The following is a 905844-nucleotide window of genomic DNA, read 5'->3' on the forward strand; positions in this document are numbered from 1 at the left end:
TCGTCGGCCTGGGCCTGCTGGGCGTGGCCGGCTACTACGCCGTGCTTCATCTGCATCTCGGCTACGGCACCGCCGACGCGCTGCACGCGCTGGTCGGCCTGGCGTTCGGCTCATCGCTGATCTCGATCTTCGCGCGCCTTGGCGGCGGCATCTTCACCAAGGGTGCCGACGTCGGCGCGGACCTGGTGGGCAAGGTGGAAGCCGGCATTCCCGAAGACGACCCGCGCAACCCGGCGGTGATCGCCGACAATGTGGGCGACAACGTCGGCGACTGCGCCGGCATGGCGGCCGATCTGTTCGAAACCTATGCGGTCACCATCATCGCGACGATGCTGCTCGGCAGCCTGATGATGGCGCAGGCGGGCGAACACGCGGTGCTCTACCCGCTGGTGCTCGGCGGCGTATCGATTATCGCCTCGATCATCGGCGCGATGTTCGTGAAAGTGAAGGCGGGCGGCTCGATCATGGGCGCGCTCTACAAGGGCGTGATCGTGTCGGGCGTGCTGGCCGCCATCGCGTTCTATCCGATCACCACGCAGCTGATGGCGGATTCGTCCTACGGGGCGATGAACCTCTACTTCTGCGCGCTGGTCGGCCTGGTGCTGACCGGGGTGATCGTGTGGATCACCGAGTACTACACCGGCACCCAGTACGCGCCGGTGAAACACGTCGCCGCAGCATCCACGACGGGGCACGGCACCAACATCATCGCGGGCCTCGGCGTGTCGATGCGCTCGACCGCGTGGCCGGTGGTGGCGGTGTGCATCGCGATCCTCGGCGCCTACGCGCTGGGCGGCCTGTACGGCATCGCCATCGCGGCGACCGCGATGCTGTCGATGGCCGGCATGATCGTCGCGCTGGACGCGTACGGCCCGATCACCGACAACGCCGGCGGCATCGCGGAAATGGCGGAACTGCCGCCGGAGATCCGCAACATCACCGATCCGCTGGACGCCGTGGGCAACACCACCAAGGCGGTGACCAAGGGCTATGCGATCGGATCCGCCGCGCTGGCGGCGCTGGTGCTGTTCGCCGACTACACGCACAACCTGCAGACCGCACATCCGGGGACGGTGTTCACCTTCGACCTGTCCAACCATCTGGTGATCGTCGGCCTGCTGATCGGCGGCCTGATTCCCTACCTGTTCGGCGCAATGGCGATGGAAGCCGTGGGCCGCGCGGCAGGCAGCGTGGTGGAGGAAGTGCGGCGCCAGTTCCGCGAGATCCCCGGGATCATGGCCGGCACCGCCAAGCCGGACTACAGCAAGGCCGTCGACATGCTGACCAAGTCGGCAATCAAGGAAATGGTGGTTCCTTCGCTGCTTCCCGTCGTGGTGCCGATCATCGTGGGCCTGCTGCTGGGCCCGCAGGCGCTCGGCGGCCTGCTGATCGGCACCATCGTCACCGGACTGTTCGTGGCCATCTCGATGACCACCGGCGGCGGCGCGTGGGACAACGCCAAGAAGTACATCGAAGACGGCCACCACGGCGGCAAGGGCAGCGAAGCGCACAAGGCGGCGGTCACCGGCGACACCGTCGGCGATCCCTACAAGGACACGGCCGGCCCGGCGATCAACCCGCTGATCAAGATCATCAACATCGTCGCGCTGCTGCTGGTGCCGGTGCTGCCGGTCAATGGATGGCTGGGCAGTGCCGCGCCGGCGGAGGCCGCCTCCCACGTTGCCGCTGCGGCCGATCACGTCGTCGACGGACGCCGCGCCCGCATCCTGTTCGACAGCGGCTCCGCGGTGGTGCCCTCGGACACCACCGCACGGATGGCGGGCGTGCTGGGGACGCTGGGCGCGGATCCCGACAGCACGGTCCGCGTCTCCGGCTTCCACGATGCCAGCGGCGATGCCGCCGCCAACGAAGCGCTGGCGAAGCAGCGCGCCGAGGCCATCCAGCAGTGGCTGGTGGTCAACGGCGTGGCGGCGGAACGCATCTCGCTGGACAAGCCCGCGCAGACCACCGGCAGCGGCGACGCGGATGAGGCGCGCCGCGTGGATGTACTGGTGGAGTAAGCGTACGCACGATGCGTCAGAACAAGGGCGGCCATTGGCCGCCCTTCTTTTTGCGACTCTGTAGGAGCGACGTGAGTCGCGACCGCACGCCATCCGCGTACGGAAGCCTCACCCCTGGATGAGCAGGAAGGCCTCTGGCCTCCAGCGTGTCCGCCTTTCCAACGCTTCATGACGTGCGAGGCCGGGCGTTCGCGACTCACGTCGCTCCCACAGTGACCCCGTATACATCACGACGTCGGCTGCAGTGCCACCACGCGCACGTCAACATCCTTGCAGGCGGCGTCCTGGCAGATGCCGTTCACCCAGGCCTCGCCGTTGCCGAACATCACGCCCTTGTAGTTGACCATCAGCTGCGAATACTTCTGCCGCTTGATCGTGTCGGCGATGGCCGGGGTCATGATGCGGTCGTACTCACGCACGAAGGCGGCGGCATCGGCAACCTTCAACGACTCGCCGTCGCGAACGGTGACGAACGGGTAGGCCACCAACGCCGCGACGGCCTCGGTGTCGTTCGCCGTCACGGCCTGCTGCAATTGCCGGATCACCGTCTCGTAGCGGGCGTGATCGCCCAGCACTTCGTCGATGGCCTGGTTGACTGCACGCGGATCATCGACGGCCTCGCCTTCCGATGGGCCGGCGGCAGGAGCGGTGGGCGCTGCGTCTGCGGCAGCTGCGGCTGGCGCCGTATCGGCAGCGGAAGCGGCGGTATCAGGCGTGGCCGGCGCGCAAGCCGCCAGCCACAACACCGCAAGCGCGGCGATCGGTGTCTTCATCGTGCGGATTCCTGGTCAGGTGGAGACGCGGTGCGGACGTCCATCCATGGCGGACAACCCAACTCCGGCGATGCGGGCCCATCCTAGCCAGCCCTGCGCCGGCTTGCGTTCGGGAATCGTTAGGCCACACGTTTCGCCTCCCTCCCCTCTGGGCGGCAAGCCACTGTCGTTGCCGTCGTCCCCGCGTGCGCGGGACGACGGCAACGGCTCAACTCAGCACGTCAGCCAATACCTTGCGCCCGACCGCCGCGGCGGCTTCCACTTCGGGTGCCGTCTCGGCGGCCGCACGCGCTTCGGCCTGCTGCTGCAGGTATACCGGGCAGTGCTGCATCATGTAGTCGACGTCGAACTTCATGCGCTCGACCAGGAAGTCGACGAACGCACGCACCTTCGGCGACTGCACGTGGCCACGCGGGAACACGGCATTGAACTCGTATTCCGGCCCCGTCCATCCCGCCAGCACGCGCTGCAGGTGGCCCTGCTCGAGATACGGCTTGACCATCACGTCGGCGCCCAGCATCAGCCCTTCGCCGCACAGCAAGGCGCCCTTCAGCGCCGCGGGATCGTTGGCCACCAGGATGGGATTGATCGGATAGTCGTGCTCGCCCTCGGCGCCGTGCAGGGTCATCGCCCAGCCGTTGCCGCGACGATGCTTCTGCATGGCCAGCACGCGATGGTGCTGCAGGTCGTCCGGGTGCAGGGGCTCGCCGTAACGCGCCAGGTACTTCGGGCTGGCATACACCTGCGTGCGCAGCGTGCTGAGGCGGCGCGCGACGAGGTTGGAATCCGGCAGGCTGCCGATCCGAAGCGCTACGTCGATCTCGCCGGAGATCAGGTCCAGGGTGTCGTTGGCGAGCAGCATCTCCACGCGGATCTCGGGGTATTGCGCATGGAACTCGCCGAGCAGCGGCGCGATCTTGTCGATGCCGATCGAATACGGCGCGGTGAACCGCAACCAGCCGCGAGGACCGGCGTGCAGCTGGCCCACCGCACTGGCGGCTTCGTTCAATTCGCGCGCGATGCGCTGGCAGTGTTCGTAGTAGACGTTGCCGGCTTCGGTCAGGCCGAGCTTGCGCGTGGTCCGGTGCAGCAGTTGCGCGCCGAGGCGCGTCTCCAGTTCCTGCACCTTGCGGCTGACCGTGGTCTTGGGGAGGCGCAGCACGTTGGCAGCCGCAATGAAGCTGCCCTGCTCCACCACCTTGACGAAGATCAGGGTGTCGTTGAGATCGTGGGTCATCGAGAGACTCCGGTAGGCGATGGGCGAATTGGCCCGCTGACGGGATGATTATTCCCCTAAATCAGGACTAATCAAGTCCTCATTGGCGGCGTAACGTGGCGTCCATCGTCCTCCACCGGGTATCGCCCCCATGCTGTTCGCCCGCCTCTTCCAATCGCTGGAACACCGTGAAGACGTCTCGGAATCCCCGTACCCTCGGGCTTTCCGTCGTAGCAAAAGCCTTTTGTTACAGGACATTTCCGGTCATGTCGCCGCGCCCCGCTCCCAGCGGGGCGGCACGGTGGGAGGTGGTCGCCGGATCGGCAAGGTGATGTCGGCTTCCGGGATTATCCCGATCACGGGAGGATTCATCCCATGAGCGGGACACTTGCCCGGCGTGCGCCGACGAGCGGCCCCCCCCGCGAAGCGCCGGTCGCGTTGCGGCTGGCGACCTGCCGCGCCTTCGTCGCCCCCAGGGGCGATGACGCGCAGGATCAGGCAATCGCAAAGCAGGATCCGGATATCGCGGCCACGACGATGCTGGCCACACTGGCCGCCATGCCCGTTTCCTTCCCGAATGCCGCCATGCGTTGGCTGCGTGCCGTTGCACGTGCGCTGGTCGCGCGCCTCCACGCGCCGGCCGATCCGTCGACGCCCTCCCCCACGACGGGTCGGCCGGTGGCACGCCTGCCGCTGGCCGGCCAGCGCGCCGGCTTCCGCGAATTCACCCTGCCGCGTCCACAGACTGATGACGTGCGGCAACGCCTGCAGGTGAAATCGGCGGGCGTGAGCGGGCGTATTGCGGCACCGCTCACGCGGAGCGCGCGGTGAACGCCATGACGGACACGCTGACCCCGGGCGCGCTCGTGATGGGCGCCAGCGGCAACGTCGGCTTCGGCGTGGTCGGCGCGTTGCTGGAGGCCGGCAGCCCGGTGCTGGCGGTGGGCCGCGAAGGCCCGCGCATGAGCGCGCTGGCCGAGCACTTCGAGGACGAGCCGGGACTGCAGCTGCTGTATTCGCCCTGCGTGCACGATGATCGCGGCGCCGCGCGCCTGGCCGACGAAATACGCGAACGTGGCCGCCCCCTGCGCGCCGTGTTCGCGAGCATGGGCACGCCGCTGCAGAGCGGGCGCCTGCTCGACCGTCCGGCCTCGTTCCTGCTGGAGAAGCTGGAGGCCGATCTCATCCCGCACCTGGCCGCCGCCCGCCACCTGATTCCCCTGCTCTCCGAAAGCCAGACCGCCGCGAACTACGTGCTGATCGGCGGTCCCTACGCGGAGCGCGGCTGGTCCGGCTACGGCCACGCCTCGGTGACCGGTGCGGCGGTGCGCATGCTGACCCAGGTGCTGCATGAGGAAGCGCAGACCCTGGGCGTACGCGTGCAGCTGCTGTCGGTCGACAAGCCGGTGTGCACGCCGGAGAACGCGATCAACGCCTGCGCGGAATGGCCGGATGCGCTGGCGGTCGGACGCAGCGCCGTCGCGCTGTTGGCGCGTGGCGGGCGTGCGACGCAGTCCATCGTCACCTGGTCCGCGCAGGACGCGAAGCCGCCGGCGCAGACGCTCGCGCGCGACTTCGAAGACGCGCTGTGGGCGGTGGCCGGCGCTCCACGCAATGGCCGCGCCTCCGCCTGAGCGTCACGCCATCGAGCCCTCGCCCGTCCCTGCCATGCCGACCCCGATCCACCGCTTGACCTCAACCTGACTTCAGGTCGCACCCTTCCCGCCCGATTCCTCCTCTCCCCCAAAGAGACCACCACCCATGAACACGCCTTCCCGTTCTTCTACGCGTACGCAGCGCCTGCTCGCGCTCGCCGCCTTCAGTGCGCTCGCCCTCGCCGTGCTGGCCGGTTGCAGTGGCCAGGCCGCCGAACAGGGCGCGCCGCCACCGCCAGAGGTCAGCGTGGCGGCCGTCCCGGTCAAGTCGATCAGCCAGTGGGACGAATTCAGCGGCCGCGTCGAAGCCATCGAACATGTCGACCTGCGCCCGCGCGTCTCGGGGTACATCGACCGCGTCAACTACACCGAAGGCCAGGAAGTGAAGAAGGGCGACGTCCTCTTCACCATCGACGCGCGCAGTTATCGCGCCGAACTGGCGCGCGCGCAGGCCGAACTCGCACGCGCCCGCACCCAGGCCGACCTCGGCCGCAGCGAAGCGGCGCGCGCCAAGCGCCTGTCCGACGTGCAGGCGTTGTCGACCGAAGAGTACGAGCAGCGCCGCGCCAATGCCGACCAGGCACAGGCGAACGTCGCCGCCGCCCAGGCTGCCGTGGAAAGCGCCCGGCTCAATCTGGAATGGACCCAGGTGCGCGCTCCCATCGACGGTCGCGCCGGCCGCGCGCTGGTCACCGCCGGCAACCTGGTCAGCGCGGGCGACGCCGCCAGCGTGCTGACCACGGTCGTTTCACTGGACAAGGTGCACGTGCACTTCGATGCCGACGAACGCGCGTTCCTTCGTTACGCCGAGATGGCCCGCAAGGGCGAACGTCCCAGCGAGCGCGACGGCAAGGTGCCGGTGCAGGTGGCGCTGGCCGACGAAACCGACTTCCCGCATGCGGGCGTGGTCGACTTCCTCGACAACCAGGTCGACCGCAGCACGGGCACCATCCGCGCCCGCGCGCTGCTCGACAATGCCGACCGCACGTTCACGCCGGGCCTGTACGCCCGCGTTCGCCTGCTCGGCAGCGGCGAGTTCAAGGCCGCGCTGGTCGACGACAAGGCCGTGCTGACCGACCAGGACCGCAAGTACGTCTACGTGGTCGACAAGGAAGGCAAGGCGCAGCGCCGCGACGTGAAGATCGGCCGCATGGCCGATGGCCTGCGCATCGTCGAACAGGGCCTGGCCGCTGGCGACAAGGTGATCGTCAGCGGGGTGCAGAAGGTCTTCTTCCCCGGCATGCCGGTGCAGGCCAAGGCGGTGGCGATGGGCGCAGCGCAGGCGCCCGCCACGACCGTGGCGATGAAGTAACCGCATCACCCGCGCAGGCGGATCCGCGTCGCCCACGGGTGCGCGGATCGGCTGACATGCCGCGTCGAACCGTTTCCGACCACCGCCCCTCGGCGGTGGCCAGTCCCTTGCATCTTCATTTCCAGGAAATCCACCCATGGACTTCTCCCGTTTCTTCATCGACCGGCCGATCTTCGCCGCCGTGCTGTCGATCGTGATCTTCGCCGCCGGCCTGATCTCGATTCCGCTGCTGCCGATCGGCGAGTACCCCGAAGTGGTGCCGCCGTCGGTCGTCGTGCGCACGGTGTATCCGGGCGCCAACCCCAAGGTCATCGCCGAGACCGTCGCCACGCCGCTCGAGGAAGCGATCAACGGCGTCGAGGACATGATGTACATCAAGTCCGTCGCCGGCTCCGACGGCGTGCTCTCGCTGACCGTGACCTTCAAGCCGGGCACCGATCCGGACGAGGCCGCCGTGCGCGTGCAGAACCGCGTGGCGCAGGCACAGGCACGCCTGCCCGAAGACGTGCGCCGGCAGGGCGTGACCACGCAGAAGCAGTCGCCGGTGTTCCTGATGGTGGTCCACCTGACCTCCAAGGACGGCAAGTACGACTCGCTGTACCTGCGCAACTACATGCGCCTGCACGTGAAGGACGAACTGGCGCGCATTCCCGGCGTTGGCGACGCGCAGCAGTTCGGCGGCGGCGACTACGCCATGCGCCTGTGGCTGGACCCCGACAAGGTCGCCTCGCGCGGCATGACCGCCAGCGACGTGCTGCGCGCCGTGCGCGAGCAGAACGTGCAGGTCTCGGCCGGCCAGCTGGGCGCGGAACCGATGCCGAACGGCAGCGACTTCCTGCTGCCGATCAACGCCAAGGGCCGCCTGGAGACCGTCGAGGAATTCGGCAACATCGTGCTGAAGAGCGGCACCGATGGCGAGATCGTGCGCCTGGCCGACGTGGCCCGCATTGAGCTGGCCGCCGGCGACTACACGCTGCGTGCGCGCCTGGACGGCAAGAACGCCTCGGCGATCGGCATCTTCCAGGCGCCGGGCGCGAACGCGCTCGAGATCCGCGATGCCGTGGTGGCGAAGATGGACGATATCCGTCCGACCCTGCCGCCGGGCGTCGAAATCCAGTCGATCTACGACACCACGATCTTCGTCCGCGATTCGATCAAGTCCGTGGTCAGCACGCTGCTGGAAGCCACCCTGCTGGTGGTGCTGGTGGTGATCCTGTTCCTGCAGACCTGGCGTGCCTCGATCATCCCGCTGCTGGCGGTACCGGTGTCGGTGGTCGGCACGTTCGCGGTGCTGTACCTGCTGGGCTATTCGATCAATACGCTGACCCTGTTCGGCCTGGTGCTGGCGATCGGCATCGTGGTGGACGACGCCATCGTGGTGGTGGAGAACGTCGAGCGCCACATCGAGCACGGCGCCACGCCGCTGCAGGCGGCGCACCTGGCCATGAAGGAAGTGTCGGGCCCGATCATCGCGATCGCGCTGGTGCTGTGCGCGGTGTTCGTGCCGATGGCGTTCCTGACCGGCGTGACCGGCCAGTTCTACAAGCAGTTCGCCGTCACCATCGCCATTTCCACCGTCATCTCGGCGATCAACTCGCTGACCCTGTCGCCGGCTCTGGCCGCCAAGCTGCTGAAACCGCACGATGCCGCGAAGGACGCGCCGTCGCGTCTGATCGACCGCCTGTTCGGCTGGCTGTTCCGTCCGTTCAACCGCTTCTTCAAGCGCAACTCCGAGCGTTATGAAGGCGCGGTGTCGCGCGCCCTCGGCAAGCGCGGCGCGGTGTTCGCGGTGTACGTGGTGCTGCTGATCGGCGCAGGCCTGATGTTCCGGACGGTGCCGGCCGGCTTCATCCCGGTGCAGGACAAGCTGTACCTGATCGCCGGCGTGAAGATGCCGGAAGGCGCATCGATCGAACGCACCGACGCGGTACTGAAGAAGATGGCCGCGATCGCCAAGGACGTGGACGGCGTGTCGAACGAAGTCGCGTTCCCGGGCCTCAACCCGTTGCAGTTCACCAACACCCCGAACAACGGCGTGGTGTTCTTCACCCTGAAGCCCTTCAGCGAGCGCTCGCGCAGCGCGGCCGAGATCACCGCCGAGCTCAACCAGAAGTTCGCCGGCATCCAGGAAGGCTTCACCTTCGCCTTCATGCCGCCACCGATCCAAGGCCTGGGCAACGGGTCGGGCTGGTCGCTGTTCGTCGAGGACCGCACCCGCCTGGGTTACGGCGAGTTGCAGAATGCGGTGCAGGCGTTCCAGGGCGCGGCGTCGCAGACGCCCGGCCTGGGCTTCCCGATCAGCAGCTACCAGGCCAACGTGCCGCAGCTGGATGCCGACGTCGACCGCGTGAAGGCGAAGGCGCAGGGCGTGCCGCTCACCGAGCTGTTCGACACGCTGCAGACCTACCTGGGGTCGGCGTACGTCAACGACTTCAACATGTTCGGCCGTACCTGGCAGGTCATCGCGCAGGCCGACGGTCCGTTCCGCGACAACGTCGAGGACATCGCCAACCTCCGCACCCGCAACGCCAACGGCGAGATGGTGCCGGTGGGCAGCATGGTGAACATCAAGCAGACCTACGGCCCCGACCCGGTGATCCGCTTCAACGGCTATCCGGCCGCCGACCTGCTGGGCGAAGCCGATCCGCGCGTGCTGTCGTCCGGCGAAGCGATGGCCAAGGTCACCGAATTGGCGCAGCAGGTGCTGCCGCCCGGCATGGGCATCGACTGGAGCGACCTGAGCTACCAGCAGGCGACCCAGGGCAAGGCGGCGCTGGTGGTGTTCCCGCTGGCCGTCCTGCTGGCTTTCCTGGTGCTGGCCGCCCTGTACGAGAGCTGGACGCTGCCGTTGGCGGTGATCCTGATCGTGCCGATGACCCTGCTGTCGGCGCTGTTCGGCGTGTGGGTGATGGGCGGCGACAACAACGTGTTCGTGCAGGTGGGCCTGGTGGTGCTGATGGGCCTGGCGTGCAAGAACGCGATCCTGATCGTCGAGTTCGCCCGCGAACTGGAGCTGCAGGGCAAGGGCATCGTGGAGTCCGCCCTGGAAGCCTGCCGCCTGCGCCTGCGCCCCATCGTCATGACCTCGGTCGCCTTCATCGCCGGCACCGTGCCGCTGGTGCTGTCGTCGGGTGCCGGTGCGGAGGTACGCTCGGTCACCGGCATCACCGTGTTCGCCGGCATGCTGGGCGTCACCCTGTTCGGTCTGTTCCTGACCCCGGTGTTCTACGTGGCCCTGCGCAAGCTCGCCCATCGTCCGCTCGTTTCCCATGCCCCGGCCACCGCCGACGCGCATGTCCATTCCTGATCCATCCCTACATCACGAGGCAAAGCCATGAACACGTCATCCAAGATCGCGCTGGTCACCGGCGCCACCCGCGGCATCGGCCGTGAGACCGTCCGCCAACTGGCCGAAGCCGGCGTGCACACGCTGCTGGCCGGCCGCAACCGCGACAGGGCCGTGGAAGCCGCGCTGGACCTGCAGTCGCAGGGCCTGCCGGTGGAAGCGATCGCGCTGGACGTCACCGACAGCGCCAGCATCGCCGCCGCCGTGAAGGAGATCGAGCAGCGCCACGGCAGGCTCGACATCCTGGTCAACAATGCCGGCATTCTGGTCGACGATCCCACCCGGGGCGTCTCGGGCCAAGCGCTGGACACCTGGCGCACCACGTTCGACACCAACCTGTTCGGCCTGATCGAAACCACGCAGGCGTTCCTGCCGCTGCTGCGCAAGTCCGACGCCGGCCGCATCGTCAACGTGTCCAGCCTGCTGGGCTCGCTGTCGGAGCACCAGAACCCGGCGTCCTTCATCTACGACTTCAAGGGCGTGCCGGCCTACAACGTCTCCAAGAGCGCGGTGAACGCGTGGACCATCCACCTGGCGCACGAACTCAAGGACACCGGCATCAAGGTCAACACCATCCACCCCGGCTACGTGCAGACCGAGATGAACAAGTCCGGCGACCAGCAGAACGGCGAGCTCTCCGTGCCGGACGGCGCGCGCACCAGCGTGCAGCTGGCGCTGATCGGCAACGACGGCCCGACCGGTGGCTATTACTACTTCGACCAGGTGCTGCCATGGTGATCCGTCCGCTCGTCATCGCCGTCGCATCGGTGGTGCTGGCCGGTTGCGTCACCGTGGGTCCGGACTACGTGGCCCCGCAGACGGCACCTGCGGCGCTGGAGCAGGCGGGCACCGTCGACTACGTGGCCGACCATCCGGTCGCCACGTGGTGGAGCCAGTTCGACGACCCGGTGCTCGACCAGCTGGTGCGCGAAGCGCTGATCGCCAACCTTGACGTGCGCATCGCGGTTTCCCGTGTCAACGAGGCCCGCGCGGTGTTCTCCGAACGCCGCCTGGACCTCGCGCCGCACGTCACGATGGGCGTCGAAGGCACCCGCACCAAGCAGCCGGTGGAAGGCCAGGGCCGCGTGGAGACCGACAGTTACTCGGCCGGCTTCGATGCGGCGTGGGAACTCGACCTGTTCGGCCGCGTGCGCCGCAGCACCGAGGCCGCGCACGCGGACCTGCAGGCGCAGCGCAACGACCTGCAGGCGATGCAGGTGACGGTGGCCGCAGAAGTGGCGCGCAACTATTTCGAGTTGCGCGGCACGCAGCAGCGACTGGACGTGGCGCGTCGCATCCTGAAGACGCTGGGCGAAACGCAGCGCCTGACCGAGTCGCGCTTCGACTTGGGCGCCGGCAGCCAGCTGGAAGTACAGAGCAGCCTGGCCCGCGTGCGCGCGGTCGAAGCCGATGTCCCCCTGCTGGAAGCCGTCGAGGGCCAGTCGCGCCACCGGTTGGCCGTACTGGCGGGCAAGCGTCCCGGCGAGCTGGATTCGCTGCTTGCGCCGCGTCCCGCACCGGCCTTCGCCAAGGCCCTGCCGATCGGCGACACCACCGAGTTGTTGCGCCAGCGACCGGACGTGCGCGCGGCGGAGCGTCGCCTGGCGGCCGCGACCGCACGCGTCGGCGTCGCCACGGCGGATCTGTTCCCGCGGGTCAGCCTGCGTGGCTTCATCGGCTTCCTGTCCGGGGGCTGGGGCAACCTGGTCAACGGCGACAACCGCGCGTGGCAGGTCACGCCATCGATCAGCTGGGCTGCGTTCGACATGGGCAGCGTGCGTGCGCGGTTGCGCGCGAGCGAAGCACAGGCGGACGGCGTGGCGGCCCAGTACGAGAAGGCGGTTCTGGGCGCGCTGGAGGAAACGGAAAATGCCCTGCTCTCCTACGCCAAGCAGCAGGCGCAGCTGAAACTCCGGCTGGAACAATCCGTTGCCGCGCGCCGTGCGGCGGAGCTGGCCGAAGTCCGGTATCGTGCCGGCTCGTCGGATTTCCTGACGCTGCTGGATGCCCAGCGCACGCAGCTCGCCGCGGACGATGCGCTTGCGCAGGCCGAGGCCGGCGTCAACGTAGGGGTGGTGGCCATCTACAAGTCGCTGGGCGGCTGGGGCGAACAGGACGTCGTGCCTGCCCTGGCCGCACAGCCCTGAGCCGACCGTCACGCCGCCTCTCCGATAATCACGCGAACGCCGCGCCCCCGGCGCGGCCCCCTCTCCCCCTCCGAGTGTCATCCGTGTCCGTTACGCATCGTCGCGTCCCGCACCCTGCTTCGCCCGCCCCCTCCCTCCTCCCACTGTCCGTGCGCCGGCTGGCGCTCGCCGCGCTGTTGGCGCTGCCCGTGGCACCGGCCTTCGCGGCCGAGCCGCGCAGCGCGTGGTACGTGCAGGGCGGTATGGCCGAGGACGCACAATCGCTGACGGTCGGCATGAGCCGCGATTGGCGCTGGGAGAAGCAGTACCGCTACGGCCACATCAGTGGCCAGTGGCAGGGCGAAGTCGCGCGCTGGCACAGCGACAGCCAGAACAGCACGCAACTGGGCGTGACCCCGGCCCTGCGCTGGCGCCCGAACGGCTGGGACAACGGCTGGTTCGTCGAAGGCGGCATCGGCGTCAACGTCATCTTCCCCAAGTACGACACGCGGAAGAAGGAATTCAGCACCACATTCAACTTCGGCGACCACATCGCGATCGGCAAGCGCTTCGGCGCCGACCAGCAGCACGAGTGGTCGCTGCGCTTCCAGCACTTCTCCAACGGCCGGATAAGGAATCCGAACCCGGGCGAGAACTTCCTGCAGTTCCGCTACACGCAGCGGTTCTGAGGGCCATGGAGCCACGTGTGGGAGCGAGGTAAGTCGCGATCGCGAGACGCACGTACCACCCATCCTTCCGGCGCGACCAATCGCGACTTACGTCGCTCCCACAAATTCCGACGCCGCCTGGATGCGACCTACTTCAGCGGCGCCGCCACGATCAGCGGCGACAGGTCGTACCCCATGGCCTCGGCTTTCGCCTTGAGCTGTTCGAACTGCGCACGGTCCATCGACGGCTCGCGCGACAGGATCCACAGGTACTTGCGGTCCGGTTCGCCGACCATCGCCCACTGGTAGTCCGGATCGAGCGCGATCACCCAGTAGTCCGCCCACACCATGGGCAGCCACGACAGCCATTCGGGCGCGAAGCGCACCTCCAGCCTGCCGGGATGGCCCTCGACCGGACGTGCCTCCCCGGTCGACTGGTCCATGCTGCCGTCCTTCGTGCGGCATGCGTTCACCACGCTGATGGTGCCGGCCTTCTCGACGCCGTAACGCGCGGTAATGTCGCCCACGCACTGGCGCTGGAAGAACATGGGCAGATGTGCGATCTCGTGCCATTGACCCGCATAGCGGGCAATGTCGAGGTGCGGCACCGAGGTGACGGGTTCAGCGGCGTGCGCGGCGGTCATGCCGGCGGCCAGGCACAGGGCCAGCGCTGCGCGTGCGGCCAGGGAGCGATGTGTCATGCGGATGTCCCCTGTCGTGGGAAATGAGAACGGCTTACGGCACAGACAGAGAAGCGGATGCATCCTTCGCTGGGATGCACCCGCTTCGTGCCACACCGGTCGTGCAGAAAGGGATTACTTCGTAACCAGGGTCAGGCCACTGGCTTCGACCTTCTTCACGCCCTTGATCTGCTTGGCGACGGCGATCGCCTTGTCCTTCTGCGCCTGGCTGGCGACAGCGCCCGACAGCATCACGGTGCCGTCGACGGTCTCGACCTTGATGTCCAGGCCCGACACGTTCTCGGTTGCCAGCAGATCGGCCTTCACCTTGGTGGTGATCCAAGTGTCGGTCACCGGCTGGTTGGAATCGTTCTGGGTGTTCTCTTCCGGCTCATTCGGCGGGTTGTCGGCCATCGCCTGCGCGGCGGAGAACAGCAGGGCGGCGGACAGCGCGGCGGCCAACATCGAGCGGGTACGTGCATGGGTCATGATCGTCTCCTTGGTCGTGGTGCGGTCGCAGTGTCGGCGCCATCCCGTACAACACGCGTGAAGAACGCACACGTATCGGGACAGGTGTTGCAGGGGGTTCATGCTCGTGCACGTGAGGTCAACGCGGGCCTTCGCTTACCATGCGCGCAGACACGGGAGCATCGCGCATGGACAATCATCTGAATGTGGCGCTAGTCGGGTACGGCTTCGTCGGCAAGGTCTTTCATGCACCGCTGATCAACGCCACACCCGGTCTGCGGCTGCATGCCGTGGTATCGCGCGACGCCACCAAGGTGCATCGCGACTGGCCCGATGCGGTTGTCGTGGCAGACCCGCTGATGGCCTTTGCCGATCCGGCAGTGGACGTGGTGGTGATCGCATCGCCCAACGCGTCGCATGCGCCGCTCGCGATGGCTGCCCTGGGCGAAGGCAAGCACGTGGTGGTGGACAAGCCCTTCACGATCACGCTGCACGAAGCGCACGACGTGGTAGCGGCTGCATCGCGCGCCGGCCGCATCGTCAGCGTGTTCCAGAACCGGCGCTGGGACGCGGACTTCCTGACCGTGCAGCGCCTGGTCGGCGACGGCACGCTCGGCCGCATCGCGGAATTCCATTCGCACTTCGACCGTTTCCGCCCCGTCGTGCAGGACCGCTGGCGTGAACGCGACGAGCCCGGTGGTGGCCTCTGGTACGACCTGGGACCGCACCTGCTCGACCAGGCCCTCCAGCTGTTCGGCATGCCGGAAGCGATCAGCGTCGACGTCGCCCGGCTGCGCGATGGCGCGCAAGCGCCGGATTACGTCCACGCGACGCTGCGCTACCCGACGCTGCGCGTGCACCTGCATGCGGGCACACTGGTGGCGGGGAATGGGTTGCGCTTCGCCGTGCACGGTACGCACGGCAGCTACCTCAAGCACGGACTGGATGTGCAGGAAGACCAGCTGCGCGCGGGCGTGGTGCCCGGCGCGCCGGGCTGGGGCGTGGACACGCGTGCGGGCGAACTCGTGCGCGAGCGCGAGGGACGGCTCGTCGCGGAAGTCGCCCATGCCGAGGCCGGCGACTATCGCCGCTACTACGCCGGGTTCCGCGATGCCGTGCTGCAGGGCAGCGCGCCGCCGGTCACGCCGCAGCAGGCGCTGGACGTCATGCGGCTGATCGAACTGGGCGTGCGGAGCAGCGAAGAACAGCGCAGTCTTCCCGTGGCCTGATCCCGGCCCGATTCAGACGACCGCCTGCCCGCGATAGGTCCGGTGATGCGCCATCGCCAGCATGGCGTTGTCTTCGTGCGTATCGCCGTAGGCGTGGATGGCGGCGTAGGCCTGCGGGTCACACAGCGCGCGCACGCGGCGCACCTTCTCCTCGCCGACGCATTGCGCCCCGGCATAGCCGGTGATGCGCCCATTGCGTTCGGCCAACACCGAACACAGCAGTTCGACGCCCTGCGTTGCGCACCACGGCGCGAGATAGGCATCCAGCCCACCCGACACCACGACGATGCGATCGCCGCGCTCGCGGTGCCACGCCAGTCGCGCCATCGCCTCCGGACGCAGCACGCTCGGCAGCACCTCGCGCGCGAAGGCGTCGCCCTGCGCACGCAGGCGCGAGGCGTCCACCCCACGCAATCCCACCTGCACGATGCTGGCGCGGGTCGGATTGCCGGCCACCCAACCGCGCCGGTAGCCGAACACCACCGGCGCCAGCAGCACGCCGCCGACCAACAGCCGGGGCCGCGCCACGGCGTAGCGCATGAAATCCGGAAACGTCTCGCGCGTGGTCAGCGTGCCGTCGAAGTCGAAGAGCGCCAGATCCATCGGGTCAGCCCTCCGCTTCCAGCAACCGCGCCCCGGGTCCGTCCTCGCCCAGTTCGTCCCACGGATTGCGCAGCGGGCAGGCCTTCAACGACAGGCAGCCGCAGCCGATGCAGCCGTCGAGCTGGTCGCGCAGGCGGGTGAGGCTGGCGATGCGCGCATCGAGCGCGGCGTGCCAGCGCGCGGAGAGTTTCTTCCAGTCGGCGGCGGTCGGCGTGCGGTTTTCCGGCAGCGACGACAGCGCGGCCTGGATCTCCGCCAGCGGAATGCCGGTGCGCTGTGCCACCTTGATGACGGCCACGCGGCGCAGCACTTCGCGCGGATAGCGGCGCTGGTTGCCGGCGTTGCGCCAACTGTGGATCAGGCCCTTGGACTCGTAGAAGTGCAGCGTGGAGATGGCGACGCCCGCGCGCGCGGCGACCTGGCCGACCGTGAGCTCCGTTTCGATGGGAGGATGCTGTAGGGAATGCTGTTTTCCGGGCATGGTGCATTGACCTCAAGAATGGTTGAGGTTCTACCCTGCGTTTCCCCGTCCTGGCAAGCGCAGCGTCCATGTCCGACCCTCTCCACCTGGCCCTGCTGTATGGCAGCACGCGCGAAGGCCGTTTCTGCGACACCGTCGCCGACTGGTTGCGAGCGCAGCTGGCCCTGCGGCGCGACTACACCGTCGACGCCATCGATCCCGCCTTGCTCGATCTTCCGCACCGCCACGGCGGCGCACCGAGCGCCGACCTGGTGAATCTGCAACAACGCGTCTGGCGCGCCGACGCCTTCGTGGTGGTGGTGCCGGAGTACAATCATGGTTATCCATCCGCGTTGTAGTCGTGATCGATTCGGTCCAGGCCCACTGGCAGGCCAAACCGGTCGCGTTCGTCGCCTACGGGGGCCACAGCGGCGGCGTCCGCGCGGCGGAACAGCTGCGGCAAGTGTTCTCCGGCCTGCATGCGGTGCCGGTGCGCGATGGCGTGTATTTCAGCCAGGCGTGGGACCGCTTCGACGCTGGTGGTGGGCCGCGCGAAGGCGATGCCAGCGAACGCGCCGCACGCCGCATGCTGGACCAGCTCGCCTGGTACGGCCACGCGCTCCGCCAGGCGCGCGCGGCCTGGCCCTATCCCGCCGGCTGAGCCGGTACGTTTTCCCCGGCGCGCCGATGCGCGCCCACGATGGACCGACCCGATGTTCCGATTCTTCGAAACCCGCATCAATCCGTATCCGAAGGGCGAGCCGAGCACGCCGCCGCGGAAGCTGCTGCCGTTCCTGCTGCACTACTCGCGGCCGCTGCTGCCGTGGCTGGTGGCGATGTCGGTGCTGACCGGCGTGATTTCCGCGCTGGAGATCACCTTCTTCGACTACATGGGCCAGCTGGTCGACTGGATGGGCAGCACCGGCCGCGACAGTTTCCTGCAGGTGCATGGCCAGAAGCTGCTGTGGATGGCCGTGCTGGTGCTGGTGGCCTACCCGCTGCTGGTGCTGGTGCAGTCGCTGATCATCCACCAGACCATCTTCGGCAACTACCCGATGATCGCCCGCTGGCTGTCGCACCGCTACCTGCTGCGGCAGAGCGTGGGCTTCTTCCAGGACGAGTTCGCCGGGCGCATTTCGCAGAAGGTCATGCAGACCGCGCTGTCGATGCGCGAGACGGTGATGAAGCTGATGGACGTGTTCGTCTACGTCGTCGTCTACTTCGTCGGCACCGTGGTTCTGGTGGCGCAGGCCGATGTGTGGCTGGTGCTGCCGCTGGTGGTCTGGCTGGTCAGCTATCTGCTGCTGGTGTTCCACTTCGTGCCGCGCCTGCAGAAGGTGTCGATGGCGCAGTCGGATGCGCGCGCGCAGATGACCGGTCGCATCGTCGACAGCTACACCAACATCCAGACCATCAAGCTGTTCGCCCACACCATGCGCGAACAGGACTACGCCCGCGGCGCCATGGATGAGTTCATGGTCACCGTGCACGCGCAGATGCGGCTGGTCACCCAGCTGACCGTCAGCCTGCACACGCTCAATGCGTTCCTGCTGGCCAGCGTGGCCGGTGTGGCGATCTGGGCCTGGCTGCAGTCGTCGATCTCGATGGGCGCGATCGCCGTGGCCATCGCCCTGGTGATGCGCATCCGCTCGATGTCGGACTGGATCCTGTGGGAAGTCGCCGGGCTGTTCGAGAACATCGGCACGGTCGAGGACGGCATGGGCACGCTGGCGCAGCCGCTGGCCATCGCCGACACCAAGAACGCGAAGGACCTGGACGTCGCGCACGGCGAGATCCGCTTCGACCACGTGAAGTTCCACTACGGCCGCGAGGCCAAGGTGATCGACGACCTGTCGCTGGTGATCCAGCCGGGCGAGAAGGTCGGCATCGTCGGCCGCTCCGGTGCCGGCAAGTCGACGCTGGTGAACCTGCTGCTGCGCTTCTACGACGTGGAAGGCGGCCGCATCCTGATCGACGGCCAGGACGTGGCGCATGTCACCCAGGAATCGCTGCGCCGGAACATCGGCATGGTCACCCAGGACACCTCGCTGCTGCACCGCTCGATCCGCGACAACATCCGCTACGGCCGTCCCGACGCCACCGAAGAGGAACTGCTGCAGGCCTCCGAGCGCGCGCATGCCGACGAATTCATCCGCGGGCTCACCGATGCCAAGGGCCGCAGCGGCTATGACACCCAGGTGGGCGAGCGCGGCGTGAAGCTCTCCGGCGGCCAGCGCCAGCGCGTGGCGATCGCGCGCGTGCTGCTGAAGGATGCCCCGATCCTGGTGCTGGACGAAGCGACCTCCGCGCTGGATTCGGAAGTCGAGGCCGCCATCCAGGAACAGCTCTACGCGCTGATGGAAGGCAAGACCGTCATCGCCATCGCGCACCGCCTGTCCACCATAGCCGTGCTCGACCGCCTGATCGTGATGGACGGCGGCCGCGTGATCGAAAGCGGCAGCCACGAGGAACTGCTCCAGCAGGACGGTCTTTATGCCGCGCTGTGGCGCCGCCAGTCCGGCGGTTTCATCGGCGTGGATCTGGAAGACGTCGAGGCGTAATGCTTCATGCCTCACCTGCTTCAGCGGGAAGACGATTACATCCCCCTCTCCCCGTGAAACGGGGAGAGGGTGCCGAAGGCGGGTGAGGGGTGACGAAGCCAGCGGCATTGATGCGGCATCGCACCCTCCGACGTGGTCATGCCAAAGCGCAGTGCTTTCCTGGTCCGTCATCGCGCGCGCCCCTCATCCGGCCTCCGGCCACCTTCTCCCCGCCGCGCGGGGAGAAGGGAACAAAAAAGCCGCCGGCTTCCCGGCGGCTTTTTCTTTATCCAGCGACGCTCAGGACAACCAGCCGCGCGCCTTCGCCTTGTTGGCGTACCACAGCAGGAACAGCGCGATCAGCAGTAGCACCACCGGCATCATCAGTCCGACGGGACCATACGCGGCCCATGCCGGCGTCACCACATAGGCACCGATCATCTGCACCAGCAGGGCGATCAGCGACAGCAGGAACATGGTGCCCGCCCAGCGCTTCTTCATCAGCAGCCCCAGCGCACCCAGCACGCCACCGAATACCGCCACCGCGAACACGATGTTGATCCAGCCGGGCGTACCCTCGTACACCTGCCGTTGCGCCTCCGGCATCGCCGCCAGTTGTTCGGGCGTCATGCTGACCTGCAGGTACCACATGGCCACGCCGATCAGATTCCAGACCAGCGCGAACACCGCGACAATCCAGTAACCCACCGAGCGCTTCGTCGCTGTCGTCGTCATCATTGCCCTCCCCAGGGTCGTTGTCGGAACCGGGGATGAGCATAGCGCCGGGACATGCGATACCGCCGTTACGGTCCGCCGGTCGGCGCTACCCGCCACACGACATTGCCCACGTCATCGGCCAGCAGCACGCCATTGCGCGCGTCCACCGCCACGCCCACAGGCCGTCCACGCGCGTTGCCGTCGGCGTCGAGGAAGCCGGTCAGCACGTCCACCGGCATCCCCTGCGGACGGCCACCGGCAAAGCGCACGAACACCAGCGTGTAGCCGGCGGGATCGCGACGGTTCCAGGATCCATGCTCGCCGATGAAGGCGCCACCCTGCAGCGCCGCCGGCCAGCCCGCGCCGTCATGGAAGGCCAGCCCGAGCGCCGCGACATGCGCCCCCAGTGCATAGTCCGGCGCGATGGCGCGCGCCACCAGATCCGGACGCGGCGGTTCGACGCGCGTATCCACATGCTGGCCGTAGTAGCTGTACGGCCACCCGTAGAACGCGCCTTCGCGCACCGAAGTCAGGTAGTCCGGCACCAGTGCGTCGCCGAGTTCGTCCCGCTCGTTGACCACGGTCCACAGCGCACCGGTCTGCGGCTCCCATGCCAGTCCGACCGGATTGCGCAGGCCACCCGCGAACACGCGGCGCGCGCCGGTCGCGATCTCCACCTGCAGCACCGCCGCACGGTCGACCTCCATGCCCATGCCGTTCTCGCCGACGTTGCTGTTGGACCCGACACCGACATAGAGGAACCTGCCGTCCGCGCTGGCCAGCAGGCTCTTGGTCCAGTGATGGTTGAGCGGGCCACCCGGCAGGTCGACCAGTTTCACCGGCGTGGCGTCACTGCGGGTCTGTCCGTTGCGATACGGCACGCTGACGATGGCATCGGCATTGGCGATGTACAGGCGGCCGTCGACCAGCGACATGCCGAACGGCGACATCAGGTTGGCGAGGAATACGTCACGCACCTCCGCCACGCCATCCCTGTCCGCGTCCCGCAGCAGCGTGATGCGATTGGCGCTGGGCACGGCGGCGCCGGCCTTCTTCATCGTGCGTTTCATGAACCAGGTGCGCAGCCCTTTCTTTTCGGCCGGCTTCGGTGGCGCGTTCGTTTCGGCGACCAGCACGTCGCCGTTCGGCAACACGTACAGCCAGCGCGGATGGTCCAGTCCGCGGGCGAAGGCGGTGACCCGCAGGCCAGGGGCCGGCGTGGGGGCGGTCCCCTCCGGCCAACCCACGGCGGGCGCCACGTTGACGGTGGGAATCCAGCGCTGCGACGGTGCGGGCAAGGCGGGCTGCGGCCCGGTCTCGCTGGGCGCCTGCGCATGGCTGGAACACGACAGGCAGCCCAGCAGCAACCACGGCAACAGGCAGCGGATCATCGTCATCGCACGCACTCCCGAGAGGAAGCGGCGAGCCTAGGCGCGCCGGTGCGAACGCGGCGTCAACCTGCCTGCCGGCTCAGGCGTCGTCCTGCCCCCACGCATCGACTTCGACCGTGCCGTCATCGTCGACACGCACGCGCACCTCGATCGGCTTGCAGCACACGTGGCAGTCTTCGATGTACTGCTGGTCGCCGCCCGAATCGTCCACCACCAGCGTGATGGTCTCGCCACAGTAAGGGCAGTCGATGTCGAAGGCGGGCAGGTGCGGCATCAGGCCGATCCCAGCGCGGTGACGGACGCGATGCGGTCCAGCCACAGGTAGTGGGTGACGTCGGGCCGCGTGTGGTCCTCGATGCGGACGACCGCGTTGAATCCCTCTCCGCCCTGCGCATCGCGGAAGACCTGCACCGTCGGACGCGCGGGCACCACGCCGGTGATCGTGCCGCCATCGGTGAGCACGATCTCCACCCTTGCTTCGTCCGGCAGTTGGCCTATCAGCGCCTCCATGCGCGCGATGTCGGCCTGCTGCGTGTAGAGGTGCCCTGGCCCATCCGTCATGTCGTGCTCCTGCGATCGGTGACGCACCCTAGTCCTTCCGGAGTAAGGCGCCGTGAATGGCGTCAGCGCAGCAGCCGCAGCACCTCGTGGGCCGCTGCTTCCGACGAAGCGGGGTTCTGCCCCGTCACCAGCCGGCCATCGGTCACCACGTACGACTGCCACACCGTCCCGCGCTCATAGCGTGCCCCGTTCCGCTTCAACGCGTCTTCCAGCGAGAACGGCACGATGTCGGTCAAGCCGACCGCCGCTTCCTCTTCATCGGAAAACCCGGTCACGCGCTTGTCCTTCACCAGCGGCTCGCCCAGGGCGCCACGCGGGTGGCGGAACACGGCGGGGCCGTGGCACACCGCCGCCACCGGCTTGCCGGCCGAGAAGGTCTGTTCGATCAGCCGGATGGAATCCGCATCCTCGGCGAGGTCCCACATCGGGCCGTGTCCGCCGGGGTAGAACACCGCGTCGAATTCCGCGTCCACCACGTCCTTCAATGGCCGAGTGTTGGCCAGCGCCGAGAGCGCCTCGGCATCTTCGTTGAAGCGCACGGTGGCAGCCGTCTGCGCGTCGGGGGCATCGCTCTTCGGGTCCAGCGGCGGCTGGCCGCCCTTCGGCGAGGCCAGCACGATGTCGGCACCGGCTTCCTTGAACACGTAGTACGGCGCGGCGAATTCCTCCAGCCAGAAGCCGGTCTTCTGCCCGGTCTCGCCCAGGCGGTCGTGCGAGGTCAGCACCATCAGGATCTTCATCGGCATCTCCTGCAATCGGGCGCACAGGCTAGCGCCGGATGCGATAAGACCGGGTGATCAGTCCGCCTTCTTCACGGCATGGCCGCCGAACTCGTTGCGCATCGCCGACAGCAGCTTGTCGGCATAGGCGTCGTGTTCGCGCGAGCGCAGGCGCTCCAGCAGCGACATCGTGATCACCGGCGCGGACACGTCCAGGTCGATCGCCTCGGCCACCGTCCAGCGGCCCTCGCCGGAGTCCGCCACATACGGGGCGATACCGTCCATCGTCGGGTTCTTCTTCAAGGCATCGGCGGTCAGGTCGAGCAGCCACGAACGCACCACGCTCCCGTGCCGCCAGATCTCCGCCAGTCCCGCCAGGTCGAAGTCCATCGCCGCCTTCTTCTCCAGGATGGCGAAGCCTTCGGCGTAGGCCTGCATCATTCCGTACTCGATGCCGTTGTGGATCATCTTGGCGAAGTGGCCCGCGCCGCTCGGCCCCACCCGTCCCCAGCCGGTCTGCGGCGTGGGCGCGAGCGTGGCGAATACCGGCGCCAGCGCATGCGCCGCATCCACGTCGCCGCCGATCATCAGGCTGTAGCCTTCGGCCAGCCCCCACACACCGCCGCTGGTGCCGCAATCGAGGTAGTGGATGCCGGCGGCGCCGAGTTCCAGCGCGCGGCGCTGGCTGTCCTTGTAGTGGGAGTTGCCACCGTCGATGACGACGTCGCCCGCGCCGAGCAGCGGGCGCAGCTGCGCCAGCGTGTCGTCCACCACCGGTCCGGCGGGCACCATCAGCCACACTACGCGCGGCGAAGGCAGCGCCGCCACGGCGTTCTGCAGGCTGGCATGCGGCACGATGCCGCGCGCTTCGGCCTGCTGGCGCGCCGCCTCGCCCGGATCGTAGCCGCGCACGGCATGGCCGCCGCGCACCAGCCGTTCGGCCATGTTGGCGCCCATGCGCCCGAGTCCGATCATCGCCAGTTCCATGTGTACTCCCGGGTATCTGCAGAAGGAAAGAAAGGGGTCATGCCGTCAGCCACTCGCGCAGCACGGCCGTGGTGTCCTGCGGTACTTCCATCGGCGGCAGGTGGCCGCAGCGCGGGAACACGTGCAGGCGTGCGCCGGGAATGCGGGCATGCATCAGCCGGGTTTCCTCCGGCAGCGTCATGCGATCGTCCTCGCCCACGCCGAGCAGGGTGGGCACGGCGATGGTGGGCAGCAGCGGTTCCGAATCGGGGCGGTCGAGGATGGCACGCTGCTGGCGCAGGAAGGCCTCGCGCCCGACGCGCTGCGCCATCGCCATCACGTCCTCGCCCACGTCGCTGTCCACGCGGCTTTCGTGCACCAGCTGCGGCAGCAGCTTGCGGGTGACGCCGGCGAAGCGCCCGGCCTCCGCCAGCGCCAGCCCGGCCTGACGCACCAGCCGGCGCTTGGGGGGATCCAGCCGCGCGCTGGTGTCCAGCAGCGCCAGCCGCGCGACGCGCTCCGGTGCCTGCCGCAGGATCTCGAACGCCACGTAGCCCCCCATCGACAACGCCGCCAGCGCGAACACGGGTGGCGCGGTCGCCAGCACGCGGGCGGCCATGCCGGCCACGCTGTCGTCCCGGGTCAGGTCGGCCTGGTGCACCGGGGCGATGTCGGCGAGCGCCTCGGCAGGGTCGCGCCACAGGCGCGCGTCGCACAGCAGGCCGGGCAGCAGGAGCAGGGGAAGCGGTGGCATGCGCCTAGTGTAGTGACCACGCCCGGGCAGGACCGTCGCCCGCCCTCCACGGTCCGTTCCACATCCGCAACACACGCCCCTGCGTATGCTGCCCCGGATTCCCCGCGAGACCGCGCATGCATGTCCTGATCACCGGCGGTACCGGCTTCATCGGCCAGGCGCTCTGTGCCCGGCTGCTGCAGGCCGGCCACACTCTGAGCGTGCTCACCCGCGACCCCACCCGTGCGCGCGGCACACTGCCGGCACCGGTGCGGACGCTGGCCACGCTGGAAGACGCGCGCGACGTGGAAGCGGTGGTCAACCTGGCCGGCGAACCGCTGATGGCCGGCCGCTGGAATGCGTCGCGCAAGGCCATCTTCCGCGCGTCCCGCCTCGACACCACGCGCAGCCTGATCGCCTGGATGGCGCGCCAGTCGGTACGACCGCGCGTGCTGGTGTCGGGTTCGGCCATCGGCTACTACGGCCCGCGCGGCGATGAAGCGCTGGACGAGTCGGCCACCCCGGGCGACGACTTCGCGGCCCACCTGTGCCGCGACTGGGAAACCGAGGCCATGCAGGCCGAAGGTCTGGACGTACGCACCTGCCGCGTGCGAACCGGCATCGTGCTCGGCACCGACGGCGGCGCACTGGCGAAGATGCTGCCGCCTTTCCGGCTGGGCGTCGGTGGACCGATGGGCGACGGCCGGCAGTGGATGAGCTGGATCCATCGCGACGATCTGGTCGGCATGATCCGATGGCTGCTGGAACGCGACCAGACCGGCGGTGCCTACAACGGCACCGCACCCGAGCCGGTGACCAACCGCGACTTCGCCCGTACCCTGGGCAAGGCGCTGCATCGCCCCGCCCTGTTGCCGACCCCGGCGTTCGCGCTGAAGGCGGGATTCGGCGAAATGTCGCAGCTGCTGCTGACCGGCCAACGCGTGCTGCCCGCACACGCGCTGGCCGAGGGATTCACGTTCCGGTTTCCGACGCTGGACGCAGCGCTGGACGACCTGCTGCATGACCCGGTCGACTGATCACGGGATGCGCGAGGCTTTCCGGCGCTCGCGACAGGCTTGGTGAGAGAAGAACGGACCTCCTTGGTCCTCGCGACACCCTTAGTGAGAGAAGAACGGACCTCTTTCGTCCTCACGACACCCTTAGTGAGAGAAGAACGGAGCTCTCTGGTCCTCATGACACCCTTAGTGAGAGAAGAACGGACCTCTTTCGTCCTCGCGACACCCTTAGTGAGAGAAGAACGGACCTCTTTCGTCCTCGCGACACCCTTAGTGAGAGAAGAACGGACCTTTTCAGCGCCTGCGTCGGGCCATGTGTGAGTAGAGGCAGGCAGAATGGCGGCCAACACCGCCCTCAGTACCCCGTCGCATGCCCATGCTCCGTCGCTACCGACCCGCTGACGCGACCGCGCTGACCGACCTCTACGTCCGTTCAGTGCGGCACTACGGACCCCGCGCGTACACGCCCGAACAGGTCGACGCATGGGCGGCCACCGCCGACAGTGCGCGCACGGCAGCACGCTGCAGCGACGGCCGCGTCGTGGTGGTCGCACAGGACCAGGCCGGCACCGTGCTCGGCTTTGCCGAACTGGAAACCGACGGCCACCTGGACATGCTGTACGTCGCACCGGATGCGGAAGGGCTGCGCCTCGGTACCCTGCTTTACACCGCCCTCGAAACACAGGCGCGCGATCTTGGCCTGCACCGCCTGTTCGTCGAGGCCAGCGAACTCGCCCGCCCCCTGTTCGAACGGCAGGGTTTCACCCTCCTCGGCCGGAATGATCGGGTGCTGGCAGGCGTGGACATCCACAACTACCGGATGGAAAAGCGGTTGGCGCCGCGATGAAACCACCGCCATCGCCCCGCCCCGTCGTAGGCTGGGACGAAGCGAAGCGTAATCCAAGCATCCATGGATGGTGATGCGGCCCGGACAACGATGCATCGCGATCCCCACACGCTGACGCCTAGTCCAGCTCCCCACTCGCAATGCCTTGCCCGGCGCCCCGCAGGAATTCATGCAGGTGATCGTGTCCATCCGCCCGCAGGCCGTGGTCGGCTCCGGGATAAACGACCAGCCCGATGTTCTGCTTCCCCGCCGCATGCGCGGCGCGCAGCAGGTCCTGCGCAGAGGCGGCCGGCACGCTGCGGTCGCGTTCGCCGACGCCGATCAGGACAGGAATCCGAAGAGCCAGGTAGTCGCCCTGCGGCGCGTGATCGAACGTATCGAACCAGTAGCGGTGCGCATGACCCAGCCAGAAAGAATCTGTGCTGTCCGGTGTGCGCGCGATGGCCCTCCATGCAGCCTCGACGACGTCGGCGCCCATCAGCGCGGACAGGTTCTCGCGCATGCTCCAGCCGCCATCGCCGACCACGATCAGATGCGTCACATCGGCGCGCGCACGCGCGACCCGGGCGGCCAGCGCGCCACCTTCCGAACCGCCGACCAGGACCACCTGCTTCCAGCGCCCGGGCTGCGCCTCCAGTGTCCGCGACAGGAAGTCCATGTAGTCGGACATCCACTGGCGGGGAGTATCGTGGACATTGAACAGGGACGAGCAGGTCGCAACGCCGCCATCGCCGATCGCTCCCGGAGCGACATGCCGTTTGTCGAGCGCCACGTAGCGTGCATCGATGCCCAAGCCGTCTGCCAGGCGGGGAAGCCACTGCTGTCCCAGATCCGTGCAGCCCGATCCGCCGTAGGTGGCCACCAGCGTGTCCACCTTGGCGGCGTCGCCGACCACGATCTCGTGCACACGTGCTTCGCCCCCGTCGGCGAAGCGGAAGGTCGCGGTCTTCGCAATCGGCTGTGCCGCCGCCCAGCAAGGCAGCAGTGACAGCATCAGGCAGGCGATACGCTTCATGTCAGTCCCACTCCGCAGTTCGGTACAGACGCACATCCTCAACGCAGCCGACGTGCCTGCTGCGCATCGCGTGCTTCGCGTGCCATCCGTTCATAGCGTTCGCGCAGCGCGTCGAGTTCCTTCTCTTCCAGTTCTTCCAGGTCGAGTAGCGCGTTGTTCGCACTGCGCGAAACACGGATCAGTTCATCCAGCTTGATCTGCATCGCCTCGGTGTCGCGGTTCTGGGTGTTCTGGATCAGGAAGACCATGAGGAAGGTGATGATGGTCGTGCCGGTATTGATCACCAGCTGCCAGGTATCGCTGAACTTGAACAGCGGTCCGGTGACCGCCCACACCGCGATGATGCCCAGCGCCAGCGCAAAGCAGGCCGGTCGGCCGGTGAACGTGGAGGCCTTCTTGGCGAGGCGGGTGAAGGCGGATGGGGCAGTCATGACGGGCTCCGTGTGAAACCGAAACAGGGCTCAGAGTACCTTTTCCAGATCGCCATGCATCTTCAGAACCGCACCGTGCCTTTCGCTTCCGGCTGACTGATCACAACAAGGCCCGCTGATGCGGGCCTTATGCTTTAGAGAAGAAGGAAAAAACTACTCTGACCCCTGTCTCGGAGTCAGTCGAGAGATGCCGCCTTAAAAGGCACCCAATCAGTTCGAGATACAACTTCATTGCCTGCAACCAGCAAAGCTCTGAACAGGTACTCCTCTTCTGGAGTAAGGCAGCGCGTGGCTGTCAGCGCCGTCAACTGAACGCGCAGGACTACTTCGTCGCCAGGCGACAATGACAAACGAGATCCGGTGCCTACGTAGTCAAGGTAACCGCACGGCGCGACAACCACTCCGCCAGGACGCGCAACTTCCACCTTGACAGAAGACTCCGCACTCAGACTAAACAAGCGGTCATCAATCACCAGCGCATCTTCAGATCTGTTACTGACAGTAACTATGAACTCTTTTCCTTCGACAGTATCAACTTCGACGTCCGTGCCATATCGCTTACAGGAAAGAAGAGATGCGACACACGCCAACGCCATAAGAAAACACAACACCGTCGACTGCGAAGCGACACTTTTTCTCACTGCACTCATCTTGAATGCTCCCGATTTTCCGAAACCGAAACAGGGCTCAGAGTACCTTTTCCATGTCGCCACACGTCGCCAGAATTCAGGCGCAAGCGACGGTGTACTCCGCGGGCTGCAACGGCGGCATCCGCTCTAGGACACCCGCCGCCCTCGACCCACACCGTCCGCACACCATGCAACCCATCGCGGCGCTAGCATCCATGCATGGACGTCGCCGCCCTCAAACGCCACTGCCGTTCCCTTCCCGGCTCCGTGGAGGAATTGCACGCACCGCCCGCCAACATCCTGGTGTATGCCGTCGGCGGCAAGCGCTTCGCCTACTTCAAGACCAGTGAACCGGAGCGCTGGCGCTTCAGCGTCAAGGTCTCGCCGGAGCGCTTCCTGGAGCTGACCGACCAGCCCCGCATCAAGCCGGCGCGCTGGCTGGGGCACCACCGCTGGGTCACGGTCGTGGACGTGTCCTCCGTGCCCAGCGCCTACCTCACGGAGCTGGTGGCGTGGTCGTACCGCCATGCCTTCGCGCGACTGACCCGCCGCCAGCGGGCCGACATCGGGGTCCTGTGAGGGCGGCGCATGGCGAATCCCTCTTCACTGCCGACGTTGTCGATCCCGGCCCTGCCGGTTCGTCGGAAGACATGAGCAGGCCATGCCGGCCCTGCATCCGTCCCACCCCTGGAGTCCACCATGAACGTCAATCCCTACCTGATCCTCAATGGCACCTGCGAAGCTGCCTTCACCTTCTACGCGCAGGCCACCGGCGGCACGCTGGGGCCCATGATGCGGTTCGATGGTGCGGAAGGCTGCGAGAACATGCCTGCCGAGCACCGGCAGAAGATCATGCATACCAACATCACGTTCGGGCAGACGGTGCTGATGGGCTCGGACAACCATCCCGACTACCCGTGCGAAGCGATCAAGGGCTTTTCGGTGTCGCTGTCGGTGGACAGCATCGCCGATGCCGAGCGCATCTTCGCCGCGCTGTCGGACGGTGGGCAGGTGAACATGCCGCTGGCGCAGACGTTCTGGGCGGTGCGGTTCGGCATGCTGGTCGACAAGTTCGGCGTGCCGTGGATGATCAACTGCGAAAAGGATGCGTGATGGCGGCGGAGGCGTGTCGTGGACACCGTGACGCCCTCCTTCGCTGCGCCGCGGCTTTCACCCGCTGCGGCGCCGTGGTCTGATGCACGGCATGTCCGATTCCCCCACCCATCGCGCCATCGATGCCGTCTGGCGCATCGAATCCGCGCGCGTCATCGCCGGTCTCGCACGCATGCTGCGCGACCTGGACCTCGCCGAGGAACTGGCGCAGGACGCGCTGGTCGCCGCGCTGGAGACCTGGCCCCGTGACGGCGTGCCCGACAACCCGGGGGCGTGGCTGATGACCACCGCGAAGCGCCGCGCGATCGACCGCCTGCGCCGGGTGCAGTTGCTGGATCGCAAGCACGAGGAACTGGCGCGGGAACTGGACGACGCGCACGAGGACCGGCGCGCGCGCGAAGAGGATGCGCTGGATCACGACATCGACGACGACCTGCTGCGGCTGGTGTTCGTGTCGTGCCATCCGCTGCTGTCGATGGACGCGCGCGTGGCGCTGACACTGCGCCTGCTGTGCGGGTTGACGACCGACGAGATCGCGCGGGCCTTCCTGACGTCCGAGCCCACCGTCGCGCAACGCATCGTCCGCGCGAAACGCACGCTGGCCGATGCCGATGTCGCCTTCGAGGTGCCCCGCGGCGAGGAACTGGAGGAACGGCTGTCGTCCGTGCTGGGCGTGGTCTATCTGGTCTTCAACGAGGGGTATTCGGCCACCAGCGGCGATGGCTGGACACGGCCTACGCTGTGCGAGGAAGCCCTGCGGCTGGGCCGCATGCTGGCCGCGCTGTCCCCGCGCGAGCCCGAGGTGCACGGCCTGGTCGCGCTGATGGAAATCCAGGCGTCGCGCCTGCATGCGCGCACCGGCAAGGACGGCGCGCCGGTGCTGCTGCTGGACCAGGACCGCAGCCGGTGGGACTACCTGCTGATCCAGCGCGGCCTGGACGCGCTGGCGCGTGCGGAGCGGTTGGGCGGTGCATTCGGCCCGTATGCGCTGCAGGCCGCCATCGCCGCCTGCCACGCGCGGGCACGCACGGCCGACGCGACGGACTGGGTCCGCATCGCGACCCTGTATGCCGTATTGGCCCAGGTCAGTCCATCGCCCGTGGTCGAGCTCAACCGCGCGGTGGCGGTATCGATGGCGACCGGGCCCGCGAGCGCATTGCCGCTGGTTGACCGTCTGCTGGACGAGCCGGCGATGAAGCAATACCACCTGCTGCCCAGCGTGCGGGGCGACCTGCTGTTCAAGCTGGATCGTCGCGACGAAGCGCGCAGGGAGTTCGAGCGCGCCGCCACGCTGACGCGCAACGCACGCGAGCAGGCGCTGCTGCTGGCGCGTGCGCGGGACTGCATGGCGTGACTGCGCGCGGATCCGCGCGCCCCGGCTGCGCGGTCACGCGTCCAGGATGATGGACGGCAGTCCGTCCAGCGCGTGGTAGCCGGCGGGCTGTCCGCCCGCGACGGCCGACTCCTGCATGCGCACCCGGCTGCGCGATCCGCGACGGCGTGGCGATTCCAGCGGATCCAGGTTGCGCAGCAGGCCCGCCTTGCCGTACCCGAACTGCAGGTCGGTCAGGCGCTCGATCTCCGAGATCTTTACCTGGAAGGTGCCGTAAGCACCGTACGGCGCCTGCGGCGCGGCCTCGATGCCGTGCTCGGCGATGACGTCGCTCTGGTCCAGCAGGTAAGCCGTGGCGGAGAGCTGGCCATCGCTGCGCTTGGCGACCACCACCTTCCAGAAACGCACCGGATACTGGATGGTCGGGAAAGCGTCGTGGACCGGGTCGTCTTCCTCCAGCAGCGGACCGGTGAAGACCTGCACGCGCAGTTCGTCATCCTCGCCAGCGGTCTGTTCCAGGATGTAGCGCTCCAGGCCGTGCCAGAGTGCAGGATTCTTGTTGAAACGCTCGTGCTGCGGCGTGCAGTTGGTCCAGTGGCAGGTGTCGGCCGCCGACAGCAGCGCGGCCTTGCGGGTGGCGCCGTACTCCAGGTCTTCGCGACGGGTCAGGTGACCGCGGTCGAAGCGGTTGTTGCGGTAGTAGAAGTTGCCGACCTGCGCTTTCTCGGCGATGCGCGGATCGAACCGCCACACATCGGCCGGCCGGGTCATGTGGTAGCGATGGGCGGCGTCGAGGTTGGCCGCGGTGTAGATGGCGAAGCGGCGTTCGGCATGCATCACCACGCTGAAGTTGTGGTACTTCAGGACGCAGTCGTCCTTGCCGGCACCCTTCTGCACGATCAGCCTGGCGGCGGCCGCCTGCAACGCGGGCGACAGGCGCGGGAGCGGAACGAGGCGTTCCTCGCGACCGAGGAAATCGGCGCGGTATCCCTTGCGATCGGCATAGGCATCATCGAAGGGGAGTTCCCTTTCCGAGACCGGCGTCCCCGGCGCACGGCTGGCCTCGCGCAGCGCGAAGGTGGATTCGTCGGCACCGGTACCCTGCCGGGCGATGCTGACCGAGCCGCGTGGATCCACTGCCAGGGTCACGGTGACGTAGCGGGATGACGGCGTGCTCATGGCGGACTCCGGCGGTTCGGCGGAAGAAAAGGGTCTGGGCGCGGCGGCATCGAGCTGCAGCCGGGTGTAATCGGGATCGGCGCGCAGCATGGGCTGCAGCAGTGGATGCGCGGGCAGTGCGCCGCGCAAGGTGTCGACGATGCGCGACACGCGGATGCCTTCGTTTGCGATCCACTTGATGTCCGACTCGGCATGGCGCGCAGGGTCGAACGGCTGTCCGTCGTGGGTCAGCATCTGGCCGTCGCGCGTCTCCGGGATGCCGGAGTGGTGCAGCGCCACCACGTGCCAGTCGTTGTTGAACACCGGCGATCCGGACGATCCGCCCAGCGTGTCGGTCGAATACCAGAGCACGTCGTCGGTGCGCTTGAGCAGCTTGTTCTCGCGCACGCAGAGTTGCTTGCGCTCGCCGTTCGGATGCTGCACCACCGTCAGCCATTCGCCATCGGCCACCTTGCCGGTGACGCCGATCAACGGCAGGAACCCGAAGGCATCCAGCGTGCTGTCGGCGTTGTCGGACCGCGGCGCCACCGCCACCACGGCGAAATCCAGGGCTTCATCGGCGAAGAACAGGCGCTGCGGCTCCAGCGCGAAGACCTGCGGCGCCATCGGCTGGTCGTACAGGTCGGTTTCGTAGCGGAAGTGCGCCTGCGAGGTCGCTGCCGTGGTGGAATCCGGCACGACGTGGTGATTGGTGATCAGCACGCCGGGCGCCACCAGGAAGCCGGTGCCCCAGCCGCGCAGCCGGCCGGCGCCATCACGGATGGCGATGCGGGCGACCGCCTCGGCGACCCGGACACCCTTGGCGAGATAGTTGACCGGCTGGATCTCGTTGCCGTGGATGATGCGTTCGTAGACGCGCCTGGCCTCGCCCGCATCGCCCAGGCTGTCGCGCAGGAACCGCAACCGTTCGGCCTTCTGGCGGGCGGTGGCGATCTCATCGGGCGGCGCATCGCGACTGCTGGACGCGATCTTCCTGACATCGACGCCCGCGTCGCGCTCGAGTGCCTTCTGGATCTGTTCGGTCAGGATGCTCACTGCGCACTCCCTGCATGACGGACGCCACCATCGAACGGGTCACACCAACCGATGCCCGCCACTGCACTCCTGCCAACGCGCGGCCACGCACGCAACGGCCAACCGCTCACGACATACATGCATGTACTGGCGGTGCAGCCTGTCCGTCTCTTGCGCGTGGCCGCGTTGCCATGAAGGATCGCAAGGTGCGAGACCTCGCCGCGCGATCCTTGTCTCCCGTCCCTGCCGAGCGCCCCACCATGTCCGCATCGATCGCATTGAGCCTTTCCGGAGGCGGCTACCGCGCCACCCTGTTCCACGCGGGCGCGCTGCGTCGCCTGGCGGAACTGGGCGTGCTGGACCGCATCATCCATGTCTCCGCGGTATCCGGTGGGGCCATTGCCGCCGGCGTATGGGCCGACGATCTGCGCACGCATCCCGGCGGCGATGCGCGGGATCGCGCACGGCGCATCGAAGCGCGCATCCTGGCTTTCTGCAAGGAGAAGATCGATACGGGCACGATCATCGGCGGCATGCTCAACCCGTTCAAGAGCGTCAACGAAACGCTGATCGGTGCCTACCGCAAGCATCTTTTCCGCGACGATCCGCGGCTCGACCAGCTACCTCCCGCGCCGCGCTTCACCTTCTGCGCCACCAACCTGTCGACCGGACGGCAGGTCTACCTGGAACGCGACGGCATCCGCGACTATCGCGTCGGCGAGCATCCCTATGTCGCCACGCTGTGCGAAGCCGTGGCGGCATCCAGTGCGTTCCCGCCCTTCCTTTCACCGATGGACCTCGTGCTGGATCCGGCGTTGTGGCGCCTGTCGTCGCATCGTCGGGCCAGCGGCTTCGGCGCTCCGCCCACCCTCCACCTGACCGACGGCGGCGCGTACGACAACCTCGGCCTGGAGCCGGTCTGGATGAAGGGGTACGACTACGTGCTGGTCAGCGATGCCGGCGCGCCCTATCTCGAGGACACCGAGGTGAAGACCGACTGGTTCTCGCTGGTCAATGCGGCGATGGAAATCGCCACGGACCAGTCGCGGGGGCTGCGGAAGCGCTGGCTGATTTCGCGCTTCAACCAGGCACCCGGAACACCCGGCCATGCACGCGGCACGTACTGGGGCATCGCGAGCGACGTGGAAGACTACGGACTAACGGACGCTATGCCGGTGAAGCACGCCAAGTCGCAGCCGTTGCGGCGCATCGCCACGCGCCTGGCACCGTTCGACAGCGGCGTGGACGAGCGCCTGGTCAACTGGGGCTACGCGATGGCGGACACCGCGATGCGCAAGTGGCGCGCTGACCTGATCGCCGTCACCGCGCCGCCGCCCGCGTGGCCATTGCCGGCGCAGTCGCTGGCGTAGGCCTCATCCGCCCAGGTAGTCGCGCTTGCCGAGAGGCACGCCGTTGTGGCGCAGGATGGCGTGCGATGTCGCCACATGGAAGAACAGGTTCGGCAGGGCGAACCCGAACAGGTAGCTGCGCCCGTCGAAGGTCATGTCGCCGCGCGTGCGCGTGGACAGCGTGACGGTGCGTGCTTCGCTGCCCTCCAGGGCGGCTTCGTCGAACGTGCGCAGATAGTCGCTCACCGCGTCCAGTCGCGCATACAGCTCGGCGAAGGTCGACTCCACGTCCTCGAAGCGCGGCGACTCCACGCCGGCCAGCCGCGCCGGCGCGAACTTGGCGGTGTCGGCCGCGATCTGTACCTGTCGCACCAGCGGCAACATGTCGGGATACAGCCGCGACTGCAGCAGCACCGCCGGTTCGTATCCCCGGGCAAGGGCGTGCGCTTCGCCCTTCGCCAGCGAGTGACGCAGGTTGCTCAGGGCACGCAGGAAGACGGGGACGGAGGCTTCGTACATCGACAGGACGGCGCTCATCAGGGGTTCCGGGCAGTGAAAACGCGAGGATACGCGCGCGCCTGCACCCCGATTAGCCGGTCGACGCGGGAGACTGCATCCCATGACGTGGCACCCGGGGTGTCGCGTTCCGGTGCGGTCACCGCGCATGCGCTAGCATCGCCTGCCCTTCCCACACCCTGCCCCCATGCCCGCCTGGACCGACCTGATCCGCGATGTCCCCGATTTCCCCAAGCCGGGCATCCTGTTCAAGGACATCACGCCGGTGCTGGCCGACGCCGGCGCCTTCGCCGATGCCGTCGATGCGATGGCCGCGCCATGGCGCGCGGCATCGCTCGCTGCGGTCGTCGGAGTGGAAGCGCGCGGCTTCATCCTCGGCGCCGCACTGGCACGCGAACTCGGGGTGGGCTTCGTGCCGGTGCGCAAGCCGGGCAAGTTGCCCGCCCACACCCTGTCGCTCGACTACGGGCTGGAATACGGACGCGATCGCCTGGAGATTCACGCCGATGCGATGCCGGCGGGTGCACGCGTCCTGGTGGTCGACGACGTGCTCGCCACCGGCGGCACGCTGAAGGCGGCCGTGCAACTGGTCGAGCGGCAGGGCGGCGTGGTGGCGGGGACGGCCGTGCTGGTGGAGCTCGGGTTTCTCAACGCACGCGCGGGGTGGCGCCACGCCGCACCGCTGCATGCGTCGGCGGTGTACTGAAACCGCTCTACCTTGCCGTCATCTTCTTTTCCTTCGCCCCGATGCGGCGGCGCCGTGAGGCACGCCGTACGCCGTTCCGCGGCGGCAGGACATGCGAGCAAGGGAGCGCTGCCTGTGTGTGGCGCCAAAGAAAGAGGGGGAGGCATTGCACCTCCCCCTCCGGCGCCGTAGCGCGATGCCGGCCATGTGTCGGGCATGGACGGCCACGAGCCGCTTCTTGGGGATCGAAGCGGGTCGCCTAGCCGCCGACAGGGGATCGTCGGCGGTTAGCGGGGCGCGTGTGACGGGCCAAGGGCGCTTGCTTCACTGACCTCGGCCGGCACCGCGTGTTCGCTGATTCCTTCTTCCCTCGTCTCCGTCGCGGCATGGGCCGCGTGGCATGCCTTCAGGACGCCCGCATCGCGCGGCTGAGATGCTTCGTGTTGTTTCGGTGGAGGTAGCGCTCAACCAGCGCGTGCAGGTCGATGGCGCGCTGGTCTTTCGGATCGAAGCGCGCGAGCACCTCATTCCAGTTGCCGTCCTGCGACCACCGGATGAAACGCACATAGATGCCATGCCAGGAACCGTAGTCGCGCGGCAGGTCCGACCAGTACGCGCCCGTCTGGGCGACCCACAGCACGGCCTCGATGAAACGGCGCGCATTGCCGCCATGGCGGGCGCGTGCGCCTACACGGCCCGGCAGTGCCTGCATCACCAGCTTCCACTCCTCGGCGGTCAGGCGCTGCATGATGGGCCACTGGCTGATCGCGCGCGGCCCCACGCCCTGCGGGACCGAAAGATTGGGGGCCTGTGGCACGACTACGGCCGGTTCGTCGCGCGTGGTGTCGCCTGCGACAGGAGGCGTGGTCGTGGTTCCGTCGTGCGTCATGCGCGATCCCCCATCGCCACCACGGCGATGCCTGTCGCCGTCGGTTCGTACATTCCGATTACCGCTTGCCCGACCCTCTTCACACTCCGCATGACATCCCCTTGTGGATCCCGTTCTGTCGATGTATCCCTGCCGTCCAGGCCCTGCCTCCGCTCAACTCCGGTTCTGATGGGCAAACAGCTGCGAAGCCGGCATTACGGCTTGCACGTTCGCCCCGCGGCGGTTCATATCTGCAAGGGACGAGATCGTGATGAAGGACACAGTCCGGACATGGCACAACAACCAGACATCGACGGATCACCGCCTGCGGGAACCGGCATGCCTGGGGCACTGGACATCGCGACGATTCCGCCGCCGGACCCCGACTCCGTCACCCAGTTGCTGGGGGAGGTCGAGAATGGACAGCCCGAGGCCTGGAACCGCATCTATGCCCTGCTGTACCGGGACCTGCACCAGATCGCGCGATCGCAGATCCGGCAGCAGCGCCGCGGCCACGTGCGGTCGCCGACCTCGCTGATCAGCGAGACGTGGCTGAAGCTGGCGAGTGCCGATTTCAGCGTGGAGAACCGCGCCCATCTGGTCGCCCTGGTCGCGCGCGCGATGCTCTTCGTCCTGCTGGACGAGGTACGCCGCGCATTGGCCGAAAAGCGCGGCGAGGGCATGGACCTGCTGCCGCTGGACGAGAGCACGGAGCCGGGCCAGAGCCCGCGACTGGAACAGTTGCTGATCCTCGATCAGGCGCTGAACGATCTTGCCAAGCTCGACGCACGGCTCGCCCAGGTGGTGGAGATGCGTTATTTCGGCGGTCTCAGCGAGCTGGAGATCGCCGACGTGCTCAAGGTGACCGAGCGCACCGTGCGGCGCGACTGGCGCAAGGCCCGCGCTTTCCTGTTCAGTCACCTGGGCGACGGCGAGCTCCCCGAGCCCCTGTGAGCCATCGGGCGATCGACCTGCCGTGGGACGCACGTCCGGAATCCTTCCCGCGTGTCGAAAGCTCCTGGTGTGGACCATCGACCTCGCCTCGAAGAAGCCCCGCACCGGACCGCGTCGCGCGCCCGGCAGCCCGTCGTCGCGGTCGTCCGCAAACGTGGCCTGCGCGGATGAAACGTTCCCGCGCGCGCGCGATGTGCCTGTTCGACCTTTACTCGGACATGGCGGATGACGAACAGGCGCGGGCGCTGGCGCTGCTGAAGCGCTCCGATGCCGCGCTCCACGATGCGCTGGTGCAGTTGCTGGTCGCGGATGCCCTGGCGCACGACCTGGATGCGCCGCCCTGGCTCCGCCAAGCCGACGTGCAGGAGGCGCTTCGCGACCTGCAGGTTCCGGTCACCGCGCCGGACCGCCTGCACCGCTGATCGCCGGCGCGGCGGATTTTTCATCTCACAATAGGTGACCGGCTTCTGTCCGGCGCGGGCCTTGCGGCATACGCCGACGTGCGGTGCCTGCACGATGTGGCCGCCATCGCATTTCTCGCTTCAACCACTGTCATTTCCCGTCCCGGCGTGAGCGCCGCATGCGGAATTGGGACCGTGTTGGCAGCCGCCATACCGGGGGGTCTCGCTAGCATGACCACTCCTTCCGACCGGTCCCCGCGCACAAGGAGTGCAGATGACGATCCATGCCGCCGCCGCTTTCGAAGGCAGTTGGGATTTGCTGCCCGAGCAGTGCGATTACCAGCTCGGCCGCGCGCCCCGCAGCGCGCACTATCATCTCGCCTGCGCGGAGGACGGCGCCCTGTCGATCGCGTCGGAGTGGCTGGGCCGCAACGGCAAGCGCCATCGCGCCGCGTTCGATGGTCGCGCCGACGGCACGCCCTATCCGTACCGGGGCACGCCCCATGCCGACGCGCTCAGCTTCGAGTCGGTGTCACCCACGCAGCTGCATTCGACCACCTGGCACGAGGGCAAGGAGGTCCAGTGGTCGGAACGCGAACTGGTCGACGCGGACACGCTGGTGATCCGCATGCGCGGCCACCTGAGCGACGGCCGCAGTTACACCAATGTCGGTGTCTTCCGCCGCCAGGACAGCTGACGCGCGACCGATCGCTTCCCGCGGACGGACACGAAAAGGGCGCCTCGCGGCGCCCTTTTCATTCCTGCCGTGCAAGAACCTTCGGTCCTTGCCCGGTCTCCTCAGCGCGTCTGTACGCAGTTCTGCAGCCACAACACACGCTTGACGTCGTCGTAGCGCAGGAACTGCCCCTTGAACGTCACCTTGTCGCCCTTGCGGAACGTCAGCACGTTCGCCAGCTGGTTCGGCTTGAACAGGCAGGCCACGCCCACCCGCGGCTCGTTGTCGCCCGGTACCTGCAGCAGGCCGGAACCGGGCTGGGGAATGTCGAACGAGACATTGTAGTCCTCGCCGTCTTCCTGGATGTAGTCCACGCGCCCACGCAGCGCATAGTTCCGGCCCTTGTGGCGCGCCGTCACGGCCAGGGCGTTGCCCTTGGCCTCGCGCGCGATCTCGCGCGAGAACACATAGACGTCCTTGACCGTCACGTCGGCGTTGTTCTGCGTCTTCGCCCCCTGCGCCGCGGCGGTGCGGCCTTCCTTGCCGCCCTTCACCTTGCCCAGCAGCTGGCACATGTAGGGACGCATCGCGTCCGCCTTCGCGATCTGGCCCTTCTCGGTCTTCACCGTCATCTGCACGACGGCGCCCGTTCCCTCGGCACTGATGTTGATCAGCGTCGGGATTGCCCGCGTGGTACCGGTGGAGCGCTGTTCGACGAGCATCGTGCCGGTCTCGGCATCCTCGGTGATCACGTCCATCTTCTCGGCGATCATGATGCCGCGCATCTGCCCCATCGCATCCTTGAGCGACAGGTCAGGCACGGTGACACGGCTGGAGAAGTCGTTGCCTGAGAAGATGCTGCCGGACTTGCTGAAGTTGTCCTCGCATTCACCCGCGATGGCGGCGGGCGCCACGCTCGACAGGACGAGCGCGATGGCGGCAAGTAGCTTGTAGGTCATGTGGTCCTCACATAGTGGAAGTAGCGGGCATCCCGGACATCACGCGGCGATGTCCGCCCGCGCCCGATCCGTCCCCGCGGCATTCTGGCAAGCCCGGGCAGCGCACCACAAGCGCCAAGCACCCTAGAATCGCGGCTTTCCTTCAAACCCATGTCAAATCCATGACCCCTCGCTGCATGGCGCCTCGACGCCGACGACGCCACGCGTTCGCCGCCATCGCGTGCCTGCTGCTGTTGCCGGCAAGCGCATACGGGCAGGGCACGCCGACGCCGCGCACCCTGCCTGTGGACGTTCAGGCCGATGTCGACGCGATCGCCGCGCAGCTGGCGCGGGTCGGCGACACGGACGTGGCGCTGGCGTGCGACAAGGCGATCGACAATGCCCGCTACGGCGTGGAGACCATGCTCGAGGTCGGCGAAAGGAACCTGCGTGGGGGCTACATGACGCGGGCCGCCTACGATGCCGTGACACCTTCGCTCCGGTCACTGCTGGACGTGCTGACCGTGCAGGACTGCAAGGCTGCCCACGGTCCGCGGCGCGATTTCTACCAGTGCATGTCCAGCGACCACAACCATGTCGTCGCCTGCGGCAAGGCGCATCCTTTCGATCCGTGACGTCGGCGTGCGGTTGACCATCGCGCGCCGCCGCGCCACCCTTCCGGCATGAACCTGATCCTCGGCATGTCGGCGGCATCGTCGGTCCTCCCTGTTTCCGGAAGCCACGCCCGATGACATCGCTGCGCATACCTTCCCTGCTGCAGGAGTGGGCCGGCTTCGCCATTCCCGTGGCGCAGGCACTGGCGATCCTGCTGGGCGCCTGGCTGCTGCTGCGCGTGCTGCGCATCGTGGTCCGGCGCATCTGCGATCACTACCGCCTGCCCGCGCAGGTCGCCGTCAGCGCACGCCGGCTGCTGGGCGTGCTGGTCTACGTGTCCGCCTTCATGGTGGCATTGGGCCGGCTGGGTGTTTCCGGCGGCGTGCTGTGGACCGCGCTGACCGGGTTCACCGCGGTGGCGGCGGTCGCGTTCTTCGCTGCGTGGAGCGTGCTGTCCAACATCTTCTGCAGCGTGCTGATCCTGACCACGCGGCCGTTCCGCGTGCACGACCACATCGAAGTGCTGGAGAACGGCGACAAGCCCGGCCTGCGGGGCCGCGTGATCGACATCAACCTGCTCTACACCACGCTGCTGGAAGAAGACGCGTTGCGTGGCGACACCGTGCTGCAGATTCCCAACAGCCAGTTCTTCCAGCGGACGACGCGGCGCTGGCGCTCGGGCTCGCCGCCGTCGCCCTCCGCGCCCGAATAACGCCTGCGTCAGCCCGCGGTTTCGCATGCGACGGCAGGCGTCGTGGCCCTGCCCCGCAACGTCCGCTGCGCCCACAGGTAGAGCAGCAGGCCGGCGACGGCCATGGCCGCACCCACATATCCTGTCGACGTCCAGCCGTATCCCGCCGTGATCGCCATGCCACCCAGCCACGGACCCAGCGCGTTGGCGGTGTTGAAGGCGGCATGGTGCGAGGCGGCCGCGAGCGTCTGCGCGTCGCCCGCCACGTCCATCAGATGCGACTGGAGCAGCGGACCGAGCGCCCCCATCAGCCCGATCATCACGGTCGCCAGCAGGATCGTCGGCAAGGTGTTCGCGAGCAGCGGGAACAGCAGCAATGCGACCGTCGCCCATGCCAGCACCATCCACGCACCGCGAAGGCGGAACCGGTCGGACAGCCAGCCCCCGACGAAGTTGCCCACCACCCCGCCCACGCCGAAACCCGCCAGCCCCAGCGGTATCCACGCCGGTGACACCTGCGTCACGTCCAGCATCGTCGGCGCCAGGTAGCTGAAGACCGAGAACATGCCGGCGAAGCCGATCGCCCCGATGGCGAGCGCCTGCCACACCGGCAGGCGGTTGAACGCGCGCAGTTCATCGAGGGGCCTGGGCTTGGCGCCGTCGATGCCGGCCGGCAGCCAGATGGCGAGCAGCAGCATCGTGCCCAGCGCGACCAGCGCGACCACGGCGAACACCCATCGCCAGTCGATCACCTGCCCCAGCCACGTGGCGAGCGGATTGCCGATCAAGATGGCCAGCGTCAGGCCCAGCATCACCAGGCTGATCGCACGGCCGCGCCTGTTCGGCGGACTGATCGCCACGGCCGTCAGGGCGGCGACACCGAAGTACGCGCCGTGCGGCAGGCCCGCGACGAAGCGGAACACCAGCAGGCTTTCATAGGTCGGTCCGAGTGCGCTGGCGAGGTTGCCCAGTGCGTAGAACCCCATCAGGGCCAGCAACAGGGTCTTGCGCTTCCAGCCGGCACCGAGGATGGCGAGCAGCGGCGCGCCGACGACGACGCCCAGTGCGTAGGCACTGATGAGGTGCCCCACCTGCGGCTCGGTCACGCCCAGCGACGCCACCATGTTCGGCATCAGGCCCATGCTGGCAAATTCGCTGGTGCCGATGGCGAAACCACCGAGCGTCAGCGCGAACAGGATGAGTCCGGCCTGTCGTGGCGGCAGCGGAAGATCGCTCGGCGCCCTGGACGGCAGAGGAGAAGACGTGGTCATGTCTCATTATGCTGCATGGCAACACGCCGCCGTGCAGCCGGGCATGGAACGCTGCGTCGGGTGTCTGCGAATCCTCGTTACGCTCGACTGTGAGTCGAGCCCAATGCGTTCACAAATGTGTACGCCATGCGGTACAAGAACGTGTCAGGCGACCGCGCGCGGAAACGGACTCCGCAACCGCGGCCCCAGCGGTTTCCGACCCCGGCGCACGCGGCGTCTCCCGCTTGATCGCCCCGACTACCCTGCCATGACGACCCACGCCGCCAAACTCCGGGCACTGTCGCTGTTCGAGGACTTCGTGACCCTCGATCAGCCGTCGCGCGAACGCGCGATGGAAGGCCTGCGCGCGGACGAGCCCGCCGTGCACGCCGTGCTGGAAGCGATGTTGGCCGCGGATGCGCGTACACAGTGGGTCGACCACGCACCTCCCGACCGCCTGCTGGAGGAGATCCCGTCGGCCGCCGCCTCCGCACTCGACCTGCGGGTCGGCAGCCGCATCGGCCCTTGGCGCATCACGGCTGTCCTCGCCAGCGGCGGCATGGGCACGGTCTACGAAGCGCAGCGCGACGACGGCCAGTACCGCCAGCGCGTCGCCATCAAGTGCATCCGTCCAGAACTGACCTCGCCCCGCCTCGTCGATGCGTTCCTTAACGAGCGCAACACGCTCGCCCAGCTCGACCATCCCGGCATCGCCCATCTGCTGGACGGCGGCATCGATGACCACGGTGTGCCGTGGTTCGCCCTGCGCTACGTGGAAGGCGAGACCATCGACCGGTGGTGCGAGCACCATCGCAGCACCGTCCGTGAGCGTGTCGAGCTCATGTCGCAGGCCTGCGAGGCGCTGGCCTTCGCCCACCAGCGTGGCGTGGTGCACCAGGACATCAAGCCGTCCAACCTGCTGGTGACCGTGGAGGGACAGGTCCAGATCGTCGACTTCGGCCTGGCCGCCACGCTGGCGGGTGATCGGCCATTGCGCCGCATCGCGGTCTCCCAAGGCTACGCTGCGCCGGAATCGCTGGCGCCGGAGCGGCCGACACGGGCGGCGGATGTCTATTCGCTCGGTGCGGTGATGTACCAGCTGCTGTGCGGACGCCTGCCGCAGGCGCCGACCTCTCTGCGATCGAAAAGCGCAACGGCGCATGTCCACGCCGAGCCGGCGTCGCGCCTTGCGCGAGACGCGACGTCGGAGGCGGCGCGGTCCCGGGGCGCGCCCGACGGCCGCGCGCTGTCGCGCCAGTTGCGCGGCGACCTGGATGCCATCCTCGCCCGCTGCTGCGCGGCCGACCCCGCCAAACGCTACCCCTCCGCCAATGAGCTGCGTGACGACCTGCGTCACTGGCTGCGTCGCCAACCGGTCGCTGCCCGCGAGGGACTGCCAGGTTACAGGGCGCTCACCTTCATGCGGCGCCACCGCAACGCCTGCGCGCTGGCGGCATTGCTGGTCGTCTCGCTGGGGGCCGCCGCGACGGCGGCACATCTGCAATCGCAGAAGGCCACAAAGGAGGCCGAGGCCTACACCGCGCTGTCGACCCTCTTCGAACAGACGCTTGGCAATGCGACGCTGTCGGGGCTGGGACAGCAGGGGTTCTCGTCCAGGGACCTGCTCGCACGGGCCGAAGCGCAGGTGCGCGCACTGCCGTTGCAGGAGCACCCCGATGTCCTGGCGCGCGGCCTGCTCATGCTCGCGCGCAACCACGCCGTGATCGGCGACTACCGTCAGGCGCAGGCGTTGACGGACGAAGCAGCGCGGCTCCCGGATACCGACATGGGCACGCGACTGGACGTGCAAGCGACGCTGGCCGCGATGCAGACCGTCGCCGGCGAGCCGGAACGAGCGCTGGCGACGGCGCAGGCCGCGCTGGCGGCGCTGGACGAGGTCGACGACGGCAGCGCACCGCGCGTGCGCGTGCAACTGCTCGCCCACGTGGCCGAAGCGCAATGGAACCTCGCACGGCGCGAAGAAGCCGTTCGCACGCTCGACCGCAGCCTGGGCTACGCCATGGCGCAACTGGACAGCGATCCCGGCGACGTGATCGCCCTGCTGCTCCTGCGTGGCCAGTGGGGGATGCGGCTGCAGGACTTCACGACCGCCGATGCGGACCTGCGGAAGGCGGTCGGCATGGCGTTGGGGGCCTATCCCCTGCAGGCCGCGGATGCCGAGCGTGCGCTGGCCACCAGCCTTCTGGCGCAGGAACGCTTCGACGAGGCCCTGCCTTTCGCCGTGGCGCAATGGCAGCACACGATGCAGTTCCTGGGCCCGACCCATCCCAAGACCGGCAGCGCGCTGACGACGCTCGGCAATGCACGTTGCCTGGCGGGCGATCTGCCCGGGTGCCGCCGGGCGATCGAACAAGGCGAAGCGCTGATCCTCGCTGCCTACGGCGAGAACCATCCGGCCTACGGTGAAGCACTGCTTGCACACGCGGGCCTGTTGCGCCTCGAGGCCAACCAGTCGAAGTGGCAGGAACTGCTCGCGCGATCGCGACGCGCATTGGCCATTCTGGAGCGCCACTACCCGCCCGGCAACGATGTCGTGCTGGATGCACGCGTGCAGCTCGCGAACTTCCTGACCCTGACGCCCCGCGGCAGGCAGGACCGTGCGTTCTACCTGCGCGAGTCGAAGGCCCTGCTGGAGGACGTGCTGGCCGTCTCCGCGCGGGTGCGTCTGCCGCCTCCGGCAATGACACGGACGCTCCTCGCGCGCCGGCTGATCGATTCGCCTTCGAGCGAGGACGACGGACCGGCGGAACAGCTCATCCGGGAGGATGCCCGGTTCCTGGCGCAGCACTATCCGCCGCAGCACAGCCACCACGACTTCGTGCAGATCCTGTTGGCCGACCTGCTGGTCGCAAACAGGAGGTTCGACGAAGCCGAGCGCATCCTGGACTGGGTGGACCGGCGCAATCGGCCGCAACTGCCCAAGCCGAAAGCCCATTCCCGTTTGAACGCCGTCCTGATGATCCGCGCGACGATTGCGAGCGACCGGGGCGAGCGCCCACGCGCGCGCCAGATCCTCGAGGAAGCACTCGCCATCGCCTCGAAGGACTATCCACCCGAGCACCGGTTCGTGGTGACGGCCAAGCGCGCACTCGAGAACCTGAGGACCAAAGGTGATTTCCGTGAGGATTGAATACCGCAGGGCCGCGGGAGGCGATCGGCGGGGCGTAGAATGCCGCCATGAACACAATCCTGATCCCCGTCGCCGTCGGCGAGCTGGCCGACAAGCTCTCCATCCTCGAGATCAAGGCCGAGCGCATCGACGATGCGGCCAAGCGCACCCATGTCGAGGTCGAGCGCGACGGCCTGCTGGCGCTGTGGCAGGGACTGGTCGCGACACAACCGGAGCTCGAGTCGCTGAAGGACGAATTGCGCCGGATCAACGAGCGCATGTGGGACGTGCAGGATGCGCTGCGCGCCAAAGAGGCCGCGAAGTCCTTCGATGCCGGATTCGTCGAACTCGCGCGTTCGGTGGCCAGGCACAACGGCGAGCGCATCGGGGTGAAGAATGCGATCAACCGGCAGGCCGGTTCGCGCTTCATCGAGGAAAAGCAGTACCAGGCCTGATCCGACCGACGGCTCGCGGCCGCGATCAGTACGGATCGACTCGGAACGGCACGTTGGCGTAGGCGGCATGACCCTTGCCGTCGTGCGCCTCCACGAACAGGCGATACGCACCGGGGGTCGCCGGCGCAACGAAGCGCACGCCGCCCTCGCCGTCGTTCTCCATCGCCACGTCCAGCGACGGCGGCACGTCTTCGCGGTCACCGCCGATGCTGGTGGCCGTGCTCTCCGGCAGCATCGTCCACCGGAAGCGCAGCGCGTCGCCGTCCGGATCGTGCGCATCGACGCGCGCGACCGTGGCTTGACCCGTCTTCAGCACCACGCTCTCCAGAGCGGTTCGCCCGGCCAGCGTCAGGGGCTGGATCGAAGGCGCACGGTTGGCCGGCCAACGACCCGTCCACACGAACTCCATCGCATCCACGGACGGGGTGCTTTCGCCGGTCGGCAGGAACAACCCGTACCACGTCGGCGTGCGCTCCTGCTTGTCGCCCCACAGGAACACGTAGGAGCCCAGCCCCTGTTTCATGTCGGCGGCGATCACTTCCTCGTAGCGTTGCCGCAACAGTGCCGCCTTGCGTGAAGCATCGTCTTCGATGGGCGCCTTCCACGCCGTCAGCGGACTCTCCCAGTGACCGGTCGGACCCCACTCGGTGACGACGTAAGGACCGGTCCACCCACTGTCCACGAGCTTCTGCGGCAGCGCGCCGATGTCACCGTACAACTGGATGCCGATCAGGTCGAGCGACGGCGCGCGCGCCTTGAGCAGGTCGATCAGTGCCCTGTCGAAGCCGGCCAGCGTGGTCATGACGGGATGGTGAGGGTCTTCGGCATGGATCGCGTCGGCGATGTCGCCGATCGCGTTCCATACGTTCGGATTCCTGTAATGCAGGTTCAGCTCGTTGCCGGCCACCCACATCAGCAGGGCGGGATGATCCTTGTACAGGCGCACTTCGCGGCGGATGCGTTCGCGCTGCTTCGCGACGGCGGCGACATCGTCGTAATCGAAGCCATGGCGTTCGTTGCCGACCTCGATCCCCATCGCCACCTTCAACCCGTTGCGCTGCGCGCGGTCGAGCATGGCGCGCACGTTCGCCTCGTCGGTCCCGGTGCTCCAGGTGCGGAAGGAGTTGCCGCCGCGCGCGGCCAGCGTTTCCTGGCCGCCGTCCGCCATGCCGGCGCCCTTCACCACGTAGGGCTGTCCGTCGACGAGCAGGCGATAGCGGCCGGCTTCGTGGACGATACGGACCTGCGAGGGGGATTCGGCAATCGCCGGCAATGGCGCCAACCCGGCGAGGGACAGGATCGTGACCAGGCTGCCGGTCAATCGCGCGTGCATGCATTCTCCACGAAGTCCGATGGATCCCGCGGCATCATGCCACGCGTACCGTGCCGACGACGCCACGACGCGTCATGCCACGCCGTGGCGCTCGCGGATCACCTGCAGGCGTTCGCGGTAATACAGCGCATCCGCCGCCTTGGCGGGCGGATGCGACGCAAGCCAGTCCAGTGCATCGCGCAGGATGGACGCCTTGTCGGCTTCCGGGGCTTCCAGCGCCGTGTCGACGCGGTCGAGTTGCAGGATGACGTCCTCGCGGGTGGACTGGGTCATGGATACGGCTCGATGGGGAGAGAGTCGGCACCCTACCCGCGCCCGTGTGTTCGCTCCGTTACGGCACGCCACTCGCAGTGACGCGGCATTGCAGGGTCAGGACCACACACGTACGGCGTCAACCGGAACGTCCAGGCATCCGCATCGTGCGCCTGCTGCGCCAGCGCCGTCACCGGCGCCATGCACGCCCATCCCGCCAGCACCCAGCCGCGTCCACTGATCGTCATGCCGTTCCCTCGTGGTGGCCGCCGCGCCAGCCCCCGCGACACGGGGACCGTCGACACGCGACGGGCGGCGGCACCGCGACCGCGTCGCGGGCCCCGCTGCCTGTGTAGCACCAACCCGCGACCCGCGCCACCCGCGGGACACATGCACGGATAGGCGGACGCCAGGTGCCGCGAACGCGCAGGCAGGGACCGCCCGACGACGCGTCGGCGCGGACGCCGTCGTGCGCGTGCTCAGTCCGCCGTGCAGCGCACCGCGAACGCCACCCGTCCGCCCGGCGGCAACAACGGAATCGCCGCGCCTGCCGCGCCCAGCAAGTCCCCCGGCGTCGCCGGGCAGGTTCCACCGCCACTCGGCGTGCATCCGGTGACCAGGCAGGCGCTCAGTCCCGCACCCGGCGTGTCGTGCACCACGGCGCCATCGGCCGCGATGCTGCCGCTCAGGTGCGCCACGGTCACCGTGTAGTCGATGACGCTGCCCTGCACCACCTCGGTGACCGCGCTGGTCTTGGTGACCGCAACGTCGACGGCGCGCGGCGTGTTGACGAAGGTGCAGGTCAGTTCGTCGCCCGCTACCGGCGTCACCTGGAAGCTGCGTCCCTGACCCGGCGGAACATCGGTGGTGCCGGCGATGCTGTTCACGCAGCTGTAGCGGGTGTCGTACAGCGCCAGATCGGCGACGGGCGAACCGGCGGCGCTTTCCGACAGCGTGTAGGTAGTGCCCGCCGTCGCCACGAACGTCGTCGTCGATACCGTCGCGGCCGTACCGCTGGTGGTCGCGCTGGGCCCGCCGTTGTCGATCGCGACGGTGAACTGGTCGGTCGCCACCGCGCGCCCTGCGATCGTCTTCACCAGCGTCAGCCGCGGCGGCGCCTGCACGCGCAGTTCGGTGGTGTTGGTGGTGTCGTTGAAGACCTCACCGCTGGACGCGCCGGTGTAGCGCACCTGCGCCGCGTTGCGCACCACGGTACCGTCGGGCGCATCGGCGCGCACGCGCACGACGAACGTCACCGTGGTCGAGGTCGGCTGGGTGCCTACGCAGGTGAGGCAGCGCAGCACGCCGCCCTGGCTCGCGCTGGCGCCCGTGCCGACGCGGAACACGCCCGTGCCCGACGCCACTTCCGCCGCATCGTCGCCGCTGCTGTCCGTGCGCGCACCGGCGTCGGCGCCCGCCGTCACCTGCAGGCTGCCGGCCTCGTACTCGGTGTTCGCCGGGATGGCATCGCGGATCGACACGTCCACGGCGTTGTCCTGCCCGGTGTTCTGCAGGGTGATCGTGTAGCGGATGCGGTCGCCCGCGCGCGCCTGCCCGGCCGGCAATCCGGGGTTGGTCAGGTTCGCCTGGCTTTTCGCCGTGGCCGCATCGACCGCCGGCTGGAACACGTCGATCGCCGTGGTCAGCAGCGAGATCGCATAGCCCTCGCTGCTGGTGCGCGCCGTCAGCGTGGCCGAGGTGGCGCCGTTGGCCAACGCCGTGTTGCCGGTGTTCGCCAGTTGCACGATGTCGGCGTCGAAACCCAGCGTGTTGGCCAGGTTGTTGTTGGCGACACTGCGCTGCGTCACCGTGGTGCCCAGCCGGCAGATGCTGGAATTGAACACGTCGCCCGCCGGGTTGCAGGCGTCGGACACGTTGACGGTGGACGATCCCTGCCCCTGGAAGGTGAAGCCATCCGCCGCACCGCGGTCGCCGTCCATGGCCATCCAGCCCAGCTGCGCGGACACGGTGCCGCTCAACGGCGTGCGGAACCCCGACACGGTCAGCGACACCTGGTTGACCGGATTCGAGCCGGTGGTCGCGATGGCCGCCAGGCCATCGTTGATGGTGAAGTTGCGCAGCGGGCGCGACGGGTTCTGCACCACCAGCACCAGCGTCCACCCGCCGAAGCGGTTCACCAGGCCGGCCTGCAACGGCAGGTTGGCCACGCGGTAGGTGCCGGTACCGCTGGCCTGCACGGCCGCGGTGACATCCGCGCGGCATCCGTACACATGGTGCGACTGTGCGGTACCCCAGATGGTGGAGCGCGGCGATACGTCGCAGCTGGCCGGGACGAGGGTCTGGTAGCCCAGCCCAGGGCGGCCGAAGCGGATCGGGGTCGCGGCCGGCGAGGGAGTGGGCTGGCTGCCCGCATTGCTGGCGACCAGACCACCCCAGTACAGCATGGCGCGGACCACCTGCGCGCCGGCCGGCAGGTCGGTGGCCGCCAGGTTCGCGCTGCTGGAATTGGAGATGGTGCTGTCGGCCGCATCGGCCGCCAGCTTGGTCGCCACCATCGTCTGCGCATCGTTGGTGGCGCCGGTGCAGCTGCCGCTCGTGCTGTTGCACGTCATGCTGCTGTTGGCCAGGAACACCAGGTCACCATTGAGCGTGGTGGTGTAGCGCTGCTCGAACGCACGGAACACCTGCGCCTGCGCCATCGGCACGACCGCCATCGCCAGTACCAGCAGTGCGGCGACCCGGCGGCCCGCACAGCCCCGACCGCGTGCCCTGTCCGCGTCCAGCCGCGATGACGCCGTGCTGCCTGCCACCGTCGCTGCCAACGGGACGCGTCCCTCGTTCCCTCCCCCTGAGCCGCACCCCATGCCTACTCCGATCTGTGACGTAATACGCGTTTCAGGCCATGGTGTCACATCGATGGGGCGCTGCCCCACCCCTTCCCTGCACGCGGAGCGACGGACGGTACGGCGGGCACACCGAACGGTAACGGCGATATCACTCGTCCTGTGTCACCACCGTCAGCTCGCACTTTACCGTCATGCCGCTGCGCGTTGGCGCTCTGGCAGACCAGGTGCAAGACGTGCGGCCAGCGACCCGGCGGGGGTAAAGTCCCGTCATGAGCGTGAAGACCATCACCGAGGACGGGCGCCAGCTGACCGTACAGACCCTGCAACGCACCGACGCGCTGGGCGCGTCCTACTGGCAGGGCCGCGCCATGTTCCGCATCGCCGAGGGGCGCGCCCGCGCCGACGTGGTCACGCGCAGCCGACATGCCACCCGCGAGGCCGCCGAGAACGCCGCCATCGCGCTGGCCAGGGCGAACGGGTGGAGCGCGGGATGACGGCGAGCCGGACGGACCCTCGCCCGGCGCGGCGCAACCGGCGCCCATGTACCGGGCGACGCGCGGCGAGGAACACCACGTAGTCGAACGAGCTGCCACACGCCTGCGTTTCTCCCGTGACACCGGGACGCGCGCGTCCTACGGCGGAAACGCCATGCCGTACGCGCGCTTCCTGAGCAGCGCGACATGCCAGGCGCACGTGCGCGAGATAGTCGGCGAACCGGTACTGCATGCCCTGCCCGCCGACGCGCGCAAGCGGGCCGGTCAGCCGGACTGAGCGGTCACCGCCGTTCTGCCCGCCGGCATCATGCGGCGGGCGACGTGCCGTCGTCGTGCAGCGCCACGTTCAGGCGATCCACCACCATCGCCCAGTCGGCATCGTCCAGCCGCTCCTCGCGCAGCAGTTGCGACTGCGCCGGCGACCAGAACGGCGCCTCCTCCAGGCGCATACCGTTGGGCAGCGGCGAATGCGTGGCGATGAACCGCTGGATGCTGGCGGTGTCGTTGGGCAGGCCGAGCTGGGCGAAGAGCTCGGAGAAAGGATGGATGGTGGGTTCCATGGCGTGGCCTCGCGGGGAAGAACACCAGCCTACCGGCCACGATGTGAAGCCGGCTGCGTGCCACCGCGGCACGCGAGGATACCGGATGGAAGTGGTAGCTTGGCTTCGGCCACCTGCAGGCTGCCATCCGGGGACGCCACGATGAGACCACGCTTGCCGGGCACGAACGCGATCTTCGTCCTGCTGATGATCGGCGCAATGCTGGTACGCGCTGACACGCAACGGGACGCGTCGGCTTTCGCCCCACGCACGCAGGCGGCCGCCCCCGGCCAGCGCGGCACTGCGCCTCATGGCCGCGATGTCGATACCGCCACCTCGCGGCGCGCCGGCACCACCGGCCTGGCCGCATCGGCCGCCCTGTCGCAGGCCGATCCCTACGCCCCGGTCTACATCGTGACCTCGCGCGAGACGCACCAAGGCATCCGTGGCCTGGTCCGCGCAGCGGTCGCGCGCGGCGACAGCACCGGCAAGACGCTGGTGGTCGCCGAAACGCGGGCTGATCGCCTGGGCGAGATCAGTCACTACGTGCACACGCGTGAGCGCCGCTGTGGCGGGTACTTCGCCTTTGCCACGCGCGCCGAGGCCGAGGCGTTCGTCGGCGCGGATCGCGCGAAGCAGGCGATGACGAAGGCGATGCTCGCCCGCTACACGCTCGACAACCAGGCCACGGTCGACCGCTGGCTGCCGCAGGTGCAGGAACGTCGCCTGTACGACACGATCAACCACCTCTCCAGCTACCGCAACCGCTACTACGCCAGCACGCATGGCAAGACGTCGGCCGAATGGATCCGCAGCCACTGGCAGTCGATCGCCGCTGGCCGCGACGACGTGACCACCGAGCTGTTCACCGCCTGCGCGAACTGCAGCACCCAGCCCTCGGTCATCCTCACGATCCGCGGTGCTGAACTGCCCAATGAAGTGGTGGTGCTCGGTGCGCACCTGGACTCGATCAACGCCAACACCTACACCGACCCCAACCAACTGGCGCCGGGCGCCGACGACGATGCGTCCGGCATCGCCACGCTCACCGAGACCTTGCGCATCGCGCTGGCGGACGGCTGGAAGCCGCGGCGCACGGTGAAGTTCATGGGCTATGCGGCGGAAGAAGTCGGCCTGCGCGGTTCCAATGCCATCGCACAGTCGTTCCGTGCCGGCGGCGTCAACGTCGTCAGCGTGCTGCAGGTGGACATGACCAACTACAAGTCCGGCGCCGTCACCGACATGAAGCTGATCAGCGACTACTCCAATGCGGACCTGAAGAATTTCTTCATCACGCTGTTCGACGCCTACCTGGCGCCGATGGGCCTGACCCGCAGCAGCACCGCGTGCGGTTATGCCTGTTCGGACCACGCATCGTGGACCAACCCGGGCTATCCGGCGGCGATGATGTTCGAAGCCGGGGGTCCGGGCGGCAGCTTCCCCTACATCCACACCCCGCAGGACACGCTGGCGACGATGGGCGAATCGGCGCAGCACAGCGTCAAGTTCGCGCAGTTCGCCCTGGCGTACCTCGGCGAGACGGCGAAGACCGCAGGCGCGCGCGTCACGGGTGGGCCAGCGCAGGTGCTGCCGGTGCCGTGAGCCTGCGTGGCCAGGGCAAGGTCGAAGGCCGCACCGGATATCAGAACCGTCACGTGTAGAGCGCACCGGGTGCGCTGCGCTTACCCGGGCTACGCCAACGCAGTCCGTCTTTGGAGAACGAGATGAGACACGCCTTCGCGAACATCGCCTTCACCCCCGCGGTCCGCGACGCGCAGGCGCGCGACGGCAGCCGCGCGCAGTACGCACGCGCTTTCGAGTCCGGCGACGAGGTGCGCAATGCTGAACTCGGCGCAGACGAAGCCGCCTTCATCCATGCGCAGCGCAGTTTCTACATGGCGACGGTGTCGGAAACCGGCTGGCCGTACGTGCAGCACCGGGGAGGCGCGCCGGGTTTCCTGCGCGTGGTCGATGCGAAGACGCTGATCTTCACCGACCTGCCCGGCAACCGCCAGTTCATCAGCGTGGGCAACGTGGCCAACGACGACCGCGTGGCGTTGATCCTGATGGACTATACGCACGGGCAGCGATTGAAGCTGCTGGGAAGACTGAGCGTGGAAGAGTCGCCAGGCGAAGCACGCACCGAACGCACCATGACGATTCACGTCGAAGCCTTCGACTGGAACTGCCCGAAGTACATCCCCATGCGCTTCGAGGCGGAGGACGTGCAGCGCGCCCTCGCCGAACGCGACGCGCGCATCGCCGAGCTGGAAGCTCAGTTGGCCGCGTTGCGCAGCACCCCGTAGGGCGGGCCTCGGCCCGCCGTACGACAGTCATCGATCGCGTGCGATGGCGGGCTTGAGCCTGCCCTACGTTGCTACGTTGTTGGGCGAAAGGCGGTTCGCCTGCGGCGGATCGCTTGCACCACCTATTGGGATGTGGAATCTTCCGTTCAAGGCGCAGAATCCACGTATGCGTGTGGGGCTGCGGCTTCCATCAACGGGTAGCGGGAGGGGGAAATGCTCGGTTATCTCGGCGCTGTCGCGCTAGTGGTATTCGCGGTGTATCTGATGGTGGGCGCAAGCAGGACCGCCAAGACCATGGATCGCGAGGCATTCGACCGCACGAATGCGGCCGGCGTCCAGGAATTCGAATCCTACGATCATCTGGTTAAGCAGCGTGATCGTGGATGGATGGCACGATTCAAGGCATGGCTGTCGTTGGTCGCGCTGGCCGGAGCGGCTGTCCTTGCGCTCGCTACGTTCATCACGCGGGACACCGCCCAGACGGCCGCGACCGTCGACGAAGAGCGCTACTACAACTATTGCAAGGCGGCTTGGGACGACTACAAGGGCAATCTCGAGTATTGCCGGAAATGGTGCGAATTCCCCGCCAACGAGGAAAATTGCAGGAAGATTTTCGGCTCCGCCGAGGGCCCGAGTGGGGAGACGCGCCAGCGTTGAGCCTAACGCTGCTGCATGGGCGCATAGGACGGGCCTCGACCCGCCGTTCGACGGTGACGGATGGCATGCGATGGCGGGCCTGGGCCCGCCGTTCGGCGTGGGGTGGCGGGCCGAGGCCCGCCATGCGGACGCACTCGTTCCCGAGTTGCGTTAATTCTGGCTCGTCGGCGCGCTGGCCGCTTCACCCATCTCCTACTCGGGCGCTTCGCCACTCAACGACTGCTGGATGTCGGGAATCATGACGTCCAGCGCTTCCTGCACAAGATACATCTTGCCTTGCCACACGCTGGTGTTGAGCTTCTGCCAGCGGGTCAGACGCGCATGGGAGTTGAGGGTGTAGTCCTTCTCGATAGGCGCGCCTTGCGCGTCTGTCCACGCCATCGTGACGTCCAAGGTGTAGGTATTGTCGGCATGCCGGTACGTGCCCTTTTTGAAGACAAGTCTGATCGGCATTACCGCCTGATCGGAGGCATTCGGCGCAGCGAAAATACCAACTCGCTCCAGTTCCGCTGCAAGGATCTCGGCCAGGGCTTGCTGATCCGGGGGATTGAAGAAGAACTCCGTCTTGGTCTTCCCGAAGACGGGGATGTACACACCGCCCACCATCGCCATATCCGACCAGGTCTGCTCGTCAGGCGTAAACGTGACGGCTTCAACGGCGACGGAGGAAGACGACCCGCCACTGACGACGCCCGAGTAGCGCGCATCGGTCAGCGGTATGCGTTTTGCCGCGATGGCCGGCTCAATTGCCGCCATGGCGCAGGCCAACCATAGAATGATGCACAAACCTTTTTTCATGCCGTGATCTCTTACTTTGAATCGCCCCGGGTTTCATAGACAACTACAAGCCTGATAGTCCCGCCTGCCGTTCGAACTCTACCGGAGAGATGCCTCCATTGGAGCCGTGCCGGCGTTTGGGGTTGTAGAACATCTCGATGTAGTCGAACACGTCACTACGCGCCGCATCCCGGGTCAGGTATATCTTTCGCCTGATCCGCTCTCGCTTGAGCAGCTGGAAGAAGCTCTCGGCTACGGCGTTGTCGTGGCAGTTGCCGCGCCGGCTCATGCTGCAGACGATTCCGTGGGCCTTCAGGAACGCCTGCCACTCGGCACCAGTGAACTGACTGCCCTGGTCCGAGTGCAGCATCAGTCCGGGCACCGGTTTCCGACGCCACACCGCTGCCAGCAGCGCCTGCAACACCAGATCGGCGTGCATCTGGCCTTGCATCGCCCAACCCACGACCTGGCGTGAGTACAGATCCAGCACCACCGCCAGGTACAGCCAGCCCTCGTGCGTGCGGATGTAGGTGATGTCGGTGACCCAGTGCGTGTTGGGCGCGACCACGTCGAACTGCCGATCCAGGTGGTTTGGCGCGACCGTCGAGACCCGGCCACCACGAGGCCGCGGACGACGCCCGTAACCCACTTGCGCCTGCAGACCTTGCTGCTTCATCAGCCGTGCCACGCGATGCTTGCCGCAAGCCTCGCCCAGGTCGCGCAAGTCGTCGGTGACCTTGCGGTAGCCGTAGACCGTGCCGCTCTCCAGCCATGCCTGCTTGATCATGCCCAGAAGACGTTGATCCTCGCGATGGCGATCGCTCTGCGGCTGGCGCTGCCACGCATAGAACCCGCTGCGCTGCACACCCAGCACACGACACATGCTTACCACGCGGAACTGGTCCAGATGCGCCTGCATGAACGCGTACTTCGCCCTTACCCCTTGGCAAAGTACGCGGCGGCCTTTTTTAGGATGTCGCGCTCCTCGGTCACCCGCTTGAGCTCGGCCTGCAGGCGACGGTTCTCCGCCGCCAACGAAACATCCGCATGCCGCGCGACCGGCACCTTGCGCTGCTCCCTGACCCACGCGTACAGCGAGTCGATGCTGACGCCCAGCCGGGTCGACACCTCTCGCACCGAACGCCCCTGATCGATCACCTGCTTGGCCGCCTCGGCCTTGAACTCATCCGAATACCGCTTGCCGCTCATACACACCTCCATGATTGCCGTAATGTACGGCTTGGAGATGTCTACTGAACCCGGGGCGATTCAGACCTTGCTTGAGCAGGTCGTAGGAGACTATGTAGCACGGCATCGATGTTCCCCTTAGTAACTAAGTCACCCACACTTCGAATAACCACAGTTCAAGCACGTCGCGCACCCGTCCATGATGACGAGGGCCTTGGTGTTGCACTTGTGGCACAGGGTGGCAGAGGGCGGGAAGCTGGCGCCATCGCCGGTGACGGCGATGTCCTCGGCGGCGCCCTGCGCGGGCGCGGCCGGTGCAACGGTCACAGTTTCTACGACGTCAGAGTTTTTTTTTGCGCGGTCTTCGTACTGCTTGCGCTTCTCGGCCAGGATGGCGCGCTGGTGCGCACTCATTTCCGGGTCGTGGATCAGGCCGATCGACTTCATGTGCTCTTCGACGATGGCGCCCAGCTCGGCCACCAGCGACGGCATGTACACGCCACCGGCCTTGAAGTAACCACCGCGCGGATCGAACACGGCCTTCATCTCGTCGACCAGGAACGTCACGTCGCCGCCCTTGCGGAACACCGCCGACATGATGCGCGTCAGCGCGACGATCCACTGGAAGTGCTCCATGGACTTGCTGTTGACGAAGATCTCGAACGGACGGCGCAGCTCGTGCTCCGTGCCGGCGTTGAGCACGATGTCGTTGATGGTCACGTACATGGCGTGCTCCACCAGCGGCGACTTGATCTTGTAGGTGCTGCCGATGAGGACTTCCGGGCGCTCGATGCGCTCGTGCATCTGGATGATGTTGTCCTGCGGGGTTTCCTTTTCCACCGTCTCGCGCGGCACCGACGCCGTCGGAATGGCGGCCGCGGCTTCGCGCGCCTTGTCTTCCGGGGTGAGCACGCTGTAGCCCTTGATTTTCTTGTCGATCTTGACGGCCATGACGGTGGAATCCTGTTCGTGTTCTGAAAGTTGTCGTCGATGGGCGGGGCCTGGCCTTCCGGGCCGGCGACCGCCCCAACCCTCCCCCGGACCCGGGGGAGGAGGGGTGAAGCATCAGGTCTTACTTACGGGCCGCTTTCTTGGTGGCTTTCTTTGCGGCTTTCTTCGGGGCTGCCTTGCGCACGGCCTTCTTGGCCGCTTTCTTCGGAGCGGCTTTCTTCGCCGCCTTCTTCACGGGCGCCCTGCGGGCGACCTTCTTCACTGCTTTCTTGGCGGCCTTCTTGACCGGCGCCTTCTTGGCGGCGGCCTTGCGGGCGACCTTCTTCACGGCCTTCTTGGCGGCCGTCTTCTTGGTGGCGGCTTTCTTCGTCGCCTTCTTGGCGGCCGACTTCTTGGTCGCCTTCTTCGCGGCCTTCTTGCCGGTCACCTTCTTCTGCAGGCTGGCCGCTTCGGCCTTGGCGGCGCTGCTGGCGGCGGCCAGCTTCTTCTTGGCCTTGGCGACGGTCTTCTTCACCGCCTTGGTGGCCTTGTCGGTGCGCTTGGCCACGGCCTTCTTCGCCTTGGCGATGTCGGCGGTGACCGTCTTGCGCGCCTTCTTGGCGGCCTTCTTGGCCTTGGCGACCGTCTCGCTGGCGGTGGAAGCGACTGCTTCGCCGATCCCAGCCACTGTTTCCTTCACGCTTTCGGCTGCGCCGGAAAGCGTCGCGGTGACACCATTACCGTTGCTCATGTTGCCCTCCTTGTGGGCGAGGTTGGTTGACGCTGCCGATGCTATACCCGATGGCGCGGGGTGGAACGTGTGAAGCCGGTGAATCGCTTGTTGCTTTTTCCTTCTCCCCTTGTGGGAGAAGGTGGCCGAAGGACGGATGAGGGGACGCTGTTCGCGGGAAGCAACAGCAACTCGCTGCGCTCGCCTCCCCTCTCCCGCCCCTTCGGGGCACCCTCTCCCGCGAGGGGAGTGCTTTCTTTCCCTTCTCCCCGCGAGCGGGGAGAAAGTGCCGAAGGCGGATGAGGGGCCGCTTTTCGCGAAGAGCCAACGCAACTCGCTGCGCTCGCTCCCCCTCACCTGCCCTCCGGGCATCCTCTCCCCGCAGGCGGGGAGAGGAGAACAGCAGGCACGCGCTGAGGGGTTACCTCAGAACTTGCCGTAATACCCTTCCTTCAACGCGTCGAACAGGTTGGCGGCGGTGTGCATCTCGCCGTCGTACTCGATCTGCTCGTTGCCCTTCACCTCGATGACGTTGCCGTCTTCCAGCTCGAAGCGGTAGGTGGTGTTCTCCAGGTCGGCTTCCTTCACCAGCACGCCCTGGAAGGCGGCGGGGTTGAAGCGGAACGTGGTGCAGCCCTTCAGGCCCTGCTGGTGGGCGTAGCGGTAGATGTCCTTGAACTGCTCGTACGGATAGTCCGTGGGGACGTTGGCGGTCTTGGAGATGGAGCTGTCGACCCACTTCTGCGCGGCGGCCTGCACGTCGACGTGTTCCTTCGGGCTGATGTCGTCGGCGGCGATGAAGTAGTCGGGCAGCTTCGCGTCCGGATCGTCCGAGAACGGCATGGCCTTGCCGTTGACCAGTTCGCGGTAGGCGAGCAGCTCGTAGGAGTAGACGTCGACCTTTTCCTTCGACTTCTTGCCTTCGCGGATCACGTTGCGGCTGTAGTGGTGCGCGAACGAGGGCTCGATGCCGTTGGAGGCGTTGTTGGCCAGCGACAGCGAAATCGTGCCGGTCGGCGCGATGGAGCTGTGGTGGGTGAAACGGCTGCCGACTTCGGCCAGTTCGTCCACCAGGTCGGGGGCGACGGTGGCCACGCGCTGCATGTAGCGGCTGTACTTGGCGTGCAGCACCTTGCCGGGGATCTCCTGGCCGACCTTCCAGCCGTCCTTCGCCATTTCCGGGCGCTGGCGCAGCATGGCGGCGGTGACGGGGAAGCGCTCTTCCATGATCGGGGCGGGGCCCTTTTCCTTCGCCAGGGCCAGGCCCATTTCCCAGCCGGCCACGGCCATTTCGCGGGCGATGGCTTCGGTGAATTCGCACGACTCGGCGCTGCCGTACTTGTGCTTGAGCATGGTCAGCGTGCTGCCCAGGCCCAGGAAGCCCATGCCGTGGCGGCGCTTGCGCAGGATCTCCTGGCGCTGCTGTTCCAGCGGCAGGCCGTTCACTTCGACCACGTTGTCGAGCATGCGGGTGAACACGCGCACGACTTCCTTGTATTCCTCCCAGTCGAAACGCGCCTGGTCGGTGAAGGGGTCGCGCACGAAGGTGGTCAGGTTGACCGAGCCCAGCAGGCAGGCGCCGTAGGGCGGCAGCGGCTGCTCGCCGCACGGGTTGGTGGCGCGGATGGTCTCGCACCACCAGTTGTTGTTCATCTCGTTGACGCGGTCGATCAGGATGAAGCCCGGCTCGGCGTAGTCGTACGTCGAGACCATGATCATGTCCCACAGGTGGCGGGCGCGGATGTGGCCGTAGATCTTGCAGGCCACCAGGCCGTCGTCGCGGACGATGTAGTTCTTGTGCGTGGGCCACTCGCGCCAGACGACCTGGCTGGGGTCTTCCAAGTTGATGTCGCCCTTCTCCTTGATGTTCACCGGGAACACGAGCGGCCAGTCGGCGTCGGTGTCCACGGCTTCCATGAAGCCGTCGGTGATCAGCAGCGAGAGGTTGAACTGGCGCAGGCGGCCGTCTTCGCGCTTGGCGCGGATGAAGTCCTTGACGTCCGGGTGGGAGATTTCGAACGTGCCCATCTGCGCGCCGCGGCGGCCGCCGGCGCTGGAGACGGTGAAGCACATCTTGTCGTAGATATCCATGAAGGACATCGGGCCGGAGGTGTACGCACCGGCGCCGGCGACGAAGGCGCCCTTCGGTCGCAGCGTGCTGAACTCGTAGCCGATGCCGCAGCCGGCCTTCAGGGTCAGGCCGGCTTCGTGGACCTTGTCCAGGATGCCGTCCATCGAGTCCTCGATGGTGCCGGAGACGGTGCAGTTGATCGTGCTGGTGGCTGGCTTGTGCTGCTGGGCGCCGGCGTTGGAGGTGATGCGGCCGGCCGGGATGGCGCCGCGGCGCAGCGCCCACACGAAGCGCTCGTACCAGTAGGCGCGCTTCTCGGGGCTGGCTTCCGCGTCGGCCAGGGCGCGGGCCACGCGCTGGTAGGTACCGTCGATGTCGGCGTCGAGGGCCTCGCCCTGCTTGGTCTTCAGCCGGTACTTCTTGTCCCAGATGTCCTGGGACGCCGGTTGCATGGGGACCAGGGTGGGCTGTTCCGTCTTGATCGCCTCGAGGCGCACCGTACTCATGGTTGTGTTGTTCTCCTGAACGACTGGAACTTCAGTGACTGTGGTGGCGGGCGGGCCAGGGCCCACCCCGATGATTCATTGCGGTGCCGACGGACAGGGACGGCACCGCGGGCGGCCGCACAGGATGCGCCGCGCCGGTTGCCGGATTGTGGAAATGGGACCTGCCGTCGCCGTGGTGCCCACCGCTTCCCTCGCCCTCATGCGCCAATCCCCAAAGGCGCCCGATTTCCCAAGCGCTGAGCCCGCAGGCTTTTTCTACAGAAACACCAGTGCTTGGGTCCGACTCGTGCTGGACCGCAACATCTTGTGTCAGCACGAAGACGCCAAACTACGCCCGGGGTTTCCCCCTGTCAACCGGATTGACATGACAATTGCATGGCCAGGGACCCACCGTCCGTCATCACGGGCGGGGGTCGGTTTGCGGCGGGCACGCGGCGAACTTCATTGCAGGTTTAGGGGTCCGTCAGCAGACTCATTCAGGTTCGCGGGAGGCCCTGGGCCCCCGTTCCCTCCGACACGACGACGAGCTGCCGACCGACCATGAAGAAAGCGCTGCGCCCGTTTCCCACCCTGATCGCCCTGTCCGCCGCCGCCGCGTTCGGCGGCTTCGCGGCGACCGGCTTCCATGAGGTCTTCCAGACACCGGCCCAGGCCGCGCCCGGCGTGGCCGCGGCGGTGCCGGCCGCGGCCGCCCTGCCGGCGACCGTCGATGGCCAGGCGCTGCCCTCGCTGGCGCCGATGCTCAAGCGCGTCACCCCGGCGGTGGTCAGCGTGTACAGCCGCCAGACCGTGCGCGTGGCCAGCCCGCTGGGGCCGTTCGGCGACGACCCGGTGTTCCGCCGCATCCTGGGCATCCCCGACATGCCGCGCGAACGGGTGGAGCGCGCGCTGGGGTCGGGCGTGATCGTGGACGCCGCGCGCGGTTACGTGCTGACCAACCACCACGTGGTGGAGAACGCCGACGGTGTGTCGGTCACGCTCAACGACGGTCGCCAGGTGGAGGCCGAGTTCATCGGGTCGGACCCGGATACCGACGTCGCCCTGATCCGCATCCCCACCCAGGGCCTGACCGCGGTGCCGATGGCCAACAGCGACCAGCTGCAGGTCGGCGACTTCGTCGTCGCGATGGGCAACCCGTACGGGCTGGGCCAGACGGTGACCTCGGGCATCGTGTCGGCCGTGGGCCGCAGCGGCATTCCGGTGGCGGGCTACCAGAACTTCATCCAGACCGACGCCTCGATCAATCCGGGCAACTCCGGCGGCGCGCTGGTCGACCTGCAGGGCCGGCTGGTGGGCATCAACACCGCCAGCTTCAACCCGCGCGGCAGCATGGCCGGCAACATCGGCCTGGGCTTCGCCATTCCGATCAACATGGCGCGCGGCATCATGGACCAGCTGATCGCCAACAACGGCGTGGTGCGCCGGGGCACGTTCGGCGTGGAATCGCAGGACGTGGACGAGCGCACGGCGCGCGGGCTGGGGCTGGACGTGCCGCGTGGCGCGCTGGTGACGCGGGTGTATCCGGGTTCGGCCGCGGCCGCGGCCGGCCTGCAGCCCGGCGACGTGGTGATGGCGGCCAATGGCCAGCGCATCGACAACCGCGCCGCCCTGCACAACTTCGAAGGCCTGCAGCCGGTGGGCACGCGCGTGGCGCTGGACGTGCGCCGCGATGGCAAGTCGCTGCAGCTGGACGTGGCGCTGAAGGAAGGCGTGCGCAACGCCGAGGGCGCGACGCTCGACCCGCGCCTGGCCGGCGCAACGCTGAAGGAACTGGACGAATCCGCGCGGCAGGCGCTGCGCGGCATGCTGCGCGGCGCGCAGGGCGGCGTGCAGGTGAGCAACGTGGCGCGCGACAGCCGCGCCTGGAACAGCGGGCTGCGTCCGGGCGACATCATCGTGCGCAGCAGCAGCGGCGAGTTCGGCGACCTGCCGGGGTTCCGCGCCAGCTTCGAGCGCAAGCCGGCGCAGCTGGTGCTGGACATCCTGCGCGGCCGCGGCACGGGGCGGCTGCTGATGCAGTGAGGTGCGGGAGTGAGGGGGAGAAGTGAGATGTAAGGAGGGAGGTCCTTGCGTCCGCTCACGCTTCACTGCTCCCTATTCACTCCTTCCCCCACCCATCTAACAGCGCGTTCACCCGCGTGCATTACAGTGCCCCCATCCCCCGCCTGCAGGAGACACCCATGAGCATTCCCACACATACCGATGCCCTGAAGTCCAACTTGGGCGAAGCCGGTTCGCACCTGGCCTCCGCCGCGGCGGCCGCCAGCGAAGCGATCAAGGGCGCCGCCAGCGCCGCGGGCGACGAGCTGCGCCTGGGCAAGGCGAACGTCAAATCCGAACTGGCCGACGGCGCGCTGTCGGGCCTGGCGGCGGCCGAAGCCGGCGGCGGCGCGGCGCGCGAGCAGGTCGATGCGCTGATGGACAAGGGTCGCGACCTGATCGACAGTGCCGCCGACCTGATCCGCGAGCGGCCGATCGCCTCCTTCGGCGTGGCCTTTGCCGCCGGCTGGATCATCGCCAAGCTGGCGCGCAGCGGCGGCGGCGACAAGTAAGCCCGCCGCGTGAGCGACGCGCCCCGCGACACCGACGTCCCGCCGCCCGACTTCATCGACAGCCTCAAGGAGGTCGGTGAAGCCGGGCGCGCTGCGTACGGGTCCGCGAAGGACACCGGTCGTGCGATGCGTGCGCTGGTGTCGGCGGATTTCGCGCTGGCCCGCAGTGCCTTCGGCCGTGCGCTGGCGTGGGCATGCGTGGCGGTGGTGTTCGGTGCGTCCGCTTGGCTGCTGATCACCGGCGCGCTGATCGCGCTGATGCAGCGGTTCGGTTTCTCCTGGCTGCAGTCGCTTTCGCTGGCAGCGTTCCTCAGCCTGGCCATGACCGCATTCGCCGCTTGGCGGGTGAGCCGTTACTTCGATTACACCGGCATGCATGCGACCCGGCGCCAGCTGTCGCGGCTGGGCCTGTTCGACGAGAACGGCAGCCCCGACGACGACGAACTTCCGCCGGGCACGCCGCCCCCCGGCACCGGAGGCCCCTGATGCGCTTCGAACAGCTGCAGCAGCACGTGGCACGGGCCGAGAGGCGGGTGGAACTGCGCAGCGCGCAGTCCTCGCTGTACTGGACGATCCTCAAGGACTCATGGCGCGAAGGCTGGACGCCGGGACGCATCGTCATCGCCGGGGTGGTGAGCGGCTTCCTGGTGGGCCGCGCCGAACCGCTGCGCGCACTGACCGGGGCGCGCTGGATGCAGATGTTCACCGCGGTCTCCAGTTTCCTGGCCACCGCGCAGGCCGCCACTGCCGCGGAAACCGCCGAGCAGGCCGCCGACACCGCACAGGATGTGCAGCAGCAGGCCCAGGCCGACGGCGCGGTGGTCGAGGAGGAGGACGAGCCGATGGTGGACGAGGCTTTCGACGAGGACCGCATCGTGGCGACCGCCCCGCGGCCGGCCGAAGCGGCAACGGAGCTGTCCGAGCGCTGACGCCGGGGTCTGTTGCAGGGGCGACGTGAGTCGCGACCGCACGAACGACGTCCCGTTGCACCCTTGTGTCCTGGAAGACCGTGAGCGGTGGGGACTTCCTGACCGCCACCGCGCGGGGTCGCGACTCACGTCGCTCCCACAGGGACCGCTGCACAATCGCGCATCCTTCCAGGCGGCCCCCTGTCCATGAGCACACCCGCGTCCTCCGACATCCCGGCGCCCACTCCGCCGCCTTCGCGTCCCCGCGGTTCGACGCCGATGCTGGTGCTGGCGACGCTGGCCGTCGGCTATACGCTGTGGGCGGCGCAGGACCTGCTGCTGCCGGTGCTGCTGGCGATGTTCTTCGCGCTGGTCGGCAACCCGATCATTCGCGTGCTGCGCAAGTTGTACGTCCCGCGTTTCCTCGGCGCCCTGATCGTGCTGCTCGGCGGCATGGCGGCGACCGGCCTGCTGGCGCAGAAGATGCTGCCCTCGGCGATGGAGTGGGCCCAGCAGGCGCCGCGCGAGATGCGCCAGCTGGCGCCGAAGCTTCGCGAGCTCACCAAGCCGGTGCAGGACGCCAACAAGGCCGCGGAGAGTTTCGCCCGCGCCGCCGCCGGCGCGCAGGCGTCCGGGCGCCAGCCGCAAGTGGTACAGGCCACGCCGGACGACCCGTACGGCAAGCTGCTGGCCACCCCGCGCGTGCTCGCGTCGCTGCTGGCGGTGGTGCTGCTGACGTTCTTCTTCATGGTGTACGGCGAGAACCTGCAGCGGAACGCGATCGCGCTGCTGCCCGGGCGGCAGCAGAAGAAATTCACCGTGGAGATCCTGCACTCCATCGAGCGCGAGGTGTCGCGCTACGTACTGACCATCAGCATCATCAACACGGTGGTGGGCCTGGTGTTCGCCGGGGTGCTGTACCTGCTGGGCCTGCCGCTGGCCGAAGCGCTGCTGTGGGGCACCATGGCGACGCTGCTGAACTTCGCGCCCTATGTGGGCCCGTTGATCGGGATGGTGTCGATGCTGCTGGTGGGCTTCATCAGCTTCGACCAGCCGCTGCAGTCGATGCTGCCGGCGATCGCTTACCTGGTGCTGCACACGATCGAGGGACAGATCATCACGCCGATCATCCTGGGCAAGCGGATGGCGTTGTCGCCACTGGTGCTGATCCTGGCGCTGATGCTGTTCGGGTGGCTGTGGGGGATCATCGGACTGCTGCTGGCGGTGCCGTTGCTGGTGTGCGTGAAGCTGGTGCTGGCGCGGGTGGAAGGGATGGAAGGATGGGCGCGGCTGCTGGAGTGACGACTGCCCCAAGAGCCCTCTCCCTGCGGCGACCGAAGGAAGTCCCTGTGGGAGAGAGGGGTTGGGGTGAGGGGCAACGAAGTCGGTCCTCATCGGCTATCAGCGACTTCTCCACATCCGCCGCTCATTCGAAACGCACACTCATGATGAACGTGTTGAGTGCGTCTTTCGTAGGCGGGGCTTTGGGTCAGGCATGGCGCCGCTCGCCGCGGGGGCCTTCTTTCTTTGCTTGTGCAAAGAAAGAAGCAAAGAAACACACCCCAGGCGGCACGCCCTGCGCTTCGCTCCGGGTCCGCGAGCGGGCCGGGAATTTTCGTAAGGCACATCCATGTGCCATACGAAAACGCCGTCATCCATGACGGCGCCCTTCGGGTTGTACCCGGCCCACTCGCCGTGCCTCATGGGGCCAGAAGACAAGACCAACCGCAAAAGCGCGCGTTGGTCAGTCAGACGCCGCTCTCGGGGCCCCTGAGGTCCGGCAGTCGCGGCGGGTAAAACCCCGCAGGGGCGGCGCACAGGACGTGCGCCGTTTTCGGCCGGGGCAGGAGGCCCCGTCCGAAAATTCCCGTCGTGACTGCGAACCCGCCGCTCAGCGGCGGGCGGACCGCCGGGGTGTGTTTCTTTTGCCTACTTTTCTTTGCACAAGCAAAGAAAAGTAGGGCCCCCGCGGCCAGCGGCGCCACCCTTGCGCGTCAAGGAACCATCCCGCCAAGCCCGGAAAGCAAGAATGGCAGCGTGCCTCTGGATAGTTCCAGTGCGCATGGGCGACGGACTTCGTTGCCCCTCGCCCCAACCCCTCTCGCGCAGGGAGAGGGGATTCATCCTGGCGCCGGTGAAAGGCCCCCTCCCCGCCGGGTGTAAAATCGCGCCGATGAGCTTCCCCGTCCGCGCCATCACCCTCGACCTCGACGACACCCTCTGGCCGTTCGCCCCCATCGGCGCACGCATCGAGCGCGTCCTCGACGACTGGCTGCGCCAGCACAGCCCCGCCACCGCCGCCATGTTCCCCGTCGAGCGGATGCGCCTGGTGCGCGAGCAGGTCTTCGCCGCCCACCCGCAGTACAAGCACGACCTCAGCATCCTGCGCCGGCTGACGCTGGAACACGCCCTGCGCGAGAGCGGCGCCGACATGGCCTTGCTGGAGCCGGCGTACGAAACCTTCTACGCCGCGCGCAACCAGGTGGAGTACTACCCGGACGCACTGGAGGCGCTGCAGCGCATCGCCGCGCGCCTGCCGATCGCCGCGGTGACCAACGGCAACGCCGACCTGCAGCGGATCGGGCTGGGCCACCTGTTCGTGCACCAGGTGCACTCGCGCGAACATGGCGTGGCGAAGCCTGAAGCCAGCATCTTCCATGCCGCGTGCGAGCGGCTGGGCGTGCCGCCGGGCGAGGTGCTGCATGTCGGCGACCATGTCGAGATGGACGTGGTCGGTGCGTTGCGCGCCGGCCTGCGCAGTTGCTGGATAAACCGTCCGGAAGACCATGCGGGCATACCGCAGGCATGGCCGCACGAAGCGCTGCGCCCGGACCTGGAATTCGCCACCCTCACCGCGCTGGCCGACTGGCTGGACGCCCACCCCGATTTCGCCACGGAACCCGCCGCCGCATGAGCGCTGCCCTCGCCTACACCGACTCGTCCGCCGATGCCCGTCCCCTGCATGTGCTGGAACGCACGCAGCTGGCCGCATGGCGCGCGACGCAATCGCCGGCGGTGAATGCCTGGCTGGATGCACAGAACTTCACCGCCTCGCTCGGCTCGCTGCTGGCGCTGCCGGGCGAACAGGGGCTGGCCGGGGCCGTCATCGGCATCGGCGACCCGCTGGACCCGTACGCGTACGCGCATGCCCCGTTCGGCCTGCCCGCGGGCGACTGGCGCGTGACCACGGATCTTTCCGCCGACGCACGGGTGGCGCTGCAGCTGGGGTGGGGGCTGGGCAGCTACAGGTTCGACCGCTACAAGCAGCCGCCGCGCACGCCGGCGCGCCTGGTCCTGCCGGATGCCGACGCCGAAGCGCTCGACCTGCTGGCGGCCAGCCTGCAGGTGCGCGACCTGGTCAACACGCCGACCGAGCACATGGGCCCGGACGAGCTGGAGGACGCGGTGCGCGAGCTGGCGACCACGCATGGCGCCGAGCTCGAGGTGATCGCAGGCGAAGGACTGCTGGCGCACAACTTCCCCGCGATCCACGCCGTGGGCCGTGCCTCGCACCGCGCGCCGCGCCTGATCGGGCTGCGCTGGGGCGACGCGGCGCATCCGCACGTGGCGGTGGTCGGCAAGGGCGTGTGTTTCGATACCGGCGGGCTGGACATCAAGCCGGCCGACGGCATGCGCCACATGAAGAAGGACATGGGGGGTGCGGCGCACGCGATCGCCCTGGCGCGCCTGGTGATGGCCCGCAACCTGCCGGTGCGGTTGACCCTGCTGGTGCCGGCCGTGGAGAACAGCATCGGCCCGAACGCCTTCCGCCCCGGCGAAGTGATCGCCACCCGCAAGGGCGTCAGCGTGGAGATCGACAACACCGATGCCGAAGGTCGCGTGATCCTGTGCGATGCGCTGGCCTATGCCGGCGAACAGGCGCCCGACCTGCTGCTCGATTTCGCCACGCTGACCGGCGCGGCCCGCATCGCGCTGGGGCCCGACCTGCCGGCGCTGTTCGCCAACGACGACACCGTGGCGAACGAGTGGATCGCGGCCGGTGAACGCATGCGCGACCCGGTATGGCGCATGCCGCTGTGGCGCCCGTACCTGCGCTATCTGACCAGCGGCATTGCCGACCTGGCCAACGCCGGCTCGCGCATGGCCGGCGCGGTCACGGCGGCGCTGTACCTGGAGCGCTTCGTGCCCGACGGCATGAAGTGGGCGCATCTGGACGTGTACGCCTGGAACGACAACGACCGCGCAGGTCGTCCCGCCGGCGGCGAAGCCCTCGCGCTGCGCAGTGCGTACGCCATGCTGAAGGCGCGTTACGGCGGTTGACGAACGGGTCGTTTCGTATGCCGTGGGAGCGACGTAAGTCGCGAACTGGCTCCGACGCGGACTGCGAGGGTCGAACCCTGATGCTGCGCGACTTCCTTGATCGGATGACGTGCGATCGCGACTTACGTCGCTCCCACGGGGTCTCCTGATTCTTACAACCAGCCGCGCTGCCGCGCCAGCCGATAGGCTTCGATGCGGTTGGCGACGCCGAGCTTGCCGATCGCTTCGGACAGGTAGTTGCGAACGGTGCCCTGCGACAGGTTCAGCTGCCTGGCGATGTCGCCGGCCGACTGGCCCTCGCCCGCGAGCCGCAACACCTGGCGTTCGCGGTCGTTGAGCGGATCGGCGTCGGACCAGGCTTCCAGCGCGAGTTGGGGATCGATGGCGCGGCCGCCGCGGTGCACTTTGCGCAAGGCTTCGGCCAGGTCTTCGGCCGGCGCATCCTTCAGCAGGTAACCCGACACGCCGGCATCCATTGCGCGCCGCAGGAATCCGCCGCGCGCGAACGTGGTGACGATGACCACCTTGCACGCCATCCCATGCCGCTGGATGCGTTGTGCCAGCTCCAGTCCGCTCAGTCCGGGCATCTCGATATCGGTGACCAGCAGGTCGGGCGTCAGGCGCTGCAGCTCACGCCACGCCGCTTCGCCATCGGCGGCGCTGCCGACCACCTCGATGTCGCTTTCCATGCCGAGCAACGCGGTGAGCGCGCCACGCACCATGGCCTGGTCTTCGGCAAGGAGTACGCGGATCATCGGGAAATCACGGTGGAAGGGGTGAACGTCACGCTACCAAATCATGCAGCCTCTTGGGAGTCGTCGCGTCCGTCGCCACGTGACGAAGCGGGAAGTTCCGATGTGGGAGCGACGTAAGTCGCGATCGCATGAAATCCGCGTCCGGGCGCCTCGCCACGTCTCCACGCCTCTGAACCATCCGGGATGTTGCATCGCGACTTACGTCGCTCCCACACCTGTCTCTGCGATCGCGGGTTGCCGCTCGACGGACGCCGCCGTCTCCCCCGACGGCAGCGGGAGCGTGATCTCCACGCAGGTGCCTTGCCGCAGCGTGGAATCCACGCGCAGGCGGCCACCGCGCGACTCGACGCGCTCGCGCATGCCACTCAAGCCATTGCCGGGCACCGCCGCGCTGCCGACGCCGTTGTCGCGGATGCGCAGGGTGACGTGCTCCGGCGTGGCGGCCAGCACCACCTCCGCGATGCTCGCGCGCGCATGCCGCTGAATGTTGGTCACCGCCTCGCGCAGGCTCAGCGCAAGCACGGTCTCCAGGTCGGCGGGGATCGCCACCTCTTGCGCGTCGTACCGCAGGGTGACGCCATCGGATTCCAGCAGCAGGCGCGCGGAGGCGAGCTCGGCCGCCAGTCCCGCCGCGCGGATGCCGGTCACTGCGCGGCGCACCTGCGCCAGCGCGTCGCGGGCGACGCGACTGACGTCGTCGATCTCGTTGCGGGCGGCCTGCGGGTCGCGCTCGATCAGGCGTCCCGCCAGGTCGGACTTCAGCGCCACCAGCGACAGCGTGTGGCCGAGCAGGTCGTGCAGGTCGCGGCCGATGCGTTCGCGTTCGGCGAGCGCGGCGAGGCGGCGCACTTCCTCGTGCGAGAGTTTCAGTTCGGCGCGCTTGCGTACCGTCTCGGACTGGAAGTAATTGCCGGTGAACACCGCCACCGACACGATCGCGGTCACCACCGGCACGAACACCGGGAACCCCAGCCACGCCGCCATGCCGCAGTACGCGATGATCAGGAGGGCGAACACTTCGACCCGGACCCACATCGATCCCGGCAGCAGCGCGATGAAGGCCGCCGCGTAGATCACGTAGGTGTTGGAAAAGGCGTTGAACGGCATCAGCCCGTAGCCGAGTGCGGCGATGCCCAGCGCACACAGCACGCGCGTCATCGCGCTGCCGCGATACGCCAGGAAGTACATCGGCAGGAACACCGTGATGGACACCAGCGTCGGCCACAGGAACCAGCGCACGCCCTCGCCCCAGTCGGCATTGGACGGCACCAGCACCGGGATGAACAGGAACACCAGGTAGCCCAGCAGGAAGATGGGCATCCAGCCCAGGCCGAGCGCTTCGGGGACCAGCCGATCGCGCAGGCGCGTCAGCGGTGCGATCAGGGATGAGGGCGGATGCTGCATGGACGACTCCTGGTGCCGGCGCCGGCTCACCGCACCAGGCGGCGGCGGGCGAGCACGAAGAACAGTGCGGTGATGGCGGCCAGCACGGCCACGTGCAGCGCCAGCGTACGCCCCGCCCCCACGCCGACGGCCTGCTGCGCGATCTGCGCCAGATGATACGCCGGCCATGCGGGCGCCAGCGTCTGAAGGATCGTCGGCAGCATCGCCAGCGGCACCCACAGGCCCGACAGGAACGCCATCGGCAGGTAGATGAGGTTGATCAGCGCCGGCGCGCCGCGGCCGCCGACCAGCGTACCCAGCCACAGGCCCAGCGCGCTGAAGGGCAACACGCCGACCAGGCACGTCGCCGCCCACGCGGCCCATTGCGCGGCCGACAGCTGCACGTGTGCCACGCCGGCCGCGAGCGCGGCGAGCAGCAGCAGGATGATCGCGGCGAACAGCAGCGCCATGGCCATCTTCGCGACGAGGTACGCGCCCGGCGGCATCGGCTGCGCGCGCTTGAGCGTCAGCAGGCCCTGCTCGCGGTCCATCGCGACAGTCACGCCGAAACCGAACAGCGCCACGCCGATCACGCCGAACACGCCATAGCCGGCCAGCATGTAGTGCGCAGCGACCGGTCCGCCCTTGCCGCCGAGCAGCACGCCGAACAGCAGGTAGAACACGGGCGGGAACAGCAGGCAGGGCAGCGAGAACGACGGTGTGCGCAGCAGGCGGAGGAATTCGTAGCGCGCTTCCAGCAGGTAGGCGCGCGTGGACGAGAACGGAACGGTGGCGACGGTGTCCATCAGGCGGCTTCCTTCTGCGTATCGCGGGTGAGGGCAAGGAAGGCTTCGGCCAGGCCGGCACGCTGCACCTCCAGGTCGGACAGCGCGGCATCTTCATGCAGCAGGCGCCGCACTACGGATTCGGCGGCGTCGGCGACGATGTCCAGGCGCGCGCCGTCGCGTTGCGCCAGCTGCACGCCCGGCCATGCCTGCACGCGCTCGGCCGGCAGCGCGCTGGTGCAGCGGATGCGGCGCTGGGACACATGGGCCCGGACCTGCGCGACGGTACCTTCCGCCACGATGCGCCCGTGGTTCACCACCACGACCCGATCGGCGAGGGCTTCGGCTTCTTCCAGGTAGTGGGTGGTCAACAAAACCGCGCACCCCTGCGAGCGCAGTTCGCGGATCGCCTTCCACAAGGTCTGGCGCGCATCGATGTCCAGCCCGGTCGTGGGCTCGTCGAGGAACAGCAGCGCCGGCCGCCCGCAGACCGCGAGGGCGAACTGCACGCGCCGCTGCTGGCCGCCGGAGAGCTGGCCGTAGCGACGCGCCATCAGGCCGTCCAGTCCGGCCAGCGCGACCAGGTCGGCGACGCTGCGGGGCTGCGGGTAGTACGCCCGCGTGAGGTCGAGCAATTCGCGGACCTTCAGCGTGTCGGGTACCGCCGCGGCCTGCAGCATCACGCCGGTACGCCGGCGTGCCGCCAGGTCCTGCGGCGGCAGGCCGAACAGGTCCGCCGTGCCGGCATCGGGCCGCTGCAGACCCAGCAGCAGGCTGATGGCGGTGCTTTTGCCTGCCCCGTTCGGACCGAGCAGCGCCAACACCTGGCCGGCGGGCAGCGCCAGGTCCAGGCCGTCCAGCGCCAGCGTCCTGCCGTAGTGGTGGCGCACGCCGCGCAGGCGGGCCAGGGGAAGGGACATCGTGCTTGCCACGTTCATGCGACGGTCTCGTCGGAGGGTGCGGCCATCGTGCCGCGGCATCGTCGCCGTGATGAGTGCAGGCCCTCAGGCGAATCAGGTGACAGGTGTCACTGGGATGCCACCGTCCATTGCCCCACGATGCATCCCGTGGAAGGCCCGGACCGGCCATCCCGGCACGAAGTGACTTCCGGCAACTAGGCTTCCGTTACCCTTGCTGGTCACACTTCCCCGCATTCACCGTCTGGATACGCATGAATACCTCTGCCGACCTGCTGAAGGAACTCCGCATCGATCGCAAGGCGCCGCCGCCGGAGCCCCGGTCGCGCCGCGGCCTGTGGATCACGCTGGGCGTGGTCGTCGCGCTGCTGGTGCTCGCCGCCGCGGGCTGGGCCATGTTCGGCCGCGAGAAGCCGCTGGAAGTGCGCACCGCGTCCACCGTGGCACTGGGCAACAACGCCGCATCCGCCTCGGTGCTGGATGCATCGGGTTACGTCGTCGCGCGCCGCATGGCGACCGTCTCCGCCAAGGTCACCGGCAAGGTGCAGGAAGTCCTCATCGAGGAAGGCATGCGCGTGGAAGCGGGCCAGGTGCTGGCGCGACTGGAACCGATCGACGCCGATGCCGACCGCGCCCTGTCGCAGAGCCAGTTGCAGGCCGCGCGCAGCCAGACCGGCGGCGTGCAGGCGCAGCTGGTCGAAGCGGAAGCGAACGCGCGCCGCCTCTCGTCGCTCGTCGCCCAGCAACTCGTGTCGAAGGCGCAGTACGACCAGGCCGTCGCGCAGCGCGACCTGCTGCGCGCGCAGCTGCTGACCGCGCAGCGCAACGAACGCACGGCCGCCGACCGGCTGAAGATCGCCGACATCGGCCTGGACAACACCATCGTGCGCGCGCCGTTCGCCGGCGTGGTGATCGCCAAGGCCGCGCAGCCGGGCGAAATTGTCTCGCCGCTGTCGGCGGGCGGCGGCTTCACGCGCACTGGCATCGGCACCATCGTCGACATGGAGTCGCTGGAAGTGGAAGTGGAGGTCAACGAGTCCTTCATCGGCCGCGTGCAGCCGAAGATGCCGATCCAGGCCACGTTGAACGCCTACCCGGACTGGCAGATTCCCGGCGAAGTGATCGCCATCATTCCCACCGCCGACCGCAGCAAGGCGACGGTCAAGGTGCGCGTGGCGCTGAGCGTGAAGGACCCGCGCATCGTGCCGGACATGGGCGTGCGCGTGAGTTTCCTGGAAGCCGCCAAACCCCAGCAGGCCGAACAGCCCAAGGGCGTGCGCGTTCCCGGCGCCGCCGTGGTCGAGCGCGAGGGCGCACAGGTGACCTTCGTGGTCGGCGACGACGACACCGTGCAGCAGCGCAGCCTGAAGGTCGCCGGCAAGCTGGGCGACGACGTCCACGTCACCGACGGACTGCAGGCTGGCGAGACCATCGTGCTGGACCCGCCTGCCGAACTGAAGGACGGCGCCAAGGTCGTGCTGGCCGAAGACGCCAAATAGACGATCCGCTGCGTGAGGATCTTCCTCTCGCGGCGAATCACCGGAGTATCCGCGCCGACCCAACGGCGCGTGTCGATCCCGGACGACGCCATCCGTCGTCCTGACGGACGGACCGTGTCCATCGAGGACCGGATCCGCCCTGTTCGAACCGCAGCATCGCCGTTCGCCTTCCCGCCTCCAACAAGGACCTTGCCGATGTCTTCCCTGGTTTCCATCCGCAACCTCACCAAGACCTACCAGCGGGGCCCCGAGAAGGTGCAGGTGCTGCACGGCATCGACCTGGACATTCCGCACGGCGACTTCGTCGCGCTGATGGGTCCGTCCGGTTCGGGCAAGACCACGCTGCTCAACCTGATCGGCGGTCTGGACACGCCCAGCGGCGGCGAGATCGAGATCGAAGGCCAGCGCATCGACCGCATGAACGACGGACAGCTCGCGCACTGGCGCAGCTCGCATGTCGGCTTCGTCTTCCAGTTCTACAACCTGATGCCGACGCTCACCGCGCAGCGCAACGTGGAGTTGCCGCTGCTGCTGACCAAGCTGGGCGGGGCGCTACGCAAGCGCAATGCGGAGATCGCACTGCAACTTGTCGGCCTGGCCGACCGCAAGTCGCACCGCCCGAACGAGCTCTCCGGTGGCCAGCAGCAGCGCGTGGCCATCGCGCGCGCCATTGTGTCCGATCCGACCTTCCTGATCTGCGACGAACCCACGGGCGACCTCGACCGCCAGTCGGCCGAGGACATTCTCAACCTGCTGCAGATGCTCAACCGCGAACACGGCAAGACCATCATCATGGTCACGCACGATCCGAAGGCGGCCGAGTACGCCACCCACACCATCCACCTGGACAAGGGCGAGCTGGCCGACGCTCCGGCCGGCGCGCACTGACCGGAGGCGGCCATGAAATATTTCTCGCTGATATGGTCGGCGCTGTTCCGCAGCAAGACGCGGACACTGCTGACCCTGCTCTCGGTGGTCGCGGCGTTCCTCCTGTTCGGCCTGCTGGATTCGGTGCGCGTGGCGTTCAACTCCGGCGGCAGCGTGGCCGGTGCGGATCGCCTGGTCGTCGCCTCGCGGCTGTCGATCACGCAGATGCTGCCGTACAGCCTGTCGGCCCGCATCGACGCCACGCCGGGCGTGAAGAAGAGCGCCTACGCGGCGTGGTTCGGCGGCATCTACAAGGACCCGAAGAACTTCTTCCCGAACTTCTCGGTCGGCCCCGGCTACCTGGACATGTATCCGGAATACATCATCGACCCGGCGCAGGTGAAAGCCTGGGAAGCCGACCGCACCGGTGCCATCGTGGGCGAGAACCTCGCCAAGCGCTTCGGATGGAAGGTCGGCGACACCATCCCGCTGCAGGCGACGATCTTCCCGCAGAAGGACGGCAGCAACGCGTGGCCGCTGACGTTGCGCGGCACGTTCAAGCTCGCCGACAGCAAGCGCAAGGGCGAAGAGAACCAGTTGCTGTTCCACTGGAAGTACTTCGATGAGGCCAACCAGTACGTCAAGGGCCAGATCGGCTGGTACATGGTGAAGCTGGACAACGTGAACCACGCGACGCGCGTGGCCAATGCGATCGATGCCATCTCGGCCAATTCGGCGCACGAGACCAAGACGCAGACCGAGCAGGCCTTCAACCAGTCCTTCGCCAAGCAGTTCGCCGACATCGGACTGATCGTCACCGCGATCATGGCGGCGGTGTTCTTCACCCTGCTGCTGCTGACCGGCAACACGATGGCGCAGGCGGTGCGCGAACGCGTCCCGGAGCTGGCCGTGCTGAAGACACTGGGCTTCACCAACGGCACCGTGCTGGTACTGGTGCTGGTGGAGTCGGTCCTGCTGATCGTGCTGGGCGGCGTGCTGGGCATGGCGATCGCCTCGGCGCTGATCCCGGTGGTCAGCGGTGCCAGCAACGGCATGATCGCGCTGCCCACCATCCCGGCCCAGACCTGGGCCGTCGGCCTGGGGCTGATGGTCGCGATCGGGCTCATCGTCGGCGCCTTGCCCGCGACGCGTGCGATGCGTTTGAAGATCGTCGATGCACTGGCCGGCCGCTGACAGGAGACATGACATGAAGAAGCAATGGTTGGGCAACCTCATCTCCATCGTGGCGCTGGTCGTCGGCCTGGGCGTGTGGGTCGTGCTGCCGTGGTTCGCGGTGCTCGGCATCGCCGTGGCGCTGGTACTGTGGCTGTTTCTCACCCGCAGCGGACGGCTGTCGCTGGAGGCCGCGAAGATCGGCATCGCCAGCCTGCCGCAGCGCTGGGGCGCGTCCTCGGTGATCGTGGTCGGCATTGCCGGCGTGGTGGGCGTGCTGGTGGCGATGTTGGCGATGGGCGAAGGCTTTTCGGCCACGCTGAAGCAGACCGGCGGCGAGGACACCGCCATCGTGCTGCGGGGCGGGTCGCAGGCGGAGACCAACTCGGTCATCAGTCGCGACCAGGTGCCGCTGATCTCCACGCTGGCCGGTGTCGCCAAGGGCAAGGACGGCCGTGCGCTGCTGTCGCCGGAACTGTCGCAGATCGTCAACCTGCCCACGGCGAGCACCGGCGAAGACGCCAACGCGCAGTTCCGTGGCGTCAGCGAGGCGGCGTGGTCGATACGTCCGCAGGTGAAGCTGGTCGAGGGCCGCAAGTTCAACGTCGGCGTGCGCGAGATCGTGGTCGGCCAGGGTGCGAAGGGCCAGTACCGCGGCCTCGACGTCGGCAAGACGCTGAAGCTGGGCAACCAGGAGTGGACGGTGGTCGGCGTGTTCGCCTCCGGCGACGCGCATGATTCGGAACTGTGGACCGATATCGACACACTGTCGTCGGCCTACGATCGCCGCGCCTACCAGTCGGTGACGGTGCGCACCGAAGGCAAGGCCGGCTTCGACCAGTTCAAGCAGGCCATGGAGAACGACCCGCGCCTGAAACTGGATGTACTGACCACGCGCGACTACTACACCAAGCAATCCACCGGCCTGAACACGCTGATCAAGGTGCTCGGCACCGTCATCGGCACCATCATGGCCATCGGTGCCGTGTTCGGTGCGCTCAATACCATGTACGCCGCCGTCGCCGGTCGAGCGCGCGAAATCGCCACGATGCGTGCGATCGGCTTCCGTGGGCTGCCGGTGGTGATGGCGGTGATGCTGGAAACCATGCTGCTGGCGCTGCTCGGCGGCGTGCTGGGCGGACTGATCGCATGGGGAGTGTTCAACGGCTACAGCGTGGCCACGCTGGGCAGCAACTTCAGCCAGGTGGTGTTCCAGTTCAAGGTCACGCCGGAACTGCTGTGGAGTGGCCTGAAGTGGGCGCTCGGCATCGGTCTGGTCGGCGGGCTGTTTCCTGCACTGCGCGCGGCGCGACTGCCGATCACGCAGGCATTGCGCGCGATCTGAGGCGGGTGACGGGGCGCCGGCGCTGGCCGGCGCTCTCCGCCGTCAGGGATCAATCCATCCGCGCGACACGGCAGCAGCCAAGTCGGCCGGTGTATCCACATCGAGCAACAGATCCGGCGCATCGCACGCGATCACGCCCACGCCCGCCGCGTTCAGCACGTCGCGCAGTCCGCGATCGCCCTGCAGGCTCCTGGCGGCGCGCAGCATCGGGGCGGCGATGATCGCGGGGATGCCGACGCGATCGCCGAAGCGCGTCGCGGCCGATCCCGACGGCGCGCGATGCGAGGCTTCGCGCAGTGCATGGAGGTGCGCGAGTTCGAGTGCGGGCTGGTCGCATGTGAGGAACAGCGTCGCATGGGGATGCGCGGCAAGTGCATCCGCGGCCACGCGAACGCTCCTTGCCAGACCCTCGTCCCAGTGCGCATTGGCCACGCACGCCACCGGCAGGTCGCTGACGCACGCCGCGATGTCGCCGGCATGCGCACCGACGACGACCAGCACGCGCGAGGCGCCGGAGGCGAGCGCCAGTCGTGCCGCACGATGCACCAGCGTTTCACCCTCGCGCGTCAACAATTGCTTCGGCCGGCCCAGGCGCGCACTGCCTCCCGCGGCCAGCACGACCGCCGCATGCGGCGCGCTCATGCAGGCTCGCCGTGATGCCAGGCCTGCAACTGCGCAGCGATACTCAGGGCGATCGCTTCAGGCCCCTGCCCGCCCAGTTTCAATCCGATCGGCGACCGCAGGCGCGGCGCCAGCAGGGCGTGCAGATGTGCGGGAAGCACTCGCAGCAGATCCTCGCGCCGCCGGACCGGGCCCAGCAGGCCGATGAAGGGAATCCGGGTGCCGGCCAGCGCCGCCAGGGCTTCGCGGTCGTGTTCGAAATGATGGTGCATTACCAGCGCGGCATCGGGCGCGGGCTCCAGCGCGGCGAGCGCGTCGTCCGGCGACAGGATGTGCCACCTATCGGCGATCTCGTCGGCGGGAATCCAGCGCGCGCGGCGCTCCACTACGGTGACATGCCAGCCCAGCTGGCGCATCACCGTCACCAGCATGCGCGTTTCCGGGCCGGCGCCGAAGATCGCCACGCGTGGCGGGGGCGGCACGGTCACGTCGCCGGCGATGTCCGCATGCGCGGCAGGTGCCACGGGTAGCGTCCACCGCCGGTGTGTGTCGCCGGCCTGGGCCAGCACGTCGCCCTCGGCAGCAACACGCAGCGTCAGCGGGCCTGCGCCCTGCCACCACGCCTGCACCACCTGCGACCATCCCGGCAGGCGATCCAGCGGCAGCAGGGCCAGATGCAGGCGACCGCGACAGCCGACGGCCGACCCGGCGAAGAGGTCCTCGTCGTCGCGCGTGTCGATGTCCATCGCATCGAGATGGCCCTCGGCAACCGCATGGCGCGCACGACGCGCGATCTCCGGCTCCAGGCAGCCGCCGCTCAACCAGCCGGTCTGTGCATCGTCCGCAGCGAACGCGGCCATCGCACCCTGCCGCACGTAGGTCGAGCCTTCCGTGGCGATGACCACGACCAGCGCACTGCCGTCGCCGGCCTCGCTGGCGCGCGCGGATACTTCCAGAGGATGGCGATGGACCGACATGCTCACCACGATGGCGCAAGCACGGGGGCGAAGGCAACGGTCCGCGCGCCGGCAAGGGCATCGGGCAAGCATGCCGCAGGATCGTGCAAGCCGCCGCGCACGCTTTCACTGGCACGCTACGGAGGCACGGAGTATCGTCGCCGAGTCCCACGCCGCCGCCAGGGAGTGACCATGAAGTTGAACGTCAACGGGTCGGAGCGCGAAGTCGACGCCTCCGATGACATGCCGCTGCTCTGGGTCCTGCGCGACCTGATGGGCCTTACCGGCACCAAGTTCGGTTGCGGCATCGCGCAGTGCGGTGCCTGTACCGTGCACGTCGATGGCTCGCCCCTGCGCGCCTGCGTGACGCCCGCGTCGGCGGTCGCCGGCAAGAAGATCACCACCATCGAAGGGCTGTCGGCCGATGGATCCCACCCCGTGCAGAAGGCGTGGGCGGAACTCGACGTGGTGCAGTGCGGCTACTGCCAGTCCGGCCAGATCATGTCGGCGGCGGCGCTGCTCGCCGTGGTTCCCACGCCGACCGACAGCGACATCGACCACGCACTGTCCGGCAACCTCTGCCGCTGCGGCACCTACCAGCGCATCCGCGCCGCCGTGCACCGCGCCGCCGAGCTGGGCAAGGAAGCGTGACCCCATCCCGCCGCGGCAGGCGATGCCGTGGTCCCGATCCGATGTTCGACGGAGGTCGTGTCCGTGAACCTTGAACTGAAATCCTCGCGCCGCGGCTTCCTGCGCTCCACCGCGCTCGTCGGCGGCGGCCTGATCGTCGCCATTGCCGTGCCCGGCGCCCGCCGCTTCGCGTGGGCACAGGAAGCGCAACCCGCCGCCGCGGCCGCCTTCGCGCCGAACGCGTTCCTGCGCATCGCCGCGGATGATTCGATCACCGTGCTGCTCGCGCATGCCGAAATGGGCCAGGGCATCTGGACCACGCTGCCGATGCTGATCGCCGAAGAACTGGATGCCGACTGGTCGAAGATCCGCGTCGAACACGGTCCCGCCGACAAGGCCTACACCAGCCCGGTGTTCGGCATGCAGGGCACCGGCGGCTCGACCACGACGTGGTCCGAATTCGACCGCTACCGCCAGGCCGGCGCCGTCGCGCGCACCCTGTTGCTGCAGGCCGCAGCGGCACGCCTCGACGTGCCGCTCACCGACCTGCGCACCGAGAATGGCGCAGTGGTCTCGGGCACGCAGCGGCTGCGCTACGGCGAACTCGCCGATGCCGCCGGCAAACTGCCACCGCCCGACCCGAAGACGCTGACGCTGCGCGACCCCAAGGACTGGAAGCTGATCGGCAAGGCGACCAAGCGCCTGGATACGCCGGAGAAGATCACCGGCAAGGCCGTGTTCGGCATGGACGTCCAGTTCGAAGGCATGCTGACGGCGGTCGTGCTGCGCTCGCCGGTGTTCGGCGGCCAGGTGAAGTCGTTCGACGCCACCGCGGCGCGTGCCGTGCCCGGCGTGCGCGACGTGGTGCAGGTGCCCAGCGGCGTGGCCGTGGTCGCCGAGCATTTCTGGGCAGCCAAGCTCGGCCGCGATGCGCTGCAGGTGGTGTGGGAGGCCGGCGAAGGCGCCAAGCTCGACAGCGCCACGCTGCGCCAGCAGTTCTCGCAACTGGCGACCGAGGACGGCCCGACCGCCGTACGCGCGGGCGATGTCGTGGCCGGCCTCGGCAAGGCCGCCAAGACCGTCGAGGCCGAATATGCCGTTCCATACCTCGCGCACGCGGCGATGGAACCGCTGAACTGCACCGTCAAGATCGGCGACGACGGGTGCGACATCTGGTGCGGCACGCAGTTCCCCACGCTGGACCAGAACAGCACCGCGAAGATCCTCGGCATGCCGCCGGAGAAGATCCGCATCCACACGCCGTTCCTCGGCGGCGGTTTCGGTCGACGCGCCACGCCGGACTCGGACGTCGTGTCGGAAGCCGTGCACGTGGCCAGGGCCGCGAAGGCGCCGGTCAAGACGGTATGGACGCGCGAGGACGATACGCGCGGCGGCTACTACCGCTCGGCGTTCGTCGAGAAGATCAAGGTCGGCCTGGGCGAAGACGGCCTGCCGACGGCGTGGCACCAGGTGATGGTGGGCCAGTCGATCATGGCCGGCACGTTCATGGAAGCCATGATGGTCAAGGACGGCATCGACGCCACCTCGACCGAAGGCGTGGCGAACTCGCCTTATGTGCTGGGCACGCCGGCGCACCGTGTCGACCTGCATTCGCCCAGGACCGGCATTCCCGTGTTGTGGTGGCGCTCGGTGGGGCACAGCGTCAACGGTTTCGTGATGGAGAGCTTCGTCGACGAACTGGCGCATGCCGCCGGCAAGGATCCCGTCGAGTACCGCCGCGCGCTGCTGAAGGACCATCCACGTCATCTTGCGGCGCTGAACCTGGCCGCCGAGAAGGCCGGCTGGTCCTCGCCCGCCGCGCAGGGACGCGGACGCGGCGTCGCCGTGCACGAGTCCTTCGGCAGCTACGTCGCGCAGGTCGCCGAAGTCTCCGTCGAGGACGGCCAGGTCCGCGTGCACCGCGTGGTCTGCGCGATCGATTGCGGCGTGGCGGTGAATCCCGGCGCCGTCGCGGCGCAGATGGAATCCGGCATCGTCTTCGGCCTGGGTGCGGCGCTGCATGGCGCGCTGACGTTGAAGGAGGGCCAGGTGCGGGAATCGAACTACCACGACTACCGGGTGTTGCGCCTGCACGAAATGCCGAAGGTCGAAGTCCACATCGTGCCGAGCACCGACAAGATGGGCGGCGTGGGCGAGCCCGGCACGCCGCCGATCGCGCCGGCCGTGGCCAACGCCGTGTTCGCGCTCACCGGTCAACGGTTGCGCGAGTTGCCGCTGCGCCTGCCGACGCCCGCCTCCTCCACGCCCACTGCCTGAGGCCTGCCATGCGCATCCTGATGATGTCGTTGACCGTCCTTTTGCTCGTCGCGTGCAAGCCGCGTGTCAGCGAGGAACAGAAGGCACAGGCGCTGACCGCCTTCGCTACCGTGGAAAAGGTGTTCCAGCACCCCCGTTGCAGCAACTGCCATATCCCGGGCGATGCGCCCCTGCAGTTCGATACGCAGACGCCGCATGCGATGAACGTCGCACGCGGACCGGAGGGCAAGGGCGCGCCCGGCCTGCCGTGCTCGACCTGCCATGCGGAACAGAACGCACCGGCGAGCTACGGCCCGCACGCACCGCCGGGGGCGCCGCACTGGCAGCTGCCGCCGCCCGACCACAAGATGGCGTGGATCGGCCTGCCGGCCGACCAGCTGTGCGCGATGATCCAGGACAAGAAGCGCAACGGTGGCCGCGACTTCGATGCGCTGGTCAAGCACGTGGCGGAAGACAAGCTGGTGTTGTGGGGCTGGAATCCCGGCGGCGAGCGCGCGCCGGTGCCGGTGCCGCACGATCAGTTCGTCGCCGCGTTCAAGACGTGGACGGCCGCAGGGGGTCCTTGCCCGGCGCCTGCGGCGAGGACGCCCGGCTGAATCAACGCCCCGGTGCGGTCGCCACGACCGCATCGCGGCGACGTGCGCGCCACAGGCCATCGGTCGCGAAGATCAACAGTCCCGTCCAGATGGCCGCGAACCCGATCGCGCGTTCGATCCCGAAGGATTCTCGGAACACCAGCACGCCCAGCAGCAGCTGGATGCTCGGCGCGATGTACTGCAGCAGCCCCACCAGCGACAGCGGAATGCGCCGCACGCCGTAGGCGAAGCCGATCAGCGGTACCGCCGAAACCACGCCGCCGAACACCAGCAACAGGTCATTCTTCCAGCCGTAGCCGCTGACGAAACCGCCACCGTGCCCGGTCTCGCTCCAGACCACGTAAGCCAGCGCGGGCAGGAACAGGTACAGGCTTTCGACCCCCAGCCCGGCGACCGGATCGACCGCGACCAGCTTGCGAACCAGGCCATAAACGCCGAACGAGAACGCCAGCCCCAGCGCGATCCAGGGCGGCGCGCCGGCCTGCAGCGTCAGCCACGCGACGCCCAGCAGCGCGAAACCCACCGCGACCCATTGCGCCGGCGAGAGGCGTTCGCGCAGCACCAGCACGCCCAGCACCACGTTGATCAGTGGGTTGATGAAGTAGCCCAGGCTGGTTTCGACCACGTGGCCGGCGTTGACCGCCCAGATGTACAGGCCCCAGTTGAATGCGATCAGCAGGCTGCTGATGCCGAGCAACGGCACGGCGCGCGGCTGCGCGCGCACCTGCTGCCACCAGCGACGTCCGTTCTTCAGCAGCAGCCAGCCGAGCACCAGCACGGCGCTCCACACGATGCGGTGCGCGATGATCTGGAACGACGGCACTGCCTTCAACAGGTGCCAGTACAGTGGCACCACGCCCCAGATCAGGAACGTGCCGGCGGTGATCGCCAGGCCCTTGCGATCGATCGGCGCGGCGCTCATTTCGCCTGCCGCGCGCGCGCCAGCGTGATGACCACCACGCCGGCCAGGATCACCGCCATCGCGCCCAAGTCGTGCGCCGTGAACGTCTCGCCGGCGATGAACGCACCCAAGGCGACCGCGATCACCGGATTGACGTAGGCGTAGCTGCCCACCAGTACCGGGCGCGCATGGTGCAGCAGCCAGACGTACGCGGTGAACGCGACGATCGAACCGAACACCGCCAGATACGCGACCGCCAGGCCACCGCCGAGCGTCCAGTCCCCGGTATCGAAGCGCTCGCCGTGCAGCAGGCCTGCGGCCACCAGCATCACGCCTGCGGCGAGCATCTGCGCTGCGGCCGTCATGAACGGCGACGGCAGGTCGCGGCCGCGCGACCAGATGGAGCCGTAGGCCCAGGCGATCGGCGCGACCAGCAACAGCACCAGCCCCACCGGCGAACCGGTCAGCGAGCTGCCGGCGTTGAGCCACACGACGCCGGCGAATCCCACGACGATGCCCAGCCACTCGCCCTTCGTCGGATGCTGGCCGCGCATCGCGCCGAACAGGCCCATCCACAACGGCATCGACGCCACCGCCACGGCCGCCAGGCCGGACGACACGGTCTGCTCGGCCAGCACCACCATGCCGTTGCCCATCAACAGCAGCAGCGCACCCATCACCAGCAGGTTCTTCCATTGCGCGCGCGTCGGCGGCGCGACACCACGCCAGCGCAGGAACAGGAACATCACCATCCCGGCCGCGACGAAACGGCTGCCCGACACCATCAGCAGCGGCGGAAAGCCACCTTCCAGCGCGAAGCGGATGCCGAGGTAGGTCGAACCCCACACCACATAGACGATGGCCAGGGCGATAGCGACAGCAAGACCGCCACGCGCGGGCGCGGCGGCGGGAACGGACGAAGTCATGGGGGAACCATGGGAAATGCGGCGTGGTGCAATTCTAGGCCAGTCGCTGTCACGCAACAGGCCGAAAGCGCCCTCGGGTCGTTGAAACCTTTCCGGACTGCCTTGAATTCCGTTCAAGTCTCGACCCGGAAACCTGTAGAGCGCCCCATGGGCGCGATGCTCTTGTTTCGCCAATCATCAACAGCAAAGCATCGCGCCCAGGGGGCGCTCCTGCAGGACTTCCTTTCTTGCGGGCATCTCGCTGTGCGAGAAAATCGGTGGATCAGCCGCGCTCTCTCGCCAGCAACTCCTGCTTGCGTGGCAATCCCCAGCGATAGCCTCCCGGCGAACCGTCGCCGCGGATCACGCGATGGCACGGGACGACCACGGCGATGCGGTTGTGCGCGCAGGCGCTGGCTACCGCGCGTGCAGCACGCGGCGCGCCGAGCGATTGCGCCAGGCCGGCGTAGCTGACAGTGTCACCGGCCGGGATCTTCATCAGCGCCTCCCAGACGCGCTGCTGGAAGCCGGTACCGAGCAGATCCACCGGCACGTCCGCGTCGCCACCCGCCAACCGCTCCGCCACCGCGCGCAGGCGGGGCGCAAGAAAGTCGTCGCGGCCTGCTTCGACACGTTCGAGTTGCGCCAGCGCAAATTCTTCGCGCAGCCGCCGCTCCAGCGTCGCATCGTCGTCACCCAGTTCCACCGCGCAGATGCCACGCTCGGTGGCAGCCACCAGTGTGCGGCCAAGCACGGTATCGACCACGGTCCAGCGGATCGCCACGCCACGGCCTCCCGCACGGTATGTCGCGGGTGTCATGCCCAGTTTCGTCGCGCCCTGCTCGTACAGCCGCGAAGGCGAGCCATAACCGGCGTCGTACAGCGCAGAGGTTACGTCGCTGCCCATGCGCAACGCGTTCTTAAGCGTGCCGAGCTTCTTGCGCGCGAGGTACTCGGCGGGGCTCAGCCCGAAGCGCGCGCGAAAACGTCGCTGCAGATGGGACGCGCTGACGCCCGTGCGTGCCGCCAGTTCGGACAACGAGGGGTCGCCTTCGTCGAGCAGGCGGCGTGCCGCTTCGACAGGATCGGCGGCGGAGGCGGAGGAATCGGAGGAAAGCGGTCGGCGCGGCATCGTGTCCATGCGCCCAGACTAGGGCGCACGCGGCGGTCGGGCTATCCGGATCTTGCGCTGCGCGCGCCGTGCAGCCGGAGGAGCGGGAAGTGGCCAAATGCCTGACCGACCGGCATTCGACCTCACGTCCCCGCCTCGCTCCTGCCCTATTGCGCCCAGCGACCCGGACCCGGCGAATCGGGCAGCACCTGCGCCGACAGTTTGCGGTCCTGGCCCAGGACGCTGATCGCGTCCGAGAGGATGGCGGCGGATTCGCGCAGCAACGGATCCGGACGCTTGTCGGCCAGCTTCTCGCGCTGCGCGTCCTTCACGATGTCGCGCTCGGACGCACCGAGACCGTCGTCGGCCAGGTCCTCGGCCAGCGGGTCCAGCGCCAGGCCCAATGCCTTGCGTTCGGCCTGCCGCTGCTTGCGCTGCACGTCCTGGCGCTCGCGCTCGGCGCGGCGCTCGGCTTCATTGAGCGAGACGTACTTCTTGGCGGCCTCGGCACGGTACTGGGCCACGTCCTCGGACCACCACTGGAACTCCTTGTCCTTCGCCGAACGCGCAGCGTGCAAGGCCTCGAGACGCGGCAGCAGCGGCGCGAAGTTGCCGTACTGCGTGTGCGGGACGGCAGCGATGCGCGTCCACGGCAGCGCGTTGTCGTACGTGCTTTCGCCGTACTCGCTGGCGTCCACGCTCACGGGGAACGCGATGTCCGGGACGACGCCCTTGTGCTGCGTGCTGCCGCCGGCCACGCGGAAGAACTGCGCGATGGTCAGCTTCACCGAGCCGAAGCGCGGCGCTTCATTGGCGGGCCAGCGGTCCAGGTCGACCATGTTCTGCACGGTGCCCTTGCCGAAGCTGGTCTCGCCGATCACGAGGCCGCGCCCGTAGTCCTGGATGGCACCGGCGAAGATTTCCGATGCGGACGCGGAATAGCGATTGATCAGCACGGCCAGCGGACCGTCCCACGCGACACCGGTCTTGCGGTCGCTGTTGACGGTGACGCGGCCGCCGGACTCGCGCACCTGCACGACCGGGCCCTTGTCGATGAACAGGCCAGTGAGTTCCACCGCCTCGTCGAGCGAACCGCCGCCGTTGTTGCGCAGGTCCATCACCACGCCGTCCACGCCCTGCGTCTTGAACTGCGCGAGCAGCTTCGAGATATCGCGGGTCGCGGAGTTGAAATCGTTCGGGTTGCGCCGACGGCCTTCGAAATCCTGGTAGAACGCCGGCAGCTTGATCACGCCGATGCGGCGCGCGGGCTCGGTACCGTTGGCCGGCAGTACGATGGTCTCGGCCTTGGCTGCCTGCTCTTCCAGCTTGACCTTCTGCCGGGTGATGGTGACCTGCGCATGCTTGCCGTCAATGCCCGCTTCGGCTGGGATGTACTCGATGCGTACCTGCGTATCCTTCTTGCCGCGGATCTGAGCCACCACGTCGTCGATGCGCCAGCCGATCACGTCGGTCAACGGCCCCGACTTGCCCTGCCCGACCGCCACGATGCGGTCGCCGATCTTCAACTTGCCGCTCAGGTCGGCCGGGCCACCCGGCACGATCTCGCGGATCGCCACCAGGTCGTCCTGGCGCTGCAGCACCGCGCCGATGCCTTCCAGCGACAGCGACATGGACTGGTTGAAATTCTCGGCGGTGCGCGGCGTGAAGTAATCCGTATGCGGATCGATCGCGCTGGTGTACGCGTTGAGGAACGTCTGGAAGACATCCTCGGTCTTGAGTTCGTTGATGCTGCGCTGGAGGTTGGCGTAGCGCTTGTCCAGCGTCTTGCGGATGTCGTCGGGCTTCTTGCCGGCCAGCTTCAGCCGCAGCCAGTCGTTCATCACCGATTTCTTCCAGATCCCGTCCAGGGCCTTGCCATCGGCGGCCCACGGTGCGTCTTCGCGGTCGTATTCCCAGCGCTCGCTGCCGGTGAAGTCGAAGTCCTGCTTCAACAGGGCGCGGGCGAAGGCGACGCGCTGGCCCACGCGCTGCTTGTAGACGGTGAAGATCTCGTAGGCCGGCTCGAGGTCGCCGCTGCGGATGGCATCGTCCATCTTCGTCTTGTAGGGCGCGAAGCGTGCGATGTCGTCCGCCGTGAAGAACTGCTTGCCGCCATCGAGGGCTTCGAAATAGCGCTTGAACACTTCCTGCGACAGCGCATCGTCGAGCGGGCGCGGACGATAGGCGTAACGGCTGTCGGACAGCAGGCCGTACACCAGCTTCGACGTGCTGGCCTGGTCGGCGGTCGGCGCCACCGCGATCGCCCCCCCATCGCCGCGCGCGAGCAGCGCCAACGGGGTCGACAGAGCCAGGGCCAGCAGCAGGAGGGGGACTTTCTTCAGTGTCATTGCGTACTCATGGCCCCGGGGGCCCGTCAGGCGGAACGTAGGTCGGTTTCGACACGAAGACAGTGCACAAAGTTGCGCGCCTTGTCATCTGCCTTTCGGCAGCCTAAAGGCGGTGGCGTAGGAAAAGGTGAACCGCGCCCGTGCTCCGGTCGCCCACGATGCGGACAGGCTTCTCTGCGACGCGACGGCGACCGCGCCGGCGCGTTCAGCCCGCGTGCTGTGCGGTGAAGGCGGCCTGCGCCGCCTGCTGGTCGGCGTGATACGAGGAACGCACCAGCGGTCCTGACGCGACGTGGCTGAAGCCCAGCGCCTTGCCGTAGTCCTCGAGGGCCTTGAACTCCTCGGGCGTCCAGTAACGCAGCACCGGATGGTGGTGCGGCGTCGGCTGCAGGTACTGGCCGATCGTGACCATGTCGACGTCGTGCGCGCGCAGGTCGCGCAGCGTGCCCTGGACCTGCTCCATGGTCTCGCCCAGCCCCAGCATGATGCCGCTCTTGGTCGGCAGGTGCGGGTGCTGCTGCTTGAAGCGCTGCAGCAGGGTCAGCGACCACTGGTAGTCGGCGCCGGGGCGGACGTTCGGATACAGGTCCGGCACGGTTTCGATGTTGTGGTTGAACACGTCAGGCGGATTGACCGCCAGGATCTCCAGCGCGCGGTCCATGCGGCCCTTGCCGCGGAAGTCGGGGGTGAGGATCTCGATGCGCGTGGCGGGCGAATGCGCGCGGATGGCGGCAATGCAGTCGACGAAGTGCTGGGCACCGCCGTCGCGCAGGTCATCGCGGTCAACGCTGGTCACCACGACGTACTTCAGGCCCATGTCGGCGACCGTGTTGGCCAGGCTCAGCGGCTCGGACGCATCCGGCGGCTTGGGCCGGCCATGGGCGACATCGCAGAACGAGCAGCGCCGCGTGCATACCTCGCCTAGGATCATGAAGGTGGCGGTGCCGTGGCCGAAGCACTCGTGGATGTTCGGGCAGCTGGCCTCCTCGCACACCGTGACGAGGCGGTTTTCGCGCAGCTTGGCCTTGAGCTTGGCCACCGAACCATCGGACGGGATGCGCACGCGGATCCACGACGGCTTGCGCAACACGGGCGCATCGGCGAACTGCACCGGCGAACGCCCGATCTTGTCGTTGCCGAGTTGCTTGGCGCCCGTTTCCAGCGGTGCGGGAACGGAACTGACGACCTGGAGGGGAATCACGCGAGCGGGGGTATCGGCCATGAGGTCATTCTAGCCGCTTTCACCGGCCGGCCCCGGCCCGGCGCGAGCCTCTCGGCTACGGGAAAGGCGCTGGGCGACGCTGCCGGGTCAAGGGGCGCCGGGGGCTACGGCCGCGCAGCTCGGGACTCTCCTGGCCCTGGGTCCTGATGCCTGCGGCGCGGGAATAAAAAAGCCCGCAACGGCTAGGCCATTGCGGGCTTGCTCCCTCCCCCACGTCGGGATGCGGGGCCATCGTGAAGGGCGTGTTACGGGTGTTGCACGCTGCACTGCAAAACAGAACCCGCGGGTTCACCCTTTTGTGACGTGATGTCACATATATGAATGCGAGCAAAACCCTCGCTGTTGCGGCGTGTTACCGATATCAGACCAATTCTCAGGTGGGCAAAGAGAATTTCGGTTACGTTCTTCACTCCATTTACCTGAACAGGGCGCGCGGGTCGGGCGCGCGCGAATGCTGAGCGTGCGAGCCAGCGCCAGCCTGTGGTGCGTCGGGGTGCCCTTCCATCCGCACGCGACGCCGCCTCCGCGCCCGGCCCAAGGATCAAAGCGCTGCGGCGAAATGACCGTGGAAGCCGAGCGGCACCGTGTACGGCAGCCACGCCTGCGCCAGCGGACCGTCGTCGACCCGCCGCGCATTGAGTACAGCGATGCCGCTGCAGCCTTTCGCCGCGTCGAGCAGGGTGCCGACCAGCCAGCCGTCGTCGGGACGCGTGCTGCCGGGGCGCGGGACGAACAGGTGTTCTTCGACCAGCACGTCGCGACCGTAGTCGTGCATCTGGCGCCGGTCGCGCGCGAGATCGAACGCACCGATGCGGCTGAAGTACGGCGCGGTGGATCCGTCGGCATGGATCGGGGCATACAGACGCGCGGCGTCCCGCGAGGGTGTCCGCGGATCGAACACGGGGAACTCGATGCCCACGATGCCGGTGTCCTGCCAGTGCGCCTTGCCGGTGCGCAGGTCCAGCACCAGCTCGCGAAGCGGACCCTTGCCGCCGTGCGCATCGCCCCGTGCATTCCCGTTCATGGCGGCCTTCATGGGCGAGCGCGCTTCTTCCAGGTCGAGGTGCTGCACTGCGCGGACCGTGATGCGGCCCTTGTGTTCGCGCGCGTCGCCGAAATGGTAGATGGCGGCGAAGTCGGCCTCGAACCAGCGCGCCTGCGACGGCGTGGCCTTGTCGACGACGGCGATGCGCAGCGGCTGGTCGGGCCGGAAGCGCAGGCGCTCGAAGAACGCACCCTTGCCTTCGAGATACCGGAACGGGATGAGCGCGAACACTAGATGCTGATCGGTCATCGCGAAGCTGTGCAGGTAACCCGGCACCGGCGTCTCCAGCACATCGGCCGACGCCAGCGTCCCGTCGCGGCCGATGTGCCAGACCACCAGGCCGTTGCCGCCCATCATCGCGATGGAACCGAAGTTCCACGACGAGCCGTCGCGATCCTTCAGCGGATGGGCCGAGAACGGTATCGCCGCCAGGTCCGGGCGCCAGGTCACGGGGCCCAGCGTCGCCAGATCGTCCGGATCCAGTTCGAACGCCGATCCCGCTTCGGACAGCGCGAACAGGCGCCCATCGATCATCGTCACGGAGGTGTTGGCGGTGTTCGCATCGTCGTTGTTTCGGATCGGCTGCATGTCCGGGATGGACGTGCCCGCGACGGGATAGAGGAAGCGGCCTGCCTTCTGCTCGCGGGTGAACTTGGGCGTGGCGACCATGCGCGCATGGTGGCGCAACGTGCCGTCGCCGTCGAATCGCCAGCCGTGCACCATGCCGTCGCCATCGAACCAGTGTTCGTAGCGGAAGCCCGCGCGCTCGGTCCAGGCGGGTCCGTTGCGATACAGCGTGCCGGCGAAGCCCGCAGGCAGACGCCCCTCGATCTGCACGGTGGCAGGCCCGAGCGTTTCGGACTGCACGGAGGTCCACCCGGCCAGCCACGGCTGCTCGCGCAGGGCGGCGGCGAAGCGGGCAGGGTCGCCGGCGAAGGCTTCTTCGCCACGCAGGAACGCGGGCGCGATGGCCAGCGCTGTCGCGCCGGAAAGGAGGTTGCGCAGGAAACGGCGGCGATCCATGGCCTGGGTCCTCAGCGCAGCGCGATGTCGATGGCGGCGTCCTGCGCGCCGATGGCGATGCGCGCTTCGTCCCAGGTCGGCTTGCGCATCACGCGCGGGTTGTTGCTGAAGCCGTACGCTTCGACCGGCATGCCGATCATGTTGCTGTCGAGCTTGCCGTTGCCGTTTTCGTCGTGGGTCACCAGCACGGCGTAGGCGCCCGGCGCCAGGCCCTTGAACACGAACGTGGCGGTGTCGCCGCGCGGTGGCGCGCCGTCGGCCTGTACCGGCTTGGCCTGGCCATCCCAGCCGGCCTGGGAATCGACGACCGCCACCTTGATCACGCCCGTCTGCGCGCGCACGTCGCGCAGCACGACGGTCAGGTCGGCCGCATGCGCGGGCAGGACGGCGGCGACCAGCAGGGTGGACAGGCACAGCGTGCGACGGGCGATGCAGTTCATGGTGGGCTCCGGTAGCGAGGGGACGTGCGGCCAGTGTCGTCGTCGCCTAGCATGGAATCAGTTGCCAGCCGTCACCACCTGCACCTGCCGGAAGTCACTCCGCGGCAGCCTGCGGTACGGGCGGCCCTGCGACGATCGGACCAGGCGGTCCGAACAGGTATCCCTGGACCTGGGTGCATCCCAGCGCGCGCAGCAGCTCGAACTGCCGCAGTGTTTCCACGCCTTCCGCCGTCACGGTGAGCCGCATGGCGCCGGCCAGCTGGATCACCGACGCGATGATCGACGTGTTCATGTGGCGTGCGCCGTCCTTCAGCAGGGCGGCGGCGAACGATTTGTCCAGCTTGATGCTGTCGAACGGCAGCTCGCGCAGCTGCGCCATCGACGAGTAACCGACGCCGAAATCGTCGATGGCGATGCGGATGCCCGCTGCACGCAGCCGCTCGAGCACATGGCGTGCCGCGGCGGGGTCGCGCGCCAGCACCGATTCGGTGATCTCCAGCTCAAGCCGGCCAGGCGGCATGCCGACCCGGTGCAGGATGTCCAGCACCGACTCCACCAGCGTCGGAGACGCCAGCTGGACCGGGGAAACGTTGACCGCCAGCGTGGTGTCCGCGCTCCAGCACATCGCGTCGCGGCAGGCACGCTCGAGGACCCATAGACCGATCGGGAGGATCAGGCCGGATTCCTCCGCCGCCGGGATGAAGTCCATCGGGGCGATGCGCCCATGCAATGGGTGCCGCCAGCGCAACAGGGCCTCGTAGCCGCGGATGCGCTGGTCGTCGGCCGCCAGCACCGGCATGTAGTCCAGTTCGAGCTGGCCAGCATGTGCGGCCATCGCCAGGTCGCTGACCATGGCCAGCCGCTCCTGCAGCCGCTCGCTCATCCGCGGCGAATAGTGCCGCAGCATGTCGCGCCCCTCGCGCTTGGCCGCATACAGGGCGTTGTCCGCCTGGCGCAGCAGCTCCCCGCTGTCGGCCGCATCGGTCGGCTGCGAGGCGCCGATGCTGGCGCGCACGTCGACCCGGTAATCCGCGATCTGTTCCGGGATCCTGAGCATCTCGAGCACCGGCGACAGGCGCGCATGCACTTCGTCTTCCGCGCCCTGCACGGGCAGGCCGCGCAGGAGCATGGCGAACTCGTCCCCGCCCAGCCGCGCCAGCAGGTCGCCCTGACGGCACACCTGCCGCAGGCGCCCTGCCACGATGCACAGCACCTGGTCGCCCGTGGTGTGCCCGAGGCTGTCGTTGATCGTCTTGAAGTTGTCCAGGTCGATCATCGCGACGGCATGCGGTCCGCTGCGCTCCTTCTTCAGCGCCGCCAGGAACGCACGCCGGTTGGGCAGTCCTGTCAGCGGATCGTGGTGGGCGAGATGATGCAGGTGCCGTTCCCGCGCGAGCGACTCGGCTTCCCGCAGGCGGGCATCGGAAACGTCGCAGCCGACGCCGCGCCATCCCACCCACTCGCCATCGGGTGCGCACAAGGGTTTCGCGCTGAGCATCCAGCTGCGCGGCCGGCCCTCGATCTTGGCTTCCATCACTACCCCGGTGAACGCCGCCCCCGTTCGCAGGCGCGACCGCAGTGCGTCGGGACCGATGCTGTTTCCATCGCCCTGCACCGCCACCAGTCGCTGCTGCGCGAACAGGCCGTCGAGCCGCTGACCGACCAGCTCGGCCTGGCCCCGCCCCAGCAGGTGCACCAGGCGATGGCCCGCGCGGGTCAGGACACCGTCGCGGTCGCTTTCCCACAGCCAGTCGTTTGCCTTGCTTTCGAAGTCGCGCAGCAACAGGCCCACGATCTGCCCCTGCCGGTCCGCGGCCAGCTCGGCTTCCACGCGGCGCACGAACAGGTGCGAGGCGAACAGCAATGCGATCGACAGCATCACGGCGTAACAGCACAGCAGCGTGACCGTCGTGCCCTGCGCGAGGAAATCGAGCCGCACCACCATCAGGCAGGCCGACACGGTCAGGATCGACATCCAGGTGAAGGACACGATGGGCATGGTGATGCCCGCCAGCACGCCCGTCGCGATCAGCCCCGGCGTGTAGGCACTGAGCAGCAGGCGACTGCCGTCGCTGCCGGCGAGCGGCGCCCCCAGATAGATGCCCGACCCGCACGCCAGCGCACACAGCGCGCACCAGAGCACGCCCACGTGCAGGTCACGGTGTCGCAGTGATGCTTCGCCGGCACGCTGCGCACGTCGCGCGCAAACGACGGCATGCCAGCCCCACCCGAGATGGGTAGCGGTGAAGCATGCGAACCAGGGCCACGCGCCACGCGCATCGATGAAAGGCCACATGACCCACAGCACACCGCCTGCCGTGTAGAAGTTCGACGCCACGTACCAGGGCACGACGCGGAACAGCGCGCGCAGCCGCCGTCCCAGCAACACCCGGTTCGCTTCCTCGTCCGCACGGGGCAACGCCCAGCACAGCCGCAGCCTTTCCCATATGCCCCGCATGGCCTGTCTCCCTCAGGCGCTGCGTCCACAAACGTGAGAAAGTCACATTAATCAATGGCTTGCAGCGGGGATATTAGCGGCCCGCGTCAGGATCCGTGCAACCCGTCCACCCTGGCGCCGATCCTTGGCGCGCCGGGGCCTGTCATGCAGCGCGCGAGACGGCGTGCTCGCGGCGGAAGCGGACTGCGGCCGCCAGCCGCTCCAGGACGGCGACCGAGTCGTCCCATCCGAGGCAACCATCGGTGATGCTCTGTCCGTAACGCAGGGGTTGCTGTTCGACGAGCTCCTGGCGGCCACCGATCAGGTGGCTTTCCACCATCACGCCGACGATGCGCGCCTCGCCCTGCGCCATCTGGCGGGCAATGTCGTCGATCACCGCGGGCTGGTTGTCGGGATTCTTGCCGCTGTTCGCGTGGCTGGCATCGACCATCAGGCGTGTCGGCAGGCCAGCTTTCGCCAACACCTGGCTGGCCGCTTCGATGCTGGCCGCATCGTAGTTGGGCGTCTTGCCGCCGCGCAGGATCACGTGGCAATCCGGATTGCCCGCCGTCGCGGCGATGGCGGAACGTCCTTCTTTCGTCACCGCCAGGAAATGATGCGGATGCGACGCCGCCCCCACGGCATCCACGGCGATCTTCACGTTGCCGTCGGTGCCGTTCTTGAAACCGACCGGACACGACAGGCCGCTGGCCATCTCCCGGTGCACCTGGCTCTCGGTGGTACGCGCGCCGATCGCGCCCCACGCCACTAGGTCGCTGACGTATTGCGGCGAAATGGTGTCGAGATACTCGCAGCCCGCCGGCAGGCCAAGCGCATTGATGTCGCGCAGCAGGCGGCGCGCCAGGCGCAGGCCGCGGTTGATGTCGAAGCTGCCGTCCAGTGCAGGGTCGTTGATCAACCCCTTCCAGCCGACCGTGGTGCGCGGCTTTTCGAAGTACACGCGCATGACGATTTCCAAGTCGTCCGCCAGCGCATCGCGCAGGGGTTTCAACCGTTGCGCGTAGTCCATCGCGGAAGCGGGATCGTGGATGGAGCACGGACCGATCACGACGATCAGGCGGTCGTCGCGGCCATGCAGGATGTCGTGCAGCGCACTGCGCGCATCCGAGACGGTCTGCGAGACGGCATCGTCGCAGGGCAACTCGCCGATCACGGCGGCGGGTGTCACCAGCTCATCGAGTTTGCGGATGCGCAGGTCGTCGGTGTGGGGGGCCATGGGGGTTCTCCGGGTCAACAAAAAAGCCGCCAGGTTCGCTGGCGGCTTCAAGGGGATTCTTCTGGTGTCTACCTAGAATGAACGCAGCCCCGTCTCCGCCGTAGGTTCGCGGTAATACCAAAACCAGAAGCGGGCGCGGGTCGGGTTCATCGGAGAGTAGAGATATCACGCCTTTCGCGGACTGGCGAATGTTTCATCTGCAACCTGGAATGGCACGTCCATCGTCCCCCGCATGCGCAGAGGGAACATCGTGAAACGCTTGTCACGCGCGCCGCCCAGCGGTGGCCGAGTGCGGCACACGATCGCGTTGGCCCGGTTGTCGCATCCCGCGACGCCACCGGTCCCGGTGCACCATGGCCCTGTCCCGCCGACACCTGCTCGCGGCGCCCGCCGCGTTCGCCGCCACCACGCTGCTGCCCGGTCCTGCGCTGGCCGCGCTGGCCGCGCAGACGCCCGCCCTGCCCGACCTGTCCGACTGGGAGGCCGTGCGCGCGCAGTTCGCGCTGGATCCGGCCTACCTGCATTTCGCGTCGTTCTTCATCGCCAGCCATCCCACGCCGGTGCGCGACGCGCTGGAGGGCTACCGGCGCGCCATCGACGCCAACCCGTTCCTGTTCGTGGAGCGCGCGATGTTCGAAGACGATGCCCACAACCTGCCGCTGCAGGTCTGTACGGAAGTGGCGGAGTACCTGGGCGGGCGCGGCGACGAGGTATGCCTGGCGCGCAGTACGACCGAAGGACTGGCGCTGGTCTATCACGGGCTGCCGCTTCAACCCGGCGACGAGGTCTTGACCACGGTGCACGACCACTATTCGCACCACGAGTCGATCCGGCTGGCGACGACGCGCGCGAATGCGACGATGCGGAAGGCCACGCTCTTCAAGCAGGCACGCGATGCCAGCGTCGACGAAATCGTCGGCAACCTGAAGGCCGCCATGCGCCCGCAGACGAAGGTGGTGGGCGTGACGTGGGTGCACTCCAGCACCGGCATCCGCCTGCCGATCCGCGATATCGCCACGATGCTGCGCAGCCTACCCGACCCGCCCCTGCTGGTCGTCGATGGCGTGCACGGGCTCGGCGCAGTCGACGATACCGTCGCCACGATGGGAGCGGACTATTTCTGCGCCGGCACGCACAAGTGGATGTTCGCGCCGCGCGGCACCGCGCTGGTGTGGGCGAATGCGGCGAACTGGGGCCGCCTGCGGCCCCTGGTGCCCAATTTCACCGAGATCGAAAGCTACAACGCGTGGACCGAAGATCGCCCGCCGGCTGGACCCGCGAATGCCGCACGGATGACGCCCGGCGGTTTCCACGCCTTCGAGCACCAATGGGCAATGGCAGCCGCCTTCCGCATGCACCGGCAGATGCAGCGACCGCGCGTCGCCGCCCGCATCGCCGCGATGAACGACCAGCTCAAGCAGGGATTGGCTGGCCTGCCGAAGGTGAAGATGCACACCCCGCGCGCTGCGGCGCTGTCGGCAGGCCTGGTCGCCTTCGAGATCGACGGCATGGCGCCGACCGAGGCGGTGAAGCAGTTGCTCGCGCGCCGCATCATCGCCAGCACCAGTCCCTATGCCGTCACCTACGCACGCCTTGCACCCAGTCTGGTCAACACGCCGGACGAAGTGGATGCAGCCTTGCGTGCGGTGCGCGCCCTCGCGGCCTGACCGGCAAACAAAAAAACCCCGCCTCGCGGCGGGGTTTTCGTGGAACGGTTACGCGGGAAGCGGACTTCTTAGAAGTCCATGCCGCCCATGCCGCCCATGCCACCACCGGCCGGCATCGCCGGCTCGTCCTTCTTCGGAGCCTCGGCCACCATCGCTTCGGTGGTGATCATCAGGCCCGCGATCGAAGCGGCGTTCTGCAGCGCGGAGCGCGTGACCTTGGTCGGGTCCAGGATGCCGAACTCGATCATGTCGCCGAACTCGCCGTTGGCGGCGTTGTAGCCGAAGTTGCCCGAACCGTCCTTCACGCGGTTCACGATCACCGACGGCTCTTCACCGGCGTTGGTCACGATTTCGCGCAGCGGGGCTTCCATGGCGCGCAGGGCGATCTGGATGCCGTGGTTCTGGTCTTCGTTGGCGCCCTTCAAGGTGCCGATGGTCTGCAGCGCGCGGATCAGCGCCACGCCACCGCCGGGGACCACGCCTTCTTCCACCGCCGCACGCGTGGCGTGCAGGGCGTCTTCGACGCGGGCCTTCTTTTCCTTCATCTCGATCTCGGTCGAAGCGCCGACCTTGATCACGGCCACGCCGCCGGCCAGCTTGGCCACGCGTTCCTGCAGCTTCTCGCGGTCGTAGTCCGAAGAGGTCTCTTCGATCTGCGCCTTGATCTGCTTGATGCGCGACTGGATGCGCTCGGCATCGCCGGCGCCGTCGATGATGGTGGTGTTCTCCTTGGAGATCACGACCTTCTTCGCACGACCCAGGTCGTTGATGGTGGCCTTCTCGAGCTGCAGGCCGACTTCCTCGGAGATCACCGTGCCGTTGGTCAGCGTGGCGATGTCTTCCAGGATGGCCTTGCGGCGGTCACCGAAGCCCGGCGCCTTGACGGCGGCGACCTTGACGATGCCGCGGATGGTGTTGACCACCAGCGTGGCGAGGGCTTCGCCTTCCACTTCCTCGGCCACGATTAGCAGCGGCTTGCCGGCCTTGGCGACGCCTTCGAGCACCGGCAGCAGTTCGCGGACGTTGGAGACCTTCTTGTCGTGGATCAGGATGAAGGGGTCGTCGAATTCGACCTGCTGCGACTGCTGGTTGTTGATGAAGTACGGCGACAGGTAGCCGCGGTCGAACTGCATGCCCTCGACGACGTCGAGTTCGTTCTCCAGGCCCGAGCCTTCTTCAACGGTGATCACGCCTTCCTTGCCGACCTTCTTCATGGCCTCGGCGATGATGTCGCCGATGTTGCTGTCGGAGTTGGCCGAGATGGTGCCGACCTGGGCGATCGCCTTGTCGTCGGCGGTCGGCTTGGAAAGCTTCTTCAGCTCTTCGACGGCGGCCTTCACGGCCTGGTCGATGCCGCGCTTCAGGTCCATCGGGTTCATGCCGGCAGCGACGGCCTTCGAGCCTTCGCGGATGAACGCCTGCGCCAGCACGGTGGCGGTGGTGGTGCCGTCACCGGCGTTGTCGGAGGTCTTGGAAGCGACTTCCTTGACCATCTGCGCGCCCATGTTCTCGAACTTGTCGGCCAGTTCGATTTCCTTGGCGACGGAAACGCCGTCCTTGGTGATGGTCGGGGCGCCGAAGCTCTTCTCGAGCACGACGTTGCGGCCCTTCGGGCCGAGGGTGGCCTTGACGGCATTGGCGAGGATGTTCACGCCGCGCACCATGCGCGTACGGGCGTCTTCACCGAAACGGATATCTTTGGCTGCCATTGGAAAAACTCCGTGATTCGTAATTCGTGATGAGTGATTCGGGAAACGTCGGGCAGCGGGAAATCGGATGGAGTGGGATCGTCAACGCGGTTGCGCTACTGCGAACCCCCAATCCCCAATCCCGCCTCGGCTCAGCCGAGGATTGCGAGAACGTCGTCTTCCTTGATGATCTTGTACTCGATGCCATCCTGCTTGTAGGCGGAACCGGAGTACTGGCCGTAGATCACCTTGTCGCCGACCTTGACCTTCGGGGCGCGCACGCCACCGGTGGCTTCGACGAACTTGCCTTCGCCGACGGCGATGACTTCACCCTTGGTGGGCTTCTCCTTCGCGGCGTCGGGAATGATGATGCCGCCGAGGGAGGTTTCTTCGGCTTCGATCGGCTTGACCACCAGGCGGTCGTACAGCGGCTTGATGTTGCTCATGTCAATCCTCTTAAGTGATTGATTGGACTAGGAAAGGGGCGGCGATGTTAGCAGTCCCAGGGAGAGACTGCCAACGACGCGGACACAAAAACCCGGCAGCGCCGGATGCCGTCCTATGTTGGGTGGGGGCCATGCGCTTTCAAGGGCCGGTCGAAAAATTTTTTCGCCAGGGCCGTCTGGGCCGGTCTGCGATAATCGCCGGCCCATGCCCGTCTTCCTTATCCTCTCCACCTGCCCGGATGCCGACACCGCCCAGCGGCTGGCGCGGACGCTGGTGGAAGAGCGGTTGGCCGCCTGCGTCAGCCTGTTGCCCGGTGTGGTCTCGACCTACCGCTGGCAGGGCGACGTGGAACAGGCGACCGAGGTCCAGCTGCTGGCCAAGACCTCCGGCGACCGCCGCGAGGACCTGATGGCGCGCCTGGCCGAACTCCACCCGTATGAACTGCCGGAGATCCTGGCGGTCGAAACCGCCGCCGGCCTGCCCGCCTACCTGGACTGGGTCGCCGCCGAAACCCGGGCCCACGCCCGTGCCTCCGAGTGATCCGATGACGCCGATCCGCGCCCTGCTCTCCCTCCTGCTGCTGTCCCTGACCTCGCTGCTGGCGCCGGCCGCCTCCGCCGCGATCACCCAGGACGACCTGCTGCCGGTGGACGAAGCGTTCGTGCTGACAGCTACCGCGCCGACGCGCGACAGGATCGAGATCCGCTGGAAGATCACCGAGGGCTACTACCTCTACCGGCATCGCACCAGCGTGGGCGCCGATCCCGGCTTCGCCGCGCGGCCCCTGCAGTTGCCGAAGGGCAAGGCCTACCGCGACGAGTTCTTCGGCGACGTCGAAACCTACCGCGGCGAGCTGCTCGCCACCCTGCCCGGCCAGCCGACGGCGTCGACCGACCGCGTCACGCTGAAGATCAAGTACCAGGGCTGTGCCGACGCCGGCATCTGCTACCCGCCGCAGACGCGCACGCTGACGGTGGCGTTGCCGCCCGCCGCCGGCGAGGCCTTCGTGCCGCTGGGTTCCGGTGCGCTCACCGGCGGCCTGCTTGGCCAGCAGCCGCAGGCCGGCATGGACGCACTGCCGCTGCCGGAGGAACAGGCGTTCGCGTTCGAGGCGATTGCCTTCAACGGCAACGAGCTGCTGCTGCGCTTCACCCCCGCGCGCGGTTATTACGTCTACCGCGACCGCACGTCGATGGCGCTGGGAGGCGCGCCGGGCATCGCCCTGCAGGCGCCACGCTGGCCGACGGGCAAGGCGCACCGCGACGCGCATTTCGGCGAGGTCACGGTCTACTTCGACCAGGCCGAAGTGCCGGTGCCGTTGAGGCGGGAGAACGCAAAGGCCGCACAGGCGACTCTGCGCGTCACGTTCCAGGGCTGCCAGACCAACGGCATCTGCTATCCGCCGATGACGCGACGGGTGAAGCTGTCGATCCCCGCCGGTACGGTGACGCCGGCCACCATGCCGGACGTGCCGGCGCCCGCCGCCGTCGCAGCGCTGCCGACGAGCGAGACGCCCCCCGCGAGCACGCAGGTCGCGGTTCCCGTCGCGGGCGCGACGACCTCACCCGTTGCGGCCGACGTCGAACGGACACTTCCTCCGGCAGACGTGCTGGCACGCAACCAGGGCGGCGCCATGTCACTGCTCGTCGCACTCGCGCTGGCACTGGCGGGCGGCCTGATCCTCAACCTGATGCCGTGTGTGCTGCCGATCCTGTCGTTGAAGGCGCTGTCGCTGGCCGAGAGCGGGCGCGATGGTGGTGACGCGCGACAGCGCGCGCTCTGGTACACGGTGGGCGTGCTGGTCAGCTTCGTCGCCGTCGGTGCGCTGGCCCTCGCGCTGCGGGCCGCCGGCCTCGCGCTCGGGTGGGGCTTCCAGTTGCAGCAGCCATGGGTCGTCGGGCTGTTGGCCTATGTGATGTTCGCGGTGGGTCTGAGCCTGTCGGGCGTGTTCGCGATCGGCCACCGGCTGGCGGGTACCGGCCATGGGCTGGCGTCGCGTCGCGGCCCGGTCGGCGATTTCTTCACCGGCGTACTGGCGGTGGTCGTGGCCAGCCCCTGCACGGCCCCTTTCATGGGCATCGCACTCGCGTACGCCTTCACGGCGCCCACGCCGTTGGCACTGCTGGTCTTCGCGGTACTCGGCCTGGGATTGGCGTTGCCGTTCCTGCTGATCGGCTTCGTGCCGGCGCTGGCACATCGCCTGCCGCGCCCCGGCGCCTGGATGGAGACGCTGAAGCAGGCACTCGCCTTCCCGATGTACCTCACCGCGGCATGGCTGCTGTGGGTGCTGGGCAAGCAGCGCGGCGTCGATGCGCTGGGGCTGGCGCTGGTCGGACTAGTGTTGCTGGCGCTCGGGCTGTGGTGGTTCCAGCGCGCGCGCTTCGCGGCACCGCTTCAGCGCATGCTGGCACTCGCGCTGGCGACCTCCGCGCTGGTACCTCTGGTGATGGTGCACCGGTTGCCTACGAGCACGGCAGCAGCACCGATGGCGGACGGCCACGTGCCTTACTCGGCGGAACGCCTGGCCGCCCTGCGCGCGGAGGGCCGCATCGTCTTCGTCGACATGACCGCCGACTGGTGCGTGACCTGCAAGGCCAACGAAAAGGCCGTGCTGAACACCGACGCGTTCCGTGAGCTGCTGTCAGAACACGATGCCGTGATGATGACGGGCGACTGGACGAACGTGGACCCTGCCATCACCGCCTTCCTCGAACAGCACAAGGCCGTCGGCGTGCCGCTGTACGTGATGTACCCGCGCAACGGCGGCGAAGGCGAGGTCCTGCCGACCGTGCTGACCCACGACACGGTGCGCCAGGCCTTCGAACGGGCGGCGCGATGAAGGCCACCACGCCGCGCATCCTGGCGGTCGCCGCACTGGCGGCCGGACTGGGCTTGCTCGCCAGCCTCTGGCTAGACGTCAACCCCCTGTGGCGGACCGGCCCGGGCGAGCGCGCCCTGCATGCCGCCATCAACGCCACGGCACCGACGCCGCCGCCAGGCGTCACGCCGGCGGCCATCGGCGATCCGATGCCCGCCATCGCGTTGCCGGGACTGGATGGCAAGATCGTCGATCTCGCCGCCCACTACCGCGGCAAGCGGCTGCTGATCAATGTCTGGGCCAGCTGGTGCGGCCCCTGCATCGAGGAGATGCCCGAGCTGCAACGCTTCGCGATGGCGCAGGGGGCAGAGGGCGTGCAGGTGATTGGCCTGGCGCTGGACTCGCCGGAAGCGGTGCGGGATTTCCTGTCCCGCGTGCCGGTCGGCTATCCCATCGTGCTGGACACACCCGGCCCGGCCGACGCCAGCGTCTGGCTGGGCAACGCCAAGGGCGTGCTGCCGTATACCGTACTGATCGGCACCGATGGCCGGGTCGAGCGACAGAAGATCGGCCCGTTCCAGCACGGCGAGCTCAGCGACTGGGCGCAGTAGCAACGCCGCGTTACGTCGTCGAAACGGCGGTCATCGTGCGCCATCAATTGAAAAACCCGCCTTGCCGGCGCGCCTTGTCGCCCCGCCTCGACCTGATCGGCACGAATGGCGCCAGGAATCAAACAAGCGCTTAAAACGAGGCAAACTTCGGCGAACTGGACAGCATTGCCGTGTTCGCGCAGACTGCCGGCCTTCCGCTGGAGAGCCGAATGGCGAAGCTGCTGGTCCTGCATGGCCCCAACCTCAATCTGCTCGGGACGCGCGAGCCGGAGGTCTATGGCCACACGACGCTGGCGGACATCGACCTGGCGCTCGCGGCGCAGGCGCAGGCCGCCGGCCACGCGCTGGAGGGGTTCCAGTCCAATGCCGAGCACGCTCTGGTCGACCGCATCCAGACCGCCCGCACCGACGGCACCGCCTTCATCCTGATCAACCCGGCTGCGTTCACCCACACCTCCGTCGCGATCCGCGACGCGCTGGCGGCGGTAGCGCTGCCCTTCATCGAAATCCACCTGTCCAACCCGCACAGCCGCGAACCCTTCCGCCACACCAGCTACTTCAGCGACAAGGCGGTCGGCGTGGTCTGCGGGTTCGGTGCGGACAGTTACCGCTACGCGCTGGACGCCGCCCTGCAGCGGCTGCCCGCCTGACTTTCCTCTGTTCCCCGCGGGGAACGATGTTCAACCACGAGGCTCCCATGGATCTCCGCAAAATCAAGAAACTCATCGACCTGCTGGAAGAGTCGAACCTGGCCGAAATCGAGATCAAGGAAGGCGAAGAATCCGTGCGCCTGGCGCGGACGCCCAAGGGCGGCTATGCCGCACCCGCCGCACCGGCGCCCGTGGCCTACGCCGAACCGCGCCCCGCGGCACCGATGCCGATGAGCTCGCCGACCGAAGCCTCCACCGGCGGCACCGCCAAGCCCGGCAACGCCCTGCCCGACGGCCACGTGGTGCGCGCGCCCATGGTCGGCACCTTCTATGCCTCCCCGTCGCCGGACAAGCCTGCCTTCGTCAGCGTCGGCCAGTCGGTGAAGGCCGGCGAGACGCTGGCGATCATCGAGGCGATGAAGATGTTCAACCCCATCGAAGCCGACGTGTCCGGCACCGTGCTGTCGATCCTGGCCGACAGCGGCCAGCCGATCGAATTCGACCAGCCGCTGTTCGTGATCGGCTGAGGTCGGCACCATGCTGGACAAGGTCGTTATCGCCAACCGGGGTGAGATCGCGCTGCGCATCCTGCGCGCCTGCCACACCCTCGGCATCCGCACGGTCGCGGTGCATTCCACCGTCGACCGCAACCTCAAGCACGTGGCCATGGCCGACGAGTCCGTCTGCATCGGCCCGGCCGCCTCGAAGGACAGCTACCTCAACATCCCGGCCATCATCGCCGCGGCCGAGGTGACCGACGCGCAGGCCATCCACCCGGGCTACGGCTTCCTGTCGGAGAACGCCGACTTCGCCGAGCGCGTGGAGCAGTCCGGCTTCATCTTCATCGGCCCGAAGGCGGACACGATCCGCATGATGGGCGACAAGGTGGAAGCCATCCGCGCCATGCAGGCGGCCGGCGTGCCGTGCGTGCCCGGCAGCGGTGGTCCGCTGGGCGACGACATCGTCGCCAATACCCGGATCGCGCGCGAGATCGGCTATCCGGTGATCATCAAGGCCGCGGGCGGCGGCGGCGGCCGCGGCATGCGCGTGGTGCATGTCGAAGGCGCGCTGAAGGCGGCCATCGAGACCACCAAGTCGGAAGCCAAGGCGGCGTTCGGCAACGGCGAGGTCTACATGGAGAAGTTCCTGGAGAATCCGCGCCACGTGGAAATCCAAGTCCTCGCCGACGGCCAGGGCAACGCCATCCACCTGGGCGAGCGCGACTGCTCGATGCAGCGTCGCCACCAGAAGGTGGTCGAGGAAGCACCGGCGCCCGGCATCACCGAGGAACTGCGCAACGAGATCGGCAAGGTCTGCGTGGAAGCGTGCATCCGCATCGGCTACCGCGGTGCCGGCACGTTCGAATTCCTGTTCGAGGACGGCCGCTTCTACTTCATCGAGATGAACACCCGCATCCAGGTGGAGCATCCGGTGACCGAGCGCATCACCGGCATCGACCTGGTCTGCGAACAGCTGCGCATCGCGGCCGGCCACAAGCTGAGCATCAAGCAGTCCGACATCGTGCTGCGCGGCCATGCCATCGAATGCCGCATCAACGCGGAAGACCCGGACACGTTCATGCCGCACCCGGGTCTGATCCAGCATTTCCATCCGCCGGGCGGCCCCGGCGTGCGCGTGGACACGCACATCTACGAAGGCTATCGCGTCCCGCCGAACTACGATTCGATGATCGCCAAGCTGATCGTCCACGGCCCGGACCGCGACACCGCGATCGCGCGCATGCGCGTCGCGCTCAGCGAGATGGTCATCGACGGCATCAAGACGAATATCCCCCTGCAGCAACGCATCATGCGCGACCAGGGCTTCCAGGCCGGCGGCCAGAACATCCACTATCTGGAAAAGCGCCTGGCCGAACGCAAGAACAAGGCGATCTCGCTGGTCTGAGGATTCGCCGCGCCAGACGCACGAAGGGCCGGGATGGCGACTTGCCGTTTCAACGTTCGGACGAGGCGACGCGGCGTATTACCGCTCGGGTGCCTGTTGCGTGCCGGGCACCGGGACGGCACCGAGCGGCGAGGACGGATCGGTGATCCGCACCACTTCCGACGACCCGTTGGGCCAGACCACCCTGATCGTGCTGCCCGGCGCCAACGTCGAGAACGGCGTGCCGCTGCGCGCGCGATACAGCGCGGCGACCTGCGCGGCGCCGAGGCGGCGCGCCTCGTCCGGCGCATGGATGGTCATGTGGCCCACCCGCGACAGATCGCGGAACGCGGGGTCGCGTGTTTCGATCACGATCGTTGCCGCCGCGGCGGCATACGCCACCACCACCAGACCCCAGACCAGGAGATTGGCTCCCGGCCGCGTGCGCTTGTATTTCATCCTTCCACTCCCGGGTGGGACAGCAGCGTGCCCACCATCTCGTCCACGTTGTCCCGACCTTGGCGCGGCACACCGGCATCGCGCGCGAAGGTGGTGAAATCCTGCGATTCGTCCTGCGAGCAGATGCCGCCGTTGACGCAGTAGTTGGTCATCATCGTGCCGCCGGGGCTGCAGTCCATGCCGAGCCGGCAGGCCGCCACGCGCCAAGCGATCTCGGTCAGTTCAGTGCCCGACACCTCGCCCAGCGTGTCGCGACGGCCGCTGCCGATCGTGCCCATCGCCGGCGCGATGGCCAGGTAGGCGAACGGATCGCCCGAATCGAGTACGCGCTGCACCAGGTCGCGCTGGTAGTCGTCGCCTTCCCGCAAGGGCTGCTCCATCGCCAGCAGCGCGGCTTCCGCCGCCACGCTGCCGGCCTGCGCCGCCTGCAGGCGACGCGTGAAGACCGTCGCCGACGAGAAACCGTCCGCCGGCATGAAGCGTGCGCAGCGTTGCTGCACGCGCTGGCGGGCGGACAGCATCGCGGCACCATTCGACAGCCCCAGGCCGGCGATCACGCGCGTGTCCTGCGCATAGCCTGCGGGATCGGCCGCGTAGCCCGCGCAGTGATCCTGCACCAGGCTCAACAGCCACATGGCATCGGCATCTCCAGCCGCGGCGAGCACCATGAGTTCGCGCGAATAGGCGAACAGGTCGGTGCTGTCCTCGAACGCGCGCCGCAACGGCGACAAGACCGGCACGGTCCGCGCCGACATGGGGCGCAGCATCGCGTCCGGTGTCGCAAGTGCGGACGGATCCCCGTCGTGCGCAATGGCCGGGGCCTCTCCAGATCCTCCGGCATGCGGCAGCCAACCCGCCTGGCGCAGCGGCATCCACGCCAGCACACCCAGCAGGCCCACCAGCATCATCGGCAGCAGCAGCTTCCGGGGCACGCGTGCATTATCCCGGTGCCCGCCACCCCTTACAACGCGGCGCACGCGCGTCCTTGACCGCGATCACGCGCAGGCGAGGGGCAGCCGCGGTCGCGTGAGACAATCCCGGCCTGTCCATTCCCCCGCCCGGCCGACATGCCCTACCTGGAACTCTCCCTGCGCTGCACCGAAGCCGAGCAGCCGCGCTACGAGAATGCGCTCGACGACGTGGGCGCCCTGTCGGTGACCCTGCTGGATGCCGACGCCGATACCGGCAACGAGCGCGCCATCCTGGAACCCGGCGTCGGCGAGACGCCGCTGTGGAAATCACTGGTGCTGACTGCGCTGTTCGATTCGGACGCCGATGCGCTGACGTTGCTGGCCGCGCTGGAAGCCTTCGATCCGGGACTCGACTGGACGCAGGCGGGTTTCCGCAAGGTCGAGGACGAGGACTGGGAACGCGCATGGCTGGACCAGTTCAAGCCGATGCGCTTCGGCGCACGCACGTTCATCGTGCCGTGGAACCATGAGGTGCCCGAGGAGGCGGGCGACGATGCGGCGATCGTGCGCCTCGATCCCGGGCTGGCGTTCGGCTCCGGCACGCACCCGACCACGGCGCTGTGCCTGCGCTGGCTGGACACGCTCGCGGGCGAGGGCCTGCTGCAGGACCAGCGCGTGCTCGACTTCGGTTGCGGCTCCGGCATCCTCGCACTGGCCGCGCTGAAGCTCGGCGCCGCGCACGCGACCGGCGTCGACAACGATCCTCAGGCCCTGCTGGCGAGCGCCGACAATGCGCAACGCAACGGTGTCGATGCGCATTTCCACGTCTACCTGCCGGATGACGAACCGGCCGCCACCTATCCGGTCGTGGTGGCGAACATCCTCGCGTCGGCGCTCGATGCCCTCGCCGACGTGCTCGCCGCGCGCGTGGCGGTGGGGGGCCGCATAGCGCTGTCCGGCATCCTCAAGGGGCAGGAAGACGAACTGCTGGCCCGCTATGCCCCCTGGTTCGATGCACTGTCCGCCACGCAGGACGGCGACTGGATGCGCATCGACGGCATCCGCCGCTGACGCAGCCGGTCACAACACGCCCGCGGACGAGCATGGTTGAATAGCCGCCATGTTCACGGCCTGCCCGCACTGCCAGTTCCTTGTCGCCCGCGATCCGCGCTCCGGCGCGACGCCGGCGGACTGTCCGCGCTGCGGCAAGGCGCTGGTCACGAAGGATGATGTCGCCACGCCGGCCCCCAGCTTCGTGACTCTGTTGCACGCCGCGCCGGATCCCGTATCGGCTGCATCGGGGCCGGACGCATCCGACGCAGCGGCGGGTGAGCAGGAAGCCTCGCCTGCGACGTCCGCGCCGTCGATGGACGCGCCTGCCCAGATGATCGGCGAGGAGACGCCACCACTCCCGCCTGCGATCGACGAAGACGCGATCACGCCGCGCGATCCTGCCTCCGCTGGTTCCCACGCGCCCGCAACCGCAACCGCAACCGCCAGCACGCTCGACGTACCCGTCGCGCGCAAGGCGACAGGGCCCCGCTTCCTTCATCGGACACGCACCACGCCGGTGCATGCGAAGCGCGCGCGCCTGCAGTGGGCCATCGTCGCCGCGCTATCGGCGCTGCTGTGCATGCAGGTCATCGTCGCGGACCGCGCGAGGCTCGCGATGCAGGCCGGCTGGCGGCCCATCGTCGTTGCGCTGTGCGGCATCGCCCGCTGCGACGTACCGATCTGGCGCGAACCCGCTGCGTTCACCATGCTCAGTCGCGACGTCCGCCCGCTGCTGGACACGCCCGGCACCTTGCTGGCGCAGGCCACGTTCCGCAATGAAGCGCGCTGGGCGCAGGGCTGGCCCATCATCCTGCTGACGCTGAAGGATGCGGATGGGCGCACGCTGGGCGCACGCGCCCTGCGACCAGAGGAATACCTGGCCGAAGGCGAGGCAGTCACCGCCATCGGCCCCGGCCAGAGTGCACAGGTCGCCGTGCGCATACGCGAGCCCAGCGCCAGCGTCGTCGCGTTTTCCTTCGACTTCCGTTAAACGCGCGGGTTCATGAAAAAAGCGGATGCATGCGCCGCGATCAGGCGCTAGACTCGTCCCCCCGCCGAATACCCACAAGCACAAGGCGGCACCTGCTTCCGTAGCGCCCAGGGGATCCGTTTGAACGCTGCCTCCACACGCCAGGACACGCCTCGCACCGCGTCGCGCCCGCCGTTGCGCGAGCATGTCGCGCAGTCCGTGCGCCGCTACCTGCGCGACCTGGACGGCTGCGAAGCCGATGATGTGTACGAGATCGTGCTGCGCGAGATGGAAATCCCGCTGTTCGTGGAAGTGCTGAACCATTGCGACGGCAACCAGAGCCGCGCGGCCGCCATGCTCGGCATCCATCGCGCAACGCTGCGCAAGAAGCTCAAGGATTACGGGCTGGCCTGAGGCACCGGACGCCGTGCTGCAGCGCGTTATAATTCGCGCCCCGCTCCGCACCGTCGTCCTCCATGACTCCTGATCTCCAGCCCGTGCGTCGGGCGCTGTTGTCCGTTTCCGACAAGACCGGCCTGCTCGAGCTGGCTCGCGCGCTGGCGGCGCGCGATGTCGAACTCTTGTCCACCGGCGGCACCGCCAGGACACTGCGTGACGCGGGCCTGGCCGTGCGCGATGTCGCCGACGTCACCGGCTTCCCGGAAATGATGGATGGCCGGGTCAAGACGCTGCACCCCAAGGTGCACGGCGGACTGCTGGGACGTGCCGGCACCGACGACGCGGTGATGGCCGAACACGGCATCGGCGCGATCGACCTGCTGGTGCTGAACCTGTATCCGTTCGAATCGGTCACCGCGAAGGCCGACTGCACGATGGCGGACGCGGTGGAGAACATCGACATCGGTGGCCCGGCCATGCTGCGCTCGGCCGCGAAGAACTTCGCGCGCGTCGCCGTCGCGACCGATCCGTCGCAGTACGCCGGCCTGGTGGCCGAACTCGACGCCAACGATGGAGCGCTGTCGGCGGACACCCGTTTCGCGCTGTCGGTGGCGGCGTTCAACCGCGTGGCGCAGTACGACGCGGCGATCAGCAACTACCTGTCCGCGATCACCGATACCTCTGTCGCGGTACCGGTGCGCAGCGCCTTCTCCGCGCAGGCGAACGGCAGCTTCGTCAAAGTCATGGACCTGCGCTACGGCGAGAATCCGCACCAGCAGGCCGCGTTCTATCGCGACCTGTATCCCGCGCCCGGCTCGCTGGCCACGTTCGAGCAGTTGCAGGGCAAGGAGCTCAGCTACAACAACATCGCCGACAGCGATGCGGCATGGGAATGCGTGCGCCAGTTCGACGCGCCGGCGTGCGTGATCGTCAAGCACGCCAACCCCTGCGGCGTGGCGGTAGGCGTGGCCTGCGGCGACGCCTACGAGCTGGCTTACGCCACCGACCCGACCAGCGCGTTCGGCGGCATCATCGCGTTCAACCGCACGCTGGATGCGGCCACGGCGAAGGTCATCCTGGATCGCCAGTTCGTCGAAGTCCTGATCGCGCCGGACTACGAGCCCGCCGCCCTCGACTACGCGACGAAGAAGGCCAACGTGCGCGTGCTGCGCATCCCGATGGCGGCTGCCTCGCCCGGCTTCATCGACACCAAGCGCATCGGCTCCGGCCTGCTGCTGCAGACGGCCGACGACCGCGTTGTGACACGCGACGAATTGAAGGTGGTTACGAAACTCGCGCCGACCGACGCGCAGTTCACCGACCTGCTGTTCGCCTGGAAGGTCGCCAAGTTCGTGAAGTCCAACGCCATCGTCTATGCGAAGGACCATCGCACCATCGGTGTCGGCGCCGGCCAGATGAGCCGCGTGTATTCGGCGCGCATCGCCGGCATCAAGGCGGCCGATGCGAACCTCGTGGTCGAGGGTTCGGTGATGGCCAGCGATGCCTTCTTCCCGTTCCGCGACGGCATCGACGCCGCCGCCGCCGCCGGCATCAGGGCGGTGATCCAGCCGGGTGGCTCGATGCGCGACAGCGAGGTGATCGCCGCGGCGGACGAGCACAGCATCGCGATGGTGTTCACCGGCGTCCGCCACTTCCGCCACTGAGATTCTTCGCCACGTCATCGGGCATTCGAGGAGCAGCGCAGGCCATGACTCGCAACGTATCCACCGTGCTGGCGTCGATGATCGCGGCGTGTGCCCTGGCCGGGTGCTCGGACACGCGGCAGCCCGTGCAGGAAGCGAGGACGCGGATCGCCGCTACCTTGCCGGCGCCCTACTTCGAGGACCTGGTCACCGAATCGGTGTCCGTCGACGGCGACCGCCTGGTCCTGCTGGTGCGCAGTCCGGCCGGCAGCGCCGCGAAGACGCGCGGCGCCCCCGGCTTCGACGCACTGAAGGACAGTGAGCAGGCCGCGCTGCGCGACCTGTGCGGACGTCCCGAGATCATGCCGCTGCTCGATACCGAAGCGGTGCTCGTACGCCGCTTCGTGGACCGCGAAGATGTCCTGTTCTTCGAAGTCGCCCTCCCCGCGCGCGCCTGCGCGAGCCCGCCGGCCGACGCGCCGGCCCAGCCCTGAGGAAAGCCCCTTGAAAGTCCTGGTGATCGGTTCCGGCGGTCGTGAGCACGCGCTGGCGTGGAAGCTGGCGCAGTCGCCGCGCGTGGACGAGGTGATCGTGGCGCCCGGCAACGCCGGCACCGCGACCGAGGCCAAGTGCCGCAACGCCGCCGTCAAGGCCAATGACATCGAAGGCCTGCTTGCGCTGGTGCGGGCCGAAGGCGTGGGCCTGACCGTGGTCGGCCCCGAAGTGCCGCTGGTGGCCGGCGTGGTGGACCGCTTCCGCCTGGCCGGGCTGCGCATCTTCGGCCCCACGGCGGCAGCGGCACAGTTGGAAGGCAGCAAGGCGTTCGCCAAGGACTTCCTCGCACGCCACGGCATCCCGACCGCGTTCTACGCGGTGCATACCGAGGTGGACGCCGCACTGGCGTACCTCCGGGAGAAAGGCGCCCCGATCGTGGTCAAGGCCGACGGCCTGGCAGCGGGCAAGGGCGTCATCGTGGCGATGACCTTGCAGGAAGCCGAAGACGCGGTGCGCGACATGCTGTCGGGCAATGCCTTCGGCGACGCCGGTGCGCGCGTGGTGATCGAGGAATTCCTGGACGGCGAAGAAGCCAGCTTCATTTCGATGGTGGATGGCAACACCGCCCTGCCGATGGCGACGAGCCAGGACCACAAGCGGGTGGGCGACGGTGATACCGGCCCCAACACGGGGGGCATGGGCGCCTATTCGCCGGCGCCGGTGGTCACGGCGGACGTGCATGCGCGCGTGATGCGCGAGGTGGTGAATCCCACCGTGCAGGGCATGCTCGCCGACGGCGTGCCGTTCACCGGGTTCCTGTATGCGGGACTCATGATCGATGCGGCCGGCGCGCCCAAGGTCATCGAATTCAACGTGCGCTTCGGCGACCCGGAAACGCAGCCGGTGATGCTGCGCCTGAAGTCCGACCTGGTGGAGCTGGTCGAAGCGGCCATCGACGGCCGCCTGGACGCCGCCGAGGCGCAGTGGGATCCACGCCCGTCGCTCGGCGTGGTGATGGCCGCTTCGCCATACCCGGAGACGCCGGTGACGGGCGACGTGATCCTCGGGCTGGACGAGGTGCCGGCCACGGCCAAGGTCTTCCATGCCGGTACCGCGCTGGATGCCGAAGGTCGCGTGGTCAGCGCCGGCGGGCGCGTGCTGTGCGTCGCCGCGCTGGGCGATTCGGTGTCCGATGCGCAACGACATGCGTACGCGGGCGTGGACAAGGTGCGATGGACGAACGAGTTCCACCGCATCGACATCGGCTGGCGCGCGATCGCGCGCGAACGCGCGGACGGTTGACCGTCTACTCCGCCTGCACGAAACTCGCCGCGTGCTCGCGCGGCGCACTGCGCAGGTATTGCGGCGCGACGGCGACCTTCGCCCCCAGCGCTGCGGCGGCATGCCACGGCCAGCGCGGGTCGTAGAGGATGCCGCGCGCGATGGCGATCGCGTCGGCCCGGTCCTGCACCAGGAGGTCTTCGGCCTGCTGCGGTTCGGTGATCAGGCCGACGGCGATGACCGGCATCGCCACCTCGCGCTTGATCGCCTCGGCGAAGGGCACCTGGTAGCCCGGCCCCAGCGCGATCCGCTGCGCCGGATGCAGGCCGCCGCTCGATACATGGATGAAATGGCAGCCGCGCGCATCCAGCGCCTTCGCCAGCACGAGGCTCTGCGCGAGATCCCACCCGCCGTCGACCCAGTCGGTGGCCGAGATGCGGATACCGACCGCCACCGACGCCGGCACGGCAGCCTTGACGGCGTCGAACACCTGCAGCGCGAGGCGCATGCGACTTTCCAGCGTGCCGCCGTAGGCGTCATCGCGCTGGTTGCTCAACGGCGACAGGAACTGGTGCAGCAGATAGCCGTGCGCGGCGTGGATCTCGATCAGTTGCAGCCCGAGTCGCACGGCGCGACGCGCACTGTCGGCGAACGCGGCGACGACGGCATCGATGCCGGCCTGGTCCAGCGCGTCCGGCGCATGCTGGCCCTCGGCGTAGGCGACCGGCGAAGCCGACACTGTCTGCCAGCCGTGCGGTGCGTCCGGCGCGATCTGCGCGCCGTGGTGGTCCCAGGGACGATGCGTGGACGCCTTGCGGCCGGCGTGCGCCAGTTGCACGCCGATCGGCATGCTCGAGTAGCGGCGCGTCGCCGCCAGCGCGTTGGCGAACGCGGCTTCGGTGGTGTCGTCCCACAGGCCGAGGTCCGCCCAGCTGATGCGGCCGCGCGCTTCAACGGCGGTGGCCTCGATGATCGCCAGGGCGGCACCGGACTGCGCGAGGTTGGGCCAATGGAAGGCGTGCCATGCGGTGGCGCGGCCTTCCTCCGAGGAGTACTGGCACATCGGCGCAATGACGATGCGGTTGGAAAGCGACAGCGGCCCCAGCGCGAGGGGCGAGAACAGGCGACTCATGGACGGGGCGATACCGGACGACGTGGGGCGGCCACTATCCCCCTGCCCCCTCTGCCCTTCAATGCCATCGACGGAACACTGTCGGGCGCAGCGGCGCGCATCGCCATCGCGATTTGCTAGGCTGCGCGCAACCCACGGAGGGCGCATGTCCAGCCACAGCCAGTTTTCGCTGCTGACGCAACGGCGGTTCCTGCCGTACTTCACCGTCCAGGCGCTCGGCGCCTTCAACGACAACGTGTACCGGCAGGCGATCATCGGCCTGCTGATCTTCCTGGGCGCCAGCACCGACGAACGCGCGCTCTACGCCGTCATCGCGCCGGCCATCTTCATCCTGCCGTATTTCCTGTTCTCGGCAATCGCCGGCCAGATCGCGGAGAAACTGGAGAAGCACCGCCTGATCGTGATCACCACGACGATGGAGATCGTGATCATGTCGCTGGCCGCGGTGGGCTTCCTGCTGCAGAACATGCCGGTGCTGCTGGTCGCCCTGTTCTGTACCGGCGTGCAGTCCACGTTGTTCGGACCGGTGAAGTATTCCGTGCTGCCGTCGATCCTCAAGCCGGAGGAGCTGACAGGCGGCAACGGCCTGGTCGAGATGGGCACGTCGATCTCGATCCTGTGCGGCATGATCGCCGGCGGCATGATCTTCCAGGTGGCCGGCGCCCACGGCCCGCAGGCGGCCGCCGTCGCCATCGTGCTGCTCGCGTTGCTGGGCAACGCGTTGTCGCGGCTGATCCCGCGCATGGATGCCGGCGCGCCGGACCTGAAGATCAACTGGAATCCGATCCCCGAGTCGCTGGTCGTGCTGCGCATGGCCAAACAGCAACTGGCCGTGCGCAACGCCATCCTGGGCGTGTCGTGGTTCTGGTTCTTCGGCACGCTGCTGACCTCGCAGCTGCCCACGTATGCCGAACTGCATCTCGGTGCGCCGGGCGATTCCGCCACGCTTTACGTGGCGGCACTGGCACTGTTCTCCGTCGGCACCGGCATCGGCTCGCTGCTGTGCGAGAAACTGTCCGGCCGCACCGTCGAGATCGGCCTGGTGCCCGTCGGCGCGGCCGGCATGACGGCCTTCCTGCTGGACCTGTATTTCGCGCGCCCCGGCCTGGCGCCGGTCGGAGGACTGGACCTGGCGCAGTTCGTGCGCCAGCCCGGCAGCGTGCGCATCATCATTGATCTGGTGGGTATCGGCCTGTTCACCGGCATCTTCGTGGTGCCGCTGTTCGCGCTGATCCAGAGCCGCACGCGCGCCTCTGAGATGGCGCGCGTGTTCGCGGCGCTGAACATCCAGAACTCCGGCTTCATCGTGCTGGCGGCCTTGACGGGTCTCGCCCTCCAGCGAGGGCTGGACTGGACCAGTCCGCAGATGTTCCTCGCGCTGGCCATCGCCAACGCCGCGGTCGCCATCTGGATCTTCACGATCGTGCCCGAGTTCCTGATGCGTTTCCTCAGCTGGGTGCTGGTGCGCGCGCTGTACCGGCTGCGCCTCCACGGCATCGAGAAGAACGTCCCCGACGAAGGCCCGGCACTGATCGTCTGCAACCATGTCAGCTACATGGACGCGCTGATCCTGGCGGCCACGATCCCGCGCCCGGTGCGCTTCGTCATGTACTACAAGATCTTCAACATCCCGGTGATGAGCTGGATCTTCCGCACCGCCAAGGCCATCCCGATCGCCGGGGCCCGGGAGAATCCCGAACTCATGCAGCGCGCGTTCGAGGAGATCGACGCGGCGCTGGCCGAGGGCGAGATCGTGGGCATCTTCCCGGAAGGCGCGTTGACGAAGGACGGCGAGATCGCCGCGTTCAAGTCGGGCGTCGAGAAGATCCTCGAGCGGCGCCCGGTCCCCGTCGTGCCGATGGCGCTGAAGGGCATGTGGGCCAGCATGTGGAGCCGGCGCGACTCGCGGCTCGGCCGCATGCGCGTACCACGGCGATTCCGCGCGCACGTCGAGGTCATGGCCGGCGAGCCGATGGACGGCGCGACCGTGGATGCGGACGCGCTGGAGGCGAAGGTGCGCGCGTTGCGGGGCGATGCCGCGTGATGCTTCCGCAGCGCCGGGTTACCGGCTAGGCTGACGGCAGGGGCTTCTTCCATCACGCGTCACCGCGCACGGCGGCGGCCCCGCCCTGCCCTCCGTCTTTCCGCGAGAACCGCATGAGCAGCCTGCCGCCCTCCACGCACGGACCCTATGTTCCCAACCATCTGGTATGGGCCATCCTCACCACGCTGTTCTGTTGCCTGCCGCTGGGCATCGTCTCGATCGTGTTCGCCGCACAGGTGGATGGAAAGCGGGCGGCAGGCGATCTGGCCGGTGCGCAGGACGCGTCGCGGAAGGCGTTGAACTGGGCGATCGCCTCGGCGCTGATCGGCCCGATCCTGATGGCGCTCTGGTTCTTTTTGTTCGGCGGTCTGGCACTATTGGGCGGCATGAGCGGCATGTAGGCCGACTCGCACGACCCTCCATCCCTGCACAAGGAAAGCCTGCATGAGCGCCGTACCTCCCATGCCCTCGTCGTCCACGCCGGACAGCGTACCCAACCATCTCGCATGGGCCATCGTGTCCACCGTACTGGCGACCTGCCTGTGCTGCCCGCTCGGCCTGATCGGCATCGTCGCGATCGTGTTCTCGTCGCAGGTGAACGGCAAGCTCAACCAGGGCGACCTAGAAGGCGCGCGCCGCGCGTCCGCCAACGCCAAGACCTGGTGCTGGGTGGCCACTGCGTTCGCCATCATCGGCCTGCTGCTCAACATCATCATGATCGCCACCGGCGGCATGGAGCAGTACATGGAGATGATGCAGCAGATGCAACAGATGCAGTGATCGCGCTGCGACCCCTGCACTACGCGGCATTGACGGCGGCGGCCCTGGTGGCCGCCGCTGGCGTATGGCTGCTGCTGACGTTCGATCCCAATGCCGCGGACAGCCCGTTCCCGGGCTGCATGTTCCGCGCACTGACCGGTTATTTCTGCGTGGGATGCGGCCTGACCCGCGCCCTGCACGCACTGGTCCACGGCGACCTGGGGCGCGCCTTCGCGATGAATCCGCTCGCGGTGCTGCTGTTGCCGGCGATCCCGATGATGATCGCGCACGGACAGGGCTGGCGCCCGCGTGCGCTCGAACCGGTGATGCGCGTCCTGCTGGCGCCCCGCTTCTGGCTGGTGCTGTTGCCGGCATACTGGATCGCGCGCAACCTGCCGTGGTTTCCCTTCACGCTGCTCGCGCCGGGCTGACGCTGCACACGCTGGCTCAGCTGACCCAGCCGCCGATCACGAACACTGCCAGCGTCGCCAGCCACAGCAGCAGGATGCGCCACACCAAGCTCATCGCATCGCGCAGTTCGGGCAGGTCGCGCATGGCCTGCACCATGCCCTCCTCCGCATATTCCTCGGCCTCCTCCGCCAGCTCGCCGCGCACGCTTGCGCGGGCGGCGTGCGGCAGGAAGCCCGTGTCCAGGCGGAAACGCGTGCCGCCCGCTTCACGCCATGCGGTGAACACCGTATCGAAGTTGCCCACCAGCGCCATCGCGAGCGTCATCAATTGCGCGACCGGCCACTCGAGTGCCGTCGTCAGCACCTGCGTCCCGCGCCGGTTCTGCTCCGGCAGGGCCTCCGAAGCGCGGCTGTGCACCGCAAGCCGATAGAGCATCGCCCCCACCGGGCCGAGCAGCAGGAACCAGAACAGCACGCCAAACCAGCGGCGCAATGCATTGGCGAACACGGCCTCCACCAGCGCGGGACCATCCAGCGCCGCCGTCTCGCCCGTCAAGCCGAGGCGCGCGATGGCGGCGCGACGGCTCGGGGCGTCGTGCGCATCGATGACGGCTTCGACGTCGACATCGAGATCGCGGGGACCCCACGCATAGACCAGGACCGCGATATCGAACACCAGGCCCACGAGTCCGTAGACCGGTCCATCGAGCAGCCACTGCAGCAGCGCGACCACCAGCAGCACCGGCACCAGCGCCAGTGCGATGCCATGGCGTGCCTGCCACGCGCCGCCCGCCGATTCGCCCAGCCAGTGAAGCCACGCGTCGTACCACGCGTACCGACGGAGCGAGGCGACCAGCGTAGGCGCGACATGGCCCAGCACCAGCGCAAGCACGACGGCAACGAGCGTGATCGACATGCGGGCTCCTCCGGCCGGGATTCTAGCGTGGGGGGCTGTTAACGCCCGGTCTCGGCTGCCGTGGGCGCGAGGCGCGCGCGCATGCCGGCGTGCCAGTGCTCGATCAGCGCGCGCGCGATCGAAATCGACGGCGACAACAGCAGGCCCTCGCCGTCGTCGCTGCCCTCGCGCGCGAGCGCGGCGTCGATCTCATCGAACGAGAACCAGCGCGCGTCCTCCAGCTCGCCGTCGACCTGCGGCAGGTCGGGTTCGGCGTCGGCACAGAAGCCCAGCATCAACGCACCCGGAAAGGGCCACGGTTGCGCACCCAGGTAATGGCACGATCGCACCCGCACCCTGGTTTCCTCCATCACTTCGCGGGCGACGGTCTGCTCGAGCGTCTCGCCGGGTTCCACGAAACCGGCGACGACCGAATAGCGACGTGGCGGCCACGATGCCTGTCGGCCGAGCAGCAGGCGCTCGCCGTCGCTCACCGCAACGATCACGGCGGGGTCGACGCGCGGATAGTGGTCTTTGCCGCACTGGGTGCAGTGCGCGATGTACCCGGCCCGGCGGAACGTGATGTCACCGCCACAGGCACTGCAGAAACGGGTCGACGACTGCCAATGCAGCAGCGCGCGCGCCATCGCGAAAACACCCGACTCGAATGCGGGCCAGGTCGCCGCCGCACGCCGCAGGTCACGCCATGCGGGCGCTTCCACCGCATGGTGGCGGGCATGCGCGGCGAACCACGCCACGCCGTCGCGCACGCCAAGGAAGAGGCTGGCGCCGGGACCCCCGCCCAAGGATGCGCCTGCGCTGGCCAGCAGCGCACCGTCGGCATCCGCCATCGCGCGCCCTTCATCGTCCAGCACCAGCACGCGCGCGTCCGGCCACAGGCGCGCCAGCGCGTCGGCGTCGTCGCGCAAGGCGTCGGCGCGGTCCAGCGTGTCGCCCGCGAAGGCGAACCCGGAAAGCGGTGCAGAAAGGGAAGCGTGACCTGTCACGGAACGCGGCAGGCCGAGCGTCACATGCTGAAACTGCTGCCGCAGCCGCAGGTGGTCTTGGCGTTCGGGTTGCGGATGACGAACTGCGCACCCTGCAGGCTTTCGCTGTAGTCCACCTCGGCACCCATCAGGTATTGCAGGCTCAGCGGATCCACCAGCAGCGACACGCCATCGGTATCCACGGCGACATCGTCTTCCGCACGGTTTTCGTCGAACTCGAACCCGTACTGGAATCCCGAGCACCCGCCGCCCTGGATGTAGACGCGAAGGGCGAGCGAATCGCTGCCTTCTTCCTGGATCAGCTCGCGCACCTTGGCGGCCGCCGCCGGCGTGAAGTTCAGCGGGCGGTCGATCGACTGGTAATCGGGCGCGGCCGCGGCAGTGGGCAGGGAAACGACGGTGGTCATGCGGCAAGGATGGGGGCTGGCGGAAGGCAGTTCAAGTTCAGCGCGTGCCGGCGCCTTCGCCGGCACCTTTCTTCGCCGACGCCTGCGCCCACGGGAACGACTGTTCCACGGCCGCGCCACTCTGCGGCACGACACGGGCGATGACGCGCACGGGCTTGAAACCGGGCGGCAGCAGCAGGTCGCCCTCGACCTGCTGGAAATACTTGAACGAGTACGGTACGCCCGGTGCATTCGGTTGCTGCCGCAGGTCGGCCCAGGCCAGGCGGCGCAGCTTGCCGGCCTCGGTCCCTTCCACGGACACCAGCAGGCGGCCCGCATTCACGGCGCCGCGGTTGAGGTTCTGCGTGAGCGTGGCGGTGAAGTGCCAGGCCTGTTCGTCCTGCGGCTGCAGGATGAGCTCGTGCACCGACAGGCCGCGACGTTGCGCGGTGGCACCGACGAACCGTTCGTAAAACGCGACATCGGCGCGAAGGCCGGCGATTTCCTCGTCGCGCTCGGACAGGGTGGCCTGCAGGTCGCGGTTGGCGTCGCGGCTGATCTGGTCGGAGCGGGACAACGTGGCGACCTGCTGCTCGAGCACCTCGATGCGCTGTTGCTGGACCCGCAGTTGCGCGGGCGTAGGGCCCGGCTCCGCGTCGCCCGCCAGCGCGTGCCACAGCGCCCAGCCGCCCAGCACGAGTACGCCGCCCAGCACCGAGAGCGCGATGACCGGCCCCCGTTTGAAACGGGGCGGAGGTACGTTCGGCGGGACGGGCCTAGCGTTCATGGCCGCAGGATAGCGCGGCCGTTCCCAGCGGGCTCTGAATGGCGCCGTCAGGCGTCGGCGGTGGCCCAGGCGTCGGTCGGTGCCGCTTCGTGCGCGCCGGTGTCCGCGGGCACCGCGTCGGCATGCACCAGCCGCCCCGTGAGTTGCGCACCGGCAGTCATCTCGACCACCTTGTAGTGCAGGTTGCCCTGCACGCGCGCCTTGGCGGCCAGTTCGATGCGCTCAAGGGCATGGACATCGCCGGTCATGCGCCCGTTGATCACCACCACCGGCACCTGCACCTCGCCTTCGATGCTGCCCTGTTCGGCAAGGGTCAGCACCGCACGACCGCCGGCTTCGGCGATCACCTTGCCCTGGATGTGGCCTTCCACGTACAGGCCACCACTGAACACGACGTCGCCCCGGATGGTGACCTGCGGACCGATCAGGGTGTCGATGGCGCCTACGTCGGGACGGATGGGCTTGGGCTTGAACATCTCACTCGCCTCCTGCGGCTGTGGCGGTCTTCCAGTCGAGGGCCTGCTCCACCGCCGCGTCCTCGCCATGCAACGACACCTTGACGCGTTGCGGGGTGAAGTCCGGCGGCAGCATCACGTTGCCATCCAACTGCTGGAAATAACGGAAGGAATACGCCTGCGCCGGGGCGCTGCGCTGCTGGTGCAGCTCGTCCCACTGCACCGTGGCCAGCTTGCCGGCGCGGACCCCTTCGACGATGAAGCGCATCTGGCCCTGGCTGATCGCGCCGCGGTTCATGGTCTGGGTCAGCATGATCTGGTAGCGCCAGGTGCCGCCGGCTTCAGGCGCGAATTCGGCAACGTGGACACTCAGGCCCTTGCGCTGGCTGGTCGATCCGACCAGACGCTCGTAGAACGCGATGTCCGCGCGCAGCGCGGCGATTTCCTCGTCGCGCTCGGCCAGACCCTCCTGCACTTCGGCATTGGCCGCGCGGCTGATCTGGTCTGAGCGGGCCAGCGTGGATTCGCGCTGGCGCAGGGTGGTCAGTTCGGCGCTCACCGCCTCGAGTTCGCGCTCGGCCTGGGTGCGCGCCGCATCGGCCTGCGCCAGCCGCGGCGCGGCGGTGTGGCTGGCTACCCACCAGACCGCGCCAAGACTGGCCACCCACGCCACCAGGAAGAGCAGCGAGGTGCCGCGGCGGCGTACGGCCGCGTCGCGCGGCACGATCCGGAAGCGGGAAGGAACAGGCGCAGGCATGACGGACAAGCGGCGGACGGCGCTCAGCCGGCAGCCACACGGGACCCCTATACTCGCCGCAGTGGCGCGAGCCCAAGAGTCTAACGGGAGTGGCCGGGATGTCCGAAGCGCATCTTTTCGTAATTGGGATCCTGTTGGCATGGATGGCGGGGATCCGCGTCTACCTGACGGTGTTCGGCGTCGGCCTGGCCGGCGCGCTGGGTTGGCTCGACTTGCCCCCCGCGTTGCAGGCGACCGAATCGTGGTGGGTGCTGGGCACTTCCGGTGCGCTGGCGCTGACGGAGTTCTTCGCCGACAAGATCCCGGGCGTGGACTCCGGTTGGGACCTGCTGCAGACCCTGGCCCGGGTGCCTGCCGGCGCCTTCCTCGCGGCCGCCACGCTGTCGCCGGACGGCCAGCTCAGCGGGGGCGTGCTGGCGGCCGGAGCCGGGGTCGCCCTGACAAGCCACGTGCTCAAGAGCGGCACACGCGCACTCATGAACACGTCGCCCGAGCCGGTCAGCAACTGGGCTGCGTCGGTCACCGAGGACGCGGTCGTGGTCGGCGGGCTGGCCTTGGCCTTTGCGCACCCCTGGATTGCGTTGCTGCTGGTGATCGGGACGTCGCTGCTGATCGCGGCGGCCGTCTGGTGGGTCTGGCGCAAGCTTGCGCGTGGCGTGAAGCGTCTGCTGCAGGCCGCGCCCCCGGCACATGCCTCGCCCCCGGCCTCCGGCCCGTGACAGGCGCCGGTGCATCGGTAATCATGACTCCGCCTCGGTCGTGAACTTCATCGCATAATGGGGCTCAGCTTGGGGAAGCCTGATGTCCACGCTCGATGCCACATCCCGCCCGCAGGACGAGCCTTCACGCTCACGCCTGCGGGCCGAAACACCACCGGCGCACCATTGGCGCCGCTGGGTGGACGATGCCGCCCCTGAGGACGCGGCGGATGCCCCTGGAGCCGGAGAGCCCGTCGAGATGACCCAGACGCCACCGCCCCCGCCTGTCGCCGCCCCGGCCGCTGCGCCTGCCGCGCCCACGGATGCGACCGCGCCCGCCCCGCCGCCGGAGCCGGTCGATCCGGAATCCCCGTATCGCGTGCTGATCGTCGAAGACGATCGCGGCCAGGCCCTGTTCGCCCAGAGCGTGCTGCACGGCGCCGGCATGCAGGCCGAAGTGCAGATGCAGTCCGACGGCCTGCTGGACACCATGCGCCGCTTCCGTCCGGACCTGGTGCTCATGGACCTGCACATGCCCGGCAAGGACGGCATGTCGCTGACCATGCTGCTGCGGCAGCAGCCGGAGTACCTGCACCTGCCGATCGTGTTCCTGACCGGTGATCCCGACCCGGAACGCCAGTTCGAGGTGCTCGAAAGCGGCGCCGACGATTTCCTCAACAAGCCGATCCGGCCCCGGCACCTGATCGCCGCGGTCTCCAACCGCATCCAGCGCGCGCGCCAGCGCAGCCAGGCACTGCAGGCGCCGCGGCCGTCGGTGAATACCGACACCGGCCTGCCGACGCGCAGCTTCGTGCTGCAGCAACTGGCGGACTCGCTGCAGCGCCAGTCGCGCGGCGGCCTGTTCTTCGTCGAGGTCAACAGCGCGTTGAGCCTGCGCGAGCGCTACGGCTACGCGGTGTTCGAGCACCTGATGAACCAGGCCGGCCGGCAACTGGCCTCCGTCGCGTCGCCGCATCCGGTGGCGCGCCTGAACGACAACAGTTTCCTGATGCTGGCCGACAGCGTCGACGAAGCCACGCTCGCCGCGCTCGCGCAGCAACTGCGCGACGGCCTGGCGGGCCACGATTTCCAGACGCGTCCCAACGAAGTCCTCAAGCTCCGCGGCTCGGTCGGGTACACCGCGCTGTCGCTCGGCTTCGCCGACGCCGGCAGCGCGCTGGAGGCCATCGAACGCGCGGTCCTGCAGGCACGCCTGAAGCCCGACAGCCTAGCCGAATTCGTGCCTGCCGAAGTCGACGACGACGCGCCCCGCATTTCGCTGGAGGACGGCCAGTTCGAACTCGCCTACCAGCCGATCGTCGCCGTCGCCGGCAGCGACCAGGCGCAGTACCAGGTGCTGCTGCGCATGCGCCAGCCCGACGGCTCGCTGCTGCCGGCATCGCAGGTGATCCCGGCCGCCGAACTGGCCGGCGGCATCGCCCAGATCGACCATTGGGTGCTGGAACACGCGCTGTACGTGCTGGCCGAACGGCAAGCGGCCGGTCCTTCGCTGCGCCTGTTCGTTTCGCAGTCGCCGCGCTCGCTCGCGCGCGAATCGCATGCGCAGTGGCTGCTCGACGCGCTGCGCGCGCGCGGCATCGAAGGCACGTCGCTGGTCATCGACCTGCGCCTGGCCGATGCGCTGATCCATACCGTCACCCTTCGCCAGTTCTGCCAGCAGCTGATGCCAGCCGGCGTGCAGTTCTGCCTCAGCCAGTTCGAACCCGGCGCGGAAGCCGACGCCCTGCTCACGCAGCTGCCGCTGGGCTTCGTCCGCGTTTCCAGCAAATACGCCAGCGCGCATGCGGATCCGGTGCTGCGCGACCAGCTGCGCGGCATCATCGACAACGCCCACCGCCAGGGATTGCAGGTGATCGGCCAGCAGATCGAAGACCCCCAGGCCGCGGCCGCCATGTGGATGGGCGGCGTCGACTTCATCCAGGGCAACCTGGTGCAGGCGGTCGGCAGCGAACTCGGCTTCGATTTCCACAACGCGGTGCTGTAACGATGCCCACGGCCGGTCGTACGCCGGTGATGCCCTGGGTGACCGTGGCGGGTGTCGCCGCCTTGGGCGTGGCGCTCGGCCTGCACTGGTCCGGCGTACCGGGCCCCTGGCTGCCGCTGACCGCAGGCATGGCCGCCCTTGCACTGGTCGCCGCCGTGGCCTCCGCCCTGAACGCACGCAGCGAGGCGCATCGCCACGCGGGCGTGCAGGCGCGCGCGGCGATGGCCGAATCGGAACGCGACGGTCTGCAGCGTGACCTGCAGCGCCATGATCGCCTTGAGCAGGAACTCGTGCGCGCCAAGCAGGCCGCGGAGTCCGCCGCGATGGCCAAGGGCGAGTTCCTGGCCACGATGAGCCACGAGATCCGCACGCCGCTCAACGGCATCGTGCCGATGCTGGAAATGCTGTCGCGGGCGCCACTGGCCGCCGACCAGCGCGAGATGCTGAGCACCGCGACCGCGTCGTCGCACCAGCTGCTGCGCATCGTCGACGACATCCTCGACTACTCCAAGCTCGAAGCGAACAAGCTGGACCTGGAGATCACCGGCTTCAACCTGCGCGAACTCCTCGACGGCGTGCTGCAGCTGATGTTCCGGCCGGCGGAGAACAAGGGCCTGCGCCTGAGCCTGCAACTCGACCCCGCCGTTCGGCTGCCCGTGCGTGGCGATCCGGTCCGCTTGCGCCAGGTGCTGACCAACCTGATCGGCAACGCCATCAAGTTCACCGAGCGCGGCACGATCACGCTGGTGGTGCGCCGGCTGGGCGAAACCGCCGCTCAGCACCTGCTGCGATTCGAAGTACGCGATACCGGCATCGGCATCGAAGAGGACGCGCGCCATCGCCTGTTCCACTCTTTCAGCCAGGCCGATGCCTCCACTACCCGCCTGTACGGCGGCACCGGGCTGGGGCTGGCGATCTGCCGGCGCATCGTCGACCTGATGGGCGGCCGCATCGACGTGGTGTCGGAGGTGGGGCGCGGCTCCACCTTCTGGTTCGAAGTGCCGCTGATGAAGATCATCGGCGACCTGCGCCAGCGCGACAACGGCGCGCTGGACCACGGCCGCGTACTGATCGTGTCGCCCGACGCGCGCCTGCGCCAACGTCTCACGCTGCTGGCGACCAACTGGGGCATGCAGCCGGTGGCGGTGGAAACGACGCAGGAAGCCCTGGATCGCCTGCGCCTGGTCGGCGAACAGGGGCAGCAGGATTATCTGGCGGTGCTGGCCGACGTCGGCGGCATCCGCAGCACGGCGCTGGCGCTGCACCGGACCATCACGCGGCGTCCTTCGCCCGACGCGCTGCGGCTGGTGTGGCTGTACGGCGACGAGACCGTGCCCGTCGAACTGCATCCCCGCAGCACGCTGCTGTCACGGCAATCGCCCGACGCCGACCTGCGCGCCGCCCTGACCGGCGCGGCACCCGAACAGGAGCCGGCGAACGAAGCGCTGGACGGGATGTTCCCGGAGCTGGCCGACATCGCGGCGCCGCCGGCGGATGCGCCCCCCGCTCACACTGAAGCAGAAGGCGTCGCGCGCCTCTCCGCCGCGCCCGAGGAAGAGCCGGCAACCGCGCAACCCGAGTCCGCGGTCGTCAGCGCGATGCGGACCGAACCCCGCCTGCTGCTGGTCGAGGACAACCCGGTCAACCTGCTGGTGGCGCAGAAGCTGCTGTCCGCGCTCGGCTTCTCGTGCGAGACGGCGGCCAACGGCGACATCGCGTTGAAGCGCATGCAGGTGGAGCACTTCGACCTGATCCTGATGGACTGCCAGATGCCGGTGCTCGACGGCTATGCCGCGACGCGGCGCTGGCGCGAGCTGGAGGCGCAGCGCGCCGACGGCGGTCGCCTGCCGATCGTGGCGATGACGGCCAATGCCATGGCCGGCGACCGGCAACGCTGCCTCGATGCCGGGATGGACGACTACCTGGCCAAGCCGGTGTCGCGCGAACAACTGGAAGGCTGCCTGCACCGCTGGCTGCCGGACCGCATGAACTTCGTGCTCCGCAATGCCGCCCTGGTGACGAACGCCGAACCGGCGATCCCCGCCCCCGCCGTGTCGACGGCCCGGGCGCCGGCGCCGAGTTTCCCGGTCCTGGACCAGACCATGCTGGAGGAACTGCGCGAGATCGCCGGCGACGAAACCACGCGCATCATTTCGATCTTCCTCGAAGACGCGCCCCGCCTGATCGGCACGCTGGAGAAGGCGGCGGCCGTGCCCGACCTCGATGCGATGCGTGACGCCGCGCATACGCTGAAGTCGTCGAGCGCGAACGTCGGCGCGATGGCCCTGTCGGCCGCGGCCAAGCGGGTGGAACTGGGCGCCCGTGCGCGGAAGCTGGAACGTCCGGCCGTGGCCGTGGCCCTGGTGATCGCCGAGTACGCGCGCGCGCGCATGGCCCTGCAAGGCTATGCGGCGCAGCAGCTGGGCCGGCCGCTGCTGCAGCCGCCGGCCGTCGCGACCATGCCTCAGTCGTCGCCCTCGAGCTTGGTCAACAGATAATTCGGCTCGCCGATGCGGTCGATGACCGACAACTGCGTTTCCAGCCAGTCGATGTGTTCTTCTTCGGAATCGAGGATGGCGACGAACAGCTGCCGGCTGACGTAGTCGGCGACGGATTCGCAATGGGCGATCGCCTCGCGCAATAGCGGCAGCGCTTCGTGTTCCAGCGCCAGGTCGCATTCGAGGATTTCACGCGGCGTCTCGCCGATGCGCAGCTTGCCCAGCGCCTGGAAGTTCGGCAGGCCATCGAGAAACAGGATGCGCTCCGACAGTCTGTCGGCATGCTTCATCTCGTCGATGGATTCCTTGTACTCGTGCTCGGCGAGTTCCCTGAAGCCCCAGTTCTTCAGCATCTTGGCGTGCAGGAAGTACTGGTTGATCGCGGTCAGCTCGTTGTAGAGCGCCTTGTTGAGGTACTCGATGACCTTGGTATCGCCTTTCATGGCCATGCTCCGTGGGCGGAAGGACGGCGAAGGTTAGCCCGTGCGCGCCGCGGGTGACGGAACGCGAATCGTGATCATTCGGTGATGCGACCGCGCTGCAACGCAGCCACGGGATCGTCAGGCGGCGTGCGACAGGCCGATGATCGGGAACACGCTCTCGCGAGGTGCGGGCTGGGCGGCCTGCAGCACGTCCATCGCCATGTCCAGGCAGCTGCCACAGTTGGCGCCGGCACCGGTCCGCATCGTGAGTTCGGCCATGGTGGTGCACCCGGCGCTGGCGGCTTCGCGGATCTGGCGGTCGGTCACGCCGTTGCAGATGCAGACGTACACGGTGGCGGTGGTGATGCGGCGGGCACGGGACGGCCCGGGGCTATTCCACCCCGAATGAGAATGATTGTCAATTCTTGAGGGGTTCGCCCACGCCGCCACGTTTACGCAGCGGTCGGTCGCGACCCCGGCGTCGGGGCGCATCCTGCGACCGGGGCATGGGCAGCTGGGGAGGGATCGCCTGCGGACCGGCGACCGTCCGGGCGAAGGTGGCCAAGTGCTCCAGCGCGCTGGCATAGACCCGGCGCTTGAAGATGACCACATGCTCGAGCGGGTACCAGAAGTCCACCCAGCGCCAGTGGTCGAACTCCGGGCTTTCGGTCAGGTCGAGGCGAAGATGCGCCTCGTCGCCCACCAGCCTCAACAGGAACCACACCTGCTTCTGCCCGATACAGACCTGGCGTTCGTTGCGCCGGATGGCGCGGGGAGGCAGTCGATACCGCAGCCAACCGGGCGTGACACCCAGAACTTCAACATGTTCGGGCAACAGGCCGGTTTCTTCGCGCAACTCACGATACATGGCCTCGACCGGCGTCTCGTCCGTGTTCATGCCGCCTTGCGGAAACTGCCAGCCATCCCGGCGCACGCGTCGTGCCCAGAACACCCGGCCATCCGGCCGCATCAACACGATGCCGACATTGGGTCGGTAGCCGTCCGGATCGATCACGATGCGGACTCCTGAAATCTACTGCCACCGACTCTGCCATGCCCCGCCGCAGGCGACAAGCACGTGCCGCCGGCTTGACAGGCGGGGGGTCGAAATGAAGAATACGCGGTTCACGCGGCTATGTAGCTCAGCCGGTTAGAGCACAGCACTCATAATGCTGGGGTCGGTGGTTCGAGTCCACCCATAGCCACCAGATTCCCGAGCGGAATCAACGCGTTGAAAGAAACCCGCCGCGAGGCGGGTTTTTTGTTGTGTCCGCGGGTGCGCCGGGCGAGTGCAATTCCTTGGCAACCCGTTCTCCCGTGTCACCCCGGTTCTACGTCTCAAGGGCAAGATTCTTTCCCGCAGCTGCCTGGATAGCGGGCGTCGCTTTCCGCCACACGGGCTGCCTCCCTTCAATAGCGCAGCGTGATGTAGAGGTGAGGTGTCGCACTGCGGATGCGGAAGTTGCCGCTGAACGTTGACGCGGGGGCCGGCATGCCGGACGCCGCAGGGTTGTTTCGCTCCAGTTCGGTGCGATGGATCGAATAGCGCACTCCTATCGCCATCACGGACGCAGGAAGGTACTCGAGGCTTACGCTGGCTTCTTGGCTCCGAGCCGCCAGCCGGTCTCCACTCCTGCGGCCGAGCGAGGCATCCGCCCCGACTCGCCAATCGCCTATCCGTCTGGCGTACTCAGCCCTGACATGCGGCAGGGTGACACGCTCGCTGGCGCTACTGTCGATCTCGAACTCACCCGGAAATCCCTCGACGATGGCACTCAGCTTGTTTTCAATCCGAACTCGGGAAGTACCTAACCCGATACCCCATGCCTGCCTGGCATCCTTGGCCAGGAACCACGTATAGGAAAGCGTCTCTATCTTGGCGTCCAGCGAATTGGAGATTGCCGTGCCACTCGAGAATCCGCTGCCATCGATGGTGATTGGCCGAGTGGTCCTGCCTCGATAGGCGTTCCCGATCTTCCAGCGCGTGGCCTGGAGCCGGTGCGAGTCGGCCAAGGTCACACCCGCTTTCCACTGGGACTCATCGAAATGGGGCAAACCCAAGTCGTCGTAGTAATCGACCTGGGTTCCGCTTGACAGGCCTGGGTAATCCCAGCGAGCGCCGAATTCAGTGCTTTCCAGTGGGATTGCGCTGCTCAGGTAGACCCGGTCGAGCACGGCGCCTGCTTGCGCTGCAGCCGGACCAGCGTGAACACAAAGACCCAGGCCGACAGCCAGGGGCAGCAGGGTGCGATTGACGTGATGCAAGGAGAACTCCTTCCTTCGGTCGGCGGCTCGGCGGCAAGAGGCGATGTACCGTATACGGGCAAAGGGAACAAAGCGTCGCGGACAGATCCCGCCACGAGGTACCAGCAGCGCCATGTAGGCCCCGTGCTGGCGACGTGCGCCCGCTAATCCGCCCCGCCCGCGAGCTTGATCGGGCCACGAGGCGCCGGTCAGAAGAAGGTTTGCTCAGCCACGTGTGCCCGCAGGGATTACTTCTGCAAGAAATTTCCGCTCGCCATGATCAGCAGAACTCCGCCTGCAGCGCCCTCCACTCCGCCGGTGTATTGCAGTTGCGCAACGCATGCTCCCAACGCGTCGCCGGCAATACCCGTGTACCCACCGCGCGCTGCAGTGCACGCAGCGAGCGCTCGCCGCCGGAACGCGCGCCGACAGCCTCGATCACCGTGCGCGTGCCGGCGTCCGCGCGCAGCGCCATCGGCAATGGGTGGCCGTCCACGCAGGTGCAGGTGGCGCCGGTGGTGAGCAACGCCTGCAGCAGGTCGACGGACAGCAGCGGCATGTCGACGGGCACGACGATCCATGCACCGTCGTGCAGGCGCGGCGCCAGTTGCGCCAACGCGCCCATCGGCCCGGTATCGGGCGTTGCATCGGGTATGCCCCCCAGGTCATGACGGTCGCCGCTGACGATCACGTCGTCCGCGCCCGCCGCGATCAAGCGTGCGTGCATGTGCGTCAGCAGCGTGCCATTGCCCCAGGGCAACGCCGCCTTGTCCGTGCCCATCCGCGACGAGCGACCCCCGGCCAGCAGGACGGCGCGCCACGTAGATACGCCGCTCATTCGCAGGTCCAGGACGGGGCGCAGAGATGGCTGCTGCCATGGACGTCCACGCATGTCCCGGCGTCGACGCGGCGCACGTCCGCCGGCAAGGTGATCCACACGGACGATCGCGAGAACGGCAATAGCCGGAACGAGGCCTGGCCGTCGGACACGTGCGCCCGCAACCGCCCTTCCGCGTCGCATCGGAGGGTGCCATGAAGCGCCGTGAGCAATCCCTCTCGCTTGTCGCAGTGCCTGGCGAGGGGTACGCGTCGCCGTGTTTCCGCAGGCAGGCCCAGCCAGGCGCGCAGCAGCGGCTCCACCAGGAAGCGGAAGGTCGCCGCCGTCGACAGGGGATTGCCTGGCAGGCCGACGAACGTCGGTCCGTTGCGCAGGCGCGCGGCCAGGACCGGCTTGCCCGGCCGCATCGCGACGCCATGGAAGAGCATGTCTGCATCGCGCACGGCGAGCGCGGCGGGAACGAAGTCGTAGCATCCCTTCGACACTGCTCCCGTGCTGAGGACCAGATCGACCCCGTCGGCGAGCGCCGCATCGAGCGCGGCCTGGAACGCGGCGACGTCGTCGCCGACGCGGGTGATGTGGATGGCTTCCGCGCCGGCCGCCGACAGCGCGTGCACGAGCCAGGGCGAGGTGGCGTCGTGGATGCTGCCGATCGGCAGCGGTTCGCCAATGCGTGCGATTTCACGCCCCGTCACCAGCAACGCCACGCGCGGGCGACGCACGACCCGGATCGCGGCAATGCCCAGGCCCGCGAGAAGCATCAGCGCCCCGGCATCCACCACATGGCCGGCCGGCAACACGCACTGCCCCGGCTGCACGTCTTCGCCGCGTCGTCGGAGATTGGCCCCCGGCACGATATCGTCGCGCACGCGGACGCGTGATACCCCCGATGCGGACGAAGCAAGCCGGTCGAGATGTTCCAGCGGCACCACGGTATCGGCGCGCGACGGCAGCGGCGCGCCCGTCATGATCTCCCACGCCTCGGCGTCGTCCTGCGGCGCGGGTGCACCGGCACCAAGGCGCGCGCCGATCTCCCACACGCGATCGGGGGCGATCGGCCGGCCTTCGGTCACGAGAGCCACGCCGTCGAGAGCGGCGTTGTCGAAGGGCGGCAGGGCAATGTCGCTCACCACCGGGGCCGCCAGCACACGACCCATGCCATCGAGCGGCGCGACCGCGCATGCATCCAGCAGCAGCACGCCGTCTGTCAGCCGTTTCACCGCCTCGTGATAACCGATCAACTGTGTCCTCTTGGCCAGCGGCGCCGCACGACAGCCTAGTGCCCGACCCCGTACTTGCCAATCGCATCCCTCGCCCACGGGTGCGTCGAGCCACGCCCGCACCGTGTGCGCGATCCGCGCTGCCCTGCGCCGGACAGAGAAAGGGCTCCGTGTGCGCGTGACGGGGCGGGCCTGCTCCATACGTGCCCGCGGACGGGCGGGACGTGGATGCGCGCACAACGATTACGCCTACACGGCCTGCATGCCGGAAGGGATTGACCTGTCGTATATTTCCTATATTCTGGAATTATGGAAACAATGACCGCCCTGAAATCGCTCGCTGCGCTCAGCCACGAGTCCCGCCTGGCCGCGTTCCGCACGCTGGTGCAGGCGGGCCCCGACGGCCTGGCGGTCGGCGAGTTGCGCGACCGGCTCGACCTTCCACCCGCCACGCTGTCCGCACATCTCAACGTGCTGCGTGCCGCCGCGCTGGTCCACGACACCCGCGAGGGACGGGTCATCCGCGTGCGCGCCAACTACCTGCAGATGAACGGGCTGATCTCATATCTCACCGAGAACTGCTGCAACGGCGTCGCCGCCTGCGCGCCCGCCACGTCATGCCCACCCCGAAAGAAGGCCACGTCATGAACCGCTTCCATGTGCATCTCAACGTCACCGATCTCGACGCCAGCATCCGTTTCTATACGCACCTGTTCGCCAGCGAGCCCGCCGTGGTGAAGCCGGACTACGCGAAGTGGATGCTCGACGACCCCCGCGTCAATTTCGCCATCTCCAATACGGGCCGCGCGCCGGGCGTGGACCATCTGGGCCTGCAGGCGGATGACGATCGCGGGCTCCGCGAGTTCGGCCGTCGCCTGGATGCCGCCGGTGGCAGTGTCGTACCGGAGCAGGCGGCGATCTGCTGCTACGCGACGTCCGACAAGCTGTGGACCGAAGATCCGCAGGGCACGCGCTGGGAAACCTTCCACACGCTCGGCGAAGCCACCACCTATCACGCGGGCGATGCCGCCTGTGCGACGGACGGCACAAGCTGCACGCCTGACCCCAAAGCCATGAAAGCCGCAGTCGCCGCTTCCGGGAGTGCCTGCTGCGCGCCCCGGTCCGGCTGTTGCTGACGGTCGCACGAGACGCCGACATGACCGACCATCTCTACCGCGTGCTCTTCCTCTGCACCGGCAATTCCGCCCGCAGCCAGATGGCAGAAGCGTTGCTCAACGTCCTTGGCAAGGGACGCTTCGAGGCGTTCAGTGCAGGCAGTCAGCCGACGGGCCATGTGCAGCCGCTGGCGCGCAAGCTGATCGAAGAACTGGGTTATACGACGCCCTTGCGCAGCAAGGCATGGGACGAATTCGCCGCACCCGACACCGCTCCGCTGGATTTCATCATCACGGTTTGCGACAAGGCCGCAGGTGAAGCCTGTCCGGTGTGGCCGGGCCAGCCGGCGCTGGCGCACTGGGCCGTGCCCGATCCCGCCCTGCGGCCCGATGACCTGGGCGCCTTCATGGATGCGTGGGTCACCCTGCGGCGTCGCATCGAACTGCTGTTGGCTCTGCCGCTGCCCTCCCTCGATGCCCTCGCGCGTGAGCAGCACGTGCGTGCCATCGGCCTCTCCTGAACTGCCGACGACATCGCCATGACGAATCCCCGTGTTCTCTTTGTCTGTATCGAAAACTCCAATCGCAGCCAGATGGCCGAAGCCTTCGCACACCTGCATGGCGGTGCTGGCATCGAGGCCTTCAGTGCCGGGTCGCGGCCCTCGGGGCGTATCAACCCCAAAGCGATCCGTTTCATGTCCGAGCTCGGCTACGACCTGTCGACGCATGGCTCCAAGTCGCTGGATGACGTGGACGGCGAATTCGATGCCGTCATCACCATGGGCTGCGGCGACGAGTGCCCGTGGATTCCGGCGAAGCGGCGCGAGGACTGGGGCTTGCCGGATCCGCGCGACATGGACGACGACGGGTACCGGGCCGTGCGCGACGACATCGGGCGCCGGGTGAAGGCGCTGCTGGAATCGCTCTGATGCAACGCGCCCTGCTGGCCGAAGGCCTCGGAACGCTGTTGTTGCTGTCCGTCGTGGTCGGCTCGGGGATCATGGGCGAGTCGCTGGCAGGCGGAAACGTTGCCGTGGCATTGCTCGCGAACGCGGCGGCGACCGCCGGTGCGCTGTACGTACTGATCACCACGCTGGGACCGGTGTCCGGCGCGCACTTCAATCCTGCGGTGACGCTGGCCATGCGCTGGCGTGGCGCGATCGGCACGCGTGCGGCGGTCGCCTACATGGCCGTGCAGATCGTCGGCGCCGTAGCCGGGGTGCTGCTTGCGCACGCGATGTTCGATCTCGCACTGTTCCAACCCGGTACGCGTGCGCGCAGCGGTGGCGCGCAGTGGCTCAGCGAAGGCGTCGCCACGTTTGGCCTGCTGCTGACGATCCTGCTGGGCCTGCGCCATCGTGCAAGCGCGATCCCCGCGCTGGTGGCGAGCTACATCTTCGCGGCGTACTGGTTCACCGCCAGCACGTCGTTCGCCAATCCGGCGGTGACGGTGGCGCGTGCGCTGACGCAGACCTTCGCCGGGATCCGACCCGACGACGTCCCGGGTTTCATCGTCGCGCAGCTTGTCGGTGCGGCCCTCACCGTGGGCGTCGCAACGCGGCTCGCTTCGTCGGCGCCGCCCGTTCAGGAGGAATCCGCGTGACCACGATTCGTTTCGCCACCGAGGACGACCTGCCGCACCTGCTTGCGCTGTTGAAGCAATCCTCGCTACCCACGGAAGACCTGGTGGATGCCGACGTGGCATTCCTGGTCGCTGACAGCGATGGCACCATGGCGGGGGTGATCGGGTTGCAGTCCTTCGGCACGGATGCGCTGCTGCGTTCGCTCGCAGTCGCAGCGGATCATCGTGGCCAAGGGCTCGCGCGTCGACTGGTGGCGGAACTGGAGGCCGCCGCGCGCCGTCGCGGCATCGACACGGTGTACCTGCTGACCCAGACCGCCGAGCGCTTCTTCCTGCTGCAGGGTTTCGAGGCGCTGCCTCGCCACGAAGCGCCCGCCACGCTGCAAGCCTCGGCAGAGTTCCGTTCGCTCTGCCCTGCCTCCGCGGTGTGCATGCGCAAACGCCTGACGCGGTCGGTGGCCTGACGCGCGCACCGATAAGGTCAGGCCAGGCAGGGCAGCTCCACCCGCACGGACAGCCCGCCCCACCGCGACGAAGGCGCCAGGCGGATGGTGCCGGCGTGTGCGGTGACGACTTCCTTGACGATCGCCAGGCCCAGGCCGCTCCCTTCGTGCGGGCTGCCCAGGCGGCGGTAGAAGCGGTCGAACACGCGGGCATGGTCCTCGTCGGGGATGCCGGGGCCGCTGTCGTCGACCACTAGGAACGCGCGGCCGTCGCTCTGGCCGGTAAGCACTTCGATGCTGGCGCCAACGGGGGCGTAGCGGGAGGCGTTCTCGACCAGGTTGCGCACCAGCAGGCCGAGCGCGATCTCGTCGCCGGACACCTGCACGGGCTGCAGGTCCGCGTGCAGGACTTGGCCCTTGGCGTCGAGCAGGGGTCGGGCCGCGTCGATCTCGACGCCCGCCAGCGCCGAGAGGTCCAGCCGCGCGGAAGCCGGCGCGCGCGCCGTGCTCTCGGCGCGACTCAACGACAGCAGCTGCGCGACCAGGCGCTCGACGCGCTGCACGCTGGCGGCCAGCAGTTGCTGCGACGCCTCCCGCTCGCGGTCGTCGCGGGCATGCTGTGCGTTGTCGGCGTGGATTTTCAGTGCGCTGATGGGCGTGCGCAGTTCGTGCGCGGCGTCGGCCACGAAGTTGCGCTCGCGCACCAGCGCCACGTCCAGGCGTTGCAGCAGGCCGTTGATGGCATCGACCAGGCCGCGCGCCTCCTGCGGCACCTCCGCCGGATCCAGTGGCGAGAGTCGCTCGGGATCGCGCTGGCCGATCTCATGCGAGATACGTCGCAGCGAGCGCGTCGCCAGCGCGACACTCCACCACACCGCCAAGGCGATCAGCGGAAGCGACAGCAGCAACGGCAGCAGCGTGCCGCCGGCGATGTCGCCGGCCAGTTCCTCGCGGATGTCGGTGAGTTCGGCGGACTGGAACCATCGTCCGTTCGGCGATTGCAGCGTGAACGCACGCCAGTGCGCCCCGTCCACCACCACGTCCTCGTAGCCGGCCTCCAGGGTCGCCAACGGACGCGCCGGCGCGCTGTCGGAGCGCAGCAGCAGCCGACCCTGCGCATCCCATACCTGGAACGCCAGCTTGTTCTCGTAGGCATGGCCATCGTTGAACGCCAGCGCCTCGCCCACGCCGTGCGCCTCTCCATGCCAGCCGCGCAGCACGATCGGCTCGCCCGGAAACGCATTCAGTTCGCTGAGCGGCTCGTCGACCAGGCTCACCAGTACGCGGGTGGACTGCACCAGGCGTGCATCGAACATCTCGCCCGCTTCCTGCAGGCCCGCGCGATAACTCAGCAGGCCCGCGGCGGCCATCACCACCGCCAGCGTGCCCAGCAACAGCCACAGCAGCGTCGCGCGCATCGACCTCATGCAGCATCCCCACCGGCGTCGCCCAGGGCGTAGCCGAGGCCGCGCACGGTGCGGATGATGCCGGGCTCCAGCTTGCGGCGGAGCTGGTGCACATGGACGTCGACGGCATTGCTGGCCACGTCCGCGTCCCAGCCGTACAGGTGCTGCTGGATGGCGTCGCGCGCCATCGGGCGGCCGCGCTGTTCCATCAGCACGCGCAGCAGGGCGAACTCGCGTCGCGTCAGGTCCAGCGCCCGTCCCTTCCAGGTCGCGGTGAGCGAGGCGGGATCGAGCCGCAGCGGGCCCGATTCCAGCGAAGGATTCGCGCGCCCCGCGCTGCGCCGGATCAACGCACGTACGCGCGCCAGCAGTTCGGCGGTATCGAACGGCTTGCCCAGGTAGTCGTCGGCGCCGACATCCAGCCCCAGGGTGCGGTCGGCCGGGCGTTCGCGTGCGCTCAGCACGAGGATCGGCACGGCGTCGCCGGTGGCGCGCACCTGACGGATCACCTCGATACCGTCCATCCGTGGCAACCCCAGGTCCAGCACCACCAGGTCGAAGCCGCCATCGCGCAGCGCGAGCAGGCCGCTCGCCCCGTCCTGCACCCAATCGACGGCGAAGGCGCCGCGCCGCAGTGCGGTGCGGAGGCCTTCGCCGAGCGACAGATCGTCTTCCACCAGCAGGATGCGCATGCAGCCAGTCTGGTGGCCGCCCCCTCAGTGCGCAAGATGCGTCGCCACGTCCTTCAGCTTCGCCTGCGCTTCCTGGCGGCGACCGGCGTCGGCGACCTCGCGACCCGGGCGCGCAGGCGCCGCGAGCGCCTTCTGGAAGGCCGCACGGGCACCGGCCCAGTCCTTCTGGTCGCGCAGGAAATCGGCGTAGAAATAATTGGCGTCGATGCCGTCCGGATCGATGGCCAAGCCCTTGCGCAGCATGGTGCGCGCGGCATCGTCGTCGCCGAAGCCGAGCGGCCAGCCGGGCACCTGGTAGTAGAGCGCCCCCAGGCTCGTGTATGCCGCGCCATCGAGCGCATTCGCATCGAGCTTGATGGCCGCTTCGAAATCCGCGCGCGCGCGCTTCACCAGGCCCAGCGCACCCATGCCGCCCTTCTCGCCGGCCAGGCTGGACAGCACGATGCCTTCCCAGATCAGCGCCGAAGCGTCGCGCGGGTTCGCCTGCCTGACCTTCTCGGCCTGGTGGAGGAGATCCTCGAACGCGGACTCGCGCTGCGCCTTGGGCACCTGGTAGTTGACCTGCGCCCAGCGGTCGCGCACCTGCGATGCGCTGCTTGCGCCCGGCTCGGCGGCCATCGCGATGCCCACGATCAGGGCGGTGGACATGAGGATCAGGAAGAGCATGGACTTACCGTGGCGTCGTTTCATGGCGAAGGGTCTCCTGCGGTGCATGGGAAGTTCGGGGCGGTCGCGCATGGCGACGGATGATGGGCAGGCTGGCGCGAAGGCTGCGGTCGACGAGGCCGGGCAGCGCCCCGTTGAGGCGGGCGAAAAGCTTTTCCGGCCAGCCTATCTGCAACCGCGGCGCACCCCGCACGATCGCGGCGACCAGCTGGCGCGCAACGTCGGCGGGCGCATCGCTGGCCACCTTCAGCTCCACGTTCAGAGCGTCGACCGTGGCGCTGTTGAACGGCGTGCGCGTGGCGCGCGGCGACAGGTACTGGAAGCGCAGCGGCGTGTCGGCATATTCGCGCGCCAGCGCTTCGGTCATGCCGCGCAGGCCGAACTTGCTTGCGCTGTAGGCGGCGAAACCGGGGAACGCCAGGCTGCCGAAGGTCGAACCGACCACGGCCACCGACGCTGCATCGTGCATGCGCAGCAGGGGCAGCAGGGCATGTACCAGCAGCATCGGCGCCACCAGGTTGGTCTGCATCAGGTGCGTCATCTCCTCCGGCGACTGGTCCTCGAACAGGCCGAACGCGGCCTGCGCATGCGCGAGCACGAGCACCGATGGCGTGGGAACGGCGGCACGCGCGGCCTCGATCACGCGCGCACGACCCGCTTCGGTCGCCACATCACCCACCGCCCACGACAGGCGGCCCGCAGGCAGTTGCTGGGCGAGCCGGCGCAGCCTGGCTTCGTCTCGCCCCACGGCCAGCACATGCGCGCCGGCGGCGAGCAGCGCCGCGCACAGCGGCACGCCGATGCCGCCACTGGCCCCGGTGACGACCACGGTCCGACCGGCAAGGTCCATCAGGCCGCCTCCGCCAAGCGCACGCCGTCGCTGCGCAGCGTGCGGAAGATATCGCCGTACAGCACGTAGAAGCGGCGCGCCGCGTGCACGATGGCGGCCTTGTCGCCCTCGTCGTCGATGCGGTCCATCAGTCGCTTGAAGAAGCCGACATGCTCGACGTCGAGGTCGCCATGCGAGAGCAGGTAGCTGAAGGCGTTGCACGGAAGATCGAGCGACGTCTGCAGCGTGTTCGCCGCGCGCGTGGCGAGCGCCACGCTGGTGCCTTCCAGCACCAGCACCATGCCGAAGAAGCCGACCGGATTGCCGCGCTGGATGGTGTCGTAGGCGTAGCTGACCATGAGCTCCGTCGCCAGCGAAGGCGTGGACGCTTCCGCCGCCGCGCGGTCTTCACCGCACACGGCGATGTCGTCCAGCACCCATTCGTGGTGCCCCATCTCCTCTTCGATGTACTCGCCCACCGCAGTACGCAGCCACTCCAGCCGGGCCGGCAGCCGCGCGCCACAGGCCATCAGCAGTGGCACCGTGTGGCGGACGTGGTGGAAGGCCTGGGTCAGGAACGCCACGTAGTCGTCGCGGGCGATCCTGCCCGCAAGCGCGGACTGGATGATGGGGATGGACAGCAGGCCATCGCGCTCGCGCGCCGTCTTCGCGACCAGTTCGTCATGGAAACTCATGCAGCAACTCCGGAGGGGGATACGTTGGGGGCGCGCCGGTAGCAGGCGTCGACGTCGGCCTGGTAGTGGCCGAGGATCGCCTCGCGGCGCGGGCGGCCGTTGGCGGTCATCAGGCCCGCGTCCGCAGTGAAGGGGGCGCCCGCGCGCACGAAGCGGGCGATGCGTGCGTAATCGGGCAAGCCGGCGTTGACGTCGGCCAGCGCACGCGCGAGACGCGTGTCGTCGATGTCGGCGCGGCGCGGCACCAGCACCGCCACGTTGTCCGCCTGGCCCTCGCCCCACACGACCGCCTGGGCGATGGCGGGGTGTGCGAGCAACTCGCTCTCGACCCACTCCGGCGACACGTTGCGGCCGAACGCGGTGATGAAGACGTTCTTGCGGCGACCGGTGATGTGCACGAAGCCCTCGTCGTCCATGTAACCGAGGTCGCCGGTGCGGACCGGGCCTGCCGGCAGCGGTTCACCGCCGAGGTAGGCGAGCGCACGCGCGCCGTCGACCTGGATCTCGCCGTCCACGATCGAGACGCGGGCGTGCGGCAGCGGGCGACCAACGCTGCCCTCGCGCAGCGCATCGGGGCGGTCCAGGCAGACCACCGACCCGCATTCGGTCAGGCCGTAACCCTCGAACACCGGCAGCCCGAGCGCGCGAGCGCGTCGCAGCAGGCCCGGACCGACGCGTCCGCCACCGACAGCGACGTAGCGCAGCGACGGCGGAAGTGGCGCGCCCTGCTCGGCCGCCATCACCAGCGCCAGCAACAACTGCGGCACCAGGATCACGCTTTCCGGCTGGTAACGGTGCAGGCAACGCAGCAGGGTGGGCACGTCCAGGCCGGTGGCGCCGGTGTAGCCGATCTCGGACAGCGACGGCAGCGCGATTTCCGCGTCGGCAAGCAGGGTCGCGTACAGGCCCGCCACGTTCTCCAGCAGCGTGGCCAGCGGCATCAGGCACAGGTGCCGCCGCGGCGCGATCGACGCCGCGGCATCCACCAGCGACGCGGCGACGGTGAACAACGTGTCCGCGTCGAGGCATACACCGCGCGGGCGACCCGTCGTGCCGGAGGTATAGGTGATGCACGCCGCGCGCGCCGGCAACCCCGTCGCGCCGCTCTCGTCGGCCGGCGTTCGCCAGCATGCCAGCCGCTCGCCATCGAGGAAGCCGGTCAACGCTTCCGCGCCCGGCGGCATGGCATCCTCGCGTGCCGTCATCACGCACTGGGCGCCGCTGTTGGCGAGCGCATGCCGGACCTGCGCTTCGGAGAAGAACATCGGCAGCGGCACATGCACACCGCCGACCTCGCGCAGCGCCAGGTCCAGCACGAACCAGGACGGCCCGTTGTCCAGGCGACTGGCGACACGGCGGATGCCGCTCTTCGCCAGCCAGGCGACCAGCGCATCGATCCTTGCGGCCAGCATCCGGTCGTCCAGCACGCCGTCCGCGGTGATCACGCGCGGCAGGGTGCGCTGGCCCGGGTTGCGCAGCACGACATCCATCGGCCGGATCATGGCGCGCCCGCCAGGCACAGCATCGGCGCATCGCATGCCTGTGGCCGCGGGACTCCGCGCAGATAGGCGACGCCTTCGGCCAGGTTGCCGCAGATCAGCCGCGGACGCGAGGCGTAGTAGCGACCCCAGTCGCCGCTGGCGTCGCCGAGTCGTTCCGCGCGGGCCTCGGCCAGGTCGAGCATCGGCAGGTGCAGTCGCTCGAATGCATTGCGCAACTGCTGGGTCGCCACCAGCAACACCCAATCCATGCCCGCGGCCTGCAGGGTGAGTGCGAGCTGCAGGATGAGCTCGCGTGCGATGCCGGGCGTGGTGGCGGCGAAGTTGCCCACTTCCACCACCCGGCGCCGGTCGACGTGCGCCAGGCCATGCTGCGACATCGCCTGTTCCACCGGCACGTCCAGGTAGTGTTCGACGAACAGCGGCCCCTCGCCGCCGGCACGCACGCCGACCGCGGCGGCGAGCCTCCCATCGCTGTCGCGATAGGCGATCAGGTGGGGGAAGAAGCTGCGCAGCGTCGCGCCGTGGCGGTCGCGATAGACGCCGGCGATGAACGCCTCCACCTCGGCGCGGTCCGGATCGCCCGGATCGACGAAGCGGACGCTGACGAAACGGCCGGGGAGCGGTGCGAGGGCGATGTGGGAGCGGATCCAGTGCATGGCGGGCATGCTGGAAGCGCTGGATTAAGGCCCAATTAGCCGGAAGTTAAGCCGCCATTAGATTCTGCGAATGAATTCGTGAGAATGCGCGCTGCATCAAGCCGCAGCTAAATCCCTTGTGAATGCCGCCCCGCTGGCGGGTTACCAGAACAGCGTGTAGAGCGCCACCAGGATGCCGAGCACCGCCACCGCACCGATGTTGAACGAAGTGCCCGTGCGGTACTCCACATCGTCCGTGCGGATGACGTCCTTCTCCGGCGCATGCGGCGTGGCCAGCGACACGACGACCGCCAGCGCCAGCGCCAGCAGGAACACCAGGCCGACGCGGTCGATGAAGGGCAGCGCCGGCCATGCCAGCTTCAGTACGATGGACAGCGCGAACGAGCCGATCGCCGCCGCCAGCGCGCCGGCCTCGTTGGCGCGCTTCCAGAACAGGCCCAGCATGAAGATCACCACGATGCCCGGGGTGAAGAAGCCGGTGTATTCCTGGATGTACTGGAACGCCTGGTCGAAGCTGCCGAGGAGTGGTTTGGCCGCCAGTATGCCGAGCACGACGGTCACCACCGCGGCGATGCGGCCCACGCGCACCAGCGTGGCTTCGCTGTGCTGGCGTTTGCCCTTGGCGTAGAAATCCAGGGTGAAGATCGTCGCCACCGAATTGATCTTCGATGCCAGCGACGCGACGATCGCCGCCACCAATGCGGCGAACACCAGGCCCAGGATGCCGGTGGGCAGCAGCCGCATCATCGTCGGATAGGCCTGGTCGGGCTTGTCCAGGCCCGGCGCCAGCATCACCGCGGCGATGCCGGGCAGCACCACGATCACCGGCATCAGCAGCTTGAGGAAGGCGGCGAACAGCACGCCCTTCTGCGCCTCGCCGATGTCCTTCGCGGCGAGCGCGCGCTGGATGATGTACTGGTTGAAGCCCCAGTAGCTGATGTTCATGATCCACATGCCGCCGATCAGCACGCTGAGGCCCGGCAGGTCCTTGTAGAACGGGTTGTCCTTGTCGAGGATCATCTCGAAGTGGCCCGGCTGCGCGGCCCAGAGCTTGTGGAAGCCGGCGACGACACCGGCGCCCTCGCCCAGTTCGTTGAGCGTGAGGCCCGCGAGCAGCAGGCCACCCAGCACCAGCAGCGATACCTGCACGATGTCGGTCAACGCGACCGCCTTCAACCCGCCATAGAGCTGGTACAGCAGCGCGAACACGCCGATCAGCACCACCGCCAGCATCTGGTCCATGCCGGTGACCTGCGACACCGCGATGGCGCCCAGCCACAGGATCGAGGTGACGTTGACGAACACGTACAGCCCCAACCAGAACACGGCCATCAGCGTGCGGATGCGCGTGCCGTACCGCTGCTCGAGGAACTGCGGCATCGTGTAGATGCCGTTGCGCAGGAAAACCGGCAGGAACCACTTGCCGACGATCAGCAGCGTGGCCGCCGCCATCCATTCGTACGACGCGATGGCCAGGCCGATGGCGTAGCCGGAACCGGACATGCCGATGATCTGTTCGGCCGAGATGTTGGCCGCGATCAGCGACGCGCCGATGGCCCACCACGGCAACGACTTGCTCGCGAGGAAGTAGTCCTTCGCGTCCTTGGTGTGCCCGGCCTTCTCGCGCGACACCCACTGCGCAAGCACGAAGATGCCGGCCAGGTAGGCCAGCACGATGGCGATATCCAGTCCCGACAGTGTCATCCCGCTCCCCTTCCCCGTTCGTTTGCCATCGCGGGCGATCCGGACACTGATGCGTCCGGATCGCCCTTCGTGGTCAGCGTGCGCAGTCCACGGTCTGTTCCGCCTGGTCCAGCGCACCAAGCGCCACGCGCGATACCGAGATCGTCATCGTCCCGGCGGTACCGACAGACCACGGACGATCCAGCTTGGCGACATCGGCGCCGGCCTTGGCCAGGCACTTCAGCGGCACGCCGACGCGCGTCCACTGGCCCACCGGCAACGTCGCCAGCGTCGGTGCCAGCGCCACGCGTGCAGTGCATCCGGTGCCGCAGCCGACCGACAGCCAGGCCTCGCCGCTGGGCGCGGCGTCCACGCGCAACGTGGTCAACAGCATCACGTCGCCGTTGCTCTCGCGCTGCAGGTCCAGCGCCGTGTGCGACTGCAACGCCGTGACCGCCTCGCCCTTGCCCGACCAGGCCAGACGGCGCGCGTCCTCCTGTGCCTGATGATCCACGCCGGTGACCTTCAGCCGCTCGCCGTCGAGTGCCTCCGGCACCTTGGTGACCGTCACGCCCTGCCCGTCCGCGCCTTCGAGCCGCAACGCCATGCCGGACCCGGCCTCGCCGCGCGCGAAGAACACGCCCGTCGCGCCTTCATCGCCGCTCACGCCGGAGTCTTCCGGCAACGCGGCCAGGTCGCCCTTGTCGGCGTAGGTCAGGCCGAAGCCGAACGCGAACAGCGGGTCGTAGCCTTCCTGTCCCACATTGTTGGCGTATTGCGTGGCCGTGCGCGGCCAGCTGAAGCTCAGCTTGCCCTTGAAGTCGTGCTGCACGCTGCCATCGGCCTTGCGCAGCACTACATCCGCGATTCCCGCGCCTTCCGAACCCGGCAGCCAGGCGGCCACGAACGCATCGGCGGCATTGATCTCGCGGTTCATCCACAGCGGGCGCCCGCTCAGGAACACCGCCACCACGGGGATGCCCTCGGCCTTCAGCCGCTTGATCAGTTGCAGATCGCTGTCATCGCCGGGCTTGTACAACAGCGTGGTCAGGTCGCCCTGGAACTCCGCGTACGGATTCTCGCCGAACACAACCACCGCCACGTCGGGCTTCTGCGTGTACGTGCCGTCGACGGCGAGGATCGCCTCGCCTCCCGCCGCCTTCGCCTGCTGCGCGATGCCCTCGTAGATCGAGTCGGCGTTCGGGAAATCCTTGCGCGTGGTGCCCGTGCCCTGCCAGTTGAGCGTCCAGCCGCCGGCCTGCTTGCCGACATCGTTCGCGCCATCGCCGGCCACGAGGATGCGCTGCTTCGGCGCCAACGGCAGTACGCCGCCGGCATTCTTCAGCAGCACCAGCGATTCGCGCACCGCCTGGCGTGCCACGGCGCGGTGCTCGGGGGCGCCGAGCAGGGCGAACTGGCCACCGACGGCCCGCGTCGACGGTTTGCCCGCCTCGAACAGGCCCAGGCGGACCTTCACCCGCAGGATGCGCCGCACCGCATCATCCAGCCGCTCCTGGCTGATCGTGCCGGCCTTCACCGCCGCCAGCGTGGTCTCGTAGAAGCCCTTCCAGCTGTCGGAGGCCATCGCCATGTCCAGGCCGGCGTTGATCGTGGCCGGGCAGTCGGTGTTCGTGCAGCCCTTCACCTGGCCGTGGCCGTTCCAGTCGCCGACCACGAAGCCGCCGAACTGCATGCGGCCCTTCAGTGCGTCGGTCAGGTACGGCTTGTTGCCGTGCATCTTCTCGCCGTTGACGCTGTTGAACGAGGCCATCACCGTCTGCGCGCCGGCCGCGATCGCCGGCGGATAGCCGGCGCCATGGATGCGCACCAGGTCGGCTTCGCTGATCTTCGTATCGCCCTGGTCCTTGCCGTTGGTGGTGCCGCCGTCGCCGAGGAAGTGCTTCACCGAGGCGATCACGTGGCGGCCGTCGAGGAAGCCGGGCGTGCCGACCTTGCCCTGCAGGCCCTCGACCATCGCACCGGCGTAACTGGCCACGATCTCGGGCGATTCCGAATAGCCTTCGTACGAACGGCCCCAGCGGTCGTCCTGCGGCACCGCCACGGTCGGCGCGAACGCCCACTCCATGCCCGTGGCGCGCGTCTCCAGCGCGGTGACCTCGCCAATCCGGCGCAGCAGATCCGGATTGCGCGTCGCGCCCAGACCGATGTTGTGCGGGAACAGCGTGGCGCCGACGATGTTGCTCTGCCCGTGCACGGCATCGATGCCGAAGATGATCGGGATCGCCTTGCCGCCCTGCGAGGTATCCATCGACGCCTCGTAGAAGGCATCGGCCAGCGCGAGCCACTCGGTCGGCGAGGCGTCGTAGCGCCCGCCGGGGTCTGAATTGCCGCCGGCCAGGATCGAGCCGAGCCGGTACTTGCGCACGTCGTCCGGCGTGATGCTGGCGATATCGCCCTGCACCAGCTGGCCGACCTTCTCCTCCACCGTCATCGTGGCCATCAGGTCGGTGATGCGCTGCTCGAGCGCCGCGTCCTCGGCCAGCGGCCAGGCGACCTGCGGCCACGGAGTGGCATCGGCGGCGGTCGCGGGCGCGGCCGCCTTGTCGTCGCCCTTGCAGGCGACCAGCGCCAGCATCAGGGCAGCCACCAACGCGCCGGTGCGCGCGAGGGAAGTGCGGGGGGTCATCGTCTTCATCCTTCCATCTGCTCCAGTTCCTTGCCCTTGGTCTCGTGCACGTACTTCAGCACGAAGAAGACCGAGATGATCGCCGATACCAAGTAGATGCTGTAGGTCGCGGCCAGGCCGATGGCGGCCAGCAGGATCGGGAAGGTCACCGTGACGGCGAAATTCGAGGTCCACTGCGCCGCCCCGGCCACGGCCAAAGCCGATCCGCGGATCTGGTTGGGGAACATCTCGCCCAGCATCACCCACATCACCGGGCCCCAGGAGATGTTGAAGAACACCACGTAGGCATTGGCCGCCACCAGCGCCAGCGTGCCCATGCCTTCGGGCAGCTGCAGGTGGCCATCGACCAGCGAGCCGCTGGCGAACGCCCAGACCACCAGCGCCAGCGACACCGCCATGCCGGCCGAGCCGATCCACAGCAGCGGCTTGCGGCCGATGCGGTCGATCAGCAGCACGGTGACGATGCAGGCGCCGATGCTGAGCGCGCCGGACAACACATTGATGGCCAGCGCATCGTTCTCGGAGAAGCCCACGGCCTGCCACAGCACCGCGCCGTAATAGAAAACCACATTGATGCCGACCAGCTGCTGGAACGTCGCCAGGCCGATGCCGACCCAGACGATGGGGCGGATCTTGCCGGTCGTCTTGTTCTTCAGATCGGACAGCTGCGGGCGGTGATGGTCCTGCGACAACGAGGCATCGATTTCCGCGAGCTTGACCTGTGCCTCGACACCGCCAAACAGGCGCGTCAGCACGCGCAGCGCTTCGTCCTTGCGGCGCTTCACCACCAGGTAGCGCGGGCTTTCCGGAATGGTGAGCAGCAGCACCAGGAAGATCACCGACGGCACCGCCTGCATCCAGAACATCCAGCGCCACGCGGCATGGCCGCCCCACAGCGCTTCGGTCGAGGCACCCGCCTTGGCGGCGAGCAGGTAGTTGGACAGGAACGCCGCGGTCAGGCCGCTGATGATCGCGATCTGCTGCACCGTGGCGAGCCGGCCGCGATAGCGCGCCGGTGCGACCTCGGCGATGTAGGCCGGCGAGATCACGCTGGCGGCGCCCACGGCGAAACCGCCGATCACGCGCGCGATGACGAACACGACCGACGAGGTCGCCACACCTGCGCCGATCGCCGAAAGCAGGAACAGCACCGCCGAAATGATCAACACGTTGCGCCGGCCGAGGCTGTCCGCCAACCGCCCCGCGCTGAACGCGCCGACCGCGCAACCGAGCAGCATCGAGGCCACCTCGAAACCGAGGCCCGCCTTGGTGGAACCGAATGCCTGCTGCAGGCCGTCCACGGTGCCGTTGATGACGCCGCTGTCGAACCCGAACAGGAATCCGCCGATCGTCGCCACCACGCTGATCAGCACGATCAGCTTGGTGTTCTCGCCCCCGGTCATCGCCTGGTTCATTGCTGTCCTCTTCCTCGAATCGTGTTGTCGTTGCGACCTGCCGCGCTCAGCGCAGCAGGTACTGGTTGAGCAGGTTCTCGTAACGCTCCTGCTTGCCGCTGGTCTGCTTCGGTTCGCCCTGCGTCGCGGCCAGCGCTGCCAGATCGGCCAGACCGAGCTGGCCGGTCTCGAAGTCCTTGCCCTTGCCGCTGTCGAAGCTGGCGTAGCGCTCCTTGCGCCACTGCTCCCACGGCGACTCGGTCAGCAGCGCGTGCGCCACTTCCAGGCCGCGCGCGAACGCATCCATGCCGCCGATGTGGGCGATGAACAGGTCTTCCAGATCGGTCGATTCGCGACGCACCTTGGCGTCGAAGTTCAAGCCGCCTTCCAGCCCACCCTGGCGCAGCACCACCAGCATCGCGCCGACGGTGTCGTACAGATCGGTGGGGAACTGGTCGGTGTCCCAGCCGTTCTGCGCATTGCCGCGGTTGGCATCGATGCTGCCCAGCAGCCCGTGGTCGGAGGCCACCTGCAGGTCGTGCTCGAAGGTGTGGCCCGACAGCGTGGCGTGATTGGCCTCGATGTTGAGCTTGAAGTCCTTCTCCAGCCCATGCTCCTTCAGGAAGCCGGCCACGGTGGCGCTGTCGAAGTCGTACTGGTGCTTCATCGGCTCCATCGGCTTGGGCTCGATCAGGAAGTTGCCCTTCAATCCGATGCTGCGGCCGTAGTCGCGCGCCACCGTCAGGAAGCGGGCGAAGTGCGCCACTTCGCGCTTCATGTCGGTGTTGACCAGCGAGGCGTAGCCCTCGCGGCCGCCCCAGAACACGTAGTGTTCGCCACCCAGTTCGACCGTGGCCTCCAGCGCCGCCTTCACCTGCACGGCGGCACGCGCCACGACGGCGAAGTCCGGATTGGTCGAGGCGCCATTCATGTAGCGCGGGTGCGAGAACAGGTTGGCCGTGCCCCACAGCAGCTTGATGCCGGTCGCGTCCTGGCGCGCTTTCGCCAGGCCGACCATGTGCTTGAGGTTCTTCTCGTACTGGCCGATGTCCTCGGCATCCGGGGCCAGGTCGATGTCGTGGAAGCACCAGTACGGCACGCCCAGCTTGGTGAAGAACTCGAACGCCGCATCGACCTTGGCTTCGGCCGTGGCCATGGGCGAGCCGGCCTCCCACGGGAAGTGGCGCGTGCCCGGGCCGAACGGATCATGGCCGGCGTTGCAGAACGTGTGCCAGTAACAGACCGCGAAGCGCAGGTGCTCCTGCATCGTCTTGCCGCCGATGGTCTTGTTTGCGTCGTAGACCTTGAACGCCAGCGGGTTGTCCGAGCCGCGCCCTTCGAAGGGGATGCGGCCGATGCCGGGGAAGTATTCCTGGGCGCCGATGAAGGGCTGCGTGCTCATGGGGCGGTGTTCCTGTGGTTGTGCGAGGTGTCGCGTGGGGGACGTCAGCCGCGTTGCAGCGGGGTGACGGCATCGAGGTACTGGAGGAAGCGGCGGTAGGCCGCCGCATAAGCCGGTGCGCGGGACGCATCGGGCCTGGTGGACAACGCGGGATCGACGGCCACGTGCGTGCGGGCGATGTCGGCGATGGAGGCCGCATCGCCCTCGGCACGGCCGAGGGCCCACAACGCCTGCAGTGCCGCACCGAACGCGGCGCCTTCGGCTTGTACCGGCACATCGACCGGCAGGCCGAACACGTCGGCCACCAGCTGGCGCCAGGCCGCACTGTTGCTGCCGCCGCCGGTCAGCACGATGCGCTCGAAGGCCATGCCGGCGCGCACGAAGGCATCGAAGCCGTACTTCAGGCTGTACGTCGCGCCTTCCATCGCCGCGCGGTAGAGGTGCGCCGGGGTCATGTTGGTCGGGTCCATCCCGGCCAGCACGCCCTTGCCGCGCGGCAGGTCCGGGGTGCGCTCACCGTTGAGGAAGGGCAGCATCACCAACCCGTCCGCGCCCGGCGGGGTGGCCTGCAGGTGGGCATCGCCTTCGCGCGTGCTGAAACCGAAGGTCTTGGCCACCTGTTCGGTGGCCACGGTGCAGTTCATCGTGCAGATCAGCGGCAGCCATCCGCCGGTGGAGGAACAGAACGCGGCCCAGGCACCGTCGGGGTCGACGACCGGCACGTCCGAGTAGGCGAACAGCGTGCCCGAGGTGCCCAGGCTCATCGCCAGGCGGCCCTCCTCCACGCAACCGGTACCGATGGCCGCCATCATGTTGTCGCCGCCACCGACGGCGACCTTCGTCGTGGCCGGCACCCCCAGTCGCGCCGCCATGGCGGGATCGATGTCGAACAGCGCGTCGGGCGGCGCGATCGGCGGCAGGCACGCAGCCAGGTCGCGGTCCGCATCGGTCGCGTGCAGGAGTTCCTTCGACCACGTGCGCGTGCGCACATCGAGCCAACCCGTGCCGGAGGCATCGCCCCACTCGCAGAAGCGCTCGCCGGTGAGGACAAAATTGAGGTAGTCGTGCGGCAGCAGGATCGTCGCCAACCGGGCGTAGGCCTCGGGGCGATGCGTCTTCGTCCACGGCAGCTTCGAGGCGGTGTAGCCGGCGAGGATCGGATTGCCTGCCAGCGCGATGGTTTGGGCCGCACCGCCGACCGCCTCCATGATCTGCGCACACTCGGCCGTGGTGCTGGTGTCGCACCATAGCTTCGCCGGGGCGAGTACTTCACCTTGCGCATCCACCGGCACGAAGCCGTGCTGCTGGCCCGACACCGACAGCGCGGAGATGCGCGCACGCACGGCAGGATCGATGCGGTCGAAGCACGTCTGCATCGCCGCGACCCACTCCGCCGGATGCTGCTCGCGGCCGCCATCGTCCCTACTGATCAGGCCAAGCGGCGCGCTGGCGCTGGCCACGATCGCCCGAGCCGCGGCGTCGTACACCACCACCTTCACGCTCTGCGTGCCTGCATCGATGCCCGCAACCAGACTCATCGGATGCCCTTCTTCATGCTTCCACCAGCGCGCCGTCGCGCAGTCGTACCGTGGCAGAGGTGCCCGCGGCGAGTTCAAGATCGAGCGTGCGGCCTGCATGGACCAGCTGGTAGCGGCCGCCCTTGTCCGAATGCAGCGTGGCGCGTGCGAGTCGCCCTGCTTTCCATGAAAGATCCAGGCGCGCCGCATTGCGCACGCGCACGCCTTCGAGTTCGCCGTCGCGCCATGACGACGGCAGCGCGGGCAGCAGGAAGATCGATCCGCCCCAGCTCTGCACCAGCATCTCGACGATGCCGGCGGCGCCACCGAAGTTGCCGTCGATCTGGAACGGCGGGTGCGCGTCGAACAGGTTCGGGTAGCTGCGCTGCGGCGACAGCAGCATGCGCAGGATCTTCAGGCTGTGCTCGCCATCCCACAGGCGTGCCCAGAAGTTCAGCCGCCACGCGATGCCCCAGCCGGTGGCCTCGTCGCCGCGGATTTCCAGCGTGCGTTGCGCGGCGCGTGCCAGCTCGGGCGTGTCGCGCAGGTTGATCTGCGCGCTCGGGTGCAGGCCGTAGAGATGCGAGATGTGGCGGTGGTGGATCTCGGGCGCCTGCATGTCCCAGTCCTGTTGCCACTCCTGCAGCTGCCCAGCCTTGCCGATCCGGTTGGGCGGGAGCTGCGCGCTCAGCGCGGCCAGGCGTGCGGCGAAATCGGCGTCCACGCCGAGCACGCGCGCCGCTTCGATGCACTGGCCGAACAGGTCGCGCAGGATCTGCGCATCCATCGTCGGGCCGGCGCAGATCGCCGCGCCGAACGGATGTTCGTTCTCCGGCGACAGCGACGGCACGGTGACCTTGTGGCCGGTCTGCGGATCGTCCTGCAGCGTGTCGACGAAGAACTGCGCGGCGCCCTTGAACAGCGGCCAGACCTGCTTCAGGTAATCCGCATCGCGCCCGTAGTCCCAACGATCCCACAGCGCCTGCAGCAGCCATGCACCACCCGTCGGCCACAACGCCCAGCGCGCGCCATCCGGCGGCGTGGCGGCGCGCCACAGGTCGGTGTTGTTGTGGAGCATCCAGCCGCCGGCGCCGTACATGTCGCGGGCGACGCCGGCACCGGTCTGCGCCAGTTCCTCCAGCATGCGCTGCAGGGGTTCGACGCACTCGCCCAGGCCGTTCTGCTCGGCCGGCCAGTAGTTCATCTCGGTATTGATGTTGACCGTGTACTTGCTCTCCCACGGCGGATCCATCAGGTCGTTCCAGATTCCCTGCAGGTTGGCGGGCTGGCTGCCCGGCCGCGAACTGCAGATCAACAGATAGCGTCCGTATGCGTGGTACAGCGACACCAGTGCGGGATCATTGCCTTGCGCGAACGCGGCGATGCGCTCGTCGGTCGGCAGGTCCGCTGCGGCGGTGCGGCCCAGGTCCAGCCGCACGCGATGGAACAACCGGCGGTGCTCGGCGAGATGCTCGGCGAGCACGCGATCGAAAGCCTTTCCCTTCACCCGTGCCAGCTGCGTGGCGGTGATCGCGTCGGGATCGCCGCTGACATCGTCGTGCGCGACGTGGCTGGTGGCTGCGACGATGCGCAGCTCCAGCTCGCGCACGCCATCGAAGGCGATCTGATCCTGCTCCACCCGCAGCTGGCCCTCACGGTGCGCAACCTGCACGCGGAAGGCGAAGCGCAAGCGGCCTTCGATGCCGTGCTTTCCGACGTTGCGACCGCTGACGTGCCAGCCGCCGTCAACGATCCGCGTGGTCGTCGCATGCTCGTTGCCGGTGCGGATCCGGCCGATCATCGCGTCGCCGCCTTCGACGGTGTAGCGCACGACGAGACACTGGTCGACCGACGACACGAAGACCTCGCGCCTGTGCAGGCCCGCCCCCACGCGGAACAACGTGCGTGCGACGGCGGCATCGAGATCCAGCTCGCGCCGGTAGTCGGCCACGCCGTCCAGGCGGTCGAACTGCAGCCACAGGTTGCCCAGCGGCTGGTAGGCCATCTGTTTCACCGGCCGCGAGATCAGCGTGTCGTCGGCCAGCGCGGCGGCTTCCGCGTAACGACCCGCGAAGATCAGCGCGCGCACCTGCGGCAGTCCCTCGCGCGCTTTCGGATTCACTGCCGAATACGGCCCGCCCGCGTACAGCGTGTCCTCGTTGAGCTGCAGGCGCTCATGTGCCACCCCGCCGAAGACCATCGCACCGAGCCGGCCGTTGCCGACGGGCAGCGCCTCCACCCAGACCCGCGCCGGCTGGCGATACCAGAGCGTCATGCCGGCGCCCGACAGCGCGTCGCCGGCCCCGGCAGGTTCGGCACCGTGGGTGCTCGGGATCGCGACGGTGGCCAGTCCGGCCGCCGTCGCTTTCAGCAGGTCGCGTCGGTTGAACTCCATCGACCCGTCAGCGCTTCTTCACCACCAGCGCCTTGCCGTCGTAGCTGACGGTGACGTCGCCCCGCGGTTCCAGGGTGCCGGCATCGGCGCGCGGACCGTCGATGAAGCGCACGCGCACCTCGCGCGACGCGACCATGCCGGGATAGCGGCCTTCGCGCGCACCGATGCGCAACTCGCCGCTCTTCTCGTTCCACGCCAGCGGAATGCGGCTGGATTCGCCGCGTTCGTAGCCGTAGCTGCGGCCGTTGTCCTCGTACAGCGAGAACGTACCGTCGGCGCCGGTATAGACCTCGATCGTCAGCGGCGCATCGGGCTTCTCGTCCACGTACTGCTGCACTACCGTGCGCGGCACGATGGCGCCGGCACGGACGAACAGCGGCATGCGCTGCAGCGGTGCGGCCGCCTCGATCGTCTGGCCGCCGTCGTAGCGCTTGCCGGTCTCGAAGTCGATCCAGCTCGTGCCCGCGGGCAGGTAGACCCGGCGCGTGGTCGCCTTGAACGTCGTTACCGGCGCGACCAGGAACGCGGGGCCGAACAGGTACTGGTCGGCGATGTCGCGCACCTTGGGATCGGACGGGAAATCCATCGCCAGCGTGCGCAGCAGGGTGCCGTCCTGGTGCCAGGTGTCGCCGGCCAGCGTGTAGATGTACGGCAACAGCGTGTAACGCAGCTTCAGGTAGTGGACGAAGCTGTCGTAGTGCGGCGTGCCTTCCGGCGCGATTTCCCAGATCTCGCGGTACGGGAACTGGCCGTGCAGGCGGAAGATCGGTACGAACGCGCCGTGCTGGAACCAGCGCAGGCTCAGTTCGCGCCATTCGGCCAGGTGCGCAGGATCCTTCGTCTCGTAGCGCTTCTCCGGCGAGAAGCCGCCGATGTCGAAACTGACGTTGGGCGCACCCGCCATCGAGGCATTGACCAGGCCGGAGATCTGCTCGCGCAGGTCGTCCCAGCGCGGCACGATGTCGCCGCTCCAGAACGCCGCACCGGCACGCTGCTGGCCCGCGAAGAACGCACGCGACAGGATGAAGACGCGCTTGTCAGGATCCTGCTCGCGCGAACCGCGGTAGACGCCTTCCGAGTGCACAAGCGGATACGAGTTGAAGAACTCCGTCGACGGCCCCAGCGCGGTCGGCGTGGTGCGCGCCTTGCGCTCGCCGATGTCGATGTTGCTGTGCAGGTCGGGCTCGCTCGCGTCCAGCCACCAGGCGTCAAAGCCTTTCGCGTTGAGCTTGCCGTTGACCTGGCGCCAGAAGATGTCCTGCGCTTCCTTCGAATACGGGTCGTAGAAGGAGTTGAGATAACCCTTGCCGATCCAGTCCAGCTCGCCCACCTCGACATTGCGGTGGTACATGTGGCCGGCGGCGTCGAGCTCCTTGTAGTTGGCCGTAGTCGGATAGAACTTCGGCCACACCGAAATCATGATCTGCGCGTGCTGGTCGTGGACGTGGTCGACCATGCCGTCCGGATCCGGGAAGTTCTTCGCATCGAAATCGTGCGAACCCCAGGCGTCTTCCGGCCAGTACGACCAGTCGAGCACGATGGCGTCGATCGGCAGCTTGCGTTTGCGGTACTCGTCCAGCGCGCCGGTCAGCTCGGCCTGTGTCTTGTAGCGCTCGCGGCTCTGCCAGAAGCCGTACGACCACTTCGGCAGCAGCACGGCCTTGCCGGTCAGCGTGCGGTAGCCGGCCAGCACCTGGTCGGCGTCGTCGCCGGCGACCACGTAGTAGTCGATGGCCTGCGCGGCCTCGGACCAGATAGAAAGGTCCTTCGCCTCGTCGGCGGGCAGCGGATCGCGATGCAGCAGCGCGATGTAAGCCGGCTCGATACGGTCCCACACCAGCTTGACCTTGTGGCGCTGGCCGGCCTTCATGTCCAGGGCGAACTCGTGGTGCCACGGGTTCCAGTTCTGGCGCCAGCGGTCGAGCACGAGCTTGCCGTCGACGTAGAGCTTGGCGTACTCGCTGTTGTACAGCGAGAACGTATGCCGGCCATCGCTGCGCGCGGCGATCTCGCCTTCCCACACCACGTCGCTGCGACCGCCCTCGGCCAGGTTCTTGCCCGCGGCCGGGAAGTTCGCCAGGTCCTTGATGTACTGGTAATTCACTTCGCTCTCGCGACGCTCGACCACCTGCTTGCCGTTGACGGTGTAGCGCGCCGTCAGCGCGCCCGGCTTGCCCTGGGCGTCGAACAGGTCCAGCGACGCGCCCAGCGGCTGCAGGCCGCGCGGATCGCCGTAGCGGGTGATCGCGTTGCTGTCCCAGAGGATGCCGTAGTGGCGCGTGGAGACGAGATAGGGAATCGCCTTGTCGATGTTGTGCTGGAGCAGTTCGACATCGCGGCCCTTGAGGTTCATCCAGCCCTGCTGGTGCAGGCCGGTGCCGTAGAAGGCCTCATCGTCGGGGGATTCGAAGCGCTGGCGGATGACGTAGTAATCCTTGCCCTCGACCTTGGCCGGCGTGAACGTGCGCGCACGCTCGGCCAACAGCGGCTTGCCATCGGCGTCGAAGAAGCTGACCTGGCCCGTGCGCGCATCGACCTTCGCCGAGATGCCCTGGGTGCTGACCGTCACCTGCCCGCCGGATTCGCCCACCTTCACCGCCGGCGGTGCGCCGGTCTTCGCGCGCATCAGGCTGGGCGTGCGCGCGAAATCGCCATCGGGATCGGCCATCACGCGCAGGATGCCCGGCGCGACTGCTTCGACCTTCACGTCGGCGGCGGCCGCATCGGCCGGCCGCACGATCACGCCATGGTCGATTTTCTCGACCGCGCCCTGCCCCGTGGCGTTGGCGCCCGCTGCGGCCAGGGCCAGCAGCGGCACCGTCAACGTCTTCAAGTAACCCATCGCTTGCTCCTCGTTCGGGCGCGTGGGCACCCGGGTTCTGGGACCGGCGGGCCGGTCCGCGGATCGATCAGTAGGTCGCCAGCTTCACGCGCAGCAACTGCGGGACGCTGGAGAAATTGAGGCCGTAATCGGTCTGGTCGCCATTCCAGCGACGTCGGAAGACCCACTTGCCGTCGACGTAGGTGCCTTCGTCGACGTACTCGTAGATCTGCCGCGCGGCGACGGCCGGGTCTGCCGCATCGATGTTGATGCGCGCATGCGCGCCAGCGACGAGGAACTCATCCGGGCCCAGCTGCACCACCAGCGCGCGGCCGATCGGTTCGGGATTGCCTGGCGGCTCGCCCTGGAACCAGAACTGCGGCACGCCATAGGTGACCACCATGTTCCAGCGGTCATCGATCTTCACCGTCTGCACGGCCTGTCCGGGCTGCTCGGCGGTGCCGCGCACCTTGCCCTCGAAGCTTGCCTGCGCGATCACGCGCGCCGCCGGGCGCACGATGGCGTAGTTCAGCGCGAACGATTCCAGCGCCTTCTCGTCCAGGTGCTTGGCACCGAGCGGCCAGTTGGAATAGCGCGAGTAGTCGATGCCGAACGGCGACCAGCCGATCGCCTGTTCCCCCAGTGCGGAGAAGAAGTAGCGCGGGTATTCCTCGCGGTTGCCGGTTTCGGCGACGAACAACGGATTGTCGGGGCGCGAGTAGCGGTCCAGCACCGTGGTGTAGTGCGTGTATTCCGGCATGTAGATGTCCGGCGCCAGCAGGTCGATGTGCGGCGCGGCGGCCTTGTACACGTCCAGCACGTTGTCGGTGGGCCCACCGCTGGCGTACTGCCCGGGCTGGCCCGGGTTGAACGGCCCGCGCAGCGCGGCGTTGACGAACATCGGCAGCGGATAGACCGCCTTGCCAGCCTCGGCGACCTGGTCGATGTAGTGCGCGATGTGCCAGGCGTGGAAGTACTCGTCCGCGTCGGCGCCGAACACCTCACGCCACGTGCCGGGCGTCTTGCCGAGCTTCTTCAGCAACGCGTCGGGCACCGGGCCTTCGAACACCTTCTGCGCCAGCGGCGAGAAATCGCGCACGCTGCCGTAGGTGCCGGGTTCGTTCTGAGGCTGCACCATGATGACGGTGCGCTGCGGGTCGGCGGCCTTCAGGTGCGTCATCAGGGCGACGAAGGCCTTGCGGTCGGCGTCCAGCGTGGCCTGCGCATGCGGCGACAGGGAATTGAGCATGCGCCCATCGGCGGTGATGACGCGCGGGAAGCGCGTGTTGTCCAGCTTGACCCAGGCGGGTGCGTAGTTCGGGCCGTTGTTCTTCCAGGTCGCGAACCACAGCAGCACCAGCCGCACGTTCTTCTCGCGCGCCTGCTTGAGCAGCACGTCGACGAAGGAGAAGTCGAAGGTACCCTCCTTCGCTTCGACCTGTTCCCAGGCCACCGGCACCATCACCGTGTTCGGCTTGACCACGTCGATGGCGGGCCAGACGTCGTCCAGCGCCTGCGGCCAGTTGCTGGAGTTGTTGACCTGCGCGCCGAGGATCAGGAACGGCGCGCCGTCGACCATCAGTGCGTGGCGTCCGTCCCTGCTGACGATCTGCGGGATCGGCGTGGCACCGGACGCATCGGCCGCGCCGTCGCCCTTCGCCGTGGCCGGCGCATCGCCTTTTCCGGCGGGCTGGCAGGCGGCCAGGCCAAGCAGCGCGACGAGCGACAGGAGCAATAGGCGGCGCGGCATCATCGAAGGCATTCGGGAGTCACCATGCATCGGTACGGAAAGGCGAGGCAGGCAGGCCCGCCGCATTGATCAGGTTGGCGTCGGCCGGGTTGTCGGACCAGCCATAGCGCAGGGCCACCGGCGCCTTCACGGCGTCGCTATGCACGACGACACGACCGTCGATGAGCGAGGCCTCGGCGGGATGGAAGACGCGATCGGCACCGGCCAGTGCGAAGCCGTGCACGCGCGTGCCGCCTCCGCGCACGGCAAGGGCGCTGCCGCCATCGTCGAAGGCAATGGTCGCGACGCCGTCCGAGAACTGCGCCTGCGTATGGACCGGTCCGTGGTAGACCAGTGATTCGCCGTACGCGACGTGCCGCGCCGCCAACGCAAGCCGCTTGCCGACATCCTGCTTGTTGAGCGGATGGATGTCGGCCGGATTGCCGATGTCGATGGTCACCACCTGAGCGGTGGCCGGCAACGCCAGCGTGGCCGACTGCGATTCGCGCAGCATCGCCCACGGGCTCTGGTCGCCCTGGTCGACGCCGGAAGAGAAGTTCGCCAGCTGCACCCACAGGAACGGCATGTCGGGGGACTGCCACTGGCGGCGCCACTGCTGGATCAGGGCCGGGAACTGCGTGCGGTACTTGAGCGCCTCCGGCACCGTGTTCGCATTCGATTCGCCCTGGTACCAGATCACGCCGCGGATGGCGTACGGCTGCAGCGGATGGATCATCCGGTTGTAGAGCAGCGTGGGATGCTGGTTCTTGTCATCGACCAGCGCCACGGTCACGCGCGACGGGCGGAACGACCAGTCCGCCAACGGACGCGCACTGCCGCTTGCTGGCTGCACGAAGACCTCCGCCGGCTCGCCGTGGATGCCACCGCCGCCGCCGAAGTCCGACACGCGTACCGCCACCTGGTTCACGCCCGCGCGCAGCGCCGTGGCAGGCACGCGGTAGCGGCGCGGCTGGTTGTACTGCATGCGCGTTTCGCCGACCTGCACGCCGTTGACCCAGGTGATGTCGGAATCGTCGATGCGCCCTACGCCCAGCGTCACGCCGGCGGCGGCTTCCTCCGCGCTCAGCGTGAAGGTGGTGCGGTACCACGCCACGCCATCCAGCCCATTCCAGCCCGTTTTCTCCCACAGCGAAGGCACCGTGATCGGCACCCAATCGCGGGTATCAAGGTCGCGCTTCTCCCAACCGGTGTCGTCCGCCGGCCAGGAGGTCCAGCGTGCCAGGTGGGCATGCGTCTGCTCCAGCGCGCGCGTGTCGGCGTCGCGCAGTCGTTCTGCCTGCGCCCGCAACGCAGAGGCATCGACACCCTGCGAGGGTGCATCCATCCAGGCCTCGATCCGGCTGCCACCCCAGGTACTGTCGATGATGCCGATCGGCACGCCGGTGACCTTGCGCAGTTCGCGGGCGAAGAAATGGGCGACGGCGGAGAACTTCGGCGCGGCCTGCGGCGAGGACGCCACCCATTCGCCGCCTTCGAGCTGTGCCTGCGGTTCGCCCGACCACGACTTCGGAATCTTGAAATGGCGGATCCGCGGGTCGGTCGCGCGTGCGGCTTCGACGTCGGGGTTCGCCGACTGCGCGATGGGCCACTCCATGTTCGACTGCCCGCTGGCCAGCCACACGTCACCGACCAGCACGTCGCGCAGCACGCGCGGTTGCTTGCCATCGTCGATGCGCATCACATGCGGACCGCCCGCCGTCTGCGCGGGCAGCGCCAGCGACCAGCGTCCATCGGCTGCAGCCTGCGCCGTGGCCTCGCGGCCGGCGAAGGTCACGTGCACGCGCGCGCCTGGCGCGGCCTCGCCCCAGACGCGCACCGACTGGTCGCGCTGCACGACCATGCCGTCGGCGAAGATGCGCGGCATCTCGACCGCCTGCGCGGCAGGGATGGCCAACAGGCCCAACAACAGCGGGACAGCTCGAATCATTCCGGATCTCCGTACCAGATGCCGCGCCCTTCGGTGCCGAAGTAAACGCGGCCATGCAGGCGGGGATCGCCTGTCACATGGCGGATGATGCCGCCGAATCGCAGTGCGTCACCATCGATGCGGCGCCAGCGGCGCCCGCCATCGTCCGAACGGAACAGGCCACGCTGCCCACGCACTTCGCCGAACACGAACAGCACGGGCGCGTCGCCCTCCTTCGCCGGCTTGCCCAGCCCCACGGACATGACGTTGTCCACTCCGGGCACGCGCTCCAGCTTGCCGGGCGCGAGGTGCAGCAGGCCGCGCCACGATGCGGCGATCCAGGCTTCGCCCATCTTCTCCGGGTGTGGCCGGATCTCGGCGCGATACCAGTCGCCGATCTGGCCGACCGGCGCGCGCACTTCGTCGAAGGCGACGCCTCCGTTGCCGCTGACGTAGAGCTTGCCGCTGATCGCATCGAAGCCGTAGTAGATCCCTTCATCGACGCGGTCGGCTTCCACCACCGCGGTCTTCGGCAGGCCTTTCACCGGCTGCCAGCGCCCGCCCATGTCGGCGGTGATCCAATGGTGTTCACCGTTGCGCGGATGCCAGATCGCGCGCTTGCCGTCGGCGGCGAGCGTGATCTGCCCGGCACCTTCGCCATCGGCCGGCTCGGTCGCGAAGGCGGTCCAGGTACGCCCGCCATCGTTCGACCACGCGCCACGCACCGCGCCTTCCGGCCGGTTGTGGAAGTAGCCCGTGCGCACCATCACCTGCGGGGCGCGACCGGCGAAGGCGAGGCTCTCCGTGTTGGAGAAGCGCACGCCGGCGAAGCGCTGCTGCGAGACATCGAGAGCGTCGTGGACGAAGCCGTCGACGTCGCCGAGGCCGCTCACCAGGTGCGCGCCTTGCGGCGGACTGGCCAGCGCCAGCGGCACCGTTTCCTCGAAGCCCGCCTGTTCGAAACGCCACGCCATCTCGGCGCCCGCATCGAAGGCCTTCGCATTGGTGGAGGCCCACACGCCGTAGCCGGTGACGAACAGCAGGCGGTTGGCGTCGAAGGGATCGATCTCCAGGTCGGCCATCCAGTGCGGCTTCGCGTCCTGCGTCCACGGTGCCGACGCATGGTCGAACCCGGACCGCGGGAACAGCGCCGTCCATGTGCGGCCGCCATCGAGGCTGCGATAGATGTCGTCGTGCGGCTGGTACCGGCGGAACGTGCTGGCGATGATGATGTCGGGATTGGTCGCATCCACCGCCACGGCGCCCCAGCCGAAGCCGGCATCGGCCTTGGAACGGCGCACCGGGGTGATGTCTTCCCAGCTATCGCCCGCGGGATCGAAGCGCCAGACGGCACCGTCGGCCATGTTGTTCGGACCGGGCTCGTCGCCGTAGCTCAGCAGCCAGCGGCCACGCGCATCGCGCACCATGTGGCTGGGGCGCAGTCCGACCGGCTGGCCGGGCACGGCCTGCCACGTCGCGCCACCATCACGCGAACGATAGAGGCTGGTTTCGTTCGTCGAGACGCCGGCGTAGATTGTCTTCGACGGTACGCCTTTCGTGCCATCGACCGGATCGAACACGACGAACGCGATGCCCACCGGGCGCAGCTCGCGCCACCCCATCGCCCAGGCAGACCGGTCTTTCGCGATCGCGGGAAAGCCCTGGCTCTCGCGCCACGTCGCGCCGGCATCGTCGCTGCGCCACAGACCGTTGGCGCGCGTGCCGAACAGGAGCACGCGGCCGTCGTTCGGATCCACCGCGAGGCGCTCCCCGTTGCCGCGACCCTGCTCGTTGCCACCGAACTTGAACGGCAGCGGCGCACGCTGGAACGTGGCCCCGCGATCGGTCGAACGCAGGATCACACCATCCTGCCCACGCTCATGCAGATAGGTGCCGACGGCAAGATAGAGACGATCGGGATCGGACGGATCCAGGGCGAGGCTTTCCACGCCGAAGCGACCGCTGTCGTCGTGGCCCATCCAGTCCATCAGGGGTTGCCAGCGCTGTTCGCGCGGCTGCCAGCGGTACGCGCCACCGATGTCGGTACGGGCGTACAGCAAGCCTTTCTCGTGCGGATGGAAGACCAGGCCGCTGACGAAACCGCCGCCACCGATGGCGACATTGCGCCAGCGGTAGCCGGTGACGTCGTCCTTCGCCGCCGCGCCGGGCACCAGCAGAAAAACGGACAGCGCGAGGATCAGGCGGAGCGTGAGCACGGAATCTCCTGTCGGGAACAGCGGTGCGCCGGCAGGAAGCACACCTCGGGCGCCGCACCAGGCGGGCGCCGGTCCATCGAAGGAACGGCCGGCGATACCGGCCGTTCCCGGGGTGCTGCATCAGAACGTGAAGCGGAGCGTCGCGGCGTAACGGCGGTCGTTGACGTACCACGACGTGATGCGCTTGCCTGCGCCGTTCTGGTCCATCAGCGTGCGCTGCTCGGCATTGTTGAGGTTGTTCATCTCGAGACCGAACTGCACGTTGTCGGAGAAGCGATAGAAGATCGATCCGTCGAGCTGGCCGAAGCTGTCGCTGTACACCGGCAGCTTCCACGGGATGCCGCCGTCGCCGCCGTTGTAGCCGTTCGGGCCGATCGACAGCAGGTATTCGCTGCGCCAGTTGTAGGCCAGGCGAACCTGCCACGGACCCTTTTCGTAGAACGCCGCGACGTTGTACGAATTCTTCGACAGGCCATCGGCCGGCAGGTCGCCGAACAGCGAACCGTCGGTGTCGACGGGCACCGCGTTGGAGGCGGCCGGAATGCTCGTGGAGCTGTCGATGTAGGTGTAGTTGGCGGACATGCCGAATCCGTCGAATGGCGCGGGCAGGAAATCGAAGAACTGGTTCCAGCCGATCTCCGCGCCCTGGATCTTCGCCTTGCCGACGTTCACCAAGCGGGAAACGCGATAGTCGTACTCGTTGCCATCGACGCCCGGATAGGCGAGCAGCTCGGTCTGCTGGCGGAAGTAGTCCTTGATGTCCTTGTAGAAGAAGTTCACCCAGGCCATGCCGCCGCTGTCCGGCGCGAAGTACCACTCCAGCGAAAGGTCGAACTGGTTGGCCTTCATCGGCGTCAGGTACGGGTTGTCGGTGGAACTGCCGGTCAGTTCCAGATCCTCCGGGCCAAGCTCGTCGCCCGGCTGCGGACTGACGCCGTCCCGGACCGCCACGCTGAGCACCTGGTAGGCCTGCATGTCGCTGAAGGCCGGTCGCGCGATGGCCTTCGATGCGGCGAAGCGGACGACCCAGTTCTCGGCCGGCTCCCACTTCACGTTCGCGCTGGGCAGCACGTCCGTGTACGAATTCTCTGCGGAGATCGGTTCCGACTGGCCCGTGCCCAGGTACGGCGCGAACGCGTTGTTCGGGTACACCAGATAACCCTTGGCGCTGTTCTCCGTGCGCACCACGCGCACGCCGACGTTGCCGTCGATGCGCGCCTGGTCCATCGCGAAGTTCAGCATCGCGTAGGCGGCGTAGGTGCGCTCGTTCTGCACGTTGCCCCACTGCGGATCGGCGAGGTTGCGCGGGGTGATCTGGCCGTAGCAGCAGGTGTAGTACGGGACCGCGGCGCCGTGGATGTCGAGGTAGCTGTTCGGGAAATCGAGCGCGGTGGACAGCACGGGCGAGTAGAACGAGCCCGGCGTCGACGCACCGCCACGGTAGAAGTTGTCGAAGGTGATCAGGTTGGTCAGGCTGGAGTTGACCGTGCCGTTGAGGTCCAGGCCCGGCAGCGGCACGCCGCCCGGCAGCGCCCACCACTGCATCCACGGCTGGAACACCGGCTGCCAGTCGTAACCGGTGTCGATGCTGTGCGCATCGCGGTCGGTGACGCGCACGCCGAACTTCACCGAATCGAAGACGTTGCTGTCGAAGCTGTGCTTCAGGTCCGCGCGCCAGGCGATTTCGTCTGCGGTGTTGTCGTCCTGGTGGTCCATCGTGAACCCCCAGTAGTAGTTCGCGGGGTTGGCGGTGAACTGGTTGTCGACGCCGATCCGCGGCACGCCATGGCCCAGGTCGATGTCGATGTAAGGCACGTTGAGGCCGAGCGACACCGTGGAATCCAGCGCTTCGGTGTTCGCCTTGATGTACTGCACGTCGGTTGAGAACTCGGTGCGGTCGCTGAACAGCCACTTCAGGCCGAACGAGTAGTCGGTGGTGTCGGACTTGCGGTGCGAGGCGCGGATGTCCGTGCCCATCGGGATGTCGCCGTTCGACCGCAGGCGGCCCGAAACGAACACGTCGCCATCGAGTTCGTACGGCTCGCTGGCATCCACGCGCACCTGCAGCGGATCGTTGGAGACGAAGATCGCGTCTTCGTACCACAGCTCGTCGTATCGGCTCTGGAACGCGGTGGCGAACAGCTCCAGGTTGTCATTCGGCCGCCATTGCAGCGCGACGTAGGCGCCCTGGCGCTCGCGCTCGTACTCCAGCGTGCGCCAGTCGGCGCCGCGGGGCAGCCACAGGCTTTCGTTGGTGCCGTCGTTGTTGAGGTCGGAGTTGGCGGTATTGAAGAACGGCCGCACGAACATGCCGTCGGTACGCGTCGCCAGCTCGGAATGGGCCAGGTTGACCAGGATGCCGAACTCGCCTGCATCGGTGTCCCAGCGGTTGCTGAAGAGCACCGAGCCCGAGGGCTTCAGCTGGTCGGCGAAATCGCCCCGGTTGGCGCTGAAGGACATGCCGAACCGGCTGCCGTCGATGTCGAACGGCATGAAGGTGCGCAGGTCGACGGTGCCGCCGAGGCCGCCCTCGATCATGTCGGCCTTCTGGTTCTTGTAGACGTCCACGCCGGCCATCAGTTCGGCCGGCACGTCCTGGAAGCTGAGGCTGCGGCCGCCGGACGCGGAGAAGCTGTCGCGACCGTTCAATTCGGAACGGACCTGGGTCAGGCCGCGCACCTGCACGCCGCCGCCTTCTGCGGAGAAATGCTCCGGATCGCCGACCGTCAGGAAGCGATCGATGGTCACGCCGGGAATGCGCGACAGCGTTTCGGTGACGCTGCGGTCGGGCAAGGCGCCGATATCGAGCGCGGTGACCGAATCGACGAAGGTGTCGGCGTCGCGCTTGATGTCCTGCGCCCGATACACGGAACCGCGGATGCCGGTGACGACGACCGCATCGAGTTCGGTGGGCGTATCGCCCTCTTTCGCCTCGGTCGTGGCCTCCTGCGCGAACGCAGGCGCCGACAGCAGCAACGCGATGCCGAGAGCGAGGACGGTGGGTTGCAGGTGGCGGCCGGCGGAACGGCCCGCACGGGGTCCAGCCGCGATGCGGCGCTGACGCGTTGACATGGATGTTCCCTCCCAGGACACATGGCAAACGATGGAGTTGTGGTCCTGCCCGGACGTCTTCGCGCCCCGTGGCCGGATGAAGCGATGGCGGCTGCGGCCCCCGGCCGCGGTCGTCGATGGTTCGATCTTTCCCGTGGGGCGCCGCGGCAACGTCGGCCTTGCGACCGATGCCTGGCGCTCACCTGGCGGCCGTGGGACCGCCTTCCTGTGACTGCGCCGGGAGCATAGGCGGCGCTGACATGCCGTACCAATGAAATATTGATCGCCAGCTATACCGAACCCGAATAGGTCTTCAGGTTCAATCGCCGCCGCCGTCGCCTCAAGGCGGCGCCGTGCCCGTCGGGGAGGGTTCCAGGTCGGTATAGAGGCGACGCGCCGTACTCCGGAGGGCGTCCAGCACGCGCTCGGCGCCGGGGGAAAGCAGCTGATCACGCCGGCGGATGATGCCGAAGAACTCCATGCGCACGCCCAGCTCGATCGGCAGCACGCACATCTGCCCGGTCTGCAGGTACGGGCCCACCGATTCGGCCGGCAGTGCGGTCAGCAGGTCGCTGTGCCGCAGCAGGTGGATGATCACCGGCAGCGAGGCGGTTTCCACGATGTTCTGCGGCGGCGGCTGGCCGTGTTCGAGGAACACCGCATCCAGGCGCGACCGCAACACGCTGGCGGCCGGCGGCATGATCCAGCCGTAGTCGGCCAAGTCGGCGTGGGTGATGCGCGGACGCCGGGTCAGCGGATGGCCCGCACGCACGATGACGGCGTGTGGCTCGTCGGCCAGCGGCTCGAAATCCAGCTCGCCCGCGCCTTCGGGGCCCATGATGCGACCGACCACGATGTCGAGCTGGCCATCCAGCAGCTTGGCCACGAGCGGCCGGCTGTAGTCCATCTCGACCCGGATGAGGATGTCGGGGAAATCGCGCTTCACCGCCGCGATGGCCTGCGGCACCAGGGTGGTACCGGGATTCACCACGGTGCCGATCGCGGCCTGGCCCATGCGTCCGCTGCGCAAGGCGACGATCTCGTCGTGGGCACGGCCGATCTCGGACAGGGCCGAGCGTGCCCGGCGGATCAGCACCTGGCCGTACCAGGTCGGCTCCACGCCACGGGCATGGCGCTCGAACAGGGGCACGCCGAGCAGGCTCTCCATCTCCGCCAGCAGCTTGGAGGCGGCGGGCTGGGTCATGTTGGCGGCCTCGGCCGCGCGCAGGACCGAGCGCTGTTCGTACAGGTGCAGCAGCAGGGAAAGATGGCGGGTCTTCAGGCGCGTGGCGCCGAACCAGCCGGTGGTGGGGTGGACCATGGTCGCCTCCGGGGCACGAGCTATTCGTGTGCGGAATAGCCTATGACAAAAATTTCATTTGTCGTACATAGATGCCCACGCGAGGCTATGCCACGCTTCAAGCGCGGGTCGGCGGCCATGCCTGACCGCCCGCGAGGGGCCCCGGGGATGGCCGGCACAGGTCCGCCACGGGACAGCCCCGCATCCGATCACCGCCGGGAGGAGGGCCCCATGGCGACATCGCAATCCGACGGCACGTCGCGTGCCGGCGCCATCGTCGCGTCCACGCCGGACGGAATCCGTCTCCCATGAGCGGCCGCCTGTCCGGCAAGGTCGCGCTGGTCACCGGTGCCGCCAGCGGCATCGGCGCGGCCACGGCGCAGCTGTTCGCACGCGAGGGCGCCACCGTGGTCGGCCTCGACAAGCAGGCCGTGCCCATCGCCGATGACGGCGTGCAGCACCGCATCGCCGACATCACCGATGCCGGCGCGATGGACGCGGCCGTGCAGGCGGTGCTCGCGGCGCATGGCCGCATCGATGTGCTGGTCAACAATGCCGGTGCGGATGTGTTCTCCGATCCGCTCACCCTGTCCGACGAGAATTGGGAGCGCTGCCTGTCGCTCAACCTCAAGGGCGCCTGGCATCTTTGCCGTGCCGTGCTGCCCGCGATGCAGGTGCAGGGCGCGGGCAGCATCGTCAACATCGCCTCGGTGCATGGCCACAAGATCATCGCGGGCTGCTTCCCGTATCCGGTCGCGAAGCACGGGCTGATCGGCCTGACCCGCGCGCTCGGCATCGAGTACGCCGCGCGCGGGATCCGGGTGAACTCGATTTCGCCCGGCCTTATCCTCGTGCCGCGCATCGAAGCGTGGTTCGAGCGCGAGCCCGGAACGCGCGAGAAGCAGGCGGCACTGCTGCCGCCCGGGCGCATCGGCACGCCCGAGGAAGTGGCGTTCACCGCGCTGTTCCTCGCCAGCGACGAAGCGCGCTTCATCAACGCCACCGACATCACCATCGATGGCGGCCGTTCGCAGGTCTACCACGACTGATCCGCATGGACGCGCCCACCCTTCCCTTCGCCCTGCCGCTGATCGCGATCCTGCGCGGCATCACGCCGGCCGACGTGCCCGCACACGTGGGCGCGCTGGTGGAAGAAGGCTACGACGCGATCGAGATCCCGACCAATTCGCCGGACTGGGCGCGCAGCGTGCGCATCGCCGTCGATGCGTTCGGCGATCACGCATGGATCGGTGCGGGCACCGTGCTGACGACGGTGGATGCGGATGCATTGCTCGCTGCCGGTGGACGCCTGATGGTCACGCCGAACACGCGCCCGCCGGTGATCCGCCACGCAGTCGAGCGCGGCCTGCAGGTCGCCGCCGGTGTCGCCACGGCGAGCGAAGCCTTCGACGCGCTCGATGCCGGCGCGCAGATGCTCAAGCTGTTCCCCGCATCCATCTACGGACCGGCGATGGTGCGCGCCCTGCGCAGCGTGCTGCCGCCGGTTCCCCTATTCGCCGTCGGTGGCGTCACGCCCGACACCCTCTCCGGCTACCTCTCAGCCGGCTGTCAGGGCGCCGGCATCGGCGGCGAACTTTACAAGCCCGGCCAGCCGGTCGAGCGCACGTGCGAGTACGCGCGTCGCTTCCGCCAGGCCTACCTGGACCACGCCGCATGAAGATCGTCCGCGTCAGCACCTTCCACGCCGCACCACGCTGGCTCTTCCTCAAGGTGGAGACCGACGAGGGCGTGACCGGCTGGGGCGAGCCGGTCATCGAAGGGCGCGCCAGCACCGTGGAAGCGGCGGTGCACGAACTGGCGGACTATCTCGTCGGCCAGGATCCTGCGCGCATCAATGATCTGTGGCAGGTGCTGTATCGCGGCGGCTTCTATCGCGGCGGCGCCATCCTGATGAGCGCGATCGCCGGCATCGACCAGGCCCTATGGGACATCAAGGGCAAGGCGCTCGGCGTGCCCGTCTACCAGCTGCTCGGCGGACGCGTGCGCGACCGCATGAAGACCTATCGCTGGGTGGGCGGCGACCGCCCTGCCGACATCGTCGCGCAGATGCAGCGCTACCAGGCGCAGGGCTTCGACACGTTCAAGTTCAACGGCACCGAGGAACTGAAGCTCATCGACAGCCCTCGCGCGATCGACGCGGCGGTGGCCAAGGTCGCGGCGATCCGCGACGCGATGGGCGACCGCGTCGATTTCGGCATCGACTTCCATGGCCGTGTCAGCGCGCCGATGGCGCGCGTGCTGCTGCGCGAACTGGCGCCGTTCAAGCCGCTGTTCGTCGAAGAGCCGGTGTTGCCCGAACAGTGGGAGTACTACCGCCCGTTGTCCGATGCGACCTCGATCCCGCTCGCCGCCGGCGAACGCATGTATTCGCGCGCCGAGTTCAAGCCGGTCCTCGCGGCCGGCGGCCTGGCGATCCTGCAGCCCGACCTGTCGCACGCCGGCGGCATCACCGAGTGCGTGAAGATCGCGGCGATGGCCGAGGCGCACGACGTGGCGCTGGCGCCGCACTGCCCGCTGGGCCCGGTCGCGCTGGCCGCGTGCCTGCAGGTGGACTTCGTGTCGCACAACGCGATGCTGCAGGAGCAGAGCATCGGCATCCACTACAACACCGGCGCGGACCTGCTGGACTACGTGCTCAACAAAGAGGATTTCCGCTGCGACGACACCGGCAGCATCGCCGCACTGCCCAGGCCCGGCCTGGGCGTGGAGATCGACGAGGACCGTCTGGTGGAAGCGCACCGGCAGCCGCCGCGCTGGCGCAACCCGTTGTGGCGGCATGCCGATGGCAGCGTGGCCGAGTGGTGATGCCGTGACGACGGCGCTGGCGACCCTGGCCGTCGACAGCCGCTGCGCGCTGGGCGAAGGCATCCTGTGGTGCGACCGCCGTCGCGTGCTGTACTGGACCGACATCCTCGCCGCCGAACTGTGGCGGCACGATCCCGACAGTGGCCACACGCATACGTGGTCGCTCCCCTCGCCGCTCGGTTGCCTCGCACTCGGCGAGGATGGGCGCCTGCTGCTGGGCCTGGCGAAGGGGCTCTACGCGAGCGATGTGGAAGCGCAGCTGTCCTCGCGCGACCTCGCCCTGGAGAAACTGGCCGATGTCGAGGCCGGCGACCCGATGACCCGCATCAACGACGGCCGCGTGGATCGTGAAAGCGGCTTCGTGTTCGGGACCAAGAGCGAACACGCCGATCTGCGTCCGGCGGGCCGCTTCTACCAGTACACCGCGACGCACGGATTGCGTGAACTGGCCTTGCCGCACGCCGCCATCCCGAATTCGATCTGCTTCGACGCCACCGGCACGCGGATGTACTTCTGCGATTCGGTGACGCCGCGGATCCTGCAGTGCCGTTACGACGCCGCGACCGCAACCGTGTCCGACATCGCGGTGTTCGTCGACCTCGACCTGCCCGGCGCGGAACCCGACGGTTCCATCATCGACGCCGAAGGCGCGTTGTGGAACGCACAGTGGGGCGCAGGACGCGTGGTGCGCTACCTCCCGGATGGCCGCATCGACCGGATCGTGCGCGTGCCGGCGCCGCAGCCTTCGTGTTGCGTGTTGCACGAGGACACGCTGTACGTGACCAGCGCACGCGTCGGACTCGACGCCGCCGCGCTCGCCGCTTCGCCGTTGTCGGGCGGCGTGTTCGCGCATCGCACCGGGCGCGCGCTGGCGCGCGGCGTGGACCGGGTGCGCCTGCCATGATCGCCGTCGACTGGGGTGCCAGCAGCCTGCGCCTGTACCGGATGGCCGACGACGGCCAGGTCCGCGAACGCCGCCGCAGCGACCAGGGCGTGCTGGCGTGCGCGGGCCGTTTCGGCGACGTGCTCGCGCAGGAAATCGCCGGCTGGGACGACACCGACATCCTGCTGTGCGGCATGGTGGGCGGACGCGGCGGCTGGCACGAGATGCCGTACCTGTCCTGCCCGGCCGGCAACCATGCGCTGGCGCTCGGCATGCAGCGTTTCCATCCGCCGGGCTTCGATGGCCGCGCGCTATGGCTGGTGCCTGGCCTGCGCGACAGCGACTCGGACAGCGTGCCAGACGTCATGCGTGGCGAAGAGACGCAACTCGCCGCATTGCTCGATGCCCTGCCCGGCGGAACGCACGTCGTCTGCCTGCCCGGCACCCACAGCAAGTGGGTCACGGTGCGCGACGGCCAGGTGCACCGCATCGCCACCGCGATGACCGGCGAACTCTTCGCGCTGTTGCGCCAGCACAGCATCCTCGGCCGGTTGATGCCCGCCGGCGACGTGCGCTTCGATGGTTACGCATTCGATGCCGGGCTGAAGCGCAGCGCCGACGCCGGTGGCCTGCTGCACCACCTGTTCGGCGTGCGCACGACGGGCCTGTTCCAGCAATTCGCCGAACCGGCGCTACCTTCGTATCTCTCCGGCCTACTGATCGGCCACGAGTTGCGCGCATCGGGCTTGCTCTCGCATGCGCCGCGCCCGGCGCAGGTGCACCTGATCGGCAACGACCGCCTGCTGGCCTCCTACGCGCACGCACTGACGACGCTGGGCGTCGGCGTGCAGCGCCATCCCGAAGACCTGTCCGCGCGCGGCCTGCATGCGCTGTGGGCACGGCGGACCGCGACCGCCCCCTACTAGAGGAAGACCGGATGCTGAAGCACTGCGCATGGATCCTGGCGGCATCGTTGATGATCGGTCCCGCATGGGCGGGCGATGCGGTCTTCAGCGACGTGCGCTACCACGGCGACGATGGGGGTCCAACGGTGGGCGCGGACGAGTACCGCAATCCGGTCGTCGCGGGCTTCTACCCCGACCCGTCCGCTATCCGCGTCGGCGACGATTTCTACCTGGTGAATTCCACGTTCGGTTACTTCCCCGGCCTGCCAGTCTTCCACAGCACCGACCTGGTGTCGTGGACCCAGGTGGGCAACGCGATCCATCGCCCCGGACAGATCAACTACGGCGAGAAGGAAGAACTGACCCGCGGCCTGTTCGCCGCCACCCTCGCCCACCACGACGGCATGTTCTACATCGCCAACACCTGCTTCTACTGCGATCGCGGCAACTTCGTGGTGACGGCCAGGAGTCCTGCGGGCCCGTGGTCGGACCCGATCTGGCTCGGCGTCACCGGCATCGATCCGTCGCTGTTCTTCGACGACGACGGCAGCGCGTGGGTGGTCCACAACGATGTCCCCGATGGAAAGCTCCGCTACGACGGCCATCGCGCCATCTGGCTGCAGCGTTTCGACTTCGGCAGGCGCGAACGGGTCGGCAAGCGCCTCCTGCTGGTGGACGGCGGCGCCGATCCCGCGGCGAATCCCGAGCACATCGAAGGCCCCCACGTCTTCAAGCACAACGGCTGGTACTACCTGACCGCGGCCGAGGGCGGCACCGGTGAGCAGCACGCGCAGATGGTATGGCGCAGCCGCGCGCTCACCGGCCCGTATCAACCCTCGCCGTCGAATCCCGCGTTGACCCAGCGCGACCTCGACCCGAAGCGCGCCGATCCGGTGACGTCCACCGGCCACGCGCAGTTCGTGAAGCTCAAGGACGGCACGTGGTGGGCGGTGTTCCTCGCCACCCGTCCGTACCGCGGCAACCAGTACAACCTCGGCCGCGAAACCTTCCTGCTGCCGGTGACGTGGAAGGACGGCTGGCCGGTGGTCCTGCCCCGCGGCGAACGCGTGCCGATGGTCGCGAAGCGCCCGGACCTGCCACGCAATGCGCAACCGTTACCCACGAGCGGGCCGATGACGTGGACCGAGCGCTTCGACGCGCCCGCGCTGCCGCTGTCGTGGATGACCCTGCATCCGCCGCAGAGCCGCTGGTACACCACCGGCGCGCACGGCCTGACGATCACGCCGGGCACGATGCCGCTGGGCGCCTTCGGCACGGTGCCGGGCCAGCCGTCGTACATCGCCCACCGCGTGCAGCATCACGCGGCCACGCTGGACACCACGCTCGCCTCGTTCGAGCCCGCCGTCGGTGAACTGGCAGGACTCGTGCTGCTGCAGAATGAGTACGGTCACTACGTGCTCGGCGTCGAACGCGATGCGCGCGGACTGGCGGTGTCGCTGTACCGGCGCAGCGGCCACGAGGACGGGAAGGAAGGCGACCGCCTGGCGCGCATTCCGCTGGACGAAGGACACGGCCCCGTGTCGCTGCGCTTCCGCGTCGATGGCCCGCGCCTGGACGCGTCGTACTCGCTGACCGCTGGCGACTGGAAGAGCGTCGCCACTGGCCTGGACGCCAGCCTGCTGAGCGTGGAGACGGCGGGTGGCTTCATCGGCAATACGTTCGGCCTCTACGCCGTGCGTCGCTGACCGCGAGATCACGGAGTCCGCATGCCTGGCACCTCGCGTCGCGCACTGTTCAAGGCCGGACTCGCCGGCCTGGCCACCTGGCCGTTGTCGTCGCGCGTGGCGGCGGCCACACCGTGCGCGCCGGCGCCGCCGGCGCACGTCACCGGCGTCGAAGGCCAGCGCAAGGCCGACCTCGGCAACGGCACCTATCTCAATCCCATCGTCGCCGGCGATCGTCCCGACCCCACGATCCTCAAGGACGGCGACGACTACTACATGACGTTCTCGTCGTTCGACGCCTATCCCGGCCTGGTGATCTGGCACTCGACCGACCTCGTCACCTGGACGCCGCTCGGCCCTGCGCTGCGCACGCACGTGGGGACGGTGTGGGCCGTCGATCTCTGCAAGCATGGCGACCGCTACTTCATCTACCTGCCGGCACTGGCGAAAGACGAGGCGTGGAAGATCCACGCGATCTGGGCCGACGACATCCGCGGACCGTGGAGCGAACCGGTGGACCTGCACATCGATGGCTGCATCGATCCGGGCCACGCGGTCGGCGAAGACGGACGCCGTTACCTGTTCGTCAACGGCATCCGCAAGGTGCGCCTCACCGACAACGGCCTGGCGACCGACGGCGCGCTCGAAACCGCCTACCAGCCCTGGCGTTATCCGGAAGACTGGATCACCGAAAACTTCGCGCCCGAAGGCCCCAAGCTGACGCGACGTGGCGACTGGTTCTACCTGGTCACCGCCGTCGGCGGCACCGCCGGCCCGATCACCGGCCACATGGTGATCGCCGCGCGTTCGCGTTCGATCCACGGACCGTGGGAACACTGCCCGCACAATCCGCTGGTGCGCACGCTGGGCGATGCGGAGCCCTGGTGGTCGCGCGGCCACGCGACGCTGGTCGATGGACCGGCCGGCGACAGCTGGATGGTCTACCACGGCTACGAGAACGGCTATCGCACGCTCGGCCGGCAGACGCTGCTCGAGCCGATCGAGTGGACGGACGATGGCTGGTTCCGTGCGCGCGGCGGCGATCTTTCGGCGCCGTTGCCGGTGCCGCGCGGCGGCAAGGCGGGGATCGCCGGCGTCGCGCTGTCGGACGATTTCTCGAGCGATCGCCTCGGTACGCAGTGGGCCTTCCACGCGCCGCGACCGGACGAGATGCGGCGCGTGCGTTACGGCAGGAAATCCCTCCGCCTCGCCGGCGCAGGCCGGTCGCCTGCGGACGGCAGTCCCCTGGCGTGCATTGTCGGCGACCGTGCCTACCAGGCCGAGGTCACGCTGACCCTGGTCGATGGCGGCGAAGGCGGCCTGCTGCTGTTCTACAACCCGAAGGCCTTCGTCGGCCTGGGCTTCGCGGCTGACGGGCTGCGCGTGTTCCAGTATGCGGAGGAGCAGACGTGGGCGCGGCAAGCGATGCCGACGCGGCGCGTGCGCCTCCGCCTGACCTACGACCACCACGTGGTGACCTGGCACCACTCGCACGACGACGGCCGCACCTGGACGCGGCTGGACACGCGGATGGAAGTGTCCGGCCTGCACCACAATGTGTTCGGCGGCTTCCTCAGCCTGCGCGTCGCGTTGTACAGCGCCGGCCCGGGCGCGGTGGAGTTCAGCGACTTCCGCTACCGCGCGCTCGCCTGAGCATCACGCCATCGGCGTGTCGTGATGGAAGTGCCGCTTGAACGGCACCTCGCCGTCGCGCGGCGCGTCCAGTTCCTGCGCATATCGATGGCCGGCGTACACCGCGTGCGCGATCAGCCCCGGCGCCAGCGCATCGCCGATGCAGGCCACGCTGCGGATGCCAGCATCCGCCCATTCCGGCTCGCGTCCCTTCAACGCCTGATAGAGCGCATCGTCGGGCAGGCGGGCCGTGACCACCACGACCGCGTCGCAGTCGAGCGAAGAGGCCGCGCCGCTCCATGCGTGCTCCAGCGCAAGCGTGGTTCCCGTATAGCCGGTGACCAGGTGCGATACGCACTGCACGACGCCCAGCTCGGCCATGCGCCACTGGATGTGGCGGTAGTCCAGCGTGTTCGCGCTCCACGAGGCGATGGTGTCGTCCGGGGTGAGGTACGTGACTTCGCAACCGCGCAGGCGCAGCGCCTCGGCGACGACGCTGGCGGTGTAGAAGTAGTCGTCGTCGTACACCACCACGCGGCCCTCGGGCCAGCGTCCGTCCATCAGGTCGTCCGGCGTGAAGACACGCGCGTTGTCGGCGAAGTCGGCGATGCCCAGCCCGTGGCTGCGCCCGAATCCGTCACGCCGCCAGTGGCACCCCGTGGCGATGACGACGTGGTCTGCACCGAAGTCGAGCACATCCTGGTCCGTCAGCGCGGAGTCGAGGTAGGTGCTGACGTTCGCCAGCTTGCCGATCTGCCCGAGCCGCCAGTCGCGCACGCGCGCCCATTCGGCCAGCCCCGGCAGGCGCGCCTCGCGCGTGACCCGCCCGCCCAGTTCGCGCCGCGCGTCGGCCAGGTGCACCTCGTAGCCGCGCTGGCCCAGCGCACGGGCGGCTTCCAGGCCGGCAGGCCCGCCGCCGACCACCAGCACGCGCGCTTCGCTCGCCTTCGGCGCGATCCGTTCCGGATGCCAGCCCTTGCGCCATTCCTCGCCCATGCTGGGGTTCTGCGTGCAGCGGATCGGCGAGATCGTCATGTCGCCGGAGACGCAGATGTTGCAGCCGATGCATTCGCGGATGTCGTCGACGCGGCCTTCTTCGATCTTGCGCGGCAGGTACGGGTCGGCGATCGAGGGCCGCGCGGCGCCGATCAGGTCGATCACGCCCCGCCGTATCTGCGAGACCATCGTGTCGGGCGACGTGAAACGGCCCACGCCGACCACCGGCTTGGTCGTTGCCTTGCGGACGAAATCGATGAAGGGTTCCTGCGCGCCTTCGCGGGCGAAGCGCGAGGGCACCGAATCGTTGTACCAGGCCGCTACATTGACGTCCCACAGGTCGGGAAGCTCGGCCAGCATTCCGACGATGTCCTGCGCCTCGGCCAGTTCCACACCGCCCGGCCCCAGCAGCTCCTCGCTAGCAAAGCGCAGCGCGACGGCGCAGCGATGTCCGACCGCCTCGCGCGTGTCCTGCAAAACTTCGCGCAGCAGGCGGATGCGGTTCTCCAGCGAGCCGCCATAGGCATCGGTGCGCTGGTTGCGGCGACGCTGCAGGAAATGCATCGGCAGCGACAGGTCGTGCGCGGCGTAGACATAGATGATGTCCATGCCCGCCTTCATGCCGCGCACCGCCGCCTCGCGGTGCCAGCGACGGTACTCGGCGATGTCGTGCAGGTCCATCGCGCGGGCCTGCGAGGGATAGCCGTACTTGGAGGGCTGGTGCGACGGCGCCAGCAGCACTTCGCGCGAGTACAGGTTGGAGGCGGTCGGTCCGTTGTGCGACAGCTCCAGCGCGGCCAGCGCGCCGTGCGCATGCACCTTGTCGCACATCAGCGCGAGCGCGGGAATGTCGCGGTCGTCCCACAGACGTGCTTCGACGTAAGGCGTGAGATCGCTGCTGGGATGGATCTCGCACTCTTCCGTCGAGATCACGCTCCAGCCGCCCTCGGCCTTCACTTCGCGCATGGCCGCGTGCGCCAGCGGCATGGCATGGCCCATGCCGTTGCAGTGCGGCACCTGGAAGAAACGGTTCCTGGTCGTCACCGGGCCGATGCGCACCGGCTCGAACAGGATGTCGTAGCGCGGATCACGCATGCGGCACCGCGTTGCCTGGGCGACGGCGCAGGAAGAAGTACAGCGGCAGGCCGGCGATCATCAACGCCAGCGCCAGCCAGAAGGGCTGCGCGCCCATGCCGATGAAGGCAAACACGGTGTACGCCGCGCCGATGATGGCAGCGACCAGCAGGTCGCGTCCCGCATCGCGCTGGCCACGCCACCAGAGCACGCCCAATGCAAGCGAGCACCCCAGGTACAGCGGCAGGTTGGCCGCCGTCACCACGGTGCTGAGGAAGGTGAAGCCCGCCACCGCGGATTCGCTGTAGTTCATCAGCACCATCGCGCTCGCGAGCAGGGCTGTCAGCACCAGGGCGCCGATGGGCGCGCCGAAGCGATTGGTCCGCGCGAATACCTTCGGCATCGTGCCGTTGTCGGCCATCGTGCGCATCATCTCGCCGCTCAACAGCGTCCAGCCGTTCAAGGCGCCCAGGCCGCTGACGACGACGAACAACGCGATCCACCGCCCGGTTCCCTCGCCGGCGAAACGCTCCATCACCAGCGCGAACGGTGCGCTCGACTGCGCGAGTTCGGCATGCGGCAGCAGCAGCAACGGCACGGCGGACACCACGAGATAGATCGCCGCGGTGATGCCGGTGCCGGTCATCGTCGCGCGCGGGATGGTGCGCCCGGGGTCCTCTACCTTCGCGGCGGGAATCGTCGCCGATTCGATGCCCAGCATCGCGAACAATGCCAGCGTCGACGCCGCCATCGCATCGCCGAGGCTGGTCGGTTTGGCCGGCGGATGCGCGCCGAACGACGCGGGGGATTCGAGCAGGGTCCATGCGCCGAGCACCGCGACGGCCAGCATCGGCACCAGCTTCATCACCGTGGTCACCACCTGCACGCGGCCGCCACTGCGCACGCCCAACAGGTTGATGCCCACGAACAGCCACAGCACGCCCAGGCACACCACGGCCGGCTGCACCCGCGCCAGCGGCGGGAAGATCGCGGCGGCATAGCCCGCCACGCCCGTGACCAGGGCCGCGAGGGTGATCCAGTTCGATACCCAGTACGACCACAGCACCGCATACGCCGGCAGATCGCCCAGCGTGTGCCGCACGTAACCGTAAGGTCCGTCCGCGCCCGGCAGCAGGCGCGCCAGCCTTGCGAACACGCGCGCCAGCGCGAGGCAACCCAGCACCGTGATGCCCCAGCCCAGCAGCGCGTTGTAGCCGAACGGTGCCAGCGAGGCGGGCAGCACGAAGATGCCCATGCCGATGGTGTTGCCCACCACCAGCGCGGTGCACGTCCAGAAGCCGATCTTCCTGCGGTCGTGTGACGGCATGGGCGGTTAGTCCCGCGCCACCGGCACGCCACCCTTCACCACGCCGCGCACCTGCTGCAGGCAGGCGATGTCGGCCAGCGGATCGCAGGCCAGGGCGACGAGATCGGCAAGCTTGCCCGGCGTGATCGAGCCCAGTTCCTTTTCCTTGCGCAGCAGCCGCGCCGACTCCAGCGTCGCCGCGCGGATGGCCTGCAGCGGGGTCATGCCGTAGCGGACCATATAGGCGAACTGGTGCGCATTGTCGCCATGCGGATACACGCCGCTGTCCGTGCCGTAGGCGATGTTGACGCCCGCGGCGACAGCCTTGCGGAAGCCCTCGCGCTGCGCCTCGGTCGTGTCCAGGTTCTTGCGCAGGATTTCCGCGGACCAGCCGTCGCGCCGGCCCACCGTATCGATGTAGTCGCCGTTGTAGATGTCGGCGACCAGGAAGGTGCCGTCCTGCTTCATCAGTGCGATGGCCTCGTCGTCCATCAGCGAGCCATGCTCGATCGACCGCACGCCGGCACGTACGGCGCGCTTGATGCCTTCCGCACCGTGTGCGTGGGCCGCGACGAAACTGCCGCGACGCCCGGCCTCTTCCACCGCTGCGCGGATCTCGGCCTCGGTGTACTCGGATTGTCCCGGCTCGGTGCCGTCGGCAAGCACGGCGCTCGTGGCGATCAACTTGATGAAGTCGGCGCCCGCGTCGAGGATCTCGTTCACCCGTTGGCGCACCTCCGCTTCGCTGTCCGCGACGCCACGGCGGAAGATCGCCGGCAGCTCCGTCCCCGCAGGCAATCCGGTGATCTCGCCGCCGCCCCCGGTGACCGTGACGTAGGTGCCGGCAACGAACATGCGCGGCCCGGGCACGAGGCCGGCGTTGATCGCATCGCGCAATTGCACGTCGGCGAAACCGCGATAGACCCCGACATCCCGCACCGTGGTGAAGCCGGCCTGCAGGGTCGCCCGCGCATTGCGCGCGCCGATGAAGGCATCGCGCGCGGCATTGCTCCTCAGCGGTGTCGCGGGATCGCCATAGGGCCCTTCGTCGGCCAGGTGCGTGTGCATGTCCATCAGGCCGGGCACGACGGTCAGCGCGGACCAGTCGAGGACCCGAACGCGGGGATCCACGCCTTTCGTGGGCGGCGCGATCGACACGATGCGTCCGTCGCGCACCAGTATGTCGTGCCCCTCGAGCATCCGGCCCGTTTCAACGTCGAGCACGCGGCCGGCCTGGATCAGCAGGTCCTGCGCGCCAGCGGGCGAGGCGATGAAGGCAAGCGAGAACAGGAGTGCGGGCAGTAACCGGTCACGCATCGCCATACGCCGCCCTCAACAGATTGTGGAAATGCCACACGCCGCTCTCGCGCTTGGGGCACAACCGGCCCGCCTCGTAGAAGCCCGACGCCAGGCCCTGCTGTACCGCTTCGCAGATGCGGATGTCCTCGTCCTGAACTTCGTCGCTGAAGGCCTGGTCGTTGGCGATGCGCGCCAGCGCGGCATCGTCCTGCGCGTAGTAGTAATCGAACTCCACGCGGCAGCGGTCCGGCCCGAGTGGCAGGATGCGATTGGTCTGCAGTCGCCCCGGCATGATGTTGAGCATCACGTTCGGGTAGACGAAGTAGTAGAACGCGTCGCCATCGCCATAGATGTCGCCGCTGTTGCGCAGCGGAGAATGCTGCAGCGAATGCCAGGGGAACAGTTCGGTGTCGTAGGCGCGGTAGTCGAGCACCTTCGACAGCCCAGGATGCACGTGCGGCAGGTGGTAGCCCTCGAGGAAGTTGTCCACGTAGACCTTCCAGTTGCACGCGATGTCGTAGCTGTCGCGGCGGTGGAACTGCATCGCAGCCAGGTCGATCGGTGTGATGCGCCCGGCGATGCCGGCGTAGACCTCTTCGAACGGCGGCACGTCCTCGTGCAGCGCGACGAACACCAGCCCCTGCCAGGCGTGCACGCGCAGCGGCGGCAGGTGGATGTCCTTGACGTCGAAATCCGCGGCGCCCTGCATTTCGGGCGCGCTGCGCAGCTGGCCTTCCAGCGTGTACGTCCAGCCGTGGTACTTGCAGTGCAGCGCGCGTGCGCCCTTGCCGTTGCACAGCGCCAGCGGGCCGGCGCGATGCCGGCACACATTGGGGAAAGCGCGCAGCACGCCATCCTGCCCGCGCACCACCAGCACCGGTACATCGCCGATCCGCTCCACCACGTGGTCGCCCGGCTCGGCGAGCTGCCCCTGGTGGGCGACCAGTTGCCAGCTGCGTTGGAACACGGCGGCCTGCTCCATCGCCAGCATCGCCTCTCCGGCGTAGTAGCGGGCGGGCAGCGCCCGGGCACGGTCGAGCGACAAGGGAGGGGCGGTATCCGGCATGGCGTTCCCGTCGGGAGGTGGCGCCCGACCATGCAGCCGCCGGGCATGCGCCAAGCCTAAGCGGTGTACGGGGGTCCGGCACAGCCCCTTGCCGCACCATCATGTACCTCCCTCCGCAACGCTCGCACCCTCACGGTGCGGACGGGAAGGGTGAAAGTCGGATTACTTTTTGCGAAGCAAAAAAGCGTGCGTCACGGCGGCTTCCCGCTCTATCCAGCGCCCCCAGTTCGCCTATAGATTGGAGGCGAGGGATACGCCACCACACCGGGATACCCGATTGGCTCGACCGATGGCCGACTGCGCACGCTTCACCGTCCTGCTGCACGGAGACGGTGCATGAACGCGGTCGCCAGCCCGAGCGGCACGCTGCAGACCGCGCTGGACCACGCGCGCCGCCTGCTGGCCACCGACCCCGCGATGGCCGCCCAGCAGGCCGACGAGATCATCCGCGTGGTCGGGCGCCACCCGATGGCGCTGCTGGTGCTCGCCGCCTCGCACCGGGTGCGCGGCCAGTGGAGCCACGCGTTCGACGTGCTGGAACCGCTGGTCCGCGAACACCCGCAGTGGCCGCTGGCCCATCTAGAACACGGCCTGGCGCTGGGCCGTGCCGGACGCGGTGGCGAAGCCGTTCCCGCACTGCGACGCGCGCTGGCGTTGAAGCCCGACTTGCCGCAGGCCTGGCGCGAGCTTGGCGACCACCTTGCCGCGATGGGCGACACCGAGGGTGCGGCCGGGGCCTACCTGCAGCACACGCGCCACTCCACGCGCGACCCCGACCTGATGCAGGCCGCCGCCGCGCTCGCCGACAACCGCATTCCCGAGGCCGAGGCGCTGTTGCGCGCGCGCCTGAAGCGCACGCCCACCGACGTCGCCGCGATCCGCATGCTGGCCGAAGTCGCCGCGCGCGTCGGGCGTATCGAAGATGCCGAAGCTTTGCTCGCGCGATGCCTGGAGCTCGCGCCCGACTTCCATGCCGCGCGGCAGAACCATGCGCTGGTGCTGCATCGTGCCAACCGTACGCAGGAGGCGCTGCAGGCCATCGATGCGCTGCTGGCGCACGACCCCGACAACCCCGCGCACCTCAACCTCAAGGCGGTGGTCCTGTGCCGCGTGGGCGACTACGAACCCGCGCTTGCGCTGTACGAGCGCGTGCTGGCGTCCTACCCGGACCAGGCCAGGATCTGGATGAGCTACGGCCACGCGCTGAAGACGGCCGGCCACACGGCACGCGCGATCGAGGCGTATCGACAGGCGTTGGCGCTGGAACCGGGTGCCGGCGAGGTGTGGTGGAGCCTGGCCAACCTGAAGACCTTCCGCTTCAGCGGCGAAGACCTGGCCGCGATGCGTGCGCAGCACGCGCGCACCGACCTGGGCGACGACGACCGGCTGCACCTGGACTTCGCATTGGGCAAGGCCCTGGAGGATGCCGGCGAGCATGCCGCATCGTTCGTGCACTACCGCGACGGCAACGCGCTTCGCCGCACGCAGCTGGACTACGACGCCGACGACACGCAGGCACGGGTCGCGCGGCTGAAAGCGTCGCACACGACCGCCTTTTTCGCCGCGCGGGCAGGCCAGGGCTGCACCGCGCCCGACCCGGTCTTCATCGTCGGCATGCCGCGTGCGGGCTCGACGCTGCTCGAACAGATCCTGTCCAGCCATTCGGCCGTGGAAGGCACGATGGAACTGCCCGACATCACCTCCATCACCCGCGACCTGCGCGAGCAGGCGCGGGCAGGCGGTGCGGACACGTACCACGACCTGCTGGCGACGCTCGACGGCGACGCATTGCGGGCGCTGGGCCAGCGCTACCTCGACGCGACCCGCATCCACCGGAAATCGAGCCGTCCGTTCTTCATCGACAAGATGCCGAACAACTTCGCCCATACCGGCCTGATCCACCTGATGCTGCCGAACGCGAAGATCATCGACGCACGCCGGCATCCGCTGGCCTGCTGCTTCTCCGGCTACAAGCAGCATTTCGCGCGCGGCCAGGGCTTCAGCTATGCGCTGGAGGACATCGGTCGCTACTACCGCGACTACGTGGCCCTGATGGCGCACTACGACACCGTCCTGCCCGGCCGCGTGCACCGGGTGATCTACGAACAGCTGGTGGACGACACCGAGGCCGAGGTGCGCCGCCTGCTGGACTACTGCGGGCTGCCGTTCGAGGACGGCTGCCTGCGCTTTTTCGAGAACGCGCGGCCCGTCAGGACCGCCAGTTCCGAACAGGTCCGCCAGCCGATCTACCGCGAAGGCGTGGATCACTGGCGGCATTACGAACCGTGGCTGGAGCCGTTGAAGAACGCCTTGGGGCCTGTGTTGGGCGCCTATCCGGCGGTTCCGGATTCCACGGAGGGCAGTTCCATCCCCGATTGACCGTCATCACTGGAGAGAGGTGAGCTGGATGAGTACCCGCAGCAGAAGAAAACCGGGGCGGCGCGATCCGTCGACCCTGGCGAGGTTCCCGTTGACCGCCGCGATCTACCTCGCGTTCGGTGCCACGGCGATGGCCCAGGACGCACCCGCCACGCCGCCCGCCGAGGGCGAGCGCGCCGCGGCCACGCTGGACACCATCACGGTGACCGCGCAGAAGCGCGTGGAGAACCTGCAGGAAGTGCCGATCAGCATCCAGGTGCTGGGCACGGAGCAGCTGAAGAACCTCAACGTCACCGATTTCGATGACTACGTGAAGTACCTGCCCAGCGTGTCGTACCAGTCGGCCGGTCCGGGCTTCGCGCAGATCTACATGCGCGGCGTCGCCAGCGGCGGCGACGGCAACCACTCCGGTTCGCTGCCCAGCGTGGGCGTGTACCTGGACGAACAGCCGGTCACCACCATCCAGGGCCCGCTGGACATCCACATCTACGACATCGACCGCGTCGAGTCGCTGGCCGGTCCGCAGGGCACGCTGTACGGCGCCAGTTCGCAGGCGGGCACGCTGCGCATCATCACCAACAAGCCCGACCCCACCGGTTTCGCCGCCGGTTACGGGCTGGAAGTGAACAGCGTCAGCAACGGCGGCATCGGCCACGTCGCCGAGGGCTTCCTCAACCTGCCGATGAGCGATCGCGCGGCGATCCGCCTGGTCGCGTGGAACAAGCACGACGCCGGCTACATCGACAACGTGTATGGCACGCGTACCTTCCCCTCGTGGGACGCCGACTCCGGCGGCAACGGCACCATCGACAACGCCGACCGCGCGAAGAAGGACTACAACGAGGTCGACACCACCGGCGCGCGCCTCGCGTTGAAGGTGGACCTCAACGACACGTGGTCGATCACCCCGACGATCATGGGCCAGCAGCAGAAGTCCAAGGGCGGCTTCGCGGTCGACCCGCAGGTGGGCGACCTGGCGCTGACCCACTTCTATCCGGAGAGTTCCGACGACCGCTGGTGGCAGGCCGCACTGACGGTGGAAGGCAAGATCGGCAACTTCGACCTGACCTACGCGTTCGCACGCCTGGATCGCGACGTCGACGTGGAGCAGGACTACAACGACTACGCGTTCTGGTACGACACGCTGGCAGCGTACGGTGCGTACACCTGTTCCGATTTCGATCCCGATACGTTCACCTGCGCGCCCGGCTCGCTGGTCAATCCGTCGCAGTACATCCAGGGCGTGGACGGCTACAAGAAGACCAGCCACGAGTTGCGCATCGCCTCGCCGACCGAGAACCGCTTCCGCTTCGTCGCCGGCGTGTTCATGCAGGACCAGGAACACGACATCGAGCAGCGCTACAAGATCGATGGCCTGTCGCCGGTGCAGTCGGTCACGGGCTGGCCGGACACCATCTGGCTGACCAAGCAGCTGCGCCAGGACAAGGACAAGGCGGTGTTCGGCGAGCTGAGCTTCGACATCACCGAAGACCTGACCGCCACCGCCGGCGCACGCTGGTTCGAGGTCGACAACAGCCTGAAGGGCTTCTTCGGCTTCGCCGACTGGGGCTGGGTGTCGAGCTACGGCGAGGCGGCTTGCCCGGACGGCGCGCCGACCTTCAACGGTGCGCCCTGCAGCTTCTTCGACAAGCGGGTGAAGGAGAACGGCCACATCGGCCGCTTCAACCTGACCTGGCGGATCGACCCGAACAAGATGATCTACGGCACATGGTCGGAAGGCTTCCGCCCCGGCGGCATCAACCGCCGCGGCACGCTGCCGCCCTACCTGTCGGATTACCTGACCAACTACGAGTTCGGCTGGAAGACCACCTGGCTGGAAAACCGCCTCTCGTTCAACGGTTCGGTGTTCCGCCAGGACTGGGAGGACTTCCAGTTCTCCATCCTCGGCGCCAACGGCCTGACCGAGATCAAGAACGCCAACCAGGCGCGCATCAACGGCGCCGAGTTCTCGCTGGCGTTCGCGGCGACCTACAACCTGCAGCTGACGGCCGGCGCCGCGTTCTACGACGCGGAGCTGACCGAGAACTACTGCGGCTTCACCGACGACGACGGCAACCCGGTCACGGAGTGCGCGGACCCCGAGGCACCGGAGGGCACGCAGCTGCCGGTCACGCCGAAGGTCAAGGGCAACCTGACCGCGCGCTACACGTTCGACATGGCGGGTGGCGAGGCCTTCCTGCAGGGTGCGGTGGTGCACGTGGGTGATCGCAAGTCCGACCTGCGCCTGGCCGAACGCGAGATCCTCGGCGACCTGGATGCGTACACCACGGTCGACGTGTCGGCCGGCTTCCGCCGCAACAACTGGAAGGTGGACGTGTACGTCAACAACCTGTTCGACGAGCGTGGCGAGCTGAGCCGCTTCACCCAGTGCGCCGAAGCCGTTTGCGGTGCCGCGGGCGTGGTGCCGGAGTATCCGAACGGCCAGGTCTACACGGTCGTCTCGCAGCCCCGCACGATCGGCCTGCGCTTCTCGCAGGAGTTCTGACGCAGCACGCGCCGGAATGCGGCAACGAAAAGCCCCGGTGCGAGCCGGGGCTTTTTTTGTGTCGAAGATAACGGGGCGATCAGGAATCGCGTGCGCTCGCCTCGCGGTCGTTCTCGCGCATCTCGTACCACATGCCATTGAGGATGGCGAAGCTCGCCGCCAGGCCGGCGCCCAGGATCCAGCTGAAATACCACATGCGGAAGCCTCCTCAGTATGCGTTGGGGTTGCGCCCCATCCCGTCCTGGTCGACCTTGCCGCGCAGCACGCGGAAGACCCAGGCGGTATAGAGCAGGATGATGGGCAGGAAGAACGCCGTCGCCAGCAGCATGATGAACAGCGTCATGTGGCTGGACGACGCATCCCACAGGGTCAGGCTGGAGCCGGCCTGCGTGGACGACGGCAGCAGGAACGGGAACGTCGCCACGCCTTCGGTCAGGATGATGCCGACGATGCTGATCGACGATGCCAGGAACGCCAGCCCCGCACGCCCGATGCGCAACAACACGGCGCTCAGCAGCGCGCCCGCCACACCCAGCAGCGGCAACAGCCAGGTGATCGGCCAGCGCGCGTAGTTGTCCATCCATGCACCGGGCTGCGCCACGGCGATCTTGGCGAGCGGGTTCGACGGGCCGGCGGTATCCATCGCGACCTGCAGCGCGTACCCATCGATGCGCGCAACCCAGAGGCCGCCGATCACGAACAGCACCGCCGTCGCCACCCCGGCGATGCTGCCGTAGCGCCGCGCGCGCTCGGCGATGGCGCCGGAGGTCTTCATCGCCAGCATGCCGGCGCCATGCATCACCAGCATCGCCACGCTGACCAGGCCGCACAACAGCGCGAACGGCGTCAGCAGCCCGAACAGTCCGCCTTCGTAGTACACCCGCAAGGTATCATCGAAATGGAAGGGCACGCCGAGCAGCACGTTGCCCATCGCCACGCCGAACACCAGCGCCGGCACCAGCCCGCTGACGAACAGCGCCCAGTCCCACGCGGCGCGCCAGCGCGGATCAGGCACCTTGCTGCGGAACTTGAACCCGACCGGCCGCAGGATCAGCGCGAACAGGATCAGGAACATCGCGATGTAGAAACCGGAGAAACTCACGGCATACAGCGGCGGGAACGCCGCGAAGATCGCACCGCCGCCGAGGATCAACCAGACCTGGTTGCCCTCCCATACCGGGCCGATGACGTTGAGCACGATGCGGCGCTCCTCGTCGGTGCGCGCCACCGCGGGCAGCAGCGTGGCCACGCCGAGGTCGAAGCCGTCCATCACCGCGAAGCCGATCAGAAGGATGCCCAGCAGCAGCCACCAGATCAGGCGCAGCGTCGCGTAGTCGAGGGGAATGGTGTCCATGCGTCGTCTCCCGTCAGCCCGCGAGGGCCGGTTGTGGCGCGGGGGCGTCCGATGCTGGCGCGGACAGGTGCTCGGGTCCCTTCAGGATCAGCTTGCGCATCAGCCAGACCTCGATGACGGCCAGCACCGTGTAGATCAGCACGAAGCCGCTGAGCGTGATGATGATCTGGTGCAGCTTCAGCCCCGACGCGGCCAGGAAGGTCGGCAGCACGCCATCGATGATCCAGGGCTGGCGGCCGTATTCGGCGATCAGCCACCCGGCCTCGATCGCCAGCCACGGCAGCGGCAGGCTCCAGAACGCCACCTTGAGGAACCAGCGGTACCGATCCAGTCGTTGCCTGCTGGCCAGGTAGAACGCAACCGCGAAGAACGCGATGAAGTAGAAGCCCAGCCCGGCCATCAGGCGGAAACTCCAGAACAGCGGCGCGACGTGCGGGATGGTGTCGTGCGCGGCCTGCGCGATCTCCTCTTCGGTCGCGTTGCCGATGTCCTCGCGGTAGCGCTTGAGCAGCAGCGCGTGGCCGATGTCGCGCCAGTGCGCCTCGAAGATGTAACGCGCGGTGCCGTCGTTGCGGTTGGCGCGCAGCTTCTGCAGCGCCTCGTAGCCCATCAATCCATTGCGGATGCGGCCCTCGGCGCGCTCCACCAGTTCGAGGATGCCCGGCATCTCGGTATTGAACGAACGCGTGCCGATCAGCCCCATGACGTAGGGGATATGCAAGGCGTAGTGGTTGGTCTGGTTCTTCTGGTCGGGGATCGCGAAGGCATTGAAGCCGGCCGGCGCGGGTTCGGTCTCCCACATCGCCTCGATGGCGGCGAGCTTCATCTTCTGGTGCTCGCTGGTGGCGTAACCGCTCTCATCGCCCAGCACGACGACCGACAGCGCCGCCGCCAGGCCGAAGCTGGCGGCGACCGCCATCGAGCGCTTGGCGAAGTCGGCGTTGCGGCCGCGCAGCAGGTAGAACGCGCTGATCGCCATCACGAACATGGCGCCGGTGACATAACCGGCCGACACGGTATGGACGAACTTGGCCTGCGCCACCGGGTTGAAGATCACCGCCATGAAGTCGGTGATCTCCATGCGCATGGTCTCGGGGTTGAAGACCGCACCGACCGGATTCTGCATCCAGCCGTTGGCCACCAGGATCCACAACGCCGAGAAGTTCGACCCAAGTGCGACCAGCCAAGTGACCACCAGGTGTTGCACCTTGCTCAGCTTGTCCCAGCCGAAGAAGAACAGGCCGATGAAGGTCGCTTCCAGGAAGAATGCCATCAAGCCTTCGATGGCCAGCGGCGCGCCGAAGATGTCGCCTACGTAATGGCTGTAGTACGACCAGTTCATGCCGAACTGGAACTCCATCACGATGCCGGTGGCCACGCCCATCGCGAAATTGACGCCGAACAGCGTGCCCCAGAACAGGGTCATGCGCCGCCAGATGTCGCGCCCCGTCATGACGTAGACGCTCTCCATGATTGCGATCATGAAGGACAGCCCCAGGGTCAGCGGCACGAACAGGAAGTGATACATTGCCGTCAGCGCGAATTGCAGACGGGACAGTTCGACGACGGTCATGTCCGGCATGGGGATGCGGCTCCCGGTTGTCTGGCGGGGATTCTAGCCCTCCCACTGTCATGGACGGGGGCGACCATCTGTCGCACCCCCCTTCGCCCTGCCCTGCGGCATCCTGCGCGCCCCGCGGCCACCGGCCGGCGGGGGGGGGGGGGGGTTGATCCTGATCAATGCGGCCCGGCTGGCCGGACCCGAAAATCCACCGTACCAGAATAGGAGAGGCCGCATGCAAGGCGTCCAGGGGACTTATAACGACAAGGTGGTGCGCCAGTTCACGGTGATGACCGTGGTCTGGGGCATCGTGGGGATGCTGGTGGGGGTGCTGATCGCCGCGCAGCTGTATTGGCCGGCGCTGAATTTCGACCTGCCGTGGCTGAGCTACGGCCGGCTGCGTCCGCTGCATACCAACGCGGTGATCTTCGCGTTCGGCGGCTGCGCCCTGTTCGCCACCAGCCTGCACGTGGTGCAGCGGACCAGCCACGTGCGGCTGATCTCGGACAAGCTGGCGGCGTTCGTGTTCTGGGGCTGGCAGCTGGTCATCGTGGCCGCGGCGGTGTCGCTGCCGCTGGGCCTGACCCAGGGCAAGGAATACGCCGAGCTGATCTGGCCGATCGACGTGCTGATCGCGGTGGTCTGGGTGTCCTATGCCGTGCTGTTCTTCGGCACCATCGCCAAGCGCGCGGTGAAGCACATCTACGTGGCGAACTGGTTCTTCGGCGCCTACATCATCGCCGTGGCGCTGCTGCATATCGTCAACAGCCTGGCCCTGCCCAGCGGCCTGCTGCACTCCTACCCGATCTACAGCGGCGCCGTCGACGCGATGGTGCAGTGGTGGTACGGCCACAACGCGGTGGGCTTCTTCCTGACCGCCGGCTTCCTCGGGATGATGTACTACTTCGTGCCGAAGCAGGCCGGACGCCCGGTCTACTCCTACCGCTTGTCGATCGTGCACTTCTGGGCGCTGATCGCCATCTACATGTGGGCCGGCCCGCACCACCTGCATTACACGGCGCTGCCGGACTGGGCGCAGAGCCTGGGCATGGTGTTCTCGCTGATCCTGCTGGCCCCCAGCTGGGGCGGCGCCATCAATGGCGTGCTGACGCTCTCCGGCGTGTGGCACAAGCTGCGCACGGATCCGATCCTGAAGTTCCTGATCGTCTCGCTGTCGTTCTACATGATGTCGACCTTCGAAGGTCCGATGATGTCGATCAAGACGGTCAACTCGCTGAGCCACTACACCGACTGGACGATCGGTCACGTGCACGCCGGCGCCCTGGGCTGGGTGGCGATGATCACCATCGGCTCGGTCTATGCGATGCTGCCCAAGCTGCTGGGCCGCGAGCAGATGCATTCGGTCAAGGCCATCGACACGCACTTCTGGCTGCACACGCTGGGCGTGGTGTTCTACATCGCGTCGATGTGGATCGCCGGCGTCATGCAGGGCCTGATGTGGCGCGCCACCAACGCCGACGGCACGCTGACCTACAGCTTCGTCGAAGCGTTGAACGCCACCTACCCCTACTACCTGGTCCGCCTGGGCGGCGGCCTGCTGGTGTTCACCGGCATGTTGCTGATGGCCTGGAATACCTGGAAGACCTTCCAGGCAGCCAAGTCCGTCGCGCCGCAGCCGATCCTGCAGCCCGATGCCAGCCAAGCGCGCGCCTGAGGAGCCGACGACATGAGTAACGGAAATTCGCACGAGAAAGTCGAGAAGAACGTCGGCCTGATGGCGGTGCTGATCGCGGTGGCGGTGTCCTTCGGCGGCCTGGCCGAAATCGTCCCGCTGATGTTCCAGGCCGAGGCGATCAAACCGCTGGAAGGCGTGAAGCCCTACCCGGCGCTGCAACTGGCGGGCCGCGACATCTACATCCGCGAGGGCTGCTACAACTGCCACTCGCAGATGGTCCGCACGCTGCGTTTCGAATCCGAGCGCTACGGCCACTATTCGCTGGCCGGCGAATCGGTCTACGACCGCCCGTTCCAATGGGGCAGCAAGCGCACCGGACCGGACCTGGCCCGCGTCGGCGGTCGCTACTCCGACGACTGGCACCGCGTGCACCTGCTGAACCCGCGCGACGTGGTGCCGGAATCGAACATGCCGTCCTTCCCCTGGCTGGAAAACGCCAAGGTCGACGGCGCCGAGGTGGCCCAGCGCATGAAGACGCTGCAGCGCATCGGCGACCCGTACACGGACGAAGAGATCAACAACGCCGCCTCCGATGTCGAAGGCCGCACAGAACTGGACGCCGTGGTCGCCTACCTGCAAGGGCTGGGCAAGGCCGCGCCGAGGGGAGGCTGAGCCATGGTTTCGGGGATCGTGACAGGGGCACTGATCGTGCTGTTCATCGCCGGCTGGGCGTGGGCGTGGAGCCCGCGCCGCAAGGCGGATTTCGAGAATGCGGCACGCATGCCGCTGGGTGAGGAAGGGGAGAACAACCCATGAGCGCAGGCTGGATCTGGTTCATCGTCGCGCTGGTCGTCCTGAACATCCTGGGCTGCGTGTGGCTGCTGTGGTGGACCGGACGCCGTCGTCCCGGCGACCCCGCACCCGAAGACACCTCGCACGTGTGGGACGGCGACCTCACCGAGTACAACAAGCCGCTGCCGAAGTGGTGGATCAACCTCTTCTACATCACCATCGTCTTCAGCATCGGCTACATCGCCTGGTACGGCGGCCTGGGCGTGGTGCCCGGCTACGCGAAGTGGTCGTCCACCGGCGAGCACGACGAAGTGAAGGCGGTGCAGGACAAGAAGCTGGAAGCGACCTTCGCGCCTTTCGCCGGACAGTCGATCGACCAGCTCGCCCAGGATCCGAAGGCGCTGGCACTGGGCCGCTCGATCTTCAACAACACCTGCGCCACCTGCCATGGCTCGTCGGGCCAGGGCGCCATCGGCTATCCCAACCTCACCGACAACATCTGGCATTGGGGCGGCACGCCGGACCTCGTGCTGCAGACGGTGCTGGACGGTCGCGAAGGCGTGATGCCGGAATGGGGCACCGCGCTGACCAACATGGGCGGCGAGAACGCGGTCGATTACGTCGTCGCCTACGTCAACGTGTTGAACAACCCGCAGGAAGGCATGAGCAACAACTTCATGGCCGCCCAGGGCAAGCCGCTGTACGATGGCCTCTGCGTGGCCTGCCACGGCGTGGACGGCAAGGGCAACCAGGAACTGGGCGCGCCCGACCTGACCGACGACTACTGGCTGTACGGGAACAGCAAGGAAAGCATGCGCACCACCATCACCAAGGGTCGCCATGGCGTGATGCCCGCCCACCGTGAGCTGCTGGGCGAAACCCGCGCGCGTCTCGTGGCCTCGTACGTCTGGTCGCTCTCGCACAAGGAGGGTCAGGCGGCAGCCGGCGCGAAATGACCGATTTCACCGAGCCCCGCCTCGACCACCCGCCCCGGCCGCTCGCGCAGCGCGTCGGGGCGGTGCTCTGGCCCAGCTTCTTCGCCGCCGGCGTGGCGACGATGGTGTTCTTCGCCTTCGTCGACCCGCTGACGCTGCGCGACATGACCTTCCCCGACCTGGCGATCAGCCGCGAACTCGGCTACACGCTGGGTTTCTTCATGTTCTGGCTCGCCACGGCCGCCAGCAGTCTGTTCACCTGGATCCTGCTGCGCCCTGCGAGTCGCTTCAACCGCGCGCTGCCGCCGGACTGAGCAAGCGCTGCCTGCGACAAACCGTCGCTCCCTCGCGCGCCCGCGCGGCGCGAGCATGATGCCAGCCAAGACAGACACTGCCATGTCCACGCCAGCCTCGCCTCCCTCCCCCGCCTCCGACAGCAAGCGCCGCATCCCGCTGGATGTGGTCGATGCGCAGGGCAACTCGTTCTACGTCAGCGAACGCAAGGTGTATCCGCGCGACGTGGCGGGCACGCTCAACCGCCTGCGCGTGGCGGCCGTCTGGTGGCTGCTGGGCATGTACTACGTGTTCCCGTGGCTGAAGTGGGACGATCGCCAGGCGGTGCTGTTCGACCTGCCCGCGCGCAAGTTCTACGTCTTCGGGCTGGTGTTCTGGCCGCAGGATTTCCTGCTGCTGGCGGTCCTGCTGATCATCGCGGCCATGGCGCTGTTCTTCTTCACCGCGCTCGCCGGCCGCCTGTGGTGCGGCTACGCGTGCCCGCAGACGGTGTGGACGGAAGTGTTCCTGTGGATGGAACGCTGGACCGAAGGCGACCGCAGCGCGCGCATGAAGCTGGATGCGGCGCCCTGGAGCGCGAACAAGCTGTTGCGCAAGGGCGGCAAGCACGTGTTGTGGGCCGTGTTCGCGCTGTGGACGGGATTCACCTTCGTCGGATTCTTCACGCCCATCACCGACCTGGGCGCGCGCCTGTGGCCGTTCGCCTGGGGCGGCTGGGAAACCTTCTGGGTGTTCTTCTACGCGCTGGCCACGTGGGGTTTCGCCGGCTTCCTGCGCGAGCAGGTCTGCAAGTACATGTGCCCCTACGCGCGCTTCCAGGCCGCGATGTTCGATCGCAACACCCTGATCATCGCCTACGACCCGATGCGCGGCGAACCGCGCGGCCCGCGCAAGCGCGGCCTGGGCAGCGTGCTGGAACGCGCGCGCGGCCTGCTGCAGAACACCACCGCCTACGACTACGTGATGCGCGCCGCCGCGCATCCCAGCCTCGCCGACCAGCGCCTCGGTGCGCACGGCACCATCACCTTCGCCGGTGCCGGCGCGGTGATCGAGCCGCTGCCGAAGTTCGTCCCCGAACAACTGGGCGACTGCATCGACTGCACGATCTGCGTGCAGGTGTGTCCGACCGGCATCGATATCCGCAACGGCCTGCAGTACGAGTGCATCGCCTGCGGTGCGTGCATCGACGCCTGCGACGACGTGATGGACAAGATGGGCTACCCGAAAGGGTTGATCCGCTATACCACCCAGAATGCCATCGACGGCAAGCCGTCGAAGGTGCTGCGGCCGCGCATCTTCGTCTATGGCGCCATCCTGCTGGCACTGGTGATGGCGTGGGGCTGGGGCGTGTTCAACCGCGACGTGCTGATCGCGGAAGTCCTGCGCGACCGCAACGCGCTGTATCGCGAAGTCGCCGGTGGCCAGGTCGAGAACAGCTACACCCTCAAACTGGTCAACAAGGACCAGCAATCGCATCGCTATGTCGTCATGCTGTCGTCGGCCTCGCCCGGCATCCGCCTGCGCGGCGGCGAGCTGGCGGTGCGTGCCGAGCCCGAGGAGGTCCTGTCGCTGCCCGTCGCCGCCACCGCTCCCGCCAGCCTGCGCGGCCGCCATGCCGTGACGTTCACCGTCCGCGACGTCGATGCCGGCACCGAGAAGACCGTGGACAGCAGCTACTTCGGACCGATCCAATGACCACGAAACCCGACGCCCCCGCTTCGCGCCCGTTCTGGAAAGAACCGATGGTGTGGCTGGTGTGGGGCCTGCCGCTCGCCTCCGTCGTCGCCGGCATCTGGCTGGTGATCACCGCCGTGCGCGCGGGCGGGGCCGATCCCGTCATCGACGACGTGCAGCGCGTGTCGCAAATCCAGACCACAGACCTGGGGCCCGACGAACGCGCGCGGCAGCGCAAGCTGAGCGCTCTGGTGCAGATCCGCCCGGACCACGTGGCGCTGACCGCCGTGACCGGCGACTTCGCACGCGAGGCCTCGCTCGTGCTGGTGCTGACGCATCCCACCGACGCTGCGCAGGACCTGCGCCTGCCGCTGGCGCGCACGACCCGCGGATGGACGGCGCCGGCGCGGATAGACACGCGGCACGACTGGAACCTGCAGCTCGCGCCCGAGAACTCCCACTGGCGCATCCGCGGCCGCCTGCAGAAGGACACGCAGGCCGCGAGGCTCGCACCGTCGCTCGGAGGCGGCTGAGCCCTGTCATGGACGCGCCCGTGGTGTCCTGCCATCACTGCGGCGAACCGGTCGCCAGCGGGCATCCGGTCACGGCGGGCGACCACGCCTTCTGCTGCGGCGGATGCGCCGCCGCAGCGGCCTGGATCCAGGACGCGGATCTCGGCAGTTACTATCGCCTGCGCAGCGCGAACGCCAACCGCGTGCAGGCCGACCGGCTGGACCTGGAGAGCTGGGACCGCAGCGAGTTGCTGGACGAACACAGCCGCGCCGTCGACGGTGGCCGCGAGATCGTGCTGCTCACCGACGGCATGCGCTGCGCCGCCTGCGCCTGGCTGATCGATCGCGCACTCGCCCGCGAGGCCGGCGTGCTGGACACCACCGCCAACGCAGTCACCGGCCGGATCCGCATCACCTGGGATCCGGCGCGCACCAGGCTCTCCGCGCTGCTGCACCGGTTGGCGATGCTCGGCTACCGGCCCTACCTGGCCACCGGCGACGCGCGCGAACAGGCGCGCCTGTCCGAACGCCGGCGCTGGCTGCTGCGGCTCGGCGTGGCCGGCCTCGGTTCGCTGCAGGCGATGATGCTGGCCGAAGCGTTGTACCTGGACGTCAACGCGACCATGCCGCTGCCCACGCGCGACCTGTTCCGCTGGCTGACGTTTCTGGTCAGCACGCCGGTGGTGTTCTACAGCGGCTGGCCGTTCCTCGCCGGGATGGCGCGCGAATGGCGCGCGCGCCACGTCGGCATGGATACGCTGATTGCCGGTTCCACCCTGCTGGCCTACTTCGCCAGCCTGGTGGAGACGATCCGTGGCGGCACCCATGTCTGGTACGACGCAGCGGTGATGTTCGTGTTCCTGCTGCTGGCCGCACGCATGCTGGAACAACGCGCGCGCAACGTGGCCACCGCGCAGGTCGATGCGCTGGCGCGGGCGCAACCGGTGTTCGCGATCCGCGAGCGTGGGGACGGCACGCGGGAATCGGTTCCGCCATCGGCGCTGCGGGTGGCCGACGTGGTCTGCGTGTCGGCCGGCGAAGGCGTGCCTGCCGACGGCACGCTGCTCGACGGCGCAGCCGATTTCGAGGAAGCGCTGTTGACCGGCGAATCCCGCCCCGTGCGCCGTCAGGCCGGCGAGACCGTCTACGCCGGCACCACCTGCCGCGAGCGACCCGCGCGCCTGCGTGTCACCGCCACGGGCACTGCGACGCGCCTGTCGCAACTGGCGGCGCTGGTGGATCGCGCGCAGGGACATCGGCCGCCGCTGGCCCGGCTCGCGGATCGCATCGGCCGCCACTTCGTCGTCGGCCTGCTGGCGCTGGCGGTCCTGGTCTACTTCGGCTGGCGCCTGTATCAGCCCGAACGCGCCTTCGAAGTGACGCTGGCGCTGCTGGTGATCAGCTGCCCGTGCGCGTTGTCGCTGTCGGTGCCGGCGGTGCTCGCGGCCGCGCATGGCGCACTGGCGCGCTGCGGCGTGCTGGCGACGCGGCCCGACGCGCTGGATACGCTGGCGCGCGCCACCGACATGGTGTTCGACAAGACCGGCACGCTCAGCGACGGGCGCCCGGCGCGCGTCGACGTGCAGGCCTACACCGACCTGGACGCTGCGTCGGCCATGCGCGTCGTTGCGGCGCTGGAGAAGGACAGCGGACATCCGATCGCCAGCGCCTTCGCCGACATCGACGTGCGCCACCTGGCCGCGTCCGTCGTGACGTACGCCGGCCTGGGCGTGGAGGGCGATGTCGAGGGACGCCGGTGGCGCGTCGGGCGCGCCGACTGGGCCGCGGCGCGCAACGACGACGGTGCGCTGTGGCTGGGCGACGGCCAGCACGGCGTGGCCCGTTTCACCCTCCAGGAGACGCCCCGCGACGATGCGGCCGCCGCCATCGCGGTCCTGCGTGCGCAGGGTATGCGCATCCACCTCGCCAGCGGCGACGGCGACGATGCGGTCCAGCGACTGGCGCGCACGCTCGGCATCGATTCGGTGCAGTCGCGCCAGTCGCCGGAAGACAAGCTGGCACGCGTGCGGCAGCTGCAGGCGGAGGGCCGCATCGTCGCGATGGTCGGCGACGGCCTGAACGATGCGCCCGTGCTCGCCGGGGCCGACGTGTCGATCGCGATGGGCGAAGGCGCACCGCTGGCGCAGCAGGCCGCGGACCTGGTCGCCACCGGTCCGTCGCTGCTGCGCATTGCCGACGCCGTGCGCATCGCGCGCCTGTCGCGGCGCCTGGTGAAGCAGAACCTGGCCTGGTCCGCCGGATACAACCTGCTCGCCGTGCCGTTGGCGGCGGCCGGCATGGTGACGCCCTGGATCGCCGCGCTCGGCATGGCGGTATCCTCGCTGGCGGTGACCCTCAATGCGTTGCGACTGGCGCGCACCTCCACGGAGACGGCGGCATGAACATCCTGCTGATGCTGTTGCCGATCAGCCTGGTCCTGCTGGGCCTGGCGATCGCCGCATTCGCCTGGGCGGTGCGCAAGGGACAGTTCGACGATCTCGACACGCCCGCGCTCGACATCCTCGACGACGGACCGGCGCAGCCGCGCCCGCCTGTCGCCCCACCGCGCCGCGAAGGCGACGATGGCCCCTGACATTCCCGTCCTGCTCGCCGCGCTGCTGGCGGGCCTGGTGGGCAGCACGCACTGCGCGGTCATGTGCGGCGGCATCGCCACCGGCTTTTCGGCGGCGTCGTCCCGCGCCGGCTGGCGCAGCGCATTGCAGCTCAACCTCGGACGCGTCGGCGGCTACACGCTGGCCGGTGCGCTGGTCGGCGCTTTCGGCAGCGGCCTGCTGTCGCTGGCGCGCCACGACACCGCCGTGCTCGCCATGCGCGTCGGCGTGGGACTGGCGCTGGTGGTGCTGGCGCTGCGCCTGCTCGACCGGCGCGGTCGCCTGGATGTCCTCGCGCGCCCGGGTGCGAGGGTGTGGCAGGCGCTCCGTCCGCTGCATGCGCGCGTACTGCCGGCGGACACGCTGCCGCGCCGTCTCGCCGCGGGTGCGCTGTGGGGCTGGCTGCCGTGCGGACTGAGCCTCAGCCTGCTGACAGTGGCCTGGCTGCAGGCGAACGCGCGCGACGCCGCGCTGACGATGGCGCTGTTCGGGCTGGGTACGCTGCCGATGATGGTCGCACTGACGTGGTCCGGCGCGCGCCTCGGTCGCCACTGGCAGCGCACGTCGGTGCGGCGCGCGGCGGCCGCGTTCGTGCTTTTCGCCGGCCTGCTGACGATCGCCTCGCCGTGGCTGATGCGGCATCCCGCGCTGCACGGCGTGCTCGCCGCGCTTGGCTGCCAGCCACTACCGGCGTGAGCGCACGGATGAAGGACGCGCCCGCGGGCGCGACGGCAAAAGCACGCCTGGCGTCGCTCGGCGGGATCGCCCGTACCCCGTTGCGCGCCGCTTCTGCCTGCGGCGTCACCGGCGGCGTACTCGTGCTGCCGCAGGCCGCCCTGATCGCGCTTTGCCTGCAGCGCGCGCTCGTGGACGGCGCCGCTCCGGTCACGCTGCTGGCCCCGCTGGCCGCGCTGTTGGCGACACTCCTGCTGCGCGCAGGTCTGGGGTGGACCAGCCGGCGGCTGGCCGACCACGCCGTCGAGCGCATCCGCGTGGACCTGCGCGCCCGCGTCGCGCGCGGACTGGTCGCCCGCGGACCGGTGTGGGTGCGCTCGCAGCAGAGCGGCGCGCTGGCCGAACGCATGGGCACGCACGTCGATGCGCTGGAGGGGTACTTCGGCGGTTTCGTGCCGCTGCGCGCCGAGGTTGTGGCCGTGCCACTTGCGATCCTGCTGGCGGTGTTCGTGGTCGACCGCGCCGTTGGCCTGGTGTTGCTGCTGACGATGCCGTTGGTGCCCGTCTTCATGATGCTGGTCGGCTGGGGCGCGCAGGCGGCGAGCCAGCGCCAGCTGCAGGCGCTCACTCGGATGGGCGGGCATTTCGCAGATCGGCTGCGCGGGCTGGGACTGATCCGCCTGTACGGGCGCGGAGAAACCGAGCTCACGGGCATCCGCGCCGCGGCCGAGGAACTGCGCGTGCGCAGCCTGCGCGTACTCCGCATCGCCTTCCTCTCGTCGGCGGTGCTGGAGTTCTTCGCCTCGCTCAGCGTGGCGATGATCGCGCTGTACCTGGGCCTGACCTACCTCGGCATGCTCGACCTGCGCGATACGTCCCTGAGCCTGGGCGTGGGGGTGTTCTGCCTGCTGCTGGCACCGGAGTTCTACGCGCCGCTGCGGCGGCTGGCCACGCACTACCACGACCGTGCGGCCGCCCTGGCGGCGATGGATGAGCTCGCGCTGCTGCTGGACGACCCTGCACGCCCAACGTTGCACGCTACTTGCGGAGCGGTGCCAGCACGTCCCGGATTGCTGGTCAGCGCGCACGGCGCCGCACTGCGCCATCCCGCCGCCACGCACGATGCGCTGCACGACATCACGCTGCACCTGCAGCGCGACCAGCACATCGCGCTGACAGGCGCCAGCGGTGACGGCAAGAGCACGCTGCTGGAAGCCTTGGCTGGCTGGCTTCCCGCGCACGCGGGCACCCTGCAGCGTGCGTCCGGCCTGCGCATCGGCTATGCACCGCAACGTCCGTTCCTGTTCGCCGGCACGCTGCGCGACAACCTGCGCATGGCGCGACCGGACGCCAGCGATGCCGACCTGGAGCGGGCGGCCGGCGCGGCGCAGGTCATGCGCTTCGCGGCACGACTGCCGGACGGGCTGGACACGGTGATCGGCGAACGCGGCTTCGGGCTGTCCGGCGGCGAGGCAAGGCGCGTCGCCCTGGCGCGCGTGTTCCTGCACGATCCCGACCTGCTGCTGCTCGACGAACCCACCGCCTTCCTTGATCCCGATACCGAAGCCCGCGTGCTGCGCGCGATCACGCAGTTCGCACGCGGACGCGCGGTGGTGATGGCCACCCACAGCGCGGCGGCCCAGGCCGCGATGACCGGGAGATGGCATGTCCGCGGCAGGCGCTTGCAGGTGGAGGAGGGAACACCATGACCGCACGCCCGGAGAAGGACGCGGACACGCTGCGCAGCGTGCTGGTGGCGCACCGACCGCGCATCGCCCTGTCCATCGGCTTGCTGCTGCTGACACTGCTGGCAGGCACCGCACTGCTCGGGCTGTCCGGGCATTTCCTCACGGCAGCCGCGCTGGCCGGAAGCGCCGCGATCGGCTTCAACTTCTTCGGGCCGTCGGCCGGCATCCGAGCGCTGACCTTCGTGCGCATCCTGTCGCGCTATGGCGAAAAACTGCTGGGCCACGATGTGACGCTGCGGATCGCGCGCGACCTGCGCGGCTGGTTCTTCGCCCGCGCCTTGCCGCTGGCGCCGCTGGGCCTCGGACGCTATCGGATCGGCGAACTGATGGCGCGGCTCATGGCAGATATCGATGCGGTCGACGGCCTGCTCGTCCGGGCGGTCGGCCCGTTGCTCGCGGTGCTCTCGCTGTGCCTGATCGCAACCGGGGTGGCCACCGCCGCCCTGCCGGCTGCAGGGCTGGTGCTGGCGACGGCGCTGGCATCGATCGCCGCGCTGGCGCCCTGGCTGTCCGTGCGCAGCGCGGCCGCACTCGAAGACCAACGCGCGGCTGCGCGCATGCGCCTGCGCGCAGCCGTGAAGGAAGGCACCGAGGGCCAGCAGGACCTGGCGGCGATGGACGCCACCATGGCATGGCTTGCAGCACTGGATACGCGCAGCCGTGACGTCGCCCGCTGGGAACTCCGGCGCAAGCAGCGGCTGGCGCTGGCGACGCTGGCACATGGCGTGGCGACCGCATTGACGCTGCCGACGATGCTCTGGGTGCTGTTGTCGGCCGTGCACGCGGGACGCATCGGTGCCGCGGCAGCCGGTGGCCTGTTCTTCATGACGGTCGCCGTACTGGAAGCCTGCACGGCGATCGCACCGGCGTGGCAGGCCTGGCGTGCGGCCGCGGTCGCCGCGCAGCGGCTTCAGCACGTGGTGGACGATCCGACCGCGACGGGCCGCGTGACCACCGGCGCGCGAACCCCGGCCGCATGCGGTGCGCTGCAGTTGGACGACGTGTCATTCGCCTGGCCGGGCTCGACGCGACGCTTGCTCGACGGCGCGCAACTGCATGTCGCGCCCGGCGAACGCGTGCTGGTGACGGGCGACAGCGGAGAAGGCAAATCCTCGCTGCTGGCGCTCGTACTCGGATTGCAGGCACCGCAGGCGGGGAGCGTGTTGTTCGCCGGCGACGAGGTGGCGTCGCTGGACGCGGCGCACTGGCACGCGCGCATCGCCTGGCTGCCGCAGGATGCCCCGGTGTTCTCCGGCAGCGTGCGCGAGAACCTGCGCCTTGGCGATCCCGATGCCGATGATGAGCGGCTATGGCAGGTGCTTGGACAGGTGAAGCTGGACACCCGCTTCCGCGAGTCCGGCCTGGCCACCTGGGTGGGCGAGAACGGCGCCACGCTCTCGGCTGGCCAATCGCGCCGACTGGCCCTGGCGCGTGCCCTGCTGCGCGACGCCCCCCTGCTGCTGCTCGACGAACCCACCGAGGGCCTCGACCAGGACACGGCCGATGCGCTGATGCGCGACGTCGCCGCAGCCTGCGCAGGCCGCAGCGTACTGATCATCAGCCATGCGACGCTGCCGGACGGCGTGGTGGATACGCGCTACCGGTTGCGGAATGGGAGACTGGTACGGGAACAGCCCATGCCGTCGGATGTGGCAGCGACGTAAGTCGCGATAGGGCTTTCCCGGTGCGCCTTCGCGACTTACGTCGCTCCCACAACCAGCGCCCCTTCACATCCCGAACCCCTCAGGCCCGCGCTTCGGCCAACGCGTCCAGGCGCTCACGCTTGAGCAGCCGCACGTGGTGCGGATCGTCGGTGGCGATGCTGCCTTCCTGGCGCAGGCGGGTGAAGCTGCGGCTGACGGTCTCCACGGTCAGGCCCAGGTAGTCGGCGATGTCCGTGCGCGTCATCGGCAGGATCACTTCGCTGTCGTCCTGGCCCTGCCGCCGGCGGCGCTGCGCCATGTCGACGAGGAAGCCCGCCAGCCGCTCCATCGGATTGAGCCGGGCGAGGGCCATCAGGTTGCCGCGCGTGGCATCGAGTTCCAGGCAGGCGCGCTCCAGCAGTTCGCGCTCGAGCTCCGGATGGTCGTGGCACAGGCTGCGCATGTCGGCCATCGAGAACTCGCACAACGTGCTGTCGGTGATGGCCTCGATCGTGTGCTTGTAGTGCGAGGTACCGGAGAAGCCGATGAAATCGCCCGGCATCAGGAAGCCGGCCACCAGCCGGCGACCATCCGGCAGCAGCCGGATGCGGCGCAGCGCGCCCTTGGTCACGGTGAACACGCCGCGCCGCGGTTCGCCTTCGCGCACCAGCGCTTCGCCCGCCTTCAGCCGCGCATCATCGGCCAGCGCCTCCATCGCATGCGCCTTGGACACCGGCAGGGCCGCGCAGACGGCCAGGTGCCGCACCAGGCACCCGCTGCAGCCCCGGGCTGCCTGGCACACGACGCCTTCGGCGGGCGGACTGGCCACCGGGGTGTCGTTCTGGCGCAGGATGCGAAGGCTCATGGCGGCGGCTTCTCGGTCTTCCCGGGGGATGATACGCCTGACAAATCAAGGTTTCCGGCCGTGCGACAATCGGTCGCAGACGCGGGTTTCAGCCTCCGTTCCCCCATTCAGCCCCGGATTCGGGTACAGTGCGCGCCGCTTGCCTGCGGCCGTTCGTTTCCCCGATGGTCCGCCGGCGCAGGGAATTCCCCGCGAGTTCCCGCGCCCGCCCCGCTCCGACTTCTTTCGTTGCGCAAGCTCGGATCCGCCGTTTTTGGCGCCTCCGCACCCCTTCTCGCAGCGCGGTTTCAGGGAACGCTTCGAGTCACGGTCTTGCCGCATTCCGCGCGTCTTTCGCTGCCGCACATCGCTGTGCCGGCGTGGCGTGCGTGTCCGGCCGGCCGGCTTTGGAGCTTCGACAATGACGTTTGAACACCTGGGCCTTGCGCCCGCCCTGCTGCGCGCCCTCGACGAACAGGGCTACACCCAGCCCACGCCTATCCAGGAACAGGCCATCCCGCTGGCCCTGGCTGGCCATGACCTGCTGGCCGGCGCCCAGACCGGCACCGGCAAGACCGCTGCGTTCGGCCTGCCGCTGATCCAGTACCTCGCCACCACCCCGCAGGAAGTCGCCGCCCGCGGCCCGCGCAAGCCGCGCGCCCTCGTGCTGACCCCCACCCGCGAGCTCGCCGTGCAGGTGCACGACAGCCTGCGTGGCTACGGCAAGTACCTGCGCATTCCCAGCACCACGATCTACGGTGGCGTCGGCATGGGCAACCAGCTCGACGCGCTGCGCCGTGGCGTGGATCTCGTGATCGCCTGCCCGGGCCGCCTGATCGACCACCTCGAGCGCCGCAGCGTGGATCTGTCGGGCATCGAGGTGCTGGTACTGGATGAAGCCGACCGCATGCTCGACATGGGCTTCCTGCCGTCGATCAAGCGCATCCTGGCCAAGCTGCCCAAGCAGAACCGCCAGACCATGCTGTTCTCCGCCACCTTCGCCGAGCCGATCCGCGAACTGGCGCTGGAGTTCATGCACGACCCGAAGCAGATCCAGGTCACGCCGAAGAACACGGTGGCCGAGACCATCACCCACCGCGTGCATCCCGTCGATGGCAGCCGCAAGCGCGACCTGCTGCTGCACCTGCTGGCCAAGGATAGCCGGCTGCAGACGCTGGTGTTCGCCCGCACCAAGCACGGCAGCGACAAGCTGGCGATGTTCCTGGACAAGAGCGGCATCAAGACGGCGGCGATCCACGGCAACAAGTCGCAGGGCGCCCGCCAGCGCGCGCTCAGCGACTTCAAGGCCGGCCGCATCAACGTGCTGGTCGCCACCGATATCGCGGCGCGCGGCATCGACATCGACCAGCTGCCGCAGGTGATCAACTTCGACCTGCCGATGGTGGCCGAGGACTACGTGCACCGCATCGGCCGCACCGGCCGCAACGGATCGACGGGCGAGGCGATTTCGCTCGTCGCCCAGGACGAAGCCAAGTACCTGCGCGCCATCGTGCGCATGCTGGGCCGCGATGTGGACCTGCGCGACGTGCCGGGCTTCGAGCCGCAGACCCCGATCCGCTGGGGCAACAGCGCACCGGGCAAGGCCGAACAGCCGGCCGGCGAGCGTACGCCGCGTCGCAACGGCCCGCAGAAGCATGCGCGTCGCCCGCACAGCGAAGCACCGCGCCACGCCCACGCAGGACCGAAGAAGCACAGCAGCGGCCCCCGCCGCGACGGTGGCCGCAACGGCGGTGCCCGCCAGGGTCAGTCGCGTCCCGCCCGCTGAGTCGAACCCGACGCGCGGCACACGATCCGTGCCGCGCGTTTCCCCGTTTCCGGAAACGCCGCATGGACATCTTCAAGGTCTTCACCATCGAAGCCGCTCACCGGCTTCCTCACGTGCCGGAAGGCCACAAGTGCGCGCGCCTGCACGGCCATTCGTTCCGCATCGAAGTGCACCTGTCCGGCCCGGTCGATCCGCAGGCCGGCTGGGTGATGGACTTCGCCGACGTGAAGGCCGCCTTCAAGCCGATCTACGACCGGCTCGACCACCATTACCTCAACGACATTCCGGGTCTGGAAAATCCGACCAGCGAACAGCTGGCGGCATGGATCTGGCGCGAGGCCAAGCCGGTGCTTCCGCTACTGAGCGCCATCGTGGTGCATGAAACCTGCACCTCCGGCAGCCGCTACACCGGCGACTGAGGCGTGGAACCGGTTTCATACCAGTCCCTACAAGCGTTTGATTTTTAACGGCTCCTGACCGTTCGTCGGATTTCCATACGGCTATTATTGCACTGCAGCATGGACGCAGCTATGCTGCGTCGCAACAGATGGGAATCCCCTTTCAGGAGCACGCCATGAACACCCAATTCAACGAAAGCTTCAGCCAGTTCACGCACCAGTTCGCCGCGGCCGCATCGCGCGCCAACCGCCTGGCGCTGGAAAGCGCCGAGACCGTGTTCGGCGTGCAGCTGAAGACGTTCGAAAAGAACATCGACGCCACCACCTCGTTCTTCGGCGAGCTCGCCGAGACCCGCGACCTGGACGGTTACAAGAATCTGTGGCCGAAGGGCCTGCAGGTCGCCAAGGACAACGCCGAGCGCATGGTCGCCGCCAGCCAGGAAATGTTCGGCCTGAGCCTGAAGACCGGTGAAGCCTTCGGCCAGCTGGTGAAGACCCAGTTCGAAACCGCGACCGACAACGTCCAGGCCTCCGTGGCCAAGGCGACCAAGGCCGCCAAGGGCAAGTAAGACCCGCCCCGGACGTTCGCGTCCACCCTTTATTGCGCGGGTCCCCTCCCTCCGCGCAGCCGACCCGGTAGCCCCCACGCTGCCGGGTTTTTTATTTTTCGGCCCCGCGCCTAGAAAGGAAGCGCGATGTGCCGGCTGAGCGTGCCGGCGTCGATTTGCGGCGCATGCGGCAAGCGTCCCCAGCACGGCACCGGCATGCGCGCGGACAGCAGGGCGAAGTTTTCGTCGCGGCGCGCCATCTCCGGATCGACTTCGTTGGCGATCCAGCCCACCAGGCGCGCGCCGTCGTCCTGGATCGCGCGCGCACTGAGCCGTGCATGGTTGATGCAGCCCAGGCGCATGCCCACTACGAGCACCACCGGCAGGCGCAATTCCTGTACCAGGTGGCGTTGGTCCAGCGTGCCCGTCAGCGGTGCGGCCCAACCACCGACGCCTTCGACAAGCACCACGTCGGCCAGCGGATGCAGGCGCTCGAACGCGGACACCAGAACGCCCAGCTGCACGTCCACGCCGGCGTCGCGCGCGGCGATCTCCGGCGCGAGCGGCGCAGGCAGCGCATAGCGGTTCACATCCTCGTAGGGCGGCACGGGATCGCTGGCGGCCTGCAACGCGAGTGCATCCTCGTTGCGCCAGCCGTCCGGCGTGGCCTCGCAGCCGCTGGCGACCGGCTTCATGCCCACGGCACGCCGGCCGCGCGCACGGAACGCATGCAACAACGCGGCGCTGGCAACGGTCTTGCCCACGCCCGTGTCGGTACCGGTGACGAACAGCCGGTCCATTCGCCTAGCCCTCCACGCGCTCGGGCCAGCGGCGTTTGCCCCAGCGCTGCCCCCCCACGTGGACGATGCCGGTGAACGACAGGAGGAAGTAGACGCTGCCCGCCATGGCGACCTGCCAGGAGCGCGCGTGCTCGCCCAGCAGGCAGGCGATCAGTACCGACAGCAGACCCACGCCGACGAAGTACGCATGCGAGGCGATTTCGCCAGCGGCGTTCGCGGCGGCCTCGCCATCCAGACCCAGCCGCGTGCGTGCACGCCAGGCCAGCACGTACAGGCCGCCGATGCAGGCCGACATCGACGCGAACGCGAGTCCGTAGAAGGTGAACATGAAGGCGAGCGGGCGCGCGCCATTGGCATCGGTCAGCGGCATCGGCAGCCAGCCGCCGGTGATCCACGCGAAGAAGGTGCCCAGCAGCAGCCGCAGCGGATACACGTAGACCAGCACCAGGAACACGAGAAGCAAGCTGAGCAGCGTGGCCGGCACCGTGCCGAGGCGGTAGCGACGGCTCCAGCGCACGTGCGCGTACCAGAACATCGCCACCATCGCGAAACTGGCGGCGAAGGCCGGCACGTTCTTCAGCGCCTGCTGCAGCGCTCCGATGCTGTCCGGGATGCGGTCCACGGAGATGACCAGCAGGGTCACCGCGAACGCGAAGGCCGCATCCACGAACGCCTCCAGCCGGGTCACCCCGTGGCCGCGCCACCCGGCTTCATCATCGCCCGCGTTCATGCCCACCCGTGTCCCCGTCAGGGTTGCCGATGGAATGCATCATATCGGTCCACCGCGAGAGGCCGGGAGTAGAATCGACGGCATGTCATTCGCCTCCCAGACGCTCACCGGCAGCAAGCCGGAACAATACGCACAGCTGGCCGACCAGGCCCGCGCCCTGTTGGCCGGCGAACCGGACCGGATCGCCAACGCCGCCAACCTCGCCGCGCTGCTGTACCACGCCCTGCCCGACTTCAACTGGGCGGGCTTCTATTTCTTCGATGGCCGGGAATTGGTGGTCGGTCCGTTTCAGGGACTACCAGCCTGCGTGCGGATCCCGTTGGACAAGGGGGTCTGCGGAGCCGCCGCACGCACCCGCCAGACCCAGCGCGTGGACGATGTCGAGGCCTTTCCGGGCCACATCGCCTGCGATTCCGCATCGCGCTCGGAACTGGTGGTACCGCTGGTGAAAGGGGACGAACTGGTCGGCGTGCTCGATCTGGACAGTCCCCGCCTGGCGCGCTTCGATGCCGACGACCAGGCGGGCATGGAACGCATCGCCGCCATTTTCGTGGACTCGCTGACATGACAGGCACCAAGCTGCGCAACATCGGCCCCAAGTCCGCCGCCTGGCTTCGCCAGGTCGGCCTGCGCACGCAGGAGGACCTGGAGTCGGTCGGCGCGGTGGAAGCCTTCATCCGGGTGAAGCGTGCGGGTTTCCGACCCAGCCTCAACCTGCTCTACGCGCTGGAAGGCGCCCTGCTGGACTGCCACTGGCAGCAATTGCCCGAAGACCGCCGCGCGGAACTGCTGGTGGCCTACGATGCGGCCGCCGCCCTGCTGCCACCGCCACGCGGTCGTCCCGCCGCCGGCCCGGTGACGACCACGCACACCGAGCGCGAGGAAGACGCGGGTCCGTCGCTGAACCTGTTCGATTCGCGCGGCGACGACTGACCGCGACAATTCGCGTCATCTCGGATCCTGCACGCCACCTGCCTGCGACGCAAAGAAGCAGCGGAGCACGCTCGGCTCTATGCGCCTCCTGAAAGCAACCCTCGCGGGTCTTCCTGTCGTAGCGTCGAGCTTGCTCGACGCCAGACCGTCCGTTGGCGAAAAGCAGCGGAGCAAGCTCCGCTCTACGTGGCGGGCGGACGCTTCCCGTATAATGCGCGCGCTTTCAGGTGACCCAGGCATTCCTGCCACGGGTTGAAACGGGAAGCCGGTGCCCCGCGCAAGCGGCATTCCGGCGCTGCCCCCGCAACGGTAGGCGAAGACAGCCTCGGCATCGGCCACTGTGCGTCCAACGCATGGGAAGGCGCCCCGGCAGCGTGCATCGCGCACGCCTTCGCAAGCCCGGAGACCGGCCTGGAAGTCCACTGGTTGCGATGCGGAGGGCGTCGTGGCGTGCCGCGCCGCCGCTCGTCTGCCGCGCTGTCCGCAACGTTCCCTCTCCGTCATCGCGACTCCACGCCGACAATGCGCGCGGGGCGCGCGATGGAGTTGTTCCGATGCAGAGCCGTACCCTTTCCTCCCCTTCCCTGCTGGCCTTCGCGGTCGCGATGGCGCTGCCACTCGCCGCGCAGGCGCAGGACGCCACCAACCTCGACGAGATCGTCGTCTCCGGCACGCGCACCGAGGTGTCCGTCGAAGACAGCCTGGTCCCGGCGCAGGTGATCGGCCGCGAGGCGATCCAGCGCAGCCAGGCGCGCTCGCTGGGCGAGCTGCTGCAGGGACGCGCCGGCATCTCGATCGCCAACCAGGGCGGCGCGGGCAAGATCACCACGCTCAATCTGCGCGGTGCCGAATCCGACCACGTGCTGGTGCTCGTGGACGGCGTGCGCATGGGTTCGGCGACCGCCGGCCTGCCCGCGCTGCAGGACCTGCCGATCGACCAGATTGATCGCGTCGAGATCGTGCGCGGCCCGCGCTCGAGCCTGTGGGGCTCCGAGGCCATCGGCGGCGTGATCCAGGTGTTCACCCGCCGCAACACCGGCAAGGTACGGCCGAACGTCCGCATCGGCGTGGGCAGCGACAGCACGCGTGAAGCCAGCGCCGGTATCGGCGGCGGCATCGGCCGCGGCTGGTTCGGTGCCGACGTTGCGTATACGCGCACCGACGGCTTCAACGCCTGCCGCGGCACCAGCGGGGATGCCGCAAACCCGTTCGGTGCCGGCTGCTTCGCCGACGAACCCGACCGTGACGGCTACCGCAACACCTCGGCCAGCCTGCGCGGCGGTTACGCGTTCACCGACACGCTGACGCTGGAAGCCAACGCGCTGCGCGCCGACGGTGAGAGCGAGTTCGACGGCAGCTTCACCAACCGGTCCGAAACCGTGCAGCAGGTGTTGGGCACCAAGCTGCGCTACGCGCCTAGCGACAAGGTCAACCTGCTGCTGAGCCTGGGCCGCAACGACGACAAGTCCGACGACTTCCATGACGATGTGCCGTCCGGCTACTTCGAGACGCGTCGCTACGTGGCATCGGCGCAGGGCGACTTCACCGTGGCCACCAACCAACTGCTGACCGCTGGCATTGACTGGCAGGACGACAAGATCGAAAGCGCCACCGCCTTCGACGCCACCCAGCGCGACAACCTCGCCGGCTTCGTCGAATACCAGGGCCGCTTCGGCGCGCACCAGCTGCAGGCCAGCGTCCGCAACGACGACAACGAGCAGTTCGGCAACCACACCACCGGCAGCCTGGGCTACGGGTTCGGGTTCGGCAACGGCCTGAAGCTGACCGCCAGCGTGGCCACCGGCTTCAAGGCACCGAGCTTCAACGACCTGTACTATCCGTTCTTCGGCAACCCGGACCTGAAGCCGGAAGAGTCCGAGAGCGTCAACCTCGGCATCGCGCAGTACGCGGACACCTGGAACTGGACGTTCAACGTCTACCAGAACAAGGTGGACCAGCTGATCTCCTACGACGCGGCGATCTTTCTGCCCAACAACATCGACGAAGCCCGCATCCGCGGCGCGGAGTTCACCGTCGACATCGCGGTCGCAGGCTTCGACATCGCCACGCAGCTGAGCCACACCGATCCGCGTAACCGTTCGGCCGGCTTCAACCATGACAACCTGCTGGCACGCCGTCCGCGCAACACCGCGCGCATCGACGTGGACCGCGCGTTCGGCGCGTTCCGCACCGGCGTGACGTTCAACGCCGCGGGTGAGCGCTACGACAACCTGGCCAACACCGTCCGCCTGGGCGGCTACAGCACGCTGGACCTGCGTCTGGAGTACGCCATGGCGCGGGCATGGACGCTGCAGGCGAAGGTGGGCAACGTGTTCGACCGCGAGTACGAAACGGTCGCCTGGTACAACCAGGCAGGCCGCACCTATGGTCTCAGCCTGCGTTACCAACCGCAGGAGTGACGTCGCTTCCGGTGGCCCGCCTCCGCGGGTCACCGGCGCGTTCAGTGCAGAGGCCCGGTGCGGTGTCCGTACACGGGAATGCTGCCGTCGCCACGTACCGCCCGCAGCGTGTGCACGAGCTGGTGATACGTGGATGCCAATTGCGTGAACAGGTCCGCATAGGCGCTGCGCCCGCTGTCGGCCACCCCCTGGTAGGCGCCACGACCGAGGTCGACGAAGTACTCCACGCTCACGCGGCGCCGCTGCGCCAGCGCGGGAAACAGGCCCGCGATCAGCAGGCAGCGGTCGCCTACATCGCGCAGGGCATCGCTGCGTGCGCTGCCGACGCGCAGCTGCGCGTCCAGCCATTCCAGCGCCTGTGTGCGCGCCAGCAGGTGTCCGTCGCGCTGGTGCCGCAGCAGCACGAAGACCAGATAGCTCTCCTGCGCCTCGTCCAGCGCCTGTCCGCAGCGCGAACACGCCTCACGCACCAGCGCCTGCCACAGCTCGGCCGCAGAACCCTGTCGAATCGCGTCCATCTTCCGCCTCCCCTCAGGCCAACGACGCCGAGACTATCGCCGACGCGCGCGACGTGCTGGCAGACGCGCGCAGGGACTGCCAACGGGCAGCCGCCGCGTGCACAAGCACCCCGTGACCGGCATCAAGCGACGGTGTCGAACAGCCCTGGCTGCGTGGCGACCTCGTCGCGGTCGCGGAAACCCGACAGGCCTACGCCCACCAGCCGGTAGCGCGTCGCGGCAGGCAGGTCCACGCGCTCGCGCAGGGCCATCGCGATGTCGATGAACTCCTGTTCCGACGCCGGCGGCGCCTCCGGCGTGAAACTGCGGGTGAGGATGCGGAACTGGGACGTCTTCAGCTTCAGCACCACGGTCCGGCCCACGCGCTCGGTCTTGCGGCTGGCCTGCCACGCTTTTTCCGCGATGCGGACGATGTGCGGCTCCAGTTCCGACAACAGCAGGTCGGTGGCGAAGGTGTCTTCGGAGGAGATCGACTGCACCGGCTGGTCGGGCTCGACCGGGCGCTCGTCGATGCCGCGCGCACGCCGGTACAGGCCGCCACCGAAACTGCCGTAGCGTGCTTCCAGTTCATGCTGCGTGTACGCACGCAGATCGCCGACGGTACGGATGCCGTCGGCATTGAGCTTGCCCTGCATCACCTTGCCCACTCCGGGGATGCGTTCCACCGGCAACGGCGTCAGGAAGGCTTCCACCTGATGTGGCCGCAGCACGAACTGTCCGTCCGGCTTGCGCCAGTCCGACGCGATCTTGGCGAGGAACTTGTTCGGCGCCACGCCGGCCGACGCGGTGAGCCGCGTTTCTTCGCGGATCTGCGCGCGGATGGTCTCGGCCACGGCAGTGGCGGTCGGCAGGTCGGTCTTCGGCGCGGTGACGTCGAGATAGGCTTCGTCCAGCGAGAGCGGTTCGACCAGGTCGGTATGGCGGAAGAAGATCTCGCGCACCTGCCGCGACACCGCCTTGTAGCGAACGAAATCGGGCGGCACGAACACTGCCTGCGGGCACAGGCGTTCCGCGCGTACTGCCGGCATCGCCGAGCGCACGCCGAACACGCGCGCTTCGTAGGACGCCGCGCACACCACCGAGCGCTCGCCGCGCCACGCCACCACCACCGGCCGCCCGCGCAGCGACGGATCGTCGCGCTGTTCCACCGACGCGTAGAACGCGTCCATGTCGATGTGGATGATCTTGCGCATCACGCGATGATATCGGCCGCCGTACGCGATCGCATGGATGCGCGCGGAAACGATACGGTCGCGTGTGGAGATGCGGACAATGTGCGCGAAACCCTTGCCGCAATTGCGTTGCGCGGATGGTACGGCGGCGTATGGAAAAACCCGGTTGATTTGCATCAAGACAAGCGTATGCACATGTGTGCATTATTTGCGCTTCGCAGAACGGACGATGCAATGAACGCCCCCGCTTCCTTCTCGCGCGACCAGCTGCTGGCCAGCGCGCGCGGTGAACTGTTCGGCCCCGAGAGCGGCCGCCTCCCGAACGACCCGATGCTGATGTTCGACCGCATCACCGAGATCCGCCAGGATGGCGGCACGCATGGCAAGGGCATGGTGCGAGCCGAACTCGATATCCATCCGGACCTGTGGTTCTTCCAGTGCCACTTCCTCGGCGATCCGGTGATGCCTGGCTGCCTGGGCCTGGATGCGATGTGGCAGCTGACCGGCTTCTTCCTGACGTGGATCGGCGCGCCCGGCCGCGGCCGCGCACTGGGTTCCGGCGAAGTGAAGTTCACCGGCCAGGTGCTCCCCACCGCCAAACGCGTGAGCTACGAGATCGACATCAGCCGCGTGGTCAACCGCAAGCTGGTGCTGGCGGTGGCCGATGGCCGCATGCTGGTCGACGGCCGCGAGATCTACACTGCGCGCGATCTGCGCGTGGGCCTGTTCACGTCGACGGAGAGCTTCTGATGCGCCGTGTCGTCATCACCGGCCTGGGCATCACCTCCTGCCTGGGCAACGACGCGGACACCGTGTCGGCCGCATTGCGCGAGGGCCGCTCCGGCATCCGCCATATCCCGCAGTACGCCGAGATCGGTTTCCGCAGCCAGGTCGGCGGCGCGCCCGAGATCGACCTCGATGCGCAGATCGACCGCAAGCAGAAGCGCTTCATGGGCGACGCGGCCGCGTTCGCGCACATCGCGCTGCGCGATGCGATCGCCGATGCCGGCCTGGACGAGGCCTTGGTCAGCCAGCCGCGCACCGGCCTGATCGCCGGCTCCGGCGGCGGCTCGGCCGAATGGCAGATCGAAGCGGCCGACCTGCTGCGCGCACGCGGCATCCGCAAGGTCGGCCCGTACATGGTCCCGCGCACGATGTGCTCGACGGTATCGGCGACGCTGGCCACCGCGTTCAAGATCAAGGGCGTGAGCTATTCGATCTCTGCGGCCTGCGCGACCTCCGCGCACTGCATCGGCGCGGCGGCGGACCTGATCCGCGCCGGCCGCCAGGACATCGTCTTCGCCGGCGGCGGCGAGGAACTGCACTGGGCCCTGACGATGATGTTCGACGCGATGGGCGCGCTGTCGAGCAAGCGCAACGACGACCCGACCCACGCCTCTCGTCCGTACGACGCGGACCGCGACGGCTTCGTCATCGCCGGTGGCGGCGGCATGCTGGTGCTCGAAGACTATGACCACGCGGTCAAACGCGGCGCGTGCATCCATGCCGAACTGCTCGGCTACGGCGTGACCTCCGACGGCGCCGACATGGTCGCGCCATCCGGCGAAGGCGCGGTGCGCTGCATGCAGATGGCACTGGAAGGCGTCACCAAGCCGCTGGACTACCTCAACACGCATGGCACCTCGACGCCGCTGGGCGACGTGATCGAACTCGACGCGATCCGCGCCGCGCTCGGCGACGCCCTGCCGCCGATCTCGTCCACCAAGGCGCTGTCCGGCCATTCGCTGGGCGCGGCCAGCGTGCACGAAGCAATCTACTGCCTGCTGATGATGCGCGACGGCTTCATCGCGGGCTCCGCCAACATCGAGACACTGGACGAAGGCGCGGCGGCTTTCCCCATCGTGCAGGCGAGCCGAGAGGCGAAGCTCGATACGGTGATGTCGAACAGCTTCGGTTTCGGCGGCACCAACGCCAGCCTCGTGTTCGGCCGCGTCTGAGACGGCTCAGCGGGCGTCGACCGCTCGACGCCCCAGCGCCGGATCGTCGGTGAAGAAACCACCGATCCCCAGCGCGAGGTAGGCCCGGATCTCGGCGATGGAGCCCGCTTCACTGCGCGTGCGCGGCTCGTCGCCATGGCGCAGTGTCGCCGGCAGGAACTGGTTTTCCGGACGGAAGGTGTAGGGCCACACCTGCAGGCCTGCGCTACGGGCATCCGTCATCAACGCCGTCGGCACGCCCAGCGCACCCTCCTCGGTCACCGGGATCAGCAGACGTGCCCAGGGTCGGATGATGTCCGCGTAGCGTGCGATGTCCTTCAAACCTGCGGGCGTCATCAGGTCCGCGTAGCGGGTCGGCTTGCCCGCCGCCAGTGCATCGCCGGGCTGCGCGTCCGGCGCGCCCAACAGCTGCAACAGGCGGATGTTCCCCTGCGACGGTCCCAGGCGCGCACGCAATGCGCGCAGGTTGTCCTGCTCGAACGACTGGATCACCACGGGCGCGGCGCGCGTGTGGGCGTGCGCCGCCAGCGCGTCCAGCAGGCGCTCCTCCATCGGCAGGCCGATGCGCCGGAAGTGGCTGGGATGCTTGATCTCCGGAATCAGGCCGATGGTGCGTCGGCTACGCAGCGAGTGCTCCGACGCCAGCACGATGATCTCGTCCAGCGTCGCGATCTCGTAGCGGCCGTCGTGCGCCGTGCCGCGCAACGCGGGCAGGCGCTCGCGCGCACGCAGCGTCTTCAGCTCGGCCAGGGTGAAGTCTTCGGTGAACCATCCCTCGAACGTCTCGCCATCGATGACCTGCATGCGCCTGCGCGACGCGAACTCCGGCCGCTGCGCGACATCGGTCGTGCCGCCGATCTCGTTCTCGTGGCGTGCCACCAGCACGCCGTCACGCGTGGCGACCAGGTCCGGCTCGATGTAGTCGGCGCCATCGGCGATCGCACGCTCGTACGCGGCCAGCGTGTGCTCCGGCAGGAGCGCACTGGCACCGCGGTGGCCGATGACGAGGGGCTTTCCCGGCGTATCGCCGGCCATGGCAGACGGTAGCGGGGCGACGGCCATCAGCAGCGGGAGCAGATAGCGGAACGGCATGGTGGAATCCTCATGGCGACCAGCATGCCACGCATCATGCGTGGCCCGGACAGCACGAAGCCCGGCTTCCGCCAGGCTCCGGTGCAACGCGGGAGGAGAGAGATGCCTCGTTGCAGGGCGCATTCTGCGCGCCGCCTGTTACACGCAGACGACAGCCGCCACCGCCCGGTTATCTTGCCGGGACATCCTGCGTGACCACAACCGGACCGTGACGCACCGCCGCTTGACATCATTACATGTAATCAATAAACATCATTTCATGACAGCCTCGCACACCGCCATAAAGGCATCCACGCTGCACGTCCGCAACTACCGCGAACGCATGCGCGAGCAGGGGCTGGTCAAGAAGGACGTGTGGATCCGCCCGGAGTACGCCGAGGAACTGGCATCCATCGAGAAATCGATGCGGGAGGCCGAGCGGGAGTCCGGCATTCCCTACCTGCCGACCCAACCGGCGGAAGCGGGATGGACCGTGGCAGCGATCCGCCACGCACTGCAGCAGGCCAGCACCGTGCGCGATGGCCTGATCACCCTGGAGACCATCGAAGGCGCCGAACCCAGCCTGCACCTGGTGATGCACGAGTACGGCGACCTGTCGGTGTTCCTCGCGGTGGGGGGCGAGCAGATCCTGGTCGAAGCCTATCTGTGGCCGGTGGAGGACGTCACCGATGTGGCGGCGTTCAATGCGCACGTGCTCAGCACGCATGTGCTGCTTCCGCTTTCCACCATCGGCATGCAGCGCATCGGCGGCGTGGCGGGCTACACCATGTTCGGCGCGCTGGACACGCATTCCAGCCTGGCCAACGTGATGTTCGAGATCGAGACGCTCGCCGAGAACGCGATCAGCGCGACCGAGGCCTATCGCCCGTTCCTGCGTCCCGCCGCCAGGAAGAAGGCCTGATGCCCGATACGCTGAAAACCCTGTTCAAGCGCATCCAGGAAGGCATGGAAGGCCTGGCCGGCGCGGTGATGGGCGACCGCGCCGAACGGCTGCTGGACGAGGAAATCCGCGCCGTCGACGACGCCCTGCATGGCGCGCGCGGCGAGCACGCCGCCGCGAAGGCGCGCCGCGTGGCGAACGAGCAACACCAGGCTGCGCTGGCCACGCGCATCGGCGAGACCGAGGCCAAGGTGGAATCGGCGTTGCGGCAAGGGCGCACGACGCAGGCGCGCGCGGCGGCGGACGACGTGGTCCGCCTGCAGGCGCAACGCAGCCAGCGGCTGGAGGAGGGTCACGAGCTGGCCGCGCAGGAGCGCCAGTTCCAGCATGTCGTCGAGCAGCTCGAAGGCCGCCTGCGTCGCCTCAAGCACCAGCTCGACATCCTGCGCGCCTCCAACAGCCTGCAGCGCGCGCAGGCCACGGTGGCGAAGCGCCAGCCGGGCGACGCGCTGTACCCGGAACCTGCGTTCGCGTCGGCAGCACGCATGAAGCAACGCCGCGCGCCGGTCCAGGGGAGTGGATCGAGCGGACCGGGCAAGCGCACGAAGGCCGCCGGGGATCCTGCACAGGCCGTGCTGGACCGCGCCCGCAAACGCATCACTTCGTCCGCGCGCAAGCGCTGAAACAGGGGGAGCCACGATGAATGAGTTCCTGAACACCGTCTTGACCTTTCCCACGCTGGTGTACAGCGTGCTGCTCGCTTTCTGCACGGTGTACTGGTTGCTCGCCGCCACCGGCATGGTGGACATCGACGCCGTGGATGGCTGGCTGACGACCGACGGCGACACTGCCGAACCCAGCGTGGTCGCGGGCATGTTGGCGAAGCTTGGACTGTCCGGCGTACCGATGATGCTGGTACTCACGGTGCTGTCCTTCTTCGGCTGGCTGATCACCTACTTCGTGCACCTGTTCGTGCTCCAGCACATCCCCGACAGCCTCCGCTGGCTCGCCGGTGCCGGCACGCTGGTCGTGGCGCTGCTGCCGGGCGCCCTCGTGACCTCGCTGTTGCTGCGTCCCATCGCCGCCGTGATCACGCGACTGCGTCCGCCGGTGCCTCCGTCCGTGCTCGGCCGCACCGGCTCGGTGATCTCGCCGCATGCGGATGCGACCAGCGGACGCGCGCATTTCGACGACGGCGGCGCCGGCCTGATCCTGCAAATCCGCACGCTGCCGGGCGAGCGCCTGATGCGCGGCGACCGCGTCGTGCTCATCGAACACCTCGAACCCGACAACACGTACCGCGTCATGTCCGAAACCGCCTTCCACCAGCAGTAAACACCCGCGCCGTCTACAAGGAGTTCTGCAATGACCACTGCCTCGATCCTTCCCTTCGCCATCGGACTCGTCGTCCTGCTGGTGCTGGGTTTCGGCTTCATCGGCATCTTCAAGGCCTTCTACAAGAAGGTCGAACAGGGCACCGCGCTCATCGTCAACGACATGAGTTCGCAGCCGAAGGTGCATTTCACCGGCGCGCTGATCATCCCGGTGCTGTACAAGGCCGAGCTGATGAAGATCAGCCTGATCACCCTGCAGGTGGACCGTCGCGGCAAGGAAGGCCTGGTCTGCAAGGACAACATGCGCGCCGACATCGCGGTGGCGTTCTACCTGCGCGTCAACGAGACCCCCGGCGACGTGCTGCGCGTGGCCAAGGCGATCGGCGCCGACCGCGCCTCGGACAAGCATGCGGTGGATGAGCTGTTCAACGCCAAGTTCTCCGAGGCCCTGAAGACGGTGGGCAAGAAGTTCGACTTCACCGAGCTGTTCGACAAGCGCCAGGAGTTTCGCGACGAGATCGTCGCCGTCATCGGCCAGGACCTCAACGGCTACGTGCTCGAGGACGTCGCCATCGACTACCTGGAGCAGACGCCCAAGCACCTGCTGGACCCCAGCAACATCCTGGACGCAGAAGGCATCCGCAAGATCACCGAGCTGACCGCGCGCCAGAACGTGCATACCAACGAGCTGGAGCAGAACGAGAAGCTCGCCATCACCAAGAAGAACACCGAGGCACGGGAAGCGCTGCTGGCGCTGGAACGCCAGCAGGCCGAGGCGGAAGCCCGGCAGAAGCGCGAGGTCGAGACCGTGCGCGCACGCGAGGCGGCCGAAACCGCCAAGGTGATCGAAGAGCAGCGCCAGGTATCCGAGCGTGCGCGCCTGGAGACCGAAGAGCAGATCAAGATCCGCGAGCAGGAACAGCTGCGCCAGGTGGAAGTCGCCGAGCAGAACCGCCGCCGCGCCGTGGCGATCGAACTCGAGCGCGTCGCACGCGCCGAGCAGCTCGAGCGCGTGAACACCGACAAGGAGGTCCAGATGCAGCAGGTCGACCGCGACAAGGTCGTCGAGCAGGGCCGCATGGAAGTGGCGAACGTGGTGCGCGAGCGTACACAGATCGAGCAGACCGTCGCGGTGGCCGAAGAGAAGATCAAGGAGACCCGCGAGGTCGCCGAGGCCGATCGCGCCAAGCAGGTCACCGTGCTGGCCGCCGAGGCGGCCGCCCAGGAGACGCTGGTCAAGGACGTGAAGGCCGCCGAAGCCGCCGAACAGGCCGCGCGCCACCGCGCCGTCGAGATGACCGTGCTGGCCGAGGCGGAACTGCAGGCCGCCGGCAAGCAGGCCGAGGCCAAGCGCGTGCTGGCCGACGGCGTGCGCGCCGAAAGCGCTGCGCCGGGCCTGGCCGAAGCACAGGTGCAGGAAGCCAACGCCGTGGCCATGGAGAAGACCGGCCTGGCCGAAGCGCGCGTGCTGGAAGCCAAGGCCGACGCCACCTACAAGCAGGGCAACGCCGATGCACGCGTGCTGACCGAGCGCCTGACCGCCGAAGCCGAAGGTGCGCAGAAGCTGGGCCAGGCCAATGCCAGCGCGACGCAGGCGATGGGCGACGCCGAAGCCAGCAACATCGCCAAGAAGATGTCCGCCGAGGCCGAGGGCCTGACGTCCAAGTTCGATGCGATGGGCAAGATGAGCCCGGATGCGCGCAGCCACGAGGAGTTCCGCATGCTGCTGGAAACCCAGCTGCGCCAGCTGCTTGCGTCGATCGACGCCGGCAAGGCGATCTCGCGCGAGAACGCCGAAGTGCTGGCCGGCGCGCTGAAGAACGCCAACATCGAACTGATCGGTGGCGACGGTGGCGTGTTCAATGCGCTGACCAAGGGCATCTCGCTGGGCAAGGCGCTGGAAGGCATCGTTGGCGAGAGTCCCATCGCCTCGCAGCTGCTGGGTCGGCTGGCAGGCACGGGACTGCCGGCGGCCGGTCGCCAGGCAGAAGCCACCGACGCCTGACGCCCTGCCATGAGCCGGACCGGCGGCGCGTGCCGCCGGCCCCGATTTCCGCATCGACCGCCCAGGACGGGCGAGGATGAGGTCCGATGTCCGAGACGCCGAACACCGCCGTTCCCTCCACCGATACGCAGGTCGACCAGGCCGTGGCCCAGGGCGGCGCCTACGACGTGCTGCGCCGTCGCCTCGACGAACAGGGTGCGCGCCTGCGTACGCTCGTGGAAGCGCTGAACACGCGCCGCCTGCAGGAATTCGGCGACAGCCGCATGGAGGCCATCGGCCGCCTGCGCATCCGCACCGAGCACAATTCGGTCGGGCGCGACATCGTGCAGGTCGGCGACCTGCTGCTGTTCGGCTTCAACGTCTACATGGGCCTGAAGGCGACCACCTCGGTCGCCGACGTGTTCGGCATCTATCGCCTGGTGGAGACCGGCGACGGCTACGACGTGGCGCCCGTCGACATTGCGGCGACCTTCCTGGGCGACGACGCGTTCCAGCGCGATTTCAGCGAGCTGTACAGCTACTACAAGGACGCGCGGCTGCTGCAGTTGATCGTGCGCGACGGGCGCCTGCTGATGGCGTTCCAGATCGGCCTGAAGAACACCGACGTGCGGGTGTTCCGCTGGACGCTCACGGCCGAGGGCGAGGTGAACTACCTCGATGCGCGCGGCGAGCGCGACATCGTGCTGCCGCCTCCGTTCGATTTCGAATGGTCGCGCGCCACCAAGGACATGGAGGTCAGTGGCCGCCACCCGCACCTGAACATCCTCGACACCCTGTTCGTGGAGACCATCGGCGGCGACCTGACGCTGAAGGTGGAAAACAACACGGAGACCGGCGCCGGCGTCTACAGCGAACCGGTCGAGGACCGCACGCAGTCGCTGGACGACGCGCAGATCGAATTCGCGCGGGTCGGCTCGCTGATCCTGCTCAAGGTGCTGCCGTACCGCGAGGGCACGTGGCGCGGACTGGTCTACAACACGCAGACCGGCAAGGCGACCCGACTGGACGCCATCGTGCAGGCCTGCATCCAGCTGCCCGAGGACCACGGCATCATCTTCCCGGGCGGCTACTACCTGCAGAATGGCGAGCACAAGGCCTTCGACGCCGCCGTGCAGCACATGCAGTACAAGCGCACGATCCGTTCGCCGAACGGCGAAGACGTGATGTACATCTTCTACGAGCGCGAGACCGGCCAGGCCGCCCTGCTCGTCTACAACCTTGTGCAGCGCCGCCTGCAGCCGCCGGTGCTCGCGCACGGCTATGCGCGCCTGCACGACGGGCGCATGGTGCTGTTCCGCGCCGAGAACGACGACCCCACCCGCGTCCACCCGATGCAGGTATGGCAGACGCCCTTCACGTCCGACGAATTCGCCGCCACGCGTCCGGCCGGCACGTCGTTCATGGCGAAGCTCGGCAATGCCGAGCTGGTGCGCGCCGTGTCGAATCTGTTCGACCTCGCCCGCGAGATCGAGCGCCCGGACGTGTCCGCGCAGCGCTACCAGTTGCTGACGCACGGCACGCGACGCCTGTTCGACGTGCACCACTGGATCGACGATACGCAGTGCGATGGCCTGGCCACGCTGCTGCACGAGATCGCCGGCACCGGTGAGTCGGTGCTGGACGAGTACGAGAAGGTGCAGGAGATCCGGCGCCAGTCGGAAACGTCGATGGCGCTGGCGCAGCGCGACCATCGCGCCCTGCTCGGCCGCCTGCAGCCGGAGGGGTGGACCGGCATCGGCGAGTTCGTCGAGGCGCTGGGCGCGGTATCGCGCCTGCGCGGTCATCTGCTGACGCTGCGCGACTTCCGCTACATCGATACGGCGGCCATCGACGCGATGACGGCCGCGCTGCAGGAAGCGCATGAGCGTATCGGCACGGCGACCGGCCAGTTCCTCGCCGGCGAAAAAGCGCTCGCGCCGTTCCAGCAGCGCCTGCTGGAACTCGACGCACGCGCGCAGAAAGCCGCCAGCGCACGCGAACTGGCAGAAGCCATCGAGGCCATGCAGGGCATGGCCGGCGAGCTCGACATGCTGTCCGAACTGATGGCGACGCTGCGGGTGGACGACGCGACCCAGCGCACCCGCGTCGTCGACGCCCTGTCGGCCATCTACGCCCGCCTCAACCAGACCCGCGCACGCGCCACCCAGCGGCGCCGCGAACTCGGCTCCGCCGAAGCAGTGGCGCAGTTCGGCGCGCAGTTCACTCTCTTCAGCCAGGCCGTGAGCAATGCGCTGGCCATGGCCACCACGCCGGAGCGCGCCGACGAGCAGCTGTCGCGCCTGATGGTGCAGCTGGAGGAACTGGAGAGCCAGTTCGGCGAGCACGAACAGTTCCTCGGCGACATCCTGTCCAAGCGCGAGGAGATGCTGGACGCCTTCGAGGCGCACAAGCAGGCGCTGCTGGACGATCGGCAGCGCAAGGCGCAGTCGGTGCAGGAAGCCGCCAACCGCATCCTGGAGGGCCTCGGCCGGCGCACCGAGCGCTTCACCACGCCGGACGAACTCAACGCGTTCTTCGCCGGCGATGCGCTGATCCTGAAACTGCGCGAACTGGCCGGCCGCCTGCGCGAGCTGAAGGACTCGGTGAAGGCCGACGACATCGAAGCGCGCATCAAGGGCGCCCGCGACCAGGCCGTGCGCGGCCTGCGCGACCGCAGCGACCTGTTCGAAGACGCGGGCAACGTCATCCGCCTCGGACCGCGCCATCGTTTCAGCGTCAACACGCAACCCTTGGACCTGACGCTGATCCCGCGCGGCGACACGCTGGCCGTGCACCTGACCGGCACCGACTACCTGGCGCCGCTGCAGGAACCGGCGCTGGACGCCCTGCGCGACTACTGGAACGTCAGCCTCGAATCCGAATCGCCCTCGCTCTACCGCGGCGAGTACCTCGCATGCCGGCTGCTGGATGACGCGCTGGCGGGCGAGGCCGGGCTCAGCATGCAGGCGCTCGAACACGCACTGGCCGATCCCGAGGCACTCGACAGGATCGTCCGCGAGTACGCCGCGCAGCGTTATCGCGAAGGCTACGAGAAGGGCATCCACGACCATGATGCGGCCGCGATCCTGCGCGCGTTCCTCCCCCTGCGCAATGCCGCGGGCACCCTGCGGCACGCGCCGTCCGCGCGCGCGCTGGCGGTCGCCTGGTGGTGCCGCAGCGACGCCGTGCCGCAGGAAACGATCGAGCGCATCCGCGCCGCCCGCGCGATCGATGCGCTGTCGCCGGCGGGCCGCGCCATGGCGACGCTGCGCGACGACCTGGCGGCCACGCTCGCCGAGTGGATCCAGCGCGATGCGCTGCCCTTCGCCAGGACGGACACGAAGGCGGCCGCCACGTTCCTGATGGACACTGTCACCACGGCGACACCGACCTTCCGCTTCACCCACTACGCCGACGCGCTGGTGTCCGCCTTCCGCGCACGCCTGACCGACGACGCGGGTGGTGCCGTCCTCGCCAGCGCACTGCAACGGCTGGAGGCGAAGCCCGCCGCGGCGTGGTCGCTGCTGCGGCAGGCGCTCGAAGCGTTGGCCGCCCTGCCCGACCATGCCCCTCTCGCCGCCTACGTGCCGGAAGCGATTGCGCTGCTGCGGCACGGACCGCAGCTGACGCACGTGGTCGAACACGTCACGCTGATGGCCACCGTCGACGGCCTGCTGGGCGAGCACGCGCGCATCCGCGAGGGACGGCTGGCGCTGGCAGTGGACGACCTGCCGGCCCGCTTCGCCACGCACCGCGAGCACTTCGTGCCGGCATGGCAGCGGTACCAGGCATTGCGCGGCGAAGTGGCGCAGCGGGAACGCGCGGCGATGCGCCTGTCCGAGTTCAAGGCGCGCCCGCTGACCTCGTTCGTGCGCAACAGGCTGATCAACGACGTCTACCTGCCCGTAATCGGCGACAACCTCGCCAAGCAGATGGGCACCGTCGGCGAGAGCAAGCGCAGCGACCTGATGGGCTTGCTGATGATGATTTCGCCTCCCGGCTACGGCAAGACCACGTTGATGGAGTACGTGGGACACCGGCTGGGGCTGGTCTTCATGAAGATCAACGGACCGGCGCTCGGCCACGAGGTGCGCTCGCTGGATCCCGCGCAGGCCCCGGATGCGACCTCGCGGCAGGAGCTCGAGAAGCTCAACCTCGCGCTGGAGATGGGCAACAACGTGATGCTGTACCTGGACGACATCCAGCACACGCATCCGGAATTCCTGCAGAAGTTCATCTCGCTCTGCGACGGCACGCGCCGCATCGAGGGCGTGTGGCGCGGCAAGACCAAGACCTACGACATGCGCGGGCGCAAGTTCGCGGTGGTGATGGCGGGCAATCCTTACACGGAGTCGGGCGAAGTCTTCAAGATTCCCGACATGCTGGCCAACCGCGCCGATATCTACAACCTCGGCGACGTGCTCGGCGGAATGGAAGACGCTTTCCTGCTGAGCTACGTGGAGAACTGCCTGACATCGAACCCGGTGCTCGCGCCGCTCGCCACTCGCGACCTGGCCGATCTCTACCTGCTGGTCGACAAGGCGCGCGGCAAGGACGTCAGCACCAACCAGCTGTCGCATGCCTACAGCGGCGCGGAGATCGGCGAGATCGTCGCCGTGCTGCAGCGGCTGCTGACCGTGCGTGACGTGGTCTACCGCGTCAACCAGCAGTACATCGCCAGCGCCGCGCAGGCGGACAAGTACCGGGTGGAACCACCGTTCCGGCTGCAGGGCAGCTACCGCAACATGAACAAGCTGGCGGAGAAGATTTCCCCGGTCATGAACGCTGCCGAGCTGCAGCAGCTGATTTCCGACCACTATCTCGGCGAGGCGCAGTTGCTGACCACCGGGGCCGAAGAGAACCTGCTCAAGCTCAGCGAGTTGCGCAGCATGCTGACCGGCGAAGAACAGGCGCGCTGGAACCAGATCAAGGCGGACTTCCTGCGCAACAAGGCGATGGGCGCAGACGATGCGGATGTCGGCGGTCGCGTGGTCGCACAGCTGGCCGACATCGCCGTCGGCCTGCAGCGGATGAGCGAACCCGCGCCGGTGGAAGTGGCTGCACCTGCGCCCTGGGAAGCCTTGCTCTCCGCCCTGCACGCCCTGCGCATGCCGGAGACCGCCACGCCGGTCACGCCCGCCCCCGCAGCGGCGGTCGTGGACACAGCGCCGGTACTTCAGGCGCTGCAGCAGACGATGGTGCGGCAGGACCAGCTCAACGCCGCCCTCGTCGCGCTGGCGCAGGCGATGCGCAGTAACGTGGCGGCCCCCGTGCCTGCCGGTGCGCGCAAGGCCAAGCCGAGATCGCCGCGTGAAGCGGAATTCGACCAGGTGATCGCCAGCCTCGCCTTCAAGGAAGAGCGTCCGACGCCCACGCTGGACGTATCGCCGTCGACATCCGGCGAGGATGAAGAAGGGGAGCCGCGGAGGTGAGCCTGCCGCCTTCCACCGACGCCGACACCATCGGCGTCGCCGAACACGCCGCCGCGATCCGTGCGTTGGCGCAGGCCGGCGCGGGCGACCTGCAGGCGACGTTGCGCGACCTGCGCACGGTGCTGCTGTCCGCCGATCCGCGCGCGTTGCGCCGTAGCGTCGGCTTCTGGGGCCGGCTGATCGGCCGCGACATCCGCCTGGCCGCCGAGGCACGGTCCTTGCGCGAGCGCAGCGGCATCCTGCTGCGGCAGGCCGGCTTCGAAGCCTCCCGCTTGCACCGACAGCATGAGACGCTGGCCGCGCATGCGCAGCAACTGCGTGATGCATGCGCGCGCCTGCAACGCGAGATCGACGACCTGGCGCGCCAGCAGGCCGCGGATGACTCGCACGCGGGGACGTCGCGGCTCGCGCACCTCATCACCCTGCGCAGCGCCTACGAGATCACCGCCAGCCAGCTGGACCTGGTCGCCGCCAACGCACTCGCCATCGCCGAGCGCCACGCGCAGCAATTGCCCCTGCTGACCGTGCTGCTCGACCAGCAGCTCGGTGTCGCCGCCGGTGCCGACCACGGAATGCAGCTATCCTCCGCCACGCGGACGATAGAAGCGCTGGAAGCCCACATCGAACACCTGCCCGCCCCGTCTGCCACGCAGACAGCGGTCGCGCAGCGAACCCTACCCAAGGAGGCCACATGACGACGACCCCATCCGAACAGACGCTGGTGCCCGCGGCGCTGTCGCCGCAGTTGCTGACCGACCTGGGCCTGGAAAGCGCCGACATCCCGCGCATCCAGGAGGCGACCAAGGCGCTGCAGGACATCGCGCCCGGCAACCTGCACACCTATGGCCGTGAAGCGACCACCAAGACCAGCGCCTTCAGCACGCAGTTGCTGGACAAGGTCCGCAATGCCGACCTCGACAGCAGCGGCGACAAGCTGGGCGAAGTCGTGCGCATCGCGCGCTCGCTGAATCTCGAGTCCTTCCATGGCCGCTCCAAGCTGCCGATCCTGGGACCGCTGATCGACAGGATGCGCGCGACCAAGGACGACCTGGTCCAGCGCTACAGCTCCACCAACCGCCAGATCGACCAGCTGATGGGCGACGTGGGCAAGACCCAGCAGATCCAGCAGCAGCGCGTACGCGAGTACGACCAGATGCACGACATCGTGCTGGACGAGCGTCGCGAACTCGGCGTGCACGTAGCCGCCGGCCGCGTCCGCATCGCCGAACTGGAAGCGGAGCTGGCGACGCTGGCGGGCAAGGAGGATCAGGAATCCCGTACGCGCCGCGCCGCCCTGGACACCGCGCTGCGCCTGATCGACAAGCGCGTGTCCGACCTGCAGGTACTGCAGCACGCGGCGGACCAGACGCTGCCGATGATCCGCCTGATCCAGGCCAATGCCATCCAGCTGATCGAGAAGTTCAGCGCCGTGCGCGACATCACCATCCCGATGTGGCGCAACCAGTTCGCTATCCAGCTGTCGCTGGCCGACCAGCGCAACGCGGTGGAACTGGCCAACGCCATCGACGACGCCAGCAACGAATTGATGCGCAAGAACGCCGAGCTGGTGCATGCGACCGCCGTCGGCACCGCACGCGCCAACCAGCGCTCGGTGATCGACATCGAGACCCTGCGCACCGTCAACGAAACCCTGATCCGGACGGTGGAGGAAGTCCGCGAGATACACCGCGAAGGCATGGCCAAGCGGAAGCAGCTGTCCACCGAGCTGGTGGACATGCGCGAAGATCTGGAAAAGCGATTGGCGCTGCCGACGGCGGGCACCGCAGCTTCCTGATCGCAAGTTCGCGTCTTACCAAACAGAAACGGGCCGCATTGCGCGGCCCGTCCTCTCTCCGGCATCTGGATGGACGACTACTCCACCGTCACCGACTTCGCCAGGTTGCGCGGCTTGTCCACGTCGGTGCCGCGCGCCAAGGCGGTGTGGTACGCCAACAGCTGCACCGGGATGGTGTGCACGATCGGGCTGAGCACGCCGACGTGGCGCGGCGTACGGATCACGTGCACGCCTTCGGATTCGCTGAAGTGGCTGTCCTGGTCGGTGAAGACGAACAGCTCGCCGCCACGCGCGCGCACTTCCTGCATGTTGGATTTCACTTTCTCCAGCAGGACGTCGTTCGGCGCGATCACCACCACCGGCATGTCCGCATCCACCAGCGCCAGCGGACCATGCTTCAGTTCGCCGGCCGGATACGCCTCGGCGTGGATGTACGAGATTTCCTTCAGTTTGAGCGCGCCTTCCAGTGCGATCGGGTAGTGCAAGCCGCGGCCGAGGAACAACGCATCGGACTTCGGCGCGAAACGCTCGGCCCACGCGGCGATCTGCGGCTCGAGGTTCAATGCGTGCTGCACGCTGCCCGGCAGGTGCCGCAGCTGTTCCAGATAGTCGGCTTCCTGCGCCGGCGTGACCTTGCCGCGCAACTTGCCCAGCACGACGGTCAGCTGGAACAGCGCCGCCAGCTGGGTCGTGAAGGCCTTCGTCGACGCCACGCCGATCTCAGCGCCGGCGCGGGTGTAGCAGACCAGTTCGCTGGCGCGCGGGATGGCGCTCTCGGGCACGTTGCAGATCGACAGCGTGTGCTGGTGCCCCAACGACTTGGCGTACTTCAGCGCTTCCATCGTGTCCAGGGTTTCGCCGGACTGCGAGATGGTGACGATCAGGTGCTTGGGATTGGCGTAGGCGTCGCGGTACCGATACTCGCTGGCGATCTCGACGCTGCACGGCAGGCCGGAGATGGCTTCGAGCCAGTAACGCGCCGTCATGCCGGCATAGTAGCTGGTGCCGCAGGCGAGGATCTGCACGCCTTCGATGTCCTTCAGCGCGGCTTCGGCATCGGCACCGAACAGCGTGGGCGAGAAGCCGCCGTCGACCACCGCTTCGATGGTGTCGGCGATCGCACGCGGCTGCTCGTGGATCTCCTTCTGCATGAAGTGGCGGTACGGGCCCAGTTCCAGCGAGGCCAGTGACACATCGGACACGTGCACGTCACGTTGCACCGGCTGGTCCTTGCCGTCGAACACCTTCACGCTGTCGCGCGTCACCTCGGCGGTGTCGCCCTCTTCCAGGAAGATCACGCGGCGCGTCGCCTGCAGGATCGCGGACACGTCGGACGCGATGAAATTCTCGCCTTCGCCGATGCCGATCAGCAGCGGGCAGCCCATGCGGGCGCAGACCATGCGGTCCGGTTCCTTGCGGCTCACCACCGCCAGCGCATATGCGCCGGTGAGTTCCTTCACCGTGCGCTGCAACGCAGCCAGCAGGTCATCACCACCCTTGAGGTGGTGGTGCATCAGGTGGGCGATCACTTCCGTGTCGGTCTGCGACTCGAACACGTAGCCGAGGGCGCGCAGTTTCTCGCGCTGCTCCTCATGGTTCTCGATGATGCCGTTGTGCACCAGCGCCACGCCGTGGCTGATGTGCGGATGCGCGTTGGCTTCGGTCACGCCGCCGTGGGTCGCCCACCGCGTATGGCCGATGCCCAGGCTCGCATTGAAGCCCTCGGCAGCGGCCGCGCCTTCCATTTCGGCCACGCGGCCGGTGCGGCGCACGCGGCGTACGTCCTGCTGGTCCACGACGGCGATGCCCGCCGAATCGTAGCCCCGGTATTCCAGCCGCTTCAGTCCTTCGATCAGTACCGGCACCACGTCGCGCCCGGCGATCGCGCCCACAATTCCGCACATAAGCGTGTGTCTTCCATCTGAGTGAAACGAACGGACATTCTACGTGTCCGGTACTGGACAGCCCCTGTCCGCGCAGTGTCCGCGGACACCCGGACAGCCTCCAGTCCCGGACAACCCCCTTGCGAATCAATCGCTTGCGTTTGGCACGCATCCTGCTGATACCTGCAGGTCATTCCACAGAACGCATGCCGCCGATGATTCGGGACACCTCCGCGCAAGACCGAGTGCTCAGCTCCTCGCAGACCCGTCCGGCCTGGCGCCGCTGGGTATGGCCCGCGGCCGGCGGCGCCCTGCTGCTGGCAGGCATCGTGTTCGCCGCACGGGGCTGGCTGTCGGGCACCGCGTCCATCGACGGGGCGCGCCTGCGCATCGCCGAAGTGACGCGCGGCGACCTGGTCCGCGACATCGCCGCCGACGGCCGCGTGATTGCCGCCAACAGCCCCACCCTGTATGCCGTGGCCGGGGGCGTGGTCACGCTGAAGGTCGTGGCCGGCGACAAGGTCGCCAAGGGCCAGCCGCTGGCCGAGATCGACAGCCCGGAACTGCGCAGCAAGCTGGCGCAGGAGCAGACCACCCTGGCCGGCCTGGAAGCCGAAGCGAGCCGCGCCACGCTGGATGCCAGCGTCACCCGCGCCGATGCGCAGAAGGCGCTCGACCAGGCCGAGATCGAACGCCAGGCCGCCGAGCGCACCCTGCAGCGCTACCAGCGTGGCTACGACGGCGGAGCGGTGCCGCAGGTCGACGTGCTGGAAGCGCAGGACAACCTGCGCAAGGCCGAGATCGCACTGTCCCACGCACGCAAGGACGCCGGCCTGCAGGGCCAGGGTGCGGGCCTGGATGCGCGCAACAAGCAGCTGCTGGCCGAACGCCAGCGCGCCGTGGTGACCGAGGTGCAGCGCCAGGTCGATGCCCTGACCCTGCGCGCGCCGTTCGACGGACAGGTCGGCCAGATCCAGGCCGTGCAGCGCTCCAACGTGGCGATCAACGCGCCCGTGCTGAGCGTGGTGGACCTGTCGGTGTTCGAAGTCGAGATCAAGGTGCCGGAGAGTTTCGCGCGCGACCTCGCCATCGGCATGCCGGCCACGCTCACCAGCGCCGGCCAACCGTACCCGGGCGAGATTTCCGCGGTGTCGCCGGAAGTGGTCAATGGCGAAGTCGTCACCCGCCTGCGCTTCTCCGACAAGCAGCCGCCGGGCCTGCGCCAGAACCAGCGCCTGGCCGCACGCATCCTGATGGATACGCGCCGCAACGTGCTGATGGTCGAACGGGGTCCGTTCCTGGAACAGGGCGGCGGTCGCTACGCCTACGTCATGGACGGCAGTTCCGCCGTGCGCCGTCCCGTGCAACTGGGCGTCAGCAGCCTGAGCAACATCGAAGTGCTCGGTGGCCTGCAGCCCGGCGACAAGGTCGTCGTCTCCGGCAGCGACCTGTTCGGCGATGCCGAGCGCGTCTCGGTCAACTGATCTCCCCTACTCCACACGCTGCTCCCCCACGCCCCTCCCCCGCCATCCATTCCGCACCAGAACCCGAAGAAGGAACCCGCCATGCTTGAGATGCGCCAAGTCGCCAAGGTCTACCGCACCGAACAGGTGGAAACGCACGCGCTGCGTTCCCTGGACCTGCATGTCCGCGAGGGCGAGTTCGTCGCGGTCACCGGCCCGTCGGGTTCCGGCAAGACCACCTTCCTCAACATCGCCGGGCTGCTGGAGACGTTCACCGGCGGGCAGTTCCTCCTCGACGGGCAGGACGTCAGCCACCTGGGCGACGACGCGCGCTCGCGCCTGCGCAACCAGAAGATCGGCTTCATCTTCCAGGGCTTCAACCTGATCCCCGACCTCAACCTGTTCGACAACGTCGACGTACCGCTGCGCTACCGCGGCATGCCGGCCGCCGAGCGCAAGCAGCGCATCGAAGACGCACTGGCGCGCGTCGGCCTGGGTTCGCGCATGAAGCACTTCCCCGCCGAACTGTCGGGCGGCCAGCAGCAGCGCACCGCGATCGCGCGCGCACTGGCGGGCAGCCCGCGCCTGCTGCTGGCGGACGAACCGACCGGCAACCTCGATTCGCAGATGGCGCGTGGCGTGATGGAGCTGCTCGAAGAGATCAACCGCCAGGGCACGACCATCATCATGGTCACGCACGATCCGGAACTCGCCGCGCGAGCGCAGCGCAATGTGCACATCGTGGACGGCATGGCCACCGACCTGTCGGTGGAGCCCGCGCTGATGCGCGCGGCCCACGCCGCCGAAGCCAACGCGTCCGCGTAGGGTGGGCCCCGGCCCACCGCAGACAGACCCAAGACAACCCCATGGTGGGCCAGGGCCCACCCTACGGAGCCACGCATGTTCGGCTACTACTTCTCCCTTGCGCTGCGCAGCTTCAAGCGCAACAAGGCATTGACCTTCCTGATGGTGCTGGCCATCGCGCTGGGCATCGGCGCCAGCATGACCACGCTGACCGTGTTCTACGTGCTGTCCGGCGACCCGATCCCGCAGAAGAGCGACAAGCTGTTCTATCCGCGCATCGACCCGCGATCGGCGAACGGCTTCACGCCGGGCGACGAGCCGGAGGACCAGTTCACGCGTTACGACGCCGAACACCTGCTGCGCGACAAGAAGGGCGACCGCCAGGCCTTCATGACCGGGGGTGCTTCATCGATCGAAACGGAGGATGGCCGCATCGAACCCTTCCGCGTCGATGCGCGCTACACCACCGCCGACTTCTTCCCGATGTTCGACGTGCCGTTCCGCTACGGCAACGGCTGGTCGGCGGCGGACGACGAATCGCGGGCGCGCGTGGCGGTGATTTCCAAGGCGCTCAACGAGAAGCTTTTCGGCGGCGCGAACAGCGTCGGTCGCGACATCAAGGCGTCCGGTGCGACCTTCCGCGTGATCGGCGTGCTGGACGAGTGGCGCCCGGCACCGAAGTTCTACGACATGACCCAGGACCGCTTCACCGAGGTCGAGCAGCTGTTCGTGCCCTTCTGGACCTCCCGCGCCGTGAAGATGGGCACGCAGGGCAACATGAACTGCTGGGGCGACTCGAGCGCGGACGAGGAAGGCTCGCAGGGCCCGAACGCACCGTGTTCATGGCTGCAGTACTGGGTGGAACTGGGCACGCCGGCCAAGGTCGAGGCCTACAAGCAGTACCTGCAGAACTACTCCGACCAGCAGCGGGCGGCGGGCCGTTTCGAGCGCGCCACCAACGTCGACCTGCACAACGTGATGCAGTGGCTGGACAAGCAGGGCGCGGTGCCTGGCGACGTGCGCCTGCAGATGTGGCTGGCGTTCGGCTTCCTGGCGGTCTGCCTGCTCAACACGGTGGGTCTGCTGCTGGCGAAATTCCTCGGCCGCGCGTCGCAGATCGGCGTAAGGCGTGCACTGGGGGCGACCCGCAAGGCCATCTTCGCGCAATGCCTGGTCGAAGCCGGCACCGTCGGCCTGGTCGGCGGCGTGCTTGGCCTGGTACTCGCCTGGCTCGGCCTGCTGGCGGTCCGCCAGCAACCGGCAGGCTATGCCGACCTCGCGCACATGGACCTGAAGATGCTGCTGGCCACCTTCGCGCTGGCGATCGTCGCCAGCCTGCTCGCCGGCATGCTGCCCGCCTGGCGCGCGATGCAGGTGACGCCCGCCATCCAGCTCAAGAGCCAGTGACCCATCCATCCAAGAGGCACGTCATGGACATCCGCCCCATCCTTTCCACCCTGGCCCGCCACAAGACGGCCGCCGCCCTGATCGTGCTGGAAGTGGCGCTGTCGTGCGCCATCATCTGCAACGCGGTCTTCCTGATCACCCAGCGGCTGGAGCGCATCGATCGCCCCACCGGACTGGCGAACGAGGAGATCGTGCGGATCAGCATGGGCAACCTCGGCGAAGATCCCAATGCCGATGCGCTGGTCAGGCAGGACGTCGCCAGCCTGCGCGCCCTGCCGGGCGTCAAGGCCGCCGGCAGCATCAACCATGTGCCGTTCGACAACTCGTCGTGGAACAGCTCCATCCAGCTCGCGCCCGAACAGGAGCGTCCCAGTGCGCAGGCGAACATCTATCTTGGCGATGCGGTCGTCGAGACGCTCGGCCTGAAGCTGGTGGAAGGCCGCGACTTCAACGCGGACGAATACGTCAGCTGGACCGAGATCAACAAGCAGAACGCCAAGTTCGTGATGCCGGCCGTGATCCTCAGCCGGGAGCTGGCGAACAAACTGTTTCCCGGCGAGAGTGCCGTCGGCAAGAACATCTACTCATGGAATACCGACAACGCGCCGCACCGCGTGGTCGGCGTGGTCGATCGGCTGATCCGCACCAACGACAACGGCGGGCCGGCCGAAGGCGGCTTCACCATGATCCTGCCCGCGAAGGACCTGACCATGGGAACGTTCGTGCTGCGTACCGCACCGGAACGCCGCACCGAGGTGATAAAGGCCGCGTTGGCGGCGCTGGAGAAGAACAGTGCCCGCCGCCTGGTGCTGCGAGACGGGACGTTCGAAGACATCAAGCACAACTACTACCGCGGCGATCGCGCGATGGCCTGGCTGCTCATCACCGTGATCATCTCGCTGCTGGTCGTCACCGCGCTGGGCATCGTCGGGCTGGCCAGCTTCTGGGTGCAGCAGCGCACCAAGCAGATCGGCATCCGCCGGGCGCTGGGCGCCACGAAGGGCCAGATCCTGCGCTACTTCCTGACCGAGAACTTCCTGCTGGCGACCATCGGCATCGTCATCGGCATGATCCTGGCCTACGGCATCAACCAGCTGCTGATGGGCAAGTACGAGCTGCCCCGCCTGCCGCTGCTGTACCTGCCCGTCGGCGCCGTGCTGCTGTGGTTGCTGGGCCAGGTGGCGGTCTACGGCCCCGCACGCAAGGCGGCCTCGGTGCCGCCGGCGGTCGCCACGCGTACCGCGTAAACTCGACCGGGCGCAGGGAGCGCGTGCGAAGGAACGGGGAGCGAGAGGACGCAACGCCCCTCGTTCCTCGTTCCTCGTTACGCTCCACTCCCTCCTCGCTACGTGCTACCCGCCTCAAGCCCCGGTCCGCCACACCATGCCCACCATCCTCGTCATCGACGACAACCTCGCCGTCAGTACGGCGCTGGAAGTCCTGTTCTCCCTGCACGACATCGACACGCTGCACGCGGAATCGCCGGACGCGGGGCTGGCGGTGCTGCGCGAGCAGCAGGTCGACTTGGTCATCCAGGACATGAACTTCACCCAGGACACCACCTCCGGCGCGGAGGGCGAACAGCTGTTCGCCGACATCCGCATGCAGTGGCCAGACATGCCGGTGATCCTGCTGACCGCATGGACGCACTTGGAAGTCGCGGTGAACCTGGTGAAGGCCGGCGCAGCCGACTACGTCGCCAAACCCTGGGACGACCGCAAGCTGTTGGCCACGGTCAACACGCTGCTGGAACTGGCCGAAGCGCGCACCGAACTGGAGCGCCGCCGCAGCCGCGAACGGCGCGGCCGCGACCAGCTGTCCAGCCGGTACGACCTGCGCAACCTGGTGTTCGAGGATCCCGCCAGCGAGCGCGTGGTCGCGCTCGCCTGCCAAGTCGCGCGCTCCGACCTGCCGGTGCTGATCACCGGGCCGAATGGCGCGGGCAAGGAGAAGATCGCGGAGATCATCCAGGCCAATTCCAGCGTGAAGTCCGGCCCGTTCGTCACGCTCAACTGCGGCGCACTGCCGTCGGAGCTGATCGAAGCGGAGCTTTTCGGCGCCGACGCCGGCGCCTACACCGGCGCCAACAAGGCTCGCGAGGGCAAGTTCGAAGCCGCCGACGGCGGCACGCTGTTCCTGGACGAGATCGGCAACCTGCCGCTCACCGGCCAGATGAAGCTGCTGCGCGTGCTGGAGACGGGCCGCTTCGAACGGCTGGGTTCCAACCGCGAGCGCCACGTCACCGTGCGCGTGATCAGCGCGACCAATGCCGACCTGCCCGCGATGATCCGCGAGGGCGGCTTCCGCGAAGATCTCTACTACCGCCTCAATGCGATCGAGCTCGCGCTGCCGCCGCTGGCCGAGCGTCCCGGCGACATCCTGCCGCTGGCCGAGCGTTTCCGGCCCGCCGACAAGCCACTGGGCGAGAGCGCACGCGCCGCGTTGCTGCGCCACGCATGGCCCGGCAACGTGCGCGAGTTGCGCAACGTCATCCAGCGCGCCGGCCTGCTGGCGATGGGCGAGCGCATCGAAGCCACCGATCTCAACCTGCCGCGACCGGCGCCGGTGCGCACCGCGGTCGCCGCCGAACCCGAGCGTACCGATATCGAAGCCGCCATCGCGCGCGCCGGTGGTGTCATCGCACAGGCGGCGGCGGACCTCGGCATGAGCCGGCAGGCCCTGTACCGGCGCATGGAACGCTTCGGCATCAAGGCCCCATGATGCGTCGCTCGCTCGCCGGCCGCATCCTGTCCTGGCTGCTGCCGCTGCTGGCACTGGCCGTGGTGCTGCCGGTGCTGCTGTCGCACTGGATCGGCGACGACGTCGTCGCCGTACTGGCGTCCGCGATCATCGTGCTGCCGCTGGCGATGTGGGCGATACGCCGCGGCCTGCGCAGCACGTATTCGCTGTTCCGCGCCCTGGCCGGAAGCGTCAACAGTTATCGCGACGCCGAGTACAACTTCGGCATCCACTGGCGCGGCAACGATGAACTCGCCGAACTGGTGCGGTCGCACGCGGCACTCGGTGAGGTACTGCGGGAACAGCGCCTGAGCCTGGTGCAGCGCGAACTGCTGCTGGACACCATGGTGCAGAACACGCCCGTCGCCATGCTGCTGATCGCCCCGGGAGGCGATGCGGTGCGTCGGGTGATCTTCGCCAACGTCGCGGCCCGCAAGCTCCTGCACAGCGGCTGGAAGCTCGAGGGACAGGACTACGACACGCTGATCGCCGCGGCACCGGTCGAGATGCGCGAAGCACTGGGCCGGGGCGGTGACAGCCTGTTCGCCATCGGCAGCGAGGAAGAGGACGGCGAGGAACAGGTGTACCACCTCGCCCGCCGCACTTTCCGTCTCAATGGACGCCCGCACGAACTGCTGCTGCTCCGCCTGCTGACCAGCGAACTGCGCCGCCAGGAGGTGATGACCTGGAAGAAGGTCATCCGCGTGATCAGCCACGAGCTCAACAACTCGCTGGCGCCGGTGGCCTCGCTCGCGCATTCCGGTGCCGAGCTGGTGCGCCGTGAACGATACGAGCGCCTGGAGGAGGTGTTCGGCACGATCGAAGAACGCGCACGCCACCTGGAGGGCTTCATCCGCGGCTATGCGCGCTTCGCCAAGCTGCCCTCGCCGCAACTGCAGACAGTGCACTGGCGCGCCTTCTTCGAAGGCCTGCAGCGCCAGATCGGTTTCGAACTGCTGATGACCGAAACCGAGATCGACGGCCGCATCGACGTCGCGCAGCTCGAGCAGGCGCTGCTCAACCTGCTGAAGAACGCGCACGAATCCGGCACGACCGCCGACGGCGTGTCCGTGCGGTTGACGCGGCTGCCCGACTGGCTGCGCATCGAGGTGATGGACCGCGGCACCGGCATGAACGACGCCGTGCTGCAGAACGCGCTGGTGCCGTTCTATTCGACCAAGCGCAACGGCACCGGCCTGGGCCTGGCGCTGACCCGAGAGATCATCGAAGCGCACGGCGGCCGGCTGTCGCTGCACAACCGCGACGGCGGCGGGTTGTGCGTGTCGATCCAGTTGCCGGAAAACTGATCTGTCCAAAGCCCGGACACCGAATCCACTCGTCCGCACCCGAAGCCGGACCAGCATGGCACCGACTCCCCCTCTCCCTCCGGGAGAGGGCAAGGGGTGAGGGCTGGCCGCCGCGATGCCGATTCAACGGGCTTTCGTCCGAATGCCCCACCCATGGCGGGCTTGAGCCCGCCCTACGTCACTTCGGCTTCTTCACCGGTCGATGCCAACCTTCGATGCTGACCTGGCGCGCACGCGCCACCGTCAACGTGTCGGCCGGCGCATTCTTCGAGATCACGGAGCCCGCACCGATGGTGGCGCCATCCGCCAGCGTCACCGGCGCGACCAGCGAGGAGTTCGAACCGACGAAGACGCGATCGCCGATCGTCGTGGTGGACTTGTTCACGCCATCGTAGTTGCAGGTGATGGTGCCGGCGCCGATGTTGGTGCCGGTGCCGATGACGGTGTCGCCGAGATAGGTCAGATGGTTCGCCTTGCTGCCCACGCCGATGCGCGCGTTCTTCGTTTCGACGAAGTTGCCCACGTGCACGCCATCGGCAAGCACGGTGCCGGGACGCAGGCGCGCATAGGGGCCGATCAATGCGGCACCTTCGCTGGTGACGCCTTCCAGGTCGCAATGCGCGCGCACCTGCGTGCCGGCCGCGAGCGAAACATCCTTCAGGCGCGTGAACGGGCCGATGACGACGCCATCGCCCAGTTCGACTTTGCCTTCCAGCACCACGTCGACGTCGATCTGCACGTCGCGACCCACCGTGACCGTGCCACGCTGGTCGAAGCGCGCCGGGTCGACCAGGCGTGCACCCTGCACGCATAGCGCGCGTGCAGCGCGAACCTGGTAGGCACGCTCCAGCTGCGACAGCTGCCAGGGATCGTTCGCGCCTTCGGCCTCGATGGGCTCGCCCACGAGCACCATTTCCGCAGGGGTGAATTCCTCCGCCGCCATCGCGAAGACATCGGTCAGGTAGTACTCGCCCTGCGCGTTAGCGTTGGACAGGCGTGCCAGCCACCCCTTCAACGCACTGCCGTCGGCGGCGATGATGCCGGTATTGATGGTGCGGATGCGGCGCTGCTCCTCATCGGCGTCCTTGTGCTCGACGATCGCGGCCACGCGGCCCGCCTCGTCGCGCACGATGCGTCCGTAACCCGTCGGATCGACCGGCTCGGCCACCAGCACCGCGAGCCGCCCGGGCGCATCGAGCAGGCGCTGCAGCGTCTCGCTGCGCGTCAGCGGCACGTCACCGTACAGCACCAGCACGCGCGCGCCGTCGGGGACATCGGGCATCGCCTGGGCCACGGCGTGGCCGGTGCCCAACTGCTGTGCCTGGTGCGCCCAGTGCAGGTCCAGCTGGTCGGCGAAGGCTGCCTGCACCTGGTCGCCGCCATGACCGTAGACCACATGCACGCCGGCCGGCGACAACGCGCGCGCCGCCTCGATCACGTGCGCCAGCATCGGGCGTCCGGCGATGGGCTGCAGCACTTTCGGCAGCGCGGACTTCATGCGCTTGCCTTCGCCGGCGGCGAGGATGACGACGTGGAGTGGTTTCATGTGGTTTCCCATTACGATGATGACGGCCTTCGACCTTGGTGCGATGGTATCAACTCAGTCCCCGCACGACCCTGCCCATGACCCAGCACATACGCTCCACCCCTCTCCGCGACGGACGGCTTGCCTGGGTCGTCGCACTGCTGCTGGTGCTGCTTGCGCTGTTCAAGCAGGGGCAGGACGCGAACTGGGACCTGCGCAACTACCACCTCTATACGCCATCCGCGCTGCTGGACGGCCGCTTCGGCGATGACATCGCGGCGGCGCAGTTGCAGACGTGGCACAACCCGGCGCTCGATATTCCCTTCGCCTGGATGGTGAAGGCGGGTCTGCCCGGATGGCTCGTATCGATGTGGCTGGCACTTCCTTCATTCATCGCGATCCTCTTCGCGCTGCGCCTGCTGGACCTGGCGTGGCCACTGGGACGCAGCGCCACGCGTACCGTGATGGCCGGTCTGGCCGCCGTCACGGGAGCGGCGGTGATGCCCAGCATCGGTACCACGTTCAATGATGCGGTCGTGGCGGCCGGCGTGATGGCGGCGCTGTGGTGGATCGCGGACTCGCAGGGACGCCGCCACGCATGGGCGACCTGGCTGCCGGCGGGCCTGATGGCCGGCGCGTGCGCGGGCCTGAAGCTCACCGGCGCGCTGTACTGCATCGGCTTCATCGCGGCCGCCCTGGCCTGTGGCCCGATGCGCGGGCTGCCGCTGCGCATCCTGGCGCTGGCGATCGGCGGCCTGGCCGGGTCGGCACTGACGGCTGGGCCGTGGGCACTCCACCTCTGGCAGGCGCATGGCAACCCGTTGTTTCCCTACTTCAATGACTGGTTCGGTTCGGTCGACGCGCTGCCGCAGGCGTACAAGGACGGCCGTTTCATTCCGCACGGCATCGATGCCCTGCTGGTACCGTTCCATCTGCTGACCGACAGCAGCCGCTTCTCGGAAGGGAAGCTTGCCGACCCCCGCGTACTGCTCGGCTTCGCCTCGCTTGGCGCGTGGTGGATATCGGTGTGGCGGGGACGGCAGCGGGACGCCGCCGCGATGCCGATCGCCCATGCCCTTCTCGCGTTCGCGCTGGTCAGCTTTGCCGTGTGGGTAATGCTCTATGGCATCTACCGCTACCTGTTCGCGCTGGAGTTGCTCTGCTCCATCGCCCTCTTCGGCGTCGTATCGACGCGGCTGCCAGCCCGCTATGTACGACCTGCCATGGTGGCGCTCGCCGTTCTGCTGGTCGTAGCCACCAACCGACCGAGTTGGGGTCGCTCGCCCTTCGTCACCCCCATGGTGTCGGTACGGATGCCGGCGCTGCCCGCCGACAGTCTCGTGGTGCTGGCGGACGATGATCCGATGGCGTACGCCGTCGCATACCTGCCTCGGCGAATCGCCGCGGTATCGATTCGCAACAATTTCATGGCGCCGACGCGCTGCACGGGGTTGCAGGTGGCGGCCGAACAACGCGTTCGGTCGCATGAAGGACCGGTCTACCTGCTTCGCTTGGCCTCCACGCCAGCGGCGAACGAGGCGTTGGGTGCCTACGGTCTGGTCGCTCAGGGCCCCTGTCTTCCCGTGTCGACAAGCCTGGGGGACCTTGCGCTCTGCCCGCTGGCACGGGGTACGCCCACGCCTACGGTCTGCGCTGCGACAGCACCTGGTCGGTGATCAGCCGCTGGATCTCGTTCGTTCGCCGGTTGACGGTATCCAGGATCAGCCCGGTCGCGATCGACACCACCCCGACCAAGGCGAATGCGACCGCGAGCACGGCGGTTGATGGATGGGTGACCAGGCCCGTGCGCGCGAACTCATGGATGACGATGGCGCCGAATCCAAGACTGGATACCATGCATGCCGCCGCCAGCACGCCGAAGAACAGCAGCGGCCGCATGTCCTTGAACAGGAACAGGATCGTCTTCAGTACCCGCATCCCGTCGCGGTAGGTGTCGAGCTTGGATTCACTGCCATCGGGGCGCGTGCCGTACTCGATGACCCGTTCGGACAGCACGAAGCCATTGGCCAGTGCGAACACCGTCATTTCGGTCTCGATCTCGAAGCCGCGCGAAAGCACCGGCATGGACTTCACGAAGCGACGCGAGAACACGCGGTAGCCGGACAGCACGTCGCGGACCGGGTGGCCGAACAGGGCGCTGATGCAGCCGCGCACGAGTCGGTTTCCGATGCCGTGGAAGCGACGGAAAGAGGCACGATCGTGCGACTCCAGCCGCGTGCCCACGACCATGTCGGCCCGTCCCTCCGCAATATCCTCGATGAGCGACCGCACGGCGGATGCAGGATAGGTATCGTCGCCGTCCGCCATCACGTAGATATCGGCATCGACGTCGCGGAACATCGCCCGCACCGCGTTGCCCTTGCCCTTCGCAAGTACATGCCGCACCTGTGCTCCGGCCTGCGCCGCCAGCAGGGCGGTGGCGTCGGCGCTGGCGTTGTCGAACACCCACACCTCGGCCTCCGGCAGCGCCTCGCGGAAATCGGCGACGACCTTCTGCACGGTCGGCGCTTCGTTGTGGCAGGGAATCAGTACGGCGATGCGCAAGGCGACGGTCCGGTCGACGACGGGCGCGGGCATCTTACACGGCAAGCGGTGCGCGACCGGGGTTACCATCGCTGCATGGCCTCTCCGTCTTCCAGGCACGTCCTGCTTCGCCAGGGCGGCAGCTTCCTCATCATCGGCGCGCTGCAGCTGCTGGTGGACTGGGCCCTGTTCGTGGCGCTGACCGCGCTCGGCGTAGCGGCGGCGCCGGCGAATCTCGCCAGCCGCGTGGGCGGCGCACTGCTCGGCTTCTGGTTGAACGGACGCGTGACCTTCGCGAGCGAGGGTGCCGCACGCCTGGGCTGGTGGCGCTTCGCCAAGTTCCTGCTGGTGTGGGTGCCACTGACGGTGGCGAGCACGCTGGCGGTGACCTGGGTGGCCACGTCGCTGGGCCTGGCGCACGCCTGGCTGGCCAAACCGCTGGTGGAAGGCGTGCTGGCCCTTGTGGCCTTCTTCCTCTGGCGGCACGTGGTCTATCGTTGATCGACCGCGTGTAGCGTGCGCCATGCGCACGATGCCGTGGCTGGTCCGCGGTGCGCCGGGGAAGGCGTGGCGCGGGCGGTATCGCCAGATCGTGCGCATGGCGCACGCTACGAAACGACAACGCCGGCACTAGGCCGGCGTTGTCGATGGTGCGGAAGCGGTGGACCTCAGTGCTTGAGGTTCTTGCGCAGGCGCTCCAGCGCGCTGAGCTGGGCGATGCTCATGGCCAGCTGGGCCTGGGCTTCTTCCACGCTCATCTTCGGGTCCTTGTGGGACAACACGCGCTCGGCTTCTTCCTTGGCCTTGCGGACCTGCGCCTCATCGATGTCGGTCGCGCGCACGGCGGTGTCGGCCAGCACGGTCACGACCTGCGGCTGCACCTCGAGGATGCCGCCGGAGATGGCGAAGTCCAGCTGCTCGCCGCTGGCCAGCGTCACCACCACCTTGCCCGGCTTCAGGCGGGTGATCAGCGGCGCGTGCTTCGGCGCGATGCCGAGCTCGCCCAGCTCGCCGGTGGCGACGACCAGGGTGGCTTCACCGTGGAAGATTTCCTGCTCGGCGCTGACGATGTCGCAACGGATGGTGCTCATGGAACTCTCTTTGCCGTGTAGGGCGGGCCTGGGGCCGCCGCCGGTTGCCACGAAGGTGGGCCTGGGCCCACCCTGCGTGCTTACGCCTTCTCGGCGAGCTTCTTGGCCTTCTCGACCGCTTCTTCGATGCCGCCGACCATGTAGAACGCCTGCTCCGGCAGGTGGTCGTACTCGCCGTCGACGATCGCCTTGAACCCGCGGATCGTGTCCTTGAGCGAAACGTACTTGCCCGGCGAGCCGGTGAACACTTCGGCCACGTGGAACGGCTGGCTGAAGAAGCGCTCGATCTTGCGGGCGCGCGACACGGCCTGCTTGTCTTCTTCGGACAGTTCGTCCATGCCGAGGATGGCGATGATGTCCTTCAGTTCCTTGTACTTCTGCAGCGTCGACTGCACGCGGCGCGCGGTGTCGTAGTGCTCGTGGCCGATGACGTTCGGGTCCAGCTGGCGGCTGGTCGAGTCGAGCGGGTCCACGGCCGGGTAGATACCCAGCGAAGCGATGTTGCGGCTCAGCACGACGGTCGCGTCCAAGTGGGCGAACGTGGTGGCCGGCGACGGGTCGGTCAGGTCGTCCGCGGGCACGTACACGGCCTGGATCGAGGTGATCGAACCGGTCTTGGTCGAGGTGATGCGCTCCTGCAGGACGCCCATTTCCTCGGCCAGCGTCGGCTGGTAACCCACGGCCGACGGCATGCGGCCGAGCAGTGCCGACACTTCGGTACCGGCCAGCGTGTAGCGGTAGATGTTGTCGACGAACAGCAGCACGTCCTTGCCCTTGCCGGACGCGTCCTTCTCGTCGCGGAAGTACTCGGCCATGGTCAGGCCCGTCAGCGCGACGCGCAGGCGGTTGCCCGGCGGCTCGTTCATCTGGCCGTACACCATCGCCACCTTGTCGAGGACGTTGGAGTCCTTCATCTCGTGGTAGAAGTCGTTGCCCTCGCGGGTACGCTCGCCCACGCCGGCGAACACGGACAGACCCGAGTGCGCCTTGGCGATGTTGTTGATCAGTTCCATCATGTTGACGGTCTTGCCGACGCCGGCGCCGCCGAACAGGCCGACCTTGCCGCCCTTGGCGAACGGGCACATCAGGTCGATGACCTTGATGCCGGTTTCCAGCAGGTCGGTGGCCGAGGACTGGTCCTCGTACGACGGGGCCGAACGGTGGATTTCCCAATGATCCGACGCCTGCACCGGGCCGGCTTCGTCGATCGGGTTGCCCAGCACGTCCATGATGCGGCCCAGCGTGCCCGCGCCGACCGGCACCGAGATGGCCTTGTCGGTGTTCACGGCGACCAGGTTGCGCTTCAGGCCGTCGGTGGAACCGAGGGCGATGGTGCGCACGACGCCGTCGCCGAGCTGCTGCTGCACTTCGAGCGTGATGGCGGTGTTCTCCACCTTCAGCGCGTCGTACACCTTCGGCACTTCGTTGCGCGCGAATTCGACGTCAACCACCGCGCCGATGATCTGAACGATCTTGCCCTGACTCATTGCTGCATTCCTCTAGATGAATTCTTGTGACTACGCGCGTCAGACTGCCGCCGCGCCGCCGACGATTTCGGAGATTTCCTGGGTGATCGCCGCCTGGCGAGCCTTGTTGTAGACCAGCTGCAGGGTGCCGATGAGCTTGTTGGCGTTGTCGCTGGCGGCCTTCATGGCCACCATGCGCGCCGCATGCTCGGACGCGATGTTCTCCAGCACGGCCTGGTACACCAGCGACTCGATGTAGCGCGTGATCACGTGGTCGAGCACGGTCTCGGCATCGGGTTCGTAGATGTAGTCCCAGTCGTGGTGCGCGACCTGCGTTTCCGCGGCGGGCAGCGGCAGCAGCTGGTCGAACGCCGCGCGCTGGGTCATCGTGTTGACGAAGTCGTTGTAGACGACGAACACGCGGTCCAGCGAGCCTTCGGTGTAGGCGTCCAGCATCACCTTGATCACGCCGATCAGCTGGTCCAGCTTGGGCGCATCGCCCAGGTGGGACACGCTGGCCAGCATGTTGACCTTGACCCGGCGGAAGTACACCGAGGCCTTCTGGCCGATGGTGACCACGTCGACCTCGACGCCCTTCTCGTTCCACTGGCGGATCTCGCCGAGCATCTTGCGGAACAGGTTGTTGTTAAGGCCGCCGGCCAAGCCGCGGTCGGACGACACGATGATGAAGCCGACGCGCTTGACGTCCTTGCGCTCCACCATGAAGGGATGCTGGTAGTCGGTATTGGCCTGGGCCAGGTGGCCGATCACCTGCTTCATCGCCCGCGCGTACGGGCGCGAGGTCTTCATGCGGTCCTGCGCCTTGCGGATCTTGGAGGCCGAGACCATCTCGAGCGCGCGCGTCACCTTGCGGGTGTTCTGCACGCTCTTGATCTTGGTTTTGATTTCGCGTCCGCCTGCCATGTCTCGCTCGCTTGTTTCGTCTTCGTCGGGCGGACCTGCGATCCGCCTGCCTACGAACGGTGGGCCGGGGCCCACCCTACGCAATTACCAGGTACCGGTCTGCTTGAACTCGGCGATGCCCTTCTTGAAGGCGCCTTCGATCTCGTCGTTCCAGTTGCCGGTGCTGTTGACCGTATCGACCAGCGCGCCCTGGGTGTTGGTGAAGTGCGCGTGCAGCGCATCTTCGAACGCCAGGATCTTGTTGACCGGCACGTCGTCCAGGTAACCCTCGTTGACGGCGTAGATGGACAGCGCCTGCAGGGCGATGGACATCGGCGCGTACTGCTTCTGCTTCATCAGCTCGGTGACGCGCTGGCCACGCTCCAGCTGCTTGCGGGTGGCTTCGTCCAGGTCCGAGGCGAACTGCGCGAACGCGGCCAGCTCACGGTACTGGGCGAGCGAGATGCGGATGCCGCCCGACAGCTTCTTGATGATTTTGGTCTGGGCGGCGCCACCGACGCGCGACACCGAGATGCCGGCGTTCACGGCAGGACGGATGCCGGCGTTGAACAGGTCGGTTTCCAGGAAGATCTGGCCGTCGGTGATCGAGATCACGTTAGTCGGCACGAACGCGGACACGTCGCCGGCCTGCGTTTCGATGATCGGCAGCGCGGTCAGCGAACCGGTCTTGCCGGTGACCTTGCCTTCGGTGAACTTCTCGACGTACTCCTCGGACACGCGGGCAGCGCGCTCGAGCAGGCGGGAGTGCAGGTAGAACACGTCGCCCGGGTAGGCTTCACGGCCCGGCGGACGCTTCAGCAGCAGCGAGATCTGGCGGTAGGCGACGGCCTGCTTGGACAGGTCGTCGTACACGATCAGGGCGTCCTGGCCGCGGTCCATGAAGTACTCGCCCATGGTGCAGCCGGAGTAGGCGCTGATGTACTGCATCGCGGCCGATTCGGAAGCGGTGGCGGCGACGACCACGGTGTGGGCCAGCGCGCCGTTCTCTTCCAGCTTGCGCACGATGTTGGCCACGGTCGAAGCCTTCTGGCCGATCGCGACGTACACGCACTTGATGCCGGTGCCCTTCTGGTTGATCACGGCGTCGATGGCCATCGCGGTCTTGCCGGTCTGGCGGTCGCCGATGATCAGCTCGCGCTGGCCGCGGCCGATCGGGATCATCGCGTCGACCGACTTGTAACCGGTCTGCACCGGCTGGTCGACCGACTTGCGCCAGATCACGCCCGGGGCGACGCGCTCCACCGGCGCGGTCAGCGAGGTGCCAAGCGGGCCCTTGCCGTCGATCGGCTCGCCCAGCGCGTTCACGACGCGGCCGAGCATTTCCGGACCGACCGGCACTTCCAGGATGCGGCCGGTGGTCTTGGCCACGTCGCCTTCGCGCAGGTGCTCGTAGTCGCCCAGGACCACGGCGCCGACCGAATCGCGCTCCAGGTTCAGCGCGAGCGCGAACGTGCTGTTCGGCAGCTCGATCATTTCGCCCTGCATGACGTCGGCCAGGCCGAAGATGCGCACGATGCCGTCGGACACGCTGGTGACGGTGCCTTCATTGCGCGACTCCGCGGCCAGCTTGACCTTCTCGATACGGGTCTTGATCAGGTCGCTGATTTCAGAGGGGTTGAGCGTGGTAGCCATGGGTAAGTCCTGTGTGCCCGCTTGCGCGCGGCGGTTCAATGGGAATTCAGTGCGTCAGCGCCGACTGCAGGCGCGCCAGCTTGCCTTTCAGCGAGCCGTCGATCACCACGCTGCCGGCATCGATCACGGCGCCGCCGATCAGCGACGCGTCGACCGCCGTCTCCACCTCGACCTCGCGACCGAAGCGCTTCTTCAAGGCGGCCTTGATCACGTCGAGTTCGCCGGCGGGCAGGTCCGTGGCGGAGGTGACCTTCGCCTTCACGACATGCTCGGCGTCGGCGCGCAGCTCCTCGAACAGGCCGGCAATCTCCGGCAAGTGCGGCAGGCGGCGCGCATCGGCCAGGATGCCCAGGAAGCGGGTGAACGCATCGCTGGCGCCGTCCGGCGACAGCAGCGACACGGCGTCCGCCGGCAGCAGCTGCGGATTCGGCAGCAGCGCGGCCACGCGCGGGTCCGCCGCGGCATGCGCGGCAAAACCCAGCGCCTGCGACCAGGCGGCGAAGTTGCCTTCGTCGCGCGCCGTCGCGAAGGCGGCGCGGGCGTAGGGGCGTGCGACGGTCAGGGCCTGGCTCATCGGTCAGATCGTCCGGATCAGATTTCGGCGGCGAGTTCGTCGAGCAGCGCCTTGTGGGCGTTGGCGTCGATCTCGCGCTTCAACAGTTTCTCGGCACCACTGACGGCCAGTGCGGACACCTGCTTGCGCAGGTCCTCGCGGGCACGCGTGGCGGCGGCCTCGATCTCGGCCTGGGCCAGTTCCTTCTGGCGGTTGGCTTCGGCGATCGCCTCGTTCTTGGCCGCGTCGACGATCTGGTTGGCGCGCGCGTGGGCCTGGTCGATGATCTCGTTGGCCTTGACGCGGGCGTCCTTCAGCGCTTCGTTGACCTTTTCCTGCGCCTGCGCCAGATCCTTCTGGCTGCGGTCGGCGGCGGCGAGGCCTTCGGCGATCTTCTGCTGGCGTTCTTCGATGGCAGCGAGCAGCGGCGGCCAGATTTTGGTCGCAATGATCCAGATCAGGCCGGCGAAGGCCAGCGCCTGGGCGAACAGAGTGAGATTGATATTCATCGTAAACCTGCCGGTGATGAAGGGCCCGCGCACATCGCGCCGGCCCAGCTACGCCTGGTGACTGACCGCGGGCCGGAGCGCGCGGTCAGGCGTGCACGCGACGGATCAGCCCGCCAGCTTGGCCAGCTGTTCGGTGAAGATCGTGATGAACGGGCTGGCGAAGGCGAACAGCAGGCCCACGGCGACCGAGATGATGAACGCGGCGTCGATCAGGCCGGCGGTGATGAACATGCGCACCTGCAGGACCGGGATCAGCTCCGGCTGGCGGGCAGCCGATTCCAGGAACTTGCCGGCCATGATGGCCAGACCCAGGCCGGCGCCCAGCGCGGCCAGGCCGATCATGATGCCGATGGCGAGGGCGGTCGAAGCCTGGACCTGGGCGAGGTTGGTGAGGATGCTTTCCATGGTGATCTCCGGAACTAAGTGCTTGAAAGGTGGATGGTACGAAGGGAACGGTGAAGCGGAAACGTTAGTGGCTGTCTTCCGACAAGCTCAGGTAGACGATCGACAGCATCATGAAGATGAAGGCCTGCAGAGGGATGACCAGCAGGTGGAACAGCATCCAGCCCAGGCCGAATGCTGCGCCGCCGAGCATGCCGACGATGCCCGCGCCGCCCAGCACCCAGATCAGCAGGAAGACGATCTCGCCGCCGAACATGTTGCCGAACAGTCGCATCGCCAGCGAGATGGGCTTGCTGACCCATTCGACGATGTTGAGGATCAGGTTGAACGGCATCATCCACTTGCCGAACGGCGCCGTCAGGAACTCGTGGGTGAAGCCGCCCAGGCCCTTGGAGCGCAGCGCGAAGACGATCATCAGGAAGAACACGCTGATCGACATGCCCAGGGTGGCGTTGACGTCGGCGGTGGGCACCGGCTTCCAGTAATGCACGCCCATCAGCTCGAGCGGCTTGGCGATGAAGTCTGCCGGGATCATCTTCAGCAGGTTCATCATCAGGATCCAGAAGAAGATGGTGATCGCGATGGGCGTCACCAGCTTGCTGGTCCCGTGGTAGGTGTCGCGGGCCTGCTTGTCCACGAACTCGAGCATGATCTCGACGAAGGCCTGCCACTTGCCCGGCACGCCGGCGGTCGCCTTGCGGGTCGCCAGCCAGAACGCGAATACGATCAGCAGCCCCATCAGCACGGCGGTCACGAAGGTGTCGACGTTGATCGTCCAGAACGGACCGTCGCCACCCACTTGGGCCGTGAGGTTCTTCAGGTGGTGCTGGATGTAGCTGGTGGGAGTAAGAGCCTCGCCCGCCATGAGTCGGAAACCTTTCTAGTTGGGTTATCGCTGCTTGCCGGTCGCGACCAGCACCTGTGCCACCAGTCCGGTGATCACGCCTGCCAGGAGAGGCAGCGGGGGCAGCTTGTACAGCCCCGCGCCAACCACCAGCACGCCGATCACCACGACCCACTTCACCACCATGCCCGCGACGAGCCTCAGCACCGCCGAGACGGCCCCGAGCACGCCGCCACCGAAGGCCATCCAGGCCGCCAGCAGCGCGCTGGCCACGATCGCCAGCCCTCCAACCGCCGCCGCGACCGCCTGGGGCACGCCCCGGAGCAGGAACAGCAGCGCGACCAGCAGCACCGCGCCCGTCTGCCAGACAGCGGCGCGCAACACTAGCCGCCGGCCCGTAGCGACGGAATTCAGCACACGAAAGCCCTACGGAATTGGCGGGGTACAAGGCGGTAAAGCGCCTCGCCGAGCCGCAAAAGTATAGCAGCGGGACAATTTCCGGGACAACCGCCAAAGGTAGAAAGCGGGCCTCAGGGGCACACGCCGCCCGCAGCCCTTGCGCCGCCTGCGTGTAACCGTTTCCCCTGTTCAGAATTTTCCCGGGAATTCTCCGGAACTTTGCCGGAAACTCCCTGTCAGTCCTTGCAAGGCCTGCTGCTCAACTTCCTCGTCCGATGCTCCGCCACAGGCCTTCCACGAAGCCCCGGCTGCCCCCGGGGCTTCACTTTTTTGTGGCATCGGGAAGACGTCGCCGGGCGTGACGTTCATCCAATTCACCCGATGACGACCCGTGGGCCATGAAGGTAGTGCTCCCCCTCGACGCATGGAGCGCCCATGAACCGGCCCTGCCCCCGCAACACCCCCGCCTTCGTTTCCCTGCTCGCCTGCCTGCCGCTGGCGCTGCTCGCCACCACCGCCGCCGCGCAGGATTTCAGCGACGACGCCCGCTTCGAAGTCCGCCTGTCCGCCTTCAATCCCGAGGCCAACATCCGCTTCGACGGTACCGGCGTCGCCACCGACGGCGAGCGCACGGAGGAATTGGCGGCGGCGGGCGGCATCGATTCCGATGGCCGCTGGCGGCCGCGCGGCGAGCTTGCCTTCGCCATGTCGCCGCGGCAGTCGCTGCGCCTGAACTACTACGACTACCGTCGCAACCAGTCGTGGAACTTCGATGGCGACTGGGTCGACCCCGGCAACATTTTCGACGAGGTCGAGATTCCCGGCGAACCGGTCGAAATCCCCGCCATCGACGTCGACGGCCGCCTGAGCTTCGAACTGGCCAGCCTGAATTACGAGTTCGCGGTCATCGACACCCCGCGCTTCCAGTGGGGCCTTGGCGCCGGCGTCACCCACGCGGTGCTGGAGGCGCGCGGCACCGGTACCAGCACCGGCACGGGCGAGATCGATCCGCAGTGGGAGTCTTTCCGCTGGAAGAAGGACGGGACCTCGCCGAACCTGCACACCCGCGTGAGCTGGGCGCCGACCGAGCGACTGCGTATCGAGGCCCAGGCCCAGTACCTGGACACGCGCTGGGGTGACTTCGTCGAGGAGCGCGGACATTTCGAGCGCGGCGGCCTGATCCTCGAGTACCTGGTCACCGAGCGCCTGGGGATTCACGTCGGCTATGACTGGTTCCGCCTCAAGCTCGCCAACGACTATCGCGGATCCTTCGAGGCGCCGCCCGAGTCCGGTGTCGGAACCGTCGAGGTCACCGGCAAGCTGACCGGCCAGTTCAAGGTCCACGGACCCATGGCAGGCGTGACATTCCGGTTCTGATCCGGCCCTATCGATAGATCTCGCTTATCGATCCCAGCGAAATGTTTCATTGGACGGCACGTGCGGGGCGCCCATACTTGAGACCTGTTCTCATCTGGAGCCCCGCCGTGAACAAGACCCTGAGCTTCGCGATCCTGCATTTCTCGGTGGCCTTCACCCTGGGCTACCTGTTCACCGGCAGCCTGCTGGTGGGCGGCGCGCTGGCGCTGATCGAACCGGCCTGCAATACCGTCGTTTTCCACTTCCACGAGAAGGTATGGAAGCGGATCGAGGCGCGGCGTGCCGCGAGAACCGTTCCGTTGCCTGTCTGACGCGTTCGACGCCGGTGCGGACCGGCTAAGGGTTGCCCAGCGACTTATCCAACGCCATGGACTCCTTTCTGCGCTGGATACATGTCGCGTCATCGACCGACAGCCCCGACTCCAGGTCACAGGGATGCATGGAGCGACCTGAGGCGGCGTTTTCCCGAAGATCCTTCAACATCAGCTGGCGGGTGCCCAACCACTCTCCGAGATTGACGATGCGCGGCTCGCATGTGGTGGGTTCGAGCACGGTGCCGGGCCGATCCCAAAACAGCAGCAGGAAATCTCCCGGCGCTACACCACTCATACAATTATTCCCCAACGGGTATTCCAATCGGGGTATAGCGGTGAGCGCCTTGCCCTTTATCTGCTCCACTAGCACGTAGCGGGCAACCACCCCGCCGATCTGATACGGCATTCCGTACAACCTGGCTGATGACGGAGTGTCGCCGAGAAAATTTCGCAACGCGGATTCACGCACAAGTTCGACAGCGGAAACCCGGACCAAGGCCACGTAAGCATTTCGCGCGGCAAGATCGTCGAGATCACGCGAACCCACCGGACCGCACTGGCACGCCAGCGCAGCAGCGCTGGCGGCCAACAAGACGCCCGCCAAACAGACTCGGGCGAGCAGGCGGATCACTTCTTCTTCGGAATGTACAGGTCGGTGATGGTGCCTTCGTAGACCTCGGCCGCCATCGCCACGGATTCGCTGAGCGTCGGGTGCGGATGGATGGTCGCGCCGATGTCGCCGGCTTCCGCGCCCATCTCGATCGCCAGCGCCAGTTCGCCGATCAGGTCGCCTGCATGCACGCCGACGATGCCGGCGCCGATGATGCGATGGGTGTGCTCGTCGAAGATGAGCTTGGTGGAGCCCTCTCCGCGGCCGATGCCGACCGCACGCGCCGACGCCACCCACGGGAACTTGCCGACGCCGATCTTCAGGCCCTTGGCCTTGGCTTCGGTCTCGGTCACGCCGACCCAGGCGATTTCCGGATCGGTGTAGGCCACCGACGGGATCACGCGCGCCACCCACTCCTTCTTCTCGCCGGCGGCCACTTCCGCCGCCAGTTTGCCCTCGTGCGTCGCCTTGTGCGCCAGCATCGGCTGGCCGACCAGGTCGCCGATGGCGAAGATGTGCGGCACGTTGGTGCGCATCTGCGCATCGACCGGGATGAAGCCGCGGTCGGTGACGGTCACGCCGGCCTTCTCTGCGTCCAGCTTGCCGCCGTTGGGCGAACGGCCCACCGCGACCAGCACGCGATCGAACGTGCCCGACGCCAGTTCCGGCGCCTGACCTTCGGTGGCGCTCTCGAAGCCGACGGTGATGCCCTTCTTCGACGCCTCGACCTTGGCGGCCTTGGTCTTGAGGTAAACGATGACGCCCTGTTTCTTCAGGCGATCGGCCAGCGGCTTCACCAGGTCCTTGTCGGCGCCCGGCATCAGCTGGTCCATGAACTCGACCACGGTCACTTCACTGCCCAGCGCGCGGTACACCGTCGCCATTTCCAGGCCGATGATGCCGCCGCCGACCACGAGCAGCTTCTTCGGCACCTCGGCCAGCTGCAGCGCATCGGTGGAATCCATCACGCGCGGATCGTCCCACGGGAAGTTCGGCAGCTTCACCGCCTGCGAACCGGCGGCGATGATGCATTGCTCGAAGCGCAGCAGCTGTGCCTTGCCATCGCTGCCGACGATCTCGAGCTCGTTCGGCGAGACGAACTTCGCCACGCCGGTCACCGTGCGCACCTTGCGCTGCTTGGCCATGCCGGCCAGGCCCTTGGTGAACTGGCCGACCACCTTGTCCTGCTTGAAGCTGCGGAGCTTGTCGATATCGATCTTCGGCTTGCCGAAGCTGATGCCGATGTCGTCCGAATGCGAGGCCTCGTCGATCAGCGCCGCCGCGTGCAGCAGCGCCTTCGACGGGATGCAGCCCACGTTGAGGCAGACGCCGCCCAGGGTTTCGTAGCGCTCGATCAGCACGGTGTCGAGACCGAGGTCCGCCGCGCGGAACGCCGCCGTGTAGCCGCCAGGGCCCGAACCGATCACGACGATGCGGCATTCGATGTCGGCCGTCTTGCCGGTGCCAAGCGCCGGCTTCGGCGCCGAGGTGGCCGGTGCGGCAGGGGCGGCGGGCGACGGCGTGACGGGAGCGGACTTGGCCGGCGCCGCGGCAGCGCCCTCGCCTTCCAGGATCGCGACGAGGCTGCCTTCGGCCAGTTCATCGCCGAGCTTGACCTTGATCTCTCTGATGACACCGGCCGCAGGCGACGGGACCTCCATCGTCGCCTTGTCCGATTCCAGCGTGACCAGGCCCTGGTCCTTCTTCACCGTGTCGCCGACGGCGACCAGGATCTCGATGACCGGCACGCCATCGTAGTCCCCGATGTCGGGCACCTTGGCTTCGATCAGGCCGCCGCCACCGGAGGCAGCGGGTGCTGCGACCGGGGCAGCAGGCGCAGGCGCGGCAGCCGGCGTCGGGGCCGGCGTTGCAGGGGCCGCAGGTGCGGCCGGCGCGGGTGCGGAGACGGCGGCGCCTTCGGCTTCCAGCACCGCCACGACGCTGCCTTCGGACAGCGCGTCGCCCAGCTTGACCTTGAGTTCCTTCACCACGCCTGCGGCCGACGAGGGCACTTCCAGCGTGGCCTTGTCCGATTCCAGCGTGACCAGGCCCTGGTCCTTCTTCACCGTGTCGCCGACGGCGACCAGGATTTCGATGACCGGCACATCGCTGTAATCGCCGATGTCGGGGACTTTGACTTCGATCGTGTTCGCCATGGTCTCGGTCTCCTTACAGCAGCACGCGGCGCATGTCGCCGAGCAGCTGGGCGAGATAGGCGGTGAAGCGCGCGGCAGCGGCGCCGTCGATCACGCGGTGGTCGTAGCTCAGCGACAGCGGCAGCATCAAGCGCGGCTGGAACTGCTTGCCGTCCCAGACAGGCTGGATCGACGACTTGGACACGCCGAGGATGGCGACTTCCGGTGCGTTGACGATGGGCGTGAAGGCCACGCCGCCAATGCCGCCCAGCGAGGAGATGGAGAAGCAGCCGCCGGACATCTCGGCCGGGCCGAGCTTGCCGTCTCGCGCCTTCTTCGCCAGTTCGCCGCTTTCCTGCGCGATCTCGTTGACGCCCTTCTTGTCGACGTCGCGGATCACCGGCACGACCAGGCCGTTCGGCGTATCGGCGGCAAATCCGACGTGGAAATACTTCTTCAGCGTGAGGTTCTCGCCGCTGGCATCGAGCGAGGCATTGAAGTCGGGGAACTTCTTCAACGCCGAGACGCTGGCCTTCATCAGGAAGGCGAGCATGGTCAGCTTGATGCCCGCCTTCTCGTTCTCCTTGTTCAGCGCCACGCGCAGCGCTTCCAGGTCGGTGATGTCGGCGTGGTCATGCTGGGTGACGTGCGGAATCATCGCCCAGTTGCGGGCCAGGTTGGCGCCGGAAATCTTCTTGATGCGCGACAGCGCGACGACCTCGGTCTCGCCGAACTTGCTGAAGTCGACCTTCGGCCACGGCAGCAGGTTGAGCCCGCCACCGGCGGCGACCGGCGCACCCGCAGCGGCAGGCGCCGACACGCCGCCGGCCAGCGCACCCTTGACGTACTTCTGCACGTCTTCCTTGCTGATGCGCCCACCGCGCTCGGTGCCCTTCACCTGATTCAGGTCAACGCCCAGTTCGCGCGCGAACAGGCGCACGGCCGGGCTGGCGTAGGCGACCTTCTCGGGGAGCACGCGGTCGGCGTTGAATTCGACCGGCGGCGTACGCGGCGGCGAGGCTTCCGGATCGATGCCCGGCTTGTCGTCCAGCACGCGCGAGGCGGCGGGCGCCACGGCGGGTGAGGCGCGCTCCTGCGCGATCTCGCGCTGGGCGATCTTATCCGGCGTCGGCGACACGGCGACCGGTTCGACCTTCGCGCCGGTTTCAGCCGTGGCGGTCGGTGAGGGTGCGGCGGCGGGCTTGGCCTCGGCAGCGCCTTCGCTGGTTTCGATCAGCGCCACCACGGCGCCTTCGGCGATCTCGTCGCCCAGCTTGACCTTGATCTCCTTCACCACGCCGGCGAACGGCGACGGCACTTCCATGGTCGCCTTGTCCGACTCCAGCGTGACCAGGCCCTGGTCCTTCTTCACCGTGTCGCCCACGGCGACCAGGATCTCGATCACCGGTACGCCGTCATAGTCACCGATATCGGGGACTTTGGCTTCCTTGATGTCGGACATGGCGTTACTCCGGTGCGGGCGTGAAGAAGGGAACCCCTATTGTGTCCGCAGTGGCGCGATGCGCCAACCACTCCTTCGTGTTAATTGCTGTCCCCGAGGGACATTGCGCCCCGTCGCGCGCGCAGTGGTATCCCTTTGGTCGGACGACGACGTAGCACGCGACCCCGCAATACGCACCCGCATTGTTCATCCGACATGTGCGTTCGCACGTATCTGGATGCGGCGTTCACGGGCCCACGCCTAGCATCGCCGCCCATCCCTTCCCGGAGGTTCCCATGCGCTGGCTCGTCCTGCTGTTGTCGCTCGCCATGCCCGTCGTGTCCTGGCTGTCACAGCAGGGTTCGTTCGGCCCCACCAATGGTGCGATCTCGGACCAATATCCGACGCTCATCGTGGCGGCCGGCTACGCCTTCGCCATCTGGGGCCTGATCTTCCTGTGGGACGTCGTGTTCGGCGTCTGGCAGGCGTTTTCGCGGCGGGTGGCGACGGCGCCTCTCGCCGGTGTGCGACCGTGGGCGGCGGGCGGCTTCGCGCTGACCGCCGTGTGGATGCCGGTGTTCTCGCAACAGCTGTTCTGGCTGGCGTTGTTGATCATCTGGGGGGCGCTGGCCTGCCTGCTGCGCTGCGCGGTGGCGCTTTCCGACGCGCGCACCACCACCCCGGGCCTCACTGCGTGGGCATGGGCGCCGCTGTCGCTGCATGCGGGATGGCTGTCGATGGCGGCCTTCCTCAACACCGCGCAGGTGATCGTGGCATACCGGCTGCTGCCGACCGACGCCATGCTGCCATGGACGCTGGTGCTGTTCGCTTTGGCGACCGCGCTGCTGTTGTGGGCGAACCATCGCATGCGCGGCAACCTGCTGTTTGCCGCGGCCGCGCTGTGGGCCTTGGCGGCGGTGTACGTGAAGCAGTCGGGCTGGACCGTGCCAGGCAGCGACACGGCCGCGGTGGTGGCGGTCGTCGTCGCGGTCGTGCTCGCGGTGCAGACCGTGTGGCTACGGGTCCGGCCGCAGTCCCGCCCCGCGTTGGGCTGAGTCTGCCAGCCACGGCGTCAGCACGCTCCACGCCTCGCACAATGCGGCCAGTCCCATCGCGGCATGCGCCGGGCTGGTCGATGGCAGCGCCACGCTCTGCACGCGGCGTTGCGATGCCGCTGGCCACTGCGGTTGCACATGGCGGCGGAACAGCGATGACGCCGTCGCGCCATTGAACGCGATGGCGCGCAGCCCGGACAGCGAGGCGATCAGTGGCACGATCGCGTTCGGTCGTTCGCTGCCGCGCACGATGGCGCTGTCCAGGCTGCCGGTGCGACGACATTCGCCGATCACGTCCCACAAACCGATGCCCGCGCGCTGGAGGGCCGCCAGTCGCACCTCGTAGGCGGCATCCGCCGCCACGCCCGTCAGCGTTTCCATCACCGGCCAGAAGCGGTTGCGCGGATGGGCGTAGTAGCGCGCCGCCTGCAGCGAGGCCGTGCCCGGCATCGATCCCAGTATCAGCACGCGGCAGTCCGGCGCGACCACCGGCGGCAGGCCGGTCAGCACGTCCATGCTCAGCCGCCGGCACCCTGCCAGGGTTTCACCACCAGTACCGCACCCGCTACCACCAGCAGAAGGCCGGCCATACGCACGACATCGACGGGTTGTCGTGGATGCAGCACGCCGAAGTGGTCCAGCACCACCGAACCCACCAGTTGTCCGGCCACCACAAGGCAGATCAGCGAGGCAGCGCCGAGCCGCGGCACGAGCAGGGTGGCGGAGGCCACGAACACCGCACCGATCACGCCACCGGTCCACGCCCACCACGGCACCTTGCCCAGTGCCGCGGGCACGAACACCGGCCGCGTCAGCAGCCACCACGCCAACAGCACGCCGGTGCCGACCATGAAGGACGCCAGCGACGCGAACACCGGGCCGAAGGTCTGTCGCCCGAGCGAGGCGTTGATCAACGCCTGCAGCGGCAGCAGCATGCCGATGAAGAGAGCCAATGCCACGCCGGTCGCATTCATGCGTCGTCTCGTCCAGAACAGGAGGGCGAACGATACGCCACGCGGCGTCAACGCGTTCGCATCACGCCACCGGAAGCATGCCGTTCCGCTTCGATACCGCACGCTGCAGCAGCGCCATCGACACCACCAGCAGCGCCATCGGCGCCAGCAGCAGGTAGAACGCGCGCGACCCGTCGAAATGCGCGAACAACTGTCCGGTGATGTACGAACCGGTGGTGCCGCCGAGCGCCGAGAACACCACGATCAAGCCCGTCATCGCCGCATGCCGCGCCTTCGGCAGCGCGCTCAGCACCACCGAATTGATCGCCGGGTAGATCGGCGCCATCAGCAGGCCGATCAACGGAAACACATAGGCGGCCAGCGGCACGTTCCACCACGTCATGCCTTCGCGCGGCTGCACGTTCGCGGCCAGCGGCAGCGCCACCAGCACCAGCACCGCCATCGCGACCACGCACCCGCTCAGCAACCAGAACCAGGGCACGCGCCGCAGCAGCACGCCGCCACCCAGCCGGCCCAGCGCCAGCGACCCGGCGAAAATGCCGGCCGCCTGCACGCTGAGCGTCGTGGGCAGGTACAGGATCTCGCGGTTGAAGGTCGGCAACCAGGTGTTGATCGCCTGCTCCATCAACACGTAGAGGAAGGCGGACACCAGGAACACCGCCACCAGCGGCAACGCCAGCAGGCGGAACATGTCGACGAAGGACTCGCCCGCCGCATGGCCATCCTGCGCGGCGCGTTCGTCCAGCGTGCAGGTCGCCAGCAGGACGACCACCGCCACGCACAGGGCGGCGAGCACCCAATAGACGTCCAGCCACGCCGGATCGCCCGGCACCTCAGCATTGATGAACGCGGCGAACAGCCACGCGCTGCCCAGGATGCCGACCATGAACCAGCCTTCGACCGTGCTGGTCAACGCGGCGTGTCCTTTCGCGTCCTCGGTCAGCAGGCCGATGCTGGAGTACACCGACACCTTCACCAGCGCGAACGACACGCCGACCGTGGTGAACAGCAACTTGGTCGCCCAGAACGCATGCAGCAGCGGCATCGCGGCGCAGGCAAGCGCGACCAGCGACAGGCCGAGCATCATCGCGCGGCGATACCCCAGCCTCGGCAGGAACGAGGCCACCAGGAACGACGTGACCGCGATCGGCAGGTCCTTGAACGCTTCCAGCAGGCTCGCATCGGCCTTGCTGATGCCGAAGCCCTGGATGGACTGCAGGATCACCGTGCCCACGGAGTTCAACAGCATGGCGAAGATCATGTAGGTCAGGATCATCGCCAGGATCATGCGGGTGCGCGTCATGGGCGGTACCGGTCGGTTCGTGCGCGACGTCAGCGCGGCCCTGCCGCGCGACGCCCAGTGCAAAGAGGATATCCGCCACCGCGCCGGGGAGAGACGGCGCGGCGGCGGAAGACGGCCCGCGCGAACACGGGCCGCGCTACATCACCAGCGGTAGGCGACGGAGGCCTGGTACGACGTACCTTCCAGCGGACGGCCCATGAACACGCCACCGCTGGTCGCATTGCCCAGCACGCGGGCATTGCCCTCGGTCAGCGCGATCTCGTCGGTGACGTTGCGGCCCGAGAAGGTGAACTCCCAGTGGTCGCCCAGGTGCGCGCTGGCACCGACGTCCCAGGTGTCGTACTTCGGCAGCACCTGGCCGTTGGCGGGATCCGAGTAGCGATCGCCCACGTGGGTGTAGGTGGTGAACACCTTCAGGTCGCCCCACGGCAGCGACCAGTAGTAGCTCGGCGTCAGCCGTGCGCGGAACTTCGGCTGGCGCACCACCTGGTTGCCGTCGAACGTGGAGAAGTCGCCATACTTGGCGCGCAGCCAGGTCGCGTTCCAGGCCAGCTCGAACCCACCGACCGGTCGCCACGCGCCCTCGAACTCCAGGCCACGCGCCTTCGAGTCACCGATGATGACGACGTTGTTGCCGTTGTTGTCGAACGCCTGGTAACGCAGGCCGGTGAAGTCGTTGTAGAACGCGGTGAGATACATCTCGTACGTCTCGCCGCCGGCCTTCAGGCCCAGCTCGTACTGGTCGATCTCGGTCTTGTTGTTGGCGCCGTCGCGCAGATTGTCGAACTGCGGGAAGGTGAAGCCCGAGTTGACGCGACCGAACAGGCTGACGCTGTCGTTGAGCGTGTAGTTCAGGCCCGCCGTCCACGACACGTCGCTGTCGTTCTGGTCGATGCTGCGCGGCGTGGTCGAGACCGAGGTGTTGTTGTCGTACAGCGTGTCCGGATTGCCGTCCAGGTCGACCGTGACCGGATCCCACACCATGCCGTTGACCTCCTGCCGCTCATAGCGCACGCCAGCGTCCAGGCGGATGCGGTCGTTGACGGTCCATTCGTCGGCGATGAAGAAGGCCGTGTTCTGGCCGTCGTAGTCGCCACGGATGTTGTAGAACGCGGTGCCCACGAAACCGTCGCGCGTGGCGACCTGCCCGTTGGACAGCGCCAGGTTCACGCGGCGCGCATTGTCCTGCGCGGTGAGCAGCATGTTGTTGCCCAGCCACCAGCGGTCCTTGGACGAATAGTCGGCGTAGTACATGCCGAAGGTCAGGGCGTTGCTGTCGGTCAGGTCGACACTGAAGCGCAGGTCGTTGGTGAACGAACTGATCTCCTTGTCCACCACCCAGAAGCCGGCCGTCAGCACCTGCTGGTTCGGATCGACCGCGCCGCCGCCATTGACGAACGTGCCGGTGCCAGTCACCCCTGCGCCATAGGTGTCGGTGATGTACGACGACAGAGTCTGCGGATTGGCGCCGGTGAACAGTGCGTAGGTCGGCGCATCGCCTTTCAGGTAGTTGAACTTGTCGCTGATCGTCCAGTTGCCGACGTACCAGTCCAGCGAGCCGCCGAACACGTCGATGTCCACGCCGCGGCCATCGGCCAGGTCGCGCGTCATCGTCTGGTTGCCGACGCCCGTGGGCAGCCTGACGCGGCGGAAGTCGTCGCCGACCAGCGTGCCGGTGGTGGGATCCAGCCCCGGGAAACCGGAGATGTCCTCGCCGTTGTTGCGCGAAACCAACGGTACCGCGGTATAGAACGTGTTCTTGTCGTCGGTGTGGCGCGCGTAGAAATTGAACTCGCCCTCGGCCCAGCGCTTGGTCAGCGTGGCGCTGAGCTGGCCGCCCTTCTCCACCGGAAAGCCGGTCTGGCGCACGCCATCGGTCTCGCGGTAGAAGCCGCCCACGCTGTAGTACCAGCCGGTGTCGGTGCCCAGCGGGCCGCCGCTGTAGAAATCGACGCGACGCAGGTCGTCGGTACCCACGGTCAGGCGCACCAGGCCTTCGGGCGTGTCTTCGCCCTTCTTCTGGATGAAATTGACGGTGACGCCGGGCTGGCCGTTCGAATAGATGGGGCTGGGGCCGCCACGCAGGCCTTCGACGCGCGCGATGGTGTCGTCGATGCGGAACAGCGTGGTGTTCTCGAGGAACGACAGCGTCGGCGGCGGGAAGATCGGCGAGCCGTCCAGTTGCAGGGTGAAGAACGGTGCATCGCCCTCGGACGGCATGCCGCGCACGAAGACGTTGGCGCCGGTACCGCCGCCGCTGGCCTCAGCCCAGACGCCTGGCACGATCTTCAGCAGGTCGGCGGTGCTGGTGGGCGCGGTTTCCTGGATCTGCTCGGGCGTGGCGGTGCTGATCGAGAAGCTGGCGTCGCGCTTGCGCAGGCCCTTGAACTTGGCCGTGCCGCTGACGACCACGGCGTCCAGCGTCTTGGCCTCCTGGTCGGCGGGCGCCGCGGGTGCGGCTTCCTGCGCGCTCGCCAGCGCCGGCGATAGCGCCAGCGCGATGGCGGCCGACAGGGCGTAGCGCATCGGGTGCTTGGTGTGTTGCATGGTCCCTCCCTCCACTTGCATTGTTGTCGTGTTGTTGGCTGGCTGCCCACCGCGGCTTCTGTGGCCACGTGCGGTCAAGGCGATACGAACGTCCTCAGGTCAAACGCGTTGATGTGCGGGATGACGGCATCGGCATGGCGCAGCGCGCGCGCGTCGCCGATGCCGATCGCGGCCATGCCCGCCGCATGGATGGCTTCGATGCCGGCCGCGGCGTCTTCCACGCCGATGCAGCGGTGCGCCGGCACGCCGAGCGCGGCGGCGACGTCGAGGAAGATGGCCGGGTCGGGCTTGGCGCGGACGATGCGCCCGGCATCGGCGATGTAGTCGAAGCGGTCCGCGATACCCAGCTTCTGCAGCAGCGTCGGCGCATTGCGGCTGGCCGACGCCAGGCCGAGCTTCAGGCCCGCCGCGCGCGCCGCATCCAGTACCTCGCTCACGCCGTCGAACAGATCCTGCGGACCGACGTGCGCGATCTCCTGCACGTAGTAGCCGTTCTTCGTATCGGCCAACGCGCGCTTCTCGTCGTTGGAATAGCTTCGCGTGGCGCGCTCGAGGATGATCTCCAGCGACGCCATCCGGTCCACGCCCTTCAGGCGTTCGTTGACCTGCAGGTCGAACGGCACGCCGATCTCGTCGGCCAGCCGCTTCCATGCCCGGTAATGCGTGTGCGCGGTATCGGTCAGCACGCCGTCGAGATCGAAGATCAGCGCGTCGCAAGCGCGGGGCAGCGGCATCTTAGGTGGCGATGGCACTGCGAGCGGCAGCGCGACTTCGCGCCCTGCCTTCAGTATCACTTCGCTGCCGGCGTGGCCGAACGCCAGCGCATCGCCCTCATCCAGCCGATAGCGAACACCGCGCGCGTCCACGTCCACGCGCAGCGCGCAGCCGCGCCAGCGGAGGTTGAACCCGTAACCCTTCCAGGCCTGCGGCAAGGTGGGGGCGAACTGCAGCCGGCCCGCCACGATGCGCAAGCCGCCGAAGCCCTGCACCAGCCCCAGCCAGCTGCCGGCCATCGCCGCCATGTGCACGCCGTGGTCGGTGTTGCCGTGCAGGTCGTCCAGGTCCACACGCAGGCTGGCGTCGAAATAGTCCCAGGCCTTGCCGTTCTGGCCGACCTCGCTGGCCAGGATGCCGTAGACCGGCGCCGACAACGTGGAATCGTGGGTGGTGACGGCGTCGTAGTAATCGAAGTCGCGGCGCTTCGCGCCCAGGTCGACGCCATCGCCGGCCAGCACCATCGCCATCACCACGTCGGCCTGCTTGCAGACCTGGTGGCGGTACAGGGTGAGCGGGTGGTAATCGAGCAGGAGCGGGCGATGCGGCCCTTCGCGCCTGGGGAACGGCCAGCGCGGCTTGGCGAGGAAATCGTCGTCCTGCGGATGGATGCCGAGCGCCGCGTCCACCGGCAGGTGCATCGCGTCGGCGGCGCGCTGCCAGAGCGCGACTTCATCGGCATCGAGCCCGATGCGGCTGGCGAGGGTGCGCAGTGCATCGGGGCGATCGGCGGACAGGCGGGCCCAGGCGTCGACGGCGCGCTGCAGGTGCCGCTGCGCCATGCGGTTGGTGTACCAGTTGTTGTTGACCAGCGTGGTGTACTCGTCCGGTCCCGTGACCTCGTGGATGCAGAACGCACCGTCGAGCCGCGGATTGAAATGGCCGGCCTGCGGCCAGATGCGCGCGGTCTCGAAAAGAATCTCGGCGCCAGCCTCGCTGAGGAAGTCGAGATCATCGCTGGCGTCGAGATAAAGCCCGATCCCGTAGGCGATGGCGGCATTGATGTGGTACGCCGCCGAGCCGCTGGGATAGTGCGCGGAACATTCGCGGCCGGCGATGGTGCGCCAGGGGTACAGCGCACCGCGGGGATGGTTCATGGCACGCGCGGTGTCGCGTGCGCCGTCCAGCGTGCGGAAGCGGTACATCAGCATCGCGCGCGCTACGTCCGGTGCGGTGAACGCCATGACCGGCAGCACGAAGGCTTCGGTATCCCAGAAGCAATGGCCTTCGTAGCCTTCGCCCGTGATGCCCTTGGCGGCCGTGCCGTTGATGCCGTCGCGCCCCGCCGACTGCAGCAGGTGGAACAGGTTGAAGCGCAGCGCGAGCTCCGCCGCGGCATCGCCCTCCACCGACAGGCCGGCACGCTGCCAGAACGCATGCAGGCCGTCGGCCTGCGCGGCCGCGATGCCGTCGAAGCCGACGCGCAACGCGCGCGCCAGCACGGCGTCGACGCTGTCCTGGGCCTGGCCGTTGCCGTCGTCGTAAGCGACGTACTTCTCGATCACCACGGACGCGCCTGGCGTCAGCGTGGCGCCGAAGCGTTGCTCCACGCGGCCATCGCCCGCCTGCGCCGCGGTGAACACCAGGCCCGGCGACAGCCGGTGCCGCTGTGCGCACACCAGGGCGACGCCGCTGTGATGGGTGCGCTGCGTCAGCCGGGCGCCTTGGTCATCGGCGTGCTCGTCCGCAACGTGCAGCTCTTTGCCGCCGTGCACGCCGATGCGGGGATCATCGCCCTGTTCGACGGCCTGCCGTCCGGTCTCGATCGATGAACACAGCGTCAGTGGGCCCGCATAGTCGATGGACGCCACTTCGAACCGGATGGCGAGCAATGCGCGCTCGGCCAGCGGCACCACGCGGCGCGCGCGGATCTCGAGCGTATGCCCCTGCGCGGTTTTCAGGCGCAGGCGGCGCTCGAGCGCCCCGGCGGCGAGATCCAGCGTGCGCTCGAAGTCGAGCCACTCTGCTTCCTGCAGGCGCAGCGGCGTGTCGCCGAGTTGCAGCCGGAGGTGCTTGCCCTCGGCGACCGGCACCCGCGTGTCGGTGCTGCGGGTGAAGCCGGGGAAACGCTCGTGGTAGTGGATGGGGTTCTGCTCGAACACGCTCGACAGGAACGTGCCATCGCTGGGGCTGTCGTCTTCCTCCAGCGCGCCGCGCACGCCCAGCGTGCCGTTGGCGAGGGCGAACAGGGTTTCATCGCGCGCCGCGCGTTCGCCGTCGAACGCCCGTTGGATAAGCCGCCAGGGATCGGACCGGCTTTCGCCCGCCGTGCCCTGACCCGATGTATGCGCCTGCTTCTGTTCCACCGACATCCTCGTGCTCACCTGTTACCGGCCGTGGCGGAACCACGGGCGGGGGCACGCTAGAAGTCGTTGTTATCGATGTCAAGTTATCGATGTCAAAGAGCCCTCTCAAGCTCCGGAGTCCTGCCAACGCCGAGGCGGGGACATAGACAAATCCCTTTTCATTCAATGGCTTGTTGACAACAAGACGCGGCTCGACGCGCCCGGATGTCCACCGGGTGGCCGCTGCGATGCAGCAGCACAATGCGCTCAGGTCGTGCGGATGACCAGATGGGTCGGCAGGGTCTCGGACACCGCCTCGTCGCCCTCGATCAGGGCGCGCACCTTGCGGGCCAGCAGCACGCCGGCATCGATGAAGTTCTGGTGCACCGAGGTCAGCGGCGGCACGTAGGTCGCGCCCAGCGGGGAGTCGTCGTAGCCGATCACCGAGACATCCTCGGGTACCCGCCGCCCACGTTCGATCAGCGCGCGGATCGCGCCGATGGCCAACAGATCGCTGGCGGCGAACAGCGCGTCCACCTGCGGGTTCGCCTGCAGCAGCGCATGTACCGCATCCGCGCCCGCGCCGACGGTGAAACTGGTGACGGTCGGCGCGATCGGCGTGATGCCATGGCGCGCCAGCGCGGCGCTGAAACCTTCGAGGCGTTCGGCGAACTCGCCATGGGCCGGATCGCCGAGGAACGCGGGGCGGCTGCGACCGAGCGCGATGAAACGCTCCGCCGCCAATGCACCGCCGCGGCGATTGTCGCTGCCGACCACGACCTGCGATTCGTGCCGGCTGACCGCACCCCACACCACCATCGGCCGGCCCCAGCGCTGCACTTCGTGCATCGCGTCCTCATGCGCGCCCTGGCCCAGCAGGATCACGCCATCGGCGGCCTGCACGTTCGGCAGCGAACCGCCCTGCAGCGAGGTCAGCAGCACGCTGTAGCCGGTGGAGGTCAGTTCCTGGGTGATGCCGCCCAGCAGATCGAGCGGATAAGGCCCCGACATCTGGCGCTCGACGGTGGGCTTCATTTCCACCACCACCGCCACCGTCATGCTGCGGCGGAGCTTGAGGTTGCGCGCGCTGACATTGAACGAATAACCGTACTGTTGGGCGACCTCGCGCACGCGGGCGCGCGTTTCCGCATTCACCAGCGGGCTGTCGCGCAACGCGCGCGAGACGGTGATCGCCGATACGCCAGCCACTTTCGCCAGATCCGCCATGGTCAGGTGGTCGCCGGGCGACGGCAGCGCCGTGGCGCCGGTACGGCGCTTGCGTTTGGCAGGGGGCATGCGGGTCACGTCCGTGCGCGGCTGGCTTCGTATTGTGCAATAAGCGTGTCCACCGGCGTGGAGGCGATCACGCGGCCGATCACTTCGGGCAGCAGCTCGGCCGGCTTCTTGAAGCGCAGGCAGCTCTTGCCCACGTCCAGCTTCATGCCGGCGTCCGCGTAGGCGTTGCGCAGCACCACGTCCTGCGCGGAGTTCGCGTAGCACACCGTCAGGTAGAGCGCGTAGTACTGCTTCTGCGCGGCCAGCGCGACATACGGCAACGGCTGCTTGTTGTAGGTGGTCGGATAGCGCGACAGCGGCACCTCCCACGCGATCATGCCCCAGCTCATCGCCTCGACGTAGCCGTCGGGGATGTGCCGGTTGACCAGGTCGCGGACCGAGGCGATCACCGTGCGGCGATCCTCGGGCAGTTCCGCGAGGTATTCCTCGACCGTCTTCGCCTTGCTGCTCGCCATGGCGCCACTCCGTTTGCGCGAACAGTAGCGCAGGCCGGGGCGACCCGCCATGCCCGGCGGCGCCCGACGGAGCGATCGCTGGCACGGCGCATGGCATGAATGACGGGCCGCACGCGCTCAGCGAAATGCAGGCACCGTGAAATGGAAGCGCGAAAGGGTGCATTTTCAGCGCCGTTCTCGATTGGTTCACGTCGCGCAGCAGGAGGCATTCATGCAGTGGTGGTTACGGTGCGCTCGCCCTGACGGCGGCGACGCATCACGCATCGCAACGCACGGAAGGGACATAAGAAAACAGAACAGGAGATTCCTGCATGAAATCCATTCGTACCCTCACGATTGCCCTGGCTTCCCTCATTGCCGTACCTGCCCTGGCGCAGGATGCAACGACCGATACGACGTCCGATGCCGCCAGCAAGCGCTTCGCCGTGGTCGGCGGCGCCGCCATCCTCAAGCCCGATCGCGATCCCGCGCCCGGCCTGAAGATCGACGGTGACGTGGCGCCCGTGATCAGCGCAAGCTGGTATGCCACCCCCAACATCGCCGTTGAACTGTGGGGCGCCGCCGACAAGTTCAACCACCGCGTCAAGGCGGATGGTGCCGGCAAGATCGGCACCGTCGACCAGCAGCCGATTGCGCTGAGCGGCCAGTACCACTTCGGTACGCCCGACCAGGTCATGCGCCCGTTCCTGGGCCTGGGCTACTACGAGTCCAATTTCAGCAACGAGAGCATCGGCGGTGACGGTGCGCACGTGGGCCTGGAAACCGCCAAGGGCGCCATCGCCACGGCAGGCATGGACTTCAACATCAACGAAACCTGGTTCGCGCGGACCGACGTGCGCTACATGAAGGGTGACGCCGGCGTGCGCGTGGCCGGCCAGGGTACCGGCGAAGAACTGACGATCGACCCGTGGGTCGTGGGCGTGGGTATCGGCGCGCGCTTCTGATCCATCGCTCCAACGCGCCGATGGGGCGGCGGGCTTCCGGGCCCGCCGCCTTTCTGCTTTCCGCCGTCAATGCGCGCCGTATCCCCGCAGCCGCTCCAGGCGCGCGACGCGCCACTTGGCGCCCCAGGCGTAGACCAGGTAGTAGCCGAGCAGCAGGCCGCCGACCGCGAGCAGGCTGCCATGCCCGCTCAGCAGGGCGTGCGTGGCGGGTTCGGCCTGCGAGCGCCAGTACTCCACCATCTGCACCATCCCCCACACGATGCGTGCGGCGACGATGACGACCAGCAGCAGGGCCAGCCAGGCATTGGGCTGGTAGAACACGCCCTGCGGCGCGACTTCCCAGCGCGTCAGCCACAGGCCCAGCAGGCCCAGCATGACGCCGGCCGCCAATCCCGCGCCCGCACCCAGCAGGCTGTCGGGCCACCAGATCAGGCCGAATGCACTGACGACGAGGAAGATCGCGACCGAGACCAGCAGGCTCCAGGCGTTGAGCGCCAGCAGCCACCCACGCGCCATGCGTCGCGAGCGCCCATAGCGGTATCGCTGCCACAGCGACAGCGGAAGCAGCACCACCCACAGGGCGAGCAGCAGGAAGACGAACAGCAGGACGAGGACGATGGGCATGCGCGCATGATGCCGCAAAACGCGGCGGCGTCAGGGGTGTTCCGACTCCACGTGCACGTTCTCCCGGCGCAGCAGATACAGGCCACTGGCGACGATGATGCCGGCGCCGATCCAGGTCACGCCGTCGGGCAGCACCGACCACAGCGTGACATCGAGGATCACGCCCCAGATCAGCGCGGTGTATTCGAGCGGCGCGATCAACGACGCCTCGCCGCGGCGGAAGGCTTCGGTCAGCGCGACCTGCGCCAGCGAGCCGGACACGCCCACCCCGGCGATGATCCAGCCGTGCGAGGCCTGCAGCGGCTTCCATGCGGGCAGTGCCAGCAACGACGCCCCGAGCGACAGCAGCACGACGAACCAGAGCACCAGCGCCTGCGTGCTGTCGCGTTGCGCGAGCATGCGCACAGTGACCGCGCCCAGCGCATAGCAGATGGCCGCAACGAGAATGGCCAGGCCACCGGCGGTCAACATGCCTTCGCCGGTCGGCCGCAGGATCACCAGGACGCCGACCAGACCGATGACGATCGCGGTCCAGCGCCCCGCCCCCACCCGCTCCTTCAACAGCGGCCCCGCCATCGCGGTGACCAGCAGCGGCGCCACGAAGGTGATCGCATAGGCCGTGGACAAGGGCATGGTGCGCAAGCCGTAGACGAACCCGGCCATCATCGCGATGCCCAGCGCGCCGCGCAGCAGGTGCAGCGGCCAGTGCACGCGCAACAGGGAAACGGCCGGCACCGTCGCCAGCACCCAGATCGCCACCAGCGGCAGCGAAGACAGCCCACGCAGCGCTGCGACCTGCAGCGGCGGGTACTGCGCAGAGAGCAGCTTCAGGCCGGCATCCATCAGCGCGAACAGCAGCACCGCGGCCAGCATCAGCAGGACGGCGGACGTAAGCGAGGAACGGGGGGTGGTCATGCGGCATTATCGCCTCCCTGGTCATGTTCCGCCGCGCGTGCGCTACCCTGCGCGCGTCCATCCTGCAGGCAGGCCCATGACTGTGATCGCTCCAGGCACCCTTGCATCGCCCCGCTCGCGGCTTGCCGTGCGCTTGGCCTGGGCGGTGCTGTGGCTGTTGCTCGGGCTCGCCAGCATCGAGTTCCTGGTCGCCGCCTATGGGAAATATCGGCATCTCGATTCGACCGCCTACGGCATGTTCATGACGCGGCGGGGCTGGCTGTGGATGCATCTGGCCGGCGGACTCACGACGGTATTGCTGGGTCCGGTGCAGTTCTTCACCCAGTCGCGCCGACGCCATCCGCGCATGCACCGCGTGATGGGCCGCGTCTACCTGTCGGGCATGCTGGTCGCCGCGACCGGCGCGGCCGGACTGATCGCCAGCTCGCCTGCGCCGCTCGCCATCCGCATCGCGTTCTCGTCGACCGCACTGGCCTGGCTGGCCACCGCGCTGGTCGGCTTCATCGCCATCCGCCACGGCCTCGTGGACCGACACCGCCGCTGGATGGTCCGCAACTACGCGGTGACGCTGGCGCCGATCGTCTTCCGCCTGTCGCTGCCCCTCGCCATTGCCGGCGGACTCGTGCCGTCGCCGACCCTGATCGCGACCCTGCTCTGGTGCAGCTGGATCGTCCCGCTGTTGCTGTGCGAAACGGTGCGCCGTCTCGTGGGGCGGCGACGTCCCGCCAACGCGCTGCCCTCGGCCGACGCGATCCCGCTTCCCGGCGCACGGTAGAATTCCGCGCCCGGTAACAGGATTCCCCCCATGCCCTCCTTCGACGTCGTCTCCGAAGTCAACGTCCACGAGCTCACCAACGCCGTGGACCAGGCCAACCGCGAACTCTCCACCCGTTTCGACTTCAAGGGCGTGGACGCCAAGTTCGTGCTGGAAGAGAAGCTGATCACCCAGTCCGCGCCCAGCGATTTCCAGCTCAAGCAGATGACCGATATCCTCCGTGCGCGCCTGATCGCGCGCCAGATCGACGCCCGCTGCCTGGAATTCGGCGATGTGGAAACCAACCTGGCCGGCGCGCGCCAGAAGATCACCGTCAAGCAGGGCATCGAGCAGAAGCTGGCGAAGAAGATTGTCACCACGATCAAGGACGCCAAGCTGAAGGTAGAAGCGCAGATCAACGGCGACAAGCTGCGCGTCACCGGCAAGAAGCGCGACGACCTGCAGGACGTCATCGCGCTGCTGAAGAAGACCGAATTCGAGCTGCCGCTGCAGTTCGACAACTTCCGTGACTGATACGCCGGCCACCACGGGCGCGGCAAGCGACCCCATCGACGCCACGCGTCGCTGGGTGGAGCGCGCGGTGATCGGGCTGAACCTGTGCCCGTTCGCCAAGGCGGTGTACGTGAAGCAGCAGGTGCGCTTCGTGCTGAGCGATGCCAGCACGCCGGAAGCCCTGCTGGAGGAACTGGCGGAAGAGCTTGTGCTGTTGCGCGACACCGATCCCGAGCAGGTCGACACCACGCTGATCGTGCACCCGGATGTGCTGACGGATTTCCTGGACTACAACGACTTCCTCGACAATGCCGATGCGGCCGTCGAGGCGCTCGACCTGCAAGGCGTCATCCAGGTCGCCAGCTTCCATCCGGACTACCAGTTCGCCGGCACGATGCCGGACGACATCAGCAACTACACCAACCGTTCGCCCTACCCCACCCTGCACCTCCTGCGCGAAGCCAGCATCGATCGCGCGGTGGAAGCCTTTCCGGACCCCGACATCATCGTCGAGCGCAACGTGAAGACGCTGGATGCGCTGGGACATGCGGGCTGGGCGAAGCTGTTTGCGGAGTGAGGACGAGGCTGCAGGATGGAGAAGTGATGTGGGAGCGACGTAAGTCGCGACGCTTTCAGCAATCATCAAACGGTCGCAGCCGTGTCGTTGCTTATCCAGACAGCATCCCACCACGCGTATTCCCCAACGCTGCATGCGAGTCCCGCACGCAGCGGATTCGCGACGACATATCGGGCGGTCGCAAGCACGCCGGATGCATCGCGCAACGCGCGATCATGAAACCCCTTCTCCCAGACCTGGCCGGTATCCGGATGACGCAAGCGGACGATCCTGGCGCTGTTCGATTTCAATCGCTGGACCAGCGTTGGCAGACTATCCAGTTCGCCCAGCTCGATCACGCCATGCCAATGATCCGGCATCAACACCCAGCACAGCAGTCTCGAGCGATACCACAGCCGTGAGCAGGTCATCGCGCGGCAGGCATCCATGGCCCGCCCTGGTTGCTTGAACAATGGCTTGCGTTCCGCTGTTGTGAAGGTCACCAAGTAGGCTCGACCGGGCTGGGAAACGCGCCCTTTTCTCAGATCCGAATATCCCGACATGCCAACCCTCCTGTAAAGGAGGTCAGCTTGGCGAACACCGCGCGAAGCGCCATCAGCGAATTCCCCAGCAGCGCCTCGGACTTTCGCTGAAACAGCTTCGCGACTTACGTCGCTCCCACGTCAGGTACGCGAAGACATCGCCAATCGCTGCTCCAGCAACAGTCGCGCATCATCCAGCGACGGCAGGATGAGATGGCCGAGCGCACGCACCGCATCGTCCGGCACCAGCAGGTCGGGAATCTGTATCGGGTACATGCCGGCTGCCAGTGCGGCACGCACGCCCGTGGGGGAATCCTCCAGTACCAGGCAGCGCGACGGCTCGATGCCGAGCGATCGCGCGGCCAGCAGGTAGATGTCCGGGGCAGGCTTGGGATGTTCGACGTCGCTGCTGGTGCAGATCGCATCGAACCGGGTCAGCAGGCCGGCAGCCTCCAGCTTCTTCAACGCCAGCGGACGGCGCGTCGATGTCGCCACCGCGCGCGGGATGCCCTGCACCTGCAGGAAGTCCAGCATCTCGATGATGCCCGGCCGGTGTGGCATGCCAGCCGCGACAACGGCGTCGTACAGCACATGCGAGCGTTGCAGGATCCGTTCTCGCTCCGCCTCGCCGACTGCCTCGTCCAGCAAGTGGCGGCACACGGCTTCGCTATGGCCGACCATCGACAGCCACAGCAGCTCGGGCAGATCGTGGCCGCGCTCGCGCGCCGCCTCCGCCAGGCACGCGATGATGGCGCGCTCACTGTCCAGCATTAGCCCGTCCATGTCGAAGATCACCGCCGCCGGCGTGAACGGCAGTGCCGGTATGCTCACGCGGTCGCCTCGAACAGCCGGCGCAGGTCATCCGCATCCAGGATGCGCCACTGGCCTTCCGGCAGCCCGTCCAGCGTCAGTCCACCCACCCGACTGCGATGCAGCGCCTCCACATGGTTGCCAACGGCGGCGAACATGCGGCGTACCTGGTGGTAGCGGCCCTCGGTGAGCGTCAGCTGCGCATGGCGCGGATCGATGACGTGCAGGCGGGCCGGCGCAAGCGGCGTCTGCTCCGATTCCAGCATCAGCGTGCCGCTGGCGAAGAGCACGCCTTCGTCGCCGCGCAGGTCCTGCGCCAGCGTCGCGTCGTAGACCTTGGGCAGGTTGGCCTTGGGCGAAATGATCCGGTGCAGCAGGCCACCGTCGTCGGTGAGCAGCAGCAGGCCACTGGTCTCGCGATCCAGGCGCCCGACCGTGGACAGTACCGGCGAGCGATCGCGGAACCGGGGCGGGAACAGGTCGTAGACGATGCGTCCGGTGTCCTTGGTCGAGCAGGTGTAGCCCACCGGCTTGTGCAGCAGGATCGCGACGCCCGGTGCAGGGTCGAGCGGCTCGCCATCCACGCGGATGGCGTCGTGGTCGACCGGATCATCGGCGTACAGCACCTCGCCTGCGGCGTCGGTGATGCGGCCTTCGCGGAACATCCACTGGACGTCCTTGCGGCTGCCGTAGCCGAGGTTGGCGATGTGCTTGACGATCTTCATGCGCTCACCGCCTCGCCTTGGTGGCGGCAATCACCTTGAAACCGTCACGCTCGCCGGCCACGCGCACGTCGCCGAAGCTGTCATTCAAGGTCTGCTCGTACGGCAGGTGGCGGTTGGCCACCAGCCACAGGCGCCCGCCCGGTTTGAGCGCGGCGGCCGCGGCGGTGATGAAGCGCTGGCCGATGTCCGGACGGTCCGCACGGCTTTGCGTGTGGAACGGCGGATTGCTGACGATGAAGTCGTAGCGCTGCGGCAATCCCGCGGTGACGTCGTGCCAGTGGAAATCGAGCGTTGCGCTCGCACCGGCATCCGCGAGGTTTGCCCTGGCCAGCGACAACGCGCGTGCCTCGGCCTCGTACAGATCGAGCGCGGCGATGCCGGGATTGCGCGCCAGCAGCGAGAGCGACAGGAATCCCCATCCCGCGCCCAGGTCGGCGCCGTGTCCGGCGATATCCGTCGGCAGGCATTCGACCAGCAGCGCAGAGGCCGGATCGATCCGGTTCCAGGCGAACACGCCCGGACGGCTGAGGTAGCGGCCACTCTCGATCCGGCGCGGCGCGTCCAGCGCCGACCATTGCGCGAGCAACGCGTCGTCGATGCTGTCCGCGCGCTTGCGCGTCCAGAACGTGCGGCAATGGAACTTGGTCAGCGTGCCGGCCAGTCCCGCGAGTTGCTTCAGGTCGGTTTCGCCCGACTTGGCGCCCTCGTTGTTGGTCATCGCGGCGACGACGACGCCATCCGGCGCCGCCAGTTGCACGGCGCGCGCAAGCAACGCGCGCGCTTCTTCGCGCTGGCGCGGCGGCAACACCAGCACCAGGGCGTAGCGCGTCGGTTCGACCGCTGCATCGGCGACGACGCGCAGGCCAGCGCGTTCCAGCAGTTCGGCGTCGGGACGGAAACTCTGTTCGCATACCAGCTGCGACAGCGGGAACTGGCGCAACGCGGCGCCATCGCGCGCGCGCAGGAACAGCACCGGCCTGGACGGCCAGGCGAGCACGCCCTGTGCGAAGGGCAGCATCAGGGCATCGAGAGCGGGATCGGAGAAAGGAGAGGCCACGATGCGACGCGCAGGCAGGGAATGAGGCGTCATTCTAACGGCAGCCACTCGCCACTGATTTCGCCGCCGCTGGTCGGGCATCGAAAATAAAATTAAAAAAGTGTTGCGCATCGCAAACAAGCGGCGTATTGTCCGCGCCCGTCGGCCACGTGGCCGTTTTTTCAGCAATCGAATTCTTCCCATGAAGCCCGCCTATTCCTTCGACAGCAAGCCCGCCCTGCAGCCATCGCGCTGCGGCCTGGCGCTGCGTGCGAACGGCAGCGACCTGCGCGATATCGAACGCGCACGGCACCTGGACTTCTGACATCCGGCTGACTCCCTGGGAGATCGGCCACCCCGATCTCCCGAGGAACGCGAACGCCCTCGGGTCGCCATACCCGGGGGCGTTTTGTTTTCAGCGTTCGCGGAGGATGCGCATGCATCGAGGTTCGTTTCTTTCCACCACGGAAGTTCCTTTCCGCCCTGGGGCATCCGGGTAGCGCGCGTGCGCGCCCCGATGCGGGGGCGCGGCTGCGACTGGCGCATGTGCGCTGCGTCGTGATGCCCCGACGCGGGCTGCACGTGGAGAGAACACCCACAAGGGCGCGTCGCGCCCGAACGGATTGCCGGTTGGCGACAGCCGGCAATGGGGAACATCGATCGAACACGCTACAGCGGTACGGGCTAGCGTCCCGTCCGGTGCGCGCGGCGCTGCCGTGGCGTATGCCGAAGCGTGGGAGACGGTGTTCCTCGAGCGGACGGAAGCTCAGAGGCAGAGCAGCGGCGCATGCCGTTGGCCACCGGTTCGAATCCGGTTCGTCCACCACTGGATAGCTCAGATGGGTAGAGCATCGGACAGTTAATCCGAGAGTCGCGGGTTCGAATCCTGCTCCAACACCAGACTGTAAATCTGGAATCAGGGACGCGAGTCCCCCCCAGGAAACGCCCCGTGCGGCGTGTCGTTCTTCTGCGATGGATTGCGGTTAGACGACGCACGCAGCGGGGTCGAAGCCGGCACCGCGCCCTCGACGCGGAGGCGCGCAGCGTTCGACGCAGTCCATGGACCGCGGCCTCGTTGCGATGCTTCCGCCGACAGCGCCGATCGCCCGCATCGCCTCCGTCCAGGGGCGTTTCCACCTTCTTCCGCCGATCGCGAATCGCGATGGGCACCGTTCGTCGCGGGATTCGATCCACCGCGGCGATCCGTTGGATCCGGATCGAACCACCAGAGCCAACAAGGAGAACAACGCCATGTTCTGGACCAAGAGGGTCGTGATCGGTGACGGCGAGCGCGGCCTGGTGTATCGCAACCGTCGGTTCGAGCAATTGCTCGCGCCCGGCGTGTACCGCTGGTTCGACCCGATGGGTCGGATCGAGGTGCGCACCTTCAACATCGCCGCACCGGAATACGCTGGCCACGATGTCGACGCGCTGATCGCGTGCCTCGGCGAGCGTCTGGGCGACACCTTCGTTCTCGCCGACATCGGCGTGGACGAGGTGGGTCTGGTGCTGAAGAACGGCAAGCTGGAAGACGTGCTGCCACCCGGCACGCGGCGCCTGTACTGGATCGGCCTGGTGAAGGTCGACGTGCAGGCGGTGGCGCTCGCCACGCCGGACGTGGACGTCGCCGTCGCGCGGCGCCTGCGCCAGCTGGGTGCGCTGTCGAGGCTGGCGGTGGTGGCCGATGTGCCGGCGGAGTTCGCCGGCCTGGTGTTCATCGACGGCAAGCTCGAGCGCACGCTCGCCCCGGGCAGCTACGCCTTCTGGAATTTCCAGAAGAACGTGGTCGTGGACATCGTCGACCTGCGCGTGCAGGCGATCGAGGTCTCGGGCCAGGAGCTCCTGACCCGCGACAAGGTAAGCCTGCGCGTGAACCTGGCCGCCAGCACCCGCGTCACCGACGTCGTGGCCGCGCGCACCAAGGTCGCGAAGGTCGGCGACTTCGTCTACCGCGAGCTGCAGTACGGCCTGCGCAAGGCGGTCTCCGCCAAGACGCTGGACGAACTGCTGGGCGACAAGGCCTCGCTGGACGCCGACATCTTCGCCTACGTGCGCGGCCAGATGGCCGGGCTCGGCGTCGAGGTGCTGGGCGTGGGCGTGAAGGACGTGATCCTGCCGGGCGAGATGAAGGAGATCCTCAACGGGGTGGTGCAGGCGGAGAAGACGGCGCAAGCCAACGTGATCCGTCGCCGCGAGGAGGCGAACGCCACGCGTTCCCTGCTCAACACCGCGAAGCTGATCGACGAGTCGCCGGTGCTGATGCGCCTGAAGGAGCTCGAGGCCCTGGAGAAGGTCACCGAGAAGATCGACAAGCTCACCGTGTTCGGCGGCCTGGATGGCGTGCTGAAGCAATTGGTGACATTGAAGTAGCAAACCGTGGCGGCCGCATGGACGCGGCCGTCGCGGTCCACAAGGATGAAAGGACGACACATGCGCAACGACATGTTCAAGGTCATCGTGGAGCGGCCGCGACGCGGCGGAAGTTACGCCCGCGAGCGTGCGCCGCACGCCGACGATGAGGGCGCGCCGATGCAGGAAAGCCTGCGCTGGCGCCACCAGCACCGGAAATGGCTCAACGAGAATCTGCGACCGCTGGAACGCTACCTGCACGGACAGGTCGGCAGGCCGTGGGACAAGGTGTATTCGGAGATCTGTGCCGGCATCGATCGGCGAAGCACCGTGCAGCAGCACATCCACCAGCACCTGGCCGATTTCGTGGCGATGCGGCTGTCGATCATCGATGGCCGGCTGCACTGGCTCAAGGGCTGGGGACAACCGACGCCGTTGGCCGACCGCTGGGCACCGAAGCTCTACGTGGATCCCGCGACGGGACTGCTGCGCCGCAATCGCGAACGCGAGCAGCTTCGTCGGCAGGAACGGGTAACGTGGTCGATGCTCGAACAGACGCCGGACCGCATCGACTTGGGGCCGCTGCGTCAGCTGCACCGCCTGAAGGGCATCTGGTACGAGGTCGAGTTGGCCTTGATCCCGCCCGCCGGTCGTGGCCGAGGCGTCGCCGACGTGGTGCGAGGCTGCACCGTCGTCGCGTACGGCCATCGGGGTGCAGGGCGATCCGTCGTCCACGGCGATCGGGCGCTCTACGGGAGCAATGAGGTCTACGCTCGCCACAAGCGACAGCTCGGTACACGCGAACTGCGCGTGCATCGACTCCACAACACGCAATGAAAGAGATCCGTCCGGGGCGCCGATGCTCGCGGACGAAAGGAAAAGGAACATGAGCACTACGTTTGAACTGCTGCACGCCGAGGGCAGCACCACGCCGATCAAGGGCTGGGTGCGCGGCGTGCCCCTGGACCAGGGCGCCCACGAGCAGCTGCGGAACATCGCGGCCGTCCCCTTCGTCGGCCCGTGGGTCGCGGTCATGCCCGACGTGCACCTGGGCAAGGGCGCGACCGTGGGCTCGGTCATCCCGACGCGCGGCGCCATCATTCCGGCGGCGGTCGGCGTGGACATCGGCTGCGGCATGGCCGCGGTGCGGACCACGCTGCGCGCGAAGGACTTGCCGGACAACCTGGCGCAACTGCGCTCGAGCATCGAGCGCAGCGTGCCGGTCGGCAACGGGCGCGGCGGGGAGCACTGGAAGCTGCCGGACAGCATCCGCACGCGCATCACGCAGTCGGGACTGGAACCACGCCTGGAGGCGATCAAGCAGAAGCACCGCAAGATCCGTACCGACAAGCTGGATCGCCAGATCGGCACGCTGGGCGGCGGCAACCACTTCATCGAGATCTGCCTGGACGAGGCCGATGCGGTGTGGGTGATGCTGCACAGCGGTTCGCGCGGCACCGGCAACCTGATCGGCAACTACTTCATCGAGCGGGCGCGCGAGCAACTGGCGCACCGTGTGCTGGGCTTCCACCTGCCGGACAAGGACCTGGCCTTCTTCATGGAGGGCGAGCCCTTGTTCGACGACTACGTGGAAGCGGTCTCGTGGGCGCAGGACTACGCCCGCGAGAACCGCGAAGCGATGATGTCGCGCGTACTGGCGGAGATGCGCCACCGTCTGCCGAAGTTCCAGTTGGAGAAGATGGCGGTGAACTGCCACCACAACTACGTGCAGAAGGAAACGCATGGCGGCGTGGACCTGCTGGTGACCCGCAAGGGCGCGGTGAGCGCGCGCGCAGGCGAGCTGGGGATCATTCCCGGCAGCATGGGCGCAAAGAGCTTCATCGTGCGCGGCAAGGGCAACGCGGACAGCTTCCACAGCTGCAGCCACGGCGCCGGCCGCGTGTTGAGCCGTACCGCGGCGCGCCAGCAGATCACGCTGTCGCAGCACCGCGAGGCGACGGCGCACGTCGAATGCCGCAAGGACGCCGGCGTGATCGACGAATCACCGGCGGCCTACAAGGACATCGACGCGGTAATGTCGGCGCAGAGCGACCTGGTGGAGGTCGTCCACACGCTGCGCCAGGTGGTGTGCATCAAGGGGTGAGCTTCGGCTCGCCCCTTTCTTTGACCGCTCTTGTGGGAGCGACATAAGTCGCGATGGGTTATCGGTGACGCTTCATCGCGACTTACGTCGCTCCCACAACAGCGGCTAGCCGGGATTAGCCCTGCAGCTCGCGCAGCGTCACCGACGGCGGCGCATCCAGCACCTTGCGCGTGGCGAACAGGCCGGCGCCCAGCGCTGCCAGCATGCCCAGGCCACCGCCGATGGCGGCCAGCTGCCAGTTGGCCTTCCACGGCAGATCGAACACCTGCGTGGCGACCACGCCGGACAAGACCGAGGCCGCGATGGCGGCGACCAACCCTGCCAACAGCCCGATGGCGGCGAACTCCGAGGCCTGTGCCAGCCGCAGCTGGCGACGGCTGCCACCCAGCACGCGCATCACGCCGCCTTCCAGCAGCCGTTCGTCCTGGCTGGCGCTCACGGCGGCCATCAACACCAGCAGACCGGCTGCCAGCGAGAACCAGAACACCACCTGCACCACCTGCGAGACCTGCTCGGCCGTGCTGCGTACCTGCTTGAGCACCGCCTCCACGTCGATCACCGACAGATTGGGGAACTGATTGACCAGTTCGCGGGTGAAGGCGGCATCGCCGGAGGGCACGCTGACCGCGGTGATGTAGCTGGCGGAATAGCCGTCGAGTGCGCCCGGCGAGGCGACGACGAAGAAATTCGGCCGGAAGCTTTCCCAGTCCACGCTGCGCAGGCTGGTGATGCGACCTTCGAAGCGCTGGCCGGCAATGTCGAAGGCGACGCGATCGCCGAGCTTCCAGCCCAGATCTTCGGCGAAGCCCTCTTCCACCGACAACTCCGGCGACGTCGGGGTATGCCCGGTCCAGAACGCGCCCGCGGTCACCTTGTTGTCGTCGCGCAAGGTCGCCGCCATCGACAGGTTGAACTCGCGGTCGGCGCGCCGCTGCGTGCGCGCGTCGGCCCCTTCGTAGTCGGCGCCGCTGGCGGGCTTGCCGTTGAGCTCGACCAGCCGGCCGCGGATCATCGGATACAGGTCCACCGCCGACAGCCCGCGCGACTGCATGAAGGATTTCACCGGGTCGACCTGGTCCGGCTGCACGTTGACGATGAAGCGGTTGGGTGCATTGGCCGAGAGCGCCAGTTGCCAGCGGTCCAGCAGGTCCGTGCGCACGAAGGTCAGCAGCAGCAGCGCCATCAGGCCCAGGCCCAGCGCGGATACCTGCGCGATCGACGTGCCCGCGCGACGGCTGACGTTGGCCAACCCGTAACGCAGGCTGCCGCGCATGCGCGAGCGCACACGCCGGACCAGCAGGATCAGCAGCCACGCCAGCAGGGCCAGCACGGCGAGCGTACCGACGATGCCCACGAGCATCGCGGTGCCCAAGGTGGGCGAGCCCGCCTTCCACCACAACAGCGCGCCCAGTCCGACGAAGCCTGTCAGCGCGACCAGCCATGCGCTGGGCTCCGTGCGATCGAGATCGCGACGCAGCACGCGCAGCGCGGGCACGCGCCGCAGCGCCAGTACCGGCGGCGCACCGAAGGCGAGCAGCACGATCATGCCCACGCCATAGCCCTGCAGGGCCGGCAACATGCCCGCCGGCGGGATGTCGATCTTCAACGATTGCTGCAGCCAGCTGCCAATGCCCCATTGCAGGCCGAAGGCGATCAGCACGCCCACCGTGCACGCGGCCAGGCCCAGCAGGACCAGTTCCCCTACGTGGATGCCGACCAGCGTGCTCTGCTGTGCGCCGAGACAGCGCATCACCGCGGTGCCGGAGAGATGGCGTTCGCTGTGCCGGCGTGCCGCCATCGCGACCGCGACCGCGGCCAGCACCACCGACACCAGCGCGGCGAGGCCGAGGAAGCGGCTGGCGCGATCCAGCGCGGAGCGCACCTCGGGTCGCGCGTCCTGGATCGTTTCCATGCGCTGGCCGCGCGCGAGTTGCGGTTTGACGGCGGAGGTGAAGGATTCGACCGCGGCCGCATCGCCGGCCACGACAAGGCGATAGCGCAGGCGACTGCCTTCCTGCACGAGGCCGGTCGAAGGCAGGTCGGCGAGGTTGAGGAAAACCTTCGGGGCGACATTGAAGTAATCCAGCGCCGCGTCGGGCTCCTGCGTCACCAGCGCCGCAAGTTGCAACGTGCGCGTGCCGATGCCGATCCCGTCGCCGAGCCTGGCGCCCAGCGTCTCGGCGCCCGCCTGGCTGATCCAGACCGTGCCCGGCGCGGGAATGCCGGTCGCATTGCGCTCGGCAGCGCCGGAGGCGTCGATCACGCGGAAACTGCCGCGCAGCGGGAAGCCCTCGCCCAGCGCGCGCAGGTCGCCCAGCGACAGCGATTCGCCGGCGCGGATCATGCTCTGCAGTTCCTGCGTCTCGGTCACGCGCAGGCCGGGCGCATTCGCCAGCGCACGCAATGCCTCCGTCGGCGGCGCGTCGCCGCGCACGACCACGTCGCCCCCCAGCAGGCGGTTCGCTTCGATGGCCAGCGCGCGTTCGGCGCGGTCGGTGACGAAACCGACGGCCGTCACCGCCACGACTGCGAGCACGAGGGCGGCGAACAGGATGCGCACGTCGCCGGCCACCAGGTCACGGCGCAACTGGCGCCAGGCCAGGGCGAGGGTCCTCATGCGGCGGCGCCCTGCAGCCGCCCGGCATCGAGCCGGAGCAACCGCTGGCAGCGCGCCGCCAGATGGTCGTCGTGCGTCACCAGTACCAGCGTGGTACCGGCATCGGCGTTCAGCGCGAACAGCAGCTCGATGATCGCCTGCCCGGTGTGGGTGTCGAGATTGCCGGTGGGTTCGTCGGCGAACAGCAGCGAGGGACGCGTGACGAAGGCGCGCGCCAGCGCCACGCGCTGCTGCTCGCCGCCGGACAGCTGGCGCGGATAGTGGCCCAGGCGCTTGCCCAGGCCGACCTTCTCGAGGATCTGCCGCGCGGGACCCTCCACGTCGGCATCGCCGCGCAGTTCCAGGGGCAGCATGACGTTCTCGAGCGCGGTCAGCGACGGCAGCAGCTGGAAGCTCTGGAAGACGAAGCCGACCTTCTCGCCGCGCACGCGGGCACGGCCGTCCTCGTCCATGTCCGACAGACGCTCGCCATCCAGCGTCACGCTGCCCGCACTGGGCACGTCCAGGCCGGCGAGCAGCGACAGCAACGTACTCTTGCCCGAGCCCGAGGCGCCCACGATGGCGACCGTGTCGCCGTGTTCGATGCGGAACCCGATATCGTCGAGTATGGTCAGCGCGCCTTCGGGCAACGGCACCTGCTTGCCCAGTCCCTGCACGTCGAGCACGGCGTGGCGCGCGGCGGCGGGGGCTTCAGTGTGGAGTCTGCTGGCGTCGGCCATGATCGTCTCGTCGGTCGTTTCGTGAATCATCGGGAGCACGGATTAAATGTTTCTTAATTTGACCAGGTATGGGGTTGCGGGCGTGCGCATGCAATGGGCCGTGGGCCTGGCCCTGTTGCTGTTCGTCGCATTATCCGCACGGCCCGCCGCAGCGCAGGCGCCGTCGGCCGCGCCGGCACAGGGCGCACGCACCGTGCTGGTGATGGGCGATTCGCTGTCGGCCGCCTATGGGCTTGCGCCTGCGCAGGGCTGGGTCGCGCTGACCGCGGACCGCATCGCCAAGACCAGGCCGGGCTGGCGCGTGGTCAATGCCAGCATCAGCGGCGAGACCACCGCAGGCGGGGCGTCGCGTATCGCCGCGGAGCTGAAACGCCACCAGCCCGCCATCGTCGTCATCGCGCTCGGCGCGAACGACGGTCTTCGCGGGCTGCCGCTCGCGCAGACGCGCGCCAACCTCGAGAAGATGATCAAGGCCGCGCAGGCCCGCAAGGCGAAGGTCCTGCTGGTCGGCATGCGCATGCCGCCGAACTACGGCCCGGAGTACACGCGCGGTTTCGAACAGAACTTCAGTGCGCTGTCCAGGCAGTACGGCACGGCCCTGCTGCCCTTCCTGCTGGAGCCCATCGCGCTGGACCGCAATGCCTACCAGGCCGACAACCTGCACCCCGTCGCCAGCGCGCAACCCAAGCTGCGCGACCACGTGTGGAAGGCGCTGGAACCGCTCCTGCGCTGACTCCGGCCGCCTTCCTACCCCCGCGTAGGATTTTTCCTACGCGGATCCGGGGCATCCGCCGAATGTGAGAGCTGGCACATTCGCGCACAGTGCGCTCGCCGGTTCCCTGCCCGGCGCGTTGACCGGAGTCCATCATGCCCCGCCTGCTGTTCACCATCGCCGCCAATGACAAAGGCTGGCAACTCTACGAAGGCCAGTTCGGCCGTGACTGGTTCGACAACCTCGGCGATGCGCGCGAGAGCGCCAAGCTGCTCGCCGCCACGCTGCACCAGCACCACGGCATCCAGACCGCCGTCGTCGTCGAGATGCCCAGCAACGAATCCGTGTTGTTGGCGAGGCACGGCTGAGCATCCGGCGGCCTCCCGCGGCGGCGCCCGTCGCGACCTCCAGGACATGAAAGAGCGTCGTGCCAGCGCATGCGCCCATCGCGCCCCGCCTGACGCCTTGCCATCTGTCGGGCGGCGCGCTTTCCGGATCCGGACTCGCACGCCCCGCGGTCGCGACTCACGTCGCCCCTACAATGACTGTCCGGACAAACCTGCCAGTTGCCGCAGCGCCTGCTCGAACACCTCGGGCGGCTGGCCGCCCTGCACCAGGTGGCGGTCGTTGAAGATCACCGAGGGCACTGCGCGGATGCCCTGCTCCTGGTAGAAGCGCTCGAGTTCGCGCACCTGTTGCGCATACGCATCCGTGTCGAGGACGCGGCGCGCATCCGCACCGTCGAGACCGGCGTTCGCGGCGATATCGACCAGCGTGTCGCGGTCCGACAGGTTCCGTCCCCCGCCGTGGTACGCCTGCAGCAGCGCGCGCTTGAGCGCGAGCTGCGATGCGGCGCCGCGCTCGGCCGCCCACTGCAGCAGGCGGTGGGCGTCGAAGGTGTTGTAGATGCGGTCGCGCTTCTGCAGGTCGAAACGGAACCCCAGCGCCTCGCCGCGCTGGCGCAGCGCTTCGCCGTTCTGCGCGAGCTGCTCCGCACTCAGCCCGTACTTCTTCGCGAGATGTTCCGCGATCGATTCTCCCTGCGGTTCCATGCCGGGATTCAGCTCGAAAGGCTGGAACCGCAGCTCGACCTGCAGGTCGCCGCCGATGTCCGCCATCGCGCGTTCGAGCGCGGCCAGGCCGATCGCGCACCAGGGGCACGCGACGTCGGAAACGAAATCGATCTTCACGGGATTCGGCATTCGGCGGCGCTCACTCGTTCGCGTTCTTGTACACGCGGCCCTGCTTCATCACGAAGCCGACCCTCTCCAGCACGGAAACATCCTGCAGCGGATCGCCGTCGACGGCGATCAGGTCAGCGGAATAGCCCGGCTTGAGCACGCCCACGTCCTTGTCGATGCCGAACAGGCGTGCGTTCACCACGGTGGCCGAGCGGATGGCCTGCAGCGGCGTCATGCCGAACTGCACCATGCGCGAGAACTGGCGCGCATTGAGGCCATGCGGATACACGCCGCCATCGGTGCCGAAGCCCATGACCGCGCCGGCCTGGTGCGCCTTGCGGAAGTTCTCGCGCTGGGTGGCGCCCACGCGGCGTTCCTTCTCCAGCGATTCGGGCAGGAAGCCGGCCTTCTCGCCTTCGCCCAGGATGTATTCGGTGTTGTAGATGTCCATCACCAGCACGGTGCCGTTCTTCTTCGCCAGTGCAATGCCTTCGTCGTCGATGAAGCTGGCGTGCTCGATGGAATCCACGCCGGCCAGCAGTGCATTGCGGATGCCGGTGGCGCCATGCGCGTGCGAGGCGACCTTGCGGCCCAGCGCATGCGCTTCATCGACGAGTGCTTTCAGCTCCTCGAGCGAATACTGCGGCGCACCGACCTCGGTGCCCTTGGACAGCACGCCGCCGGTCGAACAGGTCTTGATGAAATCTGCCCCGAACTTGACGTTCTGCCGCACCTTCTGCCGCGCGGCCCAGGGACCGTCGGCCACGCCCTCGCCCACGGCCTTGTATTCGGCCGGCAGCAGGTTATTGTCGCTGCAGTGCCCGCCGGTGATGCCGATGGACACGCCACCCGCGAGGATGCGCGGACCATCGACTTCGCCCGTGGCGATCGCATCGCGCAGGGCGACGTCCGCGTAACCGGGTGAACCCGGCACGCGCACGGTGGTGAAGCCGGCCAGCAGCGTGGTGCGCGCGTTCTTCGCGCCCTTGATGGCGGCGGCCGGCAGCGAGATCGCCAGCCGCCGGTAGCCCTGCAGATCCGCATCGCCATGCAGGTGCACGTGCGCGTCCATCAGGCCGGGCAGCACGGTCTTCGTCGACAGGTCGTGCACCGTTGCGCCCGCCGGTACCGGCGTGGTCGCGGCCGGACCGATGGCGGTGATGCGCGCATCCTCGATGACGATGGCCTGGTCGGTCAGCAGGCGACCGGATTCGACATCGAGCAGGCGCCCGGCCTTGACGTAGGTGGTGGCTGCGAACGCAGGCGCGCAGGCGACGGACAGGACGGCGGCGAGGACACACAGGCGCATGGAGGACCCGGAAGTCGAATGAAGAGAAGGCGAATGTAGCAAGCCCACCCGGTAGGAGCGACGTAAATCGCGACCACGCACCTGGCCGCTCACGGAAAGCCGATGTTTTCTTTTAAGGGCGCGCTGCTGCGCGTTCTTGTTTCTGCACGGGGTATGGGCGCGGTCGCGACTTACGTCGCTCCCACGGGGATTCCGTTGCGCGGCACGATCAGACCGGCGTGGGATTGCGGTAGGCGAAGCCGGCCTGGTGCCAGTAGGGGTAGGGCTTCGGGCGCTGGCTGGCCTTGTCCAGTTTCGCCACCTGCTCCGGGGTGAGGTTCCAGCCCACAGCGCCGAGGTTCTGCTTCAGCTGCTCCTCGTTGCGCGCGCCGATCACCACGGTGCTGACGGTGGGCCGCTGCAGCAGCCAGTTCAGCGCGACCTGCGGGATCGACTTGCCGGTTTCCTGCGCGACCGCGTCCAGGGCGTCGACCACGTCGTACAGATAGTCCATGTCCACCTGCGGACCGGCATCGTTGGCGGCCTGGGACTGCAGGCGGCTGGTCTCGGGCAGCGCCTGGCCGCGGCGGATCTTGCCGGTGAGGCGGCCCCATCCCAGCGGACTCCAGACCACCGCACCCACGCCCTGGTCGACGCCCAGCGGCATCAGCTCCCATTCGTAGTCGCGACCGACCAGCGAGTAGTACGCCTGGTGCGCGACGTAGCGCGTCCAGCCGTGGCGATCGGCGGCGGCGAGCGACTTCATCAGGTGCCAGCCGGAAAAGTTGGACACGCCGAGGTAGCGGATCTTGCCGGTCTTCACCAGCGTGTCGAGCGTGGACAGCACTTCCTCGACCGGCGGACGCGCATCGAAGCCATGCAGCTGGAACAGGTCGATGTAGTCGGTGCCCAGACGCTTGAGAGCAGCGTCCACGGCGTTGATCAGATGATGGCGCGAAGAACCCACCTGGTTTTCGCCGTCGCCGAACCGGAACGTGGCCTTGGTGGAAATGATCAGCGAGTCGCGCGGCCTGCCCTTGAGCGCTTCACCGAGGATCTCTTCGGCCGCGCCCTTGGAGTAGATGTCGGCGCTGTCGAACATGTTCAGGCCGGCGTCGAGGCAGACATCGACCAGGCGGCGCGCTTCGGCCACGTCGGTACTGCCCCACGCGCTGAACAAGGCGCCCTGCCCGCCGAAGGTGCCGGTACCGAAGGAGAGCACGGGGACGCGGAAGCCGGAGGCGCCGAGATAGCGGTATTCCATGACGAGGGTCCTGAAACGGGGGAGTGCGCCATTGCACTCCCCCGCCACTGCAACGGCAAGCCCTCGCGATGGAACGCTTAGTTCGCGCTCGCGGCAGGCCGCACGATGACTTCGCTGACATCGACGTCGTCCGGCTGCTCCACCGCATAGGCGATGGCCCGCGCGACGGCCTCGGCGGGAATCGCGACTTGGCGGAAATCCTCAAGCCACGCCTTGATGCCGGCGTCGCTGGTGGTCTCGGCCAGTTCGCTGGTGGTCACGCCCGGCGACACCACGGTGACGCGGAGATCGCCGTGCTCCTGGCGCAGGCCTTCGGAGATGGCCAGCACCGCGTGCTTGGTGGCGCAGTAAACGGATGCACTGGGCCACACGCGATGGCCGGCGGTCGACGCGACGTTGATGATCTGGCCACCGCCCTGTGCCTGCATCACCGGCAGCGCAGCGGCGATTCCGTGCAGGACGCCGCGGATGTTGACGTCGATCATCTGGTTCCATTCGTCGATCTTCAGCGCGGCCAGCGGCGACAGCGGCATCACGCCCGCGTTGTTGACGATCACGTCGAGCCGGCCGAACTCGCTGCGGGCGAAGTCGACGAAGGCCTGCACGTCGTCGAGTCGGGTGACGTCGAGCGCACGCTGGCGGGCGGTGCCGCCGGCGGCTTCGATCCCGGCGACCAGCTTTTCCAGCCGGTCGGTGCGGCGTGCGCCCAGCACGACCTTCGCACCGCGACGGGCGAGTTCGCGTGCGGTGGCATCACCGATGCCGCTGCTGGCACCGGTGATGGCGATGACTTTTCCTTCGATTCCGGACATGGGATACCTCGTTGGGGGGAAACACGGCGCGGGGTGCGCCGGGACGGGGCGCAGTCTGGGCGCCGCTGCCGATGCGTCGATATCCGGTTCCTCCACGATCCTTGCCTGATCCTGCGAGCGCCCGGTCTATCCCATTCCATCGCCGGATCCACTGCGTAGACTCGCTGCATGCCCCACGTCCACCCCACAGGCGTTCCCATGCCCGATTCGCCCACCCCGCTCGATGACCGCGTCCGCGAACTCGCCGCGCTGATTGAACGATCCACCGGCAAGGACGGTTTCCACACCACGGCGATCCCGGCCCTGAACTTCTCGCGGCTGAGCGCGCCCATGCAGCTGCCGATGCGTGGCGTGCAGGAAGCCGCGCTGTGCCTGATCGTGCAGGGCGCCAAGCGCGCGATCCTGGCCGACGAGGTCTACGAGTACGACGCCAGCCGCTTCGTGGTGGCTTCGGTCGACCTGCCGGTGACCGGCCAGGTGGTCGAAGCGTCCGCCGAGGCGCCGTACCTGTGCCTGATCCTGAAGCTGTCGGCCGCCACCATCGCCGAAATGGTCACCGAGGCCGAATCGGCGCAGGCACCGTTGCCGCCGCCGTCGCGCGGGCTGTTCCTCCAGCCCAGCAGCGTGGAGATGCTGGATGCGGCGACCAGGCTGGTGAAACTGCTCGATACGCCGCGCGACATCCCGCTGCTCGCACCGCTGGTCGAACGCGAAATCCTGTACCGCGTGCTGTGCAGCCCGCAGGGCGCGATGCTGCGCCACATCGGTATCGCCGACAGCCAGGGCCAGCGCGTGGCGAAAGCGATCCACTGGCTGCGCGAGCATTACGCCAAGCCGCTGCGCATCGACCACATCGCCCGCGAGGTGCACATGAGCGCCTCGGCCCTGCACCACCACTTCAAGGCGGTCACCGCGATGAGCCCGCTGCAGTACCAGAAGCAGTTGCGCCTGCAGGAAGCGCGCCGGCTGATGCTCAGCGAAGTGCTGGATGCCGCCAGCGCCGGGCACCGCGTCGGCTACGAAAGCCCGTCGCAGTTCAGCCGCGAGTACAGCCGCATGTTCGGTGCTCCGCCGGTGCGCGATGTCGAGCGCCTGCGCAACCTCTGAACCGTCCGGAAACCGTGACTGAACGTCGCGCCACGACGCGGGGCAGGCCGGTTGTTCCCCCTCCTGCGCGGGCGCACACTCTCGTGTGACACCTACGGAGGACCCGCCATGAAGGCGCCTGCCCTGCTGCTTACCGCCGTCGTCGCCCTGGCCATCGCCGTTCCCGGCATGGCCAGATCCGGGAACGTCACCGATCCTGGCCTGCCGCGCAGCGTACCCACCGAAGGCGGCGCAGTGAGCGTCAGCTGGACGGATCCGGCCGCCTTCAGCGAGCTCAAGTACAGCGGCAACCGCTGGGAAGCCGAGCGCGGCACGTGGGTCACGGATCTGGCGACCTATCTGCGCGACGAAGCCGGCCAGCGTCTCGCCCGTGGCCAGACCCTGGACATCACCATCACCGACATCGAGCGTGCCGGCCGCTATGAGCCGGTCGTGCGCACGGGGATGGACCACATCCGCATCGTCAAGGACATCTACCCGCCGCGCATGAAGCTGAACTTCGTGGTGAAGGGTCCCGATGGACAGGTGATCGCCGAAGGCGAGCGCAAGCTCGTCGACCATGGTTTTTTGACCGGATCCAACCTCAACAGCAGCGATGCGCTGCGCTACGAGAAGCGCATGGTCGACGACTGGTTGCGCCGCGAGTTCAAGGCCAACGCGGCGCTGACCTCGACGCCCTGATCCCGGGGCTCACGGCGCCGCATCGCGCGGCGCCGGTTCGTGCGGATAGACCGCCGATACCGAACACTGCACCCGTATGCCACGGCGCGACCAGCGCCGCTCGTCGCCGGGGATCCACGCATCCGCGTTGCCCGAATCGAAAAGGCTGTTGCCGCCGCTGTCCTGGGCGACGACGCGGTCGCCGGGATTGCCGCAGATGAGGCCGATGCCCACGCCGGAGCGGAAGGTGATGGCCGGTGCCGAATCCAGATCCGGGCAGCTCTGTGCGAGCTCGACGCGGTAGTAACGGTGTCCACCCGAACGTCGCGGCGAAAGCTCCACCAGCATGCCCTGGCTGTCCTCCGACCACGCGCGCAGGTAGCGCGGGTTGAAGCAGAAGCTCGAAGAACCGGCGAAACCGCGCCGCTTCGGCGCACGCACTTCCACCGTCTCCAGCGTGGTCAGGCCATCGTCCGCCGGCACCGTCGCGGCACGCGCCATCGCGGCGTATTCGCGTGCATCGATGGTGGCGATGGCCGTCACCGCGCAGGTCGCTTCGCCGATGCGCACATATTCCTTCCCGGTGCCGCACACCCAGCCCTCGCGGGCCAGCAGGACGGCATCGTCCCCGCCGGCGCCCGGACAGCCGCTGGACAGCGCGATGCGGAAACGCTGCCCGTCGCGGCCCTGCACGGCCAGTTCCGTCGACGAAGCCTGGCGCACCTCCGCCATCTGGCGGGCATCCAGGCAGCCCGGGGCGGGCGCAACGCGCGGCGGCGCGTCGGGGGGCTGCGCATGCGCCTCCGCGGGCAGCACCAGCGCCATCAACAAGGCCAAGCTCCATCGCATCCGTGCCATCTCCCCGGGGAACGCGGCGATGGTAAACCAGGGTTGTGGCATGCGGGTGGCGGCACCATATCGGGGACATCCCTCCCGCGGAGCACGTCCATGACGACCTTCGACCTCACCCCGCCCTCCGATGCCCAGCGCACGGCGTTGATCGCCGGCCTCAGCGAAGACGAGCGTCGGGTGCTGCTGCAGCACGGTACCGAAGCGCCGTTCTGCGGCGTGTTCCTGGACAACAAGCAGGACGGTACCTACACCTGCCGCCTGTGCGGCCTGCCGCTGTTCCGTTCCAGCGCGAAGTTCGACTCCGGCACGGGCTGGCCGAGTTTCTTCCAGCCCGTGGACGAGGCGCACATCGGCCGCATCCGCGACGCCAGCTATGGCATGGTCCGGACGGAGATCGTCTGCGCGCGCTGCCAGTCGCACCTGGGCCACGTGTTTCCGGACGGTCCCCCGCCGACCGGCGAGCGGCACTGTCTGAATTCGGTCTCGCTGGCCTTCACGCCACAAGGCGAGCCGCTCCCGGATCCGCTGCAGCGTGGCGGCGCGGAAGCGCAACCGGCCGGCTAGCGCGGCCGCTGTCACGGGACGGGCACATGACGGCGGTAGCCTGACCGTCATCCCACCGTCGTCCGGCGGTCACGCATGGCCGCATCTTTCGACACGCACGTATCCCCGGCGCCCCCTGGCGGGCTGCCGGCTGCACTCTGGCTGTACCGGTTCGATGGCGAAGGGTGCGCGCATGCGCTCGACGCCGCGTCCACCGGCCTCGGTGCGCTGGGCGCGCCCGATGCGGGCTGGCATTGGGTGCACCTGGACCTCAGCGACGTGCGCAGCGCGCAGGTGGTGGCGTGCCTGCCGATCCCCGACGACGCGCGCGAGACGCTGCTGTCGCCGGATTCGCACGTGAACCTGCAGCGCGAAGGCCGCGCGATCCATGGGGCTTTCGTCGACTGGGTGCACCAGCGTGGCGTCGACCTGGCGGCCGAGGGCCAGCTGCGGGGCGACGACGGCATCGGCTGGCTGCACTTCGCGATGACGGAACACCTGCTGGTCACCGCACGCCGCCAAGCCCTGCGGTCGGTGGAAGCGGCGCGCCGCGCGCTGATCGCCGGCGCACCTGCGGAGACGCCGGTGCGCCTGCTTGAGCTGGTGGCCAGTCGCTTCGCGGACACGGTCGAGCGCAGCAGCGACGGGCTGTCGACCCGGCTGGACCGCATCGAGGACCGCGTGCTGGCGGACAGCATCGGCGAAGAGCGACGCGACCTGGCCCAGCTGCGCCACCAGACCGTGCGCCTGCATCGGCCGCTCACCGCGATGCGGCGCGTGCTGAAGCCGTTCGAGCAACGCCACCCGGGGGATGTCGACGACGAACTGCTGTCCGCCATCGCGCGCCTCAACCAGCGCTTCGACGATCTCGACGGCGATGTCGGCACGCTGCAGGAGCGTGCGCGCCTGCTGCAGGACGAAGTGGCCGCCAAGCTCGCCGAGCGCACCAACCGTCATCTCTACGTGCTGTCGATGATCACCGCGCTGCTGCTGCCGCCGAGCCTGGTCGCCGGCCTGTTCGGCATGAACCTGCCGGGGTTGCCGTTCGCGCACAGCTCCCACGGGCTGGCGTTCGCGCTGCTGCTGGGCGTGGCCTCGAGCGCGCTGGTCTACGGGCTGCTGCGGCGCATGGGCGTGGCGCGCTCGACCTGAGCGCCGCGCGCGGCCGCGCTATCCTAGCGGCCTGATGACGCTTCCCCTCCGCATCGCCACCCGTTACGTCACCCCGCTGCGCGAAGGCGGCTCGATGCCTGCCGTGGTCGAGGCCGACGACGACGGCCTGTATGTCCTGAAGTTCCGCGGCGCCGGCCAGGGACCGAAGGCGCTGGTGGCGGAAGTGATCGCCGGCGGTCTGGCGAAGGCGTTGAAGTTGCCGATGCCCCACCTGGCACTGATGGACCTGGATGCCGACCTCGCCCGCACCGAAGGCGATCCGGAGATCCAGGACCTGATCAAGGCCAGTGCAGGGCTCAATCTGGCGATGGACTACCTGCCCGGCGCCGTCAATTTCGATCCGGTGGCGGAACAGCCCGACGCGGACCTCGCCTCGCGGATCGTCTGGTTCGACGCCTTCATCAGCAACGTCGACCGCACGGCGCGCAACACCAACCTGCTGATGTGGCACCGCCGGCTCTACCTTATCGACCATGGGGCGGCGTTGTATTTCCACCACGGCTGGGATGGCGATACCACCGGAGCCGGCAAGCCGTTTCCGCTGATCCGCGACCACGTGCTGCTGCGCTGGGCTTCCCGGTTGGCCGATGTCGATGGCGAGCTGGCATCGGCCCTGGCGGACGACGTGATCGCAACGATCGTGGCCGAGGTACCCGACGCCTGGCTGCAAGGCCCCGATGGCTTCGGCGACCCCGCGACGCAGCGCGCCGCCTACGTCGAGTACCTGGTCCGTCGGGTGGCGCAGCGTGGCGCCTTCGTGCATGAGGCGATCCGTGCACGCGGCTGAAACGTACGATTACGCGGTGATCCGCGTGGTCCCGCGCGTGGAGCGCGAGGAGTTCGTCAACGTCGGCATCATCCTGTCGTGCGAGCGCGCGGGCTTCCTCGAGGCGCGCATCGAACTGGACGAGGCGCGCCTGCGCGCGCTCGATCCCGCGATGGATATCGAATCGCTGCGTCGCCACCTGCAGACCATTCCCGCGATCTGCCGCGGCGGCGAAGCGGCCGCGCCGATCGGACTGTTGCCCCCGCGCGCGCGCTTCCACTGGCTTACCGCCAAGCGCAGTTCGATCATCCAGACCTCGCCCGTGCACATGGGGCGCTGCGGCGATCTGCCGGCGACGCTGGAGCACCTGATGGACCGCATGGTGCGGCCGCCGAAGGCCACCACGCCCCGATGAGCGTCTATGTGGACGATGCGGTCACCGTGTGGCGCGGCCGCCGCTGGGCCCACCTGATGGCGGACACCCTGGACGAACTGCACGCGATGGCGGAACGGCTGGGCGTGCCGCGGCGCGCGTTCCAGGACAAGCGCAGCGGCGCGCACTACGACCTGACCGAAGAACTGCGCGAGGACGCGCTGCGGCTGGGGGCCCTGGCCGTTTCCCGCCACCGCGACCGCGAGCAGGTCCGTGCGGTCATCCGCATCGCGCGCGCGCAGTGGAGCGGCCACGCGGCAGACCCCTGATGCCGTAGAGCCGAGCTCGCTCGGCTCCTTGGTCTTTCAATCCCCCGGTGGAGCCGGAGAGCAGCGGAGCAAGCTCGGCTCTACGGGGCACTCAGAGCTGTTGCGCCTTGCCGCTGCGGATCGCCTCGTCCAGCAGGCGGTCGACGTCCCGCTGCAGCCTGTCGGTCGCCGCCATCTGCTTGCGCGCCAACGCCTCCTGCTGCCGCGCGAGCGGCTCCTGCTGGCGGGCGAGGACCTCCTGCTGGCGGGCCAAGGCCTCCTGTTTGTCCTGCAGCGCCTTCATGCGGCGGTCGTTGGCGGCATCGAGGGTGTCGTCGCCACGCAGCGCGGCGGCGGCCTGATGCTGCGCGATCTCCGACATCTTCACGCCCAGTTCGCCCTGTCTCGAGCCCAGTTCGCCCTGGCGTTCGCCGAGCGCACCCTGCTGTTCGCCGAGCTGGCCCTGCTGCTCGCCCAGCGCATGGACCGGTGCATGCGCGTCTTTCATCCGCTGCACCGTGGCGGCATCGCGCACCACGTACTGCTTGCCGTTCTTCCGCACCCACAGCACCGGGGCATTGCCCTGCCGCAGGTGCTGGGCGGTGCGGATGTCGTCGCTGTGGCCCGCCATCGTCACGTCGTCGCCTTCGATCAGCACGTAGGCATCGCCGCCGCGCGTATCACTGATGCTGAAGGTGCCCCGAGTGCGGAGCGTGGGCGGCGGCGGCGGTGCCGGCGGCGCGATGGTCGGCGCTGCGGGGGGAGCGGGCGGGGCCGGAGGGGCCGGCATGTCGCGCGCGTCGGCGACCACGACCGCGCGGGGCGCGGCACGCGGCGACGGAGCCACGGTGGGCGTGGCCGGTGGCGCGGGCGCGACGACGATCGGCGCCACCGGTGCGGGAGGCGCCGGAGGCGCGGCCGGCGCGCCGCTGGCGATCACGCGGTACGGCACTACACCCAACAGCACGATGCCAAGGGTCAGGGCCAGCGCGCTGGCGCGCAGGGGGGAAGCGGTGTGCTGCAGCATCAGCAGTCTCCTCTTGAGGATGCGGAACGTGGGGGACGCGCCGGCGAGTGCCGGCGTCGGGGTGGGGGAGACGCCCAGCTTCACCAGCAGGCGTCCGTAGTCGTGGGCGGCGTGCTGTTCGTCCTGCAGCACGGCGGCATCGCAGGCGACCTCGCGAGCGAAGGCGTATTCGCGCGCGGCCAGGTGCGCGACCGGATGAAAGAAGAACAGGTGCTGCGCCAGCGCCGGCATCCACGCCCACCACAGGTCACGGCGCTGCAGGTGCGCGAGTTCGTGGTGCAGCGCCATGTGCAGGTCGTTGTCGCTCATCGCGGCGATGCCGGTGGCCGGCAGCATCAGCACGGGGCGCCAGGGGCGGGCCAGCATCGGCGAATCGATCTCGTCGCTGACCATCAGTTCGGGCGCTGTAGCGATGTCGAGTCGGCCTACCAGCACGTCGTACACCGCGCGTACCCGGCGGTCGCGACAGGGACGCGCGCGCCCGATCTGCGCCCGCAGGCGCCACGCATGGCGAAGGGTGTTCGCCAGCATCACCGCGATGCCGGCGAGCCAAGCCGCGAGCAGCAGCACGCCGGTGTCGATCTGCGATGCCTGCGTCGTTGCCGTCGGCACGACCGCCATCGTGGCTCCGGCAGACGCCGAGGGTTCCGCCGTCATCGCCATCACCACGGGCGCGACGGCGGGCTCCGCCGGCAACAGCGGCAACCCCACCGGGGCGTGCCAGACCAGGCCCACCACCATCTGCGTGGCGACCAGCCACCACAGCCAGGCGCGCGTCCGCGCATCGAGGCGCGGCAGGTAGCGGCACAGCGCCCATACCAGCGCGGCGAGCACCAGCGACTGCAGGCCCACGGCAAGCACGCGCGACAGCAGGTCATCGGCCAGGGCGACGATGTCCATGTCAGCCCTCCTTCCGCTTCGATTGCAGGGTGGCGACCAGCGCTTCCAGTTCGGCCAGTTCGGTGTCGCTCACCTCGGTGCGCTGGGACATCCAGGCCACGAACGGCGACAGCGAGCCCTGCAGGGTCTTCTCGACGAAGCTGCCGACCGCGCCGCGCATGACGTCGTCGTGCTGGGCGACCGCGGCGTAGCGGTACACGCCGTCGACCTGGCGGCGGCGCAGGAAGGCCTTGGCGCGCAGGCGCTCCATCATCGTCAGGACCGTGGACCGCGCTAGGCCCCGTGCCTCGCCGAAGGCGGCGGCGACTTCGCCGACGCTGGCCTCGCCGTGCTCGGAGAGATGTTGCAGCAGCGCCAGTTCCTGGTCGCCGATCGACTTGCGGGCCTTGCCGGGCATGGGATCGCCTCATGACTACAGTTGTCGTCAACTTGCCTGTGACGACAACTGTAGTCAACCCTGCCGAAGGTCATTCCCCGCGCGCGGCCGACGAACGGTCGCGGCTCAAGAAACGGCGGGCCGGGCCGATCCTTGGGTGACCCCACCCTGCGCCCGCGTCGCCATGCTCATCATCGTCGGCTTCATCATCGTCACCCTGAGCGTGATCGGCGGCTACCTCGGCTCGCATGGCAAGCTCGGCGCCCTGTGGCAGCCCTTCGAGCTGGTCATCATCGGCGGCGCGGCACTGGGTGCCTTCATGGCTAGCAACCCGACCAAGGTGGTCAAGGGCACGATCTCGGCGACGCTGTCGGTGTTCAAGGGCGCGAAGTACAAGTCGTCCGACTACCTCGACGTGCTCACGCTGATCCACGAGATGCTCAACAAGGCGCGCCGCGACGGCTTCATGTCGCTGGAAGAGCACATCGAGAACCCGGCCAACAGTCCGCTGTTCCAGAAGTACCCCAAGATCCTCGCCGACCACCACCTGCTCGACTTCCTGACCGAGTGCCTGCGCCTGATGGTGGGCAGCAACATCGAACCGCACGAACTGGAGCCGCTGCTGGAGCTGGAGCTGGAGAAGCACCACCATGAAGCGATGGCGCCGGCGCATGCGCTGCAGAAGGTGTCAGACGGCCTGCCGGGCTTCGGCATCGTCGCCGCGGTGCTCGGCATCATCGTGACGATGGGCTCGATCGGCGGCGACATCGCCGCGGTCGGCGCGCACGTCGCCGCCGCGCTGGTCGGTACCTTCCTCGGCATCCTGCTGGCCTACGGTTTCGTCTCGCCGCTGGCCGCGGCCATCGAGGCGCAGGTCGAACAGGACAGCCGCATGTACGAGTCGGTGAAGACGGCCCTGCTCGCCTGCCTGCGCGGCTACAACCCGGCCGTCGCGCTGGAATTCGCCCGCAAGACGCTGCCCTCCGACGTGCGCCCGCCATTCGCCGAGTTCGAGGCGCACCTGAAGGCCAACAAGTAAGCCTGCGGCGATGAGCGAGCAACGTCCCACCATCATCGTCCGCCGGGTCAAGAAGGTCGCCGGCGGCGGCCATCATGGCGGCTCGTGGAAGGTCGCCTACGCGGACTTCGTGACCGCGATGATGGCGTTCTTCCTGGTGATGTGGCTGATGGGCGCCACCACCAACAAGGAACGCGCGGCGATCTCGGAATATTTCCGCAATCCCAGCCCGCTGAGCGGCAAGAGCTTCTCGCCTGCCCCGGGTCCTGCCGGTCCCGGCGGCGCGAGTACGTCCATGATCAAGTTGGGCGGCACGATGGACCTGCCGAAGGGCGAAAGCGACAACCCGTTCGACAAGCCGCCGGGCGATGCGGACCAGGTGTCCGAAGAACAGCAGAAAGCGCAGGAGAAGCAGCGCCTGGAGACGCTGATGCAGGCGCTGGAGGAAGCCATCGGCAAGAGCCAGGCGCTGGAGCCGTTCAAGGACCAGCTGCTGCTCGACCTCACCCCGGAAGGCCTGCGCATCCAGATCGTCGACCAGCAGAACCGGCCGATGTTCGACCTGGGCGGCACGGTTCTGAAACCCTATACGCAGGCGATCCTGGGCGAGCTGGCCGGCTTCATCAACCAGGTGCCGAACCACATCAGCATCACCGGGCATACCGACGTCACCCAGTACTCGTCGAACCGCGGCTACACCAACTGGGAACTCAGCGCCGAGCGCGCCAACGCCGCGCGCCGCGCGCTGGTGGTGGGCGGCATGCACGAGGACAAGGTATCGCGCGTGGTCGGCCTGTCGTCGTCGGTCCTGTTCGACAAGGAACATCCGCAGAATCCGATCAACCGCCGCATCAGCATCGTGGTTATGACGAAAGCGGCGGAAGAAGCGCTGCAGGGCGAAGGCAAGCTGCTCGCCCCGGGCGCGCCCAAGCCCGATGCCGACACCGCCATGCCGGGCGCTCCCGCGCAGGCGACCGCCGCGTTGACGCCTGCGGCGGCGCAGGATTCCGCCATTCGCTGAGGCGCCTGCATGGCGGCGTCGCCACGCCGATGCCCGACCCGACTCAGTCCACCGCGATGTCGAAGTGCATCACGTCCTCGCGCGTGCCCAGCCTGGTATACAGCGCGACCGCCGGGTCGTCGCCGTAGTCCGCCTGCACGAACACCACCCACGCGTCCTGCGCGGCGGCGATCCTTCGCAACTCGGCGATCAGCGCGGTCGCGATGCCGCGGCGGCGGTACGCGTCCGCCACGGCCAGGTCATAGAGGTAGACCTCGCTGCGTGCCTGCTCGAACTTGGGCAACACGTAGGCGGCCAGCCCACCGACCACCTCATCGCCCTGCACCGCCGCCACCGCGATGAACGTGTCGCGCGCGAGAAGGCGGCCCAGGTACGCGTCATCCGGCGGGGCAGCGGTGTAGGTCGGAATGTCGTCGAACTCACGGCCGAACATCCGCAGCATGTCCCGCATCAGCCCCAGGTCGGAGGGACCCAGCGCGCGGATCGCGACCTCCGGCTCAGGCGCCGCCATCGGTGTCTCCCTGCGGCAGCGAAGCAGGCCGCGCCAGCGAGCGCACCAGGTCGTCCGGCACGGTGCGCACATGCAGGTCCTGCTGCGGGAAGGGGATCTCGATGCCCGCTGCGCCGAGTGCGGCGTGCAGCCGCATCATCAGGTCGCTGCGGATCGTGGACCAGTCGTCGTAGCGGCGACTCCATGCACGGATGGCGAAGTCCAGCGAACTGGCGCCGAAGCCGGTGAACAGCACGGCAGGCACGGGGTCGTCGGCGATGCCGGGCGTCGCGCGCGTGGTCTCCTGCAGCAGCTGCATCACCCGCGTCACGTCGCTGCCGTAGGCCACCCCCACGTCGACGTCGACGCGGCGGTTCTGGTCCATCAGCGTCCAGTTGGTCACCTTGTCGGACAACAGCATGCCGTTCGGCACGATGACGTCGGCGCCTTCGAACGTGCGCACGGTGGTGGCGCGCATGCCGATGGCGCGCACGCGGCCGGCGGTACCGCTGATGTCGACCGCATCACCGGGCTTCACCGGACGCTCGAACATCAGGATCAGGCCGGAGACGAAGTTCTTCACCACGTCCTGCAGGCCCAGCCCGATCCCCACCCCGAGTGCGCCGAACATGAAGGCCAGTTGCCCGATCTTGAAGCCCGCGGCGGACAGCGCGGCCAGCAATCCCAGCAACAGCAGCACGTAGTAGCTGAGCGAGGCGATGCTGTTGTCCACGCCGCGCGGCAGCGACATCCGCGGCAGGACTTCCTCGCGCAGCAGCGCGCGCAGCGTGCGCGCCACCCAGACCGCCAACACCACGCCGATGCAGAACACCAGCACGTGGCCCAGGCTGAGCGAGAGTTCGCCGTACTCGAAGCGGTGCGTGACGATGGCCCTGGCGACGTCGTACACCGGCCGGAAGATGCGGAAGCGGATCATCGTGTAGACGATCCAGCCGATCACCGCCGCGACGCGCGCCCACCGCGCGAGCGTGTCGAGCAGGTGGCCGCCATGCCGGCGCATCAACCACAGCCGACGCACTTCGGGGCGCGCGCCCAGCCGGCGCAACAAGGCTTCCAGCACCGTCACCGCCGCATACAGGACCAGCGCGAAGTAGCCGCTCTCGATGATGCCGGCCGTCAGCATTTCCGCCAGCGACACGTTGCCCACGACGTTCGCGACGATCGCCGTCGACAGGATCGCGACGCCGCCCCAGGCCAGGCCGTGGACCAGCTGTCCGGCACGACCGGCCACGCCGGCGTAGCGCTCGCCGCGCGAACGCCACAGCAGCCAGCCGGTGGCCGCGAGCGCCAGCAGGGAGAGCACCAGGTAGTACAGCCGGTACAGGTAATCGCTGGCCATCAGCAGGACAGCCAAATGCTGCAGCAGGTAGAACGCGGTCGCCAGGTAGGGCCACGGTCCCAGCAGGCGACGGCCTTGCTGCGGCATCAGCCGCAACACCGGCACCAGCGCGACCAGCATCGCCAGCTGGTGCAGGAACAGCGGCGCGTTCGGTTCGAACACCAGCACGCCGATCATGGACAGCAGCAACCAGGTGGAGAACGGACGTCCCACCACGCGCGACTCCGCATCCGTCGCCAGCGCCGCCGTCGGATCCAGGCGGCGGCGCCGATGCCGCCACGCGATCCACAGCAGCGCCGGCAGCAACATCAACTGCAGCAAATGCAGCAACCGCTGGTTGCCGACATCCGCCGCGGTGTACTGGGCGACGAAGCTGTTCTCCTGCTGGACCTCACGCTTCAGGCTGTCGGCCACGTCCTGCCGCAGGACCGTGCGGTCCTGCACCTGCCACAAGGGCGACGCATCCAGGCGGAACAGGCGCCGGTCGGCGTAGGCGATGGCATCGTCCACCGCCTGCTGGCCGGCCTGTATGCGTGCGGCGAGCAGGTTGGCGCGTTGCCCCAGCCGGATCTGCCCCGCCAGCGGCGTGGACAGCGCCTGCTCGGCCGCCTGCAGCCGCGCGGATACGCCTTCCACGCGCGAGCGCAGGGCATCCGGCGTGCCGTCCGCGGCCATGCCCTGCCGGGTGAGTTCCCAGTCGGCGCGGCGCAGCGCCAGTTCCGCCGCATCCTGCGCATACGGTGCCACCGATGCCTGCATGTCACCGCGCCAGCGCGCGTACTGGCGCGCATCGAACTTCCAGTGGCGCTCCATGCTTTCCAGCCGCAGCACGGGCAGCGTGCGCAGTTCCCCGTAGGCGAACAGGCCGTTCTTCTCCGCCACCGACTTCTCGATGGTCGTCAGCCGCGGCACAAGTCGGCCGAGCGGATCGGCGCGCGCCGCGCGCAGCGACACTTCCTCCGCGTAGCGCTCGTCGGCATCGGCGCGACCGGGGATGTCGGCCAGCGCGATCGCTTCGGGCGCCTTCGGCTTGGAAGGCGACAGCAGCGTGGTGACGTCCTGCGCCTTCGCGGCATTCGCCACCGACAGCACCAGGCAGGCAAGGCAGGCGAGCAGCACGCGCATGACGGACGATCCCGGAACGGAGGCGACGATGCGAGTCTAGCGTGCGCGCCGTCGCGCGGTCGCGGTCAGAACGCGTCGCTGCCCGGCCGGATCTCCACGCCCATCACCGCGGCCAGCTGCTGCATGCCGTCGTCGTCGCGACGCAGCGCGATCCATCCGGCGTAGGCGTCGCCCCCCGTGTTCCAGTTCCACAGCGTGTAGCCATGCTCGCGCAGGCGGTCGTAGGCCGTGGACATCAAGGCGGGAACGTCGGTCCCGTCGAGGAAATCCTCGTCGCTGGTATCGCCCCCCCAGTCGATCTCGACGGCATAGCGCGCGGCCAGCTGGTTGACGCAGTCGATGAAGGACTCTGTGTCCTTCCAGTCCACGTAGAAGCCCGACGTCCAGTCGATGGCGTCCTTCAGCGTCCACAGCACCTGGTCCGGCTCGACGCCGTCTTCGCTGCTCGCGTCGCGATAGGCCGCGAACTGCCGCAGTGCGGTTTCTTCATCGCCGGGATTGATCAGCACCAGCAGGTTCCAGACCAGTGCCTCGGTGTCGTCCAGATCCATGTCGTCTTCGTCGTCGAAGGCATGGCGGAAGTTGTCGTCGGGATCGAATTCGTGGTCGGGCTGGGTCATGGGGCGTCTTCGTGTGGGTGCATGACGTCGCGCTGCGCGGCGCGGGCGATGTCAAGGTTGGCTGAATATTAAGGCCACGTGATGCATCCGCGCGTGAGGCCGTGGCGTACATGAGTCCGCAAGCGCAACAACCACACCCTCATCCACCCAGGAGATACCCATGAACCGTACCGTCCTTTCCGTCGCCCTGCTCGCCGCCTTCACCGCTGCTGCGTGCTCGCCGAAGACCGCCGAAGCCGAAGCCGACGCCGGCGCCGCCCCGATGCCGGTGGCCGAAGCCAGCGATCCGGCACCCGCCGATGCCGCCGCACCGGCCGTCGAGCAGAAGGACGTGGTGGATACCGCCATCGGTTCGCCGGACCACACCACGCTGGTCAGTGCGGTGCAGGCCGCGGGCCTGGTCGATACGCTGAAGGGCGCAGGCCCGTTCACGGTGTTCGCACCCACCAACGCCGCCTTCGAAGCGCTGCCCGCCGGCACCGTCGACACGCTGCTGAAGCCGGAGAGCAAGGCCGACCTGACCGCCGTGCTGACCTACCACGTGGTGCCCGGCATGGTGGACGCCGCCACGCTGACGCAGCAGATCCAGGCCAGCGGTGGTACCGCCACGTTGAAGACCGTGCAGGGCGGTGAACTGAAGGCGCAGGTAGTCGATGGCGGCGTCACCCTGACCGATGCCAAGGGCAACACCGTCAAGGTCACCACCGCCGACCTGAAGGCCAGCAACGGCGTGATCCACGTGGTCGACAAGGTGCTGATGCCGTAATTCCTCGACGGCAGCACACGCCGGGGCGGTCGTGGTGGGCCGCCCCGGCGTTCTTTTGTCTCCACCACCGCGAAGGTCTATCGTGGCGCCGCCGGCCCGCATGCCGGCGCCCGCGGGAGGCCGTGCCATGTTCAACCCACGTCCCTCGGTGACGCAGGTTCCGCTGGGGCAGGGTCGCATCTGCGTCGTCCTCGACGACGCCCTGCTGTCGCCGGAACGCCTGCCCGCCTTTGCGGACGCCTACCGGGAAGACTTCCACCCCGCTTCGCCCGACGTGTTTCCGGGTCTCCGGCTGCGCATGCCGGACGACTTCACCGCCTTGCTTCATGACGTAATGCGCGACCATGCCCGCCACACGCTCGGCGTGCGACGCATCCTGCGCAGCACCAGCCGCCTTTCGCTGTTGACCCTGGCAGGCGACGCATTGCCGCCGTCGCACTGGCTGCCGCGTCGCGAGCGTTGGCACGAACCCGACCAGCGCCTCGTCGCCGCAGAACTGTTCCTGTTCCGGGACGCCACGCTGGGCGGGACGCATTTCTTCCTGCCCATCGTGTCGCCGCAGCAAGTGGCGGAGATCGAACACGACGCCGATGCCCTGTCGCCGGACGCGTTCTCCCGACGCCATGGCGTGGCAGCGGGCTATCCGCACGCGTCCACGATCGCCTGCTTCGCGCACGCGGTCACGGTACCGGCACGCTGGAACCGCCTGGTGATGCACGATGCCGACGTATTCCGCGCCCCTGCGGTGCCGCATGGCGTCCGGCTGGACACCGCTCCGCGCCGCGGGCGGCTGACGCTGCAGGCCACGCTTGTCTGCAGCCGCAACCGCGTGGCCTGGTGAGGCGGGCGCTTCGGTTATCCTTGCGCCCCCGACGACCACGCGACGCCTTCCATGTCCGACACGCCTCCCGACCACCTGGCTTCCGACCCGCGCAGCCCCTTCTACAACGCCGAGGCGATGGACCGCGGCGTCGGCATCCGCTTCAACGGCGTGGAGCGCGACAACGTGGAGGAGTACTGCATCAGCGAAGGCTGGGTCCGCGTGCCGGTCGGCAAGTCGAAGGACCGCCGCGGCAACCCGATGACGATGAAGGTCAAGGGCACCGTGGAAGCGTGGTATCGATCGCCTGCGGGCGAGTGATCCGGGCGCGGCCCGCGCCTGAACGGCCCTGTCATGCCCGCGTGGCACAATCCCGGCCTGCACGGCACGCCGGGAGGGCGCATGAAGTTCCTGTTGATGATCTACACGGATGACCAGCTGCTGGATGCGCTGCCCGAGGGCGCGTTCGACCGCATGATGCACGGCTGCATCACCCACGCCGACGAACTGAAGGCCGAGGGTACGTTGATCGACTCCCAGCAGCTCGAGCATGGCAGCACCGCGCGTACCGTGCGCGTGCGCAACGGCAAGACGCACGTCGTCGACGGCCCCTTCGCCGAAACGAAGGAGATCCTCGGCGGCTACAACCTGATCGAGGCCGACAGCCTGGACGAGGCGGTACGCATCGCGCAGGAATTCCCGTGGATCGGCACCGGCAGCATCGAGGTGCGGCCGGTGCGCGATTTCGAGGCGGTACGCAGGCGCGTCGGCGCCTGATCCCCGGCTACTTCGCTTTCGCGCCGCCCAGGTGGCGCGACAGGAAGTCCAGCAACCTGGTGTAGTAGGTGCGTCGGTTGGCTTCGGCATAGAAGCCGTGGCCTTCGGTGCGCACGTACAGCGTCTCCACCGGCACGCCCACGGCCTTCAGCGCCTTCTCCATGCGCTCTGTGTGCGCCTGCGGCGCGATCTCGTCCTTCCCGCCCGCCGCCAGAAACACCGGCACCCTGATCTTCGCTGCCAGCGAAGTGGGCGAAATGTCGGCCAGCGCGGTGCGATCATCACCCACCCAGTCGTTCATGTAGTTGCCGACCCATTTGGCATTGCGCGATTTCTGCCGGTGCATCAGCTCTAGGTCGTACACGCCGACATAGCCGGCCGCGCAGCGGTACATCGCCGGCTCCTTGGCCACGCCCATCAGGGCCGCATAGCCGCCATAGCTCGCCCCATACAGGCAGATCCGCTGCGGGTCCGCGATCTTCTGCTCGATCGCCCAGCGCGTTGCGTCGGTCAGGTCGTCCTGCATCGCGCCACCCCACTCGCGCGCACCGGCCTGCATGTGCGCGCGCCCGTAATTGCCCGAGCCGCGGAAATTGAGGCGTAGCACCGCGTACCCGGCGCGCGCCAGCATCTGCGCCTCGTCGTCGATCTCCCAGCGGTCGAAGATGCCGATCGGCCCCCCATGCGGCATCACCACCAGCGGCAGCGGCCCCTGGCTACCGCGCGGACGCGTCAGGTAACCATGCAGCGGAAGACCGTCCCGCGCTTTCAACGCCACTGATTCGCTGGGCGACAACGTCGCTGGATCCAACCATTTGCGCCTGCTGAAGATCAGATCGGCAGCATTGGTCTGCGTGTCGAACAGATAGAAATCGCCGGGACTGGCGTCGTTCCAGATATGGACGATCTTCAGCTTGCCGTCGCGCGTGCCGGAGGTGATCAGGATCGAATGTCCAGGAAACGATCGCTCCAGCTTGCGATACAGGCGCGCAGTCTCCGATTTTTCGTCGAAGAACACCGTGCGGAGCCGGTCGTGCATGAAGAAGCTGCCCACGGGCGTGCGCCCGCCCGGTGCGCGGATGATCCGGTAGGGATCCACCACTGCATCGCGCAGCACCTGCGTGCGCTCGCCGGTCTCCGTATCCAGGGCCACGATCGCGTCCGGCCCTTCGCGCTGCTCGACCTGCAGGTAGGCCGTGCGGCCATCGGGCGCGAAACCCAGCGGCACCTCGACACGCCGCGTCGCGTTCTCGTCGTTGACCAGCGCCCACGGGGTACCGCCACTGGGGCGGTGATAAAGCTTGCTGGCGTTGTCTTCGCCCGCCCCGAGCGCGAAGCGGACCTCGCCCGTCGCATCGACGACGAAGTCGGCACGGCGCACCGGGGCGGTGGCGAGCGTGTCCAGGCTGCCGTTGTAGGCATCCAGGCTCATCAACCGCGTGTTCGGCATGGACGTGTCGAGCGCGTACATGCTGATCAGCACCTTGCGCGGATCATTCGGCATCGGATCGACCAGCTCGGCCGCGCGCGGCTGGACCTCGTTTCCGTCCAGGCCATAGCGCGCAAAGATCTGCCGACGCACGGAGCCGTCCACGTTCGTCGCATACAGCTCGCCGGTGGCGTAGGGCTGGTCGCGCGAACCGTACTTCTTCGCCACCGACACGACGACGCGGTCGTCGCTCACCCACCAGACGTCGTCGATCACACTGTCCGCGCCGGCGCTGATCTTGGCGGTGATCTGACGGTCGCTGCGCCGCTGCACCGCGAGGATGGTCTGGTCCTCCAGCGGCACCGTCAGCGCGTAGTACTCGCCGGTGGGCGAGATCTTCAGGGTTTCCAGCACGTCCTGCTTAAGGAACGGCTCCAGGTCCACCTGCGCGTGCGCCCATGGCGCAAACAGGCATCCCAGCAGGATGCCCACACTCCTTGCTACCCGTTCCATGGATGCCTCCCGTGGCATCGTTTTCCCCGGGCGGATTAGACCGCAGGGCGACAGGAAGCGACAAGCATGTCTCAGCGCGCTAGCGCGGCAGGCTCGCGCTGTGGTTCTGCCGGCGCAGTCAGGGTGGGCGGCAATTCGTGCAGGCGCTGCTGCCCAGACCGCAACCACGCCTGTCCCGTCTCTCCGTGCAACTGCTCGCGCGCTAGGCGTTCGATCGCTCCGCCATCGCCCCGTCGTGCGGCGTCGAGCAGTTGCTCGACCATGCGGCCGTCACGGACGGGTTCCGCGGGTACCGCGCCGATGGCGACCGGCCGCCACGCCAGCGTCGAGGCCATCGCCTCATTGCGCGGTTGCGCGTCCAGGCAGTCGATCCTGCACAGCGGCGCCGGCGCGAGTTCTTCCTGCATCCCGCGCACGCCGGCCCTGTCGTAGATCGAGGTGCGGTAGAAGAACTGGTGCTCCTCGGACCGATGGATGACGTTGCGCGCGGGATCCATCGGTTCCTCGCGCTTGGCCAGGTAGGGCCTGTCGCTCAGCGCATTGAGGTAGTCGATCATCAGGTTGCCGCTGCGGACGCCGATGCCGTCCTGGGTGTACCCGCCGCCGATGTCGCTGTGCGCGCCCGCGACGGTGACATTGAGGAAGCGTCCCCCATCGGTCACGCCCGGGTCCATCACCCGCGTGGACTGGAACAGGTTGCGCCGCTCGTCGTCGGCGGTGATCTGGAAGCCCGACACCACAGAGGGCGGCAGACGGCGGTCGTGGTCGCGCGGCTCGCCCGTACCGACCGGATCGAACAGGCCGACGGCCTGGATGACGGTGCCGGGTTCGCGCAGATTTGGGCGGGTCGGCTCCAGCCTTTCGATGCGGCCGTTGCGGTCGCGCACGACGTCCATGCCTCTCGGATCCTGGATACCCCGCTCCTCCACCAGGCGCGTGAAGCCCGCCGCCTGCTCGGCACCACGACTGAATCCGATGGCGGCAATGCGGATGTCGGCGTCGGGATTGTCGCGCAACCACGCCGAAGCCTGCTGGATGAACTGGAAATACATTTCCTCCATGCGGGGTTCGTAGGTACCGCCGGTGGCCTGGTCGATGACACCACCCAGTCCACCCTGCGTACCGGGACCTTCGACGTACCCAAAGCCGATCGTCGGATCCTTAGACTGCTCGAGCTGTTTCGCGATGCGCGCCACGTTGGTGTGGTTCTCCGGCGCATCCTTGTACATGCTGTTGCCGGTGCCGTCGAAGGCAGCGACGAACAGCCGGTGATCCGGCGTATCGCCGTCGCGGAGCAACGGCGCCGAGAAGCTCGCGAGTTGCCTGCTGGCGTCCGGGAATGTCGCCAGATCCGATGCCGTCGCCGGTACCGTGCTTACACCATCGGGATGCCGTTCGCCGCCCATGCTCCACTCCCTGGAGGTGCGTCAGTAGGTTCTCGTCCAGGCCAGGACGAGATCGTCGCGGAAGCCGCTGTACTTGTTGCCCGGCACCTGCAGTGTCTTCGTCGGCACGAAAGCGCGCATGTAGACATTGATGGTGCGATCGTTGACTTCGAGGATGATGTCCGGATCACCCAGGTCTCCATGGATCTCCTCGCGCGGCACGTTGTGCAACACGATGCGGTCCTTGAAGATCTCGCCGATATCGACCTCGGCCTCATGCGGCACGCCGTCCTTGGAGCGCCATTGCACTTTCGCTGGTGCCGGAAAGTTGCGCCGGGCGATGTGCCCAGCGCTGAGAAGCTTTTCGTGACTCGCACGATACGAAGAGATGGGAGGGCTTACCTCGTCGTCACGGTCGACGCCGTGGACGAAACCGCTGTACACGATCTTGCACCCGATGGTATCGAAGCAGTGCGCGCCGAAGTTGTGCTGGAAAAACTTCAACGGCCATGCCGACGCAGCCGGGTCGCCGGCCTTCCTTCCCTCAAGACCTGATTCCTGCGTCATGGCCATGCCCTGGCATCCTGCGGTTGAGACGATCATCGCCGATATCAGCGCCAGCGATCGCGCGTGGCGCGAAGAACGTCCGGGGAGTGTCGGCTTCCTGCCCTGCATTCATGCACCTCTCGCCTCATGCGTCGCTTCATCATTTACGACAGATGCACGACGCATGCAAGCTTTCGCAGCCGGTTCCGGGCGTCTGGCCGCCTACATTCATGTACATCAATCCGCCGGCATGGCGCCTTCGTCCATGTGCACGATCTCCCACAGGTGGCCATCGGGATCCTGGAAGCTGCGTTGGTACATGAAGCCGTAATCCTTGGCTTCCATCGGTTCGGTGCCGCCGGCGGCGAGGGCCTTGCCGACCATGGCGTCGACGGCCGCACGGCTGTCGGCGGACAGGCAGAGGATCACTTCCGTATGCGTGCGCGCGTCGCAGATCGCCTTGCGCGTGAAGCCCTGGAAGAACGGCTCCACCAGCAGCATGACGTAGATGGTGTCGCTGATGACGACGCAGGCCGCGTTCTCGTCGGTGAATTGCGGATTGGTCGCATGGCCTAGCGCGGCGAAGAAGGCCTTGGACTTATCCAGGTCGCGGACCGGCAGGTTGACGAAGATCTGGGTGCTCATGAAAGTCCACTCACGGTTGATGGTCTGGCGAGATCTGCGCGGCGAGCCGTGCTTCCTGCTCGCGCAGCTCCGGCGTCAGCGCATCGCCGAAATCGTCGGCGTCGAACACCGGCCGCAGTTCGATCTCCGCGCCGCCATCGAACGGCGCGCGCTTGATCCACTCGATGGCTTCGTCGAGGCTGCGGACCTGCCAAAGCCAGAAGCCGGCGACCAGTTCCTTCGTTTCGCCGAAGGGTCCGTCGACGACCGTGCGCTGCCTGCCGTCGAAGCGCACGCGCACACCCCGCGAGCTGGGATGCAATCCCTCGCCGGCCAGCATGATGCCGGCCTTGACCAGCGCCTCGTTGAACCTGCCCATCTCCGTGAGCAATTCGGTATCCGGCATCCGGCCGGCTTCCGAATCGGCACTGGCCTTCACGATGACCATGACGCGCATTGCACCCTCCCGATCGTGCGGACCGGACACTCCGGCCGCTTTCAGGAGAACGACGAACCGCCAGGGCGCGGATCGACACGACGCTCCGGAACATTCGCGGGCGCGGTTTCCCGCTACGGGAGCCGCAACTTCAGGTCGCGGCGACCCTGTGCCTCGTTGCCGCTGTAGTCGCGGGCGGTGATCCTGAGGGTGTAGTCGCCGGGCGGGAGTTCGCCGGCCCGCCATGCGCCTTCGGCCCAACGGCCGTCGCGGACGGTATTGGTGACGCTGTACCGGAACCGGGTGACCGCACTGCCATGCACGGTGATGCCGCTTCCCGGCGCGTACGCCACCTGCACCGCATCATCGGACGGCAGCCGGTGGAAATCGAGCGTCATGCGCGGCGCTTCGAACCCCGCGACGGGCGTGCCGTCGTCGTGCAGCAGTTGGTAGCCCAAGGCATGCACGCCGAGGCGACGGCGCGGCAGGTTGCGGTCCACCTGGTCCCAGGCATCCACGACGATGCGCACGCCCTGCAGGTCCCGCGGCACCAGCACGCGTCCGTCCTCGCGCTGGTCGATCGGCTGGTCCAGCGTGTCGAACAGCGCGACGTCGTCGATGCGCGGCGGATAGGTGTCGGTGAACCCGGTGAAGCCGAGCGCGATCGCGTTGCGCTCGTAGCCCGAAGGGCCGATCGACAGGTGCACGTGCGCCATGCGGTTGACCGTGCCCAGCGGGTCGCCCGCGGCGAAGCGCGTGCCGCGCCGCACGCGGATGCGGCTGGGCGCGCCACTGAGGTCGTGGAGCAGCTGGAAGCGCGCCGGATCCAGCAGCTCTCCGCGCGGCGTGCGGCCGACGCGCATGTGGATGTAGTCGAGCGGGCCAAGACCGAGTCCTTCGCTCAGGCCATCGAAGTTCCAGGCGGCGGATGGACTGCTGACCTTGCCGTCGGCGATGGCGAGCACGGTGGCGCCGACGTCGCCGCGGATGTCGAGACCGCCGTGCAGGTGGTGGCGACTTTCCCCGCTGTAGTCGCCCCGGACTTCGCCGAGCGTGCCGACCACCTCATGCCACTGGTCCTGCGGCTGCAGGGGCCAGCGACCTGCGGTGACGGGCAGTGGATCCTCCGCCGACGGACCGACAGTCGCGGGGGCAGGCGCGACGCCGGCCGCCAGCGGCGCTATGCGATGCACCCGATGGGCACCCGCATCGGTGACGTGCACATCGCCACGCGCATCCACCGCCAGCCCCGCCGTGCGCGACAGCCGCTGCCCCGGCAAATGGCCGGCCAACACGTGCCAACGTCCATCGCGCATCACCTGCATCACCCGACCGGTGAACAGTTCGCCGACATACAGATGGCCATCGTGCGTGAGCGCCAGCGACAACGGCCTGCGTGGGCCTGCCTGCATCGGCAGGTCCGGCTGCAGCGGCAAGGTGCTGACCCCGCCCTGCGGCCCGATCCTGCGGATGGCGTCGTTGCGCAGGTCCGCGACCCACGCAACGCCGGTGGCATCCACGGCGATGCCGGTCGGCGTGTCGAAGCGCGCTTCGCCGCCGGTGCCATCCACGAAACCGGGCGCATCGCCGCCGGCGAGCGTGGTGACCACGCCGTCCCGGGAGATCAGGCGGATGCGGTCGTTGTAGGTGTCGGCGACATAGACGCGACCGCTGCCATCCACCGCGACCCCGATGGGTCCGTTGAATTGCGCCTGCATCGCCGCGCCGTCGCGGAAGCCCGGCTCGCCCGTGCCGGCCACCGTCGTCACCACGCCCTGCGGCGTGACCTTGCGGATGGCGTGGTTGCCGGTATCGGCCACGTAGAGATTGCCCTGCGCATCGCGCGCCAGCGCCGACGGCGTATGGAAGGCTGCCACGGTGCCGGCGCCGTCGATGAACCCCTCGCGCCCCCCGGCCAGCGTCGCCACGCTGCCATCGCGCGCGATGCGGCGGATGCGGTTGTTATCGCCGGCATCGGCGACGTAGCGCGTGCCGTCTTCCATCACGACGATGCCCCAGGGGTCGTCGAAGCGCGCGTTCGCGCCCAGCCCGTCGCTCGCGCCACGCACGCCGTCACCGGCCGCCAGCGACAGCTGGCCGGTCCAGCCGAACGGCGTGACCGGCGGGCCGGCCTCGGGGACGGGAACGGGAAAACGCGGCGTGACCAGGAAGGTCGCGGCCAGCGCGATGGCGGTCGACAGCACCACCACCCACAGCCAGGCGGTACGGCTCATTGCATCAGTGGGGCGAAGAACGGAGCCGCATCATGGAGATTCGCCCCTCGCTTGGGAAGCTCGCCGGGAATCAGAGTCCGCTGGCCGTGACCTGGCAGGGCACGGTGAAGGTCACGGTGCCGCCCGATGGCAAAGTCGGCACGGCCACGCCGCCACTGACCAGCGTCGGCAACGCCGCCGCCCCCGGACACGCCGCGCCACCGCTGGCGACGCAGCTGATCGGGCTGCCGGATACCGGACAGCTCAGGCCTGCGCCCGGCGTATCGCTGACCACCGCGCCATCGGCCGCGGTGGGACCCGCGTTCGACACGACCACGGTGAAGTTGGTCACCTGTCCGCTGGTGGCGGTGGCGGACGCGCTCGACTTCACCACCGACACATCCGTCACGCGCGCCCGGTTGGTGATCGTGCAGACGATGGCCTGGCCCGCGTGCGCGGCGGTCAGCGTCAACGTGTTGCCGCTGAGGTTGCCGCCCGAGCAGGTCCAGGCACTGGCGGTATACGTGCGTGCGTTGCCGGCCGCCAGGGTTTCGGCCAGCGTGATGACGTTGCCCGGCACGACCTGCACGGCGGAGCCGGTGTCGGTCTCGGCAGCGCTGTTCGCGGTGGAGGCCAGCGATGCGGCATTGGCGCCGCCGGTCGCGGACAGCGTCGCGGTGTCGTTGATCGCGGCGTCGATCCACGTCTTGGCCAACGCGAGCGTCGCGGTCGCACTGTTGGTCAGCGTGCAGGTGAGGGTCTGGTTGGCGCGGTAGTCGCCCGCGGCGATCGTGACCTGGCGCGCGGCCGTGTTGACGGTCGCGGTGACGGCGGCGTTGTTCTGGTCCGTACAGGTGGCGCCCGTCAGCGCGTAGCCCGTCGGGACCGTGGTCTCGGTCAGCGTGATCGCGCCGGCGTGGTTCGTCACCGGGTACGTCGTGGACGACACGGGCGTGTTCTGCGCGGTCGTCACCAGGTTGAACGCCTGCGCCAGTGCGTTGCTGGCGGTGATGCCGAAGGTGCCGGTACCGCCGACCGATTGCTTGCGCACGATGACGTTGCTGCCCTGGAAGCTCCAGCGCAGCTCCACTTCGTCGCCGCCCGCCGGGCCGACCTGGGTGGTGGTGAAGGTCAGGCTGGTGATGCCGGTGCCGTTGAAGCGCACGGAACCGCAGGCGGTACCGCTGGCGACGGTGGCCGCGTTGCCCGAAAGACACTCGGCATTCGCGGTGCCGGAGAAGGCCGTGCCGGTCGAACGCACGAACGTGCTGCCGGATACCTGGAACTGCGTATTGCCGCTGAGCCGCGTCAGCGACACCGCACCGCCCTGGGCCACCGAATTGCTGAGCGTCCAGCGCGAACTGTTCGGATCGTTGCCCAGTGCGCCGCCGAGGCGATCGACATGCAGCACCGGGTTGTCCACCGGCTTGCTGAAGGTGATCGTGTAGGTGCGGCTGGCCGTTTCGTGGAGCAGCGTCAGCGAGCGGCCGCCGGCGACCGTCTCGCCGTAGGGATCGCTCCAGCGGCTCGCATTGGTGGTGTTGAAGGTCCCGTTGGCATAGACCTGGTCGGACGTGCCGGTCCAGGTCACGGTGATGCCATCGAGGGTGGTGGTCGCCGAGGTCGCACCGTTGAGCGTCCACACCCCGGTGATCAACGCCAGCGCCGAGGCGGCCGCGAGCAGCATGGCCAGCAGCAGTCCGGCCTGGAGGGCACGGCGCAGCCCGCGGCGCGACGTCGCGGCATCGGAACAAGAACGGGAAGACGGACGGACGGAACGCGCGCCCTGCGGGCGCAGCACATCACTGGCGCGGTACGACATCGATGGACGGATCCCCTGACGCTTCTGTGGAAGAGGCGTTCCCCGGGTTCGTCCGACTCACCGACTTTCCCGCCTGCCCCTGCTGGCACGCCGACCCAAGACGCCGTCCAGGCAAGGAGGGGCGGACTGCAAATGTGATCCGTATCTTAGCTTACGGAATTCACATTTGCGATCCACGTCACACTGTTCCGGAATGGCGGGCCCTCCCCGGACAGGCCGGTGGCCACGGCGACATCCCGCCGTTGCAGCCCGTCCGGCCGGATCAGCCGGTCTCCCGGGGTTTGAACGGGGAATCCAGGACCACCGGACGCTGCGGGTCCGTGCCGCCGGCGGAGGCGGCCCTGCACTCGGGCGACTGCGCAGCCTGTTCCTTTTCCGCCCGCTCCGCGCGCCGCATGCCCATGCCGCCGCCCATGGCGAAATCCACCGGGATCGCCAGCTGGGTGGCGATCGGTACCCCATCGACCTGCTCGGGCACGTACCGCATCGCGGCCACCCAGTCGCGCAACGTCTTTTCGAACGGCTTCAGTGAGCCCGACAGGGGCTTGATGCTGCCGACAGTCGCGACACCATCCTGGCCGACATTGATCACGACGCGGAAGCTGCCCTCGCTTCCCATGCGTGCGGCATCCACCGGATAGCGCGGCGGCGCGGCGATGAGCGCGCCCTGCGCGAGAGCCGGGCCATTGGAACGGTAGTCCAGCGCCATGCGCATGCCGCCATCGGGCAGCGGCACGGCACAGGCATCCATGAAGACATGGGTCACGCCGGCCTTGGCGACACCGCCCACCTGCGCAGGCTCGAAACGCCAGCGCAGCACGCGCTCCTCGATGACGCCACGCACCACGGCCGGCAGCTTCTCGTTCGCCTGTACCTGCTGCGGCACGCCCTGTTCGTCCAGGACGACGCGTGCATTGGCGTAGAACCTGACCGGCTCCGCTGCCTTCTCGCCGGCCGTCAGCGTGAACGACACGGCCAGCAACCCCACTGCGACACTGCCTTTCATATCCCTGCCCCTTCCCCGTCGAGGGAAGGAGCATAGCCCCATCGCGCCTCAACGCGCGGGCAGCGCGTCTTCCTTGTAGATCGCCACGTGCGGCACGCCGTCGGCCCCGATCCAGCCGCGGTACATGCCCTCGGTATTGAAGGGGAACGCCATGCTGCCGTCGGCGCCCAGCGCGATGGCGCCGCCGTCGCCGCCGGCTTTCGGAATGTCGCGGTTAATCACGCCCTCGGCGGCGCGTGCGATGCCGTAGCCGGCCAGGCGCACGCGCGCGCAGACCTCGTGCGCGGCGGATGCGCGGATGTAGTACTCGCCCCAACCGGTACCGGAGAACGCACAACGGTCATCGGCCCAGGTACCGGCGCCGATGATCGGCGAGTCGCCCACGCGGCCGTAGCGCTTGTTGGTCATGCCGCCGGTCGACGTACCCGCCGCCAGCTGCCCCTTCGCATCGAGCGCCAGCGCACCGACCGTGCCGAAGTAGGCCTTGCCAGGCAGTTCCAGCGGCGTGTTGCTCGCCTGCGCCTGCTTCTCTTCCTTCAGCGCATCCTGCAGCTGCTGCCAGCGCTTCTCGGTACGGAAGTACGACGGATCGACCAGGGTGACGCCCTGCTCCTTCGCGAACGCTTCGGCGCCGCCGCCGACCATCATCACGTGCCGGGATTTCTCCATTACCGCGCGTGCGAGGGTGATCGGATTCTTCACGCGATGCACGCCCGCGACCGCGCCGGCCTTGCCGGTGGCGCCGTCCATGATCGAGGAATCCAGTTCGTTCTTTCCGTCGTGCGTGAACACCGCGCCGCGGCCCGCGTTGAACTGCGGCGCATCCTCCAGCACGGTGATCGCCGCGGTCACGGCATCGAGCGCGGGCTTGCCGGCCTTCAGCTGCGCGTGGCCGGCGCGCAGCGCAGCTTCCAGCGCCTTGCGCGCGGCATCCTCGTCCGCTGGCGTCATGCCGGCGCGCTCGACGCCCGCACCGCCGTGGATCACCAGCAGCGGCGAATCCAGCGCCGCCAGCACGCCGTTGCGCACCGCGTAACGGCGCTCGGCGGCAGGCTTGTCGACGCGCCCATTCGGCAGGTGCAGCACGGAATCGACGCCGGCGATGACGGTGTCGACACGCTCGAGGTTCATCGGTTCGTCTTCGACCTGCTTCTGTGCGAACCCGCCCTTCACCACCGTCGCGCCCGCACCGGGCGCCGTGGCGTACACGCGCGCCGTCCCGTCGCCTTCCACGGCGACCGCGGCGTCTTCATCCACGCCCAGCCCCAGGAGCGGGCGACCCGCCATCGACTCGGCCTTGGCGACGAACGCGATCAGCCGGCCCAGCCGGTTGCGTTCGCTGAAGTGCGTGTCGGTGAGCACGCCCTTCAGCAGCGCCAGTTGCAGGAAGCCCGTCTCGATCGTGTTGTCCGGGCCGAGCGGATCGGCCAGCGCACGCGGACTGATCTGGCTGCCGCCGTCCATCGCGCCGTACAGGTATTCGCCCTGCATCGCCAGGCCGGCACTGGTGCCGCCCAGCGGCTTGCCGGCGCGCACGTGCGCATCCAGCGCCTCGCCTACCGGCGTGCCGCGCCAGTAGCGCACGTAGCGCGACTGGTCGCCGCCGGCCAGGAAGATGCCGTCGGCGCGCTTCAGGCTGCGCAGTACGGCCGGATCGCTCGCGCTTTCGCGGTCGCTGAAGACCCAGGTTTCCACCGAGGCGATGCCGCCGACCTCGTTGAAGAACTCCTCGCCGATCTCGCCCGCCTGCGAGGCGCGCAGCACGACGATGTGGCCGTTGCCGGCCTTCTTCATGAACCAGCGCATCGCATCGAAGTTGCGGTCGCCCCCGCCCATCAGCAGCAGCCCGGGCTGTACCTGTCCCGGGGTTTTCGCCGCGGTGTCGCCCAGCACGTAATGCGCGGGTGTGGCGGCGAACGCCGGCAGTGACAAGGCGAGCGCCACCACGCAGACCGCGCCGCGCCGCAACATGCCGAAGACAGACACCATGCCGTACTCCCTGAGTCGAAGGTCGCGGCAGGATGCCACGCGCCGATGACGTAGGGAGACGAACCGACGGCACCGTTCCCCCATGCGGAAGCGTTCGTGCTTGGGCTAGAGTGCGGCCATGCCCACCGAATTCGACGACTGGTTCGTTCGCGAAGTGCTCGTCCACGAGCGCGCGCTGGCGCTGTTCCTGCAACGCAGCTGGCCGCACCGCGACGAGTGGCACGACCTTCGCCAGGAGGTCTACGCGCGCGTCTACGAAGCGGCGGGCCGCGTGCGTCCGGACGCGCCGAAGGCCTTCCTGTTCGCGACCGCACGGCACCTGATGACCGACCGCCTGCGTCGCAGCCGGGTGGTGTCGATCGAGCCAGTGGGTGATTTCGAGTCCTCGAACGTCTACCTGATCGACGAGGTGTCGCCCGAGCGGTGGACCGGGACCCGCCAGGCGCTCAAGCGCGTGGTCGAGGCCCTGGACCGGCTCCCCGACCGTTGCCGCGAAGTGGTGTGGCTGCGGCGCGTGGAGGAACTGCCGCAGAAGGATGTCGCCCGCCAACTGGGCATCAGCGAGAAGACCGTGGAAAAGCATTTGGCCAAGGGGATGCGCCTGATCGCCGACCACCTGTACGGCGGCGACGCCGTGCCCGCGCTGGAGGGGCGACGCGCCCGGCCCGTCACGGACGAGGACGACGGACATGGCCGACAGCAGACAGATTGAGGAGCAGGCCGCCGACTGGCTGGCGCGCCGCGACGCGGAGGGCTGGACGGCGGGCGAGCAACAGTTGCTGGAGGCCTGGCTGGCCGCATCAGCGCGCCACAAGGTCGCCTACCTGCGGCTGCAGGCGGCCTGGGCGGAAACCGGCCGCCTGCAGGCGCTCGCCGCCGGCCTGCCGGCGGGCGTGACGCCGCCGCGCAGGATGTCGGCGCCCGCGCGTCCGGATGCACGACCCGACCTGAGCGAGGTCACCTTCGCGCCGCGCGCGCGCCGCGGTGCGCGGCGACGTGGCTGGCAGCAGGGACTGGCGGCGACGCTGGCCGTGCTGGCGCTGGGCTCGCTCGCCTGGGGCAGCTGGCAACTGACCGGTCGCGAACAGGCCACCTACGCCAGTACCGTAGGCGAGATCCGGACGGTCACGCTCCCGGACGGCTCCACGGCGACGCTGAGCAGCGACAGCCGGCTGGACGTGCGCATCAGCCGGGGCGAGCGCCACCTGGCGCTGGCGCGCGGCGAAGCGTTCTTCGACGTGGCCCACGACACCCGGCGTCCGTTCGTGGTGGACACGGACGGGCGCCGCGTCGCCGCCGTCGGCACCCGCTTCTCCGTGCGCCGCGATCCGGACGAGATCCGCGTGGTGGTCACCGAGGGCAAGGTGCGCCTGGAAAGCCGCGCCGGCCCCGACGGCCGCGCGCAGCCGGTGTCGCTGCTGCCCGCCGGCAGCGTGGCGACGGCCGGCCGCAATGGCGTGCTGGTGCGGTCGCTGCCGCTGGCCGACGCCGAACGCTACCTGGAATGGCGCGACGGCTTCCTGACCTTCGACGACACCTCGCTGGCGGAGGCTGCCGCCGAATTCAACCGGTTCAACACGCGCAAGCTGGAGCTGGGCGACGCCACCGTCGCCGACCTGCGCGTGGGCGGCAATTTCCGCTGGTCCAACGCCGAAGGGTTCGCGCACCTGCTGGAACAGGGGTTCCCGGTACGCGCGGAGCGGCATGCGGACCGCATCGTGCTGCATACGCGGTAGGTCGCCCGCGCCACGACGAAGGTCATGGGGGGATTTGCGCGGTTCGTTCGTCCTGATAGCCAATAGGTGCCATACCGAGCACCCCGGGGAGAGAGTCGATGCGGTATCCGATGCGCGTCCTGTTGTTGAGTACGGCCTGTAGCGTGGCGCTCGCTGCGCAGGCCCAGGCGGCCCCGGGCCGCATCGACCTGCCTGCGGGCGAACTGACGACGGCGCTCAACACGCTGGCCAAGCAGTCGGGCACGCAGCTGGTCTATCGCGCCGACCAGCTGAAGGGACGGCGCACCCGCGGGGTGCAGGGCGCCGCCACCACCGACCAGGCCCTCGACCGCCTGCTGCAGGGCAGCGGTTTCCAGGCCAGGCGCGACGCGTCCGGCGCCGTGCTCATCGTGCAGGCGGACGCCACGCCGCGGCGCGCACCGGCGCCGCGTCCCGCCCCCCAGGAGGCGCCTCCCGGGGGCGGTGCCGCCCAGGCCGAAGAACCCGTGACCCAGCTGGAAACGCTGCAGGTCACCGGCTCGCGCATCCCGCGCGCGCAGATCGAAGGCCCGGCACCGATCACGGTGGTGACCGCCGAACAGATCCAGGCGGCCGGCTTCACCTCCGTGCCCGACGTGCTGCGCTCGCTCAGCCAGAACAGCGGCAGCGTGCAGGGACAGCAGAACACCACCAGCGCCCAGTCGACGCCGGGTGCACAGGCGGTCGACCTGCGCGGGCTGGGACCCAACCACACGCTGGTGCTGATCAACGGCCGCCGCACGGCGGACTTCCCGCTGCCGCTCAACGGCCGCAGCAACTTCACCGACATCGGCAACATTCCGCTCGGCATGATCGACCGCATCGAAGTGCTGACCGGCAGCGCATCGGCGGTCTACGGCTCCGACGCCATGGCCGGCGTCATCAACTTCATCCTCAAGAAGTCCACCGACGGCACCATCCTCGACTACCGCTACGGCAACACCGAGCGCGGCGGCGGCGAATCGCACCGGCTGACCGTGACGTCCGGCTTCGAACGCGATGCCTTCAGCGGCATCGTCGGCCTGGAGTTGCTCGACAAGCGCCCGCTGTGGGGCTACGAGCGCAAGAACCAGGATTCGACCCTCGACGCGCCGACCACCCGCCGCCAGCTGCCGCGCCTGACCGCCCAGCGCTACGACTGGGACGACGACGTCAACATCGCCCCCGACGACGATTGCGCGGCGATGGCGGGCCTGAACGACGGCACCACCGTGCTGGCGGAAGACCGCTTCGGCGAACCTTACTGCGGCAGCGAGCGCGCCATCGCGTATCGCACGATCCAGAACGAGCGCAAGGGCTTCACCGCGTACGGTTCGTTCGAATACCGCTTCTCGGACAGCCTGTCCTGGTTCGCCGATGTCCAGCTCGGCCGCCAGGAAGTGCGGCTGCTGACCGGCACCAACGGCAACGACGTGGTCAGCGATGTCATGGGCTGGGAGTTCCACGACCCCAACTCCACCGACAACAACGACAAGATCTTCTACAACGCGGCGACCGGCCACTACGAAATCTGGTCGCGCCAGTTCACGCCCGAGGAAATCGGCGGCCTGCGCAACCGCATGAACGTCACCACCCAGAAGACGTTCGCGGTGACCACGGGCCTGCAGGGCGCGTTCGGCGACAACTGGAACTGGGAAGCCGCCTACAACCACTCCCAGTACAAGGCCGACGTGGGCATGCCCCGCATCCGGGCCGCGGCCGCCAACCGCCTGTTCCTGGGCGAACAGCAGGGCTATGACGCCGATGGCTATGCGATCTTCAGTCCGGATCCGGACCGCCTGTTCACGCCGCTGACGCAGGCCGAGTTCGCATCGATCGCCGCGATGTCCACGTTCCGCCCCAAGGCCGACAACGACAACCTCAGCTTCACCGTCGATACGCCGGCGCTGTTCACCATGCCGGCCGGCGATGTCGGCTTCGCGGGCGCGATCGAGTACGGCCAGCAGTCGTACGAGATCAACCCCGATCCGCTCGCCCTGACCGCCGACGCCTACTACGGCCCGCGCTATGGCGACGGCAGCGGCGACCGCGACCGCTGGAGCGTGGCCGGCGAGTTCCGCCTGCCGCTGCTGTCCTCGCTGCAGGCCAGCCTGGCCGGCCGCTACGACCGCTACGAGTACGGCGACAAGAACCCGGGCAAGTTCACCTACAGCGCGGGCCTGGAATGGCGCCCCGTCGACACGCTGCTGGTGCGCGGCTCCTACGGCACCGGCTTCCGTGCGCCCGACATGCACTACCTGTTCGCCGGCGACGACTACTACCGCACCTTGTCGACCGACTACTACCAGTGCCGCACCGATGAACCCACCTTCAGCGATGCCGACTGCTACGACGACGGCACGTGGGACATCAACACGTTCGACGTGTACACCGGCAACATGGACCTGGACGTCGAGACCAGCAAGTCGTTCTCGGCGGGCATCGTGTGGTCGCCCTTCGCCAACTTCGACCTGGCGCTGGACTACTACAAGATCCGCGTGGAGAACCAGGTGCAGAGCCAGAGCCGCGAGCAGCTGCGCATCGACGAGGCCAACTGTCGCCTCGGCACCAACGAGAACGGCGACCCCGTCGACATCAACTCGCCGACCTGCGTGGATGCCATCGCCCGCGTCATCCGCGATGCGGACGGCAACATCACCAGCGTCCGCTTCGCACCGATCAACATCGCCAACGAGGAAACCACGGGCGTCGACCTGACCGCCAACTACCGGCTGCAGACCGCCAGCGCCGGTGACTTCCGCTTCACCGGCACCTATACGTGGACGGACACGCACACGCGCCAGCAGTATCCCGGCGATCCCGAAGAGGACATGCTGGACCTCAGCTTCAGTGCCACCACCCTGCCTCGCCACAAGGGCAACCTGGGTGCCAGCTGGGATCGGGACAACCTGGGCGTGAGCCTGTTCGGCAACTACCTGGGGCGGGTGGCGAACTACAACAACGATGCGTGGACCGGTTCCACCTGGCGTTTCAACGCGGGCGCGCGCTACGACATCACCGACCACCTGCGCCTGTCGCTGAGCATCAACAACCTGATGGACAAGATGCCGCCGAAGGATGCGACCTGGGCGAACTATCCGTACTACGACACCTCGTGGTTCGATTCCATGGGCCGCAGCTACTACCTGCAGGTCACGTGGAAACTGGGTGGCGAAGCGCTGTAAGCCTGTTCCGCCGCATCAGCGAAAAGGCCCACCGCAAGGTGGGCCTTTTACTTGCAGGTGGAAATCCCTGACGACGCAGCCGACGTGGCACCTCACCCCGTCATCCCAGCGCACGCGGGGACGACGTTGCTTCATCATCCCGGCGGCATTCAACCGGCGAAGGCTGGTCAGGCCTGGACCTGGCGTCTTGCGTGCGACACGCCGGCGATCAGGCCCATCACCGCGCGCCTCATACCGTCCCGCGATTCTTGCCCTGCCACGGCTGGTACCACGCGCGGATCGCGGCCATGTCGGTCTCCATGTCGCCCGTGGGGTAGTAGACGTCGCCGATGCCGACCACCTTGTCGGGGTAGTGGAAGTAGGCCATCAGGATCGGCACCTGCGCCTGCTGCGCGATCTTCAGGAACCCGCCCTTCCACTTGTCCACGCGCTTGCGCGTGCCTTCGGGCGTAAGCGCGAACCACATCCGGTCGGACTGGCGGATCATCCGCACCGCCTGTTCGACGGTGCCCTGCGGCGAGCTGCGATCCACCGGTACCACGCCCAGCTTGCGCAACAGCGGCGACAGCGGCCACCAGAACAGCTGCGCCTTGCCCAGCACGCGCACCTGGAAGCCCATGGCGATCTTCGCCGCCATGCCCCAGATGCCGTCCCAGTTGGACGAATGCGGGGCGACGATCATCACCAGCTTGGGGATGTCCGGCAGCGTGCCCACGATCTTCCAGCCGAACATCCGCAGGAACGTACGCCCCATCCAGCGGGTGAACCGGTTGGGCGGTACCTGCGGCATGTTGGGCGGGATGCGCGGAACGATGTCGTGGCTCAAACGGTTACTCCCATTGGTTCTTCTGCGAACGGCCGCGCTTGACCTGGCTGCGCTCGCGCTTGGCATCCAGCCGCCGCGCCTTCGCCGCACGCGACGGCTTGGTGGCGACGCGCGTCTTCGGCACCACCAGCGCGGCGGCGATGATCGCCGCCAGGCGCTCGCGCGCGTCCTGGCGGTTGCGGTCCTGCGTGCGGAAGCGCTGCGCATCGATCACCAGCACGCCCTCGTCGGTCAGGCGGCGGTCGCGCCTGGCCAGCAGGCGCTCCCGCAGCACATCCGGCAGCGATGGCGACCCCGCCACGTCGAAGCGCAGCTCCACCGCCGTGGCGACCTTGTTGACGTTCTGTCCGCCGGCACCGCTCGCCCGCACGAAACGTTCGACCAGTTCGTCGTCCGGAATCGCCAGTGTCGGCGTGATCTCGAGTGCGGTGCTCCCCATGCGGCGGATTGTAGTCAGGATGGGCGACGGTTCGTAGCGTGCTGCCGCGGGATTGCCGCCCGTTAACGGCAGTTTTACCCGTCGACAGGCACCCTGTGGCCCCGTTCCACGCCACCGCATCGCATGATCGCTGCCTCGCTGACCGCGGCCCGCCGTCTTTCCCTGCTGCTTCTCGCCACCGTGGCCCTGGCCTGCGCAAGTACGGCCTTTGCGGCCGAGCCCTCCGATGCCGACATCGATCGCCTGCTGAAGGCCTCGCGTGCCGAAAGCCTGCTCGCGGGCGTGGTGCCCCAGATGGAGGCGGTGCAGCAGCAGGAGTTCGACAAGCATTTCGCCGGCCAGGCGATGACGGAAGAGCAGAAGGCCGAGGTCGCGCGCATCCAGGCCAAGACCCGGGAGATCGTGCGAAAGGCGCTGTCGTGGGAAGAAATGCGGCCGGTCTACCTGGACGTCTACAAGAAGACCTACACGCGCGAGGACGTACGCGCCATCACCAAGTTCTACGAGAGCGCCGCCGGCAAGCGCATGCTCGACAAGAATCCGGCCCTGATGCAGAACATCCTGACCGCCGTGCAGCAGAAGATGGTGCCGATGCTGGAAGAGCTTCAGGGCGAGATCAAGAACATCCCGGTCACCCCGCCCCCGCCCGTCTCACCGCCGCAGAAGCGTCGCCGTACGCGCTGACGCCGGACCCAAGATCCTCGGCTGTGGGAGCGACGTAAGTCGCGATGATTCGCCAGTAATGCCTCATCGCGACTTACGTCGCTCCCACAACACCCCAAATGGATGGATCATGGTTCGTGCGCACGGCGCACGCTAGAGGACCAGCTTTTCCCGCGGCGGCAACCGCCAGTCGATGGGCGCCTGCCCGCGTTGCGCGAGGTACTGGTTGGTGGCGGAGAAATGCCCGCACCCCAGGAAGCCCCGGTGCGCCGACAACGGCGACGGGTGCGGTGCGCGCAGTACGCGGTGCCGGCGCGTGTCGATGACCTTGCCCTTGGCCTGCGCGTAGCTGCCCCACAGCAGGAAGACCAGGCCCTCGCGTTCGCGCGCCAGGGTTTCGATGGCATGGTCGGTGAAGCCTTCCCATCCCTTGCCCTGGTGCGCGCCGGCACGGCCTTCCTCGACCGTCAGCACGGCATTCAGCAGCAGCACGCCCTGCCGCGCCCAAGGCAGCAGGCAGCCGTGATCCGGCGGCGCGATGCCGAGGTCGGCGTTGATTTCCTTGTAGATGTTCATCAGCGACGGCGGCACCGGCACGCCCGGCAGCACCGAAAAGCACAGCCCGTGCGCCTGCCCCGGACCGTGGTACGGGTCCTGCCCCAGGATCACCACCTTCACGGCATCGAACGGCGTGGCATCGAAGGCCGCGAAGATCTGCGGCCCCGGCGGATAGATGCGTGCACCCGCCGACTTGCGCTGGCGCAGGAAGGCCGACAGGTCGCGCATGTCCGGCCGCTGCAGCCAGTCGCCGATACGCGCCTTCCACGAAGGTTCCAGCTTGATGCGGTCGTCGTCGGTCATGCGCGTCGCGTGGCTCAGACCAGGCTGCGCGTTTCGTCCATGCGCGCCAGGCGCAGCTGGAAGAGCACCTTGGTCACCAGCAGGCGTTCGGCGATGGGCTTGAGCACCAGGTCGTTGGCGCCGGCCTGCAGCAACTCGGCCTGGTTGTCGCGATTGCTGTCGCCGGTCATCACCAGGATCGGCAGGCGCCGCTTGCCGTAGGCGAAGTCGATGCGGATGCGCTGCACGATGTCGCGACCGCTCAGTTCGCCCTTCAGGATCACGTCGGTCAGCACCAGGTCGAACTTGTGCGTCGACAGGCCCAGCGACTCGGCGGTGAGCAGCGCGAACGCGTCTTCCGCCTTCATCACATGCACCACGTTGAGCGACTGCCGTTCCAGCATGCGCCGCGTGGTCTCGGCGACGACGCGACTGTCTTCGATGTAGAGGATCGTGGCGCCCACCACCGGTTCGGGCTGCACGTAGCCGCGGATGAACGCCGCCAGCGCCTCGTGGCCCAGCGCCTTGTCGAAATAGTCGGTGACGAATTCGGTGAACCGGCGTTCTTCGAGATGCTGCTGGGCATCGCCGGACACCACGATGACCGGCACGTACGCCTGGCCCGCGGCCTCGCGCACGCTGCGCGCGATCTCCAGACCATCGCCATCCGGCAGGGCCAGGGCGGTGGTGACCAGGTGCACCTCGCCCGCCGCCAGCGCCGAACGCGCCTCGGCGATGCTCGCGCAGCCGATCACCTGCACGCCCGGCAACTCGCGTTGCAGGACATCGGCGATCAGCTTGCGGACCAGCTTCGACCCGTCCACCACCATCACGCGGGGCGCGTCGCTGATCAGATGCCGGAGCTCTTGGGCCATGAAGATGCGGGGGATGTCAGGTGGCGGTCGGGCGAGTCTGACGCAAGAAGTGCCCCGTCACCAGCCATGCGCCCAGCCAGCCGATCACCGTCGCCACGCCCATGACGATCGCCGCGCCGACCGGATCCAGTCCTGCGAGCACGAACGGACTTCCGTAGCTGCGTGCCAGCGCGGCCAGTGGATCCCGCAACGCCCATGCCGCCAGCGTCAGCAGGCCGAGCGCCAGTGCGCCGGCGGCCAGCCCGTACCAGGCGCCCAGGTAGATGAAGGGACGGCGGATGAACCCGTCGCTCGCACCCAGCAACTGCAGCACGCCGATCTCCTCGCGCCGCGACTGGATGTCCAGCCGCACGGTGTTGCCGACCACCAGCAGCGCGCCGAGTCCGAACAAGGACGCCAGCACCCACACCAGCCGCTTGCCGAAGCCCATCCAGCCGGCCAGGCGTTCGCGCCAGGCGGCGTCGTGCTGCAGCAGATCGGTTTCGGGCAGGGCTTCCAGCGCGGCGATGAGCCGCACCTCGTCGCCTTCGGGCACCACGACCAGCAGGCTCGGCAGCGGATTGCCGTCCAGCAGCGCCAGCGAATCGGCCAGGCCACTGCGCTCGCGGAATTCCGCCAGGCCCTGCTCGGGGGTGCGCAGCTCGACGCGGGCGACATCGTCGCGGGCGCGCAGCGATTCCGCGAGCGCCTGCGCGCGCGCGACCGGGGTGTCCGGGGCCAGGAACAGATCGATCTCGCGCGACTGCTGCACGTCACCGGCGAAGTGACCCACGTTCTGCAACGCCAGCCACAGGCCCAGTGGCAGCACGAAGGCTACCGCCATCACGCCGATCGTCAGCAACGTCGCCCAGGGGCGACGCACGGTGCGGCCAAGGCTGGAAACGAAACTGTAGAGATGCTGGTCCAGCCAGATGCCGAACCCGGAGCGCGCCTGCGCCCGGCTGTTCTTCGCGTCGCTCATTCGGCCAGGTCCGCGGGGGAAATGTCGTCGACCAGCTTGCCGTGGTCGAGGATCAGGACGCGCTTCTTCATGCGCTTGAGCAGCGACAGGTCGTGGCTGACGACCAGCACGCTGGTGCCACGCTCGGGCATGGACGCGAACAGCGACATGATTTCCGCCGCCAGCGTGGGATCGAGGTTGCCGGTCGGCTCGTCCGCCACCAGCAGGCGCGGTTCGGCGACGATGGCGCGCGCGATGCCGACACGCTGCTGCTCGCCGGCGGACAACTGCGTGGGCAGCGCGTTTTCGCGATGACCCAGGCCCAGCCGCGCCAGCACTTCGCGCACGCGCTTGCCGATGTCGCCGCGGCGGTCGCCGCGCAGGATCAGCGGCAGCGATACGTTCTCCATCACCGTGCGGTCGGTGAGCAGGCGATGGTCCTGGTAGACCGCGCCGACCTCGCGACGGTGCAGCGGAATGCGGCCACCGCGCACCTTCAACAGGTTCTTGCCGGCGAACAGGACCGCCCCCCGGCTGGGCCGCTCGCTCAGGTGGATCAACTTCAGCAGCGTGCTCTTGCCCGCGCCGGAATGACCGGTGACGAAGAGCATCTCGCCTTCGGCCACCTCGAAGCTGACGTCCTCCAGCGCCGCGTGGCCACCGGGGTACTGCTTGCTGACGTTTTCGAATCGAAGGACGCTCATGTGCGTCGATTATGCCGGACCGATCAAGAGGCTGGCGATGCCGATGCGCAAAGAAAAAGCCGGGACGTGCCCGGCTTCTTCTCGATACCCATGAGGGCGCAGGTCAGTTGCCCGAGACCAGCGAGCGGATCTTGCGCCCCAACTTCGTCAGGAAGCCTGCGTTGTCGTCGACCGGCTTCGGCGCGGCGGACGGCGTCGCGGCGACCGGCGCGGCATTCGCCACGGCGCCCTCCGCACCCTCGAGCGGCTTGCCATGGCGACGGCGACGACGCTTCCTCGGTGGCTTGCGCTCGCCTTCCGGCAGCGCGACGGCGTCGGTGCGGACCGCGTCGTTCGCCGGCCGGGGCGCCGGCGGCTTCGCGGCTTCGCCCTCCGGACGCGCGGCGCGCGGCGGACGGGGCGGGCGCGGCTTGCCGTCGGCCGAACGCGGACCTTCGCGGCGACCGCCTTCACGACGGCCCGCGCCACCGGAGCCACCGGGCTTGCGGCCACCGCCACGGCGCTCTTCGTCGGCGGCCTTCTGCTCGCGCGCTTCGCGGAAGATCTGCCCGATGCTCTCTTCTTCCTCGTCGACCTCGCCGGCGGCCGGCTTCGGACGCTCCGGGCGCGGCAGCGCGGTCAGCAGCTCGGCGGTGACCGGCTCGGACGGGATCTTCTGCTCGATGTAGGCCTCGATGTCGGGCAGCGACATCGCATAGCGCTCACAGGCGAAGCTGATCGCGTCGCCCTCCGCACCCAGGCGCGCGGTGCGGCCGATGCGGTGGACATAGTCTTCGGCATCGAACGGCAGGTCGTAGTTGAAGACGTGCGACACGCCGTCGATGTGCAGGCCGCGCGCGGCCACGTCGGTCGCCACCAGCAGCTCCAGCTGGCCGGCCTGGAAACGCTTCAGCAACGACTCGCGCTTCTTCTGCGGCACGTCGCCCGACAGCACGCCGACGCGGTAGCCGGCACGCTCCAGCGCGCGCGCCACCCGCTCGACGAACGCCTTGGTGTTCACGAACACCATCGTGCGCGCGCCTTCGCTGCGCGACAGCAGGCCGATCAGCAGCGGGATCTTCTCCTCGTCGGCCGGGTAGTACAGCTTCTGCCGCACCTTGGCCGCGGTGATGAATTCGGTCTCCACGACGAGCTTCTCCGGCTCGTTCATGTGCTCGTAGGCCAGTTCCAGCACGCGGTGCGACAGCGTGGCCGAGAACAGCAGCGTCTGCCGCGTGGTGCGCTCCGGCATGCGGCGCAGCAGGAAGCGGATGTCCTTGATGAAGCCGAGGTCGAACATGCGGTCGGCTTCGTCCAGCACGCACATCTCGCAGGCGTGCAGGCTGACCACCTTGTGCTGCTTGACGTAGTCGATCAGGCGGCCCGGGGTGGCGATGATGACGTCCACGCCCTGCTGCAGGATCTCGCGCTGCTTGTCGTAGTCCACGCCGCCGTAGACCAGCGCGAAGCGCAGTCCGAGGTCGGCACCGAACTTCACGGCGTCCTTGTGGATCTGGATGGCCAGCTCACGGGTCGGCGCCAGGATCAGCGCGCGCGGGTCCTCGGGCTTGCGTTCGGCCAGGGCCGGACGCGTCAGCAGGCGGTTCATCACGGCGACGAGGAAAGCCAGCGTCTTGCCGGTGCCGGTCTGCGCCTGCCCGGCGACATCACGGCCCGCAAGGGCGACCGGCAGCGTCATCGCCTGGATCGGCGTGCAGCGGGAAAAACCTGCGCCTTCCAGGCCGGCAAGCAGCGCCGGATGCAGGTCGAACGAAGAGAAAGTTATATCGGTTAACGGTTTGTCGCTCATGCCTTCTTCTTTGCGTCGCTGTGTTCCGCGCGCGTCTCGTATGAATGCGGTGGGTGTGCTTGCAACGGCCTGACCGGCGTCGCACACTGCGCCCCCTGTGCCGGGTTGCGCGACCACCTGGGTTACCTTGAAAAGGTCGCGGAACGCCCCAGTTTACCCCAATCGTGGTGGCCGTCCCGGCCCGAACCCGTCCGCGCCTGCCCGCGGACCCCGCAGGAGATCCCCGTGAGCGACAAAGTGACCCACGTCGGCGATGCCGATTTCGATGCTGCCGTGCTGCAGTCCGGCGAGCCGGTGTTGGTGGACTTCTGGGCCGAATGGTGCGGCCCGTGCAAGATGATCTCGCCGGTCCTCGATGAACTGGCCGAGACCTATGGCGGCAAGCTGAAGGTCGCCAAGGTCAACGTGGACGAGAACCGCGCCACCGCCATCAAGTACCACGTCCGCTCGATCCCGATGCTGTTGCTGTTCAAGGATGGCCAGATCCAGGCGACCCAGATCGGCGCCGTCGGCAAGGGCCAGCTGACCCAGATGATCGACAAGGCCCTGGGCACCCAGGCCGCCTGAGTCTCCCCGCCACGCCCCCGCACCGCCGGGGGCGCCGGCTGAATCCGCTTGAACCCGACGCCTGGCCACCGCTTGCCGCCTTCCGGGGCGGGTGATAGTGTCGGACCCGAAATCCGGCGCAGGGGACGCGCCGCACCCATCTGAATACCCACTCTTCACTTCACCCCGCCGCCGCAACGCCGGCGCTCGCCACCTAGCGAGGATTCGCAACTTGTCCGACAGCAGCAACGAAACCGGCGCTCCCGCCGAGAAGCGCGTGCGCAAGACCCGCGCCCCAAAGACCCCGACCGCCGACGCCGCCGCAGCGCCGGCCGAGCGCGCGCCCGAGATGGCGCCGCCGCTCCCGCTGCCGCCGGTCGCGGCCGAACGCGCACCCGCTCCCGCGGCGCCCCCTGCTCCCTCACCGTCCCAGGACGGAGGCGGCCCGGGCGATGCCCCGCCGCAGGCGCAGGGTGGCGGCCAGCACGATGGCGGCGAGCAGCGCGACGGCAACCGCTTCAACAACAACCGCCGCGACCGCTTCCGCAACCGCCGCGAGCGGAATCGCGACCGCCAGGGCCACGACGGCATGCCGCAGGACGGCAATGGCGGGGGGCAGGAGCAGTTCGTGCCGCGTGCGATGCCGAACGTGCCGGAAGGCTTCCCCCAGTATTCGCTGGGCGACCTCAAGCGCATGCCCGCGCCCAAGCTGCTGGACATCGCCGAGCAACTGAACATCCAGGAAGGCGTCGCCCGCGCCCGCAAGCAGGACGTCATCTTCGCCCTGCTGAAGGTGCTGACCCGCCACGGTGAAGGCGTCGCCGCCGACGGCGTGCTGGAAATCCTGCCGGACGGCTTCGGCTTCCTGCGCGCGGCCGAGGCCAGCTACCTGGCCGGCCCGGACGACGTCTACATCAGCCCCAGCCAGATCCGCCGCTTCAACCTGCGCACCGGCGACCACCTGGCCGGCCGCATCCGCTGGCCGAAGGACGGTGAGCGCTACTTCGCGCTGTCGACCATCGACACGATCAACGGCGAACCGCTGGAAGCGTCGAAGAACAAGGTGCTGTTCGAGAACCTGACCCCGCTGTTTCCGCGCCGCCGCTTCACGCTGGAGCGCGGCAACGGTTCGTCGGAAGACATCGCCGGCCGCATCCTCGACCTGATGGCGCCGCAGGGCAAGGGCCAGCGCGCGCTGATCGTGTCGCCGCCCAAGGCCGGCAAGACGATCATGATGCAGCAGATCGCCACCGCCATCACGACCAACCACCCCGACGTGCACCTGATCGTGCTGCTGGTGGACGAGCGTCCGGAAGAAGTGACCGAAATGCAGCGCACCGTGCGCGGCGAAGTGGTGTCTTCGACCTTCGACGAACCGGCCGCCCGCCACGTGCAGGTCGCCGAGATGGTGATCGAGCGCGCCAAGCGCCTGGTCGAGCACAAGAAGGACGTGGTGATCATGCTGGACTCGATCACCCGCCTGGCCCGCGCCTACAACAACGTCGTGCCCAGCTCCGGCAAGGTGCTGACCGGCGGCGTGGACGCCAACGCCCTGCACCGCCCGAAGCGCTTCTTCGGCGCCGCGCGCAACGTGGAAGAAGGCGGCTCGCTGACCATCATCGCCACCGCGCTGGTCGAGACGGGCAGCAAGATGGACGAGGTGATCTACGAAGAGTTCAAGGGCACCGGCAACAGCGAAGTGCACCTGAACCGCCGCATCACCGAGAAGCGCGTCTATCCGGCCATCGACATCAACCGCTCCGGCACGCGCCGCGAGGACCTGCTGATCGAACCGGAACTGCTGCAGAAGATCTGGATCCTGCGCAAGCTGCTGCATCCGATGGACGAGATCGCCGCGATGGAATTCCTGCTGGACAAGATGAAGAACACCAAGTCCAACGACGAGTTCTTCAGCTCGATGAAGCGCTGATCCGGCGCGTCGTCCAAGAAAAAGCCCCGCGATGCGGGGCTTTTTCGTTGGGCGAGGCTTGCGTCCTGCAGACCTGTCTCTTCCATCGCGGCCTGCTGCAGGCCGCACGGTGGATCAGGATGCCGATTCCGCACGCAAAAAGCGGGGCCGCGCGCTATGCGCCGTCCAACGGCGTCAGCAGTTTCGGGCCCTGCCTGCCACCGGCCATGTGCACACCGCCTTCCGCGAGCGCGTCGGGCGAGAAGCCGGGGCGCTCGTCGTCCTGCGCCCAGGACACATGCTCGCGCGGGCCCGGCACATAGACTTCCCACTTGCCGTAGCGGGGCTTCTCGCCGAAGTTGAAATCGACCGGCACGCGCACGACCCAGTGCGGCTGCTCCGCGGCATCACCGCGGGTGGGGGTATTGAAGGTCCACTTTTGCGCCGCGCCGATCGCCGCGCGCGCGAAGCGCTCGCGGAACTGGCGCATCTGCCCTTCGCTGGCGACCATGCGCAGGTTCACCTGCTCCGCGACCACGTCGTCGACAGTGCCGTCACGGCCGATCTTCAACAGCAGGTACACGGTTCCCTGGACGCCGCCCTGGGCCGCCGCCATCGGATAACCCGGCGGCTTCATGCCAATGCTGCTGATGCGCTCCTCCGCCGGCATGGCCTGGTAGTCCCCGAAGTCCGCACCCCGGACCGTGACCTGCATCTTGCCGTCTCCGGTCGATTTCGCCACCAGCCGGGCGCTCATCCGCGTGCGCACCTGCCTGACGACGCCTTCCACCAGAACCGGCTCGAAGCGCCACGACGTCGCGACCTGGGTCACGAAGGGCGCGATGCCCTCCGGCAACCGGTCCGGCGTGTCCAGGTCCACGGCGGCCACGCTGCCATCGGTGCGGATGGTGATCATGCCGGTGACCAGCATGCTGCCTTCGACCTGCTTGCGGACGGCACGCGGGCCCTCCGCATGGGCGCCCTGCGCGAACGCCACCAGCCCCACGAGCACCCACACCAGCCAGGCCATGCGCTGCTTCATACGTTCTCCTCGATCCCTGGAAACGGGTCCGTCGTGACCCTGTCCGCCGCATACTATCCCCGCGAGGTGACGCATGCACGGTAGTGGTCTGGAGTTGGCGCTGGTGTTCCTGCTGGCCGCGGTGATCGCGGTGCCGGTGTTCAAGCGGTTCGGGTTGGGGGCGGTGCTGGCCTATCTGGTGGCCGGGGTGGTGCTGGGGCCGGACGGGCTGGCGCTGGTGCGCGATGCCGACCGCATCCTCAACGCCGCGGAGATCGGCGTGGTGATGATGCTGTTCGTCATCGGCCTGGAACTGTCGCCTTCGCGCCTGCGGGTGATGCGCAAACCGGTGTTCGGCGCCGGCGGCCTGCAGGTGCTGCTGAGCGCGCTGGTGCTGGGCGGCGTCGCGCTGCTGTTCGAACACCACTGGAAGACCGCGCTGGTGGTCGGCCTGGGGCTGGCGCTGTCGTCCACCGCCGTCAGCCTGCAGTTGTTGTCCGAACACAAGGAACTGACCAGCGAGCACGGCCGCCTCGGCTTCGCGATCCTGCTGTTCCAGGACCTGGTGGCGATCCCCCTGCTGGCCGCGATCCCCCTGCTCGGCGGCGCGAAGAACGAAACGCTGACGTGGACGATGGTGTTCCATGCCGTCGGTGCCATCGCCGTCGTCATCCTCGGCGGCCGCCTGGTGCTGCGGCAGCTGTTCCGCATCGTCGCGCGCACGCGCATGCCCGAGGTGTTCACCGCCACGGCGCTGCTGGTGGTGCTGGGCATCGCCTGGTTCATGCAGCTGGCCGGCCTGAGCGCGGGCCTGGGCGCGTTCCTGGCCGGCGTGCTGCTGTCCGACTCGGAGTTCCGCCACGAGCTGGAATCGCAGATCGATCCGTTCAAGGGATTGCTGCTGGGGCTGTTCTTCATCGCGGTCGGCATGGACATCGACCTGGATGCGGTGGCCGAGCAGCCGGAACTGATCGCCTCGGGCGTGCTGATCCTGCTGACAGTGAAGTTCGCCCTGCTGTTCGGCGTCGGCCGCTGGCCGGGCCGGCTCGATCCGCGCAGCGCGCTGATGCTGGCCGGCACGTTGTGGTTGGGCGGCGAATTCGCCTTCGTGGTGTTCAGCGAGGCCGCGCGCGTGAAGCTGATGGACGTGGCGCTGCGCAACCAGTTGAGTGCGATCGTGGGCCTGTCGATGGCGCTGACCCCCTTGCTGTTGCTGGGCCTGCACCGTCTGCTTGCCGACGTGAAACGGCCGACGGCCGCGCCGCGCTCGTTCGACGAGATCCCGGACGAGCAGCCGCAGGTGCTGATCGCGGGCATGGGCCGCTTCGGCCAGATCGTCGCCCGCTTGCTGACCGCGCAGCGCATCCCGTTCGTCGCGCTGGAGCACAGCCCCGAGACGGTGGACACCCTGCGGCGGTTCGGCAACATCCGGCTCTACTACGGCGATCCGACCCGGCCGGACCTGCTGAGGTCCGCGGGCGGCCAGCACGTGAAGGTGTTCGTGATCGCCATGGACGACCCGGACACGAACATCAAGGCGACCCGCTTGATCCGCCGCATGTTCCCCGACGCGCGCGTGCTGGCGCGTGCGCGCAACCGGCAGCATGCGTGGCGGCTGATGGACCTGAGTGCGGAGGCCTATCGCGAAACGCTGGGGTCGAGCCTCGAGATGGCGCAGCAGGTGCTGGTGGAACTCGGCATGCCGCCGGAAACCGCCGCCGAACACGCGCGGCGGTTCCGCCAGCACGACGAGAAGCTGCTGCGGGCGCAGTACCTGGTGTACGACGACGACGGCGCGGTGATCCAGACCGCGCGCGATGCGGTCAGCGACCTGGAGAAACTGTTCGAGGCCGATGCGACCGGCCAGGACGCGCCGGCGAAGTGAGCGCGCGCGTCAGCCGCGGTCGCGGAGGAAGCGGGCCATCGATGCGCCGGCGCCCGGCGTGGCGGGAACGAATTCCGCCGCCACGTCGATGAATCCGCGCATCACCGCGATCTCGCGCGGCGTCCGGTTCAGCGTGTCCCGCAGCTCCGGATCTGCGCCTGCCCGCAACAGGCGGCTGACGACGCGCAACAGGCCGTGCAGCGACGCCAGGTGCAGCGGACCGAAACCGCGCGGATCCTGCACGTCCAGCGAGACGCCTTCGTCCAGCAGGCGTTCCAGGCCCGCCAGCACCACCTCTTCGTCGCACGCGGTCCCCGGTTCGGCGCGCGCGCCCAGCAACAGCAGCAGCGGCGTCACCGCGCCTGCCGCCATCGCTTCGGATTCCGCACCGGACAACAGCAGCGTATCCAGCAGCGCCAGCAACCGCGGCTTCTCGCGGGCGGTGAATCCGTAGAGCGCGGCGCAGTGCAGCGGCGTGAGGCCCTGCGCATCGCCGGCCTGCACGTTGGCGCCGGCGGTGATCAGGCGGGCGGCGATCTCCGGCAGGCCGAGCGCCGCGGCCAGCATCAGCACGGTCACGCCACCGGGCAGGCGGTATTCGATGTCGGCGCCGGCCGCGAGCAGCGCGCCGACGATCTCGACCTGGCGCATGCTCACCGCAGCCGACAGCGGCGTGGCGCCGGTATGGGCGGCACGTTGCGCGTCGGCGCCGCGCGCGAGCAGCAGCTCGACGACGGCCGTGAAACCGCCCCCCGCGGCGCGCAGCAGCGCCGTGCAGCCTTGCGCATCGGGAGAATCGACATCGAAGCCGAGATCCAGCAGGCGTCGCACGGCATCGCGATCACCGGCCATCGCCGCTGCCGGCAGGTCGGCGGGACGCAGCGCGCGCCGCGGCAGCGGCCAGAGGCGCCAGTCGAGCCAGTCGGCCAGGTCGCGACGCCCGCACGCCAGGGCGACGCCGAGCGGGGTCTGGCCATCGGCTGCACGCGCATCCGGCGAGGCCCCCTTCGCGACCAGGTGCTTGAGCGCCGTCTCGCGGCCCAGCACGGCGGCCAGATGCAGCGCCGTCATGCCGTGGCTGTCGCGCGCTTCGCGGTCCACGCCGATGTCGAGCAGGCGGTCGAGCACGCGCTGCCACCCCAGGCGCACCGCCAGGGACAACGCCGGATCGCCCTGCCCCGACGACGCGAACGGATCGGCGCCACGTTCCAGCAGGTCCAGGGCACAGGATTCGAGTGCGCGCGCCGCCTGGTCGTCCGCCGCGCAGGCCGCCATGAAACGCGCAAGACCGCCGGCGCCGGAAGGCGATACCCCGCGTGCCAGCAGGGTGGCCAGCGCGGGCTGGCCAGCGACGCCCTGTGCCAGCACGGCGAAGACCAGACTGTCGCCACGCTCATTGCGGGTGTCGGGGTCGGCGCCGTGGCGCAGCAGCCACGCCAGGCGCGCGGGCCGCTGCATGTCGGCGTCGTGCAGCAGTGCACCCAGTTCGTCGCGGGAGCACAGCCGCGCCAGCGCATCCAGACCATCGAACTGCCCGCTCGCCAAGCCGTCGCGCAGCAGCGCCGAGGGGGCACGGTCGGGCGGCGTCTCGTCGTCGGCCGCAGCGACGGCGGTGGGCAACGCGTAACCGGGATCGAGGGCCGACACCAGCGCCCAGCGTCCGGCTTCGGCCGCTGCATCGACCGCGCGCCGGCCTTCCGCATCGGCAGCGGCAGGATCGACACCCCATTCCAGCAAGCGCCTCACCAGCGCGGGCGAGGCATGGTCCGCGGTGCACGCCAGCATCAGGGCGTTGCGATGCCCGGCGTCGACGGCGGCGCGATCGGCGCCCGCGTCGGCCAGCTTTTCCAGCATGGCCAGATGCCCGCCGCGGGCGGCTTCCAGCCACGGCGTGCGCTGCTGGCTGTCGCGCGCATGCACGTCGGCACCCGCCGCCAGCAGGGTTGCGGCGATCTCGGCGTGGCCGGCGAAGGCAGCTTCGTGCAGGGCGCTACGGCGCTGCGCGTCGCGCGCGTCGACCTTGGCCTTGTGCTTGAGGAGCAACTGGACGCCCGCGGGGTCGTCCTCTTCGGTGGACGCAGCGGCCAGCAGCACCGGCTGCCCGCCCTGCGGGTCAGGGCGCGCACCGCGTTCGAGCAGGAACTTCGCCAGCCGCCAGTTGCCGGCCACGCAGGCGACGCCGAGCGGCGTCAGGCCATCGTGGTTCAGTGCATCCAGTTCCGCCGCCGCGTCGCGCAGCAGTGCCACCACGCCGGGGTCGGAACTGCGGGCAGCGTGGTGCAGCGGCGTGTTGCCATCGCCGTCGGCAATGCGAGGGTCGGCACCGTTGGCCAGCAGGGTCGTGACGGCATCGGGGCGGCCATGCCAGCTGTCGCGCGTCGCCGCCAGCAGCGGAGTGACGCCGGCATGCGCGTGGTTGAGGTCGACCCCGTGGGCGATCAGCGTGCGCAGCAGCCGGAGGTCGGGCAGTACCGCAGCGAGGGCGCCGAGGCTGCGCTGGTCGCGCGCGCCTTCTGCCGGCAGCGCATGCGGGTCCGCGCCGGCGTCGATCAATTCCAGCGCGCGCTCGACGCGGCCGGTCCGCGCGGCGTCGAACAGCGCCTGCTCCAGGTCGGTCACCGGTCCGGCGGAGACCGGAACCTCCGCGAAGGCGTCGACGTCGACATCGCCGTCGGGCATTTCCACCACCGGCAGGACGCCTGCCCCCTGCAGCCGTTGCACGCCCAGGTGCAGGAGCGGCAGGGACACGGCGTAGACGATGGCCGCCACCACGCGCGCTGCATCGGGCACCAGGCCGGGCCACGCCAGGCACAACCCGCCGCCTACGGCGAGCGCCAGCAGCGTCGCCACGGCCAGCCCACGCCAGGCATGGAAGTCGCGCTCGACCAGCCCGCGCCAGTGGGCCGACAGCGCTCCGCCGTCGCGCTCCAGCCCGTGCCACAGTGGCCATGTGCGCCAGAGTCCCACGATCACCGCGCCGACCACCGCACTGACGCCCAGCGCCGCCGGCAGGCTGCCGCTGTCGTGCAGCGAGGCCAGCGGCCAGGCCAGCAACGCGGCGCTGGCAGCGAACGCGATGCCCCAGGCCAGCAGCAGCGCGGGCAGGTCTTCCCGCCAGGCACGGGCCGGTGCCAGCACGCGCGTGCCGCGCAGCCACGACACGGCCAGGGCGATCGCCGGTTGTGCGAGGCAGGCCGCGATGGCCGCCACCACGCCACCGGTCCATCCCCCCAGCGCCGCCAGCAGCACGCCCGCCAGCAGGGCAGCGACGGCGACGGGACGGGTCTGCAGGCGCGACTCAGGCATCGGCACGGACGCGCGGATCGGACGGCGGCGGAAACTGCACATGGAATCCGCGCGCGGCCAGGTTCTCGCGGACGACGGCGGCATCCTCGCGCGCCAGTTTCCGGTCCGGGGTCAGGGCCACTTCGAGCACGAACGACAGATCGCCCAACTGAGTGCGCAGCGGTTCCGGCACGAGGGTGAATCCATCGCGCGTGGCCAGGTAGACGAACGTGTCGGCCTTGCGCTGGCTCTTGTAGACGTAGGCTTGCATGCGCGCGTGTCGCGCCCCGCGTATGGACAAGCGGAGATTGTGCGGGAAATGCGGTAGGCGCGAAACCCGCGCGCGTTGACGCCCGCGCATGACCATCGGCGGCCGGAACCGCACGACGGGGCTGGTAATCTTGCGCCCTTCACCTCGCACTAACGGATGCCCGATGCGCCCCGTCCTGCTCGCCCTGCTGCTGCCGCTCGCCCTCGCGCCGTCCGCACGCGCACAGACCACCGCACCCTTCACGCTGGAGCAGGCGATGGCGGAGCCGGACTGGATCGGCCCGCCGGTCGAGCGCGCCTGGTGGTCGTGGGACGGCAAGCAGGTCCAGTACGACCTCAAGCGCGACAGCAGCCTCGTGCGCGATACCTTCGAACAAGCGCTCGATGGCGGCGCCGCGCATCGCGTCGGCGACGACCGGCGCGCCGGCCTGGATGCCGCCAGCCCGGTGTACGACGTCCATCGCCAGCGCATGCTGCTGTCGCGCAACGGCGACCTGTTCGTGCGCGACCTGCGCAGCGGCGCATTGACCCAGGTCACCCGCACCAACGACGCTGAGCAGCAGGCACGTTTTGCCCACGACGGCGCGGTGATCTGGCGCGCGGGCTCCACCTGGTACCGCTGGACGGCCGGCGCCGGCACCACGACCTTCGCCGAACTCAAGGCCGAGCGCGATCCGCTGGCGCCGCCGAAGGCCGACGCCCTGCGCGCGCAGCAGCTGCGCACCCTCCGCACGCTGGCCGACGACCGTGCCCAGCGCGAAGACGCGCAGAAGCAGGCGGAGGCGTGGCGCAAGGCCGACCCGACCCGCGCGCCCGCACCGGTGTACCTCGGCAACGACGTGGAGATCGAAGCGAGCTCGCTGTCGCCGAATGGCCGCTGGCTACTGGTGGTGACCCGCAAGAAGGGGGCCGACCCGGGACAGGCCGGCAAGATGCCCAAGTACGTGACCGAATCCGGCTACGAGGAGTTCCAGGACGTGCGCACCCGCGTGGGACGCAACGCGCCCCTGCCGCATGCGCTGTGGCGCGTGGACCTGGCCGACGGCAGCGTGAAGCCGCTCGCGTTCGATCCGCTGCCCGGCATCGACAGGGATCCGCTCGCCGCGCTGCGCAAGAAGGCCGGCCAGGAGCCGCTGAAGGGCAACCGCGACGTGCGCGTGGAGAACGACAGCGACGGCGGTGCCATTGCCTGGACGAACGATGGCACCCAGGCCGCGGTGCAGATCCATGCGGTCGACAACAAGGACCGCTGGATCGCCACCGTCGACCTGGCGGGTGCCCGCCTGCTGCCGCGCCATCGCCTGAGCGACGAGGCCTGGATCAACTGGGGCTTCAACCAGTTCGGCTGGCTGCCGGACAACCGCACGCTGTGGCTGCTGTCGGAAGAGTCCGGCTACTCGCACCTCTACACGGCGACGGGTTCCGAAAAGTTCCGCGCACGCACGTCGGGCAGGTGGGAGGTCTCCGAGCCGGAAATCGCACCGGACGGCAACGGCTTCCTGTTCCTGTGCAACCGCGCCTGGCCGGGCGACTACGAAGTCTGCAAGCTCGACCTCGCCAGCAACCAGGTGCGCGAGGTGACCGCGCTCGACGGGGTGGAGAGCTTCAGCGCGTCGCCGGACGGGCGCCAGCTGCTGGTCCGTCACTCGCGCAGCTATACGCCGGCGCAACTGTCCGTGGTCGGCATCGAAGGCGGTCAGGCGAAGCCGCTCACCGACACCCGCACGGCCGCCTTCAAGGCCCGTACGTGGACCGAGCCGGAATACGTGCAGGTCCCGTCGAAGCATGGCGCCGGCGTGGTGTGGGGCAAATACTACGGTCCGAAGACCATGGAGCCGGGCAAGCGCTATCCCATCGTGATGTTCGTGCACGGCGCGGGCTACCTGCAGAACGTCACCGCCCGCTATCCGAACTATTTCCGCGAGCAGATGTTCCACCACCTGCTGGTGGAGCGCGGCTACATCGTGCTCGACCTGGACTACCGGGCCAGCGAGGGCTACGGTCGCGACTGGCGCACCGCGATCTACCGCAACATGGGCCATCCCGAACTCGAGGATTACCTCGACGGCCTCGACTGGCTGGTCGCGCAGAAGCAGGGCGACCGTGATCGCGCCGGCATCTACGGCGGCAGCTACGGCGGCTTCATGACGTTCATGGCGCTGTTCCGCGAACCCGGCACCTTCAAGGCCGGCGCCGCGCTGCGCCCGGTGGTCGACTGGACGCAGTACAACCACGAGTACACCAGCAACATCCTCAACACGCCCGAGCTGGATCCGGAGGCGTATCGCACCTCGTCGCCGATCGAGTATGCCGGCGGCCTGCAGGACCACCTGCTGATCGCTCACGGCATGATCGACGACAACGTGTTCTTCAAGGATTCGGTGGTGCTGACGCAGAAGCTGATCGAACTGCGAAAGGACAACTGGGAACTGGCGGCCTATCCGCTGGAACGCCACGGATTCACGCGATCCGATTCGTGGCTGGACGAGTACAAGCGCGTACTCAAGCTGTTCGAACAGACGCTCAAATAGCGATGCGACCTGACCCGGCCCACGCGACAGGCTCGCCCTTCGTCACTGTCACGGCGAAGGTATCGATCGTCATCGGCATCGCCGCCACCCTGTACGCCGTGGCGCAACTGATCGCGGCGCTGGTCCTGCTGGGGCCGGTGGATATGGAGGCGGTGCGCGGCTTCCTCGCGACGCGATCGGTCCCCGCCGCCGCGGTGTGGATACTCACCCACCTCACCGCGATCGCCGCCGGCTTCCTGGCGGTCTCAGCGGCTTTCCTGGCCGTGTCCTTCGGCTTGCTTCGCCGCCGCGCATGGGGCTGGTGGGGCTTCGTGGCCTTCATGGTGGCCGGTGCCGCACTCAATTTCGCCGGCATTGCCGCCCTCGAGGCCGTGTTCGCCTGGGTGCAGGCGTTGCCGCCGCAGCCGGAGATGGAACGGATGCGGGCCGAACTCGCCGCGCTGCGCGTGGTCTCGCTGGCCACGCTGTGGGTGAGCGCCGTCGTGTTCGCGGCCCTGCATGGCCTGCTCGTCTGGCAGCTGTGCAGGCCCGATGTGCGCGCGGAATTCGGGATGCTGCGACCACCCCGGTAGAATGCGGGCCATGAACGATTTTTCGCCTGTCCGCGATTACCTGACCGACCTGCAGGACCGCATCTGCGCCGCCATCGAAGCGGCCGATGGCCACGCGCGATTCCATGAAGACGCATGGTCGCGGCCACCCGGCGACGCATCGCCCATCCGCGGCGGTGGCCGCACGCGGATCCTGCGCGACGGCGCCGTGTTCGAGCAGGCCGGCATCGGATTCTCCGATGTGTCGGGCGACCGGCTGCCTCCGTCGGCGTCGGCACATCGCCCTGAACTCGCAGGCGCATCCTGGCGCGCAGTGGGCGTGTCGCTGGTCTTCCATCCGCGCAACCCACACGTGCCGACCACGCACGCCAACGTGCGCCATTTCCGCGCCGAGCGCGATGGCGAAACGGTAGCGTGGTGGTTCGGCGGCGGCTTCGACCTCACCCCCTTCTATCCGGTCGACGAAGACGTGCGCCACTGGCACCGGACCGCGCGCGAGCTGTGCGAACCGTTCGGCGGACAGGCCCGCTACGACGCGCACAAGCGCTGGTGCGACGAGTACTTCTTCCTCAAGCACCGCAACGAGACGCGCGGCGTGGGCGGGTTGTTCTTCGACGACCTGGGCGAGGATCCGGAGCGCGACTTCGGTTACCTGCGCGCGGTGGGCGACGGTTTCCTCGATGCCTACCTGCCGATCGTCGCATCGCGCAAGGACGTCCCCTACGGCGAACGCGAGCGAGCCTTCCAGCTGTACCGGCGCGGCCGCTACGTCGAATTCAACCTGGTCTACGACCGAGGCACGCTGTTCGGCCTGCAGAGCGGCGGGCGGGCCGAATCGATCCTCATGAGCCTGCCGCCGCTGGTACGTTGGGAGTATGGCTACACGCCCGAGGACGGCAGCGATGAGCAGCGGCTGCTCGACTACCTGCGCCCGCGCGACTGGCTGAACGAACTCGCCTGAGCTTGTTCTTGTGGGAGCGACGTAAGTCGCGAAGGTTTGCCGGGATCGCGATCGCGACTTACGTCGCTCCCGCACCGGGGATCTCCGGCTGCCGGCCCACCACCGTGATATGCCCGTTGTTCTCCAGCACCGCCAAGCGGATGTCGGCCATGTCCAGGCAACCCGCTTCGCGCATCGCTTTCTCGAAATCCTCCCGGCTTATGAGCTCGCGGCGCAGGACGTTCCGATAGACCTGTCCGTCGCGTGCGAGCAGCACGGGCGATCCTTCGACCCAGCGCTCCACCTTCGCCGATCGCGCGGAGGCCAGGCCCACGATCCAGTTCAGCGCGATCAACGTGGCGGCCAGCAACAGGCCGCCGCCCACCGAGGTGTCATCGCCAAGCAGCGCGTTCTGGACGGCATTGCCGAGCAGCACCACCAGCAGCATGTCGAACGGCGTGAACTGGCCCATCGTTCGCTTGCCGGTCATGCGGATCATCGACAGCAGGATGAAGTACACGACGCATGCCCGCAGCACGAAGGCCCACCAGGGCATGGCCATGTGGAACATCTCGGCGAACGTCGCGCTCATGCATCACCCGGTGGCGGAAGGTTGCGCGCACGGTAGCGCACGCGGGCGCAGCGGACGACGGGCAATAAAAAGCCCCGCAGACCAGGGGGGGGTCGGCGGGGCCAGGGGAGCGGGACCTGGGGAGGGGTCGTCGCTCCGGGGGAGATCGCTCCAGGGGAAGGGAGAGATCAGTGACAGACGTTGCATCTGTCACGGGGCTATATGACCACTCCGGACATGGATGGTTCGTGAAGATTCCGGTTAAAAAACCGTAAGATTCAGGAGTAATTCATTTTATTGAACTGGTCGGTATACAAATATACCTGACAGGGTTTTCCTGAACTTTCCGCAAGTGCATGTTCCGGAAGGGAAAGCGTTTCCAGGCCGGGCTAATGCGACTCTTCCCAGTTGTCGCCGACGCCGCTGTCGACGACCAGCGGAACGCTCAGTTGCGCGGCCGCCGCCATGCGAGCCGTCGCTTCCTGCAGCAGCTCGGGGACAAAACCGGCATCGGCTTCGAACACCAGTTCGTCGTGCACCTGCAGGATCATGAGCGCCTGTCCGCGGTGATCCGCCAGCCATGCGTCGACGCCGATCATCGCGCGCTTGATGATGTCCGCCGCCGTGCCCTGCATCGGCGCGTTGATCGCCGCGCGCTCGGCGCCGGCGCGCTGCCCCTGCGTTCCCTTGTTGATGTATTCCAGGTACAGGCGGCGACCGAAGACCGTCTCGACGTAGCCGAGCTCGCGCGCCTGCTGCCGCGTGCGCTCCATGTAGTCGCGTACGCCCGGATACCGGCTGAAGTACAGCGCGATGTAGTCCTGCGCCTCGCCGCGGCCGATGCCCAGCTGCCGCGCCAGGCCGAACGCGCTCATGCCGTACATCAGGCCGAAGTTGATCGCCTTCGCGGCGCGGCGCTCGTTGCCGGTCACGTCCTCGAGCTTGCGGCCGAACACTTCCGCCGCCGTCGCCTTGTGGATGTCGGCGCCGGACTCGAAGGCGCGCACGAGTCCCGGGTCCTGCGACAGGTGGGCCATGATGCGCAACTCGATCTGCGAGTAGTCGCAGGCGACCAGCTTGCGCCCCGGCGGCGCCACGAAGGCCTTGCGGATGCGCCGGCCATCCTCGGTGCGGATCGGGATGTTCTGCAGGTTCGGATCGGTGGACGACAGCCGCCCCGTCGCGGCACCGGCCTGGTGGTAGCTGGTGTGCACGCGACCGGTGTCGGGATTCACCATCTCCGGCAGTTTGTCGGTATAGGTGCTGCGCAGCTTCGCCAGGCCGCGGTACTCCAGGATCACGCGCGGCAATTCGTGCTGGTCGGCGATGGCTTCGAGCGCTTCTTCATTCGTGCTGGGCTGGCCGGTCGGCGTCTTCACCAGTACGGGCAGCTTCAGCTCGTCGAACAGCAGCGCCTGCAACTGCTTCGGCGAATCGAGATTGAAGGTGCGCCCGGCCAGCTCGGTCGCCTTCTGCTGCGCGGCCAGCATGCGCTTGGAGAGGTCGCCGCTCTGCCGGCGCAGTTCGTCGGCGTCGATCATCACGCCGTTCGCCTCGATGCGCGCCAACACGGGCACCAGCGGCATTTCGATGTCGCGGTACACGCGTTCCAGCCCGGGCTCGGCCATCAGTCTCGGCGCGATCGCGTGATGCAGCCGCAGGGTGATGTCGGCGTCCTCGGCGGCATAGCGGGTCGCGTCATCGACCGCCACCTGGGAGAACGGAATCTGCTTGGCGCCCTTGCCGGCCACGTCTTCGTACTTGATCGTGTCGTAGCCGAGGAAGCGCTTGGCCAGGCTGTCCATGTCGTGGCGGTTGCTGCCCGAGTTCAGCACGAAGCTCTCAAGCATCGTGTCGTCGGCGTAGCCCTGCACCTCCACGCCGTGGCGGCGAAGCACGTGCAGGTCGTATTTCCCGTGCTGGCCCAGCTTGCGCTTGCCGGGATCGGCCAACACCGGCCGCAGCGCCGCCAGCACGCCCGCACGGTCGAGCTGCGGCGGAGCACCGGGATAGTCGTGGCCGACGGGCACGTAGACCGCCTTGCCCGGCTCGGTGGCGAAACTCAGCCCCACCAGGGCGGCACGCATCGGGTCGAGACTGTCGGTCTCGGTATCGAACGCGAACGCGTCGGCCCGCTGCAGCTCGGCCACCAGCGCATCGAGCTGCGCCGGCTCGGTGACGGCGGCATAGTCGCCGGCCATGCCCAGCGCGGGATCGAGGGGTGTTTCGTCGACGGCGGCAGCCGCCACGCGACCGGTGCCGCGCGCGCGGCCCGGTTCCTTCTCGGCGACGGAGGCCGCATCAAGGGCGCCGCCTTCCAGCTCCTTGAGGGCCTGGTTGAAACCGTAACGTGCGTACAGCTCGCGGAGTTCGTCGACGTGGCGGTCGCGCAGCGGCAGCGTGTCCGGGCCGCCTTCCAGCGCCACGTCGGTCTTGATGGTCACCAGGGTGCGGTTCAACGGCAGGCGCGGCAGCGCGGCGCGCAGGTTGTCGCCGATCTTGCCCTTGATCTCGCCGGACCGCTCGATGATTGCGTCCAGCGTGCCGTACTCGCCCAACCACTTCGCCGCCGTCTTGGGCCCGCACTTCTCGACACCAGGCACGTTGTCGATGGCGTCGCCCATCAGGGCCAGGAAGTCGACGATCTGCTCCGGCCGCACGCCGAACTTCTCCACCACGGCATCCACGGAATCCAGGCGGCTGCCGCTCATCGTGTTGACCAGCGCCACGCCCGGACGGACCAGCTGCGCGAAATCCTTGTCGCTGGTGGAGATGGTGACCTCCATGCCCTGCGCCGCACCCTGCAGCGCCAGCGTGCCGATCACGTCATCCGCCTCCACGCCGTCGACGCGCAGCAAGGGGAAGCCCAGCGCCTGGACGATGCGGATCATCGGTTCGACCTGCGCGCGCAACTCTTCCGGCATGGGCGGGCGATTGGCCTTGTAGTCGGGATAGAGTTCGTCGCGGAACGTCGGGCCGCTGGCGTCGAGCACGAAGGCCACGTAGTCCGGTTTTTCCTTCAGCGTGGCGCGCAGCATGTTCACCACGCCGAACAGCGCGCCGGTAGGCTCACCCTGTGCGTTGGTCAGCGGAGGCAGCGCATGGAACGCGCGGAACAGGTAGCTGGAGCCGTCGATCAGTACGAGTCGTGTCATGCCGGCATTCTACGCCCCGCCCTTGCGCGCGGCGTCACGCGCCCACCCTCGCATTGGGCGCATAATCGGGACGTCATTCCCCCGACCGGACGCCACCATGAACCGCATGACGAGCCTCGCCCTGCCGTTGTCCTGCCTGCTGGCCATGGCCGGTTGCGCCTCGACAGGCGGCGGCAACCCGTCCGACATCGACCTGGCCAACGCGCAGGTGGCGGTGCGCACGGAAAAGAACGGCGACACCATCGAGGAATACCGCGTGGCGGGCAACCTGCGCATGGTCAAGGTCACGCCATCGCGTGGCGCGCCCTATTACCTGTACGACTCCGACGGCGACGGCCGCCTGGACAAGAGCAAGGACAACAGCGACATCTCGCCGGTGTACTGGAAGCTCTACGGCTGGTGAGCCGCCGCGTTCAGCGGATGACGAGCACCGGCACGCCGCAGCGGGCCAGCACTTCGCTGGTCTGGCTGCCCAGCAGCAGGCGGCCCAGCGCGCGGCGCCCATGAGAGGCCATGACGATCAGGTCGCAGCCTTCGCGTTCGGCAGTGTCCACGATGGCCTCGGCCGCATAGCGGTCGGCAACGTGCAGCAGGTGCGGGTCGACGCCTGCCGCCTGCGCCTGCGCGGTGACGCCATCGAGGACCTTGCGGGCGGCCTCCTCGCGCGCTTTCTGGAAGTCCGGTAGCGAGGTCGCCACCGCGCTCCAGCCCAGCGCATCATCGAAGCCGGTGCTGATGGGTTCGCTCACCGTGAGGACCGTCGCCCTGGCCTGCAGCTGCAAGGCCAGGGCAAGGCCATGCTGCACGCCCTTGCCTGCCAGCTCGGAACCGTCGGTCGCGATCAGGATATGCCGGTACATGGCCGCACCTCGAGGTGATGGAGTGCGGCCATTAGACGCCCTGCCGGCGCAACGCGCCGTGATCTGGATCAATCGCCTAGACCGCCTGCAGGTTGGCGTAGGCGAGCACCAGCACCTTGGGACCGACCTCGGCGAAGTTCACGTGCACCAGCGTATGCGCCCCGCTGCCCTCGTAATCGGTGACCACGCCCTGGCCGAACTTGGCGTGCGTCACCATCTGCCCGAGCTTCATGGAAGGCGACTCGATGGACGCGTGGCCGGCCACCGGCCGTGAAGCAAAACCCGGGGCGGCACGGCTGACCTGCACGCGCGGGCGGACTTCGTTCAACAGGTTCGCGGGGATCTCGCGCAGGAAACGCGACGGGATGCCGTACATGTCCTGCCCGTGCAGGCGACGCGCTTCGGCATAGCTCAGCACCAGCTTCTGGCGCGCGCGGGTGATGCCCACGTAGGCAAGCCGCCGCTCTTCTTCCAGCCGCCCGCTTTCGTCCAGCGAACGGTTGCTGGGGAACAGGCCCTCTTCCAGCCCTGCCAGGAACACCAGCGGGAACTCCAGGCCCTTGGCCGAGTGCAGCGTCATCAACTGCACGCCGTCCTCGCCGGCGTCCACCTGGCCCTCGCCGGCCTCCAGCGCGGCATAGGACAGGAAGGCGACCAGTTCGCTCATGCCCTCCTGCACGTCTTCCTCGACGGCGACGTCCTCGCGGCGCACGAAGCGGGAGGCGACCGACACCAGTTCGTCGAGGTTCTCGGTACGCGATTCGGAATCGAGGCCGCCGCGGCTTTCGCGTGCCCAGTGCTCGCGCAGGCCGGAGCGCGCAAGCACGTGGTCGACGCGCTCGGCCAGCGTCATCTCGGCGGTTTCCTCGGCCAGCTGGTCGACCAGCGACGCGAACGCCGCCAGCGCGTTGCGTGCGCGGCCGGCGAGGTCACTGCCCTGGGCCGAAAGCACCGCTGCGCCCCACAGCGACACGCGCGCGCCGCGTGCCAGACGGCGGACTTCGTCCAGCGTGCGCTCGCCGATGCCGCGCGTCGGCGTATTCACCACGCGCTCGAACGCCGCGTCGTCGGCACGGTTGGCCATCAGGCGCAGGTAGGCGAGCGCGTCCTTGATTTCGGCGCGCTCGAAGAAGCGCATGCCGCCATATACGCGATACGGCACCTGTTCGGACAGCAGCGCTTCTTCGAAGGCACGCGATTGCGCATTGCTGCGATAGAGGATGGCGGCATCGCCGAGGCTGCCGCCGTCGCGCACCCATTGGCGGATGCGCTCGACCACGAAGCGGGCTTCGTCCATCTCGTTGTAGGCGGCGTACAGGTCGATCGGCTCGCCGTCGCCGGTGTCGGTCCACAACTGCTTGCCGATGCGGCCCGGATTGTGCGCGATCACCGCATTGGCGGCACCAAGGATGTTCGCGCTGGAGCGGTAGTTCTGTTCCAGCCGGATGGTCCGGGCAGAGGGATAGTCGCGCAGGAACTGCTGCATGTTCTCGACTTTCGCGCCGCGCCAGCCGTAGATGCTCTGGTCATCGTCGCCGACCACGAACACGTGCCCCGTATCGCCGGCGAGCACGCGGACGAACGCATACTGGATGGCGTTGGTGTCCTGGAATTCGTCCACCAGGATCTGTCGGAAGCGCGTGCGGTAATGCGCCAGCAATGCCGGCGTATCGCGCAGCAGCTCGTGCGCACGCAGCAGCAGTTCGGCGAAGTCGACCAGGCCGGCGCGGTCGCAGCGTTCCTGGTAACCGGCATAGACCTGCCGGCGCACATCCAGCCAGTCGTCGTTCGGCGCGGGCTGGATGTGTTCCGGTCGGCGGCCTTCGTCCTTCTGCTCGTTGATCCACCAGGTGAGCTGCTTGGGCGGATACTTGCCTTCGTCCAGCTCCATCGCCTGGACGACGCGCTTGACCAGGCGCTGCTGGTCGTCGCTGTCCAGCACCTGGAAGGTCTCCGGCAGCTTGGCTTCCTGCCAGTGCAGGCGCAGCAGGCGGTGCGCGAGGCCGTGGAAGGTGCCGATCCACATGCCCCGACTGCCATTGCGCAGCTGCACGTCGGCGCGCGCGCGCATCTCGCCCGCAGCCTTGTTGGTGAAGGTGACCGCGAGGATCCCGTGCGTGGGGACGCCATGGACTTCATTGAGCCAGGCGATGCGGTGGGTCAGCACGCGGGTCTTGCCGGAGCCGGCGCCGGCCAGGACCAGGTAATGCCCGGGTTCGGCGGAAACGGCGTCGCGCTGGGCGGGATTCAGGTCTTCGAGCAGGTGGGAAACATCCATCCGCGCATTTTACGGCCTGCGGCGGCCCAAACCCTGAGACGAAGGCGTTCAGGCCAGTTCGGCGACCTGCATGGAGACCTGCTTGCGACCGTTGTCCAGCCACTGGCGACCGGCTTCGACGAAGCCGTGGCGCGCATGGAACAGACGCGAAGGCTCGTTCGGCGGCACCACGTTGAACTCGCAGGTGACGCGCGGGATGCCGCGTTCACGGGCGAAGGCGAACAGGTCGGCATAGAGCCGCGACCCCAGGCCGTGCCCCTGCGCGGCTGCATCCACTACGATGCGGTCGACGTAGAGGAAATCCGGATAGCGTCCGGCGAACCACCCGAAGTTGTCGTTGCGGTAATCCGCACCGGCACGCATCGCCAGCAGGAAGGCGACCACGCGACCGTCGAGCGTCGCCACGCGGAGACAGTCGGACAGGGACGCCAGGTGGCGCAACCTGTCCACATCCATAGGGCTGGTGTGGCGGACCTCAGCTTCGTTCAGCGCGATGATGGCGGCGTGGTCGCCATCGTTCGCGTCACGGATCACGGGTTCCGCCACGGGGTCAGTGCGCGGCGTGCTTGGGCGTCGCGCTGTTGCTCATCAATCTGTCGGTGTAGGCGATACCGATTGCCGACAGAATGAAGATGGCATGGATGATCGTCTGCCACATCACGCCGGTCGGCGTGAAGTCGCTGCAGGTCTTCGCCGCCCACCCGGCCACCTTGGCCGCCTCCGCCGCAGCGAACGCAGCCGGCGTACCACATAGCGGCAGGCCACCGAGGGCGCTGGCGCCGATGAAGGTCTTCAGCAGATGGATGGACGAGATGCCGATGATCGCCATCGCCAGCTTGACCTTCAGCACCGATGCGTTGACGTGGCTGAGCCATTCCGGCTGGTCGGGGTGCTTTTCCAGCCCCATGCGCGACACGAAGGTCTCGTAGCCGCCGACGATCACCATCATCAACAGGTTGGAGATCATCACTACGTCGATCAGCCCCAGAACCAGCAGCATGATGTCCTGCTCACTCAGGCTGGTCGCGCCGTGGACCAGATGCCACAGTTCCTTCAGGAACAGGACCACGTACACGCCTTGCGCCACGATCAAGCCCAGGTAAAGCGGCAGCTGCAGCCAGCGCGAACTGAAGATCAGGGCCGGCAGGGGTCCCAGGCGCGCGGATTTTGGTTCGGTCATGTCGGGAACAGTGCTTTCCAAGGATGCGGCAGGGTAGCGGCCGGATTTGACGCTGCCAAGTCTGCAGGCCGGTCTAGACTCGGAGGCCTCCCCACCCTGCGGACCCCGCCATGATCGACCTGTACTACTGGCCTACCCCGAACGGCCACAAGATCACGCTGCTGCTGGAAGAGCTGGCCGAGGCCGGCGCGAAGCTGGACTATCGCATCGTGCCGGTGAACATCGGCAAGGGCGACCAGTTCAAGCCGGACTACCTTGCGTTCTCGCCCAACAACAAGATGCCGGCCATCATCGACCATGCGCCGGCCGACGGTGGCGAGCCGATCAGCGTGTTCGAGTCCGGTGCCATCCTGGTGTACCTGGCCAACAAGACCAACCGCTTCTTCGGCAACGACACGCGGCACAAGGTGGCAGTGAACCAGTGGCTCATGTGGCAGATGGGCGGCCTGGGGCCGATGAGCGGGCAGTACGGCCACTTCACGGTGTATGCGCCCGAAAAGATTCCCTACGCCATCGACCGCTACACCCGCGAAGTGCAGCGTTTGCTCGGCGTGCTGGACACGCAGTTGGCGAAGCATGCGTACGTGGCCGGCGAGGATTACAGCATCGCCGACATGGCGATCCATCCGTGGATCAACGCTTACGACAAGGCGCCGTTGGATATGTCGCCCTATCCCACCCTGCAGCGCTGGCATGCGGAGATCGCCGCGCGCCCTGCCGTGCAGCGCGCGTACGCGCTGAAGACGCAGGTGAATCCCGATGCGGGCAAGCCGCTGACCGACGAGGAGCGCAAGCACCTGTTCGGAAGGTAGCGTGCGCCGTGCGCACGATGCGCGGTGCCGGATCCAGAGGTCGTGCGCATGGCGCACGCTACGGTTCGCGGGTGCAATAATCCGGGCCTGACCGGCCCCGCCGCCCGAGAAATCCGATGCGCCTCGCCCTGTTCGCCCTGATGACCCTCGCCACCGCCCTGCCCGCCCACGCCGAGAAACTCACGCTGGAAGCCATCACCGGCAGCGCGCCGCTGTCCGGACCGACGCTGACCAAACCGCAGGTGGCGCCGGACGGATCACGGGTGACCTTCCTGCGCGGCAAGGACAGCGACCGCAACCGGCTGGACCTGTGGGAGTACGACATCGCCAGCGGGCAGACGCGCTTGCTGGTGGATTCGTCGGTGGTGCTGCCGGGCGAGGAAGTGCTGAGCGACGAGGAAAAGGCGCGCCGCGAGCGCCAGCGCATCGCCGCGCTGTCCGGCATCGTCGATTACCAATGGTCGCCCGACGGCAAGGCACTGCTGTTTCCGCTGGGCGGCGAGCTGTACTTCTACGACCTGGCCAAGACTGGCAAGGACGCGGTGCGCAAGCTCACGAACGGCGGCGGCTTCGCCACCGATCCGAAGATCTCGCCGAAAGGCGGCTTCGTCAGCTTCATCCGCGAACGCAACCTGTGGGTCATCGCGTTGGCCGACGGCAGGGAAGTGCAGCTGACCCGCGACGGCAATGACACCATCGGCAACGGCGTGGCCGAGTTCGTCGCCGACGAGGAAATGGACCGCCACACCGGCTACTGGTGGGCACCGGACGACTCGGCCATCGCCTTCGCCCGCATCGACGAGGCACCGGTGCCGCTGGTGAAGCGCTATGAGGTCTATCCCGACCGCACGGAGGTCGTCGAACAGCGCTATCCGGCAGCGGGCGATGCGAACGTACTGGTTCAGCTGGGCGTGATTGCGCCGAAAGCGAGTGCCAGACCGCAGTGGATCGACCTGGGCACCGAGAAGGACATCTACCTGGCCCGCGTGGACTGGCGCGATCCTCAGCGCCTGACCTTCCAGCGCCAGTCGCGCGACCAGAAAACGCTCGACCTGATCGAGACGACGCTGGCAACCGGCAAGCAACGCACGCTGGTGACCGAAACGTCGAAGACTTGGGTGCCACTGCACAACGCCTTGCGCTTCCTGAAGGACGGACGCTTCCTGTGGTCGTCGGAGCGCGATGGATTCGAGCATCTTTACCTCGTATCCGAGAACGGGACTTCGCTGTCGCAGCTGACCCGCGGTGACTGGGTCGTGGACAGCCTGCTGGCAGTCGACGAGGGCAATGGCCTGGCGTACGTCAGCGGCACGCGCGATGGCGCCGCGGAAACCCACGTCTACGCCGTGCCGCTGACAGGCGGCGAACCGCGCAAGCTGACGCCTGCTGCGGGCGTGCACACGGCCAGCTTCGCCCGCAATGCCAGCGTCTTCGTCGACAGCTGGTCCAGCGACACGACGCTGCCGCAGATCGAACTGTTCAAGGCGGACGGCACGAAGCTGGCGACGCTGCTGGAGAATGATGCCGTCGACGCCGGGCATCCGTACGCCAAGTACCTCGCCGCGCACCAGCCGACCACGTTCGGCACGCTGACGGCGGCCGACGGCAAGACGCCGCTGCACTACAGCCTGATCAAGCCGGCCGGCTTCGACCCGAAGAAGAAGTATCCCGTGGTGGTGTTCGTCTACGGCGGCCCTGCCGCGCAGACCGTCACCCGCGCCTGGCCCGGCCGCAGTGACGCCTTCTTCAACCAGTACCTGGCGCAGCAGGGTTATGTGGTGTTCTCACTGGACAACCGCGGCACCCCACGCCGTGGCGCGGCGTTCGGCGGCGCGCTCTACGGCAAGCAGGGCACGGTGGAAGTCGACGACCAGCTGCGCGGCGTCGAATGGCTGAAGGCGCAGTCCTTCGTCGATGCAAAGCGCATCGGCGTGCACGGCTGGTCCAACGGCGGCTACATGACGCTGATGCTGCTGGCCAAGCACAGCGAAGCGTATGCCTGCGGCGTGGCGGGCGCGCCGGTGACCGACTGGGCGCTGTACGACACCCACTACACCGAACGCTACATGGACCTGCCGAAGGCGAACGCGGCGGGCTACCGTGGAGCCAGCGTCTTCACCCACCTGGGCGGCCTGCGCTCGAAGCTGCTGCTGATCCACGGCATGGCCGACGACAACGTGCTGTTCACCAACTCCACCAAGCTGATGAGCGAGCTGCAGAAGCGCGGCACGCCGTTCGAACTGATGACGTACCCTGGGGCCAAGCACGGCCTGCGCGGCAGCGACCTGCTGCATCGCTACCGGCTGACCGAGGATTTCTTCGCCCGTTGCCTCAAGCCCTGATTCCACTCACCCCGGGAGCACTGCGATGTCGACGCCCGTCCCCGCCCAGCCCGGTTGGTGGCAACGCAACTGGAAATGGTGCGTGCCCGTGCTGGGTGCGCTGCTGCTGGCGCTGTCTGTCGCGGTCGTCCTCGGCGGCGTGGCGCTGCTGCTGGGAGCGATCAAGTCCTCGGGCGCCTATCAGCATGCGCTCGCGCGGGCACAGTCTGATCCTGCCGTCATCGCTGCGCTCGGCGAACCGATACGTGCGGGCTGGTTCGTGCAGGGAAACATCAGCACCAGCGGAGCCAGCGGTGACGCCGACCTGGCGATTCCCCTCGACGGCCCGCGCGCGGATGGCACGCTATACGTGGTGGCCGAAAAACGCGCAGGCGAATGGCGCTACGAGACGCTGGCAGTGAATGTCGACGGCGGCGAGCGGATCGTGCTGGAGGGCGAGTCGGCCACTTCGCCCTGATCCCTGAAATGAAGAAGGCGGCCGTCCGCCGCCTTCGTTCGGGCGTTCTGGCTCCGACTAGCGCTTCGCCGCCGGCTCCGGCACCACGATCGACGCATCCACCGGCGTCCCCGGCGGCACGTAGATCGCGACGCCCGCGGCCTGCTTCTGCGTGGTGGGGATGCCCATGCTGACGCCGCCGCCGGAGTGGCGGCCGTAACTGCCGGCGCCCACCGACATGCCGACCGGCGAGCCACTCGAGCCCACGCCGATCAGCACCACACCGTTGGCGCCGAGGGCGGCGGCTTCGCGCTTGAGGCGCGCCACGGCGGCGTCGGTCTGGCCCTGGGTACCGAAACCGACCGCGCTCTTCGATTCCAGCTGCGCGATCTCCAGTGCGCCGGCCGGTGCCGTGCGGTAAACCTGCACCTGCGACGGATCGATGGCGGGGCGTGCCTGCCCCAGCATGACCTTGGAACTGCTGGCGCACCCGGCGGCCAGCAGCATGGCGAACACGACGGGGATGGTGCGGAACGTCATGACGGCTTCTCCCTGGGAACCCCGGCGATCTTCCGCCGCATGCCCTGAATGTTGGCACAGCCTGCGCCTGCCGGGCGTGACGGGATGGGCGGGTTATCATTTCGCCCCGACATGCCCCTGTTTCCCGCACGATGAGCTCCGCTCCCGACCGTCCCTCCGCGCCGCAGCGGTTGGCCGTCGACTACATCCACGCGCCGACACCCCATGCGTTGCTGGGCCTGCCGGAAACGCTCGCCGTGTTCGGTTTCGGCGCCCTGGCGCCGGTGACGTCGGCTATCGAAGATCCCCGTTACCTGCGCGTGCCGTTGTCGCCGCTGCGCGAAGCCGCCGCGCCCTTCGAGGTGTGGCGCGCGGCCGGACCCGTGGCCACGGGCCGGGACGGCGCGGTGCGCTACAGCCACGATGGCACCCTGATGTTCGGCGCAGTGGAGTGGGAAGAGCCTGCGGGCGGCATCCTGCAGGCCAGCGCCCATGCCTATGCGGCGATGGCGGCGTTCTGGCGCCAGAGCGGCTATCCGCACCTGCTGCGCATCTGGAACTACTTCGACGCCATCACCGACGGCGACGGCGATGCCGAGCGCTACCGGCAGTTCTGCGTCGGCCGCGTGCAGGGCCTGGGCGAGGTCGACACGCGCGTGCTGCCAGCGGCGACCGCGATCGGCAGCCGCGATGGCCGGCGCGTCCTGCAGGTCTACTGGCTGGCGGCGCGCGAGCCCGGCCTGCCGCTGGAAAATCCCCGTCAGGTCAGCGCGTATCGCTATCCGCGGGAATACGGCCCGCAATCGCCGACCTTCGCGCGTGCGCTGCTGCCACCGTCGCCGCGCGTGCCTCTGCTGCTGTCGGGTACGGCCAGCATCGTCGGCCACGCCTCGCAGCATGCCGATTCGCTGCGCGCGCAACTGGATGAAACCCTGACCAACCTCGACAGCCTACTCGGTGCGGCGCGCGAGCATGCGCCGTCACTGCCGCCGCACATGGATGCGAGTTCGCGGCTGAAGGTCTACGTGAGCGATGCCGGCGACGCCGAGGCGGTGGCCGCCCAGCTGGAAGCGCGCCTCGGCACGCGCGTGCCTTGGCTGATGCTGCACGCCGACGTCTGCCGGCGGGAACTGCTGGTCGAGATCGAAGGCATGCATGGCGTGACGGGTTGAAGCCGTCGTTGCTCGTCCGCATAGTGGGTCCATGAGGCGCCACGTCGCGCGCCGTGTCGGGGAGCATGTGCGATGGGACTGATCAGCCTGCTGTGGGGCATCGTGGCGATGATCCTGATGATCCTCGCCCTCATTCCGCTGCTGGGGGCCGCGAACTGGCTGGTGATCCCCTTCGCCGCCGTCGGCGCGATCATCGCGGCGGTCGGCATCCTGTTCACGCGGACCGGGAATCGCGGCCGCGCCAAGGCCGGGCTGGTGCTGAACGGCATCGTCATCGTGGTCGGCATCATCCGCCTGTCGCTGGGCGGCGGCGTCATCTGAGGCCCTCGCGGACGCAGCGTTCCGCACTGCGACCGCCTGTCGCAGGCCCGCCCGCGGGACACCGGCGTATCATTCGCCGCTCTGCCAGGAGCCCGTGATGGCCTACCCCTACACCCGCCCGCGCCGCATGCGCCGCGACGAGTTCTCGCGCCGCCTGATGCGCGAGAACGTGTTGACCACCGACGACCTGATCTATCCCGTGTTCGTGCACGAGGAGAAGGGCCGGGCGCCGGTGGCGTCGATGCCGGGCGTCGAGCGGCTGTCCATCGACGAACTGCTGCGCGTGGGCGAAGAAGCGCTGGAACTCGGCGTGCCGGTGCTCGACCTGTTCGGCGTGCCGGACCCGGCGGCCAAGACCGCCGACGGCCGCATCGCCTGGGACGAGGACGGCATCATCCCGCGCGCGATCCGCGCGCTGAAGGCGCGCTTTCCCGAACTGGGCGTGATGACCGACCAGGCACTGGACCCGTACACGACGCATGGCCAGGACGGGTTGATCGACGACACCGGCTACATCCTCAACGACGAGACGATCGAGGCGCTGGTGAAACAGTCCCTCGCGCACGCCGCCGCCGGCGTGGACATCCTCTCGCCCAGCGACATGATGGATGGCCGCATCGGCGCGATCCGCGAGGCGCTTGAGAAGGCCGGCTACATCAACACCCGCATCATGTCGTACGCCGCCAAGTACGCCAGCGCGTTCTATGGCCCGTTCCGCAGCGCGGTGGGCAGCGCCGGCAACCTGGGCAAGGGCAACAAGTTCACCTACCAGATGGACCCGGCCAACTCGAACGAAGCGCTGCACGAGATCGCGCTGGACCTGGACGAAGGCGCGGACATGGTGATGGTCAAGCCGGGCCTGCCGTACCTGGACGTGATCCGCCGGGTGAAGGACGGGTTCGGCGTACCGACGTTCGCGTACCAGGTCAGCGGCGAGTACGCGATGATCAAGGCCGCCGCCGCGAATGGCTGGCTGGACGAGAAGGCCTGTGCACTGGAAGCACTGACCGCATTCAAGCGCGCGGGCGCGGATGGCGTGCTGACCTACTTCGCGCTGGATGCGGCGCGCTGGCTGCGGGCCAACTGACATGATCTCTGTCGTCATCCGCGATGCGCGGCATGACGATGCGGCCGAACTGGCACGCCTGTGCACGCTGCTCGCCTATCCGGTCGACGTCGCTGCCATGGCGAAGCGACTGGATAGCCTGCTGGCGTCGCCGACACATGCCGTGAGGGTCGCTGCGTCGCCGGACAACGACCGTCGCCTGCACGGCATGGTGGCGGCGGAGTGGCGCCTGATGATCGAGTTCGGCATGCGCGCAGAAATCACGGCGCTGATCGTGGACACGCAGGTGAGGCGTTCAGGACTGGCACGACGGCTGGTGGACGCGGCCTGCGAGTGGATACGACGTCAGGGCGGCAAGGATGTCTTCGTCCGCTCGAACATCCTGCGCCCGGAGTCGCATGCGTTCTATCCGTCCGCTGGCTTCGCGCTTGCCAAGACGCAGCATGTCTACGTGCGGCAGCTGGAGACATCCGTCGGGGCATAAAAAAACGGGAGCCTGCCGGCTCCCGTTTCTGTTTTCTGTTTCCGGATCAGAACCGCGCTTCGACGCCCAACGTCACCGTGTCGGCGCGGTTGAAGTCGCAGTCGTAGGTGTAGTCCTCGTCGCAGTCGCTGTCGTAGTAGTCGTCCGCGTAGACGAACGCGGTGTAGCCCAGCGTCAGGTTGAGGTGGCGGTTGATGTCCACTCCCACCGCCAGGCCGGCATAGCCGCCATCGGTGGAGAAGTCACCGCCGCCCGGAACGTCCTGTTCCGCATCGAAATAGCCGCCCCGGACCATCATGAACCACGGGCTGTCGCCGAAGCTCATGCGGGCGTTGGCGCCCAGCGCCTTGTACGTGGCCTTCGGGTAGCGCCAACCGCCGTCGGTGGTTTCGTCCAGGCGGCCCGCCGACAGCTCGACGCCTACCTGGGTCCAGGGACCTGCCTGCCAGCGGTAGCCCGCGCTCATCGCCAGCGCATCCTGCTCGACATCCTCGTAGATCCATCCCTGGCCCACCTGGGCGCCGATGAAGAACCCGCCGTTGTCCCGTCCCTCGCGGACAGGCGCGGGTGCGGCGTACGGTGCGGGCGCGGCATGGGCAGGCGCCGGAGGCGGTGCTGCGGGCGCCACGGGCGCGGCAGGCGCCGGGGTGGTCGGCGTCACGGGCTGGGCGGGTACAGGCGGCGGCGTTTCCTTTTTCCGGAACGCGTCGTAGGCCGGCGAGATCGATTGCGCTTGCGCGTGCAGGGCGAAGGCCGCCAGCGCGAGCGGCAGGCAGCGGAGCAGAGGCTTCATGAGGTTTTCCCTTTCGGTGGTGGTGGAATCCCCGCGTCCTTGCGGTACCGGCGGGGCGGATCGGTGAATCGTGAGCATCCTTGCCGGAAGCTTGCGCGCGGACTGCGCGCTCCGTCGTCGGTCGACGCAAGGCCCGCAGTGACAGCGTTTCGATGGGAGGCGACCGGTACTCCCCGTCCGGCCTGCCGTCGCCTCGATCCCTGGCGCGCCCTCTTCGGCGGCGGCACGGTGCAGCGCACCGTCGCGCCTGTCAAGCCGACGCGGGCGCGCGTAGACTGCGGACAACGACTGCAGACGGGGATCCGCACCATGACAAGCCAGCGCTACGCCGTCTTCGGCCATCCCGTCGCCCACTCGCTGTCGCCGCGCATCCACGCCGCATTCGCGCAGCAGGTCGGCATCGCGCTGGACTACACCGCCATCGACACCGCACCGCACGATTTCGTCGCGACGCTCGACCGGTTCGCGGGCGACGGCGGCATGGGTGCGAACGTCACCCTGCCGTTGAAGGAAGCCGCTTTCGCGATCTGCGCGCAGACCAGCGATCGCGCGCGGCGCGCCGGTGCGGTGAACACGCTGACCCGCCGCGACGGCCAATGGCACGGCGACAACACCGACGGCGCCGGCCTGGTGCGCGACCTGACCGGCCGCCACGGACTGGACCTGCGCGCGCGGCGCGCCCTGCTGCTCGGCGCCGGTGGTGCGGCGCGCGGCGTCGCGCCCGCCTTGCTGGATGCCGGCATCAGCGAACTGATCATCGTCAACCGGACCGCGGAACGGGCCGATGCCCTGGCCGATGCGCTGGGCGAACCGGATCGCGCGCACTCCCGCTACTGGGACGACCTGCGCGATCTCGGCGACTTCTCGCTGATCGTCAATGCGACCTCCGCCGCGCGCCAGGACCAGGGTGCGTTCTCCCTGCCGTTCACCCTGGCCACCCCGCGCACGCTGGCGGTCGATCTCAACTATGGCGAGGCCGCGATCCCGTTCCTTGCCTGGGCCCGCGCGGCCGGTTGCCACGATGCGGTGGACGGGCTCGGCATGCTGGTGGAGCAGGCGGCCGAAGCGTTCGAGCACTGGCACGGCGTGCGCCCGGAGACCGATGCGGTCTATGCCGCGCTGCGCGACAAAGACAAGGTGCTGGTGACGGCGGATTGAAGGCTGGCCTGCTACGCGGACTCGCATGCGGAGGGCTGTTCGCGCTCTCGTTCGCTGCGTCGGCGGACGACGGCGCCTCCACTCTCGCTCCCCCACTGAGCGCGTGGGTCGAGATTCCCGTTCCGCCGGAGGCATCGCACGAAGATCGACTTGTCTGGGAGTACGCGGGCAGCTATTCGCCCGTGTCCTGGCGGGTGGACCAGCGCGACGACGCCATTGTCGCCATCCGCCTGTCCCACTCCAGCCCGGCGGCCGGCCGGCCCTCGTTCCTGCCTTCGCCCGGCCAGTACGATGACGGCGTCATCGTCCAGCGTGTCGACGATGGTTGGCTGGTGGCCTTCAACAACGGGGAGTTCGGCGCCGTGCTGTACTGGTACAGCGTCGATGGGGCGACGCGTTATCCCGTGTCCTCCGACCATGTCGTGGCGTTCTTCGAATGGAAGGACCGATGGCATGCCATCGAAGGCCTTGCGCACCTGGGATCGTCGCGAGGCACTGTGGTCGCGCTCGACAAGTCCCTGGACAGGTGGCAGGCCACGACGCTCATGCACCTGCCCGGTGCTCCCCTGACCGTCTCCGTTACCGAACGCGACGACCTGCTGATCGCCCTGCACGACGCCTTGGTGCGTGTCGACGCAACGTCCGGCCTGCATATGGTTCTGCCAAAGGCACCCTGGCGCTTTTTCCACCCCGTTCTTCGGCCTGGGATGAGCGCGCGGGCTTGCTGTACATCGGCATGCGGCAGTACGTGGCGCGTTACGAACCGGCGACCTCGACACTGACGATGCTTGCGCCTTCGCCCTCGGCCATCCACCACCTCACGCCCGACGAAGAACGTCGCATCCGCCGCCAAGCACGACAGACGACAGACGAATGAACCCGGCAGGGTGAAGCCGTGCCTGGCTTTGCTATACATTGGACGTCCATCGGCACGGAGACATGCATGGACGGATTCCTCACCCAGTTGCTGACGATGCTCGGCTACCAGTTGCCCGACCTGCTGGCCTGCGTGGCCGGTACCGCGATGCTGGCGATGTGGGCGCCACCGGCACCCGGTCGCAAACTGGCGCTGGCCGGCATCTCGCTGATGCTGCTCACCACCGTGCTGCGCGGCGCGATGAGCGTGTGGCAGGCCTGGGTGATCAACCACGCGACCGATGGCTATGCATCGGTGAGCGGCATGATGGGCCTGTTCAGTGCCCTCGGCATGCTGATCGGCCTCGTCTCCGCCGTCGGCCTGGTCATGCTGGCCTGCGGTGCCTGCAAAGCGATGGCGCATGTGCAGAATGACGAGGTACTACGGTAACCCAGTCGATGTGTTGGTCCTATTACTGCATCGCTCACGAAGGCCAACGTGGAGGCTCTCATGAATCGCAAAGAAAAGATGCTTCAGGGACTTGATCTACGCCACATGACGGGCATTGAAGTGGGACCTCTCGACAAATCGCTCGTGAAGAAGAGCGAGGGGACGATTTTCTATGTCGACCATTGTGACACCGCCGAACTAAAACGCCGATGGTCTGCAGACCACCGCATCAACTTGGAACTTCTCCATGTAGATGCGGTATGGGGCGACAATACACTCAACGCGGCGGTGGCAAGCGCTGCTGATGGAAGCGGTGCAACCTGGGCCGGCGCCGACTACCTTTTAGCCTCCCACGTAGTGGAGCATGTCCCGGACTTGGTTGCGTGGCTTCAAGAAATACATGATGCCTTACGACCCAGCGGCCTCGTTCGTCTTGCAATACCAGACAAGCGGTACACTTTTGATTATCTAAGAGAGACGACAACGCTCGCTGACGTTCTCACGGAACATCTTCGGAAGCGTCGCAAGCCAAGCGCCTCTCGCATCCTGGATTTCGCGCTGAATGCGGCGGAGGTCAATTGCGCTGAAGCGTGGAGAGGGGCGCTGGATGTCTCCCTTCTAAAGCGGATGTACTCTGACGAAGGAGCATATGCGATAGCTGCGGATGCTGAACATCATGATACTTATCATGATGTTCATTGTTGGTCCTTTACACCCGGCTCGTTTGCATCTCTCATGAAGGAACTTTCCTCGATGGGACTTTTGTCAATGGAGTGCGAATGGATAATTCCTACTCAAATGGATGATCTCGAATTCTTTGTCGGGATGCGACGCAACCCGTCACTAGTCGAATGCTGCGACAGTTGGACACGCGCGTGCTTTAGCTTGGAACAATCTATGGACACGAACTCGACTTGAACCGTTCTCGCTTCGCTTTTCAGGAATTAGTACGGAACAGGTTGGTGAAATCACAAAGAGTGGCCGTGACGCTCCCGGTGAAATGCTTGTTAGCAATACTGCTTGGCTTCGGTTCCCTTCCGGCGGTCGCACAGGGCGCTTTCAAGGTACTGGTCGTCGCCATCCCCAACCGTTATCACCATGACTACGCCGTGGTCGCCAAGCCGCAGTTCGAACGCATGGCGCAGGTGCACGGCTTCGACCTGACCTGGTCGTGGAACAGCACGCCGTTCGACGGCGACCTCTCGCCGTATGCGGCCGTGGTGCTCCTCAACACGCCGGGCGATGAACTGAAAGGGGCACAGCGCGGCACGCTCGAGGCCTACGTCCGCGCCGGGGGCGGCGTGATGGCGGTGCATCGCGCACTGATCTTCAATCCGCCCGGCGAGTGGCCCTGGTTCGAGAAACTGATCGGCCGCTCGTTCCGGGTCCACCCGATGGTGCAGACGGCGACGGTGCGCGTGGACGATCCCTCGTTCCCGGCGACATTCAACCTGCCGTCGCGCTGGATCTGGACGGACGAGTGGTACGAATTCCATGACCCGCTCGTGCCCGGCCTGCGGACGGTGTTGAGCGTGGACGAGTCCACCTACGACCCGACCCGCATCTGGCCCGGGCAGGTGGCGCGGGGCATGGGCAAGGATCATCCCGTCGCCTGGTACCACGCTTACGACGGTGGCCGCGTCTTCGTCACGGCACTCGGACACACGCCGGCGCTGTACGACGATCCCGCCTATCTGGCGCATCTTTACGGCGGTCTGTGGTGGACCGCGACGGGCAGGGGCATCGACGACCGGCGCTGACGCGCGCCAGGCCTCACTCGGCGACGGCGCAAAGGTCCAGGCGTTGGCACAGGAACGCGACCTGCGCGTCCTGCGTCTCCGGCCCTTCGTAGGGCAGGACGGTCCAGCGCTCGCGCGCCTGCATCGCCGCGCCCGGGGCGAGCGTGCGGAACGGCGCGTGCATTTCCATTTCCAGCAGTCCGGCGCGGAGGTCGCGGGCGTGGTCGAGATACAGCTCGACCTGGCCATGGTCGGGATGGATGGCCTCGCGCGGTTGCAGGTCGAAACGGATCACGAACGCCTGGCCCTGCGCGAAGCCGGCCATCCAGCCCGCCGACGGCTGCAGTAACACCTTGCCGCGACGCATCGCCGTGGCCGGTGGCGGGGGCAGGAACGCGAACACGCCCGCGTCGATCCGCCAGGCGGGCACGGCGTCCACTGCGCCCTCCACCCGCACGTCGCGCGCATCGGCGACCGGCACGTAGACGCGCGTCGCGGCGGACGTGCGCGTGTTGAACCACAGGTCACGGGCGAGAGGACGGTCGCGGATGTTGCGGGCGGTCGCCGTCACCACGACGGTGGCGGGATCCGCAGGATCGAACGCGAACGATTTCAGCAAGCGCACGCCGGTGACCGGGCTGTCGACGCCCTCGAGCACGAGCCGGTCCGGTGAGCGCGCGATCACCCGCGTCCGCGCGAATGCCAGGTAGGGATCCGGCGGCCAGACCGCTTTCTCGTCGCGCCGCGACGGATTCGCATCCTGGTCGGACCACCAGCCGCGCTGCGGACCCATCCAGACATCGTGGCCGAGATAGCCGATGTCGTCCGCATCCGCAGCCACCCGTGGCGTTGGTTGCGAGGCGACCGGCTCGCCGATCTTGATCAGGTTGCGGCGCCCGACGCGGCTCACGTGCAGAACGCGGCCGCCGAGCGATGGCGTGATCTCGACGACCAACGCATCCGATTGCAGCCGGATGCGTTCGACGCCGGCCGCGTCTTCGCCTGCGCCGGACAGGCCGGTCGCCCCCAGCAGCAGACACGCAGCGAGCGCCCGCATGCCCACGCTACAGCACCCCGTCCCGCTTGACGGCCAGATAGCGTTCCACCAGCGCCGCGGGGAGTTCGTCGGCGGTGACGTCCAGCACCATGACGCGATGGCTGCGAAGCGCCTCGTGCGCGGCCGTGCGCTGCTCGAGGTATCGCGCGACCGCGCCGGCATGGATCGCGCCCTGCAGATCGCGCACGTCGTCGTCCAGCGCCTCGTCCAGCGACGTTTCGCGCAGGCTGGCCACGCAGACCAGGTGCCGCTTCTGCAGCAGGCGCACCGCGGCGAGCAGGTCGTCGATATCCTCGTCGCGGACATTGGTGACCAGCATCACCAAGGCACGGCGACGCTGCCGCAGGCTCAGTTCGGTGGCGGCGGCCAGGTAATCGGTGGCCACGGGGCGCGGTTGCAGGTCGTAGCTGGCGCGCAGCAGCGTATCGATGGCGGCCATGCCGCGTTGCGGCGCGACCCAGCGGCTGTCGCCGCCGGCGGCGAACAGCCCCACGCCATCGCCCTGGCGCAACGCCAGGTAGGACACGACGAGCGACGCGTTGAGTACGTGGTCGAAATGGCCCAGTTCGTCCTCGCGCGCCATCATCCGGCGGCCGGTGTCGATCAGCATGACCAGCTGCTGGTTCTTCTCGTCCTGGTACTCGCGCGAGATCAGCTTGCGCGAGCGCGCGGTGGCCTTCCAGTCGACCTGGCGCAGGCTGTCGCCGACGCGGTACTCGCGCATCTGGTGGAAGTCGGTGCCTTCGCCACGGCGCCGCTTGAGGTGCGCGCCCACCAGGCGGGAGGCCTGCTCCGCGCTGAAGAGTGCGAAACGCGTCAGCGGTGCGAAGTTCGGATACACGCGTACCCGCTGCGGCATGCCGGCGACCCGCGATTGCCGCCACAACGCCAGCCGGGAATGCAGGCGCAGCTGCACGCCGTCGAAGTGGGCATCGCCGCGCGCGGCAGGACGCAGGCTATAGGTGATGCGGGTCGCCGACATGGGCGCCAGTGCCAGCCGGCGCGGCAGGCCTGTCGATGCCCAGCCGCCCGGATGCAGGTCGAACACATCCAGCCGCTGGCGCACCCGCGACTCGAAGCCCAGCGCGACATCGCGCTCGATGCCCAGCGGCAGCGCATCGGGAATCTCGCGCGTGGCCTCGGGCGTGGGACGGGCGCGCAGCCCCCAGGCATCGAGCGCGGCGACCACCAGCACCGCCGCGCCGGCCAGCTGCCACTGCCACAACGGCCAGCCGAGGAAAGGCACGGCCAGGCCGGCCAGTCCCCAGCCTGCGATCAGGGCGATGAGCAGCGGCGCCGGCCTCATTTGCGGGGCGCGTCCACCTTCGCCAGCAGCGCACGCAGCGCATCGTCCGGCGACTGTCCTTCGATCTGCAGTTCGGGGGCGAGGGTGATGCGGTGGCGCAATGCGGGGCGGGCGATGTCGCGCACGTCGTCGGGCGTGACGAAATCGCGTCCCTGCAGCACGGCCTGCGCACGCGCCGCGCGTACCAGGGCGATGCTGCCGCGCGGCCCCGCGCCGAGCGAAATGCCTGGCCATTTGCGGGTGGCGGCGACGATGCGCACGGCGTAGTCGATGACTTCCGGATCCACACGGATCGCAGCGGTCTCCCGCTGCATCGCAGCGATGTCGGCCGCACCGACGACGCGCTTCACCTGCGACAGATCGAAGTCGGCGGCGGTGCGACCCGTGGTGATGGCATCGACCATGCGCTTCTCGTCTTCCAGCGCCGGGTAGTCGATCAGCACCTTCAGCAGGAAGCGGTCCAGCTGCGCTTCCGGCAGCGGATACGTGCCTTCCTGCTCCACCGGGTTCTGCGTGGCCAGTGCGATGAACGGTGGCGACAGCGCGAACGACGTGCCTTCGATCGTGACCTGCCCTTCCTGCATCACTTCCAGCAGGGCGGACTGGGTCTTGGCCGGCGCGCGGTTGATCTCGTCGGCCAGCAGGATGTTGGTGAACACCGGACCGCGGCGGATCTGGAAGCTCTCCGTCTTCGGGTCGTAGACGGCATGGCCGCTGACGTCGCTGGGCATCAGGTCGGGCGTGAACTGCACGCGCGCGTAGGTCAGCTCCAGCGCCTGCGACAGCGCACGCACCAGCAGCGTCTTGCCGAGGCCGGGTACGCCTTCGATCAGCACGTGGCCGCCGGCAAGCAGCGCGATCAGGATCTGGTCCAGCACGTCGGGCTGTCCGATGAAGGCCTTGGACACTTCGTCGCGCACGGCTTCGACGCGCTGGGACAGCGCGTTGCCGGGCATCGGCGGAAGCGCGGGCGGCGCGGCGGCGGTCTCGTCGTTCATAGGCGGTTTCTCAGTTGGATCAACAGGGCGATGCGGTCGCGGAAAGCCTGCCGGTCGTGCGAGGCAGGGACGTTGAGGGCGGTGCGGACACGGTCGGCGGGCTGGCCGGTACGTTCGGCGATGGCCGCGACCTGCGGCTCGCCGGCGAGCGCGGCGGCGACCGGATCGCGCCGACGCAGGCGCGCCAGGAACGCCTGCCGGACGGCGGAATAGAGCATCACGCCGCGACCGTAGCGATAGAGATGTTCGCCGCTGGCGCGGACATGTTCGAGCAACGAGCGTCGCTCGCCGGCTGGCGACGGCACCGGTGGACCAAAGCGCTGCATGCGCATCCACAGCCAGGCCAGCAGGGCGAGCAGCAACGGCGCCCACACCATCCAGCCCTGCAGGTAGAGGGTGCGCCACAACGACGGCATTTCCGCCGCGTAGACCAGGTGCATCGTGCCCTGGCCATAGTTGGGCGCCAGCACCTGCCGCGCCAGCGCGCGGTGCGGACCGTCGCGCAGGCCGCCGGACGGCGCGACATCCGGCGTGTCCTGCAGGAAGCCGCGCGCGGCGGTGTTGGCGAGGAAGTCGAAGTCGGCCAGCACGTCGACATGGCCCTTGCCCACCGCCAGGCGCGCATAGACGTAGCCGGCCTGCAGGTCACCCCAGGCCAGCTCGGGCACCACGTCGTCAAAGACGAAGCGGCGGCCGCGGCAGAACTCGACGTGGTGGCCTTCGCCCTCCACCTGGAGGTCTTCGCATCGGGGGCCCTCGTCCGCCAGCCACGCCGACAGCAGGTCCAGCATCGCGGGCGGCGTCGCGTCCCGTCCGGACAGGTCTTCGCCCGGCGAATACAAGGGCGTGCGGATCAGCAGGTGGCCGCCGCCTTCCACCCACTCCAGCAGGCGTTCGGCCTCCGGCGGCGACAGCGCGCGCGGATCGTTGAACAGCAGCAGCGTGTCGCCGGGGGCGAGCGGGTTGTCGTCCAGCATCAGGCGCTGGCGCGCGTCGACCTTCACGCCGTCCGCTTCCAGTGTCTTCGCCAACGCATACAGCGGGTTGTAGGCGGCCTCGCCGGACGGCGGCAGGTACAACGTCTTCTCGACCCGATGGAACGTGTGCCGGAACCACAGCACCAGCAGCACCGCCACGAGCAGCAGGACCATCAGGCCCGCGCCCACCCACCGGCCCTTGTGGCGTGCGGAGGTCATGTCGCCCACCCGTAGCGTTGCTGCAGTTCGCCCACCAGCGCGTCGAACTCGTCTTCGGCCGGCAGGCGTTCCGCGTAGGCGGCGTACTGCCACGTCCGCACCATGCGCGCGAAACTCTGCCGGTCTTCCGCCTGCGGCATGCGGCGCGAGGCACGCAGGCATTCGGCCTCGGTGGCCCCGGGCGGCAGCACGATGTCGGCGCGCTGGCTCATGCTGTCCACGCTGGCGCGGTAGAGCAGCGCAAGCGCGTGGCGCGGGCGACCTTCGCGCCACAGCCGGCGCGCGGCCGTGGCGATGTCGTCGGGCAGCGCCTCGGGCAGCACCAGCGCATCCGTCTGCGGTGCGTCGGGCGCGGCGACCGGGCCGCGCGCGATGCCGCGCATCCACGGCCACCAGTGGCGCACCGTCGCGAGCAGCACCGCCACCAGTACGCCCACGACCAGCCAGAGTCCCCACTCGCCGACGAAGGCCAGCACGTTGCCGATGCCGGCCAGCAACGCGTTGTCGCGATCGGGCGCTTCCTCGGGCGTTTCCTGCCCGGCGTTGCGGCGCTCCCAGTTGGACTGCACGAGCGTGCGGTCGAGGTCTGGATCGCGGTAGGCCTGGTCGGCCGCCTTGCGGAAGGCGCTGTCATCGACCCGCTGTTCGCCGAACACGATGGGCAGGGTGGGCGGCGTCGGCGCCGCGTCGGGCGCAGTGGCCTCGGGCACGGGCGCTGTATCCGGCGCGCCATGGCGCTCCTGCGCGTCGGCGCCGCCGGCCATGCCCATCCACAGCGCCGCGACCAGGACCAGCGGTGCGGCCGCCGCCAGGCGCGCGCGCAGCTTGCGGAACACGATCTCCAGGTCCCAGGCCTCGATCTGCGTGCGCCGGTTGAGGTACAGGCCGAAGCCGGCGCCTACGTAGAACGGTTCGACGACGCTGACCGCCGCCCACGCCAGCGCGTTCCAGGCCAGCTGGAACCATACCGGCCACTCCAGCGCGGCCACGCGGAACGCCGCCTGCACGCTGTCCGGCAACAGGTCCTGCGGCAGGTACATGACCACGGCCATGGCCCCGCCCAGCATCAGCACCCCCTGGAACAGCAGGCAGATCCAGGTCAGCAGGATGCCGGTGCTGTACGCATCGCCGCCCAGCACGCGGCGACGCTGGCGCAGGCGTTCGCCCTGCACGCCCTCCAGCAGGTCGATCGGCATGTACAGCGAACGCACCGGACTGAAGCGGCGCCACGTGAGCAGGTGCGGCAGCATGCGCGTGCCCCAGCCCAACTGCGCCCGCAGGGTCGCGCGCGTGCCGGGCACGCTGCCGAACACGGCGCGCGAGACCACGTACAGCGGAATGCGGTCGAACGCGGGCTTCAGCCACCACATCACCACCGCAGCCAGCCAGATGCGGTCGATCCACCAGGCACCGAGGTTGAGCAGCGCGAACACCGGCAGGGTCAGCCACAGCCACGGCCTCCAGACCGCCCCGGCATGCCGCCGTACCAGTGCCATGCCCAGTTCGACGGCTTCCCAGTCCGAACGCGCGCGCAGACGGACCGTCAGGTCTTCAATCCTCATCGGCCACCCCGCGTCCGCCGAGGCCGAGCCACAGTGCGACCAGTGTCCACAGCACGCCGGACACGCTGTACTTCACGGCTGCGGGAATGGACTGCGTCGACGACCAGAACGCTTCGATGAAGGCCGCCACCAGCAGCATGAACGCCACCCCCAGGCACAGCCGCGCCCCTTTCCTCCCGGCGATCGCGAGCGCATCGATGCGGCGGTGCCGGCCGGGCGCCACCAGACCCAGCCCAAGGCGCAGGCCGGCGCCGCCGGCCAGGACGATCCCGGTCAGCTCGAACGGCGCGTGCCCGCAGACGAAACGCCACAACGGGTCGCCATAACCGATCTGCTGCAGGTGGCCGAACACCGTGCCGATGCCGACGCCGTTGACGACCAGCACGAACAGCGCGCCGACGCCGGCCAGCAAGCCGCCCGCGAACGTGCGCAGGCCGATGCTGATGTTGTTCCAGATGTAGTGGCCGAACATCTGCCAGTCGGTGCCGCTTTCGCGGCCCAGGGCGTGGCTAGGGTCGGTGGGGTCGTACATGCGCTCGTACATCGCCACCTGTTCGGGCGACACGATGCTGTAGACCAGCTCTGGGCGCACCTGCAGCAGGACGAACATCAGCACCAGCGGGACCACGAACACCGCTGCCGCCACCCACATGCAGCCGGCCTCGCTGCGCACCAGCCGCGGGAAGTCCGCCAGCAGGAAGCGCACCGCACGCTGCCAGCGCGGCGGCGGCGTGCGGTACAGCACGCCGTGCCCCTGCTGCATCAGCCCCTGCAGGCGCTCCACGACCACCGGGCTGTAGCCGCGCCGGCGCGCCAGTGCGAGGTGCTGGCAGATGCGGCGGTAGCGGGCCGGGACGTCCTCGTCGGTCAGCTCGCCGTTGTTGCGCTCGCGGCGCGCCTGGCGCGCGCTCTCGCCGCGCGCATGCAGCCAGGATTCGAAGGCCTGCCATTCGGCCTGGTGGCGGGCGACGAACTGTTCCTGCCTCATCGCCGCCCCAACAGCCAGTTGGCCATGCCATAGAGCCGCTGCACGCCGGCCTGTCCCTGCGCGGCGGTGATCGGCTGGGCGAGGTTGGCCAGTTCTTCCTGGCGCGAGGATGTCAGCTGGGGCGCACGTTCGCCGAACGCGACGATCGCGCCCTGTTCTTCCGGCAGCAGCTGCGCCGGGGGTACGAAGACCGTGTTGACCGGCGCCGGCGCGTGGCTGCGCTCGCGCCCGGCATGCACCACCAGCGTGCCCGCGACCATGTCGCCGAGACGGCGCGCATGCGGATCGACCAGGCTCGCGACCAGGCCCACCGCATAGCCGAACGGCAGCATGTCCACGGTGCGCAACAGGTTGCGGGTGATCGCCGCCAGCCAGCCGACCGGCGCGCCATCGGCCGCCACCACCCGCAGGCCCAGCGCCTTCTTCCCCGGCGTCTGCCCGCGCCACGCGGACTCCAGCACGATCGGATAGGCCCAGAACACCAGGAACACCACGATCAGATACAGCCCGTCTCCCACCTTGCCGAGCAGGGCGAGCAGCATGGCCATCACCATCACGATGCCGAGCCGGATCACCAGGTCGATCCCCCACGCCAGCGCGCGCGGCACCGGACCGGCCGCCGGAAGATGCAGGCCCACGCCCTCGGGGGTGACGACTTCGCGGTAGGTGTCCAGCATCACGCACTCACCACGGGCAACAGTCCCCTGGCGGCGTGGCGGCCGCGACCTGATCGATGTGGTGGAGCCTGCGTGTCCCGCTGTCCATGCGCTTTCCCCCTGCCCGGCGACTTTAGCCGCGAACGCGGTGCTTGCCCAGCCGCGGCACACCCTACACTGCGCGCCATCGTGGACACCGCCTTCCCTTGCCGTTCCGGCTGCGCCGCCTGCTGCACCGCGCCGTCGATCACTTCGCCGATCCCGGGCATGCCGCAGGGCAAGCCGGCGGGCGTGCCGTGCGTGCACCTGGACGACGCGCTGCGCTGCCGCCTGTTCGGCCAGCCCGAGCGACCCGCGTTCTGCGCCACGCTGAAACCCGGCGCGGACATGTGCGGTGCCAGCCGCACCGAGGCGATGGCCTTGCTGGCGGCGCTGGAACGCGCGACGGCACCCTGAGGCCGCGCTGCGGTCATGCCACCTGCGTGGAGATCCACCAGGTAGTGCCGCCGGCATCGCGGAAGCCGCCCCGGCGGTCGCCATCGCCTTTTTCCGCGGGCGCCTGTACCGGCTCGGCACCGGCAGCCAGCGCGCGCGACCAGGTGGCTTCCACGTCCGGCACATAGAGGTGCACGTGGCTGGCGATGGGTGGCCAGCCCTCCATGCCATCGGCGAGCATCAGCACCGTGTCGTCGATGCGGACTTCGGCATGGCCCAGGCGGTCGCCCAGGGGATGCATGCGCAGCGGGTGCGCGTCGAACACGGCGACGAGGAAGTCGATCGTGCGCTGCGCGCCATCGACGACGAGGTACGGGGCCACCGAGGTGTAGCCCTCCGGTTTCCAGGCCATGCGGTTCTCCCAGGGCGACGCGGACGCGCCGCCGGCCATCATGCCGCAGGCGCCGTCGCCTGCAGGTAACGGTCCTTCAGCTTCACGTAGTGCCCGGCGGAATAATGCAGGCTTTCGATTTCCCGGTCGGTGAGCGCCCGGGCGAAACGGGCCGGATTGCCCAGCCACAGTTCGGCCTCGCCGACCACCTTGCCGGGGCCGAGGATCGCACCGGCGCCCAGGAAGCCGTACTTCTTCACGGTCGCACCGTCCAGGATGCACGCGCCCATGCCGATCAGGCACAGGTCCTCGATCGTGCACGCGTGGATGATGGTGCCGTGGCCGATGGTGACGTCGGCACCGATCAGCGTCGGATGGCCCGCCTTGTTGTACGGGCTGTGGTGGCTGACATGCACGATGGTGCCGTCCTGCACGTTGGTGCGCGCGCCGACCCGGATGTGATTGACGTCGCCGCGCAGGATGGTGCCCGGCCAGACGGACACGTCCTCGGCCAGTTCCACGTCGCCGATGACCGTGGCGGCCGGGTCGACGTAGACGCGCGGCCCGAGGACGGGAAAGCGGTCAAGGTAGGGGCGCAGGGCGGTCAGATTCGGGTCCATGCCGGGATTGTAGTGCGCCGGCTCCGGAACGACGGCATACACTCGGCCGATGACCACCTTCCCGCATGCCGCCACCACTGCCGCGAACGCGGCCATCACCGCCGCCAACGCCGCGATCACGGCTGCCTCGGCGGACGCCGCGCCCGGCGCCGGCGCCGGCGCCCGCATCTCCGACGGCGATACGCCGCTCGACGACCTCGCGCCGACGCTGCAACGGTTGCGCGGCGCATGGCAGCAGCGCAAGCCGGACCGTGCGCAGCGGCGCGACGACCTGCAGCGGCTGCGCGATGCACTGAAGCGGCGGCTGCCGGAAATGGCGGACACGATCGCCGCCGACTTCGGCCATCGCTCTCGGCACGAGTCGTTGATTGCCGATGGCATGACCGTGCTCAACGAGATCGACCACCTCGCCTCGCACCTGCGCCGCTGGATGAAGCTGAAGCGCGTCGGCGTGGGCTGGCGCTTCTGGCCAGCCCGGGCGGAGATCCGTCAGGAACCCGTTGGCGTGGTGGGCGTGATTTCGCCTTGGAACTACCCGGTCAACCTGGCGCTGATCCCGCTCGCCACCGCCATCGCAGCCGGCAACCATGTCTACCTGAAACCCTCGGAGCACACGCCGCGCACCACCGCCTTCCTGCGTTCGCTGCTGGCGGAGGTGTTCCCGCCGGAGCGCGTCAGCGTCGCCGCCGGCGGTGCCGACGTGGCGGGCGCATTCGCCGCGCTGCCGTTCGACCATCTGGTGTTCACCGGCTCCACCGCCGTGGGCCGCAAGGTGATGGCTGCCGCCGCGCCGAACCTGACGCCGCTGACGCTGGAACTCGGCGGCAAGTCGCCGGCCATCGTCTGCGACGACTTTCCGGTGGACCAGGCCGCCGCGCGCCTGGCCACCGGCAAGTGGTTCAACGGCGGGCAGACCTGCATCGCGCCGGACTACGTGCTGCTGGTCGGCCGCGAGCGACGCGACGCGCTGGTGCAGGCGTTGCGTGAGCAGGTCGCCGCGCGCTACGGCGACCTGTCCGATGCCGGCGACTTCACCCGCATCATCAACGACGGCCAGTTCGCACGGCTGGACGGCTACCTGGACGACGCGCGCCAGCGTGGCCACGAGGTCATCCCGCTGGCAGCGAAGCATGACCGCACGCAGCGCCTGTTCGCGCCCACGGTCGTGATCGAACCGGGCGACGACGCGAAGGTGATGCAGGACGAGATCTTCGGCCCCATCCTGCCGATCCGCACCGTCGGCTCGCTCGACGAGGCGCTGGCCTATGTCAACGCGCACGACCGGCCGCTCGCGCTGTATCCCTTCAGCCACGACCGTGCCCGGGTGGAGAAGATCCTGGGCGCCACGCTGGCAGGCGGCGTCACCGTCAACGACACCGTGCTGCATTTCGGCATCAACGCACTACCGTTCGGCGGCATCGGGCCCAGTGGCATGGGCGCGTACCACGGCCGCGCCGGCTTCGATGCCATGAGCAAGGCGCTGCCGGTGCTGTGGCAGCCGCGCCGCGCGGGCAGCGACCTGCTGAAGCCGCCTTATTCCAGGGTGGCGAAGTTCATCGACTTCATCATCCGCTAGTCCCGCATGCGCAAGCTCCGACAAGCCAGCAACAGCCGTCGCGATCTCCGCGTGTACGGCATGCTGCTGGTCGGCGCCATGTTCGTTTACGCGGGCCTGGTCGTGGACCCTGCCAGCAACTGCGATGCGAGCGGACGCGAGTGCGCACCGTGGCTGGTGCCCATCGCGTTCGCGATGGGTGTCGTGCTGGCCGGATCGTCACTGGCGATGCTGGTGCATGCACGACGCTGGGGCAGCCGGCTGGACCTCGAGACGCGCACGCTGTGGTGGTGGGACAACGCGGTGGGCCCGGGCGAGCACGCGATCGCGCTGGGCGACGTGGCGCGCATCCGCGTGCAGCGTCCGGAGGAAAGCGAGGACCGCGTCTTCCTGTACGGTCATGACGGAGAAAGCCTGCGCTTCCCATCGGAACGCGGCATTCCCTATGACGCCGCGCAATGGGCACGGGACCTGGCCAGGCACTTTCCCCACATCACCGTGGACGTGGAAGGCGACTGACGCCGGCTGGCCGGCAGGCCGGCCCTGGTCGAGAATCGGCATGCCCGTTCGTCGAACGGGATGACACCCCCTGCCGGACCGCCATGTCGACGACCGCCGTACCCGCCAAAGCCACCCGCCGCGAATGGATCGGGTTGGCCATCATCGCCCTGCCCTGCATGGTCTATGCGATGGACCTGACCGTGCTGAACCTCGCACTGCCGGCCATCAGCGCCGAGCTGGACCCCAGCGCCAGCCAGTTGCTGTGGATCGTCGATGTGTACGGCTTCCTGGTCGCCGGCTTCCTGATCACGATGGGCACGCTGGGCGACCGGATCGGCCGTCGCAAGCTGCTGCTGATCGGCGCGGCGGCGTTCGCGGCGGCCTCGGTGATCGCCGCGTTCTCGCGCAGCGCGGAGATGCTGATCGCGATGCGCGCGTTGCTTGGCGTGGCGGGCGCAACATTGGCGCCCTCGACGATGTCGCTGATCCGCAACATGTTCCATGACGAACACGAGCGCCAGTTCGCCATCGGCGTGTGGATCGCGGCGTTCTCGGTCGGCGGCGCGATCGGTCCGCTGGTTGGCGGCCTGCTGCTGCAATGGTGGTGGTGGGGCGCGGCGTTCCTGGCCGCCGTGCCGGTAATGGTGCTCCTGCTGGTACTGGGACCGAAGCTGCTGCCCGAGTACCGCGACCCCGAGGCGGGCAAGCTGGATCCGGCCAGCATGGTGCAATCCCTGTTCGCCGTGCTGGCGGTGGTCTACGGGTTGAAGCGGATCGCCGAGTACGGCGTCGACCCGCGTGGCATTACCGTGTTCGTGGCCGGCATCGCGCTGGGCGTGCTGTTCGTGCGCCGGCAGAAGCACCTGGCCTACCCGTTCCTCGACGTGACGCTGTTCCAGCGCCCGGCCTTCTCCGCCGCCATCGTGGCGTACGCGCTGGCCGGCCTGTCCATGATGGGCGTGTACATCTTCATGACCCAGTACCTGCAGCTGGTGCTCGGCCTGACGCCGTTGCAGGCCGGCATCGCGACCGTGCCGTGGTCGCTGAGCTTCACCGTCGGCTCGCTGCTGGCACCGAAGCTGGCGCGCCACTGGGGTGCACGGCGGGTGATGGTGCGCGGGCTGCTGCTGGCCGCGGTGGGCTTCGGCGTCACCGCACTGGTCATGCCGCCGTATGGGCTGTGGATCCTGATCGCCGGCATGCTGGCAATGAGCCTGGGCATGGCACCGGTGTTCACCGTGGGCAATGAACTCATCATCACCACCGCGCCGCCGGAACGCGCGGGCGCCGCGTCCGCGCTGGCGGAGACGAGTGCCGAACTCAGCGGCGCGCTGGGCATCGCGATCCTGGGCAGCCTCGGCATGCTGGCCTACCGTCTGTGGCTGGACCCCGCCTTGCCACCGACGCTGGCCGATGCGGACGCGACACGCGCGCTGTCGACGCTGGGTGGCGCGGTGACCGTCGCGCACGAAGTCGGCGGAACGGCGGGAAAGGCCATCGCCGACACTGCACGCACCGCCTTCACCGACGCGATGCGCGCCATTGCCGTGTTCGGCATGACGATGATGTTGCTCGCCGCGTGGATGGCCGCTCGCCTGATGCGCGATGGCGAAGGCGCGGGGCATGCCGCAACGACCGCCCACGCCCCGACGGACGCCTGACCCGCTTCCTCGCTTAGAATCCCGCCATGAAAATCGCCAGCTGGAATGTCAATTCGCTCAACGTGCGCCTGCCGCACCTCACGCAATGGCTCGGTGCGTTCGCGCCGGATGTCGTGGGCCTGCAGGAAACCAAGGTGGAGGATCACAAGTTTCCCGACACCGCGCTGGCGGAGGCGGGCTATCGCAGCGTGTTCGCGGGACAGAAGACCTACAACGGCGTAGCGCTGCTGTCGCGCGAGCCGATCGGCGACGTGCAGGTGGGCATTCCCGGGTTCGAGGACGAACAGAAGCGCGTGATCGCCGCGACCGTCGGCGACGTGCGCATCATCAACCTCTACGTGGTCAACGGCCAGGACGTGGGCACCGACAAGTACGCCTACAAGCTGCGCTGGCTGGACGCGGTGCACGACTGGATCGCCGCCGAACGGCAGGCGCATCCGAAGCTGGTGGTGATGGGCGACTTCAACATCGCGCCGGACGATCGCGACGTGTTCGACCCCAAGGTCTGGAACGACGACCACATCCTGACCTCGACCGCAGAGCGCGCCGCACTCCAGCGCCTCTATGCGTTGGGCCTGCACGATGCCTTCCGCCTGCGCAGCGACGAAGCGAACGTCTACAGCTGGTGGGATTACCGGATGGGCGGTCTGCGCCGGAACCTGGGCCTGCGCATTGACCTGACGCTGGTCTCCGACGCGCTGCGCGCGCATGCGGTGGAATCCGGCATCGATCGCGAGCCGCGTACCTGGGAGCGACCGAGCGACCATGCGCCTGCGTGGGTGCGGCTGGGCGGATGAACCACAGACATGAAGAAGGCCCGGCGGATGCCGGGCCTTCTTCGTGCCACGAGCCTTGGGTGCGTCTCGAACGCGCACGCGGCCGCAGCGGAACCGTTACCTCGCGCGGCCTCGCGTGAACAGGTTCACGATCAGCAGCAGCACCACCGCACCGATGAAGGCGGTGAGCAGGAAGCCGACCCAGCCGCCGCCCAGGCCCAGGCCCAGCGTCGGCAGCAGCCAGCCGCCCAGGAAGCCGCCGATGATGCCGACCACGACATTCAGGATGATGCCCTGGGAACCGTCGCGCTTCATGACGATGCTGGCGAGCCAGCCGGCGATACCACCCACGATCAGATAGATGAGAAAATTCATTGCGTTGCTTCTCCCTCGATGGACAGGACCCCTTGGCGCGGGGCACGCTTCAATTTCCAACGCACTGCGTGAAACCGTCGTTAACTCCGTGGGGGAAGCTTCCGTGCCCGTGCTTGATAGCGCCATCGCCCCAGGCTTGCACGCTGTGCCGCACCACGACGCAGCGTCGCTAACGTGAGTTGGCGCGACATGCCGGCGGACTGGCGACGCGACGGGATCGCGCTGTGGCTGCTGCCGCATACGCCACGGCAACGCGGCGAGCCCGCTGCGCGCGCGCATCTCGCGCGTGCGCTGGACATGCCGCCGCAGGCGCTACCGATCACTCGTGATGCACAGGGTCGGCCACACTTCATCGCGCCGCTGCACCACCTGGAGACCGGCTGGAGTCACAGTGGAGACGCGCTGTTGCTGGCACTGGGCGAAGACGTCGAGCTGGGCGTTGACGTTGAACGCCTTCGCCCCCGCCCGCGCGCGATGGAGCTGGCGCACCGCTTCTACCACCCCGAGGAAACCCGCTGGCTGCACGCCATCGAGGACGATGAGGTCCGCCTGCTCGCGTTCGTGCGACTGTGGTGCGTCAAGGAAGCCGTGCTCAAGACGCATGGCCAGGGGATTTCCTTCGGCCTGCATCGCTTCCACGTGGACCTCGGCGACGAGCGCGCGCGCCTGGCCGCGTGCGATCCCGCGCTCGGCAAGGCCAACGACTGGCGCCTGCACGAATGGTCCCCCGCACCCGGCTACCGCGCCGCGCTGGCCTGGCATCCGCGCGGTGCGGCATGGCGGCCTGCGATAATGCCGCGATGAACGACACTGCCTTTCCCGCCGAACTGCGCGACGACCTCCACCGCGGCCTGGTGTCGCTGGGCCTCGACGCCGAGACGCTGGCGCCACGCCTGCTGGCCTACCTGGCCCTGCTCGATCGCTGGAACAAGACCTACAACCTCACCGCCATCCGCGACCCGCGCGAGATGGTCACCCGCCACCTGCTGGACTCGCTGGCGATGCATCCGTTCGTGGACGATCTCGCCGCGCGCGGCGGCGTGCTGGCCGACCTGGGCACCGGCCCCGGCCTGCCCGGCATCCCGCTGGCCATCGCCAAGCCCGGTCTGCGGGTGACCCTGGTGGAGAGCAACGGCAAGAAGGCGCGCTTCCTGCGCGAAGCCGTGCGCACGCTGAAACTCGACAACGCGCGCGTGGCCGAATCGCGCGCCGAAGCGCTCGACGAACCGCAGGCCTACGACGCACTTACCGCGCGCGCGCTCGACGTGCTGGCCGGCATCATCGCCGTCGGTGGCCACCTGCTGAAGCCCGGCGGCGCGCTGCTGGCGATGAAGGGCGTGCGCCCGGACGACGAGATCGCCGCCCTGCCGGGCGGCTGGTCGGTGGACACGATCCAGCCATTGACCGTGCCCGGCCTGGTCGGCGAGCGCCACATGGTGGTCGTGCGTCGCGACTGAGCGCCTCGGGCATGCGCCCGCGCGACCTAAGCCGTTGAAAAGACTGGCGCCCGGTTCGGGATCCGTGGGGATCTTCGGACACGGTGACCGGCTGCCGCCGTGTTGCCCGTACTCCTGATTTCGCACGGCCCCGCCCCAGCCCGCATAATCCCCCCTCACCCCGGACCTGACCAAGGCGCCCTCGCATGGCCCGCATCATCGCCGTCGCCAACCAGAAAGGCGGAGTCGGCAAGACCACCACCGCCGTGAACCTCGCCGCCGCGCTCGCCCGCGCGCCGCAGCGGGTGCTGCTGGTCGATCTGGATGCGCAAGGCAACGCGACGATGGGCAGCGGGGTGGACAAGCGCGAGGTGGAAGCATCCACCTGCGACGTGCTGCTGGGCGAGGTCGATGCCAAGGCAGCGGTGGTCACCACGGCCGAAGGCTTCGACCTGATGCCGGGCAACATCGACCTGACCGCGGCGGAAATCCAGCTGATGGATGCCGATGGCCGCGAGCAGCGCCTCAAGAGCGCGCTGCACCCCATCCGCGGCGACTACGACTTCATCATCATCGACTGCCCGCCCGCGCTGTCGCTTCTGACGCTCAATGCGCTGACCGCCGCCGACTCCGTGCTGGTGCCGATGCAGTGCGAGTACTACGCGCTGGAAGGCCTGTCCGCGCTGATGGAAACCATCGAGGCGCTGCGCGCGCGCCTGAACCCGGGCCTGGAGATCGAAGGCGTGCTGCGCACGATGTTCGACATCCGCAACAACCTGGCCAATGCCGTGTCCGGCGAACTGACCACCCATTTCGGCGACAAGGTGTTCCGCACCATCGTGCCGCGCAACGTGCGCGTGGCCGAGGCCCCCAGCCACGGACAGAGCATCGTCGGCTACGACCGCGCCTCGCGCGGTGGCGTGGCTTACCTGGGCCTGGCCGGCGAGATCCTCCGCCGCGCGGCCGACCGCAAGAAGCAACAGCAGCACATGGAGCACGCGTGATGAGCGCCCCGAAGAAGCGCGGCCTGGGTCGCGGACTGGAAGCCCTGCTCGGCCCGAAGGCCGCCGAGACGCCCCCGCCGGAAGCGCAGCCGGGCGAAGCGCTGCGCACGCTGCCGGTGCAGCAGCTGCAGCCGGGCAAGTACCAGCCGCGCATGCAGATGGACGCTTCCAAGCTCACCGAGCTGGCGGAGTCGATCAAGGCGCAGGGCGTCATCCAGCCGATCGTCGTGCGCGAGATTTCGGCGGGCAAGTTCGAGATCGTCGCCGGCGAACGCCGTTGGCGCGCCTCGCAGGAAGCCGGGCTGGCGGAAGTGCCGGTGGTCGTGCGCGAGCTCGACGACCGCACCGTCATCGCGATGGCGCTGATCGAGAACATCCAGCGCGAAGACCTCAATCCGCTGGAAGAGGCGCAATCGCTGCAGCGCCTGATCAACGAATTCTCGCTGACCCACGCCGAGGCCGCCGAAGCCGTCGGCCGTTCGCGCGCCGCGGTCTCCAACCTGCTGCGCCTGCTGGAACTGCCCCCGGCCATCCGCGCCCTGCTCGAAGCCCGTCGCCTGGAAATGGGCCACGCACGCGCCCTGCTGACGCTGTCGCCGGACCTGGCCAGCAAGCTGGCGTCCGACGCGGCCGAACAGGGCTGGTCGGTGCGCGAAGTCGAGCACCGCGCGCAGCAGTTCGCCGCCGGCAAGGTGCCGGTGAGCGGCAAGAAGGCCAAGCCCGCCAAGGCCGCGCCGCAGCCGGACATCGCCTCGCTGGAAACCGAACTGTCCGAAAGCCTCGGCACGCGCGTGACCATCGCGCACGGTCGCGGCGGCAAGGGCAAGCTGATCATCCAGTACACCGACCTGGACACGCTGGACGGCGTGCTGGAGCGGCTGCGCCCGAAGGGTTGAGGCTCAGGCTGTTGTGGGAAGGTGGGATGTGGGAGCGACGTAAGTCGCGATAGCGCTGAGCCTGATTCACCGACAAGCAAGAAGCTCGCGACTTACGTCGCTCCCACAACCGCAGGCCATGCGCTCCGGACGAGCAGATGGCCCCTGCATTACCATCCGGTTTCCGCTTCCACCGGATGTCCGCCTTGAAATTCCGTACCGCCGCCCTGCTGCTCGCCTGCATGCCCCTGCACGCGCTCGCCTTCGCTCCCTCCGACGCCGACAAGCGCTTCCAGGCGATCTACGAGAAGGAGTGGGCATGGCGCCAGGAACAGACCGGCCAGGCCGACGAAGACACCGACACCAGTGGCGACAAGCGTCGCCTGCCGGATGTCGACGCCCCGACGCAGCAGGCACGCCTGAAGGTGTGGGAGCAGGTGCTGAAGGACCTGGACGGTCTCGACGCGGGGGCGCTGTCCGCCGACAACCGCATCAACCTCGCGATCTACCGCCCGCAGGTGGAGAACCTGGCGGCGGAGGTGCGGCTGCGGGCGTACGAGATGCCGTTCAATTCCGACTCGTCGTTCTGGTCGAACCTGTCCTTCATGGCGCGCCGGCAGATGAAGTCCGCCGACGACTACCGCGCCTACGCCGCGCGGCTGCGCGATGTGCCGCGCCATTTCGACCAGCACATCGCCAACATGCGCAGCGGACTGAAGCGCGGCTTCACCGTGCCGCGCGCGGTGCTGGAGGGGCGCGACGTGTCGATTGCCGCGGTCGCCGAACAACGCGACCCCGAACAGTCCACCTTCTACGCGCCCTACAGGAAGATGCCAGCCAGCATTCCCGCGGCCGAGCAGGAAGCGTTGCGCAAGGAAGCGCGCGCGGCGATCAGCGAACAGGTCGTGCCCGCGTTCGGCACGCTGCTGACGTTCTTCCGTACCGAATACGTCCCGAAAGCGCGCACCACGCTGGCGGCGGAAGCGATGCCGGGCGGCAAGGATTTCTACGCGCAGCAGATCCGCGAATACACCACGCTGGACCTGACCGCCGAACAGATCCACGCGATCGGCCTGGAGGAAGTCGCGCGCATCCAGGCCGAGATGCAGGCGGTGATCAGGCAGACCGGCTTCAAGGGAACGTTCGCCGAATTCCTGACCTTCCTGCGCACCGATCCGCAGTTCTACGCGAAGACGCCGCAGCAGCTGCTAGACCGCGCGGCGTGGATTTCCAAGCGCGTGGACGGTGAAGTCGGCAAGTTCATCGGCACGCTGCCGCGCGGGCGCTTCACCATCGTCGAGGTGCCGGCCGACATCGCGCCGTTCTGGACCGCCGGCCGCGGCGGCCTGGGTACCTACTGGCTCAACACCTACGACCTGCCCTCGCGCCCGCTCTACAACCTGCCGGCGCTCACGCTGCACGAATCCTCGCCCGGCCACTCGCTGCAGGCGGCGCTGGCGCAGGAACAGGGCGAGCAGCCCGCCTTCCGCCGCGACAACTACATCTCCGCCTACGGCGAAGGCTGGGCGCTGTACACCGAGAAGCTGGGCAAGGAGATGGGCATCTACGAAACGCCGTACGAGGATTTCGGGCGCCTGACCTACGAGATGTGGCGCGCGGCGCGTCTGGTCATCGACACCGGCGTGCACCACAAGGGCTGGACGCGTGAGCAGGCCCTGGCCTACCTCCGCGACCACACCGCCCTGTCCGAGCACGAAGTCACCACCGAGGTCGACCGCTACATCTCCTGGCCCGCGCAGGCGCTGAGCTACAAGCTGGGCGAGATCACCATCGTCCGCCTGCGCGGCGAAGCCGAGCAGGCGCTGGGACCGGCGTTCGACATCAAGGCCTTCCACGACGCCGTGCTGAAGCAGGGATCGGTGACGCTGCCGGTGCTGGAGGAGCAGATCCGTGCCTGGACGCGCGAACGCAAGCAGGCGCTCGCCGCTCACCCGTAATCGCGCGCCAGCCGCTTCACGCTGTCGATGAAGTGCCGCTGCACCGGCATCGGCGGCTCGCCGTCGCGCAGCAGCGCGTGCAGCGTTACCGCCAGCGGCGGATCGAGCGGGCGGACCTGCACGGCGGGCCCCGCCGTTCGCGCGGTGAAGGCGTCCACCACGGCCACGCCATGCCCATCGGCGACCAGCGCGCGCGCCAGCGGGTACGTCTGCACGCGGATGCGCATGCGCGGCGGCGGTGCGAGATCCTGCAGGTGCTGGCGTACGGCACGCCCCAGGGCGTCCCTCACGTCCAGGCCGACCATCACCTGGCCGGCCAGGGCAGACCGCGGCAGTGGTTCGCGCATGGCGTCATCACTCCAGTAGCCGGGCGGTGCGATCGCGTGCGCGCGGCTTTCGCCCAATACGAGCTGGCGGATGCCGGGAACATGCACCGCCTGCAACGTCAGGCCGATGTCCGCATCGCGCAACCGCAGTGCATCGACGATCTCCCGCGTGTGCTGCGTCAGCAGTTGCACCTGGGCATCGGCATAGCGCGCCGACAATGCGCGCAGCGCAGACGGCAGCAGCGCCCCGGCCAGCGTCGGCGTGGCCACCACCCGCAACGCCGTACCGCCCGGCGCGACCACATTGCGGGCCAGGCGGTCGAGATCGGCCAGTTCGTCGCCGACACGCTCGATGTGCTCGCGCATCATCCGGCCCTGCGGCGTCAGCACCAGGCGTCCGTTCACGCGTTCGAACAACGCGAAGCCCAATCCCGTCTCGGCGTGCTGTAGCAACTTGCTGGCCGCCGGCTGCGAGATGTGCAGCAGGCGCGCGGCGCCGGTCAGGGTGCCCGCCTGCAGCAGCGCCTGGAACAGTTCGATATGGCGCAGGCGCATGCAGTCCCCTTCCCGGTGGCTCCCATCATACGTAGCCCCGACCCGCCTCCCCGGCGATCAGGCGGGCGGATAGAGCTCCAGCAACCGGTCCGCGATGCGCGCCACGCCGTCGGCGACAGGGTCCTGGCATGGCAGGCCGAAGCGCTTCTCGACGTGGGAACACAGGCTGGCCGCGTGTTCGCGCGACAGCCGCGACGTGTCCACCGCGATACCCGCCACCTGCACGCCCGGCGAGGTCAGGCGCGCCGCTTGCAGGTTCGCGGCGAGGCACTCCTCCAGCGCAGGCAGCGCGTAGTGGGGCAGGCCGCGCATGTGCTGGCGCGTGGGCTCGTGGCAGAGCACCAGCGCATGCGGCTGCGCGCCATGCAGCAAGCCCAGCGAAACACCAGCGAACGACGGGTGGAAGAGCGAACCCTGCCCTTCGATGAGATCCCAGCCACCATCGTCGCGTGCGGGGGAGACCCATTCCGCGCCGCCGGAAATGAAGTCGGCGACGACCGCGTCGATCGGCACGCCATGCCCGCCGGCAATGAAGATGCCGGTCTGCCCGGTGGCGCGGAAGTCCGCCGCGATGTTGCGCAACCGGAGTTCGCGTTCGATCGCCAGCGTGGTGTACATCTTGCCCACCGAGCAGTCGGTGCCGACGGTGAGCAGGCGCTTCCCGGCACGCAGCACGGCCTTGCCCACCTCGAGTGCCGGCGGGCGACGGGCATCGAACAGCACGCGTCCCAATCTGTCGGCCGCCTCCCGGATGCGCGGTTCGTCGGCCAGGCGCTGGTGCAGGCCCGAGGCCACATGAAGTCCCGCCTCCATCGCGGCCAGCACGGCCTCCACGGTATCGCCATCCATCACGCCGCCGGCATTGGCCACGCCGACCAACAGCGTCCGGGCGCCGGCGGCCCGCGCCTGCCCGACATCCAGGTCAGGCAGCCCGACGCTGGTCTTGCAGCGCGGTCCGCGGACCTGGCCCACGCACCAGGCCGGTCGCCAGTAGGCCAGGCCACGGGCGGTCTTGGCGGCCAGATCGTCCTGTGCGTTACCCAGGTAGAGCAGGTAAGGGGGTCCCCAGCTGGCGGACTCGGACATGCTCATTGCTCCTGGACACCGGCGGCTTCCGGCCCCGACACCGTAGCCAAGGGCGCCAGGGGCGGCCAATCGAAAACCGCGCGGGGTCCATAACCCCTGGTTGGGGTCGGCAGGCCGGCTACGCCAGCCGGCGGACCGCCGTAAGTGCTTGCGCGCAAAGGAGAACCCACGCATAATGCGCGGCTCGCTGCGTCCGGCATGTCCGGATCTGCGGCCGGAAACGCGATTCCGGCTTGGGTCAGCAGCGGTTTTCATGCCGTATCGCGTGGTGTCCGTCCTGCCCTGCAGGCCGTCCGCCGGGCCGCCGTCTCCCGGGCTATGGGCGACACAATTACTTATCGAGGTGCGTATGTCCCGCGTATGCCAAGTGACCGGCAAGCGTGTGATGACGGGTAACAACGTCAGCCACGCCAACAACAAGACTCGTCGTCGTTTCCTGCCCAACCTGCACGAGCGCCGTTTCTGGGTCGCCAGCGAGAACCGCTGGGTCAAGCTGAAAGTTTCCGCGCACGCGCTGCGCACCATCGACAAGAACGGCATCGATTCCGTTCTGGCCGAGCTGCGTGCCCGCGGCGAAAAGGTCTGAGGAGTAACTACACATGGCATCCAAGCGCGACAAGATCCGTCTGATCTCCTCGGCCAACACCGGCCACTTCTACACGACGGACAAGAACAAGAAGAACACCCCGGGCAAGATGGAAATCAAGAAGTACGACCCGGTCGTGCGCAAGCACGTGATCTACAAGGAAGGCAAGATCAAGTGACCTGTGGCGCGTTCGCGACGCGAACGCCTTTGCCGCCAGGTCATCCCCGCGAAAGCGGGGATCCAGCGCCTCTCAGAAAACCCCGCCTCGGCGGGGTTTTCTGTTTTCCGGCTTCGGCGAGCCAAAAGCTGCCCCTCATCCGTCCTTCGGGCACCTTCTCCCCGCATGCGGGGAGAAGGATTCCGTGGCGGGTTTTCTTTTAGCCGTCTGCCTGCCCAGAATCAGGCATCCCCTCCACGGACACCCGCCCCCCATGGACTGGTCCTACGGCACCGCGCTGCTGATCCTCGACTGGCTGATCCGCCTGGCGGCGCTGTGGTGGATTCCCAGCCGCACCACCCCGGCCGCCGCGCGCAGCTGGCTGCTGCTGGTCGGCTTCGTGCCGCTGCTCGGCCTGCCGCTGTACCTGCTGCTCGGCCACCCGTGGCTTTCGCGGGAACGCATCGAGCGGCAGGCGCGCGCATCGGACGTGATCCGCGAAGAACAGCGCCCCCTCAGCGCCCTGCGCTGGACTCCGCGCGAAGGCGCCGCCGCCGAAATGGCGCCCCTGATCGAACGCCAGGGCGCGTTCATGCCCACGCACGGCAATGCGGTCGCGCTGCTCGACGACTACGACGCTTCGCTGCGCGCCCTGCTGGACGACATCGATTCCGCCACGCAGCAGGTGCACCTGCTGTACTACCTGATGTTCGACGACGCAGTGGGCGAAGCGGTGACCGATGCGCTGTGCCGCGCCGCCGGGCGTGGCGTGACCTGTCGCCTGTTGCTCGATGCCGTCGGTGCCAAGCGCGGCCTGCGTGTCTACGCCGCGCGCCTGCGCACGGCCGGCGTGCAGGTGCACGCCATGCTGCCCGGCGGCCTGCAATGGCGCCGCAGTGGCCGCATGGACCTGCGCAACCATCGCAAGGTGGCGGTGATCGACAACGGCATCGGCTACGTGGGTTCGCAGAACCTTGCCGATGCCGTGTTCGTCGCCGGACACCCGAACCGCGAACTGGTGGCGCGCGTGCAGGGGCCCGTGGTGTCGCACCTGGAAGGGGTGTTCGCCAGCGACTGGTACATCGAGACGGGCGAGCGCCTGGCCGTCCAGCCCGACCTGTCGGTGCAGTCCGAGGACGTATCGACGCAGCTGCTGCCCAGCGGCCCGGCGTACCCGTTCGAGAATGCGCGCGACACCGTCAACGCGTTGATCCACCTCGCGCGTCGGCAGGTGGTCCTGACCACGCCGTACTTCGTTCCCGACGACGCGACCCTCAGCGCCCTGCGCATCGCGGCGCTGTCCGGCGTGGACGTACAGCTGGTCTTGTCGGCCACCAACAACCAGACGCTGACCGCGTGGGCGCAGCAGTCTTACTACGACGAGCTGCTCGCCTGCGGAGTAAAGATCGCGCTGTATCGCCCGCACTTCCTGCATGCCAAGCACCTGACGGTGGACGACGACATCGCGCTGGTCGGCTCGATCAACCTCGATATCCGTTCGTTCGCGCTCAACGCGGAGATCGGCCTGGTCTGCTATGACGCAGGCGTGGTCGCGCGCATCCGCGCGATCGAGGCCGAGTACCTGGCGCAGGCGGACGCGGTCGACCGCGATGCCTGGCGCCGTCGTCCCGGTTGGCAGCGCAGTCGAGAAGGCATCGCGCGGCTGGCGGACTCGCTGATGTAGCGGCGCGCGGACGTCATCGACCGTTCGCCTACAATGACGGCATGACATCCGAGACGAACCTTCCCCTGCCGCCCTGCGACCTGGCCATCATCGGCGGTGGCGCGGGTGGGGTGCTGGCGGCGATGCAGGCGCTGCGGCAGGCGACCACGCCGCTGCGCATCGTGATGATCGAACCGCGCGACGTGCTGGCGCAGGGCGTGGCCTATGCGACGACGCATGGCGAGCATGTCCTCAACGTACCTGCGGCGCGCATGAGTGCCTTCGACGACCGCCCCGAGGATTTCCTCGACCATGTCGTAGCCACCACGCCTGCCGGCGGCCCCGGTCGCCATGACCTGGCGCACGCGTTCATCGAACGGCGCCGCTACGGCGACTACCTGCGCACGCGCCTGCACGAGATGATCGCCGCCAGTCCGGCGTCGCTGCAGATCGTGCGGGACATCGTGTCCGAGCTCGACGCACGCGCCGACGGCGCGACGCTGCATCTGGCGGCACATGGCGCCCTGCTGGCCCGCGGCGTGGTGATGGCGGTCGGCAACACGCCCAAGCCGCTGCCGGCGCGCGGTGCACCGCAGCTGCCGGAAGGCCGCTCGCTGGCGGCGTGGGACTTCGACGCGGTGAAGGCCCTTCCGACCGATGCCGAGGTCTGCATCATCGGTTCCGGCCTGAGCATGGTGGACACCGTGCTGAGCCTGGCCGACAACGGCCACGCGGGACCGGTCCACGTGCTGTCCCGGCATGCGCTGCTGCCGCTGCCGCACTGCCATGGCGGCGCGGCGACGTTCGACCCCGCCCCGCTGCAGGCCCTCGACCTGCGTGGTCGCCTGCGCTTCCTGCGCCAGGCCGCGCGACAGGCTGTCGCCGATGGCCTGCCCTGGCAGGCCGTGATGGAGCGCATCCGCCCCCATGGCCAGGCGCTGTGGCAATCGATGTCCACGGACGACCAGCGGCGTTTCCTGCGCCATGTGGTGCGCCAGTGGGACGTGCACCGCCATCGCATCGCGCCGGAGGTGCACGCCATGCTGCAGGCGCTGCTCGACCGCGGCCAGCTGCGTCTCCACCGCGGACGGTTGGACACGGTGATGAACGAAGGCCGCCGGCTGCGCGTGACCACGCACACCCGCGACGGCCGCACCGACGAATTCGATGTCGACTACGTCGTCAACGCCACCGGCGTGGAGATGCGCGCCCAGACCATGCGCAATCCCCTGCTGCACGACCTGCTCGGCAAGGGCCATGCGCAGCCGGGGCCGCACGGCATCGGGCTGAAAGCGGCGCGCGACGGCCGCATGGTGGACGCCGACGGCCACGTGCAGCCGCGCATCTTCATCCTCGGCAGCCTGCGTATCGGCTGCGTCTGGGAAAGCATCGCCATCCCCGAACTGCGCGGGCAGGCCGAGACCGCCGTGCGCGAACTGCTGTCGCCGACAGCATCCTGATCCGCCGCCGCGCCACCCGGCAGCCGGTACACTCGGCGGCGGGTTGAGCGCCGGGAGAGGGCGTTGGTTTCCAGCTGGATCCTGCTGTTGGTGTCGATCGGCTATGCCGCGCTGCTGTTCGGCGTGGCGTGGTGGGGCGACCGCCGCCCGATGTACCCGGACCGCCCGTGGCTGCGCCCGGTGGTCTACAGCCTGGCGCTGGCGGTCTACTGCTCGTCATGGACCTTCTACGGCGCGGTCGGCAGCGCGGTGCGCAATGGTCTGGGCTACCTGCCGATCTACCTGGGCCCGATCCTGCTGCTGCTGTTCGGCTGGCGCATCATCGAGCGGCTGGCGTTGATCGCGCGCAGCGAGAACACGGTCTCCATCGCGGACTTCATTTCCTCCCGCTACGGCCGCTCGCGCCGGCTGGCCGCGCTGGTCACGGTGATCGCGCTGATCGGCGTGGTGCCTTACCTCGCGCTGCAGTACAAGGCCGTCGCGATGAGCCTGAGCGTGCTGAGCGGCGAAGGCGGCGACAGTGCGCATGGCTTCTTCACCGACCCCGCGCTGTACGTCGCACTGTTGATGGCGCTGTTCGCCGCCCTGTTCGGCACGCGCCAGGTCGATGCCACCGAACATCACCACGGCATGATGCTGGCGATCTCGCTGGAATCGGTGGTCAAGCTGGTGGCGATGATCTCCGTCGGCGTGTTCGCCTATCTGTGGCTGGACGACAACGCCTTCCGTGTCACCAATTCGGCACGCACGCTGTTCGAGAATGCGCCGCCGGTGGGCTTCATCGCGCAGACGCTGCTCGGCTTCCTCGCCATCGTCTGCCTGCCGCGCCAGTTCCACGTGGCGGTGGTGGAATGCAGCGACGTGGGCGACATCCGCAAGGCCCGCTGGCTGTTCGGTGCCTACCTGGTGCTGTTCTCGCTGATGGTCATTCCGGTGGCGGCCGCCGGAGCCTCGCTTTTCGGCGGCACCAGCGTGGCCGACGACAGCTACGTGCTGGCGCTGCCGCTGGCGGAAGGCCGCACCGCGCTGGCGATCATCGCGTACGTGGGCGGCTTCTCGGCGGCCACGGGCATGGTGATCGTGGCGAGCATCGCGCTCGCGACGATGGTCAGCAACGACCTGATCATGCCCGTGCTGCTGCGGCGCGGCTGGGCGGACCACCATGCCGAAGCCGACGTCGCCTCGCGCGTGCTGTGGATCCGCCGCGTGACGATCCTGCTGCTCGCGCTGACGGCGTATTCGTACTACCGCAGCAGCAGCAACGACAGCACGCTGGCGTCGTATGGCCTGATGGCCTTCGCCGCCGTCGCGCAGTTCGCGCCGGGCCTGATCGGCGGGCTGTACTGGCGCGGTGCCAGCCGCCGCGGCGTGGAAGTCGGCATGGTGCTCGGCTTCGCCACGTGGATCTACACCCTGCTGCTGCCGACGATGACGCAAGCCGGTTGGTTCGATGTGCTCTGGCTGCACGACGGTCCGTTCGGCATCCGCTGGCTGCGCCCGCAACAACTGTTCGGCCTGAGCGGCTGGGACACGCTGACGCACGGGACGTTCTGGTCGCTGCTGGTCAACACCGGCGCGATGATGATCGTCTCCGCGCGCTCGCGCCCCGGGGTGGACGAGCGCCTGCGCGCCGCGCCCTTCCTCGACCCCTACGCGCAACGCCCCGCCCTGGTGGCCGGCGAGTGGCCGGGCAGCGTGCGCATCGGCGACCTGCGCACACTGGCCGAGCGCGTCGTCGGCGAACGCCATGCGCGCCGTGCGTTCGCGGAACAGGCGCACCTGCTCGATCGCGACCTGCAACCCAACGCCCCCGCGGACCGTGCCTGGGTGCAGTTCACCGAACGCCTGCTCGCGGCCGCCATCGGCGCGGCGTCGGCGCGCATCGTGCTGACCAGCGTGCTGCGCGGATCGGGCATGGAACTGGGCGAAGTGGTGGCGGTCCTCGACCAGGCCGGACAGGAACTGCGCTTCAACCGTGAAATCCTGTCGACCACGCTGGAGAACATCAGCGCAGGCGTGAGCGTCGTCGACCCCGACATGCGGCTGGTGGCCTGGAACCGCCGCTACCAGCAGATGTTTGGCTACCCCGATGGCATGCTCTACGTTGGCCGTCCCGTCGCCGACCTGATCCGCTACAACGCCGAGCGCGGCGAGCTGGGCGATGGCGATATCGACGCGCAGATCAACAAGCGCATCCGCTACATGCGCGCCGGTTCCCCGCACATCTTCGAGCGCGTGCGCGCCGATGGCCAGGTCATCGAGATGCGCGGCCAGCCGCTGCCGGGTGGCGGCTACGTGACCAGCTACAACGACATCACCGACTTCAAGCATGCCGAAGCGCTGCTGCTGGAGACCAACGAAACCCTCGAGCAGCGTGTCGCCGAGCGTAGCGAGGCGGCCGAACATGCTCAGCAATCCCGCACGCGCTTCCTGGCCGCGATCAGCCACGACGTGCTGCAACCGCTGAACGCCGCGCGCCTGTTCGTCAGCGCCCTGCGCGACAGCGAACAGGGCAGCGACGCGCAGGCACAGGAGCGGCAGCACCTGGCCGAGCGCGTGGATGCATCGCTGCGCGCCGCCGAGGAACTGCTGGATGGCCTGCTGGATGTCTCCCGCCTCGATGCCGGCGGCCTGCACACGCAGATCACCGATTTCGACGCCGGCGAACTGCTGCGTGAACTCGCGGCGCAGTACGCCCCGGTCGCCGCCGGGCGCGGACTGGCGCTCCGCGTCCACGCGCGCGCGATTCCCGTGCGCAGCGACCGACGCCTGTTGCGCCGCGTGCTGCAGAATTTCCTCGCCAACGCCCTGCGCTATACCCGTGCTGGCCGCATCGTTATCGGCATGCGCGCTCGTGGCGACCGCATCGCGTTGCAGGTGTGGGACACGGGACCCGGCATCCCCGAGAACCACATGCGGCAGATCTACGACGAGTTCCACCGCTACCAGCAACCCTTCGACTGGGGTGAGCGCGGACTGGGACTGGGCCTGTCGATCTGCCAGCGCATCTCACGCCTGCTGCAGCACGAACTGGACGCGCGCAGCACCGTGGATCGCGGCAGCATGTTCTCGATCATCGTCCCCCGCGGCGCGCACGTCGTCGAACGTCGCAGCACACGACGCGCTGCCTTGGGCAGCGATTCGCTCGCCGGACTGCGCGTGCTCTGCGTCGACAACGACCGCGAGATCATCGACGGCATGCAGGCCCTGCTCGGCCGCTGGCAGGCAGAGGTCATCACCGCAACGACCGTCGACGAAGCCTTGCAGAAGATCGCCGAAGGCCCGACCGTGATGCTGGTGGACTACCACCTGCACGACCGCCTCGACGGCCTAGCCACCCTCGACGCCCTGCGCGCCGCCAGCCCCGGCCCCATCGCCGGCGCCCTGCTCACCGCCGACGGCCGCGACGAACTCAAGCGCGAAGCCCGCGAACGCGGCTACCGCCTGCTGACCAAACCCGTGAAGCCCGCCTCCCTGCGCGCCTTCCTCGCCGCCCACCACGTACCGGATGCACCGCCCTCGCCCGATAACTGAATCGACTCATGCGAATGGTGACCATGAATCGACACGTGGAACGCACGGATGACAGTCAGCACGCGATCTACACCGTCCCCCGCCGGTCGCCTCATGCATTCATCCAGCCTGCTATCACCAGATGGAGGCCCTGATAATCCCGAACCTCCTCGCTTCTGCCTGATAACACGGGTGCCTCAGGGATGCGGTTCTCGCTGCAAAGGCGGCGAAGCGCTTGTCCGGCAAACCCCAGCCCTCGTTGACGACCATTCCGCTTGGCTGAATACTCGGCGCTATTACCCCGGAATGGGGTCTACTAGGTGTTATACGTGGGTGGGGCTTTGGTCGTTGTCGGCTTCGGTTGCCAGTCGGTCACGCGGTGGCCGCGGCTTCGGTGCTGATCGATTGTTGATACAAGACAGCCGGGCTTGTTCTTCTGGCTTCGCTTCAATCGGCTTCGGACGCATCGTTCTCGCGTCGCGCGGCCTCCGGACGATCTCCCGGCTTGCGGACCGGCGTCGCTCTCGGCTTCGGTCTTGACGGGCCCCACCCTGCTACGGGCTGGCGGCGAGTGATTTCCTGCTCCCGGATGCTGCGGGCCCGTTGCAGGCCGCAGGCTTCGGGCTTACCTTGGCGCATAACTATTCGTTCAAGCCGAACCCGCTTCGCGGGTCGGCTTAACTCAAGGTGTTAGGCGGCAATGAACCTTCCCCATATCCTACGGAGGCTCTTCTCATCGCCGATCTTCTTCGTTGCTCTTGGTTACACAGCAGCGATTGCCTCACTGCTTGCGCAAGACGCCGTGCTTCGAGGTGACCTGATTCCCGGCAGCACAGCCAGCGACTTGCTAGCAAGCACTATTGTTCCCCTCACCTTCGTTGGGCCCGCGATCGGAGCCAGACTTGGAGTTCGCAACCTCTTCGAGAGCCGGAGACTGGGAGAGAGCGTTCTTGGTCTGCTGGCGTCGTCGCCCCTTCTGCTTCTGTGGGCTCTAGCACTTGTGCGGTGGATTCGCTATGGCATGCTTGCCGCCTAACAATTCATTCAAGCCGAACCCGCTTCGCGGGTCGGCTTAATTCTGGTGTTAGGGCCCATGGAAAGACTTCCACCGCGTCTACAGGGATTCATCGAGGGATTGTCTTCCGTCTCTCGAATGACATTCCCTTATGGCGGGCTGCAATTGTCCCGCACATATTTTGGCGACTCAGTTGATCGCCTCCCGGATTCCGACAAGCCGGAGCCGGACGATCGGCTCCTGGAGTATTTCGCTTGCACCTTCGGAGACACCGCCAGGCAAAACCCAAGGGATGCTATTCCCGTTGTTGAGTCTCTCTTCAACCTCATACGGGAGACGTTCCCTGACTGCTCTATTCATACTCAAATAACTGAGCGCAACGGCTGGTTCGAGGACCTAGAGATGTGGATTACCTCGCCCACCCAGAGGGCATACTTACAGCTGGACTGGAGTGTCAGCTGATGGGCCCTAACAATTCATTCAAGCCGAACCCGCTTCGCGGGTCGGCTTAATTCGGGCGTTAGGCCGCAGTGACAGAGACGCGCACATCCCACCTAGAAGACCTTCTTCACTTCAGCCGCCCTCTCGCTGACGTGACCCATGATCTATCGGCCTTTTCCTGGGACTCGGAGGAGGAGTTGGTCACCTTGGAGTCGGGGCACATCTCGGCCATTCTCGGTCGGTTCCTAGCGGGTGATATTTCAGATGCTGACGTAGAGGCCTGGGCCAATGCTATTGAGTGCCGTGAGGACATCGGCTTTCCCCAGCCCTCGCCGGTCGCTGAGGCAATCTGGGAGCTAGCCAACCCCTTGATCACCCGCCCACTCACGAGGCAATCTGCTGGCGAGCTGGTTGCAACGTTACATCGCGCTGCAGCCTAACAATTCATTCAAGCCGAACCCGCTTCGCGGGTCGGCTTAATTCCGGTGTTAGGGCGCATGAGACAGGACATCGCAATCGAGCGGTTTAGAGCATTGGCGACTGAGGTCGTACAGGAGCTGGAGGTTGCCGTAAGCACAGGCGACTCACGCTACTTCAACGCCGAGATTGCGCTTCGTAACGTTCGGGAGTGGCTCAACCGGGCCAATGCTGGCACTTTGGCAGACTCATATCGCCCCTCCTTCGGCATCAGCAAGTCAGACTTGATGTTTGGGCCAGTAGAGGACCGCATGTACGAGCTTGAGCGACTCTACGCAGACCATATCTTGGACGCTCCTCGGTATGCGCCCTAACAATTCATTCAAGCCGAACCCGCTTCGCGGGTCGGCTTAATTCTGGTGTTAGGCCAATGAAGAGACTCTTTCTTTACTTGACTCGTTTGGCCACGATCATCATGGCAATGGCGGCAATTGTTCTGTCCCTCCCTCCGATCGCGAGCCTGTACTTCATCTTGTTCGAAGGAGCCCAGCCAGGAGACAGCCTTTCTCCAGAGGGTCTTGTGCTTCCGCTGTACCTGTCGCTAGCTTTGCTTACTCTTGTTGTCGGCTTGCTCTGGGGCGCTTACGTGGCTGATCGCTTTGCGGTTTCAAGACTGCGAGCATTGGCCTAACAATTCATTCAAGCCGAACCCGCTTCGCGGGTCGGCTTAATTCCGGTGTTAGCGCCCATGAAGCGAGCTCTTCTGCTACTGATGTTGCCAGCCGGATGTACCAGCTACGCGCCAGCCTCATTGGATACAGATTTAAGCGCGCGTGACGACAGCACCTTGCAGATTTCCGGCACACCGATCTTCAGTGACCTCGGAGAGTCGCTTCTATACCTCTGTCCAGCCGGTCACGCCGGCGACCCGACAGGCAGCTGCCTCGACGTCGTTGCCCCAGTTACGCTCGTGGCCAAATTGCGCAACTCCGCCACCCATTGCATTGCAGTATCTGGCAAGTTCATTGCATTTGGACCGGACCGAGTCGGGCTGGGCAACTACCGCAGTGAAATTGGCTATATTGAGACCACGCACGCAGTTCCCTGTCATGGGCGCTAACAATTCATTCAAGCCGAACCCGCTTCGCGGGTCGGCTTAATTCTGGTGTTAGGCCGCATGAAGAGCATCGTGGCAAACTCCTCTATAACCTTCGGCATAGCCGTTCTTGTCTACGCGCTGGCTTGGATCCTAGGTCTGCTTCCCGTTGATTTCGTGCTCCCCTCCGACGGCCAGGCTCACTCTCAGTCTTGGCGTGCCGTTCCGACGGTGTCGCAAAGTGCTGGTTACCTTCCGTACGCTCTCGCGACTGTCGGGTTGGCGATCCTTGTTGCGGGACTAGCTCTTCGTCGTCGGCTGCGCAACACTGCGGCCTAACAATTCATTCAAGCCGAACTTGTCCGCTGACGCGGCCAAGTCGGCTTAATTCCGGTGTTAGGTGCCATGGGAAAGGTTGCCCGCAACTGGATTGAGCACACCCAGGACTGGCGCGACGAGCCGATGGCCTACTGGGTTCACCTGGAACTAGACGGTGCCGCATGGCGCGCGTCCGAGTCATACAGCCCACCGGCACCTAGGGCCGAGGGCCGCAGCGGCTATCCTGTACTTTGCATCGAGTCACAGGGCTTCACTTTCCGCTTCTCTTCCGCCGCACAGCTTGCCGAGTGTGTAGATGTCCTTGGGCGCAAGCCCCTTCCTACGTCGCGCCGCCTATCCGCTGTTCGTGGTGGCGGGCATGGGCCCAACAGTCATTGGCTTAGCCGCTTGCCAGGCCATATAAAGTCTCCCAAGATTCGACAACGTGCTGTGGAGGATCTCCGCTCAGTGATCTCGGCCATGGCACCTAACAATTCATTCAAGCCGAACCCGCTTCGCGGGTCGGCTTAATTCTGGTGTTATGCCCCATTCCTCAGACCGCCTCAAACTGTTGATTCAATCAAACGCCGAGGAGGTCGCGCGGTTGCACGCGCGCGTGCACGAGACATTCGCGCAGCGGGATCGCAGCCCTGACAAACGCCACGAGTGGGAGTGCGCCTGCGAGATCTTCCACTCCAGATACAACGAACTGGCATTCCCCGGCGGCTTTGAGGGGGCGCTGGGCCGCATCGTGGCTGGTGACCCAGAGTCTATGGAGGCTGCCATCTGCTTCCTTGAGCTTCGTCCCTATTTCTTCCGGTCTGGCTATATGTTTGAGTCCATACTCCGCAGGGCCAAGCGTGCGCCACTCTCCCAGGAGCAGGTCGCTAGGCTGCAGCACGTCATTCAAGCCTTGGCTGCATGGCGCTCTAAAAGGGCCACCGCAAATGGGGCATAACAATTCATTCAAGCCGAACCCGCTTCGCGGGTCGGCTTAATTCTGGTGTTAGGTGCCCATGCCACTCTTCCGTTGCTCAATCTGTGGCGAGAACTTTCCTGGCAAGCTTCTAGATCAAGAGGATTTGGTTGGGTTCTACACTACGCGGTTCGTAGAGGCGGATACACCAGAGCAGGCTGAGTTGGCGGTTCTTGAGCTCCTACGCAGTGATGCGAGCCTTGAGCTTCCACCGGAGTACCGGAGCCAAGACGCAAAGGTGTACTTTGAGGACATTGACGAAGTTCCCATGGACACGGAGAGAGCTCTCGATGCTGGATTTGTCTTCTTCACAATGGGCACCTAACAATTCATTCAAGCCGAACCCGCTTCGCGGGTCGGCTTAATTCTGGTGTTAGCGGGCAATGGGCAGACTCCCTCGACTAGCAGTGTGTGCAGCGGCCGCAATTCTCTCAGGCTGCACCAATGATGTACTGGACGCGTCCTACGCCACACAAGCCGAGGCAGTGGCCGCTGGCGCTGTACAGCGCGGGTGGATTCCCGCCTGGGTGCCGCTCGAGGCTAGGGACCTCCGGGAAGTACACAGCGTCGATACAAACGAGAGCGCTCTCTTGTTCACTCTTCCCGTCGGGCTCAATTGGAGGCCCCCTACTTCGTGTCGGGATGCAGATGCAGGTGAGTTCTCTGAGCCAGCATTCTCCCGGGATTGGATGCCCGAGCTAGGGGCCGGTTATAACTACTACAGTTGCCCCAGTCCCACCGCGGCGACCGGCTCGGTGCCGATCATTGCAGCGGTAGCAGTACAACAAGGCGGGCAGCAGGTGCTGCATTGGCGCGTCTTTGCCCGCTAACAATTCATTCAAGCCGAACCCGCTTCGCGGGTCGGCTTAATTCAGGTGTTAGGGCGCATATGAAACTTATAGCAATCGGAGCCATCGCCTTCTCAGCATCACTTGCTCCGATCAGTGTCTTGGCCGGAGAGATTTCGCTCAAGTCGGATGTAGAAACCTGTGAGAGCGAGATCCCTGAGGACAAGGCTGCTGTTGTGCAGGCAAGCCGCGTCGGCGACATGGTCACCTTGGACGTTACGGCAGAGCTAAATTGCGCTCATGTCCCGGACAAACCTGAGCTAAGGGTGTGGCGCAGCGCAGCGACGGTTTCCTTATCGACAAAATCTCCTTCTGAAGCTGCCGCAACGTGCCTCTGCACGCACAAGCTGTCGTTTGAGATTAGGGATTTGTACGAGGGCGTCCAAACCATCTACTACGTCCAAGACGGCACGTCGCTTGGTCACGCGGATGCGCCCTAACAATTCATTCAAGCCGAACCCGCTTCGCGGGTCGGCTTAACTCAGGCGTTAGGCGTCATGGAGAAGCAGCCTCGCATGCGTAAGCTTAGCGACCCGGAGTTTCAGCGTACCCTCACTCTAGAACAGGCGTACATGCTGCTTATTCAATTTGTCGAGCAATACAATGCTCGCGGCGAGAGCAGCACGCTGGACTTGCTTGGAGACCTTTCTTTGACCGTCTGGGGCGATGGCGGTAGCGGGGATCCAGCTCAACTTTCGGACTTCCTTAGTGTTGCAGAGCGGGTGTTGGGGCCGGTCGGCCATAACGCCTAACAATTCATTCAAGCCGAACCCGCTTCGCGGGTCGGCTTAATTCTGGTGTTAGGCGCTTTATCAATGTCCATTTCTGAACAGACATTTCAACTACAAGTTCGCTCGAGTCTTTCGCAGCTCGATACGTTACTCATTCCAGTCCTGAGCTCCCTTGTCACGCATAAGTACCCGGATCAGGTCGTCGCGCTAGATTTTGAAATCTTCAGTGATGGGTTCACCTCGGAGTTCCCGGTACGGGCTTTTTTCCTTGATGAAAAAAACTGTGAGTTCTTTGTCTATGTTGACGGACAAGCCACATATCCAAGCCCGGTTGATTCGGCCCTAATTAATATTGACTGCGTCTATCCAGCAGACCTCGAGGACCAACTAGAGTCTGAGAGCCCTGATAGCGATCCTTGGCATATCGCTACTACAGAGCTCTTAGATTGGTTCTTCTCCTGCTGGCAAAAGGTCGGAGGACAGGGCTTTCCTCTAGCGGCCACCATCGCGCACCATGACTCCACCTCAGAGCTCAACCTGATTACCGGCAAGACACAACGTCGAGGACTAGCCTTTGCGACTCAACAGCAGCGTGGCAGCGCCTAACAATTCATTCAAGCCGAACCCGCTTCGCGGGTCGGCTTAATTCCGGTGTTAGGCATCTATGGAAGACATCACAACGACCGACGCAAACGGAAAAACCATACGTATCGGCAACCTCGTCAGAGTCGTCGACCTGCAGATGGAGCTGTTCGACTTCCTTGAGCCCAATGAGATCGAGGACATTAAATCCATGATTGGTGAGACATTTCCCGTAGAGGAGATATCCTCTTCCGGCCTGGCAACAGTGACAAAGTGGTTCAACCGTGGGCCTGGCCAGCACGAGTCGCATACCTTGTGCATTCCTCAGGGACAGTTTGAGCTCGTCGGCTAGATGCCTAACAATTCATTCAAGCCGAACCCGCTTCGCGGGTCGGCTTAATTCCGGTGTTAGGCTGCACATGAAGATCATCGCAAGACTAGCCATTCTTACTGTCGTGATCGCAGCAGCCTTGGGCTGCGACTCGGATGTCGATGCATTTCCGGAGGGAACAATGAGAGTCGGCGGGTTAGAACCAATCTCTGTTGATGGTAAGCAGTACTTCTTTGCTTACAATTTCACTTCGGATCGCGTTCTTACATCACTGTTTACTAGCGACGAGGCTGCCGCGGACTACGCGGCCTCACACCTTGTGCAACGAGATGGGCGGCACGACCGGAATTACTGGATACAGCAAGCGCGGGACGCGCTGCGCGACCCGAGCCTAACGGACCCGCCGGGCCAAGCTGTCTCGCTCAAGCCATTCAGGGACGCTCTCCATAACCTGCGGCAAGACAAGACAACTGGCCGCACTCTCCCCGATTTAGTGATACCCGAGTATCTCGGATACTTGCTTGAGATGAATTGTGAGTGGCCCGACGCCCCCATCCCATCTGAGATTGAGCAAGCTGCTGTACGCTTGGGACTCGCAGCTGATGACACAAGTCCCTGGCTAGAGGAGTCGACATCCATCCTCACCGGAAAATCGGCTACTCCGAGCGAGGGGGCCTTCCAGGATGCCGCGTCAGTCTTCATCTGGTATTTCGACACCTTGCTCCGCAACCAAAGGCATGGTTGGTCTCACCAACTTGGGCTCACCCCGGGTGCAGCCTAACAATTCATTCAAGCCGAACCCGCTTCGCGGGTCGGCTTAATTCTGGCGTTAGGGCTCATGAGACAGGCATTGGCGCTACCGTTAGCAACCATAATCTGTGCAGGGACCGCCGCTATCACGGCCACACTTACCGCTTGGCTTATGTGGCTCAATGTCCCCGCTGACCGTATAGATCTCGGTTTCACTGCCTTTGTTGCATTTGTCGTCTGCATCCCTTACGTCATGATCGTCGGACTGCCAATTGGCCTTTTCCTAGTTCATAAGCGCATGTTTAGAGCGGTTCCAGCTCTGATAGCTGGAGCCATTGCTGCCAGCCCAATCCCACTGATATCTTTTGTCTCAGCACTCATCCGTGAGCCTGATGGGGTCGCCCTCGCGTTCACCTTTCTGCTCATGGCCATTTTTGCTGGGGCGATATCCGGTCTGGCGTTCTACTGGACACATCGGTTCATGAGCCCTAACAATTCATTCAAGCCGAACCCGCTTCGCGGGTCGGCTTAATTCCGGTGTTAGGCATGCAACAGACAGCGACGCAAGCTGAGAGTATCCAGAGCGCCTTGGTCGGTGCGTTCTATTCGCGCTTTGCAGTGAGCGACGGCTTCGACTTCTACTTCGACAGCTTTGTGCTGTCCTCCCGCGAAATCCTCTCCGGTGACGAGGCCGTGATCAATTCAAGGTTTCTTGAGGGCTACGCGCCAGCTCGGTTCACAGCCAATCCGGAGTACATCGCCAAGAGTGTTGTTGTAGCCGCTTGCTTGGGTGCGGAGGTTTCTGCCGTGGAGGTTCTTCCGGATTCGTCCTTGTTGCTCAAGTTCAACAACAATGTCGAGATTCGGCTGCCCACGGATACGCCCATAGTTGACTGGCACTGGGCGATCACTGAGGCCGGAGGAGACCCGTACTTGGGGTCCTTGGCGGCCTGCTTCGCACCCGGTGACATTCAGTGCAGCATGCCTAACAATTCATTCAAGCCGAACCCGCTTCGCGGGTCGGCTTAATTCTGGTGTTAGGCACCACAAAGGCATCTGTGCTCATCCGATTTGCCACTCTTGCTACTGACTCGGATTCAGGTCGTGCCGGGGGAGTGCTCGTTGCCGCACACACGCTTCGCGACGATGGCGATCTGTCGGTCCAAGAGCATGAGGACCTCCGCACATCCTTGGCTTGGTTCAACGATCATCTTCCTGTTCCGCGGGCGCTGACGGACCCAGAGCATCGGCGTGCCATTTCCTGGTTTAAGCCGGCGGCGGATGAGGCGATTCGACGGATGTGGCAGTTAAAGACCTTGCTGGACTTGCACGGGCACCATGTCGATGTGTTGCGGACCTCAGACCCAGGTACAGTTGTGTATCAGGACGACTGGCAGGTTATCGCCAAGCCATACAAAGGGCAGCGCTTCTAGGTCAGGGGTGGTGCCTAACAATTCATTCAAGCCGAACCCGCTTCGCGGGTCGGCTTAATTCAGGTGTTAGGCCCACAATGAGGCTGATCGGCAAGCTCATCCCCCTTCTCTTCGCGCTCAACGCGCACGCCGCCGAGGCCCCTCACGCTTGCGCACCCTCGATCGGCCTCTCGATTGGCGGCATTAGCCTTTCGGACACTCGAGCCTCGGCTGCCGCAAAGCTTGGCAAGCCCAAGGCCACTGGCACATACCAGGGAGAGGATGATGGCGGCGTCTATACAGGGCGCACGCTGAGATACGCACAGATCGAGCTGGATGTAGACGAGCTACGAGGCATTGAACGAATCGCAAGCACTGGCCCCGGCGCGAAGCTCCCATTCGGCTTAAAAGCAGGATTGCCTCTGGAGCAGGTAGCGGCACTACTACATTTTGTTCCAGGCCCCTTAGACAAGGGCCGAGTTGTTCTACCAATTTGCCAAGCTGACGATGACGCTGAGATGCGTCTGTACTTTAAAGATGGCGGCCTGAGTAGCGTTGAGGTCGTTCAGTACGGCCCATAACCCGCGTTTCCTGGTTGTGGGCCTAACAATTCATTCAAGCCGAACCCGCTTCGCGGGTCGGCTTAATTCTGGTGTTAGCTGCCATGCCTAGCTTCACGTGTCCTCACTGCGGAAAGACCCCGAGCTTGGGGCTCTTCCGCTTCTTGCCAGGGCTGAGGCTCGTCCGGCATGAGTTCGTGTGCAGCTTGTGTTCTGGAGTTTCGGAATTTTCCGGTAGGTCTCAGGCGTGGTCCGTAGCAGCGATGGTCGCTAGCATCGCCGTCGTTGGACTTGTTATTAGAATTGCCATGACAATGCTGGGTACGCACCGCATCCCAATGGACACGCTCGGTGCTGTGGCATCGTTCGCCGCAATCGTAGGCATTGCTCAGATCGCCTCTGCGCTCGTGCTGCGGCGCAAAGCGGTCCTCGTTCCGGTAAGCAGCAATGGCAGCTAACAATTCATTCAAGCCGAACCCGCTTCGCGGGTCGGCTTAATTCTGGTGTTAGGCGGCATGCCAATCTCTATCGCAAACGTTGAAGCACTTCTTGATCGCGAGTTGGCGCGCATTGCTCAGCCACACCTTGTTGCTCGTATTAGAGAACTACTTGTACCTGTACGCTCAGAGCCGGTTGGCTGGGACTACGGTGAGCCAGGTCAGACCTATCCCTGCTGGATTGTCGCTTACGACCCAGAGACAAATCTGGCATTCGCCTATTCTGAGCATGGATTTGGACCCTCATACCCCTGGGGCATGTTCTGGCATGGCCCGGATCAATCAATGGGCATGGACAGTTCTTGGTATCTTTCGCTTGAGGACGTCTTCCGGGAGTCTATTGCATGGCACGGCGACAATCCCCCTGGCTATGAGGTCGGGTAATGCCGCCTAATAATTCATTCAAGCCGAACCCGCTTCGCGGGTCGGCTTAATTCTGGTGTTAGCTGGCCATGGACTATTTCGCTGCATTCAAGCTGTGGGAAGCCACACCACCTCCGTTCCTAGATGACTTACTGGCCTTGCCTGCTGGACTGGAACTTTCGCTAACCAACGGACAGGTCAGATTGCCGTGGCCCATGTTCCGTGCGGAGGAGATTGCCAGTGCGTTTGCCATCCTCAGAGACTGGGACATTCCCAACAACTTCATCCCCGTTGGCGGTGATTTCCACGACATCCTTTGCCTGGATGTAAGCAGGCCAGTGCCTGATCTCGTCCTGATAGACGATGCTCGCCGCGAACTTGCACGATTTCCAAATCCTTCCGATTTCTTTGCAGCTATCAGATCCGCAGACCCAAAGCTGGCGGATGCTTCCAGCATCATCGAAGATAAATCATGGCTGGGCTTCTAGGCTGGCCAGCTAACAATTCATTCAAGCCGAACCCGCTTCGCGGGTCGGCTTAATTCCGGTGTTAGGGCCCATGAAATCAGTATCTTTCGCGCTCATTGTTGGCTTATTCGTTACGCCGGGTGCAGTGTTGGCATGCACTCCCGCGCTTGTGGGCGTTACAGAGGCTAGGCGTGCCGAGACTATCTTTATTGGAGAAGCAACTAGGCTTCAATCCGTAAAGCCAAATTTTGACCTCTTCGTCTACGTAACTCCGTCAGAGACCCTCAAAGGTCGGGCTGACAAAAGCATCAAAGCGCAGTCGCCCTGTTCCGCTCCAATTGACCTTGGCCAACGGGTTGTCGTCGCTGCGTGGCGTGGCAAGTTCTATGCATATCCGGCAAAGGAGTACGAGGGGCGCTTCAGGGAGGCATTCCGGTATGGGCGCTAACACCGGAATTAAGCCGACCCGCGAAGCGGGTTCGGCTTGAATGAATTGTTAGGTGCTCAGTCCGGAGACCAATACCTGCCCATGCGCACGACAAATGTACTCCGCATGCCCATAGTGCGGATCATTCAGTAACCGGAACTCGACACCAGTCGGCAATGCATGGTCGACAGCACGACGAAGAAGCCAAACAGTGCCGCCGCCGAGTCCCCAGGATGCATTGGCCTCATTGACGCGATTGCCTCGAGCTAGCTCTGCCTCAAGCAGAACCCGAAGCTCTGAGCAGAGCTTTTGAACAAATGTGTCGTCGACTTGGTTGATCATGAACACCTAACAATTCATTCAAGCCGAACCCGCTTCGCGGGTCGGCTTAATTCAGGCGTTAGGTGCCTTGGGGAGGGCACGGCAAATGGAATTTTCTGCACTGATAGGCGCGCTCACCTCCGCGTTCGTCCTTATCGTTCAATCATCAATGCTTTGGCTTCAGGCTCGTGCACTCCGGCGACACGGGCATCCGTCATTTCGCTGGCTGGCTGCTGGCAGCGCACTTGGCGTGCTTTACTGCGCTGCTTCCATTCCTCTCTATGTGCTGCAGCTCGGAGAGACGGCGTACTGGGCGTTAGTTGGCGGTTCTACTTTGCTGGTTTTTTCGGGTGCCGCGCTCGGCTTGACTGGTACGATTCTTCTGTTCCGGTCGTACGCCAAACTTGCGGAGCGTGCTGGTCCAAGCTCAGTAGCCGGCACCTAACAATTCATTCCAGCCGAATCGGTAGTTCCTACGGTTTAGTGGACACCTTGACCTAACCCTCAGGAGTGTCCCAATGCCAAAGCCAGACCCCAGAACCATTCATCGCTACAGCGATGCCTTCAAAGCCTCCGTCGCTCGCTTGAGCCAACAGATCCCAGTCGAGCCTGACAGTTCAGGCGAACCGGATCCGCGTCGCGGAGAGACACAAGGCGTTCGCCATCACACCGGGCAGCCTTGTCGATTGAGGAAGAAGGTGGGCCGGTAGCACACGAGCCGCGCAGACTGCTGAGTACGGCAAACCAGAGCCACTGGCGGTGATCGTTCTCGAAGCCGCACGCACGATGCATCAGATCATGCATGCTGTGCTGAAGAACTTCGGATATGCCATCAGGAGCTTGCATGCAGAAGGACGACTATTGGTTCCGGGCGAAACGGTCCGGCTGGGGTTGGGCCTTGCCGATCCGATGGCAGGGGTGGCTGGTCTATGGTGTGTCCCTGGCGCTGCTGGTCTCTGTCTTCCTGTTGTTTCCACCCGACCGGCACGTCGTCCCCTTCATGATCGGCACGTGGGCCGTGCTGCTGGCGCTGATCGCGATCTGTTGGCTGAAGGGCGAGCCGCCGCGCTGGGGCAAGTAGCCGCGCCGCAGGATCGTGGCAGACTCGATGCACTCCACTTTTCGACCACGTCTCCGGTAGGGAGCTGACGTACATGAGGATATCCCGCAAGCACGCACTGATCGGCGGTATCGCTGCCATCGCACTCGTCATCGCCTTGCAGGCCTTCAACAGCGCCGGCTGCTACGACCATACGCTGCTGACGTTCCTGCAGGTGCTGGGCATGTTTCTTCTGGTGCCGTTGCTACCGGCGGTGATATCGCTGTTCACCGCCAACCCGTTGCGGGCCGCCGGCGCCTGCCTGCTGTTCGCGCCGTGGCTGGTGTTCGCCTACTACACCGATTGCGTGCGTCCCTATCAAGGCGGCGGTGCGTCGATGATCTACGTGGCGGTACTGCTATGGGGCACGCCGTGCGCCATCGTCGGCGCGCTGTTGACTGGAACGGTGATGCGACTGTTCGGCATGTCGGTAGCGCCGCGTCGATAGCCTGGCGCGGATCGGCGCAACGAGCGCGGCGCGCCCTATTCCGTCTCTTCCGGCGGCAGCACGATGCCGTCCGGATCCACCGCCAGGCGACCGGCGGCGAGCACGGCCTGGGTGCGGTTGGTGACGTGCAGCTTGCGCAGGATGGCGGTGACGTGGGCCTTGATGGTGGCTTCGGACACGCCCAGGTCGTAGGCGATCTGCTTGTTGAGCCGGCCGGCGCCGAGCATCTGCAGCACCTTGAACTGCTGCGGGGTCAGGTCGCGCAGGCGCTGTGCCGTTTCCTGCTCGTCGCGGCTGGTGGCGGGCGCGTTGTGCGCTTCTTCGGGCACCCAGCGTTCGCCATCGAGCACCGCCCCGATGGCCTGGCCGATGGTGTCGGAATCGGCCGACTTGGGAATGAAACCCAGCGCACCGTGGTCGAGCGCGCGGCGCATCACCGCCGGCTCTTCGCGCGCGGACACGATGACGACCGGCAGCTGCGGATGCAGCGCGCGCAGGTGCACCAGCGCGTTGAAGCCATGCGCACCGGGCATGTTGAGGTCCATCAGCAGCAGGTCGGCGTCGGGATGCGCGTCGACCAGCACGTACAGCGCGTCGACGCTGTCGGCTTCATGCAGCTTCACGCCGGGCATTACGCGCTGTACCGCGCCGCGGAGGGCTTCGCGGAACAGCGGGTGGTCGTCGGCGATCAACAGGGTGGGCATGGCGGTGCGATCCATCGTGATGGGAAAGGGTAATCCTTGATGCGTTTGCGTGCACAGGGCGGCGTGTCCCGCCCCGTGTAGCCCGTCTGCCCTCCCCAGCAGCCGGTTACTTCACCTTGCGTTCGGCGACCAGCGATTCGACGACCGACGGGTCGGCCAGTGTCGAGGTGTCGCCCAACTGCTCGGGTGCGTTCTCGGCGATCTTGCGCAGGATGCGGCGCATGATCTTGCCCGAACGCGTCTTCGGCAGGCCCGGCGCCCACTGCAGGTGATCCGGCGTGGCGATCGGCCCGATCTCCTTGCGCACCCAGGCCACCAGTTCTCTCAGCAGTTCGTCGCTCTGCGCTTCGCCGGCCTTCAGGGTGACGTAGGCGTAGATGCCCTGGCCCTTGATGTCGTGCGGGAAGCCAACGACGGCCGCTTCGGCCACCTTCGGATGCGCGACCAGCGCGCTTTCCACTTCGGCGGTGCCGATGCGATGGCCCGACACGTTGATGACGTCGTCGACGCGGCCGGTGATCCAGTAATACCCGTCGGCGTCGCGACGGCAGCCGTCGCCGGTGAAATAGGTGCCCGGATACGTGCGGAAGTAGGTGTCGATGAAGCGCTGGTGGTCGCCGTACACGGTGCGCATCTGGCCCGGCCAGGAATCGAGCAGCACCAGGTTGCCTTCGGTCGCGTCGTCGAGCTGCTCGCCGTTGGCGTCGACCAGCGCTGGGCGTACCCCATAGAAGGGCAGCGTCGCCGAGCCTGGCTTGAGATCGATGGCACCGGCCAGCGGCGTGATGAGGATGCCGCCGGTCTCGGTCTGCCACCACGTGTCGACGATGGGGCAGCGCGCGTCGCCGACCACGTCGTAGTACCAGCGCCAGGCTTCCGGATTGATCGGCTCGCCGACGCTGCCGAGCAGGCGCAGCGAGGCACGCGAGGTCTTCTTCACCGGTGCTTCGCCTTCGCGCATCAGCGCGCGGATCGCGGTGGGCGCGGTATAGAAGATGGTGACCTTGTGCTTGTCGATCACTTCCCAGAAGCGCGACACGCTGGGGTAGTTGGGGACGCCCTCGAACATCACCGCGGTGGCGCCGTTGGCCAGCGGGCCATAGACGATGTAGCTGTGGCCGGTGACCCAGCCCACGTCGGCGGTGCACCAGTAGATGTCGTCTTCGCGCAGGTCGAACACGGCCTCGTGCGTGTAGGCCGCGTACAGCAGGTAACCGCCGGTGGTGTGCAGCACGCCCTTCGGCTTGCCGGTGGAGCCGGAGGTGTAGAGGATGAAGAGCGGATCCTCGGCGTTCATGCGCTCGGGCTCGCACTCGGCCGGCTGCGCATCGACGACGGCGTCGAACCAGCGGTCGCGCGGCATCTGCATGTCCACCGCGCCGCCGGTGTGGCGAACCACCAGCACGGTCTCTACGGAGTTCGTGCCCGGCAGCTTCAATGCGGCATCCACGTTCGCCTTCAGCGGCACCTTCTTGCCACCGCGCAGGCCTTCGTCGGCGGTGATGATCAGCTTGCTGGCGCAGTCGGACACGCGGTCGGCGATCGAGTTCGGCGCGAAGCCGCCGAACACCACCGAGTGGATGGCGCCGATGCGTGCGCAAGCCAGCATGGCGACGGCCGCATCGGGGATCATCGGCAGGTAGATGGTGACCCGGTCACCCTTCTGCACGCCCAGTGCGCGCAGCGCGTTGGCCAGCTTGCAGGTGCGCTCGTACAACTCGCGATAGGTCACGCCATACGACGGCGAATCCGGGCCATCGGGTTCGAACAACAACGCGACCTTGTCGCCGCGTCCGGCCAGCTGGCGGTCCAGGCAGTTGACGCTCGCGTTGAGCTCGCCGTCGGCGAACCAGCGGATGTGGAAGTCATCCAGCGCGTAGTTGACGTCCTTGATCTGGGTCGGCTTCTTGAACCAGTCGAGGCGTTCGGCAGCCTTGCCCCAGAACGCATCGGGGTCGTCGATCGAGGCCTGGTAGTCGCGCTGGTACTGCTCGCGCGTGATGCGGGCCTTGGCGGCGAATTCCGGCTTGACCGGATACAGGTCAGTCATGAGGTCCTCCCGGGACGTTCAAGTAATGCGTCGATTCTGAAGCAAGCAGGGCGGACGGCGCGCCTCCAGGGTAACGGCGCCGGCGCATCCGGGGGTTCGAGTTTGACGCATACCGGCGTGCGGCATTGCAGCATCGCGATTAGACGATGGTCGTAAAGCGCGCGCGGCGCGCGCCGCGACGGAACGTCGCACCCCTGTTTTTGTAGGGCTTTGTGTTTGCTGCACTGCCGTTACGACTAATGGCGAATAGGCGGTGCCGGCACGCAGGGGCAAGTCTCCCTCCAGCCGCGCAACGCGGCCATCAACCTTTCGGGAGGGGTTATGACCCAACGTTCCGCAATCGCGCGACGGCCGCTGGCTGCCGCGCTGTTCGTCGCCTTGATCGCGCCGGGGATGGCGTTCGCACAGACCGCCAAGGAAAAAGCGCTGGAGGCGCGCGTCGCCGATCTTGAGCGGCAGGTGCAACTGCTGCTGTCCGCGCAGCAGCAACAGCAGACCCAGATCGCCACCACGCAGGAGCAGGTGACGCAGGTGCAGGCCAAGCAGGCCGCCGCACCCGCCGCCCTGCCCGCCGGCAAGCAGCCGATCCAGGGCACCACCATCCTGACCGCCGCCAATCCGGGAAGTACGTTCTCCTATGGCGGCTTCATCAAGATGGATGCGATGGCCACCGATACCAGCGACGGCCGCATCGCGGACGGCTCGTCGGGGCGCCTGTTCTACGTGCCCAGCACGATTCCGGTGGCAGGTGCGGGCGCCGATGGTGGCGATGCGTATACCGATTTCCACGCGCAGTTCTCGCGTTTCTGGCTGAGCGCCGACCACGTGACCGACAGCGGCGACAAGTTCAAGGGCTTCGTCGAGATGGACTTCTTCGGCGGCGGCAGCAATGCGCTGGCCGGCAACGAGACCGCGACGAACACCTACGCCGTCAGCCTTCGCCACGCGTACGTCAGCTGGAACAACTGGCTGGCCGGCCAGACCTGGTCCAACTTCATGGACGTGGCCGCGCTGCCGGACGCCGTCGACTTCGTCGGTCCCACCGATGGCACGGTGTTCGTGCGCCAGGCGCAGGTCCGCTACACCAAGGGCCCGTGGTCGTTCTCGGCCGAGAACCCGCAGACCACCGTCACGCCGTACCGCACCGGTGCCCGCTTCAACAGCGGGGACAACGCCATGCCCGACGTCACCGCGCGTTGGCTGACCAAGGGCGACTGGGGTCACTTCACCGTCGCCGGCATGGTGCGCCAGTTCAAGGTGCTGGACGAAACCGACACCGGCGCGTCCGTCAGCGTGTCGGGCAAGTTCAACCTGGGCAAGAGCGACGACATCCGCTATGCGGTGAATGCCGGCCAGGGCATCGGCCGTTACCTCGCCTTCGGCGTCGGCAGCGACGTGGTGACCGAAGCCAATGGCGACATCAGCGCACTGGATGGCTACGGCGGCTTCGTCGCCTGGCGCCACGTGTTCAGCCCGAAGATCCGCACCAACCTGATGTATGCGGCCTCGCATTTCGACAACGACGCCGCGCTGACCGGCTTCGGCGTCACCGAGCGCACGCAGTCCATGCACGCCAACCTGATCTATTCGCCGTTCCCGAAACTGGATATCGGCGCGGAGCTCATCTACGGGCAGCGTTCGCTCGAGGATGACCGCGAGGGCGACCTGAAGCGTCTGCACACCACCGTCAAGTACACATTCTGAGGGGAATCCACATGAGTTCCACGTCCGTGCAGCATTCGTCGAAGGGCGAGCTGACGAAGGGCCACAAGAAGGTCATCTTCGCCTCGAGCCTCGGCACCGTGTTCGAGTGGTACGACTTCTATCTCTACGGGTCGCTGGCGGCGATCATCGCCAAGCAGTTCTTCAGCGGCGTCAATCCCACCACCGGCATGATCTTCGCGCTGCTGGCATTCGCGGCGGGCTTCTTCGTCCGTCCGTTCGGCGCGGCGTTCTTCGGCAGCCTGGGCGACCGCATCGGCCGCAAGTACACGTTCCTGGTCACCATCCTGATCATGGGCATCTCGACCTTCCTGGTCGGCGTGCTGCCCAACTACGCATCGATCGGCATGGCGGCGCCCGTCATCCTGATCGTGCTGCGCCTGGCACAGGGCCTGGCGATGGGCGGCGAGTACGGCGGCGCGGCGACCTACGTGGCCGAGCATGCGCCTGACGGCAAGCGCGGCCTGTACACGGCCTTCATCCAGACCACCGCGACGCTGGGCCTGTTCCTGTCGCTGCTGGTGATCCTGGCCTGCCGCCTGTCGCTGGGCACCGAGGCGTTCGAAGCCTGGGGTTGGCGCATTCCGTTCCTGGCGTCGATCATCCTGCTCGGCATTTCGGTGTGGATCCGCCTGCAGTTGAGCGAATCCCCGCTGTTCCAGCAGATGAAGGCCGAAGGCAAGGGCTCGAAGACGCCGTTCCGCGATTCGCTGAAGGGCGGCAACCTGAAGCTGATGCTGCTGGTGCTGTTCGGCGCCACCGCCGGCCAGGCCGTCGTCTGGTACGCCGGCCAGTTCTACGCGCTGTTCTACCTGCAGAGCATCCTGAAGGTGGATTCCACCGTCGCCTACCTGCTGATCGCCGCCGCGCTGTTCCTCGCCACGCCGTTCTTCCTGTTCTTCGGCTGGCTGTCGGATCGCATCGGTCGCAAGAAGATCATCATGGCGGGCTGCCTGCTGGCCGCGGTCACCTACTTCCCGATCTTCAAGGGCATCACCCACTTCGCCAATCCGGGCGTGGAAGAAGCCAGCCGCAACTCGCCGGCCGTGGTGGTCGCGGACAAGGACACCTGCTCGTTCCAGTTCGACCCGATCCCGGGCACGCGCAAGTTCACCAGTTCGTGCGACCAGGCCACCGCCGCCCTCGCCCGTGCCGGCGTGCCGTACAGCGTGGAATCCGCCCCGGCGGGTACGCTGGCGCAGGTGCGCGTGGGCGATGCCTCGGTGGCGTCGTTCGAAGCCGCCGGCCTGTCCGGCGACGACGTGAAGGCCAAGACCGCCGCGTTCGGTGGTGAACTGAAGACGGCGCTGGGTGCGGCCGGTTACACGGAGAAGGCGCCGACGGATCGCATCAATGTGCCGATGACGATCTTCCTGCTCTGGATCCTGGTGATCTACGTGACCATGGTGTACGGCCCGATCGCCGCCTACCTGGTCGAGTTGTTCCCGACGCAGATCCGCTACACCTCGATGTCGCTCCCGTACCACATCGGCAATGGCTGGTTCGGTGGCTTCCTGCCGGCGATCTCCTTCGCGCTGGTGGCGGCCACGGGCAACCTGTACTACGGCCTGTGGTACCCGATCGGCATCGCCGTGATGACGCTGATCATCGGCACGCTGTTCCTGCGTGAGACGAAGGACGTCGACATCACGAAGTAAACGCTCCTCCCCGGGCCGGTCCCTCCCAGGACCGGCCACCCGACGCCGGCCCCCGTGGCCGGCGTCTTCTTTTGTACGACGCGCGGCGGGATAAGCTGGGATCTTCATCCCGCCGGAGTTGCGCCATGCCCCTGGTCACCGTGACCGTCCGCAAGCCGAAGGACGCGGCCTTCAAATCGTCCGTGCTCGATGCGGTGCATGCCACACTGGTCGCCTCCGGCGTGCCGGCGGCCGACCGTTTCCAGCGCGTGCTGGAACTGTCCGACGAAGACTTCCGCTACGACCCGGCCTACCCGGATGTCGCCGGTGCGCGCGACGAAGACTTCGTGCTGATCGAGATCCTGTGGTCGGTCGGGCGCAGCGTGAAGGTGAAGAAGGCGCTGCTGGCCGACCTGATGGAGCGCCTGCAGGCGGCGGGGCGGAATCCCGAGAACGTCATGGTCTGCTTCAAGGAAACGACCTGGGAGAACTGGGCGTTTGCCGGTGGCCGCCTGGTCCACACCTGACGTCATTCAGCGCGGCGGCGCGGCCAGTTCCTTCGCGCTTAGGAATCCATTGCCGTCGGCATCCTGCCGCTTGAAGCGGTCGGCGAGCTGCGCCAGGTGTGCCTCGCGGGTGACCGGCTTGCCACGGCCACCGGGCAGCTCGTCGAGGGACAGCACGCCATCGCGGTTGCGGTCCATGCCCTCGAAGGCGTAGCTCATCCAGGCCTGGTACTCGATCAGGCTGACGCGGCCATCGCCGTCGGTATCCATGCGCGCGAGGTAATCGCCGGTGGCGGTGACCTGGGCCAGCGCGGCGACCGGCAGCAGGGCGAGGACCAGCAAGGAAGGCAGGAGGCGCATGCCGGCATTGTAGGGCCGCCAGGCGCGCCCGTTGACCACCATGATTCGGGTACGCTGCACCGGCAACCGCTCCCCCCTGCCCTGCGATGACTCCGTCTGCCTCCCCTGCCGCCACGACGCATGCGGCGCCGCTGTTCGAACTGGACCGCGCCACCGTCGTGCGGGGTGCCACCCGCGTCCTGCACGACCTGTCGCTACGCATCCCGCTGGGCCAGCACACGGCGCTCCTGGGCCCGAACGGGGGCGGCAAGTCGACCTTCATCAAGCTGATCAACCGCGAGCTGTACCCGCTCGCCCGTGAAGGCGATGCGCCGGTGAAGGTGTTCGGCCTGCGCCGGTGGAACGTCAACGAACTGCGCAACCGCCTGGGCGTGGTGACCAGCGACCTGACCCGCGACCTGCAGCAGATGCCTTACCTGCGCGCCGAAGATGCGGTGGTCACCGGCTTCTTCTCCAGCTTCATGGTCCCGCCGCACCGGCAGGTCGATGAGGGCATGCGCCGCCGTGCGCGCCGTGCGCTGGACGACGTGCGGGCGCTGTCGCTTGCCGACCGCCCGGTCGCCGAGCTGTCCACCGGCGAAATGCGGCGCGTGCTGATCGCGCGCGCATTGGTGCACGAACCGGAGGCGCTGCTGCTGGACGAACCGACCGCAGGCCTCGACGTGGTGGCGCGGCAACACTTCCTCGCGCTGATGCGCACGCTGGCGCAGCGCGGCATCACGCTGGTGCTGGTGACGCACCATATCGAAGAGATCATTCCCGAGATCGACCGCGTGCTGCTGTTGCGCGATGGCGTACTCCACGCCGACGGCGATCGCGCGGCCACGCTGACCGACGCCCACCTCAGCCATGCCTTCGGCGGGCCGGTGCGCGTGCGCCACGAAGGCGGCTTCTACCGTGCGGAGCCGGACCATGCCTGAGTTGCCCGAGGTTGAAACCACCCGCCGCGGGCTGGCACCGCACATCGAAGGCCGGCGCATCAGGTCGGTGACGCTGCGCCGGCCGGACCTGCGCTGGCCGATCCCGCCCGACATCACCCGGGCATTGCCCGGACAGCGCATCGACGCGGTGCGCCGTCGCGCGAAGTACCTGCTGATGGACACGGCGGCGGGCAGCGCGCTGCTGCACCTGGGCATGTCGGGCAGCCTCCGCGTCCTGCCGGCGGCGACACCGGTGACCGCGCACGACCACGTGGACATCGCGCTGGACGGGGCGGAAGGGCGCGTGCTGCGGTTCAACGATCCGCGCAGGTTCGGCTGCCTGCTGTGGCAGCCGGTCGGCGAGATCCATCCCCTGTTGCAGGGGCTGGGACCCGAGCCGCTGTCGGACGCTTTCGACGGCGACTACCTGTTCGCGCTGAGCCGTGGCCGCAAGGCCCCGGTGAAGACCTTCCTGATGGACCAGGCCGTGGTGGTGGGCGTGGGCAACATCTACGCGGCCGAGAGCCTGTTCCGCGCCGGCATCTCCCCGCTCCGCGCCGCGGGCAAGGTCTCGCGGGAGCGGTACGTGGCGCTGGCCGGGGCCGTGAAGGAGATCCTCGCATACGCCATCACCCGGGGCGGCACCACGCTGCGCGACTTCCTGAGCCCGGACGGGGCGCCGGGCTACTTCGAGCAGGAACTGTCGGCCTACGGACGCGGCGGCGAACCCTGCCCGCGCTGCGGCCGGCCGATGAAGCACGCCAGCATCGGCCAGCGCGCGACCGTGTGGTGCGGCCACTGCCAGCGCTGACCCTGGAACGCGGCGTCGCTGCCCTCACGTCCTGTGAGAGAAATGACGTTATATTCGCGCCCTTGGCTCGTGGGGAAGACGGATGGCCGACGCACCTGACATCACCTTGTGGCTGGACTCGGCCCGGAGCGGCGATCGCGCCGCGCTGGACCGCGTGCTGGCCACGCTGTACCAGGAACTGCACACCATGGCGCGCCGCCAGCTGTCCGGCCAGCACGGCTACACGCTGGACGCCACTGCACTGGTGCACGAGTCGTACCTGAAGTTGCTCGGCTCTACCGGCACGGCCAAGTTCGAGGACCGTGCGCACTTCTTCGCCTATGCCGCCTCGTCAATGCGCAGCGTGGTGGTCGACTACGCGCGCAGCCGGCTGGCCCGCAAGCGCGGCGGCGACCTCAAGCGCGTGGCGGACATCCCGGAAGAGGTGGAAGGCAACCTGCGCCTGGACGAGGACATGCTGGCGCTCAACGATGCGCTGGAGAAGCTCGCCGCCGCGGACGAGCGCCTGGCCCAGGTGGTGGAGATGCGGTATTTCGCCGGCCTGTCGGAACTGGAAATCGCCGAGCTGCTGCAGCGCTCCGAGCGCAGCATCCGCCGCGACTGGCAGAAGGCGCGGCTGTTCCTGCTATCGGCGATGGCGGATACCTGAGGCAGGCACGCCCGCGCCGCAACGATGGACGTCGAACGCTGGAAACGCCTGTCACCGTTGCTCGACGTCCTGCTGGAGCTGGAGCCGGAGGCGCGCGCGGACCAACTGGAGATCCTGCGCGCGGATGATCCCGACACCGCGCGCGAGCTCGAGGCGCTGCTCGCGCTGGAAGAGGAAGGCGACGGCTTCATCGACCAACCGCTGGTCGACAAGCCCGGCCAGCTGAAACCCGGCATGCGGGTCGGCCCCTACCAGCTCGAGTCCCTGCTGGGCGAAGGCGGGATGGGCCTGGTCTGGCTGGCGACCCGCGCGGATGGGCTGTACAAGCGCCGGGTCGCGCTGAAGCTGCTGCGCCCCGGGCTGGCCGACCCCAACCTGCGGCTGCGTTTCACCCGCGAGCGCGAGATCCTCGCACGCCTCGAACACCCCAACATCGCGCGCCTGCTCGATGCCGGCATCGGCAGCGAGGGCCAGCCCTACCTGGCGCTGGAATACGTCGAGGGCGTGTCGATCACCGATTACTGCCAGGCCAACAACGTGGGCCTGGAAGCGCGGCTCGCGCTGTTCCTGCAGGTCTGCGAGGCCGTCAGCCACGCACACGCGAACCTGATCGTCCACCGCGACCTCAAGCCGTCCAACATCCTGGTCACGCCGACCGGCGACGTGCGCCTGCTGGACTTCGGCATCGCCAAGCTGCTGGACGATCCCGAACCGGTGCCCGTGCATCCGCGTACCGAAGTCCGCGCCTTCACCCTGCATTACGCGGCGCCGGAACAGGTGCGCGGCGAACTCGTCACCACCATGACCGATGTGTATTCGCTCGGCGTGGTGCTGTACGAACTGATCGCGGGAACCAAACCCTACCGCCTGCGCCGGCAGACCGACGCCGAGTGGGAGCAGGCCATCCTTGCGGTGGAACCGCTCAAGCCTTCCGTCGCCACCCTGCGCACCACCGACGGCAGCCGCAGCCGTTGCCCGGACGCGCGGCGCACGTCGCGCAAGCTGTCGGGCGACCTCGACAATATCACGCTGAAAGCCCTGCAGAAGTTGCCGGAGCAGCGCTATGCCTCGGTAGAGGCGCTGTCGCAGGACCTGCGGCGGCACATCGAGGGCCGTCCGGTGCACGCGCGTGCCCAGAGCATGGGCTATCGGATGAACAAGTATCTGGTGCGCCACCGCTGGGCACTGGGCACGGGCCTGGCGGTGGCGACCGTGCTGGTGGCGGCGCTGGCGGCCAGCGTGTGGCAGGGCCGGCAGGCGATGCGCGAAACCGCGCGCGCGCAGGCGATGCAGGATTTCGTGATCGGCCTGTTCGACAACGCGGCCGCCTCGCAACAGGGCAGCACGTTCGATGCGCGCGAACTGCTGGCCGCGGGCGAGCGCCGCGGCGAACGCGAACTCGCCGCCCAGCCGCGTGCACAGGCCGAGCTGCTCGGGGTGATCGCGCGCCTGCGCCTGGGCCTGGGCGACTACCACGAGTCCCTCGCGCTGCTGGAGAAACAGTCGCGCGTGCTGGCGGTGACGGACGATGCGCCCGACAGCCTGCGCCTGCAGGCCGCGACGCAGCACGGCCGCGTGTTGCGCCTGCTGGGACGCTCCCGCCAGTGCGTGCAGGTGATGGTGCCGATGGAAGCGCGCCTGCCCTCGCTCGCATCGCGCCTGCCGCTGCGGGTCGCGGAATTCCAGTCGCAGAACGGACGCTGCCGCGCCGACGCCGGCGAGAAGCAGCTCGCCCGGCAGATGTTCGACCGCTCGCTGGACATCCGCCGCAACCTGAAGGACGAAGCCGGCGTCGCCGAGAACATGCGCGACCTGGCCCAGCTGGACGTGGAACTGGGCAACGCGGACGCGGGTGCGCGCGGTTATCTCGCCGCCCTGGCGCACCTGGAAGCGCACGGCCATGCGCGGCACCCGCTGGCCATCGAGATCCAGCGCAGCCTGGCGCTTCTGTATCGCAACCGCGGCGACACCGAGGAGGCGCTTGCAGCGTTCCGGCGCGCCCGCGCACTGTCCGAGGATATCCATGGACCGCGCCATCCCCTGACCCAGGCCCTGCGGCGTCATATCGCGGCGGTGCAGGTGGACATGGGTCAGCTGCGCGAGGCCGACGAAGAGCTGCATCGCCTGCATGCGATGACGCTGGAATCGCTGGGCCCCCATCATCGCGATACGGCCTCGAGCTGGAATTCCATGGGCATTATCGCGTGGGAGCGCGGCGACAACGAAACCGCGGTCGCCGACGTGGCCCGCGCCGTGGCCATCTGGCGCGAGACGGAAAGCCTGCAGATCCTGCCGGGAGGCCTGTTCAACTACGGCATGGTGCTCTACAGCGCCGGGCGTTACGACGAGGCGTTGGCCGCGCTCGAAGAGTCGCGGCAGATGCGGGTGACCACGATCGGCGCCAGCCACGCGCTGATCGGCGAGACCGACCGCATGATCGGCGAAGTGCTGGCCGCGAAGGGCGACCTGAAGGGCGCCACCGAGCGCTTCGATAGGGCGGTACGGCTGACCCGGGTGGGGTTCGGCCCCGATCACCCGCGCACCTGGTTCGCGGAACTGTCGATGGCGCGCCAGCTCACGCGCCTGCACCGGCCGCAGGACGCCATCGCCCCCCTGCAGGCGCTCGCCGTGCACGAGGGTGGGGGCAGCGAAGCGCCCAAGCTGCGCTGGCTGGCGCGCGCCTATCTGGCGGAGGCGCGCTGCGGCCTGGGCGAAAAGGAGCGCGCGCGCCGCGAGCTGGATGCGCTGGCCGGCGAACTGCGCATCGCCCTGCCCGACGGCGGCATCATCCCGCGCGAAGTGGCGGGACTACGCGACGCCTGCCGCTGACGCCCGCGTCAGCCCAGCGGAAGATCGGGCTGCAGCGGATCGATGCGTCCTTCGCCGCGCGCGATCTTCTTGAACTCCGCGCGGCTGACCGACACGTAGCGTTCGTTGCCGCCGATCTCCACCTGCGGACCGTCCTGCACCGCCCGCCCCTGCTCATCGACGCGCACGGTCATGGTGGCCTTCTTGCCGGTGTGGCAGATGGTCTTGATCTCGCTCATCTCGTCGGCCCACGCCAGCAGGTACTGGCTGCCTTCGAACAGCTCGCCCCGGAAGTCGGTGCGCAGTCCGTAGCACAGCACCGGGATGCGCAGTGCGTCCACCACTTCACTGAGCTGCCAGACCTGCGCCCGCGTCAGGAACTGGGCCTCGTCCACCAGCACGCAGTCGAGCTTGCCGTTCACCGCGATGTCGTCGCGTATCCGCCGCTCGAGATCGTCGTCGCGCTCGAACGCCACCGCGTCGGCGCGCAACCCGATCCGCGACGCCACCACGCCGGTACCGGCGCGATCGTCCAGCCGCGGGGTCAGGATCGCCACGCGCATCCCGCGCTCACGGTAGTTGTGCGCGGACTGCAGCAGCGTGGTGGTCTTCCCGGCATTCATCGCCGAGTAGTAGAAGTAGAGCTTGGCCATGGCGCGGATTCTACCGCGCGGCTTAACGGTCGTCGGTGCCCGCCGGCTCCGTGGGAACGTTCTCCAACTCCCCCACTTTCACTCTTCCCTTCAGCGGCGCTTTCCAGATCGCGTCCTGCAATCGCCAGTACTGATCGGGCTGCCAATACTTGGGGGCGTAATACTGGTCGCCCGTCAGTGTCATCCCGGTGCCGGCCAGCGGACCGGTGTGCGGGATGATGGTGAGATTGCCGACGTAGCCCACGCGACTTCCGGTGACGTTCCGTTTCGCGCGGCGCAGGACCTTCTCCAGTCGCGGCTTGGCGACGTCGTCGCCGTACTCGGCCAGGATGGCCTGGCCGCGCGCGATGGCGTCGCGCCGCTCATCATCGTTCAAGTCGGACCACATGCCTTCGCGCCTTACCAGGAAGTCGTGGTAATGGCGCTCGGCCGCGATGTCCATCCAGGCGTAGGCGAGCGGTCGATCCACGGCAACGCCGATACCGCTCCAGTACATCTCGGCGATGATCGCCTGCGACGCCTTGTCGGCATGGCTCGCCGCGCGCTTGAACTCGTTCATCGCGATGGCGTAGTCCTTGCGGTCGTACGATCGCACGCCCTCGGCACGCCAGCGAAGATCGGGGTGTGCGGCCAGGAAGCCTTCGGTCAGCACGGCCGGATCGATCTGCGCGTCCTGGGCGATGGCCGCCGACACCGGCATGGCGAGGAAGACGAGGAGCGCCAGGCGGTTGAGACGGTTCATGGGGCGGCCTGTGCAGGAGGGCGGATGCAGGCCATGCTAGGAGAAGCCGGGCGCCGTTGTCTGTAAACTGATGGCCTACGCCGAAGTACGCCCCATGCACGGTCTCAACCCCCCCCAACGCGCTGCCGTCCTTCACAGCAAGGGCCCCTTGCTCGTGCTCGCGGGTGCGGGCAGCGGCAAGACGCGGGTGATCGTGGAGAAGATCGCCCACCTGATCGCAGGCAACCACGTCCCGGCGCGCCGGATCGCGGCCATCACCTTCACCAACAAGTCCGCGAAGGAAATGCGCGAGCGCGTCTCCAAACGGATCAGGGGCGATGCCGCGGAGGGACTGACGATCTGCACCTTCCACGCGCTCGGCCTGAAGTTCCTGCAGATCGAACATGCCGCGGTGGGTCTGAAGCGCGGCTTCTCGATCTTCGATGCCGACGACGCCCATGCACAGGTCAAGGACCTCATGTACGGCGCCAAGCCCGACGACGTGGAGGCGGCCAAGAACCTGATCTCGCGCGCGAAGAACGCCGGCCTGTCTCCCGAAGAGGCACTGGCGGAAGCACGCACCAACCGCGAAAAGGACGCGGCGTTGCTGTACCAGCGCTATCAGGACCGCTTGACCACCTTCAACGCGGTGGATTTCGACGACCTGATCCGCCTGCCGGTGCAGATCCTGGAGAACAGCCCCGAGATCACCGCGGCCTGGCGCGAGCGCATCGGCTACCTGCTGGTCGACGAATGCCAGGACACCAACGACGCGCAGTACCGCCTGCTGAAAGCGATCGCCGGCGAGCGCGGCGATTTCACCTGCGTGGGCGACGACGACCAGAGCATCTATGCGTGGCGTGGCGCGAACCCCGACAACCTGCTGCAGATGGCGAAGGATTATCCGGCGCTGCAGATCATCAAGCTGGAGCAGAACTATCGCTGCAGCAATCGCGTGTTGCGCGCCGCCAATGCGCTGATCGCCAACAACCCGCACGAGCACCCGAAGGCGCTGTGGAGCGACCAGGCCGACGGCGAGCGGATCCGCGTCTGGGAATGCCGCGACAACGAGCATGAGGCGGAGAAGGTCGCGGCCGAGATCTCGTTCGTGCACGCGTCGAAGAGCGCGGCGTGGAGCGACTTCTGCATCCTGTTCCGCGGCAACCACCAGTCGCGCGCGCTGGAGAAGGCGCTGCAGTTGCTGCGCATTCCCTATCACCTGACGGGGGGCACGGCGTTCCTGGAGCGCCAGGAGGTGAAGGACGCAATGTCGTGGCTGCGCCTGCTGGTGAATCCGGACGACGATGCTGCCTTCCTGCGCGCGGTGCAGTCGCCCAAGCGCGAAGTCGGGGCCACATCGCTGGCCAAGCTGGCTGAAATGGCGCAGCACGCCCACCTGCCGCTGTCGCGCGCCGCCGAATCGATGGGCGCGCTGAAGGCCCTGCCGCCGCGGGCGGCAAACGGCCTCAGCGCCTTCGTCGATGTCGTGCGCGATCTGCGCCGGCACGCCGAGGAGCTGCCGCCGGCGGACCTGGTACGGCGCTTGAGCGAGCGTTCGGGCCTGCTGGCGGACCTGCGCTCGCAATGCAAGGACGAAGCCTCGTTCCAGCGCCGCCGCGCCAACCTGGACGAGCTGGCGGACTGGTTCGAGGGCGGCCCGCGCGGCAGCTCGGCCGGCGATCTCGCCGCGCAGCTCGCGCTGCTGTCGCGCAACGACAAGGACGACGGCGGCAACCAGGTGCGGTTGATGAGCCTGCACGCGGCCAAGGGCCTGGAGTTCCGCTACGTCTTCATCGTCGGCTGCGAGGACGGCACGCTGCCGCACGAGACCAGCGTGGAGGAAGGCAACCTGCAGGAAGAACGGCGCCTGATGTACGTGGGCATCACGCGGGCGAAGGAGCAGCTCTGGCTGAGCCACAGCCGCGAGACGCGCCGCTTCGGCGAGCGCCTGCGACTGCAGCCCAGCCGTTTCATCGACGAGCTGCCTGCCGACGAACTGCAGCGCGACGGGGCGGACCCGGTCGCGGATGCCGAGCGAAAGAAGGAACGCGCCAGCGCGGGGCTGGCCGCGATCCAGGCGATGTTCGACTGACGCCGCGCAACCGCCGGGCGAGACGCGGTAGGCTTGGCCGGCACCCCTCGGAGCATCGACGATGACGCGCAACAGCCGGATCTGGTGGCTGGTGGGTTTCCTGATCGCCTTGGTCGGCGTGGGCTTCCCGTACTGGCGGGCGCCTTCCGCGATGACCGCGCTGCCCGGCGCCTTTTATGGGCCCGGCCTGGCTGCGGTCGGCGTGGTGGCGATGATGCTGCGCGCGTTCGGCACCGGCCGCTTCTTGCCGCTGTGGTTGCTCATCGCGGCCGCCGCACCCGCGGCGGTGGTGGTGCGCATGCTGGTCGGCGATGTCGCCGGCACGCCGGTGTCCTGGCCACGGGAGTTGTTGATCGCATCGGTGCTGGGGCTCGCGGCCTCGCTGGCAGGTACGCTCATCGGCAGCCTGTTCCTGCTGCGCAGCAGCCGTCGACCCACGTGATTCCGGCGGAGGTGCTGCGATGACCGCGACGCTCTCGACCATTCGTCAGATCGCCATCACGGTGAGCGATGTCGATGCAGCCCTGGCGTTCTACCGCGATGCGTTGGGCCTGGTCTTCCTGTTCCAGCCCGCCCCGACGCTCGCATTCCTGCAGGCGGGCGATGTGCGCCTGATGCTGACCACGCCCCAGGGCGCAGGCGCCGTGGGCGCCAACTCGATCCTCTACTTCAGCGTGCAGGATATCGCCGCGACGCAGGCCACGCTCGTGGCACGCGGCGCCACGGAAGAGCGCCCTCCGCAGATGGCCGCCCGGATGCCGGACCACGAGCTATGGACCGGCTTCCTGCGCGATCCGGATGGCAACCTCGTGGGGTTGCTGGAAGAGAAGCGCTAGCGCGTCCTGTACTGGCTCATCGCACCAGAGCGGGGGGCTCGCGGGCGGGCTCGACGGGCGCCGCTTTGGGCGGTATCTCAGGCAACGACGGTTCTGCGCGCGCGGCAAGTTCCCTTGCGACATCGGCCTGGAACTGGCGCGCCCACGGACCACTCAGATATTCGCTGACGACGGTCGCCATCGGGTCGCCTCCCCTCACCGCACCTGCGCGCGACACGCGCTCCACAAGATCATTTAGACCGGGCCAGGTGGAACGGTCGCCGGGTTCGGGAAGCGATCGTTCACCGGCCTTGTCCATCGTCGGTGGCGATACCCCGGTGCGGCGCTCGAATCGGGCGTCAAGGACTTCGTCGATCGGCTCCTTGCGGTTGCAGTCGTCGACCACGGCCCGCCGGCACAGCCGCTCCGGCGCCAGCGTGTCCACCTGGTCGCGGATGCCGTCGCGGTCGTAGCCGCGCGTGCCGTACAGACCGCCCAAGTGCTGATCGGAGCGATGGATCACGTACTGGTCGGGATCGGTTGGAAGCGGACGCTTCTCAAGATAAGGCGTATCGCTGAGGCGATTGAGGAATTCGACACCGAGGTTGTGGCTGAGAGTACCGAGGCCGTTGCGCAGGTACGTATCACCGATGTTGCTGTGGCAGCCGAACACCACAGCGTGATAATTGCGGTTGTCTTCACTGAATCCGGGAAGCACATGCTCGCTGTACGGGAAGAGGTCGCGACGTTCGTGCTGAGCGGTGATCTGGAAGGTGGAAAGGGTCGAGGGTGGAAGGCGGCGATCATGCTCCTCTACACCGGTAGGTACGGGATCGAAGAGCAGCGCCACTTGCGCGGTCTTGCCGGGTTCGACCAGCAAGGGGCGGTTAGCGTACTCGACGCCCACGACGAGCCCTTCATCGTCTCGCTTGATCCTCGCGCCTTGGGGATCGCGGATGCCCCGCTCGTGGACCATGCGCTGCAATGCAGCGATGCCCTCGGCTCCCCGACTGAAGCCAACACCCGCCACCCGAATCTGCGCCTCGGGATCTTCGTCCAGCCACTTCTTGGCCTGATCGCAGAATTGCAGATAAGCCGTTTCAACCCGGTCATCAAACGTATGACCGAAGCGGCCATCCCATAGCTTCTCCGGCTTATGCAGGAGTCCATTTTGGGTAAACGTTCCTTCCACATAGCCAGCCGAGATGCGTCCAAGCTTTTGCCTTTCAATTTGATCATAGAGCTTCGCAACCACGCTCCAATGCTCTGGATCATCGTCGTGCATACTGTTGCCGGTACCATCCATCGCCGCGACGTACAGCCGCTCGTGCGGCCTGTCCTCCTTGAGCAAGACAGGAATACGAAGCTGCGACAGATTTTGATCGGCGTGAATGAAGCTCTCGCGACCGGCGTCCCCCGCAAGCTCCACATCGATACCGCCGTCGCGGCGTCCCGAGTTTTTCCCAGAATCCATGACGAGCACTCCTTGCTCAATAGGTCCGACTGAATACCTTGATCAGGTCATCGCGGAAATCACTGTGGGGACGATCAGGAAACTGCGGTTTCTTCAACGCGATCATGTCCCTCATATAGACGTTGATGGTGCGGTCGTTGACCTCCAGGATGATGCCCGGTGTTCCGCTGGTGGCGGGATCCAGGGCATCTTCACGTGATACACGATGCCGAATCAGTTCATCCCGGAAGATCTCGCCAATGTCGATCTCCGCTTCAAGTGGTGTCCCGTCCTTCGAGCGCCATGTGACGTGTGCGGGCGGCGGGAAGTTCGGGATCGGACCACGGCCCGCGCTCAACAGCTTGTCGAGGGGTCGCCCATACGATGCAACCGAAGGTGAGGGCTCGTCTTTCGAGCCGTGACGGAAGCCTCGATAGAGGATCACGCACGATTGCGTGTCGAAGCAGTGGCCACCGAAGTAGTGCGCCCTGAACTTCAACGGCCATTCGGCACCGACGTTGGTGTAGTGGCCTTCCGGCAGCGCGGAAGAGGGGCCGGCTGAACTCGATTGACCCATGCTAGCGTGGCATCCTGTCGTGGCGACGGAGATCATCGCGGTGGTGGCGATGCTCCGGATGAGGCGTCGTTCCATGGAAACGTTCCGTGTCGGTGGACGTGTCGAACGTAGCGCGATGCATGGGTGCATGCAACGCGTCGGCACGCGTATCCGCGTGTAGCATCGCTTTCATGCAGGCGAATGCAGCGTCATCCAGCCGATGATGAATGTGAACAACGCCCCGCAGCGCGCGCAACGATGACCGACGATGCCCGATTCACGTTGCTCGCGTCCTACAACACGTGGATGAACCAGCGCCTCTACGCTCCCACAGCGACGTTGCCGCACGACGCTCTCGCCGCGGATCGTGGCCCCTTCTCCGGTCGATCCTGGCACGCTCAACCACCTGGCAGTCAACGACACCCTCTGGCTGAAGCGCTTTGCCGCACGCTCGACGGTACGCCGATGCCGACGGAACGGGATGCGGTGCCCTCCGCCACCTGTCCGCGTTGCACGCAGGCGCGCCTGGCTCGATGCGGCGATCGTGGAATGGATCGCCACGCTGGCGACGCCTGCCCGCTCGTCGCGGCTGGTCTACCAGAACATGAAGGGCGAGACCTTCGCACGGCGCCTGGATGGCCTGCTGACGCACCTGTCCAACCACCAGACACACCATCGGGACTAGGTCACCACGCTGCTGTCGCAGGCGGGCGTGGAGGTCGGCGTGACCGATTTGGTGAGGCTGGCGCCGGACGAGGCGTGAGCGTCAGGAATCGCGCGAGGCCAGCAGTCCGGCCAGCTGTTCGCGCAGGGAAACGACCTCGTCCTCCAGTGCTGTAACGCGGGCTTCCAGCTCTGCGGTCGCGGGCTCGCCGACCGAGGCTGCCGGAATGCGCGCGGCGATAGCCGCCACGTCCACCGCGCCGCTCAACAGATGCACGTACCGATCCTCGCGCTGGCCCGGGCCGCGCGGGATCTGCACGACGAGGGCCGGGTCGCGCTGGATCATGCGGTCGAGGTGATGGCGGACATCGTCCGCATCGTTGAACTTGAACAGGCGCTCGCTGCGTGCGAGCAATTCGTGCACGGTCTGCGCACCGCGCAGCATCAGCAGGCCCAGCAGCACGGCTTGCTGCCGGGGAATGCCGAAGAACGCGGCCGTGCGGTGCTCGTAGCGCTCGGCGCGCGAGGAGAACACCTGCTTCGCCAGTCCCTTCTGTTCCAGCTGCCGCAACGCATGGTTCACGGCGCCCGGATCCAGCGCCATCACCGGCTCGCGCGCGGTCTTCTGGTTGGCGGCAGCCTGCGCGGCATTCACCGTCAGCGGATACGTTTCCGGCGTGGTGGCTTCCTTTTCGATCAGGCAACCCAGCAGGCGGGCTTCGGCGGAGGTCAGGACGGGCGCGGTGTCTTCCATGGAGGCATCGGGAACTGGATCGGGCCGGCAGGATAACCCGCGCGCCGCAGCGTCGAACGACGGGTGTAACAGCGGTCGGCTAGAATTCCCGCACATTCGAAATGGGATCTTCCATGCGCGTTTCCCTGCTTGCCGCCGGCCTGGCGGCGTCGTTGCTGACCCTGGCCGCCTGCAAACGCACCGAACCGGCGGCGGCGCCCGCTGATGCCGCCCCACCTGCCGCTGCCGCGACGCCTGCGAAGGACGCTGGCACGCACGACAACCTCAATGCCGTGGCCTGGGTACAGACGTCGGTCGAATATCGCGCGATCACCATGCAGACCTTCCGTGCCGCCGCCGACCATCTCGACGTGGCGCTGAAAGAGAAGAACTGGGACGCACTGGTCCCGGGCGAGCGCGGCAATGCCGCCGCCGGCCTCAAGCCGGCCGTGGTGATGGACGTGGACGAGACCGTGCTGGACAACTCGCCCTACCAGGCGCGCCTGATCCGCGACGGCAAGGAATACGACGAGATCAGCTGGGACCAGTGGGTGGCCGAGAAGAAGGCCAAGCCGCTGCCCGGCGTGGTGGACTTCGCCAAGGCCGCCGCCGCGAAGGGCGTCACCATCCTGTACATCTCCAACCGCGCCGTGCATCTGAAGGAAGCGACGCTGGCCAACCTGCGCGAGGCCGGCCTGCCCGTGGCGGACGAGAGCGTGTTCCTCGGCCTGGGCACGGTGCTGGAAGGCTGCGAGCAGAACGGCTCCGAGAAGAACTGCCGCCGCCGCCTGGCGGGACAGCAGTACCGCGTGCTGATGCAGTTCGGCGACCAGATCGGCGACTTCGTCCAAGTGGAAGCCAACACGCGTGACGGACGCCAGGCGCTGTTCGACGAATACGACGACTGGTTCGGCGAGCGCTGGTGGATGCTGCCCAACCCGACCTACGGTTCGTGGGAGCCGGCGCTGTTCAACAACGCCTGGGACCAGCCGGCCGCCGCACGCACCCAGGCCAAGCGCGAAGCGCTGGACTACGCACCGTGAGCCGTGGGCCGGTCGCCCTGAGAGCGCGTGAGCGCCTGATCTTCGCGCTGGATGCGCCGTCCGGTGCCGACGCGCTGGCCTGGGTCGACCGGCTGGGCGATGCCGTGCAGTTCTACAAGATCGGCATGGAGCTGCTCGCCAGCGGCGACTACTTCACCGTGCTGGACGAACTGGCCCGCCGCGACAAGCGGGTGTTCGTCGACCTGAAGTTCTTCGATATCCCCGCCACCGTGGCGGGCGTGATCCGCGGACTGTCCCGCTGGCCGGTGACTTACGCGACCATCCACGGCTGGCACGCGGGGATGATGGAGGCAGCCGCCGCAGCGCGCGGCGGCGACCTGCGCCTGCTCGCGGTGACCGTGCTGACCTCGATGGACGGCAGCGATCTGCGCGCCATGGGCATCAATGGCGGCGAACCAGCCGACATCGTCGTGCAGCGCGCGCTGGCAGCGCAGGCCGCCGGGATCGACGGGGTGATCTGCTCGGGCCAGGAGGCCGGCATGATCCGCGCCGCGACCGGGTCCGCTTTCTCGATCGTCTGCCCCGGCATCCGCCCGGGCGGTCCGGCGGGCGACGACCAGAAGCGTACCGTGGGGGTGGCCGACGCCTTCGCCTTCGGCGCCGACGCCATCGTCGTGGGCCGGCCGATCAGTCGGGCAGCCGATCCCCGCGCGGCAGCCGAGGCCATCCAGGCAGAAATCGGCGCCTCGTTGAATTAAATCAAATACTTGGAGCGCATTACTTCAGGTGTTGCCTTAGCATTGGGACGCAGGTAGTCTGTGCGCATCCGGCCTGCGGGCCGGAGATGTGCCACAACACTTCGTCCTCCGGCCTCGGCCGGATTTCAGGAGGTCGGCGACGTCGAAAGACGCCCCGGCCTCCTTTTTTATGGGCCGCCGGCGGAGAACTTGCGACGACGGTGCTTGCCGCCCGCCCACGCGGGCCGCGAAGATGCGGGGCGACTGGGGAGTCACACCGCATGAAGCCAAGGCCATCCGCGTCCGTCCTGCGCGTGCTGGCAGCCCTCGGGCTGTCGCTGGTGCTGCTGGCCGCCTGCAAGAAGCATGGACCGGAGGAGCTTGCCGGTGCCGCCAGTGGTCCGGCCGCCGCCGTGCGCCAACTGGCCACCCACCTGCAGCGGAATGACCTGGTCGGGTTCGCCCGCGACGCCGTGCCTCCCGACCTCCACGACCGGCTGGATACCGCCTGGCGTGCCGGCCATAGCCGCTGGCCGCTGAGCGAGCTGCCACTGGAGGACAAGCTGGTACCGATGCTGGCCGCGCTGTCGGCGAAGGACGCGGAGAAGACGCTGCAGCGCAGCTTCGACCGCCAGTTCGCGCGCCAGGACCGGGACCTGAAGGAGGCCGCGCGCACGCTGGGGCTGTTCGGCGTGCAGTACGTGAAGAACGAGGGCGACTACACCCAGGAAGAACGCGACCATTACGCGCAGGTGATCGCCGCACTCGGCGACTGGGCGCAGCAGGCACCCCTGGGTGACCCTGCGCTGGCGCGCACCACGCTGGCCCGACTGGCGCCGGCTGCACGTCGCAGCGGACTGACCACGGAGCAGGACCTCAGCGAGGCCGGCATGACGGCCAGCCTGCAACGGCTGACGCCGTTCTTCATCGAGGCCAAGGCGACCTTCTCCCGTTATGGGCTGCCGCTCGACACCACGTTCACCGACCTGCGCACGGGCCTGGTGGAGGAGAAGGGCGACACGGCCACCGTGCGCATCCACTACCCGCTGGGCGAGCGCGAGATCGACACGGTGGTCAGCCTCACGCGGCGCGGCGATCGTTGGTACCTCACCGACTACCTCAAGCACGCCGAGGATGTCCTGGCGGCCTTGCCCCCGCCCGATGTCCCGGCCCCCGCGCCCTCCGAGCCCGAAACCCCACCGTCACCCTGATGATGCCGGGACACCACGCGAGAGCGGGGCTGGCGCTGGCCGCGTGGCTGGCGTGCGCCTCCTCGGTGCCTGCACACGCGGGGGGCGTGGACAAGCAGGGGTGCCATACCGACCGGAAAAGCGGTGACTACCATTGCCACCGCATCATCCCTCGCGCCAAGGCTGCACCGACACAGCCGTTGGCGCCGCCGCACATGCAGCCGCCGGCGCCCGCACGCGCTTTCCGCAACTGCGACGAGGCCCGCGCGCGCGGGGCTGCGCCTGTGGGGCGCGGAGATCCTGGCTACGGGCCGCACTTGGACCGTGACAACGACGGCGTGGGCTGTGAGCCGTATCGGGGACGCTGAACCGCTACGTTTCCGCCACGTGCATCGCTCCCATCGCCGCCGCTGCGATCGGGGGAACTGAAGGGCGGCACTCGCTGCGCGCTGTAACCGCTTCCCAGCCGGCCATGGGGGTGGGCCATAATGCGGTCGATGCCTGAACAGAATTCCCTGCCGTTCCCGGACGGCCCGACCCCGACGCCGCCGGAGAAGAAGCCGGGCGCGACGGACGTGCCCGTGCCTGACGCGACCCAGCCTCCGGCCGCGGATGTCGACATGCGTGGGACGGCCGGCCTGCCGATGGCCCCGGTTGCCCGCCAGGCGAAACGTCCGCTGTGGGCGCGCCTGCTCGGGCGCCTGGCCGACCCCTGGCTGGCCCTGAACATCGAACCCGCCGCGCCGGCCGAGCTGCTGGACGGCCGCCCGGTCTGCTACGTGCTGGAAGACTACGGCCTGTCGAATGCGCTGATCCTCGATCGCGCCTGCCGCGACGCCGGCCTGCCGTCCCCGCTGGTGCCCCTGCCCGTCGGTGGCAATCCGCTGGGCCGCAAGCGCGCCTACGTGGCCCTGTCGCGCCGCAACGCCAGCACGCTGATCCCCGACCAGGTCAGCGCCAAGACGCATTCCGGTTCGCTGGCGCGCCTGCTGGAAGCGCATCGCGCCAGCGCGGGCCTGGACGTGCAGCTGGTGCCGGTCTCGATCTTCGTCGGCCGCGCGCCGGACAAGCAGAGCGGCTGGTTCTCGGTCCTGTTCTCGGAAAACTGGGCCATCGTCGGCCGTTTCCGCCGCCTGCTGGCGATCCTGTTGAACGGTCGCGGCACCATCGTGCGGTTCGCCCCGCCCGTGTCGCTGCGCGATACCGTCGACGAGGGCCTGGAACCCGAACGCACCGTCCGCAAACTCTCGCGCGTGCTCCGCACGCACTTCCACCGCATCCGCGAAGCGATCATCGGCCCCGACCTGTCCACCCGCCGCCTGCTGGTGGACCAGGTGCTCGCCGCCGACCCGGTCAAGGAAGCCATCGCCGAACAGGCCAGGCGAGACAAGTCCAAGCCCGAGGACGCGTGGAAGAAGGCGCATGCCTATGCGTGGGAAATCGCCGCCGACTATTCCAACCCGGTGGTGCGCTCGGCCAGCTTCCTGCTGAGCCATGTGTGGAACCAGATCTACGACGGCGTGCTGGTCCACCACCTGGACAAGTTCAAGGAGGCCGCGCCCGGACACGAAGTCGTCTACGTGCCCTGCCACCGCAGCCATATGGACTACCTGCTGCTGTCCTACCTGCTGTACGAACGCGGCATCGTGCCGCCGCACATCGCGGCCGGCATCAATCTGAACCTGCCGGTGGTCGGCACGCTGCTGCGCAAGGGCGGCGCGTTCTTCATGCGCCGCAGTTTCCGCGGCAACCCGCTGTACTCGGCCGTGTTCACCGAATACGTGGCGCAGCTGGTCTCGGGTGGTTATTCGCTGGAGTACTTCATCGAAGGCGGACGCTCGCGCACCGGCCGCCTGTTGCCGCCCAAGGGCGGCATGATCTCGATGACGCTGCGCGCGTTCCTGCGCCAGCCGCGCAAGCCGGTGCTGTTCCAGCCGGTCTACATCGGTTACGAGAAACTGCTCGAGGGCACCAGCTACCTGGACGAACTCAGCGGCCGCCCGAAGGAGAAGGAATCCATCTGGGCCGTGCTGTGGGGCATTCCCAAGGTACTGCGGCAGAACTACGGCCAGGTGGTGGTGAACTTCGGCGAGCCGATCCCGTTGAACGACGCACTGTCCCGGTACGCGCCCGAGTGGGACGGCACGCCGGTCGGCGAAGAAGAAAAGCCCGCGTGGCTGTCCGACATCGTCGATGCGCTGGCGCAGCAGATCCAGGTCAACATCAACCGCGCCGCGGACGTGAACCCGATCAACCTGCTGGCGCTGGCGCTCCTGTCCACGCCCAAGCACGCGATGGGCGAGGCCGATCTGGTCGCGCAGATCGAACTATCGAAGACGCTGCTGGCCGAACTGCCGTACTCCGACCGCGTGACGGTCACGCCGCACTCGCCCGACCGCATCATCTCCCACGCCGAAGAAATCAACATGCTGCAGCGGATCAAGCATCCGCTCGGCGACGTACTGAGCGTGGACGACGACACCGCCGTTCTGCTCAGCTACTACCGCAACAACGTCCTGCACCTGTTCACGGCCTCGTCGTGGATCGCGTGCTGCTTCCAGAACAACCGGCGCATGAGCCGTGCCGGCGTACTGCGGCTGGGCCGCACGCTGTACCCGTTCCTGCAGGCCGAGCTGTTCCTGCCGTGGAGCGAGGACGAGTTCGCCGAGCGCATGGAACGGACGATCGACGTGTTCGTGCGCGAAGGCCTGCTGCAGCAGGTCAACGACGACGACGGCGGCATCCTGGCGCGCAGTGCCGGCCAGACCGACGAGGTCTTCCGCCTGCGCGCGATCGGCCACTCGCTGCAGCAGGCGTTCGAGCGCTACTACATCGCCATTTCGGTGCTGGTGAAGAATGGTCCCGGCACGCTGGGTGCCGCCGAACTGGAGGGCCTGTGCCAGCAAGCCGCGCAGCGCCTGAGCCTGCTGTATGCGCCGGCGGCGCCGGAGTTCTTCGACAAGACCCTGTTCCGCGGCTTCATCCAGAAGCTGCGCGAGATGAAACTGGTGTGGCCGGACGAGAACAGCAAGCTGGTGTTCGACGAGCGCCTGGACGCGTGGGCGCGCGATGCCAAGGCCATCCTCGGCCGCGAACTGCGCCACACCATCGAAAAGGTCAGCCCGGAAGCGGCGAAGGCCGCCGCGCCGGCCGAGGTGCCCCCCCCGCAGGAGTGAGCGTGGTGATGCGGCGCGCAGCTGCGCCCGTCAGTGCGCGGCGGCGCTGTCCGCCCCGGGGACACGACCGAGGCGGTATCCGGCCGCACCGTGGAGCACGGCCAGGCAGCCCACGTCGGGTGGCCGCTCACCCGTGACGCGGTTTGGCAGCCGCGAGGGCATCAGCACATCGCGTGGAACGACCGCGTCAGCCACGCCTTCGCCGGCAGCGCGCGGGCCGGATCGCGTATCAGCCGGTGCAGCGGCGAGCCGCATTCGGACAGATACGGCTCGTCCTCCATCACCAGCACCATGCGCAGCAGGTCCACGCCGCCCGGCAGGATCGCCGGCGGCAGGTACTCACGGAATCCGTAGTGCTCGAACACGCCGTGCAGGAAGGGCTCGCAGGCAAGCAGGCAGAACTGGATGCGCGATTCCTGCGCCCACCGGTAGGCCTCCTCCATCAAGCGATCCACCACGGGCTTGTTGCGTTCGTCCGCCTGCACCGCGAAGCGCGTGCCCACGGCCACCTGCGACAACGGCCAGGTCCGCGCGAAATCGTCGATCCGGAACAGGTTGCCGTATTCGACCTGCACCGCCAGCGGCGAGAAGTCGTGCAGCCGCAGCGTGGCGATCGCGTGCGAACCCTTCTCCACCGCCAGCGTGGTGCCGCAGCCATCCAGGCCGTCGGTGACGCGCTTGCTGCGGTCGCCGAACTGGCCCTGTTCGTGGAAGTAAACCTCGCGGCGCAGGCGCGGAACGTCGCCCAGCGCCTCGCCGGGCAACATACGCCGCATCCGCAGTCCGATGCCGGCCAGCGCTTCGTCGGTCGCCGCCGATGCCAACCGGGCCTCACGGGCCGAGACCGGGATGCGGGGGTTGAAGGGTTTGTCCTGCTCCATGCCACTCCCTCGCCACCGCACAGGCGTGCGCGTGGCATGTCGTTGGGAACCGCGGCGCCGGCAGGACGGCAGGCGGTCCTTGGTCGGGGAAATCCCCACACCCGGACTACCAAGCAAGCATCGGGCCAACTGCCGCCGCGACCCGCCGGGACCGCGAACGACACCTGCGGCGGGCGTGGCATGGCGGGACGGAGCGCCTGACGTGCGCACGGGCGGCGGCGCGGCACGCTTCCCGGTGACGCAGTGCGTCAGATTGCGCCTCCATCACGCGATTCCCGCCTGCGCGGTCGAGCGGTCTCTGCCGACGCCGTGGCTATACCCGCCCGCGGCACACGGTGGGGAACCGGGCGCCACACGCAATGTCGACACACGCAGGGGAATCCGGTGCGTCTCATCCACCTCGCCCGCCTGGCGACATGCGCGGCGGCTATCGCTCTGGTGGATGCCCGTCCCGCCCCCGACCGCGCCTTTTCGAGTGCCATACTCCCGGCCGCCCTGACGGTGGACGGCGGGGCACTCGACCCGGCCCCCGCTCCCTGCTTCCGTTGGCCCGCTTCGCGGGCCAACGCCATGTCCGTCGTGCGGAACTCAGGCGGGCTCGTCCGGGATCAGTGCGCTTTCCAGACGCGCGATGCAGTCCTTCAGCCACAGCTTGCGCTTCTTCAAGCGCTTGATCGCCACTTCGTCCGCGTCCGCATCATCGACGAGGCGCGCAATGGCGTCGTCCAGATCGCGATGTTCGACCCGGAGCGCGGCGATCTTGTCGGTGATGTCGGCGAGACTGTCGATGTTCACGCGATGAGCGTACACCGTCGCCCTCCCCACCGTCACCGCGCGCCGGTGCCGGCCGCACGCGACGGGACGGTGGCTGCCAGGCATCACGCGCCCCTCCGTGCGCCGGGGCGAGGGCGCATCGGGACGCCGGGTAGAATGGCGGCATGAGTACCGTCCTGCCCCTGCCCGACCCCGTCCTGCGCCGCCCGGCCGTCGACCCGCGCCGTGTCACGCACGAGCAGGGCAAGCTGGCCAGGCGCCTGCGCCGCCAGGTCGGCCAGGCGATCGCCGACTTCGGCATGATCGAGGACGGCGACAAGGTGATGGTGTGCCTGTCCGGCGGCAAGGACAGCTACACGATGCTGGACATTCTGCTGCAGCTGCAGAAGAAGGCGCCGGTGCGCTTCGAGCTGGTGGCGGTGAACCTGGACCAGAAGCAGCCCGGGTTTCCGGGACAGGTACTGCCGGAGTACCTGGAACGCGTCGGCGTGCCCTTCCACATCATCGAGCAGGACACCTACTCGGTCGTCAGCCGGGTGATTCCGGAAGGCAAGACCATGTGCTCGCTGTGCTCGCGCCTGCGCCGCGGCGCGCTGTACAGCTACGCCGAGGACAACGGTTTCACCAAGATCGCGCTGGGCCACCACCGCGATGACCTGGTGGCGACGTTCTTCCTCAACCTGTTCTTCCACGCCAAGCTCTCGGGCATGCCGCCCAAGCTGCTGTCGGACAACGGCAAGCACGTGGTGATCCGCCCGCTGGCGTACGTCCGCGAGGACGACATCGCCGCGTACGCCGATGCGAAGGCGTTCCCGATCATCCCCTGCAACCTGTGCGGCAGCCAAGAGAACCTGCAGCGCAAGCAGGTGAAGAAAATGATGGATGCCTGGGAGCGGGACACGCCCGGCCGCATCGAGACCATCGCGCGCGCGCTGGGCGATATCCGTCCGTCGCAGTTGAGCGACGCAAGACTGTTCGATTTCCTCTCGCTGGGCCATCGCGACGGCGCCACGCTGCATGACGCCCATGCATGGCTGGCCGGTGAGCCGCACGCCGACGGCGAGACACCGCAGTAACCCTTCCGTTTCGATCACTCCGCCCGTCCACGGGAGGAGCGGCTTTTCCCAACTTCTGGATAATCGATGTTCTTCCGCAATCTCACGCTGTTCCGTTTCCCGACCTCCCTCGATTTTTCCCAGCTCGACGACTTGCTGCCGGAGGCGGTGCTCAAACCGGTCGGCCCGCTGGAGCTGTCCTCGCGCGGCTTCATTTCCCCGTTCGGTCGCGGCGAAGACGCGCTTTCCCACCGCATCAACGACGCCATCTGGCTCAGCGTCGGCGGCGAGGACAAGATCCTCCCCGGCGCGGTGGTCAACGACCTGCTGCAGAAGAAGCTGCTGGAAATCGAAGCGAAGGAAGGCCGCAAGCCCGGCGGCAAGACCCGCAAGCGCCTGAAGGACGACCTGCTGCACGAACTGCTGCCGCGCGCGTTCGTGAAGCCGTCGCGTACCGACGCGCTGATCGACCTGGAGCACGGCTTCATCGCCGTCGATGCGTCTTCGCGCAAGACCGGCGAGAACGTGGTGTCGGAAGTGCGCCGAGCGCTGGGCAGCTTCCCCGCTCTCCCGCTCAACGCCGAAGTCGCGCCGCGCAGCGTGCTGACCGGCTGGATCGCCGGCGAACCGTTGCCGGAAGGCCTGTCGCTGGGTGAGGAATGCGAGCTCAAGGATGCGATGGAAGGCGGCGCGGTGGTGAAGTGCCAGAACCAGGAACTGCAGAGCGACGAGATCGCCAAGCACCTGGAAGCCGGCAAGCAGGTCACCAAGCTCGCGCTGGTGCTGGACGACCACGTGTCGTTCGTCCTCGGCGAGGACCTGATCGTGCGCAAGCTGAAGTTCCTCGACGGCGCGGTCGACCAGCTGGAGAACACCGAACACGACGACCTGCGCGCCGAGCTCGATGCCCGCTTCGCCCTGATGGCGGGCGAGCTGAAGCGGCTGTTCCTGGTGCTGGAGCATGCGTTGAAGCTCAGCAAGGTCGAAAGCTGAATCGGTCCGCGGTCCGAGGGTGGGATGCCTTCGCATTGACACGCGTCCGGAGACGGGCGCAGGATCGATTGCCGACCACACAAGGATAGAGTGAGATGAAGTCGATCCTGATCGTGTTTTCCCTGGGTGTCGCCTTGACGGCGGCGGGGTCATGCATGGCCACACCCGAGTCGGCGCCTGAGGCGTCCACGCAAACCGCGCGCCACGACTTCAAGCTTGTCACCCCGGACGTGCTGACGCCCTCCGGCAAGCAGTTCATCCGCCAATGCGACGACAAGGCCTTCGCCGCAACCGATGACGAACGCGGCTTGGCCAACCGCTGCGAACGGCTGTTGACCGGCTGGCGTCAGGAGGCCCACGCGCTCGTCGCCTCCCAACCTCCCGGTCCCCCGTCGGTGGGCGTTCCCTACGGACGCCCCATGGCCAGTTCCTCGGCCTACCGGTACCGACAGTGATCGCGCCGGCCTGATGTCCCCACGAAGAAGCCGGCGCCTACGCCGGCTTCTTCGTTCACCGCTACGGCGTGCCCATGCTCCGACTGCTCCACCGCAAACCCGCCCCCCCGCGAAGCATCGAACGCGATGTGGTTCACCTGACGCTGGACGACGGCGCGACCATCGAAGTCCGACGCGTCCGCGATCCCCGTGCGAAGCGCCTGAAGCTCAGCGTCGACGAACGCGGCGCACGGCTGACGCTGCCGTGGCGCGCGAGTCTGGTTTCCGGCGACCGCTTCCTGCAGCAGCATCGTGGGTGGCTCGGCGAACAGCTCGCCCGCCATGCACCCGATGACGACGCGACACCCTGGGCGCCGGGCGTGACGAGCCACCTGCCGCTGCGCGGCGAAGACCTTCCCCTGCACTGGCACGAGGGACGTTTCGCGCGGATCGAACGGCAGCAGGACGGCATCCATGCATTCCTGCCTGCCCGCGTCAGCGATGCGACCTTGCGGAGGACGCTACGCGGCTTCTACGAGGCCGAAGCGCGTGCCGACATCGGTCGTTGGCTGCCGGGCTATCTCGCGGGACTGCCCCGGTCGCCGCGGCAGATCCGCCTGAAGGTGATGTCCTCGCAATGGGGGTCGCTGGCACCCGATGGCACGCTGACGCTGGACCTGGCGCTGGTGCTGGGCCGCCCTTCGGCGTTCGAATACGTGCTGGTCCACGAGCTGTGCCATCTGCTCCAGGCCAACCATTCGCCGGCCTTCTGGCGGGAGGTCGAAGTCCGCTTTCCGGCCTGGCGCGACGAACGCGCTTGGTTCCATGCGGAAGGGCGTCGGCTGAAGGCCTCGCTGCATCGTCTCCTCGAGACCCGCCAGGGCTGATGAGAAGGGATTGCATGTCCTGAGTGAGACGTGCGTCACGATTCAATGGGGAGCCGATGGTGGCGGCCCCCTGGGGAGCGCCGACACCTCGTCGGATCCTTCCCACTGCCGATATCGCCATGGATCACCGCCCGCTTACCCCCCGTTCCCCTTCCCGTGCCGTCTCCGCCACGCGCGACGAAGGTGCAGATTCGATGCGGAAGTTCTCGCTGTATGCCGTCCCCACCTCCGAGACGGCGGCCAGCCTCAATGCCCGTCGCGCCCTGATGAGCCGCAAGAGCCTGTCGGTGGAAGAGGCCGGCAACCGAGCGCGCGAGCGTCGGCGGGCTGCCAGTGCGATCCAGCGGTTCGACCGTGTCGCCAGGCTGCTCCTCGCACTCTTGCTGGTGGCCGGAACCGTGGCGTGGGTGGGCAGCGCGCGGGATTCGATTCCCACCCTCCTGGCCGGCTACGTGCTGCTGGGCTTCGCCGCCATAGCGCTCATCGCACGCCTGACCCGCACGCCGGAGGCTGCGCGGCTTCCGCTGGAGCGGTATTACCTTCCCGACGAGCAACTGGCCAGTGCGGAAGACATCACCCTGCTGCGCCGCCTGGCGCAGGACGACAGCGAACTGGATGCCGCCACCACCGCATGGTGGCGGAGCAGCGCGCCGATCCGGAAGGGCGATATCGCGCTGGCGGTAGCGTTTCATTCCGCCAAGCGCGGCGCGTCAGGGCAGCAGAAACGCTGAGACCAGCGCGGCGACCGTCGCGGGGTCTTCCATGTGCAGGTGGTGGGTGCCGGGGATGACATGCAGCCGGCCGTCGGGCAGCAGTGCCGCCCGCTGCGAGCGCAACGGTTCCGGGAAATAGGCCTGTGGCGGGTCCGCGTAGACCACGGTGGTCGGACAGGCGACGCCTGCCACCAGCGCTGCCAGCTGCGCCTCGTCCAGTCGTTGCGGGGTGGGCAGGGTCAGGCGCGGGTCGCTGCTCCAGACATAGCCGCCGTCGACCGCCCGTACCCCGCGCTCGACCAGCAGGCGCGCGGCGGGTTCGCTCAACTGGTTCGCCTGCATGCGCGCCCGCACCGGTGCCGCGAGGTCGCCGAACACGCGCAGCTGCTTGCCCGGCAGAGAACGCGCAGCGGCGATCGCCTCGCGCCACCGGTCGGCCGTGCGTTCGACGGTCTCGGCCAGGCCACCGAGCGCTTCGATCACCACCAGGCGCTCCACGCGCTGCGGCACGGCGGCCGCCATCAGGCTGGCGATCCCGGCACCCATCGAATGGCCGAGCAGCGAGAACGTCTCCCAGCCCAGCGCATCGGCGATATCGAGCGCCGCGTTGACCGCCACGCCACTGGTGTACTCCGCCCCGGGCGCAAGATGCGCGCTGCGCCCATGGCCCGGCAGGTCCGGCACCACGAGCTGTATCCCCGGCAGATGGCCGGCGAGCGGGACGAAGCTGGCCGCATTGTCGAGCCACCCATGCAGGGCCAGCACGCGCGGACCCGTCTTCGTCGCACTGCGCAGCCCGCTGATCCGGCCCAGCGCGATGTCGACCTCGAATGCCTCCAACGTCATGCGCGCGCGTCGTCCGCCTGGCGTGCCAGCGCAGCCAGCGCATCGGCATGCTGCCCATCATCGTTGAGGCACGGGATGTAACGCAGCTCGCCGCCGGCGTGCGCGACCTGCTCCGCGAAGCCGATACCGACCTCCTCCAGCGTCTCCAGACAATCCACCGCGAAGCCCGGACACACCACATCGACCTTGCGCACACCGCGCGCCACCAGCGCCTGCAGGGTGGTGTCGGTGGCCGGTTCCAGCCAGCGCTCCTTGCCGAAGCGGGACTGGTAGGTCAGCGTCCACTCGCCGTCGCGCAGTCCCAGCGCCTGCACGATGGCACGCGTGCTGGCCTCGCAGCGCTGCGGATACGGGTCGCCGTTGCGCGCCAGACGCTGCGGCAGCCCGTGATAGGAGAACAGCAGGTGCTCGCCCGCCCCCTGCCGCGCGCGCCATTGGCGGATCGCATCGACGACCGCCTCCACCCAACCGGCATCGACGGAATAGTCCTCGATGAAGCGCACCTCCAAGCCCGTCGCCTCGCGCACGACCACGTCGCGCACCGACTCGGTGGTGGTCGTGGAGTACTGCGGATACAGCGGCAGCACGACCACGCGTCGGATGCCCTCGGCCCGCAGCGCCTGCAGGCGGCTGGCCACCGATGGCTCGCCGTAGCGCATCGCATCCCGCACGCGCCATGCCGGCAACCGTGCCTGCAGCGCAACGGCCAGGCGACGCGTGTACACGGCCAGCGGCGAACCCTCGGGCAGCCAGATGCTGGCGTACTTCGCGGCCGCCTTCGGTCCCCGCAGCGGCAGGATCAGGAAGTACAGCAGCGGGCACCATAGCCAGCGCGTCAGCTGCACCACGCGATGGTCGTGCAGGAATTCGGCCAGGTAGCGCCGGACGGCGCGAGGTGTCGGCGCCTCGGGCGTACCGAGGTTGACGACGAGCAGGGCGGTGGGCGTGTCGGACATCCGCGTATTGTGGCAGAGCCCCTGCATCGCACCGAGCCGGTCTTGCACCACCGGTGGTCGGCGCCCGCTGTCAGCACCGATTCATCCCTGCGCGCCTACTTTCAAGCAGTTGCAGCGTCCTGCTGCGAAACCCCCTTATGGAGCCGCCATGAACCGCACCTCCCGTCGCCTGCTGCCGCCCACCGCGCTCGCGCTGGCCGCCGCCCTGTTCGCCGGCCAGGCCATCGCGGGGCCGAAGGAGGACGAGCGCGCCGCCAATGCGGTGCGCGTGCTCAACGAAATCCAGCGCATTCCGGAAAACGGCATTCCCGACAAGCTGCTCGACGAAGGGCGGGCGATCGTCGTGATCCCCGACACGCTGAAGGCGGGGCTGGTGATCGGCGGCCGTCGCGGCCACGGCCTGATGTCGGTGAAGAACCCGGACGGCAGCTGGTCGCAGCCGGTCTTCATAAAGCTCACCGGTGGCAGCATCGGCTTCCAGGCTGGCGTGCAGTCGTCGGACGTGGTGCTGGTGTTCCGCAACGACCGCTCGCTCGACTCCATCGTCAACGGCAAGTTCACCCTCGGCGCCGACGCGGGCGTGGCCGCCGGTCCGGTGGGCCGCAACGCCAGCGCATCCACCGACGGCCAGCTGAAGGCCGAGATCTGGTCGTGGTCGCGGGCGCGCGGTCTGTTCGCCGGGGTGGCGCTCGATGGCGCGGTGCTGCAGATCGACGACGAAGCCAACACCTCGGTCTACGGCAGCGCCGCGACGCCTCGCGCCATTTTCGAGAGCCGCGCCGGGCAGCCGTCGGATGCGGTGGTCGGCTTCCGCGACGAGCTGGAGGAAGTCACCGAACTGGCACGCGGCAACCGTGGCACGGCCGGCGCAACGGCGTCGGCCGCTGCGCGCACCCCCGCGCCCGCCGTCGCGCCGGTGGTCGTCGAAGCCCCGGCCCAGGCGCAGGGATTCGAGCCCGTGCAGGACGGCGAGGTGCGCACCGAACCGCTGGATGGCACCCCGTAACGGAAGTAATGGGCGGTGGATCGCCATCCCGGCGGTCTGCCTGCGCTATCCTGAGCGCCCCAACTTTCCTGCGAGCACACCATGGGCGGTTTGAGCATCTGGCATTGGATCATCGTGCTGGTGGTCGTGTTGCTCGTCTTCGGCACCAAGCGCCTGCGCAATGCCGGCCAGGACCTGGGCGAAGCGGTCAAGGGTTTCAAGAAGGGCATGAAGGACGACGACAAGCCCGCCGGCCAGCTCGATGACCAGTCGCGCAGCGACGCATCCGACGCCGCCAAAGAGCGCGACCGCGACGCCCGCTGATCCGGCGGGACGTCCGCCGCGACCATGTTCGATATCGGTTTCAGTGAACTGCTGGTCATCGCGGTCGTCGCGTTGATCGTGCTCGGCCCCGAGCGCCTGCCCAAGGCGGCGCGGTTCGCCGGCCTGTGGGTACGACGCGCCCGCGCGCAGTGGTACTCGGTGAAGGACGAGCTGGAGCGCGAGCTCGCGTCCGAAGAACTCAAGCGCAACCTCAGGGATGCTCAGGACGCCCTGCGCGATACCGAGCAGCGTATCCGCGACAGCGCGCGCGAGACCGAACGCCAGTTCGAGGACGTGCGCCAGGCGGCGCGCGAGGACGCCAAGGCGCTTCGCGACGACGTCGAATCCGCCATCACGCCTCCCGCGCTCGCGAGGCCGCCGGCAGCATCTGCAGAGAGGGAGCCCGAGCCGGTGATCGAATCGGAACGCCGTTCCGATGCGACGACCGACGCGGACATCGATGCGCCATTGGAAGCGAACCACCAGCCTGAAGCCGGCACCACCGCCGACCTGTTCCCGCCCAAGGACGCGCGATGAATCGCACCTCCCCGGATCAGGAAGCCGAAAGCAGTCTGATGGAACATCTGCTGGAACTGCGCACGCGATTGATGCGCGGGCTGGCGGGTACCGGGGTGATCCTGCTGGCGCTGCTGCCGTTCGTACGCCAGCTCTATGATCGCCTCGCCCAGCCGCTGATTTCGCAACTGCCCGCCGGGCAGGCCACGCAAATGATCGCCAGCGACCCGACCTCCGGGTTCTTCGCGCCGATCAAACTGGCGTTCTTCCTCGCGTTGTTCCTGTCCTCGCCCTGGTTGCTGTATCAGGCATGGAGCTTCGTCGCGCCCGGTCTGTACAAGCATGAGAAGCGCCTGGCGATGCCGTTGCTGGTGTCGGCCATCGTGCTGTTCTACGCGGGGTGTGCGTTCGCCTACTTCCTCGTGCTGCCCAGCGTGTTCCACGCACTGACGGTGTTCACGCCGGACATGGTGACGCTGGCGCCGGACCCGGCGAAGTATCTGGACTTCGTGATGGTGATCTTCCTGGCGTTCGGCGTGAGCTTCGAGCTGCCCGTGGCCTTGGTGATCATGGTGCTGCTGGGCTGGGTGACGCCGCAGCAGCTGCGGGAGGGGCGCGGTTACGCGATCGTCGGTGTCTTCGTCATCGCCGCACTGATCACCCCGCCCGATGTGGTGTCGCAGCTGATGCTGGCGATCCCGATGTGCCTGCTTTACGAGCTGGGCATCATCGCGGCGGGCTGGCTCAAACCGAAAGAACAGCCCGCTTCGTAGGGCGGGCCTTGGCCCGCCGCCTCACGATCCCTAAGGTTCAGACCTCGATCCGCGTCGACGTCGGCGAAGAGCCACCTGTCGACGCAGGCTTATCCCCATCCAGCATCTGACGCCACGCGGTGTACGCCGCGCCTGCGATGATGGGCATCAGGCTGCCCACCATCGTGGCGTTGATCAGCAGTACGGCAATCACCGGACCCAGTACTAGCTGGATGAAGACGCCGACCATGTTGAGTGCCAGATTCAGCACGAACATGAGGATCGTCAGCAGCACCGAGAAAACCACCAGTGCCGGGAAGTTGCGCAGGTTCACTGACAGGCTCGCACGCAGGGCAGCCATGCCTCCGCGGTCGCGGAAGACGACCTCGGCCATGGCGACCATGACCAGAAGGATCACCACCGGCGTAATGATGACAACAGCCACCACCCACAACATGAGCCTCAGAACCGGCAGCGCGGAAATCAGCGCAGTCACTTGCTGAGGATTCGGCGGCGCGCCGCTAGCGCTGAGCTCTCGCAGCTTCAGCATCACCTCATTGGTCTGCTGAGCGCCCTCGGGGCCGATCAGTGCAATCAGCAACAAACCACACAACATCGTCACGATCACCGGCACTAGGGACACCACCACGAGCGGGCGCAGGTGACGTAGGCCCACCTGCAGATGCTCAAGGGTCGCGACCCGCCCCTCCGCAACCTCCCGTGCCGCCCAAACCACGCCACTGAAGACGATGCAGGGCACGCCCAGCAAAACGAGATTGGCAGCGAGCGACCCAAGGAAAGACAGCGGAAACGGCAAGGCAGACGCAGCCAGCATCCCGATCAACGCCACTACCAACCCGAAGGCAACTACCAGCAGTCCGGACAGGCTGATCGTGATCAGCGGCACCGGCGCGCGCTTCAGCAGCGCGAAGCCCGCCAGCAGCCATTCCGCGCCGGCACTGGCCGGCACCTTGTTGATCGTCGACATCGGGGATCTCTGGGAGAAGTACAGCAGGAAGGCTCAGCGCGCGTGCAGGCCACGCGCATGGCGGACGAACCGCCGCAATAGTTTGCGGGCTTGCGGCGCCGCCGTCACGCCGCGGGCGATGGTGCCGGGGCAGCGGCCCTCGCTGCGCAGGTGCTCGGCGCGGGCGTGCACGTAGCCGCGCATGTGGTGGGTGGCGAATTCGGGATGGAACTGCACGCCCCAGGCGCGATCGCGCCAGCGGAACGCATGGCAGTCGTCCTGCTCGGACCGGGCCAGCACGGTCGCGCCATCCGGGGGGCGGGCCACGGTCTGTACGTGGGTGGCGTGGGCCGTGAACTTGCGCGGCAGCGCGGCGAAGAGCGGATCGTCCTGTGCCTGCGGGTGCAGGTCGATGTGGACCGTGCCGGATTCGCGCCCGGCCGGGTTGTACGCGACCTCGCCACCCAGCGCATGCGCCAGCAACTGGTGCCCGTAGCAGATACCGAGCAGCGGCAGGCCCTCGTGGGCGGCGTCGCGCAGCCAGTCGGCACTGCGCTCGCTCCAGTCGGCGCGGTCGGTGACCATGGCGGCCGAGCCGCTGACGATGACGCCGGCGAAGCCTTCGCGCGATGGCAGCGCATCGCCGCGCTCCACATTCGCCACCACGGTCTCGTGCGCCTCCAGCCCGGCGGCCACGCGGATCCAGTGCGGGAAGCCGCCATAACGCCGCATCGAGCGCACCGGCTGGCCGGTTTCGACGATGAGGAAAGGGGCTTTCACGGACATATCCACGACGGCGGCGAACGGGCGGAAAACGGCGGAAGGACAAGGGCTTGCCCGTATACTAGCCCGCTTTTCCGCAGTGCACGATAACGCGATGGCCGGACAAACCATTTCACCGGTAACCACCTTCCAGGGCCTGAGTTTCCAGGCGCTGATCCAGACCCTGAACCAGTACTGGGCCGACCAGGGCTGCGTGCTGATCCAGCCGCTGGACCTGGAAGTCGGCGCCGGCACCTTCCATCCCGCCACCTTCCTGCGCGCGCTCGGGCCCGAGCCGTGGAATGCCGCCTACGTACAGCCCAGCCGCCGACCGACCGATGGCCGCTACGGCGAGAACCCCAATCGCCTGCAGCGCTACTACCAGTACCAGGTGGTGATGAAGCCCAACCCCGACAACATCCAGGAGTTGTACCTGGGGTCGCTGAAGGCGCTGGGCATCGATCCGCGCGTGCACGACCTGCGCTTCGTCGAGGACAACTGGGAGTCGCCGACGCTCGGCGCCTGGGGCCTGGGTTGGGAGGTCTGGCTCAACGGCATGGAAGTCACCCAGTTCACCTACTTCCAGCAGGCCGGTGGCCTGGAATGCCGGCCGGTACTGGGCGAGATCACCTACGGTCTCGAGCGCCTCTGCATGTACCTGCAGAACGTCGACAACGTCTACGACCTGGTATGGACGGTCGGCCCGCAGGGCGTGGTGAAGTACGGCGACGTGTACCACCAGAACGAGGTGGAACAGAGCACGTACAACTTCGAGCACGCCGACGTGGAAGAACTGTTCCACCGCTTCGACGCCTGCGAGAACGAAGCGCTGAAGCTGGTCGAGGCCGGCCTGCCGCTGCCCGCCTACGAGCAGGTCTGCAAGGCCAGCCACAGCTTCAACCTGCTGGACGCGCGACGCGCGATCTCGGTCACCGAGCGCCAGCGCTACATCCTGCGCGTGCGCAAGCTGGCGCAGGGGGTGGCCGAGGCTTACTACGCGCAGCGCGAAAAGCTGGGTTTTCCTGGTTTGAAGAAAGAATCCGCTTGAAGTCCCTCTCCCGTCGGGAGAGGGGTTGGGGAGAGGATCCGGCGACATCCGGATGGTTCACCGCCACGGACTCCGCCGCACCCTCATCCGCCCTTCGGGCACCTTCTCCCGCAGGGAGAAGGGAACAACTCAAGGTTGCATGCACATGAGCGAACAAAAACCCCTGCTGATCGAACTGGGTACCGAAGAACTGCCGGTCAAGGCGCTGCCCGGCCTGGCGCAGGCCCTCTTCGATGGCGTGATCGCGGCGCTCGACAAGCGTGGCATCGGCCACGAGCGCGGCGACGCCAAGCCGTTGTACACGCCGCGCCGCCTGGCGGTACTACTGCCGGCCGTGGACGTGGAACAGCCCGAGCAGACATCCGAGGTGCTCGGCCCGTACCTCAACATCGCGCTGGACGCGAACGGGGCACCGACCCGGGCGCTGGAAGGTTTCGCTGCGAAAGCGGGCATCGACTGGACCGCGCTGGAGCGCACCACCGACGGCAAGGGCGAGCGCTTCGTCCATCGTTCGGTGAAGCCGGGCGCGAAGACCGCCGACCTGCTGGCCGACATCGTGCGCGAGGCGCTGGCTGGCATGCCGATTCCCAAGCCGATGCGCTGGGGCGACCACGACTACGCGTTTGCGCGGCCCGTGCACTGGCTGGTGCTGCTGCTGGGCAAGGACGTGGTGGACGCCGAGGTGCTCGGCGTGAAATCCGACCGCATGAGCCGCGGCCATCGCTTCGAACACGACAAGCCGGTCTGGATCGGCCAGCCCGATGATTACGTGGATGCGCTGCGTGGCGCCAAGGTGCTGGTCGATGCCGACGCGCGCCGCGCCCGCATCGTCGATGAAGTTCAGAAAGCCGCGGCGCAGGCCGGCGGCAGCGCGCGCATCACCGACGACAACCTCGAGCAGGTGGTCTGCCTGACCGAGTGGCCGGCCGCGGTGCTGTGCAGTTTCGAATCCGCGTTCCTGGCCGTGCCGCAGGAAGCGCTGATCGAGACGATGGAGATCAACCAGAAGTTCTTCCCGGTGCTCAGCGACGGCGGCAAGCTGACCGAGCATTTCATCGGCATCGCCAACATCGAATCGCAGAATGTCGACGAAGTGCGCAAGGGCTACGAACGCGTGATCCGTCCGCGCTTCAGCGACGCAAAGTTCTTCTTCGATGAGGACCTGAAGCAGGGACTCGTCTCGATGGGCGACGGGCTGAAGACCGTCACCTACCAGGCCAAGCTGGGCAGCGTCGCCGACAAGGTCGCGCGCGTGGCCGCGCTGGCGGAGACGATCGCCGCGCAGGTCGGTGCAGATCCGGAACAGGCTCGCAAGGCGGCGCTGCTGGCGAAGAACGATCTGCAGTCGCGCATGGTCAACGAGTTCCCCGAACTGCAGGGCATCGCGGGCCGTCACTACGCGCTCGCCGCGGGCGAGCCGAAGGAGATCGCGCTGGCCATCGACGAGGCCTACCAGCCGCGTTTCGCCGGCGACGACATCGCGCTGTCGCCGTTGGGCAAGGTGCTGGCGATTGCGGAGCGTCTGGATACGCTGGCAGGTGGTTTCGCGGCGGGGCTGAAGCCGACAGGCAACAAGGATCCGTTTGCGCTGAGGCGGAATGCGCTGGGGTTGGCGCGGACGGTGATCGAAAGTGGGTTCAATCTGGATGTAAAGGCCCTGCTCACGTCAGCAGTGGGCCAGTCCTCGCTCGCGATCGCCGAAACCAGCCCGAAAGATGCCAGCAAGGTCAAGGATCATTTCAAAGGCACCGGGATCTCGGTCGCGGATACGGCAAGTTCCGATCAAGGTTGGGTCGCTTCGCACCTCGGCAAGTTTTTCGCCGAGAAAGGCCAGACACTGCATTTCCTGGAGTCTGGCTCCATCGCCAGCGAGCTCTATGACTTCATCCTCGACCGTCTGCGCAGCTACTACGCCGACAAGGGCGCGCCTGCCGCGCACTTCAACGCGGTCGCCGAACTGAAGCCCGCCTCCCTCTACGACTTCGACACGCGCCTCGACGCCATCGGCACCTTCGCCACGCTACCGGAAGCCGAAGCGCTGGCCGCGGCCAACAAGCGCATCGGCAACATCCTGAAAAAGGCCGACATCGCCATCCCGCACGCGATCGACCGCGCGCTGCTGACCGACCCGGCCGAGAGCGCGCTGGCCGAAGCGGTGGAAGCGGTGCTCGGCGAGACGGACGAAGCCCTGCACCACCACGACTACGTCACCGTGTTGAACCACCTCGCCCGCCTGCGGCCGCAGGTCGATGCGTTCTTCGACAGCGTGATGGTCAACGCCGACGACCCGGCCGTGCGTGCCAATCGCCTGGCCCTGCTGAAGCGCCTGGCTGATCGCTTCCGCGCGGTGGCGGCGATCGAGCATCTGTCGGGCTGACGCTTGTTTCCTTCTCCCCGCATGGCGGGGAGAAGGTGCCCAGCGGGCGGATGAGGGGCAGAGCGCGGTACTTGTACAGGCGCAGCAGTGTCCCTGCTCCGTTCGCCCCTCACCCGCCTTCGGCACCCTCTCCCCGCACGCGGGGCGAGGGATCACTCCACATGCGCGATCAGCGTGGCTTCCCGTGAACCGCGACTCGCGTGACGCCCGCGACCTTTCACCCCGCTTAACCCTCACCGGGTATCCTCCCCGCATGCGTCGATTCCCCCGCCTCGCCACCGTCGCCGTTCTGCTCGCCGCCACCGGTCCCGCCTGGGCTGCGGCCATCGTCGACAAGGTGCAGGTCGAGGGGCTGGACGACGAACTGATGGTCGAGAACATCAACGCCGCGCTGTCGCTCAACGACTCGCTCGGCAATCGCCTCGGCGAATCGCGGCTGGAATACCTGCTGGGCGAAGCCGTCGCCGAAACGCGCGAGGCCCTGGAGCCGTTCGGCTACTACTCGCCCACCATCACCATCGATGCCCCGCGCAGCGAGGCCGCGGAAGACGAGCGCCTGACGGTGGTCGTGCGCGTGCAGCTCGGCGAGCCGGTGCGGGTGCGCAGGCGCGACCTGTCCATCGAAGGCGAAGGCGGCGAAGACCGTTACCTCAAGGAAGACCTGGCCGCCTTCGCGCCGGATGTCGGGGATGTCTTCGACCACACCACCTATGAGGCGAGCAAGCTGGCCATCGTGCGGCGCCTGGCGGACCGCGGTTACTTCGATGCGGACTTCACCCATCGCCGCGTGGAGATCACGCGTGCCGACCACGCCGCCGACATCGCGCTCGGCTGGGTCAGCGGCATCCGCTACGACATGGGGGCGACGACCTTCCACCAAGACAAGTTCGACCCCGGTCTGCTCGACAAGCTGGTGTACTGGGAAGAAGGCAGCTACTTCCACCAGGGCAAGCTGGACCGGCTGCGCGAATCGCTGGTCGGGCTGGACTACTTCTCCAGCATCGACATCCAGGCCAATCCCGACAAGGCCGTCGACGGGCGCGTGCCGATCGACGTGAACCTGGAGCTGGCCAAGCGCGACATCTACACCGCCGGCCTGGCATACGGCACCGAGAGCGGCCCGGGTATCCGGCTGGGGCTGGACCGGCGCTACGTCAACTCGCGCGGGCACAAACTTTCCACGCACCTGGATTACGCGCAGAAGCGCAAGACGCTGCTCACGCAGTACCGCATCCCCGCGTTCAAGTGGCTCGATGGCTGGTACACGGTCGGCCTGCAGGCCAGCGACGAACAGACGGATTACATCGACCTGCGCCATGTCGAGTTCACCGGCAGCCGCAGCGGCCAGGTCAGCGAGGACTGGACGGCAGTGGCCTCGATCCATGCGCTGCGGGAACGCTGGCGCTACGTCGAGGATGATCCGTTGACCGGCCTGCCCGACACCACCGTGCAGTACGCCACGTTCACCTACCCGTCGCTGCGCGCGGACTACACCAATTCGCCGGTCGGTTCGAACCGTCCCGACCAGTTGGCAGGGTCCCTCCTGTTGCGCGGCGGCGTCGACGGCGCGGGCTCGGATGCCAACTTCCTGCAGTTCCACATGCGCGCGCGCTGGTCGCAGCGCTACAAGGCCAACAGCACGCTGATCGTGCGCGGCGAATACGGGCATACCTTCACCAGTTCGCTGGTGGCGATGCCGCCTTCGCTGCGCTTCTTCGCCGGCGGCGACCGCAGCATCCGCGGCTACGCCTGGCGCGAAGTCGGGCCGCGCCGCGGCGACTATGCGCTCGGCGCGAAGAACGTGCTCACCAGCAGCGTTGAATACGAGTTCTATCCGAAGGGCGGTCCTTACGGCGGCGCGGTGTTCGTGGATACCGGCAGTGCGTTCGACGGCACGCGCCCCGACCTCAGCACCGGCATCGGCGTGGGCCTGCGCTGGCGTTCGCCGGTCGGTCCCGTCCGCCTCGACGTGGCGCATGGCCTGAACGACCCGGATTCCAGCTTCCAGATCTACCTCAACATCGGGACCGACCTGTGAGGAAGAAGGCGCTTCCCGACGACCTGACACCGGAAGAGCGCGAAGCGCGCATCGCCGAGTTGCGCGCGCGCCGCAAGGCGCGCATGCGCACGTTGGCGATCCGCAGCGCGATCGGCAGCGGCGTGCTGCTCGTGCTGCTGTGCATCGGCCTGTACTGGCTGTTGCAGACGGTGGCCGGGCGCGACGTGCTGCTGGCGCAGATCCAGGCGCGGCTGCCGGCGGACGCATCGCTGACGTACAAGCAAGTCGATGGCCCCATCGCCGGTCCGCTGACGCTGCGCGGCGTGGATTTCCGCTGGGACACGATCCGCTTCACCGCAGACGAGGTCTATCTGGAACCCGACCTGCGGCCGCTGCTCGGCAAGCGCCTGCGCCTGGACGTGCTGAAGCTGCGCGGCGCGATGCTCGACGTGCCCGAAAGCGATGAACCGTTCGAGCTGCCGCGCTGGCCCGACGTGTTGCCGCAGATCGAGATGCCGCTGGCGATCCAGGCCGACCGCATGGAGATCGACCGCTTCCTGATCCGCCAGAGCGGACAAACGGTCATCGACATTTCGCGCGCAACCGGCGCGATCGACATCGGCAACGGGTACGTGCATGCGCAGAAGCTGGCCATCGCCAGCGACCGCGGCGCATTCGGCGTGCACGGCAGTTACGCACCGCGCGAAGGCTACGCCACCGACCTCACCGCGACGGGAGTGTTCCCTGCGCCATTGGGTCGCACGCCCGCGCGCATCGGCCTGGTGGCACGCGGCGATCGCGCGCGCATGAACGTCGGCGTGTCGGGCGCTGCGCCGGCCCCCGTGCGTGCCACGCTGACGTTGCGTGGCGAGACGAAGCCGACGTGGAACTTCGCGGCGAAGTCCGACGCCCTTGATCTCTCTCTGCTCGGCATGATGGAGGACAGCACCCCCGTGTCGTTCGACCTGGTCGCGAAGGGCGCCGGGGGTGCCGCCGACCTGCAGGGCACGTTGCGGCAGGGCGACATCGCGGTCGTCATCGAACCCTCGCACGCGCGCATCGACGGCGAAGTGCTGACCGTGGAGCCGCTGGCGATCCGCGCGTTCGACGGCTATGCCTCGCTGCGCGGCCGCGCCGATTTCACCGCGCCGGAGAATCCCGGATTCCGATTCGCCGTCAACGCGCGCAGCCTGCGCTGGGGTACGGAAGCGGACAGCATGATCGGCGCCGAAGGCGACTTCGGCCTGGCCGGCAAGCTGGACGCTTGGGCCGCCATCGGCAAGGCCACGCTGACGCGCGGCGATGAACGCGCGCTGCTGGAATTCGATGGCCGCGGCAATGCCGAGCGCGTGCAGCTGGAAACGCTGCGCGCCACCATGCCGACCGGCACGCTCGATGCGACCGGCACGGTCGGCTGGGCGCCGGTGCTGGATTGGGACGTGAAGGCGACGCTGGCCGGGTTCGATCCCGGCTATTTCGCAGCAGGATGGACCGGCAACGTCTCCGGCAACCTCGCATCGAAGGGGCGTCAGCGCGAGGATGGCCTGTTCCAGGGCGCGCTGGACATACCGAAGCTGAGCGGTCGCCTGCGCGACCGGCCGCTGGATGCACGCGGCACATTCGCGCTCGACGGCAACAACGGCGAAGGCGATCTGGCCTTGTCGCTCGGCGGCAGCCGCGTCACCGCGAAAGGCAAGGTGGGCGATACGCTGGCCATCGACGCCGCGTTCCGCCCGTTCAACCTCGCGGACCTGCTGCCCGAGGCCAGCGGCACGCTCGCCGGCACGGTCAGCCTCACCGGCGCGCGCAATGCGCCGAACATCGATGCCGACCTCGGTGGCGAGAACCTGCGCTGGAACGACTGGAGTGCGGGCACGCTCAGCCTGCGCGGGCGCCTGCCCTGGCGCAGTGGCAGCGGCAACCTGGCGCTGCAGGGCAGCGCGGTGGACGTGGGCGCCGTACTGGACACCGTCGCTCTCAACGCCCGTGGCGCCGTGGAAGACCTGCGCTTCGATGGCGACGCGCGCAACGCGATGGGCGCCGTCGCGCTGTCCGGCACCGCGCAGAAACGCGGCGCCCACTGGCAGGGCACGCTCGACGCGTTGCGCATCGCGCCGTCGAAGGGCAACCCATGGACCTTGCGGCAACCGGCACGCTTCGCGCAGAACGGCGCCAACTGGACGCTGTCCGAGAGCTGCCTCGGCTCCGACATCGGGGGCGAACTGTGCGCCAGCGCAAACTGGCCGCGCCAGGGGCTGGCCGTGCGTGGCGAAGCGCTGTCGCTCGCACTGGTGCAGCCGTGGCTGCCGCCGGCCGATGGTCGTCCGCTGACGCTGCGCGGTGAGTTCACCCTCGATGCCACGCTCCGCCCCGCCGGCAACGCCTGGCAGGGCGAAGTGCACCTCGCGTCGCTGGATGGCGGCCTGAAGATGGGCACCACCGCGCGCGGCGAGATCATCCGCTACGACAACTTCACCCTCGACGTGGACTTCACCCCGCAACGCATCCAGGGCCGGCTGGGCACCGGCTTCAAGGGCGACGGTTACGTGGATGCGACGTTCAACACCGGCTGGGACGCATTCGCGCCGCTGAAGGGCGACCTGTACTTCCACAACTCGCGCCTGTTCTGGATGGAGTTGTTCTCGCCGGACCTGGTACGCCCGCGTGGCAAGTTGGCTGGGCATATCGGCGTGGCGGGCACGCGCGGACGACCGCTGCTGAGCGGCGAAGCGACGCTGACCGAATTCACCGGCGAACTTCCCGCGCTGGGCGTGTCGCTGACCGACGGTGGCGCGGAGCTGGTCGCACTGTCCGACGGCAGCGCGCGCATCGACGGAAGCATGAAGACCGTGTCGTCCACCGGCGGCACCGGCACCGGCGGCATCCTCAACGTGTCGGGCACGCTGGGCTGGAACAACGACACCACGCCACTGCAGTTCCAGGTGCGCGGCGACAACGTGCTGGTCGCCGACACCACCGACCTGCGCGCGGTGGCGTCGCCGAACATCCAGGTGGGCTTCGCCGACAACACCATCCAGGTCCGCGGCGAGGTAGGTATCCCGTCGGCGACCATCGATGTCGAAAAACTGGACGACGGTGTGTCTGCCTCGGAAGACGTCGTGATCCTGGACCCCGTCGATCCCGAGCGCGCACCCAGTTCGCGCCTCGACCTGGACCTGTCGCTGAAGGTCGGTGACGAGGTCAGGTTGAAGGGCTATGGGCTGGAAGGCACGCTGGCCGGCACGCTGCACGTGCGCTCGCAGCCGGGCCGCGAAATGCTGGCGACCGGCCGGCTCGATGTGGACGGCCGCTACGAGGCGTACGGGCAGAAGCTGCGCATCACCCGCGGCGAACTGACGTGGAGCAACAACGCCGTCTCCGATCCGCGCATCAACATCCGCGCCGAACGCGACGTCGTCAGCGCCAGCGTCACCGCCGGTATCGACGTGACCGGCCGTGCCAGCCAGCCGCGTGCGCGCGTGTGGTCCAACCCGGCGATGTCCGAGTCCGAAGCACTCGCCTACCTGGTGCTGGGCCGCTCGCTCAACACGGCGAGCAGCGACGAAAGCCAGCGCATCAACGCGGCTTCGTCCGCACTGGGCGCGGGCGCAGGATTGCTCGCGTCGCAATTGGGCGCGAAGATCGGGTTGGACGATGCGGGGGTGCTGGAATCGCGCACGCTGGGCGGCTCCGTGTTCGGCGTGGGCAAGTACCTCTCACCCAAGCTGTACGTCAGCTATGGGGTCTCGATGATCGGTTCCGGATCGGCGGTGACGCTGAAGTATTTGCTGCGCAAGGGGTTCGACGTGGAAATCGAATCCAGCACCATCGAGACGCGCGGCTCGATCAACTGGCGCAAGGAAAAGTAGGCGTGCTGCCGTCGCTGACGGCACGACGCCTGCACGCGCAAGGCATAACGATGCCCCTTGCCGCGTCGCCTGCCAATGTCGTCCGCCACATGGGCGCGCTGCAGGCGCAGGACTACCATGCTGCGCTGTGGGCCATCGGACTGCGGACGGAAGCGGCGACGCGGGCACAGGTGGAGGATGCGATCACGCGCGGCGAGATCGTGCGCACCTGGCCGATGCGTGGCACGCTGCACCTGCTGGCACGCGAGGACGTGCGATGGATGGTGGCGCTGCTCGCACCGCGCGTGCAGGCGGCGCATGCCGCGCGCATCGCGCGCGACCTGGGTCTCGACGCGGCCACGCTGGCGACCGGGCGGCGCGTCATCGAGCGTGCGCTGGCCGAGGGCGCACCGGTCCCGCGCGCCGACCTGTATGCCCGGCTCGACGCCGCCGGCATCGCCAGCTCCGGTCAGCGCGGCCTCCACCTGCTGAACTGGCTGGCGCATGAGAGCGTGATCTGCCAAGGACCACGCCAGGGCAGACAGCCGACCTTCGTGCTGATGGAGGCGTGGGTGCCACCAGACGCGCCGCTGGACCGCGACGAAGCCCTGCACCGGCTGGCGCTGCGCTACCTGCAGGGCCATGGGCCCGCCACCGCCGCCGACCTCGCCTGGTGGGCGGGACTGACGCAGAAGGATGCGGTGCACGCGCTGGCGCTCGCCAGCGCAGAGACCGAACGGGAAGCGCGCGACGGCACCACCTGGTGGTGGCGTACCGGCGCACCGGCTGCGCCGCGGTCGCGCACGATCCACCTGCTGCCCGCCTTCGATGAATACCTGATCGGCTATCGCGACCGCACGCCGGTGCTGGACGCCGCGCATGCGCGCCGCGTGATCGGACTCAATGGACTGGTCGCGGCCACCGTCATCGCCGGCGGCCGGGTGGCGGCGACCTGGAAGCGCGGCAACGGCAACGACGACGAGGTCGTGCTCGATCCGCTGCGCGCACTCGCCGATGCCGAACATGCCGGCATCCGCCGCGCGGCGACGCGCTGGCGTCGCTTTCTCGGCGACGCTCGCTGACGGCACGGCACGCGCCTTCATTGCCGCAGCGGCGCAGGCCCGATATCGTCGCGGTCTCTCCGTTGGATGCTGACGATGCGCCGCCGACTTTCTACCTCCGTCCTCGCCCTGGGCGTCGCCCTGTCCCTGCCCGCCGAGGCCGACGAGGGCATGTGGATGCCCTCGCAACTGCCGCAGCTGGCCAAGACACTGCGCGACGCCGGTTTCACGGGCGATCTGAAGACGCTGGCGGACGTCACCGCCGCGCCGCTCAGTGCCGTGGTGCGCGCGGGTGGCGGGACGGGCGCGTTCGTGTCACGGGATGGCCTGCTGCTGACCAACCACCACGTTGCCTTCGGCGTGATCCAGTACAACAGCAAGCCTGGGCAGAATCTGATCGATGACGGCTTCATCGCAGCCGACCCTGCCGGCGAACTGCCCGCGAATCCCGACTTCCGCGTGTGGGTGACGGTGGGTTACGACAAGGTTACCGATACGGTGCTGAAGGACACCGCCGGCAAGACCGGGCGCGACTACTTCGATGCCGTGGACCGCGCAAGCAAGGCGATCGTGGCTGAGTGCGAGGCCGCCGGCGGCGTGCGCTGCAGCGTCGCCAACATGTACCACGGCACCGACTTCTACCGCATCACCCAACTGGAACTGCGCGACATCCGCCTGGCCTACGCGCCGCCCCGCGCGATCGGCAACTACGGCGACGAGATCGACAATTTCATGTGGCCGCGCCACACCGGCGACTTCACCCTGCTGCGCGCTTACGTGGGCAAGGACGGCAAGCCGGCCGCCTACAGCCCGGACAACGTGCCCTATCGCGCGCCCGCACACCTGTCGCTGGCCAAGGATGGGCCGAAGGCCGGCGACTACGCCATGCTCGCCGGCTATCCGGGCGTCACCTACCGGCACCGTACCGCGGCCGAGTTCGACGAACAGATCAACTGGACCCTGCCCTCACGCGTGGCCGTGTTCGACCAGCTCATCGCCGTAATCGAAGCGGCTGGCAGGCAGGATGCCGACGCGAAGACGCGCTATGCGGCGCAGCTGCAGTCGCTGAAGAACAACCGCAAGCGCGCTGCCGGCGAACTGGAAGGCCTGCGCCGCAGCGATGCCGTGCGCGTTCGTGCCGAGGACGAGCGCGGCATGCTGGCGACCGACGCGGCAGCGAAGGAACGGTCGGACATCGATGCGCTTGCCGCCTCGATCGCCGGCGGATCGGCGGTGCGCGAGCGCGAGCTGCTGTTGGCGCTGTTCGGTTCGCAGTCGCAACTGATGCGCAGCGCGATCACGCTGGAGCGCTTGCGGCTGGAATCGTCCAAGCCGGACGCCGAGCGAGAGAGCGGCTACCAGGCGCGCGACCATGCGTTGATCGAAGGCGTCCTGAAGCAGGTGCAACGCCGGTATTCGCCTGACGTGGAGAAGGCGCTGCTGACGGTGCTGTTGACGCGCTACCAGCAGTTGCCGGACGCGCAGCGCCTGCCGGGCTTCGATGCGGCCTTCGGCCGCACGCCTGCTGCGCTCAAGAAGGCATTGGATGTGCTGTATGCGGGAACGAAGCTCGGCGACGAGGCCGAGCGCCTGTCGCGCTTCGCAGCGGCGCGCGAAGGCAAAGCGCTGGCCGCCGATCCCCTGATCGACCTGGCAACGGCGCTGGTACCGGTGCAGTTGGCGCTGGAGCAGGAACGCAAGACGCGTGAAGGCGAGCAGCTGCGGCTGCGCCCGGCCTACATGCGCGCGCTGTTCGCTTGGCGCAAGCAGCAGGGACGCGCCCTGTATCCGGACGCCAACGGCACGCTGCGGGTCAGCTTCGGCAAGGTCGACGGCTTCTCGCCGCGCGACGGCGTGCAGTACACGCCGGTGACCACGGTGGCCGGCATCGTCGAGAAGAACACCGGCCAGGTGCCGTTCGACGCGCCGAAGCCGCTGCTCGATGCGATCGCCAAAGGGGATTTCGCCGGCACCGAAGATCCCGCGCTGAAGACGCAGACAGTCAACTTCCTCACCAACCTGGACACGACCGGCGGCAACTCCGGTTCGCCCGTGCTCAACGCGCGCGGTGAACTGATCGGCCTGAACTTCGACAGCAACTGGGAATCCGTCAGCGCCAGCTGGATGTTCGACCCGCACTACAAGCGCGCGGTGCACGTGGACATGCGCTACCTGCGCTGGCTGATGGGCAAGGTCTATCCGGCGCCGCACCTGCTGAAGGAAATGGGCGCACCGTGACGCCCGACGACGATCCGCGCCCGGTCGAACCCGAACCGCCGCTGCCCAGCGACTGCTGCAACAGCGGCTGCCCGATCTGCGTGCATGACCTCTATGCGGAGCAGTTGCAGCTCTACCGGCAGCAGTTGGCGGCGTGGAAGGAACGGCATCCCGAAGAACCCCCTGCAGGAGCGACGTAAGTCGCGACCGCACGCCTTCCCGCGTGCAAGGCTCGCCCTCCTGCATGGATGGTGCGTCGTCACTGAAAATCCACGGTCGCGACTTGCGTCGCTCCTACAACAGCCGAGCGGCACCTATGCCACGCGCGTGCGCCGCGCGCGCTCCAGGTGCACCAGCAACAGCGAGATGGCGGCCGGTGTCATGCCGGGGATGCGCTGCGCTTGGCCGACGGTCTCCGGCTGGACGCGCTCGAGCTTCTGCTGCACTTCCGCCGACAGGCCCCGCACGCTGGCGAAATCGAAGCCGGCCGGGATGGGCGTGGACTCGTTACGCTGCTGGCGCTCGATCTCGTCGCGCTGGCGGTCCAGGTAACCGGCGTACTTCACGCCGATCTCCACCTGCTCGGCGACCTGCGCATCGTCAACGCCGGGGCCGATCGAGGGCACGGCGACGAGCTTGGCGTAGTCCAGTTCCGGGCGCTTGATCAGGTCGAGCACGTTGGTCTCGCGGCTGACCTGCACGCCGAGGGTATCGGCCACTTCGCGGCCCAGGGCATTGCCGGGCGTGGCCCACAGCGCGCGCAGGCGGCCGGTCTCGCGGGCGATGGCCTCGCGCTTGGCGTCGAAGCGCTGCCAGCGCGCGTCATCAACCAGGCCCAGCGCGCGGCCGGTTTCGGTCAGGCGCAGATCGGCGTTGTCCTCGCGCAGCTGCAACCGGTACTCGGCGCGACTGGTGAACATGCGGTACGGCTCCTTCGTGCCGTGCGTGATCAGGTCGTCGACCAGCACGCCGAGATAGGCCTCGTCGCGACGTGGCGACCACGCCTCTTTCTGCTGCGCGAAGCGCGCGGCGTTGAGGCCGGCGAGCAGGCCTTGCGCAGCAGCTTCCTCGTATCCCGTGGTGCCGTTGATCTGGCCGGCGAAGAACAGGCCGGCGACCGCCTTGGTCTCCAGCGACGCCTTCAATCCGCGCGGATCGAAGAAGTCGTACTCGATGGCGTAGCCCGGACGCGTGATGTGCGCGTTCTCCATGCCACGGATGCTGCGCACGAGCGCGAGCTGGACGTCGAACGGCAATGATGTCGAGATGCCATTGGGGTAGATCTCCGCGACATCGAGGCCTTCCGGTTCGACGAAGATCTGGTGGCTGGCCTTCTCGGCGAAACGCACTACCTTGTCTTCGATCGACGGGCAGTAGCGCGGCCCGATACCTTCGATCTGGCCCGAGTACATCGGCGAGCGATGCAGCGAGCCGCGGATGATCTCGTGGGTCTGCTCGCTGGTATGCGTGATCCAGCACGACACCTGCCGCGGATGGTCGGACACGTCGCCCATGAACGACATCACCGGCAACGGATCATCGCCGGGCTGCTCCTCCATCACCGAATAGTCGAGCGAACGGCCGTCGATGCGCGGCGGCGTGCCCGTCTTCAGGCGATCGACCACGAAGGCGCCTTCGCGCAGGCGCTGCGCCAGTGCGGTGGCGGGTGGGTCGCCGGCGCGACCGGCGGCGTACTGGGTTTCGCCGACATGGATCTTGCCGGCGAGGAAGGTGCCGGCAGTCAGCACCACGGCGGGTGCGTGGAACGTCAGGCCGGTCTGGGTGACGGCGCCGCGCACCTTGTTGTTCTCGATGACCAGATCATCCACGGCCGCTTGGAACAGGGTGAGGTTCGCCTGCGCTTCGACCGCGCGGCGGATCGCGCTGCGGTACAGCGCGCGGTCGGCCTGGCAGCGCGTGGCGCGCACGGCCGGGCCTTTCGATGCATTGAGGGTGCGCCACTGGATGCCGGCACGGTCGGCCGCCCACGCCATCACGCCACCCAGCGCATCGATCTCCTTGACCAGATGGCCCTTGCCGATGCCGCCGATGGCCGGGTTGCAGCTCATGGCGCCGACGGTTTCCACGTTGTGCGTCAGCAGCAGCGTGCGTGCGCCCGCGCGAGCGGAGGCGAGCGCGGCCTCGGTGCCGGCATGGCCGCCGCCGATGATGATGACGTCGTAGTGGTGGAAGCGCTGGGTCATGGGGTCGGTCAGGGGACGGCGCCGGGAAAGCCCGGGATCGGTGGAAGCGCGTCGTGCGCAGGGCGGGAAGTTGGCACGCTTCCTGCTGTATCCCCCTGCACCCGTCGTGGCAAGCGACCAGGGGCGCCGGGCTGGTAATTGGAACAGGGGCCAGCCATGCGCACGCCGGGGATGCCGAGGGGCCGGTAGTCGGGGGACTGCCGGCCCCTTTTTTGTGCGCGCAGGATACCAGAGCAAGAAAAAAGCCCGGCATGACCGGGCTTCTTGTTAGGCGCCGACGCCCGATGGGGCCGGAACAGGGGGGATCCAGATTTCCCCACCGGACGTCGACATTGAACCTTTATTGCCGCTTACGTCAGAAAGCGACGCAACCGGTCAACTGGGTTTGCAGCCTGCGACGGCAGCGGCGGGAAAGCAACGGACGGGGCGTTGCGGGGGACTGGAATCAGGGTTCTATCTGACGGGAGGTATCCCGTTCCGCCCGGGCGGGGCGGGACGGCGGGGCCGGACGCTCCATGCGGGGCGGCGGCGACGCACGTTCCATGGTGCGGGGACGCTCCTGCCTTGGCATGGACGGAGGCGCGGTGACACGCGGGCGCTGGTAGCCACCGCCATCGACACGGGGCTGGCTCGGGGACGGCGCGGCCTGGTTGGGACGCCCCGGGACCATCGGCTGCGATCCCCCTTCGCGCCAGCGGCCGGTCGGGTCGCGCCACGGCGGCGGGCGATTGCCGCCTCCGCCATTGGACGGCGGGGGCTTGGGTGGGGGATTGTTGTGGTCCGGGCGCGGGTGACGCGGCGGGTAATAGGGGTAGTGGGAGCCGTAGTACCCGTAGTACGGATAGCCGTAATAGCCGCCGTATCCATACCCGCCATACCCATAACCGCCATAGGCTCCACCGCCACCGTAGTAGCCGCCGTACGGGTCGTAATACTGCGTGCTGGGCCGGCCATGGTAATAGCCGCCCGGTGCGGTATCGCCGACATAGTCGTACGTCGCGCAGCCACCCAGCGCGAGGCTGGCGAATGCGATGGTCAGAAGAGATGTGCGCTTCATGGCAGGACCCCCGTTGCTTTGCAGGGCCAGCATCGGCCTGCCGCATTGAATCCGTGCTTAACCCTGCCCCCTGCCCTGAGCGGTGAAATCGCCTGCTGGCGCAGGTTCATGTCGGGATGATGCGATAACCTTTCCGCATGCCGAGCCCCCTGCCCACCTTCCACGATGTCCTTGCCGCCGCCGCCCGCATCGCTCCGCATGCCCATGCCACACCGGTGCTGCGCTCGGGCGCGCTGGACGCGATCGCCGGTTGCGAGCTGCATTTCAAGGCCGAGCCGCTGCAGAGGACGGGGGCATTCAAGTTCCGCGGCGCGTGCAATGCCGTGTGGGCCCTCGACGACGCGACCGCCGCACGCGGCGTGGTGACGCACTCGTCCGGCAACCATGGGGCTGCGCTGGCCCTGGCCGCACGCACGCGCGGCATCGCCTGCCATGTGGTGGTGCCGGAAGGCGCGAATGCGGCCAAGCGGGCCAGCATCGCGCGGTACGGTGCGCAGCTGCACTCCTGTGCACCCACCATCGACGCGCGCGAGGCGACCGCCCGCGCGGTGCAGGCCGACACCGGCGCCAGCCTGATCCATCCGTATACCCACCCCCATGTCATCGCCGGCCAGGGGACCGCGGCGCTCGAGCTGCTCAACGCACAGGGCCCGCTCGATGCGGTAGTGGCGCCGGTCGGTGGCGGCGGGCTGCTGTCCGGCACCGCTATAGCTGCTGCCACCCTCGCGCCCGCCTGCCGCATCATCGGCGCTGAACCGGACGGCGCGGCCGACACCGCCGCCTCGCTGTCGGCGGGCGAGCGCCGCATCGAATTCACCCCCGATACCGTCTGCGACGGCCTGCGCGGCACGCTTGGCGAGCCGAACTTCGCGGTGCTGCGCGCATACCAGGTGGACGTGGTCACCGTGCCCGACGCGGAGACGCTCGCGGCCATGCGACTGCTGTGGCAATGCCTGAAGGTGCTGGTGGAGCCTTCGTCGGCCATCGCGCTAGCGGCGATCCTGCGGGAGCGCGGCCGTTTCGCAGGCCAGCGCGTCGGCGTGGTGCTGTCCGGCGGAAATGTCGACCTGGATGCACTGCCCTGGGAGCGCGCGGCATGAGGGGCAGGCAGCGGAAGACGAGGCGCGGCATCGGCGGCTGGCTCTGGCGGCTGGCACTGCTGGTGCTGGTCTGGCTGGTCGGCGTGGCCGCCTACATCGTCTGGGTGGGGCAGCGCGACGACGCCGGCCCGGCGGACGCCATCATCGTGCTCGGCGCCGCCGCGTACGATGCCAAGCCCTCGCCCGTGTTCGAGGAGCGCATCCGCCACGGCATCGACCTGTACAAGCGCGGCCTGGCGCCGAAGCTCATCTTCACCGGCGGCTACGGCGGCGTGGGCGCACGGTTTTCCGAATCGCAGGTCGCGCGCCGCTATGCGCTGCGCCAGGGCGTACCCGACAAGGCCATCCTGATCGAATCGTTGTCGCGCAACACGCACGAGAACCTGCGGCAGGCCTCGCTGCTGATGCACGAGCACGACCTTCACCGCGTCATCATCGTCAGCGACCCGCTGCACATGGCGCGGTCGCTGCGGATCAGCCGCGGCCTGGGCATCCACGCGGTGGGCTCGCCCACGCCGACCAGCCGCTTCCGCAGCTTCGCCACGCGCTGGCGATTCCTGCTGCAGGAAGTCTACTTTTTCCACCGCGACCGGCTGCCGCGCTGACAGCGGGGCGTATCATCCCCGCCTTGCCCACCCCACGGGACTTCCCATGAAGATCGACGGCACGCGCCGGCAAGACCGCGCCACCGAACTCGTCCTGAGCTACTACACGGCGTTCAACCGCGGCGACTGGGAAGGCATGCTCTCGATGCTCACCGACGACGTGGTGCACGACCTCAACCAGGGCGCGCGTGAAACCGGACGCGAGGCGTTCGCGACGTTCCTGGGCCGCATGAATGCCTGTTACCGCGAGCAGCTGCGCGACATCGTCGTGCTGGTAACCCAGGATGGCCAGCGTGCGGCTGCCGAGTACGTGGTGCATGGCGAGTACCTGCACACCGACGAAGGCCTGCCCGAGGCGGACGGACAGACTTACATCCTGCCGGGCGGCGCCTTCTTCGAGATCCGCGACGACCGCATCGCGAGGGTCACCAACTACTACAATCTGCAGGAGTGGGTCCGGCAGGTGAGCCGCGCCAGCTCCTGAACCGACGCGGACGCGATAGGTCGCCGCAAGCTTTGGGGTGGCGACCCCGTCGGCGAGCTACTCGCCGCGTCGCCGGATCGGAATCTTCGACAGCGGCACCGCCGCGATGTCCTCGCCCTGCCCGCGGATCGGCGCGCCCGGCGGTGGCGCCCATGCGTGCGCGTAGATCACGTCCCAGGTGCTGGGCAGCTTTCCGTCCGCGCGTCGCAGCGGTTCGTACGCACGGGCGGCAGCGGCGAACCGCGCGCGCCCCGTCAGCGTATGGCGGCGATGGCGCAGTGCGTTGGTCGCGCCCATCGCGCGCAGTTCGCGCATCAGGGCGGGCATATCGTCGTAGGTCAGCGTGAAGCGATCGCGGTCGAGCACCGGATCACGGAAGCCCGCGAGCATCAACGCATCGCCGAACTGCGCGATGGGCGGGAACGGACTGACATGCGGCGTGTCGTCGGCTTGCGCGAACGCCTCGCGCAGTTCCTGCAGGGTTTCCGGGCCGAACGTCGAGCACACCAGCAAACCGCCTGGTTTCAGCACGCGACGAAAGCCATTGAACGCCGCCGGCAGGTCGTCGACCCATTGCAGGCTGAGATTGCAGAACAGCACGTCGACACTGGCCTCGGCCAGTGGCAAGGCGCGCAGATCGGCGCAGACGCGCTGGAACGGCTTCCACCAGCCGGCCTGTTTCTTCGCCTCGCGCAGCATCGGCAGCGCCAGGTCCAGCGCGATCACCTGCGCCTTCGGCCAGCGCTTGCGCATGGTGGCGGCCGCATGCGCGGGTCCGCACCCGACATCCAGCACGACGCGCGGAGCCACGGCGTCCGGTCCCTGCCGCAGGGCGAAGTAGTCCAGCGATTCCAGCAGGCGCTTCTCGACCTCGTGCTGCAGCGCCGCCGCCGCGTCATAGCCTGCGGCCGAGCGCGAAAAGGCGCGCCGGATGTGGCGTTGGTCGAAGGTGGTCATGCGACCTCGTCCTGCCGCAACGACTGCATGAACGCGTCCACGTCGCCCGCCACGAGATCGGCGTGGCCAAGGAACGGCGCATGGCCCCCGCCCGCGATCTCGACGAACGTGGCGTGCGGCGCGGCGGCGGCCGATGCCTGCATCGCCTTCGACGGCACCAGCAGGTCACGGCGTCCGGCAAGCCACAGGGTGGGCACAGCGAGTGCCGGCAGCGTCGCGCGCAGGTCGGACTGCTCGAGCAGCTTGAGACCGGCATGCAAGGCGGCAGGCGACGGTTCGCCGCGGGCATACAGATCCTGCTTCAACGTGCGCAACTCGCTGCGGGCGTGTTCGGAGCCCATCGTGTCGAGCGCGAGGAACCGGTCCAGCGTGCCTGCGTAGTCGTTGCGCAGGTCGTCGCCGAACTGGGCGAACACCCGTGCCTCGACCGCATGCGGCCATGTTTCGTCGCGGACGAAGCGCGGCGTCGCGGCGATCATCGCCAACCCGCGCACCTGCGGCGACGAGGCTGCCGCATGCAGCGCGAACAGGCCGCCCAGCGACCACGCCAGCCAGACAGCCGGCGGCGTGCGCGCGAGGATGGCATCGACCGTGGCGCCCAGCGTCAGCGCGACCTCGCTGTCGCGGCTGTGGCCATGGCCCGGCAGGTCGACGAGATGCAGCGTGTAACGGTCGGACAGTCGCTGCACCAGGGGCGCGAAGACGCCGCCATGCAGCGCCCAGCCATGCAACAGCACCAGGGAGGGGCCGCTGCCGAGGGTTTCGATATGCATGCCGCTTATTGTCGCCGATCCCGCGCGAGTCGGGACCGTGCGGCCGCGCGCGGGTTCGATCAGGCGACCGCGCCGTGCACGCGCTGCACCGCCTCCCACGCGCGCGACAAGGTCGTCACCAATCCGTCCACGTCCTGCGGCGAATGCAGGGCGGACAACGTCACCCGCAGCCGCGCCTTGCCGTCGGGTACCGTCGGTGGCCGGATCGCCGGCACCAGGTAGCCGGCGCTGTCCAGGGCGGCGGACAGCGCCAGCGCCGTGGCATCGCCGCCGCACAGCACCGGCTGGATCGCGGAGTCCGAAGCCATCAGCTGCAGCCCCGCGCGCTGCGCTCCGCTGCGGAATCGATCGACCAGCGACATCAGCTTGTCGCGCCGCCACTGGTCGCGGCGCGCATGCTTCACCGCAACGCGCGTGGCCGCAGCCAAGGCCGGCGGCATGGCCGTGGTGTAGATGTAGGGGCGCGCGGTTTCGGCCAGGTGCTGGATCAGCGTGTCCTCGCCGACCACGACCGCGCCGTAGCCGCCCAGCGCCTTGCCCAGGGTGACCAGCTGCAGCGGCACGTCGGCGACGCCCATGCGCGCTTCGGCCACGCTGCCGCGCCCTTCCGGCCCGCGCACGCCGACGCCGTGCGCGTCGTCGACGAAGAACAGCGCCTGCTGCATGCGGGCGACGAGACTGAGCGACCGCAGCGGCGCGGCGTCGCCATCCATGCTGAAGACGCCATCGGTGGCCAGCATCGCCGCGCCCTCCGGCTGCAGCTTCAGCTGGCGCAATGCGCCTTCGGGGTCGAGATGCGGATAGCGGCGCAGCTTCGCGCCCGCAAGCCGCGTGGCATCCAGCAGGCTGGCGTGGTTGAGGCGGTCCTGCACGCAGACATCGCCGTCCTCCAGCAATGCCTGCTGTACGGCGAGGTTGGCGAGGAATCCGCTGCCGAACAGGAGCGCACGCGGATAACCAAGCCATTCGGCGATGTCGCGCTCCAGCCCCTCGTGCGCGGCGTGGTGGCCGCTGACCAGGTGCGAGGCGCCGGCGCCGGCGCCTTCGCGCGCGGCGGCGTCCTGCAGCGCGTTGGTCACTTCGAACTGCTGCGCCAGTCCCAGGTAGTCGTTGCTGCTGAACTCGGTCAGCCAGCGCCCGCCGATCTCGACCCGCACGCCGTCGCGGCGCGCGACGGTGCGGCGGACGCGCTGCCGGCCCAGCACGATGCGCTGCTGGCGCTGGGCGAGGATGCGGTCGTGCAGGTCGATGCGGGTCATGTCGGCGGGCCTGGCGGATGAGGACGCCGGGGCGCGGGAAGTCATCGACGACGACACGCCGGCCCGCGTTTCCGCGCCAGCGTCTTCGTCCGGTACTGCCCCCTATCGCCCCGACTTACGCCGCCCGGCCGCAGGACGGCTCGGGACGGGTGATGTCGGCATGCACCGTACCGCTGCCCGGTGCATCGGTTCTGTGATGGTCGTGCACGTTTTCCACCTGCACGGCCATCGGACGCAGGCCCAGGCGGGCGAACAGCGCCTGGTCGCGCTCGGTGTCCGGGTTGCCCGTGGTCAGCAGCTTCTCGCCGTAGAAGATCGAATTGGCGCCGGCCAGGAAGCACAGCGCCTGCAGCTCGTCGCTCATCGCCTCGCGGCCGGCCGACAGGCGCACCATCGACGCCGGCATGACGATGCGGGCGACCGCGATGGTGCGTACGAACTCGAAGGGGTCCAGTTCGCTGGTGCCATGCAGTGGCGTACCGGCGACCTGCACCAGCCGGTTGATCGGCACCGAATCCGGATGCGAGGGCAGGTTCGCCAGCGCCTGCAGCAGGCCGGCGCGCTGGTCGCGCGACTCGCCCATGCCGACGATGCCGCCGCAACAGGTCTTCATACCGGCGTCGCGCACGTGCGCCAGCGTGTCCAGGCGGTCCTGGTACTGGCGGGTATGGATGATGTCGCCGTAGAAGTCGGGCGCGGTATCGAGGTTGTGGTTGTAGTAGTCCAGCCCGGCGTCCTTCAGCGCCTGCGCCTGTTCGCCACTCAACATGCCGAGCGTGGCGCAGGTTTCCAGGCCCATCGCCTTCACGCCGCGGATCATCGCGGCGACCTTCGGGATGTCGCGGTCCTTCGGCGAACTCCACGCCGCGCCCATGCAGAAGCGCGAGGCGCCGGCCGCCTTCGCCTGCGCCGCCTTGGCCAGCACCTCGTCGGCGTCCATCAGCTTCTGCGCGGCCACGCCGGTGTCGTAGCGCTGGGCCTGCGGGCAGTAGGCGCAGTCCTCCGGGCAGCCACCGGTCTTCACCGACAGCAGTGTGGACACCTGCACTTCCGCCGGGTCGAAGTGGGCGCGATGGACCGTGGATGCCCGATGCAGCAGCGCGGGGAACGGCAGGTCGAACAGGGCCAGCAGTTCGTCGCGCTGCCAGTCGTGGCGCACGACCGGCGCATCGGGAGAAATGTGAAGGGACATCGCGGCCTCGGCGGACTACAGTCGGGGAAGTCTGGAAACCGGGCCCTGCCCTGTCAACCGCATGGATGCTTTGGAAGTTGACGGCTGGTGGCGCCGTGCGAGCCGGTGGCTGCTGGCGCCACGCTGCCTCATCTGCCTCGAACGCGGCCACAACGGCATCGATCTGTGTGCGTCCTGCACCGAACGGCTGCCTTGGAACCGAGTCGCGTGCGTCCGGTGCGGGTTGCCGATGCCGGCGGCCGGGGAATGCGGCGACTGCCTGCAGCATCCGTCCTCGCTGACGCACGTGCGCGCGGTGTTCGTCTACGGTTTTCCCTTGGACCGGCTGGTACCGCGCTTCAAGTTCCACCGCGACCTCGCCGCGGGCCGGCTGATGGCGAACCTCATGGTCGGGGCGCTGGCATCGGCCCCCCGGCCGGACGCCGTGGTTCCGCTTCCGCTGCACGCGCACCGCCTGCGGGAACGGGGCTACGACCAGGCGCTCGAACTCGCACGACCCTTGGCGACCACGCTCGCACTGCCGCTCCGCACCGACCTGCTGCTGCGGGTCCGCGCGACGGCACCGCAATCGGAACTCGACGCCGGCCAGCGGCAGAAGAATGTCGCACGCGCCTTCGCGGTGTCGCCGCGCCTCACGCCGCCCGACCACGTGGTGTTGCTCGACGACGTGATGACCACGGGCGCCACGCTGGATGCGGCGGCGCGCGCGCTGCGGCGCGCGGGTGCGAAGCGGGTGGATGCCTGGGTCTGCGCGCGCGTGCCCTGAGGCCATGCACTCCCTGACCCCTCCTGGCAGAGCGGTGGCGGTCACCCGGCACGGCAGCGTCAGCACGATCTGGCCACCCACCGGGAAGGCCGGAATGCTCCCACCGCTCTTGCCGGTCAGGCTCGCGGACGGACACCGTTTCACCCCGGTCAGAGGGCGCCGCCGGTCGCGATGCAGCCCGCCATCGGCGCAGGATCGGTGCACTTCGGGCGTCGCGCAGCATTGTTCCTTTTGCGGCGGCCGGGACCGGATTGCCGGCGGTCATCGTGTCCGTCACGACGCGGTCCGACAACGCGGTGACGGGGCTGGCCGCTCTTGACGATCGACAGGCCCGCGCGGGGAATGCGCACGTTGCGGGATACGCACGACCGCAATGATCGTGAAAGCGTTACGCGGCGCGAAGGGCAAGATCCAGTGCCAGGCCGGCGAAGATCGCCGCACCCACCCAGTTGTTGTGCAGGAAGGCGCGGAAACATGCGGTGCGTTCGCGATGACGCGCCATCCAGAACTGTGAGATGACCAGCAGGGTCGCCACCGCCAGGCTGATTCCGTAATACATGCCCAGCCCGGCCTGACGTCCCACCAGGTACAGGGCGATGATGACCAGCGCGTACAGCACGCCCTGGATGACCAGGTCCAGATCGCCGAACAGGATGGCGGTGGATTTCGATCCCGCGCGCAGATCGTCTTCGCGATCCACCATCGCGTACCACGTGTCGTACGCGGTGGCCCACAGGATGTTCGCGCCATAGAGCACCCAGGCAACCGGCGGCACCTCGCCCTGCACCGCCGCAAACGCCATCGGGATGCCCCAACCGAACGCCAGGCCCAGGTAGACCTGCGGCAGGTATGTATAGCGCTTCAGATACGGATAGCTCGCCGCGAGGAACAGGCCGACCACACTCAGCGCGACCGTGAGCCGGTTCATCGTCAGTACCAGGCCGAAGGCGGCCAGCATCAGCACCGCGAACACGACCAAGGCTTCGCGCCCGGATACGGCACCGGTCGCCAGCGGGCGATCGCGCGTGCGCTCCACCTGCGGGTCCAGCCATCGGTCCGCGTAATCGTTGATCACGCATCCCGCCGACCGGGTCAGCCAGACGCCGGCGGTGAACACGACCAGCGTCCACCAGGGCGGCACGCCGCCGGCTGCCAACCACAGTGCCCACCAGGTGGGCCACAGCAGCAGCAGCACGCCGATAGGCCGGTCGCCGCGCACCAGCTTCCAGTACTGGCCCAGTCGCGCACGCCAGCGCAGCGCGCCGCCTTCTTCGAAACGCTCGTATCCCATGCGGAAAGGGTAGCAGGCGCGATGGCGCGGTCCGGGCATTTCCCCGCCCCGTCGGACGATATGCGCCTGCGCGCCGGTTTGCGGCTAGAATGCCCGTCCCGTGCGCCCGTAGCTCAGCCGGATAGAGTAGTGGCTTCCGAAGCCATTGGTCGGGGGTTCGAATCCCTCCGGGCGCGCCATTCCTGCTGTTCGTGTTCCCGCGCCGTTCGAAGCGCGGTACCTTCGCCGCCATGGCTGCTTGGCTGCCCGCATCCCGCACGCGCGCCGCCGCGCGCTCTTCCGAACGTCGCCGATGTCCGATCTGGATGCCCGTGCGCTAGCCCTGTTCGACGAGTACGTCGAACTGGCGCCTCCCCAACGCTCGGCCGCACTCGCGCGGCTGCAGGCGCGCGAACCCGCGCTCCACGCGGCGTTGCTCAAGCTGCTGGACGCCGACGCGGCCACGCATCCGCTCGAGAACGCCGCGCTCGACGCCATGCTCGATGCGTCGGGCGAAGAGGAGGACGATCCATCTTCCGCACGCATCGGCAACCGGCTGGGCCCGTGGCGTATCGACCGCCTGCTCGAATCGGGGGGCATGGGAACCGTCTACGAGGCCAGTCGCGCGGACGGCCAGTACGAAAAGAAGGTCGCGTTGAAGTGCATGCGGGCCGGGATGTCGTCGCCGACGCTGATCGAGGCGTTCATGCGCGAACGCAACCACCTGGCGCAACTCGACCATCCGCACATCGCGCCCTTGCTCGACGGTGGCATCGAAGCGGATGGCCGACCCTGGTTCGCCATGCGCCTGGTGCACGGCACCGCCATGGACCTGTGGGCGGACCAGCAGCGGCTGTCGCTCGCCGAACGCGTCCGCCTGCTCCTGCAAGCCTGTCAGGCGCTGCGGTATGCGCATGGGCGCGGCATGCTGCACCAGGACATCAAGCCGGCCAACCTGCTGGTATCGACGGACGGCCACGTGCATCTCATCGACTTCGGCCTGTCCGCCATGATGGACAGCCTGGAAGGGCCCGCGCATCGCTGCATCGCGGTATCCAATGGATATACCGCGCCGGAAATACTCGCGGGGGGCGCCGCCTCCGCGGCCAGCGACATCTATTCGATCGGCGTCATGCTGTACCAGCTGCTCGTCGCCGACTGGCCTCGTCCGCTGCCGCGGCTGCAGGCCAGCCTCATCGCCTCGCCGGTCGTTCATCCCGCACGGCCAGCGTCGCGGCTGGCGATGTCGACCACGATGGACGTCGCATGGAAGCGTCGCTGCCGCAGCCCGGCGCGACTGGGCCGCGGCCTGCAAGGCGACCTGGATGCCATCGCCCTCAAATCCGTGGCGACGTCGCCCGCGGATCGCTACGGCAGCGTCGAGGCCCTGATCGACGACATGGAGCGCTGGCTGGGGCGTTACCCGGTGCGCGCGCGCGATGCCGGCCAGCTGCATGCGGTGCAACGCTTCCTGCAACGCAACGCCCTGTCCAGCGCACTGGCCGGCGGCGTGGTCGTTGTCGCCGCCACGGCCGCAGGCGTGCTGGGCTGGTCGCAGCTGAGGGACAGCCGCGAGCTGCGCGACATGCAGGCTGTCTCGGCCGTGTTCGAACAGACGCTGGGGGCGGTGGCACTGTCGGGACTGTCGGACGCCCGGCCTTCTTCCCGCCAGCTGCTCCGCAAGACCGAGATGCAGCTGCGCGCGTTGCCCCTGCAACGCAATCCCGCGATCAAGGCCAAGGCGTTGGCCTCGCTGGCCCGCAACTATGCGTCGGTCGGCGACTATCCCCGTGCGCTCGAGCTTGCCAGCGAGGCCAGCCAGCTGCTGGCGGACCAGCCGGTGGATGCATCCGACACGCAGGCCATGCTCGCCATGCTGCTCAACCTGCAGGCGCGCCATGCCGACGCACGGGCCGCCGCCACCGTCGGCCTGCAGCGATCCACCTCGACGCGACCCACCGCGGACCTGACGACGCTTGATCTGCTCGTCGAGCTGGCGCGCGCAAACTGGGAACTTTCGGAGTACGACGCGGCCTTCGACGCCCTCGCCTTCGCGCATGAAACCGCATCCGGACTGTCATCGCGCGCCGCGTCCGACCTGACGGTCGAACTGCTCATCCTGCGTGGACAGTGGCATCTCCAACTGATGGACCTGGCGAGTGCGGAGCGCGACCTGCAAGGCGCCGCCAAGGCGGCGCGGGGCGGCGCGCCATCGTGGGGGGAGCATGTCGAGGAGGCCCAGCTGCCCTTGCTGATGATGCAGGGGCGTCACGGCGAAGCCTACGAACGCGCCACTGCGCTGCTCAACGCGCGCCGAACGCGGCTGGGCGCGGATCATCCGGATACGGCGCGCAGCCTGCGCCTGCAACTGGAGGTCGCCCAACAGGCGCCTGCGATCGCCCCCGTTACCCCCGACGCGCTCGACGCCGTGCGTGACAGCATCGTATCTGCCTATGGGAGCCAGCACCCGGAGTTCGCGCGCCAGCTGATGCTCGAGGCCCGCGTGCGCTCCCCGGACAAGCCCGGCACCGCACTCGAACCGGCGCGCCAGGCCGTCCAGCTGCTGGAAGGTACGTTGGGACCGCGCCACCCCACGACCCTGGCGGCCAAGGAGGAACAGGCGGGCTTGCTCCTCGCCTCCCTGAGGCTCGTCGCTCCCGCCGACAGGGAAGGGCTTCGCGGCGAGGCCATCGGCCTGCTGCAGGAAGTGATCCATACCACTGCGCTGCGCCACTGGCCATCGCCTACCGCGAAGTACGCGCTGGCACGGGCGCTGCGCGAGCGCGCCGCACGCGGCGGGACCACCTCGGCCTCGGATCGCCAGCAGGCGGAGACGCTGCTTCAGGATGCGCTGGTGGAGGCCAGCCGCCACCTGGGTGCCCGCCATGCAACGACGTCGATGATCCGCGATGCGCTGGTAAGTGGGCACGCGGCCGTCGCGACCACATCCAACACGCAACGATCGCCCTCGCCCTGACCGGCCCGCACCAGCAGGCCGCTCGTGATGCGAAAAGACCGCCGACGATTGCTCGCCAGCGGCCGTGGCATCAGTACGTGCCGACGAGGTTGAGGAACCAGCCCTTGTGGTCGTAATCGAAGTCGGTCAGATCGTCGCTGAACTCGGTGAAGTTGTAGCCCACGCCGACCCGGAAGTTCTTGCCCAGGTCGCGATCGACACCCAGCAGGAAGCCCTGCCTGGAGCCGCCGTCCTCGACATCGAGCCAGCGGTACTCCGCCAACGCATGCCACTGCGTGCGCAGGTCGTAGCGCACCTGCGCGGCCGCGAAGGTGGTGGCCGAGTCGAGCCAAGCACCGGTGCCGCGGCCCATGCGCACTTCGCCCTCGCGCCGCGCGAGCTTGCCGGCGAACTCCCAGCGCTGGTCCAGCTTGTACACGCCTTCGAGCGAGAAGATCTGCGACTTCTGGTCGTAGTCGGCGCCGCCAATCTGGCCGAGCGTGGCCAGGTCGTACAGGTAGGTGTAGCGACCGAACAGGCCCCACCGCTGGCTGTTCCAAGGGCGGTAGGCGAAGCCCACGTTGCCCTCGATGAAGCGCGCACTGGCGAGCGGATTCAGTTCATCGTCGGTGTCGGCATAGTTCAGCCGTGCCGCGATGCGCCAGCTTTCGTTGATCTTGTGGGTCAGGCGGTTGGTGCTGACCCACTGCTCGCGTTGCTCGGCCCCGTTGTCCTCTCGCCACTCCAGCTTGCTCTGCCAGTCGGTGTCCGGCGACGTGCGGCCACCGGAGACGCTGATCGCGCGGCGATCGACGTTGCCGCCGTCGGTGTTGGTCAGTTCGCCATCGGACAGCGTGAAGCCCAGGTTCCATCCCTGGGCGGGATAGAAGTCCATGCCGAAGGTGTGCGCCAGACCCGATGCGTTGCGCTCCTTCAGGAACTGGCTCTCGTTGTAGAGGTTCACCTGGTTGGACAGGCGCCAGCGTTGGCCCAGGGTCCAACCGTTCTGCGTGCGACGGTCGAAGACCGAGTCGTAGTCGGTGGTGTCGGTGGAATAGGTATACGCGCCGTAGATCGAATGCTCCGCGGTTAGGCGGTGCTCGGCATTGATCGTGGCGGCGTCGCCGCGATCGCCCGTGGTGACTTCCGCGCCTACCGACGACTGGTTGCCGTACAGATACTTGCCGCCCAAGGTCAGCGCGTTGTTGTCGGCATACTGGCCACCGTCATCGTCCAGCGTCACCTGCCCGATGCCGTAGAGCTCCAGCGTACTGCCGAAACGGTGCAGGTACTTCAGCGCACCGAGCGTACCGGCGGCATCGGCCGCAGTGCCTTCCTGGTCGACGCGACGGACTTCGGCACTGAACGTGCTGGCGTCGTTGACGCGCCACTCCAGCGTTGCCTGCGCCTGCGTGAGCGACTCGGCCCCGCTCTCGGCGCGGGTGTAGCGCGTGTACAAGCCCAGGTTCGGCGTGAACTGACCCAATAGTTCGGCCCCGTATTCGGTGATCGGCCGACCGGTGTCGTAGCGGGAGATCGAATAACCGGCGCTGGCATTGCGCCACCATGCGCCGACGCTCCAGTCCTGATCGGTCCAGCCCAGTTCCTTGAAGTTGGCGCGCGCTTCCAGCGACTTCGCTTCGCCTTCGCGGAACAGCGCGGTGTCGTTCTGCTGGATGAAGCTCAAGCCGCCATTGTCGGAGAAGAACACCGGCGCACCGAACGACTCGGTCTGCGCGTACTCCGCCTTGATGTAGGTGCCCTTGCCCGCCTGCAATGTCAGGTCGCCGGCGGCGAGCGTGTAGTCCTCGCCCGCCCGGTTTTCCTGCACGTACGTCGCACCGACGCCGACGTGGTTGCCGAACCAGTGCTTGCCGCGGAAGCCGGCGGTGACATCGTCGGCGTCGAACCCCGACGGTACCCATTCGTAATCCACGATCAGGCGCTGTTCGAAACCATCCAGCGGGGTATCACGCGTGAGCGTGGGGCTGTTCTCGCGGGTGATCTGAGCCAGCGGCCGCGTCAGCAGAACGCGACCCTGCAGCTCGTCGATCTCGTAGTCGGTGCCGCGCTGCAGGACCACGCGGTTCTCCGTACGACCGGTGGTCAGGTCGCGGATTTCCAGCGTCACCACGTCCGAGCCCGGCAACAGGTCGGTATGCCGCAGGTAGTACAGGCTGCCGCCGGTACCGATGAACTCGTTGTGGCCCGGCGCGGTTTCTGCCTGTGAACCGAACACGCGGAGCTCACTGCCCGGATCGCCCCAGCGGTTGGTGGCATTCGAGCGCCAGTTCAGTGCAGCGCCGTAGAGCGAGCGCTGGTACTGCGCGTATTCGGTGCCCGTGATGCCGGTACTGTAGTTGCCCCAGAGCGCCTGGTTCTTGTCCCAGTCCACGCGCAGGTAGAAGCGACCCATGGTGTCCACGTCGCGGTAGGTCGTGGAGTCGTCACCGTAGACGGGGTAGTAGAGATCCGGATCGAGGCGACGGAACACGTCCTGCGGATCGGCCTCGGTGAACCCGTCGAACAGGCGCTCGAGATCACGCTGGGTGGTGTCCGCCTGCGCGGTGACCAGGTACTTGCCTGCGTACTTGGCCTTGCCGTAGAACGCCAGCCGGCCGTCGCTGATCACGTCGTCCTGATAGCGCGTGTCGTTGGCGAAGGCGGCGCCCGAACCGCTTACCTTGTTCTGCGAGATGGTCACGTCGGCCAGGCCAACGCCGAAGAAATACCGCCCCGTGACATCGACGTCCAGCGTATAGCCAGGCTTGGCCTGCGCCGCACCCTCGCCGTCGCCCACGCCGATGTCGAACCGGTGCCGCCCGACCGGCACCAGGTACTCGGCCACGAACTTGCGCTCCAGGTCGACCGGGTAGCTTTCGCCATTGATCGTCAGCTGGCTGCGCTCGGGAATGTTGCGGCCCTGTATGCGGATACGCGAGCCGTACAGGGGGATGTTCTGCTGGCGCAGGCCGTTGTCGGCGAACACGTTGTCCAGCAGGCTCTGCGCCTGCGCCTGCTCGCCGCTCAGGGCGCTGCCCAGGGAACGTTCCACGCTGTCGCGGAGCAGGTTGGTGCCGCGTTCTGCTTCTTCGGGCGACACCAGCTGCAGTGTGCGCGGATAGGTTTCGTCGAAACTGTCGCCCTCTCCATAGGCACGCAGCACATAGACGAGTTCGTCACCCTTGCGGAAGGGGTACGTCGACGGCAACGCGCCGTCCCAGTCAGCGTGGGCGACTGCCGCCACGTCCAGCGGCACGGTGGCGATGGGTTCGATCAGGTCGGCATCGCTGCTGCGGTAAAGCGAGATTTCCAGGCGCTTGATGAAGGCCGGATAGTTGCCACGCACGTAGAACTGCACCGGTTTGGTGACGCGCTGACCGTCGAAAGCGACCAGCGTCGGTGCGGACACCGACAGTTCCGGTTGTCCCAACGTGGGATCTTCCGTCGCCCAGATGACACCCCCACCCGGCAGGTCGATGGAGAACTTGCCCATCGCCGTCGCCTTGCCGGGCTGCTCCGTCGCCACGGTGACGCGGCGATCCGGCTGCAGGGCCTCGGAAGAGGACCCCACATCCGTATTGCGGGTGACCGGCTTGTCATAACTGCGCGTGCGCAGCCGGAACAGCAAGCCTTCCTCACCCGTGCAACGGTCGCCGTCGCAATCCATCTGCTTGGCGGTCCCCTCGGCCTGGTCCTGCTGCGCCTGTGAAGGCGCAGCCGTCTGGCCGAAGGCGATCGGCGCCGAACCTGCCAGCAGGCCGATCAGCGTGTAATCCAGCAACTTCATCTTCATACGCTTCTTCATGATCCGCCCCCTCACTTCCGCACGCCGACAGGGGCTGTCGGATCGTTACTGGCTTCCACGCGCACCTTGGCACGCACTTCCTGGCTCAGGCGTTGGGCGATCGCGTCATAGACCGCCTTGGCGCGACGCATGCCGAGCGCGGTGTTGTACGCGTGCGAAGCGCGTATGTCGGTATGGCCGACGATGGCGATGCTGCCGCCACCCATCTTCTCCAGCGCCGCGGCGACCTTGTCCAGCAACGGATCGAACTCGGGTCGGATGGTGGACTTGTCGGTATCGAACAAGACCGTGCCCAGCAGCGCGCCGCCTTCGTCGACGCCCACGATGAGCGAACCCGGATCGTCCACGGTACCGCGCACGCTCACCACCAGGCCCCTGGCCGAGCCCGCGTCCAGCTTCTCCAGCAGCGCTGCCTTGACCGCGTTCGCGCGGTCGAAGGCCAGGCTTTCGCTGTCGCCGTTGGCATGGATGACCACGTCACCGCCCTGGTACTCACGCACCTTGGCCGCCATCGCCTCGATCACCGGCAGGTACTTCTCCCGGACCTCGGCGCTACCGGGGGCGAAGAACACTTCGCCCAGCTCCAGCTCGACCTGCTCCTGCCAGCCTTCGATGACCTGCTCCGGCAACGTCACGCCGAAGTCGAAGCGGACGGGCACGCCGGGGGTGATCCGGCGCAGCAGCGGGTTGTCGGTGGTGAACGCGGCGCCGCTCGGCAACGTGGAGGGATCGACCTTCAGGATGAAGTTGCGACCCCGCTCCCACGCGCCGCCCGGCACACCGGCCAGGTGGTAACGGCCGTACTGGTCGGTCTCGATCAGCAGGCCTTCCACCGACGCGATGCGCACGCCGGGGATGCCGCGCTCGTCGATGCCCGCATTGCGGATGACGTAGTCGACCACATAGCCGCCTTCGCCCTGCGACACGCGGCGCTCCACCGTCGGCGCGGCGGCATTGAGGCCCTTGGCCGCATCGCCGGACTGCTCGACGCGGGTGGCACCTGCGGCATCCATGCGCACCGTGACACCCTGGTCGGTGGTCAACACGAAGTCGTCGGTGAAGCTGGCCTCGCTCAGACGCTGGCGGATGACCACCGCGTTCGCGTCGACCGGCTCGGCCAGCGACTGGCGACCTGCGATCGCACCCAGCGCGATGCCGTGCAGCATCGGCGAACTCGCATCCGGTTCCGGCTGCGGACCAGCACCACGATCCACCGTGGTGGAGTTGGCGATATAGGCACCCGGCGCAAAGCCGCCCTGCACCGTGACGCCGCTCAACGCTGCGCTGTCCTGCCAACCGTCGCCATCGCGGTCGTTGAACACCGTACCGAACAGCAGGCTGTCGTCGACCAGCGCATCCGCCGTCAGCACGACCTCGGCCGTGGCCACGTTCGACACCGGATCATCGGTCGCCGAGCGCACTTGCGCCTGGTTGACGTGCGTACCCGGGCGGACGCCCGCACCGACGCGCATCACGTAGACCAGCGTGGCGGTCTCGCCGGCAGGCACGTCGACGCCGTCGATGCGGATCGGGTAGATACCCGACACCGTCGCCATCCGGTCGGCATCGCCGGCCACCAGCGACCCTTCCACGTAGCTGAAGCCAGCAGGGGGCGTATCGATGATGCGGCCGTCCACCAGATCACTGGTGCCCACGTTCTCCACGGTCAGCGTGTAGCGGACCAGATCGCCCACCTTCACTTCGCGCGCACCCGCCGACTTGCTGAGGCGGATCTCGGGCAGATTGACCGGGTGTTCCGTGCTGCAGGTCTGGCAGGATGGCGGCTGACCCGTCGGGTCGTCGGTGCTCGCCACCACCACGTTCGATACACGGCCACTGGCCGATGCACCGACCGTCGCGGTGTAGGTGAACACATGCGTGCCCACGGGCGTACCAGCCGACAGCGTGCAGGTCATCGTCGTGCCGTTGTAAGCACACCCTGCCGGCATCGCACCCAGAATCAGGCGCTGGTCCGGAGTATCGACCAGCGTCACCGCCGCACGGGTGGCCGACTGGCCGACCTGAACGGACAGGGTGTAGGTAATCACCTGACCGGGCTGCACGGTGGCGCCATTGGAAGGGTCGGAACTCTTGTTGACCACGATCGTGGGTGCCGCGACCGGCGTATCGATGTCGCAATCGGCGGCGCAGACCGGGTTGTCGTCGCTGGTGCCGACCACCGCGTTGCGTACGAAACCGGTGGCCTGGCCGTTCACCGTGGCCGTATAGCTCACTTCGTACACGCCCGGCGCCGTGGCCGCCGGCAGGGTGCAGACGAGCGGTTGCGTGCTCGTGCAGGTATAGGCACCGGCATTGGTCACCGCACCGAACGTCAGGCCCGTGCCCAGCGTGTCGGTCAGCGTCAGCACACCGGAGGTCGGCGCTGCCGCGACGGTGGTCGTCAGCGTGTAGGTGATCACGTCACCCGCCACGACCTGCGTCTTGCCGGCAGGCAATGCAGCCGACTTACCGTAGCTGATGATGGCCGGCAACGGCTCCGTCACGATCGTTTCGGTCTGGCAGCTGCCCTGGCAGGTGGGAGAGTCATCGCCCGTGCCCACCACGACATTGCGGACAAAGCCGGTGGCGAGGTCATTCACGATGGCCGAGTAGGTCACCGTGTACGTGCCGGGCGCCGTTGCGGCCGGCAGCGTGCACACCAGGGGATTCCCGCTGCCGCAGCTGAAAATGCCCGGGGACACGGCGCCCAGCGTCAGGCCGGTACCGAGCGTATCCGTCAGCGTAACGAGCGACGTGGTGCTGGCATCCGACACCTGGACCTGCAGGGTGTAGGTCAGGGTATCGCCGATCGAGACTTCCGTCTGGCCAGCCGGCAGCGTCACCGACTTGCTGTACGTCACCGCAGGCGCCGTCACCGGCGTGCTGGTGCCGCAGTTCGTCGTGCAGGTCGCGTTGGTGCCGACCACGGCGTTGTCCACCGTGCCCACGGCCTGGTCATTCACCGTCGCCGTGTAGGTCACCGTGTAGGTGCCCGGCAGCGTGCCCACCGGCAGCGTGCACACCAGCGGGTTGGTGCTGTTGCAGGTGTACGCACCGGCATTGGTCACCGCACCGAACGTCAGGCCCGTGCCCAGCGTGTCGGTCAGCGTCGTCACCGACGTGGTCTGCGAGTTCGCCACCACCGTCGTCAGCGTGTAGGTGATCGTCTCACCCACCGCCACCGGACCGGTCGTGCTGGCCGACTTGCTGTAGCTCACCGCAGGCGCCGTCACCGGCGTGCTGGTGCCGCAGTTCGTCGTGCAGGTCGCGTTGGTGCCGACCACGGCGTTGTCCACCGTGCCCACGGCCTGGTCATTCACCGTCGCCGTGTAGGTCACCGTGTAGGTGCCCGGCAGCGTGCCCACCGGCAGCGTGCACACCAGCGGGTTGGTGCTGTTGCAGGTGTACGCACCGGCATTGGTCACCGCACCGAACGTCAGGCCCGTGCCCAGCGTGTCGGTCAGCGTCGTCACCGACGTGGTCTGCGAGTTCGCCACCACCGTCGTCAGCGTGTAGGTGATCGTCTCACCCACCGCCACCGGACCGGTCGTGCTGGCCGACTTGCTGTAGCTCACCGCAGGCGCCGTCACCGGCGTGCTGGTGCCGCAGTTCGTCGTGCAGGTCGCGTTGGTGCCGACCACGGCGTTGTCCACCGTGCCCACGGCCTGGTCATTCACCGTCGCCGTGTAGGTCACCGTGTAGGTGCCCGGCAGCGTGCCCACCGGCAGCGTGCACACCAGCGGGTTGGTGCTGTTGCAGGTGTACGCACCGGCATTGGTCACCGCACCGAACGTCAGGCCCGTGCCCAGCGTGTCGGTCAGCGTCGTCACCGACGTGGTCTGCGAGTTCGCCACCACCGTCGTCAGCGTGTAGGTGATCGTCTCACCCACCGCCACCGGACCGGTCGTGCTGGCCGACTTGCTGTAGCTCACCGCAGGCGCCGTCACCGGCGTGCTGGTGCCGCAGTTCGTCGTGCAGGTCGCGTTGGTGCCGACCACGGCGTTGTCCACCGTGCCCACGGCCTGGTCATTCACCGTCGCCGTGTAGGTCACCGTGTAGGTGCCCGGCAGCGTGCCCACCGGCAGCGTGCACACCAGCGGGTTGGTGCTGTTGCAGGTGTACGCACCGGCATTGGTCACCGCACCGAACGTCAGGCCCGTGCCCAGCGTGTCGGTCAGCGTCGTCACCGACGTGGTCTGCGAGTTCGCCACCACCGTCGTCAGCGTGTAGGTGATCGTCTCACCCACCGCCACCGGACCGGTCGTGCTGGCCGACTTGCTGTAGCTCACCGCAGGCGCCGTCACCGGCGTGCTGGTGCCGCAGTTCGTCGTGCAGGTCGCGTTGGTGCCGACCACGGCGTTGTCCACCGTGCCCACGGCCTGGTCATTCACCGTCGCCGTGTAGGTCACCGTGTAGGTGCCCGGCAGCGTGCCCACCGGCAGCGTGCACACCAGCGGGTTGGTGCTGTTGCAGGTGTACGCACCGGCATTGGTCACCGCACCGAACGTCAGGCCCGTGCCCAGCGTGTCGGTCAGCGTCGTCACCGACGTGGTCTGCGAGTTCGCCACCACCGTCGTCAGCGTGTAGGTGATCGTCTCACCCACCGCCACCGGACCGGTCGTGCTGGCCGACTTGCTGTAGCTCACCGCAGGCGCCGTCACCGGCGTGCTGGTGCCGCAGTTCGTCGTGCAGGTCGCGTTGGTGCCGACCACGGCGTTGTCCACCGTGCCCACGGCCTGGTCATTCACCGTCGCCGTGTAGGTCACCGTGTAGGTGCCCGGCAGCGTGCCCACCGGCAGCGTGCACACCAGCGGGTTGGTGCTGTTGCAGGTGTACGCACCGGCATTGGTCACCGCACCGAACGTCAGGCCCGTGCCCAGCGTGTCGGTCAGCGTCGTCACCGACGTGGTCTGCGAGTTCGCCACCACCGTCGTCAGCGTGTAGGTGATCGTCTCACCCACCGCCACCGGACCGGTCGTGCTGGCCGACTTGCTGTAGCTCACCGCAGGCGCCGTCACCGGCGTGCTGGTGCCGCAGTTCGTCGTGCAGGTCGCGTTGGTGCCGACCACGGCGTTGTCCACCGTGCCCACGGCCTGGTCATTCACCGTCGCCGTGTAGGTCACCGTGTAGGTGCCCGGCAGCGTGCCCACCGGCAGCGTGCACACCAGCGGGTTGGTGCTGTTGCAGGTGTACGCACCGGCATTGGTCACCGCACCGAACGTCAGGCCCGTGCCCAGCGTGTCGGTCAGCGTCGTCACCGACGTGGTCTGCGAGTTCGCCACCACCGTCGTCAGCGTGTAGGTGATCGTCTCACCCACCGCCACCGGACCGGTCGTGCTGGCCGACTTGCTGTAGCTCACCGCAGGCGCCGTCACCGGCGTGCTGGTGCCGCAGTTCGTCGTGCAGGTCGCGTTGGTGCCGACCACGGCGTTGTCCACCGTGCCCACGGCCTGGTCATTCACCGTCGCCGTGTAGGTCACCGTGTAGGTGCCCGGCAGCGTGCCCACCGGCAGCGTGCACACCAGCGGGTTGGTGCTGTTGCAGGTGTACGCACCGGCATTGGTCACCGCACCGAACGTCAGGCCCGTGCCCAGCGTGTCGGTCAGCGTCGTCACCGACGTGGTCTGCGAGTTCGCCACCACCGTCGTCAGCGTGTAGGTGATCGTCTCACCCACCGCCACCGGACCGGTCGTGCTGGCCGACTTGCTGTAGCTCACCGCAGGCGCCGTCACCGGCGTGCTGGTGCCGCAGTTCGTCGTGCAGGTCGCGTTGGTGCCGACCACGGCGTTGTCCACCGTGCCCACGGCCTGGTCATTCACCGTCGCCGTGTAGGTCACCGTGTAGGTGCCCGGCAGCGTGCCCACCGGCAGCGTGCACACCAGCGGGTTGGTGCTGTTGCAGGTGTACGCACCGGCATTGGTCACCGCACCGAACGTCAGGCCCGTGCCCAGCGTGTCGGTCAGCGTCGTCACCGACGTGGTCTGCGAGTTCGCCACCACCGTCGTCAGCGTGTAGGTGATCGTCTCACCCACCGCCACCGGACCGGTCGTGCTGGCCGACTTGCTGTAGCTCACCGCAGGCGCCGTCACCGGCGTGCTGGTGCCGCAGTTCGTCGTGCAGGTCGCGTTGGTGCCGACCACGGCGTTGTCCACCGTGCCCACGGCCTGGTCATTCACCGTCGCCGTGTAGGTCACCGTGTAGGTGCCCGGCAGCGTGCCCACCGGCAGCGTGCACACCAGCGGGTTGGTGCTGTTGCAGGTGTACGCACCGGCATTGGTCACCGCACCGAACGTCAGGCCCGTGCCCAGCGTGTCGGTCAGCGTCGTCACCGACGTGGTCTGCGAGTTCGCCACCACCGTCGTCAGCGTGTAGGTGATCGTCTCACCCACCGCCACCGGACCGGTCGTGCTGGCCGACTTGCTGTAGCTCACCGCAGGCGCCGTCACCGGCGTGCTGGTGCCGCAGTTCGTCGTGCAGGTCGCGTTGGTGCCGACCACGGCGTTGTCCACCGTGCCCACGGCCTGGTCATTCACCGTCGCCGTGTAGGTCACCGTGTAGGTGCCCGGCAGCGTGCCCACCGGCAGCGTGCACACCAGCGGGTTGGTGCTGTTGCAGGTGTACGCACCGGCATTGGTCACCGCACCGAACGTCAGGCCCGTGCCCAGCGTGTCGGTCAGCGTCGTCACCGACGTGGTCTGCGAGTTCGCCACCACCGTCGTCAGCGTGTAGGTGATCGTCTCACCCACCGCCACCGGACCGGTCGTGCTGGCCGACTTGCTGTAGCTCACCGCAGGCGCCGTCACCGGCGTGCTGGTGCCGCAGTTCGTCGTGCAGGTCGCGTTGGTGCCGACCACGGCGTTGTCCACCGTGCCCACGGCCTGGTCATTCACCGTCGCCGTGTAGGTCACCGTGTAGGTGCCCGGCAGCGTGCCCACCGGCAGCGTGCACACCAGCGGGTTGGTGCTGTTGCAGGTGTACGCACCGGCATTGGTCACCGCACCGAACGTCAGGCCCGTGCCCAGCGTGTCGGTCAGCGTCGTCACCGACGTGGTCTGCGAGTTCGCCACCACCGTCGTCAGCGTGTAGGTGATCGTCTCACCCACCGCCACCGGACCGGTCGTGCTGGCCGACTTGCTGTAGCTCACCGCAGGCGCCGTCACCGGCGTGCTGGTGCCGCAGTTCGTCGTGCAGGTCGCGTTGGTGCCGACCACGGCGTTGTCCACCGTGCCCACGGCCTGGTCATTCACCGTCGCCGTGTAGGTCACCGTGTAGGTGCCCGGCAGCGTGCCCACCGGCAGCGTGCACACCAGCGGGTTGGTGCTGTTGCAGGTGTACGCACCGGCATTGGTCACCGCACCGAACGTCAGGCCCGTGCCCAGCGTGTCGGTCAGCGTCGTCACCGACGTGGTCTGCGAGTTCGCCACCACCGTCGTCAGCGTGTAGGTGATCGTCTCACCCACCGCCACCGGACCGGTCGTGCTGGCCGACTTGCTGTAGCTCACCGCAGGCGCCGTCACCGGCGTGCTGGTGCCGCAGTTCGTCGTGCAGGTCGCGTTGGTGCCGACCACGGCGTTGTCCACCGTGCCCACGGCCTGGTCATTCACCGTCGCCGTGTAGGTCACCGTGTAGGTGCCCGGCAGCGTGCCCACCGGCAGCGTGCACACCAGCGGGTTGGTGCTGTTGCAGGTGTACGCACCGGCATTGGTCACCGCACCGAACGTCAGGCCCGTGCCCAGCGTGTCGGTCAGCGTCGTCACCGACGTGGTCTGCGAGTTCGCCACCACCGTCGTCAGCGTGTAGGTGATCGTCTCACCCACCGCCACCGGACCGGTCGTGCTGGCCGACTTGCTGTAGCTCACCGCAGGCGCCGTCACCGGCGTGCTGGTGCCGCAGTTCGTCGTGCAGGTCGCGTTGGTGCCGACCACGGCGTTGTCCACCGTGCCCACGGCCTGGTCATTCACCGTCGCCGTGTAGGTCACCGTGTAGGTGCCCGGCAGCGTGCCCACCGGCAGCGTGCACACCAGCGGGTTGGTGCTGTTGCAGGTGTACGCACCGGCATTGGTCACCGCACCGAACGTCAGGCCCGTGCCCAGCGTGTCGGTCAGCGTCGTCACCGACGTGGTCTGCGAGTTCGCCACCACCGTCGTCAGCGTGTAGGTGATCGTCTCACCCACCGCCACCGGACCGGTCGTGCTGGCCGACTTGCTGTAGCTCACCGCAGGCGCCGTCACCGGCGTGCTGGTGCCGCAGTTCGTCGTGCAGGTCGCGTTGGTGCCGACCACGGCGTTGTCCACCGTGCCCACGGCCTGGTCATTCACCGTCGCCGTGTAGGTCACCGTGTAGGTGCCCGGCAGCGTGCCCACCGGCAGCGTGCACACCAGCGGGTTGGTGCTGTTGCAGGTGTACGCACCGGCATTGGTCACCGCACCGAACGTCAGGCCCGTGCCCAGCGTGTCGGTCAGCGTCGTCACCGACGTGGTCTGCGAGTTCGCCACCACCGTCGTCAGCGTGTAGGTGATCGTCTCACCCACCGCCACCGGACCGGTCGTGCTGGCCGACTTGCTGTAGCTCACCGCAGGCGCCGTCACCGGCGTGCTGGTGCCGCAGTTCGTCGTGCAGGTCGCGTTGGTGCCGACCACGGCGTTGTCCACCGTGCCCACGGCCTGGTCATTCACCGTCGCCGTGTAGGTCACCGTGTAGGTGCCCGGCAGCGTGCCCACCGGCAGCGTGCACACCAGCGGGTTGGTGCTGTTGCAGGTGTACGCACCGGCATTGGTCACCGCACCGAACGTCAGGCCCGTGCCCAGCGTGTCGGTCAGCGTCGTCACCGACGTGGTCTGCGAGTTCGCCACCACCGTCGTCAGCGTGTAGGTGATCGTCTCACCCACCGCCACCGGACCGGTCGTGCTGGCCGACTTGCTGTAGCTCACCGCAGGCGCCGTCACCGGCGTGCTGGTGCCGCAGTTCGTCGTGCAGGTCGCGTTGGTGCCGACCACGGCGTTGTCCACCGTGCCCACGGCCTGGTCATTCACCGTCGCCGTGTAGGTCACCGTGTAGGTGCCCGGCAGCGTGCCCACCGGCAGCGTGCACACCAGCGGGTTGGTGCTGTTGCAGGTGTACGCACCGGCATTGGTCACCGCACCGAACGTCAGGCCCGTGCCCAGCGTGTCGGTCAGCGTCGTCACCGACGTGGTCTGCGAGTTCGCCACCACCGTCGTCAGCGTGTAGGTGATCGTCTCACCCACCGCCACCGGACCGGTCGTGCTGGCCGACTTGCTGTAGCTCACCGCAGGCGCCGTCACCGGCGTGCTGGTGCCGCAGTTCGTCGTGCAGGTCGCGTTGGTGCCGACCACGGCGTTGTCCACCGTGCCCACGGCCTGGTCATTCACCGTCGCCGTGTAGGTCACCGTGTAGGTGCCCGGCAGCGTGCCCACCGGCAGCGTGCACACCAGCGGGTTGGTGCTGTTGCAGGTGTACGCACCGGCATTGGTCACCGCACCGAACGTCAGGCCCGTGCCCAGCGTGTCGGTCAGCGTCGTCACCGACGTGGTCTGCGAGTTCGCCACCACCGTCGTCAGCGTGTAGGTGATCGTCTCACCCACCGCCACCGGACCGGTCGTGCTGGCCGACTTGCTGTAGCTCACCGCAGGCGCCGTCACCGGCGTGCTGGTGCCGCAGTTCGTCGTGCAGGTCGCGTTGGTGCCGACCACGGCGTTGTCCACCGTGCCCACGGCCTGGTCATTCACCGTCGCCGTGTAGGTCACCGTGTAGGTGCCCGGCAGCGTGCCCACCGGCAGCGTGCACACCAGCGGGTTGGTGCTGTTGCAGGTGTACGCACCGGCATTGGTCACCGCACCGAACGTCAGGCCCGTGCCCAGCGTGTCGGTCAGCGTCGTCACCGACGTGGTCTGCGAGTTCGCCACCACCGTCGTCAGCGTGTAGGTGATCGTCTCACCCACCGCCACCGGACCGGTCGTGCTGGCCGACTTGCTGTAGCTCACCGCAGGCGCCGTCACCGGCGTGCTGGTGCCGCAGTTCGTCGTGCAGGTCGCGTTGGTGCCGACCACGGCGTTGTCCACCGTGCCCACGGCCTGGTCATTCACCGTCGCCGTGTAGGTCACCGTGTAGGTGCCCGGCAGCGTGCCCACCGGCAGCGTGCACACCAGCGGGTTGGTGCTGTTGCAGGTGTACGCACCGGCATTGGTCACCGCACCGAACGTCAGGCCCGTGCCCAGCGTGTCGGTCAGCGTCGTCACCGACGTGGTCTGCGAGTTCGCCACCACCGTCGTCAGCGTGTAGGTGATCGTCTCACCCACCGCCACCGGACCGGTCGTGCTGGCCGACTTGCTGTAGCTCACCGCAGGCGCCGTCACCGGCGTGCTGGTGCCGCAGTTCGTCGTGCAGGTCGCGTTGGTGCCGACCACGGCGTTGTCCACCGTGCCCACGGCCTGGTCATTCACCGTCGCCGTGTAGGTCACCGTGTAGGTGCCCGGCAGCGTGCCCACCGGCAGCGTGCACACCAGCGGGTTGGTGCTGTTGCAGGTGTACGCACCGGCATTGGTCACCGCACCGAACGTCAGGCCCGTGCCCAGCGTGTCGGTCAGCGTCGTCACCGACGTGGTCTGCGAGTTCGCCACCACCGTCGTCAGCGTGTAGGTGATCGTCTCACCCACCGCCACCGGACCGGTCGTGCTGGCCGACTTGCTGTAGCTCACCGCAGGCGCCGTCACCGGCGTGCTGGTGCCGCAGTTCGTCGTGCAGGTCGCGTTGGTGCCGACCACGGCGTTGTCCACCGTGCCCACGGCCTGGTCATTCACCGTCGCCGTGTAGGTCACCGTGTAGGTGCCCGGCAGCGTGCCCACCGGCAGCGTGCACACCAGCGGGTTGGTGCTGTTGCAGGTGTACGCACCGGCATTGGTCACCGCACCGAACGTCAGGCCCGTGCCCAGCGTGTCGGTCAGCGTCGTCACCGACGTGGTCTGCGAGTTCGCCACCACCGTCGTCAGCGTGTAGGTGATCGTCTCACCCACCGCCACCGGACCGGTCGTGCTGGCCGACTTGCTGTAGCTCACCGCAGGCGCCGTCACCGGCGTGCTGGTGCCGCAGTTCGTCGTGCAGGTCGCGTTGGTGCCGACCACGGCGTTGTCCACCGTGCCCACGGCCTGGTCATTCACCGTCGCCGTGTAGGTCACCGTGTAGGTGCCCGGCAGCGTGCCCACCGGCAGCGTGCACACCAGCGGGTTGGTGCTGTTGCAGGTGTACGCACCGGCATTGGTCACCGCACCGAACGTCAGGCCCGTGCCCAGCGTGTCGGTCAGCGTCGTCACCGACGTGGTCTGCGAGTTCGCCACCACCGTCGTCAGCGTGTAGGTGATCGTCTCACCCACCGCCACCGGACCGGTCGTGCTGGCCGACTTGCTGTAGCTCACCGCAGGCGCCGTCACCGGCGTGCTGGTGCCGCAGTTCGTCGTGCAGGTCGCGTTGGTGCCGACCACGGCGTTGTCCACCGTGCCCACGGCCTGGTCATTCACCGTCGCCGTGTAGGTCACCGTGTAGGTGCCCGGCAGCGTGCCCACCGGCAGCGTGCACACCAGCGGGTTGGTGCTGTTGCAGGTGTACGCACCGGCATTGGTCACCGCACCGAACGTCAGGCCCGTGCCCAGCGTGTCGGTCAGCGTCGTCACCGACGTGGTCTGCGAGTTCGCCACCACCGTCGTCAGCGTGTAGGTGATCGTCTCACCCACCGCCACCGGACCGGTCGTGCTGGCCGACTTGCTGTAGCTCACCGCAGGCGCCGTCACCGGCGTGCTGGTGCCGCAGTTCGTCGTGCAGGTCGCGTTGGTGCCGACCACGGCGTTGTCCACCGTGCCCACGGCCTGGTCATTCACCGTCGCCGTGTAGGTCACCGTGTAGGTGCCCGGCAGCGTGCCCACCGGCAGCGTGCACACCAGCGGGTTGGTGCTGTTGCAGGTGTACGCACCGGCATTGGTCACCGCACCGAACGTCAGGCCCGTGCCCAGCGTGTCGGTCAGCGTCGTCACCGACGTGGTCTGCGAGTTCGCCACCACCGTCGTCAGCGTGTAGGTGATCGTCTCACCCACCGCCACCGGACCGGTCGTGCTGGCCGACTTGCTGTAGCTCACCGCAGGCGCCGTCACCGGCGTGCTGGTGCCGCAGTTCGTCGTGCAGGTCGCGTTGGTGCCGACCACGGCGTTGTCCACCGTGCCCACGGCCTGGTCATTCACCGTCGCCGTGTAGGTCACCGTGTAGGTGCCCGGCAGCGTGCCCACCGGCAGCGTGCACACCAGCGGGTTGGTGCTGTTGCAGGTGTACGCACCGGCATTGGTCACCGCACCGAACGTCAGGCCCGTGCCCAGCGTGTCGGTCAGCGTCGTCACCGACGTGGTCTGCGAGTTCGCCACCACCGTCGTCAGCGTGTAGGTGATCGTCTCACCCACCGCCACCGGACCGGTCGTGCTGGCCGACTTGCTGTAGCTCACCGCAGGCGCCGTCACCGGCGTGCTGGTGCCGCAGTTCGTCGTGCAGGTCGCGTTGGTGCCGACCACGGCGTTGTCCACCGTGCCCACGGCCTGGTCATTCACCGTCGCCGTGTAGGTCACCGTGTAGGTGCCCGGCAGCGTGCCCACCGGCAGCGTGCACACCAGCGGGTTGGTGCTGTTGCAGGTGTACGCACCGGCATTGGTCACCGCACCGAACGTCAGGCCCGTGCCCAGCGTGTCGGTCAGCGTCGTCACCGACGTGGTCTGCGAGTTCGCCACCACCGTCGTCAGCGTGTAGGTGATCGTCTCACCCACCGCCACCGGACCGGTCGTGCTGGCCGACTTGCTGTAGCTCACCGCAGGCGCCGTCACCGGCGTGGAGGTATCGCAAACGTTGTCGATCTGACAACCGCCCTGGTTGCCCGTCACCAGGTTGGTCACGGCCACGACGGCCTGGTCGTTCACCGTCGTGGTGTACACCACCGTGTACGTGCCTGGCAGGGTGCCTGCTGGCAGGGTAAACGTAATGACGGGCGCTCCACCAGCGTCGACCGTATAAGCGCCCGGCGGCGTCTGACTGGTGACGGTGCCAAACGTCAGGCCTGTGCCCAGGGTATCGGTGAGCACCAGCGCATTGACCAAGCGCGAGTTGGCCACGACTGCCGTCAGGGAATACGTGATCGTCTCGCCGACAGCCACCGGACCCAACGTGTCAGCCGACTTGAAGTATTCCACCCTGGGCGCCACGACCGGCGTCACGATCGTGGTGGTGCACGCAGCCGTCGTGTTGCCTACCGGGCAGACAGGGCTGGTCACGACCGCCGTGTTGCTGACATTCCCCGCTGTCACGTCGGTCGACGTGACCGTGTAGCTGCCCGTCAGCACGCAGGTACCGCCCGGCGCCACGCTGGCGCAGGCGATCGTGTTAGGCGTGATCTTGCTGTCGCTCACCACCACGCCGGTCAGGGTCGTGTTGCCGGTGTTCGTCATGGTGACGGTGTAGGTCAGTACGTCGCCGACGCTCACCGTCCCGCTGGCATCACCGTCCGCGTTGCCCGTCAGCGCCTTGAGCAGGCTCTGCGACGGTGCGGCGGTCGAGGCGACCGTGGCGGTATCGGGCTGCGAAGTCGTCGTGCCGCCGGCGGGGTTGGTCCCCGACGCCGTTGCCGTATTGCTGATCGTGCCGGCGTCGATGTCCTGCTGCGTGACGACATATGTGCCGCTACAGGTCGTCGTCGCACCCGCCGCCAGCGTGCTGACCGGACAGTTGATGACCGGCGCCGCTCCGGTACCGCTGAACGCAGTCTCGTTGATCTGCAGGCTCGTGATCGCCACGTTGCCCGTGTTGGTCACCAGGAACGAATAAGTGACCGTCTGGCCCGCGGCCGACACTGTGGTCGGCGACGCTGTCTTGTCCAGCGCAAGCGACGGAGCGGGCTGGAAGGTATTGGTAATCGAGCAGCTTGCGCTCTGGCCATTGGCCAGCGTGAGCTGGTTGCCGGACAGCGTGCCCGCCGTGCAGCTCCAGCTGCCAGCCGCGTAATTGGCGACCGTCGGTTCCGACAACGTATACATGCCCGCATTGACCGAGGCATTGGTCACTGCCGCCGTGCCACTCACACCGGTGATGGTCGTCGGACCGGTCGCGGTCAGCGGGAAGTCGCTGATGGTCGCCGCGCCACCGCCCGTATTCACCAACGTCTTGACCAGCGTCAGCGTCGCGGCCTGATCGTTATTGGTGATCGAGCAGCTCGCACTCTGGCCATTGGCCAAGGTCAGCTGGTTGCCAGACAGCGAGCCGGCGGTGCAGCTCCACGTGCCTGCCACGTAGCCCGCGGCCGTCACTTCCGACAGCGTGTACACGCCGGCACTGACCGAGGCATTGGTGACTGCGGCCGTGCCGGAGACACCCGTGATGGTCGTGGGACCGGTCGCCGTCAGCGGGAAGTTACCGACCGTGGCCGTGCCGCCATTGTCGTTGATGACCGTCTTGACCAGCGTCAGCGTCGCGGCCTGGTCGTTGTTGGTGATGGTGCAGGTGGCGACATCGCCGCCGGCCAGGCTGACCGTGTTGGCCGCCACCGCCGCGCCACCATTCTTGACGCAACTCCATGTCGCTGCCGTGTAGCCGGCGGGACCGCCGGTCTCCGTCAGCGCATACGAGCCGGCAGGTACGGCGACCGAGGTGACGGCCGCCGTGCCGGTCGCTCCCGAGATGGTGGTGGACGGCCCGGTGGCAGTGAGTGTCCAAGCGGTCGCCAGCGCGGTACCGCCGTTGTCATTGACGACCTGCTTGACCAGCGTCAGGCGGGGCAGCGCCAGAACCCCCACCGTCACGCTGGACGTGTTGTTGGCCGTGTTGGTATCGACGATGCCCGCCGGCAACGCGACGTTGGCCGTGTTTGTGACCTGGGTTTGCGCAAGGACCGGTGCCGTGAATGCGCCCCAGACGGCCAGCGTCCCCACTACAAGGAGGGAGCGGCCCTTCCGGGCAAGACGGCGGAATCGAGTTGGAGCGTGCACGGTGGTCCCTTGCGCTGGATCGGGAGATAAGCCAGCCGGGACTGCCTCCCCCAAGGCTGTCTTGAAAGTCGGTGCGCTCCCCGACGGCCACTCGGCCGGTCGAATTGGTGCGCACGTCACAAATCGCGCTTCACACCCCGAAGCGGACATCTTTCACACTAAAGTGAGATCTCTATTACATCTTTACTTTAATTTAACGTCAACTCATTGACGTCAATAGGTAAGCGCGTGAACTTCATCACAGAAGCAGCGCATGCCGGCGCCAGAATGCCGCCGCGGCCGATCAGTGGCCCGCTGCGACAGACAAGCGGCAGAAAAGGCCCACGCAAGCAGGCCCACCCCGCTCATCCGTTCAGGACAGGCAGGGACAGCAAACCCGGGGAATGGCCGGCCTGGCCGGCAGGGAATCAGTCGCTCTGCAGCTCGGCGACGAAGTCGTAGGCGTCGCCGCGGTAGTAGGACCGGGTGGATTCGACGACCCGACCATCCTCCAGGAAGGCGCGCCGCTCGACCAGCAGGCCTGGCGCGCCCACCGGCAGTTCGAGGTGGCGGGCCGCCTCCTCATCCAACGCCACGGCTCTCAGACGCTGCAGGGCGCGCTTGGGCCGGTGGCCATAGGCGTCCAGCGCTTCATATAAAGAGGTGGTCACGCTGTCTGGATCAGGCAACAGCGCGTAGGGGACCAGGGTGCGTTCGATGGCGATCGGAGATCCGTCGACGTGCCGCAAACGGTACATGCGCACCACGCCGCTGCCCGGCGACAGGTTCAGCGCCATCGATTCTTCGGGGGTTACTTCCCCCACGGTGCGCTCGAGAAACTTCACCTGCGGATTCAGACCACGCTCGCGCAGGTCGTCGGTGAAGCTGGTCAAGCGCGAGAACTGGCGGAGGATCCGCTCGGCCACGAACGTGCCGGCCCCCTGTCGCTGCACGAGCAGACCATTTTCGATCAGGCCGGCCAACGCTTTGCGAATGGTCACCCGCGAAAGGTCCAGCAGTTGGGCCAAGTCGCGTTCGCTGGGGAGCGCCTGTCCAGGCCGCAGCACCCCAGCATCCATCAGGTTCTGCAGCGCGCGACGCAGGCGCAGGTAGGCCACTGCCCGGGTGGACTCACCGGTCTGCAGCCGCTGGTATTCCTCGAGCAGGTTCGTTTGCATGACAATAAAAATACCAGTGCCGTACCAATACCGCAACAATCCTTTCACTTAGCGGACCTGTTGGCATCCCGTGGTACCCCGGTGGTATTGTGATCGCTCATTCCTGTAGCACCGAGACGCTCCCGTGACTGCGAAGACCTTGCCTGTCGACACCTTCGATCTCGTCATCTTTGGCGGCACCGGCGATCTGGCGTTGCGCAAGCTGCTGCCGGGCCTGCTGCGACGCTATGCCGACGGCCAGATTCCGGAAGAGAGCCGCATCCTCGGCGTGGCGCGCGACAAGCAGGGCGATGCCGAATACCGGGCGAAGGTCGGCGAGGCGCTGGCCCGCATCGCCAGCGGCGACGAAGCGCTCAAGGCCAAGCTGCCTGCCTTCCTCGACAAGCTGGGCTACATGGCCCTGGATGCCACCAAGGACGAGGGCTGGGACGAGTTCGCCGCCCGACTGCAGACCACCGGTGAGCGCATCCGCGTCTTCTATCTGTCCACCAGCCCCACGCTGTTCGTGAACATCTGCGACCGCCTGCGCGCCCATGGCCTGAATACCGGCAACGCGCGCGTGGTGATCGAGAAGCCTATCGGCCACGACTCGGCCAGCGCCGCGGTCATCAACGATGCCGTCGGCAGTGCCTTCGCCGAAAGCCAGATCTTCCGCATCGACCACTACCTGGGCAAGGAGACCGTCCAGAACCTGCTGGCGCTGCGCTTCGCCAACATCCTGTTCGAGCCGCTGTGGAACGCCAGCCGCATCGACCACGTGCAGATCACCGTGGCCGAAACCGTCGGCCTGGAGAAGCGCGCCGGCTACTACGACACCTCCGGCGCGCTGCGCGACATGGTCCAGAACCACCTGCTGCAACTGTTGTGCATGGTGGCGATGGAACCGCCGGCCGCGCTGCAGGCCGACGCCGTGCGCGACGAGAAGCTGAAGGTCCTGCGCTCGCTCAAGCCGATCCGCGGCGAAGACGTCGGCCACCTGTCCGTGCGTGGCCAGTACCGCGCGGGCGCCAGCAGCGGCGCCGCGGTGCCGGGCTACCTGGACGAACTCGGCAAACCCGATTCGCGCACCGAGACCTTCGTGGCGCTGAAGGCCGAAGTCGACAACTGGCGCTGGGCCGGCGTGCCGTTCTACCTGCGCACCGGCAAGCGCTTGGCCGAGCGCGTCTCCGAGATCGTCATCGCGTTCAAGCAGATCCCGCATTCCATCTTCGACGACAGCGCCGGCCCGGTGATGGGCAACAAGCTGGTGCTGCGCCTGCAGCCGGACGAAGGCGTGAAGCTGTGGATCATGATCAAGGACCCGGGCCCGGGCGGCCTGCGCCTGCAGCACGTGCCGCTGGACATGAGCTTCGCCGAGGCCTTCGGCGTGCATCAGCCGGAAGCCTACGAGCGCCTGCTGATGGACGTGGTCCGCGGCAACCAGACCCTGTTCATGCGCCGAGACGAAGTCGAGGCCGCATGGGCCTGGATCGACCCGATCCTCTCCGCCTGGGAGGCCGGGCGCGAGACGCCCAAGCCCTACACCGCCGGTTCGTGGGGTCCCAGCGCCGCCGTGGCCCTGGTCGAGCGCGACGGCCGCACCTGGCACGAAGACACCGTCTGACGTCGCCGGCCCCGCCCAGGCGGGGCTTTCCTGGCGCCCCCACGCCGACCTGCCTTCCCCCGGGAAGCCCCCACTCCCGAGTCGCTCCATGCCCCCCACCGATCTCTCGCTGCAGATCCAGCTGCACCCCTTTCCCGATGGCGACAGCGTCGCCACTGCGCTTGCACGCGCCGTGGCCGACGACCTGCGGACCGCGCTCGTGGCGCGTGGCCATGCCAGCATCGCGCTGTCGGGTGGCAGCACGCCCCGGCGCTTCCTGCAGGCGCTGTCGAAGGAGCCGCTGGACTGGGCCAACGTCACCGTCACCCTGGTCGACGAGCGCTGGGTACCCGACGATCATGACCGTTCCAATGCCCGCCTGGTGAAGGCGCACCTGCTGCAGCACGCCGCTGCCGATGCGCACTTCGTGCCGCTCCACCGTGCCACCCCCACTCCGGACGAGGCCCTGGCAGATATCGCGGCGGCCCTGCCGGCAAGGCTGGACGTGGTCGTGCTGGGCATGGGCGGCGACGGGCATACCGCCTCGTTCTTCCCCGGCGGCGACCGCCTGGTCGACGCCATGGATCCGGCCACCCCGGCGACCGTACTGCCGATGCATGCGCCCGGGGCGGGCGAGCCCCGCATCACCCTCACCCTGCCGATGCTGCGCGACGCCGGCCACCTGTATCTCCATATCGAAGGCGGCGAGAAGCGACAGGTATTGCAGCAGGCGCTGTCGGGCCAAGGCGCCGGAGCCGGCTACCCCATCCGCGGGGTGTTGCAGGCCCTGCGCGCGCCGCTGCAGGTCTACCTGGCGCAGTGAGCACCCTACCGCCCTTGTTGAGGCAAAGACGGCCTCACTGCTTATAATGCGGCCTTGCCCGCGGCGTTCCGGCGCCCGGCCCCGCCTGGATCGCGCAGCGCGTTGTCCGTCGGCCCCCGTTTTCGTAGCCATGCGCGGCCCTGAGGCCGTGCTGCCAAAGGTGGAAAGTGCGTAACTACGACCTCGAATTCCTCAAGCATTTCTCGATGGTGATCGGCTTCCTGATGCTGGTCACCGCCGGCCTGATCGTCGGTGCGTATTTCCTGCACGACAGCCTGCCGCCGGAAGTGGATCCGAAGGCCGTGCAGATCACCGAGGCCCGCATTGCCCCGGCCGGCGCGGTCTATGCCGGTGAAACCGGTGCTGCGGCCCAAGCGGCAGCCGCCGCGGCCGCCGCGGCGGCTGCCTCCTCCCAGGTCGCTTACGGCGGCACGCTGGACGGTGGCGAGATCTACAAGAACCTGTGCGGCGCCTGCCACACCAACGGCGTCGGCAAGGCACCGATGCTGACCGCTGCCGGCATGGGCGCACGCGCCAGCAAGGGCGTCGACACCCTGTACAAGCACGCGATCGAAGGCTTCACCGGTCCGGACGGCGGCATCATGCCCCCGAAGGGCGGCAACCCGGCCATCTCCGACGAGCAGATCCACGCCACCGTCGATTGGATGCTGGCCAACAGCAAGTAAGGCCTCGCGCCTTCCATGAAACGCCGCCTGCGGGCGGCGTTTTTGTTTGTGTCGTGGGGAATCTCAACCGCTTTCCTTCTCCCCGCCTGCGGGGAGAAGGTGCCGAAGGCGGATGAGGGGCGAACGGAGACCGATTCCGACGGTCCAGGCCTGCCCCCCGCGCTCGACGCATCACGGCGAACTTCCAACGCCGCGGCGCCGGCGCCCCTCACCCGCCCTCCGGGCACCCTCTCCCCGTTGTCACGGGGCGAGGGGAAGCACGCCGTCCCGCCTCGCGCGGAAAACCTGCCCGTCACCCATTCCGTTTACCCTTGCCGCCTCGCTCGCCCGGTCCGATCACGATGACGCCTCCCCGCTCGCTGCTCACGCTCGCCCTGCTCGCCTCGCTGTCGCTGCCCGCCTGCGCCGCCACGCCGAAGGAGCGCATCGTGCCGATCGGCGACGTGCAGGGCGATGGCGCGCGCAGCCCGCTGGACGGGCAGACCGTCGCCGTCGAAGGCGTCGTCACCGCGGCCTTCGCCAACCTGGGCGGCGTGTTCGTGCAGGACGCCGGCGACGGCAAGGCGACGACGTCCGACGCGCTGTTCGTCGCCTTCGAGGACGGCACGCCCGCCCCGCTTCTCACCGCGGGCGACCGCATCCGCGTGCGCGGCATCGTCGGCGAGCGCAAGGCCGGCGGCGACGACACGCTGACGGTGCTGCATGCCCCCGTGATCCAGTCGCGCGGCACCGGCCGCATCGCACCCACCGTGCTGACCGCCCAGCCCGCCGACTGGGAACGCTACGAAGGCATGCTCGTCCGCATCGACGCCCCGCTCACGTTGAGCGGTACCGACGCGCTGGGCCGTTTCGGCGAACTCACCACGAGCTTCGACGGCCGCCTGTGGCAGCCCAGCGAAGTCGCCGTGCCCGGCAGCGCCGACGCCAAGCGATTGGCCGCCGACAACGCGCGCCGCACCCTGGTGCTGGACGACGGCAGCACCCAACGCGATCCCGCCACCGTCTGGTACGTGAAGAAAAACCAGCCGCTGCGCACCGGCACCGTGCTGACCGGCGCGCAGGGCATCGTCGATGCGCGCCACGGGGGATGGCGCCTGCAGCTCACCGTGGCACCGACGATCGCCGCACCGGAACGCCCGGCCGCGCCGCAGGTCGCCGGCAACGTGCGCATCGCCGCGTTCAACCTGGAAAACCTGTTCAACGGCGACGGCAAGGGCGGCGGCTTCCCCACCGAACGCGGCGCCAAGACCGCGGCGCAGTACCAGGCGCAGGTGCAGAAGCTGGTCGGCACCATCCGCGGGCTCGATCCCGACATCGCCGCGCTGATGGAACTGGAGAACGACGGCTACGGCGCCGACTCCAGCCTCGCCCAGCTCGTCGCCGCGTTGAACGCCGACGGCGGCACGTGGCGCTTCATCGATGCGAAGCAGGGCCCCGGCCCGGACACGATCCGCGTGGGCATCATCTACCGCAGCGACAAGGTGACGCCCACCGGCAAGCCCGCCACGCTGCAGGCCGGCCCGTTCGGCGAACGCAGCCGCAGCCCGCTGGCGCAGGCCTTCGTGCGCGGCACCGGCAAACCCTTCGTCGTGGTCGCCAACCACCTGAAGTCCAAGGGCTGCTCCGAAGCCACCGGCCTGGACGCCGACCAGAAGGAGGGCGCGGGGTGCTGGAATGCGCTGCGCCTGGATTCGGCACAGCGTCTCGACGCGTGGCTGAAGACCGATCCCACCCGCACCCGCAGCGACCGCGTCGTCATGCTCGGCGACTTCAACGCCTACGCGATGGAAGCGCCGGTGCGCTGGCTGCGCGACGACGCCGGCTGGGTGGATGCGTTCAAGCAGGCCGGCATCGAACAGCCCTACAGCTACGTCTACAGCGGCCTCAGCGGCCGCCTCGACCACGCCCTGCTCAGCCCGTCACTGGCGAAGCAACTGCGCGGTGCCGCCGAGTGGCACATCAACGCCGACGAGCAGGACGCGCAAGGCTACGCCGACGGCGACCCCACCGTGCCCTACCGCAGCTCCGACCACGACCCGCTGCTGCTGGGCTTCGATCTGTAGGCGACCTCGCCTGTGGAGCGACGTCCGTCGCGATGACACCTTCGCAGTAGATCATCGCGACCGACTTCGTTCCCACGGAACAGTGCACGTCACCCGTCCATCTTCTCGACCAGCGCCTGCAGTTTCAGCACGGTGGCCCAGTTGCGCGTGGTGGCGGCCTTGCCGGCCTTGCCCACCAGCGCCTCGCCGGCCTTGCTCTCGAGGATGCCGCGCGCGCAATGCAGGTAGGCGGCTTCGCTGCCGAGCAGGAATTGTTCCGGCGGCACCACGTGCGGTGCGATGGCGGACAGCGCCGGCAGTGCATCGGCTTCCTGCACGAAGGCGACCAGCAGGCGCGAGGGGTCGGCGGCCGCATCGGCCAGCGCGTTGTCGTCGATGATCGTGGCCAGGTCCTTCGCCGACTTCACGATGACGGGCACGTCGATCTTGAGCTGCGCGGCGATGGCGCCGGAGATCTCCGTCGCGATCTTCGCCGGCGTCTTCTTGCCGGAACGGAACACCACGTTGCCGCTGTTGAGCAGCGTGGCGACGTCGGCATGGCCCAGCCCTTCCAGCAGCGCGCGCAGGTCCGCCATCGCGATGCGTTTGGCCTTGCCGACGTTGATGCCGCGGAGTAGGGCGATGTAGGTGGTCATGTCAGAGCTTGCGTCATTGATGTTTGACGATGCCGAAGCGGTCAGGTGTCATCGTGGGGTTCGTCGCGGGAGCCGCCAAGCAACCACAACACGACGCCAACGAGTCCCACCGCAATCGGCCAAGCCACATGCAGATCGGCATGACGGAGCAGCTGCGACAAGATCAACGAGGCGATGACAGCAAGTCCACCGATGATGCTCAATGGACCGAGTGAGGTATTGCCCACCCGGTAGAACCTCCCATCGTCGCGATTCATCCAGGCCCGGAGTTTCGACCACCGTCCCATGCGCACTTCACTCCTGCGCGGACCCGACCGGCGCAAAGCGACGCACCGGCTGTCCGTCCACGATAACGTTCTCGCAGAACATCGCATACGGCCGCACCCACAGGCCACCTTCGCCGTACAGCGCGCGATACACCACCACCGGCTCCAGCGTCTCGCTGTGCCGCGCCACGGCGACCACGTCGTAGTCGTTGCCTTTGTAGTGACGGTAAAGGCCGGGGGTGAGTTCGGGGAGGGCGGGAAGCGTGGCCATGCGCGTGCCTCTTGGATGAGTAGGGTGGGCCTTGGCCCACCGTTGCGGACATTGTCCACGATCAGGCAATACACGCGCCGGGATACGTTGGATCCACAAAGACTACGTGTGGTGGGCCGAGGCCCACCCTACGAGCTACGGCTGTGTCTCGGTGGCTTGCACAGCACGCGAACGTCCAAGAAATTCCGACTCGATCGCGCTCCGCACATCCTCAACCGATCCTGGCCAAGGCAGTCTCGCCAATGCCTTGTGCTCCGTGCGCTCCCAACGCGGGAACATGGGTAACGTACGACACGCCCATGCCAGCAGCTTTGGTAGCGCGGGGTAGCGCGTGCTAAGACGCGACACTTCGATCCAGCCATCCGGATATCCCTGGATATCGATCGCGTGCCGCACACCACCCTCCCACCACGAGAGCCGCCAGTTGCCTGCGTCGTAATGCGTGTCGTAGGAGATCGTAAGCCCATGTTCCCGGGCCATGGTTTCCACGAGTTGGCGAACGACAGGATCGGCCTCCATGGTGCTCCTTGAACTTGATGGGTTCGGCGGATTGGGTTGAGTAGGAGCAGATGATGGGTAGACCGGCTCCGCCACTGAAAACTGCTTCGCTCCACCCATCCTACGCGTTGCGGGAACTGCTAAACGCAAGCAACAGGTCGCGGAGCACGGTCACTTGGATGGCGCATTGCTCCGATGTTCGGAAGTCTCCTATCGCATGGATCTGTACTGGACTCAGAAACATGGTCTTCAGCGCCGACCATTGGATCTGCTGAATGATTGGCCGGCATGTAGGCGAACAAAGGGCGGCTGCGATCTTGGGGGCCTGGGCATGATTGGCTACGTACACCGGTACGCCGAGCTCTCTTGAAGCTCCTTCCAGTCGGAGACTCATTCCCGGTCTAAGCGTTTTCAACGAGGCTCCGAAGCAACCTTCGTTCCCAAACGTCCCTCTCCAGTTTCCGGCGACGACATACGACGCATCCGATACGCCAACACCAAGCCAGAAAGCATCTGTATTAAGTCGAACCTTGTAAGGGCAAGTCGGCTCGCCGACAACGTTGCGTTGTTGCGAGGATGAACGCGCGCCGAGCAACGTTGCCAGCTCCGACGCGTTTTTTCGTGCCAGAGAACGATCCACGACGTCGGCCACGGCATACAGCATTCTTGCTCACCTGTACGAATTCACGTGTTGGAAGTGCTGCCTTCGTCTCTACCCGTAGACAGTGCGATAGGTTGGGCTGAGCTAGCGAAACCCAACAGATGGATGTTTCGTCGCTGCGATCTTGGGGTTCACTCCGTTCACCCCTACCTATGAAAACACGCCCGCGATCCCTCAATACCCCGCCGCCTGCCCATCCTTGCGGCTTTCGCTGGCGCCGTAGTACACGCCGGTCTCCGGGTCGCGCCTGATGGCCTGGTAGCCGCCGTAGGGGCCGAGGGCCCATTCGACGTGGTGGCCCTTGTCCATCAGCGCGCGCACGGTTTCGTAGGGGAAGCCGGATTCCAGCTGCACCACGCCGCCATCGCGCATCGCGGTGGCGCTGCCGACCGGTTCGGTGGAACCGTCGTGCTGGATGCGCGGCGCGTCACCGGCTTCCTGCAGGGTCATGCCGAAGTCGACCAGGTTCATCACGATCTGCGCGTGGCCCTGCGGCTGCATGGCGCCGCCCATCACGCCGAAGCTGACCCAAGGCCGCCCGTCCTTCGTGATGAAGGCCGGGATGATCGTCTGGAACGGACGCTTGCCCGGCGCGTAGCAGTTGGGATGCGGCGTGGCGCCGTCGCAATCGCGCAGCACGAACATCTCGCCGCGGTCCTGCAGGATGAAGCCCAGGCCGGTCGGCGCCATGCCGCTGCCCATGCCGCGGTAGTTGGACTGGATCAGCGAGACCATCATCCCGTCCTTGTCGGCGACGGTCAGGTAGATGGTGTCGCCTTCTTCCAGTTCCTTCGGCGTGCCGGGCTGCACTTCGCGCAGCACCTTGTCGGGCGAAATGAGTTTCGCGCGTTCGCGCGCGTACGGCTTGGAGATCAGGCGCGCGACCGGCGCGGGCTGGAAAGCGGGATCGGCATACCAGCGCGCGCGATCGGCGAAGGCCAGCTTTTTTGCTTCGACGAACAGGTGCACATGCTCGGGACTGCCGAAGGGAATCCTGCTGAAGTCGTAACCCTCCAGCACGTTGAGCATCTGCAGGGCGGCGATGCCCTGCCCGTTCGGCGGCAGTTCCCACACGTCGTAGCCGCGGTAATTGGTGCTGACCGGTTCGACCCATTCGCCGTGGTGGGCGGCCATGTCCTCGTACGACAGGAAGCCGCCGTTGGCCTTGAAGTACGTGTCGATGGTGCGCGCGATGTCGCCCTTGTAGAACGCGTCGCGGCCGCCGTCAGCGATCTTCTGCAGCGTGTCGGCCAGGCGCGGGTTCTTCCACAGCTCGCCGGTGCGCGGCGCGCGGCCGCCGATCGTGAACTGCTCGCTGAAGCCGGGGAACTTCGACAGCCGCGGCACCGAGCGCTCCCAGTAGTAGGCGATCGTCTGGTGGACCGGGTGGCCGTCGCGCGCATAGCGGATGGTCGGCGCCAGCACGTCGCGCATCGGCAGCTTGCCGAAGCGGTCGTGCAGCGCGAACCAGCCATCCACCGCACCCGGCACGCTGACCGGCAGCGGTCCGTGCGCGGGGATGTCGGTGATGCCCTGTTGCCTGAAGTAGTCGAGCGTCAGCGATTTCGGCGAACGGCCCGAGCCGTTGTAGCCGTGCAGCTTCTTCGTCTTCGGGTCCCAGACGATGGCGAACAGGTCGCCGCCGATGCCGTTGCCGGTGGGCTCCATCAGGCCGAGCGCCGCGTTGGCGGCGATGGCCGCATCGATCGCGGTGCCGCCCTGCTTCATCACGTCCAGCGCGATCTGCGTGGCCAGCGGATGCGAGGTGGCCGCCATCGCGTGCGGCGCGATCACGTCGGAACGGGTGGCGAACGCGCGCCCGGCGATGCGGTCGGCGGCGGATGCGGCGGGAACACCGGCGGCGGCACTCAACGCCGTCGCAATGCAGAACGAAGCAAGGATGCGCATCAGGGGAGGAGGATGGTGCGCGGTGCGCACCTTCACCCGCCGATCTTACGCGCTGGACTACGGCCAGACCGGCGGATTCGCCTGCCAGGCGCCGAGCACTTCCGCCAGGGTGTCGCGGTCTTCCTGTCGCCAGTCGGGCAACTGCGTCGCGAAGTTGCGCGCATCGACCCACACGCTGGGCTCGGTGCGCACGGCGGCGCCGAACCATGCGACGGCCTCCTGCTTGCGGTCGAGCCGCCACAGGACCAGCGCCAGCGTCGGGGGCGCCCAGGAAGGCGAGCCGTAGGCCGTGACGATCTCGGACCACTGCACCAACGCCGGTTCGAACTGGCCCGCCCGGTACAGGTCCCACGCATAGTTCCAGCGGACGGCCCGGCCTACCGTGCCCTTGGCCTCGGTCGCGGCAACGGTCTGCTGATAGAGCTGTCCCGCCAGCTCTGTCCGCCCTTCACTGGCGGCGATGTGCGCGAGCTGCGCCGTCGCCTCGATATGGCGCCGCCCGCGTTCGCGCTCGCGGACCAGCGCCTGCACCTGCGCCTCGCCTTCGCCGGGGACCACGACGATCTGCCTGGCCGTCGACTTGTCTTCGTCGAAATAGAACTCCTTGGGCTTCGGCACGTTCTGCGCGTGCGCGGACAAGGCCATGGATGCCAGCACGGCGGCCAGCAGCAAGTATTTACCGGATTTCACGTACGTTCCCCTGACACTTGATGTTTCCCCGAACCCCATCGTAACCGCTGCAACGCACAACGACGAAGTGACCCGCGTCACAGAAAAGGCCGCTGTTACAATGCGCGCCTTCACGCCCGAGGGGATTTCGGGCCCCGCCAGCCGCTTTCACGGGCCCGCCATGACCAGCACCGCCGAACTGACTTCGCCCTCGTCCGCCAACCTGCCGCAGCTCGGGGCGATCGACAGCGACTACACGCTGGAACACAAGTACACGCGCACCGACGGGCGCATCTACCTGAGCGGCGTGCAGGCACTGGTCAGGCTGCCGCTGATGCAGCGGCTGCGCGACCAGGCCGCGGGCCTCAACACCGCCGGCTTCATCAGCGGCTACCGCGGCTCGCCGCTGGGCGGCTTCGACCTGGAGCTGTGGCGCGCGCGCAAGCACCTCGAATCCGCGGGCGTGAAATTCACCCCGGGCCTGAACGAGGACCTCGGCGCCACGATGGTGTGGGGCACGCAGCAGACCAACCTGTTCCCGGGCGCCAAGGTCGATGGCGTGTATGCCATGTGGTACGGCAAGGGCCCCGGCGTGGACCGCTGCGGCGACGTGTTCAAGCACGGCAATGCCGCGGGCACCTCGAAGTTCGGCGGCGTGCTGGCGCTGGCCGCGGATGACCACAACTGCCGCAGCTCGACGCTGCCGCACGGCTCGGAAGACGAGTTCGTCAGCGCGATGATGCCGGTGCTGAACCCGGCCGGCGTGCAGGACATCCTGGACCTGGGCCTGGTGGGCTGGGCGATGAGCCGCTACACGGGCCGCTGGATCGGCTTCAAGACGATCGCCGAGACGGTGGAATCGTCGGCCTCGGTGCAGGTGGACCCGTTCGCGCGCGAGATCCTGCTGCCGGAAGACTTCGCCATGCCCGCTGGCGGCCTCAACATCCGCTGGCCGAATCCGCCGCTGGACCAGGAGATGCGCCTGCACAAGTACGCGGTCGCCGCGGCGCAGGCCTTCGCACGCGCCAACAAGGTGGACCGCATCGTGCTGGACTCGCCGCGCGCGCGCCTCGGCATCGTCACCACCGGCAAGAGCTACCTGGACGTGCTGCAGGCGCTGGAATACCTGGGCCTGGACGAACAGGCCTGCGCCGACATCGGCATCCGCGTCTACAAGGTGGGCATGACCTGGCCGCTGGAGCCGGTGGGTATCACCGAGTTCGCGAAGGGGCTGGAAGACATCGTCGTGGTGGAGGAGAAGCGCGCCTTCATCGAGCGGCAGATGAAGGAATACTTCTACAACTGGCCGGCCAGCGCCGGTACGCGTCCGTCCATCGTCGGCAAGTACGACGAAGGCGGCGAATGGATCCTGCCGTCCACCGGCGAGCTGACCCCGGCCACCATCGCCGGCGTGATCGGCAAGCGCATCCAGCGCTTCTTCACGACGGAGTCCATCGAGCAGCGCCTGCGCTGGATGGAAGAGAAGGAAGCCGAGATGGCGCTGCCGCGCGCCAATTTCCCGCGCGTGCCGCACTACTGCTCGGGCTGCCCGCACAACACCTCGACGGTGGTGCCGGAAGGCTCGCGCGCGCTCGGCGGCATCGGCTGCCACTACATGGTCACGTGGATGGACCGCGACACCGACACCTTCACCCACATGGGCGGCGAAGGCGTGACGTGGTCCGGGCAGGCACCGTTCACCGAGACCGAGCACGTGTTCCAGAACCTCGGCGACGGCACGTTCTTCCACTCCGGTTCGCTGGCGGTGCGCCAGTCGGTCGCCACCGGGGTGAACATCACCTACAAGATCCTCTACAACGACGCGGTGGCGATGACCGGCGGCCAGCCGGTGGACGGCACGCTGTCGGTGCCGCAGATCGCGCACATGATGCGCGCCGAGGGCGTGGACACGATCGTCGTGGTCAGCGATGAAGTGGGCAAGTGGAGCAAGCGCGAGATCTTCCCGTCCGGCGTGGAGTTCTTCGACCGCAAGGACCTGGACGACGTGCAGCGCCGCCTGCGCGACGTGAAGGGCGTGTCCATCCTGATCTACGACCAAGTCTGCGCCACCGAGAAGCGCCGCCGCCGCAAGCGCGGCAAGCTGCCGGACCCGGCCAAGCGCACGATGGTCAACACGCTGGTCTGCGAAGGCTGTGGCGACTGCGGCGTGAAGAGCTTCTGCGTGTCGGTGCTGCCGAAGGAAACCGAGTTCGGCCGCAAGCGCGAGATCGACCAGTCGAACTGCAACAAGGACTTCCGCTGCGTCGACGGCTTCTGCCCCAGCTTCATCACCGTGCACGGCGGCACCCCGCGCAAGGGCAAGAAAGCCAATGCGGCCGACCTGCTCGCCGCGTTGCCGGCGCCGGCGTTCAAGTCGGACCTCGACCAGCCCTGGAACATCCTCATCACCGGCGTCGGCGGCACCGGCGTGGTGACCATCGGCGCGCTGCTCGGCATGGCCGGCCACCTGGAAGGCAAGGGCGCCAGCGTGCTCGACCAGACCGGCCTGGCGCAGAAGGGCGGCGCGGTGACCACGCACATCCGCATCGCGCGCACGCCGGAAGACATCCACGCCGTACGCATCGCCGCGGGCGAAGCCGACCTGGTGCTGGGCTGCGACATGGTGGTCGTCAACGACTACTGGGTGCTGTCGAAGGTGCGCGGCGAGCGCTCGCAGGTGGTGCTGAACACCTACGAAGCGATGCCGGGCACGTTCACCACGCATCCGGACATGCAGTTCCCGGCCGCCGACATCATCGCGGGCGTGAAGGTCGCCCTCGGCGGCCGCGAGCCGATGCTGGTGGATGCCACCCAGATCGCCACCGCGCTGATCGGCGACGCGATCGGCAGCAACCTCTTCATGCTGGGCTACGCCTGGCAGCAGGGCCTCGTGCCGATCTCGTTCGAGGCCATCATGCGCGCGGTGGAGCTCAACGGCGCCGCGATCGAGATGAACAAGACCGCATTCGCGTGGGGCCGCCTGGCCGTGGTGAATCCGCAGGCCGTGCAGGAAGCCGCCGGCCTGATCCGCAACACGCAGACCGAAAGCGAGCGCACGCCGGGGGCGCTGCAGATCCTTCCCCCGGGCGAATGGGAAAGCAGCGAATGGGGCGCCAACAGCGCACCCCGCAATCCGGGCAACGAAAGCGAACTGCGCGGTCTGCCGGAAGGCGGTACCGGCAGCGGCGACAACGTCGCATTCCTGCCGCTCGACGACCTGCGCCTGTCGCGCTCGCTGGACGAGCTGATCGCCCGGCGTTCGGCGTTCCTCACCGAGTACCAGGATGCCGCCTACGCGAACCGCTACGCCGATCTGGTGGCGAAGGTCCGCTCCGCCGAGAACATCAAGGCGCCGGGTTCGACCGCATTGACCGAGGCGGTGGCCCGCTATTTCTTCAAGCTGATGGCCTACAAGGACGAATACGAAGTCGCGCGCCTTTACACCAGCGGCGACTTCCAGCGACGCCTGCAACAACAGTTCGATGGCGACTACGAGGTGCACTTCCACCTGGCACCGCCGCTGTTCGCCAAGAAGGATGCGCACGGCCGCCTGATGAAGAAGGAGTACGGCCCCTGGATGTTCAAGGCATTCGGCCTACTGGCGAAGCTGCGCTTCCTGCGCGGCGGCACCTTCGACGTGTTCGGCTACACCGAAGAGCGCAAGGGCGAGCGGCAGCTGATCGCCGACTACGCGAGGACGGTGGACGAACTGCTTGGCGCTCTGGATGCCGACCGCCTGGGGCTGGCCGTGGAGATCGCCAGCATCCCGGAGCACATCCGTGGCTACGGTCACGTCAAGGAGAAGCACTTGCACGCGGCCAAGGCGCGCGAGGCGGAACTGCTGGGCCTGTGGCGCAACCCGAAGTCGCTGCATATCGTGCAGGCGGCGTAAGCACAGAACCCCGCTCCGGCGGGGTTTTCCTTGCGTTTCGTGCACCAGGCGCCCGAGACGCGTTACCTGCGGGAATTCGGCACCGATCCCGTTGGGCCTGCATCGAATCGACGCTTCCGATCCGAGGTCGCGACGCACGTCGCTCCTACGCGGAGCTCCGCCGTCGCCAGACCAGGCAGCGGTTGTTGGCCGGCATGGGGTTGTCCTCGACCAGCGACAGACGGATGCGACGCGCGAGTGCGTCGATGGCCTCGAAATCGCGGATGCCCGAGGCGGGATCGCGGTCCTTCAGCCATTGCTCGAACGCGCGGTTGCTGTCGCTGGTGAACTCGCCGCCATAGTTGAAAGGCCCGTAGACGATCAGCAGACCGTCTGTTTCCAGCACCTTGCCGACGCCAGTGAAGAAAGCCTCGACCTGCGGCCAGCCCATGATGTGCAGGCTGTTGGCGGTGAAGACCGCATCGAAGCCGGCGTCGGGCCACGGCCCGTCGACGTCGAGTTCGAAGGCAGGCGGCGTGTTCGGCAACGCCGCGTCGTCCAACCATGCCCCGATGCCGGCCAGGTTTTCCGCGCGATCACTGCTCTGCCATGCCAGCCAGGGCATCGCGGCGGCGAAATGCACCGCGTGCTGGCCGGTACCGCTGCCGATCTCGAGCACGCGACGGGTGTCTGCAAGGTGGCGCTGCAACACCGACAGGATCGGGTCCCGGTTGCGTTCGCAGGACGGCGCGTAAGGTTTGGTCATGCCACGTAGCGTGCGCCACGCGCACGAGCCGCCGTTGCCGGAAGCGTCCTGACGTCATGCGTATGGCGCACGCTACGCGGCCCGCACATAGAAGCGCTTCGCACCGCCCTCGCCCGCCCGCTCCTCGACGGTGAAGTGGCGCGGATGCGCCTTCATCAGGTCGCTGAGCTTCTTGTGGCCGTAAAGCCGCGTGTCGAAATCGGGGCGCACCTTGTTGAGATAGCTGCCCACGCTGCCCAGGAAGGCCCATCCCTGGTCATCGCTCGCGTCTTCGATCGCCTGGCGGATCAACTGCAGCGGCAGCGACTCGTGCTTGCGCTGCTCGACGACGGGTGCGGCCGCAGGTTCGGCCTGCGTCGCCGGCTTCCTGGTCGCCGGCCTGGCGGTCTTCTTCGCCAGCTTCTGTGGCGGTGGTGATGGCGGCGCGGGCGCTTCGCTGCGCAGCACCTCGACGTAGATGAACTTGTCGCAGGCCTGCACGAACGCATCCGGCGTCTTGCGCTCGCCGAAGCCGTATACCGTCAGGCCTTCCTCGCGCAGGCGCTGGGCCAGGCGGGTGAAGTCGCTGTCGCTCGAGACCAGGCACACGCCGTCGAAGCGCCGGGTGTACATCAGGTCCATCGCATCGATGATCAGCGAGCTGTCGGTGGCGTTCTTGCCACTGGTGTAGGCGAACTGCTGCACCGGATTGATCGAGTGCTTCAGCAGCGCCTGCTTCCATTGGGTCATGCGCGTGCTGGTGAAATCGCCGTAGATGCGCTTCACGCTGGCCACGCCGTACTTGGCCGTCTCCGCGAGCAGGCCCTCGATGACGGCCGGCTGGGCGTTGTCGGCATCGATCAGCACCGCGAGGCGGGGCTGTTCGTCGTCGTTCTCGAGCCGGGCGACCGGGCGGGATTTCATGCGGGTCGATTCCTGTACGGGATGAGGCCCATTGTGCACCACGTCACGGCGTCATGACCGCCGTCACTTGACGCTGCGATGCGTGCCGACGACAGTCCGAAGGCTGCCGTTTCCGGACCCGATCGATGCAACGACGCGACTTCCTCGCCCTGGGCGGACTGACCCTTGCCGGACTGGCCTTGCCCGGTACGCGCGTCATCGCGGCCGAAGCGCTGCTGGAACCCGGCGACGTGGCGAAGAAGAAGCGCCTCGCCGAAGCCGCGCTGTCGGCCGCGACCGCGGCGGGTGCGAGCTACTGCGACGTGCGCGTCGGCCGCTACCTGCGGCAGTCGCTGATCACCCGTGAGGACAAGGTGCAGAACGTGGTGAACACCGAATCCTCCGGCATCGGTGTGCGCGTGATCGCGCAGGGCGCGTGGGGCTTCGCGGCGACGAACGACCAGACACCCGACGGCGTGGCCGCCGCCGCGCGCCAAGCCGTGGCGATCGCGCGCGCGAATGCGCGCATCCAGGGCAAGCCCGTGCAGCTGGCGCCGTTGAAGGGTGCGGGCGAGGTGGCCTGGCGCACGCCGATCGTGAAGAACGCGATGGGGGTGCCGGTGAAGGAGAAGGTCGAGCTGCTGCTGAACGCGAACGCCACCGCGCTCGCTGCCGGCGCCAGCTTCGCGGCGTCGCGGATGTTCGTCATCAACGAGCAGAAGTATTTCGCCAGCACCGACGGATCCTGGATCGACCAGGACGTGCACCGCATCTGGGTGCCCTTCACGGTGACGGTGGTGGACAAGGCGACCGGCAAGTTCAAGACGCGTGATGGACTCTCTGCCCCGATGGGCATGGGCTACGAGTACCTGGATGCGAACCCGGCCGACAGGTTCGCGCTGCCGGGCGGCGTGGTGGCCTATGGCGCGTCGTACGACCTGCGCGAAGACATCGTGGCCGCGGCGAAGCAGGCGCGGGCCAAGCTGACCGCGCCGTCGGTGAAGCCCGGCAAGTACGACCTGGTGCTGGACCCGTCCAACCTGTTCCTGACCATCCATGAGAACGTCGGCCATCCGCTGGAGCTCGATCGCGTGCTCGGCTACGAAGCCAACTACGCCGGTACCAGTTTCGCCACGCTGGACAAGCGCGAGCAGCGCTTTCAGTGGGGCAGTCCGATCGTCAATTTCACCGCCGACAAGACCGAACCGCGCAGCCTCGGTGCGGTGGGCTACGACGACGAAGGCGTGAAGACCCGCCGCTGGGACCTGGTGAAGGACGGCGTGCTGGTCAACTACCAGGCCACGCGCGACGAGGTGCATATCCTCGGCGAGGACGCGTCGCACGGCTGCAGTTACGCCGATTCCTGGAGCAGCGTGCAGTTCCAGCGCATGGCCAACGTGTCGCTGGCGCCGGGCAAGACGCCGCTGACGGTGGCCGGGATGGTGAAGGACGTGGAGAACGGGCTGTACATCCACGGCCGCGGCTCGTACTCGATCGACCAGCAGCGCTACAACGCGCAGTTCGGCGGGCAGCTCTACTTCGAGATCAAGGATGGCCAGGTCACGCGCCAGGTCGAGGATGCGGCCTACCAGATCCGTACGCCGGAGTTCTGGAACGCCTGCACCGCGATCTGCGACGCGCGCGATTTCCGCCTTGGCGGTTCGTTCTTCGACGGCAAGGGCCAGCCCAGCCAGGTATCGGCCGTGTCGCACGGCTCGGCCACCACGCGCTTCAACGGCATCAACATCATCAACACGGCGCGCAGCCTGGGGTGATGCGAAGGCGTCGATCCGGGCATCGCGACACCGTGTGTATGCCGAAAGTCATTTGACGCTGTCTGCACGCGGGCGCAAGAATCCGGGACGACCTGTGCGGTGGTGAAGGCGCAGGCCGGAATGCTCCCGTCGCAGTGCCCCGCCTGCCGCCCGGCAGGCCCAACCGGTGGAGAATTGCCTTGCAACGTCGTGACTTCCTGGCCATGACCGGCCTCAGCCTGGGCGGCCTGATGGTGCCGTCCTTCTTCGGCAAGGCGATTGCCGCCGAGCAGCTCCAGTCCACCCTCGATGTCGCCTTCAAGAAGCGCCTCGCCGACGCCGCGCTCGCGGCGGCCAAGCAGGCCGGCGCCACCTACTGCGACGTGCGCATCGGGCGCTACCTGCGCCAGTTCGTCATAACCCGCGAGGACAAGGTGCAGAACGTGGTGAACACCGAGTCCACCGGCGCCGGCATCCGCGTGATCGCCAACGGCGCGTGGGGCTTCGCCGCCACCAACACGCTGACCGCCGAGGGCGTGGCCGCCGCCGCGCGCCAGGCCGCCGCCATCGCCAAGGCCAACAGCAAGACCCAGACCGCGCCGGTGCAGCTGGCCAAGGCGCCGGGCTTCGGCGAGGTGTCGTGGAAGACGCCGATCAAGAAGAACGCGATGGACGTGCCGATCAAGGACAAGGTCGACCTGCTGCTCGGCGTCAACGCCGCGGCGATCAACGCCGGCGCGGACTTCGTCAACTCGATGATGTTCCTGGTCAACGAGCAGAAGTATTTCGCCAGCACCGACGGCTCCTTCATCGACCAGGACGTGCACCGTATCTGGGTGCCGATGACGGTCACCGCCATTGACAAGGCCAGCGGCAAGTTCCGCACCCGCGATGGCCTGTCCGCGCCGATGGGCCTGGGCTACGAATACCTCGATGGCGACGCCGGCCAGAAGTTCACCTCGCCCAACGGCGTGGTCAACTACGGCCTGTCGTACGACATGAAGGAAGACGCCATCGCGGCCGCCAAGCAGGCGCGCGCGAAGCTGACCGCGCCGTCGGTGAAGCCGGGCAAGTACGACTTGGTCCTGGATCCCTCGCACACCTGGCTGACCATCCACGAATCGGTCGGCCATCCGCTCGAGCTGGACCGCGTGCTCGGCTACGAGGCCAACTACGCCGGCACCAGCTTCGCCACGCTGGACAAGCGCGAGCAGCGCTTCCAGTACGGCAGCGAGCTGGTCAACCTGTTCGCCGACAAGACCCAGCCCGGCAGCCTGGGCGCGGTCGGCTACGACGACGAAGGCGTGAAGACCAAGCGCTGGGACCTGGTGAGCGCCGGCAAGCTGGTCGACTACCAGACCATCCGCGACCAGGCCCACATCCTGGGCAAGACCGAATCCGACGGCTGTTGCTACGCCGACTCGTGGAGCAGCGTGCAGTTCCAGCGCATGGCCAACGTGTCGCTGGCCGCCGGCAAGACCAAGCTGTCCGTGGCCGACATGGTGAAGAACGTCGAGAACGGCATCTACATCATCGGCGACGGCTCGTTCTCGATCGACCAGCAGCGCTACAACGCTCAGTTCGGCGGCCAGCTCTTCTACGAGATCAAGAACGGCAAGATCACCCAGCAGATCGAGGACGTGGCCTACCAGATCCGCACGCCGGAATTCTGGAACGCCTGCACCGCCGTCTGCGACGAGAGCGACTACCGCCTGGGTGGTTCGTTCTTCGACGGCAAGGGCCAGCCCGGCCAGGTGTCCGCGGTGTCGCACGGGTCGTCCACCGCGCGCTTCAACGGCATCAACGTCATCAACACCGCCCGCTCGCTCGGCTGACCGGCGCAAGGAGATCCTAGAACATGAGCATCCTCACCGAAGCGCAGGCCAAGGCCATCCTGGACAAGGTCATCGCGCTGTCCACCGCCGACGAATGCACCGCGTCCCTCACCGGCTCCGTCGACGGCAACATCCGTTTCGCGCTTAACAACGTCTCCACCAGCGGCATCGTCAGCAACACCGACCTGGGCGTGCAAGTGGCGTTCGGCAAGCGCGTGGGCATCGCGACGATCAACGAGTTCGACGACGCCGCGCTGGAGCGCGTGGTGCGCCGCGCCGAAGACCTCGCCCGCCTGGCGCCGGAGAACCCCGAGTTCATGCCGGCCGTCGAGAAGCAGACCTACAAGCCCAGCGCCACCTTCAGCGAATCCACCGCCGCCATCACGCCCGAGTTCCGCGCCCAGGTCGCCGCCGATTCGATCGGCCCCTGCAAGGCGGAGAAACTGATCGCCGCGGGCTTCCTCGAAGACGGCCAGAGCTTCGTCGCCTTCGCCAACAGCAAGGGCAACTTCGGCTACCAGCGCGCGACCGCGTTCAACTACACCTGCACGGTGCGCACCGAGGACGGACGCGGTTCCGGCTGGGTCGGCCGCAACCTGAAGGACGCGAACGCGTTCAAGGCCGACAGCGACATCCGCACCGCGATGCGCAAGGCCAGCGAATCGGCCGAGGCCAAGGCGCTGGAGCCTGGCAAGTACACGGTGATCCTGGAGCCGGCCGCGGCCGCGGGCCTGATCTCCTTCATGATGAACTTCTTTGACGCGCGCCAGGCCGACGAAGGCCGCAGCTTCCTGTCCAAGAAGGGCGGCGGCAACAAGCTGGGCGAGCAGGTCTACGACCCTCGCGTGAACATCAGCGCCGACCCGTGGCACCCGGGCGCGGAAGTGATGCCGTGGGACGGCGAAGGCCTGCCGCGCGAGAAGATGGCCATCGTCGAGAACGGCAAGATCGCCAACCTGGAGTACTCGCGCTTCTGGGCGCAGAAGCAGGGCAAGCGCGCGATCGGCTCGCCCGGCAACCTGCTGGTGGCCGGCGGCACCAAGTCCACGGCCGAACTGGTCGCCGGTACGCAGAAGGGCATCCTGGTCACGCGTACCTGGTACATCCGCATGGTCGATCCGCAGACCGTGCTGCTGACCGGCCTGACCCGCGACGGCACGTTCTACATCGAGAACGGGCAGATCAAGCACCCGGTGAAGAACTTCCGCTTCAACGAGTCGCCGGTGATCATGCTCAACAACATCGAGGAACTGGGCAAGCCGGTGCGCGTGGCCGGCGACGAGTCCAGCTTCGTGATGATGATCCCGCCGATGAAGCTGCGCGACTTCACCTTCACCTCGCTGTCGGACGCGGTGTAACGCTTTTCTCCTTCTCCCCTCGGGAGAAGGTGCCCGAAGGGCGGATGAGGGGCGAACGAAGTCCATGATGCTCGAACCATCGGGACTCCATCGCCCCTCACCCCAACCCCTCTCTCCCACCGGGACTTCCTGCGGTCGCCGTCGGGAGAGGGGCTTTCAGAGACCTCGGCTTTGCTCCACACCCGGCTAACGCGTGCGCAGTTCCTCCACCTGATGCTCGGCGGCATGGTGACGGCCGCATTGCCCAGGCAGGCACGCGCAGCCGGCCACTACGATTTCCATTTCACCCGGCTGAAGTACGACTCCGGCGACTGGGACGTGGACGCGCGCATGCCGTCCAACCTGATCACCTCGCTGATCGACTACACCACGATGCGCGTGGACCCGAAGGAACACGTGCTGGCGCTGTCCGATCCGCGCATGCTCGCCGCCCCGTTCTGCTACCTGGCCGGGCACAAGCTGGTGGATTTCAACCCGGTGGAGCGCCGCCACTTCGAGCGCTACGTGCGCAACGGCGGCTTCGTGTTCGTCGACGACTGCAACCACGACATCGACGGCCTGTTCGCCAAGTCGTTCGAGGCGCAGATGGCGTCGATCTTCGGCGCGAAGGCGATGAAGAAGCTGCCGAACACGCACGCGATCTATTCCTCGTTCTTCAAGTTCGACGGCCCGCCGGCCACCAGCTTCGAGCTCAACGGCTGGGGCGACGACCTGGTGCACGAGTACCTGCAGGGCATCGAGATCAACGGCCGCCTCGGCGTGCTCTACAGCAACAAGGACTACGGCTGCGAGTGGGACTACGACTGGCGCAACAAGCGCTTCCTGGCCGAGGACAACACCAAGTTTGCGGTCAATCTCGTGATCTACGCGCTGACCACCTGACGCACTTCTTCCCGGACCCCCATGAACGCATCCATCACCGAATCCGACCTCCAGCAGCAACTCGCCACGCTGGGCGAACTCCGCGCCGCCATCGGCCAGGCCATCGTGGGCCAGCAGGACGTGGTGGAGCAGTTGCTGATCGGCCTGCTCGCCGGCGGGCATTGCCTGCTCGAAGGCGTGCCCGGCCTTGGCAAGACGCTGCTGGTGCGCTCGCTGGGCGAGGCCCTGCACCTGCAGTTCCGCCGCGTGCAGTTCACCCCGGACCTGATGCCCAGCGACATCCTCGGCACCGAACTCCTGGAGGAAGACCACGGCACGGGCCATCGCCATTTCCGTTTCCAGCCCGGCCCGATCTTCACCAACCTGCTGCTCGCCGACGAACTCAACCGCACGCCGCCGAAGACCCAGGCCGCGCTGCTGGAGGCGATGCAGGAACGCACGGTCAGCTATGCCGGCACCACGCATGCGCTGCCGTCGCCGTTCTTCGTGCTGGCCACGCAGAATCCGCTCGAACAGGCCGGCACCTATCCGCTGCCGGAAGCGCAGCTGGACCGATTCCTGCTGCACATCCGCGTGGACTATCCCACCGAGCAGGAAGAACACGACATCCTCGCGCAGACCACCGGCCGCGTCGGCGGCGCGGTACCGCGCGTGATGGAGGGCGAAGCCGTCCTCGCGCTGCAGAAGCATGTGCGCGACGTGCATGTCAGCGAGGACCTTCTGCGCTGGATCACCAAGCTCGTGCGCGCCAGCCGTCCTGGCGATGGCGTACCGGAGGAGATCCGCAAGTACGTGCGCTGGGGCGCCGGTCCGCGCGCCGGCCAGTCGCTGGTGCTGGCCGCGAAGGCCCGCGCCTTGCTGCACGGCCGCCTGGCGGCGACGCGCGAGGATATCGTCGCGCTGGCGAAGCCGGTGATGCGCCATCGCCTGCTGCTGTCGTTCGCCGCCGAGGCCGAACAGGTCGGCGCGGACGACGTGATCGCCGCGCTGCTGCGCGGCGTGCCGCTCGCCGCCTGATCGACCGCCCATGGCGCACGACCTGATCCCCGCCGACGTCCGCAGCCGGTTGAAGGACCTGCGGCTGACCGCGCGCCGTGCGATCGGTGCGCAGGGGATCGGCGTGCACCACAGCCGCAGCCGTGGCGCCGGCCTGGAGTTCGCGCAATACCGCGCCTACGAGCCCGGCGACGAGCTGCGCCAGATCGACTGGAAGCTGTACGCACGCTCGGACCGCTTCTTCGTGCGCGAAGCCGAGCGCGAGAGTCCGCTGACGGTGTGGATCGTGCTCGACGCGACCGCCTCGATGGCCCAACGCGATGGCGCGCGCGGTACGCGTTTCGACGCTGCGCGCAGCCTCGCGGCCTGCGTCGCCGAACTCGCGCTGCGCCAGGGCGACCGCTTCGGCCTGCTCGTGCTGCACGGCGATGGCGTGCGCCTGGTCGCGCCCGGGAACGGCGCGCGCCAGCGCGACCAGCTGCTGCTCGCGCTGCATGGCCTGCGTGCGGACGGCGCGTTTCCTGCGCAGGAACGGCTGGGCCCGGTGTTCGAACGCATCGCCGCCGGCGACCTGGTGCTGGTGCTGAGCGACTGGTTCGACGACGCGATGCCCGCGCTGGTGGAACGGCTCGCTGCCGCGCGGCGCGAGGTGCTGGGGATCCAGCTGCTGACCGCGGAAGAACGCGATTTCTCCTACACCGGCGGCCATCGCTTCCGCGATCCGGAAACCGGCGAGGAGCTGCTGGGCGATGCGGCGGCCCTGCGCGCGGACTACCTGCGCCGCTTCGCGGATGCGCAGGGCGTGCTCGATGCGCGCCTGGACGCGGCCGGCATCCGCCACGCCCGCCACTACACCGACCAGCCGCTGGACCTGCCGCTGCGCCGGCTGTTCGGCGCGCGTGACGCGGCGGAGTACGCATGAGCCTGGCGTTCCTGCTGCCGGCGGGCCTGGCCGCGTTCGCGGCGTTGCTGCTGCCGCTGCTGCTGCATCTCGCGCGCCGGCACGAGCAGACGCCGACCGATTTCGCCGCGCTGCGCTGGCTACGGCAGAAGCCGAAGCCGCGCCACCGCATCCGCTTCGACGAATGGCCGTTGCTGTTGCTGCGCCTGCTGCTGCTCGCATTGCTCGCGCTGTGGCTCGCCCGGCCGGTGCTGTCGGGCCTGGACGACGGGCGGCCGTGGACGGTCGCCGTGCCCGGCGTGGATGCAGGCTTCGCACGTACGACCTCCGATGCGCGCATGCGGCTGCACTGGCTGGCGCCGGGCTTCCCGTCGCTGGATGCGCCGATGCCTGCCGGCACGCCGGCCATTGGCAGCCTGCTGCGGCAACTCGATGCCGAACTGCCTCCCGGCGTCGCGTTGACCGTGATCGTGCCTGCAACCTTGCAGGGTGTGGATGCCGAGAGGCCCGCGCTGTCGCGTGCGGTGACCTGGAAGGTCGTCGACGGCGCGATGCCGGCATCGTCGGCGAAGGCCTCGCCATCGCCTGCATGGGCGATCCGCCACCCTGTGGGTGACGAACATGCGCTGCGCTACCTGCGCGCCGCCGCACGGGCGTGGCAGCCGAACAGCGCGACGGCCGTGCAGATCGGGACCACCGACGCGCCGTTGCCTCCGCCGTCTCAGCCGCTGGTGTGGCTGGCGCGCGGACCGGTGCCCGCGCCGGTCATGCAATGGATCTCGTCCGGCGGCGTCGCGTTGCTCGCCCATGAAACGATGGTGGATGGCATTGCGATGTCGTCGACGGCCTGGCGCGATGCCGAAGGTGCGCCCCTGGTCGAAAGCGCTGTGCTCGGCCGGGGCCGGGTGATGCGCTTCACCCGTGCGCTGCGGCCCGACGCGATGCCGGCGCTGCTCGACGCCGATTTCCCGCACCGCCTGCGCGCCCTGTTCGACGGTCCCGCCAGCGCGCCCGCGCGCGTGCTCGCGACGGACTACGCGCCGACGCGCGGTGGCGCGACCTATCCGGTCGCACCACGCGACCTGCAACCCTGGCTCGCGCTGCTGATCGCGGTGTTGGTGCTGGTGGAGCGCTGGATGGCCACGCGGCGCACGCGGAGCGTGGCGCCATGACGTTGTCGGCCTTCGATCGTCTCGCCCAGGTCCGTCGCCATGCGACGCTCGGCCAACTGGTGTTGGGAGCACCGATTCCTGTCGCGCTCGCCGGTGTGTTGTGGCGCTTCGCATTGCCCGCGGTAGCCGTAGCCGTCTCGCTGGCCGGGATCGCCGTACTCGCCGCGCTGGCCTGGCGGCGGACGCGCGCGTTCGACACCGCCTGGCTGGTGCGCCAGCTGGATGCACGCCGCAAGGACCTCGACGACAGCAGCGATCTGCTGCTGGCACCACCCGCTTCGCTGACGCCGCTGCAACAGCTGCAGCAAGCGCGCGTCCGCGAGCGGCTACGCAGCCAGCCGGCACCGGACCTGCGCACGCCGTGGCCATGGCCGCGCATCGTGGCGATGTGGCTGGTGGCCGGCGTGGTGATCGCCGTGTCGGCGCTGTGGCCGGCGCGCGCACCGATGGCCAGCGCGCTCGCGCCTGCGGATGAGGAAACACCAGCCGTTCCCGGCGTCCCGCGCCTGGTCGGCCAACGCTTGCACGTCGCGCCGCCGTCCTACACGGGCCAGTCGGCGCGCGACGAAGCCACGCTCGATGCGAAAGCCCCCGTCGGCTCGCGACTCGCCTGGACGCTGCGCTTCGAACCGCAACCGACCCGCGCGGATCTCGTCTTCCACGACGGCCAGCGCATCGCGCTGCAGCGCGACGGCGACACCTGGCGAGCGACGCATGGCCTCGCGAAATCCACGCTGTACCGCGTGGTGGCCGCCGGCACCGAGGCGCAACCGCCGTCGAAACTCCGGCGGCTGGATGCCATTCCTGATCGCGCGCCGCAGGTGAAGGTGCTCGCGCCCGACCGCGGCCTCAGCCTGGTGGCGGTCGGACAGACGCGCTGGGCGCTCGCCTTCGAAGCGCGCGACGACTACGGCGTGGCCGCGGCCGCCACGCTGAAGCTGACGCTCGCGCAAGGCAGCGGCGAGAACATCGCGTTCAAGGAACAGGCGATGACGCTGCACGGCACCGGCCCCGCGACCGCGCGCCGGTTCGCCGCCTCGCTGGACCTGAAGGCGCTCGGCATGGCCGTGGGCGACGACCTGATCGCACAGCTCACCGTGCGCGACACGCGCGCGCCGACGCCGCAGACCGCACAGAGCCCCGGCCTGATCCTGCGCTGGCCGGCGGACTTGGGCGAGGAAAGCACCGGCCTGGAAGGACTGGTGAAGAAGGTGATGCCGGCCTACTTCCGCAGCCAGCGCCAGATCATCATCGACGCCGAAGCACTGCAGAAGCAGAAACGCGGCCTGGCGGCGGACACGTTCGTCACGCGCTCGGATGCGATCGGCGTGGACCAGCGCATCCTGCGCCTGCGCTACGGCCAGTTCCTCGGCGAGGAAGCCGAAGGCGAGCCGCAACCGCCGCCGACCAGCGACACCGACGACGACCACGCGGAGGACGACGGACACGATCACGCCGGAACCCCGACCGCCGCGCAGGACGATCACGACCATGCGACGTCGGCGAGCGGCGCCAGCTTCGGCCGCGAGGCCGACGTGCTGGAGGCTTATGGCCACACGCACGACCACGCCGAAGCCGCGACGCTGCTCGACCCCGACACACGCGCCACGCTGAAGAAGGCGCTGGACCAGATGTGGCAATCGGAACTTCACCTGCGCCAGGGACAGCCGGACCGCGCACTGCCGTTCGCGTACAAGGCGCTGGAGTACATCAAGCAGGTGCAACAGGCGACACGCATCTACCTGGCCCGCGTGGGACCGGAGCTGCCGCCGATCGACGAGACGCGCCGGATGGGCGGCGATCGCAAGGGCATCGGCTCCCGCGCACTCGGCCCGCTCGCCCCGATGCCCGACGACGTCGACGCGGCCCCCGCTCGCGCATGGCGTGCCCTGGCCAACGATCGCGCGCCGGCGGATGGCGCGGACCTGGACGCGCTGCACACTTGGCTGCGCACGAACGAAGCACGCGTGCCGGATGCGCTGGACCTGTTCGCGGCCATCGATGAAGTGCGCGGCGATCCGGCGTGCGCGCCCTGCCGTGCGCGCCTGCGTGCGCTGCTGTGGTCGGCGTCGCCGCAACCGCCCGCACAGGTCCGCCGTCGGGCCGCGCCGGACGATGCTGGCCGCCGCTATCTCGATGCCCTCCAGCAGGAGCCCGCGCGATGACCTTGCCCGCGCTCCTGCCCTGGCTGCTGGCCGGCCTGCTCGCGCTCGGCGTGCTGGTCGCGTGGGCGCGCCTGATCGCGCGGCGTCGCGGTGCTTCCACGGACGTGCGCGGCTCCCGTACCCGCTTCCTGCTGCTGTGCGCGCTGCAACCCGTCTGCGCGCTGCTGCTCTACTTCACCCTGCTGCCGCCTCGGCAGGCATCGACCCCCGCCACGCTGGTGGTGATGACCGCGAACGCCGGACAGGTCGCCCTTCCCGCGGTGCTGCAGGGCCAGCCCCGCGTCGCTCTGCCGGAGGCCACGTCCACCGACGGCAGCGAGCGCGTGCCGGACCTGGGCACTGCGCTGCGCCGGTATCCGGACGTGGGCACGCTGCACGTCGTCGGTGATGGACTGGAAGCCCGCGACCGCGATGCGCTCGTTGACCGGCGCGTCATGTATTCGCCTACCGCCTTGCCGCGCGGTGTCGTCGAACTCGCGCCGGTGGGTGTCGTGGCGCCGGGCGACACCTTCATCGCCAGCGGTCGCGTGAACGACGTGCCGAAGGCGACGGTGGTGCTGTTCGACCCCGCAGGCCAGCGCGTCGATGCCGCGCCGGTGGACGAGCAGGGTCGCTTCCGCCTCACCGGTGTCGCCCGCCTGCCCGGGCCGGCGCTGTTCCGGGTAGAGGTGCGGTCAGCGCGCGGTAGCGTGGCCGATGCCGCGTCGCTGCCGGTCTGGACGCAGCCCTCGACGCCGCCCCGCGTATGGGTGCTCGCCGGTGCGCCCAATGCCGAGGGCAAATACCTGCGTCGCTGGGCGACCGACGTGAGCATCCCGCTCCACATGCAGGTCAGCCTCGGCGGCGGCATGCAGCTCGGCGACGCTACGTTGCCGATGAACGCCGAGACGCTGCGCCGTTTCGACCTGCTGGTTCTGGATGCGCGCAGTGCCGCGGGACTCGGCGAAGCGCAACGTGCGGCACTCGGCGCGGCTGTGCGCGACGGACTGGGCGTGCTGGTGCGTGCCGACGGACCGATCTCCCCGCCCGTGCAACGCCTGCTGGGCGTGCCGGCCGTCGGCAACGACGAATCCGAGTTCCGCCTGTCCCGTCCCGCGCCGGACGACGACGCCTGGCGCGCACGACGCGGTGCGGGCACGGCAGACCTGCCGGTGGATGCCGACGCCGTGCCGGGCGGCCTGCCCGTTCTCACGCGGCGGACGATGCGGATGCCTGTGGGCGACGATGTCGCACTGCTGCGGGACACCGCCGGCGCACCGGCCGCGTGGTGGCACGCGATGGGGCGCGGCCGGGTCGGCGTGTGGACGCCGGCCGATACCTACACGCTGGTGCTGGCGGGCCACGCCGACGTGCACGCCGCGCTGTGGTCGCAGGCGTTCGCCACGCTGGCACGCGCGGGCGCGCAGGCCATTGCCGCGGCGCCCGACGGCGCGCGCGCGGGCGAGCGCATGGCGCTGTGCGGCATCGCAGACGACGCACGGATCGTCGCACCTGACGGCATCACGACGCAGGTAGTGCGGGATCCCGCCACCGGCAGCGCGCGCTGCGCAGGCTTCTGGCCGCGAAGCGCGGGCTGGCATCAGCTGAGGGTGGGCGACGCCGCGACGCCGTTCTTCGTCCGCGCCGAAGACGATGCGCCGTCGCTGCATCGCGCCGAGCTCCAGGCGCAGACACGCTCGCACACAGGCGCCGCGAGCGCAGTGGTGGCATCGCCATCGGCCATGGAAGGCGTTCGCGGGCCCGCCTGGCCGTGGTTCCTCGCCTGGCTTTCCGCCAGCGCGCTGCTATGGTGGCTCGAACGCAGGCGCGCGCCGGCCGGTTAACGACTCTCGAATGTCCGGTGCGCAATCCTTCCTTCCATCTCACCCTCCGGAGTTACGCATGATCCGAACGGCGATTCCCGCCCTGCTGTTGACCCTCTCGCTGGCCGCCTGCTCGTCGCCCGAAGCCGACGAACAGACCGCCGCCGCCGAACAGTCCCAGGCCGCGGCCAGCGAAGCGGCCACGCCGCCCGCCGCCGAGCCCGCGCCGGCCGAACTCGCCGGCAGCTGCGACGACACCCAGGCGCAGTGGATCATCGGCAAGACCGCGAGCGAGGCCGACATCGAACAGGCCAAGGCCGACAGCAAGTCCGAGGCCGTGCGCGCGCTGAAGCCGGGCGACGCCGCGACGATGGACTTCAATCCGAACCGCCTGAACATCATCCTCGACGAGAAGGGCGCGGCGACCTCGGTCAACTGCGGCTGACGCTTCGCGCCACGTCCATCGGATGACGAACCGTCCGCGGCGACGCGGGCGGTTTTTTGTTGTCCGGCGGACACGGTTTTGCCCCGTGAAAAGTTGCCTTTGCAACCAACAGGTGGTGCGCCATAGGTGTTGTTGCGGCGTCGCAACATCTATGGTCTAGTCGGATTTCCGGTGACATTTCGAAGTGCCGCTGCGTGGGCAGGGCACGGTGTCGCCGTCACTCCGGTTTGAGGCAAGACATGGCCCCTCGCAATCGCCAAGGCGGCTTTGAACAGGGTCTCTACGACCCGAACGACGAACGCGACGCCTGCGGCTTCGGCATGATCGCGCAGCTCGACGACCAGCCCTCGCGCGCGCTGGTCGACACTGCGATCGCTGCGCTCTCGCGCATGACCCACCGTGGTGGCGTGGCCGCCGACGGTCTCACCGGCGACGGCTGCGGCCTGCTGATCCGCAAGCCGGAGGCATTCCTCCGCGCGCTCGCCGCCGAATCCGGCATCGCACTGGGCGCGCGCTTCGCCGCGGGCCTGGTGTTCCTTCCGCACGACGAGGTGCAGGCCGCGCAATGCCGCGCCGCGCTCGAAGCCGAACTGTTCCGCACCGGCGTGGCGGTGAAGGGCTGGCGCGTGCCGCCCACCAACGACGCCGTCTGCGGCCAATTGGCCAAGGACACCCTGCCGCGCATCGAACAGCTCTACGTCGAGGCCGACGAAGGACAGAAGGACGAAGCCTTCGCGCTCGCGCTGTTCCTCGCGCGCCGCCGGGCCGAACAGCAGCTGCGCGCGTCCGTGCCCGACTTCTACGTGGTCACGCTGTCGCCGCATGCGATCGGCTACAAGGGCATGGTGCTGCCGGACAAGTTGTCGACCTTCTTCCCGGACCTGCAGCGCAGCGACCTGGCCAGCAGCGCGGTGGTGTTCCACCAGCGCTTCTCCACCAACACGCTGCCGCGCTGGCCGCTGGCGCATCCGTTCCGGCTGCTGGCGCACAACGGCGAGATCAACACCATCGAGGGCAACCGCCGCTGGGCGCAGGCGCGCAGCAAGGTGTGGAAGACGCCGCGCTTCGACATCGGCGAATTCGACCCGGTCATCTCGATGCACGGCTCCGATTCGCAGAGCCTGGACAACATGCTGGAGCTGCTGGTCGCCGGGGGCATGGAGCTGATCCAGGCGCTGCGCATCCTGGTGCCGCCGGCGACGCAGTCGCTGGAGTTCAAGGACGCCGATCTGGCCGCGTTCTACGAGTTCTACGGCCTCAATACCGAACCGTGGGACGGCCCGGCGGGCATCGTCTCCATGGACGCGCGCTACGCCGCGTGCACGCTTGACCGCAACGGCCTGCGCCCCGCGCGCTGGATGCTGACCAGCGACCGCCACTTCATCGTCGCCAGCGAAGCCGGCGTGTGGGAAGTGCCGGCCGAACGCGTCACCCGCAAGGGCAAGCTCGGCCCGGGCGAGATGATGGCCATCGACCTGCGCCGCGGCGACCTGCTCGACAGCGAAGCGGTGGACCGCATCAACCGTGGCCGCGCGCCGTACAAGCAGTGGCTGCACCAGGGCGTGACCTACCTGCAGACCGAGCTGATCGATCCGTCGCTGGTCGAGGAACCCTTCGACGAACGCACGCTGCGCGGCTACCACAAGCTGTTCCAGCTCTCGACCGAGGAAGTGGAGCAGGTGCTGCGCCCGCTCGCCGAGACCGAGCAGGAAGCCACCGGCTCGATGGGCGACGACACCCCGATGGCCGTGCTCAGCCGGCAGACGCGGCCGCTGTACGACTACTTCCGGCAGGCGTTCGCGCAGGTCACCAACCCGCCGATCGATCCGCTGCGCGAAGACTGCGTGATGTCGCTGACCACCCAGCTGGGCCGGGAGACCAACATCTTCCACGCCGGCCCGGAGACGGTGAACCACGTCATCCTCAATTCGCCGGTGCTGAGCCAGCGCAAACTGCGGCAGTTGCTGAAGATGCCGCAGTACGTCGAGAAGAACCGCCTGATCGACCTGTCCTATTCGCACGAGGAAGGCCTGAAGGCCGGCCTGGAGCGGATCTGCCGCGAGGCCGAACAGGCGGCGCGCGATGGCGAGGTCATGCTGCTGCTGTCGGACCGCTATCCGCAGCCGGGCCGGCCGATGGCGCATGCGCTGCTCGCCACCGGTGCCGTGCACCATCACCTCTGCCGCGTTGGCCTGCGCTGCGACGCCAACCTGATCGTCGAGACCGGCACCGCGCGCGATCCACACCACATGGCCTGCCTCATCGGCGTGGGCGCCACCGCGGTGTATCCGTACCTGGCGTACCAGACGCTGTTCGACCTGGGCCGGCGCGGGATCCTGCAGATTAAGAAGGGTGGCGAGCAGACGCAGATCGGCCGCAGCTACCGCAAGGGCATCTACAAGGGCCTGTCGAAGATCATCTCGAAGATGGGCATCTGCACGATCAGCAGCTACCGCGGCGCGCAGTTGTTCGAGATCGTCGGCCTGGATCCGGACGTGGTCGACCTGTGCTTCGCCGAGACGCCGTCGCGGGTCGGCGGCGTGGGCTTCGAACGCCTCGACCTGGAGGCGCGCCAGCTCGATGCGCGTGCGTGGAACGACCGCGAATCGCCGGAAGTCGGCGGGCTGCTGAAGTACGTGCACGGCGGCGAATACCACATGTACAACCCGGACGTGGTGATGACGCTGCAGCGCGCGACGCGCACCGGCGACGCCCGCGACTGGCAGGCCTACGCGGACGCCGTGAACTCGCGCCCGCCGTCGGCACTGCGCGATCTGTTGCAGCTGAAGAAAGCCGAGGTGCCGACGCCGATCGACGAGGTGGCCGACGCCACCGACTTGCTGCGACGCTTCGATACCGCGGCGATCTCGCTCGGCGCGTTGTCGCCGGAAGCGCACGAAGCGCTCGCCATCGCGATGAACCGGCTCGGCGGCCGCAGCAACTCCGGTGAGGGCGGCGAAGACCCCGCGCGCTATGGCACCGAGAAGCGCAGCAAGATCAAGCAGGTCGCTTCCGGCCGCTTCGGCGTGACGCCGGAGTACCTGGTCAATGCCGAAGTGCTGCAGATCAAGGTCGCGCAGGGCGCCAAGCCCGGCGAAGGCGGCCAGCTGCCGGGCCACAAGGTCAACGAGCTGATCGCGCGCCTGCGCTACGCCAAGCCCGGCATCGGCCTAATCTCGCCGCCGCCGCACCACGACATCTATTCGATCGAAGACCTCGCCCAGCTGATCTACGACCTCAAGCAGATCAACCCGACGGCCCTGGTCTCGGTGAAGCTGGTCAGCCATGCGGGCGTGGGCACGATCGCCGCCGGCGTGGTGAAGGCCGGCGCGGACCTGATCACCATCTCCGGCCATGACGGCGGCACCGGCGCCAGCCCGGTGAGCTCGATCCGGTATGCCGGCGTGCCGTGGGAACTCGGCGTGGCCGAGGCGCACCACGCGCTGGTGGTGAACCAGCTGCGCGACCGCACCGTGCTGCAGACCGACGGCGGCCTGAAGACCGGCCTGGACGTGGTCAAGGCCGCGCTGCTCGGCGCCGACAGCTTCGGCTTCGGCACCGGCCCGATGATCGTGCTCGGCTGCAAGTACCTGCGCATCTGCCACCTCAACAACTGCGCCACCGGCGTGGCCACGCAGGACGAGCGCCTGCGCACGCAGTACTTCACCGGCCTGCCCGAGCGCGTGGAGAACTTCTTCCGCCTGCTGTCCGAGGAAGTGCGGCAGTGGCTGTCGTACCTCGGCGCGCGTTCGCTCGACGAGATCGTCGGCCGCACCGACCTGCTGCAGCAACTCGACGTATCGCCCCGCGAAGGCGTGAACGTCGATCTGTCGCGACTGCTGAAGGGCGCGCAGTTCGACAGCAGCAGCTGCGCGGCGCAACGCCTGTACGAATCGCCGGACAGCCTGGCCACGCAGCTCGATGGTTTGCTCGCCGAGCCGATCCGCAAGAAGAGCGGCGGCGACCATCGCTTCCTGATCCACAACACCGACCGCAGCATCGGCACCCGCCTGTCCGGCGCCATCGCGCGCCAGCACGGCAACCAGGGCATGGCCGACGCACCGCTCAACCTGCGCTTCCGCGGCACCGCGGGGCAGAGCTTCGGCGCGTTCAACGCCGGCGGCCTGCAGATGGAGCTGGAAGGCGAAGCCAACGACTACGTGGGCAAGGGCATGGCCGGCGGCCGGCTGGTGGTGCGTCCGCCGCGCGGCGCGCGCTTCGAGGCACGCAACACGCCCATCATCGGCAACACCTGCCTGTACGGCGCGACGGGCGGCGAGCTGTTCGCCGCCGGTCGCGCGGGTGAACGCTTCGGCGTGCGCAATTCCGGCGCGCTGGCGGTGATCGAAGGCGCCGGCGACCACTGCTGCGAGTACATGACCGATGGCATCGTGCTGGTGCTGGGCAAGGTGGGCCTGAACTTCGGCGCCGGCTTCACCGGTGGCCTGGCCTACGTGCTCGACCTGGACCGCGATTTCGTCGACCGCTACAACCACGAACTGATCGACATCCACCGCATCAGCCCGGAAGGCTTCGAGAGCCATCGCCAGCACCTGCACACGCTGATCAGCCGCCATCGCGAACTGACCGGCAGCATCTGGGCGCAGCAGATTCTCGACGAGTTCCGCGACTACGTGGGCAAGTTCTGGCTGGTGAAGCCGAAGGCCGCGAGCATCGATTCGTTGAACGAGACCTTGAGGCGCGCAGCATGAGCGCGCTCCGCCTTTCTCCTCCCCCCTCGCGGGGGAGGATGCCCGCAGGGCAGGAGAGGGGGCGCAAGCGCAGCGACGCGTGTCGTTGCGTCCGTGCACTCGATGCGCTGACGTGGCGCTTCGCCGCAACGGTCTCCGGCTCACCCTCTCCCGGCCTTCGGCCACCCTCTCCCATCAAGGGAGAGGGGAAGCAGGTACTGTCCTCATGAGCAAGAAGCAGGTATTCCAGTTCCTCGACCTGCCGCGGACGATGCCGCAACGCATCCCGCTGGAGTTGCGCACGTCCGGCGACTGGGGCGAGCTGTACGGCAAGTTCGGCAAGGAGGAAGCGCAGTACCAGGCAGGCCGTTGCCTCGACTGTGGCAATCCCTACTGCAGCTGGAAGTGCCCTGTGCACAACGCGATCCCGCAGTGGCTGCAGCTGGTGCAGGAGAACCGCATCGAGGAAGCCGCCGCGCTGTGCCACTCCACCAACCCGCTGCCGGAAGTCTGCGGCCGCGTGTGCCCGCAGGACCGCCTCTGCGAAGGCAGCTGCACGCTGGAGGAATTCGGCGCGGTCACCATCGGCGCGGTGGAGAAGTACATCGTCGACACCGCGCTGGCCAATGGCTGGCGGCCGGACCTGAGCGACGTGCAGCCGACTGGCAAGCGCGTCGCGGTCATCGGTGCGGGACCGGCGGGCCTGGGCTGCGCCGACCGCCTGGCGCGCGCCGGCATCCAGGCCGTGGTCTACGACCGTTACGAACAGATCGGCGGCCTGCTGCAGTTCGGCATCCCCAGCTTCAAGCTCGACAAGAGCGTCATCGCGCAGCGCCGCGAGGTGCTGGAAGGCATGGGCGTGGAATTCCGCCTGGGCGTGGAGATCGGCCGCGACCTGACGCTCGCGCAGCTGCTGGAAGAGTACGACGCGGTCTTCCTCGGCACCGGCGCCTACCGCTATACCGACGGCGGCCTGCCCGGCCAGGACCTGGACGGCGTGCTGCCGGCCCTGCCCTTCCTGGTGCAGAACGGCCGCATCGTGAGCGGCAACGATCCCTGGGGCCGCGCGATCGCCGGTTGGGAGGACAAGCTGCAGCTGCCGGACCTGCAGGGCAAGCGCGTGGTCGTGCTCGGCGGCGGCGATACCGGCATGGACTGCGTGCGCAGCGCGATCCGCCTGGGTGCGGCGAAGGTGACCTGCGCCTACCGCCGCGACGAGGCCAACATGCCCGGCTCCGCCCGTGAAGTCGCCAACGCCCGCGAGGAAGGCGTGCGCTTCCTGTTCAATCGCCAGCCGCTCGGCATCGTGGCCGGCGACGACGGCACGGTGGCCGGCGTGCAGGTGGTCGAAACGAAGCTCGGCGAGCCCGACGAACGCGGCCGCCAGAACGCGGTGCCGGTCGAAGGCAGCGAATCGGTGCTGGAAGCGGACGTGGTGATCATCGCGTTCGGTTTCTCGCCGACCGTGCCGGCGTGGTTAGCCGACGTCGGCGTGGAAGGCACACCGAACGGACGCATCGTCGCCGGCGGCGGCGATCGCCTGCCGTTCCAGACCACGCACCCGAAGCTGTTCGCCGGCGGCGACGCCGTGCGTGGCGCCGACCTGGTGGTCACCGCGGTCGCCGAGGGACGCGATGCGGCGGGCAGCATCGCGACGTTGCTGCTGGCGTAGGGTGGGCTCAAGCCCACCTTGTCGCGAAGCCGCGCACGGCATCGTCATTCGGGGCGATCCCCATGGCGGGCTTGAGCCCGCCCTACGCTAGACTCGCGGCTCCATTGTCCATCTGATCGAACATGCGCCTGGGCCTGGCTGCCAACCGCCTGCACCACCATACCGAAGATGCGGCGCTGTTCCGCTGGCTGCGGGCCTGCGAGCCCGGCATCCGCGACCTTCAGCTGGCCTTGCATGCGGTCGGCCGCACGCACGATGCGATCGCCGCCGCCGGCATGCTGCGCGGCTACGATGGGCTCAAGCGGTATCCGTACGGCCGCGACGGCGGACTGATGAAGCTGGTGGCGGAAGTCGTCGGGCTGGAAGGCGCCGAACGCAGCCTCGATGGTGCGATCTACTTCATCGATCCGGTCGATCCGTCCTCGATCTTCCCCGAAGCCACGGCGCTGAAGCGCCAGTGCGTGATCCACGGCAAGCCGTTCCTGTCGACGGTCGCCTCGGCGCGCGACTGGATCGAGATGGAACGCATCCATGCCGGCTTCGCCCCCGACCGCGGCGCCGATCGTTTCCATGCGCTGGAATCGCAGACGCTGGCACTGATCGCACACGATGCGATGAAGCCGCAGATGCTCGCGTTCGCCGACGCGCACTTCGACGTGCTGTCCCGCTTCGCGCACCGCATGGCGACCGGGACCACCGGCCTGCGCCTCAACGAACTGGCGTGGAGCCGCGGCTGGCCGCAGGACGTGCCCTGGGTGGAACGCTTCCAGAGCGGCCCGCTTGGCGGCGACGCGCAGATCGCCGACCGCGTTCTGGAGCATCGCTGCCAACGCGTGATCTTCTTCGAGGATCCGCACGTGGCGCGCCAGCACGAAGCCGACATCCAGTTGCTGGAGCGCGCCGTGACCACGGTGACCGACGAGGCGGTGTGCACCACGTCGCTGGCCGTGGCGAAGCGATGGTGCGAGGCCGTCGGAAAGCGGCAGTCGGCTGTTGTGGTAGCGACGTAAGTCGCGAAAGCGCGCGGCGGATCGTCGCCATCCTTTTTGCACCGTGAAATGCCCATCGGAGTTGGCTGAAAATGCCCATCGGAGTTCGCTGAAAAAGCGTTCGCGACTCACGTCGCTCCCACATGAGTAACCGCTCCATGGAATCTCCCTCCCGCCACCTGCTGAAGGATCTCTCGCTGTCCGCCATCGCGGCCGGCTTCGTCACCGTGCTGGTCGGCTTCGCGAGTTCGGCCGTGATCGTGTTCCAGGCGGCGCAGTCGCTGGGCGCCTCGCCGGAAGAAATCTCGTCGTGGATGTGGGCGCTCGGCCTGGGCATGGGCCTGACGTGCATCGGCCTGTCGTTGCGTTACCGGATGCCGGTGGTGACGGCGTGGTCCACGCCCGGCGCGGCCATGCTGATCAGCAGCGTCGCCGGGCTGCCGCTGTCGGATGCGATCGGCGCGTTCCTGCTGTCGGCGTTGCTGATCGCCGTGTGCGGATTCTCGGGCTTCTTCGAACGGATGATCAGCCGCATCCCGGTATCGCTGGCGTCCGGCATGCTGGCCGGCGTGCTGCTGCGCTTCGGCATCGACGCGTTCGCGTCCATGAAGACGCAACTGGGCATGGTGCTGACGATGTTCGCGGCCTACCTGCTCGCCCGCCGTCTGCTGCCCCGCTACGCGGTGATCCTGACGTTGCTGGTCGGCATCTCTATCGCCGGCGCGCTCGGCTTGCTGCGCATCGACGGTCTGTCGTTGCAACTGGCGAAGCCGATCTTCACCACGCCGACGTTCTCGTTCGCGGCGGTCGTCGGTATCGCCTTGCCCTTGTTCATCGTGACGATGGCCTCGCAGAACGTCCCCGGCGTGGCGGTGATCCGCGCATCTGGATATCCGATTCCGATTTCGCCTGTCGTCGGTTGGACCGGCGTGGTCAACCTGGTGCTGGCGCCGTTCGGTGCGTTCGCGCTCAACCTGGCGGCGATCACGGCGGCGATCTGCATGGGCCGCGAAGCGCACGAAGATGCCGCGCGTCGTTACGTCGCGGCCATCGCGGCCGGCGTGTTCTACGTGCTCGTAGGTCTGTTCGGCGCGACGGTGGCGGCGCTCTTCGCCGCCTTTCCGAAGGAACTGATCCTCGCCATCGCCGGCATCGCATTGCTGGGCACCATCGGCAACAGCCTGGCCGCCGCATTGCGCGAGGAAGCGGAGCGCGAGCCCGCGCTGGTGACCTTCCTCGTGACGGCATCGGGCTTGTCGCTCGCGGGCATCGGTTCCGCGTTCTGGGGCCTGGTCGCGGGCGTGGTGACGCTGCTGGTATTGCGCCGCACCTGAGCCTCGTTCGCGTTCCGCTCATGCGGGTGAAAGCGGCGTGGAGTGTTCATTTTCAACGGCACGGATTCACCTGGGGGTGATGCGGGCGTGGGCAGGATTCGGTCCACGCCATCCCATAGGAGATTTCCATGCAGACCATCCGTTACCGCCATCGCCTGTTGACGCTCGCCGCGCTTGCCGCACTGTCGGGCGCCGCGTTCGCTCAGGCGCCAGCGCCGACCGCAGGCAAGGACGCGCTGAAGGAGCCGCAGGTGCGCGCGCTGCTCACCGAGAAGGGCTACACGAACATCGACGATCTCGATTTCGAGGACGGCCAGTGGGAAACCGATGCGACCAGCGCCAACGGCGACCGCGTCGACGTGCGCATCAATCCGGCCAGCGGCGACATCGTGGCCGAGAAGCTGGTGTCCAACCTCAGCGAGAACGATGTCAAGGCGAAGCTCGCCGCCGCCGGCTATTCCAAGGTGCACGACGTGGACTTCGACGACGGCGTCTGGAAGGCCGAGGCCGAGCGCGCCGACGGCAATGACGTCGAGATCCACCTGGCCGCCAACACCGGCGAAATCATCCACGTGGAGAACGATTGATCCAGCGCGCTTGTCGCGCAACGAAGAAGGCCGCCCCAGGGCGGCCTTCTTTCATGTCATCGGCGCCTGCGGCTTGGGACGCGCAAATCGCCATCCCACCAGCATGCCGCAGAACAGCAGGATCGCAGCAAGAAACCACGGGGCGCCGGGGACATGGGCGGGCGCGGATTTTCCGATGAACAGCGCGAACGTCCCCGCGAACATCATCGGGCCGATGACGCCCGCCAGGCTTGCGAGACTCATCAACGCGCCCTGCATGCGCCCCTGCTCGCGCTCATCCACTTCACGCGTGATCAACGACTGTGTCGCGGGCGTGGCCAGCGCCCATAGCGCACTGATGGGCAATCCGAGCAGGAAGGCGGTACCGACTGGTGCCCACCCGTAAACGACGAAACCGAGCGCACCACATGCCAGGCCAAGCAATAGTGTCCTGCGCTCGCCGAGTCTTTTCACCACGCGACCGATCAGCATGGCGTTCACGATGACGCTCAGGATGCCCACCGCTGCCAACACCCAGCCGACCTCCTTCGGACCCCATTGGAAGCGGTAGCCGGCGAACAACACGAATACGCTGGGATAGACGAAGTGAGCGAGGTTCGCGATGAAGACGACGGCGACCAGGCCGAGCACCTGCGGATAGCGCTTGAGCAATACCAACGAACCGAAGGGGTTCGCGTGCTTCCAATCGATGCGGCTGGTCCGCTTTTCCGGCGCAAGCGATTCGGGAAGCACGAACCAACCGTAGAGGAAGTTCAACATCGCCAACCCTGCGGAGAACCAGAACGGAAGACGCAGATCGATGTCCCCCAGCGCACCACCGATCAGGGGACCGATGACGAACCCTACGCCGAACGCCGCGCCGATCATGCCGAAGGCCTGTGCGCGCCGCTCCGGCGGGGTGACGTCGGCGATGTAAGCATTCGCCGTCGTGAAGCTCGCCGAGAACACACCCGAGAAGACTCGCGCCAGCAGGAGCAGCGGCAGGGTGCCGGCGACCGCCATCAATACGAAGTCGGCACCCAGGCCCAGGCACGAGAGAAGGATCACCGGCCGGCGTCCGAATCGGTCGGACAACGCGCCCTGCACCGGCGAGCTGATGAACTGGATGGCATAGAACACCGTGCCGAAGATACCCACCCAGATCGCAGCGCGCGCCGCATCCCCACCGGTGAACTGCTTCACCAGATCCGGCAACACCGGGATGATCACGCCGAACGACAGGATGTCGATCAGCACCGTGACGAAGATGAAGATCAGAGCGGCGCGGCGGCCGGCGTGTGCGGGAGCTTCGGCGTTCACGGAGCGGACCGGCGAAAAGGTGCGCAAGTGTAGGGCATGTCGCGCCTTGTGGTCCCCCTGTGGGAGCGACGTCAGTCGCGACGGCAAAGCCCGCACGTCGCAAAAAAGCCGTCGAGTCCGAGAAACCGCGCTGACCAAGAAGGACGTGACGGCGTAGGACGTGGGGTCGCGACTGACGTCGCTCCTACAACGGTGCTGCGGAGATCACGTGGCTCAGCCGATGGCGCTGGCCGGGTTCCAGTTCGATCGCGTCTTCGGCGGCATTCGCGGCTTCCAGGCAGACGAAGGTCCGCCAGCCGTCGCCGGGCATGTCCGCGATGGTGGCCGCACCGGCGTCGCCCGGGTTCCAGACCACCAGCGAACGACTGCCGAAGGTGTCCAGTCGGATGCGGCGGCGGCCGGCGGGATCGATGAGGTCGAATCGATGGCCGGTGCCGGTATAGATCCGGTCGCTGCGGCCCGGGTCGCGCGGGTCGTGCAGCGTCCAGTCGCCGGCTTGCACGTGCGTGCCGCCGGCGTACTTGTCCGCATAGCGCAGGCCATCGAGGCCCGTGACGCGCACCTGTGCCGCGTCGGCCACGCGGAAATACGTGTGGAGCGCCTGGGTCAGCACGACCGGCGCCTCACCGCGATGGAGCGTGTCCAGGCTCTGCCGGAGGTCGCGGCCGACGTGCACAGTCTGGATCAGTTCGAGCGGCACGCCATCCCGCAGCGGCAACGCGAGCTTGAGCACCACGCTGCCATCGGCTTCGCGCCGCACGTCCGTCAGCGGCCAGCGCGATACGCGTGCATGACCGTGCTGGGGTGCATCGTCGGGTTGTCCCTGCCGGCCGAAGTAGGGCCAGCACACCGGCACGCCGCCGCGGATCGAATTCGGCGGCAAGGCCGTGGCCGGCGACACCCAGAGCAGGTCGTCGAATCCCGTCGGTGCGAACGACAGCACCTGCCCGCCGTGCAGACTGACGCGAGCAAGGGACATCGGGGTTTCCACCCGCAGCACGTCGATGTCCTGCCAGCGTTCCTGGGTCACGCCTTCGGGTAATGCACTCACGGCTTTCGCGGCTCCGGTGGCGCGACGGGCGGCCCTTCCGCCTTCAGCGCGGCGAGTACTTTCGCACCGGCCCGGCCGTCCGCGGGCTGCAGGCCCAGGCGCTGCTGTTCGACTACGATCGCGCGCCGCGTCTGCGTGCCGATCATGCCGTCTGCCGTGCCGATCGCGTGGCCTCGCGCGAGCAGCAGCGTCTGCAGTTCGCGGCGCTGCGGACGACCCAGGCCGGGATCGTCCGTCGGCCAGGGCGTCACCAGTCCCGTGCCGCCACGCAGGCGATCGGCCAACAGCGCGATGGCCAGTGCATAGCTTTCGGCCGCGTTATAGGAATAGATGGCGTCGTAGTTCTTGAACACGACGAAGGCGGGACCATTGATGCCCGTGGGTACCAGAATGGCCGCGTTGCGATCATCGGCGGGCAACGGCTGTCCGTCGACGCGCGAGATGCCCTGCGTGACCCACGCGGCCAGGGGCTTGCGGTTCGTGCGCCCTGCCTGCGCGAGGTCGAAACCGGCAGGCAGCGTCACCTCATGGCCCCACGACTCACCGATGCGCCAACCCAACTTCACCAGGTAGTTCGCGGTCGATGCCAGCGCGTCGGGAATGCTGTCGATCAGGTTGCGGCGACCGTCGCCATCGAAATCGACGGCGATGCGTTCGTAAGTGCTCGGCATGAACTGCGTGTGCCCGAACGCGCCGGCCCACGAGCCAGTCAATCCTTCCACCCGTACGTCGCCGGACTGCAGCAGCTTCAACGTGGTCAGGAATTCGCCCCGGAAGAACGCCTGCCTGCGACCGAAGCACGAGAGCGTGGACAACGACACCAGCAGCGGTCGCTTCCCGAACACGCGCCCATAGTCGCTCTCCACGCCCCATACCGCGACCACGGTGGCGGGATCCACGCCATACGCCTGCGAGACACGACCCAGCAGGTCCGCATGCGTCACCAGCATTGCCCGCCCGTCCGCCACGCGCTGGTCGTCGACCAGCGCCGCCAGGTAATCCCACAGTGGCGTGGTGAACTCCGGCTGTGCATCCAGCAGGTCCAACACGCTCATGTCGGCGGCCAGATCCTTCGCGTACGTGTCGAACGTGGCCGTCGCTATGCCCTGCTTCTCGGCGACGCCGCGCAACGTGGTCATGCAGGCGGCGAAGACCGGGTCGACCACGGGAACGGCGACCGGCGGCACGCCGGGGGCGGACGCGGCAGGTGCGTTCTGCGCTGCTGCCGGCAGTGCCGCCAGCAGCGCCAACCAGAGAAAGGATGCAGGTGAAGTCATGACGGCCTCCCTGGCCTTCGGGGGAGCGGTCACTTTGCCTTGCGGAAAGATCGAAGCCAAGCCGCGCAGGGCCGGCGCGGAGACCAAGGACCGAAACAACGAATCAGCGCACGATCACCCGATGTTCCACCACTTCCACCGGCGGCACGGTCTCCCACGACCGCCGGTACACCATCCGCACCGTGGTCTCGCCTGCCTTGTCCGCACGGAACCACCAGCGCGCGATCGAGGACGCACCCGGCATGGGCGGCTGCGTGTCCATCGGCGGCGGCGTGGCCGGACCGGTGGTGCGCGACAGCACCGGCGCGCCGTCGGACGTGAATTCCCACGCGTACCCCGTGCTCGCGTTCGACATCAGCGCAATCTCCAGCACTTGGCCTACCTGCATCACGACGGCGCCCTCGCCTTGCGGACGGACCAGGCCATCGTCCGCAGGCGGGGTGGGACGCGGCCCGTCATCGCTGGCAGTCCCGATGGCGCAGGCGGCAAGCATCACGCACAGGCCGGGCAGCAGCAGTGATCGCATGGGGAACCTCCTCGGGGAGAGGCCGTCGTTATACACCCCGGCTTTAGGGCCCGTCCGTAGAATGGCCAGCATGAACAACACTCCCCAGGATTCCTCGTTGGGCCGCGAGGTCGCGTACCCGACGCAGTACGACCCAACCCTCCTCTTCCCGATCCCGCGCCAGGGCGCGCGCGACGAGATCGGCATCGCCGCCGATGCCTTGCCGTTCGTCGGTCACGACCGCTGGCATGCGTACGAGTTGAGCTGGCTGGATGCCCGGGGCAAACCGCGCGTGGCGACCGCCACGCTGACCGTGCCGTGCACGTCGCCGTGCCTGATCGAATCCAAATCGCTCAAGCTCTATCTCAACTCGCTCAACAGCACGCGCTTCAACAGCGATGCCGCGGTGCTCGAGCGCATTGCCACCGACCTGTCGGCGCGCGCCGGCGCGGACGTGGGCGTGGTGCTCGGGCTGCCGCCGATGGCCGAGATGCCCGAAGGCGAATCGCTCGACGGGCTGGACGTGGAGATCGACCACTACGGACCACCGCGCGCCGAATTCCTCGCCGCCGATCCGGAAGCCAAGGTCAAGGAACTCCTTTCGTCGGAACTGCTGAAGTCGAATTGTCCCGTCACCGGCCAGCCCGACTGGGCGACGGTCGTGATCCGCTATGCCGGCCCGCGCATCGATCGGATCGAACTGCTGCGCTACCTGGTGAGCTTCCGCGACCACGCGGAGTTCCATGAGCAGTGCGTCGAACGGATTTTTCACGATCTGCTGGCGCACTGCCGGCCGTCGTCGCTGTCCGTCGAAGCGCGCTACACCCGTCGCGGTGGCTTGGATATCAATCCTTGGCGCGCCACCGCCGACATGAATGTCCCGCTCATGAAGCGCGATCAACGGCAGTAACGTCACTCAGCTAACAATAGAAGCGATTTCACGCACGCGCTATGGATTCTTAACAAGGCACGTGCAACGCTCTGCTCATCCCACAGCCCGCCAAGAAGGGTGGTTGCAATGAGCACAGAAAAGAAGGCTGACTTCTCTGACGTCAGCGCCAAGGTCGTTTCGACCGAGCAGATTGTCGAGAAAGCAGATTTCTCGGACGTTACGGCGCGCGTTGACAGTACCGAAGAGATTGTAGGCGAGCAGACCTACACGATCGAGAAGGGCGACACGCTCTCCAAGATCGCGAAGGAGCATTTCGGTAGCGCCAATGCGTGGAAGCAGATCTTCGAAGCTAACCGCGACACGATCGATGATCCCGACCGCATCTTCCCCGGGCAGGTCATCAAGCTTCCTCCGAAGCCCGCCGACGCCTGATCGCCACTCCACTTCATCCACAAGGATTGAACCCATGAAGCAGAACCGCATCTCTTACGCTTTGGCCGCCGCGCTGGTCGGTACCGTCGCCTTGGTCGGCTGCAAGAAAAAGGAAGAACCCGTCGTCACCCCGCCCGCCGCGGTGGAGCCGGCCCCCGCACCTGCGGAGCCGATGCCGGCGCCCGCTCCCGTCAGCGCCACGACAGTCACCGTGGGCAACACTGCCGCCGCCGACAAGTCCGTTGCCGCTGTCGGCATGTTCGGCGTCAAGGACAAGATCATCGTGTCGGTGAAGACGGATGCCACCACTCCTGCTGATGCCACCATCGAGGCGAAGCTGACCTTCCAGGACGGTCAGGAGGCCGCCAAGCAATCCACGACCGTCAAGGCCGAGGACGCAGGCACCACCAACATCGAATTCACCAAGGCCACCGATTGGCCCGCCGGCAAGTACAAGGTCGACGTGACCCTCAATGGTCAGCCGGTCGGCATGACGCAGGAAATCGAAGTCAAGTAACCCGCAAGGCAAGTCTCTCTCCCACGTGTGTGGGGCAAGCTCGGGCGTGGAGCGATCCACGCCCGCTTTTTTTGCGCGGCGCCCCGGTGGCGGACGGTTCCTACGGCAACCTTCCCCGGCACTGAAGGGTGTCCCTGGACGCTTGGGCACCATCCATACCCCCTCGTTTTGCCCTGCGTGCGGCGACACGCGACAATGGCGCGCTGACTTCCCCATCGCCCCTTGTCGAGAGTCCTGATCCCCATGTCGGATACGCCCCGCATCATCTACACCCTCACCGACGAAGCCCCGTTCCTCGCCACCCAGTCGCTGCTGCCGATCGTCGAGGCGTTCACCGCCCCCGCCGGCATCGCCGTGGAAACCCGCGACATCTCGCTGGCGGGCCGCATCCTGTCGCAGTTCCCCGAGTACCTGGCCGACGCGCAGAAGATCAGCGACGACCTGGCCGAGCTGGGCCAGCTGGCGACGCAGCCCGAAGCCAACATCATCAAGTTGCCCAACATCAGCGCATCGGTGCCGCAGCTGAAGGCCGCCATCAAGGAGCTGCAGGCCCAGGGCTACCCGCTGCCGGACTACCCGGACGAGCCGAAGGACGAGAAGGAAAAGGACGCCAAGGCCCGCTACGACAAGGTCAAGGGCAGCGCGGTGAACCCGGTGCTGCGCGAAGGCAACTCGGACCGTCGCGCGCCGCTGTCGGTGAAGAACTATGCCCGCAAGCACCCGCACCGCATGGGCGCGTGGAGCGCGGATTCCAAATCGCACGTCGCCCACATGGCGGCCGGCGATTTCTTCGGTAGCGAACAGTCGGCCACGCTGGCCAACGACGGCGCGCTGAAGATCGAACTGGTCGCCGCCGACGGCACGGTCACCGTGCTGAAGGACAAGGTGAAGGTGAAGGCCGGCGAGATCGTCGACGCCGCCTCGATGAGCCGCAAGGCGCTGGCCGCGTTCGTCGCTGCCGAGATCGCCGACGCCAAGGCCCAGGGCGTGCTGTTCTCGCTGCACCTGAAGGCCACGATGATGAAGGTCTCCGACCCGATCATGTTCGGCGTGGTCGTCAACGAGTTCTACAAGGCCGCGCTGGCCAAGCACGCTGCGGTGCTCGATCAGATCGGCTTCGACGCCAACAACGGCATCGGCGACCTGTACGCGCGCCTCGGCGCACTGCCGGCCGACCAGCAGGACGCGATCAAGGCCGACCTGCAGGCCGTCTACGCCGATGGCGCCGCGCTGGCGATGGTGAATTCCGACAAGGGCATCACCAACCTGCACGTGCCGAGCGACGTGATCGTCGACGCGTCGATGCCGGCGATGATCCGCGATTCCGGCAAGATGTGGAACGCCGAAGGCAAGCTGCAGGACACCAAGGCCGTCATCCCGGACCGCTGCTATGCGGGCATCTACCAGGCGGTGCTCGACGACTGCCGCAAGCATGGCGCCTTCGATCCCGCCACGATGGGCAGCGTGCCCAACGTCGGCCTGATGGCGCAGAAGGCCGAGGAATACGGCAGCCACGACAAGACCTTCCAGATTCCCGCCGACGGCAGCGTGCGCGTCACCGACGACGCCGGCCGGGTCGTGTTCGAGATGAAGGTCGAGGCCGGCGACATCTGGCGCATGTGCCAGACCAAGGACGCGCCGATCCAGGACTGGGTGAAGCTGGCCGTCGGCCGCGCGCGCCTGAGCAAGACGCCGGCGATCTTCTGGCTGGACAAGGACCGTGCGCACGATGCGCAGGTGATCGCCAAGGTCGAGCAGTACCTCAAGGACTACACCACCGACGCGCTCGATATCCGCATCCTGCCGCCGGTCGAGGCGATGAAGGTGTCGCTGGAACGCATCCGCAAGGGCGAGGACACCATCTCGGTGACCGGCAACGTGCTGCGCGACTACCTGACCGACCTGTTCCCGATCATGGAGCTGGGCACCAGCGCGAAGATGCTGTCGATCGTCCCGCTGATGGCCGGTGGCGGCCTGTTCGAGACCGGCGCTGGCGGCTCCGCGCCGAAGCACGTGCAGCAGTTCCTGGAAGAGGACTACCTGCGCTGGGATTCGCTGGGCGAATTCCTCGCGCTGGCCGCATCGCTGGAGCATCTGGGCCAGCGTTACCTCAACACGCCCGCCAAGGTGCTGGCCAACGCGCTGGACGTCGCCAACGGCCGCATCCTCGATGAGAACCGCTCGCCCGCGCGCAAGGTCGGTGAGCTCGACAACCGCGGCAGCCACTTCTACCTGGCCCTGTACTGGGCGCAGGCGCTGGCCGCGCAGGACGAGAATGCCGAACTGAAGGCGAAGTTCGCGCCGCTGGCGAAGGCCCTGGCCGACAACGAAGCCACGATTCTCGGCGAGTTGAACGGCGCGCAGGGCAAGGCGCTCGATATCGGGGGCTACTACCACCCCGACATCGCCAAGACCGCCGCCGCGATGCGTCCCAGCAAGACCTTCAACGACGCACTGGCGACGCTGTCGGCCTGAGGTCTATCGCTTTCTCCGCCGCATCCAACGCCCGGCCCTGTGCCGGGCGTTGTGTTTCATGCGGACACAGGCTCGCCAGCCGTCCGCGCGCGAAGCTTCGATTTACGTGAAGGGCTTCCACCCGGCCCGCCATAATTCGTGGGAGCGACGTCAGTCGCGATGGGCCATCGCGGCGGTTCATCGCGACTGACGTCGCTCCCACGCTGGCGGGCGCTCACCGGAACAGCGACAACGAGGTCATAGCACGCAGCCGGCGGGCGCTGAGCCGCTGGATCGCTTCGCGATGCCGGGCCTGGCCAGGCGCATCGTGGACATGGTGCCGGTGGGCGGGTTCGGGCGGCGGGCTGTCGGTGTGGGCGATGTGACCCTGCAGGAACAGCATTCCCTGGCTCATTCCACCCAGCTGCTGCCACCACTGCTTCCTGATTCCGGTTTGCATGGGACTGCTCCGTGGCGCCGGTGTCCGGCTTGAAGGACTCCCAAGGTAGGCGCATGATCGGCCCCGAAAAAGCGAAAGCTCCGCAAGCCAGCCTTGAGGTGGATTCAAGATGAGCCGACTGCCGCTGGATCAGGTGGACGCCTTCGTCACGGCCGCGCGCCTGCGCAACCTCACCCGCGCCGCCGAGGCCATGCACCTGACCGTCAGCGCGTTGAGCCATCGCATGCGGCTGCTGGAGCAGCGGCTCGGCCACAAGCTGCTGGCGCGCGGACCTCGCGGCGTGGAGATGACGCCGGAAGGCCAACGCCTCTTCGATGCCATCTCCGGGCCGCTGGACACCATCGAGCATGCGCTGCGGCGCGCCACGTTGCGCAACGACCACACGGTGACGCTGAGCCTGATCCCTTCGATGGCCACGGCCTGGCTGGTGCCGCGCCTGCCGGCGTTCCTGGCCCAGCATCCGGAGCTCGGCCTCAATCTGCAATCGAGCACGCACGTGGTGGATTTCGAGCGCGAGCCGGTGGACCTGGCGCTGCGGCTCGGCGGTGGACGCTGGCCGAACGTGCACGCGGAGTTCCTCTTCCACGAATGGATCACCCCGGTCGCCAGCCCCGCCTTGCTGAAACAGCACGGCCGGCCGGCACCGGACCAGATGGCGAAGTTGCCGTTGCTGGGCGATCCGGCCAATCGATGGAAAGACTGGTTCGAGCATTTCGGCGGGCAGCCGCCGGCGCGCTATGTCGCGCAGTTCGACGACACCGAGACACTGCACCAGGCGGCGGCGCAAGGCGTGGGCGTGGCACTGGCGCGCTGGACGCTGGCCGAGCCGCTGGTGAAGGCCGGACGGCTGGTGACGCTGACGAAGAAACGGCTGCAGGCCGACTTCGCCCACTACCTGGTGTATCCGGAACGCAGCCTGGCGCACCCCGGTTTCCGCAAGGTGCGCAGCTGGCTGCTGGAGCAGGCCGGCATCGCAGTGGAGCGATGACTCCAGCGCGTGCCGGCTAACATCGCGCGCATGGTCCCCGCCGATGCCATCGCTCGCCTGATCCACGATGCCTTCGCGGATTACCACGCGCGCTTCGCCGAGATCACCCGGCGCGCGAAGATCCGGTTCGAGACGCAGGACTGGACCGCGGCCCGCCACGATGCGGTCGAACGCATCGAACTGTACGACCAGTGCATCGCCGAGTGCGCACTGCGGTTGCAGGCGGTACTGCTGGGACAGGCCCATGACCGGACGCTGTGGATCGCCGCACGTACGGCGTTCGAGAAGTTGGTCACCGGGCAGATCGACCGCGAGCTCTACAAGACCTTCTACAACACGCTGAGCCGCCGCTTCCTGCGCATCCGCGGCGTGGACCCGGCGCTGGAGTTCGTCGCGCTCGATGTGGAACCCACCGACGCGATCACCCACCCCGTCGCCCGGCACAGTTACGCAGTCTCCGAGCATCGCCCCACCGACACCTTCGCGCGCGTGCTGGCGGACTACGGCTTCGACGTGCCGTATGCGCACCGCACCCGCTGCGCGGCGGCGATCGCGGTGCGGCTGCAGGACGACCTGGCGCACTGGGGGGCGCAGCCGGTGCGCGGCATCGAACTGCTGGACACGGTGTTCTACCGCGAGCGGCGCGCCTATCTGGTCGGCCGCGTGTTCGGCGAACACCGGTTCTCGCCCTGCGTGATCGCGCTGGTGAACGACGGCGGCCAGCTCAGGGCGGAAGCCGTGCTGACCCATCGCGCCGACGTGGCGCACCTGTTCGGCACCTCGCGTAGTTATTTCCACGCCGACCTGTCGACGGTCGGCGATGCGGTCGTGTTCCTGCGCTCGTTGTTGCCGGGCAAGCCGATCGACGAGATCTACACCGTGCTCGGCCGCGCCAAGCAGGGCAAGACCGAACGCTACCGCACGTTCTTCCACCATTTCGCCGCGCATCCGGACGAACGGCTGGTGCATGCCGAAGGCACGCCCGGCATGGTGATGGCGGTGTTCACCCTGCCCAGCTACCCGCTGGTGTTCAAGGTGATCCGCGACCGGTTCGCCTATCCGAAGGCGATGAGCCGGCAGGACGTGGAAGACAAGTACGACCTGGTCTTCCACCTGGATCGCGTCGGCCGGCTGCTGGACACGCAGGCATTCCGCTTCCTGCGCTTTCCGCGTGCTCGGTTCGCGCCGGCCTTGCTGCAGGAATTGCGCGAGAGCTGCGCACAGAGCATCAGCGAAGACGGCGACGACCTCGTCATCGCGCTGTGCTACGTGCAGCGCCGGTTGCGGCCGTTGAACCTCTACCTGCGCGAGCAGAAGCCCGAGGCCGCGCGCGCCGCCGCGCTCGACTACGGGCAGGCCATCAAGGACATGGCGCGGAACAACATCTTCCCCGGCGACATGCTGCTGAAGAACTTCGGCTTGTCCCGGCACGGACGCGTGGTCTTCTACGACTACGACGAATTGCGACTGGTCACCGACTGCCAATTCCGCGACTGGCCGCAGGCGGAGAGCTACGAAGAACAGATGGCCGATGCGCCGTGGTTCCATGTGGACGCCGGTGATGTGTTCCCGGAGCGGTTCCCGCAGTTCCTCGGCCTGCCCGAGCCGCAGGCGAAGGCACTGAAGGCCGCGTATGGCGCGCTGTTCCAGCCTGGCTGGTGGCGCGACCTTCAGTCGCACCTCGCCGCGGGCGACTATCCGGATACTCCGCCTTACCCGGACACGCTCAAGCTCGCGTGACCGCGCGCATGCCCCTGCAACAGGCGGCGCGTTACCCTAGCCGCCACGTGGAGACCGCCTTCCCGCCATGAGTACCTACCGCCTCGACTCGATCTTCCGCCCACGCGCCGTCGCCGTGGTCGGCAGCCAGTCGCGTCCTCGCTCGGTGGGCCGCGCGGTGGTGGAGAACCTGCTCAACGCCGGCTTCGCCGGTCCCATCGGCCTGGTCAACAAGCATCCGTCGCCGATGGACGGCGTGGCGACGGTGCGCCACCTGCGCGACCTGCCGTGGACGCCGGATTTGGTCGTGATCGCCACCCCGGCGGCGACGGTGCCGCAGCTGGCCGCCGAAGCCGCGGAGAAAGGCGCGGCTGCCGTGGTCGTGCTCACCGCGGCGATGGGCAGCGGCCCCGGTTCGCCGGCCGCGCAACTGGAAGCGCTGACGCGCGAGAAGGGCCTGCGCGTGCTGGGTCCGAACTGCCTCGGTGTGATCGCGCCGCATGCGCGCCTCAATGCCAGCCTGGCGAGTCGTTTCCCGAAGGCCGGCGACCTCGCGCTGATTTCGCAATCCGGTGCGATTTCCGGCGGCCTGGTGGAATGGAGCATGAGCCAACCGGTCGGCTTCTCCGCCGTCGTGTCGCTGGGCGATGCGCTGGATGTCGACTTCGCCGACCTGCTGGACTACTTCGCCACCGACCACCGCACGCGCGCGATCCTGTTGTACGTGGAAGCGATCCGCGACGCGCGCAAGTTCATGTCCGCCGCGCGTGCGGCCGCGCGCACCAAGCCCGTGGTCGTGGTGAAGTCCGGCCACGGCGGCCGCGCCCAGGTGACGCCTTCCGGCAGCACGCATACGCAGAATCTCGCGCGTCCCAACGCCGTGTACGGTGCAGCGTTCCGTCGTGCCGGCCTGCTGCGCGTGCGCTCGCTGCACGAACTGTTCGCCGCTGCGCGCACGCTGGGCCAGGTACGCCCGTTCCACGGCCGCCGACTGGCGATCCTGACCAACGGCGGCGGGGTCGGCGCGCTGTCGGTGGACCACCTGTACGAACAGGGCGGCACGCTGGCGACACTGTCGGATGCCACCCGCGATGCACTGGACCGTCTCTTGCCGGTGGGCTGGTCGCGTACCAATCCGGTCGACCTGCTGACCGACATCGACGCGGACCGCTATGCCGCGACCATCGAAGCGCTGCTCGCCGATCCCGACAACGACGCGTTGTTGGCGGTCAACGTGCCGACCGTGCTGTCGTCGTCATCGGAAGCGGCGCATGCCGTCACGCGCGTGCTGTCGCAACGTCCTCCGCACGGCCTGCGCAAGCCGGTGTTCACCGTCTGGCTGGGTAACGATCCCCAGGCCGAAGCCGTCCTCGACGCCGCCCAGATACCGCGCTATCCGAACGAGTCCGATGCGGTCGCCGGCTTCATGCACCTGGTGCGCCACCGCGAGGTGCAGGCCGCGTTGATGGAGACGCCGCCCAGCCTGCCGGAAGACTTCAGTCCCGACGTGGCGATGGCGCGCGCGCTGGTGGACAGCGCGCTGGACGCCGGCCAGACCTGGCTGGATCCGCTGGCCACCACGCAACTGCTCGCCGCCTACGGCATTCCGATGGCGCCGCTGTGGCGCGCGACCGACGCCGAGGATGCCGCGCGCATCGCTGCCCCGCTGCTCGCCGAGGGCAGGACGGTGGCGGTGAAGATCCTCTCGCCCGACATCCCGCACAAGTCGGACGTGGATGGCGTGCGCCTCAACCTGCCGAACGCACACGCCGTGCGCGAAGCTGCCGCCGGCATCCTGCTGCGTGCGCGCGAGCGCCGGCCCGAGGCACGTATCGAAGGCGTGCTGGTGCAACCGACGGTGCTGCGCCCGAAGGCGCGCGAACTGATCGCCGGCATCGCCGACGATCCCGTGTTCGGCCCGGTGATCGCGTTCGGCCGTGGCGGCACGGCCGTGGAAGTCATCAACGACCAGGCCGTCGCCCTGCCGCCGCTGGACCTGCGCCTGGCGCACGAACTGATCGCACGCACCCGTGTGTCGCGCGTATTGAAGGCGTACCGCGACGTGCCGGCGGCCGACGAGCGCGCCGTCGCGCTGGTGCTGGTGAAGCTGGCGCAGCTCGCGGCCGATATCCCGGAGATCCAGCAGCTCGACATCAACCCGCTGCTGGCCGACCGCGACGGCGTGGTCGCGGTGGACGCACGCATCGCCGTGGCGCGCGGCCGCGCCTTGCACAAGGGCCGCGGCCATCCGCGCTTCGCGATCTTCCCGTATCCGACGGAATGGGAACGGACCATCGAACTCGCCGACGGCCAGCCCGCGCTGGTCCGCCCCGTTCGGCCGGAAGACGACGCGATGTTCCGCGAGTTCTTCACCCACATCACCGACGAAGACCTGCGCCTGCGCTTCTTCCAGTCGGTGCGTCATTTCAGCCACGAATTCATCGCGCGCCTGACCCAGCTCGACTATGCGCGCTCGATCGCGCTGGTCGCGGTACATCCGAGCACCCACGAGATGCTGGGCGCGGTCCGCCTGCATGCCGACGCGAACTACGGGAAAGGCGAGTACGGCATCCTGGTGCGCTCGGACCTCAAGGGCCACGGCATCGGCTGGAAGCTGATGCAGATCATGATCGAGTACGCGCAATGGCAGGGCCTAAAGCTGATCGAAGGCCAGGTTCTGCGCGAGAACCGCACCATGCTCGCGATGTGCGAAAGCCTGGGCTTCACCGTGAAAATGGACCCGGACGACCCCACACTGATGAACGTCAGCCTGCCGGTGCCGCCCTCTTCCTGACGGAAGCAGGCGCCCTACAGCTTCACCACCACCTTGCCGAAGTTCTCCCCGCGCAGCAGGCCGATCAGCGCGCGCGGTGCGTTCTCCAGGCCCTCCACGATGTCCTCGCGGTAGCGGATCTTTCCTTCGGCGAGCCAGCCGCCCATCTCGCGCAGGAACTGCGGATACAGCGCGATGAAGTCGTACTGGATGAAGCCGCGCACGGTCAGGTGCCGGGAGAGGATCTGGCCCATCAGCCACGGCATGCGGTCGGGCCCGGCCGGCAAGGCCTTGTCGTTGTAGTGCGCCACCAACCCGCAGACCGGGATGCGGGCGAAATCGTTGAGCAGCGGCACCACGGCATCGAACACCGCTCCGCCGACGTTCTCGAAATAGACGTCGATGCCGTCAGGGCACGCGGCGCGCAGCTGGTCGGCGAAATCCGGGGCGCGATGGTCGAGCGCGACGTCGAAGCCGAGTTCGTCGTGCAGGTAGGCACGCTTGCGCTCGCCACCGGCGATGCCGACGGTACGCGCCCCCTGCAGTTTCGCGATCTGGCCGACGGTCGCGCCGACCGGTCCGCTGGCGGCGGCCACCACGACCGTTTCGCCGGCCTGCGGTTTGCCGATTTCATGCAGGCCGACATAGGCGGTGAAGCCCGGCATGCCATAGACGCCCAGCGCGGTGGTCAAAGGCGCCACGCGTGCGTCCAGCGTGCGCTTCAACCCCTTGCCATCGGCCACCGCATGCGTCTGCCAGCCGCCGTGCGCAAGCACGACATCGCCCACCTTCAGATCGGGGTGGCGGGAGGCGACCACCTCGGACACCGTCCCGCCCTCCATGACCTCGCCGATCTCGACCGGCTTGGCGTACGAGCGTCCGGCATTCATGCGTCCGCGCATGTACGGGTCCAGCGACAGGTAGCGGTTGCGCAGCAACACCTGGCCATCGGCGGGAGCAGGCAGCGGCACCTGTTCCATCCGGAAATCGTCGGCCGTCGGCTCGCCCTGCGGGCGGGCGGCCAGCACGATGCGGGTGTTGCGGGTGGGATCCTGGCGGGTCATGGCGGCGTGTCCGGCGGTGCGATGCGTCGCAGTCTAGCGAGGCCGCGTGCGGATGCGATGAAGCGTGGCCGCGGCGCGACGGCCGCCATGCGGGCTGAACATGCTGCGTGCTAGGCTCCGCGCACCTTTCTGGAGGCCTTCCCGATGACGATACGCATGGTTCCGCTGTCCCTGGCGCTGGTGGCCGCACTGGCCGCATCGCAACCCGCATTCGCCGCTTCGCCGGCCAAGGCCGCGGACGCCGCGCACACGCTGTCGGCATCCGATGCCGCCGCGCTCGACACCGTGCTGAAGGGCGAGTGGCGCGATGCCAAGAACACTGTGCGCGACGTCCATCGCCATCCGAAGGAAACCCTCGCCTTCTTCGGCGTCAAGCCATCGCAGACCGTGGTGGAAATCACCCCCGGCGGCGGCTGGTATTCGGAGGTGCTGGCCCCGTACCTGAAGGCGGAGGGGCGTTATGTCGCTGCGGTCGTCGATCCGGCGGCAGCGGCCGAGAAGAGCCGCAGCTACTACCAGCGCAGCGTCGATGGCCTGCAGAAGAAGTTCGTCGATGCTCCCGCGCAGTTCGACAAGGCGGTGACGGTGAAGTACGACCCCGCCGCTCCGGTCTTCGGCGCGGCCAATTCCGCCGACGTGGTGCTGACGTTCCGCAACGTGCACAACTGGCGCAGCGCGAACCAGGCCGAAGGGATGTTCAGGGGCTTCTTCGCCGTGCTCAAGCCCGGCGGCGTGCTGGGCGTGGTGGAGCATCGCGCGAACCAGGACGTGGCGGCAGACGACGACACCGGCTATGTCAGCGAGGCGCAGGTGATCGCGCTGGCGAAGGCCGCCGGCTTCCAGCTGCAGGCGAAGAGCGAGATCAACGCCAATCCGAAGGACACCAAGGACCACCCGAACGGCGTGTGGACGCTGCCGCCGTCCAACAACCACCCGGAAGCGGACCGCGCGAAGTACCAGGCCATCGGGGAAAGCGACCGCATGACGCTGCGGTTCGTGAAGCCCTGACAGGGGTGCGGGCGTCGCGATGAGCGTTCCTCACGATGATGCGCACGCGGGCCAGGGTCGACGTCCTTGGCGAGCGTTGCTGGCGATCGCCGCCATCGTCCTGGCGGCGGCGCTGGCCTTCGCCTGGGTCGCGGGCCGGATCGGGCCGGAAACTCGCCTGACCGCCCCGCGGCTGGTCGACGACATCGAGAACGGCAAGCCCTATCCGGGCTTCCGGCGCGCGCACAGCAAGGGCATGTGCGTGTCCGGCCATTTCGTCCCGACGCCGCAGGCCGCTGCGCTGTCGCGTGCCCGCGTCTTCGCCCAGCCGAGGACGCCGGTGCAGGGGCGCCTGTCGATCGGTGGCGGCGATCCCTTCGGCGCCGAGGCGCAGGCGCGCGTGCGCAGCTTGGCGCTGTCGTTGCGGACGGACGACGGGCAGGAATGGCGGATGGCGATGAACAGCTTCCCGTTCTTCGCGGTGGCCACGCCGGCTGGCTTCCATGCACAGATGCTGGCATCGCGCCCCGATCCGGCCACCGGCAAGCCCGACCCGGCGAAGATGGCGGCGTTCCTCGCGCAGTATCCGGAAGCCGCCCGCTTCCAGGCCTGGGCGAAATCCGCGCCGTGGTCGAGCAGTTGGGCGAACACGGACTACAACGGCGTGAACGCCTTCCGATTCATCGATGCACAAGGCCGCTCGCGCTTCGTGCGGTGGTCGATGCGACCGCAGGCCGCGTTCGAACCGTTGGCCGACACCGCACGCCGGCAGGCCGAAGCGGATTACCTGCAACGCGAACTGCAGGGACGGCTCGCCCGGGGCCCGCTGCGCTGGGACATGGTGGTCACGGAAGCGGTGGCCGGCGATCCGGTCGATGACCCGTCGCAGCCGTGGCCGGCGTCGCGGCCGCAGCAGGTGGTCGGCACGCTGGTGCTGGACCGCAGCGAGGCCCAGGCCACTGGCGCATGCCGCGACGTGAACTACGACCCCACCGTGGTGCCGGACGGCGTGGCGCTGTCCGGCGACCCCATCCTCGCTGCACGCGCCGCTGCGTACAGCGTGTCGTTCAATCGTCGCGAGCGCGAGACTGCGCGCGGCGACATCGCGACGCCGCCGTCCGCATCGGACGCGGAGGTGGGCCGGTGAACCGTCACGGCCATTTCGATGCGGTCGCGCGCCTGCTGCACTGGGGCATGGCGGTCCTGATCCTGACGATGCTGTTCGTCGGCGTCGGCATGGTCGCGTCGCTCGCCTGGCGGCCGGCACTGGTCGACCTGCATCGCCCGCTGGGCATCGCCGTGCTGGTGCTGGCGTTGGTCCGCCTGCTGTACCGCTGGCGCCACCCGCCACCTCCCCTGCCCGCTTCGCTTTCCCGCCCGCAGGCGCTCGCGGCGAAGGGGTCGCACGTCGCGCTGTATGCGGCCATGCTGGCCATGCCGCTGCTCGGTTGGGCGATGCTGTCGGCCGGCGGCTATCCGGTCCGCATGACCGCCACCTGTTCGCTGCCACCGATCCTTCCGCACGATCCCGCCCTGTACAGCGCCCTGCGACAGGCTCATGGCGTGCTGGGCTATGCGCTGTTCGCGCTGATCCTGCTGCACGCGGCGGCAGCGCTCCACCATGCCTGGGTGCATCGCGATGGCGTTTTCGAGGCCATGGCGCGCGCAAGACCCCGTGGGCCGGCGACGCCCGATAGCCAGCCGCCCGAGCCGCCGGCGCCGGCCGCCTGAGTGACGGACCCGACACTCCATCCGCGCGGCAATGCGCATCGTGGTCGATGGCCGGACCGCCGCGCGTGCTGATCGCGTTCAACAAACCCTTCAACGTGCTCTGCCAGTTCACCGACCGCAGCGATCCGCCGCGGCGGACACTGGCGGAATTCGGCCTGCCGCCGCGCGTCTATGCGGCGGGTCGGCTGGATTACGACAGCGAAGGCTTGCTGCTGCTCACGGACGATGGCGCGTTGGCGAACCGGCTGACCGATCCGCGCCACAAGCAACCGAAGACGTACTGGGTGCAGGTTGAAGGCTCGCCCACCGAAGATCAGCTGGACGCGTTGCGTCTTGGCGTGGTGTTGAACGATGGACCGACGCGACCTGCGCTGGTCGAGCGTCTGGATGACGCGCCGGCGTTGTGGCCGCGCGATCCGCCCGTGCGCTTCCGCAAGTCGGTACCGGATGCGTGGCTGTCGGTCACCATCACCGAAGGTCGCAACCGCCAGGTCCGGCGTATGACGGCGGCCGTCGGCCTGCCCACGCTGCGACTGGTGCGTACGTCGATGGGCGATACCCGACTGGGTGACCTGATGCCGGGCATGTGGCGCCCGCTGTAACGCGGGCGCCAAGCCATCAGACATCAGCTCTCGGCGGTGCGCGCCGTGCTGCGCGGCTTGCGCGGCGTTCCGGTCTTGCGTGCCGTGGAGGTCTTGGCCGTGCCATTGACCTTGCGCGCTTCAACGCGGCGCGACTTGCCTTCGATCGCACCCGTGGCCTGGTCCTGCTTGCGCTTGCGGTAAGCGACCAGGGCCAGCAGCCCGACGCCGATACCGGTGGCCACGGCGACGGCAGGATTGCGACGCACGAAGCCCACGGCCAGCCTGCCGCCGGTCTTCGCCACGCCGAGCGCGGCGCCGGTCTGCAGCAGCTTGTCGGCGCTGGGAACCGCATGCTTGAGGCTGGTACCGGCCTGGCTGGCCAGCTCGAGTGCGCGATCGGTGATGGTGGTCAGCTTGCTCATGGCGTCTTCCCTGAAAGGGGTGGGGAGGACGCCAGTGTCCGGCGCTGGATGTTTACGTGGTGTTAGTTCCGCTGCCCCGCGCTGGCCGCCGGCTGAACGTGATGCGCGTAAAGCACGCGAACGAGAGGCGGATGCGCGAGGCCGTGCGATGAGGCGAGCTTCATGCGGTCGTGCGCATGGCGCACGCTACGTACCGCGCGGCTTCGCCCGATGGGTCGCCTGGGCGCTCCAGGGATCGTCGGGCCACGGATGCTTCGGGTATCGCCCCTTCATCTCCTTCTTCACCTCGGCGTAGGTCGAGTTCCAGAAGTTGCGCAGGTCGGAGGTCACCTGCAGGGGTTTGCCGCCCGGTGAGAGCAAATGCAGCAGGACGGGCACGCGGCCGTCCGCCACGCGCGGGGTATCGGCCAGGCCGAACAACTCCTGCAGCTTCACCGCCAGCACCGGCGGCTGGCCGTGCGCATACTCGATGCGGCGCTCCATGCCCGACGGCACGGTGATCCGCGTGGGTGCGAGCGCATCGATGCGCTGGCGCAGCGACCAGTCGAGGCCGGACTTCAGCGCGTTCGCCAGATCGTCCTCGCCCAGCGCATCCAGCCGCGTCTTGCCAGCGAAGGCGGGCTTCAGCCAGGTATCGAGCGTCGCCATCAATGCGTCGTCGGACAGGTCGGGCAGGCCGAGGTCGGGCATCCACTCGCGCAGGCAGCGCACGCGTTCGCGCCATTGCTGCAGCGATTCGGGCCACGGCAACGCGTCCAGACCGAGGTCGCGCACCGCATCGGTCAGCGCGGCGGCGGCGAGCACGGGATCCACGCGTCCGGCAGGCCGCGCGTCGAACACGATCTGGTCGAAGCGCGATTCGCGTTGCGCCGACAGCGCGCGCCGCGACGCATCCCAGCGGACGGTGTCCTCGGTGACGAAGCGATCGGCGAAGTCGCGTCGCAGTCGCCGTTCGTCCAGCGGCGCGGCCCGCTGCACAAGCGCGTCGCGCGCTTCATGGCGAAGCTCGCTGACCACGATCCACGGCTCGCCGACCATCGCACTGTCGTCGAACAGCCGTGCGCTGCGTCCGTTCGCCAGCAGGTAGCGCCGCGCGTCCTGGGGATGCTGGAAACCGATGCGGTCCGGAAACGCATGCATCAGCACGTCGCCCAGGCGATGCGCTTCAACGGAGGATGGCGGCGCTGCGTTCTCACGCACGCGGCGGCGCCACTGCTTCGCGGCGGCTTCGATCGCGGCCAGGCCGGAGCGGTTCGCGTCCTGCGGCGCGCGGCCGCTGCGGAACGCCGCCAGGGCGCGCCAGCGCGCGGCCAGCGCATCGCCGCCCATCCGCAGTGGATCGCGCGCTTCGACCAGCGCGGCGAGGTCGCAGGCGAGCGCGCGGTCCTCGCCCTCGCCTGCCGACAGCAACATCGCCGCGAGCCGCGGATGCGTGCCGAGCGCGAGCATGCGCTTGCCCAGCGGTGTGATGGCGTTCGTCGCCGTCAGTGCGCCGAGGCGGCGCAACAGGTCGCGCGCGGCGTTCATCGCGCCGGGCGGCGGGGCATCGACGAAGCGCAGGTCGTCGCTGCCCCATGCGGCCAGCTCCAACGCCAGCGCGCCGAGTTCGACCAGCGCGATCTCCGGCCGCCGTTGCGGATCCAGCCGCTGCGACTGCGGCCACAGGCGATACGCCCACCCTTCGGCCACGCGACCAGCGCGACCGGCGCGCTGGTCGGCGGAGGCCTGCGAGATGGTCGTCACTTCCAGTCGCGAGAAGCCGCTGTTCGGGTCGTATGAAGGCTCCCGCGCCTGTCCGCTGTCGACCACCACGCGCACCCCGGGCAGCGTCACCGACGATTCGGCGACGTTGGTCGCCAGCACGACGCGGCGTCGGCCCTGTGGATCCGGCTGCAACGCTTCGGACTGTTTCTCCACTGGCAATTCGCCATGCAGGGCGAGGACGACGAAGTCCTCTTTTCCTTCTCCCCTCGGGAGAAGGTGCCCGGAGGGCGGATGAGGGGCGAGCGCAGTCCTGTTGCCGGCCCCATCGCGACTTTCGTTACCCCTCTCCCCAACCCCTCTCCCGGTGGGAGAGGGGCTCAACATCGCCTCCAGCCGCGCGATCTCGCGCTGGCCCGGCAGGAATACCAGCACATCGCCGGGATGCGATTGCACCGCATGCTCGACGGCGCGACGTACCTGGACCTCCAGCGCCTCGTCGCGGCGCGCGGGGAAGTGCGCGACCTGGACCGGGAAGCCGCGGCCTTCGCTGCTCAGCCGTGGCGCATCGAGGAACCGCGCCAGCTTCTCGCCGTCGAGCGTGGCGGACATCACGACGATGCGCAGGTCCTCGCGCAGCTGCGCCTGCACGTCCAGCGCGAGCGCCAGACCGAGGTCGCCCGCCAGGTGGCGTTCGTGGAATTCGTCGAACAGGATCGCACCGACGCTCTCCAGCATCGGATCGTCCTGGATCATCCGGGTCAGGATGCCTTCGGTGACCACTTCGATCCGCGTGTCCGGCCCGACCTTGTTCTCGAAGCGGATGCGGTAGCCCACCGTCTCGCCGACGGCTTCGCCGCGTTGCTTCGCCATGAAACCGGCCGCCGCGCGCGCCGCCACGCGGCGGGGTTCCAGCATCACGATCTTGCGGCCCTGCAGCCACGGCTCGTCCAGCAGCGCCAGCGGGACCTGCGTGGTCTTGCCCGCACCGGGCGGGGCTTCCAGCACCAGGCGCGGATGGTCGGACAGGCTGCGGACGATGTCCGGCAGCAGTGGGGTGATCGGGAACGTGGGTGATGGCATGCGGTGGGAAGGATAAGGCTTTCCCGGTCGAACTCTTGCACCTGGATGTGGGAGCGACGTAAGTCGCGATGAATCACCGCGGAAGCCGCATCGCGACTTACGTCGCTCCCACATCGCACATCCCAGAACCCAGCGCCTACACCGGCTAAAATGCCGCCATGGATCTCATCGACATCGGCGCCAACCTCACCCACGAAAGCTTCGACCACGACCGCAACGCGGTGCTCCAGCGCGCGCGCGAAGCCGGCGTGGTGCAGCAGGTGGTCACCGGCGCCAGCCGCGAGCATTCGCCGACGGCCCTGCGCCTGGCGCAGGCGCATCCGGGCGAGCTGTTCGCCACGGCAGGCGTGCACCCGCACCACGCCACCGAGTACACCGACGAATGCGACGCCGAGATGCGCGCGCTGCATGCGCATACCGAGGTCGTCGCGGTGGGCGAATGCGGACTGGATTACTTCCGCGATTTCTCGCCGCGGCCGGCGCAACGCAAGGCGTTCGAGCGGCAGCTGCAGATCGCGGTGGACACCCGCAAGCCGCTGTTCCTGCACCAGCGCGACGCGCACGACGACTTCGTGGCGATGATGAAGAACTTCGACGGCCAGCTCGGCCCGGCCGTCGTGCACTGCTTCACCGGCACGAAGAAGGAACTGTTCGACTGCCTGGACCAGGACTGGTACATCGGCATCACTGGTTGGCTGTGCGACGAACGCCGCGGCCTGCACCTGCGCGAGCTGGTGAAGAACATCCCGGCGAACCGGCTGATGATCGAGACCGACGCGCCCTACCTGCTGCCGCGCACGGTGAAGCCGCAGCCCTCGCATCGCCGCAACGAACCGATGTACCTGGCCCACATCGTGGCCGAGCTGGCGCGCGACCGCGGCGAGGACATCGAGGTCACCGCCGCCGCCACGACGGCGACGGCGCGCGCGTTCTTCCGGCTGCCGGAAGGCGCCTGAGCAGGACCGCGTCAACCGACCTTGGTGTCCTCAGACTTGGCCTGCTGCATGGCCTCGGGTTCGAGCTCTTCGGCACTGCGGTTGAGGCGGACGAACACGCCCCACGCCACCAGCAGCAGCGCCGCCGAGCCGCCGATCGCGAAGACGTAAGGCAACTGCCGGGGATCTTCGTGCATCAGTTCGAACGCGGCGACCAGCGTCTCGATGGACAGTGCGATGACGATGACGACGAGGAAGCGCGACAGGTAACGCCGCACGCGTGTGGGACCACTGACTTTCACGTCGCGCTGCACTTCTTCTTCGAACACCGTCTGCGCCAGCTCCAGCGCGACCAGCCCGATGGTCAGCATGCCGATGCTCTCGAGGATGTTGTCGAAACGGCCGCGCAGGCCGGCGTCGTTGCCCGCGATGACCACGCCATGCCACAACTCGCTCGCGGCCAGGACGACGAGCGCGATGGCGGCGGCGAAGAACAGGGCGATGATGGCCAGGTGGCCGGCGAGGAACAGCTTGTGCAGGTGCTTCATGGCGACGCCCCGGAGCGGTGGCGAAGCATGGAGGCAGACAGCGTCAGGGCGGCGTGAAGCCGGGAGCGGACGCTCTCCCCTCGCGTGGCAGGTTCAACCCGCGCAGCTGCGTCCTTCTCCGGCCCCCCACAGCGATGCCAGTCCCTGCCGATAGTCGGCGTGGCGCGGCCGCCAGTGCAGCGCTTCCCGGGTCTGCTGCGCGTCGATGCGCTTGCTTGCCCCGTAGAAGCGACGCAATGCCGGTGATGCGCGTTCGGCGTCGTAGGGTTCGGCCGGCGGCAACGGCAGGCCGCTGAGCGCGGCGGCGTGGGCCAGCACCTCCTGCGGCGGTGCCGGCAGCTCGTCGGCGATCAGGTAGGTCGCGTCCGGCGTGCGCGTATGCCATAGCGAAGCGGTGATCGCGTCGCAGGCGTCATCGACATGGATGCGGTTGAACACTAGGCCGGGCTTCACCCAGTGGCGTGCCGTGCCGTCGGCCAGTTGGCGCAGCGCGTTCCGGCCGGGCCCGTAGATGCCCGCGAGCCGGAACACGCCGCAGGGGATGCCGCGTCGCCGCGCGAGTTCACGCCATTGCCGTTCCGCTGTCAGCCGCATGCGCGCGGTGGCATCGGTGCCGTCGGCGACGGATGCCGCGTCGACGATGCCGCCCTGCCGGTCCGCATACACGCCGGTCGAGGAGAGATAGCCCGACCAGCGCAGCCGTTCGTTCGAGGCCAGCGCATCGGCGAGCAACGGCAGCGCGGGATCGCCGTCCGCACCGGCCGGCATCGAGCCGAGGATGGCGTCGGCCTGCGCCAGCGCATCCAGCAGGCGGGGATCGACCGGCAGCCGGCCATCGAAACGGTGGCGCATCGGGTCTTCGGGGTCGGGCGTGCGTGTCGTTCCCACGCAGCGCACGCCGTGCGCCCGCAGGCGCTGCGCGAAACGCGTACCCGTGTAACCCATGCCGAGCACGACCAGCCGCCGCAACCAGGGCGGCGGCGCGTCCGGGCTCATGCGTCGCGTTGCTGTTCGTAGGCCTGCAGCGCGACCCACGCGGTCTGCAGTCGCGGCACGTCGACACTGTCGGACCGCGCACGACGCACCATGTCGCCGACGATATGAGAAGCCTCGATGCGCTGGCCCGCTTCCAGGTCACGCAGCATGGACGCCTTCAGCGGCGAATCGGGGGCCGTCAGCGTTTCGCGCGCCGATGCCTGGGCAGACGGCGGCACCGGCCGGCCCGACGCCGCGGCGACCGCCAGGCATTCCTCGTGCAATGCCGTCATGAAGTCCACGCCACCTTCGCACGCCACGATCGTGCCGATCGGCGCGCGCATCAGGCAGGTGCCGGCGGCCAGCGCGGTCAGGAAGCTGTACTTCACCCACTGCGCCTGCGCGATGTCCGGCGTGTACAGGTGATCGATGGCCGCCTGCGCGCAGGCGGCCGCGAGCGCCTTCAGACGGTCCTCCGATGCCTGCCCGTCGCGTTCGCCAAAGGTCATCGATGCGGGTTTGCCGAGGTGCAGGATGTCGCCGTCGGGGCCCAGCGTGGCGCTGATGAAGCACAGCCCACCGAGCACGTTATCGAAGCCGAAGCGCGCGTCGAGCGGTTCGTAGTGGCGCAGCCCGTTGAGCAGCGGCACCACACGCGCCCCCGCGTCGACCGCAGGAGCGATGGCGTCCAGCGCACTGTCAAGGTCGTAGGCCTTGCAGCTCAGCAGGATCAGGTCGAACGGCGCGACATCACGGAGTTCTTCAGCCGTGATGACCTGGGCGGGAACATCCGCATCGCCCAGCGGGCTGCGGATGCGCAGGCCGCGTTCGCGCATCAGCGCCGCGCGCGCGGGACGCACCAGGAAGCTGACGTCGATCCCGGCCTGCGCCAGCCGGCCGCCGAAATAGCCGCCGGTGCCGCCGGCGCCAAGTACGAGCAGGCGCATCAGCTGCGCAGCCCCACGCCCTTCTTCAGCAGCCACAGCCCCAGCGCGCCCAGACCGACCACGAACGCCAGCATCAGCGCATAAGCAATCCACAGCGGCACGTCGCTGGTGCCGAGCAGGCCGTAGCGGAACGCGTTGACCATGTAGAAGATCGGGTTCGCGTGGGTCAGCGCTTCCGCCCACGGCGGCAGCAGCGTCACCGAATAGAACACGCCGCCCAGGTAGGTCAGCGGGGTGAGGATGAAGGTCGGCACGATGGCGATGTCGTCGAACTTCTTCGCATAGGCCGCATTGACGAAACCGGCCAGCGAGAAGATCGTCGCGCCCAGCAGCACCGTGGTGATGGTCACCAGCGGGTGCGGGATGCGCACCTTGGTGAAGAACATCGCGATCACCAGCACGATGGCGCCGACCAGCAGGCCGCGCAGCACCGCACCGGCCACGTAGCCGAGCAGGATCACCCAGTTAGGCATCGGGCTGACCAGCAGCTCCTCGACGTGTCGGCCGAACTTGGCGCCGAAGAACGAGGAGGAGATGTTGCCGTAGCTGTTCTGGATGATGCTCATCATCACCAGGCCCGGCACGATGAACTCCATGTAGGTATAACCGCCCATGTCGCCGATCTGGCGGCCGATCAGGCCGCCGAAGATCAGGAAGTACAGCGTCATGGTGATGGCCGGCGGCACCAGGGTCTGGCCCCAGATGCGCAGGATGCGGGCGACTTCGCGGCGGACGATGGTGCCCAGCGCGACCATGTTCGGGGAACTCATGCCGCCTTCTCCTTGGTGCCATCGCCATTGCCGGTCATGCGCACGAACAGTTCCTCGAGGCGGTTGCTCTTGGTGCGCATCGAGCGCACGCGGATGCCGGCGTCGTTGAGCGCGGCGAACACGCGGTTGAGGTCCATCGCACGCGGCATGTCGAGGTCCAGCGTGTGGCCGTCGGTGGCCGTCAGCGTGGTGCCCTCGATCACCGGCAGCTGGGCCGGCAGGTCGCCGTCGATGTCGAACAGGAATCCTTCCACGTCCAGCTTGGCGAGCAGCGTGCGCATCGGGCCCTGCTCCACGATCACGCCGCGGTCGATGATGGCCAGGTTGCGGCAGAGGCTCTCGGCTTCTTCCAGGTAGTGCGTGGTGAGGATGATGGTGGTGCCGGCGGCGTTGATGTCCTTCAGCGTCTTCCACATGCCGCGGCGGATCTCGATGTCCACGCCGGCGGTGGGCTCGTCGAGGATGAGGAGCTTCGGCCGGGTCATCATGGCGCGCGCGATCATCAGCCGGCGCTTCATGCCGCCGGACAGCGTGCGGCTCATCACGCTGGCCTTCTCCCACAGCTGCGCCCGCTTGAGTTCCTCTTCCGCACGCACCAGCGCTTCGGCGCGCGGGATGCCGTAGAACCCGGCGTAGTTCACGCAGATGTCGAGCGGCTTCTCGAACATGTTGAAGTTGATTTCCTGCGGCACCAGTCCGAGCAGGCGCATCGCGCCGTCGCGGTCCCGGTCGATGTCGACGCCGAACACGCCGACCTGGCCGCTGCTCTTGTTGACCAGCGAGCTGACGATGCCGATCAGGGTGGACTTGCCGGCGCCGTTCGGCCCGAGCAGGGCGAAGAAATCGCCGGGTTCGACCTGCAGCGAGACGCCCTTGAGGGCCTGCACGCCGGTGTCGTAGACCTTGCGCAGGTCGGTGATGGCCAGCGCGGGAACCGCCGCCGGAGCCGTTGTCGTGGACGCCATGGGATACCTTGTGGCGCCGCGACGGCGCCCGGGGGGATGCGAGCGCTTATTATAGGCGTCCCGCCGGGGCCGACCCGGGCCACACAGTGTTCCAGCCGCCTTGGCGATCGTGCATTTCCCTTTGAAGCTCGTCGGACGCCGCATGCTGGCGCCCAGCGTCGGCCACTACAGTTTCGTCCGCGACGACGGGCAGCCATTGGATTTCATCCCCGGCCAGTTCATCCAGGTGCATTTCGCCTATGCCGATGGCACCGCGACCAAGCGCAGCTATTCGCTGGCGACGATCCACGACCATGCGATGGGCCCGGGCGACGCGGTGGAGATCGCAGTGAGTTACGTGCCGGGCGGTGCGGCCACTGCCTTGTTCGAGGGCCTGCCTGAAGGCGGACACGTGGAAGCCAGCGGCCCGTTCGGCCGCTTCTGCCTCATGCCCGGCGACCGCAACGCGCGCTACCTGCTGATCGCCACGGGTACCGGCGTCACGCCTTACCGCTCGATGCTGCCGCAGCTGGAAGCCCTGATGGCCGAGCGCGGCGTCGAGGTCGTGCTGCTGCAGGGTGCACGGACGCCGGCCGAGTTGCTGTACGGCGACGAGTTCCGGGCCTTCGCCGATGCGCATCCCGGCTTCCGCTTCGTGCCCTGCTTCTCCCGCGAGCTGCCCGACGACCCCCATCCCGATGTGCGCCAGGGCTACGTGCAGCAGTTCCTGCCCGAGTTCGCTCCCGATGCGGCGCGCGATATCGCCTATCTGTGCGGCAACCCCAACATGGTGGACGCCTGCTTCGAGGCGTTGAAGGAACACGGCCTGCCGGTTCCCCAGATCCGTCGCGAGAAGTACGTCAGCAGCAAGTAGCCCGTCGCGATGCCGGGCTTCCCGGCACGCCGTCCCGTTTCTTTGGTCACATCCGGCCTGCCACGTCGTCATGGCATGCTGGAACCAGCCTACAACGGGACAGATACATGGAATTCCAGTTTCGTCGAACACTCGCGCCAGCCCTGGGCGCCCTGATACTCGCCGGCTGCAACGGCGCGGCCCCGGGCCCCGACCAGCAGGCCGTTCGCCACTACGGCGCGCTGGCTTTCACGCCCTGCACGCTCACCGCGCCCTACCTCACCACGACGGTGGAAGCGCAATGCACGACGTACGAGGTGGCCGAGGATCCGGCCAGGCCAGAGGGCCGCAAGGTCGCGTTGAACATCGCGTGGCTGCCGGCCACCAACGAGGGCGCGGCGACCGAAGACCCGGTGTTCTTCCTCGCCGGCGGTCCGGGGCAGTCGGCCGTGCAGGTCTGGCCGTCGATCGACGCGGCTTTCCGCGAGGTGCGCAAGTCGCGCCACATCGTGCTGGTCGACCAGCGCGGTACCGGCAAGTCGAATCCGCTGTCCTGCAAGGATGACGAAGGCCGCAACGCCTACGGCGATCCGGAGGACATGAGCGAGGCATCGGCGGCCGCGTTCGCCCGTGCCTGTGCGGCGTCGCTGAAGGCCGACCCGCGCTTCTACACCACCACGGATGCGGTGCGCGACCTGGACAGCGTACGCAAGGCGCTGGGTGCCACGAAGATCAACCTGGTCGGCGGTTCGTACGGTACGCGCGTGGCGCAGCAGTACGCCATGCGTCACCCCGACAGCACGCGCAGCGTGGTGATCGACGGCGTGGTACCGAACGAACTGGTGCTGGGCAGCGAGCACGCCCGCAACCTGGACGCTGCGCTGGCGCTGCAGTTCCAGCGCTGCCAGGCGACGCCGACCTGCAAGGAGCGCTTCGGCGACGACCTGCGCGGGCAGCTGCGCGCACTGATGACGCGCCTGGCCGCCGCGCCGGTGAGCACCGAGTACCGCGACCCGTCCACCGGCGAGCTCGTCACCGGTGAGGTCACCGCGGGCGCCGTCGCCGGCATCACCCGCATGTACTCGTACTACCCGCAGGGCGCTGCCCTGCTGCCGCTGGTGTTGAACGAGGCGCAGCAGGGCCGCTACGGCTCGCTGATGTCGCTGTCGAAGCTGCTGGAGACCCAGGTGGGCGACCAGTTCATGCACGGCATGCAGCTGTCGGTGATCTGCGCCGAAGACGCGGACCTGCTGAAGGCCGATCCGGCGGATGCGGACACGGTCCTCGGCAGCCTGCTCGGCGACACCCTGAAGACGCAGTGCACGGCGTGGCCCACGGGCAAGCGGCCGGCGGACTTCCACACCGCCTGGAACTCCGACATCCCCACGCTCATCGCGTCGGGCGAGCTGGATCCGGTCACCCCGCCGCGCTACGGCGAGCAGGTGCTGCGCACGCTGTCGAACGGCCGCCACTTGGTGCTGAAGGGCCAGGGCCACGGCACGTTCGCGGTCGGCTGCATGCCCAAGTTGCTGGGCCGCTTCCTGGAGACCGCCGATGCCAAGGGCCTGGACGCGACATGCCTGGACAGCCTCGATTACGTACCTCCCTTCACCAGCTTCAATGGCTGGGAACCGTGAGCCGCGCCACCGCGCGCCACTTCATTTCAATGGACATGACCGAATGATCATCGCCAACGACCTGCACAAGTCCTTCAAGACCAAGACCGGCACAGTCACCGCCGTGGACGGCGTCAGCTTCACCGCCCACGACGGCCAGATCACCGGCCTGCTCGGCCCCAACGGCGCCGGCAAGACCACCACCATGCGCATGCTGTACACGCTGATGACGCCTGATCGCGGCGAAGTCAAGGTCGACGGCATCGACACCGCGCAGGACCCCGTCGCCGTGCGCCGCGCACTGGGCGTGCTGCCCGACGCGCGCGGCGTGTACAAGCGCCTGACCGCACGCGAGAACATCGCCTACTTCGGCGAGCTGCACGGACTGTCGTCGAAGCAGATCGCCGAACGTACCCGGGCGTTGTCGGATGCGCTGGACATGGGCGACATCCTCGATCGCCAGACCGAAGGTTTCAGCCAGGGCCAGCGCACCAAGACCGCGATCGCGCGGGCGCTGGTGCACGACCCGCGCAACGTCATCCTCGACGAACCCACCAACGGCCTGGACGTGATGACCACGCGCGCGATGCGCAGCTTCCTGCACCAGCTGCGCGACGAAGGCCGCTGCGTGATCTTCTCCAGCCACATCATGCAGGAGGTCGCGGCGCTGTGCGACCGCATCGTCATCATCGCCAAGGGCACCGTGGTCGCCGCCGGCACCGCCGACGAACTGCGCGCGCAGGCGGGCGAGGACAACCTGGAGGATGCTTTCGTCAAGGTGATCGGTTCGGAGGAGGGCCTGCTGGCATGAACATGTTCCGCACTGTTTTCACCGTGATGCGCAAGGAGTTGCGCGATCTGTCGCGCGACCGCCGGACGCTGGCTCTGGCGTTGTTCCTGGGGCCATTGCTCTATCCGGCGCTGATGCTCGGCATGGGCTACCTGACCGAGAACCGCATCCGCACGCAGGTCGACAAGACCCTGGAGATTCCGATGGTCGGCGCCGAGCATGCGCCGAACCTGGTGAAGTTCCTCGCCACCAACGGCATCACCCCCGCCAAGGCGCCGGACAACCTGGATGCCGCGATCCGGTCGCAGGAGATCGACGTCGCGCTGCGGATCAGTCCCGCTTACGCGGAGGACTGGCGGAACGGGCGTCCGGCGCTGGTGGAGATCATCCGCGACAGCACGCGCCGCGACGCCGATATCCCCACGCAGCGTGTCAACGCCGCCCTGTCGGCTTACGCGCAGCAGGTCGGCGCGCTGCGCCTGCTGGCACGCGGCGTCGATGCGTCGGTGGCGCGACCCGTCAACATCGGCATGCAGGACCTGGCGACGCCCGAAGCCAAGCAAGGCATGCTGTTATCGGTGCTGCTGCCCTACCTGCTGATCCTCACCTCGTTCATCGGTGGCGCGTACCTGATCCTGGACGCGACGGCCGGCGAGCGCGAACGGCAATCGCTGGAACCCCTGCTGGCGACACCCGCGCCACGCAGCGCGGTGGTCAGCGGCAAGATCGCCGCCGCGTGCGTGATCGGCCTGACCACCCTGCTGTTGACGCTGTTGGCGTTCAAGTTCAGTGCGCAGTTCGCGGGCACGCTGGGCCGGCAGTTGAACGTGTCGTTCCTGTCGATGGGCAAGATGCTGCTGATCCTGCTGCCCATGCTCTTCATCGGCACCTCGCTGCTCACGTACCTGGCCGCGTCGGCCAAGAGCATGAAGGAAGCCCAGAGCCACATGACGTGGTTGATGCTGCTGCCGATGATCCCGACGTTCGCGCTGATGGCGAACCCGCTGAAGAGCCAGCTTTGGCAGTTCGCCGTGCCGTTCCTGGCGCAGAACCAGCTGCTGCTGAAGGTCATCCGCAACGAATACATCAGCGCGCAGACCTGGCTGGTCTATGTGGCGGCGGCATTCGGCGTGGCCGCGCTGCTGTGGTACGCGGCGGTGCGCCGTTACCACCAGGAGAAGCTCGCCGTCGCGGGATGACGGCGGCGCTCCCTGCCGGATGAGAAAACGGCCACCGTGCGGTGGCCGTTTTTTTTGACTCAGAACCGGTATTCGTAGCCCAGCGTCAGCGTCTGGGCGGTGACGTCGGCGTTGAACAGGTCGCCCTTGTTGTAGTCGTAGTTCAGGCTGAGGCCGTTGTTGTGGTCGAAGTCGTAACCCACGCCCACGCCCACGTACGGCTTGGTGGATCGTTCGCGCAACGACACGCCGTCGGCGCTCAGCTTCGAATTGACGCTCTGCGCGCCCGCACGCCCGGCGATGAAGAAGCCGGTGTTGTCGGCACCGAACGCCTTCTTGCCCACCACGCCCAGGCCGACCGCATCCATGTCGTAGGAAATACCCTGGATGGAACGGTCGCCGAGGATCGAATAGAACCCTTCGACGGCGAAGTGCGGGGTGACGTAATGGCCTATGCGCAGGCTGTAGGCGGTGTCGGTATCGTCGGCCGTCAGGCCGTCGACCTCGATCTCCAGGTCGCTGTGGCCGATCTCGGCACGGCCGTACCACTGGCCTGCCTGTGTGGCGGCGGCGGTGGTGGAGAGGGTCAGGCACGCCAGCGCAACCGCGCCGGCAACATTGAATCGCTTCATGGAATCCTTCCGTGTTGTTGTGATGTTCGCCCGTCACGCGGGCGGCGGCACAGTAATCGTCGTCCCTGGTGGCGTCCAGTGCCGCAGGTCTTTTGTCAGTCGACATGCGCCGCAAACGGAAACGCCGGCGCGAGGCCGGCGTTTACGTGGTTCGCGTACCGCAGGCGACCGATGCTCAACCGCCTGGGCTGAAGCCGATCGTGCGACGTGTCGTGACCGGCGCATCGAGCGGCTCGAAGCGCCAGCGGCGCACGGCATTCAGCGCTTCGCGGTCGAATACGCGTGCCGGCGTGGCGCGCACGACGCGGGCATTGGTGACCGATCCGTCCACGCCGACGGTGATCTCGACCAGCACCTCGCCCTGCGTGCCCGACCGCAGCGCTTCCGGCGGATAGCGCGGCGCCGGCGTGCTGACCGCGCGGAGGGTCTGCGCCGGAGCGGCGGCGGGTACGGCCGCACGCGTGGCGGCGGCCTGGCGTTCGGCGGCTTCACGCTGCGCGGCGGCCTGGCGTTCGGTCTCCTGCCGTGCGGCTTCGGCCCGCGCGGCTTCCTGCTGCTGGGCCAGCTGCTGGGCGGCGGCGGCTTCGCTGGCGCGCTGCTGTTCGGCCTGCTGCGCCAACCGCTGCTGCTCGCGCAGGCGTGCGTCCTCGTCTGCCTTCGTCTTGGTGGCTTCGTCGGTGACCGCGCGCTGCGCGACCGCCTGCTGCGCCGCTGCGATGCTCTGCTGCAGGCGTGGGAGGGCCGGCGCCTTCGGATCGGCCTTCTCGATGATCGCCGACAGGCGCTGGGCCTCGGTGAACTCTTCGCGCGCAATGCTCTGCTCGGCGGCGATCAGCGTGTACGGCATCAGGTCGGTCAGCGCACTCGTCACGCCCGGATCGTTCGGCAGCTTGTCGCGCAACGCCAGGTAGTACTCCATGGCGTTGTCGCCGCCGGGCGCATAGATGCGGTTCTCGCGCAGCGCCTTGGTGGCGGCGTCGCGCAGTGCGTCGGCGTCCATCGCCTGGACCTGCGCGGACACCGCCGGCGGCGGCGGCGTCGCGGGGACGGCCGCCGCACCCGGCGTGGCGGCGGGCTTGGCCGCTTCGTCCTGCTTGGAACACGCCGCCAGGGCGGCAATGAGCATCAGCGGCGCGACATAGCGCAGGCGGCCGGTGGTCTGGATCAAGGACATCGTTTCAATTCCCCCAAGTACATTCTTATGGTGTCGGCACGTCCGGGGCGCCCTCGGGAGGCGCGGGACCGGGTGTCGCGAATCAGCACGGGCCCGCCATCCACCCGACCTTCCGGCCGGGAACAGCGCGATGCCTTCCGGGTACCCCTACCCGGACGCCAGAGTACGTCGGCACCTCGGGCACGACACTTGATGTTCGTCACACTTTTGGTGGACTAGGCGGCTTGAGCGTCATTTCCCGATGCAGAACGTCGAGAAGACATGGCCCAGCATGTCATCCGCGCTGAGGCGACCGGTGATCTCGCCCAGCGCATCGTGGGCAAGTCGCAGTTCCTCGGCGGCCAGTTCAAGGTGCTCGTGTGCCAGATGCTCCGCCGCCAGCGCCGCGTGGGCCGCGGCGCGCCGCAGGGCATCGACGTGGCGAGCACGCGCGGAAAATTCGCCGTCGCCCCCCTCGCTGGCCGGCCCGGCGGCAAGCGCGCGGAGGCGGTCGTGCAGACGGTCGAGATTCGTGCCCTGCGCAACGGACACGTACACATGATCGCCGTCTTCTGCGGGCACGTCGGCGAGCAGGTCGGCCTTGTTGTGGATCCACAGCACCGTGCCCACGTCCTGGAGGCTGTCGGCGATCGCCGCCCGACCGGCGTCGGGATCGCGCGCATCGACAACTGCCAGCGCCACGTCGGCGCGGCCGAGTTCCAGCCGGGCCCGGCGCATGCCTTCGCGCTCGATCGCATCGCCACCCTCGCGCAGGCCGGCGGTGTCCACCAGATGGAGTTCCAGCCCATCCAGGCGGACGGTTTCGCGCAGGGTATCGCGGGTGGTGCCGGCAACATCGGTGACGATGGCGCGGTCGCTGCCGGCCAGCGCATTCAACAGCGAACTCTTGCCCGCGTTCGGTGGACCGACGATCACCGCATGCACGCCATCGCGCAGCTTGCGCCCGCGTTCAGCGTCGACGAGCAAGGCCTCCAGCCGCCGTCGCGCATCCAGCAGGCGCTCGCGTACCTGCTGGCCGCCCAGCGTCTCGATGGATTCGTCGGCGAAGTCGATCGCCGCTTCGACATGCACGCGCAGCGCCAGCAGCGACTGGCCGATGTCACCCACGCGTTCGGAGAACACGCCGTCAAGCGAGCGCCGGGCGGCGCGGGCCGCGCGCGCGTCGGCGGCGGCGATGAGGTCGGCGATCGCTTCCGCCTGGGCGAGGTCGAACTTGTGGTTGAGGAACGCGCGTTCGGAAAACTCGCCGGGCCGCGCCGGCCGGGCGCCGAGCGCGCAGGCCCGGGCAACGAGCTGCTGCAGTACGACCGGGCTGCCGTGCGCCTGCAGTTCCACGACATCCTCGCCGGTGAAGCTTGCCGGACCGGGAAACGACAGCGCGATGCCGTCGTCCAGCGTGCCGCCATCGGCATCACGGAAGTGGACGTGGCAGGCGCGGCGCGGCGACAGCGCGCGTACGCAGATCGTCGCCGCGATCGCCTGCGCCGCCGGCCCCGACAGCCGAACGATGCCGACGCCGCCCGCTCCCGGCGGCGTGGCGATCGCGACGATGGTGTCCTGCGCTGGCGTCATGGTGCGGGTTCGTGGAAGCGCTTCAAGGGTAGCGGAAACACGAAGCCCGCCGGAGGGCGGGCTTCGTGGCACGGCGAGCGGTGCGGCTTACTTCGCGGTCGCGGCCTTCGGCGGCGTCGCCGATTCGCCATGGCGCTTGGTCATCCACCACTGCTGCAGCAGGCCCAGCGCGCCGTTGGTCACCCAGTACAGCACCAGGCCCGACGGGAAGAGCGCCATCATCACGCCGAACACCAGCGGCATGAACTGCATCATCTTCTGCTGCATCGGATCCATGCCCGGCGCCGGCGTCAGCTTCTGCGTCAACCACATCACCAGCATGTTGAGTACCGGCAGGATGAAGTACGGATCGCGCGCGGTGAGGTCCTGGATCCACGCGAACCACGGCGCCTGGCGCAGTTCGACGGTTTCCACCAGCACCCAGTACAGCGCCAGGAACACCGGCATCTGCACGAGGATCGGCAGGCAGCCGCCCATCGGGTTGATCTTCTCCTTCTTGTACAGCTCCATCATGGCGACCTGGAACTTCTGCTTGTCGTCGCCGTAGCGCTCCTTCAGCTGCTGGATGCGCGGCTGGAACTTGCGCATCTTGGCGAAGCTCTTGTACTGCGCAGCGGACAGCGGATACAGCGCCAGCTTCACCAGGATCACCAGGCCGATGATCGACCAGCCCCAGTTGCCGATGAAGCCGTGGAGGAAGTTCAGCACCCAGAACAGGCCCTGCCCCAGCATCGCCAGGATCGCGAACTGGCTGTAGTCCACCACCCGGTCGATGCCGGGCGCGTTGATCGCATGGATCTTGTCGACCAGCTTCGGACCCACCCAGAGGCGTGCGGTGGTGGTGGCCTGCTGGCCGGGACTGACGTTGACGCCCGGACCCATCTCGCGGATCAGCGCGCGCGTGCCGTTGTCTGGGTTGTCGAGCGAGATGGTGGTGGTGTCGTCGGCCTGCGGAATCCACGCACTGAAGAAGTGGTGTTGAGGAATGGCGATCCACCCACCCTTCACCTGCGCATTGACGCGGCCGTCTTCCAGGTAGTCCTCGTTGAACTTGCGGCGCTGGTAGCTACCGTCCCACCACGTGGCGCCGTTGAAGCTGAAGGACTCGGGATTGGTCATGCCGCTCTTGACCTGCGGCGGCGTGCGCAGCAGCTGCCGATAGACCATGCCCTGCCATGTACCGGTGCCGGCATTGACTACCTGGTCGCGGACTTCGATCTCGTAGCTGGCGCGCTTGAAGGTGTAGGTACGGCGGATGGTCACGCCGTCCGATCCCTGCCAGATGAAGGGCACGCTGACACTGTCCGCGCCCTGCGCCAGCGCCACGTCGCGCGCGCCCTGTTCGGGGACGAACGCGTGGTGGTCAGGCGCCTTGGAGCCGCTGCTGACCCAGCCGCTTTCCGCCGCGTAGAAATGCTGCGGGTCTTCGCTGAAGAGACGCACCGGGCCACTGCCCGGCGTCTTGCTCTGCGGGTAGTGCAGCAGGTCGGCCTGCAGCACGCTGCCGCCGTCCAGCACCAGGCTCAGTACGTCGGTCCTGACGGTGACGCGCGGTCCCGCCGCTCCTTTCGGAGCGCCCGTTGGCGCAGGCGCCGCGGCGGGCGCACTGGGGACGCTGCCCGACGCCGGCGCGCTCGCCGCTACCGGCGCGGGGACGGTACTGCCCGCCGGCGCGGTGGCCTGCGTGGCGACCGTCGGGGTCGCGGGCGCTGCCTTGTTCCATTCCAGCCACAACAGGGTCGCCACCATCAGCCAGGCGAAGATCAGGAATACACGGGTCTGGTTCATCAGGCAGGCAGTCTCAACCGGCGTCGGAAACCGGTTTGGTCGGAGAAGAAGGAGTGGGAGGCGGCGCAGGCGAATTCAAGCCCGGCGGCATTGTGCCGCCCGGTGCCGGTGCCGGCAATGCGCCGGCGCGCGCCAGCACGCGCTCGAAGGTCGCGCGCAGCAGCGAGGAATCGGCTTTCGCCGCGGGCGGACGGGCGACCACGACGTAGTCGCCATCCGGCAGCGAGGCGCGCAGGCGACGGAAGTGTTCGCGCAGCTGGCGCTTGATGCGGTTGCGGCCGACGGCACGGGTATCGACCTTGCGGGATACCGCCAGGCCCAGACGCGCGGGCACGTCGCCCGGCAGCCAGTGCAGGCTCATCAGCGGATCGGACGTGCGGCGGGCCTGGTCGAACACGCGCGCATAGTCGGCGCTTGCGCGTACCCGTGCGCTGCGCGGAAAAGCCGTGCTCATTTCAGCAAGAAGCCCGCTCGTGGACGGGCGGGCTCCTTTCGATACAGGGAACGCATGGATGCTGGCCGTCGTTAGACGGCCAAGCCATCAGGCGGTCAGGCGCTTGCGGCCCTTGGCACGGCGACGGGCCAGGATCTTGCGGCCATCGGCCGTGGCCATACGGGCACGGAAACCATGGTCGCGCTTGCGCTTGAGGTTGCTGGGTTGGTAAGTGCGCTTGGTGGCCATGGGGCCCTCGTGCGTGTTCGGGTGGAAAGAACCGGAAATTCTATAGGAACCGCCGGGTTACGGTCAACTCCCCGTGTGCTTTCGATGCGTGCGTCCTGCGCGGACCGTCGCCGCAGGCGGTTCCCCGCGTTCATCCACATCTTATACACAGGATCGTTGGCGGGTTCCGACGGGGGTGGTAGTCTGGCCGACCCCATGGATTCCGTCCCGCGCTGCCTCCGGCAATGCGGGATGGCGTGTTCGCCCCCACTCGCGAGTTGTTCCACCTGATGGATGCCTGGCCCCGTTGCCTCGAACGCCTGGAAGCCGAATTGCCGGCCGAGGATGTACACACCTGGCTGAAGCCCCTGCAGGCCGAGCAGCGCAGCAACGCGATGGTGCTGTACGCGCCGAATGCGTTCATCGTCGAACAGGTCCGCGAGCGCTACCTGGGTCGCATCCGCGAGCTGCTGGACTATTTCGCCGGCCACGACGACGTCTCGCTGGAAATCGGCTCGCGCAGCAGGGCACCGGAGACGGCCAGCGCGCCGACGGCAGGCACCGCGAGCACGGCCGCACCGGCCGAACCGTTCGCCGGCAACATGGACATGCATTACACCTTCGACAACTTCGTCGAGGGCCGCAGCAACCAGCTGGGCCGCGCCGCCGCGTGGCAGGCCGCGCAGAAGCCGGGCGACCGCGCCCACAACCCGCTGCTGCTGTACGGCGGCACCGGCCTGGGCAAGACCCACCTGATGTTCGCTGCCGGCAACGAGATGCGCCGGCAGAATCCGAATGCGCGCGTGCTGTACCTGCGCAGCGAACAGTTCTTCAGCGCCATGACCAAGGCGCTGATCGAAAAGTCGATGGACCAGTTCAAGCGTCGCTTCCAGCAGGTCGACGCACTGCTGATCGACGACATCCAGTTCTTCGCCGGCAAGGACCGCACGCAGGAAGAGTTCTTCCACACCTTCAACGCGCTGTTCGACGGCCGCCAGCAGATCATCCTGACCTGCGACCGCTACCCGCGCGAGGTGGAAGGCCTGGAACCGCGGCTGAAATCGCGCCTGGCCTGGGGGCTGAGCGTGGCGATCGACCCGCCGGATTTCGAGACGCGTGCGGCCATCGTGCTGGCCAAGGCGCACGAGCGCGGTGCGCAGATCCCGGACGACGTCGCGTTCCTGCTGGCCAAGAAGATGCGCAGCAACGTGCGCGACCTGGAAGGCGCCCTCAACACGCTGGCCGCCCGTGCCAACTTCACCGGCCGCGCGATCACCACCGAGTTCGCCCAGGAAACGCTGCGCGACCTGCTGCGCGCGCAGCAGCAGGCGATCAGCATCCCCAATATCCAGAAGACCGTGGCAGACTACTACGGTCTGCAAATCAAGGACCTGCTGTCCAAGCGGCGCACGCGTTCACTCGCGCGTCCACGACAGGTGGCGATGGCCTTGGCGAAGGAATTGACCGAACACAGCCTGCCTGAAATCGGCGATGCGTTCGCCGGCCGTGACCATACGACCGTGCTGCACGCCTGCCGCCAGATCCGCACCCTCATGGAAACGGATGGCAAGTTGCGGGAGGACTGGGACAAGCTGATCCGCAAGCTCAGCGAGTAGGCGGACCAGCCCTCGTCGTTGCAACGTGTGGAGATATCGGCAGGAGGATATGACCGCGAAGAGCCGGTACCGCTCTTCGCAAGCAGGCAGGACAGGCGGGGTTGTATCCGACGTGCCGGCTCCCATGGTGTCGCACGTCGTCTTCCTCGCCGTTGCGGTCACTGTAGGCAAGGCGATGGGGACGAGCAACGCATAACATCGTGGGCAAGTACGCTCACCTTCTGTGGATAAGATGTGCGTGGTTTCCGGGCGTAAAGTTGTCCACAGGTTTCACCATCGCCTGCAGGGCGCCTGTCCACTGGGTTGCAGGTGATAAAAAAACAATAGATTCATGGGGTTACGTAGGTTTTCCCGGGTTTCGGGCCCTACCACCACCACCAGCTTTTAAGCTTTTAGTCTTGAAAATCCAAAGCGAAGGGGCTCCCACACTCATGCGTTTCAGTCTGCAGCGCGAAGCTTTCCTCAAGCCGTTGGCCCAGGTGGTCAATGTGGTCGAACGCCGGCAGACGTTGCCGGTCCTGGCGAATTTCCTGGTGCAGGTACAGAACGGGCAGCTCTCGTTGACGGGTACCGACCTTGAGGTCGAGATGATTTCCCGCAGTGCGGTCGATGACGCGCAGGACGGTGAGACGACGATCCCCGCCCGCAAGCTGTTCGACATCGTTCGCGCACTGCCTGACGGCAGCAAGGTGACCGTCAGCCAGAGCGGCGACAAGGTCACCGTCCAGGCAGGCCGCAGCCGGTTCACTCTGGCGACGTTGCCGGCCAACGATTTCCCGTCCGTAGATGAGGTCGAAGCGACCGAACGCATCGAAGTGCCGGAAGCGACACTGAAGGAGCTCATCGAACGCACGTCGTTCGCGATGGCCCAACAGGACGTGCGCTATTACCTCAACGGCCTGCTGTTCGACCTCAGCGAGCGCACGCTGCGTTGCGTCGCCACCGATGGTCACCGCTTGGCGATGTGCGAGTCGCAGCTGGACGGCGCGCCGGTCGGCAAGCGCCAGATCATCGTGCCGCGCAAGGGCGTGACCGAGCTGCAGCGGCTTCTGGAAGGCGGTGACCGCGCGCTGGAGCTCGAGGTCGGACGCAGTCATATCCGCGTGAAGCGCGACGATGTCACCTTCACCTCGAAGCTGATCGACGGCCGCTTCCCCGACTATGCGGCGGTGATTCCGATCGGCGCGGACCGCGAAGTGCTGCTGGACCGCGAAGTGCTGCGGGCCGCCCTGCAGCGCGCCGCGATCCTGTCCAACGAGAAATACCGCGGTGTGCGGGTCGAGGTATCGCCCGGCCAGCTGAAGATCAGCGCGCACAATCCCGAACAGGAAGAAGCCCAGGAAGAGATCGAGGCGGATACGAAGGTCGATGGCCTGGCTATCGGCTTCAATGTGAATTACCTGCTGGACGCGCTGTCGGCATTGCGCGATGAGCATGTGGTCCTGCAGCTTAGGGACGCCAACTCCTCTGCGCTCGTCCGTGAGGCGAGCAGCGAAAAGTCCCGCCACGTGGTCATGCCGTTGCGTCTCTGACACCTCTTGTTTCACGTGGAACATCAATCGCCCGACCCCCGTGTCGGGCGATCTCGTTTCAGGAGGCCTTCGGCCGAGGCCTGTCGCTAGCCGCGGCGGGTTCGCGGGCTACAATTCGGCATGCCTCCTAGCCTCTCCCCGCCCTCGTCGTTGTCAGATTCGTGCGAGCACTCCGAGGCATCCACTGCGCGTGCGGACCCGTCGTGCAGGTAACGCGACTGGAGGCCAGTGGCCTGCGGCGGTTCCAGCGGGTCTCGTTGGCCCCCGAGGCTGGCATCAACCTCATCACGGGCGACAACGGTGCCGGCAAGACCAGTTTGCTGGAAGCGCTGCATCTGATGGCATACGGACGCAGCTTCAGGGGGCGTGTACGGGACGGTCTGGTCCGTACTGGATCCGATGCGGTCGAGGTCTTCGTCGAGTGGCGGGAAGCCAGCCAAGGGCGCCAACGCCGAGCGGGCCTGCGCCATAGCGGGCAGACATGGACGGGCCGGTTGGACGGAGAGACCGTTACCCAGTTGGGTGATCTCTGTGCGGCCTTGGCGGTCGTGAGTTTTGAGCCGGGAAGCCATGCCCTCGTCACAGGGGGCGGGGAGCCCAGGCGCCGCTTCATGGATTGGGGGCTGTTCCACGTGGAACAGGGGCGCGAGGGGGGCTTTCTTCCCCTCTGGCGGCGCTATGCACGTGCCCTGAAACAACGGAACAGCCTGCTCAAGGCGGGAAGCGGCGGTGGACAGCTCGACGCGTGGGACCACGAGCTGGCCGAGGCGGGCGAGCCCCTGACCCGACACCGTCAGGGATATCTGGATGCGCTCCAGGATGATCTGTCGTCCGTCGTGGGCGAACTGGCGCCGTCACTGGGAAACGCGTCGCTGCACTTCCTGCCCGGATGGCGCCGGCATGAGCTGTCTCTGGCGGACGCACTGCTGCTCGCCCGGGAGCGGGATCGTGCGGCCGGCTATACGACCGTGGGTCCGCACCGTGCGGACTGGCGGATCGACTACAGCGCGCTGCCCCAGCGCGAGACGCTGTCCCGGGGCCAAGCCAAGTTGACCGCCCTGTCCTGCCTGCTGGCACAGGCACAGGATTTCGCCCGTCGACGCGGTGAGTGGCCCGTCATCGCGCTGGACGATCTTGCGTCCGAACTGGACCGGCACCACCAGCGTCGAATTCTGGCGCGTCTGCTCGCCAGCAGTGCCCAGGTCTTCATTACCGGTACCGAACCGCCGGTCGGGCTTGTCGAAAGCGATGTGGCACCTGCTCTGTTCCACGTGGAACAAGGGGGCGTGGAGCGCCTCATCACCCCTTGAACCGGGTCTAAGTACGCACCAGTGCTATAATTCCGCATTGATCCCCTGGCCTGCGCAGGGCGCCTACCGACCCGGTGGCGCCTGCCCCGCCATGCAGCCGACACGAAGCGAATGACCGACGAAACGACCTCTTCTGCACCGAACGGCAATACGTACGACGCCAACAGCATTACCGCGCTGGAGGGCCTGGAAGCGGTCCGCAAGCGCCCCGGCATGTACATCGGCGATGTGCACGACGGCACCGGCCTGCACCACATGGTGTTCGAAGTGGTCGACAACTCCATCGACGAGGCGTTGGCCGGCCACGCGGACCATGTCGCGGTGACGATCCACGAAGACGGGTCGGTCTCGGTCTCCGACAACGGACGCGGCATCCCGGTAGGCCAGCATGCGCAGATGAGCGCCAAGCTCGGTCGCGAGGTGTCCGCCGCTGAAGTCGTCATGACGGTGCTCCATGCGGGCGGCAAGTTCGACGACAACAGCTACAAAGTGTCCGGCGGCCTGCACGGCGTGGGCGTCAGCGTGGTCAACGCCCTGTCCGAGAAACTGCAGCTGGACATCTTCCAGGGCGGCTTCCACTATCGTCAGGAATACAGCAACGGCGCCGCGCTGGTCCCGCTGACCCAGGTCGAAAGCACGAGCAAGCGCGGCACCACGCTCCGCTTCTGGCCGTCGGTAACGGCCTTCCACGGCAACGTCGAATTCCACTACGACATCCTGGCCCGCCGTCTGCGCGAGCTGTCGTTCCTGAATTCCGGCGTGAAGATCGTGCTGGTCGACGAGCGGGGCGAAGGCCGTCGCGACGATTTCCACTACGAAGGCGGTATCCGCAGCTTCGTGGAGCACCTCGCCCACCTCAAGACACCGCTGCATCCGAACGTGATCTCGGTCAGTGGCGAGCAGAATGGCATCACGGTGGAAGTCGCACTGCAGTGGACCGACGCCTACCAGGAAACGATGTTCTGCTTCACCAACAACATCCCGCAGAAGGATGGCGGTACCCACCTGATCGGCTTCCGTGCCGCGCTGACGCGCACGCTGACGAACTACATCGAACAGAGCGGCATCGCCAAGCAGGCGAAGGTGAACCTGTCCGGCGACGACATGCGCGAAGGCATGATCGCCGTGTTGTCGGTGAAGGTGCCGGATCCGAGTTTCTCCTCGCAAACCAAGGAAAAACTCGTCAGTTCCGACGTCAGGCCGGTCGTTGAGAGCACGTTCGGTGCACGTTTGGAGGAGTTCCTGCAGGAGCACCCCAACGAGGCCCGCGCAATCGCCGGCAAGATCGTCGACGCCGCCCGCGCCCGCGAGGCCGCCCGCAAGGCGCGCGACCTGACCCGCCGCAAGGGTGCACTGGATATCGCCGGCCTGCCCGGCAAGCTGGCCGACTGCCAGGAGAAGGATCCGGCGCTGTCCGAGCTCTTCATCGTCGAGGGTGACTCGGCAGGCGGTTCCGCCAAGCAGGGTCGCAACCGCAAGAACCAAGCGGTGCTGCCGCTGCGCGGCAAGATACTCAACGTGGAACGCGCGCGCTTCGACCGCATGCTCGCCAGTGCCGAAGTCGGGACGCTGATCACCGCGCTCGGCACCGGCATCGGCAAGGACGAGTACAACCCGGACAAGCTGCGCTACCACCGCATCATCATCATGACCGACGCCGACGTCGACGGTTCGCACATCCGCACGCTGCTGCTCACGTTCTTCTACCGGCAGATGCCGGAGCTCATCGAGCGCGGCCATGTCTACATCGGCCTGCCGCCGCTGTACAAGCTGAAGCAGGGCAAGCAGGAGCTCTACCTGAAGGACGACGCGGCGCTGAACGTCTACCTGGCGAACAATGCGGTGGAAGGCGCATCGCTGATTCCGGCGAACGGCGAGCCGCCCATTTCCGGCGAGGCGCTTGAGAAACTGCTGCTCGTCTTCAGCACCGCGCGTGACGCGATTGCGCGCAACGCGCACCGCTATGATCCGGTGCTGCTGGAGTCGCTGATCGACTTCACGCCGCTCGATGCCGAACACCTGCAGCAGAACATCGACGAGCGGCATGAACTGGCCGCGCTGGAAGCCAAGCTCAACCGTGGCAGCATCGGCAGTGCGCGTTATGCACTGACGCTGCAGCCGGCGAACGAACAGCGCCCTGCTGCCCTGCTGTCCACCCGTCGCCACATGGGTGAGGAACTGGTGCAGGTGCTGTCGCTGTCGGCGTTCGAGAGCGGCGAACTGCGTCCGCTGCGCGAAGCCGCCGCACTGCTGCATGGCCTGGTCCGCGATGGCGCGCAAGTCGTGCGCGGCAACAAGGCGCAGCCGGTGGCGACGTTCGCCGAGGCGCAGGCGTGGTTGCTCGAAGAGGCCAAGAAGGGTCGCAGCATCCAGCGCTTCAAGGGCCTGGGTGAAATGAACCCCGAGCAGCTGTGGGACACCACGGTCAATCCCGAAACGCGTCGCCTGTTGCAGGTGCGGATCGAAGATGCGGTCGCCGCCGACCAGATCTTCAGCACGCTGATGGGGGATGTCGTCGAGCCGCGGCGCGAGTTCATCGAAGACAACGCGCTGAAGGTCGCCAACCTCGACGTCTGACGCTGCACGGATGAGCGACGTGCCCTCCCCGTCCGGCGCGCTGGATGCGACGCGGTCCACACTGCCGCTGCGCAGCGTGCTGCCCGCGTTCGCCATCGATGTGGCGCTCGCTATCGCGCTGTCGTTCTCGACGCTGATGCTGGGCCTGTTCGGCTGGGCGGCGTGGCGAGGCATCCGGCTCGCGCAGCAAGCCGGGGGCACGCCCGATGCACAGGCACTGCAGGCGCAAATCGGAACGCCTCCGGTCCTGTTCCTGATCGTCATGACGCTCGTCAGCACCGGCGGCACGGCCCTGGTGCTCTACCTGTGGCGACGCCGGGCCACGCGGGCCGAACGCCGCGTGTCGTTGGACCGCCTGCGTAACGCCCGCACGTGGATCTGGGCGCTTGTCGCCGGCTTGGCCACATTCCTCTTCAGTACGCTGATGAGTGCGGCGGGCCGCCTGTGGCTGGGTCTGGACCTCGAACCGAGCAACCTGGACCTGATCAAGGACGGCTTCGCACGCTACCCGCTGTTCCTTGCGTTGTTCGCAGTCGTCCTGGCACCGCTCTACGAAGAACTGCTGTTCCGGCGCGTCCTGTTTGGAAGGCTGTGGCAGGCCGGATGGCCCATGCTGGGTCTGGTGCTCAGCAGCCTGGTGTTTGCCCTGGTCCACGAATTGCCCGGCCTCAACGGCAAGCCGGCGGGCAGCACGCTGTTCCTGATCGCGGTGTACGCCGGTATGGGCGGCATCTTCGCCTGGGTGTATCGCCGCACGGGGACGCTATGGGCGCCCATCGCTGCCCACATCCTGAACAATGCGATAGCGCTGGCTGTCTTGCAGGTGTACGGCGACGCATCCGTCTAATGTGATTGACAAAAGTTTAAGACGGGCTTGCCCAGACTCTGGTCGCACGCAATATCGCAGGGGGGCGAGCATGAAATGCCAGATTCTCGGAACCGCCATGGTGCTGGGCCTTGCCGCCTGCGCTACCACGACGTCGCCGACGGGACGCACCCAGATGGTCGGCGGTGTTTCCCAGGCCCAATTGGACCAGCTGGGCGCACAGGCCTTCGCCGAGACCAAGGCGAAGGAGACCCTCAACCGTGATGCACGCCAGAACGCCTACGTCACTTGCGTGGTGAACGCCCTCGTCCGCCAGCTGCCACCGGAGCAGCGCGGCGTTGCGTGGGAGACTGCGGTCTTCACCGACAGCGAGCCGAATGCGTTCGCCCTGCCGGGCGGAAAGGTCGGCGTGAATACCGGGATCTTCACCGTCGCCAGGAACCAGGACCAGCTTGCTGCCGTGCTGGGACATGAAATCGGCCATGTGATCGCACGACACCATGAAGAACGCATCACGCGGCAGATGGGCGCGCAGGCGGGTCTGGGTGTGCTCGGCGCGCTGGCCGGCGCTCGCTACGGTGAGGGTGCCGCCAGTACGGTGAACCAGCTCGGCGGCATGACCGCGCAGGCGGCGTTCCTGCTGCCCGGTTCCCGAACACAGGAAAGCGAGGCCGACGTCGTCGGCCAGCGTCTGATGGCGCAGGCCGGCTTCGATCCGCGCCAAGCGGTAGGCCTGTGGCAGAACATGATGGCCGCCAGCGGAGGACGCTCGCCGCAATGGCTGTCGACCCACCCCGACCCCGCCAACCGCATCCGCGAGCTCGAGCGCGATGCCCCTTCCCTCGTGCCCACGTACGAGGCGGCCAGGAAGGCCGGAAACGCGCCGAAATGCGGCTGACACACGCGCCGGTATTGCTGCGCAGCAGCACGTGAAACAGTATCCGCCTTCGCTTGGTTTCTGTTAGTTTTGCCGGCCCCGCACGCAGAGGGGACGGGTGAACCGCCTTCTGCTTGTCCCCACGAGGTTTAGACATGAAGCACCGCACGCCCCAGAAGACTCTCCTCAGCCTGATGTTGCTGGCCGCCTTTGGTGGCGCCGTCGTTGCCGACGCCGTGGCGTATGACGCCCGCTCCGCAGAACGCAGTGGACGCAAGAACAGCGCCAAGCCGGAAGTGCGTTATCCGGACGCGACCCGCGAGGAGCCCAAGGCCAAGGGTTCGAGCAAGGCCCAGGGCAAGCTCAGCAAGCTGTTCAAGGCCTATGAAAAGGAAGACAACGACACCGAGACGCTGACCCTCGCGAAGGATCTGCTGGCCGAGCCCAATGCCAACGACTACGACAAGGCGATGGCCGCGCAGCTTGGCGCGCAGGCTGCCTACAACCTCGACGACATGGCGACCGCGAAGCAGTTGCTGCGGCAGGCCGTCGATCTCAACGCACTGGACAACAACGGTCATTACCAGTCCATGATGATGCTGGCCCAGCTGCAGTTGCAGGATGACGAGTTCGAGCCGGGCATGGCCAACCTCGATCGCTACCTGACCGAGACTAAGTCGTCGCGTCCGGAAGACCTCATCATGAAGGGCCAGGCGCTCTACCAGACGGAAAAGTTCGCCGAAGCCATTCCGGTGCTGGAAAAGGCCATCGCCGCCACTCCGGAGCCGAAGGACAGCTGGTACAGCCTGCTGTTGGCGTCTTATAACGAAGCGGGCCAGCTGGAGAAAGCCGTCAAGCTGGCCGAGCAGCAGGCAGCCAAGAACCCGACCGACAAGAAGTCGCAGATGAACCTGGTCGCGACCTACCAGCAGGCCGACCAGTTCGACAAGGCCGCCGCGATCCTGGAAAAGCTGCGCGCTGCCGGCCAGCTGACGGACGAGAAGGAATACCGCCAGCTGTACATCACCTACGCCAATATGGACGGCAAGGAGAAGGACGTGATCTCCGTCGTCAACGAGGGCCTGCAGAAGGGTCTGTTGAAGCAGGATTACCAGACGTATCTTGCGTTGGCACAGGCGTACTACTACTCCGAACAGGTCCCCCAGGCCATCGAGGCGTGGCAGAAGGCCGCCCCGCTTGCGAAGGATGGCGAGACCTACCTCAACCTGGCCCGCGTGCTCTGGCAGGAAGGCCGCATCCCCGAAGCCAAGACCGCTGCGCAGGCGGCCTTGAACAAGGGACTGAAGAAGCCGGAAGACGCGAAGAAGATCCTCGCGCTTAAGTGACGTGATCCAGTGACACCGTAGGCCAAAAATCCGTACGGATAATGGCAACCGGGCGTCGGATTGGTATAAGCTGGGGATTCCGCCGCGCAAAACGGCCGGCGGAATCCAGAATCAACGAGGCGCCCCGGTGCCCGTATCAACCTTGAGTTAATTGGCGCATGGCTGAACAACTGGTCATCAACAGGTACCGGGAACAGGAAGAGGACAACAGCCTCAACTGGCCGCGTATCATCGGTATTGCCTTTGTGATCGCATTGCACGCAGCCGCGCTGCTGGCCTTGCTGATCCCGGCCGTCGCCCCGCCGGCGGAGAAGGAGCAGGAACGTCGCACCTCGGTGGTGATCGTCGACGCCCCGCCTCCCCCGCCGCCGCCGCCGCCGCCGCCGCCGAAGCAGGACACGCCGCCGCCGCCGGTCAAGAACCTCGCGCCGCCCAAGACCACACCGCTGCCTCCCCCGCCGGAAGCACCGCCCGTGGACATCGCCGAACCGCGTCCGACCGACATCGTCAGCCCGCCGTCGCCGCCCGCACCGCCGTCGCCGACGCCGGACATCGGCGCCAGCGTCGACATCTCGTCCAAGAACATGAATCCGCCCCGCTACCCGCCGGCCGCTGCGCGCTCGGGTATCGAAGGCACGGTCATCCTGATCATCGACGTGGACGCGAACGGCAACGTCACCAATGTGTCGGTGGAAAAGTCCAGCCGCAACCGCGATCTCGATCGTGCTGCCATGGAAGCCGCACGCAAATGGCGCTTCAACGCGTCCGTCGTCAATGGCCAGAAGGCCGCAGGCCGCGTCCGCGTGCCCGTGGACTTCAACATGGGCGGCTGATGCCGCCAGGCATCGACAGATTCCAACGCAAGAAACCCGCACCACCCTCAATCAACACTTAAATAAAGGTAAGCGTCATGCTGCAGGAAACCCTTTTCGCCGCCGCCGCCGGGGGCAACAACGCCGCGAATGCCCTGTCGCAGATGGGCTTCGAGCACATGATCAGCGAGATGGTCAGTAAGCCCGGCGAGTTCATCGTCTCCTGGGTCGTGCTGCTCACCCTGGTGATCATGTCGGCCATGTCCTGGTACTGGACGGTCATCAACGTGCTCCGCAGCACCCGCCTGAAGGGCCAGGCTGACCGCGTGACCAGCGCCTTCTGGGAAACCCCGAATGCGCAGGACGCCATCCGCCTGATGGAAGAGCAGCCGAAGAACGAGCCGTTCTCCAAGATCGCCCTCGACGCCGCCCAGGCCGCTGCGCACCACCAGCGTTCGGAAGGTTCGGGCGAGACCCTGAGCCGCTCGGAGTTCGTGGACCGCGCCCTGCGCCAGGCCGTGACCCGCGAGAGCACCAACCTGCAGGGCGGCATGACGCTGCTCGCCACCGTCGGTGCGACCGCGCCGTTCGTGGGTCTGCTGGGTACGGTGTGGGGCATCTATGGCGCCCTGATCCGCATCGGTGCGACCGGCCAGGCCTCGATCGACGCCGTTGCCGGCCCGGTGGGTGAAGCGCTGATCATGACCGCCATCGGTCTGTTCGTCGCCATCCCGGCCGTGTTCGCCTACAACTTCTTCAGCAAGACGAACGCGGCCGTCATCGCCAAGTTCGATACGTTCGCGCACGACCTGCACGACTTCTTCGCCACCGGCTCGCGCGTTCGCTGAGCCGGCGGTACAAGCAGTCAACGCAACGTTCTAGACGGAGCCCGTCATGGCTTTCAGTAGTGGTAATAGCGGTGGCCCGATGGCCGAGATCAACGTCACGCCCCTCGTGGACGTGATGTTGGTGCTGCTTATCATCTTCATCATCACGGCGCCGTTGATGTCGCACAAGGTGAAGATCGAGCTGCCCGAAGCGAACCTCGTCCAGAATCCGGACGAAAAGACCGCCCCCAAGACCCCGCCGATCACCATTTCCGTCAAGGACAATGGCGACCTGTTCTGGGGCGACGAGCCGGTCAGCAAGGAAATCCTGGAATCGCGCCTGTCGAGCGTGGCCCAGTTGCAGCCGCAGCCGAAGCTCAACCTGCGTGGCGACAAGACGACCAAGATGGGCACCATCGCGGAAGTCACCAAGATCGCGCAAGGCCAGGGCATGCTCGATATCGGCTACGTGGCCACGAAAGAGAAGGGGCAGTAAGCCATGGCATTCAGCAGTGGTGGTAGCAAGGGCCCCATGGCCGACATCAACGTCACGCCCCTGGTGGACGTGATGCTGGTGCTCCTGATCATCTTCATCGTGACCGCACCGATCATGACGTACCCGATCGAGGTGGCCCTGCCGCAGCGTGTGATCAACCCGCCGCCGCAGGTACGCGAGCCGCCGCCGCCGATCGACCTGCGCATCGAGTCGGACAACACGGTGTACTGGAACAACAGCCCGACCAACGTGGCCGACCTCCAGCGCAAGATGGAAGACGAAGTCCAGCGCGATCCGACCAACCAGCCGGAGCTGCGCATCGAAGCCAAGTCGGACGCGCATTACGAAGTGATGGCCAAGGTGTTGGCTGCTGCGAAGAATGCGCAGATGATGAAGATCGGTTTCGTGCAGTAATCGCGAAACGAGCAGCGGTACGCTCTCGAACGCCGCCCTCCGGGGCGGCGTTCTTCGTTCCGGAGGGCGGACAGGGACCCTCTTGCGTCCCTGGAAGCGCGGGCGTAGCGTCAGGGGCACGGTCCCCGACAGAAGGAGGTGTGCCATGGCGTTCTCCGCTCCTGCAAGCCGTTCCGAACTCGCCGACATCAACATCACGCCACTGGTGGACGTGATGCTGGTCCTGCTGGTGATCTTCATGGTGACGGCGCCGATGCTGTCACGCCCCATCGAGACGCTCCTGCCGCAACCGGTTCCCGGTACGCACGCCGAGCCGCCCAACGATCTGGTGCTCAAGGTGGGCGTCGGCGGCCACTACACCCTGGACGACCGTCCGGTTGCGCTGGGCGATCTCCGTACGCGGCTGGAAGATGCGCTCACGGCCGACCCCCGTACCGTGCTGCAGGTGGAGGCGTCGGAAAGCGCCGATTACCAGCAACTGGTAAGCGCGCTGTCGCAGGCCGAAGCCAGCGGCATGCGCAACATCGTGATGAGGAACTGACGCCCGGCGCGCGTCGCCGGGATCGACACCGCTCAGTCCCGCGCGACGCCCTCGGCCTGGCTCAGGATCTCGAGGTAGCGGCGCACGGTCGCGTCCAGGCCGGCGTACAGTGCTTCGCCGATCAGCGCATGGCCGATCGAGACTTCGCGTACCCCGGGCACCGCCGCAAGGAATCCGCCGAGATTGTCCTGGCTGAGGTCGTGCCCTGCGTTGACGCCCAGGCCCAGCGCGTGGGCCTGCTCGGCAGTGCGCCTGCAGCGCTCGAGCGCATCGCCGGCATCGCCACGCGAAGCCGCCTCGGCAAATGGGCCGGTATAGATCTCGATGCGGTCCGCGCCGATGTGCGCCGCATTCTCGAGTCCCGCGCAGCCGGCATCCACGAACAGGCTGACCCGGCATCCCATCGCCTTGAGTGCCGCGATCAGCGGGCGCAGGCGTTCCGAATCCTGTTCGAAATCGAAGCCATGGTCCGACGTGATCTGGCTGTCGCCGTCCGGCACCAGCGTGGCCTGCGCAGGACGGGCCGCGTCGCACAACGCTAGGAAGCCGGGATAACCGTCGCGGGGCGGAGCGAACGGATTGCCTTCCAGATTCAGTTCGACGCCGTGCCCGCGCGTCAGCCGCGCCAGCGCGTCGACATCGCCAGGACGGATGTGCCGCTGGTCGGGCCGGGGATGCACGGTGATGCCATGTGCGCCGGCTGCCAGGCAGGCCTGCGCCGCGCGTACAACATCGGGTTCATCGCCGCCGCGGGAATTCCTCAGGACGGCGATCTTGTTGACGTTGACGCTGAGCAGGGTCACGGTGCGGGCGGTTCGGACGGCGGTGCATTGCGCCGCGCCTCCGCGATCTCGCGAAGTCGGCGCAGCTCGGCCGGATCGATCATCAGCGATTCGTCGCGGCGCGTTTCACCCAGCCTGCGCGCGTGCCGCCCGATGATCCAGACCACGAAGAGGCAAAGCGACACCAGCATCAGGACGACCATCAAGGGCATAGACGTGGTGCGCACGGCCATGAACAGGCAGCCGATCGCCATCAACAGGAAGAGCCAGTGCATCGTCCACCCCCGGGGCTTGGTGGCGGAATATTACCGCGTCCGTTGCGCGGCAGGCATCGACCGGCTTCACAGCAAGGGCGACATCAGCCGTGCCAGTGCTTCGGGCAGTCGATGGCGCCAGAGCGCGCGGTCGCGCTGCAGGCGCACCGGCTCACTGGCGGCGATCTCGCCTTCCATCCACTGTCCCAGCGTGCCGGCGACGCCGCGGTCGCGGAACATCATGGAAATCTCGAAATTCAGCCGGAAGCTGCGGTGGTCGAAATTGGCGCTGCCGATGATGGCCAGCGTGTCGTCGCAGAGCAGCGCCTTGCTGTGCATCATGCGTGGGCCGTATTCGTAGACCTTCACGCCGGCGGCGAGCAGTTCGTCGAAATACGACCGCGCGGCCAGCGTCGCCAGCCGGGAATCGCTGGTCTTGGGCACCACCAGGCGGACGTCCAGACCGCCCAGCGCGGCAGACGTCAGCGCCATGCGCGCGGCTTCGCCCGGCACGAAGTAGGGCGTGACCAGCCAGACGCGCTGCCTGGCCTCATGGATCGCCGCAACCTTGGTGCGATGGATGGGCTCCCATGCGGAATCCGGCCCCGACACCAGTGCCTGTACCGCAATCCCGCCCCGCACGTTGGCATCGCTGGCGCTCCACAGCCGCGTGCCCTGGAAGTCATTGCGCTGCTGGCCGGTGGCATATACCCAATCCTCGACGAACACCTGCTGGATGCTGCGCACGATCTCGCCCTCGAGGCGCAGGTGCAGGTCGCGGAATGCATCGTCGCAGAGGGACTCGTCCTCATCGTCGGTGACGTTGATGCCGCCCGTGAACGCGATGCGTCCGTCGACCACCACGATCTTGCGGTGCGTGCGCAGGTTCAGCCACGGACGGGTGAAGGGACGGAAGCGGGTAGGGTGGAACCAGGCGTGCTCGCCGCCGGCATCGATCAACGCGCGCAAGGCCCGGGTCTTGAGTCGGTTCGAGCCCACGGCGTCCAGCAGCAGTCGCACCTTGACGCCTTCGCGCGCCTTCACCGCGAGCGCCTCGAGGATGCGCTGGCCGGTACGGTCGCCGTTGAAGATGTAGTACTCCAGGTGGATGTGGTTCTCCGCGGCGGCGATCGCATCCAGGATCGCCTTGTACGTGGCGCACCCGTCCACGAGCTGCTGCACCGAGGTGGCCGTGGAAGGCGGCAGTCCCGTCGTCTTCTGGGCCAGCATGGGCAGTTCCGCGCTGTTGCCGTCAGCCGGTGCGAAGACCTCGTAGCTCTCCACGCCTTCGCGCGCGCGCGTCCGCCGGAGTTGATGCCGCTTGATGCGCTGCGGCCCCAACAGGAAGTAGACCAAATAACCCACGTAAGGCAGCAGCGCGAGGGAAAGCAGCCAACTGAGCGTGGCCACCGGTTCGCGCTTCTGCAGGATGATCCAGGTACACAGCGGCACCAGGTAAAGCAGCCAGGCCAGCGTGATCCACCCGGCGAGGTGGGGCAGGGTGGACGCGGCATCTCGGATGGCGTGGAGGACGTCGGGCATGCCGCGATTCTAGAGGTCGGCATGACCTCCGTGGGATGCGTCGGCGTTGCAGGTAGCGTCTTTTCCTTCCAGGGCCCGCCGACACGGCGAAGGTCGCGTGCGCGCCAGCCTGCAGGGCCGGCGTGTCAGCGCCAACTCGCCTTGCGCGAGGGCGGCGGGGGCGTGGGCGTGGCGTCGATATTGGGAACCAGCAGCGACAGGCGTGCCTTGGCATAGTCGCCGCTGCCGTCGACGTCCAGCTTGCCCGCACTGTTCGCAGTGATGAGCGCCGTGTCGAGGAACACCTCCTCGCCCGCCGCCAACCGATGGCGCGCACTGCACAGCTTCACCGGCACTTGCAGCACGCTTATTCCATCCCGCTGCCATTTGGTTTCCGGCACCAGCCGGCGGACGATGGAACCGTCCACCCATACGTCCACCGAATCCGATTGCACCGACCGGCACTTGCCGATCCCGACATCAAAAGTCATGCACCCTCCTACAGGGCGGTATGCGTCAACGTGAAAAGAAAGCCGCGCGACTCCAGCAACGCGCGCATGCGCCGTTCTGCCGGTGCGCGATGGAACTGGCGGCCCGCCCACAACTCGAAGCAGGGCCGTGCCGTGGCGTGACCGTGGGTCGCCGGCCGGCGGGACACCGCGATGTCCGGCGACTCGCAGGCCGTGGCCCACATCACCCGCAGGTCGCCCGGACCGATGGATTGCTGCGATCCAAGATGAAGAATGAACACCTGGACGTGCTGCTTGGACACGCATCTCTCCTCGGCGCGACAGGGCGTCGCGTGGATGAAGCCGAGAGGGAGAGAAATCGGCCCGCGGGAGGCGGCGGAGGAGACTGCCCGTCAGCCATGACAGGTATACGCCCTTGGGGGCGTGACCGCAAACCCGTGTTCATGCTTTGCGACGCACGTGCGATGCGGCTGCACGGCGCTGTGGCGTTACGACGCGATGCGTGGGAGCGCCAACCGCCACCCCAGCCCCGACCACCGGCTCGCATGCCGCGACAGTGCGTCGCGGATCACCGTTTCGCTGCCGGCGACGTGCAGCTCGCGCCGGGCGCGGGTGATGCCGGTGTAGACGAGTTCACGCGACAGCACGCGGTTGCCGCGTGCGGGCAGCAGCAGCCAGACCGCATCGAATTCGCTGCCCTGCGCCTTGTGCACGGTCATGGCGAATGCGGACTCGTGCGCGGGCAGCGATGCGGGATGGAATGCGCGCGGCTGCGTGGGTGTGTCGCCTGGGAACCAGGCCAGCAACACGCCTTGCGCATCGCGGAAACACAGCCCGATGTCGCCGTTGAACAGACGGTGGCGATAGCTGTTCTCTGTAACGATGACCAGCTGGCCATGAAAGTGGCCCTGCCCGGCACGCTGCAGGCCGCTGCCGCCCTCCACCAGCAGGCGCTCGATGCGGGCGTTTAATGTGCGCGCGCCCTGCGGGCCTTCACGCACGGCGGTGAGGATGCGCAGGCGCGCGGACAGCGCCAGCGCGTCGGCGGGCGTGGCGGCTTCGCCCAGCGCGCGCCAGTGCGACAGCAGGCGTTCGCGCTGCATGTCGAGCGGATCGGCCAGGTCTTCGTGGAACTGCACGCCGGCCAGCGTGTCGCTGCGCAGAAGCGAGAGCGTCGTGGAGGCATCGCCTTCGCGCACGGCGGCGGCCAGCGGCGCGAGCTGCAGGGCTTCGCTCTGGCGCCAGCCGCGCTGCAGGTGCACGCGGATGCCGGCGAAGCGGTTGTGTCGATGATCCAGGCTTGCCGGATGATCAGCGAGGGAAGCATCGCCCAGCAACGGGTGGAGCGCCTCGTCATCCGGCAAGGCGATGTCGTTGCCATCCCCTGCCGCGCTCAGGATGGCAGCGAGCACATCGCCTGCTTCCACCGACGGCAACTGGTCCGGATCGCCCAGCAGCACCAGGCGCGTGCCATCGGCGACGGCGTCTACCAGCTTGGCCATCAGCGGCAGGTCGATCATCGAGGCTTCGTCGACGACCACCACGTCGAACGGCAGCGGGTTGTCGGCGTGATGGCGGAAGCGGGGCGAATCCGGAATCGTGCCGAGCAAGCGGTGCAGGGTGGTGCCCGTGGTGGGCAGCGTCGCGAGCAGGTCGGCGTCCACGCCCTGCGCCGCCAAGGCTTGCACCGCATGGCGGACGCTTTCGGCCATGCGCTCGGCGGCGCGACCGGTAGGTGCGGCCAAGGCGATGCGTGGCGCGGCGCGGCCTGCGCACCGTGCCTGTGCGGCCAGCAGCACCAGCAGGCGCGCGGTGGTGGTGGTCTTGCCGGTCCCGGGACCACCGGTGACCAGCAGCAGGGCATGGCGCAGTGCGAGCGCGGCGGCACGCGCCTGGTGGACATCGTGCGCGGCCGGCGGAAAGAGCTGCGCGAACAAAGGCGCGAGCGCATCGACGCCGGTTGCCGGCACCGGTTGCGTGGCGAGGCGTTGCAGGCCGGCCGCGAGTGCCCGTTCGTACTCGCGATAACGGCGCAGGTAGAGGAGGTCGTGTTCCAGCACCAGCGGCGCGTGCGGGTCGGCGACCGCATCGGCATCGTCCGGCGTGGCCACCCAGCGCGACGCGGCGAGACATGCACGCCACGCGTCGACGGATGGCCAGTCGATGGGGGTATCGGCGTCGAGCAGTGCCTGCGGCTCGCGCAGCGATAGACCGGCATGGCCCTTGGCGACGGCGAGCGACGCCAGCGCGGTGGCGGCGAGCACGTCGTCGGGCGTGGCCACATCCAGCCGGCGCAGGCTCTGGGCGAGGGCGTGGTCCAGGGTAGGCAGGTGGCCGTTGCGGAACAGGGTATCGAGCAGGCTCATGCGGCCGCCTCCTGCCCGTGGCCGGCGAACAAGGCGTCGAGTGCGTGCACGAGTTCCGGCGCGAAGCGCTGCGCATGCACACCGAGCGACGCATCGCGCGCGGGTTCGAGTCCGCGGCAGAACACGTAGCGGATGCCGCCGAAATCGCGCGCGTAGTCGTAGCCGTCGCCCAGGCGGAACCGCAGCCAGCGATGCAGCGCGACGGTGTAGACCAGGGCCTGCAGGTCGTACTCGCTGTGCGCCATCGCAGTCGCCAGCGCGGGCGCGTCGTAGCGCGGCAGGCGGTTGGACTTGTAGTCGAGCACGTACCAGCGCCCGTCGCGCACGTAGGTCAGGTCGATCTTGCCGGTCATCAACCCTTCCAGCCGCGAGCGCAGGCCGAACCCGTGGCGCGCGCGCGCCACGCCATGCTCGTGCAGCAGCGCCAGCAACGCCGGCACGGCAGTGGGTGCAAGGGCGAAATGGAATTCGATTTCGGCACGCCGCTCGTCGTCGCCCAGCGCATGCAATGCGCCACCCTCGGGCAGCGCGACGGTCAGCGTGCGTCCGACCAGCGAGGTGAGCAGGGCGACGCCCTCGGCCAGGTCGTCCTGCGCGTAGCCTTCCCTGCGCAGCGCGGCGAGCAGGGCGGCATGTTCGCCTTCCGGCGCCGCATCCCCCGCCTGCCACTGCGCCCATGCGCGGAAGCGGGTGTCTTCGAGCGCCGCATGCAGCACGTTGCCGAAACGGCTGCCACTGAAGCGCGGGTCGTATGCGTCGGCGGTGATGTCGGGGGACGCGTCTGCGTCATCGGGCGGCTGCACCGGTTCGTCCGCGGCCGCGCCGTCGGCCTCGGTGGAGGCAGCGTCGACGGCGTGGCCCGCATCGGCATGCGCAAGCTGGGTGAAGCTGTAGACCCACCAGTCGGGCGCGATGGAACGCCGGGCGACGCGGGCGGGCGGCACCGCGCCCTCCGCCACGTGCGGCAACCACGGCAGTTCGGCGGGCGGTGCGGCGGGATCGATGCGGATACCCGGGTCCTGCGCCAGCAGGGCGTCGGCATCGCGCACCATCGCCCATAGCGGCGACTGCGCGTGCTGGTAGAAGACGCCCGTCGCCAGCCACAGCGCGTGGCTGGCGCGGGTCAGGCCGACGTACAGCAGGCGCGCGTCTTCGGCGCGCTGCGCCTCGCTCCATTGCGCTCTGGCCGCGCCCCACCCGGAGACCTCTTCCTGCAACTTCCAGTGCAGCACGCGGCCCTCCGTGTCGGTGACGACGACGCGCTGGCCGGGATCGGGCGCCTTTCCGCCGATGCCCGCATACGGCAGGAACACCAGCGGGTACTCCAGGCCCTTGCTCTTGTGCAACGTCACCACCTGCACGCGGTGCGCATCGGATTCCAGCCGCAGCAGCTGCGCGTCGTCATCGGTAGCGGTGCGGGCATCGGCGATGGCAGCGGCCAGCCAGTCGACGAGGCCGGGCAGGCCGAGCGTACGCGCGTCGGCTTCCTGCAGCATCTCGGCCGTCTGCAGGTAGTTGGTGAGCCTGCGCTCGCCGTCGAGCAGGCCGAGCAGGCGCGGGGCGTGCTCGGCGCACAGGTCGTTGACCAGCGCCAGCGGGCCACCGCGATGCAGGCGTTCGCGCCAGTCCTGCGCGCGCTGTTGCCAGCCGCGCATCGCATCGCCGTCGGTTTCGAGCGCGGCGATGCCGGCGGCATCCACGCCCAGCAGGACCGTGGACAGCGCAGCGCGCAGATGGCCGTCGTCCGCGCCGTGCATCAACGTGCGCAGCAGCGCGTGCAGTTCGCGCGCTTCCGGCGTGGCGAACAGGCTGAGCTTGCCGGCGGCAACCGCGGGAATGCCGACCTCGGCCAGCGCGGCACGGATGCGGGTGGCATCCCGGTGCGTGCGGACCAGCACAGCGATATCGCCGGGCTGAACGGGTTTGCCTCCTATCGTCGCGTTGCCGGCGCGCGCATCCGTCAGCACGCGGTGGATGGCAGCCACGCAGGCAGCGGTGGCCAGTTCACGCGAGGTGCCTGCGTCCCAGGGCTTGACCTTGCCGTCCGGTCCGGGCGCCGGCGATGGCGCTCGCCACACGGTCAGCGCGGGCGCGGCCGCGCCATGACACTGGAAGTCGTCATCGTGACGTGTGCCGCCGGGCGCGACCGGATGGAAATGGATGCGTGGATCGACGAATGCGGCGTGACCGGCCTGTGCGTACAACGCTTCGATGGCACGCAGCACCGACGGCCGCGAGCGGAAGTTGTGCGACAGCGGTGGTGCGGCGACGGCATTGGCCTGAGCGGTGAGATAGGTTTCCACATCGCCGCCACGGAAGCCGTAGATCGCCTGCTTGGGATCGCCGATGACGAACAGCGCCGGCCGCGGACTCCTGCTGCCGAACACGCGGTCGAAGATGCGCCACTGGCGTGGATCGGTGTCCTGGAACTCATCGACCAGCGCGACGCGATACTGGGCCCGCAGGCGCTGCACCAGGGCGTCCGCATGTGGCGTTTCGAGCGCATCCGCGACGCCGTCGATCAGGTCGTCGTAGGTCTGAACGCGCAGCTGCTGTTTGCGCAGCATCAGCCGTGCCCGGGCATCGTCGCGCAGGCGATGCAGCAGGGCGACGCGGCGCGCTTCGCGATAGGCGTCGACGCGGTCCTGCGCCTGCAGGTAGGCATCGATGGCATGCGTCAGCGGCGATTCCGGGGTGCGGCCCGCGCCGGCCTTGCTGGTTTTCAGCAGCAGCGCCTCACGGCGCAACTGCGGCAGCCTGTCGTGCGCGAACGGCATGCCGGCATCGTCCGCGGCCGCCCATGCCTCCAGCGCGTCGAACAGTCCGATGATCCACTCGACCCTGTAGCTGCCGCCGTGCAGCACCTTTCCCTCCACTGCGGCGACCAGGGCGTCACGAAACGCGCTCCCGTGCGCGCGATACGCGGCAATGAGCGCTTCGCCGGCCGCCCGCAAGGCCGTTGCAGGGTCGGCAGGCAGCGGATCGACGGGGTATGGCTGCAACCGCTGTTCGCGCAGCAACGCGGGCAGGTCGGCCGCCAACGCGTCGGGGCCGCCCTTCCACAGCGCAAGCAGATCATCCGCACCGTCATCGTCCGCGCCATGCGCGCGCCACAGGTCCGCGGCGATTTCCTGCCGCAGCGCTGCGTCGTTGGCGAGCAACGGCGGCGCATCGAAACCGTGCCCGCTTTCCAGGGCGTGTTCGCGCAACACCCGTGCACAGAAGCCGTGGATGGTGAACACCGCCGCCAGGTCCATGCCGTCGGCGGCTTCGCGCAGACGCCGATGCAGTGCGGCGGGAGGTTCACCACTCCGCGCGAGATGCGCATCGAGGAGCGCACGCGTCAATGCCGCCTCCGGCGCTTCATCGGCGGCGGCGACGGCGGGCAGCGATGCTGCCAGCAGCAGGCGGGCACGGATGCGCGCGCGCAGCTCCTGGGTGGCGGCCTCGGTGAAGGTGACGGCCAGGACTTCGCCGATGCGCAAGCCGCCTTCGACCACCAGCCGTACGACCAGCGTGGCCAGGGTGAAGGTCTTGCCGGTACCGGCGGACGCCTCGATGGACTGCACGCCATCGAGCGGCAGCGCGAGGTAGGGATCGTGCGCGACGGTCATCCGGCGTCCTCCGCGTCGAAGACGGGGGCCAGTGCGCGCAACGCATCCGGATCGGTGCCAGCGTAGACCTCGCCCTGCGTGACCGCGAGATAGATCGACATCGAAAGATCCGCGAACCGCAGCCGCGCTGCGTCATCGGTGAAAGGATCGCACCCGCGCAGCGCGAGCCGCAGCGCATCGCCGTTGCCTTCGCTCCAGCTGCGCTCGCTTCCGTACCATTTCTTCGCCGCTTCCTTCAGGCCTGCTTCCATGTCGGGCGCGGCGGCGAAGAATTCCCAGCCGCTGTAAGGCGCGAACGGCAGTGGTTCGCGCAGGCCCTGCTCGCGCAGCCAGAGCAGGTGCCGAAGCACCGTGCGTGCCTGGCCAGGATCGAGCGGCGGACGCACGTGGGGACCGAACGGATGACCGGATGCCGGCTTCGTGCCGCCCTCGTGGAATTGAACCAACGGCAGCGCGAGGCCGGCCGCACTGGCGAGCAGCCAGTCCAGACCGTCGCGGATTGCCGCGCTTCCGCCCGGTGCACCGATGCGAACACGCGCGAGTCCATGCGGATACATGCCCGCCAGCGTGCCGTGCAGTGCGACGCCGTCGATGTCCACCTCGATGCGCTGCGCCGCCGGCAACTCGCCGCCGGTCCAGTCGGCGAAGGCGCGTGCGTACGGCGTGACCTCGCTGCGCAGCGTGGCCAGCGTGCGCCGCCCCAGCGGACCCGAAGGCAGCAGGGCGCGGGCGCGCAGGGCGGCATGCAGCGTGACGTCATCGTCGCCCTGCAGCACCCCGGCGAACACGGCTGCCTGCACGTCGCTGCGCGCCAGGCCGCGGCCCGGCAGCAGCAACGGCTCGACGTCATCGCCCGCTTCATCGATCCCCTCCAGCCGCAGGCCCAGCCGCTGGTGGAGGAACTGCTCGGCCGGCGCGGTCAGGAAGCGGCGCAGCTGGTCGAGCGACAGCCCGGAGCCGGCGTCGGCAGGTGGTGGCATCGCGTCGCCCGGAAACCAGCGCGGCAGGAGCGAGCGTCGCCCCGCCAGCCGGCCGGCGGCGGGATGCCACTGCCGGCGATAGCTGAAGCGGCGTGGATCGTCGTTGCCACCAAACGCGACGGGCGAGAACGGCTGCAGCGGATGGTGCACCACCATCGCCCTGGCGACGGACGCCGGATCGGCATGCTGCCGCGCGGCGGCGTCGATGAGCTCACTGACCAGCACCGACGGTTCGCGCGCGCTGCCGTCGCGAGGATCGGCCCCGAGATAGCTGAGAAGGAACACATCCTGCGCGGCGGCGAACAGCTGCAGGAACAGGAAGCGGTCGTCTTCGCGCAGCGAGCGGTCGCCATGCCGGCGCTTGTCGGTGCCGAGTTCGGCCGTGAGCTTGCTCAGGCCGGCGGCGGGATCGCGGCGTGGATAGTCGCCGTCGTTCATGCCGAGCACGCAGATCACGCGGAACGGCAGCAGCCGCATCGGCACCATGCGGCCGAAACTGATGCCGCCGGTCAACAGGGGCGCGCGCGTATCGGCTTCGGCAAGCGTGGTAGCGAAGTGCGCGCGCACCACGTCGGCGGGCACGGTGTCGGCATAGCCCGCTTTCTCCGCCTGCACGGCGAAGTCGTCGATGAGCATGCGCAGGCGGTCGAGTGCGCGCTGGCGGGCAGGCAGGGCAGGTTCGCGCGGCAGCAGTGCGGCGAGCAGTCCAAGCAGCCGTTCGCGCCATTGCGCAGGCGTGATCGCCTCGCCCAGCGATTTCTGGTGGCGGGCCAGCACGCGCAGCAGGCGCACCAGGATGTCGAGCGCGTCTAGGGTGCTGCCTTCCAGTTCGGGCCAGGGCGCGACGCCGGCGATGTCGTCCTGCGCGCCGCTGGCGTGGCCCAGCAGAAGGCGGTCGAGTGCGAACTGCCAGGTGTAGGCATCGTCGGCGGGTGCGCCGTGCGCGGCACGGTGCTTCGCATCCAGTCCCCAGCGCGCGCCCGCAGCCTGCAGCCACGCGTGCAGGCGTTCGAGGGCGGGGGCATCGAGACCGGCCGCGTCCGCGATGGGCGCACTGGCGAGCAGATCGAGGATCTCGTGGGTACCGAAGCGCGAAACCGGCAGGCCGAGCAGGCGCACGAACACGTCGGCCAATGGCTCGCCGGCCAGCGGACTGGTGTCGGCCAGCGCGTACGGCAACCGGTCGCCATCGCCCGGCGCGCCGAACACGGCTTCCAGATAGGGCACGTACGGATCGATGTCCGGCGCCAGCACCGCGATTTCGCGCGGCTGCAGCGGCGGGTCGAAGCGGTCGTCCTCCAGCAACGCACGCAACTGGTCGTGCAGCACCTGCAGTTCACGCAGGCGCGTGTGGCAGGCGTGTACCTGCAGGCTGGGATCGTCGGTGCGCAGGGCCGGCAACAGGTCGGGCGGCTGCGCGCGGCGATGGAACAGGTCCGACTGCAGGCGCCGCAGCAGGCTGCCGTGGAACTTGCCGCCCCCTGCACCGGGATCGGCATGGCCCCGCACGTCGAGGGTGGGGTGCACCAGTTCGTAGCTGCCGATCACGGCCATGAAATCGCGCCCCGCCGCCCCCCACGCCTGCAGCAGACGGGCGTCGGCGGTCGTGTCGTCCTCGGCGCCCGCGCGCAGGCGTTGCAGGTCGCCCCAGTAGTCCTTCACCGGCGACGGGACATAGAAGTGCAGCGTGCCTACACGCGCCTGCGTGGCCAGCACGCGCAGCACATCGGGGGAGACATTGAGCGTGGCGAACGCGAATACGCGTGGCGGCAGCCCCTGCGGCAACGGCTGGCCTGCGCCCTCGAAGCGGTCGAGATAGCGCTGGATGCGCCGCGCGCGGTAGTCGTGGCCTCCGGCGACGTGGCGCCACAGGATCGCCTGCGGGTCGTCGGGATCGGCACCACTTTCCCAGCGCAGCAACCAGTCGCGACGCCAGGCCTGGTACTTCTCGAACACCTCGGCCAGTTCCCCCGCCAGTGCCCACGGCTTGAGTGGATCGGGCCGGCGCGACGCGGTATCCGCCAGGTAGGCGGCGATCTGCGCCATGGCCGGACGCGCGAGCAGCACGGGGTCGGTCAGCGCGGCGTACAGCCGCCAGTGCAGCGTCGCGGCCTCGAGATCGTCGCCCTCGCCCGGCACATTGGCGTCCAGCGCACGTGCGACGAACTCGCCAGGGGTGAGGAATTCCAGGTTCGCGGCGATGCCATGCGCGGTGGCCAGCGTGGCTTGCAGCCAACGCCGCATCGCGACCTGGGGAATCAGCACGGTCTCCGGCGCCAGCAGCGGCACACCGGGCGCAGGTGTGCTCAATTCCCGCGCCAGCAGGCCCGCCAACACCTCCAGCGCATTGGAGTGGTAGAGGCGGAAGTCGGGCGTGGCGTCAGTCGTCATCGTCGCCGTCATTGTGCCGGATGGCGGTCGCAGCACGGAGACGCCGGCGCTTTGGGCCACAGCATCCCGCACGGCCGTGCGCGCGGCGACGACGCGGATGCCACAATAATCAAACTGCGCGGTACGGTTTATGTTCAGCCGCTGGCCGCGAAGCTACGCCGTTGTTTTTCCGTTAACCCGCCTGTGGTCCGCCGACGACGCCCATGACGCCTGCCGACGCCCCTGCCGTGCACCTGTCCGGCCTCCGCCTCGATCGCGGCGGCCGCACCATCCTGCGCGACATCGACCTGACCGTGCCCCGGGGCAGCATCGCCGCGGTGCTAGGCCCGTCGGGCAGCGGCAAGTCGACCATGCTTGCGGCGCTGACCGGCGAGCTCCCGCCTGCCGCCGGTACGGTCGAGGTGTTCGGCCAGCCCGTGCCGCACCGCAGCCGCGCGCTGCTGGAGATGCGCAAGGGGATCGGAGTGCTGCTGCAAGGCAACGGCCTGCTCACCGACCTGACGGTCGCCGAGAACGTGGCGCTGCCGCTGCGCACGCATACGAAGCTGCCGGACGTGCTGATCCGCCGGCTGGTCGATTTCAAGTTGAATGCGGTCGGCCTGCGCGCCGCTGCCGACGCCTATCCGCGCGAGCTGTCCGGCGGCATGGCGCGCCGCGTGGCGCTGGCCCGTGCGCTGGCGCTGGACCCGCCGCTGATGATCTACGACGAGCCGCTTACCGGGCTGGACCCGATCGCCTCGGGCGTGATCATGAGCCTGATCCAGCGCCTCAACGACACCCTCGGGCTGACCAGCATCATCGTGACCCACCACGTGCACGAAACCCTGCCCATCGCCGACCAGGCGGTGGTGATCGCCAATGGCGGACTGGTGTTCTCGGGTACGCCGTCCGAGCTGGAAGCCACCTCGGACCCGCTGGTGAAGCAGTTCCTGCGCGGCGAGCCGGATGGCCCCATCGCGTTCGATGCGGTCAAGCGCGGGGAGGCCGCCTGATGCCCTTCGTCGCCGCCACCCGGTCGCTGGGCCGCGCCGGCCTGTTCTCGCTGTCGGTGTTCCGCGCCTCGGCGCCGACCCGCGACTTCTTCGCCGAGCTGACCCGCGAGATTTACAAGATCGGCGGCCGCTCGCTGCCGATCATCGCCGTGGGCGGTGCGTTCGTGGGCCTGGTGCTGACGCTGCAGGGCTATCGCACGCTGACCACGTTCGGCGCCAGCGATGCGCTGTCCACACTGCTGGGCCTGTCGCTCTATCGCGAACTGGGCCCGGTGCTGACCGCGCTGCTGTTCATCGGCCGCGCCGGCAGCTCCATCGCCGCCGAACTGGGCCTGATGCGCGCCACCGACCAGATCAAGGCGCTGGAACTCATGGCCATCGACCCGGTGGCGAAGGCCGTGGCGCCGCGCTTCTGGGCCGCCGTGTTGACGGTGCCGCTGCTGACCGGCTTCTTCTGCTCGCTGGCGATCAGCGCCAGTTACTTCGAGGCCGTGCACGTGCTCGGCCTCGACAACGGCACCTTCTGGTCCGCGCTGCAGAACAGCGTGGACTTCTGGGACGACTTCGGCGTGGCACTGCTGAAGTCGGCCGTGTTCGGCGGCACCGCCGCGCTGGTCGCGGCCTACGTGGGCTTCCACGCCGAGCCGACCATCGAAGGCACGTCGGTAGCCACCACCCGCGCGGTGGTGAACGCCTCGCTGCTGGTGCTGATGTTCAATTTCGTCATGTCTGCATTGCTGTTCAGGAGCTGACCCCATGTCCGTCCGTGGACCCCGCCTCGAATTCGCCGTCGGTGCTTTCCTGCTGCTGGCCCTGGCCTCGCTGCTGGTACTGGCACTGGCTTCCACCAACAAGCGCTTCGGCGTGGGCGGCGGCAGCTACGAGCTGAGCGCACGCTTCTCCAACCTGGGCCAGCTGCGCAAGCAGGCGCCGGTGAAGATCGGGGGCGTGGTCATCGGGCAGGTGGCCGACATCCAGCTGGATCCGGTCAAGTTCGATTCCATCGTCACGCTGTCCATCGACAACCGCTACAAGGACCTGCCGGCCGATACCGCCGCCGGCATCTTCACCAGCGGCCTGCTGGGCGAGAACTACATTGGCCTGTCGCCGGGCGGTGATCCCGAGGTGCTGAAGCCCGGCGAGGAAATCGCCTTCACCCAGCCGGCGGTGGACCTGCTGCAGCTGGCCGGCAAGTACATGTTCAGCGGCGGCACCAACAATGCCGGTGCAGGCTCCGGGGAACCCCCGGCCAGCGGCGAGACCGCCGCGCCCCCCGTTACGGAAGGACCGACCCCATGAAGACCCTCATCAAGCCCTCCCTGCTCTCCGTCGTGCTGTCGGCCGCGCTGCTGGCGTCCGCGCCCGTCGCCGTGTTCGCCCAGGCTGCCGCGCCGGCCACCGCGGCCAAGCAGGCCACCGCCAGCCAGGTCGTGCTGGCCAGCAGCACGCGCATCCTGACGACGCTCGATCAGCGCCGCGCCGAGTTCAAGTCGAATCCCGCGGCGCTGCGCCAGTTCGTCACCGGTGAGTTCAACACGCTGTTCGACGGCGACTATGCTGCCCGCCTCGTGCTGGGCGTGCACGGTCGTGGCGCCTCCGACGCCGACGTGAAACTGTTCGGCCAGGCCCTGACCGAGCGCCTGCTGTCCGCCTACGGGGCGCGCCTGGCCGACTTCAACGCGCGCCTGAAGGTGCGGGTGAAGTCCGAGTCGCCGTTGCCCGGCGGCCGCGGCGTGAAGGTGGACACCGAGTTCGTACAGGCGGACCAGACGGTCACTCCGATCACCTTCTATGCCCGCAACGTGGGCGGCCAGTGGAAGGTGTTCGACGTGCTGCCGGAAGGCGTGTCCTTCGTTCAGACGTTCAAGACCCAGTTCGACACCCCGCTGCGGCAGAAGTCGATCGCGCAGGTGGCGGCGGACCTGAAGTCCGGCAAGCTGCAGGTCAACGGTAGTGCCGGCGGCAACTGACGCCGGCGTCCGGCGGGACGGCGACGCGCTGCTGTTCTCGGGCGCGCTGGACCGCGCCGCGGCCGCCGTGCTGTGGCCACAGGCCTCGGCGCAGTGCGCCGGGGCGCAACGCATCGTCCTGACCAACGTCACTACCGTCGACAGCGCCGGGCTGGCACTGTTGTCGGCGCTGGCCGCGCGCCTGCACGCCAGTGGTATCACCCCGCGTTTCGAAGGCCAGCCCGCTGGCCTGGCCGATCTCCAAGCCGCGTATCGCCTGACGCCGGAACTGGATTTCCCGGCATAACCCCACCCCGCCGTTTGCAGGAATCAGGATGAATCTGTTCCGCCTCAGCACCGTCGTCCTGCTGGCCGCCCTGGCGACCGCCTGTGCGTCGGCTCCCCCCTCTTCGACGGCTGCGCCGGCCGATGCGGTGGTTGTCGACAGTACCGCCACGGCGTCGGCTCCGTTGCCGCCCGTGCCACCGATCGATCCCGCCAGTATCGATGCCCCCGCACCGGCGGCCGACACCGCCACCGCGTCGGAAGGTGAGGACGACTTCGCCGCCATCTACGGCCAGGGCGCCTACGATCCGGTCGCCGATCCCACGCTGCCCGCACCGGCGCAGTCGCCGACTGCCTACGACCCGTGGGAGAAGTTCAACCGCAAGGTGCACGCCTTCAACAATGTCGTCGACCGCGCCGTCGCACGGCCGCTGGCCCGTGTCTATGTGGCGGCGGTGCCGCGCCCCGTGCGCCTGGGCGTCGGCAACTTCTTCGACAACCTGCGCCAGCCGCTGACGATGGTGAACCAGTTGCTGCAGGGGCGTCCGCGTGACGCCACGCAGACCTTCGGCCGCTTCCTGCTCAACTCCACGGTCGGCATCGGCGGCATCTTCGACCCCGCCAGCGACCTGAAGATGAAGCGCCGCAGCGAGGATTTCGGGCAGACGCTGGGCACGTGGGGCTGGAAGCGCTCGCGCTACGTGGAGCTGCCGTTCTTCGGCCCGCGCACCGTACGCGACGTGCTGGGCCTGGCCGGCGACATGCCGCTCAGTCCGGTCAGCAAGATCGAGGACGACAAGACGCGCATCTTCCTGCAGGGCCTGAACCTGGTGGATACCCGTGCGCAACTGCTGTCACTGGACAGCCTGCGCGATGGTGCGGTGGACGACTACGCGCTGGTCCGCGACTCGTGGCTGCAGCGCCGCAATTACCAGATCGAAAGCCATCGCAGCACCAAGCAGTCGACCGAAGACGAGCTGCCGGAGTACCTGCAGGACGAGAACACCCCGACCGTGCCGGCCGACGCGATGCCGATGCCGGAGATCAGCGGCGGCGGTTGAGGCTGACAGGTAGCGATCAATGAAAACGGCGCCTGCGGCGCCGTTTTCTTTTGGGCGTTCCCTCTCCCTGCGCAGCGGGGAGAGGATGCCGAAGGCGGGTGAGGGGCAAACGAAGCGGGAAAGATCCAGCGCATGGATGAAAACCGCGCCCGCCCCTCATCCGCCCGTTGGGCACCTTCTCCCGCAGGCGGGGAGAAGGGACAACACGCGACGCCTCACTCCGCCTCGTCGCCGCCCAGCAGCTTCTGGCTTTCCTCACCCGGCAATGCTTCGACACCACGCAGCTGCCGCTCGATCGCACGGGTGCGCACGCCGGCCTGCTTGATGCTGTTCTGCACCGTGTCCAGCTGGCTGTTGGCTTTTTCCAGCACGGTCGCGAACTTTCCGAACTCGGTCTTCACCGCGCCCAGCAGCACGCGTACTTCGCTGGAACGCTTTTCGATGGCCAGCGTGCGGAAGCCCATCTGCAGGCTGTTGAGCAGCGCCGCCAGGGTGGTGGGTCCGGCGACGACGATGCGATGGTCGCGTTGCAGCGCATCCACCAGGCCGGGACGGCGGATGGTTTCCGCGTAGAGCCCTTCGGTGGCCAGGAACAGCACCGCGAAGTCGGTGGTATGCGGCGGCACCACGTACTTCTCGTTGATCGATTTCGCCTGCACCTTGATCGCACGCTCCAGCTGCGTGGCGGCGAGGCGCATCGCCTCGGTGTCGCCGCGTTCCTGCGCGTCGAGCAGGCGTTCGTAGTCTTCGCGCGGGAACTTGGCGTCGATCGGCAACCAGACCGGCACGTCGCCCTCCTGGCGACCGGGCAGGCGGATGGCGAAATCCACCGCTTCGTTGCTGTCGGGGCGGACCTTGACGCTGCGCGAGAACTGCTCGGCCGTCAGCACCTGCTCCAGCAGGTTCTCCAGCTGCACTTCGCCCCAGCCGCCACGGTCCTTGACGTTGGTCAGCACGCGCTTGAGATCGCCGACGCCGGTCGCCAGCTGCTGCATTTCGCCCAGGCCACGCTGCACCGCTTCCAGCCGTTCGGACACCAGCGAGAACGACGCGTCCAGGCGCTGAGTCAGCGTCGCCTGCAGCTTCTCGTCCACCGTCGCGCGCATCTGCTCCAGCTTCTGGGCATTGTCGGCCTGCAGTTCCTTCAGGCGGCCTTCCAGCGTGGTGCGCATCTCGCCGATGCGTTGTTCGTTGCGCTGGGTCAATTCGTTCAATCGCTGGCCGAGTGTGTCGGCGAAGCGCTGCTGCGACTCGGAGGCCTCCAGGCGACCCTTGCGCGCGTCCTCACTCAGCGTATCGCGCAGTACGTCCAGGCGCTGGTCGGTACGGGTGCTGAGATCGGCCAGGCTGCGCGCGAAACCGTCGATGCGGACCTCCTGCGCCCGCGAGAGGCCCTCGAGCTGTTCGCGCAGTTCGCTGCGGCCCTCGCGTTGTTCATCGCGCAACGCGCGCTCGAGCAGGTCGCCGATGCGTGCCTCCGGACGGCGCAGCACCAGCACCGCGAGCAGCACGATGGCGATGGCGACGAGGACCAGGAGGAGGAAAAGAAGGGTCTGGGAATCCATGCGGACAGTGTAGCCGCTGGCGTCTCAGCCCCTGAGCATGCGGGAGTGCGCGTGGTGCGCCGCCGATTGCCAGCGCGGGGGTGGGCCGCTTAGGCTGCGGTCGGTCGAGGCTTGGTGCCCGATCACCCCCGCATCCCGCCTGCGCTGGCGCTTCGCCCGCGCGCTGTTCCGTTGACGCACTCCGAGGACCCTCCATGACCTGGCTACGGCGCAAATCCATCGACCGGATCACCGAGCACGAAGAAGGCCGGCGGCTGGTCCCCACGCTCAGCTGGCCGCATCTGGTCGCGCTGGGCATCGGCGCCATCGTCGGCACGGGCATCTACACCCTGATCGGTGTCGGTGCGGAAAAGGCCGGCCCGGCGGTGCTGATTTCCTTCGTCGTCGCAGGCGTGGTCTGCGCCTGTGCGGCGCTGGCGTATGCCGAGCTGTCGACGATGATGCCGGCTGCCGGCAGCGCCTACACGTACAGCTATGGCGTGCTGGGCGAATCCATCGCCTGGATCGTGGGATGGAGCCTGATCCTGGAGTATTCGCTGGTCGTCAGCACGGTGGCTGTGGGGTGGTCCGGCTACTTCGTCGGCTTCCTCGAATGGGTGCAGCAGAACTTCGGCTGGAACGTCACCCTGCCCGCGGCGCTGGCGGCCGGTCCGCACGCCGGCGGCGTGATCAACCTGCCCGCCATCGTCATCACCTTCGCCGTCGCCGGCCTGCTGATCGCCGGTACGCGCGAGAGCGCGACGCTCAACGCGATCCTGGTGGTGTTCAAGCTGATCGCCCTGGCGGTGTTCATCGCGGTCGCGCTGCCGGCGTTCAATCCGGACAACCTGCAGCCATTCATGCCATATGGCTTCCCGAAGTCGATCGGGACCGACGGTGTCGAACGGGGCGTGATGGCGGCGGCGGCGATCATCTTCTTCGCGTTCTACGGCTTCGATGCGATTTCCACCGCGGCCGAAGAGACCAAGAATCCCGGCCGCGACCTGTCCATCGGCATCATCGGCTCGATGGTCGGCTGCACGCTGATCTACCTGGTGGTCGCGGTGGCGGCCGTGGGCGCGCTCAGCTACACCGTGTTCGGCCAGAGCGCCGAGCCGCTGGCGCTGATCATGCGCGAGCTCGGCCACGGCACCGCTGCGCTGGTGATCGGCATCGTGGCCATCGTCGCGCTGCCGACCGTGCTGCTGGCGTTCTTCTATGGACAGAGCCGCATCTTCTTTGTCATGTCGCGCGACGGCCTGCTGCCGCGCAGCCTGTCGAAGGTCAATCCGCGCACCGGCACGCCGGTGGCGATCACGGTGTTCACCGCCGTGCTGGTCGCGGCGCTGGCCGGCGTCGCGCGGCTGGATGAAATCGCCGCGCTTGCCAACGCCGGTACGCTGGCCGCATTCGTCGCGGTGGGTGTCTGCCTGCTCGTACTGCGCAAGCGCGAACCTAACCGGCCGCGGGTGTTCCGCACGCCGTTGGCCTGGGTGGTCGGTCCGGTCGCCATATTAGGCTGCCTGTACCTGTTCTGGAGCCTGCCGCACCGCACGCAACTGTGGTTCCTCATCTGGAACGTGGTTGGCATCGTCGTCTATCTCGCCTACAGCCGCCGCAACAGCATGCTCGCGAAGGGCGGCGACGCATGACGTAGCGTGCGCCATGCGCACGAACGCAGCATCCCAAGACGATCCGGGTCGTGCGCACAGCGCGTCCATACGCATGCGTCTGCAGTGCCGACGCTTCATTCCCGACGCCCGCGGCACTAAGATGCCGCGCAGGCACACCATCCCCCGGGTTACCACGTTGATCATCCATCCCAAAGTCCGCGGCTTCATCTGCACCACCACCCATCCGCTCGGCTGCGCGCTCAACGTGCGCGACCAGATCGCCGCCACGCGCGCGCAGGGCGTGCGCAACGATGGGCCGAAGAAGGTGCTGGTGATCGGTGCGTCCAGCGGCTACGGCCTGGCGGCGCGCATCAGCGCGGCATTCGGCTTCGGCGCGGACACATTGGGTGTGTTCTTCGAGAAGCCCGGCAGCGAGAAGAAGGCGGGCACCGCGGGCTGGTACAACTCCGCCGCGTTCGACAAGGCGGCGAAGGACGCCGGCCTGTACAGCCGCTCGATCAACGGCGATGCGTTCTCCGACGAAGCGCGCGCCAAGGTCATCGAGCTGATCAAGACGGAGATGGGCGGCCAGGTGGACCTGGTGGTCTATTCGCTCGCCTCGCCGGTGCGCAAGCTGCCTGCCACGGGCGAAGTGAAGCGTTCGGCGCTGAAGCCGATCGGCGCGCCTTACACGTCCACGGCCATCGACACCAACAAGGACCAGATCACCCAGGCGACGATCGAGCCGGCCACCGAGCAGGAGATCGAAGATACCGTCACCGTGATGGGCGGGCAGGACTGGGAACTGTGGATCGATGCGCTGGAGAAGGCCGGCGCGCTGGCCGACGGCGCGCGCACGGTGGCCTTCAGCTACATCGGCACCGACATCACCTGGCCGATCTACTGGCACGGTGCGCTGGGACGCGCCAAGGTCGACCTGGACCAGACCGCGCAACGCCTCGATGCACGCCTGAAGAAGACCGGCGGCACGGCGAACGTCGCCGTGTTGAAGTCGGTGGTGACGCAGGCCAGTTCGGCGATCCCGGTGATGCCGCTGTACATCAGCATCGTCTTCAAGGTGATGAAGGAACTGGGCCTGCACGAAGGCACCATCGAGCAGCTCGACCGCCTGTATCGCGACCGCATGTACCGCGCCGACGGTGCACCCGCCGAGACCGACGACGAGAACCGCCTGCGCCTGGACGACTGGGAGCTCAAGCCGGAAGTACAGGCGAAAGCAAAGGCCCTGTGGCCGCAGGTCACCAGCGAGAACCTGTTCCAGCTGACCGACTACGCCAACTACAAGCACGAGTTCCTGAAGCTGTTCGGCTTCGAGCGCAGCGACGTGGACTACGACGCAGACGTGGACCCGGACGTGAAGTTCGATTGCATCGAACTGTCGCCGGAAAACTGATCGCTCAGTGTGGCGCACGACGAGGCGGGCTTCGGCCCGCCTTTTGTGTAGGTCTTGTCTGTGGGAGCGACGTAAGTCGCGATGGCAGATCGCTGCACAGGGTCATCGCGACTTACGTCGCTCCCACAACAACGCCTATGAGCAGCTCCGGCCAAGGGCGCGGATACGCATGTTGCGCAGGTACACGGCATTGCCATGGTCCTGCAGCCCGAGGTGGCCGCGACGCGCTCTGGCGAACTCTGCCTGATCGGCGAACTTGCTGCCGGCGACGCGACGTGTCCAGTCATCGCTGTCCAGGTCGTAGGTCGCGACACGCACACCGTTGAGCCAATGCGCCACGCGCGGACCGCAGGCGACGATGCGCGCGTGGTTGTACTCCCCGAGGGGACGCAGCACATCGCGCGCAGGGGCGACGAGGTCGTAGACCGCCGCGGCACGGTGGCTCGGCACGATGCGATCCTCGGCGGCCCGATCATCGAGCAGCTGGTACTCCACTGCCCGCGCCCAGATCGGCGACGCGTCAACGGCGCGATAGAACAGGCCGCTATTGCCACCCAGCTGCACGCGCCATTCCCACTCCAGCTCGAAGTCACCGTAGGTATCGACGCTGATGATGTCGCCGCCACCGGCAGCGGTCAGCACGAGTTCGCCGTCGCGGACCTGCCAGCGCGCGTCCAGCGCAGAAGCGCCGACGCTGCGCCACTGGCCCGCCTCTGCCAGCGAATGCCAGGGCGCCTCGGGCGCCGATGCGCAACCCGCCATCAGCGTAGCCAGCAGGATCGGAATGACCCGCTGGCCGCGCATGTTCAGTCGACCACGCGGCAGAACACCGCCTTCAGGTAGCGCGATTCCTGCACGTGCGCCATGAAGGGATGGTCGGGGCCGGCGCCGGCGACCTTGAGGATCTGGATCGTGCGGCCGGAGAAATACGCGGCGCGGCGCAGCATGTCGAGGAACTGCTCCTCGCTGACCAGTCCGGTGCACGAGAACGTGGCGAACAGGCCACCGGGCTTCACCACGCCCAGCGCGAGCTTGTTCATGTCGAGGTACTTCTTCAGCGCGGCGATCACCTGCTCGCGGTCTCGCGTCATCTTGGCCGGGTCCAGAATCACCACGTCGTACTGCTCGCCGCGGTTCGCCGCATCGCGCAGGTACGGGAAGATGTCGGCCTGCACGAACTTCGGCCGCACGTTGTTGAGCTTCGCGTTGCCCTTGGCGATCTGGATGACGTCCTGGTCGATGTCCACGCCGACGACCTCGGTCGCACCGCGTGCCGCGGCGTACACGGCGAAGCCGCCGGTGTTGCAGCACAGGTCCAGCACGGTCTTGCCGTCCACCTGCTGGCTCAGCCACTCGCGGTTCTCGCGCTGGTCGGCGAAGAAGCCGGTCTTGTGCGCGCCCGCCGGATCGGCGCGGAACTTCACCCCGTACTCGGTGATGACGGCCGCTTCGGTGGTCGTGTTGCCGTGGAAGTCGAAGCTTTCCTGCTTCTGCACGTGCTCGTCGGCGAAGCTGTGGAAGCGGCAGCCGGGGAACTGCTCGCGCAGCGCCTCGTAGATCCATTCGCGATGCCGGAACATGCCGGCCGCGAAGAACTCCACCACGATCAGGTCGCCGTAGCGGTCCACGACCAGGCCCGACAGGCCGTCGCCTTCGCTGTGCACGACGCGCCAGGCGTCGCTGATGGCGTCCAGCTTCAGCACGTCGCGACGCAGCGAGACCGCGTCGGCGATCTTGCGCGAGAACCAGCCGGCATCCACCGGGATGTCCGGATGCGTCTCCAGGATGCGCACGGCGATGCGCGAGTGGCCGTTGTAGAAGCCGCGGCCGATCCATTCGCCGTCCACCCCGACCACCTCGACGAGGGTGCCGGACTTGGGCTTGGCGGCGGGCTTCTCGACCAGCTTCTGGAAGATCCACGGGTGGCTGGAACGCCAGGCGTTCTTCAGGCGTACGGTCGGGTTGGGCGTATTCATGAACGGCATTTTACCCGCCCGGTTGACCCGGCCGGCCACCGTCCGGACAATTCGCCACAGAAGGGGAGTAGCTCCCAAACGTGCCGGCCGTCATTTCGAGCAGCGATGCTCCGGTCCCACGGCAGCCCACTGGGCTGTGAGCGAGACCTTCGCCGCGATGGCGAAGGCATACCCCGGATCCCCGTTTCCCGGTTCCGAGATGTCCGCGCCTGCGGCCGTCCTCCACTTTTTTCGGGAATCTCGATGGAAACGATTGGCAACCCCTGGTTATGGGCCGGCTTCGGCGGCCTGGTGGTGATCGCCTTGCTGGTCGACCTGGTGCTGATGCGCCATGGCGGCGCGCACAAGGTGACGTTCAAGGAAGCGATGTGGTGGAGCCTGGGCTGGATCGCGCTGGCGATGGCCTTCAACGGCGGCCTGTGGTGGTACGTCAACGAGACGGCCGGCCTGGTGGAAGCCAACCGCGTGGGCCTGGAGTTCCTGACCGGCTACCTGGTCGAAAAGGCGCTGGCGGTCGACAACATCTTCGTCTTCCTGATGGTGATGACCTATTTCGCGGTGCCTGAGGAACAGCGTCAGCGCGTGCTGGTGATCGGCATCCTGGGCGCCATCGTCCTGCGCAGCATCCTGATCTTTGCCGGCGCCGCGCTGCTGGCGAAGTTCCACTGGCTGCTCTACCTCTTCGGCGCGTTCCTGCTGCTGACCGGCATCAAGATGTGGTTCGCCGCCGGCAAGGAACCCGACCTGGAGAAGAACCCCGCGCTGCGCTGGATGCGCAAGCACCTGAAGCTCACCGACGGCTACCGCGGCGACAGGCTGAGCGTGCGCGAGAACGGCGTGCGCTGGTTCACCCCGCTGTTCGTGGTGCTGGTGCTGATCGGCGTGACCGACGTGATCTTCGCGGTGGACAGCATCCCGGCGATCTTCGCGATCACCTCGGACCCGTTCATCGTGCTGACCTCGAACGTGTTCGCGGTACTGGGCCTGCGCGCGATGTTCTTCCTGCTGGCCGGCATGGCCGACCGCTTCCACCTGCTGCCCTACGGCCTAGCGGTGGTACTGGGCTTCATCGGCATCAAGATGCTGCTGATCGATCTCTACAAGATCCCGGTGCCGTGGGCGCTGGGCACCGTGGCGGCGATCCTGGGCGTCACCATCGTGCTGAGCCTGGCACGCCCGCAGAAGGCGGAACCGGCCGGTTGAGGCCTGCGCGGCAGACCATCCCGTCCGCGGGATGGTCTGTCCATCGCGGCGCGGGCTTGCATTCGCGCCGGACGCCGCCAGAACTGCATCATGGACCTGCATCCCGACGACCCGGCGTTCGACCCGGATACCCAGCGGCGTTATGACCGCAAGCGCCTGTTGCGCGCGCTCAACCTGAGCCTGGCCTTCGTGCTGGTGCTGGCCATGGTGTACTCGGCACAGAACAGTTTCGACGTGTGGGCCTTCACCATTGCGCCGTTGTCGGTGGAAGGCCTGCTCGGGATCCTCACCGCACCGCTGCTGCATGGGTCGCTGGAGCACATCGCCGCGAATGCCTCCGCGCTGCTGATCCTCGGCACGCTGGCCGGCGCTGTCTATCCGCGCGCCACGCTGTGGGCGATCCCGCTGGTGTGGCTGGGTTCCGGCCTGGGGCCCTGGCTTCTGGCCGATCCCGGCACGCACACGCTCGGCGCCAGCGGACTGACGCACGGCCTGATGTTCATGATCTTCATGCTCGGCCTGTTGCGTCGCGACCGCGCCGCGATCGCCGCCGGCATGATCGCCTTCCTGTTCTACGGCGGCATGGTGCTCACCATCCTGCCCCGCGAGGCCGGCGTGTCTTGGCAGGCGCACCTGGGTGGCGCGGTGGCAGGCCTGATCGCCGCCTTCCTGTTCCGTCGCCTGGACCCCGAACTGCCGCGCAAGAAGTACAGCTGGGAGATCGAGGAAGAAGAAGCGGCAGCACGCAGCGACGACGAACTCGAATTGCCGGCGCCGCGTGAAGTGCCGCTGCTGTGGGTGCGCCCCGAACCTGCGGAAGAAGCGCAGCGCGGCGTGGTACTGCGTTTCCCGCCTCGCGAGCCACCCACGTCCTGACGCTTCCTGTGGAAGCGACGTGAGTCGCGAAGGAGGTCTGCTGTCGATGAGGCACAAGGAAAAGGCAGGCCATATTGGTCTGCCTTTTCTTCTTGCGAATGAGGGATCGCGCCCTTTCGCGACTCACGTCGCTCCCACGAGGCACGGCTCGTGCACGTAGCGTGCGCCATGCGCACGACTGCGGTGTTGCCCGGGGATCATGAGGTCGTGCGCGCGGCGCACGCTACATACAACACGGGCGCCCCACGGCGCCCGTGTGCCAATCACGCGCTTGTACGGATCAGAACTTCGCGCTGAACTCCACGCCTACCGTGCGCGGCTCGTTGATGAAGCCGGTCAGGTTGTTGAAGTCGATGCCGCCCACGATGCGGCGCTGGTCGGTGATGTTGCGCCCGAACAGGGCCACTTCGTAGTCGCCGTAGCCCCAGCCGTAGCCCACGCGCAGGCCGCCTTCGAGCGACGACTTGCCGGTGAACTCGATGGAGTCGTACAGGAAGAAGTTCACTTCGCTGCGATAGGCCCAGTCGGTGTAGACGTACAGCTCGCTGCCGTCGCCCAGGCCGACGCTGTAGCGTGCGGTCAGGTTGTGCACCCACTTCGGGGCCTGCGGCAGCTGGTTGCCGTCGATCAGTGCCAGGCCGCCGGTGTTGCGCGGATCGGTGACGGTGCAGGCGGCGCACACGGCAACGGCGAGATCGTTGTCCTGGATCTCGGTGTCGTTGTAGCTGCTGCCCAGCGTGAGCAGCAGGTTGTCCAGCACGTACGCCTGCATGTCCAGTTCGAAGCCCTTGCCCACCGTCTTCTCGGCATTGAGCAGGATGTTCGCGTTGGCGGCGCCGCCGACGGCGGTCAGCTGCTGGTCCTTGACCCGGTAGTAGTACACGCCGGCGCTCAGGCGCGCGCGCTTGTCCCAGAAATCCGCCTTGATGCCGGTCTCGACCGAGGTGACGGTTTCCGGACCGGCGACGGACTTGGCGTTGAACGCACCCGCGCTCTGGATGCTGCTGCCGCGGAAGCCGGTCGCGGCACGCGCATACAGATTCACGTCATCGCTGACCGCATACGTGGCGGAGAGGTCCCAGTTGAACTTCTTGTCTTCCGGTGAGGCGGAGAGATCGCCATCCGGCTCCAGCGCGGCCAGCTGCGCCAGCGTGCACTTGCCGGCCAGGACGCAGGCCGCGAAGCCGGTGTTCCAGTAATCCTCGACGGTCAGCTTCTTCTCGTCGACGGTGTAACGCAGGCCAGCACGCAGCTCCAGCCTGTCGGTCGCCTGCCACGTCGCGGCGCCGAACACGGCCCAGGCATCGTTGGTCTGGCGGATGCGCTGGTAACCATCCTGTGCGCTGTTGTTCAACGAATCGTAGCTGAAGCTTTCGACCTGGTAGTCTTCCTTGAAGTAGAACAGGCCGGCCTGCCAGTTCCACGGACCGGCGTATTCGGATTCGATCCGGAACTCCTGCGTCCACTGCGAATGGTCGGGAATGCCGTCGGCGGTTTCCGACGCGAACGGGATCACGCCCGGACCGGAATCGGGCAGGAACACCGCACCGTAGCCGCCGTCGATATCGCCGCGGTTGATCGTCTCGACGCTTTCGTAGCCGGTGATCGAATAGAGCTTGTAGTCGCCGATGTCCCAGTTGAGGCGTGCGCTGGCACCCTGCGACTCCAGTTCGGAATAGTTCAGACCATCCTGAGACACCTTGTCCTCGTCGAAGCCGGGGACGAAGTTGTTGGTGCCCGGGTCGATGATGTTGGCGCGGAACAGGCGCGCGGTGCCGTTGAGCTTGCGGGCATGCGCGTTGAGCAGCGCTTCGAAGCCGTCGCCTTCGTACAGGAACTGCACGCGGCCGGCGGATTCGTCATAGCCTTCGAAACCGTCGCTCGGGCCCGGATAGGTGTTTTCCACCCAGTTGTCGCGGCGCTGGTAGAGCACCGACGCACGCGCGGACCAGTTCGGACTCAGCGCGCCACCGGCGGCGCCTTCGACGTTCCACATGTTGTCGCTGCCCACGCCGACCTTGCCGTAGCCGCTGGTTTCCTGCGACGGCTTGGCCGATTCGAACTTCACCACGCCGGCCGGCGTATTGCGCCCGAACAGCGAACCCTGCGGGCCGCGCAGCACTTCGACCTGCTCCAGGTCGAACAGCGGGAAGCCCTTCAGGATCGGGTTTTCCTGCACCACGTCGTCGTACACCAGCGACACGGGCTGTGAGGTGTTGAGGCGGAAGTCGGTGTTGCCGTAGCCGCGGATGTAGAAGCGCGGGAAGGCGCGGCCGAACGAGGATTCGATGTTCAGGCTGGGCACGCGGCCGGACAGGAAGCGGATGTCGGTGCCGCCGGACGCCAGCACGCCCAGCTGCTCTCCGTTGACGGTGCTGATGGAGACGGGCACGTCCTGGATGTTCTCGACCTTGCGCTGCGCGGTGACCTGCACGGTGTCGAGCGTGGCGGCGTCCTTCTCTGCCGGGGAGGCGGCGTCCTGGGCGAGGGCGGTGCCGAAGGGCAGCAGCGCGGCGATGGCAAAGGCGAGGCGGTGCGGCCGGACGGCGGCCGGGCGGACTGGGGACATGGCGTGGCTTTCCGAGTGGGTGGGATTCGGGGCGCGCGGCGGCGCTAGCACGCGAATGTTGCATTACAGCAACAACGGGGGCAATGGCCGGAAGTCCCGTTTCCGACGAGCTCCGGCCTGGCTGCCACAAGGGGCGGTCTTCCACCCCCTGCCGCCCCGTCCGCCTCGCCCGCCTCGCGGTCGGCGGAACGGGAGCCCACGCATGTCCCCGTCCGACCGGCGGAGGGCGGACCCGACGGCTATGACGCCGCCAGGGGATCGCGCTGTGCACCGCGTCGCGCGATCAGGTGGTCCAGGCTGGCGCGGCCCGGTCCGGCAAACAGCAGCCAGGCGAATACCGCCACGTAGAGCACCTCGTCCAGCTCGACGAACTCGTCGAGCGTCGAGATGCCCGGCAGCACGACGACGGCCAGCGCCACCAGCATGTTGAAGATCATCGGCAGCATGGTCAGGCGGGTCGCCAGCCCGAGCATCATCAGCAGGCCGCCGATGAATTCGGTGCCCGCGCAGACCGTTGCGCTCAACGCGGGCCAGGGGATGCCCCATTCGACGAAGCGTTCGGTGAAGAACGCCAGGTTGTTCAACTTGGCCCAGCCGGTCTCCAGCCAGAAGTAGCCGAATACCAGCCGCACCAGCAACGGGCCGATCCATTCGTGGTCATGGAGGAAGGCGAGTGCACGCACATGCACGGGTAGGGTTTGCATGGAGATCTCCAGGAAGAGTCAGGCAGGGAAGGACAGGTCGGCCACCAGGCCATCGGACAACCACCGCTTCAGCAGGCGAGCGGCACGCATGGCGGGCGAACGGCCGGGCAGGCGCACGCACCAGTCGGCGAATGCGTCGCCCCGCTCGATCGCCACCAGCGCCATCGCCTCGTCGCGGGGCAGGCGGCGCCAATGGACGTCGAACCCGACGCGCCAGAGCAGCCACGCCGTGGGTGCCTGCGGACGCAGGGCGGGCAGGGGTTGGCCCCGGGCATGGGCGTCGAGCACGGCGACAGCGGTGCTGCGCAGGCGCAGGCGGCGCACCGCGGGGTGCACGTGCAATCGGAGACGCGTCCACGCCTCGGGAGACAGCGCCGCTACGTCGTCGATGCTGCATGCCGGTGCATCGGCGGCATCGAAGACCTCGCCCTGCTGCCACTCCAGGCGCGCGAGATCGGCGGACGTCGCGTCGCGCAACGCCAGCCAGCGTGGGAAGTGCTGCCCCAGGTGCCGGACCGAGGGATGGCGCGAGGGATGGGCGGCAAGATACGTCTCGGCCAGCGTATCGAAGCGGTCCTCGCCCAGCGAGGCGCGCAAGGCGGGAAAGTCGTGGCCCAGCACCTCCACCAGTCGCCACCGGTAGCCGTCCGCATACACGCGCAGGCGCATCGACGAAGGGGCCGGGAGTGCATCGGAGACGAGCGGCGCTTCCGCAGGATCCCGGCGCAGCAGCCAGCCCGCGAGCTGCCGCTGCTGGTCGACCAGGGCCATCGACCGGCTCATGCCGCACGCGCCTGCGCAGCCGCGCCTGCGGCGACCGCGCGTGCCACATCGAGCTCGGCGAGCAGCGCGTCCAGCGGAGGGATGTGATCGTCGCGCTCGATCATCGCGGGCACGTTGCCGAAGCGCCGCACGGCGTCCGCATACAGCGACCAGACGCCGTCGGGGACCGCAGCGTCGTGGGTATCGATCAGCAGGCCGCTGCCGCGCGCATCCTCGCTGTGCCCGGCCAGGTGCATCTGGCCGACGGCCGCAGGCGGCAGGCGATCGAGGAACGCCACCGCATCGAACCCATGGTTGTGCGCATTGACGAAGACGTTGTTCACGTCGAGCAGCAATCCGCAACCGCTCTCGGCCACGATCGCCGAGAGGAACTGCGCTTCATCCAGCGTGTCGTCGCCGAAGCGCAGGTAGCTGGACACGTTCTCCAGCAGCAATGGCATGCCGAGGATGTCCTGCACCTGCCGCACACGCGCGGCGACATGCAGGACCGTTTCGTCGTTCTGAGGCAAGGGCAGCAGGTCGTGGAACTGCACCCCACCCTGGCGGGTCCAGCACAGGTGGTCCGACACGACCCGTGGCCGCACGCGCCGGGCCAGGCGGCCCAGCGCGTGCAGGTACTCGCGGTCCAGCGGATCGCTACCGCCGATGTCGAGCGACACGCCATGCATCGCCATGGGCCAGCGTTCGGCCATCCGGTCCAGCATCCACAGCGGACGGCCGCCGTCGACCAGGTAGTTCTCGCTGAGGATCTCCAGCCAGTCCACGCGCGCGCTGCCCGCGAGCAAGGCGTCGTAGTGCTGTGGCCGCAGGCCCAGGCCGAAACCCTGAAGGGGCGTGGTCATGGCGTGTCGTGGCTCGCGCGCGGCGTCAGGTGTTGGCCTTCTTCGCATCGGCCGCCTTCTTCTGCGGCTTGGGTGCCTCGAACTTGCCGCCGGCCGTCTTGCAGGTCTCTGCCGTGGATTCGGTGAAGCCGTGGCCCTTGCACGCGTTCTGGCCCTTACAGGCGTTGGAGGCGCTCTTGCACGCGCCCTGTCCCTTGCAGGCGTTGGCGCCGACGCAGTGGCCGACCTTGGCCGACCCGGATTCGGCCGCATGAGCCATCGGTGCACCGAGGAAGAGGGCGGCGGCGGCGACCGCGACGGACAGACCGGACAGCTTGGTGGTGTTCATTGGAAAGCCTCGTTGGAGTTGGGGAAGGCGTCGTCGACGGAGCGCCGCAGGACGCCATGCCATTCCACCGTCCCGCATCCGCGGCGACCATTCCCGAGCGTTCCCGCGATATGCCCCATCGTCCGGCGCGGTGTGCGGGCGGACGCACGCGCATGAATCGGCGGACGCGCGGTCATGGCCCGCATCCACCCCGTCGCCTACGATGGCGCCATGGACACCTTGCCCACCCCCGCCTCCGGCCTGGCGGAGCACGAAGACCGCGACGCCGTCCTCGAGACCGTGCTGGGCGCCTATCGCATGCGCGTGGAGATCACCGCGGATGTCCGCTACTGCGGAACGTGGTACGACAGCGAGCCGGCGACGCACCACGGGCAGTTCCACCTGTTGACCCAAGGGCAGTGCTGGATCACCGGAGAAGCGCTGGACGTGCCGGTGTTGCTCGAGCGCGGCGACCTGATCGTCTTTCCTGCCGGCGTGCGCCATGTGCTCTCGTCGTCGGCCGATCCCCATCTGCCCGACGCGCCGGATGTCGGCGACACCAGCATGCTGTGCGGCGAGCTGGAGTTCATCACCGGCTCGCACAACCCGATCTTCGCCGCGCTGCCGCGGTGGTTCGTGATCCGCAGCCAGGACAGCAGCGCCGGCTTCAGGCAACTCGCGCAGATGCTGGCCGACACCAGTCGGGAACGCCGCTGGGGTCGCCAGCTGGTGCAGAACAAGCTCGCAGACTCGCTGTTCACCATGGCGGTCTGCGAGTACGTGCGCCAGGCCGAGCAGCCGCGCGGCCTGCTCGCTGCGCTCACCGACGTGCGCCTGTCGCGTGCGCTGTCGGCCATCCATGCGCGTCCCGGCGAGGACTGGACCATCCAGTCGATAGCGCAGGAGGCAGGCATGTCCCGCACCGCGTTCGCCGAGCTGTTCTCGGCCACCGTCGGCACGCCGCCCATCCAGTACCTGTCGCACTGGAGGGCAACCGAGGCGCGCCGGCTGTTGAAGAACCGGCGCTTCTCCGTCGCCGCCATCGCCGAGATGCTGGGCTACAGCAGCGAGGCGGCCTTCCGTCGCTTCTTCAAGCGCATCGAAGGCGTGGGTCCGGGCAACGCGCGGCGCCGTTCCGGCGGGGCGTCCTGATCCGGGCGTGGTCGTTGGCTGCGGTTGCGCGAGGGGGCGCTATCCTGCGCACCCGTCCCGCCCACTCGCCGCCCATGCGCCCTGCCGCTCGCCTGATCCCCGCCCTGCTGCTTGCCCCGTTGCTGCTGGTCGCCTGCGGTGGCGACAACGTCAGGCCCACGCCGGTCGCCGCGGTGGTGTCGCCGATACCCGCCGCGCCCAAGCCGAAGGTGGGCATCGCGCTCGGGGGCGGTGCGGCGAAGGGATTCGCGCACATCGGCGTCATCAAGATGCTGGAAGCCAACGGCATCGAACCGCAGATCGTCTCCGGCACGAGTGCCGGCAGCGTGGTCGGCGCGCTGTATGCCAGCGGCATGGACCCGTTCCAGATGCAGAAACAGGCCTTCGCGCTGGACGAAGCGAAGATCCGTGACGTGCGCCTGTTCTCCGGCGGCCTGGTGCAAGGGCAGAAGCTGCAGGACTACGTCAACGACCTGGTCGGCAAGCGCACCATCCAGCAGCTGAAGAAGCCGTTCGCCGCAGTGTCCACGCAGTTGGAGAACGGCGAACGCACCGTCTTCGTGCGCGGCAACACGGGCCAGGCGGTGCGCGCGTCGAGCAGCATCCCAGGCGTGTTCGAACCGGTGGTGATCGGCAAGGCCAGCTACGTCGACGGCGGCGTGGTGAGCCCGGTGCCGGTGGACGCCGCGCGCCAGCTGGGCGCCGACTTCGTCATCGCCGTGGACATCTCCACCAAGGCGCCCGGCACCAAGCCCGGCAGCATGCTGGGCATCGTCAACCAGTCCATCGGCATCATGGGCCAGCGCCTGGGCGAACAGGAACTGGCGCGCGCGGACGTCGTCATCCGTCCGAAGGTCAACGACATCGGCCCGGCCGATTTCGAACAGAAAAACAACGCCATCCTCGAAGGCGAACGCGCCGCACTGGCGGCGATGCCGCAGATCAAGGCCAGACTCGCCGAACTGCAGCGCACGCGCACCGCCGCGCACGCGGCCAGGCACGCGCCGCCGAAGCCGGACCCGCGCTGCCTGGAAGAGCCCTCGCGCCTGGGCCGCCTGTTCGGCCGCGACGTGAAGTGCGATGCCGCCGGTCAGCCCGTAAAGCGGTAGAGCGGCGCTTGCTCCGCTGCTTCTGGCCTCGCGTTTCGCGATGCCTGACGCCGTGGAGAGCCAAGCAGGCTCGGCTCTACGCTTGGGTCGCGCGACGCAGGTTGTCGCGTGCCCTCGCTTCCAGCGCGTCGTGGAAGTGCGGCGTGCTGTAGATCGCCGGCCGATCCAGGAAGCCCTTCAGGATCTCGCGCCGCTTGCGCCGGAACAGGAAGCCCGGCACGTACGCATATTCCTTGCGGATCTGCTGCTCGTACTCGTCGAAGCGCGCACGCGCCGCACCGAGGATCGACAGGTCGATATCGACCAGCAGCTGTTCGTCGCGTCCCGACGGCACCGCGGTATGCCGCGTCGCCATCACCAGGTCGTGCACACGCTGCGCCGCATCGGTCGGCGCACCCGCATCGCTCAACGCATCGCGCGCCCAGTCGGCGCTGCGCTGCTCGTTGTCATGCCCTTTGATGTCGTAGATCGCATCGTGGAACCACAGCGCGAGTTCGACTTCGGCCGGGTGCTCGGGCAGCGCGCGCACAGCGTCGAACGCCGACAGGCATTCACCGAGGTGCTGCTGCGTGTGGTAGTGGCGCTGCGGCTCTGCGTACGCCGCCATCAGCTGCGCGAACAATGCGTTGCCCTCGCCCACCGCGCCGATGCCGGTCCATGCGCGTTGCCAGGAAGGTGCGAAAACGTCCATGACGCAGTCTAGGACGAAAGACGTGTAGACGCAGCGCATCAATGTTCCATGGATCACCGCACCGATGACAACCCCTGCCCGCCCACCGGGACCGTTTCGATGTGGCTGTCGAATCCGGCGATCATCGGCCGCGCTTTCGCGATGGCCTGTTGCACGGCCGGCAGCGACAGCGAAGCCTTGTGGCTCGCGGCATCGGTCCAGACCTCGGTGATCCAGATCGCATCCGCGTCGGCGGGATCCCGCGCGATGACATAGCTCAGGCATCCGGGCATGGCGTCGGTGCCTTCCAGCAGGATCGCGAGCAGCGCATCGCGCTGGCCGGGCGTGGCGCGCATCTTGCCGATCAGTCCGTACATGGCGGGTCCTCGTGGAGATTGCGCGCGTTGTAGCACGCGTCGCGGACAGGGATCGTCCGCGTCAGGTCCTGGGCAACAACGGCAAGCCGCCGTCGGTCTTCACCGCGCGCAGCACGAAGCTGGAGTTCACGTCGGCCACGCCGCTGGCGTTGAGCAGGTTGTCGAGCAGGAAGCGGGAGAAGTGCTCCAGGTCCTGCACCACTACGTGCAGCAGGTAGTCCATGTCGCCGGTGAGCGCGTAGCAGGCGACCACCTCGTCCCAGGCCTGCACGCGATCGCCGAACTGCTGGACGCTGGCCGGGTCGTGCCGCTCCAGCTGCACGCGCACGAAGGCCTGCAGGCCCAGGCCCACCGCCTTGGGGTCGACCCGCGCGGCATAACCGGCGATCACCCCGGTCGCCTCGAGCCGCTGGATGCGGCGCAGGCAGGCCGACGGCGACAGGTTCACCTGGGCGGCGATGTCGGCGTTGGTGGCCCGGCCTTCGCGCTGCAGCAGGGCCAGCAGGCGCAGGTCGGTGCGGTCGAGGGAGGCGGCTTCGGTCATTTCGTGCGAATCCTAGCGCATTCATGCAATTTCATTGCGCCATTGATCGGCATGGGCGCAACTTCGCAAGCCTGTTGCGTGGATCTGCCGCTAGGATCGTCGGATCACAGCGTTTTCCCGGGGAGCCCCATGAACGAGCCGCGCCGCGTCGAGCACCAGCAGACCGACAAGGGCTACGTGCCGGTCTACACCACCGCCATCGTCGACCAGCCGGCCCAGTACCCGGCCGACGACCATGCGACCTGGGGCACCCTGTACGAACGCCAGCGCGCCCTCCTGGTGGGCCGGGCCTGCGACGAGTTCCTGCAGGCACAGGACGCCATGGGCATGGCGCCGGACCGCATCCCCAGCTTCGACGACCTCAACGAGGTGCTGCGCGCCACTACCGGCTGGACGCTGGTCGGCGTGGAAGGGCTGTTGCCGGAGCTGGAGTTCTTCGACCACCTCGCGAACCGCCGCTTCCCGGTGACCTGGTGGATCCGCCGCCCGGACCAGATCGACTACATCGCCGAACCGGACCTCTTCCACGACCTGTTCGGCCACGTGCCGCTGCTGATGAACCCGGTGTTCGCCGACTACATGGAGGCGTACGGCAAGGGCGGCGTGAAGGCGCACGGCATCGGACCGGACGCGCTGCAGCACCTGACGCGCCTGTACTGGTACACGGTGGAGTTCGGCCTGATCAATACGCCGGACGGCCTGCGCATCTACGGCGCCGGCATCGTCTCGTCGAAGGGCGAGTCGCTGTACTCGCTGGAATCGGACGCGCCCAACCGCATCGGCTTCGACCTGGAGCGGATCATGCGCACGCGCTACCGCATCGATACGTTCCAGAAGACCTACTTCGTGATCGACAGCTTCGAGCAGCTGATGAACGCTACCGCGCCGGACTTCACGCCGATCTATGCGCGGCTGGACGCGCAGGACGCCGTCCCGGCCGGCGACGTGCACGTCGACGACCGCGTGTTCCACCGCGGCACGGGCGAAGGCTGGGCGGACGGCGGCGACGTCTGACCCGCGCCGTACAATCGCGGGCCTCCCTCTCCGGTTCGGATGCCCCATGCTGCGACGCCTGTTCCCGCTGATCGTCCTCTGCGCGCTGTCGTGCGTCTCCAGCGCCGCGTTCGCTCGCAACTGCGCGATCACGGTGGAGGCGACGGACATGATGACCTTCAACCTGAAGACCATCCGCGTGCCGGGCGACTGCGCGCAGCTGCGGGTGACGCTGAAGCACGTCGGACGCATGCCCGCGCAGGCGATGGGGCACAACTGGGTGCTGACGGAAACGCGCCATCACCGCGACGTCGGCCTGGCCGGCGGCCGGATGAAACTCGCCGACGACTATCTGCCCCGCAACGACGCCCGCGTGATCGCGCACACGCGCATCATCGGCGGCGGACAGACCGCCGAGGTGGTGTTTCCCACCGCGCGTCTGCGCAAGGGTGGGGCGTACACGTTCTTCTGCTCGTTTCCGGGGCACTGGAGCATGATGAAGGGTGCGCTGGTCTTCGAATGACGTGAGCCAGGGCGGGCCCGAGCAGGACGGGCCGGCGGCCGGCGTTGGTATGATGCGCGCCGGTCCTGCGACGGGATTCACGATGGCCTCTGCCGAAGCCTTGTGGCGCTGGCTGCGCCAATGGCGCCGCGAACACCTGCAGGTGGATCGCGTCGCCGTATTGCGCAATGTCGACGAGAACGGGCAGCTGGGGCCGCGCTACGCGTTCATGACCGTCATGGCGTGCGGAATCGCCACGCTCGGCCTGCTGCAGAACTCGGTGGCGGTGATCATCGGCGCGATGCTGATTTCGCCGTTGATGGGGCCCATCGTCGAACTGGGCATGTCGCTGGCCACCTTCGACTTCCGCAGCCTGCGCGAGTCGCTCAAGACCTTGGCGGTGGGCACGGCGGTGGCGCTGGTGACCGCGACCGCGATCGTGCTCGTCTCGCCGCTGCAGGAGGCGACGCCCGAGATCCTGGCGCGCACCGAACCCACGCTGTTCGACCTGCTGGTGGCCGTGTTTTCCGGCCTGGCCGGTGCCTACGCCACCATCACCCGCAAGGGCGAGACCATCGTCGGTGTAGCCATTGCGACCGCGCTGATGCCCCCGCTGGCCGTCGTGGGCTTCGGCATCGCCACCTTGAACGCCAGCATCGCCGGCGGTGCCCTGTTTCTGTTCATGACCAACCTGCTGGCGATCGCCCTGTCGGTCACGATCATGGCGCGCTGGTACCAGTTCGGGGGGGACGATTCCCCGAAGCAGACCGCCTGGCAGGCCAGCATGATCGTCGGCACGTTCGTGCTGCTGTCGATTCCCCTGGGCCTGGCGCTGCGGGATATCGCTGCGCGGGGCTTCGCGGACCGCACCATCCGCAACGTGATGGATGAAGCCGCACGAAGCCAGGGTGGCCAGCTCACCACGTTGCGTGTGGAGCGCAACGATGACGTGCTGCGCGTCGACGCCGTGATGCTGTTGCCCCGACATCGGCCGCAGCTCGACCGCGAACTCGAACGCAAGCTCGAGCCGCTGCTCGCCAAACCCGTCGAGGTGTCCTTGCGCGAGCTACTGACCGCCGACGAGAAGGCGCTGGCAAGCGAGCAGGCATCGTTGGCGCAGCTCCGGGAGAGCGTAGTGCGCCTGCAAGGCGTCGCCGAGCGCGACGCAGCCCAGAGGAGCGCCGGTACGCGCGCGACCGAAGCCATGCATCAGCAGGCCATCGCGCACTTCGGGAAGCTCGATGTTCTCGAAGGTGGCCAGCAGGCGCGCTGGCAGCTCAACGCGGCCGGCGGCCTCGATATCGTGCAGGCGCGTCGTCTTGAACAGGCGCTGGCGGGCAACGAGGCGGGCGCGCTTCAGGTGGAGGTCGTCCCGGCGCTGCAGGCGCTGCCGCCGATCACGTTCGGCGATGAACGGTCCGAACTGGACGCCGAGGCCGCCACACGCGTGGAAGCCATCGCGTGGGCATTGCAGCGCTGGGGCGTGGATCGCATCCGCGTCGATGGCTTCGCAGGCAATGACGCGGCGTTGGCCCTGGCGCGTGCCGAGAGCGTCGCTGCCGCACTTGAAAAGCTCGGCATCCGCGGCGCCACGGCCCGCGCGGTGCCGGGGGCCGATGCACGCAGTGCCGCGGCCAGCGAGGGGGCGACGGTGCTGCGGGAGGTCCGCGTCCGGCCCGCGACGCTCTAACGGCGGACGCCGCCTCCCGTGGGCATGTTGACGATGAGTGTCAACGGATCGAAGGAAAGCACGGCGACATCCACGGGTCTGCCGCGCCTGCGGTAGGTCGACGCGCATAATGACGGCTCGCGCGCGTGCATTGCGCCGCGCGCCTCGTTCACAGCAGACGGCACGCCATGAATACCGATTTCCGCACCTCGCTCCCGGGCACCGCGCTCGACTACTTCGACGCGCGCGCCGCGGTCGATGCCCTGCAACCCGGCGCCTGGGCCACGCTGCCGTACACCGCGCGCGTGCACGCGGAGAACATCGTCCGCCGCGCCGATCCCGCGCGCCGCGACGACTACCTGCGGCAGTTGGTCGAACGCCGCCGCGACCTGGATTTCCCGTGGTTTCCGGTACGCGTGGTCTGCCACGACATCCTCGGCCAGACGGCGCTGGTGGACTTGGCCGGCCTGCGCGATGCGATCGCCGACATGGGCGGCGACCCGGCGCAGGTGAACCCGGTGGTGCCCGTGCAGTTGATCGTCGATCACTCGTTGGCAGTGGAGTGCGGCGGCTACGACCCGGATGCGTTCGCGAAGAACCGCGCCATCGAGGACCGCCGCAACGAAGACCGCTTCCACTTCATCGACTGGACGAAGCTGGCGTTCAAGAACGTCGACGTGATTCCGCCGGGCAACGGGATCATGCACCAGATCAATCTGGAGAAGATGTCGCCGGTCGTGTACGTGCAGGACGGCGTCGCTTTCCCGGATACCTGCGTGGGCACGGACAGCCACACGCCGCATGTCGATGCCTTGGGCGTGATCGCCGTCGGCGTGGGCGGACTGGAAGCGGAGAACGTCATGCTCGGCCGCGCCTCGTGGATGCGCACGCCGGACATCGTCGGCGTCGAACTGCAGGGCAGGCCCGCGCCCGGCATCACCGCGACCGACGTGGTGCTGGCGCTGACCGAATTCCTGCGAAAGGAAAAGGTCGTCGGCGCCTACCTCGAATTCCGGGGCGAGGGCGCGGCGGCGCTGACCATCGGCGACCGCGCGACGATTTCCAACATGGCGCCCGAGTACGGCGCCACGGCGGCGATGTTCTTCATCGACGACAACACGCTGGACTACCTGCGCCTGACCGGCCGCAGCGACGAGCAGGTCGCGTTGGTCGAGACCTATGCGAAGACCGCCGGCCTGTGGGCCGATGACCTGCAGACCGCGCAGTACGAGCGCACGCTGCGGTTCGACCTGTCCACCGTCGTGCGCAACATGGCCGGCCCGTCGAATCCGCACAAGCGCCTGCCCACCAGCGCGCTGGCCGAGCGCGGCATCGCCGACGAAGGCAAGTTGCAGGCGGGCAGGGCAGAAGAGACGCAGGGCCTGATGCCCGACGGCGCGGTGATCATCGCCGCGATCACTTCGTGCACCAATACCTCGAATCCGCGCAACGTGATCGCCGCTGCGCTGCTCGCCCGCAACGCCAACGCTAAGGGGCTGGTGCGAAAGCCGTGGGTGAAGAGCTCGCTCGCGCCCGGATCGAAGGCCGTGCAGCTGTACCTGGAGGAATCCGGTCTGCTGCCGGATCTAGAGAAACTCGGCTTCGGCATCGTCGCCTTCGCCTGCACGACCTGCAACGGCATGAGCGGCGCGCTCGACCCGGCGATCCAGCAGGAGATCATCGACCGTGACCTGTACGCCACCGCCGTGCTGTCGGGCAATCGCAACTTCGACGGCCGCATCCATCCCTACGCGAAGCAGGCCTTCCTGGCCTCGCCACCGCTGGTGATCGCCTATGCGATCGCCGGCACGGTGCGCTTCGACATCGAGAAGGACGCGCTCGGCATCGACGCCGACGGCAACGCAATCACCCTGAAGGACATCTGGCCCACCGACGCGGAAATCGATGCCGTGGTGAAGGCCAGCGTGAAGCCGGCGCAGTTCCGCAAGGTCTACGAGCCGATGTTCAACGTGCGCGTCGAGCACGGCGGTCGCGTGGATCCGCTGTACGCCTGGCGCCCGCAGAGCACCTACATCCGCCGTCCGCCGTACTGGGAAGGCGCGCTGGCCGGCGAACGCACGCTGCACGGCATGCGCCCGCTGGCGGTGCTGGGCGACAACATCACCACCGACCACCTGTCGCCGTCGAACGCGATCCTCGCCTCGAGTGCGGCGGGCGAGTACCTGGCGAAGATGGGCCTGCCGGAAGAAGACTTCAATTCCTACGCCACGCACCGCGGCGACCACCTCACCGCGCAGCGCGCGACCTTCGCCAACCCGCAGCTGGTCAACGAGATGGCGGTGGTCGATGGCGAAGTGAAGAAGGGCTCGCTGGCGCGCATCGAACCGGACGGGCAGGTGGTGCGCATGTGGGAAGCCATCGAGACCTATATGGACCGCAAGCAGCCGCTGGTGATCATCGCCGGCGCCGACTACGGACAGGGCAGCTCGCGCGACTGGGCGGCGAAAGGCGTGCGGCTGGCCGGCGTGGAAGCAATCGTGGCCGAGGGCTTCGAGCGCATCCACCGCACCAACCTGATCGGCATGGGCGTGCTGCCGCTGGAGTTCAAGGCCGGCGAGACGCGCAAGACCTGGGGCATCGACGGCACCGAGACTTTCGACGTGGTGGGCGTGCGCAAGCCGCGCGCCGACCTGACGCTGGTGATCCACCGCGCGAACGGCGAGACCGTGCAGGTGCCGGTGACCTGCCGGCTGGATTCGGACGAAGAGGTCTCGATCTACGAAGCGGGTGGGGTACTGCAACGGTTCGCCCAGGATTTCCTGGACGCGTCGAAAGCGGCCTGACCCGTTCGTCGAATCGGTACACCCACCGCACAGGAGTCCGATCATGTCCGACAACGCCACCCCCGGTACCGTCCGCCTGCACCGCGTGCTGCGCGCGCCGCCGTCGCGCGTCTACCGTGCCTTCCTCGATCCGGATGCAATGGTGAAGTGGCTGCCGCCGCATGGCTTCACCGGCAAGGTCCATTCGATGGACGCCCGCGTGGGCGGCGGCTACACGATGTCGTTCACCAACTTCGGCACCGGCTCCAGCCATTCCTTCGGCGGCACCTACCTGGAGCTGGTGGAGGGCGAATTGCTGCGCTACACCGACCAGTTCGACAATCCCGGCCTGCCGGGCCAGATGCAGGTCACGGTAACCCTGAAGAAGAACATCGTCGGCACCGAGCTCAACGTCGTGCAGGAAGGCATTCCCGCCGCGATCCCGGTCGACTTCTGCTACCAGGGCTGGCAGGAATCGCTGGAGATGTTGGCGAAACTGGTGGAGCCTGAGATCCCGGATGGGGCGTGAGGTGCCAGAGTGAGACTTGGACGCGCCCAGAGCGAAGAGGAGCAGGTCTGGTGGCCAGGCTACGGCAACCGGCTGCTCTTCATACTTCGGCCATCGTGCGAGGTCTGCGAAGCGATCACGGCATCGATGCGACACGCCGGACTTGGATCCCTGCTCGTCCCGAGCTGGCCGCCGGAGTGCTGGCACCAGTCTGTCAGTGACCGATATGCAGACAAACCCTGGATCCGGGAGAGGCTGATAGCTGCGGGTAATCAGGTGAGGTCAGCCGGTTTCGACCTTGAGCTGGACCAGGCGCGCGCCAGGGAACATGCCGAGATCCGTACGCGCGGCCGTTGCCCAGGCCTGAATAGACTGATCGACGCGATAGGTCATGCCACTCTGGTACAGGGCCTGCCGCGAGGTGGAAATCACTCGCCCCATCTCACGCTGGACTACCGCTACGAGGGGCCGGAGATCTCCTCGCAGCCGCTGTTGACCGTTCCTTGGCGTGTTGAGACCTTCGAGCTCGTCAGCGCTGGCGGCAAGCCCTACAGGTACAACACACTGGCACGTTGGCAACTTGATCCAGGCCCGGGCCCCGTCATGCAGACCGACCTTTTCCCCCAATTCTGAAAGATCCGCCATGCCCCACGCCCCTCAAATCCGCATCCCCGCCACCTACATGCGCGGCGGCACGTCGAAAGGCGTGTTTTTCCGCCTGCAGGACCTGCCCGAGCGGGCGCAGGTACCGGGGCCGGCGCGCGATGCATTGCTGTGCCGCGTGATCGGTTCGCCCGATCCGTATGGCAAGCACACCGACGGCATGGGCGGTGCGACCTCGAGCACCAGCAAGGTGGTGATCATTTCGCCGAGCGCGCAGCCCGGGCATGACGTGGATTACCTGTATGGCCAGGTGCCGATCAACGAGGCCTTCATCGACTGGAGTGGCAACTGCGGCAACCTGTCGTCGGCGGTCGGTCCGTTCGCGATCGCGAACGGGATGATCGATCCCGCGCGCGTGCCGCGCGACGGCGTGTGCACCGTGCGCATCTGGCAGGCCAACATCCAGAAGACCATCGTGGCGCACGTGCAGGTGAGCCATGGCGAGGTGCAGGAAACCGGCGACTTCGAACTGGATGGCGTGACGTTCCCCGCGGCGGAAGTGCAACTGGAGTTCATCGATCCCGCCGACGAGGGCGATGGCGACGGCGGTGGTGCGATGTTTCCCACCGGCCGGTTGGTCGATGACCTCGATGTGCCCGGCGTGGGCACATTCAAGGCGACGATGATCAATGCCGGCGTGCCGGTGGTGTTCGTCGAGGCGGCGGCGCTCGGCTACGACGGCACCGAGCTGCAGGGCGCGATCAACGAGGACAAGGACGCGCTGGCGAAGCTCGAGGCGATTCGCGCACACGGTGCGGTGCGCATGGGACTGGTGTCCGATGCCGCGGCCGCGGCAAAGCGGCCGCTGACGCCGAAGGTGGCGTTCGTCGCGCCGCCGAAGGATTACGTCTCATCCAGCGGCAAGCTGGTCAGCGCCACCGATGTCGGCCTGCTCGCCCGCGCGATCTCGATGGGCAAGCTGCACCACGCCATGATGGGCACGGCCTCGGTCGCCATCGCCACGGCGGCCGCGGTGCCGGGCACGCTGGTGAATGCGGCGGCAGGCGGCGGCACGCGCGACGTGCTGGTGTTTGGCCATCCATCTGGCACGCTGCGCGTCGGCGCGGACGTCAAACATGTTGACGGCACCTGGGTCGTGACGAAGGCGGTGATGAGCCGGAGTGCGCGCGTGCTGATGGAAGGCGCGGTCCGCATTCCCGGCGACGCCTTCTGACCACGCGCGACCTGCCGGAAGTCACCACTTTCGCCCGGACCATTGCCTCGGCCGCGCCCACGCGACAGCATGGGCGCATGTGGATGGCCCTGACCCGACTTCGCGAACCCATGACGCTCGCCGGCGTTTTCACGATCGGCGCCGTGTCCCTGGGCCTGCGCTTCCTGCCGCCGGACATCCTGCCGGCCGCCGCTGCGGCGCTGGGTGCGTATGCGGCGGGTTTTCTTCTGTTCGCGGTGGCACCGGACACCTGGAAGCGGTCGCGCCGGATCGGGCTCGTGGCGATGGCCGGTCTTGCGCTGCTGCTGGCCTGGCTCACACCCCGGGTCGGCACCGCGCAGGTGCTGCTGGTGGTGTGGGTTGCGTGCGCGGTCAACGTGCTGTCGCCGCGCTGGGTGATCGGCGCCGCGGTGGTGTTGAACACGGCCTTCTACACGTTGCTGGTGCACCATGACTTCGGCGCACCGGCCACGATGACGCTGATCAACATGGGCTTCCAGGCGCTCGCGGGCCTGTGCGTGCACTACGCGCGCCGTGCGGAGGATTCCCGTGACGCGCTGGCGCGCGTCAACGCGGACCTGCTGGCCACGCGCGCCCTGCTGGCCGACAGCGCGCGCGATGCCGAGCGACTGCGAGTGGCGCGCGAACTGCACGACGTCGCCGGGCACAAGCTCACCGCCATGAAGATCAACCTGCGTGCGCTGGCCAGCGATCCGGCATTGGCGGGACGCGAGGAAGTGCGCATCGCGCAGCAACTCTCCACCGAACTGCTGGACGACATCCGCAGCGTGGTGCAGGCGATGCGCGATTCGCGGGGGCTCGACCTGCAGACCGCGATCCGGGCGCTGGCAGCGCCGTTGCCGCGGCCGGCACTGGACCTTCAGATCGCCGACGGCGTGCAGATCGCCGACCCGGCGGTGGCCGAGTCGTTGCTGCGCATAGTGCAGGAGTGCCTGACCAATGCCGCGCGCCATGCGAATGCGGACACGCTGACGGTTTCACTGAAGAACGAGGAGGCGGGCATGCACCTGCATATCGAAGACGACGGCCGGTTGAAAGGCCGGCTGTGCGAAGGCAACGGCCTGTCGGGCATCCGCGAGCGCGTGGCGGCGATGGGTGGCGAGCTGCGCCTCGGAAGCAGCGCCACCGGTGGCTTGCGCGTGGACGTGAGGCTGCCCGCATGAGCGTGCGGGTCGCTCTGGCCGATGACCAGGCGCTGGTACGCGCCGGCCTGCGTGCCCTGTTGAAGGCGCAGCGGGTGGAGGTGGTGTTCGAAGCGGACGACGGCGCCGATCTGCTCGCCAAGCTGGAAGTGCAGCCGGTCGACGTGGTGCTGAGCGACATCCGCATGCCGGGCGTGGATGGCATCGATGCGTTGATCAAGCTGCGCGAACGCGGCGACCGGACGCCGGTGCTGCTGCTGACCACGTTCGACGACAGCGACCTGCTGCTGCGCGCCACCGACGCGGGCGCACAGGGCTTCCTGCTGAAGGACGCCGCGCCGGAAGACCTGCACGACGCCATCCAGCGTGTCGCCAGTGGCGAAACACTGCTGCAGCCGGTCAGCACGGATCCGGTGCGTGCGCGCTTCCGCTTCCGCGATGAGGCACCGCCCACCGATACCTTCAGCGAACGCGAAGTCGCGATCCTGCGCCTGCTGGCCGGTGGTTACTCGAACAAGGAAATCGCCCGCACGCTGTTCCTGGCCGAAGGCACGGTGAAGAACTACGTGTCCACCATCCTCGACAAGCTCGGCACGCGCGACCGTACCCGCGCCGTGCTGAAGGCGATCACGTTGCGGATCATCTGAGGAGCGCGAATCCTGCTGTTGTGGGAGCGACGTAAGTCGCGATGCCTTTTCACTGGCGCCTCATCGCGACTTACGTCGCTCCCACAGCAAGCACCCTGATCCTTCAGAACAGTGCCACCATCGCCGCGCCCGCAGCGAGCGCGGCCATCAGGCCCGCCGACACGCGCACCCCATAGGCGGTACCACCGCTGACCCAGGCAATGACGGACTTCGCGGTCAGGCTGGCGGCCAGCAATGCCAACATCCACCACCGCGCCTCGGCCGCTTCCAGTCCACCGCGCGAAAACTGGTTGGCCAGCGTCGCCACCGCGGCGTGCAACTCTGCCAATGCCGACATCGCGGCGGCGGCCATGGCGCCGCGGGGACCGATCCACGCCGCCAGCGCTGCCGCGACGAAGGTCAGCACCGCCACCAGCAGTGCGAAACCCAGCGCCTGGCCGAAACGGAACATGCGGCTGTCGGAGGTCGGCGGCTTCACCGCATCGTCTTCGCCACGATGCAGGCCGAGCAGTCCGCCCGCCAGCAGCACGACGCCGATCGCAGCGAGTTCCGGCAGCAGGTCGCGCACCAGGGGTGGCGATACGGCCCACAGGATCGGCACGCAAAGGGTCAGCGACGCGAGGTTGGACAGCAGCGCTGCCGCGACCGCCGAACGCAGCAGCGCCGGCGTTTCCTTTGCGCGTTGTCCAAACCCGATGGTCGCCGCTGTCGACGACACATAGCCGGCGAAGAAACCGGCAGCGGCCACCCCCCAGCGGTTGCCGACCACGCGCAGCACCACATGGCCCAGTGCGCTGACCGCCATCACCAGCACCACCAGCTTCCAGATGGTCGCCAGGTTGATCGCGTCGAACGGGCCGATGGGACGGTCGGGCAGGATCGGCAGGATGACCAGCGCGGACGCCAGGAGCAGCAGGCCGTCGAAGACTTCCCGCTCGCTGAAGGTCTCGCGCGTGAGTTCGTGCAGCGGCTGCTTGGCGTACAGCAGCACCGCGACGACGACCGCGAGCGCGGTCGCCAGCGCCGGCGTGTGCATCGCCATGGCGCCGAGCAGGAACGTCAGCACCAGCGTCACCTCGCTGGTCAGGCCGGGATCGTGCTGGCGCGTGGCGCGGTAGCCCATGGCGGCCAGTACGCCGGTCACCCCCAGGGCGACCAGCAGGACGGGCTGCCCCAGCCAAGCCGCAACCGCGGCGCCGAGCGCCACCAGCGCATGCGTGCGCAGGCCCGCGATGCCGTGCGCGCGACCGGGGCTGCGCTCGCGCACCAGCCCGATCAGCAGGCCCAGCCCGAGGGCCGAGGACAGCGCCAGCCAGGTCTGCGGGGTCGCCTCGTCCATCCCATCCTCCCTCGTTCAGGCCCGCGAGCATAGCGAATGGTCTTGCATTGGTCTCGTCAACCCGGACAATGCGCGCACCTTCGCCGTGGATCCCATCATGCCCGCTCCGTCTGCCGTCTCGCTGAGCCGCTACCTGATCGAAGAACAGCGCGCCGGCCGCATCAGCGCCGACCTGCGCCAGCTGATCGCGGTGGTGGCCCGCGCCTGCACCAGCATCTCCATCGCGGTCAGCAAGGGCGCGCTGGGCGGCGTGCTGGGCGACGCCGGTACCGGCAACGTGCAGGGCGAGGCGCAGAAGAAGCTGGACGTGCTGAGCAACGACATCCTGCTGGAAGCCAACGCCTGGGGCGGCCACCTGGCGGCGTGCGCATCGGAGGAAATGGATCACAGCCAGCCGATCCCGGACGCCTATCCGCGCGGTGGCTTCCTGCTGCTGTTCGACCCCTTGGACGGCAGCTCGAACATCGACGTCAACGTCTCCGTCGGCACCATCTTCTCGGTGCTGCGCTCGCCGGACGGCGTGACGACGCCGGGCGACGAACACTTCCTGCAGCCCGGCCGCGACCAGGTCGCCGCCGGCTACTGCATCTACGGCCCGAGCACGATGCTGGTGCTCACCACCGGCAACGGCACGCACGCGTTCACGCTGGACCGCGAGCAGGGTGCGTTCGTGCTGACCCAGCGCGACATGCGCATTCCCGAGGAAACGAAGGAATTCGCCATCAACATGTCGAACCGGCGCCACTGGGAAGCGCCGATGCAGGGCTATGTCGACGACCTGCTCGCCGGCCGCGAAGGCCCGCGCGGCAAGGACTTCAACATGCGCTGGATCGCCAGCATGGTGGCCGACGTGCACCGCATCCTGACCCGCGGCGGCATCTTCATCTATCCGTGGGACCGCAAGGATCCGGGCAAGGCCGGCAAGCTGCGCCTGATGTACGAAGCCAACCCGATGGGCCTGCTGGTCGAGCAGGCCGGCGGCGCCGCCAGCACCGGCCGCGAGGACATCCTGTCGCTGCGCCCGACCCAGCTGCACCAGCGCGTGCCGGTGTTCCTCGGTTCTAAGAAGGAAGTCGAGACCGCCGTCGGCTACCACCTGGCCCACGACACGGCGGCCGCCTGACCGGCGGCGCGGCTAGAATCCGGCGATGACGCCGAATCCTCCGCCCGCCGACTTCATCGAGGTCTATCACGACGCACTGGATGCGGAGACCTGCCGCGCCATCGTGGCGCGGTTCGATGCCAGCGGGCAGGACCAGCCCGGCCGCGTCGGCGGCGGCCTCCATCCCGAGCTGAAGCACAGCCGCGACATCAGCATCACCGGCGTGGCCGATTGGCGCGACGTGGAGCAGCGCCTGAACCTGGCGGTGCTGACCGGCCTTCAGCAGTACCTGCGCACATACCCGTTCAGCCTGATCGCGCCGCTGATGCTGCAGCAACCTGATGCCGAGGGGCACCTGCGCCGCCTGCGCTACGACGACATCGCGGCCATGGACGATGCCGCCCTGATGAAGCTGGTGATGAAGGTGTTCGTGCCCGGCCGCATCAACCTGCAGCGGTACGCGGCCGGCGAAGGCGGCTATCCGTACTGGCACTGCGAGCTGTTCCCCAAGGCGGCCGATGCAGAGACATTGCACCGCCATGTGTTGTGGACGCTGTACCTCAACGACGATTTCAGCGAAGGCGAAACCGAGTTCTTCCACCAGCAGCGCAAGATCGCGCCGCGCACGGGAAGCCTGCTGATCGCACCGACAGCCTTCACCCATACCCACCGCGGCAACCGCCCGCTGCAGGGCGACAAGTACATCGCGACGAGCTGGGTGCTGTTCCAGCGGGCGGAACGGTTGTACGGCAACCGCTGAAGTCAGTCCGTCGGTCGACGCGCGTCCAGGTCGGCACGCGCGCGCTGCAGCGCGGTCTCCGCATCCCCCACCACCACCACGCACGGCACGGCCAGCATCAGATTGAGCGGCAAGCCGAATTCCTCCAGCTCCCACCCGCTGGCATCGGTGCCGGCGCCGGCGCCCAGATACTGCGGGCAACGCCGGCGGATGCGCTCCGCCAGGCTGCCGCCTTCGGGCACGTAGCCATAGACGGGCTTGCCGCGTGCGATGGCGTAGCCGACTTCGAAACAGGTGCCGCTGTCCGGCTCCGCCCCACGGAAGAAGTCGAGGTTGGCCAGCACGGCGTCGGCAGCGTCGAGCAGGCCCACGTCGGCGCGGTAGATCCAGCGTGCGGTGTCGAGCGGGTCGCCGGTCGCCTGTCCGGCCACCTGCACATCCAGCGGGAACAGGCCTTCGAACCCGTAGCGTGCGCACAGCCTTTTCAATTCTTCACCCCGCGCCACGGCATCGGGACGGAAGATGTCGGGACCGGCAAGGTACAGCGACGGAATCATCGAGGAAGGCACTGGCGGCGAAGGCCTGCATTGTCGGCATGCGGGCGCCGCGCGTGGCGTGACCGATCGTCGCAGCGCGCGATCCCCGCGCTACGTTTGAACCCTCGTCCACGGCGATGCACGTGGCACGCCGACCGGCTCGAAGCCATGCGCCAGCACGATCAGTTCGCCATTCCAGTCGGCCGGAATGTCGATGCGGTAGGGCGCATCGGCCAGCGTGCCGGTGTCTTCCACCGCAGGCGTCACGGCGGTCGAGGCGTCCCGCGCGACGGCGGGCGTCACCAGAAGCGACAACGCGAGCGGCAGGCAGGTCAGGCGCATGGGATCTCCGTGGGGACGGCTGCCTGGGCGGCGAACAATCCTAGCGCGGCGTGCGGGCGTACCAGCCGTGGATCATGCCGGCCTGGTGGAAGCGCAGGGGCGACGGGAAACCGCCGGTCTCCGCCAGCGCGGCGACGCGGTCTGGCGGCAGGATGGCGACATCGCGCGCGTAGTTGGCCCGGATCTGCTCGAGCGCGCCATCGTCCAGGCCAGCCCCGGACATGGTCGCCATCCACAGGCGCAGCATCGCGGGGTAATCGGCCGCCTCGGTGTCCCACGCAAGGTCGGCCCAGGCCAGCGTGCCGCCCGCGTAAAGGCGGCGCGCGATCGCGCCGAAGAAGGCAGTGCGCGCGTCAGGATCCAGCAGGAATTGCGAAACCAGCAGGCAGGTCGCGCCATCGAATGCCGCGTCGTCCGGCAAGGTGTCGACCACGCCGGCATGGAAGGAGCAGCGGTCGGCGAAGCCTTCGCGCTCGGCGCGTGCGCGGCAGGCGGCGATCATCTGTGTCGACGGATCCAGGGCGACGAACGTCCAGCGCGGAAAGCGCCGCGCGAAGTGGGCGATCTCGGCACCGGTGCCGGCCCCCACGCACAGCACGCGCGCATTCTCCGGCAGGTCCGCGAACACCGTTTCCATCAGGAACAGCAGACTTTCGCGGATCGGCGCCATCCGCACCCAGCGCGCATCGTAGCCGGCGGCCTGCTGGTCGAAGAGGGCATCGAGTTCGTGCTGCTGCATGGCGGTCTCCGCAGGGGGTCTCATTCCACCCTACACGGGTCGTCAAGCCCGGCGTGGAGGGCCGGGCGTCACCACACCAGGTCGTCGGGGACCTTGAACTGCGCGTAGTAGTCATCCTCCTCCGAAGTCGCCGACTCGGCCTCGCCACGTTGACCATGGTCGAGCACGATCATGGCGGCATCGCGCTCACGGACCTTGTCGGCGGCCACGCGTGGCAGCAGTTCGTAGCGGTCGTCGATACGCGCGATCACCAGCACGCCGGCCGACAGTTTCTTCTTCAGGTCGTCGTTGACCAGCACGGTGCGGATGGCGCCATCCACGGTGAACCGGTATTCGATCTCGCCACTACGCGGGACCTTGCGATCGGCGACGATCTGCCGCGCCTGTGCGCGCAGTTCAGCGGCGCGGGCCTGCGCCTTGCGCTCAGCTTCGAGGGCGCGGTCGCGTTCGGCTTTCTCCGCGCGCGCGCGCTCGGCCTCGCGCTGGATCTCGTTCGGCGCGGCAGATCCCTTGGCGTGTCGCGCCTTGTTCTGCTCGCGCGCGACCTCGGCCAGCTTGGATTTCTTGACCAGCCCGGCCTTCAGCAGTTGTTCCTGCAGGGGATTTCCCTTCGCCATGTCGTCGGTGCTTCGTGGTGTTTTCGCGGCATCATACTCGCCGTTCCCACTTGCCACGCCATGCCCGCCCCCGTCCGATGGACACGCTAAAGTACCTCGCCGGCTACCCGCAGGACCTGCAGGCACGCGTGCGCGCGCTGATCACGCAGGAAGGGCTGACCCCGATGCTGGCGAAGAAGTATCCCCACGCCCATGCCATCCGCAGCGACGGCCAGCTGTACGCCTACGTGCAGGCGCTGAAGGAACAGTACCTGCGCCGCTCGGTGCCGCTGGGCAAGGTGGTGTACGACAGCACGCTGCAGGTGATGAAGCATGCACTGGGCACCCACACCACGATCTCACGCGTACAGGGAAGCCGGCTGAAGGCCAGCCGCGAAATCCGCATCGCCACCGTGTTCCGCGACGCGCCCGCCGAGTTCCTGAAGATGATCGCCGTGCACGAACTCGCGCACCTGAAGGAAGCGGACCACAACAAGGCGTTCTACCAGCTATGCACGCACATGGAGCCGGACTATCACCAGCTGGAGTTCGATCTTCGGTTGTATCTGACGCAGTTGGAGCTGGGCGCCGGAAGCTAGAAGGGGTAGCCCCGGCAAGCGCAGCGCACGCGGATTCTAGAGGCGCTCAAAGCGTTGATTTCATCATTTGTGGTCACTCTCAGCCCGAGGGCGATAGCAGGCTAATCGTCTGTCTCCGATCTGAAAGTACCTCAGGTCGAACTGGCGTGATTCGTGCAGAACTTGGCGCCAGCTGCTGCAGCCATGTCTCTCAGCGGTCAGGTCCGGATACCGCGCAGTGACCCATTCACCAGCTTCGCTCACCACGGCCCATCCATCGACAGATACCGATCTCCACGCATCGCGTAACTTCTCTGCCACGGCCGCGATAGGCCATGCGACTGTGCCGTCAGGAAGAATGCCTAGGACAATGGCATTCTGGAATTCGTCCGAACGCACGAACGCAGCAGCATTCTGGAGCGACTGGTCGAGCCATTCTCTCCATATCTGTAGCTGTGATATGCAGGTTTCGATACGCCTTGAAGAAACTTCAAGATCAGCAAGTGCGGCTTCGCAGCCCGCAGCGGTCCAAAGATCGAATTGTTGGATGAACTGATGAACCAGTCTATTTCGTAAGTGGACGAGATCAGCAATGTCTTTCTTTGCCGTCTCATAGTCCGTTCGCGACAGTTGAAGCCGAAACTTCATGCGTACCGCAATACCGCCGAGAGAAACGAGTTCGTCATCGCTGCTCGCATCTTCGAAGCCTTCGGGGACGATATGGTTGTCAAACAAGCTTCCCACCACCTGCCCCAGCGTTTTGTTCGCCACCATGTCGCGACGCGAGTCCAATGACCCCTCGATCTGTCCGGACCCTAGAGCTATGTCGTGGAGCGCCACCAATTCCTTAACGGCGTGTTCGTACTGTTGCAGTCGTATAAGGCAACATCCCAGTTGGCGTTGGACCTCCCGCTGTGTGGCGACGTTATGTGCGGCAATGCTCAAGGTTTCAATCATGAGTTGAAAGTCCCAAAGAACGGCATAAGCGACAGTGCCTCCTCAAGTGCCAGACCGTCTCTCACGGGGAGATCCCGGTCTCTGCCGCCGAGGACGAGGATTCCACAGTAGCAGCGCACTGGGTGACATGTATCGGCGGGCATCGCCGCGACCGTCGTCAAGCATTGACGGCTCCTGCACACCGGGCGGTCGATGCTGCACGCCCTATCGGCTGCAGACCACGGCGCCATGAAATCCCGACATCTCCGCATGGGCATCGGCTTCCTGCCGATCTTCGAGGCGAATGGCATGCAGGCCGCGCAGATGGTGATCAAGCCGGGCGGCAGTGAGGGTGGGCCGGATAACCGTCATCGTGGCGCGGACCAATGGTTGTTCGTGGCAGCGGGCGAGGGCGTGGCGATCGTCGAAGGCGCGCGACGACCGTTGCGGCCCGGCAGCCTGCTGCTGATCGAACGTGGCGAGCGGCACGAGATCCGCGCCACGGGCCGCACTCCCCTGAAGACGGTGAACTTCTATTCGCCCCCTGCCTACACCGCCGACGGTGAAGAGCGCTCAGCCGGCAAACCCTGAAACGACAAGACGAGGTGACGAAGATGGACAGCCTGATGCGCAGCCTGTTCGACCTGGGCATGCCCTGGTGGGAGTTCGTCCTGCGGGCGACGGCGGTTTACGTGGTGGTGCTGGTGATGGTGCGGTTGAGCGGCAAGCGGACGGTGGGACAGTTCACGCCCTTCGACCTGCTGGTCGTGGTGCTGCTCGGCACGGCGGTGCAGAACTCGTTGATCGGCGAGGACGCGTCGCTGCTGGGAGGATTGATCCTGGCCGCGACCCTGTTGGGGCTGAACTGGGGCGTCGGAAAACTCTCCTCGCGCTCGCGCCGTTTCGACGAGTGGGTCGAAGGCAAGCCGGTCATCCTCGTGCGGCATGGCCACCTGTTTCGCGACGAACTCGCGCGCCAGTCGCTGAGCGAGCACGACTTCGCCATCGCGCGGCGGTCTGCAGGCTATGCCACGCTGTCGGACATCGCGCTTGCGGTGCTGGAGTCGTCGGGCGAGATCACCTTCATCCGCCGCCGGGAACCGGGCGACGACAAACCTCAGTGAACCAGGCGCGCGGCGATGCTTTCCAGATCGTAGGCGAAGCCACCGTCCGCGCACTGCACGATGTCGGCCGCGGCGGCCGCCTGCAGGAACGCGGTGGTGATTTGGTATCCGCCGGTCGATGCCGGCGCCACATGGCCGGCGATACGCGTGTCGCGCTCGGCGTGTCCCAGCAGCTCGCCGAACGCGACCACGCGCAACACCAGCGATGCTTCTTCCTGCGGCGTCAGTCCATGTCCGCCCACCTGTCGGCTGATCGCATTCATGCCGATGCAGGGCAGGTCGTCGCCGTCGTAGTCGGTGACGGGCATGGCGCCGGTCATCACCGCCTGGAACACGTCGATCCCGAACGTCAGCAGGGCGGGATCGACGGGAACCAGGTCGGCAACGCGACGCGGACCGGAGCCAGGGACGCGCGTCATGCCCGCGCCGTCAGTGCTTGCGGCCGAGCATCTGCTCACGCGCCTGCTCGGCTCGCGACGCGCCGATGGCGGTCTCGACCTGCTTGACCTCTTCGGGCGGCGGCAGGACGGCCGGCATGCCGAGCGACTGGATCCACAGTTCCCGGCACCAGCCCATGGTGTGGTACAGGTGATGGTCCTCGTCGCTTTCCACGGCCTTGTAGGCCGGCTCGAGCACCTTGGCCAGCTCACCACCCTGTTCGACGACCTTGCCGATCAGCTCCCAGTTCTGGTGATCCTTGGTTTCGGCCAGTACCACGCATTCCGCAGCCACCAGCTCGGCGGCCTCGGGCTTGTCGGTCTTCATCGCCATCTCGATGGCCTTGACCAGCGAGGCGCCCTGGTGCGCAACGACCGCGCGGCCCGGGGAGGCCTCTTCGGTGTCCATGCCCAGCTGTTCGAACACGCGGGTCAGCACCTGTTCGTGCGTCCGCGTTTCCTCCAGGTATTCACCCCATTCCTTCTTCAGGTCCTTGTTCACCGCCGCCTTGATCGCGGCGGTATAGATCTCGATGCCGCCGCGCTCGGTCTCCAGCGCCTGCAGCAAAAGTTCGTGGACCTGTTCGGTGTTGACGTTGCGGGAACGTGCCATGGCTAGACTCCACGGGAGGAAGGTGTGTCCCTTGTAGGCCAGGCCACGCAAACATCAGGTGACGGTGACGCATGCAGCACGTTCACATCATGAAACGACCCATCGATGGCACGGTGTCGTGAACGGAACGGCGCTCATCGTGCTGGACATGATCAACCTGTTCGATTTCGAGGGCGGGACGCGCCTCGGCGCGGCCGCAGTCCGCATCACGCCGAGGATCGTGGCGTTGCGGGAACGCTTCGACGCGGCAGGCGCGCCGACGATCTACGTGAACGACAACTTCGCCCATTGGCAGGGCCATGTCGGCGACCTGGTGACCGCCTGCCGTGAGCGAGGCGGTGCCTCGGCCGCCATCGTGCAGCGGCTCGCGCCGCGTCCCCAGGACTACCACGTGCTGAAGCCCAAACACTCCGGCTTCCTGGCGACGCCTTTGCCGATCCTGCTGGCAAAGCTGGGTGTGCGTCGGCTCGTGCTAACAGGAGTCGCCGCCGATGCCTGCGTGTTGGCCACGGCGCAGGACGCCAACATGCGTGAGTTCGCGCTGTGGGTGCCCAAGGATGCGGTGGCCGCGATCAGTCCGGCGCGGCTGCGCAACGCGGTCGCTCTGATGTCGCGCACACTCGGTGCCTGCGTGCTGACGACGCAGTCGGTGGCGAAGATGTTTCCAGAATGAGACCAGGACGGTGCGTCTTCACGACGGGGTGTCTCTACCGCATTACCATGCCGCCATGACCTCGTCGACCGTCCGCATCCGCTTCAACGCCACGCTACAGCGCCCCGCCGAACCGGAAGGCGCGACGTGGACCTTCCTCGTATTGCCGAAGGCGGCCAGTGCCAAGTTGCCCACGCGCAGCATGACGACAGTGGAAGGCACGTTCGCGGGCAAACCGTTCACGGCCACGCTGGAACCCGATGGCGAAGGCAGCCACTGGCTGAAGGTGGAAAAGGCACTGCGCGACGCTGCCGGCGTTGCCGCGGGCGACCAGGTCGAACTGATCGTCGCGCCGGTGAAGGAGGAACCCGAACCCAGAGTGCCGCCGGACATCCGTAAGGCACTCGACGCAGCGCCGGAGGCGAAAGCGTTGTGGACGACGCTGACCCCGCTCGCCCGCCGCGACTGGATCCACTGGATGACGTCAGGCAAGAAGGCCGAGACGCGCGTGAAACGCATCGCCACCGCCTGCGACATGCTCGCTTCCGGCAAGCGCCGTGCCTGCTGCTTCGATCGCTCGGGCATGTACAGCAAAGGCAACATGGGCGCGTCGACCGCGGCCGAATGATGCAGCGGCCCCGTGGCCTGCCGCCGGAAAAAGAAGGCCCGCATGCGCGGGCCTTGCTTTCTTCCGGCCATGCAACGCCGGTTACTTCAGGCCGCGATGCTCCAGCAACGGTTCGACGCTCGGATCCTTGCCGCGGAATGCGCGATAGGCCTCAGCCAGGTCGCGCGAGTGGCCGATCGACAACACCTTGTCGCGGAAGACCTGCCCGTTCTCGCGGGTCAGGCCACCGTGCTCGCGGAACCACTGGAAGGCGTCGTGGTCCAGCACTTCCGCACCGAAGTAGGCGTAGTAGCCGGCCGCGTAGCCGCCACCCCAGATGTGGCTGAAGTAGCTGGTGCGGTAGCGCGGTGGCACCGCCGCCAGGTCGACCTTGTACCTGGCAAGTGCCTGCTTCTCGAACGCATCCACGTCCTGCTGGCCGCCGCCGGCCGGCAGCGTGTGCCACGCGAGGTCGAGCAGGGCCGCCGACAGGTACTCGGTGGTCGCGTAGCCCTGGTTGAAGGTGCGTGCCTTGACGATCTTGTCGACCAGCGCCTGCGGCATCGCCTCGCCGCTCTGGTAGTGCTTGGCGTAGTGGGCGAACACCTTCGGGTCCAGCGCCCAGTGCTCATTGAACTGCGACGGGAACTCGACGAAGTCGCGCGGCACGTTGGTGCCGGCCACGCTGGGGTACTGCGTCTTCGAGAAGAAGCCGTGCAGTGCGTGGCCGAATTCGTGGAACAGCGTGGTGACGTCGTCGAAGCTCAACAGCGCGGGCTGGCCGGCGGCGGGCTTGGTGAAGTTCTCCACGTTGTAGACCACCGGGATGTCGCCGGTCAGGCCGTTCTGCTCGACGAAGTTGCCCATCCACGCGCCGCCCTGCTTGCTCTCGCGCTTGAACGGATCCAGGTAGAACAGCGCCAGCTGCTCGCCGTCGGCGTCCATGATGTCGAACACGCGCACGTCGGGATGGTAGACCGGGATGTCCTTGCGCTCCTTCGCGGTGATGCCGTACAGCTGGTTGGCAGCGAAGAACACGCCGTCCTTCAACACGCGGTCCAGCTCGAAGTAAGGCTTGATCTGCGACTCGTCCAGGTCGAACTCGGCCTTGCGCACCTGCTCGGCGTAGAAGTCCCAGTCGGCCGCGCCGGCGGTGAAGCCGCCCTTCTGCGCATCCACCACGCCCTGGATCTTGGCGAGCTCGGCACGCGCCCGCGCGGTCGCGGCGGGCACGGTGTCGGTGAGCAGCTTCAGGGCGACCTCGGGCGTGCCGGCCATCTGGTCGGCGATGCTGTAGGCGGCATAGTTCGGGAAGCCGAGGAGCTGCGCCTTGCGCGCGCGCAGTTCGGCCAGGCGCTGGATGGTCGCGCGGGTGTCGTTGCCGTCGCCCTTCTCGGCGCGGCCCAGCGAGGCGGCCATCAGCTGCTCGCGCAGCGCACGGTCCTTCAGCGAGCCCAATGCCGGCTGCTGGGTGGTGTTCTGCAGGCTCAGCAGCCACTGGCCGTCCTTGCCTGCGGCCTTTGCCGCATCGGCAGCGGCGGCGATCGCGCCTTCATCCATGCCGCCTAGCTTCGCCTTGTCGGTGACGAACACGCCGCCGGCGTTGCCGGCCGCCAGCAGCTTGTTGCCGAAGGCGGTGGTCAGCGAGGATTCCTCGCTGTTGAGCTTGCGCAGCTCGGCCTTGTCGGTGTCCGACAGTTGCGCACCGGCGCGCACGAAGCCGTCGTAGGTGTGTTCGACGACGGTCTTCTGTTCCGGCGTCAGGCCGAGCGCGTCGCGCTGGTCGTAGACCGCCTTCACGCGGGCGAACAGCGCCGGATCCAGGTGGATGCTGTCGCTGTGCTCGGCCAGCTTCGGCGCGAGCGCTTCCTCGGCGGCCTGCAGCGCGGGATTGGTGTTGGCGCCGGTCATCGCGAAGAACACGCTGGTCGCGCGCGTCAGCAGCGTGCCGCTGCGCTCCAGCGCCTCGAAGGTATTCGCGAAGGTGGCCGGCTCGGCGTTGTCCGCGATCTTGCGCACCTCGGCCAGGTGCTGGCGCATGCCTTCCTCGATGGCGGGTTGGTAGTCGGCGTCCTTGATCCTGTCGAACGGCGGCGCCTGGAACGGCAGCGTGCTGGCGGTGAACAGGGGGTTTTCGCCCTGGGCGGGCGTGGTGGCGGTGGCGGGCATGGCGGTTTCGGAAGCGGGGCGGTCGCCGCAGGCGGACAGGGCGACGGCGATGGCGGAGGAAAGCAACAGCGTACGCAGCATGGAGAACTCCGGGAACGGACTTCGACGGGATCGCCCGTCACGGTGGTGGACCGGGGCATAGCGTGCGCCGGCACGCGCGGCTTGGCGAGTGCCGGCCGACCGCGGCCGCATCCACGCGCCCCTGGGCACCGTAAGGGACCCGCCAGACAAATGCGTTATCCTCCCCGCCCCCCGCAGGAATCCATGCGATGAACCCGTCCGACGACAATCCCGGCAAGGTCACCCAGGCGCAGGCCGAGGATGCGGTACGCGTGTTGCTGGAGTGGGCGGGCGAAGATCCCACGCGCGAGGGCCTGCTCGATACGCCCAAGCGCGTGGCCAAGGCCTACCGCGACTGGTTCAGCGGTTACCAGATGGATCCGCGCGAGTACCTGGCGCGCACCTTCGAGGAAGTCGCCGGCTACGACGAGATGATCGTGCTGCGCGACATCGAATTCGAAAGCCATTGCGAACACCACATGGCGCCCATCATCGGCCGTGCCCACGTGGGCTACCTGCCGGCCGGCAAGGTGGTCGGCATCAGCAAGCTGGCGCGCGTGGTGGACGTGTACGCGCGCCGCTTCCAGGTGCAGGAGAAGATGACCGCGCAGATCGCGCAGTGCATCCAGGACGTGCTGCAGCCGCGTGGCGTCGCCGTCGTCGTCGATGGCGCGCACGAATGCATGACCACCCGCGGCGTGCACAAGCGCGGGGTCAGCATGGTGACCAGCAAGATGCTGGGCACCTTCCGCGAGGACGCGCGCACCCGCGCGGAATTCCTGCGCTTCATCGAGACGGGCCACGGGAAGCGTTGAGTGCGTGTGGCTGTTGTAGGAGCGACGTAAGTCGCGACCGCATGATGCCACTGTCCATGTGCTTGCTCATCTCGAGGAATCGACTTTCCTGTTGCCCTAGGGTGCGCGGTCGCGACTTACGTCGCTCCTACAGTGAAGCGAAGCCATGAATGCCTGCCCCTGTGGCACCAGCCGCGACTACGCGGCCTGCTGCGGCCGCTATCACGGCGGTGAGCCCGCGCCTGATGCCGAAGCGCTGATGCGCTCGCGCTACAGCGCCTTCGTCACCGGCGATGCGGACTACCTGCGTACGACCTGGCATCCCGACACGCGGCCAGACGAAATCGGCCTGGACGCCCCCGGTGCGCCGAGGACGACGTGGCTCGGGCTCGCGGTGAAATCGCACCGCATCACTGGGCCGGACACTGCCGAAGTCGAGTTCGTCGCCCGCTACCGCATCGGCGGCGGCAGTGCGGTGCGCCTGCACGAGCGCAGCCGCTTTGCCCGCATCGGCGGGCGATGGCTGTACGTGGATGGCGAGCACCGGTGATGTCGAGCCCTCCTCCCCGTCACGCGAGGGGAGTTGTCTCGTCGTGCGGGTGGCTTGAGTAGCAAGGCGCATCTGCGTCCTTCTCCACGCGAGGCGGGGAGAAGGTGGCCGCAGGCCGGATGAGGGGCGCGCGCCGGTGGTGAAGCGCGTGTGCCCGTCTAGTGAGATCGCCTCTTGCCGGAGCGCGGATGCCGGCAACATCGTGTCTCCGTTCGCCCCTCACCCGCCTGCGGCACCCTCTCCACGCTTCGCAGGGAGAGGGAAAAAAGTGCTCAACCCTTCGGCTTCTCCAGGTAATCCAGCGTCACCTGCAGCAGGGCACGCAGGCCGATGTCGAGCGAGGATTCGTCCAGCATGAACTCCGGCGAGTGGTTGCTCGGTGCGGTGACCGGATCGATGCCCTTGGCCGTGCTGCCGACGAAGAAAAACATCGACGGCACTTCGCGCGCATAGAACGAGAAATCCTCCGCGCCCATCTGCAGGCCCGGGGTGATGACGTTGTCGGCGCCCACCACCGCCTGCAGGCTGGGCAGCATCTGCGCGGTGAGCTCGGGGTTGTTGACGGTGACGGGATTGCCGTCGTTGTCGGGCACGCTGGCTTCGACCTTCGCGCCGTGCGCGGCGCTGACGTGGGTGGCGACGTTCTTCAGGTCGGCGAAGATCTTCTGCCGCATGCCTTCGTCGAAGGTGCGGATGGTGCCGACCACTTCGACGTCGTCGGGGATGATGTTGTAGCGGATGCCGCCCTTGATCGCGCCGAAGCTCACCACCGCGGGCAGCTTGGAGATGTCGGTGCGGCGGCTGACGATGGTCTGGGTGGTGCCGATGACATCGGCCATCGCGACGATCGGGTCCACGCCGCCCCACGGCCGCGAGCCGTGCGTCTGCCGGCCGATGACCTTCAGGGTGAAGCTGTCGGACGCCGCCATCAGCGGGCCCTGGCGCACGCCGATCTGGCCGGCCGGAATCGACGAGAACACGTGCAGGCCGAACACCGCCTCGGGCTTGAAGTCCTTGAACACGCCTTCCTTCAACATCAGCTCCGCGCCCCCTTCCTCGCCCGCCGGCGCGCCTTCCTCGGCGGGCTGGAACACCAGCAGCACTTCGCCCGGCAGTGTGTCCTTCATGCCGACCAGCGCCTTCGCCACGCCCAGCAGGATGCCGGTGTGCGCGTCGTGGCCGCAGGCATGCATCACGCCGACGGTCTCGCCGCGGTAGGTCGATGTCGCCTTCGATGCGAACGGCAGGCTGTTGCGCTCGGTGACCGGCAGCGCGTCCATGTCGGCGCGCAGCGCAATGCGTGGGCCTGGCTTGCCGCCCTTGATCACCGCGGTGACGCCGTGGCGCGCGATGCCGGTGCGCGGCTGCAGGCCGAGCTTGCGCAGTTCCTCGGCCACGCGCTTCGACGTCTGCTCCTCGCGGTTGGAAAGTTCCGGGTACTGGTGGAAGTGCCGGCGCCAATCGATCACCTGCTGCTGCACCGTCTTGCCTGCGGCGGCGACTTCCGGCCGTTGCGTGGGCGCGGCATCCTGCGCGGCGGCGGGCAGGGCGCAGGCGAGGGCGAGCAGGGAAACGGCGAGAGGACGTGCATGGCGCATCGGGTCGGCTCCTGGAGGCAAGCCCCGATGCTAACGCCTGCGTCGCGACGGTGCGCATGCCACCTTAGAATGCGCAGGCGTTCCGTGTGGCCGATCACGGCTGGCGACGCCTCCGCTCCCCGCCGGAACCACCATGCCCGATCTCGCCCTGCAGGTGCTCCTGCTGCTGTTCCTCGCCGCGATGCTGGCAGGTTTCATCGATGCCATCGCCGGTGGCGGCGGCATGATCACCATTCCCGCGATGCTGCTGGCCGGCATCCCGCCGCTGCAGGTGCTGGGCACGAACAAGCTGCAGTCGCTGTTCGGCTCGGGCTCGGCGAGCTGGGCCTACGCGCGCCATGGACACGTCGACCTCAAGGGCCAGCTGCCGATGGTGCTGACCGCGGGGCTCGGCGCTGTCGGTGGCGCATTGCTGGCCACGATCATTCCGGTGGACTGGCTGAAGTGGGCGCTGCCGTTCCTGCTGGTCGGCATCGCGGTGTACTTCGGCATGAAGCCCGACATCGGTCACGTGGACCGGCACCAGCGCATGCGCCCGCAGGTGTTCGCGCTGACCTTCGTCCCGGCGATCGGCTTCTACGACGGCGTGTTCGGCCCGGGCACCGGCTCGTTCCTGATGCTGGGTTTCGTCGCGCTGGCCGGCTTCGGCATCCTCAAGGCCACTGCACACACCAAGTTCCTCAACTTCGGCTCCAACCTCGGCGCATTCGGCGTGTTCCTGCTGCACGGCGCGGTGTTGTGGAAGATCGGCCTGCTGATGGGCGCCGGCCAGTTCCTTGGCGCGCAGCTGGGCTCGCGTTTCGCGATGAAGCAGGGCGCGCGGATCATCAAACCGTTGCTGGTCACCGTGTCGATCGCGCTGGCGATCCGCCTGCTGGCGGATCCGCAGCATCCGTTGCGGCTCTGGTTGGGCGTTTGATCGGCTGTTGTGGGAGCGACGTCAGTCGCGATGCTCTTTCCTGGGCGAAACGAAAAGCTCGCGACTCACGTCGCTCCCACAACCGCGCCTGATCAGGGCTTGGTCGCCAGGTAATCCAGCGCCACCTGCAGCATCGCCTGGCTGCCGGTCTGCAGCGCCTGTTCGTCGAGCAGGAACTGCGGCGAATGATTGATCGGTGCGGTGGCCGGATCGATCCCCTTCGACGTCGAGCCGACGAAGAAGTAGAAACCGGGCACCGTGTTGGCGAACTGCGAGAAGTCTTCGGCCACGGTCACCAACGGCATCTCGACCACGTTCGCCGCGCCCACCGCCTTTTCCAGCGACGGCCGTACGCGCTGGGTGAGCGCAGGCTGGTTGATGGTGGCAGGCGCGTTGTTGGCGACCTTCAGCTCGGCGCTGCCGCCACTGGCGTGCGCGTAGTCGTCGGCGATGCGACGGAAACGCGCGATCACGTCTTCGCGCACGGTCGGGTCGAAGGTACGCAGCGTGCCGACCAGGGTCGCTTCGTCCGGAATGATGTTGAAGCGCACGCCGGCCTGGAACTGGCCCGCGGTCAGCACCACCGGGCTGGTGGCGATGTTCACCTGCCGCGCGATCATGCTCTGCGTGCCCAGCAGGATCTGCGCGCCCAGGGTGATCGGGTCCACGCCATCCCACGGCCGCGAGCCATGCGTCTGCTTGCCCTTCACCACCAGCGACCACTCGTCCGCCGCCGCCATCAGCGGCCCGCTGCGATAGCCCACGCTGCCGACCGGCAGGCCGGCCCAGACGTGCAGGCCGAACACGGCATCGGGGGTGAAGTCCTTGAACACGCCGTCCTGCAGCATCAACGCCGCGCCAAACACTGCGCCCGCGACCGGCGGGCCTTCTTCTGCCGGCTGGAACACGAACATCACTTCGCCGGCGAGTTCGTCCTTCGCGGCGACCAGCGCCTGCGCCACGCCCATCAGGATCGCGACGTGCGCGTCGTGGCCGCAGGCGTGCATCACGCCGACCGGCTGGCCACGGTATTCGGCTTTCACCTTCGACGCGAAAGGCAGGCCCGTCTGTTCGGTCACCGGCAACGCGTCCATGTCGGCGCGCAGGGCGATGCGCGGGCCTGGCTTCGCGCCTTTCAGCACCGCGACCACGCCGGTCTTGCCGACGCCGGTGCGCACCGTGAGGCCCAGCGAGCGCAGGTGATCGGCGACCCGCTTGGCGGTGCGCGTTTCCTGTTCGCCGAGTTCGGGATGCTGGTGGAGGTCGCGCCGCCACTGCACGAGCTGGGGCTGCGCGCGCTCCAGCGCCGCGAACGCCGTGGCGTCCTGTGCCCGCGCTGCGTCCGTGCCTGCCAGCGAGACCGTCGCGACGAGCACGGCGGCGAACAAACGATGGGCGCGAAGCATGGCGGCATCCGGGACAGACGGGGAGCACGATGCTAGCCCGGGCGGCGCGTGCGTCCAATGGCAAATCACCATGAGCGCATGCGTGCGCGTTGCTCGCATTCGCCACGCGCGCGTGGCAGGCTCGCAGGCCACTGGAGAGCGCCCCTGCCCATGACCCGAGACGCCGATCCCGCTTCTTCCCGTCCGCTGCAGGGCGATGCCGCGCTGTTGCGCGCGGTGGGCAGCCTGGCGCTGGCCGCGGCCGTCATCAACATCATCGTCGGTGGCGGCATCTTCAAGATGCCTGCGGCGCTGTCGGCGCAGGTCGACGCCGCCGCGCCGCTGGCGTTGCTGGCCGGTGCCGTGGTGATGGTGCCGGTGGCGTTGTGTTTCGCCGCCATCGGCAGCCGGGCCTCCGCCACCGGCGGACCCTATACCTATGTCAGCGCGGTGTTCGGCACGCTGCCGGGCTTCCTGGCTGGCGCGCTGATGTGGATCTGCAACGTGGCCTCCAGTGCCGGCGTCGCCGCGGCGCTGTCGCTGCAGGCCGCCAGTCTGTGGCCGGTCTTCGACGCGCCCCTGCCGCGCGCGCTGCTGCTGCTGGGCGTGTATGCCGCGATCTATGCGCTCAATGCCTTCGGCGTGAAACTGGGCGCACGCGCAGTGATGACGCTGGCGACGTTGAAGCTGGTGCCGTTGTTCCTGCTGGTGGTGCTGGGCCTAGCCTTCGTTGATACCTCGCACGTCAGCTTCGCCTTCGCCGACGTGCCCTCGTGGACCGCGCTGGGCGCGGCGATGGTGATGGTGGTGTTCGCGTACTCCGGCGTGGAAACGGCGCTGATTCCCGGTGGCGAAGTACGCGACCCTTCGCGCAGCGTGCCGCGCGCGGCATTGAGCGCCATCCTGCTGGTGGTGCTGCTGTACCTCGGCCTGCAGATCGTCTGCCAGGGTGTGCTGGGCCCGGCCCTGGCGACCAGCAGCGTGCCGATCGCCGAGGCCGCGGGCCGGTTGTGGGATCCGGCGCGCATCGCCCTGCTGGTGACCGCGTGCATCTCGATGGCGGGCTTCCTGCTGGGCAACCTGCTGGGGTCGTCCCGGCTGCTGTTCGCGCTGGGGCGTGATGGTTACCTGCCGCAGGCCTTCGGTCGCGTCAGCGCCAACCACCGCGTGCCGCTGCTTGCGCTGGCCACGCATGCCGGCATCGCCTGCCTGCTGGCGGTGGTCGGTAACTTCGAAGCCCTGGTGCTGATTTCCGGCGGCGCGGTCTGCCTGGTGTACGTGATGGTCTGCGTGGCCGCCTGGCGGGCGCAGCGCACCGACCTGCGCGAGCGTGGTGCACCGTTCGTCCTGCGCGGCGGTCCGCTGGTACCCGGTCTGGCGGTCGTGGGCATGGTGGCCATCCTCACCACGTTGAGTACGCGCGAGTGGACGGCGATCGGCGTGGCGGTGGTGGTGTTGGCCGCGATTTACGCGGTGCTGGTCGGGCTTCGGCGGCGCGTGGGCAGCTGAGTTCCAGACGAGGCAGGAAGGCTGATTGTGGGAGCGACGTAAGTCGCGAGCTCTTCCTCTGCTAGCACCAAAAGCTCGCGACTTACGTCGCTCCCACATCGGGTATTCCTACTCCGGGCAGCCTAGCGGAACACCACCGTCCGGTGCCCGTTCAACAGGATGCGGTGCTCCACGTGGCGGCGCACCGCGCGAGCCAGCACCAGCGATTCGATGTCGCTGCCCATCCGCACCAGTTCCTTCGGCGTCATCGCGTGGTCCACGCGGGCGACGTCCTGTTCGATGATCGGACCTTCATCGAGGTCGCGCGTGACGTAGTGCGCCGTCGCGCCGATGATCTTGACCCCGCGCGCGTGCGCCTGGTGGTATGGCTTGGCGCCCTTGAAGCTGGGAAGGAAGCTGTGGTGGATGTTGACCGCTCGGCCGGCCAGCGCATCGCACAGCGTCGGCGAAAGGATCTGCATGTAGCGCGCCAGCACGACCAGGTCGATCCGTTCGCGCTCGACCAGGTCGATGATGCGGTGCTCCTGCTCTTCGCGGTGTTCGGCGGAGACCGGCAGGTGGTGGAAGGCGACGCCGTACGACTGGGCGAGCGGCGCGAAGTCGGCGTGGTTGGACGCGATGCAGGCGATCTCCACCGGCAATTGCCGGCTGTGCACGCGGAACAGCAGGTCGTTGAGGCAGTGACCCTGCTTGCTGACCAGCACCATCAGTCGCGCCTTGCGACTGGCGTCGTGGAGCTGCCAGTCCATGTTGAAGATTTCCGCGAGCGACGCGAAGCCTTCGTGCAGCACATCGATCTCGGTCGCGCCCGGCACGTCGAAATGCACGCGCAGGAAGAAGCGCCCGGATTCGTCGTCGCCGAACTGTTGCGCGTCCAGGATGTTGCAGCCGGACTCGTACAGGAGACCGGTCACGCGATAGACGATGCCGGTGGTGTCCGGGCAGGAGAGGGTCAGGATATGGTCGCGGCGCATGCGGGGTTCGGATCGGGGGTCATTCGCAGCGTGCGGCGGTGATGCGGTTCTGCGCATCGATGTAAACGCGCAGGCGGTCGTTGCGGGTGTCTTTCTTCACGGCCGTGGTGGGGCCGATCGGGTTGACCAGACCCGCGCCGCTCTCGCTCGACAGGCGCTTCAGCGTCGCTTCGTCCGCCGGTTGGCCCACGGCCCAGTCCAGCGAGGCATCGCGGCAGCTGCCGTTGCCGGCGACCTGCGGGCCGGGCGTGCTGACGCAGGCGGACAAGGCCAGGGAACCGGCAACGATGCCGAGGCTGCGACAGAAGCAACGAAGGGACGGACGGGGGAAAGCCATGGCAGCGTCTCCGGGGCAGTGAGGATCGCTGTTTAGCACATTGTCGACAGGCCCGCAGTGGCCGTGCCTACAGGTCGAACGCCAGCAGGTCGTGTCTCGTCGCGGCGCGCACCACACGCCGGTACAGCACGTTGCCGCTGCCGCCGTTGGTCAGCGCGACCAGCGCACGCTCGCCGGCAAGATCGCCGAGGGCGAAATTCTTGAAGATGCCGCCGTTGCTGCCCGAGTGGTAGAACACCGGACCGCGCGGGGTGCTTTCCAGATTCCAGCCCAGGCCCTTGTCGGTCCAGCGGCCGGGCACGTCGATCTGCTTGGTCAGCATCGCAGTCCGCATGGCCTCGCTGATCTGCCATGGCGCACGCGATGTGCGCACCATCAGCGCCATGAAACGCGCGTAATCCACCGGTGTGGTGCGCAGGCTGGCCGCCGCGTTGGCGAGGATGTCGCCGGGCCAGTTCACCAGGCCCTTCGGCGTGATGGCCTGCACGTCCGGCAACGCGCGCTCTGCGTCTTCGTAACGCCATGCGGACAGCGGCTTGCCCCAGCGGTCCGCGACGGTCTGTGCCGCGTTCCAGGTGTCGCGGAGCATCTGCGGCGGCATGCCGCTTTCCTCGTCCTCCACGGCGCGATGGCCGTAGACCGAACGCGCGGCGATCTCCTTGCTCCACGTATAGCTGCTGTCGCGCATGCCGGCCGGACCGAACAGCAGGCGCTGCATCGAGTCGTCCAGGCTCTCACCCGTGAGCTTCTCCACGACCAGCTGCAGCCAGAACATCGCTTCGCCCGAATAGTCGATGCGCGTGCCGGGCTTCACCGCCGGCGCAAGCTTCTCGTGGGCCGGGTCCTTGCGCCAGTTCGGCATGCCGGTGGAATGGCGCAGCACGTCCCGCGCGGTGACCAGGTCCACCCACGGGTGATCGGCCAGGTAGTCCATCCGCCGATAGCGCACGAGCGGCGCATCGAGATCGATAACGCCCTGGTCGGCCAGTTGCAGCACCAGATAGGCGAACACCGGCTTGCTGAGCGAGGCATCCTCGAACAGCGTGTCGTCGGCTACAGGCGTCCGCGTTTCCGCGTTCGTCACGCCCAGGTTGCGCGCCCATACCACCTCGCCCCGCTCCACGACGGCCATGCCGATGGCGGGCACGCGCAGCGCCTGCATCAGTCGCGGCAGGTCGGCGAGGAAGGCATCGGGTGGGATCCAGTTCGCCTCATCGTCGCAGGCGGCGGCGGTCGCAAGATGCGGCCACGCGCCGGCGATGAACGGTGCAGAGGCCAACGTGGCCAGCCAGCGGCGACGCTGCGGGGAGGACGGGGCGGTATTCGGCGTCATGTCGGCTGCACGTGGAGGGCACATGCACAAGGATGACGAACGACGATACGGAACCCCGCGCATCGGGTGCGCAGGCCCGGTCAGTCCTGCGCGATGGCGGGCGGCAGCGGCGGCGCCTGTGTCGGCCGCCCCAGCGGATCGAGCGCGATCATCACGAAGTGGCCGCGCGTGCACAGCTTCCGCTCGCCGGTCAGCAGGTTCTCGGTGATGACTTCCACGTCCACGTTCATCGAGCTGCGGCCGACTTTCACCACGCGCGCGACCACTTCGACCAGGTCGCCCTTGTGGATCGGCTGGTTGAAGTCCACCTGTTCCGAGCGTGCGGTGACCACGGTGGTACGCGCGTAACGCGACGCGGCGATGAAGGCCGACATGTCCATCCACGCCAGCGCCTGGCCGCCGAACAGCGTGCCGAGGTGGTTGGTGTGGTCGGGGAAGACCATGTGCAGCAGGCGCGCCTCGGTCGGGAGCGCTTCGGCGTTGGCCAGTTCGGTCATGGTGGTGCTCCGGTTCGCGTGCTCCTGGCGGGAGCATAGCGCAGGCCTCGTGGGAGCGACGTGAGTCGCGACAGGGCGAAAGGAGCAGGCCGCTGCCCTTCGGATGCCACGAGGACGTGTCGTTGCCGCGATCGCGACTTACGTCGCTCCCACGTCAGCCATCGCCACGCGTCAGAACGCGTGGTCGAAGCCCACCTCGCCCTGCACGCCCAGCTGGTAGGCCGAGACGCGGCGCTCGAAGAAGTTGGTCAGCTCCTGCACGTCCTGCAGCTCCATGAAGGGCAGCGGGTTGCGCACGTCGTAACGCTTGGGCATGCCGAGCTTGGCGAAGTGCTGGTCCGCGCAGTGCTGCAGGTACTGCCGCATGTCACGCGTCGAGATGCCGGCTACGCCGCCGGACAGCACGTCTTCGGCGAACTGCACTTCGCACTCGATCGCTTCTTCCAGCATGTCGTAGACCTGCTGCTGCATGACGTCGTCGAACAGGTCCGGTTCTTCCTCGCGCACGGTGCGCACGCACTCGAACGCGAACTCCATGTGGCAGCTCTCGTCGCGGAACACCCAGTTGGTGCCGCTGGCCAGGCCCGGCAACAGGCCGCGCGAGCGGAAGTAGTACACGTAGGCGAAGGCCGCGAAGAAGAACAGGCCTTCGATGCAGGCGGCAAAGCAGATCTGGTTGAGCAGGAACTGCCGGCGCTGGTCGCGCGTCTCGATCCGCTTCAGGTCCTGGATACTGTCGATCCACTTGAAGCAGAAGTCGGCCTTCTTCTTGATCGCCGGGATGTTCTCCACCGCCGCGAACGCCTTGAAGCGCTCCGCCGGGTCGGGCAGGTAGTTGTCCAGCAGCGTCAGGTAGAACTGCACGTGCAGCGCCTCTTCGTAGAGTTGCCGCGACAGGTACATGCGCGCCTCGGGCGCGTTGAGGTGCTGGTACAGGTTCAGCACCAGGTTGTTCGACACGATGGAATCGCCGGTGGCGAAGAACGCGACCAGCCGGTGGATCAGGTGGCGGTCGGCCGGCGTCATCTTCGCATGCAGGTCGGTGATGTCGATCTGGAAGTTGATCTCCTCCACCGTCCACGTGTTCTTGATCGCGTCGCGGTACATGTCATAAAACTGCGGATAGCGCATCGGGCGCAGCGTCAGTTCGAAACCGGGGTCTAGCAACATCTGCTTGGGGTGTACGGACATGGTGCGGTGGTCTCTTGGTTCCTTCTCCCTCCGGGAGAAGGTGCCCGTAGGGCGGATGAGGGTGCGGCGAAGGCAGCGGCGGCGACACGTCGTGACGCCGCCGTACCCTCACCCCAACCCCTCTCCCGGTGGGAGAGGGGCTCGATCAAGAAAGGTGGCGCGTCCTTGCGCCGGGAACGTCCGTGTTCCTGTTCCAGGGGTCGTCGGCCGGAGCCGGCGCAGGGGGAGCGGTTACTGGCAGGCCTCGCAGGCTTCGGGGTTCTCGAGCGAACACGCAATCGCCTCCGCCGGCGTGTATTCGCGCTTCGGCTCCACAGCGGCGGCGCTGCTGACCGTGGTCTTGGCGATGCGGGTGGCCGGGCGCGAACGCAGGTAGTAAGTGGTCTTGATGCCCCGCTTCCACGCGTACATGTACATGGACGACATGGCGCCGATGTTCGGGCTTTCCATGAACAGGTTGAGCGAGGCCGACTGGTCGATGAAGGCGCCACGGTCGGCGGCCATGTCGATCAGCGAGCGCATCGGCAGTTCCCACGCCGTGCGGTAGACCTGCTGCAACGTTTCCGGGATCTGCGCGATGCCCTGGATGGAGCCTTCCGCCAGCTTGATCGCGTCGCGTGTTTCCGGCGTCCACAGGCCCAGCTTTTTCAGCTCGTCCACCAGGTAGCGGTTGACCTGCAGGAAGTCGCCCGACAGCGTCTCGCGCTTGAACAGGTTGGACACCTGCGGCTCCACGCACTCGTAGCAGCCGGCGATCGAGGCGATGGTGGCAGTCGGCGCGATGGCGATCAGCAGCGAGTTGCGCAGGCCGTGTTCCTTGATGCGCGCGCGCAGGGCCTCCCAGCGGTCGGCATTCTCCGGCTTGATGTTCCAGGCATCGAACTGCAGTTCGCCGTTGGCCGCGCGGGTGTCGGCGAACGAGGGATGGCGGCCGCGTTCCTGCGCCAGCTCCACCGAGGTTTCCAGCGCATGGAAGTAGATGGTCTCGGCGATCTTCGCCGATAGCGCGCGCGCCTCGGCGCTGTCGAACGGCAGGCGCAGCTTGAAGAACACGTCCTGCAGGCCCATGCAGCCCAGGCCCACCGGACGCCAGCGCAGGTTGCCGCGGCGCGCGGTCTCGATCGGATAGAAGTTCAGGTCGATCACGCGGTCCAGCTGGCGAACAGCCAGGCGCACGGTCTCGGCCAGCTTGTCGAAATCGAACCAGGTGCGGCCGGTATCGGGATCGCTATCGAAATGGCGCCCCAGGTTGATCGACCCCAGGTTGCACACGGCCGTCTCTTCCGCCGAGGTGACCTCGAGGATCTCGGTGCAGAGGTTCGACAGGTGGATGACATTGCCCGCGCGCAGCGTCTGGTTGCTGGCTGCGTTGCACTTGTCCTTGAACGTCATCCAGCCGTTGCCGGTCTCGGCCAGCGTGCGCATCATCCGGCCGTACAACTTGCGGGCCGGGATGGTCTTGACCGCTTTGCCCTGCAGTTCCGCCTGCGTGTACGCCAGTTCGAAGGCGGCGCCGTACAGGTCGGTCAGCTCCGGCACCACGCGCGGATCGAACAACGACCATTCCTGGTCGGCCTCGACGCGCTTCATGAACAGGTCCGGCACCCAGTTGGCCAGGTTGAGGTTGTGGGTGCGGCGCGCTTCGTCGCCGGTGTTGTCGCGCAGTTCGAGGAAATCCTCGATGTCGGCGTGCCAGGTCTCCAGGTACACGCAGGCCGCGCCCTTGCGCTTGCCGCCCTGGTTGACCGCTGCGACCGAGGAATCCAGCGTCTTCAGCCACGGCACGATGCCGTTGCTGTGGCCGTTGGTGGACTTGATCAGCGAGCCGCGCGAACGCACGCGCGTGTAGCTCACGCCGATGCCGCCGCTGAACTTGCTCAGCTGGGCGATGTCGCCGTACTTGGCATAGATGGATTCCAGCGTGTCCTGCGGCGAGTCCAGCAGGAAGCACGACGACAGCTGCTCGTGCGTCGTGCCGCTGTTGAACAGCGTCGGCGAGCTGGGCAGGTAGTCCAGGTTGCCCATGCGGCGGTACAGCGCCAGCGCTTCCGGCACGTCCTCGCTCAGCGCGCATGCGATGCGCAGGAAGAACTGCTGCGGCGTCTCGATGACCTTGCGCGTGTGCGGGTGGCGCAGCAGGTAGCGGTCGTACAGCGTGCGCAGGCCGAAGTAGTCGAAGTGCAGGTCGAGCGAGGCGTCCAGCGCGTCGTTGAGCTTGCGCGCATTGGTCTGCACGAAGTTCAGCAGGCGGTCGTTGATCAGGCCGACTTCGTGGCCGCGGGTGACCGACTGCGAGAACGCATGGATCTCCTGGCCGGTGACTTCCTTGGTGATGTAGGCGGCCAGCAGGCGCGCGGCCAGTCGGCTGTATTCGGGTTCTTCGCCGGTCAGCAGCGCGGCGGTGCGGATCGACAGTTCGTCCAGTTCGCGCGTGCTGGCGCCGTCGTACAGGCCGGAGATGGTGCGCGTGGCCACGCGCATCGGATCGATGGCGTGCAGGCCTTCGCAGTTTCGCTGTACGGCGCGCACGATCTTGTTGAGGTCCACCGGCTCGCGGCCGCCGTTGCGCTTGGTCACGCTCATCGCGGTGGCGGTGGGCGGCGGGGTCAGCGAGAACGCGTCCTTCTGGGACGGAGTGGTGCCGGCGTCGGCGACGGCGCTGTCGGTCTGGGTCACGAGATTCCTCCATGCGTGGTGCACGCGGCGGCCCGTCCCTCGCGGGGCTGCGCAAGGCCGGATGGAGGATCACAGTGGGGAAGCGGCGTCGCAGGAGACGCGACCGCGCAGACGGACTGCGGGCGCCCTGCTTCGCCAGCCCTCTCCCCCCGGAGATTCCGCGGCCGGCACCGCGCGGTGTGCATCGCGCGGCTGTCGGCAGGTCTTCGGACTCATGGGCGCGAAGGGCGAGCCTTCTTCCTACGTCCGCCGCTTCCCGAGGCATGGGGCCTCAGTGCTGTGTGGCGGGTTCGTTCCCAATTACCGCTGCGGGGCAGTGCCGGAGTGGCGCGAACGCGTCACCGGCTTCCCGTTTTAATCCCGTGGCTTGCGACCACCGGAACCGACGGCCACAAGATAGTGGGGGTGTACAGAAGCGTCAACACCAAATGTTGTGTGGAACAAGGGACGGCCTTGCCATGCGGGTTCCACGATTTGGATCCGTCTCCCCGCTGGCTCTCCCACCAGCCTAATCCTGTCAGCTGAAGCTGGCGCGGGGTCAGCACCTGCTAGATGGTGTCAGTACGGGGGTCGACCGGCCCCGGAAGCCGCCTAGCCCCCGTCCGCGCCGGCGAACAGTGTCTGAAGGTACCTCGCGGCCTTGTCAGCTTGCCCAGCAGTCACGGTTTCCATGATCGTCCTCCCTCCAAGTGCCCTGATGGGAGTGTTCCGGGCGTGGAATGCGAGCCGGGGGCCGTCGTCGGGGATAATCCATTCCAGACCAGATATGACGATGCCCAGTGAACGTACCCGCGCGATCGTGTGGGCCGGCGGACTCTTGCTCGATATCGCGCGCGATCGCACGCTACCCGTGGCATTACGGCGGCGAGCCGTGGTCATAGCCCGTCACTTCCTCACGATAGACGATGTCTTCTTGATGGCCAATGCGATGAAGCAGAACTGGCATCGCACCATGCTCGCGCCACTGGAGCAAACCGAAGCGGAAGATGCCGGAGACCACGGTCCGCTCACGCTTCAAACAAGACTGGGCTGGCTGAAGCGTGAGCAGACGAGTCCAACGGTTGTCTGCTTCCGGAGACACTTCCAACTTCACCTGATTACGTAAGCGAATGTAGGCATGCGTGATAAAGGTGAACGCAGCGGGCGAGGTCACAGTTTCACAAAAATGGCAGGTGGTAGAAAGACCGCGCACCTGGTCATGCGGCGTGCACTCAATCGAGCCCATGGAAGAAAGGTGCTAACTCATCCTCAAGGAGAAGGAGCATGGCAAGAGTTCTACGGACGTCGATCTACACGTGCTGCCTGGTGGTCGCAAGCACACTCTTCTCGGCACACGCGGCACCGCCGGCAACCCAAGCCGACCTTGCCGCAGTCGACAAGGCGGCACTGCAGCGTGACCTGGCCGGTCTGGGCGCGCCCATCACTTCGCAGCGCAGTTTGTCTCGTCACCTCAGCGCAGGGGTGACCGAATCGCCGCTGGGTCGCCTGAGTCAGCCGGCGCTTCGACGCTTCCTAGCCAGCCTTCAGTTCAATGAGAGCGGGCTCACCACGTTCCGCTACACAGAGCTGGAGGCAGAGCTGACGCCCACGCAGATCTACCAGGTACTGGCGCTGTTCGGACAGCAACACCAGACACCCAAGCTCAAGCATGCTCGCCGCGTCACGCCTCTGGATGACGAACTCATGGGCGGCGGTATCCCGGGCGTGCAGCCGGCCAACTTCGAGTGCTATTTCGATCAGGTTTCCCCCATCGACTCGCCGTCCCAGTGCGGAGGCCATCATAATTACCGGTGCGCGAGTCCCGGGACCTGCTCACCTTCCCAAGAGCAGATTTGCACCAACAACTGCTAGTCTTCGAACATGGCGCGGCGAGCTTCGCCGCGCCATCTGGCGCGCTGGCATGCCATGGCGAGTCCAGTACTAGAGATCTTCCAGGAAGAAGGATCGCCTGATGTTGCGGACCGTACTTGTACACGGCGTTCTACTGGCGGCGCTGATGGCCGGCCCTGCCTACGCACAGGCCGCAGCCGAAGATCAGCGTAGCCAGCAGATCGAGAGCTTCCGTGACGAGGTCGCAGCGCTCCATACCTCGGGCCTGGATAGTGGCGGCCTTGAGTTCGCGCGCCGTGTGTCCAGGCACTACGAGACGCTTCGGGCGCACTATCGGCCCATGTCGTCCCTCACGGACCCAGAAGAGTTGCTTGATCTGTTCAAGGCAACCACCACGGCGATTTTCTACACGAACGATGCGGCCTACTTGCCAGATATCGTGGCAGCGTTCGATCTACTGGAGCGCCGGGGTCAGGCAACCGAGAAGGTGCGCTCCGACATGCGTAGCTCACTGGTACGGGTTCGAGCCTTCGATGAGATGGCCGGTCAAGGGTTGGCTAGCGAGACTGACGCTCCTGCGCTCAAGCATGCTCCGGGTCTGAACCAGGATTTGCCACTGGTCATTCGTGCTGACCGCAGCGGTCGACCTGTGGTGGAGAACTACCAGTGGCAGAAGGGTCTTTCTGTCATCGTGGTCTATGGGCCGCACTGCGCTCCTTCGAAGAAGGCGCTGACGGCGATATCCGCGGACAGAGAGTTGGCGGGGTTCTTCCGTAAGCGTGCGATTTGGCTGATGCCCGTGGATGATGACCTCCACGTTGCAGCGATGATGCAGCTTGCCAAGAATCCTGCGTCCTCAAATGTAGCGGTTGCCTACAACCGCTCGTCTTGGCCGCAGATTGAGAGCTGGACGACTCCGATGTTCTACTTCTTCAGGGACGGGAAGCTGACGGAAGTCCAGAAGGGGTGGCCTTCAGATACCCAGTTGGAGACGATCAGGCGTGGAGTTCTTTCAGGTGGTAGCGATAATGGTTCGGTGCGGTAGTTGCGACAATGCGCACCGACCCCCTTCGTGCCTAACCCGATGAGGGGCAGGCGCGGTGACGATGCTTGGGTGGAACGTTTTGGTATCAAGAATGCCGTTCCAATCCGACGCATTGGGCGTCCGGACTTCGTTCGCCCCTCACCCGCCTTCGGCACCCTCTCCCCGCTGGCGCAGGGAGAGGGGAAAGAGCGTCAGACCCGCAGCGCCGCGACCGACGCGTCCTGCGCCTGCGCGTACAGGGCGAACGGGTCGTGGATCTTCGCGCCGAGTGCGGTTTCGAACGCGTCCTGGTTGGCATGCGCGTCGTACGCGCGTTGTTCTCCGCCGCCGAGGTTGGACTGGAAGATGCCTGCCGCGCTGACCGGCAGGAAGTCCTCGTAGATGATCGGATCGACGACGGCATGACCGGCATCGACCAGCGCATCGGGCGATATCGCTGCGCGCTCGGATGCCGGCAGCGCGGCGCCCCGGTCGGTCAGGCGGTAGCGGAAGTAGCCCAGGCCTTCGCGGCGCAGCGTGGTCTCGTCATCCGGGAACGCCGCGAAAGCCGCCGCCAGCCGCTGCGGATAGTCGGCCGACGTGTTGCCGGCGCCGCCCGCCTGGCGCACCTGTGCGAGCAGGCGGTCGTACAACTCGCGGCCGGCCGGTGTCAGCGCCAGGCCGCGCTGCTCGATCTCGCCGAAGCGCGCGCTGTGGCTGCCGGGCACGAGCGTGCCGGTGGCGTCGGGGAAGGCGACTTCCTCTTCCAGTGCCTTGAAGCTGGTCTGGCGCAGCAGGATCGGCACGGCGCGGCGTGGCGGACCCTCGATCAGCGCCTTGGCCTGGATGCCGCGTCCCAGCATCGCGGCCTGCGCGGCGTCGATGTCCAGCGTGCGCGGGGTGAGGTGGTTGATGTGCGGGCCGCGGAAGCTGACCACGTCGGCCACCAGGCGGTGCAGGCCGTGCAGCGCGCGGTAGGTCTCCAGCGAGACGGTCGCATCGCCATGCCAGCGGAAGGTTTCCAGCACTTCGGCGACGAAGCGCTGCGCATCGTTGTCGTCCAGTCCGCCGTCCCGTTCGGCTTGCGCGACCAGCGCGCGCGCGTCGGCGGTGAAGATGTCGCGGCGGGCCAGGATCGCTTCGGCCTCGGCGCGCAGCGCGGCGTCCGCGATCAGCTCCAGCCGCAGCAGCGAGGTGAAGATGCGGAACGGGTTGGCGGCCAGCGCCTCTTCCGTCAGCGGACGGAACGCGGTCGCGTGCACCGGCACGCCGGCCACGGTGAGGTCGTAGTAACCCACCGGGTGCATGCCCATCAGCGCGAACACGCGCCCGAGCATCGCCAGCTCGGCCGGCGTCCCGACGCGGATCGCGCCGTGGCGCTCCAGGTCCAGGCGTCCGGTCTCGCCCGTGCGCTGCAGCCGCTCGGCCAGCGCAGGATCGCGTTGCAGCGTGTCGGCATTGATGTCGCCGACCAGCGTGATCAGGTCGCCGTACAGCGGCACCTCGGCGCGGTACATGTCGGACATGGCCTGGGCGAACAGGCCGCGGATGCGGTCGGGCGAAACGAAGGCGGTCATGGGATTCTGCGTGCGGGCGGCGTGGGGCCGCCGGGGGCGCGTATTGTCGCCGCCCGCGCCCGCCCGGGCCACTCTCAGTGCCCCTGGCGAACCTTTTTCCCGCTTCCCGGGAGGTATCCGGGCGGGCCGAACAGCGTCATGGCGACCTGCCTGATGCCACGCGTACGGCGCAGGTCGCGGGCCAGCTTCACCCAGGCATGGAACGCGATCTTCACCGGGTTGTAGCTGTGTACCGGCTCCACCAGGCCGTAGCGGATCGGCACGCCGGGACGTTCCTCGCGACAGGTGCCGAACAACCGGTCGAACACGATCAGCACGCCGCCGTAGTTGCAGTCCAGGTATTCCGGATTGCTGGCGTGGTGCACGCGATGGTGCGACGGCGTGTTGAAGACGAACTCGATGGCGCGCGGCAGGCGCGGCACCAACTCGGTGTGCAGCCAGTATTGGTACAGCAGGTTCAGTGCCAGCGCGCCGACCACGTACGGCACCGGAAAGCCCAGCCAGACCAGGGGGCCGAAGAACACCGCCGCGCCGGTGAGCTTGCCGGTCCAGCCGAGGCGGTAGGCGGTGGACAGGTTGTACTGCTCGGCCGAGTGGTGCACCGAATGGTTCAGCCAGAACCATCGCACGCGGTGGTCGGCACGGTGCATCGCGTAGTAGCAGAGCTCCTGGCCGAGGAAGAGCGCGATCCAGTGCCACGCCTGGTCCATCGCGATCGTGGTCACGCGGAACTCCCAGATCGCGAACAGCAGCACGCCGACGATGCCGCCCTGGACCACCAAGCCCGTCAGGGCGCGGCCCACGGCATCGCCGAAGGACGCCCAATATCCCTTCCAGTCGTAGCGCACACCTCGCCGCGCGAGCCACGCGGCTTCCATCGCCGCGATCAGCGCGAACACCAGTAGCGGCAGTCCGACGAAGACGCGCATGCGGTCCATGGCGCGGCCCTACCGCCCGCGCCGTTCGGCGAGCTTCTCGCCCGCTGCGCGCATTTCGTCGGGCGAAAGCTTGCCGTCGCCGTTCGCATCCAGGGTATCGAAGCGCTTGGCGATGCGCGGCAGCTTGGCGTCGGCCTCGGCCTTGTCGATCAGGCCGTCGCCGTTGGCATCGGCGGCTTTGAGGCGTTCCTGCAGCGTGGCTTTCTGTTCGTCGGTCAGGGTGCGCTGCTGCGCGTGGGCCGGCGCCACCAGCGAGAACATCGACAGGGCGGTGGCGAAGGGAAGCAGGATGGATCGGGACATGGCGTTCTCCAGGACGTGAAGGAAGGTGCAGGCGCGACGGGTGGGAGGGCGTCCATGCGGCATAGGGGATGCCTGCCGTCGCGCCTGCAGAAAGGTGTGGTCGTCAGTGGCCGCGCGGGCAGGCGATGGTCTCGCCGCTGGCGTTGGTGCAGGTGCCGGTGTGCGACACGGTGCCGCCGGACACCGTGGTGCTGCCGGTGTAGCTGTTGCCGTTCGCGCCGGTGGCGGTGGTGTCGCGTGCGCCGGTCACGTTGCCGTCCGCATCGCGGCTGATGCCGCCGGTGGTGCTGGCGGTGCCGCCGTTGGGTCCGTTCGCGTAGGCGCTGCCCTGGCGGCCGGCACTCCCATCGGCATTGCGGTAGGCGCTGCGGTCGTAGCCGGCACTACCGCCGTTGGCACCGCTGATGGCGCCGCTGCGTGCGGCAGTGGCATTGCCCTGGCCGTCGGCCTGCCAGCTGCGCTGGCGCTGGCTGTCGAAGCGCGCATTGCTGCGCTCGACTGCGACATTGCCGCCTTGTGCGGTGCGCTGCACGGCACGGCTGCGCTCGCGGGCTTCGGCATGGTCGGCGAACAGGGTGCTGGCGCACAGGGCGAAGGTGGCGGCGATCAGGAGCGGGGTCTTGCTCATGGCGGAATCCTCATTGGGGTGCGGGATGGCCGCACGGGTAAGCAGCGGCAGGGCCACGGTAGGGCGGGCAACGCGGGCAGGTGTGTCGCGGTTGACAGCAGATGTGTCTGCCGGCCGCGCTCGAAACATCTGCTTACAAACAGGCCGTGGGCGGGGTTTGCCGGGCGTCGCGGCGGCGGGCGATAGTGGCTCCATGGAAGACGCCCTGCCCCGTGTGCTGTTGGTCGACGACGACGTGCGCTTGCGCGAGCTGCTGCAGCGCTACCTGCAATCGCAGGGCTTCGACGTGCGCGGCGCCGGCGACGGCGCGCAGATGCGGCAGGCGCTGGACCGCGGCCACTTCGACCTGATCGTGCTCGACCTGATGCTGCCCGGCGAGAACGGCCTGGAGCTGTGCCGCCGCCTGCGCGGCCAGGGCGACGCGACGCCGATCGTGATGCTGACGGCGAAGGGCGATGAGATCGATCGCATCGTCGGGCTCGAAATCGGCGCCGACGACTACGTGCCCAAGCCGGTGAACCCGCGCGAGTTGCTGGCGCGCATACGTTCGGTGCTGCGACGTACGCGTCCGGTGCCCGGTGCACCGCAGGCCGACGGCGGCGAGGTGGTGTTCGGGCCTTTCACGCTCGACCTGGGCCGGCGCGAACTCACCCGCGACGGTGTGCTGTTGCGCCTGACCAGCGGCGAGTTCGCGGTGTTGTCGGTGCTGCTTCGGCATCCGCGCCAGCCGCTCAGCCGCGACCGCCTGATGAGCCTGGCGCGCGGCCGCGAGCACGAGGCGTTCGAACGCAGCATGGACGTGACCATCGCGCGCCTGCGCCGCCTGCTGGAAGACGATCCGCGCCAGCCGCGCCTGATCCAGACGGTGTGGGGCGTGGGCTATGTGTTCGTGCCGCCGGAGGCCACGCCATGAGGTCGCCATTGCCCCGCAGTGTGTTCGGCCAACTGGCGCTGGTGATCACCCTGGTGCTGATCGGTGCGGGCGTGCTGGCGGTCCTGCTCGGCCGCGAGCTCGCCACGCGGCCTGCCGCCGACCAGTTGCTGCGCGCGATGCAGGGCTTCGCCGAGGTGGTCGAAGCACTCGACCAACACCAGCCGCATGCGCGCACGGTCGCGCAGCTGCGGGCGGCCGGGCTGGAGGTGCGCAGCACGCCGCCCGCCGATGCCCGGCCGCGCTTCGCCCCCTTGCTGCGCGAACTGCGCGAGCAGGCCGTCGGCACGCTGGGCGACGGTCGCGAACTGCGGATGGACGCCGGCCGCGGCTTGCGCGTCATCTGGCTGAAACCCGCCACGCGCGAACCGCTGTGGGTGTCGTTCGCGTACGACCGCCCCGGTACCGGCATGCGCCGCTTCTCGGTGCTGATGCTGGTGGGCTGCGTGGTGCTGGTCTGGCTGGCCGCGGCGTACTTCGCCCGTCGGCTCGTACAACCGCTACGCCAGCTCGCCGCGGCCGCGCCGGCCATCGTGCGGGGCGATGCACCGCCGCCGGTGCATGCACGAGGCCCGCGCGAGGTCGCGGACCTGGCGCAGGCGCTGGGTGACGCCAGCCGCGACGTGCGCGCGGCGGCGGAAGAGCGCGCACTGCTGCTGGCCGGCATCTCGCACGACCTGCGCACGCCGCTGACGCGCCTGCAGTTCGCCCTGGAGATGGTGCCGGACACCGATCCGGAACTGACCCGCAGCATGCATCGCGACATCGCCGAGATGGACGCCATCCTCGGCCAGTTCATCGCGTTCGCGCGCGATGGCCGCGACGAGGGCAGCGAGACCGTCGACCTCGCCGCGATCTGTCGGCATGCGGTTGCCGCGGCGTCGAAAGCATGGCGCGTCGACCTGCCCGAGCACGCCCTGCTGCCCGGCAAGCCGATGGCGCTGCTGCGCGCGGTCGAGAACCTGCTGGTCAACGCCGAGCGGCATGGCGCGTTGCCGTTGTCGCTGCAGCTGTGGGCAGAAGGACCGGCCTGGGTGGTCGAGGTGGCCGATGGCGGCCCCGGCCTCTCCGCCGAAGCGGCCGAGAGCGCGCGCCAGCCTTTCGTCCACGACCAGGCGGGCGGCGGCAGCGGCCTGGGCCTGCCGATCGTCGACCGCGTGGCGCGCCAGCACGGCGGCGAACTGCGCCTGCTGCCGAATACCCCCCACGGCCTGCGCGCCCAGCTGGTGCTGCGCGCGGGTTGAACCGGACGTCCCCACGAGGTGATGCGATGAAGACGCTGTTCCGTACCGGCCTGCTGGCCTGTGCCTTGTTCGCCGTGCTGCCGCTGGCCGCGCAGACCTTCCGTGAGCGCCTGCAGGAGATGCGCGATGCGTCGCGCCAGCCCGCAGCGCGTGTGCCGACGCTGCCGGCCGGCGCACGCGCCGTCCGCGATGTGTCCTACGGCAACGATCCGCGCCAACGCTACGACGTCTATCTTCCCGCGCAACCGCAACGCGCGCCGGTGATCCTGTTCGTCCACGGCGGCGGCTGGGCCAACGGCAACAAGGACAACCCGGGCGTGGTCGAGAACAAGGCGGCGTACTGGTTGCCGAAAGGCTATGTGCTGGTCTCGATCAACTACCGCATGCGACCGGACACCGCGCCGATCGACCAGGCCCGCGACGTCGCGCGCGCGCTGGCCGACGTGCAGAAGCGCGCGCCGTCATGGAACGCCGATCCGGCGAACGTGATGCTGATGGGCCACTCGGCCGGCGCGCACCTCGCCGCACTGGTGGGTGCGTCGTCCACGCTGTGGCGCGACGCGGGGGCCGCCCGTCCGCGCGGTGTGGTCTCGCTCGACAGCGGCGCGCTCGACGTGCCGCTGACGATGAAGAAGCCCCCACTGCCGCGCATCTATGATGCAGCGTTCGGCCGAAATCCGGCCGACTGGATCGCCGCCTCGCCTTACCACCAGCTCACGCGCGACGCGGTGCCGATGCTGTTCGTCTGCTCGTCGCGGCGGCAGGACGCATGCCCGCAGGGGCGCGCGATGGCGGAGAAGGGGAAGGCGCTGGGCGTGGCGATGGAGGTGCTGCCGGAGGATCTCTCGCATGGCGAGGTGAATCGACTGCTCGGCGCATCCTCCGATTACACCGAGGCGGTGGATGCGTTCGTGCGGGAGCAGTTGCAATAGTGCTGACCGACGTTTCCCTCGCCCCGTGAAACGGGGAGAGGGTGCCGCAGGCGGGTGAGGGGCGAACGGAGCCGCAATCCGATAGCTCTCCAGATCATTCCGCGTTCGATCAACAGCGCCTGCTACTTGGCGGAAGCATCTGCGCCAACAGCGCCCCTCATTCGCCCTCCGGGCACCTTCTCCCCGCACACGCGGGGAGAAGGGGGTGAGCAATGCGTCAGCGAATGATCCGCACGGCAGCCAACGCCTCCTGCAACCGCGCACGCGCGTTCGCTTCGTCGAAGGGTGGCGTCGCCGGCGGGTCGTAGACCTCCGGACGCGTGCCGGCGATCAGCAGGTCGATGGCGAGGCAACGCCCGTTGCGTACCGAGCGGTAGGCGTCCACCGACTGATAGTGGCTCATCGCAGCGTCGCTGGCACGGAAGTGACGGAATGCCTGGCCGTCGATGCGTACCTCATCGGGCGGTTCGGTGGTCGCGCCTTCCGGCGGGTCCAGGCAGGTGACGAGGGCGTGGCTGTCGGTGCTGGTGCCGATGCGCAATTCGGCGGCGGTGATCTTGTCCGATCCGTCCAGCACCAGCGCGACCAGCGGTTCGCCGCGCACGTCGGGGGCGGCGAAGGTCTTCCAGTCGCCGTTGGACAGATAGTCGCGGGTGAATTCGCGGCGCAGCGCGAAGCCTGGCGTGGGCGCAAGCGCGATGCCGATGTCGTCGTCGGAGAACTGGAACTGTGGCGCTTCGCGTCCGATCACGGGCGGTGCCGGATCGGCGATCTCGGCCGCAGTTTGTGTCGCCGCCTCGACCTCTTCCTGCTGCGGCGCGCGGTCGCAGCCGACGAGGAGCGTGGCGGCGATGGCAGCAAACAAGGGAATGCGGACGATGGGTTTCATGGCGCTCTCCTGCGCAAGCGGTGCGCCGAGTCTGGCAAGCCGTGCGTGAAGCCGGCGCCTGCGATTCAGCCGACCAGCAATGGCAAGGCCTGCGCTGCGGTCGCCCGCCAGACGAGGTCCACCTCCTTGGACAGCGCCGTCGGTTCCGGATTGATCTCCACCACGGTCGCGCCGTGGCGTCGCGCCAGTGCGGGCAGGCCGGCCGCGGGATACACCAGGCCCGACGTCCCTATCACCAGCATCAACGTGCAACGCTCGGCGGCGTCCACCGCAGATGCCCACGCGTCGTCCGGCAAGGCTTCGCCGAACCACACCACGCCCGGACGAATGCGGTCGCCGCACGCCGTGCAGCGCATCGGCTCGACCCGCTGCATGCCGTCCACGTAGTCGTCGAGCATCGTGTGCGCGTGGCCGCAGGCGAAGCAGCGCAAGGCGAACAGGCTGCCGTGCACGTGCGCCTCGACGGCACTGCCGGCGCGCTCGTGCAGGTCATCGACGTTCTGGGTGACCAGCGACAGCGGCATGCGCTGCGCCAGCGCCGCGAGGGCGCGGTGGCCGGCATTCGGCTGCGCATCGCGCACCGCCTGCATGCGCCAGCGGTACCAGCCCCAGACCAGTGCGGGGTCCTCGCGCCAGGCCTCGGCCGTCGCCAGCCGCATCGGGTCGAAGCGCGACCACAGGCTGTCGTGCGTGCCGCGGAAGGTGGGGATGCCGCTCTCGGCCGACATGCCCGCGCCGGTCAGCACGCAGAGCCGGCCACCCACGTTGATCGTCCTCTGCAGCGTGGAGGCGATCGCGGTCGGCACGGCGTCCATGGCTCAGGCCTTGTGCGGCGTGGCCAGGTATTCGGCGCTCTGCATCTCGATCAGGCGCGAGGCGGTGCGCTCGAACGCGCCCTGCAGGCGGGTGCCGGAGTACAACGCCGTGGGCGCTTCCGCGGCGGTGCAGACCAGGTTGACGTGGCGGTCGTACAGCTCGTCGATCAGGTTCACGAAGCGGCGCGCGGCATCCTCGTTCAGCGCATCGAAGCGCGGGATGCCGCCCAGCAGCACGGTGTTGAACTCGTGCGAGACCTCGATGTAGTCGGTCGTGCCGCGCGGACCCTCGCACAGCGAGGCGAAATCGAACCACGCGATGCTCTTGCCCTGGCCGCGCACCGGGATCTTGCGACTATCGATCTCGATGTTGCCGCCGTGCGCCGCCTCGCCGCCGCTGAGTTCGCGCCAGCGCATCGCCAGCCAGTCGTCGGCGGTGGCATCCAGCGGCGTGCGGTAGACCGGTGACCGCGTCAGCGCGCGCAGGCGGTAGTCCTCCTGCCCGTCGGAGCGCAGCACCACGCAGTGCTGTTGCAGCAGCTCGATGGCCGGCAGGAAGCCCGCGCGCTGCAGGCCGTCCTTGTAAAGATTCTGCGGCGCGGTATTGGAGGTCGTCACCAGCGTGATGCCCTCGGCGAACATGCGCTCCAGCAGCCGCGCCAGCAGCATCGCATCGCCGATGTCGGTGACGAAGAACTCGTCCAGCACCAGTACGCGCAGCTTGCCGCGCACCTCGCGCACGATCTTCGCCAACGGGTCGCTTTCGCCGGCATGCAGGCGCAGTCGCTCGTGCACGCCGCGCATGAAGCGGTGGAAGTGCGTGCGGTACTTGCCGCCACCCTCGCCGTGCGCCTTGTTCTGCGAGACCGAATACGTCGGCAGCGGCAGGCTGTCGTAGAACAGGTCGACCAGGAAGGTCTTGCCGCGGCCCACTTCGCCCCAGTAGTACAGGCCCTTCACCGGCTCCGGCGCCTTGCCGAACAATCGACCGAACAGGCCGGGCGCGCCGTCGTCGGCGAGCAGCGCGGTGTGGATGCGGTCCAGCTCGGCCAGCGCAGGATGCTGCGCGGGGTCGTCCTGCCACTGGCCCTGCGCCGCGCCGCGCGCATACACCTGCGACGGCGCCGCGGCCATGTTTCCGGCGTTGTCCGTCGTCACGCCGGCACGTAGCCTTTCATCGCGTGCTTGATGGCACCGCGCAGGTCCATCAGCTTGCGGTGGAAGAAGTGGCTGGTTTCCGGCATGCGGATCAGCTCAGGTGGCTGCTTCAGGGTATCGATCCAGTCGTAGACCGCCTGCGGCTCGACGATCTCGTCCTCTTCGCCCTGGATCACCAACCACGGACAGGTCGGCGGCACGATCGCATCGAAATCCCACCGGCCGGCGGGCGGCGCGATCAAGACCAGTGCGTCCGGCTGCAGCGCGTCCGTCGCGCGCAGCGACACGTACGCGCCGAAGCTGAAACCGGCCAGCCACAACTGCGTGCCCGGCCGCTGTTCGCGCACCCAGTCCACCACCGCGCGCAGGTCGTCCCTTTCACCGTCGCCATGGTCGAAGAATCCGGCCGAAGCGCCGGTGCCGCGGAAATTGAAGCGCACCGACACCGCGCCGAGTTCGCGCAGGCTGCGCGCGGCCATCACCACCACCTTGTTGTGCATGGTGCCGCCCTCCGTGGGCAGCGGGTGGCAGACCACGGCAGTGATGGGCGCAACGGGCTCGCCCTCCTCGGGCCAGTCGACATGGGCTTCCAGCGGCCCTTCAGGGCCTTCCAGGGTGATCGCGCCGGAGGTGGTGGGGAATGCGGGGTTGGTCATGCCGCCATGATAAGCCTTGCATGTGCAAGGGGATGTCGCTTCTCCGCGGTCGGTCATTCCGGCGTGAACCGCCGTCGGCGATCGGACACCGACGGAATGAGGGGGGATCGCGCGTGCTACCAAGGTCCCGCAGCGCCCCGCGCAGCGCTGTGCGATCCTGCCGTCCCCACGTCGCGCCCGCTGCACCATGGCATTCGATGCCTTCGCCCTGATCCTGGCCCTGCTCGCCCTCGGCACGGTGTTCGCGCACCTGCGCGTGTTCCCCGCGAATGCCGCCGACGTCCTCAACCGCGTGGTGCTGTACGTCTGCCTGCCCGCCGCCGTACTGATCTACGTACCGCGCCTTCAGGTCGATGTGTCCGTGCTTGGCGTGGTGGCCACGCCGTGGATCCTGACAATCGCCACCGTGGCGCTGGTGGCCCTGGCGACGCGCGCGTTCGGATTCCGCCGCGACGAGCACGCCGTGCTGCTGCTGTGCGTGGCGCTGTGCAACAGCAGCTTCATCGGCTACCCGATGGTGCGCGCATTGCTGGGCGAACACGCGCTGCCGTACGCGGTGGTGTACGACCAGTTCGGCACCTTCGTGCTGCTCTCCACCTTCGGGCTGTACGTGCTGGCGCGTTACGGCGGCGACGCGCCGCCTACCCCGCGCGAGATCGGGCTGCGCATCGTGAAGTTCCCTCCGGTCTGGGCGCTGCTGGTCGCCCTGACGCTGATGCCGGCGCAGCCGCCGGCGTGGATCGGCTCGGCACTGCAGAAACTGGCCGACGCCATGCTGCCGCTGGTGATGCTGGCGGTAGGCCTGACCCTGCAGCTGAAACTGCCGCGCGACGAATTGAAGCCGCTCGCCGTCGGCCTGCTGTTGCGCCTGCTCGTCATGCCGGCGCTGGCGGTGCCGCTGTCGCTGGCCTTCGGCATGCGCGGCGAGATGCTGCAGGCGAACGTGCTGGAGTCCGCCATGCCGACCATGATCACCGCCGCCGCGCTCGCCATCTCACATCAACTCGCGCCGCGACTGGCGGCGGCGCTGGTCGGCTACGGCATCCTGCTGTCGCTGGTGACGCTGCCGATGTGGGCGTGGGTGGTGGGGAAGCTGGTGGCGTAACCGCGCGGTTGGCGCATCGCGAAGCTTCTCGCGAAGGTGCCGGCTCGTTTCCGACAGGAGTGGGCAATGCGCAAGGCAGGCAAGAGGGGTGCGTGGCTGGTGGCGACCGCGTCGTTGTTCGCGCTGGGTTCGGTGAATGCGCAGCAGCAATCCCCGCCGGCAACGCCCGTGCAGCTCACGACCGATGCCCCGCCGCTGGCGGCGGTCAACCAGGCCTGGCACGACGCTTGGCGCGCGAATTTGGAGGCCCATCTGCGGACGGTGGCTGCGCGCGGCACGCCGCGTGACCTGCTGGTCGCAGGCTGGCTGTGGCCTGCGGAAGCCGATGTCGCGCCTCGAAGCGCAGGCATCGTTCGCGAGGCCGCAGGCACGCGCGTGGATCCAGGCGGCCTACACCGCTACCCGCGGTGACGACCCGCTGGTGGACTGGACCCTGCTGCATGCCTGCGCGGTGACGGGCGCCACCTGCGATCGCGACCGCCTGCTGCAGCGCCTGATGGCAGGCGATCCGGGCAACACCGACCTCCTGCTGATGGCGTACCAGGATGCCGTGGTGCGCAAGGACAGCGTGGCGGCAGACCCTTACTGGCGGATGGCCGCAGAGGGAACGCACCACCGCTCCCGGATCAACGACCTCGGTGTGCTGATGCTGTCGGCACTGCGCGAGGCGCCCGCACCTCCGCTGGAGCCGGCCCTGGCCACCGCGATGGGCGACGACTTCGGCCTGGGGCGCGCGGCCACACCACAGGACCTGGCCGGCATCATGGTGATGTCGCTCAATACAGCTTTCGCGATGCCGGCGCTCTATCCGATCACCCAGCGCTGCCGGGCGGAGGTCGGGCGACTGCCGGCCGATGCGCTGTCCGCGTGCAAGCGCATCTACACACTGCTCGCCGCCGACGAAGTGACACTGCTGGGTCCGAGCATCGCACTCCCGCGCCTGGTCGAGTGGGCCGGGACGGATGAGGAGCGCCGCGCCGCACAGGAACGCCTGCGGCGCTTCGCCTGGGTCGTCGACAATGTGCTGCGCCAATACCAGCGACCCGCGACCGAGCGGCGCACGCGCGTGGACTATCTGGATCGTGTCTTCCGCGAGGGTGAGCTCGCCGCGATGCGCGACCAGTTGCAGTTCAACGGCATCGCCACGGAACCACCCGCCGGTTGGCTGCCGGACAACCCGGAATGGCGCGCGTTGCTGTCAGGTCCTTCGCCCGCCGCTCGCTGATCCACCTTCGCACCGCGTTGACCACGGCGGTGGAAGCATCGGGACAGGAGGTCTCGCCATGTTCGATGGATGGGAAGCCCAGGCGCCGGTGATCGCGCGCATCGCCTTCGCGATGCTGCTGGGAGGCGTCGTCGGTCTGGAACGCGAAATGAAGGACCGGCCAGCCGGTTTCCGCACGCATACGCTGGTTGCGGGCGCCGCCGCCATGCTGACCGGCATGGGCGACATGATGCTGGCGCAGGCGCATCACGACCACGACGGCCGCGTGCAGATCGACCCGTTCCGCCTGGTGGAAGCGGTGATCGCCGGTGTCGCCTTCATCGGTGCCGGCACGATGATCGCCCACCGCGGACGCGTGGTCGCCGGCATCACCACCGCCGCCTCGCTGCTGATGGTGGCGGTGATCGGCGTAGCGGTGGGCTTCGGCCATGGCTGGCTCGCCCTGATGGCTGCGCTGCTGACGCTGGCCGTGCTTTCCGTATTGGCGTGGATGGAGCGCCGCGTGTCGCGAGGCTCGTCGAACGACGACGCTCCGCGCTGATCGACGCTGCGGCTGTTGCTCGACCGTCACCGAGACTCATGCGCCTCGCTACATCCTGCGCCTTGACGGGCGCTGGGCGGAAAGTGAACATCTGCCATCACACCCTTGATGGGGTATAGCAAGCGCTGGGCGGCATGAGCGAGTTCGCAGCTTTGATGATGGAGAAGCTAGAGAATCAACTAGCCCAGGTGATTCTTTACCTTGGCGCAATAGACTCTCTTGCCGAGGCATACCGAGACAACGCGCGGCTTCAGCAGGACGAATTCTTGTTTGGGACCGTATACAACAGCCTTTGGGACGCTCTCGTGGTTCGCATTGGAACGATATGGGACGATTCGAGCGGGGTGGCATCGTTGCCAAAGCTTGCAAAGCAATTGAGTCGACTAAGTCATGCTGAGGCAAAATCTGTCGCTAAAGAGATCAGGGCGGCTCCTTCGGCCGAGTGGATTCGGCTGAAGGAGTGGCGTCATGCAATTGTTGCCCATGCCAGGTTTCCATTGGACCTCGCTAGCTTCGATTCCAGTTTCGGAACTAATGTCGAGGATGCGCGCACGGAAGCGGTGAGAATTGAGCACATGCTCGCCAAGGCAAACAAATGCATTGGTCGCACACAAGTGTTCTATGGTGTTCTTAAAGATGACGCTATTACGAATGCTAGAAGCTCATTAGCCGGGTGGCAGTGGGATGCCGCTTAGCAATTCATTCAAGCCGATGCCGCTTTGCGGTGTGGCCTAGTTCGGGCGCTTGAATTCATGCCAAGACAATCGCGATTTGCCAAAGACGGCTTGCACTTCTTTGTGATCAATGCCGTGCATCGCAAAGGCGATGATCAGCATCCGCTTAGTTCGTTTTCACGCGTAAGTTGTTGGATAAATTCTCGCCTTCATGAGGGCACGCTGGCGCTTGCCAAGTTCTACATCAAGGCAGAAGGTTGGTCGGTACGGTCCGTGGATTCGCACACATGGATCAATGGCCTAGAGCACGTGCCTCGTGGAACTGTTCGCTACTACCGGGAGGCACTCCAGGGTGGCGCATCATTGGTGTTTTGTCAGTTCCTTGTGGACGAGGCCTAACATTTCGCTCAAGCCGAATCCGGTTCGCCGGTCGGCTTGATCAGCGTCAAACGCGAAACACTTAGCGCGCAATTTCAACAGACCACAAAAACCAACAAGGGGGAGATCAAACATGTTCGGCAAACTGATGACGGGTGTCGCGCTGGTGTGCGCGTCGCAACTCTGTAGCGCCCAGGAGACGGCGCCGGCCCCCGAGCCGCAAAGCCAGCAGGGAGGCATCTGTCTTTTTACCGCGACGCCACCGGCTGAGTTGTCATACGTCACGGTAAGGAAGCTGAAGTACGGGAAGGGCAGCTACGGAAGCGTCAACGACATCCTTCCCATGGTCATCGCCGATGCCAGGGCGGCGGGTGCCGATGCGGTGATCCACTACAACGGCTCGCAGCGCTTCGGCTTCTGGCCCTGGCGGTTCGTCAGGCCCGTCGTGACCGGCACCGCCATCAAGTGGGAACCCGCGCGCGACATCGACTGCGCCGCTTCCGGCGGCCACTACAGCACGGGCACGCTGGCGGAAGCTCCGCCGCCGCACGGCGGCAAGTGAGCGGATCAGGCGCCGGAAGTACCGCCGCTTAGTACGTCCTTTGACGTGCGGCGCCCACATCTGGGTGCCGCACGAGGACTCAGCAAAGTCGTTGACTCAGTCGTGGCGCAACGCCGCGATAGGATCGAGCTGCGCGGCCTGGCGCGCGGGATAAACGCCGAAGCCCAGGCCGACCACCGCGCAGAAGCCGGCGGACAACAGGATCGGCAGCGGCGCCCATGCGACCTGCCAGCCCGCGAACGTGGCGATCAGGTAGGCCAGCACACCACCGAACACCAGGCCCAGCAGCGCGCCCGCGATGCAGATGACCGTGGCCTCACGCAGGAACTGTGCGATCACATCGCGACGGCGTGCACCGAGTGCTCGCAGCAGGCCGATCTCGCGGCGCCGCTCAAGCACGTTCGCCAGCATGATGTTCATGATGCCGATGCCGCCCACCAGCAGGCTGACGCCCGCGATCGCGCCCATCACCACCTGGAAGATGCGCTGCGTCTGCTGGTGCTGCTGGAACAGCTGCTGCGGCACGATCAACTGGTAGTCCGCCATGCCCGCATGGCGCTGGTCGAGTACCGCCGACAGCACGCCGGCGCCGGCGGCCAGGCGCTGCGGATCGTCCAGCCGCAGCAGGAAGCGGTCCACTTCATCCTCCTGCGGCTGGAAGCGGAAACGTGCCCGCACGCTCGCCAGTGGCGCATAGATGCGGTTGCTCTCCGAGCCCAGCTGCACGCCTTCGAAATCGTCCTGGCCCAGGTCGCGGTCGGCGAGCACGCCGATCACCTCCAGCCAGACGTGGTTGACCTTGATCAGGCCCCCGACCGCATCGCCCTTCGGGAACAGGTCGGCGGCCGCCTGGTGGCCGAGCACCGCCACCGCCGCCAGCGCGGCTTCGTCATCGGCATCGAAGGCGCGGCCCTGGGCGATCTTCAGCGACGACAGGTCGAACCAGTTCGCGCTCACGCCGCTGGCCTGCGCATCGCTGCGTCCCGTGTCGCTGAAGACCGTGTGCGTGCGCACCTGCTTTTCGGCGGCATGGCGCTCCGCACCGGGCACCACGCTCAGTGCGGCCTCGGCATCGGCGACGGTCAACCCCAGGCTGCGTTCGCGGGTTTCCTTAAGCGTGTCCTCGTCCTGTGCCTTGGCTTCGGCGATCAGGTTGTGCAGGCCCAGGCCTTCGACCAATCGCAAGGCCTCGCGCCGACTGCCTTCGCCGACCGCCTGCATGGCAACGATCGCACCCACACCGAAGATCATGCCCAGCAGCGTCAGCAGCGTGCGCAGGCGGCGACGCCACAGCTCCTCCACCGCTTCGCGCCAGACGGTGGGCAGGCGGTTGAACAGGCCGGTCATGCGCTCTTTCCTTCCGCGTCGTCAGCGGCGGCGTCATCGCCGTCGGCGTCCGTCGCGTCCTTGTCTTTGTCCTTGCCATCGCCGGGTGCGGACACGTCGACCTGCGACAGGCGCACCTGGTCACCGGCCTTCAGGCCCGACAGGACCTGCGATCGGGCCGTGCCGCGCACGCCAAGCTTCACTTCACGCGCCACGTAGTCGTTGCCCTGTTTGACCTGCACCCAGTGGCGGTCGTCGCGCTGTTCGATGGCCACGTTCGGCACCGCGATCGCGTCCTTGGCGTCGAGCAGCACGACCGAGGCGGCGAAGCGCTGGCCCGGGATCAGCCGGTAACGTTCGATGGCGTCGGCGGGGATGGGCGCGCGCATCGACAGGAACTTCACCGGGCTCTCGCGGTTGCGAACCTTCGCTGCGCTCGCCACCCACGAAAGCTTGCTGTCTATGCGCTGGTCGGGACGGCCGAGCGGGTGCAGCACCACCGCGTCACCCGCCTGCACGCCCTGCGCTTCGATCTGCGGCAGGTCGATTTCCACCTCCATCGACGAGGTGTCCGGCAGGCTGCCGAACTCGAAGCCTGCGCGCAGGTTGGCGCCCACCATCGGCTTGTCGCCCGACCAGTTGGCGGCCAGCAGCAACACGCCATCGTTCGGCGCCCGCAGCTCCAGCGCCTGCAAGTCGTCGCGGCGCGTCTTGGCGTTCATGTCGAAGGTGGCGCGCTGCGCATCCAGCACCGCGAGCTCGGCGCCACCGCGCACGTCGGACTGGTCGCGCTGCCATTGCAGCGTGCCCTGCCGTACCTGCAGGTACTCCTTGTCCTCGATCGCATCCAGCACCTGGTTGCGGGCGACCGTGCTGAGGTCGGCATCGGCATAGCGCTGCGCGATCCCCAGCTGCACCGCCACCAGCGACAGGTCGACTTCCACGCGCCCTTGTGCCGAATCCAGCCCGCTCTCCTTCGCCGCGCGCGCCAGCGCATTGCGCTGCAGGTCGATCATCGCCTGCGCCAGTTGCTGTTCGCCTTCGGGCGACACGAAGCGCGCCAGCACGTCGCCCTTCTTCACCAGGCTGCCCTCCGGCACCATCCACACCACCTGCCGCTGCGCCCAGTTCTTGCCGGGAACGTTCAAGGGTGTCGGCTTGGATGAACGCAGTTCGCCTTCGCCGCGGACGTGCAGGGTCACCGGACCTTTCGCGACGGTCTCGGTGGCGATCGGCATGTCGTCGCTGCCGCAGGCCGAGAGCAGGGTGACGATGGCCAGCAGCGTCGCACGCTGCATCCCGCGGCTCATTTCCCACCTCCGGCGATGTCGGGCACGGTCAGCTCCACGCGCACCGCCTGGCCGGGGCGCAATTTCGCCTTGGTGTCGTCGAGCCGGATCTCCAGGTCGAGCACGGGTACCGGCTGCACCTGCGACTTGCTGCGGACGGCGCGGCCGATACCCGCTACCTTGCCGTGGTAGGCGCTGCCGCCACCGCCTTCCACCACGATGCGCGCGCGCACGCCGACCTTGACCCGCTGCAGGTCGCGCTCGGGCAGCTGGGCCCGCACCGCGAGCGTGGCGGGGTCGGGGATCTCGGCCACGGTCTGGCCACGCCATACCTGCGAACCCACGTCGAACTTCTCGCCGTTCCAGTTGCTCTTGTGCATGATCACGCCGTCGCGCGGGGCGGGCAGCGTCAGCGCGCCGATGGAAGTCTGCAGGCGCGTCACGTCGGCTTGCGCCTGCTGCAGTTCCGAGGTCACCAGGCGCAGTTCCTGTCGCCGCTGTTCGGTGGCCGCGCGCTCGGCCTGCTGTGCCAGCACGGCCAGGCGTTCGGTGCGGCGGCGGTCCTCGACCAACTTGTCGTATTCCAGTGCGGCGATCAGCTCGCGTGGCTGCAACGTCTTGCGCGCGGCCTTGTCGCGTTCGGCCTCGGCCTGCGCCGTCAGCAGATGCTGGCTGCGTTCGCGCTCGGCCACGTCCAGCGTCAGGTTCTCCAGCTCGCGCTTCTTTTCCTGCAGAAGGCTCTGCTTCTCGCTGAGCTGGCGCACCAGTTCGTTGGTGTCGAAAGCGACCACGATGTCGCCTTTCTTCACCGTGCTGCCATCGGGGGCCAGCTGGGTCAGGTTAAACTGCCACAGGCGATCCACGGCCGGTGGCACCAGTTGCACGCTGCGCTGCGCATAGACCTCGCCGTCGACACGCAGGGAGGCGGCGTGCACAACGGGGGCGCCGGCCAGCAGGGCAAGGGCAAGGACGGAAACACGGAGTGTCATGGCGCCTTCCCCTTGGTCGCCGGCGCTGCGGCCGGCTTCGCGATCACACGCACGCTCATGCCCGGCATCAGCGACAGCGTGTGTGCGTCCAGCGTGATGTCGATGGTGAAGTAGCGGCCCTCGCCCCATTCCGGGCGCCGGTCGGGCGCGCCGGAGATGAAAGCGATGCGGCCGGCGACCTTGCGCCCGGGCATGGCATCGAACGCCAGCTCCACCGGCTGGTCGACCGCCAGCCCGCGGCGATCGGGTTCCAGCGCCCACGCGCGCACGTTCATGCGGCCGCTTCTGACCACTTCGCCGGCCTTGCTGCCGGGCATGGTCGACGAGCCTTCATCGATTCGTCCGCCGATCCAGTTGTTGTTGAACCCGTGCACCACGACGCCGTCGCGGTCGGCGACGACTTCCGAGGTGCGCACCAGTGCGGCGTGGTAGTCGCGCTGCAGCACCAGCTTCTCGATTTGCAGGCGCCCGTCCTGGATGCGCCGCTGCACGGCGGTGTTGGCGGCCTCCAGGTCCTTTCGCTTCAGTGCGACTTCGCGGGTGGTGCGGTCCAGTTCGCCCTGATGGCGGTCGTAGTCCAGGCCGGAGATCAGGTCGGGCGGAATAGTGGCGTCGAGTTTCGCGCTGGCCAGTTCGGCCTCGGCCTCCACCAGCGCCATCTCGGCCTGCACGGCCTTGACCTGCAGCTCGGCAACATCCTTGGCGTCCTTGGCGCGGCCTTGCTCGATCTGCGCTTCCAGATCGGGAATGCGGCTGGCGGACTGTCCCGGGTCGATGCGCAGCACAACGTCGCCCTTCTTGACCCGTTCGCCTTCCGGCACGTAGTAGCGGATCACCACCGGCGCGCTGTTGGACTGCGGGGTGAGAATCTGCTGCGCGTCGATGGCGCGCACTTCGCCGGTCAGCACGACCGCCTGCGCGGGTGCGGCCGCGGCGAGGACCATGGCGGTCAGCCACGTCTTACTGGAGCGCATCGGATTCCACCTTGCCATCGCGCAGCTTCACCTGGCGCGGTGCGCGCCCGGCGATGTCGTTGTCATGCGTCACCAGCACCACGGTCTGGCCGCCGGCATGCACCTCGTCGATCAGCGCCAGCACATCGGCGGCGCTCTTCGAATCCAGGTTGCCGGTGGGTTCGTCGGCCAGCAACAGGGCCGGCTGCAGCAGCAGCGCGCGCGCGATGGCGGCGCGCTGCATCTGTCCGCCGGACAGTTCACTGGGCCGATGGTCCCTTCGCTCGGCCAGACCGACGCGGTCCAGCAGCGACAGGGCGCGCTCCTGCGTGCCGGGCGGCGGCTGCCGGTGGAAACGCAGCGGCAGCATGACGTTCTCCAGCACGGTCAGGCGCGGCAGCAGGTGGAAGCTCTGGAACACGAAACCGATGCGCCGGTTGCGCAGGTCGCTGCTGGCCTCGTCGTCGAAGGTGGCCACGTCGCGGCCTTCGAACAGGTAGGTGCCGGTGCTGGGCCGGTCCAGGCAGCCGAGGATGTTGAGCAGGCTGGACTTGCCGGACCCCGACGCACCGGTGATGGCGACGAACTCTCCCTGCCCGATGCGCAGGTCCACGCCGGCCAAGGCCCGGACCGTCTGCCCGCTCATGGCGTAATGGCGCTGCACGCCCTGCAACTCGATCATCGTGTCCCCTCGTTCCTTCGTCTCTGTCGACCGTTCCTTGCCTCCAAGGTTCCCGGTCCGGGAGTCGGGACGCGGGCGGCGGTCGAGTGTCCTGCCGGTGGAAGGGCGAGCATCCCAGATGCGTGCGCGGGGGTGCAAGCGCACGATTGCGTGGTCCCGGTTGGCAGCGTGTGTCTGGTATCGAAACAGGCGCGAGGCCACCGGTAGGATGGACGAGACTTGCGCGGCCCTGCGCGCCTCGCCATGCTCATGCTGAAGAACCCCGTCATGGACGCCGAGGAACCGATGCAAAAACGATGCGCTGTCCTTCCGCTGATGCTCCTCGTGTCTGCCTGCTCGAGCCTCTCCGTGCCCACGACGGGCACCTACACCGAGCCGGGAAGCGGCGGGTCCACTGCGTCCGTGCTGGTGAAGGAGCACTGCCTGGGAGAGGGCGTGGGCGTGGTACATTTCCAGCAACTCGATACCATCACTTTCCCGGCATTCCAGATCGCCAAGGTCGTGCTCGCTCCGGGTCGCAGGACGGTGTCGGTGAGCTACTTCACGACGGACAGGGTGATGTCGCACCGTGTCGGCGGCGCTTCGCTCACGCACGATTTCCAGCCAGGCAAGGCGTATATCGTCCGGTACCGCAGGACGGACGCCGCCCATTTCAGGGCATGGATCGAGGACATCGATCCGCAAGGCACCGTGTCGGTCAACACGAACTGCATGCAGCCGATTCCATGGCGGAAAGAAATGCAGGGCTGACCCCCGTATGCGGGGTGAGCTCCCTGTCCCGGCCGCACGTTCCCTTCCGCCGTCCTACCCGATACCCCAAGGAGATCCACATGCGATTGAATGCACTGACGGCAATCGTCTCACTGATGGCCCTCGTTCCCTTGGCCCACGCCGAGACGCCGCCCGACCCGATGTTCGGCGACGACCCGCACGCCAAGGCGGTGCTTGATTGCCATGCCGACTACGCACGCCGCTTCGCCAGGGCACTGACGCCCGTGAAGGGCACGCCGACGGAAGTGGCAACCGCAGCCTACGCCGCGTGCATCGGGCCGTTCATGGCGTTCGAGAAGGCCACTGCCGTCGTATCCGAAACCAGTACGAACGCGGGCATCTTCCTCGATCCCGCGCGGTATCGGCAGGAACAGCGCGCGAAGATGCGCGATTATGCGTTCGCCTACACGATGGACGTGTACCTGAGGCAGACCACCACGTTCTGACGACCGCGTCGACGTGGCGTGCGAAACCGTGGTCAACACAAACAATCAATCCCGGGAGGATGGAACGATGGCGAAAGTGACGGGCATAGGCGGCGTGTTCTTCAAGAGTCGCCACGACAGCAAGGCGCTGGCGGCGTGGTACCACACGCATCTGGGGCTGCCGCTGGAGACGTGGGGCGGCGCCGTGCTGCGCTGGCCGGACGACAAGGCCGAGGATCAGGGGCTGACCGTGTGGACCGTCGCGGACAAGGACAGCCAGTGGTTCAGCCCGAGCGACAGTGCCTTCATGATCAACTACCGCGTCGATGACCTCGATGCGCTGCTTGCACAGCTGCGCGCCGCCGACGTGCCGGTCGTCAAAGGCCCCGAGTCGCACGAGAACGGCAAGTTCGCGTGGATCATGGATCCGGAAGGCAACAAGGTGGAGCTGTGGCAGCCGATGGCGTGGGATGAGAAGAACACGCGGGGATGAGCGGCGGATGCGCGAATCGTGTGAGACAGGTTCGAGGGGGACATCATGAGGCGCATGTCGCGATGGCGATACCTGGTACTGCCAGCGGCCTGCGTGGCGGGCAACGCACTCGCCTGCCTGTGTTCTCCGGAGGACCTGGAAGGCTCGCCGCTGGAGAAGGCGACGCTGGTGTTCGTCGGCAGTCCGGTGAAGATCGAAGAGGTACGTCCGTTGCCGCCGGCGCGGAATGCGTGGGGACAGGTCCGCGCGACGCTGCCTGCGCTGTTCGGCGCACCGTCGGAAGAAGAGATCCCTGCCTACGGAAGGTTCCTGGACAACGTGCGCGTTACTTTCGAGGTGTCCGAGTATGTGAAGGGCAAAGGCCCCCAGCGTATTCAGGTCATGACGGGGTACGGCGATTCCGATTGCGGACTGCGCGTGAGCGTGGCCGAGCGGGACACCATCTATGCGCATCACATGAAAGGTGCGTTGAGGACGTCCTACTGCTTCGGCAGCGAGGCGTAAGTGCCGCCGCGGCGCCGGCAGATGTGCGACGGTGGTGCGAGATGAGTCGTACAGTGTCGCTCCACGGACACGAGATTCCCGGCGGGCGCGTCCCGGCATGAAGCTGATCGAATACGCCCTGTTCGCCGTAGTGCTGAGTGCCTTCGCCAACAACTACGTCTGGATCCGCCGGCTGAAGGCGGCCATTGCCGAGGTGCATCCGCATCACCCCGAGATCGATCAGTTCCGTTCGTTCGGGACGCCACTGTACTTGGTGACGAACCTGATGAAGTTCCGCATGTCGAGGGCGTTGTTCGAACTGCCCGGCGAAGAGCGGAGGGTGCTGTACCTGCTTTACCGCTTCCAGCTCTTCATCCTGCTGTCGTTCCCGATCCTGGTGATCTACGTTGTCGGCTGCCTGCTGGCATGACGTTGGACAGACTGCTGTCGGCCATTCGTGACTGGCGTCGCTACCGCCACCGGAGCCAAGGTCAGTCCGCGGGAACCGTACGCTCCCGCGCCCACTCCCGCAGCGCCTGCACCTGTTCGGCCATCAGCACGGATAGCGGGCGGGTGCTGCGGATCTCGTGCATCACCAGGTCGGTGTCGAGCGGCTTCTGTTCGGCATGCGCGGCGTACAGCGCCGAGACGATGGCCTGTTCCAGTTCGGCGCCTGAAAAGCCGTTCGCCGCGGCGGCGAGCGCGGGCAGGTTGAAGCCTTCCGGGTCCAGCGCGCGGCGGGTGAGATGCACGCGCAATACCTCGACGCGCGCATCGGGCGAGGGCAGGTCGACGAAGAAGATCTCGTCGAAGCGGCCCTTGCGCAGCAGTTCCGGTGGCAGGTCCTGCACCTGGTTCGCCGTCGCGACGAGGAACACCTGTCCACTCCCGGCGCCAGCCTTGCGTTCGGCCATCCACGTCAGCAGGTAACCGAGTACGCGGCGCGAGACGCCGCCGTCCTCGTCGCCGCCGCTGGCCAGGCCTTTCTCGATCTCGTCGATCCAGAGCACGCACGGCGCCAGCTGTTCGGCCGAGGCCAGCGCGGCCCGCAGGTTCTTTTCGGTCTCGCCGTGGTACTTGTCGTACAGCGTGCCGAAGTCGAGCCGCAGCAGCGGCACGCCGAAACCGGCAGCCGTGGCCTTGGCCAGCATCGACTTGCCGCAGCCCTGAACGCCGAGCAGCAGCACGCCCTTCGGCAGGTCCAGGCCCGGCGGTGGATTGCCGGACACGAACACCGCGCGGCGTTGCTCGATCCAGCGCTTGAGCCGCGATGCGCCGGCGACATCGGCGAACTTCGCCGTGTCGTATTCGTAGTGGAGGTGGCCGCTGCGGTTGAGCAGTTCGAACTTCAGCTTGTTCAGCGCGGGCAGGTCGCTGGCGGTCAGGGCGCCGTCGGCGAAGATCAGCTGGCGGGCGATCCGTCGCGCGTCGACCAGGCTCAGGCCCTGCAGGTTGCGCACGATCTGCTTGACCGCCTCGCCATCGGCCTCGACGCGGCGGCCGCCATGTTCGCGGGCGTAATGCTCGGCTTCCTCGCGGACCATCTTCAGCAGGGCGTGGCCGTCGGGCAGGCGCGGGTTGAAGCGCACCGCCAGCGCGTCCAGTTCGGAAGGCAGTTCGATCTTGGCACCCACCAGCACCACCACGTGCGGCAGGCTGTGGCGGCGCTGCACGATGTCGCGGAGCTGGCGCTGGCTGCTGGCGTAGCCGAGGTAGGGGTGGAAATCCAGCAGCAGGTAGATGCCGCGCTGCTCGGCCTGCTTGATGGCCTGCAGGGCGGCGCTGGCGTCGGGCGGGCCGACGGCGTCGTCCTCGCGGTCCATGTCCAGCCGGCGCAGGCCCTCGGTGATGCTCCAGCGGAACAGCGCCCGCCACACCTGCCCCAAGGCCTGCCGGAAAAGCTCGACCACGCGGCCTTCGTCCTGGGTCTCGATGACGATCAGCGGGGTGTTGGCGCGGATCAGCGCAGTCAGGTCCTGCAGCTCGTTCATGGCGCATCCGGTCCGTGGGGACGGAACGATAACAGCAAGGCATGAGGGGCGAGGAGTGAGGAGTGAGGGGAAGCCGGGTCTTGCCTTCGCTCGCTCCTCTCCCCTCACGCCTGCCTCCCCGCCTTTCTGCTTCACCGCCCCCGGTGTACCCTCCGGGTTCTCCAGCAACGAGGTGCGCGCATGAAGACGATTCTGGTCGCCAGCTCCAAGGGCGGCGCGGGCAAGACCACCCTGGCGACCAATCTGGCGGCGTACTTCGCACTGGATGGCAAACGTACCGTGCTGGTGGACGTGGATCCGCAGCATTCCTCCACCCGCTGGGCCGAGCGCCGGGCTGAACTGGAAACGGCGGTGCTGCCGATCGACGCGAGCGGCAAGCGTGCCTGGAAGGCGTGGCTGCCGGAGGACGCCGAGCGCGTGGTGATCGATGCGCCGGCCGGCGCGATGGCCGACGATCTCGAAAGCTTTCTCGAGCAGGCCGACGCCGTCGTCGTGCCGGTGCTGCCGTCGGCGCTGGACATCGAGGCCACCGTCGGCTTCCTGAACACCATGGCCAAGGTGCCACGCGTGCACAAGCGCAAACTGCCGGTCGGCCTGGTGGTCAACCGAAGCAAGCCGTGGACGAACGCATCGCAGCAGGCGGTGGAGATGCTGAAGACCTGGCCCTACCCGGTCATCACCCAGCTGCGCGACACCCAGGCCTACGTGGTGATGGCGGGCCTGGGCCGCAGCCTGTTCGACTACCGCTCGGCCCAAGTGCGCGAGCACCAGGCCGACTGGGAACCGTTGTTGAAGTGGATCAAGAAAGCCTAAGGAGCAAGCGTCCCATGCGTGAACTCATCCTGTTGCGCCATGCCCATGCCGAACCGGCGACCCCCGGGCAGTCCGACCTGGACCGTCCCCTGTCGCCGCAGGGCCTGGCCGAGGCCGAGGCCGTCGCACGCTGGTTGAAGGAGCAGGGCCTGGTGCCTGATCGCGTGCTGTGTTCCCCCGCGCGCCGGGCCCGGGAGACGCTGGAAGCGGTGCTGGATGCGATCGGCTACGTGGAGCAGCGGCTGGAGGAGCGCATCTATGAAGCCACTCCCGGCACGCTGGCCGACCTGGCCGACCAGCACCGCGAGGCCGAACGCCTGCTGATGGTGGGGCACAACCCCGGCTTCGAGCAGCTGGCGGCGCTGATGTATTCCGGCGTGACCAGCGAGTACCGCGGCATGCCGCCGGCGGGCGTCGTGGTGCTGACCCTGCCGGTGGACGCCGCCATCGAGCCGGGAGTGGCACAGCTCTCCGCGTTCTGGTGGCCATGAAGCCGGAACTGCCACTGGCCGCCTGGCTGGTCGTGCTGTGCCTGGCCCTGCTGTGCGCAGCACCCGCCTGGGCGCAGGGCAGGAACGATTTCGACCCCGGGCACACGCGCCTGGGGTTCGAACTGCGCACGCGCTGGGGCCAGGTGCTGGACGGCGTGTTCCCCCGCTACGAGGGATCGGTCGAGCACCTGCCCGACGGGCGCCAGCAGGTGCGCCTGCGGATGTACACGCGCGAGGTCGAGATCGTCGACCACGCCCGCTATGCCGAATGGGCACGCAGCGAGAAGTTCTTCGACGCCGACCGCTACCCGGTGGTCACGTTCACCTCCAAGCCCTACGACCCCATGCTGCTCTACGACGGCGGCACGCTGGAAGGCGACCTGAGCATCAAGGGCATCAGCCGGCCCCGCAGCCTGACGGTGGCCCCCGGCACCTGCGCCCGCCCCGCCGTGGACTGCGACGTCGTCGCCACCGGTGCGGTGCGCCGCAGCGACTACGACATGGACGACTGGATGCTGGCGGTCAGCGACCGCGTGGTATTCGTGCTGCGTGCCCGCATCCGGGGCGGAAAGACGCAGTGACCTCCCGTTTCTCCACGCTCGCCGTGCGCTGCGCGGTGCTCAGCCTTGCGCTGCTGGGCACGGCCTGCGCCAGCCTGTCCGACCGCCAGCGCGACCGCGCGGCCGGCATCGCCGCCGCCGCCCGGTCCCCGGTCGTCGAGTGCGCACAGGCCGACGCCTGTGCGTTGCCGTCGCCGCTGTACGACCTGGCCGGCCAGGCATCGGCTGCGTCCACGCCGGCCGCGCCCCGGCATTACGCGGTGATCCTGGACAAAGGTTCGGATGCGCTGCTGGCGCGCCTGAACCTGATCCGCAGCGCGCGCGCGCGCATCGACCTGCAGACCTACATCTTCGACAAGGACGACAGCGCGCGGCTGGTGCTGGACGAGCTGCTCGCGGCGGCGCGCCGTGGCGTGAAGGTGCGCGTGCTGATCGACCAGCTGTCGGCCATCGCCGACCTGGAGATCCTGGCGGCGCTGTCCGGCGCGCACCAGAATTTTTCCATCCGCATCTACAACCCCAGCTTCGGCAAGGCCAAGCTGAACTATCTGGATTATGCCGGCAGCGTGCTGTGCTGTTTCCGCCGCTTCAACCAGCGCATGCACACCAAGCTGCTGCTGGTGGACGACCGCATCGGCATCAGCGGTGGACGCAACTACCAGGACGACTATTTCGACTGGGATGCGGAGTACAACTTCCGCGACCGCGACGTGCTGGTCGCCGGACCTGAGGCCTCGGCCATGGCGGCGAACTTCCAGGCCTTCTGGGACGCGCGGCGGAGCGTGCCGGCCGAGCGGCTCAACGACGTGGGGCGCAGGCTGCTGCGCGATGGCGTGCCGGCCATGCCGGTGCCGCGCTACCTGCGGCCGGCGCGCGTGCAGGAAGCGGTCGAGCAGGCGAGCGACCCGGCGGTGGTGCAGGCGCGCTTCGTCGACCCTGCGTTCGCCGTCGGCGCAGTGCGCTACATCGCCGACCTGCCGCAGAAGCACCGTCGCGAGCGACGCGACGACGACGCGCCCGCCGCGCCGGAACTCGAAGCGCTGATCCGAGGCGCGAAGTCGGAAGTGCTGCTGCAGACGCCTTACCTGGTCATGTCGAAGCAGGCACAGGTGATGTTCCGCGACATGCGCCAGCGCGAACCGCCGCCGCAGGTGACCGTGTCGACCAACAGCCTGGCCGCGACCGACAACCCGATCGTCTATTCGATGTCGTTCAAGTACAAGCGCCGCTACCTGCGCGAGTTCGGGTTCCGCATCCACGAATACAAGCCGTTCCCCGAGGACGCGCCGGTGGACTATGCGGCCTTGATGCCGGAAGGCCCGCCCGTCGCCTCGCCCGATGCGCAAGGCGGCGGCAGCGGCAGCGGCACGGGTCGCCTGCGCGGACCGTCGGGTTCCCTCGGTCCTTCGGGTGGGTCCTCGTCGAACGCGGCGTCCGGTGAGACCACGCGCCGCCTCCAGCGCACCGAATCGCGTCCGTCGTTCCTGAGCAGCGGCGCCGGATCTGAGCCGCTGCCGCTGAAGCGCGCCGGCGTGCGCATGGGACTGCATGCGAAGTCGATGGTGATCGACGGCGAAACGGCGGTGATCGGCACGCACAACTTCGACCCGCGGTCGGAGAACTACAACACCGAGGCGGCGGTGGTGATCGACGATCCCGCGTTCGCACGCGCGCTGGCCGACAGCATCCGCCGCGACATGTCGCCGGAGAACGCCTGGACGATCGCGCCGCGCGCCAAGCCGCCGGTGTTCTCCGGGCTGGATTACAGCCTGGGCAAGGTGTCCGAAGCCCTGCCGATCTTCGATCTCTGGCCATGGCGCTACGCCACCAGCTACGAATTCCAGCCCGGTCCCGACTGCCCGCTGCCGGTCAGCCCGAAAGACCCCGCTTTCCATCGCTGCTACGTGGCGGTCGGCGACTTCCCCGAGGTCAACGTCGGGCCGAAATGGCTGTACACCCGCGTGCTCACCGCATTCGGCGCTGGGCTGGTACCTATTCTGTAAGGGCGGAGTGAGCGGAGAGGAGCGAGGAGTGAGCGCACCCCTTACCCTTCACCCTCTTACGCCTCTGCGCCCCGCTCCTCTCCACTCGCTCTTCAAGAGAAACGCCATGGCTTTCCGTGCCCCCGTCGATCTCGCCGCCGTCAACGCGCATGCGGCCAATACGCTGGTGTCGAACCTCGGCATCGTGATGACCGAAGCGGGTGAGGACTGGTTGCGCGGCACCATGCCGGTGGATGCGCGCACTGTGCAGCCCTACGGCATCCTGCACGGGGGCGCATCGGTGGCGCTGGCCGAGACGCTGGGCAGCGTGGCCGGCAACCTGTGCGTGGATACGACGAAAGAGATGGTCGTGGGCCTGGAGATCAACGCCAACCACGTGCGCGCGATGCGCAGCGGTGTGGTCACCGGCACCGCGCGGGCCCTGCACGTGGGCCGCAGCACGCAGCTGTGGGAAATCCGCATCGAGAACGACGACGGCAAGCTGGTCTGCGTCTCGCGGCTGACGCTGGCGGTCGTACCGCGGAGCTAGTGGGGAAGGGAGAAGAGTGCGGACACCCAGAGCCCTCGTCTTCGCTCACGCCCCACTCCGCTCCCCTTACGCCTGCCCCTCCCACCCTCACTCCTGCTATCGTGAACGCATGACGCCGCCCCCTGTTCATGTTGCTGGCGGCAGCGGCGTGGCACGGGCCTTCCGTTACGCGTACCGCGTGCCGTTGCTGCTCATCCACCTGCTGCTCTTCCTGCCGATCACCCTGCTGTGCCTGTCGCCGCTGCTGGTGTGGATACGCGTGGGCGACGAAACCGCGGGCGACGTCGCGGTGCGCTGGTGGTCCAGTGGACTGATGCGCATCTTCGGTTTCCGCCTGCGGCGGGTCGGCGCGCCGTTGCCGGGCCCGACGATGTTCGTGGCCAACCACGTCAGCTGGATCGACATCGAGGCACTGCACAGCCAGCGCATGATGGGTTTCGTGGCCAAGCAGGAGATCCGCGGCTGGCCGGTCGTGGGGTGGCTGGCAGCCCAGGGACAGACCATCTTCCACCAGCGCGGCAGCCAGGAATCGCTGGGCGGCGTGCTGCAGGCCATGATGCGGCGCCTGCGCGAGGGGCGTTCGGTCGGGGTGTTCCCGGAAGGACGCACGCGCGACGGCCACGAGATCGGGCCGTTCCATGCGCGCATCTTCCTGGCGGCGGTCGAGGCCGGCGTGCCGGTGCAGCCGGTCGCACTGCGCTACGGCGCACGCGGCAGCGCCCAGCCGGTGGTGGCGTTCGGACCCAGGGAAAGCTTCTTCGCCAACTTCGTCCGCCTGCTGGGCGAGCCGGCGCGCACGGCCGATATCTGCTTCCTGGAACCGATCCGGGTCGCCGACGTCGAGGGTCGCCGGCGCATCGCCGACCTCTCGCGCGAGCGGATCGTGCGGGCGATGGCGGACGCCTGAGCGGCCGCCATGACGGGCTTGCGACGTATTCGAGGGAATACTCGGCCCACCGGTGCCACCCTCGTGCCCACGTTGCCGCGATGACCCCATGATCACTGCCGCCGACTTCCGACCGCCGCGCTGGCTGCGCAACCCGCACCTGCAATCGGTGCTGGGATCCAGCGCGCTGCGCCGCCGCCGTGCGCTGCGGGCGCTGGCGGGCAGCGGCGCGGTAACGCTGGAATACATCGTGGATGGTGGCGATGGCGTGCGCCTGCAGGGCTTCCACAGCCAGGTGGCCGGACGCGAGTCGCAAGGACTGGTGCTGCTGCTGCATGGCTGGGAAGGCAGCGCCGACTCCAACTACATGCGGCTGACCGCCGCGCAGCTGCTGGCACGCGGCTTCGACGTGTTCCGGTTGAACTTCCGCGACCACGGCGACACCCACCATCTCAACGAAGACCTGTTCCACTCCAACCGCCTGGACGAAGTGGTGCACGCTGCGCTCGACATAGCGCGACGTTTCGCCAACGGCCGGCCGATGCGGGTGGCGGGCTACTCGCTTGGCGGCAATTTCGCACTGCGGCTGGCACTGCGCGCGCCGCAGGCCGGGCTGGCGCTGGCGCACGTGGCGGCGGTCTGCCCGCTGCTGGATCCGGCCACCACGATGGACCGCATCGAGCGCGGCATGCCGCTGTACGACTGGTATTTCGCCCGCAAGTGGCGCCGTTCGCTGGAGCGCAAGCGCCACCTGTTCCCGCAGCGGCACGATTTCGACGACACCGTGCTGGCGCTCGACATCCGCGCGCTGACCGATTGGCTGGTGCAGCGCCACACCGGTTTCGGCACGCTGGACGCCTACTTCGACGGCTATGCGATCTCGGGGGATCGGCTTGCCGGCCTCGAGGTGCCGGCGCACATCCTGATGGCCGAGGACGACCCGGTGATCCCGTTCGACACCTTCCGCGACTGGGCGTTGCCGCCCCAGGCCACGCTGGAGATCGCGCCATGGGGCGGGCATTGCGCCTTCATCGAGAACGTCGCCGGCGATGGCTACGCCGAGCGCTGGGTCGCCGAGCGCCTGGCCGCCACCACGGCCTGAGCGGTCCCGCCCGTTACAATCGGGTCCTTGCCGGGCGTTGGCCGGGCGCGCCATCCGGACTGCGACGGCGCCCCTCCGGCGCCTGGTCTTCCCCTTTTTTCGAGGAGCCACCCATGCGTCTGTGGAGCGACAGTTTCGAGAACATGAAGCCCATCCCGGCCGAGTTCGCGATGGGCCAGCCCGACGGGTTCGCCGCCAACCGCAATCCGCACCTGGCGTGGACCGACGTGCCGGACCGGACGAAGTCCTTCGCCCTGCTCTGCATCGACCCCGATGCACCGACCGTGCCGGACACCGTGGGTCGCGACGACCTGCAGATCCCGGTGGAGCAGCCGCGCGCGCACTTCATCCACTGGGCGATGGCGGACATCCCGCACGGCGTGCGCGAGATCGCGGCCGGCAGCTGCAGCGACGGCGTCACTGCCCGGGGCAAGCAGCAGCCCGCCGGACCGGCCGGCGCACGCCAGGGATTGAACGACTACACCGGCTGGTTTGCCGGCGATGCTCAGATGGGAGGCGACTACCACGGCTACGACGGTCCCTACCCGCCGTTCAACGATGCACGCGTTCACCGTTACTTTTTCCGCCTGTTCGCACTGGATGTCGCCGCGCTCGACCTGCCGGCCCGCTTCACCGCCGGCGACGTGGAGCGTGCGATGCAGGGCCATGTGCTGGCGGAAGCACTGGTGCACGGCACGTACACCTTGAACGCGACCCTGCGCGATTGAGCCCGTGGAGGGCGGCAATCCCTACGAGAGCCCGCGAAGCGCCGTCGCCGATCCCGGAGGCGACGGCGTGCCGCACGTGCCGGCCACGAAGGGCCGCCGCTTCGTCCACTGGATGATCGATCGCGTCATCGTGATCGGGCTCATCTTCCTGGCCCTGCTGGTCGCGGGGATGATCGGCGGCGACGCGGTGCTGGCGTGGGCCGGGCGGCTGACGTGGTGGCAGGAACAGCTGATCGGTTACGTTGCGATCATCCTCTACTACACGCTGATGGAAGGGATCACGGGAACCACGATCGGCAAGCTCGTGACCGGTACGCGCGTGGTCGACGAGGCAGGGCGCCGGGTCCGGTTCGGCCAGGCACTGCTGCGCAGCGCGAGTCGCGTGGTGCCGTTCGAAGCCTTCTCGGTCCTGCTGGCGGACGATGACGATCCGCGGGGCTGGCACGACCTCTGGCCGCGCACGCGCGTGGTACGGAGGCGCGCGGCCGCGATTGCGTGAGGGATGCGCGTGCGGTACCTCACTCCGCCGCGTGTCGCCAGCGCGTCCGCCCATCGGCCCCGATGACCAGGCACGTGCCGGTGGGCGGGCATGCCGGCGCCACGCGGACCTGCTCCGGATCCAGGCCCAGCCGCCATGCCAGTCCCATCTGGCCGATGGCATAGAAGCGCTGCGCGTCCGCGACGCTGACATGCAGCGGCGCGGGGATCCGTTGCGATTCCAGTGCCTGCAGCGTCGTTTCCGCCCAGTGCGCGCGACCGATCAGGCCAGGATGGTCCAGCCGGCGCGTGCCCTCCACCGCGATCCACGACGACACCACGATCAGCGTCGCCACCCACAGCGCGGCAGCATCGGTCGCCAGGCAGCGCGCCAGCGCGATCACGGGCAGGATCACGGCGATGGCTGCGTAATACTCGTAGCTGTTCCAGGCGAACAGGAAGTAGGGCGCGTACGCCAGCACGGCGAACGCGCCGACGCACATCCACTGCCACCGCGTCAGCAGCGTCCGCCCGCGCCAACCGGCGACCGCCCAGGCTGCCAGCATCGGCAGTGCGGTGGCCGCGATCCAGGCCAGTCCTCGCATGCGTTCGCCCGCGACTGCCATCCGCATCGCCTCGCGCGGGACGTTCAACAGCCATGCGCCGAACGATGCGGCGTTGCGCACGACATTGCTGCCCAGGCCGAATGCGTACGACGCATCGGTGTTGGCGGTAAAGCGCGCGCGCAGCACCAGCCACACGCCAACGACCGCCACGCAGGCGAGCCACGCGACGAGTTCGCCGCGATCCGGCCTGCGCATGGCAACGAAAGCGGCGACCACGATCATCAGCGCGGGCGTCAGCGCGGCGGATTCCTTGCTCAGCAAGGCCAGCGCCAGCCATACCGGCAGCGACGCGAGCAGCACCGTACGCCAGTTGCCGGCCGCATCACGCGCACTGATCCAGGCGGCCAGCAGCAGCGTGGTGAACAGCGTCAGCAGGGCATTGTTGGCAGCGGCCGCCCAATGCACCGGCAGCAGGTGCATCGTCAGTCCGACGTACACGGCGCCAGCGAGCGCGGCGATGCGGCCGGCGTGCTGCCAGCGACAGGCGCGCGCGAGGCGGAGGGCGAACAGCGCAACGCCCAGCGTGGCCAGGACATGCAGGATCAGGCTGACCATGTGCGCGGCATGCGCACTGCCGCCCAGCGACGCGTCGATCCAGCGCCAGTAGCCTTCCTGCGAAAGCGGCCGCCAGAAGCGCGGCGGCGACGAAGGCCAGAAATCCGACCACCACGGCGCGCCCGTGGCATTCGTCGCATGCGCCGCATGCAGGAACACGTAGTCGTCGCCCCAGAATGGCGTCTGCAGCGCCGGCCACCACATCGGCAGGGCGGAGACGACCAGGAGTGCGACAGCGATCCAGGGAAGGGGAGAAGCGTTCCTTGCGGGGGGGTGCATGCTGGCGCGTCAGGTGCGGTGACGCGCCACTATAGCGGCTGACCGACAGCCACGAAGCACGCCCTGGATCAGGCGCGCTTCGTGCGACGGACCTTATTTCTTCTCGCTGGCCGACTCCACCACCATGTCCAGCACGTAGGCATTCGAAGATCCGTCGGCGGGCGGGTTCTTCACCGTGTAGCGGTCCACGCGCAGGACGTTGCGGATGCCGGGCTCATGCATGTAGCCCTCGATGCTGTCGTAGAAGTGCTGGAACTCGCCCGGCGTGCCGACTTTCAGGCCCTTGTCGTCGTAGGCGATCTCGCGCACCTGCAGGCACTGCTTGTCGGGAATCAGCGGGTGGCTGCACGGCTTGGTGTCCGCCGCGACTTCAAGGAACACGCGTTGGCCGGGGCCGCCATAGCGGGTCTCGGCGGTCGGGTTGCCGGCGAACAGCAGTTTTTCTCCGGTCGCGGTGGTCAGCGCGAGTTGAGCGACGCCGTCCTGCGTGGCGGCGACCTTCAACGTCCCATCCAGTCGCTTGCCGATCTCCTGGTCCAGCGCCATCAGCGCATCGTCGGTGCAGGCCATCATGGTCGACGTCAGTCGACCGATGGTGAGGCTGGTGTCCGACAGTGTGTAGGTGCCGCCCATGCGATTGCAGGCGTTGGACACGCCCAGCCGTCCTTCCCTGAAGTCGAACTGCACCGGCTTGTCGGGCCGGACGAACAGCGCATCGATGCGCTTGCCCTGCGTGTCCGTCGCGTCCATGAGTTGCCAGTGGTACTGGGGAAGCAGGGCGGCCGCGTCGATCGTTGCGGCTGCCGCGGTGTCCGGGGTGGTGGCGGCCACGGTGGGCGCTGGCGTGTCGGCCCGTTCCGCCGGCTTGGGGCAGCCCGCGAGGGCCAGTGGCAAGGCGAGCAGCAGCAGTCGTTTCATGGCGTTCTCCGTCGACGGTGGCCCCATGCAAACGCGCGGCAGGTTGGAATGGGGTGAAGGCCGGGCATCGCGCTTGATTGTAGGAGCGACGTCAGTCGCGACCTCGCCCCGATAGCCATTCACCGTGCATTGGGATGAACGCGCCGCAGCGCGCCCGGATGGCAAACAGCCGCTTCAGGGCATGTCGGCCGTGCGGTCGCGACCGACGTCGCTCCTACAGGGAGCAGGGAGCGCGGCGGCTCAGCTGCCGACCGGCATCAACAACAGCAGCAGCGCGCCCAGCACGATGCGATAGATCGCGAAGCCGGTGAAGCGGTGCGCCTTGATGAAGCCCAGCAGCCACTTCACCACCACGAAGCCGGTGACGGTGGCGGCAGCGAACGCCAGCGCCACCTCGCCCCAGTTCTCGCTGCCCAGCGCATCGTCCTTCACCAGTTCCAGGAACGCGTAGCCGCTGGCCGCGAACATGGTGGGAATGCCGACCAGGAACACGAACTCCGCCGCGGACGAGCGCCGGCTGGTGCCCGCCAGCATCGCCATGAAGATCGCGGCGGCCGAACGGGAGGTGCCCGGGAACACGCCCGCCACCACCTGCGCCAGGCCCACCAGCACCGCGACCTTCCAGGTGATGGTGGCGACGTCGCCGCGCTTCTCGGCGAAGTGCTCGGCCACCAGCATCCACACGCCGCCGATGATCAGGGCCCATGCCACGGGCGTGACGGTTTCCGGGAGTTCCCATCCGGCCAGGCGCACCGGCAGGCCGACCAGCGCAGTGACCAGGAAGGCCACCGCCAGCTTCATCGAGTAGTCGCGGGCCTGGGGATCGCGCCAGCAGCCGGTCGTCAGTTCCCAGATGCGGCGGCGGAAGACCAGGGTGGTGGCCAGGATGGCGCCGGCCTGGATCACGATGTTGAAGAAATCCGACCGCTCGCCCAGCCAGTGCTGCGCGATCAGCAGGTGGCCAGTGCTGGACACCGGCAGGAACTCGGTGAGGCCCTCGAGGATGCCGAGCAGCAGGGCGGCGAGCAGGTCGGTCATCGGAGCGGGCTTGCAGGGTAGGGCGGCAAAGAATAGTGGAAAGCGCCACGCACCGCGTTGGTTCGCTGAGTCAGAATTCCGCACCAAAACAGGGATTCCGTGTGACGAATCCGTCAAGGATGTCCATGACAATCAATCACTTGCCGCGTCCCCGGGGTTGGCACGGGGATTGCTGTATCCCGTCACACACTTATCCAACCCGAGGTTCCGAGATGTCCCTGGACAACGTTGAGAAGCTGATCAAGGACCACAAGGTCGAGTTCGTCGACCTGCGCTTCGTCGACATGCGCGGTGTCGAACAGCACGTCACCTTCCCCGTCAGCATCGTGGATGCGTCCCTGTTCGAAGACGGCAAGATGTTCGACGGCTCGTCGATCTCGGGCTGGAAGGGCATCAACGAGTCGGACATGGTGCTGCTGCCCGACCCGAGCACGGCCTATCTGGATCCGTTCTACGCCGACCCGACCCTGGTACTGGTCTGCGACATCCTCGATCCGGCCACCATGCAGGGCTACACGCGCGACCCGCGCGGCATCGCCAAGCGCGCCGAGGCCCACCTGAAGGCCAGCGGCGTCGCCGACGTGGCCTTCTTCGGCCCGGAGCCGGAGTTCTTCATCTTCGACTCGGTCCAGTTCGCCAACGACATGGGCAACACCTTCTTCAAGATCAATTCCGAAGAAGGCGCCTGGAACAGCGGCAAGAGCTACGACGGCGCCAACAGCGGCTACCGTCCCGGCGTCAAGGGCGGCTACTTCCCCGTGCCGCCGACCGACTCGCTGCACGACCTGCGCGCGGAGATGTGCAAGACGCTGGAACAGGTCGGCATCGAAGTCGAAGTGCACCACCACGAAGTCGCCACCGCCGGCCAGTGCGAGATCGGCGCCAAGTTCAACACGCTGGTGCAGAAGGCCGACGAACTGCAGCGCATGAAGTACGTGGTGCGCAACGTCGCCCACCGCAACGGCAAGACGGCGACCTTCATGCCCAAGCCCATCGTCGGCGACAACGGCAGCGGCATGCACGTGCACCAGTCGCTGGCCAAGGGCGGCCAGAACCTGTTTTCGGGCGATGGCTACGGCGGCCTGTCGCAGCTGGCGCTGTGGTACATCGGCGGCATCTTCAAGCACGCCAAGGCGATCAACGCGTTCGCCAACTCGGGCACCAACAGCTACAAGCGCCTGGTGCCGGGTTTCGAGGCGCCGGTGATGCTGGCCTACTCGGCGCGCAACCGTTCGGCGTCGTGCCGCATTCCGTGGGTGGCGAATCCGAAGGCGCGCCGCATCGAGATCCGCTTCCCCGATCCGCTGCAGTCCGGCTACCTGACCTTCACCGCGCTGATGATGGCCGGCCTGGACGGCATCAAGAACCAGATCGATCCGGGCGCGCCGTCCGACAAGGACCTGTACGACCTGCCGCCGGAAGAAGAGAAGAACATCCCGCAGGTCTGCTCCAGCCTGGACCAGGCGCTGGACGCGCTGGACAAGGACCGCGACTTCCTCAAGGCCGGCGGCGTGATGTCGGACGACTTCATCGATGCCTACATCGCGCTGAAGATGCAGGAAGTGACCAAGTTCCGCGCGGCCACGCACCCGCTGGAATACCAGCTGTATTACGCCAACTGATGCAGGCCTGCGCGCACATCGCCATGCACGCGGAGGGCCATGCACCGGCCCTCCGCGACGCAGCGGTCGCGCACTGAGTTCTCGCGGCGATGGCGACGGATCTCCCCTCCCACCCGTCGCCATCGCCGCACCTTATCGAGTGCATCGTCCCGCGATGCATTCGCCCGGTTGGGGAACCGGGGCACCACCTGTCTTCGATTCCTGGAGATCGCACCAACGCTGTACTTGGGGAAACACAGGAGAGGTCCATGAACCGCTGCTCCCTCCCACGTCATCCGTTCCCGCCGCAAATGATCGCGGTGGGCACGGATGCGGTTCATGCACCGCTCCGCACCGACAACGTGTCCGCCGCCAGGGGGCTGCGCGCACGGGTGACCTGAAACCGCCGGCCGGCTCCGGTCGGCCGGTTCCATCCACCATCGGGGTATGCGCATGAAACTGATCACCGCCATCATCCGGCCGTTCAAGCTCGACGAGGTCCGAGAGTCCTTGTCGCAAGCGGGCGTGTCCGGCATCACCGTGACCGAAGTGAAAGGCTTCGGCCGGCAGAAGGGCCACACCGAGCTGTACCGCGGCGCCGAGTACGTCGTCGATTTCCTGCCCAAGATCAAGATCGAGACCGTCGTGACCGACGAGCGACTGGATGCCGTCATCGAGGCCATCCAGCAGGCCGCCGGCACCGGCAAGATCGGCGACGGCAAGATCTTCGTCACCACCATCGACCAGGTCATCCGCATCCGTACCGGCGAAGTCGGCGCGGACGCGCTCTAACACTCGGAGCCCCCACATGAAGACTCGACTGTTCTCCGGGTGGAAGACCCGTACCCGGATGCTGTGCATGGCCGCGCTGTTCGGCCTGATGACGGTGGGCACTACCGCCACCGTGTTCGCCGCGCAGGACACCGCCGCACCCACGACCGAACCCGCCGCTGCCGAAGCCGCCCCCGCGGTCGAGGCCGCGCCTGCGCCGGTCGAAGCAGCCGCACCTGCGGAAGCCGTTGCGGCCCCTGCAGAGGCCGAAGCCGCCCCCGCCGAGGAAGCCCCGGCCCCGACCATCAGCAAGCCCGACACGGTGTGGGTGCTGGTCTCCGCGGTGCTGGTGATCTTCATGACGCTGCCCGGCTTGGCGCTGTTCTACGGCGGCCTGGTGCGTTCGAAGAACGTGCTGTCCATCCTGATCCAGAACCTGGCCGTGTTCTCGCTGGTCGCGGTGCTGTGGGCGCTGTACGGCTACAGCTTCGCCTTCACCGAGGGCAATGCCTTCATCGGCGGTACCGACCGGCTGTTCGCCGCGGGACTGGATGCGTCCTCGATCGGGGCGACGTTCACCAAGGGCGTCTACATTCCGGAACTGGCGTTCTTCGTGTTCCAGGGTGCGTTCGCCTGCATCACCTGCGCGCTCATCGTCGGCGCGTTCGCCGAGCGCGTGAAATTCGCCGGCGTGATGCTGTTCACCGTGCTGTGGTTCACCTTCGCCTACCTGCCGATGGCGCACATGGTGTGGTTCTTCCCCGGCCCCGATGCGTTCACCAGCACCGATGTGGTGGACGGCGTGCTGGCCAAGTCGGGCTACCTGTGGGCCAAGGGCGCGCTGGACTTCGCCGGCGGCACCGTCGTGCACATCAACGCCGCCATTGCCGGCCTGGTGGGCGCGTACGTGATCGGCAAGCGCACCGGCTACGGCCGCGAGGCGATCAAGCCGCACAACCTGACCCTGACCATGGTCGGTGCCTCGATCCTGTGGGTGGGCTGGTTCGGCTTCAACGCCGGCTCCGCGCTGGAAGCCGGTGGCGTCGCCGCCATCGCCTTCGTCAACACCTTCCTTGCCACGGCCGCGGCGGTGGTGGCCTGGCTGCTGGTCGAGTGGATCACCAAGGGCAAGCCCTCGCTGCTCGGCGCCGCGTCGGGTGCCGTGGCGGGTCTGGTCGCGATCACGCCGGCGGCCGGCCTGGTCGGCCTGAACGGTGCGCTGGCCATCGGTGCCATCGCGGGCGTGCTGTGCCTGTGGGGCGTCAGCGGCCTGAAGAAGATGCTGGGCGCGGACGACAGCCTGGACGTGTTCGGCGTGCATGGCGTCGGTGGCATCACCGGCGCGCTGCTGACCGGCGTGTTCGCTGCGCCCTCGCTGGGCGGCGCGGGCATCTGGGATTACGTCACCGAGACCGCCGTGGCCGAGTACTCCATCGGGTCGCAGGTGTGGATCCAGGCGCAGGGCGTGCTGATCACGGTGGTGCTGTCCAGCGTGGTGGCCCTGGTGTCCTTCCTCATCGTGAAGTACACCGTCGGCCTGCGCGTCTCCGAGGATGCCGAGCGCGAGGGGTTGGACATCACCTCGCACGGCGAATCGGCCTACGAGGCCTGATGGCTTGCCGGGGACGGCTTTGCACTAAACTGGTGCAATGTCGTCCCCGGACCTCTCCCGCATGCGTTTCGACCCCACCACCGACGCGCTGAGCACGCCGGTGGCCTGGGCGGACGACGGCGGACTGATCCGTGGCGTCAACCCGGCCTTCGCGCGCTGGCTGGGCGTCAGTACCCGCCGCCTGATCGGGCAACCGCTGGCGGCCCTGGAGATCGAAGGCGACGCCATGGCGCGCTTCCTGGACAACACCGACCGCGACGTCCTGCGTCTGCACCGCATGGCCTTGGGCATGCCCGGCGAATCGCCGTGCTTCGCCGAGGGCTGGCTGTCGCGGCTGGAGGGCGGCGGCTGGCTGCTGGAAGCGCACCCGGTGGACGAATTCCCCGCGCTCGATCCCACCCAGGCCCTGCCCAACGCGCTGAGCGCGGCGTTGAAGGGACTGGCACATGAACTGCGCAATCCGCTGGCGGGCCTCAAGGGTGCCGCGCAGCTGCTGGCACGCCGGGCCGCGCACCGCGACGACAACGACGACGAGCGCGAACTGATCGAACTGATCGAGTCCGAGATCAACCGCCTCAACACCCTGCTGGAACAACTGCTGTCGCCCTCGCCGCAGCGCCCGCATGCGCCGCTGAACATCCACACCGTGCTGGAGCGGGTATTGCGCCTGGCCGAGAACGAAGGCGGCTGGTCGGTGCGCCTGCAGCGCGATTACGACCCCAGCCTGCCGGAACTGTCCGGCGACGCCGACCGCCTGACCCAGGCGGTCTGGAACCTGGTCCGCAACGCCCTGCAGGCGGGTGCGGCCAACATCATCCTGCGCACCCGTGTCGAACACGGCTCGCGCATCCACGACCACCTGCACGCCATGGCGCTGCGGGTGGAGATCGTCGACGACGGCCGCGGCGTGCCCGAAGCGCTCGCCGAGCACCTGTTCCTGCCGCTGGTCAGCGGCCGTGCCGAAGGCAGCGGGCTGGGCCTGGCACTGTCGCAACAGGTGGCACGCGAACACCGGGGGTCGCTGACCTACCGCTCGCGCCCCGGCCATACGGTCTTCACCCTGCTGCTGCCGCAGTCGCTGCACGACCACGACGAGGAACGTCATGTCCACTGATCGCCTGGCTGCCCATGGCAGCGCCGCCGACGCGCGTCGCATCTGGGTGGTCGATGACGACCGCTCGGTGCGCTTCGTGCTCGCCACCGCCCTGCGCGATGCGGGGTACGCGGTGGACGGCTTCGACAGCGCCGCCGCCGCGTTGAGCGCGCTCGGCGCGAGGGGGGCCCCCGATCTGCTGTTCACCGACGTACGCATGCCGGGCGACGATGGCCTGGTACTGCTGGACAAGCTGAAAGCCACGCATCCGCAGCTGCCGGTGATCGTGATGTCGGCGTACACCGACGTGGCGAGCACGGCGGGCGCATTCCGCGGTGGCGCGCACGAATTCCTGTCCAAGCCGTTCGATCTGGACGATGCGGTCGCGCTGGCCGCGCGCACGCTGCCCGATGCGGAGGAGAGCGCCGACGCTGCCCAGGACGCCGACGCGACGGCGGCGGCCACGCCCCAGCTGATCGGCGATACGCCGACCATGCGCGCGCTGTTCCGTGCGATCGGCCGGCTGGCGCAGGCGCCGCTGTCGGTGCTGATCACCGGCGAAACCGGCACCGGCAAGGAGCTGGTGGCGCATGCGCTGCACCATGAGTCGCCGCGTTCGCGCAAACCCTTCGTCGCGCTGAACACCGCCGCCATCCCGTCGGAACTGCTGGAAAGCGAACTATTCGGCCACGAGGCCGGTGCGTTCACCGGCGCGCAGAAGCGGCACATCGGCCGTTTCGAACAGGCGGATGGCGGCACGCTGTTCCTCGACGAGATCGGCGACATGCCGCTGCCGTTGCAGACGCGCCTGTTGCGCGTGCTGGCGGAAGGCGAGTTCTTCCGCGTCGGCGGACGCGAACTGATCCGCGTGGACGTGCGCGTGATCGCCGCCACCCACCAGGACCTCGATGGGCTGGTCGCCGAGGGTCGCTTCCGCGCCGACCTGCTGCACCGCCTGAACGTCGTGCGCCTGCAACTGCCGCCCCTGCGCGAGCGTCGCGCGGACGTGCCGCAACTGGCCGAGAACTTCCTGGCCATGGCCACGCGCAAGCTCGACATCGCCCCCAAGCGCTTCAGCAATCCAGCGCTGGATCTGCTGCAGGCCCACGATTGGCCCGGCAACGTGCGCGAACTGGAAAACGTCTGCTGGCGGCTGGCCGCACTGGCACCGGCCGACGTCATCAACACCACCGACCTGCAGGGCGCACTGCTGCATGCACCGGTCGCCGGTGGACGCGGCGAGTGGGACCACGCGCTGGGCGAATGGGCGCGCCGCCGCCTGCTGGAAGGCGCCGAGGCGCTGCATGCGGAAGCCCGCGAGCGCCTGGACCGCACGCTGCTCGAGGTCGCCCTGGAGCTGACGCATGGACGCCGCGCCGAAGCCGCGGCCAAGCTGGGCGTGGGACGCAACACCGTGACGCGGAAGCTGGGGCCCGGTCGCAAGCGCGGATGAGGGAACGCAGCGACTTTCATTGATCGTGAAGGTAGCGGTGGTTACGGTACCCGGCCACGACCCGTACTGGAGCCCTCTCATGCGCATCGTCCTGCTGGCCGCCGCTTCCGCCCTCGCCCTCGCGGCATGCAGCACCACGCCGTCGCCGTCGCCGTCGTCGCCGTCGTCAACGGCGACGCCCGTCGTCCCCACCACCAGTACCGCCAGGCAGGCGGTCGCCGTGTTGGCATCGGCGTCCGGCAGCCTGGTCAGCGGCAGCGTCACCCTCACGCCCATGGGCAAGGGCCTGCACCTGACCGGCGAGATCGGCGGCCTGCCAGCGAACGGCACGCACGCCTTCCATATCCATGAGAAGGGCGACTGCAGCGCCGCCGACGCCAGCAGCGCGGGGCCTCACTTCAACCCGTTCAATGCCGCGCACGGCAAGGCCGGCAGCGGCGCGCACCATGCCGGCGACATGAACAACCTGACCGCCAATGCCGACGGCGTGGCCAAGGTAGATGCGCACCTCGAAGGCGTCACGCTGGGTGGCGGTGCCGTCAACGACGTCGCCGGACGCGCGCTGATCGTGCATGCGGCCCCGGACGACTACGCGAGCCAGCCGGCCGGCAATGCGGGCGCGCGCGTGGCCTGCGGCATCATCAAGGTCACCCAGTAATACCACCCGACATCGTAGCGCGCGCCACGCGCACGACCGCACGATGTGTGGTCCTCATGGTCGTGCGCATGGCGCACGCTACGATTGCAGGGTGTCCCGCGCATCGGCCTTGGCGGGGCAGTGCGCGAACGTCACCGGGATGCCATGCGCTTCCAGCACGGCCGCGATCTGCTGCTGGCGGGCCTGGAAATGCTGGTAGGCGCGTTCGAGGCGTTCGTCGGTCGCTTCCTGCGTCGCATAGCGCGCCCGCCAGGCGATCGGTTCGAACAGCGCGATGTGGACCTCGCCACTGGCGTAGCGCAGCAGCGGTTCCGGCACGGCATCCAGCCACGCCTCTTCGGTCGGGGCCATCAGGGCGGTTTCGATCACGGGCCACAGTGCGCCGAGGCCGCCATGGTCGTACTGCATCGCGGTCATGGCGGCGAGATCGTGCAGCGTCATGTAGCGTGCGTGTTCGATCTGCGCGCCGAAGGCGGTCTGCGCCAGCAGCGCGGTATCGGCCTGGGCCATCCCGGTTTCCAGCAGGACGCTCTCCAGCCGTTCCGCCACGGCTTCGACCGCGGGGACGTCGCCGCTGAGCACGAAGGGCAGCACGCGCAGCAGGCCGCCGCGCAAGCCGTCGTCGGCCTGCAGCGGCATCGGGATGGCAGTGTCGTCGGCGCCGAACGCGATCACCCGCGCCCCGTCGCCACGTCCCGGTGCGCGCTGGTGCAACTCGCGCAGCCGCTGGTGCAGCGGCCAACCTGGGCGCAGCGCTTCGGCGGGATCGAAATGCGCGCCCGCGAAGACGAGATCCAGGTCACGCACCTGCGGCGCATGCGTCGCCAGGTCGCGGCCGAGTTTTTCCGCCAGGCCGCTCGCATCGGCGGCGCTCAGGGCGGCACGCCGAGGGGTACTGCCCGCTGCCAGTTCCAGGGCCATCACGCCCATCACGACAGGGCTGGTTGTGGATCGAGTCATGTCAGCGGTTGGAGGCGATGGAGGGGCGCATTACACTCCCCCATTATGCCTGCCGTACGCAGGCGCATCTTCACCGTCCCGTCATCGCCATCCAGACCGAGGTCCCCATGCCCGCACCCCGCCCCGTCGCCATCCTCGGCGGCGTCCGCATTCCGTTCTGCCGCCAGAACACGGCCTACGCGGATGTGGGGAACCTGGGCATGTCGGTGCGTACGCTGGGCGCACTGGTGGAGCGGTTCGGCCTGCACGGCCAGCAGTTGGGTGAAGTGGCGATGGGTGCGGTGATCAAGCACTCGTCCGACTGGAACCTGGGCCGCGAGGCCGCGCTCTCCTCCGGCCTGTCGCCGCTGACCCCGGGCATCACGCTGCAGCGCGCCTGCGGCACCAGCCTGGACACCATCATCCACATCGGCAACAAGATCGCGCTGGGCCAGATCGAGTCCGGCATCGGCGGCGGGTCGGACACGACCTCCGAAGTGCCGATCGTCTACGGCAAGAAGCTGCGCGCGCGCCTGCTGGCCGCCAACCGGGCCAAGACCACGCAGGACAAGCTCAAGGCGCTGGTGAGCGGCTTCAAGTTCGGCGAACTGAAGCCCGAGTTCCCCGGTGTGGCCGAGCCGCGCACCGGCAAGAGCATGGGCGAGCACTGCGAGGATATGGCGAAGGAGTGGAGCATTTCGCGCGATTCGCAGGACGAACTCGCGGTGGCCTCGCACAAGAAGCTGGCCGCCGCGTACGAGCGCGGCTTCTTCGACGACCTGATCGCGCCATTCCGCGGCCTGGAGCGTGACAACATCCTGCGCGCCGACACCTCGCTGGAGAAGCTCGCCACGCTGAAGCCCGCCTTCGACAAGACCTCGGGCCGCGGCACGCTGACCGCCGCCAACTCCACCCCGCTGACCGACGGCGCCGCGGCGGTGCTGCTGGCCAGCGACGAGTGGGCGAGGGCGCACGGCCACGAGCCGCTGGCCTATCTGAAGGATGCGCAGGTGTCGGCGGTCGACTTCGTCCACGGCGAAGGCCTGCTGATGGCGCCGACGGTGGCCGTGCCGGAGATGCTCAAGCGCAACGGCCTGACGCTGCAGGATTTCGACATCTACGAGATCCACGAAGCCTTCGCCGCGCAGGTGCTGTGCACGCTGCGCGCGTGGGAGAGCGAGGACTACTGCCGCAACCGCCTGGGCCTGGACGCACCGCTGGGCAGGATCGATCCGGCCAAGATGAATCCGAATGGCTCCTCGCTGGCGACGGGCCATCCGTTCGCCGCCACCGGTGCGCGCATCGTCGCCACGGTGGCGAAGGAACTGAAGCAGCGCGGCGGCGGCCGTGCGCTGGTGTCCATCTGCACGGCAGGCGGCATGGGCGTCGTCGCCATCATCGAGCGATAGGCGATCGCGCGGCGCCGGTCGCGACTAGCGGGCCGGCGTCTGCACCTGTGCACTGCCGACGCCATGACGGTGGCCTTCGCTTACCGCCGTCACCGTGCCATCCGCATTGAAGACCAGCGCGTTCGCGGCGCCGATCTCTTCGGGTTGATCCGACCAGCGCTGCCCGAGATGCGCCAGCGCCTTCGCCTGGGCGCTGCCGGCGAACCCGGGTTCGATATCGGTCACCTCGCCATTGCGCTGCGACAACCGCGGCGCGTCGATGGCCTGGTCCATCGGCATGCCGAGGTCGACGTAGTTGACGATGGTCTGCAGCACCGTCGTGATGATGGTGGAACCGCCCGGACTGCCGATCGAGAATGCGGGCTCGCCGTCCTTCAGCGCGATCGTCGGCGTCATGCTGCTGCGCGGGCGCTTGCCGGGTTCGGGGATGTTCGGATGCGGCGCGGTGAAATCGAAATCGGTCAGCTCGTTGTTGAGCAGGAAGCCATAACCGGGCACCACCATGCCGCTGCCGCCCCAGTCTTCGATGGTGAAGGTATAGGCGACGACGTTTCCGTCCTTGTCGGACACGGTCAAGTGGGTGGTGTGCGTGTTTTCAGGGGGCAGTGCGCGCGGTGTGGAGCGCAGGGGATGACTGGGATCCTGCTGGAACGGATAGGGGTCGCCGGCGGCCACGCGCCCTGATGCGGCCTTGTCGCGAGCGATCAGCGTACGCCGCTGTGCCGCATAGTCCTTGCTCAGCAAGCCCGTCACCGGCGCATCGACATACTCCGGGTCGGCCAGGTAGGCATCGCGGTCGGCGAAGGCCAGGCGGCTTGCTTCCAGATACAGATGCTCGACCTGCGCACGCGGCATCGTCTTCAGGTCGTAGCCCTCGAGGATGTTCAGCGCTTCGAATGCGGTCACGCCGCCGCTGCTCGGTGGCGCCAGGCCGTAGAGATCGTAGCCGCGATAGGTGGAATGCACCGGCAGGCGCAGGCGCGCTTCGTAGTTGGCCAGGTCGGCGAGTGTCATGCGGCTACCCCGCACCGGCACGCCCGGCGCGGTCGGTGGGCGGTTGACCGTGTCGACGATGGCGCTTGCCAGCGGGCCCGCGTAGAACGCATCCACGCCGCCGTCCGCCAGCAGGCGGTACGTGCGGGCGAGATCGGGATTGCGCAGCAGGGTGCCGGCCGGGATGGTCCTGCCATGCCTCAGGTACAACGCCGCCGTTGCGGGGAAACGGTTGAACTTGCGTTCGTTCACTTCCGCCAGGCGTGAGAAGTTGGCGTCGACGGTGAAGCCCTCCTCCGCGACTGTGATCGCAGGCGCGAGCACCTGCGCGAGCGACATCGAGCCATAACGCTGCAACGCCTCGTGCCAGCCGCGCACGGTGCCGGGTACGCCGACGGACAGCCCGCTGGCGATCGCGGTGTCGAAGTCCATCTCCTTGCCGTCTTCGATGAAAAGTGCCGACGTGGTGGCAGCTGGCGCGGCCTCGCGATGATCGATCGTGATGACCCGCCTATCCTTCGCCAGGTAGACCACCATGAAACCGCCGCCGCCGATGCCGCAACTGAAAGGATCGGTCACCCCGAGCGTCGCCGCCGCCGCGACGGCGGCATCGACCGCGTTGCCGCCCTGGTCCAGGATCGCGATGGCGGATTGCGTGGCCTGCTCGCTGATCGTCGCCGCAGCGCCGCCGGTTCCCCGGGCGACCGGTGTCTCCGCCTGCGCCGGCACGATGACGAGGAGCATCATGAGCAGCAGGACGTGCAGGGTTCGGGTCATCGCGGATTACCGAAGGGCAGCTGATCCGATTGTCACACGCCCACGGCCCACCCCCGTTCCCCTCTGGCCGCTCATCGGATAGCGTGCGTTATGGGATGCAGGCAGGGGGGCGGCAGGATGCGACACAAGGGATGGATGCTGCTGGCGGCGTTTGCCTTCGGTGCGGCAGGTCCGGTGCAGGCTTGCGTCAACGCGATCGGGACCGATCATCAGGGGCGGCAGTTTGATGTCCACGATGACGTCGGCGAACAGCTGGAAGCGAGACTGACGTCGAACGAGGTCAGGAAACACTATCTGCGGAACGCGCGGAGCCTCATCGCCGAGGCCCAGTCGGTGCCGGACCTGGAGAACCTGACCAAGCTCGCCATCCTGCTGATGTACCAGGGCCAGCACTCGCGGGCGGCGCAGCTGTTGCTGTCCATCGAGCGTCGCTGGCCTGGCCACCACGAGACAGCAGCCAATCTGGGCACGGCATTGGAGCTTTCCGGCCACGACGCGCCGGCGCTGGCCTGGATACGCTTGGGCATCCAGCGCAATCCGGCGGAACACTTCGGTACCGAATGGCTGCACGCGCGGATCCTGGAGAGCAAGCTCGCGTCGGCGAAGGATCCCGTGCGCCTGGCGAGGTACTCGATTGCGGGCCTACAGTTCGGCGACGCAACGGTCCCGCCACTGCCTGCCACCTTGCCGGCCGGCAACGACGGCCGGCGTGTCGACGCGTACGCACTGAATCAGGCCTTCGCCTACCAGCTGGGCGAGCGCATGCAGTTCGTCCTGCCGAAGGATCCAGTAGTGGCGAACCTGCTGTCCGACTGGGCGGCGTTGAACATGGCGGGAGGTCCGATGGAGAACGTCGTCGTGCTGTACGCGTTGGCCGAACGCTACGGCTCCGAAGAAACCGCAACCGTCGCCCGGCGCCAGGCAGAAGCCCGTCGCATCCTGAAGTCGGTGCGAAACGCCGAGCACCCCGGCGGCCGCTGCGTGATCTGCGAACCCGGACCGACGACGAAGGCGCCATGACGCCTCGCGACCCCATTCGACGCCGCCGCGCGTTGGAGTGCGGCACGGCCATCCGGCTACGCCTTTTTCCTCTCTCCGGAGTTCCCATGCGCATGTACAGGAAGTGCCTTGTCGTTTCCTTCTTGGGCCTGTTGGCCCTGGCGACCGCCTGCAGCAAGCACGAGATGGCCCCGGCCGACGCAGAGGTGGCGATGGAGTCCGCCCCGGCGATGGCCGAAGCCGCTAATGCCGCAGCAGCGGCGCCACCGCAGAAAAACCTGGAACCGCCACCGCTGCAGACACCGGGCGTCGATGCCTCGCAACTGGCCTCCGACGTGCTGGTGCAGGTGGATCCGCAACGCCGCTTCATCCGCACCGCCGCCGCGGAGTTCCAGGTGAAGGATGTCTACCGCACGGCGTTGGCGATCGAGGATGAAGTCGCGAAGCAGGGCGGTTTCACCGTCGACAACGACATCCAGGCACAAGTGCAGCGCGTGCAGAGCCGACCGATCGGCGACGGCAAGCGACTGGAGCTTTCCGAGTACCGGCTACAGGGCGAACTGACCGTGCGCGTGCCGAGCGAGCGGACCCAGGTATTCCTGCGTGCCATCGCATCGCAGATGGAGTTCCTGGAGCGCCGCAACTTCAGTGCGCGCGATGCGCAGTTCGAGCTGTTGCGTCAGCAATTGGCGCGGCAGCGCGCACAGGACCAGCAGCAGGAACTCGGCGACGCGGTGCAGGCAGGCGGCAAGCTCGCCGACAAGGCCGACGCCATCGAAGCGCGTGGCGAAGCGCGTGGCCAGCGCGACGAAGCCGTGATCGCGCAGAAAGAGTTCGAGGACCGCGTGGCGTTCAGCACCATCACGCTGTCGCTGCGTCAGGATGTGCAGGTACGCAAGGCAGAGCGCGTGGACGTGGATGCCGTGTTCCGCGACAACGGACCCGGCTTTTTCAGCCAGCTGGGCGATGCGCTGAGGGTGGGTTGGCGTGCCGGCCAGCAGGTCGTGGTGGCGCTGGCTGCCCTGTGGCCGGTGTGGCTGGTGGTGCTGGCGGCGGTGATCGGGTGGCGCCGTTGGCGCAGGAAGCCGTCCGCCGCGTGATCCTCACTCCTTGAGCCGCGGCAGGCCGTGCGCGTCGCGCTCTTCGACGACGGCGGCGTCATGGATTTCCTGCCGCATGTCGCGCACCGGCAAACGAACCGGCGCTTCTCCCCGCGCGGCCTTCACCACGTTGGCATGGCATTGCTGCGCCGACACGGTGTCGCCCGCTTCGTTGAAGCCGGTGGCCAGCTCTTCCCACGCATCGGCGCCGGCGCCCTGCGCGACCGCGCGATGGAGGAATTCCTGCGCTGCGGTCCACTGGCCCTGCTGCCGCGCGAGCCGTCCCAGCGTCACCAACAGGGCGGGACTGGCCGGGTGCGCGTGCAGCCAGTGCTGCGCGCTGGCGCGACGGGAATCCAGTTTGCCCACCGGCAGGCGGCCGTACAGGGCCACGAGGCTTTCGTCCCAGCGGGCCTCCAGGGCCTGTTCGATGCTGCGCGTCGCCGCGTCCTCCCAGCGCAGCGCGGCGGCCCGCTCCGCGTAGGCGGCCACGACAGGCGCCTGCACGCGCAAGGGTTTGGTCAGGGCTTCCCAGCGCTCGGCCAGTACGTTCGGATCGGCCGCTTCGCGCAACGACTGTGTGGCCAAGCGGATCTCCAGCGCGTCGAACGCGGACGGCGCCAAGGCCTGCTGCTGCTTCAATGCGCCCAACAACCCATAGGCCTCACCTGCGCGGGCGGTGGCCGCGAGCGCATCGGCGCGCAGTGCCAGGCCGCGCGGGGGCAGGGGTTGCACGTCGACGGCATCCAGCAGGGCCAGTGCTTCTTGAGGCTGTCCGCCATCGAGCGCGATCTGCGCGGCCGTGATCGCGTGCGCCTGGACGGACCGCTCGCGCAGTGCCGTCAAATGGCGCTGCACGGCCGCATCGTCGCCACGGGCCTGCGCCGCGCGCACCGCGGCCACGCGCGCGATCGCACCGACTTCCGTGTCGTCTGCGGCACGTTCGAGCAGCTTTTCCGCCTTCTGCCAATGCCCGGCGTGCAGGGCGTCCAGGCCATCGATGAGCCGTGCGCGCGCCTGCTTGCGACGATGGCGGCCCCATGCGCGGAACGGCAGCGACAGCAGGTGCCAGGACAACCAGGCCGCGGCCGTGATCAGCAGCAGGGCAAGCAGTGCGCGCGGGACATTGGTCTGCAGGTCGTACCCTGCGAACCGGAGGAACACCTCGCCGAGATCGCGATCCGTGGTCGCCATCCACTGCGACGCCAGCACGCCGGCCAGCAGCAGCACCAACAGCACCACCACGGTACGGAACACCTTCATAGCGCGGCCTCCTGCGGATCGGTGGATGGCGTCGACACCGGCAGGCGCACGCCCGCGCTGCGCAGTGCGCGCAGCTGCTGCAGCGTGCTGCCCAGTTCCGTGGGACGGACCGGCGCCGACGTCGCCTGCAATGTGCGCAACTGCGCGTGAACCTGCCGTCGTGCGGGTGAATCGGGCCACAAGCGCGGCAGCCAGCCCTCGACGCGCGCCAGTGCGGCGCGGAAGGCGGCATCGTCGTCGCGCTCCAGCGCGGCCCGCGCCAGACTGATCTCGATCTGCAGCGCCGCGTCGCCGGTGGCGCGGTCTTCCGGCGTCACCAGCGTGCTGTCGCGGGACGGACGCACGTCGACCAGCGGTGACAGCCACCGTTGCCAAGCCGGACGCGACGCCTGGTCGGCGACGGCGTCCCGCTCGCGCGGCAATCCGGGCAGGGCGGCGGCGATCGCCTCCAGCCGCTTCATGGCTGTCGCCTGCGGACCCTCGCCGAGCGCATCCAGCGCCGCGCGCTCCTGCGCCAGTGCCTGTTTCAGGTTGAGCAGTCGATGGTCGTCGATCCCGTCCAGGACGCCGGCGGCCAGCGCGTACGCCCGCCGCGCGCCCGCCACATCGCGTGCGATGTCCAGCCGCTGCGCGGCCTGCGAGAGCAACAACTCCACTTCATCCAGCCGCAGCGCCTGCGCGCCATGGCGGGTGGGATCGGTGAGCTTGGCCACGCTCTCCTCGAGCAGCGCACCACGCTGGCCCAGGCCGAGCACTTCGTCGCGCAGCACGCGGTTGGTAGCCGCCGCGTCCAGCAGGCGTTGTGCCTGCGCACGCTGGTCGCGACGCAGGGCATCGGTGCGCGACTCCAGCGCTTCAAGGCGTTGCTCCGCTGTCGACTGCAGCGTCTGCGCGCGCGCGTCGCGTTCCTGCCACCACGCCCAGCCCCGCCACGCGCCGATGCCGACCACCACCACCGCCAGCGCCGCCCACGCCAGGCGCGCGCGATGGCCGGAACCTTGCGGAGAAGAGGGCTGGTCGTTCACAGGCGTCCTTGGCTGCAGGCGAAACGTGATGGATGCCGCAGATGCTACCGGATGCCGGGGCAGCCGATCGTGCACGCCGCCTTCATCAGTTGGGCCGGTCGCGGTCCCTCGGCGAGCACCACATGGGCAAAGCCGGCTTCGCGTGCCGCGTCCACCAGGCGCTGGCTCGCGGCCGCCACCGGCAAGGCCTTGAACCGGGCGGCGAGGCTTCCCGGAAGTTGCGCCAGCACCTGTTCGAGCGCCGCGCCGCTGCTGAGCAGCAGGCAGGCAGGCGCATCCAGGGCGGCGAACGCCTCGATCGCGCGGGCATCCAGCGCCACTGGCTCGCGCCGGTAGACCTCCGCGAGGTGCACGCGGGCGCCGCGGGAGTGCAGCGTCGGAACCAGCAGGTTGCGACCGTCCGGCGCGGTGACGAAGCCCAGGGGTGTGCCGCGGATGCTGGCCAGTTCGGGCAGGGACAGCAGGCCTTCGCTGTCCATTCGTGCGGGAAACGAGACGTGTCCGATGCCGGCGCGCCGCAAGGCGGCGGCAGTACCGCTGCCTACGGCCAGCCAGGCCTGTCCGTCCCGGTCGCGCAGGGGCTGCAGCGCATGGGCCGCAGCGACCGCGGCCGGACTCGTGAACACCACGATCGGGCACGCGAGCGCAGCCCGCAAGGCATCGAGCGCCGCGCCATCGTCGCAGCGTCGGATGCGCCAGGGCGACAGGGCGAGCAGGCCGGCGCCGCGGCGGTGCGCGGCGCGCCTGAGCGCGTCGTGCCCGCCCTGGGGCCGCAGCGAGATGACGTACCATGCCGGCGGCGTTGGATGTCCCATGCGCGGATTATGAGTGATGCGTCCCGAAGAAGCCCTGCAGGAACTGAGCGACTATTGCGGCGGCATGCCGCCGGTGGCCGCGATGCGCGTGGAAGTGGAGGGATTCCGCGACGACGTCCTGCGGTTGACGGCGCCGCTGTCGGCCAACGTCAACGACAAGGGCAATGCGTTCGGGGGCAGCCTGACCTCGCTGATGACGGTGGCCGGCTGGGGTCTGGTGACGCTGAAGTTGCGGCTGGCCGGACTGAAAGCCGAGGTCTACGTGGCCGACAGCCAGATCCGCTACCTCGCCCCGCTCTACGGCGACCTGGTCGCGGAGGCGACCTTCGCGGAAGGCCAGTCGATGGAGGCCTTCATCGACACGCTCGTGCAGCGCGGTCGCGCCCGCATCCAGGTGGAGGCGAGCGTGCGGTTGCCTGAAGGCGGCATGGCTACCACGCTCAGCGGGCGGTTCGTCGCCATCGCGAAGCGGTAGCATGCCGGCATGACCGGGGGGTGCTCATGCGCGTGATCGTGAAATGGCTGCTGGCGGCGGGACTGTTGCTGGCGCTGGTGCCCGCGGCGGCGCAAGGCCGCCTGCAGCGCGGCAAGCTGCAGGAAGTCCAGGATGCGTATGCGGCCTCGATCCGCTGGGGCGATTTCGAGAATGCCTGGAAGGCCGTCGACCCGGCCTACAAGGCCGAGCATCCGATGACCGAGCTGGAGTTCGAGCGCTACCAGCAGGTGCAGATCTCGGGATACCGGGACCTGTCGACCAGCGGAGGTCCCGACGGAACCGTCGAGCGCGCGATCGAACTGCGCGTCATCAACAAGCACACCATGGCCGAACGGACGATGCGCTACCGCGAACGCTGGCGGTGGGATCCGGAACTGAAGCGCTGGTGGCTGGTGGTGGGCCTGCCCGACCTCTGGAACGGCGAATAGGCGAGCGACGCCCCGGCGGCGTCCTGTGCGACAATCGCCGCCCGCTCGAAGATCGCCAACTCCGTGAATTTCGAAGAAATCCTGGCTTTCGCCACCCGTTCTCCCTTCAACCAGATCCTGTCGCTCGCCCTCGTGGGCCTGACGGTCGCCATCATCTACACCGAGATCGCGCGCCTGTTCCGCGGCTACAAGGCGCTTCGCCCTGCCGAGCTGACCCAGCTGGTCAACAGCGAAAACGCCCTGGTCGTGGACCTGTCGGCGAGCAACGACTTCGAGAAAGGCCACATTGCGGGCAGCCGCAACGTACTGCCGAGCAACTTCGACCCCGAGAACAAGCTGCTGGCCGGCGCCAGGTCGCAGCCCGTCGTGCTGGTCTGCCGCACCGGCCAGGTCTCCGGTGGCGCTGCCAAACGCCTGAAGAAGGCGGGTTTCGAGAAGGTCTACGCGCTCGAGGGCGGCATCGCCGCCTGGCAGCAGGCGGACCTGCCGCTGGTCAAGGGCCGCTGATCCGTCCGTTCCCGTGGCCGCGGACCCGCCCTTGAAGCGGGCCCCGCGAGCCGCCATGACATAATTTCCATTCACCGCCGCAATCCAGATTCCGGAGTCAAAGAAATGTCCGACGAGACCACCAACGGCGCGGTCGCGCCTGCCGCCGAAGCCGCTGGCCCCGCTTTCACTGTCGAGAAGATCTACGTCAAGGACGTTTCCTTCGAAGTCCCCGGTGCGCCGGCGGTCTACGCCGAGAACGTGCAGCCGGAGCTTCAGCTCAACCTCAACCAGCGCGTGCAGCGCCTCGGCGAGAACGCCTTCGAAGTCGTGCTGGGCGTGACCCTGACCTGCAAGGCCGGCGACAAGACCGCCTACGTGGCGGAAGTGCAGCAGGCGGGCATCTTCGGCCTGATCGGCCTGGAGCCGCAGGCGGTCGACGTGCTGCTCGGCACCCAGTGCCCGAACATCCTGTTCCCGTACGTGCGCCAGCTGGTCAGCGACCTGGTGCAGGCCGGCGGCTTCCCGCCGTTCTTCCTGCAGCCGATCAACTTCGAAGCGCTGTACGCCGAATCGCTGCGCCAGCGCGCCGCGCAGGGCGGCGATGCCGGCCTGGCCAATTCGGAACCCGTCGGCAACGCCTGAGTCGGGGTGCACTGTCCCGTCGGGATGGCGTCGTACAGGGGTGACGGATGACTGATCTGCAATCCGCTGATCCGCTGAAGATCGCGGTGCTCGGGGCCGGTTCCTGGGGCACCGCGCTCGCCGCGCTGATGGCGAGGCACGGGCACGCGGTCACGCTGTGGGGCCGCGATGCCGCCGTCGCCGAGGCGATCGACCAGCGGCACGAGAACACCCGCTACCTGCCCGGTATTCCCCTGCCGGACAACCTGCGCGCCACCACGGACCTGGCCACTTCGCTCGCCGATGTGGACCAGGTTCTGGTCGTCGTGCCATCGCACGCCTTCACCGAGACGCTCCACAAGCTGGCGCCTCTGCGCCCGGCCAGGGCGGGTGTGGCGTGGGCGACGAAAGGCTTCGAAACAGGATCCGGCCGCTTCCTGCATGAGGTCGCCGAAGAGGTGCTGGGTCCGGAAGTGCCGATCGCGGTCGTCACCGGTCCCTCGTTCGCGAAGGAAGTCGCGCTGGGCCTCCCCACCGCCGTCACCGTGCACGGCGCCGATCCGGCGTTCGCGCAGGCGGTCGCCGACGTGATGCACGGCCCCGCGTTCCGCGCCTATACCGGCGACGACATGGTCGGTGCCGAACTCGGCGGTGCTATGAAGAACGTGCTGGCCGTGGCGACCGGCGTTTCCGACGGCATGCAGCTGGGCCTGAATGCCCGGGCAGGCCTGATCACGCGCGGCCTCAACGAGATGCTGCGCCTGTCCGCGGCGATCGGCGCCAAGCCGGAAACCCTGATGGGGTTGGCCGGTCTCGGCGACCTGGTGCTTACATGTACCGGTGACCTGTCGCGCAATCGACGCCTTGGCCTGGCCTTGGGCCGCGGCCAGTCGTTGCAGGACGCGGTGCGCGAGATCGGGCAGGTCGTCGAGTCCGTGCAGACGGCCGACGAAGTGATGCGCCAGGCGGACAAGCACGGCATCGACCTGCCGATATCCAGCGCGGTGCGCGCCGTGCTGCATGGCGACCTGACCCCGCGCGATGGCCTGCAGCACCTGCTCTCGCGCGAACAGAAGCCGGAATACCCGGAAACGCTGTTCAAGTAAGTGCCGTCGACATGCGACGAGACAAGCCCGGCCATGCCGGGCTTTTTCTTTGCGCAATGGAGCGCATCACACGAAGAAAAGCCCGGCCGTGGGGCCGGGCTTTGGGGTGCGACGCGGGGAGAGAGGACGCGTCGCGAGGGGAGCGTTGAGGATTACCAGCTGAAGCGGGGACCGACGAACCACTGGGTGTCGCCGTCGACCAGCTTGACGTCGGCCGAAGCGCTCCAGTTCGGGGTGAACTTCACCTGCGCGCCGAGACGGCCGTAGAACTCGCCGTCGTAGTCATCGCCATCTTCATAGCCCGCCAGCGCGTAGCCGTTGAGGCGGCTGGTCAGCGCGCTGTTTACGCCGACTTCGACGCTGTAACCGTCTGCGCTGTAGCTGGGGACGCGAACGCCGCCGATGTTGAAGCTGTCGGTTTTGGCCTTCTCGTAAGCAACACGGGTCAGCAGATCGACGCGCTGGGACAGCTCATGGTTGTAGCCCAGGCCGACGCGCCACTGGTCGAAATCGACGTTGACGTCGTCGACTTCCTGCGTGCTGTAGTCGGCGAAGACGTGGAAATTCGGGTGCAGCGCGACAGATCCCTTCAATGCCCAACCATCGGCATCGGGGCCATCGATATTCGTGGCGGTGTAGCCGCCTTCCACATAGTTGTAGGAAACGCCTTCCGCGGCCGACGCGGCGAACGGAGCGGCAGCCAACAGGGTCAGGGCAAGCAAGGACTTCTTCATGGGACGTCTTTCTCTCTAGTTGTTGTGTGTCCGTCGCTCCAGGGAAGCGACGGTGCACGAAGTATCCGCCGCCGCTCACAACACCTCCTGAATACCAAACTTAGCGGTACATAAATTGCGCGGACACGATGGGAACTTTCAGCAGTTGCGCGATTGCAATTCCCGTCGGGGCATGAAGTGTGTCCCGTTTCGTGGCGTCGCGACGAATGAAACAGCAAGCGGATGGATACCGCAGCGCGTGCAAACGCGCATGTTTTTCCGGGGCGTCAGGAGACACGCAGGATGGAAGGACAAGACAGGAACCCGGTGCTCGGGGTGGAACGCGAAGACGGGGTCGATCAGACCGACATGCTGCGACTGGACGATGCACGCTGGGAGGCGATCCTGGCCGCGTTGCCGCCCCTGGTCCGCGCGCGTGCCCTGAATGGCGAGCGGACGCGGGCATTCCTCGAAGCGGTGTTGTGGGTCGCCGTCACGCGGCAACCGTGGGGTCGGCTGCCCCTGGCATGGGGGCGGTGGCACAGCATCTATGTCCGCTTCACCCGTTGGGCACAGGACGGCATCTGGGATGACGTGATCGCGTCGCTGCAGGCGCACGCGGACATTGCCGATCCGCTCCGCCAACTCGTCAGCACGTACAGGCTCTCGCACCACCCTGCGTCGCTTGCGCGCCGCTCGGGTCCGCGATTCACGCCGTTCTGAGGGCGCGCCGGATCCGGGAACCGGGGATGCCGACATGCGCCGGTGCATGGCGGGGGCAGGGCGGCAAACACAGACGCCATCGGCCATCGAGACATCGCAGCACGGCGCGCAGACGCTGGCGACATCGGTCGCCGCACGCCTGACAACGAGGGCGATGGCATCAGCCTGTGGGGGTATCCGTATCGTGGGCGTCGGGCGACTGGCGCGCGACGATGCTGGTGGCGGTCAGGTCACCCGTGACATTGCCCGTCGTGGCGAACACATCGGGAATGGTGTCCACCGCCAGCAGGAGGCCCAGCGGTTCGATCGGCAGGCCCATCGACTGCGTCACCGGCATCACCGTGGCCATGAAACTCACCTGGCCCGGCAGGCCGATCGAACCCAGGCTGATCACCACTGCAAGTGCGGCGCCGGCGGCGAGCGTGACGGCGTTGACGTCGATGCCATAGGCCCACGCGACGAAGCATGCCGCCACGATGTACTGGATCGGGCTGGTGATGCGGAACAGCGTCACCGCCATGGGCAACACCAGCGCGGCGACGGCGCGCGGATGTCCCAGGCGGAAGCGCGCGCTCTCCACCATCGCCGGCAGCGAGGCGAGCGAGGATTGCGTGCTGGCAGCCACGACCTGCGCGGGCAGGATCGCCTTTGCGAACGCGAGCGGCGACTGCCGCGCGAACACCGCGACCAGCACGTAGCAGATCAGCGTCGCGCCGAGGTACATGCCGCACTGCAGGGCGATGTAGCCCGCCAGCGCACCGATGACGCCGATACCGGCCTGCGCGCACACAGCGAGTACCAGGGCGAACACGCCGATCGGCGCTGCCAGCAGCATCCAGCGCACGATCACGATCATGGTGTCGGCGATCCCGTGGCAGAACCCGATGATCTGCGCGCGGCGATCCTCCTGCACGCGCGTCAGCGCGAATCCGAAGAACAGCGCGAACACGACTACCGGAAGCATGGCGCCCTGGGCGGCCGCCATGATGGCGTTGCTGGGAACGATCGAACCGATCCAGTCGGCCAGCCCCGGCGCGGCAACCTCACCGGAGGCCGGCAGCGTGCCGTGCAAGGTGGCGGTCAACGCGGCACTCGGCGGCACCATCGACAGGATGAGGGGCGCGACGATGGCCGCGTAGGCCGCGAACAGCGACAGCAAGGCGATGAAGACCACCATCGCGCGCCGCGCCACGCGGCCGGAAGCCGCAGCATCGCTCGCCGTCGCGACGCCCAGGATCACCAGCGACAGCACCAGCGGCACCACCGTCATCTGCAGTCCACTGAGCCACAGCTTGCCGATGGGCTGCGCGATGGCAACCGCCGTGGCGGCACTCGCAGGTGACCAGTGCGCCAGCGCCAGGCCTACCACGGCACCGGCGGCAAGACCCAGAAGCACGCGCGCCGTGGCGCCTGGCCACCTCATCGCACCGCCTCCGGCAACTGCCAGTCATGCGCCAGGCGCGCGTACTCGGCACGCGGCAGCAGCACGAAGACCGGGCGCGCATCAGGGCGCAGCCAGCGCAGCACACCGTCCATCGTCTCGGCTGCCATCGCCGTGCAGCCGGCGGTCGGCTCGCCCGGCGTGCGCCACAGGTGCGCGAAGATGCAGCTGCCGGCGCGCGGCGTAGCCTTCGGGTTGTGGCCGATCACCAGGCCCTCCCGATAGCGCACATCGCCCTTGTTGTGCAGGTCCAGCCGCATCGGCTCGGTCGAGCCCTTCGCGGCGGCCTCGCCTTCCGTGCGCGTATCGATGATGCGGTTGTAGAGCGGGGAATCCGGTACGTCGATGCAATAGCTGGTCGCCTGCATCGGGCGGTACGGCATGGCCGTGTCGGCCTTGTCGGCATAGCCGAAGGCCTCGCCCAGCGTGAACACGCCTGCGGGGGCACGGCCATCGCCCTCCTGCTTCTGCGGTCCCCGCGCCTGCGCCGGGTGCAGGCCCAGACCCCAGGCGCTGCCATGGCGTCCGACCGAAACCGGCGCTGCGGCCGCCGCCGCCTGCCACCGGCCGTCGCGCAACTCGAAACGCTGCAACGTAGCGTCGGTGGCATCCCATCCCTCGGTCACCACCAGCACCAGCTGGCGCGCGTCGCGCCAGGGCTGCGACGCGGGCGCATCGGCGGCGAGTGCAGGGCCGCTGCTCGCGATCAGGGCGAGGGTCAGCGCGAACGATCCCAACGGGAGACGCGGAAACGACAGTAAGGGCATCACGACTCCAGCAGATGGTGGATGCGTTCGAGGTTGATGGCGAGCTGACGGTTGCGGTCCGGATTGGACTGGCACAGCAGCACGAACACGAAGTCGAGCAGCGATTGCAGCGACGAGCGATAGAGCAGCTGTTCCACGTGCGGCGCGGGATCATGCGCCGAGATCACCAGCGCGGCGTCGGCGTGCGCACGCAAGGGATTGGCCGTATGGCGCGTGATCGAGATGACCTTGCCCTCACAGGCCTGGAACTGCCGGCTCACCTGCGAGAGCTCGGGCAGTTTGCCGAACTCGGAAAACATCAGCAGCACGTCGCCGGGACGCACGGCCGACAGGTTGGCCATCATCAGGATCGGATCGGCGTGGTGCACCGTCAGCAGTCCCAGCAGCGACAGCCGCATCGCGAACTCGCGCGCGAACAGGCCATCGTCGCCCAGGCCGCACACGAACACCTTGTCGGCCCCGTCGATCAGGCTGACGATCGGCTCGATGTGCGCGCGCGGGTTGAGGCTGCGGGTTTCCTCCTCGGCCGCCATCTTGCTGCGGCGCAGGCCGTCCTGCAGCTGCTGGTAGGCATCGCCGGCGTCGTCGCTCTCGGCGTGCGGCGGCATCGCGTGGCCATTGCCGTTGCGGGCGACGGCTTCGCCGATGGTGTACTTGAGGTCGGGGTATCCCTTGAACCCGAACTTCTGCGCGAACTTCACCACGCTGGACTGGCTGATGCCGAGCGCGCTGGCGAGCTGTTGCGACGAGTAGTCGCGCAGCAGGTGCGCGTTGTCGAGGATGAAGTCGGCGATGCGGCGTTCGATGGCCGACATCTGGTCGCGTTCGGAGCGGATCTTCACCAGGGAGGTTGTCATGGCGTGAGTGTGATGGCGGTGGACGGTGCTGACAACGGGCCATCGCCACCGGGCTCAGCCCGGCAGCATCTCCAGGCCACGGATCTCGCGGATACCCAGGCCCGGCGCCTCGGTGATGGTGATCTCCGACTCGTTGAAGATCACCCCGCCCTCGACGGGGTTGAACTGTCCCAGCGAGGGTCCGTCCAGGTCGACCTTGGTGATGACGTTGGCCTTCGCTGCCGCGACGTGCACGGCGGCGGCCACGCTGATGCTGGTCTCGATCATGCAGCCGATCATGCACTCCACGCCGTACAGCGAGGCGATGTCGGCGATGCGGATGGCGTTGGAAATGCCGCCCGTCTTCATCAGCTTGATGTTGATGATGTCGGCGGCACGCATCTTGATCAGATCGATGACCTCGGTCGGGCCGAACACGCTCTCGTCGGCCATCACCGGCGTGTGAACGCGGTCGGTGACGTACTTCAGGCCGTCCAGGTCGCGCGCCTTCACCGGCTGCTCCAGCAGTTCCAGGACGACGCCAGCGTCCTCCAGGTGCTGCATGGCGAACACGGCCTGCTTGGCGGTCCAGCCCTGGTTGGCGTCCAGGCGCAGCAGCGCCCGGCCTTCCACCGCGGAGTAGATGGCCTTGACCCGTTCGATGTCCAGCCCGATGTCCTTGCCCACCTTGATCTTCAGTGACTCGAAGCCGCGCTCCACCGCGCTGATCGAGTCGGCCACCATCTTGTCGATGTAGTCGACGCTGATGGTGATGTCGGTGGTGATGACCGGGTCGCCACCGCCGAGCATCTTGTACAGCGGCGCGTCGTACAGCTGCGCCCACAGGTCGTACACCGCGATCTCGACGGCCGCCTTGGCACTGGTGTTGCGCTCCAGGGCGGTCTGCACCAGGTCGGTGATGTGGTTGAGGTTGGCGATCTCCTGTCCGATCAGCCGCGGGCGGATGAACTTGCCGATCGCCTCGACGATCGAGCCGTGGGTGTCGCCGGTGATGACCGCGGTGGCAGGCGCTTCGCCATAGCCCACATGGCCGGTGTCGGTATGCACGATGACCACGATGTCCTCCACCGTGTCGACGGTGCGCAGCGCGGTCTTGAACGGTGTCTTCAGCGGCACGCGCAGCATGCCGAAGGTGATGTCGGTGATCTTCATGGAGCCCCTTGGGGACGGATGCGCTGGATGGCGGTGATGCGATCGACGGTGGATTGCTCGCTGTTGAACAGCAAGGGCTCCAGCGGCGTGACGGCGACCGAGTTGAGCGTGGTGCGGACCACGCGGCCGTCGGCGCCGCGATAGGTGATGCCGGTGGTGTCGTGGATGGTGTACGTGGTGCCGTTGTCGTGTCCGATCACCATCATCACGTGGCCGGGGATGTAGATCAGGTCGCCGACCTGCAAGCTGCGGAGGACCTCCAGCCGCTTCTCGTGGCTGTCGCCGACATCGAAGCCGATGCGTTCGAGCGCGGGACTGACCGCCTGGGCGCTGGTGTTGCGGGGCAGGATGATGCCCATGCTGCGGTACACCTCGGAGACGAAGCCGCTGCAATCGCGGCTGTCGTAGCGGTGGCCCCAGCCATAGCGTTCGCCCAGGAACTTGAAGCTCTGGCGGAGCAGGTTGGCCGGGGTGTACGGCAGGTAGTCGGGGGCGACGTCGGCCGTCCTGGGCAACAGCGCGGGCAGCAGTGCGAGCGTGCCGTCATCGCGGCGTACCGGCAGCTGGATGACATGCGAGGTATAGGGATGCTGCCCGTTCACCGGCTTGTCGGCCGGCCAGTCGGCCAGCACCGGGACGCGCACGCCCATGTCCAGCTGCAGTGCCGACAGTCCGGGCTCCTCCGGGTTGTGGACCGTGCGCGCGGTGGCGCCGGTGACCACCAGCGCGGACGGGCCCGCGCCGTATCCGAACACCATCTCACGCGCGCCTTCGCCGACGTGGCGTTTCTCGATCCAGGCGGCGTAGAGCGGGCTTACCACGAAGTACCACGCGCCGTCGGCGCTGGTATGGGCGATCACGACCGGAGTGCCGGGGAACAGCGCACTTTCCTGGAATCGGTCGATATCGGTGTCGTCCTTGCTGCTGAATACGTGCTCGCGTGTCGGGAACGTGCGCAGGTCGGCGCGATGCACGACCAGGCCGTAGCGTGCAGGCGCACGGGTCGGAATGGCATCCAGCGCTGCGTTGGCGACGAACCCGGCGAGCTGTTCGCGGGTGATGTCGCGTCCCTTGTCGTCGTACAGCGTCCGGGTGGGGGCCGAGGACAACGGGTCGAGCCACGCGCGCACGTCGGCGCGCGTCAGTTCCGCGGGCAGGCGTTGCAGGTCATGCACATGACGATCGCGCTGCCACATCTGTTCGTTCTGCGCCGCGACGCCCCGGGTGTCCAGCAGCAGGCGGTCCGGTGCGGACAGGCGGCGGACCCAGTCCTCGGGCTGGAGATGCCGCGCCTGTACTCCGATGACGGCATGCGCCGGGACGGCCAGCGGCTCTTGCGCGATCGACGGCAGCGCGGCGAACAACCCGCCGAGCAGCGCGAGCGCACCCAGCGCCTGCGGCAGACCTGCACGGTCCCTGGGCCGGTACGACATCGGTGTGTTCATCCCATCCCCTTTTCCAGAACCCTCGCCCGCCACCATGACGCCATGGCCGGGGCGGTTTCCACAAGAATATTTATTTCTTCCGTCATAAAAATCAAGAATAAATTATTGACCCTTGCGTTCACGTCGTGTTACACAACCGCGACCAGTCGGCGTGGGGATGTGCGACGTGGATGCGAGCAGAAGCCAGCACGGGGTGACAGGACGCGACAGGCGGGCCCGACGGCGCCTGGCGGCGTGGCTGTCGCTGTGCGGGTGGCCGATAGTACTCCCGGTACCCGGCCTGGCCGAGGCCGGCGATCCGCTCGCGGCCATCGTCGCCGACATCGACCGGGGGCATTTCCAGCAGGCGGAAGACGCGATCGCCCGGGCGCTTGCGGACGGGGCGGCGGATGATGCCCGTCGCCAGGCCCTGCAGTTCCAGCGCGAGCGCATGCGCCGCATCCGGCTGGATTTCACCCTCGATGCCGACGCCGTGCGCGAGCGCGTGCGCGCGCAGATTCCCGACCTGAGCGATGAGGAATTCCAGCGCTGGGACCGGGCCGGCCTGATCGAGCGGCTCGACATCGACGGACGGCCCCTCTATTTCAACCGGTCGGCGTCGAACCTGTTCCGAGTGAGCCCGGAAGCGGCCGCGCGCCGCGCGCCGCCGGTGCGACCGTTCGCCCAAGGGCCATACGAAGCGCTGCACCGCCATCATCGCGACGTGGTGCAGGTCAGCAAGGCGACCGCTGCGAGCAGCGTGCTGCCGCGGCGCGTACGCATCACCCATACCGTGAGCGTGAAGCCGGATGCCGTACCCGCAGGCGAGACCATCCGCGCCTGGCTGCCGTACCCGCGCGCCATCGCGGGGCAGCAGGAGGCGATCGCATTGGTCGCCAGCCAGCCCGCGCGCCCGCAGATCGCGCCCGAACGCGCGCTGCAACGCACCGCCTACCTCGAGCAGCCTGCCCTCGCGGGACAGCCGACCACGTTCTCGGTGACATACGAGGTCACCGTGCATGCACGCCGCGTGGCGATCGATCCCGAGCGGGTGGAGCCCGTGACCGCCACGCCGGCGCTGGCGCCGTTCCTCGCCGAGCGGTCGCCGCACGTGGTCTTCAGCGATGACCTTCGTCGCTTCAGCGAGCAGGTCGTGGGTGACGAGAGGAATCCTTACCGCGTCGCGCAGAAGCTGTTCGCGGCCGTGGACCGTATTCCCTGGGCCGGCGCGCGCGAATACTCCACGATCAGCAACATCAGCGACTACGCGTTTCGCGCCGGCCATGCCGACTGCGGCCAGCAGACGCTGCTGCTGATCACGCTGCTGCGCATGAACGGCATTCCCGCGCGCTGGCAGTCGGGGTGGGCGTACTCCGAAGACGTGGAAGGCCACGACACCATGCACGACTGGGGCGCGCTGTACCTGGCGCCCTACGGCTGGGTACCCATGGACGTGACCACCGGCCAGCTGGCTTCGGACGATCCGGCGCTGCGCTGGTTCTACCTGGGCGGCCTGGACGCCTACCGCGTCGCCTTCAACGACGACTACTCGCGCGAGTTCATCCCCGCCAAGCAGCACGCCCGGTCCGAGACCGTGGACCTGCAGCGCGGGGAAGTGGAGTGGCGGGGCGGGAACCTCTACTTCGACCAGTGGGATTACCAGTTCGAATGGACCGTGCTGCCCCGGGACGGGCGCGGCTGACGAAACACACCACCACACGATTCACCACCATCTTTAGCAGGAGAGAGCGGGGATGAAAGGCAAGGTTCTGAAGAAGGCGGCACTGGGCATGGCGCTGGGTGCCTGCCTGGCGTCGATGGCGCCGCTGGCGATGGCGCAGAGCGCGACGGGCGCGGTCGCGGGCCGTGCGAACGCGGGCGACCAGATCACGATCACCAATACCGCCACCGGCGCGACGCGCTCGGTGACCGTGGGCGGCGATGGCGGCTACCGCCTTGCCCAGTTGCCGGTCGGCGACTACCAGTTGCAGGTCAAGCGCGCCGGCCAGGACGTGGGCGATGGCGTGGCGGTCAATGTCTCGCTGGGCGGGACCACCACCGTCAACCTGGGCGGCGACGGCGCCGTGGTGAACCTCAACGCGATACAGGTGGTCGGTTCGCGCGTGGTCAATCGCGTGGACGTGCGGTCCACGGAGTCCGCGACCAACATCAACCGCCAGGAGCTGGCACGCCTGCCGGTCGACCAGAGCCTGAGCTCCGTCGCCTTGCTTGCGCCGGGCGTCGTCAATTCGGGCGCGACGTTCGGCGGCCTGTCCTTCGGGGGTTCCTCGGTCGCCGAGAACGCCATCTACATCAACGGACTCAATGTCACCGATCCGTACCGCCGCCAGGGCTTCTCGTCGGTGCCGTTCGGCTTCTACGAAGAGGTCCAGGTCAAGACGGGCGGCTACTCGGCGGAATTCGGGCGCAGCACCGGCGGCGTCATCAATGCGGTCACGCGATCGGGCAGCAACGAATTCCAGGCCGGTGCGGAGCTGACGCTCGAGCCCTCCGCATGGGAAGCCTCGAAGGAAGACCACTTTCATCGCGATGGCACGCTGGACGAGCGCAACCGCACCAGCCGCGACACGAGTCCGTTCTACAAGGCCAACGTGTGGGCATCCGGCGCGATCGTGAAGGACCGCCTGTTCTTCTTCGCGATGTACGAGATGCGCGACAGCCAGCCCAAGGACATCGACACGATCGAGGCCTGGAAGACCAAGAGCAACAATGATTTCTGGGGCGCCAAGCTGGACTGGCGGATCAACGATGACCACGCGCTGGAATTGCTCGCCTTCTCCGACAAGGCGGACTCGGAAACCACCAAGTACGGCTACACGTGGGACACCGGCATGCTGGGCAACTGGCGGGGCGGCAGTACCGCGGGTTCCGGCGGCGATAACTGGTCGTTGACGTACACGGGACACTTCGGGGACAACTTCACCGCCAAGGCGATGTACGGCGTTAACGAGCGCAGTGCCCTCAGCGGTACGCCGCTCGACGCCGACTGCAGCATCGTCACCCGGTCCGGCAGCTACACGACCCGCTTCGGGGCGGAGACAATCCCCGAGGGTTGCCACCCGACCGACACCAGCATCAGCAGCCGTTACGACAAGCGCGAAGCGGCGCGCCTGGATTTCGAATGGACGCTGGGCGATCACCTGCTGCGCTTCGGCCTGGACCAGGAGATCATGGATTCGGACAGCTCGGTGGTCTACCCGGGCGACGGCGTCAGCTACCAGGCGCAGGCCGCGAATGCCGGCGCCGTGCTGCCCAACGGTGCGCTGGTGCCGGCAGGCGTCACCCGCATCATCGACGCGCGCCGCTACATCACGGGCTCTCCCGTCACCACCGAGGCACAGGCGTTCTATGTGGAGGACAACTGGAGCGTCACGCCCAACCTGCTGCTGAACCTGGGCCTGCGTTTCGACAAGTTCCACAACAAGCTCGCCTCCGGCGCCACTTTCGCCAAGGCCGACTTCTCGGACATGATGGCGCCGCGCGTCGGCTTCAGCTGGGACATGAAGGGCGACGGTACGACCAAGCTCTTCGGCAACGCCGGTCGTTACTACATTCCGCTCACCAACAAGCTGACCGACTACTTCGGTGGCGGCACCACGGACGAGCACACCTACTACGTGCTCAATGGCTGGATCCAGCAGACGCACCCGGTCACCGGTGCGACGTACCTGGTCCCGGACCTGGGGCCGCAGATCGGTCCGGTGAACACGGATGGCAACGCGCCTGCGCCGGACGATGTGCGCACCGCCGTCGCCAAGGACCTCAAGCAGGTCTTCCAGGACGAGTACATCCTCGGTTTCCAGCAGGCGATCAACCAGGCCTGGTCGTACGGCGTCAATGCGACGTATCGCAAGGTCACCCGGGCGGTGGAGGATGCGCGCATCAACCACGTCGCGGGTTGCCCGTGGTACTCCGGCGACTGGCCGATCATCAATCCGGGCGAGAGCACCACCCTGTGGTGTCCCGATACCGACGACTGGGTGCAGTTCGATTCCTCGCAGGACGGCTACATCGCCAGCGGCAGCGGCAACATCATGGGCTACAAGAAGCCCCGCCGGACCTACAAGGCGGTGGAATTCCAGCTGGACCGCGCGTGGGACGACAAGTGGGCGTTCAACGCCAGCTACCTGTGGTCGAAGTCCGAGGGCAACATCGAAGGGCCGGTCAATTCGGACACCGGCTACGCGGATACCAACCTGGTGCAGTACTACGATCATCCGGCGGTCAACGAGCGCTATGGCGTGCTGTTCAACGACTTCCGCCACCAGATCAAGCTGCGCGGCAGTTACAAGTTGAACGAGCAGTGGAGCTTCGGCGCCACGCTCTCAACGCGGTCCGGTGGGCCGATCACGGCGTTCGGCGTGGTGTGGCCTGACGACAACCGTGCGGCGGGCGGCCCCGGCGAGTTCAGCGGCGGTGGCTCGGGCTGGCTGTGCTATTCGTCGCCCACGAACAACTGCGCCAACTGGGCGACGCGCCAGCTGACGTATTCGGAGCGCGGCGCATTCGGCCGCATGCCGTGGGTCACCGACGTGGGTGCGAACGTCACCTGGACGCTGCCGGTGGAGGGCATCGACCTGAAGGCCCGGCTGTCCGTGTACAACCTGTTCAACAACCAGACCGTCATCAACGTGCACTCGCGTTACGAGGCGCAGCCTGGCGTGCAGCTTCCGCACTTCGGCCAGGGAACGGTCTGGCAGGCGCCGCGCTACACCCAGCTCGTGGTGACCTGGACGTTCTGACCGCACAGCGCATGCGATCTGGCGTGTGTCTCTCCCGTGGCCTGCCGTTCGCGGCAGGCCTTTTCTTTTCCGTGCCGTGCTATTCCTATGCACGGCTGCTTCCCGAGGTGTCTCCCATGACGAAGCGCGTCACGTTCGCGTGCAGAACCGCCCTCCTGGCCGCGTTGGTCCTCGTCCTCGGCGCCTGCGCCCATTCCGGCCCGCGCAATCCGCTCGCCACATGGGTGCCGTCGAAGAATTTCGACGAGCGCCGACCTGTGGTGATCGTGCTGCACTACACGGAACAGGATTCGGTGGAACAGTCGCTGGATACCCTGCGCAGCCGCAACAGCGGGGGACGCGTGAGTTCCCACTACCTGCTCGGCAAGGACGGCAAGGTCTATCAGCTGGTGAGCGATACCCGACGCGCCTGGCATGCCGGTGCGGGTCGCTGGGGCGCGATCACCGACGTCAACAATGCGTCGATCGGCATCGAGATCGACAACGACGGCAAGAGCCCGTTTCCCGATGCGCAGATCGACAGCCTGATCGTGCTTCTGCGCGACCTGACCACGCGCCTGCGCATTCCCCCCACGCAGGTCATCGGCCATTCTGACCTGGCGCCGTCGCGAAAGATCGATCCTGGCCCGCTGTTCCCATGGAAGCGCCTGCACGACGCCGGTTTCGGCCTGTGGCCCGCGGCCGGTGCGGGCGAACCGCCGCCCGGTTTCGACCCCTGGCTGGCGCTGCAGGCCATCGGCTATTCCATCGACAACCGGGGCGACACCGTGCGCGCCTTCCATCATCGCTTCCGCGGCATGGAGGGCAGCGAACTCGACGCCGAAGACCTGCGCATCCTGCACGCATTGACCTCCACCGCCACGCCGCTGCCCCAATGAACAGGAATATTCAAGTCAGTTTTTTCGCTGATCAAGAATAATTTATTGACTCATCGCGGGGCGCGTGCTACACCGCCATGAAAGGGGTTTTCGTGTTGTCCCGCCGGAGAATGTTCGGATCCGGCAACGCAGTAACCGGCGGGGTGCCGGCGCAGTAACCGAACCAACAGGCAATGCCTGCGCTGCGTCGCCGGAACCGGACGCGCCGGGTGGCACGCATGGGGATCCATACGCGCGGGGAATGACGGCAACAGCGCGGCGATGCGCCCGGACAGGGCGGGGCCGTGCGCCATTTCCCCGGGCGGCGTGCACCACGCACCGCAGGCATCGTATCGGCCACGTATCGCCGCGTTCTTACCTCCAGGAGATTCCGCATGCCCTCTCGCTCCCGCACGCTCACGCCCCGCCATCTCGCCGTCGCCATCGTGCTGGGGCTCGCCGTACCCGGCGTGGGACTCGCGCAGGAGGCGGCATCTGCGACGCAGGGCGAGGCACGCACGCTGGAAACCGTTTCCGTCACCGGCTCGCGCATCAAGCGGACCGACGTCGAGGCGGCGCTGCCCATCACCATCATCCAGAAGGCGGAGATCGAAGCCCAGGGCATCACCTCCGCCGAACAGCTGCTGCAGTTCCTCAACATCGCCAGCAACGGCTCGGACAGCCTGGCGGCGAACGCCGGCATCGCGCCGGCCGACCTGCGCGGCAACAACGGCGTTTCCGGCGCCAACCTGCGCGGCCAGGGCGCCGATGCCACGCTGGTGCTGTTGAACGGTCGCCGCGTCGCGACGCACGGCCTGCGTGGCCAGGCAGTCGACCTCAACTCGATCCCCTTCGCCGCGATCGACCGGGTGGAAGTGCTGCGCGATGGCGCCTCGGCGGTCTACGGTACCGATGCGATCGGCGGCGTCATCAATTTCATCACCCGCAGCGACTACCGCGGCATCACGCTCAATGCCGGCGTCGACGTCACCCAGGAGGGCGGCGGCAACGTCTACACCGCCAGCGTACTCGGCGGGTGGGGCGACATCGATGCCGACGGGTGGAACGCGTGGGGCACCCTGAACTACCGCAAGAACGAGATCCTGCTCGGCACCGACCGCGATTTCTCCAACACCTTCCAGCCCGAGCGTGGCCTGTCGCCGGATACGCGCGGCACGCCCTTCGCCACCGTGTCGAACATCGCCGGCGGCCTCATCAACGGCACGCTGGTGAATCCGGCCGGTGGTCCCAACCAGGCGCTGGTCAACACGCTCAACCTGCCGGGTGGGCCCGGATGCGAGGCCGGCGGCGACATGATGGGGCCGTACGCCTACCAGCTGTGGGGCGTCGCCAATTCGCGCTATGCGTGCGCCTGGGATTACCCGGCCGCGCAGGTCATGCAGCAGCCGCAGGAGAGCCTGCAGGCGCTGGGCCGGGCCAGCTTCAAGATCAGCGACAATCACCAGTTCTACGTCGAAGCGATGGGCTCGCGGACCGAATCCAACCGCCAGTTCGAAGCCCAGCAGATCACGTCGAGCGCCTCGACGGCGGCATCGGCGCTCGGCCCGAGCACGTGGTTCCCGTACCTGCCCAACGATGCGCAGGCGCTGGCCACCTACAACATGATCTACAACGCGCTGGCCAACTACTTCGGCACGGCCAACCTCGTGTACGGCAACCGCATCGCCTACCGCTGGCGCTGCGAGGTCTGCGGGCCCCGCCAGATCGAGACGACCACCAAGGCATACCGCCTGCTGGCGGGCGTCGAGGGCAGCATCGGCACGTGGGACTACGACGTTGGGCTGTCGCGCGCCTCCAGCGAGGCCGAATCGGTCCTCGGCACGGGCTACTACTTCACTCCCGCCTTCAAGGCCGCGCTGGGCAGCGGCATGCTCAACCCCTTCCTGATGCCCGGGCAGGAGCAGCGCGCCGAAGGCATCGCGATGCTGCAGGCCGCGTCGGCGGCGGGCACGCGCCTGTACGGCGGCGAGTCCACGGTCACCACGCTGGACGCTGCGTTCTCCGGCGGCCTGGGCTTCAACCTCTGGGGCGGCGAAGTCCAGGCGGCGGTCGGCATCGACCTGCGCCGCGAGGAGTTCGAGTTCGGCTCGGTCGAAGAAGGCATCACGCTGGACAACAGCTACATCTTCGGCGCGCCGTTCGATGCGGCGAACAACATGCCGAAGGTGACGCGCGACGTGAAAGCGGTCTATGCGGAAGCCTTCCTGCCGGTCGTCGACAGCCTGGAGCTGAGCCTGGCCGTGCGCCGTGACGATTACGACGGTTTCGGCAGCACGGTGAACCCGAAGTACTCCTTCAAGTGGCAGCCGATCGATGCGCTGGCGTTCCGCGGCGCGTACAGCACCGGCTTCAAGGTGCCCGAGTTCACCAAGCTCTTCAGCGGCGTCACCGAAAGTCCTTACACGGGCTTCGATCTGGCCGACCCGGCCAGCTGCCCCGGCGGCGCGGCCAACCCGGCCGTGCCCGGTTGCGAAGCGATCCAGCCGGACATCCTGACCGGCGGCAAGTCCGACCTGAAACCCGAGGAGTCCAAGCAGAAGAGCTTCGGTCTGGTGTTCGCGCCGACCGGCAACTTCAACATGAGCCTGGACTGGTGGGAGATCGAGCGGACCAACACGATCCGCGTGCCCAACCAGGCGACGCTGATCGCCAACTACGACCTGTTCACGGCCAACTGGATCCGCGATGCGTCGGGCGAGGTCATCGCGATCGACCGCCGCTTCATCAATTCCGGCGGCACGCTGATCAGCGGCATCGAGCTCGACGCCAACCTGACCGGCGAACTGGCCGGCGGCACATGGCGCATCAACCTCAACGGCAGCTACATCGACAGCTTCCAGGAAAAAGCCCTGGAAACCTCGCCGTACGGCAACAACCTGGTCGGCAAGTACGTCCGCTACTACAGCCTGCCGCTGAAGTGGAAGCACACGCTGGGCTTCAACTGGGCCAAGGGCGACTGGGCGCATACCCTGACCCAGGTCTATCGCGACGGGTACAAGGACGAACTGCCGGTCAGCGTCGCCAATGGCAGCTACGTGCCCGATGACTGGAACCCGAACGTCGACGACTACATCACGTACAACTACAGCCTGACATGGACGGGTATCGAGAACACCAAGCTCACCTTCGTGATGCGCAACGTGCTGAACGAGGATCCGCCGTTCACCGCGCACCAGAACGACTTCGCGTCCGGCGCCGCGTGGGAGCCGCGCGTCGCCGATCCGCGCGGCCGCTCGTTCGCGCTGATGGTCGAGTACAAGTTCGACTGACCTGATCCGCGCCCGGATCGATGGTATCGGGGCCGCCGCCGGCAACCGGCGGCGGCCCCCCTGTTTGCAGGATGCGAGGCCTGCGGTAACGCGGAACCCGAATCACGCCATGAAGCACGTCCTTGTCTGCCTTGCGCTGCTGGCGCCCGTCGCGCATGCGGCACCCGCCAACGATGCCTTCGACATCGCGGTGGAACAGACCTTCGAGCGATATCGGTTGCCCGGATTGGCGGTGGGCGTCATCCGCGATGGCGACATCGTCTACACCCGTACGCTCGGCGAACGGGAGGCCGGTGGCGGCGGGAAGATCGACAACGACACGCTGTTCAAGATCGCGTCCAACAGCAAGGCGATGACGGCGGGCGTGCTCGCGCGCCTGGTCGATGCCGGCAGGCTGAAGTGGGACGACCCGGTCATCAAGCACCTGCCGCAGTTCCGCATGCACGACCCGTGGGTCACGCAGCAGATGCAGGTGCGGGACCTGCTGATCCACAACAGCGGCCTGGGCCTGGGTGCCGGCGACCTGATGCTGTGGCCCGAACCGAACCGCTTCACCCGCGCCGACATCATTGCAGGCCTGCAACATCTGAAGCCCACGCACAGCTTTCGCGCCGACTATGCCTACGACAACCTGCTGTACGTCGTGGCGGGTGAGGTCGCGGCCGCCGCAGGCGGTGCGTCGTACGAGGAACTGGTGAAGCGCGAACTGTTCCAGCCGCTCGGCCTGTCGCGCTGCCAGGTGGGCGAGTGGAACCGGACCGAAGTCGGCAACGTGGCGCAACCGCATATGCGCACGCCGCAGGGCAACCGTGTCATCCGCGAGGACGGCGACATCGTCCCCAACGTCACGTCGATGGCGGCCGGCGGCATCCGCTGCAGCCTCGATGACATGCTGGCGTGGATGCGCATGTGGTTATCGCCGGATGCGGCGCCTGCGTGGCTGTCGCCGGTACAGCGCAAGGCCGTGTGGACCGCGCACATGCCCATGCCGGTGAGCGCGCGCATGCGCGCGTGGGACAACACCCATGTCTCGGCCTATGGCTATGGCTGGCGCCTGTCGGACGTGGATGGGGCGTGGAAGGTTGCGCACACCGGCACGCTGGCCGGCATGTACTCGTCCGTCATCCTGCTGCCCGACCAGCGCACGGGGATCGTCATCCTCATCAACGGCGAAGGCGAAGCCGCGCGCACGGTACTGGGGCAGGTACTGACCAAGCACTTCACCGATCCGCAATCGATGCCCACGGTCGACTACTACGCAGGTCTGCTGGATCACGAGCGTGCAGGCGAGCGGGCCGCCAAACCAAAGCCTGACACGCGGCATCGCGTCCCCGCCGGAGCCCGGAGCTTGGACGACTGGACGGGCCATTACCAGGATCCATGGTTCGGCAAGGTCGCGCTGTGCCGGGATCGCGGGCAGGTCCGGTTCGCATCCGAGCATTCGCCGATGCTGACGGGCACGGTCATGCGGGTCGACACACGCTGGCTGGTGGACTGGGATGACGAGAGCGTGGACGCGGAGCCGTGGCTGCACTTCGGCACCGCATCGGGCGGCGTCGCCACGTTGACGCTGAGCCATGTCGATCCCGACGCCGATTTCAGCTACGACTACCAGGACCTCGCGTTCGTCCGCACGGCGTCGTGCGATGGAGGGCGATGACATGGGTCGTGCCTGGCTGCTGCTGGCGTGCGTGCTTCCCTGGTTGAGCGCGTGCGCGTCATCGCCGGTGGTAGAAGTGTCTCGCGCGCGCGACGCGTCGCAGGCGGGCCTGGTCGACACGGCCAGCGTCGTGCCCGGACTGGCGCAGGACATCCGCTACGCCGGCACGAACAACTTCGTCGGCACGCCCGTCACCGGTTACGACGCACCGAAGTGCCTGTTGCTTGCGCCGGTCGCGCAGGCACTGGCACGCGTGCAACAGGACGTCCAGAGCGAAGGCCTGTCGCTGAAGGTGTTCGACTGCTATCGCCCGGTACGCGCGGTGCAGCACTTCGTCCGCTGGGCGCGCGATCCGTCCGACCAGCGCACCAAGGCGGGTTATTACCCGAATCTCGAGAAGGACAGCCTGCTGGATGGCTACATCGCGGAGACATCCGGCCACAGCCGTGGCGCGACGCTCGACCTGACGCTGGTGCGATGCGACGGTGACGCGTGCGTCGAACTCGACATGGGCACGCCGTTCGACTTCTTCGATCCGCGCGCCAACACCGCGCATCCGTCCATCACCGACGACCAGCGCCGCAACCGCGAGCGGCTGGTGCAAGCCATGGCCCGCCATGGCTTCCAGAACTATGCGATGGAATGGTGGCACTTCACCTTCCGTCCCGAACCCACCCCGCGAACCGCCTACGACGTCCCGATCCAATGAGTGCTTCCCCCTCTTCCCCCTCGCCGAAGGCCGCCGATGTCGCGGTGATCGGCAGCGGCATCGTCGGCCTGTCGACGGCGCACCATCTGCTGGACCGCGGGCTGTCGTGCGTGCTGATCGATGCCAAGGGGCCGGCGGGCGAGACATCGTTCGGCAACGCCGGCTCCATCTCGGTCGGCAACGTGATGCCGCAGTCCACGCCGGGCATCGTCACCAAGGCGCTGCGCATGCTGGCCAATCCGCTGGCGCCGCTGAAGCTGGACTGGGGCGTCAGCCCGTCGTACGCGCGCTGGCTGCTGCAGTTCCTCAACCAGGGCCGGTTGCAGCACGTGTTGCCCATCATCGATGCGCTGGGCGCCATCAACACGGCATCGCGCAGCGCGTGGCTGGAGCTCGGAGAACGGATCCATGCCAGCGAGTTGATCGCGCACACCGGCTATCTGCACGTGTACAGCGAGGAGGCGACGTTCGCGAAGGGTGAATGGGAACGCGGCCTGATGCGTGAACGTGGCGTCGCGTTCGACGTGCTGGATGCCGCCCAGTTGCGCGACCTGGAACCGGGCATCGGGTCGGGATTCCGGCGCGCGGTGTTCCAGCGCGAGTCATTGGCGATGCGTGACCCGGGGGCGTTCTGCCGGCGGCTGTTCGATGACCTGGTCGCGCGTGGTGCGACGTCGCTGATCGCCCGCGTGTCGGGCGTGGCGCGCCAGGGCGGGGGCTATCGGATCGATACCGACCGGGGGCCGGTGCATGCCGGCCGGGTGGTGGTCGCTGCCGGCGCGTGGAGCAATGTGTTGCTGCGCCCATTCGGGCTGAAGATTCCCGTGATTCCCGCGCGCGGGTACCACCTGATGTATCCGCAGGCGCAAACGGTAGTGCGCCGTCCCACCTTGTGGGCGGAGCGCTACATGGTGGTGTCGCCGATGCAGGAAGGCATCCGGATGACCAGCATCAAGGAGCTGACCGCGCTGGGTCGCGATCCGCACTACGCGCTGATCCGCCGGCTCGACCCCGAGGCGCGCACGCTGTTTCCCGGTATCGCGGGCGAACCGGTGTCCGAGTGGGCCGGCAATCGCCCCTGCACGCCCGATTCGTTGCCGATCATCGACCGCGTGCCGGGGGAAGACGTCTTCGTCGCCACCGGCCACGGCCACCTCGGCCTGACCCAAGGACCGGTCACGGGCAAGCTGCTGGATCAGATGATGGCCGGCGAGGCGACGGAGATACCGCTGGCGCCCTATGCGCTGGCGCGGTTCGGGTAGCCGATCCACTTGTAGGAGCGACGTCAGTCGCGATCGCACACATCGGTGTTTAGTGCATCTTGATCGAGACGAGCGATCCCGGCGAAATGGGAGCCGTATTCGCTTTGATGGGCGTGCGAACCCGGACGTGGCGTCCTGGTTTCCGCGTTCGCGACTTACGTCGCTCCCATGAAGGCGAGTTGCACGTCACGCCCCCCCGACGAATCCCGCCTGTCGCCACGCCTCGAACACCACCACGGCCACGGTGTTGGACAGGTTGAGGCTGCGATTGTCCGGTCGCATCGGCAGGCGGATGCGCTGGTCCCCCGGCACGCCTTCCAGGACGTCCTGCGGCAGGCCGCGGGTTTCCGGCCCGAACAGGAAGGCATCGCCAGGCCCATAGGCCGGCTGGTCGTGGCGGACGGTGCCGCGGGTGCTCAGGGCGAACAGGCGTGCAGGACGGATACGCTGCAGGGCGGCGTCGAGCGACGCGTGTACCTGCAGCGTGGCGTATTCGTGGTAGTCCAGGCCGGCGCGCTTGAGCTGCTTGTCTTCCAATGCGAACCCGAGCGGTTCGATCAGGTGCAGCCGCGCGCCGGTGTTCGCGCAGAGGCGGATGGCATTGCCGGTATTCGGGGGAATTTCCGGCTGGTACAGCAGGACGTCGATGTCCAGGGTATCGGTCATGGCGCGCATTCTACGCGGCGCTGCATGGCCTCATTGGCGGTGGAGCTCCGGCCGCCGCCGGCTTGCGTGATGACGCAGGTGGAACGTGTATCGCCTGCGTATCAGCGCGAAGCCAGCTGGCTGGCCAGTGCACCGGCCTGCACCGCGATCTGCTGCATGTCCTCGGCCGACGGACGCACGGTGACCACCGGCATGTCGACCACGCGCACGGCCTGCTGGGCGACGAACTGGGCCAGGTCTTCGGCAGCCGGCGTCACGGTGATGGTGGCGAGGTCGACGATCTTGGTGTCCTTGTAGGTGTTGTAGTGGGCCAGGTCGGCGGCATCCGGGGCGACCGTCACGGTCGGCAGGTCCACGATGCGGGCGATGTCGGTGGCGGCGGTCTGGCGGTTGTCGGCGTGGCTGGCGGAAACGACCATGGCACCGGCGCACAGGGCGAACACGGCGGCGGCGGTCAGGGGGAGGAGGTTCTTGGCGTTCATTGTCATGCCTCTGTAGTGATGTTGTTGGGTGGTGTGGTAGTAAGGTAGTACACCTAGACAGAGCGATCAAGCAAAACTTTTCGTTTTGTGAGCTTCGTTCAGGCTTCAGTCAGGTTGAGCAGGTGCTGCGCGAGTTTGTTGTAGGTATCGCAGAAACCATGCCAAACGTAAGTCATTGATCCATAAGGTGTTCCGGATGCTTCCTGCACGTCCGCTGTCCGGAAGACTGTCCGTCCAGTGTCCGTCCTGCGTAAGCCAAGACGGGCGGCGTTGTTCGTTGTGACTGCGAACACGCCGCTTCGCCCCAGGCCCGGTCACTCCGGTACGTAAGGGTTTGGATGCCGTTCAACTAGGATTCGTTGCGTCGCCTGCGAACTGGCGGAGTCAACGTTCAGTTTCACCAGGGGAGGGGGTCGCCCTGCCAATCAAGGAAGCGTCCGCTTTGCTCGGCGGTGAGATGGTCGATCACCTGCAGCAGGCCGCTGGCGGATTCCGCCGCTGACAGCAGCGCGCTGTCGCCGCCCATGTCGGTGCGCACCCAGCCGGGGTGCAGAGCCACGACCTTGATGCCGCGTGGGGCCAAGGCCTGCGATAGCAGGGACGTCACCATGTTCTGCGCCGCCTTGCCGATCGCATAGCTGGGTGTACGGAATTCCTGGCGCAAGGCGATCGAGCCGATCTCGGACGAGATGTTCGCCACCACGGCACCGTCGGCCAGCTGGGGTGCAAGCGCCTGCGTCAACAGGAAAGGTCCGGCCGCATGCGTGTGGAAGCTCGCGTCCAGGTCGGTGGCGGCGACCTGCCCGAAACGTTCGCCGCCGCGCAGCACGCCGGCGTTGTTGATCAGCAGGTGCAGCGGATCGTCGTCGGTCACCAGGGGCAACTCGCGCAACAGCGCGTCGCGGCTGCGGGCATCGGCGACATCCAGCGGCAGCACGTGCAGGCGGCCGGGATGCTCGCCCGCCAGACGGTTGAGCGCCGTCGCCTTGCCGGGGTGGCGACAGGTCGCCACCACGTGCCGCTGCCGGGCCAGCAGCTGGATCACCAGTTCCAGCCCCAGGCCCCGGTTGGCGCCGGTGATCAGGCAGTGCTTGCGGTCCATGGCGCCTCCTCGAGGGGATTCCCCTGCCGTTGGTCATGGCTTGTGGCCTAGTGTAATGACGACGGCCGGCGGCTAGCATCGCGGATTCTGCAGGCCCATACCGTATCAACAGGAGTGTCCATGTCCCTCTACCGTCGGCCCCGCGCCGCCTTGCTCGCCGTCGCCCTGTCCGCCGCCCTCGGGGGCCTGGCCTACGCGCCCGCGCCTTCCTATGCGAAGCCGGCCGCCGGCGCGGACATTGTGATCCCCTACGAGGAGTTCACGCTGCCCAACGGCCTGCGGGTGATCGTGCACACCGACCGCAAGGCGCCGATCGTGGCGGTGAACATCTGGTACCACGTGGGTAGCAAGAACGAGACGCCCGGCCGCACCGGCTTCGCCCACCTGTTCGAGCATCTGATGTTCCAGGGCAGCGAGAACCACGTCGGCGAGTTCTTCACCCCGTTCGAGCTGGTCGGCGCCACTGACCAGAACGGCACCACCAACCAGGACCGCACCAACTACTTCCAGAACGTGCCGACCACCGCGCTCGACATGGCGCTGTGGATGGAATCCGATCGCATGGGCCACCTGCTGGGCGCGATCGACCAGAAGGCGCTCGACGAGCAGCGTGGCGTGGTGCAGAACGAGAAGCGCCAGGGTGAGAACCAGCCCTACGGCCGTCGCATCAGCGCGCGCATGTTCGAAGCGCTCTATCCGGCCGGACATCCCTACAGCTGGCAGACCATCGGCTCGATGGCCGACCTGGACGCCGCCACGCTGGACGACGTGAAGACCTGGTTCCGCAGCTGGTACGGCCCGAACAACGCCGTGCTGGTGCTGGCCGGCGACATCGACGTCGCCACCGCCAAGGAAAAGGTCACGCGTTACTTCGGCGACATCCCGGCCAGCGCCACGCTGGCGGACATGAAGACCAACATTCCCACCCACGCCAAGGACACCCGCGAAACCATTCCCGACCGCGTGCCGCAGGTCCGCGTCTATCGCGCCTGGCCGGTCGCTGAAATGGGCACGAGGGACGCCGTGCTGCTCGACCTGTTCGCGCAGGTGCTGGGCGGCAGCGCGGCTTCGCGCTTCGACACGCGCCTGGTGCACGGCGAGAAGATCGCCGACCAGGCGAGCGCCTACCAGTGGAGCAGCGAGATCAGCGGCACCTTCTTCCTGATGTCCACCGTGAAGGAAGGCGTGGACCCGGCCAAGGTCGAGGCGGCGCTGGACGAGGAACTGAAGCGGCTGATCACCCAGGGTCCGACGGCCGAGGAACTCGAGCGCGCCCGCGTCTCCGGCGTGGCCAGCTTCGTGCGCGGCATCGAGCGCATCGGCGGTTTCGGCGGCAAGTCCGACGTGCTGGCGTCGTGCGCCGTCTACCAGAGCAAGCCCGATTGCTACAAGGAAGACCTCGCCATCTACGCGAGCGCCACGCCGGCCGAGGTGCAGGCCGCGGCGAAGAAGTGGCTGAGCGGCGGTTCGCACACCATTCTCGTGCAGCCCAGCGAGACGCCGGCATCGGCCCTTCCGGAAACCGTGTTCGCGGCGCCCGCCACCACGCCGGCCGCCGCGCCCAAGGTCGACCCGAAGTTCAAGACGGTGAAGACCGACGTCGATCGCAGCACCGGTGTGCCGAAGACCACCACCTTCCCCGACCTGAAGTTCCCGGCCGTGCAGCGCGCCACGCTGTCCAACGGCATGCAGGTCACGCTGGCCGAGCGTCATGAGACGCCGGTGGTGCAGATCAATGTCGAATTCCCCGGGGGTTACGCCGCCGACGTCGGCAAGAAGCTCGGTACCGCCAGCTTCGCGATGCAGATGATGGACGAAGGCGCCGGCCAGTACGGCGCCCTTGCATTCGCCGCCCGCAAGGAAGCGCTGGGTGCCGAACTGACCACGGGCGCCGGCCTGGATTCGGCCTCGGTCGGCCTGTCCGCACTGACCGACAAGCTGGCGCCGTCGCTGGACCTGCTGGCCGACGTGCTGCGCCGCCCGACCTTCGACCCGGCGGAAATCGAGCGCGTGCGCGCGACCTGGATCGCCGGCATCAAACAGGAGAAGGCACGCCCGCAGACCGCCGCGCTGCGCACGCTGCCGCCGCTGCTGTACGGCGCCGGGCATCCCTATGCCATTCCGTTCACCGGTTCGGGCACGGAGGCTTCCATCGCCTCGCTGAGCCGCGATGACCTGGCGGCGTTCCACCGCGATTGGCTGCAGCCGTCGCAGGCACGCATCACCATCGTCGGCGACACCACGCTGGCCGAGATCGTGCCGCTGCTGGAAGCGCGCTTGGGCGACTGGAAGGCCGCCCCCAATGCGCCGAAGCTCGCCGCCGTACCGACGGTCGCCAACGCGGCCAAGGCACGCGTGTTCCTGATCGACCAGCCCGGCGCCATCCAGTCCAACGTCTATGCCGCACAACTGGTGCCGCCGACCGGTGATGCGGGCACCATCGATTTCGACTTCGCCAACGGCGTGCTGGGCGGCCAGTTCAGCTCGCGCCTCAACATGAACCTGCGCGAAGACAAGCACTGGGCCTACGGCTCCTACAGTGGTGCGCGCAACACCCTCGGTCAGCGTCCGTGGTGGGCGAGCGCGGCGGTGCAGAGCGACCGCACCGCCGATTCGATGAAGGAACTGCAGAAGGAGATCAGCCAGTTCGCCACCGGCCAGGCGCCGGCCAAGCCGGAAGAGATCGCCAAGATCCGCGCCGCCAACACCCTGGAGCTTCCGGGCGCGTATGAGACCGCCTCGGCGGTGCTGGCCCAGATCGCCTCCAACCAGCGGTATGGGCGTCCGGACGACTACATCGTGCAGTACAAGGCCCGCAACGAAGCCATCGGGGCCGCCGATGTCGCGAAGGCGGCGGCCACGCTGTCGCCGTCGTCGCTGACCTGGGTGGTCGTGGGCGACCTGTCCAAGGTGGGCGAGTCGGTCCGCGCGCTGCAGTTGGGCGATGCCGTCGAGCTGGACGCCGACGGCAACGTCAAGAAGAAGTAAGCCCCCCGGTCTGCGCCGCCCCGGTCGCCGAGGGGCGGCGCACGACCCGGATCGATTCATCCGGCATCGGCCAGAATGACCGGACCCTCGCCCAAGGTGACCCTCATGCGTGTTGTCCTGCTTGCCGCCGCCTCCACCGTGCTGCTCTCTGCCTGCACCTGGGTGCATCTGGCCCCGAACGCGAAGAACGTCCGCGTGCTGCCCGCCGGCGCCGCGCCGGCAGGCTGCGAGAAGCGCAGCGAGATCACCGTGAAAGTGCCGGGCAACGTGGCCTTTTACGAGCGCAATGCCCTGCGCGTGCGCGACGAACTGGAGACCCTCGCCCGCAACGAAGCGCCCGGCGTGCAGGCCGACACGCTGCAGCCGCTGGGCGATCCGTCGAATGGCGAGCAGCGGTTCGCGGCCTATCGCTGCGGCCGATGAAGTGTGAACTGAGTCACAATTGAGGGCCGGCAGCGCCTGCTCCTCCGGGTCGTAAAGATGCGGTGAAGGCCCGAAGCCGTTACCCTTGTCGGCCCCCTCGCCTGAGCCTTGGCGCTAACCTCGATGCTCTTCAAGAATGTCTCCATCGCGGGACTGGCGCACATCGATGCGCCGCACACGCTGACGTCCGCCGAAATCAACGCCCGGCTGCAGCCCACGCTCGACCGCCTGGGCATCAAGACCGACGTGCTGAACGACGTGGCCGGCGTGCATGCGCGCCGCCTGTGGGACGACGACACCCAGGCGTCCGACGCCGCCACGATGGCGGCGAAGAAGGCGTTGGCCGACGCCGGCATCGGCGCCGACAAGGTCGGCCTGGTGGTCAACACCTCCGTGAGCCGCGATTACCTGGAACCGTCCACGGCCAGCATCGTCTGCGGCAACCTCGGCGTGGGCGACCACTGCCAGACCTTCGACGTCGCCAATGCCTGCCTGGCCTTCATCAATGGCATGGACATCGCCGCGCGCATGCTGGAGCGCGACGAGATCGACTACGCCCTGGTCGTCGACGGCGAAACCGCCAACCTGGTCTACGAGAAGACCATCGAGCGCCTCAACGCCCCCGACGTGACCGAGCAGCAGTTCCGCGACGAACTGGCTGCGCTGACGCTGGGCTGCGGTGCCGTGGCGATGGTGCTGACGCGCCGCGCGCTGGCCCCGGAAGCCCCGCGCTACAAGGGCGGCGTGACCCGCTCGGCGACCGAGTGGAACAAGCTCTGCCGCGGCAACCTGGACCGCATGGTCACGGATACCCGCATGCTGCTGATCGAGGGCATGAAGCTGGCCACCAAGACCTTCGCCGCCGCCAAGGTCGCGCTGGGCTGGGCCGTGGACGAACTGGACCAGTTCGTCATCCATCAGGTCAGCCGCCCGCACACGCAGGCGTTCGTGAAGTCCTTCGGCATCGACCCGAAGAAGGTCATGACCATCTTCACCGAGCACGGCAACATCGGCCCGGCCAGCGTGCCGATCGTGCTGAGCAAGCTGAAGGAACTGGGCAAGCTGAAGAAGGGCGACCGCATCGCACTGCTCGGCATCGGCTCGGGCCTGAACTGCACGATGGCCGAGGTGGAGTGGTAATCCCACCCGGCATTCGCATTCCAGGGGCCGGTTCGCCGGCCCTTTTCTTTGACGGCGGCCACGCGCGATGAACCTTCCCGGCTATCCCTCCCATCCGAAGCGCTTCGAGGTCCGCCCGGGCCTGTCGATGAATTACCTCGACGAAGGCCCGCGCGACGGCGAGGTGGTGGTGATGCTGCACGGCAATCCGTCGTGGAGCTATTACTGGCGCACGCTGGTGGCGGGGCTGTCGGACAAGTACCGCTGCATCGTGCCCGACCACATCGGCATGGGCCTTTCGGACAAGCCCGACGACAGCCGCTACGACTACACCCTGCAGTCGCGCGTGGACGACGTCGCCGCGCTGCTCCGCCACCTCGGCATCACCGGCCCGGTGACGCTGGCCGTGCACGACTGGGGCGGCATGATCGGTTTCGGCTGGGCGCTCTCGCACGCCGCGCAGGTGAAGCGCCTGGTGGTCACCAACACCGCCGCGTTCCCGATGCCCGCCGCGAAGGCGATGCCCTGGCAGATCGGGCTCGGCCGCGACTGGAAGATCGGCGAGTGGATCATCCGCGGCTTCAACGCGTTCTCCGCCGGCGCGTCATGGATCGGCGTCGAACGCCGCATGCCCGCCGACGTGCGCCGCGCCTACGTGTCGCCGTACGACACCTGGGCCAACCGGATCTCCACGATCCGCTTCATGCAGGACATCCCGCTCGGTCCGAAGGACAAGGCGTGGCCGCTGTTGGAAGCCGCCGGCAAGGCGCTGCCCTCGTTCGCCGACCGGCCCGCGTTCCTGGGCTGGGGCTTGAAGGACTTCGTGTTCGACAAGCATTTCCTCGACGGTTTCCGCGCCGCGTTGCCGAACGCGGAAGTGCACGCGTACGAAGACGCAGGCCACTACGTGCTGGAAGACAAGCACGAGATCCTGGTGCCGCTGATCCGCGACTTCCTGGATCGTCATCCATTAACCTGATTCCTTCTCCCTGCGACAGCAGGGAGAAGGTGCCGAAGGCGGATGAGGGGCGCTTTTGCCTCTGATTGCGGGCTGCCAAGCGCTCGCTGCGCTCGCGTCCCCTCTTCCGGCGCTGCGCGCCACCTTCTCCCGCAAGGGGAGAAGGGTCAGAACTCCGGCAGCGGGTTCTTCTCGGCGTCCACCACGCCCGTCCAGTCAGCTGCCTCGAGCAGCGGCAGGCCATGCGCCAGCCGCGCCTTGTCGCACTGCGCGCTGCGCTCGCCGAACTCCAGCGAGGCGGGCACCAATGCGCAGACCGACGGGCGCCGGTCGTGGATCGTGCAGCGGCTGTAGCGGCCGATGTCGGCGTCCAGCGCCACGCAGCGCGGCTCTTTCTGCGACGTGCCGCGCATCACCCGCTCGTGCACGCGCAGCGGCTCGGTCAGTTCGATCGGCACCACGCCGCCCTGGTCGGGGTCCGCCTCGCTCCAGTGGAAGCTCACGCGGAAGTGGGCGCAGCAGGCGCCGCAGGTCAGGCATGGGTGCATCGGCGTGGGCGGGCGTCAGGGCGCGGGCGGGACGCGCATTCTGCCAACGCCGCGGGCTGACGCAAGTACCGCCCAGCGGCGACAATGCCCGAATGACCGATCCGTGCAACATCGCCGCCAGCCTGCCCCGGCTGGCCCGCGAGCAGCCCGACCGCGTGGCCATGCGCTGCCCCGATGGCGCTGGCCGCTACACCCGCGAGCTCACCTACGCGCAGCTCGATGCCCGCAGCGACGCCATCGCCGCCGGCCTGGGTGCGTACGGCATCGGCCGCGGCAGCCGCACCGTGGTGATGGTGCGGCCCACGCCGGAGTTCTTCCTGCTGATGTTCGCGTTGTTCAAGGCCGGCGCCGTGCCGGTGCTGGTGGACCCCGGCATCGACCGCCGCGCGTTGAAGCAATGCCTGGACGAAGCCGAGCCCGAGGCCTTCATCGGCATTCCGCTGGCCCAGGTCGCGCGCCGCGTGCTGGGCTGGGCCAGGTCGGCGAAGAAGATCGTCACCGTCGGCACGCGCTGGGCCTGGGGCGGCACCACGCTGGCGAAGATCGAAGCGCGCGGCAGTGGCGCGGGTCCGCAGCTCGCCGACACGTCGCCCGACGATGTGGCCGGCATCCTGTTCACCAGCGGCTCGACCGGCGTGCCGAAGGGCGTGGTCTACCGCCACCGCCATTTCGTAGCCCAGATCGAACTGCTGCGCAACGCGTTCGGCATGCAGCCTGGCGGCGTGGACCTGCCGACCTTCCCGCCGTTCGCGCTGTTCGATCCCGCGCTGGGGCTGACCTCGGTGATCCCCGACATGGATCCCACCCGGCCCGCGAGTGCCGACCCGAACAAACTGCATGCGGCCATCGCGCGCTTCGGCGTCACCCAGCTGTTCGGCTCGCCGGCGTTGATGAAGGTGCTCGCCGACCACGGCGCACCGCTGCCCACCGTGCAGCGCGTGACGTCCGCCGGTGCGCCGGTGCCGCCCGATACCGTGGCGAAGATCCGCACGTTGCTCCCCGAGGGTGCGCAGTTTTGGACGCCGTACGGCGCGACCGAGTGCCTGCCCGTTGCCGTCATCGAAGGCCGCGAACTGGAATCCACGCGCGCGTCGACCGAAGCCGGTGCCGGCACCTGCGTCGGTCGCGCCGTGCCGCCGAACGAGGTCCGCATCATCCGCACCGTCGATGCGCCGATCGCCGACTGGCGCGACGTCGTCGTCGTGCCCGATGGCGAGGTCGGCGAAATCACCGTCGCCGGCCCCACCGCCACGGATACCTATTTCCGCCGCGACGCGGCCACGCGGATCGCCAAGATCCGCGAAGCGCTGCCCGACGGCAGCGAGCGCATCGTGCATCGCATGGGCGACGTGGGCTGGTTCGATGGCGAAGGCCGGCTGTGGTTCTGCGGGCGCAAGACGCAGCGCGTGGAGACCGCCGACGGTCCGCTCTACACCGAGCAGGTCGAGCCCGTGTTCAACACGCATCCACAGGTCCGCCGCACCGCGCTGGTCGGCGTGGGCGAGGCGGGCCGGCAGCGGCCGGTGCTGTGCTACGAGCTGATGCCCGGCGTGGTCGCCGATCACGTGCGCATCGAAGCCGAACTGCGCGAGATCGGCGCGCGCCTTCCGCATACCGCACGCATCGGCGTGTTCCTGCCGCACCCGGGCTTTCCCGTCGACATCCGCCACAACGCCAAGATCGGCCGCGAGACACTGGCCGTGTGGGCCGCCACGCAACAGGAGCAACACGCATGAAGATCCTCGTCACCGGCGGCGGTGGATTCCTCGGCCAGGCACTGTGCCGTGGCCTGGTCGAGCGCGGGCACGAGGTCATCAGCCTCAATCGCGGCTACTACCCGGTGCTGCGCGAACTCGGCGTGGGCCAGGTGCAGGGTGATCTCGCCGATGCGCACGCGGTGCGGCACGCTGCCGATGGCGTCGATGCGGTCTTCCACAACGCCGCCAAGGCCGGTGCGTGGGGGAGCTATCGCAGCTACCACGACGCCAACGTGGTCGGCACGCAGAACGTGCTCGATGCCTGCCGCGCGCACGGCATCGGCCGGCTGGTCTATACCTCCACGCCCAGCGTGACCCACCGCGCCACGCATCCGGTCGAAGGTGGCACGGCTGACGACGTGCAGTACGGCGAAGGCTTCAAGGCGCCGTACGCGACGACGAAGACGATCGCCGAGAAGGCCGTGCTCGCCGCCAACGATGCTGCGCTGGCGACGGTCGCGCTGCGCCCGCGCCTGATCTGGGGCCCGGGCGACCACCAGATCCTCCCGCGCCTGGTGTCGCGTGCGCGCGCCGGCCGCCTGCGTATTGTCGGCAGCGGCGAGAACCACGTCGACACCACCTACATCGACAACGCCGCGCAGGCGCACTTCGATGCCTTCGACCATCTCGCGCCGGGCGCCGCCTGCGCAGGGAAGGCGTACTTCATCTCCAACGGCGAGCCCTGGCCGATGCGCAAGCTGCTCGACGCGCTGCTGGAAACGGCCGGCGCGCCGCGCGTGGACAAGCACCTGTCGTTCAAGGCCGCGTATCGCGTGGGCGCGGTGTGCGAGACGCTATGGACGGTGCTGCCGTTGAAGGGCGAGCCGCCCATGACGCGCTTCCTCGCCGAGCAGCTGAGTACCGCGCACTGGTACGACATGGCGCCCGCGCGCCGCGACTTCGGCTACGTACCGCGCGTGTCGATGGAGGAAGGGTTCGCGCGCCTGCGGGCCTGGCTGCGCGACCATCCAGTCTGAGACCGCACCGCCCGCTCTCCTTCACGTCCGAATCACGACGCTGAAGCCCGTCCATATCGGCGCTCCGGACACTCACGCGGCGATGACTCCCGGCATACCAGCATGGCGCACGCCACTACCGGCTGTACCACTGGCCAGATGCCAAAGGGAGTTTCCATGCTGCGCTACGCCATCATCTTTTTCGTCATCGCGCTCATCGCCGCCGTGCTGGGTTTCAGCGGCATCGCCGGCGCCGCCACCAACATCGCGTGGGTGCTGTTCGTTGTCTTCGTGATCCTGGCGATCATCTCGCTGCTGCGCGGCAAGCGCGTCTGACGCATACCGTCTCTCTCCGCCGGGACGGCATGATGCCGTCGAGCCCGCCCCGAGCCTGCATGAAGCAGGCGGACGGGCGGGCGGGGCGTACAGGGTTTGCCGCTAGAATGACGGCATGGACCTGTCTCCGTTCGATGTTCTGAAACCCCTCGCCGGCCGGGCGCTGGAAACCGCGCTGAACCAGGCGCTGGCGCTGGATCCCGACATGTCCGCGGCGTTGCTTCCGCTGGAAGGTCGCCGTATCCAGCTGAGGGTCGATACCCCGCCGCTCGCGATGGACATCACCGTCGGTGGCGGTCTGCTGCAGGTGGGACCTGCCAGTGAAGTCCTCGAAGCCGACCTGGCCGTGCAGAGCACGCTGGGTGGCTTGCTGGGCCAATTGCCCTTCTTACGCCGCGACCACGCCACGCCCGTCGGCAAGGTCAAGGTATCCGGCGATGCCGACCTCGCGCGCCGGCTGCAGACGTTGGCTACCCGTTTCGACCCCGACTGGTCGTTGCCGTTCACCCGTGTGTTCGGCGATGTCATCGGCGTGCAGGTGGCGAACGCGGTCCGCGCCGGCCTGCAGCAGGTGCGCACGGCCTCCGCCAACCTGGCCGAGAGCGCCGCCGACTATCTCACCGAGGAATCGCGCGACGTCGTCGGCCGCGAGGAACTCAATGCCTTCCATGACGACGTCGATGCGATCCGCGACGATGTCGAGCGCCTGGCGGTACGCGTAGGCCGTCTGGCGGCGCGCGTGGAGCATCGCGCATGAAGTCCGTGCTGCGGGCCAGCCGCATCGGTCGGGTACTGCTGCGCTATCGCCTCGACGACCTGCTCGACGGTACCCCGGTCGAGCCCTGGCTCCGCCTGGCGCGCCCGTTCGTCCCGCGGGCATCGGCCGAAATCGCAGCGCAGGCACGCGGTGCGCGCCTGCGGCTGGCGCTGCAGGAACTCGGCCCGATCTTCGTCAAGTTCGGCCAGATCCTGTCCACCCGCCGCGACCTGATCCCGCCCGACATCGCCGAAGAGCTGACCCTGCTGCAGGACCGTGTCGCGCCCTTCGACGGCGATCGCGCACGCGCGCTGGTCGAAGAGGAACTGGGCCGGCCCATCCACGAGGCGTTCGAACACTTCGACACGACGCCGCTGGCGTCCGCCTCGATCGCGCAGGTACATGCGGCCACGCTGCCCGGCGGGCGCGAGGTGGTGGTGAAGGTGCTGCGGCCCGACATCCGCAAGCAGATCGCCGGCGACATCGCGTTGCTGGAAAGCGTCGCCGCCATCGTCGAGCGCGCCCATCCGAATGCCGACAAGATCCGCCCGCGCGAGATCGTCGCCGAGATCGAGAACACGCTGGCGGCCGAACTCGACCTGCAGCGCGAGGCCGGCAATGCCAGCCTGTTGCGGCGCACCTGGTCCGAGTCGCCGGACCTCTACGTGCCCGAGGTGATCTGGTCGCACACCGCCGAGCGCGCCATGACCATGGAACGCGTGCGCGGCATTCCGTCCGACGACATCGTCGCGCTGGATGCCGCCGGCATCGATCGCCGCGCGCTGGCGGCCAAGGGCGTGCGCGTCTTCTACCAGCAGGTGTTCCGCGACAATTTCTTCCATGCCGATGCGCATGCCGGCAACATCTGGGTGGACCCGGAACGCAGGACCGATCCGCGCTTCATCGCGCTGGATTTCGGGATCATGGGCCAGCTCTCGCGCGACGACCAGTACTGGCTCGCAGAGAACTTCATGGCCATCTTCAACCGCGACTACCGCCGCATCGCCGAGCTGCACGTGCAGGCCGGCTGGATGCCGTCGCACATCCGCATCGACGAACTGGAAGCCGCCGCACGCGCCGTCTGCGAACCGTATTTCACCCGCCCGCTCAGCGAGATCTCGCTTGCCGAGGTGCTGGCCAAGCTGTTCCGCACCGCGCAGCGCTACGAGCTGACGCTGCAGCCGCAGTTGATCCTGCTGCAGAAGACGCTGCTCAACATCGAGGGCGTGGGCCGCCAGCTGGACCCGCAGATCGACATCTGGGCCGTGGCCAAGCCGGTGCTCGAGCGCATCCTCCTGGAACGCTACAGCCCGCAGCGCGCCGCGCAGGAATTCCGCAAGCGGCTGCCTGAAATCATGACGCACGCACCGGACATGCCGCGCCTGGTGCACGCCTGGCTGAGCCAGCAGGTGGACGGCCGCCATGAACTGTCGCTGCGCTCGAAGGACCTCACCGACCTCGCGCAGACCATGAAGGGCATGCAGCGCCGCGTGGTCGCCGCCATCCTCGGCGTCGGCCTGCTGATCGTGGCGGCCGTGCTCTATGGCCTGGAAGCAGGCGGCCCCAGCATCCTGTCGGTGCCCGCCTCCGCATGGATCGCCGGCATCGGCGGGCTGTGGGCGCTGCTGGCGGCGTGGCCCAGGCGATGAAGCGAGGAACGAAGAAAGAGACGTGAGGAGTGAGCGCACGCTTCGACGCCCTTACTTGCTCCTCACTCGTCGCCCAACCACCAGCCACCAGCCCAGCCACACCTGCACGGGCAGTGTCAGCAGACAGGCGAGAGTGAACCAGCGTGGGAAGTCATCCCACGCCAACCCCGTCGCGTAGACATCCAGCGCCAGGTACAACGCGAACAGCGCCCACGCATGCGCGGTCTTCGCTACCACCGCGACGCCGACCATCAGCGCGCTGCCCGCCACGCCGGCCAGGCACACCCACAGCAGGTCGTACGCCAGCCGCGCATCGCCCCCGCGAGGCAGGCCCAACAGCGCGGCGAGTTCGCCGCCGGCCACGTTCACCAGCGGAATGGCGAGGAAGGCGAGCACCAGCGCGGCGACGCTGCGCAACACGACGATCACGCGGTTCTGCATGCTGACGCGTTCGAGGGGGACAGGCCCCATTGAAGCATGGCGGCTGCCGCGTTGACGCGGGCGCAACGATTCCTTCGCGTGGCGTGCGCGCGGCGCGCGATAGGGTGATGCTTCATTCGCACGGGAGTCCTCCCCATGAGCCACCTGACCGGCAAACGCATCGCCATCCTCGCTACCGACGGCTTCGAGCAGTCCGAGCTGACCGAACCGATGCGGGCCCTGAAGGAACACCAGGCCCAGGTCGACATCGTCTCGCTGGAAAGCGGGCGCATCCAGGGTTTCAAGCACTTCGACAAGGGCGACCAGGTGCCGGTCGATCACGTCCTGTCCGAGGTGAGTGCGAAGGATTACGACGCCCTGGTCATTCCAGGGGGTCTGTTCAATCCCGATGCCCTGCGCGTGAACGACCAGGCGCTGGCATTCACCCGTGACTTCTTCGAGGCGGGCAAGCCGGTGGGCGCGATCTGCCACGGTCCCTGGGTGCTCGCCAACGCGGACGTGCTGAAGGGTCGCACCGTCACGTCGGTGCCGAACATCCGCAAGGACCTGGAGAATGCGGGCGCGAACTGGAAGGACGATGAGGTCATTGTCGACAAGGGCCTGGTCACCAGCCGTACGCCGAAGGACCTGCCTGCGTTCTGCGCCAAGCTGGTGGAGGAGATCGCCGAAGGCCAGCACAGCGGACAGCGACGATCGGCCTGATCCGGCGGGACGCCTCGCCGGTCAGTGCGGCGAGGCGGGTTTACTGGTCGGCGCGGGACCCGGTTTGCAGTACGGCAACGGCAGCGGGCCGTAGACCTTGGTCGTGCCGGCGAAGCCGCCCTGTTGCACGATGTAGACGGCATTCGTCTGAACGTCGACATGCAGGAAGTGCTGGTATCCATCCGCCACCGGCCCGGTGTCGGACAGCATGACCCCAGCGGCGTGCCGGCGACCCTGCGGCAGCGCTGTCATGACCGGCCAGCGCTGCTGTATGCCATAAGGGCCCACAAAGGGCTTCAAACGCGCGAGAGCGCAGGCCGCAGCCGCTTGCTCGCTCATGACCGGTGGTGGTGGCGCAGGCACCGAAGCCGCTCCGGTCGCATGCATCAGCACCAAGGCAATGAACGTTGCGGAAGGGATGGCCTTCTTCATTTCGTCGATGCCTCGCGGCGACTCACCAATGAGATGCTGCCCGCCTCGATCAGCCAGTTGCCCTCGGACGTGGCTACATAAAGCGGTGTTCGTGCCCACAGGCTCCAGAACACGTGCACTTCCGTGGGCGTGGGATCCAGCAAGTGCGTGATCGCCAGGGCGACGGTCTCTCTGGCTTTGTCCTCGGGCGGGCTCTCCAGTGCGATGCAGGTCCGCGTGAAGGGCCGCTGCTTGATGATGTTCTCTCCCGACGCATCGATATCAAGGCGATAGCTGCCGCCGATCGGGACCACGCCGGGTTGTGTCGTCCCGGGCAGCAGATAGACATTCCAGCCGCTCGCGTCGTTGGCAGCTGGAAGCACGACTGTGTTGTACGTCCGCGAGCAGGGCTCGAACGTCGCCGTAGACGCCGTCGTGCGCGCATGCGCGGCGCGCAGTTCGTACTCCGTCAATGCAGCGGGCTCGGCGAGCGCAAAGGCGTCTCCCACGACGCGGCCGTCAGCCGATACCGTAGCCCGGTATCTTGCGCGAGGCACCGGCTCGCTGCTGACGAAGGTCACCACGATGCCTTCCTCGCGCTGTTCGGTGATCCAGCCTCCCAATCGTCCCCGCTTTCCGTCTTCCCGGAACGACTCGATTCCGGTTACGGCATCGGAAGCGACCGCTGCCGCTTGGTCATGCAGGTAGATCGCCCGCCCGGTGGCTTCCGCATCGAGCAGCGCCTTGGTGACCTGTGCGTCGCCGACAGGCGCAGGCGATTCCTCCTGTGCGTGTGCGAACGGCGCGGCGACGAAAGCAGACAGCAACCAGGCGGAACGGACGGCAATGCACTTCATTCCCTGCATGATCGAACTTCCCAGTTCCCCGATGGAGCGCGACGTTACCGCAGTTCTTATACTGGAGCGAGTCGAGCCGGAGGATCACCATGCCACTGCTGCGTTCACTACTGATCGGGATGATCCTGGCCACCGTCGCCATGCCGGCCATCGCGGACGAGACACCGCTCCGCATCATGAGCTTCAACATCCGCCTGCCCGTCGAAAGCGATGGCGTGGATTACTGGGGGACGCGCAAGCCGCTCGCCGTGCGCATGTTGCGCGAGCAGCAGCCCGACGTGATCGGCCTGCAGGAGCTGGTGAAGCTGCAAGCCGAACACCTGGCGAGCGAGTTGCCGCAGTACGCTTGGTTCGGCCGTGGCCGCAACGCCGATGGCGGCGGCGAGCACATGGGCGTGTTCTACCGGAAGGACCGGCTGAAGGTCGTCGAATCCGGTGACTTCTGGCTATCCGACACGCCCGACGTGCCGGGCAGCATCACGTGGAACCATCTCTATCCGCGCATGGTGACGTGGGCGCTGTTCGAGCAGCGCAGCGACGGCAAGCGCTTCTACTTCTTCAACACCCACCTGCCGTACCGCGAGCAGGACGAAGCAGCGCGGGTGAAGGGCGCGAGCGCCATCGCGCAGCGCATCGCCACACTGCCCGCGAACGTGCCGGTGGTGCTGACCGGCGATTTCAACACCACGCCGGACAGCGAGGCGCATGCGGTGCTCGCCCGCACGTTGCAGGATGCATGGACGACAGCGCCGCGCGTCGAGGGCAGCGACGCCACGTTCCATGGATTCACCGGCGCCGCGGATCGTCGGATCGACTGGATCTTCGTGAAAGGCGTGACGCCGAAGTCCGCCACGTCGGTGACGACGCGCTGGCACCAGCGCTATCCGTCCGATCACTTTCCGGTGGTGGTGACGCTGCGACTGCCGTAGCCGCTCGGGCAAAAGATCGCCCTCGGCGCCCCGACGATGGGGCCCGGAATGCCAGACGCGGGGCGCAAGGTGCCATCGATGGCGTCGCGAGCATCATCGATGGGATTCGGAAGGCGATGGGATGGCCTTCGGAAAGCGATCGATCGGTTTCCGAAACCCATCGATGGGTCTGGATGTGCCATCGATGGCTTTCAATGTGAGAGAGATGGGTCTCAGAAACCGATCAATGGCATGCCAAGGCATCGTCGATCGCTTTCGGAAGCCCATCGTCGGGATTCCGAGTGCCATCGATGAGGCCCGGAGCCTTGCGCGCAGAGCTCAATGTGAGACGAATGGGGCTCGCAATGGGTTCCCTTCTCCCCGCGCGGCGGGGAGAAGGTGCCCGGAGGGCGGATGAGGGGCGGGCGCGATGGGCGGGCACGCGGGATGGGTCGTCGCGGCCGCCTCTGGCGACAGTGCGGGCGCGGTGTACGTCGCCTCTCCGTTCGCCCCTCACCCGCCTTCGGCACCCTCTCCCCGCGCGCGGGGAGAGGAGAACATCTGCAGGGGAGAGGGGAACATCTGCGGGAAAGGATCTTCTGCGAGCGTGAAAACGAAAACGGCCCCTTGCGGGGCCGTTCCGCGTCACTTGATGCGGTTTACTTCGTGGGCGTCGCCGCGGGTGTTGCCGCCGCCTTGCGGGCGAAATCGCCCGCCAGGAATACGCTCAGCGCCTCTGGCTTGAAGTGCTTGCGGATGGCGGCATTGACCTGGTCCACCGTCAACGCCGCGTACTTCGCGTCCAGATCGGCGGTGAACTGCATCGTGCGGCCATAGAACAGCTGGTCGGTCAGCATGCCGGCGACAGTCCCGTCTTCGGCGCGCGCCTGCTGGCGCTCGGTCAGCGTGCCGGCCACGGCGTCCTTCAGTTCCTCGGCGGTGATGCCGTCCTTGACCAGCCTGGCCAGCTCTTCGCGCACCAGCGCTTCCACCTTCGCCATGTTCTCCGGCGCGGCGATGGCCTGGATGCTCAGGCTGCCGGCGTCGTCCTTGCCGCTCGGGCTGTCGTCGGCGCGCACGCCGCTGGAAACGCCGTAGCTCAGGCCTTCCTGCTGGCGGATGCGGTCGCCCAGGCGAGACTTCAGCGCGCCGCCACCGAAGATGCGGTTGGCGACCACCAGTGCCGGGTAGTCGGCATCGGTCACCTTCAGCGGCAGGTTGTGGCGGGCCAGCAGCACCGCGTTGGGCTTGTCCGGCGTTTCGAAGCGCGCCTGCTTCGCCGCCACGTCGGTGTACTGCGTGGCGATCGGGGCGTAGGGCTTGCCCGAGGTCCAGCCCGCGAACAGCTGCTCCAGCTGCGCGCGCACGGCAGCCGGGTCGAAGTCGCCGACGATGGCGATCTCACCGTTGGACGTACCGTAGAAATCGCGATGGAACGCGCGGACGTCGTCGAGCTTCAGCGCCTTCAGCTCGGTCAGCGATTCGTCCAGCGTGCGCGCATGCAGCGGATGGCCGGCCGGCCATGGGTCGAAGTATTCCCCCAGTGCGCGACCGACGATGGCGCCGGGCTCGAAGCGCGAGGCTTCCATGCCGGTGAGGGCCTGCGTACGCAGCTGTTCGAACTCGCTCTCCGGGAAGGCCGGGTTGCGCAACACGTCGGCGACCAATGCCAGGGCATCGGCCAGGTGCTCCCGCCGCGTCTGCAGGCCGATGCTCGCGCCCTGCAGGCTGCCGCCCACGCTGCCCTGCGTCTTCAGCTGTTCCAGGCGCTGGTCGATCTGCTCGCGCGTCATCGTCTTGCTGCCGCGCATCAGCATGGCGCCGGCGATACCGGCGGCGCTTTCGCGACCCTTCAGCGCAGCCTCGTCGGCGAAGCGGAAGTTCGCATCGACGATGACGGTGCCGCCGCGGGTCTTCTTCGGCAGCAGCGACACCTTCAGGCCGCTGCCGAGGGTGAAGGTCTGCGTGCGCGCATCGATGTTCTTCGGCGAGGGATCGAACACTTCGCCGGCACTTACCGCGGCGCGTCCGGTGTAGCCGTCCACCAGGGTGGCTACCGCCGGTGCAGCCGGGATCTCCACGCGATCCGGCGTGGGCGTGGGAACGAAGCGGCCCAGCGTGCGGTTGCTGGATTTCAGGTAGGCAGCGGCGACGCGGTCGACGTCGGCCACGGTGACCTTTTCCACCGCATCGCGGCTGGTGAACAGCAGGCGCCAGTCGCCGGCGGACTGGAACTCGGACAGGCCCATGCCCACGGCATTGACGTCGGTGAAGTACAGCTCGTACGCGTTGGCGATGCGCTGTTTGGCTTCATCGACTTCCTGCTGGGTGATCGGGCGTGCCGCGAGTTGTTCGACCTGCTTCAGCAGTTCGGCTTCCGCCTTGGCCGCATCGCCGTCGTTGGGTAACACGGCGATGGCGGTCAGCAGGCCCGGGTCGCGCATGGACTCGCCATTGGCACCGGCGGCCGCGGCCAGCTTGGCTTCGACCAGGGTCTTGTGCAGGCGTCCGCCCGGCGTGTGGCCCAGCACGTTGGCCAGCACGGTCAGCGGAGCGCTGTCCGGATGCGCGAGCGCGGGCGTGTGGTAGGACGCGGCGACTAGTTTAAGGTTGCCGACGCGGCGCACGGTGACTTCGCGCTCGCCGTCCTGCGCGGGTTCGACGGTGTAGAAGCGCGGCAGCACGCGCGCGGGCTTCTTCACCGGGCCGAAATGGCGCGCCACGCGGGCAAGCACGTCGGCGCTGTCGATGCGGCCGGCGACCACCAGGGTGGCGTTGTCCGGCTGGTACCACTGGCGATAGAACGCCTGCAGTTTGTCGATCGGCACGCCTTCCACGTCGCTGCGCGCGCCGATGGTGGTGTTGCCGTAGTTGTGCCACAGGAACGCGGTGGAGCGGATGCGCTGGAACAGCACGCCGCCGGGATTGTTCTCGCCGGCCTCCAGCTCGTTGCGGACCACGGTCATCTCGCTGTCGAGGTCCTTCTTGGCGACATTCGAGTGGACCATGCGGTCCGCTTCCATCTTCAGCACCCACTCCAGGGTGTCGGTGTTGGCCGGGAAGGAGGCGAAGTAGTTGGTGCGGTCCAGGCCGGTGGTGGCATTGAAGTCGATGCCGCGCTTCTTCATTTCGCCGCTGATGTCCGACTGCGTGGGCGTGCCCTTGAACAGCAGGTGCTCCAGCAGATGCGCCATGCCGGTCTCGCCGTAGTTCTCGTGCACCGAACCTACGCCGTAGACCAGGTTCACGGTCACGGTGGGCTTGGTGGCATCGGGGAACAGCAGCACGCGCAGTCCGTTGGACAGGGTGTACTCGCTGATGCCCTCGATGCTGGGACCGGCGACGACGCCTTTCGGTACCGACGTCTGCGCGTGAAGTGCGGTGGGCGTACCCAGGGCCAGCGTGATGGCCAGTCCGAGTGCGACAATGAAGCGGGGTGACGACATCCTCAATCCTCCTTCGGGGCCGCGTGCGTCCATCGCGTGCGGCGAACGCGGAGTTTCGCAGATTTGGCAGGCACTGATATTCATGGATTACGGTGAGATGACGGCAGACAACGGTGCATTGCCGGTGCTCTACGCCGATGCGTACATCGCGGTGGTCAACAAGCCGGCGGGCGTCATGGCGCACGACAGCAAGCTGGCGCGCGGCGAGACCGACTTCGTCGCCGACCGCCTGCGTGCGCAGTTCGGCGAGCCGATCTTCCTGATCCACCGGCTGGACCGCGCCACCAGCGGCTGCCTGCTGGTGGCGTTCGATCGCGAAAGTGCATCCACGTTGGGAAAAGTGCTGATGTCGCGCGAGGTGGAGAAGGACTACCTGGCCGTGTGCCGTGGCTGGCCGGAGCCGGACTTCATCGTCGACCATCCCATCGATGGCGGCCCCGGCAAGCCGGAGAAGAAGCCGGCGCTGACGCGCTTCGTACGATTGGCGACCGGCGAACTGCCGCTGCCGTCGGGCGACTTCGATACGTCACGCTACGCGTTGCTGCGCTGCCAGCCGGAAACCGGGCGTTTCCGCCAGATCCGCCGGCACCTGAAGCACGCCTTCCATCACCTGATCGGCGACACCAGCCACGGCGATGGCCGGCACAACCGCCACTTCCGCATGCAGGGCGTGCACCGCATGTTGCTGCACGCGGTGCGGCTGTCGTTCCCGCATCCGTCGACCGGCGAACGCATCGAAGCGGTGGCGCCGCTGGATGCGGAGTTCCTGAAGGCGTATGCGCTGTTCGGGTGGGAAGCCGACCTACGCTAGCCATGCTCTTCCTGTAGTAGCGACGTAAGTCGCGACCGCAGAAATGAATTGTCGGGATCGCCAGACAAAGAGCGGCCTGTCCGATGCATGCTCTTGTCCAGCAGCGCTGAGGACTGCCGCAGCGTGCGGTCGCGACTTACGTCGCTCCTACCGTCGCTCCCACAGAGAGCAGTGTCACGCCACCCGCATCGCCGCGAGCACCATCAGCGCCACGGCGCACAGCATGCCGATCAGCCAGATGAAGCTGCGCAGCGATTGCTTGTCGGCCAGGTAGAACACGCCGTGCAGCACGCGCGCCACCACGAAGGCGATGGCCAGCGGCGTGATGGTGTCCGCCGGCACGCCGGCCAGCTGCGCCATCAGCACGCCGGCGACGAAGGCGGGGAACGCTTCGAAGCCGTTGAGGTGCGCCGCGTTGGCGCGCTGCACCTTGTAGTTGCCTTCCTGCTTGGCGACCCATGCGCGCGGATTGCGGTTGTTGTAGCGCTCGCCCGAGCGCTTGGCGATGAAGACCCACAGGTACGGCAGCAGTGCGGTGACCAGGATGCACCAGTAAGCGATAGACATGATGTTTCCTCCGAGGATGGCGCAGGGTAGTGGGTACGGCAGTGGGGAGTCCATGGGCGGTTGCCCTCTCCCTGCGCAGCGGGGAGAGGGTGCCCGAAAGGGCGGGTGAGGGGCGAACGGAGGCATTGTCTTGGATCGCGCACTCGCATTGCCGAGTTCGACGATGGCGGAGAAACATCGCGCAGAACATCATCGCGCTCGCCCCTCATCCGCCCTCCGGGCACCTTCTCCCCGCACGCGGGGAGAAGGAACAAAAACGGCGCCCTTCGGCGCCGTCTTCGTTTGCAGCTGAGCGCGTGGCTTACTTTGTCGCGGGCGCTGCCGGACGCATCTTGTCACGAGCCGCCTTGAAAGGATTGCCTTCGTACCAGTTCGGCCAGGTGCCGGCCACGGCCAGGTCCTTGCCGACGCCATACAGTGCCTGCAGGTCCTGCACGACGCCGTCCAGCTTCCATCCCGCGTGCATTTCGTCACTCGGCTGGTGATAACGCTTGGCATATTCCTCGCTCGCCGCCTTGCCGGCCTCGACGCCGCCTTCCAGCAGGTCGTTGCCGCCCTTGGCGTACAGCGCCGGCACGCCAGCCTTGGCGAAATTGAAGTGGTCGCTGCGGAAGTAGTAGCCGCCGGCCGGGTTGCCTTCCTCGGCGAGCACGCGGCCCTGCTGGTCGGCGTAGACCTTCAGCATGTCTTCCAGCTGCGAGTTGCCCTTGCCGGTCACCACGAAGTCGCGCGACTTGCCACCCACGCTCATGGCGTCGAGGTTGATGACGCCGGCGATCTTGTCGAGCGGGAAGGTCGGGTGCGCGACGTAGTACTTGGAGCCCAGCAGGCCGGACTCCTCCAGCGTCACCGCCACGAACACCACCGAGCGCGCGGGCTTCGGATCCTGGTGGGCGAACGCCTCGGCGATCTCCAGGATGCCGGCCACGCCGGTCGCGTTGTCGACCGCACCGTTGTAGATGTTGTCGCCCTCTTCGCCTTCATGTTTGCCCAGGTGGTCCCAGTGGGCCATGTACAGCACGGCTTCGTCGGGCTTGCTGCTGCCCGGCAGCACGCCGATCACGTTGCGCGAGGTCTTCTCGGTGATGCTGCTCTTCAGCGTCGCGGACACCTGCGCCTTCAGCGGCACCGGCTTGAAGCCGCGCTTGCCGGCGTTGGCATAGGCCGCGTCCAGGTCGAGGCCGGCATCGGCGAACAGCTGCTTCGCGGCGTCGGCACTCAGCCAGCCCTGCAGCGGGATGCGCTTTTCCGGATCGTCCTTCGCCGGCAGGTCGTACTGCGGGCCGGCCCAGGAGTTCTTCACCACGTCCCAGCCGTAGCTGGCGCCGGCGGTGTCGTGCACGATCAGCGCGGCGGCGGCGCCCTTGCGTGCGGCTTCCTCGAACTTGTACGTCCAGCGGCCGTAGTAGGTCATGCGGTTGCCGCCGAACAGCGTCTCGTCCTTGCCATGGAAGCCGGGATCGTTGACGAACATCACCACGGTCTTGCCGGTCCAGTCCTGGCCGGCGTAGTCGTTCCACTGCTGCTCCGGCGCATCCACGCCGTAGCCCACGAACACCAGCTCGCTGGCATCCAGCTTGACGTCGGTCTGGCCGGTGCGGGTGCCGATGACATAGTCGGTGCCGAACGTCAGGTCGCGCGCGCCCTTGGCCGTGGTCAGCTTCAGCGTGGTGGCGGATTCGTCCGCGGTGGTCTCCACCATCGGCACGTCCTGGAAGTAGCTGCCGTTGTTGCCCGGCTGCAGGCCGATGCGCTTCATCTGCGCCTCGAGGTAGGCGGCGGTCTTCTCTTCGCCGGCCGAGCCGGGCGCGCGGCCCTCGAATGCTTCGGACGACAGCGTCTTCACCATGTCGGCGAAGTCGGCCTCGGTGATGTCGGCGGTGAAGGTGTGCGCCGCGGCGGGCGGCGTGGCGGCTTCCGGCGGCGCGGCGGGCGCCTCGGGTTCCTGCTTGCACGCGGCCAGGGCGGCGGTGGCGGCAAGCACCAGCATCAACTTGCGGGGCATCGGGATTCCTCAACGAACGGAATCCCGATTCTAGCCACAATGGGCGGCCCGGACCCGTGCCGGACCGCCCGTGCGCGGGGTTACTCGGTAGGTGCGGTGTCGGTGCTGAACGGTTTGGCGGTGGCGCCGGTCACCGGGCCGATCTTGGCGCTGGTGTGCACGTACAGCACGACCGGACGCTCGAACAACAGCGGGCCGGTCACCTCGGCGTTGGGGCCGATCACGATGCGCGGCGGCTTCTTGTTGTCGGTGTTGAAGAAGCCCGTGGACTTCTGCACGCGCAGGCCGCCGCGGACCTTCGAACCGACGCCGACGGTGATGTCGCCGCGTACCGTCGTGATCTCGCCGCCGACCTGCGTGCTGACGATGCCGATGGCGCCGTTGACGGTTTCGATGTCGCCACCGACCACGCCGCCGCGATCGATGAAGATGCTGCCGTTGACCGTTTCGACGTCCTTGCGGACGTTGACGTCCTTGCCCGCGCGGATCGAGCCGTTGACGGTCTCCAGCGATTCGGCCACGGCCTTGTCGCCGATGTTGATGCTGCCGTTGACGGTGCTGGCGTCTTCGGTGGTGGCGCCTTCGCCGATGCGGATGCTGCCGTTGACGGTGTCCAGGTCGCCGTAGGTCTGGCCGGCGTCGGCGGTGATGCTGCCGTTGACCTTGGAGATTTCCTGCTGCGCGAACGCGGGCGTGGCGGCCAGGGCCAGGGTCAGCAGCAGGGCGGTGCGGGGACGGATCATGGGGTTGCCTCTTGGGTGGTCTCGTATCGGTCTGATGCACCGGCGTGACGGAGGGTTTAAACACCGCCGTGCCGGAGTGGATGGCACCATGCTTCGCTACAATCGTCACCTGCCTGAAGTCACTGGAATCTCCCCCGTGTCCGCATCTGCCCCGTCCGTGAAGCGCCCCAAGCCTGTCGTGCTGTTGATCCTGGATGGCTGGGGGCACCGTGAAGATCCCGCCGACAACGCGCTGGCGCAGGCCAATCTGCCGAACTGGCGCCGCCTGCTGGCGACCGCGCCGCACACGTTGATCCATACCGAAGGCCGCCATGTCGGCCTGCCGGACGGTCAGATGGGCAATTCGGAAGTGGGCCACATGAACCTGGGCGCGGGCCGCATCGTCTACCAGGACCTGACCCGCATCGACGCCGCGATCGAAGACGGCAGCTTCTTCGCCAACGCCGAGCTGGTCGCCGCGTGCGACGCGGCCAAGGCCGACGGCAGGACCCTGCACGTGTTCGGCCTGCTGTCGCCGGGTGGCGTGCACAGCCATGAACTGCACATCTTCGCGATGCTCGACCTCGCCAAGCGCCAGGGCGTTCCGCGCGTCGCGGTCCACGCCTTCCTCGACGGCCGCGATACGCCGCCGAAGTCGGCCGAGCCCAGCCTGCGTGCGCTGCAGGACCGATGCGCGACGCTCGGCAATGCGCACATCGCCTCGGTCAGCGGGCGCTACTACGCGATGGACCGCGACAAGCGCTGGGACCGCGTGCGGCTGGCGTGGGATGCGATGGTCGAGGCGAAGAGCGAGCACCATGCCGCCAGTGGCGTGGCCGCGCTGGAAGCCGCGTATGCGCGCGGCGAGAACGACGAGTTCGTGCTGCCCACCGTCATCGACGGCGCAACGCCGATGGCCGATGGCGATGCGGTGGTGTTCATGAATTTCCGCGCCGACCGCGCGCGCCAGCTGACCGCGGCGTTCGTGTCGCCGGCGTTCGACGGCTTCGAGCGGCGCGTGCCGGCGCTGGCGCGTTACGTCTGCCTGACGGAATACGATGCCAAGCTGCCGGCGCCGGTGGCGTTCGCGCCGGACGACCTGCGCGAGACCTTCGGCGAGCTGCTGGCCGAACATGGGTTGACCCAGCTGCGTATCGCCGAAACCGAGAAGTACGCGCACGTGACGTTCTTCTTCAGTGGCGGCCGCGAAGATGTGTTCGCCGGCGAGGAACGCATCCTGATTCCCAGCCCGAAGGTCGCTACCTACGATCTGCAGCCGGAAATGAGCTGCCCCGAACTGACCGAGAAGCTGGTGGCGGCGATCGGCTCGGGCCGGTTCGATGCGATCGTCTGCAACATCGCCAACCCCGACATGGTCGGCCACAGCGGCGACCTGCAGGCGGCGATCCTCGCCGCGCAGGCGGTGGACAAGGCGATCGGCGAGGTCGATGCCGCGGTGCGCGCCGCGGGTGGCGCACTCATCATCACTGCGGACCACGGCAATCTGGAAATGATGCGCGACCCTGACACCGGCCAGCCGCACACTGCGCACACCGTGGGTCCTGTCCCGCTGGTTTATGTGGGCGAGCGCGCGGCGACGTTGCGCAGCGGCGGTGCGCTCCGCGATGTCGCACCCACGCTGCTCGACCTGCTCGGCCTGCCGCAGCCGGCCGACATGAGCGGCCGCAGCCTGATCGCCCCCTGATGCCGCACCGCACGCGCGCCGCAGGCTTCGCGATCGTGCTGGCTGCGCTCTCGGTCGTCGCGGCCGCACCTGCGCAGACGTCCCGCGAGGCCGAGCAGAAGCTGCAGCGCGTGCGCAGCGAACTGAAGTCGATCGCGCAGGAGCGCCGCAAGCTGGAGGGCGAGCGCGGGACGGCGTCGCGCCAGCTGCGCGATGCCGACGAGCAGGTCGGGCGCACCACGCGCTCGCTGTCCGATACCGAAGCGGCGTTGCGCCGCGAGGCTGCGGCGCTGGAGGAGCTGCAGCGAAAGCGCGATGCCATGCGCGCCCAGCAGGCCGCGCAACGTGCGCAGCTGGCTGCCCTGGTGCGCGCAGCCTACCAGCGGGGCGACGACGCGCCGCTGAAGGTCCTGCTGTCGCAGGATCGCGTGGCCGACGCCCATCGCCTGCTGGCCTACCATCGCTATGTGCAACGCGACCAGGCGAACCGCATCGCGTCGCTCAACACCGAGCTGGCCGCCCTGGACGAGGTGGAGCGCGACATCGTCGCCCGTCGCGCGGACCTGGACGCCGCGCGCGCACGGCAACGCCAGCAGGTGACGCAGCTGGAAAAGGACCGCAGGACGCGCGCCCTCCTCGTCGCCGACCTCGACGAGCGTTACCAGGATCGCGCCGCCAAGGAGAAAGCGCTCGGCCAGGACGCACGCTCGCTCGAGACACTGCTGAAGAACCTGCGTGCGGCGGCCGCCCGCGCCGACGCCGAACGCCGTGCCGCCGCACGCCGCGCCGCGGCCCAGGCCGCGGCGGCGAAGAAGCGTGACCCGGCCGGCACCGGTGCGCGCCCATCGCGCGACAACGCCCCCCCGCGCCCGGCCGTGGCGTCTGCGCCGCCGCTGAAGGTCGGCGGACTCGGCTGGCCGGTGTCGGGCAGCCTGCTGGCGCGCTACGGCGGTCGCCTGCCGGATGGCCGCGCCAGCACCGGCGTGCTGATCGGTGCGCCCGCTGGCACCACGGTCACGGCCGTGGCCGACGGGACGGTGGTCTTCTCGGAGTGGATGACCGGCTATGGCCTGATCCTGATCCTCGACCATGGCAACGGCTACATGAGCCTGTATGCGCACAACGACAGCCTGCTGAAGGACAGTGGCGTGCAGGTGAAGCGTGGCGAGGCCGTCGCGCGCGTCGGCACATCGGGCGGACAAGGGCAGGCTGCCCTGTATTTCGAGCTGCGCCGGAACGGACAGCCGGTCGATCCGGCCTCGTGGCTGCAGCGGCGATGAACGGTGCTGGCGCCCGTAACTCCGCTTGAACATCCGCGCCGCGCGGGTTCACGCATAATCCGGCGAACGTCGCGCCGTGCCGCGGCGTCCTCGCAAGCCTCACCCGGAGTGTCCGCATGACGCAGCGTTTTCCCCTGGCCATCCTGACCGTCGCCCTGCTCGCCGCCACGCCGGCATGGGCACAGCAGCAGGCGCCGCTGCCGGAGACGCCGCCGGTGGTCGCGCCCAGCGACGATCCCGACGCGGCGGAGACCGCGCCGGCGAAGGTGCCGCTGGAGGAAATCCGCCGCTACGTGGCCGTGTTCAACGCGGTCAAGGAAGCGTATGTGGAGCCGGTCGAGGACAAGAAGCTGATGCAGTCCGCGATCCGCGGCCTGCTGCTGGACCTAGATCCCCACAGCACGTATTTTGACAAGGCCGACTCCGAAGCCTTCGACGAACAGGCCAACGGTGCCTATGAAGGCATCGGCGTCGAACTGATGCAGCAGCCTGACCGCACCTTGCTGGTGGTGTCGCCCATCGACGACACGCCGGCGGCGAAGGCGGGCATCAAGTCGGGCGACCTCATCACCGCCATCGACGGCAAGCCGATCAGCGCCGACGACGGCATGGAGCCGCTGCGTGGTGCGCCCGGCAGCAAGATCGTACTGACCATCGTGCGCGACGGTACCCCCAAACCCTTCGACGTCACCCTGGTGCGCGACACCATCCGTGTGACCAGCGTACGCAGCCGCCTGCTGGAACCGGGCTATGGCTACCTGCGCATCAGCGCGTTCCAGACCGATACCGCGGCCGACTTCCAGAAGCAGATCGACAGGCTGCAGCAGAACGGCAAGCTGCGCGGTCTGGTGCTGGACCTGCGCAGCAATCCCGGCGGCCTGCTGCTCGCCGCTGTGCAGGTGGCGGACGATCTGCTCGACAAGGGCAACATCGTCAGCACGCGCGGACGCATGTCGATCAGCGACTCCAAGTTCGATGCCACGCCCGGCGACCGCCTGAACGGCGCACCGGTCGTGGTGCTGGTCGATGCCGGTTCGGCCAGCGCATCGGAAGTACTGGCCGGTGCACTGCGCGACAACAACCGTGCGCGCGTGGTGGGCAGCCGCACCTTCGGCAAGGGATCGGTGCAGACCGTGCTGCCGCTGGACAACGGCGATTCGGTCAAGCTGACCACGGCGCGCTATTACACGCCCAGCGGCAAGTCGATCCAGGCCAGCGGCATCGTGCCGGACGTGGTCGTGAAGCCCGAGCAGGGCGGCAAGCCAGGCGCCGCCGTCCTGGGCCAGGATGGCCAGCTGTACATCACCGAAGCCACGCTGCCGGGCCACCTGCGCGGCGATGAAGAAGGCGCCGCCGGTTATACGCCCGGCGATGTGCTGGATGGCGAAGCGCCGATCCAGGCCGCGTTGGCGGAGCTGAAGAAGGTTGCCGCGACCGCGAAAGCGGACAGCGCGGGCAGTACCTCGCGGCGCTGACGGCGCGCGCCCGTCACCGGGCGCTCGGCTCCGCCTCCGCGGCGCTCGCACTGCGCATGATGCGGTTGAACAGCGGCGTCGCCATCAGCGTGGTCAGGATGGCCATCACCACCAGGATCGAGAACAGGCTCGGGCCGATGAGCCCCGCCTGCAAGCCGATGTTGATGATGATGAGCTCCATCAGGCCGCGCGCATTCATCAATGCACCGATCGCCATCGCATCGCGCGAGGTTTCGCCCGCCAGCCTTGCCGCGGCCCAGCACGCGACGGCCTTGCCACCGAACGACGCCAGCAGGATCGCGATCGCCGGCAGCAGCATCGCCGCATCGAAGACGAGCGACAGCTGCGTCTTCAGTCCCGAGTAGGTGAAGAACAGCGGCAGCAACAGCACGACGACGACCGTCTGCAGCGTCGCACGCAGGCGGTCGGTCAGCGCGCCGCGGGGCAGGCAGATGCCGAGCACGAAGCCGCCGAACACCGCATGCAGCCCGATGGCATCCATCGCCCACGCGCAGAAGAAGAACAGCGCCATCACTACCGCGAAGGTCGGTGCAGGCAACGGCCCGTCGAGCGGCACGCGGTTGGCCAGCGGCCGCAGCCAGCGGCGCCCGACCGACAGCATCAGCGCGAGATACACGATGCCGCCGATGATCGCGATCCAGGCCTGGCCCCAGCTTCCTCCGAAACTCGCCAGCACCACCGCCAGGATGCACCAGGCCGCCGCGTCATCCATGGCGCCGGCCGTCAGTGCCAGCGTGCCCAGCGGCGAGCCCGCCAGGCCGCGCTCCTGGATGATGCGCGCGAGCATCGGGAAAGCGGTGATCGCGATGGCGGCGCCCAGGAACAGCGCGGTTTCCAGGAAGCGCGCCTGCGGCGAGAACAGCCCCGGCACCTCGTGCAGCCACGGCGCCAGCGCGAAGGCCAGGGCGAACGGCACGGCGATGCCGGCCCACGACACCGCCAGGGCGCTGCGGTAGCGCGCCTGCAGGTGGGCCACGTTGAACTCCGTGCCGACCAGGAACATGTAGAGCCCCACTCCCACCTGCCCGCCGACATACAGCATGTCCAGCGAGGCCGCCGGGAACAGCGCGCCCTGCATGCCCGGGGCAAGCGCGCCGAACAGGGAGGGTCCCAGTGCCACCCCCGCGATCATTTCCCCGACCACCTGGGGTTGGCCGATGCGTCGCGCCAGCGCGCCCGCTGCCCGGCACGCCAGGATGATCACCCCGACCTGGAGGAAAAAGTAGACCGACAGTTGGGGTGTGGACATCGTCGCCTGCGTTGCCGGATTGCGGACCGGTCAGCGACGCATCATAGGGTCACGGACAACGGGCCAGGAACACCCCGTGCGGCTCAGCGCGGCTTGGCGGGCAGCGGGAACGGCGTCACCACCTTCTCGCCGGTGGTGGCATCGCGGATCGCGGACTGGCCTTTCCGCTCAACTTCCTCCACGCGGATGATGCTCTGCATGGGCAGGTGCAACACCCTGGTCGCGCCGAATTCGTCGCGCAACCGCTCTTCGGTGGGATCGACCACCAACCCTTCGTGGAGATCGAACACCAGGTCGGCGACTTCGGTGAAGCCCCACAGGGCGCTGGCGGCGACACGGCGCGCGTACAGCTCGTAGACCTTGGTGTGGTTGTGGAAGGTGATCTTGTAGAGCGCGTTCTTCATGCGGGGATTATAGGAGCGAGGGCAGGGAAGTGAGAGGAAAGAAGTGGGGCGTGAGCAAAGGCTGTACTGCTCACTCCTCTTCCCTCACTCCTCCCCTCAGTAGCCTTGCCGCTTCCGCATGCGGCGTGCGATCGCCGCGCGCACGAACAGGGCGAAAACCACCCCGAACAGGAAGCCGGCAATGTGCGCCCACCACGCCACCGCACCGAACGCCGGGCCGGTATAGGCGAACACCACCTGCAGCAGCGCCCAGATGCCGATCAGCAACGAGGCGGGTGCCTTCACGAACTCCAGGAACAGGCCCAGCGGCAGCACCACGCCCAGCTTGGCGGTGGGGAACAGCGCCAGGTAGGCGCCGATCACGGCGGATATCGCACCGCTGGCGCCGATGATGACGCGGTCCGGCGTGCCGATGCTCAGGACCGCCGCCACGTTGGCCACGGCACCGCCGACGAGGAACAGCAACAGGAAGCGCCACGGCCCCATCGCCCGCTCCGACGGCAGCCCGAAGATCAGCAGGAACACCAGGTTGCCGAGCAGGTGCGCCCAGTCCGCATGCAGGAACAGCGCAGTGAACAGCCGCAGCACCGTGCCGCTCTGCAGCGACGCCAGCCAGACCTCCGGTGCCACCATCCCGCCGGTCAGTGCGCCCCAGCGGATCAGCAGATCGCCCTGTGCCGCATCTCCCCGCGTCAGCGCCCAACAGAACGTGGCCGACAGCAGGACGAGCAAGGTGGGCGTGGCCCAGCGGACGGGCGCCTTGCGACGGGAGGGGAGCGAAACGAACATGCGGCGGAACTCTACCTGCTCACCGTCCGGCTGCCCATGGTGCATCGCGACGAAACTGAATAGGGGCAATGACTTACGACGGATTGTTAGAGTTTAGTTAGCGGGTATACTGCATACGGCGTCGTATGTCGGGAGGGGCTTCCGGCAGGTCGAAAGGTGGACAACACACCCCGGCCTTCGCGACGCAGACGATCCTTGTACCCACGTCTCCGGAGAGATACAGATGGAATTCACCAAGAACCTGACCCGCGTCACCGCGCTGGCACTCGGCATCGCCGGTGTCCTCGCCTATGGCGATGTGCACGCGGCCGCCTTCCAGTTGAAGGAAAACAGCGTCAAGGCCCAGGGTCGCGCGATGGCCGGCTCGGCCTCCGCCAAGGGCGACGCTTCGGTGGTGGTCAACAACCCCGCCGTCATGTCCACGTTCACCGAGCGCACGCTGCAGGCCGACCTCACCGCGATCGACCTGTCCTACGAATTCTCCGGCGACGGCACCGCCGCGACCGGCACGCCGTTCCAGCAGCCGCTGACCGGCGGCAATGGTGGCGACGCCGGTGACGTGGCCGCCGTGCCCGCCGCGTCGTTCATCCTGCCCCTGAGCGGCGACTTCGAGTACCTGACGCTCGGCATGATGATCAGCGCGCCGTTCGGCCTGAAGACCGAATACGACGACGGCTGGAAGGGCCGTTACCACGCGCTGGAATCGGACGTGAAGATCGTCGACCTGACGCTGGCCGCATCGCTGGAGCTGAGCGACAGCTTCTCGGTCGGCGCCGGCCTGATCTACGAGCACGCCGACGTCACCCTGTCCAACGCCGTGGATTTCGGCACCATCGTCTGCAGCCGCAGCCCGGCCGCGTGCGTCGGCCCGACCGCGCAGTTCGGCCCGCAGCGCAATGACGGCTTCGCCAGCATCAACGGCACGCACAACGGCCTGGGCTGGATCGTCGGTGTCAACTGGCGTCCGAGCGACAAGTGGTCGCTGGGCTATTCGCACCGTTCCGAAGTCGACCACGAGCTGGATGGCGACTCCGTGTTCGAAGTGCCGGCCAACGTCCGCGCCGCGCTGGGCAACAGCGTCTTCATCAACGGCGGCGGCGGTGCCGACCTGACGACCCCGGCGGTCGATGCGTTCAGCGCCACCTACTACGCCACCGACCGCTTCACCGTCATGGCCGAAGTCACCCGCACCGACTGGTCGTCGCTGCAGGAGATCCGCATCGAGTTCGACAACCCCGCGCAGCCCGACTCGGTCGAGGAGTACAACTGGGACGAGAACTGGTTCTACTCGATCGGTGGCGAATACAAGTTCAGCGATGCGTTCACCTTCCGTGCCGGCGTGGCCCGCGACGACTCCCCGGTGAGCCGCCCGTACCGCACCCCGCGCCTGCCCGACCAGGACCGCATGTGGTACTCGCTGGGCCTGACCTGGAACGTGTCCGAGCACTTCGAGCTGAGCGCCAGCTACGTGAAGATCGACATCGTCGATACGCCCGAAGTGGACCTGACCACCAGCACGCGCGCGCGCCTGGTCGGCGACTTCGAAGGCGGCGCCGACCTGTTCGGTGTGTCGATGCAGTACAAGTTCTGATCGCACCACGGATCCGGACCACGAAAAACCCCGCTTCGGCGGGGTTTTTCTTTGCCCTCGCAAACACGCGATCCGTAGCGTGCGCCATGCGCACGACCCGCGGTGATGGTTCATGCATGGTGCTCATGGCGCACGCAACGCCGGCACCCGCCCGGCATGGCGCTTTGAAGCCCCTACCTTGGCGGGAGAGGGGTTGGGTTGAGGGTCAGGCGGAGTGGTGGAGGCTCAGCGGTCCGCACACCCGCATCCGGCGCCCCGGCCACGCCACGCCGTATCGCGTACGGGACAGGCTCTCTTCCCGGAGTGAGAACATCAAGCAGCCGTAGCGTGTGCTGAGCGCAGGGCGCGCGGTGATGGGTTCATGCGTCGTGCGCATGGCGCACGCTATGTCCACCAGACGCTCGAACCCATCTCCCGCCGAGAGCATCCAGCGCACAGCGCACTCGTTGCCGTCAGTACGGCAGCCCCGCCACGTCCAGGTCGATCGACCACAGGCTGGCCGCGCCGGTGAGGAACAGCGTGCGCCGGTCCTCGCCACCGAAGGCCGCGTTTGTGATGTTCGCATCCACGCGGATGGTCGCAAGAACCTGACCGGTCGGCGAAAACACGCGCACGCGCCGTTCGCCGTGTTCGGTCACGTAGATGTTCCCCAGGCAGTCGATGGCCAGGCCATCGCCGCCGCTGATGCGCGCGAGGTCGCGTCCGTCGCCCGGCACGCCGTTGCGCAGGGGATAGGCGCGCAACACATCGCCGTCGTCGGTGCCGCCGGCCACGTACAGGGTGCCGCCCTCCGGCGACAGTGCGATCCCGTTGGGGTTGCGCAGTGTGTCGTCGACCACGTTCGTGGTGCCGTCGCGATAGCGGTACACCCGCGTCAGCGGCTGGCCACCGGGCGCGGCCTTGCGCTGGTAGTCCGGGTCGGTGAAGTACAGCGTGCCGTCGGCGGCCATCACCAGATCGTTCGGCGAATTGAACGGCGCGCCCTCGAAGGTCGAGACCAGTGCCGTCCGCGTGCCGTCGTCCAGATCGACGCGCGCAACCTGTTTGCGGTCGTGCGTGGCGGCGATCAGGTGGCCTTCCGTATCCAGCGCAAGCCCGTTGCTGCCACTGTCCTCCACCGCGGTCTCCCAGCGGTCCGGCGGCGTGAAGCGGCGGATGCGCGAGGGAAAGCGGCCGCTGTGCACGAAATCCGACAGGTACAGCGCGCCGTCCTTCCACACCGCGCCCTCGTACAGGCGGTCCTGGCCGTCGTCGGCCTTCGCGGCGGCCACGCGCGTGGCCGTCAGTTCGCCCGCGGGTGCACGACCCGGGTCGGCCGGGCAGACCGAACGGTAGGCAGATGCATGAGCGAGCGGCAGGGCGCCGCACAGGACGAGGGCGAGGGCAAGGCGATGGCGTCGCGGCATGGCGGTCTCTTACTCAGGCGGGATGCCAGCGTACCTCGATCCGGTTGCGCCCCTTGTGCTTGGCGTCGTAGAGCGCCTCGTCGGCGAGCCGGATCAGCGTTTCGCAGGGGGCATGGCGGTCGGCGGAGAACGAGATGCCCAGGCTCACGGTGACGCGGATGTTGCGATGGGCGGGCGCGAACTCCAGCATCATCACCTGCCGGCGGATGCGTTCGGCCAGGGCGTGCGCGGTGTCGGCCTGCGTGTTGCGCAAGACCAGCATGAATTCCTCGCCGCCCAGCCGCGCGAACAGATCCTCGCTGCGGATGCAGCCGCGAACCACGTCGGAGAAGCGCTGCAGTACCCGGTCGCCGGTTTCATGGCCATGGTCGTCGTTGACCGCCTTGAAGTGGTCCAGGTCCAGCACGATCACGGCAAGCCCGTGCTCCCCGGCGGCTCGCGTGCCGAGCGCCTGCAGCTCGTTGTCCAGCCCGCGCCGGTTCAAGGCGCCCGTCAGCGGATCGAACAGCGCGCCGCGCCGCAAGGGCTCCGCCGCACGGAAACTGGCCAGCATCAGCATGCAGAAATTGAGCAGGAACCAGATGGACAGGTCCAGGTTCACCCACATCGGGTTGGGGCCGTAACGTCCGGTCAGCGCCGCCAGCAGGTCTCCTCCGTACAGCCACAACAGCACCCCGCAACCCACGATCATCAGGCGCGCCGGGACGTGGTCGGGCGCACCGTGCAGCGCGAACAGATGCCGCACCATGACCAGCAGCACGATCACTTCCGTGGCGCTCATCGCCGCGCCCTGCGCCTCCACGCCGCCCCCCAGGGCCACGCCAGCCAGCGAGAAGCCCAGGCACAGCGGCAGCAATGCGCGTTCCCACAGGGCCAGCGCGCGCTGTTGCACGAACTGGATGATCGACCATGCCAGTCCGACCAGCCCCGCGCACGCGAGCACGCCACCGGCACCGGCGATGCCGTCCGCGAGCGATTCATTGCCGGCGCGCACGAGCGTCTGCGCCGTGCCGTCCAGCATCGCCGCGCCGAGTGAATAGAGGAAATGCGCCACGCCCCAGGTGGCGATGCCGCGCACGCCGCGCGAGACCCTGCCCACGTAGAGGAACAGCACCAGCAGCACGGCGGCCAAGGCGCAGTCGCTGAGCAGCAGGTTGTAGAAGTCGGTCGTCATGCGTCGGTGGAGCCCTGCTGGCCTTTGAACATCCTGTCGCTGCAGGAACGCAGGAAACGGCGCATTCCGGCAGGCTCGCGGCGCGATGCTGGCGCAGTCGCGGCGGAAGTTCAGCGACGGCGACCACGGATCGGCAGGATCGCGGCGACACCGCCGCCCGCATCAGTGCCGTGGGTCATGTCCCACGAAAAAGCCCCGCATCGGCGGGGCTCGGTGTCCGGCATCGGGCGAAAAACGGCGCGTTACGTCATTCGCCCAGCGTCAGCAGCGACGCGTTGCCGCCGGCCGCGGTCGTGTTGACGGTGACGGTCTTCTCGGTGGCGAAGCGCGGCAGGTAGTGCGGTCCACCCGCCTTCGGGCCCGTGCCCGACAGGCCCTGGCCGCCGAACGGCTGAACCCCCACCACGGCGCCGATCTGGTTGCGGTTGACGTACACGTTGCCGACCTTCACGCGCGCCGCGATGCGGTCTACGGTTTCGTCGATGCGCGAGTGCACGCCCAGGGTCAGACCGTAGCCGGTGGCGTTGATCTGGTCGATAACCGCATCCAGCTGGTCGGCCTTCCACCGGATCACGTGCAAGGCGGGTCCGAAGATTTCCTTGTGCAACTGGTCCAGCGACGTCAGCTCCCACGCGCGCGGCGCGAAGAACGTGCCGTGTGCAGTGTCCTCGCCTGCGTTCGCCTGCTTGATCAGGCGCGCTTCCTTCGCCATGCGTGCGGCGTGGTCGTCGAGGATCTTCAGCGCGTCGGCATCGATCACCGGGCCGACGTCGGTCGACAGCAGGCCCGGATCGCCGATCTTCAGTTCATCCATCGCGCCGGCGAGCATGGTCATCACCTTGTCGGCGATGTCGTCCTGCACGAACAGCACGCGTGCCGCCGAGCAGCGCTGGCCCGCCGAGGTGAAGGCCGAGCCCATCGCATCCTTCACCAATTGCTCCGGCAGCGCGGAGGAATCGGCGATGAAAGCGTTCTGGCCGCCGGTCTCGGCGATCAGCGTGGCGATCGGGCCGGCGTCGCGGCTGGCCAGCGCGCGGTTGATCGCGCGCGCGGTCTCGGTGGAGCCGGTGAACGCGACACCGGCGACGCGCGGGTCCTTGGTCAGCGCAGCGCCGACGGTGGCGCCGTCGCCGGGCAGGAACTGCAGCACCGACTCGGGAATGCCGGCCTCGTGCAGCAGCTTCACCGCCGCGTGGCCGATCAGGTTGGTCTGCTCCGCCGGCTTGGCGATCACGCTGTTGCCGGCGGCGAGCGCGGCGCTGACCTGCCCCAGGAAGATCGCCAGCGGGAAGTTCCACGGGCTGATGCAGACGAACACGCCGCGGCCCTGCAGCTGCAGCTGGTTGGATTCTCCGGTCGGGCCGGGCAGGTGTTCCGGCGCGCCGAACTGCGTGCGCGCCTGCGCGGCGTAATAGCGCAGGAAATCGACCGCCTCGCGCACCTCGGCGACGCTGTCGGGGATGGTCTTGCCGGCTTCCTTCACGCACAGCGCGATGTAGTCGGGCAGGCGCTGTTCCAGCAGATTGGCGGCGTGTTCGAGGATGGCGGCGCGACTCGCGGCCGGCGTGCGATCCCAGGCGGGCTGCGCGGCGACGGCATTGGCCAATGCCTTCTCGACGGCGGCGCTGTCGGCGGGCTGCCATTCGCCGACCGTCTGGCGGCGGTCGGCCGGATTGGTCACCGGCAGCGCGTTGCCGGACACGACGGCGCCCGGCACCAGCGGCGCCGCGCGCCACGGCTTGACCGCCGCGTTGATGCGCTCGGCGAGCGCGCGCAGGTCGTTGTCGTTGGCGAGGTTGGCGCCCATGGAGTTGTTCCTGTCAGAAGAGGCGATGGGAGCCGGTTGGCTCCGGAAAAGATCGACCGGCAGCGGGATGCGCGGATGCGGGATGGAATCGAATTCGGACACCGTCTGCACCGGGTCGCGCACGAGGTCCTCGATGGCGACGTTCTCGTCGGTGATACGGTTGACGAAGCTGCTGTTGGCGCCGTTCTCGAGCAGGCGCCGCACGAGGTACGGCAGCAGGTCCTCGTGCGAGCCGACCGGCGCGTAGACGCGGCACGGCGTGTCGAGGCGGTGCTTCGGCACCACTTCGGCGTACAGATCGTCGCCCATGCCGTGCAGCTTCTGGTGCTCGTAGGGGCGACCTGCGGCGATGAAGCGGATCGCGGCGATGGTCTGCGCGTTGTGGGTGGCGAACATCGGGTACAGCGCGTCGCCGTGGTCGAGCATGCGGCGCGCGTTGGCGAGGTACGAAACGTCGGTGTTCGGCTTGCGGGTGAACACCGGGTAGCCCGGATGGCCGTCGATCTGCGCGCGCTTGATCTCGGCATCCCAGTACGCACCCTTCACCAGACGCACCGGCATGCGGCGACCGACGCGCCGGGCCAGGTCGGCCAGGAAGTCGATCACGTACGGCGTGCGCTTCTGGTAAGCCTGCACGGCCAGGCCATAGCCCTCCCAGCCGGCCAGCGAGTCGTCGGAGAACGTCGCCTCGATCAGGTCCAGCGACAGCTCCAGGCGGTCGGCCTCTTCGGCATCGATGGTGAAGCCGATGCCATACGACTTGGCCAGCTGCGCCAGTTCGAGGATCGCCGGCGCGAGCTCGCGCATCACCCGGGCGCGCTTGGCGTGTTCGTAGCGCGGGTGCAGCGCGGACAGCTTGATCGAGATGCTCGGCGCCGCCAGCACGTCCGCGAACGGGCCGGTGCGGCCGATCGCGTGGATCGCCTGGCGATAGGCCTCCAGGTAGCGCGCCGCATCCTTCGTGGTCAGCGCGCCCTCGCCCAGCATGTCGAACGAATAGCGGTAGTCGGCGTTGTCGCCCTTGCGGCTGCGGGCCAGCGCCTCGTCGATGGTGCGGCCCATGACGAACTGGTGCCCCATGATCCGCATGGCCTGGCGTACCGCCAGCCGGATGACCGGCTCGCCCACGCGGCCGACCAGGCGCTTGAAGGCGCCCGGCACGTCGGCGCGGGTCAGGTCGTTCAGGTTGACCAGCTTGCCGGTCAGCATCAGGCCCCAGGTGGAGGCGTTCACCAGCACCGAGTCGCTCTGGCCGAGGTGCTTCTCCCAGTCGGCGTCGCCCAGCTTGTCGCGGATCAGCTTGTCCGCGGTCTCCTGGTCCGGAATGCGCAGCAGGGCCTCGGCCACGCACATCAACAGCACGCCTTCCTCGCTGCCCAGGTCGTACTGGCGCATGAAGGCCTCGATCGCGCCCTGGTCCTGGGCGCGCGCGCGGACCCGTTTCACCAAGTCCACGGCCAGCTTCTGCGCCTGGACCTGTTCGTCGGCCGGCAGGCGGGCCTGTCCGAGCAGTTCGCGGACGTGCTCGGTCTCGTCGCGCAGCCAGGCGGCCGTGATGGCGGCGCGCAGCGCGGCGGGGGGTGCGGGAAGCTCGGGAGAGACGACGGCGCCGACCGGTGGAGCGGCGGATGAGGGGACAGGCGAAGGGGTCGACATGACGGCGGGGCAGTCCAAAGGCAGTCCATTAGTTTAGGACGGCGCGGCCGGGCCGGATATGCCCGCGGCGACCGCGCGCACGGGCCGCGGCAGGGCGGTCGTCCGGGCGGTGACGCCGGTCGCGGAATCGCCGCGCGAACGCGCCGCGCCGCGTTTGCGGAGGATTCGCGCGCCTTGTGCAGGATCAATGAAACTTGCCGCAAAGTGTGCCGGGAGCTACCATTCAGCGGTTTTCCGCAGCCCGGATCGTGTGGCGGACGACATGATCGAAAGGGTGCCGTCATCGTGGGACGGGCGTGGTGCGCAGCTCCGGTTGCGGCCGCCCCGCGCGTTGACGCGCCGCCAGTTCATCCTGTTGTTCGTGGCGCTGTCGGGCGCGATGTGGATCGTCGCCATGCTGGGCTGGTGGGGAGGCAATGCCTTCGCGCCGGCCTTTGCATTGCTCCATTCGGCCATCGTGGCCACGGCGCTAAGGGCGCTGTGGCGCAGCGGCGACAGGGGCGAGGAGATCCGCATCGGTCCCGAGGCGGTGGAGGTGGTCACCTCCGACGCCGGGGTGGTGTTCCGGGCGCACCCGTACTGGGTACGGCTGGGGATCGAGCGGGAAGGCGAAAGGATTTCGCTGGCATCCAGCGGCAGGCGGGTCCGGGTAGGCGACTTCCTGGGGCCGGCCGAACGCCGGGAGCTGGCGGACACGTTGCAGGATTTACTGGCGGCCGCGAGCGGCCGCAACCGATGACGCATTGGGGTCTAGGCAATGACGCAAGTGAATGGGATGTGGAAGCGGTTGGTGACGGCCTGCACGCTGCTGGCGATGCCGGCGCTGGCCTGGGCGCAGTCGGCCGACCCGCACCGGTGGCAGCTGAACATGGGCAAGGGCGTCACCGCGTCCTCGCAGCATGCCTATGACGCGCACATGATCGCGCTGTGGGTCTGCATCGTGATCGGCGTCATCGTGTTCGGCGCGATGGGCTACGCGATGTTCAAGTTCCGCCATTCCAAGGGTGCGGTGCCGGCGCAGTTCAGCCACAACACCACGGCCGAGATCATCTGGACCGTCATCCCGGTGCTGATCCTGGTGGTCATGGCCTGGCCGGCCACCGCCAAGCTGATCGCCATGTACGACACCCGCGATGCCGAGATGACCGTCAAGGTCACCGGCTACCAGTGGATGTGGAAGTACGACTACCTGGGCGAGGACGTCTCCTTCACCAGCCGGCTGGACCGCGAGTCCGACCGCATCCGCCAGAGCGGCGAGAAGCCGGACCTGGCGAAGAACCCGCACTACCTGCTGGACGTCGACAACCAGCTGGTCCTGCCGACCAATACCAAGATCCGTTTCGTCATCACCGCCGACGACGTGATCCACGCCTGGTGGGTACCGGCGCTGGGCTGGAAGCAGGATGCGATCCCGGGCATCGTCAACGAGGCCTGGACCGACATCAAGGAACCCGGTATCTACCGCGGCCAGTGCGCCGAGCTGTGCGGCAAGGACCACGGCTTCATGCCGATCGTCGTGAAGGCGGTGCCGAAGGCCGAGTTCGAGCAGTGGCTGGCGTCGAAGAAGCCCGCTCCGGCCGCCGAACCCGCTCCGGCCGCGCCGGTGGAACCGGCCGCTCCGGCCGACGCCACGACGGCCCCGGCCGTTGAAGCCGCCCCCACCGCCGAGACGCCCGCGCCGACCGCGCAGGGCTGATCGACCGTCCGCACCAGCTGCAAGAGAGTACGAACATGGCCAACACCGCTGTCGATCATCACGACGATCACCACGGTCACCAGCAGAGCTTCATCGAGCGGTGGTTCTTCTCCACGAACCACAAGGACATCGGTACGCTCTACCTGATCTTCAGCTTCATCATGTTCATCATCGGCGCGGGCATGTCGGTGATCATCCGTGCCGAGCTGATGGTGCCGGGCCTGCAGTTCGTCAGCCCCGAGTTCTTCAACCAGATGACCACGGTGCATGCGCTGGTCATGATCTTCGGTGGCGTGATGCCGGCGTTCGTCGGCCTGGCCAACTGGATGATCCCGCTGCAGGTCGGTGCGCCGGACATGGCGCTGCCGCGCATGAACAACTGGTCCTTCTGGATCATGCCGTTCGCCTTCACCCTGCTGCTGATGTCGCTGTTCCTGCCGGGCGGCGCGCCGGCCGGTGGCTGGACGCTGTACCCGCCGCTGTCGCTGCAGGGCGGCTACAACGTCGCCTTCACCATCTTCGCGATCCACATGATGGGCGTCAGCTCGATCATGGGCGCCATCAACATCATCGCCACCGTGCTGAACATGCGCGCGCCGGGCATCGACCTGCTGAAGATGCCGATCTTCTGCTGGACCTGGCTGATCACCGCGTTCCTGCTGATCGCGGTGATGCCGGTGCTGGCGGGCGCGGTGACAATGCTGCTGACCGACAAGTTCTTCGGCACCAGCTTCTTCAACGCCGCCGGCGGCGGCGACCCGGTGATGTACCAGCACATCTTCTGGTTCTTCGGTCACCCCGAGGTCTACATCATGATCCTGCCGGCGTTCGGCGTGGTGTCGGAAATCATCCCGACCTTCAGCCGCAAGCCGCTGTTCGGCTACCAGGCCATGGTGTACGCGACCGCCTCGATCGCCTTCCTGTCGTTCATCGTGTGGGCGCACCACATGTTCACGGTGGGCATGCCGCTGGGCGGCGAGATCTACTTCATGTTCGCCACCATGCTGATCGCCATCCCGACCGGCGTGAAGGTGTTCAACTGGGTCAGCACGATGTGGCGCGGCTCGCTGTCCTTCGAGACGCCGATGCTGTGGGCCGTGGGCTTCGTCATCCTGTTCACCATCGGCGGTTTCTCCGGCCTGATGCTGGCGATCGTGCCGGCGGACTTCCAGTACCACGACACCTACTTCGTGGTGGCGCACTTCCACTACGTGCTGGTGACCGGCGCGCTGTTCTCGATCATCGCCGCCACCTATTACTGGTGGCCGAAGTGGACCGGCCGCATGTACAGCGAGTTCTGGGGCAAGGTCCATTTCTGGTGGACGATCGTGTTCGTCAACCTGCTGTTCTTCCCGCAGCACTTCCTGGGCCTGGCCGGCATGCCGCGCCGCATCCCGGACTACAACCCGGTGTTCGCGGACTGGAACCTGATCAGCTCGATCGGTGCGTTCGGCATGTTCGTCACGCCCTTCATGATGGCCGCCATCCTGTGGTCCTCGCTGCGCAGCGGCAAGAAGGCCGAGGCGCGCGCCTGGGAGAACGCGAAGGGGCTGGAGTGGACCGTGCCGTCGCCGGCGCCGCACCACACGTTCACCACGCCGCCGGTCATCCGGGACGGCGACCTGGCGCACGGCGACGTGACGCACTGAACGCCTGACCGCGACCGCATGAACGTCCCCGCCTTCACCCCCGAAGAACTCGCGCGCCGCCGCAGGGCAGTGCTGCGGACCGCGTGGGTGATCGGCGGCATCGCCTTCGCCATCTTCGTGGCCTTCATCGGCCGCGCGGTGCTGGCCGCATGACGGCGGCGAAGTCCAACTCGGCCGGCCTGTTCAAGCTGGTCGGCGTGGCGATGGCGGTGTTCGTGCTGACGTTCTCGCTGGTGCCGCTGTATCGCATCGCCTGCGAGAAGGTGTTCGGCATACGCCTGGAGCAGGGCCCGGGCCAGGCCGCCGCGGCGGCCGCCGCCAAGGCGAAGCGCACGGTCACCGTGCAGTTCGACGGCGGCGTGAACTCCAAGCTGCCGTGGGCCTTCAAGCCGGAACAGCTGACCATGCAGGTGGTGCCCGGCGAGCTCTACGAAGCGAAGTATTTCGCTCGCAACGACAGCGACAAGGCCGTCGTCGGCAGCGCCGTGCCGTCGGTCGCGCCGGCGCGCGCGTCGGGCTACTTCACCAAGACCGAGTGCTTCTGCTTCACCGCCCAGACGCTGCAACCCGGCGAAAGCCGCGACATGCCGGTCCGCTTCATCGTGGACCAGGACCTGCCGGCGGAAGTGAAGACGATCACCCTGTCGTACACCTTCTTCAAGAACGACGCCCTGACCGCGCAGATCGGCACGGGCAATGCGTCGACTTCGCCGCTCGCGGCCCCCTGACTTCGCCTTAGCAACCGGAAGCATCGCCATGGCAAACGCCCCATCGCCAGACGCCAACATCTACTTCGTGCCGCACAGCTCCAAGTGGCCGTTTGTGGGTTCCATCGCCATGTTCGTCACCATGGTCGGCGTGGCCAGCTGGCTCAACGACCTGTCGTTCGGCATGTGGACGTTCTACGCCGGCGTGGTCGGCCTGTGCGCCACGCTGTTCATGTGGTTCGGCGACGTGATCCGCGAGTCGGTGAGCGGCCACTACAACCGCCAGGTGGACGTGTCGTTCCGCATGGGCATGGTGTGGTTCATCTTCTCGGAAGTGATGTTCTTCGCGGCCTTCTTCGGTGCGCTGTTCTATGCCCGCACGCTCGCGTTGCCGTGGCTGGGCGGCGAAGGCGACGGTGTGATGACCAACAGCCTGCTGTGGGAAGGCTTCTCGGCCGCGTGGCCGAGCGCCGGCCCGGGCCAGGTGGGCGGCCAGTTCCAGACCATCCCGGCGTGGGGCCTGCCGCTGCTCAACACGCTGATCCTGCTGACCTCCGGCGTCACCATCACCATCGCGCACCATGCGCTGAAGGCCGGCAACCGCAGCCAGCTGCTGATCTGGCTGGGCGCCACGGTGCTGCTGGGCTGCGTGTTCCTGTTCTTCCAGGCCGAGGAATACGTCCACGCGTATAAGGAACTGAACCTGACGCTGGGCTCGGGCATCTACGGCTCCACGTTCTTCATGCTGACCGGCTTCCACGGCCTGCATGTGACGCTGGGTACCATCATGCTGGCCATCATCTGGTTCCGTTGCGCCAAGGGCCACTTCACCAAGGACGATCACTTCGGCTTCGAAGCCGTGGCTTGGTACTGGCACTTCGTGGACGTGGTGTGGCTGGGCCTGTTCCTGTTCGTCTACGTGCTGTAAGCGCGGGCGACGCCGCAACGAAGAAAGGGCCGGCAATGCCGGCCCTTTTCTTTTGCCCGGTTGGCGCGCGGTGCCGCGCGCGGGACAATGCGTGCTCAGCCGGGATTGATGCCGTGCGGCTGGATCCAGCCCATCTTGATGGCCAGCACGACCAGCAGGATCAGGCCGACGGAGAGGGCGATGCGGCGCGTCAGCGCGTTGACGGTGCGCTTGCTCTCGCCCTTGTCGACCAGCATGTAGTACAGGCCTGCGCCCAGGTTCCAGACGATGAGGATGAGGAAGGCGATGATCAGCAGGGTTTTCAGCGAATCGTTCATGGCGTCCTCGACGGGACTTCGGCAGTGAGGCGCGCATTATCGCTCTCCCCGGGTGAGCCCGCGGTGGGTGCGACACTCGGACGCAGTCCATGAGCCGCCACATGCCGCTGCCGGTCGGCTGGACCCTGGCGGTGCTGGTCATGTCGCTGTTCGGCAGCCTGGGCGCCTGGCAGTGGGGGCGGGCAGAGCAGAAGGAGGCGATGTTGGCCGAGACCGCCCGCGTGCTGGCGGAGCGTCAGCCGCAGCCGCTGGCGTCGGCCGCGGACAAGGCGCGGTCGCAGGCCTACGACTGGGCGGCCGGCGAGGGCGAATTCCTGCCTGCGCCGGCCATCCTGCTCGACAACCAGACCCGCGACCGCCAGCCCGGCGTGCGCGCGTATCGTGTCTTCCAGCCGGCCGATGCGGGAGCGCCGCTGCTGGTGGAACTGGGCTGGCTGCCGGTGCCGGGCAACCGCGAGATGCCGGCCGTGGCGCCGCTGTCGGGTACCCAGCGCATTACCGGACTGCTGGTACCGCCGCCATCGGAAGGCATCGCCCACGCGCTGCCCAGCGCGCAGCCGGATGGCAGCCTGCTGGTGATCGCGCTGCAGCGGCAGGAGATCGGCCAGGCGCTGGGCCTGCCTTCATTGGCGCCACGTGTGCTGAAGCTGGATCCGGACCTGCCGCTGGGCTATGCGCGCGACCTGGACATCCTGCCCAACACGCTGCCCCCGGAGCGCCACATCGGCTATGCCGTGCAGTGGTTCGGACTGGCGGGCGCCGTGCTGGTGACGGCACTGGTGCTGACCTGGCGCAGCCGGCGTGGTGCACGGAAGGGGCAATGATCCCGCGGGCGTGAGAAAATGCGTCCATGGACCCAAAACCATTCGATCCCGCCCAGCGGCGTCGCGGGCGGTGGATGCTCGTCGGCCTGTTCGCGTTGTTCTTCGGCACCGTGTTCGGCGCCGGCATCCTGCGTTTCTCCGGCTGGCAACCCGCCTCGCACAAGAACCACGGGGTGATGCTGCAGCCGCCGGCGGACGCGCGCGATCTTTCGCTGACGCTGGCCGACGGTGGCCGCTACGACTGGACGCCCGCCGAGCGTCGCTGGCGCATCGTCGCCGCCCCGGCGCCGGACTGCGCGCAGGCCTGCACCCGGCTCGCCCGCGACCTGGACAAGGTCTGGCAACTGTTCGGCCACAACGCCGACGAAGTGGACATCCTCTGGATCGGCGACTATCCCGCCGACGCCCCCCGCCATGCGGCCCTGCGCGAGGTGCGCGCCAACGATCCCCTGCGCGCGCGCCTGCCGCAGGTCGACGACGCGGCGGGTACGCCGGTCTACGTGATCGATCCCCATGGCTTCGTCATCCTGCGCTATGCCCCCGGCTTCGATCCGGGCGGCCTGCGCACGGATGTGTCCAAGCTGATCAAGCTCATCTGAGCCGCTCACAGAACCGCCGATGATGACTACCCCCGCCCGCTCCGTCCTCTCCCGTCCTGCTGTCTACAAGCACTTCCATCGCATCGCCTGGCTCGCGGTCGCACTGACGCTGTGCGTCGTCGTGTTCGGCGCCTTCGTGCGCCTGTCCGATGCCGGGCTGAGCTGCCCCGACTGGCCGACCTGCTACGGCCGTGCCGCGTGGCCGAAAGCGGTCGATGAAGCGGCCTCCCACGTCGCCAGCGAGATCCGGCCGTTCGAAACCCACAAGGCGTGGCGCGAACAGGTGCACCGCCACCTCGCCGCGTCGCTGGGCGTGCTGGTGCTGGTGCTGGCGCTGCTCGCCGCGCGCCGCCGGCGCTGGGGCATCGCGCAGATCCTGATCGCCGCCGGGCTGGTCGGCGCGGCGATCCCGCTGTACATGCACGGCGAGCACGTGGAAGCGTCCGTACTTGCGGTCATCGGCGAAGCGATCCTGCTGTTCGCGGCATTGCGTTGGACGAACATCGACCTGGCGCGCGCCGGTGCACTGACGCTGGCGGTGATCATCTTCCAGGCGCTGCTCGGCATGTGGACGGTCACCTGGCTGCTGAAGCCCATCGTCGTGATGGGGCACCTGCTCGGCGGCCTGACCACGTTCTCGCTGCTCGTCTGGATGGCGTGGCGGGCCACCGGCCGGCCGATCACGCTGGCCGATGCGACCGTGCTGCGCCGCTGGCTGATCGGCGGGCTGGCATTGCTCGGCATCCAGATTGCGCTGGGCGGTTGGGTCAGCGCGAATTACGCGGCCCTGGCCTGCGGCCTGGATTTTCCGAAATGCGTGGGCCAGTGGGCGCCACCGGCGGACTTCCGCGAAGGCTTCGTGCTGTGGCGTGGCATCGGCGTGGACTACGAAGGCGGTGTGCTCGATGGCGCGGCCCGCATTGCGATCCAGCTCGCCCATCGCGCGATGGCGGTGGTGGTGGCGCTGTACGTGCTGGCGCTGGCGCTTCGCCTGTTCCGCACCCCCGGCATGCGCAGCTGGTCGCTGACGCTGGGGGTGCTGATCGCCGCGCAGGTCACGCTGGGCATCCTCAACGTGAAGCTCAACCTGCCGCTGCCGGTGGCCGTTGCGCACAACGCCGGTGCCGTGCTGCTGCTGTTCACCCTGGTCTCGCTGACCGCGCGCCTGCGCAGGCCGGACTGATGGCATCGACGTTCCGCCAGTACTGGGACCTGACCAAGCCGCGCGTGGTGGCGCTGATCGTGTTCACCGCGATCGTCGGCATGTTCCTCGCCATCGACGGCCTGCCCGACGGCGCGGAGCTGCTGCGCGGCGCGCTGGGCTTCCTCGGCATCTGGCTGGCCGCCTCCAGCGCCGCCGCGATCAACCAGCTGCTCGACGCGCGCATCGACGCGAAGATGGCGCGCACCTCGTGGCGCCCGCTGGTGCAGGGCCAGGTGAAGCCGTGGCAAGCGCTGGTGTTCGCGCTTGTCCTGGCGGCGTTGTCGATGACCCTCCTGGTGCTGTGGGTGAACACCATCACGGCGATCCTGACGTTCGCGTCGCTGATCGGCTATGCCGTGGTCTACACGGTGTTCCTGAAGCGCGCCACGCCGCAGAACATCGTCATCGGCGGCATCGCCGGTGCTGCGCCTCCGCTGCTCGGCTGGGCCACCATGACCGGCATGCAGGGCGAGTGGGACTGGCCGCACGCGCTGCTGCTGGTGCTGATCATCTTCGTCTGGACGCCGCCGCATTTCTGGGCGCTGGCGATCTTCCGCCGCGAGGACTACGCCCGCGCACTGGTGCCGATGCTGCCGGTGACGCATGGCGTGACGTACACGCGCTGGCAGATCCTGTTCTACACGGTGCTGCTGGTCGAAGTGACGGTGCTGCCGGTGGTGTTCGGCATGAGCGGCTTCTTCTACCTGGGGGGCGCGCTGGTGCTGGGCGCGGTGTTCCTCTGGTACGCGTGGCGATTGCTGGATCCGCCGGACGACTTCTTTCCGATGCGTGTCTTCAACTACTCGATCGTCTACCTGATGGCGCTGTTCGCGTTCCTGCTGGTCGATCATTGGGCGATGCCGATGCTGCGGCCCGCGGCGGCGGCGTCCGGCATCGAGTTCGTGCCGGCGGGATAAAGTTGAGCTGTTGTGGGAGCGACGTCAGTCGCGAAATGAGCGCCATGAATGCGTCATCGCGACTGACGTCGCTCCCACGGGAAGCATGCTCACCGTGGTGCGTCAGGGTTTTCCCAACTGCTCCACCACCACCGGCTCCAGCGACGTCAATCCCGCCTTGCGACCGAGCTCCAGCGCTTCCTCGCGTGGCACACCCCGCGTCGCCGCATCCAGTGCCAGCAGCGCGCCAGCGCGGTTGCCCGAGGCGCAATGCAGCAGCACGTCGCCATCCTGTGCCCTCAGCAGTTCGCCCAGCGCTTTCGCGTTCGCCGGGGTGACGTCGTCCTTGCCGGCGATCGGCAAAGCGATGTAGTTCAGGCCCAGCCGCTGCGCTCCAGCGGCCTCGTCGTAGCCGCGATCTTCCTGCGCGCCGCGCAGGTCGATCACCGTGCGCACGCCCTGCGACTTCAGGCGGACGAGATCGTCCTGCGATGGCTGGCCACCCGTGTGCAGGCCGGGCTGCGGCTGGGTGAAGTCGCGGGCATGGGCGGCGAGCGACAAGCAGCCCGCCAGGAGGAGGAACAGCAAAGAAGCGAAGCGGATCATCGTGGGCTCCTCAGTGGCGGCCGATACGGGCCTGCAGCAGCGTGCGCAGTTCGTACTTGTCGGTTTCGTCCAGGCCCTGGCTGCGCTGCTTGGCCTGCAGTTCCTCGAGTCGTTGCTGCAGCATCTGTTTTTCCAGTTGCACGGCGGCGTCGAGGAGTTCCTGGCGCCAGCTGTCCTCGTCGCCGGGCAGGTCCTGCATCGCGAGCTTCTGCAGGGCGGCGGCCTCGTCGCGTTCCGCGAAGTGCTCAAGCAGCACACCGGTGGTGATGTCGGGGCGTGCATGCACCAGGTCGATCAGTTCCAGCAACAGGTCCATGCCCGCCAGGCGCAATGCGGAAAAACCGTGCGTCGACTCGATGGACAACGCCAGCGCGGGCTTGTGCAGCAGGCGCACGATGATGCTGCGGACGAGGCTCGGTTTGGTGTGCCCCGCCTGCGTGGGTACCGCGCGACGTGACGTTGGCGGGGCTGAGGCGACCGGCGTACCTGCGCTGCCGGCGCCGACACCGGTGATCTCGGTCAGGCGCTGGCGCATCAGGTCGCCGAACGCGCCGTCGGGAATCTGCGCCAGCAACGGGCGCGCGCGCTCGGCCAGGCGTGCCTTGCCGTCGAGCGTGGACAGTTTGATGTCCTTGGCCAGTTCGTCGAAGAAGAACTGCGACAGCGGCGTCGCCTGCTGCAGGCGCGCATCGAAACCGGCCGCGCCTTCCTGCCGCACGATGGTGTCGGGGTCCTCGCCATCGGGCAGGAACAGGAAGAACGCCTGGCGCCCGTCCTTCATGCGCGGCAGCACCGATTCCAGCGCGCGCCACGCGGCACGCTGGCCCGCGGCGTCGCCGTCGAAACAGAAGTACACATCGGGTGCATTGCGGAACAGCAGCTCGGCGTGTTCCGGCGTGGTCGCGGTGCCCAGGGTGGCGACAGCTTCCTTCACCCCGAACTGGAACAGCGAGACCACGTCCATGTAGCCCTCGACCACCACCAGGCGCGCGATCTTCTGGTTGGCCTGCTTCACCTGCCACAGGCCGTATAGCTCGCGGCCCTTGTGGAACAGCGCGGTCTCGGGTGAGTTGAGGTACTTGGGGCCGTCGTCCTTCTGCAGCACGCGACCGCCAAAGGCGATCACGCGCCCGCGTCGGTCGTGGATCGGGAACATCACCCGGTCGCGGAACTTGTCGTAGACGTGGCCGCGGTCGTTCTTCGAGAACAGGCCGGCGCGATCGAGCAGCTTCATCCGGCGATCGTCGGTGCCCAGCGCGTCCTTCAGCGCCGAATAGCCGTCCGGCGCATAGCCGATCATGAACTGCGTGCGGATCGCCGCATCCACGCCGCGGCCGTCGAGATAGGACCTCGCCTTGTCGCTGCCCTCCAGATTGCGCTGGAAGAAGCGCGCGGCCGCTTCCAGCGCATTGAACAGGTCGCGGGTGTCGTTGTTCTCGTTGCGCTGCTGGGTCTCGCGAGGCACTTCCATGCCGTTGCGGCGCGCCAGCTCCTCCACCGCGTCGAGGAACTCGAGGCGGTCGTAGTTCATCAGGAACGACAGCGCCGTTCCGTGCGCGCCGCAGCCGAAGCAGTGGTAGAACTGCTTCGTCGGCGAGACCGTGAACGACGGCGAGCGCTCATCGTGGAATGGGCAGCAGGCCGAATATTCCTTGCCCTGGCGCTTCAGCGGGACGCGCGCGCCCACCACCTCGACGATATCCGTCCGGGCGAGCAGTTCGTCGATGAAGGCGTCGGGGATGCGGGCCATGCGGGGCATAGGATGCCACGCCGGGCTGGCGAGCCGCCGCGCTACCATGCGCCCATGCCGCTCGAGACGATTCCAGACGACGCCCTGCTGGCGCGATTGCGCGAGGTTGTCGGCCGCAGGCACGTGCTGACGGGCGCCCGCGCGACACGCCGCTACCGCAAGGGCTACCGGTTCGGCGACGGCCCCGTGCTGGCGGTGGCGTGCCCGGGCACGCTGCTGGAGCTGTGGCGGGTACTGCAGGCGACCGTGGATGCGGGACGCATCGTGCTGATGCAGGCGGCGAACACCGGCCTGACCGGCGGTTCGACGCCCGATGGCGAAGGTTACGACCGGAGCATCGTGCTGATCAGCACGCGGCGCCTCACCGGCGTGCAGCTGCTGGAGGGAGGACGCCAGGTCGTCTGCCTGCCGGGCGCTACGCTGGATGTGCTGGAGAAGACGCTGGCGCCGCTCGGGCGGGAGCCGCATTCGGTGATCGGCTCCTCGTGCATCGGTGCCTCCGTGCTCGGTGGCGTCTGCAACAACTCCGGCGGCGCACTGGTGCGGCGCGGACCTGCGTACACCGAGCTGGCGCTGTACGCGCAGCGGGGCGACGACGGAGTGCTGCGGCTGGTGAACCATCTCGGCATCGCGCTGGGCGAGACACCGGAAGAGATCCTGTCGCGGCTGCAGGCCGGGGACTACGGTGCCGATGCCATCGTCCACGATCCGGCGCAGGCCGCATCGGACCCCTGCTATGCCGACCACGTCCGCGAGGTCGACGCACCCACGCCCGCCCGCTACAACGCGGACCCTTCGCGCCTGCACGAGGCCTCGGGCTGTGCGGGGCGGCTGGCGGTGTTTGCGGTGCGGCTGGATACGTTCGAACGGGACGATGCGTCGGTGTTCTACATCGGCAGCAACGACCCGGACGACCTCACCGAGGTGCGCCGTCATCTGCTGACCGCCTTCGAGCGCCTGCCGATCGCCGGCGAATACTTGCACCGCGACGCCTTCGACATCGGCGACCGCTATGGCAAGGACACCTTCCTACTGATCGACCGGTTCGGGACCGGCAAGGTGCCTGCGGCGTTCGCACTGAAGAGCCGCGTGGACGGAGTGTGCGAACGGTTCGGCATGCACGGGCTGGCGGATCGCGCGCTGCAATGGTTCACCGCGAAGCTGCCTGACCACCTGCCACCGCGGCTGCGCGCGTACCGCGACCGCTACGAGCACCACCTGCTGCTGAAGGTGTCGACGCGGGATGCAGAAGCGACACGCGCGTTCCTGCACGGGTTCTTCGGTGGCCGCGAGGGGGATTTCTTCGCCTGCGATGCGGAGGAGGGCCGCAAGGCGTTCCTGCTGCGCTTCGCGGTGGCCGGGGCGGCGGTGCGCTATCGCGCGGTGCATGCGGCCGAGGTCGAGGACATCGTCGCACTGGACATCGCCCTGCGCCGCGACGACCGCGCCTGGGTGGAGACACTGCCGGCGGCGCTGGCCACGACGATGGTCGCGCGGCTCTACTACGGGCACTTCTTCTGCCACGTGTTCCACCAGGACTACATCGTGCGGAAGGGCGTCGATCCGCTGGCGGTGGAACACCGCCTGTGGGACCTGCTCGATGCGCGCGGCGCCGAGTACCCCGCCGAACACAACGTCGGCCACCTGTACCGTGCCAAGCCGGCGTTGGCCGACTTCTACCGCATGCTGGATCCCACGAATACCTTCAATCCCGGCATCGGCCAGACCAGCAGGCAGGCGGACTGGAAGGAGTGAGTGGAGAGGAGTGAGAAGGGAGCGAACGCCGCCTTGCACTCACTTCTCACTCCTTTCCGCTAGCTTCTGCACGCTTCCGCTCATCGATCACTGCCGTGATCAATGCGCCTACGAAGAACACCACGCTGGCGTAGTAGATCCACACCAGCAACAGCACGAGCGCTCCCATCGAACCGTAGGCGCTGCCCGGCGCCGCTTCGGCCAGGTACAGCCCGATCAGGTAGCGGCCGGCGGCGAACAACAGCGCGGTGATGGCGCCACCCAGGAAGGCCTGCTTCCATGCCACGCGCCGGTCCGGCAGGTAGTGGTAGAAGAAGGCGAACGCGAGCGTGTACAGCAGCAGCGTGGTCGTATAGCCCAGTGCAGGCAGCAGCGATGGCAGTCGCGCGAACACCACCTGTAGCGCCGTCGTGGCGACCATCGAGACGACCAGCAGGAAGCCGATGGCCAGCACCACGCCGAGCGAGAAAACGCGTTTCTTGAGCCAGGCTAGCGCGCCGTTGAGCCGTTGCGCATCGGTGCGGAAGATCAGGTTGAGCGCGCCCTGCAACTGCGCGAACACCACGGTGGCGCCGATGAAGAGCAGGGCCGTACTCCACCATCCCGCCAGCGAACCGACATCCGGCCGGTCGCTGGCGTTGCGGATCACCGTTTCGGCCACGGTACCGGCGCTGGGGCCAGCGAGCTGCTGGATCTGGTCGAGCAGCGATTGCTGCGCCGGTGGATACAGCGAAGCGGTCAGCCAAAGCAGCAGGATAAGCAGCGGCGCCAGCGACAGCAGCGCGTAGAACGAAAGCGACGCGGCCTGCGTCATCAGGTCGGCTTCGATGAAGCGCCGCACCAGCGCGGCGGGCAGACTGCGGTTGGCACGTTCACCGACGGTGCGTGCTCGTGCGCGCAGCGTGCGGAAGGGGGCTGGATGTTCCATGTGCCGAGCGTGGCGCGCGGCGTGTCAGCAGTTCGTTATGGCGGCGTGGCCCTGATGTTCACGCGTCGCGGCGTGCGAGTGCCGACAAGGCATCGCCGGTCACCCGCTGCACGGTCCATTCGTCCAGGCCCACCGCGCCGAGGCTGCGATACAGGCGGATGGCGGGCTCGTTCCAGTCCAGCACCGACCATTCGAAACGCCCGCAACCACGCGCCACCGCCAGCTGCGCCAGATGCACCATCAACCGCCTGCCCAGGCCCATCCCGCGGTAGGGCGGCAGCACGAACAGATCCTCGAGGTACAACCCGGGCCGGCCCAGGAAGGTCGAGAACGAGTGGAAGAAGAGGGCGAAGCCCGCAGGCATGCCATCGACCTCGGCGATCACGACTTCCGCGGCGGGGCGTTCGCCGAACAGGTGCGCTTCCAGCAGGGCCGGCGTGGCGACGGCTTCGTGGGCGAGCTTTTCGTACTCGGCGAGGCCGTGGATGAAGTCCAGGATCTGCGGTATGTCCGCCCGGGTCGCGGGTCGCAGGTTGATCTCAGGACTGCTCATGCCGCGATTGTACGGCGTGGTGCGTAGAGCGGAGCTTGCTCCGCTGCTTTCGACCGGCCATGACGTCGTCGGTGACGTGCGGAGCCGAGTCGAGCCGAGCAAGCTCGGCTCTACGAGAACGCCACGATCTGGTGCATAGCGTGCGTCACGCGCGCGAACGCGAACTGCATTCAGCCCGCGAGCTTCTTCTTGATCAGGGCAGACACCTGGCCCATGTCGGCCTGGCCGGCGAGGCGCGGCTTCAGCACGCCCATCAGCTTGCCCATGTCGGCCGGGCCGGTGGCGCCCGTCTCGGCGACGGCGGCATCAATGGCGGCCAGGATCTCGGCTTCACCCAGCTTGGCCGGCAGGTAGGTATCGATCACGGCCAGCTCGGCGCGCTCGATCGCGGCCAGGTCCTCGCGGTTGGCGGCCTCGAACTGGCTGACCGAGTCCTTGCGCTGCTTGACCATCTTTTCCAGCACGGCCAGCACGGCGGCGTCGTCCAGCTCGATCCGCTCGTCCACTTCGCGCTGCTTGATGGCGGCGTTGATCAGGCGGATGACCGCCAGGCGGTCCTTCTCGCCGGCCTTCATGGCGGCCTTCATGTCATCGGTGAGCTGCTGTTTCAGGGACATGGTGTGCTCCGGGGGAACGGGGGAGGGGCGTGGCACGCTGTCGTGAGACGCCAAAAACACAAAAAGCCGGCGACGCTCGCGCGTGCCGGCTTCTTGCGAAGCGACGCGGCTCAGTACAGGCGCTGGCGCTTGGTGACGTCGCGCGAGCTGCGACGCAGCTGACGCTTCACCGCAGCAGCGGCCTTGCGCTTGCGCTCCTGGGTCGGCTTCTCGTAGAACTCGCGCTTGCGGGTTTCAGCCAGGACGCCGGCCTTCTCGCAGGTGCGCTTGAAGCGACGCAGCGCAAACTCAAACGGCTCGTTTTCGCGGACTTTGACGCTGGGCATACGTAATCTCGGTGGTGTAAACGGTCCGGGCACGCCCGGTGAGCCGCGTATTATAGCGGCTGACTCCGGCGCTGCAACCCACCCGGCGTGTCGCCGGCTTGTCCCCGCCCTCCAGCAACCCCAGATCCCCCTCATGAAAGTCCTCGGCATCGAAACCAGCTGCGATGAAACCGGCGTGGCCGTCTACGACACCGGCCTGTCCGGCGCGGCCGGGCTGCGCGCGCATGCGGTCTACAGCCAGATCGCCCTGCACGCCGAATACGGCGGCGTGGTGCCGGAACTGGCCAGTCGCGACCACGTGCGCAAGCTGCTGCCGTTGATCCGCCAGACCTTGGCCGAGGCCGGCCTGGCCACCGGCGATCTGGACGGCGTGGCCTACACGGCCGGCCCGGGGCTGGTCGGCGCCCTGCTGGTCGGGGCCGGCGTGGCCCGTTCCCTGGCGTGGGCGCTGGACGTGCCCGCCGTGGCCGTCCACCACATGGAGGGCCACTTGCTGGCGCCGCTGATGGAAGACGACCCGCCCGATGCGCCCTTCGTGGCCCTGCTGGTGTCCGGCGGTCACACCCAGCTGGTGGCGGTGGACGCCATCGGCCGCTACCGCCTGCTGGGCGAAACCCTCGACGACGCGGCCGGCGAAGCCTTCGACAAGACCGCCAAGATGATGGGCCTGCCGTACCCGGGCGGTCCGCAACTGGCCGCCCTGGCGGAAAAGGGCACGCCGGGCCGCTTCAGGTTCGCGCGTCCGATGACCGACCGGCCGGGGCTGGACTTCAGCTTCTCCGGCCTGAAGACGCAGGTGCTGCTGGCCTGGCGCGACAGCGACCAGGCGGAACAGACCCGGGCCGACATCGCGCGCGGGTTCGAGGATGCCGTGGTCGACACGCTGGCCATCAAGTGCGAGCGCGCACTGGACGAAGCCGGCAGCGACGTCATCGTCATCGCCGGCGGTGTCGGCGCCAACAAGCGGCTGCGCGCCAGGCTGCAGGAGATGGCGGCCAAGCGCGGCGGCCGTGCCTGCTTCCCCCGCCCGTCGCTGTGCACTGACAACGGCGCGATGATCGCCTTCGCCGGTGCGTTGCGACTGGAAGCGGGCCAGCACGAGACGGCAGAGGTGAAGGTCACGCCACGCTGGGACATGGCGACGCTGCCGCAGGTGGCGCGGATCGCGGCGCCCTGAGCAGCCGAGTTCCGTTCAGGTTCAAGGCGGTCCGGGTAGGGTGACCGTTCCGCCAACCGACGCACCCTCCTGCGCAATGCAGTCCCCGGGGTGCGCATGAACCGCCTCAAGGGGTAACGGAATGATCGAACACCTGGACGCCCTGCGCGCGCACCTCGCGCCGTATCCTGGGGCCTACGCCCTCATCGCCGCCGGCGCACTCGTCTCGCTGGCCTGGCTGGCGAACTGGCTGACCAAGCGCGTGCTGCTGCGCGGCCTGCGCCGACTGCTTGCCACGCTGCCGGTGGGACAGGGCGACCAGCAGGTACGCCTGCGCGTCATCCCGAGGCTGGCCAACGTCGTCCCCGCCATCGTGCTCGCGGCCGGCGTCGCCTTCGTTCCCGACTTGCCGCCCTTGCTGGTGGCGGTGGTCCGCAACGTGTGCTTCGCCTTCATCATCCTTACGGTCGCGCTGGCCATCGCGGCGGCGCTCGACCTGGCCAACGAGGTCTACCAGCGTCGACCTGATGCCGCCGACAAACCGATCAAGGGCTACCTGCAACTGCTCAAGATCATCGTGTTCATGGTCGCCGCCGTCCTGATGGTGGCCGCGCTGATCGACCGGTCGCCGGTGATCCTGCTGTCCGGCCTGGGCGCGATGATGGCGGTGCTGATCCTGGTGTTCCAGGACACGTTGCTGTCGCTGGTGGCCAGCGTGACGATCAGTTCCAACGACATGGTCCGCGTGGGTGACTGGATCGAAATGCCCAGCCAGCACGCCGATGGTGATGTCGTCGACATTGCCCTGCACACGGTGAAAGTGCAGAACTGGGACAAGACGATCTCGACCATCCCGACCAAGAAGCTGATCGGCGAGTCGTTCAAGAACTGGCGGGGCATGAGCGAGTCCGGCGGCCGGCGCATCAAGCGTGCGCTGCACCTGGACCAGAACAGCGTGCGGTTCCTCGAGGATGCCGAACAGGCGCGCCTGCGCCGCTTCCGCCTGCTGGAGGACTACCTGCGGCACAAGGACGGCGAACTGCGGGCATGGAACACCTCGCTGGCCGCGCGGGGCAGGGAGACCGTCAACCACCGGCGGATCACCAACGTCGGCACGTTCCGCGCGTACGTCGAAGCCTATCTGCGCGCGCACGATGGCATCCACGATGGAATGACGCTGCTCGTCCGCCAGCTGCCGCCGGGCCCGACAGGACTGCCGCTGGAGATCTACTGCTTCACCCGGACAGTGGCGTGGGGCGCATACGAAGGCATCCAATCGGACATCTTCGACCACCTGCTGGCGATCCTCCCGGAGTTCGGGCTGCAGGTGTTCCAGGAGCCGGGCGGTGCCGACCTGCGGCGACTCGATGGCATGCCGCGTGCCGCCATGGGAGTCGCGGGCTGAGCGGGCGCGACGATTGCGCGTACCATTCCCGCACCCGGATCCAGAGCCCCCCATGGACATCGTTTTCATCGAAGACCTGCGCATCGAGACCGTCATCGGCATCTACGACTGGGAGCGCGGCATCCGCCAGACCGTCGCGCTGGACGTGGAGATGGCATTCGACAACCGTGTTCCCGCCGCGAGCGACGACATCGTGCACACGCTGGACTACAAGGCGGTGTCGAAGCGCTTGATCGCCTTCGTCGAAGGGGCGAACTTCGGCTTGGTCGAGACGCTCGCCGAACGATGCGCGGCGATCGTCCGCGAGGAATTCGGGGTGGCATGGGTACGGCTGAAGCTGAGCAAGCCCGGTGCGGTCACCGGCGCGCGCAACGTCGGCGTGCTGATCGAGCGTGGCGTGCGGCCGGACTGAACCATGGGAAAGGCCTATCTCAGCCTCGGCAGCAATGTGGAACCCGAGCGCCACCTGCGGGTGGCGGTGGATGCGCTTCGCGAGCGCTTCGGCGAGGTGGTGCTGTCGCCCGTCTACCGCACGCGCGCGGTCGGCTTCGACGGTACCGACTTCCTCAATGCGGCGGCCATCATCGACAGCGACCTGGATCCGCTGGCGCTGAACGACTGGCTGCACGCGCTGGAAGACGCGCATGGTCGCGACCGCAGCGGTCCGCGCTTCTCCGACCGCACGCTCGACATCGACATCGTGCTCTACGACGACCGGGTGATGCAGGGGCCGGGCAACCTGCGCCTGCCGCGCGATGAGCTGAAGCATGCCTTCGTGCTGCTGCCCCTGGTCGACATCGCACCCGACGTGGTCGAACCGCGCAGCGGCCATACGCTGGCGGCGCTGTGGCGCGGGCATCCCGACCACGACACGCCTCCGCAGGCGGTCCCGTTCCCGTAGCGCGCGCATGGCGCACGCTACGCCACATGCGCGTCAGGCGATGTGCCGGCCGCCGTCGACGTGGATTACCTGGCCGGTGACGTAGCCGGCGGTGTCGCCGAGCAGCCACGCCACGGTACCGGCGATGTCGTCCGGATCTCCGACGCGCGCCAACGGGGTCTGCGCCAGCAGGCGCGACTGTACGTCGGGATCGATCCCGCCATCGGGCCACAGGATGGCGCCGGGCGACACGGCATTCACCCGCACCTCCGGCGCCAGCGATACCGCCAGTCCGCGCGACACCGCCAGCAGCGCGTCCTTCGAGGCCGCGTAGACCGCCAGGTCCGCACGTGGCCTCTCGGCATAGACATCGGCGATGTTGACGATGGCGCCGCGTGCGGCGCGCAGGTGCGGAGCGGCCGCCTGCGCCAGGAAGAAGGGCGCGCGTCCGTTGACCGCGAACAGTTCCTCCCACTGCGCGGGGGTGGTGGCGCCGGCGGGGGTGGGATAGAAGGCGGAGGCATTGTTGACCAGCGCGTCGAGGCGGCCGAAGTGCCCGACGGTCTTGGCCACCAGTTCCGGCAGCCGGTCGAAGACTGCCAGGTCGGCCTGCAGCATCAGCGTGCTGCCCGCGCGTGCCGCTTCCAGGTCTCCGACCAGCGTGCGCATGTCGGAAGACGACCCGCGATAGTGCAGCGCCAGGTCATGGCCCTCGGCGTGGAGGCGACGTGCGATCGCCGCGCCGATGCGGCGTGCGGCACCGGTGATCAGGACGACGCGACGCGCTGTGGACATGGCAGGCTCCGGAAGCAAGGCCCGCATTGTCCCCTGAGTTGCACCGGAATGGCGCATGGCACCGCCAGCAATGTGAGGAGAACGCGGCATCGCCCGGATGCTTGACGGCGTGCGCATCGACCATGCATGTTGCGATGCATTACTCCTCGCCGGATGTGCCGGCGGGGACAGCAGGAAGGCGAATGGACTGGGCGAAGTACCGCACCACGACCTTTGACGAACTGATCCAGGCCGATGGACGGCCGCGACCGGCCGCGCGTCGCCTGGTGGAATACCTGGCCGGCCTGTCCGGCCGCGAGCTCGCCGAACGCCAGCTCGCCGCCGACGTGGTGGCGCGCGTCCAGGGCATCACCTTCACCGTGTATTCCGACGGCCGCAACGTCGACCGCACGCTGCCGTTCGACCTGATCCCGCGCATCATCCCGCTCAGCGAATGGCAGCGGACCGAGGCCGGCCTGATGCAGCGCATGCGCGCGCTGAACCTGTTCATCGGCGACATCTACGGCAAGCAGCAGATCGTCAAGGACAAGGTGTTCCCGGCGATGCTGCTGAAGGATTCGGTGAACTTCCGCGAGCAGTGCGTCGGCATCACCCCGCCGCTGGGCGTGTGGGCGCACATCTGCGGCTCGGACCTGGTGCGCGACGGCGACGGCACGCTGTACGCGCTGGAGGACAACCTGCGCATTCCGTCCGGCGTGAGCTACATGCTGGAGAACCGCATGGTGGCCAAGCGCGTGTTCCCGGAACTGTTCGAGACCAGCTCGATCCTGCCGGTGGACGAGTACCCCAGCCAGCTCTACGACACACTCGCGGCGCTGTCGCCGCGCCCGGGCGATACCCCGGTGATCGCGTTGCTGACGCCCGGCGTGTTCAACAGCGCCTACTTCGAGCACGCGTACCTGGCCCAGGCGATGGGCATCGAGCTGGTCGAAGGCAGCGACCTGTTCGTCGCCGACGACGACTGCACCTACATGCGGACCGTCTACGGGCCCAAGCGCGTGGACGTCATCTACCGGCGCGTGGACGACCTGTTCATCGATCCGGAAGTCTTCCATCCGGATTCCGTGCTCGGCGTACCGGGGCTGATCCGCAGCTGGCGTGCCGGCAAGGTGGCGCTGGCGAACGCACCGGGTGCGGGCGTGGCCGACGACAAGGTCGTCTTCGCCTATGTGCCAAAGATGATCAAGTATTACCTGGACGAGGATCCCATCCTGCCCAACGTGCCCAGCTACCTCTGCCACAACGCGAAGGAGCGGAAGTACGTGCTGGAGAACATCGAGAAGCTCGTGGTGAAGCCGGCCAACGAATCCGGCGGCTACGGCATGCTGATCGGCCCACGCTCGACCAAGCGCCAGCGGGAGAAATTCAAGGCGCTGATCGAGGCCAACCCGCGCAACTACATGGCCCAGCCCACGCTGGCGCTGTCCACCGCGCCGATCGTCACCAAGCAGGGTCCATCGCCTCGCCACATCGACCTGCGTCCGTTCGTGCTCTCGCGCCAGGACACCTATGTCACCACGGGTGGCCTCACCCGCGTGGCGATGGTGAAGGGGTCGCTGGTGGTGAACTCCTCGCAGGGCGGCGGCGCCAAGGACACCTGGGTCGTCGACCTGTCCGACCATGGCGAGGAGGCCGCCTGATGCTGTCGCGCGTCGCGGACGATCTCTACTGGTTCAGCCGCTATGTGCGGCGCGCGGAAAACACCGCGAGGCTGGTCGGCGTGGGCAGCCAGCTGCAGCTCGACATGCCGCGCTCGGTGCGGTTCGCGTGGCGGCCGATGATCGACACGGTCGGCGCGGGCGAGCGCTTCGAGCAGTGCTTTCCCGAGACCGGCGACGCCGCGGGCGATGTCGACGTGATCCGCTTCCTGTTGCTGGACGAGCGCAATCCGTCATCGCTGCGCGTGTCGGTCGACGCGGCGCGCGAGATCCTGCGCAGCATCCGCGACACGCTGCCGCAGGACGTGTGGGAGGCCATCAACGACCTGCACCTCTACATCGCCGCCTACGGGGAACGCAGCCTGAGCCGCCGCTACCGGCTCGATTTCCTGCAGCGCATCGTCGACGGCTGCCTGAAGGTGTCCGGCCTGCTCAGCGCGAATGTCAGCCGCGACATCGGCTACCAGTTCCTGCGGCTGGGCACGGCGCTGGAACAGGCCGACATGACCACGCGCATCATCGATGCCGGCGCATCCGGCCTGGTCACTCCGCGCAACGAAGACGACCGCGAAGCCTTCCAGAACATGCAGTGGATGAGCGTGCTGCGCTCCCTGGCCGGCTACCAGATGTTCCGTCGCCACGTGCGCCAGCGCGTCACCGCCGAACTGGCGCTGCGCTTCCTGCTGCAGAACAACGAATTCCCGCGCAGCGTGCAGTTCTGCCTGGCGCGCGTGCAGAGCGTGCTGCCCACCATGCCGCCACGTCCGGGCGTGGACCGCCACCTCAACCGCGTGCTGGGCATGACGCGCAACGCCGACCCCGCCGTGCTGGCGGAGCGGAACCCCGCTGCGTTCATGGACGAGATCCAGCGGCATCTCGGCGCGTTGCACGACGCCGTCGCCTCCGGCTACTTCCACGGCTGAGCGGCTCTGAGTCGCCGCGTTCGCGCCAGGCGGCCGCGGACACCGCCGCCAGTTTGCTGGCGACGAGCAGTCCCGCCGCGCCGGCGACGATCCGCCAGGCCGGTGGCATCCAGATCACGAGGATCAGCGCGGTGACGCCGGCGCCCAGCAGGAATGCCAGCAGCGCGACGGCCCAGGGTTTCATCGCAGGCTCGCGGCGTCGGCGGACGGTTACTGCTGCTGGCCTTGCGCGTCGCCCGGATCCTGTCGCGACGGTACTCGCCGGGGCGGCATGGCGGGCAGGCCCGGCGGCGGCGCTTCCTGTGCCTGCTGCGGCTCCCATGGAAAGCGCGGCAGGCTGTGCACGGCGGCTTCCAGCTTGCGCGACCAGGTGTCGTGGATCTCGGCGTACAACGGGGTGTCCGCTTCCAGCCGCATCTGCTGGCTGATCCTCAGGTCGCCGTTCCGCACCAGGGCGATGTCCACCGGCATGCCGACCGAGAGGTTGGAGCGGATGGTGGAATCCAGCGACACCATCGCGCAGCGCGCGGCATCTTCCAGCGGCGTTTCGGGGCGGATGATGCGGTCGAGAATGGGTTTGCCGTACTTCGACTCGCCGATCTGCAGGTAAGGGGTTTCCGGCGACGTGGCGATGCAGTTGCCCAGCGGGTACACCATGTACAGGCCGGGACGCTCGCCGGCGATCTGCCCCCCCAGGATCAGCGTGGACTGCACGTTGACGCCGCTCTGCTGCAGTTCGCCGCTCATCTTCACCTGGCTGGCCACCAGCATCTCGCCGACGTATTCCGCCACCTCGTAGAGATGCGAGAACGTGCGCAGGCTGCGCGTGGCGGTGGGATCGTCGATGTCGCGCTGCAGGCGGGACAGCGTGAGCTGCGTGGTCGCCAGGTTGCCGGCCGACATGATGACGAGCACGCGGTCGCCGGGCCATTCGAACACGTGCATCTTGCGGTACACGCGCACGTCGTCGAAGGAAGCGCTGGTGCGGGTATCCGCGGCGAAGACCAGGCCTTCGTTGACTTCGATGCCGACGCAATAGGTCATGGCGTGTCCGTTGCTGCTGTGCATCACGATTCTATGCGCCGTCCCGGGGGTTGGCTAGGGCCACCGTCGCAGTGTTAGACGGCCCGTACAATGGCCGGGATTTCCGCTCCAGGTGCGCCATGCAGGCCGATCTCCCCCTTCCCGACGATGCGGCGCGCGCCCACAGCGAACGCCTTGCTGATTTCATCCGAAACGAGATCGCCGCCGAGGGCGGCAGCATTCCGTTTTCGCGCTTCATGGAGCGCAGCCTGTATGCGCCCGGACTCGGCTACTACAGCGCCGGCAGCACCAAGTTCGGCGAGGCGGGCGATTTCACGACATCGCCCGAGCTGGGTCCTTTGTTCGCGAGCTGCGTCGCGCAGGCCGTGGCCCCGGTGCTGCAGCAGTTGGGTCCCGAAGCCGAGTTCGTTGAAATCGGCGGCGGCAGCGGCGCCTTCGCCGACATCATGCTCAAGCGCTTGCTGGAACTCGATGCGCTGCCGGCGCGCTACGCGATCCTGGAGCCCAGTGCGGACCTGCGCGAGCGCCAGCGCGAACGGCTGCGCCAGCGCCTGATTCCGCCGGTGTTCGAGCTGGTGGAATGGCTGGACGGCCCACCTTCGGCGACGTGGAGCGGCGTGTTGTTCGCCAATGAAGTGATCGATGCCTTGCCGACGCCGCGCTTCACGCTGCGCGATGGCGAAGTGTTCGAAGAGGGCGTGGCGATGGATGGCGAAGGCCGCTTCGTGCGTGCCGATCGCCCGGCCGATGCCCTGCTGTCCGCGGCGGTGCGCCATGTCGAGCGGTACATCGGGCGGCCGTTTCCCGATGGTTATCGCTCCGAGCTGCTGCCGCAGTTGCCCTACTGGATCCAGGCGGTGATGGGTGGCCTGGACCGGGGCGCCATGCTGTTCGCCGACTACGGCTATACGCGGCGCGAGTTCTACCAGCCCGATCGCGACGACGGCACGCTGCGTGCCTACTACCGCCACCGCGTGCACAACGATCCCTACCTGTGGCCCGGGCTGCAGGACATCACCGCCTCGGTCGACTTCACCGCGCTGGCCGAGGCGGGCACGCAGGCCGGGTTCGACCTGGCCGGCTACACCACGCAGGCGAACTTCCTGCTCGGCAATGGGCTGCAGGAGCGCTTGAACGAAGCCGAGGCGCGCGCGGACGAAACCACGCTGCTGCGCCTGCGCAACGAAGCCAAGCGGCTGACGCTCCCCAGCGAGATGGGCGAGCGTTTCCAGGTGATGGGATTCTCCAGCGACGTCGAGTTCGGCACGGCCTTCCTGTTCAACGACCTGAGCTGGCGCCTGTGAGCCGTGTCTTCGCGCTGAAGCCGTTCCATCGCCCGCGGCTGTGGCTTGGGTTTTGGCTGCTGGCCGTCGCCGCCGTGATCGTGTTGTCGCTGGTGAACCTGAGCGGATTGCCGCCGGTGCCGGAAGGCGGCGACAAGGTCGAGCATTTCCTCGCCTACGGCGTGTTGTCGGCGGCGGCGATGCAGTTGTTCGCCACGCGGCGCGGCTGCCTGATCGTGGCGGCGCTGCTGGTCGCCCTGGGCGTCTGCCTGGAGTTCGCACAGGGCACGCTGACCGCCACGCGCATGGCCGACCCGCGCGATGCGCTTGCGAACACGCTGGGTGTGCTGGCCGGACTGGCGACGTTGCCGACGCCCGTGCACCGCCTGCTGCTCACACTGGACGCGCGCCTGCGTCCCGCACGCGTCTAGGAAAAAGAAAAGCCGGGACATGCCCGGCTCTTCCATGCTGCGATGACGGCCGTCAGCGAGGCTGCAGCGTGATGCGGTCCAGCACCCACATCTGCGGGCGCGTGTCGCCGGTGAAGCGCACGCACAGGTCCTGCTTGCCGGTGGTGCCTGCGGGCAGCGGTGCTTCGAGGTCGAGGAAGCCATCCGCGTTCGGCGCGGCCGGCAGCGCGACCGTCGCCAGCGTGTGGCCCTTGCAGCCGCCACCCAGGATTTCCAGTTCGCCCAGCGGCGACTTCGCTGGTTCGAAGGTGCGGTGCGGCTCGTCGTGCGCGAGCTGGAAATAGTAGGGAATGCGGCCCGCACGTACCCTGATCGAGGCGATGCCTTCCAGGTCGGCCTGGTCCCACTGCCAGCACGGATAGAAGATCGTCGCGTTGAAGATCGCGCGCTCGCCATCGGCCGGGCCATCGTCTTCCAGGCGCAGCAGCAGGCGGCCGGCGTCGGGGCAGACCGACATCGCCTCATCGGTGCGGCTCAGCATCGAAGCGGCGCTCAGTTCGAACGTCGACGCCGGCACCAGGGGGCGACCGTCGGCGAAGGCCGCGGCGCGCAGCGTGGCCGGCAGCTTCACCTCGATCGGCGACGCGAAGGTCGGCGACGCCTGCGTGGGTTCGCTGCCGTCGGTGGTGTAGTGCACCGGGTAGTCGAGCGGGTTGGACAGCGTGACCTTCGCAGTGCCTGCCTTGCGGTTGTCCTCGGTGGCGATCAGCGGCTCGAACGGTGTCTTCGCGTAGCCCAGGCCGATGGCGTCGTAGCGCTTCAGTTGCGCGGGCAGCCGGGCGGTGAAGCTGGCGAAATCCTTCTTGGCCGCGGGCGACCAGCCGGTTTCGGCGACCGCGGCGAGGCGGGGGAATGCGTTGTGCTGCAGGCGCGCGAACGTGCGCGTGTGCTCGGTCCACAGGTTTGCCTGCAGTCCGAGGATGTGGTGGCGCTGGCTTTCCTCGAGATCCGGCGGCACCGGCTCGAAGCCGTAGACATCCTGCAGCGTGATCAGCGCGGGGCGTCCGGGCGGTTCGTTCGGCGAGGCGGTCTGCAGATAGTCGAGGTACGTCTTGTTCGACGGCGACATCACCACGTCGTGCCCCTGGCGCGCCGCCTGCAGGCCGCCTTCGATGCCGCGCCACGACATCACCGTCGCTTCCGCCGGCAACTTGGCTTCGAGGATCTCGTCCCAGCCGATCAGGCGCTTGCCGTGCCCGGCGAGGTACTTCTCGAGGCGTTCCACCAGATAGCCCTGCAGGTCCATCTCGGTCTTCGCGCCGACGGCCTGCATCCGAGCTTGCTCACGCGCGGAGGCTTCCCACTGGTCCTTCACCGCTTCGTCGCCGCCGATGTGCACGTAGGTGCCCGGGAACAGGGCGACGACCTCGCCCAGCACGTTCTCGAAGAAGGCGATCGTCGGCTCCTCCACGTTGACGAGGTTGGGGAACACGCCCCATTCGTTCGACGGAACCAGCGGCGTGTCGATGGAACCCAGTTCGGGATAGGCGGCGATCGCCGCGGTCGCATGGCCCGGCACGTTGATCTCCGGCACCACAGTGATGTGGCGCTCGGCGGCGTACTTCACCACGTCGCGGATCTGGTCCTGCGTGTAGAAGCCGCAGTAGGGGCGCGGCTCGCCGGTTTTCGGATCCTTGCCGCCATCGCCGGCGGGAATGCGGCAGCCGCCGATCCCGGTGAGTTTCGGGTACTGCTTGATCTCGATGCGCCAGCCCTGGTCGTCGGTCAGGTGCCAGTGGAGCGTGTTGAGCTTGTGCAGCGCCATCGCGTCGATGATCTTCTTGACGTCGTCGACCTGCTGGAAGTGGCGGGCCGGGTCCAGCATGAAGCCGCGCCAGCCGAATCGCGGTGCGTCCTCGATGTGCAGCACGGGCAGCGTGGCCCCGCCCTTGTCGCCCTGCGTGACCAGTTGCCACAGCGTCACCGCGCCGTAGAACAGGCCGCGTTCGTCGTGCGCCTGCACGATGATGCCGTCGCGCGTCACGTCGAGCGTATAGGCCTCGGGATTGGCCGAGCCAGCGCCGGCCGGCGCTAGCACGAACTGGATCAGGCCCTTGCCTGTGTCCCCGGTAGTGGCCAGTGCCGGCCCGCCCGCCGACTGCAGGTAGGCGGCGAACTGCCGCGCGACGCGCGTCGCCACGTCACCCCTGGCGGACAGGCGCGTGCCCGTGCCGACAGTGAAGCTGCCGGTGCCGGTTTCCATTACCGCCGGTGCGGGAATCAGCGAAGGCGTGATCGGTGCGGCCGCCACCGTCGTCGTGCCGGCGTCGTCACCCGTTCTGGGCGTGCAGGCAGTGAGCGCGAGCAGCATGAAGGCCAATCCGGCCAGGGCGCGATGGGCGATGCGTCGGTTCATCGGAGTCCTCGATAGCGGCGGGCCTAGCATGCCCAAAAAAAAGCGGGCCAGGACGGATCCGGGCCCGCAGAGGGAGAGTGTTCCCTTACATCGTGAGGCTTAGAACTTGAAGCGGAAATTCAGGTAGTACTGACGGCCGTTGCTGTAGAACGCATGCGGCAGGTAGCCCGGTACCGCGTCGTTCTCGGTGTAGTACTTCAGCTTCGGGTTGTTGAGGTTCAGGCCATCGAGGCTGATGGTCAGCCACTCGGTGGCCTTGAAGCCCAGCGACGCCGAGACCGTGGCGAAGTCGTCCTGGTAGAAGTTGTCGGCGCGGCTGACGCCGGCGTAGAACGAACTGCGGTAGCTGTAGTTGATGCGTGCGTTGAAGCGGTCGTTCTCGTACCAGCCCGACAGGTTGTAGGTGTTCTCGGAGGTACCGTTGAGCGGCTTGCCGCCATCGGCCTCGCCATCCACGTAGGTGTAGTTGGCGTTGAAACCGAAGTTGTCGCCGATCGGCTGCTCGTAGGTCAGTTCGACGCCGCGGGCCTTGCCGTTCGAATTGACCGGGATCGACACCAGGTAGTCGCTGTAGACATCCGTGCCGGCCGCCTGGCTGGCCTGCTGGTCCTTGTACTGCACGATCACGTTGCCGAAGTCGACATAACCGTCCAGGTCCATGGAGAACACGCTGGCGGCCAGCAGTGCGCGCGGAGCGAAGTACCACTCCAGCGACGCGTCGAAGTTGGTCGACACCAGCGGGTCGAGGTTCGGATTGCCGCCGCTGCCTTCGTGCGTGAGGTCGTTCAGCGTAAGCGAACCGGCCAGCGCGGAGAAGTCCGGGCGGGTCATGGTCTTGCTGCCCGACACGCGCGCCACCAGGGAGTCGGTCAGTTCGAACTTGAAGTTCACGCTGGGCAGCAGCTCGTTGTAGTCGTTGTTCACCACGACCGGCAGGTAGTCGCCGAACGCCGACCCGGTGATCGCGCCCGGAATGCCCGAGTTGACCGCCAGCGCCTGGTTGTAGTTCACGTCGGTCTGCGTACGCACGTAGCGCAGGCCGGCGTTGCCGCTCCAGCGGTCGCCGCGGAAGTTCAACTGCGCGTACACCGCGTTGATGTCTTCCTTCACGCCGTAGACGTCGGAGAAGTAGAAGCGCTCCGGGTTGTTGCGGTTGGCGAAGCGGGCATTGATCTCCGCCAGCTGGGCGGGCGTGTAGTACCAGATGCCCGACGGCACGTTGCCGCCCACGCCGAAGTCGCCGGGATACGCGCCGCCGGCCGCCGGGTACGCCGCGATGTCGGTCCAGTTGGTGGCCCAGTTGGGACCCTGCGCGAGCGAGAAGTCGTTGCTGCGCTCGTGCGTGGCGTAGCGGTAGCCGAAGTCCAGCGAGGACAGGGTGTCGTTGTCGAAGAAGAACTGGCCGTCCGCCGAGGCCCAGTCTTCCTTGTCCAGCACGTCGATGCCCTGCGCACCGAAGATCCAGCCGCTCTGCGGCAGGTGGTTCGCCGCGGTGTTGGTGCCGCCCAGCGACCAGTCGATCGGATTGCCGACGCCGTTCATGCTCCAGCTCGCGCCGGCGTTGCCAGCGATGCCCGTCTCCAGCACGTCCTGCGTGGGGCTGCTGCCCCGGCCCTTGGTGGAGCCGAGCTGGAAGACGAACTTCAATGCGTCGCTGGCATTCCACTCGGCATCGAGGGCGATGTACTTGGAGGTGGACTCGGCGCCGGGGCGGGAAATCATGTCGTACACGCCGTAGGGTGTAACGGCTGTGCTGGTGGTATCCGGCGCGTACGTGGCGCTGGTCAGCACGCCGTTCTGGATGCTGTAGCTGCTGGGCGCGCGCGCGTTGACGAACTGGCTGGCCCACATCATGTAGTTGCGGTTGTAGTTATCCGCCTTCAGGCGCGAGTAGAAGGCGTTGACGTTCAGCGTCAGGTCGTCAGTGACCTTGGCTTCGATGTTCGCCACACCGCCCTGGCGCTTTCGGACCTGCTCGAACAGCGCGGCGCCGATCAGGTTGGGATACAGCACGCCCACCAGATCCGGATTGCTGGTTGCGACGGGAGTGCGGGTGACGCCGTCCGCCTCGAACTCCGCGATCGTGCCGTAGCCGCCCACGACCTCCTGGCCGTCACGTCGCAGGCTGCGCTGTTCGTTGAACACCTGCACCAGGAAGCCGGCCGTGCCTTCATCGTTGCGCCAGTTCAGCAGCGCATCGAGCTGCGGCTTGGTGTCGCCCGGCAGGTCGGAATGGACCGCACCGATGGAGCCCTGGATCGTCAGCGGTTCGGCGAACTGCAGCGGACGGCGGGTGATGATGTTGACCGAGCCGGCGGTGCCGCCTTCGACCAGCTTCGCTTCGGAGGTCTTGTGCACCACCACGCGGTCGACGATTTCGGACGGATACAGCGAGTAGCTCACGCTGCGGCCGACATTGCCCACCTGGCTCAGCACGAACCAGTCGCCGGTGCCGATGCCGTGTCCGTTGACGAGGGTCTGGGTGAGGCTTGGATTGGTGCCGCGCAGGCTGACGCGGTCGGCTTCGTCGAAGCCGCCTTCGCTGGCGCTGGACGACGCGATGTTGACGCCGGGCAGCTGGCGCAGGGTGTCTGCCACGTTCTTGGCCGGCAGCTTGCCGATGTCTTCGGCGGTGACGACTTCGACGTGCGTGGCGGCGTCGCGCTTGGCATCGAGGGCCTTCTCGATGCTGCCGCGGATGCCGGTGACCACGACGGTGTCCAGGTCGGTCGCGGCCGTGTCGGCCGGTGCGGCCTCCTGCGCGTGGACCTGCATCGAGAACGCGAGCCCGGCGGCGATCGAGGCCGAAAGGATCGAGGTGCGGTACTTCATGATGTCTCTCCCATCATTGTTTTTAGAGTTCCGGCAGCCATCGCTCGCGCTGTTCCGCCGTGCTTGGTACTTCGATGTCGCCTGGCGTTGCACGTATCCCCTGCACCCCGCCCCTTCCTGCTCCGCGCCTGTGCCGGCGCTTTCCTTCATGTGTCTCCGTCGCGATCCAGGTACCACCGGGCCGCGCCGATGACGCCCAGCTGCCCGTGCTCCACCAGCTTCACGGGGATGCGTTCGAGCGCCTCGCGCATCGATCCCTTGTTGAGGAATCGCGCGACGAAACTGCTCTGGATCAGGAATCCGCGGATCTTCGGCAGGATGCCGCCGGCGAGGTACACGCCGCCCTGCACGCCGTACAGCAGCGCCATGTCGCCGACGACGCTGCCGAGCAGGCCGCAGAACACATCGAGGCTTTCGCGCGCCAGCGGGTCGTCGCCCGACAGCGCGGCGGCCGTGACCTGGCCCGGGTGCGTGTAGGCCGAAGGCGCGGCGCCGCGGACGGCGCACAGCGCGGCATGCAGGTTCAACAGGCCGGGGCCGGACAGCGCCTGTTCCACCGGCACGTGCGTGCGGGTCTTCAGCATCTCGGCCAGCAGCGCCATCTCGAGCGCGTTGCCGGCGGTGAGCGCGGCCTGGCCGGCTTCCGTCGCCAGCACCACGGCGCGCGGGCCGACCGGGATCCACACCGCCGCGCCCAAACCGGTGCCCGGGCCGAGGATCAGCGTGGGGCCGCGGGTCGGTGCGATCGCCGGGCCGGTGAGCTGCAGCACCTGGCTGGCGTCCACCTGCGCGGCGGCATGCGCCACGGCTTCGAAATCGTTGACCAGGCGGACGTCGTCGAAGCCGAGCTGCGTGCGCAGTTCCGCCAGCGAAAGGCGCCAGGGCAGGTTGTTGGTGATGACGGTGCCGTCTTCCAGCGCATAGCCGGCGCTGGCGATCACGCCACGGGTCACGCGCCCGTGGTCGAGGCCCAGGTGGTGCAGGAAATCCTCGACGATGTCGCCCAGGCCGGCGTGGTCGGCGCAGGCGTACTTGCGGTACTCCAGCACGTGGACCGGCATCCCGGCGTCGCCGCTGCCGCGCACCAGGCCGATGCGGACATGGGTGCCACCGACGTCCGCCGCGATGAAGGCGTCGTGCGCCCCGCGGCTGGCATCTGTCGGCAATGGATTGGCAATGGCGACCACACGTCTCCCCACATGTTCGCGGCCGGGACCCCGTCATCCCGATATGGCCGGAGTGTGGAAAGTGTTTGACAACGTTGTCAAGACTCTGTCATGAAATAGCCGTCTGGCGGCCGAGGCGATGCATGGAACCAACAACAATGCTCGTATTCATTATTCAATTGAGCGCATTGGTGTCACCAATTGCGGCATGCAAAGGCGGAAAAGCGCTAAGTCCTACAGGACTTTATGTTGCGGCGCACTATGCCGGTGCACTCACGGAAGGAAGGCCAGGTCGCTTGGGGACCTCCAAGTTCCGGGGGGCTGCCTGATGGCTTTGACAACGTTGTTCCCGATGTCGCGCGCAGGCGCGACCTCCCACATCGAGGGGATTGCATGAGTACCGCCGCTGGAACCACCCCGCTCCGTTCGCTCGCCATAGTCGGCGTGCTGTTCTTCATCATCGGGTTCTTCACCTGGATCAACGGCCCGCTGATCACCTTCGTGCAGCTCGCTTTCGATCTGGACGAGGTGAATGCCTTCCTCGTACTGATGGTGTTCTACCTGTCGTACTTCTTCCTCGCGTTGCCTGCCGCGGCGCTGCTCAAGCACACCGGCATGAAGAAAGGCCTCGCCGCCAGCCTGTTCGTGATGGCGATGGGGGCGGCGATGTTCGGCGAGTTCTCCACCCAGCGCTGGTACCCCGGTGCGTTGGCCGGCCTGTTCGTGATCGGCGGCGGCCTGGCGCTGCTGCAGACGGCGGTGAACCCCTACGTCAGCATCCTCGGCCCCATCGAGAGCGCCGCGCAGCGCATCGCACTGATGGGCATCTGCAACAAGATCGCCGGCATGCTGGCGCCGCTCGTGCTCGGGACGCTGGTCCTGCATGGCGTGGGCGACCTGGCCGCACAGGTCGCCACAGCCGATGCGGCCGGCAAGGTGGCGCTGCTGGACGCGTTCGCAGCGAAGATCCACCTGCCGTACCTGGTGATGGCCGGCCTCCTGGTCGTGGTCGCCATCGGCATCCTGTTCTCGTCGCTGCCCGAGGTGAAGCCGTCCGAGGTCAATGCCGCGCCCGCGGCCGATGCCGCCGATGGCGCACGTGGCCTGTCGCGCTTCCCGCACCTGTGGCTGGGCGTGCTCTGCCTGTTCCTCTACGTGGGGGTGGAGGTGTTGGCGGGCGACGCGATCGGCACCTATGGAAGGGGCTTCGGCCTGCCGCTGGACCAGACCAAGCTGTTCACCACCTACACCCTGTTCGCGATGCTGGCCGGTTACCTGGTCGGCCTGGCCGTGATCCCGCGCTTCGTGTCGCAGGCACGCTACCTGGCCATTTCCGCCACGCTGGGCGTGCTGTTCGCCCTCGGTGCGCTGCTGACGCACGGCTATGTGTCGGTCGGCTTCGTCGCTGCACTGGGCTTCGCCAACGCGATGATGTGGCCGGCGATCTTCCCGTTGGCGATCAAGGGGCTGGGCCGGCATACCGAGACCGGATCGGCCCTGCTGATCATGGGCATCGCCGGCGGAGCGATCCTGCCGCAGCTGTTCGCGGTGCTGAAGCAGCACTACGACTTCCAGGTCGTGTTCGCCGGACTGGCCATTCCCGGCTACCTGTACATCCTCTACTACGCACTGGCCGGGCACCGCGTGGGCAGCGCGAAACGGGCGGCGACGGGCGTCCCGGAACGCGGCATCATGGCGGACTCGCCTCCATGACGGAAACGCCCATGCGCCGACCCACCATCAAGGACGTCGCCGAACGCGCGAAGGTCTCGCTGAAGACCGTGTCCCGGGTCATCAACAACGAGCCGTCGGTGCTGCAGGGCACGCGTGCGCGCGTGCTGCACGCCATCGCTGAACTGGACTACGAACCGGACCAGTCCGCGCGCAACCTGCGCAGCGGCACGCCGTTCGTGATCGGTCTGGTCTACGACAACCCCAACCCGTACCACATCATCGGCGTGCAGAACGGCGTGCTGGCCGCCTGCAAGGAGACCGGCTTCGGCCTGCAGATCCATCCGGTGGATTCCACCTCGCCGTTGCTGGCCGAGGAGCTCGTGGAATTCGTCCAGCGTTCGCGCCTGGCCGGATTGGTTCTGACCGCGCCGATGTCCGAACGCGCCGACCTGGTGACGGCATTGGCTGCGCGCGGGGTGAAGCTGGTGCGCATCATCGCCGCGACCGAAGATCCGGAAGACGGCTTGCCCTGCGTCTATGTCGATGACCGCGATGCCGCCTACGAGATCACCGAACACCTGATCCAGCTCGGCCACCAGCGCATCGGCTTCCTGTGGGGCGGACTGGCGCACCGGTCGAGTACCGAACGCTATGCCGGTTACGAGAAAGCGTTGAAGGACTACGGCATCACCCTCGACAAGCATCTCGTCGTGCCGGGCGATTACACCTTCGACGACGGTTTCCGCGGCGCGCGCCGCCTGCTGGCACTGCGCGAACCGCCCACGGCGATCTTCGGTTCCAACGATGAAATTGCGGCCGGCGTGCTGGCGGCGGCGAAGTCGGCCGGCATGAACGTGCCTTACGACCTGTCCATCGCCGGTTTCGAGGACAGCCCGTTCTCCAAGCAGTCGTGGCCGCCGCTGACCACCGCCAAGCAGGCCACGCAGGACATCGCCAAGCAGGCGGCGCGCCTGCTGATCGCCGGCCTGCGTACCGATGCCTATGACGACAACCCCACCCCCGTGCACAACCAGGGCTTCGTGCCGCAGTTGGTGGTGCGGGGCTCCACGGCGCCGGTCCGTCCGCGCGCCGACCGACCCGAACCCCTCTCGCCATGACCGACACGCTACTGCCTGCGCCTTCCGACACCCTGATGCACCAGGAGGCGGCCCAGACCGCCGACATCGTCGCCGACCAGTACGCGCGCAACGCCGCGACGGTGAAGGCGCTGGCGGAAGACCTGCGCCGTAATCCTCCACCGTTCGTGGTGACCTGCGCGCGCGGCAGTTCCGATCATGCGGCGACGTATGCGAAGTATCTGTTCGAGACGCAGCTCGGCGTGGTCACAGCGTCGGCGTCGCCGTCGGTGGGGTCGGTGTACGAAGCGAAGCAGCGACTGGCCGATGCGCTGTACGTGGTGATCTCGCAGTCGGGCAAGAGCCCGGACCTGCTGCGCAACGCGAGCGCGGCCAAGGAGGCCGGCGCACGCGTGGTCGCACTGGTGAACGTGGAAGACTCGCCGCTGGCGCAACTCGCCGACACCGTGCTGCCGCTGCGCGCCGGTCCCGAGCGCAGCGTGGCGGCAACCAAGAGCTACCTGGGTTCGCTCGCGGCGATCCTGCAGCTGGCCGCGTACTGGAAGGACGAGGCGCCGCTGCATGCCGCCGCCGATGCCCTGCCCGACGCGCTGCGTCGCGCGTGGCAGGCGGACTGGTCGCCGCTGACCGATGGATTGGTGGGTGCGCACAACCTGTTCGTGCTGGGACGAGGCCTGGGCCTGGCCGCCGCGCAGGAAGCCGCATTGAAATTCAAGGAAACCTGCGGCCTGCACGCCGAGGCCTACAGTTCGGCGGAAGTGAAGCACGGGCCGATGGCGCTGGTGGGTCCGGGTTTCCCGGTGCTCTGCTTCGCCCAGCCGGACGAAACCGAAGCCGGCACGCTGGCGCTGGCGCAGGAATTCCGCGGCCGCGGTGCGCAGGTGTGGGTGGCGTCGCGCCAGGGCGATCTGCCACTGGTCGAGGCACCGCATCCGGCGTGCGCCCCGTTGCTGACCATCCAGAGCTTCTACCGGGCGATCAATGCGCTCGCGCTGCGTCGCGGCCACAATCCGGATGTGCCGCCGCACCTCAACAAGGTCACGGAAACGGTATGAACGCGACGAGCGCCGCCATTGCCCTCTGCAACGCCCGCGTGCTGACACCGGACGGCTTCGTCGAAGGCCTGGCGGTACTGATGCAGGACGGCCGCATCGCCGACCTGCTCGCGGACGATGCGATCCCGTCAGATGCGGTGCGGCACGATCTTCGCGGCGCGACGTTGCTGCCCGGCTTCATCGATGCGCAGGTCAACGGTGGCGGTGGCGCGCTGTTCAACAACGATACGAGTGTGGAGGCGATCCGCACGATCGCGAAGGCGCACCGTCGCTTCGGCACGACCGGCCTGTTGCCGACCTTGATCAGCGACGATGCCGACGTGATGGCGCGCGCGATCGCGGCGACACGCGACGCCATCGCGCAGGGCGTGCCGGGCGTGCTCGGCATCCACCTGGAGGGCCCGTACATCGCGCCCGCGCGCAAGGGCACGCACGATGCGGCGAAGTTCCGCGTGCCCGGCGCGGACGAAATCGCGATGGCGACGTCGCTCGACAACGGCGTGACCCTGCTGACCCTTGCGCCCGAACAGGTGCCGACCGGCACCATTCGCACCTTGGTGGCGCGCGGTGCGATCGTCGTCGCCGGCCACACGGCGGGCAGCTACGAACAGATCCGCGCCGGCATCGACGCGGGCGTGTCGGGCTTCACCCATCTCTACAATGCGATGTCGCCGTTGCAGGGCCGCGAACCGGGCGCGGTCGGTGCTGCGCTGGAGGACGACGGCTGCTGGTGCGGCGTGATCGTCGATGGCGTGCACGTGCATCCGGCCAGCCTGCGCGTCGCGTTGGCGGCCAAGCCGCGCGGCAAGGTGGTCCTGGTCACCGATGCGATGCCGATGGTCGGTTCGGACGACCCGTCGTTCGATCTGTATGGCGAAACCATCACCGCCGTCGACGGCGTGGTACGCAACGCAGCCGGCGCGTTGGCGGGTTCGGCGCTGGACATGATCACCGCCGTGCGCAACTGCGTGCGGCTGCTCGGCCTGCCGCTGGACGAGGCGGCGCGCATGGCGTCCACCTATCCTGCCGACGTCCTCGGCCTGGGTGGGACGCACGGCCGCATCGCACCCGGCTACCGCGCCGACCTGGTGGCGCTGGACGCCGACCTGCAGATCGTCGGCACGTGGATCGGCGGCGCCTGATCCCGCGCGCATGAGCGTCGCTCCGGCCCGGTTCGCGTCCGTCGATGCACTGCGCGGCCTGACGGTCGCCGCGATGCTGCTGGTCAACACGCCGGGCGACTGGTCGCATGTCTACGCGCCGCTGCTGCACGCGGAATGGCATGGCGTGACACCGACCGACCTGGTGTTCCCGTTCTTCCTCTTCATCGTCGGCGTATCGATCTCGCTGGGCATCGTGCCGCGTAGCGAAACAGGTGTGGCGCATGGCGTGCTGGTGCGCGCGCTGCTGTGGCGCGCGGCGAAGATCGTCGCGCTCGGCCTGGCGCTGCACCTGCTGGCGTACCTGATGCTGGACCGTCCGCAGTTCCGCCCCTGGGGCGTGCTGCAGCGGATCGGCCTGTGTTTCGCTGCGGCCGGCCTGATCGCGCTTTACGTGAAGCCTCGCCTGCAGTGGGCATTGATCGGCGCGGTCCTGCTCGGCTACTGGGCGCTGCTCGCGTCGTCCGGCTATGCCGGCTACACGAACCTGCCGGCACGCGTGGATACGGTGTTGTTCGCACCGTGGCTGTACCAGTGGGATGCGACGCTCGCGCGCGGGCAGGATCCAGAGGGGTTGCTGAGCACGTTGCCCGCCATCGCCACCACGCTGTTCGGCGTGCGGGCCGGCGCTTGGTTGCGGGGCGGTGCGCTGCGCACGCTGGTGCTGGCCGGCATGGCGGCCGTGGCCCTCGGACTGGCATGGAGCAGTGTGTTTCCATTGAACAAGGCGCTGTGGACGTCGTCGTTTGCGCTGTTCTCCGCCGGCTGCGCATCGCTTGCGCTGGCGCTCGCCCATGCGGCGGTGGACCGGCAGGGGTGGCCGGCGGTGGGGCGGCGCTTCGGTGTGAATGCCATCGCCGCCTATGTCGGCGCCGCCGTGATGACGTACGTACTGCTCGCGCTTGGCTGGATGGAGCCGCTGTACCGGGTCGGATTCGCCAACTGGATGACGCCGCGCTTCGGACCGTACCTGCCGTCGCTGGCGTTCGCGCTGGCCTTCGTCGGTGTCTGGTGGTTGCTTCTGGCGATCATGGACCGGCGCGGGTGGTATCTTAGAATCTGACTCCTGACCAAACGCGGTCCATGGATAAGGACGCTCAATCTGATGTGCGACATCACTAGGAGGAAAGAATGGCGAGTCGGATGCAGGCTTTTGTGATCGCGGGATTTTTGCTGGCAGCGTGCTCAGCTGAGCCTTCGGGTGACGACAAGACTAGGGTGCTGGTCTCAGAGTCAGTTGACGGGACTGTGACGCCCGCCGATCTTGCGTTGCCACTTCCTCGATTCGGTGCAGGCACCACAGCGTCGGCCGAGCAATCGATGTTGGCTGCAGAACATGAGGTCAGAATCACGGGAGGAAACTCACCGGTGATGGCGATGCCGGACTCGCGATTTTCAATGACTGAAAAAGGGCGATTCAGGCAACCGAGGGCGATGGCGTTCCTTAGCGAGGATCTGTTGCTGGTCGCAGAATTTCCGCGGACCCTGAAGCTCATGCGCGTTGCCGATGGAAGTGTGCACAGGGTGACGGGTGTGCCTGACGAATACTTCATCAACTCGCTCGTCGATGTGGTGGCACACCCTGACTTTTCCGAAAACCAGATCGTTTATCTGTGTACGATCGTGCGCGGCGCGAGCGGGCGCGATTCCCTCGGGGTGAAGCGGGCGCAGCTGATTCTCGGCCAGGATGGAATCTACTATTTGGTGGGACTGCAGGACATCGTGGCGAGTCTTGCCGGCTTTTCGTCGCAAGAGTATGGCTGCCGCATGGCGTTTGACGGCGATGGAAAACTGTATGTATCCGGGCCATTCCGAGGCGGAACCCAATCCCTGACATTGGACGATGGCAAGATATTCCGCGTAGGAGATGATGGACAAGTTCCTGCCGACAATCCGTTCGTCGAACTTGATGACTATTACGCGAAATATTTCTGGTCGCTGGGTCACCGTCGGCCCGATGCGATGGCGGCGGACACAGCCGGACGCATCTGGGTACTGGAGCATGGGGGAAATGCTGCAGATGAACTGAATCTCTTGGAGCGCGCAGGAAACTACGGGTATCCGGTGGTTGCGAAAGATAGTCCGACGCTGCCCCAGCATGAGACTCAGCCGTCTTTCATCGCGCCAAAGTTTTGGTGGAAGGACCGGATTGGTCCTGCGAGCATGATTGTCCACTCAGGGGAAATGTTCCCCGAGTTGCAGGGAAATGCGTTGGTGAGCGGTGAGCTGATCTCCAGCATCATTCATGTGAAGCTCAACGGAGAAGACGTGAATGAAGTCTCTCGGATTGGAATGCTCAAACCAATCAAAGAGATCGAGGAAGCGCCGGACGGGTCTATATGGGCCATCGAGTTCGGGGCGGAAGCTCGGCTTTGGAGATTGGCTTCGCCCTTGAATTGAGCGAATGAACGCGCTCCAGCTTTCGCTGATACTTGGATATCACGTCTTCTTCGCGTCGTTGGAGTAAAAAGGCCAGAGCCCCGTCCGGAGTTATCCCGATGAGAAAGTCGTCGCTATTCATCTGCTGCGCGTTGCTGACGGCCTGCCAAAGGGAGACTCCAGACCAGAACGGAGCGTCCGTCATACTGGCATCGCGATCCGTGTCGGAGGAGGTAGTTGTCTCGCAATTTGTGCGATATGACGTCCTGCCGCCACTTGTGGAGGCTGCCGACAATAGTCGGGTAACGGCACGTCTGTCGCGCGCCCTTCAGGTCCCCGACCCGCCGTTCACAAGTACGCCGGTCGCCACGTTCAACGAGCCCTGGGCGATGACGTTCCTGCCGGACGGTCGCCTGCTGTTGACCGAGAAGTCCGGAAAGCTCCGCCTGGTCAACGTCGCGAGCGGCCAGGTCGGCGAGATCATCGGGGTGCCGACGGTCGCCTACGGCGGGCAAGGGGGATTAGGTGACGTGCTGCTGCATCCCCGCTTCGCCGACAACCGGCTGGTCTATGTCAGCTATGCGGAAGCCGGCAGCGGCGGCACGCGCGGCGCTGCCGTGGCGCGCGCCACGCTGCAGCTCGATGCCAGTGGCAATGGCGGAAGCCTGTCCAACCTGCAGGTGATCTGGCGCCAGTTGCCGAAGGTGTCGGGTTCGAACCACTACGGACACCGGCTCGCTTTCGGAGCGGACGGCAAGTTGTGGATCACCTCGAGCGAGCGCGATCAGCAGACGCCTGCACAGGACCTGCAGTCCTCGCTCGGCAAGCTGATCCGGCTCAACGACGATGGCAGCCTGCCGCCGGACAATCCGTTCGCGGCGCAGGGCAGCATTGCGGCGCAGGTGTGGAGCCTGGGCCACCGCAACCTGCTCGGCATCGCCTTCGATCCGTCGGGACAGCTGTGGACGCATGAAATGGGACCGTCGGGCGGCGACGAGCTGAACCTGATCGAACGCGGCGCTAACTATGGCTGGCCCGTCGTGTCCAACGGCGACCAGTACGATGGCACTCCGATCCCGGACCACGTGACGCGACCGGACTTGAACGCGCCCGAGGCCTGGTGGTCGCCGGTCATCGCGCCGGCGGGCTTCGTCATCTACACCGGCAACCTGTTTCCCTGGTTCCGCGGCAAGGGCTTCATCGGCGGCCTGGCCTCGCAGGCGCTGGTCGAGATCGAATTCACCGGCACGCAGGCGCGCGAAGCGCGGCGCTATCCGATGGGGCGGCGCATCCGCGAGGTCGAACAGGGGCCGGACGGCGCGCTGTGGTTGCTGGAGGACGGCGCCGGCGGGCGGTTGCTGAAGCTCACGCCCAACCGCAGCTGATCAGGCCGTGCCGCCGTCCGTGCGCGTCTCGCGGCCGTTGCGGATGTCCAGGTACAGGCTGTAGGCGGCGGTGAACGCCGGCAGCAGGTTCTGCAGCACGCCCACCGCATCCTGCTTGGACGAGAACAGGAAGTAGCTCAGCGCCATCAGGCTGCCGGCCAGGCTCATGTACCAGAACAGGCGCGGGATGACGGGCCGGCGGGCGCGCCGCGAGGCGACGAACTGCACCACCCAGCGCGCGCCGAACATGGCGGCGCCGGTCAGGCCGATCAGCTTCCAGGGCGTCATGTGCAGGCCGGTCCAGCCCAGCCAGACGAGTTCCTGGTCCATCGCGCTCATGGCTTGCGCCCCGCGTTGATCTCGCTGATCGCGGTGACGTGGCTGCGCTGGATCAGCCACGAGACGCCCATGAGATCGCGCACGCCCACGAGGGCGCGCCCGAGGTTGGTGTACTTCGACTGCCCCGACCCACGCGGCCGGTGCGAGACCGGCACGCTGACGGTTTTCCAGCCCGCGCGCTGCATCAGCGCGGGCAGGTAGCGATGCATGTGGTCGAAATAGGGGAGGTCCAGGAAGGCGGCGCGCTCGAACAGTTTGATGCCGCAGCCGGTATCCGGCGTGTCGTCGCGCAGCAGGCGCTGCCGGATGCGGTTGGCCCAGCGCGACGCCCAGCGCTTGCTGGCGGTGTCCTTGCGGTCGACGCGCCAGCCGGCGAACAGCTTGGTCTGTGCATCGGCGGCGTCGCGCGCGGCGAGCAGCTTCGGGATGTCGCCGGGGTCGTTCTGGCCATCGCCGTCCAGCGTCGCGATCCACGGCGACAGGGCCTGCTTCACGCCGGTACGGATCGCCGTGCTCTGCCCGCTGCGGCGATGGTGCACCAGCACCCGCAGCTCGGGGACCTCGGCCTTCAGGGCCGTCAGCACGTCGCGGGTGTCGTCGTCGGACTGGTCGTCCACGCACACGATGTCGAAGGCGACGTGGCCGCGCAGGTGGCGTACCACTTCCTCGACCAGCGGCCCGATGTTGCCGCGCTCGTTGAAGACGGGAATGACGACGGACAGACTCGTCATGGGGCTGCTTGCTGGGGAAGGGAGGGTCATCGTCCACTCCGGCAGGTCAGGAAAATGTCGTGGTCCGGCCGGTAGAGGGCCGTCTTCACGTCGGTCAGCCCCAGCATCGTGTGGAACAGGTCGTCATGGCTGCGCTGGCCGGCCGCCTGGCGGCGCAGGCAAGTGTCGTCCAGACCGGTCGCCTTGCGCCAGCCTTCGGAGAACCAGGCGACCATCGGCACCTGCAACTGCTCGCGGGGGGCGATCGAATACGGCATGCCGTGCAGGTACAGCCCGTTCTCGCCCAGTGACTCGCCATGGTCGGAGACGTACAGCAGGGCTGTGTCGTAATCCTCCATGCCGGCGAGCGCATCGATGGCCCCGGCCAGTACGTGGTCGGTGTAGCGCAGCGCATTGTCGTACGCATTGACGATCTGCGCCCGCGAGCACCGGCCCAGGTCCGAGGTCTCGCAGACGGGCTGGTACACCTTGAAGGCTGGCGGATAGCGTTCGAAATACGTGGGTCCGTGGTTGCCCAGCATGTGCAGCACGATCACCTGATCGCCCGCGTTGCGGCGCGCGGCGTCTGCGAGGCCGGTAAGCAGGATGCCGTCTTCGCAGCGCTTGCCGTCGCACAGCGCGGGGTCGTTGCGTGCGTGCAGGTCCTCCACCGGCAGTCCGTTGCATACGCCCTTGCAGCCGGACTGGTTGTCCCGCCACAGCGTGGCCACGCCCGCACGCTGCAGCACGTGCAGCAGCGACTGGTGCCCGCGGATCTCCTTCTCGTCGTAGTGCTCGCGCCCGTATGGCGAGAACATGCAGGGCAGCGATACCTCGGTGCTGCTGCCGCAGGCGGCGACATGGGGGAAATTGAGTACGCCGCGCCGCGCCAGCTCCGGCGTGGTCTGGCGCGCGTAGCCGTTGAGGCCCCAGTTGGCGGCGCGGGCCGTCTCGCCTACGACCAGCACCACCAGGCGGGGGCGGCGCATGGTGGCGGCCGGCGACTGCATGGCGTCTTCGCCGATCGGCAGCTGCACGCGCGCCTTGCCCGGCGCCTCCTCGCTGACCACCTTGGCCAGCGATACCAGCACGTTGGCGGGCGTGACCAGGTAGCGTACTTCGCGCTGGTTGCGCAGGAAGGCGGTGAGCGGCTGGATCGAGGGCAGCACGCCGAGCGCGCCGACCACCACCATGCCACCGAGGAACAGCACGCGTGCCAGCAACGTGCGCGACCACGTGCGGGGACGCAGGCGCACGCGCCACACCACGAGCAGCGCGGGAACGGATGCCAGCAGCGGCAGCACGGCATCGGCGCCGGCCAGGTCGCTCGCCTCGCGCCAGTCGGTATGCAGCACGTTGCGGACCATGTCGGCATCGATGTAGATGCCGTAACTGGCCATGTAGTGGCCGGCCAGGGCCGCCACCACCACCAGCACCGACAGCACCCAGCGCGCGGTATGTCGCCAGACCAGCAGCGACAGCCACACGCCATGCACGGCGGTGACCAGGAGGAACAGCGACAGCGTCCACATACCGTGCGTCCACGGCTGGGGTGCGGCGGCGCGCCAGAATTCCGCGTTGGCGAACAGGCTGAAGTACAGGCACGCGAACAGGATCAGCGTTTCCGTGTGCAGTCGCGGCCGCACGGCGAGCAGGGCAAGCAGGCGTTGCCCGCGCGAGCCGGCGTGCGCGTGCTCGACGACCGACGCGCTCATGCCTGCTTCTCCCGAGGGGACGGTGCGGACAGGGCGTCCACGCCCCAGGCCACCGTCCAGCACACCGCCAGGCTGGCGATGTCGTGCGAGAGGAAATGCGCCCCGCGCAATTGCTGTGCTGCACCGAACACGGCACCGGCCACCAGGCCGACGGCGAGCCCGGCCCGGCGCCAGCGCGGTGCCACCTGCGACAGGAAGAAATACAGCGCCACCCAGGCATAGCCGCCCGCGGCATGTGCGGCGGGAAAACACGCGGCGGGCGGCATCGTCGCGGGCCGTGCTTCGAACAACGCCACGAACGCCCGGTCGCCTCCCAGGCCTGCCAGGTCCCAGGGGCAGTCCATGTGGGTCAGGGCCTTCAACGCGGCCACGCAGGCCACCGATGCGAAGACCGACAGCAGCAAGCGCGCCGCCGGCCGCGTCCACGCCTGCGAGACCGGCGAACGCCAGTGCAGCAGCGTGGCGACGAGCACGCCGGCCCAGGCCGCCTGGCTCAGGAGCCGGCCGCCACGATGCAGCGCCGCTTCCAGCAGCACGCTGCGCTTGAGCGACCAGGCGTCGCCTTCCCAGTGGAACAGCCCGTGGGCCACCGCCAGGTCCACATGGCGTGCGAGCCACCACGCGAGCAGCAGCACCGCCAACGACCACGGCAACCGCCACGACGGTCGGGCAAGGGAACGCGAGAGGGGGCGGACCGGGAAGGACGACATGCGGCAGGCGGCGAGCGGAACGTGCACGCATGCTGGTGGCGGTTACGTCGTAGCGCGGTCGGACGCGCGTCGGAGCCGCGTTAAGAGACGCACGCAAATGGGCGTGCGTGGTCCCGGGTTGCCGCCGATTCAGTCTTCGCTGACGTCCGCCGACCAGTCGGTCGGGACCTCGCAGCCCGGGATCCATGCCGCGCTCGGGGCCAGAATCCATGCGCGCCGGTTGGACGCACCGATGTCCACCACCTTCGCCGGGTCCAGGCAGGGTCCGATGGCTTCCTTGCGCAGGAACAACCAGCGCTGCGCAGGTGCTTCCAGCAACCACGTATGCGCGTGCTGCCATTGCGCGGCCCAGGGTTGCTTGAAGCCGAAGTCGGTGACCGGGCGGTCGGCCTGCAGCAGGTGCTGTTCGCGCCAGCCCAGCATGGCCAGTTCGGCCTGGGGGCCGATCCGTTCCCCGACGCGCTGCATCAGGGCCTTCGCCGAACTGTCGGGACTGAGCGCCGGCATGAAGCCCATGCCATACGCCGTCCACAGCGCCGCGGTGACCGCGACCAGTGCCACGGCCACCCGTCGTCGCGCCGCGACCATCACCACGACCGCCACGGCCGCGAAACCGGCCAGCCATCGCCCCAGCTGCGCCACTGTATCCATGTCCATGCCGCGGCCATCGACCAGCGCATGCACGCGCGCCGGCGACGCGGTGAGCAGCCACAGCCCCAGTCCACCGGCGACCGCCACGAGCACCGCCAGGTACGACCACAGCACCGTCCGCACGCCGCGACGGCGTAGCAACCCGGCCAGCAACGGCGACGCCGCCACCGCCAATGCCGGCAGCATGGGGAAGACATAGACCTCGCGCTTGCCCGGGCTGGCACTGAAGAACACCAGCACCAGCACCGCCCAGCCCAGCAGCAGCGCATGCCGGGGGTCCACGCGGCGCAGGCGTCGCCACCACGCCGGCACCAGCCAGGGTGCCAGCAGGACGCCCGGCAGCCACAGCGTCAGCATCGTCTGCAGGTAGTACCAGGCCGGCTTCACGTGGTGCCAGGCATTGGCATAGCGCGTGCCGGTCTGCTTGAAGAGCATTTCGCGCGCGTACGCGTGCAGCGCGGGATCGGACGAGGTCAGCGCGACCGACAGCATCGGCACCAGCCACACTCCGGCGCCGGCGACGAAGCCCGCCACGCCCGCCAGCGCGTGCACGCCACGATGCGGCGGCAGCGCGCGGCGCGACCTCCACCGCGCCCACAGCCAGGGCACGAAGACCAGCAGCGGCAGGAAGCCCACGCCCTTGGTCACCGTGCCCAGCCCCGCCGCGAAGGTGCCCAGCGCCAGCAGCCACGCGCGCGGCGTTTCCAGCAGGTAGCGCATCAGCGCCCACAGCGACAGCGTGGTCATGCCCACCAGCACCATGTCGATCTGCGCCCGCTTGGCCTGCAGCGCGAACTGCAGGCACACGAACAGGCCGAACACCGCGTAGGGCACGGCGCGGCGGCCCCACAGCCGGCGCGCCAGATCGCCGGACAGCCACAGCGTCAGCAAGGCCGCCAGCAGCGAGGGCAGCAGGAAGGCCACGTGCCAGTCGCGCACCAGCAGATAGCTGGCCGCCTGCAGCCACATGAAGGTCGGGGGCTTTTCCGCGTACAGCTCGATGCCCCGGTGCGGGAACAGCCATTGCCCGCTCTCGACCATCGTCCGCGCCGCCAGCACGAAGCGCGGCTCGTCGGCCGGCATCGGTTCGCGCAGGCCCAGGCCCGCCAACAGCGCCCACACCACCAGAGCGATCAACAACGGGGTCTGCCAGCGGGGGGCGTGTCGGAGCGGCGTCGGTCGCATCGGCAGGGTCGGCGGTCGGCAGTCGGGCGCATGATCGTGGATCATGCGGCGTAAGAGAACCGTCGGAGTTCCGACGGCGTTTCGACGTCCGGCCTGCGATGCTGCCGGTCCTCCTCCCTTCGCGCGGGCCCTGCCGATGCGGCTGCTGGTGATCGAAGACAACCGGAACCTGGTCGCGAACCTGTTCGACTACTTCGAGGCGCGCGGCCACACCCTGGACGCGGCACCCGACGGCGTGACCGGCCTGCACCTGGCCGCCACGCAGGCGTACGACGCCGTCGTGCTGGACTGGATGCTGCCGCGGCTGGAGGGTCCGGAGGTCCTGCGCCGGTTGCGCGAGGACCATGCCTCCGACGTGCCGGTCATCATGCTGACGGCGCGCGACGAACTGCCGGACAAGATCTCCGGTTTCCGCGCGGGGGCCGACGACTACCTGACCAAGCCGTTCGCGCTGCCGGAACTGGAGGTCCGCCTGGAGGCGTTGCTGGCGCGCGTGCAGGGCCGGCAGCGGCGCAAGCTGCTGCAGGTGCACGATCTGACCCTCGACCTGGCCACGCTGGAGGTCATGCGCGCCGGACAGGCGCTGCACCTGTACCCCGCATGCCGCAAATTGCTGGAAACGCTGATGCAGGCGAGTCCGGCGGCCGTCACCCGCCAGCAACTGGAACATGCCCTGTGGGGCGACGATCCGCCCGACGGCGACATGCTCCGTTCGCACATCTACGAACTCCGGCGCAGCGTGGACGGCCCGTTTCCGGTCAAGCTGATCCATACGCTTCCCCGCACCGGCTACCGGCTCGCCGTGCCCCACGGGACGACGGAGGCATGAAGCGCCACCGCAGCCTGAGCGGGCAGATCCGGCGGCTGCTGGGCGGCTACGCCGTGCTGCTGGCCGCGGTGATCCTGCTGGTCTTCGCGGACGACTTCCTCGAGGACCGGGTCTGGAAGTCGCTGCTCCACCGGGAGATCGCCGAACACCTCGCGCGCCGGCAGGCCGATCCGCACCATCGCTGGCAGGACACGGACGCCGTGCAGCTCTACGGCGTGCCCGGCCGTCCGCCGCCGCCGGGCCTGTCGATGCTGCCTGCGGGCGTCCATGACGACTTCTGGTTCGACGGGCGCGAAAACGTGGTGCTGGTCGAGCGCGTGGACGGCGTGCAGTACTTCGTCGTGCGCGACATCACCGGGATCGAAGCCATCGAGGACGCGCTGATCATCGGCTCGCTGGGGCTGGCGCTGGTCATGCTGGTGGTGATCGGCGTGATGGTGGCGCGCGGCGTCGGCAATTCGTTGCGGCCGCTGTCCGACTTGGCCGACGACATCGATGCACTGTCGCCCGACCACGCGGGCCAGCGCATCGCGGTCGCGCGGGACGCCAGTGCGGAGCTGCATGTCATCACCAACGCGCTCAATGACTATCTGCGCCGCCAGGACGCGTTCGTCGAGCGCGAGCGCGTCTTCATCGACACCGCCAGCCACGAGCTGCGCACGCCCATCGCCGTCATCGCGGGCGCCAGCGAGCTTGCGCTGGACCAGACGGGACTGCCCGCGCCCGCTCGCCAGCAGGTGCAACGCATCCACCGCACCGCGCGCGACGTGGAACGGCTGATCGGCTTGCTGCTGGCCCTGGCGAAGGATCCGGCACGCCTCTCGCGCGCCACGGAAGTCGTGCCGTTGCACGAGTTGCTCCCCGACATCATCGACGACCACCGCCACCTGATGGCAGGCAAGGACCTGTCGGTCGTCATCGACGCGCTCGCGCCATGCAGCGTGACCGCGCCGTTGCACATCGTGCAGGCCGCGATCGGCAATCTGCTGCGCAACGCCATCGAGAACAGCGACAGGGGCCAGATCCACGTGGCGCTGGACGCGGACGCCACCGTCACCGTGCAGGATCCCGGCCATGGCATGACGCCGGAAGAGATCAGCCGCATCTATGCGCACCTGGCGCGGGGCGGCAGCCGCGAGGGCGGCGGCATCGGCCTGGACCTGCTGGCGCGCCTGTGCGAACACTTCGGGTGGACACTGTCCATCCAGTCCGCCCCGGGTCGCGGCACGATCAGCCGCCTGCGGATCGCGCGTTGACGCCGGGCTTCGCCGGCACGCGCTAGCATCGTCCCGCCTTTCCCGGAGGACACTGTCATGAAGCGGCCGTTGTTCTGCCTGTCCCTGGTGCTGCTGTCGGCCTGCCAGCCCTCGGCACCGCCCGCGCCCCCTGTAACGCCGGCCTCCACGCCTCCGGTCTCGGCGGCGCCCGTGGCACCCCCCGCACCCACGCCTGCGGCCGAAGCGCCCGCATTGTCACCGCCATCGTTCGATTGCGCCAAGGCGCAGGCGGTCGCCGAGCGCTTGGTCTGCGGCGACGCCGAACTCGCCGCGCTGGATCGGCAACTGGCCAGGCGTTACGCCGACGCCAGGGACACGGACCCTGCCACGCAGCGCGGCTGGGCCAAGGGGCGCGACGACTGCTGGAAGGCCGATGACCTTCGCCTGTGCGTGCTGGAGTCCTATCGGACGCGGCTGGTCGAGCTGGCCATCGCGGCGCCCGGCGTCGTGGTGCCGAAGACCGTGGAATACCGATGCAGCGACAACCGCCTGCCTTTCACGATGGTGTACTACAACGACATCGATCCGCAGGCGGCGGTGATGACCTGGGGCAACGACCAGGCGATCGTGTTCCCGCAACCGGCCGCCAGCGGTGCGAAGTACGGCCGCGTCGGCATCGAGTACTGGGAGCACCAGGGCGAAGCGTCGGTCGATTTCTTCGGCAACAAGCTGACCTGCAAGCCGGTGGAATGACGAACGCTGACGCGCCCGCCGGCGTGGCGGGCGCGTCCGTGCCGCGTCGGCGCTGTCAGCGCACGCGGCGGTAGCGGACTTCGTTCTGGCGATCGCCGACCTGCGTGGTCACCAGGCCATCGCGCGACGGGTCGATGTCGAACGCGGTATTCCCCACGTTGAGCCGGCCGTCGTTGATCCAGCCGTCGACCGTCTGGTCGCGCGTGCGGGCCGTGGCGCGGCCATCCGCGGTGATCGTGAGGGTGACGTCGCGGTCGTACACTGCGTTGTAACCCTCGAACGTGCCGATCATCCACGACGGCACGTACGAGCTGTGCCGGGCACCCTGGTAGCGGTCGTCGTCGTACTTGTCGTCCGTCTTGTTGGCGTTGTGTGCGATCGCGCCGAGGATCGCCGCACCGATCAGCACGCCCGCCGCAACCTTGGCGTCATGGTCGTCGCCGTGGTGCCCGGACGAGCTGGTGTGCACGCGGAAGGTCGCCCGGCAGCCATCGTCCACCCAGATCTCCCGACGGTTGTAATCCCAGGTGCGGCCTTGCGTGCAGGACGTACTGGACAGCTGCCGGTCGAGCGTCACGTAGCCCGCGGTGGTGATCGAACAGCTCTGGTAGCGATCATTGCGGCTTTCGCAGGTCACGTAGTCGTCGGCGCGTGCATCGGCGCCCCAGAGGCCGGCACCGGCGAGACAGACGGACAGCAGGAGGCGCGTGCGTTCCATGACGGGTCCTTCGTGTGATGGTGGGAGGGCGCGGCTCCCCCGGCCGCGGCGACACGATACCGTGCTCCCCTGCGGACGGGAGACGGAATGGCCGACCGTCCGTCAGCCGTCCGCCGTCCGCCGTCCGCCGTCAGCCGTCAGCCGTCAGCCGTCAGCCGTCAGCCGTCAGCCGTCAGCCGTCAGCCGTCAGCCGTCAGCCGTCCGCCGTCAGCCGTCAGCCGTCAGCCGTCCGCTGCTGCCTGATGGCCAGCACGCGCGCCGCCTGCAGGGCTTCGCCGATCTGCACGCCCGACATGCCCTCGCGCACCACATCGCGCGCGCCGACCCGCAATGCGGCTTGGTGCAGGCGCACCAGTGCACGCCCCTGCGGATAGTCGGCCTGCCGCTGTCCCCCGCGGCCACGCTTGTCCGCTTCGCAGACGGTCGCCAGCCACGGGATGCGTTCGGGTCGCCGGAATGCATCGCAGCGGGTAAGCAGTTCCACCACGGTGGCATCGCGCAGCTCGGCGAGGCGGTGCACGTTGAGGTGCTCGCGGCATGCCATCACGGCCAGTTCGCGGTAGTCCACCGGCACCTTCAGTCGTTCGCACAGTGCCATCACCGGCTTCACCCCGGCATGTTCATGGCCGATGTGCTTCGGCAGTACCGCGGCCGGCGTCAGGGCCTTGCCCAGATCGTGCACCAGCGCGGCGAAGCCGATGCGCGCATCGCCCGGCGCGAGTTCCGCCGCCATGTCGCTGACCATTTCCTGGTGCACGCCGGTATCCACCTCCGGGTGGTATTCCGCGCGCTGCGGCACCCCGTACAGCGCATCCACTTCCGGCAGCACCACCGCCAATGCGTCGCAGGCGCGCAACGTGGACAGGAAGGCGGAGGGCGTCGTGGACGCCAGCGCACGTCGCAGTTCCTGCCACACGCGCTCGGGCACCAGCGCCTCCAGTTCGCCGCTGGCCACCATCGCGCGCATCAGCGCCATCGTCTCAGGCGCGATCGTGAAACCCAGTGATGCAAAGCGCGCCATGAAGCGGGCCGCGCGCAGCACGCGCAACGGATCTTCGGCGAAGGCCGGGCCCACATGCCGCAGCACGCGCGCCGCGATATCGCGCGCGCCGCCGTAGGGATCGACGAGCGCGCCGTCGTCGCCCTGGGCAATGGCGTTGACGGTGAAGTCGCGCCGCAACAGGTCTTCTTCCAGCGTTACCGAAGGGTCGGCATCGACGACGAACCCGCGATAGCCGCGGCCACTCTTGCGCTCCGTGCGCGCAAGCGCATGCTCTTCGCCCGTGTCCGGATGCAGGAATACAGGGAAGTCGCGTCCCACCGCCTTGAAGCCGAGGTCTTCCATCTGCGCCTGCGTCGCACCCACCACCACCCAGTCCCGGTCGCCGGGCGCCAGGCCGAGCAACCGGTCGCGCACCGCGCCGCCGACGAGATAGGTCTTCATGCCGGCATGATGCCGGATCCGGAGCGCGATGCGGAGCTACTGCAGCAGCGACGCGAGTCGCGACCGCGACCTGTGCAGGCGATCAGCCCGACGATCGTGCGCGATGATCCGCTGACAACGCGACTTCCCGATGCGGAACGTGTGCCGTCCTGTTCCGCGGTCGCGACTGACGTCGCTCCTACAGGGGCGCAGCGTCATCAGCTCTTCGGCATCTGTGCTGTCGGGCAGGTGAAGGCCTTGCGCTTGGCCTGCACTCGACCCATCAGGCGGTCGCTGACCGGCAGGGCGCTGCCGTTGAGGCGCCAGTCGTAGATCACGCTGAAGGCCAGCACGCGCGCGACGTACTCGCGCGTTTCCTTGTAGCTGATCGTCTCGATCCAGACGTCGGGATCGAAGCCCGGCCGCTGCGACTGCCAGCGTGCCGTCGGCGCCGGCCCCGCGTTGTAGGCGGCGATGGCGACATAGGGCACGGCGTACTTGTCTTCCATCTCGCGCAGGTAGGCGGTGCCGATGGCGATGTTGGTGTCGGCGTCGTACAGGCTGGCCGCGCCCGCGTAGGGAATGCCCAGGCGCTTGGCGACGCCCGCACCCGTGGAGGGCAACACCTGCATCAGGCCCATGGCGTTGGCGCCCGAGCGTGCCTTCGGGTTGAAGATGCTCTCGGCACGGATCTCCGCGGCGACCCAGGCCGGATCGATGCCGTGCTTCGCGGCTTCGCGCTTTATGGTGTCTGCATGGTGCAGCGGGAAGCGCAGCCGGTACAGGCGCTGCTCGTCGGGCTGTTTGCCCAGCGAGAACACGGCACGGTCGAACCAGCCATTGTCCTGCGCCACCTGCACCGCGATGCGGCGCTGGGTATCGTCGAAGCGGGACAGCGCCTCGTTCCATTCGGCCGTCGCCCAGCCCGGACGCTCCAACTGCCAGAGTTCCATCGCCCGAACGACGGCGGGGTCGCGCGCCACGGCTTGCACGGCGGTGGCGGGGTCGTTCGGGATCCAGGCGCACAACGCGTAGGGCTGCTCCAACCGATCAGCGGCGAGGAAGCCATGGAAGGTCGGGCTGCCCGCAGTCTCCCGGTAAAGACGCTGTGCGGCGGCGCGGTCGCCGGTCTTCTCGCTCATGCGGGCTTCGAAATACCGCCAGCGCGAATCGCTGCGCTGCGCCGGTGGCATCTTCTTCAGCGCCACGAGCGCCGAGGGCCAGTCGCCGCGCGACAGTGCCTCGCGTACACGCCATTCGTGGAGACGCTCGTCGTAGGAAGACTCGGGTACGTTGCCCAAGCGGCGCGCGGAATCCGGTCCGTAGGATGCGACCGTCCACAAGGCGATCTGGTACAGCACCTGCCCGCGCTCGTCGGGGCCCATGCCCAGCGCGTCGGCGTATTGCGGCAGCATGCGCTCGGCCGTGTCGGGATCGTTCTGTGCGAGTCTCGACAGGCCGTGGGCCGCCATGCGGCGGCTGCGGTCGGTCTTCGGCCAGTTCATCGCGCGAGGATGGACGGCATCGATGAAGGCGGCATAGTCGTTGGCGAGTGCGGCCTCGTCGCCGGGCAGGCCACGCGCCGCGCTGCGCATCACGCCGGTCTGGCGCTCGGCCGCGGCCGCATCGATGCGCTCCCAGCGCAGCGCCGGCGCCAGCGCGCCCTGGCTAGCCAGCACATTGAAGACGGGGTCGCACCCATCCGGAAGCGACTTCGCGCCTTTCCGCCAGAGCGCCTGCGCCTGTTCGGTCCACGCGGCATCGATGCGTCCGGTGGCCTGGCGCGCCTGCAGGTGGGCGCACTGCAGGGCGACGCTGTCGGTCGGTTTCCATGCGGCCAGGAACGTCGGCCAGTCCTGGCGGCGCGCCAGGGCCGCCAGCCACAGGCTGCGGAGTTGCGAGGCGACGGCCTGGCCTTCGTAGCGCGCGAGGAAGGCCTGTGCCTGCGACGTGGATATCGCATCGGGGTCGCGGCGCAGGGCCGCGAACTCGAGCCATCCGTAGAGGGGATGGCGGGTAAGCGACGACGCGGTGCCGGCATCGAAGCGACCGGCCTCGGCCGCGGCGAGCGCATCGCGCATCACGTGACGTTGTGCGTCGAGCGACTGCGCGCGCGAGAAGGGTGCGTTGCACAGCCCGGCGAGGGCAACGAGTACGATGAAAGGCGTGGATCGGATCATGCCGGGACTATACCCAAGCCTGCTGAACGTCCACGTAGACAACGCGTGACAGCGAGGTGCTGATTGGAAGGTGTCTGGATTTTTCCGTTGCTCGGCGTGCTGGCCGGCATTCTCGCGGGCCTGCTCGGCATCGGGGGCGGCCTGGTCCTGGTCGCCGCACTCGCGTGGATCCTGCCCCTGCACGGGATTCCGAAAGACGCGGCGATGCATGCCGCGCTCGCGAGCTCACTGGCGAGCATCGTGTTGACCGCATCGTCGTCGGCGTACTCGCATCATCGTCGTGGCAGCGTGCTGTGGCCGACGGTGGCGTGGATGGTGCCCGGCCTGTTGCTGGGTGGTTGGGTCGGCAGTGGCCTGGCGGTCCACCTGGACGACGACGTGCTGCGCTGGATCGTCGCCGGCTACTGCTTCATCGCCGGCGCGCAGATGATGTTCGGCGGCAACGCGCATCCGGAAGGACGTGGCGTGGCTGCGCCGCGCGGCCCGGTGATGAGCGCGGCCGGATCCCTGATCGGCGCGGTATCGGCGGTCGTCGGGATCGGCGGCGGCAGCATGACGGTACCGCTGCTGGTCTGGCGTGGCGTGCAGCCCGTGCGGGCAGTGGGCACCTCCAGCGCGTGCGGCGTCGCCATCGGCATCGCCAGCGCGGTGGGGTATGCGGCGCATGCGCCCGCAGGCGCATTGCCCGCGCACGCGGTCGGCTACATCTACCTTCCCGCCGCCATCGGGGTCGCCATCGCGTCCGTACTCGCCGCGCCGTACGGCACGCGCCTTGCGCATCGCATCGGCGGCAAGGCCTTGAAGCGGGTGTTCGCGGTTTTCATGGTGGTGATGGGGATCGCGATCATCGCGAGTGGGTGAGTCGGCGGATCCACGCCAAGGCTGTCCCGCCCCTTCCTCAAGCAACCGGGATGCAATGGAAGAGGCCGGCGCAACGCCGACCTTTCCGTGTCGTGGCCAGGGCCTCGATCCACACCCGGGCGGGCGGCTCTGCACCGGCTGCAACGATGGGTCGCGGCCTCAGCCGATGCCTGCGGCTTGAAAAATAAGACTCATTCGCATTTAATGACCGCAGAGCCTTCGGGCCCTTGCGACCCGATGCGTCGGCAAGGGCTCGGGCAGCCACGGCGGTGAGATTTGGCCCCGTGCTGTTCCCCGGCGCTGCCCTCCCCCTCCCCCAGGCCCCTCCATGCGTCGTCCGATTTCGTCCCATCCCCTGGTTCGCCCTGCACGGCGTTCCGGCCCCGCACCCCGAAGCGCGCGCTTGCCGGCGGCACTCGCGGCCGCGCTGTTGAGCGCATCCGGCGTTGTCATGGGTTCGCCGCAAGCGGCGACGCCGTCCACCGCCAGCAGCAGCGCCACCGACCTGGACGCGGTGCTGGTGGTCGGCCAGCGTGCCAACCGCGTCAGCAACGGCGCGACCAACCTGGATCTGGCCATCAAGGAGACCCCGCAGTCGATCAGCGTGGTCAGCAGCGAACAGATGGCGCAGTTCGGCGCCGACAGCCTCAACGATGCGCTGCGCCTGGCCACCGGCATCCAGGTCGAGGAATGGGAAACCAACCGCACCAACTATCTGGCGCGTGGCTTCGAGATCAAGAGCACGCAGATCGACGGCGTCGGCATGCCCAACGACTGGGGCATCGCCACCGGTGCGATGGACGCCTTCGGCTACGAGAAGCTGGAAGTCATCCGTGGCGCGAACGGCCTGCTCACCGGCGTCGGCAATTCGGCCGGCACCCTCAACTACGTGCGCAAGCGTCCGACCAACGAGGCTGAAGGCCAGGTCGGCGTGAAGGTCGGTTCGTGGGGCGAGCGCCGTGTCGAGTTCGATTATTCGATGCCGTTCAACGAGAACGGTACCTGGGCCGGTCGCGTGGTGTTCGCGCGGGAGGAAGGCGACTCCTACCTGCGCGACCTGGAGAACGAGCGCACCTTCGGTTACGCGGTGATCGATGGCCAGGTGGGCGAAAACGGCACGCTGGCGTTCGGCTATTCGTGGCAGCAGGCCGATACCACCGGCAACATGTGGGGCGCGCTGCCGTTCGTGAACACCGATGGCACGCAGCCCTCGTGGGACGTGGGCGCCTCGACCACGGTGGACTGGGCCTACTGGGACACCAACACCCAGACCGCCTTCGTCGAATACACGCACCAGCTGGGCGAAGACTGGCGACTGAAGGCGACCTACAACCGGCGCAAGGGCGAGAACGACGACGAGCTGTTCTTCGCGTACTCCCTTACGGGTCTCGATCCGGTCACCGGCACGGGTCTGCTGGGCTGGGCCTACAAGGGCCAGGACGAGCTGACGTCGGATCTGGCGGACCTGAGCGTCAACGGCCGCTTCCAGCTGTTCGGTCGCGAGCACGAGGCGATGTTCGGCCTCAGTCAGGCGGAGAGCGAGCAGGCATACTGGATCAATCCGGCGCCATCGGATTCGCCGGCGTTCGGGGCGCTTCCCGGGTTCCCGTACGCGGGCGACGCCGTACCGGAACCCCTCTGGGGTGCCCGCCAACGTTCGAGCTTCTTCAACCAGCGCCTGCGCCGTGCGTTCGGCGCGACGCGCCTGTCGCTGACCGAAGACGTCAAGGCGGTGCTGGGCGTCAACTACGCCGAATACCACCGCGACGGCGCCAACGGCCCCGATCCGTTCGATGAGACGGAGAGCAACACCAGCCCGTACGCCGGCCTGACCTACGACTTCAGCGACGACCTGCTGGGCTACGTCAGCTACTCGGACATCTACCAGCCGCAGGACCAGCGAGATTTCGCGGGCTTCTATCTTGCGCCGTCCAAGGGCGTGAACTACGAAGTGGGCGTCAAGGCCGAGTGGTTCGACAAGCGCCTGCTGACCACGCTGGCGTACTTCTCTGCCGAGCAGGAAGGCCTGGCAACCTTCGCCGGTTACAGCAGCGAGACCCTGATGAACTACTACGTGCCCAAGGACGTGGAGTCGAAGGGCTGGGAGTTCGAGGCCACGGGCAGGCTCGGCGATCACACCGACCTGGTCTTCGGCTACACCCACCTGAAAATGGACGGTGAAGAGGGCACGCTGACCTACAACTGGGTGCCGCGCCGTACTGCCAACCTGATGCTCAGCACGCGCCTGCCTGCGTACGAGGCGGTGTCGTTCGGCATCGGCGGTCGCTGGCAGAGCGCCATCTCCAACGTGGAAAGCTACAGCGGCCAGACCGTGCGACAGGGCAGCTACACGGTGCTCAATGCATTCGCGGCGTGGGACTTCCTGGAGAACGCCACCGTGCGTGCCAACGTAGGCAACCTGACCGACGAGAAGTACATCAATACGCTGTACCAGATCGGCTACTACGGTGCGCCGCGGCACTGGTCGCTGAGCCTGGAATACCGCTTCTGATGACGTCCCGCCCCGACCATCCCTGGTAGCCGCCGCCACCATGTCCACGATCCCGCGTTCCATCGCTCCCCGTTCGCCACGCCTGCATCTGGCGGCGCGCATCGTGGTCGCCATCTTCGGCGGCTACGGCTTCGCCTGGGGCATCGTCGCCGCCGGCGCCAGCCTGATGTTCGCCGCCGGCATGGACTTCCACGATGCCGAGTTCCTCGCCAGCCTGTTCGGCGTGCTGGCGTTGCTGGCGGTGTTCCTGTGGACCTTCGCGGCGCGCCGGTTGTGGGTGGTGTGGACGGTGCTCGTGGGCGGTGGCGCCTTGCTGGCCGCCGTCGGTTCGTTCGTGCAATCGCGGCTGGTCTGAGGCCGGGGACGTCATCATGATGCAGAGCTTCCGCCAGGCGATGGCTTGGCTGCATACCTGGTTCGGGCTGGTCCTCGGCTTCGTGCTGGTGGCCGCGTTCTTCTTCGGCGCGCTGTCGGTGTTCGACCGCGAGATCGACCGCTGGGCGATCCCGTCCACGCGCTTCGAACCGCAGCCGATGCCGTCGTACGAAAAGATCCTGCGCCCGGCGTTCGAGCGCATGCAGCCGCTGCCGGCCGCCGTGGATGCGATGCGCCCGCGCGTGGACGGCCCGATGCCCGAGCGCTTCGACACCGTGGTCAGCTGGAGTGCGTACACCACCCACCGCGATCCGGTGCTGCAGCTGTTCGCCGGCTACGAGGTGCCGAACGCGAAGGATCCGGAGGAAGCCATCTGGGCCGACGCCACCATCGACCCGCGCGACGGCACGCCGCTGCCGAACGACCGACTGAAGGTCGGCAGCGGCTTCTTCTATCCGATGCACTACGGCCTGACCCTGGACTGGAAGAACCTGGGCATCTGGATCGTCGGCTTCTCCGCCCTGATGATGCTGGTGGCGCTGGTCACCGGCGTGGTCATGCACCGCAAGATCTTCCGCGAGTTCTTCACCTTCCGGCCCGGCAAGGGCGGTCTGCGCAGCGTGCTGGACCTGCACAATCTGACCGGCGTGGTGGCGTTGCCGTTCCACTTCTTCTTCGCCTTCACGGGCCTGCTGATCTTCGCGGCGACGTACTACTTCCCGGTCGGTCACACGCAGCTGCACGACCTGCACGACCTGCATGCGGCGGTGGAAGCGCGCGAGACCGGCCTGCCGCACCTGCGTGCGGGCGTACCCGCCGGGCTCGCCGATGTCGATGCGATGGTGGCGGACGCGCAGCGGCGCTGGCAGGCGCAGGACAAGGCCGGCGATGTCGGCTTCCTGGTGCTGCAGCATGTCGGCGATGCGAACGGCTATGTCAGCGTGTACCGCGCAGGCACCGACCGCATCGCGCTGGTCGGCGATGGCATCCACTACAAGGCGTCCACCGGCGAACTTATCCGCGAGGATCCGCCGCCGAGCGCGGCGGGCCGCGTCGCCGAATTCCTCACCGGCCTGCACCTGCAGCACTTCCGCCACTGGCTGCTGCGCTGGATGTACGTGCTGGGCGGCCTGCTTGGCGCGGTATGCATCGCCACCGGCTTCCTGTTCTTCGTCGAAAAACGCAAGCGGCAGCATGCGCGGCAGGGACAGCAGGGCGCGCGGGTGGTGGATGCGCTGGCGGTGACCACCGTCACCGGCATGGTGCTGGCGGCGCTGGGCATCCTGGTCGCCAACCGCCTGTTGCCCGAAGGGCTGCCCGCACGCGGCGACTGGGAGCGCTACGCCTTCTGGGGCACGTGGTCACTGGCGATGCTGCACGCGGCCTGGCGCAGTGCGCCGGTGGCCCGTGGCCTGCCGAACCCGGCGTGGCGCGAGCAGTGCGGCATGATCGCGCTGCTCGCGCTGGCGGCCATGCTGTTGAACTGGGCTACCACGGGCGACCATCTGGTGCGCACGATTCTCGCGGGCTACTGGCCGGTAGCGGGCGTCGACCTGGCACTGCTGTCGACCGCCGTGATCGCGGCGTTCACCGCGCGCCTGCTGAAGCAGCGTGCGTCGCTGCCTGCAGCGCATCGGGACATGGAGACGACGCATGCCTGAACCCGTGACCGCGGCCCTGCTCCTGCTGGCGGCGCTGGTGGCCAGCGCGGCCGGCATGGGATGGCTCGCCCTGTCCATGCCGGTGCATGCGCAGCAGGTCTGGAGCGCGGTGCCTGCCGGGTCGACGCGGCGCGCGCTGAAGATCGCCGGCGCGGTCGCCGTGGCCGTGGCGCTGGGGCTCTGCCTGGCGGTCGACCATGCCACCATGGCCAGTCTGGTGTGGGTGATGGGGCTCACCGTCGCCGCCGCGGGCGTGGCGATGACGCTCGCATGGCGGCCGCGCTGGCTGCGCGCGCTGGCGCCCTGGGTGCGGCGTCCCCACGCATAAGGCCGGGGCGCACCCCCAGCAACGGCGGAAGACTCCGCCCGTCCGCTCGCCGTGCTGTCCGCCGCCGCAGGAGTAGGATGGCGACAGGCGGGGGTACTGATCGAATGGATGCGCCGGTCGACAATGCACGTGCCGTGGCGTGGCCGGCGAGGATGGATCACCGGCGGCGTCGCCGCGCTTTCCATCTTCTGCTCGCGACCGGCTCCATCATGGTGCTGGTGGGACTGGGTTGGGGGGTGTTCTTCGCCTGGCGCGGGGAATGGGCGGTGGCGGCGATGGAGCTGGCGATGGCAGCACTGGGTGCCGGCGTGATCGTCATGGCGCGCCTGCATCGCCCGCGTGCGGCGTCGTGGGTGGCGTTCGTCGGCCTCACAGGCGTGCTGTGCTTCTTCTCCGCGTACCTTGACGTGCCCACCGCGCAGGCGCCCAGGACCAGCCATGTGTTCCTGCTGGTACTGGCGTTGTGCGGCCACCATGTGTTCCGCGACGAAAAGCCCTGGCTGCGTTACGGACTGGTGGTGGCGCTGCTGGTGCTGTTCGTCGTCTTCGCGGCCGCGCCCGTGACGACGCCTTCGTCGCTCGCGATTGCCGAGGACGTGCGGCGCGTCGGCATCTGGATCAATCTCGCCACCGCTGTGGCCAGCCTGCTGATCGTGGTGCGCCTGGCCGATTCGGACATCGCCGAGCACCGCGCGCTCCACCGCGCGCTGCGCGATGCACTGTCGCAGCGTCGCTTCGTGCTGCTCTACCAGCCACAGGTGGACGCGGCGGGGCGCATCGTCGGCGCCGAGGCCTTGCTGCGCTGGCACGATCCGCGGCGCGGCCTGATCCGTCCGGCCGACTTCATGCAGGCCGCCGAGGACAGCGGCTTCATCCTGCCGCTCGGGCACTGGGTGCTGCAGGAGGCATGCCAGCAGTTGGCGGTCTGGCAGGCGACACCCGCCCTGCGCCACGTGCGATTGTCCGTGAACATCAGTGCGTTGCAGTTGCGTCAGCCGGACTTCGTGCAGCACGTGGACGACGTGATGGCGCGCAGCGGCATCCAGGCGGATGCGCTGACGCTGGAACTGACCGAGAGCGTGCTGGTGCACGACATGGAAGACGCAGTGGGAAAGATGCGCGCGCTGCACGCGATGGGCGTGCGCCTGTCGCTCGACGACTTCGGCGCGGGTTACGCATCCCTGTCGTACCTGCGGGACCTGCCGTTCGCCGAAATGAAGATCGACCGCGCCTTCACCCGCGACGTCGTGCGCGACGCCCACGCGGCCACGATCACCCGCAACCTGCTGCAGCTGGGCCGCGACCTTGGCATCGACGTGATCGCCGAAGGCATCGAGCACGACGACCAGTTCGCCCTGCTGGGCGGGCAGGGCTGCGTGCTGTTCCAGGGCTACCTGTTCGGGCGGCCGATGGACGTGGCCGCCTTCACCGAGCGCATCGCATCGTCGTGAGGGGAGGGGATGCGCTCAGCGCAACGCGCTGTCCGGCACGTGGATATCCATCGCCAGCGCCAGGTGGTCCGAGTTGGCGGCAGGCATGGCGCGTGCGTTGTCGCCGCGCAGGCCTTCGCTGAGCAGGATATGGTCGATCGCGCGCAGCGGGCGCCAGCTGGGGAACGTGGGAACGCAGAACGCCGGCGGACGCAGGCGCGTGCGCTTGTACAGCAGCTCCATCTCCGGCGCGTCGGGAACGCAGTTGAAGTCGCCCATCAGCACGGCGTGCGGGTGGTCCGACAGCAGCTCGCCGATGAAGGCCAGCTGCGACCTGCGCGAATTGGCGCCCAGCGACAGGTGCGCCACCGCCACGGTCAGGCCTTCGTCGCCGTCGCCGAAACGCGCCATCAGCACGCCGCGGCCGCCGATGCGGCCGGGCAGGCTGTGGTCGGTCACTTCCACCGGCTCCAGCTTGCTGAGCAGGCCGTTCGCGCTGCCGGCCACGCGCGCGACATTGCGGTTGGGCTGGTGCGTCCAGAAGTCGAAGCCGGCGCGCTCGGCGAGGTAATGCGTCTGGTTGGTGAAGCCCGAGCGCAGGCTGCCCGGGTCGGCTTCCTGCAGGCCGACGATGTCGTGTTCGCCGGCCAGCTGGGCGATGGCATCCAGGCTGCCGCGCTTGTTGCCCGCCGGCAGCGCATGCGACCAGCTGCGGGTGACGTAGTCGCTGTAGCGGCGCGTGCTGGAGCCTGCCTGGATGTTGGCGCTCAGCACGCGAAGCCGCCGCGTGGAAGAAGAGTCGGTCATGGAAGTGGGGGCTTCCGCGCCACTCAGCGCCGCGCGCGCTCCATCGCGACCAGGTGATCGGCGATGCGCAGCACGTCGGCGTAGGTCTGGCCGCCGGTGATGCGGTACTTGCCGTTGACGATGATGGTCGGCGTGCCTTCCACGCCGCTGTTCTTGGCGAACTGCATGCCGCGGCCGACCTGGGCATTGGTCCCGAAGCTGTTCATCAGCGACACGAACTCCTTCGCGTCGACGCCGTACTGGGCGTACCACTGCGCGATCTGGGCCGGATCCGCCGGCGGCTTGCCTTCGCCCGGCAGCGTGCGCTGCAGGTGGATGGCGCTGAACACCGCATCGTGGGTCTTGTCGACCAGGCCCTTCGCCTGGGCTGCGTAGAACGCCTTGCCATAGGGAGCCCAGACCGGGCCGAACACCACCGGCACGTAGGTCACGCGCACGTCGGCCGGCTGCTTCTTCTTCCATGCCGACACTTCCGGCGCAAAGCGCGCGCAGGCCGGGCAGACGTAGCCGAATACCTCGACCACCTCGACCTGGCCGTTGAGCGGGGCGTAGGGCTGGCCGTTCGGGATCTCGACGTAATCCTTGCCTGCGACCGGCGCCGGACCCTGCGGCGGAACGATCGGGTTGGCACTGGCGGCAGTCGCGGCAGCGGTGCCGTCGGCGGGGGTGGTGGTCGCATCGGCCGGCGTCGCCGGTGCTTCGGCGGCGGGCGCCGTCACCGTCGCATCGGTCGCGGCGGCGGTTGCCTCGGGCGTCGGTGTCGTATCAGTGGAGGGCTTCGGACCACAGGCCGCCAGCACGGGCAGCAGCAGGGACAGCATCAGGGCGTGGCGGGATTTCATCGCGCGAACTCCAAGGGATCACAGGAAAGAAGGTGCCGGCCGGGCCGGGGACATCGCATTCTGCATGGCGCCCGCAGCGGTCGCCATGACGGAATCATCACTTGCGCGCGCGCTCGCGGGCCACCAGGCGGTCGGCGATCTGCAGCATGTCGCTGTAAGTGCGTCCGCCGGTCACGCGGTACCTGCCGTTGACGATGAGCGTCGGCGTGCCCTCCACGCCGGCGCCGGCCACCCAGTCGCGGGCCTTGGCCAACTGCGCGTCGACGGCCGGTCCTCGCAGGGCGGCGACGAACTTCGCGCGATCGACGCCCTGGCTGGCATAGAAGTTGGCGATCTCGTCGACGGAGGCATTCTGGATCGGCAGCGCGCCGGTCTTGTGCAGGGCGTCGAACACCGCCTGATGGGTCCGCGGCTGCACGCCCAGTTGCTGGGCGGCGAAGAAGGCGCGGGCGTAGGGAATCCAGTAGCCACCGAAGGCGGCTGGAACGGGGGTCAGCTGCACATCGCGCGGCAGGGTCTTCTTCCAAGCCACCAGCGTGGGTTCCAGATGGGCGCAATGGATGCAGGTGTAGCCGAAGACTTCGGCCACCTCGATCTTGCCCTTCACCGGCGCGAACGGCTGGCCCTCGGCGATCACCTCGTAGTCCTGGCCTTCGACCAGCGGCGCGGGGGCCGCGGGGGCGGCGAGCGCGGTGACCGGCAACAGGGCCAGCAGGGTGATCAGCACGGGCAGCAGGCGCGACGCCATCGGACTCTTCCTCTAGGGGCGGCGCCCGGTCGACGGGTCCGCGAAAAAAGAAACGCCGGCCATGGTGGGGCCGGCGCGATGAACAGGAGCTTGAACCGGCAGCCGCGCGTAGCGGCGTGCGGCCGTGTCGTTACTTGCCGCCGGCTTTCGCGGCCGCCATGTCGTCGGCGCGGGCATGCAGGCCCTGCAGGTAGCTGGCGAGCGCCTGGATTTCCTGCTCGGTCAACGGGCCGGCGACCTGCGCCATGATGTTGAAGTGGGCGGCGTCCTTCAGCGTGGTCGTGCCCGCCTTGTATTCGGTCAGGCGACGCACGGTGTAGTCCTGCATCTGGCCGCCGATGTGCGGATAGGCCGGGCCCGGGTTGCCGGCGCCGGTCGGGCCATGGCACGCCATGCAGGCCGGCACGCCGCGCTTGGCGTCACCGCTGCGGTACAGCTGCTGGCCCACTTCGTAGAACTTCATGCCCTTGTAGGCTCCGTCGGCGACGACGCTGTCGTCGGCCAGGCCGGCGCCGGACTTCTGGGTGGCGAAGTACGCGCCCACGTCGCGCATGTCCTGCGCACTCAGGGCCTGGGCGAACGGGGCCATCACCGCCGCCATGCCCGTGTTGCGCTCGCCCGAGGCGAACAGCGCCAGTTGCTGGGCGACGTAGCGCTCGCTCTGGCCCGCGATGCGCGGGTACTGCGGGTCGCTGGGGTTGCCGTCGACGCCGTGGCAGGCGGCGCAGGCGGCGGCCTTGGTCTGGCCGGCCTTGGCATCGCCCCAGGTGGTCTTGGCGAGATTGACCTCCAGCGGGGCGGTCTCGACCGGCGCATTGTCGGGCACGGGAACGACCGTGGTCTGTGCAAAAGCGACTGCGCCCACGGCCAACACGGCCAGTCCGGCAAGTCCCATAACGCGAGCGTGGCGCATGCTGAAGCTCCGAAACCCTTGACTGAGGCGGCGCCCGAAGAGGCCGCGAAACCCCCGAATTATCGTCGCGGCGGCTGCTCGCGGTCAATTCAAACGGTATCCCGCCCGCCACCGTGCGATCCTATCGCCATGTCGAACCCCCTGAATTCCGCCACTTACCTGCTCTCCGCCCATACCCCGCGCCAGTTGCCGGAGGATGGCGGCTTCGAAGTGGCCTTCGCCGGCCGTTCCAATGCCGGCAAGTCCAGCGCCCTCAACGCACTGGTCAACCACAACCGGTTGGCCCGCGTGTCCAAGACGCCCGGCCGCACCCAGCAGCTGGTGTTCTTCCAGGTCCAGCCGGACCGCTATCTGGTCGACTTGCCCGGGTACGGGTATGCGAAGGTGCCGCAGGACCTGCAGGCGCACTGGCAGGCCTTCATCGATCGCTACTTCCGCACCCGCGACGCGCTGAAAGGCCTGGTGGTGGTGATGGACATCCGCCATCCGCTGAAGGAGTACGACCGGCAGATGCTGGGCTACGCCGTCCAGCGCGGCCTGCCGGCGCATGCGTTGCTGACCAAGGCGGACAAGCTCGGTCGCGGCCAGCAGGGCAATGCCCTGCAGGCGGTGAAGAAGGAGCTGTTCTCCGCCTTCGGCGATACGGTCAGCGTGCAGACGTTTTCCGCCGAGTCGAAGCAGGGCGTGGACGAGGCCCGCATGATCGTGGGCAACTGGCTGGAACTGTCCTGAGCCGGAACTCAGACGCTGACGTGGAAGAGGCGGCCCACGGCCGCGGCAGCCGCCATCGCCATCGCGCCCCAGAAGCCGACCCGCCACGCGCCGCGAAGAACCGGGGCACCGCCGACCCTGGCGGCCAATCCGCCTGACACCAGCAAGCCCGCCAGGGTCGCCACGGTGGTGACCAGCGCGACCCTGTCCGGTGGCGCCAGCAGCGTCGTCGCGATCGGCAGCAGGGCACCGACCGTGAAGGCAGCGGCCGACGCCAGCGCCGCCTGCACCGGACGTGCACGCAGCGCCTCGGTGATGCCGAGTTCGTCGCGCATGTGCGACGCCAGCGCGTCATGCGCGGTCAGCTGCTGGGCGACCTGCCGCGCCAGCACCGGATCCAGACCCCGCTTGACGTAGATCTGCGCTAGCTCCGCCAGTTCGCCGTCCGGCATCTCGCGCAGCTCGCGGGTTTCGACGGCGAGCGCGGCGGCTTCTGCGTCGGCCTGCGACTGCACCGAAACATATTCGCCGGCCGCCATCGACATGGCGCCCGCGACCAGGCCGGCCACGCCGGTCACGAGGATGGTCGACGCGCTGGCCCCGCTGGCGGCGACACCGACCACCAGGCCGGCGACCGAGACGATGCCGTCATTGGCGCCCAGCACGGCCGCGCGCAGCCAGCCGACACGGTCGGTGCGATGGCGTTCGCGATGGCGCGGTGCGGTGTCGCGGGCGGGGTGCGTCATGCGCGCAGCGTACGCCCGGCAAGGTCGGGCGTCGATCCGCCCCATCGCGTCCATGGATGGGATGCTGCGGCGTTGTCGTGGCGATGCTGGCGTGCAGGCGGCCACGTTATAGTGCCGGCCCTGCCACGCTGGCACGCCGGCGTCGCGTCCCCCTTGCGAGTCCCGCCCTTGTCCAGTCCCAGCCACGTCGCCGACACGCTGATCACCGACCGCACCCAGTTGGTGGAATACATCGCCTCGGGCGAGAAGCCCGCGCAGGACTGGCGCATCGGCACCGAGCACGAGAAGTTCGGCTTCCGCCTGGACGACCTGCGGCCGCCGACCTTCGATGGCGACCGCGGCATCGAAGCGCTGCTGAAAGGCCTGACCCGCTTCGGCTGGGAAGCCATCGAAGAGAAGGGTCGCGTGATCGCACTGTCGAAGGATGGCGCCTCGGTCACGCTGGAGCCGGCGGGACAGCTGGAACTCTCGGGTGCGGCGCTGGAGACCCTCCATGAAACCTGCGTCGAAGTCGGCACGCACCTGAAGGAAGTGAAGCAGGTCGCCGACGAACTGCAGCTCGGCTTCCTCGGCATGGGCTTCCAGCCCAAGTGGCGCCGCGACGAGATGCCGTGGATGCCGAAGGGCCGCTACCAGATCATGAAGTCGTACATGCCCAAGGTCGGCCAGCTCGGCCTGGACATGATGACGCGCACCTGCACGGTGCAGGTCAACCTGGACTACGCCAGCGAAGCGGACATGGTGAAGAAGTTCCGCGTGTCGCTGGCGCTGCAGCCGGTGGCCACGGCGCTGTTCGCCGACTCGCCGTTCACCGAGGGCAAGCCGAACGGCTACCAGAGCTACCGTTCGCACATCTGGACCGACACCGACGGCGACCGCACCGGCATGCTGGACTTCGTCTTCGAGGACGGCTTCGGTTACGAGCGCTACGTCGACTACCTGCTCGACGTGCCGATGTATTTCTCCTACCGCGACGGCATCTACCACGATGCCAGCGGCAAGTCGTTCCGTAGGTTCCTGCGTGGAGAGCTGGATGTGCTGCCGGGTGCGCTGCCCACGCTGCGCGACTGGTCGGACCACATGACCACCGCCTTCCCGGAAGTGCGGATGAAGAAGTTCCTGGAGATGCGCGGCGCGGACAGCGGTCCCTGGAATCGCATCTGTGCACTGCCCGCGTTCTGGGTGGGCCTGTTGTACGACGATGCCGCACTCGATGCGGCCTGGGACCTGGTCAAGGATTTCTCGCTGGCCGAGCGCCACGCGTTGCGCGACGGCGTGCCGAAGCACGCGTTGAAGCTGCCCTTCCGCGACGGCACCGTCCGCGACCTGGCCCGCGAGGCCGTGAAGATCGCCATCGGCGGCCTGCAGCGCCGCGCGCGCCTCAACAGCAAGGGCGTGGACGAAGCCGGCTTCCTCGATGCGCTGGTCGAGATCGTCGAGGCCAACGAGACCCCGGCCGAGCGCAAGCTCGCCCTCTTCCACGGCGAGTGGAACGGCGACATCGACGGCGTGTTCCGCGACTTCGCGTACTAGGCGGGATCCCGGGCGCAGCCTGTCCCGGGTCGCCGTTGTTTTGCGTTGCTCACCCTTGAAGTGGACGTATCCGGCGCATGCCGGATCCGGTCACGCAGGGGGCCGCGGCAGGGTGCCGGGGCGCACATCCGCGAGCGATGCATGGATCAGGTACCGGTCACCCAGTTGCTGAAGCGCGCGCGCGAGGGTGACGTGCGGGCGGCCGATGCGGTGTTCGCCAGCCTCTACGACGAGCTCAAGCGTGCCGCCCACCTCCAGCTGCGCCGGCACCACGACAACCTCGACACCACGGTGCTGGTGCACGAAACCTATCTGAAGATGGCGACGGGCGAACGCCTGGCGGCCAACGATCGCGCGCACCTGCTGGCGATGTCGGCGCGCGCGATGCGGCAGGTGCTGGTGGACCACGCGCGCATCGCGCATGCCCAGAAGCGCGGCGGCGGCGTGGAAGCGCTGACGTTGACCGCGCGGCTGGGCGGCGGCGAACGGGCGGTGGTCGAAGTGCTGGCGCTGGACGAGCTGCTGGATGCCCTGCAGCAGGCCGATGCGCGCGCGGCGCAGATCGTGGAGCTGCGTTATTTCGGTGGCTACGAAGAAGCCGAGATTGCGCAGATGCTCGGCGTCAGCGAGCGTACCGTGCGGCGCGACTGGCGCGCGGCGCGCGCTTTCCTGCTCGCGGAGCTGGGCAAGTGAGCGAGGGCGGGCCCGAACGTCGCCGGCAGGCGCTGGCGCTGTTCCGCGAGGCGGTGGAGATCGCGCCGACCCAGCGCGACGCATGGCTCGCGGGTGCCTGCGGCGGCGACGCCGCGCTGCGGGCCGATGTGGATGCACTGCTGGCCGCGGACGCGAGCGGCACGGAACCGTTCGCCGGCGATGCGCTGGCCTGGGGCCGTGCGTTCCGCGACGAGCACGGCGACGTGGCACGCGATGCGCTGGTCGGCCGCAGCATCGGTCCCTGGCGCCTCACCGGCATCCTCGGCCATGGCGGCATGGGCGCCGTCTACCGCGTCGACCGCGACGACGGCGCCTACGCGCAGCATGCCGCGCTGAAGCTGATCCGCGCCGGCACCGACTCGCAGGCGGCGCGCGAACGCTTCCTGCGCGAGCGGCAGATCCTCGCCCGGCTGCGCCATCCGAACATCGCCACGCTGCTCGACGGGGGCATCAGCAGCGAAGGCGACCCGTGGTTCGTGATGGAACTCGTCGACGGCGAGCCGATCGACCGCTGGTGCGACACGCGGCAGCTAGGCCTGCGCCAGCGCATCGTGCTGTTCCTGCAGGTGGTCGATGCGGTCCGCCATGCGCATCGGAACCTGGTCGTCCATCGCGATCTGAAACCCTCCAACCTGCTGGTGGATGCCGACGGGCGGGTGAAGCTGCTCGACTTCGGCATCGCCAAGGAACTCGCCGATACGCGCGCAGTGACGGTCGACCGCGCGCTGACCTTCGAATACGCCTCGCCCGAGCAACTGCTCGACGCACCCATCACCACCGCCACCGACCTGTGGCAACTGGGCGTGGTGCTGCACCGCCTGCTGGCGGGCGCGCATCCGTTCGGGGTGACGCGCGAAACGCCGGTGGCGCACCAGCTGCAGCAGCTCGATCGCGATCCGGAGCCACTGACGCGGGCGGCGTCGCACGCCAGCAGCGAGCAGGCCGCGCAGCGCGGAGGCCACACCCCGGCATCGCTCGCACGCGCGTTGCGGGGAAGCCTGGCGCAGATCGTGCAGGCCTGCCTGCGCCGTGATCCGGAAGCGCGCTATGCCTCGGCGGACGTATTGGCGAACGATCTGCGCGCCTGGCTCGACGACCGGCCGATCAGCGCGGTGCCTTTGTCGCGGGTCGACCGCGCGTTGCTGTGGCTGCGACGCAACCGCGCCCTGGCGGCGGCGTCGGGCATCGTCGCGGTGGCGTTGCTGGCCGGTACGGGCGTCGCCGTGTGGCAGGCCCGCGAAGCACGCGCGCAGGCGCGTATCGCCGAGCATGAGGCTGCGAACGCACGGGCCACGCTGGCGTTCCTCTCCGATACGCTGGCGGCCGCCTCGCCCGAACAGGCCGGCAGCAGGGAAGTCAGCGTGCGCCAACTGCTCGACCAGGCGCAGGCCAAGCTCGAACAGCGCACCCTGGATCCCCAGGTCAGGCAACCGGTCCAGCGGATGCTCGGCCGTTTGTACCTGGCGATCGGGGAGCAGCAGGCCGCCGTCGACGTGTTCGCGGCGGGGCTCGAGGGCGTCGAGCCGCAGCAGCGGGACGAAGCGCTCGCGCTGGCCGATGACCTGGTGGCCTATTCGGATGCACTGGCCGATCTGGAGCACAACGCCGAGGCGTTCGCGGCAGCCGAGCAGGCCGTGGCGTTGCGAAGACGTTTCGCGCCCGACGATCCCGAGCAGCAACTGCGCGCGATGGCGCATCTCACGCTGGGCCATGTCGAGAAGTTCGGCCTGGACGCCTGCCGGAAGCGGGCCGAGGCGTCGCTCGCGTTCGCCAAGCAGATGTACGATCCGCCGGTCGACATCGTGCTCGATATCTACTCCGACATCAGCACCGCCGCCAACTTCCAGAACGATCGGCGCCGCCTGCTTTCGGTCAGCCGCGAGGGACTGGCGTATGCCGATCAGCATGGCATCGCCGCCCATTCACCGGTGCGGCAGTCCCTGACCCGCGGCCTGGTCGCCGGGCTGGTGCTGGAGGGCCGGTCCGGGGAAGCGGAACAGGTGATCCGCAAGGCGATCGCCGACGGCGAGAAGACCGGCGGGTACGGCGGTGCCAGCGAAACCGTGCTCTACCAGACGCTCGCGGAAACCCTGATCGGTCAAGGACGCTACCGCGAGGCGCTGCTTGCGCTGGACAGGAGTTACGCCCTGTCCAGCCAGGCCGGCGAGGGGCCGCGCAACCTGGCCATGGCGCTCACCAACATCGCCACGCTCAACCTCATGTACGGCGACTACGCGACTGCCCTGGCACGCTCCACGCAGGGCATGGCACGACTGCTGGAGGCGGAGGTTCCGCCTGACGATACGTTCCGCCGCAGCGCGGAGCGCACGCACGCGCGCGTGCTGATCGCCAACGACCGGTTCGATGACGCGGCCCGCCAGCTCGACAGCCTGCTGGAACGCGCGCGGCGCCTGGATGGCGAGGACTCCGAGGAGTACGCACTGGTGCTTGGCGACCAGCTCGGCCTGTATCGCCGGATCGGCGATGTGGCGCGCGGGGTCCCGTTGCTGGCCGACCTGCGCCTCCGCATGACACGGCGTGGCGTGCCCCAGACGCACGAACAGTTCGGTCACTTCTTCGGTTACGAGGCAGCCTTCGACCGCATGCGCGGCGACGCGGGACGGGCGGAGCAGCACCAGCGCGAAGCGGTCCGCCGGCTCGCGTCCAGCGCAAGCGCCGTCGACGCGGCGATCGCGCGCGCCACCCTGGCCGGCGACGTCGCGGTGCGCGGCGACAGGGCGCAGGCGAAGGAGCTCCTGGCCATCGCCCTGCCGGTATTGCGCGCTGCGTTGCTGCCGGGCGAGCGTAATCTCGCCGCGGCGGAACGGCTGGCCACCACGCTGTGAACCCGCGAGCGCGCTACTGCTCGCAGGGCGCGATCGGCGTCAGCGTGTAGCGCTCCGTCCCGCTGTTGCAGCGCGTGCCCATCGGCGTCTTCACGCACCCGTTGCCTGATCCGGTCAGCGTGCCTCCGCGCTCGTCGGCCGAGACGGAATACGTGCCATTGCCGTAGACGCCGACGCCGCCCATGTTGCCCTGATAGCGGTAGGTCCCGCCCTCCTCGCTGCTCGGCGTGAAGGTCACCACATTGCCGCCTCCGCTGATCGTGAACGGCTCGCCGAGGTTGCAGACGGTGCCGGTCCCGTAGAACGCATCCAGCCCGCCTGCCGCGGTGTAAGCCTGCGGGCGCTTGGTGTCGAAGGCCAGCGTCGCGCGTCCCACGCCGCGCTTGCTGCGCGCTTCGAACGTGATGCTGGCCTCTTCGTTCTTCTTGTCCGGCCCCGCATAGGCGTACTTCGCATCCGCCGGCACCTTGCCGCCCGCGGGCTGCAGGCTCGCGCCGCCGCTGAGCGTCGCGGTCACCGTGCCGCCGGCGGGCGCGCCATCGGACTTCGCGCGCGGAATGGCCTCCAGATCGAACGCGGTGCTCGGGCGGATGCCCTTGCGCTTGCCGGGATTGCTGGTGACCTTGAGCTCCACGCAGCGGCCGCTTTCCCACGGCCCTCCGCCCTGGCCGACACCGCGCAGCATCATCTCGGCGACCATCTGCAGGTAGACGAAGGACTGCTCGGCCAGCTGCGCCGCGTGCTTCACTTCATCCATGCGGAAGATGCTGAAGCCGCTATGGTCGCCGAAATCCTCGTAGCCGCTGCCGGGCGAACGTCCGTAGCCCATCCTGACGTCGAAGGACTGCGGCTTGCCGCCGACCGTGCCGCCTGCGGACATGGTCATGCTCGCCGTCGATCCGGCATTGTCCTGGATCAGGTGCGCATCGTTGTCTAGGAACCGTTCGAGCTTGAATTCACTGCGCACATGTCCGCCCGCACCGGCCTGGCCGACGACGTTCATCTGCGAATCCACGTTCAGCGTCACCGTCAGCTTGCCTTCCGCATCCGGGCAGGCGTCGATGTGGACCTTGATCTTCATCTTGCCCGACAGCCCGTCGGTGGCCTTGCCGTCGAATTCCAGCGTCTGGTCCAGCGAACCGTCGGCACCGAAGTGCAGTTCCGCACCGCCCTTCCCGTCCTTGTCGGCGCCCAGCTTCACCGGTCCGGCCTTGACCAGGTCGGCCAGCTGTTCGTCCGACATGGTCTGCACCGCGCCATTGACCATGCCGCCGGCGATCAGGCCGCCGAAGGCGCCCACCGCGAGGCCGGTGAAGCCGGCATCCAGGCCGCTGCCATCGAAGGCCGCGGGGATCATCCGCGGCACATCGGCCTGCGTGCCGCGCAGGGCGCGCTCGTTCTGCTCGCCCCATGCCCTGAGCGCCGCCACCGCGTTCGCTTCGCCACCCAGCGCATCGACCATGCCGGTGGCTTCCATCACCCGGTAGTGCACCAGGTAATCGAACAGCGCCATCTTTCGAAGCGTGGCGTCGGGCTCCGAGGCGCGGAATGCATCCCTCTGCGCGCGCGTCGGCATCAATTTCGCACGATTGTCGGCGACGCCTGCGTCGCCGGATTCCGCGTCCGGGCGCGAGCACGCGGCGATCATGCAGGCCGTGAGCGTGAGGCAGGCGAGGAGGCGCGTCTTCATGGACATATCCCGGCAGGAGTCAACGGTCGGCGGTCGTGGCGAGCAGCGTGCGGGTGTCGGCTGATCGGAGCTTCAGCAGGGCAGCCCAGTCCTGCCGGTTGAGATTGCAGTGCGCGGGGACATCCGGGCTGCAGGCAGCATCGCCAGCCGCACGCGCCGGCAGGTCGGCGAAACGGCCCTGTGCATCCAGCCGCAGCATCCGCAACGCGACGGTCTGCTGCACGTTGCCGCCGACCAGCCACGCCATGCCGTCCTGTGCGGACACGACGATGTCGCAGTGCATCGGCAAGCTGTCGCCGGCATCGAGGCTGTCGATCAGTCCCGCGTAACCCAGCGCACGCGACCGACCCCGCACGTAGCAGAGCAGGTCACCGGGTTCCGGTGCCGCCTCGTCCGGGGCGACCAGCCGATAGGGCGCCGTCGGCGATGCGTGGCGCGCGGCGCGCACGTAGTCGACATGGCGCGACGAGGTGCCGAAGCCCGGTACGCGCGCCTGCCGCATCACCCAGGACACGAACGCCGCCGACCATGGCATGTCGACCACGAAGCTGCGGCACGCCGCGCCCGCGCCACCGCAACCGCTGCCGAGCCCGCTGCCGTTCCAGTACGCCGCCACCTTGCGCCAGGCCGGCGCACCGTCGGCCAGCACGTCGTTCTCCGCTTCGTAGACCGCCTGCCCACCGACCCGGCCTTCCGCATCGATGAAGGGGCGGAACCACGCGTGGTTCTCCTGGCAGGCGATGGCCGCGATGCGCGTGGCCACGTCGGTCGACGCCGTCCGGGTGCGCAGTTGTGGACAGGGATCGGTCGCACGGGCAGTGGGTGCGTACCAGAGGGTGGCAAGGGCGAACAACAGCAGCAGTGCGGGCTTCATCGGGTGTCATCCATGGCGGAGGGAGGCAGGCGCAAGGCCTGCCGCTGGCGTGATCAGAAGTTGCGCAGCAGGCCGCGCAGCAGCTTCTTCGCGCCGCCCTCTTCCTTCTTTTCGGGGTCTTGCTTGCCGTCGCCGTCGTCATCGCCGGTCGGCATGCCGCCCATCTCGCTGAAGTCCATGCCCAGCATCGCCACCGTGGTCGCCTTGGTGCGCACGCGGACGTTCCATTCGGGATCCCATGGCTGTTTCGGGTCCGCAGGCTTGGGGGGCCACGTGATGTTGGTCTCGGGACCGTAGGCGATCATGTTCAGCGAGGCGAAGCCGCCCGGTTGTCCGCCCTTGCCGCTGGCCTTGAAGATGCCCTGCGGCACCGCGCAGCTGGTCGCGCCTGGTGCCAGCAGTACTTTCTGCTTCAACCATTTGTCGATGTACGAACCGGTCAGGTAGTTCACCAGTTCGTGGCCGGCGCCGGGTACCTCTGCGCTGCTCCACACGGTGAAGTTGCGTTCGTCCTGCATGGCGATCGCGTTGAGGAAATAAGCCCTGGCGCGATCCACAGGCTGCCAGCTCAGGGCGATGCTGTCCGTCAGTTCGCCACGCGTCTGCAGCGCGATCTTCGGCATGAAGTCAGCGTTCTGTCCCAGCTCGAACTGCAGCGAGGCCGGCACGCCCTCACCGCTCATGCGGTGCGGGCCGACCAGCGACGAGCGTTCGCCGACGCGTCGGTTGTTCTTCAGGTTGGGCCACAGCGCGTAGCCGGGAGTGACGTCGACGTCGCGATCGGGAACGAACAGGCCGGGTGCCAGCGCGCCGTCCTGCTGGAACTGGCCGTTCTTTACCTTCAGCGTCATCACCTTCGGCTGGCCCGGGCGCACCGTCGCGCCGCACCCCCAGTACTGGCGGATGGTCACTTCGATGTCGTGCATCTCGGGATTCTTCGGGTCTTCGACGTCCCTGCCGGGCGGGGGCGGCAGCAGCGACAGCGACTTGCCGACGCCCAGCCCCGCCGGCACCGCCTGCTCGGCAGGTACGCCGGGCTTGAGGCGGTTGTACAGCGCGATGTCGAGCACGTGGCCCTGGGTGGCCGGGATGTTCCGCGACTGCGGATAGGCCTGCGGACCCTTCTCGCCCCCCATCATGCGGCCGGCCAGTCCGCCCAGTGCGCCGAGATCGGGCATGCCCGCCATGGAGTGGGTGGCGACATCGATCCAGACCTGCGTTTCAGGGCCGGCGGGCGGTGCGCTGCTGGCAGGCAGGGCGATGGCCAGTACCGTGGCGAGGGCGAGTGTCAGCGGGGGGCGGCGCATGGGGCGGCTCCTGGAGTGGGCGATGGGGAGGTATGCGAAGGAAGGCCTCCCCAGCGGACACGCGCCGGCCGGACCGGATCGGCCGTGATCAGAAGTCCAAAGTTGGGCCCGTTTGGTTAGGCATAGTTAGGCCATAGCAGCGCTCAAGGGCACCGACTATGCTTCTGGGCACGGCCATAGTTGGTTCCTATAGGGCTTCCGACGGCTAGAGAAGGGGTGCAGCCACCGTTTGCTGAGCTAGAGTACGAGGGCGCGATAGGAGTCAGCGATGAACTCTTCGATCAACAGATCTTTGTACGCGTTAGCCCGCGAAGTGATTTCAGGGCGTATGGCAGTTCTATCGGGCCAACTTTCTCGTGAGCGGAGTAGGCCAGATCGGGATGACGCTTTATGCGCTGAGATCCGGGAGAGCATGGCTCAACTGTTCTTGGAGCGAGAAGCCCTGTCGTCTATCGACCGAGCCCCACTAGAAACAGCGATCCGCAAACATGCGAGGTCTATTACAGGGGCAGAAGCAGCTATCGCCGCGATCTCTGACTTTCATCGGGGATCAGAGAATGAACTGCACTAAATCGCTTTCCTTTGGCAGTGCGTGTTGATGGCTATAGATGGCACCATACTGGCATGGCCACTTCCGACCCGAAGCAGACATCTGAGGGGCCTACTCGGCCGCAGAACGGGCGGGTCTAGCTCGCCCGATATAGGGCGAGCCCGTCGTGACAAGCCCACGTAACGCTCCTTTATGCATAGCCTCTGTGGGTCCGGCTATACGTCAGCTTGTTAGCCGCATCCGGCAGCCGTAAGATCAAGCGATATCAAGGGATAGCCCGCCATACGGTGCGCTTTGGGTGATATATGACCGGACCCAGGGATCCTGCTATTAGGTAGTTAGGTGGGTTTGGAGGCAGCGGTGGAGCACAACCTCGAAAGGCTAAAAGCGCACATCCTTCCGCTTTCGCAGTCGGATCGATTTGATGTGGCGCGTACCGAGTGGGATCTAGTTGCGTCGAGATCACTGAGGACTTCGATCACTGCCCTTGTGGGCAAGAGATCAAAGAGCACTGCTACATCACAAATCGCATCACAGGCGAATCAACTTATGTTGGCAACGTCTGCATCAACCGGTTCCTGGGTATCTCTACAGGCACGCTGTTCGACGGTCTCAAACGGATAGCCAAAGACCCTCACGCCAATGCAAACCTTGATGTAATTCGTCACGGATTGAAGCTTGGCTTCATCTACGAATCTGAGTACGACTTCTTAGTATCAACCCGCCTAAAACGAAATCTCTCGCTTAAGCAGCTCGAATGGAAACGCAAGATTAATCGTCGCATCACGCAGCAGATTGTGGTGCGTCGTCGCACACGCCCCTAACATTTCACTCAAGCCGGCGCCGTTTCGCGGCACGGCCTAATTCAAGCGTTAGGCATCACTGCCAAGCGTCCCCCCTGTTACACAAGGAGAAGTCATGAAAGGCATGTCAGTTGTACTGTTTGTTCTGTTCTCTACCACCATTGTGAGCGGCTGTGCTTCTCTAAAGAATCATACCGTCCAGTCCAGCGATCCCAACCTCATCTTCATAGGCGAGGAAGCTCCTGCTGGCTACCCCAGAACGTATGCCGCAAAAAATGGTCCGAGCTGTGAGAATGTCTCGGAATATTGGGTCAAAGATAAGGGGGCTGGCTCTCGGAAAACCATGTGGCGCAAAGTAGTTGAGCGCACAACCGTCACTTGTGAGTGATGCCTAACAGTTCATTCAAGTCGATGCCACTTCGTGGCACGGCTTAGTTCAGGAGTTTGAGGCGAGGAAACGCACATGGCGACTCGAAAGCGCACGGTTGGATCGCTCTCACTAGAGTTGCTGGCAAAGTCTAGGGAGGCGGCACTCTGTGCGATCCGTGTCTTCAACGATCCCGGCGTTACCTTTAAGTCTGAGACGTTCATCGTCCTGATGATCATCGCTTGGACTTACATGCTACACGCGCACTACCGACGCAAATCAGTCGAGTATCGATACTTTACTAAGACCGGCAAGCGCAGAAGCTTCGATCGAACAAAGACGGGGGCGTTTAAATACTGGGAACTCGAGCGATGCCTGAACGATAAGGCATCCCCCATAGACAAGGATGCTGCGAACAACCTCAGATTCCTCATTAGGTTGCGTCACGAGATCGAGCATCAGATGACCCGATCACTAGATGGCTACCTAAGCGGCAGGTATCAAGCTTGCGCGTTGAATTACAACGATTACATCAAGAAGCTCTTCGGAAAGCGCTTCGGACTCGATAGCCATTTGACGTACAGCATTCAATTCGTCGAGCTTACAGGCGAACAACTCAACGGCCCGAAGCCAGAGGCTTCGGTCCCAGAGAGACTGCGCGCATACATAGCCGAGTTCGACGCGGCGCTCACGCACGACGAGTACAACAGCCCTCGATTCTCGTACCGCCTTCTCTTTAAGAAGAAACTCGTTAACCGTCCCGGCCAAGCGGACCGTGTCGTCGAGTTCATCGATCCCAACTCGGAGCTTGCGAAGACCATTGACAAGGAATACTGGGTCAAGAAGGAAGTAGAGCGGCCTAAGTTCAACGCGTCGAGCGTGGTCGCGGAGGTCAGGAAGGCCGGCTTTCCGAAGTTCAGGGTCCACCATGACCACACCAACATGTGGAAGCGAGAGAACGCCAGAGATCCGGGCAAAGGCTTCGGAGTCGAGGTCGAAGGCGCTTGGTTGTGGTACGACACCTGGATCAAGCGTTGTATTGAGATGTGTGAAGCCGAAGGCGACAAGTACGTGTGAGATCGCGTCTAACTATGCGTTCAAGCAGACTGCGGGGAGAGGCTATCGTGTTCCTGATAATGTATTCCCCGGTCGCTTAACGCGGCGTTTTTGGTCACACCGACTCTCATGGCCAGTCCACAGCAAATGCCAGCGCAACTATTCGTCGACGATAGTGGCGGGAAAGGCCACAGCAAACACTTTGTTCTCGCCGGACTCGTTTCCGACTCAGTGCGCTGGAGAGGGTTCTGCGCAGAATGGCGCGAATGCCTGAGCGAGCAGCCAGAGATTCCTCTATTCAAGATGAGAGAGGCTGCGACGCTTACAGGCGCATTCCACAAGTTCACAAAACAGCAACGAGATGATCGCCTTAGAAAGCTGGCTGCAATCATCAATCGTTATGTTGAGTTCGCAATCTGGACCGCAATTGATCTAGACGCCCACGCAAACACTTGGTCAAAGTTGGGAAAGCCAAGTTCGGAGCCATACTTCTGGTGCTTGCACACGCTGGTACTGGGTACTTGCTTTGACTTGTGGGAGGAGTGCGGCTGGAGAGAGAGGTTTGAAGCCTACTTCGACGAACAACTGATCTTCGGTGAGCGAGCTAGAAAGTGGCTACCGTTTATCTCCGAGCTAATGCGGCACGCCCATCCAGTTGAGTCGGCCCTACTGCCTGACGATCTGATCTTCTGCAAAGACGATGATTTTCCTCAGATCCAAGCAGCTGATCTCTGGGCTTGGTGCATCCGCAGGAACACCGACAACCCCGAAGAAGAGTCATTCAACTGGCTGGTCGGTGAGATGAGCAATGTTAGCCAGTCAAACTACTGCAACTATTACGACCTTGAGCGAATGACCGCGGTAGTCAATGAGTCCTACCGAATCGCACAATCTGGTGGTGTACCCAATCATCTAGTTCCGCTCTATAAGCAAACCTTATCCAGCAAAGGTAGAGGAAAGTGAGCCCTAACAATTCGTCCGCGCGGACGCAGCTTCGCGGCGCGGCTTAGCTCAGGCGTTGACATCAGCCATGGACACTCAGCTTGTTGTTGCAGTCATAGGTGTTTCGGCCGCTCTTCTCGGTTCAATTGTCGGCGGCGTCTCCTCGTACCTCTCTACCCGATCTATGCGCAAGTTGGAATGGAAACTCGCGCGCATAGACCGAGAGATTGACAAGAGAGAGACGCTTTACGCCGATTTTCTTTCAAGCGCGAATCTTGGAATGCTGTCATCCTTCGACAAGGATCCAGATTCAACTGAGGTCATCAAGCCCATAATGAATCTGGAGGCCAGGATTCGCTTGGTGTCTCCTGAGTTAGGAGGGCTGGCTAGGAAGGTGGTTTCCTGCGTGATAGATCATCATCAGAAAGAAAAGAATGACAAAGCTAGCTATCCGCCGCTCAGGGATGAGTTCATCTCTCGATGCAAATCTTCACTCGATGCACTGCGAGCTGATGTCTAAAAATTTTTTCAAACGGGACCAGCTTCGCGGATCGACTCATTTCAGGCATTAGGTGCTTATGGCAGGTTTGGGAGGCTTCAGCGATTTTCTGGCGGCGGTCGCACTTCTTGTAGCCGTCGTGTCTGCGGTTTACGCCCGTACCTCTGCGAAAGCTGCACAAGCGTCGAACAAGATTGGGTTACACCAGCCCCGCAAGGAAATCTATGACGGCCTGCTTGCCTTCAGAGCGCTCTTCATGGGAATGGATATACATCCAACTGAAGAAGAGATTGATGCTTTCTACATCAAATCGGTGGCTCCCTCCGCCATCTACCTTCCACCGGATGTGGCTCAGCGAATCCATAAACTCCACAAGCGCGCTTGGCACCTCTACACCATGATCGAGGTCGCAGAAAGCGGCGATGATCCTCAAATGTCCAAGTGGGACTACATCAACCCTCTTCAGGAGCTTGGAAGGACAGAGGTGGAGGAGGTTATAAGGGCGGTGACGGACCTCATCCATGTGGGTCGCACCTAATAGTTAAATCAAGCCGAACCCGCTTCGCGCAGGTAGTCCTTTCTATCGTCACGTCATGAGGGTCGCCAGCCACGCATGAACCCGGAAGCGAGCTTCTGAGGAGCATTAGGCTACGAAACCGTCCGCTTCCCGCGCTTGGGTCTTTCATCGTCCCAGAACCAGCTACGAGCGGGGTGCACTAATCCTCCAGGTCGTGGTCAGCGAATCCGCGCGTGGCCAGCATCTCCGAAAGTTCACGGCATTGGACATCGGTCAGGATGGGGAACAATCGCGAAGACATCCTCTGGCTCACGGTACATGTGTTATTACCGTTCCAGATGGCGGACGTGATCCCCAGCGCATCCCAGAAGCGCGCCAGCCTACGGTCTCCGGTGCACAGTCCCAGCGTCTCCGGTCCTAGGGGCACGCCCGCTGCAAGCATCTCGACGGCGCGCACATCCGATACTGCATTGTGAGCGGCCTTGGCGTCATATTTCAGTTTGGGCTTGATGACGCCTCTGGCCGCCGACGCGGTTGCCTCATTCGCACCCTCGTACAAGCAGGACAGGGTTGCAATGAGCACAAGCGAGGCGCCTAGGCCATTGCGTTGAGCCGCGTCGAGGATTCGATCTCGGATGGCGGGAAGTTCGCGCCGTGGACGTCTCTCGGCGATCTCGGGCGAAATTTCGCATAGGAAATCCGCCTCTGCACGATGCCGCGCATGTAGGTCAACGACATTCTGATAGAGCTGAAGGAAGTCATCGTCCCCGTGTCGAACTATCCTGGCGCTGCGGAAATAGGCACCGATCTTCTCAAGGGATCGCCGGTACTCGTCCTTGAAATCGTCCAGAGTTGGTATCTGACTCTTGTTGCCCTCGAACGCACACAGCACTGGATTGATAGCCTGCGTAGGCGTGTCTAGGAATTGCAGCCACCAATGCATGGCAGCGTCGCGCGCGCTTTCCGGTTCGTCGTGAGGCCTGCGGCCGATCCAGCTGACGACGTTGCGATCGAGCAGGTGGATGACCGCACTGGTCATGGCCAATGGCGAGACGCCGCCGGGCACCAGCGAATAGACCGTGATGGGATGCCTGAACTTCAGGGTCATCGACAGCTGCAAGGAGGGTTCGACGTTCACGCGTCTAGCGTCCGCAAGGGAGATTGCTTGGATGCAGGAGGGTCTACAGCGCTCAGGTGTCGCGACGCGATACGGGACCGCGACCTTTCAGCAATCCGGAATCACAAGTGTTGCTTGGTCGGGTGTGCACGCACGAAGGGAGTAATGGACAAGAGGGTCAAGAATAGAGTCGGCACTGTAGCTCGATCTGCGGCGCACGAGTGCGAGGGTTTGATGACGATCAATCCTTACGGGGACGCAAGCATGGGGAAGGAGACTGAGCAGTCGCATAGTGAGAGAAATCAACGTCCGCGCGTTCCGAACAATGGCGGGATGTTGACATGCGCCGGGGATAGAGCGAGCCAGATACCTCGCCGTTGTCCATTGCGTTGCCACGTCGCCATTCAACTCCGACAACCGAAACTGCGTAAGCAGCGCTAGGTACCCATACAAATCGCCCCTCCAAAGCAGTGATGCAGGGTCTCTTGCCGGGAAGAAAATTACTTGTCCGTCGCTACAGGCGGGCAGTTCGATGCGCCGATGCGAAAGTAGGTATGACGGCTCACATTCGTAGGTCTCTATGAGCTCGCGAAGCCTAGATGGTGTATAGCTCCTCGACTCCAGCAAGTGAAACGGCCATCGGCTTGCTTCGGCAAAGACTGGGAAGTGATCGGCGATTCGGGCCTCGCGCTTTCGAGTAAGGACGCCACCGCGAAGCGCAGCCCTCGTGTCAGATTGACACTGCGACGCCTCACTGGGCAGCTGTGCGAGCACGGTCAGAAGCACGCGCTCCCTAAATAGATCGACCTTTGACTTGGGTGGACGCCCTCGCCGAGCAGGGGCCAAATCGGTGAGTTCCGAATGCACCGTATTCATCGAATAAATGCACCTCAAAAGGCGAATTAATTCTGGGTGCGGGAGATGAACCTTTGCAACTAGGCTGGGCTCGACGGCGGGCAACAAGAAATGCCTGGTGCTCGCGGCTGCTCGCTAGGCATGGAGCCGCACTATCCAGTGGACGCGGTCGAACTAGCTAGCGCTCTGGAAAGCTTAGGAAAAACAGGAGGATAGCGTGGATACGAGCTGAGACACCCCGTCGGCGGGGAAAAAGAAAGCCCGCAAGGCTGGCACCGAGCAGGCTCTCCGATTTCGCAAACAATCGCTAAGTCCGAAATCTCCCCCTTATTAAACGCCCTGTCAAGCGCTTCCGGCGCCTGGCACGGGCGCCCTATGCCCTAAGCCGGCTAGCCCGGTGGGAGGTCGTTGTGGACAAGATGGAGATTGGTGGACCAGATGAGCAGACGCGCCGCGGCATCTACGCCGCTGCGGGGCTGTCGTACGAGAACATCCGACGCGTGGAGGAAGCAATCAAAGGGTCGGGCCAGAGACGCGTAGGCGCTGGCGCGTTGACCAACGTCGTAACGAGATTTGACTCCTTAAAGAACGGTAGTCCGAGAACGCTCGAAAGCCACACGTGTGAGCTCCCGTGTGCGTATGAACTCGAGCTAGACCCAGAGGTCCTTGGCTACTACGCACAGGTGCTATGTGTCGAGGTAATCAGGGAGAGGTCCGATGGACGATTGCACGTAAGCTCGGCTCACATCGACTTCCTAGTGCTCAGAAGGTCGTCAGTCGAGCTCGTTGAGTGCAAGCAGGAAGAATGGCTTCATAAGAAGATCGGCGAGGGGCATCCCGACTGGTCCGAAGTAGAGGGAGCATGGACGTGCAAACCCTACGAAGAGTGGGCGAAAGCACGAGGTATCGCGTTCAAAGTCTGGGTGGGGCCGAAACATCCGGCTATCTATCTGAAGAACTTGACCGCAATCTACGATGCCAAACGCTTGCCATACACGGACTATGAGGCCCGGGCCTGTGAGACGGCGGCCCATCTCATTGAGAGGCGGCCTCAAAGTATCGCTGACCTTCAGAATGCTTCAGCTGGCTTCACTGGCAGGGTCGCGCTCCTGATGCTGGCGCAGGGCTACGCATTCGGGCCGTGCAGGTCAGTCTCTATTAGCAATCAGTCGAAATTCTATCTTTTTCCGACGTTGAGCCAAGCTGAGATTTATGCAAACGCAGTTGCCGCTGAAGTATCGGACCGACTCAAGCCGCTTGGCGAGCTTGGCGATGAAACACTGACTGCATCAAGGACTGATCTGGAGAAAGCTAGGCTCCGCCTGGAGAGGGTTGATCGGTACATCAATGGGCTGGATCTTGCGCCGACCAAGCTTGTGAAGCGGCTTGCGAAGGTTGTTCGGCAGGCGAGGAGCGCGGGAAAGTCAGCCCTTGCTGTATGTCTAACCAGGTATCACGCCTCTGGCAATAAGACTCCGAGGCTGCCCGACCAGTACGTCGTGCTCAGGGTGAAGATTGTCGAAGAGTATTGGAACAGAGGGCGGGTCAGTTGCCAAAGAGACGCATGCCACATCTACGCCAGCGAGTGTGAGCGGCTTGGTATTCCAGTTGCCGGCCTCACGGCGCTGGTGAAAGCAATAAGGGAGCAGAACCCACAGCGACATGCACTCACGTCTGGGGGTATGCGCTCATTTCAGCGTGTCCGAAGGAACACGGACCCTAGGTACACGTCCGCAGCCCCACTGGGCTACGGTGAGATCGCCCATATCGATTCCACGCCGATCGATATGAGAATGGTCGACGGGTCGACCGGCGAAATACTGCTTCTCTGCGCTACCTTCTACATCGCGATAGATGGCTCATCTGGCTACCCTCTCGCATTCGTCTTGATCTTTGGTCCTTCCAGAACGGAGGGCTTAGCGATTCTGATGCGGCAGATCGTACGCCGGCATGGCTTCCTTCCGAGAACTATCCACGTCGATCGCGGCCCGGAGAATACGTCGAAGTGGATGGAAAGGTTCTGCGAGGGAACGATCTCCGTACGCTATTCGCCAACCGCTGGCAGCGCATGGAACCAGTTCGCCGAGTCGGCCAACAACTATGCAAACACTCAGGTGTCGCACCGTCTATTCGGAAGCACTCTTCCTGACAGAAGAGGTAGAGCGGTGGACGGGAAGCACAAGAGCCATAAGACGGCGAGGATGACCTTTATTGAGGTGAACGAGCTCATCGAGAAATTTGTTTATGAGGATATGCCTCACTCTCCAGGCGGGGACAACCTTTCACCCATTGAGCGGCGGCAAGCGATCCTGGACCAATTCGGCTGCATGGGTGCAAAGCGAGAGCTCGATGATGCATTCCTGCTCGCTACCGCTATTCCCTTGGGAAGGGCAATCAAGCTGACTGACCGGGGCTCGGTCAGAATCGAAGAGGGGGTCTATACAAGTATGGAGCTCCAAGCCGAGATAAAGGGGCGTCGCAAAGTTGAGGAGGCTCGTATCGACTGCGAGGACCCGGCAATTCTCTACGTTAGGATCGGTGGCCGCTGGTTAAAAGCCTTCCATCGACGCGTCCAGAGTGTGGCGAGCGAGGATCGCTTAGAGAGGATCTTTGATATGTGCTACGCACCGACCGCGCGTAGGCTAAGCCGGGAGGTTAAGAGGCTACTTCGGAAGCAGCTCCACGACAGAATCGAGCAAGCCAAGACGAACAGTTTGGCTAAGGTTGATGATGCGATCCGTCCGAAGAAGACAAAAACGGAAAAGAAGGAAAAGACACGTAAGCCCGATTTGGAAGGCCCTCTGTTTGACAGTGAGGGCTGAGACATGGCGCTTACACTCCATCCGCACTATGTTGGCCCAAGAAGGCGGCTTGTCGCGGCGATGGACGGTCTTAGGCCGGGCCGTATGATATTCATCGTCGGTCCCAGTGGTGTCGGCAAGACCACGCTTCGCCATTCTGTTATGCGGGAAGTCTATGGACACCCAAGGAACTGGCCGAAAGGCAAGATCCCCGCTATCGAATGTAACGCACGACTTCAAACGGAATCCTATTTCAGCTCTTTCTCCCTTGCGAAGTCCTTGCTTAGGCAATTGCGTGTTCCCACAGTGCGGTGGTTTGAAATTGACGGAAAGTCGACCCTTCCGCCGGATGTGCTGAAAGGGCTGGAGGCGGCAGGAGACTGGTGGAGTGCCAGGGAAGGTCGAAAGCTAACCGAGTCGGACACATGGGATTGTGTCGAACAGATGCTTCGAGCAAGAGCATGCAACGTAATATCAATTGACCAAGCGAACTCTTTTCTGAAGAATCGGGCGAACAAGCGGCCGACTGATCACACGCTGCATCTGATGGCGTTTGCAGAGGATGCCAACGTAAGCTTCGTCATGACCGGCGTCCCGGAAGTAGTGAAGATGTGGTCTATTCACTCTGAGCTGCGGCGCCGAGTAGATATCATCTGGGTGCCGCCATACAGTGAGAGAAGGCCAGAGGACAGACAAGCCTTCGCGACGCTGATCCGCTCGAGAGCCTCTCACTACAAGGGCTGCGACGTGCGAGCGTTGCTGCGCTCCGATGCGGAAGTGCTTGCAGCGACCGGGGGCGTTATCGGAGAACTAGACAAGCTTCTAGAGCGTGCGGCGATGCTCGCTTCGGAAGAGGGTGGCGGAGGAATAGGGTGGTCCCATGTAGAGCGCTCGATTTGCTCGCAGAGCGACCTCGAAACCATTTGGAACGACATCCACATGTTTGAGAAGGCTATGGCCGCTGGTTCGGTTGCTGCCCGGTCATCTCAGATCAAGGAGCTATGGGAGTGAAGAGTCCAGTGCTAGGAAACTCTTGGACGCCACTACCTCCCATTGAGCTTCATGGCCTCGGCACGAGTGCCGTTGAGTCGCTCGATCATTACTTGGCGAGGCTCGTATGGACTGTCGGGACTCGGGCGTGCGATATCTTGGAGGGCTGGCATGTCAGCGGCATGCCCCCTGTCTCGGCGATATGTGGCCCAGGGTATGTGTACTTGTCATCCATAGCTGATCTCAAGAGAGTCACCGGCGTCGAGAGTTTGCATTGCGGCACCGTATACAACCTGGGGAGGGTCACTGAGCGGGGACTAAGGGGCTTAGCTCAAAGAGAAAGACGCTGGTGTCCTTTGTGTTTGAACGACTGGAATCACGAAACCTCTTATGAAATGTTGGCATGGCATTTTCATCTTGTGACCCGCTGTCCGTTGCATGACTGCATTCTCCGTGGAAGGTGCCAGAGGTGCGGCCGCCCGCAGCGTAGAAGGACCTCGTACGCACTGAGACGACACTGTTTTCACTGCGGAGCGTCGCTAGGCGGGAAAGGAGAATGGTCAAAGATGTCGTCAGAACAAGCCTGGGCGAATTCGCAAATGCTCGACATCTTGGAGTTTTGCGGCGACCCGAACTCAGCGAGATTGGACGATTCGTCATTCACGATGCTGGCATCGACAGTCCTGACGGGAGTTCTTTTGGCCGATGATGCATCTGAGAAAGCTCGGCAAGTGGTTGCCAAGGTGGCAACTTCAACAAACGCGCCATCGCTCGACTTCGAGCTCCTACTTAATCTGTGTGCGCTGCAGGGTGTCGGGCTACGTGAAGCTCTCCATGATCCGCTAGGAGGCTCATCTAAACCTTTTCTGTCGATGTGGGAGACCTTCCGGCCTATTGATCTAAGGATTGATAGCAGGAAGATTCGCTCGCAGGTCTTCGAAACCCTCCTCAGCGAGCTTATAGAGTCCCCAAACAGTCGGCCGTTGCCCTCCCTGTGGCTTCTAGCCCAGGAGCTAGGGTTGAGCGAACATGCTGAAGCTCGCTATCGAACTGTCAACTGGCGGCGCTATGGTCTTTCCTGCCTTGCAAGGTCTGGGAGCAAGGAGGTACAGCAGCGTGTCGATGCGGCCTTTGCAAAGGTCTCACGGCTGGCCATCGTGGAAGTGCGCTTGACGGCCAACTTGCGGACACGCCAAAGATTTGTGCGCGAAGCCATTGACGATAAGAAGCTCAGTCGGGACCTGAAGCTCGCGATCGTGGATTCCTACTGGGAGATTAGGAAGCGATGCCATGCAATGTTGGGTATGGATATTCCTCCTGCTCGCGGTAAAGCCTAGGCAGCGCAGCGGAGTGGATGGCGCCCGTCCGTGTGCAGGCTCATGCAGCGGCGCTGAGCTCATAAGGAGCATGGCGGCTTCCGACCCGGATCCGCTTGCTGTAGCGGATACGGACGCAACAGAGCTAGGCCCTTCGGCTACTCGCGTGTCGACATGACGCCTGTCTCGAGTAGTCAAAGGGGGATTTCCCCCGAGCCCATGTCCTCGTCTGAAACTGATGGCATCCAGTGTGATGCAACGGTCTGATGTCGAGCCCAGCGATAGTCTCACGTTGCCATGAGACCACGTAGATATGAAGCCTCCCACCGTGATCACGATGATTGATATGGTTCTACCTCCAGGGAGGATTAGTTGGTGGCTGGGGGTCACCAGTCCTCAAGGCCTGGGCCGGGGACGATATGAATTCAACGCGTGATGTACTCGACTCGCTTGAGATCGACGAAGTCGCTACTGCGCTCGGGATGCATCTCCAAAGGAGCAAAAGGGGAGAAAGCAAAGCAATTTGCCCCTTTCATGCTGACAAGGAGCCCTCCCTAGTCATCTATTCCGATCGCTCCGCCGGCAAGCAGCACTTTCATTGTTACGCGTGCGGCGAGCACGGAGACGCTATCGATCTAGTCAAAGGCGTTCTGAAGATCGACTTCAAAGCGGCCCTTGAATGGCTCGGTTCGCGATACAAGCTGCCTGCTTCGCAGCCGGCCAAGTCGAGCATCAAGGCTCCAAGTTCGAATGGCCTCGCGTTGGCTCTCGACATATACAGAAGAAATGCGAACGGGATCGGACTCGCAGAGTGGCTAGCGGCTAGGGGCATAGATTCGGCAACAGCCGCAAGCGCGGAGCTCGTTCTCGCGCCAAACAACACTCTTTCTAATTTTGTCGGCGAACTCGCTGGGGACGAAGCGCGCGAAGTCTCTAGCAACCTTGCCGACCATAATCTGATCAGGCGTCTCCTGCCCACTCTCGGTTCCTCTTACAACCTGCGTTTAGAAAGAGGATATCGCTACTCTGACTACTTCCCCGGTGAAAGAGTAGTGATACCTATCAGAGATCTTGGCGGCACCCTAGTAGGACTCGCAGCAAGAGCAGCTGATGCAACGCCGGCGAAGGAAAGCCCTAAGTACATGCTTAATAAGGGGCTGCAGAAGGCCTCACATCTTTACAACGGCCATCTCGCCTTCGCTCGACTGCGGAGCAAAGCATCAGATACTGACGAGAATCTTCACCTCTTTGTTTGTGAAGGCTTTTTCGATTCGTTGAGACTAAGCACCTTCGGCATCCCGGCGGTTGCGGTGATGGGGAGCTCGCTCAGTTACGAGCAGGCAAAAATAATCCGGTCGCTCGCATCAGAAGTTGGTGCGGAGAGGCTCGTAGTTAACGTCCTGATGGATGATGACGAGTCCGGTCTAAGGGGGGCATCCCAGTCGATCAAACAACTTCTCGAGCTGGGGTTGCGAACAGAATTCTCCTTTCCTTATGAAATTGAGGGAGGCAACCCTTCCTGCAAGGATCCGGACTGTCTACTCAGAGGGCAAGATCAAGATGTTGCGCAGTCTCTGCTTAGGGAGGCGGCGCTACCACCGGCCACCGCAGTTCTTGCCGCAGAGTACGGCGCCAATGCGAGGGCCCTAATCGACAATGGCTCTTGGAGTAGCGCGCCTCTTTCAAGGAGGATTCTTGCACTAGAACGCGCCACGGGCGCTTTGCGCAGGCTGGTGGCCGGAGCCGATCGAGCGCTCCCTGATTGGATTAGCCAACCACATCCTCAGCGGGGCAGAGCAACTGATGCTTTGGGCGACTGGTTGGCCTACGTTGAGAGCACGAGGAAGCCTGCCGAAGCTAGCTCAGGTCCCTTCAGTTCGAATGAGGACGCCAAACTAAATCACGCACGCCTGTTGGCATACAAAGGGTCGCGGCGCGGTGAGCTGCCCTGCGACGAACCGCGCTGGGAGCGACTAGACCAAGCAGCAACGATGTTCAATATCGCGTTGAAGGAACGTCTTGCTTCGCCCTTCTTGGGTGATATGCCTCCTTACGATGCGGTGTGGGTGCCGCGATCATTTGGGAAAGAAGAGCCCCGTCTGAAGGTAATGCCGCCATGCGAGGTCCTCACAATTCAGCAGTACATCCTCAATGAAATTCTGTCCGAGCGACTCGACGCGCTTAGTGCCGGCAGCAAGCCATTCAGTCACTGCGTGCCAGCCGTACGCTACTACCGTGAAAGTGACAAGGTCTGTACGACAGGCTTAGGGGCCGGCCCTGACTCTGACAGTCTAGAGGTTCCACTGAGTTACGCTTATCAGATTGATATGGAGGTCGTGGAAGGAAGGCAGCCGGCGACTGATCAGGGCATGTTCCGTCCCTTCAGTGATTGCTGGAAACATTTCGTTCGATCGATCAACGAGCAATCTGAGAAGATTGGGTTTGTGTATACGGAGCGGCTTGACGCCGTTCGATACTACGACAGGATAAGGCGATACGTTGCTCGCGACGCGCTTCTCCCTAAGCTGTCGCAAGCGCTCGGTACCATTCCTAACGGTTCGTCAAACTTCTGCCAACTGTTGAGCTATGGAAGAGGGTGCGGAGGAAGGGATGACGCGTCGACTGTGCTTGACTATCTGACGTCTTCGCTATTTGGCTACACGTACCAGCGGCCCGACAACGGAGAGGCGGAGTCGGCTTCGGACAACATGGGTATTCCCCAGGGACCGGTAACATCGGCATGGTTCGGTTCCATAGCGTTGTTCCCGGTTGATGAGGTCGCGTTAGAGCTAAAGCAGCGCTACAACGTCGAAGGAAACACGAGAATTGGTTACGCGCGATATGTAGACGACATAGTGCTGCTCGCAGACTCGGCGCAGCTCCTCGAAGAGTTCAAGCGCCAAGTAGTTCTGGCTGCCGGAAGGCTTGACTTGATTCTTGTTGCGAAAGCTCAAGCAATTCCACCAATGTCTTCCAGCCAGTTCGCACAGTTCATCACATCAGGGCGAGCAATGGCTGTGTCGGGGCCGGCATGGGAGCCCACACTAGTCGGTGATGGCGATTCAGGCTGGGAGCCATGGGTTGCACTGCCTGACACCGATAGGCAGTCGGCGCTCCAGATCCTCTCCGATTGGACTCTCTACAGTTCAGATGTCCCGACGATTCTCCGTGCTGTACGCACGGCGTTTCTTGCGCCAGACATTCGCGCAAGCGAGCTCGCAAAAGGGGCACGTCTAATTTGGTACGCCGTAGCAATGTCTCTAACCGAGACTGAAAGAGAGGCCACGGCTACGTTCGGCGAAGCCCTCGATCTCTTCGACGGTTATTGGGAGCAGTGTTGCAGCGGCGCAACATGGATCTTGGATCCAAATAGGAATCCATGGGAGCTGCCCTTGGCATTCGCTGTCGAGGGTCTAGACAAGGTTCTCGACACTAGCTCTTATCCTCTCTCGATGTTGAACGCGCAGGAGAACTATGAGCGACGAGCCAGGCTTGCAGTTCTAGCGGAAATAGCGAGAAAACCCGACTTCCCGCAAGTAGTAAGTAGTAGATCGCGTTCGCTGGCTCATCAGGTGGGTAGGCGACTTGAACTAATACTGTGGAAGGCTAAAAAAGGAGCGAAAAGCACTTCTAATGTGGTGAGCCAAGCAGAGCTGGCAAGGACACCGGGCACATGGAATTCATTCGAATGGATGCATCTAGCTGTCGATCAACTTCAGAGGCCGAGGCTTGATGGACGCGATCCGCTGGAGCCTCTGCGCGAACCTATCAATGTAGCTGAGAAGCGAGCTGCCGATCGTGGAGAGGCTGGCTCCTTCAGCGTGGTTCGACAGTTGCTCCCAGATCTCACCTCATCCCAGGCGTCGGATTCAGAATACTCGTCTATAGCATTGCAGACGATAGTCTCAGTCGTGCCCCGCTCGGAGTTGGTGAGGATTCTATCTCGACGGGCCCACCTGCTTGGGGATGCGGAGGATGGTCTACTTCTGCTGCCACCTCTCCCCGGCATTGATCAACAGCGTCTGATTGCTTGCACTAGCGCAGATGCTGTGGTGCACATGGCACTGGTCGATGAAATTAGGGCTTACGAGCCTGTGGAGTTAGGAGATCAATCAGATCCACTGTTGCTTGGTGCTCAGGAAGGTCATCCCGGTAAGTGGGATCTGCCGTGGGTAAAGAGTTCCAGAGGCAGCTTAGACGTGAGAGTGGCAGCGGTCTCGGACATGAAGTTTCGTGCGCTGAGGACGCCGCGTTACTCAATGAGGGGCACGCCAAAGGAGGTTGCGCGTCTGTTCAGAGCGATAGTTCGTGTGGCCAATAAGAGAAGCTAACGAATCCCAAGAACTCGTGCCATCGTGGGCATTCATCGCAACCAGTGAAGATGACAAGCTGATCATCCTTAACGAAGGGGTGCCGGCGGCTCAGCTTACGAACAAAGCTTTCGTTCGAAACGGAGAACGAGGCCTGAGAACCGTCGAGGTTCCAATATACGAAGCTCGTCTTTGGCGGGCTGGTATTGCTGTCTCCGACTACTATGGCTACATCGAAGACCTTGGGAAGTACGGCGAAACCGATGACCCTCCCTTGGACGGCGCAGCTCTTTCTGACATCAGCGCCTATGTGATTCGCTGTCAACTTCGAAAGCTCAGGGGTGAATACGCCAACTCCACGACTAGTCGCAGAATCGAAGGGGCGGACCAACTTCCTGTATCTGTTGAGCGATCGCTTAAGTTCCTTGAGTCCTTCCCCGAAGGAGGAGGCGACGAACAGAATCGACAGCAGATCTCAGCGCTTCTAGCAAACGAGGCGGATCTTGCGGCGATGCGGATCCGGTACACCTACCAACCTGCTGAGTTGTTACCAACCGAATTTCTCCGGCGTCTTGCCGATAGAGTGGTTGGTCGATTGCCCGGTGAAGTAGGTCAGATGCTCGGACTCGGGAGTAGGCGGACTGGCTTGCGCTCTGACCTTAGTGCTTTGCTTCCGCTTGTTGAGGTAATACATGACATGTCGCCTGGTGGCGACGATCTTGGCGCAAGCTACGCTTGGCGAATGCTTCAGGCGGGCATGGTGAGCTCTGCCATCGCGGTTGCATTTCAAGGCATCGCCATTTCTCTCAGGGCTCAAGGTGAGTTCTTCATCCCTGGGATGGAGGTTCCGAGCGTGGAGGTGGACCTTGGAGGGCCCGAATTCACCCCTAGCACAGCCGCTGCACCGCCTGCCGCCGAGGTCGGGCGTGGCCTGTCCTCTATCGTTCGAGGTGTCTACTTAAGATCCGTCGTGGCGGCGCAGAGCGAAGATCCAAGAATCTGTGTTGAGACGGATACGATTGGGCGCTTATCTGAACTGATCACAGTTCTCGAAAGGGCGGATCAATGCGAGGAAGAAGGGGATTGGCCGTTCCTCGACATTGGTTTGGGAACCGTTGAACTGTTGACTATGGATCTTCTTGAGAGAGCCATCGAGCTGGTCTCTACTCTCGATTCGCAACTGCAGTTCGCTAACATTCGGGTCGTCAGTCCGACTTACGGATATGACGCGCAAGGAAAGAGATTTCGCGACCACAGGGATCAAGAATGGGAGATCCAAACGTGGATGATTGGACAGTATCCACCCGATAGGAAAATTGAAGAGATTGTCAGCGGTGGCAAGGTGCTTAAGGCTTGGACAGAGACCGTCGATCTTAGGTCTAGGCGACTGGTGTCTATTTCCGTTGCGGGTCGAGCCTTAGCAAAACTTAGTCAACCGCAAGATGCTGGGCAGGCTACTTCGAGTTCGCCTAGCACTGAGATCAAGCAAGTTAGAGAGAGTAGATATTCTGTGGATGAGGTCCATGAGGATCTTAATCGGGATTCTATTGATGATGGAGCTTCTGACGGTAGGGGGATACATCATGAGGCTCCAAAGTCTGATGACGACCCTGGAGTGCGTCGCTCGGTTCGTGAAGGCCAGCGCGACAACTGGCAGCAACGAAAGGATCTCAAGAATCCTGCTCACGTTCGAGTAGCCATTTTGCAGTCCGAGCAGGAGCTGTCCTATTTTCATCCGATGATGGAGGTTCACGCGCGCAGCTGGCCGCTCAATGAAGGTGCGGCAGAAGCGATTACGGAAGCTTGCAAGAGGGAGCTTCCGAAATGGAACGAGCTTGATCTAGCAAGCTCAGCGCGTGGCCTTGAGCACAAATGGAATCGTGAGGGCGAGCTGTTCCCAAGCTGGCACGAGCACCGTCGACAGCGAATGCTGAAGCGTGCCATCGAAGCGTGCGAGGCACTTGGTGTTGATATTCTGATGTTGCCAGAGTACTCGGTGCGTCAGAAGACGGTGGAATGGATCCAGGATGAGCTCAAAGGAAAGAACTTGTCAGTTCTCGCGGGAACCTACAAGAACTTCGAACATTTCCCACAGGAGAAGGCGCTCCAGGCTATTCTCACTTTACTGTGGCCGGTGGTAGACATTCCTTCGAGTGCAAGCACACACAAGGATACTTCTAGGTCCGATGTATCCGGCCAGGTGTTGGTCCTCTCTCGGCCGAAGAAGTACAGATCTGTGGGTCTTAGCGAACACATTCGGCCCAGCAATGATGCTCTTTCACCATTGTTTAAGCCGGGCCAGCTGGTTTCGCGCATCGCTGAGCATGGAAATGTACTTACGGTGGAGCAGGTCAATGCACTCCTTACCGACAAGCCGCTCCCTCTAAAGCATTTCGCGGAGCTAGTCTGCTCAGAAATCTTTGCGCTGACGAGTCCGTTGAACTTTAGGCACATCCAAGATGACTACGGCGCCTTCTGTAAGAAGTTTGGCTTTGCTGCTAGTGAAACTGCAGTTCGCGATGATGTCTTCAATTTAGGTGAATTGCTGGCTGCTGGCGCACGTGGAGCTTCATCTGATAGGCGTTCTGTCTTGATGGTTCCAGCGGCGACCACACGTACCGCCGACTATTGGTTGGCAGGCCAGGCAAGTCTCTTGGCAGGAGGAACGACAACGGTCTTCTGCAATGGAACGGGCGCGCACCTACTCAAAGGTGGCAGCTGCTTTATCGGCCGTGCGAGCTGGTCGCGCGAACACAGCGAGGCAGGGTACATACCGACATGCACTCCCTATCACGGCTGGTCAAAGGGAATCTTCTACAACAACAGCTCGGACGCTTTGAGTGAAAAGGACCAGGCTGTGGTGGTGGCCGATATTGATCCATACAACATGATAGAGGGCAAGCCGCGACCTCAAATGCTTCCGGTGCCGTTACAGCTCGTCGCGTACTTGCCCATTGTGGAGGTAGTGGACAGTCATGACATAAAGACGCCGGTGTGTTCGTCCTTGGGTGTTGCTACGACAAAGGTCAAGGGGGGTGTCAATCTTGAGTCGCGCCGCGTCCACGAGTCCAAGAAATTCTGGAGCTTGGTCATGGATGTGTCGAAAGGAAGTCGTTACAAAGACTTTGCGAAGTGCTTCTCTGATCCGGCCGCCGTGACTGCGAGAATCGAAGCGTTCAAGAGTGATGCCGATCAGTTACCTCATGCAGGTACGCTCGCCAGTGGTTTATGGGCGTCGCCGGCTCTCTACGACTGGTTAGATGTGGATCTGACCTTAAGGCACGATGAACAGTTGCCAGAAATTAGTGTGCCGTCATGGATAAGGTGAGGCCTCCGGTGAGGTTGGTTGATCACGTCGCTGATGCTCTTTCGGCCAGAAGCGGTCGCCTGGCGTACGCCTGAATCGATCCGGCCCAAGAAGTAGACTTCTTGACTGAACGTTTGGGCGGTGTTCTTGCGATGACTGCTCGCCCTCATCTAGGCAAAACGTAGAGCGTCCCGGCCGTGGTGGTCACCACACCACGGCCAGTCCCTAAAGCTGACTCGGTGATGACGTGCGAGAGGTTGCCGCAGAGCTTCGCCACAAGTTCGCCCTTCCTGCCGTTTTTCGTTGAGCGCTGCTCAACGATTGGTGGACCGTATTTCAAGGGTAACTCCACCATCGGTAGTCAGCCTCAACCGTCCCGTAGCTGCCAGCCCCCTGCTATGCCGGCTCTAGAGCCACACCTGCCAATGGTCGTGGACCATAGGTTGGCCGCCCCGGATTGACCATAGTTGGGCCCTCTGGTCGCAACTATGGTCTTCCGTTCAGCCGGCTTGCCACCTTGGCCCGACGGACGGCCCGGCTTATACTCCCCCCCACTATAGGCTGCCATCGCCATGCCGCATTCGCCCGCCGACAAGAAGAAAGCGCTCACGCGCGTCAAGCGCATCCGCGGCCAGCTGGATGCGCTGGAGCGCGCGCTGGAGGAGGGTGCCGACTGCGCGCCGGTCCTGCAGCAGCTCGCGGCGGTGCGCGGTGCGGTCAACGGACTGATGTCCGAAATCCTGGAAAGCCACCTGCGCGAGGAATTCGCGCATCCCGCGTCGACGCCCGAACAGCGCGGGGCCGGCATCGATGCCGCCGTCGCGCTGGTGCGGTCCTATCTGAAGTAGGAGCGGGACATGCCCGCGATGCTCCTCGGCCAAGGTCGGGAAACGCATCGCGGGCATGGCCCGCTCCTGTAAAAAATCCCCCCTCTCGCAGGAGACTGACCATGAAATCCCGTGCCGCCGTCGCCTTCGCCGCAGGCGAACCGCTGAAGATCGTCGAGATCGACGTCGCCCCGCCGCAGAAGGGCGAAGTGCTGGTGAAGATCACCCACACCGGCGTCTGCCACACCGATGCGTTCACGCTGTCGGGCGAGGATCCGGAGGGACTGTTTCCCGTCGTGCTGGGCCATGAAGGTGCCGGCATCGTGGTCGAGGTCGGCGAAGGCGTCACCAGCGTCAAGCCGGGCGACCACGTCATCCCGCTCTACACCGCCGAGTGCGGCGAGTGCCTGTTCTGCAAGAGCGGCAAGACCAACCTGTGCACGTCGGTGCGGGCGACGCAGGGCAAGGGCGTGATGCCGGACGGCACCTCACGCTTCTCCTATGAAGGCCAGCCGCTGTACCACTACATGGGCTGCTCGACCTTCAGCGAATACACGGTCGTCGCCGAGGTTTCGCTGGCCAAGATCAATCCCGACGCGAACCCGGAGCACGTCTGCCTGCTCGGCTGCGGCGTCACCACCGGCATCGGCGCCGTGCACAACACGGCCAAGGTGCAGGAAGGCGATTCGGTGGCCGTGTTCGGCCTGGGCGGCATCGGCCTCGCCGTGATCCAGGGCGCGCGCCAGGCCAAGGCCGGCCGCATCATCGCCATCGACACCAACCCTTCCAAGTTCGAGATGGCGACGCAGTTCGGTGCTACCGATTGCATCAACCCGAAGGACTTCGACAAGCCGATCCAACAGGTCGTCGTCGAGATGACGGGCTGGGGCGTCGACCATTCGTTCGAGTGCATCGGCAACGTCAACGTCATGCGCGCCGCGCTGGAGTGCGCGCACCGCGGCTGGGGCCAGAGCGTCATCATCGGCGTGGCAGGTGCAGGTCAGGAAATCAGCACGCGCCCGTTCCAGCTGGTGACCGGCCGCAAGTGGATGGGCACCGCCTTCGGCGGCGTGAAGGGTCGTTCGCAGTTGCCCGGCATGGTCGAGGATGCGATGAAGGGCGATATCGAACTCGCGCCATTCGTGACCCACACCATGCCGCTGGACGGGATCAACGAGGCCTTCGACCTGATGCATGAGGGCAAGTCCATCCGCAGCGTGGTGCACTACTGAGATGACGATGTCCTTGCAGAAGACGACCCTGGACGCCATGCCGGACGCGACGATGGACGACTCCTTCGATCATGATGCGCGCGATGCGATCGCGCGCCTCGGCGAGCACGACCTGCAGAACATCGACCGGGCGATCCTTTCGTCGCTGGGTCGGGACTGGAAGAAAGCGGGGTTCATCACCGCAGGCGTCATGATCGCGGCTCCGGACGAGTACGAGGATCTGCCGGAGATGTTCTACGCATCCAGGATCCGCGCACTCGCCGAGGCATCGCGCATCGAGACGAAAGGCGATGCGCTTGCATTGAAGACCTTCGAGATCCGTCTCGCACCCGCAAAGGACGTGGCCTGACATGACGATCCAGCGCATTGAGCACCGCGCCTGCTTCGGCGGCTGGCAGGACGTCTACGAACACGCATCCCGCACCCTCGGTTGCACGATGCGCTTCGCCGTCTACCTGCCCCCGCAGGCGGGAACGCAGAAGCTGCCGGTGCTGTACTGGCTGTCCGGCCTGACCTGCACCGAGCAGAACTTCATCACCAAGGCCGGTGCGCAGCGCTACGCCGCCGAGCACGGCGTGATCCTGGTCGCGCCGGATACCAGTCCACGGGGCGACGACGTCGCCGATGCCGACGGCTATGACCTCGGCAAGGGCGCTGGCTTCTACGTCAATGCCACGCAGGCCCCGTGGGCAGCGCACTACCGCATGTACGACTACGTGGTCCACGAGGTGCCAGCGCTCATCGAAGCGAATTTCCCGGCCACCGATGCGCGCGCGATCAGCGGACACTCGATGGGCGGGCACGGTGCGTTGACCGTCGCACTGAAGAATCCCGGCCGCTACCGCAGCGTGTCCGCATTCTCGCCGATCGTCGCGCCGTCGCAGGTACCGTGGGGCGAAAAGGCGTTCGGCGCCTATCTCGGCAGCGACCGCGATGCGTGGAAGCACTACGATGCCGTCGCACTGATCCGCGATGCCTCCGAACGCTTGCCGCTGCTGGTCGACCAGGGCGATGCGGACGAATTCCTGAATGTCCAGTTGAAGCCCGAGCTGCTGCAGGCCGCCGCCGACGCCGCAGGCCATCCGCTGACGCTGCGCCTGCAACCCGGCTACGACCACAGCTATTACTTCATCGCCAGCTTCATCGGCGACCACGTCGCGCACCACGCCAAGGCCCTGCACCGATGAGCCTCGATCACGCTGCCACCCCCTCCGCGCCGCTGGTGTTCTACGTCCGCCTGCGCGTGAAGCCGGAGCGCGTCGACGAGTGGCTGCACGCGGTGCACGCCATCGTCGATGCGATGTCCAAGGAAGACACCTTCCTGTCGTGCGATCTGCATCGCGATGCGAACGACCCGACACTGTTCACCCTGTACGAGCGCTGGGCCGAGCCCGACGTGGCCACGTTCCTCGCGCGCCAGGACAGGCCCTACCGTCGCGACTACGAGGCCCGCTTGCCCGAGTTGCTGCAGGGTCCGCGGGAACCGCAGGTGCTGGTGCCGCTGGCTCGCTGGCCATCGACCGCCCGGAGTGAAAGCGCGTAGCCGGTGGGACAGGACATCGCATCGGCGCGGATGCGATGCGTGTAAGCCGCGGGGCGGAACCAGGCTCACCGTCCCATGGTCCCTCGGTCACCGTGATGGTGAAGACGTGCCCACGCCGTGACGGACCGTAGCGTGCGCCGTGCGCGAGAATGCCTGGGCATCATCGACCGGCATGCGGGTGGCGCACGCTACAGGTGGTAGTCGGTGAAGGCGAAGCGCCCGTCACGCAGTTCGGTATCGCCCTGGGCCAGGAGGAGCGGCGCGTCGAACATCGGACCGGCCGAGACGCAGGTGTGGAATTCGCCGTTCTCCCCGCAGGGATCGATGCCGGTCGGCAGCGCGTCAAGCAATGCACGGTCGAAGGCATGGCCGGCGAAGCGTGAATCCAGTTGCTGCGTGTCCACGCAGCACAGGTCGGCGCGCATACCGCCGTCGATCATCTGCCTCGCCAGCGCGCCGGTATCCGCACCGAACAGCGGCGTCAGCACGTCCCAGCCGATCTTGCCCAGCATCTGCACGCGGTACGCGCGGATGTCGTCCAGGAACAGGTCGCCGAACGCCATCGTGCGCAGGCCGGGCCAGCGTTGCGCAGCGTCCGCCAGCGCAGCGGCCATCGCGCGCGCGTAGTCTTCGTTCGTGCACCGTGCGGGAATCATCGCTTCGATCAGCGGCAGGCCGCTCGCCCGCGCCTGCGCGTGCAGGACGGTGCGACGGATCCCTTGCATGGAGACTCGCTGGTCATGGTCCGTCAGCGTGGTCAGCAGCCCGACGACGTCCACGTCATCGCGCTGGCGCAGGACGTGCAGGGTCCAGGCTGCATCCTTGCCGCCACTCCAGGCGAGCAGTATCGGGAGGCGTTCGGCCATCAGGCCGCGGATACGTCGCGCAACTCCCAGGCGCTTCCCGCCAGCAGGCGCAGGCGGTGCTTCAGCACCTGTCCGGGAATGGACGAGGTGGCGACCAGCAGGATGCTCAGGTCGTCCTGTTGGCCACGGACGGTCGCGCCGTCGTCGACCACGCCCAGGCCGGGATCGACTTCATCGGGCTCTTCCTGGCGCGCGCGCCAGCGCTCGAACAGGCTGCTGGTACGCAGCGCGTGCTGCAGTTGCGCGGCGAATTCGTCCGCACCGTGCGCATCGAAACTGAAAGCCGGATCGCCGCCGCGTGCGCGGCCGGGATCGGGCAGGCTGATGTAGTAACGAACGGCCATGGCACCCCCGGTAGAAACCTGGGGCATAGCGTTATCCACGGCGCGTTAGCCGGCCGTTACGCGACCTTGAACGGCGCCGGCGGCGCGGCGAAGGCGGCGACGACGGCGCCCTTGCCCACGTTGACCATGCCGGTGAGGCTCATGACGCTCTCGAACACCTCGACCTTGTTGTTCTCGCAGATGTCGCGCAGGCGCTGGTAGCCCGGCAGCGCGCGCAGTTCGGACAGCTCGCCGCCGTAGCTCAGGCATACGGTGGGCGTCATCAGGCCGGCCATGACGCGGTTGCCGGTGAACTTGAACATCTGTTCGACCGCATTCTCGAAGCCCTTGATCTTGGCGACCGGCTCGGTGTTGCCGGCATGGCCGTACAGCACCGGCTTGATGTCCAGCGCGCTGCCCAGCGCCGCGCTGAGCAGGCCCACGCTGCGGTCGCCCTTGGTGCGCGCGCGGTTGCGCAGGTAGTACAGGTCGCGCGGGATCATGTAACCGTGCGTGTGGTTGGCCAGTTCCTCCAGGCGCACGCGGATCTGCTGCACGCTGGCGCCGGCGTCGCGCATGCGCACGGCTTCGACGGCGGTGATGCCCTGGGCGGCGAACAGGTTCTGGGTGTCGATCACGCGCAGCGCGAACGGCGAATTGTGGCCCGCGGCCTGCCGCACCGGCTTGTAGTCGTTGAGGATGGCGAAACTGGCCTGCATCGCGTTCTCGTGGATCGGCGACCGTGTCTTGGTGATCGTCATGCAGAAGACGTGGTCGTAGTCGATCACCAGCCGGCCCAGGAACAGGTCGCGGATCTGGTTGACGGTGAACGGCGTGGTCTCCGCTTCGTGGCCGCGCTCGGCCACGTGCGCGTGCAGGAAGCTCAGCGTGGCCTGCTCGTCGCGATGGTCGGCGAGCACGGCTTCGCCAATGCGCACCGTGATCGGCAGGATCACGATGTTGTGTTGTTCCAGATACTCCAGCGGCAGGTCGCACGCCGAATCGACGACTATCCCAATGCGCATTAGCCCCTCCCGGCATCGTCGCATTTGTACTTATCTCCGGAAAACTAGCGGAGAACGGCGGGCAAGTCGCCGGATAAACGCATGAAGTGTGCGGTGCGTCACCTTTTTGTGAGGTGAGGGGCGCGGTAAAACGGGTCCCGCGTCAGGTTCATGGCGAGGCCCTCGACGCACAAAGAGTGTGAGCAAAGTCACATAAACACGCGAGATGGGCTTGTCCCGGGTCAGGCCCCGCCCGACACTCGGCACGTAGGGAAGGGGCAACATGACTCAGCAGGGGTGGTTACTGCTGCTGCTCGCCCTGCTGCCGGTGGGCGCGCACGGGGAGAACATCGCGCGCATCGATCGCCTCCAGCCATCCACGCTGGAGCAGCAGGCCGGACAGCGCGCCGGATTGTTTTCGGAACGTCGCTTCGACAGCGGCGATGCGTCCGTGCGCGTGATCGGCAACGGACACTGGCGCGTATATCCGCGCGACGGCATCGCCGAGCCGCTGCTGGTGATCTACCACCCCTACAACGCGCGCGTGACGGTGCGCGCACCGGGCGACGCGACGCCCCGCACGCAGGACCTCTTCCAGCCCGGGCTCGATCCGGAGTACAGCCGGCGCGCGCTGGTATTCCCGCTGGCGCGCGAAGGTCCGGTCGAGGTGACGGTGGAGGGGGCGCGTTATCCGATGCAGGTGGCGGTCGAGGCCCGCTCCGACTACGCCGCCGCCGATCTCTGGCACGTGCGCCTGCTGCTGCCGGCGGTCGGCATGACCCTGGGCGTCGCGCTGGCGGTGCTGCTGTTCTGGCTGGTGCTGCGCGAGCGCGTCTACCTGCTCTATGCCGGCGCCATGCTGCTGCAGTTGCTGTACGTGTTGTGTTCGTATGGCGAAGCCTATGCCTGGCCGGGCCTGTCGCTGCTGCGCCATTTCGGTGCGCAGGGCATCTGGACCATCGGTACGCTCGCCACCATCCTGATGGTGTACCTGTGGCAGGACTACGCCAACCTGCGGCGCGCGGCACCGCGGCTGGCCTGGCTGATGCGGCTGGTCGGCGTGTACGGCTGCACGCTGACGCTGGTGCTGCTCGCGTCGCCGTGGCCGGCCGACGACCGCTGGTTCCCGAACGTGGCCAATGCCCTGTTCCTGCTGACCAACCTGGTCACGCTCGCCACGCTGCTGGTGGCATGGTGGCGGGGCGAGCGCCATGCGAGCATCGTGCTGCTGTCGTGGTTGCCGTTGCTCGCGTTCACCATGGTGCGGGCCCTGCGCTTCAGCGCCGGCGAGCGCGCGGGGCCGTGGCTGGAATACGGCATTCCCTGGTGGCTGGCATTCACCGCGGTGGCGCTGGGCCTGGGCCTGGCGCACCGCATGCTGACCGTCCGCCGTGAGCGCGACAGCGCCAAGGCGCACGCCGAGCGCGACGGCCTGACCGGCGTGCTCAACCGGGGCGCCATCGAGCACCGTCTCGACTGGGCTTTGATCGCACGGCAGCGCGAACAGATCCCCGTATCGCTGCTCTTCATCGACCTGGACCATTTCAAGCAGGTCAACGACCGCCACGGCCATGCGCTGGGCGACGCGTGCCTGCGTGCCGTGGCGCGTGCGGTCAGCGAACAGTTCCAGTACGGCGACCAGCTCGGTCGACTCGGCGGCGAGGAGTTCGTGCTGGTGCTGTCGGGCGCAGGCCTGCAGGCCGCGACGCGCATCGGCGAACAGGTCGCGACGCGCATCCGCCACGACTGCGCCACGGTGGAAGGCGTCGACGTCGCGCTGACGGCGAGCCTGGGCGTCGCGCAGGCCCGCGATGGCGATACCGTGGCATCGCTTATCGCCCGTGCCGATCACGCCATGTATGTCGCGAAGCGGGCCGGCGGCGACCAGGTGATGGACGAACGCGCCGTGGGCCTGCCCGCACACGGCACGCGGGCACCCGAAGGCGCCCGCGTGGAGTGATCTCGCCCGCGGCGCGCTACTTCGCGTAGGCGCGCGGCAGCGGACCCGGTTGCTGCAGGTAACGGTCGCGCAGGTCGGTCTGGCGCGACCGCATCGGCATCGCGCGTCCGCCCAGCCATACCTGGGTCGCCGTGCTCGACACATCCAGCGGATCGCCGCTCCACAGCACCAGGTCCGCCAGCTTGCCGGGTGCGATGCTGCCCAGGCGGTCGCCCACCCCGAAGCTTTCCGCCGGTACGCGCGTCAGGCCCGCCAGGCCCTCTTCCCACGGCAGGCCATTGGCCACCGCGTTGCCGGCGAGCTGGCGGTTCTTGCGCGCGTTATGGGATTCGCCCACCTGGGAGAACCCCACCTCGACGCCCGCTGCCGACAGTCGCGCTGCATTCTCCAGCGATGCACCGATCTGGTCGAAGTCCGCCGGCAGGTCGGCCAGTGCATCCACGAACACCGGCACCTTCGCCTGCGCCAGCGGCTGCGCCAGCTTCCACGCTTCGGCACCGCCCGCGATGGCCAGGCGCACGTTCTCGCGCTGCGCCCAGCGCAGCAGCTGGCGGATATCCGCCGCGCGGTTCACCTGCACCACGATGCGGCCGTTGCCGGCGAGGTAACGCGCCAGCGTCGCGCGGCCGGCGGGCGTGAGCAGCGCGTGCGGCGAATCCACCGGCACGCGGCCGCGCGCCTCGGCCACCATCTGGTCGAGCAGCATCCACTGCGCCGCGCGCGACTTGCCGCTCAGGTCGGCGGCGCCGCCTCCGCCCAGCCGGATGAACAACGCACGCGGGCCGACCGGGTCCGCGCTGCCATCCAGCCGCATCACGCCGCCCTGGCCTGCGATGAACGAGCCACCGGTCGATGCACCCAGCAGGGTGAAGCCGATGCCTTCCACGCGCGCCACCGGAATCACCACCGATGCCGGGTTGTACGCCAGCGTGACGTCGAACTCGGGACGCATCGGCTGGTCTTCCAGCGTCACCGCCGAATCCGCAGTCGCCGATTCTCCCGACACTTCCTCCACACCGATCTCGGTAATGCCGCCGAACAACGCCGGCGTCAGCGGCCGGCCATTCGCCTCCACCACCGTCGCGTCGGCCGGCGTCGCAAGCCCGCTGCCGACTGCCTGTACCACGCCGTTGCGGACCAGCACGTCCGCGTTCTTCAGCGTGCCCTGCGCACCGGCGGTATGCACGGTGGCGTTGCGGATGAGGACATCCTGGGCGAGCGCTGCGAAGGACGTGGACGCCAGCGCTATCGCGACGACAAGCGATTTCACCGTCATCCCGGCGAAGGCCGGGACCCAGCGTCTCTTGCTGCAAGTGTCGCGGAGCCCATCGAACGTTGCTGGGTCCCGGCCTGCGCCGGGATGACGGGAGGAGAGATCGTTGATGCGCTTCATGGCAGCACCTCCTGGCCCAGCATGAAGTCGGACACCGGTTGCCGGCTGCGGTCGTTGCGGTCGTAGATGCGGGCGCCGTCGATGTAGACCTGCTCGGCTTTCGCGTACACGCTGAAGGGATTCTGGTTCCACACCACCACGTCGGCCATCTTGCCGGTCTCCAGCGTGCCGGTGCGCTCGGCGATGCCCAGCGACTTCGCCGCGTTGCTGGTGACCCAGCGGATCGCACGCTCTGGCGCGATATCGCCCATGCCGGCACGGCGCGCGTTCGCCATCACCTTCGCCGCTTCCTGGTTGAGGCGCTCGATGCCTTCGTCCGAATCCGAATGCACGATCGCGCAACCGTTCGCCGGGCGATCGACGAGTGCGATGTTCTCCTGGATGCCGTCGAAGGCCTCCATCTTGAAGCCCCACCAGTCGGCCCACAGCGCGCCGCAGACGTTCTCCTGCGCCAGCCGGTCGGCGATCTTGTACGCCTCCACGCCATGATGGAAGGCAGCGACCTTGAAGCCGAATTCCTTGGCCAGGTCGAGCATCGTGGTCATCTCGTCGGCGCGGTAGCAGTGGATGTGCACCAGGATCTCGCCGTTGATCGCGCCGGCCAGCGTGTCCAGCTTCAGGTCGCGCTTGCCGCCGGCGTCGCCACCGCTGTCGGTGCCGTCGCCGCCGCTGGCGCGCTCCCACCAGCGTTTCTTCTTGGGCTGCTGCGGCTTGGGCGCACTCTTCTTCAGGTACTCGCTGGCATCGATGAACGCGGCGCGATAGCCGGCCACGTTGCCCATGCGCGTGGACGGGCCGGCCTTGCCGCCATAGACGCGCTTGGGGTTCTCGCCGCAGGCCATCTTCAGGCCCCACGGGGCACCCGGGAATTTCATGCCCTGGTAGCTGGTGGACGGCACGTTCTTCAGCGTCACGCCGCGGCCCCCGACCAGGTTGGCCGAGCCGGGCAGGATCTGCAGCGAGGTGATGCCGCCGGCCAGGGCGGTGTGGAACCCCGGGTCCTGTGCCCAGATCGAATGCTCCGCCCACACGTTCGCGGTCACCGGCGCGGTCGCCTCGTTGCCGTCGCTGTGCGCCTTCACCCCCGGACTGGGATACACGCCCAGGTGCGAGTGCACATCGATCAGTCCCGGCGTCACCCACTTGCCGGTCGCGTCAACGCGCGTGGCGCCTTCGGGCACGGAGAGGCCGCGGCCCACCGCCGCCACCTTGCCGTCGGCCAGCAGCACGTCGGCGCCGTCCAGGCGCTCGCCGGTGCCGGTCAGCACGGTGGCGTTGGCCAACAGCACCGGCCCGGACGCGAGGGCACGGTAGGTACTGGGATAAGGGTCCTGCGTGAAGCGGGACGCGGGCGTGGCGGCGTGCGCGCCGGCGCCCAGCGCAGCCAGGACCAGCCCGGCCAACAAGGTCATTCGCATCGTGTATCCCCCGGATGAGACCCGAAACCTAACCGGCCGCGCCGCGCCTTGCCAAGTGCGTGTGTCGCAGTCGTGCCAGAATCGCGCCACAACAACAAGAAAAAGAGGTTTCCATGAAGGACAAGAGCGAGATCGTCGACAACTGGTTGCCGCGCTACACCGGCGTGCCGCTGGACCAGTTCGGCGAGCATGTGCTGCTGACCAATTTCGGCGGCTACCTCAATGTGTTTTCGCAGTTGACCGGTGCGCCCATCGTCGGCCTGGACCGTCCGATGGCCAGCGCCACCGCCGACGGCATCACCATGATCAACTTCGGCATGGGCAGCCCCAACGCCGCGACGATGATGGACCTGTTGTCGGCCATCATGCCCAAGGCGGTGCTGTTCCTCGGCAAGTGCGGCGGCCTGAAGCGCAAGAACCAGCTGGGCGACCTGGTGCTGCCCATCGCGGCCATCCGCGGTGAAGGCACCAGCAACGACTACCTGCTGCCGGAAGTGCCGGCGCTGCCCGCGTTCGCCCTGCAGCGCGCGGTGTCGACGATGATCCGCGACCTGGGCCACGACTACTGGACCGGCACCGTCTACACCACCAACCGCCGTGTGTGGGAACACGACACGGCGTTCAAGGAGCGCCTGCGCGCGATGCGCTGCATGGCCATCGACATGGAGACCGCCACCGTCTTCGCCGCCGGCTTCGCCAACCGCATTCCCGTGGGCGCGTTGCTGCTGGTCAGCGACCAGCCGATGATCCCGGAAGGTGTGAAGACCGAGGCAAGCGACGCCAAGGTCAGCTCGTCGTTCGTGGAGAACCACATCACCGTGGGGATCGAGGCGTTGAAGCTGATCCGGCGGAATGGGAAGTCGGTTCGGCATCTTCGGTTTGACGAATAACGGGATGGCCATGCTGGTGTGCAGGCCGTCGGCTCTGCAAACAATGCTGCTTGCCGGCAGCATGGTGCTGGCAGGCTGTGTATCGATACGACACGACGACACGATGCCACCCGACATCGAGGTAAGTGCGATCAAGGTCGATGCAGTGGCCGGAAGCGGAACAGTGGTCGTCACCAATCATTCCCGCAGACGGGTGTTGATACGGACCAACGACCTGGTTTGGCAACAGGATGCGACTACCCGGCGCGTCCCGCGGCCTGACCTCGATTTTGGCGACAACGCTGTCGTGCTGACGCATGATGCGCGTCTGGACGCGGGTGAATCACGTGAGTACATGGTTACCCCCGCGATGGGGGCGTCCCGCTGCGAGCATCCCGCCATCCATGTGTGCTGGGACAACCGGAGCTGGACATGCGAGCAGTACTGGCTTGTTCCTGCGAGCCAGTCATGGAGCGAGTTGATGCGGACGCCGGGCTAGGATCGCACTTGACCCGCCGTTTGGTTCCCTCGAGGGCGCCTCTGCAGGATAGACCGCATGAACCTTGAAACGATCGAAATGAAGGCCTTCGTTCCCGCACGTGATCTGGCTGAGTCCATCGCGTTCTACGAGGCGCTGGGTTTCAAGGCATCGATGGAGTCGGACGACCTGGCCTATGTCCATCACGGCAGGACGTCGTTCTTGCTGTCGCAGTTCTACCTGCGCGAGCACGCGGAGAATTTCGTCATGCACCTGCTGGTCGAGAACGCGGACGACTGGCACCGGAATATCGAGGCGTCAGGTGTCGTCGAACGGTTCTCCGTCCGTCTGAGCTCACCGGATGACCGGCCATGGGGCCTCAGGGACTTCACCCTGATCGATCCGACCGGTGTGCTGTGGCGCATCGGGCATGTCATTCCGGATCGATGAACGTATCCAGCGACGCGCCGAGGTGGCGCATGAGGCTGGTCATCGCCCTGCGCGTCATCGGATGGATGACTGTGTCGGCGGCGCTGCTTGTCTCCGCCCTGTGCGCCATCCTGTTCTTCGGTCGCCGGCCGGAGGACTTCGAAGGCACCGCCCAGATGGCGGCGGTCTATGTTGGCCTTGTTTACGGTCTTCCGTTGCTGGTGGTCGGTAGCTTCATTCTGTGGTTTGCCGGCCGAGCACGCAGGCCGCAGCAGCCTGATACTTCATACGAGCCGGAGATAACGCCATGAACGAATCCAACGACATCATCACCTTCTGGAAGAACGCCGGCCGCGAAAAGTGGTTCGCCAACGACGACGCCTTCGATGCCGAGTTCGACCAGCGCTTTCGCGGATTGCACTTCCGCGCGGCGCGACGCGAGTTGGAAGGCTGGATGGGTGATGCCGAGGGCGCGCTGGCGTTGATCCTGTTGCTGGACCAGTTTCCGCGCAACTGCTTCCGCGAGAGCGCGCACTCCTACGCGACCGATGGTTTGGCGCGGCACTACGCCGATCGCGCCATCGAGGCCGGTTTTGATGCGCAGGTCGATCCGGCGCTGAAGATCTTCTTCTACATGCCTTACGAGCATTCCGAGGCGCTGGAGGACCAGCAACGTTCGCTGGATCTGTTCCATGCGGTCGGCAATGAGGAGTACATGAAGTACGCCCAGCTGCATTACGACCTCATCGCACGTTTCGGGCGCTTCCCGCATCGCAATGAGGCGATGGGGCGCTCCTCCACGCAGGAAGAGCGCGACTACCTGGCCAGTGGCGGCTTCCACGGTTAGCGGGCTGGACATGCATCTGTGGGAGCGACGTCAGTCGCGATGGGAAAGCACAGGTATTCGGTCGCGACTGACGTCGCTCCCACGGCTTTCGAAACAGAAAAGGCGGGCCGAGGCCCGCCTTTTCATGATTGCCGCGAGCGCGGCTCAGTACTTGCTGATCGTGCCGTCCACATCGTCGGCCCAGGCGTTGATGCCGCCGGTGATGTTGTAGGCGTTCGAGAAGCCGAGCGCGCGGAACTCTTCCGCCGCCTGCTGGCTACGGCCGCCGCTGCGGCACAGGAAGGCGAGGGCCGTGTCCTTCGGCAGCGCTTCCAGCTCGGCACGGCCGTTGCCGTCGAAGGTCTTGAACGGCAGCTTCACCGAGGCGATGGCGCGTTCATCGGCCGGACGCACGTCGACCAGCAGTACTTCGCTGGCGCGGACCTTCGCATCGGCGTCCATCGGCGACAGCGCCTGCACCGGCTTCGGCGCGTTCGGGTTGTCGATGGCCAGGCCCTTACCGCGGATGTCGTCCACCCAGTCGATGGTGATGCCGTCGGCGCGGCGCGCGCTGGCAAGGTCGAACTGCACGCGCACGCCGTTGGATTCGCTGGCAATGGCGTTCGCGTCGAACTGCCCAAGCTGGAAGTTCGGCTGGAACTGCGCGTTGATCGACAGCGCCAGCGCGGCGCCCGGGCCGGCGTCGGCCACGGCGTTCTGCAGCATCTCGGCGGCGGCCGGGGTGATGGTGATCGCCGGCGGCGTACGGTCCGGGGCCTGCAGGCCGAGCAGCGAGGCCAGTTCGCCGGAGTTGGTCATCTGCTCGATGATGTCGCTGCCGCCGACCAGTTCGCCGTCGATGTACAGCTGCGGGATGGTCGGCCAGTCGCCGTAGGCCTTGATGCCTTCGCGGATCTCCTGGTCGGCCAGCACGTTGACGTGGGCGTAGTCCACGCCCAGCGCCGACAGCGCGCCCACCGCCTTGGCCGAGAAGCCGCACTGCGGCATGGTCGGCTGGCCCTTCATGAAGAGGACCACGCGGTTGGACTGCAGGAGGGATTCGATGCGCGAGCGCAGGGCGGGGTCGAGGGACATGTCGGATACCGGAAGGCAGGAGGACGTGGAAGCGGGGATTTTACGCCCCGTGGCATCATGGGGCATGAGCACGACAGGAACACTGCATCGTCCGCCGCGCCGTCCCGGACTGATATTGGGCCTGCTGGCGCTGTCGCAAGTGGGCGTGGCCTGGCTGTGGTGGCGCGACGGCTGGACGATCGGCCTGCCTGCGATGATGGCCACCCATCTGTCGGTGGTGTGGTCCACGCTGTACCCGCGTGCCACGCTCTTCTGTCCCGCGCTGTCACGCCTGCCCACCGCCGAGCGCGTGGTCTGGCTGACCATAGACGACGGTCCCTCCGCCGACACCCCTGCCATGCTCGACCTGCTGGACCGTCACCGCGCGCAGGCGACCTTCTTCCTCGTCGGCGAGCGCGCCGCGGCGCACCCTGCAGTGGTCCAGGGCATCCGCGATCGCGGGCACGGTATCGGCAACCACAGTGCCACGCATCCGGATACGCGCTTCTGGCGGCTGGGGCCGGGAGCGCTGGAAGACGAGATCGGCCGCAACCAGTCCATCCTGACCGCGATCACCGGCCACACGCCGCGCTGGTACCGCAGCGTGGTGGGCATGACCAACCCCTTCGTCGGCCTGGCGCTGAAGCGGCATGGCCTGGCGCGTGTGGCATGGAGTGCACGCGGCTTCGATGGTGTGAACTGCCGACCCGACCAGGTGCTGGCGCGGATCACCCGCGACATCCATCCGGGCGCCATCGTGCTGCTGCACGAAGGCGCGGCGCACGGCCACAACGTGGCCATCCTGGCGCAGCTGCTGGCATGGTTGGATGCGCAGGGCTATCGCACCGTGTTGCCGGAACCGAATCCGGTACCCATGACGGACATCGCGGCCGCGTAGCGTGCGCGGTGCGCACGACCCGCGATGACGGGTTCACGCGCGGCGGTCATGGCACGGTGAAAGTCTATGCGTTAGCGGTGGATCCCCGCGCCCTGCGCATGGCGCACGCTACGTGGGCGATCGCGCAGCCTGCGGTCCCTAAACCCTTCTCCCTCCGGGAGAAGGTGGCGCGCAGCGCCGGATGAGGGTCTGCGTGCCGCCGACCCATCACCACTCCGCCAACCCTCACCCCAACCCCTCTCTCCCGCAGGGACTTCCTACGGTCGCCGGTGGGAGAGGGGGCTCAAGCGCGACGCGAATGTAGCGTGCGCCGCGCGCACGAAGCAGGGATCTTTCAGAGCTGCGCGTGGAGCAATCACCACGCGTCGTGAGCATGGCGCACGCTACACGAGCGAATGATGTGCGATCGGAAACGCGAGCCGCGTCCATTCGGTGTACATCGCGGCGGACGGGTGCAGGCCGTCATCGGCGAGCATCGCCGGCTCCGCGCCGCGTGCACGGCTGACGGGGGTGATGTCGACGAAGGCGACGCCGCGCGGCGCGCAGACCTCGCGCGCGGCGAGGTTGTAGGCATCCAGTTCGCGCGCGATCTGCGCGACATCTCGGCCGGATTGCGTGGCGAACGGGGTGACGCCCCAGTCGGGGATGGACAGTACCAGCACCCGTTCCGGACGATTGCGGGCGAAGCCGATCGCGCGCCACAGTAGGGCGGCGAATTGGGTGCGGTATTCCTCCACGCCGCGGCCCCGGTACTGGTTGTTCACTCCGATCAGCAGGCTGACGAAGTCGTGTTCGCCGAGCGGCTCGGCGGCGGTGATCGCGGCATCGAGCTCGTCGGTGGTCCAGCCCGTGGTGGCGATGATGCGCGGGTCGCCGATCAGCACGCCTTCCTGCCGCAGCAGGCGCGCCAGCTGCATCGGCCAGCGGCCTGCCTCATCCACGGCTTCGCCGATCGTGTAGGAATCGCCGAGCGCGAGGTAACGCAGCTCGGTGGTGAGGGCGGTGGTATGGGAGCCGGAGGTCGTCGTCATGGGCGCATGATGCGCCATCCGGTCCGCGACGTGTCGTCCGATTTCATCTCTTCCCCGAACAGCGCCCGCCGCCAGCGCACGAGGCCATCGGCATCAACGCATTCGAGTTCTTCGGCGGTTGGCTCGCCAGGGGCGCTCAGCGCCGGACACCGTTAGTGCTCACACCGGATCGGCAGAAGCGCATCAGTGAATGAAAAGGTCCGGCAGGACGCCTGGGTCCTGCGACCGAAGCCAAAGCTGTCGTGTTGCAGCAGCAGTCTTCGACCCGAGGGTAATTGGATCGCCGCCTGCCAGACCACGGAGTCGACTCCATCGATGCGAACCTGGGCCACGAATGGCAGATTGTTCCGCAAAGCGGCATCGGCACACCGCAGCGCGGCTTCAATCTCGCCCGGCGTGACGGCGATACCGCAATCGGGCAGCGTGACGCCTGAGGTCGCGGCAATGTCTGAGCCAAGCGGCGACAGAGGTCGACCGACGTCCGCAGCCACAGGGGACGCCAACAAGAGCAGCGGCAGCCACCTGGCGGGGAACACGGGTCCGCTCGCTTACGAGCGTCTACGCCGCCGCGGGCCGCGACTTGCCCTTGATCGGCACCACCTTGGTGGCGGCCTCGGCGCGGCGCGACAGGGCGCGGTCGATGCGGGCGAAGACTTCGCGCATCGTGGCCGCTTCCGGCAGCAGGGTGACACGGAAGTGGTGGCGGTACGGCACGTTGAAACTGGAGCCCGGCACGACCAGCACGCCTTCGGTTTCCATCAGTTCCAGCGCGAACGCATGGTCGTCGAAACCTTTGGCGGCATCGCCGACCACCGCCGGGAACGCGTACAGCGCACCGGCCGGGTTGACCAGCTCCAGGTGCGGGCTGGCGTCGCAGGCGTCGATCACCGCGCGACGGGTTTCGTACAGGCGGCCGCCGGGTGCGCACAGCGCACTGATGGTGTCGGGGCCGTTGACCGCGGCGTCGATGGCGTACTGGCCGGGCACGTTCGCGCACAGGCGCAGCGCGCTGAGCAGGTCCATCGCATGCAGGAAGTCGCGCACCACATCGCCATGGCCGGAGACCACGCCCCAGCCCACGCGCCAGCCGCAGGCACGATGCACCTTGCTCAGGCCGCTGAAGGTGATGCACGGCACGTCGCCCGCCATCGGTGCGACCGGCACGAAGGTCGCACCGTCGTACAGCACCTGGTCGTAGATCTCGTCGACCATCAGCAGCAGGCGGTGCTTCGCGGCGATCGCCACGATGCGCTCCAGCAGTTCGCGCGAGTAGGTGGCGCCGGTGGGATTGTTCGGATTGATCAGCACGATGGCGCGGGTGCGCGAGCTGATCAGCTGCTCGATCTCGTTCGGATCGGGCTGGAAGTCGTTCTCCGGATCGCAGCGGTAGTACACCGGGCGTCCGTCGTTGAGGATGGTGGCGGCCGACCACAGCGGATAGTCGGGCGAGGGCACCAGCACTTCGTCGCCGGGGTTCAGCAGCGCACGCAGCGACAGGTCGATCAGTTCCGACACGCCGTTGCCCACGAACACGCGGTCCGGGTGCGCATCCGGCGTACCGCGCTTGGCGTAGGCCGCGGCGATCGCATCGCGCGCCGAGGGCAGGCCCTGCTGGTGCGTGTACGGATCGGTGCGGCCCATGTCGTCGGCGATCGCGCGCTGCAGATGCTCCGGCGCACGGAAACCGAAGGCGCCCGGGTTGCCGATGTTGAGCTTGATCAGCTTCTGCCCCTGGGCCTCCAGCTCGCGGGCTCGCCGTGCCAGTTCGCCCCGGATTTCGTAGCGGACTTCGGACAGGCGTTCGCGCGTGGCGAGCGGTTTGACGGGCGGGGTGGACATGGCGGGACCGCAGGGTGCACGAAGTGGAAGGAGGGCCAGCTTAACGGATATTTAGCCTGCCCGGCCCCGCCGGCTTCAGCCCCCGTCTAGAATGCGCGCCATGCCCGAAACCCCCGTCCCCAGCGTGTCCGACGTCACCCTTCTGCGCGCCATCGGCTGGCCGTACACGGGGGAACCGACGGATGCCGCATGGCGGGACGCCATGGCCGCGCACCCGACCGCGACCCCGGCACGGGTGAGCGAGCAGCACCGCTCCGGCTACGTGGTCGCCATGGCGCCCGGCGACGGCGTGAAGGCCGAGTCGCTGCCGGAGTGGCAGCGCCCGCGGTTTCCCGCCCACGAGCGTCCTGCCGTCGGCGACTGGGTGTTGCTGGAAGACGCGACGTCGAAGCGCCCGCGCATCGTCGCGCTGCTGCCGCGGCATACCGGCATCAAGCGTGGTGCGGCCGGCGAGCACTACCACCAGCAGGTGATCGCGGCGAACATCGATACGGTGTTCATCGTCTGCGGCCTGGATGCCGACTTCAATCCACGCCGCATCGAGCGCTACCTGCTGCTGGTCGGCGGCGGCGGTGCGCAGCCGGTCGTCGTACTGACCAAGGCCGACCGCACCGAGTACGCCGATGACGCGGTCGAGGTGCTGGCCGATCTCACCGCGCAGGGCGTGCCGGTGTTCACCGTCAACGCCAAGGATCCGGCCAGCGTGGGGCAGCTGGCGCCTTGGCTGGCGCCGGGCCACACGGTGGTGCTGGTCGGCTCGTCCGGCGCGGGCAAGTCCACGATCACCAATACGCTGATCGGCGACGAGCGCATGAAGACCGGCGAAGTGCGCGAAAGCGATTCGCGCGGCCGCCACACCACCACTTACCGCGCGCTGATTCCGCTGCCGGCAGGCGCCTGCCTGATCGACACGCCCGGCATGCGCGAGCTCAAGCCCACCGGCGAGGAAGACCTGGCCGACGGCGGCTTCGCCGACATCGAGGCGCTGGCCGAGCAGTGCAGGTTCCGCGACTGTTCGCATGACCGCGAGCCGGGCTGCGCGGTGCGCGCGGCCATTGAGCGCGAAGAGCTGGACGAGGGCCGCTTCCTCAACTACCTCAAGCTGCGCGACGAAGTCGCCGCCGCGGCCGACAAGCTCGCTTCGCGGCTGGCCGACAAGGCCAACGCCAAGGTGCAGAACAAGGCGCTGAACAAGCGGCTCAGCGACAAGTACGGCAAGCGTTAGGTTTTCGCGTGACGCGAGCGGAACGTTCGATGTGGTGACGCGCCCTTGTCGTCATCCCGGCGGCATTCAACAGCCGAATGGCTGGTCAAGCCGGGACCCAGCGCCTTGCTGCGAATCTACCGTCATCCAAACACCAGAATCACTGGGTCCCGGCCTGCGCCGGGATGACGGCGGATGGATCTCGACGGTCGATCACCTTGAGATCGATCAGCTTCAGGAATCGATCAACTCCAGAGGTTTATGAACCCGGTGATGATCAGCGCATTGGTGAAGTCGATGAAGAACGCACCCACCAGCGGCGCCACCAGGAACGCGCGCGGCGCCATGCCGTAGCGTTCGACCAGGGTGCGCATCACCGCCATCGCATTGGCCGTGGTGCCGAGCATGAAACCGATGAAGCCGCCGCCCATCACGGCCGCGTCGTAGTCGCGGCCCATCACCCGGAACACCACGCCGCAGAACAGCGCGACCAGTGCCACCTGCAGGCCGAGGTTCACCAGCAGCGGCGCCGCCAAGCCGGCCAGCTCCCACAGCTTGAGGTTCATCAGCGCCACCGCAAGGAACAGCGCCAGGCAGACGTTGCCGATCAGGTCGGTCGTCGCCACCGGCAATCCGATCCAGCCGGTTCGATCGTCGATGTAGCGGATCAACGCACCGACCATCATCGCGCCGACGTAGGCGGGCAGCGTGAGCCCGGCGGCGGACAGGGCGGCGCTGACGCCGGCACCGGCCCACATGGCCACCAGGATCACCACGATGCTCTTCAGCGCCGCGGATTCGCGCGTGGCGAAATCCGGCGTATCGCGCGCACCGGTGGGTTCGGCCGCGGATTCGTCGGGTTTGCCCAGGCGCACGCCGCCGTAGAGTTTGTGGCGCCGGATCAGTACCGTGGACACCGGTCCGCCCAGCAAGCCGCCGCAGACGATGCCCGCCATCGCCGAGGCGACCGCGATCGATTCGGCGCCGGTGACACCGGCCTGTTCGAACAGCGGGGCGAACGCCAGACCGGTCGCCGGTCCGCCGGTCAACGTGGTGGAACCCGCCAGCACGCCGAACAGCGGATGCAGGCCGAAGCCCATCGCTACCGCCATACCCAGCAGGTTCTGCACGATGGCGAAGCCACTGGCCAGCAGCAGGAAGATCACCACTTGGCGGCCGCTGAGTTTCAGCAGCGCCACGCTGGCATTGACGCCGATGGTGGTGAAGAACGCGATCATCAGCGGCGCCTGCAGGCTGGTGTCCAGCGTGAACAGGGTGACCTCGCGGCTGCGGGCGGCCAGCACCACCAGCGCCACCGCCAGGCCGCCGATCACCGGCGCAGGCAGGTTGTACTTCGAGAACAGCGGGACGACGCGGCAGAGTGCGTAGCCGAGGAAAAGCGCCAGGCCAGCGAAGGCCAGCGTCTGTACTGCATCGAGTTCCAGCATGCTGCCCCCGCAACCGATGGAAGAAGGTCGAGCATAGTCCAGCCACGGGCGCTTGTGCCGGCCGCGGTGTGCGCTGGGCTAAAGTGTGAGCCAGGGAGGGATGCATGCACGCCGATATCGCCCATCACGCCGCGCTGGACGCACGCCTGGTCAGGGCCGTGCGGGGCATCAAGCTGCTCAGCCTGGCCAGCTGGCCCGCGGACGTGCAGGCGCCGTTCCTCGACAGCGTTGCGCGTGGGCAGCCACGGCGGCCGGTGATCGACTATCCCCGTCTCGACTTCGGCGATGCGCGCCGCGAACTGGCCGCGATCGCGGTGGCCGCCGACGCAGCGCATCCGCTCGGTCGCTACCTGCGCGATTCCGTGCACAGCTGGGACATCGCCGCGCAGTTGCTGGAAGCCTTGGGCACGCCGGCGGTGACCACGCACTCGATCGCACTGTTCGGCACGCCGGAAGCCTGCCTGCCCGGCGACGGACCGACCACGCGCGATGCGGCGGGCCATTTCATCGCCATCGCCAACGAGCTCGACCACGAGCTGCTGTCGCCGGAGGAGCAGATCCCGGTCTCGGCCACGGCCCTGCAGTTGCAGCTGCAGGCCGACCTGGACGATTTCTTCGACGGCCGCGTCATCACCGTGGAGCTGGACCGCAACCTGATCGCGAAGGCCGCCGCCGGCGCCACCCGCATCCGCCTGCGCCACGGGGCCGCCTTCAGCGACTACGACCGCCGCCAGCTGCTGCAGCACGAAGCGCTGGTGCATTCGCTCACCGCCCTGAACGGCCGCGAGCAGGCCGTGCTGCCCAGCCTGGCGCTGGCATCTCCGCGCGTCACCGCCACGCAGGAAGGACTGGCGACCTTCGCAGAGCAGATCACCGGCAGCATCGACATCGAACGCATGAAGCGGATCAGCCTGCGCATCGAGGCGGTCGCGATGGCACTGGCGGGCGCGGACTTCGTCGAGGTATTCCGCTACTTCACCGATGCGGGGCAGAACCCCGCGGAAAGCTTTTCGTCCGCACAGCGCGTGTTCCGGGGCGTGCCGACCTCCGGCGGCGCGGCCTTCACCAAGGACACCGTCTACCTGCGTGGCCTGATCGGCGTGCACACGTTCTTCCGCCGCTCGCTGCAGCAGGACCGGCTGCGGGTCTGCCGCCGCCTGTTCGCCGGGAAGATGACGCTGGAGGACGTGACGCTGTTCGAGCCGATGTTCGATGACGGCGTGCTGGCGCCACCGCGCTGGCTGCCGAGCTGGGTCAGCCGTGCCAACGGCCTGGCGGGCATGCTGGCGTTTTCGCTGTTCGCCAACCGGATCCGCCTGGACAAGCTGTCGACGGACGCCTAGCCGGAAAGTGGTACGCGCGGCCCGCGATGCTGGTGGCACACTGGCGGCATGAGCACGACGATCCTGGTCGCCGACGACCATCCGCTGTTCCGCGCGGCGGTGATCCACGCACTGCGCGAGGCGCTGCCCGGCGCCACCGTGGTCGAAGCCGCGAGTGCCACGGGCCTGGGACAGGCGCTGGACGCGCACCCCGAGGCGGACCTGGTGCTGCTGGACCTGACGATGCCCGGCGCGCACGGGTTCTCCGCCCTGTTGCATGTCCGTGGCGAACATCCGGAGGTGCCGGTGGTCGTCATCTCGTCGAACGAACACCCGCGGGTGATCCGTCGTGCGCAGCAGTTCGGTGCGGCCGGTTTCATTCCCAAGTCGTCGCCGGCCGACACCATCGGCGCCGCAGTCGCGGCGGTGCTCGATGGCGGGGCGTGGTTCCCGCCGCTCACCGTCGAGCGGTCCGAGCAGGACGCCGCACTCGCGGCCCGCCTGGCGCAGCTGACGCCGCAGCAGTTCCGCGTTCTGCTGTGCCTGGCGGACGGTCTGCTCAACAAGCAGATCGCGCACGAACTCGGCCTGGCCGAGAACACCGTGAAAGTGCACGTCACCGCGATCCTGAAGAAGCTGGAATGCCACAGCCGCACACAGGCGGCGGTGCTGGTGAAGTCGCTGGAACCGGAGGGTCCGCCGATCGCCTGAGTTCAGCGCGCGCGGCGCACGTGCAACTGGGTCATCAGTGCGCGCAGCGCCGCCGGCTTCACGGGCTTGGCGAGGAAGCCCCAACCACGTTGCAGCGCCAGCGAGCGCCAGGCGTCGTCGTGCTCGGCGGTGACCAGGATCACCGGCGGCACGGCGCGCCAGCGTTCGCACAGGCGCGCGTACACCGTCGGGCCGTCCGTGTCGCCCAGTCGCACGTCGAGCAGCAGCAGGTCCGGTACGGCATGCGGTGCCGCGGCGGCCAGCGCGTCGTCGGGCCCTGCCGCCAGGCCGACGTCGCATTCCCAGCGATCCAGCAGCGCGCGCGTGGCTTCGCAGACGCGGGGATCGTCGTCGATGCACCAGACCAGGCGACCGCGCAGTGGCGAGGCATCGTCGCTGTCGGCCGCGACCGGGGGTGGGTCGACGGTCACCGCATCGTCGACGCCGCGTGGCAGCGCCACCCAGAACACGCTGCCGCGCCCCAACTGCGAGCGCAGGCCGATGCGGTGCCCCAGCAGGCGGCCGATGCGTTCGACGATGGCCAGGCCGAGCCCGGCGCCACGGTCGTTGGCGACGCCGTCGTTGAGCCGGCGGAACTCTTCGAAGATCTCGGCCTGGAGACTCTCGGGAATGCCAGGTCCCTGGTCGTGCACCTCGATGCGCACCAGCTCGCCGGCGCGGCGCACGCCAAGCAGCACGCGGCCGCGTGGCGTGTAGCGGATCGCGTTCGACAGGAAGTTCTGCAGGATGCGGCGCAGCAGGGCTTCGTCGCTGCGGACCACGGCGCGCGTGGCGACGCCGTCCAGCGCCAGCCCGCGGCCTTCGGCGACCATGCCGAATTCCCGCAGCAGCGTCTCCAGCAGGGGCGCCAGCGCGAAGTCGCGGACGCGGGTAGGCAGCGCACCGGATTCCAGGCGCGCGATGTCGAGCAGGCTGTTGAGGATCGCGTCCTGCGCGGCAAGCGCATTGTCGACATGGTCGGCGATGCGCCGCGCCTCGTCGTCGTGCAGGCGGCCGCGCAGGGCGGAGACGAACATGCGCGCGGCGTTCAACGGCTGCAGCAGGTCGTGCACCGCCGAGGCGACGAAGCGCGTCTTGTAGCGGTTGGCGTTCTCGGCGGCGCGGGTGGCGTCGGCGAGGGCGCGCGTGCGTTCCTCGACGCGGTGCTCCAGCGCATCCGCCAGCGAGCGCAACTCACGCGCGGCGTTCTTGTAGCTGGTGATGTCGGCGTAGCTGGTGACGAAGCCGCCGTCGGGCAACGGATTGCCGCGGATCTCCAGCACCACGCCATCGTCCTTCTCGCTCTCGCGCATGTGCGGCTTGCCGCTGCGCAGGTGGTCCAGGCGGCGCTGGATCGCCTCTTCGATGGGCCCCGGTCCCAACAGGCCGCGGCGGGCGTTGTGGCGGAACACGTCCTCGATCGGGCGGCCGACGTGGATCAGGTCCGGCGGGAAGCGGAACAGGTCCATGTAGCGCGAGTTCCAGGCCACCAGCCGCAGGTCGGCGTCGATGATGACCACGCCCTGCGGCAGGTGCTCGAGGCTGCGGCTCAGGCCGGCATCGGCGGAGCGTGCCGCCTCGACGATGCCATCCTGCGCGGTGCGCAGTTCCTGCGCGTGCTGCTGCAGCACGACCTCCAGTTCCTGCCGGCTGCGGCGCTGCAGCAGCGCGGTGCGGCGGCGCTGCTGCACGAACAGGGCCAGGAACGCCAGCGCCAGCCAGCCGCCACCGGCGGCAACGGCGGCGGCGCGTCCTGCCGCAGCGATGGCCGAGGCGTCGTGCAGCAGGTGCAGCTGCCAGCCTTCCTCGGGCAGGGCCTTCGATTGCCACAGCACGGCGCCCGTCCATGGCGGGTCGCGCATCTGCACGCGACGCGCGCCGTCCCCGGCCGCCGACAGGTCCTGCCAGCGAAGCGGCGTGAGCCTCTGCCGCGCGTATTGCCGCGTCGCGGCCAGCTCGCGCCGGTCGGCCTCGCTCAGGGGGCGCAGCGTGCGGTAGCGCCAGTCGTCCTGGCTGGCGAGGAAGACCACGCCGTGCGCGTCGCTGACGAGCACCACGTCGGGCGTCTGCAGCCACTCCTGTTCCAGCGCATCCAGGTCGATCTTGATGACGACCAGGCCGATGGTTCCGCCGTCGCCGTCCACGATCGCCTGCGACAGGAAATAGCCGGGCTCGCCCGTGGTCAGGCCGATGCCGTAGAACTGGCCCTGGCCGTCGCGCAGCGCCTGCTTCACGTAGGGACGGAAGCTGTAGTCCTCGCCGACATTGCTGGTCGGTTCGCGCCAGTTGCTCGCCGCCAGCGCGATGCCGCGGCGGTCGATCAGCGTGAGCGTCGATGAGCGGGTAACGCTGTTGGCGTCTTCCAGGCGCTGGTTGAGCGCATTGCGGCGCGCGTCGTCCACCGGCGACACCAGCGCGTCGCGCAGGTCGGGGTCCTGGGCCAGCATCTGCGGCAGCGTGCGGTAGCGGTCGATGCGTTGCTGCAACGCTTGCGCGTGCAGGTCGAGCTGGCGTTCCAGCTGCGCCGTCTCGGCCCGCTGCGCGCGCACGCCGGCCCCGTGGTAAGCCAGCGCCATGACCAGGGCGGCACCGCCCAGGATCGCCAGCACGACGAGCAGGATCCGGTGGAGGCGGCGGGTACGCAGCATGGCCGCAGTCTACGGGCGTGGCGCCGGCTGCGGACAGGCGCGGGAGCGGGCTAGTACCAATAGGTTATCGGTGCGGCGGCGGGGCAGGGGTACAACATGCCGGCCCCGGTTCCGTGGGCGACGCCATCCGTCCCGGAGTTCTCCCATGCATCTGGCCGATACCCCGTTCGCAACGCCGCCGAAGCAGCCGCTGTACAAGCAGCTGTACTTCCAGGTGATCGTGGCCATCGTGCTGGGCGCGACGCTGGGGCACTTCGAGCCCGCGCTGGCCGAATCGATGAAACCCCTGGGCGATGCCTTCATCAAGCTGGTGAAGATGATCATCGCGCCGGTGATCTTCCTGACCATCGTCACCGGCATCGCCGGCATGACCCACCTGCGCACGGTGGGCCGGGTGTTTGCCAAGGCGATGGCGTACTTCCTGTTCTTCTCCACGCTGGCGCTGGTGATCGGCATGATCGTCGCGCACGTGGTGCAGCCGGGCGCCGGCATGAACATCAACCCGGCCGACCTGGACCAGTCGGCGGTCAACGACTACGTGCAGAAATCGCACGAGCTTTCGCTGGTCGGCTTCCTGATGGACATCATCCCGAAGACGCTGGTCAGCCCGCTGGTGGGCGACAACATCCTGCAGGTGCTGTTCGTGGCGGTGCTGTTCGGCCTGTCGCTGGCGCTGGTCGGCGAGAAGGGCCGCCCGGTACTGAACCTGCTGGAGGCGCTGACCGCCCCGGTATTCCGCCTGGTGCACATCCTGATGCGCGCCGCGCCGATCGGTGCGTTCGGCGCCATCGCCTTCACCATCGGCAAGTACGGCGTCGGCATGCTGGTCAACCTCGCGTGGCTGGTCGGGTCGTTCTATCTCACCTCGCTGCTGTTCGTGATCGTGATCCTCGGGCTGGTGTCATGGTGGTGCGGCTTCTCGATCTTCCGCCTGATCCGCTACCTCAAGGCCGAACTGCTGCTGGTGCTCGGCACTTCGTCGTCCGAGTCCGCACTGCCGTCGCTGATGGAGAAGATGGAGCGCGCCGGTGCGTCGAAGTCCGTCGTCGGCCTGGTCGTGCCCACCGGATACTCGTTCAACCTGGACGGCACCAATATCTACATGACGCTGGCCGCGTTGTTCATCGCGCAGGCCACCAACACCGAGCTGAGCCTCGGCCACCAGATCATGCTGCTGCTGGTGGCGATGCTGAGTTCGAAGGGCGCCGCGGGCGTCACCGGCGCCGGCTTCATCACGCTGGCCGCGACGCTGGCGGTGGTGCCGGAAGTGCCCGTCGCCGGCATGGCGCTGATCCTGGGCATCGACCGTTTCATGAGCGAGTGCCGCTCGCTGACGAATTTCACCGGCAACGCCGTGGCCACGCTGGTGGTCGCGCGCTGGGAGAACGCGCTCGACCGCGACGCGCTGGCGCGCGCGCTGGGCGGGCCATCTGCACCGATCGCCGCCGCGCCCGATCCGGCCGCAGGCCCGGGCGATCCGACACGACTCACGGCCGACTGACGCCGGCCACACCACGTCTTCAGAGGAGGGACTGAACGATGCATGCCTTGAACCCACGCCGTGCTCCGCTGCGCAGCAGCCTGACGCTGGCCTTGCTGGCGGTGATCCATGCCGCGGCCGCGCAGGACGCCACCCCGCCCGCCGAACCGGCGGCGCAGTCCGCGCCCGCCGACGACGCGACCACGCTCGACAAGGTCGTGGTGGTCGGTTCGCACATCCAGGGCGCGGCCACCACCGATGCGCTGCCGGTGCTGGTGGTCGGCGCGGAGCAGATCGATGCTGCCGGTGCGATCTCCGGCGACGAGCTGATGCGCACCATCCCGCAGATGGGCGACGTGCTGTTCGACGCCTCGAACAACCCGCAGACCAGCAACGCGGCGCGCGGTGACGTCAATTCGGTGAACCTGCGTTCGCTCGGCGTCGGCAACACGCTGGTGCTGCTCAACGGGCGCCGCCTGGTGCAGCACCCTACCAGCCAGGGCACGTCCGATACCGGTACGGTGCCGGTGCAGAGCTTCAATTCGAACGCGATCCCCGTCTCCGGCCTGGACCGCATGGAGATCCTGCTGGATGGTGCGGCGGCCATCTACGGCGCCGACGCGGTAGCAGGCGTGGTCAACACCGTGCTGCAGGCCGACTTCGATGGCGTCAGCGCGAGCACGCGCTATGGCGGCGCCGAGGGCACCGGCATGAACGAGTTCGAAGTGAACCTGTTCGCTGGCCGCAATTACGATCGCGGCAATGTCTCGCTGTTCCTCAACTACGTCGACCGCTCCGAACTGATGGCGGACGACCAGGACTTCACCGCGACCGACGACCTGCGTGCGCTGTTTGCGGACTATCCGGATTTCGCCGGCCTGTCCGCGCTCGATGGCCGGTCGTCGCACACGCCGTGGGCGCGCCTCACGGTGGGCCCGCGCGCGGTGATCCGGTCCAACGGCACGGCGGTGACGAACACCGCGGGCGCGTTCCGCATCCAGCCCTCCAGCTTCGGCTGCGGCGTCAGCCTCGGCAATGATCTCTGCCTGGCCAGCGGCAACCACAATTTCAACACCACCAACCGCGAGATGCGCTACGACACGCGTTACGGCACCAGCGTGCGGCCGTCGGTGGAGCGCATCAACGTGTTCCTGACCGGCCATTACGACGTCACCGACACCGTCGAGGCGTTCGGCGAGGTCGGCTTCTACCATGCCGTCAGCGAAGCCACGCAGCCACCGGTGGTGAACCTCAACAGCCTGTGGATCCCGGCGACCAACTACTGGAATCCGTTCGGCGCGGCCACGCTGCCCGATGGCTCGCCGAATCCGAACCGCCTGCCGGGCCTGACCAACGTGCCCGCCGCCGGCCTGCCCGTGCAGATGAGCAACTACCGCTACGTCGACACCGGCTTCCAGCGCGTGCGCGTGGAGAACTACCAGGCGCGTTTCCTCGCCGGCCTGCGTGGCGAGTGGAACGGCTGGAACTGGGAGACGGCGCTGCTGTACTCCGAAGCCGAGGCCGAGGACCGTTCGCCCAACATCAACATGACCCTGTTGCAGCAGCAGCTGGCACTGGCCACGCCGGATGCCTACAACCCGTTCAGTGGCGGCTGCGTGTCCACGCCGACCTACGGCGACTGTTCGCCGAGTTCGCAGGCGGCGATCGACGGCATCGTGTTCGACCTGGTGCGCGAGTCGCGCACCACGCTGACGATGGCCGACTTCAAGATGAGCCGTGGCGACCTGTTCTCGCTGCCGGCCGGCGATGTCGGCATCGCCTTCGGTGCGGAAGCACGCCGCGAGACGCAGCGCGACGATCGCGATGCGAATCTCGATGGCACCTACACGTTCACCGACATGGTCACCGGCGAGACCAACCTGAGCAACGTGGCGGCGGTCAGTCCTAATCCGGACACGCGCGGCTCGCGCAATGTCGGCTCGGCCTACGTCGAGTTCGCGGTCCCGCTGGTGTCCGAGGACATGGACATCCCGCTGGTGCATCGCCTGGACATGCAGCTGGCCGGCCGTTACGAGCACTACTCCGACTTCGGCTCCGTCGCCAAGCCCAAGGTGGCGCTGGCTTGGGACCTGGTGGAGGGCGTGCGCCTGCGCGGTTCGTACTCGGAAGGCTTCCGCGCGCCGAACCTGGAGCAGACCAACGCCACCCAGTACGCGCGCCTGGCCAGCGGCGTGGACCACATCCGCTGCGAAGCCGACCTGCGCGCCGGCCGCATCGCCTCCTTCAGTGCCTGTGGTCAGAACACCGCCGGTGCGTCGCTGCTGGTCGCCGGCAATCCGGACCTGGAGCCGGAAGAGAGCACCAACACCTCCTTCGGTGTGGTGTTCCAGCCGACCTTCATCCCCGACCGTTTCGGCAACTTCACCTTCACCGTCGACCGCTGGAAGATCAAGCAGGAGCAGATCGTCGGCCTGCTCGGCGCGCAGACCGCGCTGACGGTGGACTACCTGGCACGCGTCGGCGGCGGCAGCAACCCGCTCGTCGTGCGCGAAGCCCCGACGCAGGAGGACATCGACGCGTTCGCCGGCACCGGGATCGATCCCGTGGGCCGCGTCATCGCCATCAACGACCGCTTCATCAACCTGCAGCCGCAGACGGCGGGCGGCCTGGACTTCGGCGTGGACTGGTCGCTGCGGCGCACCCGCTTCGGTTCGTTCTCGGTCAACCTCAACGCCACCCGCCTGCTGGAATTCACGCGTGATCCGGGCGACATCGTCAATGCACTGTACGCCGCGCGTGCGGCCGGCACCATCGATCCGCTGACGCCGCTGCCGGACCCATCGCAGCTGATCGGCCAGAACGGCCGGCCGGAATGGCGCGCCAGCGGTTCGCTGACATGGAACAAGGCGGCGTGGCGTGTGGGCTATTCGGCGCAGTACATGAGCTCGTTCGAGCAGCCGCAGCTGCTGGGCCTCTCGGGCGATCCGTGGGTGGTCGACCAGCGCCTGACGCACAACCTGTATGGTCAGTACCGCTTCGCCGATGGCACCGCCGTGCGCCTGGGCGTGCGCGACCTGACCGACGAGGGCCCGTCGCTGGCCGATGGCGGTTATCGCGGGTCGCTGCACAATCCGTGGGGTCGCTACTGGTACGTCAACATCAGCCGTTCGTTCTGAGGAGCCTGCAGCCGCGATGCGAAGCACGAGCCGCCGCTGGATCGCCGCCACGCTCGCCGCGTTGGCCGCCTTCGTGCCGCCTCTCGGCGCGGCGGCCGCCGACACCGACACCGACACCGACGTCGCATTCGCCCCCGTGGCGTGTCCGGCGTCGGTCGGCGCGCAGGTCGACTGTCTCGAAGGGCAGGACGTGAATGGGGCCTGGCTGCTGGTCGCCATGCCGCGCCGCTGGAACCGCACGCTCATCGTGCATGCGCACGGCGGGCCGCGGCTCGGCGAGCCCAAGGCCGGGGATTCGGCGGAGGACCTCGACCGTTTCGCGGTCATGGTGCGGGAAGGCCATGCCTGGATCGGCACCACGTATCGCCGCGGCGGTTACGGCGTGCGGATGGCGGCGGCCGACGTGGAGCACAGCCGGCGCGTGTTCTGGTCGCGCTGGGGCCGTCCGGAACGCACGCTGTTGCACGGTCAGTCGTGGGGCGGCAACGTCGCGGCGAAGGCGGCGGAACTGTATGCGCTCGACATCGATGGCGGGCCGAACTTCGATGGGGTACTGACCACCAACGGCCTGTTGTTCGGGGGCACGCGGGCATACGGCTTCCGCGCCGACCTGCGTGCGGTCTACCAGTATTACTGCCGCAACCATCCGGCCGTCGGGGAAGCGCAGTATCCGGTGTGGCAAGGGCTACCTGCCGGCGCGAAGATGACCCGCGACGACCTGCGCAAGCGCGTGGACGCCTGCACCGGTGTCGACCAGCCGGCGTCGAAGCGCACGCCCGCGCAGGCGGCGAACCTGCGCGACATCCTCGCCGTCACCGGCGTGGCCGAGCAGCAGCTGGTCGCGCACTTGGCGTGGGGCACGTTCCACTTCCAGGACGTGGTGCAGAAGCGGCTGGGTGGCCGGAACCCCTTCGACAATCGCACCACCGTCTATCGTGGTTCGCGCGATGACACCGCACTCAACGCCGGCGTCGAGCGCTTCGCCGCCGATCCCGCCGCCGTCGCCCGGTTGGCCTACGACGCCGACCTGTCCGGCCTGATCGTGCTGCCCACCGTCACCGTGCATGCGCGCCACGATCCGACCGTGTCGTACGACGCGGACGCGGCCTACAGGGCGACCGTCGCCGCGGCCGGCCGTGGCCACCTGCTGTTGCAGGCGCTGACCGATGAGCGCGACCACAGCCGCCTGCAGGACGCGACGTACGCGACCGCACTGCGGGTGCTCGAGCGCTGGCTCGACACCGGCACGCGACCGCCGGCCACGACCTTCGCCGAGACCTGCGCGCGCACGTCGCGGACACGCGCAGCATGCCGTTTCATCGCGCCCTGAGTGCGTCCTGCATGACCACGGCGTGACGCAGCGCCGCAACGGCCCAAGTCCGGGCCCGGCGGGGAAGGGGTAGAATTGCCGCTCCCCCGCCTTCACCACAGGCACCGTTTCCGCAATGACGAACGACGATTTCAAGCAGGCCGCGCTGGAATACCACCGCCTGTCCCCGCCCGGCAAGATCAAGGTGGCACCGACCAAGCCGATGCTCACCCAGCGCGACCTGGCGCTGGCCTACTCGCCGGGCGTCGCGTTTGCCTGCGAGGCGATCGTCGAAGACCCGAACGCGGCCAGCGAGCTCACGGCGCGCGGCAACCTGGTGGCGGTGGTCACCAACGGCACCGCGGTGCTCGGCCTGGGCAACATCGGCGCGCTGGCCGGCAAGCCGGTGATGGAAGGCAAGGGCGTGCTGTTCCAGAAATTCGCCGGCATCGACGTGTTCGACATCGAGATCAACGAGCACGACCCCGACAAGCTGGTCGACATCATCGCTTCGCTGGAGCCGACCTTCGGCGGCATCAACCTGGAAGACATCAAGGCGCCGGAGTGCTTCATCGTCGAGCGCAAGCTGCGCGAACGCATGAAGATCCCGGTATTCCACGACGACCAGCATGGCACCGCGATCATCGTGGGCGCCGCGGTGGTCAATGCGCTGGAAGTGATCGGCAAGAAGATCGAGGACGTGAAGCTGGCCACCAGCGGCGCCGGCGCGGCCGGCATCGCCTGCCTGGACATGCTGGTGGCGCTGGGCCTGAAGCCGGAGAACATCCTGGCCTTCGACCGTGACGGCGTCATCTACACCGGTCGCCCGCACCTGGACCCGGACAAGGCGCGGTATGCCCGCGATACCGACAAGCGTTCGCTGGCGGAGATCGTCGACGGCGCGGACATCTTCCTGGGCCTGTCGGCCGGCGGCATCCTGAAGCCGGAGATGGTCGCAACGATGGCGGACAGGCCCGTCATCCTGGCGCTGGCCAACCCGAACCCGGAAATCTCGCCGGCCGACGCCAAGGCCGTGCGCCCGGACGTCATCATCGGCACCGGCCGCAGCGACTATCCGAACCAGGTCAACAACGCGCTCTGCTTCCCGTACATCTTCCGCGGCGCGCTCGATGTCGGCGCCACCGTCATCAACGAGGACATGAAGGTCGCCTGCGTGCACGCCATCGCCAAGCTGGCGCGGCGCGAGGCATCCGACCTGGGTTCGGCCTACGGCGACGACGTGCCGTGCTTCGGCCCCGAATACCTGATCCCGCGCCCGTTCGATCCGCGCCTGCTGGTGGAAGTGGCCGCGGCGGTCGCGCAGGCGGCCATGGACAGCGGTGTCGCGCTGCGTCCGATCACCGACATGTGGGCCTACCGCGAGAAGCTGGGCCAGTTCGTCTACCGCACCAGCCTGATGATGAAGCCGGTATACGACCGCGCGCGCGCCGATATGAAGCGCGTGGTCTATGCCGAAGGCGAGGAAGAGACCGTGCTGCGCGCCGTGCAGACGGTGATCGACGAAGGCCTGGCGTTCCCGATCCTGATCGGCCGCCCGGACGTGATTGATGCGCGCATCCAGCGCCTCAGCCTGCGCATGCGCGCCGGCGTCGACTTCGAGATCACCAACCAGGATGACGATCCGCGCTTCAACGACTACTGGCAGCACTACCACGCGCTGACCTCGCGCCGCGGCGTGACGCCGGCGGCGGCGAAGAACCTGATGCGTTCGCGGCCCACGCTGATCGCCGCGGTGATGGTGGCGCGCGGCGAAGCCGACGCGATGATCACCGGCCTGGTCGGCCGCTTCCACAAGAAGCTGGGCTACGTACGCAGCGTGATCCCGCTGGACCCGGGCGTGCAGTCGACCTCGGCGATGACCGGCGTGATCAACAACCAGGGCGCGTACTTCTTCCTGGACACGCACGTGCAGGACGACCCGACCGCCGAGCAGATCGCCGAGGCCACGCTGCAGGCGGCGTACCGCCTGAAGCTGTTCGGCATCGAGCCGCGCATCGCGCTGCTGTCGCACTCCAACTTCGGCAGCCACGAGACGCCGGGTTCGATCAAGATGCGCCGCGTGCGCGAGCTGTTGTTGAAGCGCAAGCCCGACCTCAACGTCGATGGCGAGATGCAGGGCGACACCGCATGGGACGAGGTGCTGCGCAGCCGCATGATGCCAGGCAGCACGCTCTCGGGCCGCGCGAACCTGTTCGTCATGCCCAACCTGGACGCGGCGAACATCGCCTACAACATGGTGCGCGTGGTCACCGACGGCGTGGCGATCGGCCCGATCCTGATGGGCATCTCCAGGCCGGTCCACATCCTGACCACCAGCGCCACCCCACGCCGCGTCATCAACATGACCGCCATCGCCGCGGTCGATGCGCAGATCCGCCTGCAACGTGAGGCCGAGCGCAACGGACCGGGTTGATGGGTCCGAGCCCTGGAGAGAAAAAGCCCCGCATGCGGGGCTTTTTCTTGGTCGGTGTCCAGGACTTCAGGTGTGGGAGCGACGTGAGTCGCGATGGGCTACCGGTAAAGCCTCATCGCGACTTACGTCGCTCCCACAACCTTGCTTTGCGGCTAGTCCTCTTCCTCCCCATCCAGGATCCGCCGCTGCAACGCATCCAGGTAGGCATCGGCATCGGCGCTGGATTCGAAGATCTCGTCCATCGGCACCGCCTGCACGATCTCGATGACCTTACGGATCTGTTCCTGCGGATGCACCACCAGCAGGCGGCCTTCGTGCGGCGCGAGCGCCTTGCGCGCCTTCAGGATGCTGCGCACGCCGGCGCTGCTGATGTAGTCCAGGTGCGCCAGGTCCAGCACCAGTGCCTGCGGGCGCGCCGCCAGCATCGGCGCCAGTGCGTCGTCGAGCTGGCCGTGGCTGGCGGTGTCCAGCCGGCCGCCCAGCACCACGTACTGGTTGCCGTTGACGGGCGGGTAGACCTCAATCTCCAAAGTCATCGGGCATCTCGGTGAAGCGGATCTGCCGGGTGGGGGAAGCCCGGGGAGGCAGGGAGGCAGCGCTGGATCGTAAAACAAATGCGGGCCGAGGGTGCGGCGGCTCAGTCGTCGTCCTCGGCGGCATCCAGCACCTTGCGCTGCATCACGTCGAGATAGGCATCGGCCTCCGCCGTGGACGAGAAGATCTCGTTCAACGGCACGGCCTTCACCATGTCCAGCACCTTCTGGATCTGCGGCTGCGGATTGACCAGCAACACCTTGCCGCCGTGCGGGGCCAGCGTCTTGCGCGCCTTGAAGATGGAACGGATGCCGGCGCTGCTGATGTACTCCAGCCCGGACAGGTCCAGCACCAGCGAGTGCAGCTGGCGGGTCAGCAACGGCGCCAGCGCTTCGTCGAGGTCTTCGTACGTGTGGGTGTCCAGCCGGCCACGCAGCAGCGCGCGCTGGCTGCCCTTGCCCGGGGGATGGAACTCGATTTCCAGGCTCATGCGGACGTCTCCTCGGTGGGAATGCGCAGCGCCAGGCGCAGCACGTTGTAGTTACCCATTCGCTGATAGGTGGCCATTTCGGCCACCTGCCGGACCAGGTGCAGGCCCAGCCCGCCGGTGGGCCGGTCGAGGATGTCCGCATCCAGGTCGGGGGCAGGTTGCTCCAGCGGATTGAACGGCGCGCCGCTCTCGCGGAATTCCAGGGTCAGCACATGGTCGCGGATCGCGATGTCCACGCACAGTTCGTGTTCTTCGGCGTCCACCCGCGCCAGGTCGCCGTGCTCGATGGCGTTGCTGGCCAGTTCCTCGACGATCAGCCTGACGTCGCCCTGGATGGCACGGCTGACGCCATTGTTGGCCAATACGGCTTCCAGCGAGGCGTTGAGGTCGTCCACGCGGGCGTGCTCACGCGGGATGAACAGTCGCATCTGCATGTGCGTTCTCCTGGGTTGGCGGAGCTTCGGAGGAAGCGGCGGCCCTGTCCAGCCGACGCCGGATCGCGAGCACGGTGATGTCGTCGGATTGCGGTGCGGGATCGGTAAATGCGTGAACCCGCGCGATCAGCGCCTCGCACTGCTCGCGCGCGGTCGCGCCGGACCGCAGCGCACCCGGGATGCGTTCGGGGCCGAAGGCGACGTCGCGGCTGTCAAACGCTTCGGTGATGCCGTCGGTCCAGGCCAGCAGCGTGGCCCCGGCCGGCAATTGCCCGGACCACAGCGGGAACGCATCGCCCACCTCGAAACCCAGTGGCGGCCCCGGCTGCACCGGCAAGGCCTCGTGGCGGCCATCGGCATGCAGCAGCAACGGCGCATCGTGGCCGGCACTGGCCAGCACGCAGGCGCCGCTGCGCACGTCCACGCGCCCGCACAGCACCGTGGCGAACATGCACGCATCGTTGCCCTGCACCAGTCGCCGCGACGCTTCCGCCAGCACGCGCTCCGGCGACGGATGGGTACTGGCGGCCACCTCCAGCACGGTGACGGTGCGCGCCATGAAGAGCGCGGCGGGCACGCCCTTGTCCGACACGTCGCCGATGGCGAACCACAGGCCGTCGGGATCGGTCTGGATGAAGCAGTAGAAGTCGCCGCCCACGGCCTTGGCCGGTTCCAGCCGTGCATACGCTTCCAGATGCGCGTCCTCGCGATCGATGACGCGCCCTGGCGGCAGCATCGCCTGCTGGATCTCGCGTGCGATCGACAGCTCGCTCTCCAGCTTCTGCCGCGCGGCGGTCATGTCCTCGATCTCGTGCAGCTGCTGGCGGATGGAAACGCGCGCGTGTTCCAGCGTGCGCGCCATCTGGCCGACTTCGTCGCGACGCTGCACGAACGGCACCGGCATGTCGTAGTCGCCCTGGGCCAGGCGTGCCGCGGAGGAGGAGAGGTCTTCGACGGGCTGGCTGACGTGGCGCGCCAGCTTGCTCACCACCAGCATGCACACCAGCGCCAGCAGGGTGCCGATGGCAACCAGCAACCACAGCGCCTGCGTCAGGCGGGCAGTGACCAGGTCGTAGGACTGCGCCACCAGCAGGGTCCAGCCGCTGTCGCCCACCGGCTCCACCACGGTGTAGCGCCGCTCGCCGCTGACCGCATCCACGTGGAGATGCTGCAGCGGGCGCCGTACGCGGACGGCCTGGGCGATCTCGCCGAGATCCACGCGCCCGCTGCGCGCGATGTAGTCCTCCAGTGTTTCCTCGCGTTCGACGCCGACCTCGGGATTCAGCGCCAGCGTGCCGGCCGGTGCCACCAGCGAGACGCGCCAGCCCGGCAGGTGGGCCAGGGCATCGACCATGTCGGTCAGGCTGGTCAGCGGCAGGTCCAGGCTGACCATGCCGCGTGTGCGGGCGCCGCGCCCGGGTTCGCGCAGTGGCATGTTGTAGGTGACCATCCACACGTCGCCGGCGGTCTGGTTGAGGTACGGCTCCGACCACCAGCCCGCGGGTGCGGCCACGGTGCGCTGGTACCAGCCCTGTTCGCGGAAGGCATATCCGTCGGCGATGAAATCGCGGTCGCTGCCGTTCGCGGCCACGTAACGCGCGAACGGTGCGTCCTCCTTCGCGCGCGCCTCCAGGATCAGCAGGCCGCCCACGCAACCGGGCGTGGCCTTCACCATCGCGCGCAGGGTGGTGGTCAATTCGTCGGGCGAAAGCTGCGCGTTGCCCACCAGCTCCGACATGCCCTGCGTGGTGATGGTCACCACGTGCAATGCGCCGTCGATCCGCTGCGCGGCTTCCTGCGCCGTCGCCTGCGTGTCACGGCGCGCGTCGTCCAGGATCATGCGGCGCGCGTACCACGCGGTCGCCACCACCAGCAGCACCAGCAGCACCACGTTGACCAAGCCGGCCCACAGGGCGATGCGCGTGCGCAGGCTGCTGCGCCAGTGCGCGGCACCGGCGACATCGCGTTCTGGCACGACACTGCTGGGCACTGCGTTGCGCATGCCGACCCTGTTCGTCGCGTTCCCCCCGGACGCCGATCATACGCCCGCACCGCGTGCTGCATCGCAATAACCCAAAGGTCTGATTTTGGTGTGGTGGTTGTCCCGGGACAGGCACGCAATGTCCTCTCCATACGCCTGCGTAGCCAGGCTTGGCGCGGGGTGCGTGCGTTACACTTCAAGGCTCTACAAGTAACGGCGACGCCACGCCCCACGCGCGGCGCAACAGGAGTGGGAATGAACTGGTTGAACGAGATGTTGCAGAGCGATCCGGACCCGCAGGAATCCCGCGAATGGATCGATTCCATGCAGGCGGTGATCGAGAAGAACGGCGCCCTGCGTGCTCACCAGTTGCTCGAAGGCATGGTCGAAGTCACCCGCCGCGCCGGTGCCTACCTGCCGTTCTCGCCGACCACCGAATACGTCAACACCATCGCGCCGCAGAACGAGGCCAAGAGCCCCGGTGACGCCGCGCTGGAATGGCGCATCCGTTCGATCATCCGCTGGAACGCGATGGCCACCGTCGTGCGCGCCAACCGCAAGCCCGGCGACCTCGGCGGCCACATCGCCAGTTTCGCCTCCGGCGCCACGCTGTACGACGTCGGCTTCAACCACTTCTGGCGCGCGCCCAGCGACAGCCATCCGGGCGACCTGCTGTTCATCCAGGGCCACAGCGCGCCGGGCATCTACGCGCGTTCGTTCCTGGAAGGCCGCATCAGCGAGCAGCAGCTCGACAACTTCCGCATGGAAGTCGACGGCCAGGGCATCTCGTCCTATCCGCATCCCTGGCTGATGCCGGACTACTGGCAGACCCCGACCGTCTCGATGGGCCTGGGCCCGCTGGCGGCGATCTACCAGGCGCAGTTCATGAAGTACCTGGAGCACCGCGGCCTGATCGAGAAGTCTGACCGCAAGGTGTGGTGCTTCATCGGCGACGGCGAGAGCGACGAGCCGGAAACCCTCGGCGCGATCGCGCTGGCCGGCCGCGAAGGCCTCGACAACCTGATCTTCGTCGTCAACTGCAACCTGCAGCGCCTCGATGGCCCGGTGCGCGGCAACGGCAAGATCATCCAGGAACTCGAAGGCGTGTTCCGCGGCGGCGGCTGGAACGTCATCAAGCTGCTGTGGGGCAGCTACTGGGATCCGCTCATCGCGCGCGACACCAGCGGCGTGCTGAAGAAGCTGATGATGGAAACCGTCGACGGCGAGTACCAGAACTGCAAGGCGTTCGGCGGCAAGTACACGCGCGACAACTTCTTCGGCAAGTACCCGGAGACGGCGGCCATGGTCGCCAACCTGTCCGACGACGACATCTGGCGCCTCAACCGCGGCGGCCACGATCCGCACAAGGTTTACGCGGCCTACCACGAGGCGGTGAACACCAAGGGCATGCCCACTGTGATCCTGGCCAAGACGGTGAAGGGCTACGGCATGGGCTCGGCGGGCGAATCGCTCAACCCGACCCACCAGACCAAGAAGCTGGACGACGAAGCCATCCGCACGTTCCGCGACCGCTTCAACATCCCGGTCAGCGACAAGCAGTTGGAAGAATCGGCGCAGGTGCCGTTCTACCACCCGGGCGAGGACTCGCCGGAAATCCAGTACCTGAAGTCGCGCCGCGCCGCGCTCGGCGGTTACCTGCCGCAGCGTCGTCGCAAGGCCAGCGAGTCGTTCGAGACGCCGAAGCTGGAAGCCTTCGACCGCCTGCTGAAGAGCACCGGCGACCGCGAGATCTCCACCACGATGGCGTTCGTGCAGGGCCTGAACATCGCGCTGCGCGACAAGCAGGTCGGTCCGCGCCTGGTGCCGATCGTCGCCGACGAGGCGCGCACGTTCGGCATGGAAGGCATGTTCCGCCAGATCGGCATCTACGCGCCGTTCGGCCAGAAGTACAAGCCGGTCGACGCCGACCAGCTGATGTACTACCGCGAGGACCAGTCCGGCCAGGTGCTGCAGCAGGGCATCAGTGAGCCGGGCGCGATGTCGTCGTGGATGGCGGCGGGCACCAGCTATTCGGTCAGCAACGTGCCGATGCTGCCGTTCTACATCTACTACTCGATGTTCGGCTTCCAGCGCATCGGCGACATCGCGTGGCAGGCGGCGGACATGCGTACGCGCGGCTTCCTGCTGGGCGGCACCGCCGGCCGCACCACGCTCAACGGCGAGGGCCTGCAGCACGAGGACGGCTTCAGCCACGTCATCGCCGGCAGCATCCCCAACGTGCGCAGCTACGACCCGACCTTCGGTTTCGAGGTCGCGGTGGTCCTGCAGCACGGCATGCAGAAGATGCTGCAGGAGCAGGTGGACGAGTACTACTACGTCACCCTGATGAACGAGAACTACAGCCATCCGGAAATGCCGGCAGGCGCGGCCGAGGGCATCATCAAGGGTATGTACCTGCTCACCGACGCCGGCAAGCCGAAGAAGGGCGAGCTGCGCGTGCAGCTGCTGGGCAGCGGCACCATCCTGCGCGAGGCGATTGCGGCGGCCGAGCTGCTGGACAAGGATTTCGGCGTCACCGCCGACATCTGGTCCTGCCCGAGCTTCAACGAGCTGCGTCGCGACGGTTTCGACGCCGAGCGCTGGAACCGCCTGAACCCGGAAGCGAAGTCGCCGCGCAAGGCGTACGTGACCGAACTGCTGGAAGGCCGCCAGGGTCCTGCCATCGCTGCCACCGATTACGTGCGCGCCTACAGCGACCAGATCCGCGCGTTCGTGCCGATGGCGTACACGGCCCTGGGCACGGACGGCTTCGGCCGCAGCGACACCCGCGCCAACCTGCGTCGCCACTTCGAAGTGGACCGCTATTACATTGCCCACGCCGCCATCGCCGCCCTGGCGAAGGAAGGCAAGATGACCGGCAAGGACGTCGCCCGCGCGATCAAGCAGTACAAGATCGACGTGGACAAGGCGAACCCGGTTACGGTCTGACCCCGGTCACGGGTGACGGCATGGCGCTGACAGGGGATCACCTGCGCCGCTACGCCGTCGCCCGCAGCCTGTTCAAACCGACCACCCTGCCGCGGGCGATCCAGCGGCTGGGCTTCGTGCAGGCGGACCCGATCCGGGCGCCGGCACGCGCGCAGGATCTCACCCTGCGCCACCGCGTCGCCGGCTATCGCGCCGGCGACCTGGAGCGGCGGTATCCACGCCTGCCGCTGGAAGAAGACTTCTTCGTCAACTACGGTTTCCTGCCGCGCGCGCATCACCAGCTGATGCATCCGCGCACGGCACGCGAGGCGTGGACGCCCGCGCGATGGAAGCAGGCGCGCGCGGTACTGGAGTTCGTCAGTGAGCGCGGCACGGCGCATCCACGCGAAGTGGATGCACACTTCGGGCATGGCAAGACGACCAACTGGTTCGGCGGTTCGTCCAATGCCAGTACGCAGTTGCTGGACGGCATGCACTACCGCGGGCTGCTGCGGGTGGCGCGTCGCGAGGGCGGCACGCGGGTCTATGCGCCGCGCATCGGCGACGCGACGCCGGTCGCGGCAGCCGATGCGGAGGCGCGGCTGGGTGCGTTGCTCGACATCATCGTCAACAAGTACGCGCCGTTGCCGGCGGCCAGCCTGGGCCAGTTGCTGGGTTATCTGCGCAGCGGCGTGCCGCAGTGGACGGGCCTGCGTGCGGCAGCGTTGAAGCGTGCGCGCCAGCGATTGGGCACGGCGCGGGTCGACGGGGTGGACTGGTACTGGCCGGCGGACGAGGATCCGCGCTCGCGACGCTGGAAACCGGACGACCAAGTGCGCCTGCTGACCCCGTTCGATCCGGTGGTGTGGGACCGGCGGCGGTTCGAGTTGTTCTGGGGATGGACGTACCGCTTCGAGGCGTACACGCCGGCCCCGAAGCGGAAGCTGGGGTATTACGCGCTACCGGTGCTGTGGGGCGATCGCGTGATCGGGTGGGCGAATCTCAGTGTGGTCGATGGGGAGCTAAGGTCGACGTTCGGGTATGTGGAAGGAAATTGGGTGCGAGATGTCGCGTTTAACACTGCGCTTAAGGCGGAGCTAGAGCATGTCCGTGTCTTTCTTGGATTGAGTGTTAAGCGTTGAGGCTATGCGGATTCGCAGAAGCAGCATGAATGAAGCGGTTGGCACTCAGGGTCGCGATTTGGCACAACAGCATTGTGTTAGGTCTGTCAGAAGACGTGCAGTTGTGACCGTAAAAGAGGGATTATCTTATTGGCAGGGATGAGATCTTGTGCTGGAGTTCTTAGCCAGCAGGCAAGAGATGATCTCGAGAGGTGAGTAAGGAAGTAGCCTTATTGCCTGTTTTCTAAAAAAAGGAAAAAAAATGGCAACGATGGAGCAGCTTGCTGCGGACCCTGTAACTCTTCACCAGCTTTTCTCCGCTGATAACGTACTGCGGTGCCCTTTGTTTCAACGGCCCTACGTATGGAAGAAGGACAACATACTTAGGCTCTGGGATGATATTGACTCCGTACTAGAAGGTCAGTGCGATCTTCGATTCCTTGGTGCTCTGGTGTTCGATAATGAGACAGCTTCAACATCAAGCTCTCCGGGCCTCTACTGGGTAATCGATGGCCAGCAGCGCCTCACAACTCTTTATTTGAGCTTATGTGCTTTAGCTCTAGTGGCGAGAGAGGCTGGCGCATCGGAGTTCTCGGAAGCGTTGGCGGAGGAGTACTTACTTTCTAGGAAGTCAACTTCTCGTCATCAGCCAAAATTCGCCCCCACTCTTCGCGACACGAGGCAGTTTAATCAGGTCGTCCTCGGGTCAATTGGCGATAGAGCAAAGGTGTCTCAAGCGAAAGAGGCAGGTGAAATATCTGGGGCGTTATCGGAAGCGTATGAGTTGATCAAGAAGGAAGTCCGATCCAAGTGCCTCGATGCTGATGGGAGAGTCTCTGGAGAGTTGGTCGGAAAGCTCAGAGAAGTTCTTCTGGAAAAGCTTGAGTTTGTCGAAATTAGGTTGGGCCAGAAGCATGATGCGAACGAAGTATTCGATCGACTCAACAAGGAGGGCGCAAGGCTTGGGATCGTTGATCTAGTTAGGAACGAAGTTCTTAAGCGTCTCAAGGATGATGCCGCGGAGGCGGAAGATATCTATGCCAGGCGCTGGCGTCCCTTTGAAGAAAGCTTCGAGTCTGCCGAGTCCATGGAGGGTTACTTCTTTCCTCACGCCTTGACACGGGACAGTGGAATAACGAAATCCAGAACTTTCATATCTTTGGCAAAAAGATGGTCGGAATCTTACGGTGAGGCTGCGACGCCTGCTGATCAGGTTGCATCCATAATGGAGGATCTGAGGGAGCATGTTGATATCTATCGCTTGCTCAGAGAAGGGATGGATCTCAAGGTGTCTGATCCAGCGTACGGGGAATCACTGGCTTCCATCGCCAGAATGCGGCCGCCATCGGTCGTCTTTCCCTATTTAATGTCGCTCCACTCTTCAGTAGTGAAGGGCGAGACCAGTGGCCATCTCGCAGCTAGGTTGGTGAGGCTTGTAGAAACCTTTCTAGTCAGGCGGGCTGTTGTCGGATTGGAGCCTACTGGTCTCCATGCTGTGTTCAAAGGTCTTTGGGGCCAAGTTGGCGCAGACCTTGGGTTGTTGCGAGGTGCAATCCAGACCAAGACCATAAAGTTCCCCAGTGATGAAGAGTTTCGAATCGCCGTCGAGTCTGCGCCTATGTATATGCGTAGAATCCGTAACTTCGTTATGCTGGAATTGGAGCGGTCGTTCACCAAAGGCGACGTCCTTAAGGTGTTTCCCGACATGACGGCCGATCATGTTCTTCCGCAAGCGGCATCAGGCGACTGGTTGGATAAGTTCACAACAGCCGAGATGGACAGTCTCAGGGATACTTGGGCAAATCTTGTTCCTTTGTCCGGGAAAGCTAACTCCGAAAAGGGCCGGAGATCATGGGTCGAAACGAGGGCGCACCTGAAGACGGAAGCTGTCTTCTCGACCACAAAGCAACTTTTGGATCGTTGCGAGGACTGGAATGCGGAAGCTTTGCGGGCACGAGCTAGAGAGCTGGCGAACTGGGCTCTCAAGCGCTGGCCTGATCTACAGAGCTGATCTTTATCTGCTGACTGAGATTTGATGTGGTCGCCAGTTTGTAACGGACCGGCGCTTCATTTGGCGTCAGATTGCGGCCATAGAAGTGATCTCAGAAGAACTGAAGTCGATCCGAAGTCGCTTCTTTTAAAGGGCTTGGAGTGGATATTGGTCCGCTCCAAGCCACAGAGGTGGTCTCGGGCAAAGTTCAGTCGCTAGAATTCCAACGCCAGCGAGCGCCGCAGCCGCCATCGCATCCGGCATCCCTCACTGGAGTCCTGCATGTCCCGACCCCTAGCGCCCGCCGGGCGCCTGTTCGCTGTCGCCGCCTTTCTTGAAGGCTTCACCTGGGCCGGTCTGCTGATCGGCATGGCGTTCAAGTACAGCGCCGTCGGCAACGACCTGGGTGTGAAGATCTTCGGGCCGCTGCATGGCGGCGCGTTCCTGTTCTATGTGGTGGTCACCGCGCTGTCGGCATTGCGCCTGCGCTGGCCGTGGTGGGCGGCGTTGCTGGCGCTGGTCGCCGCCGTGCCGCCGCTGGTGACCGTGCCGCTGGAGATGTGGTTCCGGCGGATCGGCTTGCTGGGTCTGCGCGGCTGACGTGTGAGCATGGCGGGCCAGGGCCCGCCCTACGTGCGGCGTGTCCTTCGCATAGACTGCGGCGCCTGCCCTCTCGCTGCCGCCTATGAGCCCCCATTCCCGCCTGACCGAGTTGCGCCTGCTACTGGGCATCGAACGCAACACCACCCGCCATGGCGAGAAGTGGATATCGGGCATCGGCGCGTTGCTGGGCATCCTGGCGGTGTACGGGTTGACCCGCTGGACCTTCCCGAGCGACACCGCGTCCGCCGTCGGCGGCGCGCTGATGGTCACCTCGATGGGTGCGTCTGCGGTGCTGCTGTTCGCCGTGCCGCAGGGCGCGCTGTCGCAGCCGTGGGCCGTGGTAGGCGGGCACCTGCTGTCCGCCTTCATCGGCGTGAGCTGCCAGAAACTGTTTCCTGGCCATGCTTGGACCGCCGCCCTCGCCGTGGGCCTCGCGGTGCTGGGCATGTACTACCTGCGCTGCATCCATCCGCCGGGCGGTGCGACTGCCCTCGCCGCGGTGATCGGCGGCTCCGACGTGCATGCCCTGGGCTACGGCTACCTGCTGATGCCGATACTCATCAACGTCGTGGCCATCCTGTCCATGGCCATCGCCTTCAACGCGCTGTTCCCTTGGCGCCGCTACCCGGCGCACCTGCATCGCCGCCGCCAGGCCTCGCGCATCACCCAGCCCGCGCAGCGCCAGTTCGAACTCACCCAGGAAGATTTCTCCGCGGCGATGGAGCAACTCAACTCCTACGTCGACATCACCACCGAGAACCTCACCGAACTGCTGGAACTCGCCAAGCAACACGCCGAACGCAACATCACCCACCCCGACGCGATCCTCCGCGGCCGCTTCTACAGCAACGGCAAACTCGGTCGCCTGTGGAGCGTACGGCATGTGCTGGAAGGCGAAGGCGCGGGGTTGCAGTACCGCGTCGTTGCCGGCGAGCAGACGGGCAGCACGGGCATGAGCAGCCCCGACGAGTTCCGGCAGTGGGCGCGCTTCGAAGTGGTGCTGCAGGACAATGGGCGGTGGGTGATTGCGGGCTGATCGTCCCCAGGGGCGCTGACCGCCGGACGGTGTCCGGCACCTGCGCGTGGCAGCGTTGTCGTCGGTTGAGCGGTCGCAACCCGGACCGTGTCACGTGTGCATGGACGGCATCGCGATGGCCGGGGTTCCTGCACATGCGCCCTTCCCAGTGGCGGCGCGATGGGCCGGTCGCAGCGCGCATGCCGGAGCAGACCGATGCACCGAAACGTCTTCCTCGCCGTTGGCGCGCTTGCGATCGCCGCCTGTATGAGCTCTTCCGCGCAGGACCTGGTGAAGACCGCCGGGCCCGGGGCGAAAGTGATCCTGGAGAACGATCAGGTCCGCGTGATCGAACTGACCGTCGCACCCGGCAAGCGCACCGGTGTGCACTCGCATGGCGACCACATCATCTACTTCCTGACGCCCGGCGAGGCTCTGCTCACCGGGCCGGACAAGAAACCTGTTCGGCGCAGCATTCCGCAAGGCCACATCGAATGGGCCTCACCGGTGACGCATGACACGGTGAACGCGGGTAGCGCCGAGACGCGTACCCTCATCATCGAGTTGAAGTAGCGGAGATTCCGATACGGGCGGGCTAGGCGAACTGGCGCGAGAAATTCCCGACCGCATTGATGTTGGCGCGTGCGAGCGCGCGCATGTCGTCCGATCCGATCCACTCGCTGTCTGCCACACGCTGCCAGAAGACGATGGCAGCGTCCGCCGCCCAGCGGATATGACCGACCTGCCCGGTGCGATCCGGTGCGGTCGGTCGCACGGCCTCCGGGGGGCGCACGGCGCCGGTGCGCGAAGGCGCCAGTGCCATCGGCAGCATGTCGTAGGCCGGCGCCAGCGCAAGCGGACGATCATCCCCGAGATGGAACCCGAGATTGCCCGCATGCATGTCGCTGTTGTCGATGAAGCGCCCGAACCAATGCAGGCGCGCCATCTGCGTCGCGTCCTGCGTGGTGATCCAGCCGTCGGCCGCCAGCCGTTCGCCGAATCGCCCCCAGTCGCGCGCGCCGTCGCCGTAGAACGCGGCGTCCAGCGCTTGCAGGGAGACGAAACCGCGACGGCCCAGCGTGTCGGCAACGCGATCGAAGCGACGGACTTCCAGGAACGTGTAGCCGTCGGCATGCAGGCACTGCGACAAGGCCGCAGGCAGGCCTGCCTCGCGCAGCGTGGTGGCGGCCACGTGCTCGCAACCCAGCAGGTCGGCCCAGCGGCGGACCGCGTGGCCTTCGTCCGGCACCGCGAACTTCACCAGTGCGGCGTAGCGCGTGCCGTCCTGCGGGTGCACGGTGGCGGTGAACTTCGGTTGCTCGCCGCCGGGCGAGGAGCCGATCTCCTCGCCGGCCAGCGCGGCCTGCGCCCAGGCGGGGTATTGCCGCGCGCGATCGGAAGAAGCGACGGCGTCGGTCGGCGTGTCGCGCTCGGCCATCGCCGTGGCCAGGGCTTCCTGACCGAGGATCAGGTCGCCGATGCCGGTGCCGCCGGTCCGCGTGATCGCCAGCAATGTGTCGCGGACCTGCCATCGGTTCAGGTCGTCGGGTACGCCTAGCGCGCGTCCCTGGCGGTGCGCCAGCGTGCGGCCCAGGAATCCTTGGGGCCGCAGGTCGTCGAGGAACCAAGGCAGCCCGGGATGGAAGCCGGCGACCCGATCGACGGTGCGTGTCAGCAGGGGCCTGTCACCGGAGGCCTCGAAGAAGAAGCGGTCTCCACGCAGCGCGTGCAGGGTGCCCAGTTCTTCCAGCGTCGCATCCGGCCGCATCCGCCACAGCGGCCAAGCTTCGCCTGCATCAGTGCGCGCGCGCGCCGCGTAGGCGGTGGCGCGTGCCTTGCCGATCCGCAGCACCGCCGCCCCGGCCTCGGCGACCAGCCGGGCCAGGATGGGGCGGCTCACGCCCAGCGCCTGTGCCAGCGCCGCCGCCGGCACGGGGTCGCCACCCGCCAGCAACGACAGAAGATCTGGTACATCGGCAGTGCGCGCGCGAGGCATCCGGAAGCCTTGATTCTTTACGATTTAAGAACGATATATCAGAAATACGTTCACGTAAAGAATTGATATAAAAGAATTTATTCAGAGCATCGCGCGATGTTTGTTTACGATTTTCGGTGCGATACCGACGACATTGCCCAGGACGACTACCAGCTCGCCTCCAACCGGCTGAAGGGGTGGGCGATCCGTACTCCCTGATCGTCGTAGTCGCTCACCGCCTTGCCATCCACCATCACCCGCGACGGCTTCGTGCGGGTCGGCCAACTGACCTTCAATGCGGTGTCCTTGCGCAGGCCCGGGCCCAGCGTGATGCGCAGCGTCTGGTTCTGCTGGCGCGCGGCCATCGCCAGCGTGCCGTAGGCCGTCGGCAAACCATCCACACGCAGGCCGTCGCCGGCGACCCAGGCCGGTGGCGTGCCGGGCAGCAGCGACAGCGCGTCGTCGCCTTCGTGCATCAGCATGCCGAAGATCGAGCGCGCGTATTCCGAGCCGATCCACGTATGCGGCATGTCGCCAAGGTAGATCGCGTGGCGCGCATCCGAGTACACCACTTCCGCCAGCACCTGCCACGGTGCGGGGCGGCGGTGGCCGAGGAAGCGCATCAGCAGCTCGTGCGCTTCCTGCGGACGGTTGAGGTGCACGTAGGTCAGCACGTTGCGGATTTCGTACGGCGTGTAGGCATACAGCGCCCCGGGCGTGTCGCGCTTGCGCACGTCGTCGAGGTAGCGATCGAACGTGACCTTCAGTGCGTCGGCCGGCATCACGTCCTGCTGGCCGGCCGGGTCCAGGCCGATCGACAGGCTGGTCGGATCGCTGCCGCCCATGTCGGCGTCGGCGGGGATGGTGTCGATGCCCTTCCATTCCATAGTCGCGCGAATCGAGGCGGCCATCGATGCGCGCAGCGCGGCGTACTGTTCGCGCGCCCAGGCGGCGGTCTTCGCATCGCCCCACTGTTCGGCCAGCCATGCGCCGTCGTGCCAGCCCTTCAACGCCCAGTAGTCGTCCCAGTAGCTGTGCGTGGGGACGGGATAGCCCTCGTGGCTGATCGACGGCGCGAGGATGCCGTGGAAGCGCTCCGGCGCCGGCTGGTCGGCGAGATAGCCGGGCACCATCGTGCGTTCGCGCAGGTCCTGCATGAACTTCATCGCGCGCGTCACCTTGTCCTGGTAGTCGCGCACGCTGCGCGCACCGCCATCGAGACGCGCGAGTTCGGCGACCAGCCAGATGAACTGCCCTTGGCTGTCGTACTCGATGTCGGAGCCGAACCCCGTGTTGACCGAGCCGTCGTCGTTGAGGATCGGCGACACCAGGCCGTTCTCATGCACCGCGTGTCCCGCGTACCACTGCAGGTAGTCGCGCGCCGTCTTCGGCATGCCCATGCGCACCAGCGTGGCGGCGGTGGCGGCGCCGTCGCGGATGAAGGAGCGGTTGTAGTTGCGCGGGCCCGGCTGCATGGCGTGGCCGCTCTGGTTGATCAGCATGTACGCCGCCTGCGCGCGGAGCATGTCGACCAGGGACGCGTCCGGCAGCGACAGGCCGATGCGGCCCAGGCGCTTCTGCCACTGTGCGGCCACCTCGTCGGCACGCGCGTCGAACGCGCCTTCGCCGGTCAGTCCGGCGAGATCGAGCGCCGGTGCGGCGGGTAGCGGCTTTGCGGGATCGATGCGCGCGTCGCCGAGGGCGAACGCGATGACGATGTCCTGCGTCGCGCCCGGCGCCAGTGCCACGTCGTAGCCGAGCTGGCCGGCCGCCAGACCCGTGTCGTCGTGCGCCTGCTGCGCATCGGGCAACGCGTCGGCCATCAGCAGGCCGGTGATCTCGCCTTCGCCATGCGCACCGAAAGCCGACGCGGACGCGCGCGCCACCGGCGTCAGCGACTGGAACAGCGTGCGACCGTTGACCGCCACCTGCGCCGCATTGCCGCTACCGACGGTGATGTCGCGGATCGGCGAGGGTCCGCCGTTCTGCCATGGCGGGCTGACCTGCATCGGCCGCGTCAGCAGGTTGAAGCTGCCGGCGACCGGCATGGTGCCGGTGTTGCGCAGGCGGTAGCGGACCAGCGTGACTGGCGCGCTGCGCTGCTCGAGCGCGATCGCGGCCGTCGTCAGTTCCAGGCCCGGCTGTGGCGACCACTGCACGGTCGGCATCGGCATCCAGCCGTCACGCAGCGCATGGGTGATGGATGTATCGGCGTTCGCTGCGCTCGCACGACCGCCGGCGTCGCGCCACACCGGCTGCACCAGCGGCGCGCCCTTGAAGGCTTCGACATGGCCGAATTCGTCGAGCACGGACTTCTGCCGGCCCGCGGGAATGCCGACCGCCGTCCAGTACACCTGCTGCTGGTGCAGCGACGACGGGAACAGCGCACGGTGCTCGCGCGAGGCCGCGAGTTCGTAGCGCTTCATCGCCGTCATCACCCGCTTCGGCCCGATCAGGCGCAGGCGCTGCAGCGTGGGCGCCTGCTCGCCCTGGCCGCGCACGCTCAAGCGCAGCGCGGACAGCGTGCGGGCCTGGCTGTCGGCGAGGAAGGCGGTGCTGCCGTAGGCGTTGGGGTCTTCCGCCAGCACGATCCAGCGGTCCGAGCCAGACTCGCGGCCTTCCAGCTTCGCCGCACGCGGCGTGTGCTTCCACGCCACTTCCAGGCCGGCCACGGACAGCGGCCTGGGCAGGTCGATCTGCAGCTGCCGCATGCCGTCGGCCGCGGGCTTCGCATTCATCGCATGCGCCTCGCCGGCATCAGACCACAGCGCGGCGGGGTCGCCGCTCACGCCGGTGATGCGCGGCGTCTCGCCACCGGCGTACGGCTGGAATTCGAACACCGACACGCCCCAGTCCGCCGAGCGGTCCGGCGCGGTCAGGCGCAGGTAGCGCGCCTGCACGGTGGGGAATACGTCGTACTCGATGCCGCCCACGCCATCGCGCGTCTCGAACGCGGTGCGCCAATGCTTGCCGTCATCGGAGGCCTGGATGGAGTACGCGCGCGCGCCGCCCCATTCCCAATGCAGTTCCACCGCGCCGACGGAGACGCGCTTGCCGAAATCCACCTGGTACCAATGGCCGGGCGAAAACGCGCCGCCCCACTTGGTCGCCGGGTCGCCATCGATGCCCTTGGCCGGGGCCATCTCCACCGTGGTGCTGGCCGAGCTCGTCGCCTTCCAGTCAGTGCGCGGGGGCAGGGCGTCGGCCGAACGGGCGGCGGGGCTCACACCCAACCCGATCGCCAGGGCGCAGGCGGTGGTGGTGGCGCACAGCAGGCGGCGCGTCGGCGTGGGGATCATCAGGCGGTTCCAGGCAACGCGGGCCACCCCGCGAGCGCCGGACACTAGCCATGAAAACGGTTACATGCGAGCTGCGCTGCACCATCCCGACCTGCCGCACGTCCCTTCCGGTGCCGTGCGCCGATCGCGTCGGCAGCCGCGGTCACGGGGGCTGGGCGTGATCGCTCAGGGTGTTCTGCGCAGGCCGTGTTCGGCTTGCTCGCAGACCACCAGCGCGCCGTCGTCGGTGACGGTGCCGGTGGCCCGCACGCGGTCGCCGGCCTTCAGCCCCTGTACGTCCTCCGGCAGCGGCGCCTTGCAGAGGTTCCAGCGGGCGGGCAGATGCACGTCGACCTGCCCGTTGGGGGCTGCGACCTTCACCACGGCGCTGCCATCGTAGGTCCAGGGCGTGGTGTCGACGCTGACGACGGTGCCATCGACGGTGGCCTGCTGGCCCGCGGCCAGCGTAGGGCTGGCGGCCGGAGGCGGGGTGGCGCAGGCGGCCAGCATCAGGGCGGCGGCGATGGGCGCCAGGCGTACGGCAGGGAGGCGGGACGGGATCATCGTTGCGTATCCGGGGTGGTGGGCGGGGTCGCGTCCGCGGGGCACCTTGGCACACCGGATCCGACGACGCAGTGAATGCAGCATTCCGCCTTCTCGGTCGCTTCGACGCCTGGCGCATCCTGCACCGGGGGCAGGGCGCCGGGAAGTCTCGCCAGCTGTTCCGGTGACTTCAGTCGCAGGATCGCCGCCCAGTCCTGGCGGTTCATGTTGCAGGCCGCTTCGTTGTCGGGCGCGCACAGCGTGCCGTCGCCGATGCGGAGCGGCAGCCCGCCCCAGAACTCGCCGCTGCGGTTGAGCGGCAGCATCCGCATCGTCACGCTCTGCTGCACGTTGCCGCCGATGGCGTACGCGGTGCTGTCGTTGTTCGGGTTCACCGCCACCACGATGTCGCAATGCATGTCCAGCGAACTGCCGCTGCGCAGCAAAGGCACCAGCCCTTCGTGGCCGAACAGGCGGCCGGACTGGCGCACGTAGCAGATCAGGTCGCCGACCACCGGCTTGGCCTTCGCCACGTCGATGACGTCGAAGGCGTTGGTCGACGGGTTCTGGAACGCCGCCTGCACATAGGTGAAGTGGCGGCTGGAACCGCGGAAGCCGGGCACCCGGGCCTCACGCATCACCCACGAGATGAAGGCGGCCGACCATGGCGTGTCCACCACGAAGCCGCGGCAGGCCTCGGCCTGAGGGCCCGTCGACGAGGCGTACAGGCACTCGGTCGCGCCGCGACGGTGACCGATCGCGGCGAGCAGCCCGCTGTCGCGCCAGTAGCGCGCGACGCGCTGCCAGGCGCGGTCGTCGCCGAGCGACAACAGCGACGACTCCGCCTCGGTCATCGGTGCGTTCGCCAGCTTGCCCTCGCGGTCGATGAAGGGGCGGTACCACATCAGGTGCTCGCGGCAGGCGACAGCGGCGATGCGGGTGGCGACATCCGTCGGCGTCTGTTGCGACAACTGCGGACAGGCATCGGCCGCGTACGCGGCACCGGAGGTCAGCAGCAACAGGGGCAGCAACAGCCATGCACGCATCGGATGATCCTGGGGGTGGGTGATCTCTACCTACGCATGATGCCGCATCGGCAGGACACGACATCATCACGCGGCATGAAGGTATGGGAAGGGTCGGCGATGGAGGCGATGGAGCATGCGTCCTGCGAGGCGTCTTGACCTCAATCGCGCTTTAGGTCCTACCGTGATGGCCCGCCCAACGAGGGAATCTTCCGTGGCCGACACGCTCGCCGACATCGCGCTATACCTGCAACGCCTGGGTCACGACCGACCGCCGCCGCCCACTCTGGACACCTTGCGCGCGCTGCAGCTGCGGCATACCGCCACGTTTCCGTTCGAAACCCTGTCCACCCTGCTGCGCGCGCCCGTACCGATCGACCTGCCAGCCATCCAGCACAAGCTGCTGCATGCGGGGCGCGGCGGCTACTGCTACGAACTCAATCGCGTTTTCCTGGCGCTGCTCCGGCAGCTGCACTTCGATGCGCGCGGCCTGACGGCGCGCGTGGTGATGGGAGGACCGGAGGACGAACCCACCGCGCGCACGCACCTGCTGGTACTGGCCATTGTGGAGGGGCAGCGTTACATCGTCGATGTCGGCTTCGGCGGCATGGTGCCCACCGCACCACTGCGACTGGATACCGAAGACGTGCAGGCCACGCCGCACGAGCCTTACCGCATCACCCGGCGCGATGGCGTTTATACGCTGTGCTCGAGGGTGGCGGGCGAGTGGCGGGCGCTGTACGTGTTCGACCTGCAGCCGCAGGCCGACATCGATCACATCGTCGGCAACTGGTACGTCAGCACGCATCCGGACTCGCCGTTCGTGGGCCAGCTGCGCGCCGCCCTCACCGGGCCGGGCTGGCGCCGGACGCTCAACGACGGCAGCGTCGCGCTGCATCGCCCCGGTCATGCCAGCGAGCGGCGCAGCCTGCCCAATGCCGAGGCGGTGATCACGGTGTTGCAGGAGGCATTCGGCATCCGCGTACCGGACGTTCCCGGCCTGCACGCGGCCATCGAAGCGCGACTGCGCGCTGCGCCCCACAGCACGTCCTGAGTCGGCTGGCGGCCGGGCCATGCCGGACGATAAGCTCGCCGCTCCGCCCCCCTGTCCCGGACTGCGCGTGCGCTTCCTCCTGCAAGTACTGTTGCTGTCCGCATGGGCGTTGAGTGCGCATGCCGCCGGGCCCGACCGCCGCATCGCCGTCACCATCGATGACCTGCCGTGGCAGCGCATGGACAAGACGCCGCCGGACGCGCTCGCAGGACGCCACGCGCAGCTCATGGCGCAACTGGAGCAGGCCGGCGTGCCGGTGGTCGGCTTCGTCAACGAGGGCAAGCTGGAAGTCGATGGCCAAGTGCGGCCCGAGCGCGTGGCGATGCTGCGCGACTGGCGGGATGCGGGCTTCGGGCTGGGCAACCACACCCATGGCCATCTCGATCTGCATGCGGTCGGTCTGCCTGCGTTCCAGCAGGACATCCTGCGCGGCGAACGCGTGCTGCGCCCGCTGTTGGCGGAACGCGGCCAGGCGCCGCGCTGGTTTCGCCACCCGTACCTGCGCGCCGGCCGCACGCCGGAGGAACGTGCGGCGCTGTCCGCGTTCCTGGGCGGACACGGTTACCGCATCGCACCGGTGACGGTCGACAACGGCGAATGGGTATGGGCGTTCGCCTACGCCAACGTGCTCGACGGCCAGCCCGACACGCCCGTGCGCGCGGCGACGCTGGAGCGGCTGCGGCGCGGCTATGTGCCCTACATGCTCAACAAGGTCGACTACTTCGAACGGCAGTCGCAGGCGTTGCTCGGCTACGCGCTGCCGCAGGTCTGGCTGCTGCACGCCAACGAGCTCAACGCCGTCGCCTACGCGGATCTCGTGGCCGGCGTGCAGCGACGCGGCTACCGCGTGGTGACGCTGGACGAGGCGATGCGCGACCCTGCCTACGCGCGCGGCGAGGACGGCTACAACGGCCGCTACGGCCCCAGCTGGCTGCACCGCTGGGCGATGGCGGAGAAGAGGCCGAAGGAGTTCTACGCCGGCGAGCCGGTGGTGCCGGGCTGGGTGCTGGCGCTGGCGGGCGTGGATTCGGAATGAGGGCGGCGCGGCACGGGCCGCGTCAGTCCCCGTGCCGCAGGGTCGCCAGCTTCAGGAAGGCATCGTGCTGGTAGCGGCTCATCCGGAGTTGCTGGCCGGTATCCATCGTGACCACGTGGTAGCCGTTGAACCATGGATGGATGTCCCTGACCCGCCGGATGTTGATGATGGCCGAGCGGTGCACGCGGGCGAAGCGGCGCGGGTCGAGGCGTGCCGCCAGCGCGGCCATGGTCTCGCGGACTTCGTGCACGCGGTCGGCCAGGTGCAGGCGCACGGTGTTGCCACTGGCCTTTATCCAGACGATGTCGTCCACGTCGACCAGGACGACGCGCTCGTCCTCGCGCACCGGGATCCGTTCCAGGTAGGCATCGCGCTGTTGCAGCGCTGCCAGCGCCTGCATGATCCGGGCGGTGGTGTCGGCATCGGCGCCCTGTCCGATCGCCAGGCGCTGCTTCGCACGGCGCAGGGTTTCGGCGAAGCGTTCGCGGCTGAACGGCTTGACGAGGTAATCGACGGCATTCGCCTCGAACGCGCGCACCGCGAACTGTTCGTAGGCGGTGACGAAGATGGTCGCCGGCATGCGCGCCGGGCCGAGGGTGGCCACCACGTCCAGGCCGGTGATGGCCGGCATCTGGATGTCGAGGAACACCAGGTCGGGCGAGCGCTCGCGGATGGCCGCCACCGCCGACACGCCGTCGCCGCATTCGCCCACCACCTCGATGTCCGCGTCGTCGCGCAGCAGGCGCGCCACGGCGTGGCGGGCGATCGGTTCGTCGTCCACCACCAGCGCGGTCAGGCGCATGCGGGCACGTGCTCCGGCAGGGCGTCCTCGTCGAGGTCGCGGTAGGGCAGGCGCAACCGGCACGCAACGCCGCGCGGCACGATCAGGTCCAGCCGCAGGCTCGCGTGGTCCCCATACAGCTCGCGCATGCGCAGTCGCGTGTTGGACAGGCCGATGCCGTGGCCGCCCGCCTGGCCGCCCTCGTCCAGCGTGCTGTTGTAGTTGCGCACGTCGATGCAGAGCATGTCGCCCTCGCGGCGGCAGTCGATCTCCACGCAGTCCTCGCCCACGTGCTGGCCGATGCCGTAGCGGATCGCGTTCTCCACGATCGGCTGCAGCACCAGGCTCGGCACCGCGGCATCCATCACGTCGGGTGCGACATGGATGCGCGTGGTCAGGCGGTCCTTGAAGCGCCGCCGCTGGATGCCGAGGTACAGCTCGAGCAGCTCCAGCTCGCGGCGCAGCGGGATCTCCTGGCCGTCGTAGTCCTCCAGGAACGCGCGCAGCAGTTCGCTCAGGCGCAGCAGCATGTCCTCGGCCGACAGCTTGTCCTCGTCGAGCAGGGTGACGATGGCGTGCAGCGTGTTGAACAGGAAGTGCGGCTGCAGCTGGGTCTTCAGTACCTGCAGGCGCGACTGGGCCAGTTCGGTGGCCAGCCGGCTGGCCTCCAGTTCGCGTCGCGCCTTCTCGGCGTGGAACTGGATGGCCTGCTGGATGGCGAACAGCGTCCAGTAGGTCAGCACGCCGATGGCGAAGTGCTGCTCCAGGAAGTAGCCGAGCTGCTCGAAGAAGCCGCTGGGTTCGAACAGCGTCGAGACCAGGGCGCCGAGCACCATCGCGAGGAACGTCGTGCACAGGCTCGCCACGAGCTGCTGCGCCAACCCGCGGAAGCGCAACGTGCCGCGTACCGGATAGCGCTCGGCCAGGCGGAACACGAGCGGCGCTAGGGCTGCCCAGCTGTACCACTGGATCAACGACCACCGGATGAGGTCCGACAGTGGCCAGCTGGGGCGCTCCAGGCCGTTGTTGAGCGTGTTCTGCAAGGTGAACAGCAGTGCGATCGCGGTCCACAGCCCCAGGTAGCGGAACAGGCCGATCTCGGTGCTGCCCAGACGGATCTTCATGGGGGCCTCCTGTGCGAACGCATCCTAGGCGGCCGCGCCGGCGACGGAAAGCCGCGATCGCTGCCCACGACGATTCGTCACGGCCGCACGACGATTCGTCCCGGATCCGTTGCCGCCTTCCCGCAGCGGGCGCGAGATGCGCTCGCCCCGCACGCGACCCGCGCTGCCGGTGGCGCCCTCATCACCGGAGATTCCGCCATGCCTCGCGCGTCCATCGTCGTGCTGCTCGCCGCCGCCATCCCGTTCGCCGCCGCCCACGCCGGCGAGCGCACCCACTACCTCTACCTCGTCAACCGTGCCCACGATGCCATCGTGTCGGTCTCCGCGGCGCGGGCCGGCGCGGACCAGCCGCGCGAACTGCTCGTCGGCGGGCGGCTGGCCGGTGGCGGCGATGCGGCCACCCTCCAGATCCGCAGCGACGACTGCGTGCACGACCTGCAGGTGGCGTTCGCGAATGGACGCCGCGCGGTGTATCCGGCCTTCGATCTGTGTCGCCAGCGGGGACTGCGGGTGATGCCGCTGCCGGCGCGGGGTGCGCAGTCACGGCTCGCCGCAGCGGGCGGAGACGAGGCGCGGCCGGCGGCGAGCGCGGACTGAGTCGCGCGATCAGGCAGAGAAATCCAGCACCACGCGCCCCTCGATCGTGCCGGCGTGCATGCGTGCGAACACGGCGTTGATGTTCTCCAGGCGGTCGGTCGCCACGGTCGCGGCGACCTTGCCCATCGCGGCGAAATCGAGCGCCTCCTGCAGGTCCAGTCGGGTGCCGACGATGGAGCCGCGCACGGTGATGCCGTTGAGCACCATGCCGAAGATGTCGAGCGGGAACTGGCCCGGCGGCAGGCCGTTGAGCGACACCGTGCCGCCCCGGCGCACCATGCCGATCGCCTGCTCGAAGGCCTTGGGCGATACCGCCGTCACCAGCGCACCGTGCGCGCCGCCGATTTCCTTCTTCAGATACGCGGCCGGGTCGTCGGTGGCGGCGTTGACGGTGACCGTCGCGCCCAGGCGGCGCGCCAGGTCCAGCTTGGCGTCGTCCACGTCGACGGCCGCCACGTTCAGGCCCATCGCCTTCGCGTACTGCACGGCCAGGTGGCCCAGCCCGCCGATGCCGGAGATCACCACCCAGTCGCCGGGTCGGGTATCGGTGACCTTCAAGCCCTTGTAGACGGTCACGCCGGCGCACAGGATGGGCGCGATCTCGACGAAACCGATGCCCGCCGGCAGGTGGCCGACGTAGCCCGCGTCGGCCAGCGCGTACTCGGCGAAACCGCCGTTGACCGAATAGCCGGTGTTCCGCTGGGTTTCGCACAGCGTCTCCCACCCGCCGAGGCAGTGCGCGCAGTAGCCGCATGCGGAGTACAG

At 67.6% G+C, this 905844-nt stretch carries 807 protein-coding genes, 3 tRNA genes, 3 pseudogenes and 2 riboswitches (2 of these 815 cut by a window edge); of the genes and pseudogenes, 455 read left to right on the forward strand and 358 right to left on the reverse strand.

What is annotated here, in order from left to right; translation table 11 throughout:
• A pseudogene (locus ACSQ19_RS04605) lies at positions 1-1628 on the forward strand (sodium-translocating pyrophosphatase) (its annotated part extends 400 nt beyond the left edge of the window); the annotation flags it as partial.
• Complete coding sequence (locus ACSQ19_RS04610) at positions 1623-2021, forward strand: OmpA family protein (RefSeq protein WP_436001100.1); 399 nt, start codon at positions 1623-1625, stop codon at positions 2019-2021. The pseudogene ACSQ19_RS04605 and the gene ACSQ19_RS04610, both read left to right, overlap by 6 nt.
• Before the next feature lie 227 nt (positions 2022-2248).
• Here ACSQ19_RS04610 and ACSQ19_RS04615 read toward each other — a convergent pair whose 3' ends face one another.
• The gene (locus ACSQ19_RS04615; RefSeq protein WP_296282884.1) at positions 2249-2794 is read right to left on the reverse strand and encodes a hypothetical protein; all 546 of its coding nucleotides are present in this window, start codon (positions 2792-2794) and stop codon (positions 2249-2251) included.
• 208 nt (positions 2795-3002) lie between these two features.
• The gene (locus ACSQ19_RS04620) at positions 3003-4031 is read right to left on the reverse strand and encodes a LysR family transcriptional regulator (RefSeq protein WP_296282883.1); all 1029 of its coding nucleotides are present in this window, start codon (positions 4029-4031) and stop codon (positions 3003-3005) included.
• A 354-nt stretch (positions 4032-4385) separates the two neighbouring features.
• Between ACSQ19_RS04620 and ACSQ19_RS04625 the strand changes: the two genes are divergently transcribed.
• The 7 genes from ACSQ19_RS04625 to ACSQ19_RS04655 all read left to right on the forward strand — a co-directional run bounded on the left by ACSQ19_RS04625 (position 4386) and on the right by ACSQ19_RS04655 (position 13138).
• Positions 4386-4841, forward strand: a complete 456-nt coding sequence (locus ACSQ19_RS04625; RefSeq protein WP_436000342.1) for a hypothetical protein — start codon at positions 4386-4388, stop codon at positions 4839-4841.
• 5 nt (positions 4842-4846) lie between these two features.
• Positions 4847-5644: an SDR family NAD(P)-dependent oxidoreductase gene (locus ACSQ19_RS04630; protein ID WP_296282903.1), complete on the forward strand. Its 798-nt coding sequence runs from the start codon at positions 4847-4849 to the stop codon at positions 5642-5644.
• Between the two features lie 127 nt (positions 5645-5771).
• On the forward strand, positions 5772-6977 hold the full coding sequence (locus ACSQ19_RS04635; RefSeq protein ID WP_436000344.1) for an efflux RND transporter periplasmic adaptor subunit: 1206 nt from the start codon (positions 5772-5774) through the stop codon (positions 6975-6977).
• Between the two features lie 136 nt (positions 6978-7113).
• Complete coding sequence (locus ACSQ19_RS04640; RefSeq protein ID WP_436000346.1) at positions 7114-10284, forward strand: efflux RND transporter permease subunit; 3171 nt, start codon at positions 7114-7116, stop codon at positions 10282-10284.
• 27 nt (positions 10285-10311) lie between these two features.
• Positions 10312-11061 carry an SDR family oxidoreductase gene (locus ACSQ19_RS04645; protein WP_436000348.1) on the forward strand — a complete coding sequence of 250 codons (750 nt, stop codon included), beginning with the start codon at positions 10312-10314 and terminating at the stop codon, positions 11059-11061.
• A complete protein-coding gene (locus ACSQ19_RS04650) occupies positions 11055-12470 on the forward strand; it encodes an efflux transporter outer membrane subunit (RefSeq protein WP_436000350.1) in 1416 nt (471 codons plus the stop codon). The genes ACSQ19_RS04645 and ACSQ19_RS04650 overlap by 7 nt, the downstream gene beginning before the upstream one ends.
• Positions 12471-12619: 149 nt before the next feature.
• Positions 12620-13138: an acyloxyacyl hydrolase gene (locus tag ACSQ19_RS04655; RefSeq protein WP_436000352.1), complete on the forward strand. Its 519-nt coding sequence runs from the start codon at positions 12620-12622 to the stop codon at positions 13136-13138.
• Positions 13139-13266: 128 nt separating this feature from the next.
• Here the strand turns inward: ACSQ19_RS04655 and ACSQ19_RS04660 are convergent, their stop codons facing one another.
• Complete coding sequence (locus tag ACSQ19_RS04660; RefSeq protein ID WP_436001103.1) at positions 13267-13824, reverse strand: lipocalin family protein; 558 nt, start codon at positions 13822-13824, stop codon at positions 13267-13269.
• 108 nt (positions 13825-13932) lie between these two features.
• Positions 13933-14286, reverse strand: a complete 354-nt coding sequence (locus tag ACSQ19_RS04665) for a BON domain-containing protein (protein WP_436000354.1) — start codon at positions 14284-14286, stop codon at positions 13933-13935.
• A 167-nt stretch (positions 14287-14453) separates the two neighbouring features.
• Here ACSQ19_RS04665 and ACSQ19_RS04670 point away from each other — a divergent pair, with 167 nt between their 5' ends.
• Positions 14454-15494, forward strand: coding sequence for an oxidoreductase (locus ACSQ19_RS04670; RefSeq protein WP_436000356.1), 1041 nt, complete (start codon positions 14454-14456; stop codon positions 15492-15494).
• 12 nt (positions 15495-15506) lie between these two features.
• Here the strand turns inward: ACSQ19_RS04670 and ACSQ19_RS04675 are convergent, their stop codons facing one another.
• Positions 15507-16097 (reverse strand): HAD family hydrolase, encoded by a 591-nt coding sequence (locus ACSQ19_RS04675; RefSeq protein ID WP_436000358.1) that lies wholly within the window; start codon positions 16095-16097, stop codon positions 15507-15509.
• 4 nt (positions 16098-16101) lie between these two features.
• The gene (gene soxR, locus ACSQ19_RS04680; protein ID WP_435305041.1) at positions 16102-16578 is read right to left on the reverse strand and encodes a redox-sensitive transcriptional activator SoxR; all 477 of its coding nucleotides are present in this window, start codon (positions 16576-16578) and stop codon (positions 16102-16104) included.
• Between the two features lie 68 nt (positions 16579-16646).
• Here soxR and ACSQ19_RS04685 point away from each other — a divergent pair, with 68 nt between their 5' ends.
• Genes ACSQ19_RS04685 through ACSQ19_RS04695 form a run of 3 tightly spaced genes read left to right on the forward strand, consistent with a single transcriptional unit; the run spans position 16647 to position 19118 of the window.
• Entirely contained in the window at positions 16647-16916 is a 270-nt protein-coding gene (locus ACSQ19_RS04685) for an NADPH-dependent FMN reductase (protein WP_436000361.1), read from the forward strand.
• Positions 16917-16918: 2 nt separating this feature from the next.
• Positions 16919-17218 (forward strand): NADPH-dependent FMN reductase, encoded by a 300-nt coding sequence (locus ACSQ19_RS04690; protein ID WP_436000363.1) that lies wholly within the window; start codon positions 16919-16921, stop codon positions 17216-17218.
• Between the two features lie 52 nt (positions 17219-17270).
• On the forward strand, positions 17271-19118 hold the full coding sequence (locus tag ACSQ19_RS04695) for an ABC transporter ATP-binding protein (RefSeq protein ID WP_436000365.1): 1848 nt from the start codon (positions 17271-17273) through the stop codon (positions 19116-19118).
• A gap of 279 nt (positions 19119-19397) precedes the next feature.
• On the opposite strand, the gene ACSQ19_RS04700 is transcribed toward ACSQ19_RS04695, so the two are convergent.
• From ACSQ19_RS04700 to ACSQ19_RS04730, 7 genes are all read right to left on the reverse strand, one after another.
• Positions 19398-19832: a hypothetical protein gene (locus tag ACSQ19_RS04700; RefSeq protein WP_436000367.1), complete on the reverse strand. Its 435-nt coding sequence runs from the start codon at positions 19830-19832 to the stop codon at positions 19398-19400.
• A 68-nt stretch (positions 19833-19900) separates the two neighbouring features.
• Positions 19901-21211 carry a PQQ-dependent sugar dehydrogenase gene (locus tag ACSQ19_RS04705; protein WP_436000369.1) on the reverse strand — a complete coding sequence of 437 codons (1311 nt, stop codon included), beginning with the start codon at positions 21209-21211 and terminating at the stop codon, positions 19901-19903.
• A gap of 73 nt (positions 21212-21284) precedes the next feature.
• Positions 21285-21479, reverse strand: coding sequence for a CPXCG motif-containing cysteine-rich protein (locus ACSQ19_RS04710; protein WP_436000371.1), 195 nt, complete (start codon positions 21477-21479; stop codon positions 21285-21287).
• Positions 21479-21766, reverse strand: a complete 288-nt coding sequence (locus ACSQ19_RS04715) for a DUF3247 family protein (RefSeq protein ID WP_296282868.1) — start codon at positions 21764-21766, stop codon at positions 21479-21481. The genes ACSQ19_RS04710 and ACSQ19_RS04715 overlap by 1 nt, the downstream gene beginning before the upstream one ends.
• Before the next feature lie 62 nt (positions 21767-21828).
• The gene (locus tag ACSQ19_RS04720) at positions 21829-22506 is read right to left on the reverse strand and encodes a type 1 glutamine amidotransferase domain-containing protein (RefSeq protein WP_436000373.1); all 678 of its coding nucleotides are present in this window, start codon (positions 22504-22506) and stop codon (positions 21829-21831) included.
• Positions 22507-22563: 57 nt separating this feature from the next.
• Entirely contained in the window at positions 22564-23472 is a 909-nt protein-coding gene (gnd, locus tag ACSQ19_RS04725) for a phosphogluconate dehydrogenase (NAD(+)-dependent, decarboxylating) (protein WP_436000375.1), read from the reverse strand.
• Positions 23473-23509: 37 nt separating this feature from the next.
• Positions 23510-24205, reverse strand: a complete 696-nt coding sequence (locus ACSQ19_RS04730; RefSeq protein WP_436000377.1) for an alpha/beta fold hydrolase — start codon at positions 24203-24205, stop codon at positions 23510-23512.
• Positions 24206-24321: 116 nt separating this feature from the next.
• On the opposite strand from ACSQ19_RS04730, the gene ACSQ19_RS04735 reads away from it, so the two are divergent.
• Both ACSQ19_RS04735 and ACSQ19_RS04740 read left to right on the forward strand, forming a co-directional pair.
• Positions 24322-25221 (forward strand): TIGR01777 family oxidoreductase, encoded by a 900-nt coding sequence (locus ACSQ19_RS04735; protein WP_436000379.1) that lies wholly within the window; start codon positions 24322-24324, stop codon positions 25219-25221.
• Positions 25222-25576: 355 nt separating this feature from the next.
• Positions 25577-26047, forward strand: a complete 471-nt coding sequence (locus ACSQ19_RS04740; protein WP_436000381.1) for an N-acetyltransferase family protein — start codon at positions 25577-25579, stop codon at positions 26045-26047.
• Between the two features lie 118 nt (positions 26048-26165).
• Here ACSQ19_RS04740 and ACSQ19_RS04745 read toward each other — a convergent pair whose 3' ends face one another.
• The 3 genes from ACSQ19_RS04745 to ACSQ19_RS04755 form a co-directional block, all read right to left on the reverse strand.
• On the reverse strand, positions 26166-27062 hold the full coding sequence (locus tag ACSQ19_RS04745; RefSeq protein WP_299346841.1) for an alpha/beta fold hydrolase: 897 nt from the start codon (positions 27060-27062) through the stop codon (positions 26166-26168).
• A 38-nt stretch (positions 27063-27100) separates the two neighbouring features.
• The gene (locus ACSQ19_RS04750; RefSeq protein ID WP_299346843.1) at positions 27101-27493 is read right to left on the reverse strand and encodes a low affinity iron permease family protein; all 393 of its coding nucleotides are present in this window, start codon (positions 27491-27493) and stop codon (positions 27101-27103) included.
• Positions 27494-27669: 176 nt separating this feature from the next.
• Positions 27670-28143 (reverse strand): hypothetical protein, encoded by a 474-nt coding sequence (locus tag ACSQ19_RS04755; RefSeq protein ID WP_299346845.1) that lies wholly within the window; start codon positions 28141-28143, stop codon positions 27670-27672.
• Positions 28144-28341: 198 nt separating this feature from the next.
• On the opposite strand from ACSQ19_RS04755, the gene ACSQ19_RS04760 reads away from it, so the two are divergent.
• The 3 genes from ACSQ19_RS04760 (at position 28342) to ACSQ19_RS04770 (ending at position 30589) form a co-directional block, all read left to right on the forward strand.
• The gene (locus tag ACSQ19_RS04760) at positions 28342-28701 is read left to right on the forward strand and encodes an MmcQ/YjbR family DNA-binding protein (RefSeq protein WP_436000384.1); all 360 of its coding nucleotides are present in this window, start codon (positions 28342-28344) and stop codon (positions 28699-28701) included.
• Between the two features lie 120 nt (positions 28702-28821).
• Positions 28822-29235, forward strand: coding sequence for a VOC family protein (locus ACSQ19_RS04765; protein ID WP_296282858.1), 414 nt, complete (start codon positions 28822-28824; stop codon positions 29233-29235).
• A gap of 91 nt (positions 29236-29326) precedes the next feature.
• Positions 29327-30589 carry an RNA polymerase sigma factor gene (locus ACSQ19_RS04770; protein WP_436000386.1) on the forward strand — a complete coding sequence of 421 codons (1263 nt, stop codon included), beginning with the start codon at positions 29327-29329 and terminating at the stop codon, positions 30587-30589.
• A gap of 33 nt (positions 30590-30622) precedes the next feature.
• Here the strand turns inward: ACSQ19_RS04770 and ACSQ19_RS04775 are convergent, their stop codons facing one another.
• Positions 30623-32782, reverse strand: a complete 2160-nt coding sequence (locus ACSQ19_RS04775; RefSeq protein WP_299346847.1) for a DNA/RNA non-specific endonuclease — start codon at positions 32780-32782, stop codon at positions 30623-30625.
• A 239-nt stretch (positions 32783-33021) separates the two neighbouring features.
• Here ACSQ19_RS04775 and ACSQ19_RS04780 point away from each other — a divergent pair, with 239 nt between their 5' ends.
• Positions 33022-34131 (forward strand): patatin-like phospholipase family protein, encoded by a 1110-nt coding sequence (locus ACSQ19_RS04780; RefSeq protein WP_436000389.1) that lies wholly within the window; start codon positions 33022-33024, stop codon positions 34129-34131.
• A 3-nt stretch (positions 34132-34134) separates the two neighbouring features.
• Here the strand turns inward: ACSQ19_RS04780 and ACSQ19_RS04785 are convergent, their stop codons facing one another.
• Entirely contained in the window at positions 34135-34647 is a 513-nt protein-coding gene (locus ACSQ19_RS04785) for a DUF1993 domain-containing protein (RefSeq protein WP_299346851.1), read from the reverse strand.
• A gap of 166 nt (positions 34648-34813) precedes the next feature.
• On the opposite strand from ACSQ19_RS04785, the gene ACSQ19_RS04790 reads away from it, so the two are divergent.
• On the forward strand, positions 34814-35332 hold the full coding sequence (locus ACSQ19_RS04790) for an adenine phosphoribosyltransferase (RefSeq protein ID WP_436000391.1): 519 nt from the start codon (positions 34814-34816) through the stop codon (positions 35330-35332).
• 385 nt (positions 35333-35717) lie between these two features.
• Here ACSQ19_RS04790 and ACSQ19_RS04795 read toward each other — a convergent pair whose 3' ends face one another.
• A complete protein-coding gene (locus ACSQ19_RS04795) occupies positions 35718-36200 on the reverse strand; it encodes a transposase (RefSeq protein WP_299346855.1) in 483 nt (160 codons plus the stop codon).
• Positions 36201-36518: 318 nt separating this feature from the next.
• On the opposite strand from ACSQ19_RS04795, the gene ACSQ19_RS04800 reads away from it, so the two are divergent.
• The 3 genes from ACSQ19_RS04800 (at position 36519) to ACSQ19_RS04810 (ending at position 38231) form a co-directional block, all read left to right on the forward strand.
• The gene (locus ACSQ19_RS04800; protein ID WP_436040768.1) at positions 36519-37133 is read left to right on the forward strand and encodes an ECF-type sigma factor; all 615 of its coding nucleotides are present in this window, start codon (positions 36519-36521) and stop codon (positions 37131-37133) included.
• 167 nt (positions 37134-37300) lie between these two features.
• The gene (locus ACSQ19_RS04805) at positions 37301-37555 is read left to right on the forward strand and encodes a hypothetical protein (protein ID WP_436000395.1); all 255 of its coding nucleotides are present in this window, start codon (positions 37301-37303) and stop codon (positions 37553-37555) included.
• Between the two features lie 253 nt (positions 37556-37808).
• The gene (locus ACSQ19_RS04810; protein ID WP_436000397.1) at positions 37809-38231 is read left to right on the forward strand and encodes a hypothetical protein; all 423 of its coding nucleotides are present in this window, start codon (positions 37809-37811) and stop codon (positions 38229-38231) included.
• 101 nt (positions 38232-38332) lie between these two features.
• Here ACSQ19_RS04810 and ACSQ19_RS04815 read toward each other — a convergent pair whose 3' ends face one another.
• Positions 38333-39169: a hypothetical protein gene (locus ACSQ19_RS04815; RefSeq protein ID WP_296282848.1), complete on the reverse strand. Its 837-nt coding sequence runs from the start codon at positions 39167-39169 to the stop codon at positions 38333-38335.
• Between the two features lie 176 nt (positions 39170-39345).
• Between ACSQ19_RS04815 and ACSQ19_RS04820 the strand changes: the two genes are divergently transcribed.
• Positions 39346-39783, forward strand: a complete 438-nt coding sequence (locus tag ACSQ19_RS04820; RefSeq protein ID WP_436000399.1) for a hypothetical protein — start codon at positions 39346-39348, stop codon at positions 39781-39783.
• 113 nt (positions 39784-39896) lie between these two features.
• Positions 39897-40475, forward strand: coding sequence for a mechanosensitive ion channel family protein (locus ACSQ19_RS04825; RefSeq protein ID WP_436000401.1), 579 nt, complete (start codon positions 39897-39899; stop codon positions 40473-40475).
• Positions 40476-40483: 8 nt separating this feature from the next.
• Here the strand turns inward: ACSQ19_RS04825 and ACSQ19_RS04830 are convergent, their stop codons facing one another.
• A complete protein-coding gene (locus ACSQ19_RS04830) occupies positions 40484-41725 on the reverse strand; it encodes an MFS transporter (protein WP_299346865.1) in 1242 nt (413 codons plus the stop codon).
• Positions 41726-41972: 247 nt separating this feature from the next.
• Between ACSQ19_RS04830 and ACSQ19_RS04835 the strand changes: the two genes are divergently transcribed.
• Positions 41973-44855 carry a protein kinase domain-containing protein gene (locus ACSQ19_RS04835; protein WP_436000404.1) on the forward strand — a complete coding sequence of 961 codons (2883 nt, stop codon included), beginning with the start codon at positions 41973-41975 and terminating at the stop codon, positions 44853-44855.
• Positions 44856-44902: 47 nt separating this feature from the next.
• The gene (locus ACSQ19_RS04840) at positions 44903-45289 is read left to right on the forward strand and encodes a DUF6165 family protein (RefSeq protein WP_299346868.1); all 387 of its coding nucleotides are present in this window, start codon (positions 44903-44905) and stop codon (positions 45287-45289) included.
• A 25-nt stretch (positions 45290-45314) separates the two neighbouring features.
• Here ACSQ19_RS04840 and ACSQ19_RS04845 read toward each other — a convergent pair whose 3' ends face one another.
• The 3 genes from ACSQ19_RS04845 to ACSQ19_RS04855 all read right to left on the reverse strand — a co-directional run bounded on the left by ACSQ19_RS04845 (position 45315) and on the right by ACSQ19_RS04855 (position 49645).
• Positions 45315-46622, reverse strand: a complete 1308-nt coding sequence (locus ACSQ19_RS04845; protein ID WP_343229824.1) for a hypothetical protein — start codon at positions 46620-46622, stop codon at positions 45315-45317.
• Between the two features lie 72 nt (positions 46623-46694).
• On the reverse strand, positions 46695-46895 hold the full coding sequence (locus tag ACSQ19_RS04850; protein WP_299346870.1) for a hypothetical protein: 201 nt from the start codon (positions 46893-46895) through the stop codon (positions 46695-46697).
• A gap of 458 nt (positions 46896-47353) precedes the next feature.
• A complete protein-coding gene (locus ACSQ19_RS04855; RefSeq protein ID WP_299346872.1) occupies positions 47354-49645 on the reverse strand; it encodes a DUF11 domain-containing protein in 2292 nt (763 codons plus the stop codon).
• Positions 49646-49950: 305 nt separating this feature from the next.
• Between ACSQ19_RS04855 and ACSQ19_RS04860 the strand changes: the two genes are divergently transcribed.
• Together ACSQ19_RS04860 and ACSQ19_RS04865 are read left to right on the forward strand one after the other, a co-directional pair.
• Positions 49951-50175 (forward strand): hypothetical protein, encoded by a 225-nt coding sequence (locus tag ACSQ19_RS04860; protein WP_296282830.1) that lies wholly within the window; start codon positions 49951-49953, stop codon positions 50173-50175.
• Positions 50176-50329: 154 nt separating this feature from the next.
• Complete coding sequence (locus ACSQ19_RS04865; RefSeq protein WP_299346874.1) at positions 50330-50452, forward strand: hypothetical protein; 123 nt, start codon at positions 50330-50332, stop codon at positions 50450-50452.
• Positions 50453-50480: 28 nt separating this feature from the next.
• Here the strand turns inward: ACSQ19_RS04865 and ACSQ19_RS04870 are convergent, their stop codons facing one another.
• Positions 50481-50735, reverse strand: a complete 255-nt coding sequence (locus tag ACSQ19_RS04870; protein ID WP_299346876.1) for a DUF2789 domain-containing protein — start codon at positions 50733-50735, stop codon at positions 50481-50483.
• Positions 50736-50888: 153 nt separating this feature from the next.
• Here ACSQ19_RS04870 and ACSQ19_RS04875 point away from each other — a divergent pair, with 153 nt between their 5' ends.
• The 3 genes from ACSQ19_RS04875 to ACSQ19_RS04885 all read left to right on the forward strand — a co-directional run bounded on the left by ACSQ19_RS04875 (position 50889) and on the right by ACSQ19_RS04885 (position 53677).
• Positions 50889-52316: a M20/M25/M40 family metallo-hydrolase gene (locus ACSQ19_RS04875; RefSeq protein WP_436000408.1), complete on the forward strand. Its 1428-nt coding sequence runs from the start codon at positions 50889-50891 to the stop codon at positions 52314-52316.
• Positions 52317-52438: 122 nt separating this feature from the next.
• Positions 52439-53020, forward strand: coding sequence for a pyridoxamine 5'-phosphate oxidase family protein (locus ACSQ19_RS04880; RefSeq protein ID WP_299346880.1), 582 nt, complete (start codon positions 52439-52441; stop codon positions 53018-53020).
• 213 nt (positions 53021-53233) lie between these two features.
• Positions 53234-53677 carry a hypothetical protein gene (locus tag ACSQ19_RS04885; protein ID WP_299346881.1) on the forward strand — a complete coding sequence of 148 codons (444 nt, stop codon included), beginning with the start codon at positions 53234-53236 and terminating at the stop codon, positions 53675-53677.
• Positions 53678-53869: 192 nt separating this feature from the next.
• Here ACSQ19_RS04885 and ACSQ19_RS04890 read toward each other — a convergent pair whose 3' ends face one another.
• The 5 genes from ACSQ19_RS04890 to ACSQ19_RS04910 form a co-directional block, all read right to left on the reverse strand.
• Complete coding sequence (locus tag ACSQ19_RS04890; protein ID WP_299346883.1) at positions 53870-54475, reverse strand: hypothetical protein; 606 nt, start codon at positions 54473-54475, stop codon at positions 53870-53872.
• A gap of 43 nt (positions 54476-54518) precedes the next feature.
• Positions 54519-55663, reverse strand: a protein-coding gene (locus ACSQ19_RS04895) for an IS3 family transposase (RefSeq protein WP_436000411.1) whose coding sequence is annotated in 2 segments (ribosomal slippage) — positions 54519-55417 and positions 55417-55663 — 1146 coding nt in all. Because the reading frame shifts where the segments join, the coding sequence is not laid out codon by codon here.
• A gap of 129 nt (positions 55664-55792) precedes the next feature.
• Positions 55793-56593 (reverse strand): TSCPD domain-containing protein, encoded by an 801-nt coding sequence (locus tag ACSQ19_RS04900; RefSeq protein ID WP_299347058.1) that lies wholly within the window; start codon positions 56591-56593, stop codon positions 55793-55795.
• Positions 56594-56714: 121 nt separating this feature from the next.
• Positions 56715-57323: a hypothetical protein gene (locus ACSQ19_RS04905; protein WP_299347060.1), complete on the reverse strand. Its 609-nt coding sequence runs from the start codon at positions 57321-57323 to the stop codon at positions 56715-56717.
• 405 nt (positions 57324-57728) lie between these two features.
• The gene (locus tag ACSQ19_RS04910; RefSeq protein ID WP_299347062.1) at positions 57729-59879 is read right to left on the reverse strand and encodes an adenosylcobalamin-dependent ribonucleoside-diphosphate reductase; all 2151 of its coding nucleotides are present in this window, start codon (positions 59877-59879) and stop codon (positions 57729-57731) included.
• 552 nt (positions 59880-60431) lie between these two features.
• Here ACSQ19_RS04910 and ACSQ19_RS04915 point away from each other — a divergent pair.
• The 7 genes from ACSQ19_RS04915 to ACSQ19_RS04945 all read left to right on the forward strand — a co-directional run bounded on the left by ACSQ19_RS04915 (position 60432) and on the right by ACSQ19_RS04945 (position 67620).
• On the forward strand, positions 60432-61901 hold the full coding sequence (locus ACSQ19_RS04915) for a Do family serine endopeptidase (RefSeq protein WP_299347160.1): 1470 nt from the start codon (positions 60432-60434) through the stop codon (positions 61899-61901).
• 158 nt (positions 61902-62059) lie between these two features.
• Positions 62060-62431: a hypothetical protein gene (locus tag ACSQ19_RS04920; protein WP_299347063.1), complete on the forward strand. Its 372-nt coding sequence runs from the start codon at positions 62060-62062 to the stop codon at positions 62429-62431.
• A 9-nt stretch (positions 62432-62440) separates the two neighbouring features.
• Positions 62441-62917, forward strand: a complete 477-nt coding sequence (locus ACSQ19_RS04925) for a phage holin family protein (protein WP_436000415.1) — start codon at positions 62441-62443, stop codon at positions 62915-62917.
• Positions 62917-63360 carry a hypothetical protein gene (locus ACSQ19_RS04930; protein WP_296282803.1) on the forward strand — a complete coding sequence of 148 codons (444 nt, stop codon included), beginning with the start codon at positions 62917-62919 and terminating at the stop codon, positions 63358-63360. Before ACSQ19_RS04925 ends, ACSQ19_RS04930 begins: the two co-directional genes overlap by 1 nt.
• 186 nt (positions 63361-63546) lie before the next feature.
• Positions 63547-64641: an AI-2E family transporter gene (locus tag ACSQ19_RS04935; protein WP_296282802.1), complete on the forward strand. Its 1095-nt coding sequence runs from the start codon at positions 63547-63549 to the stop codon at positions 64639-64641.
• An 871-nt stretch (positions 64642-65512) separates the two neighbouring features.
• On the forward strand, positions 65513-66253 hold the full coding sequence (locus ACSQ19_RS04940) for an HAD family hydrolase (RefSeq protein WP_299347065.1): 741 nt from the start codon (positions 65513-65515) through the stop codon (positions 66251-66253).
• Positions 66250-67620: a leucyl aminopeptidase family protein gene (locus ACSQ19_RS04945; protein ID WP_299347066.1), complete on the forward strand. Its 1371-nt coding sequence runs from the start codon at positions 66250-66252 to the stop codon at positions 67618-67620. The genes ACSQ19_RS04940 and ACSQ19_RS04945 overlap by 4 nt, the downstream gene beginning before the upstream one ends.
• 152 nt (positions 67621-67772) lie before the next feature.
• Here the strand turns inward: ACSQ19_RS04945 and ACSQ19_RS04950 are convergent, their stop codons facing one another.
• The 4 genes from ACSQ19_RS04950 to ACSQ19_RS04965 form a co-directional block, all read right to left on the reverse strand.
• Entirely contained in the window at positions 67773-68375 is a 603-nt protein-coding gene (locus ACSQ19_RS04950) for a response regulator transcription factor (protein ID WP_299347068.1), read from the reverse strand.
• A 198-nt stretch (positions 68376-68573) separates the two neighbouring features.
• The gene (locus ACSQ19_RS04955; RefSeq protein WP_299347070.1) at positions 68574-69779 is read right to left on the reverse strand and encodes a sensor histidine kinase; all 1206 of its coding nucleotides are present in this window, start codon (positions 69777-69779) and stop codon (positions 68574-68576) included.
• Positions 69780-69805: 26 nt separating this feature from the next.
• Complete coding sequence (locus ACSQ19_RS04960) at positions 69806-70564, reverse strand: ABC transporter permease (RefSeq protein ID WP_296282797.1); 759 nt, start codon at positions 70562-70564, stop codon at positions 69806-69808.
• Positions 70564-71463, reverse strand: a complete 900-nt coding sequence (locus ACSQ19_RS04965; RefSeq protein ID WP_296282796.1) for an ABC transporter ATP-binding protein — start codon at positions 71461-71463, stop codon at positions 70564-70566. Before ACSQ19_RS04965 ends, ACSQ19_RS04960 begins: the two co-directional genes overlap by 1 nt.
• Before the next feature lie 251 nt (positions 71464-71714).
• Between ACSQ19_RS04965 and ACSQ19_RS04970 the strand changes: the two genes are divergently transcribed.
• From ACSQ19_RS04970 to ACSQ19_RS04985, 4 genes are all read left to right on the forward strand, one after another.
• On the forward strand, positions 71715-72959 hold the full coding sequence (locus tag ACSQ19_RS04970; RefSeq protein WP_436000418.1) for an efflux RND transporter periplasmic adaptor subunit: 1245 nt from the start codon (positions 71715-71717) through the stop codon (positions 72957-72959).
• Between the two features lie 195 nt (positions 72960-73154).
• A complete protein-coding gene (locus ACSQ19_RS04975) occupies positions 73155-73847 on the forward strand; it encodes an ABC transporter ATP-binding protein (protein ID WP_299347074.1) in 693 nt (230 codons plus the stop codon).
• A 12-nt stretch (positions 73848-73859) separates the two neighbouring features.
• Positions 73860-75020: an ABC transporter permease gene (locus ACSQ19_RS04980; protein ID WP_296282793.1), complete on the forward strand. Its 1161-nt coding sequence runs from the start codon at positions 73860-73862 to the stop codon at positions 75018-75020.
• Between the two features lie 13 nt (positions 75021-75033).
• Positions 75034-76344 (forward strand): ABC transporter permease, encoded by a 1311-nt coding sequence (locus ACSQ19_RS04985; protein WP_299347076.1) that lies wholly within the window; start codon positions 75034-75036, stop codon positions 76342-76344.
• Positions 76345-76386: 42 nt separating this feature from the next.
• Here the strand turns inward: ACSQ19_RS04985 and ACSQ19_RS04990 are convergent, their stop codons facing one another.
• Both ACSQ19_RS04990 and ACSQ19_RS04995 read right to left on the reverse strand, forming a co-directional pair.
• Positions 76387-76986, reverse strand: coding sequence for a nucleotidyltransferase family protein (locus tag ACSQ19_RS04990; protein ID WP_299347078.1), 600 nt, complete (start codon positions 76984-76986; stop codon positions 76387-76389).
• Entirely contained in the window at positions 76983-77942 is a 960-nt protein-coding gene (locus ACSQ19_RS04995) for an XdhC family protein (RefSeq protein WP_299347080.1), read from the reverse strand. Before ACSQ19_RS04995 ends, ACSQ19_RS04990 begins: the two co-directional genes overlap by 4 nt.
• A gap of 171 nt (positions 77943-78113) precedes the next feature.
• Here ACSQ19_RS04995 and ACSQ19_RS05000 point away from each other — a divergent pair, with 171 nt between their 5' ends.
• From ACSQ19_RS05000 to ACSQ19_RS05010, 3 genes are all read left to right on the forward strand, one after another.
• Entirely contained in the window at positions 78114-78572 is a 459-nt protein-coding gene (locus tag ACSQ19_RS05000) for a (2Fe-2S)-binding protein (protein WP_299347082.1), read from the forward strand.
• Positions 78573-78635: 63 nt separating this feature from the next.
• Positions 78636-80828, forward strand: coding sequence for a xanthine dehydrogenase family protein molybdopterin-binding subunit (locus ACSQ19_RS05005; RefSeq protein ID WP_299347083.1), 2193 nt, complete (start codon positions 78636-78638; stop codon positions 80826-80828).
• A gap of 8 nt (positions 80829-80836) precedes the next feature.
• Positions 80837-81424 carry a hypothetical protein gene (locus tag ACSQ19_RS05010; RefSeq protein WP_299347084.1) on the forward strand — a complete coding sequence of 196 codons (588 nt, stop codon included), beginning with the start codon at positions 80837-80839 and terminating at the stop codon, positions 81422-81424.
• 1 nt (position 81425) lies between these two features.
• On the opposite strand, the gene rarD is transcribed toward ACSQ19_RS05010, so the two are convergent.
• From rarD to ACSQ19_RS05055, 9 genes are all read right to left on the reverse strand, one after another.
• The gene (gene rarD, locus ACSQ19_RS05015; protein WP_299347085.1) at positions 81426-82346 is read right to left on the reverse strand and encodes an EamA family transporter RarD; all 921 of its coding nucleotides are present in this window, start codon (positions 82344-82346) and stop codon (positions 81426-81428) included.
• Complete coding sequence (yedA, locus tag ACSQ19_RS05020) at positions 82343-83251, reverse strand: drug/metabolite exporter YedA (protein WP_299347087.1); 909 nt, start codon at positions 83249-83251, stop codon at positions 82343-82345. Before yedA ends, rarD begins: the two co-directional genes overlap by 4 nt.
• Before the next feature lie 262 nt (positions 83252-83513).
• A complete protein-coding gene (locus tag ACSQ19_RS05025; protein ID WP_299347088.1) occupies positions 83514-84371 on the reverse strand; it encodes a bifunctional transcriptional activator/DNA repair enzyme AdaA in 858 nt (285 codons plus the stop codon).
• 137 nt (positions 84372-84508) lie between these two features.
• Positions 84509-86689: a carboxy terminal-processing peptidase gene (locus ACSQ19_RS05030; protein WP_299347090.1), complete on the reverse strand. Its 2181-nt coding sequence runs from the start codon at positions 86687-86689 to the stop codon at positions 84509-84511.
• A gap of 205 nt (positions 86690-86894) precedes the next feature.
• Positions 86895-87911 (reverse strand): lipoyl synthase, encoded by a 1017-nt coding sequence (gene lipA, locus ACSQ19_RS05035; RefSeq protein WP_299347092.1) that lies wholly within the window; start codon positions 87909-87911, stop codon positions 86895-86897.
• A gap of 541 nt (positions 87912-88452) precedes the next feature.
• Complete coding sequence (locus ACSQ19_RS05040; RefSeq protein ID WP_299347094.1) at positions 88453-89979, reverse strand: carotenoid oxygenase family protein; 1527 nt, start codon at positions 89977-89979, stop codon at positions 88453-88455.
• A gap of 11 nt (positions 89980-89990) precedes the next feature.
• The gene (locus ACSQ19_RS05045) at positions 89991-90419 is read right to left on the reverse strand and encodes a DUF2141 domain-containing protein (RefSeq protein ID WP_299347095.1); all 429 of its coding nucleotides are present in this window, start codon (positions 90417-90419) and stop codon (positions 89991-89993) included.
• 94 nt (positions 90420-90513) lie between these two features.
• Positions 90514-92877 (reverse strand): putative bifunctional diguanylate cyclase/phosphodiesterase, encoded by a 2364-nt coding sequence (locus tag ACSQ19_RS05050; RefSeq protein WP_299347097.1) that lies wholly within the window; start codon positions 92875-92877, stop codon positions 90514-90516.
• A gap of 142 nt (positions 92878-93019) precedes the next feature.
• Entirely contained in the window at positions 93020-94093 is a 1074-nt protein-coding gene (locus tag ACSQ19_RS05055) for a 3-deoxy-7-phosphoheptulonate synthase (RefSeq protein ID WP_299347099.1), read from the reverse strand.
• 353 nt (positions 94094-94446) lie between these two features.
• On the opposite strand from ACSQ19_RS05055, the gene ACSQ19_RS05060 reads away from it, so the two are divergent.
• The gene (locus tag ACSQ19_RS05060; RefSeq protein ID WP_299347101.1) at positions 94447-95760 is read left to right on the forward strand and encodes an aminotransferase class V-fold PLP-dependent enzyme; all 1314 of its coding nucleotides are present in this window, start codon (positions 94447-94449) and stop codon (positions 95758-95760) included.
• 68 nt (positions 95761-95828) lie between these two features.
• Here ACSQ19_RS05060 and groL read toward each other — a convergent pair whose 3' ends face one another.
• Complete coding sequence (groL, locus tag ACSQ19_RS05065; protein ID WP_055939743.1) at positions 95829-97469, reverse strand: chaperonin GroEL; 1641 nt, start codon at positions 97467-97469, stop codon at positions 95829-95831.
• A 131-nt stretch (positions 97470-97600) separates the two neighbouring features.
• Positions 97601-97894: a co-chaperone GroES gene (locus tag ACSQ19_RS05070; RefSeq protein WP_093301702.1), complete on the reverse strand. Its 294-nt coding sequence runs from the start codon at positions 97892-97894 to the stop codon at positions 97601-97603.
• 205 nt (positions 97895-98099) lie between these two features.
• On the opposite strand from ACSQ19_RS05070, the gene cutA reads away from it, so the two are divergent.
• The 6 genes from cutA (at position 98100) to accC (ending at position 103879) form a co-directional block, all read left to right on the forward strand.
• A complete protein-coding gene (gene cutA, locus ACSQ19_RS05075) occupies positions 98100-98435 on the forward strand; it encodes a divalent-cation tolerance protein CutA (RefSeq protein ID WP_299347103.1) in 336 nt (111 codons plus the stop codon).
• Positions 98436-98439: 4 nt separating this feature from the next.
• On the forward strand, positions 98440-100734 hold the full coding sequence (locus ACSQ19_RS05080) for a protein-disulfide reductase DsbD family protein (RefSeq protein WP_299347104.1): 2295 nt from the start codon (positions 98440-98442) through the stop codon (positions 100732-100734).
• Positions 100731-101324 carry a TlpA family protein disulfide reductase gene (locus tag ACSQ19_RS05085; protein ID WP_299347106.1) on the forward strand — a complete coding sequence of 198 codons (594 nt, stop codon included), beginning with the start codon at positions 100731-100733 and terminating at the stop codon, positions 101322-101324. The genes ACSQ19_RS05080 and ACSQ19_RS05085 overlap by 4 nt, the downstream gene beginning before the upstream one ends.
• Positions 101325-101533: 209 nt before the next feature.
• Entirely contained in the window at positions 101534-101974 is a 441-nt protein-coding gene (gene aroQ, locus ACSQ19_RS05090; protein WP_436000428.1) for a type II 3-dehydroquinate dehydratase, read from the forward strand.
• Positions 101975-102021: 47 nt separating this feature from the next.
• Positions 102022-102501 (forward strand): acetyl-CoA carboxylase biotin carboxyl carrier protein, encoded by a 480-nt coding sequence (gene accB / locus ACSQ19_RS05095; RefSeq protein ID WP_296281950.1) that lies wholly within the window; start codon positions 102022-102024, stop codon positions 102499-102501.
• 10 nt (positions 102502-102511) lie between these two features.
• The gene (gene accC, locus ACSQ19_RS05100; RefSeq protein WP_296281948.1) at positions 102512-103879 is read left to right on the forward strand and encodes an acetyl-CoA carboxylase biotin carboxylase subunit; all 1368 of its coding nucleotides are present in this window, start codon (positions 102512-102514) and stop codon (positions 103877-103879) included.
• Between the two features lie 78 nt (positions 103880-103957).
• Here accC and ACSQ19_RS05105 read toward each other — a convergent pair whose 3' ends face one another.
• Both ACSQ19_RS05105 and ACSQ19_RS05110 read right to left on the reverse strand, forming a co-directional pair.
• Positions 103958-104317 carry a hypothetical protein gene (locus tag ACSQ19_RS05105; protein ID WP_296281945.1) on the reverse strand — a complete coding sequence of 120 codons (360 nt, stop codon included), beginning with the start codon at positions 104315-104317 and terminating at the stop codon, positions 103958-103960.
• A complete protein-coding gene (locus tag ACSQ19_RS05110; protein WP_299347110.1) occupies positions 104314-105249 on the reverse strand; it encodes a hypothetical protein in 936 nt (311 codons plus the stop codon). The genes ACSQ19_RS05105 and ACSQ19_RS05110 overlap by 4 nt, the downstream gene beginning before the upstream one ends.
• A gap of 135 nt (positions 105250-105384) precedes the next feature.
• On the opposite strand from ACSQ19_RS05110, the gene prmA reads away from it, so the two are divergent.
• The 6 genes from prmA (at position 105385) to purD (ending at position 111090) form a co-directional block, all read left to right on the forward strand.
• On the forward strand, positions 105385-106299 hold the full coding sequence (gene prmA, locus ACSQ19_RS05115; RefSeq protein WP_299347111.1) for a 50S ribosomal protein L11 methyltransferase: 915 nt from the start codon (positions 105385-105387) through the stop codon (positions 106297-106299).
• Positions 106300-106348: 49 nt separating this feature from the next.
• A complete protein-coding gene (locus tag ACSQ19_RS05120; RefSeq protein WP_299347113.1) occupies positions 106349-107272 on the forward strand; it encodes a DUF3426 domain-containing protein in 924 nt (307 codons plus the stop codon).
• A gap of 120 nt (positions 107273-107392) precedes the next feature.
• Positions 107393-107665, forward strand: coding sequence for a DNA-binding transcriptional regulator Fis (gene fis, locus ACSQ19_RS05125; protein WP_296281938.1), 273 nt, complete (start codon positions 107393-107395; stop codon positions 107663-107665).
• Between the two features lie 62 nt (positions 107666-107727).
• Positions 107728-109314, forward strand: a complete 1587-nt coding sequence (gene purH, locus ACSQ19_RS05130) for a bifunctional phosphoribosylaminoimidazolecarboxamide formyltransferase/IMP cyclohydrolase (protein WP_299347115.1) — start codon at positions 107728-107730, stop codon at positions 109312-109314.
• 44 nt (positions 109315-109358) lie between these two features.
• Positions 109359-109787 (forward strand): hypothetical protein, encoded by a 429-nt coding sequence (locus ACSQ19_RS05135; protein WP_296281935.1) that lies wholly within the window; start codon positions 109359-109361, stop codon positions 109785-109787.
• Positions 109788-109797: 10 nt separating this feature from the next.
• Positions 109798-111090 (forward strand): phosphoribosylamine--glycine ligase, encoded by a 1293-nt coding sequence (gene purD, locus ACSQ19_RS05140; protein ID WP_299347117.1) that lies wholly within the window; start codon positions 109798-109800, stop codon positions 111088-111090.
• 4 nt (positions 111091-111094) lie between these two features.
• Here purD and ACSQ19_RS05145 read toward each other — a convergent pair whose 3' ends face one another.
• Positions 111095-112201, reverse strand: a complete 1107-nt coding sequence (locus tag ACSQ19_RS05145) for an NADH:flavin oxidoreductase/NADH oxidase (RefSeq protein ID WP_299347119.1) — start codon at positions 112199-112201, stop codon at positions 111095-111097.
• 145 nt (positions 112202-112346) lie between these two features.
• Here ACSQ19_RS05145 and ACSQ19_RS05150 point away from each other — a divergent pair, with 145 nt between their 5' ends.
• From ACSQ19_RS05150 to ACSQ19_RS05165, 4 genes are all read left to right on the forward strand, one after another.
• On the forward strand, positions 112347-114245 hold the full coding sequence (locus tag ACSQ19_RS05150; RefSeq protein WP_299347121.1) for an MFS transporter: 1899 nt from the start codon (positions 112347-112349) through the stop codon (positions 114243-114245).
• Positions 114246-114358: 113 nt separating this feature from the next.
• On the forward strand, positions 114359-114646 hold the full coding sequence (locus ACSQ19_RS05155) for a CD225/dispanin family protein (protein ID WP_296281929.1): 288 nt from the start codon (positions 114359-114361) through the stop codon (positions 114644-114646).
• A gap of 43 nt (positions 114647-114689) precedes the next feature.
• Positions 114690-115025, forward strand: a complete 336-nt coding sequence (locus ACSQ19_RS05160; protein ID WP_296281928.1) for a CD225/dispanin family protein — start codon at positions 114690-114692, stop codon at positions 115023-115025.
• Positions 115025-115435: a DUF2752 domain-containing protein gene (locus ACSQ19_RS05165; protein WP_296281983.1), complete on the forward strand. Its 411-nt coding sequence runs from the start codon at positions 115025-115027 to the stop codon at positions 115433-115435. Before ACSQ19_RS05160 ends, ACSQ19_RS05165 begins: the two co-directional genes overlap by 1 nt.
• A 16-nt stretch (positions 115436-115451) precedes the next feature.
• Here the strand turns inward: ACSQ19_RS05165 and ACSQ19_RS05170 are convergent, their stop codons facing one another.
• Genes ACSQ19_RS05170 through ACSQ19_RS05195 form a run of 6 tightly spaced genes read right to left on the reverse strand, consistent with a single transcriptional unit; the run spans position 115452 to position 119701 of the window.
• Positions 115452-116330 carry a hypothetical protein gene (locus tag ACSQ19_RS05170; RefSeq protein ID WP_299347123.1) on the reverse strand — a complete coding sequence of 293 codons (879 nt, stop codon included), beginning with the start codon at positions 116328-116330 and terminating at the stop codon, positions 115452-115454.
• Between the two features lie 38 nt (positions 116331-116368).
• Complete coding sequence (nudC, locus tag ACSQ19_RS05175) at positions 116369-117316, reverse strand: NAD(+) diphosphatase (RefSeq protein ID WP_299347125.1); 948 nt, start codon at positions 117314-117316, stop codon at positions 116369-116371.
• A 20-nt stretch (positions 117317-117336) separates the two neighbouring features.
• A complete protein-coding gene (erpA, locus tag ACSQ19_RS05180) occupies positions 117337-117723 on the reverse strand; it encodes an iron-sulfur cluster insertion protein ErpA (RefSeq protein WP_213604616.1) in 387 nt (128 codons plus the stop codon).
• Between the two features lie 37 nt (positions 117724-117760).
• A complete protein-coding gene (locus ACSQ19_RS05185; RefSeq protein WP_299347127.1) occupies positions 117761-118489 on the reverse strand; it encodes a DUF6776 family protein in 729 nt (242 codons plus the stop codon).
• A 47-nt stretch (positions 118490-118536) separates the two neighbouring features.
• Positions 118537-118965, reverse strand: coding sequence for a bactofilin family protein (locus ACSQ19_RS05190; RefSeq protein WP_436000437.1), 429 nt, complete (start codon positions 118963-118965; stop codon positions 118537-118539).
• Between the two features lies 1 nt (position 118966).
• The gene (locus ACSQ19_RS05195) at positions 118967-119701 is read right to left on the reverse strand and encodes a DUF6776 family protein (protein WP_436000439.1); all 735 of its coding nucleotides are present in this window, start codon (positions 119699-119701) and stop codon (positions 118967-118969) included.
• 98 nt (positions 119702-119799) lie between these two features.
• On the opposite strand from ACSQ19_RS05195, the gene ACSQ19_RS05200 reads away from it, so the two are divergent.
• The 3 genes from ACSQ19_RS05200 to ACSQ19_RS05210 all read left to right on the forward strand — a co-directional run bounded on the left by ACSQ19_RS05200 (position 119800) and on the right by ACSQ19_RS05210 (position 124902).
• The gene (locus ACSQ19_RS05200) at positions 119800-120420 is read left to right on the forward strand and encodes a DUF4126 domain-containing protein (protein ID WP_299347131.1); all 621 of its coding nucleotides are present in this window, start codon (positions 119800-119802) and stop codon (positions 120418-120420) included.
• An 82-nt stretch (positions 120421-120502) separates the two neighbouring features.
• Complete coding sequence (locus ACSQ19_RS05205) at positions 120503-122404, forward strand: EAL domain-containing protein (protein ID WP_299347132.1); 1902 nt, start codon at positions 120503-120505, stop codon at positions 122402-122404.
• 44 nt (positions 122405-122448) lie between these two features.
• Positions 122449-124902: an ATP-binding protein gene (locus ACSQ19_RS05210; RefSeq protein WP_436001106.1), complete on the forward strand. Its 2454-nt coding sequence runs from the start codon at positions 122449-122451 to the stop codon at positions 124900-124902.
• Here ACSQ19_RS05210 and bfr read toward each other — a convergent pair.
• The 3 genes from bfr to ACSQ19_RS05225 all read right to left on the reverse strand — a co-directional run bounded on the left by bfr (position 124869) and on the right by ACSQ19_RS05225 (position 126339).
• Positions 124869-125345, reverse strand: coding sequence for a bacterioferritin (gene bfr / locus ACSQ19_RS05215; protein ID WP_299347135.1), 477 nt, complete (start codon positions 125343-125345; stop codon positions 124869-124871). The two genes, ACSQ19_RS05210 and bfr, sit on opposite strands and share 34 nt — an antisense overlap.
• Positions 125346-125462: 117 nt before the next feature.
• Positions 125463-125675 (reverse strand): (2Fe-2S)-binding protein, encoded by a 213-nt coding sequence (locus tag ACSQ19_RS05220; RefSeq protein ID WP_296281909.1) that lies wholly within the window; start codon positions 125673-125675, stop codon positions 125463-125465.
• 67 nt (positions 125676-125742) lie between these two features.
• Entirely contained in the window at positions 125743-126339 is a 597-nt protein-coding gene (locus ACSQ19_RS05225; RefSeq protein ID WP_296281908.1) for an RNA pyrophosphohydrolase, read from the reverse strand.
• Between the two features lie 116 nt (positions 126340-126455).
• On the opposite strand from ACSQ19_RS05225, the gene ACSQ19_RS05230 reads away from it, so the two are divergent.
• A tRNA-Met gene (locus ACSQ19_RS05230) sits at positions 126456-126532 on the forward strand.
• Positions 126533-126734: 202 nt separating this feature from the next.
• Here ACSQ19_RS05230 and ACSQ19_RS05235 read toward each other — a convergent pair.
• The 3 genes from ACSQ19_RS05235 to ACSQ19_RS05245 form a co-directional block, all read right to left on the reverse strand.
• Positions 126735-127589: a hypothetical protein gene (locus tag ACSQ19_RS05235; RefSeq protein WP_299347138.1), complete on the reverse strand. Its 855-nt coding sequence runs from the start codon at positions 127587-127589 to the stop codon at positions 126735-126737.
• A 259-nt stretch (positions 127590-127848) separates the two neighbouring features.
• Complete coding sequence (gene mobA, locus ACSQ19_RS05240) at positions 127849-128406, reverse strand: molybdenum cofactor guanylyltransferase (RefSeq protein ID WP_436000443.1); 558 nt, start codon at positions 128404-128406, stop codon at positions 127849-127851.
• Positions 128403-129827: a molybdopterin molybdotransferase MoeA gene (locus ACSQ19_RS05245; RefSeq protein ID WP_436000445.1), complete on the reverse strand. Its 1425-nt coding sequence runs from the start codon at positions 129825-129827 to the stop codon at positions 128403-128405. The genes mobA and ACSQ19_RS05245 overlap by 4 nt, the downstream gene beginning before the upstream one ends.
• Before the next feature lie 117 nt (positions 129828-129944).
• Between ACSQ19_RS05245 and ACSQ19_RS05250 the strand changes: the two genes are divergently transcribed.
• From ACSQ19_RS05250 to arsN2, 6 genes are read left to right on the forward strand one after another with little or no spacing between them, the layout of a single operon-like run.
• On the forward strand, positions 129945-130274 hold the full coding sequence (locus ACSQ19_RS05250) for an ArsR/SmtB family transcription factor (RefSeq protein WP_436000447.1): 330 nt from the start codon (positions 129945-129947) through the stop codon (positions 130272-130274).
• Entirely contained in the window at positions 130271-130762 is a 492-nt protein-coding gene (locus ACSQ19_RS05255; protein WP_436000449.1) for an ArsI/CadI family heavy metal resistance metalloenzyme, read from the forward strand. Before ACSQ19_RS05250 ends, ACSQ19_RS05255 begins: the two co-directional genes overlap by 4 nt.
• A gap of 20 nt (positions 130763-130782) precedes the next feature.
• Entirely contained in the window at positions 130783-131262 is a 480-nt protein-coding gene (locus ACSQ19_RS05260) for an arsenate reductase ArsC (RefSeq protein ID WP_436000451.1), read from the forward strand.
• A gap of 18 nt (positions 131263-131280) precedes the next feature.
• Positions 131281-131670, forward strand: coding sequence for an arsenate reductase ArsC (locus ACSQ19_RS05265; RefSeq protein WP_299347146.1), 390 nt, complete (start codon positions 131281-131283; stop codon positions 131668-131670).
• Entirely contained in the window at positions 131670-132344 is a 675-nt protein-coding gene (locus ACSQ19_RS05270; RefSeq protein ID WP_436000454.1) for an aquaporin, read from the forward strand. Before ACSQ19_RS05265 ends, ACSQ19_RS05270 begins: the two co-directional genes overlap by 1 nt.
• Positions 132341-132787: an arsenic resistance N-acetyltransferase ArsN2 gene (gene arsN2 / locus ACSQ19_RS05275; RefSeq protein WP_296281889.1), complete on the forward strand. Its 447-nt coding sequence runs from the start codon at positions 132341-132343 to the stop codon at positions 132785-132787. Before ACSQ19_RS05270 ends, arsN2 begins: the two co-directional genes overlap by 4 nt.
• A 17-nt stretch (positions 132788-132804) precedes the next feature.
• Here the strand turns inward: arsN2 and ACSQ19_RS05280 are convergent, their stop codons facing one another.
• The 19 genes from ACSQ19_RS05280 to ACSQ19_RS05370 all read right to left on the reverse strand — a co-directional run bounded on the left by ACSQ19_RS05280 (position 132805) and on the right by ACSQ19_RS05370 (position 163315).
• Positions 132805-134172, reverse strand: coding sequence for an ATP-binding protein (locus tag ACSQ19_RS05280; RefSeq protein WP_299347162.1), 1368 nt, complete (start codon positions 134170-134172; stop codon positions 132805-132807).
• 17 nt (positions 134173-134189) lie between these two features.
• Positions 134190-134864: a response regulator transcription factor gene (locus tag ACSQ19_RS05285; protein ID WP_296281887.1), complete on the reverse strand. Its 675-nt coding sequence runs from the start codon at positions 134862-134864 to the stop codon at positions 134190-134192.
• Positions 134865-134888: 24 nt separating this feature from the next.
• The gene (locus tag ACSQ19_RS05290) at positions 134889-135554 is read right to left on the reverse strand and encodes a tetratricopeptide repeat protein (protein ID WP_436000459.1); all 666 of its coding nucleotides are present in this window, start codon (positions 135552-135554) and stop codon (positions 134889-134891) included.
• The gene (locus tag ACSQ19_RS05295) at positions 135535-136380 is read right to left on the reverse strand and encodes an SDR family oxidoreductase (protein WP_436000461.1); all 846 of its coding nucleotides are present in this window, start codon (positions 136378-136380) and stop codon (positions 135535-135537) included. The genes ACSQ19_RS05290 and ACSQ19_RS05295 overlap by 20 nt, the downstream gene beginning before the upstream one ends.
• On the reverse strand, positions 136380-137054 hold the full coding sequence (locus ACSQ19_RS05300) for a TenA family transcriptional regulator (RefSeq protein ID WP_436000463.1): 675 nt from the start codon (positions 137052-137054) through the stop codon (positions 136380-136382). The genes ACSQ19_RS05295 and ACSQ19_RS05300 overlap by 1 nt, the downstream gene beginning before the upstream one ends.
• Positions 137051-138556, reverse strand: a complete 1506-nt coding sequence (locus ACSQ19_RS05305; protein ID WP_436000465.1) for an AMP-binding protein — start codon at positions 138554-138556, stop codon at positions 137051-137053. The genes ACSQ19_RS05300 and ACSQ19_RS05305 overlap by 4 nt, the downstream gene beginning before the upstream one ends.
• Positions 138553-139212, reverse strand: a complete 660-nt coding sequence (locus ACSQ19_RS05310; protein ID WP_296281879.1) for a thermostable hemolysin — start codon at positions 139210-139212, stop codon at positions 138553-138555. The genes ACSQ19_RS05305 and ACSQ19_RS05310 overlap by 4 nt, the downstream gene beginning before the upstream one ends.
• 141 nt (positions 139213-139353) lie before the next feature.
• Positions 139354-140916: a sodium/sugar symporter gene (locus ACSQ19_RS05315; protein ID WP_436000467.1), complete on the reverse strand. Its 1563-nt coding sequence runs from the start codon at positions 140914-140916 to the stop codon at positions 139354-139356.
• Between the two features lie 73 nt (positions 140917-140989).
• Positions 140990-143551 (reverse strand): glycoside hydrolase family 3 protein, encoded by a 2562-nt coding sequence (locus ACSQ19_RS05320; protein WP_436000469.1) that lies wholly within the window; start codon positions 143549-143551, stop codon positions 140990-140992.
• Positions 143548-144957 (reverse strand): sugar porter family MFS transporter, encoded by a 1410-nt coding sequence (locus ACSQ19_RS05325; RefSeq protein WP_436000471.1) that lies wholly within the window; start codon positions 144955-144957, stop codon positions 143548-143550. The genes ACSQ19_RS05320 and ACSQ19_RS05325 overlap by 4 nt, the downstream gene beginning before the upstream one ends.
• Before the next feature lie 46 nt (positions 144958-145003).
• Positions 145004-146338 (reverse strand): xylose isomerase, encoded by a 1335-nt coding sequence (xylA, locus tag ACSQ19_RS05330; RefSeq protein WP_436000473.1) that lies wholly within the window; start codon positions 146336-146338, stop codon positions 145004-145006.
• Between the two features lie 44 nt (positions 146339-146382).
• Positions 146383-147876: a xylulokinase gene (xylB, locus tag ACSQ19_RS05335; protein ID WP_436000475.1), complete on the reverse strand. Its 1494-nt coding sequence runs from the start codon at positions 147874-147876 to the stop codon at positions 146383-146385.
• Positions 147877-147889: 13 nt separating this feature from the next.
• Positions 147890-150250 carry a glycoside hydrolase family 95 protein gene (locus tag ACSQ19_RS05340; protein WP_436000477.1) on the reverse strand — a complete coding sequence of 787 codons (2361 nt, stop codon included), beginning with the start codon at positions 150248-150250 and terminating at the stop codon, positions 147890-147892.
• A gap of 7 nt (positions 150251-150257) precedes the next feature.
• Entirely contained in the window at positions 150258-153092 is a 2835-nt protein-coding gene (locus ACSQ19_RS05345) for a TIM-barrel domain-containing protein (RefSeq protein WP_436000479.1), read from the reverse strand.
• 67 nt (positions 153093-153159) lie between these two features.
• Positions 153160-154833, reverse strand: a complete 1674-nt coding sequence (locus tag ACSQ19_RS05350; RefSeq protein WP_436000481.1) for a DUF5597 domain-containing protein — start codon at positions 154831-154833, stop codon at positions 153160-153162.
• Positions 154834-154840: 7 nt separating this feature from the next.
• Positions 154841-156748: a sialate O-acetylesterase gene (locus tag ACSQ19_RS05355; RefSeq protein ID WP_436000483.1), complete on the reverse strand. Its 1908-nt coding sequence runs from the start codon at positions 156746-156748 to the stop codon at positions 154841-154843.
• Positions 156745-158943: a cellulase gene (locus tag ACSQ19_RS05360; RefSeq protein WP_436000485.1), complete on the reverse strand. Its 2199-nt coding sequence runs from the start codon at positions 158941-158943 to the stop codon at positions 156745-156747. Before ACSQ19_RS05360 ends, ACSQ19_RS05355 begins: the two co-directional genes overlap by 4 nt.
• A 120-nt stretch (positions 158944-159063) precedes the next feature.
• Positions 159064-162015: a TonB-dependent receptor gene (locus ACSQ19_RS05365; RefSeq protein ID WP_436000487.1), complete on the reverse strand. Its 2952-nt coding sequence runs from the start codon at positions 162013-162015 to the stop codon at positions 159064-159066.
• Between the two features lie 319 nt (positions 162016-162334).
• Entirely contained in the window at positions 162335-163315 is a 981-nt protein-coding gene (locus ACSQ19_RS05370) for a LysR substrate-binding domain-containing protein (RefSeq protein ID WP_436000489.1), read from the reverse strand.
• A gap of 287 nt (positions 163316-163602) precedes the next feature.
• Here ACSQ19_RS05370 and ACSQ19_RS05375 point away from each other — a divergent pair, with 287 nt between their 5' ends.
• The 7 genes from ACSQ19_RS05375 to ACSQ19_RS05405 are packed head-to-tail and all read left to right on the forward strand — an operon-like array spanning position 163603 to position 171246.
• A complete protein-coding gene (locus tag ACSQ19_RS05375) occupies positions 163603-164343 on the forward strand; it encodes an SDR family oxidoreductase (RefSeq protein ID WP_299345916.1) in 741 nt (246 codons plus the stop codon).
• A 5-nt stretch (positions 164344-164348) separates the two neighbouring features.
• Positions 164349-164972, forward strand: coding sequence for a 2-dehydro-3-deoxy-6-phosphogalactonate aldolase (locus ACSQ19_RS05380; protein WP_299345913.1), 624 nt, complete (start codon positions 164349-164351; stop codon positions 164970-164972).
• The gene (dgoD, locus tag ACSQ19_RS05385) at positions 164969-166120 is read left to right on the forward strand and encodes a galactonate dehydratase (protein ID WP_299345910.1); all 1152 of its coding nucleotides are present in this window, start codon (positions 164969-164971) and stop codon (positions 166118-166120) included. The genes ACSQ19_RS05380 and dgoD overlap by 4 nt, the downstream gene beginning before the upstream one ends.
• Positions 166098-167024, forward strand: a complete 927-nt coding sequence (locus ACSQ19_RS05390; RefSeq protein WP_299345907.1) for an SMP-30/gluconolactonase/LRE family protein — start codon at positions 166098-166100, stop codon at positions 167022-167024. Before dgoD ends, ACSQ19_RS05390 begins: the two co-directional genes overlap by 23 nt.
• Positions 167021-167929, forward strand: a complete 909-nt coding sequence (locus ACSQ19_RS05395) for a 2-dehydro-3-deoxygalactonokinase (RefSeq protein ID WP_436000492.1) — start codon at positions 167021-167023, stop codon at positions 167927-167929. The genes ACSQ19_RS05390 and ACSQ19_RS05395 overlap by 4 nt, the downstream gene beginning before the upstream one ends.
• Positions 167930-167940: 11 nt before the next feature.
• Positions 167941-169614 (forward strand): glycoside hydrolase family 43 protein, encoded by a 1674-nt coding sequence (locus tag ACSQ19_RS05400; RefSeq protein ID WP_299345901.1) that lies wholly within the window; start codon positions 167941-167943, stop codon positions 169612-169614.
• A gap of 21 nt (positions 169615-169635) precedes the next feature.
• Positions 169636-171246 (forward strand): family 43 glycosylhydrolase, encoded by a 1611-nt coding sequence (locus tag ACSQ19_RS05405; RefSeq protein ID WP_299345898.1) that lies wholly within the window; start codon positions 169636-169638, stop codon positions 171244-171246.
• Positions 171247-171249: 3 nt separating this feature from the next.
• Here the strand turns inward: ACSQ19_RS05405 and ACSQ19_RS05410 are convergent, their stop codons facing one another.
• From ACSQ19_RS05410 to ACSQ19_RS05425, 4 genes are read right to left on the reverse strand one after another with little or no spacing between them, the layout of a single operon-like run.
• The gene (locus ACSQ19_RS05410; protein ID WP_299345896.1) at positions 171250-173316 is read right to left on the reverse strand and encodes an FAD-dependent oxidoreductase; all 2067 of its coding nucleotides are present in this window, start codon (positions 173314-173316) and stop codon (positions 171250-171252) included.
• A complete protein-coding gene (locus ACSQ19_RS05415; protein ID WP_436000496.1) occupies positions 173309-174622 on the reverse strand; it encodes an amino acid permease in 1314 nt (437 codons plus the stop codon). Before ACSQ19_RS05415 ends, ACSQ19_RS05410 begins: the two co-directional genes overlap by 8 nt.
• A gap of 6 nt (positions 174623-174628) precedes the next feature.
• The gene (locus ACSQ19_RS05420) at positions 174629-175918 is read right to left on the reverse strand and encodes a Xaa-Pro dipeptidase (RefSeq protein WP_436000498.1); all 1290 of its coding nucleotides are present in this window, start codon (positions 175916-175918) and stop codon (positions 174629-174631) included.
• Entirely contained in the window at positions 175911-176966 is a 1056-nt protein-coding gene (locus ACSQ19_RS05425; protein ID WP_299345887.1) for an aromatic ring-hydroxylating oxygenase subunit alpha, read from the reverse strand. Before ACSQ19_RS05425 ends, ACSQ19_RS05420 begins: the two co-directional genes overlap by 8 nt.
• Before the next feature lie 336 nt (positions 176967-177302).
• On the opposite strand from ACSQ19_RS05425, the gene ACSQ19_RS05430 reads away from it, so the two are divergent.
• Positions 177303-179345 carry a tetratricopeptide repeat-containing sulfotransferase family protein gene (locus tag ACSQ19_RS05430; RefSeq protein ID WP_299345886.1) on the forward strand — a complete coding sequence of 681 codons (2043 nt, stop codon included), beginning with the start codon at positions 177303-177305 and terminating at the stop codon, positions 179343-179345.
• Positions 179346-179373: 28 nt separating this feature from the next.
• A complete protein-coding gene (locus tag ACSQ19_RS05435) occupies positions 179374-181851 on the forward strand; it encodes a TonB-dependent receptor (RefSeq protein ID WP_299345882.1) in 2478 nt (825 codons plus the stop codon).
• Positions 181852-181930: 79 nt separating this feature from the next.
• Here the strand turns inward: ACSQ19_RS05435 and cydX are convergent, their stop codons facing one another.
• From cydX to ACSQ19_RS05450, 3 genes are read right to left on the reverse strand one after another with little or no spacing between them, the layout of a single operon-like run.
• Positions 181931-182047: a cytochrome bd-I oxidase subunit CydX gene (gene cydX, locus ACSQ19_RS05440; RefSeq protein ID WP_299345879.1), complete on the reverse strand. Its 117-nt coding sequence runs from the start codon at positions 182045-182047 to the stop codon at positions 181931-181933.
• 12 nt (positions 182048-182059) lie between these two features.
• A complete protein-coding gene (gene cydB, locus ACSQ19_RS05445; protein WP_436000501.1) occupies positions 182060-183205 on the reverse strand; it encodes a cytochrome d ubiquinol oxidase subunit II in 1146 nt (381 codons plus the stop codon).
• Positions 183206-183218: 13 nt separating this feature from the next.
• Positions 183219-184787, reverse strand: coding sequence for a cytochrome ubiquinol oxidase subunit I (locus ACSQ19_RS05450; RefSeq protein WP_299345873.1), 1569 nt, complete (start codon positions 184785-184787; stop codon positions 183219-183221).
• 214 nt (positions 184788-185001) lie between these two features.
• On the opposite strand from ACSQ19_RS05450, the gene ccoN reads away from it, so the two are divergent.
• The 12 genes from ccoN (at position 185002) to cydC (ending at position 197308) form a co-directional block, all read left to right on the forward strand.
• Positions 185002-186441, forward strand: a complete 1440-nt coding sequence (ccoN, locus tag ACSQ19_RS05455; protein ID WP_299345870.1) for a cytochrome-c oxidase, cbb3-type subunit I — start codon at positions 185002-185004, stop codon at positions 186439-186441.
• A gap of 12 nt (positions 186442-186453) precedes the next feature.
• A complete protein-coding gene (gene ccoO / locus ACSQ19_RS05460; protein ID WP_093489889.1) occupies positions 186454-187074 on the forward strand; it encodes a cytochrome-c oxidase, cbb3-type subunit II in 621 nt (206 codons plus the stop codon).
• A gap of 3 nt (positions 187075-187077) precedes the next feature.
• The gene (locus tag ACSQ19_RS05465) at positions 187078-187218 is read left to right on the forward strand and encodes a cbb3-type cytochrome oxidase subunit 3 (RefSeq protein WP_093489888.1); all 141 of its coding nucleotides are present in this window, start codon (positions 187078-187080) and stop codon (positions 187216-187218) included.
• Complete coding sequence (gene ccoP, locus ACSQ19_RS05470; protein ID WP_299345864.1) at positions 187215-188150, forward strand: cytochrome-c oxidase, cbb3-type subunit III; 936 nt, start codon at positions 187215-187217, stop codon at positions 188148-188150. Before ACSQ19_RS05465 ends, ccoP begins: the two co-directional genes overlap by 4 nt.
• A complete protein-coding gene (locus ACSQ19_RS05475) occupies positions 188147-188443 on the forward strand; it encodes a hypothetical protein (RefSeq protein WP_056880835.1) in 297 nt (98 codons plus the stop codon). Before ccoP ends, ACSQ19_RS05475 begins: the two co-directional genes overlap by 4 nt.
• Before the next feature lie 82 nt (positions 188444-188525).
• Entirely contained in the window at positions 188526-190118 is a 1593-nt protein-coding gene (locus tag ACSQ19_RS05480) for a 4Fe-4S dicluster domain-containing protein (protein ID WP_299345859.1), read from the forward strand.
• Positions 190115-190630, forward strand: coding sequence for a FixH family protein (locus ACSQ19_RS05485; RefSeq protein ID WP_299345856.1), 516 nt, complete (start codon positions 190115-190117; stop codon positions 190628-190630). Before ACSQ19_RS05480 ends, ACSQ19_RS05485 begins: the two co-directional genes overlap by 4 nt.
• 8 nt (positions 190631-190638) lie before the next feature.
• Positions 190639-193011 (forward strand): heavy metal translocating P-type ATPase, encoded by a 2373-nt coding sequence (locus ACSQ19_RS05490; RefSeq protein ID WP_299345854.1) that lies wholly within the window; start codon positions 190639-190641, stop codon positions 193009-193011.
• Positions 193008-193202, forward strand: coding sequence for a cbb3-type cytochrome oxidase assembly protein CcoS (gene ccoS, locus ACSQ19_RS05495; protein ID WP_299345851.1), 195 nt, complete (start codon positions 193008-193010; stop codon positions 193200-193202). The genes ACSQ19_RS05490 and ccoS overlap by 4 nt, the downstream gene beginning before the upstream one ends.
• Positions 193192-193917 carry a sulfite exporter TauE/SafE family protein gene (locus ACSQ19_RS05500; RefSeq protein ID WP_299345849.1) on the forward strand — a complete coding sequence of 242 codons (726 nt, stop codon included), beginning with the start codon at positions 193192-193194 and terminating at the stop codon, positions 193915-193917. The genes ccoS and ACSQ19_RS05500 overlap by 11 nt, the downstream gene beginning before the upstream one ends.
• Before the next feature lie 8 nt (positions 193918-193925).
• The gene (gene cydD, locus ACSQ19_RS05505; protein ID WP_299345817.1) at positions 193926-195605 is read left to right on the forward strand and encodes a thiol reductant ABC exporter subunit CydD; all 1680 of its coding nucleotides are present in this window, start codon (positions 193926-193928) and stop codon (positions 195603-195605) included.
• Positions 195602-197308: a thiol reductant ABC exporter subunit CydC gene (cydC, locus tag ACSQ19_RS05510; protein WP_436000508.1), complete on the forward strand. Its 1707-nt coding sequence runs from the start codon at positions 195602-195604 to the stop codon at positions 197306-197308. The genes cydD and cydC overlap by 4 nt, the downstream gene beginning before the upstream one ends.
• Before the next feature lie 79 nt (positions 197309-197387).
• Here the strand turns inward: cydC and ACSQ19_RS05515 are convergent, their stop codons facing one another.
• Entirely contained in the window at positions 197388-198152 is a 765-nt protein-coding gene (locus tag ACSQ19_RS05515; RefSeq protein WP_296282179.1) for a Crp/Fnr family transcriptional regulator, read from the reverse strand.
• A 400-nt stretch (positions 198153-198552) separates the two neighbouring features.
• On the opposite strand from ACSQ19_RS05515, the gene ACSQ19_RS05520 reads away from it, so the two are divergent.
• The 3 genes from ACSQ19_RS05520 (at position 198553) to ACSQ19_RS05530 (ending at position 200884) form a co-directional block, all read left to right on the forward strand.
• Entirely contained in the window at positions 198553-199917 is a 1365-nt protein-coding gene (locus ACSQ19_RS05520; protein ID WP_296282178.1) for a DEAD/DEAH box helicase, read from the forward strand.
• Positions 199918-199979: 62 nt separating this feature from the next.
• The gene (gene queD, locus ACSQ19_RS05525; protein ID WP_296282177.1) at positions 199980-200336 is read left to right on the forward strand and encodes a 6-carboxytetrahydropterin synthase QueD; all 357 of its coding nucleotides are present in this window, start codon (positions 199980-199982) and stop codon (positions 200334-200336) included.
• 155 nt (positions 200337-200491) lie between these two features.
• Positions 200492-200884 (forward strand): phasin family protein, encoded by a 393-nt coding sequence (locus ACSQ19_RS05530; RefSeq protein ID WP_296282176.1) that lies wholly within the window; start codon positions 200492-200494, stop codon positions 200882-200884.
• A 110-nt stretch (positions 200885-200994) separates the two neighbouring features.
• Here the strand turns inward: ACSQ19_RS05530 and bioD are convergent, their stop codons facing one another.
• Positions 200995-201663, reverse strand: a complete 669-nt coding sequence (bioD, locus tag ACSQ19_RS05535) for a dethiobiotin synthase (protein WP_299345809.1) — start codon at positions 201661-201663, stop codon at positions 200995-200997.
• Between the two features lie 4 nt (positions 201664-201667).
• The gene (locus tag ACSQ19_RS05540; RefSeq protein ID WP_299345806.1) at positions 201668-202393 is read right to left on the reverse strand and encodes a TMEM175 family protein; all 726 of its coding nucleotides are present in this window, start codon (positions 202391-202393) and stop codon (positions 201668-201670) included.
• An 82-nt stretch (positions 202394-202475) separates the two neighbouring features.
• Here ACSQ19_RS05540 and ACSQ19_RS05545 point away from each other — a divergent pair, with 82 nt between their 5' ends.
• The 3 genes from ACSQ19_RS05545 to btuB all read left to right on the forward strand — a co-directional run bounded on the left by ACSQ19_RS05545 (position 202476) and on the right by btuB (position 205746).
• Positions 202476-202961, forward strand: a complete 486-nt coding sequence (locus ACSQ19_RS05545) for a GAF domain-containing protein (protein WP_296282173.1) — start codon at positions 202476-202478, stop codon at positions 202959-202961.
• Complete coding sequence (locus ACSQ19_RS05550) at positions 202958-203326, forward strand: TfoX/Sxy family protein (RefSeq protein WP_296282172.1); 369 nt, start codon at positions 202958-202960, stop codon at positions 203324-203326. Before ACSQ19_RS05545 ends, ACSQ19_RS05550 begins: the two co-directional genes overlap by 4 nt.
• A gap of 208 nt (positions 203327-203534) precedes the next feature.
• A riboswitch (cobalamin riboswitch) is annotated at positions 203535-203755 on the forward strand.
• 125 nt (positions 203756-203880) lie between these two features.
• Positions 203881-205746, forward strand: a complete 1866-nt coding sequence (gene btuB, locus ACSQ19_RS05555; RefSeq protein WP_436000512.1) for a TonB-dependent vitamin B12 receptor — start codon at positions 203881-203883, stop codon at positions 205744-205746.
• Positions 205747-205787: 41 nt separating this feature from the next.
• Here the strand turns inward: btuB and ACSQ19_RS05560 are convergent, their stop codons facing one another.
• The gene (locus ACSQ19_RS05560) at positions 205788-206264 is read right to left on the reverse strand and encodes a hypothetical protein (protein ID WP_299345800.1); all 477 of its coding nucleotides are present in this window, start codon (positions 206262-206264) and stop codon (positions 205788-205790) included.
• A gap of 122 nt (positions 206265-206386) precedes the next feature.
• Positions 206387-207457, reverse strand: a complete 1071-nt coding sequence (dinB, locus tag ACSQ19_RS05565; RefSeq protein ID WP_299345797.1) for a DNA polymerase IV — start codon at positions 207455-207457, stop codon at positions 206387-206389.
• Between the two features lie 213 nt (positions 207458-207670).
• On the opposite strand from dinB, the gene fabA reads away from it, so the two are divergent.
• Together fabA and fabB are read left to right on the forward strand one after the other, a co-directional pair.
• A complete protein-coding gene (gene fabA, locus ACSQ19_RS05570) occupies positions 207671-208186 on the forward strand; it encodes a 3-hydroxyacyl-[acyl-carrier-protein] dehydratase FabA (protein ID WP_299345794.1) in 516 nt (171 codons plus the stop codon).
• Positions 208186-209394, forward strand: a complete 1209-nt coding sequence (gene fabB / locus ACSQ19_RS05575) for a beta-ketoacyl-ACP synthase I (RefSeq protein ID WP_436000515.1) — start codon at positions 208186-208188, stop codon at positions 209392-209394. Before fabA ends, fabB begins: the two co-directional genes overlap by 1 nt.
• 6 nt (positions 209395-209400) lie before the next feature.
• Here fabB and ACSQ19_RS05580 read toward each other — a convergent pair whose 3' ends face one another.
• Positions 209401-210486, reverse strand: coding sequence for a glycerophosphodiester phosphodiesterase (locus ACSQ19_RS05580; RefSeq protein WP_436000517.1), 1086 nt, complete (start codon positions 210484-210486; stop codon positions 209401-209403).
• A 259-nt stretch (positions 210487-210745) separates the two neighbouring features.
• On the opposite strand from ACSQ19_RS05580, the gene ACSQ19_RS05585 reads away from it, so the two are divergent.
• The 7 genes from ACSQ19_RS05585 (at position 210746) to ACSQ19_RS05615 (ending at position 221911) form a co-directional block, all read left to right on the forward strand.
• A complete protein-coding gene (locus tag ACSQ19_RS05585; RefSeq protein WP_296282163.1) occupies positions 210746-211387 on the forward strand; it encodes a DUF2170 family protein in 642 nt (213 codons plus the stop codon).
• Positions 211387-212049: a PspA/IM30 family protein gene (locus tag ACSQ19_RS05590; protein WP_299345784.1), complete on the forward strand. Its 663-nt coding sequence runs from the start codon at positions 211387-211389 to the stop codon at positions 212047-212049. The genes ACSQ19_RS05585 and ACSQ19_RS05590 overlap by 1 nt, the downstream gene beginning before the upstream one ends.
• A 16-nt stretch (positions 212050-212065) precedes the next feature.
• Complete coding sequence (locus ACSQ19_RS05595; RefSeq protein ID WP_299345781.1) at positions 212066-212701, forward strand: hypothetical protein; 636 nt, start codon at positions 212066-212068, stop codon at positions 212699-212701.
• A gap of 30 nt (positions 212702-212731) precedes the next feature.
• On the forward strand, positions 212732-214705 hold the full coding sequence (locus ACSQ19_RS05600) for a flotillin family protein (RefSeq protein ID WP_299345778.1): 1974 nt from the start codon (positions 212732-212734) through the stop codon (positions 214703-214705).
• A gap of 86 nt (positions 214706-214791) precedes the next feature.
• Positions 214792-220116: a DNA repair ATPase gene (locus ACSQ19_RS05605; RefSeq protein ID WP_436000521.1), complete on the forward strand. Its 5325-nt coding sequence runs from the start codon at positions 214792-214794 to the stop codon at positions 220114-220116.
• Positions 220113-220811 (forward strand): hypothetical protein, encoded by a 699-nt coding sequence (locus ACSQ19_RS05610; protein WP_299345774.1) that lies wholly within the window; start codon positions 220113-220115, stop codon positions 220809-220811. Before ACSQ19_RS05605 ends, ACSQ19_RS05610 begins: the two co-directional genes overlap by 4 nt.
• Positions 220808-221911 carry a toxic anion resistance protein gene (locus tag ACSQ19_RS05615; RefSeq protein ID WP_299345771.1) on the forward strand — a complete coding sequence of 368 codons (1104 nt, stop codon included), beginning with the start codon at positions 220808-220810 and terminating at the stop codon, positions 221909-221911. Before ACSQ19_RS05610 ends, ACSQ19_RS05615 begins: the two co-directional genes overlap by 4 nt.
• Before the next feature lie 77 nt (positions 221912-221988).
• On the opposite strand, the gene glmS is transcribed toward ACSQ19_RS05615, so the two are convergent.
• Positions 221989-223815, reverse strand: a complete 1827-nt coding sequence (gene glmS, locus ACSQ19_RS05620; RefSeq protein ID WP_299345767.1) for a glutamine--fructose-6-phosphate transaminase (isomerizing) — start codon at positions 223813-223815, stop codon at positions 221989-221991.
• A 194-nt stretch (positions 223816-224009) separates the two neighbouring features.
• Here glmS and ACSQ19_RS05625 point away from each other — a divergent pair, with 194 nt between their 5' ends.
• The 6 genes from ACSQ19_RS05625 to ACSQ19_RS05650 all read left to right on the forward strand — a co-directional run bounded on the left by ACSQ19_RS05625 (position 224010) and on the right by ACSQ19_RS05650 (position 231514).
• Positions 224010-225278, forward strand: a complete 1269-nt coding sequence (locus ACSQ19_RS05625; RefSeq protein ID WP_299345968.1) for an efflux RND transporter periplasmic adaptor subunit — start codon at positions 224010-224012, stop codon at positions 225276-225278.
• 81 nt (positions 225279-225359) lie between these two features.
• The gene (locus ACSQ19_RS05630) at positions 225360-226082 is read left to right on the forward strand and encodes an ABC transporter ATP-binding protein (protein ID WP_299345764.1); all 723 of its coding nucleotides are present in this window, start codon (positions 225360-225362) and stop codon (positions 226080-226082) included.
• A gap of 75 nt (positions 226083-226157) precedes the next feature.
• On the forward strand, positions 226158-227468 hold the full coding sequence (locus ACSQ19_RS05635; protein WP_296281488.1) for an ABC transporter permease: 1311 nt from the start codon (positions 226158-226160) through the stop codon (positions 227466-227468).
• A gap of 23 nt (positions 227469-227491) precedes the next feature.
• On the forward strand, positions 227492-228715 hold the full coding sequence (locus ACSQ19_RS05640) for an ABC transporter permease (protein WP_296281487.1): 1224 nt from the start codon (positions 227492-227494) through the stop codon (positions 228713-228715).
• Positions 228716-228851: 136 nt separating this feature from the next.
• Positions 228852-230189, forward strand: coding sequence for a sigma-54-dependent transcriptional regulator (locus ACSQ19_RS05645; RefSeq protein ID WP_299345760.1), 1338 nt, complete (start codon positions 228852-228854; stop codon positions 230187-230189).
• The gene (locus ACSQ19_RS05650) at positions 230186-231514 is read left to right on the forward strand and encodes a sensor histidine kinase (RefSeq protein ID WP_343229820.1); all 1329 of its coding nucleotides are present in this window, start codon (positions 230186-230188) and stop codon (positions 231512-231514) included. Before ACSQ19_RS05645 ends, ACSQ19_RS05650 begins: the two co-directional genes overlap by 4 nt.
• 178 nt (positions 231515-231692) lie before the next feature.
• On the opposite strand, the gene glmU is transcribed toward ACSQ19_RS05650, so the two are convergent.
• Positions 231693-233060: a bifunctional UDP-N-acetylglucosamine diphosphorylase/glucosamine-1-phosphate N-acetyltransferase GlmU gene (gene glmU, locus ACSQ19_RS05655; RefSeq protein ID WP_299345757.1), complete on the reverse strand. Its 1368-nt coding sequence runs from the start codon at positions 233058-233060 to the stop codon at positions 231693-231695.
• Positions 233061-233137: 77 nt separating this feature from the next.
• Between glmU and ACSQ19_RS05660 the strand changes: the two genes are divergently transcribed.
• A complete protein-coding gene (locus tag ACSQ19_RS05660) occupies positions 233138-234715 on the forward strand; it encodes a hypothetical protein (protein ID WP_436000526.1) in 1578 nt (525 codons plus the stop codon).
• Here the strand turns inward: ACSQ19_RS05660 and ACSQ19_RS05665 are convergent.
• Positions 234681-235637 (reverse strand): glycosyltransferase family 2 protein, encoded by a 957-nt coding sequence (locus ACSQ19_RS05665; RefSeq protein WP_299345751.1) that lies wholly within the window; start codon positions 235635-235637, stop codon positions 234681-234683. The two genes, ACSQ19_RS05660 and ACSQ19_RS05665, sit on opposite strands and share 35 nt — an antisense overlap.
• A gap of 42 nt (positions 235638-235679) precedes the next feature.
• Here ACSQ19_RS05665 and ACSQ19_RS05670 point away from each other — a divergent pair, with 42 nt between their 5' ends.
• The gene (locus ACSQ19_RS05670) at positions 235680-236084 is read left to right on the forward strand and encodes a GtrA family protein (protein WP_299345748.1); all 405 of its coding nucleotides are present in this window, start codon (positions 235680-235682) and stop codon (positions 236082-236084) included.
• Positions 236085-236251: 167 nt separating this feature from the next.
• Here ACSQ19_RS05670 and ACSQ19_RS05675 read toward each other — a convergent pair whose 3' ends face one another.
• From ACSQ19_RS05675 to ACSQ19_RS05720, 10 genes are all read right to left on the reverse strand, one after another.
• Positions 236252-236674 (reverse strand): F0F1 ATP synthase subunit epsilon, encoded by a 423-nt coding sequence (locus ACSQ19_RS05675; protein WP_093489858.1) that lies wholly within the window; start codon positions 236672-236674, stop codon positions 236252-236254.
• Positions 236675-236754: 80 nt separating this feature from the next.
• Positions 236755-238161: a F0F1 ATP synthase subunit beta gene (atpD, locus tag ACSQ19_RS05680; protein ID WP_299345745.1), complete on the reverse strand. Its 1407-nt coding sequence runs from the start codon at positions 238159-238161 to the stop codon at positions 236755-236757.
• Between the two features lie 39 nt (positions 238162-238200).
• A complete protein-coding gene (gene atpG / locus ACSQ19_RS05685; protein ID WP_093489856.1) occupies positions 238201-239064 on the reverse strand; it encodes a F0F1 ATP synthase subunit gamma in 864 nt (287 codons plus the stop codon).
• An 84-nt stretch (positions 239065-239148) separates the two neighbouring features.
• Complete coding sequence (gene atpA / locus ACSQ19_RS05690) at positions 239149-240696, reverse strand: F0F1 ATP synthase subunit alpha (protein ID WP_296281474.1); 1548 nt, start codon at positions 240694-240696, stop codon at positions 239149-239151.
• Between the two features lie 46 nt (positions 240697-240742).
• Positions 240743-241270 (reverse strand): F0F1 ATP synthase subunit delta, encoded by a 528-nt coding sequence (locus ACSQ19_RS05695; protein WP_436000532.1) that lies wholly within the window; start codon positions 241268-241270, stop codon positions 240743-240745.
• A gap of 17 nt (positions 241271-241287) precedes the next feature.
• On the reverse strand, positions 241288-241758 hold the full coding sequence (locus ACSQ19_RS05700) for a F0F1 ATP synthase subunit B (protein WP_299345739.1): 471 nt from the start codon (positions 241756-241758) through the stop codon (positions 241288-241290).
• A gap of 105 nt (positions 241759-241863) precedes the next feature.
• A complete protein-coding gene (gene atpE, locus ACSQ19_RS05705) occupies positions 241864-242163 on the reverse strand; it encodes a F0F1 ATP synthase subunit C (protein ID WP_055939490.1) in 300 nt (99 codons plus the stop codon).
• Positions 242164-242227: 64 nt separating this feature from the next.
• Positions 242228-243025, reverse strand: a complete 798-nt coding sequence (gene atpB, locus ACSQ19_RS05710; protein WP_299345736.1) for a F0F1 ATP synthase subunit A — start codon at positions 243023-243025, stop codon at positions 242228-242230.
• Positions 243026-243049: 24 nt separating this feature from the next.
• Complete coding sequence (locus ACSQ19_RS05715; protein WP_436000536.1) at positions 243050-243385, reverse strand: hypothetical protein; 336 nt, start codon at positions 243383-243385, stop codon at positions 243050-243052.
• 207 nt (positions 243386-243592) lie between these two features.
• Positions 243593-243772, reverse strand: coding sequence for a hypothetical protein (locus tag ACSQ19_RS05720; RefSeq protein ID WP_299345730.1), 180 nt, complete (start codon positions 243770-243772; stop codon positions 243593-243595).
• A gap of 66 nt (positions 243773-243838) precedes the next feature.
• Here ACSQ19_RS05720 and ACSQ19_RS05725 point away from each other — a divergent pair, with 66 nt between their 5' ends.
• Positions 243839-244780 carry a hypothetical protein gene (locus ACSQ19_RS05725; protein ID WP_299345728.1) on the forward strand — a complete coding sequence of 314 codons (942 nt, stop codon included), beginning with the start codon at positions 243839-243841 and terminating at the stop codon, positions 244778-244780.
• 107 nt (positions 244781-244887) lie between these two features.
• Positions 244888-245091 carry a DUF2061 domain-containing protein gene (locus ACSQ19_RS05730; RefSeq protein ID WP_299345725.1) on the forward strand — a complete coding sequence of 68 codons (204 nt, stop codon included), beginning with the start codon at positions 244888-244890 and terminating at the stop codon, positions 245089-245091.
• A 25-nt stretch (positions 245092-245116) separates the two neighbouring features.
• Here ACSQ19_RS05730 and ACSQ19_RS05735 read toward each other — a convergent pair whose 3' ends face one another.
• From ACSQ19_RS05735 to ACSQ19_RS05745, 3 genes are read right to left on the reverse strand one after another with little or no spacing between them, the layout of a single operon-like run.
• The gene (locus tag ACSQ19_RS05735; RefSeq protein WP_299345722.1) at positions 245117-245725 is read right to left on the reverse strand and encodes a hypothetical protein; all 609 of its coding nucleotides are present in this window, start codon (positions 245723-245725) and stop codon (positions 245117-245119) included.
• The gene (lpdA, locus tag ACSQ19_RS05740; protein ID WP_436000539.1) at positions 245722-247860 is read right to left on the reverse strand and encodes a dihydrolipoyl dehydrogenase; all 2139 of its coding nucleotides are present in this window, start codon (positions 247858-247860) and stop codon (positions 245722-245724) included. The genes ACSQ19_RS05735 and lpdA overlap by 4 nt, the downstream gene beginning before the upstream one ends.
• Positions 247861-247873: 13 nt before the next feature.
• Positions 247874-249301 carry a dihydrolipoyllysine-residue acetyltransferase gene (locus tag ACSQ19_RS05745; protein WP_436000541.1) on the reverse strand — a complete coding sequence of 476 codons (1428 nt, stop codon included), beginning with the start codon at positions 249299-249301 and terminating at the stop codon, positions 247874-247876.
• A gap of 275 nt (positions 249302-249576) precedes the next feature.
• Between ACSQ19_RS05745 and ACSQ19_RS05750 the strand changes: the two genes are divergently transcribed.
• Positions 249577-250335, forward strand: a complete 759-nt coding sequence (locus ACSQ19_RS05750; RefSeq protein ID WP_299345717.1) for a hypothetical protein — start codon at positions 249577-249579, stop codon at positions 250333-250335.
• Here the strand turns inward: ACSQ19_RS05750 and ACSQ19_RS05755 are convergent.
• The 7 genes from ACSQ19_RS05755 to ACSQ19_RS05785 all read right to left on the reverse strand — a co-directional run bounded on the left by ACSQ19_RS05755 (position 250297) and on the right by ACSQ19_RS05785 (position 259969).
• Positions 250297-250851: a DNA-deoxyinosine glycosylase gene (locus ACSQ19_RS05755; protein ID WP_436000543.1), complete on the reverse strand. Its 555-nt coding sequence runs from the start codon at positions 250849-250851 to the stop codon at positions 250297-250299. The two genes, ACSQ19_RS05750 and ACSQ19_RS05755, sit on opposite strands and share 39 nt — an antisense overlap.
• Positions 250852-250853: 2 nt before the next feature.
• Positions 250854-251309, reverse strand: a complete 456-nt coding sequence (locus tag ACSQ19_RS05760; RefSeq protein ID WP_296278983.1) for a DMT family transporter — start codon at positions 251307-251309, stop codon at positions 250854-250856.
• A 61-nt stretch (positions 251310-251370) separates the two neighbouring features.
• Positions 251371-252612, reverse strand: coding sequence for an MFS transporter (locus tag ACSQ19_RS05765; RefSeq protein ID WP_436000546.1), 1242 nt, complete (start codon positions 252610-252612; stop codon positions 251371-251373).
• 141 nt (positions 252613-252753) lie between these two features.
• Complete coding sequence (locus ACSQ19_RS05770; RefSeq protein WP_436000548.1) at positions 252754-255159, reverse strand: TonB-dependent receptor; 2406 nt, start codon at positions 255157-255159, stop codon at positions 252754-252756.
• A 74-nt stretch (positions 255160-255233) separates the two neighbouring features.
• Entirely contained in the window at positions 255234-258245 is a 3012-nt protein-coding gene (gene pgmB, locus ACSQ19_RS05775; protein ID WP_436000550.1) for a beta-phosphoglucomutase, read from the reverse strand.
• 240 nt (positions 258246-258485) lie between these two features.
• Positions 258486-259514 (reverse strand): LacI family DNA-binding transcriptional regulator, encoded by a 1029-nt coding sequence (locus ACSQ19_RS05780; protein ID WP_436000552.1) that lies wholly within the window; start codon positions 259512-259514, stop codon positions 258486-258488.
• A 5-nt stretch (positions 259515-259519) separates the two neighbouring features.
• A complete protein-coding gene (locus tag ACSQ19_RS05785; protein WP_436000554.1) occupies positions 259520-259969 on the reverse strand; it encodes a DUF1801 domain-containing protein in 450 nt (149 codons plus the stop codon).
• Between the two features lie 311 nt (positions 259970-260280).
• On the opposite strand from ACSQ19_RS05785, the gene ACSQ19_RS05790 reads away from it, so the two are divergent.
• Positions 260281-260913, forward strand: coding sequence for an OmpW/AlkL family protein (locus ACSQ19_RS05790; protein WP_296278977.1), 633 nt, complete (start codon positions 260281-260283; stop codon positions 260911-260913).
• A gap of 66 nt (positions 260914-260979) precedes the next feature.
• Here ACSQ19_RS05790 and ACSQ19_RS05795 read toward each other — a convergent pair whose 3' ends face one another.
• Together ACSQ19_RS05795 and ACSQ19_RS05800 are read right to left on the reverse strand one after the other, a co-directional pair.
• A complete protein-coding gene (locus ACSQ19_RS05795; protein WP_299345694.1) occupies positions 260980-261537 on the reverse strand; it encodes a DUF1453 domain-containing protein in 558 nt (185 codons plus the stop codon).
• 30 nt (positions 261538-261567) lie between these two features.
• Positions 261568-262452: a DMT family transporter gene (locus tag ACSQ19_RS05800; RefSeq protein WP_299345691.1), complete on the reverse strand. Its 885-nt coding sequence runs from the start codon at positions 262450-262452 to the stop codon at positions 261568-261570.
• A 76-nt stretch (positions 262453-262528) separates the two neighbouring features.
• Here ACSQ19_RS05800 and ACSQ19_RS05805 point away from each other — a divergent pair, with 76 nt between their 5' ends.
• Genes ACSQ19_RS05805 through ACSQ19_RS05815 form a run of 3 tightly spaced genes read left to right on the forward strand, consistent with a single transcriptional unit; the run spans position 262529 to position 264296 of the window.
• Positions 262529-263227 (forward strand): DUF2306 domain-containing protein, encoded by a 699-nt coding sequence (locus tag ACSQ19_RS05805; RefSeq protein WP_436000557.1) that lies wholly within the window; start codon positions 262529-262531, stop codon positions 263225-263227.
• Between the two features lie 30 nt (positions 263228-263257).
• Complete coding sequence (locus ACSQ19_RS05810) at positions 263258-263740, forward strand: YajQ family cyclic di-GMP-binding protein (protein WP_093489837.1); 483 nt, start codon at positions 263258-263260, stop codon at positions 263738-263740.
• Positions 263733-264296 (forward strand): DUF1415 domain-containing protein, encoded by a 564-nt coding sequence (locus ACSQ19_RS05815; protein WP_436000559.1) that lies wholly within the window; start codon positions 263733-263735, stop codon positions 264294-264296. The genes ACSQ19_RS05810 and ACSQ19_RS05815 overlap by 8 nt, the downstream gene beginning before the upstream one ends.
• Positions 264297-264361: 65 nt before the next feature.
• Here ACSQ19_RS05815 and ACSQ19_RS05820 read toward each other — a convergent pair whose 3' ends face one another.
• From ACSQ19_RS05820 to ACSQ19_RS05835, 4 genes are all read right to left on the reverse strand, one after another.
• Positions 264362-264838: an REP-associated tyrosine transposase gene (locus ACSQ19_RS05820; RefSeq protein ID WP_299345685.1), complete on the reverse strand. Its 477-nt coding sequence runs from the start codon at positions 264836-264838 to the stop codon at positions 264362-264364.
• 120 nt (positions 264839-264958) lie between these two features.
• Positions 264959-265648, reverse strand: a complete 690-nt coding sequence (locus ACSQ19_RS05825; protein WP_436000562.1) for an HAD family hydrolase — start codon at positions 265646-265648, stop codon at positions 264959-264961.
• The gene (locus tag ACSQ19_RS05830) at positions 265645-266352 is read right to left on the reverse strand and encodes a pseudouridine synthase (protein ID WP_436000564.1); all 708 of its coding nucleotides are present in this window, start codon (positions 266350-266352) and stop codon (positions 265645-265647) included. Before ACSQ19_RS05830 ends, ACSQ19_RS05825 begins: the two co-directional genes overlap by 4 nt.
• A 4-nt stretch (positions 266353-266356) precedes the next feature.
• Positions 266357-267409 (reverse strand): class I SAM-dependent methyltransferase, encoded by a 1053-nt coding sequence (locus tag ACSQ19_RS05835; RefSeq protein ID WP_436001109.1) that lies wholly within the window; start codon positions 267407-267409, stop codon positions 266357-266359.
• 181 nt (positions 267410-267590) lie between these two features.
• On the opposite strand from ACSQ19_RS05835, the gene ACSQ19_RS05840 reads away from it, so the two are divergent.
• The 5 genes from ACSQ19_RS05840 (at position 267591) to ACSQ19_RS05860 (ending at position 271841) form a co-directional block, all read left to right on the forward strand.
• Positions 267591-267713, forward strand: a complete 123-nt coding sequence (locus tag ACSQ19_RS05840; protein ID WP_255412318.1) for a hypothetical protein — start codon at positions 267591-267593, stop codon at positions 267711-267713.
• A 431-nt stretch (positions 267714-268144) separates the two neighbouring features.
• Positions 268145-268214 (forward strand) — tRNA-OTHER (locus tag ACSQ19_RS05845).
• 425 nt (positions 268215-268639) lie between these two features.
• The gene (locus ACSQ19_RS05850) at positions 268640-269758 is read left to right on the forward strand and encodes a slipin family protein (protein ID WP_436000567.1); all 1119 of its coding nucleotides are present in this window, start codon (positions 268640-268642) and stop codon (positions 269756-269758) included.
• A 60-nt stretch (positions 269759-269818) separates the two neighbouring features.
• Positions 269819-270574, forward strand: a complete 756-nt coding sequence (locus tag ACSQ19_RS05855; RefSeq protein WP_436000568.1) for a hypothetical protein — start codon at positions 269819-269821, stop codon at positions 270572-270574.
• Between the two features lie 49 nt (positions 270575-270623).
• A complete protein-coding gene (locus ACSQ19_RS05860; protein WP_436000570.1) occupies positions 270624-271841 on the forward strand; it encodes an RtcB family protein in 1218 nt (405 codons plus the stop codon).
• 115 nt (positions 271842-271956) lie between these two features.
• Here the strand turns inward: ACSQ19_RS05860 and ACSQ19_RS05865 are convergent, their stop codons facing one another.
• Together ACSQ19_RS05865 and ACSQ19_RS05870 are read right to left on the reverse strand one after the other, a co-directional pair.
• Positions 271957-274458, reverse strand: coding sequence for an ABC transporter permease (locus ACSQ19_RS05865; RefSeq protein WP_436000572.1), 2502 nt, complete (start codon positions 274456-274458; stop codon positions 271957-271959).
• Entirely contained in the window at positions 274455-275207 is a 753-nt protein-coding gene (locus tag ACSQ19_RS05870; protein ID WP_436001111.1) for an ABC transporter ATP-binding protein, read from the reverse strand. The genes ACSQ19_RS05865 and ACSQ19_RS05870 overlap by 4 nt, the downstream gene beginning before the upstream one ends.
• 58 nt (positions 275208-275265) lie before the next feature.
• On the opposite strand from ACSQ19_RS05870, the gene ACSQ19_RS05875 reads away from it, so the two are divergent.
• Together ACSQ19_RS05875 and ACSQ19_RS05880 are read left to right on the forward strand one after the other, a co-directional pair.
• Complete coding sequence (locus ACSQ19_RS05875; protein ID WP_436000574.1) at positions 275266-275910, forward strand: arylesterase; 645 nt, start codon at positions 275266-275268, stop codon at positions 275908-275910.
• A gap of 134 nt (positions 275911-276044) precedes the next feature.
• Entirely contained in the window at positions 276045-276257 is a 213-nt protein-coding gene (locus tag ACSQ19_RS05880) for a hypothetical protein (RefSeq protein ID WP_296278964.1), read from the forward strand.
• Between the two features lie 168 nt (positions 276258-276425).
• Here the strand turns inward: ACSQ19_RS05880 and ACSQ19_RS05885 are convergent, their stop codons facing one another.
• The 4 genes from ACSQ19_RS05885 to ACSQ19_RS05900 all read right to left on the reverse strand — a co-directional run bounded on the left by ACSQ19_RS05885 (position 276426) and on the right by ACSQ19_RS05900 (position 280434).
• Positions 276426-277079: a DsbA family oxidoreductase gene (locus tag ACSQ19_RS05885; RefSeq protein ID WP_436000576.1), complete on the reverse strand. Its 654-nt coding sequence runs from the start codon at positions 277077-277079 to the stop codon at positions 276426-276428.
• Positions 277080-277101: 22 nt separating this feature from the next.
• Positions 277102-278379 carry a Xaa-Pro dipeptidase gene (locus tag ACSQ19_RS05890; RefSeq protein ID WP_436000578.1) on the reverse strand — a complete coding sequence of 426 codons (1278 nt, stop codon included), beginning with the start codon at positions 278377-278379 and terminating at the stop codon, positions 277102-277104.
• Between the two features lie 208 nt (positions 278380-278587).
• Positions 278588-279622: an aldo/keto reductase gene (locus ACSQ19_RS05895; RefSeq protein ID WP_436000580.1), complete on the reverse strand. Its 1035-nt coding sequence runs from the start codon at positions 279620-279622 to the stop codon at positions 278588-278590.
• A 77-nt stretch (positions 279623-279699) separates the two neighbouring features.
• The gene (locus ACSQ19_RS05900; protein ID WP_436000582.1) at positions 279700-280434 is read right to left on the reverse strand and encodes an SDR family oxidoreductase; all 735 of its coding nucleotides are present in this window, start codon (positions 280432-280434) and stop codon (positions 279700-279702) included.
• 198 nt (positions 280435-280632) lie between these two features.
• Here ACSQ19_RS05900 and ACSQ19_RS05905 point away from each other — a divergent pair, with 198 nt between their 5' ends.
• Both ACSQ19_RS05905 and ACSQ19_RS05910 read left to right on the forward strand, forming a co-directional pair.
• A complete protein-coding gene (locus tag ACSQ19_RS05905) occupies positions 280633-281541 on the forward strand; it encodes an AraC family transcriptional regulator (RefSeq protein ID WP_296278959.1) in 909 nt (302 codons plus the stop codon).
• Between the two features lie 108 nt (positions 281542-281649).
• Entirely contained in the window at positions 281650-282222 is a 573-nt protein-coding gene (locus tag ACSQ19_RS05910; RefSeq protein WP_436000584.1) for a DUF3016 domain-containing protein, read from the forward strand.
• A 9-nt stretch (positions 282223-282231) separates the two neighbouring features.
• Here the strand turns inward: ACSQ19_RS05910 and ACSQ19_RS05915 are convergent, their stop codons facing one another.
• On the reverse strand, positions 282232-283050 hold the full coding sequence (locus ACSQ19_RS05915; protein ID WP_436000586.1) for a hypothetical protein: 819 nt from the start codon (positions 283048-283050) through the stop codon (positions 282232-282234).
• 99 nt (positions 283051-283149) lie between these two features.
• On the opposite strand from ACSQ19_RS05915, the gene msrB reads away from it, so the two are divergent.
• From msrB to ACSQ19_RS05940, 5 genes are all read left to right on the forward strand, one after another.
• Positions 283150-283617, forward strand: coding sequence for a peptide-methionine (R)-S-oxide reductase MsrB (gene msrB, locus ACSQ19_RS05920; protein WP_296278956.1), 468 nt, complete (start codon positions 283150-283152; stop codon positions 283615-283617).
• A 75-nt stretch (positions 283618-283692) separates the two neighbouring features.
• Complete coding sequence (locus ACSQ19_RS05925) at positions 283693-284748, forward strand: CorA family divalent cation transporter (protein ID WP_436000589.1); 1056 nt, start codon at positions 283693-283695, stop codon at positions 284746-284748.
• A gap of 34 nt (positions 284749-284782) precedes the next feature.
• Positions 284783-285556 (forward strand): HipA family kinase, encoded by a 774-nt coding sequence (locus ACSQ19_RS05930; protein WP_436000591.1) that lies wholly within the window; start codon positions 284783-284785, stop codon positions 285554-285556.
• Complete coding sequence (locus ACSQ19_RS05935) at positions 285543-285950, forward strand: DUF3037 domain-containing protein (protein WP_299345648.1); 408 nt, start codon at positions 285543-285545, stop codon at positions 285948-285950. The genes ACSQ19_RS05930 and ACSQ19_RS05935 overlap by 14 nt, the downstream gene beginning before the upstream one ends.
• Positions 285947-286237: a DUF4031 domain-containing protein gene (locus tag ACSQ19_RS05940; RefSeq protein WP_436000593.1), complete on the forward strand. Its 291-nt coding sequence runs from the start codon at positions 285947-285949 to the stop codon at positions 286235-286237. The genes ACSQ19_RS05935 and ACSQ19_RS05940 overlap by 4 nt, the downstream gene beginning before the upstream one ends.
• Positions 286238-286328: 91 nt before the next feature.
• On the opposite strand, the gene ACSQ19_RS05945 is transcribed toward ACSQ19_RS05940, so the two are convergent.
• On the reverse strand, positions 286329-288143 hold the full coding sequence (locus ACSQ19_RS05945) for a M56 family metallopeptidase (RefSeq protein WP_436000595.1): 1815 nt from the start codon (positions 288141-288143) through the stop codon (positions 286329-286331).
• 1 nt (position 288144) lies between these two features.
• Positions 288145-288540 carry a BlaI/MecI/CopY family transcriptional regulator gene (locus ACSQ19_RS05950; protein WP_296278950.1) on the reverse strand — a complete coding sequence of 132 codons (396 nt, stop codon included), beginning with the start codon at positions 288538-288540 and terminating at the stop codon, positions 288145-288147.
• Between the two features lie 163 nt (positions 288541-288703).
• Between ACSQ19_RS05950 and motA the strand changes: the two genes are divergently transcribed.
• Together motA and motB are read left to right on the forward strand one after the other, a co-directional pair.
• Complete coding sequence (motA, locus tag ACSQ19_RS05955) at positions 288704-289558, forward strand: flagellar motor stator protein MotA (RefSeq protein WP_296279001.1); 855 nt, start codon at positions 288704-288706, stop codon at positions 289556-289558.
• A 10-nt stretch (positions 289559-289568) separates the two neighbouring features.
• Entirely contained in the window at positions 289569-290558 is a 990-nt protein-coding gene (motB, locus tag ACSQ19_RS05960; protein ID WP_296278949.1) for a flagellar motor protein MotB, read from the forward strand.
• A gap of 43 nt (positions 290559-290601) precedes the next feature.
• On the opposite strand, the gene ACSQ19_RS05965 is transcribed toward motB, so the two are convergent.
• From ACSQ19_RS05965 to ACSQ19_RS05975, 3 genes are all read right to left on the reverse strand, one after another.
• On the reverse strand, positions 290602-291069 hold the full coding sequence (locus tag ACSQ19_RS05965; protein WP_436000598.1) for an AAC(3)-I family aminoglycoside N-acetyltransferase: 468 nt from the start codon (positions 291067-291069) through the stop codon (positions 290602-290604).
• Positions 291056-293533 (reverse strand): mechanosensitive ion channel family protein, encoded by a 2478-nt coding sequence (locus ACSQ19_RS05970; RefSeq protein WP_436000600.1) that lies wholly within the window; start codon positions 293531-293533, stop codon positions 291056-291058. The genes ACSQ19_RS05965 and ACSQ19_RS05970 overlap by 14 nt, the downstream gene beginning before the upstream one ends.
• Before the next feature lie 65 nt (positions 293534-293598).
• Positions 293599-294153, reverse strand: a complete 555-nt coding sequence (locus ACSQ19_RS05975; RefSeq protein ID WP_296278946.1) for a DUF6630 family protein — start codon at positions 294151-294153, stop codon at positions 293599-293601.
• 262 nt (positions 294154-294415) lie between these two features.
• Between ACSQ19_RS05975 and ACSQ19_RS05980 the strand changes: the two genes are divergently transcribed.
• The 4 genes from ACSQ19_RS05980 to ACSQ19_RS05995 all read left to right on the forward strand — a co-directional run bounded on the left by ACSQ19_RS05980 (position 294416) and on the right by ACSQ19_RS05995 (position 296516).
• Positions 294416-294919, forward strand: coding sequence for a fasciclin domain-containing protein (locus ACSQ19_RS05980; protein WP_296279000.1), 504 nt, complete (start codon positions 294416-294418; stop codon positions 294917-294919).
• A gap of 127 nt (positions 294920-295046) precedes the next feature.
• The gene (locus ACSQ19_RS05985; protein ID WP_436000603.1) at positions 295047-295760 is read left to right on the forward strand and encodes a DUF6445 family protein; all 714 of its coding nucleotides are present in this window, start codon (positions 295047-295049) and stop codon (positions 295758-295760) included.
• 51 nt (positions 295761-295811) lie between these two features.
• Positions 295812-296060: a DUF3297 family protein gene (locus ACSQ19_RS05990; RefSeq protein WP_296278944.1), complete on the forward strand. Its 249-nt coding sequence runs from the start codon at positions 295812-295814 to the stop codon at positions 296058-296060.
• Between the two features lie 81 nt (positions 296061-296141).
• Positions 296142-296516, forward strand: a complete 375-nt coding sequence (locus tag ACSQ19_RS05995) for a YciI family protein (protein WP_296278943.1) — start codon at positions 296142-296144, stop codon at positions 296514-296516.
• 7 nt (positions 296517-296523) lie between these two features.
• Here ACSQ19_RS05995 and ACSQ19_RS06000 read toward each other — a convergent pair whose 3' ends face one another.
• From ACSQ19_RS06000 to ACSQ19_RS06045, 10 genes and pseudogenes are all read right to left on the reverse strand, one after another.
• Entirely contained in the window at positions 296524-298458 is a 1935-nt protein-coding gene (locus tag ACSQ19_RS06000) for an alpha/beta hydrolase family protein (RefSeq protein ID WP_436000605.1), read from the reverse strand.
• Positions 298459-298529: 71 nt separating this feature from the next.
• Positions 298530-299864 carry a T6SS phospholipase effector Tle1-like catalytic domain-containing protein gene (locus ACSQ19_RS06005; RefSeq protein WP_436000607.1) on the reverse strand — a complete coding sequence of 445 codons (1335 nt, stop codon included), beginning with the start codon at positions 299862-299864 and terminating at the stop codon, positions 298530-298532.
• 21 nt (positions 299865-299885) lie between these two features.
• Positions 299886-300416, reverse strand: coding sequence for a hypothetical protein (locus ACSQ19_RS06010; protein WP_436000609.1), 531 nt, complete (start codon positions 300414-300416; stop codon positions 299886-299888).
• 210 nt (positions 300417-300626) lie between these two features.
• Positions 300627-301034 carry a VOC family protein gene (locus tag ACSQ19_RS06015; RefSeq protein WP_296278939.1) on the reverse strand — a complete coding sequence of 136 codons (408 nt, stop codon included), beginning with the start codon at positions 301032-301034 and terminating at the stop codon, positions 300627-300629.
• Positions 301035-301044: 10 nt separating this feature from the next.
• The gene (locus tag ACSQ19_RS06020) at positions 301045-301470 is read right to left on the reverse strand and encodes a YciI family protein (protein WP_296278938.1); all 426 of its coding nucleotides are present in this window, start codon (positions 301468-301470) and stop codon (positions 301045-301047) included.
• Between the two features lie 113 nt (positions 301471-301583).
• Positions 301584-303683 (reverse strand): gluconolaconase, encoded by a 2100-nt coding sequence (locus tag ACSQ19_RS06025; RefSeq protein ID WP_436000612.1) that lies wholly within the window; start codon positions 303681-303683, stop codon positions 301584-301586.
• Between the two features lie 70 nt (positions 303684-303753).
• Entirely contained in the window at positions 303754-305484 is a 1731-nt protein-coding gene (locus tag ACSQ19_RS06030) for a prealbumin-like fold domain-containing protein (RefSeq protein ID WP_436000614.1), read from the reverse strand.
• A 262-nt stretch (positions 305485-305746) separates the two neighbouring features.
• A complete protein-coding gene (locus tag ACSQ19_RS06035) occupies positions 305747-306490 on the reverse strand; it encodes a TonB family protein (RefSeq protein ID WP_436000616.1) in 744 nt (247 codons plus the stop codon).
• A gap of 48 nt (positions 306491-306538) precedes the next feature.
• Positions 306539-307519: an isoaspartyl peptidase/L-asparaginase family protein gene (locus tag ACSQ19_RS06040; protein WP_296278998.1), complete on the reverse strand. Its 981-nt coding sequence runs from the start codon at positions 307517-307519 to the stop codon at positions 306539-306541.
• Between the two features lie 198 nt (positions 307520-307717).
• Positions 307718-308563 (reverse strand): annotated as a pseudogene (locus ACSQ19_RS06045) (cyanophycinase); the annotation flags it as partial.
• Between the two features lie 34 nt (positions 308564-308597).
• Here ACSQ19_RS06045 and ACSQ19_RS06050 point away from each other — a divergent pair.
• The 3 genes from ACSQ19_RS06050 (at position 308598) to ACSQ19_RS06060 (ending at position 313397) form a co-directional block, all read left to right on the forward strand.
• A complete protein-coding gene (locus tag ACSQ19_RS06050; RefSeq protein ID WP_296278934.1) occupies positions 308598-309191 on the forward strand; it encodes an RNA polymerase sigma factor in 594 nt (197 codons plus the stop codon).
• Positions 309169-310215 carry a FecR family protein gene (locus tag ACSQ19_RS06055; RefSeq protein ID WP_436000619.1) on the forward strand — a complete coding sequence of 349 codons (1047 nt, stop codon included), beginning with the start codon at positions 309169-309171 and terminating at the stop codon, positions 310213-310215. The genes ACSQ19_RS06050 and ACSQ19_RS06055 overlap by 23 nt, the downstream gene beginning before the upstream one ends.
• A gap of 98 nt (positions 310216-310313) precedes the next feature.
• Complete coding sequence (locus ACSQ19_RS06060) at positions 310314-313397, forward strand: TonB-dependent receptor (RefSeq protein ID WP_436000621.1); 3084 nt, start codon at positions 310314-310316, stop codon at positions 313395-313397.
• 229 nt (positions 313398-313626) lie between these two features.
• Here ACSQ19_RS06060 and ACSQ19_RS06065 read toward each other — a convergent pair whose 3' ends face one another.
• Positions 313627-314187, reverse strand: a complete 561-nt coding sequence (locus tag ACSQ19_RS06065) for a lysophospholipid acyltransferase family protein (protein ID WP_296278996.1) — start codon at positions 314185-314187, stop codon at positions 313627-313629.
• A gap of 40 nt (positions 314188-314227) precedes the next feature.
• On the reverse strand, positions 314228-314662 hold the full coding sequence (gene arfB, locus ACSQ19_RS06070) for an alternative ribosome rescue aminoacyl-tRNA hydrolase ArfB (protein ID WP_296278931.1): 435 nt from the start codon (positions 314660-314662) through the stop codon (positions 314228-314230).
• 123 nt (positions 314663-314785) lie between these two features.
• Here arfB and ACSQ19_RS06075 point away from each other — a divergent pair, with 123 nt between their 5' ends.
• Complete coding sequence (locus tag ACSQ19_RS06075; RefSeq protein WP_299345606.1) at positions 314786-315346, forward strand: DUF2059 domain-containing protein; 561 nt, start codon at positions 314786-314788, stop codon at positions 315344-315346.
• A gap of 132 nt (positions 315347-315478) precedes the next feature.
• On the opposite strand, the gene ung is transcribed toward ACSQ19_RS06075, so the two are convergent.
• The 5 genes from ung to rhlB all read right to left on the reverse strand — a co-directional run bounded on the left by ung (position 315479) and on the right by rhlB (position 320473).
• Positions 315479-316186 carry a uracil-DNA glycosylase gene (ung, locus tag ACSQ19_RS06080; RefSeq protein ID WP_296278929.1) on the reverse strand — a complete coding sequence of 236 codons (708 nt, stop codon included), beginning with the start codon at positions 316184-316186 and terminating at the stop codon, positions 315479-315481.
• 14 nt (positions 316187-316200) lie between these two features.
• Positions 316201-317040, reverse strand: coding sequence for a response regulator (locus ACSQ19_RS06085; protein WP_296278928.1), 840 nt, complete (start codon positions 317038-317040; stop codon positions 316201-316203).
• 16 nt (positions 317041-317056) lie between these two features.
• Entirely contained in the window at positions 317057-318001 is a 945-nt protein-coding gene (ftsX, locus tag ACSQ19_RS06090; RefSeq protein WP_296278927.1) for a permease-like cell division protein FtsX, read from the reverse strand.
• Positions 317998-318684: a cell division ATP-binding protein FtsE gene (gene ftsE / locus ACSQ19_RS06095; RefSeq protein WP_296278926.1), complete on the reverse strand. Its 687-nt coding sequence runs from the start codon at positions 318682-318684 to the stop codon at positions 317998-318000. Before ftsE ends, ftsX begins: the two co-directional genes overlap by 4 nt.
• Positions 318685-318787: 103 nt before the next feature.
• Positions 318788-320473 (reverse strand): ATP-dependent RNA helicase RhlB, encoded by a 1686-nt coding sequence (rhlB, locus tag ACSQ19_RS06100; RefSeq protein WP_296278925.1) that lies wholly within the window; start codon positions 320471-320473, stop codon positions 318788-318790.
• Between the two features lie 225 nt (positions 320474-320698).
• Here rhlB and trxA point away from each other — a divergent pair, with 225 nt between their 5' ends.
• Complete coding sequence (gene trxA, locus ACSQ19_RS06105) at positions 320699-321040, forward strand: thioredoxin TrxA (protein WP_055939299.1); 342 nt, start codon at positions 320699-320701, stop codon at positions 321038-321040.
• A 211-nt stretch (positions 321041-321251) separates the two neighbouring features.
• Positions 321252-322949, forward strand: coding sequence for a transcription termination factor Rho (rho, locus tag ACSQ19_RS06110; protein ID WP_436000626.1), 1698 nt, complete (start codon positions 321252-321254; stop codon positions 322947-322949).
• Positions 322950-323103: 154 nt separating this feature from the next.
• Here rho and ACSQ19_RS06115 read toward each other — a convergent pair whose 3' ends face one another.
• Positions 323104-323970 carry an energy transducer TonB gene (locus ACSQ19_RS06115; RefSeq protein WP_436000628.1) on the reverse strand — a complete coding sequence of 289 codons (867 nt, stop codon included), beginning with the start codon at positions 323968-323970 and terminating at the stop codon, positions 323104-323106.
• A 73-nt stretch (positions 323971-324043) separates the two neighbouring features.
• Between ACSQ19_RS06115 and ACSQ19_RS06120 the strand changes: the two genes are divergently transcribed.
• The gene (locus tag ACSQ19_RS06120; protein ID WP_436000630.1) at positions 324044-325834 is read left to right on the forward strand and encodes a monovalent cation:proton antiporter-2 (CPA2) family protein; all 1791 of its coding nucleotides are present in this window, start codon (positions 324044-324046) and stop codon (positions 325832-325834) included.
• A 9-nt stretch (positions 325835-325843) separates the two neighbouring features.
• On the opposite strand, the gene ACSQ19_RS06125 is transcribed toward ACSQ19_RS06120, so the two are convergent.
• Together ACSQ19_RS06125 and ACSQ19_RS06130 are read right to left on the reverse strand one after the other, a co-directional pair.
• The gene (locus ACSQ19_RS06125; protein ID WP_436000632.1) at positions 325844-329140 is read right to left on the reverse strand and encodes an ankyrin repeat domain-containing protein; all 3297 of its coding nucleotides are present in this window, start codon (positions 329138-329140) and stop codon (positions 325844-325846) included.
• Positions 329133-329390, reverse strand: coding sequence for a YcgL domain-containing protein (locus ACSQ19_RS06130; protein ID WP_296278919.1), 258 nt, complete (start codon positions 329388-329390; stop codon positions 329133-329135). Before ACSQ19_RS06130 ends, ACSQ19_RS06125 begins: the two co-directional genes overlap by 8 nt.
• Before the next feature lie 163 nt (positions 329391-329553).
• On the opposite strand from ACSQ19_RS06130, the gene ACSQ19_RS06135 reads away from it, so the two are divergent.
• The 3 genes from ACSQ19_RS06135 to hemF are packed head-to-tail and all read left to right on the forward strand — an operon-like array spanning position 329554 to position 333432.
• Positions 329554-331920: a S9 family peptidase gene (locus tag ACSQ19_RS06135; protein WP_436000634.1), complete on the forward strand. Its 2367-nt coding sequence runs from the start codon at positions 329554-329556 to the stop codon at positions 331918-331920.
• A 2-nt stretch (positions 331921-331922) separates the two neighbouring features.
• Entirely contained in the window at positions 331923-332492 is a 570-nt protein-coding gene (locus ACSQ19_RS06140) for a hypothetical protein (RefSeq protein ID WP_436000636.1), read from the forward strand.
• A gap of 10 nt (positions 332493-332502) precedes the next feature.
• The gene (gene hemF / locus ACSQ19_RS06145) at positions 332503-333432 is read left to right on the forward strand and encodes an oxygen-dependent coproporphyrinogen oxidase (protein ID WP_436000638.1); all 930 of its coding nucleotides are present in this window, start codon (positions 332503-332505) and stop codon (positions 333430-333432) included.
• A 58-nt stretch (positions 333433-333490) separates the two neighbouring features.
• On the opposite strand, the gene ACSQ19_RS06150 is transcribed toward hemF, so the two are convergent.
• Both ACSQ19_RS06150 and polA read right to left on the reverse strand, forming a co-directional pair.
• Positions 333491-334003 carry a DUF421 domain-containing protein gene (locus ACSQ19_RS06150; RefSeq protein ID WP_296278915.1) on the reverse strand — a complete coding sequence of 171 codons (513 nt, stop codon included), beginning with the start codon at positions 334001-334003 and terminating at the stop codon, positions 333491-333493.
• A 368-nt stretch (positions 334004-334371) separates the two neighbouring features.
• Entirely contained in the window at positions 334372-337137 is a 2766-nt protein-coding gene (polA, locus tag ACSQ19_RS06155; protein WP_436000641.1) for a DNA polymerase I, read from the reverse strand.
• Between the two features lie 97 nt (positions 337138-337234).
• Between polA and ACSQ19_RS06160 the strand changes: the two genes are divergently transcribed.
• Positions 337235-337540 (forward strand): DUF2782 domain-containing protein, encoded by a 306-nt coding sequence (locus tag ACSQ19_RS06160; protein ID WP_296278913.1) that lies wholly within the window; start codon positions 337235-337237, stop codon positions 337538-337540.
• Between the two features lie 10 nt (positions 337541-337550).
• Here the strand turns inward: ACSQ19_RS06160 and ACSQ19_RS06165 are convergent, their stop codons facing one another.
• The 4 genes from ACSQ19_RS06165 to ACSQ19_RS06180 form a co-directional block, all read right to left on the reverse strand.
• Entirely contained in the window at positions 337551-337997 is a 447-nt protein-coding gene (locus ACSQ19_RS06165) for a universal stress protein (protein WP_296278912.1), read from the reverse strand.
• Positions 337998-338073: 76 nt separating this feature from the next.
• Positions 338074-340275 carry a DNA helicase II gene (gene uvrD / locus ACSQ19_RS06170; protein ID WP_436000644.1) on the reverse strand — a complete coding sequence of 734 codons (2202 nt, stop codon included), beginning with the start codon at positions 340273-340275 and terminating at the stop codon, positions 338074-338076.
• Positions 340276-340323: 48 nt separating this feature from the next.
• Entirely contained in the window at positions 340324-340821 is a 498-nt protein-coding gene (locus tag ACSQ19_RS06175) for a GNAT family N-acetyltransferase (protein WP_436000646.1), read from the reverse strand.
• A 4-nt stretch (positions 340822-340825) separates the two neighbouring features.
• Positions 340826-341455, reverse strand: a complete 630-nt coding sequence (locus ACSQ19_RS06180; RefSeq protein ID WP_299345562.1) for a TIGR00645 family protein — start codon at positions 341453-341455, stop codon at positions 340826-340828.
• Between the two features lie 110 nt (positions 341456-341565).
• On the opposite strand from ACSQ19_RS06180, the gene ACSQ19_RS06185 reads away from it, so the two are divergent.
• The 3 genes from ACSQ19_RS06185 (at position 341566) to ACSQ19_RS06195 (ending at position 345066) form a co-directional block, all read left to right on the forward strand.
• Positions 341566-342267: a glutathione binding-like protein gene (locus tag ACSQ19_RS06185; RefSeq protein WP_436000648.1), complete on the forward strand. Its 702-nt coding sequence runs from the start codon at positions 341566-341568 to the stop codon at positions 342265-342267.
• Positions 342268-342383: 116 nt separating this feature from the next.
• Complete coding sequence (locus ACSQ19_RS06190) at positions 342384-344609, forward strand: DPP IV N-terminal domain-containing protein (protein WP_436000650.1); 2226 nt, start codon at positions 342384-342386, stop codon at positions 344607-344609.
• Between the two features lie 25 nt (positions 344610-344634).
• The gene (locus ACSQ19_RS06195; protein ID WP_436000652.1) at positions 344635-345066 is read left to right on the forward strand and encodes a cytochrome c oxidase assembly factor Coa1 family protein; all 432 of its coding nucleotides are present in this window, start codon (positions 344635-344637) and stop codon (positions 345064-345066) included.
• 57 nt (positions 345067-345123) lie between these two features.
• Here ACSQ19_RS06195 and ACSQ19_RS06200 read toward each other — a convergent pair whose 3' ends face one another.
• Positions 345124-345585, reverse strand: coding sequence for a hypothetical protein (locus tag ACSQ19_RS06200; protein ID WP_296278905.1), 462 nt, complete (start codon positions 345583-345585; stop codon positions 345124-345126).
• 131 nt (positions 345586-345716) lie between these two features.
• Between ACSQ19_RS06200 and ACSQ19_RS06205 the strand changes: the two genes are divergently transcribed.
• The 4 genes from ACSQ19_RS06205 to ACSQ19_RS06220 all read left to right on the forward strand — a co-directional run bounded on the left by ACSQ19_RS06205 (position 345717) and on the right by ACSQ19_RS06220 (position 348607).
• A complete protein-coding gene (locus ACSQ19_RS06205) occupies positions 345717-346736 on the forward strand; it encodes a pteridine-dependent deoxygenase (RefSeq protein ID WP_436000655.1) in 1020 nt (339 codons plus the stop codon).
• 72 nt (positions 346737-346808) lie between these two features.
• On the forward strand, positions 346809-347057 hold the full coding sequence (locus ACSQ19_RS06210) for a hypothetical protein (RefSeq protein WP_299345547.1): 249 nt from the start codon (positions 346809-346811) through the stop codon (positions 347055-347057).
• Between the two features lie 97 nt (positions 347058-347154).
• Positions 347155-348144 carry a porphobilinogen synthase gene (hemB, locus tag ACSQ19_RS06215; protein WP_436000657.1) on the forward strand — a complete coding sequence of 330 codons (990 nt, stop codon included), beginning with the start codon at positions 347155-347157 and terminating at the stop codon, positions 348142-348144.
• A gap of 1 nt (position 348145) precedes the next feature.
• Positions 348146-348607, forward strand: coding sequence for a GNAT family N-acetyltransferase (locus ACSQ19_RS06220; RefSeq protein WP_296278902.1), 462 nt, complete (start codon positions 348146-348148; stop codon positions 348605-348607).
• Positions 348608-348653: 46 nt separating this feature from the next.
• Here the strand turns inward: ACSQ19_RS06220 and ACSQ19_RS06225 are convergent, their stop codons facing one another.
• Positions 348654-349400 carry an outer membrane protein gene (locus ACSQ19_RS06225; RefSeq protein WP_436000659.1) on the reverse strand — a complete coding sequence of 249 codons (747 nt, stop codon included), beginning with the start codon at positions 349398-349400 and terminating at the stop codon, positions 348654-348656.
• Positions 349401-349709: 309 nt separating this feature from the next.
• Between ACSQ19_RS06225 and aroE the strand changes: the two genes are divergently transcribed.
• The 5 genes from aroE (at position 349710) to ACSQ19_RS06250 (ending at position 353624) form a co-directional block, all read left to right on the forward strand.
• Entirely contained in the window at positions 349710-350558 is an 849-nt protein-coding gene (gene aroE / locus ACSQ19_RS06230; protein ID WP_436000661.1) for a shikimate dehydrogenase, read from the forward strand.
• A 194-nt stretch (positions 350559-350752) separates the two neighbouring features.
• Positions 350753-351340, forward strand: coding sequence for a hypothetical protein (locus ACSQ19_RS06235; protein WP_436000663.1), 588 nt, complete (start codon positions 350753-350755; stop codon positions 351338-351340).
• A gap of 161 nt (positions 351341-351501) precedes the next feature.
• Positions 351502-351864, forward strand: a complete 363-nt coding sequence (locus ACSQ19_RS06240) for a hypothetical protein (protein WP_436000665.1) — start codon at positions 351502-351504, stop codon at positions 351862-351864.
• Between the two features lie 60 nt (positions 351865-351924).
• Positions 351925-352782 carry a hypothetical protein gene (locus ACSQ19_RS06245; RefSeq protein ID WP_436000667.1) on the forward strand — a complete coding sequence of 286 codons (858 nt, stop codon included), beginning with the start codon at positions 351925-351927 and terminating at the stop codon, positions 352780-352782.
• Positions 352783-352868: 86 nt separating this feature from the next.
• Positions 352869-353624 (forward strand): ThuA domain-containing protein, encoded by a 756-nt coding sequence (locus ACSQ19_RS06250; protein WP_436001115.1) that lies wholly within the window; start codon positions 352869-352871, stop codon positions 353622-353624.
• Positions 353625-353637: 13 nt separating this feature from the next.
• Here ACSQ19_RS06250 and ACSQ19_RS06255 read toward each other — a convergent pair whose 3' ends face one another.
• From ACSQ19_RS06255 to ACSQ19_RS06285, 7 genes are read right to left on the reverse strand one after another with little or no spacing between them, the layout of a single operon-like run.
• Positions 353638-354660, reverse strand: coding sequence for a DUF4380 domain-containing protein (locus ACSQ19_RS06255; protein ID WP_436000669.1), 1023 nt, complete (start codon positions 354658-354660; stop codon positions 353638-353640).
• A 7-nt stretch (positions 354661-354667) separates the two neighbouring features.
• The gene (locus ACSQ19_RS06260; RefSeq protein WP_436000671.1) at positions 354668-355966 is read right to left on the reverse strand and encodes a DUF58 domain-containing protein; all 1299 of its coding nucleotides are present in this window, start codon (positions 355964-355966) and stop codon (positions 354668-354670) included.
• Positions 355963-356964 carry an AAA family ATPase gene (locus ACSQ19_RS06265; RefSeq protein WP_436000673.1) on the reverse strand — a complete coding sequence of 334 codons (1002 nt, stop codon included), beginning with the start codon at positions 356962-356964 and terminating at the stop codon, positions 355963-355965. Before ACSQ19_RS06265 ends, ACSQ19_RS06260 begins: the two co-directional genes overlap by 4 nt.
• Positions 356961-358160, reverse strand: coding sequence for a DUF4350 domain-containing protein (locus ACSQ19_RS06270; RefSeq protein ID WP_436000675.1), 1200 nt, complete (start codon positions 358158-358160; stop codon positions 356961-356963). The genes ACSQ19_RS06265 and ACSQ19_RS06270 overlap by 4 nt, the downstream gene beginning before the upstream one ends.
• A complete protein-coding gene (locus ACSQ19_RS06275; protein ID WP_436000677.1) occupies positions 358157-359722 on the reverse strand; it encodes a DUF4129 domain-containing protein in 1566 nt (521 codons plus the stop codon). The genes ACSQ19_RS06270 and ACSQ19_RS06275 overlap by 4 nt, the downstream gene beginning before the upstream one ends.
• Positions 359712-360710: a stage II sporulation protein M gene (locus ACSQ19_RS06280; RefSeq protein WP_296278892.1), complete on the reverse strand. Its 999-nt coding sequence runs from the start codon at positions 360708-360710 to the stop codon at positions 359712-359714. The genes ACSQ19_RS06275 and ACSQ19_RS06280 overlap by 11 nt, the downstream gene beginning before the upstream one ends.
• Positions 360707-361387, reverse strand: a complete 681-nt coding sequence (locus tag ACSQ19_RS06285) for an RDD family protein (protein ID WP_296278891.1) — start codon at positions 361385-361387, stop codon at positions 360707-360709. The genes ACSQ19_RS06280 and ACSQ19_RS06285 overlap by 4 nt, the downstream gene beginning before the upstream one ends.
• Before the next feature lie 168 nt (positions 361388-361555).
• Here ACSQ19_RS06285 and ACSQ19_RS06290 point away from each other — a divergent pair, with 168 nt between their 5' ends.
• Positions 361556-361822, forward strand: coding sequence for a YkgJ family cysteine cluster protein (locus ACSQ19_RS06290; protein WP_436000679.1), 267 nt, complete (start codon positions 361556-361558; stop codon positions 361820-361822).
• A 13-nt stretch (positions 361823-361835) separates the two neighbouring features.
• Here ACSQ19_RS06290 and ACSQ19_RS06295 read toward each other — a convergent pair whose 3' ends face one another.
• Positions 361836-362213 (reverse strand): VOC family protein, encoded by a 378-nt coding sequence (locus tag ACSQ19_RS06295; protein WP_296278889.1) that lies wholly within the window; start codon positions 362211-362213, stop codon positions 361836-361838.
• Positions 362214-362251: 38 nt separating this feature from the next.
• Positions 362252-362812 (reverse strand): gamma carbonic anhydrase family protein, encoded by a 561-nt coding sequence (locus ACSQ19_RS06300; RefSeq protein ID WP_436000682.1) that lies wholly within the window; start codon positions 362810-362812, stop codon positions 362252-362254.
• 49 nt (positions 362813-362861) lie between these two features.
• Here ACSQ19_RS06300 and ACSQ19_RS06305 point away from each other — a divergent pair, with 49 nt between their 5' ends.
• From ACSQ19_RS06305 to xth, 4 genes are all read left to right on the forward strand, one after another.
• Positions 362862-364388 (forward strand): coniferyl aldehyde dehydrogenase, encoded by a 1527-nt coding sequence (locus ACSQ19_RS06305; RefSeq protein WP_436000684.1) that lies wholly within the window; start codon positions 362862-362864, stop codon positions 364386-364388.
• 6 nt (positions 364389-364394) lie between these two features.
• Positions 364395-364886 (forward strand): hypothetical protein, encoded by a 492-nt coding sequence (locus ACSQ19_RS06310; protein WP_436000686.1) that lies wholly within the window; start codon positions 364395-364397, stop codon positions 364884-364886.
• Between the two features lie 83 nt (positions 364887-364969).
• On the forward strand, positions 364970-366529 hold the full coding sequence (locus ACSQ19_RS06315; RefSeq protein ID WP_436000688.1) for an MFS transporter: 1560 nt from the start codon (positions 364970-364972) through the stop codon (positions 366527-366529).
• A 26-nt stretch (positions 366530-366555) separates the two neighbouring features.
• Positions 366556-367326 carry an exodeoxyribonuclease III gene (gene xth / locus ACSQ19_RS06320; RefSeq protein ID WP_436000690.1) on the forward strand — a complete coding sequence of 257 codons (771 nt, stop codon included), beginning with the start codon at positions 366556-366558 and terminating at the stop codon, positions 367324-367326.
• Between the two features lie 96 nt (positions 367327-367422).
• On the opposite strand, the gene ACSQ19_RS06325 is transcribed toward xth, so the two are convergent.
• Positions 367423-367680: a GlsB/YeaQ/YmgE family stress response membrane protein gene (locus tag ACSQ19_RS06325; protein ID WP_055939203.1), complete on the reverse strand. Its 258-nt coding sequence runs from the start codon at positions 367678-367680 to the stop codon at positions 367423-367425.
• Positions 367681-367869: 189 nt separating this feature from the next.
• On the opposite strand from ACSQ19_RS06325, the gene ACSQ19_RS06330 reads away from it, so the two are divergent.
• From ACSQ19_RS06330 to ACSQ19_RS06350, 5 genes are all read left to right on the forward strand, one after another.
• Complete coding sequence (locus tag ACSQ19_RS06330; protein WP_436001117.1) at positions 367870-368484, forward strand: 4'-phosphopantetheinyl transferase family protein; 615 nt, start codon at positions 367870-367872, stop codon at positions 368482-368484.
• Positions 368481-369137, forward strand: a complete 657-nt coding sequence (gene rsmG / locus ACSQ19_RS06335) for a 16S rRNA (guanine(527)-N(7))-methyltransferase RsmG (RefSeq protein WP_436000692.1) — start codon at positions 368481-368483, stop codon at positions 369135-369137. The genes ACSQ19_RS06330 and rsmG overlap by 4 nt, the downstream gene beginning before the upstream one ends.
• A 185-nt stretch (positions 369138-369322) precedes the next feature.
• Positions 369323-370120, forward strand: a complete 798-nt coding sequence (locus ACSQ19_RS06340; protein ID WP_436000694.1) for a ParA family protein — start codon at positions 369323-369325, stop codon at positions 370118-370120.
• Positions 370120-371016, forward strand: coding sequence for a ParB/RepB/Spo0J family partition protein (locus ACSQ19_RS06345; protein ID WP_299345464.1), 897 nt, complete (start codon positions 370120-370122; stop codon positions 371014-371016). Before ACSQ19_RS06340 ends, ACSQ19_RS06345 begins: the two co-directional genes overlap by 1 nt.
• A gap of 221 nt (positions 371017-371237) precedes the next feature.
• Positions 371238-372953 carry a DUF885 domain-containing protein gene (locus ACSQ19_RS06350; RefSeq protein WP_436001119.1) on the forward strand — a complete coding sequence of 572 codons (1716 nt, stop codon included), beginning with the start codon at positions 371238-371240 and terminating at the stop codon, positions 372951-372953.
• Here ACSQ19_RS06350 and ACSQ19_RS06355 read toward each other — a convergent pair.
• Both ACSQ19_RS06355 and dgcN read right to left on the reverse strand, forming a co-directional pair.
• The gene (locus ACSQ19_RS06355) at positions 372944-373834 is read right to left on the reverse strand and encodes a LysR family transcriptional regulator (RefSeq protein ID WP_436000697.1); all 891 of its coding nucleotides are present in this window, start codon (positions 373832-373834) and stop codon (positions 372944-372946) included. The genes ACSQ19_RS06350 and ACSQ19_RS06355 overlap by 10 nt on opposite strands.
• Before the next feature lie 57 nt (positions 373835-373891).
• Complete coding sequence (gene dgcN, locus ACSQ19_RS06360) at positions 373892-374920, reverse strand: N-acetyltransferase DgcN (protein ID WP_436000699.1); 1029 nt, start codon at positions 374918-374920, stop codon at positions 373892-373894.
• 349 nt (positions 374921-375269) lie between these two features.
• Between dgcN and rpmB the strand changes: the two genes are divergently transcribed.
• The 16 genes from rpmB (at position 375270) to ACSQ19_RS06440 (ending at position 393124) form a co-directional block, all read left to right on the forward strand.
• Complete coding sequence (gene rpmB, locus ACSQ19_RS06365) at positions 375270-375506, forward strand: 50S ribosomal protein L28 (RefSeq protein WP_192273867.1); 237 nt, start codon at positions 375270-375272, stop codon at positions 375504-375506.
• A 13-nt stretch (positions 375507-375519) separates the two neighbouring features.
• The gene (gene rpmG, locus ACSQ19_RS06370; RefSeq protein ID WP_027070918.1) at positions 375520-375684 is read left to right on the forward strand and encodes a 50S ribosomal protein L33; all 165 of its coding nucleotides are present in this window, start codon (positions 375520-375522) and stop codon (positions 375682-375684) included.
• A gap of 253 nt (positions 375685-375937) precedes the next feature.
• A complete protein-coding gene (gene cls, locus ACSQ19_RS06375) occupies positions 375938-377347 on the forward strand; it encodes a cardiolipin synthase (RefSeq protein WP_436000702.1) in 1410 nt (469 codons plus the stop codon).
• A gap of 41 nt (positions 377348-377388) precedes the next feature.
• On the forward strand, positions 377389-378786 hold the full coding sequence (locus ACSQ19_RS06380; RefSeq protein WP_436000704.1) for an FAD/NAD(P)-binding protein: 1398 nt from the start codon (positions 377389-377391) through the stop codon (positions 378784-378786).
• Between the two features lie 63 nt (positions 378787-378849).
• Positions 378850-382320: a hybrid sensor histidine kinase/response regulator gene (locus ACSQ19_RS06385; protein ID WP_296278877.1), complete on the forward strand. Its 3471-nt coding sequence runs from the start codon at positions 378850-378852 to the stop codon at positions 382318-382320.
• 4282 nt (positions 382321-386602) lie between these two features.
• Entirely contained in the window at positions 386603-386887 is a 285-nt protein-coding gene (locus ACSQ19_RS06390) for a hypothetical protein (RefSeq protein ID WP_436000707.1), read from the forward strand.
• A 564-nt stretch (positions 386888-387451) separates the two neighbouring features.
• Positions 387452-387850, forward strand: a complete 399-nt coding sequence (locus ACSQ19_RS06395; protein WP_436000709.1) for a hypothetical protein — start codon at positions 387452-387454, stop codon at positions 387848-387850.
• 75 nt (positions 387851-387925) lie between these two features.
• The gene (locus ACSQ19_RS06400; protein WP_436040771.1) at positions 387926-388162 is read left to right on the forward strand and encodes a hypothetical protein; all 237 of its coding nucleotides are present in this window, start codon (positions 387926-387928) and stop codon (positions 388160-388162) included.
• Between the two features lie 63 nt (positions 388163-388225).
• Positions 388226-388747 (forward strand): hypothetical protein, encoded by a 522-nt coding sequence (locus ACSQ19_RS06405; RefSeq protein ID WP_436000713.1) that lies wholly within the window; start codon positions 388226-388228, stop codon positions 388745-388747.
• 58 nt (positions 388748-388805) lie between these two features.
• Entirely contained in the window at positions 388806-389075 is a 270-nt protein-coding gene (locus ACSQ19_RS06410) for a hypothetical protein (RefSeq protein WP_436000715.1), read from the forward strand.
• A 67-nt stretch (positions 389076-389142) separates the two neighbouring features.
• Complete coding sequence (locus ACSQ19_RS06415) at positions 389143-389835, forward strand: hypothetical protein (RefSeq protein ID WP_436000717.1); 693 nt, start codon at positions 389143-389145, stop codon at positions 389833-389835.
• A gap of 515 nt (positions 389836-390350) precedes the next feature.
• Positions 390351-390833: a hypothetical protein gene (locus ACSQ19_RS06420; RefSeq protein WP_436000719.1), complete on the forward strand. Its 483-nt coding sequence runs from the start codon at positions 390351-390353 to the stop codon at positions 390831-390833.
• Positions 390834-390862: 29 nt separating this feature from the next.
• On the forward strand, positions 390863-391237 hold the full coding sequence (locus ACSQ19_RS06425) for a hypothetical protein (protein ID WP_436000721.1): 375 nt from the start codon (positions 390863-390865) through the stop codon (positions 391235-391237).
• Positions 391238-391314: 77 nt separating this feature from the next.
• Positions 391315-391797, forward strand: coding sequence for a hypothetical protein (locus tag ACSQ19_RS06430; protein ID WP_436000723.1), 483 nt, complete (start codon positions 391315-391317; stop codon positions 391795-391797).
• 287 nt (positions 391798-392084) lie between these two features.
• Positions 392085-392234 carry a hypothetical protein gene (locus tag ACSQ19_RS06435; protein ID WP_436040772.1) on the forward strand — a complete coding sequence of 50 codons (150 nt, stop codon included), beginning with the start codon at positions 392085-392087 and terminating at the stop codon, positions 392232-392234.
• A gap of 491 nt (positions 392235-392725) precedes the next feature.
• The gene (locus ACSQ19_RS06440) at positions 392726-393124 is read left to right on the forward strand and encodes a hypothetical protein (protein ID WP_436000725.1); all 399 of its coding nucleotides are present in this window, start codon (positions 392726-392728) and stop codon (positions 393122-393124) included.
• 475 nt (positions 393125-393599) lie between these two features.
• Here the strand turns inward: ACSQ19_RS06440 and ACSQ19_RS06445 are convergent, their stop codons facing one another.
• Positions 393600-393872 carry a hypothetical protein gene (locus ACSQ19_RS06445; RefSeq protein ID WP_436000727.1) on the reverse strand — a complete coding sequence of 91 codons (273 nt, stop codon included), beginning with the start codon at positions 393870-393872 and terminating at the stop codon, positions 393600-393602.
• Positions 393873-393957: 85 nt separating this feature from the next.
• Here ACSQ19_RS06445 and ACSQ19_RS06450 point away from each other — a divergent pair, with 85 nt between their 5' ends.
• From ACSQ19_RS06450 to ACSQ19_RS06460, 3 genes are all read left to right on the forward strand, one after another.
• On the forward strand, positions 393958-394296 hold the full coding sequence (locus tag ACSQ19_RS06450; RefSeq protein ID WP_296282917.1) for a hypothetical protein: 339 nt from the start codon (positions 393958-393960) through the stop codon (positions 394294-394296).
• A gap of 399 nt (positions 394297-394695) precedes the next feature.
• Positions 394696-394932, forward strand: coding sequence for a hypothetical protein (locus ACSQ19_RS06455; RefSeq protein WP_436000728.1), 237 nt, complete (start codon positions 394696-394698; stop codon positions 394930-394932).
• Between the two features lie 73 nt (positions 394933-395005).
• Positions 395006-395398: a Na+:solute symporter gene (locus ACSQ19_RS06460; protein WP_436000730.1), complete on the forward strand. Its 393-nt coding sequence runs from the start codon at positions 395006-395008 to the stop codon at positions 395396-395398.
• 35 nt (positions 395399-395433) lie between these two features.
• Here ACSQ19_RS06460 and ACSQ19_RS06465 read toward each other — a convergent pair whose 3' ends face one another.
• A complete protein-coding gene (locus tag ACSQ19_RS06465) occupies positions 395434-396102 on the reverse strand; it encodes a response regulator transcription factor (RefSeq protein WP_436000732.1) in 669 nt (222 codons plus the stop codon).
• Positions 396103-396208: 106 nt separating this feature from the next.
• On the reverse strand, positions 396209-398152 hold the full coding sequence (gene acs, locus ACSQ19_RS06470; protein WP_436000734.1) for an acetate--CoA ligase: 1944 nt from the start codon (positions 398150-398152) through the stop codon (positions 396209-396211).
• A 321-nt stretch (positions 398153-398473) separates the two neighbouring features.
• Between acs and ACSQ19_RS06475 the strand changes: the two genes are divergently transcribed.
• The 3 genes from ACSQ19_RS06475 to ACSQ19_RS06485 all read left to right on the forward strand — a co-directional run bounded on the left by ACSQ19_RS06475 (position 398474) and on the right by ACSQ19_RS06485 (position 402038).
• Positions 398474-399856 carry a DcaP family trimeric outer membrane transporter gene (locus tag ACSQ19_RS06475; protein WP_436000736.1) on the forward strand — a complete coding sequence of 461 codons (1383 nt, stop codon included), beginning with the start codon at positions 398474-398476 and terminating at the stop codon, positions 399854-399856.
• An 11-nt stretch (positions 399857-399867) separates the two neighbouring features.
• Positions 399868-401532 carry an MFS transporter gene (locus ACSQ19_RS06480; protein ID WP_299345430.1) on the forward strand — a complete coding sequence of 555 codons (1665 nt, stop codon included), beginning with the start codon at positions 399868-399870 and terminating at the stop codon, positions 401530-401532.
• A 125-nt stretch (positions 401533-401657) separates the two neighbouring features.
• Positions 401658-402038: a tautomerase family protein gene (locus ACSQ19_RS06485; RefSeq protein ID WP_436000738.1), complete on the forward strand. Its 381-nt coding sequence runs from the start codon at positions 401658-401660 to the stop codon at positions 402036-402038.
• A 6-nt stretch (positions 402039-402044) separates the two neighbouring features.
• Here ACSQ19_RS06485 and ACSQ19_RS06490 read toward each other — a convergent pair whose 3' ends face one another.
• The gene (locus tag ACSQ19_RS06490) at positions 402045-402377 is read right to left on the reverse strand and encodes a hypothetical protein (RefSeq protein ID WP_436000740.1); all 333 of its coding nucleotides are present in this window, start codon (positions 402375-402377) and stop codon (positions 402045-402047) included.
• Between the two features lie 86 nt (positions 402378-402463).
• On the opposite strand from ACSQ19_RS06490, the gene ACSQ19_RS06495 reads away from it, so the two are divergent.
• From ACSQ19_RS06495 to ACSQ19_RS06510, 4 genes are all read left to right on the forward strand, one after another.
• Positions 402464-403297, forward strand: coding sequence for an ABC transporter ATP-binding protein (locus ACSQ19_RS06495; RefSeq protein ID WP_296281588.1), 834 nt, complete (start codon positions 402464-402466; stop codon positions 403295-403297).
• Complete coding sequence (gene mutM, locus ACSQ19_RS06500) at positions 403290-404108, forward strand: bifunctional DNA-formamidopyrimidine glycosylase/DNA-(apurinic or apyrimidinic site) lyase (protein WP_436000743.1); 819 nt, start codon at positions 403290-403292, stop codon at positions 404106-404108. Before ACSQ19_RS06495 ends, mutM begins: the two co-directional genes overlap by 8 nt.
• Positions 404109-404190: 82 nt before the next feature.
• Positions 404191-404757 (forward strand): ECF-type sigma factor, encoded by a 567-nt coding sequence (locus ACSQ19_RS06505; RefSeq protein ID WP_055939119.1) that lies wholly within the window; start codon positions 404191-404193, stop codon positions 404755-404757.
• Positions 404758-404781: 24 nt separating this feature from the next.
• Positions 404782-407586: a serine/threonine-protein kinase gene (locus ACSQ19_RS06510; protein ID WP_296281592.1), complete on the forward strand. Its 2805-nt coding sequence runs from the start codon at positions 404782-404784 to the stop codon at positions 407584-407586.
• An 8-nt stretch (positions 407587-407594) separates the two neighbouring features.
• Here the strand turns inward: ACSQ19_RS06510 and ACSQ19_RS06515 are convergent, their stop codons facing one another.
• Positions 407595-408218 (reverse strand): thymidine kinase, encoded by a 624-nt coding sequence (locus ACSQ19_RS06515; protein WP_296281594.1) that lies wholly within the window; start codon positions 408216-408218, stop codon positions 407595-407597.
• Positions 408219-408240: 22 nt separating this feature from the next.
• A complete protein-coding gene (locus tag ACSQ19_RS06520; RefSeq protein ID WP_299345411.1) occupies positions 408241-408960 on the reverse strand; it encodes a hypothetical protein in 720 nt (239 codons plus the stop codon).
• A gap of 94 nt (positions 408961-409054) precedes the next feature.
• Between ACSQ19_RS06520 and ACSQ19_RS06525 the strand changes: the two genes are divergently transcribed.
• From ACSQ19_RS06525 to ACSQ19_RS06535, 3 genes are all read left to right on the forward strand, one after another.
• Positions 409055-411031 (forward strand): UvrD-helicase domain-containing protein, encoded by a 1977-nt coding sequence (locus tag ACSQ19_RS06525; RefSeq protein ID WP_436000746.1) that lies wholly within the window; start codon positions 409055-409057, stop codon positions 411029-411031.
• Positions 411032-411092: 61 nt separating this feature from the next.
• The gene (locus ACSQ19_RS06530; protein ID WP_436000748.1) at positions 411093-411473 is read left to right on the forward strand and encodes a hypothetical protein; all 381 of its coding nucleotides are present in this window, start codon (positions 411093-411095) and stop codon (positions 411471-411473) included.
• Between the two features lie 19 nt (positions 411474-411492).
• A complete protein-coding gene (locus ACSQ19_RS06535) occupies positions 411493-411867 on the forward strand; it encodes a VOC family protein (RefSeq protein WP_436000750.1) in 375 nt (124 codons plus the stop codon).
• Between the two features lie 16 nt (positions 411868-411883).
• On the opposite strand, the gene ACSQ19_RS06540 is transcribed toward ACSQ19_RS06535, so the two are convergent.
• Positions 411884-413320 (reverse strand): phospholipase effector Tle1 domain-containing protein, encoded by a 1437-nt coding sequence (locus ACSQ19_RS06540; RefSeq protein ID WP_436000752.1) that lies wholly within the window; start codon positions 413318-413320, stop codon positions 411884-411886.
• 16 nt (positions 413321-413336) lie between these two features.
• The gene (locus tag ACSQ19_RS06545) at positions 413337-413951 is read right to left on the reverse strand and encodes a hypothetical protein (protein ID WP_436000754.1); all 615 of its coding nucleotides are present in this window, start codon (positions 413949-413951) and stop codon (positions 413337-413339) included.
• A 271-nt stretch (positions 413952-414222) separates the two neighbouring features.
• On the opposite strand from ACSQ19_RS06545, the gene ACSQ19_RS06550 reads away from it, so the two are divergent.
• Positions 414223-414540 (forward strand): DinB family protein, encoded by a 318-nt coding sequence (locus ACSQ19_RS06550; protein WP_436000756.1) that lies wholly within the window; start codon positions 414223-414225, stop codon positions 414538-414540.
• 81 nt (positions 414541-414621) lie between these two features.
• On the opposite strand, the gene ACSQ19_RS06555 is transcribed toward ACSQ19_RS06550, so the two are convergent.
• Positions 414622-415272: a YceH family protein gene (locus ACSQ19_RS06555; protein WP_296281606.1), complete on the reverse strand. Its 651-nt coding sequence runs from the start codon at positions 415270-415272 to the stop codon at positions 414622-414624.
• A gap of 113 nt (positions 415273-415385) precedes the next feature.
• Here ACSQ19_RS06555 and ACSQ19_RS06560 point away from each other — a divergent pair, with 113 nt between their 5' ends.
• The 5 genes from ACSQ19_RS06560 (at position 415386) to plsB (ending at position 421358) form a co-directional block, all read left to right on the forward strand.
• A complete protein-coding gene (locus ACSQ19_RS06560) occupies positions 415386-416294 on the forward strand; it encodes a 5'-nucleotidase, lipoprotein e(P4) family (protein WP_436000758.1) in 909 nt (302 codons plus the stop codon).
• On the forward strand, positions 416291-417013 hold the full coding sequence (gene pyrF / locus ACSQ19_RS06565; protein ID WP_436000760.1) for an orotidine-5'-phosphate decarboxylase: 723 nt from the start codon (positions 416291-416293) through the stop codon (positions 417011-417013). Before ACSQ19_RS06560 ends, pyrF begins: the two co-directional genes overlap by 4 nt.
• 260 nt (positions 417014-417273) lie before the next feature.
• A complete protein-coding gene (locus ACSQ19_RS06570) occupies positions 417274-418203 on the forward strand; it encodes a hypothetical protein (RefSeq protein WP_436000762.1) in 930 nt (309 codons plus the stop codon).
• A 2-nt stretch (positions 418204-418205) separates the two neighbouring features.
• The gene (locus ACSQ19_RS06575; protein ID WP_436001121.1) at positions 418206-418550 is read left to right on the forward strand and encodes an excalibur calcium-binding domain-containing protein; all 345 of its coding nucleotides are present in this window, start codon (positions 418206-418208) and stop codon (positions 418548-418550) included.
• 129 nt (positions 418551-418679) lie between these two features.
• The gene (plsB, locus tag ACSQ19_RS06580; protein ID WP_436000764.1) at positions 418680-421358 is read left to right on the forward strand and encodes a glycerol-3-phosphate 1-O-acyltransferase PlsB; all 2679 of its coding nucleotides are present in this window, start codon (positions 418680-418682) and stop codon (positions 421356-421358) included.
• A 161-nt stretch (positions 421359-421519) separates the two neighbouring features.
• Here plsB and ACSQ19_RS06585 read toward each other — a convergent pair whose 3' ends face one another.
• On the reverse strand, positions 421520-422239 hold the full coding sequence (locus ACSQ19_RS06585; RefSeq protein ID WP_296281615.1) for an N-acyl amino acid synthase FeeM domain-containing protein: 720 nt from the start codon (positions 422237-422239) through the stop codon (positions 421520-421522).
• Positions 422240-422827: 588 nt separating this feature from the next.
• Entirely contained in the window at positions 422828-423034 is a 207-nt protein-coding gene (locus tag ACSQ19_RS06590) for a YdcH family protein (protein ID WP_296281618.1), read from the reverse strand.
• A gap of 143 nt (positions 423035-423177) precedes the next feature.
• Here ACSQ19_RS06590 and ttcA point away from each other — a divergent pair, with 143 nt between their 5' ends.
• The 5 genes from ttcA (at position 423178) to ACSQ19_RS06615 (ending at position 427113) form a co-directional block, all read left to right on the forward strand.
• A complete protein-coding gene (ttcA, locus tag ACSQ19_RS06595; RefSeq protein WP_296281619.1) occupies positions 423178-424089 on the forward strand; it encodes a tRNA 2-thiocytidine(32) synthetase TtcA in 912 nt (303 codons plus the stop codon).
• A gap of 66 nt (positions 424090-424155) precedes the next feature.
• A complete protein-coding gene (locus tag ACSQ19_RS06600; RefSeq protein ID WP_296281621.1) occupies positions 424156-425061 on the forward strand; it encodes a recombination-associated protein RdgC in 906 nt (301 codons plus the stop codon).
• Positions 425062-425156: 95 nt separating this feature from the next.
• Positions 425157-425516, forward strand: a complete 360-nt coding sequence (locus ACSQ19_RS06605) for a hypothetical protein (RefSeq protein ID WP_296281623.1) — start codon at positions 425157-425159, stop codon at positions 425514-425516.
• A 74-nt stretch (positions 425517-425590) separates the two neighbouring features.
• Positions 425591-426382 carry a YgjP family zinc-dependent metalloprotease gene (locus ACSQ19_RS06610; protein WP_296281624.1) on the forward strand — a complete coding sequence of 264 codons (792 nt, stop codon included), beginning with the start codon at positions 425591-425593 and terminating at the stop codon, positions 426380-426382.
• A 194-nt stretch (positions 426383-426576) separates the two neighbouring features.
• The gene (locus ACSQ19_RS06615; protein ID WP_296281627.1) at positions 426577-427113 is read left to right on the forward strand and encodes a hypothetical protein; all 537 of its coding nucleotides are present in this window, start codon (positions 426577-426579) and stop codon (positions 427111-427113) included.
• Here the strand turns inward: ACSQ19_RS06615 and ACSQ19_RS06620 are convergent.
• On the reverse strand, positions 427093-427941 hold the full coding sequence (locus ACSQ19_RS06620) for an alpha/beta fold hydrolase (RefSeq protein WP_436000769.1): 849 nt from the start codon (positions 427939-427941) through the stop codon (positions 427093-427095). The genes ACSQ19_RS06615 and ACSQ19_RS06620 overlap by 21 nt on opposite strands.
• Entirely contained in the window at positions 427938-428897 is a 960-nt protein-coding gene (gene hemH, locus ACSQ19_RS06625; RefSeq protein WP_436000771.1) for a ferrochelatase, read from the reverse strand. Before hemH ends, ACSQ19_RS06620 begins: the two co-directional genes overlap by 4 nt.
• A gap of 148 nt (positions 428898-429045) precedes the next feature.
• Here hemH and ACSQ19_RS06630 point away from each other — a divergent pair, with 148 nt between their 5' ends.
• The 4 genes from ACSQ19_RS06630 to tatC all read left to right on the forward strand — a co-directional run bounded on the left by ACSQ19_RS06630 (position 429046) and on the right by tatC (position 431495).
• The gene (locus tag ACSQ19_RS06630) at positions 429046-429903 is read left to right on the forward strand and encodes a lipid-binding SYLF domain-containing protein (RefSeq protein WP_296281631.1); all 858 of its coding nucleotides are present in this window, start codon (positions 429046-429048) and stop codon (positions 429901-429903) included.
• Between the two features lie 81 nt (positions 429904-429984).
• Complete coding sequence (tatA, locus tag ACSQ19_RS06635; protein ID WP_296281632.1) at positions 429985-430206, forward strand: Sec-independent protein translocase subunit TatA; 222 nt, start codon at positions 429985-429987, stop codon at positions 430204-430206.
• A 24-nt stretch (positions 430207-430230) separates the two neighbouring features.
• Positions 430231-430743 (forward strand): Sec-independent protein translocase protein TatB, encoded by a 513-nt coding sequence (tatB, locus tag ACSQ19_RS06640; protein WP_296281633.1) that lies wholly within the window; start codon positions 430231-430233, stop codon positions 430741-430743.
• Entirely contained in the window at positions 430740-431495 is a 756-nt protein-coding gene (gene tatC / locus ACSQ19_RS06645) for a twin-arginine translocase subunit TatC (protein WP_436000774.1), read from the forward strand. The genes tatB and tatC overlap by 4 nt, the downstream gene beginning before the upstream one ends.
• 37 nt (positions 431496-431532) lie before the next feature.
• Here tatC and ACSQ19_RS06650 read toward each other — a convergent pair whose 3' ends face one another.
• Positions 431533-432462: a hypothetical protein gene (locus ACSQ19_RS06650; protein ID WP_296281635.1), complete on the reverse strand. Its 930-nt coding sequence runs from the start codon at positions 432460-432462 to the stop codon at positions 431533-431535.
• Positions 432463-432495: 33 nt separating this feature from the next.
• Positions 432496-433227: a glutamine amidotransferase gene (locus ACSQ19_RS06655; RefSeq protein ID WP_296281636.1), complete on the reverse strand. Its 732-nt coding sequence runs from the start codon at positions 433225-433227 to the stop codon at positions 432496-432498.
• A 91-nt stretch (positions 433228-433318) separates the two neighbouring features.
• Here ACSQ19_RS06655 and glyQ point away from each other — a divergent pair, with 91 nt between their 5' ends.
• The 7 genes from glyQ (at position 433319) to ACSQ19_RS06690 (ending at position 445953) form a co-directional block, all read left to right on the forward strand.
• A complete protein-coding gene (glyQ, locus tag ACSQ19_RS06660) occupies positions 433319-434251 on the forward strand; it encodes a glycine--tRNA ligase subunit alpha (protein WP_299345350.1) in 933 nt (310 codons plus the stop codon).
• Positions 434252-434396: 145 nt separating this feature from the next.
• Positions 434397-436628, forward strand: a complete 2232-nt coding sequence (gene glyS / locus ACSQ19_RS06665; protein ID WP_436000777.1) for a glycine--tRNA ligase subunit beta — start codon at positions 434397-434399, stop codon at positions 436626-436628.
• A gap of 253 nt (positions 436629-436881) precedes the next feature.
• Entirely contained in the window at positions 436882-438666 is a 1785-nt protein-coding gene (locus ACSQ19_RS06670) for an autotransporter assembly complex protein TamA (RefSeq protein WP_436000779.1), read from the forward strand.
• Positions 438663-442496 carry a translocation/assembly module TamB domain-containing protein gene (locus tag ACSQ19_RS06675; protein WP_436000781.1) on the forward strand — a complete coding sequence of 1278 codons (3834 nt, stop codon included), beginning with the start codon at positions 438663-438665 and terminating at the stop codon, positions 442494-442496. Before ACSQ19_RS06670 ends, ACSQ19_RS06675 begins: the two co-directional genes overlap by 4 nt.
• A gap of 50 nt (positions 442497-442546) precedes the next feature.
• Positions 442547-443557 (forward strand): winged helix DNA-binding domain-containing protein, encoded by a 1011-nt coding sequence (locus ACSQ19_RS06680; RefSeq protein WP_436000783.1) that lies wholly within the window; start codon positions 442547-442549, stop codon positions 443555-443557.
• A 75-nt stretch (positions 443558-443632) separates the two neighbouring features.
• Complete coding sequence (locus ACSQ19_RS06685) at positions 443633-445774, forward strand: S46 family peptidase (RefSeq protein ID WP_436000785.1); 2142 nt, start codon at positions 443633-443635, stop codon at positions 445772-445774.
• The gene (locus ACSQ19_RS06690; RefSeq protein ID WP_436000787.1) at positions 445771-445953 is read left to right on the forward strand and encodes an oxidoreductase-like domain-containing protein; all 183 of its coding nucleotides are present in this window, start codon (positions 445771-445773) and stop codon (positions 445951-445953) included. Before ACSQ19_RS06685 ends, ACSQ19_RS06690 begins: the two co-directional genes overlap by 4 nt.
• A 114-nt stretch (positions 445954-446067) precedes the next feature.
• On the opposite strand, the gene mnmG is transcribed toward ACSQ19_RS06690, so the two are convergent.
• Positions 446068-447957, reverse strand: a complete 1890-nt coding sequence (mnmG, locus tag ACSQ19_RS06695; RefSeq protein WP_436000789.1) for a tRNA uridine-5-carboxymethylaminomethyl(34) synthesis enzyme MnmG — start codon at positions 447955-447957, stop codon at positions 446068-446070.
• 445 nt (positions 447958-448402) lie between these two features.
• On the reverse strand, positions 448403-449014 hold the full coding sequence (locus tag ACSQ19_RS06700) for a hypothetical protein (protein ID WP_299345971.1): 612 nt from the start codon (positions 449012-449014) through the stop codon (positions 448403-448405).
• A gap of 137 nt (positions 449015-449151) precedes the next feature.
• Here ACSQ19_RS06700 and ACSQ19_RS06705 point away from each other — a divergent pair, with 137 nt between their 5' ends.
• From ACSQ19_RS06705 to ACSQ19_RS06715, 3 genes are read left to right on the forward strand one after another with little or no spacing between them, the layout of a single operon-like run.
• Positions 449152-450114 carry a threonine ammonia-lyase gene (locus ACSQ19_RS06705; protein WP_296281646.1) on the forward strand — a complete coding sequence of 321 codons (963 nt, stop codon included), beginning with the start codon at positions 449152-449154 and terminating at the stop codon, positions 450112-450114.
• Positions 450111-450719 (forward strand): YdcF family protein, encoded by a 609-nt coding sequence (locus ACSQ19_RS06710; RefSeq protein ID WP_436000792.1) that lies wholly within the window; start codon positions 450111-450113, stop codon positions 450717-450719. The genes ACSQ19_RS06705 and ACSQ19_RS06710 overlap by 4 nt, the downstream gene beginning before the upstream one ends.
• A 46-nt stretch (positions 450720-450765) precedes the next feature.
• Complete coding sequence (locus tag ACSQ19_RS06715) at positions 450766-451203, forward strand: ketosteroid isomerase-related protein (protein ID WP_296281650.1); 438 nt, start codon at positions 450766-450768, stop codon at positions 451201-451203.
• Positions 451204-451260: 57 nt separating this feature from the next.
• On the opposite strand, the gene bioC is transcribed toward ACSQ19_RS06715, so the two are convergent.
• From bioC to bioB, 4 genes are all read right to left on the reverse strand, one after another.
• Positions 451261-452160, reverse strand: coding sequence for a malonyl-ACP O-methyltransferase BioC (gene bioC / locus ACSQ19_RS06720; RefSeq protein WP_436000795.1), 900 nt, complete (start codon positions 452158-452160; stop codon positions 451261-451263).
• Positions 452157-452933 (reverse strand): pimeloyl-ACP methyl ester esterase BioH, encoded by a 777-nt coding sequence (gene bioH, locus ACSQ19_RS06725; protein ID WP_436000796.1) that lies wholly within the window; start codon positions 452931-452933, stop codon positions 452157-452159. The genes bioC and bioH overlap by 4 nt, the downstream gene beginning before the upstream one ends.
• Before the next feature lie 59 nt (positions 452934-452992).
• A complete protein-coding gene (gene bioF, locus ACSQ19_RS06730; RefSeq protein ID WP_436000798.1) occupies positions 452993-454192 on the reverse strand; it encodes an 8-amino-7-oxononanoate synthase in 1200 nt (399 codons plus the stop codon).
• A 115-nt stretch (positions 454193-454307) separates the two neighbouring features.
• On the reverse strand, positions 454308-455384 hold the full coding sequence (gene bioB / locus ACSQ19_RS06735; RefSeq protein WP_436000800.1) for a biotin synthase BioB: 1077 nt from the start codon (positions 455382-455384) through the stop codon (positions 454308-454310).
• Positions 455385-455445: 61 nt separating this feature from the next.
• Here bioB and ACSQ19_RS06740 point away from each other — a divergent pair, with 61 nt between their 5' ends.
• On the forward strand, positions 455446-456150 hold the full coding sequence (locus ACSQ19_RS06740; RefSeq protein ID WP_436000802.1) for a ComF family protein: 705 nt from the start codon (positions 455446-455448) through the stop codon (positions 456148-456150).
• Positions 456151-456538: 388 nt separating this feature from the next.
• On the opposite strand, the gene ubiA is transcribed toward ACSQ19_RS06740, so the two are convergent.
• On the reverse strand, positions 456539-457441 hold the full coding sequence (gene ubiA, locus ACSQ19_RS06745) for a 4-hydroxybenzoate octaprenyltransferase (RefSeq protein WP_296281662.1): 903 nt from the start codon (positions 457439-457441) through the stop codon (positions 456539-456541).
• 102 nt (positions 457442-457543) lie between these two features.
• Here ubiA and ACSQ19_RS06750 point away from each other — a divergent pair.
• Positions 457544-457620, forward strand: a tRNA-Arg gene (locus ACSQ19_RS06750).
• Between the two features lie 113 nt (positions 457621-457733).
• Positions 457734-460397, forward strand: coding sequence for a protein kinase domain-containing protein (locus ACSQ19_RS06755; protein ID WP_436000805.1), 2664 nt, complete (start codon positions 457734-457736; stop codon positions 460395-460397).
• A gap of 70 nt (positions 460398-460467) precedes the next feature.
• On the opposite strand, the gene ACSQ19_RS06760 is transcribed toward ACSQ19_RS06755, so the two are convergent.
• The 3 genes from ACSQ19_RS06760 to ACSQ19_RS06770 all read right to left on the reverse strand — a co-directional run bounded on the left by ACSQ19_RS06760 (position 460468) and on the right by ACSQ19_RS06770 (position 480364).
• The gene (locus ACSQ19_RS06760; protein WP_436000807.1) at positions 460468-464184 is read right to left on the reverse strand and encodes a hypothetical protein; all 3717 of its coding nucleotides are present in this window, start codon (positions 464182-464184) and stop codon (positions 460468-460470) included.
• Between the two features lie 11 nt (positions 464185-464195).
• Positions 464196-479150, reverse strand: a complete 14955-nt coding sequence (locus ACSQ19_RS06765; protein ID WP_436000809.1) for a DUF7507 domain-containing protein — start codon at positions 479148-479150, stop codon at positions 464196-464198.
• A gap of 464 nt (positions 479151-479614) precedes the next feature.
• Positions 479615-480364 (reverse strand): GntR family transcriptional regulator, encoded by a 750-nt coding sequence (locus ACSQ19_RS06770; protein WP_296281493.1) that lies wholly within the window; start codon positions 480362-480364, stop codon positions 479615-479617.
• Between the two features lie 124 nt (positions 480365-480488).
• Between ACSQ19_RS06770 and zwf the strand changes: the two genes are divergently transcribed.
• From zwf to ACSQ19_RS06790, 4 genes are all read left to right on the forward strand, one after another.
• Complete coding sequence (gene zwf, locus ACSQ19_RS06775; RefSeq protein ID WP_296281495.1) at positions 480489-481967, forward strand: glucose-6-phosphate dehydrogenase; 1479 nt, start codon at positions 480489-480491, stop codon at positions 481965-481967.
• A gap of 88 nt (positions 481968-482055) precedes the next feature.
• A complete protein-coding gene (pgl, locus tag ACSQ19_RS06780; RefSeq protein WP_299344549.1) occupies positions 482056-482769 on the forward strand; it encodes a 6-phosphogluconolactonase in 714 nt (237 codons plus the stop codon).
• 167 nt (positions 482770-482936) lie between these two features.
• The gene (locus tag ACSQ19_RS06785; RefSeq protein WP_436000812.1) at positions 482937-483455 is read left to right on the forward strand and encodes a c-type cytochrome; all 519 of its coding nucleotides are present in this window, start codon (positions 482937-482939) and stop codon (positions 483453-483455) included.
• A 341-nt stretch (positions 483456-483796) separates the two neighbouring features.
• Positions 483797-485518 carry an ExeM/NucH family extracellular endonuclease gene (locus ACSQ19_RS06790; protein WP_436000814.1) on the forward strand — a complete coding sequence of 574 codons (1722 nt, stop codon included), beginning with the start codon at positions 483797-483799 and terminating at the stop codon, positions 485516-485518.
• 89 nt (positions 485519-485607) lie between these two features.
• Here ACSQ19_RS06790 and ACSQ19_RS06795 read toward each other — a convergent pair whose 3' ends face one another.
• The 6 genes from ACSQ19_RS06795 to ACSQ19_RS06820 form a co-directional block, all read right to left on the reverse strand.
• Entirely contained in the window at positions 485608-486153 is a 546-nt protein-coding gene (locus ACSQ19_RS06795; RefSeq protein ID WP_436000816.1) for a DUF1697 domain-containing protein, read from the reverse strand.
• Between the two features lie 41 nt (positions 486154-486194).
• A complete protein-coding gene (locus ACSQ19_RS06800; RefSeq protein WP_436000818.1) occupies positions 486195-486410 on the reverse strand; it encodes a hypothetical protein in 216 nt (71 codons plus the stop codon).
• 37 nt (positions 486411-486447) lie between these two features.
• A complete protein-coding gene (locus tag ACSQ19_RS06805) occupies positions 486448-486690 on the reverse strand; it encodes a DUF1653 domain-containing protein (protein WP_299344567.1) in 243 nt (80 codons plus the stop codon).
• Positions 486691-487309: 619 nt separating this feature from the next.
• A complete protein-coding gene (locus ACSQ19_RS06810) occupies positions 487310-487852 on the reverse strand; it encodes a hypothetical protein (RefSeq protein WP_436000821.1) in 543 nt (180 codons plus the stop codon).
• 171 nt (positions 487853-488023) lie between these two features.
• Positions 488024-489757, reverse strand: a complete 1734-nt coding sequence (gene ggt, locus ACSQ19_RS06815) for a gamma-glutamyltransferase (RefSeq protein WP_436000823.1) — start codon at positions 489755-489757, stop codon at positions 488024-488026.
• Between the two features lie 57 nt (positions 489758-489814).
• On the reverse strand, positions 489815-490447 hold the full coding sequence (locus tag ACSQ19_RS06820; protein ID WP_343125236.1) for a tetratricopeptide repeat protein: 633 nt from the start codon (positions 490445-490447) through the stop codon (positions 489815-489817).
• 160 nt (positions 490448-490607) lie between these two features.
• Here ACSQ19_RS06820 and ACSQ19_RS06825 point away from each other — a divergent pair, with 160 nt between their 5' ends.
• The gene (locus tag ACSQ19_RS06825) at positions 490608-494318 is read left to right on the forward strand and encodes an indolepyruvate ferredoxin oxidoreductase family protein (RefSeq protein ID WP_436000825.1); all 3711 of its coding nucleotides are present in this window, start codon (positions 490608-490610) and stop codon (positions 494316-494318) included.
• A gap of 145 nt (positions 494319-494463) precedes the next feature.
• Here ACSQ19_RS06825 and ACSQ19_RS06830 read toward each other — a convergent pair whose 3' ends face one another.
• Positions 494464-495063, reverse strand: coding sequence for a DUF938 domain-containing protein (locus ACSQ19_RS06830; RefSeq protein WP_436000827.1), 600 nt, complete (start codon positions 495061-495063; stop codon positions 494464-494466).
• 72 nt (positions 495064-495135) lie between these two features.
• The gene (locus ACSQ19_RS06835) at positions 495136-495966 is read right to left on the reverse strand and encodes an NYN domain-containing protein (RefSeq protein ID WP_436000829.1); all 831 of its coding nucleotides are present in this window, start codon (positions 495964-495966) and stop codon (positions 495136-495138) included.
• A 125-nt stretch (positions 495967-496091) separates the two neighbouring features.
• Here ACSQ19_RS06835 and ACSQ19_RS06840 point away from each other — a divergent pair, with 125 nt between their 5' ends.
• From ACSQ19_RS06840 to ACSQ19_RS06910, 15 genes are all read left to right on the forward strand, one after another.
• Positions 496092-497720, forward strand: coding sequence for a TldD/PmbA family protein (locus ACSQ19_RS06840; RefSeq protein ID WP_436000831.1), 1629 nt, complete (start codon positions 496092-496094; stop codon positions 497718-497720).
• A gap of 179 nt (positions 497721-497899) precedes the next feature.
• On the forward strand, positions 497900-499534 hold the full coding sequence (locus tag ACSQ19_RS06845; RefSeq protein ID WP_299344583.1) for a TldD/PmbA family protein: 1635 nt from the start codon (positions 497900-497902) through the stop codon (positions 499532-499534).
• Positions 499535-499557: 23 nt separating this feature from the next.
• Positions 499558-500892, forward strand: a complete 1335-nt coding sequence (locus ACSQ19_RS06850; RefSeq protein WP_299344586.1) for a TldD/PmbA family protein — start codon at positions 499558-499560, stop codon at positions 500890-500892.
• 213 nt (positions 500893-501105) lie between these two features.
• Positions 501106-501774, forward strand: a complete 669-nt coding sequence (locus ACSQ19_RS06855; RefSeq protein WP_436001123.1) for a DUF4159 domain-containing protein — start codon at positions 501106-501108, stop codon at positions 501772-501774.
• A 21-nt stretch (positions 501775-501795) separates the two neighbouring features.
• Complete coding sequence (locus ACSQ19_RS06860) at positions 501796-502791, forward strand: AAA family ATPase (RefSeq protein ID WP_436000834.1); 996 nt, start codon at positions 501796-501798, stop codon at positions 502789-502791.
• Between the two features lie 10 nt (positions 502792-502801).
• Entirely contained in the window at positions 502802-503692 is an 891-nt protein-coding gene (locus tag ACSQ19_RS06865) for a DUF58 domain-containing protein (RefSeq protein ID WP_436000836.1), read from the forward strand.
• Positions 503689-504843: a BatA domain-containing protein gene (locus tag ACSQ19_RS06870; protein ID WP_436000838.1), complete on the forward strand. Its 1155-nt coding sequence runs from the start codon at positions 503689-503691 to the stop codon at positions 504841-504843. Before ACSQ19_RS06865 ends, ACSQ19_RS06870 begins: the two co-directional genes overlap by 4 nt.
• Positions 504840-507008: a hypothetical protein gene (locus ACSQ19_RS06875; protein WP_436000839.1), complete on the forward strand. Its 2169-nt coding sequence runs from the start codon at positions 504840-504842 to the stop codon at positions 507006-507008. The genes ACSQ19_RS06870 and ACSQ19_RS06875 overlap by 4 nt, the downstream gene beginning before the upstream one ends.
• Positions 507005-508831, forward strand: coding sequence for a carboxypeptidase regulatory-like domain-containing protein (locus ACSQ19_RS06880; RefSeq protein WP_436000841.1), 1827 nt, complete (start codon positions 507005-507007; stop codon positions 508829-508831). The genes ACSQ19_RS06875 and ACSQ19_RS06880 overlap by 4 nt, the downstream gene beginning before the upstream one ends.
• A 58-nt stretch (positions 508832-508889) precedes the next feature.
• Positions 508890-509255, forward strand: coding sequence for an I78 family peptidase inhibitor (locus ACSQ19_RS06885; RefSeq protein WP_299344603.1), 366 nt, complete (start codon positions 508890-508892; stop codon positions 509253-509255).
• 239 nt (positions 509256-509494) lie between these two features.
• The gene (gltB, locus tag ACSQ19_RS06890) at positions 509495-513967 is read left to right on the forward strand and encodes a glutamate synthase large subunit (RefSeq protein WP_436000843.1); all 4473 of its coding nucleotides are present in this window, start codon (positions 509495-509497) and stop codon (positions 513965-513967) included.
• Positions 513968-514172: 205 nt separating this feature from the next.
• On the forward strand, positions 514173-515618 hold the full coding sequence (locus ACSQ19_RS06895) for an FAD-dependent oxidoreductase (RefSeq protein WP_296278750.1): 1446 nt from the start codon (positions 514173-514175) through the stop codon (positions 515616-515618).
• 122 nt (positions 515619-515740) lie between these two features.
• On the forward strand, positions 515741-516628 hold the full coding sequence (locus ACSQ19_RS06900) for a methylglyoxal synthase (RefSeq protein WP_436000846.1): 888 nt from the start codon (positions 515741-515743) through the stop codon (positions 516626-516628).
• Between the two features lie 137 nt (positions 516629-516765).
• Complete coding sequence (locus ACSQ19_RS06905) at positions 516766-517941, forward strand: benzoate/H(+) symporter BenE family transporter (protein ID WP_436000848.1); 1176 nt, start codon at positions 516766-516768, stop codon at positions 517939-517941.
• Positions 517942-518069: 128 nt separating this feature from the next.
• Positions 518070-518528 (forward strand): PepSY domain-containing protein, encoded by a 459-nt coding sequence (locus ACSQ19_RS06910; protein WP_093489131.1) that lies wholly within the window; start codon positions 518070-518072, stop codon positions 518526-518528.
• A 51-nt stretch (positions 518529-518579) separates the two neighbouring features.
• Here the strand turns inward: ACSQ19_RS06910 and ACSQ19_RS06915 are convergent, their stop codons facing one another.
• The 4 genes from ACSQ19_RS06915 to ACSQ19_RS06930 all read right to left on the reverse strand — a co-directional run bounded on the left by ACSQ19_RS06915 (position 518580) and on the right by ACSQ19_RS06930 (position 522681).
• The gene (locus ACSQ19_RS06915; protein ID WP_436000851.1) at positions 518580-519827 is read right to left on the reverse strand and encodes a TCR/Tet family MFS transporter; all 1248 of its coding nucleotides are present in this window, start codon (positions 519825-519827) and stop codon (positions 518580-518582) included.
• A 184-nt stretch (positions 519828-520011) separates the two neighbouring features.
• Positions 520012-520878 carry a D-hexose-6-phosphate mutarotase gene (locus ACSQ19_RS06920; protein ID WP_436000853.1) on the reverse strand — a complete coding sequence of 289 codons (867 nt, stop codon included), beginning with the start codon at positions 520876-520878 and terminating at the stop codon, positions 520012-520014.
• Positions 520875-522119 (reverse strand): lytic murein transglycosylase, encoded by a 1245-nt coding sequence (locus tag ACSQ19_RS06925; RefSeq protein WP_436001125.1) that lies wholly within the window; start codon positions 522117-522119, stop codon positions 520875-520877. The genes ACSQ19_RS06920 and ACSQ19_RS06925 overlap by 4 nt, the downstream gene beginning before the upstream one ends.
• A gap of 139 nt (positions 522120-522258) precedes the next feature.
• Entirely contained in the window at positions 522259-522681 is a 423-nt protein-coding gene (locus tag ACSQ19_RS06930; RefSeq protein WP_436000855.1) for a protease inhibitor I42 family protein, read from the reverse strand.
• Between the two features lie 70 nt (positions 522682-522751).
• Here ACSQ19_RS06930 and queF point away from each other — a divergent pair, with 70 nt between their 5' ends.
• The 4 genes from queF to ACSQ19_RS06950 all read left to right on the forward strand — a co-directional run bounded on the left by queF (position 522752) and on the right by ACSQ19_RS06950 (position 526976).
• Entirely contained in the window at positions 522752-523570 is an 819-nt protein-coding gene (queF, locus tag ACSQ19_RS06935) for an NADPH-dependent 7-cyano-7-deazaguanine reductase QueF (RefSeq protein ID WP_436000857.1), read from the forward strand.
• 108 nt (positions 523571-523678) lie between these two features.
• Complete coding sequence (locus tag ACSQ19_RS06940) at positions 523679-523984, forward strand: LysM peptidoglycan-binding domain-containing protein (protein WP_436000859.1); 306 nt, start codon at positions 523679-523681, stop codon at positions 523982-523984.
• Between the two features lie 34 nt (positions 523985-524018).
• The gene (locus ACSQ19_RS06945) at positions 524019-524501 is read left to right on the forward strand and encodes a hypothetical protein (protein WP_436000861.1); all 483 of its coding nucleotides are present in this window, start codon (positions 524019-524021) and stop codon (positions 524499-524501) included.
• Between the two features lie 243 nt (positions 524502-524744).
• Positions 524745-526976: an NADP-dependent isocitrate dehydrogenase gene (locus ACSQ19_RS06950; protein WP_436000864.1), complete on the forward strand. Its 2232-nt coding sequence runs from the start codon at positions 524745-524747 to the stop codon at positions 526974-526976.
• 214 nt (positions 526977-527190) lie between these two features.
• Here ACSQ19_RS06950 and ACSQ19_RS06955 read toward each other — a convergent pair whose 3' ends face one another.
• Positions 527191-527415, reverse strand: a complete 225-nt coding sequence (locus ACSQ19_RS06955) for a hypothetical protein (protein WP_436000866.1) — start codon at positions 527413-527415, stop codon at positions 527191-527193.
• Between the two features lie 109 nt (positions 527416-527524).
• On the opposite strand from ACSQ19_RS06955, the gene ACSQ19_RS06960 reads away from it, so the two are divergent.
• From ACSQ19_RS06960 to ACSQ19_RS06970, 3 genes are all read left to right on the forward strand, one after another.
• Positions 527525-528403, forward strand: coding sequence for a LysR substrate-binding domain-containing protein (locus ACSQ19_RS06960; protein WP_093489116.1), 879 nt, complete (start codon positions 527525-527527; stop codon positions 528401-528403).
• 30 nt (positions 528404-528433) lie between these two features.
• On the forward strand, positions 528434-530143 hold the full coding sequence (gene aceK, locus ACSQ19_RS06965; RefSeq protein WP_436001127.1) for a bifunctional isocitrate dehydrogenase kinase/phosphatase: 1710 nt from the start codon (positions 528434-528436) through the stop codon (positions 530141-530143).
• Positions 530144-530210: 67 nt separating this feature from the next.
• A complete protein-coding gene (locus tag ACSQ19_RS06970) occupies positions 530211-532916 on the forward strand; it encodes a bifunctional acetate--CoA ligase family protein/GNAT family N-acetyltransferase (RefSeq protein WP_436000868.1) in 2706 nt (901 codons plus the stop codon).
• Positions 532917-532930: 14 nt separating this feature from the next.
• On the opposite strand, the gene ACSQ19_RS06975 is transcribed toward ACSQ19_RS06970, so the two are convergent.
• Positions 532931-533959: an NADP-dependent oxidoreductase gene (locus ACSQ19_RS06975; RefSeq protein ID WP_299344651.1), complete on the reverse strand. Its 1029-nt coding sequence runs from the start codon at positions 533957-533959 to the stop codon at positions 532931-532933.
• 144 nt (positions 533960-534103) lie between these two features.
• On the opposite strand from ACSQ19_RS06975, the gene ACSQ19_RS06980 reads away from it, so the two are divergent.
• The 4 genes from ACSQ19_RS06980 to ACSQ19_RS06995 all read left to right on the forward strand — a co-directional run bounded on the left by ACSQ19_RS06980 (position 534104) and on the right by ACSQ19_RS06995 (position 537279).
• On the forward strand, positions 534104-534967 hold the full coding sequence (locus tag ACSQ19_RS06980) for a class I SAM-dependent methyltransferase (protein ID WP_299344653.1): 864 nt from the start codon (positions 534104-534106) through the stop codon (positions 534965-534967).
• A gap of 19 nt (positions 534968-534986) precedes the next feature.
• Positions 534987-536093, forward strand: a complete 1107-nt coding sequence (locus ACSQ19_RS06985; RefSeq protein ID WP_299344656.1) for a catalase family peroxidase — start codon at positions 534987-534989, stop codon at positions 536091-536093.
• A complete protein-coding gene (locus ACSQ19_RS06990) occupies positions 536090-536677 on the forward strand; it encodes a cytochrome b (protein ID WP_436000871.1) in 588 nt (195 codons plus the stop codon). Before ACSQ19_RS06985 ends, ACSQ19_RS06990 begins: the two co-directional genes overlap by 4 nt.
• 65 nt (positions 536678-536742) lie before the next feature.
• Entirely contained in the window at positions 536743-537279 is a 537-nt protein-coding gene (locus ACSQ19_RS06995) for a pseudouridine synthase (protein WP_436001129.1), read from the forward strand.
• A 23-nt stretch (positions 537280-537302) separates the two neighbouring features.
• Here ACSQ19_RS06995 and ACSQ19_RS07000 read toward each other — a convergent pair whose 3' ends face one another.
• Together ACSQ19_RS07000 and hrpB are read right to left on the reverse strand one after the other, a co-directional pair.
• Positions 537303-537683 (reverse strand): hypothetical protein, encoded by a 381-nt coding sequence (locus ACSQ19_RS07000; protein WP_296278731.1) that lies wholly within the window; start codon positions 537681-537683, stop codon positions 537303-537305.
• Between the two features lie 186 nt (positions 537684-537869).
• Positions 537870-540581 (reverse strand): ATP-dependent helicase HrpB, encoded by a 2712-nt coding sequence (gene hrpB, locus ACSQ19_RS07005; RefSeq protein WP_436000874.1) that lies wholly within the window; start codon positions 540579-540581, stop codon positions 537870-537872.
• A gap of 44 nt (positions 540582-540625) precedes the next feature.
• Between hrpB and ACSQ19_RS07010 the strand changes: the two genes are divergently transcribed.
• On the forward strand, positions 540626-541423 hold the full coding sequence (locus ACSQ19_RS07010; protein ID WP_436000876.1) for a TatD family hydrolase: 798 nt from the start codon (positions 540626-540628) through the stop codon (positions 541421-541423).
• 11 nt (positions 541424-541434) lie between these two features.
• Here the strand turns inward: ACSQ19_RS07010 and ACSQ19_RS07015 are convergent, their stop codons facing one another.
• The 5 genes from ACSQ19_RS07015 to ACSQ19_RS07035 form a co-directional block, all read right to left on the reverse strand.
• Positions 541435-541950 carry a hypothetical protein gene (locus ACSQ19_RS07015; RefSeq protein WP_296278728.1) on the reverse strand — a complete coding sequence of 172 codons (516 nt, stop codon included), beginning with the start codon at positions 541948-541950 and terminating at the stop codon, positions 541435-541437.
• 93 nt (positions 541951-542043) lie between these two features.
• Positions 542044-542946 carry an epimerase gene (locus ACSQ19_RS07020; protein WP_436000878.1) on the reverse strand — a complete coding sequence of 301 codons (903 nt, stop codon included), beginning with the start codon at positions 542944-542946 and terminating at the stop codon, positions 542044-542046.
• Complete coding sequence (gene panE / locus ACSQ19_RS07025) at positions 542943-543872, reverse strand: 2-dehydropantoate 2-reductase (RefSeq protein WP_436000880.1); 930 nt, start codon at positions 543870-543872, stop codon at positions 542943-542945. The genes ACSQ19_RS07020 and panE overlap by 4 nt, the downstream gene beginning before the upstream one ends.
• Positions 543872-544642, reverse strand: coding sequence for an ABC transporter permease (locus ACSQ19_RS07030; protein WP_296278725.1), 771 nt, complete (start codon positions 544640-544642; stop codon positions 543872-543874). The genes panE and ACSQ19_RS07030 overlap by 1 nt, the downstream gene beginning before the upstream one ends.
• A complete protein-coding gene (locus ACSQ19_RS07035) occupies positions 544639-545607 on the reverse strand; it encodes an ABC transporter ATP-binding protein (protein WP_296278724.1) in 969 nt (322 codons plus the stop codon). Before ACSQ19_RS07035 ends, ACSQ19_RS07030 begins: the two co-directional genes overlap by 4 nt.
• Before the next feature lie 100 nt (positions 545608-545707).
• On the opposite strand from ACSQ19_RS07035, the gene ACSQ19_RS07040 reads away from it, so the two are divergent.
• The 4 genes from ACSQ19_RS07040 (at position 545708) to ACSQ19_RS07055 (ending at position 550044) form a co-directional block, all read left to right on the forward strand.
• Entirely contained in the window at positions 545708-546460 is a 753-nt protein-coding gene (locus ACSQ19_RS07040; protein ID WP_299344675.1) for a ferredoxin--NADP reductase, read from the forward strand.
• Between the two features lie 107 nt (positions 546461-546567).
• Positions 546568-548076, forward strand: a complete 1509-nt coding sequence (locus ACSQ19_RS07045) for an alpha/beta fold hydrolase (protein ID WP_436000883.1) — start codon at positions 546568-546570, stop codon at positions 548074-548076.
• A 43-nt stretch (positions 548077-548119) separates the two neighbouring features.
• A complete protein-coding gene (locus tag ACSQ19_RS07050) occupies positions 548120-548866 on the forward strand; it encodes an ABC transporter ATP-binding protein (RefSeq protein WP_296278721.1) in 747 nt (248 codons plus the stop codon).
• Positions 548863-550044: an ABC transporter permease gene (locus ACSQ19_RS07055; RefSeq protein ID WP_296278720.1), complete on the forward strand. Its 1182-nt coding sequence runs from the start codon at positions 548863-548865 to the stop codon at positions 550042-550044. The genes ACSQ19_RS07050 and ACSQ19_RS07055 overlap by 4 nt, the downstream gene beginning before the upstream one ends.
• Positions 550045-550103: 59 nt before the next feature.
• On the opposite strand, the gene ACSQ19_RS07060 is transcribed toward ACSQ19_RS07055, so the two are convergent.
• From ACSQ19_RS07060 to rpmH, 6 genes are all read right to left on the reverse strand, one after another.
• Complete coding sequence (locus ACSQ19_RS07060; RefSeq protein WP_436000886.1) at positions 550104-550655, reverse strand: porin family protein; 552 nt, start codon at positions 550653-550655, stop codon at positions 550104-550106.
• Positions 550656-550830: 175 nt separating this feature from the next.
• Positions 550831-551829 (reverse strand): energy transducer TonB, encoded by a 999-nt coding sequence (locus ACSQ19_RS07065; protein ID WP_436000888.1) that lies wholly within the window; start codon positions 551827-551829, stop codon positions 550831-550833.
• 231 nt (positions 551830-552060) lie between these two features.
• A complete protein-coding gene (gene mnmE, locus ACSQ19_RS07070; protein ID WP_436000890.1) occupies positions 552061-553401 on the reverse strand; it encodes a tRNA uridine-5-carboxymethylaminomethyl(34) synthesis GTPase MnmE in 1341 nt (446 codons plus the stop codon).
• 87 nt (positions 553402-553488) lie between these two features.
• Complete coding sequence (yidC, locus tag ACSQ19_RS07075; protein ID WP_436000892.1) at positions 553489-555189, reverse strand: membrane protein insertase YidC; 1701 nt, start codon at positions 555187-555189, stop codon at positions 553489-553491.
• Between the two features lie 13 nt (positions 555190-555202).
• Complete coding sequence (gene rnpA / locus ACSQ19_RS07080; protein WP_296278715.1) at positions 555203-555643, reverse strand: ribonuclease P protein component; 441 nt, start codon at positions 555641-555643, stop codon at positions 555203-555205.
• Positions 555644-555730: 87 nt separating this feature from the next.
• A complete protein-coding gene (rpmH, locus tag ACSQ19_RS07085) occupies positions 555731-555871 on the reverse strand; it encodes a 50S ribosomal protein L34 (protein WP_027083663.1) in 141 nt (46 codons plus the stop codon).
• Positions 555872-556140: 269 nt separating this feature from the next.
• On the opposite strand from rpmH, the gene dnaA reads away from it, so the two are divergent.
• The 12 genes from dnaA to ACSQ19_RS07145 all read left to right on the forward strand — a co-directional run bounded on the left by dnaA (position 556141) and on the right by ACSQ19_RS07145 (position 569024).
• Positions 556141-557466: a chromosomal replication initiator protein DnaA gene (dnaA, locus tag ACSQ19_RS07090; protein WP_299345230.1), complete on the forward strand. Its 1326-nt coding sequence runs from the start codon at positions 556141-556143 to the stop codon at positions 557464-557466.
• 431 nt (positions 557467-557897) lie between these two features.
• Complete coding sequence (gene dnaN / locus ACSQ19_RS07095; RefSeq protein ID WP_296278775.1) at positions 557898-558998, forward strand: DNA polymerase III subunit beta; 1101 nt, start codon at positions 557898-557900, stop codon at positions 558996-558998.
• Positions 558999-559201: 203 nt separating this feature from the next.
• Positions 559202-560308 carry a DNA replication/repair protein RecF gene (gene recF / locus ACSQ19_RS07100; protein ID WP_435995784.1) on the forward strand — a complete coding sequence of 369 codons (1107 nt, stop codon included), beginning with the start codon at positions 559202-559204 and terminating at the stop codon, positions 560306-560308.
• A gap of 111 nt (positions 560309-560419) precedes the next feature.
• Positions 560420-562885 carry a DNA topoisomerase (ATP-hydrolyzing) subunit B gene (gene gyrB, locus ACSQ19_RS07105; RefSeq protein ID WP_435995786.1) on the forward strand — a complete coding sequence of 822 codons (2466 nt, stop codon included), beginning with the start codon at positions 560420-560422 and terminating at the stop codon, positions 562883-562885.
• A gap of 10 nt (positions 562886-562895) precedes the next feature.
• Positions 562896-563732, forward strand: a complete 837-nt coding sequence (locus ACSQ19_RS07110) for a CPBP family intramembrane glutamic endopeptidase (RefSeq protein WP_435995788.1) — start codon at positions 562896-562898, stop codon at positions 563730-563732.
• A 70-nt stretch (positions 563733-563802) separates the two neighbouring features.
• On the forward strand, positions 563803-564609 hold the full coding sequence (locus ACSQ19_RS07115) for a M48 family metallopeptidase (protein WP_299344706.1): 807 nt from the start codon (positions 563803-563805) through the stop codon (positions 564607-564609).
• A gap of 134 nt (positions 564610-564743) precedes the next feature.
• Positions 564744-565934 carry a heme biosynthesis protein HemY gene (locus tag ACSQ19_RS07120; RefSeq protein ID WP_435995790.1) on the forward strand — a complete coding sequence of 397 codons (1191 nt, stop codon included), beginning with the start codon at positions 564744-564746 and terminating at the stop codon, positions 565932-565934.
• A gap of 158 nt (positions 565935-566092) precedes the next feature.
• Positions 566093-566767: an energy transducer TonB gene (locus ACSQ19_RS07125; protein ID WP_296278709.1), complete on the forward strand. Its 675-nt coding sequence runs from the start codon at positions 566093-566095 to the stop codon at positions 566765-566767.
• 77 nt (positions 566768-566844) lie between these two features.
• Complete coding sequence (exbB, locus tag ACSQ19_RS07130; protein WP_296278708.1) at positions 566845-567594, forward strand: TonB-system energizer ExbB; 750 nt, start codon at positions 566845-566847, stop codon at positions 567592-567594.
• A gap of 46 nt (positions 567595-567640) precedes the next feature.
• Complete coding sequence (locus ACSQ19_RS07135; protein ID WP_296278707.1) at positions 567641-568069, forward strand: ExbD/TolR family protein; 429 nt, start codon at positions 567641-567643, stop codon at positions 568067-568069.
• A gap of 3 nt (positions 568070-568072) precedes the next feature.
• Positions 568073-568483 carry an ExbD/TolR family protein gene (locus tag ACSQ19_RS07140; protein WP_296278706.1) on the forward strand — a complete coding sequence of 137 codons (411 nt, stop codon included), beginning with the start codon at positions 568073-568075 and terminating at the stop codon, positions 568481-568483.
• A gap of 145 nt (positions 568484-568628) precedes the next feature.
• On the forward strand, positions 568629-569024 hold the full coding sequence (locus ACSQ19_RS07145) for an ExbD/TolR family protein (RefSeq protein WP_299344712.1): 396 nt from the start codon (positions 568629-568631) through the stop codon (positions 569022-569024).
• A gap of 32 nt (positions 569025-569056) precedes the next feature.
• Here ACSQ19_RS07145 and ACSQ19_RS07150 read toward each other — a convergent pair whose 3' ends face one another.
• The 8 genes from ACSQ19_RS07150 to recC form a co-directional block, all read right to left on the reverse strand.
• Complete coding sequence (locus tag ACSQ19_RS07150; protein WP_435995794.1) at positions 569057-569827, reverse strand: pyridoxine 5'-phosphate synthase; 771 nt, start codon at positions 569825-569827, stop codon at positions 569057-569059.
• Positions 569824-570081 carry a hypothetical protein gene (locus ACSQ19_RS07155; RefSeq protein ID WP_296278703.1) on the reverse strand — a complete coding sequence of 86 codons (258 nt, stop codon included), beginning with the start codon at positions 570079-570081 and terminating at the stop codon, positions 569824-569826. The genes ACSQ19_RS07150 and ACSQ19_RS07155 overlap by 4 nt, the downstream gene beginning before the upstream one ends.
• A gap of 66 nt (positions 570082-570147) precedes the next feature.
• The gene (gene cls / locus ACSQ19_RS07160) at positions 570148-571602 is read right to left on the reverse strand and encodes a cardiolipin synthase (protein WP_435995797.1); all 1455 of its coding nucleotides are present in this window, start codon (positions 571600-571602) and stop codon (positions 570148-570150) included.
• A gap of 125 nt (positions 571603-571727) precedes the next feature.
• Positions 571728-572072, reverse strand: coding sequence for a hypothetical protein (locus tag ACSQ19_RS07165; protein WP_435995799.1), 345 nt, complete (start codon positions 572070-572072; stop codon positions 571728-571730).
• 8 nt (positions 572073-572080) lie between these two features.
• Positions 572081-572353, reverse strand: coding sequence for a hypothetical protein (locus ACSQ19_RS07170; RefSeq protein WP_299344722.1), 273 nt, complete (start codon positions 572351-572353; stop codon positions 572081-572083).
• Between the two features lie 186 nt (positions 572354-572539).
• The gene (gene recD, locus ACSQ19_RS07175; protein ID WP_435995801.1) at positions 572540-574417 is read right to left on the reverse strand and encodes an exodeoxyribonuclease V subunit alpha; all 1878 of its coding nucleotides are present in this window, start codon (positions 574415-574417) and stop codon (positions 572540-572542) included.
• Positions 574414-578031, reverse strand: a complete 3618-nt coding sequence (locus ACSQ19_RS07180; RefSeq protein WP_435995803.1) for a UvrD-helicase domain-containing protein — start codon at positions 578029-578031, stop codon at positions 574414-574416. The genes recD and ACSQ19_RS07180 overlap by 4 nt, the downstream gene beginning before the upstream one ends.
• The gene (gene recC, locus ACSQ19_RS07185; protein ID WP_435995805.1) at positions 578028-581402 is read right to left on the reverse strand and encodes an exodeoxyribonuclease V subunit gamma; all 3375 of its coding nucleotides are present in this window, start codon (positions 581400-581402) and stop codon (positions 578028-578030) included. Before recC ends, ACSQ19_RS07180 begins: the two co-directional genes overlap by 4 nt.
• Positions 581403-581605: 203 nt before the next feature.
• Between recC and ACSQ19_RS07190 the strand changes: the two genes are divergently transcribed.
• The 6 genes from ACSQ19_RS07190 to ACSQ19_RS07215 are packed head-to-tail and all read left to right on the forward strand — an operon-like array spanning position 581606 to position 585689.
• On the forward strand, positions 581606-582394 hold the full coding sequence (locus ACSQ19_RS07190) for an ABC transporter ATP-binding protein (protein ID WP_296278696.1): 789 nt from the start codon (positions 581606-581608) through the stop codon (positions 582392-582394).
• Entirely contained in the window at positions 582394-583146 is a 753-nt protein-coding gene (locus ACSQ19_RS07195) for an MlaE family lipid ABC transporter permease subunit (protein ID WP_296278695.1), read from the forward strand. Before ACSQ19_RS07190 ends, ACSQ19_RS07195 begins: the two co-directional genes overlap by 1 nt.
• 4 nt (positions 583147-583150) lie before the next feature.
• A complete protein-coding gene (mlaD, locus tag ACSQ19_RS07200; protein ID WP_299344736.1) occupies positions 583151-583693 on the forward strand; it encodes an outer membrane lipid asymmetry maintenance protein MlaD in 543 nt (180 codons plus the stop codon).
• A gap of 8 nt (positions 583694-583701) precedes the next feature.
• Positions 583702-584364 (forward strand): MlaC/ttg2D family ABC transporter substrate-binding protein, encoded by a 663-nt coding sequence (locus tag ACSQ19_RS07205; protein ID WP_436000896.1) that lies wholly within the window; start codon positions 583702-583704, stop codon positions 584362-584364.
• Positions 584348-584650 (forward strand): STAS domain-containing protein, encoded by a 303-nt coding sequence (locus ACSQ19_RS07210; RefSeq protein WP_299344741.1) that lies wholly within the window; start codon positions 584348-584350, stop codon positions 584648-584650. Before ACSQ19_RS07205 ends, ACSQ19_RS07210 begins: the two co-directional genes overlap by 17 nt.
• Positions 584651-584678: 28 nt before the next feature.
• Positions 584679-585689 carry an MlaA family lipoprotein gene (locus ACSQ19_RS07215; protein ID WP_435995809.1) on the forward strand — a complete coding sequence of 337 codons (1011 nt, stop codon included), beginning with the start codon at positions 584679-584681 and terminating at the stop codon, positions 585687-585689.
• A 215-nt stretch (positions 585690-585904) separates the two neighbouring features.
• On the opposite strand, the gene rmuC is transcribed toward ACSQ19_RS07215, so the two are convergent.
• Positions 585905-587254 (reverse strand): DNA recombination protein RmuC, encoded by a 1350-nt coding sequence (gene rmuC / locus ACSQ19_RS07220; protein ID WP_299344745.1) that lies wholly within the window; start codon positions 587252-587254, stop codon positions 585905-585907.
• 194 nt (positions 587255-587448) lie between these two features.
• Here rmuC and ACSQ19_RS07225 point away from each other — a divergent pair, with 194 nt between their 5' ends.
• Together ACSQ19_RS07225 and fabV are read left to right on the forward strand one after the other, a co-directional pair.
• On the forward strand, positions 587449-588885 hold the full coding sequence (locus ACSQ19_RS07225) for an amino acid permease (protein ID WP_296278690.1): 1437 nt from the start codon (positions 587449-587451) through the stop codon (positions 588883-588885).
• A 157-nt stretch (positions 588886-589042) separates the two neighbouring features.
• On the forward strand, positions 589043-590260 hold the full coding sequence (fabV, locus tag ACSQ19_RS07230; protein WP_299344749.1) for an enoyl-ACP reductase FabV: 1218 nt from the start codon (positions 589043-589045) through the stop codon (positions 590258-590260).
• Between the two features lie 135 nt (positions 590261-590395).
• Here fabV and ACSQ19_RS07235 read toward each other — a convergent pair whose 3' ends face one another.
• Positions 590396-591064 carry a 3-keto-disaccharide hydrolase gene (locus tag ACSQ19_RS07235; protein WP_435995812.1) on the reverse strand — a complete coding sequence of 223 codons (669 nt, stop codon included), beginning with the start codon at positions 591062-591064 and terminating at the stop codon, positions 590396-590398.
• Positions 591065-591066: 2 nt separating this feature from the next.
• On the reverse strand, positions 591067-592236 hold the full coding sequence (locus tag ACSQ19_RS07240) for a class I SAM-dependent rRNA methyltransferase (protein WP_296278687.1): 1170 nt from the start codon (positions 592234-592236) through the stop codon (positions 591067-591069).
• Between the two features lie 243 nt (positions 592237-592479).
• Between ACSQ19_RS07240 and ACSQ19_RS07245 the strand changes: the two genes are divergently transcribed.
• Positions 592480-593439, forward strand: coding sequence for a TerC family protein (locus tag ACSQ19_RS07245; RefSeq protein ID WP_296278686.1), 960 nt, complete (start codon positions 592480-592482; stop codon positions 593437-593439).
• A gap of 90 nt (positions 593440-593529) precedes the next feature.
• Positions 593530-594315: a rhomboid family intramembrane serine protease gene (locus ACSQ19_RS07250; RefSeq protein ID WP_435995814.1), complete on the forward strand. Its 786-nt coding sequence runs from the start codon at positions 593530-593532 to the stop codon at positions 594313-594315.
• 280 nt (positions 594316-594595) lie between these two features.
• On the opposite strand, the gene ACSQ19_RS07255 is transcribed toward ACSQ19_RS07250, so the two are convergent.
• From ACSQ19_RS07255 to bufA2, 5 genes are all read right to left on the reverse strand, one after another.
• Positions 594596-596884, reverse strand: a complete 2289-nt coding sequence (locus ACSQ19_RS07255; RefSeq protein ID WP_435995816.1) for a TonB-dependent receptor — start codon at positions 596882-596884, stop codon at positions 594596-594598.
• A gap of 239 nt (positions 596885-597123) precedes the next feature.
• On the reverse strand, positions 597124-597588 hold the full coding sequence (locus tag ACSQ19_RS07260; RefSeq protein WP_435995818.1) for a DoxX family protein: 465 nt from the start codon (positions 597586-597588) through the stop codon (positions 597124-597126).
• Between the two features lie 18 nt (positions 597589-597606).
• The gene (locus ACSQ19_RS07265) at positions 597607-598371 is read right to left on the reverse strand and encodes an HvfC/BufC family peptide modification chaperone (protein ID WP_435995820.1); all 765 of its coding nucleotides are present in this window, start codon (positions 598369-598371) and stop codon (positions 597607-597609) included.
• Positions 598368-599213: an MNIO family bufferin maturase gene (bufB, locus tag ACSQ19_RS07270; protein WP_435995822.1), complete on the reverse strand. Its 846-nt coding sequence runs from the start codon at positions 599211-599213 to the stop codon at positions 598368-598370. The genes ACSQ19_RS07265 and bufB overlap by 4 nt, the downstream gene beginning before the upstream one ends.
• Before the next feature lie 25 nt (positions 599214-599238).
• Positions 599239-599541, reverse strand: coding sequence for a BufA2 family periplasmic bufferin-type metallophore (gene bufA2 / locus ACSQ19_RS07275; RefSeq protein ID WP_296278680.1), 303 nt, complete (start codon positions 599539-599541; stop codon positions 599239-599241).
• 174 nt (positions 599542-599715) lie between these two features.
• Here bufA2 and ACSQ19_RS07280 point away from each other — a divergent pair, with 174 nt between their 5' ends.
• Both ACSQ19_RS07280 and ACSQ19_RS07285 read left to right on the forward strand, forming a co-directional pair.
• Positions 599716-600672, forward strand: coding sequence for an AraC family transcriptional regulator (locus ACSQ19_RS07280; protein ID WP_435995825.1), 957 nt, complete (start codon positions 599716-599718; stop codon positions 600670-600672).
• Positions 600673-600746: 74 nt separating this feature from the next.
• Entirely contained in the window at positions 600747-601781 is a 1035-nt protein-coding gene (locus ACSQ19_RS07285) for a patatin-like phospholipase family protein (protein ID WP_435995827.1), read from the forward strand.
• Between the two features lie 76 nt (positions 601782-601857).
• Here ACSQ19_RS07285 and ACSQ19_RS07290 read toward each other — a convergent pair whose 3' ends face one another.
• The 3 genes from ACSQ19_RS07290 to ACSQ19_RS07300 form a co-directional block, all read right to left on the reverse strand.
• On the reverse strand, positions 601858-602472 hold the full coding sequence (locus ACSQ19_RS07290) for an HD domain-containing protein (protein WP_435995829.1): 615 nt from the start codon (positions 602470-602472) through the stop codon (positions 601858-601860).
• 53 nt (positions 602473-602525) lie between these two features.
• The gene (locus ACSQ19_RS07295; RefSeq protein WP_299344779.1) at positions 602526-602828 is read right to left on the reverse strand and encodes a putative quinol monooxygenase; all 303 of its coding nucleotides are present in this window, start codon (positions 602826-602828) and stop codon (positions 602526-602528) included.
• 61 nt (positions 602829-602889) lie between these two features.
• Complete coding sequence (locus tag ACSQ19_RS07300; protein WP_093489029.1) at positions 602890-603372, reverse strand: Lrp/AsnC family transcriptional regulator; 483 nt, start codon at positions 603370-603372, stop codon at positions 602890-602892.
• Between the two features lie 129 nt (positions 603373-603501).
• Between ACSQ19_RS07300 and phhA the strand changes: the two genes are divergently transcribed.
• From phhA to ACSQ19_RS07340, 8 genes are all read left to right on the forward strand, one after another.
• The gene (phhA, locus tag ACSQ19_RS07305) at positions 603502-604386 is read left to right on the forward strand and encodes a phenylalanine 4-monooxygenase (protein WP_435995832.1); all 885 of its coding nucleotides are present in this window, start codon (positions 603502-603504) and stop codon (positions 604384-604386) included.
• A 46-nt stretch (positions 604387-604432) separates the two neighbouring features.
• Entirely contained in the window at positions 604433-604888 is a 456-nt protein-coding gene (azu, locus tag ACSQ19_RS07310; RefSeq protein ID WP_435995834.1) for an azurin, read from the forward strand.
• 82 nt (positions 604889-604970) lie between these two features.
• Positions 604971-606557, forward strand: a complete 1587-nt coding sequence (locus tag ACSQ19_RS07315; protein WP_435995836.1) for a TIGR00341 family protein — start codon at positions 604971-604973, stop codon at positions 606555-606557.
• Positions 606558-606724: 167 nt separating this feature from the next.
• Positions 606725-609340, forward strand: a complete 2616-nt coding sequence (gene acnD / locus ACSQ19_RS07320) for a Fe/S-dependent 2-methylisocitrate dehydratase AcnD (RefSeq protein ID WP_435995838.1) — start codon at positions 606725-606727, stop codon at positions 609338-609340.
• A 43-nt stretch (positions 609341-609383) separates the two neighbouring features.
• Positions 609384-609848 (forward strand): SRPBCC family protein, encoded by a 465-nt coding sequence (locus ACSQ19_RS07325; protein WP_296278672.1) that lies wholly within the window; start codon positions 609384-609386, stop codon positions 609846-609848.
• A 622-nt stretch (positions 609849-610470) separates the two neighbouring features.
• The gene (gene prpF / locus ACSQ19_RS07330; protein WP_435995840.1) at positions 610471-611664 is read left to right on the forward strand and encodes a 2-methylaconitate cis-trans isomerase PrpF; all 1194 of its coding nucleotides are present in this window, start codon (positions 610471-610473) and stop codon (positions 611662-611664) included.
• A 77-nt stretch (positions 611665-611741) separates the two neighbouring features.
• Positions 611742-612848, forward strand: a complete 1107-nt coding sequence (locus ACSQ19_RS07335; RefSeq protein WP_435995842.1) for a sensor histidine kinase — start codon at positions 611742-611744, stop codon at positions 612846-612848.
• Positions 612845-613474: a response regulator gene (locus ACSQ19_RS07340; protein WP_435995844.1), complete on the forward strand. Its 630-nt coding sequence runs from the start codon at positions 612845-612847 to the stop codon at positions 613472-613474. Before ACSQ19_RS07335 ends, ACSQ19_RS07340 begins: the two co-directional genes overlap by 4 nt.
• A 103-nt stretch (positions 613475-613577) precedes the next feature.
• Here ACSQ19_RS07340 and ACSQ19_RS07345 read toward each other — a convergent pair whose 3' ends face one another.
• Positions 613578-614813, reverse strand: a complete 1236-nt coding sequence (locus tag ACSQ19_RS07345) for an MgtC/SapB family protein (RefSeq protein ID WP_435995846.1) — start codon at positions 614811-614813, stop codon at positions 613578-613580.
• 97 nt (positions 614814-614910) lie between these two features.
• Here ACSQ19_RS07345 and ACSQ19_RS07350 point away from each other — a divergent pair, with 97 nt between their 5' ends.
• Together ACSQ19_RS07350 and ACSQ19_RS07355 are read left to right on the forward strand one after the other, a co-directional pair.
• Complete coding sequence (locus ACSQ19_RS07350; RefSeq protein ID WP_435995848.1) at positions 614911-615936, forward strand: class 1 fructose-bisphosphatase; 1026 nt, start codon at positions 614911-614913, stop codon at positions 615934-615936.
• 25 nt (positions 615937-615961) lie between these two features.
• Positions 615962-616675, forward strand: coding sequence for a 2OG-Fe(II) oxygenase (locus tag ACSQ19_RS07355; protein WP_296278665.1), 714 nt, complete (start codon positions 615962-615964; stop codon positions 616673-616675).
• Between the two features lie 2 nt (positions 616676-616677).
• On the opposite strand, the gene ACSQ19_RS07360 is transcribed toward ACSQ19_RS07355, so the two are convergent.
• From ACSQ19_RS07360 to ACSQ19_RS07375, 4 genes are all read right to left on the reverse strand, one after another.
• Positions 616678-617211: a nucleoside 2-deoxyribosyltransferase gene (locus ACSQ19_RS07360; RefSeq protein ID WP_435995850.1), complete on the reverse strand. Its 534-nt coding sequence runs from the start codon at positions 617209-617211 to the stop codon at positions 616678-616680.
• Positions 617212-617301: 90 nt separating this feature from the next.
• Positions 617302-617532 carry a hypothetical protein gene (locus ACSQ19_RS07365; protein ID WP_435995852.1) on the reverse strand — a complete coding sequence of 77 codons (231 nt, stop codon included), beginning with the start codon at positions 617530-617532 and terminating at the stop codon, positions 617302-617304.
• Positions 617533-617572: 40 nt separating this feature from the next.
• Complete coding sequence (locus ACSQ19_RS07370; RefSeq protein WP_435995854.1) at positions 617573-618271, reverse strand: class I SAM-dependent methyltransferase; 699 nt, start codon at positions 618269-618271, stop codon at positions 617573-617575.
• Between the two features lie 68 nt (positions 618272-618339).
• Positions 618340-618888 (reverse strand): DUF2058 domain-containing protein, encoded by a 549-nt coding sequence (locus ACSQ19_RS07375; RefSeq protein WP_435995856.1) that lies wholly within the window; start codon positions 618886-618888, stop codon positions 618340-618342.
• 77 nt (positions 618889-618965) lie between these two features.
• On the opposite strand from ACSQ19_RS07375, the gene ACSQ19_RS07380 reads away from it, so the two are divergent.
• Positions 618966-619466 (forward strand): YgjP-like metallopeptidase domain-containing protein, encoded by a 501-nt coding sequence (locus tag ACSQ19_RS07380; protein WP_435995858.1) that lies wholly within the window; start codon positions 618966-618968, stop codon positions 619464-619466.
• A gap of 63 nt (positions 619467-619529) precedes the next feature.
• On the opposite strand, the gene ACSQ19_RS07385 is transcribed toward ACSQ19_RS07380, so the two are convergent.
• Entirely contained in the window at positions 619530-620219 is a 690-nt protein-coding gene (locus ACSQ19_RS07385; protein WP_435995860.1) for an OST-HTH/LOTUS domain-containing protein, read from the reverse strand.
• A gap of 411 nt (positions 620220-620630) precedes the next feature.
• Between ACSQ19_RS07385 and ACSQ19_RS07390 the strand changes: the two genes are divergently transcribed.
• Together ACSQ19_RS07390 and ACSQ19_RS07395 are read left to right on the forward strand one after the other, a co-directional pair.
• On the forward strand, positions 620631-620972 hold the full coding sequence (locus tag ACSQ19_RS07390; RefSeq protein ID WP_435995862.1) for a cupin domain-containing protein: 342 nt from the start codon (positions 620631-620633) through the stop codon (positions 620970-620972).
• 35 nt (positions 620973-621007) lie between these two features.
• Positions 621008-621505 carry a DUF421 domain-containing protein gene (locus ACSQ19_RS07395; protein ID WP_436000898.1) on the forward strand — a complete coding sequence of 166 codons (498 nt, stop codon included), beginning with the start codon at positions 621008-621010 and terminating at the stop codon, positions 621503-621505.
• Here the strand turns inward: ACSQ19_RS07395 and ACSQ19_RS07400 are convergent.
• Both ACSQ19_RS07400 and ACSQ19_RS07405 read right to left on the reverse strand, forming a co-directional pair.
• Complete coding sequence (locus ACSQ19_RS07400; protein ID WP_296278658.1) at positions 621499-621924, reverse strand: hypothetical protein; 426 nt, start codon at positions 621922-621924, stop codon at positions 621499-621501. The two genes, ACSQ19_RS07395 and ACSQ19_RS07400, sit on opposite strands and share 7 nt — an antisense overlap.
• 10 nt (positions 621925-621934) lie before the next feature.
• Positions 621935-622555, reverse strand: coding sequence for a hypothetical protein (locus tag ACSQ19_RS07405; RefSeq protein ID WP_435995864.1), 621 nt, complete (start codon positions 622553-622555; stop codon positions 621935-621937).
• 118 nt (positions 622556-622673) lie between these two features.
• On the opposite strand from ACSQ19_RS07405, the gene ACSQ19_RS07410 reads away from it, so the two are divergent.
• Both ACSQ19_RS07410 and ACSQ19_RS07415 read left to right on the forward strand, forming a co-directional pair.
• Positions 622674-623228, forward strand: coding sequence for a cysteine hydrolase family protein (locus ACSQ19_RS07410; protein WP_435995866.1), 555 nt, complete (start codon positions 622674-622676; stop codon positions 623226-623228).
• Positions 623229-623283: 55 nt separating this feature from the next.
• On the forward strand, positions 623284-623835 hold the full coding sequence (locus ACSQ19_RS07415; RefSeq protein ID WP_435995868.1) for a YdeI/OmpD-associated family protein: 552 nt from the start codon (positions 623284-623286) through the stop codon (positions 623833-623835).
• An 81-nt stretch (positions 623836-623916) separates the two neighbouring features.
• Here the strand turns inward: ACSQ19_RS07415 and dcp are convergent, their stop codons facing one another.
• The gene (gene dcp / locus ACSQ19_RS07420; protein ID WP_435995870.1) at positions 623917-626064 is read right to left on the reverse strand and encodes a peptidyl-dipeptidase Dcp; all 2148 of its coding nucleotides are present in this window, start codon (positions 626062-626064) and stop codon (positions 623917-623919) included.
• A gap of 188 nt (positions 626065-626252) precedes the next feature.
• On the opposite strand from dcp, the gene folE reads away from it, so the two are divergent.
• A complete protein-coding gene (gene folE / locus ACSQ19_RS07425; RefSeq protein WP_296278653.1) occupies positions 626253-626858 on the forward strand; it encodes a GTP cyclohydrolase I FolE in 606 nt (201 codons plus the stop codon).
• A 145-nt stretch (positions 626859-627003) separates the two neighbouring features.
• A complete protein-coding gene (locus tag ACSQ19_RS07430) occupies positions 627004-627387 on the forward strand; it encodes a YchJ family protein (protein WP_435995872.1) in 384 nt (127 codons plus the stop codon).
• 272 nt (positions 627388-627659) lie between these two features.
• Here ACSQ19_RS07430 and ACSQ19_RS07435 read toward each other — a convergent pair whose 3' ends face one another.
• Complete coding sequence (locus ACSQ19_RS07435) at positions 627660-628985, reverse strand: M20 family metallopeptidase (protein ID WP_435995874.1); 1326 nt, start codon at positions 628983-628985, stop codon at positions 627660-627662.
• A gap of 133 nt (positions 628986-629118) precedes the next feature.
• On the opposite strand from ACSQ19_RS07435, the gene ACSQ19_RS07440 reads away from it, so the two are divergent.
• Positions 629119-629904, forward strand: coding sequence for a TSUP family transporter (locus ACSQ19_RS07440; RefSeq protein ID WP_435995876.1), 786 nt, complete (start codon positions 629119-629121; stop codon positions 629902-629904).
• A gap of 92 nt (positions 629905-629996) precedes the next feature.
• Here the strand turns inward: ACSQ19_RS07440 and ACSQ19_RS07445 are convergent, their stop codons facing one another.
• Complete coding sequence (locus ACSQ19_RS07445) at positions 629997-631310, reverse strand: amidohydrolase (RefSeq protein ID WP_435995878.1); 1314 nt, start codon at positions 631308-631310, stop codon at positions 629997-629999.
• A gap of 150 nt (positions 631311-631460) precedes the next feature.
• Between ACSQ19_RS07445 and ACSQ19_RS07450 the strand changes: the two genes are divergently transcribed.
• Positions 631461-632798: an APC family permease gene (locus ACSQ19_RS07450; protein WP_435995880.1), complete on the forward strand. Its 1338-nt coding sequence runs from the start codon at positions 631461-631463 to the stop codon at positions 632796-632798.
• Between the two features lie 122 nt (positions 632799-632920).
• Here ACSQ19_RS07450 and purU read toward each other — a convergent pair whose 3' ends face one another.
• The 6 genes from purU to ACSQ19_RS07480 all read right to left on the reverse strand — a co-directional run bounded on the left by purU (position 632921) and on the right by ACSQ19_RS07480 (position 639713).
• Complete coding sequence (gene purU, locus ACSQ19_RS07455) at positions 632921-633772, reverse strand: formyltetrahydrofolate deformylase (RefSeq protein WP_435995882.1); 852 nt, start codon at positions 633770-633772, stop codon at positions 632921-632923.
• A 19-nt stretch (positions 633773-633791) separates the two neighbouring features.
• A complete protein-coding gene (locus ACSQ19_RS07460; RefSeq protein WP_296278646.1) occupies positions 633792-634109 on the reverse strand; it encodes a hypothetical protein in 318 nt (105 codons plus the stop codon).
• Positions 634110-634176: 67 nt separating this feature from the next.
• Complete coding sequence (locus ACSQ19_RS07465) at positions 634177-635442, reverse strand: serine hydrolase domain-containing protein (protein ID WP_435995884.1); 1266 nt, start codon at positions 635440-635442, stop codon at positions 634177-634179.
• A gap of 80 nt (positions 635443-635522) precedes the next feature.
• The gene (locus ACSQ19_RS07470; RefSeq protein WP_299344862.1) at positions 635523-635939 is read right to left on the reverse strand and encodes an acyl-CoA thioesterase; all 417 of its coding nucleotides are present in this window, start codon (positions 635937-635939) and stop codon (positions 635523-635525) included.
• A 171-nt stretch (positions 635940-636110) separates the two neighbouring features.
• The gene (locus ACSQ19_RS07475) at positions 636111-637130 is read right to left on the reverse strand and encodes a ribonucleotide-diphosphate reductase subunit beta (protein WP_187573933.1); all 1020 of its coding nucleotides are present in this window, start codon (positions 637128-637130) and stop codon (positions 636111-636113) included.
• A gap of 231 nt (positions 637131-637361) precedes the next feature.
• On the reverse strand, positions 637362-639713 hold the full coding sequence (locus ACSQ19_RS07480) for a ribonucleoside-diphosphate reductase subunit alpha (RefSeq protein WP_436000900.1): 2352 nt from the start codon (positions 639711-639713) through the stop codon (positions 637362-637364).
• A gap of 273 nt (positions 639714-639986) precedes the next feature.
• Positions 639987-640208: riboswitch (cobalamin riboswitch) on the reverse strand.
• A 370-nt stretch (positions 640209-640578) separates the two neighbouring features.
• Between ACSQ19_RS07480 and ACSQ19_RS07485 the strand changes: the two genes are divergently transcribed.
• From ACSQ19_RS07485 to ACSQ19_RS07495, 3 genes are all read left to right on the forward strand, one after another.
• Positions 640579-640911 (forward strand): BPSL0761 family protein, encoded by a 333-nt coding sequence (locus ACSQ19_RS07485; protein ID WP_436000902.1) that lies wholly within the window; start codon positions 640579-640581, stop codon positions 640909-640911.
• Positions 640912-641069: 158 nt separating this feature from the next.
• Positions 641070-641657 (forward strand): hypothetical protein, encoded by a 588-nt coding sequence (locus ACSQ19_RS07490; protein ID WP_435995887.1) that lies wholly within the window; start codon positions 641070-641072, stop codon positions 641655-641657.
• A gap of 100 nt (positions 641658-641757) precedes the next feature.
• A complete protein-coding gene (locus tag ACSQ19_RS07495) occupies positions 641758-642681 on the forward strand; it encodes a hypothetical protein (RefSeq protein WP_435995889.1) in 924 nt (307 codons plus the stop codon).
• A 191-nt stretch (positions 642682-642872) separates the two neighbouring features.
• On the opposite strand, the gene hglS is transcribed toward ACSQ19_RS07495, so the two are convergent.
• The 4 genes from hglS to ACSQ19_RS07515 form a co-directional block, all read right to left on the reverse strand.
• Positions 642873-644237, reverse strand: coding sequence for a 2-oxoadipate dioxygenase/decarboxylase HglS (gene hglS / locus ACSQ19_RS07500; protein WP_435995891.1), 1365 nt, complete (start codon positions 644235-644237; stop codon positions 642873-642875).
• A 74-nt stretch (positions 644238-644311) separates the two neighbouring features.
• Positions 644312-645175 (reverse strand): sterol desaturase family protein, encoded by an 864-nt coding sequence (locus ACSQ19_RS07505; RefSeq protein ID WP_435995893.1) that lies wholly within the window; start codon positions 645173-645175, stop codon positions 644312-644314.
• Between the two features lie 9 nt (positions 645176-645184).
• On the reverse strand, positions 645185-645478 hold the full coding sequence (locus ACSQ19_RS07510; RefSeq protein ID WP_435995895.1) for a hypothetical protein: 294 nt from the start codon (positions 645476-645478) through the stop codon (positions 645185-645187).
• A gap of 103 nt (positions 645479-645581) precedes the next feature.
• On the reverse strand, positions 645582-646106 hold the full coding sequence (locus tag ACSQ19_RS07515) for a hypothetical protein (protein ID WP_435995897.1): 525 nt from the start codon (positions 646104-646106) through the stop codon (positions 645582-645584).
• A 193-nt stretch (positions 646107-646299) separates the two neighbouring features.
• Between ACSQ19_RS07515 and ompR the strand changes: the two genes are divergently transcribed.
• From ompR to ACSQ19_RS07530, 3 genes are read left to right on the forward strand one after another with little or no spacing between them, the layout of a single operon-like run.
• Positions 646300-647019, forward strand: coding sequence for an osmolarity response regulator transcription factor OmpR (ompR, locus tag ACSQ19_RS07520; RefSeq protein WP_435995899.1), 720 nt, complete (start codon positions 646300-646302; stop codon positions 647017-647019).
• Positions 647016-648281: an ATP-binding protein gene (locus ACSQ19_RS07525; RefSeq protein ID WP_435995901.1), complete on the forward strand. Its 1266-nt coding sequence runs from the start codon at positions 647016-647018 to the stop codon at positions 648279-648281. Before ompR ends, ACSQ19_RS07525 begins: the two co-directional genes overlap by 4 nt.
• A gap of 26 nt (positions 648282-648307) precedes the next feature.
• Complete coding sequence (locus ACSQ19_RS07530; RefSeq protein ID WP_435995903.1) at positions 648308-649213, forward strand: alpha/beta hydrolase; 906 nt, start codon at positions 648308-648310, stop codon at positions 649211-649213.
• 217 nt (positions 649214-649430) lie between these two features.
• Here ACSQ19_RS07530 and ACSQ19_RS07535 read toward each other — a convergent pair whose 3' ends face one another.
• The 4 genes from ACSQ19_RS07535 to ACSQ19_RS07550 all read right to left on the reverse strand — a co-directional run bounded on the left by ACSQ19_RS07535 (position 649431) and on the right by ACSQ19_RS07550 (position 652731).
• Positions 649431-650102, reverse strand: coding sequence for a hypothetical protein (locus tag ACSQ19_RS07535; protein ID WP_435995905.1), 672 nt, complete (start codon positions 650100-650102; stop codon positions 649431-649433).
• Between the two features lie 65 nt (positions 650103-650167).
• Positions 650168-650917 (reverse strand): SIR2 family NAD-dependent protein deacylase, encoded by a 750-nt coding sequence (locus ACSQ19_RS07540; protein WP_435995907.1) that lies wholly within the window; start codon positions 650915-650917, stop codon positions 650168-650170.
• Between the two features lie 3 nt (positions 650918-650920).
• On the reverse strand, positions 650921-652051 hold the full coding sequence (gene zapE, locus ACSQ19_RS07545) for a cell division protein ZapE (RefSeq protein ID WP_435995909.1): 1131 nt from the start codon (positions 652049-652051) through the stop codon (positions 650921-650923).
• Positions 652052-652071: 20 nt separating this feature from the next.
• Complete coding sequence (locus ACSQ19_RS07550) at positions 652072-652731, reverse strand: alpha/beta hydrolase (RefSeq protein WP_435995911.1); 660 nt, start codon at positions 652729-652731, stop codon at positions 652072-652074.
• 187 nt (positions 652732-652918) lie between these two features.
• Between ACSQ19_RS07550 and ACSQ19_RS07555 the strand changes: the two genes are divergently transcribed.
• The 6 genes from ACSQ19_RS07555 (at position 652919) to ACSQ19_RS07580 (ending at position 657216) form a co-directional block, all read left to right on the forward strand.
• Positions 652919-653836: an AEC family transporter gene (locus ACSQ19_RS07555; protein WP_435995913.1), complete on the forward strand. Its 918-nt coding sequence runs from the start codon at positions 652919-652921 to the stop codon at positions 653834-653836.
• 66 nt (positions 653837-653902) lie between these two features.
• Positions 653903-654247, forward strand: coding sequence for a hypothetical protein (locus ACSQ19_RS07560; RefSeq protein ID WP_435995915.1), 345 nt, complete (start codon positions 653903-653905; stop codon positions 654245-654247).
• A complete protein-coding gene (locus ACSQ19_RS07565) occupies positions 654162-655061 on the forward strand; it encodes a hypothetical protein (protein ID WP_435995917.1) in 900 nt (299 codons plus the stop codon). Before ACSQ19_RS07560 ends, ACSQ19_RS07565 begins: the two co-directional genes overlap by 86 nt.
• Before the next feature lie 58 nt (positions 655062-655119).
• The gene (locus ACSQ19_RS07570) at positions 655120-655602 is read left to right on the forward strand and encodes an MgtC/SapB family protein (RefSeq protein ID WP_435995919.1); all 483 of its coding nucleotides are present in this window, start codon (positions 655120-655122) and stop codon (positions 655600-655602) included.
• A 134-nt stretch (positions 655603-655736) separates the two neighbouring features.
• A complete protein-coding gene (locus ACSQ19_RS07575) occupies positions 655737-656297 on the forward strand; it encodes a hypothetical protein (protein ID WP_435995921.1) in 561 nt (186 codons plus the stop codon).
• A gap of 490 nt (positions 656298-656787) precedes the next feature.
• A complete protein-coding gene (locus tag ACSQ19_RS07580) occupies positions 656788-657216 on the forward strand; it encodes a hypothetical protein (RefSeq protein WP_435995923.1) in 429 nt (142 codons plus the stop codon).
• Between the two features lie 96 nt (positions 657217-657312).
• Here the strand turns inward: ACSQ19_RS07580 and ACSQ19_RS07585 are convergent, their stop codons facing one another.
• From ACSQ19_RS07585 to ACSQ19_RS07605, 5 genes are read right to left on the reverse strand one after another with little or no spacing between them, the layout of a single operon-like run.
• A complete protein-coding gene (locus tag ACSQ19_RS07585; RefSeq protein WP_435995925.1) occupies positions 657313-658563 on the reverse strand; it encodes an ABC transporter permease in 1251 nt (416 codons plus the stop codon).
• The gene (locus ACSQ19_RS07590; RefSeq protein WP_435995927.1) at positions 658560-659852 is read right to left on the reverse strand and encodes an efflux RND transporter periplasmic adaptor subunit; all 1293 of its coding nucleotides are present in this window, start codon (positions 659850-659852) and stop codon (positions 658560-658562) included. Before ACSQ19_RS07590 ends, ACSQ19_RS07585 begins: the two co-directional genes overlap by 4 nt.
• Positions 659849-660820, reverse strand: coding sequence for an HlyD family secretion protein (locus ACSQ19_RS07595; protein ID WP_435995929.1), 972 nt, complete (start codon positions 660818-660820; stop codon positions 659849-659851). The genes ACSQ19_RS07590 and ACSQ19_RS07595 overlap by 4 nt, the downstream gene beginning before the upstream one ends.
• The gene (locus ACSQ19_RS07600; protein WP_435995931.1) at positions 660817-661794 is read right to left on the reverse strand and encodes an HlyD family secretion protein; all 978 of its coding nucleotides are present in this window, start codon (positions 661792-661794) and stop codon (positions 660817-660819) included. Before ACSQ19_RS07600 ends, ACSQ19_RS07595 begins: the two co-directional genes overlap by 4 nt.
• Entirely contained in the window at positions 661781-662455 is a 675-nt protein-coding gene (locus ACSQ19_RS07605; protein WP_435995933.1) for an ABC transporter ATP-binding protein, read from the reverse strand. Before ACSQ19_RS07605 ends, ACSQ19_RS07600 begins: the two co-directional genes overlap by 14 nt.
• A 243-nt stretch (positions 662456-662698) precedes the next feature.
• Between ACSQ19_RS07605 and ACSQ19_RS07610 the strand changes: the two genes are divergently transcribed.
• The 5 genes from ACSQ19_RS07610 (at position 662699) to ACSQ19_RS07630 (ending at position 665057) form a co-directional block, all read left to right on the forward strand.
• Positions 662699-663205: a hypothetical protein gene (locus ACSQ19_RS07610; protein WP_435995935.1), complete on the forward strand. Its 507-nt coding sequence runs from the start codon at positions 662699-662701 to the stop codon at positions 663203-663205.
• Between the two features lie 80 nt (positions 663206-663285).
• Positions 663286-663672, forward strand: coding sequence for a hypothetical protein (locus ACSQ19_RS07615; protein ID WP_435995937.1), 387 nt, complete (start codon positions 663286-663288; stop codon positions 663670-663672).
• Between the two features lie 67 nt (positions 663673-663739).
• A complete protein-coding gene (locus ACSQ19_RS07620; RefSeq protein WP_435995939.1) occupies positions 663740-664144 on the forward strand; it encodes a VOC family protein in 405 nt (134 codons plus the stop codon).
• Between the two features lie 54 nt (positions 664145-664198).
• Complete coding sequence (locus ACSQ19_RS07625; protein ID WP_435995941.1) at positions 664199-664648, forward strand: hypothetical protein; 450 nt, start codon at positions 664199-664201, stop codon at positions 664646-664648.
• A 97-nt stretch (positions 664649-664745) separates the two neighbouring features.
• On the forward strand, positions 664746-665057 hold the full coding sequence (locus ACSQ19_RS07630; RefSeq protein ID WP_435995943.1) for a hypothetical protein: 312 nt from the start codon (positions 664746-664748) through the stop codon (positions 665055-665057).
• A gap of 61 nt (positions 665058-665118) precedes the next feature.
• Here the strand turns inward: ACSQ19_RS07630 and ACSQ19_RS07635 are convergent, their stop codons facing one another.
• Positions 665119-666618: an AAA family ATPase gene (locus ACSQ19_RS07635; RefSeq protein ID WP_299344936.1), complete on the reverse strand. Its 1500-nt coding sequence runs from the start codon at positions 666616-666618 to the stop codon at positions 665119-665121.
• A 180-nt stretch (positions 666619-666798) separates the two neighbouring features.
• On the opposite strand from ACSQ19_RS07635, the gene ACSQ19_RS07640 reads away from it, so the two are divergent.
• From ACSQ19_RS07640 to ACSQ19_RS07680, 9 genes are all read left to right on the forward strand, one after another.
• On the forward strand, positions 666799-667431 hold the full coding sequence (locus ACSQ19_RS07640; RefSeq protein WP_192274192.1) for a ParA family protein: 633 nt from the start codon (positions 666799-666801) through the stop codon (positions 667429-667431).
• Positions 667432-667445: 14 nt separating this feature from the next.
• A complete protein-coding gene (locus ACSQ19_RS07645; RefSeq protein ID WP_299344939.1) occupies positions 667446-667922 on the forward strand; it encodes a SixA phosphatase family protein in 477 nt (158 codons plus the stop codon).
• Positions 667919-668503 carry a YceI family protein gene (locus tag ACSQ19_RS07650; protein WP_296278610.1) on the forward strand — a complete coding sequence of 195 codons (585 nt, stop codon included), beginning with the start codon at positions 667919-667921 and terminating at the stop codon, positions 668501-668503. Before ACSQ19_RS07645 ends, ACSQ19_RS07650 begins: the two co-directional genes overlap by 4 nt.
• Positions 668500-670485 carry a phospholipase D family protein gene (locus ACSQ19_RS07655; protein ID WP_435995947.1) on the forward strand — a complete coding sequence of 662 codons (1986 nt, stop codon included), beginning with the start codon at positions 668500-668502 and terminating at the stop codon, positions 670483-670485. The genes ACSQ19_RS07650 and ACSQ19_RS07655 overlap by 4 nt, the downstream gene beginning before the upstream one ends.
• Before the next feature lie 106 nt (positions 670486-670591).
• Complete coding sequence (locus tag ACSQ19_RS07660; RefSeq protein ID WP_296278608.1) at positions 670592-671014, forward strand: hotdog fold thioesterase; 423 nt, start codon at positions 670592-670594, stop codon at positions 671012-671014.
• A gap of 109 nt (positions 671015-671123) precedes the next feature.
• The gene (locus tag ACSQ19_RS07665; protein ID WP_435995949.1) at positions 671124-671921 is read left to right on the forward strand and encodes a lysophospholipid acyltransferase family protein; all 798 of its coding nucleotides are present in this window, start codon (positions 671124-671126) and stop codon (positions 671919-671921) included.
• A gap of 88 nt (positions 671922-672009) precedes the next feature.
• A complete protein-coding gene (locus ACSQ19_RS07670) occupies positions 672010-673002 on the forward strand; it encodes a YheT family hydrolase (protein ID WP_435995951.1) in 993 nt (330 codons plus the stop codon).
• 113 nt (positions 673003-673115) lie between these two features.
• Positions 673116-673730 carry a YbhB/YbcL family Raf kinase inhibitor-like protein gene (locus ACSQ19_RS07675; protein ID WP_435995953.1) on the forward strand — a complete coding sequence of 205 codons (615 nt, stop codon included), beginning with the start codon at positions 673116-673118 and terminating at the stop codon, positions 673728-673730.
• A 4-nt stretch (positions 673731-673734) separates the two neighbouring features.
• Complete coding sequence (locus ACSQ19_RS07680) at positions 673735-674229, forward strand: RDD family protein (protein ID WP_435995955.1); 495 nt, start codon at positions 673735-673737, stop codon at positions 674227-674229.
• 19 nt (positions 674230-674248) lie between these two features.
• On the opposite strand, the gene ACSQ19_RS07685 is transcribed toward ACSQ19_RS07680, so the two are convergent.
• The 3 genes from ACSQ19_RS07685 to ACSQ19_RS07695 all read right to left on the reverse strand — a co-directional run bounded on the left by ACSQ19_RS07685 (position 674249) and on the right by ACSQ19_RS07695 (position 677623).
• Entirely contained in the window at positions 674249-675667 is a 1419-nt protein-coding gene (locus tag ACSQ19_RS07685; protein ID WP_435995957.1) for a hypothetical protein, read from the reverse strand.
• 93 nt (positions 675668-675760) lie between these two features.
• Positions 675761-676585 (reverse strand): DUF4377 domain-containing protein, encoded by an 825-nt coding sequence (locus ACSQ19_RS07690; RefSeq protein WP_435995959.1) that lies wholly within the window; start codon positions 676583-676585, stop codon positions 675761-675763.
• Positions 676586-676825: 240 nt separating this feature from the next.
• A complete protein-coding gene (locus tag ACSQ19_RS07695) occupies positions 676826-677623 on the reverse strand; it encodes an undecaprenyl-diphosphate phosphatase (RefSeq protein WP_296278602.1) in 798 nt (265 codons plus the stop codon).
• Between the two features lie 212 nt (positions 677624-677835).
• Here ACSQ19_RS07695 and glnA point away from each other — a divergent pair, with 212 nt between their 5' ends.
• The 6 genes from glnA to ACSQ19_RS07725 all read left to right on the forward strand — a co-directional run bounded on the left by glnA (position 677836) and on the right by ACSQ19_RS07725 (position 684811).
• Entirely contained in the window at positions 677836-679245 is a 1410-nt protein-coding gene (glnA, locus tag ACSQ19_RS07700; protein WP_296278601.1) for a type I glutamate--ammonia ligase, read from the forward strand.
• A gap of 432 nt (positions 679246-679677) precedes the next feature.
• On the forward strand, positions 679678-680016 hold the full coding sequence (locus tag ACSQ19_RS07705; protein WP_056880236.1) for a P-II family nitrogen regulator: 339 nt from the start codon (positions 679678-679680) through the stop codon (positions 680014-680016).
• 16 nt (positions 680017-680032) lie between these two features.
• Entirely contained in the window at positions 680033-681607 is a 1575-nt protein-coding gene (locus ACSQ19_RS07710; protein WP_435995963.1) for an ammonium transporter, read from the forward strand.
• Between the two features lie 61 nt (positions 681608-681668).
• Positions 681669-682721: a two-component system sensor histidine kinase NtrB gene (locus ACSQ19_RS07715; RefSeq protein WP_296278599.1), complete on the forward strand. Its 1053-nt coding sequence runs from the start codon at positions 681669-681671 to the stop codon at positions 682719-682721.
• Entirely contained in the window at positions 682711-684153 is a 1443-nt protein-coding gene (gene ntrC, locus ACSQ19_RS07720) for a nitrogen regulation protein NR(I) (RefSeq protein WP_435995965.1), read from the forward strand. Before ACSQ19_RS07715 ends, ntrC begins: the two co-directional genes overlap by 11 nt.
• Positions 684154-684232: 79 nt before the next feature.
• Complete coding sequence (locus ACSQ19_RS07725; protein WP_435995967.1) at positions 684233-684811, forward strand: superoxide dismutase family protein; 579 nt, start codon at positions 684233-684235, stop codon at positions 684809-684811.
• A gap of 78 nt (positions 684812-684889) precedes the next feature.
• Here ACSQ19_RS07725 and ACSQ19_RS07730 read toward each other — a convergent pair whose 3' ends face one another.
• Entirely contained in the window at positions 684890-685771 is an 882-nt protein-coding gene (locus ACSQ19_RS07730; protein WP_435995969.1) for a hypothetical protein, read from the reverse strand.
• A 107-nt stretch (positions 685772-685878) separates the two neighbouring features.
• Here ACSQ19_RS07730 and ACSQ19_RS07735 point away from each other — a divergent pair, with 107 nt between their 5' ends.
• Positions 685879-687159: an acetyl-CoA C-acetyltransferase gene (locus ACSQ19_RS07735; RefSeq protein ID WP_435995971.1), complete on the forward strand. Its 1281-nt coding sequence runs from the start codon at positions 685879-685881 to the stop codon at positions 687157-687159.
• Positions 687160-687183: 24 nt separating this feature from the next.
• Here ACSQ19_RS07735 and ggt (ACSQ19_RS07740) read toward each other — a convergent pair whose 3' ends face one another.
• Positions 687184-688929: a gamma-glutamyltransferase gene (gene ggt / locus ACSQ19_RS07740; protein ID WP_435995973.1), complete on the reverse strand. Its 1746-nt coding sequence runs from the start codon at positions 688927-688929 to the stop codon at positions 687184-687186.
• Between the two features lie 117 nt (positions 688930-689046).
• On the opposite strand from ggt (ACSQ19_RS07740), the gene ACSQ19_RS07745 reads away from it, so the two are divergent.
• Positions 689047-689949, forward strand: coding sequence for a hypothetical protein (locus tag ACSQ19_RS07745; protein ID WP_435995975.1), 903 nt, complete (start codon positions 689047-689049; stop codon positions 689947-689949).
• 86 nt (positions 689950-690035) lie between these two features.
• A complete protein-coding gene (locus ACSQ19_RS07750; RefSeq protein WP_435995977.1) occupies positions 690036-691028 on the forward strand; it encodes a DUF4349 domain-containing protein in 993 nt (330 codons plus the stop codon).
• A gap of 3 nt (positions 691029-691031) precedes the next feature.
• On the opposite strand, the gene ACSQ19_RS07755 is transcribed toward ACSQ19_RS07750, so the two are convergent.
• Genes ACSQ19_RS07755 through ACSQ19_RS07765 form a run of 3 tightly spaced genes read right to left on the reverse strand, consistent with a single transcriptional unit; the run spans position 691032 to position 694131 of the window.
• Positions 691032-692291, reverse strand: a complete 1260-nt coding sequence (locus ACSQ19_RS07755) for a heme biosynthesis protein HemY (RefSeq protein ID WP_435995979.1) — start codon at positions 692289-692291, stop codon at positions 691032-691034.
• Positions 692288-693316 (reverse strand): uroporphyrinogen-III C-methyltransferase, encoded by a 1029-nt coding sequence (locus ACSQ19_RS07760; RefSeq protein ID WP_435995981.1) that lies wholly within the window; start codon positions 693314-693316, stop codon positions 692288-692290. Before ACSQ19_RS07760 ends, ACSQ19_RS07755 begins: the two co-directional genes overlap by 4 nt.
• A 44-nt stretch (positions 693317-693360) precedes the next feature.
• The gene (locus ACSQ19_RS07765; RefSeq protein ID WP_435995983.1) at positions 693361-694131 is read right to left on the reverse strand and encodes a uroporphyrinogen-III synthase; all 771 of its coding nucleotides are present in this window, start codon (positions 694129-694131) and stop codon (positions 693361-693363) included.
• 16 nt (positions 694132-694147) lie between these two features.
• Here ACSQ19_RS07765 and ACSQ19_RS07770 point away from each other — a divergent pair, with 16 nt between their 5' ends.
• The 5 genes from ACSQ19_RS07770 to ACSQ19_RS07790 all read left to right on the forward strand — a co-directional run bounded on the left by ACSQ19_RS07770 (position 694148) and on the right by ACSQ19_RS07790 (position 697271).
• Entirely contained in the window at positions 694148-694606 is a 459-nt protein-coding gene (locus ACSQ19_RS07770) for a YiiD C-terminal domain-containing protein (protein WP_435995985.1), read from the forward strand.
• 26 nt (positions 694607-694632) lie between these two features.
• The gene (locus ACSQ19_RS07775; protein WP_435995987.1) at positions 694633-695055 is read left to right on the forward strand and encodes a hypothetical protein; all 423 of its coding nucleotides are present in this window, start codon (positions 694633-694635) and stop codon (positions 695053-695055) included.
• Positions 695056-695118: 63 nt separating this feature from the next.
• Positions 695119-695562, forward strand: coding sequence for a rhodanese-like domain-containing protein (locus ACSQ19_RS07780; protein WP_435995989.1), 444 nt, complete (start codon positions 695119-695121; stop codon positions 695560-695562).
• A gap of 105 nt (positions 695563-695667) precedes the next feature.
• Positions 695668-696186: a protein-export chaperone SecB gene (secB, locus tag ACSQ19_RS07785; protein WP_296278585.1), complete on the forward strand. Its 519-nt coding sequence runs from the start codon at positions 695668-695670 to the stop codon at positions 696184-696186.
• Positions 696187-696233: 47 nt separating this feature from the next.
• A complete protein-coding gene (locus ACSQ19_RS07790; RefSeq protein WP_296278584.1) occupies positions 696234-697271 on the forward strand; it encodes an NAD(P)H-dependent glycerol-3-phosphate dehydrogenase in 1038 nt (345 codons plus the stop codon).
• A 152-nt stretch (positions 697272-697423) separates the two neighbouring features.
• Here ACSQ19_RS07790 and ACSQ19_RS07795 read toward each other — a convergent pair whose 3' ends face one another.
• Positions 697424-698005: an OmpO family porin gene (locus tag ACSQ19_RS07795; protein ID WP_435995992.1), complete on the reverse strand. Its 582-nt coding sequence runs from the start codon at positions 698003-698005 to the stop codon at positions 697424-697426.
• Between the two features lie 282 nt (positions 698006-698287).
• On the opposite strand from ACSQ19_RS07795, the gene ACSQ19_RS07800 reads away from it, so the two are divergent.
• Positions 698288-698707, forward strand: coding sequence for a transposase (locus ACSQ19_RS07800; RefSeq protein ID WP_296278582.1), 420 nt, complete (start codon positions 698288-698290; stop codon positions 698705-698707).
• Positions 698708-698867: 160 nt separating this feature from the next.
• Here ACSQ19_RS07800 and ACSQ19_RS07805 read toward each other — a convergent pair whose 3' ends face one another.
• Genes ACSQ19_RS07805 through ACSQ19_RS07825 form a run of 5 tightly spaced genes read right to left on the reverse strand, consistent with a single transcriptional unit; the run spans position 698868 to position 704369 of the window.
• On the reverse strand, positions 698868-700130 hold the full coding sequence (locus ACSQ19_RS07805) for a dicarboxylate/amino acid:cation symporter (RefSeq protein WP_435995995.1): 1263 nt from the start codon (positions 700128-700130) through the stop codon (positions 698868-698870).
• Positions 700127-700915: a L,D-transpeptidase family protein gene (locus ACSQ19_RS07810; protein ID WP_435995997.1), complete on the reverse strand. Its 789-nt coding sequence runs from the start codon at positions 700913-700915 to the stop codon at positions 700127-700129. The genes ACSQ19_RS07805 and ACSQ19_RS07810 overlap by 4 nt, the downstream gene beginning before the upstream one ends.
• The gene (locus tag ACSQ19_RS07815) at positions 700915-701772 is read right to left on the reverse strand and encodes a MurR/RpiR family transcriptional regulator (protein WP_299344993.1); all 858 of its coding nucleotides are present in this window, start codon (positions 701770-701772) and stop codon (positions 700915-700917) included. Before ACSQ19_RS07815 ends, ACSQ19_RS07810 begins: the two co-directional genes overlap by 1 nt.
• A gap of 54 nt (positions 701773-701826) precedes the next feature.
• Entirely contained in the window at positions 701827-702924 is a 1098-nt protein-coding gene (locus ACSQ19_RS07820; protein ID WP_296278578.1) for a dipeptide epimerase, read from the reverse strand.
• The gene (locus ACSQ19_RS07825; protein WP_435996000.1) at positions 702921-704369 is read right to left on the reverse strand and encodes an SH3 domain-containing protein; all 1449 of its coding nucleotides are present in this window, start codon (positions 704367-704369) and stop codon (positions 702921-702923) included. Before ACSQ19_RS07825 ends, ACSQ19_RS07820 begins: the two co-directional genes overlap by 4 nt.
• Before the next feature lie 244 nt (positions 704370-704613).
• Here ACSQ19_RS07825 and ACSQ19_RS07830 point away from each other — a divergent pair, with 244 nt between their 5' ends.
• The 7 genes from ACSQ19_RS07830 to ACSQ19_RS07860 all read left to right on the forward strand — a co-directional run bounded on the left by ACSQ19_RS07830 (position 704614) and on the right by ACSQ19_RS07860 (position 716889).
• A complete protein-coding gene (locus ACSQ19_RS07830; protein ID WP_436000904.1) occupies positions 704614-706050 on the forward strand; it encodes a transglutaminase-like domain-containing protein in 1437 nt (478 codons plus the stop codon).
• 52 nt (positions 706051-706102) lie between these two features.
• Entirely contained in the window at positions 706103-709111 is a 3009-nt protein-coding gene (locus ACSQ19_RS07835) for a TonB-dependent receptor (protein WP_435996002.1), read from the forward strand.
• Positions 709112-709227: 116 nt separating this feature from the next.
• On the forward strand, positions 709228-709989 hold the full coding sequence (locus ACSQ19_RS07840) for an N-acetylmuramoyl-L-alanine amidase (RefSeq protein WP_435996004.1): 762 nt from the start codon (positions 709228-709230) through the stop codon (positions 709987-709989).
• A 374-nt stretch (positions 709990-710363) separates the two neighbouring features.
• Positions 710364-713258, forward strand: coding sequence for a TonB-dependent receptor plug domain-containing protein (locus tag ACSQ19_RS07845; RefSeq protein WP_435996006.1), 2895 nt, complete (start codon positions 710364-710366; stop codon positions 713256-713258).
• Between the two features lie 109 nt (positions 713259-713367).
• Positions 713368-714918 (forward strand): serine hydrolase, encoded by a 1551-nt coding sequence (locus ACSQ19_RS07850; protein ID WP_435996008.1) that lies wholly within the window; start codon positions 713368-713370, stop codon positions 714916-714918.
• Between the two features lies 1 nt (position 714919).
• The gene (locus ACSQ19_RS07855) at positions 714920-715627 is read left to right on the forward strand and encodes a M15 family metallopeptidase (protein WP_435996010.1); all 708 of its coding nucleotides are present in this window, start codon (positions 714920-714922) and stop codon (positions 715625-715627) included.
• Positions 715624-716889 carry an NAD(P)/FAD-dependent oxidoreductase gene (locus ACSQ19_RS07860; RefSeq protein ID WP_435996012.1) on the forward strand — a complete coding sequence of 422 codons (1266 nt, stop codon included), beginning with the start codon at positions 715624-715626 and terminating at the stop codon, positions 716887-716889. Before ACSQ19_RS07855 ends, ACSQ19_RS07860 begins: the two co-directional genes overlap by 4 nt.
• 186 nt (positions 716890-717075) lie before the next feature.
• On the opposite strand, the gene trmL is transcribed toward ACSQ19_RS07860, so the two are convergent.
• From trmL to ACSQ19_RS07875, 3 genes are all read right to left on the reverse strand, one after another.
• Positions 717076-717555, reverse strand: coding sequence for a tRNA (uridine(34)/cytosine(34)/5-carboxymethylaminomethyluridine(34)-2'-O)-methyltransferase TrmL (trmL, locus tag ACSQ19_RS07865; RefSeq protein WP_296281288.1), 480 nt, complete (start codon positions 717553-717555; stop codon positions 717076-717078).
• Between the two features lie 101 nt (positions 717556-717656).
• Positions 717657-718037, reverse strand: a complete 381-nt coding sequence (locus ACSQ19_RS07870; RefSeq protein WP_436040774.1) for a hypothetical protein — start codon at positions 718035-718037, stop codon at positions 717657-717659.
• Positions 718038-718434: 397 nt separating this feature from the next.
• Positions 718435-719139, reverse strand: coding sequence for an SDR family oxidoreductase (locus ACSQ19_RS07875; RefSeq protein WP_435996017.1), 705 nt, complete (start codon positions 719137-719139; stop codon positions 718435-718437).
• Between the two features lie 120 nt (positions 719140-719259).
• On the opposite strand from ACSQ19_RS07875, the gene ACSQ19_RS07880 reads away from it, so the two are divergent.
• The 4 genes from ACSQ19_RS07880 to ACSQ19_RS07895 all read left to right on the forward strand — a co-directional run bounded on the left by ACSQ19_RS07880 (position 719260) and on the right by ACSQ19_RS07895 (position 724648).
• Positions 719260-722127, forward strand: a complete 2868-nt coding sequence (locus ACSQ19_RS07880; RefSeq protein ID WP_435996019.1) for a M16 family metallopeptidase — start codon at positions 719260-719262, stop codon at positions 722125-722127.
• A gap of 105 nt (positions 722128-722232) precedes the next feature.
• Positions 722233-722550: a DUF4156 domain-containing protein gene (locus ACSQ19_RS07885; protein WP_299345025.1), complete on the forward strand. Its 318-nt coding sequence runs from the start codon at positions 722233-722235 to the stop codon at positions 722548-722550.
• 123 nt (positions 722551-722673) lie between these two features.
• Positions 722674-723690, forward strand: a complete 1017-nt coding sequence (locus tag ACSQ19_RS07890; protein WP_296281297.1) for a 3-oxoacyl-ACP synthase III — start codon at positions 722674-722676, stop codon at positions 723688-723690.
• Positions 723691-723757: 67 nt separating this feature from the next.
• Positions 723758-724648, forward strand: a complete 891-nt coding sequence (locus ACSQ19_RS07895) for an alpha/beta fold hydrolase (RefSeq protein WP_435996022.1) — start codon at positions 723758-723760, stop codon at positions 724646-724648.
• 146 nt (positions 724649-724794) lie between these two features.
• Here the strand turns inward: ACSQ19_RS07895 and ACSQ19_RS07900 are convergent, their stop codons facing one another.
• Positions 724795-725175, reverse strand: coding sequence for a YkgJ family cysteine cluster protein (locus tag ACSQ19_RS07900; RefSeq protein ID WP_435996024.1), 381 nt, complete (start codon positions 725173-725175; stop codon positions 724795-724797).
• A gap of 92 nt (positions 725176-725267) precedes the next feature.
• On the opposite strand from ACSQ19_RS07900, the gene oleC reads away from it, so the two are divergent.
• From oleC to ubiB, 5 genes are all read left to right on the forward strand, one after another.
• Complete coding sequence (gene oleC / locus ACSQ19_RS07905) at positions 725268-726911, forward strand: olefin beta-lactone synthetase (protein ID WP_435996026.1); 1644 nt, start codon at positions 725268-725270, stop codon at positions 726909-726911.
• Positions 726908-727909, forward strand: coding sequence for a 2-alkyl-3-oxoalkanoate reductase (gene oleD / locus ACSQ19_RS07910; RefSeq protein WP_435996028.1), 1002 nt, complete (start codon positions 726908-726910; stop codon positions 727907-727909). Before oleC ends, oleD begins: the two co-directional genes overlap by 4 nt.
• A gap of 156 nt (positions 727910-728065) precedes the next feature.
• Entirely contained in the window at positions 728066-728224 is a 159-nt protein-coding gene (locus ACSQ19_RS07915; protein ID WP_082563134.1) for a DUF1328 domain-containing protein, read from the forward strand.
• Between the two features lie 115 nt (positions 728225-728339).
• On the forward strand, positions 728340-728981 hold the full coding sequence (locus ACSQ19_RS07920; protein WP_435996031.1) for a ubiquinone biosynthesis accessory factor UbiJ: 642 nt from the start codon (positions 728340-728342) through the stop codon (positions 728979-728981).
• Positions 728978-730630 carry a ubiquinone biosynthesis regulatory protein kinase UbiB gene (ubiB, locus tag ACSQ19_RS07925; protein ID WP_299345042.1) on the forward strand — a complete coding sequence of 551 codons (1653 nt, stop codon included), beginning with the start codon at positions 728978-728980 and terminating at the stop codon, positions 730628-730630. The genes ACSQ19_RS07920 and ubiB overlap by 4 nt, the downstream gene beginning before the upstream one ends.
• A 51-nt stretch (positions 730631-730681) precedes the next feature.
• Here the strand turns inward: ubiB and ACSQ19_RS07930 are convergent, their stop codons facing one another.
• Positions 730682-731101 carry a hypothetical protein gene (locus ACSQ19_RS07930; protein ID WP_435996033.1) on the reverse strand — a complete coding sequence of 140 codons (420 nt, stop codon included), beginning with the start codon at positions 731099-731101 and terminating at the stop codon, positions 730682-730684.
• Positions 731102-731206: 105 nt separating this feature from the next.
• Between ACSQ19_RS07930 and ACSQ19_RS07935 the strand changes: the two genes are divergently transcribed.
• Positions 731207-731773, forward strand: a complete 567-nt coding sequence (locus tag ACSQ19_RS07935) for a type 1 glutamine amidotransferase domain-containing protein (RefSeq protein WP_296281314.1) — start codon at positions 731207-731209, stop codon at positions 731771-731773.
• Positions 731774-731794: 21 nt separating this feature from the next.
• Here ACSQ19_RS07935 and ACSQ19_RS07940 read toward each other — a convergent pair whose 3' ends face one another.
• Positions 731795-732205, reverse strand: a complete 411-nt coding sequence (locus ACSQ19_RS07940; RefSeq protein ID WP_435996036.1) for a hypothetical protein — start codon at positions 732203-732205, stop codon at positions 731795-731797.
• Positions 732202-733041, reverse strand: a complete 840-nt coding sequence (locus tag ACSQ19_RS07945) for a hypothetical protein (protein ID WP_435996038.1) — start codon at positions 733039-733041, stop codon at positions 732202-732204. Before ACSQ19_RS07945 ends, ACSQ19_RS07940 begins: the two co-directional genes overlap by 4 nt.
• 89 nt (positions 733042-733130) lie before the next feature.
• On the opposite strand from ACSQ19_RS07945, the gene ACSQ19_RS07950 reads away from it, so the two are divergent.
• Positions 733131-733970 (forward strand): endonuclease/exonuclease/phosphatase family protein, encoded by an 840-nt coding sequence (locus tag ACSQ19_RS07950; RefSeq protein WP_435996040.1) that lies wholly within the window; start codon positions 733131-733133, stop codon positions 733968-733970.
• Positions 733971-734608: 638 nt separating this feature from the next.
• Here the strand turns inward: ACSQ19_RS07950 and ACSQ19_RS07955 are convergent.
• A complete protein-coding gene (locus tag ACSQ19_RS07955; protein ID WP_435996042.1) occupies positions 734609-737395 on the reverse strand; it encodes a M16 family metallopeptidase in 2787 nt (928 codons plus the stop codon).
• Between the two features lie 97 nt (positions 737396-737492).
• On the opposite strand from ACSQ19_RS07955, the gene ACSQ19_RS07960 reads away from it, so the two are divergent.
• Positions 737493-738206, forward strand: coding sequence for a pseudouridine synthase (locus ACSQ19_RS07960; RefSeq protein WP_435996044.1), 714 nt, complete (start codon positions 737493-737495; stop codon positions 738204-738206).
• A 174-nt stretch (positions 738207-738380) separates the two neighbouring features.
• Here the strand turns inward: ACSQ19_RS07960 and ACSQ19_RS07965 are convergent, their stop codons facing one another.
• The 3 genes from ACSQ19_RS07965 to ACSQ19_RS07975 form a co-directional block, all read right to left on the reverse strand.
• Positions 738381-738773: an MAPEG family protein gene (locus tag ACSQ19_RS07965; protein WP_435996046.1), complete on the reverse strand. Its 393-nt coding sequence runs from the start codon at positions 738771-738773 to the stop codon at positions 738381-738383.
• A gap of 301 nt (positions 738774-739074) precedes the next feature.
• Complete coding sequence (locus ACSQ19_RS07970) at positions 739075-740778, reverse strand: M28 family metallopeptidase (protein WP_435996048.1); 1704 nt, start codon at positions 740776-740778, stop codon at positions 739075-739077.
• Between the two features lie 80 nt (positions 740779-740858).
• The gene (locus ACSQ19_RS07975; RefSeq protein WP_436000906.1) at positions 740859-741518 is read right to left on the reverse strand and encodes a hypothetical protein; all 660 of its coding nucleotides are present in this window, start codon (positions 741516-741518) and stop codon (positions 740859-740861) included.
• 139 nt (positions 741519-741657) lie between these two features.
• On the opposite strand from ACSQ19_RS07975, the gene gpmI reads away from it, so the two are divergent.
• From gpmI to ACSQ19_RS07990, 3 genes and pseudogenes are all read left to right on the forward strand, one after another.
• Entirely contained in the window at positions 741658-743205 is a 1548-nt protein-coding gene (gene gpmI, locus ACSQ19_RS07980) for a 2,3-bisphosphoglycerate-independent phosphoglycerate mutase (RefSeq protein ID WP_435996050.1), read from the forward strand.
• Positions 743205-744464, forward strand: coding sequence for a murein hydrolase activator EnvC family protein (locus tag ACSQ19_RS07985; protein WP_435996052.1), 1260 nt, complete (start codon positions 743205-743207; stop codon positions 744462-744464). The genes gpmI and ACSQ19_RS07985 overlap by 1 nt, the downstream gene beginning before the upstream one ends.
• 116 nt (positions 744465-744580) lie before the next feature.
• Positions 744581-745918, forward strand: a pseudogene (locus ACSQ19_RS07990) (S41 family peptidase); the annotation flags it as partial.
• A gap of 34 nt (positions 745919-745952) precedes the next feature.
• On the opposite strand, the gene ACSQ19_RS07995 reads toward ACSQ19_RS07990, so the two are convergent.
• From ACSQ19_RS07995 to ACSQ19_RS08005, 3 genes are all read right to left on the reverse strand, one after another.
• Positions 745953-747209 (reverse strand): cation:proton antiporter, encoded by a 1257-nt coding sequence (locus ACSQ19_RS07995; protein WP_435996054.1) that lies wholly within the window; start codon positions 747207-747209, stop codon positions 745953-745955.
• 83 nt (positions 747210-747292) lie between these two features.
• The gene (locus ACSQ19_RS08000) at positions 747293-747613 is read right to left on the reverse strand and encodes a DUF1820 family protein (RefSeq protein WP_435996056.1); all 321 of its coding nucleotides are present in this window, start codon (positions 747611-747613) and stop codon (positions 747293-747295) included.
• A 96-nt stretch (positions 747614-747709) separates the two neighbouring features.
• Positions 747710-748402 (reverse strand): rhomboid family intramembrane serine protease, encoded by a 693-nt coding sequence (locus ACSQ19_RS08005; protein ID WP_435996058.1) that lies wholly within the window; start codon positions 748400-748402, stop codon positions 747710-747712.
• A 223-nt stretch (positions 748403-748625) separates the two neighbouring features.
• Here ACSQ19_RS08005 and ACSQ19_RS08010 point away from each other — a divergent pair, with 223 nt between their 5' ends.
• Positions 748626-749993, forward strand: coding sequence for an OmpP1/FadL family transporter (locus tag ACSQ19_RS08010; RefSeq protein WP_435996060.1), 1368 nt, complete (start codon positions 748626-748628; stop codon positions 749991-749993).
• Positions 749994-750445: 452 nt separating this feature from the next.
• Here ACSQ19_RS08010 and ACSQ19_RS08015 read toward each other — a convergent pair whose 3' ends face one another.
• The 3 genes from ACSQ19_RS08015 to putA form a co-directional block, all read right to left on the reverse strand.
• On the reverse strand, positions 750446-751399 hold the full coding sequence (locus ACSQ19_RS08015; protein ID WP_435996062.1) for an SMP-30/gluconolactonase/LRE family protein: 954 nt from the start codon (positions 751397-751399) through the stop codon (positions 750446-750448).
• Between the two features lie 13 nt (positions 751400-751412).
• The gene (locus ACSQ19_RS08020; protein ID WP_435996064.1) at positions 751413-752573 is read right to left on the reverse strand and encodes a diguanylate cyclase domain-containing protein; all 1161 of its coding nucleotides are present in this window, start codon (positions 752571-752573) and stop codon (positions 751413-751415) included.
• A gap of 247 nt (positions 752574-752820) precedes the next feature.
• Entirely contained in the window at positions 752821-756036 is a 3216-nt protein-coding gene (gene putA / locus ACSQ19_RS08025; RefSeq protein WP_435996066.1) for a bifunctional proline dehydrogenase/L-glutamate gamma-semialdehyde dehydrogenase PutA, read from the reverse strand.
• Between the two features lie 262 nt (positions 756037-756298).
• Here putA and ACSQ19_RS08030 point away from each other — a divergent pair, with 262 nt between their 5' ends.
• From ACSQ19_RS08030 to ACSQ19_RS08055, 6 genes are read left to right on the forward strand one after another with little or no spacing between them, the layout of a single operon-like run.
• Positions 756299-756775 (forward strand): DUF2244 domain-containing protein, encoded by a 477-nt coding sequence (locus tag ACSQ19_RS08030; RefSeq protein ID WP_296281339.1) that lies wholly within the window; start codon positions 756299-756301, stop codon positions 756773-756775.
• Positions 756776-756793: 18 nt separating this feature from the next.
• Positions 756794-757732, forward strand: coding sequence for a cytochrome c oxidase subunit II (gene coxB / locus ACSQ19_RS08035; protein ID WP_435996068.1), 939 nt, complete (start codon positions 756794-756796; stop codon positions 757730-757732).
• Positions 757733-757767: 35 nt separating this feature from the next.
• On the forward strand, positions 757768-759381 hold the full coding sequence (gene ctaD, locus ACSQ19_RS08040; RefSeq protein WP_296281341.1) for a cytochrome c oxidase subunit I: 1614 nt from the start codon (positions 757768-757770) through the stop codon (positions 759379-759381).
• 18 nt (positions 759382-759399) lie between these two features.
• Complete coding sequence (locus tag ACSQ19_RS08045) at positions 759400-759534, forward strand: hypothetical protein (RefSeq protein WP_296281342.1); 135 nt, start codon at positions 759400-759402, stop codon at positions 759532-759534.
• Positions 759531-760109, forward strand: a complete 579-nt coding sequence (locus ACSQ19_RS08050) for a cytochrome c oxidase assembly protein (RefSeq protein ID WP_296281343.1) — start codon at positions 759531-759533, stop codon at positions 760107-760109. The genes ACSQ19_RS08045 and ACSQ19_RS08050 overlap by 4 nt, the downstream gene beginning before the upstream one ends.
• A 28-nt stretch (positions 760110-760137) precedes the next feature.
• Positions 760138-761016 (forward strand): cytochrome c oxidase subunit 3, encoded by an 879-nt coding sequence (locus tag ACSQ19_RS08055; RefSeq protein ID WP_296281344.1) that lies wholly within the window; start codon positions 760138-760140, stop codon positions 761014-761016.
• Positions 761017-761111: 95 nt separating this feature from the next.
• Here the strand turns inward: ACSQ19_RS08055 and ACSQ19_RS08060 are convergent, their stop codons facing one another.
• Positions 761112-761333: a twin transmembrane helix small protein gene (locus ACSQ19_RS08060; protein ID WP_162335975.1), complete on the reverse strand. Its 222-nt coding sequence runs from the start codon at positions 761331-761333 to the stop codon at positions 761112-761114.
• Positions 761334-761422: 89 nt separating this feature from the next.
• Between ACSQ19_RS08060 and ACSQ19_RS08065 the strand changes: the two genes are divergently transcribed.
• Genes ACSQ19_RS08065 through ACSQ19_RS08080 form a run of 4 tightly spaced genes read left to right on the forward strand, consistent with a single transcriptional unit; the run spans position 761423 to position 764877 of the window.
• Positions 761423-762157: an SURF1 family protein gene (locus tag ACSQ19_RS08065; RefSeq protein WP_435996072.1), complete on the forward strand. Its 735-nt coding sequence runs from the start codon at positions 761423-761425 to the stop codon at positions 762155-762157.
• Between the two features lie 26 nt (positions 762158-762183).
• On the forward strand, positions 762184-762756 hold the full coding sequence (locus ACSQ19_RS08070; protein ID WP_296281345.1) for a hypothetical protein: 573 nt from the start codon (positions 762184-762186) through the stop codon (positions 762754-762756).
• Positions 762757-762778: 22 nt separating this feature from the next.
• Positions 762779-763939: a COX15/CtaA family protein gene (locus ACSQ19_RS08075; RefSeq protein WP_435996075.1), complete on the forward strand. Its 1161-nt coding sequence runs from the start codon at positions 762779-762781 to the stop codon at positions 763937-763939.
• Positions 763939-764877, forward strand: a complete 939-nt coding sequence (locus ACSQ19_RS08080) for a heme o synthase (protein ID WP_296281346.1) — start codon at positions 763939-763941, stop codon at positions 764875-764877. The genes ACSQ19_RS08075 and ACSQ19_RS08080 overlap by 1 nt, the downstream gene beginning before the upstream one ends.
• A 102-nt stretch (positions 764878-764979) precedes the next feature.
• Here the strand turns inward: ACSQ19_RS08080 and ACSQ19_RS08085 are convergent, their stop codons facing one another.
• Positions 764980-765462 carry a fused DSP-PTPase phosphatase/NAD kinase-like protein gene (locus tag ACSQ19_RS08085; RefSeq protein ID WP_435996077.1) on the reverse strand — a complete coding sequence of 161 codons (483 nt, stop codon included), beginning with the start codon at positions 765460-765462 and terminating at the stop codon, positions 764980-764982.
• Positions 765463-765472: 10 nt separating this feature from the next.
• Complete coding sequence (dnaG, locus tag ACSQ19_RS08090) at positions 765473-767212, reverse strand: DNA primase (RefSeq protein WP_435996079.1); 1740 nt, start codon at positions 767210-767212, stop codon at positions 765473-765475.
• 54 nt (positions 767213-767266) lie between these two features.
• On the opposite strand from dnaG, the gene dld reads away from it, so the two are divergent.
• Complete coding sequence (gene dld, locus ACSQ19_RS08095; protein WP_435996081.1) at positions 767267-768967, forward strand: D-lactate dehydrogenase; 1701 nt, start codon at positions 767267-767269, stop codon at positions 768965-768967.
• Positions 768968-769013: 46 nt separating this feature from the next.
• On the opposite strand, the gene ACSQ19_RS08100 is transcribed toward dld, so the two are convergent.
• From ACSQ19_RS08100 to rpsU, 4 genes are all read right to left on the reverse strand, one after another.
• Complete coding sequence (locus ACSQ19_RS08100; protein ID WP_435996083.1) at positions 769014-769895, reverse strand: YihY/virulence factor BrkB family protein; 882 nt, start codon at positions 769893-769895, stop codon at positions 769014-769016.
• Between the two features lie 58 nt (positions 769896-769953).
• Positions 769954-770448, reverse strand: a complete 495-nt coding sequence (locus tag ACSQ19_RS08105) for a GNAT family N-acetyltransferase (protein ID WP_296281351.1) — start codon at positions 770446-770448, stop codon at positions 769954-769956.
• Positions 770449-770618: 170 nt separating this feature from the next.
• Positions 770619-771065, reverse strand: coding sequence for a GatB/YqeY domain-containing protein (locus ACSQ19_RS08110; RefSeq protein WP_192274276.1), 447 nt, complete (start codon positions 771063-771065; stop codon positions 770619-770621).
• Positions 771066-771175: 110 nt separating this feature from the next.
• The gene (rpsU, locus tag ACSQ19_RS08115; protein ID WP_002808376.1) at positions 771176-771391 is read right to left on the reverse strand and encodes a 30S ribosomal protein S21; all 216 of its coding nucleotides are present in this window, start codon (positions 771389-771391) and stop codon (positions 771176-771178) included.
• 133 nt (positions 771392-771524) lie between these two features.
• Between rpsU and tsaD the strand changes: the two genes are divergently transcribed.
• The 4 genes from tsaD to folK all read left to right on the forward strand — a co-directional run bounded on the left by tsaD (position 771525) and on the right by folK (position 774853).
• On the forward strand, positions 771525-772568 hold the full coding sequence (gene tsaD / locus ACSQ19_RS08120) for a tRNA (adenosine(37)-N6)-threonylcarbamoyltransferase complex transferase subunit TsaD (protein ID WP_299345116.1): 1044 nt from the start codon (positions 771525-771527) through the stop codon (positions 772566-772568).
• Positions 772569-772689: 121 nt separating this feature from the next.
• Positions 772690-773952: a mechanosensitive ion channel family protein gene (locus ACSQ19_RS08125; protein WP_435996153.1), complete on the forward strand. Its 1263-nt coding sequence runs from the start codon at positions 772690-772692 to the stop codon at positions 773950-773952.
• A 52-nt stretch (positions 773953-774004) separates the two neighbouring features.
• The gene (folB, locus tag ACSQ19_RS08130; RefSeq protein ID WP_435996155.1) at positions 774005-774364 is read left to right on the forward strand and encodes a dihydroneopterin aldolase; all 360 of its coding nucleotides are present in this window, start codon (positions 774005-774007) and stop codon (positions 774362-774364) included.
• A 3-nt stretch (positions 774365-774367) separates the two neighbouring features.
• Positions 774368-774853: a 2-amino-4-hydroxy-6-hydroxymethyldihydropteridine diphosphokinase gene (gene folK / locus ACSQ19_RS08135; protein ID WP_296281354.1), complete on the forward strand. Its 486-nt coding sequence runs from the start codon at positions 774368-774370 to the stop codon at positions 774851-774853.
• Positions 774854-774886: 33 nt separating this feature from the next.
• Here folK and ACSQ19_RS08140 read toward each other — a convergent pair whose 3' ends face one another.
• A complete protein-coding gene (locus ACSQ19_RS08140; RefSeq protein ID WP_435996158.1) occupies positions 774887-775627 on the reverse strand; it encodes a pteridine reductase in 741 nt (246 codons plus the stop codon).
• Positions 775628-775809: 182 nt separating this feature from the next.
• On the opposite strand from ACSQ19_RS08140, the gene ACSQ19_RS08145 reads away from it, so the two are divergent.
• Entirely contained in the window at positions 775810-777267 is a 1458-nt protein-coding gene (locus ACSQ19_RS08145; protein ID WP_435996160.1) for a circularly permuted type 2 ATP-grasp protein, read from the forward strand.
• Positions 777267-778208 carry an alpha-E domain-containing protein gene (locus ACSQ19_RS08150; protein ID WP_296281357.1) on the forward strand — a complete coding sequence of 314 codons (942 nt, stop codon included), beginning with the start codon at positions 777267-777269 and terminating at the stop codon, positions 778206-778208. The genes ACSQ19_RS08145 and ACSQ19_RS08150 overlap by 1 nt, the downstream gene beginning before the upstream one ends.
• 210 nt (positions 778209-778418) lie before the next feature.
• On the opposite strand, the gene ACSQ19_RS08155 is transcribed toward ACSQ19_RS08150, so the two are convergent.
• Positions 778419-779252, reverse strand: coding sequence for a 20S proteasome subunit A/B (locus tag ACSQ19_RS08155; RefSeq protein ID WP_296281415.1), 834 nt, complete (start codon positions 779250-779252; stop codon positions 778419-778421).
• 119 nt (positions 779253-779371) lie between these two features.
• Here ACSQ19_RS08155 and ACSQ19_RS08160 point away from each other — a divergent pair, with 119 nt between their 5' ends.
• Positions 779372-780556, forward strand: a complete 1185-nt coding sequence (locus ACSQ19_RS08160) for a class I SAM-dependent methyltransferase (protein WP_299345135.1) — start codon at positions 779372-779374, stop codon at positions 780554-780556.
• Positions 780544-780966, forward strand: a complete 423-nt coding sequence (locus ACSQ19_RS08165) for a VanZ family protein (protein WP_296281416.1) — start codon at positions 780544-780546, stop codon at positions 780964-780966. The genes ACSQ19_RS08160 and ACSQ19_RS08165 overlap by 13 nt, the downstream gene beginning before the upstream one ends.
• A 52-nt stretch (positions 780967-781018) precedes the next feature.
• On the opposite strand, the gene ACSQ19_RS08170 is transcribed toward ACSQ19_RS08165, so the two are convergent.
• From ACSQ19_RS08170 to ACSQ19_RS08180, 3 genes are all read right to left on the reverse strand, one after another.
• Complete coding sequence (locus ACSQ19_RS08170; protein ID WP_435996163.1) at positions 781019-783361, reverse strand: beta-N-acetylhexosaminidase; 2343 nt, start codon at positions 783359-783361, stop codon at positions 781019-781021.
• Positions 783362-783460: 99 nt separating this feature from the next.
• Positions 783461-786193 carry a TonB-dependent receptor gene (locus ACSQ19_RS08175; RefSeq protein ID WP_435996165.1) on the reverse strand — a complete coding sequence of 911 codons (2733 nt, stop codon included), beginning with the start codon at positions 786191-786193 and terminating at the stop codon, positions 783461-783463.
• A 146-nt stretch (positions 786194-786339) separates the two neighbouring features.
• Complete coding sequence (locus tag ACSQ19_RS08180; protein WP_435996167.1) at positions 786340-787380, reverse strand: glucokinase family protein; 1041 nt, start codon at positions 787378-787380, stop codon at positions 786340-786342.
• 372 nt (positions 787381-787752) lie between these two features.
• Here ACSQ19_RS08180 and ACSQ19_RS08185 point away from each other — a divergent pair, with 372 nt between their 5' ends.
• The 7 genes from ACSQ19_RS08185 (at position 787753) to ACSQ19_RS08215 (ending at position 796109) form a co-directional block, all read left to right on the forward strand.
• Entirely contained in the window at positions 787753-789072 is a 1320-nt protein-coding gene (locus ACSQ19_RS08185; protein ID WP_435996169.1) for a sugar MFS transporter, read from the forward strand.
• A gap of 11 nt (positions 789073-789083) precedes the next feature.
• Entirely contained in the window at positions 789084-790151 is a 1068-nt protein-coding gene (locus ACSQ19_RS08190) for a LacI family DNA-binding transcriptional regulator (RefSeq protein ID WP_296281363.1), read from the forward strand.
• Positions 790148-791185, forward strand: a complete 1038-nt coding sequence (locus ACSQ19_RS08195) for an SIS domain-containing protein (RefSeq protein ID WP_435996172.1) — start codon at positions 790148-790150, stop codon at positions 791183-791185. The genes ACSQ19_RS08190 and ACSQ19_RS08195 overlap by 4 nt, the downstream gene beginning before the upstream one ends.
• Positions 791182-792327 carry an N-acetylglucosamine-6-phosphate deacetylase gene (gene nagA, locus ACSQ19_RS08200; RefSeq protein ID WP_435996174.1) on the forward strand — a complete coding sequence of 382 codons (1146 nt, stop codon included), beginning with the start codon at positions 791182-791184 and terminating at the stop codon, positions 792325-792327. The genes ACSQ19_RS08195 and nagA overlap by 4 nt, the downstream gene beginning before the upstream one ends.
• Positions 792328-792337: 10 nt before the next feature.
• Entirely contained in the window at positions 792338-793408 is a 1071-nt protein-coding gene (locus ACSQ19_RS08205; protein WP_435996176.1) for an acyltransferase family protein, read from the forward strand.
• Between the two features lie 80 nt (positions 793409-793488).
• Positions 793489-794745 (forward strand): PQQ-dependent sugar dehydrogenase, encoded by a 1257-nt coding sequence (locus tag ACSQ19_RS08210; RefSeq protein ID WP_436040776.1) that lies wholly within the window; start codon positions 793489-793491, stop codon positions 794743-794745.
• 293 nt (positions 794746-795038) lie between these two features.
• Entirely contained in the window at positions 795039-796109 is a 1071-nt protein-coding gene (locus tag ACSQ19_RS08215) for a PQQ-dependent sugar dehydrogenase (protein WP_436000909.1), read from the forward strand.
• Here ACSQ19_RS08215 and ACSQ19_RS08220 read toward each other — a convergent pair whose 3' ends face one another.
• From ACSQ19_RS08220 to ACSQ19_RS08240, 5 genes are all read right to left on the reverse strand, one after another.
• Positions 796110-796448: a lipid-A-disaccharide synthase N-terminal domain-containing protein gene (locus ACSQ19_RS08220; protein WP_435996180.1), complete on the reverse strand. Its 339-nt coding sequence runs from the start codon at positions 796446-796448 to the stop codon at positions 796110-796112. It lies immediately after the preceding gene.
• Entirely contained in the window at positions 796445-797179 is a 735-nt protein-coding gene (locus tag ACSQ19_RS08225) for a glycosyltransferase family 2 protein (RefSeq protein ID WP_296281368.1), read from the reverse strand. Before ACSQ19_RS08225 ends, ACSQ19_RS08220 begins: the two co-directional genes overlap by 4 nt.
• 26 nt (positions 797180-797205) lie before the next feature.
• Positions 797206-798873, reverse strand: a complete 1668-nt coding sequence (locus ACSQ19_RS08230) for a phosphoethanolamine transferase (RefSeq protein ID WP_435996182.1) — start codon at positions 798871-798873, stop codon at positions 797206-797208.
• Positions 798870-799583, reverse strand: a complete 714-nt coding sequence (locus ACSQ19_RS08235) for a phosphatase PAP2 family protein (protein ID WP_435996184.1) — start codon at positions 799581-799583, stop codon at positions 798870-798872. Before ACSQ19_RS08235 ends, ACSQ19_RS08230 begins: the two co-directional genes overlap by 4 nt.
• Positions 799584-799712: 129 nt before the next feature.
• Positions 799713-801419, reverse strand: coding sequence for an ArnT family glycosyltransferase (locus ACSQ19_RS08240; protein WP_435996186.1), 1707 nt, complete (start codon positions 801417-801419; stop codon positions 799713-799715).
• A gap of 136 nt (positions 801420-801555) precedes the next feature.
• On the opposite strand from ACSQ19_RS08240, the gene ACSQ19_RS08245 reads away from it, so the two are divergent.
• From ACSQ19_RS08245 to ACSQ19_RS08255, 3 genes are read left to right on the forward strand one after another with little or no spacing between them, the layout of a single operon-like run.
• Complete coding sequence (locus ACSQ19_RS08245; protein WP_435996188.1) at positions 801556-802248, forward strand: response regulator transcription factor; 693 nt, start codon at positions 801556-801558, stop codon at positions 802246-802248.
• Positions 802245-803504, forward strand: a complete 1260-nt coding sequence (locus ACSQ19_RS08250) for a sensor histidine kinase (RefSeq protein WP_435996190.1) — start codon at positions 802245-802247, stop codon at positions 803502-803504. The genes ACSQ19_RS08245 and ACSQ19_RS08250 overlap by 4 nt, the downstream gene beginning before the upstream one ends.
• Positions 803505-803561: 57 nt before the next feature.
• Positions 803562-804218 (forward strand): MliC family protein, encoded by a 657-nt coding sequence (locus tag ACSQ19_RS08255; protein WP_435996192.1) that lies wholly within the window; start codon positions 803562-803564, stop codon positions 804216-804218.
• Between the two features lie 55 nt (positions 804219-804273).
• Here the strand turns inward: ACSQ19_RS08255 and ACSQ19_RS08260 are convergent, their stop codons facing one another.
• From ACSQ19_RS08260 to ACSQ19_RS08270, 3 genes are all read right to left on the reverse strand, one after another.
• Positions 804274-804936, reverse strand: coding sequence for a DUF3011 domain-containing protein (locus tag ACSQ19_RS08260; RefSeq protein ID WP_435996194.1), 663 nt, complete (start codon positions 804934-804936; stop codon positions 804274-804276).
• A 214-nt stretch (positions 804937-805150) separates the two neighbouring features.
• Complete coding sequence (locus ACSQ19_RS08265; protein ID WP_435996196.1) at positions 805151-806380, reverse strand: multifunctional CCA addition/repair protein; 1230 nt, start codon at positions 806378-806380, stop codon at positions 805151-805153.
• 197 nt (positions 806381-806577) lie between these two features.
• A complete protein-coding gene (locus ACSQ19_RS08270; RefSeq protein WP_435996198.1) occupies positions 806578-808539 on the reverse strand; it encodes a transglycosylase SLT domain-containing protein in 1962 nt (653 codons plus the stop codon).
• Positions 808540-808602: 63 nt separating this feature from the next.
• Between ACSQ19_RS08270 and ACSQ19_RS08275 the strand changes: the two genes are divergently transcribed.
• From ACSQ19_RS08275 to ACSQ19_RS08300, 6 genes are all read left to right on the forward strand, one after another.
• A complete protein-coding gene (locus ACSQ19_RS08275; RefSeq protein ID WP_299345175.1) occupies positions 808603-809400 on the forward strand; it encodes a sulfite exporter TauE/SafE family protein in 798 nt (265 codons plus the stop codon).
• A 451-nt stretch (positions 809401-809851) separates the two neighbouring features.
• Positions 809852-811912, forward strand: coding sequence for a TonB-dependent siderophore receptor (locus ACSQ19_RS08280; protein ID WP_435996201.1), 2061 nt, complete (start codon positions 809852-809854; stop codon positions 811910-811912).
• Between the two features lie 40 nt (positions 811913-811952).
• Positions 811953-812267 carry an iron uptake protein gene (locus ACSQ19_RS08285; RefSeq protein WP_435996203.1) on the forward strand — a complete coding sequence of 105 codons (315 nt, stop codon included), beginning with the start codon at positions 811953-811955 and terminating at the stop codon, positions 812265-812267.
• Between the two features lie 16 nt (positions 812268-812283).
• The gene (locus tag ACSQ19_RS08290) at positions 812284-813948 is read left to right on the forward strand and encodes a PepSY-associated TM helix domain-containing protein (RefSeq protein WP_435996205.1); all 1665 of its coding nucleotides are present in this window, start codon (positions 812284-812286) and stop codon (positions 813946-813948) included.
• Positions 813941-814276: a DUF3325 domain-containing protein gene (locus tag ACSQ19_RS08295; protein WP_296281381.1), complete on the forward strand. Its 336-nt coding sequence runs from the start codon at positions 813941-813943 to the stop codon at positions 814274-814276. Before ACSQ19_RS08290 ends, ACSQ19_RS08295 begins: the two co-directional genes overlap by 8 nt.
• A 104-nt stretch (positions 814277-814380) precedes the next feature.
• The gene (locus ACSQ19_RS08300) at positions 814381-815727 is read left to right on the forward strand and encodes a putative bifunctional diguanylate cyclase/phosphodiesterase (RefSeq protein ID WP_435996207.1); all 1347 of its coding nucleotides are present in this window, start codon (positions 814381-814383) and stop codon (positions 815725-815727) included.
• A gap of 15 nt (positions 815728-815742) precedes the next feature.
• On the opposite strand, the gene ACSQ19_RS08305 is transcribed toward ACSQ19_RS08300, so the two are convergent.
• The 4 genes from ACSQ19_RS08305 to ACSQ19_RS08320 all read right to left on the reverse strand — a co-directional run bounded on the left by ACSQ19_RS08305 (position 815743) and on the right by ACSQ19_RS08320 (position 819016).
• Positions 815743-816513: an endonuclease/exonuclease/phosphatase family protein gene (locus ACSQ19_RS08305; RefSeq protein ID WP_435996209.1), complete on the reverse strand. Its 771-nt coding sequence runs from the start codon at positions 816511-816513 to the stop codon at positions 815743-815745.
• Between the two features lie 23 nt (positions 816514-816536).
• Positions 816537-817355, reverse strand: coding sequence for a thiol:disulfide interchange protein DsbA/DsbL (locus ACSQ19_RS08310; protein WP_435996211.1), 819 nt, complete (start codon positions 817353-817355; stop codon positions 816537-816539).
• A 97-nt stretch (positions 817356-817452) separates the two neighbouring features.
• Complete coding sequence (locus ACSQ19_RS08315) at positions 817453-818103, reverse strand: thiol:disulfide interchange protein DsbA/DsbL (protein WP_435996213.1); 651 nt, start codon at positions 818101-818103, stop codon at positions 817453-817455.
• Positions 818104-818233: 130 nt separating this feature from the next.
• Entirely contained in the window at positions 818234-819016 is a 783-nt protein-coding gene (locus ACSQ19_RS08320; protein ID WP_296281386.1) for a c-type cytochrome, read from the reverse strand.
• A gap of 129 nt (positions 819017-819145) precedes the next feature.
• On the opposite strand from ACSQ19_RS08320, the gene yihA reads away from it, so the two are divergent.
• Positions 819146-819748: a ribosome biogenesis GTP-binding protein YihA/YsxC gene (yihA, locus tag ACSQ19_RS08325; RefSeq protein ID WP_296281387.1), complete on the forward strand. Its 603-nt coding sequence runs from the start codon at positions 819146-819148 to the stop codon at positions 819746-819748.
• Positions 819749-819756: 8 nt separating this feature from the next.
• Here the strand turns inward: yihA and ACSQ19_RS08330 are convergent, their stop codons facing one another.
• The gene (locus ACSQ19_RS08330; RefSeq protein WP_296281388.1) at positions 819757-820473 is read right to left on the reverse strand and encodes a VIT1/CCC1 transporter family protein; all 717 of its coding nucleotides are present in this window, start codon (positions 820471-820473) and stop codon (positions 819757-819759) included.
• Between the two features lie 153 nt (positions 820474-820626).
• Here ACSQ19_RS08330 and ACSQ19_RS08335 point away from each other — a divergent pair, with 153 nt between their 5' ends.
• From ACSQ19_RS08335 to ACSQ19_RS08345, 3 genes are all read left to right on the forward strand, one after another.
• Positions 820627-822006 carry a glutamate--cysteine ligase gene (locus ACSQ19_RS08335; RefSeq protein WP_343229815.1) on the forward strand — a complete coding sequence of 460 codons (1380 nt, stop codon included), beginning with the start codon at positions 820627-820629 and terminating at the stop codon, positions 822004-822006.
• A 141-nt stretch (positions 822007-822147) separates the two neighbouring features.
• On the forward strand, positions 822148-822699 hold the full coding sequence (locus ACSQ19_RS08340) for an ECF-type sigma factor (protein WP_296281390.1): 552 nt from the start codon (positions 822148-822150) through the stop codon (positions 822697-822699).
• Positions 822696-825566 carry a protein kinase domain-containing protein gene (locus ACSQ19_RS08345; protein ID WP_435996217.1) on the forward strand — a complete coding sequence of 957 codons (2871 nt, stop codon included), beginning with the start codon at positions 822696-822698 and terminating at the stop codon, positions 825564-825566. Before ACSQ19_RS08340 ends, ACSQ19_RS08345 begins: the two co-directional genes overlap by 4 nt.
• Before the next feature lie 13 nt (positions 825567-825579).
• Here ACSQ19_RS08345 and ACSQ19_RS08350 read toward each other — a convergent pair whose 3' ends face one another.
• From ACSQ19_RS08350 to ACSQ19_RS08360, 3 genes are read right to left on the reverse strand one after another with little or no spacing between them, the layout of a single operon-like run.
• A complete protein-coding gene (locus ACSQ19_RS08350; RefSeq protein ID WP_435996219.1) occupies positions 825580-827256 on the reverse strand; it encodes a hypothetical protein in 1677 nt (558 codons plus the stop codon).
• 19 nt (positions 827257-827275) lie between these two features.
• Positions 827276-828130 carry a DUF2272 domain-containing protein gene (locus ACSQ19_RS08355; protein WP_435996221.1) on the reverse strand — a complete coding sequence of 285 codons (855 nt, stop codon included), beginning with the start codon at positions 828128-828130 and terminating at the stop codon, positions 827276-827278.
• 53 nt (positions 828131-828183) lie between these two features.
• Entirely contained in the window at positions 828184-829437 is a 1254-nt protein-coding gene (locus ACSQ19_RS08360) for a hypothetical protein (RefSeq protein WP_435996223.1), read from the reverse strand.
• 1468 nt (positions 829438-830905) lie between these two features.
• On the opposite strand from ACSQ19_RS08360, the gene ACSQ19_RS08365 reads away from it, so the two are divergent.
• The 5 genes from ACSQ19_RS08365 (at position 830906) to ACSQ19_RS08385 (ending at position 834192) form a co-directional block, all read left to right on the forward strand.
• Positions 830906-831178: a hypothetical protein gene (locus ACSQ19_RS08365; RefSeq protein WP_435996225.1), complete on the forward strand. Its 273-nt coding sequence runs from the start codon at positions 830906-830908 to the stop codon at positions 831176-831178.
• A gap of 75 nt (positions 831179-831253) precedes the next feature.
• On the forward strand, positions 831254-832234 hold the full coding sequence (locus tag ACSQ19_RS08370; RefSeq protein WP_435996227.1) for a DUF3644 domain-containing protein: 981 nt from the start codon (positions 831254-831256) through the stop codon (positions 832232-832234).
• 108 nt (positions 832235-832342) lie between these two features.
• On the forward strand, positions 832343-833176 hold the full coding sequence (locus tag ACSQ19_RS08375; RefSeq protein ID WP_435996229.1) for a DUF3800 domain-containing protein: 834 nt from the start codon (positions 832343-832345) through the stop codon (positions 833174-833176).
• Between the two features lie 67 nt (positions 833177-833243).
• The gene (locus ACSQ19_RS08380) at positions 833244-833675 is read left to right on the forward strand and encodes a hypothetical protein (protein WP_435996231.1); all 432 of its coding nucleotides are present in this window, start codon (positions 833244-833246) and stop codon (positions 833673-833675) included.
• Positions 833676-833733: 58 nt separating this feature from the next.
• Positions 833734-834192: a hypothetical protein gene (locus tag ACSQ19_RS08385; protein ID WP_435996233.1), complete on the forward strand. Its 459-nt coding sequence runs from the start codon at positions 833734-833736 to the stop codon at positions 834190-834192.
• Positions 834193-834370: 178 nt separating this feature from the next.
• Here ACSQ19_RS08385 and ACSQ19_RS08390 read toward each other — a convergent pair whose 3' ends face one another.
• Positions 834371-835309 (reverse strand): hypothetical protein, encoded by a 939-nt coding sequence (locus tag ACSQ19_RS08390; RefSeq protein ID WP_435996235.1) that lies wholly within the window; start codon positions 835307-835309, stop codon positions 834371-834373.
• A gap of 1244 nt (positions 835310-836553) precedes the next feature.
• On the opposite strand from ACSQ19_RS08390, the gene ACSQ19_RS08395 reads away from it, so the two are divergent.
• The 10 genes from ACSQ19_RS08395 (at position 836554) to ACSQ19_RS08440 (ending at position 852469) form a co-directional block, all read left to right on the forward strand.
• Entirely contained in the window at positions 836554-838965 is a 2412-nt protein-coding gene (locus tag ACSQ19_RS08395) for an integrase catalytic domain-containing protein (protein WP_435996237.1), read from the forward strand.
• Positions 838966-839049: 84 nt separating this feature from the next.
• The gene (locus tag ACSQ19_RS08400) at positions 839050-839955 is read left to right on the forward strand and encodes an AAA family ATPase (RefSeq protein WP_435996239.1); all 906 of its coding nucleotides are present in this window, start codon (positions 839050-839052) and stop codon (positions 839953-839955) included.
• Between the two features lie 545 nt (positions 839956-840500).
• On the forward strand, positions 840501-841271 hold the full coding sequence (locus tag ACSQ19_RS08405; RefSeq protein ID WP_435996241.1) for a hypothetical protein: 771 nt from the start codon (positions 840501-840503) through the stop codon (positions 841269-841271).
• A gap of 320 nt (positions 841272-841591) precedes the next feature.
• On the forward strand, positions 841592-845581 hold the full coding sequence (locus tag ACSQ19_RS08410; protein WP_436040777.1) for a CHC2 zinc finger domain-containing protein: 3990 nt from the start codon (positions 841592-841594) through the stop codon (positions 845579-845581).
• A gap of 16 nt (positions 845582-845597) precedes the next feature.
• Positions 845598-848888: a hypothetical protein gene (locus ACSQ19_RS08415; protein WP_435996245.1), complete on the forward strand. Its 3291-nt coding sequence runs from the start codon at positions 845598-845600 to the stop codon at positions 848886-848888.
• A 551-nt stretch (positions 848889-849439) separates the two neighbouring features.
• On the forward strand, positions 849440-849715 hold the full coding sequence (frmR, locus tag ACSQ19_RS08420) for a formaldehyde-responsive transcriptional repressor FrmR (RefSeq protein ID WP_296281395.1): 276 nt from the start codon (positions 849440-849442) through the stop codon (positions 849713-849715).
• A gap of 101 nt (positions 849716-849816) precedes the next feature.
• Positions 849817-850926: an S-(hydroxymethyl)glutathione dehydrogenase/class III alcohol dehydrogenase gene (locus ACSQ19_RS08425; RefSeq protein ID WP_435996247.1), complete on the forward strand. Its 1110-nt coding sequence runs from the start codon at positions 849817-849819 to the stop codon at positions 850924-850926.
• Positions 850927-850939: 13 nt separating this feature from the next.
• Positions 850940-851275: a DUF3658 domain-containing protein gene (locus ACSQ19_RS08430; protein WP_436040779.1), complete on the forward strand. Its 336-nt coding sequence runs from the start codon at positions 850940-850942 to the stop codon at positions 851273-851275.
• Positions 851276-851282: 7 nt separating this feature from the next.
• Positions 851283-852113, forward strand: a complete 831-nt coding sequence (fghA, locus tag ACSQ19_RS08435; RefSeq protein WP_436000911.1) for an S-formylglutathione hydrolase — start codon at positions 851283-851285, stop codon at positions 852111-852113.
• Positions 852110-852469: a putative quinol monooxygenase gene (locus tag ACSQ19_RS08440; RefSeq protein ID WP_435996249.1), complete on the forward strand. Its 360-nt coding sequence runs from the start codon at positions 852110-852112 to the stop codon at positions 852467-852469. Before fghA ends, ACSQ19_RS08440 begins: the two co-directional genes overlap by 4 nt.
• 188 nt (positions 852470-852657) lie before the next feature.
• Here the strand turns inward: ACSQ19_RS08440 and ACSQ19_RS08445 are convergent, their stop codons facing one another.
• The 3 genes from ACSQ19_RS08445 to ACSQ19_RS08455 are packed head-to-tail and all read right to left on the reverse strand — an operon-like array spanning position 852658 to position 854683.
• Positions 852658-853335 (reverse strand): ATP-binding protein, encoded by a 678-nt coding sequence (locus tag ACSQ19_RS08445; RefSeq protein WP_435996251.1) that lies wholly within the window; start codon positions 853333-853335, stop codon positions 852658-852660.
• Positions 853335-853679, reverse strand: a complete 345-nt coding sequence (locus ACSQ19_RS08450; protein ID WP_296281399.1) for a hypothetical protein — start codon at positions 853677-853679, stop codon at positions 853335-853337. Before ACSQ19_RS08450 ends, ACSQ19_RS08445 begins: the two co-directional genes overlap by 1 nt.
• Before the next feature lie 56 nt (positions 853680-853735).
• On the reverse strand, positions 853736-854683 hold the full coding sequence (locus ACSQ19_RS08455; protein WP_296281400.1) for a DegV family protein: 948 nt from the start codon (positions 854681-854683) through the stop codon (positions 853736-853738).
• Between the two features lie 262 nt (positions 854684-854945).
• On the opposite strand from ACSQ19_RS08455, the gene ACSQ19_RS08460 reads away from it, so the two are divergent.
• Positions 854946-856622: a sensor domain-containing diguanylate cyclase gene (locus ACSQ19_RS08460; protein WP_299343900.1), complete on the forward strand. Its 1677-nt coding sequence runs from the start codon at positions 854946-854948 to the stop codon at positions 856620-856622.
• A gap of 16 nt (positions 856623-856638) precedes the next feature.
• On the opposite strand, the gene ACSQ19_RS08465 is transcribed toward ACSQ19_RS08460, so the two are convergent.
• Both ACSQ19_RS08465 and ACSQ19_RS08470 read right to left on the reverse strand, forming a co-directional pair.
• Positions 856639-857898, reverse strand: coding sequence for an amidohydrolase family protein (locus tag ACSQ19_RS08465; protein WP_436000913.1), 1260 nt, complete (start codon positions 857896-857898; stop codon positions 856639-856641).
• Between the two features lie 113 nt (positions 857899-858011).
• Entirely contained in the window at positions 858012-859433 is a 1422-nt protein-coding gene (locus ACSQ19_RS08470) for an amidohydrolase (RefSeq protein WP_435996254.1), read from the reverse strand.
• 113 nt (positions 859434-859546) lie between these two features.
• Here ACSQ19_RS08470 and ACSQ19_RS08475 point away from each other — a divergent pair, with 113 nt between their 5' ends.
• The 5 genes from ACSQ19_RS08475 to ACSQ19_RS08495 are packed head-to-tail and all read left to right on the forward strand — an operon-like array spanning position 859547 to position 862056.
• Entirely contained in the window at positions 859547-860323 is a 777-nt protein-coding gene (locus tag ACSQ19_RS08475; RefSeq protein WP_296281404.1) for an AMP nucleosidase, read from the forward strand.
• A gap of 4 nt (positions 860324-860327) precedes the next feature.
• Positions 860328-860801: a hypothetical protein gene (locus tag ACSQ19_RS08480; RefSeq protein ID WP_435996256.1), complete on the forward strand. Its 474-nt coding sequence runs from the start codon at positions 860328-860330 to the stop codon at positions 860799-860801.
• Positions 860802-860858: 57 nt separating this feature from the next.
• A complete protein-coding gene (locus ACSQ19_RS08485) occupies positions 860859-861230 on the forward strand; it encodes a VOC family protein (RefSeq protein ID WP_435996258.1) in 372 nt (123 codons plus the stop codon).
• Positions 861231-861259: 29 nt separating this feature from the next.
• Entirely contained in the window at positions 861260-861520 is a 261-nt protein-coding gene (locus ACSQ19_RS08490; RefSeq protein WP_435996260.1) for a hypothetical protein, read from the forward strand.
• Entirely contained in the window at positions 861517-862056 is a 540-nt protein-coding gene (locus ACSQ19_RS08495) for a DUF924 family protein (protein WP_435996262.1), read from the forward strand. Before ACSQ19_RS08490 ends, ACSQ19_RS08495 begins: the two co-directional genes overlap by 4 nt.
• A 144-nt stretch (positions 862057-862200) precedes the next feature.
• Here ACSQ19_RS08495 and grxD read toward each other — a convergent pair whose 3' ends face one another.
• Positions 862201-863130 (reverse strand): Grx4 family monothiol glutaredoxin, encoded by a 930-nt coding sequence (gene grxD, locus ACSQ19_RS08500; protein ID WP_435996264.1) that lies wholly within the window; start codon positions 863128-863130, stop codon positions 862201-862203.
• Positions 863131-863179: 49 nt separating this feature from the next.
• Between grxD and ACSQ19_RS08505 the strand changes: the two genes are divergently transcribed.
• Positions 863180-864007 (forward strand): polysaccharide deacetylase family protein, encoded by an 828-nt coding sequence (locus ACSQ19_RS08505; protein WP_435996266.1) that lies wholly within the window; start codon positions 863180-863182, stop codon positions 864005-864007.
• A gap of 383 nt (positions 864008-864390) precedes the next feature.
• Here ACSQ19_RS08505 and ACSQ19_RS08510 read toward each other — a convergent pair whose 3' ends face one another.
• On the reverse strand, positions 864391-865038 hold the full coding sequence (locus ACSQ19_RS08510; RefSeq protein ID WP_435996268.1) for an SGNH/GDSL hydrolase family protein: 648 nt from the start codon (positions 865036-865038) through the stop codon (positions 864391-864393).
• A 275-nt stretch (positions 865039-865313) separates the two neighbouring features.
• On the opposite strand from ACSQ19_RS08510, the gene ACSQ19_RS08515 reads away from it, so the two are divergent.
• Positions 865314-865472 (forward strand): hypothetical protein, encoded by a 159-nt coding sequence (locus tag ACSQ19_RS08515; protein ID WP_435996270.1) that lies wholly within the window; start codon positions 865314-865316, stop codon positions 865470-865472.
• A 124-nt stretch (positions 865473-865596) separates the two neighbouring features.
• On the opposite strand, the gene ACSQ19_RS08520 is transcribed toward ACSQ19_RS08515, so the two are convergent.
• Positions 865597-866877, reverse strand: coding sequence for a pyridoxal phosphate-dependent aminotransferase (locus ACSQ19_RS08520; RefSeq protein WP_435996272.1), 1281 nt, complete (start codon positions 866875-866877; stop codon positions 865597-865599).
• A gap of 91 nt (positions 866878-866968) precedes the next feature.
• Here ACSQ19_RS08520 and rsgA point away from each other — a divergent pair, with 91 nt between their 5' ends.
• The gene (rsgA, locus tag ACSQ19_RS08525; protein ID WP_435996274.1) at positions 866969-868102 is read left to right on the forward strand and encodes a ribosome small subunit-dependent GTPase A; all 1134 of its coding nucleotides are present in this window, start codon (positions 866969-866971) and stop codon (positions 868100-868102) included.
• 224 nt (positions 868103-868326) lie between these two features.
• Here the strand turns inward: rsgA and gltS are convergent, their stop codons facing one another.
• Positions 868327-869529, reverse strand: a complete 1203-nt coding sequence (gltS, locus tag ACSQ19_RS08530; protein ID WP_435996276.1) for a sodium/glutamate symporter — start codon at positions 869527-869529, stop codon at positions 868327-868329.
• 104 nt (positions 869530-869633) lie between these two features.
• Between gltS and ACSQ19_RS08535 the strand changes: the two genes are divergently transcribed.
• Both ACSQ19_RS08535 and ACSQ19_RS08540 read left to right on the forward strand, forming a co-directional pair.
• The gene (locus ACSQ19_RS08535) at positions 869634-870872 is read left to right on the forward strand and encodes a flavohemoglobin expression-modulating QEGLA motif protein (RefSeq protein WP_296280968.1); all 1239 of its coding nucleotides are present in this window, start codon (positions 869634-869636) and stop codon (positions 870870-870872) included.
• A gap of 48 nt (positions 870873-870920) precedes the next feature.
• Positions 870921-871562: a response regulator transcription factor gene (locus tag ACSQ19_RS08540; protein WP_296280971.1), complete on the forward strand. Its 642-nt coding sequence runs from the start codon at positions 870921-870923 to the stop codon at positions 871560-871562.
• A 2-nt stretch (positions 871563-871564) separates the two neighbouring features.
• Here the strand turns inward: ACSQ19_RS08540 and ACSQ19_RS08545 are convergent, their stop codons facing one another.
• The gene (locus ACSQ19_RS08545) at positions 871565-874207 is read right to left on the reverse strand and encodes a hybrid sensor histidine kinase/response regulator (RefSeq protein WP_436000915.1); all 2643 of its coding nucleotides are present in this window, start codon (positions 874205-874207) and stop codon (positions 871565-871567) included.
• Between the two features lie 148 nt (positions 874208-874355).
• On the opposite strand from ACSQ19_RS08545, the gene ACSQ19_RS08550 reads away from it, so the two are divergent.
• The 4 genes from ACSQ19_RS08550 to ACSQ19_RS08565 all read left to right on the forward strand — a co-directional run bounded on the left by ACSQ19_RS08550 (position 874356) and on the right by ACSQ19_RS08565 (position 882570).
• Positions 874356-875711, forward strand: coding sequence for a dicarboxylate/amino acid:cation symporter (locus ACSQ19_RS08550; protein ID WP_296280973.1), 1356 nt, complete (start codon positions 874356-874358; stop codon positions 875709-875711).
• Positions 875712-875758: 47 nt separating this feature from the next.
• A complete protein-coding gene (locus tag ACSQ19_RS08555; protein ID WP_435996280.1) occupies positions 875759-878827 on the forward strand; it encodes a TonB-dependent receptor plug domain-containing protein in 3069 nt (1022 codons plus the stop codon).
• A gap of 16 nt (positions 878828-878843) precedes the next feature.
• Positions 878844-880157 carry a hypothetical protein gene (locus ACSQ19_RS08560; protein WP_435996282.1) on the forward strand — a complete coding sequence of 438 codons (1314 nt, stop codon included), beginning with the start codon at positions 878844-878846 and terminating at the stop codon, positions 880155-880157.
• Positions 880158-880272: 115 nt separating this feature from the next.
• On the forward strand, positions 880273-882570 hold the full coding sequence (locus ACSQ19_RS08565; RefSeq protein WP_435996284.1) for an NADP-dependent malic enzyme: 2298 nt from the start codon (positions 880273-880275) through the stop codon (positions 882568-882570).
• A gap of 152 nt (positions 882571-882722) precedes the next feature.
• Here the strand turns inward: ACSQ19_RS08565 and ACSQ19_RS08570 are convergent, their stop codons facing one another.
• The 4 genes from ACSQ19_RS08570 to ACSQ19_RS08585 all read right to left on the reverse strand — a co-directional run bounded on the left by ACSQ19_RS08570 (position 882723) and on the right by ACSQ19_RS08585 (position 886030).
• Positions 882723-883106 carry an STAS domain-containing protein gene (locus tag ACSQ19_RS08570; RefSeq protein ID WP_296280979.1) on the reverse strand — a complete coding sequence of 128 codons (384 nt, stop codon included), beginning with the start codon at positions 883104-883106 and terminating at the stop codon, positions 882723-882725.
• Between the two features lie 101 nt (positions 883107-883207).
• Positions 883208-883594: an STAS domain-containing protein gene (locus ACSQ19_RS08575; protein WP_296280981.1), complete on the reverse strand. Its 387-nt coding sequence runs from the start codon at positions 883592-883594 to the stop codon at positions 883208-883210.
• The gene (locus ACSQ19_RS08580) at positions 883591-884028 is read right to left on the reverse strand and encodes an ATP-binding protein (RefSeq protein WP_296280983.1); all 438 of its coding nucleotides are present in this window, start codon (positions 884026-884028) and stop codon (positions 883591-883593) included. Before ACSQ19_RS08580 ends, ACSQ19_RS08575 begins: the two co-directional genes overlap by 4 nt.
• Complete coding sequence (locus ACSQ19_RS08585) at positions 884000-886030, reverse strand: SpoIIE family protein phosphatase (RefSeq protein WP_435996287.1); 2031 nt, start codon at positions 886028-886030, stop codon at positions 884000-884002. The genes ACSQ19_RS08580 and ACSQ19_RS08585 overlap by 29 nt, the downstream gene beginning before the upstream one ends.
• 234 nt (positions 886031-886264) lie before the next feature.
• On the opposite strand from ACSQ19_RS08585, the gene aceE reads away from it, so the two are divergent.
• From aceE to ACSQ19_RS08615, 6 genes are all read left to right on the forward strand, one after another.
• Positions 886265-888958: a pyruvate dehydrogenase (acetyl-transferring), homodimeric type gene (aceE, locus tag ACSQ19_RS08590; RefSeq protein ID WP_435996289.1), complete on the forward strand. Its 2694-nt coding sequence runs from the start codon at positions 886265-886267 to the stop codon at positions 888956-888958.
• A 20-nt stretch (positions 888959-888978) separates the two neighbouring features.
• Positions 888979-890079: a DNA glycosylase AlkZ-like family protein gene (locus tag ACSQ19_RS08595; protein WP_435996291.1), complete on the forward strand. Its 1101-nt coding sequence runs from the start codon at positions 888979-888981 to the stop codon at positions 890077-890079.
• Between the two features lie 241 nt (positions 890080-890320).
• Positions 890321-892069, forward strand: coding sequence for a DUF262 domain-containing protein (locus ACSQ19_RS08600; RefSeq protein ID WP_435996292.1), 1749 nt, complete (start codon positions 890321-890323; stop codon positions 892067-892069).
• A gap of 261 nt (positions 892070-892330) precedes the next feature.
• The gene (locus tag ACSQ19_RS08605) at positions 892331-892648 is read left to right on the forward strand and encodes a DUF3817 domain-containing protein (protein WP_435996293.1); all 318 of its coding nucleotides are present in this window, start codon (positions 892331-892333) and stop codon (positions 892646-892648) included.
• Positions 892649-892733: 85 nt separating this feature from the next.
• Positions 892734-893687, forward strand: a complete 954-nt coding sequence (locus tag ACSQ19_RS08610) for an HPP family protein (protein WP_435996294.1) — start codon at positions 892734-892736, stop codon at positions 893685-893687.
• A 195-nt stretch (positions 893688-893882) separates the two neighbouring features.
• The gene (locus ACSQ19_RS08615) at positions 893883-894239 is read left to right on the forward strand and encodes a hypothetical protein (protein ID WP_435996296.1); all 357 of its coding nucleotides are present in this window, start codon (positions 893883-893885) and stop codon (positions 894237-894239) included.
• A 22-nt stretch (positions 894240-894261) separates the two neighbouring features.
• Here ACSQ19_RS08615 and yjjJ read toward each other — a convergent pair whose 3' ends face one another.
• From yjjJ to ACSQ19_RS08635, 4 genes are all read right to left on the reverse strand, one after another.
• Entirely contained in the window at positions 894262-895662 is a 1401-nt protein-coding gene (gene yjjJ / locus ACSQ19_RS08620; protein ID WP_435996298.1) for a type II toxin-antitoxin system HipA family toxin YjjJ, read from the reverse strand.
• A gap of 146 nt (positions 895663-895808) precedes the next feature.
• The gene (locus tag ACSQ19_RS08625) at positions 895809-898940 is read right to left on the reverse strand and encodes a discoidin domain-containing protein (RefSeq protein ID WP_435996300.1); all 3132 of its coding nucleotides are present in this window, start codon (positions 898938-898940) and stop codon (positions 895809-895811) included.
• A gap of 165 nt (positions 898941-899105) precedes the next feature.
• A complete protein-coding gene (locus tag ACSQ19_RS08630) occupies positions 899106-899483 on the reverse strand; it encodes a hypothetical protein (RefSeq protein ID WP_435996301.1) in 378 nt (125 codons plus the stop codon).
• The gene (locus tag ACSQ19_RS08635) at positions 899480-900508 is read right to left on the reverse strand and encodes a DUF2272 domain-containing protein (protein WP_435996303.1); all 1029 of its coding nucleotides are present in this window, start codon (positions 900506-900508) and stop codon (positions 899480-899482) included. Before ACSQ19_RS08635 ends, ACSQ19_RS08630 begins: the two co-directional genes overlap by 4 nt.
• A gap of 193 nt (positions 900509-900701) precedes the next feature.
• Between ACSQ19_RS08635 and ACSQ19_RS08640 the strand changes: the two genes are divergently transcribed.
• Positions 900702-901541, forward strand: a complete 840-nt coding sequence (locus tag ACSQ19_RS08640) for an arylamine N-acetyltransferase family protein (protein WP_435996305.1) — start codon at positions 900702-900704, stop codon at positions 901539-901541.
• A 67-nt stretch (positions 901542-901608) separates the two neighbouring features.
• The gene (locus ACSQ19_RS08645) at positions 901609-902577 is read left to right on the forward strand and encodes a polysaccharide deacetylase family protein (RefSeq protein WP_435996307.1); all 969 of its coding nucleotides are present in this window, start codon (positions 901609-901611) and stop codon (positions 902575-902577) included.
• Between the two features lie 22 nt (positions 902578-902599).
• Here the strand turns inward: ACSQ19_RS08645 and ACSQ19_RS08650 are convergent, their stop codons facing one another.
• Both ACSQ19_RS08650 and ACSQ19_RS08655 read right to left on the reverse strand, forming a co-directional pair.
• Positions 902600-903379: a LytR/AlgR family response regulator transcription factor gene (locus tag ACSQ19_RS08650; RefSeq protein WP_435996309.1), complete on the reverse strand. Its 780-nt coding sequence runs from the start codon at positions 903377-903379 to the stop codon at positions 902600-902602.
• On the reverse strand, positions 903370-904482 hold the full coding sequence (locus ACSQ19_RS08655) for a sensor histidine kinase (protein WP_435996311.1): 1113 nt from the start codon (positions 904480-904482) through the stop codon (positions 903370-903372). The genes ACSQ19_RS08650 and ACSQ19_RS08655 overlap by 10 nt, the downstream gene beginning before the upstream one ends.
• A gap of 198 nt (positions 904483-904680) precedes the next feature.
• Here ACSQ19_RS08655 and ACSQ19_RS08660 point away from each other — a divergent pair, with 198 nt between their 5' ends.
• Positions 904681-905079 (forward strand): hypothetical protein, encoded by a 399-nt coding sequence (locus tag ACSQ19_RS08660; RefSeq protein WP_435996313.1) that lies wholly within the window; start codon positions 904681-904683, stop codon positions 905077-905079.
• A gap of 9 nt (positions 905080-905088) precedes the next feature.
• Here ACSQ19_RS08660 and adhP read toward each other — a convergent pair whose 3' ends face one another.
• Positions 905089-905844, reverse strand: partial view of an alcohol dehydrogenase AdhP gene (adhP, locus tag ACSQ19_RS08665; RefSeq protein WP_296281020.1) — the 3' portion only. Its footprint extends 273 nt past the window's final position; only the last 756 of its 1029 coding nucleotides appear in the window; its start codon lies off the right edge, out of view — the gene reads right to left on this strand; its stop codon occupies positions 905089-905091.

It is taken from the genome of Pseudoxanthomonas sp. LjRoot127 (assembly GCF_964253495.1).
GTDB lineage: Bacteria > Pseudomonadota > Gammaproteobacteria > Xanthomonadales > Xanthomonadaceae > Pseudoxanthomonas_A.

Coding starts and splice junctions, on each gene's coding strand:
- ACSQ19_RS04615 (WP_296282884.1), bottom strand. CDS start 2,794: ATGAAGACACCGATCGCCGCGCTTGCGGTGTTGTGGCTGGCGGCTTGC.
- ACSQ19_RS04620 (WP_296282883.1), bottom strand. CDS start 4,031: ATGACCCACGATCTCAACGACACCCTGATCTTCGTCAAGGTGGTGGAG.
- ACSQ19_RS04625 (WP_436000342.1), top strand. CDS start 4,386: ATGAGCGGGACACTTGCCCGGCGTGCGCCGACGAGCGGCCCCCCCCGC.
- ACSQ19_RS04630 (WP_296282903.1), top strand. CDS start 4,847: ATGACGGACACGCTGACCCCGGGCGCGCTCGTGATGGGCGCCAGCGGC.
- ACSQ19_RS04635 (WP_436000344.1), top strand. CDS start 5,772: ATGAACACGCCTTCCCGTTCTTCTACGCGTACGCAGCGCCTGCTCGCG.
- ACSQ19_RS04640 (WP_436000346.1), top strand. CDS start 7,114: ATGGACTTCTCCCGTTTCTTCATCGACCGGCCGATCTTCGCCGCCGTG.
- ACSQ19_RS04645 (WP_436000348.1), top strand. CDS start 10,312: ATGAACACGTCATCCAAGATCGCGCTGGTCACCGGCGCCACCCGCGGC.
- ACSQ19_RS04650 (WP_436000350.1), top strand. CDS start 11,055: ATGGTGATCCGTCCGCTCGTCATCGCCGTCGCATCGGTGGTGCTGGCC.
- ACSQ19_RS04665 (WP_436000354.1), bottom strand. CDS start 14,286: ATGACCCATGCACGTACCCGCTCGATGTTGGCCGCCGCGCTGTCCGCC.
- ACSQ19_RS04670 (WP_436000356.1), top strand. CDS start 14,454: ATGGACAATCATCTGAATGTGGCGCTAGTCGGGTACGGCTTCGTCGGC.
- ACSQ19_RS04675 (WP_436000358.1), bottom strand. CDS start 16,097: ATGGATCTGGCGCTCTTCGACTTCGACGGCACGCTGACCACGCGCGAG.
- soxR (WP_435305041.1), bottom strand. CDS start 16,578: ATGCCCGGAAAACAGCATTCCCTACAGCATCCTCCCATCGAAACGGAG.
- ACSQ19_RS04685 (WP_436000361.1), top strand. CDS start 16,647: ATGTCCGACCCTCTCCACCTGGCCCTGCTGTATGGCAGCACGCGCGAA.
- ACSQ19_RS04695 (WP_436000365.1), top strand. CDS start 17,271: ATGTTCCGATTCTTCGAAACCCGCATCAATCCGTATCCGAAGGGCGAG.
- ACSQ19_RS04700 (WP_436000367.1), bottom strand. CDS start 19,832: ATGACGACGACAGCGACGAAGCGCTCGGTGGGTTACTGGATTGTCGCG.
- ACSQ19_RS04705 (WP_436000369.1), bottom strand. CDS start 21,211: ATGACGATGATCCGCTGCCTGTTGCCGTGGTTGCTGCTGGGCTGCCTG.
- ACSQ19_RS04710 (WP_436000371.1), bottom strand. CDS start 21,479: ATGCCGCACCTGCCCGCCTTCGACATCGACTGCCCTTACTGTGGCGAG.
- ACSQ19_RS04715 (WP_296282868.1), bottom strand. CDS start 21,766: ATGACGGATGGGCCAGGGCACCTCTACACGCAGCAGGCCGACATCGCG.
- ACSQ19_RS04720 (WP_436000373.1), bottom strand. CDS start 22,506: ATGAAGATCCTGATGGTGCTGACCTCGCACGACCGCCTGGGCGAGACC.
- gnd (WP_436000375.1), bottom strand. CDS start 23,472: ATGGAACTGGCGATGATCGGACTCGGGCGCATGGGCGCCAACATGGCC.
- ACSQ19_RS04730 (WP_436000377.1), bottom strand. CDS start 24,205: ATGCCACCGCTTCCCCTGCTCCTGCTGCCCGGCCTGCTGTGCGACGCG.
- ACSQ19_RS04735 (WP_436000379.1), top strand. CDS start 24,322: ATGCATGTCCTGATCACCGGCGGTACCGGCTTCATCGGCCAGGCGCTC.
- ACSQ19_RS04740 (WP_436000381.1), top strand. CDS start 25,577: ATGCTCCGTCGCTACCGACCCGCTGACGCGACCGCGCTGACCGACCTC.
- ACSQ19_RS04745 (WP_299346841.1), bottom strand. CDS start 27,062: ATGAAGCGTATCGCCTGCCTGATGCTGTCACTGCTGCCTTGCTGGGCG.
- ACSQ19_RS04750 (WP_299346843.1), bottom strand. CDS start 27,493: ATGACTGCCCCATCCGCCTTCACCCGCCTCGCCAAGAAGGCCTCCACG.
- ACSQ19_RS04755 (WP_299346845.1), bottom strand. CDS start 28,143: ATGAGTGCAGTGAGAAAAAGTGTCGCTTCGCAGTCGACGGTGTTGTGT.
- ACSQ19_RS04760 (WP_436000384.1), top strand. CDS start 28,342: ATGGACGTCGCCGCCCTCAAACGCCACTGCCGTTCCCTTCCCGGCTCC.
- ACSQ19_RS04765 (WP_296282858.1), top strand. CDS start 28,822: ATGAACGTCAATCCCTACCTGATCCTCAATGGCACCTGCGAAGCTGCC.
- ACSQ19_RS04770 (WP_436000386.1), top strand. CDS start 29,327: ATGTCCGATTCCCCCACCCATCGCGCCATCGATGCCGTCTGGCGCATC.
- ACSQ19_RS04780 (WP_436000389.1), top strand. CDS start 33,022: ATGTCCGCATCGATCGCATTGAGCCTTTCCGGAGGCGGCTACCGCGCC.
- ACSQ19_RS04785 (WP_299346851.1), bottom strand. CDS start 34,647: ATGAGCGCCGTCCTGTCGATGTACGAAGCCTCCGTCCCCGTCTTCCTG.
- ACSQ19_RS04790 (WP_436000391.1), top strand. CDS start 34,814: ATGCCCGCCTGGACCGACCTGATCCGCGATGTCCCCGATTTCCCCAAG.
- ACSQ19_RS04795 (WP_299346855.1), bottom strand. CDS start 36,200: ATGACGCACGACGGAACCACGACCACGCCTCCTGTCGCAGGCGACACC.
- ACSQ19_RS04800 (WP_436040768.1), top strand. CDS start 36,519: ATGCCTGGGGCACTGGACATCGCGACGATTCCGCCGCCGGACCCCGAC.
- ACSQ19_RS04805 (WP_436000395.1), top strand. CDS start 37,301: ATGAAACGTTCCCGCGCGCGCGCGATGTGCCTGTTCGACCTTTACTCG.
- ACSQ19_RS04810 (WP_436000397.1), top strand. CDS start 37,809: ATGACGATCCATGCCGCCGCCGCTTTCGAAGGCAGTTGGGATTTGCTG.
- ACSQ19_RS04815 (WP_296282848.1), bottom strand. CDS start 39,169: ATGACCTACAAGCTACTTGCCGCCATCGCGCTCGTCCTGTCGAGCGTG.
- ACSQ19_RS04820 (WP_436000399.1), top strand. CDS start 39,346: ATGGCGCCTCGACGCCGACGACGCCACGCGTTCGCCGCCATCGCGTGC.
- ACSQ19_RS04825 (WP_436000401.1), top strand. CDS start 39,897: ATGACATCGCTGCGCATACCTTCCCTGCTGCAGGAGTGGGCCGGCTTC.
- ACSQ19_RS04830 (WP_299346865.1), bottom strand. CDS start 41,725: ATGACCACGTCTTCTCCTCTGCCGTCCAGGGCGCCGAGCGATCTTCCG.
- ACSQ19_RS04835 (WP_436000404.1), top strand. CDS start 41,973: ATGACGACCCACGCCGCCAAACTCCGGGCACTGTCGCTGTTCGAGGAC.
- ACSQ19_RS04840 (WP_299346868.1), top strand. CDS start 44,903: ATGAACACAATCCTGATCCCCGTCGCCGTCGGCGAGCTGGCCGACAAG.
- ACSQ19_RS04845 (WP_343229824.1), bottom strand. CDS start 46,622: ATGCACGCGCGATTGACCGGCAGCCTGGTCACGATCCTGTCCCTCGCC.
- ACSQ19_RS04850 (WP_299346870.1), bottom strand. CDS start 46,895: ATGACCCAGTCCACCCGCGAGGACGTCATCCTGCAACTCGACCGCGTC.
- ACSQ19_RS04860 (WP_296282830.1), top strand. CDS start 49,951: ATGAGCGTGAAGACCATCACCGAGGACGGGCGCCAGCTGACCGTACAG.
- ACSQ19_RS04865 (WP_299346874.1), top strand. CDS start 50,330: ATGCCGTACGCGCGCTTCCTGAGCAGCGCGACATGCCAGGCGCACGTG.
- ACSQ19_RS04870 (WP_299346876.1), bottom strand. CDS start 50,735: ATGGAACCCACCATCCATCCTTTCTCCGAGCTCTTCGCCCAGCTCGGC.
- ACSQ19_RS04880 (WP_299346880.1), top strand. CDS start 52,439: ATGAGACACGCCTTCGCGAACATCGCCTTCACCCCCGCGGTCCGCGAC.
- ACSQ19_RS04885 (WP_299346881.1), top strand. CDS start 53,234: ATGCTCGGTTATCTCGGCGCTGTCGCGCTAGTGGTATTCGCGGTGTAT.
- ACSQ19_RS04890 (WP_299346883.1), bottom strand. CDS start 54,475: ATGAAAAAAGGTTTGTGCATCATTCTATGGTTGGCCTGCGCCATGGCG.
- ACSQ19_RS04900 (WP_299347058.1), bottom strand. CDS start 56,593: ATGGCCGTCAAGATCGACAAGAAAATCAAGGGCTACAGCGTGCTCACC.
- ACSQ19_RS04905 (WP_299347060.1), bottom strand. CDS start 57,323: ATGAGCAACGGTAATGGTGTCACCGCGACGCTTTCCGGCGCAGCCGAA.
- ACSQ19_RS04910 (WP_299347062.1), bottom strand. CDS start 59,879: ATGAGTACGGTGCGCCTCGAGGCGATCAAGACGGAACAGCCCACCCTG.
- ACSQ19_RS04920 (WP_299347063.1), top strand. CDS start 62,060: ATGAGCATTCCCACACATACCGATGCCCTGAAGTCCAACTTGGGCGAA.
- ACSQ19_RS04930 (WP_296282803.1), top strand. CDS start 62,917: ATGCGCTTCGAACAGCTGCAGCAGCACGTGGCACGGGCCGAGAGGCGG.
- ACSQ19_RS04935 (WP_296282802.1), top strand. CDS start 63,547: ATGAGCACACCCGCGTCCTCCGACATCCCGGCGCCCACTCCGCCGCCT.
- ACSQ19_RS04940 (WP_299347065.1), top strand. CDS start 65,513: ATGAGCTTCCCCGTCCGCGCCATCACCCTCGACCTCGACGACACCCTC.
- ACSQ19_RS04945 (WP_299347066.1), top strand. CDS start 66,250: ATGAGCGCTGCCCTCGCCTACACCGACTCGTCCGCCGATGCCCGTCCC.
- ACSQ19_RS04950 (WP_299347068.1), bottom strand. CDS start 68,375: ATGATCCGCGTACTCCTTGCCGAAGACCAGGCCATGGTGCGTGGCGCG.
- ACSQ19_RS04955 (WP_299347070.1), bottom strand. CDS start 69,779: ATGCAGCATCCGCCCTCATCCCTGATCGCACCGCTGACGCGCCTGCGC.
- ACSQ19_RS04960 (WP_296282797.1), bottom strand. CDS start 70,564: ATGGACACCGTCGCCACCGTTCCGTTCTCGTCCACGCGCGCCTACCTG.
- ACSQ19_RS04965 (WP_296282796.1), bottom strand. CDS start 71,463: ATGTCCCTTCCCCTGGCCCGCCTGCGCGGCGTGCGCCACCACTACGGC.
- ACSQ19_RS04970 (WP_436000418.1), top strand. CDS start 71,715: ATGAATACCTCTGCCGACCTGCTGAAGGAACTCCGCATCGATCGCAAG.
- ACSQ19_RS04975 (WP_299347074.1), top strand. CDS start 73,155: ATGTCTTCCCTGGTTTCCATCCGCAACCTCACCAAGACCTACCAGCGG.
- ACSQ19_RS04980 (WP_296282793.1), top strand. CDS start 73,860: ATGAAATATTTCTCGCTGATATGGTCGGCGCTGTTCCGCAGCAAGACG.
- ACSQ19_RS04985 (WP_299347076.1), top strand. CDS start 75,034: ATGAAGAAGCAATGGTTGGGCAACCTCATCTCCATCGTGGCGCTGGTC.
- ACSQ19_RS04990 (WP_299347078.1), bottom strand. CDS start 76,986: ATGAGCGCGCCGCATGCGGCGGTCGTGCTGGCCGCGGGAGGCAGTGCG.
- ACSQ19_RS04995 (WP_299347080.1), bottom strand. CDS start 77,942: ATGTCGGTCCATCGCCATCCTCTGGAAGTATCCGCGCGCGCCAGCGAG.
- ACSQ19_RS05000 (WP_299347082.1), top strand. CDS start 78,114: ATGAAGTTGAACGTCAACGGGTCGGAGCGCGAAGTCGACGCCTCCGAT.
- ACSQ19_RS05010 (WP_299347084.1), top strand. CDS start 80,837: ATGCGCATCCTGATGATGTCGTTGACCGTCCTTTTGCTCGTCGCGTGC.
- rarD (WP_299347085.1), bottom strand. CDS start 82,346: ATGAGCGCCGCGCCGATCGATCGCAAGGGCCTGGCGATCACCGCCGGC.
- yedA (WP_299347087.1), bottom strand. CDS start 83,251: ATGACTTCGTCCGTTCCCGCCGCCGCGCCCGCGCGTGGCGGTCTTGCT.
- ACSQ19_RS05025 (WP_299347088.1), bottom strand. CDS start 84,371: ATGGACACGATGCCGCGCCGACCGCTTTCCTCCGATTCCTCCGCCTCC.
- ACSQ19_RS05030 (WP_299347090.1), bottom strand. CDS start 86,689: ATGACACTGAAGAAAGTCCCCCTCCTGCTGCTGGCCCTGGCTCTGTCG.
- lipA (WP_299347092.1), bottom strand. CDS start 87,911: ATGGCCGATACCCCCGCTCGCGTGATTCCCCTCCAGGTCGTCAGTTCC.
- ACSQ19_RS05040 (WP_299347094.1), bottom strand. CDS start 89,979: ATGGATCGCCGCCGTTTCCTGCGCAACCTCCTTTCCGGCGCGACAGCG.
- ACSQ19_RS05045 (WP_299347095.1), bottom strand. CDS start 90,419: ATGAACTGCATCGCCCGTCGCACGCTGTGCCTGTCCACCCTGCTGGTC.
- ACSQ19_RS05050 (WP_299347097.1), bottom strand. CDS start 92,877: ATGCGGGGCATATGGGAAAGGCTGCGGCTGTGCTGGGCGTTGCCCCGT.
- ACSQ19_RS05055 (WP_299347099.1), bottom strand. CDS start 94,093: ATGGCCCCCCACACCGACGACCTGCGCATCCGCAAACTCGATGAGCTG.
- ACSQ19_RS05060 (WP_299347101.1), top strand. CDS start 94,447: ATGGCCCTGTCCCGCCGACACCTGCTCGCGGCGCCCGCCGCGTTCGCC.
- groL (WP_055939743.1), bottom strand. CDS start 97,469: ATGGCAGCCAAAGATATCCGTTTCGGTGAAGACGCCCGTACGCGCATG.
- ACSQ19_RS05070 (WP_093301702.1), bottom strand. CDS start 97,894: ATGAGCAACATCAAGCCGCTGTACGACCGCCTGGTGGTCAAGCCGATC.
- cutA (WP_299347103.1), top strand. CDS start 98,100: ATGCCCGTCTTCCTTATCCTCTCCACCTGCCCGGATGCCGACACCGCC.
- ACSQ19_RS05080 (WP_299347104.1), top strand. CDS start 98,440: ATGACGCCGATCCGCGCCCTGCTCTCCCTCCTGCTGCTGTCCCTGACC.
- ACSQ19_RS05085 (WP_299347106.1), top strand. CDS start 100,731: ATGAAGGCCACCACGCCGCGCATCCTGGCGGTCGCCGCACTGGCGGCC.
- aroQ (WP_436000428.1), top strand. CDS start 101,534: ATGGCGAAGCTGCTGGTCCTGCATGGCCCCAACCTCAATCTGCTCGGG.
- accB (WP_296281950.1), top strand. CDS start 102,022: ATGGATCTCCGCAAAATCAAGAAACTCATCGACCTGCTGGAAGAGTCG.
- accC (WP_296281948.1), top strand. CDS start 102,512: ATGCTGGACAAGGTCGTTATCGCCAACCGGGGTGAGATCGCGCTGCGC.
- ACSQ19_RS05105 (WP_296281945.1), bottom strand. CDS start 104,317: ATGAAATACAAGCGCACGCGGCCGGGAGCCAATCTCCTGGTCTGGGGT.
- prmA (WP_299347111.1), top strand. CDS start 105,385: ATGCCCTACCTGGAACTCTCCCTGCGCTGCACCGAAGCCGAGCAGCCG.
- ACSQ19_RS05120 (WP_299347113.1), top strand. CDS start 106,349: ATGTTCACGGCCTGCCCGCACTGCCAGTTCCTTGTCGCCCGCGATCCG.
- purH (WP_299347115.1), top strand. CDS start 107,728: ATGACTCCTGATCTCCAGCCCGTGCGTCGGGCGCTGTTGTCCGTTTCC.
- ACSQ19_RS05135 (WP_296281935.1), top strand. CDS start 109,359: ATGACTCGCAACGTATCCACCGTGCTGGCGTCGATGATCGCGGCGTGT.
- ACSQ19_RS05145 (WP_299347119.1), bottom strand. CDS start 112,201: ATGAGTCGCCTGTTCTCGCCCCTCGCGCTGGGGCCGCTGTCGCTTTCC.
- ACSQ19_RS05150 (WP_299347121.1), top strand. CDS start 112,347: ATGTCCAGCCACAGCCAGTTTTCGCTGCTGACGCAACGGCGGTTCCTG.
- ACSQ19_RS05155 (WP_296281929.1), top strand. CDS start 114,359: ATGAGCAGCCTGCCGCCCTCCACGCACGGACCCTATGTTCCCAACCAT.
- ACSQ19_RS05160 (WP_296281928.1), top strand. CDS start 114,690: ATGAGCGCCGTACCTCCCATGCCCTCGTCGTCCACGCCGGACAGCGTA.
- ACSQ19_RS05170 (WP_299347123.1), bottom strand. CDS start 116,330: ATGTCGATCACGCTCGTTGCCGTCGTGCTTGCGCTGGTGCTGGGCCAT.
- erpA (WP_213604616.1), bottom strand. CDS start 117,723: ATGACCACCGTCGTTTCCCTGCCCACTGCCGCGGCCGCGCCCGATTAC.
- ACSQ19_RS05185 (WP_299347127.1), bottom strand. CDS start 118,489: ATGAACGCTAGGCCCGTCCCGCCGAACGTACCTCCGCCCCGTTTCAAA.
- ACSQ19_RS05190 (WP_436000437.1), bottom strand. CDS start 118,965: ATGTTCAAGCCCAAGCCCATCCGTCCCGACGTAGGCGCCATCGACACC.
- ACSQ19_RS05195 (WP_436000439.1), bottom strand. CDS start 119,701: ATGCCTGCGCCTGTTCCTTCCCGCTTCCGGATCGTGCCGCGCGACGCG.
- ACSQ19_RS05200 (WP_299347131.1), top strand. CDS start 119,800: ATGTCCGAAGCGCATCTTTTCGTAATTGGGATCCTGTTGGCATGGATG.
- ACSQ19_RS05205 (WP_299347132.1), top strand. CDS start 120,503: ATGTCCACGCTCGATGCCACATCCCGCCCGCAGGACGAGCCTTCACGC.
- bfr (WP_299347135.1), bottom strand. CDS start 125,345: ATGAAAGGCGATACCAAGGTCATCGAGTACCTCAACAAGGCGCTCTAC.
- mobA (WP_436000443.1), bottom strand. CDS start 128,406: ATGAGCGGCGTATCTACGTGGCGCGCCGTCCTGCTGGCCGGGGGTCGC.
- ACSQ19_RS05245 (WP_436000445.1), bottom strand. CDS start 129,827: ATGGAGCAGGCCCGCCCCGTCACGCGCACACGGAGCCCTTTCTCTGTC.
- ACSQ19_RS05250 (WP_436000447.1), top strand. CDS start 129,945: ATGACCGCCCTGAAATCGCTCGCTGCGCTCAGCCACGAGTCCCGCCTG.
- ACSQ19_RS05255 (WP_436000449.1), top strand. CDS start 130,271: ATGAACCGCTTCCATGTGCATCTCAACGTCACCGATCTCGACGCCAGC.
- ACSQ19_RS05260 (WP_436000451.1), top strand. CDS start 130,783: ATGACCGACCATCTCTACCGCGTGCTCTTCCTCTGCACCGGCAATTCC.
- ACSQ19_RS05265 (WP_299347146.1), top strand. CDS start 131,281: ATGACGAATCCCCGTGTTCTCTTTGTCTGTATCGAAAACTCCAATCGC.
- ACSQ19_RS05270 (WP_436000454.1), top strand. CDS start 131,670: ATGCAACGCGCCCTGCTGGCCGAAGGCCTCGGAACGCTGTTGTTGCTG.
- ACSQ19_RS05285 (WP_296281887.1), bottom strand. CDS start 134,864: ATGCGCATCCTGCTGGTGGAAGACGATCTGTCGCTCGGCGAAGGCCTC.
- ACSQ19_RS05290 (WP_436000459.1), bottom strand. CDS start 135,554: ATGAAACGACGCCACGGTAAGTCCATGCTCTTCCTGATCCTCATGTCC.
- ACSQ19_RS05295 (WP_436000461.1), bottom strand. CDS start 136,380: ATGGACCTTGCCGGTCGGACCGTGGTCGTCACCGGGGCCAGTGGCGGC.
- ACSQ19_RS05300 (WP_436000463.1), bottom strand. CDS start 137,054: ATGAGTTTCCATGACGAACTGGTCGCGAAGACGGCGCGCGAGCGCGAT.
- ACSQ19_RS05305 (WP_436000465.1), bottom strand. CDS start 138,556: ATGATCCGGCCGATGGATGTCGTGCTGCGCAACCCGGGCCAGCGCACC.
- ACSQ19_RS05310 (WP_296281879.1), bottom strand. CDS start 139,212: ATGCACTGGATCCGCTCCCACATCGCCCTCGCACCGCTCCCCGGCCGT.
- ACSQ19_RS05315 (WP_436000467.1), bottom strand. CDS start 140,916: ATGACACTGTCGGGACTGGATATCGCCATCGTGCTGGCCTACCTGGCC.
- ACSQ19_RS05320 (WP_436000469.1), bottom strand. CDS start 143,551: ATGAAGACGATGACCCCCCGCACTTCCCTCGCGCGCACCGGCGCGTTG.
- ACSQ19_RS05325 (WP_436000471.1), bottom strand. CDS start 144,957: ATGAACCAGGCGATGACCGGGGGCGAGAACACCAAGCTGATCGTGCTG.
- xylA (WP_436000473.1), bottom strand. CDS start 146,338: ATGAGCACGCAGCCCTTCATCGGCGCCCAGGAATACTTCCCCGGCATC.
- xylB (WP_436000475.1), bottom strand. CDS start 147,876: ATGAGTCTGGTTGCGGGCATCGATGCAGGCACGCAGAGCGTGAAGGTG.
- ACSQ19_RS05340 (WP_436000477.1), bottom strand. CDS start 150,250: ATGGAGTTCAACCGACGCGACCTGCTGAAAGCGACGGCGGCCGGACTG.
- ACSQ19_RS05345 (WP_436000479.1), bottom strand. CDS start 153,092: ATGGGTTACTTGAAGACGTTGACGGTGCCGCTGCTGGCCCTGGCCGCA.
- ACSQ19_RS05350 (WP_436000481.1), bottom strand. CDS start 154,833: ATGCCTTCGATGATGCCGCGCCGCCTATTGCTCCTGTCGCTCGTCGCG.
- ACSQ19_RS05355 (WP_436000483.1), bottom strand. CDS start 156,748: ATGATTCGAGCTGTCCCGCTGTTGTTGGGCCTGTTGGCCATCCCTGCC.
- ACSQ19_RS05365 (WP_436000487.1), bottom strand. CDS start 162,015: ATGTCAACGCGTCAGCGCCGCATCGCGGCTGGACCCCGTGCGGGCCGT.
- ACSQ19_RS05370 (WP_436000489.1), bottom strand. CDS start 163,315: ATGGTCCACCCCACCACCGGCTGGTTCGGCGCCACGCGCCTGAAGACC.
- ACSQ19_RS05375 (WP_299345916.1), top strand. CDS start 163,603: ATGAGCGGCCGCCTGTCCGGCAAGGTCGCGCTGGTCACCGGTGCCGCC.
- ACSQ19_RS05380 (WP_299345913.1), top strand. CDS start 164,349: ATGGACGCGCCCACCCTTCCCTTCGCCCTGCCGCTGATCGCGATCCTG.
- dgoD (WP_299345910.1), top strand. CDS start 164,969: ATGAAGATCGTCCGCGTCAGCACCTTCCACGCCGCACCACGCTGGCTC.
- ACSQ19_RS05390 (WP_299345907.1), top strand. CDS start 166,098: ATGGCAGCGTGGCCGAGTGGTGATGCCGTGACGACGGCGCTGGCGACC.
- ACSQ19_RS05395 (WP_436000492.1), top strand. CDS start 167,021: ATGATCGCCGTCGACTGGGGTGCCAGCAGCCTGCGCCTGTACCGGATG.
- ACSQ19_RS05400 (WP_299345901.1), top strand. CDS start 167,941: ATGCTGAAGCACTGCGCATGGATCCTGGCGGCATCGTTGATGATCGGT.
- ACSQ19_RS05405 (WP_299345898.1), top strand. CDS start 169,636: ATGCCTGGCACCTCGCGTCGCGCACTGTTCAAGGCCGGACTCGCCGGC.
- ACSQ19_RS05410 (WP_299345896.1), bottom strand. CDS start 173,316: ATGCGTGATCCGCGCTACGACATCCTGTTCGAGCCGGTGCGCATCGGC.
- ACSQ19_RS05415 (WP_436000496.1), bottom strand. CDS start 174,622: ATGCCGTCACACGACCGCAGGAAGATCGGCTTCTGGACGTGCACCGCG.
- ACSQ19_RS05420 (WP_436000498.1), bottom strand. CDS start 175,918: ATGCGTGACCGGTTACTGCCCGCACTCCTGTTCTCGCTTGCCTTCATC.
- ACSQ19_RS05425 (WP_299345887.1), bottom strand. CDS start 176,966: ATGCCGGATACCGCCCCTCCCTTGTCGCTCGACCGTGCCCGGGCGCTG.
- ACSQ19_RS05430 (WP_299345886.1), top strand. CDS start 177,303: ATGAACGCGGTCGCCAGCCCGAGCGGCACGCTGCAGACCGCGCTGGAC.
- ACSQ19_RS05435 (WP_299345882.1), top strand. CDS start 179,374: ATGAGTACCCGCAGCAGAAGAAAACCGGGGCGGCGCGATCCGTCGACC.
- cydX (WP_299345879.1), bottom strand. CDS start 182,047: ATGTGGTATTTCAGCTGGATCCTGGGCGCCGGCCTGGCGGCGAGCTTC.
- cydB (WP_436000501.1), bottom strand. CDS start 183,205: ATGGACACCATTCCCCTCGACTACGCGACGCTGCGCCTGATCTGGTGG.
- ACSQ19_RS05450 (WP_299345873.1), bottom strand. CDS start 184,787: ATGCCGGACATGACCGTCGTCGAACTGTCCCGTCTGCAATTCGCGCTG.
- ccoN (WP_299345870.1), top strand. CDS start 185,002: ATGCAAGGCGTCCAGGGGACTTATAACGACAAGGTGGTGCGCCAGTTC.
- ccoO (WP_093489889.1), top strand. CDS start 186,454: ATGAGTAACGGAAATTCGCACGAGAAAGTCGAGAAGAACGTCGGCCTG.
- ACSQ19_RS05465 (WP_093489888.1), top strand. CDS start 187,078: ATGGTTTCGGGGATCGTGACAGGGGCACTGATCGTGCTGTTCATCGCC.
- ccoP (WP_299345864.1), top strand. CDS start 187,215: ATGAGCGCAGGCTGGATCTGGTTCATCGTCGCGCTGGTCGTCCTGAAC.
- ACSQ19_RS05475 (WP_056880835.1), top strand. CDS start 188,147: ATGACCGATTTCACCGAGCCCCGCCTCGACCACCCGCCCCGGCCGCTC.
- ACSQ19_RS05480 (WP_299345859.1), top strand. CDS start 188,526: ATGTCCACGCCAGCCTCGCCTCCCTCCCCCGCCTCCGACAGCAAGCGC.
- ACSQ19_RS05485 (WP_299345856.1), top strand. CDS start 190,115: ATGACCACGAAACCCGACGCCCCCGCTTCGCGCCCGTTCTGGAAAGAA.
- ACSQ19_RS05490 (WP_299345854.1), top strand. CDS start 190,639: ATGGACGCGCCCGTGGTGTCCTGCCATCACTGCGGCGAACCGGTCGCC.
- ccoS (WP_299345851.1), top strand. CDS start 193,008: ATGAACATCCTGCTGATGCTGTTGCCGATCAGCCTGGTCCTGCTGGGC.
- ACSQ19_RS05500 (WP_299345849.1), top strand. CDS start 193,192: ATGGCCCCTGACATTCCCGTCCTGCTCGCCGCGCTGCTGGCGGGCCTG.
- cydD (WP_299345817.1), top strand. CDS start 193,926: ATGAAGGACGCGCCCGCGGGCGCGACGGCAAAAGCACGCCTGGCGTCG.
- cydC (WP_436000508.1), top strand. CDS start 195,602: ATGACCGCACGCCCGGAGAAGGACGCGGACACGCTGCGCAGCGTGCTG.
- ACSQ19_RS05515 (WP_296282179.1), bottom strand. CDS start 198,152: ATGAGCCTTCGCATCCTGCGCCAGAACGACACCCCGGTGGCCAGTCCG.
- ACSQ19_RS05520 (WP_296282178.1), top strand. CDS start 198,553: ATGACGTTTGAACACCTGGGCCTTGCGCCCGCCCTGCTGCGCGCCCTC.
- queD (WP_296282177.1), top strand. CDS start 199,980: ATGGACATCTTCAAGGTCTTCACCATCGAAGCCGCTCACCGGCTTCCT.
- ACSQ19_RS05530 (WP_296282176.1), top strand. CDS start 200,492: ATGAACACCCAATTCAACGAAAGCTTCAGCCAGTTCACGCACCAGTTC.
- bioD (WP_299345809.1), bottom strand. CDS start 201,663: ATGGACCGGCTGTTCGTCACCGGTACCGACACGGGCGTGGGCAAGACC.
- ACSQ19_RS05540 (WP_299345806.1), bottom strand. CDS start 202,393: ATGAACGCGGGCGATGATGAAGCCGGGTGGCGCGGCCACGGGGTGACC.
- ACSQ19_RS05545 (WP_296282173.1), top strand. CDS start 202,476: ATGTCATTCGCCTCCCAGACGCTCACCGGCAGCAAGCCGGAACAATAC.
- ACSQ19_RS05550 (WP_296282172.1), top strand. CDS start 202,958: ATGACAGGCACCAAGCTGCGCAACATCGGCCCCAAGTCCGCCGCCTGG.
- btuB (WP_436000512.1), top strand. CDS start 203,881: ATGCAGAGCCGTACCCTTTCCTCCCCTTCCCTGCTGGCCTTCGCGGTC.
- ACSQ19_RS05560 (WP_299345800.1), bottom strand. CDS start 206,264: ATGGACGCGATTCGACAGGGTTCTGCGGCCGAGCTGTGGCAGGCGCTG.
- dinB (WP_299345797.1), bottom strand. CDS start 207,457: ATGCGCAAGATCATCCACATCGACATGGACGCGTTCTACGCGTCGGTG.
- fabA (WP_299345794.1), top strand. CDS start 207,671: ATGAACGCCCCCGCTTCCTTCTCGCGCGACCAGCTGCTGGCCAGCGCG.
- fabB (WP_436000515.1), top strand. CDS start 208,186: ATGCGCCGTGTCGTCATCACCGGCCTGGGCATCACCTCCTGCCTGGGC.
- ACSQ19_RS05580 (WP_436000517.1), bottom strand. CDS start 210,486: ATGCCGTTCCGCTATCTGCTCCCGCTGCTGATGGCCGTCGCCCCGCTA.
- ACSQ19_RS05585 (WP_296282163.1), top strand. CDS start 210,746: ATGACAGCCTCGCACACCGCCATAAAGGCATCCACGCTGCACGTCCGC.
- ACSQ19_RS05590 (WP_299345784.1), top strand. CDS start 211,387: ATGCCCGATACGCTGAAAACCCTGTTCAAGCGCATCCAGGAAGGCATG.
- ACSQ19_RS05595 (WP_299345781.1), top strand. CDS start 212,066: ATGAATGAGTTCCTGAACACCGTCTTGACCTTTCCCACGCTGGTGTAC.
- ACSQ19_RS05600 (WP_299345778.1), top strand. CDS start 212,732: ATGACCACTGCCTCGATCCTTCCCTTCGCCATCGGACTCGTCGTCCTG.
- ACSQ19_RS05605 (WP_436000521.1), top strand. CDS start 214,792: ATGTCCGAGACGCCGAACACCGCCGTTCCCTCCACCGATACGCAGGTC.
- ACSQ19_RS05615 (WP_299345771.1), top strand. CDS start 220,808: ATGACGACGACCCCATCCGAACAGACGCTGGTGCCCGCGGCGCTGTCG.
- glmS (WP_299345767.1), bottom strand. CDS start 223,815: ATGTGCGGAATTGTGGGCGCGATCGCCGGGCGCGACGTGGTGCCGGTA.
- ACSQ19_RS05625 (WP_299345968.1), top strand. CDS start 224,010: ATGATTCGGGACACCTCCGCGCAAGACCGAGTGCTCAGCTCCTCGCAG.
- ACSQ19_RS05630 (WP_299345764.1), top strand. CDS start 225,360: ATGCTTGAGATGCGCCAAGTCGCCAAGGTCTACCGCACCGAACAGGTG.
- ACSQ19_RS05635 (WP_296281488.1), top strand. CDS start 226,158: ATGTTCGGCTACTACTTCTCCCTTGCGCTGCGCAGCTTCAAGCGCAAC.
- ACSQ19_RS05640 (WP_296281487.1), top strand. CDS start 227,492: ATGGACATCCGCCCCATCCTTTCCACCCTGGCCCGCCACAAGACGGCC.
- ACSQ19_RS05645 (WP_299345760.1), top strand. CDS start 228,852: ATGCCCACCATCCTCGTCATCGACGACAACCTCGCCGTCAGTACGGCG.
- ACSQ19_RS05650 (WP_343229820.1), top strand. CDS start 230,186: ATGATGCGTCGCTCGCTCGCCGGCCGCATCCTGTCCTGGCTGCTGCCG.
- glmU (WP_299345757.1), bottom strand. CDS start 233,060: ATGAAACCACTCCACGTCGTCATCCTCGCCGCCGGCGAAGGCAAGCGC.
- ACSQ19_RS05660 (WP_436000526.1), top strand. CDS start 233,138: ATGACCCAGCACATACGCTCCACCCCTCTCCGCGACGGACGGCTTGCC.
- ACSQ19_RS05665 (WP_299345751.1), bottom strand. CDS start 235,637: ATGCCCGCGCCCGTCGTCGACCGGACCGTCGCCTTGCGCATCGCCGTA.
- ACSQ19_RS05670 (WP_299345748.1), top strand. CDS start 235,680: ATGGCCTCTCCGTCTTCCAGGCACGTCCTGCTTCGCCAGGGCGGCAGC.
- ACSQ19_RS05675 (WP_093489858.1), bottom strand. CDS start 236,674: ATGAGCACCATCCGTTGCGACATCGTCAGCGCCGAGCAGGAAATCTTC.
- atpD (WP_299345745.1), bottom strand. CDS start 238,161: ATGAGTCAGGGCAAGATCGTTCAGATCATCGGCGCGGTGGTTGACGTC.
- atpG (WP_093489856.1), bottom strand. CDS start 239,064: ATGGCAGGCGGACGCGAAATCAAAACCAAGATCAAGAGCGTGCAGAAC.
- atpA (WP_296281474.1), bottom strand. CDS start 240,696: ATGGCTACCACGCTCAACCCCTCTGAAATCAGCGACCTGATCAAGACC.
- ACSQ19_RS05695 (WP_436000532.1), bottom strand. CDS start 241,270: ATGAGCCAGGCCCTGACCGTCGCACGCCCCTACGCCCGCGCCGCCTTC.
- ACSQ19_RS05700 (WP_299345739.1), bottom strand. CDS start 241,758: ATGAATATCAATCTCACTCTGTTCGCCCAGGCGCTGGCCTTCGCCGGC.
- atpE (WP_055939490.1), bottom strand. CDS start 242,163: ATGGAAAGCATCCTCACCAACCTCGCCCAGGTCCAGGCTTCGACCGCC.
- atpB (WP_299345736.1), bottom strand. CDS start 243,025: ATGGCGGGCGAGGCTCTTACTCCCACCAGCTACATCCAGCACCACCTG.
- ACSQ19_RS05720 (WP_299345730.1), bottom strand. CDS start 243,772: ATGAACGTCACGCCCGGCGACGTCTTCCCGATGCCACAAAAAAGTGAA.
- ACSQ19_RS05725 (WP_299345728.1), top strand. CDS start 243,839: ATGAACCGGCCCTGCCCCCGCAACACCCCCGCCTTCGTTTCCCTGCTC.
- lpdA (WP_436000539.1), bottom strand. CDS start 247,860: ATGGCGAACACGATCGAAGTCAAAGTCCCCGACATCGGCGATTACAGC.
- ACSQ19_RS05745 (WP_436000541.1), bottom strand. CDS start 249,301: ATGTCCGACATCAAGGAAGCCAAAGTCCCCGATATCGGTGACTATGAC.
- ACSQ19_RS05750 (WP_299345717.1), top strand. CDS start 249,577: ATGCGCTGGCTCGTCCTGCTGTTGTCGCTCGCCATGCCCGTCGTGTCC.
- ACSQ19_RS05755 (WP_436000543.1), bottom strand. CDS start 250,851: ATGGACGTGCTGACCGGCCTGCCGCCGGTGGTCGCGCCGGACTGCCGC.
- ACSQ19_RS05760 (WP_296278983.1), bottom strand. CDS start 251,309: ATGAATGCGACCGGCGTGGCATTGGCTCTCTTCATCGGCATGCTGCTG.
- ACSQ19_RS05765 (WP_436000546.1), bottom strand. CDS start 252,612: ATGACGCGCACCCGCATGATCCTGGCGATGATCCTGACCTACATGATC.
- ACSQ19_RS05770 (WP_436000548.1), bottom strand. CDS start 255,159: ATGCAACACACCAAGCACCCGATGCGCTACGCCCTGTCGGCCGCCATC.
- pgmB (WP_436000550.1), bottom strand. CDS start 258,245: ATGTCGGTGGAACAGAAGCAGGCGCATACATCGGGTCAGGGCACGGCG.
- ACSQ19_RS05780 (WP_436000552.1), bottom strand. CDS start 259,514: ATGCCCCCTGCCAAACGCAAGCGCCGTACCGGCGCCACGGCGCTGCCG.
- ACSQ19_RS05785 (WP_436000554.1), bottom strand. CDS start 259,969: ATGGCGAGCAGCAAGGCGAAGACGGTCGAGGAATACCTCGCGGAACTG.
- ACSQ19_RS05790 (WP_296278977.1), top strand. CDS start 260,281: ATGAAATCCATTCGTACCCTCACGATTGCCCTGGCTTCCCTCATTGCC.
- ACSQ19_RS05795 (WP_299345694.1), bottom strand. CDS start 261,537: ATGCCCATCGTCCTCGTCCTGCTGTTCGTCTTCCTGCTGCTCGCCCTG.
- ACSQ19_RS05800 (WP_299345691.1), bottom strand. CDS start 262,452: ATGACCACCCCCCGTTCCTCGCTTACGTCCGCCGTCCTGCTGATGCTG.
- ACSQ19_RS05805 (WP_436000557.1), top strand. CDS start 262,529: ATGACTGTGATCGCTCCAGGCACCCTTGCATCGCCCCGCTCGCGGCTT.
- ACSQ19_RS05810 (WP_093489837.1), top strand. CDS start 263,258: ATGCCCTCCTTCGACGTCGTCTCCGAAGTCAACGTCCACGAGCTCACC.
- ACSQ19_RS05820 (WP_299345685.1), bottom strand. CDS start 264,838: ATGTCGGGATATTCGGATCTGAGAAAAGGGCGCGTTTCCCAGCCCGGT.
- ACSQ19_RS05830 (WP_436000564.1), bottom strand. CDS start 266,352: ATGAAGATCGTCAAGCACATCGCCAACCTCGGCTACGGCAGCCGCAAG.
- ACSQ19_RS05840 (WP_255412318.1), top strand. CDS start 267,591: ATGAAGCCCGCCTATTCCTTCGACAGCAAGCCCGCCCTGCAGCCATCG.
- ACSQ19_RS05850 (WP_436000567.1), top strand. CDS start 268,640: ATGTTCTGGACCAAGAGGGTCGTGATCGGTGACGGCGAGCGCGGCCTG.
- ACSQ19_RS05855 (WP_436000568.1), top strand. CDS start 269,819: ATGCGCAACGACATGTTCAAGGTCATCGTGGAGCGGCCGCGACGCGGC.
- ACSQ19_RS05860 (WP_436000570.1), top strand. CDS start 270,624: ATGAGCACTACGTTTGAACTGCTGCACGCCGAGGGCAGCACCACGCCG.
- ACSQ19_RS05865 (WP_436000572.1), bottom strand. CDS start 274,458: ATGAGGACCCTCGCCCTGGCCTGGCGCCAGTTGCGCCGTGACCTGGTG.
- ACSQ19_RS05870 (WP_436001111.1), bottom strand. CDS start 275,207: ATGATTCACGAAACGACCGACGAGACGATCATGGCCGACGCCAGCAGA.
- ACSQ19_RS05875 (WP_436000574.1), top strand. CDS start 275,266: ATGCAATGGGCCGTGGGCCTGGCCCTGTTGCTGTTCGTCGCATTATCC.
- ACSQ19_RS05880 (WP_296278964.1), top strand. CDS start 276,045: ATGCCCCGCCTGCTGTTCACCATCGCCGCCAATGACAAAGGCTGGCAA.
- ACSQ19_RS05890 (WP_436000578.1), bottom strand. CDS start 278,379: ATGCGCCTGTGTGTCCTCGCCGCCGTCCTGTCCGTCGCCTGCGCGCCT.
- ACSQ19_RS05895 (WP_436000580.1), bottom strand. CDS start 279,622: ATGGAATACCGCTATCTCGGCGCCTCCGGCTTCCGCGTCCCCGTGCTC.
- ACSQ19_RS05900 (WP_436000582.1), bottom strand. CDS start 280,434: ATGTCCGGAATCGAAGGAAAAGTCATCGCCATCACCGGTGCCAGCAGC.
- ACSQ19_RS05905 (WP_296278959.1), top strand. CDS start 280,633: ATGCCCGATTCGCCCACCCCGCTCGATGACCGCGTCCGCGAACTCGCC.
- ACSQ19_RS05910 (WP_436000584.1), top strand. CDS start 281,650: ATGAAGGCGCCTGCCCTGCTGCTTACCGCCGTCGTCGCCCTGGCCATC.
- ACSQ19_RS05915 (WP_436000586.1), bottom strand. CDS start 283,050: ATGCGATGGAGCTTGGCCTTGTTGATGGCGCTGGTGCTGCCCGCGGAG.
- msrB (WP_296278956.1), top strand. CDS start 283,150: ATGACGACCTTCGACCTCACCCCGCCCTCCGATGCCCAGCGCACGGCG.
- ACSQ19_RS05925 (WP_436000589.1), top strand. CDS start 283,693: ATGGCCGCATCTTTCGACACGCACGTATCCCCGGCGCCCCCTGGCGGG.
- ACSQ19_RS05930 (WP_436000591.1), top strand. CDS start 284,783: ATGACGCTTCCCCTCCGCATCGCCACCCGTTACGTCACCCCGCTGCGC.
- ACSQ19_RS05940 (WP_436000593.1), top strand. CDS start 285,947: ATGAGCGTCTATGTGGACGATGCGGTCACCGTGTGGCGCGGCCGCCGC.
- ACSQ19_RS05945 (WP_436000595.1), bottom strand. CDS start 288,143: ATGGACATCGTCGCCCTGGCCGATGACCTGCTGTCGCGCGTGCTTGCC.
- ACSQ19_RS05950 (WP_296278950.1), bottom strand. CDS start 288,540: ATGCCCGGCAAGGCCCGCAAGTCGATCGGCGACCAGGAACTGGCGCTG.
- motA (WP_296279001.1), top strand. CDS start 288,704: ATGCTCATCATCGTCGGCTTCATCATCGTCACCCTGAGCGTGATCGGC.
- motB (WP_296278949.1), top strand. CDS start 289,569: ATGAGCGAGCAACGTCCCACCATCATCGTCCGCCGGGTCAAGAAGGTC.
- ACSQ19_RS05965 (WP_436000598.1), bottom strand. CDS start 291,069: ATGGCGGCGCCTGAGCCGGAGGTCGCGATCCGCGCGCTGGGTCCCTCC.
- ACSQ19_RS05970 (WP_436000600.1), bottom strand. CDS start 293,533: ATGCGCGTGCTGCTCGCCTGCCTTGCCTGCCTGGTGCTGTCGGTGGCG.
- ACSQ19_RS05975 (WP_296278946.1), bottom strand. CDS start 294,153: ATGACCCAGCCCGACCACGAATTCGATCCCGACGACAACTTCCGCCAT.
- ACSQ19_RS05980 (WP_296279000.1), top strand. CDS start 294,416: ATGCCGGTGGCCGAAGCCAGCGATCCGGCACCCGCCGATGCCGCCGCA.
- ACSQ19_RS05985 (WP_436000603.1), top strand. CDS start 295,047: ATGTTCAACCCACGTCCCTCGGTGACGCAGGTTCCGCTGGGGCAGGGT.
- ACSQ19_RS05990 (WP_296278944.1), top strand. CDS start 295,812: ATGTCCGACACGCCTCCCGACCACCTGGCTTCCGACCCGCGCAGCCCC.
- ACSQ19_RS05995 (WP_296278943.1), top strand. CDS start 296,142: ATGAAGTTCCTGTTGATGATCTACACGGATGACCAGCTGCTGGATGCG.
- ACSQ19_RS06000 (WP_436000605.1), bottom strand. CDS start 298,458: ATGGAACGGGTAGCAAGGAGTGTGGGCATCCTGCTGGGATGCCTGTTT.
- ACSQ19_RS06005 (WP_436000607.1), bottom strand. CDS start 299,864: ATGGGCGGCGAACGGCATCCCGATGGTGTAAGCACGGTACCGGCGACG.
- ACSQ19_RS06010 (WP_436000609.1), bottom strand. CDS start 300,416: ATGGCCATGACGCAGGAATCAGGTCTTGAGGGAAGGAAGGCCGGCGAC.
- ACSQ19_RS06015 (WP_296278939.1), bottom strand. CDS start 301,034: ATGAGCACCCAGATCTTCGTCAACCTGCCGGTCCGCGACCTGGATAAG.
- ACSQ19_RS06020 (WP_296278938.1), bottom strand. CDS start 301,470: ATGCGCGTCATGGTCATCGTGAAGGCCAGTGCCGATTCGGAAGCCGGC.
- ACSQ19_RS06025 (WP_436000612.1), bottom strand. CDS start 303,683: ATGAGCCGTACCGCCTGGCTGTGGGTGGTGGTGCTGTCGACCGCCATC.
- ACSQ19_RS06030 (WP_436000614.1), bottom strand. CDS start 305,484: ATGTCGTACCGCGCCAGTGATGTGCTGCGCCCGCAGGGCGCGCGTTCC.
- ACSQ19_RS06035 (WP_436000616.1), bottom strand. CDS start 306,490: ATGAAAGGCAGTGTCGCAGTGGGGTTGCTGGCCGTGTCGTTCACGCTG.
- ACSQ19_RS06050 (WP_296278934.1), top strand. CDS start 308,598: ATGCCCACCGAATTCGACGACTGGTTCGTTCGCGAAGTGCTCGTCCAC.
- ACSQ19_RS06055 (WP_436000619.1), top strand. CDS start 309,169: ATGGCCGACAGCAGACAGATTGAGGAGCAGGCCGCCGACTGGCTGGCG.
- ACSQ19_RS06060 (WP_436000621.1), top strand. CDS start 310,314: ATGCGGTATCCGATGCGCGTCCTGTTGTTGAGTACGGCCTGTAGCGTG.
- ACSQ19_RS06065 (WP_296278996.1), bottom strand. CDS start 314,187: ATGCCGCAGGTACCGCCCAACCGGTTCACCCGCTGGATGGGGCGTACG.
- arfB (WP_296278931.1), bottom strand. CDS start 314,662: ATGGGGAGCACCGCACTCGAGATCACGCCGACACTGGCGATTCCGGAC.
- ACSQ19_RS06075 (WP_299345606.1), top strand. CDS start 314,786: ATGATCGCTGCCTCGCTGACCGCGGCCCGCCGTCTTTCCCTGCTGCTT.
- ung (WP_296278929.1), bottom strand. CDS start 316,186: ATGACCGACGACGACCGCATCAAGCTGGAACCTTCGTGGAAGGCGCGT.
- ACSQ19_RS06085 (WP_296278928.1), bottom strand. CDS start 317,040: ATGGCCCAAGAGCTCCGGCATCTGATCAGCGACGCGCCCCGCGTGATG.
- ftsX (WP_296278927.1), bottom strand. CDS start 318,001: ATGAGCGACGCGAAGAACAGCCGGGCGCAGGCGCGCTCCGGGTTCGGC.
- ftsE (WP_296278926.1), bottom strand. CDS start 318,684: ATGAGCGTCCTTCGATTCGAAAACGTCAGCAAGCAGTACCCCGGTGGC.
- rhlB (WP_296278925.1), bottom strand. CDS start 320,473: ATGAGCGACAAACCGTTAACCGATATAACTTTCTCTTCGTTCGACCTG.
- ACSQ19_RS06115 (WP_436000628.1), bottom strand. CDS start 323,970: ATGAAGCAGCGCATGGCCTGGCTGGTGTGGGTGCTCGTGGGGCTGGTG.
- ACSQ19_RS06120 (WP_436000630.1), top strand. CDS start 324,044: ATGCACGGTAGTGGTCTGGAGTTGGCGCTGGTGTTCCTGCTGGCCGCG.
- ACSQ19_RS06125 (WP_436000632.1), bottom strand. CDS start 329,140: ATGCCTGAGTCGCGCCTGCAGACCCGTCCCGTCGCCGTCGCTGCCCTG.
- ACSQ19_RS06130 (WP_296278919.1), bottom strand. CDS start 329,390: ATGCAAGCCTACGTCTACAAGAGCCAGCGCAAGGCCGACACGTTCGTC.
- ACSQ19_RS06135 (WP_436000634.1), top strand. CDS start 329,554: ATGCGCCCCGTCCTGCTCGCCCTGCTGCTGCCGCTCGCCCTCGCGCCG.
- ACSQ19_RS06140 (WP_436000636.1), top strand. CDS start 331,923: ATGCGACCTGACCCGGCCCACGCGACAGGCTCGCCCTTCGTCACTGTC.
- hemF (WP_436000638.1), top strand. CDS start 332,503: ATGAACGATTTTTCGCCTGTCCGCGATTACCTGACCGACCTGCAGGAC.
- ACSQ19_RS06150 (WP_296278915.1), bottom strand. CDS start 334,003: ATGAGCGCGACGTTCGCCGAGATGTTCCACATGGCCATGCCCTGGTGG.
- polA (WP_436000641.1), bottom strand. CDS start 337,137: ATGACACGACTCGTACTGATCGACGGCTCCAGCTACCTGTTCCGCGCG.
- ACSQ19_RS06160 (WP_296278913.1), top strand. CDS start 337,235: ATGAACCGCATGACGAGCCTCGCCCTGCCGTTGTCCTGCCTGCTGGCC.
- ACSQ19_RS06165 (WP_296278912.1), bottom strand. CDS start 337,997: ATGTACCGGCATATCCTGATCGCGACCGACGGTTCCGAGCTGGCAGGC.
- uvrD (WP_436000644.1), bottom strand. CDS start 340,275: ATGGATGTTTCCCACCTGCTCGAAGACCTGAATCCCGCCCAGCGCGAC.
- ACSQ19_RS06180 (WP_299345562.1), bottom strand. CDS start 341,455: ATGACCGAACCAAAATCCGCGCGCCTGGGACCCCTGCCGGCCCTGATC.
- ACSQ19_RS06185 (WP_436000648.1), top strand. CDS start 341,566: ATGATCGACCTGTACTACTGGCCTACCCCGAACGGCCACAAGATCACG.
- ACSQ19_RS06190 (WP_436000650.1), top strand. CDS start 342,384: ATGCGCCTCGCCCTGTTCGCCCTGATGACCCTCGCCACCGCCCTGCCC.
- ACSQ19_RS06195 (WP_436000652.1), top strand. CDS start 344,635: ATGTCGACGCCCGTCCCCGCCCAGCCCGGTTGGTGGCAACGCAACTGG.
- ACSQ19_RS06200 (WP_296278905.1), bottom strand. CDS start 345,585: ATGACGTTCCGCACCATCCCCGTCGTGTTCGCCATGCTGCTGGCCGCC.
- ACSQ19_RS06205 (WP_436000655.1), top strand. CDS start 345,717: ATGAGCTCCGCTCCCGACCGTCCCTCCGCGCCGCAGCGGTTGGCCGTC.
- ACSQ19_RS06210 (WP_299345547.1), top strand. CDS start 346,809: ATGGGACTGATCAGCCTGCTGTGGGGCATCGTGGCGATGATCCTGATG.
- hemB (WP_436000657.1), top strand. CDS start 347,155: ATGGCCTACCCCTACACCCGCCCGCGCCGCATGCGCCGCGACGAGTTC.
- ACSQ19_RS06220 (WP_296278902.1), top strand. CDS start 348,146: ATGATCTCTGTCGTCATCCGCGATGCGCGGCATGACGATGCGGCCGAA.
- ACSQ19_RS06225 (WP_436000659.1), bottom strand. CDS start 349,400: ATGAAGCCTCTGCTCCGCTGCCTGCCGCTCGCGCTGGCGGCCTTCGCC.
- aroE (WP_436000661.1), top strand. CDS start 349,710: ATGACAAGCCAGCGCTACGCCGTCTTCGGCCATCCCGTCGCCCACTCG.
- ACSQ19_RS06240 (WP_436000665.1), top strand. CDS start 351,502: ATGGACGGATTCCTCACCCAGTTGCTGACGATGCTCGGCTACCAGTTG.
- ACSQ19_RS06245 (WP_436000667.1), top strand. CDS start 351,925: ATGAATCGCAAAGAAAAGATGCTTCAGGGACTTGATCTACGCCACATG.
- ACSQ19_RS06255 (WP_436000669.1), bottom strand. CDS start 354,660: ATGCGGGCGCTCGCTGCGTGTCTGCTGCTGGGGGCGACCGGCCTGTCC.
- ACSQ19_RS06260 (WP_436000671.1), bottom strand. CDS start 355,966: ATGAGGCCGGCGCCGCTGCTCATCGCCCTGATCGCAGGCTGGGGACTG.
- ACSQ19_RS06265 (WP_436000673.1), bottom strand. CDS start 356,964: ATGAACGACGAGACCGCCGCCGCGCCGCCCGCGCTTCCGCCGATGCCC.
- ACSQ19_RS06270 (WP_436000675.1), bottom strand. CDS start 358,160: ATGACCTCCGCACGCCACAAGGGCCGGTGGGTGGGCGCGGGCCTGATG.
- ACSQ19_RS06275 (WP_436000677.1), bottom strand. CDS start 359,722: ATGAGGATTGAAGACCTGACGGTCCGTCTGCGCGCGCGTTCGGACTGG.
- ACSQ19_RS06280 (WP_296278892.1), bottom strand. CDS start 360,710: ATGAGGCAGGAACAGTTCGTCGCCCGCCACCAGGCCGAATGGCAGGCC.
- ACSQ19_RS06285 (WP_296278891.1), bottom strand. CDS start 361,387: ATGCTGGACACCTACCGCGAAGTCGTCACCCCCGAGGGCGTGGGCCTG.
- ACSQ19_RS06295 (WP_296278889.1), bottom strand. CDS start 362,213: ATGGCCTGGAAACCGGAGGGCTACACCTCGGTGGCCCCGTACCTCGTC.
- ACSQ19_RS06300 (WP_436000682.1), bottom strand. CDS start 362,812: ATGGACCCGAATCTGACCGCCCTGCGCCCCTACCTTGACCGCTTTCCC.
- ACSQ19_RS06305 (WP_436000684.1), top strand. CDS start 362,862: ATGACCACCTTCCCGCATGCCGCCACCACTGCCGCGAACGCGGCCATC.
- ACSQ19_RS06310 (WP_436000686.1), top strand. CDS start 364,395: ATGCGCAAGCTCCGACAAGCCAGCAACAGCCGTCGCGATCTCCGCGTG.
- ACSQ19_RS06315 (WP_436000688.1), top strand. CDS start 364,970: ATGTCGACGACCGCCGTACCCGCCAAAGCCACCCGCCGCGAATGGATC.
- xth (WP_436000690.1), top strand. CDS start 366,556: ATGAAAATCGCCAGCTGGAATGTCAATTCGCTCAACGTGCGCCTGCCG.
- ACSQ19_RS06325 (WP_055939203.1), bottom strand. CDS start 367,680: ATGAATTTTCTCATCTATCTGATCGTGGGTGGTATCGCCGGCTGGCTC.
- ACSQ19_RS06330 (WP_436001117.1), top strand. CDS start 367,870: ATGCCGGCGGACTGGCGACGCGACGGGATCGCGCTGTGGCTGCTGCCG.
- rsmG (WP_436000692.1), top strand. CDS start 368,481: ATGAACGACACTGCCTTTCCCGCCGAACTGCGCGACGACCTCCACCGC.
- ACSQ19_RS06340 (WP_436000694.1), top strand. CDS start 369,323: ATGGCCCGCATCATCGCCGTCGCCAACCAGAAAGGCGGAGTCGGCAAG.
- ACSQ19_RS06345 (WP_299345464.1), top strand. CDS start 370,120: ATGAGCGCCCCGAAGAAGCGCGGCCTGGGTCGCGGACTGGAAGCCCTG.
- ACSQ19_RS06350 (WP_436001119.1), top strand. CDS start 371,238: ATGCCCCTGCACGCGCTCGCCTTCGCTCCCTCCGACGCCGACAAGCGC.
- ACSQ19_RS06355 (WP_436000697.1), bottom strand. CDS start 373,834: ATGCGCCTGCGCCATATCGAACTGTTCCAGGCGCTGCTGCAGGCGGGC.
- dgcN (WP_436000699.1), bottom strand. CDS start 374,920: ATGTCCGAGTCCGCCAGCTGGGGACCCCCTTACCTGCTCTACCTGGGT.
- rpmB (WP_192273867.1), top strand. CDS start 375,270: ATGTCCCGCGTATGCCAAGTGACCGGCAAGCGTGTGATGACGGGTAAC.
- rpmG (WP_027070918.1), top strand. CDS start 375,520: ATGGCATCCAAGCGCGACAAGATCCGTCTGATCTCCTCGGCCAACACC.
- cls (WP_436000702.1), top strand. CDS start 375,938: ATGGACTGGTCCTACGGCACCGCGCTGCTGATCCTCGACTGGCTGATC.
- ACSQ19_RS06380 (WP_436000704.1), top strand. CDS start 377,389: ATGACATCCGAGACGAACCTTCCCCTGCCGCCCTGCGACCTGGCCATC.
- ACSQ19_RS06390 (WP_436000707.1), top strand. CDS start 386,603: ATGCCACTCTTCCGTTGCTCAATCTGTGGCGAGAACTTTCCTGGCAAG.
- ACSQ19_RS06395 (WP_436000709.1), top strand. CDS start 387,452: ATGAAACTTATAGCAATCGGAGCCATCGCCTTCTCAGCATCACTTGCT.
- ACSQ19_RS06400 (WP_436040771.1), top strand. CDS start 387,926: ATGCGTAAGCTTAGCGACCCGGAGTTTCAGCGTACCCTCACTCTAGAA.
- ACSQ19_RS06405 (WP_436000713.1), top strand. CDS start 388,226: ATGTCCATTTCTGAACAGACATTTCAACTACAAGTTCGCTCGAGTCTT.
- ACSQ19_RS06410 (WP_436000715.1), top strand. CDS start 388,806: ATGGAAGACATCACAACGACCGACGCAAACGGAAAAACCATACGTATC.
- ACSQ19_RS06415 (WP_436000717.1), top strand. CDS start 389,143: ATGAAGATCATCGCAAGACTAGCCATTCTTACTGTCGTGATCGCAGCA.
- ACSQ19_RS06420 (WP_436000719.1), top strand. CDS start 390,351: ATGCAACAGACAGCGACGCAAGCTGAGAGTATCCAGAGCGCCTTGGTC.
- ACSQ19_RS06430 (WP_436000723.1), top strand. CDS start 391,315: ATGAGGCTGATCGGCAAGCTCATCCCCCTTCTCTTCGCGCTCAACGCG.
- ACSQ19_RS06435 (WP_436040772.1), top strand. CDS start 392,085: ATGACAATGCTGGGTACGCACCGCATCCCAATGGACACGCTCGGTGCT.
- ACSQ19_RS06440 (WP_436000725.1), top strand. CDS start 392,726: ATGGACTATTTCGCTGCATTCAAGCTGTGGGAAGCCACACCACCTCCG.
- ACSQ19_RS06445 (WP_436000727.1), bottom strand. CDS start 393,872: ATGATCAACCAAGTCGACGACACATTTGTTCAAAAGCTCTGCTCAGAG.
- ACSQ19_RS06450 (WP_296282917.1), top strand. CDS start 393,958: ATGGAATTTTCTGCACTGATAGGCGCGCTCACCTCCGCGTTCGTCCTT.
- ACSQ19_RS06455 (WP_436000728.1), top strand. CDS start 394,696: ATGCAGAAGGACGACTATTGGTTCCGGGCGAAACGGTCCGGCTGGGGT.
- ACSQ19_RS06460 (WP_436000730.1), top strand. CDS start 395,006: ATGAGGATATCCCGCAAGCACGCACTGATCGGCGGTATCGCTGCCATC.
- ACSQ19_RS06465 (WP_436000732.1), bottom strand. CDS start 396,102: ATGCCCACCCTGTTGATCGCCGACGACCACCCGCTGTTCCGCGAAGCC.
- acs (WP_436000734.1), bottom strand. CDS start 398,152: ATGACTGACCTGTATCCGGTCAAGCCGGAATTCGCCGCCAAGGCCCGC.
- ACSQ19_RS06475 (WP_436000736.1), top strand. CDS start 398,474: ATGACCCAACGTTCCGCAATCGCGCGACGGCCGCTGGCTGCCGCGCTG.
- ACSQ19_RS06480 (WP_299345430.1), top strand. CDS start 399,868: ATGAGTTCCACGTCCGTGCAGCATTCGTCGAAGGGCGAGCTGACGAAG.
- ACSQ19_RS06485 (WP_436000738.1), top strand. CDS start 401,658: ATGCCCCTGGTCACCGTGACCGTCCGCAAGCCGAAGGACGCGGCCTTC.
- ACSQ19_RS06490 (WP_436000740.1), bottom strand. CDS start 402,377: ATGCGCCTCCTGCCTTCCTTGCTGGTCCTCGCCCTGCTGCCGGTCGCC.
- ACSQ19_RS06495 (WP_296281588.1), top strand. CDS start 402,464: ATGACTCCGTCTGCCTCCCCTGCCGCCACGACGCATGCGGCGCCGCTG.
- mutM (WP_436000743.1), top strand. CDS start 403,290: ATGCCTGAGTTGCCCGAGGTTGAAACCACCCGCCGCGGGCTGGCACCG.
- ACSQ19_RS06505 (WP_055939119.1), top strand. CDS start 404,191: ATGGCCGACGCACCTGACATCACCTTGTGGCTGGACTCGGCCCGGAGC.
- ACSQ19_RS06510 (WP_296281592.1), top strand. CDS start 404,782: ATGGACGTCGAACGCTGGAAACGCCTGTCACCGTTGCTCGACGTCCTG.
- ACSQ19_RS06515 (WP_296281594.1), bottom strand. CDS start 408,218: ATGGCCAAGCTCTACTTCTACTACTCGGCGATGAATGCCGGGAAGACC.
- ACSQ19_RS06520 (WP_299345411.1), bottom strand. CDS start 408,960: ATGAACCGTCTCAACCGCCTGGCGCTCCTCGTCTTCCTCGCCATGCCG.
- ACSQ19_RS06525 (WP_436000746.1), top strand. CDS start 409,055: ATGCACGGTCTCAACCCCCCCCAACGCGCTGCCGTCCTTCACAGCAAG.
- ACSQ19_RS06530 (WP_436000748.1), top strand. CDS start 411,093: ATGACGCGCAACAGCCGGATCTGGTGGCTGGTGGGTTTCCTGATCGCC.
- ACSQ19_RS06535 (WP_436000750.1), top strand. CDS start 411,493: ATGACCGCGACGCTCTCGACCATTCGTCAGATCGCCATCACGGTGAGC.
- ACSQ19_RS06540 (WP_436000752.1), bottom strand. CDS start 413,320: ATGGATTCTGGGAAAAACTCGGGACGCCGCGACGGCGGTATCGATGTG.
- ACSQ19_RS06545 (WP_436000754.1), bottom strand. CDS start 413,951: ATGGAACGACGCCTCATCCGGAGCATCGCCACCACCGCGATGATCTCC.
- ACSQ19_RS06555 (WP_296281606.1), bottom strand. CDS start 415,272: ATGGAAGACACCGCGCCCGTCCTGACCTCCGCCGAAGCCCGCCTGCTG.
- ACSQ19_RS06560 (WP_436000758.1), top strand. CDS start 415,386: ATGCGCGTTTCCCTGCTTGCCGCCGGCCTGGCGGCGTCGTTGCTGACC.
- ACSQ19_RS06570 (WP_436000762.1), top strand. CDS start 417,274: ATGAAGCCAAGGCCATCCGCGTCCGTCCTGCGCGTGCTGGCAGCCCTC.
- ACSQ19_RS06575 (WP_436001121.1), top strand. CDS start 418,206: ATGCCGGGACACCACGCGAGAGCGGGGCTGGCGCTGGCCGCGTGGCTG.
- plsB (WP_436000764.1), top strand. CDS start 418,680: ATGCCTGAACAGAATTCCCTGCCGTTCCCGGACGGCCCGACCCCGACG.
- ACSQ19_RS06585 (WP_296281615.1), bottom strand. CDS start 422,239: ATGGAGCAGGACAAACCCTTCAACCCCCGCATCCCGGTCTCGGCCCGT.
- ttcA (WP_296281619.1), top strand. CDS start 423,178: ATGAGTACCGTCCTGCCCCTGCCCGACCCCGTCCTGCGCCGCCCGGCC.
- ACSQ19_RS06600 (WP_296281621.1), top strand. CDS start 424,156: ATGTTCTTCCGCAATCTCACGCTGTTCCGTTTCCCGACCTCCCTCGAT.
- ACSQ19_RS06605 (WP_296281623.1), top strand. CDS start 425,157: ATGAAGTCGATCCTGATCGTGTTTTCCCTGGGTGTCGCCTTGACGGCG.
- ACSQ19_RS06610 (WP_296281624.1), top strand. CDS start 425,591: ATGCTCCGACTGCTCCACCGCAAACCCGCCCCCCCGCGAAGCATCGAA.
- ACSQ19_RS06615 (WP_296281627.1), top strand. CDS start 426,577: ATGCGGAAGTTCTCGCTGTATGCCGTCCCCACCTCCGAGACGGCGGCC.
- ACSQ19_RS06620 (WP_436000769.1), bottom strand. CDS start 427,941: ATGACGTTGGAGGCATTCGAGGTCGACATCGCGCTGGGCCGGATCAGC.
- hemH (WP_436000771.1), bottom strand. CDS start 428,897: ATGTCCGACACGCCCACCGCCCTGCTCGTCGTCAACCTCGGTACGCCC.
- ACSQ19_RS06630 (WP_296281631.1), top strand. CDS start 429,046: ATGAACCGCACCTCCCGTCGCCTGCTGCCGCCCACCGCGCTCGCGCTG.
- tatA (WP_296281632.1), top strand. CDS start 429,985: ATGGGCGGTTTGAGCATCTGGCATTGGATCATCGTGCTGGTGGTCGTG.
- tatB (WP_296281633.1), top strand. CDS start 430,231: ATGTTCGATATCGGTTTCAGTGAACTGCTGGTCATCGCGGTCGTCGCG.
- tatC (WP_436000774.1), top strand. CDS start 430,740: ATGAATCGCACCTCCCCGGATCAGGAAGCCGAAAGCAGTCTGATGGAA.
- ACSQ19_RS06650 (WP_296281635.1), bottom strand. CDS start 432,462: ATGTCGACGATCAACAAGGTGCCGGCCAGTGCCGGCGCGGAATGGCTG.
- ACSQ19_RS06655 (WP_296281636.1), bottom strand. CDS start 433,227: ATGTCCGTGAAAGCCCCTTTCCTCATCGTCGAAACCGGCCAGCCGGTG.
- glyQ (WP_299345350.1), top strand. CDS start 433,319: ATGGCCGGACAAACCATTTCACCGGTAACCACCTTCCAGGGCCTGAGT.
- glyS (WP_436000777.1), top strand. CDS start 434,397: ATGAGCGAACAAAAACCCCTGCTGATCGAACTGGGTACCGAAGAACTG.
- ACSQ19_RS06670 (WP_436000779.1), top strand. CDS start 436,882: ATGCGTCGATTCCCCCGCCTCGCCACCGTCGCCGTTCTGCTCGCCGCC.
- ACSQ19_RS06680 (WP_436000783.1), top strand. CDS start 442,547: ATGCCCCTTGCCGCGTCGCCTGCCAATGTCGTCCGCCACATGGGCGCG.
- ACSQ19_RS06685 (WP_436000785.1), top strand. CDS start 443,633: ATGCGCCGCCGACTTTCTACCTCCGTCCTCGCCCTGGGCGTCGCCCTG.
- mnmG (WP_436000789.1), bottom strand. CDS start 447,957: ATGACCCAGCGCTTCCACCACTACGACGTCATCATCATCGGCGGCGGC.
- ACSQ19_RS06700 (WP_299345971.1), bottom strand. CDS start 449,014: ATGAAGCGCACATCTCTTCTGACCATCGCATTCGCCAGCCTCGCGCTG.
- ACSQ19_RS06705 (WP_296281646.1), top strand. CDS start 449,152: ATGCCGAGCCCCCTGCCCACCTTCCACGATGTCCTTGCCGCCGCCGCC.
- ACSQ19_RS06710 (WP_436000792.1), top strand. CDS start 450,111: ATGAGGGGCAGGCAGCGGAAGACGAGGCGCGGCATCGGCGGCTGGCTC.
- ACSQ19_RS06715 (WP_296281650.1), top strand. CDS start 450,766: ATGAAGATCGACGGCACGCGCCGGCAAGACCGCGCCACCGAACTCGTC.
- bioC (WP_436000795.1), bottom strand. CDS start 452,160: ATGACCACCTTCGACCAACGCCACATCCGGCGCGCCTTTTCGCGCTCG.
- bioH (WP_436000796.1), bottom strand. CDS start 452,933: ATGCATATCGAAACCCTCGGCAGCGGCCCCTCCCTGGTGCTGTTGCAT.
- bioF (WP_436000798.1), bottom strand. CDS start 454,192: ATGACCCGCATCGACCTGCACGACCGCATCCTCGCCCAGCGCCAGCAG.
- bioB (WP_436000800.1), bottom strand. CDS start 455,384: ATGTCCCTTCACATTTCTCCCGATGCGCCGGTCGTGCGCCACGACTGG.
- ACSQ19_RS06740 (WP_436000802.1), top strand. CDS start 455,446: ATGGATGCTTTGGAAGTTGACGGCTGGTGGCGCCGTGCGAGCCGGTGG.
- ubiA (WP_296281662.1), bottom strand. CDS start 457,441: ATGGGATACGAGCGTTTCGAAGAAGGCGGCGCGCTGCGCTGGCGTGCG.
- ACSQ19_RS06755 (WP_436000805.1), top strand. CDS start 457,734: ATGTCCGATCTGGATGCCCGTGCGCTAGCCCTGTTCGACGAGTACGTC.
- ACSQ19_RS06760 (WP_436000807.1), bottom strand. CDS start 464,184: ATGAAGAAGCGTATGAAGATGAAGTTGCTGGATTACACGCTGATCGGC.
- ACSQ19_RS06770 (WP_296281493.1), bottom strand. CDS start 480,364: ATGCAAACGAACCTGCTCGAGGAATACCAGCGGCTGCAGACCGGTGAG.
- pgl (WP_299344549.1), top strand. CDS start 482,056: ATGCCCCCCACCGATCTCTCGCTGCAGATCCAGCTGCACCCCTTTCCC.
- ACSQ19_RS06790 (WP_436000814.1), top strand. CDS start 483,797: ATGACGCCTCCCCGCTCGCTGCTCACGCTCGCCCTGCTCGCCTCGCTG.
- ACSQ19_RS06795 (WP_436000816.1), bottom strand. CDS start 486,153: ATGACCACCTACATCGCCCTACTCCGCGGCATCAACGTCGGCAAGGCC.
- ACSQ19_RS06800 (WP_436000818.1), bottom strand. CDS start 486,410: ATGAATCGCGACGATGGGAGGTTCTACCGGGTGGGCAATACCTCACTC.
- ACSQ19_RS06805 (WP_299344567.1), bottom strand. CDS start 486,690: ATGGCCACGCTTCCCGCCCTCCCCGAACTCACCCCCGGCCTTTACCGT.
- ACSQ19_RS06810 (WP_436000821.1), bottom strand. CDS start 487,852: ATGCTGTATGCCGTGGCCGACGTCGTGGATCGTTCTCTGGCACGAAAA.
- ggt (WP_436000823.1), bottom strand. CDS start 489,757: ATGCGCATCCTTGCTTCGTTCTGCATTGCGACGGCGTTGAGTGCCGCC.
- ACSQ19_RS06825 (WP_436000825.1), top strand. CDS start 490,608: ATGACCAGCACCGCCGAACTGACTTCGCCCTCGTCCGCCAACCTGCCG.
- ACSQ19_RS06830 (WP_436000827.1), bottom strand. CDS start 495,063: ATGACCAAACCTTACGCGCCGTCCTGCGAACGCAACCGGGACCCGATC.
- ACSQ19_RS06835 (WP_436000829.1), bottom strand. CDS start 495,966: ATGAAATCCCGCCCGGTCGCCCGGCTCGAGAACGACGACGAACAGCCC.
- ACSQ19_RS06840 (WP_436000831.1), top strand. CDS start 496,092: ATGCAACGACGCGACTTCCTCGCCCTGGGCGGACTGACCCTTGCCGGA.
- ACSQ19_RS06850 (WP_299344586.1), top strand. CDS start 499,558: ATGAGCATCCTCACCGAAGCGCAGGCCAAGGCCATCCTGGACAAGGTC.
- ACSQ19_RS06855 (WP_436001123.1), top strand. CDS start 501,106: ATGCTCGGCGGCATGGTGACGGCCGCATTGCCCAGGCAGGCACGCGCA.
- ACSQ19_RS06860 (WP_436000834.1), top strand. CDS start 501,796: ATGAACGCATCCATCACCGAATCCGACCTCCAGCAGCAACTCGCCACG.
- ACSQ19_RS06865 (WP_436000836.1), top strand. CDS start 502,802: ATGGCGCACGACCTGATCCCCGCCGACGTCCGCAGCCGGTTGAAGGAC.
- ACSQ19_RS06870 (WP_436000838.1), top strand. CDS start 503,689: ATGAGCCTGGCGTTCCTGCTGCCGGCGGGCCTGGCCGCGTTCGCGGCG.
- ACSQ19_RS06875 (WP_436000839.1), top strand. CDS start 504,840: ATGACGTTGTCGGCCTTCGATCGTCTCGCCCAGGTCCGTCGCCATGCG.
- ACSQ19_RS06880 (WP_436000841.1), top strand. CDS start 507,005: ATGACCTTGCCCGCGCTCCTGCCCTGGCTGCTGGCCGGCCTGCTCGCG.
- ACSQ19_RS06885 (WP_299344603.1), top strand. CDS start 508,890: ATGATCCGAACGGCGATTCCCGCCCTGCTGTTGACCCTCTCGCTGGCC.
- gltB (WP_436000843.1), top strand. CDS start 509,495: ATGGCCCCTCGCAATCGCCAAGGCGGCTTTGAACAGGGTCTCTACGAC.
- ACSQ19_RS06895 (WP_296278750.1), top strand. CDS start 514,173: ATGAGCAAGAAGCAGGTATTCCAGTTCCTCGACCTGCCGCGGACGATG.
- ACSQ19_RS06900 (WP_436000846.1), top strand. CDS start 515,741: ATGCGCCTGGGCCTGGCTGCCAACCGCCTGCACCACCATACCGAAGAT.
- ACSQ19_RS06905 (WP_436000848.1), top strand. CDS start 516,766: ATGGAATCTCCCTCCCGCCACCTGCTGAAGGATCTCTCGCTGTCCGCC.
- ACSQ19_RS06910 (WP_093489131.1), top strand. CDS start 518,070: ATGCAGACCATCCGTTACCGCCATCGCCTGTTGACGCTCGCCGCGCTT.
- ACSQ19_RS06930 (WP_436000855.1), bottom strand. CDS start 522,681: ATGCGATCACTGCTGCTGCCCGGCCTGTGCGTGATGCTTGCCGCCTGC.
- queF (WP_436000857.1), top strand. CDS start 522,752: ATGAACAACACTCCCCAGGATTCCTCGTTGGGCCGCGAGGTCGCGTAC.
- ACSQ19_RS06940 (WP_436000859.1), top strand. CDS start 523,679: ATGAGCACAGAAAAGAAGGCTGACTTCTCTGACGTCAGCGCCAAGGTC.
- ACSQ19_RS06945 (WP_436000861.1), top strand. CDS start 524,019: ATGAAGCAGAACCGCATCTCTTACGCTTTGGCCGCCGCGCTGGTCGGT.
- ACSQ19_RS06950 (WP_436000864.1), top strand. CDS start 524,745: ATGTCGGATACGCCCCGCATCATCTACACCCTCACCGACGAAGCCCCG.
- ACSQ19_RS06955 (WP_436000866.1), bottom strand. CDS start 527,415: ATGCAAACCGGAATCAGGAAGCAGTGGTGGCAGCAGCTGGGTGGAATG.
- ACSQ19_RS06960 (WP_093489116.1), top strand. CDS start 527,525: ATGAGCCGACTGCCGCTGGATCAGGTGGACGCCTTCGTCACGGCCGCG.
- aceK (WP_436001127.1), top strand. CDS start 528,434: ATGGTCCCCGCCGATGCCATCGCTCGCCTGATCCACGATGCCTTCGCG.
- ACSQ19_RS06970 (WP_436000868.1), top strand. CDS start 530,211: ATGAGTACCTACCGCCTCGACTCGATCTTCCGCCCACGCGCCGTCGCC.
- ACSQ19_RS06975 (WP_299344651.1), bottom strand. CDS start 533,959: ATGACCCGCCAGGATCCCACCCGCAACACCCGCATCGTGCTGGCCGCC.
- ACSQ19_RS06980 (WP_299344653.1), top strand. CDS start 534,104: ATGACGATACGCATGGTTCCGCTGTCCCTGGCGCTGGTGGCCGCACTG.
- ACSQ19_RS06985 (WP_299344656.1), top strand. CDS start 534,987: ATGAGCGTTCCTCACGATGATGCGCACGCGGGCCAGGGTCGACGTCCT.
- ACSQ19_RS07000 (WP_296278731.1), bottom strand. CDS start 537,683: ATGAGCAAGCTGACCACCATCACCGATCGCGCACTCGAGCTGGCCAGC.
- hrpB (WP_436000874.1), bottom strand. CDS start 540,581: ATGTGGGAGCGACGTAAGTCGCGATGCGGCTTCCGCGGTGATTCATCG.
- ACSQ19_RS07010 (WP_436000876.1), top strand. CDS start 540,626: ATGGATCTCATCGACATCGGCGCCAACCTCACCCACGAAAGCTTCGAC.
- ACSQ19_RS07015 (WP_296278728.1), bottom strand. CDS start 541,950: ATGAAGCACCTGCACAAGCTGTTCCTCGCCGGCCACCTGGCCATCATC.
- ACSQ19_RS07020 (WP_436000878.1), bottom strand. CDS start 542,946: ATGAGCCCGGACGCGCCGCCGCCCTGGTTGCGGCGGCTGGTCGTGCTC.
- panE (WP_436000880.1), bottom strand. CDS start 543,872: ATGCGCCTGCTCGTACTTGGCGCCGGCGGCACCGGCGGCTATTTCGGC.
- ACSQ19_RS07030 (WP_296278725.1), bottom strand. CDS start 544,642: ATGAGTTCCCCGAACATGGTCGCGCTGGGCACCATCGTCCGCCGCGAA.
- ACSQ19_RS07035 (WP_296278724.1), bottom strand. CDS start 545,607: ATGGCGTCCACGACAACGGCTCCGGCGGCGGTTCCCGCGCTGGCCATC.
- ACSQ19_RS07045 (WP_436000883.1), top strand. CDS start 546,568: ATGGAATTCCAGTTTCGTCGAACACTCGCGCCAGCCCTGGGCGCCCTG.
- ACSQ19_RS07050 (WP_296278721.1), top strand. CDS start 548,120: ATGATCATCGCCAACGACCTGCACAAGTCCTTCAAGACCAAGACCGGC.
- ACSQ19_RS07055 (WP_296278720.1), top strand. CDS start 548,863: ATGAACATGTTCCGCACTGTTTTCACCGTGATGCGCAAGGAGTTGCGC.
- ACSQ19_RS07060 (WP_436000886.1), bottom strand. CDS start 550,655: ATGAAGCGATTCAATGTTGCCGGCGCGGTTGCGCTGGCGTGCCTGACC.
- ACSQ19_RS07065 (WP_436000888.1), bottom strand. CDS start 551,829: ATGTCCTTGATCCAGACCACCGGCCGCCTGCGCTATGTCGCGCCGCTG.
- mnmE (WP_436000890.1), bottom strand. CDS start 553,401: ATGACGCCAGCGCAGGACACCATCGTCGCGATCGCCACGCCGCCGGGA.
- yidC (WP_436000892.1), bottom strand. CDS start 555,189: ATGAACCAGACCCGTGTATTCCTGATCTTCGCCTGGCTGATGGTGGCG.
- rnpA (WP_296278715.1), bottom strand. CDS start 555,643: ATGAGCACGGCTTTTCCGCGCAGCGCACGGGTACGCGCAAGCGCCGAC.
- rpmH (WP_027083663.1), bottom strand. CDS start 555,871: ATGGCCACCAAGCGCACTTACCAACCCAGCAACCTCAAGCGCAAGCGC.
- dnaA (WP_299345230.1), top strand. CDS start 556,141: ATGGATGCCTGGCCCCGTTGCCTCGAACGCCTGGAAGCCGAATTGCCG.
- dnaN (WP_296278775.1), top strand. CDS start 557,898: ATGCGTTTCAGTCTGCAGCGCGAAGCTTTCCTCAAGCCGTTGGCCCAG.
- gyrB (WP_435995786.1), top strand. CDS start 560,420: ATGACCGACGAAACGACCTCTTCTGCACCGAACGGCAATACGTACGAC.
- ACSQ19_RS07110 (WP_435995788.1), top strand. CDS start 562,896: ATGAGCGACGTGCCCTCCCCGTCCGGCGCGCTGGATGCGACGCGGTCC.
- ACSQ19_RS07115 (WP_299344706.1), top strand. CDS start 563,803: ATGAAATGCCAGATTCTCGGAACCGCCATGGTGCTGGGCCTTGCCGCC.
- ACSQ19_RS07120 (WP_435995790.1), top strand. CDS start 564,744: ATGAAGCACCGCACGCCCCAGAAGACTCTCCTCAGCCTGATGTTGCTG.
- ACSQ19_RS07125 (WP_296278709.1), top strand. CDS start 566,093: ATGGCTGAACAACTGGTCATCAACAGGTACCGGGAACAGGAAGAGGAC.
- exbB (WP_296278708.1), top strand. CDS start 566,845: ATGCTGCAGGAAACCCTTTTCGCCGCCGCCGCCGGGGGCAACAACGCC.
- ACSQ19_RS07135 (WP_296278707.1), top strand. CDS start 567,641: ATGGCTTTCAGTAGTGGTAATAGCGGTGGCCCGATGGCCGAGATCAAC.
- ACSQ19_RS07140 (WP_296278706.1), top strand. CDS start 568,073: ATGGCATTCAGCAGTGGTGGTAGCAAGGGCCCCATGGCCGACATCAAC.
- ACSQ19_RS07145 (WP_299344712.1), top strand. CDS start 568,629: ATGGCGTTCTCCGCTCCTGCAAGCCGTTCCGAACTCGCCGACATCAAC.
- ACSQ19_RS07155 (WP_296278703.1), bottom strand. CDS start 570,081: ATGCACTGGCTCTTCCTGTTGATGGCGATCGGCTGCCTGTTCATGGCC.
- cls (WP_435995797.1), bottom strand. CDS start 571,602: ATGCCCGACGTCCTCCACGCCATCCGAGATGCCGCGTCCACCCTGCCC.
- ACSQ19_RS07165 (WP_435995799.1), bottom strand. CDS start 572,072: ATGACTTTTGATGTCGGGATCGGCAAGTGCCGGTCGGTGCAATCGGAT.
- recD (WP_435995801.1), bottom strand. CDS start 574,417: ATGAGCCTGCTCGATACCCTGTTCCGCAACGGCCACCTGCCTACCCTG.
- ACSQ19_RS07180 (WP_435995803.1), bottom strand. CDS start 578,031: ATGACCGTCGCGCACGATCCCTACCTCGCGCTGCCGCTCGATGGCGTG.
- recC (WP_435995805.1), bottom strand. CDS start 581,402: ATGACGACTGACGCCACGCCCGACTTCCGCCTCTACCACTCCAATGCG.
- ACSQ19_RS07190 (WP_296278696.1), top strand. CDS start 581,606: ATGACGCCTGCCGACGCCCCTGCCGTGCACCTGTCCGGCCTCCGCCTC.
- ACSQ19_RS07195 (WP_296278695.1), top strand. CDS start 582,394: ATGCCCTTCGTCGCCGCCACCCGGTCGCTGGGCCGCGCCGGCCTGTTC.
- mlaD (WP_299344736.1), top strand. CDS start 583,151: ATGTCCGTCCGTGGACCCCGCCTCGAATTCGCCGTCGGTGCTTTCCTG.
- ACSQ19_RS07215 (WP_435995809.1), top strand. CDS start 584,679: ATGAATCTGTTCCGCCTCAGCACCGTCGTCCTGCTGGCCGCCCTGGCG.
- rmuC (WP_299344745.1), bottom strand. CDS start 587,254: ATGGATTCCCAGACCCTTCTTTTCCTCCTCCTGGTCCTCGTCGCCATC.
- ACSQ19_RS07225 (WP_296278690.1), top strand. CDS start 587,449: ATGACCTGGCTACGGCGCAAATCCATCGACCGGATCACCGAGCACGAA.
- ACSQ19_RS07235 (WP_435995812.1), bottom strand. CDS start 591,064: ATGCGCGGCCAGCGGGTCATTCCGATCCTGCTGGCTACGCTGATGGCG.
- ACSQ19_RS07240 (WP_296278687.1), bottom strand. CDS start 592,236: ATGAATACGCCCAACCCGACCGTACGCCTGAAGAACGCCTGGCGTTCC.
- ACSQ19_RS07245 (WP_296278686.1), top strand. CDS start 592,480: ATGGAAACGATTGGCAACCCCTGGTTATGGGCCGGCTTCGGCGGCCTG.
- ACSQ19_RS07250 (WP_435995814.1), top strand. CDS start 593,530: ATGGACCTGCATCCCGACGACCCGGCGTTCGACCCGGATACCCAGCGG.
- ACSQ19_RS07255 (WP_435995816.1), bottom strand. CDS start 596,884: ATGTCCCCAGTCCGCCCGGCCGCCGTCCGGCCGCACCGCCTCGCCTTT.
- ACSQ19_RS07260 (WP_435995818.1), bottom strand. CDS start 597,588: ATGCAAACCCTACCCGTGCATGTGCGTGCACTCGCCTTCCTCCATGAC.
- ACSQ19_RS07265 (WP_435995820.1), bottom strand. CDS start 598,371: ATGAGCCGGTCGATGGCCCTGGTCGACCAGCAGCGGCAGCTCGCGGGC.
- bufB (WP_435995822.1), bottom strand. CDS start 599,213: ATGACCACGCCCCTTCAGGGTTTCGGCCTGGGCCTGCGGCCACAGCAC.
- bufA2 (WP_296278680.1), bottom strand. CDS start 599,541: ATGAACACCACCAAGCTGTCCGGTCTGTCCGTCGCGGTCGCCGCCGCC.
- ACSQ19_RS07280 (WP_435995825.1), top strand. CDS start 599,716: ATGGCCCGCATCCACCCCGTCGCCTACGATGGCGCCATGGACACCTTG.
- ACSQ19_RS07285 (WP_435995827.1), top strand. CDS start 600,747: ATGCGCCCTGCCGCTCGCCTGATCCCCGCCCTGCTGCTTGCCCCGTTG.
- ACSQ19_RS07290 (WP_435995829.1), bottom strand. CDS start 602,472: ATGGACGTTTTCGCACCTTCCTGGCAACGCGCATGGACCGGCATCGGC.
- ACSQ19_RS07295 (WP_299344779.1), bottom strand. CDS start 602,828: ATGTACGGACTGATCGGCAAGATGCGCGCCACGCCCGGCCAGCGCGAT.
- ACSQ19_RS07300 (WP_093489029.1), bottom strand. CDS start 603,372: ATGACCGAAGCCGCCTCCCTCGACCGCACCGACCTGCGCCTGCTGGCC.
- phhA (WP_435995832.1), top strand. CDS start 603,502: ATGAACGAGCCGCGCCGCGTCGAGCACCAGCAGACCGACAAGGGCTAC.
- azu (WP_435995834.1), top strand. CDS start 604,433: ATGCTGCGACGCCTGTTCCCGCTGATCGTCCTCTGCGCGCTGTCGTGC.
- ACSQ19_RS07315 (WP_435995836.1), top strand. CDS start 604,971: ATGGCCTCTGCCGAAGCCTTGTGGCGCTGGCTGCGCCAATGGCGCCGC.
- acnD (WP_435995838.1), top strand. CDS start 606,725: ATGAATACCGATTTCCGCACCTCGCTCCCGGGCACCGCGCTCGACTAC.
- ACSQ19_RS07325 (WP_296278672.1), top strand. CDS start 609,384: ATGTCCGACAACGCCACCCCCGGTACCGTCCGCCTGCACCGCGTGCTG.
- prpF (WP_435995840.1), top strand. CDS start 610,471: ATGCCCCACGCCCCTCAAATCCGCATCCCCGCCACCTACATGCGCGGC.
- ACSQ19_RS07335 (WP_435995842.1), top strand. CDS start 611,742: ATGTGGATGGCCCTGACCCGACTTCGCGAACCCATGACGCTCGCCGGC.
- ACSQ19_RS07340 (WP_435995844.1), top strand. CDS start 612,845: ATGAGCGTGCGGGTCGCTCTGGCCGATGACCAGGCGCTGGTACGCGCC.
- ACSQ19_RS07345 (WP_435995846.1), bottom strand. CDS start 614,813: ATGGACGAGGCGACCCCGCAGACCTGGCTGGCGCTGTCCTCGGCCCTC.
- ACSQ19_RS07350 (WP_435995848.1), top strand. CDS start 614,911: ATGCCCGCTCCGTCTGCCGTCTCGCTGAGCCGCTACCTGATCGAAGAA.
- ACSQ19_RS07355 (WP_296278665.1), top strand. CDS start 615,962: ATGACGCCGAATCCTCCGCCCGCCGACTTCATCGAGGTCTATCACGAC.
- ACSQ19_RS07360 (WP_435995850.1), bottom strand. CDS start 617,211: ATGATTCCGTCGCTGTACCTTGCCGGTCCCGACATCTTCCGTCCCGAT.
- ACSQ19_RS07365 (WP_435995852.1), bottom strand. CDS start 617,532: ATGCGCCTGACCTGCCTGCCGCTCGCGTTGTCGCTTCTGGTGACGCCC.
- ACSQ19_RS07370 (WP_435995854.1), bottom strand. CDS start 618,271: ATGCAGCAGCACGAACTCGATGCCCTCTTCGACCAGCAGGCCGCCGGC.
- ACSQ19_RS07375 (WP_435995856.1), bottom strand. CDS start 618,888: ATGGCGAAGGGAAATCCCCTGCAGGAACAACTGCTGAAGGCCGGGCTG.
- ACSQ19_RS07380 (WP_435995858.1), top strand. CDS start 618,966: ATGGACACGCTAAAGTACCTCGCCGGCTACCCGCAGGACCTGCAGGCA.
- ACSQ19_RS07385 (WP_435995860.1), bottom strand. CDS start 620,219: ATGGTGGCGAACAAAACGCTGGGGCAGGTGGTGGGAAGCTTGTTTGAC.
- ACSQ19_RS07390 (WP_435995862.1), top strand. CDS start 620,631: ATGAAATCCCGACATCTCCGCATGGGCATCGGCTTCCTGCCGATCTTC.
- ACSQ19_RS07395 (WP_436000898.1), top strand. CDS start 621,008: ATGCGCAGCCTGTTCGACCTGGGCATGCCCTGGTGGGAGTTCGTCCTG.
- ACSQ19_RS07400 (WP_296278658.1), bottom strand. CDS start 621,924: ATGACGCGCGTCCCTGGCTCCGGTCCGCGTCGCGTTGCCGACCTGGTT.
- ACSQ19_RS07405 (WP_435995864.1), bottom strand. CDS start 622,555: ATGGCACGTTCCCGCAACGTCAACACCGAACAGGTCCACGAACTTTTG.
- ACSQ19_RS07415 (WP_435995868.1), top strand. CDS start 623,284: ATGACCTCGTCGACCGTCCGCATCCGCTTCAACGCCACGCTACAGCGC.
- dcp (WP_435995870.1), bottom strand. CDS start 626,064: ATGCTGCGTACGCTGTTGCTTTCCTCCGCCATCGCCGTCGCCCTGTCC.
- folE (WP_296278653.1), top strand. CDS start 626,253: ATGAACCCGTCCGACGACAATCCCGGCAAGGTCACCCAGGCGCAGGCC.
- ACSQ19_RS07430 (WP_435995872.1), top strand. CDS start 627,004: ATGAATGCCTGCCCCTGTGGCACCAGCCGCGACTACGCGGCCTGCTGC.
- ACSQ19_RS07435 (WP_435995874.1), bottom strand. CDS start 628,985: ATGCGCCATGCACGTCCTCTCGCCGTTTCCCTGCTCGCCCTCGCCTGC.
- ACSQ19_RS07440 (WP_435995876.1), top strand. CDS start 629,119: ATGCCCGATCTCGCCCTGCAGGTGCTCCTGCTGCTGTTCCTCGCCGCG.
- ACSQ19_RS07445 (WP_435995878.1), bottom strand. CDS start 631,310: ATGCTTCGCGCCCATCGTTTGTTCGCCGCCGTGCTCGTCGCGACGGTC.
- ACSQ19_RS07450 (WP_435995880.1), top strand. CDS start 631,461: ATGACCCGAGACGCCGATCCCGCTTCTTCCCGTCCGCTGCAGGGCGAT.
- purU (WP_435995882.1), bottom strand. CDS start 633,772: ATGCGCCGCGACCATATCCTGACCCTCTCCTGCCCGGACACCACCGGC.
- ACSQ19_RS07460 (WP_296278646.1), bottom strand. CDS start 634,109: ATGGCTTTCCCCCGTCCGTCCCTTCGTTGCTTCTGTCGCAGCCTCGGC.
- ACSQ19_RS07465 (WP_435995884.1), bottom strand. CDS start 635,442: ATGACGCCGAATACCGCCCCGTCCTCCCCGCAGCGTCGCCGCTGGCTG.
- ACSQ19_RS07470 (WP_299344862.1), bottom strand. CDS start 635,939: ATGACCGAACTGGCCAACGCCGAAGCGCTCCCGACCGAGGCGCGCCTG.
- ACSQ19_RS07475 (WP_187573933.1), bottom strand. CDS start 637,130: ATGTCCGTACACCCCAAGCAGATGTTGCTAGACCCCGGTTTCGAACTG.
- ACSQ19_RS07480 (WP_436000900.1), bottom strand. CDS start 639,713: ATGAGCGTGACCAAGCGCAACGGCGGCCGCGAGCCGGTGGACCTCAAC.
- ACSQ19_RS07485 (WP_436000902.1), top strand. CDS start 640,579: ATGCCCAGTGAACGTACCCGCGCGATCGTGTGGGCCGGCGGACTCTTG.
- ACSQ19_RS07490 (WP_435995887.1), top strand. CDS start 641,070: ATGGCAAGAGTTCTACGGACGTCGATCTACACGTGCTGCCTGGTGGTC.
- ACSQ19_RS07495 (WP_435995889.1), top strand. CDS start 641,758: ATGTTGCGGACCGTACTTGTACACGGCGTTCTACTGGCGGCGCTGATG.
- hglS (WP_435995891.1), bottom strand. CDS start 644,237: ATGACCGCCTTCGTTTCGCCCGACCGCATCCGCGGCCTGTTCGCCCAG.
- ACSQ19_RS07505 (WP_435995893.1), bottom strand. CDS start 645,175: ATGGACCGCATGCGCGTCTTCGTCGGACTGCCGCTACTGGTGTTCGCG.
- ACSQ19_RS07510 (WP_435995895.1), bottom strand. CDS start 645,478: ATGTCCCGATCCATCCTGCTTCCCTTCGCCACCGCCCTGTCGATGTTC.
- ACSQ19_RS07515 (WP_435995897.1), bottom strand. CDS start 646,106: ATGAGCAAGACCCCGCTCCTGATCGCCGCCACCTTCGCCCTGTGCGCC.
- ompR (WP_435995899.1), top strand. CDS start 646,300: ATGGAAGACGCCCTGCCCCGTGTGCTGTTGGTCGACGACGACGTGCGC.
- ACSQ19_RS07525 (WP_435995901.1), top strand. CDS start 647,016: ATGAGGTCGCCATTGCCCCGCAGTGTGTTCGGCCAACTGGCGCTGGTG.
- ACSQ19_RS07530 (WP_435995903.1), top strand. CDS start 648,308: ATGAAGACGCTGTTCCGTACCGGCCTGCTGGCCTGTGCCTTGTTCGCC.
- ACSQ19_RS07535 (WP_435995905.1), bottom strand. CDS start 650,102: ATGAAACCCATCGTCCGCATTCCCTTGTTTGCTGCCATCGCCGCCACG.
- ACSQ19_RS07540 (WP_435995907.1), bottom strand. CDS start 650,917: ATGGACGCCGTGCCGACCGCGATCGCCTCCACGCTGCAGAGGACGATC.
- zapE (WP_435995909.1), bottom strand. CDS start 652,051: ATGGCCGCGGCGCCGTCGCAGGTGTATGCGCGCGGCGCGGCGCAGGGC.
- ACSQ19_RS07550 (WP_435995911.1), bottom strand. CDS start 652,731: ATGACCAACCCCGCATTCCCCACCACCTCCGGCGCGATCACCCTGGAA.
- ACSQ19_RS07555 (WP_435995913.1), top strand. CDS start 652,919: ATGGCATTCGATGCCTTCGCCCTGATCCTGGCCCTGCTCGCCCTCGGC.
- ACSQ19_RS07560 (WP_435995915.1), top strand. CDS start 653,903: ATGCGCAAGGCAGGCAAGAGGGGTGCGTGGCTGGTGGCGACCGCGTCG.
- ACSQ19_RS07565 (WP_435995917.1), top strand. CDS start 654,162: ATGTCGCGCCTCGAAGCGCAGGCATCGTTCGCGAGGCCGCAGGCACGC.
- ACSQ19_RS07570 (WP_435995919.1), top strand. CDS start 655,120: ATGTTCGATGGATGGGAAGCCCAGGCGCCGGTGATCGCGCGCATCGCC.
- ACSQ19_RS07575 (WP_435995921.1), top strand. CDS start 655,737: ATGAGCGAGTTCGCAGCTTTGATGATGGAGAAGCTAGAGAATCAACTA.
- ACSQ19_RS07580 (WP_435995923.1), top strand. CDS start 656,788: ATGTTCGGCAAACTGATGACGGGTGTCGCGCTGGTGTGCGCGTCGCAA.
- ACSQ19_RS07585 (WP_435995925.1), bottom strand. CDS start 658,563: ATGACCGGCCTGTTCAACCGCCTGCCCACCGTCTGGCGCGAAGCGGTG.
- ACSQ19_RS07590 (WP_435995927.1), bottom strand. CDS start 659,852: ATGAGCCGCGGGATGCAGCGTGCGACGCTGCTGGCCATCGTCACCCTG.
- ACSQ19_RS07595 (WP_435995929.1), bottom strand. CDS start 660,820: ATGACACTCCGTGTTTCCGTCCTTGCCCTTGCCCTGCTGGCCGGCGCC.
- ACSQ19_RS07600 (WP_435995931.1), bottom strand. CDS start 661,794: ATGCGCTCCAGTAAGACGTGGCTGACCGCCATGGTCCTCGCCGCGGCC.
- ACSQ19_RS07605 (WP_435995933.1), bottom strand. CDS start 662,455: ATGATCGAGTTGCAGGGCGTGCAGCGCCATTACGCCATGAGCGGGCAG.
- ACSQ19_RS07610 (WP_435995935.1), top strand. CDS start 662,699: ATGCTCATGCTGAAGAACCCCGTCATGGACGCCGAGGAACCGATGCAA.
- ACSQ19_RS07615 (WP_435995937.1), top strand. CDS start 663,286: ATGCGATTGAATGCACTGACGGCAATCGTCTCACTGATGGCCCTCGTT.
- ACSQ19_RS07620 (WP_435995939.1), top strand. CDS start 663,740: ATGGCGAAAGTGACGGGCATAGGCGGCGTGTTCTTCAAGAGTCGCCAC.
- ACSQ19_RS07625 (WP_435995941.1), top strand. CDS start 664,199: ATGTCGCGATGGCGATACCTGGTACTGCCAGCGGCCTGCGTGGCGGGC.
- ACSQ19_RS07630 (WP_435995943.1), top strand. CDS start 664,746: ATGAAGCTGATCGAATACGCCCTGTTCGCCGTAGTGCTGAGTGCCTTC.
- ACSQ19_RS07635 (WP_299344936.1), bottom strand. CDS start 666,618: ATGAACGAGCTGCAGGACCTGACTGCGCTGATCCGCGCCAACACCCCG.
- ACSQ19_RS07640 (WP_192274192.1), top strand. CDS start 666,799: ATGAAGACGATTCTGGTCGCCAGCTCCAAGGGCGGCGCGGGCAAGACC.
- ACSQ19_RS07645 (WP_299344939.1), top strand. CDS start 667,446: ATGCGTGAACTCATCCTGTTGCGCCATGCCCATGCCGAACCGGCGACC.
- ACSQ19_RS07650 (WP_296278610.1), top strand. CDS start 667,919: ATGAAGCCGGAACTGCCACTGGCCGCCTGGCTGGTCGTGCTGTGCCTG.
- ACSQ19_RS07660 (WP_296278608.1), top strand. CDS start 670,592: ATGGCTTTCCGTGCCCCCGTCGATCTCGCCGCCGTCAACGCGCATGCG.
- ACSQ19_RS07665 (WP_435995949.1), top strand. CDS start 671,124: ATGACGCCGCCCCCTGTTCATGTTGCTGGCGGCAGCGGCGTGGCACGG.
- ACSQ19_RS07670 (WP_435995951.1), top strand. CDS start 672,010: ATGATCACTGCCGCCGACTTCCGACCGCCGCGCTGGCTGCGCAACCCG.
- ACSQ19_RS07675 (WP_435995953.1), top strand. CDS start 673,116: ATGCGTCTGTGGAGCGACAGTTTCGAGAACATGAAGCCCATCCCGGCC.
- ACSQ19_RS07685 (WP_435995957.1), bottom strand. CDS start 675,667: ATGCACCCCCCCGCAAGGAACGCTTCTCCCCTTCCCTGGATCGCTGTC.
- ACSQ19_RS07690 (WP_435995959.1), bottom strand. CDS start 676,585: ATGAAACGACTGCTGCTGCTCGCCTTGCCACTGGCCCTCGCGGGCTGC.
- ACSQ19_RS07695 (WP_296278602.1), bottom strand. CDS start 677,623: ATGACCGACCTGCTCGCCGCCCTGCTGCTCGGCATCCTCGAGGGCCTC.
- glnA (WP_296278601.1), top strand. CDS start 677,836: ATGTCCCTGGACAACGTTGAGAAGCTGATCAAGGACCACAAGGTCGAG.
- ACSQ19_RS07705 (WP_056880236.1), top strand. CDS start 679,678: ATGAAACTGATCACCGCCATCATCCGGCCGTTCAAGCTCGACGAGGTC.
- ACSQ19_RS07710 (WP_435995963.1), top strand. CDS start 680,033: ATGAAGACTCGACTGTTCTCCGGGTGGAAGACCCGTACCCGGATGCTG.
- ACSQ19_RS07715 (WP_296278599.1), top strand. CDS start 681,669: ATGCGTTTCGACCCCACCACCGACGCGCTGAGCACGCCGGTGGCCTGG.
- ntrC (WP_435995965.1), top strand. CDS start 682,711: ATGTCCACTGATCGCCTGGCTGCCCATGGCAGCGCCGCCGACGCGCGT.
- ACSQ19_RS07725 (WP_435995967.1), top strand. CDS start 684,233: ATGCGCATCGTCCTGCTGGCCGCCGCTTCCGCCCTCGCCCTCGCGGCA.
- ACSQ19_RS07730 (WP_435995969.1), bottom strand. CDS start 685,771: ATGACTCGATCCACAACCAGCCCTGTCGTGATGGGCGTGATGGCCCTG.
- ACSQ19_RS07735 (WP_435995971.1), top strand. CDS start 685,879: ATGCCCGCACCCCGCCCCGTCGCCATCCTCGGCGGCGTCCGCATTCCG.
- ggt (WP_435995973.1), bottom strand. CDS start 688,929: ATGACCCGAACCCTGCACGTCCTGCTGCTCATGATGCTCCTCGTCATC.
- ACSQ19_RS07745 (WP_435995975.1), top strand. CDS start 689,047: ATGCGACACAAGGGATGGATGCTGCTGGCGGCGTTTGCCTTCGGTGCG.
- ACSQ19_RS07750 (WP_435995977.1), top strand. CDS start 690,036: ATGCGCATGTACAGGAAGTGCCTTGTCGTTTCCTTCTTGGGCCTGTTG.
- ACSQ19_RS07755 (WP_435995979.1), bottom strand. CDS start 692,291: ATGAAGGTGTTCCGTACCGTGGTGGTGCTGTTGGTGCTGCTGCTGGCC.
- ACSQ19_RS07765 (WP_435995983.1), bottom strand. CDS start 694,131: ATGGGACATCCAACGCCGCCGGCATGGTACGTCATCTCGCTGCGGCCC.
- ACSQ19_RS07770 (WP_435995985.1), top strand. CDS start 694,148: ATGCGTCCCGAAGAAGCCCTGCAGGAACTGAGCGACTATTGCGGCGGC.
- ACSQ19_RS07775 (WP_435995987.1), top strand. CDS start 694,633: ATGCGCGTGATCGTGAAATGGCTGCTGGCGGCGGGACTGTTGCTGGCG.
- secB (WP_296278585.1), top strand. CDS start 695,668: ATGTCCGACGAGACCACCAACGGCGCGGTCGCGCCTGCCGCCGAAGCC.
- ACSQ19_RS07790 (WP_296278584.1), top strand. CDS start 696,234: ATGACTGATCTGCAATCCGCTGATCCGCTGAAGATCGCGGTGCTCGGG.
- ACSQ19_RS07795 (WP_435995992.1), bottom strand. CDS start 698,005: ATGAAGAAGTCCTTGCTTGCCCTGACCCTGTTGGCTGCCGCTCCGTTC.
- ACSQ19_RS07800 (WP_296278582.1), top strand. CDS start 698,288: ATGGAAGGACAAGACAGGAACCCGGTGCTCGGGGTGGAACGCGAAGAC.
- ACSQ19_RS07805 (WP_435995995.1), bottom strand. CDS start 700,130: ATGAGGTGGCCAGGCGCCACGGCGCGCGTGCTTCTGGGTCTTGCCGCC.
- ACSQ19_RS07810 (WP_435995997.1), bottom strand. CDS start 700,915: ATGCCCTTACTGTCGTTTCCGCGTCTCCCGTTGGGATCGTTCGCGCTG.
- ACSQ19_RS07815 (WP_299344993.1), bottom strand. CDS start 701,772: ATGACAACCTCCCTGGTGAAGATCCGCTCCGAACGCGACCAGATGTCG.
- ACSQ19_RS07820 (WP_296278578.1), bottom strand. CDS start 702,924: ATGAAGATCACCGACATCACCTTCGGCATGCTGCGCGTGCCGCTGAAG.
- ACSQ19_RS07825 (WP_435996000.1), bottom strand. CDS start 704,369: ATGAACACACCGATGTCGTACCGGCCCAGGGACCGTGCAGGTCTGCCG.
- ACSQ19_RS07835 (WP_435996002.1), top strand. CDS start 706,103: ATGAAAGGCAAGGTTCTGAAGAAGGCGGCACTGGGCATGGCGCTGGGT.
- ACSQ19_RS07840 (WP_435996004.1), top strand. CDS start 709,228: ATGACGAAGCGCGTCACGTTCGCGTGCAGAACCGCCCTCCTGGCCGCG.
- ACSQ19_RS07845 (WP_435996006.1), top strand. CDS start 710,364: ATGCCCTCTCGCTCCCGCACGCTCACGCCCCGCCATCTCGCCGTCGCC.
- ACSQ19_RS07850 (WP_435996008.1), top strand. CDS start 713,368: ATGAAGCACGTCCTTGTCTGCCTTGCGCTGCTGGCGCCCGTCGCGCAT.
- ACSQ19_RS07855 (WP_435996010.1), top strand. CDS start 714,920: ATGGGTCGTGCCTGGCTGCTGCTGGCGTGCGTGCTTCCCTGGTTGAGC.
- ACSQ19_RS07860 (WP_435996012.1), top strand. CDS start 715,624: ATGAGTGCTTCCCCCTCTTCCCCCTCGCCGAAGGCCGCCGATGTCGCG.
- trmL (WP_296281288.1), bottom strand. CDS start 717,555: ATGACCGATACCCTGGACATCGACGTCCTGCTGTACCAGCCGGAAATT.
- ACSQ19_RS07870 (WP_436040774.1), bottom strand. CDS start 718,037: ATGAACGCCAAGAACCTCCTCCCCCTGACCGCCGCCGCCGTGTTCGCC.
- ACSQ19_RS07875 (WP_435996017.1), bottom strand. CDS start 719,139: ATGGACCGCAAGCACTGCCTGATCACCGGCGCCAACCGGGGCCTGGGG.
- ACSQ19_RS07880 (WP_435996019.1), top strand. CDS start 719,260: ATGTCCCTCTACCGTCGGCCCCGCGCCGCCTTGCTCGCCGTCGCCCTG.
- ACSQ19_RS07885 (WP_299345025.1), top strand. CDS start 722,233: ATGCGTGTTGTCCTGCTTGCCGCCGCCTCCACCGTGCTGCTCTCTGCC.
- ACSQ19_RS07890 (WP_296281297.1), top strand. CDS start 722,674: ATGCTCTTCAAGAATGTCTCCATCGCGGGACTGGCGCACATCGATGCG.
- ACSQ19_RS07895 (WP_435996022.1), top strand. CDS start 723,758: ATGAACCTTCCCGGCTATCCCTCCCATCCGAAGCGCTTCGAGGTCCGC.
- ACSQ19_RS07900 (WP_435996024.1), bottom strand. CDS start 725,175: ATGCACCCATGCCTGACCTGCGGCGCCTGCTGCGCCCACTTCCGCGTG.
- oleC (WP_435996026.1), top strand. CDS start 725,268: ATGACCGATCCGTGCAACATCGCCGCCAGCCTGCCCCGGCTGGCCCGC.
- oleD (WP_435996028.1), top strand. CDS start 726,908: ATGAAGATCCTCGTCACCGGCGGCGGTGGATTCCTCGGCCAGGCACTG.
- ACSQ19_RS07915 (WP_082563134.1), top strand. CDS start 728,066: ATGCTGCGCTACGCCATCATCTTTTTCGTCATCGCGCTCATCGCCGCC.
- ACSQ19_RS07920 (WP_435996031.1), top strand. CDS start 728,340: ATGGACCTGTCTCCGTTCGATGTTCTGAAACCCCTCGCCGGCCGGGCG.
- ubiB (WP_299345042.1), top strand. CDS start 728,978: ATGAAGTCCGTGCTGCGGGCCAGCCGCATCGGTCGGGTACTGCTGCGC.
- ACSQ19_RS07930 (WP_435996033.1), bottom strand. CDS start 731,101: ATGGGGCCTGTCCCCCTCGAACGCGTCAGCATGCAGAACCGCGTGATC.
- ACSQ19_RS07935 (WP_296281314.1), top strand. CDS start 731,207: ATGAGCCACCTGACCGGCAAACGCATCGCCATCCTCGCTACCGACGGC.
- ACSQ19_RS07940 (WP_435996036.1), bottom strand. CDS start 732,205: ATGAAGAAGGCCATCCCTTCCGCAACGTTCATTGCCTTGGTGCTGATG.
- ACSQ19_RS07945 (WP_435996038.1), bottom strand. CDS start 733,041: ATGAAGTGCATTGCCGTCCGTTCCGCCTGGTTGCTGTCTGCTTTCGTC.
- ACSQ19_RS07950 (WP_435996040.1), top strand. CDS start 733,131: ATGCCACTGCTGCGTTCACTACTGATCGGGATGATCCTGGCCACCGTC.
- ACSQ19_RS07955 (WP_435996042.1), bottom strand. CDS start 737,395: ATGTCGTCACCCCGCTTCATTGTCGCACTCGGACTGGCCATCACGCTG.
- ACSQ19_RS07960 (WP_435996044.1), top strand. CDS start 737,493: ATGACGGCAGACAACGGTGCATTGCCGGTGCTCTACGCCGATGCGTAC.
- ACSQ19_RS07965 (WP_435996046.1), bottom strand. CDS start 738,773: ATGTCTATCGCTTACTGGTGCATCCTGGTCACCGCACTGCTGCCGTAC.
- ACSQ19_RS07970 (WP_435996048.1), bottom strand. CDS start 740,778: ATGCCCCGCAAGTTGATGCTGGTGCTTGCCGCCACCGCCGCCCTGGCC.
- ACSQ19_RS07985 (WP_435996052.1), top strand. CDS start 743,205: ATGCCGCACCGCACGCGCGCCGCAGGCTTCGCGATCGTGCTGGCTGCG.
- ACSQ19_RS07995 (WP_435996054.1), bottom strand. CDS start 747,209: ATGTCCACACCCCAACTGTCGGTCTACTTTTTCCTCCAGGTCGGGGTG.
- ACSQ19_RS08000 (WP_435996056.1), bottom strand. CDS start 747,613: ATGAAGAACGCGCTCTACAAGATCACCTTCCACAACCACACCAAGGTC.
- ACSQ19_RS08005 (WP_435996058.1), bottom strand. CDS start 748,402: ATGTTCGTTTCGCTCCCCTCCCGTCGCAAGGCGCCCGTCCGCTGGGCC.
- ACSQ19_RS08010 (WP_435996060.1), top strand. CDS start 748,626: ATGGAATTCACCAAGAACCTGACCCGCGTCACCGCGCTGGCACTCGGC.
- ACSQ19_RS08015 (WP_435996062.1), bottom strand. CDS start 751,399: ATGCCGCGACGCCATCGCCTTGCCCTCGCCCTCGTCCTGTGCGGCGCC.
- ACSQ19_RS08020 (WP_435996064.1), bottom strand. CDS start 752,573: ATGACGACCGACTTCTACAACCTGCTGCTCAGCGACTGCGCCTTGGCC.
- putA (WP_435996066.1), bottom strand. CDS start 756,036: ATGTCGACCCCTTCGCCTGTCCCCTCATCCGCCGCTCCACCGGTCGGC.
- ACSQ19_RS08030 (WP_296281339.1), top strand. CDS start 756,299: ATGATCGAAAGGGTGCCGTCATCGTGGGACGGGCGTGGTGCGCAGCTC.
- coxB (WP_435996068.1), top strand. CDS start 756,794: ATGACGCAAGTGAATGGGATGTGGAAGCGGTTGGTGACGGCCTGCACG.
- ctaD (WP_296281341.1), top strand. CDS start 757,768: ATGGCCAACACCGCTGTCGATCATCACGACGATCACCACGGTCACCAG.
- ACSQ19_RS08045 (WP_296281342.1), top strand. CDS start 759,400: ATGAACGTCCCCGCCTTCACCCCCGAAGAACTCGCGCGCCGCCGCAGG.
- ACSQ19_RS08050 (WP_296281343.1), top strand. CDS start 759,531: ATGACGGCGGCGAAGTCCAACTCGGCCGGCCTGTTCAAGCTGGTCGGC.
- ACSQ19_RS08055 (WP_296281344.1), top strand. CDS start 760,138: ATGGCAAACGCCCCATCGCCAGACGCCAACATCTACTTCGTGCCGCAC.
- ACSQ19_RS08060 (WP_162335975.1), bottom strand. CDS start 761,333: ATGAACGATTCGCTGAAAACCCTGCTGATCATCGCCTTCCTCATCCTC.
- ACSQ19_RS08065 (WP_435996072.1), top strand. CDS start 761,423: ATGAGCCGCCACATGCCGCTGCCGGTCGGCTGGACCCTGGCGGTGCTG.
- ACSQ19_RS08070 (WP_296281345.1), top strand. CDS start 762,184: ATGGACCCAAAACCATTCGATCCCGCCCAGCGGCGTCGCGGGCGGTGG.
- ACSQ19_RS08075 (WP_435996075.1), top strand. CDS start 762,779: ATGACTACCCCCGCCCGCTCCGTCCTCTCCCGTCCTGCTGTCTACAAG.
- ACSQ19_RS08080 (WP_296281346.1), top strand. CDS start 763,939: ATGGCATCGACGTTCCGCCAGTACTGGGACCTGACCAAGCCGCGCGTG.
- ACSQ19_RS08085 (WP_435996077.1), bottom strand. CDS start 765,462: ATGATCCGCTTCGCTTCTTTGCTGTTCCTCCTCCTGGCGGGCTGCTTG.
- dnaG (WP_435996079.1), bottom strand. CDS start 767,212: ATGGCCCGCATCCCCGACGCCTTCATCGACGAACTGCTCGCCCGGACG.
- dld (WP_435996081.1), top strand. CDS start 767,267: ATGCCGCTCGAGACGATTCCAGACGACGCCCTGCTGGCGCGATTGCGC.
- ACSQ19_RS08100 (WP_435996083.1), bottom strand. CDS start 769,895: ATGGAACATCCAGCCCCCTTCCGCACGCTGCGCGCACGAGCACGCACC.
- ACSQ19_RS08105 (WP_296281351.1), bottom strand. CDS start 770,448: ATGAGCAGTCCTGAGATCAACCTGCGACCCGCGACCCGGGCGGACATA.
- ACSQ19_RS08110 (WP_192274276.1), bottom strand. CDS start 771,065: ATGTCCCTGAAACAGCAGCTCACCGATGACATGAAGGCCGCCATGAAG.
- rpsU (WP_002808376.1), bottom strand. CDS start 771,391: ATGCCCAGCGTCAAAGTCCGCGAAAACGAGCCGTTTGAGTTTGCGCTG.
- tsaD (WP_299345116.1), top strand. CDS start 771,525: ATGAAAGTCCTCGGCATCGAAACCAGCTGCGATGAAACCGGCGTGGCC.
- ACSQ19_RS08125 (WP_435996153.1), top strand. CDS start 772,690: ATGATCGAACACCTGGACGCCCTGCGCGCGCACCTCGCGCCGTATCCT.
- folB (WP_435996155.1), top strand. CDS start 774,005: ATGGACATCGTTTTCATCGAAGACCTGCGCATCGAGACCGTCATCGGC.
- folK (WP_296281354.1), top strand. CDS start 774,368: ATGGGAAAGGCCTATCTCAGCCTCGGCAGCAATGTGGAACCCGAGCGC.
- ACSQ19_RS08140 (WP_435996158.1), bottom strand. CDS start 775,627: ATGTCCACAGCGCGTCGCGTCGTCCTGATCACCGGTGCCGCACGCCGC.
- ACSQ19_RS08145 (WP_435996160.1), top strand. CDS start 775,810: ATGGACTGGGCGAAGTACCGCACCACGACCTTTGACGAACTGATCCAG.
- ACSQ19_RS08150 (WP_296281357.1), top strand. CDS start 777,267: ATGCTGTCGCGCGTCGCGGACGATCTCTACTGGTTCAGCCGCTATGTG.
- ACSQ19_RS08155 (WP_296281415.1), bottom strand. CDS start 779,252: ATGACCTATTGCGTCGGCATCGAAGTCAACGAAGGCCTGGTCTTCGCC.
- ACSQ19_RS08160 (WP_299345135.1), top strand. CDS start 779,372: ATGCAGGCCGATCTCCCCCTTCCCGACGATGCGGCGCGCGCCCACAGC.
- ACSQ19_RS08170 (WP_435996163.1), bottom strand. CDS start 783,361: ATGAACCGACGCATCGCCCATCGCGCCCTGGCCGGATTGGCCTTCATG.
- ACSQ19_RS08175 (WP_435996165.1), bottom strand. CDS start 786,193: ATGAAGTACCGCACCTCGATCCTTTCGGCCTCGATCGCCGCCGGGCTC.
- ACSQ19_RS08185 (WP_435996169.1), top strand. CDS start 787,753: ATGAGTACCGCCGCTGGAACCACCCCGCTCCGTTCGCTCGCCATAGTC.
- ACSQ19_RS08190 (WP_296281363.1), top strand. CDS start 789,084: ATGCGCCGACCCACCATCAAGGACGTCGCCGAACGCGCGAAGGTCTCG.
- ACSQ19_RS08195 (WP_435996172.1), top strand. CDS start 790,148: ATGACCGACACGCTACTGCCTGCGCCTTCCGACACCCTGATGCACCAG.
- nagA (WP_435996174.1), top strand. CDS start 791,182: ATGAACGCGACGAGCGCCGCCATTGCCCTCTGCAACGCCCGCGTGCTG.
- ACSQ19_RS08205 (WP_435996176.1), top strand. CDS start 792,338: ATGAGCGTCGCTCCGGCCCGGTTCGCGTCCGTCGATGCACTGCGCGGC.
- ACSQ19_RS08210 (WP_436040776.1), top strand. CDS start 793,489: ATGCAGGCTTTTGTGATCGCGGGATTTTTGCTGGCAGCGTGCTCAGCT.
- ACSQ19_RS08220 (WP_435996180.1), bottom strand. CDS start 796,448: ATGAGCGCGATGGACCAGGAACTCGTCTGGCTGGGCTGGACCGGCCTG.
- ACSQ19_RS08225 (WP_296281368.1), bottom strand. CDS start 797,179: ATGACGAGTCTGTCCGTCGTCATTCCCGTCTTCAACGAGCGCGGCAAC.
- ACSQ19_RS08230 (WP_435996182.1), bottom strand. CDS start 798,873: ATGAGCGCGTCGGTCGTCGAGCACGCGCACGCCGGCTCGCGCGGGCAA.
- ACSQ19_RS08235 (WP_435996184.1), bottom strand. CDS start 799,583: ATGTCGTCCTTCCCGGTCCGCCCCCTCTCGCGTTCCCTTGCCCGACCG.
- ACSQ19_RS08240 (WP_435996186.1), bottom strand. CDS start 801,419: ATGCGACCGACGCCGCTCCGACACGCCCCCCGCTGGCAGACCCCGTTG.
- ACSQ19_RS08245 (WP_435996188.1), top strand. CDS start 801,556: ATGCGGCTGCTGGTGATCGAAGACAACCGGAACCTGGTCGCGAACCTG.
- ACSQ19_RS08250 (WP_435996190.1), top strand. CDS start 802,245: ATGAAGCGCCACCGCAGCCTGAGCGGGCAGATCCGGCGGCTGCTGGGC.
- ACSQ19_RS08255 (WP_435996192.1), top strand. CDS start 803,562: ATGAAGCGGCCGTTGTTCTGCCTGTCCCTGGTGCTGCTGTCGGCCTGC.
- ACSQ19_RS08260 (WP_435996194.1), bottom strand. CDS start 804,936: ATGGAACGCACGCGCCTCCTGCTGTCCGTCTGTCTCGCCGGTGCCGGC.
- ACSQ19_RS08265 (WP_435996196.1), bottom strand. CDS start 806,380: ATGAAGACCTATCTCGTCGGCGGCGCGGTGCGCGACCGGTTGCTCGGC.
- ACSQ19_RS08270 (WP_435996198.1), bottom strand. CDS start 808,539: ATGATCCGATCCACGCCTTTCATCGTACTCGTTGCCCTCGCCGGGCTG.
- ACSQ19_RS08280 (WP_435996201.1), top strand. CDS start 809,852: ATGGGTTCGCCGCAAGCGGCGACGCCGTCCACCGCCAGCAGCAGCGCC.
- ACSQ19_RS08285 (WP_435996203.1), top strand. CDS start 811,953: ATGTCCACGATCCCGCGTTCCATCGCTCCCCGTTCGCCACGCCTGCAT.
- ACSQ19_RS08290 (WP_435996205.1), top strand. CDS start 812,284: ATGATGCAGAGCTTCCGCCAGGCGATGGCTTGGCTGCATACCTGGTTC.
- ACSQ19_RS08295 (WP_296281381.1), top strand. CDS start 813,941: ATGCCTGAACCCGTGACCGCGGCCCTGCTCCTGCTGGCGGCGCTGGTG.
- ACSQ19_RS08300 (WP_435996207.1), top strand. CDS start 814,381: ATGGATGCGCCGGTCGACAATGCACGTGCCGTGGCGTGGCCGGCGAGG.
- ACSQ19_RS08305 (WP_435996209.1), bottom strand. CDS start 816,513: ATGACCGACTCTTCTTCCACGCGGCGGCTTCGCGTGCTGAGCGCCAAC.
- ACSQ19_RS08310 (WP_435996211.1), bottom strand. CDS start 817,355: ATGAAATCCCGCCACGCCCTGATGCTGTCCCTGCTGCTGCCCGTGCTG.
- ACSQ19_RS08315 (WP_435996213.1), bottom strand. CDS start 818,103: ATGGCGTCGCGCCTGCTGCCCGTGCTGATCACCCTGCTGGCCCTGTTG.
- ACSQ19_RS08320 (WP_296281386.1), bottom strand. CDS start 819,016: ATGCGCCACGCTCGCGTTATGGGACTTGCCGGACTGGCCGTGTTGGCC.
- yihA (WP_296281387.1), top strand. CDS start 819,146: ATGTCGAACCCCCTGAATTCCGCCACTTACCTGCTCTCCGCCCATACC.
- ACSQ19_RS08330 (WP_296281388.1), bottom strand. CDS start 820,473: ATGACGCACCCCGCCCGCGACACCGCACCGCGCCATCGCGAACGCCAT.
- ACSQ19_RS08340 (WP_296281390.1), top strand. CDS start 822,148: ATGGATCAGGTACCGGTCACCCAGTTGCTGAAGCGCGCGCGCGAGGGT.
- ACSQ19_RS08350 (WP_435996219.1), bottom strand. CDS start 827,256: ATGAAGACGCGCCTCCTCGCCTGCCTCACGCTCACGGCCTGCATGATC.
- ACSQ19_RS08355 (WP_435996221.1), bottom strand. CDS start 828,130: ATGAAGCCCGCACTGCTGCTGTTGTTCGCCCTTGCCACCCTCTGGTAC.
- ACSQ19_RS08360 (WP_435996223.1), bottom strand. CDS start 829,437: ATGCGCCGCCCCCCGCTGACACTCGCCCTCGCCACGGTACTGGCCATC.
- ACSQ19_RS08365 (WP_435996225.1), top strand. CDS start 830,906: ATGAAAGGCATGTCAGTTGTACTGTTTGTTCTGTTCTCTACCACCATT.
- ACSQ19_RS08370 (WP_435996227.1), top strand. CDS start 831,254: ATGGCGACTCGAAAGCGCACGGTTGGATCGCTCTCACTAGAGTTGCTG.
- ACSQ19_RS08375 (WP_435996229.1), top strand. CDS start 832,343: ATGGCCAGTCCACAGCAAATGCCAGCGCAACTATTCGTCGACGATAGT.
- ACSQ19_RS08380 (WP_435996231.1), top strand. CDS start 833,244: ATGGACACTCAGCTTGTTGTTGCAGTCATAGGTGTTTCGGCCGCTCTT.
- ACSQ19_RS08385 (WP_435996233.1), top strand. CDS start 833,734: ATGGCAGGTTTGGGAGGCTTCAGCGATTTTCTGGCGGCGGTCGCACTT.
- ACSQ19_RS08400 (WP_435996239.1), top strand. CDS start 839,050: ATGATATTCATCGTCGGTCCCAGTGGTGTCGGCAAGACCACGCTTCGC.
- ACSQ19_RS08405 (WP_435996241.1), top strand. CDS start 840,501: ATGTCGTCAGAACAAGCCTGGGCGAATTCGCAAATGCTCGACATCTTG.
- frmR (WP_296281395.1), top strand. CDS start 849,440: ATGCCGCATTCGCCCGCCGACAAGAAGAAAGCGCTCACGCGCGTCAAG.
- ACSQ19_RS08425 (WP_435996247.1), top strand. CDS start 849,817: ATGAAATCCCGTGCCGCCGTCGCCTTCGCCGCAGGCGAACCGCTGAAG.
- ACSQ19_RS08440 (WP_435996249.1), top strand. CDS start 852,110: ATGAGCCTCGATCACGCTGCCACCCCCTCCGCGCCGCTGGTGTTCTAC.
- ACSQ19_RS08445 (WP_435996251.1), bottom strand. CDS start 853,335: ATGGCCGAACGCCTCCCGATACTGCTCGCCTGGAGTGGCGGCAAGGAT.
- ACSQ19_RS08450 (WP_296281399.1), bottom strand. CDS start 853,679: ATGGCCGTTCGTTACTACATCAGCCTGCCCGATCCCGGCCGCGCACGC.
- ACSQ19_RS08455 (WP_296281400.1), bottom strand. CDS start 854,683: ATGCGCATTGGGATAGTCGTCGATTCGGCGTGCGACCTGCCGCTGGAG.
- ACSQ19_RS08460 (WP_299343900.1), top strand. CDS start 854,946: ATGACTCAGCAGGGGTGGTTACTGCTGCTGCTCGCCCTGCTGCCGGTG.
- ACSQ19_RS08465 (WP_436000913.1), bottom strand. CDS start 857,898: ATGACGGTGAAATCGCTTGTCGTCGCGATAGCGCTGGCGTCCACGTCC.
- ACSQ19_RS08470 (WP_435996254.1), bottom strand. CDS start 859,433: ATGCGAATGACCTTGTTGGCCGGGCTGGTCCTGGCTGCGCTGGGCGCC.
- ACSQ19_RS08475 (WP_296281404.1), top strand. CDS start 859,547: ATGAAGGACAAGAGCGAGATCGTCGACAACTGGTTGCCGCGCTACACC.
- ACSQ19_RS08480 (WP_435996256.1), top strand. CDS start 860,328: ATGGCCATGCTGGTGTGCAGGCCGTCGGCTCTGCAAACAATGCTGCTT.
- ACSQ19_RS08485 (WP_435996258.1), top strand. CDS start 860,859: ATGAACCTTGAAACGATCGAAATGAAGGCCTTCGTTCCCGCACGTGAT.
- ACSQ19_RS08490 (WP_435996260.1), top strand. CDS start 861,260: ATGAGGCTGGTCATCGCCCTGCGCGTCATCGGATGGATGACTGTGTCG.
- ACSQ19_RS08495 (WP_435996262.1), top strand. CDS start 861,517: ATGAACGAATCCAACGACATCATCACCTTCTGGAAGAACGCCGGCCGC.
- grxD (WP_435996264.1), bottom strand. CDS start 863,130: ATGTCCCTCGACCCCGCCCTGCGCTCGCGCATCGAATCCCTCCTGCAG.
- ACSQ19_RS08510 (WP_435996268.1), bottom strand. CDS start 865,038: ATGACGACGACCTCCGGCTCCCATACCACCGCCCTCACCACCGAGCTG.
- ACSQ19_RS08520 (WP_435996272.1), bottom strand. CDS start 866,877: ATGTCCACCCCGCCCGTCAAACCGCTCGCCACGCGCGAACGCCTGTCC.
- rsgA (WP_435996274.1), top strand. CDS start 866,969: ATGCGCGCCATGCCCGAAACCCCCGTCCCCAGCGTGTCCGACGTCACC.
- gltS (WP_435996276.1), bottom strand. CDS start 869,529: ATGCTGGAACTCGATGCAGTACAGACGCTGGCCTTCGCTGGCCTGGCG.
- ACSQ19_RS08535 (WP_296280968.1), top strand. CDS start 869,634: ATGCACGCCGATATCGCCCATCACGCCGCGCTGGACGCACGCCTGGTC.
- ACSQ19_RS08540 (WP_296280971.1), top strand. CDS start 870,921: ATGAGCACGACGATCCTGGTCGCCGACGACCATCCGCTGTTCCGCGCG.
- ACSQ19_RS08550 (WP_296280973.1), top strand. CDS start 874,356: ATGCATCTGGCCGATACCCCGTTCGCAACGCCGCCGAAGCAGCCGCTG.
- ACSQ19_RS08560 (WP_435996282.1), top strand. CDS start 878,844: ATGCGAAGCACGAGCCGCCGCTGGATCGCCGCCACGCTCGCCGCGTTG.
- ACSQ19_RS08565 (WP_435996284.1), top strand. CDS start 880,273: ATGACGAACGACGATTTCAAGCAGGCCGCGCTGGAATACCACCGCCTG.
- ACSQ19_RS08570 (WP_296280979.1), bottom strand. CDS start 883,106: ATGACTTTGGAGATTGAGGTCTACCCGCCCGTCAACGGCAACCAGTAC.
- ACSQ19_RS08575 (WP_296280981.1), bottom strand. CDS start 883,594: ATGAGCCTGGAAATCGAGTTCCATCCCCCGGGCAAGGGCAGCCAGCGC.
- ACSQ19_RS08580 (WP_296280983.1), bottom strand. CDS start 884,028: ATGCAGATGCGACTGTTCATCCCGCGTGAGCACGCCCGCGTGGACGAC.
- ACSQ19_RS08585 (WP_435996287.1), bottom strand. CDS start 886,030: ATGCGCAACGCAGTGCCCAGCAGTGTCGTGCCAGAACGCGATGTCGCC.
- aceE (WP_435996289.1), top strand. CDS start 886,265: ATGAACTGGTTGAACGAGATGTTGCAGAGCGATCCGGACCCGCAGGAA.
- ACSQ19_RS08595 (WP_435996291.1), top strand. CDS start 888,979: ATGGCGCTGACAGGGGATCACCTGCGCCGCTACGCCGTCGCCCGCAGC.
- ACSQ19_RS08600 (WP_435996292.1), top strand. CDS start 890,321: ATGGCAACGATGGAGCAGCTTGCTGCGGACCCTGTAACTCTTCACCAG.
- ACSQ19_RS08605 (WP_435996293.1), top strand. CDS start 892,331: ATGTCCCGACCCCTAGCGCCCGCCGGGCGCCTGTTCGCTGTCGCCGCC.
- ACSQ19_RS08610 (WP_435996294.1), top strand. CDS start 892,734: ATGAGCCCCCATTCCCGCCTGACCGAGTTGCGCCTGCTACTGGGCATC.
- ACSQ19_RS08615 (WP_435996296.1), top strand. CDS start 893,883: ATGCACCGAAACGTCTTCCTCGCCGTTGGCGCGCTTGCGATCGCCGCC.
- yjjJ (WP_435996298.1), bottom strand. CDS start 895,662: ATGCCTCGCGCGCGCACTGCCGATGTACCAGATCTTCTGTCGTTGCTG.
- ACSQ19_RS08625 (WP_435996300.1), bottom strand. CDS start 898,940: ATGATCCCCACGCCGACGCGCCGCCTGCTGTGCGCCACCACCACCGCC.
- ACSQ19_RS08630 (WP_435996301.1), bottom strand. CDS start 899,483: ATGATCCCGTCCCGCCTCCCTGCCGTACGCCTGGCGCCCATCGCCGCC.
- ACSQ19_RS08635 (WP_435996303.1), bottom strand. CDS start 900,508: ATGCGTGCATGGCTGTTGCTGCCCCTGTTGCTGCTGACCTCCGGTGCC.
- ACSQ19_RS08650 (WP_435996309.1), bottom strand. CDS start 903,379: ATGCGCCTGACCGCGCTGGTGGTGGACGACGAACCGATCGCCCGCCAC.
- ACSQ19_RS08655 (WP_435996311.1), bottom strand. CDS start 904,482: ATGAAGATCCGTCTGGGCAGCACCGAGATCGGCCTGTTCCGCTACCTG.
- ACSQ19_RS08660 (WP_435996313.1), top strand. CDS start 904,681: ATGCCTCGCGCGTCCATCGTCGTGCTGCTCGCCGCCGCCATCCCGTTC.